The organism is Stieleria neptunia, from assembly GCF_007754155.1.
Classification (GTDB): Bacteria; Planctomycetota; Planctomycetia; order Pirellulales; family Pirellulaceae; genus Stieleria; species Stieleria neptunia.
The window spans coordinates 3,575,044-4,497,789 of sequence record NZ_CP037423.1 but is presented as its reverse complement, the minus strand read 5'-3'; the positions used below and the strand labels follow the sequence as shown (position 1 = coordinate 4,497,789).

Below are 922,746 nucleotides of genomic sequence, written 5' to 3'. Positions count from 1 at the left end.
CGGGCAGAAAAATGGAATCGCCGGCAGGCGGAACGGCAAGAAAATGGGTGACAAGAAAATGGTTCGCCCGTAGCAGTTTCCAATCGGCCGAATCATCCCCACGCGGACGCGTCTCAGCGTCCCGACGCCCCGATCTCTCCATGCCGTATTTTCTTGTCACCCATTTTCTTGTCTTCCTTCCTACAGCCCACCCATTTTTCTGCCCCCCATATTTCTGCCATCTCGGTAGGGGGAAAACATCTGATAAATCGTGCCACCGACCAACTGTAACCGATGCTCCCCGTTGACTGGTTGGTTAGCAGGGGATTTGGCGGTCTCTGAGCCCGCTTGGCCATTGGGTGAAAACGCTGTGACGAAAGGATCAACAACATCTCCGCTGTTCCAAATCTTAGGAAACGAACGTGAAAACGACTCACCACACCACGCTATTCCTGGTTACTTTGGGATGGGCGCTCGGTTCATCGATGCTAAACGGTTCGTTCCTGGCGGCCAGCGACGCGAATTGGCCCGGCTTTCTCGGCCCGCAACGTGACGGCTGGGTCAATCATTTTCAACCGCCCGCCGAGTGGCCGAAATCGCTCAACAAGGTGTGGCAGGTGGATGTGGGCACGGGATACGGGTCTCCACTGGTGGCTGATGATCGCGTCTATCAGCACGCTCGCCAGGGAAATGACGAAGTGTTGCGGTGTTTGGATCTGGCTACGGGAAAGGAGATTTGGAAGCAGACTCACGTGGTTCCCTTCAAAGCCTCGTCGGGCGGTGAGCGGCATGGGAATGGTCCGAAGTCTTCGCCCGTCATCGCCGACGGTCGAGTCTTTACCATAAGCAGCCTTGGTGAGGTTTCTGCCTGGGACGCGGAGTCGGGGGATCTGCTGTGGCGCCGCGACTATCGGAAACGCTTTCCGCAGAATCATCCCAACTGGGGCGCCTCCACATCGCCGATTGTTGACGGTGACCGCGTGGTCGCTCACGTTGGCAATGACGACGAAGGAGCATTGATCGCGTTGGACGTGAAGACGGGCGACGAAATCTGGAGTCAGGGCAACGATGGAGCTTCTTATTCGTCGCCGTTGGTTGTCGAGATTCATGGTGTCCGCCAGATCGTTGACTGGAACCATCGTGCCCTCGTTGGTGTGGCCATTGAATCGGGAGTGGCACTGTGGGAGTTCCCCCTTCCGCAATACACCAGCAACCAAAACATGCCGACGCCTTCGTTCCACAACGGGCGGATTCTTTTGGGCGGCGAAAATCGAGGCATCTATGGTCTGGAACCAGAGATCAACGACGGCAAGTGGTCGGTGAAGGAGCATTGGTTCCAGAAGGACGTCGCTTTGGATATGAGCACCGCGGTGATCAACGGAAACCTGTTGTTTGGGTTCTCGCACTACAAGAAGGGGCAGCTGTTCTGCCTGGACACCGCGACCGGTGAAGTGCTGTGGCAGGGGGCGGGCCGAACGGGAGAAAACGTGGCGTTTCTGTCGATTCCGGACCACGTGGTAGCCTTGCTGAACAATGGGCAATTGCGGGTAATCAAGGCCACCGAGAGGGACCTTGAAGAAGTCGCCAGCTATCAGGTCGCCGATAGCCCCACCTGGGCACCGCCCGTACTGTTGAAAAACGGTCTCCTGATCAAGGATCAGGAGAGTTTAGCGTTGTGGTCGTTCGAGTAGTACCATCTTTCGGTGCGTTGCACGCTCCAGCAAAGATGAATGGTGCCACCCAAATCGCAAGTGCGACTGATTGGGAGGGCAGAAAAATGGAATCGTCGGGCGATGGAACGGATGGAAAAACGTGACAAGAAAATGGATCGACCGCAGCAGTTTCCAACCGGTCGACTCAGTCGCACGCCGACGCCGATCAGCTGCCCGACATCCAGATCTCTCCATGCCCAATTTTCTTGTCAGCCATTTTCCTGTCTCCCTTTTTGCCTGCAGCCCACGCATCTTTCTGCCCCCCATTTTTCTGCCATCTCGGTAGGGGAAAGCATCTGATGCATGGGTGCTAACGGGTGTTCGTCGGCGCGTTGAACATCGGCTGATCGTCAGAGCGGCCCTGCGTCACAGGATCCGATTGGAGTTCCGCGATCCGAGTGCTGCCGTCCATTGGCACCAGAATGGAATCGAACGTGCGGACTTTGACCTCCACTGGGTGTTCGTGATCGACGGCCGCATCGTTTGGCGGCGGGGGAGTTGGCAAGCGGGGAATTCGATTACTTGCAAATCGATGTTGGTCCGCGTGATTGTGACTCACGCAATGGCAGTGGGTGTGTGCCGACCTATTCCGCGTGCTGCGGTGTAGACATCCCACTTGTGAACTGAGCAAAAATCCGGCAACGACAAAACACAGGGAATGATTCATCCGTGAAATCCTTTGGGGAGGTAAAGGGATTGACGGCAGCCACGCTTCCAAGCGAATGCTACTCATCTAGGGCATGATGATCGGACCGTGAGCTTGCCACGATGTGGGGAAAACGGACATTCAGAAGCACTGCAGATTGATCCCTCCCTACACCTCGGCAAACAGGGTGAATCCAATCCGCCGATCCATTCGGACGACCCCGGACAGCAAGTTTTTGTCGAATCATTGCTTCGGGCCAATCATCTGTCGGGGCCGAATCAACCGTCTCAATTGATACGATCACGGTTGGCAGCAGTTGCAACAACTTGGCGTCCAAAGACTCTGCAGCTTACGCAATGACAGGATGAATGGTGCCACCCAATCGCAAGTGCAACGGATTGGGATGGCAGAAAAATGGCGGGCAGAAAAATGGAATCGCCGGAAGACGGAACGGCAAGAAAATGGGTGACAAGAAGATGGATCGCCCGCAGCAGTTTCCAATCGGCCGAATCAGTCACACGCAGACGCCACTCAGCTTCCCGACGTCCCGATCTCTCCACGCCGTATTTTCTTGTCACCCATTTTCTTGTCTTCCTTCCTACAGCCCAGCCATTTTTCTGCCCCCTATTTTTCTGCCATCTCGATAGGAAATAGCATCTGATGAATGGTGCCATCGGCTATCCGTAACCGATACCCCCAGTTGCTGGGTTGCTAGCGGGGGTGTTGGCATTCGTTGCCGTGCAGGTTTGGTGGGCAGCACCAAATCGCTCCACGCGATTTCAAATTCTTATTCGTTATCCAGTGATCGCTCGATCATTGGCTGTCCATGGATAGAGTGCTCGGAGGTCAGCCCAAAACTGCTGGCGCACCGATTCAATCCGATCATGATAGTCCTCGAAGAAACCAATTCGCTCCCATTGCGCCGGATAGGCATACTCTTCGCCGCCCTCACCCAATTTGGTGATCCAGAAGATGGGTCGCTTGTCGTCGACGATCCGAAAACATTCCGGCTCAAAGAGACAGGGGTCGTTTGATGCGCACGGATGTGACTCGTCAGTGAGCAATCGATAATAGTCGGCTTCAATGCCAAGAACCTCGTAGTTCCGTCCAATGGTGAGACCAAGCTTTCTGCCATCGGGAGCGGTTTCCGTGGTCGGCGTTACGAGCATGTTCTTGTTTGGATAACGGTTGATAAATAGTGCCACCCAATCGCAAGTGCAACGGATTGGGATGGCAGAAAAATCGCGGGCAGAAAAATGGAATCGCCGGAAGACGGAACGGCAAGAAAATGGGTGACAAGAAGATGGATCGCCCGCAGCAGTTTCCAATCGGCCGAATCAGTCACACGCAGACGCCGCCCAACTTCCCGACGCCCAGATCTCTCCACGCCCCATTTTCTTGTCCCCCATTTTCCTGTCTCCCTTTCTGCCCGCATCCCCATTCATTTTTCTGCCCCCCATTTTTCTGCCATCTCGATAGGGGAAAGGGTACTGATGAATGGTGTCACCTATGATCCGTAATCCCGGATCAAGGAATCGGGCAGGTGGTCAAAAAATCAATGCGTAAGTAAGAAGGAGCGTCGGATCGCGGCCAACTTCTTCATCTTTTGACCACTCCATTTTTTGCCCCCAACCTCCCCGCCAAAGCAGCACGCCCAGGAGGATTCGAACCTCCGACCGTCGGATTAGAAGTCCGATGCTCTATCCAGCTGAGCTATGGGCGCGAGACCGCAATTTACGGGGTTTTCTGAAGCCCCCTAGTTTTGCACTACAACAGAGTTTACAACAAGGGGGCTGAAAGGTGGTCATGCGGTGCTCGTAACACCGCATGACCGAACATCCACTCCAAGCTAAAGGGAGAAGTGAATGCCCACGCAAAGTGTACGCGGAAAGTCCGCATCTAAGAAGCCGAAGACCAAGAAACCGGCCAAGGTCAAAGGTTCGCCGCTGACCCCCCACGCATCTGGTCAATACTGCGCACGACTCGCCGGGAAGATCCGGTATTTCGGCGCCGATCACGACACCGCTCTCCGAAAATACCTGGATGCGAAAGCGGGGTTCGATTCGGATGACGAACGGCTGACGGTAGCTGATGTCTGCAACCGCTACCTGGATTCGCAACAGGCCAAGGTCGACGCAGGAACGTTAGCGCAACGGACGCTGACGGACTATCACGCAATGGCTAAGCGGTTTGCCAGTCACCTAGGGCGAGATCGAAAGTACGAGACTTTGCGGGCGTCCGACTTCGCGTCACTTCGAGCCTCGTACAAGTGGGAAGGTTCGTCGACCATCAACCGCGAGATCACGATGGTTAAGACGATGGTGAACTGGGCTGAAAAGTCTGGGTATGGTCGCCCCAACATGGGGCCGGATTTCGTTTCAGTGCCGAAGCGCGTACAGCGGATCGAAAGAAAGAAGAAAGGGGCGTTGATGTTCGACGCCGAACAGTGCAGGGCAATTGTCGAGAAGGCGTCCCCGCAGCTTCGCGCTATGATCCTGTTGGGGCTCAATTGCGGGTTTGGTGGCGCTGACTGTTCGAAGCTGCGACAGGACGAGATTGACTGGGAACGCGGTTGGCTGTCACAGATCCGAGAGAAGACTGGAGAGGACAGGGACGCGTGGCTGTGGCCCGAAACCATTGAGGCGCTCAAGGTCGCAATCGAAAAGCGACCGAAGCCAAAGAATTACGAAGACGACGGCCTTGTTTTCATCACGAAGTACGGGAACCGGTGGCTACGGGATGACAAACAGACCAACCCGGTGGCGCAGGCATTCAGCAAAATCACGAAGGCTCTCGGCATCCATCGTCCAGGGTTGTCCTACTACGGGCTCAGGAGGACGTTTCGGACGATCGCTGACGATGCACGCGATACAACAGCCGCGCGTCGCATCATGGGACACACGCCCAAGCCTGGAGACATGGACGCCGTCTACGTCCAACGTATCGACCCCGCGCGGATAAAAGCTGTCTGCGCTCACGTCCGGAGGTGGTACGTTTCGAGTCGGTGCGATCGGTACAAAGGGGTGCGAGTAAACATCGATGACGGGCATGCGATTAGCTGGGGGCTCATCAAGAGCCGACTGCGGAGGATCGCCGAATGAACTACGACGTCCCAAACGAGTCTGAATTGAAACCACGACAGTGGGAGACAATCGCAAGGTACGCCGATGACCTCGCCGTGTACCTGGAGTCACTGGGGAACTGCTGGACGATGCCCGACTACCGGCACAGCAAGCCGCCCAGGGCCGTGTACGGCGTTGACCTCATCCAATGCGTCCTGGACCGTGATGCAGACGAAGCGCGGCACAGGGAGTACGTGAGGGAAGCTGACGAGGCCGGGCGTTGTCCGCTCACCGACAATGGAGGACCGTCAAAACGGATCAACGGGGAAGCTGCCGAGCGGATGCACGCGTTCGCGGAGTTCGCCCGGTCGAAGTCAAAACCCGAGGGTGACGCCAAGCGAAAAGTCGGAGCCCCAAAGAACCTGCAATGGGTTACGCAGGCCGCAAGCCTGTACGCGAAGAACCCAAAGATCTACTGCAACAACAGTGAGATAGCACGGGCTGTAGGCGTAAGCCCATCAACGGTGAACCGATCGGACCAGCCCGGCAAGGCGTGGTATGAATGCAAGAAACGCATCGACCACGGTCGTAACGCCGTCTACGACCAGAAGAGAGCCAATGACAACGATCATTTGGACATCGACGAAAAGCGTCAGATTGGAATGATCAACAGCCGCAGAAACTGAAACGCACAATCCGAGTGCATCGGACGAAGTTTTTTAGACCCCGCAAAACACGAAGTTTCGGCGGGGTTTTTTCATGCGCCGATGCCAATGGGCAAAAGCAAAACGCACAGCAAACGCACATTTTGGGGAGGGTCATCAACGTTACTTGCGAGGTACCCACATGACCCAAGATGAATCAGACGACCTGGACCGGGCGGCAGCATTTGGATTGCTGCTGGCCGCGCTAGGTCGGCACGACGTAGACGACGCCCAACGACATATCACGACATTGGAACGGCTGGGGCTCGGAATCGAGCCCGCCAACAAGGTGCTCGAACGACGCCGCCAACGTGAAGCCAAAAGCCCGGAGGCGCAACAGTGATCGACGCGAACTACACCACGAGCGAGGCTGCCAAGATCCTACGATGCAGCGGTGAACAAATTCGCCGTGAAGTGAAAGCCGGAAGGCTGCGGGGCTACACCATTGGCAACGGCAAGAAACGGCAGCGAGTAATCATTCCAGCATCTGCGATAGACGAGTACATCGAAGCCAACACCATCGTGGCGGATAAGCCGAAGCAAACGCGGCGAAGCAACAAAGCCCAGAAGACCAGGAGGTGGGTTTGATGGAAAAGGGAATCAACCGACGGCTGAACATCACAGTCAACGACAACCTCAGGAAACGGTTCTGGCAGCGTGTCGACAATCGCGGGCCTGACGAGTGTTGGGAATGGCAAGGCGCGATGCGTAACGGCTATGGCGCAATCAAGCACCAAAGGCAGACGCTGTCATGCCATCGCGTCGCCTATGTCCTAACGCATGGTGCCCCCGGTGAAGACCTCGTCATCGGTCACACGTGTGACAACCGGGCTTGCTGCAACCCCAGCCAACTGGAAGCCATTACGGTCGGAAAGAACAACAGGGACGCGCGGAGACGCCGCGAGTTCTATGTCTGCCGAGGAGATGACGCTCCGCAATCGGTTCTGACAGAGCACGATGTCAAGAACATCATGCATGAACGATCGGAGACCGGCCACGGGTGTCGAAGGATTGCGAGGACGTTAGGACTATCAGAATCTGCGGTAGACAAGGTGATCCAGGGAACGACGTGGGCTCACATCACGGGTGGAAAGCTGTAACGCCACCGACAAAACCACCCCGCACGCCAGCGGCAACGGGCGGGGTGTTACTTCTGCCGTAGTTGAGACCAATACGAGCCATGAGAATGGAAATGCGAAAGAAAACGACAAACAAGTATCCCGCGAAAGTTCTTGAGCCCATGAGCCGCGAACACGGGGAGCTGTGCCTGAAAATCAAAAATAACGAGGTGCTATCAACCAGCGATGCCGCCAAACTGTTGGGCATCACGAAACCAACGCTGATGCGCAAATTCCAAGCGAAAAACATCGAGCCAGTGGCGCTAAAGCGTAATCCAGTTCGTCCGAGGGCGGCGCCGATCAAGTATTGGAACAAGGCAGACGTCGATCGGATCAAGCGGCACAAGGACGTCAAGCAGACTGTCAAGCGATCGCGACAAGCCAAGGCCAACGCGAAGTCGCTGCATGAAGTCTGGGCGCAGTCTCTCCCGTCGCAGTACCCATCGGTCACGCTATGCTTGAGTGACGGCTGCGCAGCGTTGCGGGACTTGGCACGGCATGCCAACTGGTGCTACGACAACGCCGAGAAAGCAACGCTAACGGACCTCATCGCGGAATGCCTACACGGGCTGCATCGGCAAGGGTTGGTTACCGAATGCCTCTCGTACGATGAGGTCGAGCCCGCTCTGGTTTGCTTCAGTTGCGATGGCGAGAAGACCAAGACATGGAGCAACGGTGAGGTGCACCCGTGCGGGCGATGCGATGGAACTGGAGTCTATCGTGCTGAGGTACGCCACCCGCACCACTTGATTTCCGTCGATGCCGGGGACGAGTCGTACAATTGGTCGTTGAGCGCGGCGAAGTCGGATTGGTGCACGCCGCAGGGCACAGCTGATGCGCCCCCCGAAACAACCGGGAAGAAGCTGGCGACGACGAAGCACGACAAGGCATTGGCCCTAGCCAAACACTTCCGGGGGTTGCTCAACGATTGAGTCGGTGCGACTTTCCTGGAATCCCAGCAGCCGCTGGGATTTCCTTAGCCCCCACCAACCAGAGGGGGAAAATCGTCATTGACGACTTTTGGGGCCCGTTTGAACCACTCCACAAAGCCCATGCGGGTGATAAAAGCGACCCACGGGACGCTTTGGCAGTACCGTTGGGGGGGTGCATTGTTAGCGCTAACATCGCACCCACCCGTTGGGGTGGCAATAAAAGAGCACCTCCGCGATGGCACGGTGGCGCCTGAGTACCGGCTACGAGCCGAGAGCTGGCTGTTGCCGAAAATGCCAGCGGGTGCAGTCAACGGGGCATCGGGCGCGGATCAAGCCAGACGCCCATTCCGCAAAAATGGTCATTGCCGCGAGCCGTTTTCGTTACGTTTCATTTGGAGGGGCGTTTTTCGCGGAAACCACGGCAAAACGTTTCTCTGGAATGTGGACCTTCTTAGGGCTTCACTTTCTTTGTCAGTCACGAGGCTGACACCCGCGAAGAAAAACGAAACGGCCCCGGTGAGCGATACCGGAGCCGTCTCGGATTTTTTTGCGGACTTAACCGCTGAGCGTTGGTGTTTGCTGCACCTCAGCTTGGCGACCCTTTAAGTACCAAAGAATCAGGCCGCCACGTGGCCGGGAAGACGAATGACCACGAATACGAACATACACGACGACGAATCAGACGCAATCCGCACCGATCGGTCCCGTGATGCAGAATACTTTCGTCTCAATTCAGAGTGCATGCGAGAGTGCGGCGTCGGGGCAGCGTTAACTCTTGCTGCCTTCTATCGAATCGCCGGGCGCGGAAAATTCTTTCGCACGCTTTCCGTCATCATGAAGCGAACGCGGTTTAGTGATTCAAGCACCAAGCGACACATGAAGGTCCTGGAAGACTGTGGATGGATCGAGAATTTTGGAAGGCAGCGGCGCCGGACGCCGACACGGGCCATCACCGATCGCGTACTCGACGGCGCAAATGACTGGGCGATGGTGCTACCTGAGTGGGTGCTCGATTTGGATCTGAAGGAGTCTGAGCTCGCGTTGATTTCTATCTCGTTCCATCGAGTACGCGGGATGAGCAACTCCGAAAACGGTGATCTGGGGGCGTGGCTCTGTATCGATGCCTCTGCTGAATTCACCTGGTCGACCAAGTGGGTTGCATCGCTTACCGGCCTAAGTCCCAAATCGATCCGCTCTGCTCGTGCGTCGCTCGTCGCCCGTGGAATGATCGAGGACTCCGACCAGCCGCGTGGGAAGATCGTGGTCGTCCCTCGCACTCCGGACGACTGCGACGATGAACACGACGAGATACAGCTCTTTTCGTCCAGTGAATTCCCCGGGCATGCAGATTTCCAACCGGGGAAATCTGCTACGTGGCTTGGGGAAATTCGAGACTCGGCTAGAGAAAACCTGACCCTTGGCTTGGGGAAATCTGACACTCGCAGTGAATGTAAAGACCCTCGAATAAGAAAGACCTGTGAATCGAAAGACCCTTTAAATCAACGCGGTGTTTTCACACCGGACGCGTTCCTACGAGATCCCGAGTCAAGGCTTGCACCAGTAAAAAAAAAGAGCCACAAATCACCAGTGGAAAGGCACCGGATCGGAATGGAGTGATGACATCCCATTCTGAAACTGCGCCAACCAGCCACCGGGGCGACGGCACCGCGAAACCTTCTGATAACCAATCCTCGCGAGATAGCAATGATGACCGACCAACCAAGCCTTTCAACGATTGACTATGGATACACTGCTGTGAGCGACAGTCCAATCAAGACGACGGCAATTACGTCAGCAGGCACAACGATTCCGCGTGTGGCTGGCCATGATCCACTGGGGGAACTCGCGGAACGAATCCACAAAGCAAACCAACGCTTCGGCAAGGCGTTCGCGGACTGGATCAGCGTCGTCGGGGAACAGCTGAAGCAAGCGAGGATTTCGCTCGCGAGGAAAGGGAGTGGAAACTTTGAGCGGTGGTGCAGCGACGAGATTGGGTGGTCGCCACAGTATGTGAGAAAACTGATTTCAGCTCACGAGACGATCGAACGAATTCGAAGGACTGAAACAATTGTTTCAGTTCTGCCATCGTCGGAGTCACAATGCCGGGAGTTGGCCAAGGCACCAGAAGAACTCCGCGTGAAGGCGTGGCAGGCTGCCGTTGCGATGGCGCAGGAGACCGGTAAACCTCCGTCAGCAAATTCGGTCAAGCAAGCAGTCAGAAACGTATCAGGACCGCCGAGAGGCGAGCGATCTATGGATCGTTACATCGACGTCTATCGATGCGGGTGACTGCGCCGCCGACAGTGCGAGTCCGGCCTTGGATCGCAAGCCGAAACGCTGCACACCACAGGACACTCTCGCCCAGATGCAGGTGCTCCTTGGCGAGATGACGAAGAGTGAGAGGGAAATTGCGCTCAAGACGCTTCGCGACTGCATGGAATCACAAGACGGAGTCGACTGCGCAAGGGTTCTTGGGATCAAGAAGCCAGCACTGGCGGAAGTCGACGGGGACCCGAGTGAGGAAGAGCTGACCGAAAAAGTCATGCGGTTTTCGAAGGAAAAGAGAATCAATTTGTTACAAGACATCATTGATCGTGGTGACAAGGACGTCATATCCGCCGCGATTAAGCCATGCCTGAATTGGCTCAACGAGCCGGGTCGCCACTAGTTTCGTGCACACGCGGTCCAGGGGCTGATGCACAACGCGCCAGCTTCTGTCTGTGCCGCGTTGGTTGGAGACGCGTCTGCGAAGATCGACATGCTAAACGAAGTTTTCAAAGGCGAGAAGAAGTCGGAAATCTCAGAGGATCTCACCTGTGCTTTGGAGGCGATTGCGAAGAAGTTTCTTGACTTAAAACGGCTCGGTGGTCCGCGAGGGAAGGCACCGACGCTCGATCAAGTGATCGAGTTCTCGATGGAGCAGGAGAAGAGGACACGGTACGAACACGCTGGAGCTTGCGTCGAAGAGTTCTTCTACTACTACGAAGCCAACGGTTGGGTGCAGGGCAAAGGAGGCATTCCGATCAAGGACTGGCAGGCGGCATTCCGGAGGTGGGTGCTGAGCCAGGAAGGGAAACCGCTAAAGGCGCGAGTTCCGTTCCACCAAGAGATCCAGTCGTATGCCGATCAGTTGGGTGGTGATGCGTCAGGACAAGTCGTCGCGTTCTACGATCATTACTCCGCAAACGGCTGGAGGCAGGGAAGCGGAAATCAGATTGTCGACTGGAAAGCGTCCTTTCGTAGCTGGGTGAGTAGAGACATCGAGGGGACCGCTCCGGGGAAGAAAGCCGAGCGGGAATTCTATGACCCGCTAAAGTGTTTCGAAGAACTGGCCTAGCTCTCGTTCTGACAAGTGAGCGGGCACCGAGCCAATGAAGCAAACCAGCAAAAACAGCGGCCCGAGATACCTTCGTGCTTGCGAACGGCTCGACGCTGCCTTCTCACCAGTAGCGGCGTAGAAACAGTGAGGTCTCCCGTCAAACGGGCCGCAAGGCTAGTCGCCGTCGTACCTGGGCGACCTCACAGGATGCGACTGGAATGTGAGCGGTATGCCCCGGATTTATCGGTCATGAAACGAGCCATGAACTCCTGTCTTTTCAGGGCGCAACAGGAAACACAGACATGTGAATAGGCAATCCCGTTGAGGATTCGGTGAAGCTTGATTTCTGCAAAGTGCTACGCGATAAACGCGCTGGTTGACCGCGACGGTTGGTCGACTAGGACCGGTCACTTCGAACCGAATTCAGTCCCGCGACTAGATGGACAAAAGAAAAATGTGGACCTTGGAACTTCCCGCGGCTCCTGGTGCGATACTCTCCGACGGCGTCATTCGCTTTGGATTAACGTTGGATGAGCGAAATGAGTTATTGGCGTCAATTGGCTTACTGCTTGGCAGACTTTCCGCATTCGAATTCGAAGAGAAGATGAACGCGTTTTGCGACAATTCGCAACACGTGCCCCTTCGCGGTGATCTGATCCGAATCGACGAAGACAACCCCAATGTTTTTGTGCTACGTCTTTGGGGTGAGTTGCCTGGTGAGTACCAACGGATTCAGGCTGAGGGCTTCTCCAGACGTTTCGTTGAGTATCGATTTACGAGGGCGGACGCCGAGGACCTATACGCAACGGAAAGCACCGTGATCGAGTTTTCCCGACCTGGCGATTGAAGAGAGTGAACCGGGAAGTGATATGACCAAAGGCCGTGAGGCAGTGAAGATGGGCTTTGTGATGGCGTCCCACGTTTCGGAACCGCTACTCCGTTCCCGCCACTCGCTGCCGTCCTGGTCGACTGGTGACAACGCGCCCATTGCATACGAACCAATGTTCTCCATCCTGAACACGTGAGCGGATCTAACTGTCCTTCAATTGTTTGGGATTCGAACGGATGAATGAACTGGTCAAGCGTGACGCGATTGCAGTGGCAAAGACCGAAATCCAATCCCGTCAAAGTAAAGGGCAGACAAAGCGCACGCTTGCCACCAAATTTGGATTGAAACCAAACGAAGCCGGTCGTGTGATCCGGACAGCCGTTCGTGAGCTGTATGATTGCGACAACCGCGATCCCATCTATTGGTTGCTGCAGGATTGTGGTGATTCCACTCCGCTCCAGCGACGATTCGCACGGTGGAAGCAAAAGAAGCTGATGCAGGATCCGGCAATCGCTCACCGCGTCGAACTGCTATGTTCGTCGCGCGCGTGAGCTTAATGATTTTGGCAATTCTCAGAGCACTGTCAAATCCGAACGGCGTCACGAAATGACGAAGAGGACTGTCGAGCAATGCCTGTCGATCAGCACGCGCGATGTGCTATCGCAGAGGGGCGGAGTCTATCACGGCACGGTTTGCTGGGAATGGTTCGGCGGCAGGAAATCGTCAATCGCCTACACGACAGATTGGCGCAACGCTTCACCCACCCTCGTTCTGGTGTATTGCGACGACGCCGATGGCAACGGGCTCGTTCGATTGCCAATCGATCTCCAGAGCACACGTCTGCGGCACGGAGGTCAACGCTGGTGGTTTTTGTGTCCCATTGAGTACGATGGCATGCCCTGTGGCCGCCGATGCGGAACGCTGCACCTTCCGCCGAGCGGAGACATCTTTGGTTGCCGTCAATGCCACGACTTGTCGTACGCCAGCTCCCAGGATGCACATCAGCTGGAGCGTTTGATCGATCAGATTGATAGGTCTTCTGCAAGCTGGATCCGCGACATCGGGATGACCAAGTCGCCGGAAAAGACTGTTGACCCAACGTCGTAGACTGCCAGTCGATACTCTTCTTTATTGGTTGGCTTTCCCTCAACGCTGTGTGCGTCATGCTCCGGCAAACGCGTGGTCGGAGTTGCGGTCCACGGTCGGTGAAATCCGTCAGCACCTTTGAGCCGATCTGATCGTTTGGACGAAGCCCAAAATGCATGTTTTCGAGCCGCTGGACCTGATTGCGATTCAGCGAGTTGTCCCACGGTGAGACAACTTTTGGGGGCGGCAACGGCGCCTGGAGGATCCCAGGGGCCCGTGCGGTAGGGCGGGCTGGGATGCTGTGCTGCCGTCGATTGCGGTACCGGCGGAAGCCGAGCGTCCAACCGGAAGGTCGGCGGGGCGTCGCGTTTGCCATTGACTGGAGCAAGTTGGCGGTTTTCCGCAGTTGGATTGGTGATGACCTGGTGGTGCCGGCTGGTTTCGGGACGCATGGACACCGACGAACCAGTTTGCCGTGGCGGGCACTCGTTCGGATTGATGGGGAGCCGTCTTTTGGGGGGCTGTACCCCCATGAGTTGGGCTCTGCTACGATTTGGGGGGGCGTTCGTACGGTTGTCGCAGGTGGCGATGGTTGCAAAAACGCAAAAAGGGCATTCTTTCGCGGCGACGGCGACCTGGAACTCAACAGTGCGAGTGACGGTTGTTTCGGTCGGGCGCCCGGCGCACCGATCGCCGCTGCCCGTTTGTTCGGAATGGAAGACGGATACCAGGATTCAATGGCAACTCAAAAACTCACCCTCCAGCGCCTTGAGAGTATCCTGTTCAAGGCCTGCGACACTGGCAAGGTGCGGGTGAAGGTCGATCAGGATCGCGAGGCCACGGCGAATGTCTGATTCTCAACCGGTCCCGATCAACCGTACGTCGAAGGCCGATAGGTTCCTGAAGTCGTCATTCTTTGAACAGTTGGTGGAACACGTTTTCATCTCCGAACTTCTGCAGGAAGCCTACTACCGATTCGGCATGACCGTGGAAGTACTGCGGTCGGAAATTGACGCGTCCGGCTATGACGTCGTCTTCGAGTGCAACGGGATCATCCGGCACGTGCAACTCAAAACATCCAACATCCACGGCAAGACCAGTCGGCAGAAGGTCAACGTGGCTCTGGCTGAGAAGCCTAGTGGATGTGTCGTCTGGATCATTCGCTCGGAAGACAACCCCGATTGCCGGATGAGATTGACCTACCGGTTCTTCGGGAACGAGGCCGGCCAACCGTTGCCGTCACTCGACGGATTTGCGGTCGCCAAGCATACCAAGGGAAACAAAGACGGCGTCAAATTAGAACGCCCCGCGATTCGCGTCGTGAACAAGGGAGATTTCCTAGCCATCAACACGATGACCGAACTTGTGATGCGCCTGTTTGGGTTGGCCGACCCGACACATGGCGCCGAGGGCACTCCACATGATTGATCCACAAATGCGACCCTATTCCATTCGGATCTTCGTTCCTGATGGTGATCCCGACGGGCTGCGTCTCGTCGAACGGTCCAACTGGACGGGCGTCGGTGTCGTCTTCAAACGGACGGGCTACAAACAGGCTGCCAAACGAACCGAGTTTGATCGCACCGGCATCTATGTCCTGGTCGGGATGTCCGAGGACAGCGCACTGCCGACGATCTACATCGGGGAAGGCGACCCGGTCAAAACCCGGCTGAACCAGCACTACAGCAAAAAGGACTTTTGGGACTGGGGCGTCTTCTTCGTCACCAAAGACTCCAGCCTCAACAAGGCGCACGTCAAGCACCTCGAATCGCGTCTGCTGGAACTCGCCACGTCGGCCAAGCAATGCCGGCTGGACAATACCGGTTCCTCACTGCCGCCCACCCTGTCGGAAGTGGAAACGGCGGATGTGGAGAGCTTTCTCTTGGACACGCTCAGTATCTTTCCGTTGCTGGGATTGAACGTCTTCGAAAAAACGCAATCACGCTCGAAACCGCGACGCAACAAACTGCTGCATATCCACGCCAAAGGGATCGCGGCGACGGGATTCGAAGATGCCAAAGGTTTCGTCGTGATGACCGGATCGGGAATGGTGTTGGATGAAACGAATTCGATCCACGGCTATTTGTCGTCCTTGCGGAAAGACCTTCTAGAGCAAGGAGTCGTTGAGCGGCAAGCCAGCCAATTCGTCTTTGTCGAGGACTATGCGTTCTCGTCACCCTCAACCGCGGCGGGTGTCATCCAAGGCCGCACCGCGAACGGACGAGGCGACTGGAAAACCGAATCCGGCGTGACGCTCAAGGAGTTGCAGGAAGCGGCCGCGGAAACCGGTGACGAGGATGTCTGAATACGCCCACGTCGAAAAGCGGTTCCTGGATCAATTGGCGGCGCTCGACTGGGACGTGATCGACCAAGGGCCGGCATCCCGCAGGATCCCACGACAAGCGGTCGCACCGGTTTTCGCCTGAGTCGCCCGCGGGGGCGGGGCGGATTCCAGGCATCCAACTCTCCCCCTATTTTCTTGTCACCCATTTTCCTGTCGCCCGTTCTCTCACAGCACCCTCCCATTTTTCTGCCCCTGATTTTTCTGCCATCTCCGCGCAAAAATCACGACCATCGATGCGTTGATCCAGGGCCGGTGACTGCTCGCACGGTGGCTACCCGGGCGCAGAGGGGGTACACTGCAGTCCTCGGGAGACTGTCGATTGGCCGTCGGCAGCCGTCAAAGGGGGCAGGCATCGGAGATCGTTCCTACCAGGGGATCTTCGCGTCTGACCCGCCCGATCAGTCCTGGTAGGTGCGCAAGACGTGACATCAAGTGATTCCGGAGCATTACGCTCCCCCAACTTTCAATTCCTTCATCAGGTCGATCCGCTCTTGGTCGACCTGGCCGCACGCGCCGAGCGGTATGCACTCGACGATCCCAACACGTCGATCATCAAGATCCGTCAATTGGGTGAATTGCTGGCCCAGTCGGTCGCGGCAAAGTACGGCATCGATACGATGCTCGATTCACGGCCGAAGGATCAACGCACGCTGATTGACGATTTGTTTCGGTCCCGGGCGTTGCCGGCCGATGTCAAAAACCTGTTCCACGAGATTCGCAAGGAAGGCAACCAGGCCAATCACGCGATGAAGGGCGACCAGGGCCGCGCGATCACGCTGCTGCGTTACGCCCGCCAAGCGGCCGTTTGGTTCTATCGGACGCACGTGGACAAGTCCGCGAAACTCGGTCCGTTCGTCCCGCCGCTGCCGAACCAGGATACGACCGACGAATCCAAACAGGAGCTTGCTCGGCTCAAAAAGCTCTACGAAGACGCGACGGCGGCTCAGAAGCAACTTCAGGACCAAGCGGCCGACGAGGCACAACTGCGGCAGATGGCGGAGGAGGACCGCGAGAGAGCCTTCCAAGAGCTTGAGGCCGCAATGGCATTGGCCGAAGAAGAATCGGCCGCGACGGATGCCAAGATCGCCCAGTACGAAAAACAACTTGCCGCTCTGTCCGAGGCGACCGAGCCGACAGAATCCGAAGCCGAGGCAATGGTCGCCGCCGGGGAACAGGTTGCCAACGAAGAACTCACCGAAGCCGACACGCGGGAACTGATCGACATCCAGTTGCGTGAGGCCGGCTGGACGGTTGATTCCAAAAACATTCGTTTCGGCAAAGGTTCACGGCCGCAGAAGAACAAGAACATTGCCATCGCAGAGTGGCCGACGACCAGTGGCCCCGCCGATTACGTGCTGTTCGTCGGATTGACGCCCCTGGCCGTGGTCGAGGCCAAACGGAAGAACGTCGACGTTGCCGGCGCCATCACGCAATCCAAGCGATACAGCCGCGACTACACCTTGTCCGCCGATGAGTTGTCGCCCGGCGGCCCCTGGGGCGAGTACAACATCCCGTTCTTGTTTTCCACCAACGGCCGCGGTTACCTCAAGCAACTCAAGACCAAGAGCGGCGTCTGGTTCCTCGATGCCCGGCGAAGCACCAATCACCCGCGGCCGTTGGTCAGTTGGTACACGCCACAAGGGTTGAAACAACTGCTCGGCCAAGATGTCGACGAGGCCCAGGCAAAACTCGATTCCGAATCCACCGATTACTTGCCGCTGCGGTTCTATCAGGAGGATGCCGTCAAAGCGGTGGAGGACGCGATCAAAGCCGGGGAACGTGAAATGCTGGTGGCGATGGCCACGGGGACAGGAAAAACACGGACCTGCATCGGCATCTGCTACCGGCTGATCAAAGCCAAACGATTCCGCCGCATTCTGTTCCTGGTCGACCGGACCAGCTTGGGTGAGCAAACCGCCGACGCCCTTCGCGATGTCCGCATCGAGAACAATCAAACCTTCGCCGACATTTACGACGTGAAGGAACTCGGCGACCTGAGGCCGGACCAGGACACCAAGTTCCACATCGCAACGATCCAGGGGATGGTCAAGCGGTTGCTCGACTGCGAAAACGGCGGAAGGCCCCTGCCGGTGGACCAGTACGACTGCATCGTCGTCGATGAATGCCATCGCGGTTACAACCTCGATCAAGAGCTGACCGACAGCGAACTGAGTTTCCGCGACGAAGCCGACTACATCTCAAAATACTCGCGTGTGCTCGAATACTTCGACGCAGTCAAGATCGGACTCACCGCGACCCCGGCAGTCCACACGCTTGAAATCTTCGGCGGTACGACAGACATGCCGATTTACCAGTACAGCTACCGACAGGCCGTTCTGGACGGCTTTCTGGTCGATCACGAGCCGCCGTTGCAAATCAAAACCAGATTGGCCCAAGACGGCATCAAATGGCAGGTCAACGAGGAGGTGGCGGTCTACGACACCAAGAAGGACCAATTGGAGTTGTTCCACACGCCCGATGAAATCTCACTCGAAATCGACAGTTTCAATCGCCGCGTCGTCAACGAAAACTTCAACCGGGTGATCTGCGAGGAACTGGCCAAGCACATCGATCCAACGCTTCCCGGCAAAACGCTGATCTACTGCGTCACCGACATGCACGCCGACATGGTGGTCGATGAGTTGAAGGGAGCGTTCACCAACCAGTATGGCGCGATCGAAGACGAGGCGGTCAAGAAGATCACCGGCAAGTCAGACAAGCCGTCGCAGTTGATCCGCCGATTCAAAAACGAAAAATACCCCAGCGTCGGTATCACCGTCGATCTACTGACCACCGGCATCGACGTGCCGGAGATCTGCAACCTCGTCTTTCTGCGCCGGGTCCGCAGCCGGATCCTGTACGAACAGATGCTCGGACGCGGCACACGGCTTTGTGAAGACCTGCACGGCCCCGGCGAGGACAAGGCCTGTTTCCACATCTTCGATTGCGTCGACCTCTATTCGGCACTGGAGTCCTACACGGACATGAAGCCGGTGGTAACGAAGCCGAACATCACGTTTGCCCAGTTGCTCGACGAATTGGCCAAGACGAAAGAGGGCGAACACCGAGAAGTCATCAAGGAGCAGTTGGTCGCGAAGCTGCAACGGAAGAAGCGATCCCTCAAGGGAAAGAAGGCTCAGGCGTTGGAAGACAAGTCGGGACTTAGCCCGCAGTCGTTGGTCAGTCAGATCCGTGCCGCGTCACCGGATGAAATTGTCGAGTGGTTTTCGGACAAGACCAACCTGATCGAGTTCCTGGACAAAGCGACCAGCGGCGACGGCGCCAAGTTCTTCGTGTCCGAGCACGACGACGAGGTCACGGGCGTTGCTTCGGGTTTCGGCAAGGGCAACAAACGGCCCAAGGATTACTTGGAGGAGTTCAGGGAGTTTGTGGTGACGAACCAGGATCAAATCGCCGCGATCAAATTGTGCGCGACAAAGCCCCGCGACCTCACGCGGCAGGCCCTCCGCGAGCTGCAATTGGAATTGGACAAGAACGGGTTCAGTGAAACCCGGCTAAAAGTCGCTTGGCGGGAAACCAAGAACGTCGAGATCGCCGCGACGATCATCGGCTATATCCGCAACGCCATTCTGGACGCACCGCTGGAACCGTTTGAGGATCGGGTGAAGGCCGCAATGACGAACATCTTGGCTTCGCGGAACTGGACCAAACCCCAACGGCAGTGGCTTGAACGAATCGGCAAGCAATTCAAAGAAAACACGCTGGTCGACCGGGACGCCATCGATCAGGGCCAGTTCAAGGAATACGGCGGATTCGATCGGCTCAACAAGATTTTCGACGGCCATCTCGCCGACCTGCTGGGCCAGATCACCGACCAAATTTGGGGAGTTGCCGCCTAGCCAAATCCCGGTGGGATAGGCATCCTGCCTGTCAATTTTACGTGGGATAGGCATCTTGCCTGTCAAATCCCGCTACCAGTCCCCACGGCAAGCTAGAAGCTTACCCCACAAAATCTCCCGAAGGATCGACCAACCAACATGAACACCCAAGACATCGTCGCCAAACTCTGGAGCATGTGCCACGTCCTGCGGGACGACGGCATCACGTACCAGGATTACGTGACCGAACTGACGTACTTGCTGTTTCTGAAAATGATGAAAGAAACCAACGAGGAAGGGGCGTTGCCCAAGGGTTACCGCTGGGACGACCTTGTCGGCAAAGAGGGCATCGAGCAACTGAACTTTTACCGGGAGCAACTGGTCCACCTGGGCACGTCGGCCAAGGGGCGGGTCCAATCGATCTTCAGCAACGCCAACTCGTCGCTCAAGAAGCCCAAGAACCTGCTCAAGCTGGTGACGGACATTGACGGCCTCGATTGGTACAGTGCCCGCAGCGAAGGGCTCGGCGACCTGTACGAGGGCCTGTTGGAGAAGAACGCGGCCGAGAAGAAGTCCGGGGCCGGGCAATACTTCACGCCGCGGCCGTTGATCGAGTGCATGGTGCACTGCATCAAGCCGCAACACGGTGAGATCATCCAAGACCCGGCGGCTGGCACGGGTGGATTTTTGACGCACGCCGATCGGTACATCAAGGAACAGACCGACGATCTGTTCGACCTGAGCACCGAGGAGCAGAAGTTTCAGAAACGCAAGGCGTTCTACGCGATCGAGTTGGTCGACGACACGCACCGGCTGTTGATGATGAATGTGATGCTGCACGGCATGGACGGCACGTTCATCGCGGGGGACACGATGGGCGACACGGGCAAGGATCTTTGCAAGGCCGACGTGATCCTGACCAATCCACCGTTCGGGACGAAGCGTGGCGGCGGCGGCCCGACCCGCGACGATTTCACGTTCATCACCGGCAACAAGCAATTGGGGTTCTTGCAGCACATCTATCGCGGCCTCAAACCCGGCGGCCGCGCAGCGGTAGTGTTGCCCGACAACGTGCTGTTCGAAGAAGGCGTCGGCACCAAGATCCGCGCAGACCTGATGGACAAGTGCAACTTGCACACGATCCTCCGACTGCCGACGGGCATCTTCTACGCGCAAGGCGTCAAGACCAACGTGCTGTTCTTTACCCGTGGCAAAACGGACAATGGCAACACCAAGCGAACCTGGGTCTACGACCTACGGACCAACATGCCGGCCTTCGGCAAACGCACGCCGCTGACGGTCGAACACTTCGCCGAGTTCGAAAAGTGCTACGGCAAGAAGTCCGATGGGACCAGCAAACGCAAGGACCAGGGAGAGGAAGGCCGCTTCCGCTGCTTTGAGCGACAGGCGATCGCCGAGCGGGGCGACAACCTAGACATCAGTTGGCTGAAAGACGACGACGGCGCCGGCAATAACGAGTTGGCGGAACCGGAAGAAATTGCGGCGATGATCCGCGAGCGGTTGTCCACGGCGTTGGAAGAGATGGACGCGCTAACGGCCTTGCTGGAAGGTGAGGAGGCAGGAGTATGAGTGACGGAAGCGGCGCGTTGCCGAGTCTTCCAGAAAGTTGGATTTGGGCCCACTTTAGGGATGTAGCCTCAATCGATTCCAAGTTGGTTGCACCAGTCGACTTTCCTGACCATCCGCACATCGCACCCGACAACATAGGAAAAGGAACCGGCCGTCTACTCGATTACCGGACGATCGCCGAAGATGGCGTCACCAGCAACAAGAACCACTTCTTTCCTGGTCAAATCGTCTACTCGAAGATTCGACCTTACCTATCGAAGGTCATCATTGCGGACTTCGAAGGTCTGTGCAGCGCCGACATGTATCCCATCTCGACGCCGCTGGAACTTCGTTACCTGTTCCGCTACATGCTCTCCGATTTTTTCCTCGCAGCAGTTAAGAACCAAGCAGGCAATCGCGTCGTGCTTCCAAAAGTGAATCAAAGGCAACTCTACGACGTCTCGGTTCCAGTCCCTCCCCTCGCCGAACAACGGCGCATCGTCACTGCGATCGAGTCGCTTCAAGCCCGGAGTTCACGTGCCCGGGAGGCGCTTTCGGAAGTGGGGCCGTTGCTCGAACAGTTCCGTCAGAGTGTGTTGCGGTCCGCCTTCAGCGGCCGCCTGACGGCCGACTGGCGAGCGGCCCATCCCGATGTCGAACCGGCCAGCGAAATGGTATCGCGAATACCAGAGCCACCGCCGCCAGCACGCGCGAAGTCTGCAACTCCAAACAGAATTGAAGGTGATAGCGGACTGTCCGTCGGACCGACGGGGAAAGACCTCCCAGCGACATGGTTCTGTACGCGTCTCACTCGGATCGCTCGACTGGTGACCGGGCACACGCCAAGTCGGAAGCATCCCGAATACTGGAACGGAGGTGTCCCCTGGATCGGCATCAAGGACGCACGTGACCAAAACGGGCGTGTAATTGACGAGACGTACCAGCAGGTAACTAAACTCGGACTTGCGAATTCCGCATCACGATTGCTGCCTGCTGGAACAGTCTTGGTTACACGGACGACGAATTCCATTGGTTACTCTGTGATACTCGGCAAGGAGATGGCGACTAGTCAGGACTTCGTAGGTTGGGTGCTGCCAACGGACGTGAATCCCAAGTTTCTCATGTATCTGATGCTCGCCGAGTACGATGGACTGCGACGGTTCGCTAAGGGTTCCACATCGAACCCAACTGTCTATTTCTCCGAAGTCCTCGCGTTTCACATAGCCTTGCCTCCGACCCAGGAACAAAACGAAATAGTTGATCGCGTCGAGTCGATGCTTGACACGATCGAAGAGCAGTCGGCAATGCTACAAGGGTCGGAATCCGCCCTGACGCAACTCGACCAATCGATACTCGCGAAAGCGTTCCGCGGCGAGTTGGTCCCGCAGAATCCGAATGACGAACCGGCGGCGGAACTGCTTGCGCGTATCCGGGCGGCTCGTGAAGCGGACACTCCAAAGAAGAAATCTAAGGCCAAATCTAGATCTTCGGCTGGCACATGAGCGGTCGGTACCACAGAAATTCACTAACGCCCGGATCGAGATATCAATCAGCCAGCACCGGCACAAGGCAACGGCAGTTACTGTCCTCAGAGTCCTCAAATGATTCCCGATGAAATTGAAATTGTCGTGGACGATATCTCATACCTCTGGGAGTTCGACGAGGACGAGACTCGCCCCGAGCGAAGCTGGCGGTGGTCCAGAGTGGTAGACGAAATGGAGCCGAGTGAATCGGTTCGCGGTCTGCTGAATAAGACGTTCATTGAAGACTACGCCAAAGCGATTTCCGAAGGCATTGATGACGACGCTGCGCGTAAGCAATTCGGAAAGGTGCTATCCGCGATGGGGGCTTCGAAGAAGCAACTGATCGACCTTGGATTCTTTGCTCTCGTGCAGGAAATGGATTTCTCGTTCGCTTGCGAAGAGGTATTATCCGAATTGCCCGCGGCGGCACGTACGCTCGTCAATTGTCCGGTACTGCGCAACCGCTTTTTCCAGGCGAACCCCGCCTCGAGGTTTGCATTTTCCGTTGCGCTGGTCGGGACGGGGCCATTCACACTGAACGATTTTGTTGAGTTTTTGGCCAGCCAAAACGTGGCGATTGATGACAGTTCTGAAAATACAGAAGTCGTCGTCTGCGGTCGGAATGATTGGGGCAAACAGCAAATTGATGATCTGATCGAGGATGCGACCGGACGTTGCCTTCGCTTCTATTCTCAGGAAATGTTTCTGTCGGTTTTGGCCGGTCAACCGGATCCATTTGAGACAATCGACGCGAAGGACCAAGCCTTCGTCTTCAGCGCTTTCCGAGCAGGCCATCCAACGCTTGACTACGTTTCTCAAGGATGGGCGGGGTGGGTGAAAGCGTTCGTTCGGGCTGATCGCTCGATCGCCTCGTCGTCTGCGTCGACTTTCGACCGAGCGGACGAATCCCCGCTACATACCATGGGATACCATGTCGGAAAGAGCGGGGTCGACGCCCAGGAACGTCAAGCGATCTTGTCGGCTGCATTTCGCTCCAACGTGCTGCCCGTTGTCGAATCGGCCAGGTACATGGAGGACTGGGCACAAGGCCACGGCGGCTCTGGAGCCCGACTTGAGCGAATCGCGACACACATCGTTCAGAACATTGAAAATACGGTCAATCGATCTGACGCCGCCAGATATGAGCAAGCGATTGTGGACTGGCTAAACGATCTAGCATGGATGAAGGCTGAGTTTTACCAAGGCGCAATGGCATTTGACTGGCCTTCGGCGATCCCTCCCAACTACTAAACTGGGCCGAAGTAGTCACGACGAAATGAACTCCCACTAAACCCGAAAACGATTCAGATGCATGTGCCAATTGGCGATCCACAAGGTACTCGCATTGCTGAGATGACAAGCCTGAAAGCCGATTTTTGAGCACCAAGTGTCGCTTGACGAAATGGTTGATCAATACCGCGCCGCCCCCCGCAGCCGAAGATGCCCCTTGAGCATCCGTTAGGTAGCGGCGAGACAATCGAAGATGCAACTTCATTTAGACACCACGAGACGACCCGTTTGGGACCAAGAAAGTGAGTTTTGAAATTGTGAAATGTGAATCGTGTGGAAACACGACACCTGTTCCACCAACTTGTAAGACATGCGGGCGCAAAGTCTGTGGACCGTGCCTTAGGGGTGACCAATGCGCCGTCTGCGTTGGGTGGAGCAAAAACGAGCATGCATTGGCGGACAAGATTCTAGATTATTTGGAACGTCATCCGTTGGCGCTCACTCGGGAGATCTCCAACGGGATTCGTGAGGATTTTTCCACCGTCGATCGGCTCTTGTACGGCCCACTCGCTGGTCGTGTGGCGAAGAACGATGACAACGAATGGTATTGCCTTTCCGATCAACCGCTACGGAAGAGCTTGACCAAAGTTGAGTCGGCTTCCCCTGCCACTCCACCCACGCCCGCAACCGGTGTGTCGTCATCGAATCCCTGGTCACAATCGGAAAGCTCAAGTCCGGAAACCTCCGGACAACCCGCCGACGTCAAACCGACGGAACTGATCAAATCAAAGCCGCTCCCTCCGGTCCCGTCTTGGCAGGGGACTTCTTCCCCTCATATCGACCGTCGCGCCACGATTGAAAAACGAATTGGCCGGATTTACGAGTCGCTATGCAAACCGGAGTTTGTCAGTTCGGCCAGCAAAATCGATGGCGCGAATGAGGCCATCGAACGACTGAAGTGGTCGCTTGATGAGATCGATTCGGAACTGGAGAAGGTTCCGGCAATCAGCGTCGCGATGCTGGGGCCCAGCCGACACGGCAAGAGCACGCTGCTCAATGCCCTCGCCGGCTGTACGATGCTGCCCACGTCCGACGTTAAACCGTGTACCGCTTCGATTGTCAGCATGAAACGGGAGGACCAGTGGGGGTTTACGATCAAGTTCATCGAGAAAGAACGCCTTGAGCGGGAGCGAGAAAAAGCGGTTCAAGACGCACTCGATTATTTGAAGCGGACCGCAAAAAAGATGATGGGTGATGAGCAGCCGGATGATCCCCACTATCTCCATTCCACGCTTGAGCGATTTATTCAGCTATTTGACATCAATCCAAACCTGGCGCCTGATCAGCTGATTCGCGCCGTTTATACCGCGGAAATTCCAGATTCGGTGTGCCGATTGCTAGGGCAAACTGCCAAGCCCAAGTCTAATGACGTGCAGCAAATGGAACGAACCGTCGAGAAATATCTTTCGACAAAAGACATCTACTGGACGATCGTCGACGAATGTGAAATCAGTGGGCCGTTCCCCAATTGGCATCCCAATTTGCGGCTGGTCGACGTGCCCGGCACGAACGACACGGATCCGCAGCGTACGGCAATCACCAACCGTTTGCGTGAAACCGCGAAGGCGGTCGCTATTTGCACCAGCGATAGTAATCTTGGTAGTGATATCCAATCCTGGCTCCGCAACTCCAGCGTGCTCGGCGATTTCCTGGAAGCGACGGAACAGTCAAAGCAGCATCTATTCATCATTAAGACCAAGCTGGATGCCGTCCACCCGAACTTTGATGAGTCGCAAGCGGCCCCGGATGATGAAGAAGCGCAAGAGCGGTTATTTCGCGAAGCGTTGGAGCTTCACAAACAGCAGCAAACGGAATCCTATCGAGAAATGTTCCGCCGGATCGCCTCGCCACTCTTGCCCGCTGGTAATTCGCCAGAGCAGCAGAACACACGAAAGGAGATGCTTAAACGAATCGATGGGATCAAGGTGTTCTTCGTCTCAGCGCCGGCTTACGAAGCGTTCGAGGGGCGATTCAAGGGACTCGTCCGGCAAAAACGCCACTTCATCAATCATTTCAATGGCGACAAGAACGCGACTGGCATTCCCGGCCTGGGAGATTTCACAAATGAATTGGCTGAAAAGTACTTGGCAGATTTTTACTACAACGATTTGGAACGCCAATTGGAAACGGAGGTGGACCGGTTGGTCCGCTTTTTTCGCCAGCAATGGACAACACTTGAAGCGCAACTCAGCGGCGGAAGCCAAGCGATAGCGGAACTGGTTGACGAAATCGACCGGACCATCGTCCCCTGGCTGGAAAAATCGGTCGCCAAGGGCATTCGCTCTTTCAAAGACCAGGCAGTCGATTCATCCCAAGGAATCACAAGCCAGCTGAAGAACACTGCGGCCTCCATTGACGGATTACTTTCGCAGCGTCAATCGAAATGGCGAAGCTACTACTGGAACTCGATCAAGGCTGCTTGCCGCAAATCGGGCGTCCACACGACCAGCAACGGAAAGTTCATGGATTTTAACCAGGATATCTGTTCACTGTTCGTCGACGACTTGATTCTTAGTTGGACGACCTACCGCGAAACCTGTATCCGTTCCAGCACTCAAACCATTGCGGATGATGTCGCGGCGGAGTTGCTGGTGAAATTGGATTCGGCTGCGTCTCGAACCGACGTTCCCGCGGCAACGGAAGCCATCGACTCCATCGTCACCAACATCTCGACGATCGCGCGATCGAAGCTGGACGAGTTGCGGCGGGAAGTTGACGTCGCGATTCAAGAAGTGGAATCGATCCGCAAACCCGCCTACAAGGCGATCCAGGAACTAATGGAACAGACCTACCGCGTCGTGGCGAGGGAAAGCGGGACCGGGTGCCAGGAGCGGATGCGGACGAAGTTATGCGACGGCGCAGGAGCAAACCTTCAAGCGATGTGGACGAAGGTGTTTGGCATGATCTCTGGGGCTGTCGGCGGTCTTGAATCCAAAACGGTCGCTTCAATGAAGCAGTACGGAGACTCGGCCTCGGGAGAACTGCGTAAATCGGTGTCCCGGCTGCGAGAGATTGGAAAAACGGCTCAGCGTGACGTAATAGTCGAGCAAATGGAGAGAATTCGGGAAACGGTCCTGCTGCTTTGGAATGCGCTCTCCGAAGTGGGCGATTTGGTCGTGGAGACTGCTGAATCGGAGATCATCGACGCCGCTACCGCGGACGCTTTGGAAGCGCCGGTCGACGCCGTCGCAGCCGGAGCCGCTGAAGCCGACGCAACACCTGAGGTTCATGAGCCCGAGAGGATCGAGAAATCGCAAGAAGAGTCCGAATTACCGACGGTGGAAGGTCCGATCGATTCGGACGATGCCCCGGAGCAGGCGGTTGAATCTGCGATTGAGACGACACTGGACCCCGTAGATGAATCACCGGCGGAGGCCATAGATATCGCTGGTTCGTCCGATTCAGTTCATGGGCTGGAAGACCTGTGCGAAACCACGACCTATCTGGTGCAAAAGGACCGAGCAGGCCGGTCAGCGCCCGCCGATGAACTCGTCGTACGCATCCTGACGACGTTGATCGAACACCACGGGAAAATGACGTTGGCGGCTCTGGCGGAGCGGATCGGTGTACCCGCCTTCCGTTTGCGTGGAATGCTCCCGGCGGTCCAGCGAATTTTGAACTTGGATGGGCAACAGATTCTCAAAACCGAAAGGACATCGGATTCGGTTGAGTTGAACGAAACACTGATGCGACAGGAATTCTCGCTCTAGCGGAATATCATACGGAAAACCACCATGAGCTTAAGCAAACAGAGACGACTGGATATCATCAGCGCGCTACGCCGCGGTACCGTCCCCAAAAGCAGCCTGGATGCCTTTGCCGTTGGATTGGATCACTTCCACGATGCGATCGATCAAGAATTCACCGATGTCAAAAGCGGTCGATCGGTGTTCAAGGCGGTGAGAGGCGAATACGGTTGCGGAAAAACCTTCTTTGCCCGCTGGATGGCCGAGCAGGCAAAACGAAAAGGGTTCGCAACGTCTGAAGTCCAGATCTCGGAAACAGAGACGCCGCTCTATCGGCTCGAGAAGGTCTATCGGCGAATCAACGAGCGGTTGGCCACATCGGATACACCGGACGGCGCATTTCGCAATGTGATCGACTCGTGGTTCTTTACGCTGGAACAAGATCTGCTGGCCGAAGGCGCGATCAAAGAGAGCGACGAATCGATGCTCGTGTCGAAAACCAACGAATTGATGGAACAGCGTCTTGCATCGTTGGGAGAAAACTCGCAGACCTTCAGTCTCGCCTTGCGCGGATATCGCAAGGCACAATCAGAAAACGCGCTTGCGACTGCCGATGGGATCGCAGCCTGGTTGTCCGGGCAACCCAATGTGGCCGCCGCGGCAAAACGATTTGCGGGAATCAAGGGTGACATCGACCATTTCGGCGCGTTGACCTGTCTGCAGGGCGTACTGACGATCTTGCGAGATTCCGGATATTCCGGCCTTCTGCTCGTGCTGGATGAAGTCGAGACCGTCCAACGGATGCGAAGTGATGTTCGCGAGAAAAGCCTGAACGCGCTGCGACAACTGATCGACGAAATCGATGGCGGCCGATTCCCAGGACTTTACCTGTTAATCACCGGCACCACCGCGTTCTATGAGGGGCCCCAAGGGATTAAACGACTCGAACCGTTGGCTCAGCGGTTGCATGTCGATTTCCAAACGGATGCTCGCTTTGACAATCCGCGTGCGCCGCAAATACGATTGCCCGCGTTTGATCAGGAGCGATTGGTTGCGGTTGGTGTCCGCATTCGGGACATCTACGCAGCGCACGCGGATGCACCCGATCGAATTCGAGAACTGTGCGACGACCAATATGTAGGTGATCTGGCCAACGCCGTTGCCGGCAAACTGGGAGGCCAAGTTGGGATTGCACCACGAGTCTTCTTGAAAAAACTGGTTTCCGATGTATTGGATCGAATCGATCAGTTCTCCGATTTCAACCCTCGGGAACACTACGCCTTGACAATTGATGAGTCGGAGCTTACGGCCGTCGAACGGCAAGCGGCATCGGCCGACCACGTGGACGACATCGAGCTGGAATTGTGAGTAATTTTCAGCAGCTTCATCCGGCAATTCAGCATCACATTGTCAACGCCCTGGGCTGGCGAGAGCTGCGTCCGTTCCAGGACGATCTGATTCCGAGCATCGTTCAGGGACAGCACCACATTATTCTCGCCCCAACCGCCGGCGGGAAAACAGAGGCTGCGCTGTTTCCATTGCTGACCCGCATGGCAAACGAGGACTGGAGCGGATTGTCCGTTCTTTACATCTGTCCCCTGCGCGCCCTGTTAAATAATTTGCACGAGCGGGTAACGCAGTACACGGGATTTATCGGTCGCGAAGCCGGTGTCTGGCACGGCGACACCAAGGTCTCGCAGAAGAACCAGATGCTGCGAGATCCCCCCAGCGTGATGCTAACGACTCCGGAATCTCTGGAGGGGATTCTGATTTCGCCCAATAAGGATCATCGAGCGTTCCTGTCCGGTGTTCAAGCGATCGTAATTGACGAAATCCACTCTTTTGCGGGCGACGATCGCGGTTGGCATTTGCTGTTCGTGATGAACCGAATCCGCGAAGTCGCGGGCCGTGAAATGCAGCGATTGGGGCTTTCGGCAACAGTCGGCAATCCAGAGGACCTGATGAAATGGCTGACGGTCGGATGCACCGGGACACAACGCATCTATCTGCCCGAGGCGGCGGAAGCGTCCGATCACGCGGACGTCACGTTGGACTATGTGGGCAGTATCAGTAACGCCGCGACCGTGATTTCTCGACTCCAACGTGGTCAAAAGCGATTGGTCTTCATCGACAGCCGCAGCAAGGCAGAAGAACTCGGCAACGAGTTGCGTGAATTGGATGTCGATGCGTTTGTGACACACGGATCGCTGAGCCGCGAACAGCGGCTCCTTTCCGAAAAGGCGTTTGCCGAGCGAAGTAACTGCGTCATTGTCGCGACCGGCGTGCTGGAACTGGGGATCGATATCGGATCGCTCGACAAGGTGATCCAAATCGAGGCACCCAACGATGTTGCCGGATTCCTGCAACGAATGGGACGGACGGGTCGACGCGACGGCACGACTCGGAATTGCCTGTTCCTGGCGACGAAACTGCCATCGATGGCCAGAGCGGCAGCATTGATCGAACTGTGGCGATCGGGTTATGTCGAGCCCGCTTTGGCGCCGGCGTCGCCGCTCCATATCGCGGCCCAACAGATGCTCGCTTTGACCTTGCAATCCAATGGATGCCCTGCGACCGATCTGATTCACCATTCGGAAGAGATCATTGCCTACTCGGGGATCGCAGCAGGGCAACTTTCTGAACTGTTGAACTGGATGATTGATGAAGAAATTGTTTTTTCTGATCAGGGTTTGATCTCGATGGGACGTGCAGGTGACGATGAGTATGGTCGCCGAAATTTCATCGATCTGGTGTCCGTGTTCTGCACCCCACCATTGTTCACCGTTCGGCACGGACGACAGGATGTTGGCTATGTGGATCCCCTGACATTCGCGCAAAAGCGTGAGCCGCCGTGGTACATCTTGCTTGCGGGCCGGTCCTGGAAAGTGAACCACATCGATTGGCGACGCAAGGTCGCTTACGTCGAAGCGGCTCAAGCGTCCGGCCGATCCCGATGGTATGGATTGGGGCCGCATCTCGGATTCGAGCTCTGCCAATCCTACAAGGCGATCCTGACCCAAGACTTCCGCCGAGACTGGTGGTCACAACGTGTCGTCGACCAAATGCTCGAGATGCGAATGGATCATGCCTGGCTCAAGCAAGACGGATCAACGTTAACACTGGGTGATGAAAATCGAGTGGAATGGTGGACCTTCGCGGGCACGCAAGGCAATGCAACCCTGTCCGCTGCACTTCAGCAAACGATGGCCGTCGACATCAAAAGCGATGGTTTGAAGATCTCGGTTGATCTCTCCAAATCGCTGGACGAGGTGGAGCACGCGATCAAAACGCTCAGAGACATCAACTTCCACGAAGTTCGCCCGGAAATCAGCGACCGAGCCGTCGACGGCCTCAAATTCAGCAAATGCCTGCCACGCGATATGGCCAACCAAGTCCTCGAAGACCGGTTGCGCAATGCCGAAGTTGCAAGAACAATCGCTACACAATCCGTATCAGTAGTCACTGGGTATTCGTCAGCAGACTGAACTCCGATATTTCTAACGCAAAAGTTTTCAAGTGTCGTTCGCATTCAAGCTCTTGCCTGAAAACATTGAAAACGAGCAATCCAGATCCAGCAACCGGATGGATGCGTCTTCCGCTGACACAAATCACCTTTGGTGAAGCAATCGCTTAAGTTGCCTCTGGTTCTGCTTGCTGGTACTGCCTACAAATTTCGTCAATCGACCTAAGTCGGCGTTCGATTGTCCTCTTGGGGGCGTCTATCTTGGATGCGATTTCGCTGACGGTGTATCCTTGCATCTTCAGCGAAGCAATCACCGGGAGATCGGGATGCTTTTCTTCCATTTTGCGTTTCAAAAGGGAATGCTCGACCGCGATCAGGCAAGACTCCAAATCCTCTGACGGCCTGAGATTTGCTTGAAGTGGCGAAAGCGAAGATTGCGATTCGCCGAGACCAAAAACAGATTCTGTTGCGAGCGTTCGCCTTCTTCTCGCGTCTTTGACCCGATCGCCGCAGATTCGACGAAGCTTTAACCAAAGTTGATCTCGGTTATTGAGATCTGGCATTTTTCCGGCGGCTGAGCGACAGAACAAACCGAGGAAGACTTCTTGCGCGATATCGTCCGCATCCTTGCTGCGAACGCCCATTTGACGCAGACGATTCGCAGCGTACTGGACTAGCTGCGCCTGATAGCGTTCAAAAATCTTTGATTGGGCTTCTCTTTCATCGTCAGGCAGCTGCTGAACCCAAATGCTAACAGATCCCATTTCATCCATTGATCGACCTCTCGTACGAGCATCTCGGTGTGGGTAGCCAAATTAAAACTTTTCGCTGACTGGGTTCCCAGTTTATCATTTTTTTTCAGTTGGCCTGTGTCACCGGACCCTATTGAAATGGATTTAATCGAACGGTGGATAAAACAGGTTGGGGTACCAATCAGACCGTGCGGCAGTGCCGTAGAACCAGCAACCTAGAAGATTTTGGCGAAATCTCCGATTCGTCGATCAGTGTCGCTGCAGATTTCACCGGCAATTCAGCTCGACTCGATTTACTGAAGCCGCCTCAGGTATACTCGCGAATTCTCGCATCTGGGACTTGGTCCGCAACTCTCGCACTCTATTGCTGCATGACAAATTGAATTCAGTTCGATTCACGAATTTGAATCACTTTGGGGAATCGGAGACGCAAGCTCCAGATGTCTTTGATTTTTTAGCCCAGCACACGGTTCTTTCGTTCGAAGATCGCTTAAAGGTCTTGCTCACCGATCAAAGGCATCGGTCGCTCTCGGACGCCCCGCTGACTGTGGAGGATTACTTGAACTGGATTGCCGAACAGCAACGCCCGTTTCGAAACCGAGCTCCAGGCGCTCGCCCTAGTGGACCACGCTAATGCCGCGCAGGTCCTGGAGGCGGGTACGGCCATGACGGCTCGCAATACTGCTTGATGGAGCTGACTACTTAACCTCGGTCATTGGAACTTATTACCATTTGATCTTGGGGAGACGCCCCAAGAGTTCCGGAACCGTCGGAACTTCTGAAGTGTCTAAGCTCGCTTTGATCCCCTCCCCTTCAAACCAGGACAATTCGACTTGCAGTGGGCCGAACTGTCCCTCAAGCACCACACCTTCATTTGTGACACCAATCCCTGCACCGAGGGGCTTCGCCGAAAAACACGTCCACACTCGAACCGCCGTGTAACACGTCAGAACCTTCGCCGCCGTGCACCAACGAAGGCAGCTCGGAAACATTTCGAAATTCGTCATTCCCGCCGAGGGCTTTGAAGTGAACCCAACTGATCGCACTGGATGGGTATTCGAAGGATTCAGCGCCCGCTCCTTCCGATTGGATACTGATTCGAACAGATCCGTTTCCTAAGTCGCGAATGTCAACGTGATCGGCAAGATCGCCACCTGTGATGCGGAGCTCTCTTGATTGAAAATCGAATGAAACGTCCGCGGCAAGTAAACTCCGCTGCTCCATCGTTTGCACCATGAACTTTCGCTCCAGCAGGCCTCGACGAGGTTTGCGTTGGCTGTTCCGACCACGAATCTCAGATAGAAATTTCACGTTCCAGTTCCTTATGCATGACGGTTGGTGCTCATTGCATCGTCGTATTTCGCGGAAGCGTGGAATCGACGACGGCAAACAAACTGGAGGGCTACCGAGGCAACTCGCCGAGATCCGCCACTCAAAAACTGAAAAACTTTTTGGAAGATTCGATAATGCGGCATCAACCGCAAAAACTGGCCGCTTGCCCGTGAGAATAACGACGAGTCGTCGGCACATTGTCCCTGTGCCATTCGTCCGCGGTCGACAGGTAGGTGTCTTTTTCCAGGACATTTCGGCGTTGAAACACCGTGTAAGAGCTCGGACTCTGTTGGAGAAGACTGCTCTATTGACAGACGAATCAAGATTTCTAGAAAATTTTTGGCGGAACTGAATGACTTCACTCGGTAGTCATGCGAACGACATTTTTTCGTCCGCCAATCCCGAGAAATCCAATGAAGTCAATTCGTCTTTTGGTCAGTGCTGGGCCAATCCTCGTTGCCGTTTTCGGCGTTCAAACGTCGCAAGCGCAGTTGCCGCCGCGTTTTTACCCCATGCCTGCGTTTCCCCAGCCGACTTTTGAGCACCATGGTTGGTATCCACCGCGGGTAACACAGCCGATCTATGGTCGGCCAGACCACGGGTATCCAGGGCATTGGATTCAAGTCCCTTCACAACCAAGGTATCCAGGTGCGATGCACGGATTCCCCAGGGGGCCATACCACGAGCCGTATCCTCAGCCCAATCTGCACGCACACGGCGTCGGCAATTCGGGACACGGCGGACCGGCATCCTCTTCCTCGCTCGGTTGCAAGATCAATCCCGTCCTTGTTCCGGGCAAGGGCTATCTCGTTCTGCATGTCCATCCTGGAAGCTTTTCGGAGCGAAACGGAGTTCGACCGGGTGACTATGTCATCGGTGTCAACGGCGTCAATTTGAAGAGCCCGCTCTCACGCTTTGTTGCGACCGCTTCGCTCGTACTCAACGGGCTTCGAGGCCAACTCACTTTTGAGCGACCGAGCGGCCAACGATACGACGTGGTGATGCGGTAATTCGCCTAGCTCGTCGAAACAAGATTGAATGTTTTCGTATTTGGAGACACGGATGGCTCCCACTAAACACCTAGCCGAATCAACGACGGAGGAAAACGTTGTGAACGGCAGTTTTCCCAGGGAATGAACGATCCGATGTCTACAAACCTTCTTAAATCAGTTGTCTTCGCCGCCATCACGACTCTGTGCCTCGCAGGACATCTTCGAGCGCAGTCGGCGTCTGGCCAACGGAATGCATTCGACTCCAGGACCGAACAACAAGCAAACGATTTGATCAATTCCCGAGTCTCAAGAAACGCGATTCGCGACGCGGAAGAATTGCTGGAAGCAACTCAAACACGGGGTTGGAGCTACCTCGGAACGGATGGAAAGAGCCGTCAAGTCTATGAAGCCTACGCCGGTGTTCAATTGCACGGCGGAGAACCATGGGTGGTTTTCCAAAGCAGAAGACGAGCACCAGTCAGCTCTTTGAGGGAAAACGAGAAGCGACTCGTCGAAAAAATCGGCGAGCTCGTTCGTCGCGTCGCATCACACCATGATGACTTGGTCATGGTGGAGCGAGCAGCCATGGAACGACAGCACCAGCAAGCGCAGCGTGAGCAGCAACTACTGGAAGAAATGGAACGTCAACGGATCGAGCAAACCACCGTTCCCCGTTTGATTGTCGTTCGGGATTTTGTCGCTGAAATGCCGACACAAAATGGGGTTCGTCCAATCGTGGTATCAGCCAACGAAGAGTTCACCGCGTTGGCCGAACGCGAGGGGGAAGTCATGATTTCGTTCTACGGGGACACCGTTTGGGTCGCCAAAGGAAACTTTGCGGTGATCGGACGGGTGCCTCGGCCCTCCGACGAACCAGCATCCCGAAACAGCGGGATGCATCAATCACAACGGCCTGCATTGCCCGATGTGGAACCGCCGCAATTGGATATAAGGTTAGAATTTGATAATATCAATGACGGTGGACTTGTGCGGCAAGTTTTCCGAGGAGGAGAAGGAGAACGCATGGGGATCCGGGCCGGCGACGTTATCATGCAAGTCAACAATCGGCCGGTGCGGACTTATAACGAGGCAATGACGGCCACCCGTATGGGCAACGGTTCCATTAAACTGCTGGTTCAACGCCAAAACCAAATGATTGTGCTTTCAACCGCTTCACAGAAAGCCGGCGGTAGTCTGCCGTTTGGAGTGACTCAGGCCAGACCGCATCGCTACGGCGGATTGGTAGTGGGCGACGTCGATCCAAACTCGATCGCAGGTCGACTCGGAATCGGTCGGGGCGACGTGATTGTTTCGCTGAATGGCATCCCAATGTCCAGCCCCGAATCACTCATCGCGCATAATCAAAACCCGGCGGGACGCTACCAGATCGTTTTGGCCAATACTTACGGATCCGGTACAAGGACACTCAGTTGGCCGAACTGAACGATCCAAATCGACGTTTCCGATTACGTTGAGCGGTCTACAATGTTGGACCGCTGAACGCCGGCCCGCGATAACGGCGTTCAGCGATGCGTTAAGACATTGCGAAAACTCGCGGCTGCGACGGTTCTTGGTCGCAACTGACGATGTTGTGAGTTGGCTATAATCGGACGGATTCAAAAGCGGGATCATCTCCGCATCGACTCTGTCCCGTCAGCCAACGGAAAAAATGGAATCCAACTTAACCCAACAATTTGAGTCGTTGTGGGACTCGGCCACTGAAGTGCCAGACGTCTTTGAGTTTCTTAATCGCCAGACGGATCTTCCATCCGAAGAGCGATTGAAGATTATCTCGATTGATCAGAGGCGACGTTGGCAAACGGACACTCCGCTGATTGCTGAAGACTATCTGGCACGCTGTCCCGAGGTTTTCGATGAAGCCGACTCCAAGGTGCGGCTCGTTGTCAGCGAATTTGAAATCCGCCAAAGCATCGGCGAATCTCTCAGTGTCGACGAATTTGCGACTCGGTTTCCAGAGATTCGCGATTCGCTTCACACGTCACTCGCCAAACTCACCTCTCGCGACGGCAATGCCCCGACAATTGACGAAGGGGAACAAAATCTTCCGCGTGTGGCGAACCGAGTCCAGCTCGACGACCTTTGCGATTCATTTGAACAAGCTTGGAAAAACGAAGGCGATTCGCCACGGATCGAATCGTACGTTGATCAATGTGAACTTCCGATTCGCTCGACCGCGTTGGCGGAATTGATCCATCTCGATGATTGGTGGCGGCGAAAGCATGGTCAGCATCCGCAGCAAAGCGACTATCTGAATCGTTTCCCGGACGAACAGGATGCAGTTAAAAGAGCATTCATCCAATCGACGAAAACGTATATCTCTGATGCCACCGTCGGAGATGTACACCGAGGCCGCTACCGATTGCTTCGGGTTCTTGGCGAGGGCGGCTTTGGATGCGTACATCTGGCGATCGATGCCGAACTTCGCCGCCAAGTTGCGATCAAAGTTCCGAAACCGGAACGATTCAAATCGGCGGAAGATGCGGATCTCTATTTGGCCGAGGCTCGAACGGTTGCCGGCCTGGATCATTCCAATATCGTGCCGGTTTACGATGTTGGGCGTACCGAGGATGGATCAATTTACATCGTCTCGAAATACATTCAGGGACAAACGTTAGCGGACGTGATCCGGCAAGAACGTCCCGCCCCCAAAGACGCTGCAATTTTGATGGCGACGGTGGCTAACGCCCTGGAGTATGCACATCAGCAGCGGCTGATTCACCGTGATATCAAACCGGGAAATATCCTGATCGAAGACGCCACGACGACACCCTACGTCACCGATTTCGGACTGGCGATTCGTGAGGAAGACTATTTTGACAACCTCAACATCGCCGGGACACCCGCTTACATGAGTCCCGAACAGGCACGCGGCGAAGGTCACCGACTGGATGGACGGAGCGATGTTTTCTCCATGGGGACCGTTTTCTACGAATTGTTGACCGGCAAGCGTCCGTTCCGCGGCAGCACGCCCAACGAACAAATGCACCAGGTGATCAGCACCGATCCGATCCCACCTCGTCAAATCGATGATTCCGTTCCGGTTGAATTGGAACGAATTTGTCTGAAAGCTCTTACCAAACGGCTTTCCGCCCGCTATTCCAGCGCCGCGGCGCTGGCCAACGATTTGTCGCAGTGGCAACCCGGCGAGAACCAACAAGCAGCAGAACAGACGATTGTTCCCAAAGGACTGCGTTCATTTGACTCGGATGATTCCGAATTCTTCTTGGAGTTATTGCCTGGTCCCCGCACTCGCGATGGATTGCCGGAAATTATTCAGTTTTGGAAGAAACGGTTAGAGGAAACTGATCCGGACCAGACCTTTGCGGTGGGATTGATCTATGGTCCGTCGGGTTGTGGAAAATCATCGTTGGTCAAAGCCGGCTTGTTACCGCGAATCTCTCCGGACGTCGTGACCGTCTATGTCGAAGCGACAGCGGATGAGACGGAATTGCGGATCATGCGCGGACTTCGCAAGTGGTTGCCGGACTTGAATCAAGAGTCCGGATTTGCGGAAACGTTCGCGACGCTGCGTCGCGTCGAAGGACGAAAAATTGTTGTGATCGTCGACCAGTTCGAACAGTGGCTTCACGCCCATCGATCCGAACGCGACACGGAACTGGTTGCCGGATTACGACAATGCGATGGAAAGAGCTTACAAGCCGTCATGATGGTCCGCGACGATTTCGGAATGGCCGCGACCAGGTTCATGGACGCGTTGGACATCCCTCTGATCCAGGGACACAACTTTGCAACGGCTGACCTGTTTGACGTCGATCACGCCCAGAAAGTGCTGATCAAGTTTGGACAGGCGTTCGGCAAACTGCCGCCGAACAACACAAAAATAGCGGCTAACCAGGAAGCATTCGTCCAGGCGACTGCAAATGGATTGGCACAAGACAACAAAGTCGTTTCCGTCCGTCTGGCCCTGTTTGTCGAAATGGTCAAGGGTAAACCGTGGAGTCCCAAGACGTGGGACGAAGTCGGCGGCACAGAGGGCATCGGTGTCAACTTTTTGGAAGAAACGTTCAGCTCGCGCGCTGCGAATCCGACACACCGACTCCATCAGCAGGCGGCTCGCGAAGTCCTAAAGAGCCTACTGCCGGAAGTCGGCAGCGACATCAAGGGCCACATGCGATCATTCGCAGAACTGTTGGAAGTGAGCGGGTACCAAGATCGACGCGGCGACTTCAACACACTCATGCGAATTCTCGATGGGGAATTACGTCTGATCACGCCGACCGACCCCGAAGGTTTTCAATCCGGATCGGGCAGTGATCCCAACGCAAAATTTTATCAGCTCACACATGACTACTTGGTGCCTTCGCTCAGGGAATGGCTGACCCGCAAGCAACGAGAAACCCATCGCGGGCGGGCCGAGTTGCTTCTTTCCCAGCGTTCCGCATCGTGGGACGCAAAACCAGAGAATCGCCACCTTCCGTCGCCGAGCGAATGGCTGCGGATCCGAACACTGACCAAAAAGCCGAAATGGACTGCTTCAGAGCAGAGAATGATGCGCCGAGCGGGAAAGCGGCATGGGTTTCATGTCGCGATCATCGCCACGACATTGATAGCAGTCGTTTGGGGTGCGGTGGTCACCCAAAACGCAGTCCAAAAAAACCGGGCCGAGCTGATCGCCCAAAAGGAGCAAGAGCTGGATATCGCAGAAGCCAAACAGATTGTAAAGGGACTGTTTCAGGCTGACACATCGCAGGTCCAAACGATCATTGGCAATCTGAGCAACTATCGACGATTGGTTGAGGACGACTTGAGCAAGGCGTTTGACGGTGCCCCCGAGAATTCCAACGCCAAACTCCATGCGGCACTCGCGATGTTGCCTGACGACCCGTCCGTGCTGCCGTTTCTCAAGCAACGATTGTTGACTGTCGCGCCCACGCAGTTTGGATTTGTCCGCGACCTTCTGCTTGAGCACAAGCAGGAATTAGTTCTTACGTATTGGGAGATCGCGCTCGAATCGAGCGAGGAGCCGAAACGGCGATTTCAAGCGGCGTGCGCCCTGGCCAGTTTTGATCCCGAAAACGAGCAATGGCAGACGCGGGATCTTACGCGTTTTTTGGCCGCTCATCTGGTGGGCGTCATGCCATCGGAGTTGTTGCCGTGGCGCAACGCTTTGCGACCGGCGCAAAAGCATCTGGTTGCTGATTTAGGCGCCATTTATCGAGACAAGAGTCAAGGCGAGCAGACTCGTAACTTTGCTACCGACACCCTGGCCGACTATTTGAGCGATGATGTCGATGGATTGTTCGAGTTGCTTATGGATTCCGAACCGAATCAGTTCACTGCGCTGTTCGATACATTTGCAAAGCATCGGGACCAAGCCCTGGTCATGCTCAACGAAGAGGTCAATCGTTCGAAAAGTTCGGTTGGCGATTCACCGCTCGATCCGGCAAGGCAACTACCGGTAGCTGAGCTAACACTGTCAAGGGAAATGTTCGCTCGTCGCCAAGCGAATGCGGCTGCAGCGCTGGCGAGACTCGGCGAGCATGAAGCGTTGTTTTCAGCCTTGAGGATCACCGATGACCCGGAATCGCTAACACAGTTTGTGCATCGTTGTCGCGGCGAAGGCGTGACAACGGCCCAATTGCTAGAATGTCTGAAACTTGCCGATCGAAATCGGCAGGTACTTCGTGGTAATGCTCGCCGAATCGAAGACCGCGTCCTGTTCGGACTCTTGCTGGCTTTGGGTGAGTTCACATTGGATGAGTTGCCGAGCGACCAGAAGCAGCCGACAGTAGAACAAGTAAGCGGCTGGTATCGTGACGACCCCAGTTCCGCCATCCACGGGGCGACCGGTTGGCTGCTACGGCAATGGGCCCAGACCGAGCTCGTGCGTCAAGTCGATGAAACGGGGCGTCCATACGATCCGGATCGTGAATGGTTCATCCTTACCTTCGAAGCGCACAGCCAGCGTTTCTATCAAACGTACGTCGTAATTCCACCGGGGGAATACGTCATCGGCTCGCCTACCGATGAGCCTGATCGCATTTTTGACGAGGTGTTCAAACACGTAAGACTCACGCGACCGGTGGCGATCTTGGATCGGGAAATCACTCGCCGAGAGTTCGAATTGCAGGGCCAGTGGGACCTTGGAAATGACCAATACATGCCTAGTGTGGAACATCCGAAAGTGGCATCATCGTGGTTCGACAGCGTCCATTTTTGTCGCTGGCTGACGAAGCTAGCGGGATTCTCGGAAAAAGATCAGGTGTATGCCGATCCGTCCGAGCTAGACCCTTCACAGTATCCGCGTGATACCGACTCAGGCTTTCCGAGTAACTGGCCACTGAACCTGGAAGCTCGAGGTTTTCGATTACCGACTGAAGTGGAATGGGAGATTGCCGCGAGAGCTGGAATGCGAACGATGTACGGCTTTGGAGGAGACGAAAAACTGCTCGCCAATTATGGCTGGTTCCAATCGAACAGCGGACGTCAAACTCATCCTCCGAAAGAACTCCGCCCCAATTTTGGCGGACTGTTCGACATGCACGGAAACGTGGTGGAGTCGTGCCACGACTGGCGTTATAGGTACCCTCCAAATAGCATAAGAAACGAACCTGTAGGTTCTACAGCGGGCTCGTTCCGGATTTGTCGTGGCGGGAGCTGGAACGACAGTGCTGCGGACTGCCGGTCAGCATACCGCGGATGGTTCCACACGAAGTTTCGCAACGTTGGCATCGGCCTGCGTGTAGCCCTAGTTCCATTCAGTCCGGGCAAGCATGAGGCGGAGGCGGACAGCGAAGGCACTAGCGGAGCGGCGACCGCAGAGGGGAGCGGGAGGAGTGATTAAATTTCTTAAGGAAAATTTCCGACATCAATAGCTGACAAGCAACGCAATCATGCTTGGAACTTCCAATCCGGTCGATACATGGTGCTTGGGGTGAGGGGAGCCCGAGTGGGAATTGCAGCCGGAGGGTTTGCAAATCCCGGAACACTTTCAACGCCAAGAGACGATCCAAGTCCGGGTGCAAACGACCGGAGAAAAACGAGCGACAGAGTGTCTATCCGGACAGTCACGACGAATTCCACCTCGAGCCGTTTCTATGATATCTTCACGTGGTGCAATACGCGCTTCGCCCACATTCATGTAGGAACCTATTTTGGCAGACGATCCTGAATCGATGGTCCTGTTGGACCGTTGGAAAGCCGGTGATGAATCGGCGGCGGAAGAAATTTTCACCCGCTACATGAACCGGCTGGCCGGACTTGCGAGGTCTCGGTTGTCGGAGAAGATGCAGCGACGTGTCGATGCGGAGGACGTTATCCAATCGGTTTATCGCAGCTTCTTTCGCCACGCCAAAGATGATCGTTACGAGTTGAAGCGAAGCGGCGATCTGTGGCGATTGTTGGCCGCCATCACCGTCAACAAGACGATGGGGCAAGTCGAGTTTCACCAGGCCGCCAAGCGTGCAATTGATGGGGAAAGGGATTGGTCTGAAGATGAAAATGCGTCCGTGATCTCGCCGTTCGCAATCGCGAGAGAGCCGACCGTCGAAGAAGCGGTCGCGCTCAACGACGAGATCGAAGCATTCATGAAAACACTTGAACCGCTTGAGCGAAAGGTCTTGGAAATGCGCCTCCAGGATCGTAGTACCGAAAAAATTGCCGACGAAGTTGAGTATAGCCCGCGCACCGTGCGGCGAATTTTGGATCGCGTGAAGGAAACGCTCACGGCGCGATTGAATCACGTCAACAGCGATTAGTGTATTGTGATATTTTTCGTGGGTTGCCAGCCCGCACGCGTCAGCAAGGCGCGCCGGTCGCTGACGCGTCCCGCTGGCATGTGGTGTCGGCGTCATAACGCATCTGTGCCAAACCACTCGTGGTAGAGACGATCGTACTTTCCGGATTCCTTCAGTTTCAACAGCACGCGGTTGAACGGTTCGAGGAGATCGCTGTTGGTCGGGAACGCGAATCCGTAGTACTGGGGACGGAAGACGTCGCCCGCAATAGCAAACTCGGAATCGTGACGCGCCACGTAGCGGACGCTGGGGTCGTCATAGACGACCGCGTCAATATCGCCCGTCCGCAGCAACTGACAAGCATCTTCAAACGTGGGGCATTCCCGAACGTGAAATCCTTGGTCGTTCAAAAAATCGCAACTCGTTGTCCCCGCCTTCGTTGCGACTCTGCAGCAAGAAAGATCGTGGTAGGAATTGATTCCGGAAACGCGTCGCTGATCCATGATGTCCGCCGTGAACGCAGCAACGATCAATCCGAACAAGCCGATTCCGACCAGCATGATGATCACCGCCAAGAAACGGCCCGCCCACTTTTTGGGAACGACGTCCCCGTAACCGACCGTCGACATGGTGGCGACGACGCACCAAAACGCATCGAAAATCCCCGGGAAATAACTCGCATTGATTGTCTGGTTTCCGCGTTCGAAGACCCACAGGACATGACCAAACACCCCCAGAAAACCAAGCAGCCCGAACAGGATCCGCCGCGTCTTCAAGCTTACAACCGGCAACCAACCACGATCGCGACGAACGAGGATTCGTAAACCTGAATTGAGGGTTGGCAGGGAAAAATCCAACTCCTGTTCGCGAGCGGCGGTAATGCTCACGCCGGCGATTGCGACGTCGGCCTCTCCGTCACGCACCATCGCCAGCTTGTCGCGAAAGTCCGCTCGTTCGAAACGAGTTTTAATTTGTAACTCTTGGGCACACATTTCCCATAGTTCCACCGAAAACCCATGGAGCCCGTCTTCGACGAAGATCGCGCAGGGGCGGATTTCACTGACGGCGACCGTGACATCAGTGGTCGTAACATCGGCAGCCCCGATACCGGCAGCCACGCTCGTTGCCAGATTCCCGGCAAGACAGGCCAACAGCAGGAAGGCGAACGGCAGGAACAGGGATTTGGTTTTCATCTTAGCCAACCTTCTCCATGGCTTCCTGAAGCTCTTCGAAGATTCCGATCACGGTTGTGATGCCGACGGAACTGGATTGCATGCTGGTACTCATCACGGTCTTGGTGGCCAACATCGAATCGGCGGTGATTTCCATCGTCTCGCAGACCGTATCGAAGGTATCGATCATTTCTTGCAACGTCGAAACCAGGTCTCCGTACGTTTCTTCCTGGCGGTTCTCCAATTGGCCGACCGTTTCCTCGGAGGTCTGATTGGTCGACTCGCTGACCTCCTCGACTTTTGCCTGGACTTCGGTTGCCATCTTGTCCAAGTTTTCGTTGGCCTGGCTGAATTGCTCTTCAACGGACGAGACCACTTGCTCGGCAAAATGCGTTTCGAAGTCCTCGTATCGCTCTTGGAGGGACGATTGATGTTCCGCCACGGTGTTCCCTTCGGATTCGAAGGCGTTTCGCAGCCCTTCTGCGGCTTCCTTCGTGTTTGCCTCCGCTCCTCGGATCGCTTGCTCGACCTGGGAGGTGGCCGCGGCTACCGCTTCCGCTTTAGCTTGAATTTCGGCTGCAGATTCCTCCAATCCGGCCGTGACACTCGTCATCGACTGGTTCAAGCCCTGAAACTCGTCGTCCACCATCTGGCGATATTCATCAAGGTGGCTCCGCGCCGCTTCCACTTGCTCCAACACTTGCTCGTACTCTTGCGTTTGCTCTTCACGCGCCGTGGCGATGACTCCCAGAAAGTCTTCGAGAATGGAGTCGAGCTCCGACGCGAGGGACGCGGTTCGTTCATCGAGTTGCTGGACCTCCGTTTGGACGTTTTGCAGCTGTCCATCCGCGTCGTCAAATTCCGTGTGCAATTCATTCAGACGGGTGACGGCTTCGCCAGCGACGGTTTGAAAATCGGCCATGGTTTCGGTTCCTAGAGGGTGTTTCGGTTCGTTCGATCAGAGAGAGAAATGCTTCAGCCGACGCCCCATTGCGAGGCAACGCTTTGTACTTGTTCAATCCCCTGCTTGAGAGGATCCAGATGATCGGTCAATTCTTCGATCATCGGCTCCAGCATTTCACGGATGGCCTTGGTCTCCGCATCGGCTTCATCCATCTTGGCGGTGATGTCGTCGACCAATTGGACGAGTTCGTCAATCGCTTCATCGATCAGTTGCTTGAGTTCGTCCTCGATGGACTCTTGCACCCGATCGAGCACTCCTTCGACGCCTCCGGCCAAGACTTGTTCACAAATCTCGCCGACGGCCGATTCATAGTTCTCACGAGTGGTATCGATCGTCTCCGAGACCGAAGCTCGCTTTTCGTCCAGTTCACTCTTTCGGTCGCTCAATGTCTCTGAACCGCCTGTCGTTTGTTCGCTGAGTTTCTCGACGGTCTCTTCGGCTTGCGTTTTCAGTTGATCCAGCTGCGACCGCAGCGATTCAAAGGCGGCCTTGAGCTGGTCGACTTCAGATTCCGTTTCGCCGCGATGCGAATCGGAGGCCGATTGAGTTTCGTCAACCTTGGCCTTGAGGGTCTCCACCATTTCGTCGCTGCTCTGCGCGACGGATTCGCACTGTTGCTGCAAACCTTGGACGCCGGCGATGACTTGCGAGTTTTGCTCCTGTGTGGTCTCGCCGACCTGCTGCATTTGGTTGAATAGATCTTCCACTTCCTGTTCCAGCGACTGCCGCTGTTGTTCACTTTCGGTTTGGTAATCCGACATGGCTTCGACGAGTGTCGAGAGCCGTTCGGTCAACATGCCATCCAAATCGCCCGCGTGGCCGCCCAGTTCGTCGAGTTGCGCCTTGACGGCAATACTCTGCTGAACGACCTGCTGCGCCCGAATGGGCATTTCGGTGGTGGATTCGCCGAGAATTCGAATTTGTTCTGCGTCCATTGTTCTGTACCTTTTGGGTTAGCCCGGGATCATGTCCATGGCGTCGTTGATGAGTTCCAGTAGTTTTTTGACCGTGACAAGGTATGGCAGGATGGCCGACAACGAACCCGTGGTTGAGACACCAACGGACGTCATCGAAATGGCCTGGACAATCTCGGCGGCGAACGCGGTCAGAATTTCCTGGATCAATTGTTCCAGGGCTTCGGAGACCTCGGTTTCCGCTTGTTGTTGCGCGTATTCGGTGAGGTTGCTGAAGGTCTGTTCGACCCGTTCAATGAGCTGCTCACCTAAGTTGTCGATTTCACCATCCAGGTCTTCTTGCAGTTCAGTCAGTTCCTCGCCAAAACTGCTGACGGCCTCTGCCATCTCGCCGCGAATCCCGGTTTCGATCGCTTCTTCGAGCGAGTCGAACAGTTCATTGATCGCGGCAAGGATGGTGTCCCGTGTTTGCGAAACCAAAGTCTCAAAGGCCGAATCAACGGTTGAAACAGTTTCTTCAAGATCTGTCTGGAACCCTTCCGCCGTTTCGGTGACTAGTGCAAAGGTTTGTTCGCTGGAGGCAGAGATGGTTTCAACAGTCACTTTCGCCTCGCCCAACTGTTGCGTTGCTTCCTCCAGACTGGAGCTGATCGTTTCTAACGCGGCCTCCAACGTTTCCAGTGTGGAGGCAATCTCTTCCCGAGCCGATGTCGCGTTGGAAACAAACTCGTCATGGGTGGACTCAAGCTGTTCGGCGATTTGTTCAGCCGATTCAGTGAGCTCAGACAAGGCCTTGGTGACTTCACCAGCGGACTGCTCCACGTCGGACGATTCGACGTATTCAGAGATCGACCGAAAATGTTCGGCAATTTCTCCGGTGACTTCGTCCAGTTGCGGCACATGATCCGACAGTTCCTGGCGAGCGGTATCCCCCAGGTCGTGCCCTGTATCCAACATCGCCAAGAGTTGACGCATCCGTTGTTGGGATTCATCAACGTTTTGAGCAATTTCTTTGACACTCACAGTAAGATCCTTACAAGTTTAGAGAAGCACAATCAGACGATTGCGGTAAACGGGACGCTATCCGTCTCACAGCATCCTCTGAATCGCTTTCAAGACGGGCTCGATCTTTTCAACCATTTCAACCACTTCCTGAATCGAATCGACGACGTCTTCGATTGACTCGCTGAATTCACCTCCACCCTGATCGAGTACTTCGCCCAGTTTTCCGAGCACTTCGCTCATCTGCTGGGATGACTCGGTCAGCAACTCTCCGGCGTCGCTGGAAAGCACTTGGGTGGTTTTCTCGATCGTTGCCGCGGCTGAATCGGCGAAGGTACTGAGCAGGTCCTGGACACTGGTGTCACATTCCTCGACCGCTTCATTGAGAGTTGTTTGGAAGCTCGAGGTACGCTCGTCCGAATCGGACTGCAGCTGCTGGATTGCTTCGATCGCATTCGTTTTGGCCGCCTCCAATTGCCCCACCTTCTCGTCGACATTCGTTTTCGTTTCGTCGACGGCCCTGCTTGATGCATCTGATCCGTTTTGGATCGCCGAGGCGGCCGAAGACACTTGTTCCTCCAGCTCGCCGAGAGACTCCTGCACCCTGCCGGACAGTGTGTTTGCGTTTTCGCCGATCCGATCGATCGCCTCCCGAACGCTCGTCGTTACGGCCTGCAGTTCGGAGGTCTCGTTTTCAATTTGTTGCCCACATTGCGATGCGCGGTCTCGGAGCGTCTCTATTTTGGTAATGGCCGTCTGCCGCGACTGCTCGATGTCTTGCCGAGCCTTTTCGAGCATGTCCCGCAGTTGGTCCATCGCGCTACAGGCGTTGGTTCCGTTCTCCACCGCTCCGGCCATCGATTCGCCGATGACGGTGTTTAGATTCCCAAGATCCGTTTGAAAGCCATTGGCAAGCGCGTCGACCTGTTCGACCTTGCCGATGTTTTCTTGCAACAGAGTTTCGATCGTATCGCTCATCATTTCTCCTCGGTTAGCGCCTCGATGCGAGTACATCCGGTTTGCCGAGGCCCTCGGGACAGGTTTCGACAAAAAAGGCAAAAGTTTGTTTTGCTCGATCCTCCCGCCAGGCATTGGTATCTACACAAGTCGCTCGGGTCGAAGTCACCCTCCCTCTGGAGACTCTTCAAATACTCAGTTGATAGCACTACCGGCAGTAAAATTGATGCCCAAAACGGACCTCAAAAATCAACCCGTAGTGACAGCAAAGCAGTATTTGAAGAGTCTCCTCTGGGAGGGTCGCGGAGGAGTTTGCGACGACGCGGGGAGGGTTCTCTGTGGCTGAAAATCACTCCGCAACGACCAACGACCCTCCCCTCGCTGCGCTCGACCCTCCCTGCCAGGGAGGGTTATTCAAGATGTGCAGATACCAATGCCTGCCCGGAGGGTGAAATCAAATAGCTGCATGACCTCCCACGTCGGGAGGACACCGATCGGCCAGAAAAATCAAGAATCGCCGAGATTCTTGTCCCCAGTGCGATTGGGAATCGGATGAACCAACAGCTTTGGGTCCGCTAGAGAATCAGTCGCTGAGGAGACGAACGTGAATCGGGAACATGCAATCGCCGTGTTGGGCATCTCAGGCTCTCACCAAAAAGATGAGGTCGAAGAGGCGTACCGCCGCCAAGTTAAAGCTGTTGTGCGGAAATCAAAGGCCGTATCCCAAGGGGAGAAGGGCGATGGCGAGGATCAACAAAAAAAAGAAGCGAACCAGCTTCAAAGGGCAAGAAACGAAGGGCTGTCGACCACCGATAGCGTCATCCAGCCCGCCGCGGAACCACGTCCCACTACGAAGGCGAAAAAGCCAGCTGGCAAACCAGGCCGTTCGTTGAAACTGCCGCCGGTCGATGCGGGGACACGCGGCGACGAGGCCACCAAGACAGCGATCGAAAAACTAAAGAACGGATACGTCTTGGCAAATCGATACGAGATTCGAGAACGAATTGGCGTTGGAAGAATGGGCGCGGTCTTCAGTGCCTTTGATTGCGTCCGTCACGAGATGGTAGCGGTCAAGGTTTTCCGCCCATCGCTGATCAAGAACCCACACTTGAAAGAACAGTTGCTGAGCGAAGCGAAAATTGCCAGCACACTGACCCATGAAAATATCCTTCGGGTGTTCGATTTCCAACAGACCGACGGCCTGACATTCATGACAACGGAGTTGCTTGAAGGTCGCACATTGCGGTCCGAGCTAAATGATCGCCAGACACACAATCGGCAAACGAAGAAAACGGAAATCCTGAGGTGGGCGTCTCAAATGTGTGACGCATTGGAGTATGCCCATGGTCAAACCGTCCATCGCGACGTCAAGCCGGAGAACATTTGGATTGGCGCAGACGGAACCGTTAAATTGATGGATTTCTGCATCGCCAGTGTGATCACGTCGACTGAAAAGAATGGAAAGATCAAGCCAGGCGGCAACACGCATTACGTGTCTCCCGAACAGCTCTCCGGGCACGAGCTAGATTCGCGTGCGGATCAGTATGCCCTGTCAGTGGTACTGTACGAGATGTTTACCGGCAGCGTGCCAGACGCCGGCGCGGAACCCATTCACAAGATCCGCAGAAACGTTGGGGCGGGAGTCTCCCGAGTGATCGCGCGTGGCCTGTCGGTCGAACCCGATCATCGATTCGGCGATATCAGGGCCTTTCGAGATGCGTTGATCCGTAAGCGACTCGGGGCGATCCCGGTCCGAGCTTTGGCCGCGGTTGTGGCATTGATTTTGGGGCTGTCGGTCACCTACCCGCTTTGGCCAGCAGAAGACCGCGATCGGGCTTCGGAAGCCCGGTCAGATGCCGAAAACGCCCATGCCGTTTGGCTGACCACTGTTGAGGAATTGCCCAGAGAATTATCGGAAGTTGCGCCGCCCAGTCTGGCGCTTGCGAAGCGGTCCTGGGATACCGCAGAGACCTTTTATGCCCAAGGGCAATACGAGGACGCCAAAGAAGTCTTTGAGCAAGCAAAACGGGCCTACGGTGATGCGAATTTATGTTTGAATGAGTACGCCCATCACTTTGCCGACGAACATTTCCGCAAATACCGCGATGATTTTCCGGAAGGAGAAACGGTTCCGGCGGTCCTAGAGCTAACGAATTGGAACGAGGCGAAAGCTGATTTCGCTGCGGCAAACGCACTGGTAGCAGATCGAAAGTTCGAACAGGCGACCCAGCAATTCCAAGAAGGACTGCAGAACCTCGAGCTGGCAGCCAAAAAGGCGGAGGCGATTCTCCGGTACCAGCCGGACTGGGAGGCATTCACGAAGGAACGAGACGAATACGGGAAACTCTTAGCCAAATGGCAGGACTGGGGAAAACGGTGGAAAAACGCTTGGCCAGATGATGTGAAGCACCAGCGGGAGTGGGACACTTTCTTTAAGGATACGGCTTTCACGAAACGGGCCGCGGCAATGACAAACCAAATTGCAGCGTCCGACTCTCGACATTGGCCCAAACTGACCAGTCAAATGGAATCGATCACTGAGGAGGTTCGAAGTCGTCTGCAGGAAGCCGAGAAATACCTGCGTGGTCCCGCCATCAAGTTCCTTAAAGACGATCGAGTCAGAGCCGCAAGTCAACAGTTCACCGCGATCATCGACGAGTTGCAGGCGTTGCCTGAAAAAGACGAGAACGAAGGCCAACGCCAGCATTATCAACAGGTTGTCGGCTCAATCCTTCGTGACACCGATGCATTGAGGATGAAAGAAGAGATCGCCAGGAAGCTTTATGAAGCGGATGCCTTGGCTCAAGACGATCCGTTGGGTGCCGTGCAAATGTACGTGGGGATTTACGGTCAAATTGAACCTGCTTTAGATGGCTTGAGGAGCATCCGTGATCGACACTTTGCGACGGAATTGTCGACCATCAACCCGTTCAATCAGCTTGCCTTCGAAGCAGCGTTGCCTCCGCTTGGGACGATGATGCCCATCGAACTGGGCTATGTCGATTCCCGAACCACCCCGTCATGGCGTTTGACTCTGCAAGCGAACCGGTCAAGTGACATGGCTTCAACCGTCGCCGGCCGAGACGCGTTCACGAAGGTATCGCTGGCAACTTCGACTCGTCTTGATGAAGTTTTGGGATGGCCCATCCTGGTGTCCGACGCACGGAACCGCAAAATCGACGTCGGTTACTTCTTTGTCGAGAACGATCAGCTCCGGTTTATCTGGACTCCCGCTCGCGGCCTTCGTTTTCACCCGAGTCTTTTTGACCTGACCCTCATTCTAAAGAGCGGTGTGCACAGCCATTCCATCCGACTGCAACAGCTGATGCGAAACAATTTGTTGCCGGTAAACTTTCTGATCGGGGAACAGGTCACTGAACTAACGCTACCGGCGCAGGTTGATCAACAGAAGCTGCGGATCGAATTGGGATCGCTGCATGGCATTGCCAACGCCAAGGGCTTGCCGAGTCAGCTTGCCGTTGGAGAGAGAGCGAGAATCTATCTGGACAACTCGCACTTAATCTGCTTGGACATCATCTTCCGTATTGGAAATCAGGCTCCGGAGGTCATTGTTCGCCCACTTATGCACCAATCGGGGCGATACCGTGGCATCACTGCTGGCGAATTGGAAACGGCGATCTCGACGCTTGAACGTGATCTCGCCGCAGCCCAAAGCAATGTCGAAAGTGCCAAACAGGAATACGGAAATCTTACGCAGCAGTATTCGAGGCTAGAGAGTGCCATCCAGCGAATCGGTATCAATATCCAAGGCATGATGGAACAACAGAAGATTCGACAAGAAATGACCTTCACTTCACTCCGTGGAAAGGCTTTGGTTTCAAAGGTCAAACGGCTGACGCAAAACACGATCCCAAATCGAAAGGCATTGTTAGAAAGAGCTCTCGCCCAACAAGAAATCCTTTCGGCGGTGATGTCTGCTAGCCCCGCGATCGAATACCGCTTGTTCTTGCCCAGCGATGGCGGAGACGTGGACCTGGTAGTGGCAAGCAAACAAGGCGACTAAGTGGCGAAGCTGGCCTGAGGCTTCAACCACTTTCGATTGGCCGACTTCAAGTCGGCCAATCGCTTCGACCGCTGCGTCGTGTAAAGATCCCGCTGATGTAGAACGAGTGGTGCGACCGAGCCATCCACGCCTCGCGTTCTCCCGAGAAAACTTTTGGATTCGCCCAAAATCCTGTCCGCGGAGGAACGGTGAATCGGATTCACAGACAAACCCCTGACGCCCCCTCAACCAATCAATGTGAAATCATGAAGACAAAACAAAAGACACTCCCAGAGATCGGTGCGGATCGCGATAGTTTGATGCAGGCTTTAGGCGATCTCAGTGCGAAGACCGAAAATCCGCGGATCCGGCAGTGGCTTTCGGCTGCCGTGGAGCACGTTGCGGACAACGCCAAACGGTCCACGATGAACCTGTCGGTCGTCGCAGTGGGAAACACACCGCTGGATCGTGTCATCGCTTGGCTGGGTGCGGATGCGAAACAGATTAAGACCGTCGCAAAAAATCGTGATTGCCCGATGCTTCGGTGGCGTGCCGACTTTGGCGAGACCCCGCAGGCGCCGATGCTTCATGTGCTCGCAGCCCGGGTAGACGCGTTATCAGAAGGCCAATCCCATCGCATGCAATGCTTTTGCGACCACGGCCAAGTTTTGGTCATCGTATCTGCCGAAAACACTGGGCAAAACGCTGATGAAATCGCTGTTTTAAACGGCCTGCTCCAGCGATTCCCTAGTGCTCAGCCAGTCATTCTCACGAGCGACGAAAGTTCCATTGATTGGGTGCAATCGCTGGATTCGCCGAAATCGCTGCACTGGCTGCCCATGATCACGGCATCTGGAACGGGTGATCCGGAGTGGTTGAGGAAACCGGAAGACTCGATCCGACGCGCGCTGGCGTATCGGTCAGATTTCTCGGCGATCGACGTGGTACTGTGTAAAACCGCTGAGAAGATTGAAAGTGAAAAGCGTTCAATCGGTGACCAACTCCATTCGATGACGGATAGAGAGGAACCGGCGGTTCGAATGCAGCGCGGCCGAAGGGATGACAAGCGAGCAGACTGCATTCGCCGCGTCGCGGTCGACGGTCTGAACGAATTGGATGAACGAATCAGCCTGGAGAACGAACGACTGGTTCAACCGCTCGGCGGCTTGAGTCGTTTGGCTCGCGATACCGCCAATCGGATCCGCGTCGAAGACCTGACCCGTGAGGTAAGCTCCCAGGCAATCCGGCTGCGGTTGCGATCTCACCAGGTCGCGTCCTACAACCGCAAACTGGTCGACGCCCTTCAAGGTCAGCTGCGTGCCGACCTCGGGAAGATGGACACTCATTTGCGAGAGATGGAATCAGAAATGAATTCTCAGTTCCGTCACCAATACGGTGCGGAGTCCCGTGTGGCGCTGACGCGTCTTGATTTCAGACGCGTCTGGGAAAGGGTTGAGAATCTGATTGATGTCGGTGAGGAGTCTGCGATTGAGCTGCAGCGAAAAAGCTTCTTTGACCTGATGGGAGCTGGCCGGCAGAAGGTTTTCTTCCTGATCATGTTCATTGCCCTCCTGGGCAGGATGGGAATCGATGAGCAGGTGCTGACAAGTTTTCTACCGGATTTGGGACCCACCGTCATCGGCTGGCTGAAGGCTGGTTTCATGGTCATCTTGTTCAGCACTTGCTTGGGAGCGATGTTCAACACGATGCTCCTTTGGCGTGAAGAAAAGGAAGAGCAGACGCGCAAGGAGCTGGATCGCATTCGCGAATCGCTGATCGCCGATGCCCGAAAAACGCTGGAACAGGCGCAGAAGGAAAAGCGGTCAGTGATCAGGTCGTACTTCAAGAAGGTTCAAGAGGAAGCCGAACTTTGGTTACAGAAAAGCGGGTCAGAACGGGTCGAACAAGAAGAGGCTGAGAGACAGCAACGTCAACACGAACAGCGACTGGCCCGCCAACAGATGCAAGATCAGCTCAACAGGCTGGAGTCCAACGAGCGAGACGTCACGAGTCTAATCGGCGATGCCAAGCGATTGCGGTCGGATTGCGGAATCCTAATACGCTCGCTTTCATCAGGAGACGAAGGCGCAAGTGTTCAAGAGATAGAGTTACCAGAGTCCCCAAAGCTGAAAACCGTTCGCTCCCGCATCGGGGCCGGCAAACGGGATCGGTCTGTAACGCGACGTCAAAAATCGGGAATCACGCGAGCGGAATCCATCGATGAATCGGCTGGAATAACATCCAGATTTGCCCAACGACGTGCACAACGAAAACGCAAGTCAAGCTAAAGTTCCAACGTTTTCTAGCCGTTGGCTCCAACCGCACTTCGACGACATGCTTGACAATCTGACCGGCGCCGCAATCGGCTGCAAAGGTCAGTGCGGTGGCCGGCAACGCTATGACAAGCGTTTCATGGGACGACGGGGTTAAATCCTATCGCGGGGCATTATCAAACGCGTTATGCCCGAGTTGCTCACGTGCGACATCAGTTGGTTCATGATCCTCGTGCGGTCATTTGAAACGTACCGATATCTTGGAATGATCAACGCGGTCATGTCGCATACGGCGGAGGATATCAGGGTCGGCATGCTCAATAATCACCCAGCGAATCAGCCTGCGCGATGTATAGATTTATCTCCTGTTGGGTTGCGGGCCGACCCAGTTTTTCTTCAAGTTTGTCGGCAACGTTTTCTCGTTTCGAGCGTCCGAACGCCGCATTCAAATCGCTGATTTCATGTGGGGTTGGCTCCCGTCCGGTAATCACGCTGAACATATCGAGCGATGCTCTCCGGTATTCCTCAGCGGTGTTTCCTGGTTTGGCGAAATAACGGGTGAGTCCGTTGTTTTTCATTTCGGATTTTGGTGACAGGTAGCGTGGGTAAGCGCCCAGCAGCACCATTGTCCCGGCGTCGCGAATTTGTCGCCGCGACCACGCGGGCTCGGACACGCGGCATGATTGGCGGTGCATTTGCGGCGACCGAATGCCGGCTGCGGTCATTGCCAGCGTGAATGCGTCCGGCGACGATCGTCGTGGGTCACACTGTCAGCTATCGCCAGCTTCAAAATCAGGCTGGCCGTAGGTCGTCGGCGTTCAGCGGCACAAGGCGTCTTGATCTCACTTGGCCCTTCGCAGACGCCACAGCCCTTCGACTGCCACGCCGAGAGCGGTCTGAGTTCACGGTTGTCTTTCTTTCATTGAAGAACAATCAGCTCGACCGCAAGACGCCACTGGCCTTGGGAGTCTTGCGCCCTTTGATTCAAAAAAGGCACCCATGAGATCAAGACGCATCAACCGCCCGCATCGCTGATGAACTGCGGCCAACCTGATTCGAGAAGCTGGCGGTAGCTTTGTCCAGTCCGCGTGGACGCAGATGCCCGAGAAGCGTCCATTGATCGAGCGATCGACCTTCAGCAACATCCAGATCGAGACTGCCGAAATGGGATTGCATTGATCGCTCACTAGCAACTCGATCGAATCAGCTTTCGATCCGGTACTCGGTACGCGCAATACGGCGACGAAGACGTTCGCGATCGCGGCGGGTATTGGCAGCCTCTCGCTCTTGCTGACGATGAGCTCGAATCGATTCCGGATGAGACTTGGCCCAGACGTCTGGACGTAACGACTCGTAGTCGGTGCTTCCGGACAACAACTGACCAAGCACGTCTTCCAGGTAGGCTGCCACATCTAGATCGTTTCGGATCGCGCTGCTGACGATCGTCATCAACGTCGCGGTTCGATAGCCCGAACCAATGCTGCCAACAAAAAGCCAGTTCTTACGTCCTAGGGCAATTTGTTTCATCAGCTGTTCACACTGGTTGTTATCGACAGGGACTTCGCCATCATCAAGGTATTTGGTTAGATGGTCCCATTGGTTCAAGATGTAACTTCGCGCTTCGGTGATCTTGTCATCCTTCAAGATGTCAGTCATCTCTGTGTCGAGGTAGTTGCGAAGCGTCTTCCACAGCGGTACCGACTTCCGCTTCCGCAGCTTCAATCGATCCGACGGTGACATCCGGCGTGCCTCGTCTTCAACATCATAGATCTCACGGATCAATCGCAGCAAGTACTTCGCATGCACAGGATGATTGTCAAGCGCAGCCTCGACCTTGCGGCGCGCATGCGCGCCGCAGGCGGCATGAATGATCTTGCCGTTTGATCGAATGTAAATCCCCGTGTTTGCCCCGTAACAGTCTCCTAACAGTGTGCCTTCGTAACCTGAGTCAACCAAGAAGAGATCCGGGCCGTCGCGGTGCCGACTGACCGTAAAGTCGAACACATTGATTGGAAGGTTGACACCGCGATAGGCCCACATCTTCGCCAGGATGCTCTTGCGATTATTCGCGATCGCCGCAGCAAGCACTTCGCGAACCCGACCGCTCTTGGGGTCGGCCTCGTCCACATCCGGAAGCTCTTTGGGCAGCAGCAAGCGAATCGACGTGTCGTCACTTCCGATCACAGTATCGGTACGCACCAAGTCGGCAAGCCACTCGGCGAAAGGGCGAAGCACGCGCTCGGCCGCCTCTTGAATGTTCAGTAGCGTACTGCGGGAAAGGTAAAGCCCGCACTCGGAGAACATGTCTTCTTGGCGATAGATTGGCAGGTGATAACTGAGTCGATTAGCGATGATCGCCGCGGCAAATGAGATGTTGTAGCGATCGCCTTGCAACAGCGTCGCTGGACGTTCGGCCTGAAAGACGCCGGAATTGGGCTGACCGGGACGAGCGTACTTTGGATAGATCGTTCGAATGATAGAGACTTTCGCTCGCGTGTAGTGGGCCGACTCGACGATGTCCTCACCTATTCGAACCAAGCCTTCCTTCTCTTCTTCGCTCAGGTCAACAACAACCTCTTTACGTTCCAAGCCATCGGGGAACCGTTCTTTTTGATTGCGACGCTTCGGCGGTTTCTTTCCGCTTCCGGTTCCCTTGTTTTCCTCGATCGCCTGTTCGATGCCGTCGCGTGCGTCGTCAACTTGGGCTTGGTTGGCAAACTCGAACTTCAATTGATCAGGGTCTTCGAATCGCTCGCTCGTCCGCCCGAACAGTCGGCGAATCAAAGCATCCAGTTCCGCGCGGCTCTTCTTCAGTTTGCTTTGCAGATCAGCCTTTTCTTGTTTCAAGTCTTTGTTGGCGGCGACAAGTTCTTTTGCGTTTTGGGCCAACGACTCGTTGGCCTTGGTGAGCGTTTCGCAACGCGCCTTCAGCTCGCTGACTTGTTCAGCCAGTGTTTTCTTTTCGCGTTGAAGTTTCTTCCACTTGTCCATGCGTCAAAGGGTACGGGGGCTTCAAAATCGCGCAATAGCAAATTGGCAGAAGACAATAAAAAAGAGCAAGTTTTCTCGGTTGGAGAAAACTTGCTCTGGCAAAAACTTCGTTCGCGGCGATTGGCTCAGGCGGCCTTGAGTCGCTTGCGTCGCGTTGCGTTTTCGATCGACACACCTCCGAGCAACATTGCCAACTCGGCGGCGTCAATTTTGACACTGACTTGACCGTCTCGACTGATCATCTCAAAGCTGCCTTGCTGCAAACTCTTGTACCAAACGACCATTCCATCGGTGTCCCAGTAGAGCGCCTTGATCTTGTCTTTGCGTCGATTGATAAACAGGAATAGGCTTCCGTCGTTTGGCTTCCTTTGCAATTCACTGCGAACGATCCCGGAGAGACCTGAAAATCCCTTCCTCATGTCGGTCGGTTTGCTGTAGAGGAAGATGCCGTTGTTGGTTGGCAGTGCGATCATGCGCTTGCTCCTTGGTCGTCCCGGCGCAGGCGATCGACGATGTGCAGCAACGTTTCAGTGTCGCGCGAATCGATTTCGATCCGGGTGCCACATCCGAAATGGACCGTGGCGGCGCAATTGGGGACGGGCTTAAGTTCAGCGATTTCGACTTTGAGAAATCCGTCGGCGTGATCGCCTGACTTGAGTCGCCGCCGCCAGGCATAAAACGAAGCGGTCGAGATTTCGTGGAGCTCGCAGAATTCCGCAATCGAGCAATCGGTATCGTCGTAGCTTCGGATCAAGCGCTGCCAGCGTTGTCGGACAGCGGGGTCGGGCATTCGGGCCATAGGAACCTCCAGGCAGGGTGAGTGAAAACCCGCCAGCCTACGCCAGCCGTCAAGAATGGTTCCCCTGGGCGCTTACGGTGGCCAGTGAGCATGCCTAACTCAATCGCATTTCAGGCGCGCAAAAAGTTCCTAAGTGGGACGAAGCAACTGCCCAAGTAGGCATAGGATTCCAGCTAGCCGCTCCCTTCGACTCACTTCGTCGCTCATTCTCAGGTGTCAGAATTAGCCGTAACGGCGACACCGAAATTCTCTTTTTGCTTCATGGAAGTTTTAGGAACTCGATGGAGAATCGGAGATGCGCCGTCGTACGCGTCGGTGGTTCGCCTCACGCTCAAGAAGCAAACGCCGCGGGATACTGATGCCGGTCATCACCCACCGGCGACACCAACGCAGATCGCCTGAGATCGCTCAGGACGCGTTGGGCGACCCTCTCGCGATAAACGAGCCGCAGAGCCAACTGAGCAGGCCAGGCGATAACATAGGAGCCGTCAGCAATGAGGCGGCGGAGGCGTTTCAAAGTGAGTTTCATCAGCTTGTCGGGTTCGCGTGAAATGACATGGATGCAGAATGACCAACAGAGATTGGGAACTGGCGCAGACGCGCAAACCCGGGGAGTCCTAAAACACCGACTGTTCCAATTCAAACGTAAGAAAGGGCAATTCCCAATGGATGCCGATCAAAAAGAACCTGAAGAGGCATTGAAAGAAGCTGCGTTAATCCGAGTCACTAATTCGTTATCGGACATCACAAGGAGGCAGCGTAAAGCGTTGCTTTCAACGAGTACGGTTGGATGCGTGGTTGGGTGGACCGGGGCAGTTCCTAAAAAGATTGCACCTTTGGGGATCGACTTTCCTGCGGACGACCAAGCAGGATTTCTTTACTGCCTACTCGGAGTGATTGCGTATTTTGCTGTCGGTTTTGCAGTCTACGCTTGGTCGGACTTCACTCGATGGCGAATAGGAATAATGGCCGCTGAGTTACCAGTCGCTATCTCCGGGGTAGTCGACCAGTTCTTTCCCGTCAAACGCAGCAAGATAGAAGAGCGCCCTGAATATGATGGATCCGACTATCAAATCGTGGATGCAACCATTGACGAATTAAAAAATGAAGTAAGGCGCCAATTCGAAAATTCGAGCAGGATCGCCATTGCGACCTTCATCGTTGATTATGTCGTACCCGTGCTTGTGGCAATCGCTGGATTTGGCTTTCTGATTTGTCAAATCGCAAAGCTAGGAGCCGAAGTCTAAGAATCCGTGCCTTCACGTTTAGTTGGACTAAGACCGTGGACACGCCGACACAAATTGAGTTTGCACGAACTGATGTGCGGGTGACTAATGGCCAAGTTGCTTGGTTTCCAGTGGCACTACAACAACTACAACAAATCGGTTGGATTTGAGGTGTTTACGTTGGCTTGCCGCACCGATATAGCCGGCAAAACACGCTGTTTTTGAGTTGTCCGGGTGCCTTAGAAGTCCGATGCTCTATCCAGCTGAGCTATGGGCGCGGGTGGGGTTTGGGGCTGATTGACCTGGCGGCGCGCGTTTAATGGCGGGCTTCGCCGGGTGGTGGCGAAGCGGGGCGACCGAAATCGTGGTTCAAGCAGCGAACCGGAAGTTTATCGGCCTGGCTCCCGGTCGGCAATGTCTGGCGGTGACAGGGTCGTGTGACACGTCCAGGGACCGCAAGGCTCGCGTTTTCGGTTTTTCGGGGGCGGGCCAGGACGACAGCCGCGGCCCGCTCGGGGGGCGTGTACAATTCGGTGATGAACGAATCGAATCCTTACAAGCCGATCGTGGATTCGCCCGCCACGCCGAGGACGGGATGCTTGGCGATCATCGGTTGGACGTTTGTCTGGCTGGTGCTGCTCGGATTGGTCATTCCATTGATCGGAGTCCTCGGCTTGATGCTCACACCGTCGTCGGCACCGGCTCCGGTGCGAGAAGCCGTCGAGGCTGCGGAGTGACGCCCGCCACAGGGAATCGGGATTCGAGCCGAGCACGAAACGCGGACACCTCCACCATGGTCAAACGCAATCGACGTCGTGTTTCGCCGTGGCGACGAGGAATTGACGACGGTGCGGGATGGGTTGGCGATGATGGATCATCGACCGCGGAGGTCCTCCCCTCGCTTCGCTCGACCTTCCTGCACCGAGGTCGTGCAGGTTTCAACTCGTTGGCAATAAAGGCTTTCGTCGTTGTCTCGTTGGGGGGAGTCGAGCCAAGCGACGAGAGGAGAAGGTTTGCCTTGTTGCTTGGGGTCGCCCAACAAGAGTGAAGTGAACGCCGCGATTGACCGTTCGACCTCCCCTCGCTGCGCTCGCCCCTCCTGCCAGGAGGGTGACTTCAGAACTGCACGAACTACACACCGAAGGGTGACTTTTGACGGCAGTGCTCGCGAACCACTACGTCATCGCGGAGTGGCAACAAAAAAACCCGCTCGCCGAGACCAAGGTAAAATCTCGACGAACGGGCATGTATCTCGCGATCAAAAAGATGATCTCGAGTGGGGAAGCTGACCCAGAAGCGTCAGCCCGCCGACTTGGTCTACGGGTTGCTTCCCCGTTGGCTAGTACAGCAATAATCCACTTGATCACCTCCTTTTAAAACTTTGGTTTGACGCGTCCGACCCTTGCGCCAACAAGAGTGGTGCCGGAAGCGTTCGGAAGTAGTCCGTCGCACCGCGTTAGTGCGACCCGACAACAGAAGTATCCTTACTCGGCAAATAAAAAGCAAGAACAATCTGACTGTGTTGGGAGACGCAGGCCCCCGCCAAAAGGTTCGCGGGGCGAAGGCAAGAATCAGATTTCCCACCGGATCGAAAGCATTTTCGCATCCGCAGCGATTCGGCTCGGGTTGCCCTTGTCGTTGGCCGGCGCGGTCCGTATCGTCGACGGCAGCCGAGTTTCACGGTGGACAGTTGGCTCTGATTCGTGCAAGGGAAGGCACCGGCAGCGATGCGAAAGTGGAAAATCCGTACCAAGATGATCGTCGGTCTGTGTGGGCTGGCGTTCGTGATCGGGCTGCTGGTCTTTAACAGCTGGTCACAGCTCGCCCGCGACCGCTACCTGGCGACCGAGATCAGCCTGTTGGCCGACGAGATCGAGCACGCCCACGAACTCAATCAGCAGGCGGAATTGCTGAGACAGTCGTACGAGCAATTCGGCGAACTAAAGACCCGCATCGAATCCAATCAGATGATCGGGTTCGAGGGCATCGAAGAATCCGCACTCGGCTTGGAAGAGGCCAACATCCACGACCGACTGATGTCTTTCCGTCGGCATCTGACCCCCTACATGTCGACCGTGCTCGCACGCCCCAGCGAGCATGCGGAGACCCGCCTGTTGCTTGACCGTGGCCGACAAGGCGACAGCTTGAACGAAATCGACAGTCTGTTGACCAAAGTCACCGACGCGTGGTCCCGACGCAGTCTTCTGAAGGGGACGTTCTCGCGGTACGACGCTCAGTATCAGGGAATTGGAGAGGGGGTCGACGAACTCGCCAACCTGACGAACGTGTACTTCGGCGAAATCCGGGGCAAGATGAAGAAATTTCGCGACAGCGTTCACGCCGAGCAGAGGGCCAACCGCAACGGGTTTCGCGTCTACACGGGCTTGTCCGCGTTTCTAATCATCTTCATGGCCTGGCAGTTTTGGACGTTGATCGTCGTGCCGTTTCGAACCCTGTTCCGGGGCTCGCAATTGATCGCCAGCGGCCACCACCAACACAAGATCCTGTTGGGGACGAGCGACGAAATCGGATTGATGGCCGACACCGTCAACGACATCACCGATCGATTCAACCGTGCGGTGGCCAACGAAACGCTCGCCAAACAACGTGCCGAACAGGAGGTCCGCGAGCGAACGCGCGAAGTGATCCAGAACGAACAACTCGCCAGCGTCGGATTCCTGGCGGCCGGCGTTGCCCACGAGATCAACAATCCGCTCGGTGCGATCGCCTGGGGCGCCGAGGCGCTCGAAGGGACACTCGAAGACCTGCCGGCGGACGAGAAAGAACGATTCAACCAAGACTTCTTGCAAGAGCTACAGACCAACCTGGGGCTGATTCAATCGGAGGCGTTTCGGTGCAAGGGCATCACCCAACGCCTGCTCAATTTCAGCCGTCTGAGCAATTCCAGCCGCACGCCCGAAGACCTCGGCGAACTCGTCGCGGGGGTCGTGTCGATGGTCGGAAAAGTCGGCGAGTACCGCTGCAAAACGATCCGCACGCATGCGGACGATCACGTCACGGCGTACTGCAATTCTCAGGAAATCCAGCAAGTCGTTCTGAACCTGGTTTCCAATGCCCTGGAGTCGGTGGACACCGACGGCAAGGTCGACGTGTTCGTGCGACACGAGATCGACCCGTTCAGCGGCATCAAGGAAGCGGTCGTCGAAGTGCAAGACGACGGATGCGGCATGGACCAGGAAGTGATGGACCATCTTTTTGAGCCCTTCTTTACCCGCCGCCGCGACGACAGCGGCACCGGATTGGGATTGAGCATCAGCTATCGAATCGTGTCGCTACACCACGGATCCTTGACGCCGCACAGCGAAGGGGAAGGCCGTGGATCCAAAATGATCTTGCGGCTTCCGACCGAGCCCGCCAAGAAAGAGTCTCCTTCCGATTCGACGTTCTACACGTCACGGGAGCGGAACGATCACGATGACCTGCCCTCTTCGACCAAGTGGAATGATGTCCAAAAAGTCGCCTGAATGCGAATCCATGCATATCCTGTATGCCGACGATGAAACGTCGCTGCAGACGCTGATGAAGACCCAGTTAGAAAAACTCGGCCACAGCGTGGTCGTCTGCCCCGACGGGGAAACCGCGGTGGCCGCGCTCGAGCGGGAACCGTTCGATTGCATGATCGTCGATTTGGACATGCCGGGAATCAAGGGTGCCGAAGTGATCGCGCGGGCGCGGAAAATCCGCCCGGAAATCGAAGCGGTCGTGATCACCGGCAAACCCGACCTGAAGTCCGCTCTGACCGCGATCGAAAACCACGTCTTCGCCTTCCTCAGCAAGCCGTGCAGTTTCAAACAAATCAAATCGCTGCTCAGTGAGGTCTATCATCGCCTGTCTCAATCGAGACGCTTGGCGGCGCTGGAGCACCGTGTCCGCCAGGCGGAGGGAGACTCCGAATTGGTGGGCGACGGCAAGTCGATGCTGCAGGTCCGCAAGGTGATTGAAAAAGTGGGCCCCACCGACAGCACGGTTTTGATCCTGGGCGAAACCGGATGCGGTAAAGAACTGGTCGCCCGCGCGGTCCACCAGGCCAGCCTTCGGGCCGACGAACCGATGGTTTCGATCAACTGTGGTGCACTGCCGGAAAACCTGATCGAGAGCGAGCTGTTCGGGCACGTCAAAGGCGCCTTCACCGGCGCCGACAACGCCCGGGTCGGACTGTTCGAGGTGGCCGACGGAGGCACGATCTTCTTGGACGAGATCGGCGAGCTGCCGATGACGATGCAGGCCAAACTGTTGCGGGTCTTGGAAACCGGCGACATCAGGCGATTGGGCAGCAACCAATCCAAACGCGTCGACGTGCGCGTGATCTGCGCCACGCACCGCGATCTGGAAAAAATGGTCGGCGAGGAACAGTTCCGCGAAGACCTGATGTTTCGAATCAATACCTTCGAGATCCATGTGCCGCCGCTGAGAGAACGGATCGACGATCTGATGCCGCTGGCGGTTCACCTGCTGCGCCGCCACCGCAGCGACGGCGATGACGACGCGTTGTTCACATCCCAAGCCACCGCGGAGCTGCTGGCACACAAGTGGCCCGGCAATGTCCGGGAGCTGGCCAATGTGGTCGAACACGCGGCGATCCTATGCGATGCCCTGCCGATCGACGCGGAACATTTGCCGCGACATTTCAGCCGCCGCCAATTGCGAAGCGAAATTCGTGACGCGGGCCCGATGACGATTCGAGAAATGGAAATGATTGCGATCGAGCGCGCGATCGAACGAAACGCTGGTGACAAAAAGGCGGCCGCCGAGGAGTTGGGCGTCAGCGTCAAAACCCTGTACAACAAGCTCAACGCCGCCGAAGAGAAAGCGGCGTAGCGGTTGGTGCGCGTCGCGAATTTGGGTGGTGATGCGAGCGAAATGGAAGGTGTTAGGACCGTCGGAAGAATAAGTGGGATAGGCTTCCAGCCTGTCATGGCGAAAACGACAGGCTGGAAGCCTATCCCACAATCAATCCCCGCCACTTATTCTTCCGACGGTCCTTAGCGGAACGGCGCGAGCCGTCCGGTTTCAGCGTTGCTGACTCCAACGGAATCGATGTGCGGCATTCACCGTCTCCGGTAAAGGGGTTTTCTAGGCCCGGAGGGCCTCATCAGTGCGATGCTTTGAAATCGTTGAGGGCAGCAGCGTTGAAACAGATTCAAAGACCGGAGGGCTCGCGCCCTGCCGCTAACAAAGAACGGAAAACCGGAGGGCTCGCGCCCTGCCGCTATGACACATGCCGTTTGGTGGCAAAGATCCACTGCCCTGGGAGGGAAACTTCTTCGCCACGCCGCCCGCGCGGACTGATCTTTCACTGGCCCAGCGACTCTTCGTAGACTGCCGCTTTCACGGACGAACGTGCCAGGTTTAACGAACCAAGAGAGGAGAGTGAGATGTTTCGGACGCTTGTGATTCTGGGAGTTTTGGCGGTTTGCGCCTTCATGGCCGGCTGGTTCACCATCCAACGCAACGAAAACGAGACGACCATCCGATTCAACCGAGATGAAATTCGCGCCGATGCGTCCAAAGCGATCGCCAAGGGCCGTGAGTTGCTCGACCGGGCCGAGGACCTACCGGAGGCCGAAGAGCTGATTCCCCAACAGGCGACTCGCCCGATGACTCCGCCTTGGGAGCAACCGTTCTTGGACGATGCGTCGGCTGCGCCGCGGCAGTACTAGGGGCCTGTTGACTTTTAAACTCAGGGTGCGCGATCTGAATGGGACGGCACGCGTGTTGGTGTGCAGGCTTTCGCCGTCCAGAGTCGCTGCTAGGGACGTCAATTGTCTAAGTGGCGGAATTGATCGTAGCGGACGTCGCCAAGACTTTCGCAAGCCGCCGGTCCTCTCTGGCGTTTGCTTGCTGCGCAAACGCCGTCTCTCCCAGAGGGAGAGAGTCTAAATCGGTTGCCAAATCCTGCAGTAATACAATTGGCGTCCCACGCAGCGACCGGGAATCGCCTGAAGGCTAAACACCAACGGTTGCTGCATCCCCGGTCACAGATGCCCGCACGATTCGTACCTGCGCCCCCTTTTCCGCTCGACCGACGAAACTGGAGAATTTAGAGTTGGTAAGATTCACTACCCAAAATTCATACGACGCGTGATGCGAGACGATCGTGACGAAAGACCCCTTCGCGGTGCCCGATGACGAGCCCAATCCGTTTGCGATTCAGCGGCCGGTCGCGGCAGATGCCGCGCTGAATCCCTACGCGCCCACGTCACACGTTTCCGAGACCGAAGGGCTGGGGGGGTCGGAGGTGGAAGCGTTTCGGCGCAAGTATCTCAGTCACGAGGCATCGATTAAATCGATCGGATTGCTGTACATCATCCCCGGCGTGCTGATGCTGCTCTTCTTCGTCGTGATGGCGGGGGTGGCGGCGGTTTCGCTGCTGGTTGACGGCAATGGGATGCAAGGCATGGGGTTGGTCGAGGCGGCGTTGGTGGTCGGCCTGTACGGAGGTTTGGGGTCGGTGCAGATTTACACCGGCTTGGGACTGCGTCGATTCAAGATCGCCGCGCGGCGGTTGGCGACGGTATTCAGCGTTATCGGACTGCTGATCTTTCCGTTCGGCACGTTGATCAACGGTTACATCCTGTATCTGTTGCAAAGTCAGAAAGGGAAAGTCGTCTTTTCCGAAGCGTATCAGGACGCGATCCGTCGCACATCGCACATCAAGTACCAGACGTCGTTGATCGTGAAAGTCTTGCTCGTGATCTTGATCGCGGTGATCAGCTTGGGCGTTGTCGCGCTGGTACTCGGTGGCTAGGGCTTGCGAGACTGGAGTCGCGATTTTGAATAGACCATGATCATTTTGAAGGTGCAGGAGAGGAGTACCGCGATCATTGAATCGATTTCCTAAAAGGCGAGCGAACGGGGGAGGGAAAAAAAGATCCGCTCATTCTCTCCAGGAGGAGGGAACCTGTGAGAATGAGCGGACCTGGCAGTTGGAGTCCGAATCAAAGTGCCTGCCGGCGGGATGGAGAAGACCGGCTTGATTCGTCGTGTTTACCGAAAGCGTTCTTGACGTCTTCGTTTATCGCCGTTCCGAGTCGTCCTGAGTTCCACGATGAAGGGCAACCTCAGTCACGTCGTTTAGGCGATCGGAAAGATCATCCAAAACACTTTGGGCCACGCCGACCCACTGCCTGAACATGGCGTCTGCCTGGGCGAGCTGTTCTGGCGTGAAGGGCTTCGCCGTGCCCTCCGCCGGTAACTGCTCAGCGGCCTCGGCTCGCGCCAACAACTTAGCTCCACTGCCGGGGATCGGTTTCGCGGGTTGTGCGTTAGCCGGCCATACCAGGGCCAGTTCGCCAGCCACCCGCGACGCCACTCGGTCACCGCCCACCACCAGCGATGCCAATCGTTTCCCGACCCGCTTGGGGCGGAGCCATTGGTCAGCCACGTTTGCGTCTTCCATCGCAACACTGACCTGCCACATCACATCTTCCAACAAACAATCCGGAGACCCGACACACGCGGGCACTTCCTCCACCATCACCTCTCCTTGGGGAAGAGAGGGATTGGCGGCAACCAACTCCATCGACTCAGCCGGTGGCTCGGCTTGCTCGACTTCTGCGATCACTTCTTCTTGCATCGGCTCGGCGGCCACCGGTGCTTCGATCGCGGCGTCGGCGACGAGCGTCTCGGCTTCAACCGGCGACTCGGGCTGCTCGACTTCTGCGATCACTTCTTCTTGCATCGGCTCGGCGGCCGCCGGTACTTCGACCGCGGCGTCGGCGACGAGCGTCTCGGCTTCAACCGGCGGCTCGGGCTGCTCGACTTCTGCGACCACTTCCTCTTGCATCGGCTCGGCGGCCGCCGGTGCTTCGACCGCGGCGTCGGCGACGAGCGTCTCGGCTTCAACCGGCGACTCGGGCTGCTCGACTTCTGCGACCACTTCCTCTTGCACCGGCTCGGCGGCCGCCGGTGCTTCGACCGCGGCGTCGGCGACGAGCGTTTCCGCTTCAACCGGCGGCTCGGAGTGTTCGACTTCCGCGACCACTTCCTCTTGCACCGGCTCGGCGACCGCCGGTGCTTCGACCGCGGCGTCGGCGACGAGCGTTTCCGCTTCAACCGGCGGCTCGGGCTGCTCGACTTCCGCGACCACTTCTTCCTGCATCGGCTCGGCGGCCGCCGGTGCTTCAACCGCGGCGTCGGCGACGAGCGTTTCCGCTTCGACCGGCGGTTCGGCTGGCTCGACGTCCGCGACCACTTCTTCTTGCATCGGCTCGGCGGCCGCCGGTGCTTCAACCGCGGCGTCGGCGACGAGCGTTTCCGCTTCGACCGGCGGTTCGGCTGGCTCGACGTCCGCGACCACTTCTTCTTGCATCGGCTCGTCGGCCGCCGGTGCTTCGACAGCGGCTTCGGCGACGAGCGTTTCCGCTTCGACCGGCGGTTCGGCTGGCTCGACGTCCGCGACCACTTCCTCTTGCATCGGCTCGGCGGCCACCGGTGCTTCGACGGCGGCTTCGGCGACGAGCGTTTCCGCTTCGACCGGCGGTTCGGCTGGCTCGACGTCCGCGACCACTTCTTCTTGCATCGGCTCGGCGACCGCCGGTGCTTCGACGGCGGCGTCGGCGACGAGCGTTTCCGCTTCGACCGGCGGTTCGGCTGGCTCGACGTCCGCGACCACTTCTTCTTGCATCGGCTCGGCGACCGCCGGTGCTTCGACGGCGGCTTCCGCGACGAGCGTTTCCGCTTCTGCCGGTGGCTCGGACTGCTCGACTTCTGCGACCGCGGCTTCTTCGGTTGGCAGCTCAACGCGTTGGAACGAAGGGATTGTCTTCTGTGCGAGCGGACTCCAACCGGGCTTTCGCATCAAATCCAGTGAGTGGATGCAGAAGGGTTGCAGTGACGGAGAGAACAGCCCGTCGGTCCACACGATCTGACGGTCTTGGGGTTTGTCCGCCGCCGCTGTGTCTTCGGGATCGCTGGCACCGCTTTCGCTTCGCCCCGATGCCGCGGCCAAGTCTTCGGCGGCCAAGTCATACGGCTGATAGGCTTCTTCGATGGTCGCAATGACGGGGGAGCTGCCGATCAGCGGCCGGGCGACAGTCTGCGGCCGGGCGTCGGTCAGCGGCCGGGCGGGTTGGCTGTCCAGCACCGCGAGCGAGTCGGTGGGCGGGCCGGCGACTTCGCCATCGAAATCGACGACGGGAATGAACCCGTTGAAGTCTCCGTTGCCGAGGCCGGCGACGAAGGCTTTCCCGTTGTCAAACCATGCCTGAAACGCCTTGATTTCTTGCGGCGTGTGACTGCCATCGGGACCGATCATGGCGAACGGTTCGGTCCACTGGCTGAGCGGGATGGGGTTTCCCGCGGATGCCGCAGCGGCGATCGTTGCGAGCGTTGAATTGAACTGGCTGGACGTCCGCGAGGCGTTGGATTTGACGAGATCGGACGCAGGGGGTTCGGCGTCGTTCGGGGCCTTCGCCGGCTCGCTATCAGATGGCGATGGATTGTTTCCAGAAGGCGGCAGGATGCCCGCAAGCCAGGTGTCGAAATTGCACGTGTCGATCGTCAATTGGTCTTCGGCGGAGACCGTCAAGAACTGGGGTGTCGGAGGTTGAGACGCCGATTTTCGAATCGCAACCGATTCTTGGCTGAAGGAGCTTCGCGAGAGGTCTTCGACCCAGACGCGTAGGTCGCCGCTGTCGTGCGTGTCCTCGGCGATCGAGGTCGGTGTGGTTTCGAGAAAGCCGGCGGTCGAGGCGGTGACCAAACAGAGCAGCGCGTATCGGCGAAGCCGTTTTCGTATCGATCGAGATATTGTCATCGTGACTTGCTCCTTCCTAAGAAGGACTCCATCCGTACTGGATCTGGGAATTCCAATGGCGATAGGCGGGGGATCGATCAGGTGTGGGGGCAAGCACTAGTCGCGTCTGGAAGAGACACGTTCCATCCCTACTGCATTGCCATCCTTCGGGTGAAGGATACTGACCGAATCGCGATCGCGTTTAACTAGGAGTCCTTTCCTGAATGAAACGGGGTGTGGTTGGGCGGGAAGTGGTTCGCGGTGAACCGTGTTCATGAGGCCTGCCGAAGCAGGAGTCGTCCGAGTCAGCGACGGGGAAGCATAGCCGCTTGGCGACATAAGCCACTATCGGAAGGTTTGCGTTCTGGGGCCCCTGTTGTGACTGGCAAAAGAATGAGATTCACGTGACCGCATCCGATTGTGCCGGTGGGACGTGCTGGACGGAAAACGACGGAGAGAGGTTTCAGGTTTCAGGTTTCAGGTTTCAGGTTTCAGGTTTCAGGTTTCAGGAAACTCGCCGGAAATTTCCCTGTCACCCATGCTCTTGTCTATTCCCCCTTTCCCCCTCATTTGCCTGCGCCTCATTTTTCTGCCAACTGCCAACTGACTTGGAACTTGGAACTTGGAACTTGGAACTTGGAACTTGGAACTTGGAACTTGGAACTTGGAACTTGGAACTTAAAACTTAAAACTTAAAACCCAACCCCCGTTTTTGACTTCGAAGGGGACATTGCCTATCGTTGAGTTGCCGCCTTGAAGTGCGGCTAAAGGAATCTGAGGCCATGGCAGCGACTGAGTTGCTTTCTGCGTAGGGAACGCACGATGGGCCGCGACAAAATCGAGATCAATCGGATGATTTCTTTTCGTCGCAACTTGACCGACCGGCTTAAACCGAACGCTTCGTGTGAATGCGTAGCGATCAAAACGCCTGGTTCGGTTACCCATCCGACGGTTTTTTGACCGGGCATCTTTTGTGTCCTATATTCGCGTGGCCGCCCGCTGTGGGTGTCTGACGCGGCCGTTTGACAGATCGCCCCCTCCCGGCGACGCTGTCGTCCTTCCCTCCCCTCCTGAAGACACCCCATGGGCCGAATCGGTATGCCAATCATTGCACGGGTTTTTCAGTCGCAACCGGTCTGTCGACCATCCAGTCCGGCCGGCAAGTGGACGTCGACGCTGACACTGCTTTGCCTGTTTGCACTGTTGGTCCAAAGCGGGCTGACGGCAACGGCACAGCAGCCATTGGCCGCCGACCCTGCGGCCGAAGCGATCGGGCAAGATGAGCTGAGTCGCACGATCGCCCGCGGCGCGTCGTTGGAGCAGGAGCGACGATGGATCGAAGCGGTCCGCCACTATGAACAGGCGTCGCGCGAGTTCCCCGATTCGCGACACATCTATCAGCGGTTGGTGATCAGCCGATTGCACTACGACGTCAATCGCCGCTACACGGACAAGAGTTTTGTCGCGTCGGCGCATTCGATGAGCGTCTCGCAAGCGTTGGACCTGTATTCCGAGGTCTTGGCGAATTTGGACACGCATTACGTCGAAACGGTCGACTGGTCGCGAGTCCTGTTGCACGGAACGGCGGCTCTGGAGATCGCGTTGACCGAAGAACGATTTGTTCAAGACGCATTGCCGGGCAAAGACCTGGGGATGCTGCACGAGTTTCAGCAAACGATCCATCGCCGGATCGCCGATCGGCCTTCGACCAACCGATTCGATCTGCGGGCGACCGTGGCCTTTGTCGCTGATGTCGCCCGCCAGGACATCGGGATCAACCCGACGACCGTGGTGCTGGAATACGTCAGTGGTGCGATCTCAACGCTCGACCCCTACACGCGTCTGTTGTCCGGCGACCAGTTAGACGACATGTTTTCGAACATCGAAGGCAACTTTGTCGGTTTGGGGATCGAGTTGGAAACGGATGAAAACTCGCTAAAAATCTTGTCGGTGATTCCGGGCGGCCCGGCCGAAGAAGCGGGATTGCAACCGGGCGAGCGAATCGTGCGGGTCGAACAGGCGGAAACCCATCTGTCCGATCCCGAAATCGCCGCCGACCTGCTGCGAGGCCCGGAACACACCTATGTTTCGATCACCATGCAAGATCAACAGGGCGGACGCCGCGACCTGAGAATCCAGCGGCGTCGCGTCGAGGTGCCCTGCGTGGAGAACGTCCACATCGTCGACCCGGCCACCCGGATCGGTTACCTGCGTCTGACCAATTTCCAAAAGACGACCACGCGCGACATCGAGCGTGCCCTTTGGAGCTTGCATCGCCAAGGCATGCGGGCGTTGGTGCTGGACGTCCGCGGCAACCCCGGCGGCCTGCTGTCGGCCGCGGTCGAAGTCGCCGATCGATTCCTAAGCAACGGGCGGATTGTGACGACCCGGGGACGCAACTCACGCGAAAACTTTGACTACGTCGCACACCGCCCCAACACCTGGGACGTTCCCCTGGCCGTCTTGATTGATTCCGACAGTGCCAGCGCCAGCGAGATTTTTGCCGGAGCGATCTCGGACAGTCGACGCGGGATCCTGATCGGCGAACGGAGTTACGGCAAGGGCAGCGTCCAAGGGATCTTCAGGATGCAAACCGCGAAATTCGGGCTGTGTCTGACGACCGCAAAATTCTATTCGCCCAAGGGGACCGCGATCAGCCAGAACGGCGTGATGCCCGATGTGAAGATCGAGTCTCCGTATATCGCCGCACGTCCCAACGATCACGGCCAAGTGACGTCGGACCACGAAGACCTGGTGCTTCAAGAAGCCATCGCAAAGCTGTCGTCGGGCAACAATCTGATCAGCCAGCGGACACCTTGATCCGGTCTATTCCTGCACACGTTGGTGTCGAGGCTTGAGGAACCGCCCCGGTTTAGGCGACGGCTTTTCAGGAGTACGACGGCCCTTCCGGGCCGTCGTCCGCAGGGCTCGCCCCGACGACAGGCTGGAAGCCTCTCCCACATCGGTCGCTTTAGCGCAGTGTCATGGCCAACCGCAACATGAAGCGAACCGAGCGGACGGCTTCGGCCAAGGTCAATTTGCTATGGCCGAGCTCTCGTTCGGTGAACGTGATCGGGACTTCGGACATCTTGCGTCCGTCACGATGAAATTTCACCAGCAACTCTTCCAGCACGGCATAGCCGGTGCACTGGAGCGAATTCAAGTCGACCGCATCGAGCGCCGAGGTGCGATAACAACGCATCGAACCGCTACAGTCCTTGACCGGCAATTTCAGAAACGCCGTCGCAAATCGGTTGACCAGTTTGCTCATCATTCGCCGCCGCAGCGGCCAACCGACGATCTTGCCGCCGGGCACGTAGCGTGATCCGATGACGACGTCGACGTCCGCGTCGGATCGCGCCCGTTCGACCAGACTGGGCAACTGGGCCGGGTCATGACTTTGATCCGCGTCCAGATTGACAAAAAAACGATAGCCCCGAGCCACGGCGTACTTCATCGCATCGACGATGGCCGACCCCAATCCCCGTTTGTCGCGTCGGACGATCAACTCAATCCGAGGGTCCGACCGCTGGGCTTCGCGGACCAGATCGGCCGTGCCGTCGGGTGAATTATCGTCGACCACCATCAGACAGGCGTCCGGGAAGGCACGCCGCAAGCCGACCAGCATCGCCTGGATATTCTGTGATTCCTGATAGGTGCAAATCGCGATCAAAAGGTCGCTCGGAATCGATCGGCTGTTCGTGGAGTCGTCCAAGACGCGTAGCGAGGGGAAAAAAACCGGGGACGGGTGGACTCATTGCAGATTAAAACCACCGCGTTGGTCTGGCAAGGGTTTGCGGCGAAGGGAGTGCAAGATCGCCGGATTAGCAGGGCAACCGGTGGGGAACCCCACGACGGTCTCTCGTGCCTCCCTCGCCGCGTCTGCGGACGTTGCCGGCACAAAGCCTCAGGCTTGGTTTCGCATTTTTTCGAGCATTTCGCGGTAGTCGACGGTCAACTTGGGCGCGTCGTGCTCGGACGGCTGGTCGATGCGATGCGAGCCGCCCGCAGAAGCCGGCTTGATGATTTTGCGGTCCACGTCGATGTCTTCGGTGATCCACAGCAGATCGGTGTCGTCTTGACCGGCGGAACCCTGTGCATCGTCGGCCTGGGCGGGTTCGTCGTACCAGACCACGCTGGGTAAATCTTTGCCGGCTTCGGCGACCGGTTCGTCCGCCGCCTCGGCGACCGGTTCGTCCACCCACCCGTCCGACGGCCCGCTCAGTGATGCTTCCAGTGAGTCTTCCAGCGACTCCTTCCGCGACTCGTCGGCGACCGAGTCCTGGATCATCCCGGGTTCTTCGAACACAGCCAGAGAATCGTATTCGGAATACCGGGATGCGGTGTTCTCGGAAACAAATTGGCTGAGGCCGACGATTTGGGAATGCAGCATCGTTTCCAAGTCGACTTCGGACGGCTCGTTCGGCTTCGCTTTGACCTGTGCGACACCGACTTCGATATTTTCCTCGTCCTCAAATTCACCGAACAGGGAAATCGGATCGGGGACGGCGGAGACGGCGGCATCGGCCGCTTCGGATTCGATCGCTTCCTCTTGTTCGGCGACAAGCTCTTCGGCGGCCGCCAACGTTTCTTCGGCCGGCTCGAGCTGCGGCGCCTCGATCCGCGGGCTGGCGTCGGCGTCGGTGTCGACGTCCGGATCGCTCAGCTGCCCGAACTCGACGACCGAGCTTTCCGGTTGCAGGCGGGGTTCTTCGATCATCGGGCTGGGCAGTTGCTGCAAGCTCGCCCAGGCCTTGTCGACGGTGTGTTCATCGATCACGCTCTCGCCCAACTCGGCGGCGCAATCGATCGCTTCGGTCATCAATTGGTTGATCAACCGGGGAACGCCGCTGGTGGCATGGTAGATGGCGGAGATCGCTTTGTCGGCGATGGTGTCATCGGACGACGCGTCGCAAACTTCGATCGATTGGCGGATGTACCGTCGCGTTTCGTCGGCGTTGAGCGGGTGCAGATAACAGCGCGCGGTCACGCGTTGCACGAACGGTTCCAGCGAGGGTGCCGTCAGCGTTTCATCCAGCTTGACGCCACCGGCGACGACGGCGCTGACCATCGGTTGTCCGTCGCGCATCAGATTGGTCAGGCGTCGAATCGCTTCCAACACGTCGGCCGACAGCGAGGCGGCTTCGTCGATGACCAACAGCGCCCCGTGTGGTTTTGCATCGGGGCCGCACAGACGGTCGTGGATCATCAACTCGAAATCGTCGCGTTTGCCGGTTTCCAAGGGCACGCCGAGACGGTGCAACAAGAACCGGTAGAACGCGGTGTCATCGGCGATCGGCGTTTCCCCGAGAGCGACGACGTCATGGGTCGTCGCAAATTCTTTGGCCAACAAGGCACAGACCAGCGACTTGCCGGTGCCCGGCGGTCCGATCACCAACGAGATCGCTTCACGCGCCAGGACGCTGCGTGAAACGCGTGAAAATGTCTCCAGCACCGGCCCGACGGGGACGAATCGACTGGCGGACGGAAAACCCGGGAAGGGAGGCAAAACGAAATCGTGCTCGAAGTTTTTCATCATTCGATCGTGTCCGAGAGGCTTGTGGCTGTGGGGACGGCTTGGCGAAAGCGATCCCTCCAATCGGAATAATCGGCAGAATCTAACGCCAACGTGAGAACTATCTGGGCATTCCGCCCAGAGGCATCAGACCCAGACGGCGACGGCGCTGAGCATCGCCACGACGATCGCGCCGCAAAACGTTCCGATGCGTGCCAGAACGCCGATCGGTTGCTCGCCGAACGAGGTGCCGTCGCGCAACGGGGCGTGCCGGAGCCAGTGCATGTAACCGCAGGCCGCCGCGATTCCGAGCAGGAAGGCGAAGTGAAACGCCAACTGAGGCCAACTGGCCGGCGTGACTTTTTCGAACACCACCGGGACGTTCGCGCTGCGCGCTTTGACGGCTTCCATCGACGCGACGGCTGACGCTTTCACCGTCGACCAATAATTCGTGTCGACCGGACTCGTCTCGGGCTGGTCGGTGATCGGGTCGAGCGGTTCGGCATAGGCGGCCTGTTGAATCGTTTCGGCCGGGTCGCCGATTTCCATTTCGTACGAAGCCGTCGTCACCGTGTCTGAAATCGTCGCCGTCATCGGTCGTCGCGTCTGACGCTTGACCGGGCGGGGGACCGAATCGTTTTTCCCGCGCGACGGTCGGCTCTTCTCATAGAATTCGGCAACTTCTTTTTGCCATTTCGCGGTCACGTATTCGGGATGCGACTCGGGCATGCTCCAGGTGCGGACCTTTCGTTTCAGCTCATCCAGACTAGGATCGTCGATCGCGATGCTGTAGGTTTTCCAGCCTTGGTCGCTCAGCTGGCATCGAACGATTTGCCGCGGTGCATCGCGGGGCCAGACGGCCAAGGTGATGACGAACGTGGCGGCAAAGGCGAGTGCCAGGTCGACGATGTTGGATCGATCTCTCATCGCTGGGATGGCTCCGAGGTCTGTTCGCGAAAAAGAAGAGGGCTCCGCCGATGGAGCTCGATGTTTTCGGGTTATCGACATCACCCGTTGGAGCGGCCAGCGGAATTGATGCAGTTTGTCTGGATTGAATGGATCACTCGGGTAGCAAAGTGTTTCGTACAAAAATCTGCGGCGTTCGACTGGAGAGCGACATGCGTGCGGTCGAACGATCGGGCGGCGACGCGATCGGGTTGAACTTTTTCCCCAACAGTGTTCGCTACGTCGATCCACAGTCCCCGGCGACGGGGCGGCTGTCTCGGCTGGCCAACGAGCTGGGGTTGTTGCGTGTCGGCGTGTTCGTCAATGAATCCGCCGAACGCATGGCCGCCATCGCGGCGACCGTGGGACTGGACGCGATTCAACTGCACGGGGACGAACCGATCGAGTCGGCCGAGTCGCTGCGCTCGATGGGGTGGCCTGTGCTGCGAGCCATCAAGTTGCCTCGGGGCGGGTTTGCTGCGGCGTTGATGCAGGAGCGGTCGGCCGCATGGGTCGCGGCCGGATGCCACTTGCTGTTGGATGTGGATGCCGGGTCGGCCCATGGAGGCAGCGGCAAGACGTTGGACTGGCCCTCGGTGGCGGCCTGGGCCCAAGGGCATCGGTCGGTCGGCTGGACGCTCGCGGGCGGTTTGAAACCGGAGAACGTCCGGCGGGCGATCGAGGCCACCGGCGCCGTCTCGGTGGACACCGCCAGCGGCGTGGAATGCCCGCGAGGCGTCAAGGACGAATCCCGGATCCGGGCCTTCATCGCCGCGGCAACGGGGTGACGGCGATGACAGATCCCGACGGCGCTACCCGCTGAAATTCCTCCGAAATAAAGAAAATGCGAGCATGACCCCGACGGGGTCAAAGCCGGTAGCCGGAGGTGAGCGCAGCGACACCTCCGGAAATCCGTCAACAGGCGTGACGCGACCCCGGAGGGTGTCGAAGCAAATGGGGTTCGAACCTTGTATCCCGGCTTGCTGCCTTGTGTGAACGATCACCTCTATCAGCAAGGCGATCTGGGGCACCGCCGGCGGATCGATTCGCTGCGACCCCGTCCGGGGTCGAGGGGATTCGGCAATCCGTATCCCGGAGGTGGCGCTGCGCTGACCTCCGGCTAATTGCTGAAATCCCTCCGGGATACTGGAATCGCGGACGCTCTCGGTGGACACAAACGGGATGGTTGCTGTTGCCGGCAGGCCGCGAGCCCTCTGGTACTCCAGGCCACAGAGGCCTGCCACGCGACGCCCCTCGCTCACGCGTCGGTCCACCACCAGGGGCTTTTCGGGTTCTTTTTCACCAGGCCCGGTGCCCAAAAAACGATCCCTCGCTAAACTACGCGGTTCAATCGAGTTGAATGGTCCGGCAGGTGCCGGCGCTCGATTCAACCGTTTTCGATGGTTCGAAGACGGTTTGCAATCGCGTTCGGGGAGCGCGTGCCAGCGGGAGTCCCTGTGGTAGGTTCGTAGCCCCTCATACGTGAGTGAATTTGATTCACCACACTTTAGGAGTTTACCCGTGTCGCAAGTCGATACCGAACGATTGCCTTACAAGGTCAAGGACATCTCGTTGGCCGAGTACGGTCGCAAAGAGATCAATTTGGCCGAAACCGAAATGCCGGGCCTGATGGCGCTGCGCAAGAAGTACGGCAAAGAAAAACCACTCGCAGGCGCCCGCATCGCTGGCTGCCTGCACATGACGATTCAGACGGCGGTCTTGATCGAGACGCTGATCGAGCTCGGCGCCGAGGTGACTTGGAGCAGCTGCAATATCTTCAGCACCCAAGACCACGCGGCCGCCGCGATCGCCGCCGCCGGCGTCCCCGTCTACGCCTGGAAAGGGATGACGGAAGAAGAATTCGACTGGTGCATCGAGCAGACGTTGTCGTTCCCCTCGGGCGGCAAGCTGAACATGATCCTGGACGATGGCGGCGATTTGACCGCGATGGTTCACGACCGGTTCCCCGAGTTGCTCGATGACATTTACGGCATCAGCGAAGAAACGACGGCCGGCATCCACCGCCTGGAAGTCCTCAATCGATCCGGCAAGTTGCAGGTCCCGGCGATCAACGTCAACGACAGTGCGACCAAGAGCAAGTTCGACAACCTGTACGGCTGCCGCGAGTCGCTGGCCGACGGCGTCAAACGAGCCACCGACGTGATGCTGGCCGGAAAGGTCGCCGTGGTCTGCGGCTACGGCGACGTCGGAAAAGGATGTGCCCACAGCCTGCAACGCTACGGCTGTCGCGTGCTGGTGACCGAGATCGATCCGATCAACGCGCTGCAAGCCGCGATGGAAGGCTTCGAAGTGACCACCATGGAAAACGCCTGCAAAGAAGGCCGACTCTATGTCACCACGACGGGCAACAAAGACATCATCTTGGGCGAGCACATGAAGCAGATGCCCGAAGACGCGATCTGCTGCAACATCGGCCACTTCGATACCGAAATCGACGTGGCGTGGTTGGAGAACGAAGTCGAGCAGGGCCGGGCGACCAAGGACGAGATCAAGCCGGCCGACATCGGTGCGGTCGATCGCTACACGTTCAAGGACACCGGTCGCAGCGTGATCATTCTGGCCAAGGGCCGCCTGGTGAACCTGGGCTGCGCCACCGGCCACCCCAGCTTTGTGATGAGCACGTCCTTCACCAACCAGGTGCTCGCACAGATGGAACTGTGGGGCAGCAAGGACAGCAAGTCCTACAGCGTCGCCGTCCACATGCTGCCCAAGAAGCTGGACGAGGAAGTCGCCCGACTGCACCTCGATCAACTGGGCGTCAAACTGACCCGGCTGTCCAAAGAACAAGCCGAGTACATGGGCGTCGAGGTCGACGGCCCGTTCAAACCGGATCACTACCGGTACTAACGCAAGTTCCAAGTTGATCGTTCCAAGTTTCAAGTTGACTCGCTGCGGGGATTCGCCCCGCAGCGAGTTTTTTTTTGCGCCGCCGGATCCTCGTTCGAAAGCGATTCGGGTCGAACGGGATCAGCGCCAGCGAATCCAGGCGGAGGGCGTGGGCTTTTCTTCCCGGGTCGCGGTCACGTCGCTGGGGTCGTTGTCGGTACTCAGGACCCAGGACTCAGGACTCAGGACTCAGGACTCGGAACTCCACTCTCCCTCCTCCCATCCCAACTTCCCGCGTCAAGCCCAGTTTCTTGTGAAACCGACCTTGTTTCACCAGAGTGACATTGCCTAGTTTCCCGCGAAACGAGAACCGCTGTTCGGTTCGAAACTGTTTCTTTTGGGAACTTGGGCCGTGGGACGAATCCTTTGCGTTGTGAACCAGAAAGGCGGGGTCGGTAAAACGACGACCGCCGTGAATCTGGCTGCGGCGCTTTCGATTGCCGAACAATCCTGCCTGTTGCTGGACATGGACCCGCAGTGCAACGCGACCAGCTCGCTGGGCCAGGAGCCGACCAACGGACACGCCTTGGTCAGCGACGTCTCGATCGCCGAATCGATCGTGCCGACCGGCCAGGCCAAGCTCTCGCTGCTGCCGGGCAGCCGCACGTTCCAGGACATCGACCTGTTGGCGACCTCGGACGACCAGCAATCGATGCGGGTCCGCAAGCACCTGGACAGCGTGCTGGACGAGTACGACTATGTCTTGATCGATTGCCCGCCCAGCGTCGGCGAGCTGACGCAAACGGCTCTGGCGGCCAGCACCGAAGTGTTGATACCGATCCAATGCGAGTACTTCGCCATGGAAGGGCTGACCCAGCTGATCAAAACCATTCGCAAGGTCATTGTCGCCACCGACGGCAGACTGACCTTTGGCGGGATCCTGCTGACCATGTACGATCCCGGCCTGGAACTGACTCGCGAAGTGGACCAGGAGGTCCGCGAGTTTTTCGGTGATATCGTCTTTGAATCCGTCGTGCCCCGGGACGTTTCGCTCAGCGAAGCCCCCAGTCACGGCAAAAGTGTTTTCCACTACGCCCCGCGATCCCGCGGCGCGTTCGCTTATACGCAGTTGTGCATGGAGGTGCTACAGCGTGACTAGTTCATCTGCCGGGACAAAAGATCGTCGCTTGGGAAAGGGGTTGGCCGCATTGCTCGGCAGCCCGATGGACGAGGAGGGCATGCTCTCCGAAGGCGAGTCTCCGCGAGGTCAGTCTCCGCGAGGCCAGTCTCGCAGCGGCGATTCAGCCGGCGTCCAAACGCTGTCGTTGCCGGTCAACGAGATCGAGAACAACCCCTTCCAGCCCCGACGCGAATTCAATCCCGATGAAATCGCGTCGCTGGCCGAGAGCATCAAAAGCCATCAACAGCTGCAACCGATCCTGGTTCGCATCGTCGACGGACGCTACCAGCTGATCAGCGGCGAACGGCGATTGCGGGCGACGATCCATGCCGGCATGGACACGATTCGTGCGGAGGTTCGCGAAGCCGATGATCGCCTGGTCGCCGAATTGGCCATCATCGAGAACTTGCAACGCAAGGACCTCAACCCGATCGAAAAAGCACTCTCCTTCAAACGCTACATCGACGAGCACAAATGCAAACAGGATGACCTGGCGCGGCGGCTGAGCATCGACCGCAGCACGATCGCCAACCTGATGCGGCTGCTCGAATTGCCCGAAAGCGTGCTGGACCTGTTGCAAGCCGGCAAGATCACCGCCGGACACGCACGTGCCCTGTTGCCGATCGGCGACGAGCAGGTCCAGATCACGACCGCGAACAAGATCATGGACGAGCGGATCAGTGTCCGCGCCACCGAAAGTCTGGTGGCGGAAATGCTGAAGGCCGAGGAGGATCAGGAGACCGGACGCAAAGTCACCAACGCGACGCGGCAAAAACGACGCCAAACCTCGCCCCACATCGAAGCGATGCAGCAGGAGTTCCGAATGGTGTTTGGCACCAAAGTCGAAATCAAGAGCAGCGCCCGTGGCCGCGGTAAAATCACCATCCACTTCAGCGATGGAGAAGAATTCGAGCGGATCCGCACCATGCTGACCGCGGAATCTCGCCCCCAGCTCCGCGTGGCCGGTTAGGGCGTTGCCGCGACGTACTGAGACGACGGCCACCCGGTCTGCCCGCCACTCGCTTCGCCCGCCCCTGCTGCACCGAGGTCGTGCAGTTTTAAAGTCGTTGACCTCACCTCGCTTCGCTCGACCCTCCTGCCAGGAGGGTGACTTTCAAACTGCACGCCCCGCAGCCGGCAGAGTGAATCGCCAAGAGTCCTGACGACTTTTTCTGCGGCAAGCCGGCAAAGCCCTCTCCGCGACCGATAGCGACCTCGTCTTGGGGCAATCGTGCCCTATAATCATTCGTGCGTCGTTTCTGTCGTCTTTGGAGTGGGTGTCGTGACCTTACGAGCGTGGTTTTCGTTTGTCTTTCTGGCACTAGCGTGCGTTTCGCCGGTTTTTTCGGCCGACGCCGAAAATGGATACGTGGTGGACGTGCCCGTGCCGCTGGGCGGCCAATCGGCGGCGGCGCTGATCGGACAGCTGGAGCGATTGGCAAAATCGGCGCCGCAAGACGGACGGCTGGACGTCGTGCTCCGCTACGGCGCGGAGTCCTCGGGAGGCGAAGCGACCTCCTTTGAAGACTCGCTCAAGGTCGCCCGAGCGGTCACCGGCGATCGACTCCGATCCCTGCGAATCATCTCGTTTGTCCAAGGCAGCGTGACCGGTCATTCGCTGCTCCCGATCCTGGCGTCCGACTCCATCTTGCTGTCCTCGGGCGCCCAGCTGATCGATGCCTCCGCCGGCGAGAGCGAACGGGATGAAACCGTCGTCCTGGCCTATCAAAGTATCGCCGCCCGCCGCGGCCTGTTTCCAAAACCGGTCGTGGCCGCGCTGATCGATCCCGACGTCGAACTGGCTTGGGTCAGCAACGTCGGCGGCGGAAAATCCTTCGCCGGGGGCGAAGAACTCGTGAAACTACGTGAAACAGGCGAGGTGTTGGAAGAAGAAGTGTGGAGTGCGGCGGGCGTGCCGGCCACCGTCTCGGCGGATCAATTGCGGTCCGCCCGGATCGCCGCCGGCATCGTCGAGACACTCGAAGAAGCCGCCGAAGTGCTAGACCTGGCGCAAGTCATCCCCGTCGAATCGGACGCCATCGGAGGAGTCACCGGGGGCGTGCTGCTGGAAATCACCGGCTCGATTTCGCGCAGTCGCGTGCGGCGCTGGCAAAGCAATCTGAACGGATCGCTGGCCGAGGGCTCGATCAACACCTGGCTGATCGCACTCGATTCGATCGGCGGCGACCTGGACCAAAGCGCCAGTCTGGCCAGTTCGTTCGCGATGCCCGAGCCGCCGCTGCGAACCGTCGTCGGGCTTGTCAGCCAGGAAGCTCGCAGCGACAGCGCGCTGCTGGCGGTGGCTTGCAAGCCACTGTACATGACCCCCGATGCGGTCCTGGGTGGGACCGGCGCCGATGAAATTTCGCTGACGGACCTGGACAATCATGACGAACTGATCGAGTCCATCGCCCGAGCCACCAAACGCCCCGTGGGGTTGATCCGCGGCCTGCTGTGCAGTGACCTGGAAGTCTATCGGTACACCCATAAAAAAACCGGCAGAGTCAAATACACCACGCCGGCCGACCTGGTTTCCCAAGCCGACGATCCCGACTTGGAACGCGATCGTTGGGAAAAGGGCGATCGAATCGAAATGAAAGAAGGACTGACGGCCGACCAGGCCATCGAGCTGGGGTTGGCCGACGGGCGCAGCGATTCGCTGGACGACGTCGCCCGTCGCAGCGGAATGGACTCGGTGCCCAAACCGGTTTCCGATCGTGGCCTGGTTCGATTCGTCGAACGACTCGGACGCAGCCAAGGTCTGATGATGATTTTGCTGATGGTCGGGTTCGTCGCCTTGTCCGCGGAAATGAATGCCCCCGGCATGGGGGTCCCCGGTTTTCTGGCCATGGTCTGCTTCGGACTTTTCTTCTGGATGAATTACTTGGCCGGCACCGCCGAATGGCTGGAACTGGTCTTACTGATGCTCGGACTGTGCTGTATCGCCCTGGAGATTTTTGTGATTCCGGGTTTCGGAATCTTCGGCATCGGGGGGCTGATCATGACGATCGCATCGATCGTGCTGATGAGCCAAACCTTTGTGCTGCCGCAAAACTCCTACCAGCTGGCCGTGATCACGCGGGGGCTTTGGGCAGCCCTGGGAAGCCTGCTGGGTCTCTTCGGTGGCTTCGTGCTGATGCGACAGTTCTTTCCCCATCTGCCGCTGTTTCGCCACCTGATCATGGAAATGCCGGACGCCGAGGCGCTCCACGAAGCCGAGAAACTTGCCGATTTTAGTGCGTTGTTGCACCAAACCGGTCAAACCACGACGCCGCTGCGGCCCAGCGGCAAAGCCCGTTTCGGCGATCAAGTCGTCCAGGTCGTCAGCGACGGGTCGATGATCGACAAAGGGGTCCCGGTGACCGTGATCGATGTGCAAGGTGCAAAGGTGGTCGTCGAAGAATAGCCCATGCCCCTGACTTACTCCCTTGCTTTGCTAGCACTCTTTTACGTCCTGCTGGTCGGCGAGTTTTTCATTCCCAGCGCGGGGATGGTCGGTTTTGCCGCCGCGATCGCCGCGACGACATCGATCGTGATCGCGTTCACGCACAGCGCAACGGCCGGATTTGCCGTCACGGCCACGGTCGCGGTTTCCACGCCGGTGGTGCTGGTTATGATGATCCGCTACTGGCCGCACACGTCGATCGGCAAACGGATCCTCAATCGTCGCCCCGGCCAGCTGGACGAGCCGACCGAGAGCCGGTTGCGGGGTGGCGAGAGACGGAAAGACTTGGTGGGCCGCTCTGGCGTCGCCAAGACCAACCTGCTTCCCAGCGGGTTGGTCGTCATCGACGGCAAACGGCTCGACGCGGTGTCGGACGGAAGCCCGATCGATGCCGGGACGGCAATCGTGGTGACCAGCGCGGTGGCGGGGAAGTTGCGAGTCCGTGTTGCCGAGCGGTCAGACCTGGATCCCGAACAAGTCGACGTCGAGCGCCGAACGGAATCGATCGAGGCCACGCTGGAATCGTTAGATCTGGACGAGTTGGATGAATAGTCCGCGGCGTGAAACGTTCGTTGCGACTGGGAATCATTCCGCAGCTACCAACGGCCCCGAACTTCGCTGCCAGGGGCCGTTTCTAAAGTCGTTCGTATTAAAAGGTTTTCGTCACTCTCCCCCCCTGGGAGAGTCGAGCGTAGCGAGGAGAGGGTTTGCGTTGTTGCTTGGGGGTCGCTCATCAAGAGTGAAGTGAACACCGCAATTCACCGTTCGACCTCCCCTCGCTTCGCTCGACCCTCCTGCCAGGAGGGTGACTTCAGAGGTGTGGTTCCCAATGCCGAGGTTAGAGTGCGACAAAAACCCTTGAGCGTCATCGACTTCAAATCCGCGCGACCGCCTTGTGGACGGGTGTCGCGGGCGGTGATCGGATCCTGTACATTTGACGGAGGTTTTGTCGGTCCATGGATGCGGAATCCTCGCGCGTCTTGGCGGAACAAACTGATCGGCTGAACTCGATTCGCACGGACAGGATGCAACACAATGGTTTTCGGGTCGTCACCTCCAGCTACTCTCATCGCTTGGTCATCGAATTTACTTGCCGTTGAAGCGAGTGATTTGACCGTTCCGGCGCTTGTAGGCGCGTTGATTTTGATCGGCGTCGCGCTGGTCGTCTTTTTTGTTTTCGCCAGCTACTTCGGCATCTGGGTGCAATCCTGGTTGACCGGTGCCGGAGTGGGCATCGGTGACTTGATCGGCATGACGTTCCGAAAGGTCAACGCGCGATCGATCGTTCGCAGCAAGATCATGGCCGTTCAAGCGGGATTGGATGATCCGGCGATGACCAGCGAAGCCTTGGAGGCACATTACCTGGCCGGCGGAAACGTGCAACAAGTCGTGCGTGCGGTGATCGCGGCCAAAAAGGCAAAAACGATTTCGTTGACGTTCCGCGAAGCCGCCGCCATCGATCTGGCCGGACGCGATGTCTTGGAGTCCGTCAAAACCAGTGTGTACCCCAAAGTGATTGACTGCCCGCCGCGTGGTTCCGTCAAACCGTCACTCGATGCGGTCGCCAAAGATGGAATCCAATTGAAGGTGCGTGCCCGAGTCACGGTCCGGGCCAACCTGCAGCAATTGATCGGCGGTGCGACCGAGGAAACGATTATCGCCCGCGTCGGCGAAGGCATCGTCAGTGCGATCGGCAGCGCGGCCAGTCACGCCGCAGTACTCGAAAACCCCGACGTGATCAGCAAAGCCGTGCTGGCCAAGCGACTCGATTCGCAAACCGCGTTCGAAATCGTTTCGATCGACATCGCGGACATCGATGTCGGCGCCAACATCGGCGCCCGGCTGATGGCGGACCAGGCGGAAGCCGACACGCAAGTCGCCCGGGCTCGCGCCGAAGGCAAACGTGCCGCAGCGGCGGCGGAAGAAAAAGAGAATGAAGCCAAGGTCGAAGAGAGCCGCGCCGCGCTGGTGATGGCCCAAGCGTCCGTCCCCGAAGCGATGAGCGAAGCGTTCCGAACCGGCAAGCTGCACATCCTGGATTATTACAAATTGCAGAACGTCAGCGCCGACACCGAGATGCGAAAATCGATCGCCTCGACCGGCCAGTCGCGCAACAGTTCCGAGAGAAAGACCCCCTGATCGATACGTGGCAATCGATTCAGCACAACACCCGAGTGAAGCATGGCTGGTGATCTAGAAGACTTTCTCAAACGTGCCGCCGAACGCCGCGCCCAAAAACAACAACAGGCCGGTGGTGGTGGGGCAGGCGGTGGCAGACCCGCCAGACCGGCGCCGAAACCGCGGCCCAAACCGGAATACACCGAAGCCAAACGAGAACGTCAGGTTCGCCAGCGTTACGAAGAACCGATTCCGGTTGCGGAACTCGTCGAGCCGGTCAACCCGCTCGCCGAACAACAACGCAAATTGGCCGAGTCGAAGAAAAAGGCCGCCGAAGCACGCGAGAAACTGGCGCAGCAACAACGCGACATTCACGAGCCGCAACAAACCGATCGCGGCGTGATCTCAATCGCAGGCGGTTCGCCCGCGGAGCAGTTGTTGGATCTGATCCAACGCCCCGGCGGATTGCAACAAGCATTCTTGCTACGCGAAATCCTGGAACGTCCCGAAGACCGCTGGTAAGCCGGTTGCTGCATGCAATGACGGCTCGCGGGGTGTCGGTTATGTGAGCCGCGACGCGTAAGCGGCCGGGCACGGCGACGCTGCCCGAGGCCTTACGGCCAATGCCGCTAAATCGAGGGGCCACTTACCCCAAAATGGCTCCCCTCTCCCACGAACAAGCCTCTTCGTTGATTCGGATTGATCGTATGCGACACTTCGGACTGGAATCCCCCTCACCCCCAGCCCCTCTCCCCCGATTCCTGACTCGCTTAGGCTCGCCAGGAATCGGGGGAGAGGGGAGCCATGGCGGTTCATGCTCGTTTCTCAATTTGGCGGCATTGGCCTGACGGCCAGCGGCTCACCATTGACTCAGCAGATCCCGTCTCAATCGACAGCCCGCTCGCGCCGTTCCGCTAACAGCTTCAGCAAAACACCGGCGGGCGTCGCGACCGCCAACCACCTACTGCTGGGTGAAATACTCGCGAACGCAGTAGAGTGCGGTGAGGGCACCGAGCACGATGCCGAGCATCAGCCCGACGACGAAGCCGACGGGGAAGGGCTTGCGTCGCTCGCGCGGCATCGACGGATCGACCGGTTGGTCCAACACCAACGGCATCGAGGAATCCGATGGAACCATGCCGACTTTGGAACCCGGATTGCCGGATCCTTGCTGACTGGATCCTTGCAGCCCCGAACTGTACTGGCCGGAACCGATCACGGCAGGCCCGTCGGCGCCCGAAGTGCCAAATTCTTGACCGTCGTCCATGCCGATCGGCGGCGCCGTCCATGCCTGGCGTTCGATCGGCCGATCGACTTCGAACGAGGTCGTGCACCAGATCTCCAATCGCTCGGCCACTTCGGTTGCCGTTGCGATCCGCCGCGACGGATCCTTTTCCATCATGTCGGCGATGGTGTCCACAAAATCCTCCGACAAATCCGGGGCAAATTTCCGCGGATGCCAGGGAGTCTGCTCGCAGTGGCGTTTGCACTTGCTTTTGGAATCGCCGCCGGGGAACGGCACCTTGCCCGTCACGGTGTAGTACAGCGTACAGCCGAGCGAGTAGAGATCGCTGGCCGGTCCGATGGCGCGGGGATTGCGAATCTGTTCGGGGGACAGATAGTCCGCGGTCCCGACGATCTTTCCGGCGCGGGGATCGTCATCCAGTCCCATGCTCCACGCGGCCAACCCGATGTCGGACACCTTGGCGTGGCCTTCGGGGGTCACGAGGATGTTTCCCGGCTTGACGTCGCGATGCACCAGCCCCAAGTCGTGGGCATATTGCAGCCCCCGCGCCGCTTGCGAGATCACCAGTGCGGCATGGTTCATACTGAGCGGTCCGCCGCGGCGGACCAATTTTCGCAAGTCGGTTCCCGGGACGTATTCGGTGACCAGGTAGTGCACATTTCCGTCTCGTCCGGCGTCATAGGCGCGGACGACAAAGGGGCAATCCAACCCGGCCTGCAGTCGAATTTCGCGGGTGAAGGAGTCTCGTGAAAGGGCCGTCGACTTTTCCAGCGGCAGCACTTTGACGGCACACTCGCGGCCCATCACCTTGTGCACGGCCTTGAAAACTTGCCCCATGCCTCCCTGGCCAATCCAGTCGGTGATCAGGTAGGGGCCCAGGGTCAACTTGGTCCGCCCGGTGTGCAATTGCTGCGCCTGGTATTCGGTCAACAGTCCGCTTTTGACTAGGGTTGCGGCGATCAGTGCATCGTCCTCCGCGCCGATTTTATCGACCACCTTGGCCATTTGTCGCTGGGACACCAAGCCGCTGCGGATGGCAGATTCTTTGAACACCGTGCCCATGTCTAGCTCTCCAACTTCATTCCGCCGCCGCTGCGCACCAGCGCGACCCGTGGTAAATCGCCGACGAGTTCTTCCAGGTGCATCAGAAACTCGGCATCCTCGCCTTCGGCCGGAATCGCAAGCCCAAGGTAGACAAACGCGGCATCATGGCTGGTCGTTTGAATGGCATGAGCCGCATTGTCGCTGACGACCACTTTGGTTTGACCGACGATTCGGGCTTCCCTGAGCAAACCTTCCAAATGCGAGTTTACCTCATCGATCGCCGAATCGCTTTGCACCACGCGCAACAGTCGCAACTGCCGCCCCTGCCAGGTCGGGTGAGACAGCATCAGATGGGCCAGCAACACCATCAATTCTCCGTTGGCACGTCCCCGCCACCAAACGTCGACGGTCCCATCGGGCGCGATGTCTTCGCCTTGGGATTCATCGGTTTGACGCAGCACCACCACGCTGCGATCCAGGCCTTCGAGATTTCGCAGCAAGCCGCCAAAGACGCCCATCCGGTCGGCCGACAAGGGGCATCCCATCAAGACCACGTTGGGTCGCAACCTCCCCAGCCCCTGGCACTGAACCAGCGCCTGGACTCCGGCGGTGTAGTCACTGGCGACGACCACGGCGGGAAAGGCCGCCAGATGACGATCCTTGATCATCGCGTGCAAGATCGATTCCTGAGTCGCCAAACGCTCGGATTGGTCATCCAATCCGCCGGGGATCACTTGCGCCAGCGCCAACACCCCCGTCTCCCGCGACAACCAACTGCCGAACACGACCAAGTGCGGGCGCGAAAATCCGCTGCCGCTGAATGCCAGGATAAACGGTCGCCAGTTCTTGGGATGGTAAAGACTGTCTTCCAATTTCAACAGATTGCGACGGGTGCGTTCGAACAACAATCCGCTTCCCAGATCGCCCCAATCGGCGTTCACATCCGCACGGGTCAGATAGGAGTGCAACGCCGCGACCAGACCGCTGGCCACGATCGCCCAGCGCCAATCGATCAGCAACATCACCAGAGCACAGCCGATCGCGCCGGCCAGGGCGGTGACCCAGTTGCTGTAACGAAACTGGGGCCGGTAACTGGGATTGTTGGTGATCGATTCGTAGAACGTCGCCAGATTGAGAAGCCCGTAGGTCAGCAGGAACGCCATCGTGATCAAGGGCGCGATCGAATCGAGGTCCGCCGCCATGATTCCGGTTTGAGCGATCAGCGCCGTGACCAGGATCGCTCGCCGCGGCTCGCCGTCGCTGCCGCTGACGCCGAACGGCACCAGCCTCAAGAACACACGGTCGCGCGCCAACGATTGCAAGATCCGCGGAGCCCCCATCATGCTGCCCAGCGCCGACGAAAGCGTCGCCGCAAAAACGCCTAGCGTGATCAGCAACGGAAACATCGCGACGTTGCTGACGACCATGTTGTTTCCGACCAAGTCGTCGCGGCTCGCACTCCCGCCCAGACAGACCGCCATCGCGGCATAGATCAACATCGTGACGACGACAGCCGAGAGCGTGCCGATCGGGATCGAACGCGCCGGATCGCGAAGATCGCCCGACATGTTCGCCCCCGCCATGATTCCCGTGACCGCGGGAAAGAACAACGCAAAGACGGTCCAGAATGACTCGGATCCCTCGAACCCGGTGCCCCAATTGGTCGACAGGTTTTGCAGGTCGAAACTTCCCGCCGCCCCACCGAAGAAGGACAGCAGCGAAACGACCACGCTGGCAAGGATCACGAACTGAATCTTGATCGCCCAGCTGGCCCCGACCCAAACACAAACGGTCACCAACAGATTGGTCAGTGACGCGACCAGCGTCGGCGACGTTCCCTCGGGCAGCAAGACCAGCAACGCTTCGGAAAACCCGATCACATACATCGCCACCGAAAGCGCCTGGGCGGCAAAAAAGACCAATCCGATCGCGCCGCCAAATTCCGGCCCCAGGCTGCGGCTGATCAGAAAGTACGCCCCACCGCCCTCGACACGCGTGTTGGTGGCGATCGCCGAAAGCGACAAACTGGTCAAGGTCGTGATCGCGTTGCTGGCCAAGACGATGACCAGGGCAGCGAACACGCCGGCCTGTCCCACGACAAAGCCGAAACGCAAAAACATGATGACGCCCAGGATCGTCAGCACACAGGGTGTGAAGACGCCCCCGAAGGTCGAAAATGAATTCCCTTTCTCTCCACCCTTCACAGCGGACTCCGGATCGCATGACGAAAACGCGCGACCGGTTCGCACAAAACCAGCCGGTCAGCGGAGGATTCTACCGGCAGGGAAGCGTTTGCGGGATCCGGCGACCTCGTCGCATCGGATCGCGGCCTCAATTCGACGGGCGCGGCGTAAGGCAACGCTGTGAAGCGGTAGGTCACGCTGTGCGTGACAGCCGGTATGCACAGCACGCCCTACTTTCACTGTGTTTTACCGGGTGTTAGCGGCAGGGCGCAAGCGGGCTGTCGATTGAGTCGGGATCTGCTGCGTTAATGGTGAGCCGCTGGCCGTAAGGCCTCGGGCAACGTCGCAGTGCCCGGCCGCTTACGCGGCGCGCGGCTCACAAAACCGACAGCCCGCAAGCCCTCCGGTTCTTCATCTCTGCCAAAACACCGGAGGGCTCGCGCCCTGCCGCTAACAAATCGCATCAACGTGGCCTGATGCCCGACACGTGAACGAGTAACGCCGCGTGCCCCCTTGCTGACGCATGCGGGCCTCAATTGACAGTCCACTAACCGCGTGGAGTGAAATTGAATTGCTTGCTTTTGGAAAAGAATTCCAGCGGATTGTCGTAAACGACTTTGCGGATCAGGGACTCGGGCAGACCGCGACGTCGCATCTCGAAGATCAGATCCGGGACCGCGGTCGGTTTACTCGGCCCCCAATCGCCGGCCGAATTCACCAACAATCGCTCGCCGCCGGTCTGTTCGATCATGTCGACGGCTCGCTCGGGCGTGCACTTGGTGACCGGGTAGAGCGTCATCCCGCCCCAGAACCCGCGATCCAACACTTCGGCGATCGTGTGTTCTTCGACGTGATCGACCAAAATCCGATCTCGATCCAGACGCTTGTCATCGCACAACATGTCCAGGATCATCCGAGTCCCCTGGTATTTGTCTTCCAAGTGCGGCGTGTGGATCAAAATGGATTGGCCGTACTCGGCCGCCAGATCCAAATGCTCCAAGAAGATCGTGGCCTCGTTCTTGGTGTTCTTGTTCAGCCCGATCTCACCGATCCCCAGCACGTTGGGCTTGTCCAAGAACTCGGGAATCATCGCGATCACGTCGCGCGACAGTTGGACGTTTTCCGCTTCTTTGGCATTGATGCACAACCACGTGAAATGCTGGATGCCGTACTGCGCCGCACGCGCGGGTTCGGTTTCGGTCAACTGACGAAAGTAATCGCGGAATCCGTCGACACTGCCGCGGTCATAGCCGGCCCAGAACGCCGGTTCACTCATCGCCACACAGCCCATCCGCGCGAGGGTCGCATAATCATCCGTCGTGCGGGAAACCATGTGGATATGCGGGTCGATGTAGTCCATACGTCATCTATGTCAGTGAAAGTGAAAGTTGACCGTGACCATGCACAACTGTCGGGTGCATCGATCGATCGTCTGTCCGTCGGGCAGAGCCTGGGGACAAGTTTCGTTAAACGCAGCAAGCCAAACGCAAGACCGCTCCCCTACGCTTCTGTGATCCCCAGTTGTTGACGCCAATCGGTGTCATACTTTCGCGAAAACAATTGCTGCAACCGCTCGGCGCGATTTGGGGCCTCGGACAACAGAATCTTCGTCGCCTCGATCAACAGCTCGCGTTTCGATTTTGCGGTTTCATCGAGCGCCTCGGTTTCACACGCTCGGTCGATTCGATCCAGCGTCGCGGCAACTTCCAGCAGCTTGGCTCGGACCTCCAAAAACGATTCCGCGACCACCTGATCGCCGTTTCGCACGTTTGTCATAAAATTGCTCGATGAAAAAAAATGCCAGCTCTGTCGTTTCTCGCAAGTGGGATAGGCTTCCAGCCTGTCATTCCGCCGTCGACAGGCTGGAAGCCGATCCCACTTCTTTTCCGTGCGTCCTTCAGTATAACCCAGTCAGTGATCTTCGCTCGACTCCCCCCAAAGGACACATGGTCAAAGACCTCGATATTCCGACGCCGCGATTCGACGCAATCGATTCCACAGACTGGTCGGGTCCACGTTGATTTCCGCCAGGGCGACCGACCGCAAGGGCAACGGGGGCGACGAAGCATGCTCGAGCGTGATGCGGACAAAATAATTCGCCTCCGACACGTCAACACGCGACTCCGAATCCGTGGCTCCGGCAAACAACTCCGGGGGGATCGACTCTCCGGCGGCGCGTCCGAGAGCTCGCAGCGTGTTTTGAGTCACCGTCCCCTCGATCTGACCTCGCGATCGTGACGCGTGGCGGATCCGTACGTGCTGTCCTTCGCGAATCAGATCCACTTGATTCTGATCCACCAGCGCGACGCCCTTGCGATGCTCGGGGTGTCCGACCCAACCCATCAACGTGCCCGATGGAACCCATTGCCCGCAGCGCCACTTTCGGTCCCGTGCGTCGACCGGGCGCGGAATCGAATGCGTGAAACGGCCGGGGGAACGGGCGACCAATGTCAATCGTTCCTTGCGGTCGGCGACCAACCGACGATGCTTCTCCGCCGCCTCGCTGCGTTTGATCGCAACGGCCAACGCCGCGGAGTTTTCGGCTGCGGTGCCCTTGCGCGACTGCCATGCGGCGACGAGCGCCGTGGCCACGGCGAGTTCCGCATCGGCCTGGGCCAGTTGGTCGTCGAGTTCATCATTTCGCAGTCGGATCAGGACTTGCCCGGTTTCGACGATCGCCCCAGACTCGGCCAGTTCGATGATGCGTCCCGATTCGATCGCATGCAGTTCCTGCTGCTCCGCGGCGACGACCAACACGGGCACGACGACTCGCCGGGAAAACGGAATCACCAAACCGATCCCAAGCAGCACAACCACGGCGGTGACCACGATGGTTGCTCGGCGATGATTCCACCATCGCCTTGGAAACGCGGATGAAGCCTGCTGGTTGGAAACGCGGTCCGGCACCGGCCTCGTATCGGGAGACCGCAGCACCGACGTGATGGCCCGCAAGACCATCGACCCCAGCAGCGCCACGGCAAACGCGGCCCCCAACCAACCCAACCCCAGATCGACGGATCCGTGGTAAATCAATAGCGTTAGAATTCCGACGACGAACACGCGATACAGTGCGCTGGCGGCTGCATAGAACACCAACGCCCCGGTCGGCACGGCACGCCCGATCTGCGGCACGGCATCGACGTCGGCCGCTCCGCCCCAGACCCCTTTCCGGATGACGTTGCGCATCGCTTGACCGGCTCGCTGGGAAAGGTTCGGAACGCCGATCCAATCGGCCAAAATGAAGTAGCCGTCGTAGCGCAACAAGGGGTTCCCATTGATCATTACCGTCGAGACGCAACAAACGACCATCACCACCAACGCCAAATCGTGAACGATCGACGCATGAGTCACCGCCCAGATCATGGTTGCCAGTCCGGCAAGACACAATTCGGCCAACATGCCTGCGGCGGAAACCAACACACGCTGGCTGCGACGAGGCACGCGCCACAAATCGGAAACATCACAGTACAAACAGGGCGCTCCGAACAACAACATCACCCCCAGCTCACGGCACTCCGCGCCGACCCATCGACAGGCCACCACATGCGCCAATTCGTGAATCGATTTGGCCACCGCAATCGTGACCAGCAACAAGACGAACCAAAGCGGATCACGGCGGGCAAAGGCGTTTGAAAGTTCACTCGTCAACACGTCAAACTTGGCAACCACCAACGCGATTGAAATCGCCCCCAGACAAACCAAGCCGATCCCTATCGCTTTCGAGCCTGTCCATCGATTCGCTGTCTCGGGAACCGGGAACCAAGCGTTCGGGTTCAGCCCCGGCAATCGGAACGCGACGATTTTGCCCAGCCATCCGCCCAACCGATTGGAAAATGGGGACGTGGTGCCTTGGCCAATCGATTGCTCCTGCACTGCCCGATCGATGGGACCTCCGCTGCCGACCGTGACCAGTAAACCTTTGCGACGAGCTTGTGCGTAGAAGGAGACCAACGCATCGACACTGGATTCCAACGGCTTGATCGTTGCGGCGGCAATCTGGCAAAGCTGTCGGATCGAGTGACCGCCATCGGCGAGGTCCAGCAACCGTTTTTCGATTTCCGTCAGGCAAAACCACTCACCGGCCAAGGGATCGCTGACGACCCAATAGCCTTCCGCGGCCCCGACTCCGTCAACCCAACGGAAGTGCAGATCCACGCGAAGTCGCCAGACATCGCGATCATTCCCGTTTGCCAACGCCGCTGGATTCACCAATCAATCTCCACGCGATCGCCCGGGAAAAAAACGCCGCCGCGGAGTCGAACCAGAAATCGAAATTCACCGCTGACCGAATCTCGCTCGGAGCTGACGAAATCGATCGTCCCGTCGACCTCGCGGTCCGCGGAAGACAGGCGAACCTGTTGCCCGCGTGTGGGTCTGACGCGCCCGCTGAAAAAACCTTCCGCATGCAGTTCGTCCAGGTTGATCACACGGACCACCGAGTCACCGGGGCGAACCCACTCGCCACGGCGTTTGAAGAGTTCGACGACCACACCATCGATCGGTGACGCGACCTGGTGCCGGGCCACGGTCAACTCCTGAATCTGAAGCGTTTTCTGTTTGGACTCGATATCCAAACGCAACGACTCTGCGTCGGCGACCGCAACGGATCGTCGAAGTTCTGCCCGTTGGGCCGCCAGTTCGGCGATCTTCACCCCCTGGGCTTCCCCCTCGGCCGAAAGCTGATCCATCCGCCGCTGAAACTCGGCTTCAACGCGTTCCAACCGTGAACGATCGTACTTCAGTCTTAGGTTTTCCAGTTCCGAATCGGAGACGCTGTCGGCAAACTGTTCGCGCGCACCGATCGCGCGCGACCATTCGTTCTTGGCCACCGCTTCCGCTTTTTCGGCGGCCGACACGCGAACCTCGCTGAGCGATTTTTCGGAGGCGATCTTGGCCAACAATCGTTGTTGCTGCAAAACGGCTTCCTTCTCGTCAGACTCCGTTTCGGCAATCTTGTCGTCGCGGTATTGGCTGGATCGTTGCCGACTGATCGCCAATGCCGTCGCCGCCAGTTCTCGCTGCGCGGCGCTGATGCGGTCGTCGATCTGAGCGATCACTTGGCCCGCTTTGACCGTGTCACCCAGCCGGACGTCCAGACTCTGGATCGGCCCGGGCTCGAGCGCCGGGACTTCGACTTGATCGATCAACTTGATCACCAACGGGCCGACCACCTGTGGATCGTCCGCCCCAGCCGACGGCAATGGCAACATCAACCATGCGTGAACAAGCAGCATGACAAGCAGGATGATCACCGCGCGGCAATTTCGATGTCGATTCACAACCATCCCCACAATCTGAGTTGTTCGATGACCTTGCGGCAGAGCACGAACCCCGCCGCCGACCGATTGCAATCGATCCAGCCGACGACACCCGCGTCGGCTGCAAACGTTGCGTCCTGTTCGTCAGGCCGGATCGACGCGGTGACGACCAACCGTCCGAAACGATCCAGCGACGCCACTTGATCCAAGCCATGCAAGGTGCCGTGTCGTTGACGCTGCGGTTCAGAACGGATTCGAAAGCGACACGCGACAGGATCGTCGGCTTGCCGTGCGGCGGCCGCCAACACGTACCCGATCTCCTGGTCCGGCACGTCCAATTCCACCCGATACCCGTCCCGTTGATTGATCACGCGAATCACCGAATCCCCCACGTGCACCGGGCGTGGCGTTTGCAGTTGTCCGACGTCATCCGGCGTCACCAAGGTAACGGTTCCGGCGATCGGGCTGTGCACCACGAGGTCCGCCTGACGTTGCTGCAGCAGCGAGAGTTGTTTCTCCAACCCCTGCAGTCGAGCTTCTAGGACGCGGCGATCGGAGGCCACGTCTTTGGAGGAATCGTCACCGCGCCGCGTCGCCGCAATTTGCAACTGTTCCTGCACCGCGACCCATTCGCCGCGCAAACGAGTGGTTTGCAAGTCCAGGTCGTGACTGGAGAATTCGCAAAGCACCTGACCGACGCTCACCTGCATTCCCGACTCACATGCCATCCGCTGGATTTGTCCGGTCACCGGCGCATGTACCGTGTATTGGGTTCGTGGAACGATGCGACCGTCGGCGGCAACACGAATGGTCATCGGGTACAAGCAGAGGAATGCCAGCAGACCCGCCGCCGCCGCAATCCGCCAGCGGTTGGAACGCCGAGAGAGCCAATCGCGTCCGCGCTGGAAGTAGCCTTGGTGGTGCGAGCGCAACACCTCTCCGATCGCAGCCTCGAACAACTGGCGTCGAACCGTTGTGACATCGGCCGCAGGTCGATCGTCGGCATCAAACACTTCTCCGATCACCAACACCTGGCCCGCCCCCAGTCGTGTGGCCAGCAATTCATCCGAGTGACCGGTTTGCAGAAACGTCGCAATCGCGTCGCCGTCTTCCCCTCGCAGCGTGACGGTGGCGTGTTCCGCGGTACCGAACTGTTGGTCGATCGATGTTGCGACCGCCTGGGTCTGACGGACTTGATCGGCGCGGGGGTCGAACCGGGCTTGAACCGAGGATCCGACCAGTTGAAAACGTTGACCGCGACGCACCAGCAAACTCAATCGATCGACCCGCATCGACGATCCCAGTTCGACCGCGATGCGATGCCAACGCGCCTCCGATTGGTCATCGGCAAACAGCCGAGCGCTCAATTGGGAAACGGCTTCGAGTTCGTGTTCCGCTTCGTCCAGACGGATGCGTGCGATCGCACCGACCAGCAACCCGCCCATCGCCGGCAACGCTTCGTCGATCGCCCCCCGCGTGGTCGCGTCCGACTCCGAATCGGCGCGCAACCAAAGTTGAATCGACAGTGCGGAGGTTTCCGTCACCGGTGCATCCCATCGCAGATCCGCAGCCCGTGAAGGTCGATCACCGACCGCGCAGAGCGGCTGATCCAGCGGATCATCGGGACAACTCATCTCGACCGCCGAAACCGCCGGCAGATGATCCACCAATTCGCGAGCCGTCCGCAGGAACAACGCTCGATCTGGCGCCGACTTCAATCGCGTTTCGAGTCTGGCAATGACCCGCGTGCAAGCATCCCAGGGATCATCGGACATGGCTGAACCACCGGCCTGGCATGGTAACTAGCCCTCCCGCACAGCGTTCAATCGCTGTTTCAACGAAGTAAACCGGTAGGTGCCGATCGATCCGACAATCGCCCCCGACGCAATCAGCCCCCAGCCCATCAGCACAAAATCGAACGAGACGTCCAAGAATTTCACCAGCGAAACTCCGGTCGCGACCAGCATCAACCCGCTGCGACCGTAGGCCAAGAGCGTGCGTTCGTTGGCCAGGTCGGTTCGGATCAGAGCGAGGTTGGGGGCAGGCTGTCCGTTGGTTGGGGGTGACGATTGATCACTCTGCGAACTCATCAGCGTTTCCATAGCAGTGTGTGTGTCGGATCTTTTGAAGTGGGATAGGCTTCCAGCCTGTCATTTCAGCATCGACAGGCTGGAAGCCTATCCCACTTGTTTTCCGCAGACGGTGTTTTGTCGCTCGTGGCTACCTTACGCCCTGATCCCGCGTGTTGGGGAGCCCTAAATTTTGCGGATCGGATCGCCTGTGCGCCCGTCAAACCTTCCCCCTACTACCCATTTGACCCATCCCCCCTGCTGAGACGAGTCCAGCCAGAAAAGTTTTTGTCACGCACATGTTTTCCACCAAGTTCCCACTCAGCCACGGAATCTTCACTAACCCTTCATGTCACCTAGGCTTACGTCGACACGCGGGTCGCGCGAGGGCCGCAGCGGACGGCGTGCAGATCCACGTAACCTATTTGCAGGCAAAGGGTTGCAAATCGTCCTGGAATTTCATTGACACCCCAAAAGCAATCTCTAAGATTCTCCCCGTCGCCCATATTTAGTGCCGACCGCGCCAAATTCCACTACCGGTAGTGACATCATTACTGATATTGCTGGATTTGACGCGAGTGGCCCTTTAGGAAAACTAGCACGGTCGGGAAGGATCCCAGGAGGACTTCTTTGCCGTTGTCTCGGCATCCTCATGTGGGCTGGCGTGATTGGTGTGTTCTTATTTCCCTTTTTCACGGACGACCAAAACCATTCAATCAGTGCGATGAATCCCCCCGACAGAGTTTGTCGGGGAGGTGTTCATGCCGACGAGGCGGCGCACGATGCGGGGCAAAGACCATTCGCGTCGGACGACCTACTGAAGGATACTCGAATGGAGTTGGTCCCACGGACGATTCACGGAGTTTGTTTCAACGATGGCAACTGTTCTCCCCACTCAATCTCAGTCTTCGGCCGGTGGTGACCCTGACTTCGAAAAGGTCAACGAGCAACACGGTTTGGAGTATGCGTCGAACGTTTTTGGCACGACGCTGCGAGGCGGCCGATCCGGGCTGAAGGTCGAGCCGGTTTTCTGCCCCGCCGACGGCAAGACCCCCTTTGCGACGACGCAGTGGGAACTGCGTTCGGCCGCGATCAAGGACGAAAATGGCAAGGCGCTGTTTGAGCAGCACAACTGCGAGGTTCCCGCCAAATGGAGCCAATTGGCGACCAACGTGGTCGTCAGCAAGTATTTTTACGGCGACCCCAAGAAGATGGAGGAGCGAGAGCGTTCGGTGCGTCAACTGGTGCACCGGGTGACACGGACGATCGCGGACTGGGGTTTGGCCGATGGCTACTTCGACTCACCCGCCGATGGCGAGAATTTCTATCGCGACCTGACTTGGTTGTGCCTGCACCAGCACGGTGCCTTCAACAGCCCGGTCTGGTTCAACGTCGGGCTGCATCAGCAATACGGCGTGACCGGTGCCAAGTGCAACTGGGCCTGGGACCGCACGGCCAACGAAACGTTCCAACCCGAGAATCCCTACGAGTTCCCGCAGGGCAGTGCATGCTTCATCCAGGCTGTCGAAGACAACATGGAAGACATCATGCGTCTGGCTTGTGCCGAGGCGATGTTGTTCAAGTTCGGCTCGGGAACGGGAACCGACTTGTCGACGATTCGATCGTCGCGTGAAAAACTCTCCGGCGGCGGCACTCCGTCGGGCCCGCTGTCCTTCATGCGTGTGTATGACTCGATCGCCGGCGTGGTCAAGAGCGGCGGCAAGACGCGCCGCGCCGCGAAGATGCAATCCTTGAAAGTCTGGCACCCGGACATCCTGGAATTCATCGAAAGCAAGTGGTCGGAAGAGAAGAAGGCGCACGCCTTGATCCGCGAGGGCTACGATTCGAACTTCAACGGCGAAGCCTACAGCAGCGTTTGCTTCCAGAACGCCAACTTGTCGGTTCGCTTGACCGACGATTACATGCACTCGGTTCGCGACGGCAAACGTTGGCAAACGCATTGGGTCTCGGACAAGACATCCGGCGATGCACCGTCCTATGACGCAAAAGAACTGCTCAACAAGATGTCCGAGTGTGCCTGGCACTGCGGCGACCCCGGCGTTCAGTACGACACGACGATCAACAACTGGCACACCTGCCCCAACAGCGGCGCGATCAACGCATCCAACCCGTGCTCGGAATACATGTTCCTGGACAACACGGCGTGCAACCTGGCGTCGATCAATCTGATGAAGTTCGCCGGCAACGACGGATCGTTCGACGTCGCACGCTTCCGCGCCGCGGCACGATTGTTCTTCATCGCCCAGGAAATCCTGGTCGATCACGCCAGCTACCCGACCGAGCCGATCGCTCGGAACAGCCACAAATTCCGCCCGCTGGGGCTGGGATACAGCAACCTGGGCTCGCTGGTCATGTCGCGTGGCATGGCGTATGACTCCGATGCGGCACGCGGGCTGTGCGGATCGCTGACGGCGTTGATGCACGGCGAAGCCAACCGCACCAGCGCCGAACTGGCGGGCGTCGTCGGGCCGTTTGACGGCTACAGCGAAAACGAAAAACCGATGCTCGGCGTGATGCGAATGCACCGCGAGGCCGCCGACAAGATCAACGACGAAGGCCCGGCGGACCTGAAGCAAGCCGCCCAAAAGCTGTGGGACGATGTCCTGGAGATCGGCGAACGCTATGGTTTCCGAAACGCCCAAGCGACCGTGCTGGCCCCGACCGGAACGATCAGCTTCATGATGGATTGCGACACGACGGGCATCGAGCCGGATATCGCACTGGTCAAATACAAGCAGCTTGCCGGCGGCGGCATGCTGAAGATCGTCAACCAGACCGTCGCACCGGCGCTGCAGAAACTCGGTTACACCCCCGATCAAATCGAAGCCATCCTGGCGTTCGTCGATGTCAACGATACCATCGAAGGTGCACCGGAACTGAAGACCGAGCACCTGCCGGTGTTTGACTGTGCCTTCACCCCGGCCAATGGGGTGCGAAGCATCTCCTGGCGAGCCCATATCACGATGATGGCCGCCGCCCAACCGTTCCTCTCCGGAGCGATCAGCAAGACCGTCAATATGCCCCAGGATGTGACGCCTTCGGATATCGCCGATGCCTACTACTGGGGTTGGGAACTGGGGCTCAAAGCCATCGCCATCTATCGCGACGGCAGCAAACAGTCCCAACCGCTGAACACGTCTTCCGACGAAGGCGAAGAGGCCAACGGCAAGCAAGTGATCACCAAAACGGTCGAAAAGATTGTCTACAAGCCACGCCGCGAACGCTTGCCCGACACCCGCAGCAGCGTGACGCACAAGTTCACCATCGCCGGACACGAAGGTTATCTTTGCGTCGGTCAATATCCCGACGGACGACCGGGCGAAGTCTTTATCACGATGGCCAAAGAGGGTTCAACCGTCGGCGGCATCATGGACAGCTTCGGCACCGCGCTCTCCATCGCGCTGCAATACGGAGTGCCGCTGGAAGTGCTGGTCAACAAGTTCAGCCACACCCGGTTCGAACCGATGGGCCACACGAGCAACAAAGACATCCGCATCGCCAAAAGCGTCGTGGATTACATCGCGCGGTGGTTGGGACTGACCTTCATGAGCAAGGATTCCAGCATCACCGCCGACCCGTTGCCGACCGTGACCAGCGATCCGATCAACAGCGGCAACGGTCCCGAAGTCGCCGCGGCGGATTCGTCGATCATGGCGTCCGAACGAGCCGGTATCCTGGCCAGCCTGAACGGAGGCAACGGCAACGGTCACAAAGAAGGAAACCGACAAGACCAGTTTGCCAGGTTCCAAATCGACGCCCCGAGCTGCGACAACTGCGGCAGCATCACGGTGCGGAACGGGAACTGCTACCTCTGTCACAACTGCGGTGCGAGCATGGGTTGCAGCTGATCGGCAGCGAATCGAATCACCAAACGACGAAAGGCCCACGCGGAAGCGTGGGCCTTTTTTACGTGGCGGAGTTGATCGTAGCGGAAGTCGTCAAGACTTTCGCGAGCCTCACGACTCGTTCCCAGGCTCCGCCTGGGAACGAGGGGTTGAGTGAGCCGTGACGCGTAAGCGGCCGGGCACTGTGTCGCTGCCCGAGGCCTTACGGCCAGCGGCTCACATTGACTCGGCTGGAACCGGAGGGCTTGCGCCCTGCCGCTAAAACCTACCCACGGATCCCTGGCTGCTTTTCATCCGTGGGTACGCTCTGCCATCGGTGGGCTCATTCAAATCGGGCACTGGACACTGGCGATTCCGACGTCAAACTGCAATCTGTCGATATGCGGCCGCGATCGTATCTGGCGGATGAACGGTGCGTGACGCCCGGCATGCACAGCATGCCCTACTCATCTGTTCCACCGACGGCGGCTATTCGCCGCCCATCATCTCGTCGGTGATGTTCAGATTGGTGCTGACGTTTTGGATGTCATCATGGTCGTCCAACTGCTCGAGCAACCGCATCGTTTTCTGTCCGGTTCCGGGGTCGACATCGACGGTGGTTTGCGGGATCAGGGTGACCTGTTTGACTTCGGTCGCCAATTCGGCCGCTTCGAAGGCGTCCGCGAGCGCATCGAAGGCGTCGGGGGCACAGGTCACTTGCAGTTTTCCGTCGTCGGTCGCTTCGACGTCTTCGCCGCCGTGTTCGAGGGCGATTTCGGTGACGCGTTCTTCGTCGATCGATTCGGCGTCGAACACGAACAGCCCCTTTCGATCGAAGAGGTACGACACGCAACCGGTCTTGCCGAGTTCGCCACCGAGTTTGGAAAAGATCGAGCGCAGTTCGGGGGCGGTGCGATTGCGGTTATCGGTCAGGCTTTCGCACATGATCGCAACGCCGCCGGGGCCATAGCCTTCGTAGACGACTTCTTCGACTCGATCGCCGCCCAACTCACCGGTACCGCGTTTGATCGCCCGGGTGATGTTATCCTTGGGCATGCTGACGGCTTTGGCATCGTCGATTGCCTTGCGCAATTTGAAGTTTGCGGCCGGATCACCCCCACCGCTCTGAGCGGCCATGATGATCGCCTTGCTCAACCTGCTCCAAAGTTTTCCGCGGGCGGCATCCACGCGACCTTTTCGGTGCTGAATGTTCGCCCATTTCGAGTGACCTGCCATGACCGTGCTCGGAATCAAAGATTGAAGAGAGGAATCGAAACGTCTAACGTGGTTTTCGTTTTGACAGTTTTCGGTTGGTGGATTTTTTGGTCGGCGTCGCCTTGGTGGCCGCCGACTTGGAGGAACTGGCGGCCTTTTTGGATGACTTCTTGGTGGTCGCGTCGTCGGCCTCTTTGGCGTCGGCCTTTTTTGCCGTCACCTTTTTTTTGCCGGCTTCTTTTGTTTCAGCTGATTTGTCGGCGCTTTTTTTTTCCCCGCTCGTTCTCTTCGCGGTCGCAGACTTGGCTTTCCCCTCGCCGGCGTCCGCGGTTGCCGCCTTCACTTCCGACTTCGGCGTCTTGGACTTGGCCGATTCGGTCTTCGCCGCACCCTTCTTCGTCGGCTTTCCGCCCTTGCCCTGTTTGGCGGACTCGGCTTCGGCTTCGAGTTCTGCAGCCTTTTCGTCGCGTCGTCGTTTTTTGACCCGACGGATTGCGGCCTTCTTGCTCGCTTCCCACTCGTCGTATCGTTCCGAGGACCCTTTGGCGACGGCATCGATCAAGCCGCGGGCTTTCTTGTCGCTGTGGTCCATCAACAGATCGACGCCGGCTTGATGCAGCAGCGCGGAGAATTCGAGCGCCTTGTTCTTGGGAATCGCCCGTTCCAGACCCGGGATTTTCCCTTCCGCCGCTTCGTTCTGCGATGCGATTCCGGTGGCCAGCATGATCACCATCCCGGCGTAATCGACCGGAATGGAGTGACCTCCCAAACCATGTTGGATGGTGTAGCTGAGCACAAAGGGTGTCATCACCGGCATCGATTCGAATCGTGCAACCGCCTTGCCCAAGTTTTCTTTCTTGAGGTGATCGAGATCGAAGGCGTAGAACTCCTCGAACACGGCTTGCAGGATCTCTTTCAACCGCCGCGCGGTCTTGGCCGGGTCGGGCATTCCCGCCAGCACCTGCGTCAATTCCGTGACCGTGGTCACGCGGACTTCGTTCCAATCAAAGAACTCCTGCTCGCACTTGGCCAGCCCTTCATCGGCCAGGTCATAGGGTGCATCCTGGAGCAAACAGGCGTACAAGAGGTGTTCGAGCAGGGGACGAGAGGGTTGAGATGGTGGAAGCGTGTACTTCTTTTTTAGCTCGGTGTGCAGCTTGGTGATCAGCTTGGCTCGGTTGCTTGCAGCCATCGTTATTGTGGTTAGGGAAATTGTGTTGGCGGAAGTTGCGGCGTACGTTTCAATCGCTGCGTCGCAGTCTTATCGGAGTGGATGGTCTTGGTAGGTGCAAGCGGCGAGAATCACGAAGATTCTGTGACACCGCTGTCCGCAGCGTTATCGGCAGCGCTATCGGCAGCGGGGGGATCACCGTCGGCCGGCGTCACCTCACCGTCGGGTTCCTCAATCGCTGCCGGTAGATCCCCCTGTTGTTCGCGGCGAATCTTGCCCAGCAACTCGCCGACCACCACGGCGTTTTCCATGCCCCGGTTGAGTTCAAACTGCAAGCGGGGCGTGTAGCGTGTGTCGATCCGGTTGGCGATCTTCGATTGCAGAAAACCGGCCGAGTTTTGCAACCCGCGCAACGAGAGTTGCTTCTGCGATTCGTCTCCCATCACGCTGATCGAAACCGTGGCTTCGCGCATATCGGGAGTCACTTCGACCCCGATCACGGTCACGTCTTTGACGCGTGGATCTCTAATTTCGGTCAAGATAGCCGACGCGACGACCTCACGGATCGCTTCGGCGGCTTTCAACATTCGACGACTGGTCACGATGAGCCTGAGCGGGGAAAAAACGATAGAAACGGTAGCTGGAATGGTCGATCGACTCCGCGGGCGGCGATATCCGCCACCCGGGTCGAGGGGGAATTCGATCAATCCAACGTTCGGGCCACTTCTTCGATTCGGTACGCTTCCAACACGTCATCCTGTTTGACGTCGTTGAAGCCTTGTAAACGAATCCCGCACTCCATTCCACGAGGCACTTCTTTGACGTCTTCTTTGATACGCCGCAGCGAATCCAAGCCATAATCGCCGATCGTTCGCCCGTCGCGATTGACGCGGATTCGACACCCGCGTTGGATGGATCCTTGCGCGACATAGCAACCGGCGATCGTCCCGACGCGGCTGATCGAAAAGACTTGCTTGACGAGTGCCCGTCCGAGTTCGACGACGCGTTCTTCCGGTTTCAACCGGCCTTCGATCATCGCCCGGATGTCATCGGTCAACTTGTAGATCACGTCGTAACGTCGAATCTGAACTCCGCGTTCATCGGCCAACGAACGCGCTTGTTCGTCGGGGATCACGTTGAATCCCAGAATCACCGCCTCGGACGCACTGGCCAACGTCACATCGGCCAGGGTGATCCCGCCGACGCTGCGTTGCAGCACTTTGATTTCGACTTCGGGATGATCGAATTTGCCGAGCTCTTTGTCGATCGCTTCCAGCGAGCCCTTCACGTCGGCACGAATGATGACATTCAATTTGACCTTCTCGTCGCTGACTCCCAAGCGACCGCCTTGCAGCATCTCTTGGAAATTCTCGAACGAGACCGCGGTCGTGTTGCCCGAAAGCGATTGACGGCTGGTCGCATCGGCCCGCGAGGCCGCGATTTCACGAGCGTCGGTGATGTCCTCGAGCACGTGGAACCGGTCGCCCGCACCTGGCGGCTCTTCCAGTCCCATCACACTGACCGGTGTGCTCGGTCCGGCTTCGGTGATCGGTTCGCCGGTCAGCGGATTGCTCATCGCACGTACGCGACCGTACGTGGGTCCGCACACCACGATATCGCCGACTCGCAGCGTTCCGTTTTGCACGACCAACTTGGCGACCACACCGCGATCGCCCTGTTGTTCGGATTCCAGGCAGACGCCCAACGCATTGCGGTCGGGGTTGGCCGAGTATTCGTTTAACTCGGCGATCGTCAGCAGCGTTTCGAGCAAATCGTCCATGCCGGCACCGGTGATCGCACTGGTCGGCACGACTTCCACGTCGCCGCCCCACTCGCTGGGCGTCAATTGATGTTCGGTCAACTGGGTCATGACGCGGTTGGCGTCGACGCCTTCCAGGTCGATCTTGTTGAGCGCGACGACGATCGGCACCTCCGCCGCTTTGGCGTGGCTGATCGCTTCTTCGGTCTGGGGCATGATCCCGTCGTCGGCCGCCACCACCAGTACGGCGATGTCGGTCACGTTGGCACCACGGGCCCGCATTTCGGTGAACGCTTCGTGCCCCGGCGTATCAACGAACGTGACGCTGCGGCCGTCTTTTTCGATTTCATAAGCACGGATGTGCTGGGTGATCCCGCCGGCTTCGCCGCTGACCACGTTGATCCCGATCAGGTAGTCCAACAGACTGGTTTTTCCGTGGTCGACGTGTCCCAGGAAGGTCACGATCGGCGGCCGCGTCACGAGCGTGTCCGGATCGTCGGCCAGTTCTTCGATCTCCGTGATCAACTCGTCTTCGAGCGTCTCGGATTCTTTCAGCTGAAGCTCCAGATCCAGTTCTGCCGCGATCAATTCGGCGGTCTCAAATTCCAACTCGGCGTTGATATTGGCCATGATACCCATGCCCATCATCGCCTTGAGCACTTGAGCCACACCGATACTGGCTGCTTCGGAGAAACTGCGAACGGTACACGGCAGTTCGATCTGAACCGGCTCCTTCCGCGGTGCGGCGGTGTTGGTGCCTTTGTGCTGCAACGTCCGTCGTTGGCGGCCGTCGTCGCGTCCGTAGGATCGCGAGAAATCTCCGGATCGCCGGCGTTTGCCGCTGCGGTCCTGGCGAACGCCCGCCATGCCGGAAAGGCCCTTCTTGCGGGGCTTCTCTTCTTCTTCGACGCCCCGTTTGCCTTTCTCGGTGAACCCTGACAGGCCACCGCGTTTTCCGGCGGGACGTTTTGATTCGTCGGACTCCGCGGCCAGCTTTTCCAGCGGCGCCTTCATCCCTTGTTTGTGACCGGCAATCAGATCGGGGCTGAGCTTGATTTCCGGCTTCTGCGCTTTCTGTTCCCCCTTGGCCTTTGCCGGAACCTCTGGGGGTGCATCGGGCAGCGACGCCAGATTGACGGCGATCCGCGGCTCGCGGCGTTTGGGCTTTGATTCGCCTTTTTTGCCTTCGCCACCGGCACTGGCGCGTTTATCCAACGAACGGACACGTCCGGCACCGGTATTTCCACGAACCGCCAGCGGACCGGCAGGTCGCTCGGGCAAGGGGGTCCGCACCGGGGGCGCAGGCCGCGCCGGCGCCGCGGGTTTGGCGGGCGGCGTTGATTCCGGTTTCCGCGCCGGCGGCTCGGGCTGACGCGCCGCCGGTTTCTCGGCGGCAGCGGGCTTGGGTTTGGCTGCGGGCTGGGACGGAGCCGCTGGCGACTTAGGCGAACTGGGCGAGCCAGGTTCTTTGCCGCGGGCGATGCGTCCCGACAGCCCACCGCTTCGTCGACTGCTCGATGGCAACCGCACATCGGGCGTTTGGGCCGGCGATTCTTCGCGGGCCGGAGCCTTCGGCTCTTCAACGGGCGGCAGCGGAGCGGGGGCGCGGACTTTGGGTTCTGTCTTGGGGGCGGGCTTGGATTCCGACGGAGCCTTCGCCGTGCCGCCGCCAGCCTTGGGACCGGTCGAGAGATTCACGGGCTTCCGTTCCGGGCGCACGGCCTCGCGGACGGCGACGGGCTTGCTTTCTTTCACTGCCGTCGCGGTTGAAGCCGGTGCGGGTGCTTTCGCCGTCTCTGCACCACCACTTAGATGATCGCGCACACGTTGGGCCTCGTCATCGGTTAGACTGGCAAGCGCCGAGCCTTTTCCGGTGATTCCAACTTTCTTAACGAGATCAACCAGATCTTTACTATCGAGATTAAGTTCTTTTGCGAGCGCGTAAATGCGTGCCACTGGGTCCAAATCCTGTCAAATTGGGCGGAACCTGCCATGCCTCTCGTGCATTGCCTGCTTTTCTCATGGCGGCGTTCCAAATATTTTTCTGCAAAGGTCACATAAAAAGCTCCTCCATCGGCCGGGTATCAGCACACGCAGGAGACGCCAGGCGTCGAACGTGCAGCCGTACCAAAACTCCATCAGACGCGGTGAAAGGTTAGACCGCGAGAGGATGAAACGGGGCAGACCGGGATGGTTTTCGTCTTTCAGTTAATGGTCGAGCCACAGTGATCGAATCGCTGCGACCCGCGTTGGAAGCAAAGGATAGCGAAAAAACACGTCTTCGCAGAGGTCTGACCTGGGGGCAAGAGTAGATTTCACTCGACTTTTTCCCCCGGCCGCCGCTCGCCTGCCTCCTCCGAGCGGTGTTTCGTGTCAGCCGAGCACACCCGCGGCGGGCCACTCGGCCCGATCGCAGCCGCATTCGCTGACTCGTTCGACTTGGCAAAACCCTAGTGCTTCGTCAACTTTTATTCTTAGGGTACCGCGGAAAAGGGGTCAGGTACCAAAAATGCGAAGCACCCTGCGGGCCATTTGGTTTTTGGTGCCTGACCCCTTTTCCGCTCGACAAACGCAGGCTCGAAAATTTAAAGCTGACAAAGCACTAGCCTTCCTGCGGCGACTTCACCTCCGACGCTTCGGAAGGCTCCGGGGCGACGCCCCCCTCTGCGGGCGATTCCTCCGCCTCCGCGACGGGCTTGGATTCACCGCCCCCCCCGCCGTCGGCCGCCTCGGCCTCGCTCGGCTCGGGCTGGGCCGCTACTTCGGGCTGGGCTGCTGCTTCAGGTTCGGCTGCTGCTTCAGGTTCGGCTGCTGCTTCAGGTTCGGCTGCTGCTTCAGGTTCGGCTGCTGCTTCGGGTTCGGCTACTGCTTCAGGTTCAGGTTTGGCGGGAGCTTCGGGTTCGACGACACCGGCCGCTTCGGCTTCCTTGTGCAATCGTTCTCGCTCGCGACGAGCCTGACGCTCTTGCGCCGCCGCCTCCTCGGCTTCCTCAGCTTTCTCCTCGGCAGTGTTGACGATCAAGTCGACCTGCTCCTCGGTCAGCCCGCTCATTTCCATGAAAGCGTCGGGCTCGATGACGGACAAATCATCATAGGACAAATAACCCTGCTCGACCAACACCTGAGAGATCTCGGGGGTCATGCCTTCGAGCTGGCTAAAGGCCTCGACGGCGCGTTCGATTTGCTCTTCCAGCTCACCGCCGGTCATGATTTCGATGTCCCAGCCGCAAAGTTTGCTGGCCAGGCGAACATTTTGGCCGCGCCGCCCGATGGCGAGCGACAACTGATCTTCCTGGACCAACACAATGGCGCGGCCGATCATGTCACACAACAAGACCTGTTCGACTTCGGCCGGCTGCAAGGCATTGGGGATCAGCACCTCGGGGTCTTCGCTGTAGCGGACGACATCGATGTGCTCTCCGGCCAACTCTTCGCGGACGGCCTTGATCCGGCTGCCGCGATAGCCCACGCAGACCGCGATCGGATCGACTTGGCTGTCTTCGCTGCTGACGGCGACCTTGCTGCGGTACCCCGGCTCTCGGCTGATCGAGTTGATCGCAATCACCCCCTCGCTCAGCTCGGGGATTTCTTGTTCGAACAATCGCTGAACCAACTGCGGCCGGGTCCGGCTGAGCACGACCCGGACGCGGTTGCCGGTCGCTTTGACCTCAAACACGACCGCCCGCACACGCTCGCCGGCGTGCAGGGTTTCGCCGGGGATCTGTTCGCTGCGTGGCAGAATCGCTTCCACGTTGCCCAGATTGACGGTCGCGACACCACCGTCGGCACGGCCGATGATTCCGGCGACGGTGTCGCCGATCTGTTCGCGATACTCTGCCATCAGCGAATCGCGTTCGGCCTCGCGGACCTTTTGGATGATCACTTGCTTGGCGGTCTGGGCACCGATGCGACCGATTTGATCGTCACCGAGTTGTTCGCCATCGAGGGTTGCCGCGATCCGTCCGTTTTCACGATTCAGCTGAACCATGATGTCAGCGTCTTCACCATATTGTCGTTTTGCAGCCGTCTGCAAAGCCGCCTCGATCGCCGAGAACACGAGTTCGGTGTCAATATTTTTTTCGCGATGGAGCGAATCGACATATCGCAGAATGTCTTGTGGGTTCATAGCGAGCGTCGCGGCATGCGCTGGTTGGGCGGAATCGGGCTTGGTTCAGGGCTTAAGCGAGCAATCGAGCACTGATCGTACGGCAAAAAATAAACCCGGACCTTTCGGCAGGACCGGGCAGTTGCGTGAACCAGTGCTGAGAAGTGTCAAGTTACTGATAGGGCCAACGAGTGTCAACCAAGACCGAGGGGCGCAAAGCGATCGGGGTGACCGCATCGAAGACTCCTTCACCGGGCACCGAAACCCGAATTTTCAGCTGTCCGAAACTCGCCATCCCGATCACCGAGCGTGCCCCCTGTCGACTTGGCGAGGCGGTCAACACCGTCCGGTCCTGGAATGCCGTCGCGGTGTGGCGGATGATCCCACGCCGTGACGCGTGGAAGCCGCCGGCTCGGCCGACCGCCGGATGAGAGGTCGCGGGCCAACCGATCAGCGGCGCGATCGGGTCACGCAGCGGCAACCGAACGGTCGCCACCGCGTCGTCGGCAAACTTCAACGGCACGTTCCATTGGATCGGCTTGACGTTGGCGTCGACGTAGCCGGTGAAATCGTGGGTCGGCAGCCGCGGCGTCAACTCAAATCGTGCCGTCGCCCGCCGCACCACGACCGGCTGGTCATCGCTGCCGATCAGCATCACGCTGGCCAACCAGCCGTCGGGATCCACATCGGAATCAAACTGTGCGATCTCGGCGGTGACGAAGGCCGACTGGGGACGCCTCCGACGCGCCGGCGTGGCCTGTCCCTGTTGACCCGCAGACGCTTGCGCGGCGGAGGCCCGTTTCACCCGCACCACCCGATCGCCGATCCGCATTTCGGTGTAAAGGTCCGCTTCGCTCGGCGACAGCGATGGGTCCGGCGACGTGGCGGGGGGCGGCGACGTGACGGAGATCCCTTGGCCCTTGGTTCGCAACGCGATGCTGGCCAACAGAATCGCAAAGATGATGATCCACAGGGGGCGTTGGTTCTCGTTCAACGGACGTCTCGGCGGTGGTGTGTGGTGATCGGTCATGATGCCCGAAACCCCGTAGCAATTGGAGGGCCAAAGGGACGCGGACGGGACGACGCCGATTCCGCCGATCAGGCCTTTGGCGAGTGGTTGCACCGGCCAGCAGCTGCCAAATCGCGCTTCGCAGCGGGATTCCAGCGCCGCTCAAAATGCTGCGTCCCCTTCCAACACGCGTCGGACCGCGACCGATCGAATGTTGCCCGGGCGATGCATGCGATGGATTCCTGCAACATCGTCGTCTCCGCTGGTCAACGCATGTCGCAGGACCGACACCGGCGACCAATCGTAACGGTGGTGCCGATCGCACAGCGGCGGGACACTCTGTAGGGTGGCCGAAAAAATCAGAATCCGCGCCCGCACGCCATCATTCCGACAAACCCGTCCTAGTTTTCAGTGCGTCACCAAGCGAGCCAGAGCACGCAACACGAACTCACGGGAGTCGAGTGCCGGATCGCTGTTCACCACATCCTGCTGACGCTTCAGCAATCAAACCAAAAAGGCAAACGGATATGACACGCAAAAAGCGTCAAGGTTTTTCACTGATTGAGATGGTCATTGTGATCCTGATTTTGGGCATCATCGCCGCGGTCGCCGCGCCACGGATGTTCGATACCGCCGAACAGGCGGAAATCAATACCACGCGCCAGCAATTGGCCGTGCTTCGCAACGCGATCGAAATGTACCGAGCCCAAGAAGGCAGCTACCCGGCCAGCGGCGATTTGAAAACGGCGATGGCGGACATGCTCAACGGCCCGTTTCCGGAACCGACGATCGGACCGGTTCGAGGGCTGTCGGACGTTTACTACGACACCACCACGACCTCCGCGCCGGTGGTCCCGGCGCCCGACGGCACGAGCGGCTGGGCGTACAAGCCCTACAACGGCAGCTTGAAGTTGAACCTGGATCCGGCCGGCACCGACATCGGCAAAGATTGGTAAACCCGGTTGCCGCGACGGCACCCCATCCGCGGCACCCATCCGCTTTGCTTCCCTGACTGACGACACTTGAGCCGGCCCTCCGAGACTGTCTGATATGCCCACTACACCAACCGTGCTGATCATCGAAGATGACCCCGTCTTTCGACGGGTGTTGAGCTTTACGGTTGCCAAGAGCGGGCTCGCCGTTGAAACCTGCAATGATGGTGAATCCGGCTATCAACGACTGCTCCAAGGCGGCATCGATTTCATCGTGACGGACTTTCAGATGCCCGGCTGCGGCGGCGTCGAACTGCTGCAGCGTCTGGACGCATTAGCGGACTATCAGCGACCGCCTGCGATTCTGTGCACCGCCAAGGGCCTGGAGCTCGATAGCGAAAAATTGCGTGTCGAGTTTCGACTCGCCTGCATCATGCACAAACCGTTTAGCCCTCGAAAATTGAGCGAGGTGATTCTCCGTCACCTCGAACAAGACGGCGGCACGGATTGCCGTGACGGCGTCCGGGCCGAGCCCGAATTTCCCACGCTGCCGCCCTTGAGCCCGCTGCCGGCCTTGCTGGGACAAAGCGTGCCGCCGGGACAGGCTGTTTCACAACCGCCCCAGGGCTGTGGAGATGCCTGATTCTCAAACGACAGCCGTGGTTGCCTCCGGCGAAGGCGCCCCCTCGGCGTCGGAGACCACCGCATCGGCCCCGAATTCGAATCCCTCCGGCCGGGTCCTGGTCACGACCCGGATCGGAATTCTGTTTTGCGCGACGGCCTTGTGCGCGCTGCTGTGCGGCATCGCGGCCAGCTCACTTCCGCAACTGCGATCGTTCCAGTCCATCATGTGGGTCGCGACCGTCGCGGTTTGTTCGTTGAGCGGTCTGATGTCGATGCGATCGGTCCGCACGCTGCGGACCATCGAAACCGAGTTGCTGCAAAGCGGCGGCCAACCGGAACGTTGGCGAACGGTCCGCCCGATCATCGGCGAAGAAAAAATCACCGAGGCCTGGAATGAACTGCTGCGCGAAGCCGAATCGGGCTGCACCGCAAGCGACGAACGCACACCGGCCTCGTTGGATCAAGAAGCGATCACGCTGGCTCGCGCCATGCGTGGGCTGCCGGCGGCCTGGGTGATCACGGACTTGGACGGCAGGTTGTTGTTCATCAGCCCACCGGCCTGCAGCCTGTTCAGTCTTGCCGAAGACGCCAACCACATCGGACGCGACTTACTGGATCTGTTGGCATTGCGGGCGGGCGACGACTCGGTGATCGCCAAACGCCAACGCTTGCTCAGCAATGTGCGGATGATTCAAGAACGCCATCAAGTCACGATGGGCGGGGAACGCGTCCACCTTCGCATCGCCCGCTCCAGGCTGGACGGCCGCAGCGGCGACGGCGAAGGGATGGCTTGGATCCTGACCGATGTCACTCAGCAAGAACTGGCGACCAAATCGCGCGACCAATTCCTGTTGACCGCCACCCACGAACTGCGGACCCCGCTGACCAACCTGCAAGCCTACGCCGAGGCGCTCCAGGCCGAAGACCAACTGGAAATCGATCAGCAAAAAGAGTTTTGCAACGTCATCGTCTCCGAAGCCCATCGGCTGGGCCGATTGGTCGACCAGCTGTTGACGGTCGGCCAAATGGAAGCCGGTTCGATGGTCGCCAATCGGCACGAGCTGGAATTGTTGCCGATGGTCGAATACGCCGCCGATCAGATGAAGGCCCAGGCCGAACAGAAACATCAACGACTGGTCACCGATTTTGCGGCCAAGCTGCCCACCGTGTTCGGCGACCGCGACAAATTGCAAGCCGCGCTGGTCAACCTGGTCGGCAACGCCGTCAAGTACACGCCACCGGCCGGTGAAATCATCGTCCGCTGCGGCGTCCAAGACGACTGGATTCGAATCGACATCCAAGACAACGGGCCGGGGATCGAAGTCGAAGAACAGGACAAGGTGTTTGACAAGTTCTTCCGCGGCAGCAACGCGGCCAATAGCGAGCTGCGGGGCAACGGTTTGGGACTGGCATTCGCCCGCGAAGTCGCACGGATGCACGGCGGCGAAGTCGAATTGGAGAGCGAAGTCGGCCGCGGGTCCACGTTCATGATGCGTCTGCCCATCGGCGGCCATTCGCGCAGCGGCATCTAGACAAAGGCGTACCACCATGGCCCGACTTGATAAACACGGCAGCGTCTATGTCGTTCGTTCCGAAGGCCCGCTTCGCGCCGAGACGGTCGGCCCGATCGGGGAGATGATCGCCAGCAAACTGACCGGCGGCGTCCCCGCCATCGTCGTCGATTTCAGCGACACCCCGCTGATCGACAGCCGCGGGTTGGAATGGCTGCTCGGGCTCAGCGACGAGTGCTGTCGGCGTGGCGGATGCCTGCGTTTGTGCAGCGTCGGCGAACTTTGCGACGACCTGTTGCGGATCACCGGCGTCGGCGCCCACATCGAAACGTTCCCCGATCTGACGACCGCACTCGGCAGTTTTGCCTAACCGGAGGATTCGATGGCGATGAAAACGATTGCGAAACCGTCCTCCGATGCCGCCGGTCTCGGTCCGCCGCGGATCGTGCTGCCGTCACGCCGTCCCGGCCTGACGCACGGCGTGATGCCGCTGGGAAGCCGCTTGATCGAAGCCGGGTTGATCCGCGAAGACCAACTGGAAACCGCGCTGGCGCACCAGGCCAGCGAAGAAGACCGGTTGCAGGCCCTGGCCGCTCAAGAGGGCACCGAATCGATCGGCCGCGTCAAACGGAAACACTTCAAACGACTCGGCGAGGTCGTGGCGGAACTGGGGCTGGTCGACGAGGCCAGCTTGCTGCCCATGCTGGGCGAACAACTGGGCGTCGAAGGCGTCAAGCTCCGCGAGGGATTGATCGACCCGATCGCCGTCGCGCTGATCCCCCGCGAGGAAGCCGAACGCTATCGCGTGTTGCCGCTGATGCGCGTCCGCGATGAACTGACCGTGGCGATGGCCGACCCCCAGGACCTGGCGGCGATCGACGCGCTGAGCGACATCAGCGGTTGCCGCATCCGCCCCGTGTTGACCCTGGCCAGCGGCATCGAACGGCTGTTGCCGCGCTGTTACGAAGACGACTTTGCCGTCGATTCGGTGACCGCGGATCTGGACGTCGAACAACTGGAAATCGATTCCGAAACGATCGATCTGGACCTGCACGGCACGCAACAGTTGGCCGAAGGCAGCCCGGTGATCAACCTGGTCAACTACGCGATCATCCAGGCCGTTCGGCAAGGCGCCAGCGACATCCACATCGAAGCCGGCAAGAAATTCACGTCGATCCGCTTTCGCATCGACGGCGCACTCCGCGAAGTCATGAAGCCGCGCAAGGAAATGCACGCCGCGATCGTCTCGCGGATCAAGGTCATGGCAAAGCTGGACATCGCCGAACACCGGCAACCCCAGGACGGGCGGCTGCACGTGCGTATCAGCCGCCGCGACGTCGACCTCCGTGTCAGCACGCTGCCCACCGTGCTCGGTGAGAAAGTCGTGATGCGGGTGCTCGATCGCAATAGCGTCACCTTCGATCTCAATGCGCTTGGGCTGCCCAACACCTCGCTGAACTCCGTCCGCCGCATGCTGTCACGGCCGCACGGGTTGGTGCTGGTGACCGGACCGACCGGCAGCGGAAAAACCACGACGCTCTATTCGGCCATCGAACTGATCAAAGGCATCGAACGGAACGTGATCACCGTCGAAGATCCGGTCGAGTACCAACTGGAATTGATCAACCAGGTTCAAGTCGCCAAAGAAACCGGGATGACATTTGCCCAAGCCCTGCGAAGCATCTTGCGACAAGACCCCGATGTCATCATGGTCGGTGAAATCCGTGACCGCGAGACCGCCGAGACCGCGATCCAGGCGGCTCTGACCGGACACCTGGTCCTGAGCACCTTGCACACCAATGACAGTGCCGCCGCGATCACCCGGTTGATGGACATGGGAATCGAAAGTTTCAAAATCGCCGCAAGCCTGGCCGGTGTGATCGCGCAACGCTTGATGCGAAATCTTTGTCCCCACTGCAAAGAAACCTATTACCCGTCGACCAAGATGCTGGAAGAACTGCATTACGTCGGTGACCCACGGCAGGGTTTTGCGCGCAGCCGTGGCTGCGGCGAGTGCTACGAATCGGGCTATCGCGGCCGCTCGGGCGTTTACGAATTGTTTGAGATGACTCCCGACGTCCGCACGCTGATCAACGACGGTGCGGACCTGGAAACGCTGCGTCGCTCTCGGACCGGGCCGACGCTCTTGAGCGAAGGGATCGAGTTGGCAAAGAACAAAGTGACCAGCTTGGAAGAAGTCGGACGCGTGGCACTGGTCGATTGAAATCATGAAGGCGTTCACCCCACTGAAAACCGTGCCGAATGAACGGGAAGACCTGTCCGGTTCTCCCGCGCCCGGCTCCTTCCCATCACGCGGTTCGGCCGACAGCGGGTCTCGATCCACGGGCAATCAAGCCCCCGGACCGACTCGCAGCTCGGCACACAGCGCGGCACACAACCCGCTTGCCAATCCCCGGGGCAATCCCGCGGCCAATCCCGCGGCGGCGTTGCCCTCGCCGACCCGCCCATCGGGATCTGGCGGCATCTTCCTGTTCCCGGTTTCGTCGTCGACGGTTCTGTTGAGTCTGAACCAGTTGGCCGTGATGAGTCAAAACGGCGTTGAGATCGCAGAAGCGGTCGGCCACGTCGCGGACCATTGCCAGGACCCGCGTCTGGGCGAATCCCTGGATGCGATTCACCAGTCGCTCAGCGGGGGCAGCCGTTTTTCCAGTGCCGTCGCGGCACACGGACAATACTTTCCCGCCTCGCTGCCGCCGATGCTTGCCGCGGCCGAAGCGACCGGCGATGTCCCGCAAACCCTTGGCAACGTCTGCGAACGGATGCGTGGGGAATTGGAAATGCGGGCCTCGATTGTCGGCGCGATGATCTATCCGGTGATCTTGATCGCCGCCGCCTCGGTCGTGATGACCGCACTGATCCTCGGTGTCCTGCCGCAATTCGGACGCGTGTTCCAATCCACCGGACGGCCCGTCCCGGCGTCGACCCAATTCTTGTTGGACGTCGGGACTTTCGGTCGCGACTATTGGATGGTGCTGTTTCCCGTCGGCATCGCCGCGATCGTGGCGTTGTTCATGCTGCGTCGCCACCCCTTGATCCAAGGCCCGATCGGTAAACTGTTGCTTTACGCGCCGATGATCAAAGACGCTTATCGCCCCCTGATCGCCGGAAGGTACTTTCGCACGATCGCGGCGATGGTCCGCGGCGGCGTCCCGATGTTGCAAGCGGTGCGACTGACACGCGATACCGTGCAAGACCGTTCCTGGCACGATCTTCTCGATCGCGTCGAAGCCAATCTGATCGATGGGCTCAGCGCCAGCGACGCGTTGGCGACGGCTGACTTTCTGCCCACCGAAGCGACCCAGATGATGGCGACGGGTGAACGGACCGGGCGAGTCGCGGAAGTCCTCGATGACATCGGCCGCTTTTACGAACAAGAAGGCGGACGCAAGATCAAACGACTGGTCATCGCGCTCGAACCGGTGATCATCCTGGTGATGGGCGTCTTCGTCGCCGGCATCGTGATGTCGGTGATGCTGCCGCTGTTGGACGTTTCCACGATCCAAGGCGGTTGATCGGATTCGAATCTGCCGATTACAACGGCAACACTAGTCTCCCCCCCAACACGCCCGCCCCGGCATTGAGGTAGGAGATCGCAATCGTTTGATCCGTTCGCTTCTGTGACGTACATCCCTACTGCCGAGCCTGAGGCGGATTCTAGGCCGGCCTTTCCTCGACCCTGCCCGATCATGACGTCCACCCCATCCCCCGTCTCGCAGACTCGGCCGAACGTGAAACACCGTGCGCCGACGATGACGTTTTGGCGGCGATCGGGACAGTTTTCTCAGCACGGCACGGCCTACATCGGCATCGACGTCGGCGAACACAACGTTCGCGTGGCGACGCTTCGTTCCTCCGACCGACCGGGCAACGAACACGCTTGGGTCAGCCGTCATCAATTCGCATTGCCGACCGAACGCGACCAAGACATGACGCCACAGTGGTTGCAGGAGGTCCTGACGTCGATCCACCAGCGTCTGCCACGCTGTATCGAAGGGGAGAGCAACGTCGCGGCCATCGCGCTGCCGATCGCCTGGACGCATTACCAAACCGTCGTCGGCAACGACATTCCCCAGGCCCGCCATCGCTGCAGCGAAATGTTCCGTCAATCGGTGTTCCAAAGTGACGCACACTTGTGCCATTGGCCGGTCGTGGGCGTCCATCACGGTCACCCCTGCGGTGAGGATCAATACGTGATCGCGGCCACAGCGGAACAGACCGCCTGTCAGATCACCGACATTGCCAGCGCCAATGGTTTCAACGTTCAATCGATCCTGCCGCACGGTGTCGCGCTGGCCCACGCCGCAGAATCCTTGACCGGCATCGACGCCCAAGCCGTGCTCTGGCTCGGTCACGCCTCGGTGCTGGTCTCAGTGCGGCACCAGACGGGAGTCGGTTTGACGCGGACGCTGCCTTCGCTGCCCGAGCAGATCTTGGAATTGGACCAACCCGATCGGCCGCTCGACGCCCATACCCTGCGCCCTTACCTGACCGAAATCGCGACCGAATTCAGGGCGACCGCCCGTTACGCCGCCCGCGCCGACATGGGCGGCGTCTCCACCAAACCACTCCTGATCGCCGGGCCGCTGGCGGAAATCCAGGGTGTCGATGAAATCATCGCCACCCTGACCGAAACCCCCGTCGCGATTTGGTCCTACAGTGGCCCCCAGCGTCCGACGACTCTGGCCAAGTACCTCGACCGCGACGTCGAATTCGTCCGCCGACTCGATTCGTCCTATGCCGGAGCACTTTCTCTGGCGTGGGCCGCGACCCGCTGTTCCAGTCGAGGCTATGGGCGATGATGCAACTCGAACAACACGCCACCACCGAGCACGATGACCTCGGAAGTGTCGGCATCGATTTTGTTCCCGAACCCTCCGATGCGATGGCCCCGATGCCATGGCCGCCGGACGCACCGACCGCAGCGGTGCCGTGTCAAAACGTGACCGACGGCTTGGGCGGCTGGCAGGATTTCGAGCTGATGCCGCCACACTACCGCGCCAGACGTCATGCCGAACAGGCCTTTCAGAAGTGGTCGGTGGTGCTGCTGGTGCTCTTGTCGATCACCGTCGGATCGTCCGTCACCCTGTGGCTGCGCGGCCGTCGAACCATCGCCAAGAACGCCGTCCTGGTCGAACAAGCGCAACCAATTGCCGAACTCCGCCGCACCACGCGTCTGTTGAAAACCGAAAACGCGTTGTTGGAAAAATGGTGCACCTGGGTCGAATCGGCCAAGCCCGACGACAGCGTCGCGCAAGTGCTGGGCGCCGTGGCGCAGGCCACACACCCGGGCCCCAAAGTCCCGGCGGCGCAACACCTGGACGTGCAGTCGATCGAGGTCAAATTGCCACTGGAATATGACGTGTCACTGAAAGAGCCACCGTCCTGGGCGGTGCCCCGCGTCTCGTTGACCGCGGTCGCCAACAGCCGGGATGTCTTGATGCCCTGGAACGACCGCTTGGAACAATCGGGCCGCTTGCAAGAGGTCCAATTGAACACCCCCGGTGGCGCGTGGCGCGAGGCCCTGATTCAAGTCACCGCACAACCGCTCTCGTCAACGTTGCTGCCATGAACCATCCCAATCACCTGCATCGGAACAACGCGAGATGGGGCACCGAGCCGGCGCCGCACCTGCGCTGGGTCAGCACACCGCTGCGATGCCACGTCGTCTGTGGAATCATCGCGACGGGGCTGATCGCATTGGCGAGTACGATTTGGATTTATCCCGAAATCTTGGCCGCCGACCCCTCCCACAGCCCACAGCAAATCGCAGACGCCATCGAATTGATCTCCAGTCGCAATCGGTTGCAGAATGAATTCAACCAAGCCGATGAACGTCGACGCCTGACTCAACAGCGCATCGATCAGATCGCCGCCTGGCTGCCGCACAACCGCTCTTGGGAAAACGTGCGATCGAGCCTGCAAAATGAAGCCGCTGCCTGCGGTGTGCAGTTGATCGCCCTGGATCGTGGCCGCCCCCATCAGGGAAAACGCATCGCCGTACTGGAAGCGGAATGTGAAATCCGGGGGTCCTACCCAGACATCTGCCGGTTCCTGCAACGGAGCGTCACCGCCGACTTGCCAATCTGGTGCGACGAAATCCGTCTCATTCGAGCCGCCCCAGACGATCGCGCCGCCGCGGCCCATGCCGGCAACCCGGACCCGGTCCGATGCCTCGCCACCGTTTCTCTGCGCATCCCGTCGGCCGGGAAAGACACGACCGCCGCAAAACTTTTGAAGCGGAGCAGCGATCATGAAACCTGACCCGAACCGCAGTGCCGGTCCGCGACCACGCACGGTCCCCCCCAACGACGCCAAAAAGAAGAAACAACTTGCCCTGGTCGCATTCCTGCTGACCGTGTTGTTGATCGCGCTGGTCTGTTCCCCGTCGGGCGAACCTCCGACCGGCGACGCTGCGACCTCGATCAAGACGTCACTTGTCTCTCTCAAACCACTCGACCAGCAGACCCCGGACGGCGACCAGGATGAATTAATCGAACGCTTGGTCACGGCCGCCGATCTGCCCACCCTGACCCACGACGTGATCACCGCGACGGATTTGTTTCGGGGACCGGCAGTGGAAGTCGTTCAATCCGCCCCCGAACCGACTCCGACACAAGTCGAGCCCCCATCAACGGTGCAATACAACCTGGGTGCTGTCTATGGGGCGTACGAGGGAACCGATCGCAAGGCACTGATCGACGGCCAAATCGTGCGATCGGGTGAAACATTGGAAACCGGCGTCGTGGTCATCGAGGTCTCCGATCAGGGGGTTGAGGTCGCTCCCTAGGGATTCGTCAATTCTCCCTAATTGGATCAAGTTCACAGGTTTTGCTTCGCTGTCGCGCGTCAGACGCCGATACGACAACAGTGTTAGTTTATGCCGATTGTGTCGGTTGTTCGGGTTTTCAGTTCATCCAACGTGCAAGGAAGCTCACCGGATGCGGATTTTGTCTCTGGCGATCATCGGAACCCTCTGCTTGGGGATGATGCCGTGTGCGCAAACCGCGGATACCCAAGTCGAACGCGCCAGCAAAATCGCCGCCGGCACAAACGCGACCGGCAAAACCAGCGGCTCCCAGCGCCCTGATCTGCCAGAAACTCCCGGCGACCCGGCCTGCGAGCCCCCGTCGGCTTTACTGCTGCGCGGTAAATCCAAGACCATCTTGCAGGCGGGAAGCTCCGAAATCGGTGTGTTCCCTGCCGACGTGACGACCGCCCATCAGTTGACGAATCTGCCCCCAGGAATCGATGCCTCGGCGATTCGGCTGGTCGCAGCAGCTGACGATCCGCCCCATGCACCGGTCGCGTTGGCCGCGTTCGAATCAACCGGACCGTCGTCGTCGTCGGAAGCTTCCGATTCGCCTGCGTCCGATCCCTCGCAATGGCAAACTCGTGGGCGATCGCAGCCCCCAGCGGCCCACGACAGCGCTCCGCTGACCGCACTGCCCTTGCCGCCGGCCGATGTGATACCGCTGGCCGAGCTGTCGGACCAGACGGCCGGCATCCGTCCCGGCACCCGCCAGCGGCGGACCAGTGCTGCGTCTCGAATCGTCCCGATTGCTGGCAAGACACCGATCGCACTGCCCGTCCCCAACCGCTCAAGCGACATCCGCTCCGCCCCGCCCGGCTCGCGCCCCACCGCCACGACGGGTGACACGGCCAAGCATCGGCATCCCGCGCGGCGGCCGCAACGCGTCCCCGACGGGCTGCGTCCCGTCGCATCGGCACGGTTGATGCCCGCTCCCGAACCGGTGGGAACGATGCCACAACCGCTGACGCCCAGTCCCGCCCGCGCGGCCTACACACCGATGGCGCCGCCGCACCCGAGCGACATCGGAAATCTGCAATCGATCCAACTCGCTCAACCGGCGACCGCGGAAAACTTGAGCGTTCACAACGGCAGCATTGATTACGTCGTCCACCATGCCGAACCAGATGCCGAATCAGATGCCGATCAGCGGCGTGACGTTCAAATCGCTGACTTGATTGTCGGCTCGCTGCCACATTCGACTCGACGGATCGCCCAAGTCGTCGCGGAATCCGACGACGCCGAAGCCGCCGATGCCCCGACAGAATTGCCACAACCGGCGGCCGATCGAAAAGGTTTTGCGATCCCACTCAAGCCGGCCCCCGGCACCGATCGCGCGACGCTGGAAAAACACGCCGACCTGGTCACCCTGATCGCCAACGATGCCGACTTGCGCAGCGTGCTAAGGATGATCGCCGATCACCACACTTTGAATCTTGTGATCGGCCCAGATGTGAACGGACCGGTCACCGTCAGCATCCGCGGTGCGCGGCTGGACGAAGTGCTGGATGCCATTTTGGGTGTCGCGGGTTTTCATTGGCATCGGTCGGACAACCTGCTGTATGTCACCGGCGCCGAAACGGCGACCCTGGATCCCAAAGTCCAAGGCCGTAGGCTGCAAGTCTATCCGCTCAACTATGTCGCCGCCGCCGATGTGCAATCGGTCGTCACCGGACTGCTGTCCCCGGTCGGCAAGGCGTACACCAGTGAAGCGGATCAGCTGGATCAACTCAAGACGCGTGAACTGTTGATCGTCGAAGACAACGAAGCGGGGCACCAACGTGTTTCCCAGTACATCGCCCAGATCGATATTCCGCCGCGACAAGTCCTGGTCGAAGCCCATGTGCTGCAAATCGACTTGAATGACGAAGAACGACACGGCGTGAATTTGCGTGCACTGGCGCGGGTCTCGGGCGCCAAAGTCGTTTTGGAAGGAACGGGATTCGCCGAAGAAAACCCCGAGGGGCCGTCGCTGGCATTCCGGATCAATGGGACCGACATCGGGCATTTGATCGAGGCGATCCACGTCAACACCAACTCGCGCACCCTGGCATCCCCCAAAGTCAGTGTGGTCAATCGGCAAACGGCCAAAGTGCAAATCGGACAACGTCTGCCGTACGCCGTCGCCACAACCACGCAAACGGCAACGATTCAAAATGTCCAGTTCTTGGACGTCGGGATCGTCTTGGAAGTCACGCCCGTGATCACGCAAGACGGCAACATCCTGATGACGGTCCTGCCCAAAGTCTCCGGCGGCAAGATCACCGAGAGCGGCTTTCCCGAAGAAGACACGACGCAAGTTTCCACGACCGTGCTGATGCCCGACGGCAGCGGGCTGGTGATCGGCGGCCTGATCCGCGAAACCGATTCCATGAGCGAAGCGAAGGTTCCCCTGGTCGGCAGCATTCCCGTCGTCAAACGGCTATTCAACAAACGTGCCGCCGAAACCCGACGCAACGAATTGGTCGTCGCGCTGGTCACCCACATCATGCACGACCCCAATCCGGTCCGCGAAAAAGAGTGCCTGGACCTGCAGAAAGCGCTGCCCCCGCACGCCGCCAAGGCATTGCGTTATTCGCCCGAGATCCGCTACTCGAATCATTGACCCCAGTGGGATAGGCTTCCAGCCTGTCATGCCGCAACTCGTTACGAGGCTCCGCTTCGTAACGCGATTCTCCAGAGGCTCCGCCTGGGCTGCGCAAAACCGACCGGTTTTGTGTTGAAATTGCTATTTGAGAATTTGACGGAATTGGTTCTCTTATATGCAGTTTTTCCGCGTCATGGAGGTTCAGTCATGTCTCAAGCCACGATTGAGTATAAGTCACCTGTTTCCAAACTTCTTGGTTCGGCACGCCGTGGACGAGAGAAATGGAAGAACAACGCCATGCAATCCAAGCGGTTGATTAAGGAACTCAAGCAAAACCTCTGCAATGCGAGAGAGAGCCGCCAGCGATGGAGAGGCGAGGCAAGCCAACTGCGGCGGCGCGTCGCCGAGCTGCAGAGTGAATTAGAGCAGTTAAAAACGCGGAGCAGCCCCTGAAGAATCGCCCGACGCAGCCGTCGACTCAATTGCTGCCGCCGGCCCCCAACATTCTTTTTCGTTGAGTCTCGTTGTACTCACGATTTCTTGGGTGCTCCAAGCAACCATCAGCTATCGAGCTTGTGAGAAAATTGCCCGCACGCTAGGCACCATCCATTCTGGATTGTCTCACGCCCCTACGGCAAACACGATTCAGAACTGGACGCTGCGACGGGGGCTGCATGAATTAACGCGTCCCAAAGAACAGGCCGACGATTGGATTCTCCTGGTCGACCACACGATCCAATTGGGAAACGAGAAATGTCTTTTGATCGTTGGGATTCGCCTTGAACATTGGCTCAATCTCGATCGGCCTATCCGACTGAGCGATCTCTCGGCCATCCTGATCGAGATTGTCCAGACATCCAACGGCAAGATTGTTGCCGAGCAACTGAAGAAAGCTGCTGACCGAGTCGGTCAGGTCAAGGCCATCATTTCCGACCAAGGTTCCGACTTGGTCAACGGAATCGCTGGTTTTCAACAGGAAAGCGAGTCGACGATCGCATTGACCGACATGTGTCACCGAACTGCGACGGCACTCAAACATGTCCTGCAGAAAGACCCTCAATGGGATTCGTTTCTCGGGCACTGTGGAAAGACACAACCGAAAGCCAAACAGACTGAGCTGGGATCGTTGTTGCCTCCCAAACTCAAGGTCAAGGCACGCTTCATGAATCTGCACAGTCTGATCGGGTGGGCAGAGCGGATGTTGCGTCTGCTTGACACCCCCCATGAAGAACGTCAGCAACAAGATCGACTTGGTCGCCTGGAAGAGAAATTCGCTTGGGTGCTTGACTATCGTGAATCGATCGCAGTCTGGGCACGTCTGATGCGGATGGTCGACAAGACGTTAGAGCACTCACGAACAGTCGGTTTTAACGCAGACTCGGCTGCTTCCCTGGCTGAAAAACTTTCGTGTGATGTAGGCGATTGGCAGAGCCAAGCGTTTCGCGACGAGATCGTCTCGGCGATCGAAGAGAATTCAAGCATTCTTGCCCCCGGGGAGAGGTTGCCGGCGAGCAGCGAAATCCTTGAATCCTTGATCGGTAAGGGCAAGCAGATGGGTCGACAACATTCTCGCAGCGGTTTCACCCGCAACGTCTTATCAATGGCTGCCAGCGTCGCCGACGTCAGTGCGGAAGCCATTGAAACGAGCCTCGCCTCCGTTACCCACAAAACCCTATGCAATTGGGTGAAGGACAACCTCAGACAAACCATGACGATGTTCCGCCGCAGCGTACTACCGTCATCCCCAGGAACCGATACGGCCTAAATCTGCTATCCTTCTGAGTTGCAATTTTGCGCAGCCCAGGCTCCGCCTCACGATCGATCCCCGAGCCGGCCGAGGCGGAGCCTCAAGGACATTGCGTTCCCAGGCGGAGCCCGGGAACGAGGGTGAGAGCTGTGGGATTGGCTTCCAGCCTGTCATCCGCAACTCGTTACGAGGCTCCGCCTCGTAACGCGGTTCTCCAGAGGCTCCGCCTCACGATCGATCGCCGGGCTGGCCGAGGCGGAGCCTCAAGGACATTGCGTTCCCAGGCGGAGCCCGGGAACGAGGGTGAGAGCTGTGGGATAGGCTTCCAGCCTGTCATGCCGCAACTCGTTACGAGGCTCCGCCTCGTAACGCGATTCTCCAGAGGCTCCGCCTCACGATCGATCGCCGGGCCGGCCGAGGCGGAGCCTCAAGGACATTGCGTTCCCAGGCGGAGCCCGGGAACGAGGGTGAGAGCTGTGGGATAGGCTTCCAGCCTGTCATCCGCAACTCGTTACGAGGCTCCGCCTCGTAACGCGATTCTCCAGAGGCTCCGCCTCACGATCGATCGCCGACCCGGCCGAGGCGGAGCCTCAAGGACATTGCGTTCCCAGGCGGAGCCCGGGAACGAGGGTGAGAGCTGTGGGATTGGCTTCCAGCCTGTCATGCCGCAACTCGTTACGAGGCTCCGCTTCGTAACGCGGTTCTCCAGAGGCTCCGCCTCACGATCGATCGCCGACCCGGCCGAGGCGGAGCCTCAAGGACATTGCGTTCCCAGGCGGAGCCCGGGAACGAGGGTGAGAGCTGTGGGATTGGCTTCCAGCCTGTCATCCGCAACTCGTTACGAGGCTCCGCCTCGTAACGCGATTCTCCAGAGGCTCCGCCTCACGATCGATCGCCGGGCCGGCCGAGGCGGAGCCTCAAGGACATTGCGTTCCCAGGCGGAGCCCGGGAACGAGGGTGACGCGCCGCTCGCTCACGCGTCCGGCTGGCAGGGCGTCGTCCTTATGCCGTCGGCGCGGCCACCAGGTCATACCCTTGGCTGGCGACGATCTCACATTCGACGATGTCGCCGACCTGCGGCTCGGAACCCGATTCGATGCCACTGACGTAGACCACCCCGTCGATCTCCGGCGCCTCCGAGCGGGTTCTGCCGATCCAGACACCCTCTTGCTCTTCAAACTTGGAATCGATGATCACGTCATCGAGTGATCCGACGCGATCGGCGTTCCACTGAAACGCGATCTGCTGCTGAACGGCCATCAGCTCACTCATCCGCCGCTCGGCGATCTTCGCGGGCACGCGGTGGGGCAACTTGGCCGCCGGCGTGTCTTCTTCGACCGAGTAGGTGAACACGCCCAGATGCTCAAAGTGTTGCTCGGCGACGAAATCGACCAGCTGTTCGAAATCGTCTTCGGTCTCGCCCGGGAATCCCGTGATCATCGTCGTCCGCATCACCAGTGATTTGATCTGTTCACGCAAACGCCCCACAATTTCTTCCTGCAGCGAACGGGTCGTTTTACGGGACATGCGTTTCAACATCGCGTCACTGGCGTGTTGCAACGGCATGTCGATGTACGGCAAAATCCGCTCGGCACCGGCCAGCGTTTCCACCAACCGGTCATCGATGTACATCGGATAAAAGTACATCAGTCGGATCCAATCGATCGAATCGATCTTGTCCAATTCCGTCAGCAGTTCCGTCAGCTTTGGCGTGCCGTACAGATCCTTGCCATAGTACGTCGTGTCTTGGGCGACGATGACGACTTCGCGAACGCCACTGTCCCCCAGCCGTTTCGCTTCATCGACCACTTGTTCGATCGGCTTGCTGTAGTGCTTGCCGCGCATCTTGGGGATCGCGCAGAACGTGCACAGCCGATCGCACCCTTCGCTGATTTTCAGGTACGCAAAGTGGCGCGGCGTGACGGCCGAACGGACGGCATCGGACAGCGGCCGGATCGGCGCGGGGCGAAAGACGCGTTGTTGTTCCTGGATCCCGCTCTTCAATCGATGGGCGACGTCGACGATGTCGTTGCGTCCGAAAACGCCGACCATCGCATCGATTTCCGGACGCGCTTCCAACAACTTGCCCCGCTGACGCTCGGCCAAGCAGCCCGTCACGACCACCCCGCGAATTTTGCCCTGACGCTTCAGGTCCAACATTTCATCGATCGCACCGAGCGATTCTTCACGCGCCGAGTCGATGAAGCCGCAGGTGTTGACGACAACAAAATCCGCCGCATTGACGTCCCCCACCATTCGGTACCCGTCCTGGTCCAGCCGGCCGAGCATCTGTTCGGTGTCGACCAAGTTCTTGGGACAGCCCAACGAAACCACGGCGTAGCTGCCGCGGGCATCTGCCCCCCCCTCCTGAGGAGCCGGGGCCGGGGCGGAATCCGATAAATTGACGACGGGAAGTTGCATGGAATTCAGGTTAAGAGGCTGGTTCGGCATTCGATCGCTGGACGCAGCCGATCGAAGCGAACCATTGGAACCGAATTCCTCCAAACGAGCAAACGGTTTGGGATCACTCGCGGCAATACTTCAGCGCCAGCAGCGCGTAGGCCGTCACCAGATTGCGGTTGCCTTCCATCCAGCGGTCGTTGCCGTCGTTGACCCACGATCCGTCAGCCTGCTGCGCATCGACCAAGGTCGCGGCCAGCTCGCGTTTCCAGTTGTGATGTTTGCCTTCCGAATCGGTCAGCACGCGGATGTCCGCGGCCGCCAAGGCTTTGCCGAAGGTGTGGTAGTAGTAGTACAGCCCGGCTTTGCCCATCCCGGGATTCTCGTCCAGCGAATAGGTTTTTTGGATAAAGTCCATGGCGGCCGCGACGCGAGGGTCGTCGCTGGTCAGGCCGGCATAGATCATGCTCTTGAGCCCCGCGTAGGTCATCGAACCGTAGCTGCGGAGCGCCCCGCCATTGTCACCGTCTTCATTGTCACCGTCTTCGCTGACGACCTTGGTTTCTCCGCCGGCGGCCGGCGTGTAATAAAACCCGCCGTCGCCGATCTTGTCGGCATGCTCGGTGTCGTTTCCGTGGCCGGCCAAATTTTGTGTCCGGCTGACAAATCGCAGCGCCTTTTGGATCGCTTCGTCGTCGGCGTCATTGCCCAAGTCTTTCAAGGCATCGACCAAAAAGGACGTGTTGGACAAATCGGGACGGGCGTGTTTGCCGTAGCCCGCACCGCCATACGCCGTGTCCGACGACTCCACGCCTTCGCCCTCGTCCCACTGAATCTCCTTCAAATACGCTTCGGCACGCTTGAGTTGACTTTCATATCGATCATCACGATTGGCGGCGACCAAGGCGCCGACGGCGACGGACGTTTCGTAGTTTCGGTACATCGATCCCGTCGCGTGGATCCCGCCGCTGGGACGGACATTGTCCAGGATGAACTGAATCGCTTTTTGAACGACCGGCGAGTCGACGTCGGTGGGACGATGCTCCAGAATCGCTCGGACGCACAATGACGTCACCGCCACACCGGTCTCGGGGCTGAACGCGCCGTCACCGGTCTGACCGCGATTCTTCAAAAATCCGATCGCCGACTCGACACTCTTGTCGATCGCCGCATTGGTCTGCTCCGGTGACTCAAATTCCGCAGCGACCACCGACGGCACCGAGGCGACGCCGACCAGGAAAGCCAGAATCAGACCGGAAAAACAAGAGCGTGAGCCTATTGAAATGTCGGACATGTGCATCCCGATTCGAACCCCTAACAGTGGAAGGTGGGCGGTTTGAACGTCACAACCGCTGCGATGACTATAGCTTACGCCCCATTTTACGCTCCAGGCTGACAAGCGTGCAGGTCACTCGGCCCAGCGTGACGAACGAAGCCTTACAGGGCGATACGATGTTTAAAGAAAGAAGGGATGCCGTTTTTAAAGTCACCCTCCCTGGCAGGAGGGTCGAGCGCAGCGAGGGGGGATGCCGTTTTAATGTCACCCTCCTGGCAGGAGGGTCGAGCGCAGCGAGGGGAGGTCGATCGGTCAATCGCAAGTTTAACTTCACCTACCGGAGTCGCGTCCCAAGCAGCAAAGAGCCCCCTCTCCTCGCTACGCTCGACTCTCCCAGGGGGAGAGTGACCAAACCCCTTTAATTTCAACCACTTCAAACTGCGCGCCCCCTGGTAGGAAAGGTCGATTGAGGTGTGAAACCATTCATTGACCACACTCTCACGACAGCACCTCGCCACAACGACTCCGCGTCCGCCCCGATCCTCCATTCCATCCGCCGCCCGATGCCACCGACCGTCATCCCGACGCCCAACGCTGTGACGCAATCTTTAGCGGCAGGGCGCGAGCCCTCCGGTGTTTTGGCAAAGATGCGGAACCGGAGGGCTCGCGCCCTGCCGCTAACAGCTCAAGAAACAGATGGAAAAAATGCTTCCCAGCGTTGCCCGACGCCGTCCCGCCGCGACACCGCGGGCGGTCTGGCAATCGGCCAACCGATACAGGGCGATTCAGGCCCCACGGCCGCCAACCAACCGGTCGCTGCACCGCCGCCCCTGTTCCGTCTGAGAACGCTGCGCAAGACCATCGCGGCAGTCGAATCGCGGCCCGTGACCTTGCAGCTTCGACGACGATCGACTGCGGACGACGGCCCCGGAGCCGCTGATCAAAACGAGTTGCTGCTGCGGATCGATCCGCCCGAACCGCCTCCAGCCCCGCCATCGGCTGACCGTATCACGCCAGCCAAAGCCTTGCCCGCCGGGTGCGCGAAAGACCTGTTCTCCGACCACACCGGCGACTTGATCGCCAGCCTCAGCCAATGGTCCTTGCGGCTCGATCGACGCGAGGCCGAACTGGATCGGCGTGAACGCGAATTGAACCAGCGATTGCGGCTATTGCGACAACATCAATTCGCCGATTGATCCGCCGCACCCAACCGTTCCACCCAAAGTGGGGTAAGCATCCTGCTTGCCTTCCTCGAATCGCCAGATTCGAGGTCCATTCATTCGAGGGCCATTCATTTGAGGGCAGGGATTCCGGTGGCGCGTTAAGGCGACCACCGGCTACATGCGACACCCCCTCGCGGCAACGTTGTGAAGCCTTTTCCCCATGTGTTTCGTGAGGTTTTAGCGGCAGGGCGCGAGCCCTCCGGTTCTTCCTCTTTTGCCAACACACCGAAGGGCTCGCGGGCTGTCGATTTTGTGAGCCGCGACGCGTAAGCGGCCGGGCACTGCGACGCTGCCCGGGGCCTTACGGCCAACGGCTCACCATTGACTCAGCAGATCCCGACAGAAACGACAGCCCGCTCGCGCCCTGCCGCTAAAAAATGCTTCTCAGCATTGCCCTCTCGGGGTAAAACCCGCTCCGCAAGCGGATTGGGCCCGTAAAGATGTGGGTAAAGCGAAGCTTTCCGGCCTGTCGACGCTGGATTGACAGGCTGGAAGCCTCTCCCACACAAAACGGTTCGTCCGGTTACGCTTCGCCGGCGCGTTTGACGACCTTGTCGATCAAGCCGTACTCACAGGACTCTTCGGCGCTCATGAAGCGGTCACGATCGGTGTCCGTTTCAATTTTTTCCAGCGAGTGACCGGTGTGATCGATCATGATTTCGTTCATGCGTTTCTTGATCCGCCGCAGTTCTTCGACGTGGATCTCGACTTCGCGGGCGGTGCCTTGCATGCCGGCGAGCGGTTGGTGAATCATGATCCGGGCGTTGGGCAGTGCGTAGCGTTTACCGGCGGCTCCGGCGGTCAACAGCACGGCGCCCATCGAGGCGGCTTGTCCGATGCAATACGTGGCGACGTCACAGGAGACGAATTGCATGGTGTCGTAGATCGCCATCCCCGCGGTGATGCTTCCGCCGGGGCTGTTGATGTACAGGTGGATGTCCGCCTTGGGATCGTCGCTCATCAAGAACAGCATTTGGGCGACCAGCGAGTTGGAAATCTGGTCATCGACTTGTTGACCGAGAAAGATGATTCGGTCTTTCAGCAGTCGGCTATAGATGTCGTAAGTGCGTTCTTCGCGTCCGCTCTTTTCAACGACGTAGGGGATCAGTGGCATATCGGTATTCTTGGTTAGTTTGACTGGAGAGGGGAAAACGAAACGGGTGACGGATCAGCTGGCGTCTTCGTCTTCGTCTTCGGCCGGCGGCTTGGTCAGGATATCGTCGACCAATCCGTACTCTTTGGCCTCGTTGGCCCCCAGGAAGAAATCGCGATCGGTGTCTTGGGCGATTTTATCGACCGCTTGTCCCGAATGGTTGGCGATGATCTGGTTCAGCACATCGCGATAGCGGAACATCTCGGCCGCTTGGATTTCGATGTCACTGACCTGTCCGCCGACGCCGCCCATCGGTTGGTGCATCATCACACGGCTGTTGGGCAGACAGTACCGTTTGCCCTTGCTGCCGCCGACCAACAAGACGGCCGCCCCGCTGCAGGCTTCGCCGACGCAGTACGTCGCGACGGGGCACGACAGGATCTGCATCGTGTCGTAAATCGCCAGCGTCGCGGTGACGCTTCCGCCGGGCGAGTTGATGTAGAAATGAATGTCTTTGCGGCGGTTTTCGCTCTGCAAATACAGCAACTTCATCACCAACTCGTTGGCGTTGCCGTAGTGGATCTCGCCTTGCAAGAAGACGATGCGATTTTCCAGCAGCAAATCCCCCAGCGTCAGTTGCCGCTGGCGTTGGTAACTCTGGTAGGCGTGGCTACCGGAAATCTGGCTACCGGAGAGCTGGCTCGCGGCAAGCGGGTGCGTTAACGGTGAATCCATAAAGTGTCTTTGGGAGTTAAAAGCAACGAAATCGCATCGAGACCAAACCGAACAATGATCCATCGGCCTTGTAAGGACCGCTTAGTGTTCGCATCTTGGCGGAATCTGACAAGACCAGTGCACTGGCCCGCAAGACCAGTCTGCCCGCAACAACCGTCTTTGCCAGCCGTCTTTGCCAACACCGACCGAACCGGGCGCGGGTCGCACGAGGATGCAAATCGGATACCAAACCTCGGCGGGCGTCGCAAGATTCACTATCTTGACATTCAGCCGTCACACTGGCATCAATAGAGTGTCACGGCGGATTCCGCCCTGCCAAGCTGGCACTCGATCGCCCCCGCCGACGACGCGTTTAAGGTTGATTCGATGACGCTTGCGGTTTTTAATCGACTGGCCGCTTTGCATCACCTCCCGCATTCCCCACTCCAACCGCAATCCATGCCGAACGAACCCCGAGACAAATCGAAGTGTCCGACCTGCGGAAAACGCTTTCGGATGGACGAAACCGAGGCCCCGCCGTTCTGCTGCGCACGCTGTCGACTGATCGATTTGGGCCGCTGGCTGGACGAGGACATCAGCCTGCCGTTCGAATCCGACGAGTCGCCCAAGACGATCGACCCGGACCTGACGCGCTAAAGACCTTTACATTAACGCAGAAAGCGGCAAAACTACCGAATCAAGCAACGAAGCCTTTCCCGCCGTCTGGGTGGGGAAGGTTTCTTTTTTACAGTGACCCTTGGAGAGTGTGATGGTTGAATCGGTGCCGATGACCCGAGAGGGATACAACAAGATCAAAGCCGAAATCGAGCACCTTGATCGTGACGTGATGCCCGAGATCGCCGACAAAATCGCGTTGGCGCGCGAAGAAGGCGACTTGAAGGAAAACGCGGAATACCACGCCCAGCGTGAGAATCAAGGCAAGGTCCAAGCTCGGATCAACCTGCTCAAAGACAAACTGGCCCGGGCCACGATCGTCGACATGTCGGAATTGCCCCGCGACGAAGTCGTCTTCGGCTGCACCGTCACGGTCGAAGACCAAGACGACGGCATGGAAGAAGAATTCACCTTCGTCGGCGCCGGCGAAGACGACTACAAGTCCGGCAAAATCCTGGTCACCAGCCCGATCGGCAAAGGACTGATCGGGAAAAAGGTCGGGGAAATTGCCAAGATCGAAGTCCCCGCCGGCATGATGACGCTGAAAGTCATCAAAATCGAATTCCCGGACGTTTAACGGCTGAGAACCGCCTGGACACCAGCCCCCGTTGGTGTCCAGCCTTTAGAGACCGTCCAGCTTAGGTCGACCGGTTTTTCGAGTACGATGGCCCTTCCGGGCCGTCGTCCGCTGGACTCCCGGCGACGACCTAGAAAGGACGTCGTACAACGGTCTGCTGAACACATCACACTCATTCGACGAGATCGCTAGGATTCGTCGCGTTTCGCATCGTTTCTATGCTGGACGGTCCCTTCAGACGCATCCCCCACGCGCTGCAAAGCAGCAAGACCGGGCGGCTAAAGCCTGCACACCAACTGCCACCCCATCATTCTGCCCCCATCATTCTGCCCCCATCATTCTGCCCCCATCATTCTGTCCCCATCGTCTTGCCCCCATCGTCTTGCCCCCATCATTCTCCCCCTCCCCTCTGCTAACCCAACCAGCCCATGACCGCTGACGTCCCCCAAGACACCTCCGACGCCCCAGGTGACGAAGGCCCGGGCTGCATGCCTGCGATCCTGGCGTCGATGGTCTTGATGGGCATCCTCGGGTTCCTGACCTGCGGGGTGATGACCTGGCTGATTTTCGACAAACAAGACGAATTGGCGCTGCGTTCGATGCGCGGCAGTTTCATTCCCGCGGTGGAGCAAAGTTTGCTCGAACCGGAGGAGAAGGCGGCGACGGTCAAATTGCTCCACACCTTTGCCGACGAACTGGAACGCGGCCGACTGGAAGGCTGGCAAGCCTCCGGGGTGATGCAACGGATGACCCGGTTGCCGGTGCTGCAATGGGGACAGATCCGAGCGATCGAGAAATTCGTCGACGATCATCCCGATCAGTTCACGGCCGACGATTCCCTGCAATTCGACCGCTTGCGCAAAGGCGTGGAACGAGACAAGATCACCACCATTGACTTCGTTCATATCCTAACACCGGTGCTCCAGTCCGATCCCGGCAACGAGGAGGCTCAGTTGGTCGAACCGTTAACCGTCGATGCGGTCCGCGAAGTCGTCCAACGGGCTCGAACCTCGGCCGATCGTGGCGAGATCGCGCCGACGCCCAAGGACGACGTCGGCATCGACACCCTCGTCCGCCGCCAGATCGAAGCTGGAATCCAGAAGGGAACTTATTAGCGACCTGTGTAAGTGGGATAGGCTTCCAGCCTGTCGGGTACGGCACTGACACATCAGATTGACAGGCTAGAAGCCTATCCCACGCGTCCAAGGAACAACGTCTGTGTCAAATCGAAAGGTGGTCGTGGTCGGTGCCGGCCCGGGCGGATTGGCCGCTGCGATGCAACTGGCCCACGCCGGTTGTGACGTCACGGTGTTGGAACGCCGCGATCGTCCCGGCGGTCGAACGTCGGCCATCGAAACCGACGGCTATCGATTCGATTGCGGCCCGACGTTCTTTTTGTATCCCCGCGTGCTGAAAGAAATCTTCGCCGGCTGCGGCTACGACCTGATGAAGGAAGTGCCGATGGAGCGGTTGGATCCGCAGTACCGGCTGACCTTCGGCGGCGGCGGACAACTCGATTGCACCCCGGACCTGACGGAGATGGACCGTCAGATCGCCGAATTGTCGCCGGGCGACGTCGGATCGCTGGCCCGCTACATGGACGACAACCGGGTCAAGCTGGAAAAATTCCGCCCGATCCTCGAGTCGCCGTTCTCATCGATCGCCGACCTGATGCGGCCGTCGCTACTGGGCGCCGCCAAGCATCTGCACCCGTTTCGATCGCTCGGCCAAGAGTTGCAGCGGTACTTTTCCGATCCCCGACTGGTCATCGCGTTCGCGTTCCAATCGAAGTACCTGGGCATGTCGCCGTTCAATTGCCCCAGCCTGTTCAGCATCCTGTCGTTTCTGGAATACGAGCACGGCGTCTGGCATCCGATCGGCGGTTGCAGCCGGGTCAGCGAACGGATGGCGGAGATCGCGGAAGAACTGGGCGTCAAATTCCGTTACGAGGAACCGGTTCGCAGCGTGGAAATGGAAGGCCGGCACGTCCGATCGCTGACGACCGATCAAGGCAACTATGCGGCCGACGCGTTTGTGGTCAACGCCGACTTTGCCGACTGGATCACCCGCACCGTGCCCAACGAGAAACGCAAGCGATGGACCGACGAGGCGATCGCCAAGAAACGGTTCTCCTGCAGCACGTTCATGTTGTACCTGGGAATCGAAGGCTTGTACGAAGATCTGCCGCACCACAGCATCCACATCAGCGAAGACTATGAAAACAATCTTCGCGAGATCGAGCAGACACACACGCTCAGCCAAGACCCTTCGTTCTATGTTCAAAACGCCTGCGTCACCGACCCCTCGTTGGCGCCCGCCGGTCACAGCACGCTGTACGTGTTGGTGCCGGTGACACATCAGACCGGATCGATCGACTGGGCGACCGAGGCGCCGGCGTTTCGAGAACTGACGCTGGATCGAATGGCCGCGATCGGTTTGGGGGATGTGCGCAGCCGGATTCGAACCGAGCACATGATCACGCCCCAAGGCTGGCACGAAGACTACGCGATCCACAAAGGCGCGACGTTCAACCTGGCGCACAACCTGGGCCAGATGCTACACAACCGTCCGCGAAACCGATTCGAAGACTTGGGCAGCGTCTACCTGGTCGGCGGAGGCACCCATCCGGGCAGCGGACTGCCGGTGATCTACGAATCCAGCCGGATCACCAGTGGGCTGGTTTTGAAAGACTTTTCATAAGAGTTCGAAGAGTTTCAGGTTTCAGGTTTTCACCCTCGTTCCCGGGCTCCGCCTGGGAACGCACTGTCCCGGAGGCTCCGCCTCCGTCACACGCGCGATCGATCGCGAGGCAGGAGCCTCAAACGAATCTCGTTACGAGGCAGGAGCCCCGTAACGAGGCGCGGTCACACGCCACTGGGCTGGCATACAATCCCAGCGGGACGCGTAAGCGAGCGGCGAGTGAATGCCGTAATCCGAACACGAGCCACTGGCTGACGCCACGTGCTGGGATACGAGATTATCATTCTGCCCCGAATCATTCTGCCACTTCTTTCCCCACCACAAACCACCCCCACTTCGCCGTCAAAGCCCGCGGCGGATTTGCTTCCACATCACACGGCACAAACCCGCCTTTGGAGATCGCCAGGGTGCCGGGTAGGTCGAGTGCAGCTTGGTAGCCCGAATCGGCCGGTCCCAGGCATTCATCATCGCTGCCGACGGCACCGGTTTCCCGTCGATCATCGACGATGCCGTCCAGGTTGTCGTCGTAGTCGGCTTGGCCGGGTTGTCCGTCCCGGCCGACGGTCAGCAAGATCGCAACGTCATCCGCAAAGCAATACGGCTGGCTGTCGATGTCGCCCCGGGAGACCGCACGCTTGAGGTCCGCGCGGTCCAGCCCCGCAGTCGGCGGGGTGAACTGACGGGTGTGGTTGAGCATCACCAACCGCGCGATCACACCACCGAGCAGCATCCCAACGATCAACAGACGAATCACCATCACGACGAATCAAAACTCCTGAATCACCGTCTGCTGACGAATCGTCTCGGCACTGAAGTCATTGATTCGGATGCTGATCTTGATCGCCCGCAGCGGATCACGAATGGGTGGACTGAGCTCAATCGGGGTCGTCGACAGGTTCTCGGGAATCTGTTCGTTCCCGGCGTTCTGGTCGGTGAACTCCCCTTGGTTACCAATCGATCCGTCAAACGAACTCCAACGGCGGACACTCACCGGCCGCTGAATGTTTGACACGGTCCCGGAGTTGTCTTGGGCAACGCGGCTTTCCAAGTATCCCGGAACGCCGGGTGTCGCTCCGGCGACTGCAAAGGCGAATTGATAGGTCGGCACGGCGCCAAACTGAGCTGCCGCAAACCGTCCTTCCTGGTCCATCCCATCGGCCGCGTATCCGTCAGTCCATGTGTCATAAACGGGTTGATAGAACGACGAGAGCGTGTTGGAACCGCCGGCACTTGAGATGATGAAGCGACCACTCTGCTCCCACGATTTCGGAAAGAACGAGTAGTAAGCCGTCGGTGGAGCTCCATACCGGACGCTGGGGCTGCCGCTGTATTCCAATCCGCTGTAGGGGCTCGCAAAGTCCTCGTAGCGTGGATCGATCGACGTCGGCGTTGGCGGCTGAGCGATGACGGTTGCGGATTCATCATACTGAACCAATCCGCGCATCGGACCGCCCGCCAAACGCGTGTAGCCGAGGTCCACAAAGTCTCCGCGGTCGACGACATCAAAAACGGTCGCGGGCGTTTGGTACCAGTCGGTTGGGGACCGATTGCCATTGTCGACGAGGACTTCGTCGATTCGCGGATCGTTCACCGTGACGACTTCATCATCCGAACCGGGCCAGCCCAGTTCTTCGGCCGTCTCCGACGCGACGCCACCGACGCTCAATCCGTCATCATTTCCGATACTGCCGGGAACGCCATCGGGTCCCCGCCAAATGAAACGGGGCGCCGAAGGGTCAAAAATCTGAATGTCAAAACCGACCAGGTCTTTTGCGATGACGTCGGATCCGCCTCGATTGACGAGCGCCACAGACGTTCCCCCGGCGCCAACATCGCTGACGCGATCGGCCAAACCAAATTCCGGGCGGACAAAGGTCGTCATCGTAAAACGGCCGTAGGTATCCAGGTACGGCGCGTCACCGGGCGCCGTTCCGACGACGTGATGGGCCTGGGCCGGAAACGTTGTGGGCGTCGTCCCCGCGGCCATCAGCGGATCATTCGCATCCGGCAAAACCGGCGGCGAAGAATACCGTGCGAGCAAATACGGATGGGGCGGACAGAGGGCGATCTGGGGCATGGACGAACCCTCGGTGCCGGAGATCAGTGACTGTGGAATCCGAACATGGGCAAACCGGTTCTCCGGGTTGGACAACTCGCTCAGGGAGTTGGCTTTCAGGACGGCGGTCGGCATCCCATAGGTCGGAGGAATCCCCGGCGAGACCGTCGTCGCCGGCGCACTCCAGCGATCCGAAACACGACTGATCGACAGGTCCATGGCTTGCTGAAGCCGGGCGATTCCGGTCAACCAATTCGGCGAGGCGTTGGCAGCCCCGGCGGACCACAGCCCCGGAGCACTGAGGGAGGTGTTATTGGGAAAGATGGCCTGGTTCGTGCCGCCTTCGTTGGCGATCGGAACAATCTCCACGCCCGTCCCGTTGGGAACCAGGAATGGGATCGTCGCCACGTTGCGTGTGCCTGACGTTGTCGCGGGCACGCCGCTGGACGGATTGGCCAACCGATTGATCGCGTTCATCTCACTGGGAGTCATGTTCAAGTCGGGACGGATCAGCAGCACCCGACGATGCAGTTGCAAACGATCGGGCAGCAAATCGCCGTCGCGGTCTCGGTAGACGGGATAAAGCGAAAAGGCGCCGCCACTGTCCGGCACCTGATTTTCATAGACCAACGACCCGTCGGAATTTCGTTCCCATTGCGGCGAAACCCAATACGCGATCTCGGCCAGATCCGAGTAAAACGGAACCAACTGAGTCCCGTATCCCGGCGTGTTGTTGTAGATCGTGATTTCAGACGGATCCAACTGGCGATTGGCGTATCGCTTGGCATCCAGGATCGCCCGCGGGATAAACCCGACAAAGGGCGCGCCCTCTTTGGCGGTCGATGTGAATGCCAAGAAGTCGTCAAAATCACCGAACCGGCTATCAGGAAAATACTTCTCCGCCAGCGGCGTCGGATTGGGCACACTGCCAAGGATCGTGGTGGAATCGGTAAACGGCCCTTCGTGATAGACCAAGTAGCCTTCCGCGGCCCCCGATTTTGCCGGCGGAGTCATGTCACAGGTTGCCCGTCCGAGTTCATCGCGCAACCGCAACGCGACATCGCGGAGCCGGCTACTCAAGTCCAACTCAGACTGTTGATAGGTGATCTTGTTGCTGAGCAATTTGTAGGCACGAGCGAGCCCCAGCATCAACAACAGCGAGGCCGTCAGTGCGATCAACACTTCGAGGATGGTGAATCCGCGCGCGCTGCGCCGTAAGCGTCGCGGGTCTTGGTTTGAATCATTCATGATGAGTTATCAGCTGTGTAGTGGAGACCAGAGCGTCCCGTTTCAGGGACGCTCTCCATTTCGAAAACCTCTCCGGCAAACGGGACGCTCACTCCACGACTTCGGAGTAGAGAATCATGCGTTCGGCCCCCATGTTTTTCCCTCGCAGGAATCCGATTGGGATGGTTCGGTCGATGACATAATTGGCGCGACTGCGGATGGCCTCGCCGGTTTCATTGACATATTCGCGACCCACCGCACCGGTCGTCGGGTCGACGACGAAGTAACCGAGCGTCATCCGAATTTGGAAAACGTTACTGTGATTCGTCGTCACGCCCTGAAGACGTGCCGTGTTTTGATTCCGGAAGAACGAATCGCGATCCAGATCACGCAAATTCTTGTGCAGCTCGGCCTGCGGGCGTTCAAACAGTGCGCTATTGACCAGTGGCATTTCAAGCTGGGTGATATCCGGGTTCGCGCCACCGAGGGCCGGCAAGGTGACCGACCCGCCGGTGGTCGCGGCTTCGACATCCAACGCAAAGTTATTGGGTTCCGCCGCGCCCGTTGCCACCGCATTGCGCTGCGCCGCCGTCAACATTCGTTCGTCCAGGTCTGGATGCGGTCGCATCAGCATCATGTCGTGCGTCCGCCGCGGAACACCAGGATCGTTCATCACGCTCGGGTCACGTTCTCGACGCATCAATCGTTGCACACTCGGCGTCGCCGCCGCCCGCGCCGGTCCGAACACTCCGGCAAACCGCGTGGGATAGCGCCAATCAAGGTCAGGGTTGCCATAGAACGTCGTTCCGGTGATGAATGCATCACCACGCGTCGTCGTGCTATAGCCCCGCCTGGCTTCGATAAAGCCTTTGAAACTGAGACCGAACCCTGAATCCACCGTTTGCTGGAACAAGTTGTTCTCGCCCATCGTCGCGGGAGAACCATACGTGGTGTCCAACTCATAGGGCGTCGAAATGCCCCACGCGAACGATCGATAGACCGAACCGTTGGCGAACAACTTTGAAGTTCGAAACGCGTTGGTAAACCCGTTTCCATCAGGCTGTTGGTTGTAGGGATCCGAGTAAATCTCGTTTCGAACCGCCGCGGCCGGCTGCTGGTCGGGGTTTGCCGGGTCCTCCCCGGCGTCCAGGAATTCGCGTCCCACCACCCGCGGGTCCGTGTTGCCCGCGTCTGGATCAACGAAACCGCGTCCTTTGCGAATGTAGTCCGGCGACGTGTTGACGTTGATCTTGCCGGGCGTCCGGTTCAATCCGACGTAATTGTACGGCGGTTGCAACGTTTCCACGGCGCGATTGAACATGCGATGCAACTGCACCTGGCTACCGCTGTCGAACTCGACATCTCGCCGGAATCTAATCTTTCCGGGGTCAAACCAACGCTGGCTGTCAAACCAGACGGGCCCGACATCGACGTAATCAAAGATCTGTTCGAACCCGGCACGTTCCCCCGTGAAATCCTCCGGTGAATCCTCGTATTGATCCGGGGCGTCTTCGATAATTCCCAGGTCCTGACGCGCGGTCGTGTCGTCGCTGCGGTTTTCGGAATACTTGTAATCGAAACCGAGCAGATGCCTGAAGGGAACCGGTTGCTCGTATTCCGGGTTCGCGGCATTGCGTACCGTCCCCGGACTGAATGTTTCCAGCAGGGAAGTCCGCGAAACCGCAGGAACATCCGCCAGACCGTAGGACGACTGGTACTCGCGATTCATCCAGGGAATCGTCGTCAGCATCACTTCGTCGGGGCTTCCGATCGTGAACCGCGGACTGCCGAAATCGTCCGCCAAAATTCTCGGAGACGTATTCCGGACGGGATAGCCATATTCACGGTTGACGAATCCCAGCGTTTGAACAAACGGCTGAGAATCGAACGGATTGCCGGTGTAGCGTTCGGCATCAAAATCGGTTCGCAGTGCCGTCGCAGTCGGTTCCAAAGTGCCATCGTCCTGCCACATCGAACCGAGTTCATAGGGCCAGCACGATCCACTCGGGTTCGTGCTCTCGGCCACCGAAATCGTAGTCGGACGCAGAATGCTGGTCGTCATGCTCAACGGGGAGCGTTTCGCCACGACCACTCGCTCGTAGTCGGTCAAGGTGCTGGGCGTCGTGTTGAGCGGCAAGAAAACCGTTGCCCCGCGATCGTATTCGATATTCGGAATCTTGCGACGCGTATCAAAACGGACCAGCGGTTCAAACTGATTCGCATTGGTACTGTCCCAATCCGATTTGTCGTCGACTGAATTATCGGTGACGACGGCCCCGCCTCGCATCCGGTCGACTGTTTCACGAACGTCATGCTCCCCGTTGAACGTGGTCAAATCCATTGGCATGAAGTCGACCGTGATGTAGGGGTTGTCGATCGGCTGCCAAGGCGACGTCGGATCGGCAAGTCGCTGCACAAACACCGTGGCGGCTTCTTGATGGGTTCCGACCGCCCACCATTCGTTGGTGTTCAGCGGAGCGGTGGGCAAATGATCCAATGGAACGTCGGGATGAGCTCCTGTCGCGGGATCAATGACAAACGGTGGGTTGCCGGCCGGTGGTTCAGCCTCTTGATCGTAATCGTGATAGCCGTCGACCAGCGGATAGGGAATCGGTGCGGCACCCGACGGCGTCGTCTGGGCACCGTTGGCGATACGATGTGTCGGCGGAATGTAAAAGTCCTCGTTCGGCAGCGGGGCGCTGATGTTGAACCCCATGTCCACCTGTTCGGCGGCATTGAAGTTGGAAAAGTACTGCTGCCATGCCTCACGATTGCTTCCCGGAGCGTAGGGAGGGTCGCCGGAGTTGAGCGTCTGATGCGGGAAAAAGGACTCGCAGATCAACGGCAGAATACCGCCGACTTCATAGTATCCATCGGTCGGCTCGTCGTCCGCATAACTCGGCGAGTTGGGGTTCGTCGTGTTGTTGCCCAGGGCGTGGTAATCGAGCCGGTAACCAATGCCTCCCTGAGGGCGAATTCGTAGAACCTGGTCCGTCGGCTGGTAGGTCATCGACGTCGGATCGGGCCCCTTCTTTTGACCAAAGTACGTTTCAGCCCTGGGGGCAACGACCGCATATTGCCCTGGATAGAGATAGGGATTGACTGCGTTTCGCCGATTGTAAACGTTGTCCGGTCGCATCCCGCTGCGATTGTCAGTGACAACCGCCAAATCGACCGGAGGAAGGTTCGCGAACCAAACAAATCGTTTCAGTTGGATTCGTGACGGATTTGGTCCCGCAGCGTCGTTTATCGGATCGAAATCGTCGTCGGCCAGGGTGACGTATTCCGTTCTCGCAGAATCGCTAACTACTCGGAGACTGTACCGAATATCGGCACCATGTCGAAGAACCTCATTCCAGGTGTCGCGATCTGTTTCGGCTTGGCTGTTTACAGCAGGCGGCCAGGTGTTGATTGCCGTTAGATAGTCGGCGGTGTCGATCCCCGCGTCGGCTAAATCGTAAAGCCGATCTGCGTCGAACATCCAACGCGTGCTTTTGAATGCAGACCCCTTGTCCGGGTTGCTTCCGGCAGATTCGCCGATCGCCAATCTCCAGACCGGGCTTTGCCGTGTCCCCGCGCCAACGACGCGGCCCAGGTCGAGCGCGTTGTTGGTGTACAGGTCACCCGGCAAACTCGGCTGCGTCTCGCCATTGCCCAAGACGGGTGGTGCGAGCGATTGCAGTTCAACGAATGCGCTTGCTTGCGGCATGCGAAACTGATCCATGTCGCTGTCCGAATCAACGGTCGGATCCGAGTTGTCATCGTCACGTGGGTACTGACCATCGGCTGTGACCGAAGAGCCCGAGCCAACGCCTCCGGCGGGCAACTTGACCAGATTGCGTTTCAATCGTTTGTCATGGATCGCAAAGGTCTCCGTGATCTGCAGCTCCGGCCGTTCCATGCCCCAGACCGTGTTCCTGGCCGCGATCGTCAAATCGAATCCATTGGCGTCAAACGGGTTCCAATCATAACGCAAGCGGGTGCATTTTGAATCGACATCGCGATAGTCGACCGCATTGACCGCCCACTGTGCCAGCCGTCGCGCGACGAAACGATTCTTGATGTCGTCAGGTTCGGTTGCAATGTTACCGGGATACGGGAAATCTGGCACGAGTGTAGCCGAACCTGTGTCCGCGATGAGCGCGAACATCAGGCAATACAAATGCCTGGCAAGCAATTCGGCACCATCAGCCATCTTCACGCGCACGGGCGGAGTAGCCGCCAGGTTGTCCAGATCGACGCGGAGGTCGCCTTGGTCCAAGACGCCGTCCCCGTCGGTGTCCAGCCCGTCGAAATCAGCGGGAGTGGTGGTAGAAGGTCGGTACACCGTGTTGGGTCCATAGTGCGCCCGCGCGTTGGCTTGACTGGCAAAACCATCAGCAATTTGCGGGAACGCTTCTTCCTGAGAGAATCGATTGTTGGCCAGGTTTGCTTCTCGGACGACAGGCGTCATCGAACGAACCGCCAAGAACGTATCGACCTCCCCCGTTTCATCGCCGATCCCTTCTCCGCTGTCATCTTGTTCGTTACCGATCTGGCGATTCAGATTCAGCTTGGCCCCTTTCCGCAATTCCAACGCCAACATGCGGTGCATCTGGGCATTGGTCGCGGCGGTGCCTAGTTTGTCGGCCAGGAACTGCACAAATCCGTCTTCACCCGGTAATTCAGGCGAATCGACGCTTCGGCTGTCGGTGACCAAAAGCCGCCGCAGCGCTTCGTTGCGGTTGGCGGCGTCGCGCAGCAACTGGGAAAGACGACCATTGAGTTCTCCACCGCTTTGAAGATCGATCATCTCGGATGTCGAAAACGGTTGATCATCGCCACGAATCTCAGTCGCACCAAACTCGTAGGGTTGGTTGCCGATATCCGTCCCCGTGGCCAGCTGGTTGAAGGTCTGTGTCCCGGTGCGGGGGTCCTTGCGAGTCGTGATCAACCCCGCCATGTCAATCGGACGGCCCGCGACGGAGTTAGCCTGGTGATCAAAGGTCCGTCCCGGAAAGGGAATTCGCGACAACAGATCAGCCGCCGGATTCGGGCTGACCGTGAACACCCGCGGTTCGAATCGTGTTCCCGCACCCGGGAAATGCAAGAAGTTTGCCAGTGCGGTGTTGGGCGCCGAATAGGGATACGGATTGGCGTAGTTGTACGGTTGGCCTCCGTAGCGAACGTTCAACAGGTTGCCGTAGCGGGTCAACAACACTTGATCGATCGAGAGCGGCGCACCGACCTGGTTCGTGCGGATCGGCCCGAGGAAACCGCTGCGAATCGGCAGTCGCTCGAGCGCAAACAGGTGTGAAAAATCGATCTCGGCCGGTCCCAGTCCTCCGCCCCGTCCGAACGATCCAAGCGCTCGATTGACGGCAAAGTATTCCGCGTCGCTGGTGTAGCTACCCGGCCCCGTCTCGAATCGGCGATTGATCAGTTGGTTGTAGCTGCCGGCATAGTTGACATTGATCTTGCCGTCCCAGTCTTCGATCAGTGCCGCAACCATCGGTTTCAAAACCAGACCGTCCGGCGCGGTCACGGTGGGCAAACTCAGGTCCACCCAAACGCTATCGGGCAACCCATCCCCGTCGTTGTCCACATCCCAAGGCCCGTTGATCAGCCACTTTGCCAAATCTTCGATCTGGCTGATGATGTTTGGCAGCGGCACCGACAAGTCGATCGGCCGTGCCAAGATCGCCGCCGGGTTGGATCCCGAAAAGCTTGGTGCCCCATCAAACGGATCGCCGTCGCGGTTCAGGTCACTGACGGTCGCGTTGTAATAAAAGTGGGGGAAGTTCAACGGTCGCAACGTCGCCCGGCGAATCTGGGTCATCAGTTTCTCGAGTCGCGCCGCAGCATTCGGATCCGAGGGATTCGCTTTGATCTGCGCAAACGTTTGCCCCGCGCCCACCGGCTCGCTGGGGAGCCGAATCGGGGCATTCATCAAGTAGTTGATGATCGAAGGACGATGGAACGACGGAATGATGTTTTGTCCCAATTGCCGATTGAGTTCGGCGGCATTGATTCCGTTGTAGATCGGAACGAAGGACGGCGATCCGGTATCGACGCGACGGTGATCGCTGGGTTGCCAGGCCAGAAAGATGTTCTCCATATCGGCCGCGTCCCATGCCTCGTCCGGCTCTGGGTATTCGCCTTCGGATCCGTTTCTGCCTTGATAGTCCGAACCGGTCAACCGCGAGTTCAGCGTGAACTCGATGTTTGCCGTCTGATCGATCACCGTTCCATCTTTTTTCCGTACCCCCGTCACGCCCGTCGGGTTGAGGCCCACTCCATTGAACACCTGTCCGTTGACCACAAAGCGATAGCCGTAGTCGTCGGTATTCTGTGTTCCCAACTCACCGGCATCGTCTTGACCGTTGACGCCATCGTCATCCACTCCGGCGCGGCCCGGCTGGCCATCGGGTCCGGGGCTGTACAACAATCGGTTCGGAAAATTTTGAGCAACGACGAACAGCCGCTCGGAAACCCCATCAATCGTGATCACCTCGTCACCGAACTCGGTCAGATCGATCACCAAGTTCCCGGCCAAGCTGTATTCCGTGTTGTCGCTGATACTCGCTCCCTGGTCGGGTGTTCCGTTCTCGGTCCCGAACGACCGGACGATTCGAAACGGTCGATTCTGCAGGGGGCCTTCCTCGAAGGTCACGATTCGTCCCGTCAGCGCATCGTCCAAGTCCATGTGCAGTCGGTCGCGGAACGGTTGCGTGACGGGGGTGACCGTGCCTGGTGCCGGCGGTACCGTGATTTGCTGGCCCGGCAAATCCGGGTTCGGGTAATGCCAGCGGGCCCAGTTCGTCGGGAATTTGAACAACGTCGACTGTGGTTCTTGTTGGCCGTTGAGAGGCAGCAGCAACTGCCCACCTGATCTCAGAGGAACCGGGTTTGAATTGATTGCCGGCGATGGCTGACTCAAACGATGAGCCACCCGCATTTGCAGCCCGTCGACGCCGTAATAGTCTTCCAACAAACTGGCGCCGAATGCGGCGCTGCGGGAATCATCGGTTCCGATCATCAGCTGCAAGACCGCACTCTCGATCGGTGCGACGGGCGACAACTCCTGCTGACGTCGTTGTTGGCTGGAGTACGACGACTCCGACATCTGGGAACTGAAGACCATAAAGCTGATCACCAGGACGGTGAACAACGAGAGCATTCCCAACACGATCAACAAGACAATCCCTCGCCGCGGTCGGCGCGGAGATCGGCTTGATTGAGACAATCGTCGGTTCATAGGCTGGTTCATTGGCATCAAATTTCGTCCCGCGATTCCGGGTCTCCGTTGAACGACGTGGCTGTCTCCACGCTCACGCAACGGTGCGATCGCTTGTTGAAAAGAAAAGGCTTCCGACGCATTACCGTCGAAATGGCTGAATTGGCATTCTTGCTTTGTGAACGAAATGCAATTCTTGCATTTCCAATTGAACGGGTCGGCCCGCCGTCTGACGGGCAACTCGATTGAATGAAGTACGGTCGTCGCACATCAAAGTTGGACCTGGAATGGTTTCACACTGACCACGTCGGGCATGATCACCACCACCGTTCCATAATCTTGTTTTTTGTATCCCGCCGGATCCGACGCCGACGAGTCCATCATCGCGTCGTAATCAAACACTGGGGCGTTGCCCCAGCTGGGCTGGGAGGGCGCGCCGTAATAGGGTGCGGCGTAGGTCGTTCCGAAGGCCTGAACCTGAATCGGATGAAACACCCAATCGGGGCCGCGGACCGAGACCTGAGTCTCGTAGGAAACGACTCCGTTGATGTCGGGATCCAATGTCGGCTCGCCAGTCACATCGGAAACCTGGTACCAAGCGAACTTTAAACCTTTCGGTTCCACGGCCCCTGTCACCGGGTTGGTAATGTATTCGCGCCGCATCAGCATCAACCAATCATTGTTCCCGATTTTTGGCAACACGTATCGACTGGTGCGAAACTTGAATTCGCCGCCGCCGCCGCCGACGAACGGCCAGTCAACGTACGACACGTAACCCATTTGCTCGCCGGGATACAGCAACTCGTTTTCCGCCGGCGGAGGAGCATTGACGAGGCTGGGGTCGGTGGCCGTATACGGCGCCAATTGATGCGCCAGGGCCGGACCGCCACCGGGCACCGTCACCACTTGGCGGTCTTTCATCGTCACGACCGCGGCATCAAATAGATTGCTACCGGGCTTGCTGCGCGACATCAAAACAATCGAACTGTATCGCGAACTGACCGTGTTGCGGGTCAGCGAGTGAGCGGCGTTGGCGCTGCGTTGCACGAACAGCCCCGGCCCCAGTGATCGATCCTCCGGCGTGAACAACGAAAACTCGTCGCTACGGAGCGTCAATGCCCGTGCACCTGCAGCCGAAAGCAACCCTGAATTACCGTCAAAGGGAAGCGCCAATCGAGTGAAGCGGGGCAGATTCCAAAGCGTCGAACTCGCCGCCGATCCGGGCAGGGGGATGTAGTTACTGATCGCTTCGGAAGGTGAATAGCCGACGCAATGATAACGCGGGTCATAGCATGGAAAGACGGTTCGGTCGTATCCGTTGCGTCGCTGATTGGGGTTCGTGGTATTGGTGTCGTCGCGCAAGTTGTTCGTCGCACACATAAACCAGGGATCGATGCAAAACGCGTCGGGCATATGTGCCTGGTTAGTCGGCCCGCCCGAGTTGACGGCATAACGCACGTCGTATTGCGAAAGGTGACTACCAAATTCGGACGTGCTGACGCTCTTGAAACGGGCGGCCGGCGGCGCGTTGAACGCGTTGGTGTTGCTGAAACTTCCCGAGGGCGAATTGAACTCTCGCAGCGAGTTGTTGGCCACGATGACTTCCGTGAACGAACCCTCCAACCGCGCCATGTCGGTTGCGACGCGATTGTTGATCTCTTCGATCGCACGATCGATCTGCAGTGCATTGGCCGCGTTGTTGGTTGCGACCGGCAAGATCGATGCCACGCCCAACAAACCGATGGTCAGCACCGCGATCGCAAACAGCACTTCCATGATGGAAAGTCCGCGGCGAAGCGATCGTGTGTCTTTTAACATGTTGGACCGTTTTCTTGGGACGATGGGAGCACCTCCACAGACTTCAGCGGTTCGAAGGAAATCACGTTCGCAATGACTCATTGCACAGCCCCCCCGGAAGTCAGCCGTCGTGATTGATGGATGCGTGCGCCGACCACTCCACGGGCGGTCGGATTGGCACCGAGCCCGTAGTACGTGTTCAACACCGCGACCGGCGGCTGCGTCGCCACGGTGCCTAAGCTGATAGCACCGCTGAGTGGCTGGACGCTCACCCAGGCACAATCGGGATTGGCGAAGTTCGGCACCTTGGTCGGCTGTAGCGGTTGGGGTGGCTGAGGGTTCGCCAACACCGGATCATTGGTGGTGACCTGATAGTCGGTGCCGAGAACGGTTTGCGGGTAGCGTGCCGCGTCGTCGATGTTTTCCAAAATCCCATCGACGTAACCGACGTTGAACGAGACCGTGGTCGAGGGGTCAAACCTGGTCAGGACAAAATTCTCAATCAGCCCCGATTGAACGTCTCGCACGTCGTAATAAACACCGTTGAGCCGTCCGTCGGCGGCGAACATCACGACGACATCGTTCAGCTCTCGATCCGACTGCACGTTGGGAATCTGTGTTGTCGGACTGGAATCGACGATCGTTTGTGCGTTGAACGCAATCGGATTCGTCGACGGCCCGGAAATCGACAAGTCGACGACCGTGCGGCCGACCAGATTGACCGGCGCCAGTGGGGCGCGGATCGGATTGACTTGGAACTTGAATTCATAAGGCTGCGTCAGCGACAACGCCATGGGAAATTCCCACTCGCTCGACGCCCCGCGCCAATTGCCCGCCACCATGTTGTTGTCCGCCGCCACCGTCAGGCAGTTGAACGTCAACAGGGTTCCGTCCGTTCCCGCAGCCAGCACCGGTGCCAGTGCCGCAATGTTGTCGCTGACCTCGGTCACCGCAGTCTCCAGCACGAACACATAGCCGGAACCGTTGACGGAAAATCGAACACCCGGACGGATCAAACGTTTCGCGGCGGAATTGACTCCGGACGCGAGCGCGTACAACAGCCCCGACGAGCTACGCGGGATGAAGAACTTTGGTTGGATCGGATAAAGCGGCGAGTTGGTCGGCGGAGTCGGAGAAGTGGTGTGCATGATCGGATACGCGACCGCGTTGTCGACGTCACCGCGATACTCCATCGGCGATTGCACGTAGTACAGTCGCGTCGCGTAGTTTGCACTGAAGTAGTTGAGGTTGGCCGGGTTGCCCTCGCCGATGTCATGGCGTCGACGTTCGATGACCAGACCGTACGGACGACCGGTTCGAACCGCCTGGCTTCGTGCGTTGATGAATGCACCTTTGACGAGCGATGCGCTACGACTGAGCGCGGTCTGCCGCATGCTGTCTTTCAACGTCGGCAATGCAATCGCGGTCAGTGCTGACGCAATCGTGATCGCAATCAGCAGTTCCACCAACGTGAAACCACCGGCCTTTCTCTGTAGGTGCTCGGTCTTGATCGTCATGTTACAGGTCTCCACCAAGCGACGTAATGTTATCACCAGCCGTGTCGCGGTCGAAAGAGCCGCCTAGCCCACCGCCTTCGCGTGCGTTTCGAATCCCCAGAGGCCCAGAGAGCGTAAAATCGTGTGACGTATGCCCGCCGGTAATCGTCGCCATCGAGACATTGAAAAACGGATCGGGATAGCGATACGTCATGTTGAATCGTGGGGACGGCGTATCCGTTGCGATTCGCACCGCGGACGAGCTGTAGAAATCTTTGACGCCCTGCTGCAGTCCGTCTTCATCAATCCAGAACGTTCGATTGATCCCGAACTCTCCGTCCTGACCGGCACTGATCACCACCGGCGGCAAGTAATACGGATGGTAGGCCTGTTGGGGCGCCGGCGGCGTCGTCGAATAATTGGCCGCGTCGTAGCGAAAATCACTCAACAGAAAATCGAACGGGTCGGGATCCGATGGATACTGTTGCGGTAGACTGCCACCGCTGGGAACAAAATTGCGGATCGCCGTGGAAGTCAATCCGGCCGGGTTGCGAATCATCTCGTAGGGATTGCCCCAGGCATCCAGGATTTCAAGAAACCCGTCCCCGTCGGTATCACCGATGCTGGTGGACGGAATCCGGTCGATCGCCTTGGTCCCGAACAACTCGGTGGTCGCCAAGATCAGGTACAAGCACTCCGCCGATTCGTTGGTGCGTGACCAGAACCGGTCCAGCGGATTTGCCGGGTCATCCGCAAGCGAATCTCCGTCGGCGAATTGATTGAAAGGAAATTGAAACCCACCGCTGTTGTAGGCCGCGGCGATCCCATCGACCGTCGGGTCGGTGCAGGGATTGTTGGCCACCCTGGCGTCCAAACTGGCCGCCGAATCCAACCCCACCAAAGTCCGCATTCGATTCCATTGCGCCGGTGGCCTGATCTGGGCGATGTTCGCTTGCCAGCCCCCGCCGGCAACCCGTGTGCGAAACTGCAGCGACGCCGGCGGATACAGCAGGTCGGCCCGGCATTCCGGCATGACCATTCGGATCAGATCACGACGCGCCAACAAGACCAAACGGCTGCGTTCTTCGGCTTCGAACGACCCCGCGCTGGCGGTCTGACTTGTCGAGGTGCTGCCGAGCCCGCCCACGCCTCCCTGGGTCGGGCCGGGTGTCCCGTAGATCAACGAGACCTTGGAAAGCGCAACTTCATTCATTCTGGTTTGCAACAATTGGCCGATCGTCAGGACGTCGGCCTGCGTTCGCTTGATCCTGGCATCGGTCGCCGCGGACGCAAGCGCGTACGTGAGCATTCCACCGAGCGTGACCATCACGGTCATCACCACCAACAACTCAACCAACGTGAAACCTTTCACGCAGCGGTCGGCATCGTTGGCCAGATCACGTCGATTGTTGAATTGGATTTGCATCATCGTTTTCACTTGGTTGCCTTGCACACGTCCCCACTCTGTCCCGGCGCGATATGCATCACGGCAACTCGTTTTCAAAAGTCTTGGCTGTAAAGTTCGACTGGTTGTCTCGCATGCTGTTGCTCGCACTTGAGACGAAGCCGGTGATGTCGAATCGAGAAACCCCGGTCATCGGTTGTGCCGCACCGCCGACAACCAAACTCATCAGCGCCCCGTCGGTCCGCCAAAAAACAGGTGCCGCGTTCGACGGACCTCCGCCATCGGCGTCCAACAGGTATCCGAAACGCCCGTCCAAACCCGGTGCAAGAATCTGAAACGAACTCGGGTTGGCGAATTGCCACGACGCGGCCGATGCACCATAGGTTGCGGCATATCCACTCGCCGGCGGCGTGTTCGGCTGGGGCGTGTAAACCGGACGAATTCCGTCGATGGTGTCCGGATCCAAGCTTCCGATATTCGAATCATTTTCGTAGGAAACGTAGGCGTTGAACACGATCGGGGCCGCCGTGTTGCCGTTGTTCCAGGCGTAGGTTCGCGAATCGAAGTAGACGACCGGCTTGTGCCCCTCGCGAAGCACGTAGGACGGGAAAATGTCCGGCGTCTGGTACAGGGCGGGGAAGCCACCGGTGATGTTCCGAGGCTCGTCGGTGCTGACGTTTCGATCGTACGCCCCAGAGCCCGAATTGTAGGACGGTCCGGTCGGCGATGACATCGAGCGCAACAGAAGTCGCGTCGGTTCAAAGTCGATGAAGGGTGCGTTGCGTACCGCACGATACTGGTAGTGTGACGCGATGGCCGGATTGGTCGCGGTGACCGTCCCGTCAATGACGATCGCCGGCGGCAGTTCAAGCGGCCCACCACTGCCCGTGAACGGGTACTGGGGATCGCTGCTGAATCCGCCCAACGACCACACCAACGCTTCCGCACGATCCATTACAAAGGGGTCATAAGTCGGAGCAGGACTGGTCGGGGGAACCGCTGTGGGGTCGTTGTCCGGAAACGTGTCGCACAACGCAAACAGCAGATTCAACTCGCTGTTGGCGATGTCGGGAAAAATTTTCAAGTAGTGCCGCTTGACGAGGTTCCAGTCCGAGAAATCCGGCGGGTAGTCGTTGTGCTTGGTGTAGTACGCATCGATTCCGGTTTCGATGACCGAGATCTCTGCCTTCATCGCAGACTGACGCACCGATTTCATCACCACGCCGACGGCGGGGATGGCCAGGCCGGCGAGGGCGGCGATGATGGTGATCACCACCAGTAATTCGACGAGCGTGAATCCGCTTCGGTGCGCGCCGCTTCGTTGGTTGTTCATTCGTTTGATCATCGTTCGGTTCCGCTCGATGGATTACTCGATGGTTTACACGGCTCGGTTGGCCGTCGGGTCGTTGTCGGGTGACTCGCTCGCCGTCGTGCGGCGGGTCGATGGGACCGATCGGCGGGAACGCCGGGCGGCTTTCGGGGCGACGGGTCAGAAGACCCGTCGTACGGTTGTGGTGACGGGCCGGAAGACCAGTCGTACGGTTTACGGTTGCGGCGACGGGTCGGAAGACCCGTCGTACGGGGTTGGTTTGACAGGCTGGAAGCCTATCCCACTTGGTTAATTGGACAGGCTGGTGATCAAACTGATCAACGGCATGAACAAACTGATCACGATAAAACCGACCGTGACCCCCAGGAACACGATCATCAACGGTTCGATCAACGCCGTCAGGCCGTCGGTCATCGTGCGGACTTCTTCGTCATATTGGTCGGCGACCTTGTACAACATCGTGTCAAGCTCACCGGTCTCCTCGCCGACGTCGACCATGTTGACGACCAGGTCGTTGACGACGCGGGTTTTGATTTTCAAGGCATAGAACAGTCCGGCGCCGACCGCCCCGCCGCCGATCGCGTAGGCCGCGATGAAGGTCAACGTCTGGACCATCACGCCGTCATCCAGCTTCGTCCCGCTGCTGGTGATCGCCACCGACAACAGCAACAAACCCGGGAACGCGCCGAAGATGGCAAAGAAGAACACCGCCATCGGATGGAATCCCAGCCGGCTCTCCTCCCGCAGCGGCTTGCTGATCACTTCCCCCTCGCGCACCGCCTCGTTGACCTTGGTGAACAGTTTCTCGAACACCGCGTTGCCCGCCGTCTCCCGCGTGATCGCAAGCGCCTCCAAAATCGGAACACCGCTACTGACCAGCGTCCCCAGCGTTCGCGTCGTCCGGGCCAAAATGTTCTTTTCCAACAAGCCGCCGAAGATCGGAATTTTGATGATGAACATGTCAAACCCGGTCCGCCCGTGACGGAACTTGCGCATCAGTTTGATGAACAACAGAAACATGATCGGCATCACGATCAACAGCCACCAATAACTGGCCATGTAGTTGCTCATCGCGATCAGCAACAGTGTCGGCGCGGGCAGCTTCAATTCGAACTCTTCGAACATCTCTTCGAACGTCGGCACGATGAAGATCATGATCCCGGTCAGGATCAAGATCGCGACGATCGCGACGACGATCGGATAGATCAACGCACCCTTGACCTTGCGTTTGAGCGATTCGGCGCGTTCGAGGAACTCCGCCAACCGCTGCAAAATCGTTTCCAACGCACCGCCGGCCTCACCGGCCTTGATCATGTTGACGTACAACCGGCTGAAAATCTTGGGCGACTTGGACATCGCTTCGCTGAGCGTCGCCCCGCCTTCGATCTCATCACAGACGTCCATCAGGGCGAACTTCAATTTGCCCGGCTTCTGGTTGTTTTCGAGGATTTTCAGCGAGCGCAGAATCGGCAGCCCGGCGTCCTGCAGAATCGACAGCTGACGGGTGAAGGCGCAGATGTGTTTGGTCTTGGCACCGCCGATCGCAAAGCCGCGTTTGCCCTTCTTCTTGGCACCGCCGGCCGCCGCCTGTTTTTTGACGGAGATCTTCGTGACGAAGTATCCCATCTGGCGAATCGTGGTTTGCGCCTCCTCTTCGCTCGCGGCATCGATCTCATCCCGGATCTCTTGTCCGGCCGCGTCCATTGCTTCGAATTGATAGGTAGGCATTCTCGGTAGCCCTCGGCGGTAAGCCGGATCCCTGCCCAACGCGTACTGCGTTGCGGCACGGCACCGGCCGTCTCTTTAAAAAGTGATGCTTAAAAATGTTTGCTCAAATCGGCCTGCCCGTCGCCCGTGCGGCGGCACGCCACTGAGCTTATTACTGGGCTTATTCGGAAACCGTCTCGCGGACGACTTCGTCCAACGTGGTGATCCCGTCATAGGCCATCGTCATCCCCGCTTCGCGGAGCGTCGTCATGCCGTCCTTGGCCGCTTCATCTCGCAATTCATCGGTCGACGCGTTGCCCATTACCATCTCGCGAATCTTGTCGTTCAAGATCATCAATTCGAACAACGCGATCCGGCCCTTGTAGCCGGTGTTGTTGCACTGGTCGCATCCGGTGCCGCGGAAGAACTTTCTGCCGCTGACGTCTTCCGGCTTCATCCCCAGCTGGTACAGCAGCTCGACGTTGGCCTTGGTTTCTTCGCGGCATTTCTGACAGATCCGCCGGACCAGCCGCTGGGCCAAAATCGCTTCGACGGTCGCGCACGTCATGAACGCCGGGATCCCCATGTCTTTCAAACGCGTCACCGTCGCCGGGGCGCTGTTGGTGTGCAGGGTGCTGAACACCAGGTGCCCGGTCAACGCGGCCTGGATGGCGATTTCGGCGGTCTCCAAGTCACGGATCTCGCCGACCAGGATGATGTCGGGGTCTTGCCGCAAGATCGCCCGCAAACAGCTGGCAAAGGTGACGCCGGCGTCGTGGTCGATCGGGATCTGGATGATGCCGTCGATGTCGTACTCGACCGGGTCTTCGGTCGTGATCAATTTGTCCTTGATGTCGTTCATTTCCGACAACGTCGAATACAACGTCGTCGTCTTTCCGCTACCGGTCGGCCCGGTCACCAGAATGATGCCGTTGGGACGATCGATCGCGTGGCGAAACTTCTTCATCATCGCCTCGTCCATGCCGACGTTGTCCAGCGACAGGTTCACGACCGATCGGTCCAGCACCCGCATGACGACGCTTTCGCCAAAGATGGTCGGCAACACGCTGACGCGAAGGTCGACCGGGTGACCGCCGACCATCAGCTCGATCCGACCGTCCTGCGGCAACCGTCGCTCGGCGATGTCCAGGTTGGCCATCACCTTGATGCGGGTCGTGATCGCGAACGCCAAGTGCCGCGGCGGCGGAACCATTTCGTACAACACGCCTTCGGCTTTGATCCGGATCCGAAACTCGTCCTCGAACGGTTCCAGGTGGATGTCACTGGCGTGGTCCTTGATCGCCAACAACAACACCATGTTCAACAGCTTGCGGACCGGCGCCGAATCGGCCAACGCCTCGGCGTCGGTGATGTTGAATTTTTCACTCTCCAGCGCCGACACGGCCGCCTTCAATTCCTCGTCTTCGGCCAGTTCGGCGACCAGCTTTTCCACGCTCTCCGCTTCGCTGTCATAGTAGCGTCCGATCGTCGTGTTGATGTCGCGTTCGGTCGCCACCAGGACCTCGATGTCGTAACCGAGAAACGTCCGCAGCTCGTCTTGGACGCTCAAGTTCTGGGGGTCGCACGTCGCGACGGTCAGCTGATTGCCTTCGAATCGAATCGGCACCACGCGATACAGCTGGGCCATCGTTTCGGTCAACTTCTCCACCAGCTCCGGATCGAGCTGAATCTCCTCCAGCGAGATCGTCTGCATCGACATCTGCTCGGCCAAGCCTTGGACGAGCTGATCTTCGGTGATCAACTGCATGTCTTCGGCCACTTTCCCGAACAGCGCGCCGGGCTGCTGCTCCTGTTCCTCCAACACAATGTCGCGTTGTTCGTCGGTCAGGAAACCAAGGTCGACCAGGATCTGTCCAATGCGACGCTGTGCCATGGGTGTGTTGCTTGAAAAGGAGGAAACGAGAATCTTGTCGTGGGGGCGGAGACCGCTGCGGGTGCAGCGTTCCGCCATTGCTTCATCTGCTGAAGCGGCTGTTCATCTGCTGGGGACCGTCGCGTTAGTCTTCGTCACCAATCGGGACCGGTGAATCGTCCAAACCGCGTCGGGCTTGGACGATGCGTTTGGCCAAATCATCCGGACGATGCGCCTTGGCCAACGCGTCTTCGACGCTCACCAGTTCATTCTTCCAGTGCAGGAACAAGGCGTCGTCCATCAATTGCATCCCGAACTTGGCACCGGTCTGCATCGCACTGCTGATCCGAAAGGTCTTGTTTTCGCGAATCAGGTTGGAAACCCCCGGGGTGACCACCAACACTTCATAGGCCGCACAGCGTCCGCCGCCGATCTTGGGCAGCAGCGTCTGGGCGACGACGCCGATCAACGTACTGGCCAACTGGGTCCGAATCTGGTCCTGCAGGTTCCCCGGGAAAGCGTCGATGATCCGGTTGACGGTGCCCTGGGCACTGTTGGTGTGCAGCGTGCCGAACACCACGTGCCCCGTTTCAGCCGCACTGATCGCCGCTTCGATCGTCTCCAAGTCACGCAGCTCGCCGACCAGGATCACGTCGGGGTCCTGCCGCAATGCGCGTCGAATCGCTTCGGAGAAACTCGGCACGTCCACCCCAACTTCACGCTGGTTGATCGTGCTCATCTTGTGGTCGTGATAAAACTCGATCGGGTCCTCGATCGTGATGATGTGGTGGTCCACCGTTTCGTTGAGCAGGTTGATCAGACTGGCCAAGGTCGTCGACTTCCCCGAACCCGTCGGGCCGGTCACCAGAAACAGCCCCCGCGGCCGGTGAGTCAATTTGACGACAGCCTCGGGCAGCCCCAATTGCTCCGGCGTGAGTTTGTCGTTGGGGATCTGCCGCAACACCATCGAAATGAAACCGCGTTGCTTGAAGACCGAGACCCGAAAGCGGGCCATCTCTCCAAAGGCGAACCCGAAGTCGGTGCTGCCCGATTCCTGCAATTCACGCTGACAACGTTCCGGCGTGATCGACTTCATCAGCGCGACCGCGTCTTCGCCTTCGAGCGTCTTCGTTTCCAGCTTGCGCATCCGCCCGTGCAAACGGAACACCGGTGGCTGACCGACGACAATGTGAATGTCGCTGACGCCTTGTTTGATTGCTGCGTGGAGCAGTTTGTCGATCAGCACGGTTGCCATCGCTGGTTTACCTCAGTTGCGAGAAGAATCATTTTTCTCTGGGTGTCGTGGCCGTGGTGGGTCGGCGGAGAGGTCCGCGGATCCGCACGGACCACTCAAGCCGGCCACTCGAGCCGAACACTCGAGTCGGCCACTCCAGGGGATCGTTGTGATGGCGAGAAGTAGAACAAGTTTTCCCCGAAGTGCAGGCATTATGTCCGCCCGACGCGAAAACTTCAAAAAACTTCGCCAGCGGCGCGAAACTTTTTGCCAAGGCCCCCCCGGAAGAACCGAACGGGTGGATTGGCGACCGCTGTCGATTCCCAGCGGATCGGTCCTGCTCCCAGTCGACGCCGTTGGCGGCAGCGTGGGCAAGCGGGACGCCAGGAAACGACGGCCGAATTGCGAGCAAAACCGAACCGCTCGCCAAAGCGGTCGGATTGCCCCGAACGGCCGATTCTGGCGGCTTAGAGCGAATCCAAATCGCTGACCAAGTGATTCAGCGCCAGCCGCTCCTGCTCGGTCTGCTTGGCCACCCGATAGACCTCTTCAAAGGTCGTGATCCCGCGGATCACCTTCAGCATGCCGTCGGCGTAAAGTGTTGACATGCCACTGTTTATCGCTTCGATACGGAGCTCCTTGGTGTCCGCCCCGCGGAACATCATCTCACGCAGCTTGCCGTTGACGACCATCAGCTCGTAGATGCCGATTCGGCCGCGGTAGCCGGTCCGTCCACAGTAGGGGCAGCCCTTTCCCCGAGAGAACTCCCCTTGGGCGATCATTTCGGGCGGCAACATGGAGTCGGCGATGACCGATTCGGTGGGCTGGTAGCGGACCTTGCAGCGCGGGCAAATCGTCCGCACCAGCCGCTGGGCCAAGATCGCGATGACCGAACTGGCCACCATGTAGCCGGGTACACCGATGTCCACCATTCGGCTAATAGAACTGGGCGCATCGTTCGTATGCAGAGTACTAAAAACCAGGTGTCCAGTCAGTGAAGCCTGGATTCCCATCGATGCGGTCTCGTGGTCACGCATCTCGCCGACCAGGATGATGTTGGGGGCCTGACGCAGCATGGAGCGGATGATGCGTGAGAAATCGAGTCCGATCGAGTGCCGGACTTCGACCTGATTAATCCCCGGCAGGTAGTACTCCACGGGGTCTTCCGCGGTGATCACCTTGCGGTCGGGCCGGTTCAGCGCGTTGAGCGCCGCGTACAGGGTGGTCGTTTTTCCCGAACCCGTTGGGCCGGTCACCAGGATGATCCCGTTGGGCCGCCGGATCAGTGAATTGAAGGTCCGGTAGTCGCGTTGGTTGAGTCCCAACTGCCGCACCCCGACCTTGATGTTGTCCTTGTCCAACAGCCGCATCACGCAGGACTGGCCGTGGTTGGTGGGGATGATACTGACCCGCAAATCGAGCTGTTTGTCCCCCACCGTGATTTTGATCCGTCCGTCGGTCGGCCGCCGTTTTTCCGAGATGTCGATTTTGGACAGAATCTTGATGCGGGCGATCAATGCCGACAGCATCCGCCGCGGGGCGCTTTCCCGTTCGACACAAACGCCGTCAATTCGATAACGGATCCGCACCCGCTCTTCGAACGGTTCGACGTGGATGTCGCTGGCGCGAAGCTGGACGGCTTCCTGGATCATCAGGTTGACCAATTTGATCACCGGCGCGCTGCTGTCATCGGCGTCTTCGGCGTTCTCGGCCGAGTCGCCCGATTCGGTTTCGGTGAAGTCGATCGCCGTGTCGGTGAACTCCTGCAACATCGAGTCAGCCGATTCCCCTTCGACCTGCCCGTAGTACTGGTTGATCGCCCCCTGAATCGCCTCTTTGGGGGCCAAAGCGGTTTCGATTTTGCGGTTCAGGATGAACCGCAGCTTTTCGATCGTTTCCAGATCGAAGGGGTCGGCGATCAGGATCCGCAGCGCGCCGTCTTCGACGCTGTAGGGCAGCACCATGTTTTCCCGGGCGACCGATTCGGGGACCAGTTCGATCACGTCTTCGCCGATGCGTGCTTCCCGCAGGTCGACGAAGGGAATTTTGTGGAACTTGGCCATCGCCCGGGCGACTTCCTCGGGCGTGGCATATTCCATTTGGACCAGAATGTCGCCGACATCGGTCGAGGTGTCACGGGAGACCTGTTCCGCTTCGGAGAGCTGGTCCAAGCTGATGATGCCTTGACGAAGCAGCAGATCGGTGAATTCTTGAATAGCTTGGCCCATGGTTTCGCCTTCGTTAGCGCTTTGGGAGGGATCGTTGAACGGTGGAAAAGGGTGCCGACGGATGAATCCTGTTCATCCGGTCCTGTCCGCACATGACACAGGATACCATCCCACACCCGAAACCGGTCATCGCCAGCGAAAAGAACTGTCGTCATTTCGCCCGAACGGTTCGCTTCGCGAGGGGTGAACGTCGATCAGCGCTAAACCGCAGAGCGGTTCCACAACACAGCCCGGGGTCGCGAAGCGCACCCCGGGTGGGGTTGAAAAGGGAAATCGGAACCCCAGCGGGGTTCAACAAACAGCGCGATGTGATCCGGCGGCTGAAGGGATCGCCCAGCTTAGGGAAGACGCGGAACGTGATAAAGACCAACGATCTGGTCGATTGAGTGTGTCGCGGTGAGCGGATCGTTGTACGACGTCCTTTCTAGGTCGTCGGGGCGAGCCCTACGGACGACGGCCCGGAAGGGCCATCGTACTCCGAAATTCGCTCGCTGCGGAGCAGCGAAATGAGGCGGCTGAAGCCTGCACACCAGCGCATGCCGGTCGTCAGCGGCGGCCGATGCGCTACACTTTCCAATCAGCCCTCGCTTCACTTCAACCACGCCCCCACTGCCCCCTTGTCCTCCCCATCTGCCCCCTCTCGCTCTGCCGCTGCCAACCTGATCTCCGTCCGCGGTTGCCGGGTCCACAACCTTCGCGACGTCGATCTGGACCTGCCCCGCGGCAAACTGATCGCGTTTTGCGGCCTGTCCGGCAGCGGTAAAACTTCGCTGGCCCTCGACACGCTGTATGCCGAAGGCCAACGCTGCTACATCGAGAGCTTTTCGGCCTACACGCGGCAATTTCTGCAGCGGCTCGACAAACCCGACTGCGACTCGATCACCGGCATTCCCCCGGCGGTCGCGGTGACGCGCGCCGGCGGCTCCAAAACCAATCGCAGCACCGTGGGGACCGCGACCGAGATCGCCGACCACTTGCGGTTGCTGTTCGCCAAGTGCGCCACCCTGTACTGCACCGGATGCGGCCGCGAGGTCTCCGCGGACGATCCCACCACCATTGCCGAAGAACTGGCCGCATCCCCGGGTCGCGCGATGATCGGGTTCCAAGTCCACCTGCCCAATCGAAAATCCGGCAGCGAGATTCTGCTGGGGCTGCAACGGGCCGGGTACCTGCGTTTGATCGTCCGCGGCCAGACGTTTCATCTGTCGGATTCCGATCGAGCCGCGTTGGCCAAGAAGATCGGACGCGGGGGAGCGGAATGCATCGTGGTGGTCGACCGCGTTTCTGCGGACACCGAGCTGTCGCGGTTGACCGAATCGCTGGAAACCGCCATGGGTGAAGGGCACGGCCGGGCGGTCGTGCTGACGGAATCCGCATCGCCGGCAACCGCACAAACACCCGCGGGCCGAATCACCGAGATCGATGGCCGCGACTGGATGCAGCGGGTGATCAGCGATCAACGCCGCTGTGATCAGTGCGACTTGGATTACCCCGATCCCGTCCCCCGACTGTTCAATTTCAACAACCCGCTGGGGGCCTGTGAACGATGCGAAGGGTTCGGCGAGCTGGTCGACGTGGACATGGACTTGGTCGTGCCCGACCCGTCGCTGTCGATCGCCGAAGGTGCGATCGCGCCCTGGAACACGCCCTCCTATCAACACGAGCTGGAGGAATTGCTGGAGCTGGCCGACGACTATGACCTGCCGACCGACGTGCCCTTCGCCAAGCTCAAGAAAAAGCATTTGAAGTTGATCCAGCGCGGTGTCCCCGAGCGGAATTTTGGCGGACTGGATGTTTTTTTCGCGTGGCTGGATCGCAAGAAATACAAGATGCACATCCGCATCTTTGCCAGCCGCTATCGCAGCTATCGAACCTGCGACGCCTGTCACGGCCGGCGCTACAACGCAGCGGCGCTGGCCTACAAGATCGCCGACCGAACGATCGCGGACCTGCTGGAAATGTCGGGTTTGGCCGCCGCCGAGTTTTTTCGCCAAGCCCCGCTGGGGACGCGGCAGCGCGAGATCGCCGCCGAACCGCTGCGACAAATCTGCGATCGAATCGGCTACTTGCAATCGGTCGGCCTGGGCTATCTGCAACTCGATCGCCCCTTGCGAACCCTGTCCGGCGGCGAAACCCAACGGGTCGCATTGACCGCGGCCCTGGGCGGCAACCTGGTCAACATGCTGTACGTCCTGGACGAGCCGACCGCGGGGCTGCACCCCAAGGATGTCGGCCGGCTGGCCGATTCGATCGCCGCACTGCGGGATCGCGGCAACACCGTGATCGTCGTCGAGCACAATGAAACGATGATCGAAACCGCCGATCGCGTCGTCGAGATCGGTCCGGGGGCGGGCAGCGACGGCGGCCGGATCGTGTTTGAAGGAACGCCCAAGCAGATGCTCCGCAACCGCGATTCGCTGACCGGACAATTCCTGTCGGGACGCCGCGGCTCCACCTTGCGACACCACGCCCCGCGTCCATCACAGGGCCGGATCACGTTGCGGGGGGCGCGGGGACACAATCTGCAAGACTTGACCGTCGATTTTCCGTTGGGCGTGCTGTGCGTCGTCACCGGAGTTTCCGGCAGCGGGAAAAGCTCGCTCGTCCAGGACACACTGTTCGAAGCGATCCGGCACGAGAAACTGCACCAGGCCGCCAAGCCGCTGCCGTATCAATCGATCACCGGACTGGGCCAGATCCAGGACTGCGTGTCGGTCGATCAATCGCCGATCAGCCGCTCTCCCCGCAGCTGCCCGGTGACCTACCTAAAGGCGTTCGATCCGATTCGCAAGGTGTTTGCCGACAGCGTCGAGGCGCGTGCCCGCGGGCTGACCCCGAGCCACTTCACGTTCAACAACGACAAGGGACGGTGCCCGGAATGCGAAGGCGCCGGCGTGCTGGAAATCGACATGCAATTCCTGGCGGACGTTTCGATGCAGTGCCCGGAATGTCGCGGCACGCGGTTCCGCGATGACATCTTGAAGGCCCGCTATCGCGACCGCTCGATCGCCGACGTGCTGGCGATGAGCGCCCGCGAAGCCTACGCGTTTTTCCGAGGGGCCGACAAGGTTCAGGCGCGGCTGAAACGCATGATCGATGTCGGGCTGGGCTATCTGTCACTGGGCCAATCCGCGACGACCCTGTCCAGCGGCGAAGGCCAACGTTTGAAACTGGCCGCGTTCCTGGCGTCGGCCAAACGCAAACGCACGCTGTTCGTGATGGACGAACCGACCACCGGCCTGCACTTTGACGATCTGATCCGATTGGTCGATTGCTTCGACGCCCTGATCGCAGACGGACACTCGTTGCTGGTCGTCGAACACAACCCGCTACTGATGCTCTCGGCCGACCACCTGATCGATCTCGGCCCCGGCGCCGGAGACGCAGGAGGCAGGGTCGTCGCCGCAGGCACTCCGGCGGAGATCGCAGCGTCCACGGAGAGTGAGACAGGGAAGGTGCTGGCGACGGAGATGGGACGCGGGGAAGGGTGAAGGGAAGATGGCAGAAAAATGGGGGGCAGAAAAATGGGGAGACAGGGGAAGGTAGACAGGAAAATGGGTGACAAGAAAATGGTGCTTGGAGGATCGAAGTGATGCCGGTTGAGGTTTTGGGCGAAGTTCGCGCGGTCGAGGAGCAGGTTTTTGCGGACGTCTGTTACAAGGTAATGGGGCGTGTGTTTGCAGTCCGGAAGACGATGGGACCGTTCTTCCGAGAACTGATCTATCAGAAGAAGATTTGTGAGAGCTTTCCACAGACACAAGTAGAAGTCCCGATCATCGTTTCGCAGGACCAGTTTAGACAGGAGTACTATCTCGACACTGTCTTTGACGCCGTGGCTGTCTTTGAGTGGAAAGCGGTGCAGCGTCTCAATTCAAGGCACCGAGCACAATTGCTCAATTACCTCATGCTCTGTGAACTCGAGCGGGGAAAACTCGTCAACTTGCGTCCCGAGACCATAGAGCACGAATTCGTGAATTCTCCGCTCAGCCGAAAACAGAGACAATCGTTTGCTCTCCATCGAAGTGACTTCATCCCACAAGGCCAGTCGGAACAGGACTGGACAGAGTTCATGGTCGCCGCCCTACGCGACTGGGGTACGGGGTTGGATTTGCATCTGTACGAATCAGCGACGGAACACATCTTTGGCGGAGCTGAAAAGACGCTGCAAGAAGTAGCCGTCCATTGCGGACGCCAATTCCTCGGAAATCAGAAAACACGGATCACCCCGGAAGGCTCCATCGTCAAAGTCACCGCACTCAACAAACACAAGCAATCTTTCCTGGAAAACATCCGCCGATTCCTTCGCTACGTCAAAATTCCTGTCGTGCAGTGGCTGAACATCTCAAGCGACACCGTGACGTTTCAAACGATCCGACGGTCCTGAGCCGAGCAGCAACATTTTCTTGTCACCCATTTTCTTGTCTACTTGTCTTCACCCCGATTTTTTTCCCCAGCGGACTCGGAGGGCGTCGAGGAGGACGGCGGTGATGATGACGGCTCCGGTGATCAGTTGTTTGATGGCGTCTTCGACGCCCAGCTGCGCCAGGCCGGATTGCAGCACGGCGATGATCAAGACGCCGATGAAGGACGCGACCACGCTGCCGCGTCCGCCCATCAAACTGGTCCCGCCGATCACACAAGCCGCGATCGCCGAAAGCTCTAACCCGATCGCCGCGTTGGGGTCCGCACTGGACAATCGGCTGGTTTGCGACAGCGACGCCAGTCCGCACAACAGCCCCAAAATCATGAAGGCCGCGATCGTGATCGGCGCCGTCCGAATCCCGCTCATCCGCACCGCTTCTTCATTTGTCCCGATGGCCACGCAATAACGCCCGAAGACGGTTTTCGTCAGCAGGAACTGCCCCGCAATCACCGCCATCACCGCGACCAGGAACGCCGGTGACAACGGCACCCCTTGCAACGGTTCCCCGAACGCTTCGACGCGACTGCCGATGTACATCGTCTGGGAATCCGTGATCACCTTCGTCCCGCCGCGTGCCATCTCCAACATGCCCAAGCTGACGATGAACGATGGGATCGAAAACCAAACCGACACAAACCCGTTGAACAAACCACACAAGCCCGTGACCAACAAGCAAACCGAAAACGCCGCCGGCAAACTCCACTCGTGTCGCACCATCAACACCCCGATCACCGCCGATCCGAGCGCCAACAAGGATCCGACCGACAAGTCGATCCCGGCGACGATCAAGACCAACGTCATGCCGACCGACACGAAGATCAGGTCCGGGTTGGAATTCGCAATCGTGACCAGCGTCTGGGTCTGAAAGAAGTTCTTTGAACTGAGCGAAAACACCGCGATCAGCAGCACCAACACTCCCAAGAGTCCGGCGTACTGCAAAAACGATTGGGTCAACTTTTGTTTCATGTTCCGGTTAAACTTTGAGATTCTTTGGTTCGATGCCCGGCAAAACTCGCCTGCAAAATGGCATCTTCGTTCCACGACGACCGCTCGCGGGTCTCCACCAGGCGCCCGGCCGACATCACGGCGATCCGATCACAGGTCTCCATCAGCTCGTCCAAATCACTGCTGACGATCAAGATCCCCTTGCCCGCCGATGCCAGTTCCTCGAACAGTTCATAAATCCTTCGCCGGGCGCCGACATCGATGCCCCGCGTCGGTTCATCAAACAGAAAGACGTCGGCGTCGCGGGTCAGCCATTTCGCGATCGCGACCTTTTGTTGATTGCCGCCGCTGAGCGTTCCCACACTCTGTTCGATGCTGGTGCAACGTGTTTCCATCGCGCGACACATTTCCCCGGCGACCGACGCTTCGCGTGCGGGCGTGATCACGCCGAACCGTGAAAACCGTTGGACCATCGCACTCAGTGACGTGTTGCAGCGAATCGATTGCCGCAGCAACAATCCGTTCTGCTTGCGATCTTCGGTCACCATCGCCAAGCCGGCCGCGACCGCTTGGGACGGATGCCCGAACCGCGTGGGACGTTTTCCCGAAACGCAAACGTGCCCGGATTCGGCGCGATCGGCGCCAAAGATCGCGCGCAGCAATTCGGTCCGCCCCGATCCGACCAAACCCGCGATGCCAAACGTTTCTCCGGGCAGGACTTCAAACGAAACGTCGCGGACCATGCCACAGCAAAGCCCCTGGACCTCCAGCACGGCCGATTTGCTGCGACGATCGGCATCGCCGCCCAATGCGGTCGACGGCTGGGGGCGTTGATGGATCTCGCCCCCGAAACGTTCCTCGGACAGCTCGCCGCTCATCCGCTGGACCATCTGGTCGGTGCTCATCGATTCGGCGTCTTCGGTGCCGACGTGACGGCCGTCTCGCAGCACGGTGACTCGATCGGCGATCCGTTTGACTTCGTCCAAACGGTGCGAGATGTAGATCATCCCGACGCCGCGATCGCGAAGCTGACTGAGTTGGTCGAACAACAACTTCGTCTCGCTGCCACTGAGTGCCGCGGTGGGTTCGTCCAAGATCAGGATCTTGCACTCGCGGGCCAGCGCGGCGGCGATCTCCACCATTTGCCGACGGCCGACGCCCAGGTCTCCGACCACCGTGTGGGTGTCGACGTCGTCCAATTGCAACCGGTCCAGTGCGGCGCGAGCCTGGCGATGCAGCGTGCGACTTGAAACGATCCCGGCGATCGACGGCAGACGATTCAGCAACAGGTTTTCGGCGACGCTGAGGGTCGCAATCAGATTCAATTCCTGTTGGATGATCTGCACGCCGGCCGATTCGGCGGCCTGTTTGTGATGCGGCGCATACCCGTCGCCTTCGATCCGCATGCCGCCGGCGGTCACCTCGGTCAGCCCGGCGATCATCTTGCACAAGGTTGACTTGCCGGCGCCGTTGGCACCGAGCAGCGCGTGAATCTCGCCGCGGCGCAGATCAAAGTCGACGTCGCGCAGCACCGTCACGTTGCCGTAACGTTTTGTCATCCCTGCGGCATCCAGCAAGACGCTCACAGTGATTCTGCCGTAACCAGGTCGACGGGCGTTTCGACGTCACTCGGCTTGTCGGTTTCCCCGTTGATCAATTGCAGCGCCGTCTCGATCCCGAACACCGCCAGTTTGTCACCGTACTGATCGGCCGTCGCCAAGATTTTTCCATCACGAATGGCCTGTTGGACGGCGGAGATATTGTCGAACCCGACGACCAGGACGTCGCCCGTTTTTCCGGCCGACTTGACTGCGGCGATCGCGCCGAGGGCCATGGAATCGTTGGCCGCCAAAATGGCTTTGATATCCGGGTGCTCGCTCAAGATCGACGCCGCGATAGAATTCGCTTTGGCCATTTCCCACTCGGCACTTTGGCTGGAAACGATCTCGACGCCGGCGGCTTTCATCGACGCTTCGAACCCCGCTACTCGTTGTTGGGAATTGAACGACGTCCGAATGCCTTCGAGAATTGCGACCTTGTCGCCGGCGGTTAACTTTTCGGCCAAGTAGTCACCGACCTGCTTCGCCCCGGCTTGGTTGTCCGGACCGACGAACGGGACCGTCACCCCTTCGCTGGCCAGCACTTCGGCGTCCAACTGGTTGTCGATGTTGATCACGACGACGCCCTTGTTGATCGCTTTTCGCAGCGAGGGGACCAACGCCTTGGAATCGGCCGGCGCGATCACAATCGCATCGGCACCGGCGGCAACCATTTCATCGACCAACGCTACTTGTCGGCTCAGGTCGCGTTCGTCTTTGATGCCGTTGACGATCAATTCATACTCATCGGCATGTTGACTTTGATGCGTCTTGGCGCCTTCGGCCATCGTCGAAAAAAACTCGTTGGCCAACGACTTCATCATCAACGCGACTTTGGGACGATCGTCGGTGGCGTCCGAATTCGATTGGGCAGTCGAGGTGTCGGATTTCGACGAACATCCCGACACCGCGACGGCGAACAGGATCGGAAACAAGAAGTGACGCATGAGAAACTCGTTGGCGGGAAAGGAAACGGGGAGGAAAGCACTACGAAGACGCGGAATCGATTTGTTGACGGGCCGGCAAACTCGGTTGCGCCCCGGCGCGGGACGCGGCCAGGGCGCCGGCCAGATTGGCCCACTGGATGGCTTGGCGAAGCGACCCGGTTGCCGCCCAGCGGACGGCCACGGCGCCGGCAAACGCGTCACCGGCGGCGGTCGTGTCGACGGCGTCGACCTTGATCGACGGGATCAGCTCGATGGTCGCGCCGTCGTACAGCATCGTGCCGCGGGCCGCCAACGTGATCGCGACGGCGGCCGGCCCCTTGGCGTGCAGACGCTTGGCAATCTCCGCGGCGTCTTCGATCGATTCCAAACGGCCACCGACGATCGCGGTGGCCTCGGATTCGTTCGGACAGATCAGGTCGACGTCAAACAGTTCGTCGCTGAGCGTTGCCGCCGGCGCGGGATCCAGGATCACTTTAACGCCCGCCCGCTTGGCCGCTTGAATTCCCGCCAGCACCGTCGGCTGGGGTGTTTCCAATTGAACCATCAACACGTCACAGTCGGCGAAGGCAGATTCGGCACGCTGGATGTCTTCGGCGGAAAGCCGCGCGTTGGCGCCGGGGATCACGATGATCGCGTTCTCGCCGCTGTTTTCCACGCTGACAATCGCAAGCCCACTTTCACAAGCCTGGGCGGTCAAGACGGCGCTGCAATCGATCGATTCGTTCAGCAGGTTGTTGAGCAGTTTTTGACCAAACCCGTCGTCGCCGACACAGCCGATCATTCGCACCGCGCCACCGCACCGCGCCGCCGCGACCGCTTGATTGGCCCCCTTTCCACCGGGGACTTCGGACATCGAGCGTGCCGAAACCGTCTCGCCCGGTCTGGGCAACTGATCGCAGCGAATCACCAGATCCATGTTGATCGATCCCAACACGGCGATCTTCGGTTTGGAGCGTTCGTGGGTAGTTGTGACGGGAGAAGACATGGAATGATCAGCCGGCCGACATGATGGTGAGTTCGGAAAAAGAGTTCACAGGGATCGGTCAAAAAGAACGAGTTTGCTGCACGCGCGACGATGCGGCGCGGTCGCCTTTGTGACGCGGGACTGCGACCGACGACCGCTGCAACAGCGTAGTCGGGACCTTCCACAATGACGCGGAGGATGGGCTGTCCGCTGATGTGCCCGGTGGGGGCAGAGCTTGAGGGCTCGAATCCACGTCCAAGCGTTTCAGCAGGACTGCGGTGGCCAGTTGCCCCAGCCGGGGAATGTCCTGGACCGAAACGGTCAACGGGGTTTTCATCAGATCGGCAAAGGGATGGTCATCGAACGCGACGATGGACATGTCGCGTGGAATCGCATAGCCACGTTCGGCCAGCGCACGCATCGAACCGATCGCCGCCGGCGTACACATTGCAAAGATCGCGGTCATCTCGGGATCACGATCCATCAATTCCAGCGTCGCGTCGTAGCCGGATTGCTCGGTAAAGGCGTTTCCGGCCAGAGACGACGAATCGAGGTTGAATCCCGCCTGTTCGGCTGCATCGGTCAAGCCTTGCAGACGGGTCTTGGCGGGCAAACTGTCGCGAATCCCCGACAGGACACCGATCTTGCGATGCCCCTGCTCGATCAAAACCTCCGCCACCGCGCGGGCCGCTGCACGATTGTCCGACGTCACACTCGGCAACTCGATTCCGTCAAACACGCGGTCGGCGACCACGACCGGCAATCCCGACCGATCCAGCTTGACCAGATGATCCGATTCAACACCGACCGGACAAACCAACAACGCCTCGACCTGCTTGGCTCGCAACTGATCGACCAAACGCTGTTCGATTTCCGTTTCTTCGCGACTGTCTCCCAGCAAGACCGAGAACCCCAGCGCTTCGACACCCAATGAAACTTCACGGGCGATCGAGGCAAAAAACGGGTTGGAGATATCCGGCACGATCACGCCGATCAAACCACTTCGTTTCAGCCTGAGCGAGCGGGCCACCTGACTGGCTTGGAAACCCAAGTCGGCGGCGACCTGGCGAACCGCTTTCTCCGTGGTGGGGCTGATGCGATACTTTCGCGCTTGGCCGTTGAGCGCGCGCGAGGCGGTTGAAACACTAACACCGGCCCGCGCCGCGACGTTTTTAAGCGTCACCGGATGCCCCGGCGCCGGAGAGGCGGAGCCCTGCGGCGTGTCGGGCGTGCGATGATTCGGTGGTTTCATGACGCGTGAGACGTCAGCTCTGGTGTTTCGGGGGTTGTGGAACGCGTCAACGGCCTGTCGATGAAAGCCCACATGCGTCAGCTTACTTTGGCTCTGAAGGTGTTAGCGGAACGGCGCGAGCGGGCTGTCGATTTAGTCGGTTTCTGCTGAGTCGATGGTGAGCCGCTGGCCGTAAGGCCTCGGGCAACGTCGCAGTGCCCGGCCGCTTACGCGGCGCGCGGCTCACAAAATCGACAGCCCGCGAGCCGTCCGGTCGCGTATCAAAAACACCTTGAAAGACCGGAGGGCTCGCGCCCTACCGCAAACAATCCCTCCGCTTGCACAATCGTTTGTGCTCTGTGCTGGTCAGTCTACCCGCCTGTGCGGTATCGTTGCAAGCGGCCGACGCCGACGGTCAAGCCGCCTGCGTCATGCCGCCATTTCCACCCAAGCATCCCACACGAGAGTCCCACATCACCATGGAAATCTGGCCCGCAATCGATCTGCGTCATGGAAAACCGGTCCGTTTGCGGCAGGGCGACTATGACCGAAAAACGGTCTTCGGGGATGACCCCGTGGAGTTCGCCGTCCAGTGGCAACAGGCCGGGGCGAAACGGTTGCACCTGGTGGATTTGGATGCCGCCCGGGGCGATGACCCGACGGCCAACCGCGACGCGGTCGCACGGATCGTCGCGGCGACCGGCCTGCCCTGCCAAATGGGAGGCGGCGTGCGGGACCAGGCGGCGATCGAGGCGTTGCTTGACTTGGGCCTGGCACGTCTGGTGGTCGGATCGGCGGCGCTGAAGCAACCCGATTGGTTCGCGTCGATGTGCGATTCATTCCCCGGCAAATTGGCCGCCGGCATCGATGCACGCGACGGCATGGTGGCGACCGACGGATGGTTGGAAACCAGTTCCACGCCGGCGATCGAATTGGCCCAAGACCTGCGACAGCGAACGGCCAACATCGCGGCGATCATCTACACCGACATCGCCCGTGACGGGATGATGAGCGGCCCCAATTTTGACGGGCTGCGGGACATGGCGGCGGCGACCGACATCCCGTTGGTTGCCAGCGGAGGCGTCACGACCTACGAAGACGTTCAGAAGCTGGTCGAAATGCACATGCCGGCGGCAATCGTGGGGCGATCGATCTATGATGGAGTCATGCAATTGGAACAAGTCATTCAGATCGCCGGAGACAGCTGAGATGCGGGCCACCCCCTGGGCACACGACCACACCACGCGCCCGGATGCTGGCGCGAAGCGGCTGAGGGCAATGGATCCTCAACTGTCTGGCGCGAGCCGACGGGCCTGCGTCTGCATCATCGCGCTGGTGCTTGCGGCGGCGTTGGCCGCTGACGGCATCGCCCAATCGACGCCCCCGCAGCCTGTTTTCAAACCGCTGCCGCCGCCGGGCATCGAGATCGATCCGCAACGGCGCACCGCACTGGAACAACGCCTCGAATCGATCCGTCAGCAACTCGATCGAACCATTGCCGAATCGAACGATGCGGCCCGGTGGCGCAGCGACGTCGACGTCTTGATCCGAGCGGTGCACCTGGCGGTCGAGCAGAATTTGTTTTTCAAGAAGAACGAAGTCGATGCGGCGGAACGGTTGCTCGACGAAGCCGCGCGACGGATCACCGCAGCGTCCGCGGGAACGCGTGGATTGGAATTGCTGGGATTTGATCCCGACGCCAACGACCATCCGCAGCCCCTGGTCGCCGGTTTCGTTTCCCGCATCGATGATTCGGTTCAGCCTTACGGCATCGTCGTTCCGGCGGGATTCACGATGTCTCAGACCGAAACGCCGATGCGGATGGACGTCTGGCTGCATGGCCGCGGCGACACGAAAACCGAAGTGCCGTTTCTGACCGAGCGGATGACGAAGGCCGGGCAATACACCCCCGAGGCGACGATTGTGCTGCACCCGTTTGGTCGCCACTGCAACGCGTTCAAGTTTGCCGGCGAGACGGATGTTTACGAAGCGATTGATGACATCCAATCTCGCGTCGCCATCGATCCAAGCCGAGTTTCGATCCGCGGGTTCTCGATGGGCGGCGCGGGTTGTTGGCACCTGGCCGTCCACGATCCCTTTCACTGGATGGCAGCCAACCCCGGCGCCGGATTCGTCGACACGCTCCGCTATCAGGGTTGGACGCAATCGACGCCGTTCCCCGTCACCGCGACGGCCGAAAAACTGCTGCGTTGGTATGACGTCTTGCCATGGACACGGAACCTCAAGGGAACCCGGACGATCGCCTACAGCGGCGAAGTCGACAAACAGAAGATGGCAGCCGACCGTGTCGTCGCCCGCGCGGAGGAAATTGGATTGAAGTTTCCCTACGTGATCGGGGCTGGGATGGGACACAAAATCGACGAGCCTTCGAAACAGCAGATCGATGCCCAGATCGCGAAGTGGGCCGCCGAAGCCGATGAAGGTCCGGAGACGGAAATTGATTTCGTCACTTACACGCTCCGCTACTGCCGGGCGGGATGGCTACACATCGCCGGGATGCAAGAACATTGGACGGCTGCGGCGGTCAACGCCCGACTGAACCTTGAAACCGAGAGCCTTCGCATCGAGACCGAGGGCGTGACCCATCTGGAGATTGATTTTTCCGCATCCGGTTGGCCCGGCCGTCGCGGCGCGGTGGAGATGGAAATCGACGGCCAGCGTTATGCGGTGGAAGACGCCGGCAACCTGCGTGGATTCCAGTGCACGTTGGCCAAAGACTCGTCGGGCGAGTGGACGACGCCCCGCGACGACGACATGACGCTCCGCAAACGACCGGGATTGCAGGGACCGATCGACGATGCCTTTTGCGACCGCTTTGTGATCGTCATGCCCAGTCGCCCGGCACGACACGGTCAGGTGCAACGCTGGATCGATCGCGAGTCAGAATATTTTGTGCAGCGTTGGTCGCGACTGATGCGTGGGGACGTACGAGTCGTGCTGGACCGGGACGTGACCGACGACCACCTCGAAACCTGCCACCTGATCTGCTTCGGCGACTTCAGCAGCAATCGGTTTCTGTTCAACATTGCAGACCGGCTTCCGATCCAGTGGACGCGTGAGACGCTGCGTGTGGGCGACCAGAGTTTTGATCCGGTGCATCATGCCCCCGTGTTTTGCTATCCCAATCCGCTGAACCCGCGGCGCTACATCGTCGTCAACAGCGGGATGACGTTTCGCGAGTTTTCCAACGTCAGCAATTCCCGTCAAATCGCGATGTTGCCCGACTGGGCGGTGTTGGACGTGGCGACCGAAGACGATTCGATCTACGCCGGCGACATCCAGGCACAAGGGTTCTTTGACGAAACGTGGCGTCTGAAGTGACGATCGGCAGTGTGTAGGTCACGCTGTGCGTGACGGGTGGCATGCACAGCATGCCCTACGCATTGCCATCACTCCCCACATCATCGTTTTGCCCCCCTCGTTTTGCCACCTGCCGTCACGACTTCACGCGATCACCAGTGGCATGCACCGCATGCCCTACGAGTTTGACTTCGACTCGGCATCTTCCGCGTCTTCGAATTCGTCCTCGTCTTCATAGTCCGCTTCGTCGTCGTATTCTTCCGCTTCCGCTTCGGCGGCTTGTTGTTGGGCGATTCGCTCTTTGTCACGTTCGAGAAAATCGCCGGTGACTTGTTCTTCGGTCAAGTTGGCTTCGGCGAATTTCATCAGTTGGCCCATCGGTTCGCGTTCGTATTTAAAATCATCCATCACGAACTTCTTGGTCTTTCCGTCGACTTCGTAGTGGATTTTTGCGATCCCTTTGGCGTCCCATTTTCGTTTATCGATCTTGGTGATCGCGTCGATGGGCACCTCCTGGCCCTTGCTGTTACGGATCAGGGTTTCATCGCCTTCGATCCAGGTGCCTTGACCGGACATGAACATCATCAGCGCGGGGATACCGAACAGCATGCAGAGGATCAGCTGCATGAATTGGGTACTGATGTCGTGCTCGATGTCACTGGCGGTTTTGGAGGGTGTGATCGTGGGCCAGCCCTTTTCGGTGGCCAGTTCTTTCCAGGCTTCGCGACGTCCCTCTTCGGGCAGCCCCTCGTAGGCTTCGGCGATCGTCAGTTTCTTGGGATAGGCGATCAACCCGTCGTACAGGCACCATCCGGCAAACGCGGTACAACCGAGAAAGACGTACAGGAATTTGCGGAAGAAGGGTTGGTGGACTTGCGCACGAATCATCAATTCAGTACCGGAGAGCGTGAAGCTGGCGAGACGGATCCATTATGATTGAGAATGGTCGATCGAACAGCTCAATCTGACGCGATCGGCGGATCAAACCACCACAAAAGAGACTTCGAATGCCGGATACACCGCTTTTCAAACAACTCGATCATATCGCCATCGTGGTACGAGACACCGAGGAGGCGCTCGGGTTTTATCGCGACACGCTGGGGTTGCCCGTCGTGCTAAGCGAAGAGATCCCCAGCGGCAATGTGCGTCTGACACATTTGGACATGGGCAACGTGCACTTGCAGCTGGTCGAGCCGTTGACCGAGGACCATCCGTTGCAGGCGCATCTGGCCGAACACGGCGAGGGGTTGCACCATTTGTGTTTCCAAACCAACGACGTCTGCGAATCGCTCGCCGGATTGCCGTCGCGTGGGATGCGGGCAAAATCCGAGACGCCGCACGACGCCCCGCGTGGCCGCAAGGCCGGGTTCATCGACCCGGCCACGACCCGTGGTGTGGTTTGGGAAATGACCGGACCGATGTGATCAGCAGATCGATCGATAGTAATCGACGCTTTGCTCCAATCCGCTTTTCATCTCGACGTCGGGTTCGAATTGCAGCCGCGTTCGGGCTTGGGTGATATCGGCCAGCGAATCCTTCACATCGCCCAACCGGGGCGGATCATGAATCGGTTCGATGTCTTGGCCGAGGATCTCGCGGAGCGTCGTCAGCAGTTCCAACAGCGTGGTGCGTTGGCCTTGGCCGATATTGAAGATGCCGCCGTTGATCGCGGGAATCGTCGCGGCCAACAGGTTCGCCTTGGCGACGTCACGGACGAACACAAAGTCACGTGACTGGGACCCGTCGCCGTAAATCACCGGTCGTTTCCCAGACAAAATCATCGAAACGAAGCGTGGGATCACGGCGCTGTATTCGCTCTGTGGGTCCTGCCGGGGGCCGAAGACGTTGAAATAACGCAGGATCACGGTTTCCAGCTTGGACGTTCGCGAAAACGACTGCATGTAGGCTTCGGCGGCCAGCTTCGCGGCGGCATAGGGCGACAGCGGCGCCGGCGGATCTTCTTCGCGTTTGCTGACATAGGGGGAATCACCGTAGGCGGCGCTGGTGCTGGCCAACACCATCCGCCGCACCCCGGCGGCCTCGGCCGCGGCCAACAGATTGATGGTGCTGGTCGCACACCAGGCGTGGCAGAGCGCCGGCTCGCGCATGCTGCGGGGCACGCTGGCCATCGCGGCATGGTGGAAGACGGCGTCACAGCCGGCCACCGCTTTCTCGGTCACCGCCGGGTCCGCCGCGTCGCCGCGAATGACTTCCACGCCGGGGTGATCGGCCAGATGCGACAAGTTGGACTCATAACCGGTGCTGAAATTGTCCAGCACACGGACCGTCGCCTTGTGACTGAGCAGGGCATCGACCAGGTGCGATCCGATAAAACCCGCCCCTCCGGTGACCAGACAGGTCCTTCCGGCGAGTGGCAAAGCGGCATCGGGAAGCGTGATGGGAGCGATCATGAAGAAAACTTTTTGTGAGGCAGGTGTATCAAAATTGCGGCGCCGTCGTGCCGGCCGCCAGGCCCGATTCCGAGGTGGCCATCGCAACCAAGTGTGAGGCAAAAATGGTGCCGAGCATTCGGAATTCAAGGAACCATCAGTATTTCATCAAGTCAGACTCAAGTGTTTACCGCGATCGCGCAAGTGTCCGGAAACCGCCAACATTTTGCCGGTGACGTCGATTCTGCCGACCGGGAAGGGTTTTTGCGGGGCACGATTTGCGAAAGCGCTATGGACGTCATCGGATGAGGGTTAAACTACATCGGCACGGATTCCCGGTAGGTGTTGAGCGGTGACTCCATCGACCGGCCTTCGGGAAAACGCGTTTTGGAAAGGAATTCGATCGAAAACGGCCTGCCGACGTTGTCGCCGGCGGGCCGACAGCATGCTCCCGGACGCTGTCGGTTTCCCCCCATCACGACAGATTCGTTCCACGGATCCTTGTTTATAAGCTTCACCGCGACCAGACTGCTCGCGCCCGGCCGGCACGCCTCGGTGTCGGTACTCCCCCACGCTCTGCCGAAACAGATTCACTCCCCACGATGATTGCAGAACAAACTTCGACTTCACCATCCAACCGCCGCAGCCGCCAGATCGCGACGACTGGGGCGACGCAGCCCCTGGACGTCCTCGGGGCCCTGTGGCGTTACCGTTGGGCCGTGATTTTGCCGGCCATCGTGTTCGGCGTGATCGGGTTTCTGGTCTACCTGCGAACCGAAGAGACGTTTCGCAGCAGCACGCGGCTGATGGTCGAATCGAATCGGCCGCCGATCTTTGACGCCATGACCGGTGAAGTCCTCGGCGGCGTCCCGGATATCGAAGTGTTGCAGGCCCAGTTGTTCAGCGACACGGTCGCCACGATGGCGTTCAACGATCCCGACATGGCACCGCACCGCGAGTTCTACGGCAACAGCATCGATCAATTCGTCGTCGAGGTCCAGAAACAACTGGAACTCGAGCCCGAAGTCACGGACGTCAAATCCGCTCAATCGCTGATCACGTTGATGCACTTCGACAGCAACAATACCGAACACTGCGAAGCGGCGATCAAGGCCTACAGCAAAGCGCTGCAGGAATACTACAACCAACGACACAAGACCGCCCAGGCCGATCTGGAGCGGTTGATCAGCATGGCGATGACGACGCTGGGACCCAAGTTGGGCGAATTAGAAGATCGCTACGCCGAGTTTCGCCGCGACGCGCCGCTGACCTGGGATCCCGACGGTCGGGCGCAAAACCCGCACCGCGAGCAACAACAACTGCTGACGAAGCGACGCTCTGCCCAATTCGAGGAACTTCGTCGCGAAGAAGAGGTGCTCAAACGGATGAAAACCGTCGCCGCACAGACTGAAGACCCGCGGATCGCGTTGAGTGTGATGAGCCAGTTGTTGGGGGTCAAAGTCAACAGCATTGCCGACTCCCGAGAACCCGACCCGATCGTCGGCGACAGCTTGTTGGCGGAAATCGACCTGGAGAAAAAACTGCTGCCGCTGATCGTCGCCAAAAATCAAAACGTTTCCCAATTCGGCCCCTCCCACCCCACCGTCAAGGCTCTCGACCAAGAATTGGAAACCACGCGTGAAGAGCTGCTGCGGCTGGTGCGTGAGCAAGCCGACCGGATCACGAAACTGCGACGGGAATGGTTCGAAGACCTGGGCGACCCGATCGAACGGGCCAAACAAACCGTCCAAGCCGTGATCTACTCGCACGAAGCCAAGGTCGAGATGCTGAAGGGGTTCATCGACGAACTGGATGAACAGATCGCATCGGAAAAAGTGCTCGCGGCAAAGGTTTCCAGCGAGGAACTCCGTAACGAATCCATGGTTCGCGAGATGGAGCAGTATCGCCAACTGATGCAACAGCTCAAAGAGAACTTGGGCAAGACGCAACTGTCCGACAACGACAGCGTGACGCAGGTGGTGGAGTTGATGAAACCCACCAAGGCGTATCTGGTCGGCCCCAGCATTTTGAAACTGGGCGGGCTCGGCACGCTGGTCGGTCTGCTGCTCGGCGGCGGGCTCGCGCTGCTGCTGGAAAAGAACGCCAACACGTTCCGCGATCCCGAAGAAATCTGTTCGATGCTGGGCGTCGCGATCTTGACGCACATCCCCTTCTTCCGCGGCAAACGGCGGAAGACCAAGAAAGGCGAAATCGATCCTTATAAATCACTCTCGACCGACTTGACGGTGGTCCACCAACCGTCCTCATCGGCCGCCGAGGCGATCCGTTCGCTGCGAACGACCGTGTTCTTTGACACCAACAACATCGAGGGCGGCAAGGTGATCCAAATCACCAGCCCACTGCCGGGCGACGGCAAGAGCACGATCGCCTGCAACCTGGCCTGCTCGATCGCCCAAAGCGGTAAGCGGGTGTTGGCAATCGATTGTGATTTGCGTCGCCCCCAGCTGACCGACAACTTCGATTGCGATGACAAACTGGGACTGACCAACGTCCTCAACGGCGAATGCGAGCCACTGGACGCCGCCCATGCGACACCGCTGCCCAAGCTGTCGATCATGCCCTGTGGCCCGATCCCGACCAACCCGGCCGAGGCGCTTTCGTTGCCGGTGATGAACGAGCTGCTCGAATATCTCCGGGAACAATACGATTACATCATCCTGGACACGCCCCCGCTGTTGGTCGTCACCGACCCGAGCATCACCGCCAGCATGTCCGACGCGTTGATCTTGACCCTGCGGATCCGCCGCAAGAGCAAGCCCAATGCCCGCGAGGCACTCAACATCCTCAACGGTGTCGGGGCGAACGTGCTGGGCGTCGTGATCAACAATTCCGACGAAGCCGGAGCGAGCGACGGGTACCGCGGGTACGGTTATTACAAGTACGGGCGCTACGGCGGTTACTCTCGACGCAACGGCCAAACTTCCGGCACCAGTGTCGCCGTCACGTCGCAAAACACCGTTCGTCTTTCCCGGCCCGCTTCGGCGGCAGTCCCCTCCGGTAACGGATCCTCCGGCAGTGTCCCGTCCGGCAGCGTCCCGTCCGGTAACGGCACGGCCGGTAACGGCACGGCGGCTGTGAAAAATGGAAACGCGGTCTCCAGGGGAATCGCGTCCAGCCAGTCGCGTCCGTTCTCCGCCGGCACCTTGCTGGCCGACCCGCCGAGCGGTCACGACGAATCGGAATCACACGACCGCCCGGATGCCCCGTCGGACGGTTCACCGAACAAGCCGAAATTCGATGGCTGACACGCGTTGCCCCATCGTTTCACCACAGCGACTTGACCACTCTCCAGTAGACTGATTTGCAAATGTCGACCACCGATTCGACAGGTCTGTACACGTCCATGCTCGACCAGGCCGAACCGTCTCAGCCCGCGACCACCGCCGATCCCCAACCCCATCCCAACTGGCGTTGGTTTTGGTTGGGTTTGTTTCTCGCGGCGACCCCGTTGTTGGTGCCGTACTTCATCGGCATGTGGGGCAATCCGACCTATCGCTATTTTCCGTTCGCGATCGCCGCGGTCGCTTGGCTGGCCTACATCCGCTTTGACGGCCATTTCTATCCCCCGCGCGGCTGGTTCAGCTGGGCGGCGGTCGGACTGGCGTTGCTGCTGATTGTCTTCGGAACGGTGGTCCAGTTTCCATGGTTTGCGGCGGTCGCGTTGGCGATCCTTTGCGCAGCGATGTTGTACGCGATGCGTGGTCCGGACGATGAAACATTATTGGTCGTCGTGCTGCCGTTGCTGACGATCGTTCAATTGGTTCGCGCCGACGCCCTGTTGGTGCTCTGGTTGCAGAACGTCACGACGTGGATGTCAAGCGTGTTGCTGGACACGCTGGCGATCCCACACGCGGTGACCAACAATGTGATTCAGCTTGCCGATCGCGAGCTGTTTGTCGCCGAAGCCTGCAGCGGAATTCAATCCGTGTTCACGCTCAGCTTTCTTGCCTTTCTGATGATCGCGTGGCGACGACGACGGATCTGGATGGCCCCGCTTTACTTGGCGATCGCATGCTTGTTGGCCATTTTTGCCAATGTCATTCGGGTCACGGTCGTCGCCTTGGTCGCCAATTCCTATCAGTTCGATTTAGCCGAGGGTTGGCCCCACCAATTGCTCGGCTATTTCGCCTTGGCGATCGCTTTCGGGTTCCTACTTTCGTTCGACTATTTGATCGCCACGCTGCTGCATCGTGTCCCGGAGGAATCGGAGTTCAACCCGTTGGTTGCCGGCTGGAACTACCTGTCGCTGGAATCGGACGAGCAAGCATCCGGCGGCCGCGGCACGCAGCGAAACGTGATGGATCTGCTGGACCGAGACCGACGCAGCGGGGCGTTCCGCTGGGCACAGGGTTTGGTCGACAACCGCATCGCACAGATCGGTTTCGCCGCATTGGCCGGCCTGATTTGCCTGGCATCGTTGACCCAAGTCATTCGCTCTCGCAAACCGGCTAACCTGGTCCAGAGCGACAAAGCACTGGTGTTCGACCCGGCACCGGATCTGATCAACGATTCGCTGAACGTCCTGACCGTCGTCGGGCACAAGGCCAATCGGGGTTACGAGGACCCACGTTTGGGAGCCAACTCGGACATCTGGGAATGCCAGTGGGATGACGTCACGGTCCAGTTCGTGCTGAGCCAACCCCACCAAGGCTGGCACGAACTGTGCAACTGCTACGAGCGACTGGATTGGACCCTGTTGGATCGCGACATCCAGGCGCCCGACCAATTCGAATCGATCGAAGTCGTTGCAAACAACCCGGACGCCCTGACGTCCACCTACGTGCTGGCCCGATTCAAACGCGGCCCGACGCAGCACGGCTACCTGGTTTTTGCCGGCATCGGTAGCGACGGGACGTTGGTCGACGCACCGGACAGCTTGTCCGCGTTCACGCACCGCGTTTGGAATCGGATCGATTCAACCGGTGTCTGGGATCAAAACGAAGTCATCATGTTGCAGATGTGGATCACCTCGGCCACCAAGATCAATCCGCGCAAGTTGCAGGAACTGCAGGAGGAATTCATCGCCGCCCGCGCCCGCATCGCGGACGCGATCTTGGAGAACGCCGGCCGCACGCTGCCCGCCCAAGCCTTGCGAGTCGACGGCCCGGCGCCTGCGTCGGCGGTGGCAAAATCAGATCGGGCCATGACGGCAAAGGAGTTGAATTAAGATGCATGCATTCAACCCACTGACCTGGTTTCGCTGGATGGGTGAGTTCATCCGCTGTTGGTTCCTGGGAATTCCCTGGCGCGACGCGCCCAAAGCGATCCCGGCGGTGATCTTGTCGATGGTCCTGTTCACGACGGCGTTTATCGCCTTTAGCGGCGGCGCGGGATGGAGAAACCGGTTGCTGGACCGCCAGTTACAAGTTTCCTTGGAACGCGAAGATTTCCCCACCGCAGAGATCGTGATCCGGCGGCAACTGGAAGCCGATCCGAAAAACGTCGAACTGATCCACCGTTTCGCGCTCGTCCGCGAAGCCCAGTCGTTTGAAGAAGAAGCCAAAGCGTTGATGCGTCAACTGATGACGCGTCGCCATCTACCGGCCGCCAAGTGGTTGCTGGAAAACGAGATCATCGGAAAGAAGCTGACCGACTTTTCCTCCGAAGAACTGGACGAAGTCGGCCGGGTCTTGCAGTTGATCACCGAGCGAGAAGACAAAAATCTCGGTGCGAAACGAATGTACGCCGAGTATCTGATCTTTGAACAACGCCTCAGCTCCGCGATTCCCGTCGTGTTGGAACTGGCCGAAGTCGAACCGATGCGTGGTCTGCAGGCGGCGTCGTTGGCGCGTCACCTGAATGAATCGGAGGCCGCCGAGCAGTATGCGTCCGCGGCGTTGGAACGGGTCGAAGAAATGCACAAGGACGATCCGACCAATTCCCAAATTGCGATGAGCATCGCCCGCAACCAGATCTTTCTGGAACGCCATTCCGATGCGATCCGAACGCTGAAACGGAGCATCGATGTCGCCAAAACACAAGAAGAGCGACGGATGCTGACCCAAGCCCTCGGGGACGCGATCGTCGCTTATGTGACCTACATCGAAAAATCACCGACCAACACCGTTCAGGAACGGTTGCGGGTGCTCACGATGCTTGACGCCGCGGTCAAAATCGCCCCCAACAATCCGCGCGTCGTGACCATGGTGGCCGACCATGTGCTGGCCAGTTTGAGCGAAGATGACGAACAGATTTCAACCGTTCGAGAAGCGTTGATCTCGGGATCGCCGGCCGGCATTGCCCACTTCATCAAAGGCACCACCGCTCTGATGAATGAGGATTTAGCGATGGCGGAGTTGCACCTGGAGAAGGCGGCCGAACAGATGCCGCGAAGCGCTGCGATCCTGAATAACCTGGCCGTCGCGCTGGCGATGAAGCAGGAACCCGACTACGAAAAAGCGCTCCAGGTCGCCAATGCGGCGATCGACAACGTCCCCTCCCCGACGCCGCATTTCTACGAGACACGCGGACAAATCCTGTTTCGCATGGGGCGGTTCCGCGAAGCGATCAGCGATCTCGAACGGGCATTGCCCGCGCCCGATTTGGAGCTTCGGGCACATCAAATGCTAGCCGATTGCTACGACAAGGTCGGTGACACGGACTTAGCCCGTGGGCACCGAGAAACCGCCGAGACGATGACGAACGCCGAGCAATCGCCCACCGACGTGCTGGAAACCAAGCGCGAAGACGCCCCGGCAAGGGACTAGCCGGGCCCGAGCCAAAACCCCAGCGGGACGCGTCAGCGACCGGCGCATCCCCCTCGTTCCCGGGCTCCGCCTGGGAACGCAGTGTCCTGGAGGCTCCGCCTCCACTGGCACGGCGGTCGATCGCGAGGCGGAGCCTCAAGTGAATCGCGTGACGAGGCGGAGCCTCGTCACGAGTTGCGAAAGTCGCGCCACCCCGGCGGGATGCGTCATTGAGCATCACCCCTGCGGTGGGCAGAGGGCTGACATTGCCGAGAAAAGAGAGCTAGGATTGAACTTGCTCAGGCGGCGATGGGACCCCCTTTTTCGAAAGCGATTGATGGCTCGATTTGGCATTGTTTCCGGTATTTTGTTGTGCATCGACACCGCGATCGCCCTGTTCGGTTCGCTGAACAAGGCTCCGATGCTGTTTATTCCGATGATGCTGGGAATTCCGATCCTGTTTTTCGGCGTCGTTGCACTCAATCCACACCGTCGCCGTCAAGCGTTGGCGACCGCGGCGACCCTCGGTGCCTTCGGCTGCCTGATCGGCTTCGGCCAACTGGCTCACTTTTTTTCCATCTGGCGCAAGCAGGGTGTGGTGAACCTGCATTCGACCCAAATTGTCTCGCTGATGGTGGCGATTTGCATCGTGTTTTCGCTCAGCTACCTCTGGACGGTGGTCCAGTCCGGGCGGCAGCGTGGACGACGCTCGGCGGCCTCACCGTGACCGCGGCACGCCGGCGGGACGCATCACAGCTTGTCGAATGAATCGGGATCTGCGGAGTCAATGGTGAGCCGCTGGCCGTAAGGCCTCGGGCAGGCGCCGAAATGCCCGGCCGCGGACGCGTCGCGGCTCACTCAATCGACAGCCCGGTCAGCGAGCGGCACCCCAGCGGGAAGCGTCAGCGAGCGGCGCGTGGTGCGATTTTGATCCTCACACGCGCCACGGGCTGACGCCACGTGCCGAGATGCAACCCGCCCGGACGCCCCCGCGATTGACGGATCATCGATAACGCCGTATTCTCTCGATTCTTGGGTGAATTTACGACCTCGATTCCGTTTCCCCGCAACGATCATTTAATCCACGACGATCACTGTGCTGATTCAACCTGTCATTATTTGCCGCGTCCCTGGCACCGTTTGCCAGCGATGACGCGGGGGACCGATCGGCTTCGTCGCCGGCACGTTGTGCCCGCCGAGCGAGCCGTTCAAGCACAGCCTTTGGAAGAAACTTTGACCCCCGTGGCTTTCCAGCTCCGGGGGTTTTTTCGTAATGAATAGCGAGCCATGACTTCAAAACCGATCCACATTTACGACACCACGCTGCGGGACGGATCCCAGGGCGAAGGCGTCAGTTTTTCGCTCAACGATAAACTTCAGATCGCGCTGCGATTGGCCGAAACGGGCGTCGATTTTATCGAGGGCGGCTATCCGCTGAGCAACGAAAAAGACGTCGCGTTTTTCCAGGAAATCCAAGAACATGACTTGGGCGACACCCAGGTCTGTGCGTTCGGCATGACCCGTCGCCGCGGGGTCGACGCCGCCGACGACCCCGGCATGAAAGCGCTCGTCGCGGCCCGCACCCCGGTGATCACCGTGGTCGGAAAAACCTGGGACTACCACGCCACGGAAGTCCTCCGCGTGTCGCTGGAAGAAAACCTTGCGATGATCGGCGAAAGCGTCCAGTTCTTGGCCGGACACTCCGCGGTGATCTACGACGCCGAACACTTCTTTGACGGTTATCGCGCCAACCCCGACTATGCCCTCCAGACGCTGCGGGCGGCCGCCAGCGGCGGCGCCACCGTGATGTCGCTGTGTGACACCAACGGCGGTTCGCTGCCGGAGCAAATCGCCGAGATCACCGGCGCCGCGATCGACTCGCTACGCGACTACCCGGGCGTGACGTTTGGAATCCATTGCCACAACGACAGCGAGCTTGCCGTGGCCAATTCGCTGGCCGCCGTCGATGTCGGCGCGACCCAGGTGCAAGGCACGATCAACGGCATCGGAGAACGCTGCGGGAACGCCGATTTGATCTCCGTGATGGCCAACCTGGCGCTGAAGAAAAAAGGTTACTCCGTGTTGGGCGGCCGCAGCCTGCAACCGCTGACCGAGCTGAGCCGGTTCGTCTACGAGACCGCCAATTTGCAGTGGCGCGGCGGGCAACCCTTTGTCGGACAAAGCGCCTTCGCACACAAGGGCGGCATGCACGTCCACGCGATCAACAAGGCCGCATCGACCTACGAACACATCGATCCCGCACTGGTCGGCAACGAACGGCGGATCCTGGTCAGCGAACTGTCCGGCCGCAGCAATATCGTTGCCGTGGCCAACAAGCACAGCATCGAAGACGACCGCGAAATCCAAGACAAGATCCTGGCCGAAGTCGTTCGGCTGGAAAACCAAGGGTTCCAATTCGAAAACGCCGGCGGCTCGTTCGATTTGCTGATCAAACGCGTGCTCGGAACGTTCACGCCGCACTTCAGCCCGATCAAATATCGAGTCGTCGCGGGCGAAACCTCGGCCGACGAAAAAGACGTCTACGCCGAAGCGATTCTGAAAATCCGCGTCGGCGATCAGGACTGTTTCAACGCCGCCGAAGGCCACGGCCCGGTCAACGCGCTCGACACCGCCCTCCGCGAAACCCTGTTGCCGTCTTATCCCCAACTACGTGACATGCGGCTGGTCGATTACAAAGTCCGTGTGGTCGATAACGGCGCCGGGACCGCGGCCAGCACCCGCGTCAACATCGAAAGTGCCGATCACCACGAATCCTGGGGAACGATCGGAGTCAGCGACAACATCATCGAAGCGAGTTTTCAGGCGTTGATCGATTCCGTCGAATACAAATTGCACAAAGAAAACGTTACACCGGCAACATAAGCATAGACATGATTCCGAACCGATTTGATCACAGCACCGCCGCAGGCGAAATCAGTGCCAAATGGGATGAAGCAGGTTGCAATCACGCCGAAATCAATCCCGACAAGAAACCCTACACCATCGTGATCCCGCCGCCCAACGTGACCGGCGCGCTTCACCTCGGACACGGGCTCAACAACACCCTGCAAGACATCCTGATCCGAACCAAACGGATGCAAGGGTACGAAACGCTCTGGATGCCGGGCACCGACCATGCCGGCATCGCCACCCAAGCGGTCGTCGAGCGGCGGTTGAAAGAACAGGAAAACCTGTCACGCCATGACATCGGACGCGACGCGTTGGTCAAACGAATCTGGGATTGGAAAGACCAATACGAAAAACGGATTCTGGGTCAACTCAAACGCATGGGATGCAGCTGCGATTGGCGTCGCTTGCGGTTCACGCTGGACCCGATGTGCGGCGCCGCGGTCCGCGCCACGTTTTTTGATTTGTTCCACAAGGATCTGATCTACCGCGGCAAACGTCTGGTCAACTGGGACACGTTCCTGCAAACCGCCGTCAGCAATGACGAAGTGGAAAACGTGACCAAGAAAGGGCACTTCTACCACTTCCGCTACCCGGTGATCGATCCCAAACCCGGTGAACCGGATCACGTGGTGATTGCGACGACCCGCCCGGAAACCATGCTCGGCGATACCGCCGTCGCGGTGCACCCCGACCCGGCCCAGACGTTCGACAAATTAGAAGCGGAGCTTCGGGAAAAACTCGCCGCTGCGACCGCCAAAGAAAAGCCGGACGTGCAACACCAACTCGACGCCCTGGTCGAGCGCCGCCAGACGATGCTGCCCAAGCTGGAACGACTGCGCGACATGGCCGCCGACGGCCGGTGCTTGATGCTGCCGCTGGCCGAGCGCAAGATCCCGCTGGTCGCCGATGTCTGGGCCAAACCGGAATTGGGATCCGGCTGCGTCAAAATCACGCCGGCCCACGACCCGAACGACTATGAAGTCGGCAAACGCCAGTCGCTGCCGATGCTAAACATCCTGAACCCCGACGGCACGCTCAACGGGCTGGTCCCTGCCTATGAAGGATTGACGATCGCCGCAGCCCGCAAACAGGTCGTCGCGGATTTGGACGAAGCCGGACTGTTGGGCGACATCGAGGATCGCGACATCGAAATGCCGCTGTCGGACCGCAGCAAGACGGCGATTGAGCCGTATTTGGCCGACCAATGGTTCGTCAAAATGGACCACCTGGCCCAGTCGGCGATGGACGCCGTCAGCGACGAGCGGGTCCGTATCTATCCGACGCGTTACCGCAAAGGCTATCTCGATTGGCTCGGCGAAAAACGCGACTGGCCGGTCAGCCGTCAACTTTGGTGGGGACACCGGATTCCGATCTGGTCGGCGTCCTTTGCGACCCAGGCAGAGGCCGGCAAAGTCGCCGAGCAGGCCGCAGCGTTGGGCGGCGAGGAGTTGATCGCGACGAAAATCCAGGCCGACGAGGAAGACGATTCGTCGACCTCCTACAGTGTGTTCGTCTGCCTGCGCGACGAGGAGTCACCGCTGGAATCAAAAGTCGAAGCGCTCGGACTGCAGCGTGATCCCGACGTGCTGGATACCTGGTTCTCCTCCGCACTGTGGCCCCACAGCACACTCGGTTGGCCGCAACAGACCAAGGAACTGGAATACTTTTACCCCACGTCCACACTCTGCACGTCGCGCGACATCATCACCTTGTGGGTCGCCCGCATGGTGCTGATGGGCTTGAACAATTTGAACGAAATTCCGTTCGACGAAGTCTTTATCCATCCAACGATTTTGGACGGACACGGCGAACGGATGAGCAAGAGTAAAGGCAACGGCGTGGACCCGATCGATGTGATCGAAAAATTTGGTCCCGACTCGCTGCGGTTCGGGTTGGCGCGTCTGGCAACCGAAACGCAAGACGTTCGCATGCCCGTGCAGTACGAGTGCCCGCATTGCGAGAAGCTGATCGATCAAACCAAAAAGAACCGCGTGGCGACGACGGTCCAGTGCCCCGAGTGCAAGAAGACCTTCGCGACGCAGTGGGCCGAATCCGAAGCCGACTTGGCGCACCCCAAAGCGTCCGTCGTCAGTGAAAAGTTCGAGACCAGCCGCAACTTTGTCAACAAGCTGTGGAATGCCGCCCGGTTCGTGTTGATGAACCTGGAAGGCTACACGCCAGAAACAATCGACGTCGCCTCGCTGCCCGTGGAAGACCGCTGGCTGCTCAGCCGCCTGGCAACGGTCACCGAACAGGTCACCGAGGGAATCGATCAATTCAAATTCGCCGATGTGTCGCGAATCCTGTACGACTTTGCCTGGCACGAGTTTTGTAGTTTCTATGTTGAAATCGCAAAACCACGCCTCGCCGATCCGTCTCAACGCGCCGTGACCCAAAACGTGATCGCGCATGGGCTCGACACGCTGTTGCGATTGCTGCATCCGATCATGCCGTTCGTGACTGAATCGATTTGGGGCTTCCTGGGTGAATTGGCTCCCGAGCGTGGTCTGACGCCGGTGAAGGTGCCTGAATTTGCCATGAAAGCAGACTGGCCCCAAGCCAACCGCGACCATTTCGACGAAACGATCGAGCGGCAATTCGCCGAGTTCCAAGACATCGTCAGCGCGATTCGCCAGATCCGCGCCAGCAGCAACATTCCGCCGCGCGAAACGGTCCCCGCCTCGATCCGCTGCAGCGAATCGAGCCGCCAGCTGCTCGAGCCGATGAAACCGTACTTTGGGGCGTTGGCCGGTGCCGACGTGTTGCAGATCGGCCCCGCAGCCGAAGCGTTTGAAACCGATGCCCCGCTGGCGATTCCCGCCATCGACGTCGAAGTGCACGTCGACTTGGAAAAATTCATCGACGTCGAAGCGGAACTGACGCGTCTGGAAAAATTGCTCGGCCAATTGCTCAAACAGATCACCGGCAAGGAATCCAAGTTGTCCAATGAGAACTTTGTTTCACGCGCCCCGGCGGAAGTCGTTGAAAAGGAACGGGCAACGCTCGACGATCTGCTCCACCAACGCCAGTCGGTCGAAGGCGACATCAACAAACTCAAGGAGAAGGTCTCATCAAACTGAATCACGCCCCCGAATTTGATTCAGGCCACAGCGAGCGGGTGGAGTTTGTCCGCCACACGATCCGGGTCGCCATGAAAGACCCCGCGCTGCGACAAGCCGGACACGTCACCGCCGAAGGCGTCTGTCGTGTCCTGCTGGAATTGGCGGTCGACCACTTCGCCGAATCGGGCCGCGAAGAGCTGATCGCTTGGGAATTCGGCTCGAGCCGACAGCTCGGCGAATTCATCCACCAGTTGGCCGAACAAGGCTCGATCGAATTGTCCGCAGCCGATCGCCCCGAACACTTCGACGGCTGGTACGACCTGGAACAATCTCCCGAGACGTGGAAATTGCAGTGGTAAGCGGTAGGGCATGCTGTGCATGCCAGCTGTCACGCACAGCGTGACCTACTGCCGCCGCCCCGCCCCATCGGCCCAACCCAGAACCGCCCGCCAGCTAGTGTAATTTGACTCCATTGGCGGTTACCGCTACGCTGGGCGAACCTTAGGAGGATTACGTCCGCAATCCGGAAAGGATAATTTTTCCGGTTACGTGATTTTCTAGGGTTCATCCGGACGATAGACTCGTTGTCGTTCAGATAGTATCCGTTTGTGCAAGCATGCGACGAATTGTCTGAACACCACCCCCACCCCAACAGCACCACGACGAAAGCCTTCGGCGTTGATCGCTGTCCCCGCCTACCAAAACATTTCAGCGACATCGGATGCTCCGATGCTGTTTGAAACGTGAAACCAATGCGATGTGTCACCGTTGCATCTGATTGTTCGTGTTTGAAGCCGCTGAGATTCACCCCCACCCATCACTGATTCACGGAGTCGTTCGATGCGTTGCGAAGGAAACCCATTTAGCCGTCGCGGATTCTTGGCCGCCGGAGCTCTCGGAGGGATCGGGCTATCGTTGCCCGAGTTGCTGATGCGTCAGGCGATGGCCGAGCAGAAGCATTATGATTTTGTCGAAGCCAAAGCGAAAAGCGTGATCCACGTTTATCTGCCTGGTGGGATGGCCCAGCAGGAATCATTCGACCCCAAACCGTACAGCCCGTTGGAATACCGGGGCGAGATGCGGACGATCAAAACGAACACGGGTGAAGTGTTCGGTGAAGCCGTGCCGCAGTTGGCCAAGCGGGCCGACAAGTTCAGCGTGATCCGCTCAATGACCCACGGCGAAGCCGCCCACGAGCGGGGCACCCACAACATGTTCACCGGGTACAAGCCCAGCCCGGCGCTGCGATACCCCTCGTTCGGCGCGGTCGTCAGCCACGAATATGGACCGCGGAACAACCTGCCTCCCTACGTCTGCATTCCGAACGTCCCCAACGAATTCGCCGGGACCGGATACCTGCCCAGCAGCTACGGCGGCTTTGCCCTCGGCTCGGATCCGGCGCAAAGCGGATTCAAGGTACGCGACTTGGATCTGGCCGGCGGGGTCGATGCCGACCGATTCATGCGACGCAAAGAAGCGTTGGCGGCGGTCAACAAGAGTTTTGTTTCGGCGACGGCGGCAGACAACGTCGGAGCGATGAACACGTTCTACGAGCGAGCCTACAGTCTGCTGGACACCCCGGCGGCCAAAGAAGCGTTCGACATCGACAAAGAAGACGCCAAAATGCGCGACCGCTACGGCCGCAACCAGGCCGGACAGCGGTTGCTGATGGCTCGTCGTCTGGTCGAAGCCGGCACCCGTTTGGTCACGCTGACCTACGGCGGCTGGGACATGCACGCCAACATCACCAGAAGTTTCAAAAGCCAGATGCCCGCGCTCGACACCGCCCTGGCAGCGTTGTTCGACGACCTGACCGAACGCGGCATGATGGACGAGACCTTGGTGATGGTCAGCAGCGAGTTCGGCCGTACCCCCAAGATCAACAACGACGCGGGCCGTGACCACTGGCCCAAGGTGTTCAGCGTCTTGATGGCCGGCGGCGGAATCAAGGGCGGGATGATCCACGGTGCGTCCGATTCGACCGCAGCCGAACCGGAAGACCATCCCGTTTCACCGGCCGACCTGGCGACCACCATGTACCGCTTGCTCGGCATCGTTGCCGACAAGGAATTGATGGCCCCCGGCGATCGACCGATCGAAATCGTCGACGGCGGAAAGCTGATCGAACCGTTGATGGTGTAGACGAAAAAAACGCTTGCAGCGCGTGGCGTAAGCTTCCAGCTCGCGATTCCCCACCACGCGTCTGGAAGCTTACATCACCTGCCAATCCTACCCAAACGCTCGCAAGACCGAGCGTTCGAACCCCGCCTGTTCCACAATCGTTGACGAATCGATGATGAAACAACACACAACTCTCCGGCCGCATGCTGCGGCGTGGGTGTTCACGTTCCTGATCGGAACGATGCTGATCCCATCCGCATCCGCGACACTCCCCGTCGTCACCAGCTTGGAACCGCGCGGCGTTGTCCGTGGGGAAGAAGCGGTCGTCACCTTCAAAGGAACACGTCTGAGTGATGCCTCCGAAGTCCTCTGCGACTTGCCCGGCATTGAAATCTTGGAAGTCAAAGCGGTCAGCAACAGTGCGACCGAAGTCAAACTCCGTGCCGCAGCTGACCTGACGCCGGGCCTGTACCCGATCCGGTTGATCACCAAGAGCGGGATCGCCAACCTGCGTCTGCTGGGCGTTGGCGCGATGCCCGTGGTCGCCGAAGTCGAACCCAATAATGATTTTGCTGCACCGCAGGTGATCGCGTTGAACTCGACGATCGACGGCGTGGTGAAGCGGGAAGACATCGATTATTACCAGGTCGAACTGAAAGCCGGGCAGACGCTGAACGTCGAAATCGAAGGCATTCGAATCGCCAACTCGTTGCGCAACCGAGATATCCTGGATCCCTACATCGCGATCCTGGACGAAGGCCGCTTCGAAGTCGCCTCCAGTGACGACTCCTCGCTGTTCCAGCAAGACGGCTTGTGCAGCTTCACCGCTCCCGCCGACGGCAAGTATTCCATCCTGGTCCGCGACAGTTCGTTCCTGGGCAGCAACCTGGGTGGATACCGGTTGCATGTCGGCACCTACCCGCGACCGGTCGCGGTGATCCCCGCCGGCGGCCCGCCGTCGACCGTGTTGGATGCCAAGTTGATTCTGTCCGACGGCAGCGAACGCTCGGCCAAGATCCCGCTTCCCAGCGAAACCTATCCGCAATGGGGCGTGACGACCGAAGACGAAAACGGGGTCACCCCGTCGCCGAACTGGATTCGCGTCAACGACTTGCCCGTCGCGATGGAAAAGGAACCCAATGATGATCGCCGATCCGCCCCCGTGGTTCCGGTTCCCGGTGCCTACTGTGGTGTGATCGAAAAACCCGAGGATTACGATTGCTTTACGTTCGAAGCCAAAAAGGGCACCAAGTACCGGGTCGAAGTGTTTGCCCGAGACGTGTTGCGTTCCCCCTTGGATGCCGTGCTGAACGTGTTCGATCCGAAGCATGCGACGCTCACGTCAAGCGACGACAGCCGTGGAAAAATCGATCCGTTCCTCGAGTTTGATGCCAAGGTCGACGGCAAGCACACGGTTCGAGTCTACGACCACCTTCGTGGCGGCGGACCGACCTACACCTATCGAATCGAAGTCAGCACGCCAACGCCGGCGGTCAACCTGTCGCTCAAAGAACTCCGTCGTGACGAAGCCCAAGTCGTCGCGGTTCCGATCGGCGGAAGTGTCGGCATGGTCGTCTCGGCCGCCCGCGACCGGTACAACGGCGAAGTCAATCTGTCGTTTGAAGGACTTCCCAAGGGTGTGACGGCGACGACATTCCCGATGCCCGCCGGACGCCCCGAAGTCCCCGTCTTGCTGACCGCGGCCCCGGATGCCACGCACAACGCGTCTCTCTACACCATCTTTGCCAAGGGCGATGACAAGAACCCGTTGATCGGCGGCAAACTTTCTCAACACCACAAACTGGTGCTGGGACAAAACCGCCGCGAAATGTGGGGCTACGATACCGAACGTGCCGCGATGGCCGTGACCGACGAAGTCCCCTTCACGATCGAAGTCGTCCAGCCCAAGACACCGATCGTGCGGAGCGGATCCAAGAGTTTGAAGGTGCGGATTACCAAAAAAGAAGGATTCGACGACACCGTCTCCATCCGGACGCTCTACAACCCGCCGGGAATCTCGATCAACAACAGTCGTTCGATCGCCAAGGGCAAAACCGAAGTCGACATTCCGATCACCGCCAACACCGGTGCCGGAATCGGAACCTGGCCGATCATTTTCGTGGCCACCTACAACACCAAAACGGGGTCCGCCATGACGGCCACACCGCCGATCATGCTCGAAGTCGAAAACTCGATCTTCAAGTACACCTTCCCCAAGTCCGCCGGCGAACTGGGCACCGAAATCAGCGTCTCGATCCCGCTCGAAATCCTGCGTGAATACCCTGGCGAAGCCGAGGTGCAGTTGGTCGGAATCCCGGCCGGTGTGACCAGCCCTGCCGCCACGCAACCGGTCACCCCCGAATCCGAAAGCGTGACATTTCCGCTGGTCATCGACGCCAAGGCCAAGGTCGGAACGCACCGGACACTCAACTGCATCGCTCGCGTCAAAGTCGGTGACGAAACGATCGTCCAGACCAACGGCACGGGTGAGCTTCGGATCGATAAACCCTTGCCGCCGAAGGTCGACGCGCCGAAACCGGCCGCACCGAAACCGGCTGCCAAAGCACCGGCCAAGCCCAAGCCGCTCAGCCGCCTGGAACAGCTTCGGCAAAAGAAATAACCAGCGACGAGGGCACCCGCCGAATCCGCGGGTGCTTTCGTTTAGACACCACCACAGTTTTGGTTCCGAATGGCCCACGCCCTTCGGTGACTCACCTCGACACGGCCACCGCGCTGATCGAGTGTCCCCCCAAACAGCGTTTTTGACATGAAAACTCGCCCCGCCGCATCCTTGTTGCTCCTGCTTGCACTGGCCATGCCGTCCCTCGGCGTGACACCGGCCGACGAAGCAGCGTCCCGTCCCTCGGATTCTCCGCGGAAGCCTGACCTTGCGGTCTACCCGCCTGAAATCAAGCTCAACTCGGCTCGTGATTTCCAGTCCTTTGTCGCCGTGATTCGACGCGACGACGGGATCACCGAAGACGCCAGCGATCGTGTGATCTGGAAAATTGCTGACGAATCCAAGGTCAAACGCGACAAGTTCCAACTGCTGCCGTTGGCCGACGGGGCGACCGAGTTGATCGCCGAATACCTCGGCACCGAAGTCCGTATTCCCGTCACGGTGTCCAATTCGCAAACCAAACCGCCGATCAGTTTCACCAACGACGTGATGCCGGTGTTGACGCGATCGGGATGCAACACGGGTTCGTGTCACGGAGCCGCCCGCGGAAAAGATGGATTCCGGATGAGCTTGTTCGGTTTCGATCCCGATGGCGACTACCTGCGCATCACCCGTGAAATCGGTGTTCGCCGCATCAACCTGGCCATCCCCGAAGAAAGCCTGTTTCTGAAGAAGTCGATCGGCGCGGTTCCGCACACCGGCGGCAAGCTGTTTGACGTCGATTCGGATTACTACGCGACCGTCCTGGAATGGTTGTCCGGTGGGGCGTTGGCCGATCCGGCCGACAACAAGCCGCCGACGGTGGACGCCGTCGCGATCTATCCCGAACAAGCGGTCATCGAAGGCGAAGGTTCCACCCAACGGTTCGTCGCCGTGGCAACGTACAGCGACGGAACCACGCGTGATGTCACACGCTTGGCCGCCTTCACCTCCAACAACTCCGGCACCGCCGCCATTGATGACACCGGAAACGTGACCGCGGGTCGACGCGGTGAAGCGTTTGTGATGGCCCGCTTTGACACGCACACCGTGGGCAGCCAAGTCCTGGCGCTGCCGACCGACCTGGACTACACCCCGCCGCAAATCACCGGCAATTACATCGACCAATCGGTGGGCAAGAAGCTCCAGCAACTGCGGATTCTGCCGAGTGGTTTGTGCAGCGACGAAGAGTTCATCCGCCGTGTGACGATCGACATCACCGGAATGCTGCCGACCGAAGAAGAGTACCGCAGTTTCGTCTCGGACCCGGCCGACGACAAACGCGCCGCCCTGATCGATCAATTGCTCGAGCGAAAGGAGTTCAGCGAAATCTGGGCGATGAAGTTTGCCCAGTTGTTGATGATCAAAAGCACCAACCAGGTCAGTTACAAGTCCGCCTTCCTGTACGCAAACTGGTTGACCGACAAGTTCGCCAAGAACGTTCCGGTCGATCAAATGGTTCGCGATTTGTTGACCAGCACCGGCGGAACGTTTACCTCACCGGCGACCAACTTTTATGAGATCGAGCGTGACACCCTCAAGACCGCCGAAAACGTGGCCCAGGTGTTCATGGGGATTCGCACCCAATGTGCCCAGTGCCACAACCATCCGTTCGACCGTTGGACGATGGACGATTACTACGGGTTCGCGTCGTTCTTCTCGCAGATCGGCCGCAAGAACGCCGAAGACTACCGTGAGAAAATTGTCTACAACCGAGGCGGTGGCGAAGTCAATCACTTGGTGACGAAAAAGCCCGTCCCGCCGAAGTTCCTTGGCGGCGAAGCGCCCGAGACCCGCGGCAAAGATCGCCGTGCGGTGGTGGCCGAGTGGCTGACCAGCCCGGAAAACCCGTTCTTCGCCAAGTCGATCGCCAACCGAGTTTGGGCCCACTACATGGGCGTCGGACTGGTCGATCAGGTCGATGACATTCGTGTCAGCAATCCGCCTAGCAATCCCGAGCTGTTCGAACTGTTGGGCGAAAAACTGGTCGAATACGACTTCGATTTCCGTCGACTGGTGCGCGACATCTGCAACAGCCAAGCCTACCAACGCAGCTGCGAAACGAACGAAACCAACGCCCACGACAATCGCAACTACGCCCACGCAACCATCCGACGAATCCCTGCGGAAAGCTTGCTCGACTGCATTTGCCAAGTCACCGAGGCACCGGACAAGTTCACCGGATTGCCGATCGGGGCACGTGCGGTGCAGATCGCCGACGGCAAGACGAGCAACTACTTCCTGACCACCTTCGGCCGGGCCCCACGAGCGACGGTCTGCGACTGCGAGGCGTCGACCGATCCCTCGCTCTCCCAGGCCCTGCACCTGCTCAACGGCAGCAGCGTCAGCAGCAAGGTCGCGCAGGGAAACAAGATCAAGCGTTGGATCGAGACCGACAAGTTGACCGAAGAACAAGTGATCGACCGGATCTTCGTCCGCTGTCTCTCACGCAGCCCTTCGGCGACCGAGCTGGCCGACTTGAAAGCCACCGTCGACAAGGCGGAAAACAAGACGGCCGCCTTGGAAGACATCTTCTGGGCCATGCTCAACAGTCGCGAATTTGTGTTCAACCACTAGGGCTTTGCCAACGATAGGGTTACTCCGACCGGAGGGCTTGCGCCCAATGTCACTTACTTTGGCTCTCAATGTGTTAGCGGAACGGCGCGAGCCGTCCGGTCGCATCAAACGCTCAACGAGAAAATACGCGTCGCTCATCGGGCGACGCTGATTAAACTGGATCGAGTACCGAGTTCGAATCGGGCCTGTGCCCCAGGCCCCCCTCCCCCGCCTACCCTCTCCCGCCATGTCTGTCCGATCTGCATTTGTTCGATTCGCTGCACTCTCGACGCTGTCGGCTGTTTCGGTCTGCCAAGCGGCCGACGCGGCTCCGAAAAAGGTCACCTACGAAGACGACGTCAAACCGATCTTTCGGCAGTACTGCCTGAACTGTCACCAGCAAAGCGACAAGAAGGGCGGACTGGCACTGGACACGTTCGGATCGGTCGTCGAAGGCGGCGGCAGCGGTGAAGTCGTCTATGACGATGGTGATGCCGAGAGCAGTCGGCTGTGGCAACTGGTCAATCACGACGACACACCCGTGATGCCCCCCAAGCAAGACAAGCTGCCGGCAGACAAGCTGGCGATCATTCGTGCCTGGATCGAAGGCGGAATCCTGGAGAACTCCGGATCCAAAGCCAAAGTAAAAAAATCAAACGCGTTGGCCTTTGTCGCCCCCACCGGCGGGAAACCCGATGGCCCCGTTGCGATGCCCGAAACGCTGCCGTTGGAAACCCCGGTCGTCACCTCGCGGGCCGCAGCGGTGACCGCGATCGCGGCCAGTCCCTGGGCCCCGCTGGTTGCCGTCGCCGGTCAAAACCAGATCGTGATGTACCACAGCGACACCGCCGAACTGTTGGGCATTCTGCCGTTCCCCGAAGGCGTCGCCCAGGAACTCCGCTTCAGCGGTGACGGTTCGTACCTGATTGCCGGCGGCGGGGAACACTCCGTGCTCGGAGTGGTCGCGATCTATGACGTCAAAACCGGCGAGCGCGTCGCGACCGTCGGCGACGAATTGGACATCGTGTTCGGCGCCGACGCCAACGACACCCTGTCGCGAGTCGCCATGGGCGGACCGCAAAAGATGTTGCGGATCTTCGATGTCAGCAGCGGTGAAAAGCTGTTCGACATCAAAAAACACACCGATTGGATTTACACCGTCGCCTACAGCCCCGATGGAGTGCTGCTCGCCTCCGGTGACCGCTCGGGCGGGCTGATCGTTTGGGAAGCCGAAACGGGGCGCCAGTACCTGGATCTCGCCGGTCACAAGGGCGGCATCAACTCACTCGCCTGGCGCGATGATTCGAACGTCTTGGCCAGCGCCAGCGACGACGGGTCCGTCAAACTTTGGGACATGGTTTCCGGCAAAGCGATCAAATCGATCAACGCCCACGGTGGCGGCGTGACCGCGGTCCGGTTCGATCACCAAGCCCGACTGGCCACCGCCGGGCGCGACAATCGGGCCAAATTGTGGGATGCATCCGGCAAGGAACTGAAGTCGCTGAACCACGCCGGTGAAGACATGCTGGAAGTCGCCATCACCCACGACGGAAAACGACTGATCTATGGCGACTGGGCCGGATCCGTGTTCAACACACCGGTCGACACCCCCGACGCCATGGTCCGCTTGGCCGCCAACCCCGAACCGGCTGCCAAACGTGTCGAAGCCGTCAAGACGACCCTGGTTTCCATCCAAGAAAAACTGACGCCGGCGAAGGCGAAGCTGGACCAGGCCAATGCCGCGGTGACCGCCGCCCAAAAGACGCTGACGGAGCTGGACCAGAAGGTCGCCGCGCTCAAGCAACAGGCTGCCGAAAATGATGCTGCCGCAAAAACAGCTGAACAACAGGGCGCAACCTTCGACCAACAACTCCCGGCGCTGACCACTTCCGTTCGCGATCTTCAAGACGAAGTGACGGCGCTGCGTGTGGCCCTAAAAACCGATCCGTCGAAGATGGTTGCGGTCGCGGAGTCGGAAGAAAAACTGGCGGCGAAATTGACCGACATGGCCAAACAACGCCGAAACCGTGTCGCCCTGATCGATGCCATCAAGACGCACCGGCAAACCGCTGCAGCGCGTCAAGCCGAAGCCGACAAACTGCTGGCCACCCGCGGGGAGCTGCAGAAGAAACTTGAGCAAGCCCAATCGCTGGCACAAGCGGCGCGAAAAGCCCACGACGAGATCGCCGCAGTCGCCTCGAAAATCCAATCGAAGATGGATCGATTGCTGGCCGAGATCAAATAGCGAAGGTGGGGTGAGTTTCTTGCTTGCCCCGGGGATCCGTGTTCATTTGGCAACCGGAAGCGGACATCACATTGTGCCAATTCTCCCGTTTCTCGGGGTTTTCGGGGCACTTTCTCCCTGTGATCGGGTTTCGATTTCCGAGTCCCCTTGGGGACTGATCGCTGCGTCATCTAGACTGTGCGTTGGCCAACGGTGCCAGTGCGGCGATTTCGATTTCCAAAACCAACCCAATACATTGATCCCGTGACCAGCTAGTCTTATGGAATTGATCATCCTTCGATGCGTTTTCTTACTTTGCGCCGGCGGGGTGTCGTGGATCATCAACACGGCGCTGCCGAGTGATGCGGACATCAATCCCTATGTCGTCTTTGCCGGCGTGATGGGGATCGCCGTCGTTGCGATCATGGGGGATATCTTTATCCCGCGCAAACGCATCGATTCCATTTCGGCGGTTTACTTCGGGGTGCTGATCGGAATTTTGCTGAGCTATATCTTGTGGATCGCCATCGCGCCGCTGTTCGCCCAATCGTTGCTGGTCGGCAACGCGGTGAAACTGATCATGGGGATGCTGTTGTGTTATGTCTGTGTCAGCATTCTGATTCAAACCAAAGACGACTTTCGCTTCCTGATTCCGTATGTCGAGTTTGTTCGCGAAGTCAAAGGGTTTAAGCCCTTGGTGCTGGACACCAGCGTGGTGATCGATGGCCGGATCGCGGATCTGGTCAACACCGGCGTCTTTGACAACCAGTTGATCATGCCGCGTTTCGCCCTCAGCGAGCTCCAAGCGATCGCCGACAGCAGCGACAAACTCCGTCGCGTCCGTGGCCGCCGCGGCTTGGATGTGCTGAATCGGATGCGGGCCGATGACAACGTCGACCTGATGATCTTTGATCGCGACTTGCCGGAATTGGCCGGCCAAACGGTTGACCTGAAGTTAGTGCTGTTGGCCAAACACCTCGAAGGCAAGGTGGTGACCGGTGACTTTAATCTGAACAAGGTCGCCAAGCTGCACAACGTGCCGGTGATCAATCTGAACGAGATCAGCAATTCACTGCGTCCGGTGTATCTTCCCGATGAGTCCTTCAATGTCAAAATCATCAAGCCGGGTGAAGGCGCCGAGCAAGGCATCGGCTACTTGGATGACGGGACGATGGTGGTGGTCGAAGGGGCGCGAAACCGAATCGGCCAGGAACTGGAAGTGCGTGTGACCAGCACGCTACAGACCAACGCCGGCAAGATGATTTTCGCCAAATTCGACCCACGCGGCTGATCTCAAAACGGTGATCAGCCGATTGACGCCAAGCCCACGGCCCCGGCCTGGACCGTCAAAAACGTTGCAGCGACCACCGTAAGCTCCCCCAATTGGAGCAGCAGTTTCACAGTCACCTAATGATTCTGGCTCCCCTCTCCCCCGATTCTTGGCGAGCCTAAGCGAGTCAGGAATTGGGGGAGAGGGGCTGGGGGTGAGGGGGATTCCAATCCATCGTGACACAGATGAGCAGAGAAGCCCCGAAGGCGATACTTGATAACCAAGCGGTGAAACCCGACAACAATCACGCCTCAAAATGATCGGCGATTTTGCACGTCAATCGATGTGAAGCGTCTCAATGCTGAGCCCCTCACCCCCAGCCCCTCTCCCCAAAACAGATCGCGGTCAACGTCACTCTGCGAACAAATGGCTTTCGCGCGATCTGTTTTGGGGAGAGGGGAGCCATGTTCCAAGTAATGTGCCTTCATCAATGCAAAACGGTCGATGGAGCGGGCAACGTCGGTGAGCCGAGCGCCATCGATCGAGTTTCACGACCGAGGGTTCGTCGGATTGCGAGTTGCCTGATAGGGCTCCCAAACTCGCGCCGTGGATTCGTTTTTGACGGGCCAGACCCGGCCCCTGCCGCCCGCGTGGACCAGCGTCCCGATCAGCTCGTCCTGAATCGCCCTCTGCCCCTCCGCCGGCAGATTGAATCGCTGTGACCCCGTCCCGGGGTCGATGGGAATCAGGGACCTGTCTCCCAGAGGTGGCGCTCCGCTGACCTCCGGCTACGCGCTGAAATCCCTTAGGACGTCAATTGTATGACTGACGCATTTCTCGTTCCACCGCGGCAGCGGTTTCACGCCAGAGGCGTGCCACATCAAAGCTTGGGGTCGCGTTAGCGCACCCCAAGTTCCGACCATCATGAGGCCGCCAACCCCAGCGGGGTTGAAAAAGGCGTTTTGCCGGATTCGCGCAGCTTGCCCCCGGATCGCATCGCGTCGTTTGTTGAACCCCGCTGGGGTTCCAGTTCCCATTTCGGCACAACCCGGGGTGCGCTCCGCGACCCCGGGCTGTGTTGTGACACCGCTTTGCGGTGTGGCGTTTCGGTAGAAACGCAAATGCTCAGTAATACAATTGACGTCCCTTCGGGATACTCGATCTGCTCCGACCCCGACGGGATCGATGAGAATCCGTGAACGCGAAAGGGGACACGGCATCGAAATGCTGCGTCCCCTTTGATCGTGATCCGATTCGGGCGAGTTGCCTTAGGCCAACTCGCTTTGGTCATCGGCCAATAGGGCGAGCAGATCGTCGTCTTTGTCGTCGGCATCGGCGAAGGTCAACGCGACCGGTTGGCTGGCCAGGAGGGATTTGCTGGAATCACCGACGCTCACCACTTTGGTTTGCTGACTGAGGTCCGCAAACGCTTCGTCACGCGTCACTTCATCACCTGCGGGAGCGTTCGACGCGAGCTGGTCGCTGACCACCGATTCGGTTTCGAAGCTTTGGGCTGCGAGCAATGCCAAGTGGTTGATCACCGTCAGGGCATCCAGGGCGGTGGTCTTCATGTCACCGTTGACGTCGGTGTACATTCCCAGCGATTGAATTTCCCCTTCGCCTTCGCGGGCCAGGGCGTTGATGATGGTCAGGGCGTCCGACGGCGTCACGAAGCCGTCGTTATTGACGTCTTCGGCCATCGCCGGGTTCTGCAACGCACTGGCCGCTCGAACGGTCACGTTCAACGAGTTGTAGAGGATTTGCGAGACTTCGACCGGATCATCGCGGTCAAACAGCAAGGTGTCTTGGAAGGGCGACGCATCGGCGGGGCTGCCGATCACTTGCGTGACGGTGTCTTCGAAAACGGTTCCCGCAGTGAAGAACACGGTGGCCATCAGATTCGGCTCCGATACTCCTCCACCTTCGGCAACTGTTTGCTGCAGCAACGAGCCGAATTCATCGATAATTCCGCGGCGGACGGCGGTACCGACGCCAGCGGTGGCATCAAAATCGGCGTCAAACGCGACTCGGAAATCATAGCGTCCGCCACCCGCGGCCGGCGCCGGATTGATGATTCCGGTGTCGTAGAGCATGTCCAAGTAGGCGGCAAACACAAACTCGCGGCCCTCGAATTCCGATCTCAGGTCTTTCACGAAGACCTGCACGCCGAAGGTCTGGCCTGAGGCGACCGAGGTGATCGAATTACCGAACTCGTCGACCAAGCCGAAGGAGATTTCGACGATGTCGTCGCTGTCCGCGTCGCCGATCGCCATCGTGACTTCGGCAACGCTTCGCACGCCATCGCCAGAGACGATCACATAGGTGAAGCTGTCGAACCCGTTGGCGTCGACAAATGCCGAGTAGTCGATCGTGTCGTCGCTAGGATCCAACGGCGTCCCGTTGTTATTGATTTGAGCGGTTCCCAGCGATGGCGCGGTCACGATTCCAAATTCCTGAATCGTTCCCGTGGGGCCGAAGATGTCGTTGTCCAGGACATCCAGTGTGTTGGGCAGTACGCCTTGTTGGATCGGATTGCCGACCGAGTCGAAACCGTCGACGAAGGCATCGTCGATCGCGCTGGCGAAGTTGTCGCTGGCCGGGAAGATCGTCAGTTCCGTACGACCGAGTCGTTGTTGAGCGGGCGTCAACGCGACGTCTTCACCGACCAAGATCGTTTCTGCGACGGGGCTGTCAGCAGGATCGGCGGCGAACAGTGCGACTCCCGGTGAAATCCCGGTCATGGTCAGCGTGAACAATTCGGCCGGATCGGCGTGCGTGATCAGGTTGCCGTCACCGGGAATGGGCTGGACCGCACCGACATCGTTGATCAAGCCGGGCGTGATGGCGTCACCAAGCTTGAAACCACCCCCTTGGAAGTTCTCACCGAAGGTGATGTCGAATCCGAATTCATCGGTGGTGATCGTATCTCGGGTGGCCACCAATTCGTCGGTGTAAAGCAGATCCAAGAACGCCGAGGCAACGCCTTCGGGGCTGAAGTTCGGGTTGTTCAATTCTTCGACGAAAACGCGGACAAAGAACGGTTGTCCGACTTGGACGCTGCTGATCGGCTGATTGTTGACGACGTCGTAGATTCCGATCGTGAAGTCAACCATGTCATCAATCATCGCACCCGGTTGCGAATTGACGGTGACCTGTGCCGTGCTGATCGATCCGTTGGCATCTTCGATGCTGTAGATGAACTGTTCGGTTCCGACGAATCCGGGTTGCGGCGTGTAACGAATCGTCTGGCCGCCGCCTTCCAACGTGATTTGGCCACCCTGGTCACCCGCGGTTACGCTGGTGATCGAGATGCCGCCGAAGATGCTCGGCACGTCGTTGTCCAAAACATTCAACGCTCGGTTGGACGATCCCTGGGGGATGTCAAACGTGTCATCCACCGCGATCGGCACGTTGGATTGGAAGTTGACATTGACCACAACAGTGGCGGTGTACTGCGTGTCGGTCTGGTCGACCACCACGTATTGAAACACGTCACGTCCGGTAAAGCCGTTGGGCGGCGTGTAGGAAAGTGCGCGACCGTTTTCGATGATCGAAACGACTCCCTGAGTCCCTTGGGATCCGGTGGAGTTGAGCGAGATGATCCTCAGCTGGGTGATGCTGGTTTCGAAATCGTTGGCCAGCACATCCAGTCGGTTCGAGAGTGAGTTTCTCGAAACGGTGAAGGTATCGTCGTTGGCGACAGCCGCTTGCTGCAGGATGTCAAACTGGTAATCCTCCACTTCACCCGAATCGGCTTCCCCGCCGACACCCAGACCGGCAGTCGGGCTGTAGCGGAACCGGGCGTAGGTCGATCCGACCACCGCGCTGGCGGGGACATTGACGGACAGGGTCGACGTGCCGGCACCGAGTTCCAGGTCTGTGAAGACTTTCTCGGACGCGTCAAAGACACCGTTGGCGTTGAAGTCGATCCAGCCTTGCAGGTAGGCCGGGCTGCCGGTGGTGTTGCGTGCCGTGACGGCCAGGTTCGCCGTGCCGCCCGGTCCCAAGGGCGTCAGCAGCACGACACCGTCTTCATCGTCGATGTTGTTCAGATCGTCGCCGAGTGCGGATGCGGTCGGAATGCCGTCGCTCTCACGATCGACCGATGCACCGAGCCCCAACGCGGTGCTGATTCCGTGGCTGGGACCACCGGCCGCGACCGTCGTTTGGTAGGTATCCGGGGCATCACCGTAGTCGCGTGAGGGCAGGTTCCCGAAGTTGTAGTTGTCCGTCAGCGCGACCCCGTTGAAGTTGACGATGTGCTCGCCGCTGGTGGGGAACGTCTGCACATAACCTGGTCCAATGACTTCCCGAATCGCGTAAGTGCCTGGGCCGGGGAAATCGATTGAATAGCGACCATTCGCGTCGGTGCGGGCGGAGGGTTCGCCGATGTCCGGACTGTCGTCGCCGTCCAAGTCCAGGTAGATGTAGACCCCTTCGATCCCCGACTCGGTGGAGTCAAAGACCCCGTTGCCGTTGGTGTCGGCGAACTTGGTTCCCGTGATGTCCGAAATCACTTTGGTGAATCCGAAATCGACCCCACTGTCACCGCCGGTCGCAAACCGTTGGGTCGGCAGGGTGGGGGCATATTGCGCCGGTGTCATCGCCACAACGCTGAACGCCGTGCCCGAGGCAACATTCAGGGTGTACAAGCCGTTGGCATTGGTCACCGCGACAGGCTCGTTCGGATCGAGAATGCCGTTTTGGATGGTGTCGGCAAAGACCGTGACGCCGGGCAACCCCGGATCGCCGGTTCCGCTGCCGTCGCGATTGACGTCGCTGAAGACACGCCCGCTGATGCCCGAACCCACGGTGCCGGTCGAAAGACTGTAGGCCAGCGCGTTGGCGGTGTCCTGGAACCCGAACAAGCCCTCGTTGAGATCAAAGCGATCGATCGAGAATTCCGGCACCGTATCGTCGATCGTTCCGAAAATCCCGTCAAAGCCGACGCCCATGCCAAACTCATCGCGGCGGTTGCCGACGCCATCGATGATCGAACCGACGGCGTTGGTCCCGTCGGTGTGACGCAGTCCAAACGTGTGACCGGCTTCGTGAGAAACCGTCCAAGCCATCGAGCGGGCCACCGCATCCAACACACTCTTGTTGTTGGCGATCGGGAACTGCGTCGCGGCGGCAAGGAAGAAGTCGATCGGCAGGATCGAGTTCTCGTTCATGTCAAAGTTGCCGATGTCCAGCGACTGGGCGACCCCCAAAATGTCAGCAATCCCGGCATCCGCGATCGTGCCGCCGATGAACAAACGCGTTACCAACGGATCATCCAACGCCGGTTCGGGATAATACCCCAGCGCGGCGTCGCGGCTGTTGAGAATCCGGATCGCAAATTCACCCGGGTTGCCGGTGTTGTTGTAGTCGCCGTTTTGTCCGCCGGTGATGACGGAATAGAAGTCGCTGTGGACCAAGTCGATCGTCTTGTCGATCAACTCGTTGTAAGCCGCTTCGGAAGTGTCCTGCAGTCCCAACGCGGCCAGATTCTCACGGAGCGAGGAGAATCGAATGATCCCAAACGGATTGGTGCTGCCCGGGAACATCGTGCTCGGATAGAAACCGCCCTCAAAATCCAGGTAGATGGTTTGCTGGGCACCGATCGGCAGACTTTCCGCGATCGGTCGATAAACACGAAGCCCCGCGGTGTAGTTGACCGAGGTGGTCGAGGGAGCAACGATCAGGTAATACGTTCCGGTGTGCGGCACGACCTGCGCCGCGACGGCATTACCGGTCGTCATCAGCGGAGAAGGATCGGGGTGAATGAGCCCTTGATTGGAGTCGGTCCCGAACCAAAACGCCCCGTTGGTCGCCCGCGGGTTGTACGTCGTGCCAGACTCCGACGGGCCGTACAGCACCGTCAGGTTCGCCCCCGCACCGATCACCGACACGTCCAAAATGTCACCGGCACGCAGGTTAAATGCATACGTGTCGATGTCCGCGTTGACGTTCCCCTGGCTGCTGATCGTCACCGGCATGCTGCCGTTGATGTCGATCGTGTCCTCTTCACCAGGCCCCGTCCCCAGCGGAAGAAACTGGGCGCTGAAACGCGAATCGTTCACGCCCGTTTCATTCGCCGTTTCCGCTTCATTGACTACGAACGCCGGCACGGTTCCGATATTCCGCGGGTCCGACGGTAGAAACAAATCCGTGTCGACCGGAGCGTTGCTGCTACCCAGACTGCTCACGGCGGCGAGCAGTTTGCGGCTCTCCAATCCCTCCATCAATAAACGCCGACGCTGTCGGCGTTGGCCCCCGCGGCTTCGTCGCGTCTTTCTTTGTTTCCGCGAGCCATCGACGTTCATGTCGCTCATCTCGTTGTTAGAAGCGTTGGGACTAAGGAATTTCGATTCAGTTCGTTGGATCATCGAGGGTCTCTACCAAACGTGCCGGCCTCTAGGGCCTTGACGAAAAGCGGCGGTGTCGCGGGTCGGTCGTACAAGTTGCGGGTTCTGCAGAGTGTAATTCTGAGACGCCCGCCTATCCATTTAATTCCATTTTCTCATCGTTCGCGGCCGTAAACTTTGCATGGATTGCCGCAGCGCGGGGATTCGCTCGTTCGTATGCATCGGACGAACTCAACCCAGATCATTGCTATTTAAGTAGGGCTCGCCCAACCGGGAAGATGGGAAAAATGCGAAGTATGAGGCGATTGGATAAGGAATGGCTGCGATTCTAGTTGGGCCGATAACCGTGTCAACGAATCGTGGCCTATCTGACGCCGCTTGTTTGCGAAGAGTTCCGGCCAAATCCGGCATTATCGGTCAATATCGACCCCAAAATCGCTGCGCGGCCGATTCTGCCCGACCCAAACGGGACGTTTTTGAATCGACGGCGGCGAAAAAACAGGCCAGGAGGAAGCTCCCCGGGGGCAGAAAAGCCCCGCCGAGGCGATTGGGAGCGAGTTTTCGAGCGTCGGTCCGTTTTCCGGGGCGTGGATCGTCAACGCTTATTCGTAGGGGTCAGACCGGATGGCTCGCGGGCTGTCGTTTCAGTCGGGATCTGCTGCGTTAATGGTGAGCCGCTGGCCGTAAGGCCTCGGGCAACGGCGGGATGCCCGGCCGCTTACGCGTCGCGGCTCACAAAATCGACTGCCCGCTCGCGCCGTTCCGCTACGATATTAGCGGCAGGGCGCGAGCCCTCCGGTCGACAAACGCAACCCGAACATCAAAGCTGACGAATCACGAGGCCGCTTGAGCGACCGCGCGGGCGGGGACCGACCGCTTCACGCCGGAGAGCTCGTAAGCTCCGAACATGACACCGGCAAACAGCAGGTCGCCGGCGACGGTGTAGCCGTAGAATGGAATCGCGTTGGTGAAACACCCCACCAAGCCTGCCATGCTGGCGGGATACCAGGGCCCCAGCCAAACACCGAGATTGCTGACGACGAAGAACAGGGTGGAGGCGGCAAACGCGCCCACCGGAAGTCTTCGCCAGTTCACACCACCGGTTTCAGCGTGGGCGCGAACGAATCGACCGAGTGGGACCGACAAGGTGACCCCGACGTAGGTCGCCGCCATCACCATCGGGTTGTAAAACCCCATTCCGGGAGTCCCCATCAGGTGCGAAACCGCATCACTGATCAGCAGCGCGGCGGCCGGGACCAAGTAGGCCTTTCGACCGGCGAAATAACAACCCGCGAACAACCCAAGTGCCCCCAGACAGGCGAAGTTGGGCGGGTGCGGCAGAAAACGAGTCGCGGCGATTGCGAGGGTCAGCAAGTAGATCATTTTTTACCGATCGGTAGGAGAGACTTGACTCCCACCGTTTTAGCGACTTGCCAACCGTTTCGAAAGTCCCAACCGCGGTTGCCACGGCGAACGAATTTTTTCGCCGTCACTGCAAAATGGCGGTCGCCACACCGGCCGCGGTCACCTGCGAAACGACCGCCTTGCGCTGATACGGCGGTCGCTGCTTGAGGGCGGGAACACAAGACCCGGCGCGGTAATACCCCAGGCTGTACTGGCACTCCGACGGCGGGGCGATCGCGGTCAGGTACGGCAGCGAGACCGCCTGGGCCAAAAACCGTCCGCCGCTCGCCAACGGCTGAAGACACCCGTATCGCTGGTGGCCATGACGCTCCAGCATCCGGTCCTCAAAGTAGAGGGGGTGGGAAAACGTGTTGGGGGCGGCCCAGTGGCGGGCGGTCCATTGCCAAGGCAGCCCGCGGTCGGTCCCCGATTCGGGCAACCGGACCAACGGGGCGGCTTCCCCTTGGCGAAATCCGAGCGGAACCTCACCGTTGCCAATTTCCGCCGTGCCTGTGGTCAGGGCCGCGATCGGCGGCAGCACGAATTTGCCGTCGGCCATTTGCGTTTGACGATCCGAGAACAGGGAGCGATTGGCAACCTGTTCGACGGGATCGGTGACATCGTTGGTGCCAGTCACCGCGTCGTCTTGCGGTACCGCGACCAACACATCGGTCGGTGCGTCAACGGTCGCGCTCGCTTGACCGTCACCTTGACCGTCACCCTGCACCAATGCCGCAAACGTCAGCGGCGCCTCCGCCAGATACGAAGGCAGGCTGCCCTGATCCGGGTCCGCCGCGAAGACCGGAGTCGCGGGGGCGACCGAGGCCAGCGCAAGACAAGCCGTGATCTTCGCCGCAGCTTTCCAGCACCGCGCCGTCGATGCCGCACGCGGTGTCGAATTCGCCATTTGCACTAACTTGCTCGTTTGATTCCAAAACATCGTTTTTCTCGCATGCTCCGTTTGGACGGACAACCAGATTCATTCCCATTATCTGGTTCGACCGATCGGATTCGAAACGAGAACAAACACGCCAGAATGCGGATGACAAGCACAACACGCAGGATGCGTTTGATTGCAACAATGGGCACGACAGGTCGATCCCCTGCAATCGTCAAGGTTTCCCAATCGACGAACGGAAGCGAACTGACGATCCCGAAGGGATGATAGCGAGTAGCCGGAGGTCAGCGCAGCGCCACCTCCGGGACGCACGTCCTCCGGGGCTGCGCTGGGAAGCATTTTTTAGCGGTAGGGCGCCAGCGGGCTGTCGTTTTGTGAGCCGCGACACGTAAGCGGCCGGGCACTGCGACGCTGCCCGAGGCCTTACGGCCAGCGGCTCACCATTGACTCAGCAGATCCCGACTAAAACGACAGCCCACTAACGTTTCTTGTCTTTCGCAGACGTCGATTTCTCCGAGGCCTCTTCGAACCGCAGCGCGGCGCTGTTCAAACAATAGCGCTTGCCCGTTTTGTCTTGGGGGCCGTCATTGAAGACATGTCCCAAGTGGGCTTCGCAACGACTGCAATGCACTTCTTGACGCGGATAGATGAGCCGGAAATCGAGCTTCATCCCGATGCGGTCCTTGCTGATCGGGTCGTAAAAGCTCGGCCAGCCGGTTCCCGACTTGAACTTGGTCTCACTGGTGAACAGTGACTGGCCGCACACAATGCACCGGTACAGGCCTTCTTTCTTGTTGTCCCAATACTTGTTTCGGAACGCCGGTTCGGTCTCTTCGTTCTGGGTGACTTTGAACTGAATCGGACTGAGAGCCTTTTGGAGCTGCGAGACGGTCTTGGGAGTGTAGGGCGGGTCGTCGATTTCGTCCGCTTCGCTGTCCGACTCAATCGCCGCCGACGCATCGGCGTTCGCCCCCCCAGCGTCTGCCGCCTCGGCCACGGATTCTGCGGTGACGGCATCCTGGCTGTCGGCCTGCCGCAACCCGATCGCGACCAGGATGGCTACCAACAGGAAGACGAACCCCCGCTTGGCATCGACGTGATGGATGGAATGATTCATGGTGGCTCCAACTATGCAGTCACTACTTTCGCTATCATCAGTCCGGCGCCCAAGCACCGGACGGATCGGCCTGCGGCCTGTTGATCGTGATACATCATTTCAATCAACCGACCGCTCGCCAACGGCGCGGGACCGCTCGGTCTACGCTGCCCCCAGACCCCACGATGCAACGCTGTGATGCATTTTTTAGCGGCAGGGCGCGAGCCCTCCGGTGTTTTGGCAGAGAGGAAGAACCGGAGGGCTCGCGCCCTGCCGCTAAAACCTCACGAAACACATGGGAAAAATGCCTCACAGCGTTGTCCACTATGGTTGATTGTATGCAGGTCGTCCAGCTAAACAACATTTCTCTCCGATACGACCACGACAACGTCATGGATGAAATCAGCGTTTCGGTCCATGAGGGCGAATATGTCGTGATTTTGGGAGCCAGTGGCTGCGGGAAGACTTCACTACTGAGAATGATCGCCGGGCTGATTGCCCCGACGTCCGGAACCATTTTTTTGAGCGGCCGCGATGTGACCCGGGTGGCACCCCGACATCGCGACGTCGCCCTGGTGCCCCAGCAGGCCGGCGTTTACCCCCATTGGCCTATCGGCCGATCAATCGGAATGGGGGTCCGAGGACGCCTCTCCCGCGCCGATCGCGAGCAACGGATTCGAGAAGCGGCGCAGATGGTGGACCTGGAATCGCTTTTGGACCGGCTGCCGGAACAGCTCAGCGGTGGGCAATTGCGCCGCGCGGCGGTCGCGAAGGCGATTGCCAGCCGAGCCTCGGTGAGATTGCTGGACGAACCCCTTTCGGCGATCGATGCCAATTTACGGTTCCAGATCGAAAAGGATCTTCTGCGACTGCACCACCAATCGCCGGGCGTCACCCTTCACGTGACCCACGATGGCGCCGAGGCGATGCGCCTGGCCAGCCGGGTTGCGGTGATCGAAGACGGCAGAATTGCGCAGTTCGACACGCCGGAGCAGTTGCGAACTCGCCCCGCCACCCCCGGAGTCGCTTCGGCACTCGGTCGATCGGCCCTGATCACCATACCGGTCACGCAAATCGACGGGGCCTGGGTGTCCGAAGACGGCCGGCGTGTTGGTGGCCCCGACGCGGCGACCGGTTCATCGGCGGTGCTGGGCTATTACGAGGAAGACCTGCAGCCGCTTGAGAAGGCTGAATCGGGAGAGGGTTCGGCGATTGCCGGCCGCTGGTTCGACCACCAGCGAAACGCGACCGTGGATCACGATCGCATTTTCTGGTTTGTCGGCTGAGCCGTCAGCGGGAAAAAGTGGGATAGGCTTCCAGCCTGTCATTTCGGCACCGACAGGCTGGAAGCCTATCCCACTTGCCCTACCCCTTCGCCACTACGCCGTCGCAGCGACGGGCAGATCGGCCACCTGGTAGGCTCGCGAACGGAACAGGAAATCGATGATGTTTCCTTCGTGCGGCTGCAACCAGTTCAGGCGATTGGTCGGGATCGGCCCGAAGTTCACGCGATCGATGTCGACACAGGCCCCTGCCGCGGCGACCAGTTCCGGGTCTTTGGTCAGCACGGTTCCGACAAGTGTCGGGCCGATGCGACGCAGCATTTCTGCTTGGGGGCATTCGACGACGCTGACGAAGGGGAACATGTATTCCTTCATCGCGACGCCGCGGTCCGGCGAATCGGCGTGGACGACCATCGGCCGCAGGTAGGCACAGTGCTCGCGCTCGATCAGTTTGTCACCGAATTCGGCCGTCATGTCGGTGACACCGCTCTCGGCCAGGTCTTGCTGGACCATCGCATGGGTTCCGGTCGCCATGGCGGGAACCGTGAAGGCAGCCAACTGAGCGTTGTCATCGGTCGGCGGCAACACATCGACCGGGCCGATCCGCTCGGCAATCGCTTGGGCGATTTCGCGGGTGTGTCGACTGGCCCAGATCCCGCTGCAGTTGATGCAGGAGCGACCCGAATTGCTGAGCACACTTTCGACCATCACGTCCAAATACAATTCCCAATCATCGACCACATCGTCGCCGATCAAGATCTTTGACCAACCCGGTCCGTGGGCTTGCACGCGGGGATTGCCGGCGTGCTGGGCGACGGTTTCGGCGCTTCCAAAAATCATGCTGCGAGGCGTTTTGGTCATGATCGCACCGCCGGCGTCGTGCCCACCGGGATACAAACCGAACGCCTCGGCGGGAACACCGGCTTGGATGAACGCCGACACCATGCGGTACGGTGTCCACGGTTCTTGCGAGCCCGGTTTCAGGGCCAAGCCGATTTGCAGCGGGATCGCCGGCAGCCACAGGGTGTGAACCCCCGGTGAATTGTTCGGCAAAATGGCGCCCAACACCGGCGTTTGTGCCTGGTAGCTGACGATCACCCCTCGGCCTTCTTCACCATAACCGTTGCTGAGGATGTTGAGATCCAAGCCACGGGTCAGACAATCCAAGATCTCGTCGATGTGACTGAGGACAAAGCTGTTCTTTTTCAAGTTCGAGCGACACATGTGCTCCGGCAATCCGGTACTGGCCGATTGCTGGTGCACGAACTGGTCGACCGATTGCATCGAATCGCCGACGGGTAGTTCGGCGTTCTCAAACAGCTCGGCCGCCTTTTTCGACATCGCGATCAGATCGGCCGTCGAGTGTTTCAGCAGTGCGGCGCGAGCCTTGTGAGCCTGCTTCATATCACGGGCGACGATGCCGCCACCGACGCTGCCGAACTTTGCAATCGGTTCCCCGGTGTCAAAGTGAACGACGTCCTTGATTTCCATCGATTCGTAGGGCTTGCCCCAGCGAAGCGGTTGCAGTGTGATCATATCGATAGGTTGAATTTGAGGGGGAGCGGACAACGCGGTGAAGCATTTCTTAGCGGCAGGGCGCGAGCCCTCCGGTTTTATTTGTTAGCGGCAGGGCGCGAGCCCTCCGGTGTTTTGGTACGAATGCGTAACCGAAGCACTCACGCCCTACCGCTAAAAAGCGTGTCAAACACAGCTAATCAATGCTTCAAAGCGTTAGGGACAGGGGACGAATGGTTGCTTTCGAAATTGGCACTAATAAACGCCGACGGTCGTCGCACTTGCCAATTCGTGGAACGGCCGCACGCCGCTGACACCGTCCCAAGGGTACATGTCGAACGGCGCTTCTCGTTCGCCTTCGTCGCGTTCCATGAACCCGGGGACAAAGAACTCGTCGGTCAACGTGTACAGCTTGACGCGTCCGGTTTCGCCGAATCCGACGACCTGGTTGTAGTCGTCGAAACTGACCACCTCGGTCACCGCGCGAGGCTGGGGGGCGTAGTAGCTGATCTTGTACCCATCAGCGGCCGTGATCGGTTTGCTGCATGCCAGTCCCATCAACGTATTGCCGTAGGTCGGGGTCATGTAGACGCCCCCCTCTTCCACCGGCCCACCGAGCATCTCTTCGACACAGAATCGTGTCCACTGCGGTGTGAACTCGGTGCCGCCGGAAAAGATTCCCTTGATGCCGACTTCTTGCAGGCTGGTGCCACGGTCTTCCAGGGCCTCGCCGAGCGATTCGAGCAACTTCGGCGTGGCGAACATGCACTTGATGTCGTGTCCCGCGGTCAGCACCGTGACGGCTTGGTCGATGCAGTGCTTCTTGTACTCTTCCAGATGCTCCATCCAGCCTTTTTTGATCAGCTTGACGACCCAGCGGGGATCCAAGTCGATGCAAAAGCAGATGCCGCCGCGATGTTGGGCCAAGTGCTCGACGGCCAAACGCAGACGTCGCGGACCGCTGGGGCCCAGCATCAGCCAGTTCGATCCCGGCGGGAAATGCTCGTCCGGCAGGGTATCGCTGAACAGCTCGTAATCCTTCCAATGATCTTCGATCACCATCCGGCTTTTCGGAACCCCCGTCGTGCCGCCGGTTTCGAAAACGTAGACCGGTTTGCCGGCATGCCCCTTGGGGACCCAGCGTTGGATCGGACCACCGCGGAGCCATTCGTCTTCGAAGTTCGGAAACTTTTTCAGATCGTCAAAGGACTTGACGTCGGTCAGGGGATCAAAGCCCAGCTCCGCCTTCTTTTCCAACCAAAACGGGCTTCCTGTTTCCTCACTAAAGTGCCAATGCACAATCTTGAGAGTGTGTTCATTCAATCGATCTCTGGCTTCCGAAGCACTCTTGGCGACATCTTCGGGAATCGAAGTCTGGGCGGCACTCATTCGTTTGGTCGTCTCGCGGGCGGTGAGGGGACAGGCGGGGAGTTTACTTCTGGGTGCAACCTGACCGGTCTCCAGAGAACTCTGCTGCGTGAATCGTGAAGGACCCTATTGTTGCCTTCAGCAAAGTGCGACGAAAGATCCCAGGGCAGCCTGAATCCGTATTTATCGAGAACGAAAAAAGCCGCACGTGACTCACGCGCGGCTTTTTGATCTTTCGGCAAACTTTCCTGCCAGGTGGTTCCTGAATCAGGCGAGTTTGCGTTCGGTCCATCCTACGGATTGACAACCGGTTGCTGAACTTGATTCGGCAACGCGGGGCTGATGACCGGCGGAGTATCGATCGAATCGTCGTCATCGCTGGCACCAATTGCAATCGCGGCTCCGATTCCGCCCAGGACTGCGATGCCTCGCAGGCTGCCACCGCCGCCGATTCCGCCGCCACCGCCGCCGCCTCCACCGCCGCCGCCGTACGAACCACTCATCGCAGTCGGGTCGTATCCGCCATCGGGCAGCACCAAACCACCGTCTTGCTCTTCCTCAGAGATCAATCGATCCTCGATGACCGTGATCGGCCCCGGGGCGACCTGCATGATGAAGGTGTCCGAACCGGATTCGGTTTGAGCGACCAGCGTGGTGTCGCCGTCGGTCGTCCCCAACGCGGTCTGCACCATCAAGGGATTGACCAGTTCAATGCCCATCAAACCGAAACCGTCCTTTCCAGAACCCAAGACCGAGTAACTTCCGGGCTCCAGGTCGTTGACTTGAAAGTGCCCCGACTGGTCGGTCAATGTTCGGGCGACTTCGATACCGTCGCGATAAATCACGACGTTAGCCCCTTGGGCGCCAGGGTTGTCGGTGAATCCGGCGCGAGTCAAACGACCTCGCAATCCGCCTTCGTACTGGCTCAGCCGGACGGATTCTCCGGTGAAGGCACGATCGGTGGCCATCGGGTTGCTACTCGGATCGAAATCGACCTGACTCGCTTGGCCGGACGGCATGTAACGCAGGATGGCATTTCGCACCACGCTGAACTCCACCGCACCCGCGGCGATTTCAAATTGGTCGCTGATCGGGACTTCTTTGCTGACGATGTGCATCGCACAGCAGGCAAAGGTGCCTTCGCCGCGAATCATCAGCGTGTAGACACCTGGTTTCACGTCGGTCAGCGTGAACCGACCCGTTTTGTCCGATTCGGTTGCGGCAGTGGCTGGCTTGCCGATTTGGTCGATCAAGACAACCTTCGCGCCACGCGCCGCCGAAATACCTTCGCTGCGCGGAACGATCACGCGTCCCTGAACCGATCCGCTCTCCGAAACGCGGACCCATTGTTGTTGGGCGACATCCGCCGCGGAGGCCAAGCCCGAAGCACAGACCAGCGCTAACGTGGCGATGGAACAGATCAAACGTTGCATTTCCAGATTCCAATCAAGATTAAGCGATGTTGCAGAGGGAAAACATACCTCTGCACCAGACTATAAGAGCAGCAATTAAGGAATTCAACGCTCTTGACGGCGATTTGGCAATTTAGGAGAGCTAGGACGACCCGACTCACAGCCCGAATGACAGATCCGCAACCCCTCCACCGAAGGAGCTAAATCCGGGGCTGAATGCCAATCCTGCGGAAAACAAAAGCGAAAATCGTCTCGACGCTCGATGGACCTGGCCGCTCGTGACAACGCTTGGTCAGCCTCCCCGCCCCAAAACTTCGTCAACTCTTAATTTGGGGATCCCTGACCCGAACGACGCGGTCACACGTGTTGGTGTGCAGGCTTGAGAGACCGTCCAGCTCAAGGCGATCGCTTTTCTGATGTACGATGGCCCTTCCGGGCCGTCGCCCGTGGGGCTCTGCGCGACAACCTAGAAAGGACGTCGTACACCCCTCCGCCGACCACCTCTCACCCATTCGGTCAGATCATTCAGATTTGTCGCGTTTCGCGCTCGTCCTAAGCTGGACGGTCTCTTTAGCCGCCCACTGTCGCGGCGATGCAGCGATCGGAAATCGCCTGAAGGCTAAACGCCAACGGTTGCCGGATCAGTTTTCCGCTCGACACAACACTACGGGGTGATCGGGCTGGTGACCGGCGGCGTTGCGAAGGCGCCATCATCATCGTCCGACGACGCACCAAGGGCGGCTCCGGCGGCAGCAAATCCCAGCACAGGCAACAGGCTTCCGCGACCTCCGATCCCTCCGCCGCCGCCACCTCCGCCTCCGCCGCCCCCGGCGACACTGCCACCGGGAGGACCTTGCATGGCGGCTGGTTCGACGGGCAGCCCCGCTTCGCCTGGCGGAAGCGTTTCGGGCTGCGACGCTTCGTCTTGAATCAGCTCATCAATGGCGGGCGATTCCAGTCCGCTGGGGGCCAGCTGCAGTTGCAACTGGGGCTGCAGCGTCGGTGATTGAAGGGTGACAAACTGATGTCCGTCGACGCCCGATCGGCTGCGGCTGGCCAGCGATTCTTCCACCAACTGAAAACCGACCACGCCGATCCCGTCGGGGCCGATCGCGATCACGGAATAATTGCCCGGGGTTAGCGTTTCGATCGAAAACGTGCCATCCTGGCCGCTGATCGCTTGGGCGATCAGCTCACGATTTTGGTACAGCAGAACGTTGGTCTCGGCGGCACCGGTCAACTGGGCTTCCGCAGACCCGGCCCGATAAATTTGGCCGCGAAGCCCGCCCGCGGTTTGTCCGACCCGAAACGTCCCGGACGCTTGCAGGGCGGACATGGTCTTCGCCCCGTCGGCACCGGCAAAATCCGCGACAAAGGGAATCGTCGAGGGCATGTAGCGGATGACCGCGTTCCTGATCTTGTTGATCCGCAGCGGGGCGGCGTTGATTTCCAGTCGATGATGACGCGGGTCGACTGCTTCTCCTTGGCTTTCGATAACGTGAACGGCATAGCACGCGGCCAGATTCGGGGCACGCGTCACCAAGGTGTAGACCCCCGCGGGAACGCCGACGAAGGAATACTGGACATTTGATTCGGCCGAGGGTTGGGCCCGATAAATCGCACCCTCTTGGGAGACCAGGGCAATCTTCACGCTGCCCGCTTGAAGGGTGTCCGTTGGAACGTCCGGCGCTACAATCACCGCGTCCAGTCGGCCTTCGGGGGTCGCCGCGACCCATTGCTGAACCACCAGGTGTTGTCCGTCTCCGTCGGCGCGCACGAGAGAGCTGGTCAGGAACAGACTTGTCAGCGCAAGGGCCAGAGCTGAACAGGCCAGTGGTGAAAAACGCATCGGAACACTCTGACAGGCGGTTAAACTGGGTAAAAGACGAGCCGGTGAGCCATACTAGCTTGAGGGATTTCCTCGGGCAAGCGAACAGATTGATCATTAATCCATATTCCGTCACAGCCGCCGCGCCCCTGGAGAAGGGGTACTTTGGAGACCATTCGCGTCGAAAGGACGGGGCGTTCCTCTATCGGGTGGTCGAAATTCGGCACCCGATTGCGGCCGAGTTCGTTTATTCCGGTTGGTGGTTCCGCCAGACCATCGACATCTCCGGCGAGCGGGTGTGGGGCCAGATCAGCTGGCTGGACCTGAAGAAAGAAGCCGAATTCACGTTGCCCGAGTCGGTCGACCCGGCACGTCGGCCCGGCCGCATGGAGATCGATTTCACCCGCGGGCTCCGCATCCGCCGCTTCCGAATCTGGATCGCCGACGAACTGATCTACGACGAAGTCGCCTAAGCGACGAAGTGGCGTAAGCTTCCAGCTTGCGACCCACGGCAAGCTTCAGCTTGCCCCCCAGTGGCGTAAGCTTCCAGCTTGCGATCCCCGTGGCGTAAGCTTCCAGCTTGCGACCCCAGTGGCGTAAGCTTCCAGCTTGCGACCCACGGCAAGCGACAGCTTGCTCCCCCATTGGCTTAATCCCAGGCTCCTCAGCAAGCTGAGGGGAGCGCAAGCTAGAAGCTTACGCCACTCCACTCCCAGGCTCCTCAGCAAGCTGGAAGCTTACGCCACTTGTTCACGACGAAAAGCCCGAGGCACCTTGTGAGTGCGACTCGAGCTAGTCGTTGGCGTGGCCGCCCATTACTCCCGAAGCGTCTCGGGAACGGCCACACGGTTCCTCCGCCCTACGGATGGATTGATGTGATCAGGTGCAGGGGGGAAAGGGTCAGGCGTCAGCGCGCCGATTGGGCAGCTGCCCGATGAGGAGTCTGGGGGATCGCTTTTCGACGCACCGGGATCGGAGCCCCCGAAGCGGCGTCGACCGATTCGGCCTCGGCTCGCTCGATCACCCGTTCGGTCTGGTAGCTGATCGGGGCGATCGAACCAGCCGGCTGTCCGGGGACCAGGATGCTTTGGCTGGCCGATCCGGGCGTCGGAGCCGCCGGCATCGGGGCATTCGGCATCGGGGCGGCCGACTCGGGTGCGGTCACGGACGGATCCGGGACCGGCATGACCGGCGGATTGATCGGTTCCGGGGAGAGCATTTCGCTGGGCGTTCCGAATTGTTCCAGCGGCACGTCCTCGACCGGAGCCACTTCGTTGTAGGACTTTTCGAACAGTCCCATCGAGTCGGCTTGGCCGGGCGCGAGGAGTGCTCCGGAAGACGAATCGCTGAAGCCCATCACTTCGACGGCCGCGTCGGCGTTTTGCACCGGGCCTCGCCGAACCACGCCGGGACGGGTCACACCGTATTGCAATTCGTAGCCTGCCGATCGTTCGCGGGCACGTTCCAGGGCGTCACAGTAGGCCTTGCTATTCCAGGGGCCTTCCCGCAGTGCGATGTTGCTGTTGGCCAACAAGGTGCCACGCAGGTAGTCGACGTAGTTGATCGATTTGTTGTACTCGACCAAGGCACGGTAGTAACTGATCTGGGCTTCGGCACGACGTTGTTGACTTTGCAGCACCACGTTCACCGGGCTGAGTCCTTTTTGGTACTCCAGCAACCGCGCGTCGACTTCTTGCTCGGCGGCTTGCCATTCGTTGGCCGCGTCTTGCAGCTGCGAAAAGTGGCTGGCCGATTTGCCGATCGCGTCGCTGAGCTGGCTGACGGCCAGCCGCTCGGATTCTTGCAGGTATGTTCGTCGTTGGATCAGTGTCAGTTGGGTTTGACGAATCCGTGCCAGTTCTCGCCGCAGTCCGACGGGCATCGAGAACTCCAACCGAACCACGCCTTCCTGGTAGTCTCCGCTGGTCAGCCCGGCCAGGGCACTGCTGCCCACCGCGGGGAACGAGTCATCGCCACCGGGCGGTCCCAGCGTGTCGCCGAGCCCGACGAAGCGGTACAGCAGCGACAAGTTGACATCGGGCAGGATTTGATTTTTGGCCAAGGCCAGTTCCAGTTCGGCTTGCTTGATCGAGTACTTCTGGCTGCGCAGTTCGGGGCTGAGGTACAGCATTTGCGCGACCGAATCGGTCCATTCGAATTCGACGCGTGCTTGGGTTGGTTCGTCGATCGGTCGGATCAATCGTCCGTCGGTGGCGGTCAAACCCAGCAATTCACGCAAGGCACGCTCGCGGCCGTAGACGCCGAAGCGATCGTCGCCGGGCAGGTTCGACCCGTTCAGCGCGGCGGTCAATCGTCGTTGCAGGTTCCAGTACTGTCCGACCGACTGCGACAACTCTTGAATCGTCCCCGTGCCGGCGTCCATGTTCAGTTTGGTGAATTCGGCAGTCGCTTGAGCACTGTCGCGGGCGATCGTGGCGGTGGCGACGGCACGATAGCTGAGGTACAGGTCCCAGTAAGCGACTTCGACGTCGCGGACCAGGTTGCGAATCTGCTGTTCAAACGTGGCGATCGAGATGTCCTCGTTCATGCTGGCCAGCATCACGGGGATGCGGTTGATGTACGTGCCTCGATTGCGAAGCAGCGGGTGCTGGACTTGGACTTCGGCGATCGCCGTGTAGTCGCTGGCGAACAGGCGCGAGATGCTGCTCAGTTCGGTGTTGTTGCGCGAGTAGATGACTTGTTGACGTGCCGTCACGACACCACCGGTGGCCAGTCGCTTGCTGAGCGCGGCTTGTTGGGTCGTGTTCTGTGCGACCGAGAACTGGCGGTTGATCGTGTTGCCGTCACCGACGTTTTGCGGCCGGTCGGTGGTCGACGAATCGATGAACCCGCTGACGATGGCATCAAATTCCGCCAACGCGTCCTCGACGCCGCCGATTTGGTTGGCCCGAACGGCGCCTCGCGGCAGCAACCGGTTGCCGTTGCCGTCGGTCGTGATCGGAATCGACTGAGTCGTCGTCTGCTGGAGCGCGACGTCATAGACGCTGCCGAATTGCCCCGGCGAACCGCTGACGAACTGTGCCGCGATGTTCTGACGCGTCTCGGCGTTGCCGCCGGTCGTCATCAGAAACTGCGCATTTTGCAGCGCCGTCGTGACGCATTCTTCCAGCGTCATGTTCCAGAATTCGTAGTTATGATTCCCCACCGTCAGCGGCGGCAACGACTGAGTCGTTTCCGGCATGCTGGCGACCTCCACGTCTGGATACTCGATCGACGTGGCGGTGTTGAGGTAATGTTGCAGGTCCGGCGACTCATTCATAAAGAACGGTTGCGTCGGCGTACATCCAGTCGCCAATACAATCGCCAAAACGAGTTGCAGGTGCGTAGCGATACGAAACAACGAGCGATTCATGCCCTGAGCTTCCCTAGGCCGCGACGTCGGTCACCTTTCGATCGTGAAGGAGGATCACATCGAAGAATGAATTCAATCGCGAGCAGTCCAAACGGAAGCCCCCCACCAAGATCGCTCCGGCTCACTACGTCATAAACCGTGAGAGACCTTGTCCAAGAGTGGGTATCGGTGGCTGGGTGGGCAAACTTTGACGGTTCTACCGAAAATTCTGGAGATCGAGCGGGTTCGTCAGCAAACACCACCCCGAACGGGGACGTGCGTCCCGGAGGTGGCGCTGCGCTGACCTCCGGCTACGCGCTGAAATCCCTCCGGGATACGGGATCCGCTGCCGTTCTATTTCCCCGATTCGCTAACCAGTTCGGCAATTGTCGCAGCAGGCGACGCTTTTTCAACGCTCGAAACATGGACATCCCAGACGGGAAACTCACCGGCGTCGGACGCCGATCCCACTTCGTCGTTGGGCTCGATCTCCGGCAACTCCAACTGCGGCTCGGACGGCGGGTCGACGCTCGGCATCAGCGGCTCGGTCTCCAGCATCTCCGGCATCGCCTCGGGGGCATTCGTCGCCGAAGGGCTGGCCGGATCGGTGGCCCGTCGTGGGCCGACGGTCAACGCGTGGTACGGCTTGGGATAGAAATAATGCTGCTCCAGTCGCATGTGCTTCTTGGGTGCCTCGTAGGCGCCGGAATGTTCGGCTCGGTGCCACGCCATCGCTTCTTGGCTGGTCGGGGCGATCAGGTACGCGATCTTCCCCCCCCAGTACGTCGGGCGGTTATAGACGCGGCGATAGCCTGGATCGAGCCGATTACCCAGCGGGCCGATCAGATCGACGCGTTGCCGCACCGGTTGGTTTTGGCGATCGGGGTGGTGGGCCGCGGCGATGCTTGTCATCGCCACCGTCAACACGGCCAGCGCCGCGCAGCCGCGCGATCGGATGGGGGTCGAAACACAGTTCCAATTGAGATCAATCATGGGGACATCCTTTTCCCGGTGAGTCGATTTTTCGGCGTGCTTTCCCGGCCCGCGGCGGTGGCCGCACGTTGGGCCGGTCGGTCGCAGTGCGATGGTTGCGTCGGTGCTGCCATCCTGGCCGCGCGCCGAGCGATCGCACTCGCCCTGCCCCTTCAATTCGGCCAGGTGAATCGTTCTGTGCTGGATTTCGCTTTGAGCACCCATTGCGACGTTCCTATCGATCATTCCGGCCAGGCGTGGCGCGTTGGCAGACTCCGGAAACTTTGCTGGCAAATCCGTTCAGCGCGATTGCTACCGATGACGATCCGACCCTTACGGCAAGGATCGCCAGGCAGCAGTCGACTCGGGATTCCGAGCGAGTTCATTCGTCTTACGCATTCCTTTTGCCAGAGTAGTTTCTCGTGACCACACCTGTTCCGTCTTATCTTCGACTTCACCTCGGCGACGACGCGCACGCAGCGACTCGCCATGGACACTCTTCCAGCGACCAGTTCTGGAGCGCGTTCTCCGCCGCGACGGGATGGCGGATCGATCACCGCCACAAGAACGACGACGTCGAAGTCTTGCCGGCGGTACAGATGGACGTGATGGCCGATGACCCGGCCCAGTCCCAACCGCCGGTGGTCAAGGAGAACGCAACCGAACTGGCCAGCGTCGCACGTGCGATGTCCAAGGAAATCGACGAGCTGCAGTCGCTGGTCCGCCGCCAAGAAATCGAACTGGCCAGTCAGGCGACGGTCCAGTTTTCGCCCCAACGCAGCGAGGCCGCATCCGAAGCCGTCCAGCTGACGCTTCAGCGGGCGATCCAAGCGATGGGGTTTGACGCCGCCGCGATCTACATGCTCGATGACGAGACCCAATACTTGAACACCCGCGCGGTGGTCGGTTTGCCGTCGGAACGGTTGAGCAGCGAGCCGCGGATGTTGCGGGGCAGCCGCGCCGATTTGGAAGCGATGGTCCAAGACGCGGTCCTGATGGAAGACCTGCGTGGCATCGCCGCCGAAACGTGGACGCCGCCAGAACCCTTCGGCGCGGCGGTCTGCACGGCGATCTTCAAAGGAGACTTGCCGATCGGCACGCTCTGGTTGTTCGCCGACGAACCGCGCCAGCTGGACCAGTCCTTTTCGGCGATCGCGCAGATGACGTCCGCGCAAATCACGCTCGAGCTTTCGTCGGCGGCAACGGTCCGGCGTGAAGAGCGGAATCGTCATGCGGTCGAAGCGATTGCCGACATCGCGGCGTGGCAGTATTCGTCGCTGCCGATCGGCAACGTGTTGGCACCGGGCTGGTTGGTCGATGGGATGATCGAATCGCCACACGACTGGTCGACCGGTTGGCACGTCTGGGACGTGCTGCCGGATGGGTCGTTGATTTTGGCGATGGCCGAAGCATTGGACCGCCGCGCCGGCGGCGCGATGATCGCCGCCACCGCCCGAGCGGCGCTGACGGCCCACAGCGGTTATCAACACACGCCCCAACAAATGTTGCAACGCATCGGGGACACGCTGTGGGAAACCAACACCGCCGACCAGTTGGTTTCGCTGTTGTACGCTCGGATCAATCCCGAAACCGGCGAAGGGGAAGTCGCTTCGGCGGGCGAGGTATCGGGGCTGATTGCCGGCAAGTACGGGTATCGGCCGCTGACCCAGACCGGTGGACGCCCGCTGGCCGCGGCGATGGACGTCGAGTGTTTCGAGTCGACGTTCCATCTGGCCGAAGGCGAAACGCTGGTCACGTTCGGCCAGGGGTTGGCACTGGATGGCATCAGCCAAGAACTGGTGGGATGTTGCATGCGATCGGCGATGCAGACCGATGAAAACCCGTTGGCGGTCCTGCGTCGTGAGATGGCAGGTTTTCCCAATCGTCACGAGCGCGGACTTTTGTCGCTTTCGCGGCGGCGAGGCTGATTTTTGCGGCGGCAGACGACCATCGCCCGGATAAAATCGGTATGCTGTGAAAGCCATGCCCGCCGGCGAGGGTATTCGCTGATAAGCAAGTTGCGATCCCTGGCATCACCTCGCCGGCCAATCCACCGGGGTATCCAGGCCTCTGTCCCTTCCCGCACTCATTCTCTGTTTCCCATGACGCCTAATCCCACGCTGCGGGAACTCGTTTCCCCGATCGATCAGCGCTGGAGCCCTTACCGGTTCGAACCCCGCCCCGTCGAGCAAGAAAAACTGGCACAGTGTTTCGAAGCGGCCGGCTGGGCGGCGAGCAGTTTTAACGAGCAACCCTGGCGCTGGATCGTCGCCCCACGTGAGGACAGCGAGGCGTTTGAAAAGATGCTCGGTTGCCTGATGGAGGCAAATCAATCGTGGGCGTCGGCCGCCGGCGCGTTGGTGCTGACGGCCTATCGAAAAACGTTCTCACGAAACGAAAACCCCAACCGCGTCGCCATGCACGACCTCGGACAGGCCGCCGCCCATCTGGCGCTGCAAGCCGCCGCGATCGGATTGCAGGTCCATCAGATGGCGGGCGTCAATCTCAGCCAAATCCGCACCGAATACCAGATCCCTAACGAATTCGAACCGGCCACCGCGATCGCAATCGGCTATCCCGACACGTCCGAGCCGGGCGACGAAACCGAGCGGTCGCTGGCCCAACGCGAGGCTTCGGCGCGAAAACGCAATCCACTTTCCCAACATGTGTTCAGCGGATCATGGGGGAATTCAGTCGACTGGAAATGATCGTGCACGCCTGCAACAACCCCACATTGCGATTCACCCGAACTGCCCCCGGCGAGTCAGGTGGTGGGGGGCGACTAGGTAGAGCGGTCAAATCGAAATACAATAAGGGGTTGCCGCCGGCATGGGCCGCCGCGAACCACCCCTGCATTTAAACGCCACAGCTGGAAAATCGATCGGTGTCGGAATCTTGGAACCCTGGAGTCGTCTGTGCCTCTCGCACCGACGTCGGCATGCGCCGAACCAACAACCAAGACTCGCACTCGGTGATCCCCGCCCAGTCGCGTGAGCGATTTGAAAGCCGCGGGCATTTGTTTATCGTGGCCGACGGGATGGGTGCCCATGCGGCCGGCGAGTTGGCCAGCAGCATGGCGGCCGAACTGATTGCGATGAACTACTTTCGCACCGCGGTGGCGGACGCAAAAGATTCGTTGCATGTCGCAGTCAGCGAAGCCAACGCGGAAATCTATCAGCGCGGACAACAGAACCCCGAATTCCACAACATGGGGACGACCGCCAGCACGTTGGCCCTGTTGCCGGTCGGCGGCGTGATCGCCCATGTCGGCGATTCACGCGTGTACCGATTGCGACGCGGCGTGTTTGAACAAATGACCTTCGATCACTCGCTGGTCTGGGAAGTCCAGGCGAGCGGCCAGGTGCATCCCGACAGCGCCCTCGGCCAAGCGTTGCCCAAGAACGTGATCACGCGCTCGCTGGGCCCCAACTCGGATGTGCAGATCGACGTCGAGGGCCCCTTCGAACTCGAGCTGGGCGACAAGTTCTTGCTCTGCAGCGATGGGTTGTCCGGACAAGTCGACGATGTCGAGATCGCGACGTTGCTGGATTGCTTGCCGGAAGACCTGGCGGTCGAAGTGTTGGTCGATCTGGCTAACCTGCGTGGCGGCCCGGACAACACGACCATCGTCGTCGCCACGGTCACCGAAGGCCCGCTGCTGGACGACAAACAACCGCTGCCCAAAACGCCCTCCGAAGACGCCTCGATGAAGCGGGGGATGGTGATTTCGCTGGTCATCGCGATCTTGCTGGCGATCCTTTCGGTCGTGTTTCTATTCCTGCGGTTGAACGACGGGGCGATGATCGCGACCCTGTTCGGCGCCTTGGTATCCGGTGTGGTTTCCGCCACGTTCTATTCCAACCTGAAAAAACAGACGCGACGACGCAATGCCGCCGGAAACGGCAAACGAGGCGGCATCCCGAAAGCCTACGGCGGCAACGCACCCTATCGACGTTATGTCTCTAAGCCCGATCAGACCTTGTTTGATCGGCTCGGCAAGACCGTCGACGAACTGCGTGAAGCGGCCAAGCTCAAGAACTGGATGATGGATTGGCGACAGATCGATCAGTTTCAACACGACGGCATGTCGGCGATGAGCCGTGGCGACGGAAAAACCGCAATCCATCTGCAAGCCAAAGCGATCGTGGAAACGATGCACCAACTCCGCGAACAACACAATCGCTCGGCCGACGAAACCGCCATCGACCACTGAAGCAATAAGTGGCGTAAGCTTCCAGCTTGCGACCCCCGCAAGCTCCAGCTTGCGAAAAGTGGCCTAAGCTTCCAGCTTGCGACCCCCGCAAACCTTGGGACGTCAATTCTTTTACTGCAGGATTTGGCAACCGATTTAGATTCTCTCCCTCTGGGAGAGACGGCGTTTGCGCAGCAAGCAAACGCCAGAGAGGGCCGGCGCCCCGAAGGGCTTAGCGACTTCGGCGACGATCGATGTGGGCTGCAAAACCGATCACCAGCCCCCTCATCCCCAGCCCTTCTCCCCCACAAATCGACAAGCAAGCTTGTTACGATTTGTGGGGGAGAAGGGAGCCATGAATCTTGCGGTAATCAAATCGACGTCCCTCGGCTTGCCCCCCGTATCGCACGCCCCTAGCCTCCCACCCGATTCCTTCACCCATTCCCCAATCCCCGCGACGCGCCGTTCCACCTCCCGTGAATCAGTCCCCCTCCCGACTCGCCATCCCGCTGATTCCCGCCGCGCGACTGGGCTCCTCGGCCTGGCTGCTGCATCTGCGATCGTTTGCCGTCGCCGGCCAGTTGGTCACGATCCTGTTTGCCGGTTGGGGCATCGGCGTCCAACTGCCCTACACACCGCTGTTGGCGTTGGTCGGACTGACGGCGGTCACCAACGTGATTTACGGCGTTTGGCTGCGGCGTTACGACGGCCCCCAGAATCATGCCCAGGGTTCATCCGACAAACGCCCGATGGGCCCGCAGCATGGCGAACACGAACCATCGAGCGTTGCGTCTCCATCCGCCGCACGCTGGGGTTCCGATCACGAGCTTGCGGCGCTGGAACAGGATGGATCCCCGCGGGTGCAGAAGGTCGCGTTGGGGTTGATGTTGTTGGACCTCGCGACGCTGACCGCGATGTTGTACTTCAGCGGCGGCGCGGCGAACCCCTTCAGTTTTTTCTACTTCGTCAACTTGGCCGTCGGCGGCGTGATGATCTGGCCCAAGGCCGCTTGGTCGTTGACGGTGGTCGCGACCATCGGTTACGCACTGATCTTGCGATACAGCATCCCGGTCAAGGAACTCGGAACGGAAACCGTCTCGGGCGTCTTTGATCTTCGCACCTTCGGGTTGATGTTGGCGTTCACGACCTGCGCCTCGGTCGTCACCTACTTCGTCACGCGCACCAGTGGATTGTTGCGGGCGCGAGAAAGACAGTTGCGGGAAAACCAATTGGCTCAGGCAGCCGACCGCAAGTTGGAATCGTTGACGACGCTTGCCGCCGGCGCGGCACACGAGTTGGCGACGCCGCTTTCGACGATCGATGTCGTCGCGCGTGAACTGACGCGGCACCTCGAAGGCGTCGAGAAACCGGCGACGGTCGACCAGGATTTGAAGCTGATCGACCATCAACTCGATCTGTGTCGCCACATCTTGCAACGCATGCGGGGTGCCGCCGGTGACTCGATGGCCCAGGAATGGTTTCGGACCACCGTCGGTGAGTTGATCGATGCGACGCTGGAAGGCGTCCGTGATCCCCACCGCGTCGACGTGGTCGATGGCACCGAAGACGTCGAAAATAAAATACTTTGGATGCCCGAAGAAGCGGTGGCCCAAGCGATTCGCAATCTGATCCACAACGGGCTCGATGCCAGCGGTGTCGATGGGCGCGTGCGCGTCGAATCGAGGCTCGATCGACGCAACGTGGAATTCATCGTCACCGACCAGGGGCAAGGGATGAGCGACGAAATCCTGGGCCGCGTCGGCGACCCCTTTTTCACCACCAAAGAACCGGGCCGCGGCATCGGCCTGGGGCTCTACCTGACCCGCAACGTCGTCTCCCAATTAGGCGGCTCGCTCAATTTCCGTTCCGCCCCCGGCCAAGGCACCTCCGCCGTCGTCACCCTGCCGATCGCCAAACCCGAAAACGTGCCATAGTGGGATAGGCTTCCAGCCTGTCGAATTCCGCTGCACGACAGGCTGGAAGCCTATCCCACATTTTCCCCTACAACCCCGCCAACACCTGATCGATCGCGTCGATCGTCTCGTCGATCAGGGCTTCGTTGTGCTGGTTGCTGAAGAACAACGCTTCGAACTGGCTGCACGGCATGTAGATGCCTTTTTCGATCAATCCCCAAAAGTATCGACCGAAGGCTTCTCGGTCACTGCGATCGGCTTCGGGCCAATTTGTCACCGGACGCGCGTTGAAGAACAGTGTCAACATGCTGCCGACGTGTTGGACTTGGTGGGGGATGCCGTGTTTGCTTGCCGCGGCATGCACGCCATCGGCCAAGCGATCGCCCATGGCGTCGAGCTGTTCGTAAGGCGGATCTTCGACGAGTTGCTGCAGCGTGGCGCTGCCCGCGGCGACGGCCACCGGGTTTCCGCTCAGCGTTCCCGCCTGAAAGACTTTGCCCGCCGGCAGCACGTTGTCCATGATGTCCGCCCGACCGCCGTAGGCCCCCAGCGGCATGCCGCCGCCGACCACCTTGCCCAGCGTTGTCATGTCCGGCACGACGCCGAACCGCTCTTGGGCGCCTCCGTAGGCCAAGCGGAAACCGGTCATCACTTCATCGAAGATCAGAATCGATTGATCCGACAGGGTCTCGGCGCGCAGCGTTTCCAGAAACTCCATCGTCGGCGGGACACACCCCATGTTGCCGACGACCGGTTCCAAAATCACCGCCGCGATTTCACCGGGGTGCGCTGCGAACGCATTCTTGACCGCATCACCATCATTGTACTGCAGGACGATGGTGTCTTGGCCGGCCCCCGGCGTGACGCCCGGAGAATCGGGCACACCGAGCGTTGCCGCGGCGCTGCCCGCGGCGACCAGCAGACTGTCGACGTGGCCGTGGTAGTTGCCCGAGAACTTGATCACCTTGTGTCGGCCGGTGGCGCCGCGCGCCACTCGAATCGCGCTCATCGTCGCTTCGGTTCCGCTGTTGACCAGTCGGACCTTGTCGATGCTCGGCACCGCGTCGATGATCTGTTGTGCCAGACGCGACTCGGCTTCCGTCGGCGCGCCGTAGCTGGTGCCATTGGCGATCGCTTTTTCAATCGCCTCGATGACCGCAGGCGATCGATGCCCCAAGATCATCGGGCCCCAGGATCCGATGTAATCGATGTAGCGGTTCCCGTCGATGTCGAACAAGTACGGTCCGTCGGCATGATCGATGAACAGCGGCGTTCCGCCGACGGCGCCAAACGCACGCGCGGGGCTGTTCACGCCACCGGGCATGAGTTTGCAAGCTTGTTCGAACGCGGCGACGCTTTTCGGCCCTGCGTAGTGACGGGTTTGAGTCATGGCTGGAAATGGTCCTGATTCGGGGAAAGTGACGGCGCCATTGTCAGCCAATCCGGCATCGGACGAAACCCGGCCAAACGTCGCATCCCGGCACGCGGCACCACAGCACGCGGCGTCAGCCATTGAACGCAAACCAGTGGCGTAAGCTTCCAGCTTGCGACCCCAGCAAGCCCTCGGCTTGCGCCCAATGCAACTTACTTTGGCCCTGAGCTGTGAGCGGAACGGCGCGAGCCGTCCGGTTGAGCTTCAAAAACACCTCGAAAGACCGGAGGGCTCGCGGGCTGTCGACTTACTCGGGATCTGCAAAGTCAATGGTGAGCCGCTGGCCGTATGGCCTCGGGCGGGCGCCGAAATGCCCGGCCGCTTACGCGTCGCGGCTCACTAAATCGACAGGCCGTAACCCATCCCGCTGAAATCACCCCCGCACGCGGCACCCGATCACGCCGATTTCCGCAACCGCTCGCCACCCAAATACTCTCGATCGCTGCGCGCCAGCACAAACGGGATCACCCGACGCAGCTTATGCAATCGTCTTGCCTGCGGCCCGAAGGTGCCCATCCCCAGCAGCACGTTGGGACTGACCTGGCGCAGCTCCCCCCGCAGCCAACGGATCGGCCCGCGGTTCTTGCTGCGGTAGTCCAGGATGAATGAATCACCCGGGACGATGTTCGAGTAGTCGATGTACGTGTCCATCGGCAGCAATGCCTTTCGATCTTCCACCGTCCCGAACGCGTTGTAGCCCTCGCCGTCGCAATGGGAGAGCGGACGGAAGGCCTTGCCGACCCAGGGGCCTTTGGAACCAAACGCACGGCGAGTCAAAAAGGAACCGAAACGATCCCCCTGATCGAGCAACTGGGCGTCGTATTCACCGGATACATCCGCCATCGTCGGCGTCGGCAATTCCCAATAGACCATCTTCAGCCGAAACCGATCCAACGTCAGCAGGTCGGCGAGCTGATCCTGTTCACCGGCAGAGAGATTTTGCCCGAGCATTGTGACGTGCCTCACCAAGCAGATTAAACAACGAATCCAACGAGGTCCCCAAATACCAAAACCCCCCCGCCCCCCGCAAGCGTTATCACAAGTGGCGTAAGCTTCCAGCTTGCGAAGTGGCGTAAGCTTCCAGCTTGCGATCCCCGCCACGGCACGTGGCGCGCCCCGACCATCCCACACGACAGATGGGTCAAAAGATGGCGGATTGCCACTGCACGGACTCACAATCCCCCGGGACAACACGCCATCGCCTCATCTCTCCGCTCCATCATCATTCCGATCGCGCCATCGGAACGATCCCGCCAGGTTATCGGGGCGGACTGTTCCACCACCGCACATGCTCACATGTCAACCTAATTTTCAGGTCGTAAGTCCATACACAAATTCGGTTTACGACACGCCTTGACGCATCCCCCCTAAACGTCTAAACCACGACTAACCGTCAAGGTCGGTTGCATAGCAAGCTGAAAAACGAAGAGAGCGGAATGAGTCGGGCACCAGAAACCAGAGCGATTTTCTCCGGCAAGATTCGGCGGCGAGCCACGGGCGCCGATAGCATCCATCTACACGATTCGATTCGATGTGTCCAAGCGACCTCGGCGAGAGAGCTGGCGCGGGCGCAGCGTTTCTGGATCCATCGGTATCGTGAAGCGGGCTTGCAAGGAGCCGACCAACAGACGCCCGGGTTTGACAGTCTCAGCTTGCCGCAGGTCCCAGCCAATCCACTCGATCCGTCCACCCGGATCACCAACTGGCGACCGACGGTTTTCTTGGCGTACTACTCCACCGATCCAAAACAAACGCGTCATGCCAAACTGCGATCCATCCCGAACCGAACGGTCGATCGGTTGGAGGCTGCCGAACAGATTTGCGGCACGGTGACCTTGATGGTGCCCAACCAGCACGGCGCAATGAACATGCGTACCGGGGCACACGCGGTCGGCCGCATCACGCGTCTGGCGGTCGATCACTCGTGGTTCTGGGCCGGTGACACGCCGACGGGCTACCGCACGGTATTTCTGGAGATGACCAGTTGCATGCACCGGACGGCATTGCAAATGGGGCTGACTCACCTGGACGCGATCGTCCACCCGCGGCACGCCAGGTTGTACCGCCGGGTGTTCGGAGCCGAACCGATCGGCAAACCCTTTGCGTGTGAGCAAGTTGGAGGATCACCGGCCCAATACATGCGAGCCGACATCACCCAGCCCAACGCCTTCCACGCCCGCCTCCGCGACCGCTACCAAGCCAAGGCAGCATCCTGAAGGAAGAATTGGCAGAAAAATCAGGGGCAGAAAAACGGGCGTGTGGGATGAAAGAACGACAGGAAGATGGGTGACAAGAAAATCATCCGCCCCCATCCTGCCTCCCCTCTTCATCATTCTGCCCCGAATCATTCTGCCTTCCTGTCTTCATCGTTTTGCCCCCATCGTCTTGCCCATTTCCCGGCTTTCCTGCCACCCCATCATTCTGCCCCGAATCATTCTGCCTTCCTGTCTTCATCGCCTTACCCACCCCACATTTTCTTGTCACCCATTTTCCTGTCTCCCACATCCCCACCATTTATCTGCCCCCCATCGTTCTGCCAATCCGTCTCGATTCCCCATCGAGTTCGCCAGCATCCCAGCAACTTTCCGCGCGGCGCAAGTGCTCTGCGACTAAGAACTCGACGCGCCGGAAATCATGACTTCAACCGGCAGACCAATCGGCAAGGTCGCGTCGGTCGTCAGATCGATCCACACACGTCGCGTGTGCGTCTCATTGCGTTCCCCTGCCCAGCCCCCGTAGATCTTCTTCGGTTCCATTCGGGGTTCGATTTCCGCGACCACTCCCGGGAAAAACTGTCCGGGCAACGCATCCACGGAGATCTTGCAAGACTGGCCCGGCCTGACCGCTAGTGCATCCCGTTCGTCCACGTCAGCCACGACACGCAAACGTTCGGTATTGGACAGGACCAACGCCGGCTCGGGCATCTCAGGGCTGATCCATTCACCGGGGTTGATGTCCACGGCCAACACGATCGCCGGACAAGGAGAAACGATGGAGCATCGTTGCAGATCAATTTCGGCCATCTCTAACTGGGCTTCGGCGGACGCGATCTCGGCATCGGCCGCCATTAAATCCGCCATGCGGGGATCTGCCTTGACTGTTTCGTAACGCTCTCTCGCGGCCAACAACAACGCAAAGTTAGTGTCGTGATCGGCGCGACGATCTTCCAGTTCTTGAGAGCTGATCGCGTTCCTTTCCAACAACTTGCTGGCACGCTCGAATCGGGTTCGTGAACTTTCATAGCGCGCCTCCGCGGCAACCGTCTCCTGCTTCGCCGCTTCAATTTCGCTCTCCCGCGCTCCGGCGATCAGACGCATCCGATTGGCCCGGGCCGCCGACAGCATCGCCAACGCCAAATCGCGTTGGGCTTCATAGCGTTTCGATTCCAGCCGGAACAACACCTGTCCTTCGTCGACTCGGCTGCCGCGCGACACCAAAACCGAATGGATCCGACCGGGAAACTGGGGGCGAATCAGAACGTTTTCCGTCTTGCCTTCAATACGTCCGGCCGCGTGGACCGAGGCCTTGACCGCGACGGGGGACGCGATTTTGGGGCGAGGCAGTGGGTGATCGTTCGCCTTTTCGTGCTGATCGGCAATGATCAGAATCCCTGCCCCCAGTGCCGCGAAAGCTACGGCGAGAAAGAGCTGTCTCATTTGAATTTCCCGTTTTCCATTTCGCAGATTCGATCGGCGTACTGGTAGATCCTGGGATCATGCGTCACGACGACGGTCGAACTGGCGAACTCTTTGGTCAACTGGTGCAACAACTCCATCACGGCCTGTCCCGATTTCCCATCCAACGCCGCCGTCGGTTCGTCGGCCAGGATCAATTCCGGTTCGTTGATCACGGCACGGGCCAGTGCCACGCGTTGACATTGGCCGGGGCTCATCGACGTCGGCAGTGCTTTGCGGTGATCCTCCAGCCCCATTCGGCACAGCAATGCGCCGGCGCGATCACGGGCTTCACGAAGCGGCATCCCGTCCATCGTTAGCGGGATGGAGACATTATCTTCGGCGGTCAACCCGTTGATCAGTTGAAATCGCTGGAACACGAATCCGATCCGCTCGCGCCGCACCAGCGTGCGTTCCCCTTCCGTCAAACCATCAACGCGGCGACCCTTGAGGAGTAGCTGACCGGAATCGGATGTCAGCAGCAGCCCCAAGATCGACAGCAAGGTCGTTTTCCCACTTCCCGAGGGTCCGGCCAAAAAGACGCATTCCCCCGGATCGACATGGAAGTCGATGCCGTCGAGCACCGGGCGTGACTGGCCACCGATCACGTACGATTTCGCGATCGCTTTGGCTTCCAACGCGTGGTTTGTCATCGCAGACGTTTTCTGTCCGGACGCAAGTCCCTGACTATATTGAACACCGACAGGCACATCGGTGGGCCTGTAGGCCGTCGTGCCGGTGTTCGTGGTGGTCATGACTGCAGTGCCGTATGGGGGTCGATACGCCGGACGCGCAGGTACGGCAAGCCGGCCGCGAACAAGCAGATCGCAAAGATCAACACGCCACACCCGACGTACAGCATCAACGGAATTTCGATCGTCGCCCGCGGTGTACTGAGTAGCGTTTTTAAGATGACCGTGATCACCATCCCTATCGCAATCCCGATCGATGCAACCAGCGCAGACTGAAACGCCAGGATGGACAGAAGCTCACGTTCGCTCAACCCGATCGCCCGCAGCGTGGCGTACTCGCTGATACGGTCCAGCACCATCGCGTACAAGGTCTGCCCGACCATCACCAGTCCGACCAGCAGTCCCAGCATGGTCGCCGCACCGAAACTGAGCCCCAATCCCGTGCGGGTCATCCAGAAATTGATGCTGACCGAAGCGTACTCGTCGGCCGTCATCGCTTCGACGTCGGGGAGCAACCGCTTGATTTCCCGACAAATCGCATCGCGGTCCGCGCCGGGCGCGACACTTGCGAGCAAGTAAGACGTTTCCGATGGATCCGAACCCGCAAGCTCGATTGCGTTTTCGTAGTCTGTAAAGATGTAGGGAGTCACCAGAAAGCTGAGAATCCCGTTGCTTTTTCCCGCAACGCGCACCCTACGCCCGTTCACTTCCCTTAGCTCGCCGATGTCGGGTCCAACCAGTTTCTCGCTATCACACCGGTCAACGATAATCGCATCGTGCAAGTCGAGCGCGTTCTCGGGACCATCGACAATGCTATACGCTCGGCCCAAGTCGGTCGTCTCTGGAATCCCGACCAAGACCACGTTTTCGAATCCTCCGCCTGGCAGCGACATTTCGCCGAACTCAACCCGCAACGGTTGAACTTCATCAACCCCTTCAACCCCAGCGACCACATACCGCCATCGCTCGGGAATCGGATGTGCGAAGTCGACGTTGTGCATTCCCCGATGTCCGATCCAAAGGTCTGCATTGCTGCGGTCCACCAGCATGCTGGCTTTGTGGATCAGCCCAAAAAACAGGCCGCCCTGGATGTTCACCAGCACGACGGAAAAGATCACCCCGACCAAGCCGGCAATTAGCTTGCCGCGGTCATGGAAAAGAGTGCGATAGGCAAGGTTCCAACGCATCGCACAGATGATGAGGGGAAGGAGCTAAACGGCGAACGGTTTCCCTGTTGTCATCGACAGCTTAACCGTCAAACTTGAACATTTCCAGTCCAGTGCATCCGCCCCCAAGTAGCGTAAGCTTCCAGCTTGCGCCCCCGCCATCAATCCGATTGCGCCATCGCAACGATCCCGCCAGGTTGTCGGATTGGGCTACTCCACCACCGCACATGCTCACCTGTCAACCAAAACCACCGACCGTAAGTCCATATAGCAATTCGGCTTACGACACACCTTGACGCATCCCCCCTAAACGTCTAAACCACAACCAACCGTCAAAGTCGGTTGCATTGCAAGCTGAAGACGAAGAGAGCGGAATGAGTCGGACATCAGTGCCTAGAACGATCTTTTCCGGCACGATTCGGCGGCCAGCCATGGGCGCCCACAACGTCCACTTCCACCACTCGATTCGCTGTGCCCAAGCGACACCTGGTAAAGAACTCGCGCGGGCCGAGCGATCCTGGATCGATCACGAAGCAGGACTGCATCCTGAATGTTGCGGGAAGAGTTGGCAGAAAAACGGAGGGCAGAAAAACGGGAGTGGTGGATGAGAGGACGACAGGAAAATGGGTGACAAGAAAATTGGCCGCGCCCATCATTCCGCCTCCCTGTCTTCATCGTCTTGCCCCCATCGTCTTGCCCACCCCGCCATTTTCCTGCACCCAGCATTCTGACCCGAATCATTCTGCCTCCCCTCTCTTCATCACCTTGCCCTGACAATATCCCCCCCATCTTTCTGCCCCCGCCTTCATCGTTTTGCCGCAACCGTCCAATCCTCCTCCAGCTAAACAACGAGGCAATTTTGCGAGACCGTCACGCGAGACATTCACCCGAGCTCGCGTTGCGATGCGATTCGGGCAGGCGAATCGTCATGACCCGCACAGGTGACCACCGGCCTGTTGTCAGCGGTAATGGATGACGCGTAAGTCGTGGGGAATCGCACTCTCAAACCTAGTTTTTCAAGGCAACCACTGGCTCCCTCCCCGCAATCGCGATTGCGAACCATGGACACCTGACACATGCCCCCCATTGATTCCCCGCTAACACACCAGCCGGCGCCCCACCTCGCTGCGACAGGAGCCGAGGATGCGCTAGGCAACAAGGACGCTGCGGCAACAGTTTCGGCTGCGCAGACCCTAGCGACACGAGTCTACAGGGAAGCGATTCAAGCCGGCTGTGCCGCTCCATCGGCAGACAACAACCAACCCTGGCTATTCCGCGCAACCGAAGCGGGGCTGTCGATCTATTGCGACCTGACGCGGAGGCTTCCATCGGACGTCGACGGAATGTTCGACCTTTTGTCGCTCGGAGCAGTCGTCGAAAACATCGCCCAGTGGATCGCGAGCGCCGGCTACGGTACGGCAGTATCGCTCAAGGGGGCGTCAGATTTCGCTGCCGCCGATGGATCGCCCAGTCAGATCCACGTCGCCACGGTTCGAATCGTGGACGATCAGCCAAGTGACAATGTAGACCTGGCCGATTTCATCTGGGATCGACACACCAATCGGTATCCGTTCTCGCCGGTGTGCTTGACGTCGGAAGAGCTGGATCAGGTTTCGAGCGTGCTTGCTGACACAGCAGAGCTGCGCGTCAAATGGATAAACGAACGTCCACTAATCAATCGCTGCGCCAATCTGGTCGCCCTCTCCGATAGTCTGCGTTTCCGCTACCAGGATTTCCACGAGGAACTCCACCGTCAGCTACGGTTGAGCGTTGCAGAAGCAGACAGGACGCGAGACGGTCTGGACTACAGAACGCTTGGATTGCCTCCGGGATCTAAACACTTTCTCCGCGCGATCAAGCCCTGGCGCCGCATGCAAATGCTAAATCGACTCGGCATGGCCCGCGCGCTTTCCCTGCCTTCGATTCCGCTGATTCGAAACAGTGGCGCGATCGGGTTTTTGTACGTCAAAGACCGCTCACCGCATTCGCTGCTCTGCGGAGGCCGGGCGATGCAGAGAATCTGGCTGCAGGCCACGAAACTCGGACTAGCCATTCACCCGCTGGGCAGCTTACCGATTTTCACCGCAAACGACTCACTGCCGGCGGAATTGCGCGTGATTGCGGATCAAATCAAAACGCGGTCCGAGGGGCTGATCCCTCCGGACGATGGATTCTTTCAAATGGCGTTTCGGATCGGGCACCCCAGGAGGGGCGTACCGATTCGGTCGCAGCGTCGCGACGCAAAAGACGTGATGCTAGACAGCAAGAACAACAACGGGAGCGGACAGAACTGATGCCCACACCAACTTTCCCGCCCTACATCGCCGCCCAAGATGCGACTCCCTTGCAGTTGCCAGTTGCCACTGAGCCCACGAGCCCGTGGAGCTACGAGGAGGCCTTCGCCCGCAACGAGGGGCTGATTTCCAAAGAGGCCCAGCAAAAGCTTCGCGACTGCACCGTTGCAATCCCCGGAATGGGTGGCGTCGGCGGCGTGCATCTCATCACGCTTGCGCGATTGGGCGTCGGCGGATTCAAAATCGCCGATGCGGACCGATTCAGCGTCGCCAATTTCAATCGCCAATACGGCGCCAACGTCAACACCGTCGACGCTCCGAAAGCATCCACCATGGCGGCCAACGCCCTGGCGATCAATCCTGAACTGCGACTGGACGTGCTAGACGAGTTCGTCACGCCTGAAAACGTCGACACGTTCCTGGATGGCGTCGACGTACTGGTCGACGGAGTCGATTTCTTTTCGATCGACGCCCGCCGCATGCTCTTCAACGAAGCCCGCAAGCGCGGTATCTGGGCGATCACCGCGGGCCCGATCGGCTTCAGCACCGCCTGGCTCGTCTTCGATCCGGCCGGCATGTCCTTCGACGACTACTTTGACATCCACGACAACATGTCAAAAGTCGACAAACTGATCGCCTTCGCAGTCGGCCTGGCCCCCAAAGCGACCCAGCGCGCCTATACCGACCTTTCGAAAATCGACCTTGAGTCAGGATCGGGTCCGTCGACCGGTTTCGCTTGCCAACTTGCTAGCGGAGTCGCCGCCTCCGAAACGATGAAGATTGTTACAGGTCGTGGAAGGATTGCAGCGGTACCGGTATATCAGCAGTTTGATGCGTTTCGACTGCGGCTTGCATCGGGACGACTTTCACAGGGGAATCGCGGGCCAATCCAACGTATAAAGCGGCGTTTTCTCACCTCAATTTGCCAGCGTCATGGGGTTGTCGGCTAACTTCTGCCGACTCCCTGAGTCGCGAGTCATTTTTTTCATCTTGAAACCAAATCCAACGCACGATGCCATCCGTTCTTCAATTCGTACCGATCGTCCTGGGGCAAAACTTTGGCCCGCAGGTTCTCGCACGCACACCGGAGCCGGACCATCAGGTCGTAACCGATGCAGAGGAGAGCGTGGCCAACTACGACCAAGTGATGGAGACCAAGCTCGCGATTTCGTATGCGATTGCTACCGAAGCTATCTATCGCACACGGAAAAGCCCAACCAGCCGTGCGCTCGACGTGGCCTGTGGTCCCGGGCACCTCACTCTGAACATGGCGCGTGACCTAGAAATTGGCGAGATGATCGGAATCGACCTCTCGCAGACGATGGTCTACACCGCGTCGAAAAATGCAAGAGAGCAACGAGCGGATGCGGTTCAGTTTCAGGAGGGCGACGCGACAAAGCTCGACTTTGACGACCAGGCCTTTGATCTATGCACCATGATGGATGCGGCTCATCACCTTCCCACGCCGGAAACACTGACCAAAGCGCTTACCGAAATGGATCGAGTTACCAAGCCCGATGGCCACATCGTGCTCATGGATTTGGTGCGGTTGCGGACGGACGATGTTACCCGAAAGTACGTTCAACTTGTCGGTCAAGAATACGAGGATTTGGGCCTTGCCGATTTTTTCAATCAGTTTCGTGACTCGATGTATGCAGCGTGGACACCAACCGAATTGATGTCGGCCATCCCGCTGAAGACGCAGCGCAAATGGATTTCGCTTGTGCCACGCGGTTTGCCGTACGCTCAGTTTTTGTTCGGCATTCCTGCAGGGCAGTCATCCTTGTTCGAACGAAAGGGGGCACCCTGGCAATCGTCTCCCGTCCGGGACTCCGATACCAAAGAGTATCAACTCGCGAGGCTTGGACTAGGGTTCTGTCGTCAAACTGAGATTGACCGGACGCCTACTGGCCCCAGTTTGTCAACACACCGCTAGCGTAGCCGATGAACTCAAGGCGGCGCGGTCGTAAGCAACTGATCGCCAAAAGTGCTAAAACTCGCCAAGGTTCCTAAGCAAAAAAACCGCCGCGGCATATCGCCGCGACGGCACAGTTTAGAACTTAGCGACTCAGCTAGAACCTAGGCATGCTTACGACGGCGTCCATAAACGCCAAGCCCCAGCAATGTGATCCACGCGAGACCCGAGCTTGGTTCGGGGACAGCATTCACAACCAGAATCGCAGTGTCCTGAATCGTGTAATCGGGATTAACACCAAATGCCTCGCTGTTGGTCAACGTTCCGGACAGTGCAACATCATGAAACGTGGTGACAAAAGGAACAGGGGGCGTCTGGTGAACACTGGGCACCGGGATAAAGTGTGTCGAGGCTCCCAGGGTGTGCGAAAGCACTGAAAATCCCCCAGACTCCGTTGCAACAGTAGCGCCTGGTCCCAAGCCAGCCAACTCAGCAAAGGTGATTTTCCCATCCGAGTTGGCATCCGCATCCCCGGTGAAATCCGCTTCGAGGTAGTCGAGCGGGTTGTTCGCGAGGTCGATCCCGAGGACTGCATCCAACGAGTAGGTTGGGCTCGTCAGCGCCGCGACGGCAGCTGCGAAAGAGCCTGTCAGAATGTTGGTGGAATCGATTCCGGTGAAAACACCAATCATCGCATCGTCACCGAACGAAGTCCCCAAGATATCGTCGATCGAGCCAGCTGACGCCGAAGGAATCGCTCCCAGCTCATAACGAATGTCACCATTACCTAAAACAGTCTCTTTCGTTACCGCGAACGAGAACAGTCCAATCATACGATGGTCGGTGGTCGGCAAGTCGGTTTGACCGGCAGGTCCGACTTGGTCGATCTTCAGCAAACCTGAAATCCTGTCTCCCACCGAAATGTGCTCCGAGCCGGCGATAAACCCACCTGAGCCGTCTGGCAATAAAGCCCCGTCGTCGGCGAAGAACGAAACGCTGTCGTCTCGCAAAACATCCGGGGTCCCGTCGAAAGACAGGACACTGCCGAGGAAACCCGCCTGCGCGGGCAAACATGCAATCACGAGCGCTGCGACGCTCAAAAACCTAAGAATCATAACCTAAACTCCTGTAACAGATCAATTTCACTTATCCACAAATCGAATGACTCGAATTGCAACCTAGGCGGGTGAAAAAAGTCCATCCAAGTACGGAGTTTCTGGAAGTGTGGCGTTCAGTAAGCTCACGCGTGAAACGGAAACTTCTATCGCAAACGTTGTCTGGGATGCGAGCCCAGCTGCTTGCCCAGTCGATCCAAACGGCTGACCGGACATTCCGAACTCGACGGGGCTGGATGCCTGCTCGCTGACCGAGGGATCATCAAAAGGAACTGACGCGGCCATCCCGGCAACGACATCCTGGCCTGGACTCGGCTCGCCCGGAGCGTACATAACGCCAGCTGCCGCGGATTGGATTCCGCAAATCAGGAAAGCGATAATGACCAGTTGGCGAGCGAACATCGGAGCAGTTTAGCATCGATTACTCCTCAAGGTCAAACAATTTCGTTCGAAAATTGGCTTGAAACCAGTATTTCCCCAGCCGATGCACACCAAATGCTGGGTGAAATGTATCGTTTCACCCGGTTTGGCCTAGATATTGCCAGAGCATGCGGGTGTCTAGCTTTAGAATGCCAACCGTCCGAGCTGTGTTCAAGAAAAGGTAGGCAAGGGTTATGGGCGAATTTCAGGTTTGCCGATTCGAGGGATCGTCGGCAGCGGAATTCGATTTCGATAGCAACCGGTCATAGATCCCACGGATGCATTCCATTCGCTTTCGAAAGCTGTATTGCTCCTCAATCAGTTTTCGAGCCGACGCGGCGAGCGACGCCCTTTTTTGGCCGTCGCTCGCCAAGCGGCCAATGGCGGACGTTAAACCTTCCAAATCGCCGATGTCGCAAAGTAAGCCAGACTCCCCGTCGGTGAGCATTTTGGGCACACCCGCGACGCGCGTCGAAACAATGGGGACGCTCATCGCAGCCGCTTCTAAGATGACATTGGGGAGCCCCTCCCGTTGACTGGCAAGAACAAATAAATCCAGGGACTCATAGAATGCCTTGGTGTCATCGCAAAACCCAATCAGCTTGACGCGTTCACCCAATTGCAATTCATCAATCAGTGCCTGCAGTGGTTGCCGCGACGAGCCTTCACCGGCAATCCAGACCTCGAGGTCAATCCCCTCGTTCAACAGCTTGGCGGCGGCATGGATTAATTGGTCGAACGACTTTTCCGGCATCAAACGCCCCACCGCCCCCACCAAGATCCGGCTCGCCGGTACTCCTCGGTCGAGTCTCATCGGTGAGTCCGCCGGGATGCGCTTGCGACAAAAGTCGGATTCATCAATCGCGTTTGGGAGATAGGTCAGTCTGTCCTGGGGGACGCCCAATTCCGAAACTTCGCGATAAAGGTCGTCGGAAACGCAAATCACATGCTGATAATGGGGCAGACACCATTTGTCGATTTTGTAGTACAGCGGTGTTTTTTCCGTGTGCACGACCCAACCATGAACCGTCGTGACAAGCTGCATGCGGTGAAATGGCCTCAGAAGAAGCCCGAACAGATTTGATTTGTAGTCATGGGCGTGCCACACCTTGACCTTGTATTTCCTGCACAAACGAAGCATTTGCCATAATACCCGCAAGTCTTTCGCGCCCTTGTCGGGAACACCAATCAAGGGACTGTTCCACGCACGAGCGCGCCGGCGAATGACGTGAAACCCCTCGTCGTTGGGGGCATGCATGTAGACAGCGGCCAACGCGTATTCGGATTGCGACAGGAACGGAGCCGACATCAGAATTGTCTTTTCTGGTCCGCCTCCCGTTTCCGTCACGACGCGGGTGTGCAGCACCACCTCTTTGTCCGGTGCAACATCGAAGGGAACGTCAGACGCGTTGTTGGGTCGAGTCATGCAGTGCAATGCGGCTGGATTGTCGGAACGGTCAGGATTCTCTTATGAGGTGCATGGACTTGCAAGACATGCAATCCTTGAGATCCTCGTGGAGAGGCAGAGTACGAACACCATCGTGCCACCAGTCAACATTTCCCGGATGGTGCATGGAACACGGGACTTTTGTTGAAGCTCCTGGTAAAGTACGTCATGCCCCACTGATGCCAAAGCACGATTGTCCAGACCCACTTGATTTGACTTAAAATGGCCTTTACCACGATGCATTTTGGAGTTGGCATGGCCTGTGCCGGGGCAGCGGCTTTGGGGGTCGCGGCCATTCGCCGTAAAGGGTTTCGCGCGATCGGCCCCGCGATGACGCTCGGGGGGATCTGGGCGATTCTGCCCGATTCGCCGCGAAGTTTTTCCTGGTACCCCTCGCTGCCGTTCTCGGAGCATCTGCGCGGCCTGAAAAATGAGCAACAACTGACGTCGGACCTGTTCTTCTTCCACGCTTCACTCGATGCCCAACCCCAGGAATTCGCACTGCTGGGACTGGCCATCATCCTGGTGCTGTACAACACGGTGATCTTCACCCCGCTGCTGGTCGATCTCGCCAAACGGATTGCAGTTGTCGAAAAATTGCCGCGCTTTGGCGGAGTTTTCGGGCGGGGGCGGAACGGATAACGCTTTGTCTCGATTTCAAGATAGGGTCGCTCCGACCGGAGAGCTCGCGGCCAATACCTCCTATTTTGGCCCTGAAGAAGTTTACGGAACGGCACGAGCCGTCCGGTTTCCGCTTGAAAGACCGGAGGGCTCGCGCCCTGCCGCTAACAAGACACACTGAAGCTGCTAGCGGAACAGCGCGAGCGGGCTGTCGGTTTTAGCCCGCACGCGTTGGCAATGGGGCACGCGGCGCCCCTCGCCAACGCGTCGGGCGAAGCAATTAGCGAACAATCAGTGGGATAGGCTTCCAGCCTGTCATTTCGGCATCGACAGGCTGGAAGCCTATCCCACTTTAGTCGATCCGAGACCTATCGTCCGCTGGCCCCGATGCAGCCGACCGCGACGGCGGTGATCCAGGCCGCATCGAACAGACTGCCCACCGAGCCGATCGCAACGATCCCGATTAGGATGCATCCGAGCGTCGTGCCGACCGCTCCCCGGCCTGGCATGTCGCGTCCCGGCCAGCAAGCAAACGCCAGCAGGACGACCGCGGCGGCGCCCAACATGCCCTGGCAATGCCAGAGCTGCAGCAACGCATTTTTCGTGCGCCAAGCCAAGTGATCATCACAGGTAAAAAATAATGTCGGAACATGCTTGTCGCCTCCCCCAATCGCAATCGTCAGGTCGTTGACAACCACCGACTGGGGACCGGGATTGTAAAACGCCAGCGTTTGCAGTCGCAGATTGGCGAGTGTGGGAGCCGCTTCCTTTGGGGGGACAATCTCCCGCGGATCCGGCACTCGAATGTTCATCTCAGCGGATTCCGCCGTCACATCAAACGTCTTCGATGCCTTCTCGTACGATTGAAACATCGATTTGACCGAGCGAATCACCGCGAGTCGCGTCGGCTCGCCCTCGTCTTGACGCTCCCGCACAAGGTTTCCGTCGACGGCGACTTCATTGCCTGCCGGGATCATCGTCTCGACGTACATGGGCCATCCCCCGGACAATCTCAACGATAGTTGCCCGTTTTGCTGCTGCAGGGACGCCGGAGGAATCGTCCGGCCGTCGTCCATCGCCAAGAAAGTCGGTGTCGTCCCAAACCCGCTGCCGAACAACAAACGCCGCGGATCACTGACCACATGTTTGGCAATTCTGGTCCAGTGCGCCAGACGCGTCCTGGAATCCTGGGCTGTGTTTTCAAACCGCGAACGGATCGCGTTGGGAATCTGGTAGGTCGCCAGACCGGCCAAGCACACCAACAATCCCACACTCATGACCGTCGAATAGGATCGCCCCCGGTTCCCGCCCTCCGATCCCCGGCGTTTCCCGTGCCATTGGACGCCCGCCATCCACAACGCCTCGGCCCCCACAATCACAATGGTGGCCCGCGACATCGTCGCAAACGTCGCGTAAACGACCACCAGAAAAAAGCCCACGGTGAAGCCCAGCCGCAGCACACGATCGATTCCGCGCGTGGATTTCGTTGAACTGTCGGCGACTTGGAACTTCGACGCAGTGTTGCCAACCAACGTGTACCACGCCAACGGAAACGCGATCACCAGCAACGCATCAATGTGCTGTCCGCCGATGTGCATCGTCCAAATTGGACCGGAGGCGCGGTGCACCTCGCTGAAATCGAACAGTCCGACATAGACCATTCGCTCCCACACCACGCCCAAGCAGACGTAGACCAAGGCAATCGTCGCCCCCACCGCGAAATAGTCGAAAATCGGAGGGGGCGGGGACGACGAATCGTCCGGCGATCGCGAGACGCCATCGGACACAACCGAACTCGTCGTGAGACAGCGGCAAACCACGCCAAACACGATCGCCCAGACAAACCCCTTGGCCTGGCGAACCGCGTTCCAGCGGGTGAAGTAAACAGACAATTGATCGTCCCAGGGCGCTGCCGGCAACGAAATCCAGCCACGGACAAACGCGAGCAAGACCGAGACGCCCAGCAGCATCCAAGCGAACGCGGCAAGGCGGTTGCCGCGAATGTTTGGCCCCACGAGCTGAACCTCTCGTTCTACCGCACAAGCCGCCAGGCATCCGGCCAAATTCCCCAACAAAATCGAGTCGTATTCCCGCACGACCAATTGACCGGTCCACGGATACGCGTCGGCCATCACCAGCGCCGCGGAAAACACCGCAAAGAACCACCACGGTCGCCACAAGCCGAGGCCGGCGAATGCCACCACCATGCCGACCTGAACCCCAGGCCAGACCGGATGCAGCCAAGCGACACCAATCGCCGCGATCATTGCGGCGGCGGAGAGGACCAGGGCGAGAATGCGATTTGCGGACAAGGAAGGGGAGTGGCTAGTGGCTAGTGGCTAGTGGGATAGGCTTTCAGCCTGTCATTCCAGCATCGACAGGCTGGAAGCCTATCCCACTCTCAATCTCCGAAACATGTTTTCCGCCTGCATCTTAGGGGCAAAACATTCGGGCAAACCGGTTCTGTCGACTCCCCTCCCATCGTTCTGCCCCCATCGTTCTGCCACCCCATCGTTCTGCCACCCCATCGTTCTGCCACCCCATCGTTCTGCCACCCCATCGTTCTGCCACCCCATCGTTCTGCCACCCCATCGTTCTGCCACCCCATCGTTCTGCCACCCCATCGTTCTGCCACCCCATCGTTCTGCCACCCCATCGTTCTGCCACCCCATCGTTCTGCCACCCCATCGTTCTGCCCTCATCGTTCTGCCACTCCATCATTCTGCCACTCCATCATTCTGCCACTCCATCATTCTGCCACTCCATCATTCTGCCACCCCATCATTCTGCCACCCCATCATTCTGCCACCCCATCATTCTGCCACCCCATCATTCTGCCACCCCATCATTCTGCCACCCCATCATTCTGCCACCCCATCATTGTCGCGGTAGGGACGGCTGTTGCCAGCCGCCCCCCGCACAGATCCGTACATGAAGAACTACCTCATACGGCTCCTCCGTTGGGTCAAACGATCACAGCGCAGAACGTTGCTACCCGTCGTGATTTCCCGTGTTGCTCTAATTGATGCTTGGCCCGACTCTGAGTTCGGAGCATCGGTAACAATTCGGCAATACTTCCCTTCAGTGAGATCCCTTCCCTCATCAGACTCCGCCGCTACGGTCGTAGTTTTGTTCGCCTGAGTCAGCGGTACTACGGACTCATCCGACTTCCCATCAGCGTTCATGTCAGCCGTACCCTCGGAGAGGTTAACTGACCGTCCTTGTGTTCGCCCGTGGGCGGACCAAGGAACTGTTGGGATCTCCCGGTTCTCGTGTTTGGAATATCCACGCATGCACAGGTTCTCAGACTCCGCCGTGTTCCGTTGCGTCTCGCCAGAGATAACGACGCACCGGATGTTGTCTTCCCCATAGGCAGACAAGGTCGACACACGAGACTACATTGATTTCGGAGCTCAATTTCTGGCCTGCGTTTCCCTCCGGGGCGGACGCTCAGCACGACGTTGTTACCGCGGTCGCACCTCCGCTGGAGGCCGAAATGGTAGGCTAAACCTTTTTCGTAGAACACTTTCAATTCCTATTCCAAACCGGTTTTATCCCGGCGCACCTGCCACCCCATCATTCTGCCACCCTCGCTCCGCCCCCACCGTCTCCAACCCGAACACAAATTGGTACGCAAGCCAACCGGCCATCGCTCCAGTCAGGTAAAGCAGGATATCTGACGCATCGGCGATGTGAGGCTTCAGATACACCTGCATCACTTCGATGAACGTCGCGGTGACCACGACGGCGATAGCAACCCAGACAATCGCCACCGTCCGCCAGGCCCCCGTCAGTTTCGAGACACCGACCGCGAAACAGAATCCGACGATCGCGAACAGCCCCAGCTTCGCAACCACATTGGACCCCGCCTCGAATTCCGACGTGAAGTAGTACTTCGCCAACGGCCAGTCCCAGAAATGCCCCCACGCCGTCTGGACCGCCTCGGCAGATTCCACCCAGCCGGTCGAACGCCCGAGTGTCCCCACCGTGATCAGCACGAGCGCCAAACCGCCTGCTGAGATCCAAAACCAAGCATGCGTCAAAAATTTCGTCTTGCCAACGAGTCGCGCACCGGCAATCCCAACCGGGATCCCCGCGGTCGCCGCAATGACCTCCCATGCAGAAGCGAATCGTGTGAAGACCGGGATCTGCAACACTTCGTTGGTCAAGGCAAACGCAATGGTCCCCAGCACCGCGGTTCGGGTCCCACAGCACACCGAAAACATGGCCGCCAGAATCGCCCCGCGGATGAGCGAAAGAAACAAAACCATCATCAAATCGGGCGAATCCAATCCATTCATCGACGGCAACAAGATGATCCGGCCCGCGTGATACTTCGTCACATAATCAGAGGGCTGCAGCATCAAATCCAGCGGCATCACCGCGTACGCCAGATTCAAGAACACAAACACAACGATCAGCCAGCGAAGTTTCTGTGACCATTCCGCGTCGCGCAGCTTAAATACCGCGCTGGCAAACGGGCGCCCAAGCACCAGATAGACCAGCGGACCGAGCAGCGCGCCGACACAGCCAGCGGAAAGGTCGTTCAACGATTGCGTGCGAATCGGAAAGAACGCCTGGCAATATTCGATGGCCACTGCGACCGCACAGCACACGACCACAACAAGCGGCGAGAAAAGCATGAGCGGCCAGCGGGTCGATCGCCCCCAGTCGATCGCACCGGACATCAGGAAACTGGGCAACAGAATGATCAATCCGTTCGCCACCCAGTCGGCACGTCGATAGATTCCCAAATGAAACCAAGGCAGCGATTTGAACTCGGCCGTTGCCTCCGCCCAACTTGTCGGCACGTATCGCATCGGCAAGAACGATCCGTAGATCGCCAGCGACAGCATGGCGATCGCCAACAGCCCCAGCATGCGGCGACGACGACGGTCAGAATCAAACACCGTTCTCGCCGTCTGGAATCAAGAGACCGACGCGCAGACAAAGCGGCAGATGCCGCGCCCCGTCGGCGGTTTTGCAGCCGCCGACCAGGTACAGATTCCCGTGGTCGTCACGCGTGTTGGAACCAGACAGCAGGACGCTTTTCATGCCATGCTCCGGGACGTCGGCGATTTCAAGTTCAAATTTCTGTGCAACGTCTTGCTCCAATCAGACTCGCCGTCGGGACGGAACCAACCTACCGAATAACCTGTGCCGAGCCGCTAACGCTCGGCACGAGACGATAAAGATAGCCGATCGAGGTCGTGATCGCGAACGAAACCCGGGATTCGGCATCGGTAGGCAGAATGATTCGGGACAGAACGATCGAGGACAGACCGTTGGAAATGGGCCGTCGTCGGGGTCGCTCGTATTTACTGAGACAGTCGCAGCTGCAATAGGATCTCCTTGTACAAACCCGTCTCGTGATATCCGCACTTCCACACAGACCCTTTTTGACGCTGCCCCGGATGTGAAACGAACCCACCGTACTGTTCGTCGGCAAACTCTCTCTTTAACAACTCCCAGCTTTGGTCGATTTTGGGCCAGAGATCTTCGCGACCATGCTGACAAGCGTACCGAACCATCGCTCGAAGGCACTCGGTCTGTTGCCAGAGCCCTTTTCCCCGGTTGGTAACCTTCGATCCGTAATCGGCCCCCGCGAAGATCCCGCCCTCTGTGTTGTCATACCCAATTTGCAGACCGTAATCCAACACTTGCTGCCCAACATCCAGATAACGTTTCTCACACCCTTGATGGTGAGCCTGACTAAGTAACCACGCCCACTCGAACTGGTGGCCCAGGTCAATGTAGCCGTCTTGGGTGGGGTTCCAGTTCATCTCATAGTATTCAGGAATATGGTTGCCGTTTGGCTCAACAAGTCGACTGAGAACGAATTCGCCGATTGCGGTGACGGGATCAAGATCAGACGGATCGCCGGACGCTTCATGCACGGACAAGCATGCCTCAAAGAAATGCATGATCGGGTTTTGGTTCAAACCAGCGGTGTTCTCGAAGTCTCGATTAAGTTTCCAGTAGAGCCCGCCATCGGGATGCGCATGATGGGCCAAGACTTCGTCGCGACAGTTTCGAGCGGCGCTTAAGTAGCGAGGATCTCCCGTCACTTCAAAGGCTCTGGAAAGCCCCAAGATGATGAACGCGGCGTCGTAGGTGTTGTGCCCATCTGAAAGGGCCTGTCCTTTCGGCGAGACTTGGACGCACCAGTGTTCACGCTGATCGTTGGGGCCAAAGCGTTCAAGCAAGAAGTTTGCTGATTGGACGGCGGCCTTCACAAAGCCGGGTTCTCGTGTAGCGAGAGCTCCTTCGCACAGCACGGTGACCCCACGGCCCTGAGAAGTTCCGTTCGCCCAATCCGCTGGCGTTCGCTCCCAGTCCTCGCCCAAGTTGGGGTGCAGAAAACCGTTGTCCGTTGGAGATGCCCGCAGCCAATGGCGGAGATTATCATCAACGAACTCGCTGAGAATTTCTTCAGTCCGAAATTGGCTGGCAAGCTTTGACGCAGCCGAGCCAGAAAGCCGAGAGCCCGCCAGATCAACCTGTTTCTTCGTCGATTGCGGGAACCCCGCTTTGATGCAAAGCGGCAACTGTCTTGAACGATCTCGATTCTTGTAGGCACCGACGACAAAGCATGAGCCGTCGTCGACACGGGTGTTGCTGCCATACAGCAAGGTTGAATTCATCCCATGTTCGGGAACGCCTTTGATTTCCAACGGAGTCGAAACCGATGTCCGAGACTCCAGATCGTAGCTGACCCATTGCTCACGGTTCTGGTATTTGACAGCTCCGCACAGAAATCGTTCGCCATCCAATGGAAAAAGCGAAGCCGCGTAGGACTCACCGTCGGGGTGGAACCATCCAATCGCCTCGATTTCGGCGGGCTCACCCGATTCTGCTTTGATCAGGTAGAGGAAGCCCGCCGATGTCGTGAAGGCAATTCGGTCCCCGGTGAGAAATGCCAAGCCGGTCAGTCCGTGCGATGAAAAGTCAGGCGTCACAGGATAGTGATCGAGTTTGAATGACGAGATCTCGTTCAGCTCGTGATCCAGTTGAACCAACTCCACGACGTACCCCGAATCGGCTGTTGAATCGGCAGCGACGCGAGGGACAAAGACGTTCCCATGCCGATCCGAAATCAGGTTTCGTGAGATGTGCCCGCCGACGGAACCTACTTGTGTTCGATTCAACTGCCCGCTTACTGTGTCATAGACATAGACCGTGTGGTCGAAGTATCCCAACGCAAACAGATATCGGCCGACGCCACTCACCGCGATCATTGCCTCGGGAATCTGGTGCAGGTGTTCCCACTGATCCGATTCGGGTGAATACGCCCAAAGGTGGGAACCCCAATGAGGCAGTTGTGACCCGTCTTCCTTTTCACCCCATTCATCCATTGACGCGAAGTAGACCTTTCCGTCATCCATCTGGACGAACTTGGAATGGACCTTCAACTGCGACTCGCGGCAAAGGGTCGGCTCCACATCCGAGTCTTCAGGAAGGATGTGGCCGCCACGGTCCAGCTTGTGGGTTCGCTCGCGATACACGCCTGCCGTTTTGAGATGCGAAACCACATCGCCGAGTTCTCTTACCGTGCCGCCCGCGGACAATTGGAAAACGCGGGCTGACGGTTGGGGGGCATCCGGAGTCCAGACCGTCGAAACGCCAAGGTAGAGATTTCCAGCATCATCGCGTCCCGACGCACCCCAGATCGCGAACGTACCGGGGAAGTCTGGGATCGGTATGTATTTGAAATCCGGAAAGAAATGTCGAGTGGAAATGGCCGAAGTAAACACCGTCCCTTCGCTGACCGGTTCCGTCCTTGGAACATTTGGCTCCTGCGTCCCCTTCGCATGAACGCTTCGCACATCAGCTTCCGAGTTGTTCGAACGGAAGTTGCATCCGCTGAAGGCGACTGTCCCCAAAACGAGCAAAACCCACATCGCTACAAATTTCATCTCATTGTTACCCAAATTGACAAATGGGATCTCCCCCAGGCTTCCATTCCGATCCATTGTAAATTCAATCGATCAGCACGCGACGAACGAGCAACCGGCACCACTTTACTTGGCGGCCGCAACCAGTAGCGTCAATGACGAACATTCGGCGACCAGACGCTATCGACCTTCTGAAATAGCCCCAACGACGGCGTCAGCAAGAACGGGCCCAACACAAGCGCACTCATCAGCGCGTTTCGCGGTTGAGAGTTGGCTCGTAATGGTTGTTTCATGGAGTCCATCCCAGCGGGACGCGTGAGCGAGCGGCGCGTTGAAACATTCCAAGCAACACGCGCCACTGGCTAACGCCACGTGCTGGCATGGTGCGTACCGGCATCTACCGCCACTACCCTCCCTGGATAAACTTCACCCGTTTGGTCCAGGTCAGTGGATCCAACCAGGTTCGGATCTTGGGCAGCGGGTAGTGCTCCAGGAACCAGATTGCGGTGCGGCGACGGCGCGATCGATAGGCCCGTCCATCGGGGATCGATGCGGTTCTCATCATGCGGTACAGACGCCGGCTGCGAATCGATTCGATCGACGCCCCCGTCGTCTGTTCCATCCATCCCGGCGGCAATTCCAGCCCGACCAATTCAGCGGCCAGCGCAAGCACGTTCCCAACCGTCTTGGCAAGCCCATAACGCTCCGTTCGACTCGAGAGTGCCTCCCAGTCAAACGGCGTCTCGCCACCAGACGATTCAACCAAGTACCGCAGGTCCCACAAGTCACGAAACGCACGCCGGTACTCGCCGGTGTGCCCCAGATTCACGATCGAATTCAAAACGCAATCGACAGGGTCGAGCCAAGAATAGGGCGTTCCAGGTATCGGTCGGGACCGGTCAATCATCCCGTCGACCGGGAAAGAATACGGGTCGCCGAATGGCAGCAATCGGAAATGCAAATCGATCTCGATGTGACGATAGACGTGGCTTCGTGGAGCCAACTCGTGCAACCATCGGCGGTAATACCGTTCGTCGCGATCACTGTTGTACTCATTGGGCGCAAACTCATTTCGACGGAGTGCACGATCGACGTCATCCAAATCCTGCTCGCGAACCAACAAGTCGATGTCGTTGGTCGTGCGTCCGGCCGCCCACTCACATCCCGCGGTCAAATACGCACTCCCTTTCAGTAGCACCAACGGAACTTGTAGCGGCGCAAGGATTCGGCCAACGGCAGCGGTCTCGTAGCGAATGATTCGATGATTGAACGCCGTCAGCCAGTTCTCTCGCTGTAGCCGTGCGCGAACACCGACAGGCAAGTATTCCACCAAGCCGCCACAATGAAGATCATGGGAGATTTGCGCCAGTGATGAGGTATGGTTGGCAAAGCGAATCACGCGGTCCCAAGTTCGCAAATCCCACTCTCGGCAAATACTTGCATCTTCGCGAAGACGATTGACCAGACGCAGCAACTCCGCCGGATCGCGTTCGGTTTCCAGTTTTTTGGCGTCGCCCGAAGAAACGATCACCTGGCTCGACCGCGCGTTTTCGTTTGATGCCCCAACAACTTCAACAGCCGATCGTTGCTCGGCAGCCGACACGGGCTCCTTAACGACTGCCGGTGATGCGCTTGAAAAGAGGTTCTGCTCTCGTAAAAACCGCTCCGCGTCGCCCGCGTCGTGGTAATGCAATCGATACGCGGGTACGGTGCGTGCCAGGTGAATCGTATCGTCGAAACCGCGGCGACCCATCATCCGAAAATTGATGCCAAGCTGGGTGAGATGAACAAAGGATTCGTCAATGGAAAGTCGCTCAAGCTGACAGGGTGTCGAGGGATCACTCGACCGGCTGGGCAACACGAATGCTCCGATTGGAAACGTCGATCCCACCGCCGAAACCGATTCAGGTGTGGGGCGCAAGTGTGCGATGGCGCTCGGTGGATCCAAAATTCTTTCCCGGGGGCCAAACACGGCTCGATCGCCAAATCGTGACTCGATCAAATCCAACGAATGACCTTTCAGGATCGTCGGCCGACCGAGTCCGTACACCCGCTGGTCTTCCAGATCAAAGAGTGCCGTTTCATCGCTCAGCAGTTTCCAACCGGATAGCATCAGGGTCGAGGCGAGCGTGCTCTTGCCGGCGCCAGAATTGCCGGGAAAGACGATCGTTTGGTCGGTGCCCGGAACCACAGCCGCCGCCGCATGGAACGCCAGATGATTGTAAGACTGGCGAAAGAAGCACCAACTGGTCACCCATTCCATTGCGGCAACCGAAAGACGTCTTGGCCAGGTCCGCCAGATCACGCCATCGACGCTGCAGATGATCGCGCGGTGAAACCGTTCGCTGCCCGCCTGAAAATCGAGCGTAAAGTCGGGCAAGTCTTCCGGCGGGCGGAACGCCCGATGAGCCTGCACGACGTGAATCGCCTCCGCAATGATGTTCAGATCGCTACGAACACGAAACTGATAGGGGCCAAAGCGAAACCCCAGCCCCTCGTTTCGTAACCGCGTCGAAATGTCCGAGACAACGACGTCCTTGATCAACACGCGGTTCGTTCCGGTGGTCAAAGTTTCGTCCGAAGTGGAAGTGTTCAACAACACCTCGCTCACAGAACCGCCTCAGGCTCGTTCGCGATCGACTGCATACACCAATCCCAAAGTTTCCATCTGTCTAAGGCACTCGACGCAATAATCAGACAGCGAATCGCGTTGATCCGCATCCGCGTCAGAAACGAGAGATTCGACCAGAGAGGTTGTCGAGAGGGGAACGACATTCTGTCGGAGGAGATTATAGACCGCCATGTCGATCGGCCCTAAAACGGCCGAATCCCAGTAGTTGTTGTTGAAAACAGCCCAAGCTGTTTCAGAGAGCTGTTCGATGACAGCATCATCGCCAACGACGACCCACCGTTCCATCAAGAAACTAGGACGCAGCGGAAGTGCAAGACTGGGTGGTGCCACCTGCCCGTGCCGTCTGCGCACTGGTGGCGATGATCGCGGGAGTCGCGATCGCGGCGGTGATCAGCAAGCGACGGCTTTGATTGCCCGTGCGGGCAACCGCCTTCGTCTCTTCGGCGTCGCGTTTGGGATCGTTCACAGGTTGGTTTGACTCAAATTCCATAGTTGATTACTCCTCGTGATGGAGCGTCTAGAACTGCACGTTTGAAAGCAAATGCGCGGTCGGTTCATCCTCCCCACGTCAGTAGATTAACTGCGTTTTTCAGTGAGAATACCCGCAATAAAAGGGTTTTGACCAAATTTCGCCAGAATCACATCGACGCGTCCAAACTTTGAATACGATTCGAACATCCGCTTGCGTGCGGTACTCCAGAGGGGTGGCATCGAACTGAGTTCCCAGACGCGAATATGCGGCATTTTGTCGCCCCGGCGCATGTTTCCGTTCCATCAGTGCCGGCGAGCTCTCCCCCGCCCCCTGCTGATGCCACTCGATGATTGACTGATCGGCAACGGGTCCTTGTCAGAGCTGACTCTTGGTGGAGCGGATTTTGGTGAGATGTCGATATTATTTATACCGGATCTCTAATAAATACACTGACTCCCCTCTCCCCACAAAACGCCGAAGTCGCGAAGCGTCGAGCGTTTTTTGGGGAAAGCAGTTGGGGGTGAGGGGCAACACATCTGGGCCGGAACACCACTCCGATCCCTCTGCGTTCCTCCGTGATCTCCGTGGTTCCCTCTACCAAGCACTAAGCCGACAGCCCCTCAAGATTCCACAACAACCGGATTCTCGATCCACTCGAGCAACCGCTGCGCCTTCGCTTGCCACGATTCCGCTTCCAGCCGTTGGCACAGCTCTTGCCCCCGTTCAGCGTCACCGGTTTCGTCGCCCTCGCCAGACACTCTCTCATGCACCATCCGGACGAACTCCTGTGCGTCACCGGCCACCTGCAAAAACGCCTTCCAATCTTCCGTCGCCGGCAGCGGTGCAACCACGACCGGTTTCCCGGTGGCCAGGTATTCCTTCAGTTTCAGCGGCTGCATCGCTCGCGTGACCGGCAAGTCCGCATAAGGCATGATCAGCACCTCAGCCGCGCGAGCCAGCTTGGGCAGCTCGTCAAACGGCAGTGAACCGGGCATCTCGATGCGCGTGTGCCCCAACAACCTTGGATCCGGATCCTGCTGGGGACCGGCCAACACGATCTTGCCCGCGTCCAACGAATCCGCCAACGCCAACACCCACTCCGCGTTCATCCGCCGATCCACCACACCCCAGAAGAGGATCAAGGGAGAGTCAGGAGACGGGAGTTCCAAGTTCCAAGTTCCAGGTTCCAAGTAGCCGGGAGAGATACGAGTCGCGAGTCGCGAGTCGCGAGCCGGTGGTCTGGTCTGACTCCTAGCTTCTTTGCCGCCTTCAGCCACTTCTCTTTCTAGGCTCTCACCACTCGGGTCTAGCCGCTCGTTTTGCCAGAAGTTGAGGTCGACGCCGTGGGTGAGGAGTTCGGCGTGGCAGTTCCGGCTGGCAAGGCTGTCGACCAGGTGGTCGCTGACGGCGATGGTGCGATCGACTTTGGCGATTAGTTCGTCTTCCAGCCGGCCGAGTGTCTTGCCGTCCAGCCCCGGCCACACTGAAAAGTCATCGACGCAGTAATAGACCCACGACTTTACCGGCAGCTTCCCGACCAAATCCGCTACGATCGGGATCGTCGTGATCGCTACCGCACCCTCGGCCGCATCACGCAATTGTTTCGCCAACAAGTTTCGATTCAACCACCGATCCCAACGCCGCGACATCCAAGGCCACATCTTCGCATCGATGATTTTGGGAGAGGAGGGAGGAGGGAGGAGGGAGGAGGGAGTGGCGGGGGGAGTTCCCAAAACCTGTGGATCGCTACTGCCAACCTGGGGCGCGGGACTAGGCACTTGAACTTCGGATTCAACAACTTGGAAGTTGGAACTTGAAACTTGAAACTCCCTCTCCCGTCGCTCGCGACGCATCCAGCCAGCGACCTTTTCGAACCCGCGTCGTGCGGTGATCAAGTCCAACCGCGGCGGCCGCATGCCGATCGTGTTGACCCAAGTCACCTCGTGTTCGGGCAGCAATTGCCGAATCAAGTGCTGGCAGCTCGACGGATGCCGCCCCCAATCGTCAGAGAATACGAGAAATTTCAAAGCAGATAGGGCATGCTGTACATGCCGGCGAGTGGATAGGCGATACGATCATTCAAGGTTTCCGGTCGGCATGCAGACCATGCTTTCGTGATGCTAACGGCCAACACCAATCATTCCCAGCCTGCGCCCGGAGACAGAAGTGGTTGGCATGTCGCTTGGTGAGAGAAAACCCCATCACGAAAGAACGAATATCCCACGGATGGCAAGGCGTACCCACGGATGTCGGACCGCCCAACATTCGTGGCTCGATTGCGTCTTGATGGCTCCGCAGTCTGTACAGCATGCGGCGCATGCCGTACCGGTGCGTGCACTGCTCAATGTCATGCATTACCTCGGTAGGGGTTCAAGCCAGTAGCCGGTGGTCGCCCTTGACGCACCATCTTACACGTAGACGAAATCCCACCTTGACCCCGACGGGGTCGCAGCGATTTCTGCGATGCGCGTCAGGGTCGTGTTGCCGCTTGGTTTCGACTCTGGCGGTTTTCTTCGCTGCGCTCAACCGCCGGCTACTTGCTGGCATCCCCTTCGGGATGACCGGTTCGCCAACGGCGATCAACAACGTAGCCTGGGGTGAGGCCGGATGAGCCCCAGCGAATCCGGGCGTAACCCCAGGTCCGCGCTGACCCCAGGCTATGTTGTTGATGCCCGTTGGGCAATTCCTGCCTGGGCCCGCATCGTTTCATTGATCGCCAGACGAACCACTACAGCGTGCTTGCTTGTTACAGGTGGCGTTGGCCAAACAGCCGGTTGCCGATTTGTTTGCGCAGCTTAGTCAGTCCAAGGATGTGACGGATGACGTGCGAGATGCAGGCGAGCAAAACAAACAGAATGAAAAAATTCGCAACCTGACGTGTCCAGCCACCGGACCAAAGTGGATAATAATACGGGGTGACCACATCGCGAAACGGCATGTGGGCCAGGAAGACGAACAGCGTGTTCTGTGACAGGAAGCGGACAAAGCGGTTTGCCGGTATTCCGACAAAGAATCCGTAGATGAGAAGTGTGTAAACAAGATACTCCACCGTCACGGCCAGCGAGGTCACCAGTGACGTCGTCACATCGTCGCCAACCGAAATCCTGCCGAACGGATTGCTCTTCGTGATGCCCCATCCCCGGACCATCGCCAGCCATCCGAACATCATGGCTGCAAGCGTCAGCGAGATTGCGATTCGGCGGCCAGTTGGTGAAATCGAAGGCAGAAGCTTGGCGTCGTCAGCCGCCGCGGGCCCGGGCGTTGAATCTGGGGAATTCGCGTTGCGAGTGTCTCCGGCAAGACGCCCAAAATACATCCCGATGAAAAACACACTCAACCAACTGGTGAATACCATGTAGGCATTGAAATCGTTGGATTGGTAGACGAAGACGCTGCGGACGATGACCTCGACCAGCAACAGTCCCACTAAGACGTACCAACGAGTCGGCAAGAAACGCAGGGCGACCGCCCACGCGACCAAGAGGTGCATATACGTCCCAACGTACCACGTCGTCGGATTCGCCGGAAATGCGTTTTCCCAAAACACGTTCAGCCCCAAGACGAACGGCAAGTAGTTCGATTCGTTGAGGTCGCCGACCCGGAACCATTTGACCACGCTGACAAACATCGCCAGTAACACGCCGAGGACAAAGACCTCGAAGTAGCGGTTGTAGAGGACCTGAAGCGGTCGCCGCGTCTCATTGGCCAGCGTGAACGCGGTGGCGAACACGAAAAAACAAACGCCCAGTTGCTTGAGATTGATCGGGTTGAAAATGGGTGGAATCAACGCGTGACCACCGGAGTGGCCGAAGATGATCACCGCCATCCCGAGGACTTTCAGCCAGTCGATCCAGGGTTGATAAGGAATTTGCATGGGGAGGAAGAGTTGCTAGTCGGTGTGGTGGGTGGGCTTTGTGTCGGAGGGGAAGGCAGAATGATTCGGGGCAGAATGATGAAGACGAATCGTAGGGCATGCTGTGCATGCCGGTTCGACTAACCGCTCACCGCTCCCAAGGATTTGCCACCTTCTGCCGGTTCCGTTAGCTCGTCTTCGATCAATCGTTTGACAAACCGTGCCGGATTGCCGGCGACCATCACGTGGTCGGGAATCTTCGTCGCGGTGACCGCGCCCGCGCTGATCATCGCCCCGTCGCCCACGCCCGCCATCACGATGGCCGCTTCACCGATCCAGCAGTACTCGCCGATTTCCGTGATTTCAAACGCCAGGTTATCGGGCGTCGTCCAGCGGCCATTGGCATCCATCACATGGTGCTCTCCCGTGCTCAAGATACTCGATCGACTGCCGATCAAGCTGCCCCGCCCCAATTTGACTCTGCCCATCAACGCGTACGGGCCGATGTAGACTTCGGAGCCGATGATGGCTTCGCGGTGGTTGAATAGGACGCCGAATGCGATCTGGCAATCGATGCTGCAATCGGTCAACGTCCCACGATAAAACGCCCGTCGCAGACACATGCCGAACAGCCCCGGCATCACGGCATAAAACTGTCCCCAACCGTGGAAGAACCGTTCGTAGCCCGGTCCCCGCTTGGTCTCCAAGTAACAAACCAACACCGACGGAGCGACCAGAACGGCCGCCGTCGTGTTGAGGGCGAACTTAATGAGGCGACGGAGAACGGGTTCAGGAGGCACGAGTTGCTAGAGGCTAGAGGCTAGAGGCTAGAGGCTAGAGGCTAGAGGCTAGAGGCTTTGGCTTTGTGGCGTCGAATCAAGGCCGCGAGCATCCGTCCGATTTGTTTGGCTTCGTCCGTCCATGTCTCCGCGTCGCCGGACGGAAGGAATCCGGCGTCAATTCCAATGAGGATTTGAGTGCGAAGTTCACCCGTCGATCCCTTCGCGACTTTTAAAAACTGAGCAATCTCGGCATCGCTATCACGCTCATATCCTTCCGCAATGTTTGAAGGAACGGAAAGACCACTTCGAGTTAGTTGATCCCGGAATCCAAAGTCACGCAACTTCGCCGTCGCACGATAAAGCGTCACCGCCAGCAGCTTCGATCGTTTCCACACGTCAAGATTCTCGTATGACATTTCGCCCCCCCCTGAAATTCAAGAAACAACTCTACGTAAATGATTCTCCCGCAGCCTCAATTCTAGCCACTAGCTTCTAGCCACTAGAAACTCTATCCCCTCGCGCGTTTGAATCGATCGGTGACCATGGAGGTTTTGGCAAGGCTGACCTTGACGGGGATCGCCTCAGGCGGCAGCCGGTCCTTACAAAACTTTCTCATCTGGCTCTTGAATTCGCCGAGTGTTGAACCGTCGTTTAACCTGACCGTGGCCTTGGCGATCTGCCCCATCAACGGATGCGCCATTCCGCTGACCGCGGCCTCGCAGACACAAGGCATTTCCAACAGCACGCTTTCGACTTCGACCGGCGAGACTTTTGTGCCGCCGACGTTGATGAATTCCGACTTACGTCCCATCACACGCATCCACTGGCCGCGGACTTCCACTTCGTCACCGGTGTCCATGTAGCCGTCTTCGTCGAACGGGGACGGTGCGTTCAAGTAGCCCAGCATCGCGGTGTGGGCGCGGATCCACAGTCGCCCGTCGACGATTTTGGTATCATAGCCGTCGCCACCGACCTTCATCCACAGCGAATCGTTGCTCTCGGATTTGGACTTCAGGATCCCCATCTCGGTCGTCCCGTAGGTTTGCAACAGGTCAACACCGGGCAGCGCCTCGCCGAGACGTTTCAGGACGCTCTCGGGCATCGGTTCGGATCCGTACGTCACGCGGCGAAGCGATGAAAGGTCGTATTGATCGATCACGCCGGTGATCAGCATCAAGTTTAGAAACGTGGGGGAAACCGGAAGCACTTCGATGTGGTGCTCTTGGATGCAGGCCGCAACGTCCTGCGGTGACCGAGTTCGGGGAACAACCAGCGTGCCACCGTGAGTCAAGACGTACAGCATCGTGTTGATGCCGCCGATGTGGTCCATCTGCATGAACGCCAGCATCTTGCCGACGTCACGGTGTTGCGCGTACCGCAACCGCAACCGATCGATGTCCTGCACCGCCGCTTTCGGATCTCCCGTCGTCCCGGAGGTGAAGAGCACCAAGCCCGCATGCCCAAGTTGCTGCAACGATTCATACAATGCATGTGATGCTTGCTGATCCACCACTTCTTGTGGAGAACTGGCTCCCCTCGCCCCTTTTAAGGGGAGAGGGGTTGGGGGTGAGGGGTTGGCGGTCTCTCCCGCTGCTGGCGACACTGGAAGACATACCCAATCATCCCCGACCCCGTGCGTCGCCAACGCGATCTCCAGCAATCGACCAACCCGTTCGTCAGCCCCTTCGGGCAGTGGCACCGCGGTCGCATGCAGATCGGCGACCGCGAAGAACATCGCCAGACTGGATTGAGAATACTGTCCCGGAAATCCGATCACCGAAGACGCGTCAACTCCGGCATCGGCCATTTCGCGGCACAATCGCTGAACCGATTCGGCGAGTTCGCGATAAGTCACCCGCGAATCGTCGCTGCCGCCGATGAACGCCGGATGGTCACCATGACCGGCAAACGTTTGTTGCCAAGAGTTCATCCCGCTCCTCCCAAGTAAACGACTTGTCCGGTCACGAAATCGCTGCGCGGGCTGACGAAGAAGTCAATCACGTTGATTACATCTTCAACGGTGCCCCAGCGGTGAATCGCCTGACGAGCGATCAGTTCCGCGAGTTTCTCTTCCGAGATGCCACGAATCAGATCCGTTCGGATCGGAGTCGGCGCGACGGCGTTGACCGTGATCTTCAACTCGCCCAGCTCCCGTGCCAGGACACGGGTCCATTGTTCGATCGCGGCCTTGGTCGCCGAGTAGATGGCTTCGCCTTCCAGACGAAACGGGACGGCGACGGTGGAAAAATTCACGATCCGCGGATGATCACCGCGGCGGAGCAGCCGGATGGCGGCGTGAGTGACATCGACAACCGCGTTCAGATTTAGGTCGACCACCTTGCGAGACGTCGCCGGAGGTTGCAATGCCACGGGCGCCATCGACGCCATGCCGGCATTGTTGATCAAAACATCCAGTCGCCCGAACCGCGAGCGAATTTGCCGCATCATCCCGCCGACGGCATCGGGATCTGTCAAATCGACTTCGAAGTGCACAAACCGATCGGAATCCAAAACCATCTCCGACCGCGAGCACCCCACCACCGTCTCACCCGCGGCGAGAAAGTGATCCACCAGCGCCCGCCCGATCCCCCGGCTACACCCCGTCACCAGAACAATGCGATCAGACATGGGTAGAGAGGCTAGTTGCTAGAGGCGAGAAAAAACGGGCAAGAGCGTTGGTGTGCAGGCTTTAGCCGTCCATTCTCGCTGCGTCGCAGCGACCGGGAATCGCCTAAAGAGACCGTGCAGCTTAAGGCTAGCGCGAAACGCGACAAATTTGAATGATCTGACCGAATGGGTGAGAGGTGGTCGGCGGAGGGGTGTACGACGTCCTTTCTAGGCCGTCGCGCAGAGCCCCACGGGCGACGGCCCGGAAGGGCCATCGTACATCCGAAAAGCGATCGCCTAAAGCTGGACGGTCTCTGAAGGCTAGACACCAACGGTTGCTGAATTCCTGGTTACTGATGCCCGTGCCAATCGTACCTGCCCCCTTATTCATGCGACCGACGCAACCCAAAAATCTAAAGTTGACAACGCACTAGCCACTCGCCACTAGCTTCTCTTCGATAAATCCAACCAGTGTCGGCACATCTCGGTAGGGGCTTCGCCGCTGCGACATGGCTTGCGCGTCGCTGAGACTGATTTCGGTCCCACGTTCGGCCAGGGCATCTTCGATGTCCATCATCAGGGTGACTAGTCCGAGCGAATCGAGCGGACTGTCGCCTCCGAAGATCGGAGCGTCGGGAGCGACTGCGAGCCGATCTTGCGGTTCACGCAGTTCGTTCAACCGCGTCATGCAATCCAACACCGTTTGTTCGATCTCAGTCCCAGTCAGTACCGACATGATAAATCTTCCTGCAATCGATCTCGTTCACGGTGGGCGACAACGCCCAACGACTTGCCTCATCAGGACGCAGTGGTCCGATGAAACGGGATGCACACTGAAGTCGCCACGTAGCATCCAGAAACGCACCGAAGTGCGCTCATCCGCACGCACGGAAGGGGTGACGTTCCACCCACACGCTCCCGAGCCCCCAAGATAGCCCCCATCCCACGCAAGGGCTACTATTGAACTGAAAATCTTCCGAAGAAAGGAGCATGCGCCACTGGCTCACGCCGCGTGCTGGGATGCCCACCGCACGCGAGCGGCACCATACCAGCGGGACGCGTCAGCGACCGGCGCATGCTACCCCCAAAAAACGCCAAACGCCCAAAGCAATAACGCCAGCACCAGCAACACGAATCCCACACCACCGGCAACCACCAACTGCTTGAATCGCCGGATCGCAATCGTTCGCTGGGGCACAAATGTCTGCGGCTCGCCAAAATCCTTCTCGATCGGACGATCGATCCTCAGCTCGCTAGGATGGGCGAGAAACCAATCGCGTTGCCAACCAAAATTCAGCATCAGCACGACCGGTCGGCACAGCGACTTGGTGGGCGACTCGGTTAGATAGTCGACGCAGTAATTGTAGAAAAAGTCCGCCTTCTCTTGGTATTTCCTTCGCTTTTCCGGATCGGGCTGGTAAAGCGTCGCGTGCTGAAGGACGTGCCACTTCCGCATGTCTTGGGCGGCCCAGGTCTCGGTGGGGTACTGCAGCTCTTCGGGTGCCGACAGTGTCGGCCGTTCATGTTCGGCCATCCAGTCGGCATAGTGGATCAGAGACGCAACCGCGTACTTGAAGTCATCATCGCGCTCGCCGAGTCGGAATTTGTAGTCGACGAAGCGTCCGAGTACTTGCAGGTACATCGTGTAGAACCAGCGCAACTCAGCGTTCAAGAGATTGAGGGCACCGAGATCCTGTTTCGGATGCACCGTTCTGCGCATCAGTTTTGCGGCCCGATCAAGATACTTGCGATTCCCGGTCAGCTCATGACCGGTCAATAGTGCATGCGTCGAATTTCCCGAGGCCCGCCCTGGACCGTAGTACCCTTCGCTGCTGCAAGTCGAATAGCCGGTGTCTGCCCGCGAAAGCCACTTGAACGGCGTCTTGGAGCCATCCTCGATTCGCATTACATAGTCGGAGGCGTTAACGGCTGCTTCCTTGTAGCGTTCCTTTCCGGTCAAGTAGTACGCTAGCATCCAGCCGGTGTTGTAATTGTGCGATGCCGCCGGACCGCCACCGATCGCGTAGTTCTTCGTCAGCTGTTCGCCGGTTTCGCCGAGCTCCTCCAGATCCTGGCCATCCTCGAACGACTGGCTGACGCGAAGCTGCTTGGGATAGCTGCGATGGGTCGCGGTATGCGCATCGGCGTAGTGATAGGTGTGCCAGAACAGTCCGCCGTTGTAGAGCAGCTTGTCTTGGTCAGTGTGGTAGGTATCGATGTCCCAGGCGTGATCCGCCATCGGCAGCATTAAGTCCAACCAACGCGTGTCACCGGTGCGTAGATACTGGATCCCAAACCCCAGCGTGCAGTCGTACTGATTGTTATAGTGCGAGATCAATGGCGAATCGCCACGGTGATAAATCGCTTCGTGGTCGCCGTAGACATCTCCAAAATTCCGCCAACCATATTCGTCGATTTTCTCTCGCTTCTCAAAAAACGAATCGTCGCCTTCGATGGCCAGATTGACGAGAGCTTGGTAACGGGGGTCCGTTTGAGGCGATGCCTGCGTCAAGTACGGCCACTCGCGACATCTTGTAAATCCAGTAGATGTGGGGACGAGATCACGTGACTGTGCGAATTCCTGAATCCGCATTTGTGATGCGTTGCTTGAGATGTGGACCGCAAATTCAAAGGTCTTTTGCTCACCACCCTGCAACTCGTGTCCGCGCAACGCTTCTTGCGGAAAGAGCCCCAATTTAAGAGTGTCGTTGCTTGCCGAAAGGGAAGATGGGAAATCTTGCCAGAAATTTCGCTGCGCGATTGAGAAAGTCTTTGCCCGGAATTCTATGCCTAGGACCGGATCCGCGCGATGCCCTTCAACTCGCTTTTCATCGGCGTGTATCTGATACCCGCGGAATGGCAAAGCAACTTCTGCGCGATGATCGAAATGAGTTGGACTGTCCCAGTTCTCTCCGCCACTGGATGCTTGGAAGATCGACAGATTGTCAGTTGCTTGAATCGTACGGCCGTCGTCTAACAATTCCAAATGAAACTTCTCTGGCTCCTCACCCCCATGTACTTGAAAAACGATCGCAAACTCATCGATCACAACGTTACCTTCGGCGCCGAGATCCCAATTGCCACCAGGGTGGTCCATTGGAAACGGGTTCCTGAGGGATGCTTCAAACTTGACGAGATTCCCATCATCTTCGCAAGTAACAGCAAGCGAGGCCACAAGTGGCGAAGCCCCCTCTCCTGAGAAAAACGAGATTTCGCGAAAGGTTAGATCCTTCAGTTTTTCCCCGGTCAACTCCGGCAGTGAAACGGTCCTCCCCGAATAGGACTTTCCACCGTGTCGCAAGATGATTTCGGGTTTCAAACGAACTTTGGTCGTCTCCGTGTTCACTGCGTCAGGTTCCGCGTCGTCAGACTCTTCAATAATGTTTGAACGGGTTGACATAGGATTGCAGGGACGTTGTCAGTACTCTTCGAGGTGGACGAGAGCGATCCATGTTTCGGATCGCGAGGAGCAGTTTAACACGTTGCGGATGAGTGAAAGCCGGGTGCCAAGCTCCAGGAAAAACCCCGTGTCAGTCAGAACATTCCATCCCAAAGCGTTCCCTCAGCAATTGCTCCTGGTGACGCCCCAGGAGCCGTGGTTTAATCCAATTTTTAAATTTGGCTGAAATACCAGAACGGAATTCATCGCTACAGTTGTCACCGTGACCGGTGACGTATCCGACCAAGGGTTGACGCAATCTCTGGAACGGCCGACCGAGTTCGTGAGAAAAGAACTCATCCATCCGACTGTGCGGATAGCGGCACCAAGGGATCCTCGTGATTTCATCCGGTTCCAAGGAGGCGGGAAATTCCATCACATCCGACGTCAAAACGCATGTCGAGCCGCAGATCTCCGAGAGATTGGAATTTGGAATGGCGCGGCGGTTGTTGGCATCAATCTGGTAGCCGCCGTCAACGATACATCCGGGGGATTCGATCTTGAGGACGGTTTCCACGAACGCCGAATCCAGGACGTCGTCTGCGTCCAGATAGAACCAATGACTTGGCGTTTTCGACGAAAGTAATTGTACCCCGCGGGCGATCTTCCGATTTTTATCCAGAATACGGTCGAAATCATTCCTGCGACCATAGTCCCCGCCGGCAGCAAGCTCTGGAATCGAAATCTCGAGCGAATGAAATCTCCAAAATCGTCTCTCGGGAAGTTCGGGAGGTTCGTGTCCGACGACGATCGCGGAGAAACGGTCGATGGACTGATTGGAGAGTGACCCAATAGTCCTGCGCAGCGCCTGGCAAGTCACATCCCAGTTTCGCGCCACCCTCTTGGATTTCAGCGGGATTACGATCGCAAGTTGTGGATGCGCGAACTTCGATGGTGATGTAGATTGAAGCAACATTGTTAGCCGACAGCGAGCTGATGATTCTAATGCACACGACGTGCAAGGACGGCAACACGGTGGGAACCCTCACTACTCTGGGGGCGCCGCGTCGCCCTACAGTTTCCCTAGTTCGCCTTAACGGCTACGGGTTGTCTCAATTAAATTCGCTGAAACGTTTCCGTGACTTTCGTGCTCGATTGGCTGCTTTGGCACTGGGGCATGCTCCGAGCGGAGCGTAGACATCTTGCCGCGCAGTTCCATTCCTGGCCGCTCAATCAATCGATATAGCAATTCTGCACATAGGAGCGAAAAAAACCAGATTACGGCACACCTAGCAAGGGCGTTTTCGATATGAATCTTGTCTACAAGAGAAATCGCCTCAATATGAACCAAATACAAAGAATACGAACGAGTCGCGAGATACAAGATCAGTGGATGGTGCGCTCTGGATTGCCACCACCTACCGTATTCAGAAAAGAGAACAAGAACCATACTAATAAACGTGAAATATGCCAAACGTTCCGGCATCGAGATGACGCCAACACGGTTAAGAACGAGACCTGTCGCGAGGGCCAATGCGATCAATGCGAGAACTGGCAGAGATTGCTTTAGCCGTCCCCACGCAACGGGATAAAAGACAAAAAAGTACGCGAGAGCTACTCCTGATGCGCATTGATCGAGGCGGACGTGCGTCTGATTCCGGTGTTCGTAGAGACCATAAACACGTAACAGCACAGGAATTCCAAGCATTAGAAAAAAAAACGCAAGCCCTAAATGCCTACGCTTACCAATAACTAGAATTAACGGCGCAATGATTAAATAAAAGTGCTCTTCCACACACAAGGACCAACTGACACCAAAAAATGGCTGCGACTCGAAAATATATGTCTGAAAAAACACAAAGAACGACATTTGCCGCCATTCGAATCGGCCCTGCCATATCGCCTGGGCAAGTGTGAGGACTAACACAGTGTAATAGGCTGGAAGCGTGCGAAGCCAGCGACGCCCCCAAAAACGCGTGAGCTGCACTCTTCCCGTACGTTTTAGTTCCCTGAAGAGCAAATTACCAAGTAGCCAGCCGCTTAACACAAAAAAAAGGTCAACCCCGTGCCCACCGATTCCCCAAACCCTGGTCCATGTCGTCGGGCCAAACTGGTGCGCGTGTGTGCTTGCGGTGTGGCAGTTAATCACCAACACGATCGCCATTGCCCGTAGCACATCTAGCCATGCATTTCGAGATGAGGGGTTCATAGATGGTAACTCAAGACGATCGCGCCAGAACTAAGCTGCATCCAAGATGCTGGTCGAGAAATTGAGCATCTCTTCCCGAGAGCTTTTGTTGCCGGTTGACGCTCTTCTCCCCCGTTCCTGCTTAAGGATTTCCTAACAAAGGGACGCTAGATGTTTCCAATGCTCGGCGCCAAATTTTGCGATTAAAGCCGCCTGCCTCCCGAACGAAACGCTGTAGCCATGCAATGGTCCAACGTAAACTACATTCGCCGTGATTCTTGCTGTTCCAAAAAGCGGAATAAACGCTGGCTGACAGTGCGTCTGAGAAAGCACCTGAAAGTGCCATCCTGGACAGCGCCTCCACGAATGTGGTGTGGAGGGTTTTTCGTTTATTAGAAACAACGAAGGAAGAGGGCAGTATCCAGCGACACTGCCAGCCTTCGACGCTTCACTTGGCGCGGCTCTCGAACTACTCCTTACCAGCGCTCTATTCTCCGTCCAAGAAACTGCATGCTATCGAGTTGTTGCTTAGATCGCAATCAAGCTGTCTGTTGATGGCGACGCAAGCGACGCCTCTCGCGTGCAGCTTCGAGCTCTTTATCGCCTGAGGTGAACACTTCACTTTCCGCACCAGCCAAGTTGGTTTGTGGCTTCACATAGCTAATGGCGCTGTGATGCCTGACTTCATTGCCGTGCTTGACGCAGTCGCTCACAACGCGACGCGCATCCTCGACAGATCCGATCTGCTTTGCCCGGATGGAGTCGCATTTGATCGTACGGTGATAAGTTCGACCTTCCGTTGCTTTGCAGATAGGTGGGGTGATGTTTTGACACTTGTCATCCCTGCGATCCGAATAAATTCCTTGAAGTCACACGAGAAAAATTGTGGGCCGTTGTCGGTATTCATTCGAGGCTTTGCATCGGGGCACTTTTCCCGTACTCGCTGAAGGACCACTTCAACATTCGTCCCTTCCATTTTCTCACGCATCTCCCAGTGGACAATGCTACGCGAGCAACCGCCGAGTACGCTGCACATTAAGTACAGCGTGCGGTAGACTTTCAAGTAACTGACATCCACGCGCCAATGATCGTGACCTGCCGAAGGCTGGCCGAAGCCCGCACGCTTCTTTGACTTCTTGCTATTCAAACGCCCCATCTCGCCAACTTCCCGCAGCACGCAGTAGACACTCGACAGGCTCAGCGCAAAGAAATTCCCATCGAGCATCATGAACGTCTGGCGGCGGTAACCCTCCAGCGGATTGGCCTGATGAAAGTCCAGAATCGCTTGCTTCCCCCAATCTTTCATCCAGAAACCTTGTGGACGACTTCCGTTGCGCTCGCTGATTTTTCCATAGCATTTTTTCCAATCGTAGAGTTTGCTTTAAACCAGATCGATAGAACGATCTGCTTCACAGGAGCCTCGGCGCGTCCAGTCCAACCGTAGGCATAGCGAACGACGGGGTGTCGCTGAAGCCCATGCTCCTGTTAAGGCTCCCCAAGCCCTTTTTTAGCTGAACGTGCTCCCAAAGAAGTTCGCCGACGACTTCAATATTGAGCTGAATCTTGGAATCCAGGGCTTTGATTCTTATTTCGTTTGCGTCATCACGCCTGGCCTTCCGCCCGGGCTTGGCAAAAGCGCACACGCCATTTCCGTAGAGCATTTCCTTCCACTGGTAAATCTGAGTCGGCTGCCCCCCCCCAAGTCCGCCACAAAGGCCGGAAACCGGCATCCTGCCGACCAAATGGCGACGGACTGCGGTGAGCATTTCTTGAGTAGTGAAACTTCGTCGAGATCGTGTGGCCTTGAGCCCCTCCTCCAGAAAACAAAATAAGAACAACCGACGATCGACTCCAAATCCATCTGAAGCAAGACACCATAAAACCGAGCTACATTAACATGCAATCGCCGATCAAGGCCGTTCAATCAAAAACTGCAACTCTTTCCTAATCCACTCCTTGACAAATGGCCAACCCTTTAACTCCGCCGGGCGACTCCAGCCAACAGAATCTACGTGGCCGAGCTTGACCAACTCACCTAGCTCATCCTCCATCCTGGCAAGACGACATTTCACCCAAGTATTGGCAACTAATGCAACATCCTCGGGGTCTCGCACATAAAAATTATTGACATACATCCTCCTTGCTTTCGTGTACCCATGGCGTGAAACAGCATACTCATCAAGCATCTGGTCCTCTTCTTTGCTATTCGCTTCCAGCACCATCAGGCGAGGGCGGTATCGACCAATATCGAACCCTTTCAACACCTCCAATTCCGCACCTTCTACGTCAACTGACAAGAAATCAACCTCTACCCTGCCCGGGAAGGCTTGCTCCAGAATTTTGTCCAAGGTCGTAGCCGGTACCGTAATTGAGCTAATCCGAGGGGAAGGCTCCCCTCTTGCCCGAAACGCTGCTTCTGCCGACTCTCTTGTGCTTGCTGAATCGGTTCCTGAGTAGAATCCCGATGGGTCAGTATACAGTTCAATAGAATTCCTGTTTGCTGACCCCATGCACGCAGCGTTTACACAAGTCGCATTTGGCCTAGCTTTTCGGCAGAGTTCGAAGATTGCGGGATTCGCTTCGACGCAAAGCCCCGACCATCCAAGATTCTCGAAAAGATAGGTGTTGCTCAAATTGATCCCATCGTGAGCTCCGACATCTATATAAAACCCTTTTGACTTTTCCTTAAAAACCCGCCTGAGCAGATAGTCTTCCCCAAATTGGCTGTAATACTTCATAAAATCTTAAGCACCTTCTTCTGTAGGATAACGTTAGGTTTCAAATCGATCAATCAGGAGCGAATTGCAATGAAACAACGCTGATTCGAAAGACAATTCTACCTTTGATCACTGGCTGCAATGGCATCTCGGCCAGACGCCTGAACTCTCGGTGCATAGCCAATAATCCGCTCGATCGACTAGCGACCCGCCACCAATACGTTTACGCCAGAGACTCACCTTGCCGTGCAGTTAAGACAACATTCACGGACGCCATTGACTTTGACACCCTCTTCGCAATTGCAGCATGCGAGAGCACTCACGACGGCACCCTCGACAAAACAGCCCGGCAGACACGCGATACATACAGTTGGCACGGCGTAACCGCCCTTTGCTTTTCCGGCTCAATGCGGATCCAAAACCACCAAACAACCGCTTAAGCACGTGAGCATGTGTAGTTCATGGAAATTGGCAAGGCTTTTGCAGGTTTGTCACGATGGGCGCGGTTCGTTCTTTTGCTAGCTAATTGTCCGGTCGTCGGACGGGCCTGGCAAGGTCGGTGCCTCCCGACAATCACGGGAGACTTACCATGGCAAGACCTGCAACCGTTTTCGCGAAAATCACGAACCAGCAGCAACGTGACCGTCTGATTGAGCTTTGGAAACAGCATCCAAACCATTACACACGAATACGGGCACACGCGATTCTTCTGAGCGATGCTCAATACGAAATTGAGCAGATCGTCGATATTCTTAGTGTCAGTAGAGACAGCGTGCGAGCTTGGATCAAACACTTTGAACAAGACGGACCAGACGCCCTGCTGGACGAAAAGCGACCAGGCGGACCGAAGAAGCTCAATGAACAGGAAGAGCAAATCCTCAAAGATTTGTTGCGGCAATTTCCCTCCCGGCCTGCCACAGTCCTGTCGCGTTTGCGAACACGGACCGGCAAATCGATCAGCCGACATTCGCTGCGTCGTTACGCCCGACGATTCAATTTGAGCTGGAAGCGGTTTCGGCGCAGCCTGCGGAAAAAACGAGACGAAAAGGCTTTCCGGTTGGCTCAAGAGGAACTCGCCGAGTTGCTCAATGAACCTGAACTGGATGTCGTATACTTTGACGAAGCGGGATTTTCGCTTAAGGGCGTGGTGCCATACGGATGGCTTCCCATCGGCGAACGGACCGATGTGCCAGTCACCGGCGCCCATGGGGCGACGGTTCAGGCACTTGGCTTTGAGCATCAAGATGGAACCACCCATACCTATCTTCACAAAGGGTACGTCAACACGCAAACGGTCATTGAAATCATGGATGATTTTTGTGAGACGATTGACCAAACAACGGTGGTCATCCTCGACAATGCATCTTGCCACACCAGCGGAGCTTTTGAAGCATCGATCGAACGCTGGGCAGAGCGTGGGCTGCTGGTTTATCATCTTCCGCCGTATAGTCCCGAACTGAATTCGATCGAGCGACTATGGAGGCAACTAAAGTATCAACAAATGCCCGCCACGGCCTGGGAACGATTCAAAACCTTGTTACAAACGCTGACGACGAAGCTATGCGAAATCGGTGAGGTAACCTACATGCCATCACTTGAAAGTTATGCCGAATAACTCGTGCTGACGTGCTTAGGCGCCGGCAAACGCAGCAAATATTGATTTTCTGCGTCGCTTTGCGGCCTGCTCAGCTTTCGTCAGCGGTTAGCCAAATGCGAACATGGATGCCGCTAAGCGAAATCCCCACTTACCGCTTGGTGCCTTCACCTGCCCCAGCTTAGCGTGCCCCTTTCAAAAGAAAGGGTGGGGGGGGAGGCAAGGAACCGCCATTCGGCGGGACGGACTCCAACGGAACAGAGAGACCAATCGCACGCGGATGCTCGAAGAGACTTTCGCAAAACCGCCGCCGAACTTGGCCCTGCACTCCAACGAAGCCTCCCATCCCTCCGATCCTTGACCTGCTGCAAAAGCCCCCCCTTCCGCCTGACAAGCGCAAGCCGCTGGCAGAGCGTTCGAGTTCAGTCTAGTATTGACACATTTGCGCAGCAAAGTGTACGCCTGCAGCTTGAAATCGGACATCTCCATGACAGTCTGGGCCAACAGCAAAGATGATTTCTCACAAGTACCAATGTATTTTTATCCACATCCCCCGAGTCGCCGGAACTTCAATCGAAAAATGGCTTTGCGGATCGGATTGGTGGGAGATTGACCCCGCAACCAAGCATCTCTTGGCGTCGCAAGCAAGACAGCTTTATAGTGATTTCTGGGAATCGTACTTCAAGTTCACGTTCGTACGAAATCCATGGGACCGAATGGTGTCTGCCTTAAAGTTTCCAGATTATTTCGGTGTTCGCTATGATCGAGGGCGTATTCCACCGTTCGGCCGAAGCCTAGACTTCGGCGGATACAAAACACGATTCGGCCCGGACCCCGTCGTGGAGTTTGACCACAGATTCTATGAACGGTCGTCAATCGTCTCCCCAAGGCATGCAGCTAAACAAGTTTATGGAAACATAATTGACGAACCAATCGACTTTATCGGGCGTTTCGAAACGCTGGTGAAGGACTGCAGTCAACTTAGGGACATCCTCGGAGTCGATGAGATCATGACGATTCACTCCGAGAAGAGCACGCGAAAAGCCAGGTACCGGCACTACTACAATACTTCAACAGCCCAAGAAGTCGCTGATATGTATGCGAATGACAACGAACGATTTGGGTTCGCGTTCTGAATGGGATGAAACCCAAGGTCCAGAATAACGACACGAAGTTTTCGCGACGTAACTGCGGTAACACGCGCGGCGTGCCTAAAGACTGCAACTGAAAGCCGTGGGCAACATGCGACCGGCGAACCGGACGCCCAACCGAGGCCGCTCGTGCCCCAAATTGCAAACCAGCCCCTGTCCCGCCCCAGGCAATATTGAGCCACAACACCCTTCACTAATTACCATGATAACTTTCATAACTTCCTTACGTCATCCGCTAACAACATCAGACTACCAGTCTACCCTGACGATGCTCAGGCTTACTGCCCTTTCTGTCCTCTCGTGCAAACTGGACGGGCTGAGGCTAGTTGTGGTTTGCAACGAAGTTCCGCACCTAGGAATCGTGGATAACCGACTGAAGTTCCTTCCTGTGCCCTGGCCTCCGCCAAAGCCAAGCGAAGGGCAGCAAAAAGCCTACAGCCACAAGAGCATTGACAAAGGCCTGAAGCTGTCACATGCCATCAGGGCATGCCGCGAAATTGATCCGGAATTTGTATACGTTGTCGATGCGGACGATTGGGTAAGTGGCCGGGTTACAGAATTTGTCGCAGAGAACAGGAACTGCGACGGCTTCTATGTCGACCAAGGCCACTTTGTCAACTGGCAACGAAAGACGTACAAACAAAGGCGTGGACTGCTTGATTATTGTGGATCCACATACTGCGCTCCATACTACAGTTTCTGCGACCTAATGCCAGGGATTTCTGAGTGCAGCGAACGGCCAGGAATCGAGGAGTTGCGTGCAGCGATTCCCGAGCAATTCCTTGAACGAGGATTTGGCGATCACACGATTCCGCGTTTACTTAGGCAGCATGGTCGGCGACTACAACCGTTCCCATTTTTTGCTGCTGCGTGGGTGATGAATCATGGTGAAAACATTTATGGGTTAGCTGACAGTGACCGTGGCCGCCCTTTCTCGCCCACCTTTTTGCAGCGATACGGGCTTGAAAATGAGCTCAGCTGTACGATTGCCGCAAAGAGTGGCTCGATTAAAACACTCGCAATTGACCAAGCTCTCTACTACAAGTCCTCGCTCGACTTTGCGCTCAGGCGGTGGAGGCGTCAGTCTCGTGTTTAGTATTAGCCTAACTCCAGCGAGTTGGTTCATCAAGAATATCTCCGAGCGGCTAGCATGCGAACGACGCGGGCGATGATGAAGCGAATTGTGAACACCGCGGAATGAAAATTGCATGTTAATGACCGCAAGAGGTCGCTTGCCGGACTGCGGGGGTGAAGAAACTCAATAGCCTCCCCCTCCTCGCTAATTGTGAGATACGGTGACGGAACGTGGTTTGCTCGCTCTGGCCCCCTGTGCTGACTCTCGTGGTAGTGGATGGTCACAGTGGACCTGCCATCGTTGCGAACGTGATACCCTGACATCCTGGCAAGCCAAGCTAGGCGATTGTCGCAGCCAATCCTGCCCATGAAAAACGTAGCTCCCTTTACCCGGCAAGGGGTCTGAAAGAGCCACGCATCCTGGGAGTCGGCGCATGCATCAGGGCTCCACGTTATTTCAGATCCAATCAACTCGTGCCGGCTAAACACTGCGAAGGTCCCAGTGTCAACGTCCAGGGCACCTGAGTTCCTGAACGAAATATCGTTGTTTGCAACGACGACCTGCGTCTCCCGCAATTGCCGGTTGGCATATGCGAAAATCTCTTGGAAACTCGGCCGCGTTTCAGAGTTGATGATCACTAGCTTCGGATTACGTTTTGCCTCATCAGGAATTCCGTCACGTGTCTCAGCAAATAGAATTACTTTCGCAAAACTGCAGCACGATAGGTTCTCCAGCAGTGCCCGCTGGAGTTCGATCCTACGCGTATCATTTGCTGGACAATACCACTCCGTGACCAGAACAGTTTCTTTGGCCGACTCTTTCATCAGTGATTATTTGCCTCAGGGTGCCAGGAAAACGAAGTTGACAAAACCGGGGAATCTCCGTTACCCAGAGTGCGCAGCCGCACCTCCGTTGCGATCACCCGGCATCGAACCGAGACAAGCCATGGAGGCCTCTGCAACATACGAGTAATGACGGGTGAATTCTCCAATAACTCGATGAGCAATGGCGGCTACGCACCGTACCTTTTTTTCATTGCATCGATCTCGGTATCGCTCCAAAACGTCCTGCAAAATGCTGATCCGCAAACAATTGAGGTGTAGACTCTCGGGAGCTTCACCGACGCCACGAATTTCTTGTATATATCGCCATAGTCCTTGCCTGCGGAAATGTTGTTGTAATTCCATTTGCGGATGTCTTTTTTAGTAAACTGAGAAACAATCTCAAGTTGCTTGGCGTGCCCTAAGTCAGATCGGTACACAAGTAAATCAACTGCACCTTGCCGATAGACACCCCATTTCTCCTGGATAGGAAACGGAACTGACAAGACATCAACGCCGAAGGTTGTCCTCAGGTGTCTGTCAAACCAATCAAGGCAATCTGCATGATTGTAGAACCGAAGGAATAGCTCAAGCAGTTCTTGGTTCGACCAATTTCGTTCGCCGAAGTCTACACCAGTGTCTCGTTTGAAATTCTGAAAGAAGGACGAGATGTTCCTGCTCAATGGGTCCCGCACAGGGCAAATAACCTTTACTGGGAGCTTGAGACGCATCCGCCAACGAAGCAGCCATTTTTGTTTCTTTGTGAGCATTGCGTACTTGTGCGCGTGCACAACAAGACCACGATGGTTGGCGGCCAGTGTTGACCGCAGCGAAGATGAGCCTACCTTCCCCATCTGGAAGATAAATATGGGTTCCCGCAAATACTCTTCGATGTGCGATTGCTTCACCATTTGCTTGCTATTGCGATAATTTACTGACGAAAGAGGAGAGCCACACAACAAACCAATCCCGCGACGACTATGCTTCATACGTCTGCGTGGACAATGCGGCTACTGGGGTGGGATATAGATGAACGTGTCGCGAGGTTTCCGAACGGAGATTGGCCGAACACCCAATGATCGGCATATATACAACTAACGAGAACGCTTTAGGCAGGGGACACCACCAAGCCCGAAACTTAGGACCGCCGGAACAATTAGTGTCGGTTAATTGGCGAGAATCGATAGTTCCATCTCGGTATTTGTTCGTCAAAAACTGTACGCAGAGCTGCTTTCATTGTTGCGGTCGCGTTCTCACCCGTCTCGTACAACCCTCGCAAGACGTTGACCGTAGTGCGAAGGCCGGTCCGAGTCGATGTGTTCCGCATCAACTTGACAACTGTTTCCAACTTATCGAAAAGCATCCCGGAGCAAGCACGTCCAAGATGCGGAAAAAAACGGCGTTCAATCGGATTGTATTTTGAACAGTAGCTTGGATAGTGGGCTACCCGAATTTCGATGCCGATCGTGTCGACCAACTTTTGAAGGTAGTGCTTGAAGATGTATTTTGAAGCTGAGTTGCTACCGCCGCAATCGCACAATAGCAAAATGGAATTGGTATCCGGATAACAACGTTTCCCTATCCGGTTCCAGTACCATTTGAGGCTATCGGTCGCGAAGCGACTCGTCTCGTGAGAGAGTCCAATGTTGACGTGCCCAGCATTTCGTCCGATGTCGTAGATTCCGTGAGGAATCACAACGCCATCAGCCCAACTCGGAAAGTCGTGGTCGAACGCTTCAATGGGCTCTGTGGTGCGAATGCGACCGGCCCGGTAAAGACGGCCCAGGAATTCTTTGCTTTTTGTGTCGATCGAAAAGACCGGATTGCCGGCAGCCTGATAGCTCTCCACATGTCCTGCGATGAGATCAAACTGCTGCTCGCGATCCGCTGACAAGCCACCGGAAATAGTTTTGATCATTTTTCGAAAACCGATCTTCAAGCTATTCAGCCAAGCGGAGACCGTCTTGTCGCTCACAGGGGTGCCGGCCTCGGCCGCCTTCTCAGCCATTTCAGTGGAGGCCAGGTTTGTGTAAACCACGTCGGGCTCATCAGGATCGCCTCCAACACGAACGCTCAATAGTTCGTTCAGATTGTCTTCGAGGTCGGGATCGGTTTCGATCTTTTTTTTCGTCCAGCACCTGGCCGCCGTATCCTACCTTTCGCCGGATCATTGGAGAGTTGATCGAGCTCAGCGATACCTCGTTCGATGGTGCGAGTCGAGCAGCCCAGTAATTGACTGATGTACGGTACACCTCCTCGCCCGAGACGCTGTGCCTCGACAGCCGCGAACCGACGGCGATCCTTTTCGGACAAGGTTGAATAAAAATCGACTGCTCGCTTGGCAGCCAGATCGTCAAGCTGATTTTCGAATACAAACGCCATCCTTGGCACCCTCGCTGGTGGATTGAGACGCGGAAAGTCTACCCCATCCAGCGAAAACCCGCGACACTAATTGTTCCGGCGGTCCTTAGTGACAATGATTGCTGCTGGAAGCACTGCGGACGGATTTGTTGCTAAGGCATATTACAAAGTTGAAGCTTGGAGTCCGGGCGGGCGCATTATCGGAGTGACCGCCCCTGGGATAATCAATTGAGCTGCCCTACTTCTGCAGCCTGCTACTGTGGAATCGGCTGCAAAATGCTGCGGCTTGGGCGTCTTGACAGCCTTTATGCAAACCGAGCAAGGAGGAGTTTGGTCACTGGTTTTCATGCTTGGTCGCGTGGGCGATTCGATGCTTAATGACGGTATCGCCAACTAACGAATGCCCCCAAATACAGCGTTTGACCAGAATACCTGCTTTCTCAAAATGCGAAGACGTGTTGAACTGAAGTCCGGATGTGCTGCTAGCGGGCATGTTGATACACTGGCGGTTTACAGCTCACGATGGCCTAAACTATGCTACAGTGGATTTCCATGAGATTTTGCAGACGTTAAATCAATGTTGGTCACGCAATACCCCGATGCGATCAGGATATAGCACGATTCAAATAATATCCCGCTCGAAAACATACTGGCGACCAAGTAGGCGATGATGCCGGTGAAGGTTGCGAGCCGGACGGGGCCAAGGTCGTCTTCCGCGTTTCGTTTTTCGTACGTTTTATAGCTGTACCACAGAGGTCCGCAGAACAGAAAGAAATAGCAGAAAAACCCGGGGAGCCCGACCCCCGTTGAGACGTCAAAGAATAGATTGTGAAGTGCTTTGCTGGGCTGGTTTAATCCACCCTCATAGTACTGCGGCAGCGGGACGAGGACTCGCGCCGCATTGGGGCCAACGCCAGAAACTGGATGGTCCATCGTTATCTTCCAACCTGCCCTCCACAGGTGCAGGCGAGAGTCTGCCGAGCTATCCCTTTGGTCTCCTTCCGCGAAGGATGAGGAAAACTCCTCGACAACCGACGGCCCGGCAAGCATCGCCCCCAAAAACACTGCGACGGCAGCCCACTTCACGTTACCATTCCTTCGAGGCATATAGAAGATGCAAATCGCGATGGCAAGCACCGAGGCCAGCATACACCCTCGTGATTGCATCAGCATGATCTGGTGAGCCTGTAGCAACCCAATGCCCAAGAACAGGCACCGCGTCCATATTCGCCTTTCAAACAATCCCAACGAAATTGATATTAGCAACACTGGGGTTGTGATAATTGAGTAGCCATTGTTGTCCGCTCCCGAAGAACCCCAAGGCCGGTAGGCGTAGCGAGAGAAGGCTGTTTGAAAGTACTCCAAATTGATCTGGAGTGCGTTATACCCTTGGGCGAGTACCACAACGACCAGCAACGCCTTAAGCTTCCCCGGAGAATCGAGCACTAATATGGCCAGCAGCAGCACTAGCAACTCTTTCCAGATTACCCCCATAAAGAACTCCGTTGCTTCGGGGGCGATGCTCGATGCTGCCGATAGCCGACACGCCAAATAAAACAGCGTTCCAGCAAGAATTCCGTGCTTAGAGAGGTTGCTCAGCTGCTGGGTTCGGAATCCGCTCAGGAAAAATCCGATAATGATTGAAGCGAAGATGAACTTCTGGTACTGAAAGCCTTCGGGGAGCGCCCAGCGCCAATTCCAAGTCGGATCCAGTAAGACAAACCCATAGAAACCAATGATTCCCACATGTGGTTTTGTGATTGAAACGGCGCATACCGCGGCCAACAAACTGAATACGAAAATGAGTGCGATCACTGCAACTTTCTACCGACGGCCCGCGAATTCATCGACACGTTCACTTTACAAGATCTCGCTGTGGCCTTGAGGTTGCGCCCCGGCGTTCCACTGCTGCCGGAGAAGCCACCCGTCCCGTAACGCACAGTACGCATCATGCAACGCCTTTTTCTTTGCGGGGCTGTTGCAATTTGTGACGCTGCCACCGCAGTTCACGCATCACTCGGTCGTGGATTCGGGAGAGCCACTTCTGGGCTTGGTGAAGCTCACGCCACTCAAACAATCTTTCGAATCCCAAAGTTTCCATCGTCCTGGCGGTAACCGACTCCACTGTGCGAATCTGCTTCTCCGACAGTTCCGAACGCCATTTGTTGGCCAGTTCGAGATCTGGGGGCTTGAAGATATTTTTGTTTCCTTCGTGGATATTGATCTCCGTGTCACGCTGAAAATAGTTCAGCATCTGCGGCTCCAGCTGAATCCCAATTGCATCGCAAACACGACGCAATTGCGACTCGAAGTCCTGCAGCAGTTCCTCGTAGATTACGAGTGTAGCACGCCCCTGGTTTCGGTATAAAAACTGCAATTGCATTCGCACCTCTCCTTCCCATCGTTCCGCAGCGGCAATCCAGTTGGCTGGACGCCCCACTGTGAATCCCTTCTTGCTGAGGTAGCTGCGGCACACCGCCCTGGGGTCTCGGATAATTATTATGAAATGAGCGTCTGGAAATGCAGTGGAACAGGCATCCAGGAAATGCGAGAGACGAGGATCTTTTATGCACCATCGCTTTTTCCCGCGGCGACGGGTCCCACGACACATTGCCTCCTCCAGGATCCTAGCACCCTCAGTACCACAGTTGTCGCTGCCTATGTCTGACAGATCAAGCCGCAAGAACTTTTCAAGTTGGGAAACCAGCGTTCGGTTTTGCTCTCCTTGGTGCGTGTTCTTACCAAATACCAGCGGATGCACCTCGTACATCTCGTTTCGGCTCCACAATACACTGGATGAGTCCAGTACATGGTGCAGAAGCGTCGTGCCCGAACGCTGTGTCCCGGTGACGAAAACCGGGGCGGGGCAGGCTCCAATGTCTCGCATCGTCATAGTGTTTTCAGCCACGAGAGGACGTTGCCTTTGCGGTCAGATCGCGAAAGCACTGCTCCGCTTGGCACGATAAGGTTGTGAAGTCAAACCTCGATCGCACATGCGAACGCGCCCGTTCGCCAATCCGCCTACGATCGTCGGCGGTGCAAAGTTGGTCGGTCAACACGCCGATCAAGGCGTCGGGTGTTTCGCACGGCACACAGAAGCCCGTTTCACCGGGAAGCATCGTCTCTCGCGTTCCACCACTGGCACCAGCGACGACCGGTTTTCCGGCAGCTTGGGCTTCCAGCAACACGATGCCAAACCCTTCGACATCCTTGCCGATTGTTCGGTTGGCGAGCACGAAAACATCGCATTCGCGGTAAAGGTCCAGCAATTCATCGTCGGTGGTTTCGCCGACAAATCGAACAAACTTGCTGACCCCCAAGCCATGAGCAAGTCGTTCCAGTGGCGACCGCTCGTCTCCGCCGCCGACGATCGTGTAGGAAAGACTGGGAAATGTCTTCAGCAATTTTGGGATTGCCCTGATCACGGTGTCCTGTCCTTTGCGCTTTTGCAATCGTCCGACCGTCAACAGCCTCAGCGTACCGTCGCGAGGAGCGGGCGGCGTTCCGCTGATCGCCGCGTCACTGAACCGCGACGTATCGACACCGGGATGTATCAGGGCGATTCGGTCGAACGAGATGCCCCAATCGTCTATCAGAAGCTGTCGGGTGAAGGAAGAATTTGCGACTAAGCGGGCGGCGCGTCCAAGTACCTGGGAGGTCACCGCACGCAATTCTCGGCTCGATGTCGCGACGTTGACGTCTTCACCGTGGACATAGCAAAGGTAAGGGATTCGCCGGAGTCGACTAACAGCCATCGCCACCAAGCCTTCCGAAAGGGGGCGTGCTGCATGGATCGCGTCGATCCCGTGTCTTTTGACGAGTCGACCGACAGCACGAATTTGCCGGGCGTACGCTTTCAGGCTGGAGATATTTGCGACACCTCGGTAGCCCATCTGCAAGTCCATTCGCTCGATGCCTTGCGGATACTCACTGTCCCGCTGGTCGGCACCGTGCGAGTTACCAACGGCCATCACGCAGCGGTTTTCGGGCAGCCGGGAGTAGATTTCCCAAAACCACTTCCCACTGCCACCGTGCTGTGGCGGAAACACTTCACTCAACAGCAGGGTCCGCGGAAATGACATGTCGTGTTGCGCTGAAAGCACGTCGCGTCCGTCGGTGGAAAAACTGGATGCAAGCTCGGTGTTCATCAAAATTAAAATTGAGCTTCGCCAGCAAAACGCTTCATTGCGTGGAGCGCTCGGCGGCGATCGGTGCGCGAGTGTCGGTTGCGGCGTAACCTGCAGTGACTTCCCTGGCGAAATCGGAGACAAGCGGGGGGAGTTCCATGCAGTTTTCCAGCAATTTGTCCACAAACGCCTCGCGTTCGCGGAACCAAACGCCGTCATCGTAGCTGCGCCAACGATTGACGCTTCGTGCGTCGATCGAAGCGATTGACTCGGCTGAGTCCAAGTCATTAACACCCAACTTCCTCCCGAGGTCGCCCAACGATTGCTTTGGGTGATTCACGAAATGCTCGTAGGAAATGTGGTGATCGCAGAATGCCTGAGCGTATGCCCCTGACAGCCGCCAGAGCAAGTACGATGCTTCGTAGGGGTGCATCTGGTCAACTTCCTCGAGCACATCAAAATATCGTCGCAAATCCCTCAGCCAAGGTAATAGGTAGAACTCGTCATGCTCCTGGAAATCCGCAACGCGAGCCTGCTTGCCAACTGGCGAGCCCTTTAGGAATGTCGAAATCCATTGATCTCGCGGGTTCCGAAACAGATGCACAAGGAACGCATCAGGAAATCTTCGGCGAAGCCAGTGCAGCCTAAAGTCAATCCGATTGAACTGCAGAATCGGCCTCTTTGGTGACGTTGAGATCAGTAAATTGACATAGTCTAGAAGTGACAACGCTGGGATACCTGGTGGCAAATATAAGTCACTGGAGCACCATCGATCTTGCCAGGGCACAGCCGTCTCTTCTAAATGGCAATATTCACACCAATACTCTGCCACCTGACGATGAGTCGCGTCCACGCGACTACCTCGGTGGCTCCGATCAAACCAGCGTCTCGGATTCAGCGGTTCGTAGTACGCTGTAAAGTTTGCATTCTCACGAAAGCACCGCCAGAGCAATGTTGACCCGGACCTGTATCTTGACGAAACGAAAACTGGCGATTCACCGCTACCATCGGATGCCATCGCAGTTCTTACGAACGACGGTGAGAATTCGGGAGGGGGCGATGCAGTTCGCGTGCAGACGGCCTCAACGCGCTCTCGCAGTAGATCTTCTACAACGCTTCGCGAGGCGAACCATTTGAGAGTGCTTCGAAAGTAGCTCCTCAGCCTATGATGCACGATCTCACCGCAAGTGTTGCCGGACTGTATCTTGTTCGAGCCGACGCAATTCGTTTCAAAGCAAATCTCTAGAAAGGAAGAATGATTCGCGACGGTTCGCTCGAGCCATCGTTAGCACTGAACACTCTCGCACTTTGCCACCTCGGCAAACACATCTTTGAGTTGACTGATGCGACTGTCGATCACGCCATCGCGAGCTTGGGACGGCTCCCGCTTTGACGCGTGTTGAAGCTGCCGCTTGGCCAACGGTAGCGAAACACTCAATTTCAGCTTCTGTCGAAACGTCGGTGACACCGGCTGCGTAATGGATGACACGAAAGCGGGTTGATATTCGACATCCACAGACTCGCACCAGTCGTGCCATTTGAAGGCAAGTATCTCTCGTCTTGTAACGATGGGAACCCAAGGAACACCAAGTGCTTCGGCAACAATGGCGCCATGCATTGACTCTGTAAGCAGCGTTCCTGTTTCCGCAATTGCCTTCGCGGATTTCTCAACCGGGTCGCGCGGATCGATATACCCAAAGCCAAGATCCTCGCAAATTCGTCTCCAGCAACCCTGTTCTTTGGCAACACTTGAAATCTGAGGCATGAAGCTAAACTCGTGCGACCTTGAGTCAGCTTTCGAGTAGTATTCACGGAGTAGAATTCCTGGATCAATGATCCCCATCGACGCTGGAAGCGACAACGCTTCAGCTGACTTCGGTCCACGAACACAGTAGATTCTACTCGGCTCACTTATCTTGGGTGCGGATCCATACCCCACTCCGGATCCAATCACGATAGACCGCCCGGACTTCGGGAACCGGTCGTTGAGAAGCGTCCCAATACCGACTAACAATGTGGCGGCGTCTCCCGCATCCACAACGCCCTTCTTTGTCTTCGGTAGTGTTTCAAAACGAAAATCCGGGAAAACCTTTGGCCAAAGCCAAGGGTTGATCAGATCACCAAAATTAGGACGAATGTTCCAGTAATAAATCTTCATTTGTCGAGCGCTGATGTTTTCGTGATCGGGATTGGGCAAGTGTCAAGGCTGCGCAAACAATGAATTTTTGATTGGATCGAGAAGGCGACGTAAAAACGGTTTTCCGGGACGGCCATTCGATGCGATGTATTGCTGAAGAGCGTACCGATTTTGGAGAATCACGGTATCCTCACGGAACGCATGTCCGCGATAATTATATTCAGCGGGAAGAACACAGAGCCGCAGATTTGAAAGATATAACAAATAGCGAAATGTCCCTTGATCGTGCGGGTGAGAAAACATGTCTTCAAAATAAGCAGACTTCCATTTCTCAATAAACGACCTCACATCCGGACTGTTTCTGTAGAGAATTAAGTCGCAGTTCAGTTCAGGAAAGGCTTTGGGAACTTCGGGAATTGAGCTGTTGCCGATTTCCGTATTGATTCTTACCGGAGCGTGCGCGGCTGCGATATCAAATCGCTCAAGAACCCGTTCAAGTTCAGCAACATCATCTTTCAAGGCATATGTGTCGGCACCGAGGTAGAGCACATTGTCCTCCTCCAGGTCGAGCATCGCTGCATGCTTGACAAACATTTGCCCGTTCAGATGCACACGGTTTTTAAATTGATCTGGAACAATGAAATCTCGTTGAACAACCTCATCAAAAACGGCTAGACCTGGTTCATCCCCTTCGAAATTTGTGTAGAGGTAGTACCTCGCATCTGGCAGATGTTCTCTAAAGCTGACTGCCGACTTCACTGCCTCTTTCACGTACTTGGCGTCGCTGTCTTTCGAATTTACGTAAAGTATTGCTAATGACATTTTCAGGATATTCTTATCGAGGCAAAACGCATGCAGCAGACCGTTTAGGACCGCCGGAACAATTAGTGTCGGTTAATTGGCGAGAATCGATAGTTCCATCTCGGTATTTGTTCGTCAAAAACTGTACGCAGAGCTGCTTTCATTGTTGCGGTCGCGTTCTCACCCGTCTCGTACAACCCTCGCAAGACGTTGACCGTAGTGCGAAGGCCGGTCCGAGTCGATGTGTTCCGCATCAACTTGACAACTGTTTCCAACTTATCGAAAAGCATCCCGGAGCAAGCACGTCCAAGATGCGGAAAAAAACGGCGTTCAATCGGATTGTATTTTGAACAGTAGCTTGGATAGTGGGCTACCCGAATTTCGATGCCGATCGTGTCGACCAACTTTTGAAGGTAGTGCTTGAAGATGTATTTTGAAGCTGAGTTGCTACCGCCGCAATCGCACAATAGCAAAATGGAATTGGTATCCGGATAACAACGTTTCCCTATCCGGTTCCAGTACCATTTGAGGCTATCGGTCGCGAAGCGACTCGTCTCGTGAGAGAGTCCAATGTTGACGTGCCCAGCATTTCGTCCGATGTCGTAGATTCCGTGAGGAATCACAACGCCATCAGCCCAACTCGGAAAGTCGTGGTCGAACGCTTCAATGGGCTCTGTGGTGCGAATGCGACCGGCCCGGTAAAGACGGCCCAGGAATTCTTTGCTTTTTGTGTCGATCGAAAAGACCGGATTGCCGGCAGCCTGATAGCTCTCCACATGTCCTGCGATGAGATCAAACTGCTGCTCGCGATCCGCTGACAAGCCACCGGAAATAGTTTTGATCATTTTTCGAAAACCGATCTTCAAGCTATTCAGCCAAGCGGAGACCGTCTTGTCGCTCACAGGGGTGCCGGCCTCGGCCGCCTTCTCAGCCATTTCAGTGGAGGCCAGGTTTGTGTAAACCACGTCGGGCTCATCAGGATCGCCTCCAACACGAACGCTCAATAGTTCGTTCAGATTGTCTTCGAGGTCGGGATCGGTTTCGATCTTTTTTTTCGTCCAGCACCTGGCCGCCGTATCCTACCTTTCGCCGGATCATTGGAGAGTTGATCGAGCTCAGCGATACCTCGTTCGATGGTGCGAGTCGAGCAGCCCAGTAATTGACTGATGTACGGTACACCTCCTCGCCCGAGACGCTGTGCCTCGACAGCCGCGAACCGACGGCGATCCTTTTCGGACAAGGTTGAATAAAAATCGACTGCTCGCTTGGCAGCCAGATCGTCAAGCTGATTTTCGAATACAAACGCCATCCTTGGCACCCTCGCTGGTGGATTGAGACGCGGAAAGTCTACCCCATCCAGCGAAAACCCGCGACACTAATTGTTCCGGCGGTCCTTATCACCCGAGGGTGCCATGCTGCCATCGCATTCCATCTACGCAACGGGTGTTCCATGCCTCCCAGTCGTCTTGGCGGATTACGTGCTTGCACAGAAAAAACGTCTGAGTCTTGGTGGCCCAACTTCAGCAAGGTCAATGAGTCCAGTTGGCTGGAGAACTCGCAAAACTATCGTGTAGGTGAACACCATTGAAGGCAAGCAGATGCACACGACCGAAAGTGCTGAGAAGGCCATTCCAGAAATCGCCGCTTTCAACAGCAGCGCGGCGACACCTCCAAGAGATGCCGCAAGCATTGGTTTTCGAAGTTGCTCGAACTGGCGGAAGAGCGAAATCCCAGGCAGATCAACGAAGATGATTCTGTTTTCTACAAACCAACCAATCAGTGTTGCAAAGAGTAGTGCCCACGCAACGGCTGTTAGTCCCCATCCAATGGCGACTGACGTCATTGTGCAAGAGATAACTAATCGGACCAAATTTGAACGCAGCAGCACGTTAGGCTTCCCGCAGGCAATCGCAACCCTGTGCTTTACAGTCGACAGCGTTGAAATCATTGCCGAAAACGCAAGCACCTGAACGAGTGGTATCGATTCGTGCCACTGGTGGCCAAGCAATAGCGGCACGAGTTCATAAGCAAAAACTGATAACGCAACATAAATTGGCACAATCAGAATCGCAGTGGCACCAATGGCTCGCAAATAGAGATCGCTTATCTCACTTGCATTCTTTTGAGCGCGGGCGAACCGCCTTGAGGCAACTCGGTTTACAATTTGCGTCACTGATTCGTGTGGGAACAACACCAATTTTCGAGAAACACCATAAAAACCAACTGCAGAAGCTCCCAGAACGACGCTGATTAGGATTTTGTCAAAGTTTTGGCGAAGATAGCCGAGGAATTTCACTCCCGACATGTTCGCCGCAAATCCAAACGACGACTTCAGAACGTCTCGATCAAACACCCTCGATGGCGCGAACGGTCGCACGAGATAAAGAGTCACATTTCTGGCGACGAGGCTGGCCAAGGTTCCCAGAACGATCGCCCAGACACCAAACCCCACCACGGCGAGAGCCACCGATACAACTCCCATGACAACGACTTCAGCAATCTCACGAATTCCAATTGCGTAAAAGTTCATGTCACGCTGCAGCAGGCTCTGAGAGACCAACGACATCCCCTCGAGCAGAAAGCAGATCGACAAAGCAGCTGCCACCCAACCGACCATTGGGTTGGCATACATCAACGCAGCGACGGGGGAAAGACAAAGCAACAAGAACGTCGCGGCAGAGCAGATGCCGAGATTCAGCCAATAAAGCGTGCTAAGGGTTCGCTGGTCAATCGTATCTCGCTGAACGATGATTTCGGCGATTGAGAATCCCCGCATCAGTTTCGCAAACATGAAGAACGTGTAAGCCATTTCGATTATACCGAACAACTCAGGCGCTAGCAGCCGAGCCATGACGAGGGAGATCCCTAGGCGTGCTCCGAGAGTTGTGTACTTTGCAAACCCGACCCAGCGAAGAGACTTCGCGACTGATGCGCCCCCCTTCCCGTCTATTGGTTCTTTGTTCAATGTCTGATCGACGGTCTTAATCGGACTTTATTTGATCGAAATGTTGCGTACGCAGCATCGCGGAGAACTTCTTGTTCAGCTGGACCACATTCCCGAAATAGCACAAACCACTGCGTTGCAACGATCTCATAGATGCCCCGTGTTAGCAATGTCGAAATCGAGGAATAGTCCCTGCAAATACTGTCCGTATTCATTGTTCATGGCCAGAGCCTGAATTCTCAAACTTGCTGGAGAGATGTATCCCATGCGCAATGACACCTCTTCTAAGCATCCGATTTTTAGCCCCTGTCGCTTCTCTATTGCAGCAATAAAATTGCATGAATCCAATAGCGAATCACGGGTACCCGTGTCGAGCCAAGCAAAGCCGCGACTCAGTTTTTCGACCGATAACTTTTCACGTTCCAAGTAAACGCGATTGACGTCGGTGATTTCCAATTCTCCTCTTTGTGACGGCCTGAGATTTGCGGCAATTTCAATGACGTCCCGATCGTAAAAGTACAATCCTGGGATAGCGAAGTGTGATTTGGGGGCCTTTGGTTTTTCTTCAAGCGAAATTGCCCGACCTTCTGAATTGAATTCAACAATCCCGTATCGCTGAGGATCCGTAACTTGATATCCAAAAATCGTCGCGCCGTCGATACGTGATGAAACTTGCTGAAGCTGCGTGCTAAACCCCTGTCCGTAGAAAATATTGTCGCCCAAAACCAAAGCCGACGGGCAGTCGCCGATGAAGTCCGCGCCGATGATGAACGCTTGGGCGAGTCCATCGGGACTCGGCTGCTCCGCATATGAAAGCTCAATGCCCCATTCGGAACCGTCTCCAAGCAACCGTTGGAACCCAGGTAAATCATGTGGTGTCGAGATCAAGAGAATCTCCCGAATACCGGCAAGCATTAAAGTTGACAGCGGATAGTAAACCATCGGCTTGTCATAGATCGGCAATAGTTGCTTGGATATGCCTTTGGTGATTGGGTGTAGGCGAGAACCGCTTCCGCCGGCGAGGATGATTCCTTTGCGGGTAGAGGGGGAGTTGGGCAGTGGGGCAGTAGGGGACATTAGGAGGAGGGCAATGAGGGAGAAGGGCAGTGGGGAAGCTGGTCTATGCCTTTGAGCGTATGGAGCGTCGAAGTCCGATCAACATCCGACTGATTGAACCGAGTTGGGAGTCGAGTGATTCGAATGCAGCGTCATTCAGGAATTGGAGTCGTTTGGACAGTTCGAGTTGTGTGTCGAGTTCGGAAAGGGATCCGATGGCGATCGTGAGGAATCGGGAGTAGTCAGCGGCTGAGGATTTAGCTGCCCCCTCGGCGATGTTGGACGGGATTGAAACTGCACAACGACGCATTTGAGAGAGAAGTCCAAACTTCTCTTCCGAAGGAAACGTGTTCGTGCACTGATAGATTGATTCCACCAAAGCCATCGATTCCTGCCAAACACTAAGTCGCCGATGCGGTTTCCCCAAACCTACTCCCCTATTCCCTGTCCTGGCCCACTGCCTGCCCTACCTACTGCCCCACTGCCCTACTCCCCCACTCCCAATCTCTCCATCCGATACTCCCCACTCAAAACACGTTCAACCCACGTGCTGTTGTCCAAATACCACTGAATCGTCTCCACGATCGCGGACTCAAACGAGTGGGCCGGGTCCCAGCCGAGTTCGTCGCGGATTTTTGACGCGTCGATCGCGTAGCGGCGGTCGTGACCGGGGCGGTCGGTGACGTAGGTGATCAGCGATTCACATTCGTGTGCAAGGTTCGGGCAAAGTTCGTTCACCGTCCGGCAGATCGTTCGTACAATCTCGATGTTCTGACGTTCGCAGTTACCGCCGACGTTGTAGGTTTCACCCGGCCGGCCCTGGGCCAGCACGGTGCGGATCGCCGAGCAATGGTCGCCGACGTACAACCAGTCGCGAACATTCTTGCCATCTCCATATACCGGCAGCGGCCTGCCGCCGATCGCGTTGAGCGTGACCAGCGGGATCAGCTTTTCGGGAAACTGGTAGGGGCCATAGTTGTTGCTGCAATTGGTGATCAGGGTCGGCACGCCGAAGGTGTGGTGCCAGGCACGGACCAGGTGATCTGAAGACGCTTTGGAAGCGGAGTAGGGCGAGCTAGGAGCATAGGGCGTTGTCTCGGTAAAGTAGCCTTCGGCGCCCAGTGAACCATAAACTTCATCGGTGGACACATGCAGGAAGCGGAATCCGTCCTTGGTGTCGCCGCTGAGTCCCTGCCAGTGTTTTCGCGTGGTAGTCAGAAGTTGGTAGGTACCGTTGATATTGGTTTCAATGAATGCCCCAGGACCATCGATCGAGCGGTCCACATGCGATTCGGCAGCGAAGTGTACAACCGCATCGGGTGAGTAATCTGCGAACAGCCGATCGAGCAGCTCACCGTCATTAATACTTCCCTGGACGAAAACATGATGCTCATTCTCCGACGGAATGGAATCACGATTGCCCGCGTAGGTCAACGCATCAAGGTTGACAATCCGTGCCAGCTTGTTATCCACGGCATCGCGTACGAATTGGCCGCCGATGAAGCCGGCACCGCCGGTGACGAGAAGGGTTTGCATGATAAGTGTTGCTAGAGGCTAGGTGCTAGAGGCAAGTGAGTAAGGCATGCTGTGCATGCTACGAACGAGCACCTCCGGCATGCACAGCATGCCCTACGACTAGGTCGCCACGCGCTGCTCGTCGCTCGCCACTGCTTCAGGTTGCCACTGTGCGAGCGTCGCTCGGATGCAGTCGTGAATAGGGGTGAGCTTGAGGCCCGCGACGAGTGCTTTGCTGCTGTCCATCACGCAGTTGGATCGCGGGGTCTTGGCGGCCTTGGCCATGAATTCGTCTTCGGAATCGAAGAAGCGGAATTCTTTGTCGCTTACACCGGCTTCCTTGATCATCTCGACGACTTCGGAGGTCGCCACGCTGCCGGGGTTGGTCAGGTTGTACGTGCCGAACGGCACATTTTTTTCGAAGCAGTCCAACGCCGCGGCGACGTATTCGGGCAGATTGGAAAGGCTGTTTTCGGCTTCGAGCAAATTCTCGTAGCGTTGGACTTTGGAGAGGTAATTGCGGGGTGAATCGATGTTTGAAAACGGAATGCGAAGCCGCCAGATGTAACACTTTGATGCGCCTGCTAGAACCTCTTCGCCGAGTGCTTTGGTTCCGGAGTACCAACTGCAGTTGTTTTGGCGGAAGGAGAAGTTGGGTTCGTCCAACTCGGTGAATCCATTCCCATCCGCTCGTCGTCCAGTGAAGATGCAGCCCGACGAAACATGCCCCCAAGGTATCCCGATTGTCTCGCAGGCCTCTTGAATCACGCCCGGCAACACAGTATTCCCAGCGATGCAGTTGGCTTTGTCCAACTCGCACGCGTCGACATTGGGCTTTCCGGTGTATCCGGCGCAATTGATCAGGATGTCCGGCGACGCGTCTTCCAAGACCGAGAGCAATGAGCTAACAGAGTAGACATCGCAATTGGAGCGGCCGATGGCGGTCATTTGATGACCACGGTCGTTGATTTGCTGTGTGAATTCGCTCCCGACGTATCCGGAAGCACCGATAAGAGCGATGTGCATTGCGATGTGGGGCAGTGGATTTTAGGGGCTGGTGCCGGGGTGGGGTGGCAGAAAAATGGTGGGCAGAAAGATGGGTGGGGAATTAGAGACAGGAAAATGGGTGACAGGAAAATAGCGAACACGTATTCAGTCGGGACATTTTCTTGTCATCCATTTTCTTGTCTGTTGTCTTCAATCGCTTTGCAGGTCATTTTTCTTCCCATCATTTTCCTGCCATCTCCCGTCTCAACTGACCAGCGTTCCATCCGCGCGGACTTCGTCCACTTGGGTGGCAGTTGCCCCCGCGGTGTCACTAGCCGAGACAGTACTCGGTTCTCCCCGCTTGCCTACCGGTCGCGCGGGGTTTCCGACAGAAATGGTCTGTGGCTGGGTCGGTTTGGTCACGATGCTGCCGGCTCCGACGACGCACTGCTCGGCGACGTCGGCCAACACGAACGATCCGCCGCCGATCCAACTGTCGCGGCCGATGCTGATTCGCTGGAGCGTTCCGGATTGATCGCGGATGGGGACGTCGAGCCGGCTGATGCCGTGGGATTGTGGACCGCTGGGGATTTGCACGGCCGGGCCGAGTAGGACGTCGTCGTCGAGTGTGGCCAGACCGATCATGCAACGCGGGCCGATGTAGACGTTTTGGTGGAGCCGGGCACCGGTTTTCGAGAACAACACGCCGAAACAGATGGTCGCGGTGGGATCACAGTGGTCGAGCGCAAAACGGTAAAAGGCCACACGGAGGTAGCTGCCGAGTTTGCCGGGGATCAGGGAGAGGAATTGGGAATGGGTTTCGAGGGAGCTGTCGGCGGAGGAGGTGACGGAGAGGAGCAGGTGGGTGAGCAGCAGCGGTGAGATGATCGCGATGGCGATGGTTTGGACGGTTGTTTTCAGGAGGGTGGTCACCGGGGAGTTGGCAAAACGATGGGGGCAAGACGATGAAGGCAGGGTGGAAAAAGGCAGGATGGCAGAATGATACGGGGCAGAATGATGGGGTGCTAACAGCTCAGCAACGAGCCGAATATAAGTGCCGGATCTCTCAAAGTGGGATAGGCTTCCAGCCTGTCATCTCAGCATCGACAGGCTGGAAGCCTATCCCACTTATTTGCCGTTCGTTGCTAACAGCTAACAGCTACACATGCCAGTTGTTGGTACAGCTCGTGGTACTTGTCGACGGCGCCCGAGAGGTTGAAGTGTTGTTGGACTTGCTGGCGGGCGGATTGGCCGAATTGGTGGGCCAACGACGGATCGTTGAGGAGTTCGAGCAGTCGGCCGGCGAGGGCGGTGTCGTCGGCTCGGGGGACCAGGTAGCCGTCGATGCCTTGTCGCAGGTGTTCGGAATTGCCGCCGACATCGGTGACCACGCTGGGGCACTCGCTGGCCATCGCTTCGAGCAGGGTCAGTGAGGCCGCTTCGCTGACGCTGGTCAGGGTGAACACGTCGACCGCGCGGAGGATGTCGCCGACGTCGTCGCGGATGCCGAGGAAGCGGATGCTTTCAGAGAGGTGAGTCGTGAGTGGTGAGTCTTGAGTTGAGTTGTCACCGTTGAGCAAAGCGTTGCCGGATTCCTGGCTCACGACTCGCGACTCAGGACTCGAGACTTGCACGCCTAACCCTCCCCTCGCTGCGCTCGACCCTCCCTGCAAGGGAGGGTGACTTTTGGGGGATTGGGGTGACGCGCCGCTCGCTGACGCTTCCCGCTGGGGTGGAGTGGTCGCGTTGCGGTCGGGGGTGGCGGCTAAAGCCTGGACACCAGCGCGTTGGAGGTCGTCGATTAGGGTTTCGATGTTTTGGCGTTCTTCTCCGTCGCCGACGAGGAGTAGTTGGGCTTCGGGGAGTTTTTGGTGGACCCGCGCCCAGGCTCGAATCAACGTCGCGTGGTCTTTGACGATGTGGAACCGTGCGATGCAGGCGGCGTAGGGACGGTCGGGATCGAGCCCGAGTGTTTGGCGGAGTGCGTTGCGTTCCGATTCGTTGCCTCGCGGTGGCAGTTCGGCGAGGTCGACTCCGTTGGCCAACGTGAAGGCGTCCGGGAATCCTTCGATCTCGCGGAGTGCCTTGGTACTGAAGTCGCAGCAGGCCGTGGTGATGTCGGCGTAGCGGTTCAGCAACCAGCGGTTGGCGATGTGACGTTTCCAGGAGATCACGTCGGGGTAGTGACGCCCGTGTTCGGTGAACAGGATTTTCGCCTTGGCACGGTGACGCAGCCGTGCGAGCGCGGAGTAGAAAAACGGAGTGTATTGATGGGCGTGCAGGATTTGGATGCCGCGATCACGGATTTCGCCGGCCATCCGCTGGGGGACCTTCGCGTCGAAGCCGGGCTTCCGATCCAGCACGATGACGGGAACGCCTTGATCGCGTAGCTGGTACCCGAGTTCGCCGACGTCGTCCAGACAGAAAATCGTTGCCTCGATCTGGTCGCCCAACCGCTCGATGATCTGTTTAACCAGAACTTCCGCGCCCGCCACTTGCATCTTGTGCATAACGAATGCGACGCGGATGGGGGGATGGGGTGGGTGGTTCAAGGTAGAGTGGGGCAAGACGATGGGGGCAAAACGATGAAGAGGGGAAGGCAGAATGATTCGGGGCAGAATGATGGGGTGGGGACAGATGGATGTTGGTCAAAACATTGGGTGGTCAGAAAATGGTAGGAAGATTATGGGGTAGGAAGATTAGAGAAGATGTGATGCACAGCATCACCTACTTTGCTCCACACCATTTTCTTGTCACCCATTTTCCTGTCTTCCTTTTCCCCACCCCATTTTTCTGCCCATCATTTTTCTGCCATCTCCCCCCAATCAACTCGTTTCATGATGCACAGCATGACCTACGGCTGCCAACCGCTTTCTGAATGAGCTCTGTGATTTGTTGCATTCTTGCTGACCAGGCGTAGTGGTTGACGACCAGGTCTCTCGCGGCGTTGCCGATTGACGTGCGGCGCTGGGGGTCGCTGGCGAGATCGCAAATCGCGTCAGCCCAAGCCGCTTCGTCGTCGGCGATGATGAATTCGCTGCCGTCGATCGCGTCGATGCCTTCGGCGGATTCAGTGGTGGTGATCACTGGCAAGCCGCAAGCCATCGCTTCGAGAACTTTGTTTTGGATGCCGCGGGCGAGTTTGAGGGGACTGATCGCGATGTCGGCGGCGTGCAGGTACGGGCGGACGTCGGGAACTTCACCGACAAGCGTGACGCCGTCGAAGGACGCGAGATCTTGGACGGCTTGGTTGGGCCGGCGGCCGACGATGGTGAGCTGGACGGGGAGGCGTTGGCGGAGGGAGGGGAGGATCTTGGTGCAGAACCAGACCAGGCCGGTGACGTTGGGCGGGTAGTCGAGGACACCGGTGAAGAGCAAGTGGCTCGTTGAAGAAGACCCTCCCCTCGCTTCGCTCGACCCTCCCTGCAAGGGAGGGTGACTTTGTAATTGGGATGACGAGCCAGTCGCTGACGCGTCCCGCTGGGATGGATTGGACGCGCCGGTCGCTGACGCGTCCCGCTGGGATGGCGGGCGGAAGTAGTCGGTGTTGACTCCGTTGGAGACGCCGTGGACGGGGGTGGTGGTGGGGATCGTGGATTTGAACAGGTTGGCTTCTTGGTCGCTGACGAGTGTGATGGCGTCGGCTTTCTCGGCGATGCGGTGTTCGAGGTCGCGGACGCGTTTGGATTCGATGGAATAGATCCAGCTCTTCGGGCCCGTGCGCTCGACCGAGAGTTGGCGCCATTTCTCGCTGTCGACGTCGACCAGATCGACGATCATCGGTGTGTCGCGGAAAGCGTCGTGTTCCACGTAGGGGAACATGCTGCTGCAGAACACCAACGCGGCGTCGAACGGTTGAGTTTGCTGGGAGGCGAGGACTTGATCGGTGATGGTCGGACTGTGGAACAGGCCTTCGGTGAGGCTGTGGCCGCCGAGCAGGGAGCCGCCCGCTCGCAGCCAACGGGTCTTGCCGACCGGTGCCGTGATGACGGTTTGGCAGATTTGTTGGACGTGTTGGAGTTCCGCATCGGAGACCGGTTCGTCGTGCGGGCAGGCCAGCGTGACGTCAAAGGATTCGGCCAGCACACGCATCAGGTTGTAGGATCGGATCCGGTCGCCACGATTGGGCGGGTAGGGGAACCGATGGGTCAGCAGCAGGACGCGTTTGCGGCGCGCGGTGCTGGCGGGCTTGGTGATGGGAGCGTTGACGGTGGTGGAGGCGGGCAAGACGATGGAGACAGGGATGGCAGAAAAATGGGGGGCAGAAAAATGGAGGTGGGAAAATGATTCGGGGAAGATTAGGGGCAGCTAACGGAATAGCTTTTGCAGGTCGACGGTGATGGTGCAATCGTCTGCTAGGTTCACGGTCAGGGTTGCGGTTTCAATGGTGTGGGATATGTAGTGGCCGTCTTGGAGTGCCATCTGTGTCACGGAGCTTTTCTCGGTGTCGACGATCAAGTAGTGGGGGACTTGTTCGCGCTGGTAGAGTTCTCGTTTGTATCCAAGATCGTTGGTTCGGGTGGACGGCGAGAGGACTTCGATGACTAATGAGGGCAATGATTGGAGATGCCGATCGGGGATCTCTCCGCAGACGACCAGCAGGTCGGGGCGAACGACGGTGTCATCGCTGACGACCCAGTCCAAATCCACGATGGCTTGGCAATCACAGCTGTTTGCTTCGATATCGGATTGAATCAACCAGGCGAGACGGGTGACCAGCACTTGGTGCCGACCGAAGGGCGACGGCGTCATCGCAATCGGAATCCCTTGATGCAATTCCCAGTCGCCCTGCCATTGGCAGTAGTCGCCGTAGGTGTAGTGGGGAAGGGAACTGGGTTGCGACATGGGGATGGGACGGAGAGCTATTGGCTAATGAATAGGAGTGGCAAAACGATGGGGGCAAGACGATGAAGGCAGTGTTATCGGAAGACGTCTTTGATGCTGAGGGTCCATTCGGGAACGGCGGGGCTGCAGTCGAGGGTTTCGTCAAGCTGGTAGACTTCGATTTGCTTGCGGGAAGGGTAGCGGTGAATCGTTTGGGTTTCTGGATCGACCAGGAGGACCAAGTTCGTGCCGGCGTCGAGCCACTGGAAGGCTTTGGATTCGACTCGCGAAAATCGGTCGCTCGGTGAGAGGACTTCGACGGCCAAATCGGGAGCGAGCGGTAAGTACGCGATTTCGTTTTTGATGGTTGCGTGACGTGCTTTGCTGACGAACGCGGCATCGGGGGCGAGGACGGTGTCGGGATCGGTTTCAATCCGGAAGCCGGTCTCGGCTGCATAAACGACTCCCAAATCGTTCGCGTCGACATGCTGCATCAGCAGATGAGCCAAGCGGATCGCGATTCGGCCGTGACGGCCGCCGGCAGGTGACATCATCCGTAATTCTCCTGCGACGAGCTCGTAGCGGTACCCGTCAGTGACCATGCCGAAAAGTTGCTCGGCAGTCGTTAGCGTGGGTGTCGTGCGGACGGGCATGGGGAGAGTGGCAAAACGATGGGGGCAGGATGGCAGAACGATACGGGGCAGAATGATGGGTGGGGATATCAGCGGGACGCGTGAGCGAGCGGCGGGTGGGGTTCAGGTTGTCACGCGCCACTGGCTGACGCGGCGTGCCGGGGTGCGTGGTGCTGGGGATGGCAGAAAAATGGAGGGCAGAAAAATGGGGTGGGGTGGAGGGGAGAAAGACAGGAAAATGGGTGACAAGAAAATGATTTGGGGAGGATTGGGGTGGCGCTTCGTCGCGGAGGTTGCCAAGACGATTGGAGAGCGACAACCGACCGATTGTGTTGCCGCATCACCTACATCATCGAACTGCCTTGACCGATTTTCTTGTCATCCATTTTCTTGTCGCCTTCTCCGCGCAACCCACATGCGTGAAGTGACGACGCAACATTTTCCTGCCCCTGATTTTTCTGCCATTGTTCGATCCGTCGACTGATGATGCATAGCATCACCCTCCTTGTCTCCTTGTCTCCTTGTCTCCGTCAAAGCGGACTTCGTCCGCTTGGGTGACAGGCGGTTTCTGTTTGCCTGGCAACCATGCGGTTGAATCGGATTATTTTGGGGGTCAAACGTTACCAGGGGTTGCCTGGCGGCGGTCGACGCGGGAGGCCTGCGGGAATCTCACCCGCTGATTGTCACCGTTGGTGACCGGTCGCACTCGATGAAGCGGAAGGGCTCGGTGGCTGGTTCATCGACTGATCGAGGCGTTTAGATCGGAGCGTTTGTCGGCGGTTTTCTTCTGATGCCGGTCGGCATCCTTTCGTGATTCGGTCATGGTTCCGAACGACAATCGGTTCATCATACGACGCAGTTTTCGTTCGGTGCGTTCCAGTCCGATGTAATGTCGGAAAGCGGCCGAGCGACGTAAACCTTTCACGCGGGGTTGCTGGGGGTCGATTTCCCAGGGATGAATGTAAAACATCGCCGGTCGGTGTTTCTTTTCGATCGACTGAATCGCGCGGACGGTCAAGTGAAGTGGCAGTAGCCGGAAATATCCTCCCCCGACCGGCACCGGGGCTTTGCCGAACCTGGCGATCGATGGCGGATATTCGCGGATCGGTCCGTGCGTGGTCTTGCGGGTATGGATGTCTTTTCGCGATCCCGGGACGCCGTAGCGGTCGTGCCCCGCGATCGGAAAAATGCTGCTGTCGTCGGTGAAACCGTTCTCGACCAGAATGTCCAGCGCCCAGAGTGATTCTTGAATGATCGAAAAACTGGGGGCGCGATAGGCGGTCGGTCGGATGCCGCAAGCCGTGTAGATGGCATCGCAGCTGTCGGTGATGTCTTTGGCGAATTCATCCGGGGTGATTTCGTAAACCAACCGGTGCCAATAGCCGTGTGACGCGATTTCGTGACCGGCGTCGGCGATCCGCTTGACCAGTCGGGGAAACCGTTCGGCGACCCAGCCCAAGATATAAAACGTCCCCCGCACCTCGACATCATCGAACAACGACAGCATGCGATCGGTGCTGCGTTCGACCCTGCTTTCCAGTTGGTCCCAATCCGAACGGCACACGCGATCTTCCATGCCGGAGACCTGGTAGTAGTCTTCGACATCGACGGTCATCGCGTGAAGGGGGCGGCCGGTCATGATAGTGGGGTTTGGGAGAGTTGATGGTGCGACGTGGGATTGGCTTCCAGCCTGTCATTCGTTTTCAGCATCGACAGGCTGGAAGCCTATCCCACGTTTTGCGAGATTGGTTTTTGGGTCGCGTCACTGGCTGACGCGTCGTGCTGAGATTGGGACCGCATGGTTGTACTTAGGTCGATGCGGGAGAAAAGTGATTGACCAAAGACGGGGTGGTCAGCAAACGGACATGCGAAATGGTACGGGGTTCATTTTGGTGCGTGGCGACGGTCGCAACGAATCGCGGGATTGCTCCGATGATCGGGGCGGTCGGATCGCTCCGCGGAGTTGCTTGCAACGGAAGCCCCTTGTTCAGGAAACAGTTTTCGATGGTCGGCGGGCAGGATGATGACAGATTCGGCCACCAAGTGGGCTCGACACAGGGACAGCAACTTCATCGCTCGGCCACCGCGGATTCCGACAACTCGCAGTCCGGTCGCGGTCAGCATTCGCAAATCCAGCCACAGGTCGGCGTTCTGGATGTACAGCAGGTCCAAAAACTGTTTACGTTTGACGTCGGCGACGGTTTCATCGGGTTCCAAATTGATTTGGGCTAGGCCAGTGACACCGGGTTTGACGACGTTGCGGTGGTAGTAGTCATCGATGAACGTTGTCAGCACCCCGCAAATCTCCGGCCGCTCGGGACGCGGTCCGGTCAGCGCCATTTCGCCCTTGACGACGTTCCACAACTGGGGCAATTCGTCCAGGTGGGTGCGGCGAAGGACTTTGCCCAGCGGCGTGATGCGTTTGTCTTTTTTGGTGCTCCAGACGGGCTTGCCGCCGCGTTCGGCGTTGACGTACATCGAGCGCAGCTTGTAGACGTAGAACGTTTCGCCGTGCAGCCCGACACGTTTTTGGCGATAGATTCCCGGTCCTTTGGACGTGATCCGGATCAGTCCAATCAGCACGGCGATGACCGGCGCCGCAGCGAGGAACATCACACCACCGAGGACACGTTCGACCGCGTACTTGCGGCGGAAGTATTTGGCGCGTTCGACGGCAATGCGTTTGCAGTCATCGATGCTGGACGTCCGCCGCGGCTGTTCACGCAGATCATGCGTGTCGGCGCGTTCCCGGTCGCTGACCGCCGTCGAAATCGAGGAGTCTTCATCGCTGTCGTAGTAGTCGTCTTGTGGCGATGCAAAATCGAGCACGGCGCAATCCTTTTATTGAACGAGTTTCTCAAGGTGGGGCAAGAACGCTTCTAAAAACGAATGACAGGGATCAATCGCCGATCCGGTCACGGGACCGGCAAGCTGGATCTTGTACAGGTCGTCAGTCAGCCAAAAACGCGGGCTGTCCGCGGCGACGAATGCCCCACCGTCGCTCCATCCGTAATACACTGCCAACGATGCTTCTGGCTCGTCATCGCGGCTGAATTCGACCGACCACACTTGGTGACGGTCTTCTTTCGTCTCGAATGTCTCCATTCGACGCGGTCGGGTTTGTTTGGTTCCGACCGAACTGTAACAGACTTCGGGGGTATGCACCGCGATCGGGCCGCGGGGCCCGTACATGACGGCAAAGTTGATCATCACGCCGGTTTCGGTGTGTTGATAAACACGAACGACCGAACCGTAACAACGCAGCAATCGCTGTGCTGATTCCGGAAGGTCTTGCTCGTCGAGCATCTTCCAGGGACCGATCGTTGTCGGCAACTGATTGAGCAATGCCCCTTGATCGGATCGCGACGTTTGTGTCGTCCAGCGTCCGTCCAGGTAGCCGTGCACAACTCCCGACAGCAACGTCAGCGCCAGCAGACTGGCAACGATGACGCGTCGTGATTGGATCGGGTGGGATTGATTTGAATCAGTCATGGTTTTGAGGTCTGGAAGGCTTTGTTTCGTGTTCCGTCAGTCGTGTGAAATACGAGAGGTTTCGGGTGAAGAAATCGTCAAGTTTAAGCCGCTTCTTTGGTCTCCGATGCACCGGTACCGAGCCGTTGTTGCAACTCCTTCAACGCATCGCGTTCGGCGGGTGTCAGACCTTGGAGATCCAATTCTTGAAAGTTGATCTCGGACCAAATCTTCTTCGCATCCTGGAGTCGATTGAGTTTCAAGAGTGCTTGAACCAGATGGAATTGATACCGGGGCAGATTTTTTTCTTCACCGCTTTCGATCGCTTTTTCAAATTGCCGAACCGCTTCTTGAACCCGGTTACCGCGTAACAGGACGGTCCCCTTGGTGTCCAGCAACTCGGCACTTTCGCCGGCAACCTCGATCGCGGCGTCGATGTGTTTGAGTCCTTGGAGTTCACGGCCGGGCAGTTCGGCGAAGATCATCGCCAGATTGTTCAGGGGGCGAAGCCGCCGTGGGTCGGTGCGTAAGACTTTCAGGTACAACGCGATGGCTCTTTCGTTTTCGCCTCGCTGCATTGCCAAGGTGGCAACACCGTCATTGAGCGCCGCGTTCTCGGGGTACGCCTTGACCGCCTCATCCAGGATTTGTGCATAGCGTGGTTCGACCATGTCCGGATCAAGGGCGAGCAACGCTTCGACCAGCAAGACCGCCGTGGTGGCCGCGTGCTGTTCGTCATAGCGATCCGCTGCGACTGCGGCAGCCTGGTCGTGCTGCCCCGCCAGCGACAACGCCACGATGTAATTGGCAAAGGAGTCTTTGTTGGCTTCGTAGGCACGGCGGAACCAAGCCAGGCCTTCGTCAATAAATCCATTCCTCATCAACGCTTCGCCGGCAACCGTTTCCACTCCGCCGGCCGCGGTGCTGGCATTTCCCGTCGAGGGGTCGTTTGCCCATTGGTCCACGATCGATGGCAGGTTTTCTTTGTCGCCACCCTGTCCAGCCAGCATCATTTCGATCTTCAACACTTCCAACGCCGATCCGGGCAACGTTTTCAATCGATCGATGACTTGGCGTGCTTCATCCAGATCTCCTTCATCGTTGACGGAGATCAGGAATCCGCAATAGCGGGTCATGTCGACCAGTGCGGGATTGTCTCGATCGGCGAGTTGCTTGAACACTCTTCTGGCTTCGGCGATGTACTGATCTTTATCGAACTGCTTTTGTTCCGACGGAGTCAGCTGGTCATACTTTGACGCCATTTCGAACATCAGTGCCGCTTGGACACGAGAGGCACCGAGACCGATTTCCGTCGGGCTTCCCGCCATGTCACGTAGCAATCGCACTGCTTCTTGCCGCTGGTAATGCGATCCTTTCGACGCGAGGATCAATGCGTACACCAAACGATTCTGTTCGGTGACGGCCTGGTCGCTGTTGAGCAGCGTGGCGATTTGATCCCAGTCGATTTCTTGACCGCTGTCGATCAACTGTGCCGCCAGTTCGGTACGGATCCGAGGGTTGTTTGGGTCTTGGCGGAACGCTTGTTCCAGAATGGCCAGGGCGTCGCCACCTCGGCTTCTTGATCGCAGCAACCGCACCAATGCCATCTGCGCCTTGAAGTCGGGACGGAGCTCATTGGCGGCCTTCAACTTCTCGATCGCCTCGTCGACACGATCCAGGGCGATCAACGCCTTGGCTTCCAGCATGAATCGGTCCGCATCCTTCAAATCGCTCTTCTGCAGTTCGGCCAGCGCCGCTTGGATCTTTTGCTTGTCGCCGACGGCCACCGCCAGACTCATGCGTGCCGACGCAACCGCTGACTTTTGGGCAGGCGTGTCGGCCAAGCGTGCTGCCGTCTCAATTGCTTCGTCGGCGTCCTTCAATAGCTGCTCTGCATCGAGCTCCTCGGCGACGTCGCTATCGGAAATCGTTTGGGCTCGCATCACCAGTGCGAATCGTGCGTAGACCAACCAAGCGATCGGGTCATCGACGTTGTCCTGGGCGATTTGCTTGGCTGCATCCAAGGCCTGTGAATAGTCACCTTTGCGAATCGAAATACCGATCGAGATTTCGTCGTAGGGATCCAGATCGCTTTGGGTGGCGATGCCTGCCAGACGGATCTCCCGTTCGGCTTCCTCGTCACGCCCGAGTGTAAGCAACGCTTGCCAGAGCAGTTGTCGCGTACGAAGTTGTCGATCACCGGAGTTGATGCCGCGACGTAATTGTTCGACTGCCGACGCGTAGTTTCCGCTTGCAAATGACAACCAACCGCTGAGCGCGACGGCGTTGCCCCAATTGGGACGCAGGGACTGCAAGCGGCTGATCAACGACTTGGCACGCGTGTAATCTTTCTCGTCTCGTTGCACGCCTCCCCGCGCCAGCAACTTATCGACCAACTGGGTCGCATCGATCAACAGCGAATAGGCCGGCGATGTCTCCGCTTGGCTACCGGTCGCGCGAGCGCCCGAACGATACCCTTCGACACGATGCAACTGGGACAGAAACTGCTCCATCTCTGCGGTCTGCTCTTGAAGCTTGGCGATTTGATAAAGCGAAAAATAGACCGCTGGGGTCCGTTGAGCCTCAGGGATGCGGAGCAGGGCCTGTTTGGCCAGATCGGGTGATCCGGCGCGTTTGGCGTATTCCGACGCCGTTTGCGCAAGTCCGGTTGCGGCTTGCGAATCGTCTTCCATCGCCTTGAGTAGCAACTCGCTGGCCTCGGCATGCTTTCCGGACGCGGCGAGCACGCGGGCACGCAGCAATTTCTGCTGGACGGGAGAAAAATCGTCGCTCGAATCGAGCCGCTTGAGGACCGATTCGGCTTGCTCGGGTTTGCCTGCTGCCGCCAGCCGTTCTGCCGCGTACATCTGCAATTCGGTGTTGCTCGGATTCGCTTCGGCCAACGATGAGATTTTGGCGGCGAGCTCTTCCGATTGAAGGTATTCTTCGGCGAGCACACCTTCCGGGGGCAACTGGGCCCGCAGGGTTTGCAAGCGAAGCTGTTCTGCGGAAAAGGTGTCACCGGCTTTTTCCAACAATTGTTCCAAGTCGCGGATCCGCGATCGGAGTGTCGCAATCTCGCGCTGTTCGGGGATCAATCGCAACTGGTACGCAAACTCGGCTTCCAGCGAGGCAACGCGGACACGGGGGACGTTTGACAGACGGGCCCGCTGCCACTGTTTGGCAGCCTGCAAGCGGTTGCCCGAGCGGGTCCAGGCTTCGCCGCTGGCTTGCACCAGTGCTTGGTTGGTCGGAAAAAGCTCGGCGGCTTCGGTCAGCGTCGTTGCGGCCAAGTCGAAGGCGAGCTGTCGCTGGTAGGCTCCGGTCAACTGCGAGATGCCGGCGATTCGGATCTGGGGCTCCAGCCGAATTTCGTCGTCGGTCAATCCATCGAGCAAGCGAATGATTTGCCGATCGTTTTCTGACGACGTTTCCATCCCGGCAATGACGGTCGCCCGAGCCACCTTTTTTTTCCAATCGGCGTTGGTAATCGCTTCAGCAAACGCCGTTCGATCGGCCAAACTGATTTGATCGCTGGTCATCAGCATCAATTCACTTTTCTTGGCATCGATAACGCCTGCGAACTTTTCAATCGCATTTTCGGCTGCTTTGGTTGCCGCAGGTTTCTCGGCCTGGTCGGCGTCGGCGGCCCGCCGCGCGAGCGCCCAGGCGACGTTGCCGAGCAGATCCAAGTTATCGTCGTTGACGACCGTCAGCCCTTCCTGCCAAAGCTCAATCGCTCGATCCAAGTCTGCCGATGACTCGGCGAGCAACCCGGAAACGAGATAGGTTTGCTTGACGGCATCGGGACGGACCGGGACCGAGTCGACCCCGAGGTCACGCAATTGCTTCAGCCAGTCGGTGGCGAGCTTGATTTCATCTTCGGTCGCGATCGAAACGGCGGCACGGTCGACGATCGATCCGGCACCGAAATAAACACACTGATAATCCCAAACCAACGCTTCGGCTTCGGGGCTCAAACGCAGCCCCGGCTCCGGCTTGTCTTCCTCGGTGTCGTCCGTTTCCGATTCGGGTTTAGCGAAATCTTGCGCCGCCAGCCTGGCCGATGCTTCGGCGGCAGCCGCCTTGATCAACTCGCTGGCCTTGGCGCTTTCTCCGGCCATCGAAGCGTACCGATAAAGCAAAATTTTGGCACGCGAGTCCGGACGCGCGTGGAGTCCCAGCAAGACCGAATCCAGGACTTCGGCGGTGTCCTCGTCCAGCGACGCAATGGTTCGGGTAAAGGATCCGACATTCTGTTCGTCGCTGGCGATTGCGATTCCAAACGATTCCGGATCGGTTTGCAGCAGCGCGATGAAGGACCCGACCAAGTCCAGGTCATCCGGATTGCGTTTGACCGCTTCACGCAACACGATGCCCGGCGGTTGGTGAGACAGCCAGCCGTAGTAGTCCGCTTCCAGCTCAACCGCATTCGGATCGCGATCTTGGTAGAGCATTTCTTGGACCTGCCCGACGATCGCGATTGCCAGCCACTTGTGGGCTTCGGCGTCATTGCGATCGGCGTCGAGCAGCCGGACGTGGCGCTCAACGTCTTTGTAGAAGTAGCCTCCGCTTTGGATTAGGCGGTTGATCAACCGCTTGCGCAGATCACGTCGCGTTTCCGCATTGGCATCATCGACACCGTCGTCTTCCGCGCTGCCAAGGTAAGCGATCGCCGTACCGAGGCGTTTTCGTGCCGTCGTGACGCGTTGGGCCAGATTCTCGCGTGTCGCCTCGTCGGCTGCGACATCGGCGGAGATTGCCGCACGGATGATTTTTTCGTGGTCCTCTGGATGCAGTAGCAGATAGCTCGACAACCAGCGAACCTCCTCGGCGGGCTTGCCGTCGGCAGCGGCCTGATCGGCACGACTGAGGAACGTGCTCGCCGCCTTGCTGGAATGGTAGGCGTAGGAAGCGACCGTTGCGACCATCAGAAACGCGACACCGAGTGCGGTGTAGCCGACCAGCCGCCAATCCATCACCCAGTGGTAACGCCGGGCGTCCAGTTTTCCGGCATGCGATTCAGAGATCACCTCTGGCTCGTGACGGGGATCAGCTTGCTGCGGCGCGGCGATGGGGGCGTCGCCGTCTACAGTCGATGTGGGCTGGGGCATGATGGGGTCTTGATTACGAATCGTGATTCAATTTAACGCGTGATGAACGGCTTCGTCGAATCAATTTCTGTGTGCGGTCTCCGCTAACATTTGCCCGAAATCGCTGTATTTGTAGTCTCCATATCGATAGGAGTACTGTCGCGGCGTCACGCCGCTAAAGATCGTTCCCACGACGTTTGCCCCGGAGGCTTCCAAGCGATGCGTCGTCCGGACGACGCTGTCCATGCGGGTCAGGTCTCGCATCACGCAGACCAAGGTCGAATCGACGACAGACGCAATGGCCAGAGTTTCACCGGCCGACAGCACCGGCGCGGTATCCAGAATCACGTATTGGTACGAATCGAGCGCCTCATCCATCAATTCTTTCATCGAGTCCGGCGAGACCAACCGGTGCGGACTGGCTTTGAGATGACCGGCGGGAAGCACGTGGACCAGGTCACCCAACTCGCGATTGATGGCTTCCTTCATCGGAACCACTTTTCGCAAGACTTCGTTCAGCCCGGGCTCGAGGGCTAAGCCGAAGACGTCATGCTGGTCGGGGCAACGCATGTCACAGTCAATGATCAACACCGTTTTGCCGCTAGACTTGGCCAACGAAATCGCCAATTGCGACACCGCGGTGCTCTTGCCTTCGCCGGACATCGAACTGACCACCGCGAATGATCGGGCGTGGCGGGTGTCTTTGGAGAGCGCCAGGTTGGCGCGAAGGGCGTCAACGCTCTCTTCGAACACCCGCCGGCTCTTGGAATTCCTGCCGCTGGCCGCCCGTGGGGCGCGGGCGAGTTCGCCGACCACCGGGGCGAGCGTGTGCGATTTTTCCAGATCGAGACTGTCGGTGATCCGTTTCGTTCGGAATTCCCACAGCAACCCGATCAGGAACGGAATGGCAAAGGCTCCGCCACCGGCCATGACCATCTTTTTGAACGGCACCGCTTCGACCGGGCGTGAGGGCGGAGTGGCCGCTGCGATCGAGATCACCGAACTGCCGCGTTTGCTTTCCATCTGAATCGACTCCAAGCGATCCACGATTCGGTGCAGCATCGACCGACTCCGTTCCAAATCGTCGTTGGCAAACTGCAGGGCGACGCTGTTGCCATCGCGTTGACGCAAACGATCTGATTCGGTCTTGTATTGGTCTTGCAGGACCTGCAGCCGCTTGACCAGTTGATCACGACGATCGCCGATCAAGAGTTTCTCCTGTTCGCTCATCAACTCACTGCGACGCTCCAGTTCGGCCTTTTTGGCATCCGCGTTGGCCGCGAACTCGGCACGCAATCGTTCCTTTTCGAGTTCCGCTAATTCAAGCTGACGCTGATAATCTTCCTCGATCTCGTCTTCTAGAATTCTCACGGCCGTCTTGGAAGCGGTTTCCCGGGCACTGGCCAACTTGGCCTCCCATTCATCACGATCCTTTTGAAGTCGTGCGTAACGCTCCTTGTCAAACCGCCAGCGTTCGCTGATTTCGAGCTCCAACACTTGCTTGCGATAGATCTCGTACATTTCCTGGGCACGCGCGACCACCTTGTCGTTCAGGATCAGCGATTCAAGTCGGTCGGGATCGATCTCGCCTCGCTCCACCTGAATCACCGGGGGGACAAACTCTGCGACCGATGGCACAATAATGTTGTCGCTGGCGGATGGGTTGCGAATTCCGATCCCCGCATCCATCAGGGCGAGTTCGATTTCGAGATCGCTGATCTCGCCGCGGAGTTTTTCAACCAACGCGATCGAGTCGCTGTTTTCAATCGCAGCGACCCGTTCGCCCGGGGCAACGCCGTGAGCCTCTTTGGCAAGCTGGCTGACCAGCTTTTCCTGCTCTTCGACTTTTCGCTTCAACTGCTCCACTTGGGGCGTCAGCCATTGCTCCAGGCGACCAATTCGACGATTGTCGTACTCGTCACGTTTTTGCAGGTAGGCTTCAACGACGGCATTGCAGACATCGGCGGCGAATTTTTTGTCACTGTCGATGTAGCTGATCGACATCGCCGATCGGGTTCCGCCGCCTCGAATTGATAAATTGGAAATCAGTGTTTGTTCGCGGACGTCGGGATCGGGGTCTTGCAAGCCATAAGCCTGAAGTTCGGGCTTGTCGATCACCTGAGACAGCACGATGGGGCTGGTGATCAACGTTTTCTCAGAACGGGCCAAGTCATCGGGTGTCGGCATGACGCCACTGTCAATCAGCCAGTCTTTGTTGGCGGCCAAATGATGGGTCGCTTGAAATTGCGGCACAAAGGATTGCAGCACGGCGAAGGCCGCAATCACCGCCAGCACGACTCCGACCGGAATTGCCCAATACCAACAGCGTCGCAGGGTGATCCACAGCAACCAGGGGTCAAACGCGTTGGGGGATTCACTGCTGGCGGACATGCGAACGACCGGGCCATTGTGATAAGGCTGCAACTGATTTGATTGATGATCCATTTTCGTCGTTAGCTGTAACGCAAGAGATGGGAGTGGTTCCAACCCGGTGAGATTGGCTGGGAGTTCGTCGTGACGGGGAACCGACTCAAAATCCGATTTCAAAGTCAGTTCAAGAAGAGTGGGGTCGTTCAGATGAAACCGCCGGTCTTGGCGATCGTCAGTGCTGAAAGGGTCGTTTTCACAACATCTACCTCTCCGTCCGTTTGAACGCCGCCAGGCTCAGTGGATACACGAAAAGTTGAGAAATTTTGTAAAGATTGAATCACGTTTCGATCCTTCCGATCCGTTCGCCCGCTGATGAGGTGACAGTGCCAGCCCTGGCGTTTGAACGGCCGTCGCCAGCAGGTTTGACAACTCGCTTCGACTATCCAACGGATGCGTCCTTTGATGTGGGAACCCGCATCGGACGGCCTTCATACTACCCAGCCGGCAGCGGTAGTCTAATGTTTGACGTGAATTATCTACGAATGGCTGACAGAGCCCCGCAAAGTCTCTTTTGCGGTCATAATCGGAACTCGTTTGTACACCAACTGCCAGTACCAGCTGACCAGCCCCAGCAATGCGAAGGAGGCGGCGATCATCGCGTACCCCGAGAAGTCATGAATCCAGTGCCGCCCGGCGGCCGAGGAGACCTGGGTGTAGAACAGTCCGATCACCACGATCCGAGCCGCATTGACCAAAATCGCCGCCGGGATCGCCGTCATCACCAAGACTGCTCGATCAGACCAATTTCGGTCGCTCAGCACGGCCCAAAAATACGCACACGCGGCCATGCCGACGAAGATCCGCAGCCCGCTGCACGCCTCTTCGATCATCAGCTTTTCCTCGCCCATCCACACGATATGGCCTTCCGCGACCGCGGGCTGGCCCAGGGCGCGCAGGAAAAATGTGCTCAAGTCCGTCGCGACGCCCTGCAAATTCCAACTCAACGCACTCTCGGCCTGGAACGGCAGCGGAATCGCAAAGAACAGAAATCCGATCGCCGGCAGGGCCCACAGCATCGCCCGCAACCCGAGCAGACACCAGACGGCGCCGGCCAACAGGGGCAGGATCGAATAGGCGTCCAGGAAGTCGGCGTAGGCGAATCGACTGAGCACTCGAATCCCGATCGCCAACACAATCAGCGAAAGCCCTTGCCAAGCCACCTTCTCGCTCGACCCCGGAAACAAATCGCTACGCCGGTAACACAGGTACAGAGCCAGAGGGACGACAAACCACCCGTGGCCATAATCAGGCTCATTTTGCCAGCTGTCGATGATCCACGAGAACGTGGGCAGATAGCTGTAGGCCAGGATCCCGATCGCCAGAGCAATCATGCCCCACGTGCTGGCGGGCCAACGCCTCGGCGGCGCGATCTCGACCAGCGGCTCGGCTTCGGCTTTTTGCGGCGACAGCGAAACCGACTCGCCACGAGCCAATTTACGGTTCAGTTCAGTGAGACCCGAGGGCTTGCTGCGACTACGGGGCTTTCCGCCGCCGCTTTTTGCCGCTGGCCGGATCGGTTTGCGTTTTTTAGACATGGAAAAAGCCAGCTCCGTTGGACTGGTTTGACGGGGCGCGGTGCAAGGTTTTGCGAATCGGGGGAGCGTCCTGATGGCGTGGCGGCTGCCTGAGCCGACTTTCGACCAGTTTGCTACCCGGCGGGCTACTCTCGTCTCGAGCGTTCACGATGGGAGTGTGCATCGGATGACTGGGCCAGAAGACTAAGGCCCGTGTGGGGTTTTGTGGGCGTCCCGGCAGGACTGTAAGTGTCGCCGATCTGGGCGAAACGGCTCCGCCCTCAGTGACTTGGCACCCGGCGCGTGTTTGACGGGCAGATTTCTGATGAAAAAGCGGTTGCAACTACAGATCATTTCCCTACCCGCACAGAGGGGTTCGCCTTGGGCTGAGGATAGGCGAGAGTGAAGACCTGTCAAGCGGAAAATTGGTTAGGATTACGATTGTTGAACCCGCGAAATCCGGATATCAAGACGAGCTGGAGTGATCGACAATCTGGACGCTCCGATCTAGCCGCTCTCCGGTACCGAGCAGCTATTCCTCCGTCCGGCAGTAGCTAGGATGTGGGGAAAGTTCTGCCGCCACCAGCGGCCCGCTTCTCCACTTTTCCATTCCCCCCCTATGCATTACTGGCCGTCAACGCGGTGGAGCTTCTCGTCTAGGCGAAGGGATGACGAGGCGTGGGTTGAGCTGCCGCTACCGTTTGCGTTGATTGGGGCCCACGACCGCTGCCAGGTTCACGTCGAATACAAGCGACTTCCAGCGGTGGTTTACTTTGCCGTCGCCTGCGGCTCGCGGGTTGAGGTCTGGCCGCTATGTGGCATCGCGTTCCCGATTTGGGGGCGAATCAAGTCGGACACTCAGTTGCTGGTGGGCAAACATCGATTGTCGCTGATGTCGGACGCGGACCCAAATTGGACGTCGCCCACGGTTTTGGCCGAGCGGACGGCCGCTGAAAACGAGGCGATTGGGCAATCTTCAACCGAAGCCGAGCCGGCCGATGCGGCTTTGGTGATGGACTGGGGGACCGGAGAACAGACGCGACGGCTGAATCGCCAGGTCACCATTCTTGGCGAGGGGCACCCCAGTTCGATGCGAATGCATGGATTGGGGCTACGGGTCTGTGAACTGGGAATCGTTTGCGTCGGCAGGCGGGTTTGGGCGGTGCAGCTGAATCCCGATTCCTTGCCCGATCGCGACCCCATGGCCAGGGAATTGGTCCCGGGAGGCGAATCGATTTGGGTCGGGAACGTGCACTTGTGGGCCAATCAGATCGGCAGCCGAGCCGACCGCCGTTTTGGAGACCCGCTGGCTGAAGAGCCGCCTGGCGATGCCGCAGCCACCGGGGCGGAGACGGCGACAGACAACACCGAGAGCCCGGACGCGAATCGCCCGATCATGGTGGTCGACCAGCCACACCGGCGGCCGCTCCCCAACCCCACGCGGTCAAGCCGGCAAGACAACGACACCGACCGCGTCGCCTCCGATTTCACGGATCGTTTACTACAGAAGAACGAAAAACGAACGAATCGGCAGAACCTGATCAAGTGGAGCGTGACAGGAGGCCTGCTACTGGCCGCCATTTCCGTCGCCGGATACGTGCTGATCCGAGGCGTTTTGCCCATTTTCCAGGCGATTTACTCGGAGTGACAAACCGACGCCACGGACCGAGCGGGGAGACTTTAACAACACGAAAACCGCAGTCAAGACGCCGCTGCGAGCGACATGGCACCGCACCAACAGTAACACTCAATTGAGACACCAAGGAAATGCCGACGCAAAATGCGTCGTGTTGCGCACTCGCTGCCCAAAATCGATGCCGAAAAGGCCTCACCCGTTTGCCAGGGCAATCTCCCATAAATGATTGAATTTGCAGCTGGACTGGCGTTCACTCAAACAGTCACTTGAGCAGAAAAGCCTATTGACACGAGAAATCTTGCGTGACTTAGTGCTGGAGTCCCTGCGTGACGGAAGCCAAATCGAGACCTCCTTGATTGACTAAGACACCAGAGTTGCGTTTGAAACCCCAAGTACCGAAGCATGGCGGCGTTGCCCCGAAAACGATATAACGCCCCCATCTGCCCAATTGTTCAACTTGGAGAAGCAGGACCCTATCGCGGATTCGCTTTCCGCCCCCCACACTTGCCAAACACTTCAACGCGGCTTTTGGCCGCTTGCCTAACTGCTGCTTCTAGACGGTCGGCGGCTATCGTGAAATGGTTGCGAGCCCCCCCGACTTAACCACCCCCGGGCTAGCCCCACGACGGACTTACGGGGAGAGGGGAGGGCGTGGGGGTCCTAAATCCGTTTTCCAGGTGGTAGACAAATATTCCTTGCGTTGCGTGAGAATCTGGGTACCATGGAGCTTCCTACACGTTAGTCGATCGTACCCGTAGCACTCCTGCCCAACGAAGTAAATTTGATGAATGACCTGATGGGATCATCGACACCGGTGACTTGCTACCATCCAAGGGCATGGTCGATTTTTTTTGCGATCATCCTTGCGTCGTCAATACAGAGCAGGTCCGACGCGGGCGTTCTCGGAGCAATTGCTAATCCGGACATTAAATTGCAAGGTCTTTCGGGGTCGTACGACCACGTTAGTCAAGCATTCTCTTTGACTGGCGACGCCACCCTTTATGTGGATGCTGCGGGTGTTGAGTCGACGATTTACATGGGATCTCCACCGGATTCCGGCAAGACCGCTTTCCATAACGGCACTTTCACTCTCAACGCTACGGTTAGCAATCTGGGTGTTATCTCTTCGGGTTCATTTGACATCGTTGGAGCCTTTGAAACTTCGCCATGGGTTCTTGGAACGCAAGCCACCCTTCTTCAAGGCACTCTGAAAGAGCTCGTCCATAATTTTGGAACAGTTAGTGCCACCGCGACACCATCCGAGTTCACGGCTCCATTGACTCTGGAGATAAGTGCGATTTCGACGGACGGGGAGCTTCAGTCCGAGTTTGGGCAAGACTTGCTTCTCAACATAAACCTCGATGCCACTGGGATTGATTTTGACGGAAACTTCCTTACGTCTTTCAATACCAACGGATTTAGCACGTCAGACGTGAATGCACGCGCAGTTCCAGAACCTTCAAGCTTCGCCGGTTGGATGATCGGGGCGGTGGGCATTGGAGTCATCCGAGTACGCCGCAAACGGTTGACGACCTAGGCTTGCTTAAGCCCCTGGACTCTAGAAGCCACTAGAAGAGCAGACTTAAACGCTCGTCCATTCTTGCGACTCCTCAAAGCTGACGTGAAGCCTAGAGGCTTGACATTAAGTGGCGGTCCACCGAACGTTCACCATACATCGCACGCCCGAACCACCTGTTTGCGTGTCCGCTTCGCGTTCATACGTGCCTTTCTCGCACTTCTGTTCTACGGAAGTCTCTCTGAGGATTAGACCGCGGCTCTACAGATAAAACTCGTGCCATCTTAAAGCTAAGTTTTTTGCAGACTTTATGGCTCATACTAAGTAGTCACGCGTTCTTCTGATGAAATGTTCACCAAATTGCTTTTTGGTTGCATTCCTCGAACTATCCTCAGCGATTCAGCTCGGAAAAGTGCCCCAGACTATTTTTGCTACCTCCCCAGAGCCTCAGCCATGCCCTCCAAGAAATCTCTTGAACGCAAACGTGCCCGAAGAGTTTTCACGCGACAAACGCAACGCGCGGATAAACGCAGAAAGTTACGGTTGCAGCCGCTTGAAGATCGGCGTGTGCTGGCAGCACTCGGTCTTAATCTCGAACATCCGCGGGTTTTTTCGGACGGGCTTAGTGAGCCAGCTGCGGTCAGTTACAACGCGACAACGGACCTTTTCTCAGCGACCGGGACTACAATCAACTTTCAGTTAGAGGATGGCGGGGTCAGAGCGCCGTTTATCATCCCTGGAGACTTTGACTTAACTTTTCAGGTCGACGCGAGCGGAGCATTAGTTGGTGGCGTCCCGGGTGATGACTTCCAACTCACGGGCGGACTGGATGTCGAGTTTCCCGATGAGCTTCCCCCCGTCGTCGATGTCAATGGTTTATTGCTGAGGGGTGAAGTCATTGATTTTGGGTTTGTCGATGGTGGCGTTACGGCAATTGATCGCTATGAGGTACGGCTCAGAGTCACCGGTGGGCTGCTGTCTGAGACCGGAACCTTGCAAACAAGCGGGAATCCAAGACCGGCGTACTTTGCGGGGAAGGATATTGCAATTCAGATTTCAAGTGAAGAATCTAACTTCACCGGCTCGTTCACCACAAATTTCAACGGGCGAAACAAAGCAGACCTCGGCCCCACCGATCGACTACTCTCCTCACTCGGTGACTTCGTTTGGTACGACAACAATCTGAACGGAATTCAGGACAATGGTGAAGCGGGGGTTGAGGGTGTCACCGTGACCCTGACCGGTGGTGGGCCCGATGGGCTGATCAGCACCGTCGGTGACAACACGACGGAAACGACGACCACGGATCCGACCGGCTTCTACAACTTTGACAACCTGAATCCGGGCGAAGAGTACAAGGTCACGTTTACCGATCTGCCGCCGGGCTATGTCTTCACGGCGCAAAACGCCGGTGACGATACGCTCGATAGCGATGCCGACCCGAACAACGGCATGACCCAGATCGTCACGCTGGCACCCGGTGAGCACAATCCCACCCTGGACGCCGGGATCTTCCTGCCTCCGCCGCCTTTGAATCCTGCGATCGACATTGAAAAATTTGTCAAGGTCGTTGAAGATCAGGCCGGGGGCGGTGAGGGGCTGACGCCCGGGTTCTGGAAGACGCACTCTGAGTTTGGACCGGCACCGTTGAAAGGATGGCCCGATACCGGTTTCGATCCCTTGCATTCCTACAATTCCGTCTTCGATGTCAGCGACGATTCCGGACTGACCCTGCTCGATGCGCTCGGACGCGGAGGAGGTGGACTGAATGCACTCGGACGCCATGCGACCGCCGCACTGCTCAACGCCGCCAATCCCAACGTGGATTACTCCTACACCCAAGCGGAAGTGATTTCGTTGACGCAGGCGGCTTATGCCTCAGGCAACGCTTCGCTGATCGAAAACACCAAGAACCTGTTCGCGGTGCAAAATGAACTGGGCGCCGACCTGAGCACACCGGCACCCGTTCCTAACACCAATCCGAACGATTTTGGCGTCGATGCGGACACTCCGCCCGGACCGACCGCAGAGTTGGGCGACACGCTCGTGTTCACTTACTTTGTCACCAACCCTGGCGATGTCGAACTGACGCCCGTTGTCGTCAGCGATGACAATGCGACGCCTGGTGTTCCGGGTGACGATTTCAATCCTGATCCCGTCGAAGAAGACGATGGGCTCGGAAACTTCTTCAACGTCGGCGATGATGACCAAGACGGTCGGCTTGATCCAGGCGAAACGTGGCTCTACCAGGCCCAGATCACCGCACTGGCGATCGGCCAGTTCACCAATATCGGTTCCGTCGTTGGCACTCCGGTGGATGATAGCGGCGATCCCGTCGGCCCCGACGTCACCGACGACGATCCGGCCAATTACGTCGTGGGCGCTGCGCCAGGAATCGATATCGAAAAATGTGTCGAACATGTGGTGGCCGGTAGCGGTGAGATGCACGTGATCGATTTCGACGGGTTCGTTGCTGGGACGGTGATCGATGATGAGTATTCCGCGCTCGGTGTGACGGTTGCAGCCAACAATGGCCGATCGAGTGGACCCGATATCGCGATGATCTTTGACAGTGCCTCGCCGACCGGCGGTGACCACGATCTGGGCACGCCGAACCAAGACTTCTCCGGTCCCGGCATCGGGTACGGTGGCAAGAGTGGTGCGGTCGGCGAAAACAACCAGGCTCTCGGCAATGTGTTGATCATTTCCGAAGACGGTGATTCCAACGACCCCGATGACGAAGCACACGGCGGCACGATCACGTTCACGTTCGATAACGCGGTCCGAATCGACCACATCGGATTGCTGGATATCGACACCAATGAAAATGGTGGCACCGTCGTCACGGTCCTGACCAATTCGGGTCAGCAATCGTTCAACATCGCGGCACTCGGGAACAACAGCTTCCAACAAATCCCCATCGACGTCGATGAGGTCACTTCGTTGGTCGTCACGTTCCCCGGCAGTGGCGCGATCACCGAGCTGAAATTCACTAAGCCGAATGAAATGGTCGAGTGTCTGGATGCCGACACTGGCGACGGACCGAGTTTCAATGTCGGCGATGACGTCACGTTCAACTATGTCGTGACCAACACCGGTGACGTCGATTTGGAAAACGTGATCGTCTTCGACGACAACGCCACGCCTGGCAACACGGGTGACGATTTTAATCCGCTCTATCAGAGTGGCGATGACGGAGACGGAATCCTGCAGGTCGACGAAGTCTGGTTGTACTCCGCCACGATCACCGCCTCGATGGCCGGACAGTTCACCAATATCGCTGACGTCGTGGGCACTCCGGTCGTCCCGAACTTGGATGATGTCACCGACGACGACCCGGCCAACTACGTCGTGATCGGGACTCCCGATATCGACATCGAAAAACTGACCAACGGTGTGCAAGCCGACACGCCCGGTGAAGCGGTCGAGATCGCTCCGGGTGACACCGTGACTTGGACCTACATTGTCACCAATACCGGCGACACGCCGATCGCAGCAGCGGACGTTGTTGTGCGAGACGACAACGGAACGCCGGGTGACACCAGCGATGACTTCCCGCCGACCTTTGTTGGCCCAGACGATGGCAATGACGGAATCCTTTCGCCCGGTGAAGACTGGGAGTACACCGCGACATCGACCGCCCAAACGTTGACGGCCACGGGTGCGACCAGCGTATTTGAGTTCAATCAAAGCGGTTCGGTCAGCGGCGACAGCGGCAACGTCCGCAGCTTTACCAAGGACGGCGTTTCGGTGAACGCCAGTGCCTTCAGCCGCGATTCCAACGGCAACTGGGATGACGCCTACCTGGGCATCTTCTCCGGTGGGCTCGGCGTGACCGATGGCAGCGAAAGCGGCAGCAACGGCACGCACCGTGTCGACAACATGGGCCGCGACAATTACGTGCTGTTTGAATTCTCGGAAACCGTTGTCGTCGACAAGGCTTACCTGGACAGCGTGGTCAACGATAGTGACCTCTCCATCTGGATCGGCACGATCCCCGGTGCATACGGCACTCACCAAACGCTCTCCGATGGCTTGCTGAGCGGACTGTCGAACGAAGACGACGACACCACCAGTTCCTATTCGCGGTGGGCTGATTTCAACGGCGGACAAGTCGCCGGAAACGTTTTGGTGTTGGCTGCATCCACGTCGGACACAAGCCCGGAAGACGCCTTCAAGATTCGCAAGGTCAAGTTCCAGCACGTCGTTGACGGCATCTATGGCAACATTGCGTCGGTGGATATCGGCGTCGCATTCGATTCCGACCCCAGCCACTACACGAACCCCGCACCGACCCCGCCGGGAATTCCAAACATCGACATCGAGAAATCGACCAACGGTGTCGACGCCGACACGCCTGCCGGAGCCGTGGAAATCGCTCCGGGGGCATCTGTCGACTGGACCTACACGGTGACGAACACGGGTGAGACCACGTTTACGTTCGGGGAAGTCGTGGTGACGGACGACAACGGCACGCCGAACGATACCAGCGATGATTTCAGACCAGTGTTTGTCGGTTCGAACACCAACGATGACGGACTGCTGTCACCGGGAGAAGTTTGGACCTACAGCTACGGCACGACCGCGGAGTCGTTGACGACGTCCGGCGCCACCAGCACGTTCTACTTCAACGGCAGCAGCGGTCTGGATGGAACCAACGGCAACATGCGGACGTTCACGACCGATGGCGTTTCGGTCAACGCGAGTGCGTTCAGCCGTGACGACAGTGGTAACTGGAACGAGGCCTTCCTAGGCATCTTCTCCGGCGGCCTGGGCGTGACCGATTCGAGCGAAGGTAATGGAGGCAACGGCACACACCGCGTCGACAACGTCGGACGTGACAACTTTGTATTGTTTGAATTCTCGGAAAACGTCGTCGTCGACCAAGCGTATTTGGATAGCGTCGTCAACGACAGCGACTTGTCCATCTGGATCGGCACGATCCCAGGTGCCTTCGGTAGCCATCAAACCCTCAGCGACGCGTTGCTGAGCGGACTGACGCTGAACGAAGTCAACGACACGACCAGCAGCGGTTCACGCTGGGCGAACTTCAATGGCAACGAGGTCTCCGGAAATGTGCTTGTCCTGGCGGCCTCGACCGTCGACACCACGCCGGAAGATCGGTTCAAGATTCGCAAGGTCAAATTCCAGCACCTGACCGCCGGCCTGTACGCTAACGTGGGAACGGTTGTCGCCGACACGGTTACCGATTCAGACCCCAGCCACTACAAGAACCCGGTGGCGGCGCCCTCTGGCAAGATCGGGAACTACGTCTGGAACGATTTGGATCGCGATGGCAAGCAGGACCACAACGAACCCGGCATCCCCGGTGTCACGGTCAAGTTGCTGGATCCGCATCACAACGTTGTGGCCACCACCACCACCGATTCCGACGGTTTGTACTCATTCAACGGACTGGACAGCGGCGACTACCTTGTGCAATTCATCGCGCCCGAGGATTTTGTGTTCTCGCCACAATACCAGGGCTCCAACGCCGACAACGGCAGCAACGCCGGCGCCGATGGCAAAACAGACCTGATCCACTTGGACGACCATGAGTGCGATAACAGCATCGATGCCGGTCTGTATGAAGCGGCGGTCGACAAGATGTTCGAAGCGGAAGACTACGAGTGGATGGATCGCCCGTGGAAGGAGTACAGTTCCAGCTACGCTTCCGGCGGCAGGTACATCATGGCACCCAACGGTTCAGGGTCACACTACAACACGCCGCCTTCGTACAAAAAGGTGATGTATCAGTTCTCGGTGGACCACACCGCCAACTACGAACTGTCCGGCCTGGTGAAAGCATCCAGCAGTGCCGACAATTCGGTCTGGGTGAAGATCGATAACCTGCCTTGGGTTCAGTGGCACATGAACACCGGCAGCTCGTTCGACTGGCAAACCGTGACCGATGGTTGGAACCAGGATGCGACAAGCTTTTTCCTGGACTCCGGGCACCACACGATGCAATTAAAGGTTCGTGAAGACGGCGTGAAGCTGGACAAATGGATGGTCAGCAAGCTGTCCAGCAACACGATCGTGATCGATGCGACTCAGATGCAACGCAGCGGCGACTGGATGGTCGAGCACGACGACGATGGAAATGAATTCCTGGTCGCGTCCAACGGAACGCCGCACTACAGTTCGCCTTCGGTCGGCGATGAACTGACCTACGACTTCACCGTCGACCAGGCAGGCGTGTTCACCATGCATGCGTTGGTGAGTGCGGCGGACGGCGGTTCGAACTCGTTCTGGATCGCGATCGATGATGGCCCGTGGGTGAAGTGGCACATGCAAGTCACCAACGGAGTGCTGACCTGGCAAACGGTTAGCGAGAGTGGTGAAGCGGTTCAGTTTGATCTGGACGCAGGAAACCACACGCTGAAAGTTGCCGTGCGTGAAGCCGGCGCCGGGTTGGATACGATCGTCATCACTGACGACGCCAACTTCTTGGATACCGTCTGATCGATAGCGAGCCGCATCACGCGTCGCGCTGGGATGGATGCCAGCATGTGGCGTCAGCAGCGTGTCGATAAAGTGAGCCGCGACGCGTGAGCGGCCGGGCCTTCAACGTCGCCCGAGGCCTTACGGCCAGCGGCTCACCATTGCCTCAGCCGAACCCGATTAAGCCGACAGGCCGTCAGCCAGTGACGCGTGATTAGAATCGAACGGAAACTAAGTGTCGGATCTAGCGAGTGGGATAGGCTTCCAGCCTGTCATTCCAGCGTCGACAGGCTGGAAGCCTATCCCACTTATTTTCCGTGCGTTGCTTAGTTGTCGATTCGGCTGTTTTGAACCGATCGCCGTTTGCTGAGCATGGGACCGCCCTGGCCGGAGAGCGGGCGTTCGGATTGCAGCCGATTGGAATGCAGTAGCTTGTGAAAGTAGTCGTACGTTTCGGCAGACCAAGGACGTGGCACGGTGTCGGTGACGCTACTCATCGAACCAAAGAAGCGTTCGTAAAGTTCGCTGCCGCGATGGTCCTCGAACACCAACGCCAGCATCACCGCCGGATTGCCGTTGGCGTAGGGGCACGTCGACATCTTTCCGATTTGTTCAAACGGTAAAATCCGCTGGTACAAACGTGCGTGCTTGGGGTGCGCCGCGGCGACCAGCCCGTCGTAGCCACGGCTCTTCGCCACCTGGGCGAGCAATCGTCCCATCGCGGCGAACGTCTCGATAAATCGCACCGGTGAATCCCGGCAATCGGCCAGGCTACCGATTTCTCCCATCCGCAAACCACGGTTTCGGATCAGTTCCACATTTTTCGGATAGATCGATTCCAGCGGTAACCCCAGTTCACCGTCGCCGATCAAGGAGACGGTCGAGACGACTTTCTCGCCGAGCTTGGTCACAAAGACTTCGGTGGTCGGCAACAGATGAAACGGTGTCAGTCGAACTTGGCTCTCGTTTTCTTCGACCAGCCCTGCGTGTCGATACGATTGGTAGATCAGGCTGAATGCTTCGTGCAGGTCTTCTCGACGAGAGGCGACTTCGTATCGGAGTCCGGGAATGGATCGCTTGGGCGGCGCTTTCGGTGCGGACGGGATCAACGGACAAACCGTTGTGGTGCCGGCGGCTACGTGAGTCGTTTGCATGGTGAAAGAAAGAAGAGGAGGAGGTCTGAGCACGCCGGCCTTCGCCGCACGCGCTTTCGTATGACAATCCCCCCGGACAATCACCCTGTCTGACGAACCCTAGATCTGGGCTTCGCACCAGGCCCCAGGATCGCGAAGCAAGCGAACACGAAATGGGGGTGCCCCGGTCGGCTGTGACGCCTGTTGGGGATGCAGCGGTTATGCCAGCACGTGGCGTCAGCCATTGGCGCGTGATTTAGCGGAACGGCGCGAGCCGTCCGGTGGCAGCGTGAAAACAGCTGGAAACACCGGAGGGCTTGCGCCCTTCCGCTAACAAAAGCAGAAACACCGGAGGGCTCGCGCCCTTCCGCTAACAAAAGCAGGTTGTGGGGCGAACCCCACGCGCCGCTCGCTTAGCGCCCCCCCCGGAATGCATGCCAGTGGCGCGTGATTCAGCTCCCCGCGACACACCCAAACTGTGTGCTACGGTTGTTCAGTTATTTCTATCCGGCACAAACAGGGGGGCGGCTCTGTGAAACTTACCCATTGGCATGGGCGATTGATGTTACGACGCCCGCGAAGTGAGTGGGCCGACGCGACGGTGATGCTCGGCGGCGGCGGCGCTCGCGGTCTGGCACACCTCGGTGCGATGCGCGCCATCGGACACTCCGGCATTGGCATCGGACGGATGGTCGGCGTCAGCATGGGCGCGTTGATGGCGGCACTCTGTGCGGTCGAACGTGATGTCGAACGCGCCGAAGCCCTGGCCCGCGATTTCTTGGAATCGGACCGCTACCGCACGCTACAGCAGAAAGTCGTCGGCGCCGCAGCCGGAGCCTCGGGGCGTGATGAGTCCAACGCGCGGTGGTTGCGCCGCTGGACACGACTGTTTTGGGCGCAGAAAGCGATCGGACGCGCCGCGCTGACCGAATCGTTGTTGCCCAGCACGTTGCTGGAAGCGATCACCGATGAGTTGTTGCCGGACATCGCGATCGAGGATCTGCGGACACCGCTGCACTTGATCGCGGTGGATTTGCGCAGTGGCCAGCGTGTCGTACTCAGTCGCGGCTCGCTCCGCAAAGCCGTGGTCGCTTCGATGTCGATTCCCGGGGTCTTTCCATCGGTGGAGATTGACGGACGGAAACTTAGTGACGTCGGAGTCTATGACGCGGTGCCGTGTGATCTGGCCAGGGAATTGATGGACGGTTTTGGCGAGCTGATCGTGATCGATGTCAGTCCGACCGAATCGGCACACAAGTCGTGCCGAACGGCGCTGCAGTCGGTGCTGCGTTTTCAGGAACTGGCTGAAGCACGGATTCGACAGCAGCAGTTGACTTATGCCGATCTGGTGGTGCGTCCGCAACTGGGGTCGGTGGCTTGGTTCGATTTCACGAATCCCAACCCGTTGATTCAGGCAGGGTATGACGCCGCGGCGGGGGCGCTTGCGCAGGTGGAGTGAGGGAGGGCAAAACGATGGGGCAGAATGATGTGACGGGAGCGGAGACAGGAACATTTGTGACAAGAAAATGGTTGGACTACCCGAGTGGATCGCGAGTGTCAGCCGGAAGGGGTGGCGGGATACTGACCTTCATCTCTGTTTTGGGGCGGCCAAGACGGTAAGACATGAAAATTTGATGTTCGGGTGGTTTGAATGTCCAACGCGGTGTTGATTGACTGGGGGAAATGGGCGATATTCTCCGCCTGACTCACTGGGCCCAGTCTCCTCAACACACATTTGGATGGAGCCAATGCTTGCTCGATCGTTTCAATTTTCAGTTTTGGTCGCGTTTCTGTTCGGCGCCGCGAATGCGAATGCAGGGTTGGTGATCTCGGAGGTGATGTACAATCCAATCCAGGGAGATAGTGATATTCCTCAGTTCGCGTATGAGTGGATTGAAATTGCGAACTTTGGCTCCTCCTCTGTAGACCTCAGCGACTACGAATTAGCTCTTCAAATCCAAGATCCTTCGGATTTGGCTGACTCAGGCGTTGAACTGAGTTTTGGGCCGCTTACCGGAAACTTGGCTAGCAATAGCAGTCTAGTTCTCTATGCAGCTGAGTACCCATTCGATGACGGATTGAATATTGATATAATCGCTAACGATCAGCTTCTCGTATCGCTCGGGCTAGATTCCTCTAATTCCCTCGGCTTAGAACCCTGGCAATCGTTGTCTGATCAACTCAACACGGGCAGTCTCTCTCTTCATTTGACGTCAACGAGCGTCCCAGATTCGTTCTCGCTCAACAACTTCAACACTGATACGAGCTGGCCAACTCCTGAACCTGGGCACAGTATTTTCCTGGACAATTTGAGTGGAACGCAAGGATCTGATTGGCTGGCCACGACATCAGAAAACTTAGTAGCAACAAATAATTTCGGCCTTTCTGGCACGGAAGCAGGCAATTTTGGTTCGCCCGGTTTGGTGCAATTCCCAGCTGGACCGCCTGCAACGGTTCCGGAGCCTACTTCACTGGCGATTTTCGCCGGACTGATTTGCGGGACGGTGGGCCTGCGTCGTCGCCGCTCTCGTCGAGAGTCATGAAATTTGACGGAAGTTGAAACCTGTTCGTGGCCTTGTGCATGGCCGGAGATTCGCCAGGCGGCGCATGGTCAGCTTGCGGGACACCATCCCGCTTGGATCAGCTCGCTCGTCGATGGCTTGGGTCACAAGGCTTATTTGCTTCGTTGTGTCGACGGACAAGAGGTCCATGGCATCCTTCCCCTGGTCTTTGTCCGTGGACCGATCTTTGGCAAGTTCTTGGTCAGCTTGCCTTATCTGAATACCGGTGGGGTCTGGGCGTCGAATGACGAGGTCGCCCGGCAACTGATCGACGCGGCGTGCGACTTGGCGGATCAGTTGGACGTCAAGTATCTGGAACTGCGCCACGAACAGCCGGCCGAACACCCGAAGTTCAACATGGTGCGGACCGACAAATTTCATCTGCGCTTGCCGCTGCCGGAGACGGACGAGGCGCTGGACAAGTCGTTTAAATCGAAGCTACGCAGCCAGGTCAGGAAGTCGGGGACGTATGACTCCACCGTGCATTTCGGCGGCCAGGAGTTGCTCGCTGAATTTTATGACGTCTTTGCGCACAATATGCGTGACCTCGGCACGCCGGTGTTTTCCAAGAAGCTATTTTCAAGCATCTTGAAGCACTTTGACGGTGATGCCGAACTGTGCGTGGTTCGCAACGAAGGCAAACCGATCGCGGGCGGATTGATCGTCCACAGCCGTGGCGTGACGGAAGTGCCGAGCGCGAGCAGTTTGCGCGAGTTCAATCGCACCGGCGCGAACATGTTGATGTACCGCCATTTGTTGCAGCGGGCGATCGAAAAGGGCAGCCACACGTTTGATTTCGGACGCAGCAGCGAAGACGCCGGGACCTACAAGTTCAAAGCCCAATGGGGTGCGAAGCCTCATCCGGCGACTTGGCAATACTACGTCCGCAAGGGCGATCCCAATCAGATGCGCCCCGACGCGGGCGGAAAGAAGCGTTTGGTCCAAGCCTGGCAGAAGCTGCCGGTTTGGTTGACCAAGCTGATCGGCCCCTCGATCGTCCGCGGGATCCCGTAGGGGAACATTTCAGCACGTGGGGTGAGCGGCCAATCGATTCCGTGAGAGTTTGCAAATCTCAAACTCCGAATTCGGAACCTGGCACTAAACCAACACCGCATCGGCCCACAGGCTGGGGTCTTCGGTGACGGGGTATTCCGGGCCGGCGCCGAGCGTTTGCCAGCCGAGTTCGCGATCGATCACGGCGTAGTAGATCGCCAGGCGTGTTTGATCGGACGGATCAAATCCGGTCAGCGCAGCGCTGGGGATCAGACCGCACAGTTCATAACCGTCGTGGCGCGCGAACGCCTTGATCGACAACGCGTCGGCCGCGATCGACTTGGGGTTGCCGCGGGAGCGGTGGATTTCGATCAGGGAGGCGATCGGTCGCTCGCGTCTCGGTCCACCACCGGCAGGCATGAATAAAAAGCGGTGGCAGTATTGTGTCGCGCGGTGAATGTTGGGGCTGCATCGCGTGTCCAGCCACAAGTGAAATCCATCGCTTTCATCGAGTCGCGTCTCGCGGCACCAAGGCACTTGCCGCTTGCCATTGACCTGGATCTGGATCCCGATTCCGTCTTCGGACCAGCCGAGACGAACGTCGGCAAACACCTTGCGTCCACCGAGCGCCCCGAACGATGGCATCCGGCAACTCTCGGGAAGTTTCAGACCCTTTGATGTCCATTCCAAATCCGCTTGACGGATCTCGACTTCAAACCGAAACAGAAACGTCGGATCGATGAAGTCTTTCGTCTTGGATTTGGAATCTGCCAAGGGAGGATCCGTGGTGGTTGGGTTTCGAGCGGTGTTGGCGACAGGAGCTCCGTCGGCCTTCGGCCAACGAATCGCAAGCTGGAAGCTTACGCCACCACTGGCTGGGATCGCAAGCTGGAAGCTTACGCCACTGGTTGGGATCGCAAGCTGGAAGCTTACGCCACGGGTGGATTGATGATCTTGGTGATGGCATCGAGTGCCAGGCGGAGAGACTTGGCCGCCATCACAAAGTTCGTGTGTCCGCTGACTTCGGGTTGAATTTCCTCGTACAACTCGGTGGCCTTGCGGAGCTTGGAGAGTTTCTTTTTGGCCATTTTCAAATAGGCCGCATTGTCCCGGACGTCGTCGATCGGCCCGACCGCCAGGATGAAGTCGTAAATGTCTCTGACGACGCTCCGCAGTTCTTCATCGTCTTCCGCTTCGTCGGCGTGCTTGAGGAATGTTCGCACCATCCAAAGATGCGCGACTTGGTGGTCGATGGCTTCGACCCGGTCGCGTGATTCGGTCGGTGAAGCGTTCATCTCACGAGGCTTCCGCAGATTCCGGTTTTTCCTGGTCGGCTTCCTGGGCCGCGGCATCCGTCGTCGCGATCGTGTCGGTGGCCGGCGCGACCGGTTTTTTGGCCGCGTGACCGTGCGGCGTGTTCATCGCCACCAACACGACACCGACAACGGTCAAGCCCATCCCGACCCACAGCAACGGATTGATTTCCAAGGGGCCGTGCCCACGCAGTTTGATGATCGAAACGATGGCCGTGATCGAGACGGCGCCGCCGAAAACGATCGGCATCACCAACAACGCATTGCCGCGACTGGTCATCATCGCCGTCGTCAGACAGAGCGCACCGAAAGCCCCGAGCGCGCCCGCCAGGAACCCCCATTTCGCCGTCATGAAATGCGACGCCCCCTCGACGCCGGGGACGGGCGCGAAGTAGTCGAAACTGTCGCCCTTGAGCTTCATCATCGCCAAGCCGCCGGCGATCGCGATCACCAGATACGCGATTCCGATAAACACGTACGGTTTGAACGGCGTCCAGCCGTCCGGCGGCAACAACGGCTTCCCATCGATCCGCGGTGCCTGTGCGTTTCCAATGGTTGGTCCGTAGCAGCCCCAGAAGACTGCCGTGCCGAGAGCAAAGAGGATGGGAATCAACATCTTATTCATGAATACCTGAGCGGAAGAGCTTCGTGGTTGAGGGTGGCCGAATCAGATTTTGTGAAGGAAATGACAAATGTCACCGTCATGCATAACGTAGTCTTTCCCCTCCACACGTAGTTTACCGGCTTGGCGAATTTCTTTCTCGCTGCCATGGGTTTCCAGGTCTTCGAGAGTGTAGACCTCACAGCGAATGAACCCCTTTTCGAAGTCGCTGTGAATCACGCCGGCGGCCTGGGGAGCGGTCGCGCCGACGGGGATCGTCCAGGCTCGGACCTCTTTTTCACCCGCCGTGAAGTAGCTTTGCAACCCCAACGTCTTGTAGGCGGCCTGCGCGATCGTGCTCAATGCCGGCGCTTCCAGCCCCACGTCGGCCAACATTTCTTCGCGATCGGCTTCGTCCAGCTCGGCCAATTCGGCTTCCAGTTTCGCGCTGACGCAGACCACATTGGCCCCCGACGTCTCGGCGTGCTGGCGAACCTTGTCCACCAGCGGATCTTTTCCTTCCAGGTCGTTTTCGTCAACGTTGGCGACGTACAAGATCGGCTTGGCCGTCATCAATCCAAAGCTGTGGATCGATTTGGCTTCCGGTTCGGTCAAGTTCAGCGTCCGAAGGGGCTGCTCGGATTCCAGATGCGCGTTGCATTTTTCAATCGCGGTGACCCGAATTTTCGCCTCTTTGTCACCGCTGCGAGCGGTCCGCTGGGCTTTGGCGAGCGAATTTTCCAGGGTTTGAAGGTCCGCCAAAACCAACTCGGTTTCGATCGTGTCGATGTCGGCCAGCGGATCAACATTTCCCGACACGTGGATCACGTCGGCGTCTTCGAAACAACGCACGACCTGAACGATCGCGTCGACTTGGCGGATATGGCTGAGGAATTTATTGCCCAAGCCTTCTCCGTCGCTGGCACCTTTGACGATCCCCGCGATGTCCACCAACTTGAGCGCGGCGGGAATGGTCTTTTGCGGCACGATGTACTTCGTGATTCGCCCCAAACGCTCGTCGGGAACGTTGACGATCCCCTCGTTGGGCTCGATCGTGCAAAACGGGTAATTCTCGCTTTGGGCGGCCTGCGAGCTCGTTAATGCGTTAAATAGCGTGCTCTTGCCAACGTTCGGCAATCCGACAATCCCAGCTTCCATGGCTCTGTTCAAACAGGGGGGCGTGTGTGAAACGGGAAAGCGTATCATCGGCGAGCCGTTTTTCGTAGGGCACAGCTTTCAACGGTGCCGCAGCGCTCATCGCTGCCGCAGCCTTTGCCCAACCCTCAGAATCGGGGCACGGCTTCGATGATCCGGCCCAATTCCCCGACCAGGCTGGACCAGAGGTGTCGAACGTGACGAAAGGATTCAATCGCACGAAGCGCACCAAACTTCATGGAAGAAACTGGCCCCACCTCACCCGCTCCGCCGGTGAGACCCCCCTCCGTTTCCTCTCCAGCCCCAGGTTTTCGCGTGCGACGCACCTCTCTCGGAATTCTGATTCTGGGCGGCGGGATCCTTTTCTCCCTGCCGTTTCGCAAGCCAACTCTGCCCGATGCCTCTGCCGTCGACGAGGGGGCCGATCAACGGACATCCGATCGGTTTGATGACGCATCCATCGAGATGCTGGTCCGCGAAGTGACCGAAGACGTCCAAGTCCCCGTCGTTTACGACCCGCGAACGGACTATTCGCCACCGGCAACATCCACCCCACCGCGACAATTGCCGCTCACCTACCAGGACCTGGCCGTGCCGGTGGACCGAGACCCCTTCTACGAAACCCATTTCAACGCCACCACAGCCGTCGCCAGTCAATCGACCAGCCCTGATGAAGCGCAGCGGCTGGCCGAACTGGAACGCGTGTTCGCCGCGACGCAGTACGTGGATCAATCGATTGCGGGACTGCACAACGACAGTCCCCCTCCCGCAGCGATCGCCCCCGCCGGCAAACAATGGGTCTACCAGAACGCGATCAGCGAGCCCCCTTCGCTGGCCGCCACCGCCGCACCGAGTCCTGTGGCCGCTCCCCACCCTCCGGGCGCCCAACTGGCAAGCTCGCCTGCGCTCGGCCAACCGGCTCGAACGCCCCACTCCGGTGACTTCTCGGTGCTTTCGCAATTGCCGCCCCCGGACGACCAAGCCGGCACCGGCGGTGCCGAACGTCCCCGCCACTGGATCCGGCAACCCGACTGAACGCGGGAGGCCGTTTCAAGACGCTCGCGACCCGCTAAGATCTGCGTCACCTCTCAACGCCAACGCTGTGAAGCATTTTTTAGCGGCAGGGCGCGAGCGGAATGTCGTTTTTGTGAACCGCGCGCCGCGTAAGCGGCCGTCGGAAGAATAAGTGGCGGGGATTGATTGTGGGATAGGCTTCCAGCCTGTCGTTTTCGCCATGACAGGCTGGAAGCCTATCCCACTTATTCGTCCGACGCGTAAGCGGCCGGGCACGGCGACGCTGCCCGAGGCCTTACGGCCAGCGGCTCACCATTGACTCAGCAGATCCCGACTCAATCGACAGCCCGTAAGACACAGAAAAGAAATGCTTCACAGCGTTACCTAAACGCGTCGCCAAACCCTTGTGCGACTTCCGTTCCGCCAACACCTGCAGTCATCCGCGTTGGATTATCGATCGATCATGAGCGGCCGGCGTCGCGGCATTCTCGCCGGATTGATGCGCGCCGGGTTATCGGTCGCGGCGGTTCCCTACGCCATCGTCGTGGCGCGACGAAATCGTGGCTTCGATCACGGTCACGGCGTCCAACGCTGCGACGCGACGGTGATCAGTATCGGCAACCTGACGACCGGCGGAACGGGGAAGACGCCCATCGTCGCTGATCTTGCGCGGCGGTTCCGCAAGCAGGGCATCCGCGTGGCGATTGTCTCACGCGGCTACGGCCGAGGCGACGCGGATGAAAACGACGAAGCCGCCGAGCTTCACCAACGGTTGCCGGATGTCCCCCACGTGCAAAACCCGGATCGCGTCGAGGCCGCTCGGATCGCCGTCGAAGAGCTCGAATCGCAATTGATTTTGATGGACGACGGATTCCAACATCGCCGGCTGCACCGAGACCTGGACATTGTCCTGATCGACATGACGTGCCCGTTCGGTTACGGGCGTCTGTTACCGCGCGGGTTGTTGCGTGAGCCGATCGCGAGCCTGGGCCGTGCGCACGTCGCGATCTTGACGCGTTGTGATCAAGTCGCCGAAGAAGACGTCGCCGCGGTGATGGAGACGATCCGTTCGTGCAATCGAGAACTGTTGGTCTTGCGTTCGAATCATCGACCAAGCGGCTTGCTGCAGTACCCCGGTCAACGCACGCCCGTTGACGCGTTGCACGGCCAGCGCGTCGCCTTGATCAGTGGCATCGGCAATCCCGCCGCCTTTCGCCGCACCGTCGAAGACGTGGGCGCCGAAGTCGTCGCCGAACAGGTGTTGCCCGATCACGCCCGATACGATCGCGAGACGATCGAGCAGCTCCATCGCTGGGCCGAAAGTTTGGAAAACGTGCGACACTTGATCTGCACGCAAAAAGACCTGGTCAAGCTACAGACCGATCGGATCGCCAAGCGGCCACTCCTGGCGCTGACGATCGACGCCGAGATCGAACCCTCGGAAGCCTTCGATGCGATGCTCAAAGACATCGCGGAGGCGGCTCAAGCGGTGTAGGTCACGCTGTGCGTGACTTCCGGATCGCAAGCTGGAAGCTTACGCCACTATTTTGATTCGCACAGCGGGATGATCTCGCTGGTCGATTCGACGAGCTCTTTGATCGTCACACCGGCAAACGCGGCCTCGGTCGCCGCGTAGGCTTTGTCCAGTTCCGCGTGCAGCGGACAGAGTTTGTGGTGTGACTTTAGTCCCAACGGACAGCGGCGAATCCGCTCGATCGGTGCGACCGTATTGACCACGTCCAAAATCGTCAGCTCGTCGGTCGAGCGACTGAGCTCGTATCCGCCCCCAGGTCCCGGTCGCGATCGCACCAGACCGGCCGCAGCCAGATCTTGAAGCACGCGGGTCAAATAGCGGCGCGGCACCTTCGTCTGCTCGGCCAGACGGTCCGCCGAGGCGGGTTCGCCAGGCTGGCCGCCCATGCAAGCGACGGCGCGAAGCGCGTATTCGGCGGTTTTGGAAAGCATGAATTTGCCCGAAAGCTCGTGAACTGCTAAATAGTGCACATTGACGTACAGAATATTAAAGTATACCCTGATCGGTGGCCTGCTGCGTTGCCATTTTTCGATTTCGACGCAGCATGAACAAGTTCATTCGCGCCACATCATCACTTCTGTAGGGAGTTTCCCGTGTGTCGGAGAAGATTGTCAATGCGTCCTCCGCGTGCCATCGCCGTTCTGATCACCGTTTTCACGACCACGTTCTGCGTCACCGAATCGTCCGCCCAACAGGGTAACTTCGAACGCGAGCCGATCAACTATCTGGACGCGGAGGTCAACGACCCGGTCGCCCAACTGTCCCAGAAACTCGAGTCCGGTGAAACAACACTCCATTACGACGACCAGTTCGGTTACCTTCAATCGGTCCTAACGGCGTTGGATGTGCCAACCAGCTCTCAAACCTTGGTGTTTTCGAAAACCAGTCTCCAGCTGCATCGTATCTCGCCCCGGCGTCCCCGCGCGTTGTACTTTAACGACGATGTCTACGTCGGCTACTGCCAAAACGGTGACGTGCTGGAATTTGCCGCGACCGACGCGAAACAGGGGGCGATTTTTTACACCTTGAAACAGTCCGATCGGGACGGCCAGCCGTCGTTCGTTCGCGACCGCGGCAACTGTCTCTCGTGCCATGCGTCCAGCCGCACGCAGGGGGTTCCCGGCTACGTGATCCGCAGCGTCTTCTCAGACGCCTCGGGCCGCCCCAAACTGGGCAGTGGCACGTTTCTGACCGACCACACCAGCCCCTTTGAACAACGCTGGGGCGGCTGGTACGTCACCGGCAACCACGGTGCGATGCGTCACATGGGCAACACGATTTGCGACGGCGACGAATACACGTTCGATCGTGATCCCGGCGCGAACCAATCCGGATTGGACGAGTACATCGACACCGACGATTACATCGCGCCGCACAGCGACATTGTGGCCTTGATGGTGTTGGAACACCAAACGCAAATGCACAATGCGATCGCGGCAGCCAACTACGAAACCCGCCAGGCCCTGCACCAGTCCTATCAGATGAACGAATTGCTGGAACGGCCGAAGGATCACATCAGTGAAAGTGCCCAGCGCCGGATCGCCGCTTCGGCGGACCGCGTGTTGCGCTACCTGTTGATGGTCGACGAGTTTCAGTTGACCGACACGGTGAAGGGGGCGTCCGAATTTGAAACAGAATTCTCGGCTCGCGGGATCAAAGATTCACGCGGTCGATCACTCCGCGACTTCGATTTGCAAACCCGACTGTTCAAATACCCGTGCAGCTACCTGATCCATTCGCCCGCGTTCGACGCGTTGCCCAAGCAGGTTCGTGAGCAAGTCGTCGCGCGGTTGTTCGCGATCCTGGAAGGCCGTGACGATTCACCGGAATTCGATCACCTGACCCCCAAAATGCGCCGAGACATTCTCGAAATCTTAACCGAAACCAAATCGGAGTTTTCAAATCGCGCCTCGTAGTGCTTTGCCAGCTTTTATTCTTAGGGTACCGCGGAAAAGGGGTCAGGTACCAAAAATGCGAAGCACCCTGCGGGCCATTTGTTTTTTGGTACCTGACCCCTTTTCCGCTCGACGGCTTTTCCAGGCCGTCGAATCCAGCGACAGCCTGGGAAGGCTGTCGTACATTCGAGGGTAGGTGACGCTGTGCGTCACAACGACCATGTGACGCACAGCGTCACCTACGACCGCTCCGCCCGGCAACTCCTCGCAACATCCAATGACGTGGTTTGAACAGTTAACCGGAATCAAGGAATCCTCGCCCGACCAGGTTCGCAGCGAATTGGCGATCGACGGCGAATGCATCGTCTGCCCCAATGGCCAGCGGCACCGCTTTGGCACCCTGCAGGTCCCCACACTCGGCGAGCTTCGTTCGCGGGTTCAAGCACTGGATCCTGCTCCGGGCCGGGTGCGGCTTTCCGAAGTCGTCGGCGACGTGCGTCAAATGCATGCCGATGTCGGCAATGCGGGTGCGACGTTCCAGGTCGCGTCCCAGTTCAATCTGTTGGAAATGGCCAGCCCTTCGATCACACCCGAATCCGGCGTGGGAATCTACGAAAACGATCGGACTCAAGGTCCCGCCTGCGCCATCTCCTGCGGCGCCGGAACGATCTATCGCAATTACTTTGTTCCGATCGGTGACCAGCTCGGCCAGTCCGCCGACCGACAGATCGATTGCGCGTCCGATCTGGGAAGCCTGCTCGGGAACGAAACGCAGCCGCTGTGGACGATGGAAAACGGGTACCTGTTTCCCAGCGACCAGGGGCTGCAAGACGTCACCGCAACCTTGCGGTCGGCCGGCGAAGCAGTCCGCGATGACTATCGAGCCAGCCTTCGAATCGGCATTCAATCCGGCGCCGACGTCACGCTGCCGGGATGTTCGCATCAGGTCACACAGCTGTATTGTTCGGCGCTGCCGGTCGCGTACGGAAGCCAGCCAACGGAACAATGGCACGACTTTGCGAATCTGGTTCTGGAAGCGGCCTACGAGTCGACGTTCTGTGCGGCGATTTTGAATGCGGCACAAACCGGCTGCAACAAGCTGTACCTGACGCTGCTCGGCGGCGGCGTGTTTGGCAATCGGTACGAATGGATCACGGGCGCGATTGAACGCGCCGCAACACTCTATCGCCACGCCGACCTTGACGTCGCCATCGTCTCCTACGGCAGATCCAACCCGGCGGTCCGAGAACTGATGCAACGGTGTTGATCTCGCAAGCTCGAAGCTTACGCCACGTTGGCACTCACCCGCTCATTCCTGCAAAGTCAAACGGTTTGAGTTTGGCGGCGTCCTTTTGCAAACGGTTTAACCAGACCGACTTCGGCACACCGTAGTCGTCGAACAGTTCGGGGCGAAACAGAGCCAGGGCGGCCGAGGCGACTTCGTGGTTGGCGTGGGCCAGTGCCGAGTTTTCACTGGTGCGGCGGACCAACATCTCACGCATCGCCGCATTCATCAACCAGGTCGTGGTGTCGCGATGCGTGCACGACGCGCCCTCGCGAACTTCGTCGTAGAACGTTTTGGATCGTTCCGCATCGATGCTGTATTGAAAGGAACGATCCCGATGCACGCTGACGCGTCCGATCAGCCAGTCCGTCCAGCGCTCGACCCCATACCGCAGCCGATTCAGACGCACCGTGTCTTCCACGCTTGCACCGCAGGATTCCAAGATGATTTGGGCGACTCGATTGCTGGCTTCGATTTGTCCCAGGTAAATCCCGTGCGTGACCGCGGCCAGGCTTTCGTGACTCTCGTGGTTCTCGGCGCCGTCGGTCGCCGCCGTCTCCGCACCGATCGCTGCGACAACGCGGGTCAGCAGTTCGGAAACTAGGATCTCTTCCAGAACGACCCGATGATCGGCCCACCAGTCCGCCAACCGACCGTAGTTCCCCGCGTTCTTGGCGTCGCGATAACGTGACATCACACGATGCCACAGTTCATGGCGAGAACGAGACGCCGTCCAATAACGCATGATCGTTGCGGACGGAACGCGCGGCCGCAACTCTAAGAGAGAAGGTCCGTGCTGGGACAACGTGGCGGCCAGGTCGGCAAGGGTAACGCAATGCATCGGCGGTGGACTGCAATCGAAGGACGAGAGGCGAGAAGTACCATCCCGCCGATGCAGAAACCGTGCCGAACAAGGCGTCCCCTCGGTCGGAGCCGCGTAGAACCGCATCAGACTCGCATTGCCCCCATCACGCGTTGATTCCGCCCCACCGATGCGTTGCCTTTTCGCAACCCACGTCCACGCGACACCACGCAGTTTTAAGTTCCAGGTTCCAGGTTCCAGGTTCCAGGTTCCAGGTTCCAGGTTCCAGGTTTTCAGGTTTTCAGGTTTTCAGAACACGACCGACATTTTCCTGTCACCCATTTTCTTGTCTGATTCTCTTCTTAACGAAGTCGATTTTTCTGCCCCTCATTTTTCTGCCAACTGCCAACTGCCAACTAACTTGGAACCTGGAATTTGCAACTTGGAACCCAATCTCACCCCGCCCGGTTGTAGTAGCCGGGTTCGTCTTTGCCGTCGCCGTCCCAATCACCGACGATCGGTTGGGCGTCGGCGTCGCCCGGCGGCAGCTCGATTCGCAGGTCATCGGCCGTCATTTTGCCGTTGCCGTCGGAATCGATGATCCAGGTGTTGCCGCGAATCACGCCGACTTCATCGATCCCGTCACCGTCAAAATCTCCGACGACGGGACGATCGCCGGGCTGTCCAAAATCGAACGTGGTTTCGCCGGCCTTGCGACGTCCATCGCCTTCGGCATCCAACACCCAGGTGCCGCCGCGGAAGGTCCCGATTTGGTCGATCCCGTCACCGTTCCAATCACCGGCAACCGGCGTGTCCACATCCTCGCCGAACTGGAAGACGTGGTCGACGGCGTCGGCCCGCAACTCGCCATCGTTACCGCGTCGCAACCATCGCTCCCGGTCTTCGCCCCGCAGTTTGGCCGACACCAAACCGAGTGTCTTGCGGTTTTCCAAGTAGCGTCGCGAACGGTTTGATGGGGCCGGCAACCCGGCGTCCAGTTTGACGCGATGCAGATCGCGTTCCCACTTTCGTCCAAAGATACCGATGTCGTCCTTGCCATCACCGTCCCAGTCGCCGACGACGGGTTGATCCATCGCCGTGCCCAGCAAGATCCACAGATCACCCTCGTCCCAGACTCCGTTGCCATTCAGGTCCACGAACCACTGCCCCGCGACGTAAACCGCGGCTTCGTCATGTCCGTCGCCGTCAAAGTCTCCGACCAACGCGACGGCGTCTTCGGCTCCCAGCGTCATCTGCTTGCTTTGTTCGTGGACCTCGCCCTCGATCGTCAACAGTCGCCACGTGCCCTGGGCGTTGTCGCCTTCGGACCAATTCTCGCTCATCCGTTTCATCGCAACTTCTTTGAACTGGCCGCCCGACGCGATCGTGCCTCGCGGGTAACCGCCATTGATCACGCTCAAATGCCACGTCACCGCGTCTACTTCACCGATGAATCGTGGAACGGTTCGCTCGGCGACCTCGCCTGCGGTGAACGAAATCGTTTTCGTGTCAAACGATTCGATGCGCGGCGGGGCGACAGACGGGCGTACCGTTTCGGGCAAGGGCAAAATGTCGGACGGCGGCGGTAGTTCAGGCGGATCGACGGGCGGTTCGACCGGAGGCTCCACCGGTGGCAAAACGATTTCGATGACCACTTCGCTGAAGTTGTTGTGCTGCGATTCGTTTCCGGCACCGACGCTGATCGACAACAACGCATCATAGGACTGGGCGGCTTCGATGGAATCGATCAGCTGAGCTTGTTCCTCGGTGTATTGATCCCCCGCGTTGACTGCCAATCCGCCGGTCGTGCCGGGCGTGTCGATCGAATCGGTCAGATCCGCCGGCTGGGTTTGGAACAGGGTGTAGGTGCCCGGTCGCAGTCCCGCAAACACGTACGCGCCGTCGCTGTCGGTCATCACGACCGAATGCTCCGCCGCGTCGCCGGACAAGAATGCGTCATCATTCAGCCGGCCACCGTCGGCATCACGAATCTCGATGCGGACCCCGTCAATCGGCGTATCGTCGCTGGTGAAAACGCCGTCGCGATACTGCCGCAGATCCTCGGCCGCGATCGGGTCTTCCGTTTCAATCACGTCTCCATCGATGAAAACGAATCCCGAAATCGTCGCGGGTGGGATCTCCGGGAAACTGTAATCGGACGCATCGATTCCGCTGCCGATTTTAATCCCCACGATCAGATCGTCTTCCGCGACAACTCCGCCCTTGTCACCGACCAGTTGGCCGCCGTGAAAGTAGTCGTCGGGCTGGTGTTGGCGGACGCTGTACACACCCGGTGGCAACTGGTCGAACACGTAGCGTCCCTGAACGTCGGTGGTGGTCGTTCGCAGGGTGACGCCGTTTTCGTCGACCAGCTGAATCGTCACGTCGCTGATCGGGTCCTCGTCGACATCATGAATCTGGTCCTGGTCGTTATCGCTCCAGACGGTTCCTGACAGCGTGCCCGGTTCGTATTCGCAAAACAGGTAGTCGACCGCAGCCTGCCCCGGTTGCAGTGAAACGGACATCAAGTCGACGCCCAAGATGACACCGCCCGCGCTACCGAGCGTCTGGCCGCCTTGCAGATAGCCCGCCGGTTGATACTCGAAAATGCTGTACTCGCCCGCACGCAAACCGTCAAAGCGGTAGTCGCCGTTTTGATCGGTGGTGGTCGTCGCGACTCGAGTCCCGCTTGCGTCACGGAGTTCGATCGTGACTCCCGCGATGCCGCGTTCGTCTTCGTCGCGAATGCAATCGCCGTCGCTGTCGACGTACACCGAACCGGCCAGACTGGTCGGCGGTTCTTCACAAAAATTGTAGTCGGTTGCCACGGTTCCGGATTCCAACTCGATCGCGCTGATCAGGTTGTCTCCGGCCACGCCGCCTTCGGATCCGGGTTTTGATCCGCCATTGAAGTAGCCGTCCGGTTGGTCTTGCACGACGGTGTAGCGACCGGGCATTAAATTGGAAAATCGATAGATGCCATCGGCGTTGGTGACCGCCGACGCGACTTCGTTTCCGCCCTCGTCCAGCAACCGAATCATCACGCCGGCCAATCCGATTTCGTCATCATCGCGGACGCAGTCGCCATCCAAGTCCGCGTGCACCAGACCCGAGAGCGATGCAGGCAAGAGTTCGCCAAAGTTGTATTCCGTGCCCGACAAACCTTGCGGAAGATTGATCTGTCGAATCCAGTCGTTGGCCGCTGCGCCGACCGGTACGCCGTTGACTTGTCCCGCGGAATCGATTCCGTCCAGAAACCCGCTCGGCTGGGTTTCGCGGACTTCGTAAACCCCCGGTGGCAGGTCGTTGAATTCGTAGCGCCCGTCGCTGTCGGTCGCCGTCGTCGCCACGATCTCGCCGTCTTGGCCGATCAAGGTCACGATCGCGCCGCCGATTCCGGCTTCGCCGACATTTCGCCGCCCATCATTGGATTGGTCGTGATAGACGTAACCGGAAAGCGAGACGGGGGCAATTTCACAGAAGTTGTATTCCACGCCGACACCGCCGGGCGTCAGCGTGATGTTCTGGATCACTGTTCCGTCGTTCGCCATTCCGCTTTGGATGCCGTCGATGGTGCCGACATGGGAGCCACCGTCGATCAGATGCGCCGGCGTGTACTCGACAATGCGGTAGGTGCCCGGCGCGACCGATTCAAAGCTGTAGTGCCCCATCGGCGTCGTCGTCACCCGCGAGATCACGTTTCCATCGGGCGTCTGCAATTCGACGACCACGCCGCCGAGCGGCTCATCGCTGTCCCCAGTGTGAACCCCGTCACAATCCTCGCCCGGGGCGACCAAGAAGACGTAACCCGACAGCTCGCCCAAGGCCAGTTCGCCAAAGTTGTAGTCGATGCCGACGTCACCGCCGCCCAAGCGAATGTCGCCGATCTGGTCGCCCGGGTTCACCGCCGCCCCGACGATCTGCCCATCGATCGTCCCTGCCGCGTCGGTGCCGTCGACAAAATCCACCGGCTGGGTCACTTCGATGATTTCGTAATCACCGGGGGCAAGCCCGTCGAACACATACGCCCCGGAGGCATCGGTGATCGCGGTGCTGATGGTTTGGTCCGCAATCGTATCGATCGGAACCAATCGGACCGTCACGCCCGCGATCCCACTTTCGCCGGCGTCGCGGACGCCGTTGTCGTTGTCATCGCGATAGACCGATCCGCCGATCGACGCCGGTGCCGCTTCGGCGAAATTCATTTCGATCGCATCGGTGTCCCCGAGCGGAATTTGAATCGCCGACAAGACATCGACGCTGGTCACGACACCCGTCGCCAGACCGTCGACCGATCCCGGAACGGCGGCGACACTGAACAACCCATCGGGCTGTCGCTGGGCCACACGATATTGCCCCGGCATCAGATTCAGCGATCGCCCAAATTCGTAGCGACCGGCGTTGTCGGTTTGAACCCGATGTCCGGTATCGACGTACCGGCCGTCTTGACCGGCCGCGAACAGCGCCAGCTCGACGCCTGCCAATCCGATTTCATCGTCTTGCCAGATCGCGTCCAAGTTGTTGTCCAGCCAAACGCCACCGCTGATGGAAACCGGTTTGGGCGTTTGACTGGTCGTCGCAACGGCCGCCGCGCTGCGGTTGGGACGACTGTCCGGACCGCTGCCTTCATCCGGCGGCAGATCGAGACCGTGCTGGAGATGGGGCGCGCCGTAATCATTTAAAAAGATCGCGTCGGCGGTGGCTGATTCATAGTGCGGCGCTTCAAACACCGCTTCCAGAATCGAATCCTGAAACTCCTGTCCCGACGTGATCACGTCCAAGCGATCGTTAAAGACGGCCAGATCCAGCGAATTGCGGAGGACTTCATCGACATCGATGATGAATTCCAAGCGATCGCCGGCGCGGAAGTTTTGCAGGTTCAAGACCAGCTCTTGCCCACCATCGGCCACCGTGGCTTCCGCCGTCGCGATGCGGCCGTCGAGCGTTTCGATCTTGATGATCTGGAAATCGTGCGCATTGCTTTTGCCGCGGCCGCCGACTTGAGTGTCAAAGATCGGATCGCCGACGGAGATGCCATCGCCGTCTTTGTCGGTGCGAATCCGCAGCTGCTGCAACTCGGTGTCCGCGGCGCCACCGGTGAACGACAGAATGAAACGATCGCCCTGGGAGTCGCTGCCCACGTCGTTGTCGGACTCCAGATAGTCCGTTTCCAAATACACGACTCCGACATGAATCGGATCAGCGGCCAACAATTCACGTCGCTCCAAGTGCTGTGGCCGAGGCGCACGACGCTTGACTTCCGACGGTTGTTTCCGCGATGAACGACGAATTCGTTTGGGTTTCCAAATCACGAGCGCGGCACCTCCATGTGCCTGTACGAGTGGAAAAGGGGGCTTTCCCGTTGTTGCTCTGGTCACAAGCGGTCGGTGTCGAGGCTGTCGCCGATCCCCCGGCATAAAACAACGCCAAAAGGCGAAACACCAACTCGTCTTGATCTCCTTCCAGCCTGTGTGTGCGTTATCGATCGATCGGGTTGTTGCGTTCGGCGATGCGTTCCCGGCCGGCTTTGAACCCGCCCAGTTCCCATCGTCGCAGCGTTGCGTCATAGCCGCCGGAAAACAATGCGTTGCCGCTAGACGCCAATGCGGCGATCGAACCCTTGTGGCCGCTCAATTTTTCGACCACTCGACCGAGCGACACGTTGACGATCCGAATTATGTTGTCACTGCCGGCGACGACCAGGTGCTGGTGATCCAAGATGCAGACCGAAAACAGCTTGCCCGACGTGACTTGAATCCGACCAACCGTCTTTTTGACATCGGTATCAAACATCACGACGGAGCCGTCTTCGCCTGCGGTGACCACGACCGGCGACGACGCATTGAACTTCAAATCGCGAATGCGACCGTTGTGGATCCAATAGTTGTCAATCAGTTTGTTGGTCTCGCGGTCGAACAGATGGAGATAACCGCTGCGTCCGGCGACCGCCAACAATTTTCCGTCGCTCGAATAGTCAACCGCCCGCAGATCGGTACAGTCGCATTCCGCCTGGGGTTGGTCCGCATCCTTCGTCCGGCCGAACAAGTGAACCTTGTTTTCGAAGCCGACCGCGGCGATTTCCTGACCGTCCGGCGAAAACCGAACGCAAGCCAAGGCCGGCGCACGCTGAATCCGATGGAACTCGCGGAAAGAGTCATCGCGATTCCAAATGATCAGTTGACCGTCGTTGCCCGCCGATACCAACAGATTGCCGGCGGGATCAAAGTGCAAGGATTGAATCAAGTCCGTGTGCCCTTGCAACGTCGCGAGCACGTCCAGCCGCGTCGTTTCCATGATTCGAATCGCATGGTCATCGCCGGCCACTGCGATCAGCTCCCCGCGCGGGTCCGACGCGATCGCCCGGACAATCGTCTGGCCGAAATCCGAGCTGACCCGCTTGAGCCGAACGATTTCCCTTTCACTCGTTTGCGTTATTCGTTCGACCGCCGGTTTTGCCGACAGCCCGGCCGCAACCGGAGTCTGCGGTTCGGTCGCCCACCCCGATGTTGCCCGGCCGAGACCTGCGATCGCGCCGCCGAACGCCGCCGCGGTCAGCATCGAACGACGTGACAGACCCGCTGGGCAACGCTGGGAAGCATTTTCCGCGTGTGTTTCTTGAGGCTTCACCGCGTTGCCCGATGAGGCGTCCTGAGAGACTGCTCGTTGTGACATGTGACTTCCTCCCGCAATCCGGGGCGGTCCTTCGTAACCTGGTCTTCGAATTCCACTCGCCGGCAGACTCAAACTCTGCGCAGCCCGCTTCTCTTCTGTCATCGGCCATCTATCCCGTCACTCATGACCGGATCAATCGGAAACGGCAAAACCCGTTGCTAGCAAAGGCGTCGTGAGTGGCAAAACTGACGGCGCCGGGCAAATCCGACTTTCTCTGCAGCGACCGGACTTGCTACAACGCCAGCGGCCGCGGACTTTGACGCGGTTCTTGTCGAATGAATTGACCAATCAATGACTCCAAGGATGGTGCCGCTGGCCATGGGAAAGACGTACCAACAAAACAGGAACGGTGAACACGGGATCGGTTGCAAGGACCGTTGCCGCGTATTTCGATGGTTCCGTGCTGGGATCATCGGCTGCCTGGTCACCGCACCAGTCCTCTGCGTCCCGCAAGCCCTGGCCCCGAACGCCATCGCACAGCAACCGGGCGCCCAGCAGGCCGTCGCCGGTGGTGGCCAGGTCGCCACCGCTCAACAACCTTTCCCGCCATTGACGCCGCAGCAGCAAGCGCAGTTGGACCAAGTGTTGTTGGCCTGGCAAACGCAAAGCCAAGGCACCAAGACGCTCGAATGCAAGTTCGAACGTTGGCACTTTGACTTGATGGCCGCGCCGGAGGGTGTCCACGCACACAAGGCCGAGGGCGAGATCAAATACGCCAATCCGGACAAAGGCTTGTTCCGAGTCGACAGCATGATGTTCTACAAGGGCATGAAGGACGGCAAGCCGCAGTATGGACCGAACCCCAACAAGTATGGCGAGTACTGGGTCTGCAACGGCGTGGAGTTGATCGAATACGATCGCGGTGAGAAGAAGTGCAACGTGCAAAAGCTGCCGCCGGAGATGCAAGGCCAACATATCTTCAACAGCCCGCTGCCATTTGTGTTCAACTTGGACGCCCAGAACATCAAGCAACGCTATTGGTTGACTCTGAAACCGTCGCCGAAAGCCAACACGTTTTTGATCCAAGCCTGGCCGAAACGGCAGGAAGACCGAGCACAATACAAGATGGTGCAAGTCGTCTTGAGCGCGACGTTCGAGCCCGAGGTGCTGATCATGTACGCGCCGAACTTTCATGAAAAGCTGGCCCCGCAATGGGATCACTACGAGTTCAGCGACGTCAAACGCAACGCCATCGGCGCCGGCCTGCAACAATTCATGGGCAACTTCATCCCCAAAAAGCCGCCGTCCAGCTGGGAGATCACAAGCCAGAACTTCCTGCCGCCCCAGATCGCCGAAGGCCAACCGAACGCACCGACGGTCCCGAGACGTTAGCGAAGCGTTCTTCTCCTGGCCCGCTAGCCAATGGGCTGACAAGGTCTGCGCAGGTAACGCCGGGACGTCGATTCGTTTACTGCGGGATTTGGTAACCAATTCGATTCTCTCCCTCTGGGAGAGACGGCGTTTGCGCAGCAAGCAAACGCCAGAGAGGGCCGGCGCTGAAAAAGTCTTGGCGCCGTGCGCTACGAGCGGATCCGTCACTTGTGCAATGGACCTCCCCCAGCCACCGGTGTCCCTAGGCCCGGAGGGCTGAAACAGTGTCTGCCGGTGGTGTCAGCCACCGGGGCCAGGTGCCGCGCTGGATGCAGGCCCCGAGGGCCGACACAGTCCCACGCGACGCAGCCACCATGACTCTGCCGGCCCTCCGGGCCTAAAGCCGATTGTTGGCACGCTCTCCGGTGGCTCACGCCACCGGCAAACACTGTGCCGGCCCTCCGGGCCTAAAGACTTTTGTTGGCGCGCGTTCCGGTGGCTCACGCCACCGGCAAACACTATGCCGGCCCTCCGGGCCTAAAGACTTTTGTTGGCACGCGATCCGGTGGCTCACGCCACCGGCAAGCACTCTGCCGGCCCTTCTGGCCTCAGTCAGCGGCGTTCCGGGCCTAAAACAGCGGCCCCCAGCTCCCCAAACCCGCTTCCGCTACGCCGCTTCGCCTTCGGAGATTTCTCCGTTGTCGCTGACGTCTTCGAAGCGGATCGAGACGCGTTTGCTGACGCCGGACTCTTGCATCGTGACGCCGTACAGCGTGGTCGCGGCGGTCATCGTTTTCTTGCTGTGCGTGACGACCACGAACTTGCTGTGGTCTAAAAACTCGCTCAGCACGGTCACAAATCGACCGATGTTGGCTTCGTCAAACGGCGCGTCGACTTCGTCCAGCACACAAAACGGGCTGGGGCGATACTGGAAAATCGACATCAACAACGCGACCGCCGTCAACGCCTTTTCACCGCCGGAGAGCAACGAGTTGCTGAAACTGGGTTTGCCCGGCGGCGTCGCGACGATTTCAACGCCGGCTTCCAGCGGGTCTTCGGAATCTTCCAACACCAAATCCGCGTGCCCGCCGCCGAAGGATTTTCGATACAGCTTCTGAAAGTTCTGCCGGATCGCTTCGAGCGTGTCGAGGAACAAACGGCGACTGTCCGCGTTGATGCGGCCGATGATCCGTTGCAACGAATCTTTCGCCGCCGACAGGTCTTCATACTGACCACTCAAATGGTCGTAGCGTTCTTGCAGCCCTTCCAACTCCGCAAGCGCCTCCATGTTGACGTTGCTGGTGCGTTGCAACTGGTCACGCAACCGATTGATTTCCTCATCGATCGCGACCCGGTTTTCGATCTCCGACAGCTCTTCCGGCGGCTCGTCGTTTTCCAAGTCGATTTGATAGTCTTCTTGAATGCGTTCGGCGAGCGACACCAACCGCAGTTTCGCGGCATCGCGCCGGCTGGTGATCGCGTGAACCTCTTCGCTGGCCTTGGCGGCACCCTTGATCGCTTCGTCACTGGCCTTGGTGATCTCGCGGCTGGCTTCGCGAACGGTTTCCGCGCTGGTCGCCAACTCGTGAAGCTCGTGTTCTTGCCGATCGCTGTCGACTTTCAAGGTTGCCAGTTCATCCAACGTTTCCGCAATCCGCTGATTCAATTCGGCCAGCCGGGCGTATCCGGTGTCGGCCGCCGTTTGAGCTTCTGCAACGGCGGCTTCGCGTTGGACTTGATCGCGGCGCTGCTGCTGGATCGTTGCGACCAGCGATTCGTGTTTCTGTTCGGCGCGGGCGACTTCGACGGAGACCGTCATGACGGCGCCGATCGCGGACTGCAACGCTTGCTGGGTCTCCGACAGCGTCTCCTCGATTTCCGCCGCTTCGCTCTCCAGCTTCTCGACCGTCTGTCGGTTCTGGACGATCTCTTGGGCCAGTCGCTCGGATTCCGTTTTCGCCTCCGCCTGCTCGGCCTGCGTCGATTCGACCTCGGAGGCGATGGCGTCGTGTGTCGCTTGAATTCCGGCCAAGCGTTCACCGGCGTGCCTTCGTTCGGCTTCGGCGGCGGCCAGTTCGGTGACCAGATTTCGATGCGCGATTTCCAAACGGCCCAACTCGCTCGCATGGGTGTCGACCAGTTTGGCCAACTCCGTGATCGCTTCGTCGTTTTCAAAGATCTTGAACGTATAGTGTTCGATCTCTTCGGCGGCGGCGCTCAGCTCACTGCGTCGGCTGACCAAACCGGTGGCCGTTGCCGGTGGTCCGACGACCATCGTCCCGTCGCTCTCGAGCACTTCGCCCTTGCGGGTCACGATGCGTTGGCCGGGGCCGCTGAGCATTTTGACCGTTCGCGCGGTGTGCAGATCCTCGACCAACCACGTCGACGAAAGCAGGTGGCTGATCAATTTGATTTGTTCGGGCGCGCAATCGATGACGCGATCGGCGCGACCGATCACGCCCTGCAATCCTTCCAACTGGATCCGGTTTTCTTTCGGCGGCTCGGGCAACAGGTCACTGCGGATGATCCCCACCCGGCCGTCGGCTTCGATCTCTCCGTTGCAAATCGCCTCGGCCAAGTCACCCGAGCGCGCTACCAGGTATTGCGAACGTTCGCCGAGGGCGGCGTCGATCATCGGCGCGATTTCGGTGTTGGCCGTCACCAGGTCCGCGACCATGCCTTCGATCGAATCGACCAGCGGATGATCAGGCGCGGTCACTTGGTCCAGCACCCCGAGCACGCCGCCGGAAACCCCTTCGTTTCGTTGCTGCAGGTCTTCCAACACTAGGTAGCGTTGCCGGATGCCTTCCAGTCGCGTCCTCAGCGCGGCCGTCTCGCCGCTGCGACGGTCCAACGTCCGGCGATGTTCGCTTGTCTTGACCTCGGCCGCACGCACATCCGCCTTGGCGGTCTCGATGGTCCGCTTCAGCGACTCCACGCGTTTGGCCCACTCGACGTCATCCGACTTGGCGGACTGCAACGACTCCGACGCCTCGGCAACCCGCTTGGTCAGATTGACCAACAAACGACCATATTCGGACAACCGCGACTGAATGCGTTCCCGACTCGACTCCAATTCGGCGACCTTGCGCAATGCCGCCAAGTGGTTGCGTTGCGTCGTGTCGCGCTGCTGCACGATCTCGTCGGTCTCAAGTTGAATCTTGTCGCGTTTCGCCTCGACTTCGGCACTCCGCTGCCGCACCGATTCCAAATCCCGCTCGCTCGCCAGGACGCGTTCGGACGCATCCGCCAACTCCGCGGCCGCTTTTTCCGCTTGTGATCGCAGCGACCGCACGCGTCGCAAGGATTGAGAAATCGAAAACCGCAGGTCGGACACCGAGGCTTGGTCGGCGTCCTTGCGGCCGTCGAGCGACGCGACACGTCCGAGCGTCTCACGTCGTTCGGATTCCAGGTCCCGCGCCGAATCGGCGATTTTTTGCAGCTGTAGATCGGCCGCCTGCCGACGCGTCGTCATCTCTTCGCGCTCGGCCTGCAACTTGTTGAGTCGCTCGCTCGCGACCTGCAACTCCGTGTCACACGCGGCGACTTCTTCGTTCAGATTCGTCCAATCATTCCACGCCACGACGGTCCGCAGCTCTTTGAGACGTTCGCTCGCTTGGCGATACCGCTCGGCCTTGGTCGCCTGACTTCGCACGCTTCTCAGCCGCGTGCCGACCTCTTCGACGATGTCGCTCAGCCGCGTCAGATTGGACTGCACCCGTGCCAGTCGACGCTCCGCTTCGAGTTTTTTGGCCTTGAAGCGACTGATCCCGGCCGCCTCTTCAAAGATCGCGCGGCGATCCTTGGCGTTGGCCTGCAGCATTCGATCGACTTTCCCCTGCTCGATCAAACTGTACGCGTCGATGCCGATTCCCGTGCCGCGGATCAAATCCCGGACGTCCTTCAGCCGTACCGATTGCTTGTTGATCAGGTATTCGCTTTCGCCGCTGCGGTACACCCGACGGGTCACATGGACCTCGGGGGCATCGACCGGCAAATTGCCATCGGCGTTGTCGAAAATGATCGTCGCCTCGGCGGCACCCGCTGCGGGGCGAGTTTGTGACCCCTTGAAGATGACGTCCGACATCTCCTTGCCGCGGAGACTTTTGGCGCTCTGCGAGCCCAGCACCCACTTCATCGCGTCGACGATGTTCGATTTGCCGCTGCCGTTGGGGCCGACGACCACCGTGATCCCGTCGGGGAAATCAAAGCGCGTACGATCCGCAAAGCTTTTGAAGCCGGCGAGTTCGAGAGCTTTGAGCATACGGGAGCAGGGAGAGGAAGTCGGGAAGGTGGGGTAAGCATCCTGCTTGCCGAAGTGGGGTAAGCATCCTGCTTGCCGATCAGGCTGAAACGCAAGCTGGAAGCTTACGCCACGGCGTCGGATGGCTCCCTAAGAGTAGATAAAACGGCAGGGCGGGGATAGCTGGTTTGCCGCTAAACCACGGGATCCAGCGACGCCGGGGACCGAATTCGGCTTGCGACTCGGCAGACTAATTCGGTAACCCCGATTATTCCGATTGTACCGGCAACAATGCATAGCGAATTCCCCGAAACCGAACCAAGACGATGCCTGGACATGCGACCAGGTGGGTCCGCTGCGCGCCGGCAATTCGCCATCACCAGCGATGCGCGGTCGACGCTTCAGACCCCTGCGAGGAACCACCCACCCGCAGGGAGGGCGTGCGGCTTTAAGCCGGCAGAACGAAAGGGGGCTGGTCACTCTCCCCCTGGGAGAGTCGAGCGCAGCGAGGAGAGGGTTTGCCCTGGTGCGCCGACTGGGTCAGAAATCACTGAAGTGAACGTGGCGATTCATCGTTCGACCTCCCCTCGCTGCGCTCGACCCTCCTGCCAGGAGGGTGACTTTGAAATCCCACGACCACTTTGCGGGAAGGTCGAGCGAAGCGAGGGGAGGGTTCCCGTTGCCTGGCTACTACTCCTGATCCTGTTGGCGGCAACTCCGAACGCATCCGCGGCTCCCCCCGAATCCGCCCCCCCCACGATTGAACAGATCCGGACCGCCCGCGACCAAAGCAACTTTCAATCGGCCGCCGAAATGCTCTGCGAACTCGCCGAGCAGTCCGACGCTGATCTTTCCGTGGATTTTGTGCTGTTGGCCCGCGCGGCGAAGGGACAGTTAGACGCCAAGCAGATCGACAATCTGTATTTGCAGGCAGTCCATTCACTCGCTCGCCGCAAGCCGGATCCCGATCTGGTTGCCCAACGTCTGTTGATTCGCACTTCGGCGGCCAATCATTTTGCCGCCACCCATCAAGACGATCAGGTCGCCAAAGTGCTGGTTCCGGCGTTGGATGAATTGGCCGAAGCCACGCCGCCGCCTGCCAACACTCTGCAACCGTTGATCAAACTGGCGATGCGGGCGGCTTGGTCGGCACTGAATCAACAGCGTCCTGGGGATGCCGAAGCTCTCTACGGCAGGATCGTCGACTACACCGCGCGAACCGGCGCAAGCGACGCGGTCGGCAGCGATCGCGCGTTGGCGATGCTGGGTCTGGGTTGGGCCACCGCGATGCAACCGGATCGAATGCCGGCCGCTGCAAAGCGACTGCAGCAATTCATCGACGCCTATCCCTCGCACGCCGACGCCGCCAACGCGGCGGCCATGCGAATCCAATGTCTGCTGAAGGCCGACGACACCGAAGCGGTCGAACTTGCGATTGCAGACCTGCTTCAGCGTTGGCCATCGAGCCGCAGCGCCGACCAGATCGTGCTGAAGACGCTTGCATCGGATCCGCCCGACCAGACGTCTCCGCTCTGGGATTCCCTCCTGCATTGGGTGGTCCGGCAGGGGCAACCGCAGCAATGGTCGGCGGATTTGATCAGCCAAGCGTTGTTGTTTGCCGGCCCCGCACTTCCACCGCCACGCTTTGATGTCTTGCTGAAACGATTGGCCGCCGAAGACAAAACGGGTCAACGGATTGCCGTCTTGCTGCACGATTCCGCGGAGAGGGGAAGCTCTGGGTTTGCCGAACAGATCGCGGCGACGTTGATTTCCGGCGACTTGGTGGAATCGACCCGGATGGCTCGCGAGTCGGCTTGCCGGTGGGCCGGCAGAACGGGACGCTGGTCGATGCTGGCACTAGCCGCCGAGTCGACGGGCTTGAACACCGCGGATGAACGCAGAAGCGTGCACGTCGATCGATTGTTCGCCGAGGCCCTGACCCAAACCGATCGCGGGGCAAAGGCCGCCGAGTGGTGGGCTCATGTCGTGGACCATCACGGCGCGACCGATTTTGCCACGCTGCTTCGCTGTGCCGAGTCCGCGGTGGCCCATGCCGACGTCGCCGAAGCCGCGCGGCGACTGCAGCGTGTGAGAACGGCGTTGGGCGATGAAGCCTCTAAGTCGAGCGGCGTTCAAGTTGCGTTGGTGGATCTGTTGGCGGGCGATTTGTCGGTTCGGCAAGTCGACTTGACCGGCGCGCGATCGCTTTACGAACGAGTCGTTCGCAGCCCCGACGCCACACCGGCGCTGCGTGGACGTGCCCAATGGATGATCGGCGAAACCCACTTGATGCAGCGACAGTTTGCCAAGGCGATCGACGACTACCGCAAGGTCGAGGGGCTGGACCCCGAAGGCCCTTTTGTGGCGGCGTCGTTGGTGCAAGCCGGCAAGTCGTTTGAGCAATTGGGGCTGACACGCGAGGCCGGAGATTGCTACTCAGCACTGCTGGGCCGTTTTGCCGACAGTTCGTACGCGACCGAAGCACGCCGCCGGATGGCTGTTTTGCCAGGCGCCGCCAGGTCTGCGTCCGGTGGTTCGAAAAACGACAGCCCAGCCGTCGACTCCCCAGACGACGCCGCGTCTTACCATTCCCCAAGTTTGCGACGCTGATTCACGCCAATCGATGAAAGATTCTGATTCAAAAAAACGGCCGTCCCGAAAATCGCGTTCCAAGGTCCAGTTGCGACCGGAGCGGCGACCGCGGCGGCTGGCCGGACTGATTTCCCACATTCTGCCCGTGGTCGTATTGGCCCTCGGCATGCTGTGGTGGATGTCGACCATCAATCTCGCCCAAGCCCAAACGCAACTGGCCCAAACGCAGCCGCAATTCAGAAACGGTCAGTTCGGCGGCCAGTTTCAACCGGGCCAGTACGGCAACCAACCCCAGTATTCGGCGACTCCGGGGCAACCCGCGTTTCGCACCGCCATGCAACCCGGCGGACAAGGCCAACCGCAGCGCCAACCGCAGCCGACTCAGGGCGGAATCCCTGCGCTGCCCGCCGAAGGGCCTGCGACGGGCCAGATCGGCGCCGATGAAAACGCAGCAGAGGAAACCGCCGGAGCGAGTTGGTTTCAAACACCCGCTTTCGTCAGCAAGGTCATGACGGGCGGTTGGCTGATGCTGCCGCTGGCGATCTGTTCGCTGGTCGTCCTGTCGCTGTCCTTGGAGCGTCTGATCGCACTTCGCCGCAGCCGTGTGATCCCACGCCCGTTCGTCCGTCGTTTCACCGAATGTGTCGAAGACGGAGTCCTCAGTTATGACGAAGCGACCGAGTTGTGCAAAGAGTTTGACTGCCCGGTCAGCGAGGTCTTTCGGGCGGCACTGCGTCGCTGGGGACGGCCGATGTTTGAAATCGAGCAGGCCGTGATGGACGCCGGCGATCGGGTTTCCGATGGACTGAAAAAATACCTGCGTGTCTTTCACGCGATCAGCAACGTCGCTCCCTTGATCGGTTTGTTGGGCACCGTGATCGGCATGATCGATGCCTTTGAAGTGATCAGCGACCAGAACTCGATCGGACGTCCGGAAACGCTGGCCAGCGGAATCAGCATGGCGCTGATGACCACCGCCGGTGGACTTGCCGTCGCGATCCCCGCCTATTTGGCGTACATGTATTTCAGCAGCAAATCGGATCGCTACCTCGGCGAAATCGAAAAACTTTGCCAACGTGTCATCGACTGCATCTCCGCCGAAGGTCTCGAAGACGCCGGATCACAACGCAACAAAAAACGAAAAGCCGCCTAACCAAGTGGGATAGGCTTCCAGCCTGTCTTCCGCCACCCCAACGCAAGCTGGAAGCTTACGCCACTTTCGTCAACGCAAGCTGGAAGCTTACGCCACGCAGTCACTCCTATGGCCAAACGAAACCGATCCAACGAAGACGTGACGATCAACTTGACGCCGATGATCGACGTCGTGTTCCTGCTCGTCATCTTTTTCATGGTCGGCACCAAGTTCAGCGAATCGGAAAGCCGGATCGATGTCTCGGTGCCGTCGGTCGGACCGATGAACGCGATCTCCCGCGTCCCCGATGAACGCGTCGTTGAATTGACCGCCGAAGGAAACGTGTTGCTGGACGGACAAGTCGTCAACAACGAACAGCTGGCCGAGATCTTGGCGTCACAATTTGCCCAATACCCTGACTTGAAGGTCGTCGTGCGGGCCGACAGTGCGGGATCGCTGCAAGGATTCGCAGAAACCATTCACACCGTCCGCCGGTCCGGCGTCGCTCAAATCGGCATCGCCGTCAAAGTGGAATCGGGCGGAGGCGGGGGAATCCTCCGTTGAATCTGATCAGTCAAATCACGGGGCTGTGGGACGATCCGCGACTGATCTACGCCGTCGCGATCGCCGCAGTCGTTTTGCTGGCGATCACGATTTGGCTGTTCCGTCGCGCCAAACGCGAGGGCCGCGCCGCCGGGACCATCTGCCTGATCCTGTCGGTGGCCCTGCACGCCGTCCTGATCTATTTGGTGCCCTACCAGGCCAAGGAGGATGGCGGATCGTCGGCACAGGAGGTTGATCCAGACGCAAGCGGTGTCGAAGCGCTGACGTTTTCCACCTTCGATCCAGACCTGGCGGTCGACGATGCATCCGGCGACGTGGACACACCGTCGATTGAGCCGTTGCCCGTCGCCGAATTGCAAGACCTGTTGGCCGAACCGTTTGATAATCCCGTCACGGAGGATTCAAGTGCCGACGTCGATCCGCCGGAGCAGCTTGAGCCACCCACCGAATCGCCGCCGGCGCCGGAATCGTTGGCGAGCGTCGCGCCGAGTGACATGAGCCCCGCGCTGCAGCAGATCACGCAAGCACTCGATGCGTCGCTCGATCAGTTGCTGCAATCGCAACTGGAACTGGCCGAGAGCGCGGCCGCGACGGAGACGCCAGAGGAGTCGGCCATGGTTGCCGCAGCGACACCGGATCCGACGCAACCGGATCCCGCTGCGTCGCCCCCCCAAAACAACGCGCCGCCGGTTGCCCCGTCACCGGAACCGATCAAGCCTGCGGTGCCGAGTCCGCCCGCTGCGACAACACGGTCCGCATCCGCCGTGGTCCCCGGCTCCGAACAAGCCGATTTTGCCAACCGGGTCGGCGCGGCGAAACAATTGGCGATCGCACAAACCGGCGGCGACGCGCGAACCGAAGCCGCGGTGAAAGCAGCGCTTCGGTTCTTGGCCGCGGCGCAACGTCCCGATGGAGCGTGGGATCCGCGGGCATCCGGGGCTGGTTTAGATCGAATGCCCTTGGGAGAACGACGACCGGGCGCGGGAAGCAAGAGCGCGACCGGGCTGACCGGACTTTCGTTGCTGGCGATGATGGGTGCCGGAAACACGCATCTCTCGGGCGACTACGCCGAAAACGTTTATCGAGGTTTGGCGTATCTGATCCAGACCCAGCACCCCGACGGATCACTCAGCGGCAACGCGACGGTCTACGCCGCCAGCTACTGTCATTCGATGGCCGCACTGTCACTGTGCGAAGCCGCGGTGATGACGAACGACCAATCCGCGATCGAATCGTCGCGGCGCGCGATCGCCCACACCGTGCGCATGCAGCACCCGGTCACCGGTGGCTGGCGCTACACACGCGGCGATCCCGGTGATCTCAGCCAACTGGGCTGGCAAGCGATGGTGCTCGACGGAGGCAAACGGGCGGGGATCACGATCGAACGTGAAACCGTCGCGGGCGTCGCCAGGTTCTTGCGCAGCGTTCGCGCCGGGCGAGGTGGGCTGGCATGCTATCGCCCCGGCGAAGCGACCAGCCGAACGATGACGGCCGAAGCGTTGGCGACGCGGTTGCTGATCGGCGAAGACGTTCCGCAAGCCGAAATCGACGAAGCCGAACGCTACTTGATGGAGTCGTTGCCGGGAACGCGGCAAGACAATTATTATTACTGGTACTACGCCACGCTGGCCCTGCATCAATTGCAAGACGAAGCTTGGGAGCGTTGGAACACGGCACTCAAAGACCGCTTGTTGGCGACCCAGCGCGCCGACGGAAGCTGGCCGGCCGACACCGTCTGGGGTGGATACGGAGGCACGGTGTACACGACCGCGATGGCGACGCTGTGCCTGGAATCTTACTACCGCCACGCCATCCGCAACTCCAGCGACCGCATCGCCACCCGGCCGTAACCGACGATGCCAGCACGTGGCGCGTCTGTTCTAGAGTGGGATAGGCTTCCAGCCTGTCATTCCCAACACCGACAGACTGGAAGCCTGTCCCACTTCCCCCGCGCACACGCCCCCCGCTGCACTGCCCCACTCTCCCACTCTCCTTGTCTCCTTGTCTCCTTGTCTCCTTGTCTCCTTGTCTCCCTCACTTCCCTTCCAACTCCGCCACCCGTTTCTCCAGCAACTCCACGCGTTTCGTCAATCGAATCACGATTTGCCTGAGGTCATAATCATTCATCTGCGGCTTGGCTTCTTGTTGCGGATGAAACGGATTCGGCGGCGGTGCGCCCACGGCCGGTTCCCATGCCTCAAGTTGTTCCTCGATCGCTTCGATCTTTTTGTTGACCAAGGGAAGTGTCGGGTGTTTGGACCCCATCGAGTCGCGGCTGCGTTTGAGCATCCGAAGCTCTTCGGCCAGCTGTCGTCCCCGTTCGGTCAGCAGCGCCGCACGAGGAATTTGATCGGCCGATTTTGACGCCTTCGAATCCGCCTTTTCAGACGGTCCCGTTTGGGCGCTCAGTTGGCCGGCCACACAAACCGCCAGCAACGCGACCAGCGCGACACCGATCAATGGTTTCAAAACCTTCATGTTCAGTTACCCAAGTTACAAGTGGAATCGATGACGTGCACGCTGCGCATGCTCGGCATCACGCCCAAACCCAATACACCACCAGTTTGACATACTCCAGCCAGATTGGGAAATGCGTTTCAACACTCTGACCGGGGCTGGTCGCCGAGTAAACCGATATTTCCGCATCCGCACCGAACTCCCGTTGAAAACACAGCTTGCTGCGTCGGGTGTGGGGCGGCGACGTCACCACGACGATGCGGGTGAACTGGCGAGGCAGATTGGCAACGCCCGCCGCTTCACTCCGCGAACCCAGCCAAACGTTGGGCTGGACCGGAACACTGTGAATCACGTCTGCCGGGACGCCTCGCATTGCCAAATAGTCGATCGCCCGTTGCAGCCGCGTGTCGTTTTGCCGGCGGACGAAGTTGTAGCTCGACGATCTCAACTCCTCGAGCACATAAATCTGCTCCACGCGATGCCAATGGTAGAGATCCGACGCCGCAAACAGCCGCTCCCAATACGCGGGCCCGTCGGCCATCACGTACGCGATCTCGCCCCGCGCATCGCCGTCGTGGACATACAGGGGCTGGATCAGCACACCACGCACGGATGCGAACGAAGACGCAAACGTAACGACAGCCCAGGCGATCAGAATCAGCCAAAACCGCCGCCGCCATTTTTTCGCAACATCAACCATGCGACCATTGTAGCCACCGCCAACGATGGAGCACCCACCCCATTTAAGGTGTTAAGCGGAACGGCGCGAGCGGGTTGCCGATTTTGTCGGGATCTGCTGACTCAATGGTGAGCCGCTGGCCGTAAGGCCTCGGGCGGGCGCCGGAATGCCCGGCCGCTTACGCGTCACGGCTCACTAAATCGACAGCCCCCGAGCCGTCTGGTCTTTCAAGCCGGTTTCAATCCGATGGATCGACCGAAAATGCGTGACAACCCGCCGATTTGAAATTCGGAACTTCGCAGCTGAAACTTTCCCCTGCCGCGCCCGACCGGTTAGACTTTGCGTCCCCTCCGTACCGCCCTCCCCCCCAAGGTCTCTCCGTGAAGTTTCCGTTCCTGGTCGCCATTTGTCTTTGTTTCGCACCGCTCGCTTCCGCCGACGGGCCCGCCGATAATCGTGCGGACTCGGTCCGGCCGATTCCACCGTTGGGCGTCGATCTGGATGACGCACAATCGCGACAATTGGTCGAGGGTTGCCAGAACGTCCGCCGGGCTTGGGGTGAATTGCTCCGACAGGCCGAAGACAAAACTCAGTCGGGAAACAAATGGCAGCGGGCACCGCATCAGCAAACGCTCCAGGCACTGACGCAGTTGACACCAGAAATCTTGGTGTTTCCCCGCGCGGTCGAACTTGCGTTGGAATTCAAACAATTCTATCAACCGCGGGATTTCGATGCCGCGGTCGCGTTGCTGGAAGAGGCAACGCGACGGATCGAGGTGGCCGGCGTGACGCCTCGGTGGAGTCGTGTGGTGGGGATCGGTGATGGAGAGAGCCAGCAGTTGATCATCGGCGGCTACCAATCCAAGATCGACCGATCGTACCAGCCCTACGCCATCGTCGTCCCTGCCGGATTCACACACGGTGACTCGCGGCCGCGACGATTGGACCTCTGGTTTCACGGGCGTGGCGAAACACTTAGCGAAGTCAGTTTCCTCGCCAAGGGGCGAACGTCGGCCGGCCAGTATACGCCCGCCGATACGTTTGTGCTGCATCCGTATGGTCGCTACAGCAACGCGTTCAAATTTGCCGGCGAAATCGACGTGCTGGAAGCGTTGGAACACGTCCGCGACCACTTGCCCCTCGACCGGACACGGACCAGCGTACGGGGTTTTTCCATGGGCGGCGCGGCATGTTGGCAGTTCGCGACCCACTACGCCGATCGCTTTTTTGCCGCCAATCCCGGCGCGGGATTTTCCGAAACGCCTGAGTTCCTGAAGTCGTTTCAAGGAGAGGATCTTACGTCGACGCCGGATTACCAACGGACACTATGGCGGCTGTACGATTGCCCCCATTGGTCACGCAATCTGGTGCACTGTCCGACTGTCGCCTACAGCGGAGAGATCGATCGACAGAAGCAAGCCGCTGATGTGATGGAGGCGTCATTGGCCGAACATGAAATCGATTTGGTGCACGTCATCGGCCCACAAACCGCGCACAAAATTCATGAGGACTCCAAGGTCGAAATCGAAGCTCGGATGGATGCGTTGGCAGCATCGGTCCGGCCAACGGTGCCACGCTCGATCGATCTGACGACGCAGACCTTGCGGTACAACCGCATGCATTGGGTCGCAATTGAGGGTTTGAAAAAACATTGGGAAACGGCGCGCGTTCGGGCGAATCGGATCGACGCGGAGGGGCACACTCGGATCGAGGTGAAGACCACCAACGTGACGCACCTGCGGTTGGACTTTGGCCCCGGACAGTGGCCGGGACATCTGCCCGAGCGGCCGATCGTCGTGATCGATGGATCCGAATGCGAAACGCCAGCGGTGCGATCCGATCGATCTTGGAACGCCGAGTTCGTCCTTCGCGACGGACGTTGGCAAACCGACGAAATCAACCAGGCCGACCTGCGGAAACGACCGGGGTTGCAAGGCCCGATCGACGACGCCTTCATGGACTCCTTTCTGTTTGTCCTTCCCTCCAATGAATCCGATGATCCCGCCCTGCAAGCCTGGGTGGCTGCCGAAGCCGAACATGCGCAATTGCATTGGCGAAAGCACTTTCGCGGAGACGTTCAACGCGTGGTGGATCGCGAGCTGACGAAGGAACAGATTCAGAACCACAACCTGGTCCTGTTCGGCGATCCGCAATCCAATTCTGTCATCGCCAGGCTTGCGGACGCGCTGCCCGTTGCATGGAACGGAGACACGATCCGACTGGGGTCAAAGAGCTATTCCCGCAAGGCTCACGCGGTGGCGATGGTCTATCCGAATCCGCTGAACTCCGACCGCTACATCGTTCTCAACAGCGGGTTCACGTTTCGTGAATACGACTACCTGAACAATGCCCGGCAAACGCCCAAGTTGCCCGACTGGGCGATCCTCGATATCGAAGCGGGGGCGACGATGCGAGATCCCGGCAAGGTGCAAGCGGCGGGATTTTTTGACGAACGATGGAAGCCTTGAGGCGGCGGTCGGGAGGACGAAGGCAAAACGATGGGGGCAAAACGATAAATGGCAGAATGATGGATGGCAGAATGATAGGGGGCAGAATGATAGGGACAAAACGATAAGACGACTGGCTGCTGTACTTGTTCCCAGGCTCTGCCTCCCATCTCAACATGATCAATCTCATGCGTCGCCTACCCGGGTGATGCATGACAAGAACGCGAGACGGACCGCTACTTGATTCGCTCGTACGTCACCAGGATGTTTTGATTCTCGGTTGTCGACGTGAACTCGGTTGGCCGCTCTTTGTCGCTACGCACGAAACAGAGTTTTCGCTTGTTTTTGCCGAGTTGATAGATTCCGACAAATTGATCGCCGCTGGCCCCGCCCTCGGTCGCGGTGAAGTCGATGGTCTTGGGTTTGACCGTCGGCGAGATCGTACTTGTGCCTTTGCTCGACTCTTTCCCTTCCGAACGCACGCTCCAGGTGCCATCGTCGCCATTGACGACCGTGAATTTTTTTGCGTCTTCGTCTTTTGCTCGGTTGCCGGCGATCACCAGTGAGGTGACTTGCCAGGTGCCCTGGAGTTTCTTGCGATCCTTCTTGATGGCTTGGTCTTGGGCATCCTCAGCGTTTGCGGCGAACGGTAAAGCGACGCCGACCACCAACAGTCCCAACAGTAAACTTCGCATCGAACGGGTCCTCCACCGGAGTTGAATGACAGCACAGCCATGCCTGATTGTAAACGTTGGCATGCCGGCTCTGGTCCTGTCATTGCGGATTACACCCTTTCTTGTCACCCATCTGCATGTCGCGTGCCCCCGCTTCACTCAACCGCAGACTGCCGCCTGATTCTTCGTGCGTGCCAGAACGAAGGGACGTCCACTTTGCACTCACGCAAGACCCACGTGATCGCGATGGCTTCGATGTTGGCCAGCGTGACGCAAACCATTGCAATGCGGACGCCCCAGGGGGTGACGCCGGCGAGCCAAAGGACCGTGCCGGGGATGATGATCAACCAAACCCCCTTCGCGGCCCAAGTGTGGTAACTGGGCAGCCGTCGAAACTTGACCAGACACGTCAGCCAACTCAACGCGTAACTCGCGATGGCCACCAGCATCCAAACCTTCTCTTTGGCGACCTGGTCCGGCTGGTACGCGATCAGCGCGGCCAGCACGGACAGGTAGAACACGGCATCCGCGACCGTGTCCAGACGCGCGCCGACGGCGGAAGTGACGTGGGAGCGCCGGGCCAGAAATCCGTCCAACCATTCGGTGAAAACCAGAAAGATCGCCAGGGCGGCCAGCCACGTCATCTGCTGGGCGATCGCCAACGGGACCAGCGCCGGTGAGCCCAAAATGCGGGCCGTGGTGATCACGTTGGGAACGGTCAACCAACGGTCTGTTTCAGGTGCCAACGTCACGTTCCCTGGTCTCTCCCTCTTGCAACACCGCAGCCGGCTGGTGGGCTATCCAACGACACGAACCCGAGCATACCATTGATTCCGACATCACCCGAACCCAATCTTTCTGCGCCTTGCCGGCTCCCGCCCCGCGATCACCATGAACCAGCAACCCAACAATCCGCTGCACGGAGTCACACTGGCAGACTTGCTGGAGCGGCTGGTCGAACGGTACGGCTGGGACGAACTGGGCAACCGAATCCAAATTCGCTGCTTCACACACGACCCCAGCCTCAAATCAAGCCTGAAGTTTCTGCGGAAAACGCCCTGGGCCAGAGCGAAGGTGGAGCGGCTGTATCTGCGATCGATCTGCTACGAGAATCGAAACGTCGCGTCAAGGTCGGCGAGCGGGGAGGGTGACGGAGAACAGGAGGGTGAAGGATGAGTGGGTTGACCAGCGATGGGGGAGTCGTGGTTGGATGGCAGAATGATACGGGGCAGAATGATGGGGTGGTCCCGTTGGTCTCAAGCGAACAGGGTCCTTCATCGTCACCCTCCCTGCCAGGGAGGGTCGAGCGCAGCGAGGGGAGGGTCTTCGCGGGCGAGCAATCGCCCAACCATGGATTGAAGGCCGTCAATCTGGGCCGGCACAATCGGCCGCCAAACGGGGCCGAATGATGCGGTCACAGAACGGACCGCAAAAAGAAGTAGCGAGGACTGGACTTGAACCAGCGACCTATGGCTTATGAAGCCACCGCTCTAACCGACTGAGCTACCTCGCCAAGAGCGGGACAGTATGCCAAAGCCGGCCAAGCCTGACAAGCCTCGTCTTGAACTCTCCAGCGGACGTTCTTTGACGGGAAAATCTTCGTCCTTGATCCACCGCACCGGCCCGCCGGCAGACAACGGATCGGCGGCATCAATCTCCCCCCTCGCCCCCGTCCTGTCCGGCCACCAGCTCCTGAAACGCCTGTTCGGAAAGCACCTCGACCCCCAATTCGTTGGCCTTGGTCAGCTTGCTGCCGGCTTTTTCACCCGCGACCAAAAAATCCGTGTTTTTGCTGACGCTGCCCGACGCTCGACCGCCCAGTTCGGCGATCAATTTTTTGATCTCGTCCCGCTTGTAGTGTTTCAGGGTTCCCGTGACGACGACGGTTTTCCCTTCCAACAAACGCCCCCCTTCGACTTCGACAGGTTCGGGGTCTTCCAATTTGACGCCTTCCGCGTCGAGTTCGTCGAGCGTTTTCTGGCCGTAGTCGCTGTGCAGAAACTCATGCAAACTTTTGGCGATACGTTCTCCGATCTCATGCAGATCCGCCAGATCGTCGACCGATGCTTCGCGGAGCATGTCCAGGGTGTGGTACTTTGCCGTGATCAGGGACGCGACGCGGGGGCCGACGTGTCGAATCGAAATCGAGGACAGCACGCGGGCCAGCCCGCGGTCACGGCTGTTGTCGATGCCCGCGATCAGGTTCTTTGCGTTTCGCTCGCCGACCTTGACGTCGATCAATTTGCCGTCTTTTCCTTTTCGTTGCTTCAGCCAATCCAGCGAGGCGACTTGATCCACCGACAACCGATACAGGTCGGCATAGCCGTGCAACAGGCCGTGACCGAGCAACAGATCCACGACCTCCTCACCCAGTCCGTCGATGTCCATTCCCGGCCGGCTGCCGAAATAGACCAAACGCTGTTTCAGCTGTGCCGGGCATTGGGGATTGGGGCATCGGATATAGACTCCCCCATCGTCGCGTACCAGTTCCGTTTCGCACTCGGGGCAGGTCGCGGGAAAACGAAACGGCGGAAGCTTGGCTTTCCGCAGGTGTTTTTCAACGCGAACGACTTTGGGAATGATCTTCCCCGCTTTTTCGACCACCACGACGTCACCGATGCGCACGTCCAATCGTTCGATTTCGTCGGCATTGTGCAGCGAGGCGCGGGAGACGGTCGTGTCGGCGATGTCGACGGGTTCCAGATGAGCCACCGGGGTCACGGTTCCCGTTTTGCCGACTTGGACACTGATGTCGTTCAATCGCGTGACCGCCTCGTAACGTTCGAATTTATACGCAATCAACCAGCGCGGGCTCTTGCTCCGCATGCCCAGTTTGTCGCGCTGCGCAAAATCGTTGACCTTGAACACAATTCCGTCGACTTCAAATGGCAGATCCGGCATTCCCTGTTCCAGTTCATCGACCGCCTCGATCACCGCCGCCGCGTTGGGAAAGACGCGGACATCGGGCGTCATCGGAATGCCGTACGCCGCAATTTCTTTCAGAAACTGCATGTGGTTTTTGGCGGCCAGCCCATCGACTTGTCCCACGCCGTGGCAGAAGAACCGCAGGTTGCGTTCGGCGGCGATGGCCGGGTCGAGCAACCGGATCGTCCCGGCGGTAACGTTGCGGGTGTTCTTGAACGGCTCGGCTCCCGCCGCGACCTGCCGTTCGTTCAGGTCGGCCAGGTCCGTGTTGGTCATGTAGACTTCACCGCGGACCTCCAACACGTCTGGCGTTTTTTTTGCGTTGATCCGGAGCGGCAGATCACGAACGGTCCGGATGTTGTGCGTGATGTCGTCGCCGACGGTTCCGTTTCCGCGTGTGACGGCAAGCTTCATCTCGCCGTTTTCGTAACGCACCGATGCAGCCACCCCGTCGATCTTGTATTCCATCACCCACTCGATCGACTGCCCTTGGAGCAGTTTTTCGGTGCGGTCAAAGTAGGCTTTCAATTCCTCGCGGCTGTAGGTGTTGTCGATCGACAGCATCGGGACCGCATGCGGGACCTGGACCAAATGCTCGACCGGTTGATCGCCGATGCGTTGGGTCGGCGAATCGGGCGTGAGCAGTTCGGGGTGCTCGGTTTCCAGGGCTCGCAATGATTCCAACAACCGATCGTATTCCAAGTCACTGATCGACGGTTGGGCCAGGACGTAATACGCGTGGTCGTGCCCACGAATCTCATCGCGAAGTGCTTGGACGCGTTGTGCCGGAGTCGTCATGGAATCGGTTGAAAAGAGGTCGGTGGAAGACATCAGGGGAAGTCGCCGGTGGAAGACACGGGCCGACGTAATTTACCGCTTCGCTTCGGGGGCTCGCCACGGGGCGCGGTTTTATTACGATACAGGCCCCACACGAATTTCCCGACTTCCCCGCTTGTTGCAAGGTTTGTCCCATGGCTCGGCTCGCCCACCACGTTTTTTTTACGCTCAAAGACAACAGCCCGGCGGCGGTCGACAGTCTGGTCGCGGACTGCCAAAAATACCTGGATGATCACGACGGAGTCATCGGGTTTTCGGTCGGTCGCCGAGACACCGAGTTGGACCGGCCGGTCAATGTCAAATTTGACGTGTCGCTGCACGTGATCTTTAGTGATCGCGCGACCCATGACGTGTACCAAACGGCCCCCCGACACCTCGAATTCATCGAGCGTCAGAAGGAGAACTGGGCCACGGTTCAGGTCTGTGACAGTTTGCTGGAAGACTAGAGTCCCAGCACCTTGCGATAGACATCCGCCGTCCGACTTGCCATCGCGACGTCGGAGAAATCCTTGGCATGACGCTCGATCGCGGCGTCGGACATCTGTTGCCAGTCGTGGACGCCCGAGATCAGCTCCTCGATTTTCTCGGCCAGACTTTCCGCGTCGCCCGGCTCGGCGAGCAATCCTTGGGCCCCATCGGTCAACGCCTCGGGCGTCCCCTCGACCCGCGTGGCGACCACGGGAAGCCCCGCGGCCATGGATTCGAGCACCACCATCGGCAACCCTTCTCCGTACAGACTGGGCAACACCATCGCGTCCAGTTTGGCGAGTTCGCCCGGAACATTGCGTGTAAAGCCGACTCGCTCGACCAATCCCGAGATCTGCAATTCTGCGATCAGGTCTTCGATCGATTCCTTGTAGGCGTCGGTTTCGAAGGGGCCGATGATCCGAAGGCGGACGTCGTGCTGGTCCCGCAATTTTGCGATCGCTTCTAAGGCGATTTCCAGCCCCTTTCGCGGTCGCATCAACGCAACCATGCCGAGCACCCAGCGTCCGCCGACGACCGGCGTCGACGAGCGTGGTGGGCAGACCGCGGGCACGCCGTTGTGCACGACCGTGACATCCTCTTCGTGACAACCACGCCGAATGCAATCCAACCGCAAGCTCTCCGAGACCGTGATCAAGTGGTTGCATCCCCGCAGCGACAGTTTTTCGACCGCGGCATTGGCGTGATTGGTCAACCGCTTGGACGAATCCCGAGCCGTGGGGCTGTGGACGTGATAGACCCACGGCAGCCCGGTCAGACGCGACGCCAGCGACGCGATCATCGCCGTTCGCGGCGTGTGGGCGTGCATCAAGTCGTACCCGTTTTCTCGGACCAGTCGACGAACCCGCCAGGCGGCGCGGACGTCCAGCCGGTTTTTCATGTCCGCGCGGAAACAACGGCCCCAGGCTCCGCCGTGTTCGACCAACGTTTTGGCAAACTTACCCGGTTTCACGCAGGCGAAATCGGCATCGACGGCGAACTCTGGTAAGCAGCGGCCCAGGTGGGACTGGACGCGTTCGGCCCCCGCAAAATGTTCTCCGTTGACGATGTGCAAGACACGAACGGATGCCGTCGGGATGCCTCCCCCCGCCGGGATCGAATCCTGCTCCACCGGGCCGGCGGACTGCGGATGGAGGACGATCGGGGTTGCGGGGAGTGGTCCGGTCGAGCTTGATCGGCCGAGATTTCCAGCTTGCATGATGGCGTCGGGGGTAAAAGAACGGGCTCCATTGACCTGTCTTCAACAAGCTGCGTCGCGATTTCCCCGGGCCGCGATCAAATCGGCCGGCCGCGTGCGAACAGACACCAAGGCGGGCGCCGCGGGATCGGATCTGCGGTTTAAGCCGGTTATTCCGGGCGCCGATTCGTCCGCCTTGCCTCTGGGGAAAACGGGCGGATTCGGCTACAGTACGCGTTTCCCTGAACAGCCCCTTCCTCTCCAGACCAGCCCAGTAACCTTGAAAGCCTCCATCGTTCTTTTGCCCGGCGACGGCATCGGTCCCGAAATCACGCAGCAAGCCAAACGTGTTCTCGAAACGATTGGCGAGATTTTCGGCCACGAATTCACTTACCAATCGCACCTGATCGGTGGGATCGCGATCGACGAAACCGGCGACCCGCTGCCGGAGGAAACCGTTCAGGCCTGTCGTCATTCCGATGCGATCCTGCTGGGCGCCGTCGGCGGCCCCAAGTGGGATGACCCGTCGGCCAAGACGCGGCCGGAAGCGGGGTTGTTGAAGATTCGCAAGGAGCTCGGATTGTTCGCCAACTTGCGACCGATCAAGTTGTTCGACCAATTGATCGACGCCTCACCGCTGCGTCGCGAGATCATCGAAGGCACCGACATTCTGTTTCTCCGTGAGCTGACCGGCGGAATCTATTTCGGCGAATCCAGTCGCAGCGGGTCCGGGGTGGATGAAACCGCCAGCCAAGCGATGGTGTACAGCGTCGGTGAAGTCGAGCGAATCGTGCGACTGGCCGCACAAGCCGCCAAGGGACGCGACAACCGTTTGACCAGCGTCGACAAGGCGAACGTGCTGGAGCCCAGTCGGTTGTGGCGGCAAGCCGCTGCACGCGTGATGGCCGAAGAGTTCCCCGAAGTCCAATACGACGTCGTGCTGGTCGATGCGATGGCGATGCACCTGATCAATCGCCCCTCGGATTTCGATGTCGTCGTCACCGGCAACATGTTCGGTGACATCTTGACCGACGAGGCGTCGATGCTGCCCGGTTCGCTGGGCATGCTGCCGAGTGCCTCGCTGGGCAGCGATGGTCCCGGGCTGTACGAACCGATCCATGGTTCCGCCCCCGACATCGCGGGCAAAGGCATCGCCAATCCGCTGGCGACGATTTTGGCCGCGGCGATGTTGCTGCGTCATTCCTTGAATGCGGAACCCGAAGCGGTCGCCATCGAAACGGCCGTCGGTGACGTCTTGGCCGCCGGACTGCGAACCGCCGACATCGCCCGGGGCGGCCCGTCGGTCTCAACCGAAGCGATGGGTGACGCGGTCGTCAATCAACTCAAACAGTGATGGGTTGGCAATGACTTCGTAGCCGGACGTTCTGGCAACGCCGGCTACCCATTGCCATGTACCGGGAACCCTGATGAACGACACTTTGACCCAACCAGAATTCGGGATGCTCGCGAGCACCGTCTGGTTGTCCACGCGGGCGATGATTCTCGTTGCGGTGATTCTGTCCGCACTGGGAATCGCGTCGTTGGTCGGCTTCCTGTTGTCACGTCGCGAAACGATGGGCGTCGATTCGGCCATCGTCCGACGGTACAACCAAAAGCTCCGGGTCTGGTGGCTGATGACGGCGATCTTCGTCTTCGGATTCTTGCTGCAGCGCATCGGTGTCGTCATCCTGTTCGGGTTCGTGTCCTTTTGGGCGCTGCGCGAATTCATCACGATGACGCCGACGCGGCGCGGGGATCACCGCACGTTGTTCTGGGTGTTCTTTGTGTTCACGCCGCTGCAGTACATCTTGATCGCGCTGGGCAGCCATCCGCCCAGCTTCGTTCCCCAGAACGACTACTACGGCTTGTACAGCATCATGATCCCGGTGTACGCCAGTTTGTTCATCCCGGCCCGTGCCGCGATCGCCGGTGACTACAAACGGTTCCTGGAACGGAGTGCGAAAATCCAAGCCGGATTGCTGATTTGCGTGTACGCGCTCAGCTACGCCCCGGCGCTGTTGGATCTGGATCTGGTTCGGACCGGCGGAGAGCCGTGGCCCGGCAGCAACGTCAGCGTGTTGATCTTTCTGGTCGTGATCGCCCAGCTGGCTGCCGTGCTCGAACGCGGCTGGACCAAGCTGGCCGGGCGTCATGTCATCGCCGAAAAGATCAACGGATCACGCACCTGGGAAGGCGTGCTGGGTTCCATGGTGACCACCGGGCTGATCGCCGCGGCGCTCTCCTGGGCGACTCCGTTTTATCCGTGGGAAGCCGGTGTGCTGGCGGCCGTCGTCACCACGATGGCCTGCGGCGGAGCGATGACCATGAGTGCCATCAAACGCGACCGCGGCGTCACCGATACGGGAACGCTGGTCCAAGGTCACGCGGGCGTGCTGGATCAAATCGACAACATTTGTTTCGCCGCGCCGGTCTTCTATCACCTGACTCGTTACTTCTTTTCAGCCTAATGACGCTGCGACTTTTCGACACCCACGCGCACCTAAACGTCGATGCGTTCGCCGAAGGATTGGACCAGACCGTCAGTCGTGCACGGGATGCCGGGGTGGAGGCGATCATGGTGATCGGCATCGATGCCGCAACCAGTCGGCGCGCCTGTGATCTGGCCGCCGAGTACCCGGGATTCCTGTACGCCGCCGTCGGAATTCAACCCAACTCCGCCGCCGAAGCCGATGTCGGCGATTTCGCGATCATCGAAGAGTTGGCCGGATATCCCGGTGTCCGCGCGATCGGCGAAACCGGACTGGATTGTTACTGGGACGACACGCCGATCGAGTTGCAGCACGTGTATTTTGATCGGCACATGCAACTCTGCCGTGACACGTCCCTGCCGATGGTCATCCACATGCGTGACAGCGGGGATTTGATCGTCGATCAATTGAAACGTCAAAGCTCGGTGCCGCCAGGCATCATGCATTCCTTCACCGGCGATTGGGCGTGCGCCAAAACCTGCTTGGATCTCGGACTGCACATCAGCTTTGCCGGAATGGTGACCTTCAAGAAAAGCGACGAGCTGAGGGAGGTTGCCCGACAGGTTCCCGAAGACCGATTGCTGATCGAAACCGATTCGCCGTACCTGAGTCCCGAACCGCTGCGTGGCAAACGGCCCAATGAACCCGCGCGGGTCGAACACACCCTACGCTGCTTGGCCAAGATTCGCGGCGTGTCGGCCGAATCGCTGGCTGAAACGACCACCGAAAACGCCAGGCGTTTGTTTCAACTGCCGTAACGAAAACGTTCGTGAAACGATGCCCCAGGGATCTCGCCACGATGGAATTGGACCAACTACGATACTTCTTGCAGGTCGCTGTGGACGGCAATTTCACGCGTGCGGCAGAGCATTTGGGAATCTCCCAACCGGCGCTGAGTCGATCGATCGGACGGCTGGAGGAGGAAATCGGGCAGCCCGTGTTCGAACGACAAACGCGATGCGTGTCACTAACCGATGCCGGCAAACTATTACAGGGTCGCGCCAAAGAGGTATTGTCGATCCTGGAAGACACGCTCGCGGAGATCGTTGACGATGGACAAGTCGGCCGCATTCGCGTGGGGGCCATCCCGACGATCGCACCGTTTTTCTTGCCCGGCCTGCTGCGCCGATTTTCGCAGGACTATCCCCAAGCCACGCTGGTCGTTCAGGAAGAAACGACGGAAGCATTGTTGAAAGCGTGCGCCGATGGCCTGGTCGATGTGGCGATTCTTGCGTTGCCGATTCAAGCCAAGTACCTGGAGATCGAAGAACTGTTTGAGGAGGAGCTGTTGTTGGTGTTGCCGCCGAATCACCAGCTCGTTTCGAAAGAATCGATCGAGCTGTCGGATATCGATCAGATTCCCTTCGTCTTGCTCGGGGAAGCCCATTGTCTCTCCGACAACATTGTTTCTTTCTGCCGCAGACAATCGTTTCATCCCGTTTCTGTTGAACGCACCAGCCAGATGGCGACGGTCCAGGAACTCGTCTCGCTGGATCATGGCATCTCGATGATTCCGATGATGGCCCGACGTTTGGATCAATCCCGGCGCCGCGTCTATCGCTCGCTCAGCGGTGTCAAGCCGACGCGCAAGATCGTCGCCGTGTGGAATCCGTATCGCTTTCAAAGTCGTTTGCTGGAAGCATTCCGCAAGACGCTGCGGGATCACGTCCAGACGCTGTCCGGCGACGAACCGGCCGCATCATAGGCGGCGGAAATGCCGATCGGACGATGGGCTTCCCGACCGTGCTCCCCCGAAAGAACCGGATTCGCTTGGACTGATACGAAACGATACGCGAATCAACGGCGGGTGCCCATGCGTTGGGTTCGAAAATTGGTGAAAATGATCGGCGTTCGGTTTGATTGGTTCAACGCCTCCAACGCATCGCTGTCTCACATGATCCTGCAACGCATTTCATTTTTGATCGTTCTGGTCTGCTTCCACGCGATGCTTGCGGGCATTTCGGCGATGGCGTCAGGCTCTGAAGATGAATCGGCCGCAATTATCGGTTCGAAGGTCGCGGATTTCACGCTGGATAATTGTTATGGCAAACCGGTTTCATTAAGTGACTTTGATGACCGTCATGCGATCGCCATCGTCTTTCTCGGGACAGAATGTCCGCTGGCGAAATTGTACGGTCCGCGATTGACCGACATTCAACAGCGTTATGCCGATCGCGGGATTCAAGTGATTGGAATCAATTCCAACACGCAAGACAGCTTGACCGAAATCGCGGCCTACGTGCACCGTCACGCGATCGGTTTTCCGATGTTGAAAGACTTGGGCAATGTCGTCGCCGATGCGATGGGGGCCAAAAGGACGCCGGAGGTGTTTTTGATCGACCGGGAACACAAGGTCCGCTATCACGGTCGGATTGATGATCAATATGGCGTCGGCTACGCGCGTGAACGTGACGCCGAACCGGAGTTGACGCGTGCGATCGATCAATTGCTGGCCGGCCAGCCGATTGGTGTGCCGCGAACCGAACCGGTCGGCTGTCACATCGGACGTGTGAAAGCGATCGAGGCGACGGGCGAGGTGACCTATACCAAACACATCGCGGCGATCTTCAACGCCCATTGCGTCAAATGCCACCGCGACGGCGAGATCGCTCCTTTTACGTTGACCCGCTACGACGACGTGCTGGGATGGGAGGACACGATCCTGGAGGTCATCGCCGACAATCGCATGCCCCCCTGGTCGGCCAATCCGGCACACGGAACCTTTGCCAACGATCCTCGTTTGAGCCAGCGGGAACGCGAGCTGATTGAAACCTGGGTCGACAACGGAATGCCCGAAGGCGATCCCCGTGATCTGCCCACCCCACCGGAATTTATCGCCGGATGGCAAATGGGACGTCCCGACGAAGTCATCAAGATGCGAGACCATGCGTTTCGAGTGCCCGCCGAAGGGATCATCGATTACCAACGGTTTGTCGTCGATCCGGGCTGGGACGAGGACAAGTACATCGTCGCGGCCGAAGCGCGGCCGGATCAGCGAAGTGTCGTGCATCACATTCTGGTCTACGTGATCCCCGCGGGTGAACGACGCGAGGATTTGCGCCAAGTCGTTGCCGGTTACGCGCCGGGCAGCCCCCCCATGGTTCTAACCGAAGGCGTCGCATTACAAGTCAAAGCTGGCAGCAAGTTGCTGTTCGAAATGCACTACACACCCAACGGTACCGAGCAGGATGACCTCAGCTACGTCGGTGTCCGATTCACGAACAATGAAAACGTTCGCAAACTGCTGCGGGGTCGTTTAGCGATCAACACCGAGTTTGTGATTCCGGCTGGCGAATCCCATCACGTCGTTTCAGCGACCTACGACGCCCACACTGAAGAGAACCTGATCAGCATGTCTCCCCACATGCACCTGCGAGGGAAATCGTTCCGCTACGTTGCCCATTTCCCAGACAAGACCAGCAAAGTGTTGCTCGATGTGCCGAACTATGACTTCAATTGGCAATTGAAATACGTGCTCGCCGAACCGCTGCGCATCCCACGCAACACCCGAATCGAATGCACGGCCGTGTTCGACAACAGCGAATCCAACCTGACCAATCCCGATCCGACCAAGCCGGTCCGCTGGGGGGATCAAAGTTCTGAAGAAATGATGATCGGATTCATGGACACCGTCCCCGTCAACGACGATTTCTGAACCGTTGTGCAGGTCTGAAGGGCATGCGGCTGATGCCCCTCGACCCGTTCCCGGGCGGGGCAGACGGCAATTTCGAGAGCACCGGCGCCTCGCGTCGGCAGACTGGTTAGAATCTTGGCTGTTCTTTCCATTCCCTTCGGTTGCTTGCCATGAAAACGTTTGTTTCACTCGTTCTGCTGCTGTTGTCCGCTCGCGTGGGTCTCGCCGACGACCGGCCCAACATCGTCTTTTTTTTCACCGATGACCAGACGACCAGCACCATCGGGTGCTACGGCAACGATGTCATCCAGACGCCGAACATCGACGCGCTGGCGGCTCGCGGGACGCGGTTTGAAAACATGTTCGTCAGCCATTCGATCTGTTGGGTCAGTCGGACGACGATTCTGAGTGGCCTGACCGGTCGCAGCTATGGCTCCCCGGGCAATCCCGATCAGGCGCGGGCCGAAGCGGTCAATACGCTTTACTCGGACATCTTGCGGCAGCGTGGTTACCGCACCGGATACTTCGGCAAGTGGCACGCCAAAATGCCCAACGGCTACAAGCGCGAAGACCACTTTGACGAGTTCGAAGCGATCGGTCGCAACCCGTTCTACAAGAAACAACCCGACGGTAGCTTGCGGCACGAAACCGAAGTGATCGTCGACCGGGGCGTCGAGTTCATCAAATCGCAGCCGAAAGACAAACCGTTCGCGCTGAACATGTGGTTCAACGCCTGCCACGCCGAAGACGGTGATCGCCGACCCGGGATCGGCCACTTTGCCTGGCCGCGCGCCGTCGATGGCATGTACGACGACATCGACATCGCCCCACCGCGTTTGAACGCTCCCGAGATTTTCGAAGCCCTGCCCGACTTCCTCAAAACAACGATCAATCGCGAACGATTTTTCTGGCGCTGGAACACCGACGAAAAATACCAAACGAATGTTCGTGCGTACTACCGAATGGTCAGCGGGATCGACAACGCGATCGGCCGCTTCCTTTCCGAACTGGACAAGGCCGGATTGGCGGACAACACGATCATCGTCTACTCGGCGGACAACGGCTATCACATGGGCAATCGTGGGTTGGCCGGGAAATGGTCGCACTATGAAGAATCGCTGCGTGTGCCGCTAATCATCGCCGACCCGCGCGTCGATCAGGATCAACAGGGTAAGGTGACCGACGCGATCGCGTTGAACCTCGATTTGCCCGCCACGTTTGTCGATTGGTCCGGCGGCGATGTTCCCGAGCGATACCAGGGACACAGTTTGCAACCGGTTGTTTCCGGTGACAAACCGTCCAATTGGCGCACCGAATCCTTTCACGAACACTTTGCCGTCCGCACACGCATCCCGGCATTCGAAGGCATTCGCAACGCACAATTCAAGTACGTCCGCTACTTTGATCACGGCAACCGTGAGTTCCTGCATGATTTGAAGCAGGACCCCGATGAACTGGTAAATTTGGCCGATGATCCCGCCCACGCCGAAACGCTGGCGGCGATGCGTCAGCGGACGGACCAACGAGTGAAAGAGCTTGGCGGTCCGATCGACCCGCTGAAAGCGCCCTTCACCGCGTCAACGGTTCCGCATCCCGAGGCGTCTGCGGCCGTCTCGTTCCGACCGGGGGCAGACGGGTTTGTCAATCTGCTCAATGGCCGAAACTTGAGCGGCTGGGTCGGCGATTCGAAATACTGGTCGATCCGCGACGGGGCGTTGACCGGAGTGACCGACGGATCGCTGAAGATGAATCGCTTCATCACGTGGAAGGGTTCGACGATCCGCAACTTTGACTTGCGTGTCAAAGTCAAGGTGTCGCCTAGTGGGAATAGTGGGCTGCAGTATCGTGGTACCTCTCGGCCCGATCTGGGCCTGGACGTGGTGACCGGATACCAATGCGACGTCGTTGCCGACAACCCGAACTACAACGGGATGCTGTACGAAGAGAAAGGGCGTCGGATTCTTTCCCACACCGGTGAAAAAGTAATCATCGACCCGCAGGGACAGCCCTGGATCGTCGGCAATATGCCGGTCAAAGAGTTTCCCGCCGATCAGTGGCATGACTATCGTGTCCTGGTCAAAGGCAATCACCACCAGCATTGGATCGACGGTCACATGACCGCGGACCTGATCGACTTGGACGAAAACGGTCGGGCGCTCGAAGGCGTGCTTGCCGTTCAAGTCCACGTCGGTCCCGCGATGACGATCCAGTACAAGGATTTCAAGATCAAGCACCTGCCGGACGACTTGCCACTGATCCAACCGTCCGATGCGGTCATCCCGACCGGTGCCGTCGGCGTGCGGCCGCAAGGCCGTTTACCCAAAGACTGGAAACCACCGGTCTACGGCAAATAGTGGGGTAAGCATCCTGCTTGCCGATTTTGTTGCCGCCTCGCAAGCTGGAAGCTTACGCCACTCAGATTCGCTTGAGGAAATTCAGTCCGAAACGGCCGTAGTCGTGACCGTCGACGTCTCCGTCGGCGTCGGCGTCCAGCGTGGGATCGAAGTCGGTCATACCGGTTTGCTTCAGGAAGGTCAGTCCGAACCGTCCGTAATCCTGGCCGTCGACGTCTCGATCGCCGTCTGAATCCCCGAAGAATCGGAAGAAGTTGTCGGTGGCGTCGTTTCCGAAGACGTGATCCGCTGCGGTTCCGTCTCCGTTGCCGTCGAGAACCATCGCGCCGACGGTGATCAGACTTGCTTTCATCGTCAGCTGGTAATTCCCGTCCAGCAGCATGCCGCCGGGCCCGACCGACGGCCCGGGCAAGAACGTCAACAAGAGTGTCGACGGGGAATCGAGCGGATCGACATTCGCCGACACATCAACGCGTTGATTGGTATCCAGATTGATCAGCTCAAACGGACTGTCGCCGTCATCGTCGATCCGCACCGGTTGATCAAACCGGATCGCCAGCCGATCGAGCCGGGATCGTTGATCATGACCACCATTGATCACAATCCCGTCGACGATCGGAGGCGGTAGGGTTTCGAAGGCTCCGATATCCACGGTCGCAGTACCGGATCGATTGCCGTCAATGAAACGCTGGTGCTGCGATCCGCGTTGATCGAATCCCAGCCGCTGCGAATCGGCATCGACGGCGTGAGCGTTGTCGCCTGCATCGATCGCGGGACTGGCGTTATGCAGGGCGTGGGTCCATGTCGGTCCGCCGTGATCGGCAAGCGGCGCAAGTCGCGCGTCTGCGCCAACAATGTTTCCGTTTTCGCCATTAACCAGCCCACCCGCTGACGCGGCATCGCCGATCAGATTGTGTGTACTGGACGGATCAAGCGGACCGGCATCGCTGGGAGTTGAGGTACCGCGGAGATTGCCGGCAATGATGCTGTTGTGGACAATCGTTGTTCCGCCGTTGCTGATCCCTCCGCTGCCGCCGCTCCCGTCGTTGTCGCTGTCCGCAATGTTACCGGTGATGGTCGATTGACGAATCACCAGATCAGGGCCACGATTCTCAATGCCTCCGCCGATGTAAAGCGCACTGTTGCCTGAAATCGTCGTTTGAATGATCGCCAATGCCCGCAACGAAATGTTGTAGATTCCCCCTGCTGTCCTGCCAGCGGTGTTTCCGTTGATCGTCGAATCAACAATCGATGCCGCGCCGCTGTTGTAAATCGCCCCACCATTTGAACTGACCGTGTTCTCGCTGATCGTTGATCGCAGGACCATCAGATTCCCGGACACGGTGTTGTAGATTCCACCACCGTTGACTGCGACGCCCGACGTCATGATCGAATCCGTCACCGTCAGGTTGCCGCTGTTGTTGATTGCACTCGCGGCCGCGTCACGCAGAGTCAGCCCAGAAATGTTCACGTCGACCGAAGTTCCGACGGTGAAGATTCGAACTTGATCATTGCCGGTGATGGTCAACATTTCCGCGCCGGGGCCCTCAATGGTCGTGGCGTTTGACAATGTTGGTAATGTCGTTGCACCAAGTGAAATCACGCCGCCGTTCAAGTCCGGATCGAAAGTAATGACGTCGAGTCCAGGGCGTGCGTTCGTCGCGTTGATCACTTCGCGGAGCGAATTGCCGGCCCCCAGTCCGAGCCCACCATCGTCTTCGTCCAATAAGGTGGTCACGACATTGTTCACCGGATCATGCTCATAGGCCCCGATGTCATAAGGCACATGCCGGAACGCACCGCGGTAGTCGTCGTGGGGGGCATCTGCGTCGGTCCCAGCATCGTTGACCGGTGACGCGTCGACTGGCACGTACAGCGAACCGTCGGCGAACATCGGATCGACGCTCAGATTGAATTCAGCATCTGACGGTGTTCCGTTGGCGTTGGTCGTCGTGGCGGTTCCGAAGGCGGATGGATAATTCATCCAGTTGCCTTCATCATTGCCGTAGACATCATTGAACCCGACTCGCCCGACGCTCGGCGAATACTCCGCATCCGCTTCGATTCCCAACCGGTTGGATGCAACCAAATTGTTTCGGATCACTCCCCCGAACCGGTTGGTGTCGTGAGAGATTCCGGCGCCGCCGTTGCCAACGATTGTGTTATTGAGCAGCTGAGAATTCTGGTTGCCGTCGACCGATTGTTCCAGAAGAATACCCGTGCTTGTGTTGTCGACGACCAGATTGTTGGCATAGAAACCTGAGGTCCATGCGGTTCCAAAACTTTCCGGGTCATGGACTCCCGCCCGAATGCCAATTGCATTGTTGTGGACATGGTTCTTCGTCACGGTGGGACTGGCGCCCCCGCTGCTCGCATACAATCCCCCCAAGCTGTACGAGGAAGAAACCCAGATTCCCGCCTGTTGATGACCAAAGATCTCGTTTCCGGTGATGGTCGGATTGGCGGTCGTCTGACACCCGAAGGTTTGATTGCACGCACCGGCTGAAGAACGAACATAGACACCAAAACCGCTATTGTCGTGAATGCGGTTACCTTCGATCATCACGTTTTGACGTGTGAATGAATGACCTCTTCCGGCATCAAGCAGAACACCCCAAACCGCACTGTCGTGGACGTGCGAATCACGCAGCGTGATGATCGGCAGATCCTGGTTCGATACGTCGAGGGCTGTCGTCGCAAACGCGATTTCAACGTGATCGAAGATTGATCTCGATTGGCCTGACGCGTTGAAATCGATTCCGATCCAGTCACCTGGGGCGGGAGTCGTCGCGGAACTGGTGAACAGGATTTCGTTGTCAGTCTGACCCTCCGCGAGCACAGTGCCGGCGATATTCAGCGATGTCCCGGGATCAAAGAAAAGATTCGCACCGGGATCGATCGTCCAGACATCGCCGGTCGGAACCTGGACATCGAAAGTCACGGTGTAGTCATCCTTGGGCAATTCGCCGGAGAAGAAACCGCCGATGGTGCGATCTTCAGCCGTGTCGTCATCTTCCACCTGCAGCGAGGCCGATCCGGAAACGAACCCGGTTGCCGCGACGTTCACATCGGCCGATTGAGTCCCATCCACCAAGTAATCGTTGTGGGACGCGATATCAAATGTCGCCGAAGTTTCCCCGATCGGGATCGTTACGGTTTCACCGACCGTGAACGCGGAGGGGTCGCTTGAGGAAAGGCTGACGACCAACTCGCTATCCAAGCCTCGATTCCGGGTGACCGTTCCCGTTGCGGCTCTGGGGCCATCAATTTCGTTGATGACGGCGCGGTCGATGCCGACCAACAGAGTCGCTGGTTCATTGTCCAGAACGGTGAAATCGATTGTCTGTGGAGCCACGCCGTCGGCTCCCACCGTGATGCCAACCCTTTGTGGCCCGTCAATCTCCGTGTCGTCTTCAATCGTAACCGGTACGTCGACGAACATCGCGTCAGCCGGAATCGTCACGGTGCTCGGCACGGTCGCCTCGCTGGTGTCGTTGCTGGACAACCAGACCAACAGCTCGCTGGTCAGATCCGCATCCGCCTCGCGTTCAACCCTCACAAACACTTCGTCGGTCGTGCCCTCGACGACCGTCGCATTGACCGTACTCAGCGACAGCGTTTCACGTTCGACGACGATGTTGTCGAATTCCCATGCATCACGGGCAGTTCGATTGCTATGCTGCTGGAACATCACCAAGAAGTTGTCGACCAGGGACAAGTTGTTCGCGGCGGCAAAGGCGGCCAGATCGTAGGACTTGTATCCGCTGGAATTGAGTAGATCCAGGATGGTCCAAGTCGATCCGCCATCGTCACTCACGGCGACGACGTCGCGCCAAGAAAAACCATCGCCCTGCGTGCCGATCGCGGGGGAACTCGTGGTTGATCCGTCGAAATCAAACGCATCAAAGTTCAACTTCGCCCGCGATTCTCCCGCCAGATCCAAATGCAAGATCGCCCGATTATGGCCGTCGATCGGATTTTGGTACGAGGCTTCGAGTCTGAGCCTTTCATCGACGACGGAGATTGCGCCGGCACCGTAGCTGAGGAAGTTCCAGGGATCAATTGGCAGTCCGCCGGCAAATGTTTCTCGGTATCCCAAGCGATAGGGATCATTGAAGTCGACCGCGGCGACGTATTGGTCTTGGGGGAATTGACCGGCCCCGCCGGCGCCATTTTGATCCAGGGGATTACCGCCCAGATCAAGGATTTCCGGGCCAACGGTCAGTTCATAGTGCCCCAATCCACTCGGCGAAAAGCTGACGGTAAATTCCTGGCCGGAGCCGCTGATTCCAACCAACCGATCACTGATGTCAACGAATTCACGCGTCAATTTCACGTCGTCCAGGCTGAACGTTGACGGATTGATCGGCTCGCTGAAGGTCAAGTCAAAGTGATCCAGCGGCCCCGGTGGACGCACTAGCCCGGTGGGTGAATGGGAGACAACGCTCGGTGCCGTGGTGTCGGCCGTGACGCGGAAATCATCGTACTGGCGACCGTTACTCGGCCAGGCGTTGGTTCCGTACTGCTGGATCATGATCCAAAAATTGTCCGTGTAGGCGATTCCGATGCCCGCGATGACCGCGTCCAAGTCGATGTCGTACGAATCCCAATTGGAAGCACTGAACAGCATGTTGAAACTGTGCCAGGTTTGGCCCTGGTCATTGCTCAGTCGCAAGGTGTCGCCCGCGGTCGTCGAATCGTTTCTGCGGTTTTCGTTGAACGCCAGACGCACGCCTGTTTTTCCGGCCAGGTCGATGGACAAGATCGCTTGATTGACTGACGCTCCGCCCGGGTTGTCCATTCGCAAGACTTGTCGTCCGCCGTCGTCGACCAACTGGATTCTTCCATCGGGTTCCGATCGAAAGAACCAGTTTCCGTTGAGTTCATCGATGCCGGAGAAACCTTGGTAGTAAGGGTACACGTCGCTGGGCACCGCTTCGAATTGAAAGCTTCCCTGGAAGCGGTCTTCTGCATCCCCGTTGGCATTGTCGGCGTCTTGGTTCATTTGGTTACCGGACAGATCCAGCACATCCGGTCCGATCAACACCTGGTATTGTCCGGTTTGGCTGACCGCTTCATCGAGCGTGATGTTGAAGGTCATTGCGTCGCCGGTATCAACTGGATCCGCGCTGACGGGGATCTCACCCAGGGGGCCAAGGACTGTGACATCGGACGCGGTGAACGTGTCCGCGACGATCACTTCGTTGAATTGAATTTGCAACTGCGACAGCGGTGCCGTCGCCGAACCATCAGGGGTCATGGTCGCGACCCGTGGACCGTCGGCATCCCGGTTTGCAATCCGAACATCGTCCATCCGCATTTGATAGGACGACGACGATCCTTCATGGCTGAAACGGAAATACACGTCTCCATCGAGCGCGATCGATGCGGCAGCAAGCTCCTGATCAAGATCGAAGAAATAGTTGACGTACGTGCCAAAATCCGATGAGATTGTCGGCCCCAACTGGGTCCATGTGCTTCCATCCCCGCTCGCCTGGACGGTCATCGCGTTTCGGAAATAGGATTGAAAGAGCCGCTTGGCCCGGAAATCGAGGGCAAGATCCGTGGCGCCCGTTTGCCCCGACAGATCCACGACCAGCATCGCGTCTTGCACACTCGAGTCGGTTTGACTGAACGCGAGATGCCGAGAGGGGGAATACGGCTCGTCGGCTTCGGTCAACCAAATCAGCCCCGTGCCGTCCGCGGAAAATGTCCAGCCGGACAGTGATGCGAGATCGTCCGATTCGAAGTCTTCGAAATAGGGAATCGATTGAGGTGTTGCCGGGCCGACGACCACGTCCGTTTGGTATCGGTCCTCGGTGGGTTCGGTGTTGATCTGGTCGCGATCTTGATTCATGCCGTTGCCGGCAACGTCCAGCACGTCGGGACCGATCGTCAGGCGATAATTGCTTTTGACGCTTTGTGGCGTCGCCAGATTCAGCGTGAAGGTCATTTGGTCACCGCTGTCGACCGGATCGCCGCTCAGCAGGACTTGATTGCCGCCGATGTCGAGAATCTGAAGATCGTCGACGGTAAAACTCGCTGCGTCGATCGCTTCGTTGAAGGTCACGTCGATCTGGCTGAGCGGGCCGGTGGTGGCTGTCGCGGGTGAAATCGCGGTAACGTAGGGACCGTCGCCATCACGCTGTGCGATTCGCAGGTCGTCGAATGAAATCGACTCGTTGGAAAAACTACTTCGTTCGAATCGCAAGTAGACATCGGAATTGCGGCTGATCTTGGCGGCGTCAAGTTCGGCGTCGAGGTCGATGAAATAATTTTGGTATCGACCGAGGACGGGAAGCTCCGGCGTGAAAATGTCGGTCCAGGTGATTCGGTCGTTGCTTGCGACAATCTGTGATCCTGGGCTATGGACGCCCCGCCCTCCCCGTGCCGCCCAATAATCCAGAACCAGGTCCGTCGCAGTGGCCTTGTTCTGAAGGTTCAGGTGCAATTCGATCAAGTTTTCACCGCTGTATCCCCCACCGGTCGTTCGTAACGCAGTGCTGCCGGCTTTCACTAGCGCCGTATCGAGTGTGCTTGAACCGTCGCCCACGGCGTGGAAACTCCAGCCATCGAGCGATTGAAGATCGGCGACCTCGAAGTCTTGAAAATAGGGGATCGATTGTGCGATCGTGGGCCCGATCTCGAACGTTCCCATGAAGTCATCATCGCCAATCGTTTCGCCGCTGACTTCGTCGCCGTCCTGATTCATCCGATTGCCGGCAATGTCGGTGACGTCGGAATCAATGTGAACGTGATAGGTGCCGTTCAGGGTTTGAGCCGCATCAAAGTTCAGCGTGAACGTCGTCTGATTGCCGCTGTCGACCGGATCGCCGACCAAGGCAAGCGGCGAGCCGTCAGCGGAAGTGAAGGCGACGTCGGCCGCGTTGAAGGTTGTGGCGTCGACGGGCTCGGAAAACGTCACGTCGACCGACGAAACCGGTCCGGTCGTCATCGAGTTCGGCGAAATCGTCTCGACCGCAGGCCCGATCAGGTCTCCGAATTGTCCGACGCGGACGTCGTCGACAATGGATTCGTGCGTCGTGAAGTAGGATGCGTGCCGCAGCCGCAAGAAAACGTCGCTGTCCAGCGCGACGCCGGCGTCGGCAAGACGCTGGTCCAGGTCGTAGACGTAGTGGATCCAGACGTTGCCGACCGGTTGAAGGGAGGGCGACAAAGTCGTCCAGGTGCTGCCGTCGCCGCTGGCGTCGATCTGCATGAAGAAGCCCTGGTGGGTCGACGAGTTGAGCCGTTTCATCCAAAAGTCGAACGTCAAATCGGTCGCGGTGGAAACACCGGAAAGGTCGAGTTCCAGTACCGCGTCGGACCTGACGTTGGAAAAACTGGCTGTTGTATCAAAGCGCAGCGAGGTGGTTCCGGTCTGGGCCGCCGAGGCGGTGTCCAGACCGACGGTCCCGCCCCCCGTGGTCGCGAACGTCCAATCGGTCAGCGCAGCCAAATCGGCCACTTCGAAACTTTCGATCAGAGGGACGGTGGCGGCTAAGACGCGGCGGTCTTCAAGTGATTCGGCCAACATCCGCCGCCGGCGACTGGCCGCGCGATCGTTGGTCCCCTGGTTCTGAAACGATCTCCGTCCCGAGTTCGTTATCCACCGCCTGAATTTCGTCATCGATTCCGCCCTGCATCTGGTGTTTCCCGCCGCGAGGAAGGGCTCGGCTCGTCCCAGTCCGAAGCCCCCCGTTTCACGTCCCCCACACCCCATCAAGGGATTGATCATAGTAGGGGGGGATTATGCGGGGGGTGAGGGCGCGGCGTTCTCGACAAAAGTTTGCGAAAATTTGCAACACACTGGACCGACGCCGCGGGCAACGTTTCTCTTCGTGCCCCAGGGTCTTTGGAGCGCGCCGCCGGGCCAGCGCGATTTTGAGGGCCGATGACGCGATCGCACTCGCGCGATGGATTCCGATCGTGCCGGTTGCAGGCCCGAAACCCTGTGGCGGGTCAGTTTTTGCCCCGCCCCTCTGACAATGCTCGCCGGCGGTTCGCTATCATCGGTGATGGCTCTTCTGACACCTTCTCAAGTACCCTGCCATGCCGAACATCCTTGTCGTCGACGATAGCGCCACCCAGATCGCTTTGATCACGTCGGTTTTGCATCAGCAAGGATTGCGGGTTCGGACGGCAAGCAATGGCCTGGAGGCGCTGGCGTCGCTGCGGGAGCACACGCCGGATTTAGTCATCACGGACATGCAGATGCCGGAGATGAACGGGGTCGAGTTGATTCGGGCCATGCGCACCGAATGCTCGCTCGTCCCGGCAGTCCTGGTGACAGCATTCGGCAACGAGGACTTGGCCGCCGAAGCGCTGGGTGTGGGCGCTGCCAATTACATCTCCAAGGACCACGTCGGAATCCTGCTGCCGGATATCGTGAACCGAATCACGGCCTTTGCCCAAGCGAACGCCCAATCGCTTTACTTGAAGGGAGCGCTGACGCCGACCACGTTCGATTTTGTGCTCGATTGCTCGATCGAGCGAATCACACCGCTTGTCAGCCTGATCGTTCGGTTGCTGGCCGCGATGAACGTGCTGCACACCAGCGACCGAATTCGAATCGCCGAAGCGCTCGACTATTTGATCACACACTCCATCATCCACGGCAATTTCGAACAACCCGTCCGTTCCACGCCGATGTCGATCGACTACACGCGGGCACTGGTGGCAGAAAAGCTGGAGGACGAGTCGTTGAGAGCGATGACCGAGCGGATCGCGACCGTGCGATTAGAAGTCACCCGTCGGGAAGCGAGATTTGTGGTCGCTCATGAAGGTTCGGGCCAGTCGATTCATCACGCCCCGCTACCGGGGACCCCACAAAGTTTTTCGGACGAACGCGGACGCGGCATGTTGCTGCTGACCAGTGTGATGGATGAAGTCTTCATCGATTCGGCAGCGCGAAACGTGACCCTGGTCAAGTACGTTTCACGGTAACCGTCAGGTGGGAGAGCTTCCCGGCCTGTCGGCGGTTCGCATGGAATACCGGCACGTGGCGTTAGCCAGTGGCGCGCGAGGTGTTGTCACCACGCGCCGCCCGCTGACGCATCCCACTACCGGCCTGTCGTTTTAGTCGGGATCTGCTGAGTCAATGGTGAGCCGCTGGCCGTAAGGCCCCGGGCCGCGTCGCAGTGCCCGGCCGCTTACGCGTCGCGGCTCACAAAATCGACAGCCCACTAGCACCCGGACTCGCCATCCAGACTGGCGTCGATCCGATCGCTCCACCCCAGCCGTTGGACGTCCGCGCGATCGGCCCAGCGGCTCGCTGTCCAAAGTCCCGCCTGACAAACAGGACAAGCCGAGTTCTGGGCATCAACGTAGCGATGTTCCGTTTGGACATCGGGTTGCATCCAGACGGCTTCGCATTCGTCGCACATCACAAAACCGCGATCGGTCAACGGTTCGGTCGGATCGTCCCCGGTGCAGATCCGAATACCGCACAACCCGCCGCCGCAGATCGGACAGATCGCGATCGAGTGAAGTGGTCCTGAAGGCGGTGCGTGCGGCGGCAGTGATGCGAACGCCCCTTGATCGGCGTCTTGTTCGTGGTCGTGGTTCATCGTTGCGTTACAACGGGTACGCGGTGATCACGATGGTGTCTTCGAGCACCAACTTGACGCGACGGGCGATCGGATGGTTTTGGCGTTTGCCCTCGCGGCCACCGACGTAACCGACCCGCCGCTCCATGTCGACGGTATAGATGGTTCGATCCCGATCGGTTTGCTTTGTCGACCGTTGATTCGCTTGGGCCCGTTCGTAAGCATCGTCGATGGTCACCAACGCGCCTTCCATGCCGCCGTCAAAGACGCCATGTTTCCCGGGTCGAGAGGGCATGTCCTGGGTGTGGCGACGCAGATGCTCCAACCGGTGGCCTTCCGCACTGCCCGGGACGTACTGCAACCCTTCCGGCGAACGGAACACGTTTGGACGAATCTCACGGAGCAACCCGTAGTGCAGATCGGCGTTGGAATCGCCGGCGTCCTGGTGGTCGTCTGCGGAGGGACCGTGCGACGATGGGATCGGCGCCGGGGTCGGGGTCGGCTCCGGCGCCAGAGCGGTCGCGTCGGCGTCGGCTTGCTGATTCAAGCCGGGAAGCTGCCAGCCGAACCGATCGTTCAGATGGGGCCCAGCGACCGTGTAAACGCCGACCAGCAGAACGACGGCGAGAGAGCCGATGCTCTTTGTGCCCCAGGACATAGCACCCAAGGACATGGATTTGCCCTTCGGTCGGCTTCCGGATCGGTCTGTCATGCGGTTCACGCGGGGAGGAAGGGATTACGACCGGACGTTGGTCCGACGTCGCTCGGGGACGACGGTCGGGGCAAAGGAATCCGTGATTTCGGAATCCGTGATTTCCCGCTCGTAGGCCCCCGGTTCGCCGACGGGCCCGGTTGGGGCGCCGGGCATCGCCCCAGGATCGGAAGCGTGTCTGCCTTTGACCACATAGGTGTCTTGGGTCTTGGCTTCCTGCTGGTAGCGTCGACGATACTTGTCGCCGTAACCATAGCCGATCGATTGGTAGCTGCCGCTGGCGCTGCTCTTGTAGGAGGCTCCGCCGCTGACATCGTCGATCTCGTTGACCACGACGCCCATGACACGGGCCCCGGCAGCTCGCAACATCGAAATCGCTTCTTTGGCGTTCGGCTTGCAACGTCGTCGGATACGCATCACTAACATCGCGGCGTCGACGTAGGTTGTGACGACGGCCGGATCACTGACCATCAACAGCGGCGGCGTGTCAACGATCACAAAGTCATAGTTATCGCGCGCCCACTGGAAAACTTCGGCCAATTCGGCCAGCGTCAATGCTTCGGCGGGGTTTGCCGGCAACGGACCGCAGGGCAGGATGTCCAGATTTTCGATCGGCGACTGGTGCACCGCTTCGGCCGGTCCGAGTTCGCCGTTGAGCACATTCGTCAGCCCGGTCTTGGCTTCCAAATTGAATCGCAGCGACAGCCGAGGGCTGCGAAGATCCAAATCAATCAACAAAGTCCGTTTACCGGATTGCGCGACCGAACAGCCGACGTTGGCCGCCAACGTGCTCTTGCCATCGCCCGGCAGCGGACTGGTGATCTGAAATACTTTGCTGTTGTATTGCCGACGGTCAAACAGCATCGCCGTCCGCACCCCACGCACGGCTTCCGCCGCGGGGGAATAGGGGCGATGAACGACCGACAGTTTCGGGTCCAGCTTGGCGATCTCGGAATCGACCAGCCCCTTGCCTTGTTGAATCCGGCCCTCGTCCAGTGGGATGTGCGTCAACACAGGAAGGCGCAACTCGCGTTGGATCTCTTCGGCACTGCGGAACATCTTGGCGGTGCTTTCGAAGATCATCGCCAGCAGCCCGCTCAATCCCAGCCCCAACATGCCGAACAGGACGAGGTCCTTTTTCAGATCGGGTCCGGTTTCATACGCTTGGCCGGTGTCCAGCAACGGTTCGACGAGAATCCCGCCTTTGACATCGGCCAAGTTCAGTGCCGCGAGCTGTTGCTCCAGTTGCGTTTCCAAGCCACGCATCGTTTCGATTTGGCGGTTGAACGAGGCGTCTCGTTCCTCCACGATCTTGAGCTTGTCTGCTTCGTCTTTCTGTTTTTCGATTTGCAAGTCGATGTCACTCATGTCCTGGGCCAGCACCGTCAGTTGTGCTTCCAGTCCGCGGATGTAGGCATCGACGGCCATTCGGGCGCGTTCGTCACGAGCCTCCCTCGCCGCCTTGTCATAATCGACCCGCTGGGACTGGGCTCGCAACTCGGCGATCCGCTCGGACATTTGTTGGTTGAGCTCATTGAGCTTGTTCTGCGAGCTTTCGATCTGCATGGCGATCGATTTCACTTCGGGGTGCGACGCACCGTAGGCCAGTTCCAATTGATCGCGTTTGATCTGCAACGGAATCAAAGCCCGTTCGACTTCCAGCTTCTTCAACGTCAAGTCATCCGGGGCCGTGTTGCCGGGGCCGACGATCTGCCGCAGCGGTTCGAACTCATCCACGACGCTTCCCAGGTGGCCAATGATCTGTGCCACCAGAACCGGGTCGCGGTGTAGTTTGCGAGTGTTGATGGCCAAGCGAAGGTCGCTGTTGAGTTCCCGTTTCTTATGCTCCAGTTCCGTTCGATAGGATTGCAACTGGAATTGTCGTTCTCGATACGGGTTGATGGCTTGACCTTCAACATTCCACTCCAAGTCCGCGTTGTCGCGAAACGTCAAGTATTCGCTTTCCAGGTCTTTCTGTTCGCGGATCAGCTTGTCCATCGCGTTGCGAACCAATTCGCCGACTTCGTTGATCGTCGATTGGCGCTCGCGTTCGAAGTGCTGGCTGATCGCCTGGCTGACGGCGTTGACGGTGGCGACGCAGAGCTGGGGATCGCGGCCGTCAAAGTTGAGAGCGGCAATCATCCGATCCCGCGAATCACTCTGGTCCGTCAACGTTTGAAAATGGATCCCGCTGCGAACCATCGCAGCAATCTGCTTTTCCGTACTGGACTCCAACGACGGAATCGACTTCACTTCCGGATTGGACGCAACTCGACCGACGATGGCATCGGACGTGATCAGCGATTGCATCAGCTTGCCGCTGGGGATACCGCCGCGAACGATTCCGGTGTTGGAATCCAATGAAATCGGCGTATCGCTTTTGAACATTAACTGCGAAGTCGCCCGGTAGGTCGTCGGCTTTTCGTGGTATCGCCAGTAGCCGACTCCCGTCCCGATGATCACCAGCACCAGGATCAATGGCTTGAACCGCCAAAACACGGCTAGAATGGACTCACCATGATGCTCCGGGAGTAAATCCGCCGATCCATTTGCGTCTTGGATCGCTGAATGAGGTGATGCCTGGTCCAGCATGAGACAGTGGTCTGGTAGTGAGTGGCTGACGTGTTGATGAGCAAAACGAACAGACTAGCTCGCAAAAATTCAGTTTGCACGAACTCGCGGTCGTTTTTCGCTAGGGACTTCCCTCACAAACGTACCGGTTGTTCGGTCGTGGTGCAGCGACTGTTCGTCTTGGGAACGATCAATTCCCCTTCAATTAACGCGCAAATCATTCGAATCGACAACATGCAAAAATACCAATTTCCATTAAAGCAGCAGAATGGTTGCAAACGGAAGCTGCTCCAAGAGCGGAACGTTGGACGCGGAAACGAAGTCGTGGGGCCAGTTTTTTTCAGTGACTCCCACAAACCGGATCAAAGCTTCCAGATTGTTTATCTGGCCCCAACCTTGACGTCGCGCATCACGCCCCCCCTGTGCGGGCGGTGTGGTCTTCAGTTCTAAAGTCACCCACCTGACAGGAGCGGGGGCTACGCTGTGAAGCGTTTTTTTGCGGTAGGGCGCGAGCCCTCCGGTGTTTTGGCAACGAGGAAGAACCGGAGGGCTCGCGCCCTGCCGCTAAACCCGAAAGAAACACAGGGAAAAATGCTTCTCCGCGTTAGAGCGGGGGCGATAGGTGAATCGCGGCATTCGAGTCTTCACTGAACGAAAAAAGGGCAAGCCGTAGAGCCTGCCCTTTGCGCGACACCCAAACATCAATTTTGAGATCTAATCGACTACGCTGTGTTGCAGATTTCGTCCGCAAAACGAATCCATGTTATTGAATCGATCCAATCCTGTTGCTGAAATGTCGTGTCCGTACACTCTGTCATCACTCCCCGCTTGATTGGATCCGTTCCCAAACCTTCGCTCGCACATTGGCGATGTACTGACGACGGATTTGGCAAGCAATCAGGCCTGGCCGTCCTTCCAGGCAACCAAGTCGCCAGACGTAGTGGTAGATAAACCACAGCCAGGGCTCTAGCGGCAGTCGCACCGCCAACTTTTTGAGCCAGCGGCGACGCTCTTGCTCGTTGCCCCACAGACGTGGTTCGACGGTGTCTTCGCCGTAGCGTCCGGTTGTCAATAATTGATACCTGAGGTGGCTTTCCCAAGTCGAGTATCGATTGTGTTTATCGATATACGCTTCCAGTCCCTTGAAGTCTTCATGAATCAAGGGTGTTGGCAGTTCACCGACCGGACCGTCCACGATGACGCGTTCGTGGACTTCCATGTCAAGCGTGTCGCCGGGAACTTCGATCAGTCTCTCAAACCGGGCCTTGCCGTAGCGAACCAACAGCACTGCACGGTGGGAGAAACCCCCGTGTCGCATCCGCCGCCCGAGGAAGTGAAACCCCTTTCGGATCAGATACCCGTCTTTGGGAAACTCGGCGGTGATTGCACTGCGAATTTCATCCCAGAGCTTGCTCGGAATGAACTCATCGGCGTCCAGAAACAAAACCCATGGCGTCCGGATTTCAAGTGTGTCGAGTGCCCATTGTCGCTTTTTGGGGTATCCACCTGCGTGCGAAAACGCCACCACCTCGGCTCCGTGTTGCGACGCGATTTCGGCTGTTCGATCCGTACTGTCCGAGTCGACCACAATCACCCGTTCGACGCGATTGGCAACGCTTAGACAACGTGCAAGATTCTTTTCCTCATTACGAGCGGCGATCAAAATCGTAATGGGTAGTCCCACCCCCGAATTTCTCGAACTCGCGTTTTCGGTCTGTTGTGTTTCTTCACTCACTGGCTGTCCATCACACGCTGGCCTACTTCTCGCGCCGGATTTCCGGCGACGACCTTCCACGGTGAGACGTCTTTGGTGACGCACGCCCTGGCTCCAACTACCGCGCCGTCACCGACGGTGACTCCCGGTCCGACAAATGCGTCGGCGCAAATCCACGCCCCACTCCCAACGGTGATGGACGCCTTGATCAGCGGCATCGTCGGATCGGAGTAATCGTGACTGCCTCCGCACAAATGCGATCGCTGTGACAAAGTAACCCTGTCGCCGATGACCAACGGGCCGAGGTTGTACAACAGGCAGTCGAATCCGACCGAAGACCAATCGCCGATTCGCAGATTCCACGGAATGAAGATCTTTGCGGAGGGATCAATGTGAACTTGCTGTCCGATCGTTGCCCCGAACAGACGAAGCAGAAATCGTCGCCATCCCCAAAGCAGTCGTGGGGAATACCGAAACAGAGGCGACAGAAACGACCACAGCAATCGGCCAAGCAACTCTCGTGTCGACCACTTTCGTGATTTCCGATTCTCAGCGATCACATCCACATGTTTCACTTGGTTCATCGGCCGTCCGCTCGATCCGTTCTCACTGGAATCCCGGGAGTCTGCGTAAAGCGCGAATGCTGCGTGTCGGACTTAGCGCCAAGACAAATCCCAACATGATCAACACCAGCAGCGCCGATGGTGGATCGCCGCTGTATTGTTGGTGCGAGACGGTGAACGACGCCAGATTCGCGACGACGATTGAGATCAGACAAAGCTGTAGGACTGCATCGCGCCAATGCGCAGGAGTTTGCGTCACGGCGTCTCTCAATCCCATTGTTAACGCCCATCCGGCCAATAGCACGAATGCGACACCGAAGACCCCGAGTTCGCGAAACACGCGGCTCACCCCATCTTCTTGCCATCCCCTGTGGAGATCTCTTGCAAAAGGGTCTCTGTGCTCGCCAACAAAATGATAGGCTCCCTGGGTCGCCGATCCGATCCCTTCACCGACCAGCCCCGATTGCGCGATGGTGCTGGCAATCGAACCTGATACGATTTCGGTGTACCGCTCCGCACCCTCTGTGAAAAGCGTGCTCGCGTAATTCATGTATTCAGTGCTGACGTAGTCTTCCGTACTGACAAGATAGATGCCGGCTGCCAATGCGGCACTTGCGACAACTGGAATGGCCGCCTGTCGAAAACGACGAATGGCACGGAGGTGGCACAGCAACGCCAGTGAGGCGAGGAAAACAAGTGGCATGCCAAGCATTTTGCGTCGACCGGACAGCAACAAGCAAAGACTTCCGAAAACCGCCAATGCGAGCCACAGTGGCGTGAGACGCCGCCGGGCGTAGGTCGCAAGTGTCAACGCGAACATCACCACCTGGGCGGCGTGTAGGCCCATGATGTCCGGGCTGCGATAAAAACCTCCGATCAATTCGACCGTTTCGTTGCCCGAGTAGCGAATCCAATTCATGCCTCTCAGCCCGCCGATTGCCGGCCAATTTGCCTGCGAATACTCGGCAAGAACGCCGATCAATGCGACTCCGTTGACCACGCAGTAGAACTGCAAAAAGCGTCTGATCCGGTCCGGACGCAACGCGATCAAGTATCCAAGCATGATTCCAGCCGCCGGTGCCAGGTAGGATACAACTCCCAACGCAACCATCTTGTATCCGTCCGCGTAGAGCGCCAATGACATGATGCAACCGGGCACCAATGCGATCGCCATGAAACGCAATGCACTGTGAATCATCGGGTGTTCGCGGAGCGTCGCCTTGACCCAACCCCTCGATTCGACCCATGCCGCGATCGAAATGCAGCCCCATAAAATGAGGACGCTGATCGTAATGAGAACGGACTCGTTCGGGTCAAGTTTGCGCACCGGGTCGCGTGCGAAGTCCAACGCGATGGCCCAGTAAACCGCTTGATGCCAATTGATAAACGCAATCAGGCACGCGACAGCGAGGACACCAAAATAGGCCGACGTGATCATGGCCGATGATCGTAATGAATGCTGGCTGAAGTTTCCATGCCGATTCCGTCTCCGACAACGCTTCGGTAAATTCGTTCCAGCTTTGACCTGAACGCGATCATGCCGAATCCTTTGGCGTGCCCCAGGCCAGCGGAAATCAAGCGGTCCGCGACACTGCGGTCGGACAACACCTGAAGCAGATTCGCTGCCATCGTCGTGTCGTCGCCGACCGCTGATGCCATCGCCGCTTCCCCAACGACTTCGGCCAGTGAACCTCCGTCGGTGCAAACCACCGGGCAACCCATGGCCATTGCTTCAATGGGAGGCCAACCAAAACCCTCGTAGATGCTGGGAAAAACAAGGGCATCTGCACCACGATAGAGTTCTCTCACGCGAGCATCGGATGGGTCACATTCAAAATCGATCCGGTCATCAATCCCCAATCGGCGGGCAAGCTGTTGGTGGGCTGCAGTCGGCGGGGGCCCCGCCATGACAAGGCGGTGTGGAATGGAGGCGGCGACTTTCGAGAATACATTGATCACACCCTCTCGGTTCTTGTAAAAACCGTTGTTGCCGATGTGAAACAAATAGCTTTCCGTCGAAGGGCGGCCCATTTCGGTACGAGGGACCGCTTCGTCGACACTGAATTGACGCTCCAATGGCGGAAACACGATGGAATCATTGCCGCGCAAGGGAACTCCCAGATCGTTGCAGTCTTGACGCGTTGACCGACTGTCAAAGATCAGGTGTTTCGCATAGCCGAGGCCATCGACTGCGGAGTCGATGATCCTGCGCGAGAGCCTGCCAGGTTTGGGAACGCCAAAACGTCCAAGGCATTGCAGTTTCGGTATGACATCGTGAACCGTCATGACGGTTTGGCGGTGACGCAGGATTTTGGCAAGATACCCGTGGCTACCATCGATGACATGAAAAAGATCACCGGTGTGCCACTTGGCCAACCGTCGGCCGTTGCGAATGACCGATGCATGGTGTGCCAAAGTACGCAGCTTGCTCGGCAAAATCCGAACGTTGCGGGCGACGCAAACGCGCTGAATTTGCACGCCGTTGTCGTCGGAGAACGCCGCTTCGACAAGATCGGCGTACCGACGCATGCTGCCCTTTGAGCCGGGCAAGGCTGTCTCAACCAGTACGACGTTCATGGTTCGCTTTTGAAAACATGTCTCTCGCCGCTCGGGCGATACCCTCGGCCGCATTTTTCGGGGAATAGTCGGCGATTCGTCGACAAGCCGCGGCACCCATTTTCCTGAGATCGACTTCGTCGCCTGACGCCCGTTGTAAGAGTGACGCGAGTTGGTCCCAGTTTCCGAATGCGAATGAGAAACCGGTCTCCCCCTCGATGATCAAGTCGTCTCGGCAACCGACTTGGTCGCTAACGATCGCGGGGCGGCCGCATGCCATCGCTTCGTTGACGACCAGGCCCCAAGTCTCACCGTGGTCAGACGGCAGAACGAGGCAGTCAGCGGCCGTGTAGGACGCAACGATCTCCGATTGATTTAGAAACCCTGTAAATGTCACCGGAAGATTGTGTTCGGCGGCCAACCGCTCACAACGCAAGCGCAGTTCCCCATCCCCAACCATCAGCAAGTGCATCCTGTTTGATTCCTTGCCGGACCGAAACGCTCTCGAAAAACTCTCCACGAGTTCGAATGGGTGTTTCTTGGCTTCGAATTTTCCGCAAAACAGGAAACAGACAGAATCTTCAGGCAGGTTCCACCGTCGACGAAAGGATTGGCGATCATCTTCCGTGGACTCGGAGATGCGGGCAAATCGTTCGTTTTCGATGCAGTACAGGGAGTCAAACATTCGCTCCTCGTCAATTCCGTAGCTGCGGTAAAATTCGCGATTCGCCTTTCCGATAGGCAAATATGCGTCGTAGCGGCGAACCAGTTGCCGTTGCAGCATACGTTTCCACCATGGCCTCCGACGGAGCCGGTTGGCTTCTCCTCGAACGATGCAGGGGATCTGCATTTGGTTGCACGCACGCAACGTTTGAATACAGGTCTTCACCACCCATCCGTTGACAATCACGACGTCAATTTCACGACGCCGCAATTCGTCCTTGATGCCAGGCGTATCGCACCCACGGAAATGGGTCAGGCCAGGATTCGTCGAGACATTTTCCAGGACGTCGTACTCGTATCCCTCGAGCAGCGGAATGTCCCATTCGAATTCGACGCCGAATCCGGCGCCCTGAGCGGCGGCATCGGGCAGCATCGCAAAGAGTACTTGAAAATCCAAGTCGGTTCGGGCGTGCAAATGACGGAACACCGGAACCTGGTACTGAATCGGATGACTGGTGACAAACGCGACTTTCGGGACTTGATTCTTGTTGGATCGATTCACGGCGAATGATTGGGTCGCATTTGGATGGTCTCACCGAGTTCTCGGCGTTTGTGTTGGGCAAGTTTTCGCCCGGACCAAAACGCGCGCAGTTCTCCAACAAACTTGATCGGAATCCACCAGGGATGGGTCAAGTGAAACTTCGTTCGGACTTCACGGAATAGGCGCCGTACGCAGTACAACCAGGGTTCCATGCCGCGACCGTGCAGAAAGGCATAATAGTGATCGCCGATTCCATGTTTAGGATCCGCACTGGTCAGGTGAGTTCCCGAGCTTCGGGTGCCCCCACGCTCGGCACGAAGATGATCGATACTGGCTTCCGGACAAAACCAAATTCGCCCACCCCCGGCAACGACTCTGCGTGCAAATTCGGATTCGAACCGAAAAGCCGAACCGCAGAAGTTCTCGTCAAAACCACCGATCGCCAATGCAAATTCACGGTGCACCGAGAGGTTGCCCGCCATCACGTTGGAAATCCACTGACCGTGGGTTGAATAAAAAGGAAACTCGAAATCCGCCCGCAGCCCGTTGCGGTCACCCATTGCTTGGGCATCTCGAGGGATCTCCCCGGGTTGCAGCACCTGCCCGACAACCGCGTCGGCATCGGAGTGCAGCGAGTGAGCCTCGAAATGGCGTTGCACGAGGTCGTCATTGGCCGTGATGTCGTCGTCAAGAAACAGCACCAAAGTCTGGCTGGCCAACCGCAAACCGTGGTTCATCGCCTTGGGAATGGAGGGTTCGGCTAGCCGGACCCATCGGATCTCGTGCTCCTGATGAAGCGCTGTAAGTCGACGTTCGGTATCCGGTTCATGTGTCGGCGATTGGTCGACGACCAGGATTTCGGCCGCCGACGGACGCATTTTGAGCAGAAAATCAATCGTGTCGATCAGCACGCCCTCACGACGATACGTGGGGATGACGATCGAAATCGGTAGTTCTCGGTTGGTCACTTTCTGCAAATCATTTCGGAAGAATCAGCCCGTCCAACAACCAGCAACCGCGACGGGTTGCTAACTGACGAACAGATTGACGACCCCAGATGTCGGAAGATCATTGAAATCATTCACGGGCCTGATGTCGTTCCAATTCGGACGAGTCAACATTGTCGTCTTTCGGTCTTGAAACATTCCAGAGGTTTCGAGCAGGTCCCAGACCTCTTTTGCGCTACTGCCCGCGTCGACCAACAGATCGACGTGAAGCTCCAGGGCCAGCTTGGGTCGTTGCTGAAGCAGGTGCGCGGCTCCTTGCAGGACTTCCATTTCGAATCCTTCGACGTCGATTTTGAGGACGTCGATTCGGTCGCCCGCATTGGAATCGCAGAACTGATCGGCTGTGACCATGGGGACTTCACGAACGATCCCACTTGATGCCGCCAAGGATTCTCCTCCGAATCTTGCCGTTCCGGCGGTTCTGCCGATGGCCGTGAACCAAGTACTGACGTTGGAGAGTCGATTTTGAAAACAATTCGCATCGAGCACGAAGGCGTTATCTGCACTCGCCTCGACCGCGAAGACGTGTCCATCCGTTCCGACACAATCCGCCATCAAGATCGTCATCAACCCATGATGCGCCCCGATTTCCAGGACACGACTGGAAGGCGTGCACAAACGTTTGAGTTCCGAGAGTTCCCCATTCATCTGGATCTCAGGCTTGTGCCACCAGGATTTCGTGAACGGATTGGTCAACCAGAATCGACGCTGCTTTCCGTCGAGTGTGAACTGATGCAGCAAGGGCAACGTCGGATCGGCAACACGACGGATCTCGACGCCAAGAGGTGACAGGCAGGATTGAATCAGGGACTTGAGTGACATGAAAGTTTTCGCGGAAGGTAATCAGTTTGGAGGCACAGACTGGAGTTCTCGGTTGGCCGTGGCAGTTAGCGACTTGCAGCCGAAGACACGTCGTCGGTAGTCGCCAAGATGTCTTCCGCCTCTCTCGAAGGCCCGACGGGGAAACGCAACAAGGTTGCCAGTCCATACTTGATCATCGCGCGTACCGGCATCGCACCCTTTCTCAGTGCCATGGCAAGGTACTGTTTGCAGCGGCGGTCCCGTTTTGCATACAACTGGCTGCCGACGAAGTAAGCGGCCTGACCGATCGCGCGGCGACGCGAATCCTTGTTGGCCGGTATCGCGTCCCAGCTAACCTGCTGTGCCTCGTCCAGCAACGCCTGTTCGGATTGGCTTTTTTTTCGAGCGAAATAGCATTTGCGTGCGATTTCCCCCAGTCGGTGTTGACGATTCCGGTTTTCGGGGCTGATTCCCGCAATGTCGATTCGATATTCAAACAGAATCTCCTGACAAGAATCGAGTTTTCCGATTTCCGCCATTCGGTACCACAGGTCATGGTCCTGTGCGAAACGAAATTGCGTTCGATAGCCTCCGGCGCGTTCGTAGGCTTCACGGCGAAACATGACCGACGGATGCACGAACCCCGTTCCGTTTTCGGCCAGCTCGGACGTGATCTCCTCGGCGTTTTGATTTCGCACCCAGTTGCCCAGCATCTCGCCGCGAGGCCCGATCCATTGGATTCCGCTGCCGACAACGACTACGTCTCGGTGGTCATCCAAAAAACGGGCCTGGGTTTCCAACCGCTCCGGCAACGAGCGATCGCCAACATCCTGGCGCGCGATATACTCAGCATTCGTCGCCCGGCAGCCTGCGATCAAAGCGTTGGTCAGCCCCGCTTGTTCTTGGCGGATCACGCGAATGCGAGAGTCGTCTTCGGCGAGTTCGTCCAAGAGAGTCGCCGTTGCGTCATCGGATCCGTCATCGACGATGACCAACTCCCAACTGCTCAGTGTCTGACCTTGAATCGATCGCACGGTATCCGCAACCGCTGGACCGCCGTTGTGACATCCCATCACGACGGCGACACGCACGGATGGATCAATTTCTGCTGGTTTTGTCACTTCAGCTGGACAAGGTTCAAATAGCAATCCGGGCGGCCAGTCGATTTGCCGTGAATTGCTGATCCGACGGAGCGACCGGCGTCAGACGGTGGAGCGTGGACCACTCCACCCTCTGACGAGCGTCGCTGCGAAGTCTCGGCGGTACCGACTTAAGGGGTCACGTTGACGATCGGGGCGTTGAGCGTGGCTCCGTTTCGAAGCTGGACGGTTCCGCCGGTCGATGTGATGTCGATCATCGTGCCCGCGGTGATGTCTGCACGAATGATGATTCGACCGCCGGCAGTCCATTCGAAATTGCCAACGACCGTAATCGGTTGGAACGTGTTCGCACCGGCATTGGTCGTCTCGATGATCAGGTTTGCCAGGGCGGTGGTGCCTCCCACTTCGCCGGTCATCGAGAATTGAGCATTCAAGCTGTCCACGTCCAAGTCGAACGCGCCGTCGATTGTCCCTTGAACAATGAAGACGTTGTTGGTCGCCGACTCGTGATTCAACGCGGTGTTTCCTGCCAGCACCAGGTTGCCGAGGAAGTGCAAGTTGCCGTCTTGGGCGGTAAACACTCCCTGCGTGTTGATCGTCGCCGCACGGACACTGATCCCTCCGGTCACGTCGGCGCCACCAAGATTGGCCGTCGTCGCGGGCGACTGGCTGAGCAGCACATCTGACGCATTGGTAATGTTGCCGAGCGTCACGGTATCCAAGCCTGCTGTGCGGACAAAGCTTCTGACGCGAACCCGTTCGCCACCTCCATTGACGTTCCCGTCGATCTCCACCGACTGACCGTTTCCGGCGACAAGTTCCGTGGGCCCGGTTTGATTCAAGTCACCGTCGATCGTGACATCACCGAGTCGGCTGACCAAGCCTCCGTTGACGTTCACGCCGACCGCCGTGATATCGATTCCATTTGTGAACGATGCTGAGGTCGGATGGTTCAGAGAGAGGAGATTGGTGTCGGAAACCGTCAGGCTGCCAAGGGTATCGCCTCCAACTTCGGACGTAAATTCGACGTTTCCGCCATTGCCGTCAACAACGACGTCCAATCCAGGGCTCCAGACAACGGCGTCGCCGATGTCGCGCATCGGGCCGTTGACGACCAGGTTGCCGCTGATGTCCGTTTGCTCGATGGTCAGCGTTCCAGCCGCCGTCACGCTCCCCAGTCCCGTCCACGCCAGGGTAGCTCCCGCCCGCATTGTCAGATCGTTTGCCCCCGCGTTGATCTTCTCTTGCACCGAGATGTTGTCCGCCGTCGCGGTCGTCAATGGAATGGAAGAAAGGTCCAGCGTCGTCTGAGTCGAGTTGTCGTTGAAGAAAGTGACAGTGCCGGTGTCACCGTTGCCAATCCGCAACTCGGATGCTGGGGCGACGGTTCCCAAAATCGACAGGTCAATCGCATTGACTGCTGTTCCGGGCGCTGAACTCTGATTGTAGACCTCCAGGTCTTCCGTCGGAACGAAAGGCAACAACTCGACGATGTCCGCCATGATCGTGTCCGTCGCGCTGATTCGCCCCCCGCGAATCGTCGCGGTGTCTTGTGCGGTTACCGCGTTGAGAGTCAAATCCCCACCCGCGCCAAGGTTGACATTGCCGAACGGAGTCCCCGTGCCGACCTCGGCACCACCGAGCATCGATAGCTGGTTTTCGGCGCTCAATTCGAGCGTGCGATTGCCGGCGTCGGAGTTGATATCGCTGTCCAAAAAGAGGATGTCCGCCGACGAAATCGCCACGTCATTGACCACCGTGACGGGACCCTGGAAAGAGCCATTGTCGACGCTGGAAGAGATGTCCCCGCCGACCGAAATCGCCGTTCCGGTAATACTAAAGCCGGTCGTGTTCGCTCCGCCTTGGAGTGAGACTGTCGCAAAGGGCGCGGTGCTTGCGATCTGAAGCTGAGCGGCTGTGATGATGCCTGAAACGTCGAGGGACGTTCCCTCCTCGATATTCAAATCGCGACCGCTCGCGTCGACCGATCCATCAAGAACAATGGTCGTGGGGCCGGCGACACGAACCGCCCCCGGTCCGCCTTGATTGAGGTTAATTTGAGGGCTGTGGATGGCGATTCCGCCGACACTTGACTCCACCGTGTCTGAATTGACCTGGGTCGTGGCGCGAATGTCAATCGATTCCGCGGTTATCGCGCCACCCAAAGTAACGGTGTCCGCGCCAACCCCCATTGCCCCATCGTTGATCTCCAACGCCGCAATATTGCTGATGGCGTCGTTCGCATCGATCGCACCGGTGGGCGTTGTCAAACGCAGATTCGGCGTTCCCCCGTTGCCGGCAACGGGGCCGTCCAAATCGATCGTCCCGCCAGAGGCAAGCACGATCGAACCCGCCGAGGTCAAGCGGTTGGACGCGGAGGCCAAGGAGAGGTTTCCGCCGGCAGTGAGATCTCCGGACACATTGGCGTTGGTCACTCCAGTCAGCGAGACGTTGCCGGTGGCATTGACCATCACCGGCGTGCCCAACGAACCGATAGCCACCTGAGTTGAAGTCGCGTTGGCAGTGAATCCGGCAACCGGCGTTGTGCCACCAATGTCGGCCGACACCGTCACCTGCGTTCCATCGACCGAAACGTCCCATCCGCCGTCGACCGTATCGTTCAGCGAGATCGTTCCGGTCGAGTTTAGCCCCGTATCACCCGACAACGTTGTTGGTGCCGAAATATTGATCCCCAAAACGCCCGTGAAAATGTCACTGCCCGTTTCCAACGACTCTGCATCGATAATGGCGAACGCCGCCGGATTCGCTCCCGTCCCGATCGGGGCATTGATGTCGACGCTATCAGTCCCCGCCCCGTCGACGACTTGAATCCCTTCTCCGTTCAAACTGAATCCGTTGACTTCCACCGAATCGTTTCCGCCGCGAAGCTCGAAACGCAACCGGTTCATGGCAACCGTGAAGTCATCGACGTCCAGCGTCGCCGAGTTGTCGCCGGAGTTGCCGTCGACATCCGAAGCACCGTTGAAGGCAACGACGGAAATGGGTGCATCGTTTGAAATCGTGTACTGATTTTCAGCCGCATTGAAGGAAACCGCGATCTGGTCGGCAGCCGTTGAATCACCGATCACACGAAGGAACCCGTTGTTCGCCAAAAAGATACTCGCCGCCAGCAGATTGCGGTTTTCGAGTGATTCATGCAACACACGCCGGCGAGCTCTTAACTGATGTTTGCGTCGAGAAGCGACCTTGGATTTCAGAGTTTTATGAAGGTGACTAAACACAAGATTGACCTTAGGTGGGGCATCAACCCGAAAAACGTTGTTTCTTGAGTCGACAGAATGGACAGTTTGGGAAATCTGCGGCGTATCCGTTGCTAGGAAAAGCGTCGGAAATCTAGCGATCCCGCATTAAAGCGTCAAAAAAGCTGTTTCCGGGGAGTTTGATACAACCGCAACGAAGGAAACGACTTAGGTCCCCAGGCTAGTCGGCGCCGGGAGTGGCGACGCGGAAAAAAGTGATTTTTCGTACATCTCTTCTGTCGAGTTGCTTTTACAGTTTCAAAGTGAAACCAAGCAGAGACGTTTCGACTGCTTGCATCCGAAGATCGGGGCCCCCCGACCATCCTGACAGGGGGTCAGTGAGGGATCTATCGCCCCCTGATCACGCGGTCGTGCGGGCAAAAAGGTCCCCCCATTTGTCGTTGTCAAGTTGCGTCAGAATGTGCTTGATCTGATCAGCACCGACCCAATCTTCCATCCCCCATTCCATATTGTCCCACAGGCTGTACCGAAACTTAGTCGGGGCAATTGCCGCGAGCCGGTCGACGCATTGCAGGGTGTTTTCCAGGTGTTCGGGAACGAATTCCAGCGAGATTGCACCGACCGGTTTGCTGAGTCCCGAGACAACCGCCAACTCAAACCCTTCGACATCGACTTTGACGAAAGCCGGCGTCCCGTACTGATCAATCATGTCATCCATCGTCTTGACGGGGACACGAATGGTTTGATCCCAATTGTGTTCTGCGAAACGGCCGCTCTCTTTCACATCCTGGATCCACTCTTTTGACATCGACGAGATCGTGTGAGCGGAGCTGACAAACATCTCCGCCTCCCCGGGCTCTGTTCCCAATGCACAAGACTCGAGGTGGAAGCCATCTTTGTTCGCTAAGCCTTGCCGCAAAACTTCTTGGCAATAAGGCTGCGGTTCGACCCCGATCGTTTTCGCTCCAAGGGCAAGAAACACTTTGGCGCGGTTTCCAAGGTTGGCGCCAACGTCAAAGACGATTGAACCCGGTTGGACGAAATTCGAATAGAACGCCTTGCGCTGTTCGTCTTCGGCGTCCCAACTCTTAAGTTGCTTGATTGTGGTAAGGCGCAGCTGTTCTTGGCGGTACCGCTGATAGGCTGAATAAAACGGAGTTCGCTTTGCAAGTTGTCTCAGGGTGTTTTTCATTGGATCACCAATTGGTCGAGGTGGAACCGACACGATCGGCTGAAAAGTGATTCGGCGCTATTGAGCAAGCGATCTGTTTTTTAGAAGAATGTCATTTCGATACCGTTTGACGATTCGAAACGACGGAAGGGCGGCGACCAATCCCGTCAGGGTCGGTTGGTCTTTGTACAATGGCTCGACGACGTACTCTGTATACAGATAACGCGTCGATTCCAAAGTCGAAGCTGCCGATGAAAACACGTCTAACTCGGCGCCCTGCACATCCATCCAGATAAAATCGATCATCCCGACGCCATGTTTTACTCGCCAGTCATCGAGACGGACCGACGGAATCGTGATCGGATCGGCAAACGCAATTTCTGGGTGCACGTCCAAGTGACCGGTGGGTTGCTTTAATGACCCCGAGCAATCCCACAATGATTCTCTTTCTGCCGTGTTGCAACTGTCGCTTGGATAGAATGTGACATCGCCGTTGATCGGTCCCACTGCCGATTGATGAAGAAAAATTCCCGGAGCGTCCTTGCCGACGCGTTCATGAAACCGCTGGATCGCTCGGGCGTCGGGTTCGAAGCAGTGGATCGTGGCATCAGGGAATATTTTGCGGAACCAGACGGTGTGCATGCCGTCGTTTGCACCGATCTCCAAAATGGTCGGATTTGGTTTGTCGATCGCACGCCGAAGCGTGTCCTCATCAATTTCGCCGACGTCCAACGGCGGCAAACCTCGCATACGATCGTATAGCGGCACAAGCATCCGCTTGAGAAACGGAACGGCGGCGATTGCCCTCTTGATCGACATTGTTTGTAACTAGCGTTCAGAAAGTGAGTTGCTGATTCTGGACGAGAACTTCCCGAAGCCTCGGCCGCCATGAACGACGAAATTTTCTTTTGTCAGCGGTTTGGTGAGGACTTGATACATCTGCTCATATTTGCGATTCCAAACGAATCGCGGTACCGCGCCGACGTACGATGCCCATTCCGAAAACGTGCTTGGCGGCCCGATCAGGAAATCGCACATGGACAGCGCCGTCAAATCTGCGATTTCTGATCCGGGACCCATTTGCCAGGTCAGCCCATCAAACGAGTCATCGGGTTGAGGCACGTTGGAACAAATCAGAAAGCCAACCGACTGGTCGTGCCAGGTCGCCACGGCTTGGTCCATCAATTCCCGATACTCGGAGGTTTCAAAAAACATCATCCCACCACTGTGGCCGGCGTAATCTCCTTGTCGGATGTGAACGCCGATGACCACATCACAGTGTCGCCGGAGTCGATCGACGCAGTCGTTTGCCGATCGCTCGATTTCGGGGACGGGGCGAAAGCAACTTTTGATCAATGCAGCTTGTTGAGCAAATGCTGAATTGTCGATTGCGTAAAGGGCGGAAATCCAGCGAACTTCATCCAGTTTTCCGCCAGTTCGTAGGCCTTCTACATCCAGCAATTCATTTTCGCTCCGCACCTGCACGCGAGAAGCATTCAGCCGGCGAGCCAGTTTGAACCGACCCCGCCAGTTCGACAGTTTCAGCTGTGGAGCGCGGATCCCGGCGTTCTCCCAGAACGCATCGCGTTGGTTTTCGTTTGTTCCAACGAAGTAGTGCTCGTACTTTGTAAAAGTCGGATTGGCGAGCGGTCTGTCAGTGACCACGCTGGTTGCGATCAGATGCGCGAACGGGAAAATGCGATTGCACATGCCGCCAACGTCGTGGACGTAATACAACGGTTGACTCACGGACCGACCTGGTTGGAAAACGACTGGTCCATCGTCGCATCGGATGACGAGGAGGAACGCAACGTCTCAACCGCCCGGGCAAGCCGACCGGCCGGGCGTGTACCGATCATTTTCGTCAACAAACGAAACAGTCCGACTCCTTTACCACCGGCGTGGATCGTCCCGGATGATTCGTCTGCCAATTCCAAGCAACGATCGGTTTCCGCTTTCATTCCCTGCGTCGCACATTGTCGTGCGATCGAAAAACACCATCTGGCAAAATGTTGTCGCTCGGGAGCGGATTCCGGTACGCCGGCTCGCTTCGCACCATCCCACAGCGCATTGAGCAATCGGACTCGATTCGCCAGTCGTGCCGGGTCGGTGGTCCAAGCCGCCGAGGAGGTTTGACGAACGCCATCATGATGGACATGTTCGCTCACATGCGATCCGCAATGCACAAGCTTCGCACGCCGTGCGCCGATTCGGGCATCGTATTCCCAGTCTTGACTCCAGCGCATGTCGCACCAAGATCCGATTTCGTTGGTCAGCGAACGACGATAGAGCGGCGTGTGGGTGCACCACCAGCGGTCGACCAACAATCCGGGAAACAGTTCCGGCATCACTCGCGCCGTCCACTTGAATGGATCGGCCAGGATTGCACCGTCCCGGTCAACCAGCCGGGTCACTCCGTAGGCGATCTCACATTCGGGGTGTTCGTCCAGGGCGGCAACTTGATCGTTGAATTTATTCGGCAATAAACGGTCATCGCTGTCGAGGTATTGCACGAATTCACCTCGCGCCATGCAACGCCCCAACTCACGCGACGGGCCGGGGCCTGCATTCTCGTGCCGTCGATAGTGGATCACGTCCGGATGGGCGCTGACCAGTTGCGCGGCGACGTTTGGCGTTTCATCGGTCGATCCATCGTCGGCAATCAAGATCTCGATCGGCCGATACGTTTGTGCCAGGACACTCTCAACGGCTGACTTCAACATCTCGGGCCGATTGAAAACAGGAATAATCGTGCTGACAAGTCGATTAGGCATTTAGTCCGTGATCCTTGGTGAACCGACGTCCGATTTGACATCAGATGATGCAATTGGATTTTGAATCGATGCCTGCCACTCACCGAGAAACCCGGCCCATCGATTCGCCCATCTGTACAACCATTCCGCCCAGAAACGACCACCGTCTTTTGTTTCGTGTTTGGTGGCAACTTGCGTCGCCGCTCTCAGGCCTGGCCGCCAGGGAAGTTGCTTGAGGTGGGCGAGGGCAGCGAGAATTCCGCTCGACTTTTTCGAATGGGTGCGTTGCCCGTAACGGATTCGGTAGGAACGCCTCAGGTACTCCCAATTGCTCAAGTCGCATTGATGACGTACGACCGCGTTCTCGGCAAAAACACTCGGAAACCCTGCCGCCGCCAGACGCTTCGAAAACTCGATATCAGAACCGGATCTGACGACACGAAAAAGTCCCAGTTGTTCAAACGCCGCGCGGCGAACGAACATGTTGCCGCCTGCAACGCAGTGATAGGATTCAATGGTTTCGCGAAGCTGGTCGGGTTGATGCGTCTCGCACAGGAGGCGATTCCCCAAATTGTCGTTGACGATGTCGTAGCGGGTCAGGCCACCCACGATCCACGCATCATTTATACTCGCCGAGGCCAGCAGATTCTCCAGCCAATCCCGATGGGGAATGCAATCGGCATCCGTAAAAGCGAGCCACTCACTGTCCGTACTTCGGATCGCCAGATTCCTGGCATGGTAGGCCGAGGGTTTTGGTTCCTCTAACAACCGCGCGGTGGAGCGTGCGACGGCCGCCCGGGTGCCGTCGGTGGATCCGTTGTCGACAACAACGATTTCATACTGTTGACGTGGCAGGGATTGGTTTTCCAACGCTCGCAAGCAATCGCCAATCCGTTCTTCTTCGTTTCTTGCCGGAACGACAACCGTGACCAGCAAACGTTCAACGGATTCACCGTTCATGGGCTGACTTCCTAAGCAATCGCTGTTTGACAGCCGACAAGGCACCCCGAAATTGCGCCCACCCCGGAACCAGCAGAAGCGACCTATTGTAATTTTCCCAAAGTGAAGGGTCCGCCAACAGAGCTCGCCACAGGTACAGAGAGGCTCTCAAGGTTGACCCGCTGGCGTTGTATCGTATCGCGTGCAAGAAGACTCCCGCCCTGGCCGCACGCCGGATATCCGGGCTAGCCTGTTTGATGTCAGGAGAGTCTTGCAGCATGCGCCGATAGGCATCCACGATCACTGCTTTTTGATTGTCCCGTTGGTCTTCATGCATTCTTCGTTGGGCAATGTAGTTGTCGATCTTTTCGACGTTCGTCCGAAAGGCCATCCTGAGCCACAACTCGGTATCGGCGTTGAAATATCGTTCGTCCCAGCCCCCGCAGACGTCAAGCATTTCGCGGCGAAAAAAGGCAGACGGCTGGGGGATCCAAGTTTGTTTGCAAAGAAAATCGCGAATCGAATAGGGGCGAATCACCCTTTTGGCCGTCACCGTCCCGCCGGCATCAACGGTTTCGATGTCACCATAGACCAAGCCGTGGTTTGGCCGTTGACGCAGCGCATCGACCATCGTTCGCACTGCGCCGGGCAAGTACATGTCGTCAGAGCTTTGAATCCCGATCACCTGACCGGTCACTTTCGCAAACCCTTTGTTGACCGCTTCGACGACTCCCTTATCCGGCTCGGAAATCCAATCGAGTTCGGGCACGTCTGCGAAGCCCTCCAGGACTTCGACCGTATTGTCTGTTGAAGCGCCGTCGATGACGTAGATTTCTAAGGGCCGATAGTCTTGATCAAGAATCGACCGAATCGTGTCACCAATAAAACATCCTTGGTTGAAACTAGGGACGATGATCGAAACCAGCGGCTGCTGATCCAGTGGCGGTAGCGGCACACGTCCCGGCTTGGAGACTCTCGGTAATAGCATTGCGGAAGTCATCTTCAATTACCGGCAGGCTTGACTTCCGACCGCCGACGCCACGTCCTCCAGCCAAGCATCAATCAGGGGCATCTCTTTCTCCGGAAAGATGTTGGCGGCGATCAGCGCAGCGTAACAAGCTCTCAGATTGCTCCCGACGCTCGTCTGTTTGCAGTCCAGGTCAACGGATTCCAACACCGTCGCAAATTCGTGATTTTGCAGGTAGCCCGGGATCTCATCCTGAAAGTCTCGCGTCAGGTTATGCGGGTTTCGCTCTTGAACGACTTCCGACGCATGAAAGACCACTCCCGTCCCCAGTTCCCACAGGCAACGCTGTGCGACGAAGCTTTTCCAGATATCGCACATCCGAAAGGAACAGTAGCTGGGCACATACAACAATGGATAGACAGCGGGCCACCACCAAGTCGATTGTGTATTGAACGGGCACCATTGTCCTGGCGTCAACATGACGCTTTGTCCGCCCGAACCGAACTCAAATTCTCGGTCGAGAACCAAACGCCAGATGGCGTCCACGTCAGGCGCACCATCGGCCAGTCCCTGTTGAATGGGAGCCCACAGTTTCCCGGACTCGCGTGCGGCCCGATTCAACGCGGAAGACGGCGCATCGGAAACAACCGAAGGTTCCCGGATTTGATCAAGCGGCAACCCGCGAGGCCAGATCAGATCAGCGGAAAAGTGTTTGTAGACATTGATCCAGATTGGTCGTTCTGACCTTGGTGTCGAGACGAATCTTGGTTGATCGATCCATTCTTGCCGCGCGGCCCATGACTCCAGGGGAGCGTTGTCATCATCGGTTTCGTAGATGCAAGACGCATTCGAACGCATTGCCGCGAGATATCCGATGTTCTTACGGCAATAGTGCTTCGTGGGCAGCAGCGGGGCGACCCTGAAATCCGAGTTGAGTTGCGATTCGATGTCGAGGAATTCAAGCTGGCGATCGGAAAAGCCGTCGATCCCACCCAGGTCAAACTCAGCAGGGCCTTTGGTGTCCCCGGCGACGACGAGTTGGGCCTTGCCGTTTTTCAGAAAACTGGCCAGACGCAAAACGCTAGGGGTCGGATTCTGAATCGTTGTGATGACGATGTGCAGCATAGAGGATTATTTGACAACCTGTTCTTGGATGGCCGTGCGATAGACATCGACACAGCCTTGAGCGTGTGCGGTCGGCGAATAGTTTTGCAGAACCGTTTTCCGGCCCCGTTGAGCACGAGAAATACGTTCCTGATCCGCGTCAAGCAATGAGCGGGTGGCGTCGGCCAACGCGACCACGTCTCCGTCTGTGACTGCGATTCCGTGACAACTTTCAACAACCTCTTTGAGGCCGCCGGCGTGAAAGGACACGACGGCTGTGCCACACGCGACCGCTTCGGCCGCAACGAGTCCGAAGGTCTCAACTTTGGAAGGAATCACAAAGACATCGGCGGACCGGTAGCAGTCGGCCATTTCGTTGACGTCGGACTTGTATCCGAGCGAACGACTGGGCAGCTTGATGTGGTCCGCGACTTGATCGCAGTTTCTGCCGACAAGGATCACGAGAGTATCGGTATCGCTGATCAGATTCACGACTTCCACCGCTTCTCGAGCGCCTTTGAAAAGGCTGTCCAAGTGATTGGCGGCAATCAGAATCGTTTTCTGAGATGCAGGGATCTTCAACCGCTCTCGAGCGCCGAGACGATCCTCGGCGGTAAAGGCCTGGACATCGATCGGGTTTGGCACCACGGTGATCGGGCACTCACGCAAGATCGGGCTCTGCTGACACTGCGACTTGACCCAATCCGAAGGTGCAATCAAATGAATCGGATGTGACTGTAAGAAGGCCTTTTTCCGTCGCCAGTTCCAAGCCGTTCCGTCTCGCGGCACCGCAGGATAGCGCTGAAGGTCGGGACACTGTCCACAACCGGTTTTCCAGCGTTCGCATTGCATTCCGTAGGCACAATGGCCGGTCAACCACCAGAGGTCCTGGAGGCTACAGACGAGTGGATAGTTGTTCGCCAAGCGGGCCAGCCCGGCCAAGTCGGCCCATTCTTGTGCCCCATGCATCGCATGCAGATGCACCACATCGGGCGATTCCCCAAACAATGCATCCACGGATCGAAATGACGGTGCATAGACGTTTTGTAGCCCGGTCGCATTCTTCATCCACTTGGCCACCCGGCGACTACCGGGTATGCCTCGCTGATAGGTCAGTTGGCGTGTAAACGAATCGGTGCCCGATTTATTCGCCACAATCGCCGATGCCCGATGACCGAGGGATTCCAAACCACGGTGATTCAAACGCATGACCGCTTCGGCCCCGCCTCCGTAGTCATGGGAATGCAACTGAACAACGGTCAGCGGACTCGCGACAGAGCAGGAAGCAGACGTCACTTGTGATCAATCCCTGAACAACCGAGAAAGGCGTAAATTTGGCGTTTCAATTCGGCCGTATTGAGTGCTTCGCGAAACGCGGCATCGACCGTGTCTTGAAACGACCGGTATTCCGCCGGGTTTTGGATGCACTGTTCGGTCTGGTTCACCAAGTCTGCGGCCGCTAGATCTGTCGAGCGCGGGCCACAGGGATAACGATCGAAAAATTTTGGCAGAGACGCGCTGGGCGGAGTGTGCAGCATGATCGGTCGACGAGCGGGAACATAGGTGCACAGTTTGTTGGGAAAGGAGAGTTCGGCAAATTCTCGCAAATGCCCCGAAAATGGTTGGGGCATGTAAAGAAAATCACATTCGGACATCAATCGCAGCATCTCCGGGATCTTTCTCCATCCGTAGTATTCGATGTGCTGTGGGCCGCTCGGGGTCAACCGCAGATGCGCCCCGGCGATGCGCACGATGACGGGTCGATTGGCCAACGTCCACTCGCGACGATCCAATTCGTCGGTGAGCGCCATGAACGCTTCGCGAGCGGTGATGGACCCGGCGAGGCCGATTTTGATCGGACCTTCGGTCGAAAGCTCGGGAAATGCTGCCTCGCGATACTCGACTCCTTGTCGGAGAATGGACGTCGGTTTGTTGAATGCCGACTGATAGGCCATTTGCATCGCTTCACCGGCCGTGGCAATGCGCGACGCATGGTGCATCGCCGAATCAAACGCGGCAAGCAAATGCTCCTTCAATGCCCCGTGGTAACCGTAATCATGCGTGTGCAAACGCGGGCCGTCCATGACAAAGCAATAGAGCGGTACGTCCAGCTGCTTTGCGACCTGTTCAGCAACAAAGATCGGCGTGGGGCTTTCCAGCACCACCAGCACCGCCTCGCAACGGTGCTGACGACCGGCACTGACGCACTGCTTTGTGACCTCTCGAAGGACGGGACGACAGAGCGCCGCGTGCGCCAGACGACTAATGAGGTTTCCGACGGCTCCACCGACGGGTCGATAGGCATGTTCGTATTTGCGTGTCAGGCAATCATCAACCCAGACGTTGTCCTTGAGAGATTTTGGGTCAACGCTTCGGGGGTTGATGGTGATGATTCGCAGACGGTCGCGGGGAACCTCCTCCAGAATCTGACGTTGCAAGATCGCGCCCACGCCATTGTTGCCGGGGGGACTGCCGGTCAGGACCAACAGCCGAGGAAACTCCGTCGGCGGTCGGCCCGTCAGGGGGCCAGCACCGGTTTCGCCATCGCAGCGTGTTTTAGGTGTAGCAGCCATGACCACCGATCAAGCCCCCAGCCGCTCGAAGATGGCATCGGCTTCGACGATTCGACCGTCAGATTTGCGTTTGTGCTGTTCGGCGTTGCCCATGTAGGTGAATCCCAAATCCTTCAGTTTGGCATAGATTTCGTCGAACAACGGTTGGCCTTGGTAGAGGCGCCGAAAAAAACAAACTTCGCAAACCACCACCCTTGCTTTGGCGAGCGTTTCCGCAGCGCCTTCCATCGCCGGAATCTCGAACCCTTGGACATCGAATTTTACCAAGACGTCATCGAGCAAAGGTAGCGATTGAAGTGCGTCATCGATTCGGACGACAGGGACTTCGATTGTCTCGGTCACCGCGGCGTCGGGGTAGTCTTCCCCAAGCAGATCGGTGCCGGCCAGCAATGACGAGCACGGAGTGAATTGGCTGGCGTTCATTTCGGCCGTCGCAGGCGCATTGCCGACTGCCGATGAGATGAGTTGGGAATCAGGAAACTCCGCGAGCGCCCTGCGCAGGTCAGCGTGACAGACAGGCAGTGGCTCGAACGCAATGATGTTCGCATCCGGGCAGTGGCGATGAATCAATTCGGCAAATTGCCCCGTGTTGGCCCCGACATCAATGATCGTTCGAATATCCAGATGTTTCAGAAACGGCGCCCAAAGTGCATCCTGTTTCTGCTGCCAAGCCGCGACTTGGCTTTGTGCGACGTTTCGAGACAGCCGCACGTCCAGGCCGACCGCTGCCAAGGTGCTTTTGGCGATACGTTTCATGATTTTGGACTTTCGTTGTTTTGGACGCAATCGGCGTTGGCGTTCCAGATCGCCCACATGGCGCCGAAGGGTTTGTCGAGCTTGCGACCGTATCCGTCTTCGTGGTGAAAGTCTCGGCAAGCGATCACGGTCCAGCCCTCATGACTGGGGAAATCTTCGGGGGTCCAACCAGAGCGGTGTTTTTGCCACTCCATGCCTCCCATGCCCCAGGGGTCGGTATCCGCGTTCAATTCATCAGGATCCTGCGGCATGTAGCCGAGTGGCGTAAAGAGAATGATCTGTTGATTGACGATCAGTTTGAGTTGTTCGAGGCATCGTTCTGCGATCTCGCGATCGATGTGTTCGATGACGTCGCACATGTATGCGCTGTCTGCGCTTCCGTGGGGGAATGCGGCACAGGCTTCTTCGAGATTGAGTTTCAGATAGACGAACCGTGTCTCCTTGGCGGTTTCGACAATCAAGCGGTCCATGTATTCGTGAAAGGGTTCGCAGCAAATGTGGATCTGCGCATCGAACCTCCGCTGCGGACGAAAGGCGCAACCGATATCGAGAAGTGTTTGCGCATCTCGCATACAAGCATTCGCCTTCTCATCAATTTCGTCCCGGCCAGCCCAGATGATTCCTGTCTCGCCGGCATCAACCGGTTTGGAATCGCGACGTCTTTCCCGTTGTTTTTTGATCTCGGCGATCCGATTCTGTTCGCGAGACTTGATGCGCCGAGTCACTTCGGCTTCCAAGTTTTGCGATGAGACAATATCGTAGCCGAATGTCTGAATCGTCTTGTGTAGAAAGGTCTTGATCATCATTGAAGGTGTAAATCTGGAAGAATACGCGTCATACCAGGCGGCACGTTGCATCGAACTTGATCCGCCCCCAACCCGGATTCCAATCAACGAATCCGGGTGGCAATCGTTCTGGAGCCTCGATGTCAAAATGCAGGACTTCCGTGATCACATCGGTCGCTTCGCGATTGCCCCGCATCAAGCCGATGGTCATCCAATAGTGACCGGGCGACAGTCCTGTGGTGGCAAGCTGGAGTTCGAAGGTTTGTGATTCGTTGGCGCGGATGGGACCGCACGGCACCGAGAACGCGCTGCCGACCGGGGTTCCGTCGCGATAGTTCAGGGTCAGGCCAAACGAGAACGATTGAATCTCGTTCTTTCCGAGTATGCCGAGTCGCATGCGGATCGGTTCGTTACCGGTCAGCTTTCCGTTTTCGAGATCGGGCAGTTCCGCTCGCACGATCTTCGCAGCCTGATCTCCCGCCCAGCTGACTCTGGGCAATGTTGAAACGTCACTCGACTGAGCCAGTTCGCGTCTTTGGCGATCCAAATAGTGGTCCACCGCATCGGCACTGGGGCCTTCAAAAACGCATTGGCCGTCGTTGACGACGAAGCATTTGCGGGTCAGTTGCTCGATCGCGGACATGCTGTGACTGACAAAGACGATCGTTCGACCCTCGTTTCCCATTTCCGACATCTTTCCGATGCACTTCTCTTGGAACGATGCGTCTCCGACCGCCAACACTTCGTCGACGATCATCACTTCGGGCTGCAGGTGGGCGGCCACCGCGAACCCCAATCGTACGGTCATTCCGCTGCTGTAGCGTTTGACCGGCGTGTCCACAAACGTCTCGACTCCGGCAAAGTTGACGATGGCATCGAATTGGCGTTTCACTTCCGCCTTGCTCATGCCCAGAATGGTGCCGTTCAAATAGACGTTTTCGCGCCCCGTCAACTCCGGGTGAAAACCGGTCCCGACCTCCAGCAACGCGGCGACTCGGCCGCGAATGATTGCTCTCCCTTCGGTCGGCTTGGTGATTTGGCTGAGGATTTTGAGCAACGTGCTCTTGCCCGCGCCGTTGCGACCGATCAGCCCGACAACTTCACCGGGTTGAATTTCGAGATCAATGTTACGCAAGGCCCAGAATTGGTCGCCTACAACGCGATTGGGGTGTGCCTTGGCGATCGCCTCCAGATCGGGCGATTGCTTTTTCCCCGCAACCTTGGCCAAGACGCGATTGACGGCCTCGCGTACCGATCCGGAGTGTGTGACCCCCAGTTGGTATCGTTTGGAAAGTTGCTCGATGGAGATGGCGGGAAGCATTGCAGATCGATGTGAATTTGAAGTTGCCGCGACAAGCTAAATGATGTCAGCGAATCCGTCTTCGACTTTTCGGAAATAGAGCAGTCCGCTCAGCAGCATGATCAAGACCACGGCGAAGGAAATTGCCATGATGTTCCAGTCCGGAGTCGTCGTTCCCAGAAAACACCAGCGGAATCCTTCGATGACTCCGACCATGGGGTTGAGCGCATAGATCGGCCGGACCTCTTCAGGGACTTGGCTGCTGGAGTAAACGATCGGGCACAGCCACATCCACGCCTGTACCAGGAACGGTACCGCTTGACCAATGTCGCGGTACTTGACGTTCAAAGCCGTCAGCCAAAGTCCGGCCGAAACCGCCGAGGCGGCCGCCATCAGGATGAACAGGGGTGCGAGAACGATTTGCCATCCAGGCGCGAATTGATACCAGAACATCAGTCCGATCAAGACGACAAACTGAATGAGCAGCTCCACCAAACCGGTGACCGCGCCCACCAGCGGCAAAATCAGGCGTGGAAAATAGACTTTTCGCAACAAATGAGCGCTGCCGACAATGCTGCTGGTCGACGTCTGCAATGTTCCGGAGAAGTAGAGCCAGGGCAACAGAGCGGAAAACGTGAACAGGGCGTATGGAGACCCGTCCGACGGAATCCCCGCGACCTTGCTGAAGATGAACGTGAAGATGATCATCGAGATCAACGGACGCAGCACTGCCCAGCCGATCCCGATGATGCTCTGTCTGTAGCGAGCGACGAGATCCCTCTGGACCAACAGTGCAAAGAGATCACGGTAACGCCAGAGTTCACCGACGTTGATTCCTATCCATCCGCGGGGCGGTTCGATCACCGTGACCGGCACGGGGTCGAACGGCGGTTCCGTTTCGGGCATTGCGTTTGGCTGAGAACTGCTGACGGTGGTCATGTGCAACGTTATTTGGAAAACCCAATCCAGTCGGTCTGGGTGTCGGCAAAGTCCGCGATTTCAGTCAGTACCTGTTGTGACGTCGTTTCCGGCGTCCAATCCCAGCAGGCGGTCGCCTGGGAGTGATCGAGCACAACCCAGGGTAAGTCGAACGGCCGCGGGCGATCGTCCACCTCCACCTCACGTTGCCCCCATCGTCCACGGCACCATTGACTCAACTGCGCCAACGACATCGCCGACGCTGCACCACCGGAAACGTTCACGACCGGCGGCTTTTGTGAATCCTCGGAATTGAGTTGTTTCAATAGCAACGGCGCCAGGTCTCGCGGGTGCAGACAATCACGGACCTGATGCCCGTGACCGCCGAAGCCGATGTACTTCAGTGGTTTGCCCTCTTTCCAGCTGTGCAGCCAGAAAGCGAAGATGCCCTGGTCGGCTTTTCCAAACTGCCCCGCGCCGGCCATCACGCCGCAGCGATTGATCCAAACGGGAAACCCGAACGCCTGGCCGTATTCCAAAGCAAGCTGCTCGGACGACAACTTCGTTGCCCCGTAAAGTGACACGGGGGCGGCCGTCGAAAAGTCCTCCGAGATTCCGGCGGCGGAAACCCCGGGCGGCAATGGGTGGTCCGAAACAAGGAACGCGTTTTCGTTTGCGACCACCGGAAGTCGGGAAAGTGGTGGAATCGAGTACACGCGACTTGTGCTCAATAATATAAATCCCGCCTCTTGATTCTTGCAATGTTCCAGGAGATTGATCGTGCCGTCGAGATTGCATTGGATCAATTGTCGAGAGCTTGATTGTCCATCGACGCCCGCCAGCACACTTGGATTTGCGGCGGCATCGATGACCCAATCGACCGGGCCGGCCATTTCCACGTCGGTTTGGAGTCTGATGTCACCGTGCAGGACCGAAACGCCGTGTTGTGCCAGCCGTTCACGGTTTCGCCAGCTGCCATTTCTCGACAGGTTGTCGATTCCAATGATTTCCACGGTCTCGGACGTGCGGTGTTGTTGAAGTGCCAATGCGAGTTCACTTCCCACAAAACCACAGATACCCGTGATGAGGATTTTTGTCGGCATCAAGAGGCGTTTTGTTCGGAAGGTGATGCAGGGCTCGGGCTGTACACCGAGGAGGGAGGCACGTCGGCCAGTTGTGGGATCAGCTTGAACGCTTCGGCACATCGATCCCAATTCAAGGTTTGAGCTCTGCAGGAAGCGGCTTTCGACCAGGCTTGCCACTGGTCGTCGTCGGTGAGAGCTGTCTGCAACGCGTCGGCCGTCCACCGGGGATCTTCGACGGGGCCGAACAATCCGGCGGGCTCACAGATTTCTGAAATCGCACAGCAGTCGGTGCTGACAACAGGTGTCCCGAATGCCATGGCCTCGGCAGCGGGAATCCCGAACGATTCACAGTGACTGGCTAACGCGTAGACTTTGTTGATTGCGTATTGCCGATGGAGCTCATCGTCACTGACACGCCCCAGAATCTCGACCGCGTTGTCAAGTTGCAGTCGAGCGACCTGATTTCGAACTCTCGTTTCATAGTCGGCGTCGGGCCAAGGTCCGACGAGCCGCAATTTTGCCGGGATGTCTCGTTGTCTCAGGATCGACACGGCATCGACGAGCGTGTGGGCTCCTTTCCAAGCCGCCATCGCGGAAACGGACAGGATCGAGTAGGGGTCTCGTGGCAAGTCCGCGTGCTGCTTTGCGGCTTGATACGTGTTTTCATTCAGGCCGACGTAAGCGATCTCACTGCGGCACTCTTTTTTCCGCCGATTATCCGATCGATAAAGCTCACGCAGATGGCCTGAGATGTAGATCATCATCGCGGCGTTTTGATATGCGTTTGAGTATCCAACACGCTGCAGTCTTGCCTTGAGTCGTTCTTTCCAATTCCGGTGTACGACAGGACGATAGCACCAAGGATTTTGGCACAGAACGACTTGGGGGACAGGACATCGGGGTGTGAGGGCACCCGAGACGGTCAGAACCACATCGGCGCCTGCACCGCGGATCACACCGGGCAGTCGTATCGTTTCCCAAAACAACCGTTGGGCCCAGTTTTTGTAACGCAGTGAAACGGGAATCGTCGTCGCGCCACGTTCAACGATCTCTGCGGGCGGAGGATTGTCCTCATAGTGGACAATGACCAAATCGTGATCCGGCAGTGTGGCTGCGGAGTATGGATCCAGGAAACCATAAACGACGTGATTGCCGCTCATGGACCCGATCGGAAGCGTGTTGACGAGGAGACGCATTATCCCAGTAGTCTCTTGGCGATTCGTTCGGCTGCTTTGCCGTCCCAGAGTTTGGGGCATCGGCGTGCCGGCGGGTGGGCTTCGACTTCTTTCCACGCTGCCAGCAGCGTGTCTTTTCCGGGCTCGACCAGGCGGTTGGTGCCTTCATCGATCGTGATCGGGCGTTCGGTGTTCGGCCGAACCGTCAGACAGGTCACGCCCAGGTAGGTCGTTTCTTCTTGGACGCCGCCGGAGTCGGTCATGACGACGTTTGCCGATTTCATCAACGACATGAAATCAAAGTAACCGAGTGGGTCTACCATGTTGATGGCGTCGGCGACGGTGATGTTCTCCGTTTCCAATCGCGCCCGGGTTCTGGGATGCACCGGGAACACGATCGGTAGCGTTTGCGAGACTTCGTTGAGCGCCGCGATCAACTCGGCCAGCATCGCGGGATCGTCGACGTTGCTGGGCCGGTGCAGGGTTGCCAACACGAACTCGCCGGCGGTCAGTCCCAAGGTCGTCAAGATCTCGCTCTGTTCGATCTTGGGCAACGCACGGATCAACGAGTCGATCATCACGTTGCCGACGCAGTGGATTCGGTCCGGTGAAACGCCTTCGGCAATCAAGTTGGCATCGCCATCGGGCGAGGGCGTCAACAGCAGATCCGAAATCGCGTCGGTGATCTTGCGATTGATCTCTTCCGGCATCGTGTTGTCACGCGAACGCAAGCCCGCTTCGACGTGGGCGATCGGAACGCCGATCTTCGATGCCACCAAGGAACAGGCCACCGTCGAATTGACGTCTCCGACAACGACCAACCAGTCCGGCCGATGTTTCAAGATCACCGGTTCAAACTCCAACATGATCCGCGCCGTCTGAGCGGCATGTGACCCTCCGGACACCCCCAAGTGTTCGTGGGGTTTGGGAAGTTCGAGTTCACGAAAAAAAACGTCCGACATTTTTTCGTCGAAGTGCTGACCGGTGTGCACCAGGGTCTGCTGCACCCGGTCGCCGTAGCTGTCCAGTGCACGCATGATCGGCGCGATCTTCATAAAGTTGGGACGTGCTCCGACGACGGATAATATTTTCATGACCTTTTCGGGTTTCGGTTTGGAGAGGAATCGAGGGTGGTGAGAATGCGTGATGTGTTCCAGAAAGCCGATGGAGGAAGCGGCCCGGATCCGTCGGCTGCACCCGACAACGGGTCTGCGTTCGGGTCTGTTTTCAGGGCTCCCTGCGACGATTCAGGGACCAGGTCCCCGACGGGAAAATCGGGGAACCGGCGTGAACGCCCCAACACGCGGGGGATCATGCGTTCGTCCAGCGTCGCGGCGCGGCGCCAGGTTTGGGTCGCGGTTTCATAATCACCATGGTTGGCCGCCAACGCCCCGAAACGAAGTTGCAACTCGGGGTTGTTGCGAAACAGTGCAGCGGATTGACGGATCGCCAATCTGCTGCGGTCGGGCGATCGGTGCATAAATTCGAGATAGACTTGATCGATACGCGGCGGCATGGCCAGCGGTCGCTGCAGCAGTGACGCTTCGGCCGATCGCAACGCTTCGGCGTAGGGCGAGTCCGGCGAACGCAATTGCGAATCCAATGGCAACGGGGCGATCGGGTTTCCGGCATCGGTCACATGCCGAGAAAGGGCGGGATCGGACGCCCGCCATCCCAGTCGTCGGCGTCCGCGTGACGTCGCCGAGTAGAGCGCCGCTTGGTGAGCTTGCGGGATTCGCCCGACATTCATCAGGGTCAGTTCCAACAGCCGACCGCGTTGGAAATCCAGCCGGGTGAGAACGTCCAACAAATCCGGGTGTGGGTGTTGCGCGGCGAGTGTTCGGGTCTCGCCGGCGAATCGATCCAGCCACTGCGGGTCCGTCCGATGCTGCGGAAGTTCGGCATCGGCGGTACGGACGGCGAAGTCGACAAGGTTGTCCAACCGAAGTCGATCGATGGCGAACGCGGCGATCACCAACAGGCCTGCCGCACCGGCGAACTGAAAGACGCGTTCTCGCAGGACCCCGGGTGACCGCCACCAGGAACCTTGCCGCAGCAGTTTTAGTTTGGGCTTGCCGCTGGTGCCCGGCGTCGCATGCTCGCCTTCGCTCGCGGCCGACACCACCGTCGATGCTCGCGCGACGATCCCGGACAAGAGCAGGACGACCGCAATCAGGTTTGCCGGCAAAATCAGCCCGAAGTCGAAGGTCTGGCTGATGGCGATCACGAAGCAAAGATAACAGCCGGAAACCCAAAGCCCTTGGTCGAGCGGATCGGTCGAAGCGTACAAACGTCTCAGGCCGCGCGTCATCAGCACGGCGCCCCATCCCGTCAGGACGAGACCGGCCAGGCCGAGTTCGACAAACATCTCCAACCACAAGTTGTCGGCGTGCAAACAGTGACGCCACGGACTGGTCTGCTGCCACGGCAGATACGCGTAACCGTACGACGCCAACCCGCTGCCACCGGGAAAATGTTTGATCGCCGTGCGAAATCCGTCCGGCCAATGGGCAAGCCGGGTGTCGGTCGACAAACGATCGCTGCCCCGCGAGACGGTCGAACCGATCTGCTGGAACGTGTCTTCGCGGAGCGGCTGATTTCCGATCGTTCCGGCGCGCAACAACACGACGACCGTCAACACCACCGCCGCGGTTGCGGCCACCACCCCGCCCAGCCGCACTTTGTTCCCGCGAGTCAGGACCAGCGTGGCCGTGCCGGCGACCAACATCGACAACAGTCCGCCACGCGATCCACAGCCGATCAAACCGACCAGACCGACGCACAGGGAAATGAGGCCCGTCAACAACATCCCATCGCACAGCCAGGTTGAACGGAACGTTTTGCGTCCCGTTTGACGCTCCGACGACTCGTCCCCGTCGCCTTGGTGCGAGAGTGCCGTGCCGCGATAGACGACCAAGCCCAGTGCCGATGCGATCCCCACATTGATCGCCAGCGCCGCGTTGTTTCGATTCAGAAACGTTCCAAACGGTGCCCCTTCGCCCCCACTGCGAAAGCTCCACAGCTGAAACTCGGGAAACAGTTTGCGGGCAAGGCCGATCAGGGTGACCGAGCAGGCAGCCAAGGCAATCGTCGAGAGCAACCCAGTCGTTCGCGCTCGATCGTGAAACACCAAAGCCGCAAAAAACGAGACCAGCGTGGCGATCGAAAGGTTGGCGATCGCGTGTCTGGAATCGAAGGCGGCGATCGAGATCGGGAGGGATTGAGAGGGATCGACCGCAACGATCCCGCCTGCCCAAATCACAAACGCGGAATAACTGGCGGGGCTCAACCCGGCCACCAGACGCGCCGGCAGCGGCACGGTTTGCAACGCTGCAGCGGCCATCAAAATCAACAACAAACCCGTCACCGCAAACGCCTTGGAGGGCAAGCGAATTTCGCCCGCGCAGCCGACCGAAAGCGATCGGGCCAGCAGGGCGATCAAGCAGGCCAGGGTCAAGGCGACCGCGGATGTGTACTTGGTCCATGGCAAGATGCCGCCGAAATCGCTGGCCAACATCGCGGGGGCGATCCCGAATGTCAACGCAGCGATCCAGTACAGCAATTCGGAAAGACGTTGGCGCGAAGACAATCGGCTCAGGAGTCGGCACGTTGACGCGACGCTAAGAGCGCGTCCAAATCGGACTGGACCATGATTTCGGCGAGTCGGGGGAGCCGGGTTTCAGCCGTCCACTGAAGCGACTTCGATGCCCGGCCGGGATCGCCGACCAGATGCGTCCCTTCACTGGGACGCATGTAGCGGGGGTCTTGGGTCACAAAGTCTTCCCAGTCCAATCCGACCGCATCAAACGACGCCGCCAAAAAATCTTTGACACTGTGCGCGGTTCCCGTCGCAACGACAAAGTCATCCGCGGCGGGTTGCTGTAACATCCGCCACATCGCTTCGACGTACTCGGGGGCGTATCCCCAGTCACGGCGCCCATCGAGCGATCCGAGCGAAAGTGTTTTTTCCAGCCCCATCGAAATCGCGGCGGCGGCACGCGTGATCTTGCGGGTCACAAACGACTCACCACGACGGGGCGATTCGTGGTTGTAACAGATCGCGTTGCAGGCAAACAAACCGAAAGATTCTCGATACAGCGTGACCATTTGAGTCGCGAACGCCTTGGCAACCCCGTAAGGCGTGACCGGACGCATCGGCGTGGTTTCGTTCTGCGGAGATTGGTCGGGACGGCCGAAGATCTCGCTACTGCTGATGTGCACAAATCGAGGTTGCTTGTCCAAGTCCCGGAGGATTTCAAGCAACCGGAGCGTGCCCATGGCGGTGAATTCGCAGGTCGTCTCGGGGATCTCGAAACTCGCCCCGACGTGGCTCTGGCCGGCCAAGTGATACAGTTCATCCGGAGTCGATTTGAGCAGGATGCGACGGATCGTCGTCACGTCGCTCAGGTCGGCGTAGTGCAAGAACAGCCGTTTGTTGTAGACGTCTTCTTGGTGAAACAGCTGGTCCAATCGACCGCGAGCGGTGATGCTGCTACGCCGCACGATTCCATGGACGGTGTAGCCCTTGCTGATCAGCAACTCGGTCAAATAAGACCCGTCCTGACCGGTGATACCGGTAATGAGTGCCGTTGGCATTGGTGTTTCGCTGAAATTCAAAGGGTCAGCAATTCAAAGGGTTGAAGAAATCAGAGGGTCAGCGCGATGCCAGAGCCCGACGCATTGGAATGCTGAGGGACGGGGGCTTCGTGCAGGTGATGATCGGTCAGGTCGCTGGCGTGATCGGAAAGAATGCTGGTGAGGATTTGCGAGAATTTCTTGACGATCACGGGGCGGTCAAAGTGACGGATCGCCGCGTCCCGTGATCGGCGCTGGCGGTTGACAAAGTCGCTGGTGGAACTGCGACGCGATTCCGCCTCGGCTTGCGCCACTGCGTCGGCAATCGCACTCGGCGATCCCGGTGGAACGCACCAGCCGATGTCGCGTTCGCGAACGATTTGGCATAGATCCGTTTGCGGGTCGGCGACCGCAATCACGCTACGGCCCGCAGCCATGATACCGTACAACTTGCTCGGGCACAGACAACCGGTGACGCTTTGATGCATCGAGACGACGTGAACATTGGCCGCGGACAAACTTTCGGTCAGTTGGTCACGCGGTTGATAGTGGACGAATTCAACTCGCCCCGGCGGAAGGTTCAACTGCGCGGTGTGTTCGAGCAACTTGCCGCGCGACGCCCCGTTGCCGACCAGAACCAGTTTCGCCCGAGCCGGCCAGTGTGGCTCGGCTGCCGCGCTGATCAACACCTCCAAACGCTGGGTCAGCCCCATGTTGCCGGAATGCATGACCACGAACGCGTCGGACAATTCATAACGCTTTCGAAATTGATTTTCACATGGATCGATCGGGGCAATGGTTTGGCAGTCCGACCAGTTGGGAACGATTTCGATTTTGTCGCGTTGGATTCCCCATCCGGGCCCGGTCAGACGCCTCCGCATGCAGCGTCCCAGCACGATGATCCGCGAGGCATCCCGGTACGCCGCCCGCAACTTGCGTCGCAACAACGGTGCGACCAACGGCAGACGTACTTTGCCAACCGCTTCTGCCACATCCGGATAAATGTCCTGCAGATAAACACAATGCTCGGCACCGACCCGTCGGGCGTATTCCGCGCCCGCGATCGGCAGCAGAAACGGATCGGTCTCACTGATGACCACGTCGGCCCCCCAATCGATCTTGCGCAGGTAGCGACGGGCGGAATAAAAAAAGGAGAGCAGATTGAGGATGCGTCCGAACGGGTTCTTCTTGGCGAATTGGTGATGAGCCAGACGGTGGATCGTGACGCCGTCGCGGACTTCCGCACCGACCTGCAAAAACGGGCTATTCGTTTCGGGGCTGTTCGGCTGACCACAAACCACATGCACATCGAATTGCCGGGACAGACCACAGCACAAGTCCGAGAGCAACTGACCGGTCGCTTCGATATCCGGCCAATACGACCGATTCAAGAAGACGATGCGGTGACGGGGATTGGGCAAGGTGGGCTTCGGCTCAACGAGTTCGGTCGGGTCGGGGGGGATCATGGCAGAACGATTTTTTCCGACCACGGTTTATTCGTTTGATACCAACTCACGGATTCGTCCAATCCTTGTTCCAGCGAAACCTCGGGTTTCCAACCCAGCAGCTCGCCGGCTTTGGTGATGTCCGCACTGGTGGTCATCATGTCCGCCTGGTGGAAGGGCAGGTACTCGATGATCGCTTTTTTGCCGAGCCGATCTTCGAGCATGCCGATCAAGGTATTAAGCGAAACCGGAGTCCCACCCCCGCCCAAATTTATGATTTCGTATCCCACAGGTTTCGCCGCCAGGATGGTTCCCCGGGCGATATCGTCGACATAGGTGAAATCGCGGGATTGCTCACCGTCACCGAATAATTGGATCGGAACGCCATCGTCGATCCAGCGGATGAATCGAAAAATCGACATATCCGGTCGCCCCGCCGGCCCATAGACGGTGAAGTAGCGGCAGATCGAAACGTCGATCTGATACAGATGGTGGTGGCTGTACGCCATCACCTCGGCACCTTTCTTGCTGGCCGCGTAGGGGGAGATCGGCGTGTTGACCGGCAGCGATTCGCTGAACGGCATCGGTTGCCCGGCGTACAGAGAGGACGTCGATGCGAGGACATACTTGCCGACGCCGGTCCGCCGCATTTGATGCAGCAGATTCAGGCTGCCCAGTGAGTTGGTCGTCAGGTAGATGTGCGGATTCTCCATGCTGTATCGGACCCCCGCCCGGGCAGCAAGGTTAAACACGGCGTCGAAGGCATCGCCGTCGAACAGACCGGCCAACGCCTCTTGGTCTTCGATATCGATCCGATGAAAACTGAATCGATCAGACTCCAATTTTTTCAGTCGGTGTTCCTTCAGCGAGGTGTCGTAGTAGTCATTGACGTTGTCCACCCCGACGACTCGGTGTCCGGCCTCGAGCAACAACGACGCAACCCGATTGGCGATGAAGCCCGCGCAACCGGTGACGAGGTAGGTTCCGGGTGAATTTGCAGCAGTGCTCATCATGAAGTCTCGAAAAGTGAAAGTTGTTCCGGGGATGGACATTCGGTCGGAAAGGGCCGCGCCCCCAGAGACGCAGACCGCGCGGACTTCGTCCACGTGGGTGACACATCCGCTTCAGACGTGCCACCGCCAGGTCAGTTGGAAGGCTCGCTTATTCAGTGGAACGGGCTTCCCGCCTGTTAAACAGGATCTGACAGACCGCAAGCCTGTCCCACGGATCGGCCGACCACACTCACGTCCCGATGCACGTGGACCGCGCGCTGCCCATAGCATGCGGAAGTTGTCATCGCCTATTTGAACCGCCGACCACCAATGTCGTCCACGGATCCGGCGAGCAAACTTGGGGAACCGTGACGGTTGCAGGGGCGTTGCCTGTTGGGCGATTGATTCGGTTTGCGAGATCATTTTTGCGTTTCCGGCGGCAAACGGCGCATCAAACGGACGCGGGCAGAGCTATAGTGACGCAGTGATAGGCAACGCTGTGAAGCATTTTGTAGCGGTAGGGCGCGAGCCCTCCGGTATTTTGGTGAAGATGCGGAACCGGAGGGCTCGCGCCCTGCCGCTAAAACCTAAAGAAACACAGGAAAAAAATGCTTCACAGCGTTTAGCGATACGTGCAGCCCCCGACTTGCATTTGGTATGGTGCCTAAAATGATGCCCCGGGCTGCATGCAATTTTCTAAACAGTGAGATGTTTCAATGAGCAATGTGAATCCCTATTCCGTGACCGATGTCGGCGTACCAGCCGCGTTTGCCGACGAGTCGGCTCGCGCAGGATTCATTCGACGAACCTACACCCACCTGTTCGGCGCCATTTTGGCATTGATCGGAATCGAGGCGGTGATTTTCACCGTCGTCCCGCAAGCCAAGATGATGCAGCTGGTTCAAGGCGTTTCGCCCTGGACGTGGCTGATCGCGTTGGTCCTGTTCATGGGGATCGGTTGGCTGGCCCGGTCCTGGGCCAGCAACGGGGCCTCACCGGCGATGCAGTATGCAGGGCTGAGCTTGTACGTGGTGGCCGAGGCGGCGCTGCTGTTTCCGCTGCTGTACGTGGCGATCACGTTTGTCGACCCCAAGACTCCGCTGATGGCGGCGGCGGTCACGCTGGTGGTGTTCGGGGGGCTGACCGCGTTTGTGTTCATCACCGGTGCCGATTTCAGTGGCTGGGGCAAATTCCTGGCGTTGGGCGGATTCGCCGCGATGGGAGCGATCTTCGCGGGCGTCTTGATGGGGTTTTCGCTCGGGCTCTGGTTCAGCGTCGCGATGGTCGCCCTTGCCTCGGGGTATATCCTGTATGACACTTCGAACGTGCTGCACCATTACCGCACCGACCAGCACGTCGCGGCATCGCTTGCGCTCTTCGCGTCCGTCGTGCTGTTGTTTTGGTACGTGTTGCGGATCTTGATGGCGTTCGCCGAAGAGTGAAATTGATGGGTGACTTGGACGACTTGACTCGCTTGCCGGACGACTTTGACGGTCAGGTCCGCTTGTTCCCGTTGCCTTCGCTGGTTCTGTTTCCGCACGCCATGCAACCGCTGCACATCTTCGAACCCCGGTACTGCGAGATGCTCGCCGAGGCACTTGAAAGTGACGAGCTGATCGCGATGGCGACGCTGACCGAGACGCAACCGACCGACAAGGGGGATCCACCCATCGACCCGACGGTTTGCATCGGAAAAATCGTCTCCCACGTTGAACGCGATGACGACCGGCACAACATCTTGCTGGTCGGAATCAAACGGGCCCAGGTGACCGCCGAAGTCGATGCGGGGCGTTGTTTTCGAATCGCCAAGATCAACGTGTTGGACGATCTCTATCCGCCATCGGGGATGAGCGACCGCAGCCAGCTCCGGGCCGATTTGCTGGCGGCGTTTGGTGAAGTGATTCCGGCCAGCCAGAGTGTCCAACAGGGGCTCAGTGAATTGTTGGCCGGATCGATGGGGCTGGGGCCGATCACGGACATCATCTCGCACACCCTGCCGCTGTCGGTGGCAATGAAATTGCGATTGCTGGCCGAACAAAACGTCGACGATCGCGCCCAGTTGCTGATCGACTTCCTGGCCAGTGGTGCCGTCCAGCTGCCGTCTGCGGATCACCAGTCCGGCGGCGGCGCGGCAAAATCACGGTTGCCATTTCCGCCTCCGTTCAGCACCAACTGAACGGCGCCGCCAACTCAATGGCGATGCGAGGCCACCGCGGTGAAGCATTTTCCCGATGTGCTTCTTGAGGTTTTAGCGGCAGGGCGCGAGCCCTCCGGTTCTTCCTCTCTGCCACAACACCGGAGGGCTCGCGCCCTTCCGCTAAAAAATACTTCACAGCGTTGCCCCCCAGGGCGGATCGGGCCGGTGGAATCGACGTGGGGGGGCGTTTGTTCTATGTTGGTGGTCTCGTTTGCCAGGCTGATCTCGACATTCTCCAAGGAACGTGATGACCACTGAATCCGAACAACCGACTCCCGACTACTCCGCCGTCCGTGCCGAGTTGCAGGCGAAGCTCGACAAACTGGTGACGCGCGTCGAGGGAATTGACACCGACCTGAGCGAAGCGGTCAACGAAGATTGGGAGGAACGGGCGACCGAGCAAGAAGAAGATGAAGTGCTCGCCGGGCTGGGGAACGTCACGATGCGTGAGATCAATCAAATCAAAGAGGCCTTGCACGCGATCGAACAGGGGAGCTACGGCATCTGTGCCCGCTGCGGGACCCACATCGATCCGGCCCGGCTGGAGATCCTGCCGTTCGCAACGACATGCATCAAGTGCGCCTAGCGCATTTCGAAACTGCGCCTAGCGCATTTCGAAACTGCGCCTAGCGCATTTCGAAACTGCGCCTAGCGCATTTCTAAACTGCGCGTAGGGCATTTTTACCGTCGGCCCCTGCGACGATCGGGACGGTAATAAATCGCCTTCATGATTTCCTCCGGCGGAAGCAGATCCAGCACGTCGGGCTCTTCGCGCGCGCGGTAGCGGTCCAGCGGAGTCGATTCATCGGCTTGGAATGCCGGCGAGTTTCGGCGTAGCGATTCGAGGGTCCAGGTCCGCAGCGTATCGTTGACCGCAACCACGTCACCGGCAAGCTCGGTCGACAGGCTTGTCAACGCGCTCAGATCCTCGCGGGCCTGGTCATCCAGTAACGCCTTGAGATCCTGGTATTCGCGGTCGGTGACGGGAGGGATCCGCGGTGGCGGGGGGCGTCGCCCCGGGTCACGTTGATCTCCGCCGCCCGAAGCATCCGCGGCAGCAGGTGCCGGTCGACCGTTACCTGGGCCTCCACCGCCTGGGCCTCTCGGCCCGCCTCCGCCCAAACCCATTCGCAATCCGCCTCCGAATGCGGAAGATCCAGAGCCACGGCCTCGCCAATCGCGGTCGTCAACCATCGCGCGAAGCATGAAGTACTCGGCCCATTGATCGTCGCGTCCCTGCTCCTGGAGCATGGCTTTGCCGCGTTCGATTCCGGCGGCCAAATCGGGGATCTGCTCCAGCCGTTCCTTCAACAACAGTTGCAACCACAAGTAGATCCGATCCGAAGTTTCTTCGCTGATCAGTTTTCCGGAATCGCGCGCCAGATCGTTCATCGTGATATCGATGGCCAAATCAATCGCATTTTGGCGGACGGCTTCGTCTGTGCTTTGCAGATCATCACGCAGTTCTTCGCCGACGCTTTCGATCCAGACCGATGCGGCTTTCATGGTCTGCAACAGTTTTTCACTGTCCTTGGCGTTGCGGACTTCGTTGGCGATCCGCCTCAGCTCCTGCTTGGTTTCTTCGCTGTATCCGCGATAGGCCTCCCAGCGGACGACCAGCTTCTCGCGCGTCTCGGTGGGCAACGACTGTAGCGCGGCGTCGCGGTCTTGTAATGGAATCGAAGCGACCACACTGGCCGGAGCCATTTCTCGCTGGCCGACCTGCTCCATCGTTTCGATCATGTTTTGCCAGCGGGGATTGTACGCGAGCTGATAAAAGAACGAAAAATTGTCGCCCAACTTGTAGGCTTCGTGGTCCTCGGCGATCGCCAGCTCTGCCAGGTCATTGCTCAGTGCGATCCGATTGGCGATCGAGACGCCGATGGCGCCGGCGGCAAATCCGGCGACAAGCAAGGCGACGAAGACTAGGTGTCTCCAATGCTGGCTCACCCAACCGGCTTCCGATTGCTTTTCCGGAATGATGTCGGCGACCAGTAGCTCGATGGTCGATTCAACCAGTTTTTCGTTGTTGGACTCCGAGGGTAATTCGTCCAGCCACTCCCATCCGGTTTGTAGCGTTTGCAGTCGCCGCTGAAACTCGGTCTCCGCGACCAGCCGCTTCTCGACGGCCTTCCGCTCGGCGTCGTCCAGTTCGTCATCCAAATAGGCGACCAACAATTCATCGTCGGGATCGACCGGTTCGTCATCGGTTAGCAAGACACTTTCGCTCATGGTTCCACCTCGCTCGGGATCACCCCCGCCTCGATATACGGCTGCAAGATTTCGCGCAAGTTGACTCGTGCTCGACTGAGTAACGATTTGACCGCCTTGGTGGTCAGTCCCATCGTTTCAGCGATTTCGGCGTAACTCAGATTCTCAAAACGCGACAGCATCAACGCCGTCCGCTGTCGCTCCCCCAGGGCTTCGACCGCCTGCCGGACGATCGCGCCGCGTTCGCTGCCCTCGACCAATCGACCAGGCATCAGCGAACTGGCGTCCAACGCGGTGGCGGCCAGAATGCCGACCGCCTGGGAGCCGTCGGAGGTCACCGGTGCGTCGACCTCGTTGACCTCCTGACGCCGCCCCTGACTGCGCGTCGCGTTTCGCGCCACATTGGCCGCGATCGTGAACAACCAGGTCGAAAACTTGGCGCCGGGCTCATAGCTATGCCGCGCCCGGAAGACACGCATGAACGTCTCCTGCGCCAAATCCTCCGCCAGATCCGGTTTGGGACCGATCGTTCGCATCAAACGGACCAGCCGAGGCTGATACTTTCGTAGCAACTCCTCAAACGCGGCGGCGTCGTCGTTTCTGACACGAATCATCAACCGGACGTCGGGGTCCGATTGCTGGTAACGCAGTGCGGTGGAATCACTAACAGCCAAACGATCGGGGACGCTATGAGAAAGGAAGAATCGGCATCAATGCCTGAAATCGAGCATTCTAGTCTATCACGTTGAAACCCGCCCTAGCAGTCCAGGTTTCGCTCATTCGTGCCCAAGCTTGCGCTCTCCCAGCCGCCCCAGCAATGCCACCGCGGCCACGGCCAGCAATTCCACCCCGATAAACAGCAATCGAGCCAAAATCGCAGCCAACAGGGCGTGAGATCCCCCGATCACCGGCGCCAAAACCACCGCCAGCGTCAACTCGCGAACCCCCGCACCGCCTGGCAGCAACGACGCGAACCCGACCACCATCGCCAACGCAATCGAGGCGACTGAGGCGGCGTAGAGCAATAAGGCGGAATGCACCGTCCGCTCCCCAGGAATGCTATCCACCAACCAGGCGAACGAAGCACCGATCAAGGCCCAAGCAATGCCCTGGCCGATCCAGGCAGACACAAAAAATCGCCAATCGTGGCCAACCGCAACGACCACCGACTCCGCCCCCCCCGAACCGGCCCCCACCCCCATCAACCCGGGGTCTGTCCCCATCAACCCGGAGTCTGTCCCCATCAACCCGGGGTCTGTCCCCATCAACCCGGGGTCTGTCCCCATCAACCCGGGGTCTGTCCCCATCAACCCGGGGTCTGTCCCCATCAACCCGGGGTCTGTCCCCATCAACCCGGGGTCTGTCCCCATCAACCCGGGGTCTGTCCCCATCAACCCGGGGTCTGTCCCCGTCGATCCGGGGTCTGTCCCCATCGACCCGGGGTCTGTCCCCGTCGATCCGGGGTCTGTCCCCGTCGATCCGGGGTCTGTCCCCGGCGATTCGGGGCCTGTCCCCGGGGGGAGGGGGAGGTCGGGCGGGGTTTGCGGTTTCGGGGCGACTTTGTTGACCAATCGCTTTAACACCGGGGGCAAGGTCGGAAGCGTCGCCAGAACGCCTCCGCAAAGTGCACACCAGGCGATCCATCGGGGCACCGGCAACAAGAAAATCAATCCTCCCGCCACCGCCGCGCCGACTGCCATCATCGTCAGCGTTTCCAAAAAAACGGCGATCGAACCGGCGACGACCGGAACCCCGACGCCCCTCAGCCGCCCGGCCCGGATCACCACCACCATCGCTTTGCCGGGCACGTATTTCCCCAAATGACCGACCACTTGGGCGGACAGGACGTCCTGGATGCGGACGCGATAGCCCAACACTCGTGTTCCTTCGTACAGTACCACCCCGCCGGGAATCAGACCGAGCCCATAGAACACGGCCGCCAGGCCGATCTTTCCCCACGCGAGATTCAGCACCTCCGGAACCTGGGACCGAGCCGAAGCCAGATCGGATTCCAATTGTCGGCGCTGCGCCCCCGTTTTCGCCGATCCAATCGCCGTCTCAATTTCTGCGATCCGCTCCAGCGCCAGTTTTTTTTGATGGTTCCACTGCGTGATGGCACTGCGGGCGGCCAGAACCAGTCCGACGATGACAACGGCTGCGATCAGCCCCCGCGCAACGCGTTTGACGTTCGAACTCATTCGGTTTCCGGATATCGGATCGATTCCTTTCGCAACCGAACCTTCCACTTTTTGACCACTTCCTCGCGACGACTGGCCACTTCCTCCTCGGGTTTGAAGAACAGGGTCGTGCCGCTGATGTCGCGCAGGTGTTCCGACGCCAAGACGCGGACGGGCATCGACGCCGATTCCAGATCGGCGACCAGTTCGGCGTCTCCACCGGTTTCCAACTGATCCTGCGAGTAACCGATCAGCAGGCGAAACAACGTGTCGCCATCCGCGTTGTCCATCGCCGCGTTCTGCCCCGCGATCGCCGTCCTCACCGCGGCGGCGTCCACAATGCTGCGGTCCATCATCTGACGGACCGCATCCAAGTGAGACGACCAATAGAGACGCTGCTTCGGATTGCTAAATAATCCATCCACGCCGAAGTAGGCCGACGCATCTCCCAACGCCAGCATGGTCTTGCCGGCAAGCGCCGCGACTTCGTTGCGACGAAACCCCAAAGCAACGCGTAATGACAACAGCAGCGAGTCGGATCCGTCACCGCGGACCAATTCCAGCAAATCGCTGGCCGCCTCCGATTCCAGCGATCCGGTGTCCACTTCGGGATCGATCCAAGACGGCAACTGTGGCGGTTGAGTCACCGAGTTCTCTTCCGGATCTGATTCGCCCAGTTTAAACGTGACTTGCGAACCGCCAGGAACCTCTACCGCGCTGCCGTACCCACTGACCGAAACGTTGCCCGCGACGCTGGTCAGTACCACGACGGTCCGATGATTCTGGACCACCATCGGGTCGGCCCCCAACTCACGACGATGCAAGACTTCAAATGCCAGCACAGCCTGCCCCGTTTCTGTCTGGGCAACGATCGTGGTCTCGCCGACCGTCATGGCAACACTGTTTCCGGGTTTGGGCAATTGAACCGTGCCCCGGCCATATCGAATCTCCAAGTTCACCGTCGCCTGGCCCGATTCCCAACGGACTTCGGTAGGCCCCACCAGCGTGCTGGTCGGCGACTCATCCCCGGCCAGCTGAAAACTGGCGCGATACTCGGGGCCACAAACCGTCACGCTGCCGGGGGACACGTCGGATTTGGGTGCCAATAACGTCCAGTTCGATTCCCCTTGCTGCTGGGCGACCAACGCGTTCTCGGAAACCAGTTTTGCGAGGGCCAATTCGGACGCGGCGGCATCGTCGGCGGTCGGGTCATCCGCACTGTCCATTTCGGGCGATTTCGTTTCGGAATCGGAATCGCCTGGCGTCTTGGCATCGGGTAACGAAGCGATCCGCTCTTCCGCCATCCCGGGCGGCAGCGGGGGCGCGTCGGAGTCTTCCATCACGACCTCGGCGTTTCCCGCCAACGGATCCGAATCAACGGCTGCGGGCGATGGATTGGGCGGGATCGGCAACGGCGGTGCGTCCGATTCCTCCATCGGCTCCGCGGTCTCGACCGTTGCGGGAACCTCGACCAAGTCAGCCGCCGAATCAGGCTCCGGTGGTGCGTCATCGGTGCCGGGAACGGGCGGCACTTGGGCGACCGGTTCCGGCGCCGGCAACATCTCCGGATCGATCGCCATGGGATCGTCCGCCCCGACGTCTGTGTCTGCATCTGAGTCTGTATCGCCAGTCGCCGACTCACCACTCGCCGACTCATCGGTGCCGTCGTCCGACGCGGGGGCATCAGGCTCGTTGTCGGAAACGCTGACGTCGGCATCGGACTGCGCGAGTTTTTGCGGTCCCAGCAGCGGCGTAAAGATTTTACTGATGGCGAACAGTAAGATCGCGACCAGCGCCAGCGTCACCAGCCACGGCGTGACCCGCGATGTTCGCACTTCTCCGTCATAGAAATCGGAACGTTCCAGTTGTTTCAGCGGCCGATCCCCTGCCAGCGGCTCGGCGTCGTCCAAGGCGGTCCCGGCCTCGGCGAATTGATGCGACTGTTCACGCAGTTTCGTCGCCGCTTGGAACACGCCGCTGTCGCCCGCTCCGACCGGTTTCACGTCATGCGGCGGTGTCGCACGGGGATCGGCGATCGGTTGCGACGATGCGTCGGGAAACGCGCCGACGGCGACGTCATCCGGTGTTTCTGCCGGCGGCTGTGTGACCGCCCCGTCATCGTCGTCGGTGAGCTCGATGCCGGAATAACGGGGCCCGATTTCGCCGGCGATCGCCGGTGACGCGGTTCCTCCGAGAGACCCCGTCGACGGCGACAAATCCGTCGCGACCTTGCCATTGGCGTCGACCATTGCGATCACACGCTCACGCAAGTGATCCGACACCTCGGCCGGTCGTCCTAACACCATCGTCAAAATCTGATGGCAGGCGGCCGCCTCGGCAAGATGTGGCAGTGATTCCAGGCACGCCTTTTCGATTTCCGCGATCTGCTCCGGCGGCAGTGTGCTGTCCAAGAAATTGCTCATCATGTTCGGCTCCTCGATCGGGTGCACCGAATCGGGAGCGGGAGCGGACAACGAAGGGTCGGCCACGGAGCTGCGGATTCGTTGCACCAGTTGCGTGGCGAACCCGCTCTGTTCCACCTTTTGCCGCAGAATTTCCGCCTCCTGGGGCTCAAGCGTGTTATCCAAATAGGCCAGCAACGTTCGCAGCGTCAGTCGCATCGTTCGTCTCATCACTAAACAGAGTCGGGGAGCAGTTACCGATGTTAGTGGGAAGTGACGCGATGATCCGTGCAAGAAAACGGAGATTTTTTTTCGAAAGATTCGGCCTGTCGTGGAGCATTAGGCAGTAGGTCACGATGTGCGTGACGATGGCATGCACAGCATGCCCTACCAAGCGAAGACATGCACAGCATGCCCGAACCAAGCGATGGCATGCACAGCATGCCCTACGTGGTGAAGGCATGCTTTGCATGACGCGGTGGAGTCGCCGGGCTCGATTGCCCCTAGGCCAACACGTTGGTGATCGGCACGTTGGTGGCCAGGGCGGTGATCAGGACCAGCAACAGGATCCCCAGCCAAATCATCACGGCGACCGAGGTCAGCAACCAGAATTGGTTCAAGGTCCGGGCGGCCATCAGCGCGGCGATGGCCGAGGACGACTGGGCGGCTGCTTTCAGTTTGACCGAAGCCTGCACCGCCATCACGCCCGCAATCGCCGCCACGCCGCTGAGCGAAATCCGGATCGCGGCGGACATCGTATCGGATTTCAATTTTCTGCCGCCCTGATTGAGGGCCACGATCTGGCCGACCATGAAGATCGCGGCGATGATCAGCAAACTGACTCCGAAGGCCAGGATCAGGGCGTGGTGCTTGGCAAGCTCGGTCGCCAGCGCGCCCCCATCGGCCGGGGGCGTTTCGCTGTCCACGTGTGAGACGATCGTCTGTCCGCTTTTTGCCGCAGCACCGCCGAACAGTTCCGGGATCACTTCGGCAGCCGGCTTCCACGTGTCCATACCGTTCTTCCAGACCAGCGAATCCTTCTTCAGGATTTTCGCCTCGCTGTAGAGACGCATTTGGTCCATCGAAACCGGCCCCTGTTTTTCACCGTTGACGTGGGCGTACCACTGTGCCGTTGCGTTGTCGCTGGCAGCCGGCGCGGCTCCGCCTTCACCGTGTGATCCTTCGCCGCCCGGAGGGACGCTCGATGCCGACGCCGCCATGTCGCCGGCCATCCCACCGCTGGCGACCGCCCGGGGAAAGAAATTACCGAACTCGTCGGCCTTCATCCAGCTCAGCCCGTCGCCGGACAACTCATGCATCCGAGTGACCTGGCCGCGACGGACCATGTCCTTGACCTTGTCCGGCGTCAGCGGGCCGATCGTTCGACCGCGGAAACGAATAAAGACACGTTCGATTTGAGTCATGCGATTCAGTTCGGAAACAGAAACAGGGGGCGTCCCGGGACTTGATGCACGGGATTGGGTGTCAATTGAACGTGGCCTTGCTGCAGTTTTCCGACCGGAAAAATCGACGTCTCCGCATCACCCTCTCGCGAGGCCGCGGCGACGTACAAGGTGCCGTCATACTCTGGAGTGCTACCGCGAAGATGATACTCGATTTGGCCGCCGGACGATTTGGTCAGAAAACCGACCCACTTGAGCCGCTCGGCCGCGACGTTTTCGTAGTCGGACAAGGGATTGGCCAAACGTCGATAGGCGATCGGTAATTCGGTCGCAATCACGCGTTTGACCTCGGCGTTCAACTCGGGGTCGGTCGGTCGCGATTGGTACCACTGTTCGCGAACGGTGCTGCGTCGGACCAGGGTCCGCATCGTCAGCGGAATCATCTCTTTGAGTTGCTGGCTACCGCGGGTCGCGGCGTCGAGCAGGTAATAAATCAGCCATTCCTTGATGACGCCGTCGAGTTCAGGTCGCTTCATCACCTCGCTGACTTGCAGCAGAAAGGTCAATTCCCACTTGGTGTCGAAGCCGATCGCCTGCTTGGACTTTTGGGCGACCACTTGGCTGACCGATTGAGACGGCTCGTCGACGAGCTTCGGCAAGGGCCCCTGAAAAGCCCGGTTGCGGACGCCGCCGAGCGGATCGGAAACGACGTCCACGCCGATGCTACCGGCGCGGGCCATGCGGTCGGCATTTTGTTCGGCAAAGGTCTTGTAGATCAAATGCGAGGTCGTGCCGGTGGGGCTTTCGGAATCGGGAATCCGCAGCGTGCCCAAACGTGACAGCGGATGCTTGGCGATCAACCCGAAGGCGCCGTCCAGGATGACTCTCCGCCCGACGATCTCTTTCATCACCTGGGCGAATCGCGGCATCGCCTGCAGGACCGGATTGGGCGAGGCGATCGATTGGATCCGTTCGGCCGACTCGATCAACGCCGCCGCTTCGGTCGATGTCACCCCGTTTTTCAACTTGGATTCCAGATTGTCCAGCCACGCGTTGGTCCGCTCCACATTCAACCAGTGATCTTCTTCATCGATGACGGTGCGAAATTCGATGAAGTTGGTGCGTGAGACCGACTGGGTGGAATAATCTCGCAACCGGTCGGAGTAGACTTCCAACGAACGGGAATTGAGCAGCGAATCGATGGCCGCATCGCGTTGCTGGGACACCATGCTTTCGTCCTTCATGCGTTTCAGCGTCGAATCGACTTGCGAACGCAGCGTTTCCTGTTTCGCCCGCGCCTGGTCGGAGCCGAGCGGGAATTGATTGGGAAGCCGAACGATGGACGAGAGCAGTTGCCCGATGGCTTGGCGGTTGGCGGTCGAATCGCCGCGTGAGGACAGTTCGGCGAACTGCCGCTGCAACTCGGCGACCTTGCCGATCATTTCGTCGGACTGTCGCATCGCCTCGCCGGCCCGGTAGGCGGCCTTGCGTTTGCGAAGATCATCGACGCGGGCCTGCTCGCCTGGCGTGGCGGCCAATTCGTCGAGTTGCGGCAACAGGATTTCGTCGATCAAGGCCGGGTCGTCGTTGCTGGCCTGGGCGATCAGCTTGTCGAACAATTCCTGCCGCGACGCTTCTTTCTCAATCGCTTTCTTTGCCGTCGCCTGCATCGCGACCATGGTGGGCAACCGCGCCAGGTCCGGGTCGGAGGCAAGCACCGAGTTGTAGAAGTCCATCGCCGCGTCGTACTGTTCCGCTTCGACAAACCGGGTCATCTGATCGACGCTTTCTTGTTGCGCGGTTTTCTTTCCCGAGGACGCGATGAACATGCCGACGCCGACGATCCCCACCAGTACGACCGCGGCGAGACCGGCTCCGATCAGGATCATTTTGCGTTGGGCTTGTTTGGCCGGCTGTTTGGCCAACGCTTCGACGCGCTGGGTCAGATCCTCGGGCAGTGGCTCGCCGAACCGCGATGCCTGGTCGTAGGCCTTTTTGACGTCTTCGATCGGCGACGCGGACGCCAACGTCGACTCCAGGTTCGCCACCGCCATCTGCCGTTCACTTTCCATCACGGCTTGCCGATCCAAGTCTTCAAGCCACTGCATCGCCGCGGCGACGCTGGATTCCAGATGGCCCGGCACACTGACCTTGTACTTGGCGCGGACCGATTGCCATTGCGATCGCAACGTCCTGGCGAGCGACTCGTCGCGATTTTCGAAGGCCGCGTTGATCTGCGGCGCCAAGACAGCGAGTTCGGTTTCTTGAGATTGACGGACGTGGGCTTCGGCGGCGAAGGAACATTGATCGATCAAGCGAGACGAGGGCGCGACCCGCCAGTTGCCGCTGGTCAATTCCTGGTTCAACTGATACAGGTACCGCGAGTCCTCTTGCTCCAAGGCATGCTTGAGCTCATGATCGATCTGGCTGAGCCGCACCTTTTCCCATTCTTCCACGTCGTCCTGCCAGACGCTGTTGGCCGAATCCACGCGGGCGATTTGACGAAGCGTTCGCAGACGGACCGCCAACGGTGCCTTGGCGATCGCCAACCGTCGATGCCGCCGCAACAGTGCGTCCAGCGGCAGACTTTCGATGATCGCTTCGTTGATCTGGGCGACGTAGTCCTGGTTCAGTTTGGGCGGCAGCGGGATCCCCATGAACTGAAGAATCTCGTTCCATTCATCCCATTCGGGAAACTCCAGTTCGGCCGCAGCGTCGAGCGCATTGGGGGTCATCTCGACCCGTTGAATGGCTTCGCTGCGGAGCCCTTTGCGCAGCAACATGACGGCGTCGTCGAGACGCTGATTGACCTCCTGGACTTTCGTCCGGAAGGAATCGGCGAGTACGCGCATCTCGTCTTCGTTAATCCCATCGCGTTTCTCGAGAGCGCGGCGGATCTTGTCAACGGTCGTCGGCATGGCAACACTTACCAGGAAAAATGTAGGCGAAGCGGAACACGTCGCAGCACGACCGTTTCCGATTCCAGGAATTTCAGTTCGGGAACTTCAACCCGATAGCCTTCTGCCAAGACGGCGAAGGCGTCGTGGAGTTCGGCGGCGACTTGGGCGAGCTGTCCACCGTCATCCACGATCTGCACCAACGCGGCCTGTTCGTCTTTCTTCAATGCCTTGTTGGAATCTTCGAGCTTGGACCGCAACGACGCTTTCAGTTTGGTCGACGCCTCGGAAAGGTCCACTCCCCCGGCTCGGCGAATCAGCGATTCGATCCGGGCCTCGGCCTTGCCCGGGAACAGGTGGCGGAAAAACGCTTCGGTGACTTCTTTCAAAGTCGGCGGCAACGACGCGCTCTCGCGCTCGATGGAGTCGGCCAAATCGGCGAATCGGGCAAGCTTGACCGCGGCGGTGTGGTACGCCCGGCCCTGCTCGCTGAACCATTCACTTGCGCTGGAACCGTCCACCTCTGCGATCGCGATCAGATCGCCGGTCTGGCGACTCCAATAGACCTCGGTCGGGCCCAACGGTTCGGGAATCGACGGCAACCGCTGGACGGTCATCGTTTGCGTCCGCTCGGTCAATTGAGTGGTCACGACGACGAGTTCCTCGGCCGCCCCCAACGACTGGGCCGTGCCGCCCCAGGCGACCAGTTTGGTGCGTTTGATGTCGGGAACATTCTCCCCATCGTCTGGGATCGGCTTGATCCGCACGTAGCCCCGCAGCGAAACCGGCCCCGGCAGCGGCGTTTCTTCATCAGGGTGCTGGACCGCGAACGCAAGCAGTTGTTTTTTGTCGTAGTGCAGAACCAGGTCGAGCGTCTCGACGGGCACCGGAGCCGGCGTCGGAGCGATTTTTTCCTCTTCGATCGGCGGTGTGATGTCGATCGGCATTTGAGGTGCTGGTGGCGGTGCGGATCCGGGCAGGAGGGGAAGCCCCGCCATCAGCCGTGCCACGGTCCAGGCCGCCGTCAATCCGATCACCGCGGTCAACACCGCACCGGCCATCACAAGTTTTTTGCGTCGTTCCCTGCCGCGGATCAAATCCATCGGCAACGACGGGGGTTCGATCGGTGGCGGTGGCCCGGCGGGTGCATCGTCGTCGGACGACCACGACGATTCGACCGGGTCGGCGACGTCGACTTCTTGGACCGCATTGAATCCGCCGCTGGAAATCGGCGTCCCGGATTCCCTCCGGACCAGCCCCCGCGCCCGCTCCACCCATTGCGACGCCGTGGTGATGGATGGATGCTTGGTCAGATCGATCGCCTTGCCAGACGAAGCCGCAAACCGTGCCTCTTCGGTACCGACGGGGACGAAACGGATCTTGCATTCGACGTCCGGCGGGATGTTCGCCGCGAAGGTATTGAACGTGGCTCGCCAGCGTTGGGTCGGCGGCAACAGGGCGATCGATTCGTCGATCAGTTCCAACAGTCGTCCCTGCTGGTTCAACGGATAGATCACCCACAACGGCGTCGCATCGGGTTGCGAAATCGCTTCGGCCACCACGCCGCCCCAACCGGCGTCGCCGGCGACCGACTTCCACGACGTGCAGATGCGTGGCGACTGGTCGCCGCGGGGAATCGCCGGGCCGCTGGCCGGTGTCTCGCATTGCCCCAGCCATTCGCTGCGGAGGACCGAACCCTGGCCGATCAACCAAGCCGGTCCCGCCGCCGGCATTTCGCTCGGGTCGATCGTGACATGATGGGCGATCTTGTTGGTCCGGCCCGTGTAGTCGGTCCCGTAGGCGGCGATCCGGGAGAGGACCGAGACGACTTGTCCGCCCAGATTGACACGTTGGTGGGCAAGCGAGACGGGGTTTTCCGAAGCCCGGTTGCTGTCCGGTGGAAACAGATGACGGTAACTGGAGATCGCTTCCAACTTTCCGATCACGTTGATCGGCATCCCGGCCGTCGTCAGGACCGTACAGAAACCTCGACTGCCATGACGCAGCCCTTGCGGTGCGGACGTGTAAAGTAATTCAGTACTCAAGGGTCACTCTAGTTGTTCCGTCATCCAGCGACCGTCGTCCAATGACGAAGCTTCACCGGTCGCTCCGACCAATCCGCCCGCCCAGTTGTGCAACGCCATCAACATCGGGATCTCGACCCAGTACGGCTGCATGTCTCGCGGCCGAATCCCCAGCGCGCCGGTGGCCGGATCGACCGTCGGACTGCTGCCGCTGGCGCTGACGGGGATGAAGGTCAAACTGGTCGAAAACCCTTCGGCCGCGGCAACGATCTCGGGACAAATCTCTGCCATCAACTCGCCGACCCGCTCCGACGTTTCCTTGATTCGACGGCTGTCCAGCGAGCAAAACTTGCTGCCCTTGACCGGCAGATAAGGCTCCTCGGTCGAGACGTCCGGCAACAGATTCTTCCAGGCATCCCACTTCGTCACGATCACGATCAAGGGACGTTGATGCAATTCGTCGTCGCGCAACCCGGCATGGCGTCGCACACGCTGGATCGCTTCCAACAAGATCGTGTCTTGACGCACCGTGGTCTCGCGGGCCAAGCGGGACGTTCGAGAGACCATCTGCGGGTCCTCGGTCTTGCCCTCGCAAGCGCGGCGGAAACGCGTGTCTTGAGTCGGATCGAAACAGAAAAACAAACACTTCGAACAGGCCAAGTGCCGGGTGACCGGATTGACCGTCTTGTCCGCCCCGGGAAAGAAACTCTCCCCCGCATTGTCGTACAAACAAACCAGCTTGGAAATTTCGCGGTTGAGACGGTAACGTGGATGATTGGACAGCGGTTGCAGATTGAACATGAACGGCCGCGGCAACGAGACGCTGTGGTCGCCCATGTCGACCGTGTCGTACATGTCCCCCTGCTCCTCCGTTTTCGCCAGCGCGACCGGTGTGTCCAGATCCGGGTTCATGAACTGTAACTCTTCGTATTCATGAATCCGCGAATTCGTTTCCGCGTCCACATCGCTGAGCGAGACCGCGAAACGTTTCGGCAACGTCTGACGAAGCTTCCAGGACATCGACGTCAGGAAATAGCTTTTGCCACACGCCGGCGCTCCGAAGATGCTGAAGAACAGGCTGGGCACCTGATACATCGAACGCGGGACGTGCAAATGGCATTTCGGACAGGCCATCCGAGTGGCGTATTGCCCCATCTCGTCGATCGCATCCCCCTGGGGACTGAATCGACTGGGCAAAAACCGCTTGGCGTGCTGGAACCCCAACTTGGCATCCCCCAGCAAATCGGGGTGCTCGGCGATCCAAAGCGACTCCTCGGGTGCATAGGCATGCCAGCAATGCGGACACGTCACCTTGTTGAGCAACGTCAGGGCCTGAGTTCTTGCTGCGGTCGGCATGCGGGATGAGTCGCTCATGCGGAGAGAGAAAAGGAGAGTGAATGCATCAGCAGTCTAGTCGACCGAGGGTCTCGATTCCACCAATCCGCGAAGCCGATCGACTGCGACCCAATCGCCCCAACAAGCGTTCTCCAGCCGCCGTGCCGTCGCCGTTTTCCCAGTCCGGATCAAGCGGGGTGGTTTTTGTTAGCGGCAGGGCGCGAGCCCTCCGGTCTTTCGGTCTGCAGAGCTGAAACGATCCAGAATCAGCTCGTACAGCGTCACCAACTCCTCTCCCCGGGCGATCGAATTTTTTTCCAGCAGGACCGATTGTAGGCATTGGTCGGTCATTCCGGCATCGCGAAGGATCTGTCGGGCCTGTTCCCAGGTCGGCAACCAAACCAGTTTGCCCACGAACGCGTCGATCCCGCCGGCCAATTTCACGAAATGCGGCAGGTTCAAGACAAAGTAGACGCCTTCCTGAAAGGGCGAAGCTCGCTAGACCACCCCGTCTCGGTCCAAAACGTAGTGTCCCGCCGAGGGTTGCCAGGGCACACCGGCCGCTTTGATGGCGATCGCCAACTCGATCATACGGTCAGAAAAGGTCATGTTCGATTCCCGGAAACGCTCGGCCGGCGGGGTTTCCAGCCTGTCATCCCGCACGGACCGGGTCAGGCACGTCGACCGGCTCAGGCACTTCGACCGGGTCAGGCACTTCGACCGATATTCTTTGTCGATGGCAAGTAGCGGGCGGCGGCCGGGCTGATGCGAAGCTGGAAGAACGCGGGATGCTGGGCCAGCAACAGCGAGAACATCGTCGCCCCGGATTCGCTCAACGTCCCCAGCATGGCATCGTCCACCTTCGGCAGGGTGCGCAAGTCAAAGATGGCCCGATTGAGTGTCGTCCCGAAGGGTCCGTAGGGATATTCCGCCAAGGTGTCTTCGCGCAAACGAAAATAGTCCTGGGAAGTCGTCGGCGTGATGGCCATCCGCTGTTGCTCGGCCGCCTTTTGAAAATCGCCTTGCTGTTCGTAGATGTCGATCAGCAATCCGACGGCGAGCTTTCGAGAGGGATTGGATTCCGGCGTCGCATCGCGGTAGCGTCGTGCATCGACCACCGCGCGGCGGTCATAGTGGAAGAACCAATCCACGCGGCTTTTGTCGGTTTTGATCAGCATCGACATCGGGTTCAATTTCGTCGCCGTCCGCAAGGCGTCGATCGCTTGCTCGCCCAAACCGAGCGCCGCCAACAGCAAGCCGCGTTGATGTTGGACCTGGAAATTGTATCGATACTTGCGGTGTAATTCGGCGAAGATCTGATAGGCCTCTTCGAAGTGATCCAGCGATTGCCATTCGATCATCGCTTGGGCCAGTCGCGCGTCGACCGAGTGGGGGTCTTTTTCGAGCGCCTTGGTCATGCTGCTGCGCGCCTTTTCCAGGTGGGCCAGCGATTCGGTCGCGTCGGTTCGGGCGGCCAGGTTCAGCGAGGCGAGGGCGATCGCTGCCAGCGGTTCGCTCAACCGTGGGTCTTCTTCATGGGCTTTTTCAAAACAACTGAGCGCCCGTTTGAGCCCCTTGGTGCTGTCGGCATCCGCGTACGCATGCCCTTTCATCATGCAGCCATAGGCCATCGGATCCGGGGCATCGCTTTTTTGACCGCTGGTGACCAAGGCGCGTCCGATTTGCTTGGCGATGTCCGAGGCGACGACGCTTTGGGCCAGGAATTGTCCGCCCGGCATCGCGAGTGACTGTTCGGTCACAAATTGCTTGCCGTCGAGCAGGCTGCCGTCGAGCGCACTGACGAGCTGCCAACTGACGATCCAATAGGTTTGCTGGCCCTCGGTCTGGCTTTCAAAGGCCCCGGTCAAAAACGCATCGACGCCCAGTTCTTCCCCCAACGCGACGAACTGCTCGGGCGTTTGGGCCGTCAGCGGTCGAAAGGGAAGCACCGTCAGACCGTCCACGGCCGACAGTTCATTGACGATCGCCGAGGCCAGGATCTCACCGTCGGCAAGACCGCGCTCGGCCAACGACATCTCCGCCCCCGCCGGCTCGCGGGGCGTCGCATTGATGTCGCGAAGTTCCAACACCGCGATCGATTGAATCGATCCCATTCGCGGCGACGTTTTCCCCAGTGACAATCCGCCCAGCATGCCGCCGAACAGCCCGCCGGCCAACGTCGTCAACACGTGTCGCCGCAAGATTCCCTCGCCGGCAGCATGGCGGTCGACCGGCTCATTGGTCCGCGGCGACGTTGCCGCGATGCTGCTGCTCAAGTCAAAACGACGCAAACGCGCGTAGACATCCGTCGCCGTCGGACGCTTGGCGGGATCCTTGTCCAGACACTGGGCGATCAGTTCGCACAACACCTTCGACTTCTCGCAAGGGCCGTGTTCGTATTCGACTTCTCCCCTCAGCGTGCCGGCCAATCGATCGGCCGGGGTCTCCCCCGGGATCGCCTGCTTTCCATAAAACACTTCGTACAACACGCATCCGAATCCGAACATGTCGGCCGCGCTGGTCGCCGATTCGCCCCGCGCCTGTTCCGGCGCCATGTAGCCGGGTGTCCCCAGGATCGTTCCCGAACGCGTTCGGGTGGTGTCCTGGTCGGCGTCGGCAAACGCCGAATCACTGACCCGCGAGAGTCCGAAGTCGACCAACTTGACTCTCGGCGCCGAATCGCCTCCCGAATCATGATGGTCGACCAACATCACGTTCTGGGGTTTCAAATCGCGATGAATCACCCCGGAAGCGTGCGCCGTGGCCAATGCACCGGCGATCTGCATTCCGATCTGACAAGTCTGCTCGGGCGACATCGGACCGGCGACCAGTTGCTCAGCCAACGTCAGACCGCTCAGAAACTCCATCACCGCATACGGCGCATCGCCGGCCATCCCGACGTCGAACAGTTCCACGATGTTGGGATGCGACAGCGCGGCGACGGCCTTGGCCTCGCGTTCAAATCGCTCCACCAGCTCGATGCGTTTGGGGTCCGATGGGGCCAAATGGGGAAAGCCCAGCATCTTGATCGCGACGGGGCGATCCAACCGCGTGTCGAGCGCGCGATAGACGATCCCCATCCCGCCACGGGCCAGGATTCGACCGATCGCGTAGGGCCCGATCGCGCTGACCGATTCGCCGCGGGCAGATCGATCGCTGGGACGTGCCCCGCCGGTGGTGTCGGAGGATTCGGCCGAGGCAGCAGCGCTCCCGGAGTTCGGCGGTCGCCCGGCATCCGACGACGGAGTCATCCATTGGGTGGCTTGCGGCCTGCCCCCCCCTGGACTGTCACCCCGGTCATCGGAGTGGGCAACGGGGTCATTGGCCTCGGCAACGGGGTCATCGGCGTCGGCAACCGGATCATCCGCCTCGGGCGCCGGTTGCTCACCGACCAGCGGGCCGGTCGGGGCGGCGAATCCCAACACGGGTTCCGGCGACACGGGGACGCCGGTCTTGGACTGGAACGGAGTCGGGACCGATTCGGCGGCCTGACTGGCGCGATGTCGTTTCCATTGCAGTTCGGTTTCGATTGCCAGCAGCTCTTCACGCAACAATTCGATGTGCTCGCGCAGCGGCGTGCTGCGATGTTGCTCGATGAACAACTTGATCGCCTGTTCGACCGACAAGGGGCGATCCGTTTGATAACACTCCTCAAATTCCAGGCAAACCGTGTCGATCGCGGCCAATTCGTCGGCGGTCAGGTCGTCCAAGTTCATCGTGTGTTCACCACCGGGTCACAGGCTTAAACCGACTGGTCCAATTCACCGTCGTTGGAATGAGCGGCTTCGGACCAAGTCCGCCGAATCAATTGCAACCGACGCTCGGTCGCTCGTTTGCTGAGCCCCAGCCGATCGGCAATCTCGTCGACCAAAAACCCGTCCATCCGCATCACCGCGATCTGACGCAACTGGGCGTCTGGTAGTTGATCCAGCAACGCATTGCAGGCCTCTTCCAGCTCGACATTAAGATCCGCTGTCATCGACTCGTCGGAAACCCCACCGATGCCGGGTGACTTCCGGGAATCGTCTTCATGCATGAACACCGATTCCCCCCGAACGGCCCCGCCGCCGCGTTTCTGACGGGTCTGGAACCTCAGGTGGGCGTTCACTTTGCGGCCGGTCAACGTGATCAACAGTCCCCACAAGTTGTCGGGGCCGCTGAGATCGGGGAACTGGTCGCGCCGGATCCCCGCGATGAAGCTGTTGAAGGCCGACAGTGCGATGTCTTCTTCGTCCCCGGCTCGCTTCAGGTTGGACGGCAGACGCTTGGCCGCCAAACGCACCAGCCGTTGGAAGTACCCGTTCCAGAGTTCTCCGATCGCTTCGTCGTCTCCCGCGCGAACACGCTGCAGCGCAGCGGCGAACCGTTCCGCTCCACTGCTGTCGGCTCCGGGAGGATCGTTGGGCTGGTTGTCCATCACACTCAGATTGTTGCGCCATTCCATAACATCGTCCAGACGATCAAAAAGCAGTGGATTGGCTGGATTTGGGATCCGGCAAAGCAAGTGTCGAAGCAAAGCGGGGGCGCAAGGTCGACGTCGTCGCGATAATCCGACCGCACGATTGTACGGATCTTGCGGAAAAACAGTTCAACCGAGGGGGATTCCCTTGCCCGTCTTCCTGGATTCGGTAATCATTCCCATCGTAACAGGATTCATTTCGGAGAATACGACAAGGGTTCACCAACCGGTCTCAACCCGACATTCCGCAATCGCCCCCCCAGACTTGAGGACTCACCTTTCACTCGGTGACACAGCCTTGAGCAGCGGTGGGGCAGCCTAGGGCGCGGGGCGGGGCCGCTGGATGGACCGCGTCGTCCGATCGCCGCGACGCCACGCGATCGGTTTTTTCCGGTGCGATCGCGGCCAGCGGCATATTCTTGACCTAAGTTCCCTCCAGCGGGGAGCACCTTGTGGAGTATTCGCGCTGCATGAACACTGTCACTACACACCATCGCCATCCGGGGGGAATCCAACACATGTTCCGCGCCACCGTCATCGTTTTTGCGACCCTTGCGACTTCGTTTTCGTTCGCTGCATCCGCACTGGCCCAGTCTCAATGGCCCGACAACGCCTTCGCGATCAAGAAGCATGACTTTGGAACCGTGGCCGTTGCGTCCAAGACAGAATTCCGCTTCCCGGTCTACAACCCCTACACACAGCCGCTGCACATCCAAACGGTCCGACGAAGCTGTGGCTGCACGACACCGATCGTCGAAACCGAGTACATCGAACCCGGCCAAACGGGATCGATCCTGGCACGCTTCAACACGGACACCTTTCGCGGCACCAAGGGCGCGACGCTGACCGTCGTGGTCGACAAGCCGTTTTTTAGCGAAGTGCGGCTGCGTGTCGACGGCTACATCCGCAGCGACATGGTGTTCCACCCCGGTGCGATCGAGTTCGGCACGATCAACCAAGGCGATACGGCCAGCAAGACCACACGTGTGCTGTATGCCGGCCGCAGCGATTGGGAAATCGCCGACGTGCGCAGCAATGTGCCGTGGTTGGTCCCCAGCAAGAAACTGCTCACCCGCAGCGCCGGCCGAGCCGACTATGAGCTGACCGTGGCCGTCCGCGAAGACGCCCCCACCGGGCCGTTCCAAAACGAAATCATCGTCATCACCAACGACACCAAACGCCCCGAAGTCCCCTTCCCGGTCAGCGGAACCGTCGAAAGCCCGCTCAGTATCTCCCCCCAGGCGATTGCCTTTGGAAGCCTGAAGCCGGGTCAAAAAATCGAAAAGCGGCTGGTCATCAAAGGCGCCAGCCCGTTCACGATTGAATCGATCACCTGCGAAGGCTGGGACGTGGCCTTCCCCCAAGCAACCGTCGCCAAAACGATCCACATCGTTCCCGCCACCTTCACCCCGACCGACGCCGAAGGCCCACAAAAGGTGACCGTCCTGATCACCACCGCCGGCGATCAATCCGTCACCGCCAAAGCCATCCTGACCGCCGACATCCGCGAAGAGTGATCGACAGGGGCCGCGAGCCTACCGGCCGACGGCATCGCCCACCCCGAACGGGGTGGAAGCCAGAAGCCGGAGGTGAGCACAGCGACACCTCCGGACATCCCCCTCATGTCAGCCACGACCCCGGAGGGCGTCGTAGCCAATCGCGGCGGCGCCTTCGGATCCGACGACAAGCTCGTGATTGTTTCGAGGCGTTTTGCACCCCATCAGCATCGGCACGTGGTCCGCGACACGAACGTAGCCCCGAGTTGCTTCGACCCTGTCCGGGGTCGACCAAACACTCTGGCGGTGGTTCCCCGAGGTGACGCTTCGCTCACCTCCGGCTACGAGCTTTCATCCCTTCGGGATACCGATCGCCTCGCCAGTCAGGCAATCTCTCGATCCAGCGGGGCAATCTCTCGATCGCCCCGCCCAGCCGATCGCCAGACTATCTTGGACACTTCTGTCCGTTCGCCCTGGCCCCCTGATTTGATTCCATGCCACAAAGACTTCCCCTCGTTCGGTTCGTCTGCCTCGCTCTGCTGTTTTCGATCGGCCCACTCCCGTGCCCGAACCTGCCAAGCGCAGACGCCGGGCCACCCAACATCGTGTTCGTCCTTTGCGATGACCATCGCTATGACTGCTTAGGCGCCGCCGGGCATCCGTTCATCGAAACGCCCCACATCGATGCGATCGCCTCGGCCGGTGCGATGTTCACCAACGCCTACGTCACAACGTCGCTCTGCTCGCCCAGCCGCGCGTCGATCTTGACCGGACAATACGCGCATAACCACCGCGTCGTGGACAACTACCATCCCGTCGATTCGAGTCTGGTGTTCTTTCCCCAACAGCTTCAAAAAGCCGGCTACCAAACCGCCTTCATCGGCAAATGGCACATGGGTGGAGACATCGATGACCCGCAGCGTGGCTTTGACCACTGGGTGGCGTTCAAGGGCCAAGGCACCTATTGGCCCGATGGTCACGGCACGACAAGAGAAGTCCCCCAAACCACCTACGACGGTTTCAACGTCAATGGGAAACGCGCAGCACAAAAAGGCTACATCACCGACGAGCTGACCGATTATGCGATCGAGTGGCTGACCAATCGGCAAACCGAAAAGCCGTTCTTCTTGTACGTCAGCCACAAGGGCGTTCACGCGGACTTCGTCCCGGCCGATCGACATCGCGGACGCTACGACGACAAAGCCCTGCCGATTAAGATTCCAACGCCCGAGCAACTGGCGGCAGGCAATCTGCCGATGTGGGTTCGCAATCAACGCAACAGTCGGCACGGCGTCGATTTCGGTTACAACATGGCCGATTTCTCACCGACGGTCTATTACCGCCGCTACTGTGAATCGATCCTCGCGGTGGACGACAGCGTGGGACGATTGGACCAGTACCTGCAACAATCCGGGCTCGGCGACAACACCGTGTTCGTCTACATGGGCGACAACGGATTCCAATTCGGCGACCACGGATTGATCGACAAACGGGTCGCCTATGAAGCGAGTGCCAAAGTCCCGCTGTTGATGAAGGCGCCTGGTAGAATCCCTGCCGGCCAAACCTACACCGATCTGATCGGCAACATCGACATCGCGCCGACGCTGCTGGAAGCCGCCGGTGCGGAATCCCCCACATCGATCGACGGCATCAGTCTGTGGAAATCCATCTGCGGCACGTCGACCGAGGACACGACGCGAGAACATCTGCTGTATGAGTACTACTGGGAACGCAACTATCCCCACACGCCGACCTTGCACGCGGTGATCGGCGGCCGCTGGAAATACATTCGCTGCCATGGGCTGTGGGATCGCGACGAGTTCTACGACTTGGAAAACGATCCAGACGAAATGAATAACCTGATCGATGATCCATCCCATCAAACGCAGATCAAAGCCATGAACCAGACGCTCTGGTCGTTGCTGAAAGAATCCAGTGGCAACGAGATTCCGCTGCTGGAAGACCGCGGTCCAAATTTTCCCTGGCGCCATCCCGATCACGCGTCGCAAGCAGAGTTTCCGGACGAGTATTTTCGCGAGAGCGAGAAGCGCTGAAATCGGTTGGCTCCGCCGCAGGTTGGTGCCTAGCCTTCAGGCGATCCTTCCGGTCGCCGCCCGGGACGTCGCCTCTACTACTGCAGGATTTGGCAGCGAATTAGATTCTCTCCCTGCGGGACGCCGATTCTATTGCTGCAGCTTTTGGCAACCGATTTAGTCTCTCTCCCTCTGGGGATTCTTCCGCGAGTTTAGTGGCTGCTCTCGAATACTCGGGGAAGGTTTTTTGAGGGATGACTGCGATGTCCGATGGTTCTGTTCGGTAGGATGGCGAAGCCAGGTGAAGCGGAGGCAGGCTCTGCGGAGGAGCAACCCGCCAAGGAATCACCTGGTCTGCGATGCGCCGAAGGTGCTTCGTGCCCTCCGCCGGCCCCCGTGTCGGCGGAGCGTCGTTTGAACCGAGCGTTTGTCCTCGCTCTCCCCATTCGGACATCGCAGCAATGCCTCGAAAAACCTGGGGCCTGAGCGATTAGCCACTAAAATCCACGAAGAACCCCCGCTGGGAGAGACGGCGTTTGCGCAGCAAGCAAACGCCAGAGAGGGGCGGCGGCTTGCGAAAGTGTTGACGACTTCCGCTACGGTCAACTCCACCACTTCTACAATCGACGTCCCCAGCTGCGAGACGAAGCGGCTAAAGCCTGGACACCGGCGCAACCGCACCTGGCGGAAAATGAAAGAGGCTGGTGGCAGCATCCATCCTTGATTCGCCGCGTGTTGCTAACCGTCACAGGCCAACGTGATGCGGATTTCGTCGTCGCTGATTTCGCCATTGATTTGATCAAAGATCGGTTTCCGTTGTCCATCGCCGGCACCTGACCAGTCATCTTGCGTTGGCGATTGGCCGGGCGTGTCGATGTTGCGATGATTTTTTTCATCGGGCCACTCGCTTGACACGCCGCCATCACTGCCTTACCATCTACCTAGTACACCAGTTGCCCGTAGATGTGGCGAATCGATGCTCTTCACGATTGATCCTTCAAACGGCGTTGCGATCTATTTGCAAATCGTGCGTCAAATCAAATTTGCGATCGCTGAACGGACGTTGCGGCCCGGGCAGCTTCTTCCCAGCGTTCGCGCGCTCAGTCAACAGATGACGGTCAATCCGAACACCGTCACCCGGGCGCTGCAGGATTTGCAAGCCGAAGGCATCGTCGAGACACTGCGTGGAAAGGGAATGGTCGTCTGTGACGGTGCGACCGCGACCTGCCGTGTTCAACGCAAAGAGATCATTGCTGATCGTATCGCCGGCGTTTTAACCGAAGCCCTGTCCGCTGGACTGTCGGAAAAAGAAGTCCAACAGATCGTTTCACGTAAACTGAAAGCTTTGGAGGGAAAGGTGGATGTGATTAGTTCGCCGGCTCCCGACTGATTTGAATTTCCCATCGATTTTTCTGACTCGCCACCGCTTCCAGCACACGATTCACGCGGCATTTGATTCATGAATCACATCATTCAGACGTCCGATTTGACAATGAGTTTTCGGGGCTGCGATGCGTTACGCGGTGTAACGCTGAACGTCGACGAAGGGACTGTTTTTGCCTTGCTCGGCGAGAACGGGGCCGGCAAAACGACGCTCATACGCATCTTGACCGGGTTTCAGCTGCCGACATCGGGAACCTGCCGGATCATGGATCTGAATCCTGCGAAGGATGCGTTGGAAATCCGACGCCGAACGGGTTATGTCTCCGACGCGCCGGCGCTTTATGACTGGATGGGGGTCGGCGAGATCGGATGGTTCGCAGCCACACTTTACGACAACCAGTTCTTACCCCGCTATAAAGAGTCGATCCGGCGGTATGAGATTCCCGAAGACCGAAAAATCCGTCACTTGAGCAAGGGGCAGCGTGCGAAAGTTGCGCTGTCGCTCGCGCTGGCTCACGACCCCGATCTACTGATTCTGGACGAACCGACCTCGGGGCTCGATCCGATGGTCCGCCGTGATTTCTTGGAAAGCATGATCGATCGCGCGGCCTCCGGACGAACGGTGTTTCTGTCCAGCCATCAGATCTCTGAAGTTGAACGGGTGGCGGACGTCATTGCCATTCTGCATGACGGCAAAGTGCGTGTTTGTGAACCGCTGGATAAGTTGAAGGATTCGGTCACCGAAGTGGCGATCAGTTTGGAAGACCCGCTGGTTGCACTGCCGACACTTCCAAAGCCGGCCGAGGTGCTTGACGAACAGAGCTATGGCCGGCAACGCAGCATGGTGGTTCGTCACTATGACTCCGAGATGCACGACTTGCTGGCGTCACGCGTGGGCGTAACCGGTGTTTCCGAGCGAGCCTTGTCGCTGGAGGAGATCTTCATTGCCTTTACCGGCAGGTCGCAGTCGCCCAAACCAGTCGAGAATGCCGAGATACCGATGGCAATCGAAGGAGGCCTGGCATGACCGAAGGATTCACGAACAACCGGGGCTTGGTTTGGAAAGAGGTGCGTCAGCTTTTTCCACTGGTCGCGGCGCTGTTTGCCGTTGGCCTTGTCTTGATGCTCGTCTGGCAAATGTCACCGGATGGCATCGACGCGATGCGTCGATACGCACACTACATTCCACTGGCGTTGCCGGGATTGTTTGCCGTCGGAGCGGCAGCAATGACAGTCGGCCAAGAACGTGATCAAAAGACGATATTCTGGCTCACATCGATGCCGATCTCACCGGGACGATTGATCCGAATCAAGCTGATCGTCTGCACGGTTGCACTCGGCGTGATGTGGATCGGTTGCTGGGCCCTGATCAAAATCGAATTGATGCTCGGTGCGTTTCCGGGCGGGTTCAGGTTTCCGCTTTTGCCAAACTTGAAACAAGACACGCTGAGCACACAAGTCATCGCGTTCCTCTCCTGGCATTTGCACACCTTTTACATCTTGGTTTGTGGATTCTATACCAGCTGGCGAATTAAGAACTCATTCGCAAGTCTGATCGCCATCATTCCGTTGGCGTTTGCCCCCTTTGCAGTCGTCCACCTTGGTGAATTCATCCGCCGGATGCGTGTCGGAACGGCCTACGTGGACCCGCTGATTTCGGATTCTGCGGCCCTGGCGGTCACGTTGATTGCAACCGTCATTGTCGGTGCACTCGCATGGCGGGCGGCAATCCGCGTGCTGTCGCCCGCGAAGGCGGACAAGGAATCTGGAGACGCACATCGATTTTCCCCCTATGCCGTGTTCGGTCCATCCCCCGAGACACAGCGACGTGTTCCTGACCAACCGTTCCGGTCAACCACGTTGGCGATGTTACGGCAATCGTTCGGCAGCAATCGACTCGCGTTGTGGGGGATTTTATTGATGATTTTGGCGGGCGTGGTTGGTTCAGCCGGCGGTGGCCTGCCGTATGTTGGAAGCTCACGCAGCGGCGGCACGGTGCTCACCTTTATCGGCCTGTTTGGCGTCTGTTGCTTGGGCGTGTTCGCGTTTTCCGGTGACGGCAAAGCGGAGCGTCTACGCTTTTTTTCCGATCGTGGTGCTTCGCCGGCGAAGCTCTGGCTGGGGCGACATCTGTTGGCCGTGGCGGTATTGGGGTTCGCATCATTGCTCTATCTCGTCATTGGTGTGATCGGCCAATCGATTGAAAGCGCAGACAGACGTTACCTTTATGTTCCGCCGCTAATCGTCGTCATTCTTTTGGCGGTGTACTGTTACAGCATTTCACAATGGGTCGGTCAAACGATTCGGGCGTTGTCGATTTCGTTGATGGTGGCCCCCGCGGCCTCGGTCGCTTCTCTGTTCGCGGCCGGCGTGGTGCTTTCCCAAGGCGGCACGATGACGATCGGCACGACGACGATCGGTGTGGCAATCATCATTGCGATGGCTGTGCTTTGGTACTTTTTGCCGCTCGTCGCGACATTGATGTCGATGCGAACGTATGCCGACGGTGTGCAGGGGCGCAAATTATGGGCAAAGTCCGTTCCTGCACTTGTTCTGTTCTTCGCGATTCCATTGATTCCGCTCACGGTGGAGTATTTTAGCTATCCGTCCATCACGAGCGCGCAACGACGTTCGCTGGCGCAACAGGCATCGAAAGCCAACGCGCCCGGAAGAATGCCGAGCAACAAGGTTTCTTTCCAAACCCCGAACGGCAGCTTTCAGCTTCCAGACGTGAATCGGCCGGTCGGCAACACGTCCGCCCTAGGTTACGACGACCGGGATTTCTCCGCCGCACACTTGGCAAATCTCTATGCCGATGACGCTCAAGAGCAAGGCGCCATGTGTGAACCTAATACGTTCAATGGAATTCTATCGCTCGCGTCCTTCGCAAAGGTTCAGTTTGTTCAGTCGCCCGATGACGAGAAAGCTTTGGCTGAGCTGAATGATTGGTTGGATACAATGACGAAACTGGCACAGAGGCTGAGACGAAGCCCGCGGGTGATTGATCAAGATCACGCCGATGCGATCGTCAGCTGGGTCGCAGACGTGCTTGACAACCATCAATACCAAGAACACTTGGACCAGCCCGCTGCGCAGTCAGCACTGGATCTAATCGCCGACACACAAGGATGGTCGGATGCTCGCCGCCGGGCTGTCTTGGTTTCGTGGTACGACTGGAATGAAAATCGTCAAAGCGGAGCACCCGCGGATCAGTTTGGTGGATACCCGATTAACGCGTGGTCGGGTATGCACCGCGGCGGATTGGGGCGGTGGATCTTTCGAAACCACATGATCGACTCGATTGCGTTCCATTTGCTTGAACTGTTGGACGCCGAAGAACAGGGACAGTCGTCGGTACAGCAACGGAAAACGCTGCATGAATTGATCAGCGGAAATTACCAGAAGTTTGAACAAGGTCCGTACAGTGACCGAGCGCGTCGCCAGGGTGCCTCGCAAGCTGCTTTGCTGAATACCGAAATTCGATCCAACTATCCCGGTGCCCAATGGTACGCTGCTTGGGAAAAGGAGTTGACGCAGAATGCAATCACAAATTGAAACCCGATTGCGGAAACGTATGACGCCGCTGGAACGCAGATGGTTGATTGGACTGATTGCGCCCCCGCTCTTGATGGCAGCAGCCGTTGTTTTGGTCGTCGCATTCGTTGTCAAGATGGCGTGGGACGACCAACACGATGCAACCGGACCAGGATTCGGGTCGAAGACAGCTGACCAAGCGACAGTCTACGACGCCAATACATCGACGGACCATTCGGCAAGGTGGGAAACGTTAGCGTTCGCGGTGCAAGGCCTGGAAGTTCGGTTTGACGGGTTGTTGGAAACCACCGACAAAGCCGGCGCATTTCAGATCGCTCCCGATGTATTGCATCAGTTTTCGGATGAAGCACAGCCATTGATCACAGAAATGAAACAGTTGCTTGCCGATGAAACACCGGTTTGGGACCCCAGCGTCGTTGGCTCGATGTGGAGCTACGAAACACATGGATCGCTTCCCTTCATCCATTTGTTTGAAATTGAGTTTCATGCTGCCATCGTCGACAAGGATGCTGATCGCGCGTTGCAAACATTGCAACTGTTGGTCGACATCGCGCCCGCGCTGGACTATTTCGACGCGTTTCATTTCTATGTGTGGCATCGAACCGCAAGTGGCACGCATCAACGATTGATCGCTGAATCACTCCATGCCGGTTTTTGGAACGAGCCCGACCAGCTGGCAAAACTACAGGATCAGGTATCCGCGTTTCAGCGGCTGAGCGCCGACCGGGCGGGATTGTTCGAACCTTGGGACCATCCGTCAACCCTCGATTTGCACAGTGCAAAGTGGGATCACCAATTCGACAACGATTTGAAAAACAGATCGCTGATCGCGAAGCTTGCCGGCGTGCTGATTGATGACGGAACTGCACGGGAATTGAATTCTCATCGAATGTCAACGGAAGAAGCAATCGGTTCAGTGGAAACGGGATTGAGAATGACACGAACGGCGATCGCGATCAAACAATATCGATTGCAGGAGAAACGCTGGCCATCGATGTTGCCGGAACTGGAGAAGATCGGGCTCAGATTGGATGACTACACCATGACCGATCCGAAGTTTGAATTTGGTTACCAAGTCGATAGCGACGGTTGCGCCAAGATTTGGATTCCCAAAGATGCAAACGGCAAACCGCAATCCCAGCCCGACGCGATTCCCACTCGAGTGAAGAATTACGACCATTACAACCGACACATTTATCACTACCGCACGATTGCGGTTTGCGACTCGCCTGCCGCAGCGGCAACGCGGTGACGCATGTCTTAGCGGAACGGCGCGAGCGGGCTGTCGTTTTTGTGAGCCGCGACGCGTAAGCGGCCGGGCACTGCGACGCTGCCCGAGGCCTTACGGCCAGCGGCTCACCATTGACTCAGCAGATCCCGACTCAATCGACAGCCCGCGAGCCGTCCGGTTGCGTCTAAAAACACCATGAAAGACCGGAGGGCTCGCGCCCTGCCGCTAAGCAACGAGCGGAAAATTAGTGGGATAGGCTTCCAGCCTGTCGACGCCGGAATGACAGGCTGGAAGCCTATCCCACTGGGAAAATCCGACACTTATTATCCGTGCGTTGCTAACAAGCAACCGACGTGTCGGCGGATTCCGAGCGGCGTCCGGCGAATCTGCTATCCGCTACACGCCAGCGTGATGCGGATTTCGTCGTAGCTGACTTCGCCGTTGAAATGATCAAAGATCGGTTTCATTTTTCCGTCACCGGCCAAATGCTTGTTTGCCAACACGCGTTGGGCCGTTTCCGGTTTCACCCAGGGCGTCGGGTCGCTGATGCCGTGATGCCGGATGTAGTCGGCCAGGTATTTGACAACGGTGCTTGGGGCGCGGGACATCTTGTTCGCGACCGATTCAATTGAATCGCCCGAACGAAAATAGTCAAACGCGGCCAACGAACTGCTGGAGGGAAAAAACGTTCCACTTCCGGCGGAAACGCTCGATCCCTTTCCGGTCGCCGTCAGCTTCGATGTCCCTTTCCCATGCAGCAGACGCCGGCCCGATTCGGTGAGGGTCAGCGTCTGGTATTGCCCGCTGCGAACCAGGTATTTCTGGCTGATCAGTTGTTCGATCCAGACCTTGATTGCCATCGGTCCATGGTCGGCGAGTGCGCCGAAGCTGTTCAGACGGTCGTGATTGAACTGGACGACACGCTTGTCGGATTTTCCCGCAAGCACCCGCGCGGCATGACCGGCTCCGAATCGTTGCTTCAAATCCGTGACACAAGAAAGAACCGTTCGGCTGATGTCAGCCGAATCATCGTGCAGTTCTAACTCTCCGAGGCAAACGTCACAGGCACCGCAACGCATCACGCCGTAGTCCTGTCCGAAGTATTCGACGATGGCTTTGTGTCGACACGTGATGCCGTTGCAAAGCTCGAACATGGCCTGCAGCGATTGCAGGGCCACTTGGCCGCCTTCGCCGTGCATGATGTCTTTCCAGACCTGAAAATCACGCGGGCTGTGTAGCAAGACACATTCTGAATCCAGGCCGTCGCGGCCGGCTCGACCGCTTTCTTGCTGATAATGCTCGACAGATTTGGGCATTCCGGCGTGGATCACAAATCGAATATCCGGTTTATCGATTCCCATGCCAAAGGCGATGGTCGCGACCATGATGTCGCAGCGTCCCTGCATGAAGCTGTCCTGGTTCGCTTTGCGCTGCGGACCGGTCATGCCGGCATGGTACGGTTTGGCTCTCAGCCCCAGCGTCCGCAAGGCTTGGGTCGTCGTATCGACTTCGCGACGGCTGAGACAATACACGATGCCCGATTCGCCCCGATGACGATTGGCAACGTCCATGATCTGCTGCATCTTTTGCCCCGCTCGCATCATCCGATACGTCAAATTGGGGCGATCAAAACTTCCGACCAGAAAACTCGGTTCGGAAAGCCCCAATTGGCGCGCGATGTCTCGGCGCACGGGCTCCGAAGCGGTCGCGGTGAAGGCATGAACGAAGGCGTCGGGGAACACCTGCTTGAGCGTTTTCAGCTCCTGATACTCGGGACGAAAATCGTGCCCCCACTGGCTGACGCAATGGGCTTCATCGATCGCGAAGTAGCGGACACATTGCTGCTGCCGCAAGAAACCCAGCGTTTTGGGAGAGAGCAAGCGTTCGGGAGCCAGGTAGAGCAGTCGAAGGTCGCCCTGACGAATCCGATCGGCAACGTCGCGTTTTTCCGTTTCGTCTTGCGTGCTGTTGACGAAGGCCGCCGCGATGCCCTTTTGTTTCAACGCGTCAACTTGATCCTTCATCAACGAAATCAGCGGCGACACCACGACCGCCAAGTCGCCGGCACCAGAACCTTTGTTCCCATGAAGCCCGTTGCACAAGGCCGGGGCTTGAAAGCAAATCGATTTGCCGGCTCCGGTGGGCAGCACCGTCAGGCTGTCGCGACCTTCCAGAATGGTCCGAATCGATTGCTCTTGAAGGGGGCGAAAGGAATCGAAGCCCCAGAATTGTTTCAACACGCGCCGTACATCGTCCATCGGTCTCTCCCAATTACTTGTGTGCAAATGACAAAAGTGAATCGGGTAGTCCGATGCCTCGGCGATGAGTTGAGAATTGTGATTCCAAACATCAACTTGCCGAGCGGCGATCAGTTCGCTGGGCGAATCATTGCAACTTCACCAGAACAAGTCAACCATTTTTTCAACCGGACGACTCCAGCGGGACGCGTTAGCGGTCGGCGCGGGGTAAGTTCAAAACCTTCACGCGTCACTGGCTCACGCCCAATGCCATCTACTTTGGCACTAAAGGTGTTAGCGGAACGGCGCGAGCCGTCCGGTCGCGCTTCAAAAACACCGTGAAAGACCGGAGGGCTCGCGCCCTACCGCTAACAAAAACACCCCGCTTGGCGTCAAAGTAGATTTCATTGGGCTCACGCCACGTGCTGGGATGATACGCCAGCGGGACGCCTTGCCCTCCGCTGCACCAACGCATCCGATAGAATGAAACCTCCGCATCGCCCGAACCTGTTTCGAAGAGCCCTACCGGATGAGCGTTCCCGAGTCTTTCCAGTACATTCATCTGCCGTGTGGCGAGTACACGGAGATCAGTGGCGCCGAGTTTGAATCGGTCGCCAATCCGCTGTCGGGAATCCAGACCACACTCTGCGCCCACTGCGGAGAGCAAGACGACGTGGGAGAATTCTGTTGGGAAGGTTGGGAGGAAACGATCGCCGATTACTACGACCGACTGTTGGCGCAAATCCCAGAGCGGGAACGGGAGCGTGCCGGACGCCCGGGCATGTTCAAGTACCTGGTCATGGGCGGTGTCGCCGGATTGGCCGCCGGCGTCTTCGTCGGATTGGTGCTGGGCCGGCTGGGGCCGATCGCGGCGATCGTCGGCGGGTTGATCGCCGTGTTGCTATTGACCTCAATCGGAGTGCTGATGGGGTTCCTGCACTTCGAAAAGAAGGTCGTGGCGCCGGTCGTCAAAAAGTATTGGAACGTGGAGGATGTCCGGTTGCTGGTCGAAAGTTGATGATTTAACCATCACGACGGTTCGTTGAACGGCAGTCCTTTGCATCATCTGGGCCCCGGGGCTATGTTGATTGTCGTGCTTTAGTACGCCGCCGGGGCGTTCCTCTTCTTCGATCCGGTTAGCAATGTCCAGTGAGCCACGAGCGAGTCGAATCGGCGAACCCACCTGGGAAATCGCCAACCTTTATCCCCGCCAAGGCGCATGGTCGGAAACCGACTACTTGGGATTGGATGCGGGAAGCTTGGTCGAATTCGACAGCGGAGTGTTGGAAATCCTGCGCATGCCAACGGAATTGCATCAAGCCATCACACTCTGCCTGTGGCTTCAGATTCAAACCTTCATCAAAACCAATCGCCATGCGGAAGGCGTTTGCTTGGTCGCTCCACTGCCGGTTCGTTTGTGGGAAGGGAAGTTCCGTGAGCCTGATGTGATGTACATGTCAGCAGAGAACCGCGAGCAGCGGACGCCCAAGTTTTGGAAGGGCGCCGACCTGGTGATGGAGATTGTCAGCGAGAGCGATCCGGATCGCGATTGGATCGAGAAGCGGCACGAATATGCAAAAGCCGGCATCAGCGAATATTGGATTGTCGATCCGCGCGATCGAAGCATCACCGTCTTGGGGCTCTCCGAATCGGAATCCAGCTACCGCGAGCTGAGCCGAACCTGCGACGGCCAGCAGGCACGTTCGCGATTGCTGGATGGATTTGCCGTTGATGTTTCTACCGTGTTCGATCGCCCCGAGGTGATTCAGTAGCGGTGTCACGCATGCCCCAACCCGACCCAATGATTCGCGACCGCCACTGGAGTCATGGGTTCTGGTGGGCGGCGCTGGCGTTGCTCGTGTTCGGTCTGCCTCAATGCAGTCTGCTGGTCAACAAAGCGATGACGTGGATTCCGCTGGGCAACAGCATTTTCAGTCCGACGCACTTTGCGATTAGCTTCGCGATCTACGGCGTTTCGACGGCGGTCTCGTTCGCATCCGGTCTGGTCATCCTGGCCGCCATCTTGCTCCGCGCCGGAAGTGGTTGGAAGCGTTTGTTGATGGCGGCAGGGTACGTGGCCTTTCACTGCATGATGACGGGGCTGGTGTTGGCCGTCACACATTACCGCTGGATCGAATACGCGATGCAAGACGACACGGAATTCCTGAGAATGGTCGCACATCTGCTCCTGTCGCCGGCGCTGTCCTTTGCGTCGGTGTTTCCGGCCGCGGTGATGCAATTTTTCCGCGGATGGACGATCACACGTGGTTGGCCGGAATCAAATCGTCAACGCGTCAACGTGCTGGCGCTGATGGAATGGGTGCTGGTGAGCGCGTTGATTTTCACGTTCGTTCGATTGTCATTTGTCGCCAATTACCAGTCCAACGCCAACGCATTCTTTTACGAAGCCTTGATGGTGATGTTACCGGCGATCGGGCTGGGAATTGTGACGATGCTGCTGTTTCGCTGGATCCTGTGTGTTGATGCGTCGCCGCGCCGTTTCCTCTTCCTGTCGATGATTGCGTTGATTCAGGTTTCCGTCTTCGCCGCCGCCTATATCACTCTACAAGTCGAGGACGACCCCATCGGGCCGAATCTGAACTTGCAATACAGCATCGCCCCGTTGTCGACGTGCGCGACCGGAACACTGATCGCGGCCGCCGCCGTCGGTTGTCTGCGCAAGCTCGGGTATCGATTGCACACCAGCGCGACACGTTAGCGAGCGGCGCGTGGTGAAACCACAGCCATCACGCGCCACTGGCTGACACCCGATGCCACCTAATTTGACGCCAAGCGGGGTGTTTTGTTAGCGGCAGGGCGCAAGCCCTCCGGTCTTTCACGGTGTTTTTGAAGCGCGACCGGACGGCTCGCGCCGTTCCGCTAACACCTTTAGGCCAAAGGACGTGGCATTGATCTCACGCCACGTGCTGACGTGATCACTTCATCTTGATGCGGCACAAGAACTTGTCCGCGGTGATGTACAGGTACGTTTCTTCGGCATCGAAGGTGCAGTTACTGACGCGACCGCCGGTGATGATGCGACCGAGTAACTTGCCGACCGGAGAGAGCACGTAGATCGCGCCGGGGCCGCTGCCGAAGATCGTTCCGTCTGTTTTGACGGTCATCCCGTCGGGAAGTCCCGGATACTCCTCCATCGCCGGCTTGGCGTCATGTAGGACCTTGCCCTGGGCGAGTTTTCCGTCGTCGCCGATCGGAAATGCCATCCAGATCGGGCGCTCGGGATCACTCTGCGCGACGTAGAGTGTTTTTTCGTCCGGCGACAAGGCGATCCCGTTGGGCCGCGTCATCTCCTTGGTCAGCAACGTCAGCGAGCCATCGACGCCGAGTCGATAGACGCCACAGAAATCGAGTTCGCGGCGCGGGTCGTCGGCGCGTTCGGGCAACCCGTAGGGCGGGTCGGTGAAGTACAGGTTGCCGGATTTGTCGAACGTCAAATCGTTGGGGCTGTTGAGTCGTTTGCCTTGGTAGCGATCGACCAAGGTCCGTTTGCCGCCGCCGCGCGATAGAACTGAAACGCGACGGTCACCGTGCTCGCACATCGTCAACCGATGTTCTGCATCGAGCGTCAGTCCGTTGGAGCCGGGTTCCAGACCGTAGTAGCTGACACCGGTGTAGCCGCTCGGTCGCATGAACAATTCCACGCCGCGCGACTGGGACCAACGGAAGATGCTGTTGCGCGGGATGTCGGAGAACAGCAAATGACCGCCACCATCGTCCGCGATCCAGACCGGACCCTCGGTCCACGTGAATCCCCCCGCCAGCACTTCGATCTTGGAGGCGGCATCGGCGTAGGTTTCCATCTCCGGCGCCAAGACTTCGATCTGGCCGATGGTGGAGGGCGTTTGCGCGACGCCGCAGGTGGCGACACCGAGCAACAGCAGACTGAGTAGTTTTCGCATCGAGTTGAATCAAAAGGAAAGGAAGGGCGATTATTCCGCGTCCTTTAGTGTATCCAAATCGTTTTCCGGTTTGCGAATTTGTGCCCGAGGTTTTTCGGTAATGGTTCCGGGGACCAACCAGGGGCCGGTGGAATGTTCCTTGATGATGCGGAACAGTTCGGTGTTGTCGATCGACTCGACCTCCAACAACCGCTGCGTGATCGCTTCGAGCACCTCGCGGCGTTGGGTCAGGATTTCGCGGGTTTGGGTGAGCGCGTCTTCGACAATCCTGGACACTTCCTTGTCGATCAGTTTGGCGGTGTCTTCTCCGTACGTCATGCTGTGTCCGTTGCCGCCGCCGCCGGCCAGGAACGGGGACGCGGTGCTGCGGCGATAATTGATGCGTCCCAGCCGGCTCATGCCAAAGTCCATCACCATGCTGCGGGCGATTTCGGTACACCGTTCCAGGTCGTTCTGTGCTCCGGTGCTGATGTCCTGCAACACCATTTCCTCGGCCAGCGTGCCACCCAGCAGGACCTTCATGCGGCTTTCCAATTCCAGCTTGGTCATCAGATAGCGTTCCGATTCGGGACGCTGCATGGTGTAGCCCAGCGCGGCGAATCCGCGCGGAATGATGCTGACCTTGTGAACCGGATCGGTGTTGGGCAGCGCGGCGGCGACCAGGGCGTGGGCGGCTTCGTGATAGGCCACGCGGATTTTTTCGTCCTCGTTCATCACACGGTTTTTCTTTTCCAAGCCGGCGGTCACGCGATCGACCGCTTCGTCGAACTCGGTCGTGCTGACGGCCGATTTGTCCGCCCGCGCCGCCAACAGCGCCGCTTCGTTGACCAGATTGGCCAAGTCGGCGCCGACAAAACCGCTGGTGATCGACGCGATGTGTCGGATGTCGACCTCGTCGTCCAATTTCACGCTGCGGACGTGGACCTTCAAAATCGCTTCGCGGCCGGCGACATCGGGACGGTCGACCAAGACTTGACGGTCAAAACGTCCCGGGCGCAACAGTGCCGGGTCGAGTGTTTCGGGTCGGTTGGTGGCCGCGACAACGATCACGCCGTTGTTGGAATCGAACCCATCCATTTCCACCAACAATGCGTTGAGCGTTTGCTCGCGTTCGTCGTGGCCGCCGACGACGCTGCCCGAACGGCTTTTGCCGAGCGCGTCGAGTTCGTCGATAAAAATGATGCACGGCGCACGGTTGGTCGCTTGCTGAAACATGTCGCGAACACGGGCCGCCCCGACGCCGACGAACATTTCGACAAAGTCGCTGCCCGAAAGGCTAAAAAATGGAACGCTGGCCTCACCGGCGATCGCTTTGGCCAACAGCGTTTTGCCGGTCCCGGGCGGGCCGACCAGCAACACTCCCTTGGGGATCCGGCCACCGAGCGCCTGGTATTTTTCGCTGTTCTTAAGAAAGTCGACGACCTCGCGGACCTCTTCGACCGCTTCGTCGATTCCCGCGGCGTCTTCGAAGGAGATCGACAGGTCTTCTTGGCCGTGCAGTTTGCCGCGGCTGCGGGAGAACGACATCGGGGAACCGACTCCGCCGATCCGCCGCAACATGATCACACCGATGGCGATGATCGCGCCCAGCATGAACAAATTGAACCAATTGTCCGCCAGCCAACGATTGGGACGGGCGTTGTCCCAGGTCACGCCCGAATCGCGCAAGAGTTGGTCAAAGTAGGCATCCTGGGTTTCATTCTGCACGCGGATGGTCTTGAAATCCGTCTTCGTCGGCACGTTCTCGGGGTCATCCTCCGCTTTTCGGCCCGAGCCCAACGACCGATACATCACCGTCCCGGTGATTTCCTCGTCGCCGAGTAAAACGAGCTGCAAATCGGAAAACTCCAGCTGAATCTTGGGATCCTTGGGCGAATCCACCACCACCCTGGGCGTTTCCACCTGACCGCCTTCGCGCTCCGCTTTCTTTTGTTTGCCGTGTTCGACGAGCAATTTGGCCAGATCGGGGTAACGCAGCGAGCGGGTGTTTTGCCCGAACAACAGGGCACTCATCATCACCGCCAAGATCACGCCGATGATGACCAACCAGACGCCGCCGGTCCGCGTTTCTCGCGACGGTGCGTCGCCACCTCGTTCGTTTTGATCGTCGGAACCGCGATTGGATCGTTTCTTGTCACTCATCGAAGATTGATATCAGCGTCGAAAGATGGGGAAGAGAGGCGACGTCGGTCACCAAGGCGTAGGGTGGTTCGAACGAGGCGCACCAGGTCGGCGCGCAGTATCCGTGCCGTGACTCGTGCCGTGTCCGCTTTGCCGCGAATCGAGCAAATTAATCGAATCCGACCCAATCACACGCTATTGTTCGGTCCAATCGCACGCGGGACAACCCACCGCGGGCCGAGCATACCGCAAGGTCGGGTCGTAACAATCAGCCGGATCGTCCATGATAAAGGTTTCAAGGGATTCTACCGGAGCTGATGGAACCGTCGCCGTGACAAAACTCTCAACCGTCCCCCCCCGCGAATCCGAGTCGTCTGCCGATCGCTCCCAACGATCGACGGTCAACGTCGCCGTCCTGGGGGCGACCGGAAGCATCGGCACGTCGACCGCCGAAGTGATCGGGCATTTGAATCGGATCGACCCGGACCATGCCTGGCGGTTGTGGGCTGCATCGGGGCACAACAATCTGGACGTGTTGGAAACGCTGGCTGGGCAGGCCGGTCGTGATGGCCGAGCGCCGGCGCGACTGATTTTTTCCGATCCCTCGTCGATCTCGCCCGAAACGGCGACGCGGCGATTCGAATCCCTGCTGGGCGAGCCGGGTGGACTGCGATTCGGCCCCGACCAATTGGTCGACGCCGCACGCGACGCCGACGTCGACGTGGTGGTCGCAGCGATCGTCGGCCGCGCGGGGTTGGAAAGCACCGTGGCGGCGGTCGAGGCCGGCAAACGGGTGGCGCTTGCCAACAAGGAAACGCTGGTGGTCGCCGGCGGCTTGGTCAGCGAAAAAGCGGCCCAATCCGACGCCCAGCTGCTGCCGGTCGACAGCGAGCATTCGGCGATCTGGCAGTGCATCGCCCATTCACCGAGCCCCGCCAAGCGGCTGATCCTGACCGCCAGCGGCGGACCATTTCGGTCGGCCAGCGCGGCGGAAATGCGAGAGGCCACGCCGGACGGCGCCCTGGCGCACCCCACCTGGCAGATGGGGCGGAAAATTTCGATCGATTCGGCGACAATGATGAACAAGGCGCTGGAGATCATTGAAGCCAGATGGCTGTTTGACGTCTCGGCTGACCAAATCGAGGTGATGATCCATCCGCAATCGATCATCCATTCGATGGTGGAATTCCAAGACAGCTCGGTGCTGGCGCAACTCAGTCCACCGGACATGCGATTGCCGATTCAGTATGCTCTGACGCACCCCAGACGTCTGCGTTGCCCGACACCGCCGCTGGATCGCCAACAGACCTGGGATCTGAGTCTGCAACCGGTCGATTTGGACCGTTTTCCGGCGTTGACACTCGGTTTTGAGGTCGCGCGGGTCGGCGGGACGGCCGGCGCGGTGGTCAATGCGGCCAACGAAGTCGCGGTCGGTCTATTCCTGGACGGCGAAATTCGGTTTACTGACATTGTCCCCCTGTGCCAAAAAACGCTCGAAAATCATACCTTCGAGCAGCGGCCCGGTTTGGCCCGCCTGCTGGAATTAGACCAATGGGCACGCCAAGAAACGCGGCACTGTGCCGAACGCCTTTCATCCCCTCCTCGTAGATAACCAACGATATGATCAGCGATCTGTTCCTCCTGCTAGCCGAATCCGAACCGGAGGGTCTGATGGCGGTGGGAAGCAAATTCCTGCTCTGGACGCGGGTGGCGCTCGGCATCGGCCTGGTCATCTTCGTCCACGAACTGGGGCATTTTGTCGCCGCAAAGACTTTCGGCGTCAAATGCGAAAAGTTTTACGTGGGCTTTGACCCGCCGATGAAGATCGGCCCGATCAAGCTGCCGTCGACGCTCGGCAAATTCACCTACGGCGAGACGGAATACGGGATCGGGATCATCCCGTTGGGCGGCTACGTCAAAATGCTCGGCCAGGACGATGACCCGCGAAAGATGAAAGACGAAGCGGCCCGGGCGCGTCAGTTGGCCGGCGACGAAGAGGTCGACGACGATCACGACGCTGAATCGGAACAGCCCGCGGCGAGTGAATGGGCGGAACTGGATCCCCGCAGCCTGCCCGCCAAACCTGTCTGGCAACGGATGATCATCATGAGCGCCGGGGTGTTCATGAACGTCGTGACCGGTGCCATGTTCGCCGCCGTCGCGTTCTTTTATGGCGTCCCCTACACCCCCGCCGTCATCGGCGGCGTGACCCCGGGCGGCCCCGCTTGGCAAGCCGGCATCGAACCGGGCGGACAAGTCGTCTCGGTCGATGGCATGGACGACGCCCAAATGCACTTCCGCGAGATGCGTTCGGCAATCTTGCATGCCGGGCTGGAAACCCCCGACCGGCCGATCCCGTTGACCGTCGCGTTCGACAGCCGCAATGTTCAATACGAGCTCGTCACCCAGCCCCATCCGCTGCAAAATCGGTTTCGGATGATCGGCATCACCAGCCCGACCTCCACCGCACTGAGCGATTCCGAAAACGCGGCCCCCCGCAGCGTCGCCGCGGACGTGCTGACCGAGCAGGATCTCGGCGCGACCATCGTCTCGTTTGACGGCACCGCGATCGACGAAAACGCCATGGTCCCCGGCACGCCGTTCTTCGATTATCTGAACACCCATCCCGAAAAGACGATCAACTTGGGTCTGCGTCGCGCCGACGGCAGCGCGCATGAAGTCGAATTGCCGCCGCAGCCATCAAAGTGGATCGGGATCCGCACCACCGCCGGACCGGTCACCGCACTGGTCACCAACGGCCCCGCGGAAAAAGCCGGCATGCAAGTCGGCGACGTGATCGAAGCGGTGGGCGAGGTCACGGCGCCCGACGGAGAGCAATTGGTGCTGCTTCTGGCGCGGCGCGAACCGATCGTGTTGACGGTCCGTCGCGGCGACGAAACGCTGGATATCGAAATCAGCCCCGACGATTCACCGCAAACCCTTTCCCCCACCTACGGCACCGGCGACAGGGCATCGATCAACGCCTATGGATTCGCCTTTGAATTGCCCGCCACCCTCAGCGCGTTCAACCGAGAACACCTGGTCAAGGGCGACCAGCTGCAGCCGACCGACGAACTGAAGAGCATCACGCTGCTGGCGAGCAACGATTTCCCCGACGAATTCTCGTCCGGTCCGCTCGCCGGCCTGGTCGAAGAATTGTCCAAGGGATGGAAATTTGATGAAGTCAAAACGGCGACAGGGTTCTTCGAGTCGATTCAATCGCTGCCCGAAGGGACCACGTTCAAAGTACTGGCCGAACGGGCTGAGACCGGTGTGATTATCGAATCGGTGGTGAAGCTGACGGCCGACGAGCGCGTCCGGTTCGAACGCGGACTCGGCTTGGTCGCGTCGGAAAAAATCCAGACGGCGAGCTCCTTGAAGGAAGCGTCGGTGCTGGGGATTCGTGAGTGCCGGCGCCGACTCGGCGAAGTCTTTCGGTTCCTCAACATGCTGGTCCATGGCAGCGTCAGCAAGGATCAAGTCGGCGGACCGATCAAGATTTTCCAAGTCGCCGGCAGCGAAGCCGAACGCGGCGTTTCGGCCCAACTGCTGTTCTTGACGATGCTCAGCATGAATCTGGCGGTTCTAAATTTCCTGCCGATTCCCGTCCTGGATGGTGGTCACATGGTGTTTTTGATCTGCGAAGCGATCATGGGTCGCCGGGTGAACGAAGAACTGGAAATGCGATTGACGCTGGTCGGCGGGCTGATGCTGTTGGCGCTGATGGTGTTCGTGTTTTTCAATGATTTGATCAACATCTGAGTGACGCAGCGGAGGGCTGGCGGGCCATCGCTGTAATGGGATTGGTCGAGACGATGGTGAGCCGCTGGCCGTAAGGCCTCGGGCAGCGCCTCGATGCCCGGCCGTTTACGCGTCGCGGCTCACTCAATCGACAGCCCGCTGGCGCCCTGCCGCCAACGAGCAACCGACCGGAGGGCTCGCGCCCTGCCGCTAACAGTAGCTGGCCGGCCGCTTCGCTTCCGCATCTTCCGTCTGTAGCGGCGTGGCCGGACGCAACGGTCGCCGCCAACGTGACTGTTGCGACTGTCCTCCACGTTGCGAGCGTGGTTCTCGTTGAACGTATCAGTCACGGTGCGCTGCCACCCCCGTGGTGCTGTCGCCACATTCGCGACACTTTCTTGCATGGGCATCACTCGGGCGTCGATATCACTCTTGTTCGATTAACCCTCGAATCGATTTGCAACTGACGACCCTCCCTCCCTACGTCGGTTGAGATCGCGGCGCATCGGAGCATCGACGTCTGCCGTCCTGACCCCAAAAACTGTCTGATCACGCTGGATCCCTAGGATCGGCGCGACGATGGTTGGGCAGACGTCGCTGCTCGCCCGCGATCCCTTCCAACGCATCACCGCTCGCTCGCCGCCTCCCAATCGGCAACGATCGGCTGAGAAACTGCCGAGGGCCCTCTCGGTTGCTGCGCGCCCTCTCCCAACGACGCGCGGTTCACGGGTCAATCGATGCCTTCCCACTTCGATTTTAGCGCCACTCCCTTTTTAGGAGGCACCATGGCCAAGAAAGACACCTACCGCGTGGTTACACGCGGCCGCGATGGTTCGTTGATGATTTCCGACTATCCCTCCATCGCACCGCTGATGCAGTCGCACCAGCAGATCGGCATTGATGACTGCAGCACCGACCTGGCTCTCCGCGGGATGCCCGTATTCCGTGGCTTGATCGGTCCGATGCCCGAAGGCAAAAACATCGTGCGTTACGAAACGCCCGAGGTCTTTGAAGTGTTGACGAAAGAGTGGATGAACGCGAAACCGCGCAAGCGTCGACGTCGCACCGCGGCGCAGATCGCCGAAGAAGCCGCGCTCGCCTTGGAGCTCGAATCGCAGATGGCGTCGTCCTAGACAAGTGGGATAGGCTTCCAGCCTGTCAGCGGTCAACGTGGGATAGGCTTCCAGCCTACCGGACACCAAGCACTCGCTCGAGCGCTTCCACTCGACGGACATGCGGCGAGTCCGTCCAACCGGCCAACGGCAGCGTGACCGAACCGTCACCGCGAATCGTCGTGTCCGCGTGATGGACACCCGGCACGGCGGCGGGCAGGTAGGCGTGCGCAAGTGGCTCGCCGGGATCCACTCCACCGATTTGCAGACGCACCGGAGTGGCGACCTGACCGACCGGGCTGCCGACGCGAATCGTCGGTTCAAGCGGTGACGATAAATCCGACGGCGAGACTTGATTGTTCCGCCAACGGATCACGGTGCGCAGATTCTGGTCAGCGGTCATCCGCAACAGACTGACGCGTGAGACGATCGGATCACCACCGTCATCGATCGGCAACGCCAGCTCGTTCCAGCGGGCAATCCAGCGGATCAACAGTTCGCCGGCGATCACTTCCTGGCCCGATTCAAACGGCGCACCACCGACCACAACCACGGTGGAGCGGCTGTTGCGAAAATGTTCGTGCAATCGATCGGGTTCCGCCCCGGTCGGCGTGACCGTTTCTGCCGCCCCGCCCGATAGGCCGCCCAGCCGTTCGTGCAATCGTGAAAGCAGACCGATCGTGGCCGTGGGCGTGTATTCCATCGCCGCCCCCGACCGGTTCAAACGTTCTTTCAATCGCGGCGTGCGCGGATCCAGATTGCCGATCACCCAGAAATACTCGGCGCGACGAACCGCATCGCCCAGCGTGGTGCCCAACAAACCGTCACGGGCGATCGTTTGATCGAGCGCCCGCGAGCAGGCGGTGTCGGCGATTCGCAGCTGGATCCGGCCCGCGTTGACCAGCGTCTCCAACGTTTTCGCTTCCGCGATCGTCGCCCCGTTGAACTCGACGACCGGAGTCGGAGGGAGCGTGAGCGATTCACCGAGGGCATGCCAATCGATCGAATCGATGGCCTGAGATCCGATCCTGGCGGAGGGCGTTCGAACCGCCGCCGCCAATTCGTTGCGTGCCAGTTCACACGGCACATCGGTCTCGCCGCTGGCGGCATCGACGCGCACGTCATCGCAGCACAGCGGACAAAACGGACAGACGATCGGATCGTTGGGCATGGCTATGCCTTGGGAGACTTACGCAATTGCAACCACTCGCTGTGGAACGTGCCGTCTTTGTCGACCCGCTTGTAGGTGTGGGCGCCGAAGTAATCGCGTTGGGCTTGCAACAGGTTGGCCGGCAAACGTTCCATCCGATAGCCATCGTAATAGCACAGCGCGGTGCTGAATGCGGGAACGGGGATCCCCATGACCGAAGCGACCGCAACGACCTTGCGCCATTTTTCTTGCGCGTTTTCGACGGCGTCTTCGAAGTATTTGGCCAGCAACAAGTTTTCCAAGTTCGGATCGGCGTCAAAGGCTTCCTTGATGCGGTCGAGGAACTGGGCGCGAATGATGCATCCCCCCCGCCACAGCAAGGCGGCGGCGCCGTAGTCGAGATTCCAGTTGTGTTCCTCCGAGGCGGCTTGCAATTGAACGAAGCCTTGGGCGTAGGAGACGATTTTGGATGCGTAGAGTGCCTGGCGAACCGCTTCAACCAATTCGGCTCGATCGCCGACGAGAGCCTGGGCGATGGCCCGCATTTCGGGGTTGGACGATTCGGAGGGGCCGTTCAGGGTTTTGCTGGCTCGAACGCGGGCCTCTTTTTGAGCCGACAACCCGCGGGCGAAGACGGCGGTCGTGACCAGCGTGCTGGGGACGCCCAGATCGAGCGCCAACTGGCTCATCCATTTCCCGGTCCCCTTGGCCCCGGCGACGTCCATGATTTTGTCGACCAAGTAGCCGTCGCCGCCCTGGTCGTCTTTGACACTGAAGATGTCGCGGCTGATTTCGATCAGATAACTTTGCAGTTCACCGTCGTTCCACTGGTCGAACACGTCGTACAGTTCGTCGTTGGTCAGCCCGCCGAGTTCACTCAACAATTGATAGGCTTCGCAAATCAGCTGCATGTCGCCGTATTCGATGCCGTTGTGCACCATTTTGACGTAATTGCCGGCGCCACCGCTGCCCAGCCATTCGCAGCAGGGGATATCGTTGTTGGGGCCGACTTTGGCGGCGATCGACTGAAACATCTCTTTGATATGCGGCCAGGCTTCGGCGGAACCGCCGGGCATCAGGCTGGGCCCTTTCAGGGCACCCTCTTCGCCACCGCTGACGCCGCAGCCGACGTACAACAACCCGGCCTCTTCGACCTGTTTGGTGCGGCGTTCGGTGTTCACGTAGTATTCGTTGCCACCGTCGATGATGATGTCGCCGGGTTCGCAGTGGGGCAGCAATTGCTCAATGATCGCGTCGACGGCCGGTCCGGCCTTGACCAGCATCATCAACTTGCGGGGGCGTTTGACGGCTTTGACGAATTCTTCGATCGAGTGGGTGCCGACGAAGTTCTTGCCCGCGGCGCGACCGGCGATCAACTCGTCGACCTTGCTGGTCGTGCGGTTGTACACGGCGACCTTGTACCCGCGACTTTCAACGTTCAGGGCCAAATTTTCGCCCATGACTGCCAAACCAATCAAACCGAAATCGCAATCGCCGCTCATCTTTTCAAACTCATTGGGAAGGTGGTTTCCAGACCGTCAGGCCAGATTCTACGGCAGACCCAAAAAACCGGAAGGGCGGGGCCATCACGGCGGCGGAAAGCTAAGATAGAACCGGTGCGGCATGGTGTTTGCACCGTGAACCGGCGGCGATCAAACGCCGCCGGGCCCTCGAAATCCCCATCCGGGGGCAGATCCGGACCACTGATTTGCCTCAATTTTGGTTCAATCGCGGTAGTTTCTTGCCGATCCGCCCGCGACTGATTACTGTCACAGCAAGTGACTTTTCCCCCTGCGCCCCCAATCCTCGGCCGCGTTTTGAAATTGGTTTCACCGATGACACGTCTTTTCCGCTCGTTTTTGCTTGCCGCGCTCGCCGCAGCCTTCCTTTCGTCCGGATCCTGCGTCTACGGCCAGGACACTGGCGGCGGAACCACCAACAACTTCGCCCAGCCGATCGCCGGCGTCGACGTCGATGCCCAAGGCGTCTTGAAGGTCCGCCAGTTTGACCCCCGCGTCGCCCAGCAGCGTCTGATGGCCGCCCGTCAAATGCGGGACAACGACCTGATGCGTGGCAGCAAACTGCGAAAAGTCTCGCTGCAACGCCTGGAAGCGGCCATCCAAGAGCAGCTCGCCGCCGGACAGGCCGTTAGCGATGATTTGGCAGCCCTCGCCGGGCTGACCTCGATCCAGTACGTGTTCTATTACCCCGAAACCCGCGACATTGTCGTGGCCGGACCGGCCGAAGGGTTTGTCGCCGACCCCACCGAACGCTTTGTCGGCATCAACTCCGGCAAACCCACGGTCTTGCTGGAAGACCTGGTCACCGCCCTTCGCGCCTTCGCCCCCGGCCAACCCGCGACCGGCGTGATCAGCGTTTCGATCGATCCGACCGAAGAAGGCCTGCAGCGAATGCAACAATTCTTGGCCTCGGTTCGCGGCCGAGTTCAACCGAGCGATGCGGCTCGATTGGCCGCCGGTTTGAAAAACAATCTGGGGCTGCAAAACGTCTCGATTCGCGGCATCCCGACCGACACCCACTTTGCCCGCGTCCTGGTCGAAGCGGACTATCGGATGAAACTGATCGGGATCGGCCTGGAACGTCTGCCGATGCGATTCCAAAGCTACGTCGATCGGGCCAACCCGTCGGCGGTCGCCGCCAACGCGATGGAACGTTGGTATTTCCAACCGCGGTATGACGGCATTGCGGTCAGCGAAGACGGCTTGGCGATGAAGATCAACGAACGTGGCGTTCAACTGGTCGGCGAAAACGAGCGTGTCGCCGGCGGAAAACGAACCATCACCCGTCGCGTCAACAAAGCCAGCCAGGCGTTTTGTCAAGAATTCACCAGCAAATTCCCGATGATCGCCGACCGGGTCCGCATCTATGCCGAGATGCGTCAACTGATGGACGTCTCGATCGCGGCGGCGTACATCCAAGAACAAGACTTCTACGGCCAAGCCGAATGGGCCATGCCGGTGCTCGGCAACGAGTCGGCCCTGACGGTGCAAACCTACACCGCACCGGAGCAAGTCGAGACCGCCGTGAATGCGGTTTGGCGTGGCAATACGTTGATGACGCCGCTCGGTGGCGGTGTCCAGATGCAACCGCGAAAAGCGCTCGCCAAAGAGACGTTGGTCGTCGACCGCGAAGGACAGACCGATCAAGTCAAACAGTCCGCCGGGCCGGCCGATTTGAAACCCGGACAATGGTGGTGGGACTGATTCGTCAGCACGAATTCGTCAGCATCGCAAAACCACGCTACACTGGCCGTCGGGAATCACTTTCCGTGCGGCCAGTGTTTTTTTATGAAGTACCAGTCAGCCTCGAAACCGTCCGATCAGCAGGATCCACGCGTCGCCGACGCGTCCGCAGACGAATTCGTCCAATCGGGATTGGTGGTCGTCTACGACGCGCTGCAAGAGTGCCCGTATCTGGACGGAAAAGTGGCGCGGATGCCGCTGGAATATCCCAAACGCAGGATTCTGCCCGAGGACCTGGATCGTTTGCTGCGACTCGGCTACCGGCGCGCCGGAACGATGCTCTACCGGACGCAGTGCCCCGAATGCAAACAATGCGTTCCCACTCGCGTGAACGTGCATCACTTTCAGTTCACGCGGTCGATGAAGCGGATCCTGAATCGATCCGACCGCGAATTGGAAATCCGCTGGGGACGCGTGCTCGTCGACCCCGAACGCCTCCGGCTTTTTAACACGCATCGCAGCGCGCGAAAGCTCAGCCGGCGCGGGCCGGCGGATTTGATCGACTATCACGAGTTTCTGGTCGCGACCTGTGTCGAGACGGCCGAGCTGACCTTCCGCCTGGACGGCAAACTGATCGGGATCGCGATCGTTGACCTGGGCCGCGAGTCCGTCAACGCCGTCTACACCCACTTTGATCCGGACTACGGACACTACTGCATTGGAACGCTGGCGGTGCTCAAGCAGATTCAATGGGCCCTGCAAACGGGCCGAACCTACGTCTACCTGGGGCTGTTCGTCGCCGAAAACCCCCATTTGAACTACAAAGAACGGTTCCGCCCCCAAGAACGACTGGTCCACGGCGCTTGGCAGGCCCCCTGACGCAGATTGATACACCCGCGGTGCAGCATTTTGCTACGCTGAGACGTGGCGGCTGCCGCCGGGAGCACCGAATCGGAAAAAAACAGGATTGGCATGATTTTTTCACTGCTTGCCGTCCGGTAGCGGAAGTCGGCGAGACTCCATGCACCCTTCTCAACAACGTCAGGAATACGTGATGAATCGAAACCGTCGGATTGCGATCTTGGTTTCCGCGGCCGCTCTCGCCTTTTTCATCGCCGGTCTGCTGACGCCGCATTCCTGCACCGCTGCCCCACCGGCCGATCCTGACCTGGCCATCAGCGCCGGCGAATTCGCGGTCGCCAAAACGATGCCGCCGGACTCGCTGCCGACCACGCGCGACCGATGGCTGGCCCAGATCGCCACGGCCCAATCGCTGTCGGGTGATTCGCTGGCCGCCGCCGCAACGGTGCGTCAGATCGAAACGCCGGAAAATCGCCAGAGTGTGATCGATCAGACGCTCGGAGCCACACGCGGCGGGCCTGCCCAAGGTGGCGGGGCGTTCGCGGATTTTGACTCCTTGATGACGCTGATCGAAACCACCGTGGTTCCCGATACCTGGGAAGCACTCGGCGGCAACAGCACGATGGCGCCGTATCCCCAAGGGGTTTACGTCGATCCGTCCGGAACGGTCGAAATCGCCCTGTTGCCCAGCGACGATCAATTGCGGGCCCGGGGGGCGATCGCGAATCTTGACGTTCTGCTGTCCGGCGACATGGAAACCTCGCCGCGCGACTGGCGCAGCCCGTCAAAACTTCGTTGCGTTTCGCTACGACGCCTGCGTGATGAAATCACCACCCGACGGATGACCGGCGTTCCGCTCGGCGACAGCCTGCTGAATCTGGCCGGCCTGTCGCACATTCAGTATCTGATCCTGACCGACGACGACATCATCCTGGCGGCCCCGACCGGCGGGATCGACATGGATCGCGGTTGGTATGTGGATCGTGAATCGGGGCGATCGACGCTGCGCAGCGACTTCCTGGCCCGTTGCCTGGCGTCCACGTTTGCCAACACGCCATTCGGCTGCACGATCGATCCGACGCCGGCGGGCATGCAAGCGGCGATGGACGTTGCGGCCGAGATTCGTTCCGGACAGATTCCGATCGGCAAGTCCGCCGACCGATTGCGAACCGCGCTCGGCATGCAATGCGTCGAAGTGTTCGGCGCCGCCGGCGACACATCGGTTGCCTTGCTGATGGTCGAAGCCGACCGCCACATGAAACAACTCGCCCTCGGCGAGCAACCGATGCCCGAGGGCGTCGACAGCTACTTGGACGTCGTGGACGACTTCATCGCGCAAGGCCCGCCGGATGGATTGTTGCTGCGGCTTTGGTTCACGGCCAACCCGCAAGCGGTTCGAAGTGACACCGAGCAACGTGTTTTTGAAATCGCCGGCACCCCGATTCGGCTCAGCGGTGAAAACCAACGCGCGTTGGCCGATGGCGGCCGCGGCGATGTCACGGTTGATCCGCGCAGTGCTCAATTTGTCGCCGGATTCAATCAACATTGGTCCCGCATCCGCGACCAGTATCCCATCTACGGCGCGCTCGAGTCGCTATATCGGGTCGCCGCGGTGTCCCACCTGATCGACCGGTTCGGTTCGCCGGACGTGCACCGCGCGTTGGCGATGGGGCTGGCCGCCGAAGACGACGTCAGGGATTGGAATCTGCCGGCACCGAAACAAGTCGAATCGATCGCGACCTTGCACACCGTTCGCAAAGGCAGCCAGCGTCACCACGTGCTGCTTGCCAGCGGCGGCGTGTCCGTTGCGCCCGAGTCGACCGTCAAAGCGACGATCGGCACCTACCCCACACTGTCGGGACAAACCTTTGTCACCCATCATCAGCCGATGGCGGTGAATCATTGGTGGTGGGACGCACCCTGACATCAATGGCACCGGCATCGGTAACCGTTGGTGTCAAGCCTTCAGACGATTCCCGGTCGCTGCTACGCAGCGAAAGCAGGCGGCAAAAGCGTGCACACCAACTCCATTTCCTCTTCGCTCACGGGGGGCAACGATGTTGCCAAAACGAAAGTTTTTTACGAAGGTCGGTATTCGATTTGGAATGATCGGCTGCCTGCTGATCGGGGCGCCGACGGTTTCGGCGGTGTCGCCCGAATCGGTCGCAATCGGTCAGCAACTGTTCGAAAAGAATTGGTCGCCGCAAAACCCGGCGTTGATGGGCAACGACGGATTGGGCCCACTGTTCAACGGCCAGTCCTGTGCCGCCTGTCATCGGCAAGGCGGGATCGGCGGCGCCGGTGAAGCCGAATTCAACGCCAAAACGATCAGTATCGAATCGATGCGAATTTCCGGCGGCCGGATCAATTCGGACGTGATTCGCCAGGCGATCCGCGGCTTCCATCCCGGGTTCGTCGATCCCAGCGCCGGCGTCGTGAACTCGCTGTCATTGGCGCATCACGGCGGCACCTCCGCGTTTGCTCAGTCGCGACAGGCGTTCATGGAGAAAATCCCCGCCCTGTTCAGCGACAACGGTGGATCAACCAATGCCGCCGAAGTTCGACTCGCCAACGCCACGCCGATCCTGTACACCGCGACCCAAGGCACGTACCACACGTCGATTCGCGCGCGGATGTTTCAGCGGAATACGACTCCGCTGTTCGGTGCCGGACTGATCGACCAGGTCACCGTGAAACAACTGCGGGCCGTTGAACGCGAGCAAACCAAGCACCCAGAAATCAGCGGACGATTGGCCACGCTGGCCAGCGGCGGCATCGGCAAATTTGGTTGGCGTGGCAACGTCAGGTCGCTGCTGGATTTTTGTGACCAAGCGTGCGCGGCCGAAGTCGGACTGGAAACCCGTCGGATCAATCAACCGATCGACCCGATGGCGCCGGCGTATCGAAATCCGACCGTCGATATTTCTGACGCGCAGATCAAAGCGATGGCGGCATTCGTGGCTGCCCTGCCGGCCCCAACACGTGCCGTACCTGAGGAATCCGACCGCCGAATGTTGGCCGCCCGCGGCGAACAAGTGTTTGCGTCGATCGGCTGCGCCGTCTGCCACCGTCCGTCACTCGGTCCGGCCCAAGGAATTTACAGCGACCTGTTGCTGCACGACATGGGGCCAAAGTCCTACGACCTGAATCCCGCCGACCCCTACATCACTCGAGCGACGCCGGTAACGCGAATGGACTTTGCAATCGACTCGGACGCCATCACGACGCGCACGATCGTCGATGACACCGTGATGGGGACCGCCTACTACGGCGGGAATTATTCGATGGAACCCGGTTCGAGCAGCATGGTCAATCGACAATCCAGCAGCACCAACACCGCTGCGTCACGGTCGAGGATCCCGACACGTTCCAGCGTGTTCGTCTCACGCAATGAATATCGCTTTAAAGCCTCTCCGGTCCCCCCGATGACCCTGCGGTTTGTCAATGAGCGAAGCAAGTCCAAGACGTGGCAAACAAGCAAGACGGACACCCGTTTGGTCGAAAACGAAGTGAATCGCAACAATCGGGAACGAACCGCATCAGGGCGAGACACTTACACCAGCGAGAATACGACGACGACCACCCAAAACATTCGGCAGACGCGTACCGATTACACGCGATTGCACTTGGAATCGACGCGATTCACGCAGGAGTGGAGAACGCCGCCGTTGTGGGGCGTTCATGATTCAGCTCCCTACATGCACGACGGTCGGGCGGAAACGTTGCTGGAAGCCATCACGATGCACGACGGCGAATCGAAAGGAACGCGCGATCGATTCCTGACGCTGTCGCTGGAAGACCGGCAAGCCGTGATCGAGTTTCTCAACACCCTGGTCGCGCCGCCGAATGCCCCTCAGCCGAGAAGCTGAGCGGGTTGGAAAGGGAAGGATGGCAGAATGATACGGGGCAGAATGATGACAAGAACCCAATGAAGCCAGGCCGCTGCCCACATCATTCTACGCAGTGAAGCATTTTTTGGCGGCAGGGCGCGAGCCTTCCGGTATGTTGGCAGAGAGGAAGAACCGGAGGGCTCGCGCCCTGCCGCTAAAACCTTAAGAAACACATGGGGAAAATGCTTCACAGCGTTACCCATCATTCTGCCACCCCATCATTCTGCCACCCCATCGTTTTGCCCCCATCGTTTTGCCCTCATCGTTTTGCCCTCATCGCCTTGCCGCCTCACCCGATCAGTTCCAAAAACTGGTCGACATGCTCACTGGTGGTGGCGAACGACGTGACCAGACGATACAGCCGCTGGCCTTCCGCCAATTTCGATTCGAATTCTTCCGGGACCGGCCAGGGATAGAACCTCGCGCCTTGTGATCTCAACTGCTCGGCCAGTTCGGCGGGCATCGTGACAAACAATTCGTTGGACTGGCAGGGCCACGCGATCGCAACGTCTTTTGCCTCTTGCATGCCAGCCGCCAATCGATCGGCCATGGCATTGGCGTGTGTGGCCAACCGGATCCACAAGTCATCATCCAGGTAGGCGTGGAACTGGGCGGCGATGAATCGCGTTTTGGAAAACAACTGGGCCGCGCGCTTGCGAATGAACGGCAACTGTTTTGCCCGGGCCGGATCGAAAAAGACCAATGCCTCGGCGCACCAGCAACCATTTTTCGTCGCCCCAAACGAAAGCACATCGACACCGCTTTTCCAAGTCATCTCGGCCGGAGTGGATCCCAACCGCACCATGGCGTTGGCAAAGCGCGCACCGTCCATGTGCAGCGGCAACCCGAACGCATGGGTGTGTTCGGCGAGCCCCGCAATCTCTTGATTGGTGTAGACGGTCCCGACTTCGGTTGCCTGGGTCACACTGACCGCCATCGGTTGACCGTGGTGGACGAACTCCGGATCAAAGCGTTGCAGACCGCGACGAAGTGCGTTTGGATCGATCTTCCCGAACGAACCATCGATCGGTGCCAGTCGGGCGCCGGACGTAAAGAATTCCGGCGCGCCACATTCGTCTTCGATCAAATGAGCCTCGCGATGGCAAAGCACAAACCCGCCGGGGCGATTGACGGCCGACAGCGCCAGCGAATTGGCGGCGGTTCCGGTACCGACAAAAAACACCGCGACTTCGCGCTCGAACAACTCGTTGAAGCGTTGTTCCAATTGCTTGTCGAGATCACTGGCGCCGTAGGCGGGAGAGAAACCGCCCGAATGCCGTTGCAGGGACGCGGCGATTTCGTCGGCCGCGCCGGCCCAATTGTCACTGGCAAAAAACATGGAGTCGAATCGTCATGAAAGAGGGTTGGGTCGCGTCTATCGTTTCCGCCGACAGCAGTGTTTGAACTTTTCCCCGCTCCCACAAGGGCACTTGGCATTCCGCCTCACCCGCTTGGGCCGACGCATGACACCGGATAGAAAGCTGCGTGTGTTCTGGCGATACATGTGCTGCAACATCTCGTAGATCTTCGGTGCCTTGGCCTGCAGCACGTCCGGGGCTTCGAAAAAGTATTCCGACAACACCGCAAAGTACTCCGCTTCGTTGGTGTAGGCGTACTGATCGATGTGGTGACGCCCCCGGGGTTTGTTTTTCAGCTCTTCCCCGATCCACTGAATCCACGGCCCCGCGGTCGCGAGTCCGGCGCCCGGCGGCAGGCCGTCGATGCTTCCGTCGGCCTTGTCGACCAGATGCGCAAACTCGTGGATCCCGACGTTGCGTTTGTCTTCGGGGTTTTCAAACCCCGCTATCAGATCGGGTTTGGACAGGATCATCACTCCGCTCAGGTGTCCCAGGCCGACCATGCCCAAGGTCCGACGATCGACGTTGTCGTTTTCACCCGACGTGCTGTAATCGTCGCCGAACGCATTGGGGTAGATCAGCACCTCACCCAACCCCGAGTATTCCCAATCGTCGAAACCGAACACCGGAATGATCGCGCTGGCGGCGACAAGTGCCCGCGTGGTGGTGTCGACGTCGGTGCGAATGCCGGTGATCGGAGTTTCGTCCAAAAAGACTTTCACGAGATTGCGAAAACGCTCGCGGCCGGCATCATCGAGGGCACGAAAGTAAGGACCGTCGGAAGAATAAGTGGGATAGGCTTCCAGCCTGTCATGGCGAAAACGACAGGCTGGAAGCCTATCCCACAATCAATCCCCGCCACTTATTCTTCCGACGGTCCTAAGCGACCTGCTGCCGGAGTGCGGCTTCCAGCTCACCCGGAAACGGCTCGGCCATCACCCGCAGCCGGCGGAGTGTTCGCCGCCGCCACCACCAGTACGCCAGCGGCACCAGGGGCAGACAGATCAGCCATACCGGTGACACGGTCGCCAACATCAAAACGGCGGCCCCCAACAGCACTGCAATCACGATCGCGTTGCGTTGATTGACACGGACCGACGATGGGGTTTCGAGCATCAGCCGACCTGATCCTGGGTTGGGTGCGGAAGAGACTGGATCGGAAAAACGGGAGGATCGCCGCCGATTCAGACGACGGCCCCACCCGCCATATTACCCTAGCGCAATCGTGTCCTGGCGAATTCGTACCCTTCGCAAAAAAAAAGCCCCGATGGTTTTTTCAAACCATCGGGGCTTTCGAGATATTCGCTTCGAAATCGGAATCGGCTCGGAGCGTTGCACAGCTGACTCGGGTCACTCACCAGGGAGAAGATGCGAGTCGTCTCCTAAGTCAGCCGGTTGGAACAGGGTGCTTGGCGGGAACTCCATGAGGAATGTCGTCCCGATCCTCGGCATCTCTTACTCAGTCTCAGTTGCATCCGCAAGGAGCAGCGACTTCGCATCCGCAAGCCGGCTCGACGAATCCGCAGCCACAAGTCGGCTCAGCGGCACAACCCATGTCGCATCCGCAGCTGCTCTTCTTGCTGAACAGTTTCTTCAGCAAGCCGAAGTGGCTCTTTTTCGGTCCGCAGCAGCTATCGCAAGCCGGGACTTCGCATCCGCAAGCCGGAGCAGCGATTTCGCAGCCACAGGCTGGTTCGGGTGCACAGCAAGGAGCAGCAACTTCGCAACCGCAAGCCGGCTCGACGTCGCAGCAACCGGCGTCGCATCCGCATCCGCCACGATGACCGAACAGCTTGGCGAGCAGGCCGCCATGCTTTTTGCAGCCGCTGTCGCAACCGCAGGGATCGACAACTTCGCAGCCGCACATCGGCTCGGCTGCACATCCACAAGGAACGGCCACTTCACATCCGCATGCAGGTTCGCAAGCGACTTCACAGCCGCAAGCGGGTTCAGCTGCACAACCGGTGTCACAACCGCTTTTACAAAGTTTTTCCAACAGGCCAAACGCGCTTGCGTTTGACGAGGTGCTTGCGACCAGAGCGACGGCCAACAAAGCAGGTACGATTACACGACGCATCGTGATTCTCCATGAATTAGTTTTGGAAGGGTCTTGCCAGCGCTTCGGCTGCTGAATCGGTGGTGGTGGTGACCTGTGCCGGTGAGCACTTGCCAGATCGTGTCTTGCTAGTTCGATCATCACTCGCCGACACTACCGTTTGGTTTTGCAGCGTTTGCTTCACGAGTTCCACGGATCGTTGATCGTGTTCTCTCGTGCAGAAGTGGCTATCGTCTTGCTCGCAATGCTTCCCCTTGTTTTCCTTGAAGAATTAAAGATCAAGCTCGCGACGGGGGTCGCTTCGAAACGGCTCGTCCGGCAGTTCCGGATATGACAGTTCCGACGGCGCCCTCGGGGTGAACGCTGTGAAGCATGTCTTTCCTGTGTTTGACGCGATGTTAGCGGAACGGCGCGAGCGGGCTGTCGCGTTTCAAAAACTCCATGAAAGACCGGAGGCCTCGCGCCCTGCCGCTAGAAGATACCGACCGGGCTAGGGCATCGCGCTGGGCGGTTTCAACGACATCAGCCACATCAACAACGCGGCCAACGTCAAGATGGTGATCAACGCCCCCAGCGACAGACGCCTTCGAACGGGTTGCAACGTGGGCAAGTCACGTTGCTGGCCGCACCACGGGCACTGCGATGCGCGGGAATGGATGCGCGCGTTACAATTCGGGCATTCCTCGATCGCATTGTTCATTTTCGTCTAACCGTTTTGTCCGCCGTGCTCGACCCCCAGCGCCCCTACGCCTTCCTGAACGAACGCGAGCCGATCAGGCAGGGGTGCGGAACCAAGGGAATCGTCGATGTCGCCACCGTCTTCTTGACCGCCAGCCGATGCCCGATCGGTTGCTCGATGTGCGATTTGCACCGCAACACCTTGTCCCATCCATCACAACCGGGGGCGATTCCGACCCAAATCCGTTATGCCCAACAGCGTCTGGAGCGAGCGTCTTGGATCAAGTTGTACAACAGCGGCAATTTCTTTGATCCGTCCAGTATACCTCCGCAAGACTACGCGACGATCGGCCAACTGTGTGCCGGCTATGATCGGGTGATCATCGAAAACCACCCGCGTTTCGGCAGCCACCGCCATGATCGGTTTCGTCAACACGTCACCGGAAAGCTGGAGGTCGCCGTCGGACTGGAAACGGTGCAGCCGAGGATGCTCCAGCGGCTCGGCAAACAGATGTCTCGCGATGATTTCGATCGGTATGCCAACGCGTTGCATGCCGACGGCATCGATCTGCGTGTCTTTTTGATCGTCGGTGCACCACAGTTGTCGGTGAAAGAATCGATGCGATGGGCGCGACTGTCCATCCGTCACGCGCTGCACGCCGGCGCCCGCCACATCAGTTTGATTCCGGCGCGGGCCGGCCACGGCTGGAACGGCACGGCGAATTCATTGCCGCGGATTGAACTGGAACACCTAGTGGATCTGTACGCCGCTTCGCTCGATGATGTGCGTTCCGAGGCGTGCTTGAGCGTGGACCTGTGGGAGATCGCGGGCGAGGCACTGAGCGAACCGCGGCGGCGTCTGCTGGAACGATTCGAATCCGCCATCCTTGAACAAGACGCGAACCTGTTATGAACAAGCGGTTTGACGTCGCCATCATCGGCTCCGGGTTTTCCGGATCGATCCTGGCCAGAATCCTGGCATCGCGCGGTCGCCGCGTGGCCTTGCTCGATGCGGCCAGGCATCCCCGATTCGCGATCGGAGAATCTTCCACACCGATCGCCGACCTGCTGCTCCGCCGACTCGGCCAACAATACGGTCTTGCCGACTTGGAAAATCTTTCCGCCTACGGTCGCTGGCGGCAGACGTTGCCGGAACTGGCCTGTGGGATGAAACGCGGTTTCAGCTACTTCGACCACCGTCGCTGGAACGTCGAATCGCAGTTAGGGGAACGATCGCTGATCGTCGCGGCCAGCCCGACGGACTCCAACAGCGACACGCACTGGTATCGCAGCGACGTCGATGCCTATCTGTTTCGAAAAGCGTTGGACGCGGGAGTCGATGCAAGGGAAGACGTCTCCGTGACGTCGCTGGATTTGTCGGATTCCGCCCAATCGCGAATTCACCTGGCATCCGGCGATCCCATCACCGCGGCCTTCGTCGTCGATGCGTCCGGCGCTGCGGCGGTGTCGGCGCGATTGCTGGGGGTAGCCCCGATCACGGAGCGGTTGACCACCAAGACCTGTGCCGCCTATGCGCATTTTCGTGGCGTCGAGTCCTACTCGGAACTTTTTAATTCGATCCACGGCGATCGCCGCGCATCGCAACCGTTTGATGCCGATGCGGCGGCGCAACACCATTTGATCGACGATGGCTGGGTCTGGATGCTGCGGATGAACAACGGCATCACCAGTGTCGGGGTCGTATCGCCGCTCCCCGGTGACGCGTCGACGCATCACGACACGTTGCAGCGGGCGACTCGCGCCCTGAACGATCGATTCAGCGGTGATGCGACGCTCAATCGCGTTTTTCGCGACAGTGTACTGGTGGCGCCGGGTTCCGCTGTCGCCACGATCGGCCGGATTCAACGCCTGCACGATCCCGTCGTCGCGACAAATTGTCTGATGACGCCGACGACGGCGGCGACAATCGATCCGCTGCACAGCACCGGGATCGCCCACGCGTTGGCGGGTGTGGGACGGTTGGCGGACATTCTATTGGCGAACCATCCAGGCGAACGGATCGGGCGCTATCGAGCGTCGATTCTTGCCGAAGCATGCCACGTCGATCAAATGATCGCGATGGCGTACAGAGCCATGAAGTACAGCTCGCTGCACTCGTTTCCGCGATTCGTTGCATCCTGTATGGTTTATTTTGCCGCCGCGATCGCCTGTGAAGAACGGATCGGACGCGGGGAGATGCCCGGCCGGTTGTGGCAAGCCGACGACGAGGCGTTTGTCGCGGCGGTCAAACAGTCTGCCAATGTCATCGACTCCGATGCGGATGACGGCGAAGTGGTCGATCAATTGCGAAACTTGATCGCTCCGTGGAACACCGCCGGATTATTCGAGGGGGATGGGAATCGATACGCGTACACGGCGACCAAGTGATGGCGGGGGCAGGGGAAGTTGGCAGAAAAAGGGGGGCAGAAAAATGGGGTAGGAGAAGACGAAAAAGACAAGAAAATGGGTGACAAGAAAATAGCGTTGCTGAGAACCACTCCAGCAATCCGAAACCTGGAAATTGAAACTTAGACCTTCAATGTCGAAACCAAAAATTTTTGTGACGCGGCGCCTTCCTTCTGATTCGATGGACCGATTGCAGGCGGAGGCGATCGTTCGTCATGGCGACTTGGACCGTGGGCTGACGCGTGCCGAATTGATGGACGGCGTGCGTGACGTCGATGGGCTGATTTGTTTGTTGACCGATCAAATCGACGGCGAGCTGTTGGACGTCAATCCGAGCTTGAAAGTCGTTTCGAATTATGCCGTTGGGTTCAACAACATCGACGTTCCCGCCGCGACGGAGCGAAACGTCGCGGTCACCAACACGCCGGGAGTGTTGACCGAATGCACCGCCGACATGGCATGGGCGTTGTTGATGGCGTCGGCTCGGCGCGTGATCGAAGGCGATCGCCTGGTGCGATCAGGGCAGTGGGCAGGCTGGGAACCGCTGCAAATGCTCGGCGCCGAGGTGACCGGCGGGACGATCGGGCTGGTCGGTCTGGGGCGAATCGCCAAGGCGATGGCCAAGCGGGCGCTGGCCTTTGACATGCGCGTGCTGTATTGGAATCGAACCCGGCTGTCGGCGGACGAGGAGAAGACGCTGGGGGTGGAATACCGCGAGCTGGACGAGATGTTGAGCGAGTCGGACTTTGTGTCCATTCATGTCGCCCTCTCCGAGCAGACTCGTCATCTGATCTCGACGCCGCAGTTAAAACGGATGAAGCCGACGGCGACGTTGATCAACACCGCGCGAGGGGCTGTCGTTGACGAATCGGCACTCGTCCAGGCACTCCGCGATGGAACGATCGCGCGAGCCGGACTGGACGTCTATGAGCACGAACCGAAGGTGGAGCCGGAATTGTTGTCGATGCAAAATGTCGTGTTGGCTCCCCACCTGGGCAGCGCCACGGTGGAGACACGCACGCGGATGGGGGAGTTGGCGATCGAGAATTGCTTGGCCGCCTGCCGCGGCGAGCGTCCCCCAAACCTGGTGAATCCGGAATGGACGCCATCCCAGCGGAAAGCGTGAGCCCAATGCCATCTACTTTCGCTCTCAAGGTGTTAGCGGAACGGCGCGAGCAGGGCTGTCGTTTTTGTGAGCCTCGGGCGCGTAAGCGGCCGGGCACTGCGACGCTGCCCGAGGCCTTACGGCCAGCGGCTCACCATTGACTCAGCAGATCCCGACTAAATCGACAACCCGCGAGCCGTCCGGTCGCGCTTCAAAAACACCGTAAAAGACCGGAGGGCTCGCGCCCTACCGCTAACAAAAACCCCCGCTTGGGGTCAAAATAGGTGGCATCGAAGCATGAGCCACCCGCGGGTGGGACGAATCGTCCGCCAAGCGACCTGATGGACCCGCAAATCCGGCCCCACGGGCCCCTCGTGGGAGACTCCGGCGGCGGAATTCGTTGACCGGCTTGGCGTGCACGAGTAGGATTCGGGTCTAGGCCGGTGCGAGCAGAATGACGGATTTTCTTGGGTGCGGGCCGGTTCCACGCGTCTTTTTTGCGCGTGCTCCTCTGACGTCTGGCGATGGAAAACCAAGAACCAACGGCTAGCGATTCAACCGTCCACCGAACGCCGGGGCAGTCGGCCGACGGTCCGCGCGAACCGCTGGAACTCGACCCGACCACGGACGGAGTGTTCGCGGTGCGGCGGTCGCCCAAAGGCAAATCGGTCAAACAAGTCGACGGCGAGGGAGCCGTGGTGGGGCCCGCGGAAGACATTGCGCCGGGTTTGGAAGAAGCCAAAACGGTCATCCGTCAGGCCGCCGCTTCGGGGCAACCCAAGAGCGCGGGCAGCGGTCGAACGCCGGCGGACATCGCCAAGGTTTTGGTCGGCGAGCAGCTGAACCAATATTTTCTCGAAGCCTTGATCGGGGGCGGCGGCATGGGCGCCGTGTTTCGCGCCCACGATCAACAACTCGATCGCATCGTCGCGCTCAAGGTGATCCCGTTCGTCGGAAACGATCCCGAGTTGCAACGGCGGTTTCGCAACGAAGCGCAAAACGCGGCGAAGTTGGATCACCCCCGAATCGCCCGCGTCTTCGATGCCGGCAACTACGACGATTGGCACTACATCGTCTTTGAATACATCAATGGGACCAACGTCCGCGATCTGGTCGACCACCACGGCGTACTCTCGCTCGATGATGCCGTCGTCTTCACCTCGCAAGTCGCCGAAGCACTCGATCATGCATCACAGCGTGGCATCGTACACCGCGACATCAAACCGTCCAACGTCCTGGTTTCCGATGACGGTTCGATCAAACTGGTCGACATGGGGCTGGCCCGCAGCGACAACCTGGACCTCAGTGAAGACATGACGGCGAGCGGCGTCACGCTGGGCACGTTTGACTACATCTCGCCGGAGCAAGCCTTTGACCCGCGCGACGCCGACATCCGCAGCGACCTTTATTCTCTCGGCTGTACGTTCTACTTCATGCTGACCGGCGAAGCGCCCTACACCGGCGGCACGATGCTGCAAAAGCTGATCAGCCACGGCAACGCACCGCTACCGAACCCGAAGGCGTTGCGCGCGGATTTGCCAGACGAAGCGATCGCGGTGATGCATCGGATGATGGCCAAGGATCCACAGTCGCGGTACCAAAATGCGCGTGACCTGTTGGCCGATCTCAGCGAGCTGGCGTATCGTTTTCAATTGAAACGCGCTCAATCCAACGCCGTCGTGACGCTTCCTTCGGGAAACGAAGGCTTACAGCGGCTGCAATTGCATTTGCCTTGGATGATCGCGGCCTTGTTGATTCTGATGATCGGCGGGTATTTGGAATTACAATCGACCGCGACCCGTGATGCGTTTGTGATCAACCGACCGCCGGCGCTGAGCCGCACGGGGGCGACGCGACCGTCTTTGCCGCCCTCCGGTGTTGTCGAATCGGACTCCGGCGCCGCGATCTCCGACGGCTCCGAAGCCGACCGCTTTCCCCCCTCGTCCTCGGGTTCATTCTCCGACAGCGATCCGATGTCGAACGGTTCCGATTCGTCGCTCCCCGGCGGATCGGCCGGCCCCGGTGATCGAGTCGGCCCGGGAACAATCGACTCGCCGTCGGTCGAACCCGGCATGGACCTGGACGATGTTTCCGAAGCGGCGGCGCGGCCCCCCAGTTTTGGCGCGCGCTTACCGCTGCCCGAGACGCTGGGCAACGAGGACGACCTGCCGTCGGCGTCTTTCGACGAAAACACGGCGATGACTCCCAACGAAACGGGCGAGATCGAATTCGATTCAACGACGTCCGGCTTGTCGGCGTCAGCCGCCGGCGGTTTGGCCGCGGCGGGATCTGCGGTCGGCACCGGAATCCCCGAGACCAACCGGATGAACAAGCCGAATGGATCGGCGGCGGTTGTCTCGCCGACCCGGCCCGTCATGCCGGCTGAATTGCCGGTCCCACAATCCGTCCGCGTCGTCTCGCCGAGTCTGTTGGCGCTTTCCATGCGAGTCGACCAGATCGATCGTGACACCGACGGCGCGATCCTCGTCGCGACGCTGGCCGACGCGGTGGATCTGGCCATGCGGTTCGGGGTCGGACGTGTGGAGCTGGCCACTGCCGAATTGGTCACCGGTCCGCTGACGATTCCCCAAGACAACATGGTTTTCGAGTCCACGGTGGGACGGACGATCATTCGTATGGTTTCCACCGACACGCTGGCAATCGGCCGCAGCGAAATGTTGAACATCGGAAACCACCGCACCCAATTCCGAAACCTGGACTTTCATTGGGAGCTTGCCCAAGAACAAGTCGATGGCGGCTCGATGTTTGTGCTCAACGACAATCGGCTGTCCCGTTTCCAAAACTGCACGTTCACCTTGGTCAACAAAGCGATCCATGATGGCGTGTCGTTTTTCCAGATCGTGACCGATCCCAAAGCCCTGCCGGACTCGGAAACCCTGCCCGGCCGGATCCTCAATCCGAACGAAGATGCGCTGCCGTTGGTGGCGATTCAGTTAGACAATGCCGTCGTTCGCGGCGAAGCCACCCTGATCCAGATGGACTATGCCGCCGCATTGCAGCTGGTCTGGAAGAACGGATTGCTGGCGATTAGTGGCCGCATGATTGACACGTCGGGTGCGCGTCGACGTCCGACGCCGATCGCCAGCCCGATCCAGTTGTCGCTTTCCAACGTCACGGCGGAGATCCCCCGCGGACTGCTCCGGATGCGGCTCGGCCCCGATGGAATTTTCCCGGTTCCGATTGAACGCGAAGCCAACCAGTGCGTTTTCTTGGTCGAAGATGGCCAACCGCATGTGGAGATCATCGGCGTGGAAACGCTTGCGACCGAGCGTCCTTACTTGAAGCTTCGCGGCGAAGACAACGCCTACGTCGGCGCCCCGACGCTGAGCGACCCGCTGCTGTCCGTCTCCGATCTGGCCGGCAACACGTCGGTTTACATGATGGAAGAATTGGCGGCTCAGTCGCTGCCATGGATCGATGAACGCCGACCGAGATGGTCGGTTCGCTGGTCCTCGGTGCGTCCGAGGTCGCAAACCTATCACCGCCTGACGCCGACGAATTATCGCCAGGACGGGGCGATCTATTTCGGGTTCCAAGAGCCCGACCTGCCGGCCGCGCCGTAGGCGCGCCCCCCCCACGGCGTGTCAGTTGTTAGCGGCAGGGCGCGAGCCCTCCGGTCTTTCACGGTGTTTATGAAGCGCGACCTAGTGGACCGTCTAGCGGTAAACGTCATGCGCCGGTCATCCGTCTGATTGGATCGCGGAGTCAAACCGGCGGGTTGTAGTGCGACGTTGGAAGCGTCAGCCTGAAGACAGCCCCGAGTGCCCGATTTAAATGAACCCACCGATGGCAGAGCGAACCCACGGATGAAAAGCAGCCTGGGATCCGTGGGTTCGCGCTGCCATCCGTGGGTGTGATCCATTGCTGTGGTATCGGAGATCGTCTGTTCGATCGATCCAGGGAAGCCGATTGCCAGACGGTCCATGGCTCTCTCGCATGACATCTACCGATAGACGCTGCACTACCGCGGGGACATCGCCGAGGCGGCGGAGATCATGACTTCGACCGGCAGCCCGATCGGCAGGGGCACGTCGGTCTTCAAATCGATCCAAACGCGTCGCGTGTGGGTTTCGTTGCGTTCGCCCGCCCAACCGCCGTAGATCTTTTTCGGTTCCATTCTCGGTTCGATCTCGACGACGACCCCGGAGAAAAACTGTCCGGGCATTGCATCGGCCGTGACTTCACAGGCCTGTCCCAGATTCACCATCAACGCGTCCCGCTCGTCCACGTCCGCCACAACGCGCAAGCGTTCGGTGTTGGACAATTCCAAGGCTGGTTCAGGCATTTCGGGGCTGATCCACTCGCCGGGATTGATGTCCACGGCCAACACAATCGCCGGGCAGGGTGCCAGGATCGAACAACGCTGCAGATCGATTTCGGCCATCTCCAATTGAGCCTCCGCCGAAGCGATTTCGGCATCGGCAGCCATCAAGTCGGCCACGCGAGGATCGGCTTTGATCGTCCGGTAACGTTCGCGAGCGGCCAACATCAACGCCAGGTTCGCATCGTGTTCGGCGCGATAGTCTTCCAGCGATTGCGAGCTGAGTGCGTTTCGGGAGAACAGTTTACTGGCCCGATCGAATCGAGTCCGCGAACTTTCATATCGCGCCTCCGCCGCAACGGTTTCCTGCTTCGCCGCTTCGATCTCGCTCTCACGGGCGCCGGCGATCAACCGCATCCGTTTGGCGTGCGCCGCGGACAACCGCGCCGATGCCAAGCCCGCTTGCGCTTCATAGCGATTGGATTCGAATCGGAACAGCACCTGGCCCTTGTCGACGCGGGTCCCCCGTGACACCAGGACCGATTCGATGCGACCGGGAAAGTGGGGTCGAATCAGAATGTTTTCGGTCGCCCCTTCGATTCGTCCGGCGGCATGAACCGACGTCTTCGTCACCACCGGTGGCGAGAGTTCGGGCAGCGATGCAGGGCGGGAATTTGATTGCTGGTGCTGATCGGCGATGATCAACAGACCGGTCCCGAGCGCCGCGAATGCTCCAGCGAGAAACAGCTGTCTCATTTGAATCTCCCGTTTTCCATTTCGCAGATCCGATCGGCATACTCATAGATCCGCGGATCGTGCGTCACCACGACGGTCGAGCTGGCGTATTCTTTCGTCAATTCGTTCAACAGTTCCATGACGGCCTTTCCCGACTTGCCATCCAGTGCCGCCGTCGGCTCGTCGGCCAGAATCAATTCGGGTTGCCCAATGACGGCACGTGCCAGCGCAACGCGTTGGCACTGACCGGGGCTCATCGACGTCGGCAGCGCTTTCCGGTGATCCTCAAGCCCCATCCGGCAGAGCAATTCGGCGGCGCGATCACGGGCGTCGCGCAGCGGCATTCCGTCCATCGTCAGCGGAATCGACACGTTGTCTTCGGCCGTCAATCCGTTGATCAGTTGGAACCGTTGAAAGACGAATCCGATCCGTTCACGCCGAACCATGGTGCGTTCGACTTCCGTCAAACCGTCGACGCGGCGGTCTTTCAGCAAAAGCTGACCGGAATCCGATGTCAGCAGCAGCCCCAGGATCGACAGCAGCGTGGTCTTGCCACTTCCCGACGGCCCCGCCAAAAACACGCATTCCCCTGGATCGACGTGAAAGTCGATGCCGTCAAGCACCGGGCGTGACTGGCCACCGATCACGTAAGATTTCGCAATCCCCTTGGCCTCCAACGCATGAGGGGTCGACGCAGACGCCGACTGCTCGGGACCCAGTCCATAGCCCTGCCGTACACCGACTGGAACGTCGGTTGGCGTGCTGGCGGTCGTGTCGGCGTTGATGATGGTCATGTCTGCAATCCCGTAGGGGGATCAATACGTCGGACGCGCAGGCAAGACGGGCCGGCGACGAACAAGCGAAGCGCACAGATCAAAACGCCACATCCGACAGGCAACTTGCCGCGGTCATGGAAAAGTGTGCGATTAGCAAGATTCCAACGCATCGCACAGGAATGGAGGGAGGAGCTTCGGTGTTCAGGGTTTCCCCGTTAGGATCGACCGCCGAAACGTCAAACTTGAATCTTGTTGCGTTTAACGGAAATCTCGGCTCGCATCTAGCACAATTCGGTGCGGCGATCAATCGGCCCGCCCGCCTCCAGCCACTTGTTGATCACTCCCCGGTTTCAGCTTCTCCACGAAAAACGCCCGCATTCGCCGACGCCCGTAGCTGCCCCCGTCGCTGTGCCCCATTCCAGGGATCATCAAAAAATCAAAATCCTTATCCGCTTTGACCAACGCATCGACCAGCCGATACGTCGACTCGGGAGGCACGTTGCTGTCCAGTTCGCCGACGACCAGGAACAAATCCCCACGCAAGCGTTCGGCATGTTCCAGATTGCTGTTGGCGGCATAGTGTTCCCCCACCGGATAGCCCATCCATTGTTCGTTCCACGAAGCCTTGTCCATGCGGTTGTCATGGCAGCCACAAGAGGCATAGGCGGCCTTGTAGAAGTCGCCGTGAAACAGCAACGCACCGCAAGCGTTCTGGCCGCCAGCGGACGTCCCAAAGATCCCGACACGTGACAAGTCGATCGCGGGAAATTCTTTTGCAGCAGCCTTCATCCAGGCGATCCGATCAGGGAATCCGGCGTCTTTCAAATGGTGCCAGCACATGTCGTGAAACTTCTTGGAACGGTTCGCCGTCCCCATCCCATCGATCTGCACGACCACAAATCCCCGCTCCGTCAACTCGGTGTAGCGCGCCGAATGCGAGTAACGCTTGGGGACATGCGAATCATGCGGCCCGGCGTAGATCGCTTCGATCACCGGGTAGTGGTCTGTCAAGCTCGGGTCAAAGTCCGCCGGAAAATACAGATTTCCCCAAATTGCAGTCTCACCGTCACGGCCTGCCGCGTGGAAAATTTTTGGCACGGACCAGTTTGGCGGGTCCTTGCCGACCCGCTCGGCACGCACCAGTTCCATCACCAAGGTTCCGTCGTCGGCACGACGCAATTCATGAACCGGCGGCGAATCGACGCGGCTGTGCGTTGCGACCACGAATTGCCCCTCGGGCGAAAATTGCACGGAGTGGTCACCGTTGGACTGTGTGATCGCCACCAACCCTTCGCCATCCAACCCGACGCGGACCAGGTGCTGATGGTAAGGATCTTGGTCGTCGTAAAATTCACCGACCATTAAATCCAGCGTCCGGGCATCCTCATCAATCCGCACGATCTCACGCACCAACCAATCTCCCGACGTGATCGCACGCAGGTCAGCCTCCCTCGGAGAGGTTCGAGCGACGCGAGGGGAGGGCTGCCCTTGGCTTGCCTGGCCGCGCTCAGCATCCTCCGCAACCCCATCCCACAAATCCACCAAGTACAAATGCCGATAACCGCTCCGTTCACTCGCGAAGATCACTTCATCGGTCTTGTCCAAGTACGTGAACAGCGGAACTTGGGGGCCATGCATCGTCCAAATGAACGTCTTTGATGTTTCATCGACCACGGTCCGAACCGTCTGTTGGATCGGATCGATCACAAACAACCGAACGCGCTGATGCCCGCGATCCACTTTCTCGATCGCCAAGCGATGATCTCCGAACCAGCGGATGCGCGGGCGTCCAAAATCGATCCGTGGCAATTCGGTTTCCAGACGTTCGCCCGTTTCCGCATCAAACAGAAACAGCTCGAACACGTCATACTCTTCGCCCGGCAGCCGGTAAGGACGGGCGCGGACTTTGGCACGCCCACCGCCGGCGGGCGATGATTCGATCGTGGTGGTTTCCGGCGGTTCGTTTCGCTCGACTTTCCAGGCCGCGACCACCGCGCCGTCGGGCGACCACGACGGAGCGACAATGTCGTGTCCCGCGTTGGAGCCGAAGTCCAGATCGATCCGGCGAACCTCGTCCGCGTCGTTGATCCGAAGTCGAATTCCGCTTGGCGAAGACTGCAACACCGATCGGCCGTCGGGAGATGGGAGACGCCCCATGCCTCGGTCCATCCGGTCGCGGCGTGAACGTGGAATCCCGGTAGACCGCGACTGGGGTGATTCGAATTCCTTTCGGATCCGCGCGACGGTCGGCGGCGATTGGGCGATGGTGCTGCCGAAGAACTGGCCGCTGGAAGCTTTCACCATCCAGGCGTGACCGGCGAAGGTGTGTTGGGAATAGGATTCACCGGGAGCCAAGTTGCCGTATGGCCGAGGCTTTCCGTTGGTGTCGATCCAAAACAGTTGCACCGTTTTGTCTGATTCATTCACAAAGTCGACACTCGTCTCCAACGCCGACGGCTGCGAGCGGGGCAGCGGCCCACCGCGGAGTGCGTCGTCCGGGTCCAGGTTGCTGTCTGGCTCGACCGTCGTGATCTCGCCCGTCGTGGCGTCGACCGATCGAATCGACACCGATCCATCCGCGGCCTGGATCGTGAACGTGAACCGTGTGTCATCGATCCACTGGGGAACGATCCGCTGGTTGATTGTCCGGCTGCGAACATCCGAGTCACCCTCGGCCGCCCACAGGCATTGCACCTTCAACGGGCCGCACTCGCCCAGTCCAAACACGCCCAATCCAAACACGACAAACACGTAGGCTGAAGCACGCAACGCAAAGACCCTCGACGACAGCGGGAACGAATCGGACCAGCCCGCAGTCTAGCTGCTTGATTCCGTTCCGGAATGGCCCGCGTTGACAGCGCCCTAACCCCCTGCCGACACGATCGCCCTGCCGGTCTGGACATTTCGATACACTCCTTGAACACTTACCGACACGACGACTCGCGTTTTTTCCTCGGAGGATTTCATCGATGGCTGATTGGCTCGAACCCGGCACAAAGGCTCCCGCATTCACACTCAAAGACGACCAAGGGAACAAAGTCAAACTAAGTGATCTGAAGGGTGACCCCGTCGTGCTGTACTTTTATCCCCGCGACGACACGCCGGGCTGCACGAAAGAAGCGTGTGCGTTCCGAGACCGATACGACGAGATGAAAAAGCTGGGCGCCCAACTATTTGGCGTCAGCGCCGACTCCGCCGAAAGCCACACCAAATTTCGTGACAAGTATTCACTGCCATTTCCGCTGCTGGTCGACGAGAAGCACGTGATGCTGGAGAAATATGGGGCCTGGCGTGAAAAGAACATGTATGGCAAGAAATCCATGGGGATCCAACGCAGCACGTACCTGATCGATGCCGACGGCAAAATCGCCAAGGTCTGGAAGCGGGTCAAAGTCGACGGTCACGACCAACAGGTCATCGACGCCTTGGCGGGACTTTAGGGCGTCCTGACCCGCCGTCCATGCGATGACGGGTGCACGGAAGACGCATCGAACCGGTGTCCCCAAGTACGACGGCCCTTCCGGGCCGTCGCGCCCGTTTTGATCGTTTCCCCAAGTACGATGGCCCTTCCGGGCGGTCGCGCCCGTTTTGATCGTTTCCCCAAGTACGACGGCCCTTCCGGGCCGTCGCGAGCATCCTTTCGACGACCTGGAAAGGTGGTCGTCCCACGTCCTGACCCACCGGGGCGTGCCTTCCGCCTTCGAACACGTCCCCTGGCAACGAGATTCTCCGCGGGCTACCCTTCGGGTGAACGCTCAGGCGTCGCGAACCCCATTCTCTCCGCGCTGCATTTGCCTTAGCCATGGCTCACACGATCGTCATTTTTGGTGCCTCGGGCGACCTGACAAGTCGCAAATTGATTCCAGCGCTTTACAGCCTGTTCAAAAAAGACAAATTGGACAGCGTGATGCGGATCGTCGGCGTCTCACGATCACGATTCGAGCACCAGCAATTCCGTGATTCACTCCGCGAGTCGGCGGCGAAATTTGCCGGATCACTCTTCGATGCGGAATCCTGGGACGAATTCAGTCAGCACGTCTACTACCAGCCGGGCGATATCAAAGAAGCCGCCGACTTCGACGCCTTGGGAAAGTTCCTGGACGAAATCGAACAGGGCGAAAACGCCGGACGGGTGTACTACCTCTCGACGATGCCCCAGCTTTACGAGGAAGCCATCAAGCAGCTCGGGGCCGCCGGACTGGCCGATGATGATGCCGGTTTCCGCAGGGTGATCATTGAAAAACCTTTCGGAACAGACCTGGCGACCGCCCACGCGCTCAATGATTCGATCCACAAGGTCTTTCGCGAAGACCAAATCTATCGGATCGACCACTACCTCGGCAAAGAAACGGTCCAAAATATCTTCGCACTGCGATTCGCCAATTCGATCTTCGAACCGATCTGGAATCGCAACTATGTCGATCACGTCCAAATCACCGTCGCCGAAGAAGTCATCATCGGGCGTCGTGCCGGCTACTACGACAGCGCCGGCATCCTGCGAGATATGTTTCAAAACCATATCCTGCAATTGATGATGATCACGGCGATGGAACCGCCGGCGAAGTACGATGCGGCGCTGGTGCGTGACGAGAAGGTCAAGGTGCTGCACAGCGTCCGCAAGATGACCGGCGGCGCGTTCGCATCCGACACCGTCCGCGGACAATACGCCGGCTACCTCAGCGAAGAGGGCGTGCCGCCGAACAGCCAGACCGAAACCTACGCGGCGCTGAAACTGTATTGCGACAACTGGCGATGGAAAGACGTTCCGTTCTACCTGCGTAGCGGCAAAGGCATGTCGTGCCGGACCACCCAGATCGTGATCCAGTTTCGCCACGTGCCGCACATCCTATTCGGCCAGAAAACGCGTAGCCCCGTCGGCAATCGGCTGGTGATCCAAATCCAGCCCGCCGAAGGCATTCAGCTGCATTTCGAGTCCAAGGTGCCCGAAAGCGAAATGAAAACGCGAACCAGTACGCTGGATTTTGACTTCAACCAAACATCCAAAGGCGACATGCCCGACGCCTACCAACGACTGCTCCTGGATGCCATCCTCGGCGACGCCAGCCTGTTCGCCCGGAGCGACGAAGTCGAATTGGCCTGGGGCATCATCGACCCGATTCTGGCCGCCTGGCGCAGCCCCGCCGCGCCCGAGTTGTTTCAATATCAGCCCGGACTGTGGGGGCCGACAGAAGCCAACGAGTGGATGGGCAACCAACACCACCGCGAATGGTTCGACGTCTGCCCCGTGCTGACCCACCCCTGAGACAGTCACGAAAGCCTTCGCCGCCAACGCCCCGAAGCACTTATTAGCGGAACGGCGCGAGCCGTCCGGTCGCGATTCAAAACACCGTGAAAGACCGGAGGACTCGCGCCCTGCCGCTAACAACAAACACCCCACCTTGGCGTCAAACGCAGGAAATCACTGCGACATAGCGTGACGCTTGACCGTTCCCGTTGCCCCGGTTTCATTGCCTGCGAACAGAAGCGGGCAAACGCTACTGGCAAATCCCGCCACAGCATCGCGGCGCCCCGCACGACTGGCCTTCGGAAGCCATCGGCAAGGAACCATTCGCACCCTTCATGTTCGGAGCCGCCGGGGCGCTCATCAACCGCGTCAGCTGGTCACTGCCGCACTCCGGGCACGAAACCTGCTCCTCGGCCGACCGGACGAGCAGCTCGATTGACTTGTCGCATTGGGAACATTCGTATTCGTACAATGGCATGATGCAGCCTCGATTCACCCTTGAATTTCATCTCACGACATGGCGTCAGCCGGTGCTTCAGCCAGTGCTTCAGCCAGCGGCGCGTGATTGTCTCGCTGACGCGCCACCCGCTCACGCTTCCCGCTGGGATCACTGATCCGATATGATTCGCCAAACGCGGCTCTATTGTGGATCGACAACAGCTGTTTGGCAACTGGAATTGAAGCGAGGGGAAAAGTGAAACGTGATGACGTCCGACGCGTCGATCAGATCGCGATCGAAGACTACGGAATGTTGGGCCTGGTGCTGATGGAAAATGCCGGGCGTGGCGCGGCCGAGCGAATCGCCGCGTTGTGCCAGGAATCTCCCGGAGGTGCCGCCCACCCGGTTTGCATCCTTTGCGGCCCGGGCAACAACGGGGGCGACGGGTATGTGATTGCCCGCCACCTGGAATTGCTCGGGTTCTCCGTCCACATCCTATCGCTGGTCCCCCTCGAACGATTGACCGGCGACGCGAGCGTCAACGCGTCGATCGCAGCGAAAGCAGGTTTGCCCCTTCAGGTCGCCACGTCCGCGGAGGACCTGGACCGGTGGATCACAGACGACGAAACCGTCGTGGACTGTCTGCTCGGCACGGGGGCGACGGGCGCCCCGAGAGGCCTTTATGGCGATGCGGTGAAACTGGCAAACAAGCGGCGTGGACTGAGAGTCGCCATCGACCTGCCCACCGGACTGGACTGCGACACCGGAATCCCTTCCCAGCCCACGTTCCGTGCCGACTTGACCGTGACCTTTGTCGCCGAAAAAGAAGGCTTTACAAAGGCCGACGCCAAACCCTGGCTGGGAACCGTGCGAGTCGTCGGCATCGGAGTCCCCCAAGCCTTGCTCAACGACTTCGCAGTGGCGTAAGCTTCCAGCTTGCGATCATCACTCTCCCACCCTTTCAGATTCGCCGAGGTTTTATTGTGGCCGAAGTCATCGAAGCAACGCCGTTGGACACCCCCGATTCGGACGCGCTGCGTTTTCTCCCCGAAGGCCCGTATCAGATCGCGCCGGGGGCATTCTCCTGGGTGGGGATTCAACATGGGGCCGAAGCCCCCCACGGAAGCCTGAATCGCTACGACTTTGAAAGCGGAAAAAACGTTTCACAAGATCTTCCGGGCAGGCCGGGTTTTGCCTTCCCCTGCCAGACCGCAAATCGCTTTGTCGTCGGCTGCGAACGCTCCCTGGGATTCTTTGACGTCGCGAGCGGCCAGTGGGAACCGTTCTGCGAAGCCGTCGATCAGGACGTGACCAACACGATCATCAATGATGGACTGGCCTACGAAGACAACCTGATCTTCGGAACCAAAGACCTGGAGTTTGCGACCAAGAAAGCGGGGCTTTACCTGTACCGCGGACGCGACCGCCAATTGATTCAGCTGCGTGACGACCAGATCTGCAGCAATGGCAAGGCAATCCTGCTCGACGGGGGGCAACTTTCGCTGATCGACATCGATTCGCCGACTCGACAAGTCGTTCGCTACGGCGTGGACCTCGATAACGGAACCTTGACCGAACCGGACGTCGTGCTCGATTTGACTTCCGACCCGGCGGTTCCCGATGGGGCGATCCTGACGCCCGACGGCACCGGGCTGATCATCGCGATGTTCTTGCCCCAATCGGCCGCCTTCGGAGAAACCAGGCTCTACGATTTGGCCAGTGGGCAGTGCCGCAAGGTCTGGCGGACCCCGCTTTCACCCCAGAACACTTGCCCGGCCCTCGTCGAACACGCCGGAACACTCAAACTGGTGATCACGACGGCCGTCGAAAACATGTCTGCCGAGGACCAAGCGGTGTGTTCCAACGCGGGCAGGCTGTTTGTCGCCGATAGCGGCTTGGATGTCGGGGATTGGAGCCCACCGGTGTTCCAGGCATGATCCCGGTCGCGGCGGAAGCGACAAGACGGTTGCTCCGCCGGGCCTTTAAGCACTGAACGATTGCGACCGCTGCGCGTGATCGGCACTTCCCAGCTGGACCGGCCGCCCTTGGCCATCGGTCGCGATGGGGATCGTGAATTCAAACCACGCGCCGTCAGCACCATCGACTGTATACAGTTTGCCCTGATGCGACTCGATGATCGATCGACTGATCGCCAGCCCCATCCCCATGCCCTGCGATTTGGTGGTCACAAAGGTCTGGAAAATCTCCTCGACTTGATCCTTCTTGATGCCGGGCCCTGAATCGATCACCGACACCTTCAACACCCCCTCCTCGGCAACCGCCACAATCTTCAACGTCCGCTTGACGATCGCAGGGTCATCCATCGCATCAACGGCATTGCGAATCAAGTTCACCAAGACCTGCTCGATTTGAACCCGATCGGCGTACGCCCTGGGCAGATCTTCGGGGATGTCGATGAGGATTTCATCGACGACCGTTTGCGTTCTGTACTCGCACAGGTCCAACGACTCATTGACCGCAGACTCGATTTCAAATGCGGTGAGATTGCTACCGGGACGACCGAATCGCCGCAAACTGTTGACAATCCTGTTGATCCGCTCCGTCTGCTCTTTGATGCGTTCGATCCACTGGCGGACGTCCTCTTTGCGTTCCACGTTTTCAGTGGCACCCAGCTCACGGTCCAACACCAACAACGACGCCGAAGAGAAGTTGGCGATCGTCGCCAGCGGCTGATTGATCTCGTGCGAAATCCCGGCAACCATTTCGCCGAGCGCCGAAACGCGGGCCAAGTGCGCGAGCTCTAACTCCTTTTCGCTCAACCGATTCTGGGCATTTCGCAGATCGGTGATGTCGTTTCCGACCACCTGATAGCCCAGCGGATTTCCTAGCTGGTCGGTCAAAACGCGACAATGCCATTGCTCCCATCGCAGCTGACCGTCCGCGTCTTGGAACGACGTGATCGACCTTCCCGCATGCCCATCGGTTTCCACGTTCGCAACCAGTTGCCGCAATCGACTGACGACATCCGCCGGCAACAGGGCGCTGACTGTCTGGCCAGAGATGCGATTGGCACGCAAGAACGCGGTGTTCACAAACGTCACGTTCTGATCGACATCAAAACGGACGATGTATTCGGTTTGGTCTTCCACGATCGATCGGTATTGCACCTCGCTGGCGTGCAACCGCTGATTGGCTTCGCGCAGCTCACGCGTTCGACGGGCGACGCGGCTTTCCAAGTGTTGATTGGCTCGCTGCAGATCCTGCTCGGCCGACAACAACCGCTCATTGCTCGTCCGCAGCGACGCTTCCCGGCGAAAAACGCGACCGGTTTGAATCAGGGCCAAACCAAGCAAGACCATCATCAGCAGCATCAAGCCCTGGAACCAGCTGCGTTGCCAAAGCGCCGGAAAAATTCGAAACGTGATCTCCGCGGGCGTCGTGTCGATGTTGAAATCGGCGTCACGGGCGCGGACCCGGAAACGATGGAGCCCGTCGTCCAGCCCCGGCAGATCGACTTGGACCGCCGGCAAAAACTCGCTCCACGGCTGATCGTCAACACTCCACGAGAACGTCAACTGGTCGCGCGGCGTTGCTTCCATGTGATCCATCCCGCCCCAAGCCAGCGAAACAACTTCGCCAAACGTGGCCTGGGATGCCGAACGCTGGATGACGGTGTCCGGCGGTTGACGGTCCGGGCGATAGCGATAGGTCTTGAACTTGTCTCCCAGCGAACCCAATTCGTTCAGGGGAATCCCCTTGGATAGATCACGGGCCATGTACGCCAACCCCGACTCATTGAACCACAACTCTCCGGAGTGACCCTGGTAGAGCGCTCCGTAGTCCGTGCGATAGGCCAACGCAGACGGCAGCGCCGCCGTCGCCCAGGTCTTGCCGTCAAATCGATCAAAACCCGCTGGTGTGCCGACCAAGACGCTCGAGTCAGACAACGGCAAAATGCTCTTGATGCGATTGTTGGAGATCCGATTCGATTCACCATAGACCGTGCAGGGGTACTCCGGACCATCAGCCAGACGGCCGCCCAACTTCACGATCCCCTTGTCACGCGTGCCGATCCACAGATCCCCCACCTGATCGTTCGCCAACGCGTCGGAGAAACCGCGGGCGACAAATGGAAGCTGAATCGGGGTGCCGAATTGGTCGTCCGGCGTGACTTGCACCAGCGACGGCCCGGCAAACCACACCGATCCGTCTTGCGTTTGGGCGATGCCGTAGACGAAATCCAAGCGATTGGTGGGACGAATGTGCTTCCATTGCATCCCATCAAACCGCATCACACCGCCATGGTCATCCTCCTGAACCCGTTGATTGACGGCCGCCCCGAACCACAACCGCTGATCCCGATCTTCAAACACCGCACGCCGATCCACCGCCCACGAAAGTTCAGGATGCAGCCGCCGCTCCCATCGGTCTCCGATCCGTCGCGCCGTCGCGGCAACCCCGTCATGGCTTCCGGCCGCCCAAACGTCGCCGGCGGTCGTCACGATCACGCGGAATGGCTGCGTCATCAGCCCATCGCCCGCATCGAATTCCTGCCAACGGTCCCCTTGGTGATGCACCACCGACAACCGATCGGTGAGGAACCACTCGTCGCCGTTTTCACCGGAAGCTTGGTAGACCAGCCCACGATACGTCGTCCACCGCTGGCCCTGTGGCTCCAGACGCAGAGCGATCGACCCTTTGCCCGCGATCCACACCGCACCATCGGACATCTTCTTGACAATGACATCGTTTCCGAAAATGCCGTGGTCGCGCATGCCATGGTCGACCACCCGACCGCCCGCAGCGACCGACAGCACCGCACCGTTGGTACCGACCAACAACGCACCGTCATCGCTCGCCTCGATCGACGATCCAATCCCGCGGGGCAGATCAATCACCGTCCAACGATCATCGTCGTAGCGGAGCAAGCAATCCGTCGCGGTGTTTCGCCCCACACCGGCAACGCCACGATCCGTTACGACGATGCTGGGCATCGCGATGACGGGAAGCTCGTGCTCACGCGTGTGGTGAGTCCATTTCTGTGTGCCATCTTGATTGCGTTCCAGCGAGAGGATCCTGCCCAATCGCGTCGCAAACCAAACCGTTCCGCGACCGTCGTCGGCAATCTGGATCGGCCGAAACCTCTGATACCGACCCTCGATCGATTCACACACCAACTCCAAATCCAGAACGTCGTCACTGTCTTGGGGCAGCACGCTGATTCGAATCCGCGACCCGGGGTCGTCTTCTAGCTCCCGTTGAAACACCGTGCGGCGGGCCTCGCCATCGACCCCCACGATTCGGTCACCCACGCGAACGCCCTGCTTGGCCGCGGGCCCATTTTCGGCAACCGCGATGACGGTATTTTCATCGAGGCCCTGACCGTACAGACACACCCCCACCCCGGTGTTCCACCTGACCGTGTCGGCTGCCGCGACCGCCTGAACTTGGGTCCCAGCGGAAATCGGCTCGTCCTGCAGAACACCCGCGATCTCAGTCGTCGTGAACAGCTGCATGTCTTGCCATGAATCGCCTTGCCTGCCCGACGGCGACCCGCGCAACCGCAACGCGCCCTTGTCGGTGCAGACCCAGAGAACACCATCGGCTCCGGCGGCAAGGCCTTCCACCACCCACCGATCTCCATCGTCCAAGGGAAAGACTTGCCGGAATCGGCCCTGGTCAAGCACATGAATCGAAGACCACGTGGCGGCAAAAAACTGGCTCCCCACCTGAGCGAACGCGATCGCCGCCCCCGGCAGATTGCGGGACGCCCCAAACTCATCCCAGCGAAGCCCGTCGTAACATACCGCCCCGTCGGCCACGCCAAACCAGATCGCACCGCGAGCATCCTCTCCGATCGACCTGAGCTCCCTGCCCTTGAGCTGGGGGAACGCCCGAATCCGCCACGATTCCCCAAATGGATCCGGCTGACGCGGCCGATAAGACTCCGCTTGCTGCGCTTCGCCGATGCCGGCGACAAACAACGCTGCCAGCAAGTACACTATTCGGTAGGAAAGAAAGTCCACTATCCGGCGTCCACGTCACCAATAAAGATTCGACGGATCAGCTCACGATCCAAGCCGACACAGAACGGAACCCACCCCGCCTAACCTGCAATGCCCGTCAATAAACAAGCCCATGTCGTTATTGTCGAGGATGACCCGGACGTCCGGGATTCGCTCTGCGCGATTATAACCGCACTGGGCCACCAATGTGTGGCCTTCGAATCCGCCGAAAAAACGCTTTGCTACCAGGAATTGGCGGACTGCGACTGCCTGCTCGTGGACTTCAATTTGCCCGGGATGAGTGGAACCGATTTCCTTCAAGAAGTTCAGCAATTCAGCGACCCTCCCCCGGCATGCCTGTACACCGGCCGCGTCGACCCGCGCATCCACGACGCAGCCGCCGGACTGCAGAACACGCTGGTACTGGAAAAAGGCAACGACTCCAACTCGATCGCCAACTACTTGCAGCAACTGCTCGATCAATCCCACTGACGCTCTCTGCGCCAGTGGCCCCTCGATCGCCAGCCCGACAACACCCCCAAAGCCCCGCGACCCCGGGGTCTGTCCCCGCGACACCCAGGGTCTGTCCCCATGCACCCGGGGTCTGTCCCCAGGCATTGGAAATCGGACCAATGGGACAAATAGGACCTATGCGTCCCCTAGGTCCTCTTGGTCCCATTCCCCACCGCCCCGCAACCATCGCAGGCCCCGCAACCATCGCTGAGCCAGGCGGTTCGGGGTCTGTCCCCGCGCATTGGAAATAGGACTAATGGGACAGATAGGACCTATGCGTCCCCTAGGTCCTCTTGGTCCTATTTCCCCACCCGCCCCGCAACCATCGCTGGCCCACTGCCAACTGCCAACTGCCAACTCCCAACTCCCGCAGCGCGCACGAAAAAACCCGCTTCGGCTGGCGACAGTCCGAAGCGGGTCTTCGTGATTTTTTGGTGGTGAAATGGAAGCAAGCTTCCCTGTTGAGTTCTCTTCGCGAGATCACTTCCACGGATTCGGTTCCCACTGTCACCAGTGAAAACCTATTTCTAAGAATCCTTAGAAAGGAGGTGATCCAGCCGCAGGTTCCCCTACGGCTACCTTGTTACGACTTAGTCCCAATCGTCGAGCTGACCTTCGGCGCCTGCGTCAGTAAACTGTTCGCTCAGCGACTTCGGGCCCTCCCAACTTTCGTGGCTTGACGGGCGGTGTGTACAAGGCTCAGGAACACATTCACCGTAGTATGCTGACCTACGATTACTAGCGATTCCGGCTTCATGCAGGCGAGTTGCAGCCTGCAATCCGAACTGAGGCACGGTTTTTGGGATTTGCTCCACCTCGCGGCTTAGCGTCCATTTGTCCGTACCATTGTAGGACGTGTGCAGCCCTAGACATAAAGGCCATGAGGACTTGACGTCATCCCCACCTTCCTCCGGTTTGACACCGGCAGTCTCTCTAGAGTCCCCGGCATTACCCGCTGGCAACTAGAGATAAGGGTTTCGCTCGTTAAGGGACTTAACCCGACATCTCACGACACGAGCTGACGACAGCCATGCAGCACCTGTGCAAGAGCTCCCCGAAGGGCACTCTCTACTTTCATAGAGACTCTCAAGCATGTCAAATCTAGGATAAGGTTCTTCGCGTATCCTCGAATTAAGCCACATCCTCCACCGCTTGTGTGAGCCCCCGTCAATTCCTTTGAGTTTCAGCCTTGCGACCATACTCCCCAGGCGGAACACTTAACGCTTTCGCTACGGCCGAGAGGATGTGGAAGTCCCCTCAACCCAGTGTTCATCGTTTACGGCTAGGACTACCGGGGTATCTAATCCCGTTCGCTACCCTAGCTTTCGTGCCTCAGCGTCAGTAAAGACCCAGTGTTGCGCCTTCGCCACCGGTGTTCCCTATGATATCAACGCATTTCACCGCTCCACCATAAGTTCCCAACACCCCTGTCTTCCTCAAGCTTGAGGGTTTGCGACGCAATTCCACGGTTGAGCCGTGGGCTTTCACATCACACCTACCAAGCCGCCTACGCACGCTTTAAGCCCAGTGATACCGAATAACGTTTGGACGGTTCGTCTTACCGCGGCTGCTGGCACGAACTTAGCCCGTCCTTCCTCTGAAGATCGGTCAAGACCTGCTCTGCACAGGCCCTTCCTTCCAACTGACAGCGGTTTACAACCCGAGGGCCTTCATCCCGCACGCGGCGTCGCTCGGTCAGACTTTCGTCCATTGCCGAAGATTCTCGACTGCAGCCACCCGTAGGTGTCTGGGCAGTGTCTCAGTCCCAGTGAGCCGGGCCATGCTCTCACACCCGGTAACCATCGCTGCCTTGGTGAGCCATTACCTCACCAACAAGCTAATAGTATGCGGTCCAATCCAAGGGCGGAATCTCACCTTTGATCCGAAGATATCATCCAGTATTACCGCCAGTTTCCCGACGCTATCCTGGACCCCTGGGCATGTAACCACACGTTACTCTCCCTTTCGCCGCTGTCCGAGTTTAATGCAAGCAAAAAACTCTTCTCGCACGACTTGCATGCCTAATCCACGCCGCCAACGTTCATTCTGAGCCAGGATCAAACCCTTCAATTTTGTATTGCATCACATGCTCGCCAAACAAGTTTGGCTCACACGGGAAAATCAAAGTTAAACCGAAAGTTGATTCTGCTCCGGGCCGTTCGGTTAACGACCCAGCGATTCGCCATTTTGCTGCCGGGAAAAACACCCCGAAGGGCATCCAGCTTCCCAGCAAAGCGATCTCGCAAATGCTGAACTCAACAGAAGTTTCACCACCAAATTGTCAATGATCAGTTGCACGTCTTTTGCTAGCCTTTCAAAGCGGCGTTGCGTCTGACGTGGGCGGGGATTGTGGCGGCCAGACGCGGCCACGTCAACGGCTCATGGACCGTTTTGAGAGAAAAAAAGCAAACACGTTCTTCACAGCGAAAACACCCGTGTTTCATGCAGGAACAGCACCTGCCAAGTCAACCTAAACCGCGTAAACCACCAATGACCTGCCACACATTTCGGTGAATCTACCCAGCCTGACGGCTGGTCCCACCAGGGGGCAACCACACGCGGGGCGAAGCCCCGCGGCGATGCCAGTGGCATAGCCGATGCAAGGGGAAATCGAACCAAGGCGACTCAGGGGACACACCTGACACACCGCGCGACCACCATCACTTTGAAATGACCAGGTGACCGTCACCGAACCATGAAAAGGGGATTCCCCCCGGCGCGAGCGGCGGCGAAGAGGCAAGCATCACGACGCTCCCACCTTCCACGTCACTGAATCGCCCGTTGCACTTCTCAACAGCCGGGCTGAAGTCGGCGACCCAGCGCAACTCCCCGTTGGGCAGAATTGAAATAAAGCCTTCGAAATCGAGGGAGAGTTCTGAACCGTCTGCGGCAATGAAAGTGGACGTTCCGCTAAATGGAACGCGTCCATCGAGAGGCGAGAACCGCGGATCGGAATCCACTGAGACGAGATTGGCCTCAGCAGAATCGATGGGCGGACTGGTGTATCGACCTAGCCCGCTGGCATTTCCCTGGACTCCCCACGGTGTATCAACGGATGGCAGTTCCGAAACACCTCCCGCACCTTTTATCTTTAGCGGACGACTGACAAGCTTGTTTGGTCCGCCGAGGTCGACCTTGCCAGTCAACGTCCAATTGAATTTCCATTCCGCATCGCTGAAACTGAAGGGCTCGTTGATTGCGACGATCGTCAAAGGCTTTCGGTGCGACTCAACATCGGCGTAAACCCCCGCCCCGCCAATAACCACCACGTCCGCTTTCCAAACGGCTGTAAACAGCCCCTCTTCTCCTTCAACCGGAGTCACGGTGAGCGTTCCGTCCTGGAATGCTGTTTCCAATACATCTCCACCGGAAATCCCCAGATTGGTCCCGCTGGATTCGAACCTGAAAACGAATGGGTCATCCGTCGGAGTCACTTCAACGCCTCCGAAATTGTCGTAGCGCCCCAGCAGCGTTCCCACACCTGGCGCGTCGTAGGTTCCTTCTGCTGGGCTGTAGGTGCCAAAACCTTCTGCATGGAAGGGGACAGTCTGAGCAAGTGCCGGGGCGGCATGAATTGCGGCCGCAAGGCAATAGGCTGCGAGTGCGGCGGGTAACTTCCTCAAAGTGTTCATGAAATCCTCGTTGAAATAGAAGTTGCGAACCTTCGCGGGGAGGGGCAGGCCGCCCCCCTGCACAATATATCGACTTGCTTGCTTTCACACCGTGATGCGCCAGAACCTTTGCCTAAATTTCACAATCCGCACTTCAACAGCCGCCCCGGGGTCTGTCCCCCCAGGCGGTTCAGGGTCTGCCCCAGGCAAGCGCTGAAGGGGATTTGGGGTCTGCCCCCGGGCGCTGAAGAATAGGACCAATGGGACAAATAGGACCTATGCGCCCCCTAGGTCCTCTTGGTCCCATTCCCCAACACCTCGCGATCATTGCAGGCCTCGCCAATCAGCACACAGACACCCGGGGCCTGCCCCCGGGCGGGCATTGAAAAAACAGGACCAATGGAAAAGGCGGTTCGGGGTCTGCCCCAGGCGGTTCGGGGTCTGTCCCCAGGCAAGCGATGCGGGGTCTGTCCCCACGCGGACCTGTCCCCGCGACCCCGGGGCCTGTCCCCAGACATCCGGGGTCTGTCCCCAGGCACCCCGGGGTCTGTCCCCAGGCACCCCGGGGTCTGTCCCCAGGCACCCGGGGTCTGTCCCCGCGCATTGGAAATAGGACCAATGGGACAGATAGGACCTATGCGTCCCCTAGGTCCTCTTGGTCCTATTTCCCCACCCGCCCCGCAACCAACGCGGGCCCACTGCCCACTGCCCACTGCCCACTCCCAACTCCCAACTCCCGCAGCGCGCACGAAAAAACCCGCTTCGGCTGGCGACAGTCCGAAGCGGGTCTTCGTGATTTTTTGGTGGTGAAATGGAAGCAAGCTTCCCTGTTGAGTTCTCTTCGCGAGATCACTTCCACGGATTCGATTCCCACTGTCACCAGTGAAAACCTATTTCTAAGAATCCTTAGAAAGGAGGTGATCCAGCCGCAGGTTCCCCTACGGCTACCTTGTTACGACTTAGTCCCAATCGTCGAGCTGACCTTCGGCGCCTGCGTCAGTAAACTGTTCGCTCAGCGACTTCGGGCCCTCCCAACTTTCGTGGCTTGACGGGCGGTGTGTACAAGGCTCAGGAACACATTCACCGTAGTATGCTGACCTACGATTACTAGCGATTCCGGCTTCATGCAGGCGAGTTGCAGCCTGCAATCCGAACTGAGGCACGGTTTTTGGGATTTGCTCCACCTCGCGGCTTAGCGTCCATTTGTCCGTACCATTGTAGGACGTGTGCAGCCCTAGACATAAAGGCCATGAGGACTTGACGTCATCCCCACCTTCCTCCGGTTTGACACCGGCAGTCTCTCTAGAGTCCCCGGCTTGACCCGCTGGCAACTAGAGATAAGGGTTTCGCTCGTTAAGGGACTTAACCCGACATCTCACGACACGAGCTGACGACAGCCATGCAGCACCTGTGCAAGAGCTCCCCGAAGGGCACTCTCTACTTTCATAGAGACTCTCAAGCATGTCAAATCTAGGATAAGGTTCTTCGCGTATCCTCGAATTAAGCCACATCCTCCACCGCTTGTGTGAGCCCCCGTCAATTCCTTTGAGTTTCAGCCTTGCGACCATACTCCCCAGGCGGAACACTTAACGCTTTCGCTACGGCCGAGAGGATGTGGAAGTCCCCTCAACCCAGTGTTCATCGTTTACGGCTAGGACTACCGGGGTATCTAATCCCGTTCGCTACCCTAGCTTTCGTGCCTCAGCGTCAGTAAAGACCCAGTGTTGCGCCTTCGCCACCGGTGTTCCCTATGATATCAACGCATTTCACCGCTCCACCATAAGTTCCCAACACCCCTGTCTTCCTCAAGCTTGAGGGTTTGCGACGCAATTCCACGGTTGAGCCGTGGGCTTTCACATCACACCTACCAAGCCGCCTACGCACGCTTTAAGCCCAGTGATACCGAATAACGTTTGGACGGTTCGTCTTACCGCGGCTGCTGGCACGAACTTAGCCCGTCCTTCCTCTGAAGATCGGTCAAGACCTGCTCTGCACAGGCCCTTCCTTCCAACTGACAGCGGTTTACAACCCGAGGGCCTTCATCCCGCACGCGGCGTCGCTCGGTCAGACTTTCGTCCATTGCCGAAGATTCTCGACTGCAGCCACCCGTAGGTGTCTGGGCAGTGTCTCAGTCCCAGTGAGCCGGGCCATGCTCTCACACCCGGTAACCATCGCTGCCTTGGTGAGCCATTACCTCACCAACAAGCTAATAGTATGCGGTCCAATCCAAGGGCGGAATCTCACCTTTGATCCGAAGATATCATCCAGTATTACCGCCAGTTTCCCGACGCTATCCTGGACCCCTGGGCATGTAACCACACGTTACTCTCCCTTTCGCCGCTGTCCGAGTTTAATGCAAGCAAAAAACTCTTCTCGCACGACTTGCATGCCTAATCCACGCCGCCAACGTTCATTCTGAGCCAGGATCAAACCCTTCAATTTTGTATTGCATCACATGCTCGCCAAACAAGTTTGGCTCACACGGGAAAATCAAAGTTAAACCGAAAGTTGATTCTGCTCCGGGCCGTTCGGTTAACGACCCAGCGATTCGCCATTTTGCTGCCGGGAAAAACACCCCGAAGGGCATCCAGCTTCCCAGCAAAGCGATCTCGCAAATGCTGAACTCAACAGAAGTTTCACCACCAAATTGTCAATGATCAGTTGCACGTCTTTTGCTAGCCTTTCAAAGCGGCGTTGCGTCTGACGTGGGCGGGGATTGTGGCGGCCAGACGCGGCCACGTCAACGGTCCTTCACCCATTTCTCAGGAAAAAAACACAAACAGGTTTTCCACACTCAAATCGCTGGGGTTTTAGACCGATCGTAACGTCAAAAGCGAGAGTTCCGGGCGGCAATTGATCCGCCACAAATGAACCCCGCCCAGACCTCGGGTGACGTGCAACGTCGTCGGCGCACGATAGAAATCTCCAGACGCATAACGACTGCCGTGATAACTGGGACTGAGGATCGGACCGGCAAGCGGCAGCCGCCCTTGTCCGCCATGCGTGTGCCCGGCCAACATCAATTCAATCCCGTTGCGTCGCGCCCACGTGAACTGGTCCGGACTATGGCTGAGCAGCAATCGAAACTGCGCGTCACAAGGCTCAAGCGTCGGCCGCTCGAACCAGGGATATTCGTTGCCGATCACGCGACAGGTCACCCCGCGAAGGTTGCGCCGCATCGTTTGACTGCCCAGATCGATCCATCCGGCACGGTCCATCGCATTGCGTGTCTCCCATGAATCGACCACGCGTGTGTCGTGATTGCCCAGAATAAAAAAGCAACCGTCGACGGCTTCTGCCGGTGAAAAGATCTCGACCAACCAATCGATGCATGGCTGGGTGTCGATGATATCCCCGGTCAGAGCGATCAAGTCCGGCCGGAACCGCGTCGCCTGTTCGATCGCAAAGCGAATGTAGCTGGCATGGATTTCGCCGGTCAGATGAATGTCACTCAAGTGCGCGATCCGATAGCCATCGAGCGCAGCGGGCAACCCGACGACCGGCAAGTCGACTTCTTCGACCGCCAAATCCAAAATCTGATTGAAGGGAAGACGGGATTCCCAACGCGCCTTGCGTGTCAACGGCAGCGGATGCTCAACGGCCTGAGAAACATCGACGACCTTGACCTTTCGCGGCGCTTCGACCCATTCCAGCCGAAAAATCGGGCGCCACAACAGCCACGGCACCCCGAACACGATCCAGGTCGCCAAACAGATGACGCCGTACGTGGTCGTGACCGGGCCGAGCAGACTCCAACTGCCGCCACGGAACAGGATTGCCTCAATCGAATCGAATTGGAAAAACAAAATCGCCGCCGGAATGGCCAGCGTCGTCAGCAGAAAAAACTTCACGATCCGCTTGATCGTCTTTCGCGGCCAACCGAGGCAATTGACTCGATTGTAGATCGCGATGTGCAACCCACCGTGACCGACGAGCGCCATCGCGAAAATCAGCCAGGCGGCGAATCCGTACATCAAGATTCAAGGTCAAATGGTCTTGGGGCTGGCATAGTGCGTGAGTCTGCAACTGCACTGTGTAGCCAAATGTTTCACCAAGTGCGAGAGCGGTGCGTGGTCGGAAACGTTCGCCTGCCCGAGCGCGGCCAAATCATCCACTTCAAAAATCGCCACCGCCGCCGTCACCATTTCCAGCGACTGTTTGGCCAGCATCGATGCCAGCGCCGCCGTCCCTGGATTATGCGCCAAAACCATCACGCTGGCCGCATCACGATGCCCGCTGCCGATGGTTTCGAGCATCGTGTTGGGGCTGGACAAGTACAAATCTTCACAGGACACCACGACGGGTTTCTTGTCCCAATGATCCAACAACAACTCGGCCGTTTCTCGCGTCCGAACCGACGACGAGCAGAGGATCACGTCCGGAACGCAGCCTTGCTCGTCGAGCCAATCGGCCATCCTGGGCGTGTCACGGCGGCCGCGCTTGGCGAGTGGGCGATCGTGGTCGGACAGCGCCGGGTCGTCGTGATCGCTTTTTGCGTGCCGCATCAAAATCAACTGATGTGTCATCGTTTTCCGCCCGTTTGGCCTCGTGTGATGGTGCGGCCGAACCGAAGCATTCGCTTCGCCGCGGCATTATCATCGAGAATCGACGCGACGCTGGCTACCTCCCGACAAGATCGACAGGCTGGAAGCCTATCCCACGGGCGAGGCCAGGCATCGATCAGCGGCCCGCACGCCGCGGTCGAACGCCTCCTCCATCAGCGCGACGCCGCTCAAGTCGGTGCCGGCAAAATGGACGCGTCCCAGCGAGTGCGCCGCCGCCTGCCGCTGGTCGCCCCAGACAAAGCCCACGCGAGGCTGAATCATCGCGTGCCCCCAACGCATCACGTCGATTCGCTCGATCAGCGAACCGATATCCGGGTGGGCTTTGCGCAAATCCGAAACCACGACGCTGGCCCAGTCGCGCCACGCAAGTCGCATCAACTCCGCCCGCGACACCCGTGGATCATCGTCCAACATCGGCTGGTACCAGGTCAACACCGTCGGCCCATGGTCGCTGCCGGTCTGATGCGTTGAGGTAACGTAGCCCAGCGATCGACTGTCGTAGATGACGTTGTCCCAGCACATTTCGCTGCCGGATTCCTGTGGCCGAGCGTTCAGAAAAACATTGGCGACCACCCAGCCGCCATAGCGAAACGACGTCAACGTCCGGCCGCTGGATTTCCAATCGACCAGGACGTGGGGGGCCAAAAACTGTGGCGCGGCAAAAACGACGTCTTCGGCAACAAACTCCACCGTCGTCGACGATCGCGTGTCAAACGCACGAATCTGGATTCTCTCGGCACCGGTATCGCGGATCGCCGTGACGGCATGTCCGCACCGAAGCCGGGTGCCACATCGATCGGCCAAGTATCCAACGATGCGTCCGTTGCCCTCCGGCCACGTGATCACCGGCTGCGACTGGGCACTGCCCGGTCGCAGCCGAGACGCGAAATAAAACACGCCGGCCCAGGCACTGGTCTGACGACTGGTCAAACCATAATCATCGCGGCAAGCATAATCGACCAGCCAGCGCAGACGCTGGGAGGTGAACCCCTGCGACTGCATCCACTGGTCCATCGAAAGGGTGTCAAGCTTGCGGACGACATCACCATCGGATCCCAGCGACATTGGAATCGCGAACATCCGTCGCCCGGCTTGATCGCGCCGCGCCGACCAGTCTCGCATGGCCTGACGAAAACGTTCCAACTGCGATAAATCCTCGTCGCTGGCGCCGGCATGTGGATACAACCCACCGATCCACCGCCCCTGAAAGAACACGCGTTCCTCGGGTTCTCGGCAGAGCGCGTGTTCGGCAAAAACGGGCTCGCCATCCTCCGCCACGGCGACGATCGCCCCCAGCTCACCAAACAGCTCGACCAACGCTTCGTTTTCTTTCATCGGTGCCGGGACGTAATGGGCGCCCCAGGGAAATCGGAAGCCTGCCCGATCCCCGCTCAACGACGTTCCCCCCGGCTGCCCCTCCAACTCCAAGACCACGAAATCCTCGATCCCGCGACGCTGCAATTGCCAGGCAGCCGACAAGCCCGCGATGCCGCCGCCGACGATCACCACACGATGCGATCGTGGCGATTCGGTCGGCTCGGGCGGTCGCCAGCCGTCTCGCAACCGATGCCCGATCGAAACATCGGGACTCAGTAACTGTCCCTCAAACGAAATCCGATCGCGGAAACCGCACCCCACCAAGCCGGTCAGCGGAACGCCGGCGAGGTAGGCCAACAATTCGCGACGTGTCAGCCGATCCGGGCGATGGGCATGCACATCACTCACATCGCCCCCCATTCTTGTTCATAGTAACGAACCAACACCTGATCGTTCAGGCGATTGACACTCGTCTGGGCCGGAACCAAGTCGGCGGGCATCTGAAACATCGCGACCATGGTTTTCGAATCCAGAAAACGCAAGCCAGCGGGCAGCGGATGGCGAATCGGAAACCCGCCATCGGTGTCAGCCGTCAACGGTTGCATCCCGGCTAGCGCGAACCCCCAAACGCCGAACGATGGTACCGCGGCGTGATACGGACGCACATCGAACCCGGCCTGTTGCATGGTGTTCAAGATGCACCAATAGGACTTCGGCGCCACCAACGGCGACGTGCACTGAATCGAGACGATCGCCGAATCGGTCAGTCGACGCCGGAGCAGTTGAAAAAACCGCGTCGTGTACAACTTCCCAACCGAGTAAGACCCCGGGTCGGGAAAATCGATCACCGCCACATCAAATTTTGTTTCGCCCTCGCCTGCCCAAACAAAGGCATCTCGATTGACGACGGTCACCCGCGGGTCTGCCAAGGCGTGTTCGTTCAGTTCGGCCAGGGGTGGAAAATCGGTGGCCAAGCCGGTCATCGCCGGATCTAAATCCACCAGCGTGACGGCTTTCACACGGTCGTAGCGCAGGATCTCTCGCACCGCCAATCCGTCTCCACCGCCGAGCACCAAAACATGCTCGGCTTCATCGGCGATCGTCAACGCCGGGTGCACCAATGATTCGTGATAGCGATACTCGTCCTTGGAATTGAATTGCAGGTGACCGTTGAGGTGCAATTGAAAATGGCCCTGCCGCTGCGTCACCACGATTCGCTGAAAATCCGACTGCGTCGAATAGACGATCGGGTTCTCCAAAATCGCTTCTTCGGTCCAGTCGGTCAGCGTGTCGGCTTTGATGAACGCTACCACCAGCAATCCGATCACCAGGAACCCGCGCCCCCGCAACGCGCCGAGTCCGCGACTGGAAAGCAGCGGCCGCAACAGATACGTCCCCCAGACCCCGACGACGGCATTGAGAATCCCGAACAGCAACGACGTCCGGACCAGCCCCAAACGCGGCACCAGCAAAACAGGAAACAGCACCGACGCCAACAACGCCCCGATGTAATCGAACGTCAGCACGCGTGCGACGAGTTCGCGAAAGTCCAAGTGTTCGCGCAAAATCCGCATCAACAGCGGCAACTCCAGCCCGACCAGCGTTCCGATGGCGAAAACGGATCCGAACAAGGAAATCCGGAACCAAGTGATCTGGGCGAACGCGACGAACAGCAACGGCGCCGAAAGTCCGCCCACCAGCGCCAAGGCGATTTCGATCTCGATAAAGGTCCGCGCCACTCGGTTTTCGACGTAGCGGGAAAGCCACGAACCGACGCCGAGCGCCGACAAGTACACGCCGATCACCAGCGAGAACTGGGTCACGCTGTCGCCCAACAGATAACTCGCCAACGTGCCCGCCAACAGCTCGTAGATCAACCCGCACGTCGCGATGACCAGCACGTTCAAATAGAGCAAGTAGTTCGGCGCGCGGTCGATCATCCCAGAATCGCAGCGGCGATGATGATCGAGATGCCCAACACGATCGCAGCGACGATCGTCGCCAAGGCCTGATTGTGCTCTTCGCCGATCTCATGAACGATCGAAAACGGGGTGATCTTTTCCATCAACAACAGACACAAGCCGAACACCACGATCCCGACGAGCGAGAAAACCACGGCGGCAATCAGATGGGCGCCCAGCAACTGCATCGGGCTGACCGCCATGTCTTGCACGTCTTGCGCTAACGGCATCGCTAATTGAAAAACTTTCATCGAAGTCATCTCCATGTTATTTTCCTCCTCCCCATGAACCACCGAACGAACGACCGCCGCCGTAGTAACCGCCACCGCCAGAACCGCTACTTTGCAGCGCCTTGGCGATCCCGAAATTGGGCGCCCTCCAGCTGAATGCTGCAGCGGCGGTGAACCAACCGCAAATCACGAACCCCATGGTCAGATACACGACCATCACTGTTTTTTTCATTTAATCATCCGAGGATGCGTAAGGGCTGAAATCACTGTCTTTCCAACGCCGCACTTCAAAGTTGTGCAAATAAGCCATCACCACCGCCGGGACCAGCGTGACGCCCACCAAGGCATAGAACAACAGCCATCCGTCGGCCTTGCCGCGACCGATCACGGCATAGGCGAAAAACAGGTAGAACAAGAAGCCCAGCCAGGCGAGCCAAAATTTCGCCCCCGGTGTCGGCCGCGGTTGGATCACCCCGACGCCCCAAGGACGTGGCAAGTCCTTGACGCCAAACGCCTGTTCGACCTCCTCGGCGGTGATGTAGTGCCCCTCGGAAATCGTGACTTCTTGCGATTTCCCGTAACCGCTTCGTTCCCACGAAAGCATCCGTGGCGGCGCGATGTAGTCGGACGTGTAGACCAGCTCGCCGACGGTGACCTTCCAATAAAACTCGCCCAACACGTAGCGGACGTAGGCCGTTCCACGATCGTAGATTTTGAAGGTTTCTCCGTCGTACGTCGCTGAATCCGCGATCGAACTGGGCGGCGAGTCGACCGGAGCGACGAGGGACCAATGGTTGTCGTTGCAGACCAGCCAACGAAATCCGGTTTCGCGGTTGTACAACAGGTATTCGGTCCACGGATACGTTCGGCCGGCGTACTTGGCGTAGCGTTCCATGAAGCCGATGACGGTGTATTGTTTGCCGCCGAAGTCGCCGACGCTGCCGAGCGGTATCAGCGGCCTGACTTTCTTCTGATGCAGCGTTTGCAGCAACGCCAGTTTTCCGTCTTTGGCGTCCAAGATCGATGTGCAGTTCGGGCAAGCGACCCGCAGTGTTTCATCGGGAGCTCGCAGCGCCAGTGTCCCGCCGCACTTGGGGCAATTTAATTGCAGCGAATCCACACGAACCTTGCCGGCGTCGGGGTCCAACGAATCGAGCCTGATACCGAGCTCGTCGAGCGTGACTTCGCTGCCCAAGTAGGCCGACTGCTGGGCATCATCGCTGCCGTCGCCGTATTCAAACGTCGCGACCGCTTTGTTCGCGCCGTACAAATCCACATACAGATGGTCGGCGCCCGGGTGGAATTCCCAAGGCAATTCCCCTTCGGCCCCTTCGGCCACCGCGACGCCCTTTTCGCGGACCGTCAGCTCGACACCCTTGAGTGTGATCTTCTGCTCCAGCTGGATGCTGTTGTAATCCGGCAAACGAGACTTGTCGGTCAACTTTCGCTGCATCGTCAACGAAAATTTACCCTGAGCCTCGGCCAGCCAGCCCCAACGATCACCGGGAAAGGCCAAGTACCATTCGTCCCAAGATCCGCCGCCGGAGTGGCGGTAGCGGACACGGCCAGTGATCGTGAATGATTTCTTGTTCCACTTGCCGGTGATCCCGCGGGCCAACCCCGAAGCCGGATCACCGACCTCGGCGACTTTGCCATAGTCCTTGACATCCCGATCGCCGCGTCCGACCGCCGTGTGACAGAATTCACAGACCGTGACCAGCGACGAACCCGTGATGAATTCCACCGGGCCACCGCAGGCCGGGCAGTTCGTGTTCACATGCCTCATCGCAGCGATTCCTTCCGCGTCAATCGAAGATCACGATTCAACTGCCGCACCACGACATCGCGGGCTTCAAACATTCGTTCCAGTTCCTGTCGCCAAGGCCAAGCGGGTCGCCGACGGCAGCAATACAAGTTGAAGGTGGCGAATTCGTGTTCGGGATAGGTGTGACAGGCCAAGTGGGATTCGCTCAACAGGTACAGCGCCGTCACACCGCCGGGGCCGGGAAAGGCATGACACATCGGTCGGCCGACGAGAGTCAACCCCAGGTCTGCAACCACCCGCTGACAGAGCGTTTCGACTCGCTGCAAATCCCGCAACGCATCAGGCGCGCAGCCCGAGGCATCGATCATCCATTCCGTCCCCCCGGTGAATCCGGCGAGCGGCTCAGAACGTTGCTGTGGTTCGTCCACTTCAGTTCAATTTCCTCATTGGTCGATTATCCACCACATCCTCGTTCCCGGGCTCCGCCTGGGGACGCAAGGTTCCGGAGGCTCCGCCTCCGACGTTCTTTTTACCGCGTGAGGCAGAGCCTCACGTCCATTCCGTTCCCAGGCGGAGCCTGGGAACGAGGGTGACTTACATCGGTGGTGGCGGCGGCGGTGGAGCTTGCGAAACGAACAACCCTGCCAGCGCCGGCACCGCCGCGGCGGCGGCCCAGGCTTCCATCCCCGCGGTCCAGACCATCGTGTCTTTGGTGACTTCGCCCGATGCGATCCCGCTGGAGAGTTGTGCGAGGGAGAAAGGGCCTTTGGTTTGCCCGGCGACGGCGACGTGCCAAGCTGCCGGTGGAGGCGGGGGTGCCGCCGCGGGGCCTGCCGCGGGTGCCGCTCCCATCGCGCCGCCCATCATGCGACCGGCCATCGCCATGCCCATCCCCAAACCCATGCCTTCGGCAGCGCCACCGCCGGACGAGTTTTTCGCCGCCTCCGTCATCGCGTTGCCCATCTGGTATTGCTGGAACTTGTTCATGTCGCCGATCACGCCCATGCTGGTCCGCGTGTCGAGCGCCTTTTCGACCGCTTCGGGCAACGAAATATTGACAACGAACAACTGCGGGCAATCCAACCCGTACTCGTCATCGATCTGTTCGACCACCCGAGCCCGGATGGTGTCGCCGAGTTCCTGATAGCGAGAGGCCAAATCGAGCGCGGGGATCTGCAGGTCCGCCAGTGCCTGCGTGAAGGCCGAGGTGATCATCGCCCGCATCAAATCGGTGATTTCGTCGGATTGAAAATCGTCATCGGTTCCGACAATCTCCCTCAACAACGCTTTCGGCTCGACCGCTTGCAAGGCGTACGTTCCGAAGGCGCGGATTCGGATCGGACCGAATTCGGGATCACGCAACATCACGGGGTTTGGCGTTCCCCATTTCAGATCGGTGATCTGCTTGGTGCTGACGAAATACACTTCGGCTTTGAAGGGGCTTTCGAACCCATATTTCCAACCCTGCAACGTCGACAGGATCGGCATGTTTTTGGTTTCGAGCTCGTAGTGCCCGGGACCATACGTGTCGGCGATCTCTCCGCCGCTGACCAAAACCGCCATCTGGCCCGGACGCACGATCAACTGCGCCCCGTTTTTGATTTCGTTGTTGTACCTGGGAAACCGCCAAACCAACGTATGATTGGAGTCGTCGATCCACTCAATGATGTCGATCAGTTCGTGGCGCAACCTGTCAAACAATCCCATAGCAAATCCTGGTCGAGAAAAGTTAGTCGAGGCGATCCGTTTTCACATCGCCCAATCAGCCCCAAGACATCGGCCCAAAACGGGCGACCGTCCAGGCGCGGAAACCGACGAGTGGCGTTACTCTAGCAAATAGCTCGCCGCGATGCACGTCGACCGACGAGGGCCTGGCAGCTTTCTAGAAGATCCGCTCGTTTATCTGGACGCTGCCACAGTGGCGAAATCGTGGACGACAATAGGACCAATGTGACAAATAGGACTCATGGGTCGTATCTGTCGCATTGGTCCTATTTCCCCCATGACTTCTCCGTTGCTCGACGACGTCGACAAGATCTATCGAAGGACGCCCCGCCAGCGTACATTCTCACTTTTACCACGCTCTTCTCAACCAACCGCTCGCATGGCCGACGACACTCCCAACCTCTTCTCGCCGACCAAAAAGCTGTTCCTGCTGGACGGCATGGCGTTGACCTACCGGGCCCATTTCGCGCTCATCCGCAGCCCGCGATTCACCTCCGGCGGCCAATGCACCTCCGCCGTGTTCGGGATGCTCAATGCCATCACCGACATCCTGACCAAGGAGGAACCGACGCACATTGCCTGCGCCTTCGACACCTCCGAACCCACCCAGCGGCACATCGATTACCCGGAGTACAAGGCCCAGCGCGACGCGATGCCGGAGGACTTGGCCAGCCAACTGCCCTGGATCGACAAACTGTTTGATGCGTTGAATATCAAAACGATCCGCATGCCCGGTTACGAAGCGGACGATGTGATCGGCACCCTGGCCCACCAGGCGTCCGACCAAGGATTCGAAACCTGGATGGTCACGCCCGACAAAGATTATCACCAATTGGTCACCGACCAGATCCACGTCTACAAGCCGGGACGCAAGGGTGGCGAGTCGGAAATCCTGGGGGTCAAGGAGGTCTGCGAGCAATGGGAGATCCAGCGTGTCGAACAAGTCATCGACGTGCTCGGGCTGATGGGCGACTCCAGTGACAACATCCCCGGAATCCCTGGCATCGGTCCCAAGACCGCCAAGAAGCTAATCGCCGAATACGGCAGCATCGAAGGTGTGCTCGAAAACGCCGACAAACTGAAGGGCAAACAGAAGGAACGCGTCCAGGAAAACGCCGAGCTAGCCCTGCTGTCCAAACGCTTGGTCACCATCTTGTTGGATGTGCCGACCGAGATCGACATCAATGCCTTGGCCCGCCAAAAACGTGACGACCAAAAACTGCGCGAGCTGTTGACCGAGTTGGAATTCGAAACGATCGGCAAGCGAGTCTTCGGCAAGTCGTTCTCGGTCGCGTCGGCCCGATCCGCCGTCGCCCGCGAAAAACGCGAAACACAAATCCAACAATCGCTGTTCGATGAACCGTCGGACGAAACATCGATCCACGAAGTCGCACACACCTATCACACGGTGACGACCAAGCAAGAACGCACCAAGCTGATCAAGCGACTGGCCGAAGCGAAAACATTCTGCTTCGATACCGAAACCACCGGACTGGATCCCCGCACGGCCGTCCCGCTGGGCATCGCGATCAGCATCAAACCGCATGAAGCGTACTACGTCGTCTGCCCCGAGGACGCGGACGAACGGTCGGTGATGCTGGCGGAGTTCGCCGATTTATTTGCCGACGAATCGGTCACGAAAATCGGACACAATCTGAAGTACGACATCTCGCTGCTGAAGTGGAACGGCATCGAAGTCCGCGCGCCGTTGGTGGACACGATGCTGGTCCACACGATGACCGAACCGGAGATGCGACACGGGCTGGATTCGCTGTCGGAGTTGTACTTGAATTACAAGCCGATTCCGACGTCGGAGCTGATCGGCCCCAAAGGCGACGAGCAGAAAAACATGGCGGACGTCCCGCTGGAAAAACTGGCCGAATACGCCTGCGAAGACGCCGACGTCACCCTGCAAATCGCCAAGATTTTGCAGCCGATGGCGATCCAGCGCGGCGTGCAGCAAGTCTGCGACGAAGTCGAATGCCCATTGGTGCCCGTTTTGGTCGACATGGAATACAACGGCATCACGCTGGACACCGACTCACTGGCGAAATACTCCGAAGTCCTGCAAGCCGAAATCGATGACTTGCAGGCGAGGATTTTTTCCGCGGCCGGCCACGAATTCAACGTCGACTCCCCCAAACAACTGGGCGTCGTCTTGTTCGAAGAGCTGGAACTGGAAGAAAAACCCAAGAAGACCGCGACCGGGCAATACTCGACCCGCGAAGCCGAATTGGAACGGCTGTCCGGTAAACACGCCATCATCCGCGACGTGTTGGACTATCGCAACGCACGTAAATTGAAATCGACGTACGTGGACCAGTTGCCCGCGGCGGTCCACCCGGAAACCGGACGGCTGCACACCCACTACAGCCAGACGTGGACGGCAACCGGCCGGATGCAGTCCAACGACCCCAACCTGCAAACGATTCCGGTGCGGAAGGAACGCGGACGAGAAATCCGTGCGGCATTCGTCCCCCGCGACGACAACCATTTGATCCTGTCGGCCGACTACTCACAAATCGAACTGAGGATCATGGCGGAATTGAGCGGCGACGAATCGATGATCGCCGCGTTCGTGGGCGGTGAAGACATTCACACCGTGACGGCATCCAAGGTTTACAAGGTTGAACTCGATGACGTGACGCGGGAAATGCGTGCCAAAGCCAAAACTGTGAACTTCGGCATCATCTACGGCATCAGCGCATTCGGGCTGCAACAACGACTGAACATCCCCCGCGCCGAAGCGGGCGAGTTGATCAAAAACTACTTTGAAAAATACCCCGGCGTCCAGCGTTACATCGACGAGACGATCGCGTTTGCAAAAGAACACGGCTATGTGGTGACCAAGACCGGACGCAGACGTTACGTCCGAGACATCACCAGCAAGTCACGTGGCAGCGCATCGGCAGCCGAACGCCTGGCGATGAACAGCCCGATCCAAGGCACCGCGGCCGATATGCTGAAACTGGCGATGGTCAAAGTCCACCGGGCGCTACGCGAGGGCGGCTTCCAAACCAAGATGCTGCTGACGGTGCATGACGAGTTGGTGTTTGATTTATGGAAAGCGGAACAGGATGACGTGCTGCCGGTCATTGAGAACGCCATGAAAACCGCGCTGCCGATGACGGTCCCGATCGTCGTCGAAATGGGAACAGGAAAGAACTGGTTGGAAGCGCATTAGGCCGGCCAAAAACACTCCACCTATAGACCGGCGAGAAACCCCACTCCAGCGCCGCAACGACGCGTTGGTACTCCGCCGAGTCATTCTCGCGATCGCCTTGTCATGTGCTGATTGGCACGGACTGTGCTTTAAGTGTGCCTCGTCCCAATCGGAGCCCCATGGTCGATCATCGATCATTCAGGAATTTGCCCGAGGACCGCCCACACTTGACATGACAACTTGAGCACGATTTATGCCGACACCTTTTCGCCCCGCCGTATTCACGTTTTTTTCCGCACTTTTGGCCCTGTTCGCGTTCAATGACAGTCGCACCTCGGCAGGTGTGATCACGGCCCAGATCGATATCGGGGGTGCAGACCCAGCCAGCCTGGAGGTCGGACAAGTGCTGGACGTAACGGTGAAATTGGACGGTTTTGATCCATCCAATCTGTCACTGTGGATGACTTCCCTCCAATTGTCTGACACCTTCGCGAATCCGACAGATTTTAATTTCGATGGGCCTGGCATCTACATCCCTGAGGGTCCGAACTTGTTCGTGGATCCGGGCGTGATTCCGACAGGGGGACTGACAACTTCCGGAGGCCTAACCGCATCGCTCGCCGGGTGGAGAATTTTCTCGCCAACCTATAGCTTCCGGACAGAGGTCGTCTCGGCGGGGGCAGGTGCCATCCACGTCAGCGGAGCGTTGGTGCAACTGGTCCCCTTTTCTTTTCTAAGCTTGGAACGGATAGGTCCCGCGACGTTGACCACGTTCGCTCATTCCGCGGCTGATCCTTCCGCTGCCCCACCCCCGCCTGCATTGGCAACGCCCGAACCAAGCTCGCTCGCGATCTTCGCCGCTCTGGGTGTGAGTGTCGTCTGCCGGCGTCGACGGGCTTGTTGAGTCTCGCCTATCACCCAATAGCACTGAGAAGCCGACACAAGCGGAGGTGCCGCTCGCGGTAACGCGAACCGGCTGATATCAATCGATTACTCAATGAGGTGTTGTTCCAAATACTTGCGTGACCGGTTGATCTCCGCGGTCACTTTGTCGGTCGTCGCCAAAATCGGTATCCCCCTTGGAACCGGGTGCATAAAAATCTCGGTCCAGCCATCGAACTGCATCTCTGCCAGCGTCTTCACGATCGGTCCAAAGTCCAAATCGCCTCGTCCGGGCATCTGTAACAACTCCTGCTCCTTGGGCAGTTTCGTTTTGCACCCCATGCCGTGCTGCCAAGCGTAAAACACGGCAACCGAATCGCCCAAGTCCCGAAGCAATCGGCACAGCACCTCATTGTCTTGCGGCAAATGATACGGGGCAAACGCGACGGCGATGGCATCCGCCGGCGCCAGGTCCACCAGATAGCGCAGCGAGTCAGCGTCGTGGATCAAGTTGTTCTCGTGATTCTCGATTGCGATCCGCACTCCGTGATCACGGGCGAGCTTGATCGTCGGTGTCAACTTTTTCAAAAACGCTGCGATCGCCTCCTTCAGCGCCGCGCCCTTCAAGTTTCTTGGCCCGGAACCGCCGGTCACAATCAGCTTGCATCCCAATCGCTCGGCGAGTCGAATTTCATCGTCAATTCCAAACGGGCCCAGCTTGTACTGGGTGATGCAGGAAAGCTCGACGTCGTGTTCGCGCAGCATCGCGGCGAAGCGGTCTTCGCCCAACGCGTCCAGCTGCTCGCGCTGGTCGCCATGCACCTTGGGCCAGATGTCGATCCCCGACGCCCCGATCTTCTCAGCCTCCGGCAAAATTTCCGCCAGCGGCGTGTAGCCATACATGCACGAGGCGAGCGCATAACGAAATTGAAACGGCGACGGAGCGGCTTGGGAGGCGCGGGCAAAGGACAGCGATGCCGACGCGGCGAGGGCCAGGGCGGTACGACGATTGAGATTCACGAGAAACAACCTGAGGGAGGGATCTGGCGGGACGATTCAGGAACGGAGCGACGGATTTTAGCTCAACCGCGGAGTTCATGCGGCGAATCGGGATGGCGGTAGACGGGGCGAGAGAAAAGAAAACCCACGGATGGCAAAGCGTACCCACGGATGTCATACCGCCTGCCATCGGTGGGTACGCCATGCCATCCGTGGTTCGACTTCCGGCCCAAGAGACGCGACGGCGGGTTTTGGCTATACTTTCAGCCGCTCAACTTCGCCCACCCTGCTCTTACAGTCCCCGCCATGCACCGCCGAATCAGCATCAAAATCGCCTGCTTCTTGTTGGCTGCGTCTGTTTCCCACGCCGACTCGCCGTGGCCCCAATTTCGCGGCCCCGGTGGCGACGGCATTGCCATCGACCAAAACGCGCCGCTGACCTTTGGCGAACAAGAAAACCTGGCATGGAAAACGGACCTTCCCGGCAAAGCCTGGTCGTCGCCGGTGATCGCCGACGACGTGGTTTGGGCGACGACGGCGATCGAAGTGTTCCCCAGCGAAGATGAACGCCTGGAATTGCTCCGCGCCGCAGGCATCGAGGAAAAAAAATTCAAACAACTGGCCGTCGCCAAGGCGATCCGGCTGAAGTTATTCGCCCTCGATTTGGAAACCGGCGAACCATTGGCCGGGATCGATTTGACCGAAATTGAAACCCCCGATCCGATCCACTCGCTCAACAGCTATGCATCGCCGACCCCCGTCATCGATGGCCCCAACATCATTTGCCATTTCGGGACCTACGGCACCTTTTGCGTGGATCGAACGACCCGCCAGATCACTTGGCAACGCCGCTTGCCATTGGACCATTCCGTCGGTCCCGGCAGCTCTCCGTTGATCGATGGCGATCGATTGATCTTGATTCAGGATGGAATCGAGCGCCAATACGTCACCGCACTCGACAAGGCCACCGGCAAAACCCTGTGGGAGACGGATCGACCGGAAATGGATGCCCCCACCGGCGACCAAAAGAAAGCGTATTGCACGCCGATCAAGATCACCGACCGGCTCGGACGCGAACAATTGATTTGCATGGGATCGCAGTGGATGGTCGCCTATGAACCGGCAACCGGAAACGAAATCTGGAAGGTCCGCCACGGCAAAGGCTTTTCGGTCGTCCCCCGCCCGGTCTATGCCGACGGAGTCGTTTACTTTTCGACCGGCTTTGGCAAACCGCAACTGTGGGCGGTCAAGGTCGATGGATCCGGCGACGTCACCGACACCCACGTTGCCTGGACCGTGATGAAAGGGATCCCGGCCAAACCCTCGCCGATCCTTCATGACGGGCTGATCTACGTGATGGAAGACAACGGCATCGCCAGCTGTTTCGAAGCCGATAGCGGTGAGGAGGTTTGGAAGAAACGGATCGGCGGCAAGTACAGCGCGTCACCGTTGCTGGTCGGCGACCGCATCTACCTGGGATCGCACGAAGGAACCGTGACGGTGATCAGCGCCGGTCGCGACAGTGAAGTTCTGGCCGAAAACCAATTGGACGGACAGATCATGGCCAGCCCCGCGGTCGTCGATCACTCGCTGATCATGCGCACCGCGGACGCGATCTATCGGTTTCAAGAGTAGGTCACGCCGTGCGTGACATCAGGCATGCACAGCATGCCCTACTGACTGAGATGACAGGCTGGAAGCCTCTCCCACACGTTGCACCCGATTTGTTGTATGACACGTCGATATTACGCACCGGACCTTGCCCCCGGCGGTGGGCTGGTCCCATTGAGTGACGCGGAGGCGAGTCACGCGGCCCGCGTGATGCGCGCCAAAGTCGGTGACGTGATCACCTTGTTTGACGGCTGCGGACACGAATCGGAATCATCCATCGTCTCCATCGACAAACGCAATTGCGTCGTCCAAGCCGCCGCCGCCGTGGCGATCGATCGCGAGCCGAAGTGCCGAACCCATCTGGGGATCGCCCTGCCTAAACCCGAACGCTGTAAAGAAATGATCGAGCGTTTGACCGAACTCGGAGTCCATCGCGTGACGCCGCTCGTCTGCCAACGCACCCAACGCCCACCGACCGATTCGCTGTTGACCAAATTGCGGCGGATCGTGATCGAATCGAGCAAACAGTGCGAGCGGAATGTCCTGATGACGATCGATGCCCCGACGTCGATGGAAGCGTTTCTCGCCGAGCCGCGCGACGGCGTTCGCTGGATCGCGCACCCGGACGGAAAGCCGATCCAATCGCTCGCAGCCCAATCGCTCGCAGCCCAATCGCTCGCAGCAGAGATCGACGCAGCAACCTCCGCCACGGTCCTGATCGGTCCCGAAGGAGGGTTCAGCGACGAAGAGGTTCAGACGGCGGTCGATTCAGGCTACCGACAGATCGGCTTGGCCGCACGGATCTACCGCGTCGAAACCGCCGCCTGCGTTGTGGCAGCTCACTTGGCAGGTTAGCAATCAGCGGAAAATAAGTGGAATAGGCTTCCAGGCTCGTCATTTCGCATCGACAGGCTGGAAGCCTATCCCACTCCAACATATCCGCGACACATCTACCGCTCGATCCTTTGCAACCTAGCCCGCGTGCCCGTCATTCTGCCACCCCATCATTCTGCCACCCCATCATCCTGCCACCCCATCATTCTGCCACCCCATCATTCTGCCACCCCATCATTCTGCCACCCCATCATTCTGCCACCCCATCATTCTGCCACCCCATCATTCTGCCACCCCATCATTCTGCCACCCCATCATTCTGCCACCCCATCATCCTGCCACCCCATCATCCTGCCACCCCATCATCCTGCCACCCCATCATTCTGCCCCCCCATTGTTTTGCCCCCATCACTGCCCGCGCAGCTTCTTGTACGCCTCGGCCAGCGCCTCGTCGCCACCGACGTTGCCCGGGAAGACGACGTAGGGCAAGTCCGGTCGACGGCTCTCCGCTCCTAGACTCCAGACCGGGATGCCGGGCAAGATCTGTCCCAGCACCATCGCGCGTTTGACTTCCAACCCCTTGGTCGCCACATCGCTCGACGTGATGCCCCCCTTGGCGATCAAAAAACGCAGCGGGACCTCAACGGCGCGGACCACATCCACGACCGCTTTAGAAACTGCGGTACCGATGCGCAAACTGGACTCGCCGTCGGTTCCGGTGACCAAGCCGCGCGAGGTGTGCAGCACGACATCCTCCCCTTGGGCCAGTCGCGTGTTGACGCCCTCGATCACCTCGGCCAAATGCTCGTCCGCCCGATCGGCCAAGAGCCGGCCGACATCCAACACCACCGCCTGCGGTGCATCCTCGCTGGCCAGCAAACGCTCGAGCTGCGTCGTCGTTTTGGGAACGTACGAGCCGACGACGATCAAGCCGGCAGAGTTGGCCAAGGCGATCATCTGGTCACCGCGCAGCAACGGTTTCTCCTCCAGCCCCGCATAGGCTTGGACAAAACTCGCCGCGGTGCGGTAGATCAATTCCGCCCCCGACCTCTCCGCCAAACGCGCGGCCATCGCAAAGGCACGGGCATCGGCGATGTCGACCGCGTTGACGATCAAGACACTCCCCGGCGGCAAGGCGGCGATCCGCGTCGCGAGCTGCCGCAGGTCCCCCTCGCGCAGCTCTTCGATGGAAACCGAATGCAATGAAGAGTGCTCCACCGCACCCCCGGTTTTTTCGACCACCCAGTCGCGTAGGTTCGAGTGGCGGAATCCGAAGGTCGCGTCTTGTGCAAACGGAGTGTCCGCCGCCGGCACCAACGAATCGCCTTCGGCCACATAATGCGTGTCACCGATCGTCAACCGTCCGCCCTGCAGAAAAAACGGCATGATGACGTGGACCGCATCGGGATGCCCCAGCGCCGCGGCGACCGCATCGACTTCGGCCGGGTAATGGCCTCGCAACGTGGAATCACTCCGGCTGATCACCGTCACGTCTCTGCAGACGCTCGCCGCCGCTTCACGCAGGTTGCGACCGAGACAGCGCGCCAATTCAACGGCTTCACGCTCGGGCAGCGCCCGGGAGTTCGTCAGCACGTAGAACATCGCGTCACCGCGGCGCAGTTGGCCGGCCAGCGATTCCACGTCCCAGGTGGTCAGCACCGGCGTCTGATAAACCGTTTGTGTCCCCGTCGGATCGTCGTCCAGCACCACCACACAGGCACCGGATGCTTCAGCGAGTTGGCGAATCTTGGGCAATAGGTCTTCGCGGCGCGGGGCCGGCAGATCGTTTAAAAGGTCACTCACCATGTTGCTCCCAAAATCGCGAACGCACGACACGGTGCCCCGTCGCCGCCGGCGATCTTCAACGGCATCGCTCCGAAAATGCAGGTCGGCTCGGTCAACTGGTCCAGCCCCGTTAACCCTTCGACGATGATGATGCCGGCACCGAGCAGGATTTGATGGATCTCGGTGACCGCGGCCAAGTCGTTGACATCGGCCACCGACGGCGGTTCGACGCCGACCATCCGGACCTGACGCGCCACCATCCAGCGGGCCAGTTCGGGGCTGATCGGTGGAAAGTGGTCGCGGTAGTGGTCGGGATCGGCGACATGACGGCTCCACAGCGTCCGCAACAACAACGCGTCGCCGGGCTGCACGCGGTCGGCCAGCGGCCCCAGGTGCTCGACGGTGATCGGTGTCTGGTCGGCCAAGCCGTCGAGTGCGACGACCCACGCTTTGCCGAGGCAATCCGAGATCGGTATCTGGTCGATCGTCTGCTCGCCCGCCTCAAAGTGATACGGCGAATCCATGTGGGTTCCACAGTGCGAATACAGATGCAACGTCCGCGCGTTCCAACCGTCGTTGGCGACCGTGTACTTGGTTTCATAGTCGACGCCGCGCATCCCTTTTTCCAATCGCAACGTCAAATCAAGGATTCTCATTCGGAGGGTGACTCCCACATCATCGTTTCGGCGCTGCGGTACATCGCTTCCTGGACCGCGATGCTTTTTAAATAGCTGGGGCCATCGGTTTCGAAGGCCTCACCGGAACGCAACCCGCGGACAAAATGCAGTTGCGTTTGATGGACGCAGTCGCCGGCAAACCCGTGGCGACTGGGTTGATACGGGTGTGGCGTCTCCGGCTGTCCGAGCGGCTGGATCGTGATGCGGGCGTCATCGTACAATCGAATCGTCCCGCCGTCGCACTCCACCAGCAACTCACCGAACGTGTAGCGGGGGTTCTCCGCCGTCGACTCATTGAACCGGTTGGCGTCATAAACGCCGACACCGCTTCGGGCAAATTGAAAGATACCGATCGCGGTGTCTTCGCCGGCGATCACCGGATTGAGTTTTCGGTGCATGCACCAGACCCGATCGATTTCGCCGGCCAGGAAGCGAAACGTGTCGATCGTGTGAATGCCGGCTTCGAAAATCAGAAACTGTTCCATCGTCTGAAAGTACGGCTGACGTGCCAGGTAAGCATCATCTCCCCAGCCGTCGCCCATGCGATTGCGCTGCGTGATCGTGTGCACGTTCTTTCCGACCACACCACTATCCAACAGCTCTTTGATCTCACGGTACCAGGGCTGGAATCGAAAATTTTCATGCACCATGAATCGAATACCGGCGGCACACGCCACGTCGACAATCTTGCGTGCTTCCGCGACGGTCGGCGCCAGCGGCTTTTGACAAATGATCGCCACACCGGCGGCGGCAAAATCACCGACAAGCTTCAAGTGCGTGTCCGGACGCGTGACGATGTCCACGAAGTCCAACTCGACTTCGCCCAGCATCTTCGCGTGGTCGGTGAACACCGCATCGCCCCCGTACGTCTTGGCCGCCCGCTCGGCGGCCGCCGGATTGGAATCGCAAACCGCGACCAATTCGACGCCGGGGATGCGCTTCCAGGAATCAAAATGAAACTGGCTGAAGTAGCCGGCGCCGACCACCGCGCCTCGTAATTTCGGTCCGTCAACGTTGTTCATGGGCTGCCTTCGATTTGCCAAACGTGGTGCTGTGTTCTTTGTTAGCGGCAGGGCGCGAGTGGGCTGTCAATTGAGTCGGGATCTGCTGAGTCAATGGTGAGCCGCTGGCCGTAAGGCCTCGGGCAGCGTCGCAGTGCCCGGCTGCTTACGCGGCGCGCGGCTCACAAAAACGACAGCCCGCGAGCCCTCCGGTCTTTCACGGTGTTTTTTGAAGCGCAACCGGACGGCTCGCGCCGTTCCGCTAACACCTTCAAAACCAAAGTGAGTGGCTTTGGGCACGAGCGGACGGGCACGCGATCAATCACTGGAACCGGGTTCGTACCCCAGCCGCTCTTCCGCGATGCTTCGATCCGGTCGAATTCGAAACCATAAGAAGATCGCCAACAGATTCAATCCCGCGGCGACATAAAAAAACGGCTGGTGCGACCCCAGTGCGTCCTTCAGGTAGGGAAACGACAACGCCGTGAAAAACGCCCCCAGGTTGCCGACCATGTTCATCGCCCCCGAAACCGCGCCCGCACTGGCGCCACCGATGTCCATGCAGGTGGACCAGGAGGGGCTGAGAATCATGTCGCTGCCGAAGATCGCGATGCACATGCAGACGACGGCCCAAAACGGCGTCGTCATGTTCACGCACAGACTCATGCCGATCGCGGCCAGCAGGAACCCGATCGCCGCGGGCAGACGACGGGAGAGCTGCCATCGGCCTTGGCTGTACAAACGATCCACGGTAAAGCCGGCGAGCCAATTCCCCAACACGCCGCACAACAGCGGCGACATCGCGTACCAACCGGCCTGCTCGCTGGTCAATTGGTAACTGTCCTTCAAGTAGGGAAAGAACCAGGTCACGGTGAAGAAAAACGTAAAGTTGTGGGCGACATACTGGACCATCAACATCAGCATGTTCGGCGATCGCAACATATCGCCGAAGGTGATCGGGACGTCGGCGACCGCATTGACAGCCTCGGACTCCGACTTCCGCGGTCGGCGGGCCTCGATGATGTAATCGCGCTCGACCGGGGAAACCGCAAAGTGGTGTTCGGGCCGATCACGAAACAGCACGAACCAGACGACGGCGAACCCGATCCCGATCGCGCCGAAAAACCAAAACGTCTGCTGCCAACCGCCCAGCGCCCCGATCAACCAAACCACGCCGGGCATCGCCAGCGCCGCCCCCAGCCGACCGCCGGAAAAGCTGATCGAATTGGTGATCCCGCGTTCATTCATCGGCAACCAGTTCGTGAACGCCCGCGCCAACGTCGGATAGCCGCCGGCCTCGCCAAGCCCGAACAGAAAACGCAACCCGATCATCGCGTAGAGCCCGCGGACCACACCGGTCAGCGCCGTGAAGCACGACCAACACAGGCAGACGACCGTCATCACGACCCGTGGCCCGAATCGGTCGGCCAGCTTGCCGCTGGGGACCTGGAACAGTGCGTAACCGAGCGAAAACGCCGCCATCACCCACCCCATTTGCTGATCCGAAAACCCCAGATCGCTCGCCATGTCATCCTTGGCCGCCGAAATGCACGCCCGGTCCACCCACATCAAAACCGAAACCAGAAAGGCGCCCAAGATCAAGAACAGACGGATCGGCATACGACGGATTGCCAGCGAAGAGAGGAGCGGGACCAGCACGGGTAACGCTGTGAAGCATTATCTCCCCGTGGTTCATAAGGTGTTAGCGGCAGGGCGCGAGCGCTCCGGCTTGCGCATCTTTGCCCAAACACCGGAGGGCTCGCGCCCTACCGCTAAAAAATGCTTCACAGCGTTGCAGCACGGGGAGTGGCGAGATTGTAGCGAACATACTCGCCGCGTGTGGCTCCCAAGGCACCAGACAGGGCGGTTCCAGGTTCCAGGTTCCAGGTTCCAGGTTCCAGGTTCCAGGTTCCAGGTTCCAGGTTCCAGGTTCCAGGTTCCAGGTTCCAGGTTCCAGGTTCCAGGTTTCAGGTTTCAGGTTTCAGGTTTCAGGTTTCAGGTTTCAGGTTTCAGCTCCCGGCGCCGAAAGCCGCGGCGATGTTTGCCGCGACTGGAAGGAAGGAGCGACGCCAGAGACATCAGCGCTGGCCGAGCGAACCCTGGGGGGAGCGGTCGGCCCAACTGTGGACGGCGCGGCGTCCTTCCAAAATCCGGGGCTCGGACAGGGGGGACACCGACGTGTCGGAACGGTCCGCCTGCTGGGAGGCATCCGGGGCTGACGCCTTCGACCGTCGACCTTGCGGCCCCGGCCGACGCCCCCGTCGCCTCCCCTGCTGCTCGGGGACAAAACGCGGATTGGCCGGCAACAGCAACTTGCTGATCGACAGCTTGTTGATGCTCAACCCACAAGCCTTGGACTCCTCTTGCAACGACTCGTGCAGCGACCGTGGGATCCGGATGGTGATCATCCGCTCGGGCTCGGCGGCATCCGACTTCGACTGATCTTGGCTGCGGATCGCCGCAAGCATCTCATGCAGGGTGGCAAACTCAGGCCCGGCGACGAAGCGCTTGAACTCATCTTGATCGGAAAACAACTGCTTGACCACGCCGCCGATGCCGAGGATTTCGCGAAAGAAAACCACCCAACTGCCGGTCGCCGCGAAGGCCTCTTCCGCCAAAAGGAGGGCCTGCCGACAGCGGCCTTCGTAGTCCTCGGCTAGGTCCGGTTTGGTCAGCTCCAACGTGGGGAATTCGGGGGCCTGGTCCGGACTGGGATCGCTCGCGTAACGAAGCCCCTCCCCCGGCCCGCCCCGCTCTTCCGTTTCGACCAGTGGGTTGATTTCCTTCGAATTGGGCTGGCTCATCAGGCGTGATTCCTTTGCGAACGATCGAGAACAAGACCCGGTCGACGGACACGTACTCGCCCGCCGCGGGTGGCTGTGCCGATCCTGTCCGCCGGTCAAACGCTCCGTCACAAAGGTTGCTGTCAAAAGGATTTACGACAGCAAAGCGGCCTTGCACACTTTTTCAGCAAGGCCGCCGCGGCCGGACCCGCGGCGACTGCATGCTTTTTCAGCACCAGCGAAGCACCCATTACCCAAGTGTCCACGCCGATCAAGCCTGGTACCTTTGTGGAAAAACAGGCCAAATCGACGTGATCTGGACGGCCACAGCGGGAGTTCGCGTTTCGCCACGTTTTGCCCGCGCAAGATCCGCGGCTGACCGCCGACAAGACGCTCGGCAAACCGCATCACAGGCCATGGCCTCGACGAGCCCGCAACGGCATCGGAGACCGCGAACGACCAAACGAGGGGTGTCGGGAGAGGTATTGAGAAAGCACTCGCGGGATGAGAGAAGCAGAGGGGAAGGCGGGGCGACTGAGTCCTGAGTCCTGAGTCCTGAGTCCTGAGTACCGCCCCCCCTGCCCTGCCAGGCGTGCTCCGCCGCACTCGCCTTGCTTCCCCGGGCCGATTTCCGCTATAGCCAATCTTCGATCCATTTCCGCACAGAATGGCCCCCTCCACCGGAAACAACCATGTCAGGCAGGATGCCCGAACCGAAACGCAATGACGCGACCGCCAACGCCGCGATCCACCGCCGCGGCCTGCTGCTGCGCGCCTCGACCTCGCTGATCCTGGGCGGAGCCCTGACCGGTTGCACGTCGTTCCTGGGCCGCGGCTCATCGTCGGAAGAAAACAGCGTCGCCAAACTTTTGGAAGCCCCCGAGCCCCCCGAGCTGATTCGCGAAGCCGCCGCCCCACGGGGCCTGAATCCGATCGAAATTTCGGGCGTCGGCCTGATCAACTCGCTGGCCGGAACCGGCGGGCCCGCCGACCCTTCGCCGTATCGCGATCAGTTGATCGAAGAGATGCGACGAAACGACGTCAAAAGCCCCAACGAAATCCTGGAACTGGAATCCAACTCGATCGTCCGGGTGTACGCGACGGTTCCCGCGGGTGCGAAACGCGGTGACACGATCGACCTGCGAATCGACTCGCCGGCCGGCAGCAACGCGACCGACCTGCACGGCGGCTGGCTGCTGGACACCCGCATGCGTCTGCAACAAGTGATCCAGGGGCGCGTTCGCAAGGGCGACGTCCTGGCGATGGGGACGGGCCCGATTTTGACGCGCGCGGCGTTCCAGGGCAGCGCGGACAAACGGATGAAAACCCAAGCCCTGGTACTCTCCGGCGGCACGGTCCAAAAGACCCGCAACATGGGCCTGGTCCTGCGCCCGGAATTCCAGCATGTCAAAGTCTCCAGCGAGATCGCCGCGGCGATCAACCGCCGCTTCTTCTTTTTCGACGGCACGACGCGACGGGGCGTGGCCAAAGCGGTCGAGGACGACTACATCGAACTGGAACTGCACCCGCGCTACGAAGGGTCCCTGGGCCGCTACGTCGCGGTGGTCCGTGCGATCGCGATCGACGAGCGACAAGGCAACAGCCAACCGCGGCTGAAGAAACTCGCGTCGCTGCTCAGCGACCCGGCGACGGCCGCCGATGCCGCATTGCAATTGGAGGCGTTGGGCGAGAGCGCGATCCCGACGCTGACCGCGGGATTAAAGAGCGACAATCCGGAGTTGCGTTTTTATGCCGCCGAAGCACTCGCCTACCTGGACCGCCAGGACGCGATCGGTCCGCTGGTCGACGCGATCGCCAACGAATCGGCCTTCCGCTACCCGGCCTTGGCCGCCCTCAAAGGGCTCGAGCACCCTGAAGTGGTCGACGGGTTGGCCAGGCTGTTCAATCAACCGAGCATCGAGAGTCGCTACGGATCGTTTGCCGCGTTGCGATCCAGGCCGGACGCGGGGCTTGCCCTGACCCCGGAAAAATTCGGCACGGCGTTGCGCTATTACGAAATCGATTCGCTCGCGCCGCCCGCGGTCGTGATCTCGACCCGAGAAGAGGCCGAGATCGTGGTCTTCGGCACCCCCTCGCCGGTCCGAATTCAGGGCGCGATCCTGGGCCCCAACGCGCTGATCGTCAAACCGGAATCCAACGACCCCGGCAAACTGAGAATCAGCCGCTTTCAGGTCGGCCAGGACGACCGACGCACACTCGCCCCGGCCACGATTCGCGGACTGGTCAACGGAATCGTTTCGATCGGCGGGGATTATGCCGATGTGGTGGAAGTGCTTCGCGAAGCTAAATCGAAGGGGTACTTGGAAGATCAACTGGCGATTGATCCGCTGCCCAAAGCGTTGCGAACCTATTATCGTGAGGAGGAGTCCAGCTGAACGCAAGCTGGAAATCCCCACCCTTTCGCCTTCACCACGACACGTCATCCATGATCGAACTTGGCGTCAACATTGACCACGTCGCCACGGTGCGACAAGCTCGCCGAACCTATGAACCCGACCCGGCCATCGCCGCCGCCTTGGCCGAACAAGGCGGTGCCGACGGCATCACGTTTCACCTCCGCGAAGATCGCCGGCACATCCAAGACCGCGACGTCGAAGTGTTGATGCAGACCGTGACGGTCAAGACCAACTTGGAACTGGCGTGCGCCGACGACGTGCTGGCCATCGCCCTCCGCGTCCGTCCCGACTGGGCGTTGCTGGTTCCCGAAAGCCGCCAGGAAGTGACCACCGAAGGCGGGCTGAACGTCGCCGCGGACGACGGTCGCATTGCCGCCGCGATCGGGCGGCTCAAGGACCAAGGCATTCTGACCAGCCTGTTCGTCGATCCCGACAGCGACCAAGTCGCCGCGGCGGCCAAACTGGGTGCCGACGCGGTCGAACTGCACACCGGCCCCTACGCGCTGGCCCAGCGCGGCGCCATCAACGACGAACTCGATCGACTGCGGACGGCCGGCCAAGTGGCGATCGAATCGGGGCTGCGACTGCACGCCGGCCACGGGCTCAATTACACCAACGTCCGTCCGGTCGCCAAGCTTCCCGGCATGATCGAACTGAACATCGGTCACTCCATCGTCAGCCGCGCCGTGATGGTCGGGATGAAAGAAGCCGTCGCAGAGATGCGACGGATCCTGGATGTCTGTTGCCCGTAACGCTCCGCCCAGTCCGAGTCGTGGATCTTTTGAACGACCCTACGACGCCGTCACCGCCTGGCGAACGGTTCGGTTTTTGACTTCGTCGGCCAGTCTGGCGATCGCCTGAGCGACGGGCATTGATCCGAGGTCGCCGTCGATGCGATCGCGGAGCGCGACCTGGCCCGTTTCGGCTTCCTTGGGCCCGACGACGGCCATGTAGTTGACCAGGTCCAGTTGCGCGTTGCGGATCTTGGCTTGCACCTTGCCGCCGGAGGAGTCGACGGTGACCTTTAACCCCGCCTCGTCGAGTTGCTTGGCGACCTGCACGGCATAGTCGATTGACTTGTCGCTGAGCGGCAGAACGCGAACCTGTTCGGGCGACAGCCACATCGGGAAGGCGCCGGCAAAGTGCTCGATCAACATGCCGGTGAACCGTTCCAGGGACCCGAACGGGGCGCGGTGGATCATCACCGGGCGATGGGCCGCATTGTCCTTGCCGTTGTATTCCAGCTTGAAACGTTCGGGCAGATTGTAGTCCAGTTGAACGGTCCCCAGTTGCCAGGAACGCCCGATGCAGTCACGCACCATGAAGTCCGCTTTGGGGCCGTAAAACGCCGCCTCGCCAGGCTCTTCATTGAACTCCATTCCGCTGTGCTCCAAGACGCCGCGGAGTGAGTTTTCCGCGGCATCCCATTGCTGTTCGCTGCCGACGTACTTGCTACTGTCCGGATCACGCAAGGAGAGCTGGACACGATAGTCGTCCAATCCGACCGCCTTGAGCACGAACTTCGTCAGCTCGATCGTGGCCCGAAACTCCGCTTCAACCTGGTCTTCGGTGCAGAAGATGTGCGCGTCGTCTTGGGTCAACCCGCGGACCCGCAGCATCCCGTTCAGCTCGCCGGTTTGCTCGTGTCGATAAACGGTTCCGAATTCGAACAACCGCATCGGCAATTGTCGATAGGAACGCGACTGGGCCTTGAAGATCTGGCAGTGATGCGGGCAGTTCATCGGCTTGAGCAAATACCGCTCGTTGACCAATTGCCACTGGTGCAGCACCTCACGTTTCTGTTCGGCCGACATCGACGGCTTGTAATCGGGCAGTTCCACGCCCAGCACTTCGGCAGCCGCCATCAGCTTGTCTTCGCCGTCGGCATCGATGGTCCCCGCTTCCAGCCGGTTGGCCCAAGCGTCCAGCATCGCGCCGACTTCGCTGCCGAACAACGGCGCGAATTGGCTGTCGCGGTAGTATGGAAAGTGGCCGCTGGTCTCGTACAGTTCGACGCGTCCGATGTGCGGACTGTAAACCGGGTCGTAGCCACGGCTGAGCAGTTCGCGTCGCAGGAAGTCTTCCAAGGTCACGCGGACGCGGGCCCCCTTGGGCAACCACAGGCACAACCCCTGGCCGACTTCGGGGTTGATCGCAAACAAGCCATGCTGCTTGCCCAGCACCCGGTGGTCACGGCGTTTGGCTTCTTCGATTTGTTCCAGATAGGCCTTCAGTTCTTTCTTGTCAAAGAACGCGGTCCCGTAAAGCCGCTGCAGGGGTCGATTGGACGTGTCGCCTTTCCAGTGAGAACCGGCCACGCTCATCAATTTGATCGCTTTAATTTTGCCCGCGTCGGGAATGTGGGGCCCGCGACAGAGGTCGACGAACTCGCCTTGACGATAAAAACTGACGGTGGACTGGTCGGCCAATCCGGTATCGATATGCTCGACCTTCAGATCTTGATCCAGGTCGTCACACAGCTTGCGGGCTTCGTCGCGATCCAGGACGAACCGTTCGAACGGCTCCTTCTGCTTGATGATCGCCTTCATTTCGGCTTCGATCTTGGGAAAATCGTCTTCGCTGATCGGGACATCCAGATCAAAGTCGTAATAGAAACCGCCTTCGGTGGTCGGCCCGAACGCCAACGAAACGCCCTTGTAGAGCCGCATGACGGCACGGGCCATGACGTGGGCCGCCGAGTGCCGCAGCACGTCGAGCGCTTCACCGTCGCGACTGGTCAACAATCGCAGCGACAGCGCCCCGTCGGCAGCACCCTGCTCGGCAGCACCCTGCTCGGCAGCCCCTGCGGCCGCCAATTCACCCAACGGCCGGCCCGCGTCGACGATTCGGCCGTCGACCTCCGCCGCCATGACGCCGCGCGCCAACCCCTGGCTGATCCCGCTGGCGATTTCCATCGGTGTGGTGTGGCCGGGATGCTGGTGGGTCGTCCCGTCGGGCAAACGCACGGTCACGGGGGCCAAGGGGGCGGCATCGGAAGCGACCGATGCGGGGGAAACGGGGCCAGGGGTCGATTGGCTCATTGTGTTTCAGTCTGAGAGGTCAGGAAATCGGCGGCCCCTCAAAACGAAAGAGGATGGCCTGTCGTTCGGCGTCGTAGGTGGCACCCTCGACGCATGAACCACCGAAGCATACCTGGGACAGCAAACGAGGAAAATGGCGCGCAGAAAAGGTGTCCGACACCTTTTTGGGGGAATAGGTAGTTTTGGGGCGATCCGGTCTGTTGGGGCGTCTCGGTTGGTCGAATTGTGGCGCTCGCGGGTGCCGCGCCCGAGCGGACGATCGATGCCTCGGCCACTTTGCGGCTCGGATTCAATCCGCGCAAGCAAACGTGATATACTTGGACTCCCGCGTCGGCTGCTGTCCCCGGCAATCGACTGCCCCCGGCAATCTAGACGCTCCTTTTCTGATTCCGTTCACCCCTTGGTCGTTTTTTCTAGCGATGACGTCGTCCGGCATCCAACACGAATTTCTGGATCCGCCGAAGGATTCGGAGGACCACCTCGGCTCGCTCGGTCACTATCGGGTACTCCGTGAACTCGGAAAGGGCGGCATGGGTTACGTGTTCTTGGCCGAAGACATTCGGCTCAAGCGGCAGGTCGCGCTGAAGGTGATGAATCAAAAAATCGCCAGCACGCCGGGCAGCCGCAAACGTTTCATCAGCGAAGCCCGGGCGATGGCCGCCGTCCACCACGACAACGTGGCCACGATTTTTGAAGTCGGCGAACACAAGGGCACGCCGTACATGGCGATGGAGCTGCTCCAAGGGGCGACCCTGGAGAATTTCGGAGAGCGTTACGGCGAACCCGATTACCACCAGATCATCGCGTATGCCCGCGACATCGCGCGCGGACTCGACGCGGCCCACAAACAGGGCATCGTCCACCGCGACATCAAACCGGCCAACATCTGGTTGGACACCAAGACCAACCGAATCAAAATCCTGGACTTCGGCCTGGCCCTCGCTTCCACCCCGGTCGATCAGCTTTCCGGCCGCGGGGCGGTCGTCGGCACCCCGGGCTACCTGTCACCCGAACAAGCGCGCAGCGAGCCGCTGGACGATCGCAGCGATTTGTATTCCACCGGGGTCGTGCTGTACGAAATGGCCACCGGTGCGTTGCCGCTGAAAACGAAATCGGTCGCCGAACAGCTGATCGCGATCCTGGCCCACGCCCCCAAGCCACTGATCGAACGGAACGACAAAATTCCCCAGCCGCTGGCGGACCTGATCCATCGGCTGATGGCCAAAGAGCCGCGCGATCGTTACCCCAGCGCCGCCGACCTGGAAAAAGCACTCGATGAAGTCGAGGTCGAATGCGAAAAGAAATCCGAAGTGGCTCAGGCGATCAACCAGCTTCAACTGGGTCTGGAACAAGCGGTCAACAAGAAGAACCAGGGCGGCCTGGACGCCGTCGATTTGGGGATGTCCGAAGAGGCGCCGCCAAATCCCTTTGAAACCCTTCCCGATGTGCTCCCCGCCGCGACGCCCCTGGCCGCCGGCGTGTCGTCGTCGGGTGCCCACCGGGCCGTCACGGTCCCCCAGGGTCCGCTGGCCGCAGGACCACACGGCTCGGGGACGTTTGCCGCCGCGACGCCGAAATCGAAACCCCAGGCCGGCGCGGCGACGGAAACATCCCATTCAAAAATCATTTGGATCACCGTCGGTGTCGTTGCGGCGCTGTTGTTGGTGCTGATCCCCACGATCGTCTACATCAGCGATTCCAGCGCGATCGCACGCCAGCAACAACAAGAAGCGGCCTATGTCGGCGCCGCCCCGAAGACAAGTCCCGCCCCATCGGGTTCTTCCAACAAGTCCAACCAAGCGCCACGACAACCGCCCAAGCAACCATCCCAAAAACCGCCGCAATCCAAACCGCCGCAAGGCCAATCGGGCAGCCCCTCACCAAATCCATCTCCACCGCTGACCAAAGTCAGCACGAAAGAAGTCGGCGGCGTCGGCGGGAAAGGATTCAAATGGCTGTTGGGCAACAAGCAAAATAACGGGTCCTTCGAACAAGGCGACCTCAACTCGGGGAAACTGCGGCTGCCGGGCTGGACGGCAACACGTTCGGGAAACCAAGGCGGATGGATTCGAAATCCAAACGCCAGGAATGTCGATGCCAAGACCTTCGCCTTCGCGGGTTCCAAAAGCGAGCTGGTGCTGACCAGCGATGCAATCCAACACAACACCAAAGCCGGCGACGTCTTCCGAATCAGCTTGAACGCGGGCGGGGATGGCCCGGGGAAGACCGATTACCAAGTCGTGTTGGGATTCAAAGGCGATTCGGGGCCGCCGATTCGCTACCAACTGATGGCGTTCTCCAGCGATGACCGGTGGGCCGGTGGAAAACAAAAAAAGGTGATCCTGGAATACAAAGTGGACTCAGCCGTCGCCGGCAAACATCCATTTGTCGAATTGACAATCTCCAACAAGAACTCCGCTCGCAAACGCGGCATGCTGGACCGCGTCGTGCTGACCGTGCGGTCGCCCGGAAATCTGGCGGCCAACCCCAAGCCTGCGACGCCGAGCGAGACACCGAAACCCGATCCCAAGATGGCGACCTCCCCGCCACCCAAATCGACACCACCGCCCCCTCAACCGACGCCCCCGAAATCAACGCAAACGGTAACGCTGAAAACCTCCGACCCGGGTGGGGCCGACGCCACAGTCAAACGCGGCGGCGGATTCAACGATCCACTCGGGGAAAAACCCGTGTTGTCGATCGAAACTCGACGCAACATCCAGGTCGAACACACCTACATGAGATTCCCGATCCTGTCGCTTCGTGGGAACCAGGGAGGGGGGCAGCCGGTCAATCGCAACCGTGGCAAGGCCAAAGAACCCGAGCCGCTTCCCGTCGTGACTGCGGAATTACAGCTCAGCCCGACCTCGGCCGAACGCAAAGCGGACGCGACCGTTCGGGTCTACGGTTTCAGCAATGAAATCAGCGACGTGTGGCCGGAAATGAAGATCGTCTGGAACAATTCGTTTTCATCTCAAGATCTGGAAACGATCCCCCTGCTGGCCGAAAAAACGATCCGCCCGGAGGACACGTCGCTATCGATTTCCAGCGACTTGCTGGCCAAATTCGTCGCCGAGGCCGGTCATCGCTCCGTCACCCTGATCGTGACCGGATCCTCGGGTAACGAACAGTTGAGCTTCGGATCCAAGGAAAGCGATCAGCTGGATCCACCGACGCTGATTTTGGGGCTTAGCGAGTGACATTCGGCGGTGGATCGGGCCGCATTTGATTAGAGTATTCCGGCGGAACCATTTGCCGCTTCCTCTCATCTGAACACTCTCAGCCCCCTCGAAAGTCCGTTTCCGTCGGATTCCGCCATGAAATCGCGAAGCTCCTTCGTTGAACCTCTGGAAAGCCGCCAGTTGCTCGCCGGCGACGTCTGTTTGGCAAACGATCCGATCGAGCGAATCAGCGACGACGTTCCCCCCCCCGCCGGCGACGTGGTTCAGGTTTTCCGAAACGCCCCCCTCGGGGGTATCGGATTCGCCCCTTCGTCCCCGCCGCAGTTCTTGCCCGCCCCGCTGTTGCCCGTCGCAGGGATCGATGCCCCCTTGATCCTTCCATCGGGCGGCGCGGATCTGCTGGAGGAAGACGGGGGTTTGGTGGCCGCCGTTCGCACCAATTTGTTCGCCAGCGTCTCGAATGACTCAATCGAACTGCCACCGGCGACGCTGCACCTGTTTGATCGCCAGGACGACGGAAGCCTGGAAGAATCCGCTTCGATTGAATTGCCGCTGGCGCCCCGCGAGGTGTTGCTGACCGACCAGTTGGTGATCGTCGTCGGTTCATCGACCAGCCGCGTTCCATCCGGCACCGTTGGCGCGGAAACTGTCGTGTGGACCATGGCCCGCAATGATTTGGCGGATCGAAACACCATCCGGCTCGACGGGCAATTCTCAACCGTCGCGCGACGTGACGATCGTTTGTTCGTCTCCGCCTTCCAACCGCCCCCATTCACGCCACAATTTGACACGCCGCCGTCGTTCACACACACCGTCACGGTGTTCGACGCCAGCGGAAGTTCACTTGCTCGAATTGCCAGCGGCGAGCTACCCAATGCAGTTCTGGACGAGATGGTCGTCGGCGATGACATCCTGGTCGTCGAGCAAACCGGCAGCAGCGAAACCGATGTCGAACGATCGTCATCGGGCGAAACAACGTGGATCGCGCCGACGCAGATCACTCATCATCTGGTGCGTTACCGAATCGTGGGAGATGACATTGAGAGGATTGCGTCGTTGGAGTTGTCGACTGATTTTAATCTCCAAACGGAAATCTCCGCAGACGGATTGACCGCGGTCGTCTTTGGCCAGCACGACGTCGTGTTTCCGGCCGTCGTCGATGGCCCCCAAGCCGGATTCAGCGTCGCGCTGATCGACCTGTCCGAAGACCAGCCGAAACTTTTCCAATCCGTTGACCTGGCGACCCGCAACCGACAAACGATTGCAGACATCGGTGAGCGGGCATTGGTCATCGCCGACGGACGAAACGCACTGATCGTCGTCGACATGGATCAGTCGATTGATGTCGACGCCGAAAACCGCGTCACGCGAATCGAATTGCCCGGCATCCCCGACCAAACGTATCCGGGAATCACCAGCGTCACGGAACTCTCGCCCGAGACGTTTGCGATCGTGCGTCGTTCCTACACCCACAGCGCCGATCCCGCGGAACAGTTCTCGCAGCGTGAAGTCGAATTGCTGACGCTGTCCCTGGACGACCACTCGGTCGTCGCGCAAACCGTGCCGGATCATGCGGCGTTGGCGGTTTTCACCCCCGCGTCTTCGCGTCCCACCTTGATCGGACTGGGACCGTTCTTGGCGCCGCAAGAAGCGGAACAACTTGTCATCGTCAGCATCGATGGATCCGGATCGTTCGACCAACAGGCGACGATCGACTTGGACCACGTCGTCGAGATCGACGCCGATGAAAACCGTTTGCTGCTGCGTCAGATCGATCAATTGATCGAGTATCGCTGGGACAGCATCGACGCCCCGATTGTCACACCGCTCGGCGATCCGCTTCCCGCCCCCACGGCGGTCGACGATGTCTTTCGACGCAACTCCGATTCTCGCGATCGCTACTTGAACGTGTTGGAAAACGACCAGATTCTCGGCTTTCTGGGAAACGCCCAGATCGTGGAATTGGTCGACGCCCCCGCCGGAGTTGTGATCGCGACGGGAGGCGACGTGCTGCGACTGACCGACGAGGCGTTGGGGACCGAGGGGACGTTCGAATTCCGCTACGTCGTGCAACAAGGTTCCCAACGGACGTCGGCGGCGGTCACGTTGACACTGTTCCGCTTTGACGACGACGACGTCGGGCAAGCCGTCGAACGTGTCGTTGCCCGAGCCGCCGAGGAATTGGGCATCGAGGCGTCCGAGCTTCAAATCGGCGCCGTGCGTCGATTCACCGATCTGCCTATGCCCAGCGATCTGCCCAGCGATCTCGCCGCCGGGACCGAAAACCCGCTGGGCGGACAGTTCGGCGTCATCGTCGACGTCCGCGTGGGCGACGAGCTTTATCGCTACGCGGCAAACTTTGAAAGCGACGTGGTCCGGCTCAGCAGTCAACCGCTGCAGCGCGTGATGGAGTTGCGTTTGCAAGCGGTGGACGCCGCAGGAAACGCCGTCGAAGCGATTCAATCGGGCGACGAGTTCTACATCCAAGTCACCGCGCAGGACCTCCGCGAATCGGGCTTCGGGGTGTTCGCCGTCGCCTTCGATCTGCCCCTACCGATGAACCAATTGGAATTGACCGGCGAGCTGATTTTGCTGGGTCAGTTCGACGATTTCGGCGAACCGATCACCGCGGAGGGCATCGACGAATTCGCCGCCTTGGAAGCCTTGATCGAGCATCCCGGCAGTGATGTTCAAGGCGTGGTTCGAATCGGGGTCCGCGCGATCGCCGGTGGTGAAGTCACCCTGCGACTGGATCCGGCCGAATCACGCGGCGCGGAATTGCTGCTGCGTGGCAGGAACGACGAAGTCTCCCCGCTGGAAGTCGACTTCGGCTCATTGACGTTCGCCATCGATGGGATCGCACCGACCGACACCGACGCCAGCGGCGCGGTGACGCCGACAGACGCCCTGCGGATCATCAATTTCTTGGGCGTCTACGGCAGCATGTTGGTGAACGAACTTCCCACGCTGTCGTCGCAGGTCGAAGGCGAGGACGGTGAGCAGCGATTGCGCTCGATGCGACGCCTGGACACCAATGCCGACGGTCTGATCTCCGCCCGAGACGCGTTACACGTCATCAATGATCTGGCACGACTGTTCAGCCGCGACGAAGCAGCCGTAGGCGGTGGATCCAACGCCGAAGCGGAATCGGTCGACGCCGCCATCGCCAGCGACTTCTTGTCCGACGACGACGACGATGATAGGCTCGAAGGATAGGTTAGCGTTCCCGGCGCCGTGTCTTCATCGCCCATTTGCCTGACAGGTCCCGACATCGCCCCCCCGCCGTCTTTGAAAACCGATGCTGCACCCGACGTTTCCAACGTTCCCGATTGGCAACGACAGGGATACGAACATCTGTGGATGCCGTATTGCCAAATGAAGACGGCACCAATGCCGCTGGCGGTTGAGCGGACCGAAGGCGTCTACTTGCACTTGAGCGATGGGCGACGATTGATCGATGGGCTGGCGTCTTGGTGGTCGGCCTGTCACGGATACAACCACCCGCACGTCGTCGATGCGATGCATCGACAACTTGACACCATGCCGCACGTGATGTTCGGCGGGATCAACCACGAACCGGCGTTGATGCTCGCCCGCCGTCTGGCCGCGCTGCTGCCCGGTGACCTGAACCGCGTCTTCTTTTGTGATTCCGGATCCGTCGCGGTCGAAGTTGCGATGAAGATCGCGATCCAGTTCCATCGCAATCGTGGCCAGCGGGGCCGCACCCGTTTCTTGTCATTCGCCAATGCCTACCACGGCGACACCACCGGCGCGATGTCGTTGTGTGATCCCGAGCGCAGCATGCACGCGCATTTTGAAGGCGCGTTGCTGCAACAATTTAACGTCGACATCCCCCGCGACGATGATTCGATGCAACGATTCCAATCTCTGCTCGAGCAGCATCGCGACCGCCTGGCGGGGGTATTCATCGAACCCCTGGTGCAAGGCGCCGGCGGAATGCGCTTTCACTCACCCGAGGTACTGAGTTCGATCGCCCAATGCTGTCGCGACAATGATGTGTTGCTGATCGCCGACGAATTGGCGACCGGATTCGGACGCACCGGAACCCTGTTCGCGATCGAACAGGCCGACATCGTTCCGGACCTGATCTGCCTGGGCAAAGCACTCACGGCCGGCATGATCGGGATGGCGGCGACGGTGGCAACCGATCGGGTGTTTGATGCGTTCTGGTCGGACGACGCGTCCAAAGCGTTGATGCATGGGCCGACCTTCATGGCCAACCCCCTGGCCTGTGCCGCCGCGGGGGCGTCGCTGGATCTATTTCAGCGAGAGCCGAGGCTGGACCAGGCGCGAACGATCGAAGCGGGACTGAGCGAATTGTTGGCGCCCTGTCGCCAAATCGACCGGGTCGTCGACGTCCGCGTCAAGGGTGCGATCGGTGTCGTTCAGGTCGATTCGCTCGATCACGTCGACCGACTGCGGGACATGTTTATCCGCCAGGGCGTCTTGATTCGCCCCTTCGGCGACTGCATCTACACGACACCGCCGCTGGTGATTTCCTCGGATGAACTGGAAAAAGTCGGCGACGCGATCGTTTCGGTGACCCGTCAATGGGCGCGCTGGCCGCGAGAGAGTTGACAAATTCACAGACTCGGTTGTTGTTGGCGGTCTGCTTTCGGGAAATAATGGTCGCCGCGAATCGATTCGGCCCAACCCTCGCTGGCGGTCGCCTTCCTGCTCTCCCCTGCCCTTTTACCCCTGTTCGGTATCTTTGCATGATCCTTCTGAAACTTGTCGGCAAATGCGCCGCCGCCTTTGCCGTGACCTGCATGGTCGGCGTCCCCAGTTCCGCGTTTGCGCAGACCGGTGCGAATCAGCTGAGCGAGGCCGAAAAACGCAGCGGCTGGAAACTGCTGTTTGATGGAAAGTCCGCCGACGCCTGGCGCAACTACCAAAAGGACACGCTCGGCGAGGGCTGGAAAGTCGTCGATGGAACGCTGGTCCGCGCCGAAAAAGGTGCCGGCGACATCATCAGCAAAGAAAAGTACGACGCCTTTGAACTGCTGATCGATTACAAAATCAGCCCCGAAGGCAACAGCGGGCTGATGTTTCATGTCACCGAAGACAACGCCAAACCGTGGCACAGCGGACCGGAAATCCAGATCCAAGACAACGTCGACGGCCACGACCCACAGAAGGCGGGTTGGCTGTATCAGTTGTATAAGCCCACGCCGCCGCGTTGGGCTGCCGACCAGACGCCCGTCGACTCCTCGCGACCGGCCGGCCAGTGGAATCAAATCTACCTGAGGATCGCCCCCCAAGGCTGCGAGGTCTGCCTGAACGGCGTGCGATACTACACCTTCAAAATCGGGAACAACGACTGGAACCGACGCGTCTCGCAAAGCAAGTTCGCCAAGTTCCCGGCGTTCGGTAAAGCCGGCAAGGGACACATCTGCTTGCAAGATCATGGTGACAAGGTCGCGTACCGCAACATCAAGGTTCGTCGCATCAACGACGACGGCAGCGTGCCGCAACCGATCGACGGAAAGCTTGAATTGAAGAGCGAACTCGCGTTCCCCAATCTGAAACTGGACCAATGGGAAGCGGTGGATGACGACGGCAAGATCCGCTCGCTGCGGATTCTGGAACTGACCTATCCGCGTGACGACAGCAACCGCGTGTTCATCGCGTCGCAGTACGGCGAGATCTGGGCGTTCCAAAACGATCCCCAAACCGTCAAGTCACATCGGGTGCTCGACATGCGCAGCGAAGTCGCCGATTGGAAAAACAGTGGCGGCAACGAACAAGGTCTGCTCGGCTTGGCGATGCACCCCGATTTCAAGAACAACCAAAAGTTCTACGTTTACTACTCCGATGCCGATAACGATCGATCCGTCGTCAGCGAGTTCACCATGTCCAAGGACAACCCGAACAAGGCCGATGCCGCGACCGAACGGATGGTGATGGAGATCGCCCAGCCGTACAAGAATCACAACGGCGGCAGCATGGAGTTCGGCCCCGACGGGTACTTGTACATCGGGCTCGGCGACGGTGGCGATCGCAACGACCCCAAAGCGGCCGGCCAAGACCTGTCAAAACTGCTCGGGTCGATCCTGCGAATCGACGTCGACAACCCTTCGGGTGACAAAGGCTACGGCATCCCCAGCGACAACCCGTTCGTCAAAACGCCGGACGCCCATCCCGAAATCTACGCCTTCGGGATTCGCAATCCCTGGCGTCTGGCCTTCGACCGCCAAACGGGCGACCTGTGGATGGGCGACGTCGGACAAGAACTTTGGGAAGAAGTCAACGTCGTCACCAAGGGCGGCAACTATGGCTGGAGCAATCGGGAAGGCACCAACAGCTTCGGCAACCGCCCCCCGGTCGCCGGCGTCAGTGACCCGATCGATCCGGTCTGGCAATACGATCACCGCATCGGCCGTTCGATCACCGGCGGCCGTGTGTATCGCAACGCACGCCTTCCCGAGCTCAACGGCAAGTACCTCTACGCCGACTACGTCACCGGCGTGGTCTGGGCCTTGTCCTTCGACCCGGAAACCAAACGCGCGACCGCCAACGAGCAAGTGATTCCCGAAGGCGTCCAGGTGCTTGGTTTCGGCGAAGATCAAAACGGTGAAATCTATTACTTCACCGAGAGCCCTCGCGGCGAATGCATTTACCGCTTCGCCAACTAAGCACGTCATCACGGGTTTAGCAGGCTCATGTACGACAGCCTTTCCAGGCTGTCGCTGGTTTCGACGGTCTGGAAAGGCCGTCGTACTTTCTCGCTCTGGTCGGTCACGCGATCAAGTCGTGCATGACGTGCCCATCCACGTCCGTCAGCCGAAAATCACGTCCCTGGTAGCGATAGGTCAGTTTGCGATGATCGATGCCCAACAGGTGCAAGATCGTCGCGTTGAGGTCGTGGATGTGCATCGTCCCCGGAGTCCAATGCTCCTTTTCGGGACGCGGGATCATCGGGCTGCCGTCGGCGTTGACGATGTTGTAGCCGTAATCATCCGTCCGCCCGTACGTGATCCCCGCCTTGATGCCCCCGCCGGCCATCCAAACGGTGAAGCAACGCGGGTGATGGTCGCGTCCGTAATTTTCCCGTGTCAGATTGCCTTGGCAGTACACGGTGCGGCCGAATTCGCCGCCCCAAATCACCAACGTATCGTCCAGCATGCCGCGCTGCCGCAGATCGTGCACCAGAGCGGCACACCCCTGGTCGACGTCTTTGCACTGTGATTCATGCTCGGTCGGCAACCGACCGTGGGCGTCCCACCCCCGATGGAAGATCTGGATATTGCGGACTCCCCGTTCGGCCAAACGGCGGGCGTTCAAGCAACACGCCGCGAATGTCCCCGGCGTCCGGGCTTCCTCGCCGTAGAGCTCGAAGGTCGACTCCGACTCACTGGAAAAATCCATCAACTCCGGAACCGAGGTTTGCATCCGGTACGCCATTTCATGTTGCTTGATCCGCGCCAGAATCTCGGGGTTGCCAAAGTGCCGGTGCTGTTCCTGGTTGATCGCCGCCAACGCATCAAGCTGGTTACGGCGATCGGACGACGTCACGCCCGGTGGATTGCTCAGGTACAAGACCGGATCGCCGCTGCTGCGCAGCAACATGCCTTGGTGATCGGCCGGCAAGAATCCCGGTCCCCACAGTCGATTGAACAGACTCTGTTCGGCGTGCTTTGAATGCGCGTGCATCACCACGTAATGCGGCAGATCTTCATTCATGCTGCCCAGACCATAACTCAGCCAGGCACCCAAACTGGGGCGGCCCGCGATCTGGCTGCCCGTTTGAATGTAGGTGACCGCCGGATCATGATTGATCGCTTCGGTAAACGTGCTGTGCACGACACACAATTCTCGCGCGACCTTGGCGGTGTGCGGCAGCAACTCGCTGATCCAGACCCCGTCTTGATTGTTGTCGTGCTTGGTGAACTTGTACTTGCTGGGACAAAGCGGCAATCCACTCTTTTGATTGGACGTCATGCCCGTGATCCGCTGGCCGTCACGGACTTCGGCCGGCAATTGTTCGCCGAACATGTCGGCCAACTTGGGCTTGTAATCCCAGAGGTCATGTTGGCTCGGTCCGCCGCTCATGAACAGGTAAATCACGCGTTTGGCGGTGGGCATGTGATGCAGGCCGCCACCGGTCGTCGCTGCGCCGGTTCCCGCTGCCGACAACTCGTCACCCAACAGGCCCGCCATCGAAGCGGTTCCCAACCCGAGTGCCGTGCGGCCGAACAGTTGCCGCCGCGTCGTCGCCAGTTGCTGCCGATGCAGTGCGTCAGAAAGGTTCATCAGTCAATCTCGTTTAGTACAAAATGATCGCCAGGTCGCTGGCCAACAGGGTCAACGCGACTTGGGTCCAGGCGGCGTGCTCGGCGGGGTCCAACGTTTCATCTCTGGCGATATCGCCGGTCGAGAGCAAGGCGCGGGCGTCGTCCGCGTTGTCGCGATACCGCTGAAGCATTTTCTGCAACAATTGCTCGAACGCATCGGTTTCGGTCGGCGACGGCCCTCGACTGGCGAGCAGACGAAACAGCAGATCCATTCGCGACCCAACGTCACTCCGCTCGTGCATCAATCGCTGGGCCAACATGCGGGCCATTTCAATCCGCTGGGTTTCATTGAGCAGCGCCAACGATTGCAGTGCCGTGCTGGTCCGCGAGCGACGAACGCAACTCGTCTCCCGATCCGGGGCATCAAACAAAGTCATCATCGGATGCGGGCTGGTGCGTTTCCAATAGACGTACAAGCTGCGGCGATAAAGTCTCCGTCCGTGATCGCGCTCGTAGCTCTTGGTGTTGCTGGCCGGATGAGCCAACGCCTGCCACATCCCGGCGGGCTGGTACGGTTTGACGCCTTCGCCGCCCATCAGTGGATCGAGCAAGTTGCCGGACCAAAGGCCGATGTCGCGAATCACTTCCGCGTCCAACCGATAGCTCGGCCCACGTGACCAAAGTCGGTTTTCCGGATCATCGACGTCCTGCCGCCAGGCCGAGCTTTGACGAAAGGTTCGGCTGGTGACCATCATCCGCAACAGATGCTTGAGATCCCAGCCACTTTCTAGCAACTCCACGGCCAGCCAGTCCAGCAAATCAGGGTGCGTCGGGTAAGCTCCCTGCAAACCAAAATCTTCGGGAGTTCGAACCAGTCCGTGCCCAAAGGTCTGTTGCCAGACGCGGTTGATCAACACCCGCGCGACGGTCGGATGATTGGGTGAGGTCAGCCATTGTGCCAGCCCCAATCGATCCCGCGGCGCTCCTTCAGGAAAGGCTCCCATGGCCGTCAGCACGCCGGGCTCGAGCGGATCGCCGATGGGCAGGTTGTACTCTCCACGGCTGAGCACGCGAGTCGGCCGCGGTGTCGGCAAGTCCTTCGCGACAAGCGTGGTTGTAAAACCTTGCTCCAATGATTCGAGTTTCTGTCTCAGCAACGCCGCTTCGGTGTGCACGCTCAACGACGAAAACCGGCCGTCGGGGTCGGCCAACGATTCCAGTTTTTCTCGATCCGTCGCATCGGACCATGCTTTCGAGGCCGCGTCTGTATCCGCGATCTCATCCGTCGCCGCATCAATCAACTGTTCCAGCCGGTCGTTCAGTTGTCGCCATTGCGCCCATTGACTCGGATCGCTCGGCGCTTTGGTTGTCGGCCCATAGTCGTATTTATTCCGGTCCAAGGCCGGCTCGGCCGTGCTGTTAAAAAACGCCATCAAACGGTAATACTCCGTCTGCGGCACCGGGTCATACTTGTGCGTGTGGCAACGGGCACAGGTGAGCGTCATGCCCAACAACACCGCCCCCAGATTTTCGGTTCGGTCAAAGTTGTTCTTCGCTTGGTACTCCGCTTCGATCGCGCCGCCCTCGCCGCTGGTCGGATTCATCCGGACATACCCGGTCGCGACCAATTGCTCCATGCTGGGATCGGGCAGCAAGTCGCCCGCCAATTGCCACGTGATGAAATCGTCCAGCGGCAAATTTTCATTGAGCGCCGACACGACCCAGTCGCGGTAGGGATAGACACCACGGCGGTTGTCCAAATGCAAACCGTGGGTGTCACCGTAACGCACCGCGTCGAGCCAATGCCGTGCCTGATGTTCTCCAAAGCTGGACTTGTTCAGCAAGCGATCGACATACCGCTCGTACGCGTCGGCTCGGCCGTCCCTCAGAAATTCCGCCAGCTGCTGCGGTTCGGGCGGCAACCCGCAAAGCGTCAAGGATGCCCGTCGGGCGAGGGTTTCCGGCGCGGCTTCGGGGGCAAAGTCGATCTGGCGACCGCGTTGTTTCGCCGCCACGAACCAATCGATCGGATTGATCTGCGACCGGGCAGCGCCGCTGTCGGGCAGGGACGGCAGACGTTTTTTAGGCGGAATGAACGCCCAGTGCTGGGAATACTCACCGCCCTGGGAAACCCACTCGGTGAGCAATCGTTTCTCGGCATCAGTTAGCTGTTTTTCCGCCTCCGCGGGCGGCATCGGATCGTCTTCGGACAAAATCCGCAGCACCAGTTCGCTGGATGCCAAATCATCCGGGTCGATCGCCCGGTATCCGCCGAGATCGCTGGTCGCCGCCTCGTAGGAATCCAAACGCAACGCAACCTCTTCGTCGGTGTCGGGTCCGTGACAGACGAAACACTTGTCCGATAGGACCGGCAGGATTTCACGTGAAAAATCGATTGCGACCGGAGCCGGGTCGGCGGCACCGGTTTCCACCATGATCGATAGGGTCATCGCAAGGATGACCAGGATTGAAGTTCTCATCCCTGAATTGTAAACACAAACCGGCCAGCGATACAGCGAACCTGAAACCCCGCGCGATCGATTGAACCGCGGCCCTCAACGTGGCGTGTTGAATTTGTTTTAGCGGAACGGCGCGAGCGGGCTAATGATGAGCCGCTGGCCGTAAGGCCCCGGGCAGCGTCGCAGTGCCCGGCCGCTTACGCGTCGCGGCTCACAAAATCGACAGCCCGCTCGCGCCCTGCCGCTAACAAATCCTTCACCGGGTTACCCTTTCGGGAGACAAACGCTCTGCACCCCCCAGGCCTACTCCAAGGGCTCACCGCTTTCCTCGGCGTGTTCGGCTTCTTCCAAACTCTCTTTCACCTCAGCGCCCGCGGTCCAGTAGAACACCGTGCCGATGATCGCGATGATCACTTTGACCATTTCAAAAACCAGCGCGATCAAGGTTCCCGATGCGTCGGTCGGCTCGGAGGGAATCAATTTATAGAGCCACTCGATCGCGGCTTCGAACACCCCGATCCCGGCGGGCGTCAGGGGCAACGCCGATGCCAACATCCCGATCGGCACGATGATGAAATGATCGCCCAGGGAAGGAACCGACGGGTACAGCCCGCGGGCGATCAGGTACATGCTGAGCGTCAGCATCGCATGCACGCCGATACTCATCAGAATCGAAATCCCAAACGCGATCGGGTGATCGTGGAACATTCGCAGCGGTGGACCGACGCGGTGAATCACTCCTCCGATCACCGGCAGTCTCTCGCCCCAGCGGACCAAGCGATCGACGACGCGACCGCCAAACACCAAACCCGCCAGAACCGCCGTGCCGACACCGACCAGGATCGCTGTCCCCAGTTTCAATTGATGCATCTCCTCGCCGCCGAGGGCGGACGCATCACCACCGGGCTGGAAATAGAACGCGACTGAAGCCAGCAGCAACAGCCCGTACAGACCGACTCCGCGATCGACCAGCACCGACGCGACGGCCTGAACGCGACGGCCCGGCCGACGTTTGGCCAAAAAAATCGCTTTGAACAGGTCGCCGCCGACGCTACCGGCGGAAACAAAATTCAGCAGAAAACAGATCGCGCCCAATCGGAACGCTTCCAAAACCGTCAGCTCGATCCCCTGGCAGCGAACGAGCAAACACCAGCGGATGAACGAAAGACTGATCGCGGCAACGGCGACCAACAACGCGCCCACCAGCAGCGGGTAGTTCTTGTCGTGCTGCGAGAGCGTCTCCCACTGCTGCGGTTCGACCCGGAACAGCAGGAAAACGATGATCCCCAGCGGGATCGCGATTTTGCAAAACGTTGCAAAGAGGTGACGCTTAGATTTCATAGGCGGCAGAATAGTCGGCCGCCTGAAGAAGGGTCAATGCTGGGACGCGCTTTTAGCGGAACGGCGCGAGCGGGCTGTCGATTGAGGACCGTCGGAAGAATAAGTGGCGGGGATTGATTGTGGGATAGGCTTCCAGCCTGTCATTCCAGCGTCGACAGGCTGGAAGCCTATCCCACTTATTCTTCCGTGCGACGTTTACTCGCCCAGAACCGTCCCCCCGTCACCGTCGGAAACCGGCGGTTGACCGCTTGCATCCGAATCGGGCGTCGCAGGCGTCGGATCGTTCATCAATTGTTGCATCGCCGCTTCGGCTTCGCTCGAACCTTGATCGACCGGACTCCCGGGCCCCAGAACGTCGTCGCCGGCTTCCAACAGCGGGAACTGTTCTTCCAGGCTTTGCACGGGGGCTTCGGCCAACGCTTCGAGTGCTTCGCGACGGTAGTTGACTTCCGATTCTTGGAACAAGCGGAACCCGGTACCGGCTGGGATCAGGTGTCCCAGGATGACGTTCTCTTTCAATCCGACCAGCTTGTCGACCTTGCCCGCCAACGCGGCCTCGGTCAAAACCTTGGTGGTTTCCTGGAACGACGCCGCCGAGATGAACGAGTTCGACTGAACGGCCGCCTTGGTGATCCCCAGCAACTGGGTGCTGGCAGTCGCCTTCTTGGGCCGCTTGCCCTTCATCGGCGTGCCGCCCTCGGCTTCGATCTTGGCGTTGGTTTCTTCGAACAGATCCTTCGGAATGATCATGCCTTCGGTGTAGTCACTATCGCCGGCATTGGCGATCTTGATGCACTTGGACAGCTCTTGATTGGCGTGACGGAACTGGAACCGGTCGATCACCAATCCGGGCAACAGGCTGGTGTCGCCGGGCGACTCGACCTTCACCTTCCGCAACATCCGCGCGATGATGATCTCGCAGTGCTTGTCGTTGATCTCGACCTTCTGCGATTGATAGACCTGTTGGATTTCGTGCAGCAGGTACTGCTGCACTGCTTCTTCACCGGAAACCCGCAGAATGTCGTGCGGAACCAGCGGCCCATCGACGATGGACTGGCCAGCTTTGACCATATCGCCGGTGTGCACCAGGAAGTGCTTCCCGGTCGGGATCAAGTGTTCGCGTTCGATGCCCGATTCGCTGCGGACGATGACGGTCGTCTTGCCACGCTTCTTTTCGGGCATGATTTCCACTTCACCGTCGACTTCGGCGATGATCGCGGGATCCTTCGGCTTGCGAGCCTCGAAGATCTCGGTGACCCGTGGCAAACCGCCGGTGATGTCGGAAACACCGCCGCTGTCGCGGGGCATTTCGGCAAGCACGTTACCGGGCACGATGTCCTGTCCGTCGACGACGGAGATGGTCGCTTTTTCCGGCAGAAACTGAACGTTCAACGCCTTGCCGGTGTTGTCTTCGACGACGATCTGGGGGTGCAGGTCACCCTTGTGATCGACGACGACCATTCGCATCTTACCGCTGGCTTCTTTTTCCGATCGAACCGTTTCGCCTTCGACGATGTCTTCGAAACGGACCTTACCGGAGACTTCCGAAAGGATCGGCACCGAGTAGGGATTCCACTCGCATAGCGTTTCGCCCGGTTTGACCTTTTGGCCGTCTTCGACCATCAGCATCGACCCGGTCGGGATCGGATAGCTTTCGAATTCTCGACCGCGATCATCGACCAGGGCGATTTCACCGTTACGCGTCAGAACGACCTTGCGACCTTCGGCGTTTTCGACCGCACGGATTCGCGTCAATCGAACCTCACCGGCCTTCTTGCTCTTGATGTCGGATTCCTGCATCGCTTTGCTGACCGAACCACCGATGTGGAACGTACGCATCGTCAATTGCGTGCCGGGCTCGCCGATCGACTGTGCGGCGATGATCCCGACCGCCATGCCTTCTTCAACCATGGCACCGGTCGACATGTCCATCCCGTAACAACGGCGGCAAACCCCCAGGGGAGCGTCGCAGGTCATCGGCGAACGGACTTGCAGTTTTTCCAAGCCCATTTGCTCGATCTTGCGAGCGATCTCGGGCGTGATCATTTCGCTTTCGCCGACCACGACTTCGTCGGTCACCGGATTGACGATCGATTTTCGGCTGACGCGACCGTTGATCGAATCGGCCAAGCGAACTTCGACTTTTTCACCGCGATAGACGACCCCCTTGGTGATGCCCTGGGTGGTGCCGCAATCGTCCATGGTGATGACGACGTTCTGCGCGACGTCGGCCAGTTTCCGAGTCAGGTAACCGCTGTCGGCGGTCTTCAATGCCGTGTCGGCCAGACCCTTGCGGGCACCGTGCGTGGAACTGAAGTACTCCAGTACCGACAGCCCTTCGCGGAAGTTCGCCTTAATCGGCGTCTCGATGATCTCACCCGTCGGCTTGGCCATCAGACCACGCATCCCGGCCAACTGGCGGATCTGGGCGATACCACCACGAGCACCCGAGTGACTCATCAAGAAGACGGGGTTGATGTACCAACCGCCCTTTCGCACGTCGGATTCCATCGCGGCCATCATGTCGGTCGTGATCAATTCCCGCGCCTTGGTCCATTCGTCGAGCACCATGTTGTAGCGTTCGTCGTCGGCCATTTGACCGCGGTCGTACGCCTTCTTCAGACGCATCACCTCTTTTTCCGCTTCCTTGATAAAGCCGACCTTGGATTCCGGCGTGACCAAGTCGTCGGTTGCAAACGACAGACCACTTCGCGTCGACTCGCGGAAGCCCATCTGCATCATGTCATCGAGCAGGTGGATCGTCGGGCGACGGCCGAGTCGTTGGTAACAGTCGCTGATCGCGCTGGCCAAGTCGCCGCTGCGCATCGCGCGGTTGTAGAAATCCATGCCGTCGGGCAACATTTCGTTGAACCGAACGCGGCCCGGCGTGGTTTCGATGATCGCGCCGTACTTGGCGTCGTTCTCTTCCGTTTTCAGACGCTGGTGCTTGGGCAGTCGCATCTTGATCTTGGCGTGCAAGTCGACGATGCCTTGGGCGTAGGCGAATTCGACTTCGTCGTACCCGGCGAACGTCATGCCTTCGCCCTTGCGATCGGGCAACTCGCACGTCATGTAGTAGCAACCCATCACGATGTCCTGCGACGGACTCATGATCGGTTTTCCGTTGGACGGCGCGAACACGTTGTTCGTACTCATCATCAACGTGTGCGCTTCGACTTGGGCTTCGATCGAAAGCGGCAAGTGGACGGCCATCTGGTCGCCGTCGAAGTCGGCGTTGAATCCCTTGCAGACCAGCGGGTGCAAGTTGATCGCGTTGCCTTCGACCAAGGTCGGCTCGAACGCCTGGATCCCCATCCGGTGCAACGTCGGGGCCCGGTTGAGCAGCACGGGGTGGTTGGTGATGACCTGTTCCAGAATGTCCCAGACCTCTTCGTCCTTGCGCTCGAGCATCTTTTTGGCCGACTTGATCGTGTCGGCGTGACCAAGTTCCTTCAAGCGGCGGATGATGAACGGCTGGTACAGTTCCAACGCGATCTTTTTGGGCAGACCACATTGGTGCAGTTTCAGTCGCGGGCCGACGACGATCACACTCCGTGCCGAATAATCGACTCGCTTGCCGAGCAGGTTCTCACGGAAACGACCTTGTTTCCCCTTGATCATGTCGGTCAACGATTTCAGCGGCCGGTTGGACGAACCCAGCACCGGACGCTTGCAACGGTTGTTGTCAAACAACGCGTCGACGGATTGCTGCAGCATTCGCTTTTCGTTGCGAATGATCACTTCCGGCGCGTTCAAATCGACCAACTTTCGCAGCCGATTGTTGCGGTTGATGATCCGTCGATACAGGTCATTCAAATCGCTGGTCGCAAAGTTCCCGCTGTCCAACAGAACCAACGGACGCAAGTCCGGGGGGATCACCGGGATCACGTCCAGCACCATCCACTCGGGGCGGTTGTCGCTGTCGCGGATTGATTCGACGATCTTCAAACGGTTCGTCAGATCCTTTTTCTTCTGCTTGCTGCCGGTTTCATCCAGCTCGATCCGCAATTGCTCGGACAGTTGAACCAGGTCCAATTGGTTCAGCAGCTTGCGAACCGCTTCGGCCCCCATGTCGGCTTCAAAGGTTCCCGGTCCGTACTGTTGGCGTGCGGCGCGGAATTCTTCTTCGGTCAGCAATTGCTGATGTTCCAGGTCGGTCTGGCCCGGATCGACGACGACGTAATCCTGGAAATAGATCACTTTCTCAAGCGAACTGGTCTTCATGTTGAGCAGGTTGCCCAAACGTGACGGCATCGCTTTGAAGAACCAGATGTGGACGACCGGGGCGGCCAGATCGATGTGCCCCATGCGTTTCCGGCGAACGCGACTGTGCGTGACTTTGACGCCACAGCGGTCGCAGATCATGCCCTTGTACTTCATGCCCCGGTACTTGCCGCAGGCACATTCCCAGTCCTTTTCCGGTCCGAAAATTCGCTCGCAGAACAGTCCGTCTTTTTCGGGGCGATAGGTCCGGTAGTTGATCGTTTCCGGTTTTTTGACTTCACCAAACGACCAGCTCTTGATGTCCTGCGGCCGGGCCAAAGAGATTCGGACCGACGCGTAATCGTTGATGCGATCGTAGTTGCTGGTTTCGCCAATCGACATGATATGAAAGCCTTTAGCAGTTAGCGGTTAGCAGTTAGCTATTGATTTGTATTGAAGGTGGCAGCAACCGGTTGTTGGTGCGGTTGCGGCGATTGAATCGGCGTGCGGCGGCACGTGAGTCCGCCGGGCCGTCTCCGCCGACCGGTCGCAATCGACCCGTCCGCCGTGACGGCCGAGCTGACTGCGGGGTTCACGCAGTCAGCCGTTCCCAGAGCTCTAAATCGGTCTCTTTTCAAGCTGCATGTTTAGCGCCAAGCCGCGGATCTCGTTGGTCAAGACGTCGAAGCTGGCCGGCGTACCGGCTTCCAGCGTGTTTTCTCCCTTGACCATCGATTCGTAAATCTTGGTACGGCCTTCCACGTCGTCGCTCTTGACGGTCAACAGTTCTTGCAGGATGTACGCGGCACCGTAGGCTTCCAACGCCCAGACTTCCATCTCGCCGAAACGCTGGCCGCCGAAGCGTGCCTTTCCGCCGAGCGGTTGTTGGGTGATCAACGAATACGGACCGGTGCTTCGTGCGTGAACCTTGTCGTCGACCAGGTGGTGCAGTTTCAACATATAGATGTAGCCGACCGTCGTCTCCTGCTCCATCGGTTCGCCCGTGCGACCGTCGCTCAAGCGGACTTTCCCGTGACGCGGCAACCCCGCCTCGTCCAAGGCTTCGTTGATGTCTTCTTCGCTGGCACCGTTGAAGACCGGCGTGATGGACTGGAAACCCAGTTTCGCTCCGGCCCATCCCAGGTGCGTCTCGAGAATCTGACCGACGTTCATCCGACTGGGAACGCCCAGCGGATTGAGCAGGATTTGCAGCGGCGTTCCGTCAGGCAAAAACGGCATGTCGGCGACCGGCAAGATCTTGGCGATCACACCCTTGTTTCCGTGTCGGCCGGCCATCTTGTCACCGACGCTGATCACGCGTTTGGTGGCGATGTAAACCTTGGCCATCTGCAACACGCCGCTGCGAAGTTCGTCACCCCGCTTCATGCTGTTGAGCTTTCGGTCACGAAGATCGATCGCGACTTCAACGTTGGACCATTGGGTGTCGAAAACCTTCTGGACCGCTTCCTGTTTGTCTTCGCCCTTGACCTGATCCATGATGTGATCCAGCCGGAACGCGATCGCGCGTTCGGCGACGAACTTCGGATCCTGGCCGTCGGCCAGTGGCGTTCCGGTCGAATCTTTCAGCTTCGCACCGGCGGCGTCTTCCAGGTCGCGGACCAGCGATTCGAACGTGCTGGCGATTTCCGTGTTGCCGGACGCTTCGACCTCTTTCAATTCACGCTCAAACTCCTTTCGCTCGTCTTCGGACAGACTCATCCGCCGGGAGAACTTGTGCGTGTCGATCACGATGCCTTCGATGCCCGAAGGAACTTCCAACGAGTCGTTTTTGACGTCTTCACCGGCGCGACCAAAGATCGCGTGCAGCAACTTCTCTTCCGGCGTCAGTTCGGTCTTGCTTTTCGGACTGACCTTGCCGACCAGGATGTCGCCCGGCTTGACGTACGTCCCGACTTGGACGATGCCGTTTTCGTCCAGGTTGCGAAGCGCTTTTTCGCTGACGTTGGGGATGTCCCGCGTGAACTCTTCGCGGCCGAGTTTGGTTTCGCGGATTTCGACGTCAAAGTCTTCGATGTGAATCGACGTGTAGGTGTCGTTCCGCACCAGTTCTTCGCTGATGATGATCGCGTCTTCGTAGTTGAATCCGTCGAAGGACATGAACCCGACCAGGACGTTCCGCCCCAGGGCAAGTTCCCCGTCGCGGGTCGCGGCACCATCGGCGATGATTTGACCTTGGGTGACGTCATCGCCCAGCCGCACCAACGGCTTTTGGTTTTGGCAGGTGCGTTCGTTGAGCCCCTGGTACTTCTTCAGCTCGTAGTGATCGCTGCCGATTTCGATCCGGCTGGAATCGACGTAGGTAACTTTGCCGGCGCGGCGGGCACGCACCACCATCGCACTGTTGCGTGCGACCTGGCGTTCCATCCCGGTGCCGACGATCGGCGGCTCGGCGACCAGCAACGGAACGGCTTGCCGCTGCATGTTCGACCCCATCAACGCGCGGTTGGCGTCGTCGTGCTCCAAAAACGGAATCAGACCGGCCGAAACGCCCACCATCTGGCTCGGCGCGACGTCCATGTAGTTGACCTGGTTGGGCTGGACGATCTTAAAGTCACTGCGGACCCGGGCGATCAAGTTCGGTCCGGGGACCAACGCCTTGTCTTTCACCTCGGTATCGGCCGGAGCCACATAGGCTTCGTTTTCCTCGTCGGCCCGCAACCACACCACTTCGTCGGTCACCACGCCCTCTTTGACGCAGCGATACGGGGTGATCAAGAAACCGTAGTCATCGACACCGGCGTAGATCGCCAACGAGCTGATCAGACCGATGTTCGTGCCTTCCGGCGTCTCGATCGGGCAGATCCGTCCGTAGTGTGAAATGTGCACGTCGCGAACTTCGAAACCGGCTCGTTTTCGGTTCAAACCACCCGGGCCGAGTGCCGACAGCCGTCGTTCGTGCGTCAGTTGGCTGAGCGGGTTGGTCTGGTCGACGACCTGAGACAGCTCGCCGCGGCCGAAGAAATAATCGATCGCCGCGGAGACGCTCTTGGGGTTGATCAACGATCGCGGCGTCATGTCTTGGGCATCTTTGACACTCATCCGCTCCTGCACCGTGCGGCGCAGTTTCAAGAATCCCTTGCGGAGTTCTTCGCAAGCGAGTTCGTCGATCGTTCGCAGCCGGCGGTTGCCCAGGTGATCGATGTCGTCGATTTCGGCGGCGCTGTCCGGGTCGAACAGCTCGATCAGGTAGCGAATCGATTCGATGATGTCGTCCGGTCGCAGCGTCATCACCGATTCGCTGACGCCCAATCCGAGCTTGCGATTCAAACGGAAACGGCCGACCTTGCCGAGACGGTAGCGGTTGTCGTCGTAAAACTTCTCTTCGAACAACACACGCGCCTTTTCCAACTGCGGCGGGTTGCCCGGACGCAGCCGCTGGTAGATCCGCAGCAACGCTTCTTCGTGGCTGGCGGTGTTGTCTTCCATCAGCGTGTTGAAGATCACCGGAACCCGGGGGGCGTCCATGCACTGGATGCTCGTCACACCGGCGACGCAGATCCCTTCGGCAATCTCTTTGGTGATCCGGTGGGCGGCTTCGATGATGATTTCACCGGCCCGTTCGGAACCGCTGGGGAAGACGACGTCGTCGACCGCGATCTTGCCTTCGATCTTCGCGGCGCTCTTGACGCTGGAGAGCTTCTCGGTGCGGGTCGGGTAAAACGCTTGCAAAATATCGGCGTCGGTCGAGTACTTCGGATCCATCGCCCGCAACAAGGTCGTCGCGGCGAACTTCCCGCTCTGGTCGATGCGGACCGTCAACGCGTCTTTCTTCGTCACGTTGAACTCCACCCAACTGCCGCGTTCGGGGATCACCCGGCACGAAGGCAATTTGCGGTCGGTCGTCGTGTCCGTGTCCCAGACAAAATCGACGCCGGGCGAACGGTGAAGCTGGCTGACAACGACACGCTCGGCACCATTGATGATGAATTCGCCGCCACCCATCATGATCGGCATGTCGCCCAAGTAGACCTCTTCCTCGTGGGGCTCTTCACGATTCAGCCGCAGCCAAATCCGCAGCGGCATCCCATAGGTCAGACGCAACTGCCGACATTCCTGGCTCGTGTAGCGCGGCTTCCCGAGCTCGTAACGCAGGTACTCAAGCGTGATGTTCCCGTCATAGCTGGCGATCGGGAAAATTTCTCGCAGGACGCTTTCAAGCCCTTTGTCTTCGCGAGTGAGTGAGTTGACGTCTTCTTGCAAGAATTCCTTGTAGGAAGCCGTCTGCAAGGCGGTCAGATCAGGCAGCTCAAAGCCACCCAGATCGGTTCCAAAGTGACGTACGGTTGTGGGGATCAGACGACGCTGGGACGTAACTGCCATCGGTAAAGAAAGCTCCTGCTGGACTTGAGATCCATGATCTCGGACGGCTATCGAATGGGTTTCGACCGAACTGCTACAAGCACTGCTGCTGCGACAACACAAAGACCCCGAAAGGTTCGATTTTCCGATTGACGTGGTGAATCGGATTGCCGGACATTGGGTCGCTGGAAAGAATTGGGCCGGAAACGTTGAAGCCAGGACCCGAAGTCGCTATATCCATCAACACCGATCGCCAAGACCGGTCTCCGCCGCGAGACGACAGAAACAGGAATCATCAATTCGGTTGCGGTAAACGCGTTCGCCAAAACAATCTGACCAATAGTGCTCCGCGGCTTCGACACACTCAAAGAACGCACGGGCGGGCATCCCTGACGATCAACGCGGATAAAATTGGGCCATCGACACGGATATAGACGGCTGGAACCTAGGCTCGATGTGGGAGAATATCACAACGGCCGTTTTCACGAAAGCCCAACCCGCTTGACTGGCCCGGATTGTGCTGGGACTTTCGTTTTTAACACAAACCCTCTCCCCAAAACGACTTAGCGACACTCACCGGCGGTCGGGCCAGGCACCGCTTCGCTGTTTTTTGGGCCAAACGAGAAAATTGATGAAATTTTGAACCGGCCGCCCTGCCCTGCCCCGATCGCGAACAGCCGGATTCGGCTACAGAAACATCGACTGAAACATCACCCAACGCGCCGTCAACAGCGTCAGCAACAGACAACACCACCAGGACGCCACCTGGGCAATCGGCCGTCGATGCAGCCGATACAAAATCGCGATCGACACCCCCGTCACCGTCGCCTTGAACAGGAACAATCGAACCGGTTCGGCGATCATCCCGCTGCCCAACGGATTGAGCTCACGCATCACCCCAGAGTCCGCGGTCCCCAACGTCCAGATCAAGTCCACCACCGACAGCAACGCGACAATCAATAGCGATTGCCCCACCACCTTGCGATGATTGGACCAATCGGTCGGATCGCCCCCCGAACTCTCGATTTTGGGACGGTTGGACAACAAGTGCCCAAAGCCGAGCACCACCACGGCCATGGCGAACACCGTCAGCGGGTACGAGATCTTCGAAATCCACTGAGTCGCCGCGGTCACACGCTCGGCATCGACTCCCGCTCGATCGAAGCGCTCCAGCTTCGCATCGGCACGTGCATTGAACTCCGCCGTCGGCTGGAATTCGGTCAACAATCGATCCCAGGTCGCGTTCCCCCCTGCCAGTTGGCTGGAAATTTGGTTCGCCGCTGCCGTGCCGTCGGAGGCACGCAAGGCTCGAATCAGATCCATCCCTCCCTGCCCGGGATAGAGCAGCAGTGGCTTTTCTCCCGAATCGAGGACAAGGATCATCCCGAATCGGACCGTTTGGACATCTTGAAAGAACCGTCGCAAGCGGTCGGCGGAGGAGGTTTCCGGGGTTTCGCGGAAGCGCCTGCTGCCTTCGGAGTAATTGACCCGCAAGACCTGCGAGTCACCGGGCGTCTCCCGAGACTCTCGCGCCCAACGCGGTCGCCGCCGGCCGAAACGCGAGTCGCGATCCGGTTCCCAACCCTTGTATTCGGACAGGTCGAACGCATCGGCCTGGAATTCACGCCCGTTGATCATCAACGTGTCCTCCGTCAATTCAACTTCGTAGGGCGCCGGCAAATACTGCCCGTCCAAGAAGATGAAGCCTTGCTTTCCCGAGCTATCGTCCGGGCTTTCGTCGGCGGGCTGAGCCCACGCCGTGCCGGCCGACAGCCCGACCCCCAGCAGTCCCGCGAGCAGGCCTAACCACGCAAAACGAAAGCCATACGTTGAGCGATCCATCGAATTCCTCGATTTAAAAGCAAACTTGTTGAGCTCAAAGGCAATGTCCTACGCTCTGGTTTATTGAATCCACATCACCGCTGAAAGTTTCGCATCAGATTTGCAAGTTATTAGCGGATGACCGGCCCCGGCCCGACCGATGCCGCCGGCAAAAGAGGGGGTTTCAAATCTCCGATCCCGCCTACGCGAGCAGTTCGCGGACGATCCGCCCTTCCACATCCGTCAGGCGGAATTCTCGCCCCTGGTAGCGATAGGTCAGTCGCTCGTGATCGAGCCCCAACAGGTGCAACACGGTGGCGTTGAGATCATGAACGTGCACGCCGTCCTGGACCACATCCATGCCGAATTCATCGGTCTTGCCATAGCCGACGCCGCCCTTGACCCCGCCGCCGGCCAACCAGCACGTGAACGCGTCTTTATGGTGATCCCTGCCGGACAACCCCTGCCCCTTGCTGCTGCCCTGGTTCAAGGGCGTGCGTCCGAATTCGGATCCCCAGATGATCAACGTCTCGTTCAGCAAACCGCGTCGCTTGAGATCGCCGATCAACGCGGCAATCGGACGATCGGTCTGCCGACATTTCTCCGGCAGACGCGTTTCAATGTTGCCGTGATGGTCCCAATCGGAATCGTAAAGCTCGATCAATCGGACACCACGCTCGACCAGGCGCCTGGCCAGCAAACAGTTGTTGGCAAAGGACGCGCTGCCCGGTTCGGCGCCGTACAACGCCAACGTCTCCTCCGTCTCCCCGTCCAGACTCATCAGTTCGGGGACCGACATTTGCATCCGATACGACATTTCATACTGGCTGATCCGCGTCGCGATCTCCTCGTCCCCGGTCGCCAAGCGTTGCTGCTCGTTGAGTTCCCCCACCGCGTCCAGGACTTGACGGCGATCTTGCATCGAACGGCCGTCGGGGTTGGAAAGGAACAACACCGGATCGCCCTTGGATCGAAATTGAATGCCCTGGTAGATACTCGGTAGAAAGCCGGGCGACCACATGCTGGTGCCCGCCCCGCCGGCCGGACCGCTGAGCATCACCACGTACCCGGGCAGATCTTTATTTTCCGAACCGAGCCCATAACTGACCCAGGAACCAAAACTGGGCCGCCCGCCCCGACCGAAACCGGAGTGCAAAAACATCTGAGCCGGCGCGTGGTTGATTTCGTCGGTGTGCATGGAATGAATGAACGCCAATTCGTCAGCGACACCGCTGAGGTGCGGCCACAACTCGCTCATCGTGTGACCGCATTGGCCGTGTTGAGAAAACTTCCACGGTGAACCGGCCAGCGTGGACGTCTTGCCGATGAACGCAAAATCGCGCCCCTTGGTGACCTCCGGTGGACAAGGCTGGTTGTGTCGCTTGACAAGCTCGGGCTTTTCCTGGAACAAATCCAACTGCGACGGCGCCCCGATCATGTGCAGGTAAATCACGTGCTTGGCGCGGGGCGCAAAGTGCGGACCGGCGGTCGCGGCGCCCGACTCGTCACCCAGCAGTGCAGCCAGCGCGATCGAACCAAATCCGATCCCGCCGGTGCCGAGAAACCCACGCCGGTCGAACCGGACGACGTTATCCCCGTCGCCCCTGTCGTCCCAGCTGGCCCGGGTGGCCTGGGAATTCACATCGCGACGCGACAGGTGATGACGATTCGATGCAGGCGGTGACGCGGTCATCGGATGGCTCAGTCTTTGGTGATGGTTTCGTGCAGGTTCAGCAGCGCGGTGGCGACGCCATACATCGGATCGGCCGAGTCGGATTGCTGACGATACAGATGGCGCAGCGTCGCCCGTTCACTGGCGTTCGGTTTCCGCGCCGTACACAGTTGGAACGCGAAATCGATTTGCTCGTCGATCGATGCATCGCCCCGTTCGGCCGCGATCCTTGACGTCAGCGCTTGGGCGGCTTCGACATAGACCGGATCATTCAACAAGGTTAACGCTTGCAGCGGTGTGTTGGTCCGGGAACGCTTGACGGTGCAGGCCAACCGCGCGGTGGCGTCGAAATTGATGAAACTGGGATACGGCGAGCCCCGTTTCACCACGACGTAGACGCCCCGCCGATGCCGCTCACTGCCCGGGCTGACTTCATAGTCATACGCCTCGCCGCCGACTTTGGACCAGACGCCGTCGGGCTGGTAGGGGCGAATCGATGGACCGTGCTGACGCAAACTCAGCAAGCCGGAGATCGCCAACGCGTTGTCACGGATCATCTCGGCGTCCATCCGGAACCGAGGCCCACGCGCCAACAGACGGTTCTCGGCGTCGATGTCGCGCAGGTCATCGCGAACGTTGGACGATTGCTGATAGGTCGCCGACGTGACGATGGTCTTGAGCAGTCTTTTCATCGACCAACCGTTGTCCATCAATTCGACCGCCAACCAGTCAAGCAGTTGGGGGTGCGACGGCGGTTCGCCCTTGATGCCAAAATCCTCCGGTGTGGTGACAATGCCGGCGCCGAACAGCTCCATCCACCAGCGATTGACGGTCACGCGAGCGACGATCGGGTTGTCGCGCGAGACCAACCAACGGGCCAGCGTCAGGCGGTTGCCCGGCCCGTCGGGGCGAGGGTGCAAGACCGCCGGCGTGCCCGGCTGAACCGGCTCGCCCGGCGTGCGATAGTCGCCCCGCTCAAACACCGCGGACGTGCGCGGTTGGTCCAGCTCGATCATGACCAATGTCGTGTCGGGCGCCAGCTGGTTGATCTGTTTCTGCAGCCCTGCGATCTGCTTGTCGAGTGCTTGGAAGGAACGGTCTTGCTCGACCCGGTATTGGACCAGCGATTTCCGTTCTTTGTTGGTCCATTCCGTTGGTGACTTTCGGGCCGCCCGGGCGATCGCTTCGGGAACCGCTTCGGCGTCAACGTCCCCCGTCACCGCGGAAAGCTTGAAGCGACCGATGGTCAATGCCCTGCCGAAATGTTGCGTCATCGTGATCGCAAGCGGTCGCTCGGCGGAAAGCTCGATCGGCTGCTCCAACACAAACGTCGCCCAGTGCGGTTTGCCCTGTTGCGGTGAAATCGCCCAGCCACTTTTCGGATCGCCATCGATCGCGCCGGCCACGTGATAATTCTTTTGCGAAAAACTCGCCTTCGCCGCCGAGAAGGAAAGCGACTGCTTTTGCTCCACGGTCTCGGCCCCGTCGTCGGCCACGGCGGTTGCGACACGCTCCACCTGAAAATCGTTCAAGACAAAATTGCGCCGTTCGTTCCGCCCCGGTCCAGAATCGGGAAGCGACGCGTCGAGCAACACGTCCAAGCGAATCGCGGTGATGCGAGGGACCTGGGCCGTCACCCGAACCTTGTACTGGTCCTTGTCCGGCGGGTCACCGCCTTGCAGCAAGATCGAACCATCGTCCAGGCGTTCATGGGAATCGGTCGAGCCTTCGGATTCAAATCCAATCACCTCCAACGCGTGTGCCTGCGGCGCCTGGGCGATCAACTCGGAAAGCCCCTCGCTCCACTCTTCCAAACCGGCGGACAGTTGCTGACGGAGCTGCTGTTGTTGTTCTCTGACGTCATCCAGCTGTCGCTGTAGCGCCATGCGTTGTCGATCGCGCGGCGGATCGCCCAAAGGCATGCTGGGCCCCTGGAACTTAATCGACGAAGCTTGCTTGGGGTTGGTCCGATCAGCTTCCTGAACCGTGTTGTTGAAATACGCCAACAACTGGTAGTACTCCTTCGTTGTATACGGATCATATTTATGATCGTGACACTGGCAGCACTCCAGGGTCGTCCCCAGCCAAACGGCGCCGGTCGTGTTGACCCGGTCGATGACTTGTTCGATGCGGGTTTCTTCGGGCAGCGATCCGGCTTCGACGTTGGTCGGCGTGCAGCGGTGGAATCCCGTTGCGATTTTTTGTGACGCGGTCGCGGCGGGCAGCAGGTCGCCGGCGACTTGCTCGATCGTGAACTGATCAAACGGCATGTCGTCGTTGAGCGCGTCGATGACCCAATCGCGATAGGCCCAGATGTCACGAAAGTTGTCGCGTTGAAATCCATGCGAATCCGCATAGCGCGCCAGATCCAACCAGGGACGTGCCCAGCGTTCGCCGAACTGGGGACGACTGAGCAGAGAATCGACGATCGACTCGTAGTGCCGACGGCTCGGATCGCGAACGAACGCTTCGACCTCGCGCGGTGTCGGCGGCAATCCGATCAGATCCAAGTACAACCGACGGATCAATTTCTCGGGTCCTGCCGGCGGCGATGGAACCAGGTTCTCCGCTTCGAGTCGATGGAGCACAAAATGGTCGATCGGCGATTGCGGCCACGCGGTGTCGCGAACGTCGGGTAAGGCGGGGCGGCGAGGGGCGACGTAGGCCCAGTGTTGCTCTGCGACAAACGATTCCGGCCAAACCGCCCCTGCGGCGATCCAACGACGCAGCGTGTCGACCTGTGTTGCGGACAAGGGATCGCCGATCGCCGGCATGACTTCGTCGTGACCGCGCGGCAAGATCACACGTCGCAATAATTCACTCTCTTGCGGACTTCCCGGCTCGACGGAACCCGACTCAACGAGATCGCTGCGGCGGTCCAGTCGTAAACCGGCTTCCTGCTTTTCCGCGCCGTGGCATTCAAAGCAAGATCGCTGCAAGATCGGGTAGACGTGCTTGGCAAAGTCGACCGAGCGTTTCGACACGGGCTCGGCAGCACCGACCGACGCTGCCCCGGTCGCGATCAAGAAACCGGCCAGAACGACGTGCGGGAGCTTGAGAAAACTCATGGCGGGGCGGGGCAGGGCGTGCGTTTTCAAAGTGATCCGAAACGGCGGGACGCAGGTGGCGGGATGGTGGTCCGCCAACCATTGTAAATCATTTGCGCCTCTCCGCAGCAATCGGCGACGCGATGAAGCATTTCCCCCCCATGTTTCGAAAGGTATTAGCGGCAGGGCGCGAGCCCTCCGGTTCTTCATCCAAAGGTATTAGCGGCAGGGCGCGAGCCCTCCGGTTCTTCATCCAAAGGTATTAGCGGCAGGGCGCGAGCCCTCCGGTTCTTCATCCAAAGGTATTAGCGGCAGGGCGCGAGCCCTCCGGTTCTTCATCTCAAGGTGTTAGCGGCAGGGCGCGAGCGGGCTGTCGCTTGAGTGAGCCGCGCGCCGCGTAAGCGGCCGGGCACTGCGGCGCCCGCCGGAGGCCTTACGGCCAGCGGCTCACCATGGACTCAGCAGATCCCGATTCAATCGACAGCCCGCGAGCCGTCCGGTCGCGCTTCAAAAAAACGTCAAAGACCGGAGGGCTCGCGCCCTACCGCTAACAAATGCTTCACAGCGTCACGAGGGAAGGGTCCAATCGTCAGCCGCCGCCATGCCGTGCCCCCCTCGACGCGCCGTCGTCGTTATACTCCGGTCTCCCGCCACCCCAAGCTCCGCTTCACACCCCCCGGCCCTCCCTGAAAACGAATTGATGCCGTCCTGGTACGAACTCGAAAACGCCGACGAAATCCCCTCTCCGACGCTGTTGATCTATCCCGATCGCGTGCGGGCCAATCTGCAACGCATGATCGCCTGGGCAGGCGCCGATCGTCTGCGACCGCACGTCAAGACGCACAAGTTGCCACAGATCATTCAAATGAAGCTGGAGGCCGGGATCGGCAAGTTCAAAACGTCCACGATCGCGGAGGCGGAGATGACCGCGGCGGCCGGCGGACGCGACGTGCTTCTCGCCTACCAGCCCGTCGGGCCCAACATCCGACGGCTGGTGGAACTGGTGGGTGCGTTTCCCCAAACCCGGTTTTCGACCATCGTCGACGACATTCCGATCGCCCAGTCGCTCTCCGAGGCCGCCCAGCGCCGACAAGTCACCGTCGACGTGTTGATCGATTTGAACATCGGAATGAATCGGACAGGCATTCGGCCCCACGCCGATGCCGTCGCGTTGTACCGCTTCCTTGCCGCCGCCAAGGGGCTTCGTCCGGCGGGGCTGCACGCCTATGACGGACACATCCATGACACCGATGAAGCGTTGGTGCGACGACAGGTTGCCGCGGCGTTTGACCCGGTGTGGAACTTGCGACGTGAACTTTTGGCCGCAGGCTTGGCGGTCCCCAAAGTCGTCGGTTGCGGCACGGTCTCGTCCAGGATCTTGGCCGCCGAGCAAGACATCGAAGTCAGCGCGGGAACGTCGGTGCTTTGGGACGCCGGTCAGCCGACTTTCACGCCGCCGATGGAAGTCGACCAGGCCGCCGTGTTGCTGGCCCGCGTGATCAGCCGGCCCGCCCCGGGACTCCTTTGCATCGACCTCGGTTACAAAGCGGTTGCGTCGGAAATGCAGCCTCCGCGAGTCACGTTTTTTGGACTCCCAGACGCTGAAGCGGTGGGGCACAGCGAAGAACACTTGGTGCTGAAGACCGATCGTGCCGACGACTACCCCGTCGGCACCGTCGTGTACGGCGTTCCCACCCACATCTGTCCAACCGTCGCATTGCACTCGGAAGTCTGGTGCGTCGACAAGGGGCGCGCCATCGAGTCCTGGCCCGTTGTGGCCAGGGCCAGACGGATCACCATTTGAACGATGCCCGTGGGATCGGCGTCCAGGCTCGTCATTCCAACCCCGACAGACTGAAAGCCTCCCCCACCAGCTCACTCGCACGATGCTCTCCCAGGCAGAAACACATGGATTCACCCCCTGATTCACCCCACGTCGGCGTTCACCCCACGTCGGTGCGAAAACGGATCATCGCGGTCAGCGTGTTGATGGCGTTCATGCTGTATCTGGACCGCGTCTGTCTCGGCGAAATCGTCAAGAGCGATTCATTCCTGAATGATTTCAAGGGAGCCTCCCGAGAAGAAATCGGTGAGGTGTTGGGCGCGTTCTTTTTTGCCTACGCGCTCTTTCAAGTTCCTTCGGGGTGGGCCAGCGATCGATTCGGCGGACGGATCATGCTGACGTTTTACATTCTTGCCTGGTCGCTGTTGACCGGTTGGTCGGGCATGGGGACGACGCTGGGCGCCCTGCTGGTCGCGCGGCTGGCCTTCGGGGTCGCCCAAGCGGGCGCCTACGCGACCAGCAGTGGCGTGATCCGCAATTGGTTTCACTTTCGCGCCCGCGCCCAAGCCAGTTCCTTCGTCTCCATCGGCGGTCGACTCGGCGGCACGTTGGCCCCGTTCCTGACCACGTTTCTCGTCTACCAACTCAGCAGCTGGCGGTACGTGCTGTATCTGTATTGCTTGGTCGGCTTGATCGCAGCGATCGCCTACTACGTGATCGTTCGAAACCGACCGGAGGAGCACGCGGGGGTCAATGACGCGGAACTGGAATTGATCGGCCGCTCGGATCAATCAGCCGACGAAACGGCCGCGGCGACAACGAACCTCCGCGACATCGGACCGATGATGCTGGCGATTCTGCAAAGCCGTTCGCTGTGGCTCAATTCGCTGGCCCAGTTTTGCCTGGTGTTCGGCTGGGCGTTCTTGATCACCTGGCTGCCGACGTTTTTAAAAGAAGAACGCGGCGTCGAAGCGTTGCTCGGCTCGCTGATGGTCACCGGCGTGTTGGCCATCGCGATTCCCGGCCAGTTGATCGGCGGTTGGCTGGGCAATCACGCCGTCGTACGTTTGGGTCACCGCTGGGGCCGGATCGTGCCGCTCGCGGTAACGTGCTGTCTGGCCGGGTTTGCCTACCTCGGCTGTTTAAGTTACCAGTCCGTCTGGTGGGTGGTTGCCTGTTGCGCGATGGTGTCACTGATGACCGACATCGGCAACCCGTCGGTCTGGGCGTTCATGCAAGATGTCGGCGGGCGAAATACCGCAGCCGTGTTCGGATGGGGCAACATGTGGGGCAACTTCGGCGCCGCGGCCAGCTCGATCGTCGTTCCACGGCTGATGACACTCGGCGAAGCGTCCGGCAGTGGAGAGACGTACGTGTTCATGACCTGTGCCGGCATGTACTTTGTCGCCGCGATCGCCGTGCTCGGCACCGATGCGACTCGGCAAGTCCGCCGATCGGATTCCGACGCGATCCAAACCGATTCGTAGCCGCGTCGTTTGACGATCCAGCCTCGCTTCACCCCCCTCCCCTCCCCTCCCCTGCTCCGCCCGGACGAACCATGAAACTGATCTTTGACGCCCACCTTGATCTCAGCATGAACGCGATGGAATGGAATCGAGACCTGCGGCGACCGGTGTCCGAAATCCGTGACGCCGAGAGCATTCTGCCGCCGCGCATGAAGGGTCAAGCGGCCGGTGTGGTTTCGCTCAGCGACATGCGCCGCGGCGGGATCGGTCTCTGTGTCGCCACGCAGATCGCCGGCTGCATGAAACCGCGTTCCTTCGTCGCCAATTGGGAATCGCCGTCCCAGGCATGGGCAATGACCCAAGCGCAACTCGCCTGGTATCGAGAGATGGAAGAACAGAACCAGATGTTCCAGATCCGGGACCTTGACGGTTTGGAAAGCCATCTCAAGCGCTGGGCCGATCCGGCCGCCGCAGCCAACGCCAACGCCCCGGTCGGATACATCTTGTCCCTGGAAGGTGCCGATTCGATCGTCACGCTGGACCATTTAGATCGGGCTTGGGAGTACGGCCTGCGGGCGTTGGGGCCATCGCACTACGGGATCGGTCGCTATTCGATGGGGCACGACGTCCAAGGGGGGCTGCCGCACGAGGGCCGCGAACTGATTCGGCGGATGGACCAGCTGGGCATGATCCTGGATGCCACGCACCTCAACGACGCCTGCTTTTGGGAAGCCCTGGACCTGTTCGGCGGGTCGATTTGGGCCAGCCATCAGATGTGCCGCGCGTTAGTCGATGATCCCAGGCAATTCAGCGACGCTCAAATCAAAGCGGTGATCGATCGCGGCGGCGTGTTGGGAGCGGCGTTCGATGTCTGGATGGTCGTGCCCGGATTCGTTCGGGGACAATCGCATCCCAAGCAGATGAACATCACTCTCGAAGACATCGCCAACCACATCGACCACGTCTGCCAGCTGGCCGGCAACGCTGATCATTGTGGGTTGGGCAGCGACTTGGACGGGGGCTTTGGAAACGAACAGTGCCCCCGCGATGTCGAGACGATTGCCGACTTGCAGAAACTGGATGCTCTGCTCGCCGGCCGAGGCTACAGCGATTCGGATCGCGCCGCGATTTTCCACGGCAACTTTGTTCGCGTCCTTCGCCAAGCCTGGGGCTGATTCACCGGCCGTTTCGGAAAGATGTTTGAGAGTGCCTGGAAAATCTTTTTCCAGAACATTGCACGAATCCCTGGTCAGCTTGATGCGTTCGCGGGCATTCGCCACCGAAAGCCGTCTTTTCTCGCATTTTCAATCACGACCAATTAATTTGGCCCAATGCTTGCGTTGGCTGGGAAGGCAATGAGCTGAACTGTTCGAGGCTCAATCCCCTCCTCTCTTTCCCATGAGACATTGAGCGATGAAGATGACCCTTGCGCTGGCAGCCTTAGTGGCCGGTTTAGGTGCTTTGGCAGGCAATTCCGGTGCCGAAGAGTTGGCTGTCAAGCCTGCCGATCGACCGACCATTCGAGACGATCGTCCCGAAAACTTGCGCGGTTGGGTGATCGTGTCCAACAGCGCCTACTGGCCGCTCTGCTATGAAGCATTGGAGAACCTGACGGAGGTGCGCGAGCAAGCCGCCTCGACCGACCGCACGGTGCTCGCCGATACGCTCGACAAATGCTCCGCGTGGCTGAAGCTGGCCGCGTCGGCAGCGATGGTCCGAGAGGAATCGAGAATCCTGACGATCGCCGACAAAATGGACGAAGTGTCGGTCCGTCTGCAAGATGGCGATACGCCGCCGACCCCGCGAGAGATTCAAGTGCTCGCAACGATGGGCGAATTGGCGATCGCGAAATCGCACCTGATTCGAGCCACGAAAGATCCCTCGCAGCGGAAAACGTCCCAGTACTTGGCCGGGAAAAAAACGCTGTCCGCCAAACTGGCCGCGGAAGAAAAAGAGATTCGAAAGGCGCGGATAGAACGCGACCGTGACCAGTACCGCTACGACGCGGGACAATCACTTCGGCACCTGACCGTCGCCCAAGCTTACCTGCGGGCCGTCGCCGGACAAGGTGAAATCGAACTCGGTGAACTCGCCACGGAAACGATTGCCCCGCTCCAGGGCCACGAGTCTGGCGAAAACTTGGTGGACAAAGACATGGAGATCAACCTGCTAGCCGAGAAACTGACCAATGTGATCGACGCCCAGCAAGTTCGCCTCGCAGCAGAACTCAAATGGGCCCCCAAGCCCTAGCGCTGTGAAGCATTTTTCCTCTGTGTTTCTTTAGGTTTTAGCGGCAGGGCGCGAGCCCTCCGGTTCCTCATCTTTGCCAAAACACCGGAGGTCGCGCGCCCGACCGCTAACAAATGCTGCACAGCGTAGCCCCAACCCGTCCGGTCCCGTCGAGCGAGAACGCAGCGGGAGTGTTCAACGGACTTCTTGGCTGCATCCAATGAACGATCGGATTGCGTCGTGATAGAAACGCGGCGCAGTCCGATCGCGTTTTGCCGAGCGCACCTAATACGGCGCGTCATCGTCGCCGCCGACCGCAGGCACCCCGGCAAGCTCGGCCAGTTCTTGGAACATCTCGCTGACCGCTTCACTCGACGGTTCGTCGGCGGTGGCGACGAAGTAGTCCGGCTGGATCCCGAGTTGCGTTTTGATCACCGTCGCGATTTCGGGATCCGCATCCATCAACGTCGCCGCCATCTCAAAGTCCCGGTCGTCCAACGTCTGATCGGCGAGACTTTCCAACAAGCTGAACCAGTGCTGCAGATCACCATCGCCGTCGGGAGTGTATCGCAAGAACGCTTCGATCTCCTCCGGTGTCTGCCCTTCCCGAAGACACTTCTCCTGGTAGGCCGCAGTGATCAGCTCCTGCCAACTCTGTTCGTCCCCCTCTCCTTCGTCACCGCCCTCGTCGTACTCGTCATCATCCTCCAAATCCAGTTCGTCCTCGTCGAGCGTGTATTCCATCTCCGATGCGTCCATCCGCTCCAGGTCACGTTCAATCTCGAGATAGGAAAGGACGTTTCGATAGACGGCATAAAACGAGGCTTTTTCCAGGGCGTTCCAGTCCTCCGGATCGCCGGATCCGTTCAGAGCACAACGGGAAACCGACAGCAACAACCCCAATTGTTGTTGCCAATGCAACTCGTCAAACAAGGTGACGCCGAAGGACCAGACCGACACGTAGTCTTCGCTCCCGTCAAACAGTGCCTCGCGGAAAACATCCAGCATCACGCCGAGCGACTCGCGATACAACGCCGCATGCGTGCCGGTCAACTGATGCGATTCATTGGGGTCAAAGATCACCTTGTCTCTCCATGGGGAGGCGCGGGGGACGCTGCGCGACATGACCGCAAACTCGACGAACCATTCATCTCGCCATTTTGCAACCAAAATCCCCCATCGCTACACGCCTAATCTGGCGTTCGCGCCAACCGTCGTCTACACGACACCACACCAGTTTGTCCCATTCTCCTCTTTTTACACCCCACCCTTCACCCAGGGTCTGTCCCCATTCACCCGGGGTCTGTCCCCATTCACCCGGGGTCTGTCCCCATTCACCCGGGGTCTGTCCCCATTCACCCGGGGTCTGTCCCCATTCACCTGGGGTCTGTCCCCGATCACCTGGGGTCTGTCCCCGATCACCTGGGGTCTGTCCCCATTCACCCAGGGTCTGTCCCCGGCAGTGACCGGCAGTCATCCCCTGAGGACACACTTATTCAGTTGAATTCGTTTTGAGTCAAGGAAGACGCTCGATGGATGCCACGGAGGGCGTCGCTGAAAAGGATCACGCGATGGGCAACGAGGGATCAAGACGCCACTGCGATTTGCTCGCAGGCGGCCGGTGGCCTCTGAAGCTGGGCATCTGATGAAAAGCCGTACGGCTCTCGCCACGCTTGCGTCGCCTCCCTCGTTCACATCGTGCGTTTTCCGAGCGGCTATCAACAGCGTCGTCGGCTGATTGGAAGACGGGGCAGCCTAAGCTGCTTGCCCGAATAGGTCGCGGGCTTGCTTGGGAACGTAGAAACGACGCCCGGTCTGCTTGGTCCTTTCGGTATCGAGATGCTCCGGACGGCCCGCGATGGTGGAAAACAGGCTGCCGAAGTCTGCGACGAGCGACAACCAAAGCGTCGGCGATAATCCAAGACGCTCCAAGATCGGCGGATGGCCTTCGGGCGTGCAGCCTCGCTTGCCCGGAGCCAAGTGGCGAGCACTCCAATCCAACAGCTCCAAGTACTCTTCCTCGCTCATCGCCAAGAAGCCTTTGTCACTGCAGCGGGCGTTGGTCTTGCTCGGCTGCGGTCCAGCTGGGGCGGTCCCCTCGTGAAGATTCACCGGCGAAAGAAAGGCGTCCGCGCGGCGAGCTTGCGGATCGGCGGCTTGAGTTTCGCCATCGGCCGACACTTTCGAATCTTCCTGTGGAGCTTGTTGCGATGCCTGGACCGCTTCGACGCGAAGTTGTCCCGATGAATGGTCGCTCAACTCCACCGTTTCCGCGATGCACGCCCGGATCAGATTCAGGTCGACATAGACAGAACAGGCCAAAACAGCCTCTTCGTCGACCAGCGGAATTGCTTTGAAGCGTTCTTCGAAGAAATGCCCCTTCGTGTCGTCTTCCATATGGGCACGCTGAGCGATTCGCTGATTTAAAAGACGCATCCACCAAGAGAGGTTGCTCAGCCGCGCTCGGATCTCGGCAAGTTTCTCGGGGGATTTGCGAATGCGGTCCAGCTCCGCCTGTGAGGGCGTCATCGGATTGCCGTGGTCATCTTTCCGCTCGGGGCAGATCATCAGCCAGCGCCGGGCCACTTCGGTGTCGTCCCACGTTCCCACGATGTCGGAACGGGATCGCAGCACGAGGTGGAAGTGATTGGAGAGAATGGAGAAGGAAAGCAAGTCGATCGCGAAACAAGCCGCAAAGCGTTGCAGATACTCCTCGATCCAGACTTTTCGGTGGTCGTAATTCTTGCCAGAGATCGAATCCTGGCCGAAGAGCCAACAACCTCGTGTGGTTCGGCTGACGACGTGAAAGACTTGAACTTCACTCGGATCCATCACTTCGCAACGATTGGATCTTGCCATCGCAGAGACTCCCCAACCCGTTTCCGGAAACTGCCGCGGGATTGAGGATCATTCTCAAACATCCGCGGCGAACAAAACGAGTCATCTCGTCGCCTGATTAACTAGGTGCATTCCACCCGAATGCAGCCGGCAAGTCAAGTTTTTTTTCGAACATTTCCCCTGACGGGGTCTGTCCCCGACGTGCTTGTCCCCGACGTGCTGAGGTCGGGGACAGACCAAATGATCTGGGGACTGTCCCCGGGGAATGATCTGGGGACTGTCCCCGGGGAATGGTCCCCGGGGAATGGTGTGCCGCTGAGACGTCAGAACAGAACCTTGGAAGATCCGTATTGTCCTGAGCAGCGAAACGGACTAGAATCTATACTTCGTGGTGCAGTTCTATAACGGGTCTCCGAGGCCTCGTTGATCAATCGCCGGGGCAACGATTGATTTGAAACCGACGAGCTGTCGCCTGATTGCGTCGGCGTTGTCTGACTGCACATTCTCAACGATTTCATGGCATCATCATGCCCAGTGGCGACTTTGAGTTGCGTATTGCCCTTCGTTTGGTCGCCATCGCGGTGTGCTGCATCGTTCCATTCGGCGCCCCCGCCGGAGCCCAGATCAACCTGAGCATCGATATCGAGAAGGCACCGTTTGAATACTCTCAAACGGCCGCCGACAATCGGGTCAGCCGACTGGTCAACAAGTTGAACGCCAAAACGATTCAGCTGGAATACTCACGCGAAACCGGCTATCTGCGGTCTCTTCTGCGTGCACTTGAGATCCCGGAGTCGTCGCAAACATTGGTGTTCTCCAAGACAAGTATGCAGGTGCGTTACATCTCACGCCGCAACCCGCGTGCGATCTATTTCAACGACGATACCTACGTGGGATGGGTCCGGGGCAGTTCCTTAATGGAGATCTCAACGGCGGATCCCAAACTGGGTACCGCGTTTTACACCGTTGACATGATGCCATGGCGTGCCAAGGTCGAGCAGGCCTACTATGACTGTCTGGCTTGTCATGCGACCTCCATGACACAGGGCGTTCCGGGCCACACCGTTCGCAGCGTGTATCCGGAGGTTGACGGAAGCGTGGCTTCGCAGCGTGAGTCATTCATCACCGACCACACCAGCCCATTCTCGCAACGGTGGGGCGGATGGTATGTGACGGGGAGACACGGGGAGATGCGTCACATGGGCAATACTTTTCTTCGCGGCGGCCAATTGGACACTCGCGAAAATGGGAATCGGTTGAGTTTGTGGGACGACTTTGAGACACACGATTACCTTTCTCCGTACAGCGACATCGTTGCGCTGATGGTTTTGGAGCACCAGACGCAAATGCACAACGCGATCACACAGGCGGATTTTTCGCTGCGTCAGCTGATGCACCAAGGTGAAGGAACCGCCGAACGTAGCGACGAGGCGGCCGAATGGAATGCCCAACTTCGGTTGATCGCCAAACCGGTCGTCGATTATGCGCTGTTCTGTGATGAGGCGCCACTGTCCGACCCGGTCAATGGTTCGGTCATTTTTGCTGAGGAATTTGGTCAACGCGGGCCGGTGGACAGTCGTGGCCGTTCGCTCCGGGACTTCGATTTGCAGACCCGCATGTTCAAATACCCGTGCAGCTACTTGATCTATTCTCCGGCCTTCGATTCGATGCAGAAGCCACTCAAGGAGGAAGTGATGCGTCAGTTGTTGGCCGTCCTGAAGGGCGAAAACCAAGATGATGCGTACCGGCACCTGGATGCCCAAACACGGGCTGACACGCTAGCGATTTTACGTGAAACCAAGCCTGATCTGTTTCGCTGAAACGCTGACAGGTAGCTGGAGATTCGGTGATCAGCCGAACTGTTCCACATCGATGGCCGATCAGTGGCGGTCCCCAAGCGATTTCTGAAGGCAGAAGACCTATAGACGCATGGTCCCTATATGCCCCACTCGCCCCTGCCTGCCCTCTCTCCCCCTGCTTCCATCATGCTCCAGCCTCGTGGATTGTCGGGGTGGATTGCCCGGGGTCTGTCCCCGGTGGGATCTGTCCGTCGGGGTGGATTGTCCGGGGTCTGTCCCCGGGATTGTCCGTCCGGGTGGTCCCCGGGATTGTCCGGGGTCTGTCCCCGGTGGGTTGGGATTGGGGATTGGGGTCTGTCCCCGGGTGGATGGGGTCTGTCCCCGGGTGGATTGGGTCTCGGGTGGATTGGTGGATGGGGTCTGTCCCCGGGTGGATGGGGTCTGTCCCCGGGTGGATGGCCTAGATCGCGGGGCGTTTTGGGGAGTGTCGCGACTGCGGGAACGACGCTTCGGGAGTTGGAGCGGGGGTTGGATCTTGCCGTGGCCGCTTCGGCTGCCTGGCTCGGGTGGGCACTGGGGATGTGCCGGTTGGCGGGCAGTGGGTTGGCGGGCGGTGGCACGGGAGTCATTCCCGGCCCAACTGGCAATCGCCAAAGTTGAGGTTGCCGCCGCTGATGATGACGGCGGTCGTTTGCCCGGCGAAACGCTCGGCGTGGTCGACCAGTCCGGCAAACGCGACCGCTCCTGACGGTTCGGCAACCAAGTGGGCGTCTTCGGCGATCGTTCGCATCGCCGACAAGATGTCTGCCTCCGAGACGAGGAACAGATCGTCGACGAATTCCTCAATGATCGGAAACGTCCGGTCACCGACTTGGGTACGCAGACCATCAGCGACGGTGTCATAGCGCGTTGGCGGTTGCGGCGATCCGGCCTTCAAGCTTCGCGCGGTGTCATCGGCAAGGGCCGGTTCAACGGCAAAGACTTTCACATCCGGCCGTAGCGTTTTGACGGCGACCAAAACCCCCGCCAACAGTCCTCCGCCGCCGACGGGCACGAGGATGGCATCGAGCCCGCTGATCTGCTCGAGCAACTCCAGTCCGACCGTCCCCTGCCCCGCCATCACCGCCGGCGTTTCAAAGGGATGCACCAGGATCGCACCGGTCCGCCGCTGCAACTCGGCGGCAGCCTGCTCACGCTGCTGCGTCGACGGGCCGCAAAAGACCGGCGCGACGCCAAAGGATTCGACCGCCGCAATTTTTTTAGGTGATGAGTCCTCGGGCATCACGATGAATGCCGGAATGCCTCGCAATCGTGCCGCACGGGCGATCGCGGCGGCATGGTTTCCGGACGAATGCGTCACGACGCCGCGCTCGGCCTCCTGATCGCTCAGACTCATCACCGCATTAACCGCACCGCGTGCTTTGAACGCGCCGACATGCTGCAGGTTCTCCGCCTTGAATGACACGTCACAGCCGAGCCGATCGGAGATCGCTTCGCAGCGGATCGCGGGTGTGCGGACGACGAAGTCCGCGATCCGTTGTTCGGCCGATCGAATGTCGCCGAGTGTGATCACCGGATGTCCGGTGGGGGATGACATGTGAGGTCCTTTTGTGAAGCAGACGGTTCTGCCAGCGGCCGATTGGTACACCGATGATGACAGGCTGGAAGCCTATCCCACTTGGATGACAGGCTGGAAGCCTGGCTCCGATTATTTCTGAATCGGCAACGTCAGTGTCAGTTCTTTACCGCCGCGTTGGACGGTGACATCGACGCGATCGCCAGCCCGCTTGGAGGTGACCACGTAGGTCAACAAGTCCTGTTCGCTGGACAGATCGGTGCGCCCATCGAACGACGTGATCACATCGCCCTCGCGAAATCCAGTTCGCTTGGCGGTTCCGTGGGGCCCGTATTTCCCCACTCGTTCGACGTGCAACGCCATGGATCCGTTTCCGCCCCCGCGGCGTTCGGCATCGGAATGGGTCGAGGGCTCGAGCACCATTCCGCCGGCAGCGATCCGACGCAGGCCCCACGTCGTCACGCGCCACGACAAGTCACTGGCGTGGCGCCAGTCCTTGGGGAATCGCAACTGCGCGGCAACCGCTGCCCCGTCGCGTTTGATTTCAACCGGCACCGCACCTCCGGCGGGATCGACGTTGTGCAACACCCACTGGATGTCCGCGATCGAAAGCATCGGTTGGCCATCGAGCGTTGTGATCACGTCGCCACTGCGAAGCCCTGCTCGAGAGGCGACCGAATCCGGCGTGACTTCCTTGACCGTCGCCATTTCGTTGGGATCCATGATCAATCCGACGGTCTTGGGATGCGGGTAAGGCCAAAGCACCTTGTCGGGAATCGGTTTGCTGTCGTGCCAGTAGTACTCGCGTTGGGCATCGCCGATCTGGTGACAGTGAATGCAACTTTTGACGACGTCGCCATCGTAGTTCAGGCTGTCGGTAAACTTGTCTTTCAGCGACGGATAGCGCTCGGGCGACGACACTTCCATCGGCCGACCGCGTTTGCCGGCCAACGCGTCTTTGACCTTGGCGCGATCGGCGTGCAGGTCCAGCGCCCCTTGAAGTGCTTTGGCGAGCCCCTTCAATGAGACGTCGCCCATCCATTCGGTGCGATGCGAACGCGTGCCGAATCGTCCATAGATCGTCTTGTCGGCGGCGAGAAAGAAGACGGCAAAGGATTGATCGGTGTCGTATTGGAACAGGTCCAAATCCAAACCGTTGGTCGCGACCTGGCGCACACAGACGAATTGTTCCAACAGCGGGCGGATCACCGGATCGGTATCGACCAATTCGTCGTCCAGTTTGACGCACTCGTGACACGGCAAACAACGCAACACGACGACGATCGGCTTGCCCGTCCTTTTGGCCTCTTCGAAAGCCCCCGGAATGTCGTTATAGATCCAGAAACCTTCCCTCTCGACCTTCTCTTTGTCGCCGCGAACGATTTCTTCGCGCGTCTGAGCGGTCAATACCGTTCCGAGGGCAAACAGTAGAATCAGTGACGAGACGGCTCGCATGGAAATCTGCCTGGGAGGTGAAGAGGGAAGATCGGTCGGGATGCGTTTTGCCCTAGTGTACCGCAACCACCACGCGAATACCTCCACGCGAAAACCTCCACGCGACCGTTCGTTCGTGGCATTCTTCTTGGAAACGGGACGCCGCCGCGGCGCAGGCAACGCCCGCTTTCCAGACATTCTGTCTACCAGAATTCGCCAATTCCTTTGCATCTGGTGGCGGGAACGGTTATCACTAGGTGCCGGGGGGATGGCTGGGTTGCCATCGGCCTGACCAATCGACGAATCAATGCGAGACGGAACCAAGAAGATGCAGCAGTTGTCCGAGGATGAGTTTCGTGCCGAGCTGAGGAAGTTCCGCGACGAGTTTGAACTGTTACGAACCGAAGTCGCCAAACGAATCGTCGGCCAGGAGCCGATCGTCGATGGCGTGTTGATTTCGATGATCGCGGGCGGTCATGTCTTGCTCGAAGGCGTCCCGGGCTTGGGAAAAACGCTGCTGGTGCGGACGCTCAGCGAAGTTTTGGAGGCACCATTCAGCCGGATCCAATTCACGCCCGATTTGATGCCGGCCGATCTGATCGGGACCAACATTTTGGTCGAAGGCGACAACGGCAAAAAGGAGTTCCAATTTCAGCGTGGCCCGCTGTTCTCCAACGTGGTCTTGGCGGATGAAATCAACCGGGCGACGCCGAAGACACAGTCCGCGCTGTTGGAAGCGATGCAGGAACACAGCGTGACGGTTGCGGGAACGTCGCACCAGCTCGAAGGCGTGTTCTTTGTGTTGGCAACCCAGAACCCGTTGGAGATGGAAGGCACGTATCCACTACCCGAAGCCCAGCTGGACCGGTTCCTGATGAAGCTGTTGGTTCCGTTTCCGACGACCGAGGAAATGGAAACGATCATGGACCGCACGACCGCCGGCGAAATCCCTCCGCCGGGCAAAGTCGTTTCGGGGGAGCGGGTGTTGCAGCTCCGCGATCTGTCGCGGCAGATTCCGATCGCCGATGAAGTGCGGCGTTATGCGATTTTGTTGGTGATGGGGACACACCCCGAACACGAAGCGGCGACGGCGATGGTACGACAGTTCGTGCGTTACGGCAGCAGCCCACGCGGTGCCCAAGCATTGATCTTGTGCGCCAAAATCAAAGCCGTCTTGGACGGCCGTTTCCATGTTTGCAAGGACGATTTGAAATCGGTCGCCCACGGCGTGTTGCGGCACCGGGTGATGCTGAATTTTGAAGGCCAGGCCGAAGGAATCGTCGTCGACAAGATCATCGACGATCTGCTGGAAAAAACCGGCCAGGAAGCGGCAATGGCGGGGTGATCGCCGATGACCAGGCGGAGCCTTGCCGACACCGCGTTCCCAGGCAGGAGCCCGGGAACGAGCATCTAGAATTTCAGCAGCACACGCCAACGTCGCCGATTCAGCCGCCGGCCCCTATCCATGTTCGATTCCGATTTTCTCAAGCAACTCGAATACCTGTCTCTGCTGAGCAAGCGGATGTTCCAGGGCCAACTGCTCGCGCAGCGACGGACGATGCAGACCGGCGGTGGGATCGAATTCTCTGATCACCGCGAGTACATGCACGGCGATGACCTACGTTACTTGGATTGGAATGTTTACGCCCGTCACGGCGATCTGTTGTTGAAACGGTTTCAGGAAGAAGAGGATTTGCACGTTTATCTACTGCTGGACGTGTCACAGAGCATGGAAGTGGACGAGACGTTTGCGACGGCGGAATCGGCCGACCCGCCAAAATTCAAACTGGCCCGGCAAATCGCCGCCGCGCTGGCATACATCGCGTTGGCCGATTTGGATCGCGTTTCGATCGTCGCCTATGCAGACGGGGTCAAGGTGGTGATGCCGCTGGTGCGAGGCAAGGATCAAATCTTGAGTGTGCTGCGATTCTTGGAAGGGTTGAAATGTCACGGTGAACGAACCGACCTGCGCCGGACCGTGGGCGAATTCGTCGGCCGCGCCCCTCGAACCGGACTGGCGGTCATCATCAGTGACCTGTTCGACCAAGACGGTTTCCGCGAAGGTGTCGACCGGCTGCGATACGCCCAGTTCGAACCACACGTGATTCAAATCCACACACGCCAGGAAGCGGACCCCAAGTTATTGGGCGATGTGCAGCTGGTCGATTGCGAAACGGGGACGGAGAAAAAAGTGACGGTCACCGAACGAAAACTGCGCCATTACAAACAGCTGTTCGAAACGTTTGTGCAAGACGTCGAAACGTACTGCCGAACCCACGGATTGGCCCACACCCGCACGACAACGGACGTTCCGTTTGACGCGGTGCTGTTGAAAATGATGCGTGCCGCGGCGGTGGGGTAACGGATGTCATTCGCTTCACCGGACAAATTGATTTGGCTGTTGGCGGCGTTGCCGATCATCGCCTTTTACATTCTCAAAACCCGGCTCAGACGACGACCGGTGTCGACGCTGCTGTTTTGGGACCAGGTGTTTGAACAGAAACGCCAACGATCGCTCTGGCAAAACCTGCGACACTGGATTTCATTGCTGCTGCAACTGGCTTTTGTCGGCCTGCTGGGGTTTGCGATCGCCGATCCGCTTTGGAATTCCCAGGAAGACACGGGGCAAGATCTGATCTTGGTGGTCGACAATTCCGCCAGCATGCGGGCGGTCGATCCGGCCACGGGGAACACTCGACTACAGGACGCGATCGAGCAGGCGTCGGACGTCGCCGGCACCCTGCGCTCGGGCGACAACATTGCCTTGATCACCGCCGGCGGCAGCGTCCGCGTCGTGGTCGGAATGTCGGATTTCGCCCCGACGGTTCAAGAAGCGTTGCTGGAAATCCAGCCGACCGATGGACCGACCCGGATCGGCGACGCGATCACGGCGGCGAGACGCTTGGCCGCCGATGACCAAAAACGCAGGATCGTGGTGTTCAGCGATGGCGGCGTTGCCGACCGTGATCTGTTGACCGACGCAGCACCGCAGCCGGCCTCCGATGCCAACGATGCGTCCAATGACGCGGCAGCCGAAGCGGCGGCGGAGCGACGGCGTTCACTGACCGGCGACGATGTCCGCTGGATGCAAGTCGGTACGTCGCAGGACAACCTCGCCATCACGACGTTCCAAGTCAGGCGTTCGACCGTCGATCCGATCGGCTATTCGCTGTTGGTTGAAGTCCATAACTTTTCTTCTCAGCCGGCCGAAACCCGGCTGACGCTCAAATTGGATGATGCGTTGGTGGACGTGATTCCGCTGGAAATCGAGGCCGAGGGTTCGTTTCGAAAACAAATCGACAGCACCTCCCGCGCCGGTGGCGTGCTGACGGGTGAACTGAAGTCCGACGACGTGCTGCAGGTTGACAACGTCGCCCGCGCGATCCTGCCCAACCGCCCCGAGATCCCCGTCAAACTGGTCGCCGGTGAAGATTCCGAGTCGTATTACTTGCGACGTGTTTTGGAATCGATTCCGTTGGTCCAGATTCTCCCATCCGATGCGGTCGGCCCGGAACCGGCGGCGCAGTTGACGGTGTTTGCCGGGACGGTTCCCGAGACCCTTCCCGAAGGTCCGGTGCTGTTGGTCGACATCCCCGAATCGGGCCCCGTTATCGGACCGGACGGGCAACCCGCATGGCGACTCGGTGAACAGGTCGAAAACCCGATCATTGCCAAACAAGAAAAACAGTCTCCGTTGCTGCGTCACGTCCAGTTGCAAAATGTGATTCTGGCCGGCGGTCGCGATCTGGAAGTCAGCGAAACACTGGGCACTCCGACGACGTTGTTGGAGACTGCCGGCGGTGATCGCGTGTGTGTGTCGATCGAACGGAGCGAGGGACGGATCTTGTTGCTCGCCTCGGATTTGGACACCAGCGATTTGCCGCTGCGGATCGCGTTTCCGGTGTTGATGACCAACGCGATGAATTGGTTCTTTCGTGAAACCGGCGAAATCCGTCCCGCGCTGGCGACGGGGCTGACCACGGAGGTTCCCTGGGATGTGGCCGAAGATTCCGAATCGGGCACCGCCAACCTGATCGCACCGACCGGTGAACGCACGCTGGTCACGGTGCAACGCAACAAAGTCAAATTGGGGCCGCTGCCGTCGGTCGGCGTGTACCGATTGACGACCAAAGACGTCTCCGAAACCGGCGACAGTGATTCTGGCGGCAGTGATACCGCTCCAATGGGCGTCGCCGATGACGCGAATTTAGTCGCCGTCAATCTTTCCGACGCCAACGAAAGCGATTTGCGTTTACCGGAGCTACCCGAAACGACGGCCGGCGAGTTACCGCCGGCCGGGCGTTCCCCGTGGTTTTATTTGATCGTCGCCGCGACCGGGTTGGTGATCGCCGAGTGGGCGCTGTTTCAGCGCAGGGTGGTCGCGTAGCGTCGTGACTTGGTGACGGATGTGACGATCCGGTTGACGTTTGCGGTTGTCCCGTTTCGACGCTTTCCGGACCGAGTTGCAGGAACGTTCGCATTCGGCTTGTACCGGCTGTCAGGGTTGGTTCGGCCGCGACGAAATCAGACGGATCATCGCCAGAATCGGCCGATTACCTCCATAGCCTTCCGCACGCGCCCAAGCGTGCACGCGCACCGGCGCAAGCACATCGCGACGAACGCAATGTGCCCAGCGGGGATGCGGCGGAGGCGATGGGATGAACAAGGATGTGAGTCCCTGGACGTTGTGACGCGGGTCGACGATTCCGGTCACGGTGAAGTGCGCGACAATGGAGTGACGCAATGCACGAGAGGAAACAACAGCTTCCGGTCCGATCCAAACGGTTCGGTTCGCGTTCAATGACCATCGACTGCGGTGGCATCATTGCGATCGTCGCGATCCTTTGCAGCGCGGGTTGTGTGGCAGATGCGATTCGATCGACATGGCAGCCCTACGGGGCGATGACGAAGCGCACGTCGATCAAGATGCGGGCGACCAAACAAGCGCGTCAGGTCTGGGAACAGAACTACCAAAGCCAATACGCGTCGTCTCCCTGCGCTGACGATGTCAAATCGGGATACATCGCGGCGTACGTGGAAACAGCGATGGGGATGGGGCAATGTCCGCCACCGGTGCCTACCCGGCGACTGTTGAGCGGGGACGCGATTCACCAAACCTATCCGGCGGCCGTGCCTTGGTACCAGGGATACAGTTTCGGTCACGCCGACGCGGTCGTACGGGGTGTCGATCGCTGGCGTCTTGCGCCCTTGAACCCCGATTTGGCGATGGCGATGTGTTCCTGCAGCCCCGTCGCCCATGACGTTCCGCACGACCTGCCAGAATCCTACGAACTGATTCCCCAAGACGCAACGGAAACGGCTCCAGAACCGGCGGCTGAAATAGAAGTTGAGCCGCTTCCGATCCCCGATGAACTCCCTGCGGCAAACCCCGAGTTCCTGTAAACGCGCGGTGGTCGAGCTTGGAGCGGAACGGATTCCACTCGCAGGCGTAACGACGGCGACAAATATAAAAATCGACGCCGCATCCCGCCGGATGCCGCGTCGTTAATGTTCGAGCATTTTCTTCAGAATCCCGTTTCGGCAAGGATGCCAAAAATGGACCGCAACATTCGTCAATTCGTGACACTTTGGTCGCTTTCCCTTTGCGCATTGCTGGCCATCCTCAACACCGGGTGCACGTCGGTTCTCTCGCCGGTCACGGGGATCCCTGTTTTTGACTTGCCCGATGCATTGTTGGGGGTGCCGAAAAGCGAACAGGTCCCGGTTCCGGTGGTGTTGCTCGCCCGTCCCCACGAAGAGAAATACTTGTTGGGGGAAGGCGACATTTTGAGCGTCTACATCGATGGCGTGCTGCCGTTTTCGGCCCCCAACAGCCCCCCGACGCCTCCGCCGGTCAACATGCCTTCGGACCAGTCGTTCTTGAAACCGTCCATCGGGTATCCGATTCCGGTGCAGGAAGGTGGCCTGGTCACGTTACCGTTGCTGGCTCCGTTCAATGTCAGTGGTTTGACACTCGAACAGGCACGCGACGAGATCTCACGACGCTACCGGGACGAAGAAATCCTGCCGCCGGGAGTGAATTATCCCGTGGTGTCGTTGATGCAACGCCGGTCTCATACGGTAACCGTGATCCGCTTCAACGCACAGACCGCGGTCGGATCCGATGGCACGGCCGCCGGCTACACGATCGATTTGCCCGAGCGACGCAACGACGTGCTCAATGCATTGATGGAGTCCGGCGGACTACCCGGATTCAATGAACGCAACGAAGTCGTAATCTACAAGACCTCTCAAATCCCCGCCGAACGGCGCAATGAATTGATGAGCCAACTGCTGGCGCAACCTTGTGGTGCGGGATCGCATCCGCAGGGACTGCACTTCGATCACGAAGTTTTTGCAACCGATGCGAATTGCATTGCCTACGACAACCAGCTACTGGAAAAGCAATTCATCATCCGGATCCCGTTGCGCTATTACCCCGGACAGATGCCGCATATCCGTCCCTCGGACGTAACGCTGCAAACCGGCGACATCGTGATGGTCGAATCCAGAGAGACCGAATTGTTCTACACCGGCGGGCTGCTCGGCGGAGGCCAGTTTCCGCTGCCGCGAGATTACGACCTGGACGTGTTGGGAGCGATTGCATTGGCCGGCCAGGGAATCGTGTCGTCCAATACGCGTGGCGGTGGCGGTGGCGGACTCATCCAAGGCATCGGCGGGGCCAGCCCCACACAGTTGTACATCATTCGCAAGCTGCCTTGCGGACGGACTTACAACATTGCCGTCGACTTGCAGGTCGCGATGAACAACTCGCGAGAGAACATCCTGGTCCAACCCGGCGACACCCTGATCCTGCGGTACAAACCCCAGGAAGAACTCGTGAATTTTGGAATCGGAACTTTCTTCACCTTCGGGATTCGCGAACTGTTCCAAGACTAACCCGAGGTCAGAAAACTGCTATAGTTGACGCGGTCGCGACACCCTCTTTCGCTCCGGGGAAACGTTTCCGTGCAGTGGTCTGATTTCACTTGGTTGTACCTGTTGATTCCGGCAGTGCCGTTTTTGATTTGGTATCACCTCCGCTCCTTGAGTGACTTTCCGGTTTGGCAAAAACGCGTCTCGCTGGCGTTGCGAATCGTCGTGCTGGGACTGTTGGCCGCGGCGTTGGCCGGGCCGGTGTTGATGCGGGAAACCGATCGACAAATGGTCGTGTTCGCGATCGACCGCAGCGAGAGCATCGACCAGGCGGCGCGCGATCAAACCAATACCTTTCTCGCTCAGGCGATCCAGGCCGCCGAGCAGGCCGATGTCGACGTTCGTTTTTTGGAGTTTGATCGCGAGCCGAGGAGTTTGCGGGACGAGTGGACGGTCGGGAGCGAGCCGACTGAAGGACCAGAAGAACACGATTCCGTCGCGGAATCCGACGACGCGGCGGACGACGCCACCGCGACCACTGACGCGGCTGCAAACACCGACGACAGTCACGCGGAAGCCACATCACCGGGACAAGACGCGGACGCGCAGCCGACTGATGAGCAGCAGACTGACGCGCAGCAGAATGATGGTGCGGACCCTGATCCGGCTCGTCGCGGGACCGATCTGGAAGCGGCCGTGCGGACCGCGATCGCTTCGATGCCGCCGTCTCGGGTTCGCCGGGTCGTGTTGCTGTCCGATGGAAACGCGACCGGTGGGGGCGACGTGATCGCCGCGGCAGCCGAGGGCGGTGTGCCGATCTGGACCGTGCCCTTGCCATCACGCAGCGACCCCGAAGTCCAATTGACGCGCGTCGACGCGCCGACCCAAGTCCGTCAAGGGCAACCGTTTTTTGTCGAAGTGATCGTCAGCAGCAATCGTGACACCGAAGGGTACATCGATCTGTATCGCGGCGACATTCAGATCGGCGACGAGGAACCCAAGCCGGTGAAGATCAAGAAGGGCGAGAACACGTTTCGCTTCCGACAAACCGTCTTGGGCAAGCGACAAGAATCCTTTGCCGCCCGACTGCGTGGGTTTGACGACACGTTGCTGGACAACAACGCGGCCGAAACAGTCGTGTACGCCCAGGGACGACCGCGTGTCTTGCTGGTCGATCCCGATCTGGACCAAACCGATTCGCTGCGTTGGGCACTGGACGAACAATCGATCGACGTGGAAGTTCGACCGCCCGAGGGCATCCCGAGTGATCTGACCGAAATTCAAGGCTACGAGTGTCTGGTGCTGTCCAACGTTCCCGCGACGGCGATGTCGATGCGGCAAATGGACTTGATCCGCATCTACGTGAAAGAACTCGGCGGCGGGCTGGTGATGCTCGGCGGCGACCAGTCGTTCGGCTTGGGAGGTTACTACCGAACGCAGGTCGAAGAGATTCTGCCGGTCCGTAGTAACTTCGAAAAGGAACGCGAAAAACCATCACTGGCGATGATGCTGGTGATCGATAAGAGCGGATCGATGGGCGGCCAAAAGATCGAGCTTGCCAAAGACGCGGCGCGGGCTGCGGTTGAATTGCTCGGGCCCCGCGATGCGATCGGCGTGATCGCATTCGACGGATCGGCCTACACCGTTTCCGAACTCCGCTCGACCTCCGACAAGGGTCAAATCATCGACGCGATCAGCACCATCGAAGCGTCCGGCGGCACCAACATGTACCCCGGCATGATCGACGCCCTCGACGCCTTGCGTGGGGCGACGGCGAAACTGAAACACGTGATCTTGATGACCGACGGCGTTTCCTCACCGGGCGATTTCCAAGGCGCCGCCTCGGACATGTCCGCCAATCGAATCACGCTGTCCACCGTCGCTCTCGGACAAGGTGCCAGTGAAGATCTGCTGGAGGAATTGGCGCAGATCGGTGGCGGGCGTTACTACTTTTGTGATTCGCCCGACGCGGTGCCGCAGGTGTTCGCCAAGGAAACCGTGGAAGCGAGCAAGTCGGCGATCAACGAGTTGCCCTTTACGGCGCAGCTGGTCCGTCCGACCGCGGTGTTGGAGGGAATCGATCTGGAGTTGTCACCGCTGTTGCTCGGCTATGTCGTGACGCGTCCGAAACCGACCGCGGAATTTATTCTCGCCAGCGAAGCCGGTGACCCCTTGTTGGCGTGGTGGCGTTACGGATTGGGCATGTCCGTGGCATTCACCAGTGATGCCAAGAACCGCTGGGCGGGTGAATGGCTGGCGTGGCCGGATTTCGGTCCGTTTTGGGCGCAAATCATTCGTCACGCGATGCGCAAGGATGACAACCGCGGCGTGTTTGTCGATGTCCGTCGAGAAGGGGAGACGACATTCGTGTCACTCGATTCGGTAGACCAGAACGGCGCGTTCATCGAGAACGCGACGACGGAGTTGACGATGATCGATCCCGGTCTGGCGCGACAAAAGCTGGCGATGCGCCAAACCGCGCCGGGACGTTTCGAAGCCGAAATCAAGACCGACCGACGTGGCGCGTACCATTTGGATCTGGCACAGACGCGGCAATCCGGTTCCACGCAACGATCCTCGCGAGGCATCTCGGTCGGCTACAGCGATGAATTGAGATTGCTGCCCACCGCAACGTCGACGCTGGAGCGGATAGCCACGGTCAGCGGCGGACGTTTTGATCCGACGCCCGAATCGATCGCCGAGCGGATCGACGCGACGGCCCGCGAACCAATGCCACTGTGGCCCTGGTTGTTGATGATCGCGATGTCGATTTTCGTGGCCGACGTCGCGCTGCGCCGGATCGAATTATCCAGGTAAGGCGTCGCCAAACGGGGTGTTGCTTGTTAGCGGCAGGGCGCGAGCCCTCCGGTCTTCCAACCTGCAACCGGACGGCTCGCGCCGTTCCGCTAACACATTGACTGCCAAACCGTGGCGCGTAGCCGCAACCGCTGCGCCGATCACTTTGCTTCATCGAAATACGCTTCGACTGACTCGTACTCCTTGGCGCCTTCGATCTTTTTGTAGCGAAACAGTGATGCCGCGTTGGGGTGATCGATACGCCAGACTTTGAAATCGAACCGCAACGCGAATTGGTAACCCGGCGGCAATTCCAATCCGCCATTGGCTCGCAACATCTCCGTCAGATCGACACGCAACCGCAACGGTTGAGGCCGCTCGTCTTGCGTGATCCAGAGATCCCAGCGGACGTCGTCCTTTTGGATGCCTTGAAAATGAATCGCGGGTGTCTCGCCGCGAAACTGATTGCGATCGAGCAAGCGGACCGATTTCATGCCGGTGGTCAGCGACAACGCGGGATCGATGCCGGCCATGGTCAGGGCCAGAACGGGTTCCGGGTACGGTCCCATCGGCAGCGGCAATTCGAAAACCGCCTGCTGCATCGCCAACGGTTTTTCCAGCACCGTGAATGCCCGTTCGGAGAGCGCGATGGTCGCGGTGACACCATCACAAAAAATCCGGACCCGCTGCTGCTCGTCTTTCAGGTAGATGGTGAACTGATCGGGAACTTGGGTCGCGATTTGGTAGACCGACGTTTGCGTGTTGATGACCGCTCCGTCGACGATCGTGTCGGCGGACAATTCGACGGTCGCTCGAGTCGATTTTGCTTGGACGAGCTGACGGAACAGCGGCTGGAGCGCCGCGACAGCCGGCGCGACAGCCTCCGCGGCTTTCGCCGGTTCCGCGTCGGGCGTTTTCTGATCCTGGCCGCAGGTCGGTCGGACCGCCATCATCAACACCATCCAACTGACACACGACAGGACACGCAACCGTTTCGAACGCGACATGATCGATCCGTGGGAAACGAGGAACAGGACAAGCGATGAGGGAATGCCGCCACAAGACGCGTCGGCAGCGGGGGAAGCGCCGCTCGGCTGCTTCATCGTGACGATGTCCCCGAATAGCTTCCCAGACAAGTTTGATCGCAATTGGGATCGGCTTCCAGTGCTCCGTCAACTTTTAGGGGTAGCGTGCCGCGGAAAAGGGGTCAGGCAGAAGCGTTGGTGTGCAGGCGTTCGCCGCCCACTGTCGCTGCTTAGCAGCGACCGGGAATCGCCTGAAGGCTAGACACCAACGGTTGCTGAATCCCGTTTAACGCATGTCCGTGCCATGGGTACCTGCGATCTTTTTCGCTCGCGCGTGCATCCGACAGTTGACTGCCCGCGAAGATAAGAGTGTTGCGTGTCGGGTGCCATCGCCGACGATCGAGGTCGCGGCGCGGCGAACCCCCGTCGCGTCCGCTTGCCCATCGGAACCATCGACTTCCACCGTTTCATCTGCAATGGATTCGTCCGAGACCACTGAACCGAATTCCGTCTTACAGCGGATCGCCGCCGGGGACTCTGGGGCGGTCGATGATTGTTTGAAGCAATACGGAGGGTTGGTCTGGTCACTGGCCAATCGCTATTGCCGGGTCAGCGGTGATGCCGAAGACGCGGCACAGGAGATTTTTGTCGCTTTGTGGCGAAACGCCGATCGCTTTGATCCGACCAAGGCGGCCGAGTCCACGTTTGTCACCATGATCGCCCGACGCCGGTTGATCGATCGCAATCGCCGCAAGGGATCCAAACCGGAAGTGGTCAGCATCAGCGCTGCGGAAATTGAAATGGCCGATCGCGATCCGATTGATCAGGTCGAACTGTCCGACGAAGCCGCCAAGGCAGCCCGCTGTATGCGTCATCTATCGAAGAACCAGCGTCAAATTTTGACACGGTCGATCGATCGGGGCGAAGCCCAATCGGCGATCGCGACGGCGCTCAACATGCCATTGGGGACCGTCAAGTCCTATGCCCGGCGCGGCATTCTGCAACTGCGTGAGTGCATGAAGCGTCCCCTGTCACCGGAGGCTGCATCGTGAGCAACGCAAGCTTGAATGACCCGACGGAGTTGGAGCTGATGGCCGGCTACGTCCTCGGTGACTTGAACGAAGCCGAAGCCGACCAATTGAAATCCGTTTTGGGTCGGGACGAACGCGCCGCGGAGATCCTTCACGAATTGGAAATGGCAACCGCCGCGGTGCAGCTGGCGACCATGGGGCTCGATGACGATCCGATGCCCGAGGTTGTTGCCGATCGCATCCGCACGGAAGGTCGTCGGATTATTGAGACGCGATCCGCCGAAAGACAACGTCCCGAGGCCACCGTCTCGGTCGCTGCCAAAGGCGTCTCGCCCCGGGAGTGGGTCGCGTGGTTTTGCGCCGCGGCGGCAGTGTTGCTGGCGATCACGCTTTGGCAGCGTGATCCAGGGGCGGCCGATCGCAACGTCCGAGAAGCGCGAGCGGCGATGTTGCGTCAATCCGCTTCGCTGTTGCGAGTCGACTGGACGCCGGGAAAAACCCCGTTCGACCAGCCCGTTATCGGCGACGTCGTCTGGGACTCCGAGTCGCAAACCGGGTTCATGCGGTTCGAGAACATGCCGATCAACGATCCGACCGCGGAGCAGTATCAATTATGGATCATCGATCCGCAGCGTGATGATGAGCCGATCGACGGTGGCGTGTTCGACGTGACCAAGAGCGGGGAGGTGATCGTCGAAATCGACGCAAAGCTGAATGTGATCTCGCCGGCGGCGTTTGCGATCACGATCGAAAAACCCGGCGGCGTGGTCGTCAGCACCCAAGAGCGATTGCCGCTGCTGGCCGCGGTCAACTGAGTCCTGCCGCCTGTTCTGCTTCGCGTTCGGCTCGGATTTCTTCTTTCGTCTTCATCGGAAAGTATTCTTCGACGACCTGGTAAAACTCGTCGGCGCTGGACACGTTCGCGACATGGGTGCGGAAATGCCGTGCACCGTATTTTCCTTGGGCGTAGCAGCAGGCGTATTTCCGCATCAGGATCGTGCCCTTTTCTTCGCCGAAGCGTTCCTTGACCAGATCGTAGTGATGCATCATGCATTGACGTTGTTCTGGCAGACTGGGTTCCGGCGGAATCGGCTGGCCGCGGAGTGCGGCGGCGGCTTGTGAGAACAGCCAGGGGCGACCGAGGCAGGCCCGCGCGATCATGACGCCGTCGACGTCGTAGTGCTTGAAAGCGTGAACGACTTTTTCGGGCGTATCCAGGTCGCCGTTTCCGATCAACGGAATGTGTTTCAGGTGGGCCTTGATTTCGCTGATCCGGTCCCAGTCGGCGTGTCCGCGAAACATGTCCTTGGCGGTGCGACCGTGAACGGTCAGCGCCGCCGCGCCGGCCTCTTCGACCACCCGTGCGACTTCGTTGCAATTGACCGAATCGGGGCTGCAGCCGAGTCTGATTTTTGCGGTCACGGGCGTCGGCGCGCACGCGGTGACCAGTTGGGAAATGATCTCGAACATCCGGTTCGGCGTCCGCAACAGATAGCTGCCGCTGTGTGCTTTCTCGGTGACCTGGCGGACGGGGCAACCGAAATTAATGTCCACGACACTGACTTGGTATTCCTCGACCAGCCGCCGCCCGACCTTGGCCATCGTTTCCGGGTCGTTGTCCCAGATCTGCACGGCCAGGGGGCGGGGTTCCTCAGCCACACCCCACAGACGCTCGGGATGTTCGGCTTCGTTTTCGTCCATCCAGACAAAGCCCCGGGCGTTGACCATTTCGGTCGCGATCAATCCGGCGCCGCCATATTCACGGACCATCTGACGGAATGCGGCGTTGGTAAAGCCCGCCATCGGGGCTTGCAGGATCGGCGGATCGACGACCAGATCGCCGATCCGAAACGCGGGTGGGGGGAAGGGGCGTGACATGGCGAGTGCTTCGGCTACATTCAATTTTGAGGTTGCGATTGTCGGGCGGAAAAGGGGTCAGGTACCAAAAACCAAATGGCCCGTAGGGTGCTTCGCATTTTTGGTACCTGACCCCTTTTCCGCGGTACTCTAAATCTAAATGTTGACGAAGCACTCGTGCTTTCTCGGGTGGTGATTCCCCGTCACTCTAAAACGCACGCGACCAACTGGCAATGATCGAATAGTCCGTCTCCAACTGGATTCCGTCCAGATCTTGCGCCAACGTGGGCACAATTTCCATGTTCAGATAGTTGCCTTTCCAATTCAACTGGCCGCCGATGCCCAGGTTGTACCAGTATCCGCCGCGAAAACTTTCGACGTTGGTGCTGATCCCCGCGTCGGGTGTCTGCGGATCGGCGCCATCAATGTTGTCACGCCAGACGTGCTCCCCGCGCAGCGACAGGGCGAACGCGTCGCAGACCAGATACTGGGTCCAGGTGTTGAGGCGGACTTCGGCACCGAGACGGTAATCGCGATAGTTCTTGCCCATCGGCAGATCGGACTGCACCTGCCCACCCCAGCTCCAATCGTCGGCGAAGTACCGCACGGTCATGCCGGGACGTGCGTTGAACGTCCCGCTGCCCAGCCGCATCGGGTAGGGCAGGGCTTGTGACATCATGCCAGCGGTCGGTGTCGACGAGGTGCGAAAAATGTCTCCGGTGGGCACGGTCCCGCCCAGATTCAAAATCCAATCGCAGCGCTGGGTGCTGTACAGACGCAGCAAGGCGCCCAAGGCCGTGTCACCGAAACCGCTGTTGTGGGTGGTGAATTCGGTTCCCGCGCCGGCCGGGTTCATCGGACCGCGGATGTGGTCCATGGTCAAGCTGGGCAACATCAGCATCGTGTACAGCGTCACATTGTCGGTGGCACCGTACATCACGTGGGTCATGTGCATCTCCATCGTCATTTGCGTCGGGGCCGCCATCCGGTTGGTCATCGGCGAGCTCGTCGCACCGAACGCGATCGCCTCGGAATCGCTGACGGTCCGGTCGCCGATCCGATTGTCTTCCATGTACATGTTCATGTACTTGTACTCGACCATCCATTCGCCCTTTTCGTGCACATGATCGCCCGCGATTCCTGCCGGACCATGTTTGTCGGCCAGCGATTTTCGTCCGGGATGGTCGGCCGTTGAAATCGATGTGGTCAGAAACAGCGAGGCAACGGCCGTGAGAAGATGAAGGGGTTTCACCGTCATGAGTAAGCATCCGTGCTGGGAAAATCGTGTCAGGGAAGGTGCTTTTCTCATCGACTCGCCGCAGGTCAAGTTTCAATTTCCGCCGCTTGGGTGTCGGCAATCGGTATCATCCGACCAGGTGGACCGCCTTGCCGAATCTTGCCAAACTCGGGTCGACTCCTCAGCGGACCGTTTGCTATAGCCGCTAGGGTGGTGCCAAAATCGGGCACCGGCTTCCCAGGGACTGGAGAGCCAAACTTCGCAAAACACCGTATTTTTCCGAGTTTGTCGAGACTGAGACAGCCCGGTCGCAACGGTGAGCCATTGACGCAGGACGGATTCGACTGATGGGCGTGATCTTCGGTTTACCGGTTGTTTCGATTTTCATCTTCATCGCCGCAGGGCTGTTTCTCGGGCATCTGTTTTGGTACCGAGACACCAGCGGCTTGGACGCCAGGATTCGCGAACTGGAGGACGAGCTTGCCGCGGCGGGTGGCGAATCATCCAGCCAACACGGCGAGGTACTCTCGCTGCAGCGGTCCTTGGACGAGCAACGCGGGGATCTGGAGCGGGTGCGCGAGGAAGCCGCGTCGTTGCGCCAGGAAAACGCAGCCCTGGAAGCATCGATCGAACAGACCCGCGAAAATGCGGCCCTCGAAAACGAGGATTTGCAGCGCGCCGAAGAACGGTTGCAAGCGTTGCGAGACGAATATGACGCATTGAAAGCGGAGCACGAGCAGACGCTGGCGGACAAGCATGCCGCGGAGCTGCGAATCACGGCCAACGAAACCGCGGCCCTGGAAGCCGGTGATGAACTGGGGCGACAGACCGCATTGATCGAATCGCTGTCCAAAACCAATGAAGCACAGCTTGCCGAAATCCGGCACTTGAAAGAACAAGTCGAACGGCTGGGCGAGACTAGCGAATCAGACGTCGCCGATCGCGAGGCCCTGATCGCTCGACTGAAAAACGAGCTGGCCGAAAGCGAAATGTATCGCCAAGCGACCCAAGACAAACTGGACGCGGTGCAGGCCCAGCTGGACGAACACGTATCGTCCACGCAGCAGCACGATCAAGCGTTTGAATCCCTGCAGCGCGAGCGCGACGAATTGCAACAGCAACGTGACGAATCGTCGCAGAAATACGCGTCCGTCGTGACCAGCATCGAGACGATGCAACAGCAGCTCGCCAGCGCCCTGGACCAGGCCGAACGGACCGCCGATCAGAACGAGCGACTGGCCGACATGATCGAAGAAAAACAACACCAGATCGCCGAACTGGAATCCCGAGCCGCCGAGGCCGAGGCGGCGTGCGAAGGACTGGAAACCCTGCAAACCGAACTCTCCACCGCCACCGCGGCGCTGACCAAAGTCGAATGCCAACTGGAAGACCGGACGGCGGAACTGCAAGACCGAGACCGCTTGGTGGAATCCCTCCGCGGCGAAATCGATCAATTGAAAGTGGCACGGCAAGAAGGCGCCGATGCCCAAGAAGAAGTCCGCGAATTGATCGCCGAGTTGCACGAGCTGAAACAGATCAAACTGAAACTGGAAGACAAACTCGCCGCGCAAGCCGAACAGCTTGAACAGATCGCCGAACTGCAAGAACGCATCGAAGAGCAGGACGCGGAACTGGAATTCATCGCCAGCGAAGTCGAAGACGAACGCGGCATTCGAAGCGAACTGGAAGATAAACTGAGCGAAAAGACGACCACCATCGCCGACCTGTCCCAACGGTGCGAACTGATTCTACCGCTCGAAAACGAAACGAAAACGCTGCATGCGGAACTCGCCGCGGGCCGGGAAACCATCGAGCAGCTTTCGACCAAGCTGAACGAAAACGAACACATCGTCACGCAGCTGCAAGAACGCCTGCAGGTGATCGACATCCTGGAAAGCGAACAACAGTCGCTGCGACAAAGCTTGGACCAGTCTGCCGGAACGATCGACCGGTTGACCGGAAAACTGCAAGAAAGCGAACGAACGGTCGCGCGACAAACCGAGCAGTTGCAGGCCATGGAGGCACTGCAAGACGACAACCAGACGCTGGCCGCCGAACTGATTTCGGCTCAGGCAGCGGCCGAAGAAACCGCAGCGCAGCTTCGCCAGCACGAACGGATGATCGCCGAACAATCGGCCCAGCTGGAAATCTTGGGCGACCTGGAAACGGAGAAAGGATCGCTTTCTGAAAAACTGATCGACTCGCTCGCGTCGATCGAACAGCTGACCGCACAATTGCACGACAGCGATCAAACGCTGGCACAGCATTCCGAACAGCTTGAGCAGATGGAACAGCTGGAAAACGAAAAACAATCACTCGCCGAACGATTGGAATCCTCGCTCGCGTCGATCGAACAACTGACCGCCCAGCTACACGACAGCGAATCGACGGTCGCCCAGCACGCCAAACAGCTGGAGTTGATGGAGGCACTGGAAAACGACAACCAATCGCTCGCCGACAAGCTGCAATCGAATCTCGAAAAGCTCGACCACATGGCGACGAACTTACGCGACCGTGACGCGGAACTCACCGAACTGACCGAGCAGTGTGAACGCATCAGCGGCCTCGAAGCTCAAATCGAAACGCTGGCACAGGACCTACAGGTCAGTCGATCGACCATCGATGACCTGACAGGACAACTTGGCGAACGCGATGCCCAAATCACCGAGCTGACCGAGCGGTGCCAGGCCATCACGCCGCTTGCCGAAGAAACGCAAACGCTGACCAAGCGGTTGGCGGAACTCGAACGGACCGAGGCCGGGCTGCGGGAAAGCTTGAGCGATCAAGATCGCGAGATCGAAACATTGCGTGACCGAGAACGCGAACTCAACTCCTTGCAGGACCAATTTGCCGAGACGCAACTGCTGTTGCAGGAAACCGATGCCCAGCGGGCCGCACTGGCCGAAACCGCGACGGGTCAGCAATCCGAAATCGAATCGCTGCAACAAGAACTGCAACAGATCAAGCCCCTGCAAGGGGAGCTGGAGGTGAAAGACGAACAGCTTGCCAAGTCGGCCCGCGAAGTCGAGACGTTGTCGATGCAGATCGGTGAGCGTGAAGCGGTGATCGCGGACTTGAATCGACGCATCGGTTCGGTGGTCGATCTGGAAAAGCAACTGCACATGCGAGAACGCGACGTCATCGAGTTGAAAACGCAAAGCGATCTGCAGACGCGGGCCTTTTCCGAACAACGCGACGAGTTGCTCCGGCTGCGGCACGACGTCGCCGAGCTGGAAGCGACCAACAAACAGCTCGCGATCACGCGAGACCGCCTGTCCAAGGCCGACTTGCAGTGCGACGAACTGGTCGCCGCCAATCAGGTTTTGGAAAGCCATGTCGCCAAGCTGGGCAAAGAGCTGGAGGTCCAAGCCGTCTCGGTCGAGGATTTGAATCGACGGCTGGAGACGAAGTCGAACCAGCACGAGGCGGCGATCGCGGAACTGCGCCAGGCCTCGACCGATTTGAAGCAACAAACCGCGGTGGTCAAGCAACTGCAATCACAACTTGCCGAACTGGACGAATTGCGGGCGGCCAACAAAATGCTTGCCGCCAAGAGTGCGGACCTGATCAGCCATCTCAAACGCGTCAGTGGCGAACATGAAGACAGCTTGAAAGCCAACGAGCATGCCCAGACCACGATTCGCGAGCTGCAAAACGAGATCCACGCCCAGACGGCCACGATCCGCACACTGCGTCGCGAGCGCGGTTCGATCGCAGACCTGGACGGCGACGACGATCGCAAGGCGGCGTAACGCAAGCGGTCCTTGACGCTGGGGACGTCGATTGTTTTGCTGCTCGATTTGCACCCCATTTAGTTTCTCGCAACGTTTGAAAACCGATGAATGACGCCCCACTCGACCCCGAAAAACGGCCTGCCTCGGCTGAGGAATCGTCGCGAGGGCCGATGATGCGGCTCGACGACGTGCTCAAACGGGCCGGTTGCGTGGGGACCGGCGGCCAGGCGAAAATCTGGATCCAAGACGGCCAGGTGACCGTCAACGGGGAAATCGAAACGCGTCGGCGCAAACAGCTGTTTTTAGGCGATGTGGTCGAAACCATGGGCCAGCGGATCACGCTGGACGAAAGCTTTTTCGATTGTTAGCTGAAAAGTTGGGTGAAACCGGCAGTTTCACTGTTGACTGTCGCCGATCCGTCGCTGGATACTGCGCAACGCTGAGAAAGCTGGCGGCGGCGAATTTTCCGCCCTTCTCGGTGTAGTCCACTTCGGTGACCTACTGTTGAGAACCCGTGATCCTTGGACGTTTCAGGGATTCGAGGTTCAACCCCAAGACCGGCACTTCGGCGGATTCAACGCCGATCCGGTCTCGAGGCCATTTTCATTTGATGTCCGGAATGCCCACCGGCAGGAGCAGAAACTTTTAGTGGCGTTGGCACGACGAAACCCCCAACCAGAAAGTCGCGATACCGTTCGCATCAATTCCAGTATCCGAATCAGTCCGATTCGAGTTGTCAGCGAGACTGGCGAACAACTCGGAGTGATTTCGACCGAAGACGCCCTCGAGCGTGCACGTGATGTCGGCCTGGATCTGGTTGAAGTCGCTCCCAATGAGCGACCCCCAGTTTGCCGAATCATGGATTACGGCAAATACAAATACGACAAGAACAAAAAAACGAACCGCAATCAAAGTCACACCAAGACGAAAGAAATTCGCTTGCGGCCGAAAACCGGCGACGAAGACATTCGAACGAAAATTCGACGCGCCGAAAAGTTCTTGAAGCACAAGGACAAGGTTCAAGTCAGTGTGCTGTTCCGTGGACGCGAAATGGCTCACATCGAAGAAGGCCGCAAGGTGATGGAGCAGGTCATCGAATTGCTCGACGAAGTCGGCAAGGTCGAAACCTCGCCCCAGCAACACGGTCGTCGGATGATCTGTATGATCGCGCCGCGTTAACCAACGGGCAACTCGTCGGCGCGTTAAGTGGGATGGGCTTCCAGCCTGTCGACGCTGGAATGACCAGCCCTATTTTCAGTTCGACGCCCAAGTGGTAGCGGCAGGGCGCGAGCCCAATGCCACTTACTTTGACGCCAAGCGGGGTGTTTTTGTTAGCGGTAGGGCGCGAGCCCTCCGGTCTTTCACGGTGTTTTTTGAAGCGCAACCGGACGGCTCGCGCCGTTCCGCTAACATCACCACAACCGCCATGTCCGCTGTCACCGTCAATGCCGTTTGCCAAACGCTTTCCCAGTGGGCTCCACTGCAGCTGGCGGAATCCTGGGACAACGTCGGCCTGTTGATCGGTGATCGCAAACGCGAGATCGGCAAGGTGCTGACCTGTTTGACCGTGACGCCCGGCGTGGTCACCGAAGCGATCGAGCAGCACGCCGACTTGATCGTCACCCACCACCCGATCCCGTTTCGCCCACTGCCACGCATCACCTGTGATTCGATCACCGGCGAAATCCTGTGGCGGCTGATCGGCGCCAAGATCGCCGTCTACAGCGCCCACACCGCGTTCGACTCCGCCACCGAAGGAATCAACCAGAGCTGGGCGGAGTCGCTGGGCCTGACCTCGATTCAACCGATCAACGCCCCCACGACGGAGAACCCGTTGGGCAGCGGACGACACGGGACGCTGCCGACCGAAACGCCGGCGCGCGATGTGATCCGGCGCTGTGCCGAACTGGCGAATGGCCGATCGGCCCCCCGCGGTGTCGGACCGCTCGATCGCCCGATCACGAAAGTCGGTTTCGCGTGTGGCAGCGGAGGCTCGTTCGTCGCCCAAGCGTCCCGCTGCGGGTGCCAACTTTTGATCACCGGCGAAGCCAGTTTCCATGATTGCTTGGAAGCCGAGTCGCGGGGCATGGCACTGGGGTTGCTGGGGCACTACCACAGCGAACGTTTCGCGATGGAGCGGTTGGCGGAACGACTCGCCGACACCTTCCCGACGCTGACCCTGTGGCCCAGCGCCGCCGAATCCGACCCGATCCAGACGGTTTGAGGGGTGGATTCAGCGCGGCATTTTGCGGCGTGGTGATGGCTTGCGTGACCTCGACAGGCAACGCTGTGAAGCATTTTTTAGCGGCAGGGCGCGAGCCCTCCGGTCTTTCACGGTGTTTTTGAAACGCGACTGGACGGCTCACGCTCTGTCGATTTCGTGGGCCGCGCGCCGCGTAAGCGGCCGGGCATCCTGGCGCCCGCCCGAGGCCTTACGGCCTGCGGCTCACCATTGACTCAGCAGATCCCGAATCAATCAACAGGCCGGCCAGCGAGTGGCGCGTGGACGAATCGACCGCCCCGGCCGTCGCAATGCTAGGCCCTGGCGGTCCAAACTGCCAAAATGTCATTGCCAGGTGGCGGCATGGCGTTTGCGGCGTGGTGTGCGAGCCGTCGAATTCATGAGAGAATCGTGGTGAGCGAGTTTCCCGTACGACGCTGATTCCCACGCACGGCTGTAAGGCTGGGCCGCTGGAACAAGTATTCCTGGTAGAAAGCCGGCGGCACCCGGCCGCCGCCAGGCCCACCGAGCTGGCCCACCGAACGCCGGTCAGACCACGAAGTACACCGACCTTGATGATGGAGTCGAAATGACGAGACGAGAGAAATGGCTAGCCGCCCTGCCGGTGTACAACGAAGTCGACTACGTGAGCGAGATTTTGGACCAGGTCGTTCAATATGCGTCCAACGTCCTGGTCGTCGATGACGGTTCGACCGACGGGACGGACAAACTTCTGGCCGCGCGTGACGACGTGACGGTGATTCGTCATGAACAGAATCGCGGCTACGGCGCAGCGCTGCAAACCGCCTTTGACTACACCCTGGCGAACGGATTTGACGGCGTCGTCACGCTCGACTGCGACGGCCAGCACCAGCCGAAACGGATCCCCGCCTTCATTGACATGGCCCGCTCGGCCGACATCGTGTCGGGCAGCCGCTACCTGCATCATTTCGAAGGCGACGACGCGCCGCCGGAAGAGCGGATGTTTATCAACCGCCGCATCACGGCCGATTTGAACCGCCGACTGGGGCTGCAACTGACCGACGCCTTTTGCGGGTTCAAAGCATACCGCAGCGAAGCGTTGCAACATTTTGTCATCACCGACACCGGGTACGCGATGCCGCTGCAGTTGTGGGTCCAGGCCGCCGAAGCGGGATTACGGATCGCCGAGATGGCGGTGCCATTGATCTATCTGGATCTACAGCGATCGTTCGGCGGCGCGCTCGATCACGCGGAAACGCGTTTGAAACATTACAATCAGGTGATCGACGATGAGATCGCGCGGCTGTGCGCCAGCGGCCGTCATGTCACCCACGCGGCCAGCGGAGACTTGGTCTGCGTCCACGAGGCCGGTTAGACGCGGAATGATCAGCCCAGGTCACACCTTTGACGCCGAGTCCGATTCAAAATTCGAGGCTTTCCACGCGCCGCGCGGTCACTGCGAACGCTTGATCCATCCGCCGATCGATGGCGCCGCGGCGATGATGGTCGAGAACCAAACGCGGGCCGCGGCGTACCCGATCGAGATCGCTTCGCTTCGTCAACCCGCGCGCGACCAACTGTTGCGTGATGCCCGCCGCTACACCTCGGCCTATCGCGACATCGGTTTCGTCGGCTCCGCCGATCAAACGATCGTGATGGCCGGTCACCAACCGACGTTGTTCCACCCGGGCGTCTGGTTCAAGAACTTCGCGCTCGATCGGGTCGGTAAACTCTCCGGCTCCGTCGCGGTCAACCTGGTCGTCGATAGCGACGTCGCAGGTCCCAGCAGCCTGCGGGTTCCGCACATCAACGGCGACACGGGCAGCGTCGGATTCAACGCCGTCGCGTTCGACCGCCGTGGCGGCGGCGTTCCCTACGAGCAGTCGCTGGTCGAGGATCGCGAGCTGTTTGACGTCTTTGATCGCAACGTGGCTGAGACGGTCGCCGGAATCGTCGAAAACCCGTTGATCCCGACGTTGTGGCAGCACTCTCGAGACGCAATCAACCGCTGCGGTTATGCCGGCTGCGCGTTGGCTCAGGGCCGGCACCGGCTGGAAGCCGACCTGGGGTTGCAGACCCTGGAGATCCCGCAAAGCGTCGTCTGTCGCGGCGAGGCGTTCGCGTCGTTTGCGATGCAAATTTTGAGAGACCTGCCGAGATTCCACGACTGCTACAACGCGGCGGCGGAATTTTATCGGGCCGCCCATGGCATTCGCAGCAAGGCCCATCCGGTACCCAATTTGGGACGCGACGGCGATTGGCTGGAAGCTCCGTTTTGGGTTTATGGCAACCAATCGCCAAAACGACGCAGCGTCTGGGTGCGAGTTTCGGCGGCGGGATCGGCAATGGAAATCAGCGACCGGGACAAGCGGCAACGAAAAATTGACGCCGCCGATCAGCCCGCGGCGGCGGACGCGTTCTTAGCCCTGGCGAGCCCCGAATTCAAGATTCGCAGCCGCGCGCTGATCACGACGATGTACGCCCGCATGGTGCTCAGCGATCTCTTTCTGCACGGCATCGGCGGCGGCAAGTACGATCAACTCGGTGACTTGATCAGTCGAGCGTTCTGGAACGTGGATCCGCCAAGTTTCATGGTGATGTCCTCGACGGTGTTGCTGCCGGGACACCAACGTTATCCCAGTGCCGCAGTCGACGAAGCGATCCGCCAACGGAATCGACAGCTCCGTGATTTAGACTTCCAGCCGGAACGTTACGCCGAGCGCGGCGACATCGATCCGAAATGGATCACGGCCAAACGCGAACTGCTGGCCGCGATTCCCCCCAAAGGCCAACGCCGCGGCTGGCACGGTGAGATCACGGCGCTGAATCAAAAGATGGCGTCACGGCTGGCAGCCTTGCGTCAAACGCTGGAAGAGGAGAAGTCCGAGCTGCAACAACGTCGGCGCGAAGCGGCGATCTGGAACAGCCGCGAGCATTCGTTCTGCATCTACCCGCTGGATTATTTGATGGAATCCTACGAGCAGATGTTGGGTTGACAACAACACGTTGTGCATCCCGGATGGGATGCCAGCGAGCACGGTAGAAGCTATGAAAAGCCGCGGCGATTAAGCTCTGAGAGTCAACATCACTCAACTTCAGAGGCTTAATCATGACCGCGACCGGTATTCAGTCTACTTCAATTTCCTCCACTTTGTTTGTCGCTTTGGAACTCAGCAAATCCGTTTGGAAGCTTGGTTTTGCTTGCGCCGAGCATCCGAGCCTTCGGATTCGAAATGTTGCCGCCGGCGACCTCCGGCAATTTGAATCCGAATTATTAGCCGCAAAACGCAAGTTCGCACTCGAGGACGACGCAGGGACCGTAACCTGCTACGAAGCCGGACGCGATGGTTTCTGGATTCATCGGGCGTTGGAAGCGATTGGGCTGACCAATCACGTGATCGAATCGGCATCTCTTGAAGTCGATCGACGCAGCAAGCAGCGCAAGACCGATCGTCTGGACGTCCAAAAAATGGTCCACGCGTTGCTACGGTATTACCGTGGCGAACGTGGAGCACTACGGCCGATTCACGTCCCGTTGATGGAAGACGAAGACATTCGCAATCTGCAGCGAGGCCTGCAGTCAATCCGCAAGGACAAACGGCGATTAACCAACCGGATCAAAGGTCTGCTGTTCGCCCAAGGCATTGTGCTCGGAACGATCGATTCTGAGTTCGAAGCAATACTTGAAACGCTAAAAACGGGTGACGGTCAACCGATCGGAGCGTATCTCCGAAAACGATTGCAGCTGGAGTTCACTCGGCTGAAGCTTTGTGTTTGCCAGATTCGAGAATTGGAAGAGCAACGAGCCGAGTTGTTTCGTCAGGCGAACGCTGCGGCCGATCAATGTGCCTCGCGTCAACAGATTGCAGATCGCCTGGTCGAACTCTGCGGGATCGGAGTGGAATGTGCGTGGACGCTTTCGACGGAGCTGTTTTCATGGCGTGAATTCCGGAATCGTCGTCAACTCGGAGCGGTCGTTGGACTCGCGCCAACGCCTTACAGCAGCGGTGCACTGAATCGTGAGCAGGGCATCAGCAAGGCGGGTCGCGGTGATGTGCGAAGCTTACTTGTTGAGGTTGGATGGTTGTGGCTGCGTTATCAACCTCAAAGCGACTTAGCTCGGTGGTTCCGGGAAAAAGCGGGGGGACAGAGCAGCCGCATGCGTCGAATCGCGATTGTGGCATTGGCCCGCAAGTTGGTCATCGCGCTTTGGAAGTATGCGATGCAAGGGGAACTACCACGCGGAGCGAAATTCAAATCACCCGCACAAAAACGTCGTCTGCGTAAGACCGCAAGTCTAGGCGCAGTGAACTTGCAGGAGGTTGCGATGGCATAATTTTCAATTCAGGCTCTCGTTGCTCTATTTGCGGGTGTCGACGAGCAGTGACGATCGATCAGATCGCTGGACCGAGCATGCCCTGGGCTCACTTCCAGTGAGACCGACCTTGTAGAAGGGTTTTGGCGATCTGTTCGACGTTTCCCCCTGATTCGGCTATCGAAGCATGCAGCTTTAGGTTCCCGGCCAGACCGGAACGGATAGAAGGTGGTTGCATAACGTTCACTGGGGAAACGTTGATCGGTTCACTACCTCGGAGCCTCCCCAACAAAGGCAACCGCTGCCGTCGTCTTCGTCCGGCCCTCGGTCGCCATTCGCTCCGCTCGTTCCTCGCTGCGCCGGGGTGAGCGACCGAGGGCCGACTCCGACGAAGGCAGCTAGACCGACTTTTTTGCAAAATTTAAAATCAGGGCTTGCAGACCGCGGCCTCATAGAAGGGCATGCTGTGCATGCCAACCGTCACGCACAGCGTGACCTACCCAGTACGGTAGGGCATGCTGTGCATGCCGATCGTCACGCACAGCGTGACCTACCGCGTCCTGCCGTCACGCAGAGCGTGACCTACTGTTTGACCTTCACGCCGCAGGCCTGGAGGGCTTCGATCGCGGCGACCTTTTCCTTTTCGGGAATTTCGTTGCCGCCCAAGAACAGTCGCAGGTACGGTGCGAAGCGATTCTCACCGGCCTTGTCCGCTTCGCAGGCTTTGACCAACGGCGAGAGATCTTTGATCGGATTGTTGTTCAGCTGCAGAATGTTCAGCGCCGGCAACTGGGCGATGGGCGTGGTGTCTTCGATGTAGTTGTTGCGCAGATCGAGCGAGGTGATCCATTTCAATCCGGCGATCGGCGCGACCGTTTTTAATTCATTTCCGGACGCATCGAGCGACCAGATTTTAGACAGCGGCGCGATCGGATCCAACGACGCGACTCGGTTCTCGGCCAGGTACAGCGTCCGCAGGTTGGACATCTTGCCCAGCGGGCTCAAGTCCTGGATCTCGTTGCGCGAGACATCCAAGTACTGCATCCCGGTCAGGCCCTTGATCGGATCGAGCGTCTTGATGCGGTTGCCGGCCAGAGTGACCGATTGCAGGCGTTTCAGGTTGGCGATCGGGGTGAGATCCGAGATCTGGTTGTCCGCCAGGTCGATCAACATCAACGCGTGGCAATGCTCCAGCCCCGACAGGTCTTTGATTTGTTTGCCGACGCCGACGACACGGGAGATGTTGGCCACGTCTTCTTTGGTGATCGGCTGGTCGTTGAATCGCTTGGCGAACACTTCGGCCCGCACCGCCTCTTCGAGCGCCTTGTCCTTGAACGCGGAGGCGACCGGTTTGGGAGCCGGCTTCTTCGGTTCCTCCTTCTTGGCCTCCGCTTTCTTCGCCTCAGGCTTCTTTTCGGCAGGCTTCTTCTCCTCGGGCTTCTTCTCCTCGGGCTTCTTCTCCTCGGGCTTCTTCTCCTCAGGCTTCTTCTCCTCAGGCTTCTTCTCCTCAGGCTTCTTCTCCTCAGGCTTCTTCGCCTCGGGCTTGGACTCGGCCGGTTTTTCGGCTTCGGCGGCCTGTTTGGCGGCCTCGACTTTTTCCGTCTTTCCGGCCTCCGGCTTGTCATCGGAGACGGCGGGGCGGGCCGAAACGGCTAGAAACGAGGCGAGCAGAACTGGTACAAGCAGACGCGAAGGGGCGACGAATTGTTGCATGGCAGACATCGGACGCACGTAGAATGGAATCGGGAGGGGGTAAGGTAGGAAGCCGCCATTCTAATTGGTTTGCCAAGCTTTGGTGAGTGCGGACGAAAAACGAACGCCCCCGCCCCCCGAATTTTGTATTCCTTCACCACGGACAAGAGCGACTTGAAACGGACGAACAAACGGATCGTCGGCTTGGGATTCTGGCTGATCACGCTGGTCTCGACAGGCGTCGCCGCATCGCGTTGGATGCAGACGGCCGAGCAAGGCGACCGATCGCAACAGACCCTCGCGTCGATCGCCCGCTACGTGGCGCGGCAAGAGACGCAGATCGTGGCGATCGACCCGATCGCGCGACTTCAGCCGGGAGACCCCGTTTTCTTGGCCGGCGAACCGATGGCCGGGAAACAGGTCGAGTTCCGCCAGGTCGGTCGCGTTGCGTCGATCATTGTCCCCGACAGCGTTGCCCCCGACAGCGAACGCCCCGGTGACCTCGCCGCGGAACCGCCCCGGGGGGGCCGCCGTGTTTCGATCACGTGGTACGACCGGGACGTCCCCGCCGACCAATGCCAGCTGTTTCAGCACCACAGCACGGGGCGGTTGAGCGAGGTGGTGGAAACGCTGTTCCCCCCGACGAAGCAGAAAGTCATTCGCGATCAGCTGTCCGCCGCAATGGCGCGCCACGGCGAGGATTTGTCGCAAGCCTTCATTCCGTTGGTCGAAGACAGCCTGCGACAGTCGCTGCCGGTGATCGAAGACGAGTTCCGCCTGGCCGTGGCCCGGCACCGTGGGGAACTGGACGAGGCCGCGCAGCGCTGGCATGACCAACTGGTCCAGGAACGATTGATCCCGATGGCGCGCCGCGAGATCTTGCCGATCGTCAAAAAGCACGGCCAGCCGCCGGCCGAAGAAATCGGCCGCGAGATGTGGGACCGGGCCTCCCTGTTTCGTTTCGGATGGCGCGCGATCTACGACAAGACACCGCTGCCACGCAAAGACTTGGTGCGCGAAGAATGGCAGCGTTTCGTGGAAGAGGAAGCGGTTCCGGTGCTGGAAAAACACATGGACGAGGTGGTCGTCGCGATCCAACGCAGCCTCCGCGACGTTTCGGCCAGCCCGGCGATCCGCAAAGAGTTGGCCGGCGTCGCCGAGGAGATCGCTCGGGATCCCCAGAGCCGCCAACTGGTCCAATCGATTTTGAAAGAAACCTTTGTCGAAAACGAACGCTTGCGAGAGGTTTGGCGAGACGTTTGGAGCAGCCCCAAGGCACAAGCGGCCTTTGACATCGCCGGTGAGCGTTTGGAACCGGTGGTCCGTCAGATCGGTGATGAAATTTTTGGTTCCGAACAAGACGGCATCAACCCCGATTTCGCTCGGGTGCTCCGCAGCCAGATCTTGCGCAAGGACCGCCGCTGGATCGTCGCCTGGCACACCGGCGCCGGCAACGGCACGATCGAAGTCGCCCGCAACCCGATGCCCTACCCGATCGTCTACCTGGCGGCAGAACGATAATGTTCTGTCGACTGTTAGCCGAGCGGAAAAGGGGTCAGGTACCAAAAACCAAATGGCCCAACGGGTGCTTCGCATTTTTGGTACCTGACCCCTTTTCCGCGGCCCGACTTTTAGCCCGAGCCCCAAATGATGGGTGTGAATCGCCGTTGGCGAACCGTGTATGAAGGGCATTACCTGAATCCATGATCCGAAGAGCCTATGCCCGCTGAACCTGAACCGACCACCGACACTACACTGGAACGCATGCCGGTCAGTCCGTTGTGCTTGCAGGATTTGTGCGTCGTGGCGGGCGATCGTTGCTTGCTGGAGGATGTCGATGCGAGGTTTCCCGAAGCCAAGATCACGGTCGTGGTCGGCGGCAGCGGTGCCGGAAAAAGCGTCTTGCTGCGGATCCTGGCGGGACTGTTGCCCCGTCACGGCGAATCGATCCGCTGGTCCGGGACGATCGGACGCAGCGAAACCGAATCCGAGGGACCGCGTGTCGGGATCGTGTTCCAACAATTCGCACTCTTCGACGAACTGTCGGCCACCGCGAACGTTCAATTCGCGATCGACCACCGCCCCAAACGGATCGCCACCAATCCGAAAAGCGAACCGGTGTCGTGGAACGCCCGCCAGTGGCTAGAACACTTGGGCGTTCCGCTGAAGACCTCGGTCGCTGATCTGAGCGGCGGCCAGAAACAGCGCCTGGCGATCGCCCGAACACTTGCCGCGTCCCCCGATGTCCTGCTCTACGACGAACCGACCAGCGGACTGGATTCGGCCAGCGGACGATTGGTTGCGGACTTGATTCGCGAAACCCAATCCACCTATCACCGAACCAGCATCGTGGTGACGCACGACTATGAGACGTTGTTGCCGATCGCCGACAAGGTGCTGTTGCTCGACCCACAACAAAAGGACTTGATCGAAATCGGGCGCGATCAGTGGGGTGAGATCCCCGATCGGATGGTCCCGGTTTCCAGTCTGGAAGACGACACGTCTGCGGGCCCGCGGAAACGGAAATCGATACTCGGGCGAATCCTTAATCCCCTGCTTGAAACGACCGGTGGAGCCGTCTCGGCCGCGTTTTGGCTGCCGCTGGATCTGCTGCCAATCGTCCCGCGCGTGCGCTGGGCGATCCGTTTCACGCTGCACTACCTGCGACTGGTCGCCGGCCCATCGGCCTGGATCTATCTGATCATCGCCGGGCTGATCGTCGGATTCACCTCCACCTACTTCACCTTTCGCTTTTTGCCCTTTCGGCTGTACACCCAGCCGTTGTTGATCGATGAATTGTTGGCATCGATCGGATTCGCGTTGTACCGAGTGTTGGTGCCGATCCTGGCAACCATCTTGGTCGCCGCGCGGTGCGGTGCGGCGGTTTCGGCGGACGTCGGCGTCAAGCAGTACGGCGGACAAGTCGATGCGATGCGAACATTGGGTGTTGCCCCGCGGGCGTATTTGTTGTTGCCGATCGTGATCGCGTTTGTGATCGGCACTCCGATCTTGGAATCACTTGCGTTTTACTCCGCCCGCTTCATCAGCATGGTCGCGTTCACGTCATCGTATCCCGACGTCGGCCCGTATTTCTGGGAACAGCACTTCGGCCGCAACCTGGCCGGCGAGTCACCCTGGTTGCACATCGGATGGAAGTGGGTGCTTTTGAAGAACGTCGTTTGCGGTTTGGGCACCGCGACGATCGCCTACTATCAGGGACTGGCGCCGAAGCGTTCGGCGAGCGACGTCAGCCGATCGATCACGTCGACCGTGCTGTGGACGACGCTGTTCGTGCTGACCGTGCATTTTGCCGTCGCGCTGATGGAGTTTTGAGCAGGCAAGCAATGCAGGCGATTGATTAGGAATGCTCGTAACACAACCCCGACCGGGGTCCCAGCCAGTAGCCGGTGGTCGCGCTGGCGCACCACCGGAACATCGACGAAAAACCGGACTGCCCTCGAAGGGACGTCGATTGCATAAGTGGTGGAGTTGATCGCAGCGGAAGGCGTCAAGACTTTCGCAGCGCCAGCCCTCTCTGGCGTTTGCTTGCTTTCGCAAACGCCGTCTCCCCCAGAGGGAGAGAATCTAAATCCGTTGCCAAGACCTGCCATTCCGGCTGCACCGTGACATTTCGGTTCATTCTTTTCGCCCACGCCACGGACGGCTCAAGATACACTGGCTGGTCTTTCCCCGCCCCGTCCCACCGACTGACTTCACACGCCATGTTTTCGCGCTCTCTGCTGCTGTCGTTGCTTGTCGCAATTTTTGCCGCCACCCACGCGTCTCCTGCGACGTGTCAGTCGGATCGCCCGAACGTGATCGTGGTTCTGGCCGATGACCAGGGCTGGGGCGATTTGAGCCTGCACGGCAACCCGAATTTATCGACGCCGAACATCGATTCGATCGCGCGCCAGGGGGCTCAGATTGAAAACTTCTATGTCTGCGCGGTTTGCTCGCCGACGCGCGCCGAATTCCTGACCGGGCGTTATCACACACGGATGGGCGTCTACAGTACGTCGGCCGGCGGCGAACGATTTGACGCCAGCGAACAAACCATCGCCGAAGTCTTTCGCGACGCCGGCTACGCCACCGCGGCTTATGGGAAATGGCACAGCGGAATGCAGTGGCCCTATCACCCCAACGCGCGGGGCTTCGACGATTACTACGGTTTCTGCAGCGGGCATTGGGGCAACTACTTTGACCCGATGCTGGAACACAACGGTCGAATCGTCCAGGGTAAAGGATTCATCATCGACGATCTGACCGATCACGCGATCGATTTCGTCAGCCGCTCCGGCGACCGGCCGTTCTTTGTCTACTTGGCGCTCAACACGCCGCACTCGCCGATGCAAGTGCCACAGAAGTATTGGGACAAGTTCGCCGACAAGACGATGATCCCCGACCCGGAGCCGGAAAACAGCCGGCGACAAAACATTCCACACACGCGGGCGGCGATGGCGATGTGCGAGAACATCGATGACAACGTCGGCCGATTGCTGAATCATCTCCACGCGACCGGGAAAGACCAGAACACGATCGTGGTCTACTTCAGCGACAACGGCCCCAACGGGGCGCGTTTCAACGGAGGGCTCCGTGGTCGCAAGGGATCCACCCACGAGGGCGGACTGCGATCACCCTGTGTGATCCGCTATCCCCAAACGATCCAACCCGGGACGGTCGTCCGTTCGATCAGCGGCGCGATCGATCTGCTGCCCACGCTGGCCGACTTCGCCGGCATCGACTGGCAATCCAAACAGATTGACGGAAAACCGCTCGACGGCGTTTCGATGCGACGCGAACTCACCGGCGCCGGCCCCGATCCGAATCAACAGGACCGCGTGATCTTTAGCCGCTGGCGCAACGGCGCAACGGCCAGGACACAGCAGTACCGGATGCAGGACAATGGCGAATTGTATGACATCGTCGCCGACCGCCGCGAGAAAACCGATCTGGCCCGGCAGCAGCCCGAGGTGGCCAAACGGCTGGGGGCGGCCATCGAATCGTGGAAGCAAAGCTTTGCCGATGCGGTCGTCGACGGGACGCGGCCGTTCCCGCTGGGGCACCCCGGGGCCGAGTGGACGCAGCTGCCCGCCCGCGATGCCACCTTCAGCGGCACGATCCGACGCAGCAATCGATTCCCCAACTGCACCTACCTGTTGAACTGGACGGATACCGACAGCGAAATCCGCTGGGACGTCGATGTGCTCGGCAGCGGCCCGCACGAGGTTCAAATGTATTACGCCTGTCCCCGCCAAGACGTGGGGGCGACGATCGAGTTGTCGCTCGGTGGTGCGTCACTGTCAGCCAAGATCGAGACGGCGGTCGAAAGCCCGCTGGTCGGCGCCGCTGCGGATCGTGTGAAACGCCAAGAAGGCGACGTGCGACGCTGGCAGCCGATGACGCTGGGGACGATTGAATTGAGCCCCGGCCGAAAGACGCTGCGGTTGAAGGCCACCGATATTCCCGGCGGCCAAGTCGCCGAGATGCGATTGCTGATGTTTCACAAGCTGTAGGGCGTTGTCAGCCTAGGACGACCGGTTTTTCGAGTACGACGGCCCTTCCGGGCCGTCGTCCGTTGGGACACCTTTCCGAGTACGACGGCCCTTCCGGCCGTCGAGATTGGGACACCTCTTCGAGTACGACAGCCCTTCCGGGCCGTCGTCCGTCGGACTCCCGACGACGACCTAGAAAGGACGTCGTACATCGCGGGCCGTCGTCCGTCGGACTCCCGACGACGACCTAGAAAGGACGTCGTACATCGCGGGCCGTCGTCCGTCGGACTCCCGACGACGACCAAGAAAGGACGTCGTACATCGCGAGCCGTCGTCCGTTGGACTCCCGACGACGACCTGGAAAGGACGTCGTACATCGCGGGCGGTCGTCCGTGGGACTCCCGACGACGACCTGGAAAGGTCGTCGTACAACGGCTGCTGAATTCCGCGTCGACAGGCTGGAAGCCTGTCCCACTGACGTTGCCACCGAAGTGCGTGCTGCTGATCGATGACAAACGAGCTACAATCCCCGGCATGAATCAGCCCGGTCACCCCCTGTCGCGCCCCTTGCCCGGTTCGCGGGCCGCCAAACACCGACACGTCTCGCAGTGCGTGATCAGTTTCGGCAGCAACCTGGGAGATCGCCGAGAGTTGATCGCGTCGGCGGCACAACGAGTGGCGGCGTGCGACTTGATTTTGGCCGGCGACGCGTTGAAGACCAGTCGGCTGTTCGAAACGCCGCCGATCGGAGGCCCGGGGGGTCAGGAACCCTTTCTTAACGCGATCGGCATATTCCAAACCGAAGCCCCGGCGCGGGCGGTGCTGGGACTGCTTCAAGAGCTTGAACAGGCACTCGGCCGCGAACGGCGACGGCGTTGGGACGCGCGTTCGATTGATCTGGATGTGGTGCTGCACGGGAATCTGGTCGGCGGCACAACCGGGCTGGTCGTGCCACATCCGCGTTACACCGCGCGGCAGTTCGTGCTGCAGCCGGCCTGCGATGTGGCGGCCCATTTTCGCGATCCGCGATTCGGCTGGTCGTTGCAAGAGATCTCCGATCATCTATCCGCAGCGGTTCCCTCGCTGGCGTTGGTGACCGGTCGTCAAGAAACCCGTGATCTGTTGTGCCGACGTTTGGCCGACGAGCACGGGGTGATGGTTTACACCAGCGAAACGGCAATCCACCACGCGGCAATCGATGCGTCGGCGGAACCAGACGCGGATCGCCGCTGGGTCTCAAGCTTTCTGCCCAAGTTGCCCAGTCGGAGTAAATTACTTGACGAGACCGGCCGATCCACGTTGTCAGGAGAGGCGGCGCACGGTTTGCCACGTCTACTGGTTCGAATTCAAAAGACGAGCAGCGAGAACGGCTGGCCGGCGCCACACCAGATGTGGCCCGGCGGCTGGCGATGGCCTGAATACCGTCTTGAAATCGACGACATGGATTGGGCGGTGACGGAGCTTGCTTCGGCGCTCGATTCGATGCGCTGTTCGGCTCGACCGGTGACTGCGGACGGTCACTGGTGGTGAAAACAGGCGTCTGTGCGCCTGGTGCGACGATGCGCCTCACGCCGTTCCGCAAAAACTTCGCGGCACAATGTCGCTCGCTTGTCGGGTGGCCTTGCCAATTTGCTAGTGGCCGACCGATACTTCCGCTCCGAACTGTCTTCCGTTCTTTTCTGCACCAACGCGTCCGGATTTGACCCGGCCGATGATCATGCAACGTTTTTTGTTTCCACGCTGGTCCAACCCGTTTTTGCTGGTTTTAGGCGCTGCTCTGGGCGGCGGCGGTTTATTTGCCGTCGCTGTGGGAGGCTTGGTGACCGATCCGGTGACCTTGAACATTGGCTACGAGCCGGAGCAACCGGTTCCGTTCAGCCATGCGATTCACGCCGGCCAGTTGAAATTGGACTGTCGCTATTGTCACAACACGGTTTTTGACGCCGCCCACGCCGCGGTGCCGCCGACGGCGACCTGCATCAATTGTCACAGCCCCGCGAACGACCAGGGACAATCGGCTTTGGCGGCCGTGCGAGCCGACAGCGTGAATCTGAAACCGATTCACGAGAGCTGGAAAACGGGCAAGAGCATGCAGTGGAAACGCGTGCACAATCTGCCCGAATACGTCTACTTCAATCACGCCGCACACGTGAACTCGGGCGTCAGTTGCGTCAGTTGCCACGGGCGGATCGATCAAATGGAAGTCGTCTACCAGCACGAGCAGCTTTCCATGGCGTGGTGCATCCAGTGCCACGAGAACCCCAACGAGCACCTGCGACCGAAGGAGTTTGTCACCAAGCTTGATTGGGAACCGCCGGCGGACTGGGACCAGGAAGCGTTCGCCGAAAAGCAGCGTGCCGAGCACAACATCCATCCCCAGCGTCACTGTGCCGTTTGTCACCGATAGTGCCGATCCTTTCCGCTTGACCGTCCGCGCCAGTAAACACCGTTTACGAACGATCCATCCGAACGAATATGACTCACAACGAATCCAACGCGAAAAGCAACGCCCCGACTTACTGGCGTAGTATTTCGGAGCTGCACGGCAGCGAGGAATTCCAGAACAATTATCTGCATCGCGAGTTCCCGGTCGCCGCTTCGGAGTTCCCCGAAGGCGTCTCGCGGCGGCGCTGGATGCAACTGATGGGCGCCTCGCTGGCGATGGCCGGCGTTTCGGGATGCCGTTACCCGGAAGAAATCATCGCCCCGTTCGTGATCCGCCCCGAAGGGCGTGTGCCCGGCGAATTCTACGAGCGTGCGACCAACTTTGAACTCGCCGGTTCGGTGCATAACTTGTTGGTCCGTTGCTTCGACGGTCGCCCGCAGCACATCGAACCGAACAAGAGTCACCCCTCGGCAGCCGGGACCAACGCCTACGTCCAGGCATCGATCTTGTCGCTGTACGACCCCGATCGCTCGCGCGGCGACGACGGCCCGGTGTTGATGCGTGGCGGCGAGCGAAAACAGGAATCGCAATGGGACGATTTCTTGCCGGTCGGACGCGCGGCGATTCAGAAAGCCGCCAGCAACGACGACGGAAAAGGTTTCGCCGTGCTGATGTCGCCGACCAGTTCGCCGACAACCGTCCGACTGCTCGGCAAACTCAAAAAGAAATTGCCGGCCGCGACGATCGCCCAATTCGACGGCGTCCACAACGGCGTGATGCGGAAAGCGACCAAGCAGATGCTTGGCACCGAATCCAACCAAGTCCTCGATCTGAGCGAAGCGAAAGTCATCTTCTCGCTGGGCGCCGATTTCCTGGGCAACGACCCCGGATCGTTGGCCGCGGCGAGAACCTTTGCCGAGCGGCGTGACCCGATCGCCGGCGAGATGAGTCGCTTGTACGTCGTCGAAGGCGGCTACACGACGACGGGCACCATGGCCGATTCACGGTTGGCCATCCCCCCCAGCCAAATGCCGGCGTTCCTGGGTGCATTGGGCCGCATGGTCGAGGCACTCAAAAACGGCGAGACGCACGATCACGGCGGCGAAGAACTGGCGTTTAATGATCCGGATATCACGGCCGCGGAGCGTCAATCTCGCTTCATGGACTGCCTGGCCCACGACATCGTCGAAGCCGGCGAAAACGCGGTGGTCGTTGTCGGCGAGTCGCTTGGTGCGGATCTGGTCGCGGCCGGAATCGCGATGAACCAAAAACTCGGCTCGCTGGGCAAAGCCCAATCCTTCACGCCTTGTGTGGACGAGAGCCTGGAGACAAAATCACTGGACGACCTGGTCGCCGCCGTCAACAAGGGCGACATCGAGTCGTTGCTGATCCTGGGCGACAACCCCGTGTTTACCTCGCCCAGCGACATCGATGTTGCGGGAATGATCGACACGGTACGGCAAGACGGCAAAGCGTTTTATCTGGGCGAGTACGACGACGAGACCGCCATCTTGTGCGACTGGTCGCTGCCGCTGGCGCACCCGCTGGAATCCTGGAGCGACTGCATCAACGACGACGGGCTGTATGGCGTCTGCCAGCCACAGATTCTGCCGCTGATGGGCGGACGCACGGTCGCCGAAGTCTTGGCGTTGATGATGGACGAAGAAGTCGTCGACCCGATGCTGCTTGTGCGTGAAACCGCGGACCAGGTCGCCGGAGAAACGCTCAGCGAAGGAAAGTGGCGAAAGCTGCTTCACGACGGCTATTCCGACGACATCAAAACGGCCGCCCGATCCGCCGACGTGACCGGCACCGCACCGGCGCTGCCGAGCGAAGACCCCGCCGTCACATCGGCCAAGACGATCGACCAAGACAACATCGAAGTGGTCTTCACCCCCGCCGACGGCTTGTACGACGGGCGATTTGCCAACAACGGCTGGCTGCAAGAACTGCCGCAGTCGATCACCAAGGTCACCTGGGGCAATGCGGCGATGATGAGCCCCGCGACCGCCAAGGCGTTGGGTTTGCACCACGGACTGTACATCACCCTCCGCAAGGGCGGCAGCAAAATCGAATTGCCGGTCTTCGAAACTCCCGGCGTAGCCCCCGGCGTCGTGATGACCTCGATCGGCTACGGCCGCACGCGAGTCGGCAAGGTCGGCGGCTTTACCGCCGAAGGCCTCGACGCCGTCGGATTTGACGTCTCGCCGCTGCGGACCAGCGATCAAATGCTGGTCGCTTACCAAGTCGAAGGACGACCGAATTACAACGAATTCGATTTCGCCACGACACAGAACCACTGGGCGATCGACGACATCGGCCGCAAAGAAACCGAGCGTCGAAGCTACAACCTGGTTCGCGAAGGCACGACCAAGTTGCTCGAAGACGTGCCCACCTTCGCCAACGAGCAACCCAAAGCCCCGCACGTCCCCAAGGTCGGCAAGTACGGCTCGCTGGGCACCGAGCCGATCCAAGAGATCCAAGCCGATCCGGCCAAGGATTACATGCCGCAGTGGGGCATGTCGATCGACTTGACCAAGTGCACCGGGTGCAACGCCTGTGTCGTCGCTTGCCAAAGCGAGAACAACATCCCGATCGTCGGTGCCGAACAGGTCAAGAACAGCCGCGAAATGCACTGGTTGCGGATCGACCGCTATTTCCAAGGCGACGCCGAAGACGCTCAAATTGTTCACATGCCGGTCGCCTGTGTGCATTGCGAAACGGCACCCTGCGAACAGGTTTGCCCGGTCGCCGCGACGGTGCACACCGACGAGGGCATCAACGCGATGGCCTACAACCGCTGTATCGGAACGCGGTACTGTGCCAACAACTGCCCGTTGAAAGTCCGTCGGTTCAACTACTTCAATTACAACGAAGAAGTCGGCGTCGGATACGGGGTCAAGGCGTTCCCCGGTGCGATCGAATCGGCCAACCGAAAACTGCAAGCCCTGGTGCTCAATCCCGACGTCACCGTGCGTGGCCGCGGCGTGATGGAAAAGTGCACCTACTGCGTCCAACGTGTCGAAAAGGCCAAGATCCAGGCCCGCAAGGACGGCGGTCGCCCGATCCAAGACGGCGACGTCGTCACCGCCTGCCAAGCCGCCTGCGGCACCAACGCCATCGAGTTTGGCAACATCGCCAACCCGGACTCGATCGTGGCCAAGAAACGCAAGGACGTGCGAGCCTATGGCGTGCTGGAGCAACTCAACATCAAACCGCGGACGGAATACCTGGCCCGGGTGCGAAACCCGCACCCGCGTCTGATGACCGTCCGGCAGTTGGAAGACCTGGAAACGATCACCTCGCATCATGGCCACGACGACCATGGCGATCACGGCGATCACGAAGCCCACGGCGACGATGATGCCGCCGATCACAAAAAAGAAGAAGCTCACTGACCTCAGTTCGCTGACCGAGCGTTCGCCGAACCGATTCGGCGGACGACAGACTGCTCGCGGTGCCGCCGGCCCGCACCGACCAAGCCAAACAAACCGATTCCACTTTCTAGCTAACACTGACCATGTCACTTGCCATTCCAAACGGATTGGATAACACCGTCGAACGTCCAGGTGAGCGTGCTCCGCTGGTCCTTGGCGAAACGACGTACCACGACATCACCGAAGCGGTTTGCAAAGTGGCCGAACGCCCACCGAGCAAGGGCTGGATCGGCGGCTTTTTGGTGGCGTTCGCCCTGCTGCAGGTGCTCGGTTTGCTGATCGTGTATCTGATCTACACCGGGGTCGGAGTCTGGGGGAACCGGGCGCCGATCTTCTGGGGTTGGCCGATCGTCAACTTCGTGTTCTGGGTCGGGATCGGCCACGCGGGCACGCTGATTAGTGCGATTTTGTTTCTGTTCCGTCAGGAATGGCGGACCAGTATCAACCGCGCGGCCGAGGCGATGACGATTTTTGCGGTCGCCTGTGCGGGGACGTTCCCGGGGATTCACGTCGGCCGTGCCTGGTTGGCGTTCTGGCTGGCACCCTACCCCAGTTTGAATCTTTGGATGTGGCCCCAGTTCCGCAGCCCGCTGTTGTGGGACGTGTTCGCCGTTTCCACCTACGGCACGGTGTCACTGCTGTTCTGGTACATGGGGATGGTGCCGGATTTGGCCACGTTCCGCGATCGATCCAAGAACAAGTACCGCCGCATGGCCTACGGAATTTTGTGCCTGGGCTGGAGCGGTTCGTCGCGTCACTGGATGCGTTATGAAAAGGCGTACGCGATTCTGGCCGCGTTGGCCGCGCCGCTGGTGTTGTCGGTCCATACGATCGTTTCGTTTGACTTCGCCGTTTCCCAGGTGCCCGGTTGGCACACCACGATTTTCCCGCCGTACTTCGTCGCCGGGGCAATCTTCAGCGGGTTCGCGATGGTGCTGACGCTGATGGTGCCGGCGCGAAAGATGTTGAATCTGGAAAAACTGATCACGATCCGGCACTTGGAAAACATGTGCAAGATCATTTTGGCGACCGGCTCGATCGTCGGCCTGGCTTATGGGACGGAATTCTTCATCGCCTGGTATGGCCAGGTGCCCGCGGAACAATTTGCGTTCCTCAACCGAGCCTTCGGGCCGTACGCCTGGGCCTACTGGACGATGGTTTCGTGCAACGTCATCAGCCCGCAAATCTTCTGGTTCAAGAAAGCTCGCACGACGCCCTGGATCATCGTCGTCGTGTCGATCTTTGTGAACATCGGCATGTGGTTCGAACGATTCGTGATTGTCATCAGCAGTTTGTCACGGGACTACCTGCCGAGTGCCTGGGCCTACTTCACGCCGACGTGGGTCGACTGGGGCATGCTGATCGGATCATTCGGATTGTTCTTCACGCTGTTCTTGTTGTTCTGTCGCACCTTGCCGGTGATCAACATGGCAGAAGTCAAGGCGACGCTGGCCAAGCAGGAGCACATGGCTCACCTGCACGGCCATGGTGAAGAAGCTTCGGAAGGTCACTGAGAAACTGAATCATTCAATTTTTTAAGCATTAACGATCTGTTTCGATGGATCAGAAAACTATGTCGGAAACGAAAATAGAAACGACCGTTCACGGAATGATGGCCGAATTCACAACGGTCGATTCATTGCTGAGCGCCTGTCGCAGGATTCGCGATGCCGGTTACACCAAAACCGACGCCTACACACCGTTCCCGGTTCACGGGATCGACAAGGCACTCGGCATCAAACCGACCGCGCTGCCGTGGATCTGTCTGATCGCCGGCGCGACCGGGACCTGCATCGCACTGGCGATGCAGATCTGGATGAACAGTATCGATTACAAGTACATCATCTCCGGCAAACCCTATCTCTCCTTGCCCGCGTTCATCCCCGTGGCATTCGAGTTGACGATTTTGCTGGCGTCGTTCGGCGCGTTCTTCGGCATGTGGGCGCTCAACGGGTTGCCAAAATTCAGCAATCCGATGTTCACCGACCCGCGGTTCGACCGCGCGACCGATGACCGTTTCTTCCTGTACGTCGATGCCAGCGACGAACGCTACGACGCCAACGGAGTGCGAAATCTGTTGGCCGACACCGGCAGCGATTACATCAACGAAGTGGTCGAAGACGACTCCCCCAAGGAAGTGCCCAAGCCGGTCTTCTTGATCTGGGGGCTTTCCGTCGCCGCGTCACTGGTGCCGCTGATTTGCATTTTAACCATGCGGGTGACCAACAGTTCCAAGCCGCGATTCCACATCTTTTTTGATATGGATTTCTCGCCCTCCAAAGACGCTCAACAGGTGACCAGCCTGTTCGCCGACAACCGTGCCATGCGATCGGATGTTCCCGGAACCGTCGCCCGCGGCCAGATGGAAGAGTCGCTCGACATGCTGACCGGGATCGATGTCGAAGCGTTGACGCTGTCCGATCCGCCGCGGGTCGAGCGTCTGGTCCGGGCCTACATGCAGGCCGACGACGAAGCCAAGGCGGAAGAAAAAGAGGCCATCGAGGCGGAAGAGAAAGTCGCGGGCGAGGCGGCCGAAGCGGCACCGGCCAGCGTGATGGACACCACTCCCTGGGTGGCCAAAAACCCGCTGACCGTCGACGCCGAGCTGTTGGCCCAGGGACAACAACAATTCGCGATCTACTGCAGCGTCTGTCACGGGATGGACGGCTACGGAAACGGACTGGTCAATCAGCGAGCCCAATCGATCAACGCCCCGACCTGGGTCCCGCCGGCTTCGATGCACCAGGAAACCCTGTACGCCGACAAGTACCCCGACGGCAAACTGTTTTCAACGATCAGCAACGGGATCCGCAAGATGCCGGGCTATGCGGGCCAGATCAAACTGAAGGACCGCTGGGCGATCGTCGCTTACGTCCGAGCCCTGCAGAAGAGCCAGAACGCGTCGCTGGACCTGGTGCCCGAATCCGAAAAGGCCGCCGTGGAATCAGCGGTCGCGGAAGTGAAAGCCGAATTGAAGCGACAAGCCGAAGCAGCCGAAAAGGCCGCGGCCGCTCGCAAACAAGCACAACAATAACGACTTGGCGGTGCGGCCGCATTCGGCCACACCGATCACGAAATCCCCATATCACTCGACCACGCGGTCACCCCCGTCACCGCATTTTACGACAACCGATTTGACCATGTCAGAACACGCCGCTCCCGCTGTCAAACCGGCCGACGACCCGGCCTTCCAGCTGCCTGCATCACTTCGCGGCTTGCAGATGCCGCTGCTCGGCGGTGGACTCATCGCCCTGCTGGTCGGCATGGGCATGGCATTCGCCGTCAGTGATGCGGATATGCCGCGGTTCGGGATGTCCGCCTACTTGGCGGCGTTCTTGTACGTCCTGACGATCGTGCTGGGATGTCTGTTCTTTGTCTTGATCCAGCATCTGGTTCGAGCCGGATGGAGTGTCGTCGTCCGCCGGGTTGCCGAATGCATGATGATCATGATCGTGCCGATGGCGTTCCTGTTCTTGCCGATCCTGTTCGCGGTCTTTAGCGAAGGCACCTTGTTCGTCTGGACCGATCCCGATTTCGCGACCAATCTGCATCTCGACAACAAGATGTGGGAAACCAAGAAACTGTTTCTCAACGCCCCGTTTTTCGTCCTCCGTGCCTTGGTTTACTTCGGAATCTGGGGCGCCCTGGCGGTCTATTACTGGCGCGGCAGCGTGAACCAGGACGAGACGGGCGAGCGTGCGGCGACCGACCGTATGCAATACTGGTCGGGCCCCGCGGTCATGGCATTTTCGCTCTCCCTGAGCTTTGCCGCCTTTGACTGGGGGATGAGCCTGGCTCCGATGTGGTTTTCGACCATGTTCGGCGTGTACATCTTTGCCGGAGGCATTTTGGCAGCCCACTGCGTGATCACGCTGCTGACGTACGTGTTGCAACGTGCCGGGGCATTGAAGGAAGAGGTCACGCCGGAGCACTACCACGACTTGGGGAAATACATCTTCGGGTTCATCGTGTTTTGGACGTACATCTCGTTCAGCCAGTACATGTTGATCTGGTACGGCAACATTCCCGAAGAGACCGAATGGTTCTTCAGCCGTCAGGAAGGCGGGTTCGGATACCTGTCGATCGGATTGATCTTTTTCCACTGGTTGATTCCGTTCTTTGGGACGATGAGTCGCCACGTGCGTCGCCGCCCAGGGGTGATGGCATTTTGGGCGGCGTACATCCTGGTCGTTCACTTCATCGACATCTACTGGATCGTGATGCCGGAAGCCCGCGTGGTCGAGCAGCACACCGTGCCCAGCTTCGGCGGTCCGCTGGGTATCTTGGCCAGTTTGCTGTGTGTCGTCGGCATGTCGACACTTGTGATCGGGTTGGTGCTTCGCGTGGCGGGGGGCAACCGTGTGGTTCCCGTTCGCGATCCACGGCTCCGTGAATCGATCATTTTCGAAAATATTTAGCGTTTCCGGGGGACAGCACGTCGCACGTCCCTGTTTTTTAGCACTCCAGACTCCCTCCGCTCGATAAACTTCGAAGTAGAGCCATGGCAAAATACGACGATCTGAACACCAGACAGATTTTCATCATTGGAATTGCTTCCGTCGTTGTGACGGCGGTGACCATTTTGGCGGTTCAATACGTGTACTTCCTGCTGGTCGACGCTCATAAAGAAACCCTCCAGGCTCAGAGCAGCTACAAGCGGCAGAACGCAGTTTTGAACGACCAAGCTGGCTCGATTTCCAAGTACGGGGCGGACCCGTTGACGGGAAACATCACCATTCCGATTTCCAAAGCGATGGAATTGGTGGCACAGGAAAGCCAATCGGAATCCGACAACCACTCAGACAATGCTGAATCCAAAGACGCAACCTGAACCGAGGACACCATCGAGCAACCGGGGCATCATGTGGCTCGCCGCAGTCGCTGCGCTGACGTTGACAGCGGTGCTCGGCCCACGGACCGAGTCGCCGGCTCAGGATGGAGTCCGACTCGGTGCGAAAGTCGACTTGAACGACAACCTGCCTCCCGAAGCACGCGGGATCACGGTCGTTCAGAATCTGGGGGACGTGATTGCGACCAACTTGCCGCTGACGGATTCCGAAGGCAACGCGATCAAGACCGGATACATTTTCAACGGAAATCTGCCGACGATCGTCACGCTCAACTACAGCGATTGCCCGATGCTGTGCAGCGTTCAGTTGAACAAGCTGACCGAATCGCTGAATCAGTTGGATCTTCAGCTGAACAAAGACTTTAAAATTTTGACCGTCAGTATCGACCCCAACGAAACCAGTCGACGCGCGGCGGAAACGAAAGACAAGTACGTGTCGGTGCTGTCCAATCAACCCGGTGCCGAACAGGGTTGGACGTTCGCGACGGCGAAGCAACCGATCATCACCAAGTTGGCCGAGACGCTGGGATTCAAATACCGATACGACGCGGCCAACAAACAATACAACCACCCGGCAATGCTGGCATTCGTTTCGCCTACGGGAGTGATCACGCGGTACTCGCTGTCGATCGACTTTCCGCCGGAGCAACTGAAACTGGCGTTGGTCGAGGCCGGCGAAGGGACCGTGGGGAACGCGGTCGACCAGTTCATTCTGTGGTGTTACAGCTACGACCCGGATTCGAATTCCTACACCCCGCACGCCTGGCGAATCATGCGGTTGTGCGGACTGGGGTTCATCGGAGTTTTGTTGACGGCTTTGGTACCCTATTGGGTCGGCCGCAAGGGGAACCCCGAGGCTCGTCAGGAGGCGGATTCGGTGCCGACGTTCCCCGGCAGCGATTCCCGAACGGACGGGAATGCCCCGTCGCAAAACGAGTAACGAGATAGGCAGGGACTGCTCACCGGGCAGTCGTTTTTACGAAGAGATCTTTCCAATTCAATGACACAAATAGCCCCCGCGATGATGTCTCTGTTAGGCGACTACACCAGCAGCAAGCTCTCGGTTTTCCCCAAATCTGCGTCGTCGTTTTCCGGCGAGTCCGATTGGGTGTTCCACTTCATCACCATTGTCTGTGTCGTTTTCTTTATTCCGATCGCGATCGCCCTGTTCGGTTTCGCATGGAAGTATCGAAAAGCCAAAGGGGAACCGGCTGACAGCCAGGTCGACCACAACACCACGTTGGAATTGGTCTGGTCGATTGGGCCGTCGTTTCTGCTGGTGGTGATGTTCTACTTCGGTGCCCGCGGCTACCTGGACATGCGATCGATCCCCGAGGGGGCCTACAACGTCGGTGTGGACGCCTACAAATGGGGCTGGGGCATGAACTACGGAAACGGCGTGATTCACCCCGAATTGCACGTCGTCGCCGGCGAACCGACGAAGTTGACGATGACCAGCAAAGACGTCATCCACAGCCTGTACATCCCCTCGTTCCGCGTGAAAAAGGACATCGTGCCGGGCCGCTACAACTACATCTGGTTCAAAGCGATGGAGCCGAGCGAGAAGGTGATGACCGACGAGGAGTGCAAACAGCTCGCCGACAAGGACAAAGAAGAGAACTTGTCTTGGGACTACGACGCCCGCCAGTGCACCCCCGACGGCTACAACTTCTATGACCTTTATTGTGCCGAATATTGCGGAACCAACCACTCGGAAATGCAAACCGTCGTGGTCGCCCACGAAACGCAAGAAGAACTGGACGCCTGGATCAAGAAATACAGCTCCCGCGGCCCGGATGAATCCCCGGCGGCCTACGGTGCCAAACTGTACGAGCGACGCGGATGCAAAAGCTGTCACTCGATCGACGGCTCGCGATTGGTCGGGCCGTCTTACAAGGGCAGCTATGGCACGATGCGAGACATCGTCGGTGGCAGCCAGGTCAAGGTCGACGAAAACTACATCCGCGAATCGATTTTGAACCCGAAAGCCAAGGTGGCGATCGAGCAAGGCGTCGCCTACCAACCGGTGATGCCCAGCTACAAGGGTCAGCTGTCCGACGACGACATTTACAGTTTGATCGAATTCATCAAGAGTCTGGGAGACGCGTCGGCGGCCGAAGAAGCCTCGGAATCGCCGGCCGAAGAGGCCGCCGAAATGGCGTCGGAAGAGGCCGCTGAAGCCGCCAGTGCAGACGCGGAACCCGTGTCGGTGGAATGAACAAACGGCGATCACGCCACAACAGAATCAAGAAGAAGCCGGAGTGATCTCCGCATTTTGACTCCCGAACCGTCGGGAATTTTGGGACAATCACAACTGTGGTTGCCCTTGAAACCTATACCAACCCATTTGTGAATAAACGAGATAACGTTCATTAACAGACCGTGCCGCGAGGCCGGGCTTTGATCGATCCGCCGGGAACGCACCGGGCGATTGTCGAAGCCAGACAACAGGCTCTGGTCGAATGAAGTTTCCATCGAGGTGAGAGATGTCTGCAGGATCTGTGCCGTCGGGCTACGAAGTCAATGACCCTGGCTATCCGACTCCGCAAGAGAACTACCTGACCAACTCAAAAGGCATTTTGAGCTGGGCGTTTACGCTGGATCACAAACGCATCGGCATGATGTATTTGATCGGCGTTTCCAGCGCGTTCCTGTTGGGCGGGCTGTTGGCACTGGGAATCCGGCTGCACTTGTTTGCCCCCGATGGCATCCTGTTCAACAACGCGTTGTTCCAGTGGCTTGCCCCGGACAAGGCCCCCAACGACATCTACAACCAGGTGTTCACGTTGCACGGGGCGATCATGGTGTTCCTGTTCATCATCCCGAGTATCCCGGCGGCGTTGGGGAATTTCCTGGTGCCGGTGATGCTGGGTGCCAAAGACGTCGCGTTCCCGCGTTTGAACCTGAGCAGTTTCTATCTGTGGGTCGGCGGTGCGTTGTTCTTCGTCATGGCGCTGTTGGCCAGCGGATTGGACACGGGTTGGACGTTCTACACCCCCTACAGCACGACGACCGATTCCTCGGTGATTCTGGCGACCACCGGAGCGTTCATTCTGGGATTCAGTTCGATTTTCACCGGATTGAACTTCATCGTGACGATCAACACGATGCGGCCGCCGGGGATGACCTGGTTCCGGATGCCGTTGTTCCTGTGGGCCACGTACTCGACCAGCATCATCCAGGTCCTCGCGACGCCGGTTTTGGGGATCACGTTGCTGCTATTGATCGCCGAACGAACCTTGCACATCGGGATTTTTGACCCGGAATACAACGGCGACCCCGTCACGTTCCAGCACTTTTTCTGGTTCTACAGTCACCCTGCCGTTTACATCATGATTTTGCCGGCCTTCGGCATCATCAGTGAACTGATCAGCGTCCACAGCCACAAACGGATCTTCGGCTATCGCTTCATCGCTTACTCTTCGATCGCAATCGCGCTGCTCAGCTTCATCGTCTGGGGACACCACATGTTCACCAGCGGTATGAGCCCGATCACGACGATCATTTTCAGCGCGTTGACGTTTACTGTTTCGGTGCCCTCGGCCATCAAGGTGTTCAACTGGGTCGCAACCATGTTCAAGGGGTCGATCAGCCTGACGACTCCGATGGTGTACGCGATCGCGTTTATCTTCTTGTTCACGATCGGCGGTCTGACCGGGTTGCACCTCGGCACGCTGGCGACCGACATGCACTTGCACGACACCTACTTCGTGGTCGCACACTTTCACTATGTGATGGTCGGCGGCACGGTCGTCTCCTTCCTGGGCGGCGTGTTCCACTGGTGGCCGAAAATGGTCGGCAAGATGTACAGCGAAGCCGGCGGGTTGCTCTCGGCCGCGTTGGTGTTCATCGGGTTCAACCTGACCTTCCTGCCGCAATTCATCTTGGGCAGCCGAGGCATGCCGCGTCGCTACGCGACCTACGATCCGGAATTCGCACCGCTGCACCAGATGAGCACTTACGGAGCGTTGATTCTGGGAGCCGGTTTGTTCGTGGCATTGTTCGTCTTGCTGATGTCACTTTACAACGGCAAGAAGGCTCCGGCGAATCCGTGGGGCGGTGCGACGCTGGAGTGGAATTGCACCTCACCGCCGCCGTTTTACAATTTCGAACGTCCGCCGGTGGTGGGCGATCCCTACGAGTTTGGCGATATCCGTTGGGATACCGAGTTGGATCGCTACGTGAAGGTGGAACCGCAGCGTGAACGGGTGCCCTCGGAGACTCCTGCCGAGACGCCGGCTCACGCCAGTGAGTAATGGGTGCTTCGGATCGTCGCATCCGGATGACGGGCGATCCGATCAATTGCTATCTTCAGAGTTGTATTTGTTTTTCATTCCTTCGCTTGCTTGATTCAATCAATGGCTACTACCGACGCTGGGCTCGCGTCCGACGCGCATGAACAACCCGGTCACGGGCATTCCGACCACGGCCACGGTGATCACGATCACCCGTCGTACCTGGCGCACCACTTCGACACGCCCGAGCAACAGTTCGACAGCGGCAAGCTGGGCATGTGGCTGTTCCTGGTGACGGAAGTCTTGTTCTTTAGTGGAATGTTCTGTGCCTATGCCATTTTCCGCTCTTGGCGGCCGGAAGTGTTCGAAGGTTGCAGCCAGTTCTTGAACACCAAGCTTGGTGCGATCAACACCGGCGTGCTGTTGTTCAGTTCCTTCACGATGGCGTGGGGCGTTCGCTGTGCCCAAAAGGAACAGCACAAGCTGCTGACCGTGATGCTGGCCACCACCCTGTCCTGCGCGACGGTCTTCTTGGGCGTCAAAGCGATCGAATACTCCCACAAGTGGCACCTGGGGCTGTTGCCGGCGGGTCTGTTCAGTTACGACCCCAGCAATCCGCACCCGGTCGGTGGCCCCAATTACCTGGCCTATATCTGTGCCCCGTTCGTGCTGATCACGATCGGCGTGGCCATCTGGTTGGTCGTCAGCTTCCTCCGCGGGGCGAAGTTTCAACTGGAGTGTGCCAAGCCGCTGATGGTGGTTTGCCTCTGCTTCTTCGTCGGTGTCGGCCTGGGAACGATCCTGGAAAGCGGTGGCGACGCAGGACATCATGAAGACGACCACGCGGTCGTGGCCTCTGCCGATGGCGTGGCAGCCGAGCACGGTGAAGAACATTCGCACGGCGAGGCTGAGGAACACGCCGAGCACGAAGCGCCGACTGCTGCAGCGGTCGTTACCTTGCCCGCCGCCGGAGCGATGACCGACGACAGCGCCGATCTGGCTGTGCTGGAGCGTCTCGCATCGGATTCCACCAACACGGGTCTGCAAGACGAATTGGCCGCTCGCAAAGCACAATCAGAGCGATCCGGCGGGGGGATCCTGTATGACGTCAGCGACGACGCCTCGGCGACGGTGGCTTCCGCTCCCGAAAACGTGCTGCGTCCCAGCCGAGCCGGTGTGTTCTTCAGCATCTACTACTGCATGACCGGGATTCACGCCATTCACATTCTTGCCGGCATCGGCGTTATGGTTTGGTTGTTGGTCCGTTCGATTCGCATGGACTTCAACCGCAACTACTTCGGTCCGGTCGATTACGTCGGGTTGTACTGGCACATCGTCGACATGATTTGGATCTACTTGTTCCCCTTGATGTATCTGATTCGATAACGTCGTTTCCGCGTAGGGTCGCCGACGATCGGCGGCGACCAATGACCATCCATGCCCGCTGACGGGCCCAACCATCAACGAAACACTCTCTGAAGATCCTTTTGTCATGTCTGCTCACGAAAACGCTCAGGAAGGCTACGACTTCGCACACCCGCTTCCGCTGCCGCTGTTGGCCGGCACCTTCCTGGTGTTGACGCTGCTGACGGTGCTGACGGTCGCTCAGGCGAGTTTCAATTTCGGCAGCCTTGACGTGCTGATCGTGATGGTGATCGCGACGATCAAAGCGGTCCTGGTCGGTGCGATCTTCATGCACTTGGCCTGGGACAAACCCTTCAACATCATCTGTTTCATCGGTTCGTTTGTCTTCGTCGGGCTGTTCATCATGGCGACGTTGTTCGACAGCCGCCAAACCGCCAAGGACTCCATTCCGGTGACGGACGACGCCGTGGTGTCGGCCCCCGCCGAGCTGTAGCCGGGCCCCGCTAGGCGCTTGGGCACTCAAGGAGTTTTGCGGAATCGGGCGATTGAGATGGAGAGGTTGGGTCAACCGTGAGCCGCAGGCCGTAAGGCCTCGGGCGACGCCGCAGTGCCCGGCCGCTTACGCGTCGCGGCTCACTCAATCGACAGAACGCTTCCGCCCGACCGCCGACAAACAACACCGCGTTAGGCGTCTGCGCTGACGGGATGGGACGAACGCTGAGGCCACTCTCCTGGCGGGAAGGTCACTCACGGCGAGGGGAGGGTTCGTTTGCGCCATCGAATGATCTCGAGCCGTAAAGCCCCGTCCCCGACTTCTCATCGCCAGCTCTCCTGGCAGTTCGCGGCCCCGTTTTAGCGGCGAGCTATAATCGAGCGCTGCCGCTGTTTGTTTCTTGCGGCCAACTCCGTCAGCCAGTTCGGCCCGCCGTGACCCGCAAAACCGCTCTGACCGATCCCAACGCACGATGGCGTGATGCTCCGATCGGGAGCGAGCGGTCATCCGATCGGCGTGCCGGGCCACCTGCCGTGGCGCCACCGGCTGAGGCGCCACCAGTCGCCGGGCCACCAGTCGCCGGGCCACCGATCAATCCGCGGCGCGAGCAGAACGCCGCCGGCCCGGCGGTTGATCCGAATGCGACCGGCGAAGAGGTTCCCCGCGGGATCTTTGCCCGGCTGGCGACGAAGCGCAATTCGTCCTGGCTGGCCAGCGCCGCATTGCATTTGCTGTTCCTGATCATCCTGGCGTTGTTGACATACCGGATCGGCGGCACCGAGCGTGGCCTGTTGATCGAAGGCGCCTGGTCCGGGCCCGAGTCCAACACGCCACTGGAAAGTGTGACGCTGGCCGAGGCGACGGCGGACAATCAGAACGAACAGCAGGATTTGCCGGTGGAAGTGGATCTTTCCATCGTCAGTGAAAACGTCGCCAATGCGTCCGTGGTCGCGCCCCAGCAAGCGTCGATCGTGGATGACAATGCGTTGGTGGGACTGCAAACCGGCGGATCCACCACGGCGGCCGAGCAAGTCGTCTTTCTGGGCGGAGGCGGTCTGTCGGCGCGGACGCCGGAGGGCCGGAAAAAGTACGGCGATCGATACGGCGCCACGCGACAGAGCGAGACGGCCGTCGAAAACGCCTTGCGCTGGTTGGCGAATCATCAGCGTGACGATGGTTCATGGTCGTTCGATCTGCGTTTGTCGCCGTGCGACGGGCGTTGTCGAAACGGCAGGAAGGCAAACGATGATACGCCGACTCCGTCCACCGCCGCGACGGGATTGGCGCTGCTGGCATTCTTGGGCGCCGGGTACACCCCCGAAGTCGGACCCTATCAGGACGTGGTCCAACGTGGGGTGTACTATTTGCGAAGCACCGCGGCGGAATCCCAGTTCGGATACGACTGGCAACAAGGTGGCAGCATGTATGGGCATGGCATTGCGCTGATGGCCATCTCCGAGGCCCTGGGGATGACCAAGCACGAGGACCGCTTCGATTCCGACTTGCTCCACTACGCCAAACAGGGCGCACGGTTTACCGTGATCGCACAACATGACAACGGATCCTGGGGATATACGCCGGGAAGCCCCGGCGATACGACGCTGACCGGCTGGCAGATCCTGTCGTTGATCGGGGCCCGCAAGGCCGGCATCCAAACACGCAGCGATACGTTCTCCCGCGCGAAAGAATTCTTGATGAGTGTTCGCCAGGGGCCCGAGTTTCAGTTCGGTTATCGCACGCCGGAAGCGGAAAAAACAACCACCGCGATTGCCCTGACGCTGTTGATCTATCTGGGACAAACGCCCGGCCACAGCCTGTTCGACGAAGCGATCGACAAGCTGGCCGAAGAAGGCCCGACGCTGACCAATGTTTACCATGACTACTACGCGACGCTGGCACTGCACCATTTTCGACACCGTCAATGGGAATCATGGAATGATCGATTGCGTGATCACTTGGTGCGCACCCAGGCGACCGAAGGACATGAAGCCGGCAGTTGGCACTTTCGCGACCGATGGGGCGATGTCGGGGGACGCGTCTACACGACCGCGATGTGTGCGCTGACGCTGGAGGTCTACTACCGGTTCTTGCCCCTGTACGACGAGCCGCCAGATTTTCCGCTCTGACCGCCGGCGATTGCCGAATCGAAGTGGCCTCGCGGCCTGTCGATGCCGGAATGACAGGCCGGAAGCCTATCCCACTGGTCAGATCCGACCGATACAATGGACACACGCATCCTGCTCCTCCCGTCGCGAATGCCTCACCGGAGGCATCAATCAACATGCGAAAAAGCCTGCTGTTCGGATTGTCGGTTCTGCTGATCGGAGGGATCGTCTACGTCAACTCTCGAAACGACGCCGAGCAGGACGCGGCGCGCTTGCTGGACAAACTGGAACCGTCTGGCGGATGGGAAAACGATCCGCCCCTGGATCCCAACCGGACGCAAAACCATTCGCCGCCGGGAGACTTCATCGTCGATCTTGAGCCGGGCGGAACGTGGTTTGTCGGCAAACGCGGCGCCGAAAGCGAACTGTTGCTGCCGTATCGGCCGGTGCAGATTCCCAGCCCCAGCAACGACCTGGAACCGGTCAACGAGAACCCCGGTTTTCTGGGTGCCGATGCGTGCCAGTCATGCCATCAAGACCGCCACGCCTCGTTCGTCCACACCGCGCACCACCGGACCAGTGCGGCGGCCAGCCGAACGTCGATTGCCGGTTCGTTTCAACCGGGACAAAACGTCTTGAAGACGAACAGCCAAGGATTGTGGTTCAAGATGCTGGAACGTGATCAACGGCTGTTTCAACAGGTCTCGTTCTACGGTTGGAAATGCGACGTCCCGTTTGATGTGGTGACCGGATCATCAAAGCTCGGCCAGACTTATCTGTATTGGCACGACGACGGCCTGTTCCAGATGAATGTGTCCTACATCACCGGTACCGACGATTGGGTCAACAGCCCGGGATATCCTGACGGCCAAGCGATCTACAACAGGCCGGTCACCAACCGCTGCTTGGAATGCCACACCACATGGGCGGACGTCCGCCGACCACCGAACCATTACACCCCCGAATCCCTGATCTTGGGAATCTCCTGTGAGCGCTGCCACGGGCCGGGCCGCGACCACGTTCGGCACCATCAATCCAATCCCGATGAGAAGACGCCGCGATTCATCACCCAACCCACGTCACTCTCGCGGCAACAACAGTTGGACATCTGTGGCCAGTGCCATTTCGGGAACCCAAAACTCAAAGGCGCCCCATATCAGTTTCGGCCCGGTGACGATTTGATGGATCATTATCACCCGCCGCAGGCAGACCTGCCCGGGGGAGTTCATTCCAGCAACCAATTGGTTCGATTGTCGAAAAGTCCGTGCTTCAATGAAACCGAAATGACATGCACCACCTGCCACAATCCGCACCAAAGTGAACGGGGCGATCGCGAACTGTTTTCACAGCGCTGCCTCAAATGTCACCAGCCATCCGATTGCGGCATGGAGTCCACGCTCGGGCCGCAATTGAGCGACAATTGCATCGATTGCCACATGCCCGCGGGCGCGACCGAGAACATGTTCATGAACACCGCCCAAGGCAAAGTCTTTCCGTCCCTTCGCGACCACCATATCCGTGTCGACAAGGATTTGACGGCGGCCTACCTGCAATCGATCGGCAAGTAAGCAACGCTCGGAAAATAAGTGGGATAGGCTTCCAGGCTCGTCGACGCTGAAATGACAGGCTGGAAGCCTATCCCACTACAAAAGGATTAAGGGGCATGACCACGCATTACTCCCGAATCGAGAAAACTTCCACGTCGACGCCGGGGGAGTAGTGCGCCAGGGTTGGACGTTCACCAAGTTTCGGCAAACCGGCCGCGGTGATCAGTTGGTCCGCGAACTCGGTGACCTCTGCGGTCCAGACGTCATAGGGATCATGATGGACTTGGCCACAAAACACCCGCCCCCGCTTTTCGACAAACAGCAGGTAGCGTTCGAACAAAAAGTGCTCCAGCGATTCAGGAACCGAGGGCCCCAAATGTTCCGCCACTCGGAACGACACCCGGTGCTCCGCGGCGCCACCACGCCGAGCGCTCCGGTATCGGTGTTCGTCACCGGAGCCGTGCGCCGACATCTGGGCGAAAAAGTAGGGCAGGGACCAACCGATGCGCGCCGCGATCACCGCCAATCGGGAACTCGCATCGAGCGAAAAGAAGTAAACCCCCGGCCGATCGTTGTGCGTCACGTAGGTTCGGACGTTGGTTTCCAAAAAGTTAAACGCGAACCGGCGGGGCAGCCAGGACGGTCGGATGTTCCGCATTTTGAACGGAACGATGCCGACGAACGCACGGCCGTCAAAGGTATCCAGATCCAGCGTTTCGGGCACATGCGGGCGCAGCCTTTCGGCATCGATTTCCCAGTGGCAGAACAACAACGATTCCCAACGCTGCGTTCCCGCGTTCATCCCGACAGGTCGTTTCGATGGTGCCAAGCGATCGATCATCATCCGCTCTTCCGTTGTTCGTTAGCGGCAGGGCGCAAGCCCTCCGGTCTTTCACGGTGTTTTTGAAACGCCACCGGACGGCTCGCGCCATTCCGCTAACACCCTACCGCCCCAATGTAACGCTTCCTACTTGTTGAGCGGGCACGGCGATCGGCTATGATGATTCAATGGCCAAGCAAAAACCGGAAGTCAGCGTCCGAACCTATGGACTGTATTCCAAATGGGATTCCGGATCGAAGGAATTGCCAGCGTTTCTGGAATCCACGACACGCATCCCTGCCGAAGTCGATGTGGAGTTCGGTTTGGTGATCAACGTGACCGGTGGCAAAAATTTGCAGCTTCATTACTGCATCGATCACCCCGGCATTCGTGACGCCGACGGCAAGCGAAGGCCTGCATTTGAAGACGTGGTTTACATCAAAACCAACGACTGGGATTTCTACCTGGGCGACACCGTTTGGGAACCCATCGACGACAAGATCGGCACGTGGCGGATGACGCTAACGTTGCAGGGTCAACTCGTGGCCGACCAAAGTTTCGAAGTCTATCGCCCGGCGAAACATCAACGCACCGCCAGGCCGTTGCGGCATCAGTATCGCTTGGTCTGGATCCCCAGGCTGTAGTTTCAGGAGAACGAACGACAGGCAAATAGCTGACAAGAAAATGAGGCAAATCGACTGCCGCCCGGGCGGGCGATCAATTTTCTTGTCACCCATTTTCTTGTCTGTCTAAACAGCGGCATCAATATTTTTCTGCCCGCGATTTTTCTGCCATCTTCGCAAGCTGGAAGCTTACGCCACGGGGGGACCGTTAAAACTCGCGTGCACTGCTTTCGGTCGGACTCGGGAAATCCTCCGGCACGTCGGTCAAGGTCACGTCGCCGGTCGCCGCCCATTCGCAGCCGCGGACCAGCGTGGTGATGAACCCGACGCCGCTGAAGGAGACGGCGTCGTGGCCCATCGTGGTGTGGAAGATCCGACCCTTGCCGTAATCGATCGTCATCAGTTTCGGTTCGTGGCGTCCGGTCCCTTTGTATTTGGGGTCGGCGTACGCGGTCGCCAGGATCGTCATGTTGACGGCCGGCCCGCGCAGTTTTTGATAGAGTTCGTCGCGGGTGTGCAGCCAAGCGCTCGGCAGACCTTTGACGATCGGGTGGTCGGGCGATCGCACGATTACCTGATACTCGTGTGCCGGTCCGTGGTTGCCGCCCGGTCCGGCGGTGGTGTCACGCACGACTTCGCCATCCAGATTGATGTACACGTACGGGCCCGACTGTTCGTTTCGGCCGCCCCATCCGCCGATGCCGATCATCTTGTTGAATTCGTTCCACTCGGCGAACGAGTTGTCGGCGGCGTGAATCACGACCAGTCCACCACCGCCACCGACAAAGTCCTCCAGCGCCTTTTGAGTGGCTTCCGGCCACGGTGCGGCATTCCAACCGAAGTTGCTGATCACGACGTCGTAGTCAGAAAATTTAGGATTGAAGTCGGGATCCGTCTTGGGCTGGGGCAGATCCTGATACGTCTTGCCGTCCTCGAGCGGGAATTGTTCGAGCAGCTTGCCGCCTTTCCAGGTGAACTGGGTCCGCTCGATGTCGACGGTGAAACGTCCCGACTCTTCCAGGTACTTCTTGGTCATCATCGTCGTCTGGGGCCAGGCGGTGTGGTTGTTCTGGCCGTCGATGATCAGCGCCCGCAGCTTGGCATCGGCGGCGCCCGCCTGGGCGAGGAATCCGGGTAGGACGGCAAGGACAAAGACGGGCATCAGTGCGACGCTGATCGCACGGCGGGTGACTCGATTCATGATGGTGGTGGTGTACTTGAAAAGGATAAACGGTGAGAAAAACAGTGGGCGGATCAACCGTGACGGGTGCGACAATCATCAGCCGGTGGACGCCAGCGCACGGCAAAAGCCAGTGCATTGGTGTCGACACATCTGAGGTCGCGCTCCCTTGCAGGGAGAGTGACTTCGAGCCTTGCGACTTGTGCAAACCCCCATACCAGCCCAACAGGATCGTCGGGTCATCATTGTAGCTGGTCGCCACCCTGGGTTCTGCCGGCGGGCGAGCGCTGCTCAAAAGAAAAAAGCCCCCCGCGATGGCTCGCGAAGGGCTTTGCTGATCAGCACCGTGTGCTGGCTTTGTTTGTCGACGACCTATTCGGGTTTCTCCTCGTCAGGCGCCACTTCGTTTTGAACGTTTGCATCTTCGGCGATCATTCGTTCATAGTCGGCAAACGCTTGTTCGTCGGCATTCTGCATCACGTTAGACGGTTGTGAATCACCACACCCGACCAGCGGCAACGTCAAGACGGCGGAACATGCGAGCCATGAAAAACACTTTCTCATTGCAGTCATCCTGGGGTTGATCGGTAGCATTACTGATTGAGCTGTTCTTGAATCGTTTCATTGCTCGCCCGAGTGCCCAACGCACCCCAAAGTCCATACGGGCTGACACTGCCGGGCGCTTGCCCGCCGGTACCGTTTCGCCAAACCATCCCGGCTCGACTGTTTCCGGCCTCGACCGAATCGGTCATGAACACGACTGCTCCGTCTCCCATCAAGATGTGTGCACCGCCCTGGTGACGACTGCTCGGGGGCGCAAGGAAGGTGCCTCCGGGATTCCGTTGGGCACAGATTTCCGCGTTCGGCGGCAGAATCGTATGCATCGAAGTCATTTCGACGCGGTGATCGGCCCAGCGGAATCCGCGTCCGTTGCTGTTGTTCATCATCCGCAGCGACTGATCCCAGAATCGTGGACGATCTGGGTCGAGGTAGCCTTGGTCTTCGCACCATTTCGGATTGTCGCGAATCAATGCCCAAGCTTGGGTTGGTTCGTGGTCGGGCAACGTACGTTTGTCTCGGTCACCCAAGTCGGTCGCGATTTCGCCCATTGCGATGGTATTGGACAAACCGTCCAGCACGTCACGGAACTTGGCCCGTTTGTGTTGCACAAACATGCCGCGGTCGGCGGCCTGGGAGTGTCGCATCCAGCCGCTGGTTTCAGGATACGATCCGTCCTCGGGGTTGGGGAATTGTCGCCCCCCGCGAATCGACCAGTAACAAGAGTCGCCAAGGTTGACGGCATAGTTGGTCCGGCCCAAGGCCGGCAAGCCCACGCCCGGGTCACTCGGGCAACGCAGCGTCGGAACCTCCGTCGACCAAGGGATGTACCTCGCCTGAGTAGGAACTGGCCCCATCGGGGGCCAGGGCGGATTGTAAACCACAGACGGGTCGATGGCGTCTTTGTTGTTGGGGTTTGAAATTTGGTCCCAGATCCCTTGTTGCTCCATGAAGGGAGTCAGTCCGACCAAGGCACTCAACCGCCACGAGTTGGAGTGGGAATAGTTTCGCCACCAGTCGTGGGTTGGTCCGGTTTGGCCGAAGGGCGGAGCTCCGGAGGTTCCGGCGCTCGTCGTTCCCACCCCGTGCATCGGTAATTCTTTGTAGGCCGCGTGGTAATTGTGCACGGCGATTCCGATTTGCCGAAAGTTGTTGCTGCAGCTCATCCGCCGGGCGGCTTCGCGGGCGGCTTGAACCGCGGGCAACAGCAGTCCGACCAAGATGCCAATGATGGCGATCACAACCAAGAGCTCCACGAGCGTGAAGCCAGATCTCACATGCCGTTTCATGTGAACCTCCAAAATAAATTAAGGAAAAGAAAACGGGCGAGTTTTCAATCTATTCCTTGTACGGGCCTTCCTACCGGCCAAAAACCGCCCTAACGCGAAACAATCCCACATTTATGAAAAATCGGTCATGATTTAGCAAGGACGCACCCCATCCAGCGGGTGTCCGGTGGAGGATTGCCGGAGTTTTATTCACCCCCGTCGGGCGACGCTGGGACGACCGGATCTTGGGTCCGACCACGCGACCCCAAGCTTTGATGTGGCGCGCCGCCGGACGTCGATTTTACAGGTGACGGATTCGATCGTAGCGGAAGGAGCCAAGATTTTTGCAGCGCGTGCCCTCTCCGGCGTTTGCTTGCTGCGCAAACGCCGTCTCTCCCAGAGGGGGTTCTTCGTGGATTTTAGTGGCTGCTCTCGGATACTCGGGGAAGGTTTTTTGAGGGATGACTGCGATGTCCGATGGTTCTGTTCGGTCTGATGGCGAAGCCAGCTGTAGCGGAGACGGGATCTGCGGAGGAGCAACCCGCCTAGGAATCACCTGGTCTGCGATGCGGCGAAGGTGCTTCGTGCCCTCCACCGGCCCGCGTCGCCGGAGGGGCGTTTGAACCGAGCGGTTGTCGTCCAACACCCATTCGGACATCGCAGCAATGCCTCAAAAAACCTGGGTCCTGAGTGATTACCCACTAAAATCCGCGAAGAACCCCCAGAGGGAGAGAGAATCGAAATTCGTTGCCAAAGCTGACAACGCCCTAGCGTCCGTCGCGGAGTCGATAGCCGAGGAAATTGTCGAGTTCCGTTTCGGCTTCGATCTTGGCGATCGTGTCTTCGATGTCGTATTCGACCCGGTGAAAGAAGACGTGCTGCTGGTCGTAGATGACGTAACAGCTGCGGGGGTCCAGATCCCGTGGTTGGCCGACGCTGCCGACGTTGATCATCAGCCGGGCCGAGGAATCACTGACGTCGTAGCCTTCGGGCACCTCGGTCGGCCGAAGGAAATTCAGATCGGTGGTAAAAATCCCGGGGACGTGGGTGTGACCTTGGAAGCACAGATGGGGCACCAGCGAAAACAGCTTTTCCATTTTCTTGCCGTTCTGGATGTCCTCGGGCATCACATATTCGTTGGTCGGCCCGCGTGGTGACCCGTGCACGAACAGGATGTTTTCTTCGCGGATGGTGCGTGGCAGGCCGCACAAAAAATCCAGCCGGCGTCGCGACGCGGGGGGCTGTTGGTCGTCCGCCGACTCTTCTCCGGCGTGGTTTTCCAGCTTGCTGCGGGTCCAAAAGATCGCCTGTTCGGCGGCGGCATTGAAGCCTTCGGGATCGAACAGCGCGCTACTGTCGTGGTTGCCGAGCACACAGAACGCGAATTCCATCACGACGTCCAGGCATTCGCAGGGCTGGGGTCCGTAACCGACGACATCGCCCAAGCAGACGATGCGATCGACCTGTTGCGTTTGAACGTGCGCCAACACGGCCTTGAGCGCAGTCAGGTTACCGTGAATATCGCTTAGGATCGCAGTTCGGGTCACTTAACGTCCGTGTTTGATGCGGTCGCCGAGTTGATCGGACAAGTCGGCTTCGGCGTAGATCTTGTTGGCTGTCGTCTCGATGTCGTACTCAACCCTGCGGTAGGTCACCGTGGGGCCGCCGGGGGCATCTTTGTCCAAAATAACATAGCACGCCCGATTGTCTTCGTCGCGCGGTTGACCAACGCTGCCGACGTTGACCATCGCTTTTTCGCCTGTCAGCTGATAATGGTAATCGCATTCATCGGGCTGGATGAATTCGCAGTTGGTCGTGAAGATCCCCGGCAGGTGGGTGTGGCCCATGAAGCAGTATTGCTTGACTTTGCCGAACAAGATCTCCATTTTCCGCTGGTCGAAAATGTATTCGGGAAAGACGTACTCGTTGGTCGGGTCCCGTGGCGATCCGTGGACGAACTTGAATTGCTCGTCGTCATGGTAGCGGGGCAATTCGCCGAGGAAGTCCCAGCGTCCGTTGACCTGGGCGGCGCTGCCGGGACCGTTGTCCAATTGGTCGCGGGTCCAGTAAATCGCCTGCAAGGCCATCGGGTTGAATCCGTCGGGATCGAACAAGGCGGCCTGATCATGGTTCCCCAGAATCGTGACCTTGCAGTTCTTCATCACCTGGTCCAGGCATTCACAGGGATTGGGCCCATAGCCAATGATGTCCCCCAAGCAGTAAATTTCGTCTACCGATTGGGAACGGATATCGGCCAGAACCGCGAGCAGCGCTTCAAGGTTGCCGTGAATGTCGCTGATCAGGGCTCGCTTCACTGTGATGGTCCTGGCGGGGAAAAGGAGGGCTGAGTTTCAAAATGGCGTTCTACTAAACGAATCCATCGGGTCAGCGAATTGTAAAGGTAATCCAATTTTCGCAACAATCCCACGGCAGTGACGCGAATCGGCGCGTCGGACGCCGCATTATTTCTAGTTTCGTTACGACCCTTGATGATTCAGCTCGCACTTGAAACCACCGGAACCAGCGGATCGCTTGCGGTTTTGCAGGACAAAACCGTGCTCCGGCAGCGTCGATTCGGTGTCCTGCGACGGACCGCCGCAGAGCTGGCCGCCGAATTGGACACCTCTATTCGCTGGTGCGAAGACCACGGCCACGCCCTGGCCGCGATTTCGGTGGCGGTGGGCCCGGGATCGTTCACCGGCCTGCGAATCGCGATCACAACGGCAAAAACACTGGCCTATGCGCTCGAATTGCCCGTGATCCCGGTCGGTTCTCTGGCGGCCATCGCGGCGGTGAACCTGGGCGAAAATGGCGCCGCGAACGCCCTGGTCGGACTCAATGCCTACCGTGGCCAGGTTTTCGCGGCCGAATTCTCCCGGGACGAACTGTGCCGAAATGAAGCGGGCCGCGACAATTTGATCCAGCGTTGCAACGATCGCGCCGAGGTTTTGTCCAAACAAGATTGGGACCAGCGGGCGGCCGAAAAACGGGGCCGTTCCGATTGGGTGATCGCGGGGGATCGCTCCATTGTTGCCGATCAGGTCGTCGAATCGTTGCATCAGGTCGAACATTGCGACGCGGTCGGCGTCGGGTGGGTCGCGGCCGGTCTGGTCGCCGGCTCAACCAGCCAGCCGCCGGCCTGTTTTGCCGATCCGTTCTCCTTGGACGCCCGCTACCTCAAACTGAGTGCGGCTGAGGAGAAGGCAGCTTCACGCTGATCGATTCCTGGCTGCGACGCACGCCGTCGGTGCCGTAGTAGATCGTCGTTTTCTTGCGATGGTCGTAAACGGCGGTCAATTTCACACTCCGCGGGCCGTGCACGCAAAAATAAAGCCCACAGGATTCTCCTCCCCGTAGCACCTGGCGACGGGTCATCGGGAATTGTCCCGGTTCCAGTTGACCGATCCGGCACAAGTAAGCTTCGACGTGTCGGCAAAATCTGTCGAATGAGACGGTTTGCGAGGAGAACCCGATCATATAGGCAAATTCACTGGGAAGTGGACGGATGTGGGGCGACAAATGGCCCGGCCGCGAGCCAACGCTCGGTGTCGACTCGACCGCTTAGCAGCGTTGGTATCGGCGGCGACGGTGCGGAAAATTAGTTTCCAAGAAAAGCTATAGGTGGGCACGTCGAGCGTCTTGTTCGGTCACCCGCTGGAAAATGTCCCTCAAAATCCGCTGTTCCAGTGAAGTGTCGCGGCCGAGCGAAATCCATCCCAAGGTTTGAGGGGAATCGCCCGCACCGCCGACCTGGCGGACGATCGTCCCGTCGTGACGTCGCGTTGCCGTCGTCTCGGTTGCGTATTGCGTCCGATCGGTGTCCTCGAGATCTTTCTGCACGATCACTTCGACGGTGTAGCCCGCACCGCGCGGCCGGACGATGACCGTCGCCTTGCGACGGATCGATTGCAGTGTGCTTTGCAGGGCTTCGAAACCCGCCGTGCTGTCCTTTCGCCACGGTTCCAACACCGACGCGCCGACGCGATACGATGTTTCGACTCGCCCGTCCAACAAGAAGTTGTTGGAGTTTTGAACCGGCTGCTCACGCGAAATCCGAAAGTAATCATCCACCGTGTCCACCACCTGAGACCAAACGAATTGGTCGTCCAGCGGCGGCAGTTCCAACGGGTTGGGTATGAACTGCTCGGGCGCACGGCGATCCAATCGATACGCCAATTGTCCACACCCCTGAGTCACCAGCAACGCGATCAGCACGATCAGGACGGCAGCGACGTTCGGTAATCGTGGGGTCAGCATCCTGCTTGCCATGGATGGGTTGGATTCGATCTCGTTCCAAGGCTCCGCCTTGGAACGCAAGGTCGGCGTGGCTCCCGCCACGTGCCGGTTGTCGTCAGGAGGCGGGAGCCTCCGTGACAGTGTGTTCCCAGGCAGGAGCCTGGGAACAAGTTGATGACAGGCTGGAAGCCTATCCCACTTTGGTACTCACCGGTAATCCGAATCGGCTGCCGGCCCGGTTGCGATGCTGGTCGGTCGCAAGGGTTTCGCGCCGGGCACGTCGTCGGGATAGATCGACCAGACGGGCACCTTCTTGCGCATCTCTTGCATCATCGCGGTTTGGGACGCCGCGATCTTTTCCTTTTTGATCTGCTCGCGAATCTCGTCCTGCACGTCGGCCAGCGGTGTGACGCCTGCTTCCTTCCTCTCCAGCACCTTAATAATGTGCAACCCCTGCTCGTCTTCAATGATTTCACTCATCTTGTCCAAGGGGATCGAAAAGACTTGTTCCTCAATCGGCTTGGACGCCAGCGAACCCTTGGAGGTCCAATCGTGTTGGCCGCCATCGGCCGCAAACGGCTCTTCACTCCTTTTTCTGGCCAGCTCTTTCCAGCCTTCGTTGTAGTACACCTCACGTCCCATTTCGACGATCAATGCCCGCGTCTCCTCGCGTGAAGAATGGTTGGCGAACAACACCGAAAGTTGTTCCCAGCGGGCCTTGGCTGGGTGTCGATAGGTATCGATCGCATGTTGGTAGGCCGTGTTGATTTCGGCGATCGTGACCGGCGGATCTTTTTCGATTTTGCTCCGCATGTACATGTGGCCGAGCATCATGTCGGTGAATTCACGCTGACGTGCCCGCAAGGACGTTCCGGTCTCGCGGAGCTTCGCGTCCAGTTCCGTCAGGTCTTCGGTCCCATGCTTTTCCTTCAGCCCTTCCAGCTCGTTTTCAAAGAACATCTGGCGTGCCCGGCTGGTCATCATCTCGCTGACTTCGCGGCGTTTGGACGCGGCCTGGGTGCCAACTTGTTCCAGCAAGAACGACTCGCTCATCATTTTGGTTTGGATCGCTTGGGTCAGCGCGCCGCGGGCTAGGTTCATCCTCGCCGGGGCGAGCTGCTCCGGGGGCAATTTCAGGTTTTGTTCCTTGAGCACTTGCTGGATTCGGCCGTCAACCTTCGGCTGGATGTCGCCCCACAGGATCGGGGATTGGCCGACGACCGCCATGATGGTGGCGGGGTCATCGGGCAGCGGCGCGAGATCCGCCGGCGGCGCAGGGACTTGACCGTGCAGCGTGCCGATCGACGGGCTGGAAACACAGATCGACAGGGCGACCGCCAACAGTCGCAGCGCAGACTGTCGCCGAGTCGCTCGTGGGGCCGCCGATGGTGGTGGCGAAAGGGGTTGGTTCGAAGGCATCATCCGCCCGCAGCGAAGTGGTGGGAGTGAACGGGTTCAATCGCCTTGTAAGCTTCAGCAACCCATGGAAACAAGATCAGTCCAACCCGCCGCAAAAATCCATCACTTTCGAAAACAGATCGCCATTGACAGCACCACCCGCCGGCGGCTATTTCGGCTTCTATGGCTTGGACCTGACGGCCGCTGACGCGACCGAACCAGGCCAACATCCCATGAAAACACCAAAACACAGGCGGATTTCGAACGTAGGCAAACGTTTTGCGGGAATCGTTTCCTGTCCCCTTTTTTTGAGGGGACGGAGCGTCCAATGCGACTGACGACGGTTTCTGGGTCAATCGTCTTCGGGAGCTGCTCCACGTCGAAATTCCGTCCGCATCGGGGCGCTGCACTGCAGCGCCCCGATGCTCGATACACCAAGCGTCGCAACACCCGACGGCGCTGGCGTCACCGGCCCGTTCATTTCGTGAGCCGGCGGCGGTTTTAGGGTTAGCAAGAAAGTGGCGTAAGCTTCCAGCTTGCGTTTCACGAGTGAAACGAGACGGCAAGCTGGAAGCTTACCCCACTTCGCTCTCGATGGGCCAACCGCATGGAAAAACTTTTTCCATGCCGTATACAGATGTAGAGAGTGGGATCTAATGAAGCGGTCGCTCTCGACCGTCGCTGCTCTTTGAAACCCGCAAACATAGTCGACGAGCGAAGGGTCGCCAGCGCATCTGCTGATTCGACGCGTCACCTTCTTACATGTGATCCATCGCATGCCAGCTCCTTTTGCTTTGGGGCTAATTCGATCGGCCTCAACGGCAGCTCTCCCTGCCACAAGTTTGGAAGCAACCGTTTCTCAAGCCACACGGCAGCTGAGGAAAAAGAACGTCGCGAATCGACGACGTCCCGACCGGCGACTATCGGTTGAAAGCTTGGAAGCCCGTCGCGTTCTGGCCAGCTTGGTCGTGCTCGACTTCACGCCCGATTCGATTGCCGCAGAATGGAACACGGGAAGTTTTTCCGGCGTGTTCTCACCGGGAACCGTCTCTGCCACGAATCAATTCCTGGACTACAACGGCGATAGCCAAATCAGTACCGCCGACGCCGAACTGGCGGCGCGAAAGATCACGGCTCGAGTCAGCCGATTGCTTCTGCCGCTCAAGCAGGCGGGCGTCAACGTGGTGACGATGTACACGCCGGATGTGACCAGTACCGCCGATCCGGGGGAAGGGGAAACGCGACTTGCCGCGGGGCGCGCTTCCGACACGGACAACACCTACGTCATCTATGTCGGCGATCAGCAACCTGCACAATCGCCATTTCGATTCGGTATCGCATCGCAGGCAGCAGCCGGACAAAATCTCGAAAACTACGCTTACGTCTTTGCCGGTGAACTGGCCGATCGATTTTCTGCCGACCAATACGGTTGGAAGAAAGCAGAGAAACTGAAGCCGATTGATTTTACCAATCAAGTGGCATTCGGTATCGCGCACGAATTGGGGCACATGCTCGGCTTGGGGCACTTGAGGGATGCCGAGACGGGGCTTTTTCCTCGCAACTATCACGACGTGATGAATGCGATGAAATATGCGAACCCGGCGATCTCGACTTTCCGCGCGGACGCCAAACACCTGATGGAGATCGGAGATTTCTCGACGAAGACGTTCGACTACGTCGCTGATCTCAATGCGTTTGCCGAGGTGTTCGATTCGATGAGTGTCGATTCGAATGGGGATTTCACACAGCTGACGCTTCCCAACACGCAATACCCCGACGTCCCCACATTCTTGCAACTTTATGGATCGGAACCGGGACCGGCCTATCCGATTCCGGTACCGAATTCATCGGTGCCTCCGTCGACCATGGGACAGGCTTCCGATCACACGATCAACAGCATCGCCGGTTCGATCACCTCAGGCTTCAACTCGGTTCGGTCCGACGTTCTGGAAAAGTTTTCCGATCGACTCAACCTTCCGGCAAACGCGTTGCCGTTGATCGACAGCGATCTCGGGGATCTGTTGCAACTGGGCGACGCATTGTCCGCCGCGATCCCCGCAATCAATGCCTCCGCGTCGACAACGATGTCTCAGTTACGAACAACGCTGACCGGCGCCGGGTTCACCATCGACTACGCATTGACCGACGCGGAGTTCGTCGCGTTGGCGAGTGGGTCCCCGGCGGATTTCATTCGAGTGAGCCGCGCGTACACGCTCGCCGAGATCGCGAAATCGGCGACACTTTCACCCTCGGCCTTAACCGGCATCGGAGAACTCGCCGGCGTCAATTTGACCGGTCAACTGGACGTCTCTGCCGACATCGCATTGACGATTTCTTTCGGCGTCGACTCCGGCGGGTTTTATCTGGTCCCCGGCAACGGCCTCGTTGGCAATCTGACCGTCGGCGGAAATTTGAACGCCACAGCGGGACTCGGTAGCGTGACGGGCAACGCCGCGCTCTCGTTTTCTCCGTCAGTGCTGCTCCGCACGTCGGATGCGGACGGGCGAGTTCGACTCGATTCCCTCTCCGGCCAGTTTGCCAGTTCGACGGATTTAATCGTCAACGGCGGATCCGGCGTGAACCTGGATTTCAAGTATCCGATTCCAGGGTCACCCGATTTTTCATTCGCAGGAGATTGGGTCTGGGATTTACAACCTGACGGAAGCGGTTTCGTTTTGGATGCCGCAAATTCAGGATTTGACACCGATGCGTTTCTCAATTCCCTGGCGGATGCAATCGGTGTCGGCTTGAACAAGCTGTCCGGCCAAGCGCAAGACTTGCTCGGGAATGTCCATGACATTCCCCTTGTCGGATCGGGTTTGAGCGCCGCGATCCTGCCGTTGGTGACCGACACGTTGTCCTACAACAATCGATGGGGAACGGCAGAGACCTACTTGGCCGAACGGGGACTTCAGATCGTTTCCGCGGTGTCGCCGCAGGACATTGTCAATGGAACCTATCTCCAAGGCGATCTGATTCAGCTGCAGTTGCAGCGCACCGTGATGCGTGACGTTCCTCTTTCGTTCACCGCGACGGGGCAGACGCTGAACTTCGGCAACGGCCCGACGCCGGTCACCGTGGGCGTAGCCGGCCAGGTGTCGGTGGATCCGAGTTTGACATTCAGCATGCAATTTGGGCTCGAGGCGACGCGTGGCCCGTATGTGCTTGAGGGGGCGTCAATGGTCGGCCAGCTGCCGGTGACGATTCCGGTTGCCAGCCCATTGATCGGCACACTCGACATCGGCAATCTGTTGGCCGTTTCGGCGATGGCCAGTGGTACGATCGACGCATCCTCCACGTTTACCCTGAGTGATTTCGACACCAACCCGAACGAAAAGTTCTATTTGCGCGAACTCAATCTGGCAATCGAAAACGGACGTAACGGTGACCCGAATGATCCGCAGCAGCAATCCGTCAAAACAGATGGCAGCCTGAATTTAGACTTGCAACTGTCCGTCGATTCACCCAGCACCAGTTTGCCCAAGGTGCTCCGCGACGTCATCACCAACAGCTTCTCTTGGCAGGCGGAAGTGACGTACCAGTGGCCCGAGAATGTTGGCAGCTACGAATTGGTCAGCTATCCAACCTTTCCCGATTTTGAGACGGCGCTGCGCAACAAGTTCTTCCAGGAACTCGATCAATTCAATCCTCTGCCGAAGGAGTTGAGAAACTTTCTTGCACAGCCACTTCCGTTTTTCAATCGAACCGTCATCGATATCGTTTCAGCGAGCGAAGGGGCCAAGCTGTTTTTGAATTCGGGCGACTCATCCTACGCCAGCGGTGATGTCGAGTCAGAGATTGATCAACCGCCCGATGGAAATGGCGAATACGTCGATTTGAACTATGACTTTAGCGATCTTTCCAGTGTGATCGCTTTACTGAAAGGCGAACCCGCAAACCTCTTCTCACTCGACATCTACCAGATTTTCGCTTCGAAAGACTTCGTTTACGAGGTTTACCCGAGAACGACCGTCATGTCGTACATGGGATTTATCAACGGTGACGTTGAGGTCAACCTGGTCGCGGGGCTTCGATTCGGCGTCGATCTTTTTGTCGGTTTGGACACCAACGGCTTTTTCCTGAGAAATGATGCTGAACCGGCCGTCTTTCTTTCGGCTTCGATCGCCGCCCAGCCCGTTTTCACAGGCAGCATTGCGAGTGTTGTCGATTTTGCCGAACTCACCGGCGAAGTCACTTTGGTCGCAACGGGAGGTCTCGATGCACAAATTCCCGAGCAGGATCTTCAAACGCACGCGGACGGAAAAATTCGCGGCACTGATCTGTATCGCGACGGCGAACTCAACGGCAACTATGCCGACCTCTCACTCACGCTGGATCTGAATTGGTCGCTCCAAGGGCGTGTCTTTATCGAGGGCACCAATCTCGAAAAACAAACCGGAACGTACGGCGGGACAAAGCGGCTGTACGAAAAACGTGTCGGTGTCAGTGAACTGACGAGCGAAAATTTTTCGGATCAGTCAGACGACATGAAGAATCGAATTGATTCGATTCGCCTTTGCGGTGCAATCGGTGCAACGAACTATGCACATCTCTGCCCGACCGACATCATGATCGACCCGGAAAAAGAGAAAGAACGAATCACGGCAATCGTCAACGGCGCCGTTGACAAGGCCGACCGAGACGGGCAGACGGTTAAAGCCAACACCTACGACAAGTCGGATGAGGGCCACGAGAACGCAACCCGGATCTACAACAGTCTTCGAAAAGGCGTGCCAGGAGCGGCGCTGCTGCGCGATTTTGAGTCCTACCTGCAGCATCCCGAGAAGCAACTGGAGTTGTTGAAAGACGTTCAAGCGAAACTACCCACTCCGGTTCCGGCGACGCCCGAAAATCCACTCGGGTTACCCTCGCCCCCGGACCCGCGTGACGTCTTTGGGCTGACGTGGGTCAGCACTCCGACGGCACCGGACGATCAGGCAACTTTTTCAACCGACGTCCAGGGAAACACACTGTACGTGACCTGGTTCGAGAATCACGGCTTTGACCTGTATCAGCAAGAGGACGACTTGGCAGCAACCCTGCGCGTCGCGTACGAGGACAGCAAGTTCGTGATCGACGGCATCGACTTTGTGACCGACGTGACCATCGCACAGCAAATCAGCACCACGACGGTTCATGACAGCGAAACCCAAGCGGTCATTTTTCCGAATCGGGTCGTCATCGATCCGGGAACCATCACGCGTCTTGTCGTCACGGGGTCGTCACGTTCGGACGTCATTTTGGTCGACGGCACACTGCCTGTTCCCGTCACGATCCTGGGCGGCGACGGCGACGACTATTTGCAAGGCTCCATTCACGACGATTACATCTCCGGAGGTTTTGGAAATGACATCATCCTCGGAATGGCGGGCAACGATGACTTGGCCGGTGACGGAGACGATGACATCCTGTTCGGAGACTACGGAAATGATACGCTCGACGGTGGATCGGGAAACGACACGCTCAATGAAGAGGTGGGCGACGATATCGGCGGACTTTTCTTGGTGCCCCCGTCACGCCACTCAGAAATCAATATCATGTTGGGTGGAAGCGGCAATGATTTGCTGCTGGGATCGCCTGGAAATGACGACATGGACGGCGGACTCGGCAACGACACTTTGTCCGGCGGATCGGGACAGGACACCCTACGCGGCGGCCCCGATTCGTTGCAGGTCGCTTACATCGCCGAAAACGAATCCGATCATTTAAACGGCGGGGACGACGACGATACGCTGTACGGCGGAATCGGAAATGACCTATTGATCGGGGATCATGGAGACGACGAAATCCATGGCGGCGTCGACGATGATATTGCCTATGGCGATGACGTCGAACGACAAAAGACCGGGGCCGATATTCTGCACGGCGATGACGGCGACGACGTACTCTATGGCGGCGCCGATGCCGATCGGATCTATGGCGGACGCGGCGCCGACTTTCTGCACGGCGAGGCGGGCAATGACACGCTGGTCGGTGCCATTCTCAATGACGAGGAAGCCGCCGGGGACGGTAACGATGCACTCTACGGCGGTGACGGCAACGACACATTGATTGCGGGACGAAGTGGCACCACGCTCCGTCGCTTCAAAGGCTTGGCCGATTCGTTACCCTACGATTTGTTACGAGGTGGCGATGGCGACGACTACCTTGTCGGTGGGTCGGGACGCGACGTCATCGATGGCGGGCGTGGTGGGGATCTTCTTGAAGGCGGTGACGGCGACGATTACCTGTCGGCCGGCGGCGGACCTGACGGTTCCGACCCCAATTCCAGCCAAGATGTGCTTCGCGGTGGGGATGGCAAAGACGAGCTACTGGGCAGCGATGGGATCATTATCGTCGCTGGAACTCCTGTCGCCGTCGGTTCACGGTTGGAAGGCGGCGCTCAGGATGACGTCTTGATCGGCGGTGCCCTCGAAGCCGACGTGATGATGGGCGGACCGGGAACGGACGAACTGTTCGGTTTGGCCGGCGATGACCAATTGTACGGCCACGATGATTCGGGCCAGAACGATGACAACCTCCGCGATCTGCTGCACGGCGGCGCCGGCGATGATTGGTTGCAAGGCAATGGGGGACCCGATTCGATCGAAGGCGGAGAAGGCGACGATCTGATTTACGGACAGGACGGCGATGACACACTCAACGGCGATGAGGGTAACGACACGATCGCTGGCGGCAATGGCGATGACACGGTCGTCGCGGGAATCGGCAACGATTTGGTCGTCGGCAACGCCGGCGCTGACGAGTTGCACGGCGGAGACGGAAACGATCTGATCTTCGGCCACAGCGAATCAGGCATCGACGACGACGACGCAGCGGATCAACTCTTTGGCGACGAGGGCAGCGATGAGCTTCACGCTCAAGGTGGAAATGACCAGGTCTTTGGCGGTGATCATGACGACTCGATCTTCGGAAGCCTCGGTGACGACCAGCTGCACGGTGGCCCCGGCAATGACCTGATCATCGGTGATCAAGGCGACGATACGATCCAAGGGGACGAAGGGAACGATACCATCGCCGGTGGATCTGGCGCCGACACCATCGCGGGAGGCGACGGTGATGATGTCGTCGAAGCCGGATCAGGAAACGATTCCGTTACCGGAGGCGCCGGAAAGGACGTGCTCTATGGAGGTGATGGCGACGATGTCATCTCCGGTGGCGAACAAGATGACTGGATCGTCGGCGAGTCGGGAAACGACCAGATTTTCGGCGACGACGGCAATGATGCTCTGGACGGTGGGAAGGGCGTCGATACCATCGAGGGCGGTGCCGGCGACGACGTCTTGATCGCCGGCTCTGGCGTCGGCAATGTCCTCCGAGGTGATGACGGCAATGATGTCATCACCGGATCCGACGAAGGAAGTGAGACCGACCCGGATTTCACCGATTCCATCTACTTCGGTGATTTCATCGATGGCGGTACGGGAGCCGACACCATCAACGGCCTCGGCGGTGCAGACCACATCCTCGGTGGCGATGGAGATGATTCCATTAGCGCCGGCGGCGGAAGCGACTTTGTCCAAGGCGGCTCGGGCGACGACGTCCTCTCCATGGGGACCGGGACGAACGATGTCGGACACGGCGATGCCGGCAATGACGTTCTTCACGGATCGCTGTTCGGCAACGACCTCCTGATCGGTCACTCCGGTGATGACAAGCTATTCGGCTATGGCGGCAATGACAGCCTGCAAGGCGGTGACGGCGATGACTTCTTGGACGGTGGCGTCGGAACCGACCTGATCACCGGCGACGACGGGGACGACGAATTGGTCGGCGGTGGCGGGGTCGGAGACCAGTTGTTCGGCGGCGCCGGCAACGACGTGATTCGCGGCAGCGACGACGGAGCCGATATCGCCGACGGCGGCCCCGGAAAAGACGTGATCTACGGATACGCGGGCAACGATTCGTTGTCCGGTGGCGCCGATGACGACGTGATCCATGGGGGCCTGGGTGACGACTTGATCCAAGGCGGTTCGGGCAGCGACACGTTGCTCGGCGAAGCAGACCACGACATCCTCTACGGTCATACGTTTGCCGGCACCGGAGATGACAACGCGGTCGACTACCTGTACGGCGACTTTGGCATCGGCGCCGTCGGCACCGCCGTGTTGGTCACGATGGGCACTCCCGGCCGCGATCAACTGTTCGGCGGCGGCGGAAATGACCTGTTGTTCGGCGAAGGCGACGACGATGCGATCGATCCCGGCGCGGGATCGAGCAACGTCGTCAACTTCGGCGGCGGTGAAGCTGTCGATCCGAATGCGTTTATCGCCCCCGCTGCGACAGCCGATCCTGTCGTCACAAGTCAAACACTTCCCAATGCACAAGCCGCCACACTCCCCAGTGGCAATGATGAATCCGGTCGCTGGAATGGCGTCGATGGATCAGCCGGCCCCGACGGTATCAGTGGTCGTGTCGCGTTGGCAATCGAACCGGCAATCGCGATCGATGCAGGCATTCGTTATGTCGCTTGGGCGGACGATCGATCGGGGAATTCAGAAATCTACGTCGCTCGCCATGACGCCATCAATGGATGGACTCAGCTGGATCAGTCCGCCGGATACGGAGGCCTGTCGAAGAGCGAAACGTCCTCTCGTCAACCATCGATCACCATCGATTCCAGCGGTCGTCCCGTCGTGGTGTGGATGGAGCAGGCGGGGACGCAATCCGATGTTCATGCCGTCATCTGGAATCCAATCGATCAAAAATGGGATTCATTTGGCGCGGCTTCACAGTCAAGCAATGTCAGCCAAAGCGGCAAGGCGAGTAGCCCCAAAGTGGTGGCAGCAGCCTCGGGCATCGTGTTGTTTTGGATCGACCAAACCACGGGAACACGCGATCTGTCCGCGTTTCGATTCGACCCAACCACGGACGAGTGGATCGGTTTGGACGGGTCGTCCAACGGCTTCGGAGTTTGCTTGACCCGCGATGTGATCGATTACTCGGTGGATGTCGACGACGCCAAACTCGCGATCGGATTCACTCAATCCGACGGGGCGGTCTTGAACGTTCACGTCAAAGAATTCGGCGGAGTCAATTGGACCAATCTGTCAACATCCGCCGTGACAGGCATCAGCAATGCGTTTGAATCGGCATCTCAGGTGAGCGTCGCCTACCATCAAGGCGAACTCTTTGCGGCGTGGACGGATTCGCTTGCCGCCGATGAATTTGGTTCCGAGGTCTATGCCCGCCGTTGGAACGGAACCGGTTGGGAATTCGCGGGAACCGGCTCCGCGATCGGTCGCGGTGTGTCGGGACCGAGTCGCCAGTCGTTCGGGTCCGCCCGTCAGCCGGTGTTATCGTCCGATGTCGGCCAACTCTATCTCAGTTGGATCGATCAAACCGACGCCAATGATCCCGGCAAAGTGTTCGTTCGCAAATGGGTTGGGAATCAGTTCCAAGAATCCATCCGCGGTGACTCGAGCGGGGCCGGCGTCGTTCGCAAACAGGACACGATTCGAGCCATCGAAACGGCGGTGGATTCCACTGGCCAGCTTTGGCTAACGTGGTCGAGCGAACAAGCAGGGACCGGTTGGATCGGAATGGTCGCCCAAGGCGAAGTAGCGGCGAATACTTACTTCGCCGACGCGACGAACACAGTCGCAAACATTTTGTCATCGATCGACCTCAACCCCGTTGACCGGATTGTGATCGTCGCCGATCAACCGGTCGGTTTCACCGTCGACGCCGCGGATTCCGGCGTGCACATCCTGGGCGAAACGGGCGTGGCGATCAACGGAATCGTCCATCTCAACGGCGCCGACAAAGTGACGCTGCAGAACGTCACGATCCATGGATTGCTGACCATCGAAAATGCGACGGACTTCACGCTACGCGATTCCTCGGTTAACGTTCAAACGACTGCGGTCCTTGGCGGCAGCAATGTGAGTTTTATTCGAAACGCGTTCGACTCCGCCGTGACGCTTTCCGAAGCAACGTCCCACGTGACTCTGGCTCACAACCAATTCAATCACGGACTAAGTCTCACCGGTACGGCGACCGCGATCACGATCGTTGCCAATGCCGTGTCCGCAAACGGAATCTTGGTTTCCGGCGAGACCTCGGGCAGGATGATCAACAACTCGATTTCAGGAACCCTCGATTTGCAGGCCGCTTGGAACGGCGTCATCGAAAACAATCGGCTGCACGGTTCAGCGATCGGGCTGCACTACGCCGCCCCGGCGGAGTTACGAAACAATCGGATCGAATCCAATCTCACCGGCGTGGTCGTCGATTGGGCTGATTCGGTCGGCGGCTTCGGCGCTACCGGATCCCTTGCAAGCAACCAGATTTTTGGCAACACGACCGGCGTCCATCTCAACGTGCCCGGATCCATCGTTGCGGGGCAACAGATTTTCAACAACGGGCTCGGAGTCTCCGGCGTCGGACGCGTCGGCGGAGACGATTCCCTGCATCCGAATCAAATCTACAAGAACCAGACGGGCGTTTCGGCTTCGGGCCGTGTTGAATTTAATGTCATCGCTGAAAATCAGATCGGAGTTGCATCCTCGACGATGCAAACGATCACGCACAATGAATTCAGGAACAACGACATTTCTGTTGATGTCGACGGAACAATCAGCACGCGGGTTCTTAACAACACGTTCTCCGAGACCTCGGGCATCAACGTTCATGTCCACAACAATGCAAGTGAAACGGAACTTCGCGGCAACATCATGTCGACCACCGGCGGAACCAACGTGGTGGTGTTGCCGGACAGCGAATCCGGCTTCTTTTCCGACCACAACCTGCTGCACGCCGACGGCGGTGGTCATTTGGTTCGTTACTCGTTGACGAATTTTGACGACATTCTCGATTGGCAAAGTGACCTTCGTGCGTTTGATTTGAACTCTTTTGGGACGACTGTCGTCTCGCCCGTCGGCGTCGAGCCCATCTACTCTTTGGAATCCACTTCCGCGAATCGACTGATCCATGCGGCGGCGAATCAGCGCAGAACGGGACCTGCGACTGACGGAGGCGACCCGTTAACGCGAGTCGATTTGACGACCGCGTCCAACCTGATCTCGAACCCCGTGTTCGATGGCGGTCTGGGTGGCTGGACGGCTTCACCAACGCTGGTCAGTTCATTCGCCTCAACGGCCTTCTACCAAGGCCTTCAGTCGTTGCGGATCAATACGGCAGTCTCCGGCACCCTTTCTCAGGTGAAAGGCCTGGCTGCAGCGGGCGTTGACTTGGCAAACATTGACGCCGGACTGTTGGACGCCATCGCATCGATCCGTGTTCGGGTCGATGGCAGCGACAACTTACCATCGACACTGCGGCTGGAGATCACTTTCCGCTCGGCATCCAACTCCGTCTTAAAGAGTGTGCCGATCGAAACTGCCGCATCAACCGATCGCTGGTACTTGGTCGGTGAAAGAATCGCTGTCCCCGTCGGGACGCGTTCGATCGAATACCGAGTGGTTTCTGACGGAGCCGGTTCGGCAGGAACCCATGAATTCATCGACGACGCGTATCTGGCGATCGTCGACGACAACGACGCGCCGGACTTGGGATCGATCGCGGGCTTGCCATCAGACATGAATACCGCCTCAGGCCCGCGTCTGTACTTGCGAGCGCCTGACCTGTACATCGACTGGGAACGCGACGTTCCGAAAACCATTCGCTGGGACACGCATGACGTGCCGGCCAATGAACCGATTCGGATCGAGCTGTGGCAAGATACCGCCGACGGCCCCGCGTTTGTCACCACCATCACCTCGGCAACCGCAAATGACGGCAGGTTTTCCTGGACGCCGATTTCCAGCGGTATCGATTACGGGACACATGGTCTGCGTCTGCAGCTTTCGCTGGTCAACGACCGAGTCGTTTTCGATCGCAGTTTTGAATCGTTCAGCGTGCCGGAAAACTCATCCAGCTTTTTCGTCAATGATGCATCGACGATCAACGACGAATACACCTCCGCCCCGGGCAGTCACCGCAACACCGGTCGGTTGGCGTCGGCGCCCAAGCCCTCCATCGACTCCGTGCTGCGAACCTACACGCTGTCTGCCGGCGACCGTGTTTTTTCAGACAACGGCGACTATCGAATCTTCCATCCGGTGACTCTTTCTAATGTTCCGGGCGTGGGAGACGATGAAGGGTTCGTCCTGCGTGGCGCACAATCGGGCACGACGTCGCTTCGGCATGCCGGTCCGACCACCATCGCGCCGTTGGTGAAACTTGTCGATGCCGACTTCGTCACGATCTCCGACCTGCAATTGAGCGGCGCGGAGTATGGACTCTACGCGACCGATGGGACGACAGCTCTAACCGCCGAGCGTCTCGACGTCAGCGGCAATGCACTGGACGGGATCTATCTGGGTAACGGGTCCTCGCTGAAACTTTCCGAAATCACGGCCTCGGAAAACGGCCGGTACGGAATTTTCTCCAAGGGCTCGGTGGTCGATCTGTTGTCGATCCAAGCTTGGGGAAATGGTAGCGACGGAGTACAAATCATCGGCGCCGTCGATCACGTTGATGCGTCACAATTCCACAACAATGCAGGCAACGGATTATGGTTGAATCAAGCCGGCGATGTCACGGTCACCTCCAGTTCGGCGTATCGCAATGCAACCTACGGCATGCAGCTCAGCGGTCTGGCCGCAGGGGCCACGATCGGGGACGACGACCTATCGCTCGGCTTGGGGAACAAGTTTTACGAAAACGGCAATGACGGTCTCTATGCCAGTGGAACGTTTTTGATCGCCGGCAATCTCGCCTACGGGAACGCGTCTGGAGCCGGCATCCGAAGCAATTCCGACGGCATCATCCGGCACAACGTTTCGTATGGAAACCTGGTCGGGATCGATTCCTGGGGATCTGTCATCGGCAATCGTGTTTTCGCCAACCGTCACGGCGTAACCGGCTATTCCAACGAATCGATCCGCGAGAATGTCATCTATTCGAACGACGACGGAATCACGACAAGCGATCCGGTTTCCAACATTTACAACAACCTGATCTACGACATCACCGATGTCGCGATCGGGCTGACCCATCCCGCGGCATCCACGGAAATCAAAAACAACACCGTGGTCCTGTTTGGCGACGCCACGGCACTCGAGATCACCCACGGTGGCGGTCCGGCGATTTCAAACAACATTTTTGTCGTTGGTGATGGCACCGCCTTTCGACTGGATGCATCCAGCCAGCTCACTCATCGATCCGATTACAACCTGTTCTCCGTTACCGGTAACGGAAACTTGGGAGTGTGGGCCGGCTCGCCGCGGGCCACGCTCAACGCATGGCAACTCGCAAGCGTTTCCGACACTTCCAGCCTTGTAGGTGCCCCAAGCTTCGTCGATCCGTCTGGACCGGATGGGATCATCGGATCAAACGGGCTTTCGCGAGGATTCGATGACGATTTTCATTTGCAGAGTCTGTACGGAAGCCTGCACGGCCAGAGTTCCGCTCCAATACTCGATCCGTCAACCGGTTTACCCGTCTTCGCGGTTGGCACCTGGACCGTTGACGCCGTTCAATCCGTCGGCATCGACCGCGGTGACGAATCCGTCTCGGTGGGCGACGAGCCGAACGAACACGGCGGTTACATCAATCTGGGCGCGTACGGCGGCACCACAGCGGCCTCGAAAAGTCCGGCGCTGTTCATGCTCGTTACTCGACCCGCCGCTGCGGCGGAATGGCCCGCGGGTCAATCGTTCCAAGTCCATTGGCGGACGAATGACGTTGCCGGGACGGTTGATGTCAGCCTGATTCCCGAAGGCGGCGGAGACGCAATTCTTCTCGCCGACGACACGACCAATGACGGACAGTTTTTCTACACCGTCGATGGTTCGATTGTACCCGGTCGTTATTACGTTCAAGTCCAAGCCGCAAGCGGATTGATCGGTACATCCCCCAGCCCCATCAAGATCACGGGCCAGATCAATGCCTACTACGTCAACATCGCCGACGATACCGACCTGAGCGACAACCAATACACCACCGCAGCTGGAAATCCTTCGGCCAGTGGTACGTCACCGGATGCGCCAAAGTCATCGATACGCGAGATCTTGTTCGCCTATGACCTCGAACCCGGTGACGTCATCTATGTCGATTCGGGAACCTACACGGTCGAATCCAACATCGTGATTGACGCGGAAGACTCCGGAGTTCGCATCGTCGGCCCGACCGACGTCGACAATCCCGCGATCCTCAACCGCGGCAACACCGTCGACGGAAGCTATGTCTTCGACTTGGTCGGCACCGATTCGGTCACGATTTCGAATCTGTCGATCACCGGTGCCTACAGCGGAATCAACTTGGGACCAGATGCCGGCAACACGGACACGACGATCTCCGGCAACGATCTGTTCGGCAACCAGAATGACGGGATCAGCGTCCGGCCTGGCAATACCAACACCTTGATCGAAAACAACAAGATCCACGACAACGTCACTTACGGGGTCTGGATCGACGGCGATCGAACCACCGTCTCGGGCAACAGCGTCTACGCCAACGCGTACGGCATCCAGGCGGGCTACGTCGGAAACGAACCGCTGCGGACGATCACCGGCAACCTGGTTCACTCCAATACCTACCGCGGCATCTACCTCTACCATGCCGGCACCCTGGCGATCGATAACGAGGTCTACGGTCACACCGCGGGCGTCGGGATCTACGTCGACGCGAATGCATCGGCCAGCGGTAACCTCGTGCACGGAAACGACGTCGGGATTCAGACGCACGCTTATACCACGGTCGATTCGAACCAGGTCTACGACAACCGCGTCGGTATTCGAGGCGACTACGCCTACGATGCTAACCTCACGGGCAACCGAATTTATTCCAACAGCGAAGGGATTCGGATCGAGGGACAAAACAACGTCACCATCGCCAACAACTTGGTCTATGCGAACACGAACTCAGCGATCTACTTGCGCGACGGCTACTTGAACGCAGGGATCATCGGCAACACACTCTACCAAGCGGTCGGCGATGCGGTGACGATCGAGTACTCTAGCAATGTCCAACTTTCCAACAACATCCTGTGGGTCGAAGACGGTGTCGCGATCACGGTTGCCGGCGACGCACAGGTTGGTTTTGGCAGCGATTTCAACCTCTTCCACACACCCGCTGCTGGAATCGTAGGACGTTGGGACGGACGGGAATTGGATGATTTGGTCGCATGGAAATTTGAACTCGGCTTCGACCCCAACGGACTCGTCGGCGACCCGATGTTGCTGGACATCGACGGTACCGATGACCTGCTCGGGTTCAGACGCGAGGTGCTCTCCACAAGAATCGTCGACGACGGTGACGCCGGATTCAGCACCACTGGGACCTGGACGACGTCGACCACCGCCGGCGGGAATCCAGGCGGATTCGCCGATGATTACCGCCAAGGCGATCTCGCAGACAACGGCACGGCGACCTGGACTTTCGCCAACCTGACCCCAGGTGCGACCTATCGTGTGGCGGCAACTTGGCTGCAAAACGACTACGCCGAAGCGCAATATCGAATCAGCGATGCCGGTCGTGTGATCGGCGTGATCAACACGAATCAGTACAACCATGTTCCCGATGACTTTGTCGCCGACGGTCAAGCGTGGGAATCGTTCGGCAGTTTTGTCGCCACCAGCAACTCGATGCAAATCACACTGCTGTCGGGTGTCGGCGGAAACCAGTTCCCCTACGCCGATGCGATGCGGTTGGATGAAATCGTCGGGGATCGCGGCAATGATGATGATTTTCATCTGCGCAGCAATTCGCCGGCGATCGATCGTGGCAATCCAGTCTCGCCCTCCTTCCGAGAACCACTGCCCAGCGGCGATCGGATCAACCTGGGCGCCTACGGCAACACCGCCGAGGCGACCACCAGCAACGCCCAAACCGTTCAAGTGTTGTCGCCGGTCGGACTGGAGAAATGGACCGCCGGCGACACAGAAACGATTCGTTTTCGGACCGGCGGCCTGACCGCCAACCGGGCCGCCCTGTTGATCAACGCCGGTGGAACCGCGTTGGACGGTTGGAGCGAAAACGGATACCAGGTGGGCGGCAATCAGACGACCATCGATCAGCCGGTCGATCTGACCCTCGTCACCCATCCTGCTCCCAGCGAGGTCTATCAAAGCTATTCACAAAGCCCCAGTTCAGCCGAACCGCTGAGCTATGCGATCCCGCTTCCCGGCGGCAGCTACACGTTGCGATTGCACTTCGTTTCGACACCGGACTCGAACTTTGACCTCTTTCTTCAGGGACAAGTCGCCGAGGCGGGTGTGGACTTGGCGGCCCAAGCGGGCGGCGCGGCGATCGGCCTTGTGAAAGAGTTTTCGGTCACGGTGGTCGGCGATGAAGGGCTGTCGATCCAAATGATTAGTTTGAACGGTTGGTATGCCGAAGGCTTGGCTGGGATCGAAGTCTTGCAGCCCAACGCAGATGGAACCGCCAACCCGACCGCCGCGATCGACATCTCCAAAGACAACGGCGCGACGTGGACGGAGATCGTCAATGGAGTGCCGATCGATTCGCTCGGTCGCGGTCGCTACGACTGGACGATTCCAACAAGCTTTATCACCAGCGACTCGACGGCAATGACGCGTGTCCGCAGTGGCAGCGTCAGCGGACGTTCGGCAGGCAGTTTCATGATCACGCCGGCCGGCAATCAGTTCTACGTCAACATCCCCGGCGACGCCGACCTGACCGACAACCACTACACCACCGTTGCGGGTGACAATGCCGCCAGCGGTCGATCCCCCGACGCGCCGATGGCTTCGATCGCCGCGCTCTTGCGGGTCTATGACTTGGAACCCGGCGACACGATCTACGTCGATACCGGGACCTATGACCTGTTCACCAACATCGTGATCGGCACCGGAGATTCCGGAGTTCGCATCGTCGGCCCGACCGACGTCGACAATCCCGCGATCCTCAACCGCGGCAACACCGTCGACGGAAGCTATGTGTTCGATCTGGTCGGCACCGATTCGGTCACGATTTCGAATCTGTCGATCACCGGTGCATCCAGTGGAATCAACCTGGGCGTTGACGCGGCCAACACCCACACGGTCATTTCCGACAACGACATCTTCGGCAACGAACGCCATGGCATCAGGATCCAGAGTGGCAACACGGACACCTTGATCGACGGCAACGCGATCCATGACAACGTCGACCATGGCGTCCAGGTCGAAGGGAATCTTGTCACCGTCTCGGGCAACGCCGTCTACGCCAACCGGTACGGCATCCAGGCGGGCTACGTCGGAAGCAATCCGATTCGGACGATCACCGACAACGTAATCCATTCCAACGCCCAGTGGGGCATCTACGTGTACGGCGGCGACACCGCGGCAACGGATAACGAAGTTTATGGGCAAACCAGCGGGATCGGCATTTACGTCGATTCGGCGGCGTTGGCCGGCGGCAATCGCGTGCACGGCAACGACGTCGGCATCCAAACTCACGACTCCGCCGCAGTCGAATCCAATCGAGTCTACGACAATCGGATCGGCATCCTGGGCTATTACGCCTACGACGCATCAATCAGCGGCAACCGAATCTATTCCAACAGTGAAGGGATTCGGATCGAGGGACAAAACAACGCCAACATCGCCAACAACCTGGTTTATGCGAACACCAACTCGGCGATCTACTTGCGCGACGGCTACTCGGACGCACGGATCGTCGGCAACACGCTTTACCAACCGGTCGGCGATGCGGTCACGATTGAAGCTTCCAGTGAAGTGCGGCTTTTCAACAATATTGTTTGGGTCGAAAACGGCGCCGCGATCAACGCCGCCGGCGATGCGATAACAGGATTCCGCACCGACTACAACCTTGTGCAACTGGGAGCCGGATCATCGGTTTCGTTCGGAATCTTCGCCGGTACTACGCACGTGGACTTGGCGGCTTGGCGAAATGCGACGGGCGATGCGGTGCATTCCCGAGCGGCGGATCCGTTGTTCTTGGACGTCGACGGGATTGACAATCTGCTTGGATATGTCAACGGAGTCGACTATTCGCGCGACGACAACTGGGCTCTCGCCAAGAATTCGCCGGCAATCGACAGCGGATATAGCTGGCAAGCGTTGTTGACGGATGCCGTCGGTTCGGCGCGTCGAAATGATCTGGCCACACCCGACTCGGGTTCGCCCGAATACGTTGAACTTGCTCCCATCACAGCCCCCTTTGTGGTATCGGGCACCGCAATGGGTTGGAATGGCAGCTTTTCCGACTACGCCTGGCAATACACGCTGCCCTTTGTCTTCCCCTATTTCGAAAAGTCCTCTAGCACGGTGACGATTTCGAGCGGCGGGTTGATTCAATTCGATGGAAACGGCGGTATTTATTGGGACGAAACCGCCCTGGAGCGATTTGCCGATGCATCACAAATCACGGCGTTCTGGGACAACCTTCGAACCGATGGTGCCGACGACGATCTCTTCATCGATGAATCGATTCCCGATCAAGTGACGATTCGCTGGGATGCGACGCACGTCACAGACGGCACTGACATTGATTTTTCCGTGACGCTGTATGCGAACGGCGAGTTTTCATTTCATTATGGAAGTGATGTGACGACATCACCGGTCGCCGGATACGCCAACCAAGAGTTGGATCGGGCGTACACCGCGGCAACTCATGGGACGCAATCGTTTGCCGCCAATCAATCGATCGATTTCGAGCTTTTGCCGGGGCAAGTGGATCTCGGCGCGTTGGAATTTCGTGGATCAAGTGATGACGTGGTTGCCCCCGTCGTCTCGACGACATTCCCCGATGGGATCTCGAAACAGCAATCGATCTCCACACTGATCGAATCGATTCGCATCCTGTTCAGCGAAGAGGTCAACTACTTTGACGCCGGTTCGTTTGCCGCCTATGAATTACGCGAGGCGGGCCCCAACGGAACATTCGGTGACGGCGATGACCTGGTTTACCAGCTGGTTCCCAAGTTCGCTCTCGGCGACTCATTCGTCGACTTACACGTCTTGTTTTCCCAAGGAGCACAAGGCCCGCCTCCCGAAGGTGGCGAGCAATTCGTGGTGCAGGGGCATCTACCCGAAGGCAACTATCAATTCGCCATTCAAAGTGATCTAACCGGCGGCGTCCGCGACACGGCGGGGTTGCTGATGGACGGGGACAATAACGGCACGGCGGGGGGCACGTACGTCCGCCAATTCGATGTCTTTTTCCTGCCGGAGTTTGCTTCGCTTTCGTTGTCGCCGACCGTCAACGAAGGCAGTGCCGCTCGACTCTCGGGGGAAATCACCGACTACAGTTCCGCGACGTCACACTCGGTGCAAGTCGACTGGGGCGATGGAACGCCAGTTGTGACGTACGACATGACCGCCGGCCAAACCTCTTTCCAATTCGACCACGTGTATGCCCAAGACAGTGTTTCGGCACCCTCGGGACGATTCACCGTGTCGGCGACGTTGGTGAACAATCTCGGTCGTTCAAGCCAAGCAAGCAATCCGCATGGGATTGCAGTGAACAATGTTTCGCCGACTCTTTCGAACTTGACCGTGCCGACCGACGTCCACGAAGACCAGGCCTTCATGCTGACCGGCCAGTTGCTGGACGCCGGTGTCGCCGATACCCACTCCTTGTCGATCGACTGGGGGGACGGCAGCGCCGTCGAGCAAGTCGTGCTTGCGGTGGGAAATCGAGACTTCTCGATTTCGCACACGTATACCAATGTCGCATCAAGTCTCACGCCGCTCGATCGAACGATCTCGGTGACGCTTGTTGACGAGGGTTTGATTCCCAGCTCATTGACCCGCATGATTCGGTTGTCATCCACAAACGCGGCCCCTTCGATTGTCAACGGTGTAGTGGGCGTGTTGGAGATGGCGGACAATGGCACGGTTGTCGGCCAGGTAATCAATACCGATCCCGACCGGTTGGCACCCAACGTCGACAGCCAAACGTTTTCCATCGTCGGCGGCACGGGACTGGGCAAATTTGCGATCGATCATGACGGTGTGATCACGGTCTTCAATGGTGCGGCGCTTGATTACGAATCGACCAAGACCTACAGCTTGTTGGTTGAAGTCGTCGACGGCCATGGCGCCAAGGACTCTGCAACGATCACGATCAATCTAGGCAACGTTCCAGAAACCGAAGCGATCAAGATTGACGGCGGCACGGCGCAACGCAGTGTGGTGCGTACGATCACGGTGAATTTTGATTCGGACGTCGTGCTTGACCCCGCGACCTTTGAAATCGGAAGGATCGGAGGCGGGCTGTTCACACCGGCGTTCACCACCGAGATCGTCAACGGAAAAACAGTGGCGACTTTGACGTTTGCGGGGAACTCGGAGATCAGCGGATCACTTGCCGATGGCAATTATCGGTTGCGGGTGAATCACCAGCACGTGACTACCGGAGGAACACAGATGCGAGCCGATTACGTCGACCGTTTCTTCCGACTGTTCGGCGATACCGACGGCGACCGTGACGTCGACGGCCAGGATTACGGACGCTTCGGACTTTCGTTCTTGAAAGCAGCCGGCATCCCCGGATTCAACCCCGCCCTCGACTTCGACGGCGACGGAGACGTCGACGGCCGAGACTACGGACAGTTCGGGAGACGATTCTTAAAGCGGTTGTCGGAGTAGCGTTCCCAATGCCACTTAGGACCGTCGGAAGAATAAGTGGCGGGGATTGATTGTGGGATAGGCTTCCAGCCTGTTGTTTTCGCCATGACAGGCTGGAAGCCTATCCCACTTATTCTTCCGACGGTGCTAAGCGACCGGGCACTGCGACGCTGCCCGAGGCCTTACGGCCAGCGGCTCACCATTGACTCAGCCGATCCCGACTCAATCGAGCCGTCGAAAACGGGGCTGCCCCCGTCGATTCAGGGGGTGAGCCGAAAAAAACACCCTTTTCCGGCTGGATTGAGGGGCACCACCAAGCACAATCAAGCGTCAAACCAGTCCGCTCTGAGCGGCTTGGAATGCCTGAGAACGACGCTGTGGGCGGTTTTTTGGTGCGTTCTACGCCTCTTCCGCAGTGGTCGCTTGGCTGCATCCGAACCCTCCCCACCTCCCGTCGAAACCTCCATGTGGCCCCGTCGCCTGATCGGCAAACACCAACACCCCATGAGAAACCTGTCAACTGTGGGATCGTTTCGTTCGCGACGCCCTCGCGTGGAATCGCTGGAGGATCGTCGGTTGTTGGTGGCGACGATTTCGGTCACCGCGGAGACTCCCGTCGCGATCGCCGAAGATCCCGCCAAGCGGATCGTGTATTCGATGACGCGGGATGAGACCGATGACATCCTGACGGTCAAGTTTCAACTCTCCGGTGATGCCGTCTACGACGTCGACTACACCGCGCGCGAAGTCGAAAACGATACGATTTTCTTTCCCGAGGATCCTCCCGCAAGTGGCCCGGTCACCGCGACGGCGACGTTTTATCCGGGCGAGTCGACGGTCGAATTGTCGGTCAAGCCGATCCGGGACAGCCTGATCGAACGCGACGAAGACGTCGTCGTCACGATCGTCTCGGCGGACGAGTTCGGACCGGTCTACGGTGCCGCGGCACACTTTGTCACCCGGCAGCAAACCGATTACTACGTCGTCGATGATGAAAATCGGTTGGCCACCGTGGACATCGAAACCGGTTGTGTGCACGTCCTGGGCACGATTGACGCCACCCAAACGATTACCGACATCGCGTTCACCGATGACGACGACCTGATCGCGATCACCGCCGATCGGCTGTACCAAGTGCACCCGGACCAAGTCGACGCCGGCGTGATCGCGGCGACCTTCATCAATCTCCACGGCATCCCCAGCGCCAATGCCCTGATTGACAGTCGCGACGGTGACTTCGGCAGTGAATCGGGTGACCTGTTTGCCGTCGGCGCACGCTCACTGGATCTGAAATTGTTAGATCTTGAGACATCCGACGATCTTCTGGTCCTTCAAAGCGTGACCACGGTCTTCGAGATCGACACTGCCCTAGCGGCGCGGCTGCTGCCAAGCGATTACCAGTCCAGCGGCGATCTCGATTACCTTTCGTCAGGGAATTTAATCCTTTCGGCACATCGGCCCAGCGAGAGTTTTGATTCCCTGATCGAAATTCGGACGCCGGGGACCGCTGGCACGATCGAGAATGCTCCCAAGCCCGCTCAAGATCCGGGCGAAGATTTTATCGATGTTTATGGGCTCGCTCTGGACGGTAACGATAGCTACGCCTTTGCCGCACACACCCTGCTATCGGTCAGCCAATTCAGCCGCGACGTCTCACGTGAACTGGAAATGACCGGCCGCCCCTACCTGGTCGGCGCGATGTCATCGGCAACCGGGACGATCATCGGCGACCCCGCCGATCCCCCGGTGATCACACTCAACACGCGACGTAGCAACCCGGGCGATCTTGCGCATGGGACTCAGCCCACCTCTTGGATCCGGCAACGCAGTCAGTTGCGCGACATCGTGATTGAAATTGGGGAGAGCATTGCCAGTCTTCCGCCCGACGGGATCGTGTTGCGCAATCTGGGCGTGACGGGTTTCGAGACGCCCGTCGACATCGCGTTGCGGAGCGACCAAGTCATTTTTGTACCGAACAGCACGACCATCACGATCCAGCTAGACGAGGGACAATTGCCCGACGGGCGTTACCGATTGATCCTTTCACCCGCGGTCACGTCGGGCCCCCAGTTCACCTGGACCGGCGATCGTCTCAATCGGTTCTTCGTTTTGAAGGGCGATTGGAATGGCAACGCCCGCGTCGACCTGCTGGACTTTGCGACGTTTGCTTACTGGTTCGGCCACACAACCAGTGTCGCGCCGGAGTACGTCGATCTGGATGATTCCGGCATCGTCGATGTCGGCGATTTCGCCCCCTTTGAAAACCAGTATGCCGACTTGGTGTCGCTGCCCGGCGCGCCCGATCCGATCACCCCCGACAAGATCGACAAAGCGGAACTGCAGCGGGCGCTCCACTCGGTGCTCAATCGATTGGACGTCAACGGCAGTACCAAAGTGTCGCCGCTGGACGCGCTGAATGTGCTCAACCGTCTCGCATCGGGGTTCCCCACGGCGACCGACTGGCGTTTCGATGTCAACCGCGATGGGAACATCACGCCGCGTGATGCACTTCATGTCCTGAATTACTTGGCACTGCAATCACCGCCGCCACCGGCGTCGCAGTCATCGGCGTCGCCGGCACGTTCGTCGGCCGTGACTTCGTCGGTCGCTGTGCCGTCGTCGATGGTGAATCAGGACGACGACGAGGATCGGCTGCGATTGGAGACGGTGGATGAGTGGTTCGCGGCCCTGGGTGGCGTGCCAACGGTGGGCTGAGATCTCGGTAGGGCATGCTGTGCATGCCAGATGTCACGCACAGCGTGACCTACGAACTGGATTCGCCAGCCGTCGGACAGCCCTCAGTGCCCAATTTGAATGAACCCACGGATGGCAGAGCGTACCCACGGATGAACAGCAGCCAAGGATCCGTGGGTACGCTCTGCCATCCGTGGGCGTTCTCCGTTGCTGTGATTCCGGAGACCGTCGCAACTCGTGTCCAGGCTCAGCCTGGGCTGCGCAATGCGTCGCCGGCTCGGGACGTCGATTGTAGAAGTTGCGGAGTTAATCGTAGCGGAAGTCGTCAAGACTTTCGCGAGCCGCCGGCCCTCTCTGGCGTTTGCTTGCTGCGCAAACGCCGTCTCTCCCAGAGGGGGTTCTTCGTGGATCTTAGTGGGTGCTCTCGAATACTCGGGGAAGTTTTTTTGAGGGATGACTGCGATGTCCGATGGTTCTGTTCTGTTCGGTAGGATGGCGAAGCCAGGTGAAGCGGAGGCGGGCTCTGCGGAGGAGCAACCCGCCAAGGAATCACCTGGTCTGCGATGCGCCGAAGGTGCTTCGTGCCCTCCGCCGGCCCCCGTGTCGGCGGAGGGTCGTTTGAACCGAGCGGTTGTCGTCCAACACCCATTCGGACATCGCAGCAATGCCTCGAAAAACCTCGGTCCTGAGCGATTAGCCACTAAAATCCACGAAGAACCCCTAGAGGGAGAGAAACGAAGTCGGTTGCCAAATCCTGCAGTAAAAGCAGCGACGTCCCCCGCCGGCGGACGTGGGAGTCAAAGCCTCTGAGCCCGTGTGCCGCAATCGTCCCGTTGCTACACCCCCGCGGAAACGACGGTGCTGCCGCGGCGGGACGTCTCGGGTTTGGCCTGCAAACGGCGACGAAATTTGACGTGCCGCCGGCGCGTCCATTCCACCAACGGTCGCCAAACCGTCGCGGTCAACCGATACTTGATCAACAGATGCCACATCCAGTTGGAGCGTTTGTACAAATACGACATCGCCAAATAAGCGGGGACCGCACGCCAGTCTTTCGGACGCCGACGCCAAATCGACGCGTGCGAAAACAGGCGGTCGTAACAGAGTTCGTAACCAGCCGCCAACTGCTCGGGCGTCAAGTGCTTGGGCCGAAACACGACGTTGGCGGTGTCGTACTTGCTCCAATCGCGATGCAATAGCCGCCCCTCGGATTCCAGCTGCCGAAACAGCGGCGTTCCCGGATAAGGCGTCATGATATGAAACGTCGCGCACTCAAGCCGATTCTCTTCGACCCAGCGGATCGTGTTTTCAAAAACGTCTTCGCGGTCGTGGTCGAACCCCAACACAAAACTCCCGTTGACCTGAATGCCGTTGTCATGCAACAAGGCGACTCGACGCGCGTAGTCTTTGGTGTTCGGGCTTTTTTTCTTTGCGTCGGTGATGTTGTCGTTTTGTAGTGATTCGAACCCGATGAACACGCCGGTGCACCCGGCCAGCGCCATCTCGCGCACCAAGCTGGGGTCGTCGGTGACGTCGATGCTGACCGCGGCGCTCCAGATTTTTTCCAGCGGTCGCAGCGCGCGACACAACTGTCTCAAGTACTCGGGCTTCGATCCCAGGTTGTTGTCGGTGAACACCGCGTACGGTTGCCCGTCACGCTGAAACTCCTCCGCGATCTGTTCAACATCCCGCATCAGGTAGGGCATGTGCAAGCCCTTGGTCGAGAGGTAGCAGAAACCGCATCGATTGTGGCAGCCGCGGGTTGCGATCAAGCTGGATGTCGTCAAGAAACCGTTGCGGGGCAACAGATCGCGTCGGGGCGGCGGATCGTCTCGATAGGGGCGGCGAAAGTCGGCTCGATAGGTGGATCGTAAGCAGCCCTGTTCAACGTCGCGCAGAATCTGGCCCCACAGGGCAACGCCGTCGCCGATGGCGAGTGCGTCGGCGTGCGGTGCGGCTTCCTCGGGGCAAGAAATCACGTGCAGGCCGCCGAGGATGACGACGGAGCCACGTTGGCGATACCATCGCGCCAGCTCGTACGCTCGCTGGGCAAAGGTCAGATGGACCGTGATCCCGACGACGGCCGGCATCGGATCGCTCGGCGGCGGCCCCTGCAACAGGTTTTCATCCCAATACCGGACGTCCCAGTCCGCCGGCGTACCCGCGGCGACGCTGGTCAGCGCCAGCGTCGGCGTCAACACGTGTTTGCCGAAACTGGCGTGTGGGTCCTTGGGATAAAATGGGTTGATCAACAATGCCTGGCGCTGGCGGACCGGAGGCGCGGGCCGGTGTGGATCAAGTTCAGGAGCGATCCGCATCGCGCGGGGGACCGAACGTTTCATTGCGTCCATCCAGTTTCTTCGTGGCAATGTCTCAGACGCAGCAATGCGCGGTGGACTTGGTCGATGGTTTCGTCCAACGTTGACGTACCGGCGGTTAACCCCACGGTTTCATCCGGGCGGAACCACTCCGGCAGAATGTCGTCGGCCGATTGGACATGAAAGGCGGGCGTATCGTGTTGCCGGCAGAGTTCGACCAGCCGCCACGTGTTGTTCGAGTTTTTTCCGCCGACGACCACCACGGCATCGACGCGTTCGAGCAAGTCCATCATGGCCGTTTGCCGACGCTTGGTCGGGTGGCAAACCGTGTCAACGAAGCGGATGTCGGCGTCGCGGTTTTGGCGGCGAATCTCCCGAGTGATCGCTTCAACGACGTCGACCGGCATCGTGGTTTGACTCAATATGCCAAGCCGATCCGCTTGGAAATCCCGTACATCCTCGACGCCGGCGACCACGTCGTATTCGTCCAGATCGTCGACGATCCCACGGACTTCGACATGCCCCTTCTTTCCGATCAAGATCACGTGCCGGCCTTCGGACTGGAGTTCGCATGCCGCGTCATGAACACGCCGAACCAGCGGACAGGTCGTGTCGATCAACTGTTTGCCCGCTGATCGCAATCGCTCGCGTTCGGCGTTGCTGACCCCGTGTGCCGTGATCAACACCAACGGGGTCTCGGCGTGACAGTCACGGCGCCGTTCATCGGATTGTCGAAACCCCGCATCGGCGAGCCGCTCGTTGACGATCCGGTTGTGCACCAATTCTCCGTGAATCGTCACCCGAGTCGGATCGTCGACTTCCGCGGCGATCTGCAACGCATCGCGTACGCCAAAACACATGCCCATCTCGTCGGCGCGAATCACGTTCATCGAAGATCCTGTCGCTTAAGCTTTGCAATACAAAGTGAAAGATTAAAAAAAGAGACGTTGTGGAGGTGACCGTTCAGGTTGCAGACCAGCCGCGTGAATCACGTTGGCGCGCCTTTGGGGCTTCGGCACGCGACGTCGCATCGAGTTGGGCGTCGGCGATCACCCGTTCCAGTTCGTTGATGTAGTCGGCAAAGCGGGAACGCCCCACGTCGGTCAGACGATACATGGTCTGGGGCCGTGTTCGGCCGGTTCCCTTCCAGATTTCAACCAGCCCCGCATCGCTCAACACGGCCAAATGGCGACTGAGGTTTCCGTCGGTGAGGGAACAGAGTTGTTTGAGATCGTTGAATAGCAATCCGCCGTCGTGCGCCGCCAGAGACGCAAGGATGCCCAGTCGCGCCTTTTCATGCATGACGCGATCGAGTCCGCCGTAGGCGAAACGTCCCGATCCGGCAGGGGCAGGTTGTGTGTTTGACGGTTTCGATTTTCGTTTAGCGGGCATCGGGTCGCTCCAGATACCAATACAGAATCACGGCGCTGAGCAACTGGCCGCCGCCGAAGGTGATGAACATCAGCCATGGAGAAAATGCGTTCTCACCCTGGCCCCACTGGAGACATCCGCAGCCGCAGGCGATGTAGTAGGCACCGACCCAAAACACCTGACGTGGCATCAGGCGATAGGAAGCAAACACGCCGAGCCCAAAGATCAACGCCCACAGCCCCGGCAACATCCAACCGACCTGGGGGGCGTAACGATAAATCGAGAGCGTCAGCAGCGCCCCGACGACGATGCACGGCGCGAACTGTTCGACCGCCAGACGCGTCATCTCGCGCGATCGGCCCGCGCCGTTGATCTCGCTGCGCCAGATGAATTCGGCGGCCACCACCATCACGCTGACCGTCGCGACACCGATCCATCCGAGCAAATAACGCCCCAAGTCCGTCGCCGGCGACGCGACCCAGTGCGGTTGCGACGCCGCGGCGATCATCCCGATCACGGCGGAAAACCCGACCGTTGCCGATCGATAGCCGCGAAACATTTCGCTCCGCGCGACGCATGCCCGAATTTCAGAGATCTGACGAAGCGCCTCGCGAAGTTCCATCACCGTGGCCCGGAGTCGAAGAGAAACAGAGTTACTTTGCATCACAAAGTACAAAGTCCGGCGTGGCCCGTCAACTGTTTTTTCGCCCCGCGTCGCGAGGATTCCGACAGCACACGCCCTCCGCGGTGACGCGATCGCGTCAAGCATCGAATTGTGGTTTCGCGATCTGCCGGGCACAGTTGATGATTGACCGGCGTGACCGGCAGGGGGAAAATCAGGAGGTCGCGAAAACGGGCACGGTGGCCAACCTGGTGGGGGACATACCATGGCTGAAAAGATTATCGGCGTCGGACAGCAATCCAATCTGGCGGTGATTGCCGAGATCATCGAAGCCGAGATTCGTCGGACCTATGGGGGAGCGAAACTAATCGTCGCGCGCGCCAGCGGGATCGAAATGCAGGCGCAGCGCAAGGGTTTTGACGGCCCCTTCGACTCCTATCAGTTTCGGATCAGTGCCGACGGGGAGACGCTGGCGGCGCTGCAGGAGTCGGCCAAGTTGTTTCCTCCCAATGCCGCGGTGACTGAAGAAGACGGTGTGTTCGGCGTCGAGTTTCTCAAGATGGCCCATCATCAGGAGGCATCGATGGCCGCGATCAAAGAGATTTCGGGATTGCTGCTGCTGCCCGACGTGTGGCGTTTTCAAGGCCAACGCTTTCGGCGTGAAGTACTCCGTCCGCACCGATTGATGGAAGCGATGGTGAAGTTTCGGGCCAGCGATCTTCATTTGTACCCCGACGCCGATCCGGTGTTTCGCGTCGATAACGCGATCCGGCGTTCTGATTTGCGGCACCCGTTGACGGCCGATCAGATCACGGCGTTCATCAAAGATGTCGCGCCCGAAAAAGACTGGAACGAGTACCTGGAACATTCGCAGTGTAGTTTTCGGTACCACCAGGTCGGTGTCGGATTTGCCCGGGTCTCGGCATTCATTCGTGGCGGCGTCCCCCACTGCACGCTGCGTTTTCTACCCGAAGCGATTCCGTCGTTTGACGAGCTTCAGATTCCCAGCGAGGTGATGAAAAAGTTGGGCGGCCTGCACTTCGGGTTGATCCTGGTCACCGGGATGACCGGCAGCGGGAAATCGACCACGGTCGCCTCACTGATCGATTGGATCAACCAGAACCAGGCTCGGCACATCTTGACGATCGAAGATCCGATCGAGTACGCCCAGGTGAACAAGAAGTCGATCATTTCCCAGCGGCAGGTGGGCGAGGATGTGGAATCGTTCAACGAAGCCGTCCGTGCGGCGCTTCGCCAGGATCCCGATGTCATCTTCGTCGGCGAGATGCGCGACAGCGATACGATTCGTTCGGCGATCAGTGCCGCCGCGACGGGGCACCTGGTCATCAGCACCCTGCACGCGAACACGGCATCGGAGGTTATCACCCGGATCGTCAGTTTCTTTGACCCGATCGAACGCGATCTGGTGCGGCTGCAACTGCGTGATTGTGTTAAGTGTATCATTTGCCAACGTCTGGTCGCCAAAGTGAAAGGCGGGCGTGTTCCGGCGCTGGAATTCTTGTTCAACGACACCAAGCAAATCGCCGACTGCATCTTGTCGGGCGATGCCCAGGGGATTCGTGCCGGCATGCAGCAAGTGATGTCGGAATCGTTTATCGTTGAGAAGTATTTGGTCGACCTAGCGAAACAGGACGTGATCTCGCATGATGAAGCGGTAGCCCATGCCGCCAATCATGACACGTTCGAACAAATGTGGCACGGCAACTACGCCCCGCCGACCATCGATTCGATCAAACAACGCTGAACGCAGTGATTCAGGAACGAGCTTTTGACAGAGAACACGAGCCATCGCAGCGAAAGTTTGCTGACCGAGCACTTTCGCGAAACGCGTCGCCAACTGCGAGGCTTGTTGCTGAAGATCTGGGGCGGCGGATTCTTGGTCGTGTTGTTCGGGTTTGCCCTGGCCTGGTTTTTCATCCAGCCGGCCCCGCCGCGCACCATCGTGATGGCGACCGGGTCCGACGATGGGGCGTATCACCGATTTGCGATGCAGTACCGAGACTTCCTGGGCCGGCAGGGTGTGACGCTTGAACTGCGTTCGACGGCCGGTTCGATCGAAAACTATCGGTTGCTGGAATCCGATCCGGACGTCAACTTGGCGATCGTCCAGGGCGGCACGGTGCCGAAATCATTCAGCGGGGCGGTGGAAATCGAATCCTTGGCCAGCCTCTATTTCGAACCCCTCTGGGTGTTTTATCGCGGCGACGAAACGATGGCCGATCTGCGAGACCTGAAAGGCAAGCGAATCGCAATCGGCCGCAGCGGCAGCGGGACCGAATCGATCGCGACGTTGTTGCTGGACGAAAACGGGATCGATGCCGACTCGGATTCGACGCGGGTGCAAGCGGGCGGCCGCGATGCCGTCGAGCGTCTGAAAAACGGCCAGGTCGATGTCGCCCTGTTTGTCCTGTCGCCCCAATCGACGTTGATCCGCGAAATGATCGCTGCGCCCGACATCCATCTGTTGAGCTTTCAACGGGACGATGCATACGTCCGGCGCCACCCGTTCCTGACCGCCGTCACACTCCAACGCGGTGTGATCGATCTGCAACACGACTACCCGCCGCGAGACGTTCAACTGATCGCCCCGGCGGCGAACCTGATCGCCACCCGATCGCTGCACGACGCGCTGATTCCGCTGCTGCTGCGGGCGGCGTCGCAAACGCATCGCGGGCGTGAAAGCCTGTTGCAACCGGGCCGCTTGCCATCGACCGAATTCATCGAGTTTCCACTGAATCAATCGGCCCGGGTGTACTTCGAAGATGGGCCTCCGTTCCTGCAAAAGTATCTGCCGTTTTGGGTCGCCTCGGCCATCAGTCGGGGAAAGATTTTGTTGTTGCCGGCGCTGACGTTGCTATTGCCGTTGTTCCGCATGGCGCCGCCGCTGTATCGCTGGCGGATCCGCTCACGAATCTATCGCTGGTACGAGATCTTGCGTGGGATCGAATCCGAATTGCGCCATGAACCGGATGTCGAACGCCTGGAGAAAAATGTGACGACGCTGGGTCAAATGCAAGGCGAGCTGGATGACCTGAAATCCGTTCCGCTGTCCTACATGGAAGAGTTCTACAATCTGCGGCTGCACGTCGAATTCGTTCAGCGACGGGTCCGCAATGCGATCGTCGAACTGGACCGCCCCAGCCCGGCCGATGACGAAGAGCCCCCCCAACCGATCGATCATGCTGCCACCGATCCGCCCCCGCACCCAACGCAGTGAAGCATTTTTAGCGGTAGGGCGTGAGCCCTCCGGTGTGTTGACAAAGATGAAGAACCGGAGGGCTCGCGCCCTGCCGCTAAAACCGCATAAAACACTTGAGAAAAATGCTTCACAGCGTAGCTCCGCAATTCTGATGGAGGAAGATTTCGTGAATTCAGTCCGATCCGGTTCGCCGCGGTTCATCATCGTCGGCGCCGGCATGAGCGGTCTTTGCATGGCGATTCGTTTGAAGCAAGCGGGCTTCGACAACGTGACCGTTCTCGAATCGTCCGATGAAGTCGGGGGCACCTGGCACAAGAACACCTATCCCAACGCGGGTTGTGACATCCCGTCCTACTTGTACTGTTATTCGTTCGCGCCGAATTACGACTGGTCGATGAAGTACGCGCGTCAGCCGGAGATTTTGGCCTACTTTCGGAATTGCGTGGAACGTTTTTCACTGCGTCCGCACTTGCGGTTTCGAACCACCGTCCGCGCAGCGACGTTTGACGAGGACACGGCAACCTGGCAGGTGACGACCGATGCCGGTGACAGGTTAACCGCTGAGTTTCTGGTCAGCGCCGTCGGCCAACTGAATCGTCCCAACATTCCCGCGATTCCCGGGATCGAGTCGTTCGCCGGCGCGTCATGGCACAGCGCCCGCTGGAATCACGAATTCGACTTGACCGACAAGACCGTGGCGGTGATCGGGAACGGTGCCAGCGCGATCCAGTTTGTTCCCGAGGTGGCTCGGCAAGCCGGGCGAACACTGGTGTTCCAACGCACGCCCAGCTGGATTCATCCGCTGCACAACTACCGTTATCCCCACTGGGCACGCTGGATGTTTCGCACCTTGCCGATCTGCGCCCGGGCCCACCGGTCGTGGATTTATCTGATGTGCGACATGCGCGTCTTTGCATTTCGCAGCGGCAGCAAGCTGAACCTCGAATATGCTCGGTGGCTGCGCAGCCGGATGCGGAAAGTCATTCCGCCCGAACAATGGTCGACGCTGATCCCGGACTACGCCCCCGGATGCAAGCGGGTGCTGTTGTCGAGCGACTATTTGCAGACGCTCCAACGCGACGATGTCGACGTGATCAGCGACCACGTGGATCGGTTTGATGCCGACGCTGTCTTGACGTCGAATCAACGCTACCCGATCGACGCGGCCATTTTTGCGACCGGTTTTCAAGCCAACGCGTTCCTGCAGCCCTTGGACATCCGCGGTCGCAACGGGCAAAGCCTTGATGATGCCTGGGCCGGTCGGCCCAAAGCCTATGGAGGGATCGCCGTTGCCGGATTCCCCAACCTGTTCCTGCTGTACGGCCCCAACACCAACTTAGGCCACAACTCCATCATCTTTATGGTCGAACGCCAAGTCGGTTACATCACCAAGTGCCTGCGGCGAATGCAAAACACCGGAGCGCGAAGGATCGAAGTCAGAAAGGACGCCATGGAATGCTACGACCGAGAAATCCAGCAGCAACTGGCGTCGTCGATTTGGGCCGGGGATTGCACCAGTTGGTACAAGACAGCCGACGGCAGCATCCCGAACAATTGGTCCGGTTCGGCGACGGCGTTCTGGCGACGGATGAAAAAAGCGAAACACACCGACTTTGAGATCTCGCGGTGAGACGGTGTCGATGGGCAAGGAGTTCGCGCAGTTTTAAAGTCGTTGATGGGAAAGGTTTTTCGTCACCCCCCCCTGGGACAGTCGAGCGCAACGAGGAGAGGGTTGCGTTGTTGCTTGCGGCGCGTCTCTCAATATTAAAAAGAACTCCGCGATTGACCGATCGACCTCCCCTCGCTTCGCTCGACCCTCCTGCCAGGAGGGTGACTTACAAAAACTGCACGGCCTCCACACCAGAGGATGATTTCGTCACTCGGTGCGTATGGGGGCGCGTGAACGGACCCCAGGATTCGGTCAGACGGCTGCCCGGGAAATCAACCGTTTAAAGAACCCGCCCAAACCCTTCGGGCGAACCGTCGCCGGGCCGGGCTCGGCAACGTCACTGGCCTGGGGACCAAAGTGTTCACGCCAATCCTGCTCGGCGTGTTCCCAACCGACGTCATAGCCGGCTTTTTCGCTCAAGAAGTACTTGTGTTGCTCAATTTGAGCGATTTCATTTTCGGACAGTGTCGACGGAGCGTGAGGCATCATTTGCTTCCTTGACTTGATCGGATTGAACTGATTCCCCGTTCAAGTGATGACAGCCAACAGCAGCGAACTGGTGAAGACCGCGACTTGACGGAAACGGAATCCCAGATTGTTCGTTTCACGATCCCACCGTCAATCTCATCTTTACAAGGATCGTCATCCACCCCGATAGCGGCATCCAATTTCACCCTAAGGGGCGTGTAGGGAACCGCTAAAACGGACGTACAGGCGTCCGCGTTTGGCATCAGCGTTTGGGTCGCCTCGATCTTCGACGATGCTCGCCGTTTCCGGTGGTGCGAAAACGCGACGGATCCTCACGATCTCGCCGATGGAGCGAGATGATCAGCGGATCGCTCATTCTGGGTCGTCGGGGCGAGCCCGACCGACGGCGGCCCGGAAGGGCCGTCGTACCTGCGAAAGCAGTCGTCTGAAGCTGGACGGTCCCTCTACTCGGCGACGTCGGGTTCCGCTTCCTCAGCCTCAGTTTCCTCAGCCTTGGTTTCCTCAGCCTTGGTTTCCTCAGCCTTGGTTTCCTCAGCCTCAGTTTCCTCAGCCTCAGTTTCCTCAGCCTCAGTTTCCTCAGCCTCAGTTTCCTCAGCCTTGGTTTCTTCAGCCTCAGTTTCTTCGGCCTTGGTTTCTTCGGCCGTCACTTCCTCGGGCTTGTCATCGGCATCGGTCGTTTCTGCGGCGGCTTTTTCGTCGAGGTATCCCTTGAGGGTCGCTTCGATTTGCCGTTGTCCGTTGGCATGTTCGACTGCCATCCGTTGGTACTTGATGGCTTCATCGAGTTGACCGAGTTCGTAGTAGCATCGCGCCAGCGTATCGAGGATCGGGCCGTCTTCGTTTTGCTGCAACTCGGACGCCCGTTTGGCGGCTTTGAGTGCGAGTTCCAGATCGGAGGGGTCGCCGTTGGTCGCGGTGGTCCAGGCGATTTGGTTCAGCAGCATCGCATCCTCCCAGGCCGATTCGACCAGGGCTTCACGGGCCGTCGCCGCTTCGTCGGTGCGCCCGGCGATTTCCAGGACCCTGACGCGATAGTTGAGCAGCGTCTTGGACGAGCCCTCTGCTTTTTCGAATTGGTTGAGCCGTTCCAATGCGCCGTCAAAGTCCTGCTCGCGGAGCAAGGCGCCCACTTCGCCGGTCAGTTGCTGCAGCTTTTCCTGCTGTTTGTATTCGGCGATCGCGGCTTCACGGTCCCATGTCCCGTCGACAATTTTCTTGAGCGGTTCATCAATGCTTCCCGGGTGGCCGATCCACTCGACGACTCCGTCACGGCCGACGACGAAGGCGCAAGGGATTCCGCCTTGCCCGGCGGCCTTCATGTACGCCATGTTGGTCCAGTCGCGATCGTCGATTGCCAGCCGATACCCGATGATGTCGTCCCAGGTTTTGTCACCCGTCGCGTTGCTGACAAGAAAATTTTCGACCGTCGCTTCGTCTTCACGTGTCACACCGATGAAGGTGACGTCTTCGGCGAGCTCGGATTGCAGCGCACTGATGTGCGGCATGCCGGCACGACAAGGGCCACACCAGGTCGCCCAGAATTCCACCACGTGGACACGATCGCGAAGTGGTTCTTCGACCGGTTCGCCGCGGACCCATTTTGCAATCGCCAGACCGGGATTTTTGTCCCCGATGGTCAGCTTTTCCGGCGGCGTTTCGAGGGCCGGCAGATCCGATTCGGAATCATCCGAGGTGCCGGAGACGGATGCCGGCGCGTCGTTGGAGTCCGCGGTCATGGAATCATACACGACCGGCGGCTCCAAACCATCGGACGCCTCCTCCCGACTCGATTCCTTGCAACCGCTGGAGACGGCAAACAGCGAGACAAACGTGAAGGCCCAGACGAATGCCTTCGGTTGCGTCAATCGTCGACAAAAAGCAAGACTGCAGGATCCCATAACACCGTGTCTCCCGTGAAGCATGTGGATCGGGAGATCGCCCCCCGGAAGAGTCGATCCTATCGCCTCGGCACCCCCATGGCAACTGTTCGCCACCGCCATGGACCAAGTTCGCCGTCCCAATTGGGGCCCAAAGGGACCGTCCAGCTTGGGAATGAGGCGGATCGCTGTACGACGTCCTTTTTAGGTCGTCGTCGGAAGCCCAGCGGACGACGGCCCGGAAGCGCCATCGTACTCGAAAAACCACTCGTCCTAACCTGGACGGGGCCTTTGGGCCCGTTCACGGCGGACCGATCGGCTGCTGAGCCGGCACGCCCCGGCTCGCGATCGCCCACCATCCGGACCGCTTACCGACCCCGCTTCTGCCTGTTCTGACTCGCGATTCTCACTATTGGAAGAATGGATTGGCCTTCGTTCCTTGAAGGTCCCGGTGCTGCGACCGGGACACCGGCGGCGGGTCCGATTGGATCGGCCGCAGTCCCACGGGATTGGCTGCGGTTGATTCGTCGAGTGGTTCGAGCGCCGCCGAGGGCGTGTCTCCCGACGGCAACGTGATTGCTTGCTGAGTCTCAACGACGATGAGTTGGAAAACGCTCGCCGCCGTAATAAACAATGCCATTCCGAGCACCGAAAGACACGAGTGGACCATCAGAATGAAGATCGACTGCGTCAGTCCACACTTGGCCGCACAGGATGTCCAATACACCGTCATAAAGAAGACGAACAGCATGATGATTTCTTTGCCGGCCTGCCCCATGAGGATTGCCGGAATGACGATCAAAAGAACGTTGGCAACGGACATGCCCAACAACCAACCGGCACACGCAAGATAACCGGGCGAGGCGTCACCGAGCCACAAGATCGATCGCCGGTACGAAGCAATCGTGATCAGCACGGCCACTACAATCGAAGTGATCTCGAACACAGAGCTGGATGAAACGAGATTGCCAAGTACGGCGAACGGTTCTGCCGAATAGTCGGTCATGGTAGTTCGATGGAGCGGAGTGCAGATGCGGGTTTTCAGACATCGCTCAATGCATAGCTTGCCATTTGCGCCCTGCGGGCTAGCGGCCTGTCGATTTAGCCCATGTTTTTGAATCAACTTGGTCCTGTTAGCCCGACGCTTTAGCGAGGGGCGCCGCGTGGCCCCTTGCTCACGCGTGCGGGCTTCAATCGACGGCCCGCTCGCATCTCGCGGCACCGGCCCAGCCCTTCTCCGCGAGACGAAGCGATCCGCAACAACGGTGTGACCGGTCCTTCCCACGATTCATTGGCACCGATCCTCGGCCGGCAAGTGGCCAAACGCTCGACACACGCTAAATCAATCCCGCGGCGATTCGCGCCGCACCGACGGCCGCATCTGACGAGTCGGCCTTCAATACGGGCACACCAAGACCGCGAGCGCGGATCTGCGTCCAAGCCTTGTTGGCGGCACCACCTCCAGCGGTATAAACCTGATGCACCGACGGGGCACCCAATTCCTGCAACGCGGCGTAGCCGACACGCTCAATCTCAGCGATGCTCTCAAGCATGCCTTGCAGAAAGACGGCGTCGTCTGGGGGACGCGGTGTCAGCCGGGGTTGGAGTTTAGGATCGGCGATGGGGAAGCGTTCGCCAGGCCTCGACAACGGATAGTAGTCCAAACCGGTTGGGGTCAACGGATCAAGGCGAGCTTCGAGATCGCCGAGTTGATCCCGCGTGAAGAAGTTCAAAAGCACACCGCCCCCGGAGCTGGAGGCGCCGCCTGGCAACCAGATGTCCTTGATGCGATGGCTGTAAATGCCGCGACTCGGATCGAAGACCGGTTGATCCGACAACAACTTGATCGCCAACGTGGTGCCGAGCGATGTGACTCCCTCACCGATCTTTGACGCACCGGATGCCAGGAACGCCGCATTGCTGTCGGTGGCGCCGGCGACAACGCGTACGTCTTGTGCAAATCCGAATTGTTGGCTCACCGCGCGGGAAACGTTTCCAAATATCGCGCCGACGGGATGGACGTCAGGGAGCGAACGGGTGGGAACACCACAATCAACGATCCAATCGGGCCAGTTGCGATGGACAACGTCGTAACCCATCTTCAACACGTTCGTTTCATCCGATAGCCCACCGCCTTGAATTTGGCTAGCGCCCAAAAAGTTCGCGGCGATCCAGTCGGCTTGGTGAAAGATGAACCGAGCGGGCTGGGCTCCGGTCTGTTTCTGCAGATACATCAGGCGTGCCAAAGCCGATCCGGACCCATTGGCGATCGAGTCGCGCGGAGCGTGTGCGGCAATGACCGCGGCTTCCCGATCGAATCCGGCGGAGTTGTAGAGATACCCGGGAGACACCGGTGTCAGGTTTTCGTCGGCAAGCAACAAGGTGCCTGAGGTCCCGTCGACGCTCAACGAGCGAACGTCTCCGATGTTTCTGTCATGCTGTTTCAATCGTTTCGCGAGATCGAACAGGCTGTCACAAGTCGCGCCCCACCAGAGTCCGGGATCCTGACAGGGACGCGAATCGATTTCGAGCGGCTTCGGCAAACGAACGCTTGCCGTCGCGATTTGCTCACCCGTCTTGGTGATGACGGTCGATCGCACACCGGACGTCCCAATGTCGATCCCGAGAAAAAGATCGTCATCGGTTGGCATCGGCTTCTCTTACCCTGTATTCGGATGGAACTTTCATCAGGCAAAGCAATCGAGGCAGAACGTAGGCGGGATGACTCCCATTCGTGCGGAGAGGTTGTCAATGACTTTCCGTCGTTCACGGTTGCCCCTCGCTTTCGCAAAATCATTGCGGTGAACACCGCTGCGAACAAGTGCCGACGCGAAACCGATATTCTGTGCGCCACCGATATCGTGTTCCAGGCTATCACCGACCATCAAAAAACGATCGGGTCGGACGTCCGGGAACGCCCGTTGGACGGCGTTGTAGATCGCGGCGTGTGGCTTGCCATACCAGAGGACTTCTCCACCCATCGTGCAAAACCGATCGGCCAGATGCCCCGGCGAAATGACCAATCCACCGGCGCGCGGCGATGACTTGTCGGGGTTGGAGCAGATCACGGGAATTCCGTCCGCGAGCGCTTTGTCGAACACACCGTCATAGTCATCCTCCCGGGCTTCGTCGGAGAGCCCCATCAGCAAAATCGCGTCGACGCTTTCGTCGAACGTGTCGCGCAGCTCAATCCTCTCGCACCCGGCCCCCCAATCGATCGCATCCCGGAACGTCGCGCAAATCGGAAACAAGGTTTTGGGCACCGTGCCGTGCACCGTCAGGCGTCCATTTCGGATATCGTCCCACAACGCTTCACCGGACGTGACCACTTCGCCGATGCGATCCATCGGCAAGCCGATTCGCTGCATGCGCGCCCGGTTTAATTCCGAGCGTTTTCCTGAATTCGAGACGACAATCATTTCCTTGCCGTGATCGGCCAGCATCCCGATCGCTTCGATCGCGTGTGAATAAGGCGTCGTGCCATCATGCAACACGCCCCATTGATCGAGGACGGCAACATCAAATTCGGCCAAGACTTCCCGCAGTGTGTCGATGAATTGCGTCATGAACCATGCCAATCAGATGGAAAGTTTTGAGCAATCATCAACCCACCAGCAGTAACGCACAAGCCCATGCGGAAGGATTGGAGAGCGTGACTGTCCTGCCTCTCGCGGAATTGGACCGGCGGTAGTGCCCTGGTTCAACGGAACTTGGAATGCTGAATCCGGCGTAGAACAAACTGACGTCAGAAAACTCGGCTTCACGCATTCGCACGCCAAAGTCCAACCGCCGCCGTGCCCTTTCTCGCTTCGCACCTATCCCTGCTCCCCAACCCAATACCTACGGCGGGGTCGTCTCGATCCACGCGCATTTGCCGAGTTCGATTCGCGACAAACTGTACCCGCTTTTAGTGCAATCATTAAAACCGGGCGGCATCCTGATCCTCGAAGCGTATTCAGAAAACCAACGTGCTCGTGGCACGGGGGGGCCTAGCGATTTGGACCTGCTGATGACGTGCGTCAAGATCGAGAGGGAACTCACCGGACTGGAAACCATCCTGCTGCACGAAACCGAACGCGATGTGGTCGAAGGCAAGTTTCACACCGGCATGGCCTCCGTGATCCAATTCATCGGCAAAAAGCTCGACTAGACCGGCGTCGGAGACATCGCCCGAATGGCCCTCGCCGAACCAAATCTAATTGTCACTTGCGTCGACATTTTATCCGGCGCGACGCTTCCCGAAGTGGCTCGCGCCAGCTTCTGGAATCTCCTGCGGGACGTTCATCCACGTCCCGTTACAATCGGCGTCTTGATCTCACCGTCTTTTTCCGAAACGCCATTGCCGCACGACTCTTGAACAACGGCGCGTCGTGCGACTGACGCAAAGGTCCTTTGAGTCGAAGAAAAAACGAATCGATCACACATCGCCAGTCACGTGAGAGTCGTGGGGCTGAGGATCAACGCGTGGGCCCCGCGAGATCAAAACGCTTGCACCGTTTCCACGCGAATGACCTTCGGCCAGAATATCTCAGAAGCCACATCTCAGAAGCCATTGCCCCCCCTAGCCTAGGGCAACGCCCAAGGGTGTGTTCAAGGAGACATTGCCGCGGTTTGCCGCTGGCGGAGACGAGATCGCGAGACGACCGTCAGGCGATCGCGTCTTTGGGAACCAGTTTCAGAAACGGCTTTTCATGGGGTCAAACAATAGGAGGCGTAAAGGCAGGCGAGCCAATATGCTGGCACGACCCACTGGGCTCGCAACAGCAGCCATGGCTGCTCTGTTGGACGATCTCGCGGGTCTTCCGTAGCCGCATTACTTTTGCCTTTGCCCCGTCCTCGAGAGTTGACGAGGTATCGGGAAATCATACCGACCGAAACGCCTGCCAAGAAAAACCCAACATGCCCCGCAACGGTGTCATTCTTGTTCGAGCTAAACGCTACCTGAGCCATTAGAAGCCAGAAGAAAAAGCCAACAAAGCCGCTCACTGCCGTAAGCGCTCGTTGCCAATCAGTTGCTTGTCGATAGTTCAAGTACCGACCGAGACCGGCACCAACCGCGAGGGTGATCAATCCCATTCTCTTTCCATCCAAATAGACTGCACTTCGACACGCTTTCGGTACCGATTTGTTCGACACTCGATCGCGATGCGTTTGCCGTCATGATAGGCAATCAGGCTCCAGCGAGACTCTGCATTGTTGGGCAAAACTTCGACTTCGCGCCAATACGACGACCATCGTGTGAAGGCGTTTCGCGGTATTGACAGCTGATCATCCGCTGGAATTTCCGCCAGATTGCATGAACAGGCATTCGCGGACATGGGCGAATTCCGATCTGTCTCGGCGCGGAGCCCTCCCCCTTTTTTACTGTCACCCCGGATGCCAGACGTATCGGCCTGACGACCAGAAACGATCCGAAACGACTTCGCCACGTCGGTGTCCGCCACCGCTGGTGCGTCAGGGGTTTGGCTAAAACGCTGCGGTTGGTCCAACTTCTGCGCCTTAGACGAGGATGGGGTTTGTCCAATTATGGCAACGATCTTGCCCCTAAGCGGAACCGTTTCGCGAGCAATCGATGTGCGTTTTGGCGAGCATCGGCGTTAATACTCCCGTGCCTCCCGCGATGAGTTGGTGAATGTTGGCACGGTCAAGGGAGAGATGCGTTTTGCTTTGGGTGGTGCGTTTACGGATCCAGAATACATGTTCTCTGATCCACACCTAGAGCCCGCACTCAGCCGAACACAAACGATCGGATTCAGACCACAACAGGCGATATGACGACTGTATTCGACAGGAATCTGTTGGAGAGGCACGGTTACTCTGACTCATGTTGGAGCAGAGGGTCCATCGACGGCTGGCGGCTTGTTCATTTTCCAATGTCGCCGATCACTCCGTGATCGTAGCGTCCTTTACGAATCGATTCTGGAAAATTCGTCGACATTAAGTTGGCCGACCACTGCTGCGTTCCCCAAGCCACTTGCCGAATTCCGATTGCAGGTCGTCCATCGGATGGGGCTCGCCATCGCGGGTGCCTCCCAAGTCGGCGAAGAGATCGTCAAACGCATTCAAGTGATCTCCCGATCCGAGCGTGCAATCCGTTTGTCCTTCTGAATCGTATCCGAGTAAACGGGCACACCGTTTGTGCCCCCTTCCATGGGCCAGCATTTTCGGAGTTCGCCCCCGTTTGTCTTCCGCGTTTGGATCGGCGCCGTGCCCAAGGAGCCATCGGATGGTTTGCTCGTGCCCAAAAAATGCAGCCAGGTGCAACGGTGTCGCGCCCCAATTTGTCGTTGCGTTGACTGATCCGCCATGTGCCAGCAAGAGACTCATCGCGTCGATCCGCGAATCACCCACTCGAGCCGAGTCATGCAACAGTGTGACCCCCGTCCCAAATCGCAATCGAGCTTGTGAGGGGTCCTGCTCCACCAATCGTTTGGCCAACGCGGGCTGACGCAGGTCGATGGCAAGTTTCAGGTCCGGCTGGGCCCCGCGTGAAAGTAGGTGTTTGAGCATCTCCGCGTTGCCGCTCGACACGGCACCATAAATCGGCAGGAGCCCCCAACTATCACGTCGATTCAAGTCTGCCCCTTTTTCCAACAGCAGATCGACGATCCGCGGCGTGCCATGCGAGCAAGCCCGCGCGAGGGTCGTCCAACCGCTCCGTGTCGTGACCCGCCAGTCGGCACCGGAGTCCAACAGCAGTTTGATCAACTCAACGTTCCTGCTCTCGATCGCCAGACGCAAGATGGGAGATTGATCGTCATCGAGGGCTTTGGCGTTGGATAGGCCGCGGTTTTTATCGAGTAAGTCACGAACCCGTGCCACATCACCGGATTGAACCGCGGCGACCATCGCCGATACCTGTTCGGAGGTGACCGGCATCGCTTGCCCAAACGCGTCGTAGAGCGACATGTCGTCCCTCCACAACTGACGCAGTCGATCGAGCATCCTGGCAAAAGTCTCCTGGAGTGCCATCAAGTGCTCGGCTCGCTGGGCCACGTGGCAAAACGCCGCCATTCGAACCATCAAACGCTGACGATTGGTCGACGTTCCTTTGGGCGTTTCGTATTCAACGGCACGGTCAAAAAGCTGCGCCATGTTCTCCAACAGCCAATACCCGCAGGCTTCGGCCACGGCTCGGAAATACACCGTATCGTCCTCGGCCGCTGGACAGCCTTTCGCCAACTCGCGTCGATAAGCGCTCTCCATCGCTTGTACTGCCGACTCCGGAAGATCGCGAACGCACCAGCAGGTTGGAAAACGGATCCAGCCATAGACACCGTCGAGCAGTGCGTGCCGAAAACTGGCGAACTCGAAATCGATCAGATACAGTCGATCCTCCGTGATCCTGCAGTTGTCGGGACAGGCATCACAATGGGTGAATGCCAGAAAGTCACCTGGCTCGGCCATGGCGCTGGCAATGCGCTCGATGTCACGGTCGACACCAGGAACCAGATCGACTTTCAACCATTCGCATCGTTCCGCAAAGTAGGGTCCGGCCTCTCGAGCATGCTGCGCCAATCGGTGACGATGGGCCGTGTCGCCCGGCCCCAAGACGCCACGGATTGATTGATATTCGCTTTCGCGGCCGATTGTCTGAGCGTGCATTCGCCCCAGTGAGCTGGCCAGCAGTTTCAAACCGTCCATTGCCTCCGATTCGCTTGAGCGAGTCAACAAGTGGTCCAGGTCCACGGTGTGACGGAGATCTTCCATCAAGAAGAAGCCTGATTCGCGATCGCCACCGTACCATTCGGCACACGCAAGATTTTGATCGCCAAGGGAACCAAGAAACTGCAGGCCGGCCCAATCGCGGAACAGGCCCACCGCGGGACGCGATTTGGGGTCGTCAGGATCGTAATTGCGTTGGCGTGCCCGTTTGAGAATGACCGAGGGCGGGGCACCATCGGGAGCCCCGCTTAGCTTGCACCGCAACACCATATTCCGTGCCCGTCGCTCCGAGAGCTGCGTCACCTCGCCCAATCGAACGGGGCCGTCCCAGCGATCGCTGAGGATCCGTTCAACGCGTTCGAGAAGCTCGTGATGTTCAGCTTGATCTTGCAGCACGTCGTCCACCGTCCGATTCACATCGTGTCAGATCAAGTCTCAAAGAACAACGCCTCGACTTCACTCCAGAACGCCTCACCGTCCTTGAGTTTGTCCGTCTTGTCATCATCCGCTTCCGACGCAATGAACCAATCGGCTCCACTGCCGCCACCGCCTTTCAGATTGTCTTTCGAGCCGTCACTGATCTGAACATGGTTCATCAAAGTGTATTCGCCATTGAGAGCTCCCGCGTCACCAGTTGCGTCAAAGACATTGTTGACACGGTCTTCAAACGTGTTGTTCAAACGCGTCCACTCATCCATGATCGCACACATCGCTGCGAGGTTGTTGTTGTCATAGTCCGTCGTCCCTCCGATCAAAATGTCCTCGTCCTTGTCGCCCTTGATCGTGTCCTTCCCAATGCCACCAATGAGGATGTCTCGGCCCTTGTTTCCGTCCATCTTGTCGTCCCCGGGCCCACCGATCAGCACGTCATCTGACTTACCACCTTTCAATTTGTCATCGCCGTCGCCGCCAAACAGGAATCCGCGGAGACCGTCGAGGTCGCCATGGATTTTGATGTCGTCGTTGCCATCGAGCCCGTAAATGACAATCTTGCTGATCACGCCTTCGTGATCTGCGGGATCGACGATCTGCTCATGCTTGAACGTCCCCATCGAACCAGAGCCGGCCATCGAGCCCGTCTTGATCGTGATCTTGAACAAGCCACCCACCGAGCCCATGGATCCCATCGAACCCATGGATCCCATCGAACCGAGCTTCACCTCAATCTTGTCGTCAAATGACGAACCGTTGACGTAGAGTACTTTTGTATTGTCGAGGTCCCCATCGCCCACCACGACGCTGTTCTCCAAATCATCGTCGAGAATCGTTCCGATTGCCTGTGCGTCTCCGATGATCACACGAGTTTCATCGCCCTGGGAATCAAACTGTGGATGGGTCAGGTTGGCTTCCAGCGTTTCGTCGGACTCGACAAAGTAGTCTGCGTTGACCACCACCGTCACGGTGGTCAATGTCGAGACGCTATCACCGGCGATCGTCGCGATGTGGCTCACGATGTCCGTGTAGTCGACGCCACCGCCCTTTGCTTGGCCCAGGATTTCCGCCGTGTCGACTTGCACCGTCAAGTCTTCTTCGGACGGGTTCGTTGACGCAATTGTGAAAACCAAATTCGATGTTCCGCCTGAGCCCTCGACTACCGAAGCGTCGGCGATCGTGATCGAAGCGGTGTCGGTGTTGATGATCGTGCCGGTGGCGGTGTCACTGGTAGCAACGTCGGTCGCGTCGATGGTTGGCGATCCGGCCGGAATGATTGCACCGAGGCTGACGAGAAAACTCTCGTCGCCTTCAACAATCGAGTCGTCATCGACCGTGACCACGATGTCCTGCGACTCACCGGCAATTCCGGCAAACGTCAAGGTGCCATTGGGCAAACTCGTGATATCGTTTGTCTCGGTGTCGTTTCCGCTGATCGCGTAATCGACCGTGAACCCGTCTTCGACGTGGTCGTCGAGGATGGCTTTGAAGGTGTAGGTGCCGAGTTCTTCGTCCTGGACGATGTCGTCGATCGTGATCGATGCCGTGTCCGTGTTGACGATCGTCCCGGTGGCAGTGTCACTGGCAGACACGTCCGCAGGAACGAAGGCCGGCGTTCCAGCCGGGACGATCACACCAAGGCTGACAAGAAAACTCTCGTCGCCTTCGACGATCGAGTCGTCATCGACGGTGACGACGATGTCCTGGGCTTCGTTGGCATTGCCGGCAAACGCCAATGTTCCGCCGGGCAAACTCGTGATGTCGCTTGATTCGGTATCGTTGCCGCTGATCGCGTAATCGACCGTGAATCCGCCATCGACCGGGTGGTCGAGGATGGCCTTGAAGGTGTACGACCCTGATTCTTCGTCCTGGCTCAAATCGGCGATCGAAACCGTCGCCGTGTCGTCGTTGCGAATGGTCAACTGAGTCGTGTTTTGGTCGTTGATCAAGGCGTTGTTCACTGCGGTCACGGTCAACAGGATCGTTTCGTCGAGCTCGACCATGTTGTCCGAGTGAATCGGTACTGGGATGGAGAGCGTTTGCACACCCGGATCAAATGTGACCAGCATGGGGAAATCGCTGTCATCGAAATCGCTGTCATCGAAATCGATGCCGCCGGCGGTTGCGGAGCCTCCGCTGATGTCGACCAAGACCTGCGAAGTGACTCGATCGGTATTGCGTTCCAGCGTCACGACGTGGCTGGTCCCGACGCCTTCAAGATCACTGAAGCTCGCCTGCGAGAACTCGACCATCGCGAGCACGACGTCCACGTTGAATGTATCGGTGTAGACCCCACCATCGCCGTCATCGACGGTGACGCTGACCGCGTAGTCTCCGGTGACGGCAAAGGTGTGTGCCAGATCGAATGTTTTGGCGATCGGGTCAAAGGGAACCACTTGTGGCCCCGTTCCGTCCGCGTAATCCACGGTAACGGTCCACTGATCGGCACCGGGATCGGTGAATGCAATGCCGGTTCTTTCAAAATGCCCGAATGTGTCCGGTCCCAGGTAGACCGAAGGCCCGGCCTCAAACGAAGGCTTCACGTTGGCGACCGTAAAGCTGCGAATGAAGGCGGCGTTGCCACGGTCGTCGTTTGTAGCGCTCAAGGTGACGACGTACTGTCCATCATCATCGGCGACAAACTGCAAATCACCTCCTACTGCCTGCAGAGGTGAACCTTGATCGGAAGGATAGGGTTCGCCATCGAGAGTGACTTCCCAGGTAAAGTCGTAGGCGATTTCCGAATCGGCACCCAGTCCAGTCAACGAGACCGTGTCTCCTTCGATCAAGTTCAGCGGCGGGGAAGGAAACGACGGAGCGAGGTCGTCGGCGAAGGACTCGATCCCGGCGTAGGTGATCAGGCTGGTGTCGACATCAAGACTGCCAGCGACATCGGATTGCTGCGTATGCACCACGCGACCGGCCAACCCGTCGCCGACCGTCAGGCTGTTGGTGCCGCCATGACCGCCCTGCACGTGCACGCCAGCAGAGAGAGCATCACTAGGACGATCCAAGTCGATTTCAAAAGAGTTCTGGGCTCCGTCGGCTCCGGACAAGACGATTGGGGTCGGTGAGGAGAGGAAACCACTGAAGACGACTTGCCCATTGTGAGTCAAGTCGACGATCGATTCACGGACGCTGAGGGACACATCGTTTTCATTCGCCCCGGCAGGAACGGTGAAGGACAATGCGTCATTGTTGGAGATCACGCCTTGTGCAAGTTCGCGGCGTAACGCCGCATTCTGTTCGTTCGACAGTGAGAGCAAGAACGACTCGTCGGATTCGAACGCGGTGTCCCCAAAGACTTCTACTTGGATGGTACGTGGCGAGTTATCACCGGGCTCCCATGTCAACGTTCCCTGCACCGCCGCGTAGTCTCCATCGGCGACCATGGCCGTGAAATCTTGCGTAGCGTAGTCGACAGAAATGGTATTCTTTGACTGCCTCGAGGGCTCGACCAGGAATTCGTAAAATGTGCTGCCGTCATCCGTTTCGACATGGGCGACGTCTGACACCCAAAGGGTGACAGGGATCACGTCACCGACCGTAGCCGTGCTGACGCGACTATCCAATGCGTTGCCCGTGCTTGACTGAATGACATCTTGGATGGGTGTCTGCCCGGATGCAGCCTGGGCCAGAGACAAGGCAACTTCGCCGACAGCCACGAGTTCGGTTTGAACCAACTGGGTCAAGTAGTCGATGTCGGTGGATACCGGAATGTCGTCGACATGCTGATTAAGGGCTGCGATCACGTCTGCTGCGCCACTCACGACCGCAGGATCAATGTCGACAGCGGTTTCCGTGATCACGCCTTGGATCACTGCCTCCAGCACGGCCGGTTCGCTGAGGTCCAGTTGCGATCCGGGCACGGAGATTTTGCTCGCCAGATCATTGACGACTTGCTGCGCCAGGAACGTCACGGGGGGAGCATCGGTCGTACCGGAGATCAGATTCGCCGTCTGCAAAATGGTATCCTGCAATTTGATGCTGGCGGCGTAGACAGCCGCCCCGTCACCGTTGCCTACCGACGCTTCTAACATAGGCTGGAACGTGGTTAACTCGACCTGCGGCAGATCGAATGCATCAATCACTCGCTGATGTGCTGCTGGCAGCGATAGTCCCCGCTGATCGATCAACGCTGAAATCAGCGAGGATAGAGGACTGATAATCGACGAACCCACTGGGGCGACCATCGGGGCGGTCATTGATAGTCCAGTGGCTACATTGGTTCCACCAACACCAACGAATTGCCCTTCATTTGTGCTCAGGATACCATCGTTGTCTTGATCGAAGATGGGGGGAATCGAAAGCTCAAGGAAACCATCCGGGGTTGTCTTAGCCGAGACCTCATCGGGTTCACTCGGGTCCTGCGTGCCGTTCCCATCCAAGTCTAGGAAGTCGTGAACGCCGTTCTTGTTCGCGTCAAAGAATACCGTGCCGTCGGATATAGGCCCGTTCACGAACTTGAAGATGTGTTTGCCGAGTCCCACGACGACGAACACTATCCCCCCTGTTATTGAGTCATCTTCTCTCTCTCTCTCTCTTTCCGCCTGGTCGACCTCGATAAACGCGCCTCCGCACGACGTCACGTCCCGATCCATGACCAATCCAGAAATAATCCCAGCGTTTTCCTGGGTTCCGGGAGGACATGTTGATGCCTTCCGATCATCGTCCACGATTGTCAAATGGTGCGTCCTAGTGTCACCGAGTTCAACTGCTGCTGTCTCTTCGAGGCGAATGACAAATGTTTCGCGGGGTTCTTTGATCTCGTCATTTAGAATGGGGATCTTGATTACGCCTGTACGAAAATCTGCTTCAATCACCACTTCATCGGGAACGCTGTCGAAATCTGTTAGCCCTAAACTTCCGCTGTAAGTCATGAACGTCAAAGGTATTCGGAGTCTCTCCGTGGCGGGACTAGAAAGACGAACAGTTACTGACGCGTTTCCGGCATCTTCACTCACAGTCTGTTGCTCTACCGTAAACGTCACCGTTGGCGGAACATCATCGTCATGGATCGAAAGCGTCCTATTGATCGCTCCCCCCAACAATGCGTTCGATGCCGAGGTAGCTGAGACGACAAATGACTCTATCTTCTCGACACGCGTATCATTGATCATCTCGATCGTGATTTGTTTTGATGTCGATCCTTTTGGAATCGTCACCGTATTCGGCATCGTGTAATCGCTATTTCTGAGCGCGATCCCACGGGAGTCGAGCGAAACGGTAACGTCCTTGTTGGTCCTGGCGGACAGTTCGGCGTTGACCGTGATCGAGCTGGCATCTTCGTCGACCGACGTGGTCGTGGAACTGAGGTTCACGAAGGGGTCGTCATCGCGAATCGTTACCGTTTGCTGGCTCCAACTGCCTAGCAGATATTCATTCGAGATTCCGATGTTCAGACCGATTGTTTCATCGCTTTCACTCAGGGAATCGTTGAGGAAACTCAGCGCTGCGGTACCGTCAAGTGGATCGATCAGGCTGCCTTGATAGGAACCGGCAGGGATGATCACTTCGCTCGCCGCGAGGACATAGTCGTTGCCGTTGCTGGCGGTTCCACCGAAGATTTCAATTGGGACCGCGATTTCATGATCCAGGGGATTCGATAGAAAGACTTCGATCGCAACTTTGCCCTCGTCTTCGTACTGCGAATTGGCCGTGCGGTTGAATGACACTCGCGGCGTATCGTTGTCCTCGATCCGGACGAGGTGTGCGGCCGTTGTCCCCAGCGTGGCACCCGTCGGGGCATCCAACTGAACGCGGACGGTCTCCGTGTCCTCGGCAGTCAAATCATCCACGATTGGAATGTCGATGGCCGCGACCGTCTCGCCAGGCTGGAAGACGATTTCAGTAGATGGATCAACACTGAAATCGGCTCCGAGGACGGCGGAGCCAGAAATGGTGAAAGGGACAGTCACGGGATTTGGAGACGGACCAGACAACCGAGCGATCACCGAAACCGTCGCGGCGGACTCGTCGACCAACTGAAAGACGGGCTCGAGATTGACCGATGGAGCATCATTGCGAGGAATCGTCACCACATGCACTGACGGCTGGCTAGCATCCGTGACGGCGTCTGCGTTGATCAGTGGCCCCATCGTCACGACGATCGTTTCGTTGTTTTCGGCCGTTGCGTCGTCGATCACACTGATGGTTGTCGTCGCGTTGAGTTGGCCGGCGGGGATGACGAGTGTTGTCGGCCCGCTGACCTGAAAATCGTCGGGAGATTCTGCTTTTCCGGCGAATTCCACTGGTACGGAAACGTCACGCCCGGAGGGCTGCAAAAGCCGCACCGAAACAATGATCTCGCCTCCGTCTTCGGAGGCAACCTGTCCGGAGCTAGCGAACGCGACCTGTGGTAGTGGATCATTATCAGAGATCTCCACGGTATGAACGATTTCTGTCCCCAAGTTGGCGTTCAGCGGCGTGCCCATCGAAATGATCAGCTCTTCCATCGCTTCATTGATCGCGTCGTTGCTAATGTCGAACGTCGTCGTTTGCTGGGATTGTCCTGATGGAATGTACAAATACGTGTAGGGGAACGAATAATCGCTACCCGCCGCCGCGCTGCCTGACAACACCAGTGGCACCACGACATCCGCGTCCGTTGGCGTGTCCAGAGTCGCGGAGAGGGTGAGCTGGCCGGCGTCCTCGGAAACGGATTGATCGACGCTGTCAAAGTTGATGGTGGGGATGATCGTCGCGCCCGCGCCGACTTGCACTGTCGTCCAGCCGGTGGCGGATCCTCCGTCTTCGTCCAAGACCCGAACATTGACCGGATAGACTCCCGGATCGGCGAAGGTATGTGACGCGGCACCCAAGTCGTTGGTGATTTCAAATGCACCGTCGTTGTCGAAATCAAACTCGTAGCTCAGAGTGTCGAGCAGCGTGTCGACGGCATTGACGATGATTTCAGCGGAGTTGCCAGGATCGACAAAGCCCGGGTTGCTAATCGAGAGTATTTGAGGAGCGGCGTTCGAGACGGTGACGGTCATCGTGTCCGTATGCGAACCGCCATATCCGTCGTCCACGGTCAGTGAGACCGTGTAAGTGCCGTTGTCCTCGAAGACGTGCAAAGGTTGGGGACCTGAACCGACGTTGCCGTCATCGAAATCCCAGGAGTAGGTCAGTGCGTCGCCATCGGAGTCCGTCGAGCCTGAGCCATCAAAGGCAATCGGTATTCCCTCCACTGCGACACGATTAAAGCCGGCGTCTGCCTCCGGTAAAACATTGGTCACGGTCACCGTTTGGCTGGCGCTACTGCTCAGCGAGTCATTCGTACGATCATTGTCGTCATCGGTCGCCGTCATCGAGATCGTGAACGTCCCGATGCCGTACGCGTCGAAGTTGAAATTTCCCGACGCGGAATTGGACGTGTGAATCGTTGCTCCGTTGTGGGAAATGACGACACTGGAAGAATCGATTCCAGAATCCTGGTCCGTTGCGGACCAAGAAAAGGCTTGTGGCTGAGTGTGGTTCTCCAAGCCGGACGAGCCGCCCAAAGAAATCAAGGGAGCGCTCTTGTCGTCGTCGTCCAAGGTATACGAACGGGTCGCCGTGACAGACTGGTTTTTCGCATCGGTGGCAACGACCGTGATTTCATATTTGCCGAGCCCGGCATTGTTACTCGGAGAAAGCGTTGTCGTCGTTGTGCTAGTGGACGAGGAAACGGTGGTGTTTCCACGTTTTACCACAGCAGAGACGCTGGACAGATTGTTGTCTGGATCCGATGGCGTGTAGGTGAACGAGTGAGTTTCATTGTCCAACACTGTCCCGTTGGTCCCCGTCAATGCGATCGATGGTGGCGAATTGAGAGTTCCAGTGAGAGCGACTACATCAATGAACCAGTCGTCAAAGCCGGTCGTCCCAAAAGCCCCCCCGGAATCAGACGCATAGGCATTGAAACGGAAAGCAAAATTGGAGTGAAATGCCCCCGCAGGTAAATTTACGCTTCTGGAGAGAAAACCGTCTTGATCAAAAGAGGGGAAGCTTGGCTCAAACGCGGATACATCGTGGCTAGCCAGCGTTGCCCATCCGCCATTTGACTTACGATACTGGACGTAAAGGTCGTCTACCGTTTCTGGCGCATTCTCATTCCCACCGGCCTGGACATAATAGCTCAACGACGCCGAAACGTAGTTTTGCAAGTTGATCGTTTTGGACCGCAACTCTTCTCTGACACCATCGAGTTCCGCCGCATACGTGCCCAACACTTGACTGCAGTTCGGGAGATTACAGGAACTGACAAACATCTTGGGACCTGAAGTTCCTTTGTCCCAATCGACGCGCGCATCCCTCACCGACCATTTTGAGCTGCTCAGGGAACCGGATTCGAAGTTGTCGCTGAAGATGGTGGCGAGCAACCGGCGGCTTTCCAGGGGTTCGAGCAACATTCTCCGTCGTTGAGCGCGTTGTCTCCGCTGCTCGCGCCTTTTATTTGTTCGTCCGACGCCTGCCCCGTTTTTACCGAAGAATCCCTGCCGCATGGCGCAGTTCCCTGTGTTCGAATCATGATGTTAGAGTGGCAAACAGTCCCCTCATCAGGGACTTGCCGAGTTGCTGCCAGATTTCACAGGATTTCTTCGAAAATTTGTCGCTCTCGGAAAAATAATGATCCCAGAGGCGTTCGGCCACGCCTGAGTGGCAGAGGGGTATGGGGCCCCGAGATGTCGCAATTTGCTGTTGCGCGACAACGGCCATGATTGCCGTTTTTCCCTGGAAAACACCAGCTCGACACGCGAGCGAGTGGAATCCGCCGCAAGAGATTCACTCGTTTGCGCTTCGAGCTGGAAAACGAGCAAAAGTGGCGTTGTCTAACTTGTGTTCCGATGACTTGGCGGATCTCACTCAATCGACCAGCCGTCGGCGAATGATTCAGCGCACCTGAGTGCCGTCATTTCGGCCCGCCGGCCGCGTTTTCATTCGCTGAGAGTCCCGTCTCGAGCAGGTGCAATGTTCCGTCGTCCAACAGGCAGGCGAGGTTTCGGGCGTCGGAGCTGAAGCCAAGTTGCCGGATCGGACTCGAAAAACTTCTCAACACGAACAACGGTTGCCCAGTTGCGACATTCCACAACCTCACCTCGCCATCTTCGCTGCCAGTGACCAACGTCCGGCCATTCGGATGAAGACAAGCTGCGAACACCCGATCGTTGTGACCGACGAGCGTCGCCAACCGATTGCCCCTGGCGTCCCAAAGTACTGCCGAGCGGTCGTGGCTGGCGGTGGCAAATAACTGGCCGTTGCGAGAAAACCTGATTTGGCTGATCGCGTTGTCGTGCGCGTCCGCGACCCTGTCAGGCTGAGATCCGAGACGCCAGATCAAAAGGTCGTGTCGATCATGACAGACCAGGGTGGGCGGTTCCGTGTTTGGTTGAAACGCCATCGCCTGGCAATCCGCCGCGGCCATGGCGAAACGTCGCTTGCCGCTGTGGACGTCGTAGACGCGGATCACACCCTCGTGTCCTGGCACAGAGTTTTTGGTTCTCATGCCAACCACCGCGATCAATCGCTCATCCGGTGAAAATACAATCTTGCTGACAAAACCTTTGCCGGATACATCGATGCGACAGGTGCGAGTGGAGGACGCAAGGTCCCAGATTTCGATCGCCGGGCCCGGGCCGCCGACGGCCAGCCATTGATGGGACGGCGACGTCTGGACGGCGGTGATCGAATTCAAATCGCTCGTGAGGATGTCGACGAGCGAGCCATCGGCGACCTCGCCAATCGTGGTGCTATTTTGATGGACGGTCATGATCCGTCCATCATCCCCCATGGCAAATCTCCGAATGGGCTGCTCGGCGGGTCCAGAGACCGATTGCATTGTCTCTTGTCCGAACCTCCAGCGGACCAGTCGACCGTCTTGACCGGTAGAAACCGCTGCGCCGTTGCCGATCGACTGAACCGAGTAGACTCGGCCCAGATGCGCTTCCCAACTGGCGATCTGTCGCATCGCATGGGTGCGTACGAATTGAGTATCGGTCTCTCTTTGCAAACCTGCGACGCCCCCTTTTTGCAGTTGATCTGCAAGATCGTCTTTCGTCGTCAGCTGGACCGAATCGGGACGGACCATGGCGATCGGGAGCGGAGACGCTGTCGTCGTGCCCGATCGTAGCTGTCCCGAATCCATCGGTTCCCAGACACGTAGGACACCTCCGTGATCGCCGGCAATGACGGTTCGTCCGTCGGACGCAAACCCGACGCTTGAGATGCTGTCGAAATGGGCGGCGCACCAGAATTGCGTCGGATCGTCCAAATGGAATGCCGCCACGATGCCTGCTTTGGTGCCCAGTACAACCATTCCTTCATCAGACGAGGCAACACAATTGACCGACGCGTTTCCGGGCACGATTGCTTGGATGCAACGTTTCGATGTCGTATCCCATACACTAGCGACATGATCAGATCCCGCCGAAACCAGCCAACGTCCGTCATCGGACAGACTGATCGCTTCGACGGACCTGCGGTGGCTGCCAAGAACGTTTTCCGCAGTCGAGTTCCCTGAGATCGGCCAGACCTTGATCTGCCGATCCGCTCCACAAGAGATGACGCCACGGTCATTTGGCACCCACGCCACCCCGTAGCTTTGGCCATCGTGAGCGGAGATCCGCCGTCGTTTCTGACCGGTTTGTGAATCCCAGAGACAGACCGTTCCGGTGTCGCCCGTCGTGGCAAGCCTTGTGCCTGTTTGATCAAACACAACTTGATTGACTTCGCCTTGTTCGGTGGGGAACTGGCAGACCAAATCGCCGCTGGACAGATCAAGCACTCTGACGTTGGCGTCTTGTCCAGCAAACGCAATTTTGTTGCCATCAGGAGAGACACAAACACTATACAACGCACCCTCTGTGGTCCAAAGTTCTTTTGACGCGGTCTTGGTGCGTTCACAAAGTAGATCGTATTCAAAGCCGTGTACGCAATGGTCGGTCTCGACTTGTTGATGTAAATGGAGGATTTCGGAGAGACGCGAAAGGTCACCGACCCTTTCGGCTTGGCCGGCCGCATGCATGTTGGCCACATAGAGCAACTGTGTGGTCCGGCGATGACTGATTTGGTATTGGCGAACAGCCTCCTGGGCATGCATCGCGTTTGCCTCTGCTGTGACCAACGCTCGCTTCGTAGCGAGCTGAGATAGGAAAATGGCAATCGTGCTGCACCCCAAAACGACGATGAGCAGCAGTCCATAGAACGAGGCGAACAGCAATCGCCTGCGATGTCTCCAGAACCAACGGGCGGCAACCTCTTGGAAACTCAGCCGTTTGGCGTTGATCGGCTGGCGATTGAGAAATCGTTCCAAATCATTCGCCAAGCTTTCTGCTGACTCGTAGCGATCCGCCGGATCTTTTGCGGTCGCTCGGAGAACGATCGTCTCGAGATCGACGGGAATACTCGCGTCAACGTGTCGTAACGGAAGCGGTTCGTCATGGAATACTTGTGCCAGCAATTGTGCCGGTGAGGTCTCCGGAAAAGCAGGGCGACCGGCAGCGATCTCGTAGAGCGTCAGCCCGAGCGAATAGATGTCGGATCGCGCGTCAATCGGTTTTCGATTTCCTGAAGCCTGTTCCGGACTGATGTATCGCAGCGTCCCGACGATGTCTCCGGTACGCGTCAATGCCGATTGGTGTGTGTGTTGCGCCAGCCCAAAATCGGTTAAGTGCACTTTGCCTTGCTCGTCAAAGAGCAGATTGGATGGTTTGATGTCGCGATGGAGAACGCCGCTGTCGTGTGCGTATTGCAACGCCCTCGCGACAGTCAAAGCGACGCTGGCACCCCATCGTCGACTGTCCGGTCCATGCTCAGGAATCCAAGTCAGGTGGGACGAATTGGCAAGCGGTTTTGACCGATCGAGATCCTCCGTTTCATCGGTGTCGGGTTCCGAGTTTGTTGCAAGTCGTTTTCGAGACGGACTTCCCTGTCGGATGATATCTGCCAGCGATGGGCCGCCGATGTATTCCATCGCGTAATAGTGAATGTTCCCTTCACAACCGATGGAGATGACCGACACGATATTCGGGTGACGCAATTGCGCTGCAATGAACGCTTCGTTAGCAAATCTCTGTCGTTGCAGGTCGGTCGAGAGCAGAGGCAAAAGCAAAATCTTTAATGCGACGCGTCGCCGGAGCGAAACCTGCTGCGCTTCATAGACGATCCCCATGCCGCCCCGGCCGATTTCTCGAACAATCCGAAAGTCGTCCAATTGCTGGCCGGCTGACAGTGCCGTCGCTCGATCCGGTGCGCTCGGCGAATCACACTGTCCGAAAAACTCAAGCGTGGCAACCATTTCCAGAATCGCTTCGGCGTGTTCAGGGTGAGCGATCAAATGACTTGCGACGTCAAAGTCACTTTCTGTTTCAGCACGAGCGTGATAATCCTCTGCGATGTCTGCAAGGATGCGGGTGAGTTCGTCGTCAGAGTCTGCCGATCCTGACGAATCGTCCTCAAGAGCGGACAACCCACGGACATCGCTCATTGGCCGAGCCCGGAGGTCGTGAGCGATCCTCGAACGAGTCGTTGAAATCGGCCGAGTGCTCGGACATAACGCATCGCGGCAGCTGTCTCGCTGATCCCAAGCGATTTTGCCAGATCACGGTTGCTGCGTCCGTCGAATTGCCTCGCAACGATGATCTCGCGATCAGACGGCTTGAGCTGGTCCAAGGCCTGATGCACTTGAATGTGCGATTCACGCTTAGCGATTTGTTGGCTGGGAGACGAATCATCCGAGACCAATTGATGCGTTTGGAGATCGGACGACCGTTCGGATTGGCGATGCTCTCGAATCAGCGAACGGCAAGCGGTAAAGATATGGGCACGGTTGGTTTTGATGACTCGCTGCGCGGCAATTCCACGCAGCCACACAGACAGGGGAACTCGAGGATGAGCAAGAAACCCTTGGATCTGAAGCTGCACGTCCAAGAATACTTCTTGGATGACATCCGACGCGCCCACTCGAATCTTGACTCGCGAATCGAGAAGTTGATGCACGTAATTCTGAAGACGCTCGCGGTTCGCTTCGAAAACTTGGGCGATCGCTTCGGTATCCCCACGCCCCGCACGTTGGACCAGGAAGTCCCAATTTGTAGCGTTCTTCAATGTCTACTCCCATTAACGAAGTCTTTTCATCTGACGCCGCATTGTACACGGTTTCGGGCGTGGAAGGATCTACTTGCGCATCTGGCGTCTTGGCCGGGGCCGTTGACCGCGACCAGATGTGCTGGGTCGAGAAGAAGCACTCGGAGAACGTAACCGTGTCGGCACCACTTGCATCCTTATCGCTCGGCAGGACGTCGCTCAATGTCTGCTGGCCATTTCCGTCGAAATAGTTTGCCGTGCTGGTCACCATGAACGTCGCCAGCACGAGGCGGGTTTTCAGTTCCTCGACAAAAATTCGACGCCGGCGCATAGGGTTTGCGGTGATCCGTTCATCAAGTTGCGTCACTGCAAGGAGATAAGCCGCAAGGGTTCAACCATTGCATTGTCAACCCGTGCATTGCGTAGCAACCTTGTCGCCGACCCGCGTGAATGGATCAACGGCCGCGACCGATCCGAAATCGTATTCAATGTGCCGGCTGGCATCCTGCGGATTATGAACCGCGACCTAATCGGCGCCGGGATCGACAAGACCGACGCGGACGGATGCGTTGCTCACGTTCATGCGCTCAGGCATTCATTCGGGACCCACCGATCACGGGCCGGCGTGGCACCCAGGGTTGCCCAAGCGGCAAGCGCCAATGCAGCACAGCGAGATCGCGTTGTACAGCGGGGACAGCGGAGACAGAGCACTCTCAGTTGGGACAGGGACAGCGGGGACAGTTGGACAGCGGGGACAGAGCACTCTCAGTTGGGGTTGCGGGCAGACGCGACCGAGATAGGATCCAATCCGCTTCTCTTCTCTAATCTCTCCAAGCACATGGGGCTGTGATGGCTCGACTCACCCGGGCTGAGATCTTGGACCCCAGTGAGGTCGCAATTGCGCACATTATGAATCGGACGGTTCGCAGATGCTTTCTCTTCGGCGACGATCCAGTTTCTGGAGAGAACTTCGATCACCGCAAAGTTTGGATCGAAAAGCACCTCCCAGCCGCAGAGCGGCTAGATGATCTGATCCTTCTTGCTCATCTAGGAAGTTCGGGGCACTTGAAACCGATCATCAGCCGGCAATACCCAGTCGAAGAGGCTGTCGCAGCTCACCGTCATGTAGACTCGGGACGAAATATCGGGAATATCGCGATCCAATGGGACGCCTGAAGCGGAATCTAGTTCGTAGTCATCACTGCGCCGTGCGACTGACGTTTCCCGATAGCACCTCTGGAACAAGCTCCATCATGCGACGACTCTCAATCTGCCCACGCGTTGAAAAACGAGGTTGTCGCATTGTTGCCAAGACAGCTTGGCGGCTGCGGATCTTGCTTATTGGATTGGCCGTACGGGAGGTCGAGATTGCCCCTCAAGCAGAGACCGTCTTTCTCCATTCGCGATATCTTTGCTTCTTGCGTCGCCATCACGTATTTCCGTATGGCGACATCGAGGCGATCACCTATGGCTATCACGACAATACAATGGGCGCTTCGTGGAGCGCTCACGACAGCTCTGATTGGTTCAACGTGGGGCTGAGGCTCGTTGGCGGAAAGGAAATCCACCTGTTTCACTTCATCGGTGATGGGACGTTCACAAACAACAGTGTTTTCCCCGATTGGATGTACTGGGGTGAATGCGTCTTGGACGTCGAAGGAAGTCAGGAACGTGAGTCGAAAGCCTTTGTCGAACTGCTCTCGACAATGGTCCGAGTCCAGGTCGTTCCGTCGAGCTGAGCAACGTATGCTGGACGGAAAAACCGTACGAATACACTTCGCGGATTCAGCGGTTTTGGTACCGAATGCTGAAAGCCGGTTCGACTGGATCGGCTCAGGCCATTGACGCCAGTCGGTCATTTCAAGGGGATGCAGCTCGCCCTAAGCTAACATGGGATGACGCTGCGTTCAGCGCAGTCGGTTGCATCGACCGCATGCACCATGGCGATTTGGTTCGCCGCGATGATCGCCCTTCACATGCTCGCCAGCTACGCAATCGCTTACGGCTGAACACCGGGACCGACTGTGCCCGGCCCGTAATTGATCAAGCGAGGTTACAGCAACATCAACAAAGACGCGTCCCAAGCCGCTCGAAACGAAAAAACCCCGCAAAACGCTGGGTTTCACGGGGTTTTCGGGAGTGGGCGATACAGAATTCGAATCTGTGACCTCTACGATGTCAAAATCTCAAAATGCCCGTAGCAAAAACCCAGTTTTCGCGGGGAAAACACCACTTTCACAACAAAATCAGCTTACCAAAGTACATACGCCCGTTGCAAGTTGTGGTGCGGTTTGCGGTATAAAGGTCGCTCGATAGAGCCGAACGGGGCGGATAAACGGTATCTGTACCGGCTACGGTCAATGGAACGGAGCATGAAACATGTCGACAATGAGTTACTTTGAAGAACCCCTATACACGCCGGGTAACAACGGGCTCGCTGATAAAAGTGGTGAGCCGACAGTTGTTGAAGTAATCGTCTCGAATTTCTTTTCGAATCACCAAGTCTATCTGCAGTTTTCCAGCAACGGTGAATGCAGAAGCCTTCATCTCACAAAGGATCAGGCAAAGGAACTTGCTGAAGCTCTGAGCATCGCATCCAGGTCTATCGCGTATGACAACACTGACGTTCCAAACGAAGGTGAATAATGAATGTCCGGGAATTCGTTAAGGAAACGATTGTCGAAGTCATGGGCGGCATGAACGATGCAAACGATGAACTTGTAAAAACTCGGCGGGATGGGAGAGCTATCGGCTCGTACGGCAAGGATTCGAAGATCAAGTTTGATGTCGCTGTCACAGTTGCATCTGAAAAACAAGGAGAAGGAAAAACGAATCTCTCCGTCTTAGGGATTGGTGCAAGTGGAAAGCTTGAAGCAGCGATTTCGGAAGCATGCGTTTCCAGAATCGAATTCGAGATACCTGTTAGATTTCCAGATCCGTCGGATCATAATCCCGGCCCGGCGTTTATTGCGCCGGCAGATGATGATTGCAGCGAGAGAGTTTAGACCGCGCGGCCTTCGGCCATCCTGGGTGACACCTCCCGATGCCCCAGCGGCGAGATTCAACCCGATGCCCCGCGGCCGCCGGCGAATCCGGCGGCCTGAATTGATGCCGGCGTTATGCGATCGATTCGCGGCCGACAAGCCAGCCGAGAACGAACAGGCCGGCGTCTCGCGACTCGGGGAGGACATACCCGTCCCAAATCGTTCCGTGATCGTCGCGGTCGAATCTGACCACCTGGAACGCTCCCAAGTGGTCAGGGATGCGATCAACCGCAACATCGGCCTCCCATGCGTCCAGCTGCCAGCGTTGCATCCCGTAGGCGGTCGCTGGAATCGCCGGCTCGCAATCTTCGGCGGTCATCACGACGACGCGCCGACGCTGAATAGTCCGGCGGCGGCCGATGCCCAGCGGATCAACGCCGGTCTTCTGTCGGTAGCCTTGCGGGCTTTGGCCAATCTTCTGACCTCTGCAGCGTCCTTGAACGCGGCAGACTTCGTGATCCTCCTCAGCACGTCACACGCTGCCATCACGTCGTGAAGGTCCCGGCCGCTGCCGAATTCGCCCACTGCCGCAGCTGCTCGACGCAGACTGACGTGAGTGCATTCGTCGACGATGCCCTGCGACAGCAGATCCTCAAGAATCTGACTGAGTGATTGGCCGGAATGGGACCGGTCAACCATCGTGCGGTGAATCTGTTTCGCCAGGATCGGCAGCACCGCCCGACCGATCAGCAGACCGTTGTCCGGGCTTCCGGTGTGAAAGTTGATGTGCATGCAGCGGTACGCTTCATCGGCGAAGTGCAGCATGCGATCGTCGCGCTCTTGGGCGGTGAACTGCTTGCGGCTGACAATCTTGGTTCTGTTCTTGGTCATGGAATTGATTCTCTGATTTGAATGTTTGATTGGTTGATTAAACGAACAGCGATTAGGCGGCGGCCTGTCGCGGTCTTCTCGATCGACGGGCATAGCGTTCCGCTCGAGTGCGAAAACGGGCCAAGATGGTGTCGGCGGTATCCATTGCCGCAAACTTGCCGACGCTTTCGGCGCAGAAGTAGCGGCGATGCGTGATGCCGATCGATTCAACCAACCCAACCGCTTCCAGTTCTTTCAGCCTTGCCGATGCGGTGACTGTGCTGGCCCCCAGTGCGGTCGCAACGAGATCTATCGTCAGACCGCCTTGGTGGCTCAGGATCCACAAGATTCGCTGTCGGCAACGCTCATGCGGGCTGACCTTTTTTCGATTCGCCAGGATCATTTCACACCGGTCGCGAATCTCCGCAGGTGTCGGATCGGTGAACGTGTTTCCGATCGCAACGCGAACCGGCGGGAGGTATCTGGCCGGCAAGTGTTCCTTGATCGTCGCGACGTCGCGGTCATTCAGCATCGGGAAGCGATGCCCTTTGACGGTGTGTCGCTGGATGATGCCCGCATCGGCCAACTTGTGAACGCCATGAACGTAAACGCCGGCGCGACGTGCGGCCTCAGAGAAAGAGATGTAAGCCATGGGATGAAATCCCCCTTGCGCACCGATTCGATGCGCGCACGGAAAAGTCGCTCAACACGCTTGAACAGCGAAAGGGCACACGTCCCTACCAAGTGTTACCACTTGGCCGCCCGATGAAACTTTGCTCCCCTGCCTGTGCAGGATCAACGCTTGGATAACACCGACGTATTGAGCGACTTTTCCATTTTCATTTGCCTAAGAATCGTGTGGAGGCCGGGTCGCTGATCGGGTGAAACGAACCGATCAGAAGTTTTGCTAAGTGTTCAAGCCCGCAAAACAGCCAGACAGAGACCAGAGTTTGCCGGGACCTAAAGCCGGAGTCAACAGCGACAACGAAAGTTTTTCAACATGGAATCGGGGACCGCTCGCAAACGGTCATTTTCGCCCCGTGTTTTGCGGGGGCTGCCGATGGGGCTGTTGCAGTGGGCGTTGGGATCGCCGGATAGCTGCTCTATGGCGAAGGTCGCTTGATTCTTTGCTGACTGTCGGTTGCAGTGGGCGTTGGGATCGCCGGATAGCTGCTCTCGGCTGACGCGATCGGAAATGTTCGGAATTCCGAACGTTGCAGTGGGCGTTGGGATCGCCGGATAGCTGCTCACTATCCGACTAGAATTGACGTCAATTCTAGTCGGCAACGTCCGATGACGCGGTTTCCTGCGTCCCTGCAGGGACGCAATCACCGGCGGCTCTGGTCATCACCGGCCGCATGATTGTGCGGCTGCCGTTGCCGCTCGATCGACCGACACCGGATCCGGGGGCGGAGCATTTCACTCCCGCAACTCGGCCAGAAACGCATTCAACGTTCGCCGCCTCACACGTCGCCGAGTGGAGCCCGGCATCGGGACCGACTTCAACGCTCCCGTCTCAATCCATCGGTCAACGTCATCGCGTTTGACGTTTGCGATTCTGGCAACTTCGGCCAGCGTCAAAAGGTGGTTTGAATCATCGACCACGCGATCGCGTTTCTTTTTCTTCATCGGCGGAATAGAGCCAGGGCGGGAGGGGGCACGCATCCTCGGCGATCTGGCCGGCCAGGTCGAACGATTCGCAATCCGGGTCGCCTGCTTCGATCATTTCGTTGTACTTCAACCACCGTTCTTGACTTCGGCGGGTACAGATTCGCTCGCCCGCACGGATGCGAATTGTCAACGCTTCGATCTCCGCCGGCGTCGGTAGATGCGTGATCCGCTCATTGCCGGCGGCATCGATCCGATACAGCCGGCGGGGCAATCCAACCAGTTGACACGCTTCGTCAACGTCCATGCCGACGGAGACAAACGCCGACACTTCGGCTTGCATTTCGCCGAGAGTGGAGTGCGGTAGCCGATGCTTGACGCGGATTCGATCAAGCTCCGCCCGAGTTCTAAACTGATCCATCAGATAAACGCGGGGCGTCGTCGTCGAATGTCCCTGAGTTCCTTTCGCATCTCCTGTTGCAGTTCGATTGTCTTCCGCCTGTAGGCTTTTTCTTCCGATGACGTGTTGTCGAAACTCGGGGCGAACTTGCCGATGTTTGCGGCTACGTGAGCACTCTGGGCCGCCATCTGCTGGAAACTTGGCTTGCCGGGATTGTCACCCAAAAAGTCGTCACGCAATTGACGGTTGAACGCCTGGGCCTCTGCTTTCGTCAGGTGGCCAGATTGCACCAACCTAACGCCTTCGGCCATCTTCTCGGCGACTTGCTGGGCATCGGTTTTCAGTGCGTCCCTGATCCCCTCAGCAGCTTTAATGCCTGGGTCGTCAGCGGCGGTTGGTTGGCTTGCCTTAAACTCTTTCACGGACGCGGCAATCGCGCGGCGAAGAAACTCCGGTTGGCCTGCGAACAACTTGTGAGCGTTGGCGATGGATTGCCGCATCCGCTCAACGGGCGTCATAAGTTGCTGTTTCATTTGCTCCGCCGGATCGGTCGCCTTGAACGTATCGACAGCGGCCTGGACCGCGCGACGCATCATCTGTGCATCGTCGGCAAACAACCTGCGAGCATCGGCAACCGATTTGCGGAGCGTTTCCGCAGGCGTTCGCAGTTGATCGGCAAGACTGTTGCGTGCCTGGGTCGCCGGGTCGGATTGTTGGAACCGATCAAACTCTTGGCGAGAAAACGCATTGAATTGATCTTTGCTGATCTCGCCACGGTTGAGCAATTCGCTTGCCGCCTTGATCCGATCGCGGAAGGTTTCCAGCGGGGAACGCATCGCGTTGATCTCATCGACCAGACCACGCTGGGCTGCGGTCAGTGCGGCAAGCTCGGGGGCCGGATTCTTGACGACACGGGCACCGTTGGGATTAAAGGTTTTGAACAGGTCATGGGGTGGCGTTTGGCCGGCATCGATGAACGACTGACGCACCAACTTAACCCGCTCAATGTCCAGTTGCTTCCCGCGTTTGTTCGCCAGTTGTTCGGCACGACGGTAGTACAGTTCCAGACCCTTCATCGCCGCGGCGGTTGCACCCGCAATCAGACCGATTGGCGAAACCAGCAGACGCGCAACCGCAGCCAGGCCAGTCTTGGCGATGCCGATGATGGCAGATCCCGCGAACCGGGCAACGGAAATGATGTTCTTCAGACCGCGAATGATGCCGCCCATTGCGGCCTTGAAGATGTTCGACCGAAACGCCAGCACGATCGCCTCCGCAACGTAGGCGATACGCATTCCCACGGCTCGCAACGCAGCACCGAACGACATAGCCCCCGATTCACCCGCAGCCATCGCCGCAGCTCCTTTGCCGGCCTCTGCCGTTGCCGCTGCGATCGCTGGGCCGGCGGTCTTGGCCGCTACTGCCATCTTCCCCATCGTTGCGGTTAAACCCTGGGCTCGCACCGTCCAGACCAGCAGCAACGCCCCAGACGTCGCCAGGGACGTCCCCATCGTTGCCAACGCCACGCCCAACCCGGTCGCCGCTGCACCGACAGCACCAACGGCCAACGCCGTCCCCGCGGCAAACTTCGTCAGCAGGGGAAACTTTTCGAGCACCATGTTGATCGACTGGATAACCGCCGCCATGCCTTGGACGAACGACGTGCCGATTTCCAAGAGCGGTTGGCCAATCGCGTTTTTCAGGTCACCGAATGCGGCTTTGAGTGCTCGCACGCTGTTAGCGAAACTGCCGGCGGTCTTGATCGCATCGCCCTGTGCGTCCTGGGTGCCCGCTAGCGTCAGTTCCAAGATGGCCAACGCCTTTTGATACGCTGTGAGGTTTGACGGGTCGAAACCCATCGATAACGCCTGGGCCTTGATTTGAGCCTCTTGTGCGACCACTCCAAACCGGCGCAGGTTTTCGGTGTTCCCGATGATGCCGCCCAACAGACTACGCAGTGCGTCGGCGTCGTCGATGTTCTTGAAACTTCCCAAGTCGATCGCCAGCTTCGCGACGGTTTTGGAAAGCTCGGTGGCCTCTTTGCGGTCGAATCCCAGCGGAACAAACGTGTCTTGGGCGTCTGCCAAGAACTGCAACAGTTGCCCCCGTGATCGGCCAACGGTTTTTGCGTAGTTCTCGCCCCATCGCCGGACAGATTCGGATTGATCCTTAAACACTGCGTCAAACATCGAAAGCGTTTCGGCAAAGTCGCCGGCGGCAATGGTCGCACGAGCAAAACCGAAAGTCACGCCAGCACCCAACGCACTCGCGCCGGCTCCGATCTTGGCGATTTGCTTCCCGGTGTCCGTGATGGTCCGACCTAGGGCCTTGATCTCTCGATCGATCTCCCCGACCACGCCCCGCACCGCTTTGACGGCGTTGGACAGCGAAGATTGTAGATCACGGGTCAGGTCGTCTTTCAGCGATAACGCAAAACTCGCCCCGCCCGCGTCAATGTTTTGGCTGCTGGTCATGTTACTTTTCCCCTCGGGTTGGTTGCTTGTGTTCTCGCCGCTCGCACTCGGCGTTGATCGCCTTCCCGATCGCGGTAATCGCCTCGGTTAATTGCGTGCCCCGCAACGAGATTTCTTCCAGTGCGTCAATCATCTGCGTCGACTTGTAAAACATGACAGCAAGCTCGCCGGTTTCGACTTGCTTGATTCCGCCATCGACCAACTTGTCACGCATCGCGTCAAGTTGCTGGTTCATTTCTTCGAAAGGGTCGAGCACGACGATTGATCCTTGGTCGATACGAATAAAAAAAGTGGCGGCGTTGGCCAATTCTTTAAAAACCAACGCCGCCGGCCACGTCCCCCGCTAGCCGGAAGGGGAGTGGCTATTCGGTTGCTCCCGGTGCCGGGAATTGTTTCAGTCCCAGCCGGGCCAAAATGCCGTTCATTTTGTCGAACGTCGCCGCCGCGGCTTTCGCTTTGGTGGCTGCGTCATGTTCCCGCTGGCCGGTCTTGTGCTTTTCGATTCGATCCCGCAATACCGCGATCGGTTCGCCTGATTCATCAAACACCATCGGGACGTCTTCACGCAACTGCTTGACCGCTTGGGATGTCGCATTGACGGTGGGGAGATGGGCCAAGAAATTGACTCGCCGCTGTGCGTTCTCAAACACCATGCGGGCGTGGTGCATTTGCCGCTGCGCCTCTTCAAACTCCGCGGCCTTTTGCTCGTGAAGTTCCGTCACGTATTCGTGACTGCCGACCGCAGCCGGCACGCGAGCAATCGCCGCTACCAGCTTGCCGTATTCGTCGTCACTCAACTTTTGAGCGTACAGCAACGCTGAGAGATTGTTGGCGTCGTCGTCGGTGACTTCTTCGCCGAAGGCATCTTTGATCGCGAGCTCCAGCAGTTCATCGCGCATGTGCTGTTCGTTTTCGTGGATCGCTTGGTCTTGTTTTTCGCGTTGCTTGAAGACTCGTTCTAACAGGGCAGTCATCGTTGGGTTCCTCGGAGGGTAGGGGGCAAAAAGAGTGGTCGGGATCAGAACGCCAGGTCAACCGCCATCGCGACGTGATGGTCGAAGTTCGTCGACAGTGACGACAGCTTCACGGTGGTCAGAATGGAGACTTCACCGGGTGCCGATGCCGGCTTTCGGGATTCGTGGAATGCCACGTCCAGGGCGGTCAGCGCAGACTTGGCAGCTTCAGCGATGCCTTTGAACGCCTCGGGAGATTCGTACAGCGTCTCGAGCGCGTGGCGGCTGCCGACTCCGCCCTTGCTCATACCACGCCGGCCGAGTCGTCGGTTTACTTCTCGCAGTGCTCCATCCCGCAAGACTGCCGCCATCGCGGACACGCCCAACGGAACGCCAGAGGGTTTGCGGGCAAACAGGGTGCCGGTTGAATCCGCTGCGAAACAGTCCCGCATCGATTTCGTTGGGGCAACCGTGAACGTCAGGGGGCGTTGCCGCGGGTTGGCTTTGTATGCCGCGTCAATCTGCTCGTCAGTGACTTGGGCCAGTTCGCCGGCATGACGACGGATTCGACGCTGAAACTCGTCACGCTGGACGAGGGTGGGGTCATGTGCAAACCATCCGTCACGGGTTCGAAGTGACTTCAAGTTCGGTGCCCGACGGCCCATGAATCGTTCCAGGTCGCCACGCATCACGACGTTGCCGTCTTTGTTGCGGTTGTCGTCCAGTTCGCCGAGTGCGATTACACGCTGAACGTCGATCGGATTGGCCCCCAGCATTTCAGCGGCATCGCCGACGCTCAGGATTCCCGCCATTGGGTTTGGATGGTTTGTCATCGGTTCGGATCTCTCGGAAATAATCGATTCGTGGCTTATCGCATTTCGCACACCGGCAGCGACGGGCTACAAGGTGCGTCCAGGGTTCCTGATCGGTCGGTTTTAGCTCGACGGTTCGGTTGTGCCCGTAGGGCGTTCGGTCAGTCGTTCCGCAAGCTGGGCAACGGGGTGTGTCCGTAAACGTCTTGGCGGTGACCGTCACGTTGGAAGTTTTAGCGGCGTCCATGTCGGAAAAAATGATGCGATGTGCTTAACGAGGAATTACTTTTTTCGGGTGATGATGTCGAACCGTTCGCCGATGCTCAGCGGCTTGTCGTCGGTCGCCAACTTTTGCTGCAACCGCCGGACGTGATGCCGCAATCGGGCGTGGTTGTTTTCCATCGCCTCCCATTCGTCGTCGATCTCGGCCAGGATTGCCGCGGCATCGTCCAGGTGGGCGGCTGCCTGTTCGGCCAGAAAACGGCGCGACGCCCATAGCCGGCGGTTGTGGTCGATGGTGCACTGGGCGGCGGCTTCAAAATTGGTCATTCCGTCGCCTCAGTCGTCGCGTGTGGCGTTTCGATGGTCGGGGCCGGGATCTCAGCCGCATCGATGGGAACACGCTCGACAACGCGAAATCCCGCGGAGTGGGCGTTTCGCTGCAAAACCAGTTCTTGCCAGCCATCATCAACCCGTAGGAACACCCGGTCATCGGCGATGACACCCCGTCCCATCGGATCGGAACAATCGGGCATCCGGTAAATCACCGACGCCCCGCCGGCGATCCAGTCCCAATCTGTGACCAGCTCGCGCCCTCGGTCCCGGCATGGGCGGGAACAGTATTTTTTGCCCGCCGCTTTTGATGGGGGCCAGTGTCGAATCGTGCCGCAAACTCCGCAGGTGACGGCGATTTGTTTCCCTTTCGGTCTTGCCATTGGGTTTATTCCTTCTTAGTGGTCAACAGTACTAATTTTTGTGACTGTTCCCTTTGGAGGCCCGAGCGTTGGACCTCAAAGTAGTACCTACTCATCCAGCAGCAGCGTCAGGTGTTGCAACGCGGCGGGGGCGTTCGTCTTTTGGTGTGCCAGAAGTGGTGTCGTCGCGAAGCGAAAGCGACGCCGCTTCTGTTCTGTTCTGTGTGGGTGACATGGGTGTCCCCTTTTCGTGCGCCATTTGTCCCCTTTTCGTGCGCCGTTTGTCCCCTTTTGTTTTTGGAAGGGTGACGCCTGTGTCCCCTTTTTGATCGGAAAGGGTGACATGGGAGTCCCCTTTTGTGATCTTCAATGGCTGGCCTGTGATGTATCGCGTTGATGGGTTGCCCCGTCCCCGACCACTGGTCAGCGTCTTGACCACGCCGCCCGTCTCAAGTTCACAGAGAACCCGTTTCGCGTGACGCTGCGACATACTCAGTGCGTCCCCGATTTGCTGGGCAGTCGCATCGAAAACGCAGTCACGCCCGCGGGCGTGAAACCAGCAGAACATTAGCACCGCGGCCTGTGCGGTCGAATCCAGGGACGGCAGCACGATGTCATGAATGTGCCGGCCCGACTCCCATCGTAAATTTGATTTCTGTTTTTGAGTCATCCTTTCGCCTTCCAAGGCTGGTCGCCGAGATTTCCCCCGTACTCCCCAAAGTCATGGGGCATCGGGTCAGGCGTTCCGAATCGCATTCGCGGCATGTCAAAAACGAGTTCCTTTCGAATCTGATCGCCGTGACGGTTCTTGACGCAATCAAGGGCGATGTTGCGAACACCTCGCACGCCTGGTTCGACTTCACCGCAATCACGCAACAGATACGCACTGTCTACGTTAAATTCGATCTCGCCCGATTCCTTGAAGCTCGCCAGCGTCAGTTTGGAGGTGTCGTGCCCGCTGGATGACTTCCCCGTGGTGCGCGACGTGGCCGACAACGCGAGGATGCCCCAGCCCTTGCTGGCCATCACACGCAGCAGCGTCATGACCTCGTTGACACCTTGCCGAATGTCCTTTCCGTAAGGGGCGAATTTCTGGATGTAGTCGACGATCAAAAATCCCGGCTCGCGTTCTCGCATCAGACGCCCCAGACCTTCCATCGTGCAAAGCTCAATTGGCATCACGTTCAACCGATCGGCACCAACGTGTTCCGCGATCTCTGCCGCGGCGAAGTCAACCTCAGCAAGTTGGCCGGCGGTCAGGTCAGCGAATCGCAACGCCTTGGGCGGAACACTTGTTCGTCCGGCCAACTCGCGCTTCAACAACGCCTTGAACGTCGACTCAGCGTTTGCGATGTAAACCTGGACGCCGGTATTGTGCTGCAACACTTCAAAGGTGACTTGGCCGGCCAACGCGGTCTTACCGACCCCCGGCCCAGCTCCGAGTGCGGCGATCAATCCGGGTCCGATCTCGAATCCTTCAAGGGCGTTGCCGAGCGTATAGAGAACATCGCCGCGACCGTCGTGCAGATCGTCAAGCAATTCGTGAAGGATCTCGATACCGCACCGCGTCAACGGCTTTTCAGAATCGTCTGTGTCACGAGACGCTTGAAGGGTTTCCCATCGGCTGGAAAAAACATCGATCACTGCCTCGATCGATTCCGGTGTTTCATCAGGCCACTTGGCAACCACGCTCTTAATGAACCGGCTTCGATCGTCGTCACTGGTGACGATCCAACCAAACGGCATCGACTCGCCTGATTCATCCCGCACTGTGCCCGAATGGTTCCCGTCAAACGCAACTGATTCGACCTTGATGGTCAGACCCTTATCGGTTTTGACCTCGGGAAGATCGCCGGCAGGGATGGTGCCAAGATCAATTTGCCGACGCTTGGCCTCTCGTGCCAGTAGCTTGACCGCGGCCGTCTTTCGGCTCGCCTCTTCGACGGCCTGGTCATACTTGCGTTGAAACTGTTCAATCGCTTCATCGGTGTATTCGTTCACGCTGGCCCCCTCCCTGATTGGCTTTCGATTTGTTCGTGACACCAACGCGCGGCGGCCTTCCAGTCGCCACCGTGACGGAGAGTCACAAACATCTGGTCAATCGAATAGAACCGGCCGACACTGCCGTCATCCTTGAGGCAAGGGAACCGCGTTTCGTTCCCCGAAAACACATTGATCCCCGGCCGATCCGCCTCGGTGGCAATCTTCAACGTTCTGGCACCGCTGACGCTGCCCTCGCGAATCCATTCGTCACCGCGTAGCTGTTGGTATCCATTTTGTGCCAACAGGTCTTCGACGGTTAAATTGCTCGCGTCGATGTACGCGGTGATCGGCTGGTCTGATGTGTCACACTTGCCGAGTGTTTCGCGGATCACTTGCCGAGCAAACTTTGTGGCAGACGTTTTGATTTCGCTTTGACTTGCAGGGAGCGACAATTCACGCAACGAATACAACCGCTCAGGGTGATACTCGTGACACGTCACCGCGTTGCCGTTGCTGCGACCTTGCCCAACCACTCGCAACACGCGGTCGATGTTGGCCGTTGAGTCAAGTTTTCCGCCGGCCAAACTGTTTAGCTTGTCCTGCCAACGCTTCGTCAGACGCTTGATGTATTCGCGATCATCGTCTGATTTGATGCGAAACGGATTTGCAAGAATCCAGTAACAATGAAACCCGCCCTCGGGACCGTCACTGTTGACAATCAGCGACGGCTTGCGAGGCATCTTGTCGAGCAATCGGAGCATCGTTTCGCGGGTGTGATACTTCGATGATTTCCCGGCGTCACAGTCCAGGTGGAACGAGACGATCGTTTTGACTTCGTTTGCAGAACCGACTATGTAGCGTCCCTTGCCATCGCGTTCCGCTCTCGCCCGGATCGCGTCACCGTCCATCGGGTTGATTTTCAAATACTGATCGAGCCGGCCATTCATCGCGTTGGCTGCCTTGACCAGTTCGTCGGGATCGCCGGCTTTCGCCATTCCCACGGTTTTGCGTTTGGTTGAATCGACGAAAACGAGTTCGCCATCGTCGGGAGTGCATCGGCTGTAAAGGGCATCCAACCATGCCGCCGTCTCGCCTGGTCCGTTCATGCCGCATCCCTCGCTTCCATGGGAAACTCTAGGGCGTATTGCGGATCTCGCGGGTCAACCCCGGCGGGGACGATGCCGATGTACTCGTCACTGTCAACGATTCCACCGATGCCGATGTCACTGGGATCGATCGGTATCACGCTGTCCCATAGGTACTGCCGATCGCATACGCGGCCGCTGGTGTCCCGCTTGATCTCGTATTCCTTGACCGCGGCGCAGAACATCGCTTTGGTCTTGTAGATTTCTTTTTGCGTCCGGCAGAACCAAATGACATCCCAGTCGCCGGGGACAATCTGGATGATTTTTCTAGCAATCTCCATCGTTCAGCCCTCCGCCTTCAAAGGGTTCACGACGATCACCGCGGCCATCGATCCGAACTGCGTTTTTCGTTTCTCGCCGTTCTCGATCAAATCGCCAGTGCGGAGCAACTCTAAGACCGGCGAGCAAACAGATGACAACGGCCAACCCATTGCGTCGGCGATCTCGTGACGTGTCGCGCCGGTGGTGCCGCGGGAGCGGAGTAACGTCAGGATCTGCAGCCGGCGGTTCGGCCCCTTCTCTTTCGCTGCCGATGCCGCGGCGGCTCGGGTTGCTTTGGCGTGTTGACCGTGGTCAAAAAGTGGCGTTTGACTTGCCGAGTCTGACGGTTGTGCTATGGTCATGGTGCTCTGTGTCCTTGGAGCAAACTTCGGAAATCGCGACGGCCAGCCGGTTACGCCCCGGTTGGCCGTTGTGTGTTGATGGGCTGCGCCGTCAACACCCTCCTAGGCTTTCTTGGTTCGCGCTTCGATGAATCGCGTGATCGCCTGTTTGCTGGTGATGATCCGGCCGCCGAGGCGAACGTGCTCAAGCTTGACACCGCGAACACCACGCAGGCACCAACGGTAGAGAGTCGTCTTGTCAGGCCGCCGGCCAATGAGAGACTCCACGTCGGAGGCGGCGTCCTGAAGCGTCAGAGTGTCCTCAGTCAAAATCCGGCGAACGGGATTCGATTGGGTTTGGTTGGCTGTAGCGAGCATGAAAAAACCTTTTCGCAATGCGTTTTGAAGCAAGTTGCGAAAAGGTTAGGGAGGACCGATGTGTCGGTTCTCGTACGAAAATGTGTCGTTTCTATGTCGGTTTCGGTATTTTTTCGAATCGGCCGTCATTCCGTCGGATTCGACTATCCACAGAATGCTTTTCGAGATTCTTGTTCAGTCGTTGAATCAAGCTCGCTGCAGCGTCGTCGTACGGAGATACCCATTGGGATTTTTGGGCGAATTCGTCGATGGGGACGCTGCCGTTCGCGTTGTTCATCGTTTCAAGCAATGCTCGCTGTTGCCCCTTCAACTTGGAGATAACTTCAACGCTCCAGAGGGCTCCCGGTTGCCGCCCCTCCGCGAATCGGTGCTCCGTAAGGCATGCTAGGCACCGCTGCCGTTCCATTTCAAGAATCTCAGCTGAAACCGCTGTCCAATTTTCAGGAAGGCGATCAAGCAGGTCTCTCGCTACTCGCCTGTCCCGTTTGGCCTCCGCATGCGTCCTCTCTTCGTCGGGAAACCCGATCACGTTGATGACGTTGACGACCAATCGAGCAACTGGGCAAACAGCTTCCGAAATCAGCCCGCCCGCCCAATCGTCACCTATGTGGATAGGCTTTCGATGAGAGGCGTTAACCATGCGGATAAAATCCGTCACTTCGACCGACCGATTTCGAACATTGAGCCAAAGCCGGTGGATCTGGTCTTTTCGGTCTGCAGCGTATGGCGTCATCTCTTCCCGACGCAAACGCTCTTCGATCGCTTCGTTAAAACTGTCGATCTCTTCGTTGCAGTAGGTGAGCAAGCTCACTGCAGCATCGAAGAAAGCGACCACCTGGTCGCCTGTCGCTTCGTTGTCCATTGTCTCTCATCTTCGGTTGGCCCCGCGCCCGCCGTTGGCGATGAGAGATTCCAACGGCGGGACACGTTGCCATCACGCCGACCGTCGCCAGCATGATTTGAGGAAATGCCGCGGCCGTCGCCATGGCAGTTGTTTTGATTATTGCCGTTCAGATTTTCGGAGCAACCTTGGCGGCCTCGATCGCTCGATCGAGTGACTGTTTCGCGTAATGTTCGGTCATCGCCGCGCGGGAGTGCCCCAGCATTGCCTGGGCTGCTTCAATACCGAGTGCCTCCCGAATGACGGACGCCGCAGTGTGACGCAGCTGGTAGGGGTGCCAGTGATCCGTCTGGGCCTGTTTCGCCGCTCGCTCGATTGCCCGGCGGTAGGAATCCTTGTTGTACCGCTCTTGGTATTCACGGGGCTTCCGTGTTCCGCTTCGGCTGGACTTACTGTATCCCGGCCGATCTCCCTGATTCATCGGGGTTTTGCGATTTTCCCGCCGTTGCTGCAGGTGCCACTCGGACGCTTCGACGGGTTTGAAGAAAAACTCCTCATCGGGGCGGTTGAGGAATGGTTTCAGCGCCCGCTTGGCATCACCCACCAACGGCACCTCTTTTTTCTTCCCGCGGTGGGCGGTCTTGTGCTTGGCCGGCCGATAGACCCAAACGCCGTCCGGACGCTTCTCAATGTCAATCGGCCGCATGACACAAACTTCGCTCGGGCGCATCCCTGTTGCTGCCTGGATCCTCACCATCGCCTTAATTTGGGGCGAGAGGAACTTCGCTGTCAGTCGAACCGATTCAATGTCGACGGGTGTCACTGGGTCAGATTCACGGGCCTTGGTCTGACCGTATGCCAGTGGTTCGAGAGTATCCAGGGCGACAACGATGCTAGGGTCCACGACTTCACGGGAGACGCCGAATCGAAACACCTTGATAATCGATCGGATTTGCTCGTTGATGTATCTGCGGGTGTTATTCCGCCCCCGCTTGTTTTTCGTCGCGACCAGCAGTTCGCGGATCTCGGCCAGCTTGCGGGGTCCGAATTGGTCAATCGGGACGTCTGCGTATTCATCGTCCAGCAGCGTACAGAGGTTATTGAACCGGCCTCGCTGGGTCTTGTTGTTGGCGTACTTGGTTTTCGCGTGTTCGCGAAACTCGGCGGTGAGGCAACGCACAGTGATCGGTGCGTCGGCGACGTCGATCTCGGCATCGGAGGGCATCCGATTTCCGTTTGCCGTGTACGTGGCCAGCAGGGCGTAAAACTTGGCGTAGCTGGCTGGAGAGCCGTGTTCACCGAGGTAGAAGTATCGCCCGTCAAGGTAGACTCGGGCTTGTCCGGACGTGTGGTAGAGATACGTAGGCGTCGACGAATTCTGTCGCGGCATTGCGCCACCTCCTCAATTCGTAGGCGGTAGTGAATACCGGCTACGTCAGAAAGTGGGCCGCACAGCTATGTCGCTGGTAACGCTTACGAGAGCGATCCGACCGGGGATTTGCGGGACGAAACGAGATTTGTTTCGAGTGGGCGATACAGAATTCGAATCTGTGACCTCTACGATGTCAACGTAGCGCTCTAACCAACTGAGCTAATCGCCCGCGTGATCGGGGGCAGACGGCACGATCGCTGACACGGGGTGTCGTGCGGTGGTCTGCTGCGGTACCGAGTGGGATCGGACGTCGGGGGCTGAAACTTCAACTTTCTCGGTCGGCCGATCGGTTGCGTAGTGTGTAGCGATCAGGAGGCGTCGTCAAGACGGCTTGGCGAAGGAACGAAAAAACTTCGGACTTGCCCTGAATGGGGTGCAGGTCTAAAAATGAAACCGCGGGATTTGAGGGTTCCGCCTCCAACCCCGCTTCCGTTTTCCCCTGGCCGCCGAGATGTCTCGATTTTTTGCCGGAATGTTCTGCGGCGCGCTGCTGCTGTTCGTCGTTATGCACTACCACATCGTGCGTGGCAACAACGGCGTCGTCCTGGTGCCCAAGATCAGCAACAATCTGGCGGGCATCTACACCGACATCCGCGCCTTTGACCTGCAAGATTGGCAGAACCACAAGCCCTTAGCGGCGGCCATCATGCGGAGCAATCAGAGCGATTTGCTGGAGGATTCCGCCCACCGCAACTTCGGCAATGCGGTGCGCCGGGTCGTCGACGACGTCTTCGGCGGGCAATAGCGACGCCAAGCCGCGCGGCCGGCACGATTGGCACGTTCGATTCGATCTTGGCGACCTGTCGCTGGGCGACGTCATTGATGGCGTGCCAGACGCAATGCCGATGGATCTATCACGGTTTGCTGCGTGCTGGACGCCCCCAAGACGATTTACACAGAGCTCGATCTATGTCTTTCTATCGAAATCGATACTTCCTCAGTGGAATGCTGCTGATTCTGCTCGGGTTGCAGTTTCGTCGCGTCGAATCCTTCGTGCTCAATGAACGCTCCACCCGGTTCGTCGCAAAGATGACCAATACCCCGTTGGTCGATAATTCAACAACTCTGGGTTCGATCTTCGAGCCCGTCACTCCGGTACCACGAAAGCGCGTCACCCCCCCGCGCTGGCTGGGACTGTCGATGATCGCGTTCGGTTGCGTGATCACGTTTCACTCCTTCGTGATCCCGCGTCACCGCGAAGGCTAAACCGCAGGCCGTGAACCTGAAGACGGGGTCCTTGAAAGATAGACGAGGCGTCGTCGTAGGGGTGATCGAATGTCGAGCAGTGATGGAGACGTCTTGTGATTGTTGCTCACGCCACACCCGATCGGGGATAGTGAGTACAGGCCGTTGTGAGGCGTCGCCGTTGGCCGCCAATGCCCCACCACCAGCCGTTGGGCGGCACGAATTTGTTTGCCCTGCGCGATCTTTTTTGATAGGCTTTCATGAAGTTGAGTGCGGAAAACATTAGGTTTACGCAACAACATCGTGTTCAGTGAAGCAGTCGGAGATGGTTGCGGGTGCCAATGACACCACAGTTTTGGCACTCGGTCCCGTTCCGTGCCCTTAGACGTGAGAACGCATCACACCGATGAGTCAAGCTACGGCAGTTGAGATCCATTTCCACGACTGTTCCATGGTCGTGTCGCCTTCGCTGAAGGTGATCAACCGTCGGAAATCGGCCAGAAAAATTTCTTCCAAGGTGAGCGCCGCCCTGGATCAACCGCGCGAGCGTCTGGTGACCGATGTGATCGTCGATCTCGGCCAAGTGACCTGGATCAGCAGCGCGGGGCTGAACGAATTGATCCGGCTACAGGCCCAATCGAGGGCCTCGGGTATCCACCTGCGACTGCGTTCGCTCAATGAAGCCGTTCGTGATGTGTTTCGCATCACACGCCTGGAGCGGATCTTTGAATTCGACGGGAATCCGGAGAACGAACCGGCGCCCGTGGCTGCCGCAATCGAATCCGATCACGACCACTCGGTGCCGGTTTCTATCTGAGTCGCGGTCCCTTTTTGGAACGTCGGTCTTCGGGCAGATCCCAAGACCTGTCGTCGCGCTCCGTTTTAGGGCATGGGTGTCGACACAACTTCAGTCACCCTCCCTGGCAGGGAGGGTCGAGCGCAGCGAGGGGAGAGGCGAGCGGTCGTCGCTGAGCGATTCGGAGCCACATCGACCCTCCCCGCTGGGCGCGTTAACTCCTCCGCGCCCCTCCCGTGTACCGGACGTCGATTTCAGAGGAGGCGGATTTCATCGCAGCGCAAGACGCCAAGACTTTTGTCAGCGCCGGCCCCCTCTGGCGTTTGCTTGCTGCGCAAACGCCGTCTCTCCCAGCGGGGGTTCTTCGTGGATTTTAACGGCTAATCACTCAGGACCCAGGTTTTTTGAGGCATTGCTGCGATGTCCGAATGAGTGTTGGACGACAAACGCTCGGTTCAAACGCCCCTCCGGCGACGCGGGCCGGCGGAGGGCACGAAGCACCTTCGCCGCATCGCAGACCTGGTGATTCCTAGGTGGGTTGCTCCTCCGCAGAGCCCGCCTCCGCTTCACCTGGCTTCGCCATCCTACCGAACAGAACAGAACCATCGGACATCGCAGTCATCCCTCAAAAAACCTTCCCCGAGTATTCGAGAGCACCCACTAAAATCCGCGAAGAACCCCCAGAGGGAGAGAGACTAAATCGGTTGCCATATCCTGACGCTACACAATCGATATCCCCCAGGGAGCGCGGTTTCAGATGGGTAGCCCCCCAGGCACGCCAGGAGCGTGACTTCTTGGCTTGATGCACCGGGGAATCGAGCGATCCGAACGGTCGGGGTGCGGGACGACGAGGCCCCCGATGTGGCGTTGCTATTTGATCGGCGAATCGATCGGCGAGGGTTCGGCGGAGAACCGATGTTGGCCGCTGGGTTGCCCGATCAGTTGCCAGTAGGTCAGTGCGCCGAGGGGTCTTGGAACGAGTTGGGGTCGCTGGGTCGCGGGCAGTCGGTTGCGGACGAGCTGGTACAGATCCTGTAGCATCGACGGGGCGTCGCCGTAATAGCTGTGCCCGAGCAGGCTGAGGTCGATCCCGCTGACATCGATGGTTTCAACGCCCGGCACCACCACGATGTCGTCGCCACTCTCGCCGGCGCGGGGGTAGCCGTGCACTTGTTTGGATGCGATCAACGCTTGATCGTCGGAGGAGGCATAGAGCGTGACGTGCTCGGCGACGGAGGTCAGCGCGGGTGCCAAGTCGCGGCGAAACCGATCGGCGTCCACGTCGGGTGCGGCCAACACGACGCGGTCGAACAGGGCGGACGGTTGGCTGTCGGTTTGTCGCTGCTGCCATCCGATTTCGACCAGCGCGCCGGTCGTCGGCCGGTTTCCCATGCTGTGGGCGACGACGTTGATCGAACGGGCACCGCTTTGATGGGCCAGATCGAGCAGGAATTGCTTGAGGTGGGTTTGGGTCCAGGCGGCGTTGTTTTCATCGACCGTGTAGCCCAGCAGCGTGCCTTGACTGGGCCAACTGTAACACACCGGAACGCCTTCGAAGGGCAGGTCGACCGCGATCTGGGCGGTCCGTCGAATCGCCGATTGGAAGTCGACATTGTAGCCGTGAATGAAGACGAGCAGGTCTTGGCTCGGCGACAACGCCACGGTCTCGGCGAGCCGTCGCTGAAAATCGGAATCGGAAAGCTCGATCGCACTGGTCAGGACAACGTGTTCCCGCTGGTCTTCGCGAATCTCAAATCTCAACAAGCTGGGGCGCTCGACCATGCCGCGTTGGTGCGTGTCCGGCACCGTCACTTCGGCGATCCCTTTGACCAGGGTTCCCCGGTCTGCGCTGTACGTCACGCCGTGCTTTTCGATGTTGGCGGTGCCAGAGAGCAGAACGGCCGAAGCGGCCAGGGCGGAAACAACGCCGAACGCGGAGAACCCCAAGGCGGCTTGGGGACGACGCCGCAACACGCCGAACCCGGCGAGGGCGAGAAAGACGATCGACGAACCGCCCAACAACACCAACGCGTCGCGGTTGCCGCTGACGTTGTAGTCGGACAAGGCAAGCGAATCTCGCTGGCGGTCGGTGGCGTAGTAAACGGCCACGGTCGCGAACGCTCGATCGGCGTCATGGGACGCGCCGGCGGGCAGCGAGGCGAAAGGGCCCGTCGCGATCGGGTCCGTCGGCGCCGGCTCGGCAACCCGGGCGGCCATCGGCGGGGGCGGCGGCGGCTCAGAAAGTGAACGGGGTACCATTTCGGACGAGAACGCCATCGACGGCTCGGAATCCGACTGGAACACGGGATCGGCGGATTTCCGGGCGCCCCGGTCGATCGTCGGCGGCACCGCCGCGGATGCGGGCGGGGCTTCCCGGGCCAACCTGACGTCGGAATCGACCTCCGGAGCCGGCTGAATCGCCTCGATCTGTGCTTCCGGGGCATGTGCTTCCGGGGCATGTGCTTCCGGCTCCCCCATCGCCTGTCCGCCGCGTTCGCCGGAGCAGCCGGTCACGACCAGTAGTGCCAGCAAAACGAGGTCTCGGGTGACGCGGTGGGAGAACCGGACGCCAGTTGGGGCAGATTCGGGGCGGGCTGGATCGAGTTGCGCAGGGAGCATGGTGGAGTGACCTGGGGCAGGAGTGGGCCATGGCACGGTTTCCCCGAACACGCGTGCGTGATGCTCGCTCGGGCGCGGGGGGCGACACGCCTTCGATACCCTGCCGAAACGGTCCAGGTCGATGTCAATTGGTCAGATCAATCTTTACCCGCCTCCAGGTCTTGCTGTTTACTACGCCAAACCGCCTTCTCAGCCCTGCCAAAGAGTGTCGACGAATGGATTCGCACCGTCCGCCCGCCCGTCCGCCCGCCCGCCCGGCCGCCGACCAGCCCGCTCCCGTTTCCGCGTCCGTCATCATGACAACGTTTCGGTCGCCCCATTACCTCCGCCAAGTGCTCAAGGGGTTTGCCCATCAGACCTGCCGAGACTTTGAAATCGTGGTCGGCGAAGACGGCCGGACGGAAGAGACGCGCGGGGTGATCGATGAGTTTGCCACACGCACCGACTTTCGAGTCCGTTACGTTTCCCAGACGCACCAGGGGTTCGGCAAGACTCGGATCCTAAATCGCGCCATCGCTGCGGCCCGGGGCGACTACCTGATCTTCACCGACGGCGACTGTGTCCCGCGCCGTGACTTTGTCGCCGAACACCTGCGGCTCGCCGCGCCGGGCCGCTTTTTGTCCGGCGGCTGTTATCGTCTGGAACGTGCGTTGACCGATCGAATCCTGGCCGGCGAAGTCGCGTACCAGGATTTCACCGACCCCGTTTGGCTGAAACACAACGGCGACGACGTTCCCGCCAAATGGTTGTGGATCCAAAACCGACCCGGCCTGGCCAAGGTGCTGGACCTGGCCACGACGACACGCCCGACATTCAACGGCCACAACGCATCGGCCTGGAAAACGGATGTCGTTGCCGCCAATGGATTTAATCACGAGATGCGGTACGGCGGACTGGACCGTGAACTCGGTGAACGACTCGAAAATGCCGGTGTGCTGGGGATGCAAATCCGACACCGTGCGGTCTGCTATCACCTGGACCATGACCGCGGCTACGTCAACGACGAAGACTGGCAGCGCAATCGAGACATCCGCCTCCGCGTGCGGAAGATGGGAATCACCCGGGCACAGCAGGGGCTGGATGAGGTCCGGGAGGCGGCTTGAGGGGGTGGGTGACGGGAGGTCAGAACGGTGAGGCAAGACGATGGGGGCAAAACGATGGGAAGGCAGAATGATGGGGTGGCAGAATGATGGGGTGGCGGAATGATGGGGTGACAGGATGATGGAATGGTGGAATGATGGGGTGACAGGATGACGGGATGGTTGGATGCGGTGACGCTTGCTGGCGAGGGTGTCCGACTGGAATTGCTCGATCCACGTCATCACGATGAACTGGTTGAATCGGCACGCGACGGTCGCCTGTGGGAACTCTGGTACACCAGCGTGCCCGAGCCCGACGCGATGGCTGGCGAGATCAAGCGTCGACTTGAGTTGTACGCGCGGCGGTCGATGTTGCCGTTTGCGATCATCGACGAGGCATCGGGCAAGGCGGTCGGAATGACCACGTACATGAACATCGACGAAGCGAATCGACGCCTGGAGATCGGGTCGACTTGGTATCGCCAATCGGTTTGGCGCAGCGGGCTGAACACACGGTGCAAGCTGCTTTTGCTGACGCAGGCGTTTGAAACGATGGATTGCATCGCCGTCGAATTTCGCACGCACTTTTTCAACCGACGCAGCCGCGCGGCGATCGAACGTCTGGGCGCGAAGCTGGACGGCATCTTGCGGAACCATCAGGTCTTGGCCGACGGGACGCTACGAGACACCTGCGTGTATTCCGTCATCGCGGGGGAGTGGCCGACCGTGAAGACGCACTTGACGTTTCTGATCAACGCGAGGCAATAAAAAACACGGCCTCTCTGGCGGGAGAGGCCGTGCGTCGAAAGTCATAACGGGCGCGTCGAATTACTCTTCCGCTTCACCGAAAATCAGCATTCTGGAAAGGCTGGGCGCCTTGGCTGAATTATAGGTGTAACCGGCCTTGAGCGCTTGCTCGATCCGCATCGAGACTTCATGAAGATGGGCGCGTGAGTAGGCGTCCATTTTCTTCTCGCACTTCTTCAGTCGCATGTCGATCTTTTCCATCAGATCGACCAGTTGCATGCGTGCCAGGTCACCGATCGGCTTGTAGGCCGCCGCGCCGTCGTTTTTCTCCAGGATCAGATCGATCAGCCGTTGCACGTGCTCTTGCTGCAGGTTGCGGCGGAGCGAGCTGATCATCGGCTGGCGATTGCTGCGGTTTTCGGGGCAATCGGATTCCAGCTCCGTCCAGGCGGCAGTGCTGATCGTGGTAAGCAGTTCAGGCAGCGTCAACGCATCGTCTTCGGCGGGCAGACGAAGTTCGTTGTCATAGACACGACGCAGCGTCGTGGGGCTCATCAACCAGGTCAGTGCGGAAGCTTGCAGACCGAGCACACGATCGTGAATCGGCCAGGTCGCTTCACCGGACGTTCCGAAATGGGCACCGCCGTCGAGCCATTGATCGGAGGTCATTCGCTCGAGCAACTTGGGCGTCAAGCCGAAGGCATTGTCGTTGAAGGTCTGGTCGATCACGAATTGCATCGCTTCGCGTTGCTGTTTCGCCGGCACGACGACGACCGGGGGTCGATCATTCGGATCCCCCTTCTTGTCTCGGTTGACGAACGCGCCGCCGACCCAGTTGGCCATCATGCTTGCCGCGCGGGTTTGGATCGACAGCGTCAACTCGTAGCCGCGACGTGCCTTGGCCCAGCTGTCACCGTCTTTGACAAACTTGTCCAGGATGCGTTCGCGATAGAGCTTGACCAACTTCATCTGCTCTTGAGCGTAGTCGAGCGGATTGGCGGAGAAGTCGTAGCGACGGGCGAGCGGATCGGGGCCGTTGGTGTCTTCGTCGGTCGCGTATTGCAGTTCCGGTTCGACGCAACGCTTGAGAATCTTCGGCAGAGCTTTGTCGTCGAAGGTGTAACCGTATTCGATCGCCCAATAGTCATACGGACCGATGTCGATCATGGTGTAATCCCCTTGGACTTCGCCGCTTTCGTAGCGGAAGTTGATCGGGATGTAGTCCATCACCGAGGCGGTGAAGACTTCTTTGCCCTTGAGTTCTTCGCTGTTGATTTTGTCCAGCGAGTGCAGCGCCGAGCCTTTGAAGTTGTGCCGCAATCCGAGGGTATGTCCGACTTCGTGGGCGACCAGATCGGCCAGCAGCGGACCGACGAACCAATCGGGCATGCCATCGAGCATGTCTGCCGAATCGTCCTTCTTCTCGTCGTCCTTCTTCTCGTCTTCGTCTTCCTTGTCGTCATCTTTTTTGTCCGCGTCCTTGTCGTCGTCTTCCTTGTCGCCCTCTTTCTTGTCGGCGGCGTCGTCTTTGTCATCGGCGTCCTCCTTGTCCGACGCTTCCTCTTCCTCTTCCTCTTTCTCGTCGTCCTTTTTGTCTTCGGTCTCGGACTTGGGTTTGTCATCCATCATGGCCAGGGCCCAATCCATCCGGGCGACCGCGAGGTCCAGACTGCGGGCGTTGGCGGCCATGCACATGCCATTCTTTTGGCTGAGGTGACCGATCAATCCGTCAAACTCATCGTCGCCGATCAGCGACGAATCGGCGGCGGCCATGGAGAACCCCGCGTAGGGTTTCTGGGCGTCTCGGGCGATCTGTTGGCGAACTTGCGAGACCTTGGAGGGGGAGGTCATGCGGACGCGGGGGTCCCAGGAGGGGTGTTCGCTGAGCCAGGCCAAGGTTTCCGGGCTGGCCCCTTCCATCGCCAGCTTGGGCAGCAAGTCGTCGTACTGGTAGTTGTAGTGGCGAATCCAGCCGTCGGTCAAAATGATGTCGGCGTCGAGGATCTCGCCGGTCATCGGGTGGACGCGACTGGGGCCGATCGCGGTGCCGATGTCATTGTTCAACCAGCGAACGAAGTTGTAACGAACATCTTCGGGATCCTTTTCCATGTGGGCGCCGCTTTGGGCGTCTTGGTAATGGACTTCGATCGCGTTGACGATGCCGACCTTTTCAAAGGCTTTGTTCCAGTAGTCGACGCCGGCGCGGATGAACCGGCGATAGCGGACCGGGGCGGTGTGTTCGACGTAGAAAATGATCGGTTTTTTGGGCGGGCTCAGCTTCAGTTTCGAATCGCGTTTCTCCAAGTTCCAGCGATTGATGTAACGGATCCGGGTCTCGTCGTCGGTGTACTTGCTGAGGTCGGAGTACGTGGTGGTGAAGAACCCGACCCGCTGATCGGCCAGACGTGGTTTGAAACCGCTGGACGGACTGGGGACTTCGCTGAAGGAGTAGTGCAGGGTTTGAAAGCGACCGGCCGCACCGACGGTCTCCAGAGCGACTTCCACGTTGGACGGGAAGACCTTGATCGACTCAATTTTTTTGATTCGTGAGTTGGAGATGCGGACACTTCGTCCGAAGAACGTGCTGGCGTTACCCAGCAACAGCGAGTCCAGATCGATCACCGGACCGCCCGCACTGCCTTTGGCGACGATCGGGATGTCCAGCAAGACTTTGTCGGTGAACAAGCGTTTGACCGACGCCTTGGATTCCGGATCGCCGGTGGCACGGATCGACAGGTTGGGCGCGATCAGGGCCAGCCGATCGTCATACTGGCGCCACTTGACGACCAGTTCCCCGGATTGCAAACCGGCATAGGTGTCACCGCTGCTGACCGTCAGCGCGATGAAGTAGCTCTTGGTCGCAAAATTTTTCGGCAATTCGGCCAGCAGCTGCGCGTCTTTGGACCGCTGCCAGACGTTGAAAAATCCCTTGCGATTCTCTTGGTCCGAGACCGGGACTTTTTCGTAGCCCTCGGAAACTTTGTCGAAAGGGGGCAAATCGGCCGCAGAAACGCGACGCTGAGCCGCAGAAAGAGTTAGCAAAAAAACAAAACCGGCGACGGCGTATTTCATTCCAGGCACTCGAGCATCAGGTGAAAACGGAAACGAAGCAAGCGTAGGTCACGCTTTGGGCGGGGCGGGGGTCGGCGGGCGGCGGCCAGGGCCATCAAGCACCTGCCGAGGCGCGATCGGGTAGCGGACCGTGAAAAACCATTACAGGTCGAACCGGCAAAAGCTGCCCAAACCAAACAATGGATTGTACCGATTTCAACATTGAAATGGGATAGTTTTTACGAATCTGCGGCCGAGATCGGTTCTTCCGAGGGCTCGCGTTGCGGTCACAGGAGGAGTCCGCCGGGGTGGGCCAGGCGATCCGCCATCGCAACGGAGGGCTCCGCTCGCGACCGCAGGGGCTCGGACAGGCGTGCCGCGTGGGCGTCAAAACCGTGATTCGGGGTGCTCGTTCCGAAGTGCCAAGGATTGACTGGTTTTGGTTCCCCATCAACAATCCCTGAGAAGCTGCGGGACAACTCCCCGTTCCCGAATTCCAATTTCCAGGCATTTCTCCCTGCAAGGCCATGATGAATCCGCTCCAACAACAAGACCCCCAAATTTGGGACGCCATCCAGGACGAAGCCAGCCGTCAACGCGATGGCCTGGAAATGATTGCCAGTGAGAACTACACCAGTTTCGCAGTCATGCAGGCCGCCGGCAGTGTGCTGACCAACAAGTACGCCGAAGGTTACCCCGGCCGCCGATATTACGGCGGTTGCGAACACGTTGATGTGGTCGAATCGCTTGCCATCGAGCGGGCTAAGCAGTTGTTCGGTGCCGAGGTGGCAAACGTCCAACCCCACAGCGGTTCCCAAGCCAACACGGCGGTCTACCTGTCGTGTCTGAAACCCGGTGACAAGGTTCTGGGACTCGATTTGGCCCAGGGCGGTCACTTGACGCACGGCATGAAGCTGAACATCAGCGGCCAGCTGTACGATTTCCACTCGTATGGCGTGACCCAGGACACGAACCGATTGGATTTTGACCAGATCGCCTCGCTGGCCCGCGAGCACAAGCCGAAGCTGATCGTCGCCGGTGCGAGTGCCTACCCCCGCGAAATCCCCCACGACAAGTTCGCCGAGATCGCCGAGGAAGTCGGCGCGCGGCTGATGGTGGACATGGCACACTACGCCGGGCTGGTGGCGGCAAAGATTCACAACAGCCCCGTCGGGTTGGCCGACTATGTCACCACGACGACGCACAAAACGCTGCGTGGTCCCCGCGGCGGTTTGATCCTGTGCAAGGAAGAACACGCCAAACTGATCAACCGAAACGTGTTCCCCGGGACCCAGGGCGGCCCGCTGATGCACGTGATCGCGGGCAAGGCGGTTTGTTTTGCTGAAGCGCTGACCGACGAGTACCGCGTCTACGCCCAGGCCGTGGTGGACAACGCCAAAGTCTTGGCCGAAACGCTCATCGCGGCCGGATTGCCCTTGGTCAGCGGCGGCACCGACAACCACCTGATGCTGGTCGATGTCACCTCGGTCGGCTTGGGCGGGAAAGTCGCCGAGTCCGTGTTGGACAGCTGTGGAATCACGGTCAACATGAACATGATTCCGTTCGACAAGCGTAAGCCGATGGACCCGTCTGGGATTCGAATCGGCACGCCGGCGCTCACCACGCGGGGCATGGGTGCCAACGAAATGCGACGCATCGGTGCCTGGATCCACAGCGCCCTGTCCAACGCCGAAGACACCGAGCTGCATGCTCGGATCCGCGGTGAAATTCGCGAAATGTGCGAAAGCTTTCCGGTTCCGGCGGATCAAGAATCCCATGCGACGATCGCTTAGGCGTTCGCCGCAAGCCCGCCGCCGGGCGCCCCCACCCCGTCACCCCCATCGCCCCGACTTTCCGCACGCTGACCATGACTGATCCGACCTTGCCGGAGGGAACTCATCGCATCCTGATCGCCGACGACAATGTCGCCAATCGCGAGTTGCTCGAGGCCTACTTGGCGGAGATCGACTGCGAAATCGAAACCTCCGTCGATGGCCAAGACACGCTCGACAAAATCGCCTCCTTCACGCCCGACGTGGTGCTGCTGGACGTGATGATGCCCAAGCTGAGCGGTTTTGAAGTCTGCAAGCAGATCAAAGACAATCCCGAGACGTCACGCGTCATGGTGCTGATGGTCACCGCGCTCAACGAGCTGGGGGACATCGAACGCGCCGTCGCCGCGGGCACCGACGATTTCATGAGCAAACCGGTGCAAAAGGTCGAACTGCTCAAACGCGTCGAGAACATGCTTAAACTGAAAGGCATGAACGATGAACTGGAGCGATTGCAACAGTACATCCAGGCGATGGAAGACGCCCAGCGAGCCAGCTGAGGCGTGCCAGGGGCAAGGCACGGCAAGACGATGGGGGCAAAACGATGGGGGCAAGACAATGATGGCAGAATGATGGGGTGGCAGAATGATGATCAGCTGGTAGCCGAGGCGACAAAACGCTTTCCCCTCTCCTTGTCTCCTTGTCTCCTTGTCTCCTTGTCCCCCACTCTCCCCTGCCCCGAATCATTCTGCCTCCTTTCTGCTGGCGACAACCGTCGCGCGGACCGGACCCGGGTAACCTTCGATCGTCTTGGATGAATCATCCGGGTCCAGGAAATCGGCCAACGACTGGAACGTCATCCATTCGGTCGAGCGCTGCTCGGTCGCCTCAGTGGGTGTGACGTCCACGGTCTCGATGCCTTCGAAACCCGTCCGACGCAACCAGCGAAACAGCATCTCCAGCGAGGGGATGAACCAAACGTTTCGCATCTGCGCGTAGCGGTCTTCCGGTACGAGCACGCGTGGCCCGTCGTCTTGAATGATCAGTGTCTCAAGCACCAGTTTGCCGCCGGGGACCAGGGCACCGGCCAGGCTGCGTAAATGATCGATCGGACTGGTCCGGTGATAGAGCACACCGGCGGAGAACACGACGTCAAAGGCGGTTAGTTTTTGGGGCAAATCGGTGTCGATCATCGGCATCACGAAATTGCGTCGCGGTCCGGTCTGGTATCGATCGAAGACTTCGAACTGCATCAAGAACCGCAGGATCGGGTCGAGCCCCATCACCATCGAAGCGCCGGCGCCGAGCATCCGCCAGCCGTAGTATCCGTTGCCACAGCCCACGTCGAGCACCGATTTTTGATTCAGGTCCACGGCCTGAGCGATGCGGTCCCATTTCCAATCGGACCGCCATTCGGTGTCGATCGGCAGCCCCAGGAACTCGAACGGGCCCTTGCGCCAGGGATGAAACCGCATCAGGGTTTCGCGTAGCGTCGCCGGATCGACGGCCGGTCCGACGACCCGCACCCGACCGTCGCTGTAATCCAACTGGCGGCTTTGGCGCGACGGCAGGTCGTCCAGCGCGGCCACCCAGCGTTTCAAATCGCCGTTGGTGGGTTGGTGCAACCGCCGCGCGCAGGTTTCGACAACGGAGTCTGCAAAGGCAACGTGTCCGCGCTGCCGCAACCATTGGTCCAATGGCCGACGATCGAACCAGTCGGGCAGCGTGGGGGTGTCGTGGGGCACTGGTCTCTTTACAAGTCGTGGGAGCCGAAATCATCCGCACTGGCGAGGTCGTGCAGTTTTCAAAGTCACCCTCCTGGCAGGAGGGTCGAGCGAAGCGAGGGGAGGTCGAACGGTGAATCGAGGCGGGCACTTCGCCCATGATGGGCGTCCCCAAGCAACAACGCAAACCCTCTCCTCGCTACGCTCGACTCTCCCAGGGGGAGAGTGACGAAACCCCTTTAACAAAAACGATTTTAGAACAGCACCCTCGCTGCCGGGGAGGGTGACTGACGATGCCACCGCCGGTTCAGCTGGGCGCCGATTTCACTGCCAAGATGGACGCAAAATTGAAACATTGGAACCAGGGCGCGACGACGCCGAAGCCGATTTCTTTCAGCCGGTCCGTGTGCGTGGGGATCGACTCGGGGATCAGCGTGTTTTCCAGCGAGGTCCGTTTTTGGGCGATCTCCAGTTCGCTGTAACCGCAGGCGCGTTTGAAATCCAAGTGCAATTCGGTCAGCAGGGACTGCTGCCCCGGATCCTCGAAGCACACCTTTTCGCTGAGCAGCAGGCCGCCGCCGGGGACCAGCGCATCGAAGCACGTTTGCAGCAATCGTCGACGCTGCGCCGCGGGGACAAACTGCAACGTGAAATTCAGCACGATCATCGAGGCGTTGGACAGGTTGACGTCGCAAACGTCGGCCAGATGAAGTTCGATGCCACAGGCATCGGGGCGGGCGGATTGCTGGTCCAACCGTTTCCGCAGCCGATCGATCATGGCGGAGGAATTGTCGACCGCGTGAAGGGTCGCGCTGGGCGGGGCTTGGTTGCGAATCAGCAGCGTCGCCGCGCCGAGCGAGCAACCGAGGTCATAGACATTGGTAGCGGGGCGCACGAAGCGGCCGGCCAATTGTTCGATGACCGACAGGATCGACGCGTATCCGGGGACCGATCGGGAGATCATGTCGGGAAAAACGTCGGCGACATCGGCGTCGAACTGGAATTGCCCGACGCGGTCACGCGGCAAGGAGTAGAGGTTGTCGCGAGACATCAGTCATCGCCACTGGCGCTCGGGGGTTTGAACGAGATTTCCTGCCATTTGATGCCCTTGTCCATCGGCTCGATCTGCATCTTCAGGAACCCGTTTTGATACAGCCGGACGGTGCCGGTGGACTGGCTGACGACGATCGCGACGGCCTTGGTTCGGCGCGTGATCGCGGCGGCGGCCCAGTGGCGTGATCCCAAACCCTTGGACATGTTCAGATCTTCGTGCAGCACTTCCAGCATTTGACGGCTGCGTTCGATCGTCCCGTCGGCACTGATCAGAAAGGCGCCGTCCAACTGGGAGATCTCTTTGGCGTCTTCTTGGACCTTGGCGTCAAACAGATTGCGTGCTTTCTTGTTGTAGCCGCGGAACGGGTCGACGCCACTATCGCTGGCGTGTTTGAGAACGCTGCGAGTGTCGCCGACGACGAACAGGGCGCCGACCGGTTTGCCTTCGCGGCCTTCCACACCGATCTGGACGGCCAAGTCGACGACGACTTTCATGGTTTTCAGCGGGACGCTGCTCTCGAGCGATTGCAGGTCGCGCGTCGTCAGCCGACGCATGCGCTCGTCGAGTTTCAGGTGACTGATCGAATCCAGTCGGCCGGAGGTGAATCCGCCATAGATCGCAACGATTTCGTCGTTGGGTTTGATGAACTCGTCGGCAGCCGCTTCCAACAAAGCGTGTTGCAAACGCTCCAACAACGGCGCCTTTTCCTTGTTCAGCGCGACCGGTTTTAAACCCGCTTCGGACGCCCCGTCCAACTCTTCGATCGAGTCGACGGCGACGATCAGGGGTTTTTCGAATTCGTTCTTGGCCATCAGCTCGGCCAAACGCTGCCAGTCGGTCGCCCCTTCGAGCAGCAGCACGATCGCGTCGGCAGAAATCGCATTGACCAACGTCATCGCCGATGTCAGCATCGCCGTGTTGTGTTTGGTCAATCGGAGAGTTGCCATAGCGCCGCAGAGCTGAGAGGGGAGGGCAGGAAGCGTGGTCCCTAAACTGTAGCTCACCGTTAAAATCCCGCCCAGCCATCGCCCGCGTCCAGCCCCGTTTTTTTGCGGTTTGCCGCAACCGTAAATCACCCCGTCACGGCGTCGGTTCCGGTCGGAGTGGTCGTTTGCGGTCGACGCACCGAGAGCCTAGACTCGACAGCATGAGCACCGCGCGAAAACACGATCCGATTTCGGTCCAAGACTACTTGGCCGGTGAGGCGCATTCCGACCAACGTCACGAATATATTGCCGGCGTCGTCTACGCTCAGGCCGGCGGGACCAACCGCCACAATGCGATCGCGACCAATGCGACCGTCGCGCTCGCCAACCAGCTTCGGGGAACCGGCTGCCGGGCATTCAATTCAGACACCAAAGTCCGGATTCGAAACGCTGCGGGGACACGTTTTTATTACCCCGATGCGATGGTCGTTTGCCGGGCGAACCCCCCCAGTGATTCATTTCAAGACGAGCCCGTGTTGATCGTCGAGGTCATCTCCGAGACCACTCGACGGATCGACGAGGGAGAGAAACGCGAGGCCTATCTGGAGATTCCGTCGCTGGCCGGCTATGTCTTGGTCGAGCAGTCGTCGCTTTCCGCCGTCGTCTACCAGCGCGGCCGGCAATCCGGTGGCGACCAGGGGTTTCAGCGATCGATCGTCAGCGGGCTCGATGACGTGATCCAGATTGACGAGATCCCGTTGGAACTGACACTTCGGGAACTCTATGAAGACGTGGAACTGGCGGAACCGGATTCCACAGACCGATCATGAAAGGGACCTTCTTCGTTTGCCGACGACCGGGACCATTCGCCGCCGCGCTGATCCCTGTCACCCTGATGACGTTGCTGACGTCGATCGGTTGCCGTGACCGATCGACACCGGCGGAACTGGCGGGGCAGGTGGAAGTCACCCCGGCGGCCGAAGTCGACTTTGCCGATCAACTCGCCCGTGGACGCTCGGGAGATGCCGATCGCATCGAATTGTCGCAGACGCCGATCGACGATCGTGCGCTGGAGGAGTTGACGGATGCGGATGAGTGGCTGGAAGTGCTGCAACTCGATGCGGGCGTGGTCAACGATGCGGGGCTGGAATCGATCGCCGCGTTGCCTCAGCTGTGGCATTTGCGATTGCGCCATTCGCCGGTGACCGACCGGGGGCTGAAAACGATTGCGCGGTGCCGGTCGATTCAAATCTTGAACCTGCCCCATTGCGACGCCACCGCGGTGGGTGTCGCCGAGTTGGCGGCGTTGCCGGAGCTTCGCAACCTGCGTTTGGGTGGGGTGCACCTGGGGGCGGACACGGCCGCCTCGGTCGCCGGGGTCGAAAGTCTGCGCAATGTGCACTTGATCGGCGTGCCGATCGACGACCAGGGATTGCGGCAGATCGCTTCGCTGCCCAAACTCCGGTCGCTCTATTTGGACGATAGCGCGGTGACGCAGTCGGGGTGGGATTGGTTGTTTGAGACACACCCGGGCCTGCATGTTCACGTCAACCAAAAACACCTCGACCGTGTGAATCAAGATCATCAATGAATGACAGAATCCGCAAACTCAGTGACCAGCTCTCGACGTTGCAAGCCGACGCATTCTTGGTAACCAACGAAATCAACGTCACGTATTTGACCGGTTTTACCGGCGACAGTTCGTCGCTGTTGGTGCATGCGACCGGCCAGACGATGCTCAGCGACGGTCGTTACAAAGAGCAGTTAGAGGAGGAGTGTCCGGGGTTGGCCGTTGAAATCAAATCGCCGGCGGAAAAACCGATCGATTTCCTCACCCAGGTGGTGGCCGGATCGGGGGCGACCCGCATCGCGATCGAAGCCGACCAGCTGACCGTCGCCCAATTACGTCAGTTCAAAGAGCACCTGCCTGATGTCGAGTGGATTGAGACCTCGGGCGTCATCGTCGGCCAACGCATGATCAAAGATGCCGAAGAGATCGAGATCCTGCGCAGCGCGGTGCGGATCAACGAGCGGGCGCTCGAATCGATTTTGGCCAAGCTGGGGGGGGACTGGACGGAACAGGAGATCGCTTACGAGCTGGAGTCGACGATTCGGCGGATGGGGGCGACCGGGTTCAGTTTTGAGCCGATCATCGGCGCCGGGCCTGGGGGTGCAAAACCGCATTACCGCAGCACTCAGACGGTGATCGGCGAATATTCGACGCTGCTGGTCGACTGGGGCACCAAGTTGGGGGGATACGCGAGCGACATGACCCGCAGCTTTCATTTCGGCAAACCACCGGCGCGGTTTCTGTCGGCCTACGAAGCCGTCTTGGAATCACAGCTTGCAGCGATTGATGCGATTCGTCCTGGCGTGGATGCGTCAAAAGTGGACGCGGCGGCGCGAAATGTGCTGAAAAAAGCTGGCTTGGATGAATACTTTGTGCACGGACTCGGCCACGGAGTGGGACTGGAAATCCATGAAATGCCGCGACTTTCGGCGGTCAGTGAAGACGTTCTTGCCCCAGGCATGGTGATCACCATCGAGCCGGGCGTGTATTTTGGTGGCGAATTCGGAATCCGCATTGAGGATGACGTTTTGGTGACGGCGACTGGGCACGAGGTTCTCAGTCAAATGCCAAAGGGACTCGATGATTGTGGGCTGATCCTGTAAAACCTCGCCCAATCTTTTTTTTTCGCGATCGAGATAGGCATGAGCAAAGGCAAACAACCGGGCGACAACGTCTTCGATTTGGAACGCATCCGTGACATCGTGAAGCTGATGGAAGAGCACGATTTGACGGAGGTGGATTTGCAACAAGGTGACGACCGGATCAAACTCGGTCGTGGCGGTCCGGCAGCGGTTGCCCCGGCGGCGGCTCCGGCACCGGCGGCCCCCGCGGCGGCAGCACCGGTTGCACCGGCGGCGGTCGACGACGGATCCATCACCATCAACGCGCCGATGGTCGGGACGTTTTATTCCAAGGCAAACCCCGAGTCCGAACCGTTCGTTCAAGTCGGGCAGATGATCAGTCCCGACACGATCGTCTGCATCGTCGAGGCGATGAAAGTGTTCAATGAGATCCCCGCCGAATGCAGCGGCAAGGTCCTCGAAGTATTGGTGGCCGACCAACAAGCGGTCGATTTCGGAAAGCCGATGTTCCGGATTCAGCCCAACTCCTAGTCAACCACGTCGGCCCGCCAGTCATCGCGTCGGCGCAATCGCCAGCGAGACGACGGGGAGCCGACCGTCGGATTCAACGCGACCGCGATTCCCCATGTCGCCGCGCCGCACCACCTCCGGGTACGTCAGAGAAAGCTGTGTTTCAGAAAGTATTGATCGCCAACCGCGGCGAAATTGCGGTTCGAATCATCCGCGCGTGCCGCGAGATGGGCATCCAATCCGTCGCCGTGTACAGCACCGCCGACGCCGATTCGATGCACGTCCAGTTGGCCGACGAAGCGTATTGCGTGGGCGGACCGAAAAGCGCCGAAAGCTACCTCAAGATCGACCAGATCATCGCGGCGGCCGAAGTTGCCAACGTCGACGCGATCCATCCCGGCTATGGGTTCCTGGCCGAGAACGCCCATTTCAATGAAGTCTGCCGCGAGAGCGGGTTTGAGTTCATTGGTCCGAGTCCGGCGGCGATGGAAAAGCTGGGCGACAAAAACACCGCCCGTTCGATGGCGATTGCCAGCGACGTCCCCGTGGTGCCCGGCAGCGATGGGCTGATCGAAGACGACAAGGCGGCGATCGCGACGGCCAATCAGATCGGGTTTCCGGTTCTGATCAAGGCGACCGCCGGCGGGGGCGGCAAGGGCATGCGGGTCGCGGAAAACGCCGAAGCGTTGGAAAAAGCTCTGTCCCAGGCCCGCACCGAAGCTCAGGCGGCGTTCGGCAACGGCGGCGTCTACCTGGAACGCTACATCGGCTCGCCGCGTCACGTCGAAGTCCAGGTGATTGCCGACCAACACGGCCACGTCTGTCATTTGTTCGAACGCGATTGCAGTGTCCAACGTCGACACCAAAAATTGATCGAAGAAGCCCCCAGCCCGAATCTGCCCGACGCCAAACGAAAAGCGATTTGTGACGCGGCCGTCCGCATGATCCGCGGCGCCGATTACAGCAACGCCGGGACGGTCGAGTTTATCGTCGACCCCAACGACGACTTCTTTTTCATCGAAGTCAACGCGCGGATCCAGGTCGAGCATCCCGTCACTGAGATGATCACGGGCGTCGATTTGATCAAGGAACAGATCCGCGTGGCCGCCGGCGAAGAACTGTCGTTTACACAGGATCAGATCACCGTGACCGGCCATGCGCTGGAGTGCCGCATCAACGCGGAGAACCCCGACAAGAACTTCATGCCCAACCCCGGAACGATTTCGAAATTCTACGCCCCCGGTGGATTGGGCGTGCGATTCGACTCGCATGTCTACGGCGGCTACACCGTTCCGCCGCACTACGATTCGATGATCGGCAAATTGATTGTGCACCGTCCGACGCGTGAAGAGGCGATCGCGACGATGCGCCGCGCGCTGGCGGAGATCCAAACCGAGGGAATTTCCACCACGGCCAGCTTCCACGACAAGGTGCTTCAGCATCCCGAGTTCGTCTCGGGCAAGCACGACACCAAATTCGTCGAACGCGAATTCACGGGCAAGTAATCTCTTGGACAACGCACTGATCGGATGGCTGATTGCATTGGCGGTGATTCCACCGATGGCCATCAGTCTGGTCAGTCTGTATCCGGTGCGTCGAAACGCCGTGCGATTGGGCCTGGTCGCCGAACCCGTCGGCCATAGCACCCACACCCGTGCGACTCCCCTGGGAGGCGGCATCGGGATCTGGTTGGGGATCATGATCCCGATGATCCTCGGCACCGCCGTGGTCTTGCTCTCCGATCGCATCCCGATGGTGGCTGACGCGCTGCCCACATCGATCGCGGGTTACTTCGACGGCATCTCCATGCGTCTGACGCAACTCTGGTGGTTGCTCGGTTCGGCGACCGTGCTGTTTGTGCTGGGGATCTGGGACGACCGACGCGGCGCCCCGGTCGTGTTGCGTTTGGGCGTCGAGTTCGCGGTCGCGGCGTTCGTGGTGTATTACTTGGATTTCGGGTTCACCGCCTTTATCGGCGCGGCCTGGCTGACCAAGTTGCTGTCGGTGGTGTGGATCGTGGCGGTGATCAATTCGTTCAACATGCTGGACAACATGGATGCGCTCAGCGGAGGCGTGGCCGCGATCATTGCCACCGCGATGGCGGCGGTGATGCTGACCACGCCGAGCCCGGGTTCGACCGAACCGCAGCTGTTTGTCGCGGGCTTGCTGTTGTCGGTGGCCGGATCGCTGCTGGGATTTTTGTGGCACAACCGCCCGCCGGCGAAGATTTTCATGGGTGACGGTGGCAGTTATCTGGTCGGATTTTTGATCGCCGTTTCGATGTTGATGGCAACGTTCGCCAGCCCGCCGCGCCCGCACGCGGTCCTGGCGCCGCTGTGCGTGATGGCGATCCCGATGTACGACATGGCCACCGTGCTGTGGATTCGAATCCGCGAGGGCCGCAGCGTGTTCGTCGGCGACCGCAGCCATTTTTCGCATCGGCTTGTTGACCTGGGCCTTTCAAGAACCCAAGCCGTGCTGACCATTCACTTGGTCACGGCGACCTGCGGATTGGCGGCGTTGTTGTTGGTGCACGTCAGTGTGCTGCAAGCGGTCGCGGTGCTGGGGATCGTTGCTTGCATGTTGTTGTTGGTCGTGATTTTGGAATCGACCGGATGGCAAAAACAAAGCAACGATTAAAATCGCGAAAACCGCCGGCCTCCGAAGCGTCGTCCGCCGCAGCGTTTGCGTCCTCGCCGCCACCAGCCTCGCCGCCGATCGGCGAGCCCCCGGCATGGGCGATCTGGTGTCGGCGCCTTGCCGCCGCCGTGCTGGGCGGTCAGGTGGTGTATGCCGCCTACTTTCCCAGCGATAGCGTGCTGGTCGAATCGGGCGATGCGTTATGGTTTTGCGCGCTGTCGCTGATCGTGTGGACGTTGACGATGTCGACCGAGCCGTACATCCGAGCGTCGCGGCCGGCCGGCACGGTCAAGGATCCACGTTCGATCTCGGCGCTCTTCGGCAATGGATTGACCCTGGATGTCTTGGTTTGGACGCTGGCTGCCTGGATGATGATCGCAGCCCTGGCGTCGTGTCCGCCCGGCAATCTGCGTCAGGCGACCAACGAAGCTTGGGTCTGGATCGCCGCAGCAGCGGTTTTGACCGCGACGAGACGATTGTTGGCGAATGTTTCCCTGCGTGCCGCCCTGTTCTCGTTGTGCGGTGCCGTCGCGACGGGGATGGCGGTGCATGCGTTACATCAACAATGGATCAGTCTGCCCCAGACCCGGGCCGAGTACTTGGCCGACCCGGACGCCACACTGCGGGCCGCGGGAGTCGACGCGCCGGCCGGATCGGCACAGCGGATGGTGTTTGCCAACCGATTGCTCGACGGCGGACCGACCGCGACGTTCGCGTTGGCCAATTCGCTGGCGGCGGTGTTGCTGGTCGCCGTGCTGGTGCCGCTGACATTGCTCCGCAGCGGTGGCGCGGCGAATCGATCGGGGGCCAATGCCCGCTCGGGCTGGTCGGGTGCGTTTCTGGTCACCCTCTCGGTGCTTGGCGTTGCGGCGCTCTTTGCCACCCGCAGCCGCAGCGCGCTGGTCGCTTGCTTGTTGGCCGGCCTGTGGATCTGGATTCGCGGCGGGCGGTCGACCGACGTCAAACGCGTCAAACTGCTTGCCGGCGCGGCGCTGTTGGCCCTTTCGATCAGCGGCGTCGTTCTGGTTGCCCTGCTGCTGTGGGGGGACGACGAGTGGATGGCCGCGGCTCCGGCATCGCTCGAGTTTCGATTGCAGTACTGGAAAGCGACGGCGCGATTGTTGTCGGATCATCCGCTGCTGGGCGCCGGCCCCGGCGGGTTTCAGGCGATGTACCTGCGTTATCGATTGCCGATCGCCAACGAGTCGATCGCCGACCCGCACAATTTCTTGTTCGAGACGTTGGCCGCCGGTGGTTTGGTCGGCGGCTGGCTGTTCGCGCTGGCGTCGATCGCTTGGCTGATGACGTGTCGCCGCTCCGCGACGGATGCAGGCACTGGCGGTGAGAGCACGGCAGGCGAGGCCTCTGGGACGGCCCCAGGCGATGGCGTGCGGGAAGATGCCCCTGACGCGGGTGAAACGCCTGTCGTTGCCCGCTGGATGATCGGGGGTGCCTGCGTGTCACTCGGCCTGGTGTGGAGCTTCGCGTTGCTATCGGGTCAGATGCCGGACATGCAGGCCAGCGTGTTTGCCATGCCGGTTGCCGTCGCAGCCGGATGGGTGACGCATCGCTGCTTGCGCAGCGCGTCGACCAGGCAGCTGCGTCTACTCGGCAGCGCGATCCTGTTGGCGATGCTGACCCACCTGACCGTCTCCGGCGGCTGGACGGTCCCGGGAGTGGCCATGGTGATCTGGTTGGCCATCGGATCGCTCTGCACTGTCGGCGGCGTCACTGTCGGCGGCGTCACTGTCGGCGACGTCGGCGACGTCGGCGATCGTGGCGATGCGACGGGGGCAACGGCGCCGGGTGACGACTCGGGTGAAGCCAGTCCCCGCCAGACGACGAGTGCTTTGTCAACCTTAAAAGGTCGTGTGAAACCGGACGGCTCGCGCCGTTCCGCTACGATTTTAGCGGCAGGGCGCGAGCCCTCCGGTCGGAGTAAACCGACGGTCACATCGACGCGGAGCGCGGACGGCAAACGGCGGGGAACGTCGTCGCTGGTTGCCTGGGGCATCGGAGCGGTTTTGTTGCTGTGCATCCGTTTCGAATCGATCATCCCTGTGCAGCAATCTCAGCTTGCCCTGCTGCGTGCCGAGGATGCGGCGCGGCGTGGGCTGGTTTCGCGGGTGGAGTCGGAGAGTCGTCGCGCGGTCCAGGCCGATGACTGGGGAGTGGAAGCCCCGCGTTGGCGTTCGGAATTTTTGCGGGGCCGGTTGGTGGAACTCGGCAACGATCCGGCAACTCGGACGCAGTGGCTGGCATCGCTGGAGACCTGCCTGGATCGGGCGGGTCTGAACCCAATGATGATTCGGGCGGCGGGCGAGCAATACCTGCACCTGTATCAATGTTTCGGTCAAACGGCCGACCTGGAATCCGCCCAGCATCTGATCTCGCTGGCGTTGGCCAACAACCCGACGGATTTGTCGTTGGTTGCCCAAGCCGCGGTGATCGCCCACGAGCGTTCGGACCTGACCGAGGCACGGGTATTGGCCGACGAAGCGCGGCGGTTGTCTGCCTTGGGCGGCAATGTCGTCCGCGATTTAGGACTGCAACAGATTCTGGTGGTTGAGAAAATCGGGCCGGCCGCGCGGCGGCGGCCGGTATCGGCTTCGATCAAGGATCGATTTCGCCAGCGACTTGGGCTCTCCGGCGAACCAGACTCGCCGCCAAACCGTAACAACGAAACCTCGCAATAGAGAATCTCGTCGAATAGGTTTGATCGTGAATAAATTTTGGCTCTTGCTCGGTCTCGCGTTTGTCATCGGAACCACCGGTGCTTGGACGATGAACTACATGGAATACGGCCACCGTGAGGCGTATTTCGGTGAAATCACGATGGACGGCAGCGTGACGGCCGACAACGTGATGGCCAAGCTGGAGGAGTTCCACAGCGATTCGGCGGCCCGCGCCGAACTGGCCGGGAAGCCGACGCACGATTTCGGTGCGATGTCACCGAACGCCAAAGGGTCTCACGAATTCGTGGTCAAGAATGTCGGCGACGGCATGCTGCGTTTGGAACTCGGGGCGTCCACATGCAAATGTACACTCGGCTCCTTGAAGAACAACGAACTGGCCCCCGGCGAATCCACCCCGGTGAAACTGGAATGGACCGTTTCCGGCGATAAAACCACGTTTGAGCAATCGGCCGAGTTGCGGACCAACGATCCGTTGCAACCCGCGATTCGCCTGGTCGTTCAAGGCCTGGTGATCAGCGACATCGAATTCGATCCGAAGCAGATTTCGTTCGGTGAGGTGCCGGCTGCCGAGCCGTTCGCATTCTCGACCAAGATGTACAATTACTACGACGTGGACATCGAGCCCCTCTCGGCAGCGTTCGGCAGCGAAGACCTGACGGCGCTGTCGGACGTGGAGTTTGAGCCCTTCGAAGTGACCGATGCCGATGGCTCTCACCAAAATGCGCGGCAGGGATTCCGGGTCAACGTCCAAGTCAAACCCGGTTTGCGTCAGGGGCCGCTGGTCACCAATCTGCAGGTCCGTTTTAAGAAACTGACGGACGAGTCGAGCGAGGATCCGGCGGAAAGTCAAACCGACGTCGAAACGCCCGACGACACCTATGTTGCGGTTGCCGAGTGCGCCGGTCGGGTGATGGGCGCGCTGACGATCATCGAGTCTTCTGCCATGAAGAGCACCGACGGCGGGGGGTACATTTGGACCCTGGGACGCTTGGATGCCAATGATGATCTTGAGAAAAAATGTCTTGTGGTACTCAAGGGTAGCGAGAAAGACTCGACAAACCTTACGATTGGGGAGACTTACCCAAGCGACGTGATTGAGGCAAAGTTTGCCGCGCCCCTGGGCAAAGGCCAGATGAGGCTTTTCCCGCTGCTGCTGACGCTAAAACCGGGCGATCAGACAATTGACTTGCTGGGTAAGAACAAAGACGACTTCGGTTGGCTATGGATAGAGTCCGATAATCCGAAGGTGAGCCGCATGAAAGTGGCGATAAAAGTTTTGATCGAACCGAGACCCTAGCCTCCGTCGCAGCCCGGCTGCGGCAAATCTTCGGATGGTGTTGTGAAACCAATAGTCCACTTCCTGCCGACCTGTTTTCCGCTCCCCCAAACTCGCCGCGGCGTCACCGTTTTGAAACGATTCGCTCTTGGCCAGGCCTTGGTCTTCACAGCCGGCCTGTTGGCAGCCGGTGGCTGCAGTGACCCGGACGTCTCGCCGGTGACCGTCTACCCGATCCAAGCGGAGGTCGAGGCCGCTTTGGCGGCACGCACCCAGGGCACAGCTCGGCCCGATCTGCGGATCGACGCGCCGATCAAGACTCAGCCAGCATCCCAGCCAGCGTCACGGCGTTTCGGCGGCCAGTCCCGGCTGGCCAGTTTTGCCAACCGCTCGCGAACGCCGATCCGATGGGATTTTGGAGGTTTTGATTCCGCGCGAAACCAGGACCAGACCGCAGACCCGCCCGCGGGTGGAATCCGCTTGGTTCAGGCCCCCGCGTTGCCGGATGTCCCCGCCGGTTTCGCCGACGGCGACGGCGGTACGGGAGCGGACGATGCACAGGAGGGTAAAAGTGCCTCCGATGCCGGACCGGTAGAAGTGATTCCGACGCCCCCGGCACGGCCGGAGGTGAAGGCCGAATTGATCCCCACGCCCCAGGGGATCCGCGAAGGCTTGGAGCGGAAAGATGATCCAAAGTCCGCACCGGTGGCCCGCATTGCCGCCGAAATCGAAGGCAGTCAAAACGCCCAGAAGCAGCCCCCGACCGGGGCGATGGAATCCGTCGCCGGGAAAGAAGAAATCGCCGCACGGCCCGCGCTGATTGACCCGGCAACGGATCTCGGATTGGTCGGAGCAGCTGACGGCCCGGAGGATTTCCGTAAGTGGCAGACGCCCGATGCGGTGCTGTTTGTCACCGGCGATCAACACGGCTACATCGAACCGTGTGGCTGCACGGGACTGGATCGCCAGAAGGGCGGCGTGGCCCGTCGCTTCACGTTCATCAACCAGTTGCGTGAGATGGGTTGGCCGCTGGTGCCGATCGATGCCGGCAACCAGATCCGCCGGATCGGCCAGCAAGCGGCGATCAAGTTTGAAAAATCGTCCAGCGCGCTGACTCAAATGAAGTACCAGGCGGTCGGGTTCGGACCCGATGACCTGCGGCTGAGCCCGACGGACTTGATCGCGCACACCTATGCCGATACACCCGAAAACGCGATGTACGTTTCGGCAAACTTGATCTTGCTGGATCCGGAATTGTTGCCCAGTCACAAGATCGTTCGCAGCGGCGAATGGAACATCGGCCTGACGTCGATTTTGGACCCCGACTCACTGGAGGCGCCACTGGGATCGGACGTGACACTGAAGCCGATCAAGGCATCCGCCGAAGCGGTTCTCAAGGAGATGAATACGGCGGGAGCGAATTTCCGCGTGCTGACATTTTATGGTGACGAGGATGTGGCCAAACAGTTGATGGTCGACGTTCCCGGGTTCGACTTGATCGTCGCCTCCGGGGGTTACGGCGAGCCGACGTATCGCCCGCAATCGATCGAGGGCAGCAAAGCCAAATTGATCGTGACGGGGAACAAGGGCATGTTCGTCGGGCTGGTCGGTTTGTATCAAAACCAACCGATGAAATACGCCCGGGTTCCGTTGACCGACGAATACCAGGATGCACCGGAAATGCGAAAGTTGATGGCCGACTATCAACAGCAACTCGAGCAACTCGGTCTGTCCGGGTTGGGGATTTCACCGATCCCGCATCCGTCGGCTGGGAAATTTGTCGGATCGGAGGCCTGCGGAAAATGCCACACCACGGCCTATGACATCTGGGAAAGCTCGGCTCATGCCGAAGCGACCGCGCACATCGTGGAACCGACCGAAGGCCGCGGTGACATCCCGCGGCACTTCGATCCCGAGTGCATCAGTTGCCATGTCACCGGCTGGAACCCGCAGAACTATTATCCCTACGAAAGCGGCTACCTGTCGCTGGAACAATCGGCCCACCTGACCGGCAACGGTTGTGAGAACTGCCACGGGCCAGGCGCCGACCACACGGCCGCCGAAGCGGAGAATTCGGGAGTCAGCGAAGAACGCAAGAAAAGCCTCCGTCTGGCAATGCAGTTGCCGCTCGAAAAGGCGCGCGAGCATTGCATGGAGTGCCATGACCTGGACAACAGCCCCGACTTCCATGACGACGACGCGTTTGAAGACGAGTACTGGCCCGAAATCGAACACTACGGCCTGGATTGAGCGTTTCGTCCGGAGCGAAGCCGGCAGGGCGTAAGCCCCGCCTAGGAACACAAGGCCTCCCCCGACGCTCGTCGACATCTCATTCATTCGCATCACACGCGGCGCGCCGTCTTTGGCTATCATGCCGGGCAAGTTTTGAAGGACCAAACGATTCCTTCCCCAACTTCCCGCCTTTGATTTTCGGAGCCCCTTGATGAGAAAGTTGTTGTTTGCATGTTTGATGCTGGTCGTGGCATCGCCGGTCTGTCTGGCCGAAATTCGGACCAGCGCCGTGTTTGGCGATTCGATGGTCCTGCAGCGTGAGAAACCGATTCACGTTTGGGGCTGGACCGCGCCGGATCGTGGCGTCGAAGTCTCCCTGGCCGGAAATGCGGTGACGGTCAAAAGTGATGCCGACGGCCGTTTCGATGCGAAACTGCCGGCGTTGGAAGCCGGCGGACCGCACACGATGAAAATCTCCAGCAACGGCGAGACGCTGACGTACGACGACGTTTTGATCGGCGAAGTCTGGGTGTGCAGCGGTCAATCCAACATGCAATGGGCCGTCGAACAGGCCAACGACGCGGACCTGGAATCGTTGTCGGCCAATTATCCCAACCTGCGTCTGATCAGCGTGCCCCGCGTCGGGACACAGAAACCCCAACCGAGCTTTGACGGTCAATGGGCAAGCTGCACGCCGGAGACGGTCAAACAATTCTCCGCGGTCGGCTACTTCTTCGGTCGCCAGCTTCACCAGACCCTCGATGTCCCAATCGGTTTGATCGACAACAGTTGGGGCGGCTCGGCGGCCGAAGCCTGGGTGAACCGCGACGTGCTCCAGTCGTCGGGCAAGTTCGACGAGCTGCTCGAGCGTTGGCGCGAGACCGAATCGACCTACGATTACGAGCAGGAATTGGCCAAGTACAACAAACGGTTGGCCGCGTGGAAGGAATCCGGCAAGGGCCGCAGGCCGTCCGCGCCGCGCAACCATCTGATCGGTCAGCATCGGCCGGCCAACCTCTACAACGGCGTGCTCTACCCGATCATCGGTTACACCATCCGTGGAGCCGTCTGGTACCAGGGCGAGAGCAACGCGGGACGGGCCTATCAGTACCGAGATCTGTTCCCGATCATGATTCAAAACTGGCGTGAGGAATGGGGGCAAGACGAGTTCCCGTTCTACTGGGTGCAGTTGGCCGATTACAAGAACGAGCCTTCCGAGCCGGGCGAGAGTACCTGGGCCGAACTCCGCGAAGCCCAAACGATGACGATGTCCACGTTGCCCAACACCGGTGAGGCGGTGATTTTGAACTTGGGCGAGTCTTCGGACATCCACCCCAAGAACAAGCAAGACGTCGGCAAGCGATTGGCGCGCTGGGCGTTGGCCAAAGACTATGGCTACGACATCCCCTACCGCAGTCCCACATACAAATCGATGTCCGTCAAGGATGGCAAGATTGTTTTGGAATTTGATCACGTCGGTGGCGGATTGGACACGTTCGACGTCCCCACGCCACTCGGGTTCACGATCGCCGGTGCGGACAAGCAGTTCGTCGATGCCGACGCCAAGATCACCGGCAAGACAACGATCGAAGTCCGCAGCGATGCCGTCACCGACCCCGTCGCGGTCCGCTACGCCTGGGCCGACAACCCGGTCTGCAACGTGCAAAGCAAAGAAGGATTGCCGATGGCGCCCTTCCGAACCGACGACTGGAAAGGCATCACGGCCGACGTGAAACGGTGATCCGCCGGTTGGCGCGGGCTACGTGCGGAGTGTTTCGCTGTGCCCCAACGGTAACGCTATGAAGCATTTTTATCGGTAGGGCTCGCGCCCTGCCGCTATCACGAGACAGCGTCTATTCGCCGACCGAGGTGGTGACTTCGAACCCGAGGTCCTTGATCATTTGGTAATCTTCGTCCGGCGCCTGGCCTTGGGTGGTCAGGTAGTCGCCGACGAAGACACTGTTGGCGACGTAGAGCCCGAGCGGTTGCAACGTGCGGAGGTGGATTTCGCGTCCGCCGGAAATCCGCAGCTCGCGGCTCGGGTTGACGAAGCGGAACATGGCCAGGGCTCGCAAGCAGTCCTGCGGACTGAGGTCCTTCTTGCCTTCCAATGGCGTTCCGTCGATCGAATTCAAGAAGTTCAACGGGATCGATTGGACCCCCAACTCCTTCAGGTCAAACGCCATCGAAATGATGTCGTCATAGGTTTCGCCCATGCCGATGATGCCACCGCTGCACATTTCCATACCGGCATCGCGAACGTTGCGAAGGGTTTCGACGCGGTCGGCGTAGGTGTGAGTCGTACAGATCTCGGCGTAGTACTCTTCACCGGTGTTCAGATTGTGGTTCACCCGGTCGACGCCACAGGCTTTCAATCGGTCCGCTTGTTCCTTGGACAGCAATCCCAGGCAGGCACAGATATCCAAACCGTACTGTTTCTTGATTTCGGGGACGATCTCTTCGACGGCTTTCAGCTCGCGTTCGTTGGGCCCGCGGGCGGAAATCACCAGGCAATAGGTTTTCGCCCCACGTTCGGCGGCAAGTTTGGCCGCATCCATCAGCGCGTCGCGTTTCAGGATGTTGTACTTGGGAACCGGGGCCTCGGAAATCTTTGACTGGCTACAGTAGTGACAGTCCTCGGGGCACAGACCGCTCTTGGCGTTCATCAAGAAGTACAGCTGGACGGTTTTGCCGAAGTATTTCTGGCGCAACCGGAAACCCGCCGAGAGCAACCGCAGCAGGTCATCGTCGGAGGATTCGAGAATCTGTCGGGCTTCGTCGCGCGAGAGTTCGCCGCCGTCGAGAATGCGATCCGCCCAAGCGTCGAACGCAGCGGGCGAGGATGTCGAAGGGGCACTCGTGCCGGGAGCGGTCAGGTCGGTCGCCATAGCGGTTCTGTCAATCGGGAGCGGTTTGCCAAGTAACGTCGAATCGGTCACTATAATCTTATGGATCCGGCTCGTCGGCAAGCCGGGACGATTGAATCACACTCCATCCCTAGGGATCGCTTTGATCCACTACTTCGTTCGGATCGGTGTTTTAGGCGAAATTCGGCTCGCTTCGGCGTTGGCTCCGGTCCGGCGTGGACGCCGCGTCGTGGTCCGGTCGCCGCGTGGAATCGAGGTCGCCGAGGTGATTTCCCAGCGACGCAGCGACAACGAGTCGTGCGTGGTGGATCCGCCCGGCTACCGAATCGTGCGGCCGACGACGGATTCCGATGAGCTGCTCGTGGCCCGGCTGGAACGCTACAAGACCCAAGCCATCGAGGCCTGTCGGGTGCGTCTGGGTCGGTCCGACAGCGGGGCGATGCTGCTGGACGTCGACCAGTTGCTCGACGGGGGCACGCTCAGGATGCATTTTCTCGGCGACGTGGATGCCGACGCCCAACGGATCGCCGACGAGATCGCCGAGGAATACGAGTCGGTCGTGCGCACCAACCACTTGTCCGAGTTGCTGACCGACGGCTGCGGCCCCGAATGCGGGACCACGGCCGGTTGTGGAAGCAGCGGTGGAGGCTGCGCGGGCTGCAGCGGCTGCGGCGTTTGACTGCGTGAACGCCGTCGGGGCGGACTGGAAAGTCTGGCCTACGGGATTGGACGGCACGTTGTGCCGCGGGAGGACGGACTGGAAAGTCCGTCCTACGTATACTGGGGTAGGACGGACTTTCCAGTCCGTCCCTCGATTGCTGGGGTAGGACGGACTTTCCAGTCCGTCCCCCGGGAAGCGAACGCTTCCCCCCCTACAAAATCTCCAACAATTCGACTTCGAACACCAACACTTCGTTGGGTCCGATCGCGCCTGGGCTGCCACGATCGCCGTAGGCCAATTCTGGCGGGATGTAGAGCATCCATTTGTCGCCAACCTTCATCTTTTGCAGGGCCATTTGCCAGCCCTTGATGACGCCGCCGACCACAAATTCGGCCGGTTCGCCGCGTTTGACGCTGCTGTCAAACACTTCGCCGTCGATCAACGTCCCGGTGTAATGCACGCGGACGGTGTCGCTCGGGCTGGGGCTTCCGCCGTCACCCGATTCAAGCACCTTGTACTGCATGCCGCCGGCAAACTCCTTGATGCCCTCCTTTTTCAGGTTGGCCTGCAGCCATTCGGCCCCCTTGGCTTTGTTGGCTTCGGCTTTGACCTGAATCGCCGCGGCCATTTCCTGGTGGCGTTTGTTCAGCATCGTTTGCAGCTGCTGCTGAACGCCCATCAGCTCTTTTTCGGAGAGTTGAAGTTCGTTTTGTGCCAGGGCATCGGTCACTCCGACAGCGAACGCCTGGGGGTCAAAGTCTTCGGATTTCAAACCTTGTTGCCGCATCTGCTGGCCCATTGAAAGTCCGAGGAAGTAGCCGATCGGATCCTTCTTGGCGAAATCCCCTTTCGAGGCGTCAGCGGCGGTTTGGTCTTGTGCGTCGGTCATCAGCGTCATCATTGAGACGGCGGTGATCACCAGCAAGCAACGATACATTTGGAGTGTCCTTTGAGTGGAAGCAATCGCCGTTCATCACGAGGGAAAAAACGGAAACGGGCTTCAGTGCGAAGCCCTTTGAGGGAGAAATCATACCAGGAACCGTCCCGGGCGTAACGGACCGGGTGGGTTTTTCCGATACGCCGCCGACACGACTCCACCCCTCTCTCGATGAACTCGACGCTCCCACGGGGCATTGGTGTCTACAAAACTTCAATCACCCTACCCAAAATTAGTCGTGCAGTTTTTGAGTCGTTGATAGTAAACGGTTTTCGTCACTCTCCCCCTGGGAGAGTCGAGCGCAGCGAGGAGAGGGTTTGGGTTGCTGCTTGGGGCGTGCCTCTCAAAATTGAAAGGAACGTCGCGATTGACCGATCGACCTCCCCTCGCTGCGCTCGACCCTCCTGCCAGGAGGGTGACTTTAAATCTTGCCACTGATGTAAACACCAATGCCCAGACGAAAGGTTCTTGGGAATCGTGTGAATCGCCCGGCAGGGACTGGTTGCGTTAACCGACCATCATCGGGCGGGTGGGTACCTGTTCGCGGGCCAGGAAGTCCGGCCAGACCTCCTCTCGGAGCTTTTGTTCGCCCAGTGCCAGCGTTTCGTTGACGTTCAGATTGCCTTCCAGAATGTGTGCCGAGTTCAACGCGTAAAACCCCGGCACGCTGGTGACGACCGGCGGCAATCGCGTGCTGTAGTCGATCGTCGATAACGCCGCGACGTACTTCGCCCGCGCGACCTTGAATTCCAACACATCGTCGCGCGAGAAATGATCGTACATCCGCTCCAGCGTTTCCAGACAGCGTTGTTTGTAGTCTTCGTCCGGCTCGGCTAAGTCGGGATGATCGTCGGTCATGTACTTGGGCAAATAAACCAAATGGTGCCCGCCCAACTGGGACTGCGAATCGACGATCGTCGACATCTCGATGATCCCCGTCAACGGAACCCAGGTGTCGGTGATGTTGGTGACGTAATACGGGCTGATCGGTTTCTTCAGCAGCATCGACGCGCAGACGACGCCCAAGTACTTGATCGCCCGCAGTTTCGATTTTTCTTCATCACGCAACTGTTCACATTGATCGGCGATCAACGGCGATGCGATCGTGGAAACGACATTGTCAAACGTTTCCACGCGTCCCGCGCCGAAGTCGACTTCCAATCGGCCCGAACCCGCATCGTCGGTCTTGCGAACACTGTTGACGCCGTGACCGCTCAACAGCCGAACGCCACGCTCGGCCAGACGGTTGGTCCAGACGTCCAGGATCCGCGCGTAGCCGCCGGGGACGTAACCGAACATCTCCTTTTTCGCCCCGCTTCGACGCGCCTTGTACATCCGCTGGGTATGCGCCCAAATGAATGCGGCGGAGGTCTGGCGATAGGCGTCACCGAGTTTCGCTTTGAGCAGCGGCAACCAAACTTTGTCAAACGCCCCGTTACCCGACCAACGTCGCAACCAGGATTCGACGGACTGTTGTTCCATCTTGCGGAAATCGCGAATCTTGGACGCCAGGAAGATCGTGCCGCCCAAGCGAACCCTTTGGAACAGCGACAGCGGTGGAAAACGCAGGAATTCCAGCGTGTTGCTCATCGACATCAATTTGCCGCCGGCGAAGAACCCCGTCTTGGTTTCAACCCACCGAAGCTCGCGCTCCAATCCCAGCGACTGCAATTGTTTCCGCAGCACCGAATCACTGAGCAACGTGACGTGATAGAAACGATCCCAGGAGACGTCGCCGAGTTGCCAAGCGCTGGTCAGCCCGCCGAAGCGGGGCGCGGCTTCGGCGATCGTCACGTCTTGCCCCTTGCCGGCCAAATCGTCAGCGATCTTCAGCCCCATCACGCCGCCGCCGATCACCAACCAACGCTTCTTGGGCGACGCGTGTTCGTCCTTGTCAGCCACGACTACCGACCTCGCAAACGGTGGCGGGTGAGCAGCTTTAACGTCAACCCAATGGTTTTAAAAACCTGCATCTTGCTCGCGCCGCCCTTGCGGTCATAACGCAGACGCAACGGGGCCTCGCCGAACAAGACGCCTTGCTTGCGAAGTTTCAACAAGATGTCCGCCATGCAAGAAAATCCTTTTTCAGCGACGAACGCCTCGCCGTGATCGGCAAAGCCCTGACGGATCACCGAAGCGCGATAGGCGCGAAACCCGGAGGTGTAATCGCGGACGCCACGGGTGGGAAACAGAACGGTGAACAGCAACCGCGCGCCGATGGACAAGAAATGCCGCTCGATCGGGACGCCGACGGCACATCCGCCCGATTCAAATCGCGAGGCGATCACGACATCACAGCCTTCGTGGATCATCCGCACCATGCGATCGATCAAGCCCGGCGGGTGGGTGTTGTCGGCGTCCATCGTGACGATGATGTCACGCTCGCCGGCGCGATCCACGGCCTCGCGAAGCGCGTCGCGAATCGTCGTTCCCAAGCCCTGGTTCTGCTGATGCTGGACCAGATGCAACGGCATTTGAAACGACAGCTGTGAAACGATTTGTGCGGTGTCATCGGTGCTGCCGTCGTCGACGACGATGACTTCGTAGGGCAGCCCGGTGTCGGCAAACGACTCGCCGATGCGTTCCAACAGCTCCGGCAACGCTTGCTGTTCGTTATACGCCGGGAGCGCCAGAAAGATTTTTGCCGGTCGAAATCGATGGGCACGCGTGTCAACAGCCTGAGCATCCGCCGAACTGGCTGATACGGAAATCTGGGGATTCAACTCGGCGGGGAAGAGATCATCCATCGGGCAATTTCGGTGAAGGTTCCTGGTGCGGATTCATGCGGTCAGATGCAGTTTAGACAGGGCCAGAACGGCAACAAGCGACTGGAAACGATTTGGTCACGTAAAAGAACGGGGCTGTACCGATTATTCGTGCGGTATCGCGCGCGGGCTGGCCGCCCCAACCGCGTCAGGGGAGACGCGTGATCGGGCGGGCGATCCCGCCGTGCGACGCCAAGCGGGGTTTCGTTGGGTGGCGGCAGGGTGCAAGCGAACTGTCGATTGAGTTGAGATCTGCGGAGTCAACGGTGAGCCGCTGGCCGTAAGGCCTCGGGCGGGCGCTGGAATGCCCGGCCGCTGACGCGTCACGGCTCACCCAATCACCGGCCCGCTCGCGGACGGTCGGTTGCGTGGTCCGATCATCCGACGCGTCAGCAGAACGCAAATCACCGCCCAGGCGATCATCAGCGCCACTCCGCTCAGGCTGGTGATCACGCCAAATCCGATGTCCCCCAAGTCCAGACGCGTCAGAAAGCTGCGCGTTGAAAGGTAATTAAACGCCGGGAACACCATCAGGGCTCCAAGCACCCCGCGGGTCGAAGGCGAAACCGACCTCCAAAACTCGGTGCTCGCCAGCAGCAGACCGACCGTTGGTGCGACCACAACCATCGCGTCATAGGACTGGTGGTACAGACTGGTCAGGGTCGCGACCAGCATCAGACAACCGGTGCCGCCGGCAACCCCGTCGTCCAATCCATGCCGCGATCGGTAAAACAGAATCACCATCGGCCATGCCAGAATCAGCATCATCACGGCCAGATGAACCATCTGGCCGGGATCGCTGCCGGTCCATTTGCAAACCGTTGCCAAGGCATCCAGCCGCGTCCATGAATCGACGGGGGATTCATCCTGAGTCTTCATGTGGACCTGTTGCGCCGTGCCGATGTCGTCGACGATCTTGTCCAATCCGGCGGCCATGTCGATCGAACCGGTCGCCCGAATGCCTTCGTGATAGGCCAGGTAGGTCATCGGCAGCCCCGCGCCGAGCACGCTGATCGCGGCCCCCAACCCCAGCGCTTTGTAGTTTCCGCGGGCCAACATCAAAAACCCCAGCGGCAAAATGAACGTCGGCTTGGCCGATACCAGCGTCAGCGCGATGGCCGCCGTCATCGGACGGTCTTTCGCAAAGTGGATCGCGGCGATCGTCGCCAACGCCAACTCGATGGTGAAGTAACCGTTGTACAGCGAGATATGTCCGCTGCGGGAAAACACAATCGCCGCAGCAATCGATGCGACCCACGTCAAACGCCCACCTGCGCCGGCGGCCCCGTTCGCACGCCCCACGCCGGCGGCCTTGGCGCACAGCATCGCCAGCACGATCACCAGCAACACGGAGATCACGAAAAACAGGACATCCGCGACCGGCAGCGGCAAAAACGTCAACGGCGCGTGCAGCACCAGGATCACGGGCGAGAAAAACGGGATCTGACGCGACACCGGGTACTCGTCGGCGTACTGCTGGCCGTAGGGACTTTTGCCAGCCAACAGCGCGGTGGCGGGAAAGTACAGCCCGTTGTGAAAGTCACACATCCCTTGTGTCGCGGGATTGGACGATCCCGGCGTTTGGTAACGGCTGACGGTTCGCACCGCCGTCAGCGTCACCCCGACGCCAAACAACAGACAGGCGACCAGGGCCGCCGCGACGTGTCGGCTGCGAGGCGTCATCCCAACAACTCTCGAACCGCCTCGGTGATATCGTCCTTTCGCATCAGCGATTCGCCGACCAGCACGGCCTTGACGCCGCCGGTGGCCAACCGCAACAGGTCGGCATGTTCTCGAATGCCGCTTTCACCGACAATCAAGCGGTCCGATGGAATCGACGGGCAGAGATCCAAGGTGTGCTGAAGCGTTGTCTTGAAGGTCCGCAGGTCGCGATTGTTGACGCCGACCAGCTTGGTCCCGGTGGCCAACACGGCCTGCAGATTTTCGGGGTCGAACAGCTCGATCAAGGTTTGCATGCCGAGATCGGTGGCAAAGTCGTGAAGCTGTTTCAATTCATCCGGCGGCAAGCATTCGGCGATCAACAACACGCAATCGGCGCCCGCCTGACGCGCCTGCAGCAATTGGTAGCGATCGACGATGAAGTCTTTTCGCAAGATCGGAATGTCGACCGCCGCGCGCACGTCTCGCAGATAATCGAGCGAACCTTGAAAGAACGGTTCGTCGGTCAACACGCTGATGCAGGCGGCTCCACCGTCGACGTAACACCTGGCGATTTCCGCGGGGTCAAAGTCTTCACGGATCAGGCCCGCCGAGGGGCTCGCCCGTTTGACTTCGGCGATCAGATTAACGCGATCGCCGGCTGCCAGGGCGCCATGAAAGTCGCGACAGGGCGGCAAGGCGTCCAGTTCGGATTCCAACCGGTCCGCCGAGACGATGGCCATGTCGCGGGCAATCGTTTCACGGGTTTTGACCAGTATGTCGTCAAGGATCGTCATGGTGAAATCCTACTTGCCGGGCAATCGTTGGTGTTTAGCCTTTTGAGACCGTCCAGCTTAGTTCAACCGGTTTGTCGAGTACGATGGCCCTTCCGGGCCGTCGTCCGTTGGACTCCCGACGACGACCTGGAAAGGACGTCGTACAACGGTCCGCTAACCGCATCACACTCAATCGATAGGGCGCGAGCCCTATCGGTCGGGGCGATCCGAACGTTCAATCCGGACAAAATCCTAATGTTTAAAGTGACGCCGCCCGGTCAACACCATCGGCAGATCATACTGGTCACAGGCTTCAACGACTTCGCCGTCACGGCGTGAACCGCCCGGTTGAATGATCGCCACAATGCCGGCCTCGGCTGCCGCTTCGATCGAATCGGGGAAGGGGAAAAATGCATCGGAGGCCAGGATCGCACCCTTGGCCCGATCGCCCGCCTTTTCGATCGCGATTTCCACGCTATCGACGCGACTCATCTGCCCGGCTCCGACACCGACCAAGGACGTGTCGTTGGCCAAGACGATGGCATTGCTTTTGACGTGCCGGACCATTTCCCAACCGAAAACCAGGTCATCCCAAAGCTCTTCATCGACCTTGGTTTCGGTGGGCGTTTCCCACTGCACGCGCGGGCTGGTCATGCGGTCGGCGTCTTGCACCAACATCCCGCCGCTGATGAAGCGACGTTGAATCGCCGGTGGCGGATCATCCAGGATGCCGACTTGCATCAGTCGCACGTTCTCGCGCCAACGCGGACGCGTCGTCAACAATCCCACCGCACCGGCTTCGAAGTCCGGCGCGACGATCGCTTCGATGAACAACCCCGGTTCACAGAGCAATTCGGCCGTGGCCATGTCGACGGTCTTGTTGAATCCCAACACCGACCCGAACGCACTCAGCGGATCACCCGCGAGGGCCTTGCGGCAGGCGTCGACCAGTTTGATGTCGCTGGCGGCACCGCAGGGGTTGTTGTGTTTGATCACCGAAACGGCCGGGTTGGATAGACCGCGAACGATTTCCAGTGCCGAATCGAGATCCAGCAGGTTGTTGTACGAGAGTTCTTTGCCGCTGATCTGGCGGGCCGAAACTAGGTTGGCACTTCGGATGGTCGGATCGGAGTACAGGGCCGCACGCTGGTGCGGGTTTTCGCCGTAACGCAATTGGCTCTTGCGACGCAGCGCCAGGTGCATCGACGAGGGGAACTCGCCGGCGATCGAATCGCCACGCATGTAATCGGCGATCGCCCGGTCGTAGGCGGCGGTGTGATCGAATGCATCGGCGGCCAGTTGTTTCCGCAGCTCCAGCGTCGTGCCGCCGCCGTCGAGTTGCTCGAGCAACTCGCCGTACTGTTCGGGGCTGGTCGCGACCGCGACGTCGCGGTGGTTCTTGGCCGCCGCGCGGACCAAACTCGGCCCCCCGATGTCGATTTGTTCGACACACTCGTCGAACGTGACGCCGGGCCGCGCCGCGGTGGCGGCAAAGGGGTACAAATTAACGACGACCAAATCGAACGGCACGATGTCGTGTTCTTCGATCGAATCGATGTGATCGTCGCGATCACGGATCGCCAAAATGCCGCCGAACACCTTGGGATGCAGCGTTTTCACGCGGCCGTCCAGCATTTCGGGGAAACCGGTGTACTCGGCGACGTCCAACACATCGATGCCCGATTGTTCCAAGTGACGTCGCGTTCCACCGGTGCTGTAGATCGTCACACCGTCTCGCTGCAATCCGGCCGCTAGATCGGCCAGGCCCAGCTTGTCGCTGACACTGATAAGCGCGTTTCGAACCGGGGTGACATTTGACACGGGGGGGAAGCCTGCGAGAGAGGAAGGTGCGACGACGGGTAAAGACGCGGTATTGGATCCGACGCCAAAACGGGTGGTGCAAATTAAATTCACGCCACGTCAAGGTCAACCGGACGCACCCTTGCCACCCTTCGAGCCGACCGCTGATTGACCTATAACACGTCGATCGCCCCCCGTATTTTCTGCTTCACCCATCAAAATCCGAACCCGATCGATGTTAGCTGCCCGAGTGATCCCCTGTCTGGACGTGCATGGCGGACGCGTTGTCAAAGGAACCAATTTCGTCAATTTGCGGGATGCGGGCGATCCGGTCCAGGTGGCCAGCCGCTACGAAGCCGAAGGGGCGGACGAACTGGTGTTTCTGGATATCACCGCCAGCCACGAAGAACGCGACATCATTTTGGACGTCGTTCGGCGGACCGCGGACTGCGTTTTTATGCCGCTGACCGTCGGCGGAGGCGTCCGATCGATCGAAGACGTCCGCGATCTGCTCAATGCCGGCTGCGACAAGGTGTCCATCAATTCAGCCGCCTGCAAAGACCCCGAATTTGTCCGCAAAGCCGCAGACCGCTTCGGAAGCCAATGCATCGTCGTCAACATCGACCCCAAACGGGTGCTCAAGGACGGCCAAGAGTTCTGGGAGGTCCATATCAATGGCGGACGCAAACCGACGGGCCTGGAGGCGGTCGCCTGGGCCAAAACCGTCCAAGAACTCGGTGCCGGAGAGATCGTGCTGACCAGCATGGACGCCGACGGTACCTGTGACGGTTACGATTTGCCGGTCACCGCCGCGGTCAGCGCTGCGGTCAATATTCCGGTGGTCGCCAGCGGAGGGGCCGGGAACCCGACCCACTTGGCCGAAGCCATCCTGCAAGGCAAAGCCAGCGCGGCGCTGGCGGCAAGCATCTTTCACTTCGGCCAATACACCATCGCCGAAACCAAGCAGGTCATGCGCGACGCCGGCATTCCGGTGCGGTTGTAGAGTCGACCGCCACGCTGGTCCCAAGGAGGGCGGTGCGTCGTCGGTTGATGCGTCGAGGTCGTGCAGTTTTAATCACTCCGCGACAACCGTTCGACCTCCCCTCGCTTCGCTCGACCCTCCTGCCAGGAGGGTGACTTTCAGAGCTTCGTTGGCCTCCGGCCGACGGCAAACGGACATCAGCGGTTTGCCCCGCCAGCCCCTAACCGATCAAATCACGACCGATTAAATCACCACGGGCTTGTCCAGGCTTCGCCGCACCGGCACGAACTGGCCGGCGTGCATCATCGGGTGCGTCGCGATCAGAATAAAGACGGTTCCCACGTTGGGGCAAATCTGTTGAAGATGCTCGGGCGCTTCCTTCGCCAAGTCTTCGTCGGACAGGGCATCCAACGCTTTGAAAGCCGCTTCCTGGAGCTTTTCAAAGTACGCCAGATACTCGTCCTTGGTCGCGAATTCCGCCGGATCATCACTGGCCGTGTTTTCTTTGCTGTGTTTCTCGGCAAAGCCTTCGGGCAACTCGACGGCAAACCCCGGCGCGACCGAATTGAGCAATCCGCACTCGGAGCTGATCAAGTGCCCGAGTTGCCAGGCCACGTGGTTACAGCCTTTGCCCGGCCGTGTCAGAAGCTCTTGATCGGTCAGGTCACTGAAGTAGGACGTGGTGACCATTCGGCTGAGTTGGTAGGCGCTGCGAATCGCATCTTTTCCGTGCATGGTAATTCAAGTGTTGGGTTGAAGTGATTGAATCTGATTGAAGTCGTCCGAAGCGACGAAGATGTCTTTATAGCGGTCTGAGCCGCCGGGGGTGCGTCTCAATTGCCGACATACCGATCGAACAGGGAACGGGCGCGGGCCAGATCATCGGTCCCTTGCACGACGACGCGGCCGTCTCGAAACAACGTCAACTGGGTCGTCGGATCGACCTGCAGCCGGGTGAAGAATCGAGTCGATTGGACCGGCCCGATCGCCTCCCAACGTCGCGCCATGGCGCCCAGGTCGATCTGCACGTTGTCGCCTTGCGGATTGAGTTGCACCGCGTCGCGTCCACACAATGCCCCTTCGCTGCTGCGCAGGGCGTCGCCGCGGAGAAATTCAAACTCTCGACGCACACAGGCGGTGCACTGGGGCGCGATGTCCCGATCGAGTGTGACTTGGCGGATTCGGTTGTTCCACAGATCGATCGACAACACGTCTTCGCAGACGGCTTGTCGATTGCCTGAAATCCACTTGAGTGCTTCGGCCGCCTGCAAGCTGGCGATCACATGGGTCGCCGGCCCGATCACGCCAGCGGTATCGCAGGTGTCGACCAGTCCTGCCGGCGGAAGGCTGGGGACCAGGCAACGAAAACACGGGCGATCGGCTCCGTCGAACAGCCGCACTTGACCGCTCGCGCCGACGCATCCGCCATGCACCCACACGGTGCCGGTTGCAAGGGCCCAATCATTCAACAGAAATCGGATGCCGAAATTATCCGTGGCGTCGATCACCAAATCGACGCCGGCCAAGACGGATTCGATGTTCCCAGCGTTGATGTCGGTCACCGCCGGAGTAGTCTGCACGTGATCGTTGATTTCCTCCAACCTGCGACAGGCGGCTTCGGCCTTGCTGGCCCCCAGCCGGGCATCGTCGCTGTCAAAGAGTGATTGGCGTTGCAGATTCGTCCACTCGACAACATCACGATCAATGATTCGAATCTGGCCCACGCCGGCGCGACACAGCAATTCCGCCGCCACCGTCCCGAGCGCACCGCAACCCAGGATGGCGACCTCGGCTCGTTCGATCCGATCTTGGCCCTGGACGCCGATCGGGGCGAATTGGCGTTGGCGTGCATAACGATCTGGCGAAGAAAAATTCACAAAGGGTGTCGTGTGGGAAGGACGAACGCGATGCCGCAAGGGATAACGGGTGTGGTCATGGCCAATGTAAACCATCTTGCGGCGCGTGCCGAGTTGCTTCGCCAGACGCGTCGATTTTTCGATCAGCACGGCTTCTTGGAAACGCAACCGCCTTGCCTGTCGCGCGATTGTGTGGTCGATGCCTATTTGGATCCCTTGGCCATCGAAACGAACACGTTGGGGATTTCGGATCCGCGGCTCCCCGAGCGGTTTTATTTGCAGACGTCTCCCGAGTCCGCGATGAAACGCATGCTGGCCGGCGGAGCGCCATCGATTTACAGCATCGGTCCGGTCTTCCGTGGCGGTGAAGCCGGTCAGTTGCACAACATCGAATTCACGATGTTGGAGTGGTACGAGGTCGGCGGTGATTTTGAATCCGCGATGCGACTGACCGGCCAATTCGCTTGCGAGATGCTGGGCACCGACGGCTATGATTCGATCCGCTACCGCGATGCCTTTGCCGAACAACTCGGATTCGATCCGATCGATGTTGCCACCGACGACTTGTTCGACACGGTGGCGGGATTGGACGCAATTCTGGCGGCAACGATCGCCGATGATCGCGACCAGATGCTCGACTATCTGTTGTCGGCACAGATCGCGCCGTCACTGGGGCAACGGCGTCCGCTGCTGTTGACGGATTACCCCCTGCCGCAAGCCGCGTTGGCCAAACCGTCATCGCACGACGACCAATGTGCCGCCCGGTTTGAGCTGTACGTCCGCGGGGTAGAAGTGGCCAATGGGTATGACGAACTGCTCGATGCCGAGGTGTTGTCGGCACGCTATGCGGAAAACAATCGCAAGCGAATCGCATCGGGGCGCCCCCGCCTGGCCACCGAAACGACACTGCTGGATGCCATGCGTGAGGGACTCCCCCCGTGTAGTGGCGTGGCAATGGGGGTGGACCGTCTGCTGATGCTGCGGGTCGGTGCCGATCGTTTGGAAGACGTGATGCCGTTTGGCATCTGGAATGCATGACCAGTTTGGGCAATCGCGCCTACCCGTCGAGGGCGGGCCGTACAGACTGCCAAGATCGATCAAAAAGCCCTCAAAAAACTTCGCGAGATCGAATTGGTGGTTACAATGGAAACAGCCTCAAAACAAAAGGATCATGCCGATGTCTGACGCGCTCGCGCCGAGTAACCAGCTGGCCGCTGGGAAATCATCTGGAGAAGGCTTAGCCAGCAAACCGGTCGGTCGATTGACCGTGAATGCGGCTTTTCTAAGAGAGATCAAAGACGACAACCGTCAATTGAAATCGCTCTGGGATCGCCTGATTCCGATGTTCTCGCACCCCGAGACCGCAAAGAATCATTGGCCGGAATTGATCGCCGGGCTCGCCGAATTGAGAGACCAATTGGCGATCCATTTTTCTCTCGAAGAAGCGTACGGTTACTTCGATGATGCAGTCGACATCGCGCCACATCTGAGCTTAACCGCCGAATCACTACGGGCCCAGCACTCGACGTTGTTTTCACAAATCCGCGATCTGGCCGATCTGATTTTGGAACTGAATTGCGAAGCCGTCGAACACATCAACAGGCTGACACGGCGTTTCAAATCGTTTAAGTCAAGTTTTGAAAGCCACGAAGAATCCGAATTAAAACTGATCCTGGCCAGCTTCGACGATGACCTGGGCGTCGGTGATTGAACCGCCCGCCGGACCGTGATGTTAGCACGTGGCGTAAGCTTTCAGCTTGCGTTTGACGAGTGAAACCAGACCGCAAGCGGTCGGTCGAATTGATCGGGTCTGCTGGGTCAATGGTGAGCCGTTGGCCGTAAGGCCTCGGGCGGGCGCCGAAATGCCCGGCCGCTTACGCGTCGCGGCTCACTGAATCGACAGCCCCCTCGCGCCGTTCCGCTACGATCTTGGCAGTAGGGCCGGAACCACTCGTGCTTTGTCAGCTTTCAATTTTCGAGCCTGCGTTTGTCGAGCGGAAAAGGGGTCAGGTACCAAAAACCAAATGGCCCGCAGGGTGCTTCGCATTTTTGGTACCTGACCCCTTTTCCGCGGCACCCTAAGAATAAAAGTTGACGAAGCACTAGGCGACACCGTCGCCACAAACGCGATTGCGACCGCCGCGTTTGGCTTCATACAGTTTCTCGTCGGCGCGGCGGATCAGTTCCAAACCCGTTTCGCTGTGGTCCTGATTCAAGACCGCAAAACCGAAGCTTGCGGTGATTTTGAGCGGCCCGGCAGCGGTCTGAAAGGGCTGGTCGCAGACGGCCAAGCGACAACGCTCGGCGACTTCCAAGGCTTCTTCGGCTCTGGTCGCCGAGAGCAACAGACAGAACTCTTCGCCGCCATAACGCGCCAACAAATCGTCTTCGCGGCAGCCCGTGGCGACTCGCCGACCGAATTCCCGCAACACCTCGTCGCCGACCAAGTGTCCATAGGTGTCGTTGACGCTCTTGAAATGATCGATGTCCAACATCACGACGGTGACGGGCTGACGCTGGCGGACCGCGGCGGCGATCGAACGACTGAGCGTTTCCAGCAAGTAGCGTTTGTTCATCGTCCCGGTCAAGGCATCGCGCGTCAGCGCCGAATAAACCGTTTCGTGATACTGCGATTCGACGCTTCCGGCCGAAAGGAACTTGAACAGAAAGCTGCCGAAACGAATCGTGTCGCCGGAATTCAATCGGGCCCGCGTGACTTGACGGCCGGCGACGAACGTCCCGTTGGTGCTGCCCAAATCTTCCAACTCAAACCCCGCCTCGGTGCGACGAATGATGGCGTGTTGACGCGAGACACTGGTGTCGCTGAGCATCAAGTCCGAACCGGCTTCGCGGCCGATCATCAATTCATCGTTCTCGATCAGCAACATCCCATCGACGACGTCGGCAGGATAAATCTGCACCAGACAGGATTGATCGTTGCGAGCCCCCAACGACGGATCGGGCGATCGCTGCAACGTGGCTTCCGGTTCGCTCTGCAATGGCTCCCCCTGCAATGGTTCACCACCGCGCGTGCCGGCGACATCCTTGGTGGAGCCGAGCAAGCAGTCGGGGCTGGTGTCGCCCTGGAGGGGGTCGGGGTTCATCGCAGCGGGCATCATGTCAATTCATCAAGTTGGAAAGGCGCATGGAAGTGTGTCAATGGGGCCCACAAAGATGGGTCACGTTCCAGCATCCACAACAACCGATCTTGCCAGGCACGGAAGCTTCGTCCGCCAATTCACGGTTCTCAAGATCAGTCATTGCGCTGGTGATGATTGTATCATTCAACACCGCCATTCTGAACCGATGAACGCACAGCGTCCAACAGGGAGTGGTATTTGCCGCGTTGGGCTGCGGTGAATGCTTCGAGGTCGATTTCTGCCAGCAGCTTGCGGATCGTTTTCGGATCGACCGCATCGGGATCGATCTGCCGCCGATCGACCAACGCTGCCGCCCAATGGAGTCGATCTCGATCGTTCAACAGCTCTTGATCGCGCAAGATCTCATAGGCCAGCGTGGCGTGTTGCAAATGTTCGAGCTGTTTCGCGGCGGCATCACCGTCGCCGCCCTCGGTCGATGCGTCGATCGCTTCGGCCATCGCGGTGTGGGTCAGTGCCAACCGCCGCAAAATATCCGGCGTCGCCGATTCGCTGAGCAGTTGTTGGTAGGTGGCGATCGACCGGGCAAACAATTGCTTGGCTTGTTGACGTTGTTGATCGTTGCCATCAACCCACAATCGCCCCAGGTTGTTTTCCGCGGTGGCCAGGTTCACACGAAAGAACTCGTCGGCATCGGCCAACAACCACGTGCGTTCCAAATCCTCGATCGAACTGGCGTAGTCCTCCGCCGCCTCGTCTTTGCGGCCCAACTGGACGGCCACTTCGGCACGACGCAGTTTTGCGTGGGCGAGTGACTGCATCCAATCGGATCGTTCGCCGGCAGACGCTAGACGGTCGCTCAGATGGTCGATCAACCGCGTCCACGCCTGGTGTGAGGCAGAAAAATCGCCGAGCCGGCTGAAACGTTGGGCGTTCTCGGTCGCGATCGTCTCGTACAGTTTCAAGTCGCTGGGGTTGCCTCGATGATCAGCCAGCCAGCGTGCCCAACGGACGGCGTTTTGATACCGGTCCGCGGAAAACACGCGTCTGGCCGACGGGGATGTCGATACCTGGGTGCGTTCAATCACCACCTCCAACCGTACCAGCGCTGAAATCGCACGGGCGACAAAGTGAGACGGAGCAACGTCGGCGCCCGACGGCGGCTCCCACGGCAACCAGTGTTGAAGCTGTTCGCGCGCTCCGATCGCGGCGGCCAACGTGGGTGACGCTTCATTCGCCATCGCCCTGCCGATCGTCGTGTTGACCTTTTCCAAACAAACGAGTTCATGCAGGGTGGGCTGGTGCAGGAACCAGGTGTCGGCAAGTTCGGAAGCGACGTCCGCCCGCTGCAACGAGACCGGAGTGATATGATCAACGGCGTGCCCCAAGCCTGCGAGAATGGACTCCGCGATGGCAAACTGTTTCTTCGATGGCTCGACCTGGCCACGCATCCGATGCAGATCGCCTAAACGCAAATGGCATTTGACACGTTCCAGCCAGACCAGGGTGTTGGTTTTGAAGGCGTCGGCGTCGAGCTGGTCACCGGACCGATCGGCAATCGGATCGATCGGCTGTTCGATCAAACGTTGGTATTGGTTCAGGGCCTGTCCGATCAATTCGTTCCGCAGCGGTGTCATCGCCGGATGGAATTGCAAGGAACCGCTCAAATCGACCAGCCACGTGTCCGCGGTGTCGCGTGCATCGACCAGACGCTCAAGAGACTCGTGGTGCGCTTCGCGGGCTTCGATCCTCGCTTGACGTTCAGCCTGGTGCGCCGAACGGATCACCAGCGCGCTGATCACCGAGACGATCATCAACACTACGATCGCTAAACCGATCGTGGATGCGAGTGCGCGATGGCGACCGCACCAGCGGGAACAGCGTTCGATCAGCGTTTCGTCATGGACCGACACGCGCAACCCCGTCATGAAACGTTGCACATCATCGGCCAAGGTTTCGACGTCGCCGTAGCGTCGCTCCGCCGTGGGATCCATCGCGGTGTGGACGATCTCTTCCAATGGTTTCGGGACGCAGGGCTGCAGCTCTCGCAGCGGAGTGAATTCGCCGTCACGGGCTCGGCGAAGCACTGATCGAATGTCCAGCCCCTTGTGCGGATGAGTGCCGGCGATGATTTCGTAGAGGATCACGCCGAGCGAGTAGATGTCGCTGTGGCTGCCCATGGAGGCCAACTCGCCCCGAGCCTGTTCGGGCGCCATGTACGTCGGCGTTCCCACCACGCTGCCTTCGGACTCCATCGGCGCCGACGAGCGATAGCTGCCCGAGTCGTCGTTTTGTTTTACCGGGCCTTGGACCGTCGTCTCCCCGTCGGCGTCATCGATGTATCGCGCCAGCCCCCAGTCCACGACGATCGTTTCGCCAAACGCCCCGGCCATCACGTTGGTGGGTTTCAGATCGCGGTGAATGATGCCGCGTCGATGGGCATAGGCGACCGCATTGCAAACGTCGATGAATCGAAGCAACAGCGGAGTGATCGCTTCGAGCAAGTCGTGCCGGGCCCACTTGCCCGCGGGACGCTTGGCGTGTGCCATGCGGATGTGATGACGCAACGTGTCGCCTTCGAGCAGTTTCATCACGTAGTAGGTGTCACCCGTTTCGTCGGCGACCAACTCGTGAACGGGCACCACGCCAGGATGCTGAAGCCCGCTGGTGATCCGCGCCTCGTGCAGAAACTGCTCCCGTTCGCTGGGCTGGATTTTGCCCGGATTGCTGATGCGTTTGACGGCGACTTCACGCTGCAGTTGCCGATCGAGGGCACGCTGAACCACCCCCCAGCCGCCGCGTCCGAGTTCACCGAGTTCGACATAGCGCTCGCAGTCACGAGGACGTTCTTCGTCTTCACCCGAATCCGCCGATTCGTGACGACCGGCGGAAGCCGAACCGAGTGTGCATTCGGCGTCTGACAGGCCGGTTTCCCGCTGGCGGTGTGGGGTGCCAGCGTTTCCGCGACTCTCGCCCGGTGGTCGCTTCGGTTCGGGCGGCGTGCCAATTCCCCAGACGGTCGCCAACGGATCCGCCGCAGCGGCGCCGCCGTTTGGCGTCTGGTTAGCCGTCCGATCTGGATCGCCACTGTTGGGCGGTTCGGCAGGCTGGTCCGAGAGCGAATCCGCCGATGGCGGGGCGGCGGGCGGAGACGAGGGCCGGTCTGAATCGTCTGGCAAGAAGCGGCCGTTGATCGTTTCCATATTCGCTTGGGCTGTCGATCGATCCGAACGTATCGATCAATCGGTTTGGGGGGGCTTCACGGTTGACTGCGACTGCATCATCGGGATGCTTTACGTAAACGTAGGACGCCCAAAAACGTATCGAGCGACGTTTCTGGTAATCCCCCACCGCCGACTGATTTGACGATCTTCTTGTGAGCCGCAATGTCTGAACCCAGCTGTGAAATCCGCGCGGCGCGTCCGAACGACGTTCCAGAAATTTTTAAGATGCTCCGTGAACTGGCGATCTTTGAAAAGCTGGAACATCAATTGACCGCCAGTGAAGACGACATGCACGATGCGCTGTTCGTCCGCCGTTGTGCCGAAGCCTTGGTGGCCCAAACGGATCGCCAAGACGAATCGCACGGCCCACTGGTCGGGTACGCGATTTACTTCGAAAATTTCTCGACGTTTCTCTGCAAGCCCGGCATCTATCTAGAAGACATCTACGTCCGTCCGGAATTTCGCAAGATGGGAATCGGCAAGTCGTTGCTGCGAAGGCTGGCCGAAATTGCCATCGAACGAAATTGTGGACGGATGGAATGGGCCGTCTTGAATTGGAACCAAAACGCGATCGATGTCTATCAGGCGATCGGCGGAGACGTGCTGCCGGACTGGCGAATCGTCCGATTGGGGACCGAGACGATCGAGAAATTAGCGGAGTGAGAAGCGGTTTCGTAGGGCATGCTGTGCATGCCAGGTACGTAGGGCATGCTGTGCATGCCACCGTCACGCACAGCGTGACCTACTCACTGTACGCCCACCGTCACGCACAGCGTGACCTACTCACCGAGCCACTGGGCGGCTTCGGGGGCGAAGTAGGTCAGGATGCCGTCGGCACCGGCACGCTTGAACCCCAGCAAGCTTTCCAGGGCGACGTCACGGCGGTTGAGCCAGCCGAGTTGTCCGGCGGCCGACAACATCGCGTATTCACCGCTGACTTGATACACGAAGGTCGGCACGCCAAAGGTCTGCTTGACCTTGGTGACGATATCCAGATAGGGCATGCCGGGTTTGACCATCACCGAATCGGCGCCTTCGGCTAAATCGAGCGCCACCTCGTGCAGGGCTTCGTCGGCTTGCCCGGGGGACTGTTGATAGGTCTTCTTGCTGGCCCCGCCCAAGTTGCCCTTGGATCCGACGGCTTCGCGAAACGGGCCGTAGAACGCGCTGGCGTACTTGGCCGCGTAGGACATGATTTGAACATTGATGTGGCCGGCCGATTCCAGCGCGTCACGGATCGCGCCGACGCGGCCGTCCATCATGTCGCTGGGGGCAATGATGTCGCATCCGGCATCGGCCTGCACCACCGCTTGCCGGGCCAGAATGCCAACGGTTTCGTCGTTGACGACGTCTCCGTCACGCACGATTCCATCGTGACCATGGCTGCTGTACGGATCGAGCGCGACGTCGCAGATGATTCCCAACGTGTCGCCGACGGCAGCTTTAATCTGTCGAACCGTTTGGCACACCAGGTTATCGGGATTGGTCGCCTCGGCGGCATCGGCGGTTTTTAATTCCGCAGGCGTTGCCGGGAAAACCGCGATCGCCGGGATCCCCAAATCGCGGGCGCGCTTGGCGGCGTCAACGATCTTGTCGGTTCCCAATCGCTCGACACCGGGCAGGGATTCAATCGCTTGAGCCCCGGTTCCCGGATGGACAAAGATGGGCCAGATCAGATCACTCGGTGTGAGCGTGGATTCGGCCACCAGACGTCGCGACCATTCGTGACGGCGCTGCCGTCGCGGTCGTGTTCGCGGGAACGGCCCGCGTGCAAAATCGTACATCCTGTTTCTATCTATTCCGTTTTACAGACCACGTTCTTCGGCAAAGGACTGGATCCGATAGACCCGCTGCTCTTCGGTCGCATCACGGACCCGCAGCTTTCCATTACTGTCGACCATCAAGAAGATCCCGGGTTCGACGATGGTTTCGTCATCAACGATTTCCAGCGGTGCACCGCCTTCGACGTCGATCACGGTTGCGGACGATTTGACGATCTTCGGTTCGTCGGTCTTCTTGACTTCCAGGGTGATCGGATCGACGACTTCGGCCGATTCGACTTCGGTGCTTAGCACGGTGCCTTCGGTCGCCTCCATCCGTGCCGGCACAAAGACGCCCAGACGCGGATCAAAGCTCGACGCGACGACTTCCGCCTTGGGCGGATCGGATTCGATTTCGATCCTTCGATTGCCGGCGGACACGACACGCGGCTTGTAGGGTTTCACACTGCCAAAGGCGACCCGATCGACGGGCGGCAGCGACGTCGGGGCGCTCGGATCGCTCCAATCGCTCCAGCGTTTGTAGTTTCGTTGTTGAGTCTGTTCGGCTTCGGCCGCCAGCGTCACGTACCGCTTGTAGGCTTCCGGATCCAGATTGCGACTCTTCGGTTGCAGCTCCGGCGACTTGGGAAAGTTCGGGTCGTTGACTGCGAAACGCACCCGATAAACGTACTGGCGGTTCATCCGCGGAGCCCTCGGGTCCATCCCCACGACCTTTCCGCCCACCTTGTAGGTTTTGCCTTGGATGTAGGCAAAGTCATAGAAACGAAGCAGTTTGTAGTCGACGGGATTCTCTTCGGCGGGCTTGCCTTCATTGGCCGACCTGGCGCTACCCATGCCCATGTCCATGTCGTAGCCCTCGTCCATGCCCATGTCCATATCCATGCCCATCTCCATATCGTAGCCCTCGTCCATGCCGCCACCAAAGGTTCGCGTCTGGCCGCCGGCGATATCGATTTCAAACTGTTCCATATCAACGGGTCCGGCGCTTGCTTTTGCTGCCTCCGCTTCTTTTTCCATCTGCTCGGCCAGCAGAGCACGTTTGGTTTTCAATGGAATCAATGGGTGGTTGGCAAAACTGGCGTAGGGATCCAGCAACACCGGGGGAATCCACATCGTGACCCCGGGAATTCTGTAGTCCTCGGGGACCAATTCGGGCGCGAACCCGGACCAGTACAAGGCGGCATTTCCGATCGTTGTCTCGTTGCTGTCTCGCAGGATCCAGTCCGCATCGGTCAATTGATCGACGGACTTGTTCGTGACGTCGGCCCGTTGAACTTGATAGGCGACGTAGCGCGGCAGGTCGCGTTTGATGGGATCGTAACCCACCGCGTAGGAGAGGGCTTCTTGGTACGCATCGATCAACTGTTTGTGGGGAATCACCGCCGTCCCGGCGATGAACAGTCCGATGCCGGGGACCGGGGGTTGATCCGCACCCGTTTTAAGATTTTGAGTGTTCTTCGCCGTTGTGCCGAGGTTCTTCTCGGCGGCGAGTTTTCGGATCGGTCCCGATGTACCGGCTCCTGACGATTCCATGTCCATGCCCATCATGTCCATGCCCATCATCTCCATGTCCATGCCCATCATGTCCATGTCGCCTTCCCCGCCCCCCATCATCATGTCCATTTGGTTTTGACGACGATTGCGCCGGGAACTGCGTTTGGGTTTCGCTTCGACCACTTCCAATTCGTCCGCGGGCTCCAGATCGGCCAACGCATAGGTGCCGTCTTGGGACCGATAGGCCAGCGACGCGATCACGCCGGTCGTTCGAACCGCGGCGGGTTTGGCAATCATCGGGTCCTTGCGACGCACCTTGTCCTTGCTTGCCTTGGACAAATCCCACGGATCGGGTTGATAGAGACTGGATTTGATCGGTTGAAGAAACTTCTTTTGCTCCATCGCGATGTCGAATTTTGGCTCGCGAGGATTCTCCGGGTCGTTGACGATCGCATCGGTGTGGTCATCATCGACCTGTCGTTTGACTTCGGTCGCATTCTGGGCCAAGCGATCCGGGTCTTGTTCCTCCGTGATAATCCGCTTGTCCAGTCCGCTGTAGACTAAGAAGGCGGACAGCAGCACCACGATCGCAACGATCAGCTTTTCAAAATTGTAGACGGCAAAGTCTTTTAGTTTATCGGCGTCCATGATGTTCCCCTGTCAGCAGGTACTTTGGTTCATCGGGTAATGGTCGGAGGTCGGGCCCGCGATCGTTTCGCGGGCCGAGGGAAAAATCGGAAACGGTTAGGGAATCGCGACGGGAATCGCCATCGCGGTCGGCGGTGTTGCGGCTGGCGGCGTGGCAGCCGGTGGCGTGGCAGCCGGTGGTGTGTCAGCCGGCGGCGTGTCAGCCGGCGGTGTGGCAGCCGGCGGCGTGTCCGCGGGTGGCACTGCGGCCGGCGGTGTGGTAGCCGGCGGCTCGGTCGCCGGTGGCGTGGCGGTCGGTGGTTCGGCCGTGGTTGTCGGCTCGGTGTCGGTCGGCCCTGGCAGCGCGTCAATCACTTCGGCGGATTCGTCGATCGAGACATCGTCCTTGACCTTTTCGATTCCGAGCGACTCCTCGCTGGGCGGATTGTAGAAATAGATCAGGCCATAGATTTCCACTTCCATGTCCATCGGGTAATCCTCGGGGGCTCCGACGGATGCTCCGCCGCCCATGCCTCCCATCCCGCCCATGCTCATGTCACCCATCCCCATGCCGCCCATCATTTCGTCTTCCATGCCCATGCCCATCATGTCACCGTACCCGCCTCCTCCGCCACCGCCGCTGGTGGATCCTCCCTTGGGCATGACGCGGACCTGGCGGACATCGACCATCAGCGGTGCACTTCCGCAGGCGGCCAGCAGCCTGGCGATGCTTTGTTGGTTCATTTGCAAGTGCATCATGACGGGAACGCGTTTGGCCACCGCGATCGCGACTTGTCCCGGGTCGTTGCTGCTGAAGGCACTCCGCAACGACGCCGCGTCGATGGGTTCGTTGGCGGTGTTGACATAGCGGCTGTCGCCGGGGTCCGCGCCTTCGCTTTCGATGCCGCCGGTACCACCCGACATCATGCTATCCATTTCATACATATCCATGTCTCCGTAGCCTTCCATGTCATCCATCCCCATCCCGCCGCCGAATCCGGCGGTGGCCCGTGAACCCGGATCGGAGATGCTGCCCTGGTTGAAGGTGACCGACTTTCCGATCGAGAGATTTTTGATTTCTCGAATTTCGGCTTCGAACGATTGCTGGGCTCCGCCGTTGACGGCGGCAACGATTTGCAGCAACTGCTTCAAGATCCAGAGGTTTTCTTGCGAGTAGTAGACATCCAGTTCCGACGGATAGTCCTTGACCCCGCGCCAAGGAAACAGGTCCTTGAGCACGGTCTCCTGGCTGGACGTGCTCCAAATCACAACCGGTTCCTCGACGGCTCCGGTGATATTGATTTTGGCTTGCCGCGTCCTTCCCGTCCCCATCATCATCTCGTCCATCCCATAGCTGGCCCCCATCCCGGCGCCCCGTTTGGAAAAATCGGCGGTCCATTCGGCACCGGCAATTTCAGCGTAACTCGGCAGCGTTTCGCCGATGTACTGCTCGTAGCGTCGCAGCAATTCGGGGTTGACCTGGTCGGGGTCAGACGAAGGCGGGAAGAGTTCGTATTTTTCGAACGGCAACTTGAGTGTATTGCGATCAACGATTCCGGTTTCGGGGTCTTTGACGTACTTGAATTCGATCAAAAAGTCGTCTTTCAACTTGTCGGGCCAAGTCAAAATGTGCCGTTGGGCGTCAAACACGTTCTGCCAGGCCTGCAAGACTTCTTCTTTGCGGATGTCGATTTTTTCGTTCATCCACTGATGGGACAGATCGTTCGGCTGGGTCGACAGCTCGCTGCGATACTGCGTCACCTTTTGGACGTCGCCTTCGATCTTGCGGATCTGCGATTCCGTCTTTTCGTTCAGATCACTCGTCGACAGATACCAAACGGCCAGGGCCCCGATCAGGACGATCGAGCTGCCGATCCAGAATCCATGCTTGATAGCGACGGCCAGGTACTCTTTGACTTGGTCCATGATGATTGCGTGGGTTGCGAAAAGTGAATGATGTGAATGAACGAACGGAAGCGTGATTGGACGCGGGGATCAGGGACTGGCGGCGACGGAACCGTCCAGGCTTTCGTCGCCGGTTTCCTCGGCGGGCGGCTCATCGCCCCGAAGTGCGGCTTCTTCCTCGGCTTTCAAGCGTGCGGCTTCTTTGGCTTCCATGCGTTGGGAGTGGGTCGTGGGGGTCCAGAGGAATTGGAACACAAAATCCATCCGCCGGGCCTTGAAGGATTCCGGTTCGGCATCGGGATCGACGTCCGCCGCGACGACGGCCGTCCCCAGCACCGGGGGTTCATAATCCGGGTTCGGGATCGACGTTTCGATCGCGTCTTCGACATCCAGCATCAACGGATAGCTGATACCGAGTTCGGCGGGGGTGTACTCGATCGGCTCCGCCGACGGATCGTTGGGATCGGGCAAGCGGATAACGCGGTTGGCGACGTCGGGCGGCAATCGACTGGGATCCAAGAACGCCGTCGTCAGGTACTTGCGGGTGTGGTTGTTGCCGTGCAACCCGACGCGATCGGGATTATTGAAATAGTGATACCCTTGCAGCTCGACGACCCAGTACGGTCCCGTCGGTGCTTCCGGCTCGGTGGCCACGGCGCCCGGCTCCTTGGGAATGTTCATCAGTTTTTCCCAGTCAGCCTTCTCGTCGGTGTATCGCTTCCTTCGCTTTTCGTACCACTCGGCGATGTCTTCGTAGTACTTGGTTTCAAACGACGTGATCTGGAAATCGATCCGATCTTCGTAGGGCACCTGCTTGGGGCTGGGCATCTGGCCGGGTTCGACGCCTTCGTAGACCCCGCGTGGGATGATCTGATTGACGCCGCGGATCAGCTCCATCCACAAGACACGGTTCTCCGCATCGCCGGTGATCTCTTCGCCGACGGCATTCAGGTACGTGAGTTTTTTCTCCAGTTCGCTATCGGTATCACGGTGCTGCTGGGCATGGCTCACCATGTTGGTCACTTCGGAATTGGCTTTCTTCCAAATGTCTTCGTGGCTTTCTTTCCAACTGTGCTGGGTAAAATAGAAATTGGCCGACATGCCGAACATCAGCACGGCCAAGCCGGCGACGGTCCAGGGTTTTTTGGCACGAATCATCCGCTGCGTGATGATTTCCTGCGGGACCAGGCTGGCGTGGATTTGCGAGATGCCCAAGCCTTGCAGACACAATCCGTAACAGACCGCAAACGTCGTCGCGTTGTCGCGGAACGTGGGAATCGCCAGCACGTCGTCGCCACCCAAGCGATTGAATCGGTCCAGGGTGTGGACTTCGAAGCCGAGGTTTTTGCCCAGGTAGGCGGCCAGGCCCGGCATCTTGACCGTGTTCCCGGTGATCAACAGCTCGGTGATGTCGGCTTTGCGATCGATGCTGCGGAAGAACCCGATCGAACGCTGGACTTCGGTGACCAGGTCGTTGAACACCGGCCGCATGGTTTGGAAGATCAGCTTCGGGTCGACCGCTTCACGCGCGTTGCGTTTGATGTGTTCGGCCTTGGCGAACGTCATCTTCAAGTCTTTGGTCAACTGGCGGGTGAAGTGGTTCCCGCCGATCGGCATGCTGCGTTGCCAAATTCGAAACCCGTTGGTGACGATCAAGTCCGAGCTGTCGGTTCCGATCGACAGGATCACGCTGGAGGTCGGCGGCTCGTCCGAATTGAAGATCTCGCCGTCCAGCCGGTCACCCATCCGGTCATAAGCGACCATGTTGTACAGCGCGATCGGAGCCAATTGGACGACATCGACTTCCATGTTGGCGACGTCGAACGGGGCCAGTTGGCGATTGGCCTGTTCGCGTTTCATCGCAAACAACCCGACTTCGCTGTCCAGTGCGTAGCCGTCTTCGACCATGCTGCCGGGCATCATCTGGTAATCCCAGACCACGTCGGACAGCTCAAAGGGGATCTGTTGGCGGGCTTCGTAACGGACCAGATCCGCGATCTTTTTGACTTCGACCGGCGGCGGTTTGAAAAATTTCGACAGACCGCTCTGGCCGGGGACGCTGATGCAGATCTTGTCGGTCATCCCCTCGTTGCGTTCGAGCAACTGGTTGATCGCGTCGGCGATCAACTCTTCTGGGTCCGCTTCGGGCTGACTTAAGATTTTGGGGTATTCGATGTAGTCGAACGCGGTGGCGACAACTTCGTCATCGACCAGCGAACAACGCAACGCCTTGAGCGCTGATTGTCCGATTTCGATTCCCCAAACTGAAGAGCTCTTGGCCATGGTTGAACGCTAACGAAAAAGTGATGAGTGAAATCGGCGATTGGGATTGCAACGGGAGCAGATCATGCGACACCACGCCCCCGATCGGCGGGGCCTCTCGCGCCCCACCGGTCCCGCTGCCCGCTGCAACAACCTCTCGAACCAGTGGCCAACAACCCGCTCGGGCGGGCGACCGGATCGGACACGGAGGTGCGAACGGAACAATGGAATAAACGATGGATAACGAGAATCCTTGGGCGATCTTTGGCTGAATTGTGACAGATTTTTAGACTCGATTGCGATTCGACGTCAAAAAATGCAGTGCGTCCCGTCCCGGCAGGGTACTCCGACACGACCGTCTTCTCCACGCTCGGCCGCGCACGATGTTGAATTTACACCACCCTGTGCGTTCCGAATGTGCTGGTTGCCCCAACATTGCACCATCAATTTCCACGGCAAACGTTTCGAAGCTGCACCTTCGCGAGAGGGGATGGAAGAGGAGAAAAGAGAAAAGAATGATTTCAACAACCAGTCCAGCAAGCACAACGATCGACGTCGGGTTGCGTCCCGGCGGCCGGCGAAAAGACTCCGTCGCGGCAAAAAAAGTTTCTTCACCGCAGCCGAATCGATCCCCGCCACGCTACTAGTCTATTCGTCGGGCGGGTCTGTCGTCAAATTATTTGTCCGCCGGCGACGCCGCGATTGGGACCGCCCAGCTTAAGGCGACCGCTTTTCCGGGTACGATGCCCCTTCCCCTTTCCTTCCACCATCTCCTTCCCTTCTTCACAGTTGCGACCGCGTTATGGCCCCGTTTGACGAGTGTTCCGTTCTACTCCCTTCGGCCACCTTGGAAGATTTTCCCGCCGGGGGTCCCGATTCGGATGCGCGAAGCTTGTTGGCCGGTTGGACGATCTTGTGGCATCCGCTGTTGTTGGCCCAGACCGAACAGATCCCGACTTGGTATCGCGCCGACACGCCCCCCAACCCCGAGGGACCACGCGTGATCGTGGTCCCGGATCCCTCGTTGAAACAGATCCCCGCGGACTTTCGCCGCAAGTGCGATGGCAATCCCGACTGCACGTGGGTGACCGGGGCGGACCGCGCGGAAATGCTCGCCGCGCTGGGGATCGATCCCGCCGCCCCCCGCTGCGCGGCGCTGCCGTCGGCCACGCGATCGCTGGGCGTCGAAGATTTTTATGCCGCCGGCTACCTGTCGCTGCAGATCCAAATCATGACGCGGCGGTTGCGGTACACCAGCAATCTGGACGAGTTGCATCTGCAGAACCGGATCGTTGCGGCGGCCAAAGCGTTCTGTGATCGGGACGCCACGTCGGCCGCCGAAGCGTTGCACGACGTTTTCGATTCCCTTTCCGAAGAACGCGACCACTATTTCTCTAGCGATCCCCACCTGGTCGACCTGACTCTGCTGACCCCGAGTGTGCTGAAGTCCGCGACCGAGGCCGGTTGGCTGGAACGCTTCCAAGCGAGTGCGACGGCGGACAACGACGGCGATGGGGTGCTGGGGACGCCACGCAATCTCCTGGTCGACGGCGCGGTGGCTGCGGAAGTGCGTGCGGCCAAGGACGCCCCGCAACACGACGAGCGATTCGACCGCTTTCGCCAATTGCTCTCCCTGGACACCGTCGGCTGGGCCGGTGGCGGCTGGAATGGCGGCGATTCAAACGCTCTCGATGCGATGACGATGGCCTCGGCGCGTCACCTGTTTGAATCCGGCACGGCGCTGGCCGCTGCAGCGATCGGCCAGACCCCCTCGGTCTACGCCCGACTCTCCGGCATGACACCGGTCGATCTGGTCCCCGCCCTGGCGGCACTCGGATACCAGGGTGTGATCCCGATCGATTTCACCGCCGGCACGGGATTCGGTGACGAGTCCAAGGTGATCGTCTCGGGCGGCCACAAGGAAGTCGAAGCGTTGACCGCCAAACCGATGGATGCCGCCAGCGATGCCGCCTTCCTGGCCCTCGGTGCCCATTTGGGCGAATTGATCGACACCGGCGAAGTCGCCACGGCGCTGTTGGTGCATTGGCCCGATCGCGTCTGCGACAGTTTTCTGGACCTCTGTCGAGCGGCGACCTGGAGCGTCGCGATGGGCCGCTTCTGGACCCTGGAACGCTACTTCACCGACGGCGAACGCCCCTACCATCACGGATCGCTCGATGCGATCTCCAAGCATGCCGCGGCAGAGATCGCGCAGCAGGTCATCGATCCCAAATCCGACACCTCGCTCGGCGCGATGGCCGAGTCCTTTTGCCACACGGTCCGAACCGAAGCCCGACGAACCCTGCGGGCGATCGCGACGCTGGCCAAACCGAGCTTGCTGGACGACCAACAGCCCGACGACGAACAAGCAGACGACGCCCATTCGGAATCTGCCGGCGGCTCCCCCGATTCACACGACCGCGCCGATGACCACCAGCTGATCGCTCAGCTGGTCGGCGTCACTCCGTCGACCGACGACCGGATCGCCAAGGACGCGTTGTGTTTCAACGCCCAGGGGGTGGCGACCCGACGGCAAACCCAACTGCAAGGCGGCAGCCCGGCGAACGAAAAATTCGTCTACGCGGCCACCGCAGCGGGCGGAGGCGGCTGTGATGTGACGTTCGACGTGCCGGCGATGGGATTCACGCGTCTGTCGGCAACGAAACCGGTCAAGAAGCAGGGGCTGCTGAAACGATTGACCGGCGGCGAAAAGGGGATTGCCGAACACGCCGTGTTGAAGAACGAATTCATGGCCGTCGCGTTGGATGAAACCGGCGGCAGCCTGTCGGGTGTGTTTAGCGCCTCACGCGGCAACCGTCTGTCGATGCGTTTGGTGGCGGCCGCCGATCTGTCGGGCGACAAAGAGGGCGGGACGATGGTTTGCAAACGCATGGAGGTCACGCAGTCCGACCGGGCGCTCGGCGAGATCACCGCGTCGGGCGAGTTGCACGACAACGATGGCAAAACGATCGCCGAGTTTTCGCTTCGTTATCGATTGCGGCGGGGAAGCCGGCTGTTGGAAGTCGACGGGACGCTGCATCCCAAAACAAAGATTGAAATCGAATCCGAAGGCGCGTTTTGGAAAAACTATTTTGCCGTACGAACGGCCGTGGCCGGGGAGGCGGCGATTTTGCGGCCCCTGGTCCGCGACAAGGTGCACAGCGCGTCATCAAAAAAATTCGTCGCACCGCTGGGCGTCTTGATCGACGAAGCGGAAAAGCAAACCTTGGTCGCCGGTTATGGCTTGCCGCTGCACCGCAAGGTCGCCGACCGATTCCTCGACACCGTAATCGGGGTCCCGACCGGCACCGAGGCGATTCCGTTTCGGGTCACGTTTGCGTTTGATTGTCCGTCTCCGGTCGCGGTGGCGCGGTCCTGCATCGCGCCGGCGGAAGCGTTCGCCATCGATTCGTCCGAGAGCGGATCGCCGACGGGCGTGACGTCCCAGGCATGGCTGGTCCACGTTTCCTCAACCGACGTCTTGGTCACGGAAATGAAAACCGCGCGCCGCAGCGACGGCAAGCTTGCGGTCAGAATGCAAGTGGTTCAGACCCGGCCGAAGACGTCGAAGGTCAAGCTGCAATTCTGTGCCGTCGCCGAAGCCGCTTTCATCGCAGACATCACGGGGATTGAGCGGTCGTTGGAAGACCTGCCCCAAGACGTCGGCTGCGAAGACGGCGTGGTCACGTTCTCGCTGGGCAATCACCAAGCGATCGACCTGGTCGTCGTGTTCGACATTTAGCGTCTAGTGCTTCGGAGCGGAAAAGGGGTCAGGCCCCAAAAACCCATTGGCCCGAAGGGTGCTGCGCATTTTTGGGGCCTGACCCCTTTTCCGCGGCACCCCAAGTTTAAAAGTTGACGAAGCACTAATATTGACGGTACAGCTTCATCGCCAGTTCCGTCATGTTGTCGACGTTCATTTTTTCGATCACGCGTTTGCGATGACGATCGATTGTTTGGTAAGAAACATTGAGCTTGCCGGCCAGACGTCGCGATGGTATTCCCAACAGCAGTTGAGGCAGCACCTCGCGTTCCTTGGGGGTCAACCGTCCAAAACCGCTGCGCAGTGTGCAGAGTGAATCCGGTCCGGCGGCGTCGGCCTGAAAGGCCTCCTGGACCGCTTCGATCAACAGCCGACTTTCAATCGGATGGGGAACCAAATCGACGAAACCGTGACGAAGCGCTTGATGCAAGGTTCGTCGCGAGCGGTCGGCCGTTAGTCCGACAATCGAAAACCGAATGCCTTGATCGGCAAATTTCCGAACCGTTGTGAGCGTCTGGTCGCGATCATTGTCAAAATCGACGAGCAGACATCCCGGTCGAAAAGAGCTCAGCTTCTTGAAGACGGCCTCCCAGTGGTCGACTTCCAACGTTTGAAAGGGAAGCGCATCAGGGAGGGTTGCAATCGAGAGTCGTTCGCTCTGCAGAACGACCGTAAACGGACGGATTCCTGGCGACGGATTACCGTCGTGACTAGCCTTGATCATTGTTGCCCCTTGATCGAAGTTAGGTTTCGGAAATGCTGGTTAGCTTCAGTGTGCTACGGATAGATCCCGTTGGAATGGAAGGGTGGTTGCCAAGTGATGTGCCGTGTATCAGCTGCCCCTGGCGACGACGTTGGGAAGATTACACAAGGGGACTTTACAAAATCTAGACCAATAGGTGGAAAAAACTCAGGTGTGTTGCACGCCGCGTCGCCGCAGGACCCATTCGAGTGTCAACACGGACAGCAGCAGCGTCCACAGGATCCAATGGTCCCAGAGGGGCAACTTGTGAATCAGGACCTCTCCCGGCGCGACGTCAAACGACCGCAGCAGTGCGTCTAAATCCTCATTTGACGCGATCATTCGTCCGCCCCCGGCTTCGACCACCGTTTGCAATCGTTCGGGTTTCGCTTGCGGGCGAAGCCATTCGTCAGACCGATGCAACAACTGAATTTCCAGCGAACCGCTGGCGACTTTCTGATCGGCTTGCCACGCGTCGACGACCAGGTACGCCGTCTGCATCGGACTGGATCGGTCGTCCGACGCCCCCGGCAACGCGGCTGGGATCGATGCGGTGTAGTGTTCCGCCGTCGGTTTTGCATCCAGCGTGACCGGCGTCGAATCCGAACCGGCGGGTTGATCGATGCCATCGGTCGGCGACGCCTCCTCGGCCGGGCTGGCAACCAACTGCGCGGTCACGCGATACTTCGTCGTCGGCTTAAAATCCTTGTCAAACGCTTCGACCACCAGCTGAATCGATTCCTCCGGCGAATAGATGACCTGGTCGGCACGAAGCGTCAAACGTTTCTGCGACGCCTGAGAATTTTCCGCCAGCCAACGCACGACGTTTCGCCAAAATTTTTGGTAGTAGCGATTGTCGCCCTCGCCCCATTCACGTTCGAACCGACTTCCCCAGCCATAGGTCGTATCGGTCGACATGGCAAAGGTGCGCCCGCGTCCAAAACTCTCGCACGCGAAGACGGGCATGACGCCGACGCGGGCCAGCGGTGTTCGTGTTTGCCCCAACAAGGTTGCGGCCGGTTTCACACGCGAAATCAGATTGGTGCCGCCGAACGGGGGCATCGCCGCCAGCGCCGCGCGATTGCGTGCCGGATCGTCAAACAGATTCCAGATCGGATGTGACTCGGCTTGCTCGGGAACGACGACCTGAAACCCTTGATTCAAAAAGTCTCGGCGTCCGGTCATGTCGAACGGGATCAGCCCTTCCCACGGCGTACGATCCCAGCCGCCGGCGCCAAAGCTGGTGAACCCGCCGATCATCACAAATCCGCCGCCACGCCGATCCACCAACTCGACGGTCCAATCGATTTGCTCCGGGGTGAACGCCTGGAACGAGATGTCGCTGCAGATCACGACGTCGTATTGAAACAGTTCCGCACGCGTCGTCGGAAACCCTCGATACGGATCATCGATCCGTTGCAGACTCGGCCGTTGGGCGTATTGATTGTTGACCGTCATCGCGACGCACTTGATGTCCGAATCGGCGTGCAAGGCGTTTTGCAACCACCGGCTCTCCTGCGCCGACGTGCCTTCCATGTAAAGCACCTTCAGCGTGCGATCTTTCTCGGTCAACTGAAACGGCACACGATTGTTCTTGGCGACCGCTTCCCCGGCATCAACGGGAATATCGATCGCCAATTCGCCCAGTGCCGGATCAGCGGTGACGACCAATTCGCAGGACGTCGCGCCTTCGGTCAACGTGATAGGCAACGATGCCAGCGGTGATGACTGGGGACGATTGGCGGGGCGAATCGAGACGATCGCTCGTTCGTTTTCATAACCGCGGCTTTCAATCACCGCTCGGATCGTCGCCTGGTCACCCTTGGCCACCCGCGGAGGCACGGACAATTCGGTGATCGCGATATCACCTCGTAAGTCCCGTTGTTGCGGAAGCATGGCGTGGACGGGAATCCCAAGCTCACGATAGGCGGTGGCCAATTCAACCAATTGGTCGGTCTTGTCGACGGCGCCATCGGAAAACAAAACGACGGCCTGCGTTTGATGGTCGGCTACGCGTGACGGCAGCTTCTGCAACGCATCGGACAACAAGGACGCATCGTCGGTGGCGGACAATTCCGATAGCCCCGGCACCTTGGCCAGGCGTGAACCGAAACGAAACATCGGAAAACGGATTTCGCGTTCTTTCTGAATCCCCTGTGTCACCGAACCGATCGTCCGCTTCACTTGATCGATGCGAGATTCCCCCTGACCAAGCCCCATGCTTTGGGAACAATCCACCAGCAGCGCGACGGCCGGCGGACGTGGCGGCAAAACGGTTTCACGACGATCGATCGGATTCAATAACAGCGACACCAATCCCAGCATGACGACGGCCCGCAGCATCAACAGCAACGGGTTCGTGGATTTGGGCGCCACCGAAATCCGACGGGCCAACCACAACAGCGCGGCGATCGCCACCGCGATCACCCCATACACCACCAGCGGATACAGCGGTTCCCAATCCGGCATGTCAGCGTGTTCCCAACGTCACGAAGAAAATGCGTCTGAACACGGTCACTCGACGTCCTCGGAAAGCACTCGGTAGTAATCGTCCACCATGTCGACATACTCCGGCGGCACGGGGCCGGTCGCTTGTTGAATCACGCCGCTCAAGACGGCTTCTTGAATCCTGCGTTGCAGCACTTCGTCGATCGCCCGCAACCCCTCGACCAGGCTTGTCGGGGCGGTGGCCAGTTCGGGTAACGCTTCGATGGCCTTGGCCAATTCCGCATCGTTGGCGGCCATGGGGGCAAGCGATTGGGCAAAGCGGTTCGTTTCCGCCGCGGCGATCGTCTGTTGTGCCTTGCTGTTTGCCCGTCGCAATTCCTTTAACAAGCTCGCGGCACGCTGCTCCGCTTGCGTCAGCGTTTCGAGCTGTGCCGGGCCCATCGCTTGCTGGACACGATGCAGCCCCGCGGCCAATCGTTTCAATGACTCCGACGCCCGCATGCCGTCGGCCGATGCGGCGTCGAACTGCCGACGACCGGTCGCCATCTTCATCGCCGCAGCCTTTATTGCCGCAGCGGACCGTTGCGGCGGATGCTCGGCCAGCGTTTTCGCCAGCGCGTCCTGGACTTGCCACTCCTGGTCAGTCGATTCGGCCAGCAACTGGTCGGTCAAATCCGCGAGTTCTTCGCCGCGAGCGGCCAACTTGTGTTGTTCGGTTTCGGCTGCCGATGGAGTGACATCATCGGATTGCGAATCGGACAACGATTGACTCCATCGTTTTTGGTCGTCGGCGAGCCGTTCGGCGTTTCGTTTCGCCGCGGCAAGTTTGTCAGCAAAATTGGGTCCGTGTCGCTGGGCCAGATGATCAGAAAGCTGCCTCAATTGCTCGGCGGCCGCAGCAGCTTGTTTGATCGCGTCGTCGTAGTCGTGTTCCTTCGGCGTGTCATCCGACAGAGACTCGGCGCTGGATTGAATCGATGCGGCGGCCTGGCCGACACGTTGTGGTGCAAGCTCGCCGAATCGTCCCGAGGAAAGCTGTTGCTGGATTTCGCGTGCCTTGGCGTGGTCCCGTTGTTGTTGCTTGGCCAGTTCATCAGCGGAAGGCGGTGGCTCGGCCGAGCCCGTTGACGGGGCGGATTGGCCGGACGAAGCGGCTTGTTTGCACGCCCCGGCCGATTGGCAAAAGCTCTCCTGATTCTTGGCCAACTGTTCAAGTTCTTTGCGCACGTCGGCAAGCTGTTGTTCTTGTTTTTCCTTGCGATCCTGTGGCGGCTTGCGGACCTTGTCCTTGAGGTTTTGATCGATTTGGCGAACCATTTTGGATTGCGAACCACCTTGTTTCAGAATCTTGCGGAGATTCCGTCTCGCTGCGATCAGGTTGGCCAACGCCTTCTCTTCGTCTTTCCGACCGGTCTCGAATGCCTCCGATTGCAGATCTTCGACCGCATCGGTCATCCAGTCGATCGCGAGGGTCAGCGTAGGCATCGGCCCAACTTTCTGTTCCAAGGCCGCGGTCAACGTCTCGGTCAGCTCCAGCAATTCCGCCTGCTGCGACGACAACTGCTCGGCGGCGCGGCTCGCGTCCGCCGGCCGGCGATCGGCCGTCTGCGTCACCACAAAGGTTTGCCCCAGGATCTGGCGTTGCTGCTTGATCAGCGTTTCCAGCTTCAAACACTCACCCTGACAATTGCACTGACTGTCGCTGAATTCGTAGTCGCGTGAGAACGGTCGAATGTCGATGAATCGCAGTTCGCTGGTGGTGCGTTGCGGTTGCGGCGCGCGGTTGTCGACGGCGACGGCGTAATAGGTGATCGCTTGCGGGAAAGACACATCCAACTCCTCCAGCGGCAGCGTGACGCTGTGGGCCATTGCGGCCGCCGACTCGTCCGCGGAACTCGTCCAGAGCGTTTGTTCGGGACCATCGTCCAGACGATAACGAATCTCGACCGTTCCGACTCCGTAATCGTCGAACGCTTCGAGCGTGAATCGCAATTCGCTCGTCGCAATCGCCTCGGCATCCGGTTCCGGACTGAGAAACTTGATCACCGGGGCGCGGTCGCGGATCACGTTCAATTGCATCGATGCATCGTTGGCAACGCCATCGGCCGATCGGGCATGGAGGGCGACATCGACGGAATTGTCTGCAATTTCGATCGAAAATTTGGCCGTCGCATCGGAAACGGACGTGGCGGAAGGCTTCGTGGTGGTCGGGGTCAAATCAACCTCGACGGTCGCGGGCGGTCGGTTGTAGCGGGCGGAGAGTTCAACGTCGGAGCCTTCCGGGATCCGCAGCCCATCGGCCGGTCCATCGTCGACCGACAACCCGGTGTACGCCGGCGGTTTGACCGAAGCGTTCCATTGCTGCACCGCCAGCGGAAGCCGGACCGCGATCCGCTGGATCTCTGTTTCCAACGGACGCGCCAAAATCTGGAGTTCCAAATCGTCTTGGCAATCCGGCACCACCGCAGTCAACTCACCGAGCAAGAGCGTTTCCGCTTCCGGCGTGACGGGGGCTTCGCTCCAAGGACCGTCAGCACTGGTTCGATATCGGATGAGCGCGGATTGGAGCGGGCGTCCGGCGACGCGAAGCCGCACCACCAAATCGTCTCCCTGTTCCAAATACTCCGGTAACGTCTCAAGTTCAACGTCCGAGTAATGCAGTGGCAGGAACAGCAAGCGTCCGCTGGCGACTCGCCATGCGGGAGAAATCACAAACACGGTCAGCCACACGAATCCGGCCAGCAAACAAAATCCGGCGAGTGCTCCGATCGGCCACGATTTCCCCAATGGGGCCAAGGGACGACGAACGACCTGTTCCTCGGTCTGTGTTTCGAGCGCGCCGAGCAACTCGGGATCAGCCGCCGAGACCGAGTCCGGATGATGTTGATAGTCATAACTGGTGCGGAGACGTTGCCCCAGTTCCGGCCGAGTGTTCTCGGCCTGGCAGACCGCATCGATCGAATCAAAACTCAGCCAGCCCCGGAAACACACGAACACCGTTGCGACCGCCATCACGATGCAGCCCCAGAGGACCAAGCGCAGCACCGAAGTCAATTCCAGGTAGAAGTCCGCCGTTGCGGCGAGGCCGATCCACACCACCAGAGACGACAGCAACGCCAACACGCAAATGATGAATCTTCGTTGCCGTTCTTGATGCTTCAAACGATCCAGCCGCTGATGGTGCGTTCCCGGCATCGGGATCGGCCGACTCGGGGAGCGCGGCGCGGGTTCGGCAATGCTCATGGTAGATCACACTCACAAAAGGATTCGGCCGCGGAAAAGGGGTCAGGTACCCAAAATGCGAAGCACCCTCAGCAACCGTTGGTGTTTAGCCTTGAGGAACCGTCCAGCTTAGGACGACCCGTTTTTCGAGTACGATGGCCCTTCCGGGCCGTCGTCCGCTGGACAAACGCAACCGGAAAATGCGTAGCTGACAAAGCACCCAACCATTTCATCACTCATGCACGCGACTTGCAAGGATTAATTCTGAACTCAAGACGCCGATCAGCATCCAAACCACCCAAGGCCACTTTTCATCTGCCCGGGCAACCCCTTCAGGCGTGTACTGTTGGCGGCGATCCGATTCGGCGGTCACGACCGAATGCTGCGGCAATCCCAGCGTTTCGCGGAACGCGTCGACGTCATAACGATTGATCTGGGATTCGGCGGGATCGACATTGAGGACCACCACCGCATCGCCATCGCTCTGTATTCCCGGGACCTGCTCGGGGTGATCGATGTTTTTCGTTTGCACTGATTGCCGGAGATCCAACTGGCCGGTCAACCATGCGGCCAACTGCCGAATCAGCGGGACGAACAAACGATTTTGGGGCCAGTCACTCCAGCTTCGGTCCGCCGAAGTCGCCACAAACACGAAGCGTCCATCAGCGACCCGATGGCTGATCACCAGCGGCCAACGGCGGCTTCGAATCAGGATTTCCGAATCGGGATCGGCGGACTGAATCGGCAACACGCGGCCGGCCGTCAAACGTCGCAGATCGCCGTGCTGCGGATCGGCAAAGGGGCGGAGCGCAGGATGATCGACGTCGAATGCCTGCACGCGAGCGACGGTGTCGGTCACACGGCCGAGTGTAGTCGTGCCCAGCAAGCCGGCGGCCTGCAACCGCTCGTGAACCGCGTCGGTGGATCGGTCACCTGGAAACCAAAGCACATTGCCACCGCGCTGAACAAAGGCGTTCAATCGCACGGCGTCTCGTTCGGTAAAGCGACTCAGGTTGGCGATCACAATCAATCGAAAACCGGCCAGGTCGGGAAAACCGGAGCCACGATCCCAGACCAGTCGCTCCACTTCAAACGTTCTCGCCGGTCCGGTCCCCACCGGCGTTCGCAATCGAAGTGCGGTTTCAATGAAATAGGTTTCGTTTTCCCAAGCCTTGCTGCCCGCGTCTCCATCGATCAGCAGCAAGCGGTCGGGATGCCTGGCTTCCAACGCGACCGCTCGCTGGTTGTCCCAGGCCAACGGGTCGTCGAAATCCACTGAGACCGAACCGCGATACAGCCCCGGCGTTTCGATCGGCAACTCCAACCGCAACGCTTCTCGCTCGCCCGCGGCAAGTGAAACACTGCGTTCGATGACGATCGGGCTTTTCGGGCCGCTGAGTTCCATTCGCAACGGCGCACCGATCACCGGGAACGCCCCGTGATTGACCAGTTGAACCTCCACCGCGACGGGCACGCCGGGGCGAAGTTCGACTTGGGTTGCGACGGCGGATTCGATGGCCAGATTCTGGGCGATCGCCGGTGCGGGGTCTTCGATTCGAACCGAAACATCGGCCGGAAACGCGGACAGATTGACCGATGAAGCGCCCAATTGCTGCAAGTCGCTGAGCACCATCAAACTGCGATCGGCACGCGTCGACGCCGCCAGCAGATCGCCGGCCCAATCAAACGCGTCCTCGTAACGCGTCGCCATGGAGGATGCCGCAGCCGCATCGAGTTCGTTCAAGGAAACCGGCTGAACACCGGCGGCATCGAACAGTCCCAGATGAACTCGCGTTTCCGCCCCCAAGCTGCCGACGTACGCTTTCGCCCGCCGAATCGCCTGTTCGATCGCCGCGGCGCCGTTTTCTTGACGCGCTCCCATGCTCGCCGAACGATCGATCAGAATCGCGACTTCACGCGTGCTTCCATCAGCGGGAGTATCCGGAAAAAACGGACGTGCAAACAGCAGCCCCAGCAACAACACCGCCAACGCCCGCAACGCCAACAGGATCCAGCGCTGAATCCGTTGTCGATTCTTGGTTCGGCGGACGACCTGTTTGACAAATCGGATCGAACCGATTTCCATCGACGTCGCTTTCTGACGCAGCAACAAATGGATCCACAACGGCAACGACATTGCCGCGGCGCCGGCCGCCAGGAATCCGAGGTGCATCAAGTTCATGGAAGGGAACGATCGTGGGGAACGGGTCAGAACAGCTCGCTGCGACGCTGGAAATACTCGCGCAACGCGATCGGCAACGGTGTTTCCGAATCGATCGCGAGGTAATCGATTTCGTACCTTTGACACAGCGTCTTCAATTCGCTCTGCCACTGATTGACCGCGCTGACAAACTCGTCGCGAATCGCTTCGGCTTGCGTCACAATTTCTTCGCCGGTTTCTAAATCGCGAAATCGGACCGGCCCGGAAACCGGCATCGCGGTTTCCAACGGCGTCAGAACATGGAACACGATCATCTCGTGTCCGTAGTGCCGGAAATGGGCAAAGGCGTCGGCAAGTTCGTCGTGCGGAAAATAAAAATCGCTGATCAACACCTTCAATCCGCGCCGCGGTGACAGCTCGGCGACCTCGTGCAACACCCGGGCCGTTTCACATGCCGGGTGATCTTGCGGCCGGGAAAGTGCGTGCAATACCTCCAGCTGATGATCCGCCGTGCAGCGTGGCCGCAGGTGGGTCTGGATTTGATCGGCGAACAGTGTCAACCCGATCGCGTCGCGCTGGCGGATAGCCAAGTGCCCCAGCGCCGCGGCCAACATCGCGGCGCACGACCACTTACCCGCGGCGATCATCGATCGACTGGCGTCGACGATCAAATGCACTTCGACGTTGGTCTCGGCATCGTATTCCTTGACAAACAGTTTTTCGTGTCGTCCGAACAGCCGCCAATTGATGTGCTTGAGATCATCACCGGGCATGTATTCGCGATGCGACGCAAACTCGACCGAGAACCCGACGAAGGGGCTTTGGTGCAATCCGTGCATGAAGCCTTCCACCACCCGCTGGGCGATCAATTCCAGATCATCGGTCGCCCCCAATAACTCCGAGGACGTCAACTGTGTCGGCGTGACGAACGACGTGTTCATGACGGGGTCGTCACCGTTTGGACGAGTTGGCTGATGACGTGATCGACAGTGATGCTCTCCGTGCGGGCTTGGAAGTTCAGTGCCAGTCGATGTCGCATCACTGCAGCGGCGACGGCGCGGATGTCTTCAAAGTCGACGTGATAGCGTCCCAGCAAGACGGCCCGCGCCTTGCCACCGAGCACCAGGCACTGCGACGCCCGTGGGCTGGCTCCGTAGCGGATGTATCGATGCAGCTCGGACGCCGCTTTGCCTTTTGCAGTCGCCCCATTTGACGTAGCATCGTGCGAAGCCGGGCGTGAGGCGTCGACAAGGTCAACGGCGTACTGGATCACGTGGTTGGCCACGGGCACACCGCGAACCAGCGATTGCAGTTGCAAGACTTCGTCCAGCGACAGGACCGATTGCAGTTGGACGTCGGCATCCCCGGTCGTCGCTTTGACGATTTCGACTTCCTCTTGCTTGGACGGATAGACGACGGGAACATTGAACATGAACCGATCCAGCTGCGCCTCCGGCAGCGGATACGTCCCTTCTTGTTCGACCGGGTTTTGCGTCGCGACGACGAAGAACGGCGGCGGCAGATGATAGGTTTCTCGGCCGACCGAGATCTCACGTTCTTGCATCGCCTGCAACAACGCAGCCTGCGTCTTCGGCGGTGCCCGATTGATCTCGTCGGCGAGCAAAAAGTTCGTGAACAGCGGGCCGCGAAAGAATTCGAGTTGTCGGCGTCCCGTTTCGGGGTCTTCTTCGATGATGTCCGATCCGGTGATGTCCGATGGCATCAGGTCCGGCGTGAACTGGATCCGGCTGTACTGCATGTCCAGCATCTTCGCCAGCGACCGGGCGATCAGGGTCTTGCCCAATCCCGGCACGCCGATCATCAACGCATGACCGCGGCACAACATGGCGATCAACAAGCTGTCGATCACTTTTTCTTGGCCGATCACGACGCGACCGATTTCCTGTTTCAATTGGGTGCGTGCCTGTTGCAATCGCGCCACGATCTCGGGATGGTCGCCGGCGGCCGGCTGGCCTGCCGAATCATTCGTTTCTGGCATCTGGTGATTCATGGTTTTTGCGTCGCGGTGGGGGCGACCGAATCGTCGGGTGTCGGAGGAGGTTCAGGCGTGGTGATGATCGTTTCGGCTGCCAGCAGTCCGTCGATGACGGCCTGGGCCGCGGTGCTGTTGCCCGATTGCAGATCAATCGTGGCCAAATCGGTGACCTCGGTGCCCACACCGTCACCGTTGTCGTCCAGCATGGCGTGCTCGGTCGGCAACAAGTGGTCTTCGTCAAACGAGCGGCCGACTTGGTCCGCGGTGCGCCGAAATAATTCCAAGACGCTGACCGCCGGAGCCTCCGCCGGGTCCGTCGGTGGGACCGTCTCTGCAGCCTCGGTTGCCGCCGTCGTTCGCTCGGTCAGCTGTTGCGTCATGATGTCGGCGAGTTGACGAGGGAAACGCGTTTCGTTGATTTCCCCGTCGTCGGTTGCGCTGATCACGATCCGTCCGGGCAGCGAAAACGGTTTCAGAAAACTGCCCGACGCAGAATGGGTCAGCCAAAAGACCTGTTCGCCGGCTTTCAACTCGGCAAACATCGCCGCCCATTGTGCGGCGTTCAGGTCGGGTCCGGGCAGATGAAACCAACCGTGCCGCCGGTCCTGGTTGCCGTGTCCGATCCAAAAAACCCACAGCGATTCGTCATGACGAATGCGTTGGACGAGTTGTTTCGTCACCGATCGAATGTTTTCCTGGGTCGCGGGCAATCGGTCTGCACTCGCCTCGCGGCCATCCAGGACCAGGATGTCGTCTGAATCGACCCCTGCGATTTTCACCATCCAGTCACGCCAGACCCGGACGGTCGCATCGAATCGCTCGCGATGTGCTTGGTCACCCGGAAGCCCGACGACGATCAACGCGTGACGACGACTGGGAATCGTCGCGGCCACTTCAGCCGGCGCGACCGCTTGAGATTCATCCGTGGAAACCGCTGGAACGATCTCTTGTGCAGGGATCTGCATCGCCATCACCGCGGTGCAACACAGCGACAATGCGAATCGAAATGGGTCGATGATGGCAATCAAGGATTCCCTCAGAAGACAAGCCGAAAGACGCCACGGTGGGACGCACCGGGAGAACCGCGAGCGAACCCTTGGTCGCTCGTTCTCTTTTAAAGTGGGATAGGCTTCCAGCCTATCGACGCCGGAATGACAGGCTGGAAGCCTATCCCACTCGCTCGATCCGACACTCATTTTCCGTTCGATTCTTCGCAACGCTGCATTCGTAGCAATTGGCCCCCATCATAACGTCCCGTCAAACGGCCTGCTGTGGTGGAGCGTGAAATCTTGTCGTGGGCGGTCTGCCGTCCAGCGACGAGAAAGCGGACTGTCGTTGATGGCCTGGTGATTCGTTCTTCGTCTTCGTGAAAACTGCCTGCGTTGATGGGCAACGCGCGATCAAGACCATTACAATGACCATCCTTCCTGATCCATTCTCTCCACAGGCCCCACCATGAAATCGACTCCTCTGACGTCGCCCGCAACTCGCCGTGATTGCGTCTCCACGTCGGCTCGTCTGGCCATCGCCGCGACCGCGTTCTTCGTCATCTGCATCACCGCCCTGCCGGTTTCCGCCCAAACAGACGGCCCAACGTTTCGCGCCGGAGCCGCAACGAGCAACATCACGCCGCCGCTGGGCCAGATGATCGTGGGTGGCTGGGAACCGATGCCGGCACAACACATTCACGACGAACTGCACGCCCGTTGCCTGGTACTCGATGACGGCACGACCAAACTGGCGATCGTGATTTGTGACAACGTCGGCATTCCCCACGAAGTGTTTGACGCCGCCAAAGCAACGATTCACGAAGCGACCGAGATCCCGATCGCAAATTTGATGATGGCGTCGACACACACGCATTCGGCGACGACCGCGCGTGGAGAAAGCAAGGTCATCCGGCAGAGCGAGTTGACGGAGTACCAACAATTTCTGGCCAGCCGAATCGCCGACGGAGTGCGCCGTGCGTTGAATCATTTGCAACCGGCAAAGATCGGTTGGGGCAGCGTCGACGAACCCTCCGAAGTCTTCAATCGACGTTGGTTCGTGACCGATCCCCAGTTGGCAACCAATCCCTTCGGTGGCATCGACCAAGTCCGCATGAATCCGCCGCGGGGACACGCCGCACTCGATCGCCAGGCCGGCCCCGTGGACCCGGAAGTCAGTTTCGTTTCCGTGCAAAGCTTGAACGGCAACCCGATCGCGCTGCTGGCGAATTACTCCCTGCACTATGTCGGCGGCGTCCCCCGCAATGAAGTCTCCGCGGATTATTTTGGCTACTTTGCCCGTGCCATCGAAAAACGTTTGGGGGCGACCGAGTCGACTCCCGCCTTTGTCGGCATGCTCTCCAACGGAACCAGCGGCGATGTCAACAACATCGACTTTCGCGACAAGAATCCGAAACGCTACGCCAGCTATGAAAAGATGCAGGAAGTCGCCAACAAGATCGCCGACCGAGTCTACGATGCACACGGCGGAATCGAATTTCATGACTGGGTCAAACTTTCCGCCGCATCAACGCCGTTGACGTTGAAGGTTCGTAAGCCGACACAAGAGATGCGCGACTACTTTGAAGCCCTGGCCAAAAATTCAGATCAGTCGCCGCGGCATCGTCGCGAAGCTATCTATGCCAAACGGATCGCCAAACTCGACGAAGCTCCCGACACCGTGGAGATCCAACTGCAAACCTTCGGCATCGGGGATCTTGGGATCGCCGCGATCCCGTTTGAAACCTTCACCGAAACCGGATTGGAACTGAAGTCCAAAGCCCCGACCAAGCAGATGTTCACGATCGAATTGGCCAACGGATCATTCGGGTACCTGCCGACGCCCAGACAACACCGGTTCGGCGGCTACGAGACCTGGTTGGGAACGAATTCTGTCCAAGAAGACGCGTCGGAGAGGATCGTGGAAACGTTGTTGGGCTTGTTTGAATCGATGAAGTAAGAAGGATGTCGAGGGTGGATGAAAAACGATGGGGGCAAAACCATGGGGTGGCAGAATGATGGGTGGCAGAATGATGGGGTGGCAGAATGATGATGAGCTGGTAGCCGAGGCGCCAAAACGCTCTCCCGCTCTCCCGCTCTCCCGCTCTCCTTGTCTCCTTGTCTCCTTGTCTCCCGCTCTCCTTGTCTCCCCTCTCCGCGTCCCGCAAACCGCTACCGCGTTCAGTCGTCCAGCGACATGCCCCACCGCTTGACCGTTTGCTTCCAATCCTCGACCAAGGCCCGCAGCAGAAACAGGGCGTTCTTGCCGTAGCGTGGGACCAGACGTTTCGGATCGCTGAGCATGCGATAGGTCCATTCGGCCCCCAGTTTCTGCCAAATCCTGGGGGCGCGTTTGGCGGTTCCGGCGATGAAGTCGAACGAGGCGCCCAGTTGAATGCTGACGGGAACACCGAGCCGTTTGTAGTGCTCGTGGATCCAGCGTTCGCCCTTGGGTTGGCCGAAGGCGACCAGCAAAATTTGCGCCCCGGAGTCTCGAATTCGTTGATCTTGTTCGGCTTGTTCGTCGGCCGACAGGGCGCGAAACGGAGGCGATTCGATCCCGGCGATTCGCATGCCGGGATAATCCCGTGCGAGCCGCTTGGCGCAGGTTTCGGCGACCCCCGGTGCTCCGCCCAGAAAATAGATGCCCCAACGTTTCTGACCAGCTCGGCAAGCGAGTTGGTGAATCATCTCGCTGCCGGCGACTCGTTCGGGTAGCGACTCCGACCCGAGCTGGCTCCGCCACACGATCGGTTGTCCATCGGCCAAAATCAGATCCGCCGCTGCGGTGATTTGCGGGATGTCTGCTTGCCCGTGATGCAGCATCACATAGTTCAAATTGGCGGTGATCACATAACTGGGTTCCGCACGCTCGACGAGCTGTTCGATCCGGTCGATCGCCTCGGACATCGTGACACGGTCAAATGGCACCTCCCAGACGTCGCACCGATCCAGCGGTGGCAGGGCAGGCGGCTGCTGACGGTCCGGGTTTGCCGTTTTTTTAGAGACGGGAGGTAAGATGACCGGGGAGACCGGAGCGATCGGATTCGTGGTCGAGAAGTGTGCGGACATCGTTGCAAGTCGCGATCGTGGAGAAGAAACAGAGCCGGCGGACGAGGACTCCTTCGATTCAACCGTAGGACGCCGCGTGAAGAACCTTGCCCTTTGATGCAGCTTGCCCAGCCAGAGCGAGACGGCTTGGTGCGGTTGTGCGGGAGATAACGAGTCTGCCGACGATCCGCTCGTGCCGTTGCGCCAACGACCTCTGTATATTTTTAGCGGCAGGGCGCGAGTCCTCCGGTCTTCCTGGGTGTTTGCGCGCCTGCACCGGACGGCTCGCGCCGTTCCGCTAACATCTTCGTTGTCAAACTGCACGCTCGCCCCCGCCGGACGACGTCCCTCGCCGGCCCCGCCGATTGGCGACGCTCAATGGAGTTGTTACGCTGGGCCCGGCCCCTTCCCATCGTCCTCAACAGAATCCTGTGTCCAAATTTCCCCTTCGACCGCCGATCACTGTTGTCGTCACGCTGGAAGGGCTGGCGACTTCACCGCTGGGCTGCTACGGATGCTCGTGGAACCAGACGCCAACGATCGATGCGTTGGCGGCCAGCGGCGTCGTCTGGGATCGGTGGACATCGCCCGTCGACCGGCCCGGCAGCCTGATCAACCGTTGGCTGAACGATTCACGCGGGTGGATCGCTCGCCAGGCAGACCACGGCGCGACGGTCTTTTTGACCGACGACCCGAAGCTGACGATTCCAGAAGATCAATTCGGTTTCAGCCAGGCAATCGCCTTACAACCGACACTGAAACGCTTGCCCGCCGAGACGGTCGAAGCCACCGTGCTGGCACAAGCCATTGCGGCAAGCATTCAGGCCGTCACGCCCGAGACGCGATTGATTTGGATCCACAGCGGCATGCTTCGCGACCACTGGGACGCGCCGGTCACACACGACGACGAGGACGAGGAAACCCCAGAACCGGTCGAGGACGAAACGCAAGACCTTGCCAGCACTGCGCCGGAACCGTTTTTTCTGCCCCCCACCACCGATCCGCCCGCGTTGCAACTTTCCAAACGCGATGATCCCGATTTGCTGTTCGCGTGGATGCAACGGTATGCGGCCCAGGTTCGGTTGCTGGATGAAATGATCGACTTGCTGGGTGAATCCGTCCGCCGACGACGCCCCCGAATCGTCTTGGCGGGGACCAGCGGTTTTTCGCTGGGGGAAAACGGCTGGCTGGGACACCATGTCGGACCGCTGCGCAGCCAAGACGTGCGGTTGCCGATGCTGGTTTCCCACGGCGGCCCGCTGCGGGTTCCGTCACTCCAGTCCGCCGCGGCGTTGCCCGAATTGCTGGAACGGCTGCTCGATGACAAACCCTTGATCACACCGGCCGACTGGTGCCGAGGCGACGAGGCCCCCTCGCGGTCGGTCCCGACCGATTCAGACCGTGCCATCAAAGCCGTGACGACATCAAACTGGTTCTACGTTCACGATGCCGACCCGCTAGCGGGCGGAGCAGAGCGTTTGTTTGTCAAACCCGACGACGTCAACGATGTCAATGACATCGCACGCTTGCGCCGTGAAGTGCTGAATCAATTTGCCACCGCAGCCGATTCCGACGCAACCGAATCGAGCTGAGGGGACGGCATTCACCAGAGGCGACCATGTTAAGCATCCTCGGATCTCGCAACTTGACGGCGTGGTTGACCCAGCACCACATCAGCCTGGCGATTTCGACCTATCAGGCGGGGAAACTGTTGTTGGTCGGCACCAAGCCCGACGGCGGGCTGGCGATCTTTGAACGGACCTTCAACCGTTGCATGGGGCTTTGGGGGAACTCACAGACGATCTGGATGAGCACCCGGTATCAATTGTGGCGTTTGGAAAACATGCGGACCGGCCAACCGCCCGCCAGCGAGTTCGACCGACTGTTCGTTCCTCAGGTCGGATACACGACCGGCGATATCGACATTCACGATGTCGCGGTCGATGGCGACGGAAATCCGATCTTCATCAGCACGCTGTTCAATTGCATTGCGACGATCAGCCAGCGACGCAGCTTCACCCCGCTCTGGCGGCCGAGCTTCATTTCAAAGCTCGCCGCGGAAGATCGCTGTCATCTCAATGGGATGGCGATGCAAGACGGACGCCCCCGCTATGTCACCGCCTGCAGCCGGTCGGATGTGATCGATGGCTGGCGTGATCGACGCCACGATGGCGGGGTCGTGATCGATGTTCAATCCGACCAGATCATCGCCGACGGCTTGTCGATGCCGCACTCGCCCCGTCTGGTTCAAAACCGATTGTGGTTGCTCGATTCGGGCAACGGCTTCCTGGGCTTTGTCGATGTCAAATCGGGGACGTTTGAACGTGTCGCGTTCTGCCCCGGCTACGCCCGCGGGCTTGCGATCATCGGCGACTATGCCGTCGTCGGCCTGTCCAAGCCGAGAGACGACGAGCAATCGTTCCGCGGACTGAACCTCGATCGAGAACTCGCCTCGCGTGATGCGGCGCCGCGGTGCGGCGTTCAAGTGATTGACCTGCGCAGCGGCAACGTGGTGCATTGGATCCGTATGGAGGGAGACGTGATCGGCGAACTGTATGACGTGGTCGTCTTACCAGAGACGCGTCGGCCGAAAGCGTTGGGGTTCAAAACGGACGAGATTGAGCGGAACGTGTGGTTCGACGAGGGCGATGGGGTACAGAGTTGGTCGGCCGGTGGGTAGGGGATGGATTTTGGAACGGGGTGAATGGGGCAAAACGATGGGGGCAAAACGATGGAAGGCGAATCCATGGAAGGCAGAATGATGAGGGGCAGAATGATGAGGGGCAGAATGATGGGAGACAGGATGGTGGGGGGTAGGCAATGACTGGTGATCGAGCGTGACGCAGGGCGAGCGAGTAGAATACGCGGCTCCCAAAGTGCGATGATTCCCTCCCTTCATCCCCTCCCCTGTAGCCCGATGAACCAAACGAAGCTTCGGTCGCGAAAGCGGCGGCGGAAACGAACAGCGGATCGCCGGGTACTGCGTCCAGTTCGCGTCGAATGCTTGGAACGACGCATCTTGCTGGCCTCCGATCTGGATGTTACGCCACCGGCGCCACCGCCGCCCGGTGCGGTCTTCGTCGAGCATGCCGTCATCGGGGACACGGTGGACGGGCCGCGGGGCCTTGCCAGCGGAGACATCGATGGCGACGGCGACAACGACATTGTGGTCGCGTCGTATCGAGACGATTCGATTCGCTGGTTCGAGAACCAGGGCGACGGTGTCTTTTCCGAACAGACGATTTCCACGCTCGCCAACGGAGCCCAAAGTGTGGCGATCGCGGATCTCGATGGCGACGGCGATACCGACGTGTTGAGCGCGTCGAAGTACGACCACACGATTCGCTGGTTTGAAAACGACGGCAACGAGCAATTCACCGAGCACGTGATCAGTTCCGTCGAAACCAACGCCAGCAGTGTCTCGGTGGCTGATGTCGATGGGGACGGTGATCTGGATGTGCTCAGCGCCGCCTTTTTCTCCGACACGATCGCCTGGTTCGAAAACGACGGCAACGAATCCTTCAGCCGCCATGTGATCAGCTCCAGCGCCGACGGTGCCTACGACGTGACCACGGCCGATGTCGACGGAGACGGCGACGTCGATGTGCTGAGCGCCTCGGGCAATGACGACACGATCGCCTGGTATGAAAACGACGGCAACGAAACCTTCACCGAGCACGCCATCAGCGTGACAGCGGATAAGGCGATGGCCGTGACCGCGTTCGACGCCGACGGCGATGACGACTTGGATGTGGTCAGCGCGCACTTTAACGACGATGCGATCGCCTGGTATGAAAACGACGGCAGCGAGAATTTCAGCGAACGCATTTTGACGACGTCCGCCGTCCGAGCCTACGACGTCGCGACCGCGGATCTGGATGCCGACGGTGACATGGATATCCTGGCCTCGTCCCAAAACGACCAAATCCGCGTGTTTCTGGGCGACGGCGCGGGCGTGTTCACCGAGCATGTGATCAGCGACGATTCGGCCAACGGTGCCGATAGCCTGGCGATCGACGATTTCAACGGTGATGGCAAGCTGGATTTCGCCATCGGGGCACAGTACGGCGACAACATCCTGTGGTTCGAAAACGGCTCGCCCGACTACGGCGACGCCCCCGCACCCTACCCCACACTGGCGGCTGCCGGTGGGGCGTCGCACGTCGCGGTCGGCCATTGGTTGGGGGCAGCACGTGACGGCGAAGTCGACGGATTGCCGTCCGCCTTGGCCGACGGCGACGGAACCGACGATGACGGCGTGACGTTTGGTCCGTTGCACGTCCGAGCCTTCGACGCCGAAGTCACCGTCAACGTGGAAAGCAACTCCAACCAACCCAGCTGGGTCTATCTGGATGCCTGGATCGACTTCAACCAGGACGGGGACTGGGACGACCCCGATGAACAAATCTTTGACTCGGCCGATGTCCGTATCTTCGACTACGTGTTGACGTTTCCGATTCCACGCGACGCGCTGGTCGGAACCACCTTTGCCCGCTTTCGCATCAGCAGCGTCGGCGGGCTAGCCCCGACCGGCGAGGCCCCCGATGGCGAGGTGGAAGACTATCAGGTGACGATCCAACCGCCAGCGCCCATGTCACCGATGTTCATCGGCAACGACATCAGCTCTCCGGGCGCATTGGGGGTTTCGGCGATCACGTCGGTGGACCTGGATGGCGATGGAGACCAGGATGTGCTGAGCGCGTCGGCCGGTTCAAATCGATTCGAATGGTTCGAAAACGTCGGGAATGAAAACTTTGTTCGGCGGCTAATCAGTGACCAGGGTGACGATCCTGAGGAAATCGAAGTCATCGACTTTGACAACGACGGCGACTTAGATGTCATCGCGGTTTCCTATTTCGGCCAGAACATTGTCTGGTACGAAAACGACGGCAATGAAAATTTCTCGCCCCATGTTGTGTCGCCCGACGACCGCGGCGTACGGAGTATCGCGATCGGTGATGTCGACGGAGACGGCGATCGCGATTTTTTGAGTGCCGGATTCAGCTACGAGATCTTGTGGTATGAAAACACGGGTGCGGAACCCTACACCGTCCATGTAATCGACCCTTCGGCGGGGGCGGCAAAGAGCATTGCGGTCAGCGACGTCGATGGCGATGGGGATCTGGACGTCTTCACCGCCCACACCCTCGATAATTCGATCAATTGGTACGAGAACAACGGATCCGCGGTGTTCACCAAGCACGTGATCAGCACCAATGCCAGCGGTGCGTTGGGGGTCGCGGTCGCGGACGTGGATTCCGACGGCGACATCGATGTGCTGAGCGCGTCGCAGTCGGACGACAAGATCGCCTGGTACGAAAATGACGGCAACCAGAATTTCACCGAGCACGCCATTACGACCTCGCTCGATTACCCCACCGCCATCTCAGCCGCGGACCTGGACCAAGACGGTGATCTGGATGTTCTCGCCACGTCCTATGGAGACGACCTGATCGTCTGGTACGAAAACGACGGCGACGAAAACTTCGCCGAAGCCGTGATCGACGCCAACGCGGACGGTGCAATCGACGTCACCGTCGCCGATGTCGACGGCGATGGCGACCTGGATGTGCTGGGCGCGTCCAGCGGAAACGACCAGATCGCCTGGTACGAAAACGACGGCAACGAATCGTTCGTCGAAAACGAAATCGTTTCTTCGCCCTATCTGCCTTATGACGTCACGCTGGCCGATCTCGACGGGGATGGCGATGTCGACGCGTTGGGGGCGACCTTCAATGATGACAAGATCACGTGGTATGAGAACGACGGCACCCAGACGTTTTCACCGCGGATCGTCACTACGTCCGCAGACGGAGCCTCCAGCGTCGAAACCGCGGACATCGACGGCGACGGTGATCTGGACATCATCAGCGGTTCGTACTTCGATGACAAAGTCGCCTGGTACCGCAACGACGGCGGGGCGTTCGTCGAACAGATCGTTTCGACCTCCGCGGTCGGGGTCAACGATGTCCATGTCGCGGATGTCGACGGCGACGGCGATCCGGATCTGCTCTCGGCCAGTGGCTATGACGACAAACTGGCTTGGTACGACAACGACGGAAGCGGCAACTTTATCGCCAAAACAATCACGACGAACGCCAAACTGGCCTACAGCGTTGCGACTGGCGACATCGACGGCGACGGCGACTTGGATGTGATCAGTGCTTCGTACTACGATGACAAGATCGCCTGGTACCAAAACGACGGCAGCCAGAACTTCGTCGAGAAGGTCGTCACGACCAACGCCTACGGTGCGTCCTCTGTCCGAACGGCCGATATCGATGGTGACGGCGATCTGGACCTCGCCGTCGGCGCCTTCACCGACGACATCGTCTGGTTTGAAAACGACGGGGCAGGCGGGTTCACCGAGCGACTGGTCCCGATGGAAGAGTCCTATGCGTTTGACGTCACGCCGGGAGACATCGACTTGGATGGCGATGTCGATTTGCTGGTCGCCTCGCGAGACGAATATGTGTTGTACGTCTTCTTGAACGACGGCAACGAGAAATTCCGCCAGCGTCCGATCGACTACTTCATCGATGGACCGAGACGCGTTGAATTAGGGGATCTGGATCGGGACGGTGACCTCGACGTCGTGGGTGTTTCCAGTTTTGATTATCGTTTCGTCTGGTTGGAAACGGTGCTCGCGGATCTCGGTGACGCCCCCGATTCCTACTCGACACTGCTTGTCAACGACGGCGCCACGCACCTGGCGGTCGGCCCCCGACTAGGCGACTCGCGAGACAGCGAAACCGATGCGTTCCCCTCGCCAAATGCCGACGGTGATGGCAGCGACGAAGACGGCGCGATGTTCGGGACCCTCAAGCTTGGGCAAACCACCGCGGGCGTGAACATCGACCTGCAAGGCGGCGAAACGGCCAAGGTCGATGCTTGGATCGATTTTAATGCCGACGGCACGTGGGATGCCGGCGAACAAATCCTGGACAGCGTGACCGTCGTCGCGGGACTTCAAACGCTCAACTACGTCGTGCCGACCACGATGACTCTCGGCCCAACCTACGCGCGGGTGCGACTGAGTACGGCGGGTGACCTGGAATCGAACGGACTGGCCGACGACGGAGAAGTGGAAGATTACGTGATCACGATCCGCGAGGACGTCACCTACAGTCTGCCCGCGACCTCCACCGACGTCACGGTCCGGCAAAACGGATCGAACGTCGAGCTGATCGACAACGGCGGTGGCGGGGCGGTCCTATTGTCCAAACCCGTGTCGACGACACAATCGCTGCGGATCGCCGGCACGGCCGCCGCCGACACCTTCAACGTCGACTTTACCAGCGGCGGCTACTTTTCCTTTCCCGACGGCATCGTGATTGATGGCGGCGACGATTCCGATTCGGTGACCGTTCAAGGCACGGGAACTTCAACGGCGTCGATTCGATCGACCGACGGCACCCTCGCCGGGGCAACGGTCGAAGTGACCGATGCCGGGCTGGTCACCGCCGTCCAGCTCTCCGCGGTCGGCCCGATCAGTGTGCTGGCGATGCAATCCATCCAGATCCAAGGCGGCTTGGACCTGGGCGATCAAACCTTGACCTTGGCCGCGACCGCGCCGATCCTGCTGGGCACGATGACCGAACTGGCCGGAGGACAAATCCAATCCGCCGGACCGATCTCCGCCGGTGGCGTGCTGAATTTCCGGGCCCCTGCCGGTGTGACGCCGGGCGTCGGCGATTCGTTCGTGCTGATGGGCGGATCCGCGATCACCGGGACCTTCACCAGTCTGAATCTCCCCGTCCCGCCCCTGGGCAGCGACTGGGACCTGTCGATCGGCCCGACGGAAGTGCGTTTGACGCTGGTCGATCTGGGACAGGTCGGTCCGCTGACGATCGGTGATGGATCCGCTGGCGATCAACACTCTCGAATCACGACGATTGATGTCGAATTTGACGGCCTGGTCGACATCGATTCCGGCGCCTTCGAAGTCCGCAAACGCGATCCCGAGGGCGGTGTGGTGGCGACCTCGTTTGTCGTGAGCACCAATCCACAAGGCAATTCGGTGGCAACGTTGTCGTTCAGCGGAACGCTGACCCGCGGGCTGGATGCGGCGTTGGTCGATGGCAATTACCGATTGACCATTGATCCGGCAAAGGTGCGTCGGGCGGGGACATCGGTGACCCTTGACGGGGACAACGACGGTCTGCAAGGCGGTGATTACTCCTACGGCAATGCAGCCACGGATGATTTCTTCGCACTCTACGGCGACGGTGACGGGGACCGTGACGTGGACGGCCAGGACTACGGCCGATTCGGATTGACGTTCCTGAAATCCAGCGGCGATCCCGGATTCAATCCCGCCATGGACAGCGACGGAGACGGTGACGTGGACGGCCAAGACTACGGCCGATTCGGTCAGCGGTTCCTGAAAACGCTGCCGTTTTAACCGTCGGTCTGCCCCCCGGTCATTTTGCCCCCATGATTCTGCCCCGAATCGTTCTGCCTTTTTTCCGGGTGACTCCCGAAAACATTGGCGGAATGATCCGGGGCAGAATGATGTCATGCCGAACCGATCGCTAGGGAGCCAGTGCTTGGGATGCCTTCGTCTGGGCCTCGTCAACCGGAACCAGCCGGACCTTGATTTGGGTGTGCGGGCCGCCGCGCCAAATGCGTTGCGTCACGGCCGGGCGATACCCGTCTGCGGTCACTTGAAAACGCATCACGGAAAATCCGCTGGTCCGCGGCCAACGCAGGCGTCCGGCTATCATTTCCCGTTTCAAATTATCGCGCCATCGTACCGTCGACCGCCCCGCGTCGTCGGTCGACAGGGATCCCGGCGTCACGGTGAAGTCGGGGATCGGCTCGGAGCTGACCGAGTCGACGACGACACCATCGATCAGCCACATCGAGCGAGTCGCCGCATCGACCGATTCGATGGGGGGCAATTCTTCGGCAGCGGCTGCGCCGGACAGGAGGGCGGCAAACACCGCCAGCAGTATGCAACGAGACAGCGGATCTGGCAGTGTTCGCTTCAGACGCGTGTTCATACGGAGATTCTCGACGGTTTTCATTCCTTCGATTCTACTCGGGATCAGCCGTTTGGCACGCAAGGGGTTAGCGGAACGGCACGAGCGGGCTATCGGTTGCGTGGGATTGGTCGAGGCAATGGTGAGCCGCTGGCCGTAAGGCTTCGGGCGGGCGCCTGGATGCCCGGCCGCTTACGCGTCGCGGCTCACAAAATCGACGGGCCACGAGCCGTCCGGTTGCAGCTTGAAAACATCTCGAACGACCGGAGAGCTCGCGCCCTGCCGCTCACAAAAAACACGTCGTTTGGTGTCGATGTCATTGGCATGCGTTACTCGATGATGGCCAACAAGTCGCCCGCTTCGACTTGGGTTCCCGGCGGTGCGTGGATGGTTTTGATGATGCCTGATTTCGGCGCGTTGACGGTGGTCTCCATCTTCATCGCTTCGAGCACCATCAGCTTCTGACCTTCCTTGACCTTGCTGCCCTCTTCGACGGCGACGGTAATCACCATGCCCGGCATGCTGGACGCCACCTGATTTTCGTCGCGGGGATCGGCTTTGACCGCGGCTTTGGTTTCCGGTTCCAAGGACTTGTCATAGACCGTGACTTCGCGCGGCTGGCCGTTCAATTCGAAGAACACGGTGCGCGTGCCGTCGGGGTGCGGTTGGCCGACGGTCAGGAACCGGATGATCAGCCGTTTTCCTTTTTCGATATCGACGGCGATTTCTTCACCGTGTTGCTGACCGTACAAGAAATTCGGCGTGGGCAACTTGGCGACATCACCGTAGGTCTGTTGGTGGGTGGCAAAGTCGGCAAACACCTTGGGGTACAACAAATGGGTCACCGCCGATTGATCGCAGGCCGGTTCACCGATCAGCTCGGCGGCTTCTTTCCTGGCGGTCTCGATGTTGGCATCGGGCATGGATTCACCGGGGCGGTTGGTCACGGCCGGTTCGTCGCCCAAGATTTTCTTCATCACCGCGTCGGGGAATCCGCCCGGCGGTTGGCCCATCCGTCCGCCGATCAGATCGAGCACACTGGCCGGATAAGCCAATGATTTGTCGCTGGTCAGGACTTCCTCGGCCGACATTTCGTTGGCGACCAGGAACAGCGCCATATCGCCGACGGCCTTGCTGGTCGGCGTGACTTTGACGATGTCCCCGAACAACGCGTTGACTTGCGCGTAGGCCTTGCAAACTTCGGCCCACTGATCGCTCAGCCCCAACGCACGCGCCTGTTGGTACAGGTTGGTGTATTGCCCGCCGGGCATTTCGTGTTCATACAAATCGCCGGTCGCCGGCAAAACAGAACTTTCAAAGGGAATATAGAATTCACGCGCCGCCTGCCAGTAGGTTGCCAAATTCGTCAGCGCCTCGGTCCGCAAGGGACTCTCACGCGGGGTGTCGCGCAGGGCTTCGACGAGCGAATTCAAGTTCACTTGGCTGGTGCCGCCGGACAAGGGCGCCAGGGCGGCATCGGCAATTTGAAGCCCTTCATCGGCGGCGGCCAGAATGGTCGACGCTTGGATGCCGGCGGTATCGTGAGTGTGCAAGTGAATCGGGATTCCGATCTCCTCGCGCAACGCCCGGATCAATTTGACAGCCGCTTTGGGTTTCAACAGCCCCGCCATGTCTTTGATGGCCAACAAGTGGGCGCCCATCTTTTCGAGCTGTTTGGCGAGATTGATGTAGTACGCCAAGTCGTACTTGGTGCGTCGCGGGTTTTGCAGATCGCCGGTGTAGCAGATCGAGGCTTCACAAATCCCGCCTTCCTCGATCACGGCCTCCATCGCCACGCGCATGTTCTGTTCCCAGTTCAGCGCGTCGAAGACACGAAAGACATCCATCCCGGCCTGGACGGCTTCACGCACGAACAACCGCACGACGTTGTCGGGATAGTTGGTGTAGCCGACGGCGTTGCTGGCCCGCAGCAACATTTGCGTCAAGATGTTGGGAACGGCTTCGCGCAGGTCGGCCAGTCGTTGCCACGGTGACTCCTTCAAGAATCGCATACTGGTGTCAAACGTCGCTCCGCCCCACATTTCCAACGAGAAAAGCTGAGACGCGTGGTGCGCGTACGCTGGTGCGATGTGCACCATGTCATAGGTGCGGACGCGGGTCGCCAACAGCGACTGGTGGGCGTCGCGCATCGTCGTGTCGGTCAGCAGCAGCCCCTTTTGCTGTCCGATCCACTTGACCAGCCCTTCCACGCCGGACTCGCGGAAAATGTCTTTGGTCCCCTTGGGAGGGTCCGCCACGGGCGGGACTTCGGGGATCGGGGCGGGCGTCCGTCGCGTGGCGACCGGACGGCCGGCGACCAACTCGTTGCCGTTGACGATGGTTTCGGCCAGATAATTCAACAGCTTGGTGGCCCGGTCGCGCCGTTTGGGCAATTCAAACAATTCCGGCGTCGTGTCGATCAACCGCGTCGTCGCTTCACCGGCCAGAAAGATCGGATGATTGATCAACTTCATCAGGAACGGGATGTTGGTCTTGACCCCGCGGATCCGAAATTCTTGCAGACAACGATCCATCCGTGAGCCGGCGGCGGCCAACGACGGAGCCCGTGCGGTGACCTTGACCAACATCGAATCGTAAAACGGGTTGACCACCGCGCCGCTGAATGCGGTGCCGGCGTCCAAGCGGATTCCCAGTCCGGCTGCCGACCGATAGTGGGTGATCCGGCCGTAATCGGGCAGAAACTGATTGGCGGGGTCCTCGGTGGTCACCCGGCACTGCATCGCAAACCCGGTGGTGTGAATGTTTTCCTGGGCACCGATCCCGACCACCTCATCGGTCAGTTTGTGTCCTTGCGCGATCAGAATCTGGCTGCGAACGATGTCGATCCCGGTGACTTCTTCGGTCACGGTGTGCTCGACTTGAATCCGCGGATTGACTTCGATGAAAAAGAACTGGTTGGAATCGACATCCAACAGAAACTCGACCGTTCCGGCGTTCTCATAGCAAGAACCGTCCGACCCGACCGCCTTGCCGATCTTCAACGCCGCCTCGCACAAACCGTCGCGGACTTCGGGCGGCAAGTTGGGGGCCGGCGCCAGTTCGACGACTTTTTGATGCCGCCGCTGGACGCTGCAATCGCGTTCGTACAAGTGCACCAGGTTGGTGCCGTCGCCGATGATTTGGACTTCGATGTGTCGGGCGCGCTGGACAAAGCGTTCCAGGAACACTTCATCGCTGCCGAAGGCGGTTTTGGATTCACGCATCGCCGCTTCCAACGCCGCCGGCAACTCGTCGGCCGAGGCGACGACCCGCATCCCCCGGCCGCCGCCGCCGTGGGCCGCTTTCAGCATCACCGGATAGCCCAGCGTTTCCGCCAGCGCGACCGCCGCGTCCGGATCGCGCAGCGGCTTATTCTCCCCGCCCAAGACCGGGACGCCGGCTTTCTCGGCCAGCTCACGGGCCGACATCTTGTCACCGAGCTGATTGAGCGATCGAACGCTGGGACCGACAAACACGATCCCCGCCTCGGTGAGGGCCTCGGCAAACCCCGGCCGCTCGGACAAAAACCCATAGCCGGGGTGAACCGCATCGATGCCATGTTTTTTGCACAACGCGACAATCGCATCGATGTTCAAATACGACCGAATCGGCTCCCCCGGTTCACCGATCTGGTAGGCCTCGTCCGCTTTGAACCGGTGCAGGGCGTATCGATCTTCGTAGGAATAAATCGCCACGGTCCGAATCCCAAGCTCCGTGGCACTTCGGAAGACACGCGTCGCGATTTCGCTGCGGTTGGCAACCAGTAATTTTCGAAAGGGCCGAATCGTCATCGAAAAGCAATCCAACTGGAAAACAGGTTCTAGTAATGGCAAAAAACGCTTGGAGGCGTGTGAAAGCCGTCGCCGGACCAGCAATTTAGCGAATTTGCTGGTGTACGACAGGACAGGGCGCACCCCTCACCGATCGAATCTGACCGACCCACCGGCGTAAAAATCACAGTGTAGACAGCGGACAGGCCGGTGGTCACATTCGCGCCGCGCCGGGACTCCTACAGTCTACGCTGTGAAGCATTTTTCAGCGGAAGGGCGCGAGCCCTCCGGTGTTGTGGCAAAGAGGAAGAACCGGAGGGCTCGCGCCCTGCCGCTATAACCTAAAGAAACACAGGGAAAAAATGCTTCACAGCGTTTTCCTACAGTCCCAGCACGTACGCAAAGATCAGCGGCGCGACGATCGAGGCGTCGCTGTGGACCATGAACTTGGGGGTTTCGCGGCTGAGTTTTTCCCAGGTGATCTTTTCGTTCGGCACCGCCCCGCTGTAACCGCCATAGCTGGTTTCGGCATCGCTGATCTGGCAGAAATAGCTCCACAGCGGCACGTCCTCCTTCAGGTCTTGCCGCATCATCGGGACGACACAGATCGAGAAATCGCCGGCGATGCCGCCGCCGATTTGAAAGAATCCGATGGGATGTTCCTGGCAGCTCTCGCGATACCAGGCAGCCAATTTCTCCAGCTGCGCCGTCCCCGGCTTCATCGCATGGTGCCCGGCGACGGTGCCATCGATGACGCGGGCGGTAAAAATATTGCCCAGCGTGCTGTCCTCGACCCCGGGGACGAAAACCGGAATGCCGGCATCTTTGGCCGCCGCGACCCAGCTGTTTTCGCGCGGGACTTGGAAGTGTTGTGGCAGATCCGGATCGTCCAGCAATTCAAACATGAACTCCGCCGGCGTGCGGGGCTGGTTGGTCTCGGCGGCGTGTTGCCAAAGCTTGGTCAATCGCCCTTCGATGTGCCGCATCACGGTTTCGGGGATGCAGGTATCGGTGACGCGATTGAAGCCCTGTTCCAACAGCGCCTCTTCATCGCTCTCGGACAATCCGCGCCAGTTTTCGATCACGCGGTACTCGTCATGGGCGACCAGATTGAAGATGTCTTCTTCTAAATTGGCTGCCGTTGACGTGATCGCGTGGACCTTGCCCTGGCGGATCATCTCGGCCAGCGACAACCCCAATTCCCCCGTGCTCATCGCGCCGGCGAGCGTGACCATCATCCGGCCACCGCGCTGCTCGATCAGCTCTTTGTACGACCGCGCCGCGGCCAGGGTTTCCCGGGCATTGAAGTGACGGTAATGTCGTTCCAGAAAGTCGCTGACGTTCAAGGCGGTACTCGGTTGGCGAAATGCGGATGCCACGGAAAGGTTCGATCGGACCCGCGCGAAACCTGTTTTTAATGGATGTCGACGAATCTCGAAAGTCGTGGCGGCGGACGCGAAAAGAGAACCCACCGATGGCAAGGCGAACCCACGGATCCCAGACTGTTCTACATCCGTGGGTACGCTCTGTTATCCGTGGGCAGATTCACGTCCGTCGCGATCCAACATCGAAGGCATTGGACCTCATAGATTTGGGTCGCGACAACGCAATTCAGCCCCCTTTTCCCCCACCAAAGCTGGATGGCTACGGCACTAGACTTTACCGAGCGTTTCTTTCAGCCGTTTGAGCAACTGATAGCGCTCGTCTTCACTCGATTTTTCAATCTTCGTCGTCAACCCGAGCATGAATTCGGCGTAGTCGTTGTGCCAATCGTGGGCCGCATGGGCGACGTCAAGACGCGGCTTGGGCGTCCCCTTGGAAAGCGGCTTGGTGCCGGCACTCAATTCGAACGATTCGTCGAACTGCGGCATGTAGATCCGGTCGCCGTCCAATCCGCGTTGGACCAGCCTGTCGCGCAGCTCCTGGCGTGAATCGTCTTCACCATGATTGAGGAACAAACCGCCGGTGATCGGGCAACGCTTCTGGATCCAATCCAACAACTCGCCTCGATCGGCGTGGGCGGAATAATTGCCCAGCCTGCGAATGTCCGCCCGCACCTTGTACGACTTGCCGTGAATTCGGACCTCCTTGGCACCGCTGGAGATGATTTGTCCCAGCGTCCCCGGAGATTGATAGCCGACAAACAAGACGGTGCACTCGGGGCGATAAATGTTGTTGATCAAGTGATGCTTGATCCGACCGGCGGTACACATGCCGCTGGCGGAGATGATGATCGCGCCACCCTTGATCCGATTGATCGCCTTACTCTCCTCGAGCGAATGCACCAAATGGAATCGTTCGTGACGAAACAATCTCGCTTCGTCCACTTCAACGTCCCGCAGCGCCCCGGCGTGTTTGATGAACACCTCCGTCGCCTTCTTCGCCAACGGTGAATCCAGATAGACGTCGGACTGGGGAATTTCACCGTGCGTCAGCAAAAAACCGATGTCGTGCAGCAATTCCTGGCTGCGTTCGACGGCGAAGGAAGGGATCACGACGTTGCCTCCCCGCTTGAGCCCCGTGGTCAAGACATCGCGGAGTGCCTCGCGCCGATTCTCCAACGTGTAATCGTCGCGGTCCCGGTTGCCGTAGGTGGATTCGCACACGATGTAGTCGTAACCGACCGGCGCATCCGGCTCGGGATGAAACGCTTTTTCCTCCGGCCCGATGTCACCGGAAAACAACAGCGAAAGGTCTTCCTGCGAACCGGGCTCGGTGATTGTTAATTCCACCGAAGCCGAACCGAGCAGGTGCCCCGCGTTCCAGAATCGGACGCGGATCCCATCACGCGGCGAAAACCACTCTTCATACGCATGATGTTTCAACAGCTGCAGTGTCAATTCCGCATCCGGCATCGTGTAGATCGGTTGGACGGCCGGCCGACCGCGGCGACGCAAGTTCTTGTTCAGGCGTTTGACGCCCGATTCCTGGATGTACGCCGAATCGGGAAGCATGAACTTCAACAGGTCACAGGTCGCTTCGGTCGCATAAATCTGTCCGTTGAATCCATTTTTGACCAGCTTGGGCAACAACCCCGAATGGTCGATGTGCGCGTGGGTCAGGATCAAAAAGTCGATCGACTTGGGATCAAACGGAAAATCCTGGTAGTTCAACTCCTGGGTCGTCTTGCTGCCTTGGAACAGACCACAATCAATCAGAAAGCGATGCGTGCCGGTGTCCAGCAACGAACACGATCCGGTGACGGTGCCGGCGGCCCCGCAAAAAGTCAACTTCGTCATGAGCTTCCATCACAAAGAGTAGGCCGGGATCTGTCCCGGCAGGCATCTAAAAGATATCGCGTCCGCGTTGATGAACATACCACTGCCAGACCATTCGCGTGGCAATACTGCGCAGCGGCCGCCACGATTCGGCACGGTCGGCAATTTGCTGACCCGATTCGTATTCGGTCTGATCGATTTCCTGGATGCCCTTGACCAGCGCCAAATCGCCCAGGGGCAGGATATCGGGCCGCTGCAGCGCCATCATCAAAAATACATCGGCCGACCAATTCCCCAGCCCCAACTGGGCGACAATTTGCGACCGAACCGTTTCATCGTCCAATCGCGCCAACGCGTCGACGTCAAAGTCACCGGCAAGACAGGCGTCGGCCAACGCGAGCGCGTAGCGGGCTTTCTGGCGACTGAACCCCAATTCGCGCAATCGTTGGTCAGCCAAGTCACGGACCGCGCGGGGACTCAGTTCACCCCGGCAGATACCGACCACGCGGTCGAAGGTCGCCTTGGCCGATTCGACGGAGACCTGTTGTTCGAGAATGATGTGGACGAAGGTGGCGTACGTCGCCGATCGTCGCAACAACGGCGGCGGACCCAACCGACGATGGATCTTTCGCAACACCGGATCCCCTTCGGCCAACCGGACCGCCCCCTCGGCAAGCGACTTTTGGGTCAGACGAATCGGCTTGCGTTGTGGGGACCGGCTCAAAGAAGCTGATCCAACTCTTCGGTCAGGGTCTTGAAACGTGCCAACGTCGTTTTGACCGGCTCGGGGCTGGCCATGTCGACTCCCGCATCACGCAGCAGATCGAGCGGATCTTTGCTGCATCCCCCCGACAGGAATTTGAGGTAGTCGTCCAACTCGGCCTTGCCACCCTCGAGCACGCGCCGCGAAAGCGCAACCGCAGCACTCAATCCGGTCGCGTACTTGTACACGTAGAACGCGCGGTAGAAGTGTGGGATCCGGAAACACTCCAATTCCAGCTCTTTGTCGACGACGAATTCGGGACCGAAATAGGCGTCCAACAGCTCGCGATAGGTTGCCCGAAACGAAGCGACCGTCAGCGGCTCACCCGCCTCGGCCATCTCGTGCGTCTTCTTTTCGAATTCGGCGAACATCGTTTGACGCACGACCGTCGCCCGAATGCTGTCCAGTTCGTTGTTGATCAGGTACGCGCGTTCGGTGTCGCTGGCGGCATTTTTCAGCAAGTACTCGGTCAACAACTGCTCGTTGAAGGTGCTCGCGACCTCGGCCACAAAAATCGTGTAGTCGTAGTACTGGTAGGGTTGGTTCTTGGACGAATACCAGCTGTGCATGGAGTGGCCGGCTTCGTGCGTCAGCGTGAACACATCGTTCAGCACATCGGTCTTGAAATTCATCAAGATGTAGGGCTCGCCATCGAACGACCCGCAACTGAACGCGCCGCTTTGTTTCCCGCGGTTGGGGTAGCGGTCCGCCCAGCGATTTTTCATCCCTGCGGCGAGCGTGTCGGTGTATCCGCTGCCCAGCGGAGCGAGTGATTCGAGCATCACTTCGACCGCCTGGTCCCACGTGTGTTCCTTCTTCATGTCACTGAGGATCGGAACATAGGTGTCATAGGCATGGATGTCCGGCAGATCCATCTTGCGGCGACGAACGTCAAAGTACTGATGCACGCTGGGCAACGAGTCGCGGACCGCGGCGATCAAGTTGTCATAGACGTCCACGGGCACGTTGTCGGGGAACAAGGCGCCGGCCAGAGCACTGTCATGGTTGCGGGCGCGGGCGTAGTAGACATCGCGATGAATGCTGCCGGCCAGTGTCGCGGCCAAGGTGTTTTCGTGTTCGCCGAACGATTTGTAGTATTGATGGAACGCGTTGCGACGCACCTTCCTGGACGAACTGTTCAGGAATTGAATGAACGTCGCGTGCGAAAGCTCTTGCTCATTGCCCTCGGCGTCTTCCATCGATCCGAAACGCAGGTCCACGTCGTTGAGTTGGCGGAACGCGTTGCCCGCCGCCGAGGCCATTTCGCCCTGCATCGCCAACAAACGCTCCTCCTTGTCACCGAGCGTGTGCGGTCGCTGGCGGAGCAATCGTGTGAGCTGCAATTGAAACGGAGCCAGCAACGGATCGGCGACCAAGGCGTCCATTTTTTCCGGTTCGATCGCCAGCAGTTCCGGGCTGACGTAACTTGCCGCCTGATTGGCACGCACGGCAAGATTCTGGAACCGCGCCTTCATGGCCTGGTAGTCGCTGTTGCCTTGATCTTCGGTCGTCTTCAAGAACGAATAGATCGCCACACGCTCGGCCTGGCGTGAAAAATCCGAATCGAATTGCAACGCCTCGAGCAAGGTGGCCGCCGATTCACCCAACCGACCGCGATAGGTTTCATACGTGTCGAGCTTGGAATCCAACTCGGCAAAGGCGGTTTCCCATTCGGCATCGCTGGCGAACAAACTGGACAGATCCCAGCAATCGTCCGGTGACACCTCGCAGCGATCCGGGAGCGACTTGGCGGCAGCAGGCATCGAGGTGGCATTCATGGCAATCGTCAAACGGGTGGTTTGTGGGAGGAATCGTCACGAAAATCGGACGGTGGTGTCGGGTTCGCCTGTACGTCGGGTTCGCTCTGGCCTAATCAAACGTTTCTTCCGGTCCGGGAAAACTCCCGTCGCGGACCGCTTGATGAAACGACGACGCGGCGTCGCGAATCGTCTCGCCGACCGACGCATACGTTCTAACAAATTTGGGCGTGTAGCCGGATGTCAGTCCGATCAAATCATGGGTGACCAAGACCTGTCCGGTCGTCGCCCGCCCGGCGCCGATTCCGATCGTCGGGACACTGACCGCCGCATGGATCGCCTCGGCAACCGACTCGGGGACACATTCGATCAGCACGGCGAACGCGCCGGCCTGTTCGGCCGCGACGGCGTCCTTGACCAGTGCCGCTTCGTCGCGTTGGACCTGGTAACCGCCTTGGACGAAGACATTTTGGGGCCGCAGACCGACGTGGGCCATCACGGGAATCCCGGCGGTGACCATCGCTTCGATGCGCGACGCCTGTTCGGCGCCGCCTTCCAGTTTGACCGCATGGCAACGCGTTTCTTTCAGCACCCGGGCGCCGCAACGGATGCTGCGTTCGACTTCCAGCTGACCATCGGGAAACGGCAGATCGACGACCACCATCGCGCGTGACGTCGCTCGCCCGACCATTTCCGCGTGATAGATCATCTGGTCCATCGTCACCGGCAACGTGGTCTCGTGCCCCTGGACGACCATCGCCAACGAATCGCCGACCAACAGCACGTCGATCCCAGCTTGATCGAGCAACCGCGCCGTCGGGAAATCGTACGCCGTCAGCATCGAAATGGAGTCGCCGGTGTCGCGACGCCGTTGCAGCGATCGGGTGGTCACGCGTTTGGGAGCTTTTTCTTCGACCATTGAAGGGTTTGCCATCGACCATTTGAACGAGATCCGACTGATTCAGCGGCAGAGTAGCAGACGAGCAACCCGACGAAAACCGTGCCCCAATCCGTGCCCCAATCCGTGCCCCAAACCGCCGCCGATACTGGCGATCGATTGAATCCCCCCGACGCGCACGAACGCGCCGCTCGGGGTAAACTGTCAGCTGAGAAAGGGCCAGGCACGGGCATCCGTGTTGGTGTGCAGGCTTAAGCCGCCTTTTGTCGCTGCGTCGCAGCGACCGGGAATCGCCTCAAGGCTACACACCAACGGTTGCTGCATCCCTGATGACCTAACCCCGTACCATTCGTGCCTGCCCCCCCTTTTCCGCGGCCCCCACCTCTCTTTCGCGAGCGAATGCCCCATGCCCCGCCTTTGCCTCCCCCTGCTAGCCCTGGTGACCTTGGCCCTCAACGTCCCGCCCTTCAGCGGTTCCGGCGATCGTCTGGCCGCCCAGCCGCCCGGAACCGAGACCGCCGGATTCGCGCAAGTTCCGTCCACGCTGCCGGCCAACGAGATCACAAATTTCAAGGGCAAGCTCAAGGGCATGCAGCGGAACATTGTGATGGTTGAAAAAGAGGACGGCAGCGAGGCGATGGTCGCGGTGCCGGACTCGATCTCGTCGTTCCAATTTGTCGCCAAAGCGACGCCGGCATTTTTGCAACGCGGCATGCTGGTCCGTTTCTCGGCCAACTTCGGTCCCGGCGGCGTGCCGCTGGCCCCGGTCGATAAAGTGACGCTGTTCCAACCGGTCGACCTGCGATCGTTGCACGGCCGGACCAAGGAACAATTCACTCCCGGCATCTACTCCGACGCCAATCGCGGCAATCGAAATCAACCGATGGTCGGCAAACTGTCGATCGTGGGAAGGCTGATCGGCCTGGCCCCCAACGGCGTCTTGGCCGTCCAAGCCGGAAAAATACCCGTCCAGGTCCCGGTCAACGCCGACACCACTTTGGAAGTCCGCTACAACAATCTGGCGCTGGCACAAGCAGGCGACCCCGTCTCGGTCACCGGTTTTTACCAGCCCCCCAATGAAAACCAGGTCAAGGCCGATCGGATCACCATCACCACCGACCGCGTCTACGGAGAATACCAACCCGCCGCCGAACGCAAATCCAGACGCAAACGCGGCGACAAGCCGGACGCCAGCAAGCCGGACGAGGCCCTGGGAAGCGAGCCGGAAAAAGGCGACAATCCGAAACCGGACGATGCCCCGCCAGAGAGCGAGAAAGAGGATTCATGAAGACGCTGATTCAAGGAGGACGCCTGATCGACCCGGCCGGGGACTTTGACCAGATCACCGACCTGTGGTTGCACGACGACGACATCATCGACGGGACGACGCTCGCCGCCGAAGACGCCGATCGCGTGATCGACGCTTCGGGATGCGTCGTGATGGCCGGCGGCATCGATATCCACACCCACATCGGTGGCGGAAAACTGGCGATCGCCCGACTGCTGATGCAGGACCGGATCGACGACGACGCGCGGGCGACCGCCCGCCGCGCCGCCGAATCCGACTACCTGCCCTCGGCCGCCGTGGCCGCCCAGCGGTATTTGGAAATGGGCTACACCGTCGCGCTCGAGCCCGCCGTCATTCCCTGTAACGCCCGCGCCGCACACGCCGAGATGGCGGACATGCCCGACTTGGCTACCGGCGGCTTCTGCTTGCTCGGCAACGACGACCTGTTGCTGACCCTGCTGGCACGCCAGGCGCCGCAAGCCGAGATCAACGACTACGTCGCCTGGATGGTCCGCGGCACCCAAAGCATTGCCGTCAAAGCGGTCAACCCCGGTGGCATCTCCGCCTTCAAATTCGGCCGGCGGGAACTGGACGTCGACACGCCCCATCCCCACTACGGCGTCACACCGGCGCAGATCATCCGCCGACTCGCCAGGGCCGTCCATGAGATCGGACTCGTGCACCCGCTTCACATTCACACCAGCAACCTGGGCGTGCCGGGAAACATTCGCTCCACCATCGCGACCATGGAGGCAGCCGACGGGCTGCCGATCCATCTCACCCACGCCCAGTTTCATTGCTATGGCGATGAAAGTCAGTACGGGATGTCCTCGGCAGCCGAACAGCTGGTCGCCGCCATGGCGAAACATCCCAATGTGACGATCGACGTCGGCCAGATCATGTTCGGGCAAACCGTCACGATCAGCGCCGATGAACCGCATCAATTCGACAATCGCCATCACGCCTCGCCGCGCAAATCCGCGATCGTCGACATCGAATGCGAAGCGGGTTGTGGCGTCGTGCCGTTTCGATACCGCCGACGCCAATTTGTGCATGCGCTGCAATGGGCGATCGGGCTGGAACTGTTCCTGATGATCGATGACCCGTCGCGCGTGTTCTTGACCACCGACCACCCCAACGGCGCCCCCTTTACCGCATACCCACACTTGCTGCGGTTGCTCGGCGATCGCACCTTTCGCGAAACGGCGCTGGCTGAGATTCATGCCGATGCCGCCGCCGCGAGTTCCCTGGGCGGTCTATCGCGGCAGTACACGCTGCCGGAAATCGCCACCATGACACGCAGCGCCCCGGCATCAATCATGGGACTGTCCCGACACGGCCGGTTGACTCCGGGAGCCACCGCAGACGTCACCGTCTACGAAACAGACGATGATCTGGAGAAAATGTTCCGCTCGCCCCGGCACGTGTTTGCCCAAGGACGCCACGTCATCGACCGCGGAACCTATACACCGGGGACCCCGCCCGCCAACACGCCCAACCAACCGGTGCACGACACACTGATCGCCGACGTCGAATTCGATCCGCAGTCGGTGCAGCGGTTCCGCAGCGAATACAACGCGTCGTCCACCTTCGATCTGAATCGGTTGTGGATCGGCGATGATGAAATGCACTCGGTGCTGCGTTCGCGCCCGGTCAAGCAATTAACACGGGAGCGTGCCCGATGAGTCAACACGACAACGCCGACTCAAACGCAGCCCCAAACACCGGCGCGAACCAGCCGCTGGACATCAACGGGGTCCGCATCGAAGCCACCTTCGCCGAAGCGTTCGACATGAAAGCGACGCGGGTGATCATCACCGCGCTGGACGAGATCTGGGCCGAGCACGCGGCGATGGCGATGAGCGGATTCGGGACCAGCGTGATCGACTGCAAACTGGAAATCGACATCGAACGTCGACTTTCGCCGACACAGACCCCCGACGGCCGCCCCGGAATCGCCTTGCTGGCCTTCGGGATGTCGGGGGGCGAATTGGAAAAACAAATCACCCGCCGCGCCGGCCAATGCGTGCTCACCTGCCCGACCACCGCGCTGTTCGCGGGAATCAACGAGGACGTTCCCCGCGACAAACGAATCGCCCTGGGCAAGACGCTTCGGTTCTTCGGCGACGGCAACCAGATCAGCAAGGTGATCGACGGAAAACGATTCTGGCGAATCCCCGTCATGGACGGAGAGTTCATCTGCCAACATGACGCGCCGCGAACCTCGGGGATCGGCGGCGGCAATTTTCTGTTGGTCGCTCGCGACATCCACGCGGCCAGTCGCGCCGCCCGAGCCGCCATCGGGGCGATCGAGTCGATGCCCGACGTGATCACACCGTTCCCAGGTGGCGTGGCACGCAGCGGTTCCAAGATCGGATCGAAATACAAGTCGCTGATCGCATCGACCAACGATGCGTTTTGCCCCACCCTGCGCGGTATCACGGACTCACAACTGGGCGAAGGTGACAACGCGGTCCTGGAAGTGGTCTTGGACGGATTGAGTTTCGATGCGATTGCCGATGCCATGCGAGCCGGCATTCAAGCCGCTTGCACCAGCTGCGCTGAACACGGCTTGGTCTCCATCACGGCAGGCAACTACGGCGGCAAACTTGGACGTCACCACTTTCACCTGCACGAGATCCTGTCATGACACGCTGGCACCTCCGACGCCGTGCCCGAGCCGCCGACGATGCCGCGCCGCACTCGATCGACGCTTCGAACATTCGACGCAGCTCGCTGGCGGGCAAACCGGTCGCCGAGATCCACGAACTGGCGATCGGCGTTGACGGTCAAACCGTCCGATTGGCGGATTGGTTTGAATTGACGATCGAAGAATCAGAAACCGACCAGGTGGTCGTGGAAGGCCCGCTGCAAAACGTTCATGGGCTGGCCGCGATGCACGACCGGGATGAATTCCAAATCATCGGTCACGTCGGTGACCACGCGGCGTGTGGCATGACCGGTGGCACAGTCTGGATCCAAGGCGATGCCGGTGACTTCGTCGCGGCTCCTCATGGTGCCCGCCGCTCCGGCATGTCCGGCGGCGTGATCAAAATCGACGGGTCGGTGGGCAACTATGCCGGCCATCGGATGCGACGTGGAACATTGCTGATCCGCGGATCGACCGGAACGATGCTGGGCGCGTCGATGGTCGCGGGAACGATTTGCGTCGGCGGTGAGACGGGCGAGGGCTTGGCCGTGGGGATGAAACGCGGCAGCCTGATCCTGGCCAACGCCTCGGCGATGGTGCGGCACGCCGATCAGCTGGAAGACATCGCGAAGGGGCGATTCTCCAGCCCCACCCGATTCGACCCGGCGTTCTTCAATCTTTATTCGGACCGTCAGTTTCGAGAGATCACTCAACCACTGGAGCGTCTGCCCGTCTTTCGGACACGCGCCGACCGGACCGTCGGCGGACTGGGAGAAGTGATCTTTGCCTCCACCGCGGAGTTAGCGCTCGGCGAGTGACGGCGGCAACTCACGGAGGAGCGGGAAAGGAGGCAGGTCGGCGGACCGTTGTACGACGTCCTTTCTAGGTCGTCGTCGGGAGTCCAGCGGCCCGGAAGGGCCATCGTACTTGAAAAGCGGACCGTTGTACGACGTCCTTTCCAGGTCGTCGTCGGGAGTCCAGCGGACGACGGCCCGGAAGGGCCATCGTACTCGAGTTGGTTAGGCACCGACCGCGTTGCTTGGCGTCTGGTCACCGACATGCTCGCGGCTGGCTTCCACCATGGCAAAACGCTCACGCCACAAGAATCGCTGCAGCAAGCTCGGGCGACGGAGGTTGGGGTCGTCGGCTTCGATCGTGTGGACCTTGCCCTTGGCCGTGACCAACCGCAGGTGACCGTCGGTCAGCACTTCATCAACAACCCAAAACTTGTCAACGACATAGCCATAGGTTTCTCCCTTGGGAGAGGCAACGACTTGTGCCGCGCGACGACCCGGATTCACACCGCTCTTGCTCTTACGATAGACCGCCCAATCCCCCGCCTTCCAATTCGCCTGCATGACTTGTTCCTCGCTTCGCCAAAAAAATTGCCCGATCCGTTTCCCCTTCAACCAACGCTACAAACGACCTCCGACCACACTGAATCGGAACGGAGTTTGGCCGGCCACTCTCAGCCGACATGGATCCCTTGCGTCGCTTCTCTTCTGAATGACTGCACTTTAAACAGTACGCACATTCTGTGCGGGGGGACAGTTGAAAACGTGTTGAGAAGTCAAAATCTTCATGAGATTCATGTATTTTTCGTGAGAAATGCGGCTTCGGGGATCGATCGCGTCATCAAGCGAGGCGTTTAGGTTGGCACACAATCGGTCGTGAGTCTGCGATTGTATGGCCGCACAACCTTGCGAGCGGACTCCGCCAAGCTTTAAGATACGCAGTGATGAACCGTCACAATGATGACGTTCTGATTCCGGGTGCTGCCCCTTGTCGTCCGGAGCTGTTCGCCCCGAGAACTTATCACGCTTCAAAGGAATTGCGTCATCATGTTGCTCGTCCCGTCTACCTCGATCGCCGCTGCTTCCGTTCCCGCGGCCATCGCTGCGATCCAACTGCCGTGGGTCGCGATGCTGTTGGCGGCCAGTGGGGCGTTTTACGCAGCCCTGATCGCCATCGGAACACTCGTCTTCCTGGTGTTTGCCGCCGTGATGGGGTTCTTTCTGCTGCGTTACGGCAAGCTGTGGGTCCAGGCCTACATGTCCGTCGCCGACGTCAGCGGCCCCGCCCTGGTTCGAATGCACTTCACCAAGGTCAATCCGAACGTGATCGTCCAGGCCAAGGTGATGTCGGCGCAAGCGGGATTGGACATCGGCCATAAAACCGGCATCAGCACACGTCGTTTGGAGGCACATTATCTGGCAGGCGGAAATGTGATGAACATCATCCACGCGATCATCGCGGCCGCGCGGGCGGAGATCCCTCTCGATTTCGATCAGGCCGCCGCGATCGACTTGGCCGGACGCGACGTGCTGGACGCGGTCCAAACGAGCGTTTACCCCAAAGTCATCGATTGCCCCGACCCGAGCCGCAGTGGCAAGACCACGCTCAGTGCGATCACCAAAAATGGAATCGAACTCCGCGTCCGGGCTCGCGTGACCGTGCGGACCAACCTGGAACAACTGATCGGCGGCGCCACCGAGGACACCGTCATCGCCCGTGTCGGCGAGGCGATCATCAGCTCGATCGGCTCGGCCGAAACACACTTCAAAGTCCTCGAAAACCCGGACATGATCACGCGGGTCGTCCTGGAACGGGGCCTCGATGCACAAACCGCCTTTGAAATCGTTTCGATCGACATCGCCGACATCGACGTCGGCGAAAACATCGGCGCCCGACTGCAAAGCGACCAAGCCGAAGCCGACACCCGCGTCGCCCAGGCCCAAGCGGAAAGCCGTCGCGCTGAAGCGGTCGCCCAAGAACAACAGATGAGCGCCATGGTCGCCAGCAACAAGGCCCACCTGGTCCTGGCCGAAGCCGAAGTCCCCAAAGCGATGGCCGAAGCGTTCCGAGCCGGCCGGATTGCCACCCCCAACGGATCGGGCATCTAGCGGCTCTCGTGAACGAGTACGAATCGACCTCCTACCGCGTGAAGTTTCCCAGCGGAACCGAACGCGTCCACCTTGCCGGCATCGTCGATCGCCCCAAGGTTTGGCACCCCTGGAAAGACGCCGGCCACACGCGACTGCGCCCGGTCGTGGTCTACTCGCATTGCTTCACCTGCAACAAAGACTTCAAGGCGACCGTCAAAATCAGCCGCGCCTTGGCCAGGTACGGGATCGCCGTGCTCCGCTACGACATGACGGGACTGGGGGGCAGCGAAGGCGACTTTTCAAAAACCAACTTCACCACCAACCTGCGAGATCTTGCCGCGGCGGTCCGGTTCGCCAACGAAGAACTGGGACCGGTCACCGCCTTGGTCGGCCATAGCTTTGGTGGCATCGCCTCGCTGGTCACCGCCGCGAAATCTTTCCAGAACGATCACGACAACCTGTTGGCAAACCTGCGATTCGTCGCGACGCTCGCCGCCCCCAGTGACACCCACCACCTCGCCACCTTGTTGTCTCGGATGAACCCCGCGATCGAATCCGAGGGACAAGGCAACGTCACCATCGGCGGCATCGAGTGGACGATCCGCCGCCAGATGCTCGAAGACTTTCGCCGCCACAACGTCACCGATCTGCTCCCCCAAGTCGCCTGCCCGGTGCTGCTGATGCACTCGCCGGTCGACGAAACCGTTGGGATCGACCACGCCCTGCGGATGATGTCGCTGATCCAAACCGACCGCTCGGCCGCCGCGACCGCGATCACGCCGGTCAGCTTGATGGCGCTGCCGGATGCAGATCACCTATTGGCCAAACATCCACAAGACCTGACCTTCGTGTCGCAGATCCTGGCCGCCTGGTGCCACCGTTTTCTCAGCGACGATCGCAGGTCCGGCTGATCCCCGCCAAGCGTTTCGTCGAACTCAAAAAAACGTCCACAACTGGGCGCGAAAACACTTTGTTGGTTTTCGACAACTGGCGCCTCGATGGACGGCCCAATTTCGTCAAATCGACACTGCGCAGAATTGCATCGAGTGCCCGAACTCGATGCAGCACCTGCTCAGAAAACCTCCAGCCCCCAAACGGGCGGGGCAATCAATCCCTTTGGAAGCAACAGATGCCCCTTCCACTAAGGCAGCCCACACGCCCTTAACACTCACCACCGGCAGCCCGGCTTCCCCCGGACATGATCTTTCGTAAACCGGTCGCCGGCGGCTGAATCACGCGAATTTGGCCTCCCAGGTGCATCGTGGTTGTGGTCCTTCTCTTTCTGGAGACCAAGACCATGAGCTTCAAAGAACTGCTGTCGCGTGAGCAGATCCGCACACTCCCGCTGCGTGACGCGATTGCAATTGACGAGCACACGGTTGCCCGCGCGGCAATCGCACTGATGCGGACCCATTCGTTGGGTTGTGCCGTGATCGTCGATCAGGGCTGCCGCCCGCAGGGGATCTTCAACGAACAGTCGATCATCCGGATGCTGATCGCGGGCGTATCCCTCGACACGACGCCGATCTCCGCCTTTGCCGAACCCAACGTCGGCATCGTCCGAGCCAACGACCCGATTCTGTCCGCCTGGCGAGCGGTGGTCGACCAGGGCCATCGATTTTTGTGCGTGACCGATGACGAGGGCTATCTGGTCGGTTTGACCGGTCAGCGGGGCTTGGCGGAATACGTTTGTGATTGTTACGCGAAACAGATCGCCGTTCAGCGTCTCGGTAGTGCACCGTGGATGCTGCAACGCGAAGGAGCTTGACCGATGAGTTCATTTTTCCGATTGGATCCGGCCGAAACGAGTGACCCGTTGTCCAATTTCGAGCCGGTCGAATACGACACCGAGCTGGAGCGAGCACTCGCGGAAGAGCCGGTCGTGGAAATCGCCGCCAAGCCGTATCTGCAGATCAGCCCGCATGCGACGGTCCGGGAGGCCGTCGAGATGCTGCATGATTCAGGCGCCGCCAGTTTGTTGGTCGTACAAGACGAGCGACTGGTCGGGATCTTTACCGAGCGTGACGTGCTCGAAAAAGTCGTGGAGAAGTACTCGCGGGTATGCTCCCGACCGGTCGAGGATTTCATGACGACCAATCCGACGATCGTTTACCAGTCCGACCCGTCGGCCGCCGCGGCTGCCGCGATCGCGGTCGCCGGCCATCGGCACGTGCCCGTGTTGGACATGGACGAGTGTGTTCAGGGCGTGATCAGCCCCAAACGCATGTTCGCGTTCATGGAACAGCATTTTTGAACATGCTCAGGTCGGATAGGCTTCCAGCCTGTCACTGCGGCATTGCCAGGCTGGAAAGCCCTCTGGTGTTTCGGCAAAGAGAAAGACCGGAGGGCTCGCGCCCAATGCCACTTACCCTGGCTCTCAAGGTGTTAGCGGAACGGCGCGAGCCGTCCGGTCGCGCTTCAAAAACACCGTGAAAGACCGGAGGGCTCGCGCCCTGCCGCTAAAACCTCAAGAAACACATGGGCAAAATGCCTCGCGGCGAATCACTACGGGTGTTCGTGGTGATGCTCGATCACCTTGATCAACAGCGCGCGCTGGGCGTCATTTAGGGTCGATGCGGACAATCCGGCATCGTCCAGATCGATGTTGTCTTTGTAAGCCTGGGCGACCGTGAGCTTGCCGCCGCCACCCCATCCCGCAGATCGTTAGGGATGACCGACAATCATGGCGGCCGCCGGGCGTGAGTTGTCCAGCCGGGTCGGCCAAAAAACTGCGTCGTGATCGCCATGTCGGAGCTGTCGTTCGCCCCGCCGAAAGCGGCAGATGCAGCCCGGTTGCGTCGTCTGATCCGAACGACCGCTACACGTGGCACCGCAACCGTGCTCGCACGACCGCCGCCAGCGAATTTCTAGCGGGGCGACAGGCGTCCCCTTGCGCGTGTCCTATCAGTTTCTTTAGTCGCGATCCACACGGCGACAAACCCACCGATTCGGTCGGAGTCTCTCCAGGATCGATCAAACGTTTAAAAAACAACTACCTGATTTAAGTTGGAGGCCCACCGTGGCTCACGCAATTGCCTTTCGTCCCAGTCGCGCCCGAAAGGGTTTTTCGCTCGTCGAGCTGTCGGTCGTCGTCATCATCATCGGCGTCCTGGCCGCGTTCGGCGTCCCACGATTGCTGCAAAGTGTTGAACGAAGTAAAGCTTCGGAATCATTCAAGTACCTTGCCAGCGTCCGCGCCGCGCAAGAGCGCTACCAGGCCCGTCAAGGGACCTACGCATCGGATTTGACTCAATTGGACATGGAGCAAGCTCCGCCGAAGTACTTTAGCGTTGGCGTTGCCGCCGCCGGCGGATCGGGAAGCCTGGAAGATTCCTGGACCCTGACGCTGACGCGATCCGGTTCCAGCTCCGGCTACGGCGCTTACACCGTGACGTTTACCGAAGACGGTTACGACGCGATGAACAGCACCATCGATGCGGAAATCAATCCACAAAGCACCTAGGCTGACGACCTGACCGCTTTCTGGGGGGAAAGCGTGGCATGAACCGTCACGACGACGCACCCATGCCACCACCGATCCAATCAGCTGGGGCGGTCCGTAGGTATTCACGGACCGCCCTTTTTTTGTGCCGGCTTGACCGGCATATCGCATCCTGATGCGACAGGGGGTTCTTCACGATTCGGTGAGCCCCCCTGACGCATCATCGGAGGGAACGTTTCCATCATGAACACCGCAAGCGATCGATCCCGCAGCCATGTGGTCGGGATCCTGTTCGGGCGACAACACCTACATGGATGTCACGCGTCGACAACCATGTTGGGCGCGGTGCGTTATGAGTACGCTTCGGTCGCCGTCCAAAGCGACGACCTCGGTCGCTCGTTGGCGGAACTGTTTGACGCCTTGGGCATCCACGGCGACCCCGTCCCCGTGGCCGCGGCGATTCCGACCAGTGAGTGCTACTTCGCGACCCGTCCGATCAACTCCGGCGGCGGCAATGCCAGCCCACGCACGTTGCTTCGCGAATCGCTGCGAAGCTCAACCGCGAAACTCGATCAACTCGCGATCGATGTGCTCAACTGGCAAGCCCATCGCCGACAACTGGTCTCCATCGTCGCCGCGCCACTGGATCGCATCGAATCGATTCGTGAAACCATCGGCAACACCCAACACTCGCTGCAGCGACTCGAACCGGCCGCCAACGCACTGATCAGCGCCGCGGTCGAAAATGAGCGCAAAGAACGACGCGACCGATTGGTCACACGCGTCTTCTTGGGCGATACCAGCTTGCTGGCCGTGATGACCAAGGGAACCCGGGCGATCCATTGGCAGAGCATGCCCTTGCCACAGGGCGACGAGGGAACGGGCATCGTTTCCATCGTCCGCTCGGTCGAAGCCGCCTACGCCGCCTGCGGTCTGGATACCCCGCCGGATTCCGTCAGCATCTACGGCCGACGCGAATTGCAATCGCTGATCGATCGACAGTGGTTGAGCGACAATCTGCCCGACGACTTTCGTTGGCTGGACGCTCCCTCGATGAAACCCGACCATATCGCTCGCGCCTGCGCCGACGGATTCTTGGCCGACGAAGAAGACGAATTTGATTTCATGCGGGAGTATCGCGAGCCGTTGAAACTCCACCGCGTCGTTCCCTACAAAGAAATCGCCCTCTATCTCGTGGCGGCCTGTGCCCTGGCGCTGGTGCTGTTGGACCGCATGAACCGAACCCAATCCAACCACGTGGCACTCGCTGCCAGCGCCCCGTCGATGGTCACCGATGGCTCCAACCCACGTCCCGAACGCGATCGTTTAAACGCGCGGGCGACCGCCATCAGCACCTTTATGGACAAACGCGTGCGCTGGAGTCCGATGCTGGGACAGATCACCTCGATCCTGCCCGACGGCACCCGGCTGACCGGTATTCGCGGCACCGCGACGATGAGCCAAAAACGAAAACGGGCCGTCAAAACCGCACCCACCACCTTGATCTTGCACGCCGAGTGCGTGCTCGACGATGCCGGCCAACTCCCCGCCTCGGTCAGCAAACTGACCGAAACCGTCGGCCAACTGGAGACCGTCGCCGAACACTTCCAACGCGTCGAATTGAGCGACCTGCGGCGGACCCTCTCGGCGGAAACCGGAATCGCCGGTGCCGAATTCTCCATCATCTTGACCACCAGCAGCAAGGCCAAGGGATAGTGCTTCCGGCCAACCCGATACCATGAAACATCCTGAAGCGAAAACAGACTGGAAGCAAGAACTGCAGCAGGCCGCCGAGCAATTGCGCGATCCGTTCCGCATGCGCGTTACCGTCGCATTGGTCATGGTCGCGATCATGTTCTTCGCGATCAGCGAACCCCTGCACGGTCGAACGAAAAAGACACGCCGGGAACTGCAACAGTTGCGTGAAAAGGTCAAGACCGCCGAAGAGGTGATGCTGCTGCAGGACGCGCTGGAACATGTCCGTCCGCGGATCCTGCAAGGCGAAGGCAACGAGGCGGTGACCGGTTTCTTCATCGACCTGTTCCGGGATTCCGGCGCAGACCTGTTGCAGATCAATGCGGAAGCCGCCCAACGCCTGGGTCCGATCTACAACGTCCGCGTCACGTTGGACTTGGCCGGCGATTTCTCCCAACTCAATGAAGCGCTGTTCCTGCTGGAATCACAACCCGAATTGATTCGCGTCGAGACGCTGCAGATCAATCCGGCCGAACGCAGTGCATCACAACCCACGATGCAGTTGTCCGTGCGGATGCTGAAGGAGAAGGAATGAACGTCAACCTACAAAAATACGCGCCTCCCTGCTCCGTCTTGGCAATCGCCCTGTACCTCGGCTGGCCGCCGGAGGCCCCCTTGGACCTGGGCGAGGATGTCGTGCGGGCCAAATCCGTTCGCTGGAAAGTCACCGATCTGGAAACCCCGTCGCTGCCCGCGGTGGTCGGCAAGGATCCCTTCGCAGCCGTGCTGGTCCAGCAACCCTCCGACGATCCGTCCCGACCCGACGCAGCGACGGATTCGACGCCCGAAGCACCCGTCGGGCCCACCGACGAAGACCTGCGGAACGGACTGCGGCTGGCTGGCATTGCCCAAACCGATGATCACCGCTGGGCGATCCTCAACGGCAGCGTCTGCAAACTCGGTGACCAGGTCCCGGTCGACGGGCTGGTCGATGTCACCGCAACGATCCGCGAAATCGCGTCCGATCACATCACCGTCGTGTCGGGTCCACTGACGATCCGGATCAAACGACAAGAGCGTCCCAAGCGAACCGCCGACTCGGCCGCCAGCACCGCTAACCCCGCGCCCCCCACGGCGGGCAACGCAATCGCGAAATCGCAAGACGAAGACGAGCAAGCGGACGACGAGGACGAGGAACCGTCCGACGACGAACAAGCCCCGGCCGACCCCGAACCGACCGATTCGGACCGTCAGCGGGGTCAAGCCGACCCGCCAGCGAATTTTTTTCCCGTCAACCTTTAAGACCGCATTGAACGACGCCTCGCTCCCGATCGAGGCAACCGACGCCTACCGCACGTGGCACCCAACCATGACCAACGCCCTCTCCGCTCTGACAGCACAAAACCACCCGCTGATCATTCGGCTGCTCGATTCGATCGATCACCTCGATCCGGAGAAGCTCGAAGCACTCTGGCAATCGGTCGGCAAGGATGACGTGACGATCGAAGAGTCGATCATTCGGTGCGGGGTCGCGACGGAATCCCAGATCGCGAAGTCCTACGCGGAACATTACCTGGTGCCGCTGTTCGATCCACCGGCCGACGCGCCGCCGCCGATCGACACCTCCGTCGCGTCCGTGCTGCCCAACCGGCTCTGCCGCGACCACCTGATCGCACCGCTCAGCGATGACGGCGGCGTGCTGGAAGTGGCCGTTTTCTCACCCGATTCGTTGTTGCTGGCCGACGAAATCAAACTCCTGACCGGCCGTCAAATGCGTCCGATGTTCGCACCGCTTTCGGTGATCGAACGGCTGCTGACGATGCTCTACGAAGAGGGGGGCTGGAACACCGCGATCCCCGTTTCCACCGCGACCAGTTTCCAGGAAGTCGATGACGGCGAAGACCTGGACCAGGAGGAAGCCGCCGAAGCGACCGAGGTGATTCACCTGGATCAAGCGCCCCCGCCGGGACGAGACGGTCGCATCATTCGCTACGTCAACAGCATCTTTGAACAGGCCCTGACCACGGGCGCCAGCGATATTCATATCGAGCCCTACGAAGACGATTGTCGTGTCCGATTGCGGGTCGATGGCGTCCTGTCAGAAGTCCAACCGCCACCGATGCCGCTGCTCAACTCGGTCATCAGCCGGCTCAAGGTGCTCAGCAAGATGGACATCGCCGAACGACGACTGCCCCAAGACGGGGCGATCGCCCTGCGAACCGGCGAGCACCGCGTGGACATGCGGGTCAACACCTGCCCGACCGTGTTCGGCGAAAAAATCGTGATGCGTGTGCTCGACAAAAACGCGCTCCCGCACGATCTGTCGATGCTGGGCATGGACTCGCGACAATTCAAAGATCTGACCGAATCGATCCGCAGCCCTCACGGTTTGATGCTCGTCACCGGACCGACCGGTAGCGGCAAGAGCACCACGCTGTACTCCTGCCTGAACGCACTGAACGACGAAAAAACGAACCTATGCACGGTCGAAGACCCGGTGGAATTCAAGTTCGGCGGCATCAACCAGGTCCAAACGCGTGCCAAAGTCGGACTGACGTTCGCCAGCGCCCTGCGAGCATTCTTGCGACAAGACCCCGACGTGATCATGGTCGGTGAGGTTCGCGACGACGAGACGGCGGAGATCTGTATGCGCGCCGCGTTGACCGGACACTTCGTGTTCTCCACCCTGCACACCAACGACGCGCTCAGCAGCATCACGCGTCTGCAGGACATGAGCATTGAACCGTTCTTATTGGCCAGCACGCTCCGCTTGCTGGTCGCCCAGCGGTTGGTGCGACGGCTGTGCGATGAATGCAAGGTGCCTTATCAACTGGACCCTGAATCGAGCGAGCGGTACGACATCCCGCGTGAGATCCCGGTGTTCCGCGCCGGCGGATGCGATCGCTGTCGCAACATCGGATACAAGGGCCGGCTGGCCGTGTTTGAGGTGATTCGCATCAACCAACAACTCAAGGACATGATCCAAGCCGGCGAATCGGTCGGGGCCATGAAACGCGCCGCGGTCGAAGATGGAATGAAACTGCTTTCGCAAAGTGCCGCGGCAAAGGTCGCCGAAGGCCTGACCAGTTTGGAAGAAGCCGTCAGCCTGTGTAACGATCACTAACCCCAGGACTTTCCATGTCTCTCGACGCCTGGTTCTTGTCTCGCGCACGTGTCTCTGCGAAACAGCATGGACGCGCCAGCCTGGATGACAAGATGACGTTCTTCCAGCAACTCGGATCGCTGCTCGCCTCCGGGACGCCGCTGCTGCGCGCCTTGCACGTTTCTGCCGAACAAAATCAAAGCAAAACGCTGCAAGCGGTGATGGAGGAGGTCGCCGAACGGGTCGCGTCGGGGATGCCGCTGCACACGGCGATCGAAGCGACCACCGACATGTTTCCGATGCACTGGGTCGCGATGATTGCGACCGGTGAAGCGACGGGCAAACTCGATGAGGTCCTGGTCGATTTGAATCGTCAAATCCGTGAAGCCGCCGACACGCGGAGCAAGTTCATCGGTTCGATGATCTATCCCTGCGTGTTGATCTTTGTCGCCGTCCTGGTCGTGTTTGCGATGCTCTGGTTCGTCGTCCCGACCTTCGGTGACATGTTCAAAGAGATGGGCGCGGAATTGCCCGGCATCACGGTCTTCGTGTTGGACATCAGCGATCAAGTCGCCGCGTACGGCCTGTACATCGTCGCAGGCTTCTGTGTCGGCGGGTACTTTTTCAAACGCTGGCTGAACACCGATGCCGGCCGCCGTCGATCGATCAGTGTCATGGTTGCGATCCCCGTCGTCGGCGATCTGGTCATCCAATCGTCGATGTACCGGTTCGCTTCCAACCTGGCACTGTTGCTCAAAAGTGGCGTCCCGATGCTGGAAACCATGCAAACCGTCGCCGACGTGTTTGCCGCCCAACCGCCGTACCGCGAAGCCATCGAGTACGCCAAAAACCGCATGGCAGCCGGCCGAAGCCTGGCCGACGGGCTGGAGGAATCGGGGCTGTTCACTTCGATGATGGTCAATGCGGTCCGCGTCGGCGAAGAGTCGGCACAATTGGGCCGAGTGATGGAAGAGATCGCGCCGTACTATCGCGAAAAAACCCAAGCGTTCATGTCGCGGGTCACCAAGCTGGCCGAACCGGCGATCATCATGGTGATGGGCGCCGTGATCAGTGTGGTGATGCTGGCGATTTACATCCCGATGTTCGAAATGGCGGGGAACGTCAAATGACCCGCGATCGGAAACACCCACGCCAGGCGTTCTCGCTGATCGAAGTGATCGTCACGATGACGATCCTGGCCGTCTTGCTGACCTTCGCCGCCCCCAGCGTCGTCCAAACGATGGAACAGTCGCATGCCGATCTGGCCGGGGCGAGCCTGCGTTCGATCGCCTCGGCACAGCGGTTCTATTGGTTGGAAAACCGCACCTACGCCACCACGCTGCAGGAGTTGATTGACGACGAACTGGTCGACAACGAATTGCTCAATGCATCGCCACGCTACCAGTTTTCCATCACCGCCGCCGATGCCGCCGGATTCACCGCGCAAGCCCGGCGACGCACGTTCAACGGCGCCGGCAACCCGGTGTTCAACGGAGCCTGGAGCGGTGATTTTCAGATCGACGAAACGGGTGAGATCACCGGAGACGTCGAGGGCCGGTTCAACCCCGTCCTGGGCGAAAGCCCTACCATTTCACCCGGGTTCTGAGGTCGCCGGCGATGACTCCTTTCCGACGCCCCCGAACCGGCCGACGCGGATCAACCTACTTGGAAGTCCAGGTGGCGATGGTGCTGTTGTCGATCGGCATCAGCGGCCTGTACAGCCTGTCGGTGATCCAATCACGCCAAACGGCACGGCTGGGACAAATGCTGCCCGCTGACGAGATCGCTTCGATCAATCCCGTCACCGGCAGCAGCCCATCGGAAACCGCATGGATGAAGAAATTTGGCGTCTACGCCGACATCGCCTCGAATGCCGTCGCGGCCCCCGTTCCCAACTACCCGCTCAATGAAGGCTTTCTGGAAATCCGCGACAACGAGGACAGCAGTGGGTTCTACACCTACAGGGGCTACGGAGGAGACGATTGGGAAGAATACGGCGGACACCCGGGCGATCATCAGTCGACCGTGCATGAGATCCAAACCCCAACCTCCGTCGGGTCGTACGCTCTGTTCTCCTTTTACGGCGTTCCGCCCGGCGACTACGAACTGTTCACCTTCGTGCCGGAAAAGAAGAAAAATTACCCGGGGCAGTTCGGATCCGCCGTCCCGCACTACATCTACAACGCCGGCTGGGCGGCGACCGTTCACGTCGACCAACGCTCCATCGACCATGACCTCGATCACTCCGGTAAATGGTGGGAAAGCTTAGGGGTTTACACGTTCAGCAATAGCACCGTCCATGTGCTGCTGTACGGCTGGCCGCGTTCGGGTGATTGGCTGATCGCCGATGCCGTGATGCTGCGGTGTCGCCGGTCGGTCGAAATGGTCACCCCCGTCTCGACGACGACCGGTGGCGGCGCCACGGTCACGGTGGAGCTGGATTGATGGCAAGCAACTCTCCATCCCGCATCCAACAACGACGCAAAGGCATGAGCTTGTTGGAAGTCACGATCGGGTCCGTCATGGCCGCGATGATCGCCATGGTGGCGGCCGGAGTGACGGTCGACATGACGCGCAACATGGTCGACAACATCGCCCGGACCAGGATCGCCGGCGAAGCTAGGTTGGCGATCGAAGCGTTTCGACGTGATTTCGGCGGCAATGATCCGGACAGCCCAACCGGTGACCGAAACCGCTGGCGGCTGGTCGACAGCATGGTCCCCACCGCCGACGAACTGCGGCTCTGTTTCGATTCGGATCTGGACGGATCGGCCGATTGGATTTCGCCCGATCGCGTCATCATCTACTTCGAAACCGACGGACAACTGATTCGTTCGGATCTGGAAAATGGACGAACCAACGTCGTGGCACAGCTGGTCGACTCGGTGAATTTCGAAGTGATCGGCAATGAACTGCGCCTCACACTCCAGTTCCAACTGGGCGCGATCACCGAAACCTATGTCTTCAACACACCCAACATCTGATCCATGACGCATCGACGCCCTCCCAGCCGAAGACGCGGATACGCCATGTTGGTGGTGATGCTACTGATCCTGACGACGACCGCCATGGCCGCCGTGCATGCGCGACAACTCGCTTCGTCGCTGAGAATCGAACAGGCCAGACAACGCAGCGAAGCCCGGACACGCGGACCGACGACCGCACTGGCGATCGCATGCCAACGGATCGAAACGGGAAACCCGACCGATTCCAGCGTCTCGTATCAATACGCTCACCACGATGGCTTCCAGACGGTGCTCTACCGAATCACCTACCAAGCCGTCGGATCGGATAAATGGAACGTCACCGCCGAGCCCGATTCGGCGGCGGGCACACTGCCATCCTTGCCGGCTTCCTTCTAGCTAACGCTGTAAAGCATTTTTCCCCTTTGTTTCTTAAGGTTTTAGCGGCAGGGCGCGAGCCCTCCGGTTCTTCCTCTTTGCCAAACCACCGGAATGCTAGCGCCCTGCCGCTAAAACCTGCTCCACAGCGTGGAGCGAAAAAGGCTACTCCTTCACGCCGTTCTGGCCCCGCCAAGAACGCATCAACGATCGCAACGGTGCGGCAAACGCGAAATAACAAAATGCGATCGGCAGTGCCAACCAGTGCAACAGAAAGACGCCGCCGACGGCAAACATCGCCTGTCCGATCTGGTGCGTCGTGCGACGGCCCTTGACCCACTGGGCAACCAGGTGCGGGTACTGGAATCGAGACACCATCAGGTACGCCAACACCCCCGCCAGCGCCGGGATGAAGTAGTGCGAAGCGACCAGCGCAGCGTTGGCGACGGCCTGGATGGATTCGTGGTAGATCTTGTTGCTCGCCAAGTCTTTCAAATCCGGCATCGCGATCGCAAACGCGGCCAACGTCCCCGCAGCCGCCGGACTGGGCAGCCCTTCAAACGTTTCATGCGAATCGTCTTCGCCCGTTTCCACGTTGAAACGGGCCAGACGAATCAATACGCACAAGGTGAACAGCACCCCGGCGGCCCAGAGAAACCGCTGAGGCAACGCATCGGTGATCCGCCAGATGATCACCGCCGGAGCAGTCCCGAACGTGACCGCGTCGCACAAACTGTCCAGTTGAGCACCGAACTCGGTCTCCTGACCGGTCATCCGCGCCGCCGACCCGTCGAGTGCGTCGAACAACATCCCGCCAAAAATCAGCATCCCCGACGTGAACAGTTTCTGTTCCAGCGGCCAGTCCAACTCCACGCCGCTGATCGCGACGGCAATCGCCCCCAAACCGCAAACGCCGTTGCCCAACGTCAGCATCGTGGGAAGCACCGCCAACATCACCTTGCGGCGACGTTTTCGCTTTTGACGCCGAAAGTCTTTTCGCGACAACGGCTTGCCCGATTCCGGATCCCCTTCCGCATCGATCGCGGCCAAATCGTCGAATTCATCCGGCGCGTAAAGTTCGCGTTTTAATTCGCTCATGGACATCAAAAGGGGTTGCTGAAATCGCCGTGCCGCCGGAGTACACCAAAAGTCAAACGCTTATTGTATGGCAAGGTGCCGAGTCAAAGGAGAGCCCGAGCTTTCCGCGACACCCCGCCAAAAACCCAAATCTGCTGACTCAAACGTTTTCGATGAATTGAGTTTCAATTTATGTCACCCTCCCGTGTGGAGGTCGTGCAGTTTTAACGTCACCCTCCCTGGCAGGGAGGGTCGAGCGCAGCGAGGGGAGGGTCGATTGGTTGTGACGGAGTGACTTCGAGCCACAACGAACCCTCCCCGGCCGCTCGCACCTCGCGTCCGACCCTCCCTTCAAATCTCGAATCTTGGCTCTAACTCGGAATATCGACCTCATCCCATTCCGCGTTCTCAAAAAACGTCAACCAATTGAAGGCCTGTTGCCGCTCGGCGATCACCCCGCCCTCGACACCCGCGGGCGGTTCAGTTTGTCGCGTTGCCGCGTCTCGGGCTGCCCACAGCAAGCGAAAGTTGAGATCCAAGGCATCCAGAATTTCGCCGGTCGGCCGCAGCGTTGCCGATTCGATCATTTGACGCGCCGGCATCGCGATCATCTGTCGCGCGACTTCGGGGACATCACAAATCGCATCGGGAAACGGAAGCATCGATTGCATGCCCAGCGACCACTGCAACGCCGCCAACGCTTCATACCGCCAACCGGCCGCGGAAACGTCGGATTGCGGCGGCGAGGGGTTTTCCAAGAACGCGGTTTCCCAAGGCGACAACGCTTGGAACGCCAATGGTGACTTCTCTCGCAACGCCTCGATCGGGATCGGTTTTCCGCTGGACAGTGATTCGGCCCGGACCGCGACGACGAACAGCGCCAACATCCGCCAGACCACTTCGTCGGCCGAACGCAACGTGACTTCGTACTCGCTGACCACCGGCGGCAACGCCTCGGGCGTGTCGATCAATCGGTTTCTCAACTCGATCTCCGATTGGGCTTTGCGTTGCCGTGCATCGGGCAGAAACGGCAACTGGGCGTTCGGGTCGGGCAGTTCCGCCGACGGGTCGTGCAACACCGCGCCGTTGGGGTCGCGAATCGTCCGATCGGGCAAAAACAGAATCGCGTTGGACTGCCAGGCCCACGGCGCGATCGCTTCGACATGTTCGCCGTCCACCTTGAACGCCACCAGCATGTTCGTCCGCTGCAGGTGTCGGCACACCGCGTAGATCGTCTGGCTGATTTGCCCGTCACCGGATTCGAACAAGTCTTGGACCAGCTTCATCAGGTGTTCGACGAATCCCGGCGTCGATTCGTTGCGGACGAAGACCGGCTCGTGGGGAAACTCCGGCTCCGGCGGATCGCGGTGCGTGCAATACGCAAAGATTTCTATGGGCATCTCAACCCAACAACTCTGCGTCAAGCTTCTTCTTGCAGGCACCGATGACGCTTTGAACCAACGCGTCGGCGTCATCACCGCTCAACGTCGTCTCGTCACTTTGCAATTGCACCGACAACAACACTCGCTTGCGGTCTTTGCCGTCCTTTTCCGGATCGCGATAGGTCTCCCGGTAGGTGACCGATTTCAGCTGCCGGCCGACGGCCGAACAGACCACGTTCTCCAGTTCGTTCCAACGCACCGATTCGGACATCACAAAGTTCAAATCGCGTTCCACCGAAGGAAACATGCTGACGATCTGTTGCTGGGGGACCAATTCGGCGTCCGCCAGCAACGCGGGGATCGACAGTTCGGCGACGATCACGGTGCCGGGCAATTTCCATTGCTTCAGCGTCTTGGGAGCGACGACACCGAGATACCCCAGCGGCGAATCGCCGAGCGACAGCTGGACCAACTGCCCGGCTACAAAGCCGGGTGAATCGACCGGCTTGACCACCAGGGCTTGTCGCGCGCCCAGCCGTTCACACAACGACTCGATGATTCCTTTGGCCGCAAAGAAGTCGCCGCCACACACCAGCGCGACCGCATACAGTTCTTCCGGCAAGTCGTCTTCGGTTTTTCCGGGCAGATACAGGTGCGCGATTTCGAACAAGTCCGCTTCGATCGATGCCGACGCCCAGTTGTTGGCGCGTGCTTCGATCAGACTCGGCAACAGGGTCCGGCGGAGTCGCTTGGCACCTTTCAACATCGCCGTTTGGGTGCTCAATGCCGGTCGCTCGGTCCACGGCGAAAGCGTCTGGTCCAGCTTCGATGTCACCACACTGGGCGTCATCGCCTCGCTCAACCCCGCAGCGGTCAACACGCCGCGGATCTTTTCCGTGGCCGAATCAAAGGTCCGTTTGCTGCTCGGAGCGACCGGGATCGGGCTGTCTTCGGGGATCTTGTCATAACCGTGAATCCGCGCCACCTCTTCGATCAAGTCGGCCTCGCGGGTCAGATCATGACGCCAGGACGGCGCGCTGAACGCTCCGGAACCGGTCGCGATTTTGGCATCGCTCTGACAACCGAGTGCCGTCAGAATGCGCTCGACTTCGTCGCTGTCGATGGTGATTCCAAGGATGCGTTCCAGTTGCGCCAGACGCAACACGATCGGCGGCCGCGTTTCGATTTCCGGTGCGGTGTCGATGATCCCCTCGGCGACGGTGCCGCCGGCGGATTCGACGATCAACTGGCAGACGCGACGACTGGCCCATTCCACGCCGACCGGGTCGACGCGACGTTCGAATCGAAACGAGGAAGGGCTGTGCAGTTTCAGTTTCCGCGCCGTCCGTCGGACCGACAGCGGTGTGAAGATCGCCGATTCGATCACCACATCCGTCGTCGACTCGGTCACTTCCGAATCGGCGCCCCCCATCACCCCGGCCACCGCGGACGCCGCTTTCGCATCGGCGATCACGCACATCGAAGGGTCGAGTTCGTATTGACGATGATCGATCGCCGTGATGATCTCTTTCGCCCCCGCGGGCCGCACGACAATTTTCTTGTCCGCGATGTTGGCGTAGTCAAACGCATGCAGCGGCTGACCACATTCCATCAACACGTAATTGGTCGCGTCGACGACGTTGTTGACCGTACCGATCCCGACGCTGGCCAGCGCGGCCTGCATCCAATCCGGACTGGGACCGACCTTGACGCCCTGGATCACTCGCGCGGTGTAACGTGGACAGGCCTCGGTGAATTCATTCTCGACACTCAACAGCGACCTGACATCCGTCTTGGACGTCTCCAGGGCTGGCGCGGGAACACGCAATTTGGTGTCGTACAGCACGGCGATTTCACGTGCGACGCCCAGGTGCCCCAAACAATCACCGCGGTTGCTGGTGACTTCCAAGTCGATGCAAACATCATCGGCCGACAGCGCCGGATTCTCCGATGGCGTTTCGGTCCCCTCGTGATTCAATCCGCTCAGACTGAGCCGCGTCTCCAATTCTTCGCGATCGGTCGGCAGATCGACGTAGCGGGAGAGCCATTTCCAGGAAACAAGCATGGTCTGGTTGGGGGTTCCAGGTTTCATGTTCCAAGTTTGTCAGGAATCGCAACTTGGAACCTGAAACTTGGAACTCGGAACTGATTTAAAACTGTGACAGAAATCGCATGTCGCCGCTGTACAGATCACGGATGTCCTTGATCCCGTGACGACGCATGCATAACCGTTCGACGCCCAGGCCGAACGCAAATCCCGAGACCTTTTCGGGATCGTATCCGACGGCCCGAAAGACGTTGGGATCGACCATCCCGGCGCCACCGAATTCGATCCAGTTGCCGTCCCACAAAAAGTCGACTTCGACGCTGGGCTCGGTGAACGGAAAGAACGACGGCCGAAACCGAATTTCGACGTCGCCGCCAAGGTAGTTGGTCGCAAAGACTCGCAACACGGTTTTCAAGTTGGCCATCGTCACGTGCGTGTCGACCAGCAACCCTTCCATCTGATGGAACATCGGAAAGTGTGTCGCATCGGGATCGTCGGGACGATAGACACGGCCCAGCGAGATCACGCGAATCGGCGGCTTGCGGTTGGCCATCACGCGAATCTGCACCGTGCTGGTTTGGCTCCGCAGCAACCGTGTGCCTTCGACGTTTTGTTTTTCCGTTCCCGTGGCCGCGGTCGCCAGATAAAAATTATCCAGCGGATCACGTGCCGGATGGTCTTCGGGGATGTTCAGCGCGACGAAGTTATGGTGCGGGTCTTCGACCTCGGGACCTTCGGCGGCTTCAAATCCCATCCGTCCCATGATCTCAGTCAGGTGGGTGATCGTTTGCGTGATCGGGTGGACGTGGCCGATCGCCGGCCGCACGCCGGGCAACGTGGGATCGAACGTCGGGTCGGCCCCGCTGTCACCGCCTCCGGAGAGTCGCGACTGGGCGTCGGCGACCGCTTTTTCGATCGCTTGCTTGACTTCGTTCAGCCGCATCCCGGCCGACTTGCGATCGCCGGCCGCGACGCCGCCCATTTGCTTTTGAATGTCTTTCAGTGCGCCTTTCTTTTGGCCCACGTACTTGACCCGCGCAGCCTCAAACGCCTCCGCATCGGAGGCTGCATCAAGAGTTGCGATCGCCTCGGTTTGCAACGAATCGAGGGCGGAGAGAAAATTTTGCAGAGACATAGCTTGGGTGCCGCAGAACATGGGTCAGGCACCAAAAATGCGAAGCACTCTCAGCAACCGTTGGTGTTTAGCCTTTAGGCGATTCCCGGTCGCTGCGACGCAGCGACAGCGGGCGGCTAAAGCCTGCACACCAACACGCGTGCCTGTGCCCTTCGTACCTGACCCCTTTTCCGCTCGACAAACGTAACCGTAATTTCGAACTGGAGGGAGCCTACGCTGCCAACGCTTCTTTGACCTTGTCGACGACGGCCTTGAAACCGGCTTCGTCGTGAATGGCCATTTCCGACAACGTCTTGCGGTCCAATTCGATCCCGGCTTTCTTCAGCCCGTGGATGAACTCGCTGTAACGAAGCCCGTGCAAGCGGGTCGCGGCGTTCAGACGGGTGATCCACAGTCGGCGAAAATCGCGTTTTCGCACGCGGCGATCGCGAAAGGCGTACGCGCCACTGCGGAGCAGGGTTTCTTTGACCGAGCGGGTCAGCGTTCCGCGTCCACCGACATAGCCTTTGGCGCGTTTGAACAGACGTTTTTTCGATTGCCGACGGGCGGCACCTTTGGTCGCACGCATGGGTGCATTCCTTTCAGATTGTTTTGAATCAGGCCCCGACGTCAAAAAGTTGCGTCGATGTTTCGCCTATCCAAATGGGTGAAATTCGATCGTTAGTTGCTGTAGCCGTTGAGCGAAGCCTGGATGGATTTTTCCATGCAGGTGTCCACTGCGGTCGTGCCGCGGAGGTTTCGCCGACGTTTCTTGGTCAAGCCGTTTGCCAAGTGGCTGGTACCACTTTGGCGGTGCATCGCCTTGCCCGTCGCGGACAAGCGAAAGCGCTTTTTGATACCCTTATGGGTCTTCATCTTGTTGCCCATGATTCCATCATTTGCTGGGGGTCATTTTGTTTTCACGCCACTGTTGCTCACGCTGTCAGTCGACGAAGAACCGCGAAAGGTAGCAACTGAGGCTCGGGTTCGGAAGAGGGTTCGAACCGCGAAAACACCAAATTCACCTGGATTTGACTACTTCACCAGATCCAATTGGGCGTTCATCTGCTCCGTCGCCGCCCGGACGGCGTCGTGCCAGCGTGCGTCCCCGAACTTATCGGCATATTCGGGCCGGGCATGAGCGAAAATGATATGCCGCGAGCTGTTGACGACTGCCCCCATCCCCCCCTCGTGAAACCCGACCTTCACATCCTCGGCTGCACCGCCCTGGGCACCGAAGCCCGGGATCAGGATCCAACTGTGCGGCATCGCCGCCCGCATTTCCGCCAATTCCTGCGGATACGTCGCTCCGACCACCGCCCCCAACGGCCCATAACCCTCCGCGTTTTGACGCGACGAATTCAGCTCCGTCAACAATTCCGCCACGCACTGAAAGACCGTCTGCCCGTCCGTTTGGCGGTTTTGCAGCAACCCGCCGCCGGGGTTGGAGGTTTTCACAAGGACAAAGATCCCGGCGTCCCGCTGATCACAAACGTCGACGAACGGCTCAATGCTATCGCGCCCCAGATAGGGGCTGACCGTTAACGAATCGCTGCCCCAGGGACTCTCGGCCCCCAAGTAGGCGTCGGCGTAGGCGGTCGCGGTGCTGCCAATATCGTTGCGTTTGCCGTCCAAAATCACCAGCAAATTTTTCGAGCGGGCGTAGGCGACGACTTCCCCCAGCGAGATCATCCCGGCCGGTCCGAGCTGCTCGAAAAAGGCGGCTTGAGGCTTCACACAGGGCACCAGATCGCCGACGACATCGATGATTTCGCAGCAGAACTGGGTGTAAGCCGCCGCCCATTCCTCCGGCCGATCCTGGCTGACCGCATCGCGAAGCGGGGCCGGGAGCGAGGCTTTGCGGGGATCCAGTCCGACGCAGGTGACGCTGCGCGTCCGCCGAACCGCATCGGCCAATCGAGTCGCAAAAGACATGGTGCTGGGTACTCCGTAAGAAAGTGCGGGGGTCGCCCAAGAGTGTGCCCCAAACTCGGCCGAAGCGAAACCGTGGTCCGGCCGCCACGCACCTCCGCTCAAAAAAGTGAACCCGAACGGGTTCGTTGCGCTCTAGAAAACAAAAACAGTCTTCGCTACGCTATCGCACCGAAGCGGGATGTGGCTCAGCCTGGTTAGAGCGCTGCACTGGGGGTGCAGAGGTCGCAAGTTCGAATCTTGTCATCCCGACTACCCGAAAACCCCGTCAAGCCGAGTGTTTGACGGGGTTTTGTCGTTTCGGGGTCGGCGTCGTGCGATGGGGTCGGGTGTCAGCTTCGACGACACGTCGTCCAGCGGAGTTGAATCGGTGGACAGGCCTGTTTGGGGATGCTGAGATGGCAGAAAAATCAGGGGCAGAAAAATGGGCGGGGACGGTGGGGTGGAGTAGACAGACAGGGCGGTGGAGTAGACAGACAGGAAAATGGGTGACAAGAAAATAGGGCATGGGGAGATCTGGACGGCAGGAAGCTGAGCCGCGGCTGCCTGTGACTCAGACGCCCCATTTAAACCTGCTTCGGGCGCTCCATCTTCTTGTCAGCGATTTTCTTGTCGCTCCCTCCCGGGCTCTACGATTTTTCTGCCCACCATTTTTCAGTCACCCCAGTCACTCGCACTCCCAGACCGCCACCCACCGGCTGATTTGCCGGCGATCGCATCGGCATCGATGCCCGGCGGATCTGGTGGGTGGAACCATTTATCGATTTATCGGTTGCCGACCAAGGTGTCGCCTTTGCGACCGGGGAGATGGATTCAATCGTTGGATTCGCGCATGCGATCGATCGCGACTGCAGATAGAATCACACCGCCTTTGACGACTTGTTGCCAGAAGGGCGAAACATTCAACAGCACCAATCCGCTGTTGAGCACTCCGATGATCAGGCAACCGATGACGGTTCCGAGGATGGTTCCGCGACCGCCGGAAAGTGACGTTCCTCCAATGACGACTGCGGCAATGCTGTCCAATTCATATCCCGCTCCCGCGTTGGGTTGGGCGGAGTCCAGTCGCGAGGTCATGATCAGCCCAGCCACTGCGGATAAACCGCCCGCGATCGTGTAAACGATGACCTTGATGCGATTCACATTCAGCCCGGACAATCGGGCGGTCTGTTCGTTGCCTCCGACGGCATAAGTGTACCGCCCCACCCGAGTCTTCTTTGTGAGCAAGACAAACACAGCGACCAGACATCCGGCGATCCATACGGGCATCGGAATCCCCAGCACCGAACGCGTTCCAAGGATCGCGAATCCGTCGCCCAGGCCGGTAATCGGAAACCCCTTGGTCCAGAGCATCGTCATGCCGCGCGCGATACTGAGCATCCCAAGTGTCGCAACAAAGGGCGGGATCTTCAGCCGGGTGATCATCTGTCCGTTGAACCAGCCGAGAAACGAACCGGCCGTTAATCCGGCGACGATCGCTCCCCATGTCGTGAACTGCAGCTCGACTCCCAGCCAGGGCAGCGGAACTGCCGTCTTCATCAAACCCGCCGTGATCGCGCCCGAAAACGCGAGCACCGATCCCACAGAAAGATCGATCCCGCCGGACAGAATCACCATGGTCATGCCAATCGCCAGACAAACGTTGACAGAAATCTGCCGCATGATATTCAAACCGTTTGCGGAAGTCAGAAAGCGATCCGACAACAGACTCATCGCAACGATCATGAGGACCAGGACGAGTAGCGACTGAAAGCGGCCTAACTGCTTCCAGAATTGTGATGGGTCACGCATGTTCGATGATTGCCAAGTTGTTTGAATTCATTCGACGGGTTCGCTCTGGGCTGTTTCCGCAGCTGCAGTTGTTTGAGGCACTGCGGCGCGCATCAACACCTCTTCATTCGCCGCGGACCTCTCGAATTCGCCGGTCTTGCGGCCCTCGCTCATCACCATGATTCGATCGGCGATGCCCAGCAGTTCCGGCAGTTCAGACGAAACGACGACGATCGCTATCCCCTGTCGCTTGAGCCGGTCGATCAGTCCATAGATTTCTCGTTTTGCGCTCACGTCAATGCCACGCGTCGGCTCGTCCAGCATCAGAACACTTGGTTTTCTCGAAAGCACTTTCGACAGGACAACCTTTTGCTGATTGCCCCCGCTTAAGGCGCGCACGGGCTGCATCACGTTGGGTGTCCGAATCGAGAATTGCTCGACGAACGATTGGGCGTGGTCTCGTTCACGCCGTCCGCTTAGCAACCCTGCAGATTCCATCTCGGAGAGGTTTGACAGGCTGATGTTTTGTTCCACGCTCATCCCCAGGATGAGTCCCTGGTGTTTGCGGTCTTCGGGAACAAGCCCCAGGCCATGCTTCAATGCCTGTTGAGGCGATCGAAATCGGCAGCTGACGCCATCGATTGCAATGTCACCTGTCGTACGATTTGGATGAAGGCCAAAGATCGATTCGAGCAACTCCGTACGTCCAGCCCCCATCAATCCGAAGATGCCAAAGACTTCGCCGCCACGTACAGAAAACGAAACGCCGTCAATCAACGGACGGCTCGTGTCCTTGCGATCCAGGGTCAATGATTCCACGCGCAGCCGCTCAGGCCGGTTGGCCAATGCGGGCGAATGAACGTACAAATCATCGAGCTTCCGACCAACCATCAGCCGCACGATCGAATCCCGATCGGCGTCGGCGGCCTCCACTGTCTCCACCAGTTGGCCATCACGCAAGACGGTAATGCGGTCGCTGATGTTCAGCAGTTCTTCCAGTTTGTGGGACACGTAGACGATGGAGACGCCTGAATCCCGAAGCGAACGGATCAGACGGAATAACGACTCGACTTCTTGATCGCTGATCGCCGACGTCGGCTCGTCCATGAAAATCACGCGTGCCTTGGAATTGATCGCCTTGGCAATTTCAACGACCTGTTGCTGCCCGACTCGCAACGAATGAATCTCCGCGCGAGGATCGATCGTCTCATCCAGGTCGGCCAGCAATCGACGGCACTGCTCGTTTTGATCCCGCGAACGAATCAGACCGACACGGGAGACAAGTTCGCGACCGAGAAAAATGTTTTCCGCGACCGAGAGGTGCGGAACGAGGTTCAATTCCTGATGCACCAGCGCGATACCGTGATCCGATGCTTCACGCGGATTGGCGAATTCAACGGGCGCACCCTCCAGCTGGATCACACCTTCATCGGCGCGATTGGCTCCCGCCAGAATATGCATGAGCGTGGATTTCCCAGCGCCGTTTTCGCCGATCAAGCCGTGAACTTCTCCACGTCGCACTTCAAAGTTGACTTGGTCGAGCGCCAACACGCCGGGATATCGCTTGACGATTCCCCGGCCCGTCAGCACGACGTCGCTGTTTGCCGCGGCTTGGATCATGGCTTTGCTCCGGCCGTCTCCTTGTTCAAATCAGGGCCGCCGGCTTCACCGCCAAGAATATGAATTTGAATCGGAATCAGGCACAATGGATCAAGGTCTGACTTGCCACCAATCTTTGTACAGCCGACGAAATCGACGATCACGTCTTTTTTCAAAAACGCCCGTTTCTCAGTGATCACCTCTTTTTCGACTCGAAGATTGAGTTCCGTCGAGACCGCATTGAATGCTTGGGAGTTCGCGAAGTCACTGGCCTTTACACCGATCGCTTCCCGAACCGTGTTGTCGACGACGACGCCGAGATCGAGACAAACGCGTCGCGAACTCTCCGCGACCGCGAGAACAACACGGTCCTTCTCGACGACCTGGACGGTGCCCTGCCCACGGACACAAAAATACCACGCTCCACCAAGACCTGCCTGTTGGCCATATTGGCTTCTCGCAACCGTTGCGTCGGCATCGAAGGCATCCCAGAGTTGAGTGATGGTTGTGGCAGCGTCTGCGGTTCTTAGTGATCCGTCCCAAAGCTCGCGCACATAAGCGACTGGATCAGATGGACCCGTTTCATCTGCCATCGTGGCCGCATCGCTGTCTTCCGTCTTTCCTTGGCCCAACGTTTGGACATGAAAGAGTGGAAAGAGCCAGCAGACGAGGCAAACGACAATCAACGACAACCCGCATTTGATCATCCTCGTTCGCAACACGGCTACTCCTTTTTCCCGTAACCAATGAAGTCGTCGATGTTCTCTTGCGAAACCAGGTCAACGCCAACAGGAATTTTCTGCTCAAAATCGCGTTTGCCGTTGGCGAGGTACTCGTGAGCGTATTCGGCCGATGCTTTGGCCATGACCTTGGGGTACTGCATCACGGTCGCAGCAATCTTGCCTTCGCTGATCGACTTGATGACGTCTTCCGATCCGTCGTAGCCAAACACTTTGACCTGGTCGGCTTTGTCGGCTGCCAGCAATGCCTGATACGCGCCCATTGCCATCGCGTCATTCCCACAGAAGACGGCATTGAGATCGCCGTGTGACTGCAAAATGGACTCCATGACCTCCAGGGCTTTGTTGCGATCAAAGTCTGCACTTTGTTGGGCGACCATTTCCAACCCTTCATACCGATCGACGACACGATGGAACCCCTTGGAGCGGTTCCACGTGTTGTTGTCTCCGACCAGCCCCAGGAGTTCAACGTACTTCCCCTTTTCACCGACTTTCTCCACGAAGTACTTGCCAAGTTCGACGCATCCGGAATAGTTGTCGGACAACAATTGAGTCGTCGCGGCGTCGGTCGAGTTGATTTCGCGGTCGATACAAAAGACCGGAATCCCAGCTTCCGTTGCTCGTTTGACATTGGCAATCGAACCGTCCGCATCGGTTGGGTTGAAAAGGATGGCCGAGTAGCCGGCGGCAATGACGTTATCAAAATGCTCCGCCTCTTTGGCCGTGTCATTCTGCGAATCGAACATGTTGGCTTCATAGCCAAGTTCATCGGCTCGGTCGCGTGCCGTTTCTCCCAGGACGACGAACCACGGATTGTTCAACGTCGAAACGATCACGGCGATTTTCTTTGGCTCATCAGCCTCGGCCGACGACGACTCATTGCTGGCTGGTTGGCTGCTGCAACCGGCAGAGGTGAGAAGTAGCAGGCAGGCGAACGGAATAATCGTTGACTGAATGAGTGCGTTTCGTTTCATAGGATTCGCCTTGGTAAAGTGGGGCAAGCTACCAGCTTGCCGATCATAACACTAAATAAAACGCAAGCTGGAAGCTTACGCCACTTGAAATAGGATCAAAAGACGACGCCCGACTTGAGGATAACATTTGCGTATGGAGTGCATTCGCCCGTGCGAACGATTGCTTCACTTTGCCGCGTCATTTGCTTGAACTCCTGATGCGAGACTTCTGTGACGATGGGGTTCATTTCATGATGACGAAACAAGTCCATCATGCCCTTTAGGATTTCAGGATTGTGTTCGTGAATCTCACTGGCGACCACCATCTCTTCCACCTGCATTTCGCTTAACAAAACGTCCAGCGTCTTGAGAAACGAAGGATACCCGCGTTCGATCGCCAGATCGATCCGCTTGACTTCAGACGGGATCGGCAGACCGGCGTCGCACAACGTGATCGACGCCGTGTGTCCGATGCGGCTGATCTCGTAGCTGAGTTCGCTGTTGAGTAGTCTCGTTCGTTTCATGGAGAATTCCGTGGGGTAAGCACCCTGCTTGCCAGGCACTGCAACAAGATCGCAAGCTGGAAGCTTATGCCGCTAGGCTTTGTGCGGTACGACTTCGATTTTGACGCATTCGTCAAACTTCGTCACCGTGCCGAATCCGTCCACTAACTCATCAAGACTCATGCGGTGCGTGATCATCGATGGAAAATCATACCGGCCGGCTTGCTGTTGCAAGACTTTCAGGACCGGGCGCCAGTTGGTTCCACAGTGAAAGACGGAGTGGATATGCAGGTTCTTCGATGCGATATGCTTCATGACATCCAGTGGCACGTTCTTTCCAAGGTCGACCCAGTTGCCCACTTCGATGACCGTTCCGCCTTTGCGAACCATCCTCAATGCCTCGAGAAAGACTTCCGGTTCGCCGCTTGATTCGATGACCAGGTCCGGTCCGACGCCTTCGGTCAACTCTTTTGCCCGATCAATGCGTTCTTCGACTCCTACCGTTGCAGCGTTCATCGTCACGTCGGCATAAAGATTCTTTGCCTTGCCAAGACGAAGGTCAGAGAGATCCGTGGCGATCGACAACCCTGCCCCCTGGATCTCTGCCATGATACCGTGCAGCAGCCCCAAAGGCCCGTTGCCCAACACTGCGACCGACATTCCCGGACCGAAGCCCTCGTTCACTGGAGCGAACGCAGCCGACGCACGAGCCAGCGAATGATAAGCCACGGCCATCTCTTCGACGAACACGGCTACATCGGTTGGCATTTCTTCAGGAATCTTGAACAAATGCGTTCGCGGCCGAATGTACATGTACTCTGCGAACCCGCCACGCAAATATGGCTTGGTTTCGCAATTCGGATGCAGCCCATAAGCCTGAATCTGATTCTCGCAGGTACAATTGTTGTAGTGATTCCTGCAATACCAGCAGTCGCCGCAATTGACTTCGACGGCAATGGCCACCCGATCGCCAGGAGCGAGCAGCTGACCGTCGTAGTCCATGGTCCGCGCCGCCTTGTCTCCGATCTCCACGATCGTTCCGATCACCTCGTGACCGCCGACATACGGGTAGATCGACTTGCCTCGTAGCTCCTTCGCTTCACCTTTGAAGATGTGCCGATCGGTTCCACAGATACCCGACATCTCAACTTTCAAGATCGCCGAATCGTGATCCATTGTCGGATACGGATACGACCGCATCTCGGTCTGGCCCGGCGCGGTCATTGCAACCGCCCAGACGGTTTGAGGGGGTGTCTGGGCCATGGCTGTTTCCGGGTTTTGCAACGTTGTTGAATTCGTCACTTCCATTCTCCTGAGTAAAATTAGAAATTCAGTTTTTCACATCGACGACGACCCGCCGGTATCGCGTCAAACGAGGTTGGCCGTGGTCGGTCACTGCAAGAATGATGTGCATCGTCCCGACGCCGGGCATGACGCGTTTCGTCGGAACGACAAAGGATGCCTTGACTTGGTCAAAATCCTCAATCGGCACCGGTTGACCTGAAGTCCCGGAGGAAGTCAGTAAAGTGCCGGCTTCGCCATAGTAGAACCATTCATAGGATAACGCATCGCCGTCGGGATCGCTGGAACCTTCGGCACTGAGTTGGACTGTCTCACCCGGCTTTGCAGTCAGTCGGTCAGCGTGTCCAAGTTTTGGTACGGGCGGATGATTGGCTTCGTCGTAAGCCTTAATCGTCCAGTCCATTCGGGCAGCGAAATCGTTTTGGTAAGCAAAACGCCAACGCCAGATCGTCGCGTGATTGCCGGAATGCCAGCGGTTGTCGATGCCTAACACTTCGTCTTCGGCGTTCGTCCAAAACGGTCGCGTTTCTGCCTGCAGATGCCACTTTTGTTTGCGTGGCGTGTAGTGTTCGTAGCGTCCTCCCCAGCCGCCCCAATCCGGACGTTCGGGATCGCTCAAGCCATTGTCAATCAGATTCAAGAACGATGGTGTATCGCCCTCCATCAAGTATTCCCAGTGTGGATACTCCGCACCGAGCGGCCCCTTTTGCCGAACGTTCTTGTCCAGCCATTCGTTTGAAACCAGTTGGAAATCCGCTCCCGAAAATCGAGCGTGAAAGTAGTCGCCGCTGATGCCGCTCCACGTCGCATGGTGATAGCCACCGCCGGCGTGAAACCCAGGGCTCGCGACGTAGAACAGTTCAGGGAATTGTTCGCGCAGCCACGGTCCGCTGTCATCTTGGTCAGAGATCGTATAGACACGCAGTTTCGCTACGAACTTTTGCAGTTCTGCGGACGATCGCGTTTCGCGAACTTTCCACAACGCCTGAGCCAGCACGTTAGGACCGCCCCATGCTGTAACCCACATTGGTCGCGGGTCGTCTCTGTCGGCCGCCTTAATTAGCATCTCCGATGCAGGCGAATCCTTTCCTTCGCCCACGCCGTTCATCCCATAGACCGGAATGCCTTCGGTGACTTTCTGCAACAAATCCTCTACGGTCGGATATCCTTTTTCGTGCTTCGCTAGGTTGTCGCGTACTTTGCCATAGGCTTCGACAATGCGGCGAATCCGTTCCGGTGCGATTCGATTTTGTTGATGGATCGACGTCGTGGCCGCCAAGCCTTCGATCTCAAAGTGATTGGCATAGGTCAGAAACCGCACCATCGACATCGCGTCGTCAGGCTCGTTTTCAATGTCGGTGAGCACAAAGATCCGCGGCTTGTCAGCAGCAGTCGAAATACTCAGAAACGCGGAAATGAGAATCAGAAAAGTGATCACGCTTCGCATACGTTTTCCTCCAACCGGGATAATTGGTTGACTTCGCTCATCGTCGGAAATGCAGTTTGCGTTCCGATGCGAGTCACTGAAATCGCTGCAACCGCACTCGCGCGACGGGCAGACTCGACGAAAGACATTCCTTCAGCCAGCGAAACCGCGAGTGCCGCGGTAAACGCATCACCCGCGCCGGTGGTATCCACCGCTTTTACTCTGACGGCGGGAATATGAGTCGATCCGGTTTCGTCCACGACAAATACGCCGTCACCGCCCATCGTCAAAGCAACTCGTTTTACGCCACGGTCGCGAAGTCGTTCTGCCGCACGTAGCGCATCCGCTTCGGTCTCAATGGTCTGGCCGGTCATCGCCGTAATCTCGGTCTTGTTGGGAACACAAACATCACAGAGCGAAAGCAATTCTGCGGTGACGCGTTCGGCCGGCGCGGGCGTGAGGACCGTCAGGACGTTTGCCGCGCGGGCAATGCGGAACGCTTCTACGGCCGCGTCGACCGGTGTTTCCAATTGACAAAGTACGACTTGGGAATTTGTCATCAGCGACGACGCGCCCTTCACATCTTCAGCGTTCAGCTCGGCGTTCGCTCCCGCAACGACGATGATGCAATTTTCTGCATTGTCATCAACCATGATCGCGGCCGTTCCCGTTGGTTGATCGACCGACTGCCGAATGCATGACGTTTGAATATTTTCTGCTTGATAGGCTTCGATGGCTGATTTACCGAAGGCATCGTTACCCACACGAGCGATGAACGCGACCGACGCGCCCAGCCTTGCTGCTGCGACGGCCTGGTTGGCCCCTTTGCCGCCCATCCCCTGATGCAATGCGTGGCCGGCCAGAGTTTCGCCTGGTTGTGGCAAACGTGGCGTCCGAAACGTCAGGTCGATATTCGCCGATCCAACGACACATATTCGAGATTGTTTCATGCAGTTTTCCTCTGGGTGGCGTAAGCTTCCAGCTTGCGAAACGTGGTGTAAGCTTCCAGCTTGCGAAGACGGTGGTAGATTCAGTGGAAAAAGGCAAGCTGGATGCCTACCCCACGTTATTTGCGAACACGTCAATCACGAACACACCAATCCGCTCGCTCTGCGAACTCCTTTTGAAAATCCTTGCGCCATTTTGAAATGCTTGAACGTCCTGGACCGTCGATGAAGTGATTCTTGTCACCGTCCCGCTTGAACTGACCGCCCCAGCTTTCCTGGGTCGGGTCGTCGGGATCGTTCAACCCTCGGTTTGCGCTGACCAGCCACAGAAACGCGGGCGAGTCGCCTTCACAAACCCCGATGCATCCCATGCCTTCATGCGGGTAGATGCTGCACAGCGGCCCGTGATCATTTCGGATATGTCGATTCACCCAGGCGAGATCAGAATTCGGATCACCGCCGCCGAACATTCCTTGATACGTCTTGTGTGAATGGATAATGAACAGCTTAGGAAAATTGTCTCGCAACCAGGTAATGGTGCCGTCCTGAGTCGCAATCTGATGGATGCGTAACTTGCTGAGGAATTGATCCAGTTCCGATTTGCTACGCGTCTGCTGAACTTTCCAAACGGCCTGCGCGACCACACTGCAATCGCCCCAAATACCGACGTAGACCGGGCGTGGATCCGGCTTGTCGACGATCGCGATCAAGGCATCGGAAGCTTCACTGTCTTTGCCTTCACCAATGTTGGTCGTTCCCTTTTTGCCCCAAGTGCCGCTGCGGCCTTCAAAGGTAACGCTCCGCAAATAAGCGGGCGAGGGAAACATCGAATCATGTTTCTTTAAGTTTGGATAGACCTGCTCGTAGCGGTCGATGACATCCAGCATGTTCTTTTTCGTCGCCTTGTTGGCGAATGTTCCCGACGAAACGACCAAGCCCTCCACATCGAATTCATTGGCGTACAACAAGAAGCGAACGATCGATTGCATGTCGTCGGGATCGCTCTTTTGGTCGTTGGGCACGTTGCCACCCTTCACGACACCGATGGGAGGGAAGTCGGTCGTCATGACGACTCGGAGTCGCTTGAATGGTTTCGAGGAAGTCTTCTGCTCTTTCGGTTGTTTCGGTCCGCTAAACGATACAGCAGCCTTCTCAGCAAATGCTTTGGAGTCGCCATCGAACTGGACCACGGTGCTGCCTTCAACATCCCAGTCGGCCATCGTCGCAGCCGAATATCCAGTGACGTAGTAGCCGGCACCGTCGAAGTACTTCACTTGATCGCTTTCGGGCCAGTCTTCATTTTTGTTCTTGGAAATGAACAGCGACTCGCCTTCTTCAACATCGTGCACTTCCTTCAAAGTAATGCCCGATTCGTTCCACAACGCCCAACTGGCAACGAGATTCGGAACATGTGCCTGAGTCCATCCGCCATGGTCGTCGATCTTCGCCTCGGCGTAGTTGGCCGGAATGTATTCCTTCAACCACGTGTTGAAGTCACGGTCTGGCTTCGCAGCCGGCGCTGCAGGTTTCTTGCTCGCGGCACCGCTCCATGCCGCAGCCAGTTTCTGGCTAAACTCCTTCGCGTCGCCGTCGAACTGAATGACGGTGCTGCCTTCGACGTTCCAAGCCGACATGCTGGCTGACAAGTACGATTTGACGAAATAGCCCGCGTCCTTCAAGTAGTCGACTCCGGGAAGGAGGATCCAATCTTGCTTTTCGTCTTTGGAGATGAAGATCGATCTTCCATCTTTCAGAGCATGAGCCTCCAATTCTTTCAGCGTGACGCCCGCTTCGTTCCACTCGGCCCAGCTGACAACGAGATCGCCGACATGAGCCTGGAGCCATCCGCCGTGATCCTCCAGTTCCGCATCGGGATAGGTGTCTGCGATATAGTTCTTCAGCCATGTCTTCATGGAAGACGCTGGTTTCCCGGCGACCATCTGTTTCTTCGCGGGGGGCGATGCCGGAGTTGCCGTCGAAGCCGCCGGCGACTCGCCGTCCACATTGACTATCATGCGGCGATAGGCGTACAGATTTGGTTCGCCGTCGTCGTGGACTTCCAGGATGATGTGCATGTTTTTCCCGGCGGCGTCCGCCGGAACCGAGATCTTGACGGATTCCGAATCGTAACCGTTCAGTTTTAAATCGCCGTCGTAAGAACTTGGGTCTTGGTAGAACGACCACGCGTAAGTCAACGCATTCTTGTCGGGGTCGCTGGAGCCTTTCGCACTCAGTGAAACGGTTGAACCCGGAGCGGCCGAGACGTTCATGACTCGACGTGACGTATCGCCATTGAGGACGGCGATCGGATGGTGGTTGGCATCCTCGTACTTGCTGGTGATGCTCCAATCCATCCGTGCGGCGAAGTCGTTGTCGTAGCCCTTGCTCCAGCGTTTGATCGCTTTTGCGCCGTCGGACGTGTTGCCGTACATGTCGTACGGATCGTACTGCCGTTCTTCCCCCTTCACGGCTCGCATGCTCTTGATGCTGGTCTTTTTCTTCCAGCTGAAACGTCCTCCCCAACCGCCTTGGTCAATCTGGTCCGGATCGTTAAGACCGTTCGGGTAGACATGCATGAACGCGGGCGTGTCGCCTTCGGTCGCCCATTTTGTGTCCGGATAGAGCGCGCCCAACGGACCATGGCTTTGAATGTCGTTGCGCTGATAGTCACCATTTTTCGGTGGCTGCCAACCGTAAACTCCAGTTGCCCGAATGTAGAGGACTTCGGGATAGTTCTTCGCGATCCAGGCTCCGGCGTCATCCTGACCAAGGATGTCAAACACACGGATCTTCGACAAGAACTTATCAAGTTCTGCTTTGGAACGCGTGGCGCGAACTTTCCAAATCGCCTGAGCGACATTGTTCGTTCCTCCCCAGCCGCCAATCCAAACAGGCCGCGGATCGTCCTTGTCCACTGAGGCGATGATCAAGTCCGAACCCGGACTGTCTTTTCCATCGCCAACGTCGCTCATGCCATAGCCCCGCTGGCCCATCACTGAGATCTTTCTCAGGTAATCGACTGACGGGAAACCATCGGCGTGCACCTTCAAGTTGCCGACACACTCGCCATACGCATCAACAAGCTTGTCGAGCATCTTTGTGTCGCCTTGGCTTTTCTTCCAGCAACCCGTCGAGACAATGAGGCCTTCCATATCGAATTCGTTGGCACTCACCAACAGGCGTACCAATGACTGTTCATCATCGGGGTCAGCACCAAGGTCCGTCGTCGTGATGATGCGTGGCTTTTCGTAGGGATCTCGCTGCGATTGGTCTTCCTGAGCGATAGCGACACTGGCCACCATCGTGATCAAGAAAGCCGCGTAGATACGTTGTAGATGCATTCGTCTTGTTTCCGGTGATGTGACTTCGGTGGTGAAACTGGCAATCAGACTTTGGGAGAAGTCGCTTCGCTGGCCGCCTAAACTCTCTTCAGCAGCCGTGAACTGCTCTTCGATGGGCTCAAAATACACTGCTTTCTGCAGGGACTCTCCCTGCTTGCAGGACGGCACTCACGGTATTCTAAGGTTCTTGAAGATTTGACGATGGGCTGCCTTTTGGCCGAGGCTGCTGATCGTCGAAAGGGGGTGAATACTGGTTGGCTGGACCACGGGGCGATGCTTCATTTCGCAATCGCACGAATGGCAGTGAACGGCATTTCTGTCTTGTGCTGAAAGTTTCCAGCCGGAACGGTCTTCTCGGCGACGACTTTCATGTTCCAAGTGTCGATGACTTGCAACGCGTATTCTTTGTCGCCCGTGAGTTCCAATTCGATCGTTCGACCCGCGTCCTGAGTGTAGGCGAGGTAGTGCTCGCCGTCTTTGCTGAACACGTAAATGTTGTTGTTGAGATCATCGATGATCTTGCGGTCGATGCGATCCGGAATGTCTGCTGGCACCGGACGCGAACTGAGTTTCACCAAACGGGGCGTCATTTCAAACACCGGCGCCTCTTCCATGATCTTCTTGAAGAAAGCAATCCTATCAGGACTCTTTCCCGGTAACGTTCCGCCTTTTGCCCACCAGCGAACTTCGGTTTCGTCGTCCGAATCATTCTTGAATGTATCGCCGTGCGTTCCGTAGCCGCCACTTAAGCCGCCTTCCAAAAATAGCTGGTCATTTCTTTGGCATTCATGTTTCCCCAACTGGAGGAAACGTCACCCTCGTAACGCATTTCGTCGAACAGGAGTGGCATACTCGAGGTAGTGCGTGTTGACGACTCGGACGGGTCCGTGGTTATTCCCCGTTGGTGCAACACAGAGCACCGAGCCGCTCTTTCCACTCAGCCCGTCTTGATCACTCTTGGTTACGTACTTCCAAGTCCCCTTTTGATCAGGAGAAAAACGGACCTTGTAAACGCCATCGCCGTCGTAGAACCCGGGAACCGTGACAGTTTTCGAGTCGTTGGAGAACTCGACCGAAAGCGATGTTTCCAGATAGGGGTTTCCTGCCGACGACCCCTTGAGTGTGATCTCGTAAACGTCCCATTGCTCAATAGAGTTTGTTTCCTGAGCCATGCTGTGAGAGGTGAAGCTTGGCAGGTTGAAAACCGCGAGCAGCACGAGTGCGCGGAAGGTCGCTGAGCGGAAGGTCGCTGGAAGTGGGGGGATCATGTTTCGCCTAATTGTTTGACTTTGGTTGATGTGCTGGAGCTTTCGTTGGTGCGAGAGCCATTTGTTTCAACATTTGGTTGACGACAGGCTGGAAGCCTATCTCACGATTTCCCGCCAACGCGATTTTGGATGAAAGCCGAGCATGTCGCGGGCTTTGTCGATAGAGTAAAACGTTTCAAACTCGCCCAACTCGCGGGTCTTGCGAACGTCCGGATAAAACTCGGCGATCACTTCCGCGCTGGGTAAGCCTACGGATGAATCTGCGTTGGCGACGTTGAAAACCTGATAGCCGAGTCCGTCGGTTGCCAACGCTCGGTCGACAAAGTGGCTGAGGTCACGCGTGTCGATGTAGGCAAAGATGTTGCGGCGTCGACAGCTCGCATCGCTTTTCCACTGCGGCGCGAGTTCCGCGTATTCATGCGGTTCGATGACGTTGTTGATCCGCAGCGCGTAAATGTCGCTGCCTGACCGCGCGTGAAACGACCGACCGCAAATTTCATTGCAAACTTTCGACATCGCATAGGCATCATGAGGAATCGTCGGATGCTCCTCATCCACCGGGATGTACTCCGGCTTCACGACGCCGTCGGCAAAGCAAACGGCGTAGGTGGTTTCCGAAGACGCGAACAGAATCTTGGGCACGCCCAGCTTCACGGCCGCTTCCAACACGTTGTACGTAGACGCGGTGTTGATGCGGTAACACTCCGGATCGGGGCGAAGCTGGATTCGAGGGATCGCAGCAAAGTGAACGACGGCGTCGAACTTGGGCACCCCTTCTCCACGATCGAGATCGTCGAAGCCGGTGATTCCCGTGAGTGCCGAGAAGATCGATCCGGCGTCGGTCAAGTCCGCCGTCATGTCAAACGAGCCTTCGATCCCCGACGGAACAAGATCCAGGTTGAGGACTCGGTGACCTTGCGCGACGAGGTGAGTGACGACGTGACGCCCAGCTTTTCCAGAACCGCCAGTGAACAAAACACGCATTGAGTATTTCCAATACTAAAACAAACTATTGGCAGGTGACGACAAGACGACGGTAGCGAGTCAGCGTCGGAGTTCCATCGTCGGAAACCACGAGCAACACGTGCACTGTCTTTCCCGCCGCGTCCTTGGGCACCACGCATTTGGTCGTCGCCTGATCCATGTTTTCGATTTCCACCTGCCCTTGGTAGCTTCCGGCTTCGGGATAAGTCTGCCAGCGATACGAGAGCGAATCTCCGTCGATGTCCGTGGTGCCGGTGGCGTCGAGCATGACGTGTTCGCCCGGCTTAGCGGTGACTTCGATGGCACAAAGTGACTTGTCGCCATTGAGTACGGGGCTTGGCGGATGATTGGCTTCGGCGAACTCTTTCACGCACCAATCCATGCGAGCTTGGTAATCGTTTTGAAAGTGCGGTGCCCAGCGGCTGATCGTGTGCCCCAGCCGATTCGGGAGAATGTTCGATGGAACGTCGATCCATTGTTTCTCCGAACCCTTTGCTTTGCGAAGCCGTCCGCCCCAACCACCCCAGTCGGGATGCTCCATGTTGCTCAAGCCGTTCGGGATCAGTCCGAGATACGTTTCTGTGTCGGCACCGCCCAACTTGCCGTGACGCAGCGGGCAAATGGTGCCGAGTGCTCCGTGGTTGAAGCGAACGTGTTCGTTGAGCCACTGGGCGCTATGCAGTTCCGGCGGAGCAGAATAGATCACTCCGCCCGTCGAAACGAGATAGACCAGATCGGGAAAATTCTCCTGAATCCAAAGGCCGGTCGCATCTTGATGTCCCCACGCATACACACGCAACTTGGAGACAAACTCCTTCACCTCCTCGTCGCTGCGATCGTTGCGAACGCGCCACAGAGCCTGCGCCAACTCGACCGAACCGCCCCAGATCGGAACCCAAACGGGTCGAGGGTCATCGTGATCGACGGCGTCAATGATGAGCCGCGTGGCGCCGTTGTCTTTGTCCGCCCCGATCAGCTGATCGAGTGGGTAGTGCCCGCTGCCTTTACCGGCTTTGCCGGTGCGAATGTTGAACGGAGCATCGCGCCCGGTCTTCACGCCTTTGCGAATCAGTGTGAGCAGATGTTCCGGTTCCGGCCAGCCCTCGCTGTGCTTCAACAGATTGCCGCGTACTTCGCTGTAGGCCTTGATCCATTTGACAAGATGTTGTGGCTGTGGCTCGCCGTCGGTCGGGCGGTGCTTTTCCTTGGGGAAGATGCGAATGGACGTGGCGATCAAGCCTTCGATGTCGTACTGGTCCGCGTACATCATGAAACGTGTGAAGGATTGTTCGTCGTCGCGGTCGCCCCCGATGTCGGTCAATAAGACAATGCGATGCTTTCCGGAGGTCGGTGGTGCTTTGATCTGAGCCACCGCTGGCATTGCCAAAGCAAAATAGCAGATCCCGATCAGCAACAGAAAAATGGTTTGTTTGAGTTGATTCATTTGTTTTTGCTCTCTACTGAATCGGTCCGTAAACCGCATCGCGGAAACTCTTGTGAAAGCCAATCTTGTCGAACGGACTTAACTGCACGAACAGAACCGCCGTCAAATCGTTTTGGGGATCAACCCAAAACATCGTGCTTGCGGCTCCATCCCAAAAAAATTCTCCGACCGCCCCATTCCGGCGACTCCATGCTGCGTAGTCCCGTCACGATGTTATGCAGAAATGCGGGCGAGTCACCTTCGGAGCGAAAGTCGCCCTTTTTAAATCCGTCTTCGTCCGCCTTATGCGACTCGTAGAGCGAACAGAGAGGCCCGTGGTTTTGCAGGATGTTTTCCTTCATCCAAGGCGCGGCGAAGTACTTGTGATTTTCCTTGGGTTGAATCTTCTTCCATCGATACGCAAACGCCTCGAACTGATCGGAGATGATGGTTGTGATTTGGTACTTGCCCCAGTGAGGCAAAATGTAATCCTGAAACGTCGAGTCCTGCTCAAAGATGCAATACAGCCTGATCTTCTTTGCGACTTCGGCCATTCGTTCCGGGTGTTCCGCTTCGATGGTTTTGAGCGCCCGCGAAATCGTGTTGATGCCGCCCCACGCCTGCAACCAGATTGGCCGATTATCAGAATCATCCAGCAAGATTTGCACGATCAGCTTCGATCCCTCGGTGACTTCCTCCATCTCGCCTTCGGCCTTGACGTTCCCCATCTTGGTCCGTTCGAGCAAAAATGCCGGCGTGGGAAATGTTGGGTCATGCTTGGCGAGATTCGGATAGATTTCCGTGTAAGCCTTCAAGTAGGGATCGATCCAGTCGTCACCCGCCCAACTGTGGCCTTGCCAATGGTATTGCGAACTCGATGTCACAATCGCTTCGATGTCCCACTCGTTGGCGTACAACAGAAAGCGAACCATCGCGCACTCATCATCGATCTCGAAGTCTGTCGTGACGATGATGCGCGGGCGATCACTCGACGAAGCCTTGCCGTTTGCGTGGACCGCCACATCGACGTAGGCTACCGTGCATATCCAAACGAAGAGAATGGAAAACAGAAATCGACTCATGGTGTGGGCTCCTTCAGATTCAAACTATCGTGCAAGTCGTCACAAAGAACGACCAACAGCGTGTTGACGTCACAAAAATTCATGGACGCCTTCGGCTATTTGTTGCATTGCGTTAACGGTGCGAACGGGTAGGAATGGACCGCCAGCGAAGTGACGGACATTCAGCAAAAGTTCGCTCAACCGAGACAAAGAAACGAAGGAGCCTGAACCGAATGTCCAAACTAGCACTTAGTCAACCGAAGCTCTCCCTGCAATGCGAGCCAAAGTCACGGAATCCTAAGGTCGTGTCGTGTTTACGATGGCGACAGAAGAACTCGCTCCGTGCGCGACAATGCTGGCCGCCGCGCTACTTTTATGTAACAAGCTTGCCAATACAAAAAACGTTTCATCAGCCCGGGTTGAAAGTCTGCTCCGCATGATTGCACGCTCCCTTCTACTGCTTGTCGCCCTAGCGGTGCCTGCATCAGCGTCGACGTTTTATGTTGCGACCGATGGTGACGATTCAAATCGCGGTACGCTTGAAGAGCCCTTTGGTACCATCCAAAGAGCACAAGAGTTTGTTTCGCCTGGCGACACCGTGTTCATTCGCGGCGGAACATACCGCATGCGAGAGTCACAGATCGCTCGCACTCGGCGGATCTTCGCGCACGTGATCGATCTGCATAAAAGCGGCAGCAAGGGGAGCCGGATCAAATACTGGGCCTACAAATACGAAAAGCCAAAGTTTGATTTTTCGGATGTCAAACCGTCGGGCAAACGAGTGCACGCGTTCGCGATCGGTGGATCGTGGATTCACATAAAGGGGATCGAAGTCGTCGGAGTCCAGGTCACCGTCTCGGGGCATACGCAATCGATTTGCATTGCCAACGACGGCAGCCACAACGTGTTCGAACATCTAAGCATGCATGACGGCATGGCGATCGGTTTCTACGGCGTTGGAGGAAGCGACAATTTGATTTTGAATTGTGACGCATTTCGCAACCATGATTCTTTTTCAGAAAACGGGCGCGGCGGTAACACCGATGGATTTGGTTACCATCCAACACGCGGCGGCAAGAACAATGTCTTCCGCGGCTGTCGTGCTTGGCTGAACAGTGATGACGGATTCGATTGCATCAATGCGTCAGAATCGATCACTTTCGAGAATTGTTGGGCGATGGACAACGGATATTCCGCCGATCGAAAAAGCCTTGCTGACGGAAACGGATTCAAAGCCGGCGGTTATGGATCGAAAACGAAACGCCAACTGCCACGAACGATTCCACGTCATGTCGTCAAAGACTGCATTGCGGCGTACAACAAAAGCAGCGGGTTCTACGCAAATCATCATGTGGGCGGATGCGATTGGCTGAACAACTTGGCGTATCGCAACGGCACGAATTTCAACATGCTGTGTCGGACAAATGACAATTCAACCGATGTGCCGGGCTACGGGCATGTCTTAAAAGGAAATGTCAGCCTCGCAAGCAGACGCTTGATCATCAACGTGAATCTGGCAAAGTGTGAACTCGCTGACAATCGGTTTGACCCCGACGAACCGTTCCCCGATTTCGATATCCAAAGTCTCGACCGATCGCAATTGACCGGTCCACGCCAAGCAGACGGTTCGCTGCCAAAAATTGCTATCCGTCCCAGCGGTGCTTCGACGTTGAAGTTTCCGTAGGACAGGGCAACGCGAAAAGTCGTGAGGATCCTCGCACATCGTCAGCGCGATTCGTCGGCCAATCGTAGTTTCGCCAGGATGACGCGGTTGTTTTCGCCTTTGCGTTTACTTTGGGTCACTCGGCCTTCCGCGACGGTGATCCAGGATTCGCTGTCGCTGATGCGGCAAATGCCTGAGTTGCCGAGCGTCGCGTGGTTTTCTGGTACGACAATTTGTTCGGTGTCTTTCAGGACGCCCAGTCGCTGTGGGTCAACTTCGGCGATAAACAATGGAGCTCGATGACGCATGATGTGATCGTTGTTGGCGCCGCGTCGGGTGTAGACAAGGTAAAGGCGTTTTCCCAGAGTGACCCAGTGCTGCTGGGTGTTATAGCTACCAAGATCTTGACCGTTGTCGAATTTCCACGGAATGTGATCGGAGTACGTTGTACCGTCCGAGCTGCGGGCAACCCAGGCGCCGTCGTCGGCACGCATTGCGAAGAAGTACGCTCCGTTGTGGGCGGCAACGGACGGTTCATAAAGACCTCGCTTGGTCGGAATCGAGTGCTCCGTGCCGTGGTCGATGTACTCTAACGTTTTTCCGTCGAATCGACATCTCGCCACGATTGAAACATAGTTGCGTTTCGATTCGCTTCGTTGGTATCGAACGGGCAGCAGGACAGTTCCATCGTCAAGGACAACCTGTTGGTGGCAACCAGCGTTCGGCGCGATGATCGGATGTCCGGTGTGATCCTGCTGCGGCATCTTCAGCATGCGAAGAGGACCAAATTCTCGTGAGGCTGGATCAAAGACACAGAAAGAAACTTGTTCTCGCAGGAAGTTTTCCTTCTTACCGTCGGCAAAGTTGAATGTCTTTCCGGTGATCAAGACCTTCTTGGTTTTTGGATGCCAGATCGGACACAAGTCGCCCGCGACGACCTCGTACCCATCGTCCTGACGCATTCTTCGCAGCGACGGAATCGCTGCTGGTTTGCTCCAATTCTTTGCAGAGAGTTCGCTGAAGATGGCAAAAACGTCATGGTACCCGTGAGCGCCGACTTTCTTCGTGCGTGACATGGTGGTCAACACAAAAGGATTTTCTCTCCGCCGCGCGATGGCTGTGCGAGCCTGAGTCCAATCCCAATCGGAATCGCCTTCGACAATGACGGACCGTTCGATCTCTAGTTCAGCGGCAAGAGTCGCTCCAACGGAGCCCACGAGAATCAACAAGCACACAATGACTCGCGTCATTCTTCTTTGCACCATCGACGAATCTCCTTTGCGATCGATTTTGGTCTTCAAACTGCCGATGCGAATCGAACTCGAATGTCATCCGGCTACGCGAAAACTTCCTTGATGACTTCGCCGCCGAAGACGGTTGGGATTCCATCGCGGTTGTTGTGGTTCCATGAGAGGCGATGTTGATCGAACCCCATCGCGTGCAGGAGGGTGGCGTGCATGTCGGCAGGTGAGACAGGTCGTTCGACGGGGACGTAGCCAAGTTCGTCGGTGGCTCCGATGATTTGTCCGCCTTTGACTCCGCCTCCAGCGATCCACATAGTGTAGCCGGCCGGTGAACCGAACAGTCGTGAATTGAACAAAAAGATGACGCTCTTTGCCGATGCCGCATGGTGAGCTTTCGGTTCCGACACCAAAACTGATTCGTTCGCACGCGCGTCGTCGAGCAACATGGATGTCAGGCCCAGTGACAGTGTCAATCATCCGCAGTCTGTGTATCAGATGAACAGCGAAAGCATCTTGATGGGAAATCCCAGCGTCGGAAGCTGGGTGGCCTACGGACCTGGTTCCGAAAACCAGAACATGCCGGCTTTCGTGGTGCTGCCTGATCCGGGAGGCGGCTTAGGACCGCCTGCGCATTACAGTAACAGAACTGCGCGGCTGCGCATTCGATCGGTCCCTCTTTCCGGATACAATGACCGCAAATGTGTGGGTTTTGAATTTGTGAGCGGCAAGGCACTAGTGCTTTGTCAGCTTTCAATTTTCGAGCCTGCGTTTGTCGAGCGGAAAAGGGGTCAGGTACCAAAAACCAAATGGTCCGCAGGGTGCTTCGCATTTTTGGTACCTGACCCCTGTTCCGCGGTACCCTAAGAATAAAAGTTGACGACGCACTCGTCGTGACATGATTCCGGGGAGATGAATCGGCCTGCACTCCGACGATTTACGGCGCGCCATTTCGTAAACACCGTTGACTTAATCGTTTTCGGGAAGTAGCCTCTCGGATCCAGGTGTTTCTCGAGCGTAGATTCCCCGATTTTGCGAGGGCGATTCCATTGAACTGTCGAGCGCTGTTGCTCTTTGCGATCGTGATTCATTCTCTCGCTGCCGGATCGGCTGATGCGGACGAGGCGTCTTTCGAATCGGATGTTGCTCCATTACTGATCAGACGATGTGTCGAATGCCACCAGGGGCGACATCCGTCGGGAAATCTTTTGCTGACAACCGCCGAAGGATTTCGCAGGGGCGGCGATTCTGGTCCGGCAGTGGACCTTGACAACCCACAGGACAGTTACCTGTTGCAGCGCATCCACGACGGTGAAATGCCGCCGGAGAAAAAGGGCCGGTCGCAGCAGTTGCCTGAACAGGAAGTCGCCGTGCTTCAACGCTGGATTGCCGCCGGTGCCGAATGGCCCAAGGGGCGACATCTCGATTGGTTTGAGCGCAGCAGCGATGTTCGTGGCGGCCGTGATTTGTGGTCATTGCAACCGGTCCGACGTCCTGACGTTCCGCGGCTGCAAACGTTGCCGCAGCCGGCCAATCCCATCGATGCGTTTGTGGGAGCACGGCTGGAGGAGCAACAGATGTCTCCTGCTGCCGCAGCCGGCAAACGCGTCTTACTACGTCGCCTGTACTTCGACCTGATCGGACTACCGCCAAGCCTGGAGCAAGTCGAAGCGTTTGAGCGCGACGACTCACCGCAGGCACTGGAGCACGTCATTGATCGCCTGCTGGATTCTCCACAATATGGAGAGCGCTGGGGACGCTACTGGCTGGATCTTGTTCGATACGCTGACACCAGCGGATACGAACGCGACCAGGAGAAACCATTTGCGTGGAAATACCGTGACTGGGTGGTCAACGCGCTCAACTCAGACATGCCTTACGATCGCTTTGTGATCGCACAACTGGCGGGCGACGAGATACCGGAACGCACCGAGGCGTCTGTCGTCGCCACGGGCTTTCTGCGATTGGGAGCATGGAACGATGAACCCAACGATCCGCTGGACTACCAATACGATCGCCTGGAAGATCTGGTTCACACCACGTCGTCTTCGTTCCTTGCGATGACCGTCAAGTGTGCTCGGTGCCACGACCACAAGTTCGATGCAATCAAGCAAGAAGACTACTACCGGATGGCGTCGGCATTTTGGGCGGGGCCCATTGCAGCTCGCCAACGAAAACTGCTGGGCGGTCCAACTCCGGAGGAGCTTGGAGTCACCGAAGTGCTTGGCTGGACCGATCTCGGCCCGACTCCGCCACCCCTGCATGTGCTCCACAATGGCGAACGTGAGGCTCCGCTGGATGAAGTCGTCCCGGCGTCGCTTTCGATGATCCCGGACCTGGAGCGGACGTTCGATGCGCCGCCAGATGGCTCGAAGTCATCTCACCGACGACTTCAACTGGCCCAGTGGATTGCCAATCCGGACAATCCACTGACGGCTCGCGTTTTCGTGAATCGCCTGTGGCAGCACCATTTCGGGAAAGCCATCGTGCGGTCCCCCAACAACTTTGGCTTTTTGGCCGATCCACCGACGCATCCGAAATTGCTGGACTGGCTGGCGGACGAGTTCGTCAAACGCGGCTGGAAGATCAAGCGGATGCACAAGTTGATTTTGACCTCGAAAACGTGGCAGCAATCATCAAACCACACCGAGTTTTCCAGTTACAACCAGAAGGATTCGGCCAACCGATTGTGGTGGAAGAGTGAACGCCGTCGTCTCGATGCCGAAGCTCTGCGAGATGCCATGCTGGCTGTGTCGGGAGAACTGGATTTGCGAGTCGGCGGGCCGGGTTTCCGCCCAACGATTGACGCCGCGGCACTGGAAGGACTTTCCAAAAAGTCGGCGGCTTGGAATCCGTCGCCCCCGGAGGAACAACTTCGCCGCAGCCTGTACATGTTTTCGAAACGCGGTCTGCTGCCGCCAATGATGACAACGTTTAACTTTTCTGACACGACTCTGTCATGCGGAAAGCGAGACGTGACGACCGTTCCCACCCAGGCTTTGGTGCTGATGAACAACCCGCTGGTGCATGCTCGAAGCCGCAGGCTGGCTTCAACAATCATCGCAAACGGGGCGCAGGGTCGCGATCGCGTGTCTCAATTGTGGTCGGCGGTCTTCGCAAGAGAACCGTTCGCCGAGGAATTTCGTCTGGCGGAAAAGCACCTTGAAACACAATTGCGACGTTTCGAACCATTGGCGACGGAGCCTGCGCAGACAGAACAGACCGGGTCACCAGAAACGTTGGCGCTGGCGTCGCTGGCTCACGTCCTGCTGAATTCCAACGAGTTCATTTACTTAGATTGAGACCTCTTATGTTGAATCGATCTTTATTCCCTTGCGGCAGGTCGCGACGTGAATTTGTCTGGGACATGGGGGCCGGCTTCGCTGGAGTGGCACTGGCCAGCCTGCTGGGCCGAGACGGCGTTTCCATCGGAACGGCGACGGCGGAAGAAAGCCCGCAATCCGCCAGGCCGCATGCAAAGGCGTGTATCTTTTTGATGATGAATGGTGCGCCGTCGCAGGTTGACACGTTCGACTTCAAGCCGGAACTGGAAAAGTACAGCGGCAAACAACTTCCGGCTGACAAAAAGTTCATCAACTCCGGTGGTCGAAAAATGGGCTACCTGACTCCTGCCTGGCGACCCTTCCACCCAGGCGGAGAATCCGGGCTGCTGGTTTCGGACTACTTTCCGAACGTCAGAGAGCACGCCGACAAGCTGTGCGTCATCAATTCATGCCACACCGACAGCCATGCCCATGGTTCGGCTCTCGTCGCCATGAACACCGGCAAGACGTTAATCGGCCGACCGTCCCTTGGAAGCTGGTGCGTCTACGGCATGGGGTCGGAAAACGAAAATCTGCCGGGCTATGTCGTCATGCTGGACAAACGCGGTGGCCCAATCAGCGGGCAACCCAATTGGTCCAGCGGTTTCATGCCCGCGACGTATGCGGGCACGTTATTTCGGCCAACTGGCGATCCGATCCTTGATCTGAAAGGGCCGGCTCACGTGACCCAGGCCGTGCAACGAGAGCAACTCGACATGCTGGCACAGCTGAATCAACAGCACCTGTCGACTCGTCCCGGTAGTCAGAAGCTGGCAGATCGCATCCGAAGTTACGAACTCGCCTATCGCATGCAGTCGGCCACCCCCGAAGCCGTCGACCTGTCGCAGGAAAGTCAGCAGACGCTGGATTCGTACGGCGTTGGCAATCAACCGACTGACGAATACGGTCGCAACTGTTTGATTGCTCGCCGTCTGGTCGAACGCGGCGTGCGGTTCATTCAGTTGTATTCCGGTGGCGGCCACCTGGAAGAGACCTGGGATGCCCATGAGAGCATCGAAAAGAACCATGGCCAGCATGCCGCCGAAGTTGATCAGCCGATCGCCGCACTTCTGACCGACCTTGAGCAACGCGGTCTTCTAGAAGACACACTGGTCGTCTGGGGCGGCGAATTCGGACGCATGCCGTTTAGCGAAGGCCAGGGAGCTCCGGGTCGAAACCACAATCCGTATGGATTCAGCATGTGGATGGCCGGTGGAGGAATCAAGGGCGGGCAAACGTATGGAGAAACGGATGAATTCGGATTTGAAGCGGTGACAGACAAAGTCCATCTGCACGATCTTCACGCCACCATTCTCCATGCCATGGGCCAGGACCACGAGACGCTGTCGTGGTTTCATCAGGGGCGAGAAGAAACACTCACCGACGTCGGCGGTCGAGTTGTCCACGACCTGTTTGCATAGGCGCCTGTGACGGCACAGACAGATGAATACACCCCATTCAACAGAACCCCGATTACTCAGCCAACTCAATGAGCGCGCCGTCCTGCGTGTTCTTCAGACAAATGGACCGAGTTCTCGGGCAGAAGTCACTCGGCTGGCGGGCGTCACTCGCCCGACGGTTTCAAAAGCTGTTTCATCGCTGCTGAAGTCTGGGCTGCTGGAAGAATTCGATGCGCCCGAAAACATGCGAGGTCGTCCGGCAAAGAAGCTGCGACTGGGAGGCTCCAATTCGCAGGTGGTTGGGCTGGTCGTCGATCGTCCGACGTGTCGCCTGGTCACCGCAGGGCTAGATGGTACGCTGCGGGCGGATACATTGCGGGAATTCGAGACTCCACCAACCTACGACGAACTCCTCGCCACGGTTGTCGATCAGCTCGAGTCGCTGCGTTCGCAAGAGAGTCTACGAACACTGGGCGTCGGCGTCAGTTTGCCCGGACTGTATGACTATCGAGAAGGCTGCTCGATTTTGTCGCCCAATGTTCCGCAGACGAATGGCCGTTGCCTCGGCAGAGACTTGGCCACGCGGTTGGACGTGGAAGTTGCCGTCCTGCAGGAGTCGGACGCTCTTTGTCTTGCCGAGCGCCACTTCGGCCTCGCAGGCACCTTGACCGACTTCGCCATGCTCGATGCCAGCACCGGAATCGGACTGGGGATTTTTAACGACGGAAGCCTGCTGAAGGGGAGTTGCGGCTTGGCCGGAGAGATCGGTCACCTGCCAATGGCGCCTGACGGTATTCTGTGCGGCTGTGGACGGGTCGGTTGCCTGGAAACCCTGGCCAGCGATACCGCAGTGGCACGTCTCGTTTCGCAGAACCAGGGGCAAAACCTGACACTCAGCCAGATCGTCGATCTCGTTCGTGCAGGCGACTTGAACGTTACGGAAGAGCTGGAACAAGTTGCACAACAATTCGTTTTTGCGCTCGTGACGACAATCAATCTGTTCAATCCCCAGACCCTGTTCGTCCATAGCCGCATGTTCGATCTGGACGACTCGCTGCTGGAGCGTTTGATACGGCAAACAGAGTCCCAAGCGCTAATGCCGTCATTCCGCCAATGCCGCATCGAACGCGCCCGCGGCAGCAAACGCGAAGGGGCGATTGCCGGAATCATCGAACATCTCACCGACTCACGCGTTTCACCAGCGGCACCGGAACCTCAGTCGTGAGTCTCCAGGCCGCGCCGTCCCCCGCGTCATGCGCCGACGGGTCAGTTGGCGACTGGTCGTTTGGCAAGAATGACGCGGTTGTTTTCGCCCTTTTGTTTGCGGCCAGGCTCGCTGGACAGCCTGCACCAAGCTTACTCGGTTAAGCAATCTTTTCGAAAAACGCGGGGCCAACGATAGACATTCAAGGGAACGGAGGCCTGTTCACCAGTACGGATTCCGAGAATCGTACTCGTACTCGTACTCAATGAAATGGTACTCGTACTCGAAACCCGCGTGCTGATCGAGTACGAGTACCGCCAATGGCTGAGTACGAGTAGGATCAATATGATGAGAAACCGTTTAACGCCGGAGGCCGTGAACGGTTACAAAAAAACTACTTCACCACCGCCAGTCGCTTGCAGGGGCTCGAGATCCCGAACGCCCCCGCATCGAATGAATGCGCCCGTAACAGGTGGAGTTGTTTTCAAGGAGACTCGACAAGGATTGGCGAGGCCGTCTCTCCGTCCATCGACTGGGGAAGTTGATAAACGTTGCCTTTGATATCCGCAAAATGGATTCGCGAGCCCGAGGGTTGTCGCCCGTGGCCATCTGCCCAGATGGCGATGAAATCTGGATGTGCAGACAAGGCGCGGCGAACGTAGGTATGATTCCTCGTACTGCCCGAAGTCATCTGGCGAGATTGCTTCCATGTGGTGCCTTGATCGCGGCTCTCCCACATCGCGATTTCACCTCCAGGATTGTAAGGCTGCGGGCCTTTCCCTGTGGGCCCAATGACGCGCCAGTCGTCTGGCGCGAATATCCAAAGTTCACCGAAATCATAGTTGTTGTCTGACGTCGTGATCTCACTGAAGGCCCACTTCTCACCTGTCCATTTCGCAATCGTCCATGTCCTAGGATCGTTTTTCGGCCCGGACTGATAGCCCTTGCTGGTGATGTACAGCAACACGGGGCGATGCTTCTCATCGAACCGTAGATCCTTTAAGTACACGTTCAGCCCTTCGGACTGATAATCGCGAATCAACGCTGGGTTGCGAACGGTCGTCACAGGTAACGAGAGCGGTTGCCCGTCGACCGATTGCCACGAGTTGCCACCATCAGCGGATTCGACGTAGTACAAATTGGTGCGCCAGTTCAGCCCTTTCCCCTCAGGATGGAAGTTGAAGAACGTTCCAATCTTTGACTCGCAAATTCCCGAGATCTGGTAATGGCCTTCTTCGATTGCTGCAATGCGCTGCCACTCGCTCCACGCGACGCCATCGTCACTCTTCATGAAACAGATCGTTCGCTTTGCAGGGTAACCGTAGCGGGTGAAGAACACTTGAAAACCATGATCTGCGGACTGCCACGCTTGAAGGTACGAGAAATTATCCAACGGAGTTGGCTTGTCGCCTTCCAGCCGCGTCGCGGGGACAATCTCGAACTCATTGATGTCGTAAGGCCGCACGCTGCGGTGAATGAATGACGGGCGAGATCGACCATGTGAGGTCGAGAAGATCCAAATGTGGCCTTTGCCGTCCACAGAAATGACTGGATTGTCATGCGCGTCATCGGTTTGCTTGTCCAGCAAGAGCGTTGGACGCGGAACCGTTTTGGTGTCGTGGTCGAAATAGGAAACCATATGAACCAGCTTCCGGTCGTTGTCCTTTGTCGCGCCGCCATAACAGAAAAACGTTTTGTTCACCTCGGGACAGTGAATCGCAAACGGTTTGTGTTTCGCACAGTACGTTCCCAATCCGCCGCTGTATTTGTAAACGTACTCGTCACCCGATGGCTGATTCATGTACCAGATGCCGCGATAGCCATCCGCCTTTTGATTCAGCGTAATGGTGTCGTCAGCAACGGCGGCTTTGCAGCCAAGAAACCCCACTGCGATCGCTATGAAAGCGAGTGTAAAACGATGTGTGAGTCTGTGATTTGATGCTGGAGTCATAGGTTCCAATGGATGATCTTCTTGTTGAAATCGGTTAGTTGTCAAACAAATCATGGTCCGGCCACTGGCTGACGTTGTCGATTGCCTCTTCCAGTTGGGGCAGGACGCCGCTGACCACACGTGAGAGACGTGCCGTGATTCGCGTATTGAACAGGAGTGCCACATTTCGGCCATCGGGGCGACGGATCAGGATTGTATTGGTGCCGGGCAACGATCCGCCATGCGATGCGGTCAGCTGTCCTGATTCATTTGTCGTCACGGACCAGCCGAGTCCATAAAATTTCGATTTCGGCGTTCCGTCCTGATTGTGTCCGGCCAACCCATCCGGTCGTTTCACCATCTCTGCGATGCTATCGGACGATAGTATCGGGCTGTCCTCCGGCGAGTCAAGCGCGCTGGCAAAACGTACCAAGTCGGTTGCCGATGCAATCCACGCTCCGTGCGAATCCATTGCTTCCAGATGCCATGCCCCATACGGCTGCGGAACCGGCGAATTCAGATCCTTCGCGAAGACGGAATCTCCGAGGCGAGGATCGTAGTAGCGTACTTCGTTCTCTTTGCGCCCTGCAAGTCGTGTTGCTCCGATGCTCATCGCGGTCGAGCCGACGGGATCAAGCACAGACTGCTTGACGTACTGTTCGTAAGATTTCCCGGTCAGTTTTTCGATCACTCGCCCCAGCAAACAGTAGCCGTAGTTCGAGTACGCATAGCGTTCGCCGGGATCAAAATCGAGCGGCTTGCCCAGCATCATGCGGATGATGGTTTCCGGAGCCGCGGGTGGTTCGACGCCGAGCGTTTTCGAAAACTCCGTCGACCTGAACATCGCGTCAAACGATTGGTCACGGTCCCAACCGCCGCGATGTTGCAGCAAATGTCGAATCGTGATTTCGTCCTGACGCTTGTCATACTCCGCATTTTCCGGAAGGTACGGTTCGTACTGAAGCACTTCAAAGACCTTGTCATCGAGCGACAGTTTCTTCTGCTCGATCAGTTGCAGGATCGCGACGGCCGTGATCGGCTTGGAAATACTGGCGATGCGAAAAAGACTCTCGGGAGTCACGCGCTCTCGCTGACCAACGTCCGCGTAGCCAAACCCGCGTGCATACACCAATCGGCTGCTGTCGGTAATCGCCAGCGACGCTCCGGGAATTTGGTGCTCGCCGATGAACGCCTGCAGAACCGCGTCGACCTCGGCGAAAGGAGTTTGCACGATGCCTGTCGCGACACGGTGCGATGCTTTGGACTCATCAAACCCCGGACCTCGAAGGACACGACCGGGACGGTTTCGAGTAAGCTTCGCGTCGGCAAGAACGGTCTCGCCGTTGACGATCACGTGCTTCATGCCGACTGACAATGCATGTGGGTCCTTGAAATTCGCTTTGTCCGTCAATTCATCGTAATCAAACACGATCACATCTGCGGCTAGACCTTCGGCGATGCGTCCTCGGTCGTACACCATCACACTGTTGCAAGCCGTGGCACTCGCCTGCGCAACCGCGCGTTCCAGCGAAAGGGCTCCAAGATCTCGAACGTAGCGAGAGAGCATTCGCGGAAAGGAGCCGAATGATCGGGGATGCGAAGCGCTGCGACTGCCACCAGCGGGCCCGACGTCGGTGCAGAACGAAACGAATGGCTGCTGCATGGCGAAAATCTTGTTCGCGTCGCTCATGGTTTCGGGCAGGGCGAAGGCCCCGGATGTGCACAGTGTAAAGAACGTGTCCCAGACGTCGTCGCCGGTCGCCTTTGCCATCGCGGCAACGGACTGCCCTGTGAATTCTCGGTAGCGAGGGGCGTTGGTTTGACCGACGACAATGCGGTCCCAATCTGATCCGGTGTGCCGGTACCAGTTTTCCCAACCGGGTGTCTCTTCCATTTCCCGTCGCACTTCGGCCCGCAGGTCGGCGTCGTTCTTCAGGCGATTGAGAAACTTTGCGCGACCTTCACCAAAGTGCCGCGGATGAATCAAAGCGTCGATGCCCAGACCATTGTTGACGTAGGGGTAAATATCGGCGGTGACCTGCCGACCTTCCGCTCGAGCGGCCTTGATTCGGGCAATCGCCAATTGCATCTTTCCCCAGTTTTGCCTGCCCGCTGCTTTGAGATGATAGATGTGGACGGGAGTGTTTCCGACGCGACCAATTTCCAGCGCCTCGTCGATCGCTTCCAAAAGCTGATCGCCTTCGTTGCGCATGTGAGTGAAATATCGTCCGCCATATTCACCCGCAACCCCGGCCAGTGCTCCGATTTCTTCCGTGGTCGCATAAACGGCTGGCGGATAGATCAGCGCCGTGGACACGCCGATCGCACCGGCCTCCATCGCTTCGCGAACATGCTCCTTCATCGCGTCGAGCTCTTCGTCGCTTGCTCGGCGATTGTCTTCGCCCATCACAAGACGCCGCACCTGCGTGTGCCCAACCGTTTGAACCACGTTGACCGGCATGCCTTTGGAATCGAGCAACTGGAAGTACTCGGCCATATTTTGCCAGCCAATCCTGGCCGCTTCCAGCTCGTGCACCGGCGCCGCAGAAGACCCTTCGCCCGCGTTGATCGTTGTGATACCCTGAGTCAGCAGGTTGATAGCAGTCGCCGGCTGACGCAGCATGGGCGTGGCCGTTTGCCCCATCATGTCGATGAAACCCGGGGCAACGATCAGGCCCTCGGCATCAATCGTCTTGCTCGCCGATTCTGGGTTGATCTTGCCGATCTTGATGATGCGTCCGTCGCGAATGCCAATATCGGCCTCGTACCACGGAGCCCCCGTGCCATCGACCACGCGTCCATTGACAATCGCGATTTCGAAAGTCCTTTGCGATTCCTCCCCGTTGACCGAACCACGCATGCAAAGCAACAACACGGTTGCGCAAAGAGTTAGAGAGGTAGCAGAACGAAAGACGAACAGAGTTTGCATCATTTGATCACGGTGTGGTTTCGCGGAAGATCATCTGGCAACAGCCTGATGCGTGGGCCGAAGCGCATCAATCGGCACGTGCGCAGAAATGTATCGATTTTTGCCCGACAGCATCCGTGCTCTCTCAGTCACAGTCAGCGTCCGCGCGATTGACCTGACGATACTCGCCGGGAGTCGCCCCCATCTGTTGGCGAAACGCCTGTGACAACGACGCGCCGGTTGCGAAGCCTGTTTTCAAGGCGATTGACGCGATGGACTGATCCGAATCGAGCAAAAGTCGACACGCGTGCTCCATTCGCACTCGGCGGATTTCTTCGGCGGGACTACGGTTCAAGACCGACCGAAACCGCTGTTCAAGACGCCGGCGCGAGATCGGAAAGCGTCGCGTCAGGCTGGAAACGGTGATCCCATCGGCTGCGGAATCGCGAATGCATTTAAGGATCTCAGCCAGTTCTTCGTCCTCGATCGCAAGCACGTCGGTGGAGTGTCGTGACCGCACGCGCAATGGCGGGATCAATGTTGTGCGTTTGGGCGCAGCAGCCCCCTTCATCATCCGCGACAACAGTTGCGCTGCGGAATCGCCGATACGATGACTGGCCAGTTCGACGGCAGAAAGGTGCGGTGATGCGACGTTGCACAAAAGATCGTCATCATCACCGGACAGAATGGCGACATCATCCGGAACGCGGATCGATTCAAGCGTGCAGATCTCGACCATTTGCCGGGCGGGATAAGGATCCGCCGCAAAGACACCCAGCGGACGCGGTAAACGAGCCAGCCATCTGCGGACATTCGCATGATTTGTCAACCAACCTTTGTCCTCGTCGCTACCCGTTTCGTACAACGAACATTCAAATCCATTGTCGCCGACAACTTGCAGAAACGCGTCGGCGCGGACGTCGGAATAGCGACCGATCGGCGGAGCGTAGCAGGCAAAGTGAGACAGCCCGTGATTTCGCAAGTGCTCGAACGCCATCTTTGCACGGACTGCGTCGTCGGTGGCGACGCGACCGAACCAATCGTCTTTCGGCACCATCATCGCAACGTCCACCACTGGCAATTCCAATTGCTGGAGGTGCCGCAGTAGCGCTGGGGTCCGAATCGATGCGATGACGCCATGTCCTTTCCATATCCTTGGCAAGCGAAGTCGCCCCTGAGCATCTCGAGGCGCGATCAGAACGGTCCAGTCAAGTTGTCGCGCAGCGCGACAGATGGCTTCCACGACGTTCCTGCCCCACGAATCATCGGTCTCGATGAGAATTCCGACTTGTCGAATTCTGTGGTTCGGTTTCCCCATTCAGCAAAACTCCGAGATGCTCTGACCAAAAACAACGACTTGCGCATTATAGCAACAGAACTGCGCGGCTGCGCATTCGGTGGCGTCGTCTTTCCAAATACAATGATCGCGAAACACTGCCAGTGTGCCGCCGTCTACACCGCTCGAGCAGCCCCTATCCGATAGTCTGCTGCGATATCGTCCGAGCGACATCGCTGCGACACGCCTGGCAGCGGCGTCACGTTTCCCCCAAGTGGTGAGCAGTCTTCATGATTCGTTCTGCGGTGCGTCCTTGATCCGAAAACCGTCCGCGATCGTTCCGACGCTTTTCACCCACATCGCTTTGCTGAGGGAATCAACGATGTCGTCGTGAACGGTTCGGTAGCGGTCGACCAAGCCCGCTGGCTCGGCACGCTCTCCGGTGAGGTCATTTTGAAACGCGCCATTTTTCTGCCATCCCGGTCAGCCGTACTCATTTGGTGCCACCCACCGATTGGTTCTTTGAGATGGCAGAAAAATCAGGGGCAGAAAAATGGGAGGAGACGGTGGGGAGAAGCAGTCAGACAAGAAAATATTGCATGGAGAGATCTGGATGCAAGGTAGCTAAGCCACGCCCGCGTGTGACCGAGTAGCCCCGTTAGGAACTGCTTCGGGCGTCTCATCTTCTTGTCACCCATTTTCTTGTCGTTCCCTCTCCCGGCTCAACGATCTTTTTGCCCACCATTTTTCTGCCATCCCAGCCAGCCTCTCTCCTTTGACGCCATCCACCGACTGATCGGTCTGCGGTCGCATTGAGCGTCGACTACCGGCGCATCTAGTGGATGGCACCATCCCTCTTGAACTTGAACGACTTGATCGCTGCGCGGCCCGTTCCGGCGGCATAGATTGCAGGACGCAGGTAAGAAAAATTCCCCAGCACATTGTGGTCGTAGCCGGAAAGTTCGTAGGTGCGTTCGTTCTTCGTCCAGGTCTCCCCGTCTTGGCTGTAGTACAGATTGAGCGATTGCTTCGACAGCTCAGCCCGCAGGTATCGAACATCGCTTGCAGCGACACCTCGGATGGTTTGCGTTCGGTCGCTGAACCGCATCATCAGCCGCTCGCCGTGAACGGCCAGCGAAGCGAGTCTCTGCTCGGAATACCAGATCGCCAATCCCAACTCGACGCCCGGATCATGGTCGCCAAGCTCGATCTCGACGGTGTAGTCTTTTCCCGGAGGATTGCACTGCAGCGTGCGCATTCGATCATCCGGATTGTTGAACTGAAATTCCCCACCGCCAACGCGATGGGTCTCCAGTACCGATGCTCCGGTCATCTGCCATTGGATCTTCAGCTGCGGTGATTCAAAGTCGTCCTCGACAATCGACTCATTCGGATGAACGATCACCTCCGGTTCCGATTTGGGATCACGCGTCGTCTTGAACCAGCCGTCGTCGGTCCACTCGATCGCTTCGACCAGCGTATGACGACCGTGCGGCAAGGCCCCTTTTTTGTAAGCGTGATAGACGACGTACCAATTGCCGTCGGCGTCATCGATGATCGTACCGTGTCCTTTCGACCAATAGGATTCACTTCGCGACCACGTGTGCACGATCGGATTGTGAGGGCTGTTCTCCCAGGGGCCAAGAGGTGACCGGGAGCGGGCCGAGGTCACCATATGGCTTGTCGCCGGACCCGCCGTGCCACCCTGCGCAGCGGTCATGTAGTAGTAACCATCACGAAACGTCAACTTGGGTGATTCCAGACAAAAACACTCGACGTCCCAGTCTGCAGGATATTCCCAACCAACGTGTTTTTGCTGCAGCTCTCCCGTGACCGTCAAGCCATCTTTGCTGAGCGGTGCCACACGGCCGCTGTGCATGTACAGAAATCGATCGCCAGTTGGAGTCGCCACATGCCCCGGATCGATGCCCGGAATGTCCAACAACCTCGGTTCTGACCACGGCCCACGTGGATCTTTGGCCGTCACGACATAGTTCTTCCCGCTCGACGGAAAGTACAGATAGAACAGCCCATCCTGTTTGATCAGATCGGGAGCCCAAACGGTTCCCACGTCCTTGTTCAACGCGTAAGCGATCGGTTGCCAATCGACAAGGTTGGTTGAATGCCAGATCTTCAGTCCTGGGACTTTCCGATAGGAACTATGAGTCATGTAGAAGTCGCCGCCATCGCGAACAATGGTTGGGTCCGCATGATCGCCACCAAGAATCACGTGCAATTTGCCATCGTTGGGCGGTCCGGCATTTACCGTGTGCAGACTCGTCCAGAGGAGAACGACGATCAGCAGAACGTGGGGCAATTTCATCAATCTAAATCGTTGCATGGGAATCGGATTTCCACTCGCCGACAACGCGAGTCGCTTGTTGTGGTTTTAGAGATTTTAGCACGCCGAACCGGCTACGTAACGAGTGCTGATGGCTCACAAACGGATGACCAGCATCGAGACCATCCGCCGTGCGAGCGGAAAAGGGGTCAGGTACCAAAAACCAAATGGCCCACAGGGTGCTTCGCATTTTTGGTACCTGCCCCCTTTTCCGCGGCACCCTCCGTTTAAAAGTTGACGCAGTCCTTGTGCAGTTTTTGGAAAGTCAATTCAACGGGGTGGCGGTTTCCCTGTGCTCGTCAAGGTGATCACGGTAAGCTAAGCCCCATGAAGCAGTTCGACACCAAACGCCCCGAGTTTTCGCCCTACGGATTCACATGCGAAACGTGGACGCCGACCCGAATGTCCCGTCCGGACCGGCACAATGAGATTGAAATGAACCTGCTGACGGCCGGTTCGTTGACCTACCTTCTAGGCGGTCAACGGACGACAATCCAGGCGGGCAGACTGGCGATCTTCTGGGCGGCGATTCCTCATCAAATCGTTGAGGTCGCAGGGGACTCGCCCTACTACGTCGTGACACTGCCATTGAGCGAGTTGTTGCGGGCGGGGCTCGACTTGACGTTGACGAATCGAATTTTGCAGGGGGAACTCCTGGTCGATGCCACGCAAGGCGAGTTGGACGTGAAAACTTTCGGGCGGTGGGAGCACGATCTGAAGAGCGACGACCGTACACTGGAACGGGCTGCACGATTGGAGGTGCAAGCACGCCTTTTGCGTTTCACCCACAGCGTTACCGACACACCTGTCGCCACCTCGATGACCCATTTGTCACGCGCCGATCAATTGGCGTGTTACATTGCGCGCAATTACCGGCAACCGCTGACCTCTCAATCGATCGCTGCAGCAAACGGCGTGCACGCCAATTACGCGATGAACCTGTTCCGCAAGACGTTTGGCACGACGATGACGGCGTTTATCGTCCAGCACCGTCTCTCTCACGCGCAGCGACTGCTGGTCACGACCGACGACGCGATCGTGAACGTCGCACTGGACTCGGGTTTCCAAAGCCTAAGCAGGTTCAACGAAGCATTCAAAGCAGGCTGCGGCTGCGCCCCGCGAGAATTCCGCAAAATGCATCGCCCAACCATTCCTGGTCAATCCACATCTTGACAACTCAATGCTCTCGTGCCGGATTGTGCCGGCGAAGGAGTCGCTTTCGGGGTTTTGTCGTTTCGGGACAGGTGTCGCGGGGCGGAGCCGAATGTCAGCTTCGACGGCACAGGGTATGGAGCAGATGAATGGGAAGGCGAATCTGCTTAGGGCACCTGAGACGGCAGAAAAATCAGGGGCAAAAAAATAGGAGGGGACTGAGGGGAGCACGGGAGACAGGAAAATGAGTGACAAGAAAATAGGGCAGGGGGAGACTTGCACGCTAGGAAGCTGAACCGCGAGGGCCTGTGACTGAGTCGCCCCATTGAAGACTGCTTCGGGCGTGCCATTTTCTTGTCGTTCACTCTCCCGGCTCAACGATCTTTTTGCCCACCATTTTTCTGCCATCCCAGCCAGCCTCTCTCCTTTGACGCCATCCACCGACTGATCGGTCTGCGGTCGCATTGCCGATTGATGCCCGGCGGATCTTGTGGGTGGCACGATAGATCAATAGATCACTCGAACTAGCGCAGTTGCTTGACTGCGGCGACCACTTCCGCAGGCTCGGCTCGTTTTTTGTAGTCCGCGTCGAGAAATGCGTAGGTGATCTTGCCTTCGGTGTTGATGACGTAGGTGGCGGCCAACGGAAGCTCCATCGCATCGCTGCCGTTGCGTTTGGCAAGCTGCAGCTTGTCTCGATAGACCGGCAAGATGGCGTCGGGCAATTGAAACACAATGCCGAACTTCCTGGCCAACTGATTGTTGGCATCATGCAAGACCAGCATCTCCAGATCATTGGCCGCGGCGGTCTCCTTGGCATTTCCCGGAAGCTCCGGCGTCAGCACCACCAGCTTGGCCCCCGCCCCCTCAATCGCACCGAGCTGTTTCTGCATCGCTCGCAATTGCAGATTGCAGTACGGGCACCACCCTCCGCGATACCACATCAAAATGACGGGGTTCTTTTCCCACACCTCACTGAGCGTGACCGGCTGGGCGTCCCAGCCTTTCAGCGTCGCATCGGCAGCCTTGTCGCCGACTTGTTTGGCCGATTTTTCGATGCCGGTGGCCCGAACGTTGTCGATGCCGGCTTGGAAGGTTTGAAGAACTTCGGCAGGATAGCGTTTGGAAGCGTTGGCTGCCGTTTCCTGGAGTTGGGAAGACAGAGTCGACGGATCGTCTGCGGAAACGTCGGTGACCATGGCGATGGATCCTGTGAGCGTGGAAAGCAAGGCGGCACAAAGCGAGAAGCGGAGATGCATGAGTTTGGAGACCTGAAAGGTGACGAACGCAACGGTTGCTACAGTGACATCCGTCTAATGACTGCGGCCCCACGAAAGCCGCCATCGATTGCCGAGAAAAGTCGCTCCCGTTCGCTTTCGCTCACAGTGGAATCGTGGGCGCGTGAGATAGAATCGGCAGCCAGGACCAGCGCCCGCAGATGGCAGAAAAATAGGGGGCAGAAAAACGGGAGGGGACTGTGGGGAGAACGGGGGACAGGAAAATGGGTGACAAGAAAATATTGCGCGCCGGTGATTGGATCCTGCGTCTCGTACCAGCTGGCCATTGCGACGCACACATCTCAAACACTGCGGTCCGTCGAGAGCGGCACAAGTGGCGTGCCAACCGAATCGGTCCTTGGGAGGGGCCCCCATTCACATCGCGTGGGGCTTTCAATCACACAAAGATTCGCCTGACCCACGCTGACTGGGGGGGAGGCGAATAAAGGGGAATCCTGAACTTGGGGCTCTCCCCCTGGGTCGGTGCAGGCTGTATGCCTGGGGTGTGGGCGGTAGAATGCAGAATCACGGTTAGGTCTCTGGCACCTAGTGCTTCGTCAACTTTTATTCTTAGGGTACCGCGGAAAAGGGGTCAGGTACCAAAAATGCGAAGCACCCTGCGGGCCATTTGGTTTTTGGTACCTGACCCCTTTTCCGCTCGACAAACGCAGGCGCGAAAATTGAAAGCTGACAAAGCACTAGATCGATTGCGAGACTTGAGACCATTTTCTGTTCCAGCCCGAAGAGACAGCGATGCCACGCTTCCCGTTGATCCATGAGACCGAGGCACCGGACGAGGTGACGGAGATCTATCGCGATTTCCGGCGAGAGATGCGGTTTCCCGACGTGCCAAACTTCATCCGCACGCAGGGTGCATCGCATTCGATGCTGGCTGGCACTTGGGGCCTGCTGAAGCATGTTCTTTTGGAGGGTCGCCTTCCGCGACCGACGAAAGAACTGATCTTTGTGGCGATCTCTGTGAAGAGGGAGTGCAGGTATTGCGCGGAGGCACACGCTGCGTGTTGTCGCGTCTTGGGGGTTGAGGACAGCACGATTCGGGCCGTGATGGAAGGGCTTAAAGGGGACGTCCCCGATCTCCCCGATCATACGCGCGACATTCTCCGATTCGCCATCAAGTGTGGTGCCACGCCCGAGAATCTGAACAACGATGATTTCGCCAGTCTCACCCGACACGGCCTGGACAACGAGCAGGTTTTGGAAGTGATCGCCACCGCAGCAATGGCGGTCTATTCGACGATCATTGCCGACGCGACGATGCTGGATGTTGATGACATGTTTGCAGAAATGTAGCAAGCACTCGCACCCATTTGGTGCCATCGGCCAACTGGTTCTTTGAGATGGCAGAAAAATCAGGGGCAGAAAAATGGGAGGAGACGGTGGAGAGAAGCAGCGAGACAAGAAAATGGGTGACAAGAACATATTGCATGGAGAGATCTGGATGCCAGGTAGCTGAGCCGCGCCCGCGCGTGACTTAGGTAGACCCGCTAGGAACGGCTTCGGGCGTACCATTTTCTTGTCACCGATTTTCTTGTCGTGCCCTCTCCCGGCTCTGCGATATTCCTGCCCCACATCAAGGACTTGGGCAACTACATTCAGCCCCCGAGTGTTACAATTACCGCTCCATTTCCCCTGATTTCTCAACAAGGTTCGACAATGAAATCCCAGGCCGTCTTCAACCGACGTGATTTTCTCCAAACGGCAAGCGCTACCACTGCGGCCGGCGTTTTCATGGGCACCAGCGCCGTCAGCCGGGCGCAAGATTCGCCGAATGAACGCCCCGTCTTCGCCACGATTGGGTTGCGCAACCAAGGCTGGACCATCACCAACAAGTCGACCAAGTTCGCGGACTTCGCCGCCTTTGCCGATGTCGACGCCAACGTGCTGGGCGCGGTCAACGAGAAGCTCGCGAAGAAAACTGGCAAGAAGGCTGACGGGTACAAGGACTACCACGAAGTGCTTGACCGCAACGACATCGATGCCGTCATGATTGCAGCGCCGGATCATTGGCACACGAAGATCTCGGTCGAAGCGATGTTGGCCGGCAAGGATGTCTACTGCGAAAAGCCGCTGACGTTGACCATCGACGAAGGCAAGTTGATCGAAAAGATTGTCAAGCAAACCGGTCGTGTGTTCCAAGTCGGAACCATGCAGCGAACCGAAAATAGCCACCGGTTTCTTCAAGCGATCGCATTGATCCGCGACGGCCGGATCGGCGAAATCCGCAAGGTGACGTGCGGAATCAACGGTGCCACGGGTTCGCCACCGATCCCCGCTATCGAAGCTCCCCAAGGCCTTGATTGGGACATGTGGCTCGGCCCAGCGCCGAAGGTGCCCTACCGTGCCTTGCCCGAAATGCGAAAAGGCTACGGTGGCGGTGTGCCACTGTTCACCAACTGTCACTACGCGTGGCGCAACTGGTACGAAACCTCCGGTGGCCAGATGAACGACTGGGGTGCCCACCACGTGGACATTGCGACCTGGGCATTGGGTGCGAGCGACACCGGTCCGAGCAAGCTGACGCCCGTCAGCTATTCATTACCGGTTGAATACAAAGACGGCTACCCGACGGTCAGTGATCAATACAATTCGCCAACCAAGTTTGAGATCCACGTCAACATGCCCGGTGACATTCCGATGATCATCACGAGCGAGGGTGACAACGGCATCTTGTTTGAAGGCACGAAAGGTCGCTTCTTCGTCAATCGCGGCAAGCTAGCGGGCAAGCCCGTCGAAGACTTGGAAACGAATCCGTTGCCTGAAGACGCCGTGGAGAAGGTCTATGGTGGTCCCGTCAGCGAGAACCACACCGCCAACTTCATCGAAGGCATGCGTTCCGGTAAACAACCGATCTCCGATGTTTGGACACACAACCGAATGCTTGAGACATGCCACTTGGCAAACATCGCGATCCGCTTGGGACGCGAGCTGAATTGGGATCCGACCAAACGTGAAATCATCGGTGACGAGGAAGCCAATTCGTTCCTTTCGCGAGAGAATCGCAAGGGCTACGAAATCAACATGTAGCGATACCGTTACGTCGCCAGCCTCCAGGCGAACACTTCTTTGGTTCCACCCATCGATTGAGTTGATTGATCCGTTTGGTGTCCGAACTAACCTCTTTTGTCGTCAGTTGAATCGGCGATCAGAAAGTCGTTGCCTGGGTCCCCGTAGAGACGGTCTCGGTCATCGTCAGAGAGGACCGTTTGGTTTGCGATCAGGACAATGTCAGCGTTCGTTCCAACTCCGCTTTGCAGGTTGCTGACACGAGTGCGGAACGCTCGGTCGCTCGTCCATTCGGCCATGATGGTATCCAATGCGATTTGGTCGTCGTCATAGAGGGAGCTTCCAGCAATCAGCAAGTCGTCATCTCGTCCGCCGTAGATCCGATCCTCTCCGATGCCGCCGATCAGGAGGTCGCGGCCGCGGTCTCCGTACAGCTGATCGTTGCCCGAACCGCCCAGCACAATGTCGTTGCCGCTGCCCGATTTGATCGTATCGTGGTCGTCTCCGGCATTGATCAAGTCGTCGCCGGATCCGGTTCGGATGTCGTCGTTGCCCGCACCGGTGATGATGATTTGTCGCCCGTCGCGAGTTTTGATTTTGTCACGCCCGTCACCGGCAGAGATTCGGTTATCGCCGTCGCCTTGGATGTCGATTTCACTGCCGCCGTGACCGACGTTAATGATGTGGTTGCCGCGGTGCAGGTGAAGTTCATCATATCCGTCGCCCGTGACGATTGTTCCGTCACCGTCGCCAACACAAATGTCGTTGTGACCGCCACCCGCGTTGATCTCAAAAACACCGTCATCGACGCGGATCTTGTCGTTCCCGTTTCCGGTCGTCAGGATGTGGATTCCATCGCCGGCGTCGATCTGATTGTTTCCTTCGCCTGCATCGATCGTGACGTCGCCGTCATCGATGCGGATGGAGTCGTTTCCATCACCGGTCACGATCGATCCGCTGCCGTTGTCACCATGAACATGGTTACGTCCATCGCCGGCGTCGATCGTGAACAATCCATCGCCAAAATGAATGTTGTCATCGCCGCTTCCGCTGGTGATGATTTCGTGACCGTCGCCCAATTGAATCGAGTTGTCGCCGCCGCCCGCTTGAACCTTCACCGGAACGAAGCTAGGACGCTGGACAGAGATCTGATCGTTGCCGTCACAGCTTCCGATCAGGATGGATCGCACTTCGCTCTTGGGGAAGTAAAGCCAACCAGTATTTTTTCCGTGTAGATTGTCACGAACTTTGATCTTGTCGTGGTACTGATGGATTTCGATCTCGTCACGCTGATCGGCACCGATGATGTAGAGCGTTCCATCAATCAAACTTGCCCCGCGAATCGCGACCAATTGAGTGCTGGTGTCGACTCCGCCGTCGTCGTCGACCAAAGTGAGTTTGATCTCGTAGACACCTCCATTTTGGTAGAAGTGGTTTCCGGTGAAGCCGCGATCGAGATCGGCAAAATCGTACAGAACTTCACTGTTCCCATCTCCCCAGTCGACCGTAACTTTGTGCGTATCGATCGAGCCGATGTCAAAGAAGGTTCCGTCCAAGTCCACGCTTCCATCGCTGTGGACGCACAAGTCAACCTGCATTGAATCCAGCGACTTCGTTTGCTGTAGACTGACGTTTTCAATCAACGAGCCGTGATCACTCGAACGGCTCAAACTGACGAACTGGAGTGTGTGCTCGCCCGCAAATAAGTCGAGTTCAAATACGTAACGCTGCAAGTCGGCCGAATCCGGATCAATTCGCTTGAACTCCTCGCCATCAAGCAACACCTTGAATCCATTTTTCGACGATTGGTGACTGGTGCGAGCGGCGTCAAATTCGAATTCGAATCGACCGTGAGTTTCGACACGGAACGAACGACCAATGACCGCGCGTTTGACGAGTTCTCCGCTGAAATCGTCGTCCGCAAACACGTCGTCTGGGTCGAAGGAGCGATCGATTCCTTCAATCGAATCTTGATTCAACACGATCCGTTGTCGAATCAAAACGTTGTCAACGACCGAGCCGATGTGTGGTGACTGGCTCAGACCGACAAGCTTCACGACATGCTCACCAGAGCCCAGATTAACCGATTCGGTGAACGTTTCGGGTGAGTTCACTTGTGGGTGAATTGTCATTAGCAAGTGGTCGTCAATGTAGACCGCGACGCCATTTTCGGAGGCCAAGCTGTTACGTTTCGCAACGTCGATACTCAACTCAATCTCTCCGTCTTGTTTGATCGTGAAGGTTTGACTCAGCTCGCGTCCCTGGTCCAGTTCCGCAACCTGATCGTTGCTGGCAACACCAGTGCCATGATCGCCTTCTTGAATTTCAATGGTTTGAACCAAACCGGTTGCCGTCCAACCTGGGATCTTGTCGCTCTTAAACCAGGCGTACTTCTGGTGATTCTGCCCTCGCCACTTAAGTCGAGGCGACTGTTCAAACTCTCCGTTGTCTAGCAGATTGTCGGTCAGTGCGGTTGCAAAAACCGCGTCGATCCTTGGGGCGACATTGGTAACCGTGACCGGCGTTGTTTTTATATCGGATTGACCATCGTCGTCTAGCAAATGAACGCGGATGGTGTACGCGTCGCTGGACGTCGCCGTTGGATTGTCGTCCAAGTACTGGTGTGTGAAGGTGAATGGCTGACTGCCCGTCTCGCTAGCGTCGAAGGTGTAGGTCTCTGTGTTGTTCGGCGAACGCGGATCGCCCCAGTTTACTTCGATCGTGAAGGAATCGAGTTTGCCCGGATCGATGATCGTTCCCCTTAGTGTCGCGACTCCATTTTCGTTGATTGCCGCAACTGGATTCAATTGCAATTCAGGCGCGACGTTATTGACGGTCAAGTCAAACGTCGTCGTGGTTGCGGCCCCGTCGCTGTCGGTCGCGGTGATTGTGACAGTCTGCGATTCGTCGGGACCGTCGCTCGTATCGAACGACCAGCTCCAAGTGCCATCGGCATTCTTGGTGACGGTACCGAGTGATGCGGCGAGAGTCACATCATCGCCACCCAAATCGCTCCAGTTGCCCGTGTTCGTCGCAGTCTGGCCTTCGTCGAGCGTGACGTTTCCGTTGTTGGAAATGTTTGGCGCGACGTTGTTGACGGTCAAATCAAAGGACGTTGTCGTTGCGGCTCCGTCGCTGTCGGTCGCGGTGATCGTGACAGTCTGCGATTCATCAGGGCCGTCGCTCGTATCGAACGACCAACTCCAGGTGCCATCGGCATTCTTGGTGACGGTACCGAGCGATGCGGCGAGAGTCACATCATCGCCACCCGGATCGCTCCAGTTGCCGGTGTTCGTCGCAGTCTGGCCTTCGTCGAGCGTGACGTTTCCGTTGTTGGAAATGTTTGGCGCGACGTTATTGACGGTCAGGTCAAAGGTCGTTGTCGTTGCGGCACCGTCGCTGTCGGTCGCGGTGATCGTAACGGTTTGCGATTCATCAGGGCCGTCGCTCGTGTCGAACGACCAGCTCCAGGTGCCATCGGCATTCTTGGTGACGGTACCGAGCGATGCGGCGAGAGTCACATCGTCAACACCCGGATCGCTCCAGTTGCCGCTGTTCGTCGCGGTCTGGCCTTCGTCGAGCGTGACGTTTCCGTTGTTGGAAATGTTTGGCGCGACGTTGTTGACGGTCAAATCAAAGGACGTTGCCGTTGCGGCTCCGTCGCTGTCGGTCGCGGTGATCGTGACAGTCTGCGATTCGTCGGGACCGTCGCTCGTATCGAACGACCAACTCCAAGTTCCATCGGCATTCTTGGTGACGGTACCGAGCGATGCGGCGAGAGTCACATCGTCAGCACCCGGATCGCTCCAGTTGCCGCTGTTCGACGCGGTCTGGCCTTCGTCGAGCGTGACGTTTCCGTTGTTGTAAATGTTTGGCGCGACGTTGTTGACGGTCAAGTCAAAGGTCGTTGTGGTTGCGGCACCGTCGCTGTCGGTCGCGGTGATCGTGACGGTCTGCGATTGGTCGGGACCGTCGCTCGTGTCGAACGACCAGCTCCAGGTGCCATCGGCATTCTTGGTGACAGTACCGAGCGACGCGTCGAGAGTCACATCGTCGCCACCCGAATCGCTCCAGTTGCCGGCATTCGTCGCGGTCTGGCCTTCGCCAATGGACACGGTAGAAGCATCCACCGTCAGTACGGGCGCGGGGTTCTCTGACACGCCGATCGGAACCTCGCCGGTGGTTGTATAGGTGCCATCAGTGACCGTGACCAGCACTCGGGCCAGGCCAAAGAATTCTTGGGCGGGATTGAACTGTAGCGATGCGATCAACGAGTTGAGTGCAGTAGGCGTTCCACTACGAACGATCGAGGCGGTAGACTCGCCATCCCAGTTCAGCGTTCCTTCTTGTGTCGAAACAGTCACTGTCAGCGTCTCAGAATCTTCATCGGCGAATTGGATTCCGGGGACAGCGACCGGAACATTTTCGGTCGTGTTGATGGAATCAGGCAAAGCCAGTTGGGGACGACGGTCCAGCGGAATCACACTGATCACGAAGGAAGCCGCGTCTTCCAGTTCACCATCGGTCACGGCGACGTTCACAACTGCTGTTCCGCCATCTTCGGACGCGGGAACAAACTCCGTATTTGACAACGCCGTGTTGACCTCGCCCGCCGTCCCGGTCAGCGTCAGCTCACTTGCATCATTTCCATTGAATCGGAATTGCCCGTTGAAGACCGAAAGGGTAACGGTCACGTTCGTCGAATCGATGTCATCAGCGGACACGCTGCCAAGCGAGTACAGTTCGTCATGGAGAATGGTCACGGTCGTTGACGGCACGTTGAGGGTGGGAGCATCATTGACGCTGGCAACTGCGACGGGAACCGTCAGGTCGGTGTAGGTCGTTTGACCATCCGTCACATCAAACACGAAGCCGGCCGGGCCGAAGTAGTCTGGCAGAAACATTAGCCGAACGGTGTGTCCGTCCTGCAAAAGCTGGGCCGTCGCGATTTCGGCAGACGCGGATTTCAGCGTGAATGTGAGTTGCGAAATCGAGGAGTCGATATCGCTGACGAAATTGAGCAGGTCGACCTCAAGAGCTTCATCCTCGGTCGCCGTGACTTGCTCGACATCGAGTTGATAAGGATCATCTACCGGGACAACGTCGATGGAAATGGTTCCCGAAGAAAACCCGCCGGTGATCGGCGGCAGTGTGACCCGTTCAAGATTTTGGACGGGGACATCATCACGCCCTCTCGCCGTGTCGACTTCGATGATTTCAGAAACGGCGGAGAAACGGAACGACGCCGGTCCGTTGAAATCGGGATCCGGAGTGAACCGAGCGGTCACGCCGTCCGCCAACAGTTCGACAGTTCCGCCTAACGCATCGAAGAGTCGTGTCACTTCGACAATGGGGTCAGAATTCGCGAAAGCTGCGATCGTGGTCAGGTCAATGTCGACCGGATCATCTTCATCGGATACTTGCACGGTGGCTTCGATCGGTGGAACGCCCCAACCGTCAACGAAGGCGTTGTCCAGGAACAGTGAGGATGGAGCGTTCGGGCGGGTGGCTGGGTCTCCGGAAACGAAATGGAAGTTGGTGTCCGGGAATTGTGGGAACAGCCCCACCTCACCGCCGAGGGAATCCGACGACAATCCAACGGCACTTCTCAGGTCAGAGTCTCGGAACGCCACTTCTGTGTCTTCGACATTCACGGTCAATCGACTCAGGTCTGCGTTGATTCCCTGTGGGTACACCGTCGCGTCGAAATGTTCATTCTGCAGGTCGATTGAATCGAGCAACAACTGGGCGTTGCGAACGTTGACATCCAACCCCGTCAAGCTTGCGGTCGTCGACGCGATCGCGATGTTTTCAAGGGTAACACTCGTTGCCTCTTTGCCAGCACCGTTCACCTCTACGACCTGGCGATCGAAAAATGGCAAGGTAAAGGTACTGTTGCGGATGGTCAGGTCGCCTCCAAATTCATCACCGGACTGCGAAGCGTCAGGAAGATAGAGGTTGGTCGCCAGGGTAACGTTGTCGAAACTGAGGGACTCGGTTGCAGAAATCCCCACAAGTTGCGACGTCGATTCACTGGTCAGCGTGATTCCGCTGATGCTGATCTTCAGGTCGGTTTGATCGTCGTTGTCAGAGAAATGGAATCCGGGCAATCCGTTGGCGCCAAACGCCAGTTCAAGACTACGGTCGGCTCGGCCTTCGATATTCAACGACTCCGTAATGGCGGCGATCGGGTTGGCGCCTGAAAAGAACGAAGCGTCCGCGATACGAACGTCGACGGCTGTCAGTTCGTCGTCAAACCGAATCGTGTCCACGCCTGGGTTTTGATTCGAGAAATCAATCGCCTCGACAAGACTCAGGTCGTTTTCGCTAAAGTCGCCGTTGTAGATGTTCTCACCAACGGTGACGATCAGTGTGACGGGTTGAGACTCGAAGGCCCCGATGTCGGTCGCGGTTCCCGACACACGATCAAAACCCGTGCCGCGTGCATCGGTCGTCAAACCCGCCGGGTTGGATCCGGCGTCGATTGCCGGGCTGTCGAATCGCAACGTCGCGACGGAAAGCTGTCCGCCAAGCGGCTGCAATTCGTCGAATCGAGGGTCAATCAAACCAGACCCACTGGCCGAGCCAATGAGGTTACCGTTGGCATCGGGTGTCCCCACGGGGGCTTCATTTAATCCGCCGGGATCGCCGTTGATGATCAGACTGTTGCGAATCGTCTGTCCGCCGGCATCGACAAAGCTGACAATGCTGCTGTCGATGGTCGCCGGGCCGGCAATGCCTCCGCCATCGAGTACAAAGACGTCTCCGGAATTCGAGTCTCGTTGTCGCTCGGTCCCCAGAATCGTACTGTTGCGAATCGTCAGCGAGTCGGCGTTGGAGACAACGCTGGCGAAATTCTGTCCGGCAATGGTCTGCCCAAGGATCGTCGTGTTCTCGATCAGCGTTTCGCCGGGTCCGTTGTGAACGATGCTGCCGTAATGGATCAACGACTCCGAAATTTGGAATCGGGCCCCAAGTTCAGGTGCAGCGGTGACCAATGGAGCGTTCAAATCTCGATAGAGAACAACATTGCTGAGAGTCGTGTTCTCGGTCGAAACGAGTTCGGTCGTGTTGAAACTTAGACCGCTGATGTCAACGTTTAAGTGTTGATTCGGATTCGAATCGGCGATCTCGAACTTGAACAACTCGATCTCCAGCACGTCGGCTCCAGGCCCCACGATGTTGACGTCATCGGTGATCGGTAGGTCACGGCCGAACGTTATCGTGTTCAACTGTTGTTGGATCGTGCCGGAAAGGTCGGCAGCAAACTCGATGGTGTTTGGCCCCGGGATCGCGTTCGCCAGTGAGATTGCTTCGCGCAGGCTGACGTCCCCTTCCGACAGATCACCGTCGGCTTCATCACGGAGGGTCGACACAATGATGGATTCCGGTCGAGGTTCCTGGCGTTCGACCGATCCTATATCGGGTCTTCCAATCGCTCGTGTAAATCCACGTTGGTCAGCGGCCGGCAAGAGAAACTCGCTGGCTCCCTGATTGATGAGCGGGCTGCTGTCATCCAGTTCGTGAGTTGCGGTGCTTCCGCCGTTGTATGTCAGCGGTTTCAGTCCGGCACCTGCCCCCATGAAATTGGAATCCAGTGCAAGTTTGGTGGGATCGCCGAAGTACAGGAATCCGGTCCGACCGTCGACATGTGCATTGTCGGCGATCACAGTATTTGTCAGCCGAGTCGTGCCTGTCCCCGTGTTGTTGACAAAGACCGTCTCGCCGATCGTTCCGCCCGCAGTGGCATCGTTGAATGCGACGGTGTTGGCGACCACGTCCAGATTCGACGTGCCATCAACCGTCGCGTAAATCGCGGAGGCTGGCGAAGTGCTGGCGTTGACCGCATTGCCGGAGATCGTGTTGGAGACCAGCGTCGCGTCGGCATCGTTGATCTGCAGCGAAATCCCGCCACCGATATCGGCACGGTTGCCAGCGATCGTGTTTGCATCGAATCGAACAGGGCCGGTCGATTCCACATGGATGCCGCCACCGACGCTTGCGACATTGCCAGACAGCGTGCTTTGCGACAGTTCAAATGTTCCTCCGTTATTCTCAACAGCGATGCCGCCGCCGTAGCCGGTTGCGGTGTTGTTTTCGAATTGAGCCAGGTCCACCATCAAGTTCGCGTCGTCGTTGAGGCTGGCGAAAAGTGCGCCGCCTGCGATCGCTTGATTTCCATCGGCGGTGAATGGGCTGAAACCGTCACGGGTCGTGATCGTTCCCCCATAGCTTTCCAGATAGACACCGCCGCCGTGACCTGTGGTTGACTGGTTGGCAGCCTGGCGTGAGCCCAGTCGCACGTCGCCATCGTTGTTGACGAGATACAGGCCGCCGCCATGCCCCGTGGCTTCGTTCCCGTTGAATCCCCAGGCACTCAAGTCAACCGAACCGCCAAGATTAAAGACCGCCGCACCGCCGCCGCGCTGGGACGTGCCGCCACTTGCAATAATGGGTTGGTTCACTCCGAGAGGATTGGTTGAGAACACGCGACCTGTCGGCTGATTATTCAGATACAGCGTTCCGCCGTCGGCTCCCGCTGAATTGTCGATGGAGCCCGCAAAGATGTCGGAGGCGACGAACTCAACAACACCGTGATTGACAATCGCGAACGCACCTCCGTTGCGGCCGGCTTCCGCACCAACGGCTCGCACACCGCTCAGCTGTAGTCGACCGGTTTGAGGAACAGTTGCGAAGATCGCACCGCCATCGAGCGTCGCTTCAGAATCGAAGAACGCAATGTCGTCGAGAGTCAGGTTCTCGTTGGAAAAGATGCTGCCGCCAAAATCTGCGAATCCGCCATTCAGTACCAGATCATCCATGAAGACTTCGATCTGATTCGCAACATCACCATCATCAAGAATGAACAGTCGATTCGCCCCACCCGCTTCAATGACGATTCGATCGGCTCCGAATTCATAGCCATCGATCGTGACGGACTGGCTGATCGCGTAGGGTGAGTTGGCCGTGATCGTGCCGAGTCCCGCAAACGTGATCACGAACGGTTCGTCCGGGTCGGCCGTGTTGGCAAGGTCTACGGCTTCCCGCAATGTTGTGCGGCCGTTTAATGGATCACCATCATTCACATCCGAGGCGAAGACCGGGTCACCATCAAACACGTTGACGACAAGTGAGTCAGACACACGGAGGTTGTACCACGTCCACTCGGAACCTCGCCCCACCGAGTCGATCGCCTGGACGCCGACGCGGTAGGACTGCCCCGGCACGAGTCCCAATCCAACCAGATCGATGGTGGTCGCCGACAAGCGGCTTTGACTTTCGAAAATCTGTCGGCCATCGTCCAGGGCTTTCGGACCGGTAAGGCTGTCCGACTCCGATTGCACACGAAGGTTGTATTCCAGCGTTCCGTCAAAATCAGGAGCGTTCCAGACCACGCGTGTTTCATCCTGGAATGTGTTGGCAAACAGACCGCTCGGAGCCGGTGGATTTCCGCGATCGTCAAACGTCGGGTCGACATTGCGGAACAGTTCGCCAGTGGCGGTACCGGCGGCAACGTTTTCTACGGCAAGCACATCCAGTCCGCCGCCCTGAGATATCTGTGCGACGGTCCACGAACTCAGATTCAGCGGCGCAGTGATTTCCCGAGCGGACTTCGGAATGTATTGCCCCGCTGCGGTCTGAATCAGCAGTTGTGTGTTGCTGCCGCTGAAATTGGCCGCGTCCCCAAAGTTGTCATGAATCAACAGGTCCCGGTCGGAATCGCCATCGTGGTCGTACCACAGCAGACCGTCGATGGATCCGTTGTTCTGATAAACCTGGGTGAAGCTGCCGCTTGTGTTGTGGAAGATTGAAACACCTGATTGCTCCGAGTCAATCAGAATGTCAAGGTCGCCGTCACCATCATCGTCACCGAATTCCAGCGTTCCATTTCCGACACGAGGAAACACGAGGTCGGTCGCGATAAAGTCGCCATCGACATTGCGGTAGATCCGACTACTGTTTCCGCCGCCGACCAGCAGATCGAAATCACCGTCTTTGTCGTAATCTCCGAGATCAACCTGCCGTGCATCACCGAAGCCAGCCAAAATTCGCGAATTGACACTGCCGTTGGGGCCAAATTCAATGATCGCGGGTGTCGCGCCAATCCCGATGACGTCGTCCGTACCATCGCCGTTCAAATCGCCCCAGGCCACACCGCCGCCACCGCCAACGGTGGCCGCGTAAAGACTGAGTTGCCCTGTGGAGGGATCGGTTGTATAGACCTGGGTCAGGCCGGCACGTGAAATTGCCAGATCAGGCGTGCCATCGAGATTTGCGTCCCCCCATGCGAAGCCCGTGATCGAATGGCTATCGGCGATTTCGGTGACGTACTGAAGTCCGTTCCCCTGATCGATTTCGTTGCGATAGATTTGAATGCTGTTGAAATAGCCTGCCTGCTCGCGGGAGGTGTGAACGGCGACATCCAGATCGCCATCGCGGTCAATGTCGGCCCATTCAAACCCAGCCGCTTCGGTCAATCCAAAGCCATTGCCTGGGATCAAATTTGTATCCACAACCGGTGTGAGCGCGGGCAGGTCCAGTTGCACGTTGTCATCCTGGTCGATCGTCACCGTGCCCGGCGCGTCAGGCGGCAACTTCAGCTTGTAGACGCTGTCAACCGGAATGGAGCCTGTTCCGAACACGCCGTAATTCAGCACTTCCGCACCGCCGTTGAAGCCGAACAGATACGCGTTTAATGTCCGATTGACATCCTGTGTCAGTGCTTGGAACGACTGTGGAGTCGTTGAGCCAAACGTCTTTCGCACCTGAACGGGCGGCTCTGCACCATCGTTCACCTGAGCGATGGCATCAAGAAGCCGAACGTTCAAGTCGCCACCGGCAACAAGTGCTTCCACCTGGGGAAGGAAGAACGTTGGTGGCACCTTGCGGAGTAGGCCCCGGACGTCCACGTCGACGTCCAGACCCGCCTGGATCGAAAGGGTGGCAGGGGCATCCTGAACGCCGTTGGTTCCGGCTAACAGAAATGTTTCGACCAGTTCGATCGGTGCGAACCCAAGCACGCTTCCATCGGCTTCAATGTCAAGCTGGTTCGTACGGACTGCCGCGTTCCACCCAAGCGAACCGGATGTGGCAACATTGGTCGAGCCGATTGGGTTGTCGATCGCGGGTGAAGCGTTAACGCCGATGAGACTCAAATTCGACGTCGCCACATCGATATGAATCTCGGTAGGCGAGTAAATCCGCTGTACATCAAACGTCGTCGACACCGGCATGTTCTCGATATCGAAATGAATCTCCGGCTGGTCTGATCGATACGGAACGATGCTCTGGACGTAAAATAATGCCGCTCCACTATGTTGAACATCTATGTCGATCGAATTCAGCGATTCCACGAAGGTGAAGACGGGGGTTTCGTTCGCTGTCGTGAACCGCGATTCAACCGGCGTCACGCCATCGAATGGGGGAACCTGATTTGCGGAGAAGTTGACGGTTCCGCGCGGGACGTCGCTGAGCCGGATAGGCGCTGTGCCTTGAAGTTGGCCGTTTTGATAGAACGGCGTGATTCCCGATTCCCTGACAATGTTTCCGGCCGCGTCGATCTCCAGCTCGTAATCCTTGACCACGTCCTGAATCGTCACATCGGCAAGCCAAACGATGTCGCGAACCGGATTGAAATCACCGCGTTCCCGAACACTTCCGAAATCGATGCCGCCGCCTTTTTCGCCTCGACGGTCGTAATTCACGACGTTTTGGATCGCGTCGACGTTCAGGTCATTCGTCGTGATTTGAGCGTCTGGGTTCGTCCAAACACTGGAGAAACTGTCAAGATCCACAATGCTGGTCGAGTCTGAGTCGCCAAACGCACCCGCGCCGACCGCCCTCGAGAAGGAAGACGCATCGACGTGTTCATGGGTCGCCAGCAAGTCCACCTGAGAACGTCCCGTCACGCGTGCGCCGGAGCCGATGGTGACGTTCGCCGTGTCAAGGATATCCACGTTGGCGACGGCATCCGAATCCGTCCCAAACCCGGCGGCGCGGCTGTTCGATTCCATTCGCGCAAACAGGCTCGGTGTCCGTCCAGCCAGCCGGACGACATCCGCTTCGATCACCGCGCCCGGCTGCACGTCGGTTTGCGAAAATGCGATCGTGCCACCGATTTTGATGCCCTTCAAATCAGGCGAGTCTGGATCGCCGGGTGAGTTGCTCGATTCTGAATCGGCACCCAGACCGCCCGAGTTCGCATCGGACCTGCCGAACGCAAACAGGAAGGACCGCGCGTCGACATCGATCGTTCCGCCAGCCCGCAATGTCGAGTTGGGACGAATGCTGTTGGCGACATGGTAGTCAACCTCAAGCGTCGTATTGGCTTTGACGACGCTGATCACTCCGCCAATGTTTGCTGACGCGTCGCCGTGTTGGTTCATACTGGCGTCAGCACTCACGGTGATGTTGGACGTCGCATTGAGCATCGAGCCCGGCTCGATCAGGTTCAAGACTTGAGCAAATTGGTTCAGCGAGGCATCCACGGCGCCCGCCGCAAAAATGCCGCCGCCCGCTCCGGTCGTCAGCACTTCGCCCACCGCTGCCGCCTTTCCGATGATCGTGATGTCGCCGGCCGACAGCTCGGCCCCCTGACCAATGCGGTTGGTCAGGGTCGGTGTGACGCTGGAAAACGAATCCGCGTCCTGCACGGTGATGGCACCGCCGGCGGTTGTAACGCTTGCCGCGGTCGTGTATCCGTCACCGGACTCCGCCTTCGAGCGGTCACTGCCGACCAGATTGGCTGGAGCCGACGAGGAAACCTGGATCGTCCCTCCGGCGTCGATCACGGCCGCATCGCCAATCTCTGATCGCACGGATTGATTGGTGGTCGCTCTCGCGTCAAGTGAGCTGACCGTCACCAAACCGCCGGCGCCTCCCCGGGCACTCGCATCCGCTTCCGCAATCCCGATGCTAGCCAATGTCACATCACCACCAGACGAAATCGTTCGACCGGGCGTCACAGTCACCGAAGTCGACGACTCTGCCAGCGCGGTTGCCTGCGAGACGTCCACCGTGACGGTTCCCCCATTGCGAGTTTCCACGATCGTCTCGACGCGATCGTCGGTCTGCGCGGACACGTCCAGATCGCCGCTGGTTGTCACGTCGCTGTCGATGATCGAATGGGTCTGTCCGGCGGCGGTCGCCGATGTAATGGCGGTCCCCACGTTCAACACTGCTGCAACCGCTGTGCTGCTGACCGAAGTACGCGAATCGTTGACAGCTCGACTATCCATAGCAATGTTGGCGGCGGAGATCGAATCGCCGAGCAGTTGCGTCTGAGTCAGAGTGTCGATGGTTGCCGTGGGTGTTCCTACCGAGACCGCAATCAACCCGACATTGGTGTTGCGGGTGTTCGCTTCAGCAGTATTGTTTGAAATCGCGTCGATCGTCACGGCGTCGGCAACGTCAACAATGGCCCCTTCACCGACGCCGGCGATTGTTTGGCCGCCCACCTTCGCATTCAAGACCAATCCACTGACGGTCAGCCCGCCCACCAGGACCGAAGACAACTCGCTCAGGACGGTCGATTCCGATTCAGCCGTCAGATTCAGCGAGCCACTGTTGAGGACGACGTTCGCGGCCGGATCGATGGTCGATAGCGTCGAACGCCGGATGTCCATCTCCAATAGAGCAGCGCCTACCGCCAACGCGCCGGTTCCGTCAACACTCGCCTGAGGTTGCCCCGAGTTGGTGTCCTTGGCGAACACGTCCAGAAGTCCCACGTCAAACTGACTTCGTCCACCGACCCCGGCTTGGGTTCGTCCGCCTATCAGAGCTTTCGATTCAATCGCGCTGATCGCGAGACCTGCACTGCCCGAACCAGCACTGGTGTTTGGATTCGCATCGGAAACGGAAGTGGCGTGGACTCGTACATTCTGACCTTGAGCGGTCAGGTCGACATCGGTCAACCGCGCGTCGGTGGTGACCTCGATTTCCAGCCGGGATCCAATTCCGGCGGCCGCCGCACCGCCCAGCGGGACGGCACCAGCCGTTCCGACGGCAATTGCCTGGGTGTGGATCGACGGAATCGCAACAGACGTCACGTCGACACCGCCAGCAGCAACCTCCAACGTGGACTGGCTGATCTTTGATTCGACTTGGTTTTGGACTACGTTTTCCGCAATGGCCACTCCGACCGCAATCGATGCGAATCCATTCGCGATGGATGCCGTATCGATGACTGCGTCGATGGATGATTGATCGTTTGCCGCGACGCGGATGGGGCCACCGCTTTGAACAGTGGCGGCCACCAAAGGATTGTTGGCACCAGAATCCTCGATTGAGGCCGACGTCCGTGTGGTAATCGTGTTCCTCGCACTTGTCTCGCCAACCGAAACGGCGCCGCCGATAAGAGCAGCCGTTGACGCGGATGCCGTGAATGTCGTGGCGTCGATATCGCTCTGTTCAGCGGCCGTGACCGTGATGCCGCTCGTTGAGATCAGCGAGCTGAGTCCGGTGATCGTGGCGCTAACCGTATTACCGATTTCATTTTTCGCCGTTGACCCCGACACATCCACACTGGCGGCCACCAAAGCCGCAGAGATCGAAACGGAAACAGCGCCGGCGGTCGAATCAATGACCGACTGGTCGTTGGCTGTGACTTGGACAGCGTCCGCCGAAACCGAACCGCCCGAAATCAAAGCAATCACATCCTGACCAATCCTGTTGGCGACATCGACACCAGCACCACTCGTAGCAACGCCGGCGATCGCTGCCCCTGCAACGGCAACCGAGCCGGCACCGACTTCAGCACGAATCGTCTGTTGGGCCTTGGCATCGACGGAAAGTTGGCCACCAACGCTGAGGGTTGAATCCAAGATTTGAGCTCGCACTCCAGCGCTCTGTTGAAGCCCACTGGAGTGAAAACCGATGCGGTTCTCTGCGACCGAGACTCCGACCGAAGTTCCTACACCAGTGATTCCCGCCGCGCCGACGGCTGCCGACGCGGCAACGACCGTCGCATCGATGCTGGCCTTGCTGATCGCGTCCATGTCGAGGTTGGTGCCGACCGAAATTGAACTGCCCGAAATCAACGCATCGGATTCCGTGAGGATGATGTTCGTCGCTCCCGATCCAGCACCCGAAACGCCAACTCCGGCGATTCCCGCCGCGCCTGTCGAGACGGAAGCGGCAACGGCGGTGGCGGAGATGGTGGTTTCATCCGGATGGGTCGACTGGACTTCGGATCGAACAATCAAATGACCGGTCGTCTGAAATTGTTCCACATCGATGATGGTGGCGCTGACTTTGTTGGCGACGTGATTTTCCGCAGACGAGAAACCAACCGAGAGTCCGACTCCGGCCACCCCCGCCCCGCCCACTCCGGCACCAATTCCGATTGCCGTTGCGTCGATCGACGACTCGTCTTTGGCGGTGACCGAGGCGTTGGTAACGTTGATTCCAGAATCGTCGCCGCTGATGAATCCGCGGACGGATGTGCTGATCCGGTTGACCGCGATCGAACCTCCGATCGCACCGCCGACCCCCGCCGTGCCGCCTGCGCCGACCGCGATGCTGCCGCCCAACACCAGCGAATCGATTTCTTGTCGCGCACTGGCTGCGATCATCAAATCGCCACCCGCATCGATGCTGGTGTCCGTCGAACCGGCCCAAACGACGCTCGCGTTTTCGTCCAAACTGAGTGGCAACCAAACCGACGTGTCGTTGTAGCTGAGCAGTGAAAGATCGACTTCCTGGTTCAGATCTTCACCAAGATAGCGATAGACTTCGCCTTGGCGCGGTCCATCGGCAATGCGAACCGTTCGATTGCGAGCGAGCGAGGAGACAACTTGATCGCTTTCATAGTCACTGGCGATCGCCGCTGCGTTGGGATCCCAGCCGATCAAGTTCCTCGCCACGGAGGCGCCGACCGATGCGCCCACGCCGGCCGTTCCACCGGCACCGACTCCGACAGCGATCGCCAGTACTTTCGCATCGATCTTGGACTCGCTGGTTGCGGTGAGACGCACGTCGCCAGTGGTCTGGATCTGACTGTCGATGAGCTGCCCGCGATTCATCCCAAGGATCACGTTGGTCGCTTCAGCACCAGAGCCGGCAACCGCAACTCCCCCGCTCGCCCCCACCCCGACTGCGACCGAAGCAGCGAACGCGACTGCGTTGATGATCGAATTAGACGCAGCGTCGACAAAGACTCCGGCGACCTCGCGGGTAGAACTCGTCAGGTCAATGTTTGCAATTCTCGCGTCGACGATCGTGTCGATCGTATTTCGCCCGATCCCCACACCCACGCTGAGAGCACCTCCGATTCCACCGCCGGTCACAGCGACCGCGACGGAAACGGCACCGGCGGTGGCGCGGACCAGCGACGTATCAGTCGCCTGGACCCTGACGTCCGAGGCGCTGACATCGGTAGAGTTGCTGAAGAGTGCCGTCGCATCAGCGGCGATCTTGTTCGAGGCGCCTGCTCCGGCACCCGCCAAAGACAAACCGGCTCCTCCCGTTCCTGCCGACACCGCAACCGAACCGGCAAACACAAGCGAGCCGATGGACTGTCCGGTGCTCGCCGAGACGGAGACTTCACCGCCGACATCAATCGCGGATTGATCGACGAGAGCAGAAGCCACTGCGGGTTTACGATCGCCGCTTTTGTCAAATCCAATGAAATTTTGCGACGCAGCGGCACCGATGGCCGCGGCTGCACTGGTTCCGCCCGTACCAACCCCGACTGCGATGGAAGCCGCAACGATCGTCGAAACAATCCCGCTGGTGTTCGATGCTTGCACATCCAAGTTACTTGCCGCAGTGATATCGCTATGCTTCACGTGGGCCATGGTCTCGGTCAACACGACGTTGGTCGCGCCGGCACCTCCTCCGCTCAGTGCGATACCTTTCTCACCGGCAGAAACGGCGACGGATGCTGCGACGGCGACTGCTTGGATGTTGGTTCGTTGAACTTCCAAGGTTCCCGATTTATTGCGAATCGTCCAAGTCTTGTCGTTGATCGGATCAATGACAGCCCAGCCGTCGCTTTCGTCCAATTGTTTGACGTAAGCCTCGTCGTCGAGTGATTGTCCGTGGTCACGGAACTGCTGAATTAGCTTTGCGGTCAGCAGCCGATTGTTCGCTTGGTCAAGGTCAAATTCATTCGCGGCTGTCGTTTCATCATCCGATGTTTCCGTGGAAGCATCGTTCAGCTCCTCGACGGTGATCCCGCCGGCCCCCGTCTGATCCAAATCGAACAGTCGCTTTTCTTCCGAGCTCGCCGAAACGGTTACCTCGCCACCTGAATCGATGGTGCTGGCTTCAACGATCGCTTCGACAGCTCCGGAAATGACGTTTTCGGCTGCCGAAACTCCAACCGCGATCGCTGTCGTTGCATCGTCTTCGGGAGTGCTCACCGCGACCGCACCGCCGATCGTGACGGAGCGAATGAACGACACATCATTTGCGTCGATATCAACATCGCCAGCTGCATCGATCTCGCTACCGCCGGCGACGCTGGCGCGAACATCGCTATCGATGTCATTGAGCACGATGGACGCGCCGACCGATGCCCCTTTTGAAACGCCGACGGCGCCACCGATCGATTGAATATCCGCTCGGTTTTGGGCACCAGCCACAATCGGACCGCCGGCAGTGATCTGGGCGTTGGTCAAATCCGTCGCGGTGGTTGATTGAATCCCATTTTTCACAAATTGTCCAGCCACGCTGTTGTCTGCGGTGACCGATCCGCTGACCGCGTAGGATTGGATCTCGGGGGACGTGTTTGCGGTTGCCAACACGCGGCCCGAAAAATCCAAGGTCGCGTTGCTGACGGTGACTTGAGTCGTCGCGACCACGTCATTCTCGGAGTACGAACCGGCAAGCCCGGTCGAGTTGGGATTATTGTTGACAACCACAGCACCGGAAATCGCCAGAATCTCAGTACGGTTCGCAGGACGCACTACGGAAACAAACGCATCCGAAGTGCTCTCATTGGTCAGGCGTGGTTGAATTAGAACCAGTACTGCACGTTCGAGCACAATTTCATCCGGAGACACCTCGGCAATGATGTAGGTTTCGTCGTTGCTTGAAGATCCACTGACACGAATTTTCTGACGTTTGCGGAAACCGTCCGCGATCCAACTTCCGCGCGAGCGCGTGATACGATCCTTTCCGGTGGGGTTTGGATTGTGCACGAACGTGATCGTTGGCGCACCGTTGACTGCGACGACGACCGCAGCGCTGGCTTCGACCACTTCATCGACGACCGCGCCGTCGACAACCACCTCATCGTCGCTGACCGAAACGACCTTAAAGAACCCGTCGTTGCTCGCCGTGTCGGTGATTTCGATCGTTTGTCCAGGACGATAGCCTTCTCGCAGCCAGCTGCCACCTTCACGCCGGATCGAATTGGCTGATGCCTCAAAACGGAAATCTGCGGTGGTGTCCGGCAAGCCGTCACTGTTGGCGCTGAAGAAACCGTCTGTCGCCGTCACGTTGGCACCATCGGCGATCACCGTTCGCGTCTCCGCATCGATGTCATTTATCGAAGCATCGCCGGCAACATTGACGTTCAGCGTCTTGCTACCAACATTTTGCTCCTCGCCCTTACCGGCTGTGCTACCGGCCAGGGCCAGCGAAAAGACCGCGTCGTTGGAAATCGCATCCATGGACAGGTTGCCGCCAACGCTCACTTCACCACTGCCGTCACCGGGGATTGTTCCCGTGACGAATTGAGACTGATCGCCGATGACGGCTAGCGTCTTGGTGTTCAGGTCGGACACGGCGACGGAAGCACCAACGCCAACGCTGGCACCCTTGGATTGGCTGCCGGCCAAATTGAAGATTCGCGGTGTTGTGGTCGCCTGGATCCGTAGATCACCACCGCTGCTCACGTCCGCGAATTCGTCGACGATGGCAATGCCGGAGCTATTCAATAGCACGGCGCCTCCCGATCCAAACACACCAAGGTTTTGTGTTTTTCCGCGTGATTCGGCGACGGAGACGATTTCTTCAGAGGTCGTTGCCAGAACGTTGATGTCATCTTCAGCGTCGACTTCGGCGGCTTGCCCGATTCGAGCGATCGCTTCGTTATCGATTTGCAGAACGGCAACCGCTCCGCCAAATCCGGCTTTGGGGTCCTTCACTTCGCGCAGTTCACTAATTTTCGCTTTCGCACTCTTGCGGGCTGCCAGCGCCAGCAAGTCATACTCCGGCAGCTTCGCAGTTCCCATTTTGTCCAGCAGCCCATATTTGACATCGCCTCCGACCAGGCTTCGCACTCGGACGTCCGTTTCGGCAAACACGTTGACGGACTGGCTTGGATCAGGCGAAACGACAAATTGATTGACGCTTGCTCCGTCATCGATCGTCGCGTGAGCGGCATGGTCCATGACCATCATGTTGAACGCGCCCGCCAAGCCAAATTCGTCACCGCCGCTGGCATTGCGAGCGAACCCGTTGAAGATTTTTGTGTTGATCGAGTTTGTGATGTAGTCAACGATCTCTTGAGGATCCGAAAAATCGATCTCTGGCACCGGCATGGTCACAGTCGCCGTCACATTGGTGTCCCCTGTCGCGTTCGTCACCGCGTTCGATTTGATCGTCGCATCTGCGGACACGTCATACCGGCCGAACGCGACGGCCCCTCCGATCGCCACGCTGTCGGATGTGGTTTCGCCATTCGCTGCCAGCGACTTGCGGTCTAGCACTTCGGCAGTGACATTCAGGTCTCCAGCGGAGACGATTGCAGTGCCGGAAATGTATGCGTCGACATGATTGTCCACGTCCGCCACGGCGAATGCACCGGACAAATTCAACTTTCCCGTTTCGAGAAGTGGAAACGTTTTGCTAATGACTCTCTTTATGAAAAAGCTGTCGGCCAATTCCCCAATCACGCGATTGGCAACGGCTCGACCATAGGCATCAACGGTATTTTGAACTTGAGTGAAGAACGCTCCCGTATTGCCCAGTGCGCGGGTGTCCGATTCGACGAGGTTGTTCACACCGACGCTGGATGCGGTCACATCGACGCTGCCGCTGGCCGTGGCAATGCCAGCGATGTATGCATCGGTGGCCGAATCAAAGATCCCAAACGCGACGGACATGCCGAGTCCGCCCCCTCCCTGCCCAAGCGTCGCCGCGGTGGTCGCCAGGTCATGCTCCGATTCGGCAGCGACGGTAATGTTGTTCGCTCTTATCTCAGTATTGGGGCCGGTGTGCGCATCGGTGTTTGAAGAAGCGACCGAACCAGCGAAGGCGATGTTAAAGGGAGTGTTCTTTGCGTTCAGCATCGCCGACGCGGAAATCGTATTGCCCGAACTACTCGTCAGGCTGAATTGATTCGCTTGTACGGTGGTTCCTCCCTCAATGATTGCGTTCGATGTTGCATGAGATGCCGCATAGACCGCGCCGATCCCAAAGACGTGTTTGATTGCGAATCCCGGAAAGAAGGGCGTGGCTTTGGATTCCGCTGACGATGCAATTTCGACGTTACCGGTCGCACTGATGGCGGTCGTACCGTCGATCAACACGTTGGAGGTTGCATTCGAAATCGTCGCGATTGCCGAACCTTGGAAACCCAACAGACTATCGACGATGTCTTCTGGGTTGGGGATGATCGCAGACGCACTGACGGTAATGTCCCCGACTGATTCGTCAACCAGAACCGTTTCCGCTGCCAACGTCAATGTCGTCTCGGTTACCTGTTCGACATAGTACGCACCATCATTTGACGCACTGCCGACGACATCCAACGAGTGTCCCGGAACAAAGCCATCAGATAGCCAGCTTCCCTCGCTTCGCGTGATCGTGCTGACACCACTGGGATCGCTAGAAAATGTAAATGTCGGATTCCCGCTGACCGTCACTTCTTGGATGTCAGCCAATAGCGACGTATCGGCATTGGCTTCGATGACAATCTTTTCAGCCTGGATGTTCGAGCCGAAAATATGGATGTCGGCGGTCGCATCCTTCTTAAACCCAAAGACGCCTAACCGGTCTAGCGCCGTGGCTTTGATCGACAAGAACTGTGCCGCGATAAATGCATTCTGAATCCGGACGATGGCTGCTGGTTCAGCAGAAGCGTTCGCCCGAACAATCGAACTGACCTCGGCATCAAGATGGATGTCCCCCGCCGAAAGGTCGGAAAGAGGCAGGACCACAATTTCTTCACTCAAAACAGTCAGATCAATCGCGCCAAAGTCCAGATTGCCTTCGAAGCGAACAACATCGTGTCCGCCACCGGCATCGATCGTGACGCTGGTTGCATCGTTCGGAATGGGAGTAAGATTCCCATCGCGATCAATGACAATGCCACCAGCTTCCTCACGGACAACAATTTCATTGGCCAGCAAAGCGGGCAGAACTTCTAATCCAGACGGATACTCGAACGGCTCGGCGGCGAGCAAACGACGATCCTCTAGCGACTCAAGGATGCTACGTCGACGGTTTCGAAGCGACCTACCTAGTCTGGGGGCGTTTAAAAATCGATTCGGTTGCCTTTTTGAATGACGACGTTTGCTCATTGACCTGCTCCCCTCTTGCCGCGTCGGACGACGCTGAAATGACTGCTCGGGGAGAACAAAACGATTGCTGACGCAAAGTCATTTGAAATCCAAAAAAAACTGAATCTTCGACTCAAGTGTGTCGTCCACCGCTGAAGCAAACAGAGAATCAGAATAGAATCTGACAGATCGACAATTCGCACGGCCGCGCGAAGTGCTGTCGGTGTACATTTGGAGCCAAGTGCAGCCTTGAAATTCCCCAGCCCAGAATCCTCCCAATTCAAGAGCACGCAGTGGAGCGTCATTCTGCGAGTGGCTGAGTCGGGTGATGAAGCAGCGGCCGAAGCACTCGACCAAATGTGCCGCACCTATTGGTATCCGCTTTACGCATACGTGCGGCGGCGCGGGCTGACGCCGGATGATGCACTGGACGTGACGCAGGGATTTTTTGCGCAGTTACTGGCGAGTTCCGGTATCCGCGACGTGCACCCCGAAAAAGGCCGCTTCCGCGCCTTTCTGCTGGCATCAATCAAGAACTATCTCCGCAATCACTGGCGCCAACAGCAAACCCAGCGACGTGGCGGCGGCACACGAACGATCTCGATCCAGGACGAAGAATTTGAGAAACGTTACCAAGGTCGCTTGGCCATCGAGGATGATCCCGAACGGCAGTTTGAACGTGATTGGGTCGAAGAACTACTCAATCGCGTTCTTTCGGGATTGCGTCACGACTATCAGGTTGCCGGTCGCGAAGAGCTTTATAGGGTGCTCTATCCCTTTTTAACGGCTGACGAAAAACGTTTGCCACTGGCGTCACTTGCTGAGCAACTGGGGTTGAGCCTGTCAGCAACAAAAATGTCCATTCACCGCATCAGGAAAGAGTACGCCGAGCGTGTCCGCCATGAAGTCGCGGCGACACTCGACAACCCCGACGATGTCGAGGGCGAATTATCGAAAATGATCTCGCTGGTACGGCGATGAGCCAAGTTTGTTTATGGCCGTTGGCCGAAACCATCCAACCAGACCAGATCAGAATCACAAAAGAGGTGTAGGCACCAATGGCAGGGGTAAAGGCTACACACCAACGGTTGCTGAATCCCTTTTTGCCTATGCCTGCCAGGAAAGCGAATTCATGGTAGCGTTTGGCGAAAAGAGTCAAAAATGATTATTTGTTGAGTGACCAATCTCGAAAAGGGGTTTTACCACCTTATGTAGCCACGTACTCAACTCGCTTTGAATCCGACATGAAATCAGATCCACCGACCTGTATCTCTTGCGGAAGCGAACTGCAAAGCAGTCTCGCGGCGGGTCAGTGCATGGCGTGTCTGTTGCAACTGGCAAAGGATGGCCAAGACTCGATGCCAGGGGGCCACGATCCGTTCGTCAGTTTGCTCGAACAAACTCGATTTGCCGATTACGAAATCGAATCGGAAATCGCCCGTGGCGGAATGGGAGTCGTTTTTCGCGCCAGGCAAATCAGCCTCAATCGCCCCGTCGCCTTGAAGATGATCATCGCCGGTCAATTGGCTAGCCCCGATCTGGTGCGTCGTTTTCAAACCGAAGCGGAAGCTGCGGCAAAGCTGGCGCATCCGCATATCGTTCCGATCTACGAAGTCGGCGAATCAGAGACGCTGCACTTCTTCAGCATGAAGCTGATCGAGGGCGAAAACCTGGCTTCCCTGATCAATGAATACCGCGTTCAAGATGGCACGGCATCTCAGGTTCTCGATCGACAGCGACGCATCGCGAAGATGATGTTGAAGATTGCCAATGCGCTGGCCCTCGCGCACAAGCACGGCGTCCTCCATCGTGACATCAAGCCCAGCAACATCCTGGTTGATGTTGCGGGCGAACCCTACTTGACCGACTTTGGATTAGCGAAGCTGACGGAGCAAACACAGGACACGTTGACCAGGACAACCGCGGTGCTGGGCAGTCCAAGCTATATGTCGCCGGAACAGGCCAGCGGCGATCACGACCAAATGACGACGCTCGCGGACATCTATTCATTCGGCGCGGTGCTGTATGAATTGTTGACCGGCCAACCTCCGTTTGCGGGAAAAAACGCAATCGAGACCATTCGTCGGGTCATCGACCAAACGCCCGAGCGTCTACGAAGCGTGAACGAACGCATCCATCCGGACCTGGAAACCATCGCCCTGCGATGTTTGCAGAAAGAACCACACCTTCGCTATGCATCTGCAGCCGAGGTTGGCGCAGAATTGGATCGTTTTCTTCGTGGCGAATCGATCGAGGCCCGACCGGTCGGCCCGTTTCAAGAGCTGTGGCGGTGGGCGAAACGCAACCGCAGAGTTTCACTGCTTGCAGTTACTTTGTTTTTGGCCCTCGTCTGTGGAACCGTCGGCGTTGCCTGGCAATCTCGTCGAGCAACAAAGGCCAACGAAACTCTGACGGAAATGGTGGCCACGTTGACCTGGTCGAGAATCACAGATCTCGTCACCCGCGGAGAAGTTCGACTTGCCCTTACCCATCTCGCCAGAATGATGCGTGACGATCCAACCGATTGGCGCGTCGCGATGTACGCCATGTCGGTCTTGGATCAATCGCGTTGTCACGTTCCGGTCGGCCCGGAGATTCTTCATCCCGGTCAGGCGATCATCACCGCCGTGCAACTGGATCCAACCGGTCGCATCCTGGCGACGGGATCGGAAGACAAAACGATTCGACTTTGGAGCGTCAGTGATAGTCAACAAATTGGACGGCCGTTGGTATTCGACGGCGTCGTCAAATCGCTTGCCTTCGATCACTCGGGCGAGCGTCTCGCGGCGGTCTCAGGCAAAGGGAAGTTGTTACAAGTCTTCGATGTGGAAAGTCGGCAGGAAATTCGCTCGCTTCGTTTCGACAACCAAATTGTCCAGCTCGAATATCCGTCTCCGCAACCTCAAGTAGTCGTCGTGGAAGGTTCAAGCCTCCATGTGATCGACCTGGATCGGGAAGACTTCGATCAAGTCTATGATTTCCAGCAATCAATTGCGGCTCTGTCGCTGTCCAGCGACGCCAAGCGAGCGGTGTTGAGATTGAACAACGGCGAGGCCATCGCGGTTGATGTTGAATCAGGAACTGAATTGCTACGTGTCAATGAATTCCGCATTGGTGACGCAACCATCAGTGCAAACGGCCGCCTCGTTGCAGCTTGCGAGAACAATTTTGGTAACGCCGCTGTCTGGGATATCGAAAGCGGTCTTCGCAAATGCAAGTTAGACACTCATGAAGGTGAGGTCACGAACCTCACCTTCGCCGCAGACGGAAACCGCCTGTTCGCGTCCTCCGTACTGCAGGAGTGGGTGGTCTCCTACGACACGCATACGGGACTGCAAAGTGGTTCGCGGATGACTCACGCGGAACGTGTTACCTCGATCCATGCCTTTGACGGACAGCGGCAACTGATGATGGTTTCTGGCCGCAACGGTGTACGATTCTGGGATGCGCTGACCGGCGATCCGTCCGCCAGCCCCGTCATCATCTCAAAAGGAATCGTGAGTGCTGGGAGCACTGAATCCGGTGACCTGCTCTGGACGGGATCCTGTTCGGAGTTGGGATCTTGGCATATCGATTCGATTCAGTTGTGGCGACTGCATGAACCTCAAGTTCCGCCCGTGCTTGCCGAAAGTCCAGAGCCGTATCTTGCCTCGGCAGGCACTGTCAGCCCCGATGGTCACTGGGTTGCGGCGAATGTTGTGCAACGGGGCAGCAATGGCTACGACCGAGTGGAATACGTGACGATCGTCGACGTAACGACTGGCGAAACGCTCCGCGATCCACTGCCGCTTGACAGCACGCCGTACGGTCTCGCCTTCACCCCTGATGGAAGTCGCTTGTTGATCGTGACGGTTCGCGGCAAGATCTATCTGTTGTCCACGCCCGATTTTGAGCTGATCAAAGGCCCCATTGATTCTGGAAATCCGATCCAGCCTTCGCGGATGTCTCCGACGGGAGATCGCTTTGCAACGGGATCGGCAAACGGCTGGGTGGCTGTTTGGGACCTCGAATCGCTAACGCCAATTTGGAAAGAGCGGCACTCTGATTCACGACTCAATGATTTGTGCTTTTCCGAAAGTGGTCGTTGGCTGGGAAGTTGCTCCAACGACGGAACTGCCAAAGTCTGGGATGTTGACAGCGGCCAAGTCGCGGTGACGTTACTCGGTCACACCGACAAGGTCTATCACATCAAGATTGACGAACAAAAACAGCTCTTGGCAACAAATTCAGATGATCGCAGAACCATTCTGTGGGAACTTGCTACCGGTCGGAGAATCACGAGTCTGGAACATGCCGTCGAAACTAATTCCATCAGCATCCATCCGACCAAAGAATTGATCGTGACGGCTGACCGTGATGGCCGATGCCGGTTGTGGAACACCCAAAACGGACAACCTGTCGGACGGCCTATGGTGCACGATCAACCGGTGGTGGCACTGAGCTTCAGTGAAGATGGCGAGCGGATACTGGCAGCAGACCAATCCGGCTTTCGCCTATGGGACACCGAGACTCAGCAACCGTTGACCGTTCTTCATCCGCATCCCACTCAAGCATCGCTGGGAGTCGACTCCGACGGATGTCGCCCCGTTTTTTTTGACCACGGCAACGCAGTTTTTTGCGGAACCGTGTCTTACCGCTGCCAAATTTGGCGACTGCCACCGCCACGTGGCGACGTACCCAGTTGGTGCCCGGAGTTTATCGAGTCGATCGTGATGCAACGATTTCCGTCCGGCTCGGATATTCCCGTGCTTGTGGAATCCAAACAACACGAACAGCTGAAAACGCAACTCTCACAACATCCCGACTCCGATTACCTCCGATGGAGTCGCCGCTGGTTGGAATCAGTCAATCAAGCCGACTAGAAATCCTCAGGTGCTGCCACCCATCAACTGAATCTCAGATGGTAGAAAAATCAGGGGCAGAAAATCGGGGTGGGATTGGGGGGTGGAGTAGACAGACAGGAAAATGAGTGACAAGAAAATAGGGCATGGGGAGATTTGGACGGCAGGAAGTTGAACCACGAATGCGTGTGACTGTGTCGGCCCAATTGAACCTGTTTCGGGCGTGCCATTTTCTTGCTGCCCATTTTCTTGTCGCTCCCTCTCAGCCTCTCCGATTTTTCTACCCCCGATTTTTCTGCCAGCTAATTCAGATAGAATCGCGCTGCGTACAATTGCTGACGCATGCAAATTGGCCCCGACTTGCCCACCCCATGAATCTCGCGACAGGATGATGCGATGTTGTTGAGTGTCGAATCGTTGATTCTGTTCACGGGGATTCTGCTTCTCTTGGGCATCGCGTCGAACAAGTTTTCGACACGCATGGGCGTGCCTGTTTTGTTCTTGTTCCTGGTGGTCGGGATGCTGGCCGGATCAGAGGGAATTGGCGGGATCGAGTTTGAGGACTACTCCGCGGCCAACACGATCGGGACCATCGCGCTCTGTCTGATCCTGTTCGACGGGGGGCTCCGCACAACGATTGGATCGGTCCGAACGGCTTGGAAGCCGGCAGCGGTGTTGGCGACGCTGGGGGTCGTTGTGACGGCCGCCATCACGGGCCTGGCCGCCTCCTGGATCCTTCACATTTCGATTCTCGAAGGGCTGTTGCTCGGCAGCATCGTCGGGTCGACCGATGCGTCGGCGGTTTTCTCAGTTCTCCGCTCGGGCGGAGTGAATATTCGGCGACGTTTGGCAGACACGTTGGAAGTTGAAAGCGGGTCGAACGATCCGATGGCGATTTTCTTGACGGTCGGCTTGCTCCAGGTGCTCACCAACGCTGTCCCACTTGGCTCCGGCCTACTGACGCTATTTCTGACGCAACTTGCCTACGGGGCGGTCGTCGGGCTGCTTGTCGGCTATGGCGGGGTTTGGCTCCTACAGCATGTTCGGCTGGGTGCCGCCGGTCTGTACCCCGTGCTAGCAACCGCACTGGCCTTGCTCGCCTTCGGCCTTGCCGCGGTCATCGGGGGCAGCGGCTTTTTGGCCGTCTATCTCACCGGGATCGTGATCGGCAATCGGCGTCCTGTCTTCCATCGGGGCATCTTGCTATTCCATGATGCGGCGGCATGGATCTGCCAGATCCTGATGTTCATGACGTTGGGCCTGCTCAGCTTTCCCAGCCGGCTGCTCGACGCCGCGGGGCCTGCACTTTTGATCTCCGCCGTGCTGATCCTTGTCGCACGCCCGCTTGCCGTCGCGACGTTGGTCTCGTTCTTCAAGTTTTCAAAACGAGAAGTCATGTTTCTGTCGCTGGTGGGACTCAAGGGCGCCGTTCCTATCACGCTGGCGACCTTTCCCATGCTGGCGGGCCTTTCGGGCGCCTCGCAATTGTTCGACACGGTCTTCTTTGTCGTGCTGGTCTCGGCGCTGATTCAAGGTTGGCCGCTGCCGGTCATGGCTCGCTATCTGAATGTCATTGAACCGGCGAACCGACCGCCGCCGGTCACCCTGGAAATCAGTTCACTGCAGAACGTCAACGGAGACATTGTCGATTACTATGTCGAAGCGGGATGTCAGGCCGCCGGCCGCAAGATCAAGGAGCTGGCCTTGCCGGACGGAGTCGTCGTGGCGTTGATCGTCCGAGATGAAGAGATCACGCCTCCCCAAGGCCGCTCTCGAATCGAGGTCGGCGATCACCTTGTTGTGATCCTGCGCCCCGCGGTTCGAGCCATGGTCGATCGCGTGTTTTCCCATCGTGAACGGAAGTCGGCCGAGTTGCCCTTGTCGTTGGAGTTTCCGCTACGCGGTTCGACCAAAGTCCGGGATCTTGAAGAGTGCTACGATCTGAAACTCGGCGAATCGCCGGACGTGACTCTGGACCAACTGATGCGTTCGCGACTGGCCGGAGACGCATTGGTCCCAGGACTCGCTGTGCCGTTTGACCAAATCATCCTGTACCTCCGCGAAGTCTCTGAGGACGGATCCATTCAGTATGTGGGAATGGTGATCTTGCCGGCCGATGAACGGGAGCCGCCCGCCGAGAAAACGCCGGAGGAGTCAATGGAGTCGGATGAGCCGGCGGCGGAAGCGTCCGCGGTGCCATCGGAGGCCGACGATAAAAACGATGCCGCGGAAAACCCACCCGGGATCGACTCCCCAGAGAACGGTTAGCACTCAATTGACGTGACCCACCGGCTGCTTCTTTGAGATGGCAGAAAAATCGGGGGCAGAAAAATGGGGCTGGGGGTGATTGGGATGTCAGGAAGCTGAGCCGCGCCTGCGTGTGACTCCGTTGCCCCGTTGAAACGGGTTCGGGCGCCGCGTTTTCTTGCCATCCATCGATCTGTGGAAGGGCCAAATGGAAAGAGGCTCTCGCCACAAACAGAGGGCGAGAGCCTCGAAGAAGTTCGAGCGCACTGTGCTGTCCATCACCACACATCACGCTGGTTCGTTCATGCCATGCCTTTCTGGGCGAAACACGAATCAACGCCGCTTCAGGAAACTGCCGCTTCAGGAAAGCGAACGAGATACAGTGTCACAACGCAAGACGAAGTCAGAGTCGAAATGTAGTCTGAACACCAAAGGCCTCCTCACAAACCGGAGGCAGGTGCACTCACAAATATGGACGGTGGTTCTTGCATTAGCGACCTCATCAATAGAGGAAGAATCACAGGAAACGACTCTACTGCAAATTTACGCTGGAGTCGCGCAGAGGTCAATTAAATTTTTGTAACAGACTTCGATGGGAACGCACCCGGTGCCACCCAGCGACTGATTCTTTGAGATGGCAGAAAAATAGGGGGCAGAAAAATGGGGCCTGGAGAGATTTGGATCCCGGCAAGCTGAGTCGGGACGACGTGTGATTCGGTCGCCCCTCTGGAAACGGTTGCGGGCGTCCCATCTTCCTGTCATCCATTTTCTTGTCGCTCCTTTTCCCGGCCCTCCGATTTTTCTGCCCGTCATTTTTCTGCCAGCCCACCTCTTGCTATCATATTGACGTCCAGACAAGCGTTCGCGCCGACGTACCATTGAATTTGGTCCGGTGCTCCGCACCCCCGCCGTTTGGATCCCGCCCGCCAGAAAGATGACCTACCACCATGGGTCTTCCACCCCAATCTCTCTCATGCCACGAACAGCCAGTCGATTGTTGCTGCTGACCGGCGCGCTCGCGTTCGCCGCCCTGTCGATCCGCGCCGAGAAACCCGCCGACCAAACGCCAGTCAACACGGACGCCCCTCCGTCAGGGATTGAAAACGGCCGACCGACCCTCGCCGATTTGAAGACCATCGGGCGAGAGCAATCCCGGTTCAAGGGCCTAGCCGCGGGGAACAATCAGCCGAGCGAAAGCGCCAGCGACGCCGAAACGCGTCAAGCGAATTTGACGCAGTTCGAATCAACGATCAAGCCACTGCTGGAACAGAACTGTATCGACTGCCACGGTCCGGATACGGTCGAAGGCAACGTCCGAATCGACACACTTGATCCCAATTTGTTGACCGGTGCCGATACCGATTGGTGGTCCGAAGTCTTTGCCGCGATCACCAAGGGCGAAATGCCTCCGCCTGACGCCGGCGAGTTAAGCGACGACGAGCGGCGACGGCTTGTCGATTGGCTGTCCCGCGAATTGCACTCCGCTTCGATCGTGCGGCACCGGTCCGGCGATCATTCCGCATTCCGACGAATGACGCGATACGAATACAACTATGCGTTGCAAGACCTGTTCGGCGTTCCCTGGGACTTTGCCAGAGACCTGCCACCGGAAGCCCACTCCGAGGAAGGTTTCGAGAACAGTTCCGATGTGCTGCATTTATCGGCCATACACTTCGAGACCTCTCACCGGATCGCCCGCAACACACTTGACCGAGTGACGGCGACGGGAGACAAGCCGACGACGCGGTATTGGGGGATCGCGATGAAACAGGCCGCCCAGCGCGAGTGGTCAAAACAAGACACGCAGATCGACAAGCTGAAGCAAGAATGGAAAGACGATCCGGAAAAGCTGACGGCTGAACTGGATCAGCTTTGGGAAACGTTTCGCCAACGACCGCGTGGGGCGTACTACAAAGATCTGTGCAGCGGCCGGATGGCCAAAGCCGAGTGGCGATACAACGGCGCGCGGTATGCATTTGCGCCTACGGACCAGCCTGTCGCGTTTCCAGACCAGGACGACTGCGTCGCGATTTTGCCGAACGGATCGGACGCGCGATTGATCATCGAACTGGGCAACCAGTTGCCCGATGAAGGCACGATGCGGGTGACCGTTCGCGCGTCGCGAGTGAGCCCCACGGGCGATGGCTTTCCCAGTCTGCAATTGATGTTCGGCTGGCGAGCCAGCAACGAAGGCCGTGCGTTGGTGCGAGTCAGCAACGAAGACACCCCTGTCACGGCCGGCCCGGATCAACCGCAGCTCATCCAGTGGGACGTGCCATTGGGTGAAATCTATCCCCGCAACTCGGTCAGAAAAACGTCGCCGATGGGCGCCACGCCCAGCCCATCGGAATACATCCGATTGGTCAACAGCTCGGCCTCGCCGTCGGAGATCCAGATCGATTTCGTGCACGTCGCAGCTCCGGTGTATGACCAATGGCCACCACCATCGCATCGCCGCATCTTTGCCGACCCTGAAAACGCCGACCCTGAAAACGCCGACGACGAAGAGGCCGTCGCCCGCGAGACCCTTGCGTCGTTCATGCACCGAGCGTGGCGGCGACCGATCGACGACGCCGAGATCGATCGCAAGCTGAAGCTCTTCGCGGCAATGCGTCCGCAATGTGACAGCTTTGAAGAAGCCGTCGTCGAAGTCCTGGCGACCGTGCTCTCCTCGCCCCAGTTTCTGTACGTCTCCAACGCGCCCCGCTCGGAACCGAGCGACGAATCCACCGAGCGATCGCCGCTCGATGCCCACGCGTTGGCCAATCGGCTGTCGTTGTTCCTTTGGTGCAGCATTCCCGATCCGGAACTGTTGGCGCTGGCCGATGACGGGCGACTGGCCGACGGCGACATCCTGGCATCGCAAGTCCAGCGGATGCTTGACGATCCGCGCAGCGAACGTTTTCCCAAGCATTTCGTGCATCAGTGGCTGGACATGCAGTTGCTCGATTTCCTGAACTTCAAACAGCACGTCCCCGGTTTCGATCCGCTCTTGAAAGAAGCCATGCAACACGAACCGGTCGCGTTGTTCGGCCAGATGCTGCGAGAGGACGCCAGCGTGTTGGACTTCATCCACTGCGATTACGCCATGGTCAACGAGCGACTGGCCAAACACTATGGCCTGTCCGGTGTCCGCGGCAATCATTTCCGACGCGTTTCCCTGGACGATGGGTTTCGCCGCGGAGGCTTGCTGACACAGGCCGGTTTGCTGTCGATGAATTCAGACTGGCCCGATTCTCATCCGCTCAAGCGGGCGATCTGGTTGTTGGAAAGCATCCTCGGCGATCCGCCTCCCCCGCCCCCGCCCGCGGTGCCGCAAATCGATCTGGCTGATCCGGAAATCGCCAAGATGACGCTGAAGGAACGCATCGAAAACCACCGCGATCACGCCGCCTGCATGTCGTGTCACAGCAAGATCGACCCGTGGGGGATCGCGTTTGAAAACTACGACGCCCTGGGGCGTTGGCGTGATGAAGTTCAAGGCAAACCGATCGATGCCTCCAGTGAGTTATTCAACCACCAAACGCTCGACGGCATGGATGGTTTGAAGCGTTTCCTGTTGCAGCACCGGCAGGATCAATTTGTCCGATCGATCGTGTCCAAGCTGGCCACGTACGCGTTGGGTCGGCCCTTGACGTTTGCCGATCGAGCCGAAATTGATGCGATCACCGCCCGCGTTCGCCACAACGGCGATGGACTGAGAACTGTCGTCGAGACAATCATCCAAAGCGAACTGTTTCGATCCATCTAAGCGGATTGGATACAGCCAGACACCCAACCCAATCCGTCACAATAAAACTTGCGCCTTCAACGTAGGCCTTCACTGAGGAAGCCCCCCATGGCATGGAACATGAACCTGATTGATCGTCGTCGATTCTTGCGAGGCAGCGGGCTGGCGTTGGCGTTACCGATGTTCGGATCGGTGTCGGGGCCGATGGCCCGTGGCGCAGATCCGAGACCGAACCCGAAACGTCTCGGCTGCTTTTACTTTCCCGACGGCGTGCCGATGCCGTTGCCGGAAGACCCGGCCTACAAAGACTGGTCCTGGTTTCCACAGGGTGGTGGCAGCGAGTTCACGTTTTCCAAATGCATGGAACCGCTAGAGTCGATCAAAGACGAATTGACGGTGCTGTCTGGTTTTTCGCATCCGAGGTCTCGAAGCGTCCACGGGCACAACAACGCCGACCAGTTCCTGACCGCGGCGGCCACCGGCGGCGGTGACAAAGAGTACGAGAACACGATCTCGCTGGACCAAGAATACGCCCAATACGTCGGCGACCAGACGCGTTTTGCGTCGCTGGTGATGTCGACCGATGGGGGAACGGGCACCGCGCGCGGAACGCACACGATTTCGTTCGATCGCAACGGGAGGCCGATTCCCGCCGAGCACCGCCCCAAGCAAATCTTTGATCGACTGTTCGTGAAAAACGACGCCGATTCGGCTCGCCGGTTGCTCCTCAGTCGCAGCGCACTGGATGAAATGCTGGAAGATGCACGGCGTCTGCGACGATCGCTGTCGACCACCGATCGACGCAGCCTGGACGAATACCTGGACTCGGTCCGACAAGCCGAAATCAAGGTGGAAAAAGCCAAGCGTTGGCTGGGCGCACCGCTCCCCAGCGTCGACGGCGATCAATTGAATTTGGAACTGACCACCGAAGAGCCGCGCAAGTATCTGCAGACGATGTTCGACTTGATCTTCCTGGCGTTCAAAACCGACTCGACGCGGGTGGCGACGTACCAGATCGGCCGGGAAAACGGAGTCGGACGCAGCGATCATCTGGCGCGTGCGGTCGGGTTCAATCTGGCCCATCAGTTGTCGCACGAGACGAAGAACCCCGACGGCTGGAAGAATTTTGGCACCTATTGCCGCTTCTTGAACGAAGAATACGGGCGTTTCATCGGCAAGCTGAAGGCGACGCCCGAACCGGCCGGCAGCGGCAGCATGCTGGACAACACACTGTTGCTGCTGGGATCGGCGTCCAGCGCGTTCCATCTGTCACGCAATTACCCGCTGATTCTGGCAGGCGGCAAACAGATGGGATTCAAGCACGGGCAATATCTCAATCACGCCGGTGACAATTTCCAAGGCGGCCCATGGTTGGGCAAACGCGAACCGTGGCAAGACGAAGCGAAAGGCGAAGACCTGCCGCTATCGAACCTCTACGTGACGATGCTGCAACGTCTGGGAGTCCAAACCGATTCCTTCGCCGACAGCACGGGAGCCGTTGAAAACATCTGACCCGCTGTGGGCAGCCCCCCATCGCTTCGGATCATCAACGGCAGAAAAATCGGGGGCAGAAAAATGGGTGGCACCAAAGGGAAGCGGCGCTGGCATTTTTCCCAGGGACCTGTAATGCCCTCCGTAAGTGAGTTGAACCATCAAGCCGGCCGTCGATTCGGCCGCCCCTTCAACTCTCAGGAGAACAAGCATGTTTGTCCATCCCGTGCCGTTACCCCGCCGATTCGCCCTTGTTACGGTTGCCGCAGTCGGCTTCCTGCTCACGAACTCTCCGGTCGTCTTCGCCCAGAGGCTCGAACGTGTGAGAAAACCGGTCGGCCAGCGACTGCAACTCCCAACGGGTCACGCACCACTCGCGGAGGCAATCGGCCGAAGACCGGGCAGCGTCGCGCCAGATCTCGCGATCGGCGGCGTTAAGTTCCACCCCCAAAAGCCCAAGATGGTCCGCATCACCTTGCTCAACAAAGGAAGCAAGGGATCAGAGCCCTGCCGGCTCCTCTGCGTCGTCAAAAAGATCGGCACTTCGAATGTGGCCCGGCAAAAGCATTTCAAAGTCCAGCCGCTGACGGCGAAGTCCAGCGGAATCTTAATCATTCACCTGGACGACATCCTCCCCAAGTCGGTTCGTGCGGCTGAGACAACCTTCAAGCTGATGGTCGATTCTCAAAAGACGATCTCGGAATCCAACGAAAACAACAACGTCCATGTTCACACCGGCGCCTCTCAACCCGACCTGCGGATCGTCGGATTCGTTTTTCCCGCCGCGGGCCCATCGACCGCGACGGAAGTAAAAATCGCCAACATCGGTTCCTCCTCATCGTCCCCCTGTCGTCTGCTGCTGACGGTGGGCGAAATCGAGGGCACGAAGGTGAATCGCAAGAAAATGGTTGCCGTTCCGAAGCTTAACGGCATGCAGGCGACGGTGGTGACGGTCGATGCCGCTTCGATCCTGCCCGGCGGCGTCGCGTTGTCGAAGACGCACTTTCGACTCACCGTCGACGCAACCAAGCACGTCGATGAGTCGAACGAGCAAAACAACAACGCCTACCACAAACCGTAACGCGGCGTCACACCTGGCCCTTCGCCCCAACCGATCCACCATGATTTCCAGGAACCCTACGATGTCCGATTCTCACCTGAACCCATCTGATCCCGACCGCCGCAGATTCCTGCGGGACGGTGCGGCAGCCCTCTCCGTGATCTCCAGCGGAGCACTCTTTGACGTCTTGTCAAACAACGCCGTGGCCGCAGATGCCATTGCCGCGGCGCGATTCGACCGCACTCATCTTCAGTGGATGGATGAGGTCGTCGACGATGTCAAAGCGGAACTTGGCCGCAGTCTGAGCGGCCGCGTGACTCGAAACCCACTCGATCGCACGATCAAAACGCGATACGACGCTCTGCCGTCGATTCGCAAGGCTCGTCTGTCGCGATCGCTTCGTCAACCCTCGCGGCTCGGTCGCCGAACAGGTGTGCGGCCCGCGGTGGACGCGCTGGCGAACGAGATCCGAAAGCCCCCCGAACTCGACTTCCGCGCACCGCGACCGATCGGTCATGTCGCGCGACGAGTCGGGCGCAGAGTCGGACGCAGAGTCGACCGGACATCACCGAGACTCGTCGGCACGAGTCACAAAGCGAACCCCGCATCGGGCATGACCGGGGGCGTGAGCCTGGACCTTGCCTCGGCGAGCAACCCCCACGACAACGCGGGCCGAAAGTACGACCTAGGAAAAAAGTACAAGTCACTCGAAAAGGTGAGGGATCGCCACGGACGCCTGCTGACGCGACAACGTTGGCGCAAGGGAAGCCAGAACTCGGCGACGTACTACATGGGGCCGAACATCAACGGTGGCGATGCCGTCGCACTGGTGGGAAACGCCTGGACCACCTTCAAGTCGTTGGGCGACGCCGAAGGCCCGCTCGGTGCTCCACTGCGGAAGGGACGTCATGATTCCGGTTACTACTCCGGCGGCGTGTACATCCCAACGGCAAAGGATCCTGCCGTCGAAACGTTCTTCGGGCGGATGATCTTCAAGGATGGAAAGTGGCGGGGCGAATTGCTCAAAGGCTTTCAGCTGATTCTGAACCGGATCACGGTGGACAGTTCCACCGGCGACGACCTCAGCGGCTTCAGCGACTTGCAAATCAATTGCTACACCACGCAAGGCGACCTCCGCGTGGATGGCAAATCGCATGCAGCGTTTCTGTACTCCGGGCAGGTCAGCGAACCGCATGCGGTGATCGGCGAAGCGAACCTGCGAGGGAACGCGGCGGTGATCCCCGGAGCCTTCGGCTACTTCATCAAAGTCATCGAAAAGGATGACCACAAAATCGCAGAATTCCTGTTCAAGACGATCGAGAAAAAGCTTCGGCAAAAGCTTGAAGAAGGAGCGAAAAAAGCCGGGGTCTCTCTCGCCGAGGCGCTCAAGGTGCCCGCCCTCGGACCGCTGTTGGCCGAACTGTTCTCGGCGGCGGTCGACTTCGTCGCCGACAAGGTTTTTGGTGCGATCCAAGAACTGTTCAAGGACGACCAGTCGGACATCGTCTCCGGCCATGTTCAACTCTGGTCCGCTTGGCATCCGTTGAAGGATCCGTACTGGGCCAAAGAGATCAACCACAACGACATCACGATCCATTCCGGCGGCAAGGACGGCCAGGTGGATTTGAAGCTGAAACTCTCACGGATTTGGAGCCCCGTGTGAGCCTCGGCGTGTCGTCCTGCGATAAAACGCTCGCGCCCGTGTTACGCAGGATGATGGAAAAGGCAGAATGATTCGGGGCAGAATGATATTTCGGTCACGGATCCGTCTTCATCATTCTGCCATCCATCATTCTGCCATCCCGTTCAGACAGTCAGAGCAGCGACCGTTGTAGAATTGGCAGGATCCAATCGAGTCAGTTCGGCATTGCCCGAGCGACGACGCCACCTCGTGTTTGCGTTCACCCGCCGCAATGAATCAAATCAACAACAAGGTCTCCAATGAACCAAGCGGATGTATTGCGGCATAACCGACAGGCCTGGGACAAGCTGGTCGAGCGGGGCGATCGCTGGACCAAGCCGGTGGATCGCGCGACGATCCAACGAGCAAGAGCGGGAGAGTTTGCCATTGTGTTGACGCCGACCCACTTTCCAGGTTTCTCGATACGTTCATTGCGACCCGCGCGATCAAGCCGTGACGCCCACAAGGCGATGGCAAGTATCGCCGCCGAGCGATGGCAGAAAAATCGGGCGCAGATAAATAGATGGGACGGCTGGGAGAACGGAAGACAGGAAAATTGGGGACAAGAAAATGTGGCGTCCGTGTGATGCTGACGCGCGGCTGCTGCGCGACCGCATCGCGTGACCGATTGCGACGCTTCCATTGCGGTGGATTTTCCCCACCGTTAGCGCACCCCGCGCTGAACGCGTTCTTGTCGCTCGGGTCGCGTCGAACGTAACCGAAAGGGTCTCTGCCCGGTGCTCGGGTGCGACTACTGAAGCGTGACCTTGGTGGTCCGCCCCGATTGGACGAAGCGGAGTTTGTTTTCGCGGGCCAGCCAGCCGACCGCGGCGGTCACCAGGTCCCCCGGTGCTTCAACGCTCTTTTTGACACTGGTCAGGGTCTGCTCACCGCCACCTTCCAGCGTCTGCCAAACCTCGCCGGCGACCAGACCGATTTCGGAGTTGTCGAAGATCCGCCGAGGCGAGGAGGATTTTTTCGGAGCGCCGTTGGAACCCGACTTCTTCGACGCACCATTGGTCTGCACCTTCGGTGACACGACGTCCGGCTTCACCACGGTCTTCGTTTTTGACGTTTTGTCCGCTTTCTTTTTAGCCATCGATACGCCCCTTTTTCAGGTTGTGATATTTCTTGGGGGAACGCGCACAGCCCCATTTTGCAACGGTCCCATCGATCACACAAGCTCTTCGTCCGGCTCGCCTTGCAATCCGGCCAATGCGACGCGGCCGGCCAGCGTCGGATTCTCGGGATAGGGCGGCCGGAATCTCCCCTGTCTGGTTGGATAGGCGGTCAGATTTCCACAACGGGAATCCAAAAATCCTTCTCGAAAGCTGCGTTTGATTTTCGCGACCGCCCCGTTTCTCGTCTTTCTCGCGGTGATTCCCGGAGCAAATGGCGGTCGATCAATGCCAGCTACTTTGACGCCAAGCGGGGTGTTTTTGTTAGCGGTAGGGCGCGAGCCCTCCGGTCTTTCACGGTGTTTTTGAAGCGCGACCGGACGGCTCGCGCCGTTCCGCTAACACCATTCGAGCCAAAGTAGGTGGCAAATCGCGGTCGGTGCCGAGCGGAACGCGGTCGCTGGCAGAAAAAGGGGCGGCAGAAAGCCGTGGGCAGGACGCCGGCTCGAATCGCTCGACGTGATGTTGGGTTTCAACTAGCTTTGATACACAGCGGCTCAACCGTCGGCCGGTGTGATCTTCAGCTCGCGGAGTAGAAAGGTGTGCGCGATGTCGATGATCGGCAGGCCATCGTGTTTCGCCCCCCAGGCCGAATGCCCCAATCCATCCAGCGTCCAGAGTTCCAGATTGGCTTTGTACTTTTGTTGCAGTTCGATCGCATCGCTGTACGGTACCCGTGTGTCGGCGGTTCCGTGAAACATCAACAAGGGTGCATCGTCCGCGTCGAATCGGCTGCGGCCATCAAACCGCCTGAGCAGACCGAGAAGCAAGCCGGAGCCCCAATGGCTGACGACGGCTTGAACAGTAGAAGACTGGTCGCGATGGGAGTTTTCCAACAGTTTTCGCTCATGGGGCAGGTTCAACAGTTCATCGCGAAAGTCTTCTTCGTCTGACGCCCCCAGGGCGATGGAAATGTAAGCGCCCGCCGAACCGCCGTACGCGGCCACATAGTCGGGATGGATGCGATACGTTTCGGCATTGGCCCGGATCCAACGAATCGCTGCCTTCGCGTCCCGTGTTGCGGAGTAGGTCGGTCGGTTGTCGGGCCAGCCTTTCGGCGCAATCCCACGATCTCCATGCAACCGATAGTTGATGGAGAAGCACACCCATCCTCGTTGGGCAAAGTATTCGGCACCGGTCACCATGGACCACATCAACGAGTCTCCGGTCCAAAAACCGCCGCCATGAATCAACAGCACCACGGGCCGCTTCTGATGGTGGTTGTCATTCGGCTGGTAGACATCGAGCGTCAGATTGCGAGGGAAGCTTCGAGTCGGATCGGACGGATGGTAGATCATGCCCTGCGCATAGGGCTCACCCTTCGTCACGGTCACGTCGTACGTCGCGTCGCGATAGACGGGGCCAAGTCGATCGTTCGATCCCGCTTGGCCCGAGGTCGTCGACGCACGATCGGGCTCATCCGCGCCGGCGATGGTGGCGAGCAGCGCACCGAGTGCAATCAGCACGTTCATTGAGAGGTGTTGAATCGTCCAGCGAAGCGTCGGGTTTGCCATCGTTGGGTCATGTTGTTGGGTGAGTGGGGCTGGGTTGATTCGCCGAAGCGTGACGACACGGTTGGATTCTGCTTGCTACTTGACCGATTCGATTTGATTTCGCATGTGGTCGATGATCGCGGGCAGATAGATGATGCCCGAGTAATGATTGGCCAACAGCTTGATGTGATGTGATGGATCCAGCTTGGCGGAGGTCGCCAAGGCGTTGGCGCTGGACATCGGCACGACGGAATCGAACGTCCCGGAGTAGAGCCAGGTACGGTCGGGATCCAGACGGTGTGCGACGCGCGTCGGTTCGATTTGATCGACGAGCGATCGCAGCGTTTCGCCGTCGATCCCCGCTTCTTGCAATCGCTCGCGCACCTTGGCGGCGTCCTTCGTTCCGTTTTCGATCACATTCAACAGGTTTCCGCCGGCAAGGGTGATGAAGACGTGGTCATAGCCATCGTCGATCGACGCCGCGGTGGCCGAAACGAATCCGCCCAGACTGGTACCTTGCAGCGAGATACTGGAATCATCGACGTACGGGAGGCACGCGACGGCATCTCGGGCACGTCGCACATCGGCGATCCCCTGCCGCATTGCCGTGAAGAAAAATGAGTCGTCGGGCTTCTTTCCATTTTCACGACGTTTGCCGTAATGGGGCAGATGGATCAGAAAGGCATGGAAGCCACAGTGATGAAATCCGTGGGCAAACATGCGGCCCACCGGCATCTTGCTGCCCGATTCATGAACCACCACGACCGCCTTGGCTCGTTTGGGACGCTGTTGTTCATCGCGTGCGACGTACCATTCCATCGCGACCGAATCATTCCACGGATCGCCGGTGTCGATGGGCGACGGAAAACGCACCGTGACGTCGCCACGCAGCTCATCAGCCGCGGTGCACTTGGTCTCGAACTCCGAGGGGTTCCAAATCAATCCGTTCAAACAGGCCAAGGCATCTTGCGATGGCTCGTTGCCGATGTTGACCGAATCGGCCGCCTGGTAGGTATTGCCGACCAGCTCCAGCGGCACGACGCTCGACGCAACCGGTGCGGCTTCGTCGCCGAAGCAAATCAATCCACAGCCGACGGTGGCGGCGAACCAGATCATTCGGAGTCGATGCATCGTGGAGACTCCTTCGTTGGGTTGGCAATGCGGGGTTGGATTGGCAGAAAAATGGTGGGCAGCAAAACGTCAACGCTGGAGAAACGGGCGACAGGAAAATGGGTGACAAGAAAAGAGTGCGCTGTGTCTGGCACCGCGGTGGGCGGCGTCGAGTTCACTTTCCATTATACCGTCGGCGATTAGACGAGTTCCAATTCGCCGACAGGCGGGCGTTTCTGCGGCAGGCCCTCCGTCTCCCGCTGGTGGTCGTCTGGATGTTGATCCAGTCGTCGATTGGTGCTGAGGATCAGATACAACGCGGGAACCACCGCCAGGGTCAACAGGGTCCCCAACGCCATGCCGGCCACCAAGATGATCCCGATGCTGTTGCGGGCTTCCGCCCCCGCGCCGGTGACCAAGACCAGTGGAAAGTGGCCCAGGATGGTTGCCGCCGAAGTCATCAACACGGGCCGCAGACGGGTCTGTGCCGCATGCATGATCGCCGCCCGTTTTTCCCAGCCGTCGTGACGCAACATGTTGGCAAACTCGACGATCAAGATGCCGTTCTTGGCGACCAGCCCGACCAGCGTGATCAACCCGACTTGGGAATAGATGTTGATGGTCGTGAAATTCAAACAGGTCAGCACCAGCACGCCCGTGATCGCCGGCGGGACCGAACCGAGCAGCACGACCAGCGGGTCGCGGAACGAATGAAATTGGGCCGCGAGGACCAGATAAATCAGCACTAAAGCAAATCCCAATGTTCCGGCCAGCTTGGAACCCTCGTTGCGGATCTGTCGCGATTCGCCGGCGTAATCGATTTCCGCGACGCCGCCGGTGACGTCCCTGGCGATCTGTTCGATCACGTCCAACCCCGTCGCTTTGGTGATCCCCGGCAAGACGGCGGCAGAGATTTTGAGCGAGTCTTGTTGTCCGAAACGATGCAAGCTGCGCGGAGCGGTCACCGGCTGGATCGACGCGAAGGCCGAGACGGGAATCAATTCGCCGGCCGGGTTGCGGATCTTTAAATCCATCAACGATCCGACGTCTTCTCGCTGGCGGGCATCAAGTTGTGGAATGACGCGATACGAACGGTCAAAGAAATTAAATCGGTTGACTTCACCGCCGCCGAGCAACACGCCCAACTCGCGGCCCACCGCGGCTTGGTCCAGTCCCAAATCGGCCAACACCTCGCGGTCGACCATCACGCGTGCCTGGGGCAAGTCAAATTTTAGATCCGAATCGACGAACATGAACATGCCCGTTTGACTGGCGCGTTGCATGATCTGCTGGGACCAATCCAGCCGCTGCCGCGTCGGCGTGTCGCTCTTGATCACCAGTTCGACATCGAACTGGCCCGCCCCGGGAAGCGGCGGAACCAATACGGGAAACGCTTCCAGTCCAACGCTTTGCGATGCGATTCCAAACACTTCGGGCAACATCGATTGGGTGTCACGCTGGCGATCGTCCCAGTCTTTGGTGATCACCCCGCCGAAGCCTCCACCGGCGGTGACGAGCGACCACATGTAATCTGTTTCGGGGATCGCTTGCAGGCTTTCGGCCAACTCGCCGGCCCAACGCGTCGACGCCGTCAGTGTTGAATCGGGGGCGGCGCTGACGACCAACGAGATCGCTCCCTCGTCTTCGATCGGCGCCAGCTCTTTCCCGGACAAGAGGTACAGCGGAATGGCGGCCAGGGCAGTGATCAGGGTCGCCACGGCGATCGACCAACGCAGATCCAAAACCCAAACCAGCAGCCGCGCATAGATCGCTTGCAAACGATCGAAAAGCCGCGCGGTCAATCGGGTCAGCCGCCCCTCGCGTTCTTCGGTTTGCAGCAACAACCCGCTCATGATCGGCGACAACGTCACCGCGACGATTCCGGAAACGATCACGGCGGCGGCCAGGGTAAATGCGAACTCGCGAAACAGCATGCCGGTCAATCCCGATTGGAACCCGATCGGAGCGTAGACGGTCGCCAGCGTGATCGTCATCGCAATGATCGGACCGACCAGTTCTCGGGCACCGACCAGTGCCGCACCGGTTTTGGAGAGCCCTTCGCGGAGGTGTCGCTGGACGTTTTCGACCACCACGATGGCGTCGTCGACGACCAAGCCGACCGACAGCACGATGGCCAGCAACGTCAACAGGTTGAGTGAAAAACCCAACAAAAACATGACGACGGCGGCACCGATCAACGAGACGGGCATCGCGACCAGTGGTACGAGTGCCGAACGCAGCGACCCCATGAACAGAAACACCACCAGGGCGACAATCGCGACCGTTTCCAACAGCGTCGTAAAAATTTCCGACAGCGCCTTGCGCATGAACTTGGTGCCGTCGTAGGCCATCTGCATGTCGACGTGCGAGGGCAGCCGGGGTTGAAGCTCGGACATCGCGACCGCGACGGCGTTGGAGACTTCGATTTCGTTGCTTCCCGGCAGCGGCCACACGCTCAAGTAGACCGCTTTCTCGCCGCGGTACATCGCCGTCGCCGTCGGCTCTTCCGAACCCAAGGCGACGTCGGCGACATCTTGCAAACGCACGATCGAATCATCGGTTTGCGAAACGATCAAGTCACCAAATTCTTCTACGCTTCGCAGGTCGGTGTTGGTCAACAAATCGATCTGAACCGAATCGCTTTTGACCTGGCCGATGGCGGCCAGAAAATTATTTCGCTGGAGCGCCTGGTAGACATCGCCGGGCGTCAGGTTCAGTTCCGCCAGCCGCTGTGGGGAAATCCAGATCCGCATCGCCGGTGTCTGGCCGGCTTCGACGCCGACGCGTTGGACGCCACGCACGGTCGCCAGGCGTGGCTGGACGTTGCGAGCCAGGAAATCGGTCAGCGCGGGGATGTCGAAGCGATCCGAGGTGAAACTGATGTAAAACGTCGCGTACGGTTTGTCGGCGCGGGCCAGATCGACCGTCGGCGGTTCGGCCTGGTCGGGAAGTTGCGAACGAATCTGGCTCAGCCGCGCGTTGACCTCCGCCAACGCCCGTGTCGAATCGTGGTTCAGTTGCAATTTGATCGTGATCGTACTGATGCCGGCGATACTCGTCGATTCAATCGTGTCGACACCCGCGATTGACGACACCGCTTGTTCAATCGGTGTCGTCAGAAAACCGCGGACGGTTTCGGCGCTGGCACCGTAATACAGCGTCGTGACCGTGATCGAACTGCTTTCCAATTTTGGGAACTGTTGAACCGGCAACGACGCGGCGCAACGAATCCCGATGATCACCAAAATCAAATTGGCGACGACGGCCAGCACCGGATGGCGAATGAACAGGTCCGTGATCGCGCGGCGGGGCGCCGCGGCGTTTTCGTTTTGCCTCATCGGGTTTCTCCCGCTGCCAGCAATCGTCCTTCGCTGAGCTTGAACGAACCGTCGGTGACCACCGTGTCGCCGGCCGAAATCCCTTCGGCGATCCAAGTCCGTGAACCGTCGCTGCCCAACACCACCACCGGTCGCGACTCGGCTCGCAACTGGCCGTCGGTTTCAACCGCGACAAAGACACTGGTACCGGTCGGTCCCCGACGAACCGCCGTCGACGCCACCGTGACCGCGGGGACGTTGGGGCCGTAGGGAATGCGAACCTTGACCGAATCTCCCGGGTGCAGGGTCGTCGGCGGATTCTCGAGCCGCGCCCGCGCCATCAGTGACCGCGATTGCAGATTCGCCGACGCATCGACCGCGATGATGCTGGAAAGCAGCGGTTGCGAGGCCAACTCCTGCGGCGACGACGGCAACACCAACTCGATCGCGTCACCCACACCGACGGTTGCCGCGACCGCCTGGGGCATCGCAAAGTCGATGTTCAGGTAATCCGCCAAGCCCGACAGTTCGGTGAGTTCGCTGCCGGCGGCCAGGTACTGTCCGGGGTGCAGGTCGAACAGCCCCACGCGAGCATCAAAGGGCGCGGTCAGTGTTTTCTTTTTGATCAACGCCTGCAGCCGTTCGACTTCCGCGACCGACCTGGAGAGATTCGCCGTCGCTTCCTCCAGCAGTTGCTCGCTGCCGGCACCGGATTGCTTCAATCGCTGGTTTCGCGCCAATGCGTCTTCGGCCAATTTCCGGGTCGCCAACGCGCTCTTCAAGTCGGCGGATTCGAGATCTGTGTCGAACTTGAACAAAACGTCCCCCCGACGTACCAAGTCCCCCGGTTTGACGGCGACCTCGGTGACGACTCCCGTCAACTCGTTTCGCAGCATCACCGATTGTGGCGCCAGCACGGTTCCGATCACCACGCTGTTGCGGCGATAGGGATGGTCCGCTGCGGTCATCGTGGCGACCGCGACGGGCATTTCCGGCGGCGGAGGCATTGCACCGGCGGCCTGGATTTGACGGTATTTGGCGTAGCCGACCGCACCGAGTGCCCCCACCACAAGAAGGAGGACGAAAACGGAACCGGCGATCAGACGTTTCATCGGCGAATCAATGACAGGGAAAGTGACAGGGTTCCAAGTGAGATTAGTTCATTGACCAGGGAGCGCTAATCCGACGGACGAAGAATCTGTAAATCAAATGCCGGGCAATCATCGGGCTGTGTGAGGAAGTCAAGTTTGGGGATCAAGACCGAAGTGGCAGAAAAATGTCGGACAGAAAAGTGGGGTTGTGGCGACAGGAAAATGGGTGACAAGAAAATGTACGGTTTGGACATCGTCTGTGTCCCATGACCCGATCAATCGGGCCGCATCTTCTGGTGCGGACGACCGACCACAGGAGGGGTCCCTGGGGAAATCGACAAGGGTGAAACCCGCTGTCTGCAACGCGTCCTGGTCGCCGGGTGTCGCGGTGGCCGTGAGCGGCGCATGCCGACGGCACGTTGCGACAACGTGAGGGACAGGCAATCATGGGTGGAAAGTTCGCCGAAAAACATTGACTTGCCAGTACTTGCTCTTCTTTTCGATTGCCGCCAGCTCTGACACCCATGAAACCCACCAAGTCTGTCGGCAAAATGCCCGCCGCCACCTTCGATATCGCCCGCAAAGCGGTTGCCTTGACGATCGCCGGATCGGACCCCAGCGGTGGCGCGGGACTGCAAGCCGACTTGAAGGCGTTTCAGCAGAATGGTGTCTACGGGATGAGCGTGGTGACGCTCTTGACGGTCCAAAACACCGTCGGAGTCAAACGTGTCGAAATTCTGCCGGCCGATTTGGTGGAAGAGCAACTCGCATGTGTCTTGGACGACATCCCACCGCTCGCGATCAAGACGGGAGCACTCGGCAGTCCGGCGATCGTTCGCGCGATCGCGAAACGCATGAAAACCTATCAAGGCGATTTAATCGTCGACCCGGTCCTGATCAGCAAGCACGGTGATCTGTTGGGCGATCACAGCATGACGGATGCCTACCGAGAACACCTGTTTCCGATCGCCACCCTGGTGACACCCAATCGCTATGAAGCCGAATCCATTCTGGGACGGAAACTGACCGATCTGGATTCGTTTTGCCAGGCGGCGTCTGACCTGCATCAGTTGGGGCCCAAGTACGTGTTGATCAAAGCCGGGCTGGTTGACGGCGTCCGGCAACACATCCTTGCCGACGGTGAGGACGTGACGTCGATCGGAGTACCAGACGTGCCGGGAAACCATGGTCACGGTGCGGGATGCAGTTTGTCGGCGACGATCGCGGCACGACTCACGCTCAGCAGCCCCGAACATTCCCATGCCCTGCGGGTGCGTTCGGCGGTCGAATTTGCGATCTCCGCCGTACACGCCTCGATCGAGCGATCGCCACCGCTAGGCCATGGGTGTCGCCCCGTCGAGCATCGTGTCTTGCACGCGGGCAAGAGCGCCGGCACAGCCCAATGAGCCGCCAAGGTTGGGATAGGCTTCCAGCCTGTCGATGCCGCCATGACAGGCTAGAAGCCTATCCCACATCGATTCCAACCGACACCGTCGTCTGGCCCACCGGCGGCGCGGCTTTGGAAAGGCCACGGACTTTGACGTAGCCGGAGATGGCGACGATGATCGCCGCCAGCAGCACCAGGATCTTGATCCAGGTGGCTTTCTTGTCGCGGATCGGTTGCAGTTTCGCACTTCGTCCGACGAGGGCCGCGGCGATAAAAAAGACGGCCAGCGCCAGCAACATCTTGGTGCCCACCAACGCGTGGTACAGCCCGTCGCCCTGGTGGGATGGAATCGCGCGGTAGTAGTTGTAAAGTCCGCTGACGAGAAACAGCAATACGCCGACGTGGACAAACCGTTTCCAGCGTGACGTGATCGCCGTGGCCAATTGCCGGTGTGGTTCGTCGCCCAACTCCTTGGCCGACGGCATCAACACAAACGCCGTGAACACGCTTCCGCCGACCAGAGTGATCGCCGTGCCGACGTGAATGATGCGAGAGAGGATATCGAGAATTTCCATGGGATCGCTTGGGACGCGTGGAGTGATTGCCGGGAGCGACTGGAACCGCACCAAAGGAAACACTTTAACCCCGCGCTGGACAAGACGGAAGGCGATGGGGCAGGGGGCCCTACCGCTGACGTGAAATCGATGATTCACCCATCGACGCTTCCTGGCCGGGCATTGGTTTCGATTCAAGTCGCACAACGTGAAGTCACTCTCCCCCTGGGAGAGTCGAGCGCAGCGAGGAGAGGGTTTGGGTTACTGCTTGGAGTCAACCATCAAGAGTGAAGTGAACGCCGCGATTGACCGATCGACCTCCCCTCGCTTCGCTCGACCCTCCTGCCAGGAGGGTGACTCGATTGGTGTCGAGACGCATGCTGCGAGGACCTCGCTGCGCGGGAACGGCTTGATTGGCTCGGGACGTCATTTCGCGGGAAAGAACTTCTCCAGTGTCGCCGCGTCGGGTTTGGGCGTCGCCAGGGACACGATCACGGTGGCAAGCGTCGATGCGATGAAGATCGACGCGACCGGCATCGTGTGGATCGTGCTGCCACCGAGCGTGAAATCAACCGACCAGTTTTCGATCGCGCCGAATTGAGAGGCCTTGAACAGCCCGAACCATACCGAGGCCGCCGTGATGACGCCCGCATAGGCACCCCACTTGGTCAGCCCGCGCCAGTAAATGGACAAAAACGCCAGCGGGAACAAACTGCTGAATCCGCTGAAGCACCAGATCCCCAGTTGGAACACGCGGGTCTGGGCGATCGTGGTCAGGCTGATCAGGAACGTTGCCAACACGACGGCGATGATGAACCCGCGCGAGATCAGGATGATCTGACGATCGCTGAAACGATCTTCACGACTGTAGTGGACGACAATGTCTTTGGTGAACATCGTTCCGATACACAGGAATTGGCTATCCAGGCTGGACATGATTGCGGCCAAAATGCCGGCCAACAGAAACCCGCCCAGGACATCACCCGAAAGCGACTTGACCATGAATCCGAGCACCTTGTTGGGATCGCTGGCGATCGGGGGCGGGATGTCGATCAATCCCGTCGTCGCCCAAACGCCGATCAAGACACAGGGGATCCAGACGATCAAGATGAACACCGGGTGGGCGACCACGGACAACTTGAACGCGTTGGCGTTCCTGGCGGTCAACCAGTGCTGAAACAGGTGCGGAAACATGCCGACCGAAAACGGAATCAACATGTACGTCAAGAACAACCAGGGATCCATCCGCTCCCGCGTGCGATATTTTGCAGGGGCTTCGACGGTCGTGAGCTGGTCGGCGAGATCGACTTCGGCACGCACCCGTCGCGCCTTGGGGATTTCTTGGGAGACGATGTGTAGCGAATCCATCAGCCCCGACGGCGGTTCGGTGCGAACGACACGCTGGCCCTCGCGGATCTCATGGGCACGCCCGCTTTCAACCGCTTTGGAAGCCAGCCCCGTCGCGATCAAATAAAACGCGACCACGCCCAAAACCATAAAAACGATCGTTTGGAACGTGTTGGCCCATGCGGTTCCCCGCATGCCGCCAAAGAAAACGTAGACCAGCACCACGCCGCAGATCACCAACTCGGTCAACCACGGCGGAATGCTACCCGATTCGGTCAACATCGGAAAATCGCCACGCGTCGCGCCTTCGATCGCCTTGCCGGCCGAAATGATTCCGACCAACAGATATGGCACGACCAATCCGACGAGAATCGGGAACAGCAACAAACCGATCTTGTCGCTGCCGAGGCGATCGCGAAAGAACGCGATTTGCGTCGTGTAGCCATACTGCTTTCCCCATGACCAAAGCTTGATCCCCAACACAAAGAAACACAGCGAATGAATGATGCCCGACGACGAAGCGAGCATCGCGTAGACGCCCACCCCTTCGGCGAACGCTTCACCGGTCGATCCGACCAATGCAAACCCGGTCATGGTCGTGCCGAACAGTGACATCAACAACAGAAACGGGCCGATCGAATGGCTGGCCAGCAGGTAGTCTCTTGACGTGCCGCGAAACAGCCGCGACGAAAACAGCCCCAAGCTGACGAGTGCCGCCAGATAGACGCCGATGATCAGAACTTTGATGACTCCGGGGCTCATGACACGGCCTCCGATCGGTCGGTTTCGGCTGCCGATTCCGTGACGCCTTCCAAATCGCTCGGCCAAGCAAATTTGGTCGCCATCAACCAAACGATGCTCGCCGCGATGGAGATCCCGGCGTGATAGGCCAACGTGACGGGCAGGAACCCGAACACCAAACGGTCGTTGTCCCAGTTCCATAAATCCTGGTGCAAGACGACCAGAAGGACAACAAGTCCCCAAACAAGGTATTTCATGAAGTGTGATTTGGAAGGTAGAAGGGTTCTTTGACTCTCCCTTTTCGGGGAGAGCGGAATGTCAGTGAGGTGAGGCAACCTGTTAACGGTCGACACGCTCACTTTCGGCCGGCCGGTTCGCCGCGACGCCGACGTTGTCGATAAAGATCTCCGCGTTAGTGGCATTGCCGAACAATCCGGGACTGCCCTGAAGGTTGGGCGCGGGGTCGGTCGCGGTCAACGTCCACTCCCGAGGCTCGAGTGTCCCCCGCGGCCAAACTTTGCCACGCAAGACCGGCTGTCCCTTTTCGCTGGTGGCTTGGAACTTGATCGAATACCAGGTGTCGGCTCTCCAGGCGAAGGAAACACTGCGTGCCATCCGGTTCTGCGCCGGCCAGGTGCGAATTTGAAGCTGCTGGTTGGTGCCCATCAGATCCAGCGTGTAACGCTGCGCGATCAACCCGATGTCGGGCAACTTAGACGCCGCCCCCGCTTTGACGTCCGCGGTTACCGTGTAGTCGCGCATGTCCGGCGATCCCATCCACGACTGGCTGCGCGTGCCTTTGGCAATGGTGGTGATCTTGACCAACACCGGGTCTCCGTCGACCTTGCGGGGTTCATGGCGATAGCGGGCACCGATCCAAGTCACCGGAACGCCGTTGTCGCTGAATTCGAATTGCCACGGCAACGGTGGGACGACACGGAATCGGGATGTCGCGACGTGGTCGCCGAATCGTGCGGTCACGATGGCGGCGGTGTGGCCAACGACGTCGGTGGATGCAACAAAGTTGTGGTCGGCATCGACTCGGCCGTCGCCGGACACTTCGAACGTCGCGTTTGCCGGAGTTTCCACACGTTGGCCGATCGCGTTGTAAGCGACCAACCGCAAGGGCAGCGCCACACCCGGAACGGCGATGGCTTCGGCAGGGATCAATTGCAAGTGGCTGATCGTGGCGTCGGTGGTGACCGCGCCAGGATGGGCGTCAACCGCCGTCGCGATCGCGTTCCGATCGGACACGATGTCGCCGGCCCCCTCGCCGGCCAAGCAGTACAGGCCTTCGGTGGTGGGCAGGTAGAGGCGTCCCTTGGAGACCGCCAAGGAACCGCCGACTTCATGACCGCGCGGCAAGCGTGACTTGTAGACGGATTCGATCCCGTCTTCGGTCGGCTTGAGGAGATGGAAGTAGCCGGTTGCGGTGCAGGCATAGATCTTTCCGTCGGCGTAGATCAGGCTGCCGCGCATCGAAGTGCCGAGTTTCAGCCCGGCGCCGATCTCATTGCCGGTTTCCGCATCGAGCACGTGCAGGTGCGAGGAATCTTCGACCACGTAGAGCCGACCGTCGACCAACAAGGGCGAGCTTTTGCCGACGGTCAGTTCCGGCGTTCGCCAGACTTCGGCGGACGCCGCAGCCAGCCCCGCGCGGGTGGCGTCGATCCGGACCACGGCCCCCATCGCGGTGCCGGTCGGGTTTTCTTCACCGTGCGCGGTGTAGACTTGACCGTTGGCATCCACGACGGCCGAAGTGTTGATGCCGCGTCGTGAAATCGGTGCACTCCAGAGGATGTTGCCGGTTCGCGGCTGCATGCCATAAAGGAAGCCGTCGCCCGCGCCGGCAATCATCACGTCTTGTCCGTTGATGATCGTAAAAACGGGCGTGCTGTAGGTGGTGTCTTCGGGCAGCGGGCGGGTGCTGGCGACCCAAGCGAGCGCGCCCGTCGCTTTGTCAAAGGCAAGGAAACGGTGCGCGGGTCTGGCGGTTTCGTCCCAGCCCGTCGTGACGCCGCTGATGATCACCAGATCCTCAAACACCACCGGCGTGTTGGTCCGACCACCATAGGTGCTGAGCATTCCAAATTCTTCGCTCAGCGACCGGGACCAAAACGTCTGGCCGGTTTGTCCATCCATGCTTTGTAGCAGGCAACAGGCACCAAGCGCATACACGTTGCCCGTGGCGGGATCGCAAGCCACGTTGGACCAGCCGATCCGCTCGGCGGGAACATCAGACAGGAACACGTTGTAGACATTCTCCCACAGTTGCTGTCCCGTGTTCGCGTCCAGGCAGATCACTTTTTCGGCGTCTTGGGGAGTACCCGGTTGGTGACGAACGATGGTGTAGAGTCGTTCGTTGAAGATCACGGGGGTGGAAATCCCGCCGGCTTGCGGGTTCTTCCATCGAATGTTGCTTCCCGCTCCGCCGGACCAAGTGACATCGTCGACCAGCCCCGATGCCTGTGCGATGCCGTTTTGATTCGGGCCACGCCACTGAGTCCAATCGGCCGCGTCGTTTACCGCGTCGTTCGCCGCAGCGTTTAACCAGAAGCATGCAAGACAAAAACAGCTGGTGAGAACCGACGGGTAGCGTTTGGGTGACATGGAGGTGCTTGGAGGCGGGCTTCGGAACAGGCGCAAGAGACAAACGCCGAGAATGTCGCGATGCAGGGCTGCGCGCCGAGAACACCACCCGCGGACGGTTTGTTTTAACGGTTCCGGTCGAATGCACGAATCGTGCCAAGACAGAGCCGGATTCGAATGAGGACCGTCGGAAGAATATGTGGGATAGGCTTCCAGCCTGTCATGGCGAAAACGACAGGCTGGAAGCCTATCCCACAATCACTCGAACGAACCAATTTGCCAGACCGTCCGCAGCTGACCCGCATGAGCTCTACCGACGGACGTTGCTCTACCATGGGCGTTGTCCCCTCCTGGTCGTTGAACAGAGTAGCATCACAACGAAGCCCAAAACCGGTGGCGATTCGAACTGGAAAAACTTTTTCCGCCGATGGCAGTTTCTTTGCCGGATTGGGATGCTGCTGACGCGTCGCAACGACTTTCGCGACGGTTCAACCCGCCCAGACGGACCGGATGATGGCAAAACCATGGTGCTGTCGACCGGACGAGACCAGGATCGGTCAAGTGACCGCCGCAGCGATCCAGATTGGTACGCGAGATGCCTTGCATCTGGCAATCATCATTACGACCCCATTGGTATGGAGCGGATGAGTTCTGTTGTCTTGCCACTGTCGCTCCATGAAACATGCGTTGCATCTCGAAATCCAACCCCAGCCCGACGATTCAAGTTGTGGTCCGACGTGCCTTGCTGCCGTCTACGCCTACTGGAACGATCCCGTCGAAATTGGTCAGCTGATCCGAGAAACGGGCGGCGGAAACGGGTCGGGAACGTTGGCGGTTCAATTGGGTTGTCACGCGCTCGGGCGAGGCTACGACACCGAGATCACGACGTACAATTTGCATCTGTTTGATCCGTCGTGGTTCGACCCGATCAGCGGTTCGGCCGACGCCGATCGATTGTCCCGAAAGCTGAATCGGCAACTGCAGGCCAAACGCGATCGCAAGGACATCGATGTGAAGCGTTTTGAAGTCGCGACGGGATACTACTTGCAATACCTCCGTCTGGGCGGTCGCGTGCGGATGCAACGCCTGGACGATCATTTGATCACGAAAACGTTGACCGCCGGCGTCCCGATTCTGTGTGGTTTGAGTGCGACCTATCTGTATCAGGAATCACGCGAGCGGCCACAACCGCTGGATGCGGACGGACGCAGCAGCGTTGCCGACGACATCGTCGGCGACCCGGTCGGGCACTTTGTGGTGTTGCACGGATACGATCGCCGATCGGGCAATGTTTTGATTGCCGATCCGTTGCACCCCAATCCGTTCGCACCGACGAACAATTACTTGGCACCGTTGTCGCAAGTCACGTCGGCCATCCTGCTAGGCATTGTCACCTACGATGCCAATTTGCTGACCTTGGAACCCGTTGCGTCATCAGAAAGGAATTTGAATTGAACATCGTGCTTGTCGCCGAAACCGCCGACGATTGGCTGGGACGGTTCGAAGGCGTTCAAACGATTGACCCGGGCGAGTTCCTGTCCAGCCCCAACGGATCCACTCCACGCGGGGCCAGGGTTTACAACCTGTGCCGATCGTACGCCTACCAAAGCCTGGGTTATTACGTGTCGCTGTTGGCCGAGGCGCGGGGGCAACGCGCGGTGCCCGATGTCGTCACGATCCAAGACTTGCGTGGTACCGCTGCGGTCCGGCTGATCCCGCAGCATCTGGAGGAGTTGATTCAAAAGTCGCTGCAATCGTTGACGACCGACAGCTTTGTGCTGAGCGTGTATTTCGGCGAAAACGTCGCCAAAAAGCACGGCCGGCTGGCCAAAGAGTTATACGCGTTGTTTCAAGCTCCGTTGTTGCGATTCAAGTTCACCCGAGGCAGCAAGTGGCGGTTGCGTGGCGCGTCGGCGATCGCATTGAATGATGTGCCCAAGCACCACCGTCAATTCGTTGCCGATGCGGCACAGCGGCACTTCACCCGCCGGAGCACCGTTCGCACGAAGCGTCAAGTGACACGCTACGACATGGCGATCTTGCATGATCCGAAAGAAGGCGATCTGGCGCCCTCGGACGAAGCCGCACTGAAAAAGATGGTCAAAGCCGCGGCGAAAGAAGGCATCGCGGCGGAGTTGATCACGCGGGAAGACACAGGCCGGTTGCTGGAGTTTGACGCGTTGTTCATTCGCGAAACGACCGCGGTCAACCATCACACCTACCGCACCGCGAGACGTGCCCAGGCAGCGGGGATGGTCGTGATCGACGATCCGCTCTCGATCCTGCGTTGTTCCAACAAGGTCTACCTGGCCGAATTGCTCAACCGAGCCAAAATACCGACGCCGCGAACGATCGTGGCGCATCGCGGTAACGCCGACGAAGTCGCCGGGCAGCTCAGTTTTCCGTGTGTGCTGAAACGTCCCGACAGCGCGTTTTCCCAAGGCGTCGTCAAAGCGGAAAACGCCGACGATTTGAAGCGTCGGCTGGACGAGTTCTTTTCGGATTCGGAGCTGTTGATCGCCCAAGAATACATGCGAACCGACTTTGATTGGCGGATCGGGATCCTCGATCAGCGCGCCGTGTTCGCTTGCAAGTACCACATGGCGCGGGGGCATTGGCAGATCGCCAATCACGGCTCCAAGGGTACCAAGCCTAAATTCGGCAAGTGTGAAACGTTGCCCGTCGAAACCGCCCCGCGCAAGGCAGTCGCGGTCGCGTTGAAAGCCGCCAACTTGATCGGCAACGGTCTGTACGGCGTCGATGTCAAGGAATCCGATGGCCAGTTCTATGTCATCGAAGTCAACGACAATCCGAACCTTGATTCGGGAATCGAAGATGCCGTGCTCCGCGACGAACTTTATCGTCGGATCATGGAGTCCTTCACGCGACGCATCGAAATTCAAAAGCAATTAGCCAACGCGAGATAATCATGGCAGACCGATTGAAACTGTTCGATGCCTATGGCATCGAATTGGAATACATGCTGGTCGATCGCGGCTCGCTCGCCGTGCGTCCGGTCGCCGATGTGTTGTTGGCGTCGCTGGCCGGCGGTGAATTGACGTCGGAGTATGAATCCGGACCGATCACCTGGTCCAACGAGTTGGCCTTGCACGTCATCGAGCTGAAGACGACCGAGCCGGCGAACAAGATTCGTCCGTTGCCGTCACGGTTTGAAAAAGCGATCCGCGATCTCGGCCCCACCCTGGACGCGTTGAACGTGCGGTTGATGCCGACGGCGATGCATCCCTGGATGGATCCCGTCGTCGAAACCGCGCTGTGGCCGCATCAGTATCACGAAATCTACGACGCCTACGACAAAATCTTTGATTGCCACAGCCATGGCTGGGCGAATGTTCAAAGCGTTCACCTGAATCTGCCGTTTGCCGACGACCAGGAATTTGCACGGCTGCATGCCGCCGTGCGATTGGTGCTTCCGCTGCTGCCGGCGTTGGCGGCCAGTTCACCGGTGGTGGGAGGCAGTTATACCGGCCAACTCGATTCCCGGATGAAGTTTTATGGCGATCACTGCAGCAGGGTGCCGTCGTTGGTCGGCGATTTGATTCCCGAGCCGATCTACGACCAGGGCACGTATCAGGCGGAGATTCTGGATCGTCTTTTCGCGGACATTCGTCCTCATGCTGCCGGCGGGGCGTTGCTCGGCGAGTTTCTCAATGCGCGGGGAGCGATCGCCCGATTTGACCGGGGCTCGATCGAGTTGCGCGTGATGGATGTGCAGGAGTATCCGGGTGCCGACATCGCGATCTGCGCCGCGGTCGTCGCGTTGCTGAAAGAGCTCGTCGCTGAGTCTTGGTCGTCTTTACACCAGCAACAAACCGTCTCGACCGAGTTGCTCCGCGGCATTCTTGATCAGGTTAGCGAGCGAGCCGAACACGCCAAAATCGAATCGCCCGACTATTTGAAGCTGTTCGGCTACTCCCGATCCAGTTGCCGGGCCGGTGATTTGTGGGCGTTCCTGCTTGACCGGATGAAGCGACACGATGAAGTCCTGGACAGTCTGTTCGCACCGTTGCAGGTGATCACCGACCGGGGGACCCTGGCGACACGCATCTGTGCGGCGTTGGGCAAGAAATTTACGTTGGACGACTTGAAGGACGTCTACGACGAAGTCGCCGATTCGCTGGACCACTGGGAACCCTTCCAGCCGTGACACGCAAGCTGGTCGATCACCAACACACGTCAATGGATTTGATTTCCTTTGCAAACTCGGACCGGGCATATGTGGTGACGTGCGAACACGGTGGCAATCAGGTTCCCCACGACTTTGCCGATGCGTTCGGTCGCGGCGATGCGAAAGCCTGGCTGGCCAGTCATCGCGGCCACGATCCGGGATCCCTTGCGGCCGCCCGGCAACTGGCTGAATCTCTAAGGGTCGATCGAATCTCATCGACCACCACACGCTTGTTGGTTGATTTGAACCGATCGCTTGACCACGAGTCGCTGTTTTCCAAATTCACTCGCGACCTTGCCGACGATCGGAAACGTTTGATTTTGGACCGGTATTATCACCCGTATCGAAATGCGGTCGGAAACGCGATCGATGCGATCGTCGATCGGGGACAGACGGCCATCCACTTTTCCGTCCACACCTTTACGCCTCGGATCGCGGGCGTGTGGCGACCGATCGATCTCGGGTTGTTGTTTGACCCCGATGCCGCCGGCGAAGCGGAGTACTGTCGGCAGTGGCGCCAGCGGTTGCTCGAGCGTTCTCCGAAACGGAGAATCCTGATGAATGAACCTTACGCGGGAACCGCCGACGGGCTGACGACGGCGCTGCGGAAACGATACGATTCGCGGCGATACTTTGGCATTGAGATTGAGATCAACAACCGATTTTTCAAACGGTCCCCCGAACACCAGCGGCGAGTCGTCGATGAACTGTTAGCGGCAGGGCGCGAGCGGCCTGTCGATTGAGTGAGCCGCGACGCGTAAGCGGCCGGGCATACAGGCGCCCGCCCGAGGCCCTACGGCCAGCGGCTCACCATTGCCTCAACCAATCCCATTAAACCGGCAGGGCGCAAGCCCTCCGGTCTTTCGCGTCGCCCAAGGGCGGCGTCACCGGACGTCTCGGGTGACGCGTGCGAATGATCACCACCGTGTGATCCGTTCAGCGGAGCTCCTCGTATTGCCGGATGTCTTCACGAAGACCTTTGGAGAAATGTCCGAACTCGCTGCTGTTGACCAGCAACTGGGCACCGAGGTCACGCCGCTTTTTCATTTCGTCCAGCTCCATCGTCGGGCCGCCGAACGCGACGCCATGCTTTTTGCAGGCCGCGGCGACGGCATCCCAGGCTTCGTCGATCGTCATTTCGCCGGATTGGCGCAGACGCAGCCCCAGGTCGCCGGGACCGACAAAGATCATCTCCACGCCCTCGATCGCGGCGATCGATTCGACGTTGCGAACCCCCTCGGGCGTTTCAATTTGAACGCACAGAAACGTCTCGCGGTTGGCCCACTGGGCGTAGTGGTCGGGATCATGAATTTGGAAATCAGCGTCCAGTCCGGCGTTGTCGATCCCGCGATCGCCCAGCGGCGGAAACTTGACCGCGTCGACCAGCGTTTGGGCCTTTTCGGCCGTCGAGACATGTGGGATCAGCAAGCCCGTCGCGCCGTCTTCCAAATACCGATAGAGCCCCGTTTTTTCCAGCGTCGGCGGTCGCAGCATGACGTCGATGTCGTACAAGTGCGAAAACGCCAGCAGCGCTTGGGTTTCATGAATCGTCAACGCACGGTGTTCCAGGTCCAGCCAAAGGCAATCGTACCCGGCCCGCGCGGCATGACAGACATAGGCGGGGATATAGTGTCCCAGCACGCAGGTTCGAATGGCTTCTCCATTGCGGAGACGTGCCAGTGTTTTGCTTTTTCTCATCAGGATGGGTTACCGAGCAAGGAGGATCAGACCGTCAGCCGAGCAAATGCCGGCGTGCATAGTGTCGTCTCGCCACGGGGCCATCAACAATGGGGCTAGTGCTTCGTCAACTTTTATTCTTAGGGTACCGCGGAAAAGGGGTCAGGTACCAAAAATCCGAAGCACCCTGCGGGCCATTTGGTTTTTGGTACCTGACCCCTTTTCCGCTCGACAAACGCAGGCTCGAAAATTGAAAGCTGACAAAGCACTAGCCGTGGATTCGGACACCCCTTGGCAGTCGAACGCGCGCGATCACGAATCGATTCGCGGGTTCGCTAAAATAATTTCAGCGCGGCCAAAGGGCGCAGCGACAGCGGTTACAATGCGACGTTTTGTAACATGTCGATCGCGGTAGGATCATGAAAGTCACCCCATTGATTGTCGTCTTGATTGTCGGTCTGTCCCTTCAACAAGCCTGGCGCCCTGGGGGCCTGCGTGGTGAAGAGGCAACGGTTCGGCCGAACATTGTCTTGATGATGGCCGACGACATGGGAATGGGCGACACGAGTGCCTATCAAGATTTCACCGGCAACGGGGATGCCGTCCAAGTCCACACGCCACAGATGGAACGGTTGGCAAAGATGGGCGTGCGGATGACCGATGCCCACACGCCTTCATCGCGGTGTTCGCCGACACGCTATGGGTTGATGACCGGGCGCTATCCATGGCGCAATCGTCTGAAGTACTGGGTGCTGTTTGGTTCCCAGGGTGATCCGATGATCGAAGCGGACCGACCGACGATCGCATCGATGTTGCGCGACCAGGGCTACTCGACCGGGATGGTCGGCAAATGGCACGTGGGGCTGCGTTATCGGCGCAGCGACGGTTCACCGGCCGCCGGCTGGAGCGATGCCGACCTGCGCCAGCCTTTGTTCACGACGCCGCTGGATCACGGTTTTGATTTCGCCCGATTCACGTCGCGGTCGCATGGAACGTCTGGGCCCGATGCGGGCCGAAAAAATGCCAAGAAGCGAAACGGCCCCAAGCAAAGCGTCGGTCCGGGGCACATTCACGGCCGGACCGCGATCGCGGCAACGGCAAACGGAAAACAACTCGCCACCGACGGACCCGACGCGTACGTGTTGAGTGCCTTGGGCAGCCGTCACTCCGATCACGCCATCGAGTTTCTTGAGCGACACACGCAATCCGGCCGAAGCTCAAGCAAGCCGTTCTTTTTGTACTACCCGTCCAATTCCAATCACGGACCGTATACCCCGGACCAGGCGATCGATGGCAAACCGGTGGCGGGAGCGGCGCGGACGAAGTCGGGTGATCCGATGGACGCGCGGCACGATTTTATCTACGAGAACGACGTGGCGCTGGGGCGTTTGCTCGACTGGCTGGAAACGACCGATGATCCCCGGCACGCCGGCCGCAAGCTGA

613 protein-coding genes, 4 tRNA genes and 2 rRNA genes (1 of these 619 only partly in view) are annotated in these 922,746 nt (G+C 58.8%); 272 read left to right on the top strand and 347 right to left on the bottom strand.

What is annotated here, in order from left to right; genetic code table 11:
* Positions 1 to 464: 464 nt before the first annotated feature.
* Positions 465 to 1,670, top strand: a complete 1,206-nt coding sequence (locus Enr13x_RS15620; RefSeq protein ID WP_261344202.1) for a PQQ-binding-like beta-propeller repeat protein — start codon at positions 465 to 467, stop codon at positions 1,668 to 1,670.
* A gap of 331 nt (positions 1,671 to 2,001) precedes the next feature.
* On the opposite strand, the gene Enr13x_RS15615 is transcribed toward Enr13x_RS15620, so the two are convergent.
* The 4 genes from Enr13x_RS15615 to Enr13x_RS15600 form a co-directional block, all read right to left on the bottom strand.
* Positions 2,002 to 2,196 carry a hypothetical protein gene (locus tag Enr13x_RS15615; protein ID WP_145387581.1) on the bottom strand — a complete coding sequence of 65 codons (195 nt, stop codon included), beginning with the start codon at positions 2,194 to 2,196 and terminating at the stop codon, positions 2,002 to 2,004.
* Positions 2,197 to 2,624: 428 nt separating this feature from the next.
* Positions 2,625 to 3,011 (bottom strand): hypothetical protein, encoded by a 387-nt coding sequence (locus tag Enr13x_RS15610; RefSeq protein WP_145387579.1) that lies wholly within the window; start codon positions 3,009 to 3,011, stop codon positions 2,625 to 2,627.
* A 120-nt stretch (positions 3,012 to 3,131) separates the two neighbouring features.
* Positions 3,132 to 3,542, bottom strand: a complete 411-nt coding sequence (locus tag Enr13x_RS15605) for a hypothetical protein (protein ID WP_145387577.1) — start codon at positions 3,540 to 3,542, stop codon at positions 3,132 to 3,134.
* Between the two features lie 444 nt (positions 3,543 to 3,986).
* Positions 3,987 to 4,060: transfer RNA gene (locus Enr13x_RS15600), tRNA-Arg, on the bottom strand.
* 142 nt (positions 4,061 to 4,202) lie between these two features.
* Here Enr13x_RS15600 and Enr13x_RS15595 point away from each other — a divergent pair.
* The 22 genes from Enr13x_RS15595 (at position 4,203) to Enr13x_RS15495 (ending at position 31,123) form a co-directional block, all read left to right on the top strand.
* Positions 4,203 to 5,438, top strand: a complete 1,236-nt coding sequence (locus tag Enr13x_RS15595; RefSeq protein WP_145387575.1) for a tyrosine-type recombinase/integrase — start codon at positions 4,203 to 4,205, stop codon at positions 5,436 to 5,438.
* Positions 5,435 to 6,085, top strand: coding sequence for a winged helix-turn-helix domain-containing protein (locus Enr13x_RS15590; protein WP_145387573.1), 651 nt, complete (start codon positions 5,435 to 5,437; stop codon positions 6,083 to 6,085). The genes Enr13x_RS15595 and Enr13x_RS15590 overlap by 4 nt, the downstream gene beginning before the upstream one ends.
* Positions 6,086 to 6,245: 160 nt before the next feature.
* On the top strand, positions 6,246 to 6,446 hold the full coding sequence (locus Enr13x_RS15585) for a hypothetical protein (RefSeq protein WP_145387572.1): 201 nt from the start codon (positions 6,246 to 6,248) through the stop codon (positions 6,444 to 6,446).
* On the top strand, positions 6,443 to 6,691 hold the full coding sequence (locus tag Enr13x_RS15580) for a helix-turn-helix domain-containing protein (protein ID WP_145387570.1): 249 nt from the start codon (positions 6,443 to 6,445) through the stop codon (positions 6,689 to 6,691). Before Enr13x_RS15585 ends, Enr13x_RS15580 begins: the two co-directional genes overlap by 4 nt.
* On the top strand, positions 6,691 to 7,203 hold the full coding sequence (locus Enr13x_RS15575; protein WP_145387568.1) for an HNH endonuclease: 513 nt from the start codon (positions 6,691 to 6,693) through the stop codon (positions 7,201 to 7,203). Before Enr13x_RS15580 ends, Enr13x_RS15575 begins: the two co-directional genes overlap by 1 nt.
* A gap of 92 nt (positions 7,204 to 7,295) precedes the next feature.
* Positions 7,296 to 8,153 (top strand): hypothetical protein, encoded by an 858-nt coding sequence (locus Enr13x_RS15570; RefSeq protein WP_145387566.1) that lies wholly within the window; start codon positions 7,296 to 7,298, stop codon positions 8,151 to 8,153.
* A 645-nt stretch (positions 8,154 to 8,798) separates the two neighbouring features.
* Positions 8,799 to 9,770, top strand: coding sequence for a hypothetical protein (locus Enr13x_RS15565; protein ID WP_145387564.1), 972 nt, complete (start codon positions 8,799 to 8,801; stop codon positions 9,768 to 9,770).
* Positions 9,771 to 9,857: 87 nt separating this feature from the next.
* The gene (locus Enr13x_RS15560) at positions 9,858 to 10,442 is read left to right on the top strand and encodes a hypothetical protein (protein WP_145387562.1); all 585 of its coding nucleotides are present in this window, start codon (positions 9,858 to 9,860) and stop codon (positions 10,440 to 10,442) included.
* 28 nt (positions 10,443 to 10,470) lie between these two features.
* The gene (locus Enr13x_RS15555) at positions 10,471 to 10,821 is read left to right on the top strand and encodes a hypothetical protein (RefSeq protein ID WP_145387560.1); all 351 of its coding nucleotides are present in this window, start codon (positions 10,471 to 10,473) and stop codon (positions 10,819 to 10,821) included.
* Between the two features lie 90 nt (positions 10,822 to 10,911).
* A complete protein-coding gene (locus tag Enr13x_RS15550) occupies positions 10,912 to 11,490 on the top strand; it encodes a hypothetical protein (RefSeq protein WP_145387558.1) in 579 nt (192 codons plus the stop codon).
* A 1,047-nt stretch (positions 11,491 to 12,537) separates the two neighbouring features.
* Positions 12,538 to 12,852: a hypothetical protein gene (locus Enr13x_RS15545; RefSeq protein WP_145387556.1), complete on the top strand. Its 315-nt coding sequence runs from the start codon at positions 12,538 to 12,540 to the stop codon at positions 12,850 to 12,852.
* Positions 12,853 to 12,907: 55 nt separating this feature from the next.
* Positions 12,908 to 13,408, top strand: a complete 501-nt coding sequence (locus Enr13x_RS15540; RefSeq protein ID WP_145387555.1) for a hypothetical protein — start codon at positions 12,908 to 12,910, stop codon at positions 13,406 to 13,408.
* Between the two features lie 825 nt (positions 13,409 to 14,233).
* Positions 14,234 to 14,815, top strand: a complete 582-nt coding sequence (locus tag Enr13x_RS15535) for a hypothetical protein (RefSeq protein WP_145387553.1) — start codon at positions 14,234 to 14,236, stop codon at positions 14,813 to 14,815.
* Positions 14,808 to 15,692, top strand: coding sequence for a GIY-YIG nuclease family protein (locus Enr13x_RS15530; protein WP_145387551.1), 885 nt, complete (start codon positions 14,808 to 14,810; stop codon positions 15,690 to 15,692). The genes Enr13x_RS15535 and Enr13x_RS15530 overlap by 8 nt, the downstream gene beginning before the upstream one ends.
* Entirely contained in the window at positions 15,685 to 15,813 is a 129-nt protein-coding gene (locus Enr13x_RS39400; protein ID WP_261344183.1) for a hypothetical protein, read from the top strand. Before Enr13x_RS15530 ends, Enr13x_RS39400 begins: the two co-directional genes overlap by 8 nt.
* 340 nt (positions 15,814 to 16,153) lie before the next feature.
* Entirely contained in the window at positions 16,154 to 19,591 is a 3,438-nt protein-coding gene (hsdR, locus tag Enr13x_RS15525; RefSeq protein WP_145387549.1) for a type I restriction-modification system endonuclease, read from the top strand.
* Between the two features lie 138 nt (positions 19,592 to 19,729).
* Positions 19,730 to 21,160, top strand: coding sequence for a class I SAM-dependent DNA methyltransferase (locus Enr13x_RS15520; protein ID WP_145387547.1), 1,431 nt, complete (start codon positions 19,730 to 19,732; stop codon positions 21,158 to 21,160).
* A gap of 83 nt (positions 21,161 to 21,243) precedes the next feature.
* On the top strand, positions 21,244 to 22,641 hold the full coding sequence (locus Enr13x_RS15515; RefSeq protein WP_197456049.1) for a restriction endonuclease subunit S: 1,398 nt from the start codon (positions 21,244 to 21,246) through the stop codon (positions 22,639 to 22,641).
* 99 nt (positions 22,642 to 22,740) lie between these two features.
* Positions 22,741 to 23,913, top strand: a complete 1,173-nt coding sequence (locus Enr13x_RS15510; RefSeq protein ID WP_145387543.1) for a hypothetical protein — start codon at positions 22,741 to 22,743, stop codon at positions 23,911 to 23,913.
* A gap of 431 nt (positions 23,914 to 24,344) precedes the next feature.
* Positions 24,345 to 27,662 (top strand): dynamin family protein, encoded by a 3,318-nt coding sequence (locus tag Enr13x_RS15505; protein WP_145387541.1) that lies wholly within the window; start codon positions 24,345 to 24,347, stop codon positions 27,660 to 27,662.
* Between the two features lie 24 nt (positions 27,663 to 27,686).
* Entirely contained in the window at positions 27,687 to 29,006 is a 1,320-nt protein-coding gene (gene brxD, locus Enr13x_RS15500; RefSeq protein ID WP_145387539.1) for a BREX system ATP-binding protein BrxD, read from the top strand.
* On the top strand, positions 29,003 to 31,123 hold the full coding sequence (locus Enr13x_RS15495) for a DEAD/DEAH box helicase (RefSeq protein ID WP_145387538.1): 2,121 nt from the start codon (positions 29,003 to 29,005) through the stop codon (positions 31,121 to 31,123). Before brxD ends, Enr13x_RS15495 begins: the two co-directional genes overlap by 4 nt.
* Before the next feature lie 145 nt (positions 31,124 to 31,268).
* On the opposite strand, the gene Enr13x_RS15490 is transcribed toward Enr13x_RS15495, so the two are convergent.
* Both Enr13x_RS15490 and Enr13x_RS15485 read right to left on the bottom strand, forming a co-directional pair.
* Positions 31,269 to 31,874, bottom strand: coding sequence for an RNA polymerase sigma factor (locus Enr13x_RS15490; RefSeq protein WP_145387535.1), 606 nt, complete (start codon positions 31,872 to 31,874; stop codon positions 31,269 to 31,271).
* Between the two features lie 849 nt (positions 31,875 to 32,723).
* On the bottom strand, positions 32,724 to 33,164 hold the full coding sequence (locus tag Enr13x_RS15485; RefSeq protein WP_145387532.1) for a hypothetical protein: 441 nt from the start codon (positions 33,162 to 33,164) through the stop codon (positions 32,724 to 32,726).
* 674 nt (positions 33,165 to 33,838) lie between these two features.
* Here Enr13x_RS15485 and Enr13x_RS15480 point away from each other — a divergent pair.
* From Enr13x_RS15480 to Enr13x_RS15465, 4 genes are all read left to right on the top strand, one after another.
* Positions 33,839 to 34,195, top strand: coding sequence for a PDZ domain-containing protein (locus Enr13x_RS15480; RefSeq protein WP_145387530.1), 357 nt, complete (start codon positions 33,839 to 33,841; stop codon positions 34,193 to 34,195).
* 567 nt (positions 34,196 to 34,762) lie between these two features.
* Complete coding sequence (locus Enr13x_RS38945; protein ID WP_231744317.1) at positions 34,763 to 35,620, top strand: PDZ domain-containing protein; 858 nt, start codon at positions 34,763 to 34,765, stop codon at positions 35,618 to 35,620.
* A gap of 226 nt (positions 35,621 to 35,846) precedes the next feature.
* Positions 35,847 to 41,003 (top strand): bifunctional serine/threonine-protein kinase/formylglycine-generating enzyme family protein, encoded by a 5,157-nt coding sequence (locus Enr13x_RS15470; protein WP_145387526.1) that lies wholly within the window; start codon positions 35,847 to 35,849, stop codon positions 41,001 to 41,003.
* 310 nt (positions 41,004 to 41,313) lie between these two features.
* On the top strand, positions 41,314 to 41,916 hold the full coding sequence (locus Enr13x_RS15465; protein WP_145387524.1) for an RNA polymerase sigma factor: 603 nt from the start codon (positions 41,314 to 41,316) through the stop codon (positions 41,914 to 41,916).
* Between the two features lie 92 nt (positions 41,917 to 42,008).
* On the opposite strand, the gene Enr13x_RS15460 is transcribed toward Enr13x_RS15465, so the two are convergent.
* The 5 genes from Enr13x_RS15460 to Enr13x_RS15440 form a co-directional block, all read right to left on the bottom strand.
* Complete coding sequence (locus Enr13x_RS15460) at positions 42,009 to 43,088, bottom strand: transporter substrate-binding domain-containing protein (RefSeq protein ID WP_145387522.1); 1,080 nt, start codon at positions 43,086 to 43,088, stop codon at positions 42,009 to 42,011.
* A 1-nt stretch (position 43,089) separates the two neighbouring features.
* Positions 43,090 to 43,989, bottom strand: coding sequence for a coiled-coil domain-containing protein (locus tag Enr13x_RS15455; protein WP_145387520.1), 900 nt, complete (start codon positions 43,987 to 43,989; stop codon positions 43,090 to 43,092).
* A 53-nt stretch (positions 43,990 to 44,042) separates the two neighbouring features.
* Positions 44,043 to 44,966, bottom strand: a complete 924-nt coding sequence (locus tag Enr13x_RS15450; protein WP_145387518.1) for a hypothetical protein — start codon at positions 44,964 to 44,966, stop codon at positions 44,043 to 44,045.
* A gap of 18 nt (positions 44,967 to 44,984) precedes the next feature.
* On the bottom strand, positions 44,985 to 45,968 hold the full coding sequence (locus tag Enr13x_RS15445; RefSeq protein WP_145387516.1) for a coiled-coil domain-containing protein: 984 nt from the start codon (positions 45,966 to 45,968) through the stop codon (positions 44,985 to 44,987).
* Between the two features lie 66 nt (positions 45,969 to 46,034).
* Entirely contained in the window at positions 46,035 to 46,928 is an 894-nt protein-coding gene (locus Enr13x_RS15440; RefSeq protein WP_145387514.1) for an importin beta family protein, read from the bottom strand.
* An 865-nt stretch (positions 46,929 to 47,793) separates the two neighbouring features.
* Between Enr13x_RS15440 and Enr13x_RS15435 the strand changes: the two genes are divergently transcribed.
* The gene (locus Enr13x_RS15435; RefSeq protein WP_145387512.1) at positions 47,794 to 50,928 is read left to right on the top strand and encodes a serine/threonine protein kinase; all 3,135 of its coding nucleotides are present in this window, start codon (positions 47,794 to 47,796) and stop codon (positions 50,926 to 50,928) included.
* Between the two features lie 245 nt (positions 50,929 to 51,173).
* Entirely contained in the window at positions 51,174 to 53,195 is a 2,022-nt protein-coding gene (locus tag Enr13x_RS15430; RefSeq protein WP_145387510.1) for a hypothetical protein, read from the top strand.
* A 302-nt stretch (positions 53,196 to 53,497) separates the two neighbouring features.
* Here Enr13x_RS15430 and Enr13x_RS15425 read toward each other — a convergent pair whose 3' ends face one another.
* The 4 genes from Enr13x_RS15425 to tnpA form a co-directional block, all read right to left on the bottom strand.
* Positions 53,498 to 53,905, bottom strand: a complete 408-nt coding sequence (locus Enr13x_RS15425) for a hypothetical protein (protein WP_145387508.1) — start codon at positions 53,903 to 53,905, stop codon at positions 53,498 to 53,500.
* A gap of 478 nt (positions 53,906 to 54,383) precedes the next feature.
* On the bottom strand, positions 54,384 to 56,171 hold the full coding sequence (locus Enr13x_RS15420) for an IS66 family transposase (protein WP_145387506.1): 1,788 nt from the start codon (positions 56,169 to 56,171) through the stop codon (positions 54,384 to 54,386).
* A gap of 125 nt (positions 56,172 to 56,296) precedes the next feature.
* Positions 56,297 to 56,644, bottom strand: a complete 348-nt coding sequence (gene tnpB / locus Enr13x_RS15415) for an IS66 family insertion sequence element accessory protein TnpB (RefSeq protein WP_145387504.1) — start codon at positions 56,642 to 56,644, stop codon at positions 56,297 to 56,299.
* Positions 56,641 to 56,970: an IS66 family insertion sequence element accessory protein TnpA gene (tnpA, locus tag Enr13x_RS15410; RefSeq protein WP_145387502.1), complete on the bottom strand. Its 330-nt coding sequence runs from the start codon at positions 56,968 to 56,970 to the stop codon at positions 56,641 to 56,643. Before tnpA ends, tnpB begins: the two co-directional genes overlap by 4 nt.
* A gap of 665 nt (positions 56,971 to 57,635) precedes the next feature.
* On the opposite strand from tnpA, the gene Enr13x_RS15405 reads away from it, so the two are divergent.
* From Enr13x_RS15405 to Enr13x_RS15380, 6 genes are all read left to right on the top strand, one after another.
* Entirely contained in the window at positions 57,636 to 58,217 is a 582-nt protein-coding gene (locus Enr13x_RS15405; protein WP_145387500.1) for a hypothetical protein, read from the top strand.
* Between the two features lie 515 nt (positions 58,218 to 58,732).
* Positions 58,733 to 58,933 carry a hypothetical protein gene (locus Enr13x_RS15400; protein WP_145387498.1) on the top strand — a complete coding sequence of 67 codons (201 nt, stop codon included), beginning with the start codon at positions 58,733 to 58,735 and terminating at the stop codon, positions 58,931 to 58,933.
* A gap of 990 nt (positions 58,934 to 59,923) precedes the next feature.
* Positions 59,924 to 61,681, top strand: a complete 1,758-nt coding sequence (locus Enr13x_RS15395; RefSeq protein WP_145387496.1) for a sensor histidine kinase — start codon at positions 59,924 to 59,926, stop codon at positions 61,679 to 61,681.
* A gap of 10 nt (positions 61,682 to 61,691) precedes the next feature.
* On the top strand, positions 61,692 to 63,035 hold the full coding sequence (locus Enr13x_RS15390; protein ID WP_145387494.1) for a sigma-54-dependent transcriptional regulator: 1,344 nt from the start codon (positions 61,692 to 61,694) through the stop codon (positions 63,033 to 63,035).
* Between the two features lie 557 nt (positions 63,036 to 63,592).
* The gene (locus Enr13x_RS15385) at positions 63,593 to 63,877 is read left to right on the top strand and encodes a hypothetical protein (protein WP_145387492.1); all 285 of its coding nucleotides are present in this window, start codon (positions 63,593 to 63,595) and stop codon (positions 63,875 to 63,877) included.
* A 437-nt stretch (positions 63,878 to 64,314) separates the two neighbouring features.
* Positions 64,315 to 64,965, top strand: a complete 651-nt coding sequence (locus tag Enr13x_RS15380; protein WP_145387489.1) for a hypothetical protein — start codon at positions 64,315 to 64,317, stop codon at positions 64,963 to 64,965.
* Positions 64,966 to 65,232: 267 nt separating this feature from the next.
* Here the strand turns inward: Enr13x_RS15380 and Enr13x_RS15375 are convergent, their stop codons facing one another.
* Positions 65,233 to 67,974, bottom strand: coding sequence for a hypothetical protein (locus Enr13x_RS15375; RefSeq protein ID WP_145387487.1), 2,742 nt, complete (start codon positions 67,972 to 67,974; stop codon positions 65,233 to 65,235).
* A 1,077-nt stretch (positions 67,975 to 69,051) separates the two neighbouring features.
* Here Enr13x_RS15375 and Enr13x_RS15365 point away from each other — a divergent pair.
* Positions 69,052 to 70,773: a S41 family peptidase gene (locus tag Enr13x_RS15365; RefSeq protein ID WP_231744316.1), complete on the top strand. Its 1,722-nt coding sequence runs from the start codon at positions 69,052 to 69,054 to the stop codon at positions 70,771 to 70,773.
* A 151-nt stretch (positions 70,774 to 70,924) separates the two neighbouring features.
* Here the strand turns inward: Enr13x_RS15365 and Enr13x_RS15360 are convergent, their stop codons facing one another.
* The 3 genes from Enr13x_RS15360 to Enr13x_RS15350 all read right to left on the bottom strand — a co-directional run bounded on the left by Enr13x_RS15360 (position 70,925) and on the right by Enr13x_RS15350 (position 74,395).
* The gene (locus tag Enr13x_RS15360) at positions 70,925 to 71,668 is read right to left on the bottom strand and encodes a polyprenol monophosphomannose synthase (RefSeq protein WP_231744315.1); all 744 of its coding nucleotides are present in this window, start codon (positions 71,666 to 71,668) and stop codon (positions 70,925 to 70,927) included.
* Positions 71,669 to 71,860: 192 nt separating this feature from the next.
* Complete coding sequence (locus tag Enr13x_RS15355) at positions 71,861 to 73,492, bottom strand: ExeA family protein (RefSeq protein ID WP_145387482.1); 1,632 nt, start codon at positions 73,490 to 73,492, stop codon at positions 71,861 to 71,863.
* Positions 73,493 to 73,615: 123 nt separating this feature from the next.
* Positions 73,616 to 74,395 (bottom strand): hypothetical protein, encoded by a 780-nt coding sequence (locus Enr13x_RS15350; RefSeq protein ID WP_145387480.1) that lies wholly within the window; start codon positions 74,393 to 74,395, stop codon positions 73,616 to 73,618.
* A 149-nt stretch (positions 74,396 to 74,544) separates the two neighbouring features.
* On the opposite strand from Enr13x_RS15350, the gene Enr13x_RS15345 reads away from it, so the two are divergent.
* From Enr13x_RS15345 to Enr13x_RS15310, 8 genes are all read left to right on the top strand, one after another.
* Positions 74,545 to 75,201: a phosphoribosylanthranilate isomerase gene (locus Enr13x_RS15345; protein ID WP_231744314.1), complete on the top strand. Its 657-nt coding sequence runs from the start codon at positions 74,545 to 74,547 to the stop codon at positions 75,199 to 75,201.
* 733 nt (positions 75,202 to 75,934) lie between these two features.
* Positions 75,935 to 77,281 (top strand): adenosylhomocysteinase, encoded by a 1,347-nt coding sequence (ahcY, locus tag Enr13x_RS15340; protein WP_145387476.1) that lies wholly within the window; start codon positions 75,935 to 75,937, stop codon positions 77,279 to 77,281.
* A 391-nt stretch (positions 77,282 to 77,672) separates the two neighbouring features.
* Positions 77,673 to 78,419 carry a ParA family protein gene (locus Enr13x_RS15335; RefSeq protein WP_145387474.1) on the top strand — a complete coding sequence of 249 codons (747 nt, stop codon included), beginning with the start codon at positions 77,673 to 77,675 and terminating at the stop codon, positions 78,417 to 78,419.
* Positions 78,412 to 79,410, top strand: a complete 999-nt coding sequence (locus Enr13x_RS15330) for a ParB/RepB/Spo0J family partition protein (RefSeq protein ID WP_231744313.1) — start codon at positions 78,412 to 78,414, stop codon at positions 79,408 to 79,410. The genes Enr13x_RS15335 and Enr13x_RS15330 overlap by 8 nt, the downstream gene beginning before the upstream one ends.
* Positions 79,411 to 79,722: 312 nt before the next feature.
* Entirely contained in the window at positions 79,723 to 81,846 is a 2,124-nt protein-coding gene (locus Enr13x_RS15325; protein ID WP_145387473.1) for an NfeD family protein, read from the top strand.
* A gap of 3 nt (positions 81,847 to 81,849) precedes the next feature.
* Complete coding sequence (locus Enr13x_RS15320) at positions 81,850 to 82,437, top strand: NfeD family protein (protein WP_145387471.1); 588 nt, start codon at positions 81,850 to 81,852, stop codon at positions 82,435 to 82,437.
* A 558-nt stretch (positions 82,438 to 82,995) separates the two neighbouring features.
* The gene (floA, locus tag Enr13x_RS15315; protein WP_315857090.1) at positions 82,996 to 84,024 is read left to right on the top strand and encodes a flotillin-like protein FloA; all 1,029 of its coding nucleotides are present in this window, start codon (positions 82,996 to 82,998) and stop codon (positions 84,022 to 84,024) included.
* 42 nt (positions 84,025 to 84,066) lie between these two features.
* Positions 84,067 to 84,525 carry a hypothetical protein gene (locus Enr13x_RS15310; protein WP_145387467.1) on the top strand — a complete coding sequence of 153 codons (459 nt, stop codon included), beginning with the start codon at positions 84,067 to 84,069 and terminating at the stop codon, positions 84,523 to 84,525.
* Between the two features lie 439 nt (positions 84,526 to 84,964).
* Here Enr13x_RS15310 and Enr13x_RS15305 read toward each other — a convergent pair whose 3' ends face one another.
* From Enr13x_RS15305 to Enr13x_RS15270, 8 genes are all read right to left on the bottom strand, one after another.
* Positions 84,965 to 86,311: a serine/threonine protein kinase gene (locus Enr13x_RS15305; protein ID WP_145387465.1), complete on the bottom strand. Its 1,347-nt coding sequence runs from the start codon at positions 86,309 to 86,311 to the stop codon at positions 84,965 to 84,967.
* 2 nt (positions 86,312 to 86,313) lie between these two features.
* Positions 86,314 to 88,497: an amino acid permease gene (locus tag Enr13x_RS15300; RefSeq protein WP_261344182.1), complete on the bottom strand. Its 2,184-nt coding sequence runs from the start codon at positions 88,495 to 88,497 to the stop codon at positions 86,314 to 86,316.
* 526 nt (positions 88,498 to 89,023) lie between these two features.
* Positions 89,024 to 89,836 carry a TatD family hydrolase gene (locus Enr13x_RS15295; protein WP_145387463.1) on the bottom strand — a complete coding sequence of 271 codons (813 nt, stop codon included), beginning with the start codon at positions 89,834 to 89,836 and terminating at the stop codon, positions 89,024 to 89,026.
* 140 nt (positions 89,837 to 89,976) lie between these two features.
* On the bottom strand, positions 89,977 to 90,252 hold the full coding sequence (locus tag Enr13x_RS15290; RefSeq protein WP_145387461.1) for a hypothetical protein: 276 nt from the start codon (positions 90,250 to 90,252) through the stop codon (positions 89,977 to 89,979).
* A gap of 174 nt (positions 90,253 to 90,426) precedes the next feature.
* Positions 90,427 to 92,685 (bottom strand): biotin/lipoyl-binding protein, encoded by a 2,259-nt coding sequence (locus Enr13x_RS15285; protein ID WP_145387459.1) that lies wholly within the window; start codon positions 92,683 to 92,685, stop codon positions 90,427 to 90,429.
* Positions 92,682 to 93,755, bottom strand: coding sequence for an HlyD family secretion protein (locus tag Enr13x_RS15280; RefSeq protein ID WP_197456047.1), 1,074 nt, complete (start codon positions 93,753 to 93,755; stop codon positions 92,682 to 92,684). The genes Enr13x_RS15285 and Enr13x_RS15280 overlap by 4 nt, the downstream gene beginning before the upstream one ends.
* On the bottom strand, positions 93,752 to 95,509 hold the full coding sequence (locus Enr13x_RS15275; RefSeq protein WP_145387455.1) for an efflux RND transporter periplasmic adaptor subunit: 1,758 nt from the start codon (positions 95,507 to 95,509) through the stop codon (positions 93,752 to 93,754). Before Enr13x_RS15275 ends, Enr13x_RS15280 begins: the two co-directional genes overlap by 4 nt.
* 27 nt (positions 95,510 to 95,536) lie before the next feature.
* On the bottom strand, positions 95,537 to 95,824 hold the full coding sequence (locus tag Enr13x_RS15270; protein WP_197456046.1) for a DUF202 domain-containing protein: 288 nt from the start codon (positions 95,822 to 95,824) through the stop codon (positions 95,537 to 95,539).
* 854 nt (positions 95,825 to 96,678) lie between these two features.
* Between Enr13x_RS15270 and Enr13x_RS15265 the strand changes: the two genes are divergently transcribed.
* Complete coding sequence (locus tag Enr13x_RS15265; protein WP_145387451.1) at positions 96,679 to 99,672, top strand: vitamin B12-dependent ribonucleotide reductase; 2,994 nt, start codon at positions 96,679 to 96,681, stop codon at positions 99,670 to 99,672.
* Positions 99,673 to 100,137: 465 nt separating this feature from the next.
* Here the strand turns inward: Enr13x_RS15265 and Enr13x_RS15260 are convergent, their stop codons facing one another.
* The 7 genes from Enr13x_RS15260 to Enr13x_RS39395 form a co-directional block, all read right to left on the bottom strand.
* Positions 100,138 to 100,884, bottom strand: a complete 747-nt coding sequence (locus Enr13x_RS15260; RefSeq protein ID WP_145387449.1) for a YebC/PmpR family DNA-binding transcriptional regulator — start codon at positions 100,882 to 100,884, stop codon at positions 100,138 to 100,140.
* A gap of 43 nt (positions 100,885 to 100,927) precedes the next feature.
* Entirely contained in the window at positions 100,928 to 102,055 is a 1,128-nt protein-coding gene (locus Enr13x_RS15255; protein ID WP_145387447.1) for a hypothetical protein, read from the bottom strand.
* A gap of 110 nt (positions 102,056 to 102,165) precedes the next feature.
* Positions 102,166 to 102,636, bottom strand: coding sequence for a 30S ribosome-binding factor RbfA (rbfA, locus tag Enr13x_RS15250; protein WP_145387445.1), 471 nt, complete (start codon positions 102,634 to 102,636; stop codon positions 102,166 to 102,168).
* A 101-nt stretch (positions 102,637 to 102,737) separates the two neighbouring features.
* Positions 102,738 to 105,491, bottom strand: a complete 2,754-nt coding sequence (gene infB, locus Enr13x_RS15245) for a translation initiation factor IF-2 (RefSeq protein ID WP_449337347.1) — start codon at positions 105,489 to 105,491, stop codon at positions 102,738 to 102,740.
* A gap of 904 nt (positions 105,492 to 106,395) precedes the next feature.
* Positions 106,396 to 107,919: a transcription termination factor NusA gene (gene nusA, locus Enr13x_RS15240; RefSeq protein ID WP_145387441.1), complete on the bottom strand. Its 1,524-nt coding sequence runs from the start codon at positions 107,917 to 107,919 to the stop codon at positions 106,396 to 106,398.
* Positions 107,920 to 108,070: 151 nt separating this feature from the next.
* Positions 108,071 to 109,021, bottom strand: a complete 951-nt coding sequence (locus Enr13x_RS15235) for a hypothetical protein (RefSeq protein WP_145387439.1) — start codon at positions 109,019 to 109,021, stop codon at positions 108,071 to 108,073.
* Positions 109,022 to 109,069: 48 nt separating this feature from the next.
* Positions 109,070 to 109,198: a hypothetical protein gene (locus tag Enr13x_RS39395; protein WP_261344181.1), complete on the bottom strand. Its 129-nt coding sequence runs from the start codon at positions 109,196 to 109,198 to the stop codon at positions 109,070 to 109,072.
* 236 nt (positions 109,199 to 109,434) lie between these two features.
* Here Enr13x_RS39395 and Enr13x_RS39390 point away from each other — a divergent pair, with 236 nt between their 5' ends.
* From Enr13x_RS39390 to Enr13x_RS15170, 13 genes are all read left to right on the top strand, one after another.
* Complete coding sequence (locus Enr13x_RS39390; RefSeq protein ID WP_197456045.1) at positions 109,435 to 109,863, top strand: type II secretion system protein; 429 nt, start codon at positions 109,435 to 109,437, stop codon at positions 109,861 to 109,863.
* A 94-nt stretch (positions 109,864 to 109,957) separates the two neighbouring features.
* Positions 109,958 to 110,482, top strand: a complete 525-nt coding sequence (locus tag Enr13x_RS15225; RefSeq protein ID WP_145387435.1) for a response regulator — start codon at positions 109,958 to 109,960, stop codon at positions 110,480 to 110,482.
* The gene (locus Enr13x_RS15220) at positions 110,475 to 111,995 is read left to right on the top strand and encodes a PAS domain-containing sensor histidine kinase (RefSeq protein ID WP_145387433.1); all 1,521 of its coding nucleotides are present in this window, start codon (positions 110,475 to 110,477) and stop codon (positions 111,993 to 111,995) included. The genes Enr13x_RS15225 and Enr13x_RS15220 overlap by 8 nt, the downstream gene beginning before the upstream one ends.
* Before the next feature lie 16 nt (positions 111,996 to 112,011).
* A complete protein-coding gene (locus tag Enr13x_RS15215; RefSeq protein WP_145387431.1) occupies positions 112,012 to 112,344 on the top strand; it encodes an STAS domain-containing protein in 333 nt (110 codons plus the stop codon).
* A gap of 12 nt (positions 112,345 to 112,356) precedes the next feature.
* A complete protein-coding gene (locus tag Enr13x_RS15210) occupies positions 112,357 to 114,198 on the top strand; it encodes a GspE/PulE family protein (RefSeq protein WP_145387429.1) in 1,842 nt (613 codons plus the stop codon).
* 4 nt (positions 114,199 to 114,202) lie between these two features.
* Positions 114,203 to 115,507 (top strand): type II secretion system F family protein, encoded by a 1,305-nt coding sequence (locus tag Enr13x_RS15205; protein ID WP_145387428.1) that lies wholly within the window; start codon positions 114,203 to 114,205, stop codon positions 115,505 to 115,507.
* Positions 115,508 to 115,681: 174 nt separating this feature from the next.
* Positions 115,682 to 116,794 (top strand): hypothetical protein, encoded by a 1,113-nt coding sequence (locus Enr13x_RS15200; RefSeq protein ID WP_145387426.1) that lies wholly within the window; start codon positions 115,682 to 115,684, stop codon positions 116,792 to 116,794.
* A complete protein-coding gene (locus Enr13x_RS15195) occupies positions 116,791 to 117,564 on the top strand; it encodes a hypothetical protein (protein ID WP_145387424.1) in 774 nt (257 codons plus the stop codon). Before Enr13x_RS15200 ends, Enr13x_RS15195 begins: the two co-directional genes overlap by 4 nt.
* Positions 117,561 to 118,256 carry a hypothetical protein gene (locus Enr13x_RS15190; RefSeq protein WP_145387422.1) on the top strand — a complete coding sequence of 232 codons (696 nt, stop codon included), beginning with the start codon at positions 117,561 to 117,563 and terminating at the stop codon, positions 118,254 to 118,256. The genes Enr13x_RS15195 and Enr13x_RS15190 overlap by 4 nt, the downstream gene beginning before the upstream one ends.
* Positions 118,246 to 118,782: a hypothetical protein gene (locus Enr13x_RS15185; RefSeq protein WP_145387420.1), complete on the top strand. Its 537-nt coding sequence runs from the start codon at positions 118,246 to 118,248 to the stop codon at positions 118,780 to 118,782. Before Enr13x_RS15190 ends, Enr13x_RS15185 begins: the two co-directional genes overlap by 11 nt.
* 151 nt (positions 118,783 to 118,933) lie before the next feature.
* Positions 118,934 to 121,408, top strand: coding sequence for a type II secretion system protein GspD (locus tag Enr13x_RS15180; RefSeq protein ID WP_145387418.1), 2,475 nt, complete (start codon positions 118,934 to 118,936; stop codon positions 121,406 to 121,408).
* A 189-nt stretch (positions 121,409 to 121,597) separates the two neighbouring features.
* On the top strand, positions 121,598 to 121,843 hold the full coding sequence (locus Enr13x_RS15175) for a hypothetical protein (RefSeq protein WP_145384425.1): 246 nt from the start codon (positions 121,598 to 121,600) through the stop codon (positions 121,841 to 121,843).
* Positions 121,844 to 121,934: 91 nt separating this feature from the next.
* Positions 121,935 to 123,155: a hypothetical protein gene (locus tag Enr13x_RS15170; RefSeq protein WP_145384426.1), complete on the top strand. Its 1,221-nt coding sequence runs from the start codon at positions 121,935 to 121,937 to the stop codon at positions 123,153 to 123,155.
* Between the two features lie 984 nt (positions 123,156 to 124,139).
* Here the strand turns inward: Enr13x_RS15170 and rimO are convergent.
* Positions 124,140 to 125,558 carry a 30S ribosomal protein S12 methylthiotransferase RimO gene (gene rimO, locus Enr13x_RS15165; RefSeq protein WP_145387416.1) on the bottom strand — a complete coding sequence of 473 codons (1,419 nt, stop codon included), beginning with the start codon at positions 125,556 to 125,558 and terminating at the stop codon, positions 124,140 to 124,142.
* A gap of 103 nt (positions 125,559 to 125,661) precedes the next feature.
* A complete protein-coding gene (locus tag Enr13x_RS15160) occupies positions 125,662 to 126,831 on the bottom strand; it encodes a prenyltransferase/squalene oxidase repeat-containing protein (RefSeq protein WP_231744310.1) in 1,170 nt (389 codons plus the stop codon).
* Between the two features lie 578 nt (positions 126,832 to 127,409).
* Between Enr13x_RS15160 and Enr13x_RS15155 the strand changes: the two genes are divergently transcribed.
* Positions 127,410 to 128,009 carry a hypothetical protein gene (locus Enr13x_RS15155; RefSeq protein ID WP_145387412.1) on the top strand — a complete coding sequence of 200 codons (600 nt, stop codon included), beginning with the start codon at positions 127,410 to 127,412 and terminating at the stop codon, positions 128,007 to 128,009.
* 550 nt (positions 128,010 to 128,559) lie between these two features.
* Here the strand turns inward: Enr13x_RS15155 and clpP are convergent.
* The gene (clpP, locus tag Enr13x_RS15150; protein ID WP_145387411.1) at positions 128,560 to 129,150 is read right to left on the bottom strand and encodes an ATP-dependent Clp endopeptidase proteolytic subunit ClpP; all 591 of its coding nucleotides are present in this window, start codon (positions 129,148 to 129,150) and stop codon (positions 128,560 to 128,562) included.
* A 54-nt stretch (positions 129,151 to 129,204) separates the two neighbouring features.
* The gene (locus tag Enr13x_RS15145; RefSeq protein ID WP_145387409.1) at positions 129,205 to 129,864 is read right to left on the bottom strand and encodes a ClpP family protease; all 660 of its coding nucleotides are present in this window, start codon (positions 129,862 to 129,864) and stop codon (positions 129,205 to 129,207) included.
* A 438-nt stretch (positions 129,865 to 130,302) separates the two neighbouring features.
* Here Enr13x_RS15145 and yacG point away from each other — a divergent pair, with 438 nt between their 5' ends.
* The 4 genes from yacG (at position 130,303) to Enr13x_RS15125 (ending at position 133,795) form a co-directional block, all read left to right on the top strand.
* Entirely contained in the window at positions 130,303 to 130,500 is a 198-nt protein-coding gene (gene yacG, locus Enr13x_RS15140; RefSeq protein WP_145387407.1) for a DNA gyrase inhibitor YacG, read from the top strand.
* A 112-nt stretch (positions 130,501 to 130,612) separates the two neighbouring features.
* The gene (gene greA, locus Enr13x_RS15135; protein WP_145387405.1) at positions 130,613 to 131,095 is read left to right on the top strand and encodes a transcription elongation factor GreA; all 483 of its coding nucleotides are present in this window, start codon (positions 130,613 to 130,615) and stop codon (positions 131,093 to 131,095) included.
* 428 nt (positions 131,096 to 131,523) lie between these two features.
* Positions 131,524 to 132,210: a hypothetical protein gene (locus Enr13x_RS15130; RefSeq protein WP_145387404.1), complete on the top strand. Its 687-nt coding sequence runs from the start codon at positions 131,524 to 131,526 to the stop codon at positions 132,208 to 132,210.
* A 103-nt stretch (positions 132,211 to 132,313) separates the two neighbouring features.
* Complete coding sequence (locus Enr13x_RS15125; protein WP_145387402.1) at positions 132,314 to 133,795, top strand: phytoene desaturase; 1,482 nt, start codon at positions 132,314 to 132,316, stop codon at positions 133,793 to 133,795.
* A 295-nt stretch (positions 133,796 to 134,090) separates the two neighbouring features.
* Here Enr13x_RS15125 and Enr13x_RS15120 read toward each other — a convergent pair whose 3' ends face one another.
* The 11 genes from Enr13x_RS15120 to Enr13x_RS15070 all read right to left on the bottom strand — a co-directional run bounded on the left by Enr13x_RS15120 (position 134,091) and on the right by Enr13x_RS15070 (position 157,364).
* Positions 134,091 to 134,555 (bottom strand): hypothetical protein, encoded by a 465-nt coding sequence (locus Enr13x_RS15120; RefSeq protein ID WP_145387400.1) that lies wholly within the window; start codon positions 134,553 to 134,555, stop codon positions 134,091 to 134,093.
* A gap of 6 nt (positions 134,556 to 134,561) precedes the next feature.
* Complete coding sequence (locus Enr13x_RS15115; RefSeq protein WP_145387398.1) at positions 134,562 to 137,099, bottom strand: PulJ/GspJ family protein; 2,538 nt, start codon at positions 137,097 to 137,099, stop codon at positions 134,562 to 134,564.
* Positions 137,100 to 137,187: 88 nt separating this feature from the next.
* Positions 137,188 to 144,315 (bottom strand): hypothetical protein, encoded by a 7,128-nt coding sequence (locus tag Enr13x_RS15110; RefSeq protein WP_231744309.1) that lies wholly within the window; start codon positions 144,313 to 144,315, stop codon positions 137,188 to 137,190.
* A 249-nt stretch (positions 144,316 to 144,564) separates the two neighbouring features.
* On the bottom strand, positions 144,565 to 146,112 hold the full coding sequence (locus Enr13x_RS15105) for a type IV pilus modification PilV family protein (RefSeq protein WP_145387394.1): 1,548 nt from the start codon (positions 146,110 to 146,112) through the stop codon (positions 144,565 to 144,567).
* 77 nt (positions 146,113 to 146,189) lie between these two features.
* A complete protein-coding gene (locus Enr13x_RS15100) occupies positions 146,190 to 147,608 on the bottom strand; it encodes a pilus assembly FimT family protein (protein ID WP_145387392.1) in 1,419 nt (472 codons plus the stop codon).
* A 1-nt stretch (position 147,609) separates the two neighbouring features.
* The gene (locus Enr13x_RS15095; protein ID WP_145387390.1) at positions 147,610 to 149,016 is read right to left on the bottom strand and encodes a type II secretion system protein; all 1,407 of its coding nucleotides are present in this window, start codon (positions 149,014 to 149,016) and stop codon (positions 147,610 to 147,612) included.
* 55 nt (positions 149,017 to 149,071) lie between these two features.
* Positions 149,072 to 150,325, bottom strand: coding sequence for a type II secretion system protein (locus Enr13x_RS15090; protein WP_231744308.1), 1,254 nt, complete (start codon positions 150,323 to 150,325; stop codon positions 149,072 to 149,074).
* Between the two features lie 285 nt (positions 150,326 to 150,610).
* Positions 150,611 to 152,050 carry a type II secretion system F family protein gene (locus Enr13x_RS15085; RefSeq protein WP_145387386.1) on the bottom strand — a complete coding sequence of 480 codons (1,440 nt, stop codon included), beginning with the start codon at positions 152,048 to 152,050 and terminating at the stop codon, positions 150,611 to 150,613.
* Positions 152,051 to 152,210: 160 nt separating this feature from the next.
* Entirely contained in the window at positions 152,211 to 153,923 is a 1,713-nt protein-coding gene (locus Enr13x_RS15080) for a GspE/PulE family protein (RefSeq protein WP_145387384.1), read from the bottom strand.
* A 124-nt stretch (positions 153,924 to 154,047) separates the two neighbouring features.
* Positions 154,048 to 155,157 (bottom strand): type IV pilus twitching motility protein PilT, encoded by a 1,110-nt coding sequence (locus Enr13x_RS15075; protein ID WP_145387382.1) that lies wholly within the window; start codon positions 155,155 to 155,157, stop codon positions 154,048 to 154,050.
* Positions 155,158 to 155,603: 446 nt separating this feature from the next.
* Positions 155,604 to 157,364, bottom strand: coding sequence for a GspE/PulE family protein (locus tag Enr13x_RS15070; RefSeq protein WP_145387381.1), 1,761 nt, complete (start codon positions 157,362 to 157,364; stop codon positions 155,604 to 155,606).
* A 536-nt stretch (positions 157,365 to 157,900) separates the two neighbouring features.
* On the opposite strand from Enr13x_RS15070, the gene uvrA reads away from it, so the two are divergent.
* The gene (gene uvrA, locus Enr13x_RS15065) at positions 157,901 to 160,855 is read left to right on the top strand and encodes an excinuclease ABC subunit UvrA (protein ID WP_145392358.1); all 2,955 of its coding nucleotides are present in this window, start codon (positions 157,901 to 157,903) and stop codon (positions 160,853 to 160,855) included.
* A gap of 101 nt (positions 160,856 to 160,956) precedes the next feature.
* Positions 160,957 to 161,748, top strand: a complete 792-nt coding sequence (locus Enr13x_RS15060; RefSeq protein WP_145387379.1) for a GxxExxY protein — start codon at positions 160,957 to 160,959, stop codon at positions 161,746 to 161,748.
* A 48-nt stretch (positions 161,749 to 161,796) separates the two neighbouring features.
* Here the strand turns inward: Enr13x_RS15060 and Enr13x_RS15055 are convergent, their stop codons facing one another.
* From Enr13x_RS15055 to Enr13x_RS15035, 5 genes are read right to left on the bottom strand one after another with little or no spacing between them, the layout of a single operon-like run.
* On the bottom strand, positions 161,797 to 162,753 hold the full coding sequence (locus Enr13x_RS15055) for an ABC transporter permease (RefSeq protein WP_145387377.1): 957 nt from the start codon (positions 162,751 to 162,753) through the stop codon (positions 161,797 to 161,799).
* Entirely contained in the window at positions 162,750 to 164,291 is a 1,542-nt protein-coding gene (locus Enr13x_RS15050; RefSeq protein WP_145387375.1) for a sugar ABC transporter ATP-binding protein, read from the bottom strand. Before Enr13x_RS15050 ends, Enr13x_RS15055 begins: the two co-directional genes overlap by 4 nt.
* 23 nt (positions 164,292 to 164,314) lie before the next feature.
* Entirely contained in the window at positions 164,315 to 165,277 is a 963-nt protein-coding gene (locus Enr13x_RS15045; RefSeq protein WP_145387372.1) for a sugar ABC transporter substrate-binding protein, read from the bottom strand.
* A 40-nt stretch (positions 165,278 to 165,317) separates the two neighbouring features.
* Complete coding sequence (rbsK, locus tag Enr13x_RS15040) at positions 165,318 to 166,262, bottom strand: ribokinase (protein ID WP_145387370.1); 945 nt, start codon at positions 166,260 to 166,262, stop codon at positions 165,318 to 165,320.
* Positions 166,263 to 166,320: 58 nt separating this feature from the next.
* Entirely contained in the window at positions 166,321 to 167,493 is a 1,173-nt protein-coding gene (locus tag Enr13x_RS15035) for a LacI family DNA-binding transcriptional regulator (RefSeq protein ID WP_145387368.1), read from the bottom strand.
* Positions 167,494 to 167,951: 458 nt separating this feature from the next.
* Between Enr13x_RS15035 and hisA the strand changes: the two genes are divergently transcribed.
* Both hisA and Enr13x_RS15025 read left to right on the top strand, forming a co-directional pair.
* Positions 167,952 to 168,680: a 1-(5-phosphoribosyl)-5-[(5-phosphoribosylamino)methylideneamino]imidazole-4-carboxamide isomerase gene (gene hisA / locus Enr13x_RS15030; RefSeq protein ID WP_145387366.1), complete on the top strand. Its 729-nt coding sequence runs from the start codon at positions 167,952 to 167,954 to the stop codon at positions 168,678 to 168,680.
* Between the two features lie 70 nt (positions 168,681 to 168,750).
* On the top strand, positions 168,751 to 170,814 hold the full coding sequence (locus tag Enr13x_RS15025) for a prolyl oligopeptidase family serine peptidase (protein ID WP_197456044.1): 2,064 nt from the start codon (positions 168,751 to 168,753) through the stop codon (positions 170,812 to 170,814).
* Positions 170,815 to 170,970: 156 nt separating this feature from the next.
* Here Enr13x_RS15025 and Enr13x_RS15020 read toward each other — a convergent pair whose 3' ends face one another.
* On the bottom strand, positions 170,971 to 171,681 hold the full coding sequence (locus Enr13x_RS15020) for a hypothetical protein (RefSeq protein ID WP_145387362.1): 711 nt from the start codon (positions 171,679 to 171,681) through the stop codon (positions 170,971 to 170,973).
* Between the two features lie 119 nt (positions 171,682 to 171,800).
* Between Enr13x_RS15020 and Enr13x_RS15015 the strand changes: the two genes are divergently transcribed.
* On the top strand, positions 171,801 to 172,217 hold the full coding sequence (locus Enr13x_RS15015; RefSeq protein ID WP_145387359.1) for a VOC family protein: 417 nt from the start codon (positions 171,801 to 171,803) through the stop codon (positions 172,215 to 172,217).
* Here the strand turns inward: Enr13x_RS15015 and Enr13x_RS15010 are convergent, their stop codons facing one another.
* Positions 172,218 to 173,204 (bottom strand): NAD-dependent epimerase/dehydratase family protein, encoded by a 987-nt coding sequence (locus Enr13x_RS15010; RefSeq protein ID WP_145387356.1) that lies wholly within the window; start codon positions 173,202 to 173,204, stop codon positions 172,218 to 172,220. It lies immediately after the preceding gene.
* A gap of 581 nt (positions 173,205 to 173,785) precedes the next feature.
* Here Enr13x_RS15010 and Enr13x_RS15005 point away from each other — a divergent pair.
* From Enr13x_RS15005 to Enr13x_RS14950, 12 genes are all read left to right on the top strand, one after another.
* Entirely contained in the window at positions 173,786 to 176,449 is a 2,664-nt protein-coding gene (locus Enr13x_RS15005) for a polysaccharide biosynthesis tyrosine autokinase (RefSeq protein WP_145387353.1), read from the top strand.
* Between the two features lie 62 nt (positions 176,450 to 176,511).
* A complete protein-coding gene (xrtU, locus tag Enr13x_RS15000) occupies positions 176,512 to 178,371 on the top strand; it encodes an exosortase U (protein ID WP_145387350.1) in 1,860 nt (619 codons plus the stop codon).
* Position 178,372: 1 nt separating this feature from the next.
* Complete coding sequence (locus tag Enr13x_RS14995) at positions 178,373 to 179,911, top strand: tetratricopeptide repeat protein (protein ID WP_145387347.1); 1,539 nt, start codon at positions 178,373 to 178,375, stop codon at positions 179,909 to 179,911.
* A 316-nt stretch (positions 179,912 to 180,227) separates the two neighbouring features.
* Complete coding sequence (locus tag Enr13x_RS14990; RefSeq protein WP_145387345.1) at positions 180,228 to 180,617, top strand: hypothetical protein; 390 nt, start codon at positions 180,228 to 180,230, stop codon at positions 180,615 to 180,617.
* 560 nt (positions 180,618 to 181,177) lie between these two features.
* Positions 181,178 to 182,773 carry a citramalate synthase gene (cimA, locus tag Enr13x_RS14985; protein ID WP_145387342.1) on the top strand — a complete coding sequence of 532 codons (1,596 nt, stop codon included), beginning with the start codon at positions 181,178 to 181,180 and terminating at the stop codon, positions 182,771 to 182,773.
* Between the two features lie 8 nt (positions 182,774 to 182,781).
* Positions 182,782 to 185,880, top strand: a complete 3,099-nt coding sequence (locus tag Enr13x_RS14980; protein WP_145387339.1) for a valine--tRNA ligase — start codon at positions 182,782 to 182,784, stop codon at positions 185,878 to 185,880.
* A gap of 71 nt (positions 185,881 to 185,951) precedes the next feature.
* On the top strand, positions 185,952 to 186,221 hold the full coding sequence (locus tag Enr13x_RS14975; protein WP_145387336.1) for a hypothetical protein: 270 nt from the start codon (positions 185,952 to 185,954) through the stop codon (positions 186,219 to 186,221).
* A 481-nt stretch (positions 186,222 to 186,702) separates the two neighbouring features.
* Positions 186,703 to 188,004, top strand: coding sequence for a DUF1501 domain-containing protein (locus tag Enr13x_RS14970; RefSeq protein WP_145387333.1), 1,302 nt, complete (start codon positions 186,703 to 186,705; stop codon positions 188,002 to 188,004).
* 151 nt (positions 188,005 to 188,155) lie between these two features.
* A complete protein-coding gene (locus Enr13x_RS14965) occupies positions 188,156 to 190,603 on the top strand; it encodes a pre-peptidase C-terminal domain-containing protein (protein ID WP_231744306.1) in 2,448 nt (815 codons plus the stop codon).
* Between the two features lie 147 nt (positions 190,604 to 190,750).
* Complete coding sequence (locus tag Enr13x_RS14960; protein ID WP_145387330.1) at positions 190,751 to 193,219, top strand: DUF1549 domain-containing protein; 2,469 nt, start codon at positions 190,751 to 190,753, stop codon at positions 193,217 to 193,219.
* A 226-nt stretch (positions 193,220 to 193,445) separates the two neighbouring features.
* Positions 193,446 to 195,443, top strand: a complete 1,998-nt coding sequence (locus tag Enr13x_RS14955; RefSeq protein ID WP_145387327.1) for a c-type cytochrome domain-containing protein — start codon at positions 193,446 to 193,448, stop codon at positions 195,441 to 195,443.
* Positions 195,444 to 195,702: 259 nt separating this feature from the next.
* Entirely contained in the window at positions 195,703 to 196,713 is a 1,011-nt protein-coding gene (locus Enr13x_RS14950) for a PIN/TRAM domain-containing protein (protein WP_145387325.1), read from the top strand.
* A gap of 1,247 nt (positions 196,714 to 197,960) precedes the next feature.
* On the opposite strand, the gene Enr13x_RS14945 is transcribed toward Enr13x_RS14950, so the two are convergent.
* The 4 genes from Enr13x_RS14945 to msrB form a co-directional block, all read right to left on the bottom strand.
* Positions 197,961 to 203,063 (bottom strand): Ig-like domain-containing protein, encoded by a 5,103-nt coding sequence (locus Enr13x_RS14945; protein WP_145387321.1) that lies wholly within the window; start codon positions 203,061 to 203,063, stop codon positions 197,961 to 197,963.
* Positions 203,064 to 203,876: 813 nt separating this feature from the next.
* Positions 203,877 to 204,425, bottom strand: coding sequence for a DUF6580 family putative transport protein (locus Enr13x_RS14940; RefSeq protein ID WP_145387318.1), 549 nt, complete (start codon positions 204,423 to 204,425; stop codon positions 203,877 to 203,879).
* A 106-nt stretch (positions 204,426 to 204,531) separates the two neighbouring features.
* Positions 204,532 to 205,353 (bottom strand): hypothetical protein, encoded by an 822-nt coding sequence (locus Enr13x_RS14935; protein WP_145387315.1) that lies wholly within the window; start codon positions 205,351 to 205,353, stop codon positions 204,532 to 204,534.
* Positions 205,354 to 205,822: 469 nt separating this feature from the next.
* Complete coding sequence (gene msrB / locus Enr13x_RS14930) at positions 205,823 to 206,461, bottom strand: peptide-methionine (R)-S-oxide reductase MsrB (protein WP_145387312.1); 639 nt, start codon at positions 206,459 to 206,461, stop codon at positions 205,823 to 205,825.
* A gap of 305 nt (positions 206,462 to 206,766) precedes the next feature.
* Here msrB and Enr13x_RS14925 point away from each other — a divergent pair, with 305 nt between their 5' ends.
* On the top strand, positions 206,767 to 207,726 hold the full coding sequence (locus Enr13x_RS14925) for an ABC transporter ATP-binding protein (RefSeq protein ID WP_231744305.1): 960 nt from the start codon (positions 206,767 to 206,769) through the stop codon (positions 207,724 to 207,726).
* A gap of 93 nt (positions 207,727 to 207,819) precedes the next feature.
* Here Enr13x_RS14925 and Enr13x_RS14920 read toward each other — a convergent pair whose 3' ends face one another.
* The 4 genes from Enr13x_RS14920 to Enr13x_RS14905 form a co-directional block, all read right to left on the bottom strand.
* Positions 207,820 to 209,259: an aldehyde dehydrogenase family protein gene (locus tag Enr13x_RS14920; protein ID WP_145387306.1), complete on the bottom strand. Its 1,440-nt coding sequence runs from the start codon at positions 209,257 to 209,259 to the stop codon at positions 207,820 to 207,822.
* 234 nt (positions 209,260 to 209,493) lie between these two features.
* The gene (locus Enr13x_RS14915) at positions 209,494 to 210,627 is read right to left on the bottom strand and encodes an acyl-CoA synthetase family protein (RefSeq protein ID WP_145387303.1); all 1,134 of its coding nucleotides are present in this window, start codon (positions 210,625 to 210,627) and stop codon (positions 209,494 to 209,496) included.
* 272 nt (positions 210,628 to 210,899) lie between these two features.
* A complete protein-coding gene (locus Enr13x_RS14910) occupies positions 210,900 to 212,039 on the bottom strand; it encodes an MSCRAMM family protein (RefSeq protein ID WP_145387301.1) in 1,140 nt (379 codons plus the stop codon).
* A 643-nt stretch (positions 212,040 to 212,682) separates the two neighbouring features.
* Positions 212,683 to 213,867 carry a hypothetical protein gene (locus Enr13x_RS14905; protein WP_145387298.1) on the bottom strand — a complete coding sequence of 395 codons (1,185 nt, stop codon included), beginning with the start codon at positions 213,865 to 213,867 and terminating at the stop codon, positions 212,683 to 212,685.
* Between the two features lie 89 nt (positions 213,868 to 213,956).
* Between Enr13x_RS14905 and Enr13x_RS14900 the strand changes: the two genes are divergently transcribed.
* Positions 213,957 to 214,319: a hypothetical protein gene (locus Enr13x_RS14900; RefSeq protein ID WP_231744304.1), complete on the top strand. Its 363-nt coding sequence runs from the start codon at positions 213,957 to 213,959 to the stop codon at positions 214,317 to 214,319.
* A gap of 434 nt (positions 214,320 to 214,753) precedes the next feature.
* Here the strand turns inward: Enr13x_RS14900 and Enr13x_RS14895 are convergent, their stop codons facing one another.
* Together Enr13x_RS14895 and Enr13x_RS14890 are read right to left on the bottom strand one after the other, a co-directional pair.
* Complete coding sequence (locus tag Enr13x_RS14895; RefSeq protein WP_145387295.1) at positions 214,754 to 217,219, bottom strand: TolC family protein; 2,466 nt, start codon at positions 217,217 to 217,219, stop codon at positions 214,754 to 214,756.
* 333 nt (positions 217,220 to 217,552) lie between these two features.
* Positions 217,553 to 218,395: a hypothetical protein gene (locus tag Enr13x_RS14890; protein ID WP_145387292.1), complete on the bottom strand. Its 843-nt coding sequence runs from the start codon at positions 218,393 to 218,395 to the stop codon at positions 217,553 to 217,555.
* 197 nt (positions 218,396 to 218,592) lie between these two features.
* On the opposite strand from Enr13x_RS14890, the gene Enr13x_RS14885 reads away from it, so the two are divergent.
* The 4 genes from Enr13x_RS14885 to Enr13x_RS14870 all read left to right on the top strand — a co-directional run bounded on the left by Enr13x_RS14885 (position 218,593) and on the right by Enr13x_RS14870 (position 224,296).
* Complete coding sequence (locus Enr13x_RS14885; protein WP_145387289.1) at positions 218,593 to 220,098, top strand: SpoIIE family protein phosphatase; 1,506 nt, start codon at positions 218,593 to 218,595, stop codon at positions 220,096 to 220,098.
* 174 nt (positions 220,099 to 220,272) lie between these two features.
* The gene (locus Enr13x_RS14880; RefSeq protein ID WP_145387286.1) at positions 220,273 to 220,878 is read left to right on the top strand and encodes a nitroreductase family protein; all 606 of its coding nucleotides are present in this window, start codon (positions 220,273 to 220,275) and stop codon (positions 220,876 to 220,878) included.
* A 176-nt stretch (positions 220,879 to 221,054) separates the two neighbouring features.
* A complete protein-coding gene (locus Enr13x_RS14875) occupies positions 221,055 to 222,383 on the top strand; it encodes a PP2C family protein-serine/threonine phosphatase (RefSeq protein ID WP_231744303.1) in 1,329 nt (442 codons plus the stop codon).
* Positions 222,384 to 222,838: 455 nt separating this feature from the next.
* A complete protein-coding gene (locus tag Enr13x_RS14870; RefSeq protein WP_231744302.1) occupies positions 222,839 to 224,296 on the top strand; it encodes a sensor histidine kinase in 1,458 nt (485 codons plus the stop codon).
* A gap of 67 nt (positions 224,297 to 224,363) precedes the next feature.
* On the opposite strand, the gene hemL is transcribed toward Enr13x_RS14870, so the two are convergent.
* Together hemL and Enr13x_RS14860 are read right to left on the bottom strand one after the other, a co-directional pair.
* On the bottom strand, positions 224,364 to 225,665 hold the full coding sequence (gene hemL / locus Enr13x_RS14865) for a glutamate-1-semialdehyde 2,1-aminomutase (RefSeq protein WP_145387282.1): 1,302 nt from the start codon (positions 225,663 to 225,665) through the stop codon (positions 224,364 to 224,366).
* A 438-nt stretch (positions 225,666 to 226,103) separates the two neighbouring features.
* Positions 226,104 to 226,658, bottom strand: coding sequence for a hypothetical protein (locus tag Enr13x_RS14860; protein WP_145387279.1), 555 nt, complete (start codon positions 226,656 to 226,658; stop codon positions 226,104 to 226,106).
* A 485-nt stretch (positions 226,659 to 227,143) separates the two neighbouring features.
* On the opposite strand from Enr13x_RS14860, the gene Enr13x_RS14855 reads away from it, so the two are divergent.
* Positions 227,144 to 227,923, top strand: a complete 780-nt coding sequence (locus Enr13x_RS14855; RefSeq protein ID WP_145387277.1) for an N-acyl amino acid synthase FeeM domain-containing protein — start codon at positions 227,144 to 227,146, stop codon at positions 227,921 to 227,923.
* 393 nt (positions 227,924 to 228,316) lie between these two features.
* Here Enr13x_RS14855 and Enr13x_RS14850 read toward each other — a convergent pair whose 3' ends face one another.
* From Enr13x_RS14850 to Enr13x_RS14840, 3 genes are read right to left on the bottom strand one after another with little or no spacing between them, the layout of a single operon-like run.
* Positions 228,317 to 229,363, bottom strand: a complete 1,047-nt coding sequence (locus Enr13x_RS14850; RefSeq protein ID WP_145387274.1) for an HlyD family secretion protein — start codon at positions 229,361 to 229,363, stop codon at positions 228,317 to 228,319.
* The gene (locus Enr13x_RS14845) at positions 229,360 to 230,136 is read right to left on the bottom strand and encodes an ABC transporter ATP-binding protein (RefSeq protein WP_145387271.1); all 777 of its coding nucleotides are present in this window, start codon (positions 230,134 to 230,136) and stop codon (positions 229,360 to 229,362) included. Before Enr13x_RS14845 ends, Enr13x_RS14850 begins: the two co-directional genes overlap by 4 nt.
* Positions 230,133 to 231,260 carry an ABC transporter permease gene (locus Enr13x_RS14840; protein ID WP_145387268.1) on the bottom strand — a complete coding sequence of 376 codons (1,128 nt, stop codon included), beginning with the start codon at positions 231,258 to 231,260 and terminating at the stop codon, positions 230,133 to 230,135. The genes Enr13x_RS14845 and Enr13x_RS14840 overlap by 4 nt, the downstream gene beginning before the upstream one ends.
* A gap of 1,055 nt (positions 231,261 to 232,315) precedes the next feature.
* On the opposite strand from Enr13x_RS14840, the gene Enr13x_RS14835 reads away from it, so the two are divergent.
* The 3 genes from Enr13x_RS14835 to Enr13x_RS14825 all read left to right on the top strand — a co-directional run bounded on the left by Enr13x_RS14835 (position 232,316) and on the right by Enr13x_RS14825 (position 235,469).
* Complete coding sequence (locus Enr13x_RS14835; RefSeq protein ID WP_145387265.1) at positions 232,316 to 233,533, top strand: nitroreductase family protein; 1,218 nt, start codon at positions 232,316 to 232,318, stop codon at positions 233,531 to 233,533.
* Positions 233,533 to 234,483, top strand: a complete 951-nt coding sequence (locus tag Enr13x_RS14830) for a ThiF family adenylyltransferase (RefSeq protein ID WP_145387262.1) — start codon at positions 233,533 to 233,535, stop codon at positions 234,481 to 234,483. Before Enr13x_RS14835 ends, Enr13x_RS14830 begins: the two co-directional genes overlap by 1 nt.
* A gap of 62 nt (positions 234,484 to 234,545) precedes the next feature.
* Entirely contained in the window at positions 234,546 to 235,469 is a 924-nt protein-coding gene (locus Enr13x_RS14825) for a class I SAM-dependent methyltransferase (protein ID WP_145387259.1), read from the top strand.
* A 143-nt stretch (positions 235,470 to 235,612) separates the two neighbouring features.
* Here the strand turns inward: Enr13x_RS14825 and Enr13x_RS14820 are convergent, their stop codons facing one another.
* Entirely contained in the window at positions 235,613 to 236,563 is a 951-nt protein-coding gene (locus tag Enr13x_RS14820) for a hypothetical protein (protein ID WP_145387256.1), read from the bottom strand.
* A 625-nt stretch (positions 236,564 to 237,188) separates the two neighbouring features.
* Positions 237,189 to 238,409 (bottom strand): glycosyltransferase, encoded by a 1,221-nt coding sequence (locus Enr13x_RS14815; RefSeq protein ID WP_145387254.1) that lies wholly within the window; start codon positions 238,407 to 238,409, stop codon positions 237,189 to 237,191.
* Between the two features lie 243 nt (positions 238,410 to 238,652).
* Here Enr13x_RS14815 and Enr13x_RS14810 point away from each other — a divergent pair, with 243 nt between their 5' ends.
* Positions 238,653 to 239,072 (top strand): hypothetical protein, encoded by a 420-nt coding sequence (locus tag Enr13x_RS14810; protein ID WP_197456042.1) that lies wholly within the window; start codon positions 238,653 to 238,655, stop codon positions 239,070 to 239,072.
* Between the two features lie 347 nt (positions 239,073 to 239,419).
* Here Enr13x_RS14810 and Enr13x_RS14805 read toward each other — a convergent pair whose 3' ends face one another.
* The 20 genes from Enr13x_RS14805 to Enr13x_RS14720 all read right to left on the bottom strand — a co-directional run bounded on the left by Enr13x_RS14805 (position 239,420) and on the right by Enr13x_RS14720 (position 265,597).
* Entirely contained in the window at positions 239,420 to 241,363 is a 1,944-nt protein-coding gene (locus Enr13x_RS14805; protein ID WP_145387248.1) for a hypothetical protein, read from the bottom strand.
* 1,239 nt (positions 241,364 to 242,602) lie between these two features.
* A complete protein-coding gene (locus Enr13x_RS14800; protein ID WP_145387245.1) occupies positions 242,603 to 243,961 on the bottom strand; it encodes a VanZ family protein in 1,359 nt (452 codons plus the stop codon).
* Complete coding sequence (locus Enr13x_RS37975; RefSeq protein ID WP_197456041.1) at positions 243,954 to 244,106, bottom strand: hypothetical protein; 153 nt, start codon at positions 244,104 to 244,106, stop codon at positions 243,954 to 243,956. Before Enr13x_RS37975 ends, Enr13x_RS14800 begins: the two co-directional genes overlap by 8 nt.
* Before the next feature lie 263 nt (positions 244,107 to 244,369).
* Complete coding sequence (locus Enr13x_RS14795; protein WP_197456040.1) at positions 244,370 to 246,805, bottom strand: AGE family epimerase/isomerase; 2,436 nt, start codon at positions 246,803 to 246,805, stop codon at positions 244,370 to 244,372.
* 293 nt (positions 246,806 to 247,098) lie between these two features.
* Positions 247,099 to 247,239 (bottom strand): hypothetical protein, encoded by a 141-nt coding sequence (locus tag Enr13x_RS37970; protein WP_197456039.1) that lies wholly within the window; start codon positions 247,237 to 247,239, stop codon positions 247,099 to 247,101.
* Positions 247,240 to 247,352: 113 nt separating this feature from the next.
* On the bottom strand, positions 247,353 to 249,515 hold the full coding sequence (locus Enr13x_RS14790) for a nucleotidyltransferase family protein (protein ID WP_145387239.1): 2,163 nt from the start codon (positions 249,513 to 249,515) through the stop codon (positions 247,353 to 247,355).
* A 51-nt stretch (positions 249,516 to 249,566) separates the two neighbouring features.
* Positions 249,567 to 249,863 (bottom strand): hypothetical protein, encoded by a 297-nt coding sequence (locus Enr13x_RS14785; protein ID WP_145387237.1) that lies wholly within the window; start codon positions 249,861 to 249,863, stop codon positions 249,567 to 249,569.
* A 7-nt stretch (positions 249,864 to 249,870) separates the two neighbouring features.
* Positions 249,871 to 250,068: a hypothetical protein gene (locus Enr13x_RS14780; RefSeq protein ID WP_145387235.1), complete on the bottom strand. Its 198-nt coding sequence runs from the start codon at positions 250,066 to 250,068 to the stop codon at positions 249,871 to 249,873.
* A gap of 602 nt (positions 250,069 to 250,670) precedes the next feature.
* Entirely contained in the window at positions 250,671 to 251,675 is a 1,005-nt protein-coding gene (locus tag Enr13x_RS14775; RefSeq protein ID WP_197456038.1) for a glycosyltransferase, read from the bottom strand.
* 1,121 nt (positions 251,676 to 252,796) lie between these two features.
* A complete protein-coding gene (locus tag Enr13x_RS14770) occupies positions 252,797 to 253,924 on the bottom strand; it encodes an acyltransferase family protein (protein WP_145387229.1) in 1,128 nt (375 codons plus the stop codon).
* Between the two features lie 119 nt (positions 253,925 to 254,043).
* A complete protein-coding gene (locus Enr13x_RS14765) occupies positions 254,044 to 254,703 on the bottom strand; it encodes an acyltransferase (RefSeq protein ID WP_145387226.1) in 660 nt (219 codons plus the stop codon).
* 41 nt (positions 254,704 to 254,744) lie between these two features.
* Positions 254,745 to 255,101: a four helix bundle protein gene (locus tag Enr13x_RS14760; RefSeq protein ID WP_145387224.1), complete on the bottom strand. Its 357-nt coding sequence runs from the start codon at positions 255,099 to 255,101 to the stop codon at positions 254,745 to 254,747.
* Between the two features lie 92 nt (positions 255,102 to 255,193).
* Positions 255,194 to 256,615, bottom strand: a complete 1,422-nt coding sequence (locus tag Enr13x_RS14755) for an ANL family adenylate-forming protein (protein ID WP_145387221.1) — start codon at positions 256,613 to 256,615, stop codon at positions 255,194 to 255,196.
* The gene (locus Enr13x_RS14750) at positions 256,612 to 257,313 is read right to left on the bottom strand and encodes an SDR family NAD(P)-dependent oxidoreductase (protein WP_145387218.1); all 702 of its coding nucleotides are present in this window, start codon (positions 257,311 to 257,313) and stop codon (positions 256,612 to 256,614) included. Before Enr13x_RS14750 ends, Enr13x_RS14755 begins: the two co-directional genes overlap by 4 nt.
* Positions 257,314 to 257,722: 409 nt before the next feature.
* Positions 257,723 to 258,028, bottom strand: a complete 306-nt coding sequence (locus Enr13x_RS14745) for a hypothetical protein (protein WP_145387215.1) — start codon at positions 258,026 to 258,028, stop codon at positions 257,723 to 257,725.
* 342 nt (positions 258,029 to 258,370) lie between these two features.
* Positions 258,371 to 259,804: a hypothetical protein gene (locus Enr13x_RS14740; protein WP_145387212.1), complete on the bottom strand. Its 1,434-nt coding sequence runs from the start codon at positions 259,802 to 259,804 to the stop codon at positions 258,371 to 258,373.
* Between the two features lie 1,960 nt (positions 259,805 to 261,764).
* A complete protein-coding gene (locus Enr13x_RS14735) occupies positions 261,765 to 262,880 on the bottom strand; it encodes an acyltransferase family protein (protein WP_145387209.1) in 1,116 nt (371 codons plus the stop codon).
* Between the two features lie 688 nt (positions 262,881 to 263,568).
* A complete protein-coding gene (locus Enr13x_RS14730) occupies positions 263,569 to 264,165 on the bottom strand; it encodes a DDE-type integrase/transposase/recombinase (RefSeq protein WP_145387207.1) in 597 nt (198 codons plus the stop codon).
* Between the two features lie 103 nt (positions 264,166 to 264,268).
* Entirely contained in the window at positions 264,269 to 264,625 is a 357-nt protein-coding gene (locus Enr13x_RS14725; RefSeq protein ID WP_145387204.1) for a transposase, read from the bottom strand.
* A 144-nt stretch (positions 264,626 to 264,769) separates the two neighbouring features.
* Positions 264,770 to 265,597 (bottom strand): FkbM family methyltransferase, encoded by an 828-nt coding sequence (locus Enr13x_RS14720; protein ID WP_145387202.1) that lies wholly within the window; start codon positions 265,595 to 265,597, stop codon positions 264,770 to 264,772.
* A gap of 568 nt (positions 265,598 to 266,165) precedes the next feature.
* Here Enr13x_RS14720 and Enr13x_RS14715 point away from each other — a divergent pair.
* The 3 genes from Enr13x_RS14715 (at position 266,166) to Enr13x_RS14705 (ending at position 269,417) form a co-directional block, all read left to right on the top strand.
* Positions 266,166 to 267,191: an IS630 family transposase gene (locus Enr13x_RS14715; protein WP_145387199.1), complete on the top strand. Its 1,026-nt coding sequence runs from the start codon at positions 266,166 to 266,168 to the stop codon at positions 267,189 to 267,191.
* Between the two features lie 491 nt (positions 267,192 to 267,682).
* Positions 267,683 to 268,306, top strand: a complete 624-nt coding sequence (locus Enr13x_RS39775) for a sulfotransferase family 2 domain-containing protein (protein WP_145387196.1) — start codon at positions 267,683 to 267,685, stop codon at positions 268,304 to 268,306.
* Between the two features lie 376 nt (positions 268,307 to 268,682).
* The gene (locus tag Enr13x_RS14705) at positions 268,683 to 269,417 is read left to right on the top strand and encodes a hypothetical protein (protein ID WP_145387193.1); all 735 of its coding nucleotides are present in this window, start codon (positions 268,683 to 268,685) and stop codon (positions 269,415 to 269,417) included.
* A 991-nt stretch (positions 269,418 to 270,408) separates the two neighbouring features.
* On the opposite strand, the gene Enr13x_RS14700 is transcribed toward Enr13x_RS14705, so the two are convergent.
* The 26 genes from Enr13x_RS14700 to Enr13x_RS14570 form a co-directional block, all read right to left on the bottom strand.
* Positions 270,409 to 271,128 (bottom strand): putative capsular polysaccharide synthesis family protein, encoded by a 720-nt coding sequence (locus Enr13x_RS14700; RefSeq protein WP_197456037.1) that lies wholly within the window; start codon positions 271,126 to 271,128, stop codon positions 270,409 to 270,411.
* A 245-nt stretch (positions 271,129 to 271,373) separates the two neighbouring features.
* Positions 271,374 to 272,294 (bottom strand): ISAzo13 family transposase, encoded by a 921-nt coding sequence (locus Enr13x_RS14695; protein ID WP_231743739.1) that lies wholly within the window; start codon positions 272,292 to 272,294, stop codon positions 271,374 to 271,376.
* A gap of 821 nt (positions 272,295 to 273,115) precedes the next feature.
* Complete coding sequence (locus Enr13x_RS14685; protein ID WP_145387187.1) at positions 273,116 to 274,393, bottom strand: O-antigen ligase family protein; 1,278 nt, start codon at positions 274,391 to 274,393, stop codon at positions 273,116 to 273,118.
* Between the two features lie 133 nt (positions 274,394 to 274,526).
* The gene (locus Enr13x_RS14680; protein ID WP_145387185.1) at positions 274,527 to 275,486 is read right to left on the bottom strand and encodes a sulfotransferase family protein; all 960 of its coding nucleotides are present in this window, start codon (positions 275,484 to 275,486) and stop codon (positions 274,527 to 274,529) included.
* On the bottom strand, positions 275,479 to 276,726 hold the full coding sequence (locus Enr13x_RS14675; protein WP_197456035.1) for a glycosyltransferase family 4 protein: 1,248 nt from the start codon (positions 276,724 to 276,726) through the stop codon (positions 275,479 to 275,481). Before Enr13x_RS14675 ends, Enr13x_RS14680 begins: the two co-directional genes overlap by 8 nt.
* Before the next feature lie 34 nt (positions 276,727 to 276,760).
* Entirely contained in the window at positions 276,761 to 277,723 is a 963-nt protein-coding gene (locus tag Enr13x_RS14670) for a sulfotransferase (protein WP_145387179.1), read from the bottom strand.
* A 267-nt stretch (positions 277,724 to 277,990) separates the two neighbouring features.
* Positions 277,991 to 278,863 (bottom strand): glycosyltransferase family protein, encoded by an 873-nt coding sequence (locus tag Enr13x_RS14665; RefSeq protein WP_145387176.1) that lies wholly within the window; start codon positions 278,861 to 278,863, stop codon positions 277,991 to 277,993.
* A 42-nt stretch (positions 278,864 to 278,905) separates the two neighbouring features.
* Complete coding sequence (locus Enr13x_RS14660) at positions 278,906 to 279,664, bottom strand: hypothetical protein (protein ID WP_145387174.1); 759 nt, start codon at positions 279,662 to 279,664, stop codon at positions 278,906 to 278,908.
* Between the two features lie 62 nt (positions 279,665 to 279,726).
* Positions 279,727 to 280,647 (bottom strand): ISAzo13 family transposase, encoded by a 921-nt coding sequence (locus tag Enr13x_RS14655; protein ID WP_231743739.1) that lies wholly within the window; start codon positions 280,645 to 280,647, stop codon positions 279,727 to 279,729.
* A 470-nt stretch (positions 280,648 to 281,117) separates the two neighbouring features.
* Positions 281,118 to 282,608, bottom strand: a complete 1,491-nt coding sequence (locus Enr13x_RS14645; protein WP_231744301.1) for a lipopolysaccharide biosynthesis protein — start codon at positions 282,606 to 282,608, stop codon at positions 281,118 to 281,120.
* A gap of 126 nt (positions 282,609 to 282,734) precedes the next feature.
* Entirely contained in the window at positions 282,735 to 283,664 is a 930-nt protein-coding gene (rfbA, locus tag Enr13x_RS14640) for a glucose-1-phosphate thymidylyltransferase RfbA (protein ID WP_145387168.1), read from the bottom strand.
* A gap of 43 nt (positions 283,665 to 283,707) precedes the next feature.
* Positions 283,708 to 284,070, bottom strand: a complete 363-nt coding sequence (locus Enr13x_RS14635; protein WP_261344180.1) for a four helix bundle protein — start codon at positions 284,068 to 284,070, stop codon at positions 283,708 to 283,710.
* A gap of 59 nt (positions 284,071 to 284,129) precedes the next feature.
* Positions 284,130 to 285,179 (bottom strand): dTDP-glucose 4,6-dehydratase, encoded by a 1,050-nt coding sequence (gene rfbB, locus Enr13x_RS14630; protein ID WP_145387162.1) that lies wholly within the window; start codon positions 285,177 to 285,179, stop codon positions 284,130 to 284,132.
* A gap of 99 nt (positions 285,180 to 285,278) precedes the next feature.
* A complete protein-coding gene (locus Enr13x_RS14625; protein WP_145387159.1) occupies positions 285,279 to 286,184 on the bottom strand; it encodes a sugar nucleotide-binding protein in 906 nt (301 codons plus the stop codon).
* A gap of 225 nt (positions 286,185 to 286,409) precedes the next feature.
* A complete protein-coding gene (locus Enr13x_RS14620) occupies positions 286,410 to 287,078 on the bottom strand; it encodes an acyltransferase (RefSeq protein WP_145387156.1) in 669 nt (222 codons plus the stop codon).
* A gap of 212 nt (positions 287,079 to 287,290) precedes the next feature.
* On the bottom strand, positions 287,291 to 288,655 hold the full coding sequence (locus tag Enr13x_RS14615; RefSeq protein ID WP_145387153.1) for a glycosyltransferase: 1,365 nt from the start codon (positions 288,653 to 288,655) through the stop codon (positions 287,291 to 287,293).
* Positions 288,656 to 288,980: 325 nt separating this feature from the next.
* On the bottom strand, positions 288,981 to 290,372 hold the full coding sequence (locus Enr13x_RS14610) for a glycosyltransferase (RefSeq protein WP_145387150.1): 1,392 nt from the start codon (positions 290,370 to 290,372) through the stop codon (positions 288,981 to 288,983).
* A gap of 81 nt (positions 290,373 to 290,453) precedes the next feature.
* A complete protein-coding gene (locus Enr13x_RS14605; protein WP_145387146.1) occupies positions 290,454 to 290,990 on the bottom strand; it encodes a Uma2 family endonuclease in 537 nt (178 codons plus the stop codon).
* 74 nt (positions 290,991 to 291,064) lie between these two features.
* Positions 291,065 to 291,571 carry a Uma2 family endonuclease gene (locus Enr13x_RS14600; protein WP_197456033.1) on the bottom strand — a complete coding sequence of 169 codons (507 nt, stop codon included), beginning with the start codon at positions 291,569 to 291,571 and terminating at the stop codon, positions 291,065 to 291,067.
* A gap of 766 nt (positions 291,572 to 292,337) precedes the next feature.
* Entirely contained in the window at positions 292,338 to 293,240 is a 903-nt protein-coding gene (locus tag Enr13x_RS14595) for an XrtA system polysaccharide deacetylase (protein WP_145387139.1), read from the bottom strand.
* A 245-nt stretch (positions 293,241 to 293,485) separates the two neighbouring features.
* Positions 293,486 to 294,430, bottom strand: coding sequence for a sugar transferase (locus Enr13x_RS14590; RefSeq protein WP_231744299.1), 945 nt, complete (start codon positions 294,428 to 294,430; stop codon positions 293,486 to 293,488).
* A gap of 12 nt (positions 294,431 to 294,442) precedes the next feature.
* On the bottom strand, positions 294,443 to 295,093 hold the full coding sequence (locus Enr13x_RS14585) for an exosortase-associated EpsI family protein (protein ID WP_145387136.1): 651 nt from the start codon (positions 295,091 to 295,093) through the stop codon (positions 294,443 to 294,445).
* An 83-nt stretch (positions 295,094 to 295,176) separates the two neighbouring features.
* Positions 295,177 to 300,186, bottom strand: a complete 5,010-nt coding sequence (locus tag Enr13x_RS14580) for a tetratricopeptide repeat protein (protein WP_145387133.1) — start codon at positions 300,184 to 300,186, stop codon at positions 295,177 to 295,179.
* Between the two features lie 60 nt (positions 300,187 to 300,246).
* Positions 300,247 to 302,610: a polysaccharide biosynthesis tyrosine autokinase gene (locus Enr13x_RS14575; RefSeq protein ID WP_145387130.1), complete on the bottom strand. Its 2,364-nt coding sequence runs from the start codon at positions 302,608 to 302,610 to the stop codon at positions 300,247 to 300,249.
* Between the two features lie 128 nt (positions 302,611 to 302,738).
* On the bottom strand, positions 302,739 to 302,876 hold the full coding sequence (locus Enr13x_RS37965) for a hypothetical protein (protein ID WP_197456032.1): 138 nt from the start codon (positions 302,874 to 302,876) through the stop codon (positions 302,739 to 302,741).
* A 195-nt stretch (positions 302,877 to 303,071) separates the two neighbouring features.
* A complete protein-coding gene (locus Enr13x_RS14570) occupies positions 303,072 to 304,130 on the bottom strand; it encodes an exosortase/archaeosortase family protein (protein WP_145387128.1) in 1,059 nt (352 codons plus the stop codon).
* 742 nt (positions 304,131 to 304,872) lie between these two features.
* Between Enr13x_RS14570 and Enr13x_RS14565 the strand changes: the two genes are divergently transcribed.
* The 3 genes from Enr13x_RS14565 to Enr13x_RS14555 all read left to right on the top strand — a co-directional run bounded on the left by Enr13x_RS14565 (position 304,873) and on the right by Enr13x_RS14555 (position 313,726).
* Positions 304,873 to 305,757 carry a hypothetical protein gene (locus tag Enr13x_RS14565; RefSeq protein WP_145387125.1) on the top strand — a complete coding sequence of 295 codons (885 nt, stop codon included), beginning with the start codon at positions 304,873 to 304,875 and terminating at the stop codon, positions 305,755 to 305,757.
* 772 nt (positions 305,758 to 306,529) lie between these two features.
* Complete coding sequence (locus Enr13x_RS14560; protein WP_145387122.1) at positions 306,530 to 307,282, top strand: PEP-CTERM sorting domain-containing protein; 753 nt, start codon at positions 306,530 to 306,532, stop codon at positions 307,280 to 307,282.
* A gap of 327 nt (positions 307,283 to 307,609) precedes the next feature.
* Positions 307,610 to 313,726 (top strand): SdrD B-like domain-containing protein, encoded by a 6,117-nt coding sequence (locus tag Enr13x_RS14555; protein WP_145387120.1) that lies wholly within the window; start codon positions 307,610 to 307,612, stop codon positions 313,724 to 313,726.
* Positions 313,727 to 314,031: 305 nt separating this feature from the next.
* On the opposite strand, the gene Enr13x_RS14550 is transcribed toward Enr13x_RS14555, so the two are convergent.
* A complete protein-coding gene (locus Enr13x_RS14550; RefSeq protein ID WP_145387118.1) occupies positions 314,032 to 314,859 on the bottom strand; it encodes an N-acyl amino acid synthase FeeM domain-containing protein in 828 nt (275 codons plus the stop codon).
* Between the two features lie 541 nt (positions 314,860 to 315,400).
* Between Enr13x_RS14550 and Enr13x_RS14545 the strand changes: the two genes are divergently transcribed.
* From Enr13x_RS14545 to Enr13x_RS14535, 3 genes are all read left to right on the top strand, one after another.
* The gene (locus Enr13x_RS14545) at positions 315,401 to 316,297 is read left to right on the top strand and encodes a patatin-like phospholipase family protein (RefSeq protein WP_145387116.1); all 897 of its coding nucleotides are present in this window, start codon (positions 315,401 to 315,403) and stop codon (positions 316,295 to 316,297) included.
* Positions 316,298 to 316,586: 289 nt separating this feature from the next.
* Complete coding sequence (locus tag Enr13x_RS14540) at positions 316,587 to 317,381, top strand: lamin tail domain-containing protein (RefSeq protein WP_197456030.1); 795 nt, start codon at positions 316,587 to 316,589, stop codon at positions 317,379 to 317,381.
* A gap of 3 nt (positions 317,382 to 317,384) precedes the next feature.
* The gene (locus Enr13x_RS14535) at positions 317,385 to 318,413 is read left to right on the top strand and encodes a FemAB family XrtA/PEP-CTERM system-associated protein (RefSeq protein ID WP_145387114.1); all 1,029 of its coding nucleotides are present in this window, start codon (positions 317,385 to 317,387) and stop codon (positions 318,411 to 318,413) included.
* 84 nt (positions 318,414 to 318,497) lie between these two features.
* Here the strand turns inward: Enr13x_RS14535 and Enr13x_RS14530 are convergent, their stop codons facing one another.
* The 4 genes from Enr13x_RS14530 to ychF form a co-directional block, all read right to left on the bottom strand.
* On the bottom strand, positions 318,498 to 319,166 hold the full coding sequence (locus tag Enr13x_RS14530; protein ID WP_231744297.1) for a DOMON domain-containing protein: 669 nt from the start codon (positions 319,164 to 319,166) through the stop codon (positions 318,498 to 318,500).
* A gap of 155 nt (positions 319,167 to 319,321) precedes the next feature.
* Complete coding sequence (locus Enr13x_RS14525; RefSeq protein ID WP_145387112.1) at positions 319,322 to 319,687, bottom strand: amidohydrolase; 366 nt, start codon at positions 319,685 to 319,687, stop codon at positions 319,322 to 319,324.
* 1 nt (position 319,688) lies between these two features.
* Entirely contained in the window at positions 319,689 to 320,321 is a 633-nt protein-coding gene (locus tag Enr13x_RS14520; RefSeq protein ID WP_231744296.1) for a hypothetical protein, read from the bottom strand.
* A gap of 51 nt (positions 320,322 to 320,372) precedes the next feature.
* A complete protein-coding gene (gene ychF, locus Enr13x_RS14515; RefSeq protein ID WP_145387108.1) occupies positions 320,373 to 321,464 on the bottom strand; it encodes a redox-regulated ATPase YchF in 1,092 nt (363 codons plus the stop codon).
* 312 nt (positions 321,465 to 321,776) lie between these two features.
* Here ychF and Enr13x_RS14510 point away from each other — a divergent pair, with 312 nt between their 5' ends.
* Both Enr13x_RS14510 and lpxK read left to right on the top strand, forming a co-directional pair.
* Positions 321,777 to 322,496 carry a hypothetical protein gene (locus Enr13x_RS14510; RefSeq protein WP_145387106.1) on the top strand — a complete coding sequence of 240 codons (720 nt, stop codon included), beginning with the start codon at positions 321,777 to 321,779 and terminating at the stop codon, positions 322,494 to 322,496.
* A 385-nt stretch (positions 322,497 to 322,881) separates the two neighbouring features.
* On the top strand, positions 322,882 to 323,970 hold the full coding sequence (lpxK, locus tag Enr13x_RS14505; protein ID WP_231744295.1) for a tetraacyldisaccharide 4'-kinase: 1,089 nt from the start codon (positions 322,882 to 322,884) through the stop codon (positions 323,968 to 323,970).
* Between the two features lie 47 nt (positions 323,971 to 324,017).
* On the opposite strand, the gene Enr13x_RS14500 is transcribed toward lpxK, so the two are convergent.
* Complete coding sequence (locus Enr13x_RS14500; protein ID WP_145387104.1) at positions 324,018 to 324,440, bottom strand: RrF2 family transcriptional regulator; 423 nt, start codon at positions 324,438 to 324,440, stop codon at positions 324,018 to 324,020.
* Positions 324,441 to 324,623: 183 nt separating this feature from the next.
* Between Enr13x_RS14500 and Enr13x_RS14495 the strand changes: the two genes are divergently transcribed.
* Together Enr13x_RS14495 and Enr13x_RS14490 are read left to right on the top strand one after the other, a co-directional pair.
* Positions 324,624 to 325,925: a hypothetical protein gene (locus Enr13x_RS14495; RefSeq protein WP_231744294.1), complete on the top strand. Its 1,302-nt coding sequence runs from the start codon at positions 324,624 to 324,626 to the stop codon at positions 325,923 to 325,925.
* A gap of 256 nt (positions 325,926 to 326,181) precedes the next feature.
* Positions 326,182 to 327,171, top strand: a complete 990-nt coding sequence (locus Enr13x_RS14490) for a hypothetical protein (protein WP_145387102.1) — start codon at positions 326,182 to 326,184, stop codon at positions 327,169 to 327,171.
* 34 nt (positions 327,172 to 327,205) lie between these two features.
* Here Enr13x_RS14490 and Enr13x_RS14485 read toward each other — a convergent pair whose 3' ends face one another.
* The 3 genes from Enr13x_RS14485 to Enr13x_RS14475 all read right to left on the bottom strand — a co-directional run bounded on the left by Enr13x_RS14485 (position 327,206) and on the right by Enr13x_RS14475 (position 334,663).
* Entirely contained in the window at positions 327,206 to 327,883 is a 678-nt protein-coding gene (locus Enr13x_RS14485) for a hypothetical protein (RefSeq protein WP_145387100.1), read from the bottom strand.
* A gap of 563 nt (positions 327,884 to 328,446) precedes the next feature.
* A complete protein-coding gene (locus Enr13x_RS14480; RefSeq protein WP_390621106.1) occupies positions 328,447 to 333,282 on the bottom strand; it encodes an SdrD B-like domain-containing protein in 4,836 nt (1,611 codons plus the stop codon).
* Between the two features lie 187 nt (positions 333,283 to 333,469).
* Positions 333,470 to 334,663, bottom strand: coding sequence for a WD40 repeat domain-containing protein (locus Enr13x_RS14475; RefSeq protein WP_197456029.1), 1,194 nt, complete (start codon positions 334,661 to 334,663; stop codon positions 333,470 to 333,472).
* A gap of 291 nt (positions 334,664 to 334,954) precedes the next feature.
* On the opposite strand from Enr13x_RS14475, the gene Enr13x_RS14470 reads away from it, so the two are divergent.
* On the top strand, positions 334,955 to 335,995 hold the full coding sequence (locus Enr13x_RS14470; RefSeq protein ID WP_231744292.1) for a TIGR03009 domain-containing protein: 1,041 nt from the start codon (positions 334,955 to 334,957) through the stop codon (positions 335,993 to 335,995).
* 646 nt (positions 335,996 to 336,641) lie between these two features.
* Here the strand turns inward: Enr13x_RS14470 and smc are convergent.
* The gene (gene smc, locus Enr13x_RS14465) at positions 336,642 to 340,238 is read right to left on the bottom strand and encodes a chromosome segregation protein SMC (RefSeq protein WP_145387094.1); all 3,597 of its coding nucleotides are present in this window, start codon (positions 340,236 to 340,238) and stop codon (positions 336,642 to 336,644) included.
* A gap of 684 nt (positions 340,239 to 340,922) precedes the next feature.
* On the opposite strand from smc, the gene Enr13x_RS14460 reads away from it, so the two are divergent.
* From Enr13x_RS14460 to Enr13x_RS14445, 4 genes are all read left to right on the top strand, one after another.
* Positions 340,923 to 342,827 carry a tetratricopeptide repeat protein gene (locus Enr13x_RS14460; protein WP_197456028.1) on the top strand — a complete coding sequence of 635 codons (1,905 nt, stop codon included), beginning with the start codon at positions 340,923 to 340,925 and terminating at the stop codon, positions 342,825 to 342,827.
* Between the two features lie 13 nt (positions 342,828 to 342,840).
* Entirely contained in the window at positions 342,841 to 343,962 is a 1,122-nt protein-coding gene (locus Enr13x_RS14455; RefSeq protein WP_231744291.1) for a MotA/TolQ/ExbB proton channel family protein, read from the top strand.
* Between the two features lie 108 nt (positions 343,963 to 344,070).
* Complete coding sequence (locus tag Enr13x_RS14450) at positions 344,071 to 344,505, top strand: ExbD/TolR family protein (protein ID WP_145387090.1); 435 nt, start codon at positions 344,071 to 344,073, stop codon at positions 344,503 to 344,505.
* Positions 344,502 to 346,355, top strand: coding sequence for a squalene--hopene cyclase (locus tag Enr13x_RS14445; RefSeq protein WP_231744290.1), 1,854 nt, complete (start codon positions 344,502 to 344,504; stop codon positions 346,353 to 346,355). Before Enr13x_RS14450 ends, Enr13x_RS14445 begins: the two co-directional genes overlap by 4 nt.
* A 184-nt stretch (positions 346,356 to 346,539) precedes the next feature.
* On the opposite strand, the gene Enr13x_RS14440 is transcribed toward Enr13x_RS14445, so the two are convergent.
* Complete coding sequence (locus tag Enr13x_RS14440; RefSeq protein ID WP_145387088.1) at positions 346,540 to 346,983, bottom strand: hypothetical protein; 444 nt, start codon at positions 346,981 to 346,983, stop codon at positions 346,540 to 346,542.
* A gap of 58 nt (positions 346,984 to 347,041) precedes the next feature.
* Entirely contained in the window at positions 347,042 to 347,662 is a 621-nt protein-coding gene (locus Enr13x_RS14435) for a YdcF family protein (protein WP_145387087.1), read from the bottom strand.
* A gap of 359 nt (positions 347,663 to 348,021) precedes the next feature.
* On the opposite strand from Enr13x_RS14435, the gene Enr13x_RS14430 reads away from it, so the two are divergent.
* Entirely contained in the window at positions 348,022 to 350,109 is a 2,088-nt protein-coding gene (locus Enr13x_RS14430; protein ID WP_145387085.1) for a hypothetical protein, read from the top strand.
* A 215-nt stretch (positions 350,110 to 350,324) separates the two neighbouring features.
* Here the strand turns inward: Enr13x_RS14430 and Enr13x_RS14425 are convergent, their stop codons facing one another.
* Positions 350,325 to 350,783 (bottom strand): TIGR03067 domain-containing protein, encoded by a 459-nt coding sequence (locus Enr13x_RS14425; RefSeq protein ID WP_145387083.1) that lies wholly within the window; start codon positions 350,781 to 350,783, stop codon positions 350,325 to 350,327.
* Positions 350,784 to 350,917: 134 nt separating this feature from the next.
* Positions 350,918 to 351,508 (bottom strand): CDP-alcohol phosphatidyltransferase family protein, encoded by a 591-nt coding sequence (locus Enr13x_RS14420; RefSeq protein WP_197456027.1) that lies wholly within the window; start codon positions 351,506 to 351,508, stop codon positions 350,918 to 350,920.
* A gap of 145 nt (positions 351,509 to 351,653) precedes the next feature.
* On the opposite strand from Enr13x_RS14420, the gene Enr13x_RS14415 reads away from it, so the two are divergent.
* A complete protein-coding gene (locus Enr13x_RS14415; RefSeq protein ID WP_145387079.1) occupies positions 351,654 to 351,938 on the top strand; it encodes a VF530 family protein in 285 nt (94 codons plus the stop codon).
* 263 nt (positions 351,939 to 352,201) lie between these two features.
* Here Enr13x_RS14415 and Enr13x_RS14410 read toward each other — a convergent pair.
* A tRNA-Met gene (locus Enr13x_RS14410) sits at positions 352,202 to 352,275 on the bottom strand.
* 137 nt (positions 352,276 to 352,412) lie between these two features.
* Complete coding sequence (gene ligA / locus Enr13x_RS14405; RefSeq protein ID WP_449337326.1) at positions 352,413 to 354,485, bottom strand: NAD-dependent DNA ligase LigA; 2,073 nt, start codon at positions 354,483 to 354,485, stop codon at positions 352,413 to 352,415.
* A 173-nt stretch (positions 354,486 to 354,658) separates the two neighbouring features.
* Here ligA and Enr13x_RS14400 point away from each other — a divergent pair, with 173 nt between their 5' ends.
* Entirely contained in the window at positions 354,659 to 354,970 is a 312-nt protein-coding gene (locus Enr13x_RS14400; protein WP_145387075.1) for a Dabb family protein, read from the top strand.
* Here Enr13x_RS14400 and Enr13x_RS14395 read toward each other — a convergent pair.
* Positions 354,967 to 356,208, bottom strand: a complete 1,242-nt coding sequence (locus Enr13x_RS14395; RefSeq protein WP_145387074.1) for a glycosyltransferase family 4 protein — start codon at positions 356,206 to 356,208, stop codon at positions 354,967 to 354,969. The genes Enr13x_RS14400 and Enr13x_RS14395 overlap by 4 nt on opposite strands.
* Before the next feature lie 259 nt (positions 356,209 to 356,467).
* Here Enr13x_RS14395 and leuB point away from each other — a divergent pair, with 259 nt between their 5' ends.
* The 6 genes from leuB (at position 356,468) to Enr13x_RS14365 (ending at position 364,664) form a co-directional block, all read left to right on the top strand.
* Positions 356,468 to 357,541: a 3-isopropylmalate dehydrogenase gene (gene leuB, locus Enr13x_RS14390; RefSeq protein WP_145387073.1), complete on the top strand. Its 1,074-nt coding sequence runs from the start codon at positions 356,468 to 356,470 to the stop codon at positions 357,539 to 357,541.
* A gap of 73 nt (positions 357,542 to 357,614) precedes the next feature.
* The gene (locus Enr13x_RS14385; RefSeq protein WP_231744289.1) at positions 357,615 to 358,655 is read left to right on the top strand and encodes a phosphatidate cytidylyltransferase; all 1,041 of its coding nucleotides are present in this window, start codon (positions 357,615 to 357,617) and stop codon (positions 358,653 to 358,655) included.
* Complete coding sequence (locus Enr13x_RS14380; protein ID WP_145387071.1) at positions 358,655 to 359,434, top strand: TatD family hydrolase; 780 nt, start codon at positions 358,655 to 358,657, stop codon at positions 359,432 to 359,434. Before Enr13x_RS14385 ends, Enr13x_RS14380 begins: the two co-directional genes overlap by 1 nt.
* A gap of 41 nt (positions 359,435 to 359,475) precedes the next feature.
* Complete coding sequence (locus Enr13x_RS14375) at positions 359,476 to 360,381, top strand: LysR family transcriptional regulator (RefSeq protein WP_145392331.1); 906 nt, start codon at positions 359,476 to 359,478, stop codon at positions 360,379 to 360,381.
* A gap of 108 nt (positions 360,382 to 360,489) precedes the next feature.
* Positions 360,490 to 362,331, top strand: a complete 1,842-nt coding sequence (locus tag Enr13x_RS14370; protein ID WP_231744287.1) for a redoxin domain-containing protein — start codon at positions 360,490 to 360,492, stop codon at positions 362,329 to 362,331.
* Between the two features lie 149 nt (positions 362,332 to 362,480).
* Positions 362,481 to 364,664, top strand: coding sequence for a sulfatase-like hydrolase/transferase (locus Enr13x_RS14365; protein ID WP_145387069.1), 2,184 nt, complete (start codon positions 362,481 to 362,483; stop codon positions 364,662 to 364,664).
* 61 nt (positions 364,665 to 364,725) lie between these two features.
* Here the strand turns inward: Enr13x_RS14365 and Enr13x_RS14360 are convergent, their stop codons facing one another.
* On the bottom strand, positions 364,726 to 372,294 hold the full coding sequence (locus tag Enr13x_RS14360) for an Ig-like domain-containing protein (protein WP_197456026.1): 7,569 nt from the start codon (positions 372,292 to 372,294) through the stop codon (positions 364,726 to 364,728).
* Between the two features lie 422 nt (positions 372,295 to 372,716).
* Here Enr13x_RS14360 and Enr13x_RS14355 point away from each other — a divergent pair, with 422 nt between their 5' ends.
* Entirely contained in the window at positions 372,717 to 373,610 is an 894-nt protein-coding gene (locus Enr13x_RS14355; RefSeq protein WP_145387064.1) for an ATP-binding response regulator, read from the top strand.
* A gap of 239 nt (positions 373,611 to 373,849) precedes the next feature.
* Here the strand turns inward: Enr13x_RS14355 and Enr13x_RS14350 are convergent, their stop codons facing one another.
* From Enr13x_RS14350 to Enr13x_RS14195, 32 genes are all read right to left on the bottom strand, one after another.
* Positions 373,850 to 374,233 carry a hypothetical protein gene (locus Enr13x_RS14350; protein ID WP_145387062.1) on the bottom strand — a complete coding sequence of 128 codons (384 nt, stop codon included), beginning with the start codon at positions 374,231 to 374,233 and terminating at the stop codon, positions 373,850 to 373,852.
* Positions 374,234 to 374,240: 7 nt separating this feature from the next.
* Entirely contained in the window at positions 374,241 to 374,885 is a 645-nt protein-coding gene (locus Enr13x_RS14345) for a hypothetical protein (RefSeq protein ID WP_145387060.1), read from the bottom strand.
* A 63-nt stretch (positions 374,886 to 374,948) separates the two neighbouring features.
* Positions 374,949 to 377,423 (bottom strand): polysaccharide biosynthesis tyrosine autokinase, encoded by a 2,475-nt coding sequence (locus tag Enr13x_RS14340; protein ID WP_197456025.1) that lies wholly within the window; start codon positions 377,421 to 377,423, stop codon positions 374,949 to 374,951.
* A gap of 889 nt (positions 377,424 to 378,312) precedes the next feature.
* A complete protein-coding gene (locus Enr13x_RS14335; protein ID WP_145387056.1) occupies positions 378,313 to 379,179 on the bottom strand; it encodes a glycosyltransferase family 2 protein in 867 nt (288 codons plus the stop codon).
* A gap of 47 nt (positions 379,180 to 379,226) precedes the next feature.
* On the bottom strand, positions 379,227 to 379,793 hold the full coding sequence (locus Enr13x_RS14330; RefSeq protein WP_145387054.1) for an LbetaH domain-containing protein: 567 nt from the start codon (positions 379,791 to 379,793) through the stop codon (positions 379,227 to 379,229).
* A gap of 22 nt (positions 379,794 to 379,815) precedes the next feature.
* Complete coding sequence (locus tag Enr13x_RS14325; RefSeq protein ID WP_145387052.1) at positions 379,816 to 381,210, bottom strand: hypothetical protein; 1,395 nt, start codon at positions 381,208 to 381,210, stop codon at positions 379,816 to 379,818.
* Complete coding sequence (locus tag Enr13x_RS14320) at positions 381,207 to 382,349, bottom strand: glycosyltransferase family 4 protein (protein ID WP_197456024.1); 1,143 nt, start codon at positions 382,347 to 382,349, stop codon at positions 381,207 to 381,209. The genes Enr13x_RS14325 and Enr13x_RS14320 overlap by 4 nt, the downstream gene beginning before the upstream one ends.
* Complete coding sequence (locus Enr13x_RS14315) at positions 382,330 to 383,553, bottom strand: glycosyltransferase family 4 protein (RefSeq protein WP_145387048.1); 1,224 nt, start codon at positions 383,551 to 383,553, stop codon at positions 382,330 to 382,332. The genes Enr13x_RS14320 and Enr13x_RS14315 overlap by 20 nt, the downstream gene beginning before the upstream one ends.
* A complete protein-coding gene (locus Enr13x_RS14310) occupies positions 383,550 to 384,500 on the bottom strand; it encodes a glycosyltransferase family 2 protein (protein ID WP_197456023.1) in 951 nt (316 codons plus the stop codon). Before Enr13x_RS14310 ends, Enr13x_RS14315 begins: the two co-directional genes overlap by 4 nt.
* 60 nt (positions 384,501 to 384,560) lie before the next feature.
* Positions 384,561 to 385,361 carry an FkbM family methyltransferase gene (locus Enr13x_RS14305; protein WP_145387044.1) on the bottom strand — a complete coding sequence of 267 codons (801 nt, stop codon included), beginning with the start codon at positions 385,359 to 385,361 and terminating at the stop codon, positions 384,561 to 384,563.
* A gap of 65 nt (positions 385,362 to 385,426) precedes the next feature.
* A complete protein-coding gene (locus tag Enr13x_RS14300; RefSeq protein ID WP_145387042.1) occupies positions 385,427 to 386,461 on the bottom strand; it encodes a glycosyltransferase family 2 protein in 1,035 nt (344 codons plus the stop codon).
* Between the two features lie 149 nt (positions 386,462 to 386,610).
* On the bottom strand, positions 386,611 to 389,601 hold the full coding sequence (locus tag Enr13x_RS14295) for a beta strand repeat-containing protein (RefSeq protein WP_145387040.1): 2,991 nt from the start codon (positions 389,599 to 389,601) through the stop codon (positions 386,611 to 386,613).
* Between the two features lie 460 nt (positions 389,602 to 390,061).
* Positions 390,062 to 390,853: an FkbM family methyltransferase gene (locus Enr13x_RS14290; RefSeq protein WP_145387038.1), complete on the bottom strand. Its 792-nt coding sequence runs from the start codon at positions 390,851 to 390,853 to the stop codon at positions 390,062 to 390,064.
* Positions 390,854 to 390,910: 57 nt separating this feature from the next.
* Positions 390,911 to 391,651 carry an FkbM family methyltransferase gene (locus Enr13x_RS14285; protein ID WP_145387036.1) on the bottom strand — a complete coding sequence of 247 codons (741 nt, stop codon included), beginning with the start codon at positions 391,649 to 391,651 and terminating at the stop codon, positions 390,911 to 390,913.
* Positions 391,652 to 391,660: 9 nt separating this feature from the next.
* Positions 391,661 to 392,581, bottom strand: a complete 921-nt coding sequence (locus tag Enr13x_RS14280) for an O-fucosyltransferase family protein (RefSeq protein ID WP_145387034.1) — start codon at positions 392,579 to 392,581, stop codon at positions 391,661 to 391,663.
* Positions 392,578 to 393,606, bottom strand: coding sequence for a glycosyltransferase family 2 protein (locus Enr13x_RS14275; RefSeq protein ID WP_145387032.1), 1,029 nt, complete (start codon positions 393,604 to 393,606; stop codon positions 392,578 to 392,580). Before Enr13x_RS14275 ends, Enr13x_RS14280 begins: the two co-directional genes overlap by 4 nt.
* The gene (locus tag Enr13x_RS14270; protein ID WP_145387030.1) at positions 393,607 to 394,545 is read right to left on the bottom strand and encodes a glycosyltransferase; all 939 of its coding nucleotides are present in this window, start codon (positions 394,543 to 394,545) and stop codon (positions 393,607 to 393,609) included. It lies immediately after the preceding gene.
* Entirely contained in the window at positions 394,535 to 395,512 is a 978-nt protein-coding gene (locus tag Enr13x_RS14265) for a glycosyltransferase family 2 protein (protein WP_197456022.1), read from the bottom strand. The genes Enr13x_RS14270 and Enr13x_RS14265 overlap by 11 nt, the downstream gene beginning before the upstream one ends.
* Before the next feature lie 18 nt (positions 395,513 to 395,530).
* The gene (locus tag Enr13x_RS14260; protein ID WP_145387027.1) at positions 395,531 to 396,616 is read right to left on the bottom strand and encodes an STELLO glycosyltransferase family protein; all 1,086 of its coding nucleotides are present in this window, start codon (positions 396,614 to 396,616) and stop codon (positions 395,531 to 395,533) included.
* Positions 396,617 to 396,622: 6 nt separating this feature from the next.
* Positions 396,623 to 397,891, bottom strand: a complete 1,269-nt coding sequence (locus Enr13x_RS14255; protein WP_145387025.1) for a glycosyltransferase — start codon at positions 397,889 to 397,891, stop codon at positions 396,623 to 396,625.
* Positions 397,888 to 399,168, bottom strand: a complete 1,281-nt coding sequence (locus Enr13x_RS14250; protein WP_145387023.1) for a glycosyltransferase family protein — start codon at positions 399,166 to 399,168, stop codon at positions 397,888 to 397,890. The genes Enr13x_RS14255 and Enr13x_RS14250 overlap by 4 nt, the downstream gene beginning before the upstream one ends.
* A 9-nt stretch (positions 399,169 to 399,177) precedes the next feature.
* Positions 399,178 to 399,924 (bottom strand): FkbM family methyltransferase, encoded by a 747-nt coding sequence (locus tag Enr13x_RS14245; protein WP_145387022.1) that lies wholly within the window; start codon positions 399,922 to 399,924, stop codon positions 399,178 to 399,180.
* Positions 399,921 to 400,730, bottom strand: a complete 810-nt coding sequence (locus tag Enr13x_RS14240; RefSeq protein ID WP_145387020.1) for a methyltransferase domain-containing protein — start codon at positions 400,728 to 400,730, stop codon at positions 399,921 to 399,923. The genes Enr13x_RS14245 and Enr13x_RS14240 overlap by 4 nt, the downstream gene beginning before the upstream one ends.
* Before the next feature lie 28 nt (positions 400,731 to 400,758).
* A complete protein-coding gene (locus Enr13x_RS37960) occupies positions 400,759 to 402,030 on the bottom strand; it encodes an ABC transporter ATP-binding protein (RefSeq protein ID WP_197456021.1) in 1,272 nt (423 codons plus the stop codon).
* A gap of 36 nt (positions 402,031 to 402,066) precedes the next feature.
* Positions 402,067 to 402,915: an ABC transporter permease gene (locus Enr13x_RS14230; RefSeq protein ID WP_145387018.1), complete on the bottom strand. Its 849-nt coding sequence runs from the start codon at positions 402,913 to 402,915 to the stop codon at positions 402,067 to 402,069.
* 41 nt (positions 402,916 to 402,956) lie between these two features.
* Entirely contained in the window at positions 402,957 to 404,030 is a 1,074-nt protein-coding gene (locus Enr13x_RS14225) for an NAD-dependent epimerase/dehydratase family protein (protein WP_145387016.1), read from the bottom strand.
* Positions 404,030 to 405,172: a glycosyltransferase family 4 protein gene (locus Enr13x_RS14220; RefSeq protein WP_197456020.1), complete on the bottom strand. Its 1,143-nt coding sequence runs from the start codon at positions 405,170 to 405,172 to the stop codon at positions 404,030 to 404,032. Before Enr13x_RS14220 ends, Enr13x_RS14225 begins: the two co-directional genes overlap by 1 nt.
* A gap of 35 nt (positions 405,173 to 405,207) precedes the next feature.
* Positions 405,208 to 406,281: a non-hydrolyzing UDP-N-acetylglucosamine 2-epimerase gene (gene wecB, locus Enr13x_RS14215; RefSeq protein WP_145387012.1), complete on the bottom strand. Its 1,074-nt coding sequence runs from the start codon at positions 406,279 to 406,281 to the stop codon at positions 405,208 to 405,210.
* Positions 406,278 to 408,776, bottom strand: coding sequence for an O-antigen ligase family protein (locus Enr13x_RS14210; RefSeq protein ID WP_145387010.1), 2,499 nt, complete (start codon positions 408,774 to 408,776; stop codon positions 406,278 to 406,280). The genes wecB and Enr13x_RS14210 overlap by 4 nt, the downstream gene beginning before the upstream one ends.
* A 5-nt stretch (positions 408,777 to 408,781) precedes the next feature.
* On the bottom strand, positions 408,782 to 409,783 hold the full coding sequence (locus Enr13x_RS14205) for a GDP-mannose 4,6-dehydratase (RefSeq protein WP_145387008.1): 1,002 nt from the start codon (positions 409,781 to 409,783) through the stop codon (positions 408,782 to 408,784).
* Positions 409,784 to 409,833: 50 nt separating this feature from the next.
* Positions 409,834 to 411,228 (bottom strand): glycosyltransferase family 4 protein, encoded by a 1,395-nt coding sequence (locus tag Enr13x_RS14200; protein WP_145387006.1) that lies wholly within the window; start codon positions 411,226 to 411,228, stop codon positions 409,834 to 409,836.
* The gene (locus Enr13x_RS14195; protein WP_231744285.1) at positions 411,225 to 412,220 is read right to left on the bottom strand and encodes an NAD-dependent epimerase/dehydratase family protein; all 996 of its coding nucleotides are present in this window, start codon (positions 412,218 to 412,220) and stop codon (positions 411,225 to 411,227) included. Before Enr13x_RS14195 ends, Enr13x_RS14200 begins: the two co-directional genes overlap by 4 nt.
* Before the next feature lie 695 nt (positions 412,221 to 412,915).
* Here Enr13x_RS14195 and Enr13x_RS14190 point away from each other — a divergent pair.
* From Enr13x_RS14190 to Enr13x_RS14180, 3 genes are all read left to right on the top strand, one after another.
* Positions 412,916 to 413,641 carry a Bax inhibitor-1/YccA family protein gene (locus Enr13x_RS14190; protein WP_145387004.1) on the top strand — a complete coding sequence of 242 codons (726 nt, stop codon included), beginning with the start codon at positions 412,916 to 412,918 and terminating at the stop codon, positions 413,639 to 413,641.
* A gap of 5 nt (positions 413,642 to 413,646) precedes the next feature.
* On the top strand, positions 413,647 to 414,375 hold the full coding sequence (locus Enr13x_RS14185; RefSeq protein ID WP_145387002.1) for an LON peptidase substrate-binding domain-containing protein: 729 nt from the start codon (positions 413,647 to 413,649) through the stop codon (positions 414,373 to 414,375).
* A 268-nt stretch (positions 414,376 to 414,643) separates the two neighbouring features.
* Positions 414,644 to 414,982 carry a TraR/DksA family transcriptional regulator gene (locus Enr13x_RS14180; protein ID WP_145387000.1) on the top strand — a complete coding sequence of 113 codons (339 nt, stop codon included), beginning with the start codon at positions 414,644 to 414,646 and terminating at the stop codon, positions 414,980 to 414,982.
* A gap of 95 nt (positions 414,983 to 415,077) precedes the next feature.
* Here Enr13x_RS14180 and Enr13x_RS37955 read toward each other — a convergent pair whose 3' ends face one another.
* The 11 genes from Enr13x_RS37955 to Enr13x_RS14125 form a co-directional block, all read right to left on the bottom strand.
* Positions 415,078 to 416,628 carry an anti-sigma factor family protein gene (locus Enr13x_RS37955; RefSeq protein WP_197456019.1) on the bottom strand — a complete coding sequence of 517 codons (1,551 nt, stop codon included), beginning with the start codon at positions 416,626 to 416,628 and terminating at the stop codon, positions 415,078 to 415,080.
* Positions 416,625 to 417,281: an RNA polymerase sigma factor gene (locus Enr13x_RS14170; protein ID WP_231744284.1), complete on the bottom strand. Its 657-nt coding sequence runs from the start codon at positions 417,279 to 417,281 to the stop codon at positions 416,625 to 416,627. The genes Enr13x_RS37955 and Enr13x_RS14170 overlap by 4 nt, the downstream gene beginning before the upstream one ends.
* Positions 417,282 to 417,383: 102 nt before the next feature.
* Positions 417,384 to 418,805, bottom strand: a complete 1,422-nt coding sequence (locus Enr13x_RS14165) for a hypothetical protein (RefSeq protein WP_145386998.1) — start codon at positions 418,803 to 418,805, stop codon at positions 417,384 to 417,386.
* Entirely contained in the window at positions 418,802 to 421,417 is a 2,616-nt protein-coding gene (locus Enr13x_RS14160; protein WP_145386996.1) for a hypothetical protein, read from the bottom strand. Before Enr13x_RS14160 ends, Enr13x_RS14165 begins: the two co-directional genes overlap by 4 nt.
* 272 nt (positions 421,418 to 421,689) lie before the next feature.
* Positions 421,690 to 422,610, bottom strand: a complete 921-nt coding sequence (locus Enr13x_RS14155) for a DUF4339 domain-containing protein (RefSeq protein WP_145386995.1) — start codon at positions 422,608 to 422,610, stop codon at positions 421,690 to 421,692.
* A gap of 5 nt (positions 422,611 to 422,615) precedes the next feature.
* The gene (locus tag Enr13x_RS14150; protein ID WP_145386993.1) at positions 422,616 to 425,507 is read right to left on the bottom strand and encodes a hypothetical protein; all 2,892 of its coding nucleotides are present in this window, start codon (positions 425,505 to 425,507) and stop codon (positions 422,616 to 422,618) included.
* Positions 425,508 to 425,515: 8 nt separating this feature from the next.
* A complete protein-coding gene (locus tag Enr13x_RS14145) occupies positions 425,516 to 427,531 on the bottom strand; it encodes a GAP1-N2 domain-containing protein (RefSeq protein ID WP_145386992.1) in 2,016 nt (671 codons plus the stop codon).
* Between the two features lie 3 nt (positions 427,532 to 427,534).
* Positions 427,535 to 428,884, bottom strand: a complete 1,350-nt coding sequence (locus tag Enr13x_RS14140) for a hypothetical protein (protein ID WP_145386990.1) — start codon at positions 428,882 to 428,884, stop codon at positions 427,535 to 427,537.
* A gap of 168 nt (positions 428,885 to 429,052) precedes the next feature.
* Positions 429,053 to 429,289, bottom strand: a complete 237-nt coding sequence (locus Enr13x_RS14135) for a hypothetical protein (protein WP_145386988.1) — start codon at positions 429,287 to 429,289, stop codon at positions 429,053 to 429,055.
* A 263-nt stretch (positions 429,290 to 429,552) separates the two neighbouring features.
* Complete coding sequence (locus tag Enr13x_RS14130) at positions 429,553 to 432,561, bottom strand: serine/threonine-protein kinase (RefSeq protein WP_145386986.1); 3,009 nt, start codon at positions 432,559 to 432,561, stop codon at positions 429,553 to 429,555.
* Between the two features lie 26 nt (positions 432,562 to 432,587).
* A complete protein-coding gene (locus Enr13x_RS14125) occupies positions 432,588 to 433,262 on the bottom strand; it encodes an ECF-type sigma factor (protein ID WP_145392325.1) in 675 nt (224 codons plus the stop codon).
* 512 nt (positions 433,263 to 433,774) lie between these two features.
* Here Enr13x_RS14125 and Enr13x_RS14120 point away from each other — a divergent pair.
* Positions 433,775 to 434,821, top strand: a complete 1,047-nt coding sequence (locus tag Enr13x_RS14120) for a DUF1573 domain-containing protein (protein ID WP_231744282.1) — start codon at positions 433,775 to 433,777, stop codon at positions 434,819 to 434,821.
* Between the two features lie 584 nt (positions 434,822 to 435,405).
* The gene (locus Enr13x_RS14115; RefSeq protein WP_231744281.1) at positions 435,406 to 436,854 is read left to right on the top strand and encodes a sulfatase family protein; all 1,449 of its coding nucleotides are present in this window, start codon (positions 435,406 to 435,408) and stop codon (positions 436,852 to 436,854) included.
* A 717-nt stretch (positions 436,855 to 437,571) separates the two neighbouring features.
* Here the strand turns inward: Enr13x_RS14115 and Enr13x_RS37950 are convergent.
* Positions 437,572 to 437,748, bottom strand: a complete 177-nt coding sequence (locus Enr13x_RS37950) for a hypothetical protein (RefSeq protein ID WP_197456018.1) — start codon at positions 437,746 to 437,748, stop codon at positions 437,572 to 437,574.
* 61 nt (positions 437,749 to 437,809) lie between these two features.
* On the opposite strand from Enr13x_RS37950, the gene Enr13x_RS14110 reads away from it, so the two are divergent.
* The 4 genes from Enr13x_RS14110 (at position 437,810) to Enr13x_RS14095 (ending at position 443,023) form a co-directional block, all read left to right on the top strand.
* The gene (locus Enr13x_RS14110; RefSeq protein WP_145386982.1) at positions 437,810 to 438,223 is read left to right on the top strand and encodes a GntR family transcriptional regulator; all 414 of its coding nucleotides are present in this window, start codon (positions 437,810 to 437,812) and stop codon (positions 438,221 to 438,223) included.
* A 69-nt stretch (positions 438,224 to 438,292) separates the two neighbouring features.
* Positions 438,293 to 439,243: an ABC transporter ATP-binding protein gene (locus tag Enr13x_RS14105; protein WP_145386980.1), complete on the top strand. Its 951-nt coding sequence runs from the start codon at positions 438,293 to 438,295 to the stop codon at positions 439,241 to 439,243.
* Positions 439,240 to 441,771 (top strand): hypothetical protein, encoded by a 2,532-nt coding sequence (locus Enr13x_RS14100; protein ID WP_145386978.1) that lies wholly within the window; start codon positions 439,240 to 439,242, stop codon positions 441,769 to 441,771. The genes Enr13x_RS14105 and Enr13x_RS14100 overlap by 4 nt, the downstream gene beginning before the upstream one ends.
* Complete coding sequence (locus Enr13x_RS14095) at positions 441,755 to 443,023, top strand: hypothetical protein (protein ID WP_145386976.1); 1,269 nt, start codon at positions 441,755 to 441,757, stop codon at positions 443,021 to 443,023. The genes Enr13x_RS14100 and Enr13x_RS14095 overlap by 17 nt, the downstream gene beginning before the upstream one ends.
* A gap of 368 nt (positions 443,024 to 443,391) precedes the next feature.
* Here the strand turns inward: Enr13x_RS14095 and Enr13x_RS14090 are convergent, their stop codons facing one another.
* Positions 443,392 to 445,260, bottom strand: coding sequence for a RecQ family ATP-dependent DNA helicase (locus Enr13x_RS14090; RefSeq protein ID WP_145386974.1), 1,869 nt, complete (start codon positions 445,258 to 445,260; stop codon positions 443,392 to 443,394).
* A 508-nt stretch (positions 445,261 to 445,768) separates the two neighbouring features.
* Between Enr13x_RS14090 and Enr13x_RS14085 the strand changes: the two genes are divergently transcribed.
* The 3 genes from Enr13x_RS14085 to Enr13x_RS14075 all read left to right on the top strand — a co-directional run bounded on the left by Enr13x_RS14085 (position 445,769) and on the right by Enr13x_RS14075 (position 447,958).
* Positions 445,769 to 446,257, top strand: a complete 489-nt coding sequence (locus Enr13x_RS14085) for a hypothetical protein (protein WP_145386972.1) — start codon at positions 445,769 to 445,771, stop codon at positions 446,255 to 446,257.
* A 124-nt stretch (positions 446,258 to 446,381) separates the two neighbouring features.
* Positions 446,382 to 447,011 carry a Uma2 family endonuclease gene (locus Enr13x_RS14080; RefSeq protein WP_145386970.1) on the top strand — a complete coding sequence of 210 codons (630 nt, stop codon included), beginning with the start codon at positions 446,382 to 446,384 and terminating at the stop codon, positions 447,009 to 447,011.
* 29 nt (positions 447,012 to 447,040) lie between these two features.
* A complete protein-coding gene (locus Enr13x_RS14075) occupies positions 447,041 to 447,958 on the top strand; it encodes a hypothetical protein (RefSeq protein WP_145386968.1) in 918 nt (305 codons plus the stop codon).
* Positions 447,959 to 448,175: 217 nt separating this feature from the next.
* On the opposite strand, the gene Enr13x_RS14070 is transcribed toward Enr13x_RS14075, so the two are convergent.
* Both Enr13x_RS14070 and ftsH read right to left on the bottom strand, forming a co-directional pair.
* Positions 448,176 to 449,159, bottom strand: coding sequence for an SMP-30/gluconolactonase/LRE family protein (locus tag Enr13x_RS14070; protein WP_145386966.1), 984 nt, complete (start codon positions 449,157 to 449,159; stop codon positions 448,176 to 448,178).
* Positions 449,160 to 449,189: 30 nt separating this feature from the next.
* Complete coding sequence (gene ftsH / locus Enr13x_RS14065) at positions 449,190 to 451,301, bottom strand: ATP-dependent zinc metalloprotease FtsH (RefSeq protein ID WP_145386964.1); 2,112 nt, start codon at positions 451,299 to 451,301, stop codon at positions 449,190 to 449,192.
* 310 nt (positions 451,302 to 451,611) lie between these two features.
* Here ftsH and dxr point away from each other — a divergent pair, with 310 nt between their 5' ends.
* The 3 genes from dxr to Enr13x_RS14050 all read left to right on the top strand — a co-directional run bounded on the left by dxr (position 451,612) and on the right by Enr13x_RS14050 (position 456,154).
* Entirely contained in the window at positions 451,612 to 452,892 is a 1,281-nt protein-coding gene (dxr, locus tag Enr13x_RS14060) for a 1-deoxy-D-xylulose-5-phosphate reductoisomerase (RefSeq protein ID WP_390621084.1), read from the top strand.
* Positions 452,893 to 452,900: 8 nt separating this feature from the next.
* Complete coding sequence (locus tag Enr13x_RS14055; RefSeq protein ID WP_145386960.1) at positions 452,901 to 455,042, top strand: site-2 protease family protein; 2,142 nt, start codon at positions 452,901 to 452,903, stop codon at positions 455,040 to 455,042.
* A gap of 764 nt (positions 455,043 to 455,806) precedes the next feature.
* Positions 455,807 to 456,154, top strand: coding sequence for a hypothetical protein (locus tag Enr13x_RS14050; RefSeq protein WP_095739365.1), 348 nt, complete (start codon positions 455,807 to 455,809; stop codon positions 456,152 to 456,154).
* 55 nt (positions 456,155 to 456,209) lie between these two features.
* Here the strand turns inward: Enr13x_RS14050 and Enr13x_RS14045 are convergent, their stop codons facing one another.
* Together Enr13x_RS14045 and gnd are read right to left on the bottom strand one after the other, a co-directional pair.
* The gene (locus Enr13x_RS14045) at positions 456,210 to 457,304 is read right to left on the bottom strand and encodes a molybdopterin-binding domain-containing protein (RefSeq protein WP_145386958.1); all 1,095 of its coding nucleotides are present in this window, start codon (positions 457,302 to 457,304) and stop codon (positions 456,210 to 456,212) included.
* A gap of 2 nt (positions 457,305 to 457,306) precedes the next feature.
* Positions 457,307 to 458,785, bottom strand: coding sequence for a decarboxylating NADP(+)-dependent phosphogluconate dehydrogenase (gnd, locus tag Enr13x_RS14040; RefSeq protein ID WP_145386956.1), 1,479 nt, complete (start codon positions 458,783 to 458,785; stop codon positions 457,307 to 457,309).
* 333 nt (positions 458,786 to 459,118) lie between these two features.
* On the opposite strand from gnd, the gene Enr13x_RS14035 reads away from it, so the two are divergent.
* The 4 genes from Enr13x_RS14035 (at position 459,119) to Enr13x_RS37945 (ending at position 465,216) form a co-directional block, all read left to right on the top strand.
* On the top strand, positions 459,119 to 460,507 hold the full coding sequence (locus Enr13x_RS14035) for a DUF1598 domain-containing protein (protein WP_145386954.1): 1,389 nt from the start codon (positions 459,119 to 459,121) through the stop codon (positions 460,505 to 460,507).
* An 84-nt stretch (positions 460,508 to 460,591) separates the two neighbouring features.
* Positions 460,592 to 461,365 (top strand): arginyltransferase, encoded by a 774-nt coding sequence (locus Enr13x_RS14030; RefSeq protein ID WP_145386952.1) that lies wholly within the window; start codon positions 460,592 to 460,594, stop codon positions 461,363 to 461,365.
* Between the two features lie 175 nt (positions 461,366 to 461,540).
* Entirely contained in the window at positions 461,541 to 463,271 is a 1,731-nt protein-coding gene (locus Enr13x_RS14025) for a DUF1598 domain-containing protein (RefSeq protein ID WP_197456017.1), read from the top strand.
* A 181-nt stretch (positions 463,272 to 463,452) separates the two neighbouring features.
* On the top strand, positions 463,453 to 465,216 hold the full coding sequence (locus Enr13x_RS37945) for a di-heme oxidoredictase family protein (RefSeq protein WP_197456016.1): 1,764 nt from the start codon (positions 463,453 to 463,455) through the stop codon (positions 465,214 to 465,216).
* A 310-nt stretch (positions 465,217 to 465,526) separates the two neighbouring features.
* Here Enr13x_RS37945 and Enr13x_RS14010 read toward each other — a convergent pair whose 3' ends face one another.
* Genes Enr13x_RS14010 through Enr13x_RS14000 form a run of 3 tightly spaced genes read right to left on the bottom strand, consistent with a single transcriptional unit; the run spans position 465,527 to position 467,711 of the window.
* A complete protein-coding gene (locus tag Enr13x_RS14010; RefSeq protein WP_145386948.1) occupies positions 465,527 to 466,576 on the bottom strand; it encodes a threonine aldolase family protein in 1,050 nt (349 codons plus the stop codon).
* A gap of 36 nt (positions 466,577 to 466,612) precedes the next feature.
* Positions 466,613 to 467,443, bottom strand: a complete 831-nt coding sequence (locus tag Enr13x_RS14005; RefSeq protein ID WP_145386946.1) for a zinc-dependent peptidase — start codon at positions 467,441 to 467,443, stop codon at positions 466,613 to 466,615.
* Positions 467,444 to 467,474: 31 nt separating this feature from the next.
* Positions 467,475 to 467,711: a hypothetical protein gene (locus Enr13x_RS14000; RefSeq protein WP_145386945.1), complete on the bottom strand. Its 237-nt coding sequence runs from the start codon at positions 467,709 to 467,711 to the stop codon at positions 467,475 to 467,477.
* Between the two features lie 1,664 nt (positions 467,712 to 469,375).
* Here Enr13x_RS14000 and Enr13x_RS13990 point away from each other — a divergent pair.
* The 4 genes from Enr13x_RS13990 to Enr13x_RS13975 all read left to right on the top strand — a co-directional run bounded on the left by Enr13x_RS13990 (position 469,376) and on the right by Enr13x_RS13975 (position 476,424).
* Positions 469,376 to 470,242 carry a hypothetical protein gene (locus Enr13x_RS13990; RefSeq protein WP_145386941.1) on the top strand — a complete coding sequence of 289 codons (867 nt, stop codon included), beginning with the start codon at positions 469,376 to 469,378 and terminating at the stop codon, positions 470,240 to 470,242.
* Positions 470,239 to 471,717 (top strand): NAD(P)/FAD-dependent oxidoreductase, encoded by a 1,479-nt coding sequence (locus tag Enr13x_RS13985; RefSeq protein ID WP_145386939.1) that lies wholly within the window; start codon positions 470,239 to 470,241, stop codon positions 471,715 to 471,717. The genes Enr13x_RS13990 and Enr13x_RS13985 overlap by 4 nt, the downstream gene beginning before the upstream one ends.
* A gap of 151 nt (positions 471,718 to 471,868) precedes the next feature.
* The gene (locus Enr13x_RS13980) at positions 471,869 to 472,861 is read left to right on the top strand and encodes a 2-hydroxyacid dehydrogenase (RefSeq protein ID WP_145386937.1); all 993 of its coding nucleotides are present in this window, start codon (positions 471,869 to 471,871) and stop codon (positions 472,859 to 472,861) included.
* Between the two features lie 503 nt (positions 472,862 to 473,364).
* Positions 473,365 to 476,424 carry a serine/threonine-protein kinase gene (locus Enr13x_RS13975; RefSeq protein WP_145386935.1) on the top strand — a complete coding sequence of 1,020 codons (3,060 nt, stop codon included), beginning with the start codon at positions 473,365 to 473,367 and terminating at the stop codon, positions 476,422 to 476,424.
* A 398-nt stretch (positions 476,425 to 476,822) separates the two neighbouring features.
* Here Enr13x_RS13975 and Enr13x_RS13970 read toward each other — a convergent pair whose 3' ends face one another.
* The 3 genes from Enr13x_RS13970 to Enr13x_RS13960 all read right to left on the bottom strand — a co-directional run bounded on the left by Enr13x_RS13970 (position 476,823) and on the right by Enr13x_RS13960 (position 481,402).
* Positions 476,823 to 477,878: an HlyD family secretion protein gene (locus tag Enr13x_RS13970; RefSeq protein WP_145386933.1), complete on the bottom strand. Its 1,056-nt coding sequence runs from the start codon at positions 477,876 to 477,878 to the stop codon at positions 476,823 to 476,825.
* Entirely contained in the window at positions 477,875 to 478,651 is a 777-nt protein-coding gene (locus Enr13x_RS13965; RefSeq protein WP_145386931.1) for an ABC transporter ATP-binding protein, read from the bottom strand. The genes Enr13x_RS13970 and Enr13x_RS13965 overlap by 4 nt, the downstream gene beginning before the upstream one ends.
* 285 nt (positions 478,652 to 478,936) lie before the next feature.
* Positions 478,937 to 481,402, bottom strand: coding sequence for a prolyl oligopeptidase family serine peptidase (locus Enr13x_RS13960; RefSeq protein ID WP_145386929.1), 2,466 nt, complete (start codon positions 481,400 to 481,402; stop codon positions 478,937 to 478,939).
* Positions 481,403 to 481,602: 200 nt separating this feature from the next.
* Between Enr13x_RS13960 and bcp the strand changes: the two genes are divergently transcribed.
* On the top strand, positions 481,603 to 482,073 hold the full coding sequence (bcp, locus tag Enr13x_RS13955; RefSeq protein WP_145386927.1) for a thioredoxin-dependent thiol peroxidase: 471 nt from the start codon (positions 481,603 to 481,605) through the stop codon (positions 482,071 to 482,073).
* Positions 482,074 to 482,435: 362 nt separating this feature from the next.
* A complete protein-coding gene (gene zwf / locus Enr13x_RS13950; protein ID WP_145386925.1) occupies positions 482,436 to 483,896 on the top strand; it encodes a glucose-6-phosphate dehydrogenase in 1,461 nt (486 codons plus the stop codon).
* A gap of 232 nt (positions 483,897 to 484,128) precedes the next feature.
* Here zwf and Enr13x_RS13945 read toward each other — a convergent pair whose 3' ends face one another.
* Positions 484,129 to 484,356 (bottom strand): FmdB family zinc ribbon protein, encoded by a 228-nt coding sequence (locus Enr13x_RS13945; protein WP_145386923.1) that lies wholly within the window; start codon positions 484,354 to 484,356, stop codon positions 484,129 to 484,131.
* Between the two features lie 216 nt (positions 484,357 to 484,572).
* Between Enr13x_RS13945 and Enr13x_RS13940 the strand changes: the two genes are divergently transcribed.
* Together Enr13x_RS13940 and Enr13x_RS13935 are read left to right on the top strand one after the other, a co-directional pair.
* A complete protein-coding gene (locus tag Enr13x_RS13940) occupies positions 484,573 to 485,244 on the top strand; it encodes an NAD(P)H-hydrate epimerase (protein ID WP_145386921.1) in 672 nt (223 codons plus the stop codon).
* Between the two features lie 56 nt (positions 485,245 to 485,300).
* The gene (locus Enr13x_RS13935) at positions 485,301 to 486,254 is read left to right on the top strand and encodes an SMP-30/gluconolactonase/LRE family protein (RefSeq protein WP_145386919.1); all 954 of its coding nucleotides are present in this window, start codon (positions 485,301 to 485,303) and stop codon (positions 486,252 to 486,254) included.
* A gap of 45 nt (positions 486,255 to 486,299) precedes the next feature.
* Here Enr13x_RS13935 and Enr13x_RS13930 read toward each other — a convergent pair whose 3' ends face one another.
* Positions 486,300 to 490,304 (bottom strand): ATP-binding protein, encoded by a 4,005-nt coding sequence (locus tag Enr13x_RS13930; protein WP_145386917.1) that lies wholly within the window; start codon positions 490,302 to 490,304, stop codon positions 486,300 to 486,302.
* A gap of 90 nt (positions 490,305 to 490,394) precedes the next feature.
* Between Enr13x_RS13930 and Enr13x_RS13925 the strand changes: the two genes are divergently transcribed.
* On the top strand, positions 490,395 to 490,775 hold the full coding sequence (locus Enr13x_RS13925) for a response regulator (protein WP_145386915.1): 381 nt from the start codon (positions 490,395 to 490,397) through the stop codon (positions 490,773 to 490,775).
* Between the two features lie 562 nt (positions 490,776 to 491,337).
* Here the strand turns inward: Enr13x_RS13925 and Enr13x_RS13920 are convergent.
* From Enr13x_RS13920 to Enr13x_RS13865, 12 genes are all read right to left on the bottom strand, one after another.
* Positions 491,338 to 492,869 (bottom strand): 16S ribosomal RNA (locus Enr13x_RS13920).
* Positions 492,870 to 493,456: 587 nt separating this feature from the next.
* Positions 493,457 to 494,428: a hypothetical protein gene (locus Enr13x_RS13915; RefSeq protein ID WP_145386913.1), complete on the bottom strand. Its 972-nt coding sequence runs from the start codon at positions 494,426 to 494,428 to the stop codon at positions 493,457 to 493,459.
* Positions 494,429 to 495,317: 889 nt separating this feature from the next.
* Positions 495,318 to 496,849, bottom strand: a 16S ribosomal RNA gene (locus Enr13x_RS13910).
* 368 nt (positions 496,850 to 497,217) lie between these two features.
* Positions 497,218 to 498,381 (bottom strand): metallophosphoesterase, encoded by a 1,164-nt coding sequence (locus tag Enr13x_RS13905; protein ID WP_145386911.1) that lies wholly within the window; start codon positions 498,379 to 498,381, stop codon positions 497,218 to 497,220.
* A gap of 12 nt (positions 498,382 to 498,393) precedes the next feature.
* Positions 498,394 to 498,912, bottom strand: coding sequence for a SixA phosphatase family protein (locus tag Enr13x_RS13900; protein ID WP_197456015.1), 519 nt, complete (start codon positions 498,910 to 498,912; stop codon positions 498,394 to 498,396).
* A 147-nt stretch (positions 498,913 to 499,059) separates the two neighbouring features.
* The gene (locus tag Enr13x_RS13895; RefSeq protein WP_197456014.1) at positions 499,060 to 500,697 is read right to left on the bottom strand and encodes a flavin monoamine oxidase family protein; all 1,638 of its coding nucleotides are present in this window, start codon (positions 500,695 to 500,697) and stop codon (positions 499,060 to 499,062) included.
* The gene (locus Enr13x_RS13890; protein ID WP_145386906.1) at positions 500,694 to 502,229 is read right to left on the bottom strand and encodes a polyamine aminopropyltransferase; all 1,536 of its coding nucleotides are present in this window, start codon (positions 502,227 to 502,229) and stop codon (positions 500,694 to 500,696) included. Before Enr13x_RS13890 ends, Enr13x_RS13895 begins: the two co-directional genes overlap by 4 nt.
* A complete protein-coding gene (locus Enr13x_RS13885) occupies positions 502,226 to 502,501 on the bottom strand; it encodes a DUF350 domain-containing protein (RefSeq protein ID WP_231744278.1) in 276 nt (91 codons plus the stop codon). The genes Enr13x_RS13890 and Enr13x_RS13885 overlap by 4 nt, the downstream gene beginning before the upstream one ends.
* A 16-nt stretch (positions 502,502 to 502,517) precedes the next feature.
* Complete coding sequence (locus Enr13x_RS13880; RefSeq protein ID WP_145386904.1) at positions 502,518 to 502,712, bottom strand: hypothetical protein; 195 nt, start codon at positions 502,710 to 502,712, stop codon at positions 502,518 to 502,520.
* A complete protein-coding gene (locus tag Enr13x_RS13875; RefSeq protein ID WP_145386902.1) occupies positions 502,713 to 504,266 on the bottom strand; it encodes a DUF4178 domain-containing protein in 1,554 nt (517 codons plus the stop codon).
* The gene (locus tag Enr13x_RS13870) at positions 504,263 to 504,673 is read right to left on the bottom strand and encodes an S-adenosylmethionine decarboxylase family protein (RefSeq protein WP_145386900.1); all 411 of its coding nucleotides are present in this window, start codon (positions 504,671 to 504,673) and stop codon (positions 504,263 to 504,265) included. Before Enr13x_RS13870 ends, Enr13x_RS13875 begins: the two co-directional genes overlap by 4 nt.
* A gap of 166 nt (positions 504,674 to 504,839) precedes the next feature.
* Positions 504,840 to 505,952, bottom strand: a complete 1,113-nt coding sequence (locus Enr13x_RS13865; RefSeq protein WP_145386898.1) for an SPFH domain-containing protein — start codon at positions 505,950 to 505,952, stop codon at positions 504,840 to 504,842.
* Positions 505,953 to 506,349: 397 nt separating this feature from the next.
* Here Enr13x_RS13865 and polA point away from each other — a divergent pair, with 397 nt between their 5' ends.
* Positions 506,350 to 509,154: a DNA polymerase I gene (gene polA, locus Enr13x_RS13860; RefSeq protein WP_145386896.1), complete on the top strand. Its 2,805-nt coding sequence runs from the start codon at positions 506,350 to 506,352 to the stop codon at positions 509,152 to 509,154.
* A gap of 969 nt (positions 509,155 to 510,123) precedes the next feature.
* On the opposite strand, the gene Enr13x_RS13850 is transcribed toward polA, so the two are convergent.
* Complete coding sequence (locus Enr13x_RS13850; RefSeq protein ID WP_231744277.1) at positions 510,124 to 511,035, bottom strand: sugar phosphate isomerase/epimerase family protein; 912 nt, start codon at positions 511,033 to 511,035, stop codon at positions 510,124 to 510,126.
* 285 nt (positions 511,036 to 511,320) lie between these two features.
* On the opposite strand from Enr13x_RS13850, the gene Enr13x_RS13845 reads away from it, so the two are divergent.
* Together Enr13x_RS13845 and Enr13x_RS13840 are read left to right on the top strand one after the other, a co-directional pair.
* Positions 511,321 to 512,649, top strand: a complete 1,329-nt coding sequence (locus Enr13x_RS13845) for an outer membrane protein assembly factor BamB family protein (RefSeq protein ID WP_231744276.1) — start codon at positions 511,321 to 511,323, stop codon at positions 512,647 to 512,649.
* Positions 512,650 to 512,745: 96 nt separating this feature from the next.
* Positions 512,746 to 513,480: an RsmE family RNA methyltransferase gene (locus Enr13x_RS13840; protein ID WP_145386890.1), complete on the top strand. Its 735-nt coding sequence runs from the start codon at positions 512,746 to 512,748 to the stop codon at positions 513,478 to 513,480.
* Between the two features lie 387 nt (positions 513,481 to 513,867).
* Here Enr13x_RS13840 and Enr13x_RS13835 read toward each other — a convergent pair whose 3' ends face one another.
* The 5 genes from Enr13x_RS13835 to Enr13x_RS13815 all read right to left on the bottom strand — a co-directional run bounded on the left by Enr13x_RS13835 (position 513,868) and on the right by Enr13x_RS13815 (position 519,726).
* On the bottom strand, positions 513,868 to 515,265 hold the full coding sequence (locus Enr13x_RS13835; RefSeq protein ID WP_145386888.1) for a four-carbon acid sugar kinase family protein: 1,398 nt from the start codon (positions 515,263 to 515,265) through the stop codon (positions 513,868 to 513,870).
* On the bottom strand, positions 515,259 to 515,900 hold the full coding sequence (locus Enr13x_RS13830; protein WP_145386886.1) for a cyclase family protein: 642 nt from the start codon (positions 515,898 to 515,900) through the stop codon (positions 515,259 to 515,261). Before Enr13x_RS13830 ends, Enr13x_RS13835 begins: the two co-directional genes overlap by 7 nt.
* A complete protein-coding gene (locus tag Enr13x_RS13825) occupies positions 515,897 to 516,943 on the bottom strand; it encodes a Gfo/Idh/MocA family protein (RefSeq protein WP_145386884.1) in 1,047 nt (348 codons plus the stop codon). The genes Enr13x_RS13830 and Enr13x_RS13825 overlap by 4 nt, the downstream gene beginning before the upstream one ends.
* Before the next feature lie 297 nt (positions 516,944 to 517,240).
* Positions 517,241 to 518,542 carry an MFS transporter gene (locus tag Enr13x_RS13820; RefSeq protein ID WP_145386882.1) on the bottom strand — a complete coding sequence of 434 codons (1,302 nt, stop codon included), beginning with the start codon at positions 518,540 to 518,542 and terminating at the stop codon, positions 517,241 to 517,243.
* A gap of 458 nt (positions 518,543 to 519,000) precedes the next feature.
* Positions 519,001 to 519,726, bottom strand: a complete 726-nt coding sequence (locus Enr13x_RS13815; RefSeq protein ID WP_145386880.1) for a peptide chain release factor 1 — start codon at positions 519,724 to 519,726, stop codon at positions 519,001 to 519,003.
* A gap of 671 nt (positions 519,727 to 520,397) precedes the next feature.
* Between Enr13x_RS13815 and Enr13x_RS13810 the strand changes: the two genes are divergently transcribed.
* Together Enr13x_RS13810 and Enr13x_RS13805 are read left to right on the top strand one after the other, a co-directional pair.
* On the top strand, positions 520,398 to 522,101 hold the full coding sequence (locus Enr13x_RS13810; RefSeq protein WP_231744275.1) for a flagellar basal body P-ring protein FlgI: 1,704 nt from the start codon (positions 520,398 to 520,400) through the stop codon (positions 522,099 to 522,101).
* A gap of 50 nt (positions 522,102 to 522,151) precedes the next feature.
* Positions 522,152 to 522,874 (top strand): pyridoxine 5'-phosphate synthase, encoded by a 723-nt coding sequence (locus Enr13x_RS13805; protein WP_145386878.1) that lies wholly within the window; start codon positions 522,152 to 522,154, stop codon positions 522,872 to 522,874.
* Positions 522,875 to 522,913: 39 nt separating this feature from the next.
* Here Enr13x_RS13805 and thrS read toward each other — a convergent pair whose 3' ends face one another.
* Positions 522,914 to 525,163 carry a threonine--tRNA ligase gene (gene thrS, locus Enr13x_RS13800; RefSeq protein WP_145386876.1) on the bottom strand — a complete coding sequence of 750 codons (2,250 nt, stop codon included), beginning with the start codon at positions 525,161 to 525,163 and terminating at the stop codon, positions 522,914 to 522,916.
* Positions 525,164 to 525,582: 419 nt separating this feature from the next.
* Here thrS and Enr13x_RS13795 point away from each other — a divergent pair, with 419 nt between their 5' ends.
* The 4 genes from Enr13x_RS13795 to Enr13x_RS13780 all read left to right on the top strand — a co-directional run bounded on the left by Enr13x_RS13795 (position 525,583) and on the right by Enr13x_RS13780 (position 535,001).
* Positions 525,583 to 528,363: a serine/threonine protein kinase gene (locus Enr13x_RS13795; RefSeq protein ID WP_145386874.1), complete on the top strand. Its 2,781-nt coding sequence runs from the start codon at positions 525,583 to 525,585 to the stop codon at positions 528,361 to 528,363.
* Between the two features lie 117 nt (positions 528,364 to 528,480).
* Positions 528,481 to 531,561 (top strand): dockerin type I domain-containing protein, encoded by a 3,081-nt coding sequence (locus Enr13x_RS13790; RefSeq protein WP_145386872.1) that lies wholly within the window; start codon positions 528,481 to 528,483, stop codon positions 531,559 to 531,561.
* A 72-nt stretch (positions 531,562 to 531,633) separates the two neighbouring features.
* A complete protein-coding gene (locus tag Enr13x_RS13785) occupies positions 531,634 to 532,944 on the top strand; it encodes an adenosylmethionine--8-amino-7-oxononanoate transaminase (RefSeq protein WP_231744274.1) in 1,311 nt (436 codons plus the stop codon).
* A 137-nt stretch (positions 532,945 to 533,081) separates the two neighbouring features.
* A complete protein-coding gene (locus tag Enr13x_RS13780) occupies positions 533,082 to 535,001 on the top strand; it encodes a PQQ-dependent sugar dehydrogenase (protein ID WP_145386870.1) in 1,920 nt (639 codons plus the stop codon).
* Positions 535,002 to 535,104: 103 nt separating this feature from the next.
* On the opposite strand, the gene Enr13x_RS13775 is transcribed toward Enr13x_RS13780, so the two are convergent.
* From Enr13x_RS13775 to Enr13x_RS13740, 8 genes are all read right to left on the bottom strand, one after another.
* Positions 535,105 to 536,619 (bottom strand): DUF1501 domain-containing protein, encoded by a 1,515-nt coding sequence (locus Enr13x_RS13775; protein ID WP_145386868.1) that lies wholly within the window; start codon positions 536,617 to 536,619, stop codon positions 535,105 to 535,107.
* Between the two features lie 13 nt (positions 536,620 to 536,632).
* Entirely contained in the window at positions 536,633 to 539,080 is a 2,448-nt protein-coding gene (locus Enr13x_RS37940) for a PSD1 and planctomycete cytochrome C domain-containing protein (RefSeq protein WP_197456012.1), read from the bottom strand.
* Between the two features lie 282 nt (positions 539,081 to 539,362).
* A complete protein-coding gene (locus Enr13x_RS13765; RefSeq protein ID WP_145386866.1) occupies positions 539,363 to 540,400 on the bottom strand; it encodes a lysylphosphatidylglycerol synthase transmembrane domain-containing protein in 1,038 nt (345 codons plus the stop codon).
* A 195-nt stretch (positions 540,401 to 540,595) separates the two neighbouring features.
* Complete coding sequence (gene rpoC, locus Enr13x_RS13760; protein ID WP_145386864.1) at positions 540,596 to 545,005, bottom strand: DNA-directed RNA polymerase subunit beta'; 4,410 nt, start codon at positions 545,003 to 545,005, stop codon at positions 540,596 to 540,598.
* A 216-nt stretch (positions 545,006 to 545,221) separates the two neighbouring features.
* Entirely contained in the window at positions 545,222 to 548,944 is a 3,723-nt protein-coding gene (gene rpoB, locus Enr13x_RS13755; RefSeq protein ID WP_145386862.1) for a DNA-directed RNA polymerase subunit beta, read from the bottom strand.
* Positions 548,945 to 549,610: 666 nt separating this feature from the next.
* Entirely contained in the window at positions 549,611 to 550,765 is a 1,155-nt protein-coding gene (locus tag Enr13x_RS13750) for a DUF5658 family protein (RefSeq protein ID WP_145386860.1), read from the bottom strand.
* A 181-nt stretch (positions 550,766 to 550,946) separates the two neighbouring features.
* Positions 550,947 to 552,437 (bottom strand): DUF1501 domain-containing protein, encoded by a 1,491-nt coding sequence (locus Enr13x_RS13745; protein WP_145386858.1) that lies wholly within the window; start codon positions 552,435 to 552,437, stop codon positions 550,947 to 550,949.
* A gap of 8 nt (positions 552,438 to 552,445) precedes the next feature.
* The gene (locus Enr13x_RS13740) at positions 552,446 to 555,484 is read right to left on the bottom strand and encodes a PSD1 and planctomycete cytochrome C domain-containing protein (protein ID WP_145386856.1); all 3,039 of its coding nucleotides are present in this window, start codon (positions 555,482 to 555,484) and stop codon (positions 552,446 to 552,448) included.
* Between the two features lie 679 nt (positions 555,485 to 556,163).
* Between Enr13x_RS13740 and Enr13x_RS13735 the strand changes: the two genes are divergently transcribed.
* The 4 genes from Enr13x_RS13735 to Enr13x_RS13720 all read left to right on the top strand — a co-directional run bounded on the left by Enr13x_RS13735 (position 556,164) and on the right by Enr13x_RS13720 (position 560,962).
* On the top strand, positions 556,164 to 557,267 hold the full coding sequence (locus Enr13x_RS13735) for a D-TA family PLP-dependent enzyme (RefSeq protein ID WP_145386854.1): 1,104 nt from the start codon (positions 556,164 to 556,166) through the stop codon (positions 557,265 to 557,267).
* Positions 557,268 to 557,371: 104 nt separating this feature from the next.
* On the top strand, positions 557,372 to 558,733 hold the full coding sequence (locus Enr13x_RS13730; RefSeq protein WP_145386852.1) for an MFS transporter: 1,362 nt from the start codon (positions 557,372 to 557,374) through the stop codon (positions 558,731 to 558,733).
* Positions 558,734 to 558,804: 71 nt separating this feature from the next.
* Positions 558,805 to 559,887, top strand: a complete 1,083-nt coding sequence (locus tag Enr13x_RS13725) for a dipeptidase (protein ID WP_145386851.1) — start codon at positions 558,805 to 558,807, stop codon at positions 559,885 to 559,887.
* Between the two features lie 238 nt (positions 559,888 to 560,125).
* Positions 560,126 to 560,962, top strand: coding sequence for a hypothetical protein (locus Enr13x_RS13720; RefSeq protein ID WP_145386849.1), 837 nt, complete (start codon positions 560,126 to 560,128; stop codon positions 560,960 to 560,962).
* Positions 560,963 to 561,226: 264 nt separating this feature from the next.
* Here Enr13x_RS13720 and Enr13x_RS13715 read toward each other — a convergent pair whose 3' ends face one another.
* Together Enr13x_RS13715 and Enr13x_RS13705 are read right to left on the bottom strand one after the other, a co-directional pair.
* Positions 561,227 to 562,066 carry a hypothetical protein gene (locus Enr13x_RS13715; RefSeq protein WP_145386847.1) on the bottom strand — a complete coding sequence of 280 codons (840 nt, stop codon included), beginning with the start codon at positions 562,064 to 562,066 and terminating at the stop codon, positions 561,227 to 561,229.
* Between the two features lie 630 nt (positions 562,067 to 562,696).
* Positions 562,697 to 563,800 carry a hypothetical protein gene (locus Enr13x_RS13705; RefSeq protein ID WP_145386845.1) on the bottom strand — a complete coding sequence of 368 codons (1,104 nt, stop codon included), beginning with the start codon at positions 563,798 to 563,800 and terminating at the stop codon, positions 562,697 to 562,699.
* A gap of 506 nt (positions 563,801 to 564,306) precedes the next feature.
* Between Enr13x_RS13705 and Enr13x_RS13700 the strand changes: the two genes are divergently transcribed.
* A complete protein-coding gene (locus tag Enr13x_RS13700) occupies positions 564,307 to 565,599 on the top strand; it encodes a hypothetical protein (RefSeq protein WP_231744273.1) in 1,293 nt (430 codons plus the stop codon).
* Positions 565,600 to 566,203: 604 nt separating this feature from the next.
* On the opposite strand, the gene Enr13x_RS13690 is transcribed toward Enr13x_RS13700, so the two are convergent.
* Both Enr13x_RS13690 and Enr13x_RS13685 read right to left on the bottom strand, forming a co-directional pair.
* Positions 566,204 to 567,175 (bottom strand): threonine ammonia-lyase, encoded by a 972-nt coding sequence (locus Enr13x_RS13690; RefSeq protein WP_145386841.1) that lies wholly within the window; start codon positions 567,173 to 567,175, stop codon positions 566,204 to 566,206.
* Positions 567,176 to 567,286: 111 nt separating this feature from the next.
* Entirely contained in the window at positions 567,287 to 568,609 is a 1,323-nt protein-coding gene (locus Enr13x_RS13685) for a Trx7/PDZ domain-containing (seleno)protein (protein ID WP_145386839.1), read from the bottom strand.
* 307 nt (positions 568,610 to 568,916) lie between these two features.
* On the opposite strand from Enr13x_RS13685, the gene Enr13x_RS13680 reads away from it, so the two are divergent.
* The 3 genes from Enr13x_RS13680 (at position 568,917) to Enr13x_RS13670 (ending at position 572,975) form a co-directional block, all read left to right on the top strand.
* Entirely contained in the window at positions 568,917 to 569,933 is a 1,017-nt protein-coding gene (locus Enr13x_RS13680) for an AAA family ATPase (protein ID WP_145392309.1), read from the top strand.
* 120 nt (positions 569,934 to 570,053) lie between these two features.
* Positions 570,054 to 570,950 carry a DUF58 domain-containing protein gene (locus Enr13x_RS13675; protein ID WP_145386837.1) on the top strand — a complete coding sequence of 299 codons (897 nt, stop codon included), beginning with the start codon at positions 570,054 to 570,056 and terminating at the stop codon, positions 570,948 to 570,950.
* Positions 570,951 to 570,953: 3 nt separating this feature from the next.
* Positions 570,954 to 572,975, top strand: a complete 2,022-nt coding sequence (locus Enr13x_RS13670) for a vWA domain-containing protein (protein ID WP_145386835.1) — start codon at positions 570,954 to 570,956, stop codon at positions 572,973 to 572,975.
* A 111-nt stretch (positions 572,976 to 573,086) separates the two neighbouring features.
* On the opposite strand, the gene Enr13x_RS13665 is transcribed toward Enr13x_RS13670, so the two are convergent.
* The gene (locus Enr13x_RS13665; protein WP_145386833.1) at positions 573,087 to 573,332 is read right to left on the bottom strand and encodes a hypothetical protein; all 246 of its coding nucleotides are present in this window, start codon (positions 573,330 to 573,332) and stop codon (positions 573,087 to 573,089) included.
* On the opposite strand from Enr13x_RS13665, the gene Enr13x_RS13660 reads away from it, so the two are divergent.
* The 3 genes from Enr13x_RS13660 to Enr13x_RS13650 all read left to right on the top strand — a co-directional run bounded on the left by Enr13x_RS13660 (position 573,332) and on the right by Enr13x_RS13650 (position 578,281).
* Positions 573,332 to 573,991 carry a hypothetical protein gene (locus tag Enr13x_RS13660; protein ID WP_145386832.1) on the top strand — a complete coding sequence of 220 codons (660 nt, stop codon included), beginning with the start codon at positions 573,332 to 573,334 and terminating at the stop codon, positions 573,989 to 573,991. The genes Enr13x_RS13665 and Enr13x_RS13660 overlap by 1 nt on opposite strands.
* Positions 573,992 to 574,144: 153 nt before the next feature.
* Positions 574,145 to 575,488: a polysaccharide biosynthesis/export family protein gene (locus Enr13x_RS13655; RefSeq protein ID WP_145386830.1), complete on the top strand. Its 1,344-nt coding sequence runs from the start codon at positions 574,145 to 574,147 to the stop codon at positions 575,486 to 575,488.
* Between the two features lie 69 nt (positions 575,489 to 575,557).
* On the top strand, positions 575,558 to 578,281 hold the full coding sequence (locus tag Enr13x_RS13650; protein WP_231744272.1) for a VWA domain-containing protein: 2,724 nt from the start codon (positions 575,558 to 575,560) through the stop codon (positions 578,279 to 578,281).
* Positions 578,282 to 578,421: 140 nt separating this feature from the next.
* On the opposite strand, the gene Enr13x_RS13645 is transcribed toward Enr13x_RS13650, so the two are convergent.
* Positions 578,422 to 579,363 carry a DUF2092 domain-containing protein gene (locus Enr13x_RS13645; RefSeq protein WP_145386826.1) on the bottom strand — a complete coding sequence of 314 codons (942 nt, stop codon included), beginning with the start codon at positions 579,361 to 579,363 and terminating at the stop codon, positions 578,422 to 578,424.
* A gap of 398 nt (positions 579,364 to 579,761) precedes the next feature.
* On the opposite strand from Enr13x_RS13645, the gene Enr13x_RS13640 reads away from it, so the two are divergent.
* Positions 579,762 to 580,337 carry an RNA polymerase sigma factor gene (locus tag Enr13x_RS13640; RefSeq protein ID WP_145386824.1) on the top strand — a complete coding sequence of 192 codons (576 nt, stop codon included), beginning with the start codon at positions 579,762 to 579,764 and terminating at the stop codon, positions 580,335 to 580,337.
* Positions 580,334 to 581,131: an anti-sigma factor gene (locus Enr13x_RS13635; protein WP_231744271.1), complete on the top strand. Its 798-nt coding sequence runs from the start codon at positions 580,334 to 580,336 to the stop codon at positions 581,129 to 581,131. The genes Enr13x_RS13640 and Enr13x_RS13635 overlap by 4 nt, the downstream gene beginning before the upstream one ends.
* On the opposite strand, the gene dusB is transcribed toward Enr13x_RS13635, so the two are convergent.
* Entirely contained in the window at positions 581,124 to 582,194 is a 1,071-nt protein-coding gene (dusB, locus tag Enr13x_RS13630; RefSeq protein ID WP_145386823.1) for a tRNA dihydrouridine synthase DusB, read from the bottom strand. The two genes, Enr13x_RS13635 and dusB, sit on opposite strands and share 8 nt — an antisense overlap.
* Before the next feature lie 187 nt (positions 582,195 to 582,381).
* Positions 582,382 to 583,431, bottom strand: coding sequence for a transporter (locus Enr13x_RS13625; protein ID WP_145386820.1), 1,050 nt, complete (start codon positions 583,429 to 583,431; stop codon positions 582,382 to 582,384).
* Positions 583,432 to 583,757: 326 nt separating this feature from the next.
* Between Enr13x_RS13625 and Enr13x_RS13620 the strand changes: the two genes are divergently transcribed.
* The 7 genes from Enr13x_RS13620 to Enr13x_RS13590 all read left to right on the top strand — a co-directional run bounded on the left by Enr13x_RS13620 (position 583,758) and on the right by Enr13x_RS13590 (position 593,683).
* The gene (locus tag Enr13x_RS13620) at positions 583,758 to 587,162 is read left to right on the top strand and encodes a hypothetical protein (RefSeq protein ID WP_145386818.1); all 3,405 of its coding nucleotides are present in this window, start codon (positions 583,758 to 583,760) and stop codon (positions 587,160 to 587,162) included.
* Between the two features lie 86 nt (positions 587,163 to 587,248).
* Positions 587,249 to 587,512, top strand: coding sequence for an RNA-binding S4 domain-containing protein (locus Enr13x_RS13615; protein WP_231744270.1), 264 nt, complete (start codon positions 587,249 to 587,251; stop codon positions 587,510 to 587,512).
* 280 nt (positions 587,513 to 587,792) lie between these two features.
* A complete protein-coding gene (gene infC / locus Enr13x_RS13610; protein WP_145386816.1) occupies positions 587,793 to 588,323 on the top strand; it encodes a translation initiation factor IF-3 in 531 nt (176 codons plus the stop codon).
* 247 nt (positions 588,324 to 588,570) lie between these two features.
* Positions 588,571 to 589,368: a Nif3-like dinuclear metal center hexameric protein gene (locus Enr13x_RS13605; RefSeq protein WP_145386814.1), complete on the top strand. Its 798-nt coding sequence runs from the start codon at positions 588,571 to 588,573 to the stop codon at positions 589,366 to 589,368.
* Between the two features lie 586 nt (positions 589,369 to 589,954).
* Complete coding sequence (locus tag Enr13x_RS13600; RefSeq protein WP_145386811.1) at positions 589,955 to 590,722, top strand: glycosyltransferase family 2 protein; 768 nt, start codon at positions 589,955 to 589,957, stop codon at positions 590,720 to 590,722.
* A 7-nt stretch (positions 590,723 to 590,729) separates the two neighbouring features.
* Positions 590,730 to 592,343, top strand: coding sequence for a hypothetical protein (locus Enr13x_RS13595; protein WP_145386809.1), 1,614 nt, complete (start codon positions 590,730 to 590,732; stop codon positions 592,341 to 592,343).
* A 113-nt stretch (positions 592,344 to 592,456) separates the two neighbouring features.
* Positions 592,457 to 593,683: an IS110 family RNA-guided transposase gene (locus Enr13x_RS13590; protein ID WP_095739234.1), complete on the top strand. Its 1,227-nt coding sequence runs from the start codon at positions 592,457 to 592,459 to the stop codon at positions 593,681 to 593,683.
* A 561-nt stretch (positions 593,684 to 594,244) separates the two neighbouring features.
* Here Enr13x_RS13590 and Enr13x_RS13585 read toward each other — a convergent pair.
* On the bottom strand, positions 594,245 to 595,384 hold the full coding sequence (locus tag Enr13x_RS13585) for a leucine-rich repeat domain-containing protein (RefSeq protein ID WP_231744269.1): 1,140 nt from the start codon (positions 595,382 to 595,384) through the stop codon (positions 594,245 to 594,247).
* Positions 595,385 to 595,528: 144 nt separating this feature from the next.
* Between Enr13x_RS13585 and Enr13x_RS13580 the strand changes: the two genes are divergently transcribed.
* From Enr13x_RS13580 to Enr13x_RS13505, 17 genes are all read left to right on the top strand, one after another.
* Entirely contained in the window at positions 595,529 to 596,875 is a 1,347-nt protein-coding gene (locus tag Enr13x_RS13580; protein ID WP_145386807.1) for a hypothetical protein, read from the top strand.
* Between the two features lie 198 nt (positions 596,876 to 597,073).
* Complete coding sequence (locus tag Enr13x_RS13575) at positions 597,074 to 598,687, top strand: ABC transporter permease (protein WP_231744268.1); 1,614 nt, start codon at positions 597,074 to 597,076, stop codon at positions 598,685 to 598,687.
* A gap of 389 nt (positions 598,688 to 599,076) precedes the next feature.
* Entirely contained in the window at positions 599,077 to 600,867 is a 1,791-nt protein-coding gene (locus Enr13x_RS13570; protein WP_145386805.1) for an arylsulfatase, read from the top strand.
* A gap of 513 nt (positions 600,868 to 601,380) precedes the next feature.
* On the top strand, positions 601,381 to 602,376 hold the full coding sequence (gene folK / locus Enr13x_RS13565) for a 2-amino-4-hydroxy-6-hydroxymethyldihydropteridine diphosphokinase (protein ID WP_145386803.1): 996 nt from the start codon (positions 601,381 to 601,383) through the stop codon (positions 602,374 to 602,376).
* 187 nt (positions 602,377 to 602,563) lie between these two features.
* Entirely contained in the window at positions 602,564 to 603,253 is a 690-nt protein-coding gene (locus Enr13x_RS13560; protein WP_145386801.1) for a cytochrome c3 family protein, read from the top strand.
* Between the two features lie 68 nt (positions 603,254 to 603,321).
* Positions 603,322 to 606,630 carry a TAT-variant-translocated molybdopterin oxidoreductase gene (locus Enr13x_RS13555; RefSeq protein ID WP_145386798.1) on the top strand — a complete coding sequence of 1,103 codons (3,309 nt, stop codon included), beginning with the start codon at positions 603,322 to 603,324 and terminating at the stop codon, positions 606,628 to 606,630.
* 122 nt (positions 606,631 to 606,752) lie between these two features.
* Complete coding sequence (nrfD, locus tag Enr13x_RS13550) at positions 606,753 to 608,183, top strand: NrfD/PsrC family molybdoenzyme membrane anchor subunit (protein WP_145386797.1); 1,431 nt, start codon at positions 606,753 to 606,755, stop codon at positions 608,181 to 608,183.
* Between the two features lie 44 nt (positions 608,184 to 608,227).
* A complete protein-coding gene (locus Enr13x_RS13545) occupies positions 608,228 to 609,703 on the top strand; it encodes a quinol:electron acceptor oxidoreductase subunit ActD (RefSeq protein WP_231744267.1) in 1,476 nt (491 codons plus the stop codon).
* A 106-nt stretch (positions 609,704 to 609,809) separates the two neighbouring features.
* Positions 609,810 to 611,087 (top strand): hypothetical protein, encoded by a 1,278-nt coding sequence (locus Enr13x_RS13540; RefSeq protein WP_145386795.1) that lies wholly within the window; start codon positions 609,810 to 609,812, stop codon positions 611,085 to 611,087.
* An 83-nt stretch (positions 611,088 to 611,170) separates the two neighbouring features.
* The gene (locus tag Enr13x_RS13535; protein WP_145386793.1) at positions 611,171 to 611,500 is read left to right on the top strand and encodes a hypothetical protein; all 330 of its coding nucleotides are present in this window, start codon (positions 611,171 to 611,173) and stop codon (positions 611,498 to 611,500) included.
* Positions 611,501 to 611,531: 31 nt separating this feature from the next.
* Positions 611,532 to 612,458, top strand: coding sequence for an SCO family protein (locus Enr13x_RS13530; RefSeq protein WP_231744266.1), 927 nt, complete (start codon positions 611,532 to 611,534; stop codon positions 612,456 to 612,458).
* A gap of 81 nt (positions 612,459 to 612,539) precedes the next feature.
* On the top strand, positions 612,540 to 613,736 hold the full coding sequence (locus tag Enr13x_RS13525) for a cytochrome c oxidase subunit II (protein WP_231744265.1): 1,197 nt from the start codon (positions 612,540 to 612,542) through the stop codon (positions 613,734 to 613,736).
* Positions 613,737 to 614,004: 268 nt separating this feature from the next.
* Complete coding sequence (locus Enr13x_RS13520) at positions 614,005 to 615,774, top strand: cytochrome c oxidase subunit I (protein ID WP_145386787.1); 1,770 nt, start codon at positions 614,005 to 614,007, stop codon at positions 615,772 to 615,774.
* Positions 615,775 to 615,876: 102 nt separating this feature from the next.
* Positions 615,877 to 617,139, top strand: coding sequence for a cytochrome c oxidase subunit 3 (locus Enr13x_RS13515; RefSeq protein WP_145386786.1), 1,263 nt, complete (start codon positions 615,877 to 615,879; stop codon positions 617,137 to 617,139).
* 106 nt (positions 617,140 to 617,245) lie between these two features.
* The gene (locus Enr13x_RS13510; protein ID WP_145386784.1) at positions 617,246 to 617,611 is read left to right on the top strand and encodes a cytochrome C oxidase subunit IV family protein; all 366 of its coding nucleotides are present in this window, start codon (positions 617,246 to 617,248) and stop codon (positions 617,609 to 617,611) included.
* A 434-nt stretch (positions 617,612 to 618,045) separates the two neighbouring features.
* Positions 618,046 to 619,737 (top strand): prenyltransferase/squalene oxidase repeat-containing protein, encoded by a 1,692-nt coding sequence (locus Enr13x_RS37935; RefSeq protein WP_197456011.1) that lies wholly within the window; start codon positions 618,046 to 618,048, stop codon positions 619,735 to 619,737.
* Positions 619,738 to 619,892: 155 nt separating this feature from the next.
* Positions 619,893 to 621,284, top strand: a complete 1,392-nt coding sequence (locus Enr13x_RS13505) for a multiheme c-type cytochrome (RefSeq protein WP_197456010.1) — start codon at positions 619,893 to 619,895, stop codon at positions 621,282 to 621,284.
* A gap of 106 nt (positions 621,285 to 621,390) precedes the next feature.
* On the opposite strand, the gene Enr13x_RS13500 is transcribed toward Enr13x_RS13505, so the two are convergent.
* Positions 621,391 to 622,107 (bottom strand): YqjF family protein, encoded by a 717-nt coding sequence (locus tag Enr13x_RS13500; RefSeq protein ID WP_145386780.1) that lies wholly within the window; start codon positions 622,105 to 622,107, stop codon positions 621,391 to 621,393.
* Positions 622,108 to 622,271: 164 nt separating this feature from the next.
* On the opposite strand from Enr13x_RS13500, the gene Enr13x_RS13495 reads away from it, so the two are divergent.
* The gene (locus Enr13x_RS13495; protein ID WP_145386778.1) at positions 622,272 to 622,727 is read left to right on the top strand and encodes a DUF3859 domain-containing protein; all 456 of its coding nucleotides are present in this window, start codon (positions 622,272 to 622,274) and stop codon (positions 622,725 to 622,727) included.
* Positions 622,728 to 622,914: 187 nt separating this feature from the next.
* Here the strand turns inward: Enr13x_RS13495 and Enr13x_RS13490 are convergent, their stop codons facing one another.
* The 5 genes from Enr13x_RS13490 to Enr13x_RS13470 all read right to left on the bottom strand — a co-directional run bounded on the left by Enr13x_RS13490 (position 622,915) and on the right by Enr13x_RS13470 (position 628,027).
* A complete protein-coding gene (locus Enr13x_RS13490) occupies positions 622,915 to 623,907 on the bottom strand; it encodes a ThuA domain-containing protein (protein ID WP_231744264.1) in 993 nt (330 codons plus the stop codon).
* Between the two features lie 351 nt (positions 623,908 to 624,258).
* Complete coding sequence (locus Enr13x_RS13485; protein WP_231744263.1) at positions 624,259 to 624,450, bottom strand: hypothetical protein; 192 nt, start codon at positions 624,448 to 624,450, stop codon at positions 624,259 to 624,261.
* Positions 624,451 to 624,479: 29 nt separating this feature from the next.
* The gene (locus Enr13x_RS13480) at positions 624,480 to 625,733 is read right to left on the bottom strand and encodes a DUF1559 domain-containing protein (RefSeq protein ID WP_145386775.1); all 1,254 of its coding nucleotides are present in this window, start codon (positions 625,731 to 625,733) and stop codon (positions 624,480 to 624,482) included.
* A gap of 746 nt (positions 625,734 to 626,479) precedes the next feature.
* Positions 626,480 to 627,259, bottom strand: a complete 780-nt coding sequence (locus tag Enr13x_RS13475; RefSeq protein WP_145386773.1) for a metallophosphoesterase family protein — start codon at positions 627,257 to 627,259, stop codon at positions 626,480 to 626,482.
* Positions 627,260 to 628,027 carry a metallophosphoesterase family protein gene (locus Enr13x_RS13470; protein ID WP_145386771.1) on the bottom strand — a complete coding sequence of 256 codons (768 nt, stop codon included), beginning with the start codon at positions 628,025 to 628,027 and terminating at the stop codon, positions 627,260 to 627,262.
* 174 nt (positions 628,028 to 628,201) lie between these two features.
* On the opposite strand from Enr13x_RS13470, the gene tsaB reads away from it, so the two are divergent.
* A complete protein-coding gene (gene tsaB / locus Enr13x_RS13465) occupies positions 628,202 to 628,930 on the top strand; it encodes a tRNA (adenosine(37)-N6)-threonylcarbamoyltransferase complex dimerization subunit type 1 TsaB (RefSeq protein WP_145386769.1) in 729 nt (242 codons plus the stop codon).
* Between the two features lie 397 nt (positions 628,931 to 629,327).
* On the opposite strand, the gene Enr13x_RS13455 is transcribed toward tsaB, so the two are convergent.
* Positions 629,328 to 629,969 carry a hypothetical protein gene (locus Enr13x_RS13455; RefSeq protein ID WP_231744262.1) on the bottom strand — a complete coding sequence of 214 codons (642 nt, stop codon included), beginning with the start codon at positions 629,967 to 629,969 and terminating at the stop codon, positions 629,328 to 629,330.
* Between the two features lie 186 nt (positions 629,970 to 630,155).
* Positions 630,156 to 631,370: a peptidylprolyl isomerase gene (locus Enr13x_RS13450; RefSeq protein ID WP_231744261.1), complete on the bottom strand. Its 1,215-nt coding sequence runs from the start codon at positions 631,368 to 631,370 to the stop codon at positions 630,156 to 630,158.
* 911 nt (positions 631,371 to 632,281) lie between these two features.
* On the opposite strand from Enr13x_RS13450, the gene Enr13x_RS13445 reads away from it, so the two are divergent.
* Positions 632,282 to 651,907, top strand: coding sequence for a right-handed parallel beta-helix repeat-containing protein (locus Enr13x_RS13445; protein ID WP_197456009.1), 19,626 nt, complete (start codon positions 632,282 to 632,284; stop codon positions 651,905 to 651,907).
* Between the two features lie 483 nt (positions 651,908 to 652,390).
* Complete coding sequence (locus Enr13x_RS13440) at positions 652,391 to 654,601, top strand: dockerin type I domain-containing protein (RefSeq protein ID WP_145386765.1); 2,211 nt, start codon at positions 652,391 to 652,393, stop codon at positions 654,599 to 654,601.
* Positions 654,602 to 655,416: 815 nt separating this feature from the next.
* Here Enr13x_RS13440 and Enr13x_RS13435 read toward each other — a convergent pair.
* The 4 genes from Enr13x_RS13435 to Enr13x_RS13420 form a co-directional block, all read right to left on the bottom strand.
* The gene (locus Enr13x_RS13435) at positions 655,417 to 656,922 is read right to left on the bottom strand and encodes a B12-binding domain-containing radical SAM protein (RefSeq protein WP_197456008.1); all 1,506 of its coding nucleotides are present in this window, start codon (positions 656,920 to 656,922) and stop codon (positions 655,417 to 655,419) included.
* Complete coding sequence (ispH, locus tag Enr13x_RS13430) at positions 656,919 to 657,788, bottom strand: 4-hydroxy-3-methylbut-2-enyl diphosphate reductase (protein WP_145386761.1); 870 nt, start codon at positions 657,786 to 657,788, stop codon at positions 656,919 to 656,921. Before ispH ends, Enr13x_RS13435 begins: the two co-directional genes overlap by 4 nt.
* A 73-nt stretch (positions 657,789 to 657,861) precedes the next feature.
* On the bottom strand, positions 657,862 to 658,290 hold the full coding sequence (locus Enr13x_RS13425) for a transcriptional regulator (protein ID WP_145386759.1): 429 nt from the start codon (positions 658,288 to 658,290) through the stop codon (positions 657,862 to 657,864).
* Positions 658,280 to 658,933 carry a hypothetical protein gene (locus tag Enr13x_RS13420; RefSeq protein ID WP_197456007.1) on the bottom strand — a complete coding sequence of 218 codons (654 nt, stop codon included), beginning with the start codon at positions 658,931 to 658,933 and terminating at the stop codon, positions 658,280 to 658,282. The genes Enr13x_RS13425 and Enr13x_RS13420 overlap by 11 nt, the downstream gene beginning before the upstream one ends.
* 223 nt (positions 658,934 to 659,156) lie before the next feature.
* Here Enr13x_RS13420 and Enr13x_RS13415 point away from each other — a divergent pair, with 223 nt between their 5' ends.
* From Enr13x_RS13415 to Enr13x_RS13405, 3 genes are all read left to right on the top strand, one after another.
* The gene (locus tag Enr13x_RS13415) at positions 659,157 to 660,656 is read left to right on the top strand and encodes a type IV pilus twitching motility protein PilT (RefSeq protein WP_145386757.1); all 1,500 of its coding nucleotides are present in this window, start codon (positions 659,157 to 659,159) and stop codon (positions 660,654 to 660,656) included.
* 24 nt (positions 660,657 to 660,680) lie between these two features.
* A complete protein-coding gene (locus Enr13x_RS13410; RefSeq protein ID WP_145386755.1) occupies positions 660,681 to 662,129 on the top strand; it encodes a TAXI family TRAP transporter solute-binding subunit in 1,449 nt (482 codons plus the stop codon).
* Between the two features lie 148 nt (positions 662,130 to 662,277).
* Positions 662,278 to 663,741: a flavin-containing monooxygenase gene (locus Enr13x_RS13405; RefSeq protein WP_197456006.1), complete on the top strand. Its 1,464-nt coding sequence runs from the start codon at positions 662,278 to 662,280 to the stop codon at positions 663,739 to 663,741.
* Positions 663,742 to 664,032: 291 nt separating this feature from the next.
* On the opposite strand, the gene Enr13x_RS13400 is transcribed toward Enr13x_RS13405, so the two are convergent.
* The 5 genes from Enr13x_RS13400 to Enr13x_RS13380 all read right to left on the bottom strand — a co-directional run bounded on the left by Enr13x_RS13400 (position 664,033) and on the right by Enr13x_RS13380 (position 669,712).
* Positions 664,033 to 664,269 carry a hypothetical protein gene (locus tag Enr13x_RS13400; protein WP_145386751.1) on the bottom strand — a complete coding sequence of 79 codons (237 nt, stop codon included), beginning with the start codon at positions 664,267 to 664,269 and terminating at the stop codon, positions 664,033 to 664,035.
* 443 nt (positions 664,270 to 664,712) lie between these two features.
* The gene (locus Enr13x_RS13395) at positions 664,713 to 666,134 is read right to left on the bottom strand and encodes a TlpA family protein disulfide reductase (protein ID WP_197456005.1); all 1,422 of its coding nucleotides are present in this window, start codon (positions 666,132 to 666,134) and stop codon (positions 664,713 to 664,715) included.
* 421 nt (positions 666,135 to 666,555) lie between these two features.
* A complete protein-coding gene (locus tag Enr13x_RS13390) occupies positions 666,556 to 667,152 on the bottom strand; it encodes a hypothetical protein (RefSeq protein WP_145386747.1) in 597 nt (198 codons plus the stop codon).
* A gap of 331 nt (positions 667,153 to 667,483) precedes the next feature.
* The gene (locus Enr13x_RS13385; RefSeq protein WP_145386745.1) at positions 667,484 to 668,797 is read right to left on the bottom strand and encodes an FGGY-family carbohydrate kinase; all 1,314 of its coding nucleotides are present in this window, start codon (positions 668,795 to 668,797) and stop codon (positions 667,484 to 667,486) included.
* A gap of 36 nt (positions 668,798 to 668,833) precedes the next feature.
* Positions 668,834 to 669,712: a TIGR01459 family HAD-type hydrolase gene (locus Enr13x_RS13380; RefSeq protein ID WP_145386743.1), complete on the bottom strand. Its 879-nt coding sequence runs from the start codon at positions 669,710 to 669,712 to the stop codon at positions 668,834 to 668,836.
* Positions 669,713 to 670,056: 344 nt separating this feature from the next.
* Between Enr13x_RS13380 and Enr13x_RS13375 the strand changes: the two genes are divergently transcribed.
* The gene (locus tag Enr13x_RS13375) at positions 670,057 to 670,296 is read left to right on the top strand and encodes a hypothetical protein (RefSeq protein ID WP_145386741.1); all 240 of its coding nucleotides are present in this window, start codon (positions 670,057 to 670,059) and stop codon (positions 670,294 to 670,296) included.
* Between the two features lie 1,787 nt (positions 670,297 to 672,083).
* Here Enr13x_RS13375 and Enr13x_RS13370 read toward each other — a convergent pair.
* The 4 genes from Enr13x_RS13370 to Enr13x_RS13355 form a co-directional block, all read right to left on the bottom strand.
* Positions 672,084 to 674,228 (bottom strand): ankyrin repeat domain-containing protein, encoded by a 2,145-nt coding sequence (locus tag Enr13x_RS13370; protein ID WP_145386739.1) that lies wholly within the window; start codon positions 674,226 to 674,228, stop codon positions 672,084 to 672,086.
* Between the two features lie 11 nt (positions 674,229 to 674,239).
* Positions 674,240 to 682,009: a Calx-beta domain-containing protein gene (locus tag Enr13x_RS13365; protein WP_197456004.1), complete on the bottom strand. Its 7,770-nt coding sequence runs from the start codon at positions 682,007 to 682,009 to the stop codon at positions 674,240 to 674,242.
* A 1,127-nt stretch (positions 682,010 to 683,136) separates the two neighbouring features.
* Entirely contained in the window at positions 683,137 to 686,709 is a 3,573-nt protein-coding gene (locus Enr13x_RS13360) for a WD40 repeat domain-containing serine/threonine protein kinase (RefSeq protein ID WP_145386735.1), read from the bottom strand.
* Positions 686,706 to 687,329 carry an RNA polymerase sigma factor gene (locus Enr13x_RS13355; RefSeq protein ID WP_145386734.1) on the bottom strand — a complete coding sequence of 208 codons (624 nt, stop codon included), beginning with the start codon at positions 687,327 to 687,329 and terminating at the stop codon, positions 686,706 to 686,708. The genes Enr13x_RS13360 and Enr13x_RS13355 overlap by 4 nt, the downstream gene beginning before the upstream one ends.
* 828 nt (positions 687,330 to 688,157) lie before the next feature.
* On the opposite strand from Enr13x_RS13355, the gene Enr13x_RS39385 reads away from it, so the two are divergent.
* The 3 genes from Enr13x_RS39385 to Enr13x_RS13330 all read left to right on the top strand — a co-directional run bounded on the left by Enr13x_RS39385 (position 688,158) and on the right by Enr13x_RS13330 (position 690,313).
* Positions 688,158 to 688,484 carry a zinc-binding dehydrogenase gene (locus tag Enr13x_RS39385; RefSeq protein WP_145386732.1) on the top strand — a complete coding sequence of 109 codons (327 nt, stop codon included), beginning with the start codon at positions 688,158 to 688,160 and terminating at the stop codon, positions 688,482 to 688,484.
* A 242-nt stretch (positions 688,485 to 688,726) separates the two neighbouring features.
* Positions 688,727 to 689,047: a hypothetical protein gene (locus Enr13x_RS13340; protein WP_145386730.1), complete on the top strand. Its 321-nt coding sequence runs from the start codon at positions 688,727 to 688,729 to the stop codon at positions 689,045 to 689,047.
* A 906-nt stretch (positions 689,048 to 689,953) separates the two neighbouring features.
* Positions 689,954 to 690,313, top strand: a complete 360-nt coding sequence (locus Enr13x_RS13330) for a hypothetical protein (RefSeq protein ID WP_145386726.1) — start codon at positions 689,954 to 689,956, stop codon at positions 690,311 to 690,313.
* 112 nt (positions 690,314 to 690,425) lie between these two features.
* Here the strand turns inward: Enr13x_RS13330 and Enr13x_RS13325 are convergent, their stop codons facing one another.
* The 20 genes from Enr13x_RS13325 to Enr13x_RS13230 form a co-directional block, all read right to left on the bottom strand.
* Positions 690,426 to 690,671, bottom strand: a complete 246-nt coding sequence (locus tag Enr13x_RS13325) for a hypothetical protein (protein ID WP_145386724.1) — start codon at positions 690,669 to 690,671, stop codon at positions 690,426 to 690,428.
* Positions 690,671 to 691,183, bottom strand: a complete 513-nt coding sequence (locus Enr13x_RS13320; protein WP_145386722.1) for a hypothetical protein — start codon at positions 691,181 to 691,183, stop codon at positions 690,671 to 690,673. The genes Enr13x_RS13325 and Enr13x_RS13320 overlap by 1 nt, the downstream gene beginning before the upstream one ends.
* A gap of 52 nt (positions 691,184 to 691,235) precedes the next feature.
* The gene (locus Enr13x_RS13315) at positions 691,236 to 691,814 is read right to left on the bottom strand and encodes a winged helix-turn-helix domain-containing protein (RefSeq protein WP_145386720.1); all 579 of its coding nucleotides are present in this window, start codon (positions 691,812 to 691,814) and stop codon (positions 691,236 to 691,238) included.
* Positions 691,815 to 692,581: 767 nt separating this feature from the next.
* Positions 692,582 to 692,791, bottom strand: a complete 210-nt coding sequence (locus Enr13x_RS39770) for a helix-turn-helix domain-containing protein (RefSeq protein ID WP_197456003.1) — start codon at positions 692,789 to 692,791, stop codon at positions 692,582 to 692,584.
* Positions 692,757 to 693,191 (bottom strand): hypothetical protein, encoded by a 435-nt coding sequence (locus tag Enr13x_RS13305; protein ID WP_145386716.1) that lies wholly within the window; start codon positions 693,189 to 693,191, stop codon positions 692,757 to 692,759. Before Enr13x_RS13305 ends, Enr13x_RS39770 begins: the two co-directional genes overlap by 35 nt.
* A complete protein-coding gene (locus tag Enr13x_RS13300; RefSeq protein ID WP_145386714.1) occupies positions 693,191 to 695,644 on the bottom strand; it encodes a hypothetical protein in 2,454 nt (817 codons plus the stop codon). The genes Enr13x_RS13305 and Enr13x_RS13300 overlap by 1 nt, the downstream gene beginning before the upstream one ends.
* Before the next feature lies 1 nt (position 695,645).
* The gene (locus tag Enr13x_RS13295; RefSeq protein ID WP_145386712.1) at positions 695,646 to 695,900 is read right to left on the bottom strand and encodes a hypothetical protein; all 255 of its coding nucleotides are present in this window, start codon (positions 695,898 to 695,900) and stop codon (positions 695,646 to 695,648) included.
* Between the two features lie 106 nt (positions 695,901 to 696,006).
* Positions 696,007 to 696,618 carry a hypothetical protein gene (locus tag Enr13x_RS13290; protein WP_145386710.1) on the bottom strand — a complete coding sequence of 204 codons (612 nt, stop codon included), beginning with the start codon at positions 696,616 to 696,618 and terminating at the stop codon, positions 696,007 to 696,009.
* Positions 696,619 to 696,662: 44 nt separating this feature from the next.
* Entirely contained in the window at positions 696,663 to 697,430 is a 768-nt protein-coding gene (locus tag Enr13x_RS13285) for a hypothetical protein (protein ID WP_145386708.1), read from the bottom strand.
* A 261-nt stretch (positions 697,431 to 697,691) separates the two neighbouring features.
* Complete coding sequence (locus Enr13x_RS13280; protein WP_145386707.1) at positions 697,692 to 697,958, bottom strand: hypothetical protein; 267 nt, start codon at positions 697,956 to 697,958, stop codon at positions 697,692 to 697,694.
* On the bottom strand, positions 697,955 to 698,344 hold the full coding sequence (locus Enr13x_RS13275) for a hypothetical protein (RefSeq protein WP_145386705.1): 390 nt from the start codon (positions 698,342 to 698,344) through the stop codon (positions 697,955 to 697,957). The genes Enr13x_RS13280 and Enr13x_RS13275 overlap by 4 nt, the downstream gene beginning before the upstream one ends.
* A gap of 91 nt (positions 698,345 to 698,435) precedes the next feature.
* Positions 698,436 to 698,993, bottom strand: a complete 558-nt coding sequence (locus Enr13x_RS13270; RefSeq protein ID WP_145386703.1) for a hypothetical protein — start codon at positions 698,991 to 698,993, stop codon at positions 698,436 to 698,438.
* Positions 698,990 to 700,324, bottom strand: a complete 1,335-nt coding sequence (locus Enr13x_RS13265; RefSeq protein ID WP_145386701.1) for a DnaB-like helicase C-terminal domain-containing protein — start codon at positions 700,322 to 700,324, stop codon at positions 698,990 to 698,992. The genes Enr13x_RS13270 and Enr13x_RS13265 overlap by 4 nt, the downstream gene beginning before the upstream one ends.
* Entirely contained in the window at positions 700,321 to 701,412 is a 1,092-nt protein-coding gene (locus tag Enr13x_RS13260) for a hypothetical protein (RefSeq protein WP_145386699.1), read from the bottom strand. The genes Enr13x_RS13265 and Enr13x_RS13260 overlap by 4 nt, the downstream gene beginning before the upstream one ends.
* Positions 701,409 to 701,732 (bottom strand): hypothetical protein, encoded by a 324-nt coding sequence (locus Enr13x_RS13255; RefSeq protein WP_145386697.1) that lies wholly within the window; start codon positions 701,730 to 701,732, stop codon positions 701,409 to 701,411. The genes Enr13x_RS13260 and Enr13x_RS13255 overlap by 4 nt, the downstream gene beginning before the upstream one ends.
* A gap of 3 nt (positions 701,733 to 701,735) precedes the next feature.
* On the bottom strand, positions 701,736 to 702,074 hold the full coding sequence (locus Enr13x_RS13250) for a hypothetical protein (RefSeq protein WP_145386695.1): 339 nt from the start codon (positions 702,072 to 702,074) through the stop codon (positions 701,736 to 701,738).
* A 102-nt stretch (positions 702,075 to 702,176) separates the two neighbouring features.
* Positions 702,177 to 702,431: a DUF1580 domain-containing protein gene (locus Enr13x_RS13245; RefSeq protein ID WP_145386694.1), complete on the bottom strand. Its 255-nt coding sequence runs from the start codon at positions 702,429 to 702,431 to the stop codon at positions 702,177 to 702,179.
* A 91-nt stretch (positions 702,432 to 702,522) separates the two neighbouring features.
* A complete protein-coding gene (locus Enr13x_RS13240; RefSeq protein WP_145386692.1) occupies positions 702,523 to 703,293 on the bottom strand; it encodes a hypothetical protein in 771 nt (256 codons plus the stop codon).
* Between the two features lie 148 nt (positions 703,294 to 703,441).
* Complete coding sequence (locus Enr13x_RS13235) at positions 703,442 to 704,662, bottom strand: tyrosine-type recombinase/integrase (RefSeq protein WP_145386690.1); 1,221 nt, start codon at positions 704,660 to 704,662, stop codon at positions 703,442 to 703,444.
* Between the two features lie 137 nt (positions 704,663 to 704,799).
* Positions 704,800 to 704,873 (bottom strand) — tRNA-Val (locus Enr13x_RS13230).
* 282 nt (positions 704,874 to 705,155) lie between these two features.
* On the opposite strand from Enr13x_RS13230, the gene Enr13x_RS13225 reads away from it, so the two are divergent.
* From Enr13x_RS13225 to Enr13x_RS13215, 3 genes are all read left to right on the top strand, one after another.
* Positions 705,156 to 705,449, top strand: coding sequence for a hypothetical protein (locus Enr13x_RS13225; RefSeq protein WP_145386688.1), 294 nt, complete (start codon positions 705,156 to 705,158; stop codon positions 705,447 to 705,449).
* A gap of 164 nt (positions 705,450 to 705,613) precedes the next feature.
* Positions 705,614 to 705,910: a hypothetical protein gene (locus Enr13x_RS13220; RefSeq protein WP_145386686.1), complete on the top strand. Its 297-nt coding sequence runs from the start codon at positions 705,614 to 705,616 to the stop codon at positions 705,908 to 705,910.
* 385 nt (positions 705,911 to 706,295) lie between these two features.
* Positions 706,296 to 706,706: an STAS domain-containing protein gene (locus Enr13x_RS13215; RefSeq protein WP_145386684.1), complete on the top strand. Its 411-nt coding sequence runs from the start codon at positions 706,296 to 706,298 to the stop codon at positions 706,704 to 706,706.
* An 849-nt stretch (positions 706,707 to 707,555) separates the two neighbouring features.
* Here the strand turns inward: Enr13x_RS13215 and Enr13x_RS13210 are convergent.
* A complete protein-coding gene (locus Enr13x_RS13210) occupies positions 707,556 to 709,304 on the bottom strand; it encodes an alpha/beta hydrolase (RefSeq protein WP_145386682.1) in 1,749 nt (582 codons plus the stop codon).
* A gap of 215 nt (positions 709,305 to 709,519) precedes the next feature.
* Between Enr13x_RS13210 and Enr13x_RS13205 the strand changes: the two genes are divergently transcribed.
* Complete coding sequence (locus Enr13x_RS13205; protein WP_145386680.1) at positions 709,520 to 710,407, top strand: glycosyltransferase; 888 nt, start codon at positions 709,520 to 709,522, stop codon at positions 710,405 to 710,407.
* Positions 710,408 to 710,554: 147 nt separating this feature from the next.
* Positions 710,555 to 711,151, top strand: a complete 597-nt coding sequence (locus Enr13x_RS13200) for a GNAT family N-acetyltransferase (RefSeq protein WP_145386678.1) — start codon at positions 710,555 to 710,557, stop codon at positions 711,149 to 711,151.
* 60 nt (positions 711,152 to 711,211) lie between these two features.
* Here the strand turns inward: Enr13x_RS13200 and Enr13x_RS13195 are convergent, their stop codons facing one another.
* Entirely contained in the window at positions 711,212 to 714,202 is a 2,991-nt protein-coding gene (locus Enr13x_RS13195; RefSeq protein ID WP_145386676.1) for a zinc-dependent metalloprotease, read from the bottom strand.
* A 509-nt stretch (positions 714,203 to 714,711) separates the two neighbouring features.
* Between Enr13x_RS13195 and Enr13x_RS13190 the strand changes: the two genes are divergently transcribed.
* Together Enr13x_RS13190 and Enr13x_RS13185 are read left to right on the top strand one after the other, a co-directional pair.
* Complete coding sequence (locus Enr13x_RS13190; RefSeq protein ID WP_145392289.1) at positions 714,712 to 715,974, top strand: serine hydroxymethyltransferase; 1,263 nt, start codon at positions 714,712 to 714,714, stop codon at positions 715,972 to 715,974.
* Between the two features lie 74 nt (positions 715,975 to 716,048).
* Positions 716,049 to 716,513, top strand: coding sequence for a response regulator (locus Enr13x_RS13185; RefSeq protein WP_145386674.1), 465 nt, complete (start codon positions 716,049 to 716,051; stop codon positions 716,511 to 716,513).
* Positions 716,514 to 716,696: 183 nt separating this feature from the next.
* Here the strand turns inward: Enr13x_RS13185 and cmoB are convergent, their stop codons facing one another.
* The 3 genes from cmoB to Enr13x_RS13170 all read right to left on the bottom strand — a co-directional run bounded on the left by cmoB (position 716,697) and on the right by Enr13x_RS13170 (position 719,678).
* Positions 716,697 to 717,698 carry a tRNA 5-methoxyuridine(34)/uridine 5-oxyacetic acid(34) synthase CmoB gene (gene cmoB, locus Enr13x_RS13180; protein ID WP_231744260.1) on the bottom strand — a complete coding sequence of 334 codons (1,002 nt, stop codon included), beginning with the start codon at positions 717,696 to 717,698 and terminating at the stop codon, positions 716,697 to 716,699.
* Between the two features lie 286 nt (positions 717,699 to 717,984).
* Positions 717,985 to 718,728, bottom strand: coding sequence for a carboxy-S-adenosyl-L-methionine synthase CmoA (gene cmoA, locus Enr13x_RS13175; protein WP_197456002.1), 744 nt, complete (start codon positions 718,726 to 718,728; stop codon positions 717,985 to 717,987).
* Entirely contained in the window at positions 718,728 to 719,678 is a 951-nt protein-coding gene (locus Enr13x_RS13170) for a DNA integrity scanning protein DisA nucleotide-binding domain protein (RefSeq protein WP_145386670.1), read from the bottom strand. The genes cmoA and Enr13x_RS13170 overlap by 1 nt, the downstream gene beginning before the upstream one ends.
* Before the next feature lie 200 nt (positions 719,679 to 719,878).
* Between Enr13x_RS13170 and Enr13x_RS13165 the strand changes: the two genes are divergently transcribed.
* The 10 genes from Enr13x_RS13165 (at position 719,879) to Enr13x_RS13120 (ending at position 733,404) form a co-directional block, all read left to right on the top strand.
* Positions 719,879 to 720,487: a Uma2 family endonuclease gene (locus tag Enr13x_RS13165; protein WP_145386668.1), complete on the top strand. Its 609-nt coding sequence runs from the start codon at positions 719,879 to 719,881 to the stop codon at positions 720,485 to 720,487.
* Positions 720,484 to 721,248, top strand: a complete 765-nt coding sequence (locus tag Enr13x_RS13160; RefSeq protein WP_145386666.1) for a leucine-rich repeat domain-containing protein — start codon at positions 720,484 to 720,486, stop codon at positions 721,246 to 721,248. The genes Enr13x_RS13165 and Enr13x_RS13160 overlap by 4 nt, the downstream gene beginning before the upstream one ends.
* A complete protein-coding gene (locus tag Enr13x_RS13155) occupies positions 721,245 to 722,330 on the top strand; it encodes a M24 family metallopeptidase (RefSeq protein ID WP_145386664.1) in 1,086 nt (361 codons plus the stop codon). Before Enr13x_RS13160 ends, Enr13x_RS13155 begins: the two co-directional genes overlap by 4 nt.
* Positions 722,331 to 722,369: 39 nt before the next feature.
* A complete protein-coding gene (gene accB / locus Enr13x_RS13150) occupies positions 722,370 to 722,840 on the top strand; it encodes an acetyl-CoA carboxylase biotin carboxyl carrier protein (RefSeq protein ID WP_145386662.1) in 471 nt (156 codons plus the stop codon).
* A gap of 137 nt (positions 722,841 to 722,977) precedes the next feature.
* Entirely contained in the window at positions 722,978 to 724,324 is a 1,347-nt protein-coding gene (gene accC, locus Enr13x_RS13145; protein WP_145386660.1) for an acetyl-CoA carboxylase biotin carboxylase subunit, read from the top strand.
* A 55-nt stretch (positions 724,325 to 724,379) separates the two neighbouring features.
* Positions 724,380 to 725,459, top strand: coding sequence for an MraY family glycosyltransferase (locus Enr13x_RS13140; protein ID WP_145392285.1), 1,080 nt, complete (start codon positions 724,380 to 724,382; stop codon positions 725,457 to 725,459).
* On the top strand, positions 725,435 to 728,155 hold the full coding sequence (locus Enr13x_RS13135; RefSeq protein ID WP_145386658.1) for an O-antigen ligase family protein: 2,721 nt from the start codon (positions 725,435 to 725,437) through the stop codon (positions 728,153 to 728,155). The genes Enr13x_RS13140 and Enr13x_RS13135 overlap by 25 nt, the downstream gene beginning before the upstream one ends.
* 25 nt (positions 728,156 to 728,180) lie before the next feature.
* A complete protein-coding gene (locus Enr13x_RS13130) occupies positions 728,181 to 729,452 on the top strand; it encodes a DUF1573 domain-containing protein (RefSeq protein WP_145386656.1) in 1,272 nt (423 codons plus the stop codon).
* A 42-nt stretch (positions 729,453 to 729,494) separates the two neighbouring features.
* Complete coding sequence (locus Enr13x_RS13125; RefSeq protein WP_145386654.1) at positions 729,495 to 731,681, top strand: multiheme c-type cytochrome; 2,187 nt, start codon at positions 729,495 to 729,497, stop codon at positions 731,679 to 731,681.
* Positions 731,682 to 731,874: 193 nt separating this feature from the next.
* Positions 731,875 to 733,404 (top strand): sialate O-acetylesterase, encoded by a 1,530-nt coding sequence (locus Enr13x_RS13120; protein ID WP_145386652.1) that lies wholly within the window; start codon positions 731,875 to 731,877, stop codon positions 733,402 to 733,404.
* 112 nt (positions 733,405 to 733,516) lie between these two features.
* Here the strand turns inward: Enr13x_RS13120 and bioB are convergent, their stop codons facing one another.
* Positions 733,517 to 734,551, bottom strand: coding sequence for a biotin synthase BioB (gene bioB / locus Enr13x_RS13115; protein WP_145386650.1), 1,035 nt, complete (start codon positions 734,549 to 734,551; stop codon positions 733,517 to 733,519).
* A 121-nt stretch (positions 734,552 to 734,672) separates the two neighbouring features.
* Between bioB and Enr13x_RS13110 the strand changes: the two genes are divergently transcribed.
* Complete coding sequence (locus Enr13x_RS13110) at positions 734,673 to 735,209, top strand: hypothetical protein (RefSeq protein ID WP_145386648.1); 537 nt, start codon at positions 734,673 to 734,675, stop codon at positions 735,207 to 735,209.
* Between the two features lie 193 nt (positions 735,210 to 735,402).
* On the opposite strand, the gene Enr13x_RS13105 is transcribed toward Enr13x_RS13110, so the two are convergent.
* From Enr13x_RS13105 to purH, 6 genes are all read right to left on the bottom strand, one after another.
* Positions 735,403 to 736,128 carry an FKBP-type peptidyl-prolyl cis-trans isomerase gene (locus Enr13x_RS13105; protein WP_261344179.1) on the bottom strand — a complete coding sequence of 242 codons (726 nt, stop codon included), beginning with the start codon at positions 736,126 to 736,128 and terminating at the stop codon, positions 735,403 to 735,405.
* A gap of 507 nt (positions 736,129 to 736,635) precedes the next feature.
* Positions 736,636 to 738,030, bottom strand: a complete 1,395-nt coding sequence (locus tag Enr13x_RS13100; RefSeq protein ID WP_231744258.1) for an NAD(P)/FAD-dependent oxidoreductase — start codon at positions 738,028 to 738,030, stop codon at positions 736,636 to 736,638.
* Between the two features lie 2 nt (positions 738,031 to 738,032).
* Complete coding sequence (locus Enr13x_RS13095; RefSeq protein ID WP_145386647.1) at positions 738,033 to 738,875, bottom strand: glycosyltransferase; 843 nt, start codon at positions 738,873 to 738,875, stop codon at positions 738,033 to 738,035.
* Between the two features lie 348 nt (positions 738,876 to 739,223).
* Positions 739,224 to 740,576, bottom strand: coding sequence for a glycosyltransferase 87 family protein (locus Enr13x_RS13090; protein WP_145386645.1), 1,353 nt, complete (start codon positions 740,574 to 740,576; stop codon positions 739,224 to 739,226).
* Entirely contained in the window at positions 740,573 to 741,349 is a 777-nt protein-coding gene (gene trpC / locus Enr13x_RS13085; protein ID WP_145386643.1) for an indole-3-glycerol phosphate synthase TrpC, read from the bottom strand. The genes Enr13x_RS13090 and trpC overlap by 4 nt, the downstream gene beginning before the upstream one ends.
* Positions 741,350 to 741,580: 231 nt before the next feature.
* Positions 741,581 to 743,149 (bottom strand): bifunctional phosphoribosylaminoimidazolecarboxamide formyltransferase/IMP cyclohydrolase, encoded by a 1,569-nt coding sequence (purH, locus tag Enr13x_RS13080; protein ID WP_145386641.1) that lies wholly within the window; start codon positions 743,147 to 743,149, stop codon positions 741,581 to 741,583.
* Between the two features lie 214 nt (positions 743,150 to 743,363).
* Between purH and hisF the strand changes: the two genes are divergently transcribed.
* Entirely contained in the window at positions 743,364 to 744,131 is a 768-nt protein-coding gene (gene hisF, locus Enr13x_RS13075) for an imidazole glycerol phosphate synthase subunit HisF (RefSeq protein ID WP_145386639.1), read from the top strand.
* Between the two features lie 222 nt (positions 744,132 to 744,353).
* Here the strand turns inward: hisF and Enr13x_RS13070 are convergent, their stop codons facing one another.
* Together Enr13x_RS13070 and Enr13x_RS13065 are read right to left on the bottom strand one after the other, a co-directional pair.
* Positions 744,354 to 744,845, bottom strand: a complete 492-nt coding sequence (locus Enr13x_RS13070) for a DinB family protein (protein WP_145386637.1) — start codon at positions 744,843 to 744,845, stop codon at positions 744,354 to 744,356.
* Between the two features lie 98 nt (positions 744,846 to 744,943).
* On the bottom strand, positions 744,944 to 745,987 hold the full coding sequence (locus Enr13x_RS13065; RefSeq protein WP_145386635.1) for a ThiF family adenylyltransferase: 1,044 nt from the start codon (positions 745,985 to 745,987) through the stop codon (positions 744,944 to 744,946).
* 30 nt (positions 745,988 to 746,017) lie between these two features.
* Here Enr13x_RS13065 and epmA point away from each other — a divergent pair, with 30 nt between their 5' ends.
* Both epmA and Enr13x_RS13055 read left to right on the top strand, forming a co-directional pair.
* Positions 746,018 to 747,004, top strand: coding sequence for an EF-P lysine aminoacylase EpmA (gene epmA / locus Enr13x_RS13060; RefSeq protein ID WP_145386633.1), 987 nt, complete (start codon positions 746,018 to 746,020; stop codon positions 747,002 to 747,004).
* A 139-nt stretch (positions 747,005 to 747,143) separates the two neighbouring features.
* Positions 747,144 to 747,677: a hemerythrin domain-containing protein gene (locus Enr13x_RS13055; RefSeq protein WP_231744257.1), complete on the top strand. Its 534-nt coding sequence runs from the start codon at positions 747,144 to 747,146 to the stop codon at positions 747,675 to 747,677.
* A gap of 391 nt (positions 747,678 to 748,068) precedes the next feature.
* On the opposite strand, the gene Enr13x_RS13050 is transcribed toward Enr13x_RS13055, so the two are convergent.
* Both Enr13x_RS13050 and Enr13x_RS13045 read right to left on the bottom strand, forming a co-directional pair.
* Positions 748,069 to 749,070 (bottom strand): GGDEF domain-containing protein, encoded by a 1,002-nt coding sequence (locus tag Enr13x_RS13050; RefSeq protein WP_145386631.1) that lies wholly within the window; start codon positions 749,068 to 749,070, stop codon positions 748,069 to 748,071.
* A gap of 176 nt (positions 749,071 to 749,246) precedes the next feature.
* Positions 749,247 to 752,267 (bottom strand): serine/threonine-protein kinase, encoded by a 3,021-nt coding sequence (locus tag Enr13x_RS13045; protein ID WP_145386629.1) that lies wholly within the window; start codon positions 752,265 to 752,267, stop codon positions 749,247 to 749,249.
* Positions 752,268 to 752,450: 183 nt separating this feature from the next.
* On the opposite strand from Enr13x_RS13045, the gene Enr13x_RS13040 reads away from it, so the two are divergent.
* Complete coding sequence (locus Enr13x_RS13040; RefSeq protein WP_145386628.1) at positions 752,451 to 752,951, top strand: GNAT family N-acetyltransferase; 501 nt, start codon at positions 752,451 to 752,453, stop codon at positions 752,949 to 752,951.
* Between the two features lie 116 nt (positions 752,952 to 753,067).
* Here the strand turns inward: Enr13x_RS13040 and hemB are convergent, their stop codons facing one another.
* From hemB to pilM, 4 genes are all read right to left on the bottom strand, one after another.
* On the bottom strand, positions 753,068 to 754,072 hold the full coding sequence (gene hemB, locus Enr13x_RS13035) for a porphobilinogen synthase (RefSeq protein ID WP_145386626.1): 1,005 nt from the start codon (positions 754,070 to 754,072) through the stop codon (positions 753,068 to 753,070).
* 21 nt (positions 754,073 to 754,093) lie between these two features.
* Positions 754,094 to 756,211 carry a hypothetical protein gene (locus Enr13x_RS13030; RefSeq protein ID WP_145386624.1) on the bottom strand — a complete coding sequence of 706 codons (2,118 nt, stop codon included), beginning with the start codon at positions 756,209 to 756,211 and terminating at the stop codon, positions 754,094 to 754,096.
* Positions 756,212 to 756,307: 96 nt separating this feature from the next.
* Positions 756,308 to 758,116 carry a hypothetical protein gene (locus Enr13x_RS13025; RefSeq protein WP_145386622.1) on the bottom strand — a complete coding sequence of 603 codons (1,809 nt, stop codon included), beginning with the start codon at positions 758,114 to 758,116 and terminating at the stop codon, positions 756,308 to 756,310.
* A gap of 69 nt (positions 758,117 to 758,185) precedes the next feature.
* Positions 758,186 to 760,378, bottom strand: a complete 2,193-nt coding sequence (gene pilM, locus Enr13x_RS13020) for a type IV pilus assembly protein PilM (protein WP_145386620.1) — start codon at positions 760,376 to 760,378, stop codon at positions 758,186 to 758,188.
* Between the two features lie 826 nt (positions 760,379 to 761,204).
* Between pilM and Enr13x_RS13015 the strand changes: the two genes are divergently transcribed.
* Positions 761,205 to 764,099: a hypothetical protein gene (locus tag Enr13x_RS13015; RefSeq protein ID WP_145386618.1), complete on the top strand. Its 2,895-nt coding sequence runs from the start codon at positions 761,205 to 761,207 to the stop codon at positions 764,097 to 764,099.
* A gap of 124 nt (positions 764,100 to 764,223) precedes the next feature.
* Here the strand turns inward: Enr13x_RS13015 and Enr13x_RS13010 are convergent, their stop codons facing one another.
* The 7 genes from Enr13x_RS13010 to Enr13x_RS12980 form a co-directional block, all read right to left on the bottom strand.
* Complete coding sequence (locus Enr13x_RS13010; RefSeq protein ID WP_145386616.1) at positions 764,224 to 764,844, bottom strand: response regulator transcription factor; 621 nt, start codon at positions 764,842 to 764,844, stop codon at positions 764,224 to 764,226.
* 186 nt (positions 764,845 to 765,030) lie between these two features.
* Entirely contained in the window at positions 765,031 to 767,331 is a 2,301-nt protein-coding gene (locus Enr13x_RS13005; RefSeq protein ID WP_145386614.1) for a glutamine amidotransferase, read from the bottom strand.
* Between the two features lie 45 nt (positions 767,332 to 767,376).
* Positions 767,377 to 770,553, bottom strand: a complete 3,177-nt coding sequence (locus Enr13x_RS13000; RefSeq protein ID WP_145386612.1) for a DUF4175 family protein — start codon at positions 770,551 to 770,553, stop codon at positions 767,377 to 767,379.
* A 211-nt stretch (positions 770,554 to 770,764) separates the two neighbouring features.
* Positions 770,765 to 772,714, bottom strand: a complete 1,950-nt coding sequence (locus Enr13x_RS12995; RefSeq protein WP_145386610.1) for a BatA domain-containing protein — start codon at positions 772,712 to 772,714, stop codon at positions 770,765 to 770,767.
* A 26-nt stretch (positions 772,715 to 772,740) separates the two neighbouring features.
* Positions 772,741 to 773,634, bottom strand: coding sequence for a DUF58 domain-containing protein (locus Enr13x_RS12990; protein ID WP_145386608.1), 894 nt, complete (start codon positions 773,632 to 773,634; stop codon positions 772,741 to 772,743).
* Entirely contained in the window at positions 773,631 to 774,704 is a 1,074-nt protein-coding gene (locus Enr13x_RS12985; RefSeq protein WP_197456001.1) for an AAA family ATPase, read from the bottom strand. The genes Enr13x_RS12990 and Enr13x_RS12985 overlap by 4 nt, the downstream gene beginning before the upstream one ends.
* Positions 774,701 to 775,717 (bottom strand): hypothetical protein, encoded by a 1,017-nt coding sequence (locus Enr13x_RS12980; protein ID WP_145386606.1) that lies wholly within the window; start codon positions 775,715 to 775,717, stop codon positions 774,701 to 774,703. The genes Enr13x_RS12985 and Enr13x_RS12980 overlap by 4 nt, the downstream gene beginning before the upstream one ends.
* Positions 775,718 to 776,144: 427 nt before the next feature.
* On the opposite strand from Enr13x_RS12980, the gene Enr13x_RS12975 reads away from it, so the two are divergent.
* Entirely contained in the window at positions 776,145 to 777,635 is a 1,491-nt protein-coding gene (locus Enr13x_RS12975; protein WP_145386604.1) for a neutral/alkaline non-lysosomal ceramidase N-terminal domain-containing protein, read from the top strand.
* Positions 777,636 to 777,856: 221 nt separating this feature from the next.
* Here Enr13x_RS12975 and Enr13x_RS12970 read toward each other — a convergent pair whose 3' ends face one another.
* Positions 777,857 to 778,747: a WecB/TagA/CpsF family glycosyltransferase gene (locus tag Enr13x_RS12970; protein ID WP_145386602.1), complete on the bottom strand. Its 891-nt coding sequence runs from the start codon at positions 778,745 to 778,747 to the stop codon at positions 777,857 to 777,859.
* A 410-nt stretch (positions 778,748 to 779,157) separates the two neighbouring features.
* Here Enr13x_RS12970 and Enr13x_RS12965 point away from each other — a divergent pair, with 410 nt between their 5' ends.
* The 3 genes from Enr13x_RS12965 to Enr13x_RS12955 all read left to right on the top strand — a co-directional run bounded on the left by Enr13x_RS12965 (position 779,158) and on the right by Enr13x_RS12955 (position 787,130).
* Positions 779,158 to 780,318: an alkaline phosphatase family protein gene (locus tag Enr13x_RS12965; RefSeq protein ID WP_145386600.1), complete on the top strand. Its 1,161-nt coding sequence runs from the start codon at positions 779,158 to 779,160 to the stop codon at positions 780,316 to 780,318.
* A gap of 26 nt (positions 780,319 to 780,344) precedes the next feature.
* Complete coding sequence (locus tag Enr13x_RS12960; protein ID WP_145386598.1) at positions 780,345 to 781,406, top strand: TIGR03032 family protein; 1,062 nt, start codon at positions 780,345 to 780,347, stop codon at positions 781,404 to 781,406.
* A 237-nt stretch (positions 781,407 to 781,643) separates the two neighbouring features.
* On the top strand, positions 781,644 to 787,130 hold the full coding sequence (locus Enr13x_RS12955) for an FG-GAP-like repeat-containing protein (RefSeq protein ID WP_197456000.1): 5,487 nt from the start codon (positions 781,644 to 781,646) through the stop codon (positions 787,128 to 787,130).
* Between the two features lie 130 nt (positions 787,131 to 787,260).
* Here the strand turns inward: Enr13x_RS12955 and Enr13x_RS12950 are convergent, their stop codons facing one another.
* From Enr13x_RS12950 to panB, 7 genes are all read right to left on the bottom strand, one after another.
* A complete protein-coding gene (locus tag Enr13x_RS12950; RefSeq protein WP_145386594.1) occupies positions 787,261 to 787,755 on the bottom strand; it encodes a hypothetical protein in 495 nt (164 codons plus the stop codon).
* 284 nt (positions 787,756 to 788,039) lie between these two features.
* Complete coding sequence (locus Enr13x_RS12945) at positions 788,040 to 791,501, bottom strand: pyruvate carboxylase (protein WP_145386592.1); 3,462 nt, start codon at positions 791,499 to 791,501, stop codon at positions 788,040 to 788,042.
* A gap of 359 nt (positions 791,502 to 791,860) precedes the next feature.
* Positions 791,861 to 792,859: a deoxyhypusine synthase family protein gene (locus Enr13x_RS12940; RefSeq protein ID WP_231744256.1), complete on the bottom strand. Its 999-nt coding sequence runs from the start codon at positions 792,857 to 792,859 to the stop codon at positions 791,861 to 791,863.
* A gap of 273 nt (positions 792,860 to 793,132) precedes the next feature.
* Entirely contained in the window at positions 793,133 to 794,719 is a 1,587-nt protein-coding gene (locus Enr13x_RS12935; RefSeq protein ID WP_145386590.1) for an MBL fold metallo-hydrolase, read from the bottom strand.
* A gap of 46 nt (positions 794,720 to 794,765) precedes the next feature.
* Positions 794,766 to 795,422 (bottom strand): DNA-3-methyladenine glycosylase family protein, encoded by a 657-nt coding sequence (locus Enr13x_RS12930; protein ID WP_145386588.1) that lies wholly within the window; start codon positions 795,420 to 795,422, stop codon positions 794,766 to 794,768.
* Positions 795,419 to 797,239 carry an oligoendopeptidase F gene (gene pepF, locus Enr13x_RS12925; RefSeq protein ID WP_145386586.1) on the bottom strand — a complete coding sequence of 607 codons (1,821 nt, stop codon included), beginning with the start codon at positions 797,237 to 797,239 and terminating at the stop codon, positions 795,419 to 795,421. The genes Enr13x_RS12930 and pepF overlap by 4 nt, the downstream gene beginning before the upstream one ends.
* A 91-nt stretch (positions 797,240 to 797,330) precedes the next feature.
* The gene (panB, locus tag Enr13x_RS12920; protein WP_261344178.1) at positions 797,331 to 798,152 is read right to left on the bottom strand and encodes a 3-methyl-2-oxobutanoate hydroxymethyltransferase; all 822 of its coding nucleotides are present in this window, start codon (positions 798,150 to 798,152) and stop codon (positions 797,331 to 797,333) included.
* Between the two features lie 370 nt (positions 798,153 to 798,522).
* Between panB and Enr13x_RS12915 the strand changes: the two genes are divergently transcribed.
* Genes Enr13x_RS12915 through Enr13x_RS12900 form a run of 4 tightly spaced genes read left to right on the top strand, consistent with a single transcriptional unit; the run spans position 798,523 to position 802,872 of the window.
* Complete coding sequence (locus Enr13x_RS12915) at positions 798,523 to 799,404, top strand: hypothetical protein (RefSeq protein ID WP_145386584.1); 882 nt, start codon at positions 798,523 to 798,525, stop codon at positions 799,402 to 799,404.
* Positions 799,401 to 801,089 (top strand): formylmethanofuran dehydrogenase subunit A, encoded by a 1,689-nt coding sequence (locus Enr13x_RS12910; RefSeq protein ID WP_145386582.1) that lies wholly within the window; start codon positions 799,401 to 799,403, stop codon positions 801,087 to 801,089. The genes Enr13x_RS12915 and Enr13x_RS12910 overlap by 4 nt, the downstream gene beginning before the upstream one ends.
* Complete coding sequence (gene fhcD, locus Enr13x_RS12905) at positions 801,086 to 802,054, top strand: formylmethanofuran--tetrahydromethanopterin N-formyltransferase (protein WP_197455999.1); 969 nt, start codon at positions 801,086 to 801,088, stop codon at positions 802,052 to 802,054. Before Enr13x_RS12910 ends, fhcD begins: the two co-directional genes overlap by 4 nt.
* Positions 802,051 to 802,872 carry a hypothetical protein gene (locus tag Enr13x_RS12900; protein WP_145386580.1) on the top strand — a complete coding sequence of 274 codons (822 nt, stop codon included), beginning with the start codon at positions 802,051 to 802,053 and terminating at the stop codon, positions 802,870 to 802,872. Before fhcD ends, Enr13x_RS12900 begins: the two co-directional genes overlap by 4 nt.
* Positions 802,873 to 803,073: 201 nt before the next feature.
* On the opposite strand, the gene Enr13x_RS12895 is transcribed toward Enr13x_RS12900, so the two are convergent.
* Positions 803,074 to 803,412 carry a hypothetical protein gene (locus Enr13x_RS12895; RefSeq protein WP_197455998.1) on the bottom strand — a complete coding sequence of 113 codons (339 nt, stop codon included), beginning with the start codon at positions 803,410 to 803,412 and terminating at the stop codon, positions 803,074 to 803,076.
* Between the two features lie 564 nt (positions 803,413 to 803,976).
* Between Enr13x_RS12895 and floA (Enr13x_RS12890) the strand changes: the two genes are divergently transcribed.
* The 14 genes from floA (Enr13x_RS12890) to Enr13x_RS12825 all read left to right on the top strand — a co-directional run bounded on the left by floA (Enr13x_RS12890) (position 803,977) and on the right by Enr13x_RS12825 (position 816,541).
* On the top strand, positions 803,977 to 804,957 hold the full coding sequence (floA, locus tag Enr13x_RS12890) for a flotillin-like protein FloA (RefSeq protein ID WP_145392270.1): 981 nt from the start codon (positions 803,977 to 803,979) through the stop codon (positions 804,955 to 804,957).
* A gap of 8 nt (positions 804,958 to 804,965) precedes the next feature.
* Entirely contained in the window at positions 804,966 to 805,850 is an 885-nt protein-coding gene (locus Enr13x_RS12885) for an alpha/beta hydrolase family protein (RefSeq protein ID WP_231744255.1), read from the top strand.
* 386 nt (positions 805,851 to 806,236) lie between these two features.
* Positions 806,237 to 806,707, top strand: a complete 471-nt coding sequence (locus Enr13x_RS12880; RefSeq protein ID WP_145386576.1) for a CBS domain-containing protein — start codon at positions 806,237 to 806,239, stop codon at positions 806,705 to 806,707.
* A 3-nt stretch (positions 806,708 to 806,710) separates the two neighbouring features.
* Positions 806,711 to 807,193 carry a CBS domain-containing protein gene (locus tag Enr13x_RS12875; protein ID WP_145386574.1) on the top strand — a complete coding sequence of 161 codons (483 nt, stop codon included), beginning with the start codon at positions 806,711 to 806,713 and terminating at the stop codon, positions 807,191 to 807,193.
* A 765-nt stretch (positions 807,194 to 807,958) separates the two neighbouring features.
* On the top strand, positions 807,959 to 808,402 hold the full coding sequence (locus tag Enr13x_RS12870; RefSeq protein WP_197455997.1) for a type IV pilin protein: 444 nt from the start codon (positions 807,959 to 807,961) through the stop codon (positions 808,400 to 808,402).
* Between the two features lie 222 nt (positions 808,403 to 808,624).
* The gene (locus Enr13x_RS12865) at positions 808,625 to 810,097 is read left to right on the top strand and encodes a hypothetical protein (RefSeq protein WP_145386572.1); all 1,473 of its coding nucleotides are present in this window, start codon (positions 808,625 to 808,627) and stop codon (positions 810,095 to 810,097) included.
* A gap of 22 nt (positions 810,098 to 810,119) precedes the next feature.
* Positions 810,120 to 810,671 carry a GspMb/PilO family protein gene (locus tag Enr13x_RS12860; protein WP_145386570.1) on the top strand — a complete coding sequence of 184 codons (552 nt, stop codon included), beginning with the start codon at positions 810,120 to 810,122 and terminating at the stop codon, positions 810,669 to 810,671.
* Positions 810,668 to 811,378: a hypothetical protein gene (locus Enr13x_RS12855; RefSeq protein ID WP_145386568.1), complete on the top strand. Its 711-nt coding sequence runs from the start codon at positions 810,668 to 810,670 to the stop codon at positions 811,376 to 811,378. Before Enr13x_RS12860 ends, Enr13x_RS12855 begins: the two co-directional genes overlap by 4 nt.
* A 67-nt stretch (positions 811,379 to 811,445) precedes the next feature.
* Entirely contained in the window at positions 811,446 to 813,200 is a 1,755-nt protein-coding gene (locus Enr13x_RS12850; protein WP_145386566.1) for a GspE/PulE family protein, read from the top strand.
* A 14-nt stretch (positions 813,201 to 813,214) separates the two neighbouring features.
* Positions 813,215 to 814,309 carry a type II secretion system F family protein gene (locus tag Enr13x_RS12845; RefSeq protein WP_095742410.1) on the top strand — a complete coding sequence of 365 codons (1,095 nt, stop codon included), beginning with the start codon at positions 813,215 to 813,217 and terminating at the stop codon, positions 814,307 to 814,309.
* Entirely contained in the window at positions 814,306 to 814,785 is a 480-nt protein-coding gene (locus Enr13x_RS12840; RefSeq protein ID WP_145386564.1) for a type IV pilin protein, read from the top strand. Before Enr13x_RS12845 ends, Enr13x_RS12840 begins: the two co-directional genes overlap by 4 nt.
* 11 nt (positions 814,786 to 814,796) lie before the next feature.
* The gene (locus Enr13x_RS12835) at positions 814,797 to 815,624 is read left to right on the top strand and encodes a carbohydrate-binding protein (RefSeq protein WP_145386563.1); all 828 of its coding nucleotides are present in this window, start codon (positions 814,797 to 814,799) and stop codon (positions 815,622 to 815,624) included.
* Entirely contained in the window at positions 815,624 to 816,163 is a 540-nt protein-coding gene (locus Enr13x_RS12830; protein WP_145386561.1) for a hypothetical protein, read from the top strand. Before Enr13x_RS12835 ends, Enr13x_RS12830 begins: the two co-directional genes overlap by 1 nt.
* A gap of 3 nt (positions 816,164 to 816,166) precedes the next feature.
* A complete protein-coding gene (locus Enr13x_RS12825) occupies positions 816,167 to 816,541 on the top strand; it encodes a hypothetical protein (protein WP_145386559.1) in 375 nt (124 codons plus the stop codon).
* Between the two features lie 144 nt (positions 816,542 to 816,685).
* Here Enr13x_RS12825 and Enr13x_RS12820 read toward each other — a convergent pair whose 3' ends face one another.
* The 7 genes from Enr13x_RS12820 to pyrF form a co-directional block, all read right to left on the bottom strand.
* Positions 816,686 to 817,618: a CDP-alcohol phosphatidyltransferase family protein gene (locus Enr13x_RS12820; protein ID WP_231744254.1), complete on the bottom strand. Its 933-nt coding sequence runs from the start codon at positions 817,616 to 817,618 to the stop codon at positions 816,686 to 816,688.
* Positions 817,619 to 817,968: 350 nt separating this feature from the next.
* A complete protein-coding gene (locus Enr13x_RS12815) occupies positions 817,969 to 818,997 on the bottom strand; it encodes a DUF4272 domain-containing protein (protein ID WP_197455996.1) in 1,029 nt (342 codons plus the stop codon).
* A 1-nt stretch (position 818,998) separates the two neighbouring features.
* Positions 818,999 to 821,071, bottom strand: coding sequence for a phenylalanine--tRNA ligase subunit beta (gene pheT, locus Enr13x_RS12810; RefSeq protein ID WP_231744253.1), 2,073 nt, complete (start codon positions 821,069 to 821,071; stop codon positions 818,999 to 819,001).
* Positions 821,072 to 821,129: 58 nt separating this feature from the next.
* Entirely contained in the window at positions 821,130 to 822,161 is a 1,032-nt protein-coding gene (gene pheS, locus Enr13x_RS12805) for a phenylalanine--tRNA ligase subunit alpha (RefSeq protein WP_145386553.1), read from the bottom strand.
* A 211-nt stretch (positions 822,162 to 822,372) separates the two neighbouring features.
* On the bottom strand, positions 822,373 to 822,729 hold the full coding sequence (gene rplT, locus Enr13x_RS12800; RefSeq protein WP_145209939.1) for a 50S ribosomal protein L20: 357 nt from the start codon (positions 822,727 to 822,729) through the stop codon (positions 822,373 to 822,375).
* Between the two features lie 92 nt (positions 822,730 to 822,821).
* A complete protein-coding gene (rpmI, locus tag Enr13x_RS12795; protein ID WP_095742399.1) occupies positions 822,822 to 823,028 on the bottom strand; it encodes a 50S ribosomal protein L35 in 207 nt (68 codons plus the stop codon).
* Positions 823,029 to 823,175: 147 nt separating this feature from the next.
* Positions 823,176 to 824,075: an orotidine-5'-phosphate decarboxylase gene (gene pyrF / locus Enr13x_RS12790; RefSeq protein ID WP_145386551.1), complete on the bottom strand. Its 900-nt coding sequence runs from the start codon at positions 824,073 to 824,075 to the stop codon at positions 823,176 to 823,178.
* 174 nt (positions 824,076 to 824,249) lie between these two features.
* Here pyrF and Enr13x_RS12785 point away from each other — a divergent pair.
* Positions 824,250 to 824,324 (top strand) — tRNA-Pro (locus tag Enr13x_RS12785).
* A gap of 561 nt (positions 824,325 to 824,885) precedes the next feature.
* Here Enr13x_RS12785 and Enr13x_RS12780 read toward each other — a convergent pair.
* The 14 genes from Enr13x_RS12780 to Enr13x_RS12710 all read right to left on the bottom strand — a co-directional run bounded on the left by Enr13x_RS12780 (position 824,886) and on the right by Enr13x_RS12710 (position 841,410).
* Entirely contained in the window at positions 824,886 to 825,863 is a 978-nt protein-coding gene (locus Enr13x_RS12780; protein ID WP_145386549.1) for an ABC transporter permease, read from the bottom strand.
* Between the two features lie 27 nt (positions 825,864 to 825,890).
* Positions 825,891 to 827,462, bottom strand: coding sequence for a sugar ABC transporter ATP-binding protein (locus tag Enr13x_RS12775; RefSeq protein WP_145386547.1), 1,572 nt, complete (start codon positions 827,460 to 827,462; stop codon positions 825,891 to 825,893).
* On the bottom strand, positions 827,459 to 828,034 hold the full coding sequence (locus Enr13x_RS12770; protein ID WP_197455995.1) for a DUF2291 family protein: 576 nt from the start codon (positions 828,032 to 828,034) through the stop codon (positions 827,459 to 827,461). The genes Enr13x_RS12775 and Enr13x_RS12770 overlap by 4 nt, the downstream gene beginning before the upstream one ends.
* Positions 828,035 to 828,165: 131 nt before the next feature.
* On the bottom strand, positions 828,166 to 829,155 hold the full coding sequence (locus Enr13x_RS12765) for a D-ribose ABC transporter substrate-binding protein (RefSeq protein ID WP_145386543.1): 990 nt from the start codon (positions 829,153 to 829,155) through the stop codon (positions 828,166 to 828,168).
* Positions 829,156 to 829,250: 95 nt separating this feature from the next.
* On the bottom strand, positions 829,251 to 829,658 hold the full coding sequence (rbsD, locus tag Enr13x_RS12760; RefSeq protein WP_145386541.1) for a D-ribose pyranase: 408 nt from the start codon (positions 829,656 to 829,658) through the stop codon (positions 829,251 to 829,253).
* Between the two features lie 72 nt (positions 829,659 to 829,730).
* On the bottom strand, positions 829,731 to 830,939 hold the full coding sequence (locus Enr13x_RS12755) for a zinc-dependent alcohol dehydrogenase (RefSeq protein WP_231744252.1): 1,209 nt from the start codon (positions 830,937 to 830,939) through the stop codon (positions 829,731 to 829,733).
* Positions 830,940 to 830,967: 28 nt separating this feature from the next.
* Positions 830,968 to 832,386 (bottom strand): nucleoside hydrolase-like domain-containing protein, encoded by a 1,419-nt coding sequence (locus tag Enr13x_RS12750; RefSeq protein ID WP_145386539.1) that lies wholly within the window; start codon positions 832,384 to 832,386, stop codon positions 830,968 to 830,970.
* A complete protein-coding gene (gene rbsK / locus Enr13x_RS12745) occupies positions 832,374 to 833,315 on the bottom strand; it encodes a ribokinase (RefSeq protein ID WP_145386537.1) in 942 nt (313 codons plus the stop codon). Before rbsK (Enr13x_RS12745) ends, Enr13x_RS12750 begins: the two co-directional genes overlap by 13 nt.
* A 131-nt stretch (positions 833,316 to 833,446) precedes the next feature.
* Positions 833,447 to 836,782: a nucleoside hydrolase-like domain-containing protein gene (locus Enr13x_RS38935; RefSeq protein ID WP_231744251.1), complete on the bottom strand. Its 3,336-nt coding sequence runs from the start codon at positions 836,780 to 836,782 to the stop codon at positions 833,447 to 833,449.
* Positions 836,783 to 836,931: 149 nt separating this feature from the next.
* Positions 836,932 to 837,267: a DUF5605 domain-containing protein gene (locus tag Enr13x_RS12735; protein ID WP_197455994.1), complete on the bottom strand. Its 336-nt coding sequence runs from the start codon at positions 837,265 to 837,267 to the stop codon at positions 836,932 to 836,934.
* A gap of 198 nt (positions 837,268 to 837,465) precedes the next feature.
* A complete protein-coding gene (locus Enr13x_RS12730) occupies positions 837,466 to 837,921 on the bottom strand; it encodes a DUF5060 domain-containing protein (RefSeq protein ID WP_145386534.1) in 456 nt (151 codons plus the stop codon).
* A 96-nt stretch (positions 837,922 to 838,017) separates the two neighbouring features.
* Positions 838,018 to 838,905 carry an NAD-dependent epimerase/dehydratase family protein gene (locus Enr13x_RS12725; protein WP_145386532.1) on the bottom strand — a complete coding sequence of 296 codons (888 nt, stop codon included), beginning with the start codon at positions 838,903 to 838,905 and terminating at the stop codon, positions 838,018 to 838,020.
* A gap of 25 nt (positions 838,906 to 838,930) precedes the next feature.
* On the bottom strand, positions 838,931 to 840,349 hold the full coding sequence (locus Enr13x_RS12720; protein ID WP_145386530.1) for a nucleoside hydrolase-like domain-containing protein: 1,419 nt from the start codon (positions 840,347 to 840,349) through the stop codon (positions 838,931 to 838,933).
* 119 nt (positions 840,350 to 840,468) lie between these two features.
* A complete protein-coding gene (locus Enr13x_RS12710) occupies positions 840,469 to 841,410 on the bottom strand; it encodes a DUF1593 domain-containing protein (RefSeq protein WP_145386528.1) in 942 nt (313 codons plus the stop codon).
* Between the two features lie 298 nt (positions 841,411 to 841,708).
* Here Enr13x_RS12710 and Enr13x_RS12705 point away from each other — a divergent pair, with 298 nt between their 5' ends.
* On the top strand, positions 841,709 to 843,073 hold the full coding sequence (locus tag Enr13x_RS12705; RefSeq protein WP_390621082.1) for a right-handed parallel beta-helix repeat-containing protein: 1,365 nt from the start codon (positions 841,709 to 841,711) through the stop codon (positions 843,071 to 843,073).
* A gap of 41 nt (positions 843,074 to 843,114) precedes the next feature.
* Here Enr13x_RS12705 and Enr13x_RS12700 read toward each other — a convergent pair whose 3' ends face one another.
* Together Enr13x_RS12700 and Enr13x_RS12695 are read right to left on the bottom strand one after the other, a co-directional pair.
* Positions 843,115 to 844,128, bottom strand: coding sequence for an exo-alpha-sialidase (locus Enr13x_RS12700; RefSeq protein ID WP_231744249.1), 1,014 nt, complete (start codon positions 844,126 to 844,128; stop codon positions 843,115 to 843,117).
* 260 nt (positions 844,129 to 844,388) lie between these two features.
* Positions 844,389 to 844,703, bottom strand: coding sequence for a DUF1501 domain-containing protein (locus Enr13x_RS12695; protein ID WP_231744248.1), 315 nt, complete (start codon positions 844,701 to 844,703; stop codon positions 844,389 to 844,391).
* Between the two features lie 37 nt (positions 844,704 to 844,740).
* Between Enr13x_RS12695 and Enr13x_RS39765 the strand changes: the two genes are divergently transcribed.
* From Enr13x_RS39765 to Enr13x_RS12675, 4 genes are all read left to right on the top strand, one after another.
* On the top strand, positions 844,741 to 845,160 hold the full coding sequence (locus Enr13x_RS39765) for a DUF1501 domain-containing protein (RefSeq protein ID WP_390621081.1): 420 nt from the start codon (positions 844,741 to 844,743) through the stop codon (positions 845,158 to 845,160).
* A gap of 182 nt (positions 845,161 to 845,342) precedes the next feature.
* A complete protein-coding gene (locus Enr13x_RS12685; protein ID WP_197455993.1) occupies positions 845,343 to 847,595 on the top strand; it encodes a PSD1 and planctomycete cytochrome C domain-containing protein in 2,253 nt (750 codons plus the stop codon).
* Between the two features lie 8 nt (positions 847,596 to 847,603).
* Positions 847,604 to 849,037 carry a DUF1501 domain-containing protein gene (locus Enr13x_RS12680; protein WP_145386520.1) on the top strand — a complete coding sequence of 478 codons (1,434 nt, stop codon included), beginning with the start codon at positions 847,604 to 847,606 and terminating at the stop codon, positions 849,035 to 849,037.
* A 22-nt stretch (positions 849,038 to 849,059) separates the two neighbouring features.
* Complete coding sequence (locus Enr13x_RS12675) at positions 849,060 to 850,241, top strand: ROK family transcriptional regulator (RefSeq protein ID WP_145386518.1); 1,182 nt, start codon at positions 849,060 to 849,062, stop codon at positions 850,239 to 850,241.
* Between the two features lie 463 nt (positions 850,242 to 850,704).
* Here the strand turns inward: Enr13x_RS12675 and Enr13x_RS12670 are convergent, their stop codons facing one another.
* From Enr13x_RS12670 to Enr13x_RS12655, 4 genes are all read right to left on the bottom strand, one after another.
* Positions 850,705 to 852,171: a BNR-4 repeat-containing protein gene (locus Enr13x_RS12670; RefSeq protein ID WP_145386516.1), complete on the bottom strand. Its 1,467-nt coding sequence runs from the start codon at positions 852,169 to 852,171 to the stop codon at positions 850,705 to 850,707.
* Positions 852,172 to 852,205: 34 nt separating this feature from the next.
* A complete protein-coding gene (locus Enr13x_RS12665) occupies positions 852,206 to 855,025 on the bottom strand; it encodes a serine hydrolase (RefSeq protein ID WP_231744247.1) in 2,820 nt (939 codons plus the stop codon).
* Between the two features lie 178 nt (positions 855,026 to 855,203).
* A complete protein-coding gene (locus Enr13x_RS12660) occupies positions 855,204 to 856,118 on the bottom strand; it encodes an AraC family transcriptional regulator (protein ID WP_231744246.1) in 915 nt (304 codons plus the stop codon).
* Positions 856,119 to 857,169: 1,051 nt separating this feature from the next.
* A complete protein-coding gene (locus tag Enr13x_RS12655; RefSeq protein WP_145386512.1) occupies positions 857,170 to 858,657 on the bottom strand; it encodes a family 43 glycosylhydrolase in 1,488 nt (495 codons plus the stop codon).
* A gap of 345 nt (positions 858,658 to 859,002) precedes the next feature.
* On the opposite strand from Enr13x_RS12655, the gene Enr13x_RS12650 reads away from it, so the two are divergent.
* Positions 859,003 to 859,848, top strand: coding sequence for a helix-turn-helix domain-containing protein (locus Enr13x_RS12650; protein ID WP_145386510.1), 846 nt, complete (start codon positions 859,003 to 859,005; stop codon positions 859,846 to 859,848).
* Between the two features lie 503 nt (positions 859,849 to 860,351).
* On the opposite strand, the gene Enr13x_RS12645 is transcribed toward Enr13x_RS12650, so the two are convergent.
* Complete coding sequence (locus Enr13x_RS12645; RefSeq protein ID WP_145386508.1) at positions 860,352 to 861,026, bottom strand: peroxiredoxin-like family protein; 675 nt, start codon at positions 861,024 to 861,026, stop codon at positions 860,352 to 860,354.
* An 831-nt stretch (positions 861,027 to 861,857) separates the two neighbouring features.
* Here Enr13x_RS12645 and Enr13x_RS12640 point away from each other — a divergent pair.
* Together Enr13x_RS12640 and Enr13x_RS12635 are read left to right on the top strand one after the other, a co-directional pair.
* Positions 861,858 to 862,415 carry a peroxidase-related enzyme gene (locus tag Enr13x_RS12640; RefSeq protein ID WP_145386506.1) on the top strand — a complete coding sequence of 186 codons (558 nt, stop codon included), beginning with the start codon at positions 861,858 to 861,860 and terminating at the stop codon, positions 862,413 to 862,415.
* Positions 862,416 to 862,778: 363 nt separating this feature from the next.
* On the top strand, positions 862,779 to 864,149 hold the full coding sequence (locus Enr13x_RS12635) for a Gfo/Idh/MocA family oxidoreductase (protein WP_145386504.1): 1,371 nt from the start codon (positions 862,779 to 862,781) through the stop codon (positions 864,147 to 864,149).
* A gap of 86 nt (positions 864,150 to 864,235) precedes the next feature.
* Here Enr13x_RS12635 and Enr13x_RS12630 read toward each other — a convergent pair whose 3' ends face one another.
* Positions 864,236 to 885,484, bottom strand: coding sequence for a choice-of-anchor Q domain-containing protein (locus tag Enr13x_RS12630; RefSeq protein ID WP_197455992.1), 21,249 nt, complete (start codon positions 885,482 to 885,484; stop codon positions 864,236 to 864,238).
* Between the two features lie 345 nt (positions 885,485 to 885,829).
* Between Enr13x_RS12630 and Enr13x_RS12625 the strand changes: the two genes are divergently transcribed.
* The 5 genes from Enr13x_RS12625 to Enr13x_RS12605 all read left to right on the top strand — a co-directional run bounded on the left by Enr13x_RS12625 (position 885,830) and on the right by Enr13x_RS12605 (position 897,910).
* Complete coding sequence (locus tag Enr13x_RS12625) at positions 885,830 to 886,561, top strand: RNA polymerase sigma factor (RefSeq protein ID WP_197455991.1); 732 nt, start codon at positions 885,830 to 885,832, stop codon at positions 886,559 to 886,561.
* 263 nt (positions 886,562 to 886,824) lie between these two features.
* Positions 886,825 to 890,442, top strand: coding sequence for a protein kinase domain-containing protein (locus tag Enr13x_RS12620; protein ID WP_145386498.1), 3,618 nt, complete (start codon positions 886,825 to 886,827; stop codon positions 890,440 to 890,442).
* Between the two features lie 375 nt (positions 890,443 to 890,817).
* Entirely contained in the window at positions 890,818 to 892,689 is a 1,872-nt protein-coding gene (locus Enr13x_RS12615) for a potassium/proton antiporter (protein WP_231744244.1), read from the top strand.
* 952 nt (positions 892,690 to 893,641) lie between these two features.
* Positions 893,642 to 896,419 (top strand): DUF1592 domain-containing protein, encoded by a 2,778-nt coding sequence (locus tag Enr13x_RS12610; protein WP_145386496.1) that lies wholly within the window; start codon positions 893,642 to 893,644, stop codon positions 896,417 to 896,419.
* A gap of 87 nt (positions 896,420 to 896,506) precedes the next feature.
* Positions 896,507 to 897,910: a DUF1552 domain-containing protein gene (locus Enr13x_RS12605; protein ID WP_145386494.1), complete on the top strand. Its 1,404-nt coding sequence runs from the start codon at positions 896,507 to 896,509 to the stop codon at positions 897,908 to 897,910.
* A gap of 211 nt (positions 897,911 to 898,121) precedes the next feature.
* On the opposite strand, the gene Enr13x_RS37930 is transcribed toward Enr13x_RS12605, so the two are convergent.
* Entirely contained in the window at positions 898,122 to 898,334 is a 213-nt protein-coding gene (locus tag Enr13x_RS37930) for a hypothetical protein (RefSeq protein ID WP_197455990.1), read from the bottom strand.
* A 15-nt stretch (positions 898,335 to 898,349) separates the two neighbouring features.
* Here Enr13x_RS37930 and Enr13x_RS12600 point away from each other — a divergent pair, with 15 nt between their 5' ends.
* The 3 genes from Enr13x_RS12600 to Enr13x_RS12590 all read left to right on the top strand — a co-directional run bounded on the left by Enr13x_RS12600 (position 898,350) and on the right by Enr13x_RS12590 (position 901,217).
* Entirely contained in the window at positions 898,350 to 898,970 is a 621-nt protein-coding gene (locus Enr13x_RS12600) for a CARDB domain-containing protein (protein WP_197455989.1), read from the top strand.
* A gap of 61 nt (positions 898,971 to 899,031) precedes the next feature.
* Positions 899,032 to 900,612 carry a hypothetical protein gene (locus Enr13x_RS12595; protein ID WP_145386490.1) on the top strand — a complete coding sequence of 527 codons (1,581 nt, stop codon included), beginning with the start codon at positions 899,032 to 899,034 and terminating at the stop codon, positions 900,610 to 900,612.
* A gap of 278 nt (positions 900,613 to 900,890) precedes the next feature.
* Positions 900,891 to 901,217: a hypothetical protein gene (locus tag Enr13x_RS12590; protein ID WP_145386489.1), complete on the top strand. Its 327-nt coding sequence runs from the start codon at positions 900,891 to 900,893 to the stop codon at positions 901,215 to 901,217.
* Between the two features lie 164 nt (positions 901,218 to 901,381).
* On the opposite strand, the gene Enr13x_RS12585 is transcribed toward Enr13x_RS12590, so the two are convergent.
* From Enr13x_RS12585 to Enr13x_RS12565, 5 genes are all read right to left on the bottom strand, one after another.
* Positions 901,382 to 901,729 carry a winged helix-turn-helix domain-containing protein gene (locus Enr13x_RS12585; RefSeq protein WP_145386487.1) on the bottom strand — a complete coding sequence of 116 codons (348 nt, stop codon included), beginning with the start codon at positions 901,727 to 901,729 and terminating at the stop codon, positions 901,382 to 901,384.
* Between the two features lie 576 nt (positions 901,730 to 902,305).
* Complete coding sequence (locus Enr13x_RS12580; protein WP_145386485.1) at positions 902,306 to 903,322, bottom strand: carboxylesterase family protein; 1,017 nt, start codon at positions 903,320 to 903,322, stop codon at positions 902,306 to 902,308.
* Between the two features lie 75 nt (positions 903,323 to 903,397).
* Positions 903,398 to 904,432, bottom strand: a complete 1,035-nt coding sequence (locus tag Enr13x_RS12575) for a dienelactone hydrolase family protein (protein WP_145386483.1) — start codon at positions 904,430 to 904,432, stop codon at positions 903,398 to 903,400.
* A gap of 179 nt (positions 904,433 to 904,611) precedes the next feature.
* Positions 904,612 to 907,749, bottom strand: a complete 3,138-nt coding sequence (locus Enr13x_RS12570; RefSeq protein ID WP_145386481.1) for an efflux RND transporter permease subunit — start codon at positions 907,747 to 907,749, stop codon at positions 904,612 to 904,614.
* Entirely contained in the window at positions 907,746 to 908,840 is a 1,095-nt protein-coding gene (locus Enr13x_RS12565; RefSeq protein WP_145386479.1) for an efflux RND transporter periplasmic adaptor subunit, read from the bottom strand. The genes Enr13x_RS12570 and Enr13x_RS12565 overlap by 4 nt, the downstream gene beginning before the upstream one ends.
* 503 nt (positions 908,841 to 909,343) lie before the next feature.
* Between Enr13x_RS12565 and thiD the strand changes: the two genes are divergently transcribed.
* Positions 909,344 to 910,225, top strand: coding sequence for a bifunctional hydroxymethylpyrimidine kinase/phosphomethylpyrimidine kinase (gene thiD / locus Enr13x_RS12560; protein ID WP_231744243.1), 882 nt, complete (start codon positions 909,344 to 909,346; stop codon positions 910,223 to 910,225).
* A gap of 58 nt (positions 910,226 to 910,283) precedes the next feature.
* On the opposite strand, the gene Enr13x_RS12555 is transcribed toward thiD, so the two are convergent.
* The 4 genes from Enr13x_RS12555 to Enr13x_RS12540 all read right to left on the bottom strand — a co-directional run bounded on the left by Enr13x_RS12555 (position 910,284) and on the right by Enr13x_RS12540 (position 915,458).
* Complete coding sequence (locus tag Enr13x_RS12555) at positions 910,284 to 910,781, bottom strand: hypothetical protein (protein ID WP_145386477.1); 498 nt, start codon at positions 910,779 to 910,781, stop codon at positions 910,284 to 910,286.
* Between the two features lie 405 nt (positions 910,782 to 911,186).
* Positions 911,187 to 912,869 carry a sodium:solute symporter family protein gene (locus Enr13x_RS12550; RefSeq protein ID WP_145386475.1) on the bottom strand — a complete coding sequence of 561 codons (1,683 nt, stop codon included), beginning with the start codon at positions 912,867 to 912,869 and terminating at the stop codon, positions 911,187 to 911,189.
* Positions 912,866 to 913,105, bottom strand: coding sequence for a DUF3311 domain-containing protein (locus Enr13x_RS12545; RefSeq protein ID WP_145386473.1), 240 nt, complete (start codon positions 913,103 to 913,105; stop codon positions 912,866 to 912,868). Before Enr13x_RS12545 ends, Enr13x_RS12550 begins: the two co-directional genes overlap by 4 nt.
* 82 nt (positions 913,106 to 913,187) lie before the next feature.
* Positions 913,188 to 915,458 (bottom strand): PQQ-like beta-propeller repeat protein, encoded by a 2,271-nt coding sequence (locus Enr13x_RS12540; RefSeq protein ID WP_145386471.1) that lies wholly within the window; start codon positions 915,456 to 915,458, stop codon positions 913,188 to 913,190.
* A 654-nt stretch (positions 915,459 to 916,112) separates the two neighbouring features.
* On the opposite strand from Enr13x_RS12540, the gene Enr13x_RS12535 reads away from it, so the two are divergent.
* The 4 genes from Enr13x_RS12535 to Enr13x_RS12520 are packed head-to-tail and all read left to right on the top strand — an operon-like array spanning position 916,113 to position 920,369.
* Positions 916,113 to 916,892 (top strand): cysteine peptidase family C39 domain-containing protein, encoded by a 780-nt coding sequence (locus Enr13x_RS12535; RefSeq protein WP_145386470.1) that lies wholly within the window; start codon positions 916,113 to 916,115, stop codon positions 916,890 to 916,892.
* Positions 916,893 to 916,897: 5 nt separating this feature from the next.
* Positions 916,898 to 918,364: a RimK family protein gene (locus tag Enr13x_RS12530; RefSeq protein WP_231744411.1), complete on the top strand. Its 1,467-nt coding sequence runs from the start codon at positions 916,898 to 916,900 to the stop codon at positions 918,362 to 918,364.
* Positions 918,365 to 918,366: 2 nt separating this feature from the next.
* Positions 918,367 to 919,605 carry a glutamate-cysteine ligase family protein gene (locus Enr13x_RS12525; protein ID WP_145386466.1) on the top strand — a complete coding sequence of 413 codons (1,239 nt, stop codon included), beginning with the start codon at positions 918,367 to 918,369 and terminating at the stop codon, positions 919,603 to 919,605.
* Positions 919,602 to 920,369, top strand: coding sequence for an N-formylglutamate amidohydrolase (locus Enr13x_RS12520; protein ID WP_231744242.1), 768 nt, complete (start codon positions 919,602 to 919,604; stop codon positions 920,367 to 920,369). Before Enr13x_RS12525 ends, Enr13x_RS12520 begins: the two co-directional genes overlap by 4 nt.
* 193 nt (positions 920,370 to 920,562) lie before the next feature.
* Here Enr13x_RS12520 and Enr13x_RS12515 read toward each other — a convergent pair whose 3' ends face one another.
* Positions 920,563 to 921,324, bottom strand: a complete 762-nt coding sequence (locus tag Enr13x_RS12515; protein WP_145386464.1) for an HpcH/HpaI aldolase family protein — start codon at positions 921,322 to 921,324, stop codon at positions 920,563 to 920,565.
* Positions 921,325 to 921,722: 398 nt separating this feature from the next.
* On the opposite strand from Enr13x_RS12515, the gene Enr13x_RS12510 reads away from it, so the two are divergent.
* Positions 921,723 to 922,746, top strand: the 5' portion of a protein-coding gene (locus Enr13x_RS12510) for a sulfatase family protein (RefSeq protein WP_145386463.1). Its footprint extends 1,163 nt past the window's final position; the window shows 1,024 of its 2,187 coding nt (coding positions 1-1,024); its start codon is at positions 921,723 to 921,725; its stop codon lies off the right edge, out of view.

What these genes read in the sequence shown, in the direction of transcription:
- Enr13x_RS14745 (WP_145387215.1), bottom strand. Translation starts at nt 258,028, where the DNA reads ATGTCGGTACTGACTGGGACTGAGATCGAACAAACGGTGTTGGATTGC.
- Enr13x_RS37970 (WP_197456039.1), bottom strand. Translation starts at nt 247,239, where the DNA reads ATGAAACAACCATTACGAGCCAACTCTCAACCGCGAAACGCGCTGATG.
- Enr13x_RS14160 (WP_145386996.1), bottom strand. Translation starts at nt 421,417, where the DNA reads ATGAGACGAACGATGCGACTGACGCTGCGAACGTTGCTGGCCTATTTG.
- Enr13x_RS13880 (WP_145386904.1), bottom strand. Translation starts at nt 502,712, where the DNA reads ATGAAAAAAACAGTGATGGTCGTGTATCTGACCATGGGGTTCGTGATT.
- Enr13x_RS14660 (WP_145387174.1), bottom strand. Translation starts at nt 279,664, where the DNA reads ATGTCATTAGCAATACTTTACGTAAATTCGAAAGACAGCGACGCCAAG.
- Enr13x_RS14355 (WP_145387064.1), top strand. Translation starts at nt 372,717, where the DNA reads ATGCCGAACATCCTTGTCGTCGACGATAGCGCCACCCAGATCGCTTTG.
- Enr13x_RS13200 (WP_145386678.1), top strand. Translation starts at nt 710,555, where the DNA reads ATGACGGGATGGTTGGATGCGGTGACGCTTGCTGGCGAGGGTGTCCGA.
- Enr13x_RS13865 (WP_145386898.1), bottom strand. Translation starts at nt 505,952, where the DNA reads ATGGGATTGTTTGACAGGTTGCGCCACGAACTGATCGACATCATTGAG.
- Enr13x_RS12650 (WP_145386510.1), top strand. Translation starts at nt 859,003, where the DNA reads ATGAAGCAGTTCGACACCAAACGCCCCGAGTTTTCGCCCTACGGATTC.
- Enr13x_RS14840 (WP_145387268.1), bottom strand. Translation starts at nt 231,260, where the DNA reads ATGCGTTGGAACCTTGCCTATCGCACTCTTTTCCATGACCGCGGCAAG.
- Enr13x_RS15460 (WP_145387522.1), bottom strand. Translation starts at nt 43,088, where the DNA reads ATGAAAACCAAATCCCTGTTCCTGCCGTTCGCCTTCCTGCTGTTGGCC.
- Enr13x_RS14825 (WP_145387259.1), top strand. Translation starts at nt 234,546, where the DNA reads ATGCCATCCGTTCTTCAATTCGTACCGATCGTCCTGGGGCAAAACTTT.
- Enr13x_RS13285 (WP_145386708.1), bottom strand. Translation starts at nt 697,430, where the DNA reads ATGACAAACCATCCAAACCCAATGGCGGGAATCCTGAGCGTCGGCGAT.
- Enr13x_RS13545 (WP_231744267.1), top strand. Translation starts at nt 608,228, where the DNA reads ATGGATCAGAAAACTATGTCGGAAACGAAAATAGAAACGACCGTTCAC.
- Enr13x_RS12710 (WP_145386528.1), bottom strand. Translation starts at nt 841,410, where the DNA reads ATGAGTCGATTTCTGTTTTCCATTCTCTTCGTTTGGATATGCACGGTA.
- Enr13x_RS15160 (WP_231744310.1), bottom strand. Translation starts at nt 126,831, where the DNA reads ATGTCCGACATTTCAATAGGCTCACGCTCTTGTTTTTCCGGTCTGATT.
- Enr13x_RS13900 (WP_197456015.1), bottom strand. Translation starts at nt 498,912, where the DNA reads ATGCGGCACGCAAAAAGCGATCACGACGACCCGGCGCTGTCCGACCAC.
- Enr13x_RS15480 (WP_145387530.1), top strand. Translation starts at nt 33,839, where the DNA reads ATGCACGGATTCCCCAGGGGGCCATACCACGAGCCGTATCCTCAGCCC.
- Enr13x_RS12990 (WP_145386608.1), bottom strand. Translation starts at nt 773,634, where the DNA reads ATGAACACGTCGTTCGTCACGCCGACACAGTTGACGTCCTCGGAGTTA.
- Enr13x_RS14385 (WP_231744289.1), top strand. Translation starts at nt 357,615, where the DNA reads ATGAACGACACTTTGACCCAACCAGAATTCGGGATGCTCGCGAGCACC.
- Enr13x_RS12865 (WP_145386572.1), top strand. Translation starts at nt 808,625, where the DNA reads ATGAACACCGCAAGCGATCGATCCCGCAGCCATGTGGTCGGGATCCTG.
- Enr13x_RS37960 (WP_197456021.1), bottom strand. Translation starts at nt 402,030, where the DNA reads ATGCTTCCCGCCATCTCCATCGAGCAACTTTCCAAACGATACCAACTG.
- Enr13x_RS15590 (WP_145387573.1), top strand. Translation starts at nt 5,435, where the DNA reads ATGAACTACGACGTCCCAAACGAGTCTGAATTGAAACCACGACAGTGG.
- tnpB (WP_145387504.1), bottom strand. Translation starts at nt 56,644, where the DNA reads ATGATCGCACTGCCAACCAACAACGGCATCTTCCTCTACAGCAAACCG.
- Enr13x_RS13455 (WP_231744262.1), bottom strand. Translation starts at nt 629,969, where the DNA reads ATGCTGACCCCACGATTACCGAACGTCGCTGCCGTCCTGATCGTGCTG.
- Enr13x_RS14185 (WP_145387002.1), top strand. Translation starts at nt 413,647, where the DNA reads ATGGGTGACTTGGACGACTTGACTCGCTTGCCGGACGACTTTGACGGT.
- msrB (WP_145387312.1), bottom strand. Translation starts at nt 206,461, where the DNA reads ATGAATCATTCCATCCATCACGTCGATGCCAAGCGGGGGTTCGTCTTC.
- Enr13x_RS12675 (WP_145386518.1), top strand. Translation starts at nt 849,060, where the DNA reads ATGAATACACCCCATTCAACAGAACCCCGATTACTCAGCCAACTCAAT.
- Enr13x_RS14500 (WP_145387104.1), bottom strand. Translation starts at nt 324,440, where the DNA reads ATGCTTTCCAAAACCGCCGAATACGCGCTTCGCGCCGTCGCTTGCATG.
- Enr13x_RS13485 (WP_231744263.1), bottom strand. Translation starts at nt 624,450, where the DNA reads ATGAGAAAGTGTTTTTCATGGCTCGCATGTTCCGCCGTCTTGACGTTG.
- Enr13x_RS15200 (WP_145387426.1), top strand. Translation starts at nt 115,682, where the DNA reads ATGACGTCCACCCCATCCCCCGTCTCGCAGACTCGGCCGAACGTGAAA.
- Enr13x_RS15365 (WP_231744316.1), top strand. Translation starts at nt 69,052, where the DNA reads ATGCCAATCATTGCACGGGTTTTTCAGTCGCAACCGGTCTGTCGACCA.
- Enr13x_RS14090 (WP_145386974.1), bottom strand. Translation starts at nt 445,260, where the DNA reads ATGGACGATGTACGGCGCGTGTTGAAACAATTCTGGGGCTTCGATTCC.
- Enr13x_RS13050 (WP_145386631.1), bottom strand. Translation starts at nt 749,070, where the DNA reads ATGAACCCCGACCCCCTCCAGGGCGACACCAGCCCCGACTGCTTGCTC.
- Enr13x_RS14365 (WP_145387069.1), top strand. Translation starts at nt 362,481, where the DNA reads ATGAAAACGTTTGTTTCACTCGTTCTGCTGCTGTTGTCCGCTCGCGTG.
- Enr13x_RS13890 (WP_145386906.1), bottom strand. Translation starts at nt 502,229, where the DNA reads ATGATCGACCGCGCGCCGAACTACTTGCTCTATTTGAACGTGCTGGTC.
- Enr13x_RS13205 (WP_145386680.1), top strand. Translation starts at nt 709,520, where the DNA reads ATGGATTCGCACCGTCCGCCCGCCCGTCCGCCCGCCCGCCCGGCCGCC.
- panB (WP_261344178.1), bottom strand. Translation starts at nt 798,152, where the DNA reads ATGGCAAACCCTTCAATGGTCGAAGAAAAAGCTCCCAAACGCGTGACC.
- Enr13x_RS15430 (WP_145387510.1), top strand. Translation starts at nt 51,174, where the DNA reads ATGAAGACAAAACAAAAGACACTCCCAGAGATCGGTGCGGATCGCGAT.
- ftsH (WP_145386964.1), bottom strand. Translation starts at nt 451,301, where the DNA reads ATGAGTGACAAGAAACGATCCAATCGCGGTTCCGACGATCAAAACGAA.
- Enr13x_RS14905 (WP_145387298.1), bottom strand. Translation starts at nt 213,867, where the DNA reads ATGCGTTTTTCACCACTGGCCTGTTCAGCTCTGGCCCTTGCGCTGACA.
- Enr13x_RS13275 (WP_145386705.1), bottom strand. Translation starts at nt 698,344, where the DNA reads ATGGCAAGACCGAAAGGGAAACAAATCGCCGTCACCTGCGGAGTTTGC.
- Enr13x_RS13980 (WP_145386937.1), top strand. Translation starts at nt 471,869, where the DNA reads ATGTCGAAACCAAAAATTTTTGTGACGCGGCGCCTTCCTTCTGATTCG.
- rbsK (WP_145386537.1), bottom strand. Translation starts at nt 833,315, where the DNA reads ATGAAACAATCTCGAATATGTGTCGTTGGATCGGCGAATATCGACCTG.
- Enr13x_RS13825 (WP_145386884.1), bottom strand. Translation starts at nt 516,943, where the DNA reads ATGAACAACGTTGACGGACCGAAATTACGAGGCGCGGTGGTCGGCGCC.
- Enr13x_RS15490 (WP_145387535.1), bottom strand. Translation starts at nt 31,874, where the DNA reads ATGGATGAAATGGGATCTGTTAGCATTTGGGTTCAGCAGCTGCCTGAC.
- Enr13x_RS14050 (WP_095739365.1), top strand. Translation starts at nt 455,807, where the DNA reads ATGGCCAAGAAAGACACCTACCGCGTGGTTACACGCGGCCGCGATGGT.
- Enr13x_RS37940 (WP_197456012.1), bottom strand. Translation starts at nt 539,080, where the DNA reads ATGAGAACTTCAATCCTGGTCATCCTTGCGATGACCCTATCGATCATG.
- pheS (WP_145386553.1), bottom strand. Translation starts at nt 822,161, where the DNA reads ATGTCTCTGCAAAATTTTCTCTCCGCCCTCGATTCGTTGCAAACCGAG.
- Enr13x_RS14820 (WP_145387256.1), bottom strand. Translation starts at nt 236,563, where the DNA reads ATGATTCTTAGGTTTTTGAGCGTCGCAGCGCTCGTGATTGCATGTTTG.
- Enr13x_RS13885 (WP_231744278.1), bottom strand. Translation starts at nt 502,501, where the DNA reads ATGAAAGTTTTTCAATTAGCGATGCCGTTAGCGCAAGACGTGCAAGAC.
- Enr13x_RS15425 (WP_145387508.1), bottom strand. Translation starts at nt 53,905, where the DNA reads ATGACCGCAGCCGGCATTCGGTCGCCGCAAATGCACCGCCAATCATGC.
- Enr13x_RS15005 (WP_145387353.1), top strand. Translation starts at nt 173,786, where the DNA reads ATGATTGCAGAACAAACTTCGACTTCACCATCCAACCGCCGCAGCCGC.
- Enr13x_RS14960 (WP_145387330.1), top strand. Translation starts at nt 190,751, where the DNA reads ATGAAAACTCGCCCCGCCGCATCCTTGTTGCTCCTGCTTGCACTGGCC.
- Enr13x_RS13235 (WP_145386690.1), bottom strand. Translation starts at nt 704,662, where the DNA reads ATGCCGCGACAGAATTCGTCGACGCCTACGTATCTCTACCACACGTCC.
- Enr13x_RS13135 (WP_145386658.1), top strand. Translation starts at nt 725,435, where the DNA reads ATGGCAAAAACAAAGCAACGATTAAAATCGCGAAAACCGCCGGCCTCC.
- Enr13x_RS12670 (WP_145386516.1), bottom strand. Translation starts at nt 852,171, where the DNA reads ATGACTCCAGCATCAAATCACAGACTCACACATCGTTTTACACTCGCT.
- Enr13x_RS13805 (WP_145386878.1), top strand. Translation starts at nt 522,152, where the DNA reads ATGATCGAACTTGGCGTCAACATTGACCACGTCGCCACGGTGCGACAA.
- Enr13x_RS15585 (WP_145387572.1), top strand. Translation starts at nt 6,246, where the DNA reads ATGACCCAAGATGAATCAGACGACCTGGACCGGGCGGCAGCATTTGGA.
- ligA (WP_449337326.1), bottom strand. Translation starts at nt 354,485, where the DNA reads ATGACGACTCCGGCACAACGCGTCCAAGCACTTCGCGATGAGATTCGT.
- Enr13x_RS12935 (WP_145386590.1), bottom strand. Translation starts at nt 794,719, where the DNA reads ATGACGAAGTTGACTTTTTGCGGGGCCGCCGGCACCGTCACCGGATCG.
- Enr13x_RS12975 (WP_145386604.1), top strand. Translation starts at nt 776,145, where the DNA reads ATGAAATCGACTCCTCTGACGTCGCCCGCAACTCGCCGTGATTGCGTC.
- Enr13x_RS15535 (WP_145387553.1), top strand. Translation starts at nt 14,234, where the DNA reads ATGTCTGATTCTCAACCGGTCCCGATCAACCGTACGTCGAAGGCCGAT.
- folK (WP_145386803.1), top strand. Translation starts at nt 601,381, where the DNA reads ATGAATCAGCCCGGTCACCCCCTGTCGCGCCCCTTGCCCGGTTCGCGG.
- Enr13x_RS15225 (WP_145387435.1), top strand. Translation starts at nt 109,958, where the DNA reads ATGCCCACTACACCAACCGTGCTGATCATCGAAGATGACCCCGTCTTT.
- Enr13x_RS13780 (WP_145386870.1), top strand. Translation starts at nt 533,082, where the DNA reads ATGATCCTTCTGAAACTTGTCGGCAAATGCGCCGCCGCCTTTGCCGTG.
- Enr13x_RS13660 (WP_145386832.1), top strand. Translation starts at nt 573,332, where the DNA reads ATGCACGAGAGGAAACAACAGCTTCCGGTCCGATCCAAACGGTTCGGT.
- Enr13x_RS15350 (WP_145387480.1), bottom strand. Translation starts at nt 74,395, where the DNA reads ATGAGAGATCGATCCAACATCGTCGACCTGGCACTCGCCTTTGCCGCC.
- Enr13x_RS14940 (WP_145387318.1), bottom strand. Translation starts at nt 204,425, where the DNA reads ATGATCTACTTGCTGACCCTCGCAATCGCCGCGACTCGTTTTCTGCCG.
- Enr13x_RS14425 (WP_145387083.1), bottom strand. Translation starts at nt 350,783, where the DNA reads ATGCGAAGTTTACTGTTGGGACTGTTGGTGGTCGGCGTCGCTTTACCG.
- Enr13x_RS14440 (WP_145387088.1), bottom strand. Translation starts at nt 346,983, where the DNA reads ATGAAGGTTTTGAAACCATTGATCGGTGTCGCGCTGGTCGCGTTGCTG.
- Enr13x_RS13480 (WP_145386775.1), bottom strand. Translation starts at nt 625,733, where the DNA reads ATGAAACGGCATGTGAGATCTGGCTTCACGCTCGTGGAGCTCTTGGTT.
- Enr13x_RS15080 (WP_145387384.1), bottom strand. Translation starts at nt 153,923, where the DNA reads ATGGCACAGCGTCGCATTGGACAGATCCTGGTCGACCTTGGTTTCCTG.
- Enr13x_RS14155 (WP_145386995.1), bottom strand. Translation starts at nt 422,610, where the DNA reads ATGACTCAAATCGAACGTGTCTTTATTCGTTTCCGCGGTCGAACGATC.
- Enr13x_RS13740 (WP_145386856.1), bottom strand. Translation starts at nt 555,484, where the DNA reads ATGAGTTTTCTCAAGCTCCCGCACGTCGTTCTGGCCGGTTTCTTGATC.
- Enr13x_RS14485 (WP_145387100.1), bottom strand. Translation starts at nt 327,883, where the DNA reads ATGTCACGTTATCGCGACGCCAAGAACGCGGGGAACTACGGTCGGTTG.
- Enr13x_RS15540 (WP_145387555.1), top strand. Translation starts at nt 12,908, where the DNA reads ATGACGAAGAGGACTGTCGAGCAATGCCTGTCGATCAGCACGCGCGAT.
- Enr13x_RS15255 (WP_145387447.1), bottom strand. Translation starts at nt 102,055, where the DNA reads ATGGCTGCAAGCAACCGAGCCAAGCTGATCACCAAGCTGCACACCGAG.
- Enr13x_RS13915 (WP_145386913.1), bottom strand. Translation starts at nt 494,428, where the DNA reads ATGAACACTTTGAGGAAGTTACCCGCCGCACTCGCAGCCTATTGCCTT.
- fhcD (WP_197455999.1), top strand. Translation starts at nt 801,086, where the DNA reads ATGAGTCAACACGACAACGCCGACTCAAACGCAGCCCCAAACACCGGC.
- Enr13x_RS14450 (WP_145387090.1), top strand. Translation starts at nt 344,071, where the DNA reads ATGGCCAAACGAAACCGATCCAACGAAGACGTGACGATCAACTTGACG.
- rbsD (WP_145386541.1), bottom strand. Translation starts at nt 829,658, where the DNA reads ATGAAACGAACGAGACTACTCAACAGCGAACTCAGCTACGAGATCAGC.
- Enr13x_RS15470 (WP_145387526.1), top strand. Translation starts at nt 35,847, where the DNA reads ATGGAATCCAACTTAACCCAACAATTTGAGTCGTTGTGGGACTCGGCC.
- Enr13x_RS13705 (WP_145386845.1), bottom strand. Translation starts at nt 563,800, where the DNA reads ATGGCAAGATCCAATCGTTGCGAAGTGATGGATCCGAGTGAAGTTCAA.
- Enr13x_RS13030 (WP_145386624.1), bottom strand. Translation starts at nt 756,211, where the DNA reads ATGGACGCCGATAAACTAAAAGACTTTGCCGTCTACAATTTTGAAAAG.
- Enr13x_RS12660 (WP_231744246.1), bottom strand. Translation starts at nt 856,118, where the DNA reads ATGATGGTGCCGAAAGACGATTGGTTCGGTCGCGTCGCCACCGACGAC.
- Enr13x_RS13530 (WP_231744266.1), top strand. Translation starts at nt 611,532, where the DNA reads ATGTGGCTCGCCGCAGTCGCTGCGCTGACGTTGACAGCGGTGCTCGGC.
- Enr13x_RS14830 (WP_145387262.1), top strand. Translation starts at nt 233,533, where the DNA reads ATGCCCACACCAACTTTCCCGCCCTACATCGCCGCCCAAGATGCGACT.
- Enr13x_RS13790 (WP_145386872.1), top strand. Translation starts at nt 528,481, where the DNA reads ATGAAATCGCGAAGCTCCTTCGTTGAACCTCTGGAAAGCCGCCAGTTG.
- yacG (WP_145387407.1), top strand. Translation starts at nt 130,303, where the DNA reads ATGCCGAACGAACCCCGAGACAAATCGAAGTGTCCGACCTGCGGAAAA.
- Enr13x_RS15035 (WP_145387368.1), bottom strand. Translation starts at nt 167,493, where the DNA reads ATGAAACCACCGAATCATCGCACGCCCGACACGCCGCAGGGCTCCGCC.
- Enr13x_RS14380 (WP_145387071.1), top strand. Translation starts at nt 358,655, where the DNA reads ATGACGCTGCGACTTTTCGACACCCACGCGCACCTAAACGTCGATGCG.
- Enr13x_RS13105 (WP_261344179.1), bottom strand. Translation starts at nt 736,128, where the DNA reads ATGTATCGTTGCTTGCTGGTGATCACCGCCGTCTCAATGATGACGCTG.
- Enr13x_RS14605 (WP_145387146.1), bottom strand. Translation starts at nt 290,990, where the DNA reads ATGTCGCAACCCAGTTCCCTTCCCCACTACACCTACGGCGACTACTGC.
- Enr13x_RS14715 (WP_145387199.1), top strand. Translation starts at nt 266,166, where the DNA reads ATGGCAAGACCTGCAACCGTTTTCGCGAAAATCACGAACCAGCAGCAA.
- hisA (WP_145387366.1), top strand. Translation starts at nt 167,952, where the DNA reads ATGGAAATCTGGCCCGCAATCGATCTGCGTCATGGAAAACCGGTCCGT.
- Enr13x_RS15270 (WP_197456046.1), bottom strand. Translation starts at nt 95,824, where the DNA reads ATGAGTTCGCAGAGTGATCAATCGTCACCCCCAACCAACGGACAGCCT.
- Enr13x_RS14290 (WP_145387038.1), bottom strand. Translation starts at nt 390,853, where the DNA reads ATGAAAAACACCCTGAGACAACTTGCAAAGCGAACTCCGTTTTATTCA.
- hisF (WP_145386639.1), top strand. Translation starts at nt 743,364, where the DNA reads ATGTTAGCTGCCCGAGTGATCCCCTGTCTGGACGTGCATGGCGGACGC.
- Enr13x_RS14810 (WP_197456042.1), top strand. Translation starts at nt 238,653, where the DNA reads ATGGCCTTTACCACGATGCATTTTGGAGTTGGCATGGCCTGTGCCGGG.
- Enr13x_RS15420 (WP_145387506.1), bottom strand. Translation starts at nt 56,171, where the DNA reads ATGGACAAGTGGAAGAAACTTCAACGCGAAAAGAAAACACTGGCTGAA.
- Enr13x_RS13300 (WP_145386714.1), bottom strand. Translation starts at nt 695,644, where the DNA reads ATGACCAGCAGCCAAAACATTGACGCGGGCGGGGCGAGTTTTGCGTTA.
- Enr13x_RS12515 (WP_145386464.1), bottom strand. Translation starts at nt 921,324, where the DNA reads ATGAGAAAAAGCAAAACACTGGCACGTCTCCGCAATGGAGAAGCCATT.
- Enr13x_RS12705 (WP_390621082.1), top strand. Translation starts at nt 841,709, where the DNA reads ATGGCGACAGAAGAACTCGCTCCGTGCGCGACAATGCTGGCCGCCGCG.
- Enr13x_RS14780 (WP_145387235.1), bottom strand. Translation starts at nt 250,068, where the DNA reads ATGGAATTTGAGTCAAACCAACCTGTGAACGATCCCAAACGCGACGCC.
- Enr13x_RS14855 (WP_145387277.1), top strand. Translation starts at nt 227,144, where the DNA reads ATGAGTCGGGCACCAGAAACCAGAGCGATTTTCTCCGGCAAGATTCGG.
- Enr13x_RS14190 (WP_145387004.1), top strand. Translation starts at nt 412,916, where the DNA reads ATGAGCAATGTGAATCCCTATTCCGTGACCGATGTCGGCGTACCAGCC.
- Enr13x_RS13420 (WP_197456007.1), bottom strand. Translation starts at nt 658,933, where the DNA reads ATGCAAAGTAACTCTGTTTCTCTTCGACTCCGGGCCACGGTGATGGAA.
- Enr13x_RS13620 (WP_145386818.1), top strand. Translation starts at nt 583,758, where the DNA reads ATGGGCGTGATCTTCGGTTTACCGGTTGTTTCGATTTTCATCTTCATC.
- Enr13x_RS13390 (WP_145386747.1), bottom strand. Translation starts at nt 667,152, where the DNA reads ATGACCGACTATTCGGCAGAACCGTTCGCCGTACTTGGCAATCTCGTT.
- Enr13x_RS12910 (WP_145386582.1), top strand. Translation starts at nt 799,401, where the DNA reads ATGAAGACGCTGATTCAAGGAGGACGCCTGATCGACCCGGCCGGGGAC.
- Enr13x_RS13380 (WP_145386743.1), bottom strand. Translation starts at nt 669,712, where the DNA reads ATGACGCAATTCATCGACACACTGCGGGAAGTCTTGGCCGAATTTGAT.
- Enr13x_RS13500 (WP_145386780.1), bottom strand. Translation starts at nt 622,107, where the DNA reads ATGATGATCGATCGCTTGGCACCATCGAAACGACCTGTCGGGATGAAC.
- Enr13x_RS13360 (WP_145386735.1), bottom strand. Translation starts at nt 686,709, where the DNA reads ATGAGCGATGTCCGTGGGTTGTCCGCTCTTGAGGACGATTCGTCAGGA.
- Enr13x_RS14275 (WP_145387032.1), bottom strand. Translation starts at nt 393,606, where the DNA reads ATGCCTAATCGACTTGTCAGCACGATTATTCCTGTTTTCAATCGGCCC.
- Enr13x_RS13520 (WP_145386787.1), top strand. Translation starts at nt 614,005, where the DNA reads ATGTCTGCAGGATCTGTGCCGTCGGGCTACGAAGTCAATGACCCTGGC.
- nusA (WP_145387441.1), bottom strand. Translation starts at nt 107,919, where the DNA reads ATGAACCCACAAGACATTCTGCGATATGTCGATTCGCTCCATCGCGAA.
- Enr13x_RS13615 (WP_231744270.1), top strand. Translation starts at nt 587,249, where the DNA reads ATGAATGACGCCCCACTCGACCCCGAAAAACGGCCTGCCTCGGCTGAG.
- Enr13x_RS14725 (WP_145387204.1), bottom strand. Translation starts at nt 264,625, where the DNA reads ATGCTCACCGCAGTCCGTCGCCATTTGGTCGGCAGGATGCCGGTTTCC.
- Enr13x_RS14220 (WP_197456020.1), bottom strand. Translation starts at nt 405,172, where the DNA reads ATGAGCGGCAATCACGTCGTTTATGGTTTCCTGGATCCATACTCCGCA.
- Enr13x_RS12735 (WP_197455994.1), bottom strand. Translation starts at nt 837,267, where the DNA reads ATGGAAGAGGCGCCGGTGTTTGAAATGACGCCCCGTTTGGTGAAACTC.
- Enr13x_RS12845 (WP_095742410.1), top strand. Translation starts at nt 813,215, where the DNA reads ATGTCTCTCGACGCCTGGTTCTTGTCTCGCGCACGTGTCTCTGCGAAA.
- Enr13x_RS13220 (WP_145386686.1), top strand. Translation starts at nt 705,614, where the DNA reads ATGTCTTTCTATCGAAATCGATACTTCCTCAGTGGAATGCTGCTGATT.
- Enr13x_RS15095 (WP_145387390.1), bottom strand. Translation starts at nt 149,016, where the DNA reads ATGATGCAAATCCAATTCAACAATCGACGTGATCTGGCCAACGATGCC.
- Enr13x_RS14910 (WP_145387301.1), bottom strand. Translation starts at nt 212,039, where the DNA reads ATGCAACGTTTGATCTGTTCCATCGCCACGTTAGCGCTGGTCTGTGCT.
- Enr13x_RS15145 (WP_145387409.1), bottom strand. Translation starts at nt 129,864, where the DNA reads ATGGATTCACCGTTAACGCACCCGCTTGCCGCGAGCCAGCTCTCCGGT.
- Enr13x_RS15195 (WP_145387424.1), top strand. Translation starts at nt 116,791, where the DNA reads ATGATGCAACTCGAACAACACGCCACCACCGAGCACGATGACCTCGGA.
- Enr13x_RS14350 (WP_145387062.1), bottom strand. Translation starts at nt 374,233, where the DNA reads ATGAACCACGACCACGAACAAGACGCCGATCAAGGGGCGTTCGCATCA.
- Enr13x_RS13605 (WP_145386814.1), top strand. Translation starts at nt 588,571, where the DNA reads ATGTCCGCTGTCACCGTCAATGCCGTTTGCCAAACGCTTTCCCAGTGG.
- Enr13x_RS12585 (WP_145386487.1), bottom strand. Translation starts at nt 901,729, where the DNA reads ATGGCTAAAAAGAAAGCGGACAAAACGTCAAAAACGAAGACCGTGGTG.
- Enr13x_RS12525 (WP_145386466.1), top strand. Translation starts at nt 918,367, where the DNA reads ATGGCAGACCGATTGAAACTGTTCGATGCCTATGGCATCGAATTGGAA.
- bcp (WP_145386927.1), top strand. Translation starts at nt 481,603, where the DNA reads ATGGCTGATTGGCTCGAACCCGGCACAAAGGCTCCCGCATTCACACTC.
- Enr13x_RS39400 (WP_261344183.1), top strand. Translation starts at nt 15,685, where the DNA reads ATGTCTGAATACGCCCACGTCGAAAAGCGGTTCCTGGATCAATTGGCG.
- Enr13x_RS13815 (WP_145386880.1), bottom strand. Translation starts at nt 519,726, where the DNA reads ATGAGCCAGCCCAATTCGAAGGAAATCAACCCACTGGTCGAAACGGAA.
- Enr13x_RS13325 (WP_145386724.1), bottom strand. Translation starts at nt 690,671, where the DNA reads ATGACCGCCGAAGATTGCGAGCCGGCGATTCCAGCGACCGCCTACGGG.
- Enr13x_RS15395 (WP_145387496.1), top strand. Translation starts at nt 59,924, where the DNA reads ATGCGAAAGTGGAAAATCCGTACCAAGATGATCGTCGGTCTGTGTGGG.
- Enr13x_RS13245 (WP_145386694.1), bottom strand. Translation starts at nt 702,431, where the DNA reads ATGCTCGCTACAGCCAACCAAACCCAATCGAATCCCGTTCGCCGGATT.
- Enr13x_RS14320 (WP_197456024.1), bottom strand. Translation starts at nt 382,349, where the DNA reads ATGAACGTCGTACTGGTTGAGACAGCCTTGCCCGGCTCAAAGGGCAGC.
- Enr13x_RS12655 (WP_145386512.1), bottom strand. Translation starts at nt 858,657, where the DNA reads ATGAAATTGCCCCACGTTCTGCTGATCGTCGTTCTCCTCTGGACGAGT.
- Enr13x_RS12840 (WP_145386564.1), top strand. Translation starts at nt 814,306, where the DNA reads ATGACCCGCGATCGGAAACACCCACGCCAGGCGTTCTCGCTGATCGAA.
- Enr13x_RS13575 (WP_231744268.1), top strand. Translation starts at nt 597,074, where the DNA reads ATGCCCGCTGAACCTGAACCGACCACCGACACTACACTGGAACGCATG.
- Enr13x_RS12900 (WP_145386580.1), top strand. Translation starts at nt 802,051, where the DNA reads ATGACACGCTGGCACCTCCGACGCCGTGCCCGAGCCGCCGACGATGCC.
- Enr13x_RS15455 (WP_145387520.1), bottom strand. Translation starts at nt 43,989, where the DNA reads ATGGCCGATTTTCAAACCGTCGCTGGCGAAGCCGTCACCCGTCTGAAT.
- Enr13x_RS14375 (WP_145392331.1), top strand. Translation starts at nt 359,476, where the DNA reads ATGGAATTGGACCAACTACGATACTTCTTGCAGGTCGCTGTGGACGGC.
- Enr13x_RS13290 (WP_145386710.1), bottom strand. Translation starts at nt 696,618, where the DNA reads ATGACTGCCCTGTTAGAACGAGTCTTCAAGCAACGCGAAAAACAAGAC.
- Enr13x_RS14415 (WP_145387079.1), top strand. Translation starts at nt 351,654, where the DNA reads ATGAACCAGCAACCCAACAATCCGCTGCACGGAGTCACACTGGCAGAC.
- Enr13x_RS12565 (WP_145386479.1), bottom strand. Translation starts at nt 908,840, where the DNA reads ATGAAACGTCTGATCGCCGGTTCCGTTTTCGTCCTCCTTCTTGTGGTG.
- Enr13x_RS15275 (WP_145387455.1), bottom strand. Translation starts at nt 95,509, where the DNA reads ATGTCCGATGATCCCTGGGATGCTTGCACGCGGGTCATTGCCAGACTC.
- Enr13x_RS14095 (WP_145386976.1), top strand. Translation starts at nt 441,755, where the DNA reads ATGCAATCACAAATTGAAACCCGATTGCGGAAACGTATGACGCCGCTG.
- Enr13x_RS15210 (WP_145387429.1), top strand. Translation starts at nt 112,357, where the DNA reads ATGGCGATGAAAACGATTGCGAAACCGTCCTCCGATGCCGCCGGTCTC.
- Enr13x_RS15015 (WP_145387359.1), top strand. Translation starts at nt 171,801, where the DNA reads ATGCCGGATACACCGCTTTTCAAACAACTCGATCATATCGCCATCGTG.
- hemL (WP_145387282.1), bottom strand. Translation starts at nt 225,665, where the DNA reads ATGACTCAAACCCGTCACTACGCAGGGCCGAAAAGCGTCGCCGCGTTC.
- tsaB (WP_145386769.1), top strand. Translation starts at nt 628,202, where the DNA reads ATGATTCAGCTCGCACTTGAAACCACCGGAACCAGCGGATCGCTTGCG.
- Enr13x_RS15130 (WP_145387404.1), top strand. Translation starts at nt 131,524, where the DNA reads ATGACCGCTGACGTCCCCCAAGACACCTCCGACGCCCCAGGTGACGAA.
- Enr13x_RS13005 (WP_145386614.1), bottom strand. Translation starts at nt 767,331, where the DNA reads ATGCCGGATTGGGAACCGCTGTATCCGCTGGTGGTGTATGGGGTGATC.
- Enr13x_RS13970 (WP_145386933.1), bottom strand. Translation starts at nt 477,878, where the DNA reads ATGAGACAGCTGTTTCTCGCTGGAGCATTCGCGGCGCTCGGGACCGGT.
- dusB (WP_145386823.1), bottom strand. Translation starts at nt 582,194, where the DNA reads ATGTCACGCCCCTTCCCCCCACCCGCGTTTCGGATCGGCGATCTGGTC.
- Enr13x_RS13680 (WP_145392309.1), top strand. Translation starts at nt 568,917, where the DNA reads ATGCAGCAGTTGTCCGAGGATGAGTTTCGTGCCGAGCTGAGGAAGTTC.
- Enr13x_RS13215 (WP_145386684.1), top strand. Translation starts at nt 706,296, where the DNA reads ATGAGTCAAGCTACGGCAGTTGAGATCCATTTCCACGACTGTTCCATG.
- rfbA (WP_145387168.1), bottom strand. Translation starts at nt 283,664, where the DNA reads ATGTCCCCTACTGCCCCACTGCCCAACTCCCCCTCTACCCGCAAAGGA.
- Enr13x_RS13190 (WP_145392289.1), top strand. Translation starts at nt 714,712, where the DNA reads ATGAATCCGCTCCAACAACAAGACCCCCAAATTTGGGACGCCATCCAG.
- trpC (WP_145386643.1), bottom strand. Translation starts at nt 741,349, where the DNA reads ATGACGATCCTTGACGACATACTGGTCAAAACCCGTGAAACGATTGCC.
- Enr13x_RS12825 (WP_145386559.1), top strand. Translation starts at nt 816,167, where the DNA reads ATGACGCATCGACGCCCTCCCAGCCGAAGACGCGGATACGCCATGTTG.
- Enr13x_RS13185 (WP_145386674.1), top strand. Translation starts at nt 716,049, where the DNA reads ATGACTGATCCGACCTTGCCGGAGGGAACTCATCGCATCCTGATCGCC.
- Enr13x_RS14475 (WP_197456029.1), bottom strand. Translation starts at nt 334,663, where the DNA reads ATGTCACAACGAGCAGTCTCTCAGGACGCCTCATCGGGCAACGCGGTG.
- Enr13x_RS15595 (WP_145387575.1), top strand. Translation starts at nt 4,203, where the DNA reads ATGCCCACGCAAAGTGTACGCGGAAAGTCCGCATCTAAGAAGCCGAAG.
- Enr13x_RS12590 (WP_145386489.1), top strand. Translation starts at nt 900,891, where the DNA reads ATGAACCAAGCGGATGTATTGCGGCATAACCGACAGGCCTGGGACAAG.
- Enr13x_RS14540 (WP_197456030.1), top strand. Translation starts at nt 316,587, where the DNA reads ATGCTTGCTCGATCGTTTCAATTTTCAGTTTTGGTCGCGTTTCTGTTC.
- Enr13x_RS14955 (WP_145387327.1), top strand. Translation starts at nt 193,446, where the DNA reads ATGTCTGTCCGATCTGCATTTGTTCGATTCGCTGCACTCTCGACGCTG.
- rplT (WP_145209939.1), bottom strand. Translation starts at nt 822,729, where the DNA reads ATGCGTGCGACCAAAGGTGCCGCCCGTCGGCAATCGAAAAAACGTCTG.
- Enr13x_RS12835 (WP_145386563.1), top strand. Translation starts at nt 814,797, where the DNA reads ATGACTCCTTTCCGACGCCCCCGAACCGGCCGACGCGGATCAACCTAC.
- Enr13x_RS14615 (WP_145387153.1), bottom strand. Translation starts at nt 288,655, where the DNA reads ATGCACAAGATGCAAGTGGCGGGCGCGGAAGTTCTGGTTAAACAGATC.
- Enr13x_RS15310 (WP_145387467.1), top strand. Translation starts at nt 84,067, where the DNA reads ATGGCTGGTGATCTAGAAGACTTTCTCAAACGTGCCGCCGAACGCCGC.
- Enr13x_RS12750 (WP_145386539.1), bottom strand. Translation starts at nt 832,386, where the DNA reads ATGCGAAGCGTGATCACTTTTCTGATTCTCATTTCCGCGTTTCTGAGT.
- Enr13x_RS14700 (WP_197456037.1), bottom strand. Translation starts at nt 271,128, where the DNA reads ATGGTGAAGCAATCGCACATCGAAGAGTATTTGCGGGAACCCATATTT.
- Enr13x_RS15025 (WP_197456044.1), top strand. Translation starts at nt 168,751, where the DNA reads ATGGATCCTCAACTGTCTGGCGCGAGCCGACGGGCCTGCGTCTGCATC.
- Enr13x_RS14495 (WP_231744294.1), top strand. Translation starts at nt 324,624, where the DNA reads ATGCGTCCTCCGCGTGCCATCGCCGTTCTGATCACCGTTTTCACGACC.
- Enr13x_RS12985 (WP_197456001.1), bottom strand. Translation starts at nt 774,704, where the DNA reads ATGAATCACCAGATGCCAGAAACGAATGATTCGGCAGGCCAGCCGGCC.
- Enr13x_RS12730 (WP_145386534.1), bottom strand. Translation starts at nt 837,921, where the DNA reads ATGATCCCCCCACTTCCAGCGACCTTCCGCTCAGCGACCTTCCGCGCA.
- Enr13x_RS14575 (WP_145387130.1), bottom strand. Translation starts at nt 302,610, where the DNA reads ATGGATCATCAATCAAATCAGTTGCAGCCTTATCACAATGGCCCGGTC.
- Enr13x_RS14225 (WP_145387016.1), bottom strand. Translation starts at nt 404,030, where the DNA reads ATGCCGACAAAAATCCTCATCACGGGTATCTGTGGTTTTGTGGGAAGT.
- Enr13x_RS14720 (WP_145387202.1), bottom strand. Translation starts at nt 265,597, where the DNA reads ATGAAGTATTACAGCCAATTTGGGGAAGACTATCTGCTCAGGCGGGTT.
- Enr13x_RS13320 (WP_145386722.1), bottom strand. Translation starts at nt 691,183, where the DNA reads ATGACCAAGAACAGAACCAAGATTGTCAGCCGCAAGCAGTTCACCGCC.
- Enr13x_RS13730 (WP_145386852.1), top strand. Translation starts at nt 557,372, where the DNA reads ATGGATTCACCCCCTGATTCACCCCACGTCGGCGTTCACCCCACGTCG.
- Enr13x_RS15550 (WP_145387558.1), top strand. Translation starts at nt 10,912, where the DNA reads ATGCTAAACGAAGTTTTCAAAGGCGAGAAGAAGTCGGAAATCTCAGAG.
- Enr13x_RS14345 (WP_145387060.1), bottom strand. Translation starts at nt 374,885, where the DNA reads ATGTCCTTGGGTGCTATGTCCTGGGGCACAAAGAGCATCGGCTCTCTC.
- Enr13x_RS15085 (WP_145387386.1), bottom strand. Translation starts at nt 152,050, where the DNA reads ATGCCTACCTATCAATTCGAAGCAATGGACGCGGCCGGACAAGAGATC.
- Enr13x_RS13600 (WP_145386811.1), top strand. Translation starts at nt 589,955, where the DNA reads ATGACGAGACGAGAGAAATGGCTAGCCGCCCTGCCGGTGTACAACGAA.
- Enr13x_RS14070 (WP_145386966.1), bottom strand. Translation starts at nt 449,159, where the DNA reads ATGCGAAAACTACTCAGTCTGCTGTTGCTCGGTGTCGCCACCTGCGGC.
- Enr13x_RS14470 (WP_231744292.1), top strand. Translation starts at nt 334,955, where the DNA reads ATGACTCCAAGGATGGTGCCGCTGGCCATGGGAAAGACGTACCAACAA.
- Enr13x_RS12815 (WP_197455996.1), bottom strand. Translation starts at nt 818,997, where the DNA reads ATGCCCATAGAAATCTTTGCGTATTGCACGCACCGCGATCCGCCGGAG.
- Enr13x_RS13010 (WP_145386616.1), bottom strand. Translation starts at nt 764,844, where the DNA reads ATGATCAAGGCTAGTCACGACGGTAATCCGTCGCCAGGAATCCGTCCG.
- Enr13x_RS14735 (WP_145387209.1), bottom strand. Translation starts at nt 262,880, where the DNA reads ATGAACCCCTCATCTCGAAATGCATGGCTAGATGTGCTACGGGCAATG.
- Enr13x_RS13195 (WP_145386676.1), bottom strand. Translation starts at nt 714,202, where the DNA reads ATGAAATACGCCGTCGCCGGTTTTGTTTTTTTGCTAACTCTTTCTGCG.
- Enr13x_RS14520 (WP_231744296.1), bottom strand. Translation starts at nt 320,321, where the DNA reads ATGTTGATTCCCATCCTCTTTGCTCTCGGCACGGCAGTCTTCTGGGGC.
- Enr13x_RS12635 (WP_145386504.1), top strand. Translation starts at nt 862,779, where the DNA reads ATGAAATCCCAGGCCGTCTTCAACCGACGTGATTTTCTCCAAACGGCA.
- Enr13x_RS13165 (WP_145386668.1), top strand. Translation starts at nt 719,879, where the DNA reads ATGAGCACCGCGCGAAAACACGATCCGATTTCGGTCCAAGACTACTTG.
- Enr13x_RS13440 (WP_145386765.1), top strand. Translation starts at nt 652,391, where the DNA reads ATGAGAAACCTGTCAACTGTGGGATCGTTTCGTTCGCGACGCCCTCGC.
- Enr13x_RS14785 (WP_145387237.1), bottom strand. Translation starts at nt 249,863, where the DNA reads ATGGAACGGTGGGTCGTCGTTGGCGATGATGCTGTCATCGAACAGCTC.
- Enr13x_RS13555 (WP_145386798.1), top strand. Translation starts at nt 603,322, where the DNA reads ATGACTCACAACGAATCCAACGCGAAAAGCAACGCCCCGACTTACTGG.
- hemB (WP_145386626.1), bottom strand. Translation starts at nt 754,072, where the DNA reads ATGTACGATTTTGCACGCGGGCCGTTCCCGCGAACACGACCGCGACGG.
- Enr13x_RS15400 (WP_145387498.1), top strand. Translation starts at nt 58,733, where the DNA reads ATGAACGAATCGAATCCTTACAAGCCGATCGTGGATTCGCCCGCCACG.
- clpP (WP_145387411.1), bottom strand. Translation starts at nt 129,150, where the DNA reads ATGCCACTGATCCCCTACGTCGTTGAAAAGAGCGGACGCGAAGAACGC.
- Enr13x_RS13155 (WP_145386664.1), top strand. Translation starts at nt 721,245, where the DNA reads ATGAATGACAGAATCCGCAAACTCAGTGACCAGCTCTCGACGTTGCAA.
- Enr13x_RS12770 (WP_197455995.1), bottom strand. Translation starts at nt 828,034, where the DNA reads ATGGCAGATGAAACGGGTCCATCTGATCCAGTCGCTTATGTGCGCGAG.
- Enr13x_RS13140 (WP_145392285.1), top strand. Translation starts at nt 724,380, where the DNA reads ATGGCCATCAGTCTGGTCAGTCTGTATCCGGTGCGTCGAAACGCCGTG.
- Enr13x_RS12945 (WP_145386592.1), bottom strand. Translation starts at nt 791,501, where the DNA reads ATGACGATTCGGCCCTTTCGAAAATTACTGGTTGCCAACCGCAGCGAA.
- Enr13x_RS13330 (WP_145386726.1), top strand. Translation starts at nt 689,954, where the DNA reads ATGAATGTCCGGGAATTCGTTAAGGAAACGATTGTCGAAGTCATGGGC.
- Enr13x_RS14880 (WP_145387286.1), top strand. Translation starts at nt 220,273, where the DNA reads ATGACGCCTAATCCCACGCTGCGGGAACTCGTTTCCCCGATCGATCAG.
- Enr13x_RS12555 (WP_145386477.1), bottom strand. Translation starts at nt 910,781, where the DNA reads ATGGAAATTCTCGATATCCTCTCTCGCATCATTCACGTCGGCACGGCG.
- Enr13x_RS37975 (WP_197456041.1), bottom strand. Translation starts at nt 244,106, where the DNA reads ATGAAAAGCGTCCTGCTGTCTGGTTCCAACACGCGTGACGACCACGGG.
- Enr13x_RS14150 (WP_145386993.1), bottom strand. Translation starts at nt 425,507, where the DNA reads ATGCCGACGACCGTTGACAAGATCCGCCGCGCTCTCGAGAAACGCGAT.
- Enr13x_RS12640 (WP_145386506.1), top strand. Translation starts at nt 861,858, where the DNA reads ATGCCACGCTTCCCGTTGATCCATGAGACCGAGGCACCGGACGAGGTG.
- Enr13x_RS14165 (WP_145386998.1), bottom strand. Translation starts at nt 418,805, where the DNA reads ATGAGTTCGAACGTCAAACGCGTTGCGCGGGGGCTGATCGCAGCCGTT.
- rpoC (WP_145386864.1), bottom strand. Translation starts at nt 545,005, where the DNA reads ATGTCGATTGGCGAAACCAGCAACTACGATCGCATCAACGATTACGCG.
- Enr13x_RS12765 (WP_145386543.1), bottom strand. Translation starts at nt 829,155, where the DNA reads ATGAAACGAAACGCACTCATTCAGTCAACGATTATTCCGTTCGCCTGC.
- Enr13x_RS14325 (WP_145387052.1), bottom strand. Translation starts at nt 381,210, where the DNA reads ATGATCACGTCGGCCTATTTTGGTGTCCTCGCTGTCGCGTGCCTGATT.
- Enr13x_RS14195 (WP_231744285.1), bottom strand. Translation starts at nt 412,220, where the DNA reads ATGATGAGCACTGCTGCAAATTCACCCGGAACCTACCTCGTCACCGGT.
- Enr13x_RS14000 (WP_145386945.1), bottom strand. Translation starts at nt 467,711, where the DNA reads ATGCTCGAAACCCCATCGTCGGTCCGTGTCAATCAACGCAACGCGATC.
- Enr13x_RS14395 (WP_145387074.1), bottom strand. Translation starts at nt 356,208, where the DNA reads ATGCAAGCTGGAAATCTCGGCCGATCAAGCTCGACCGGACCACTCCCC.
- Enr13x_RS12620 (WP_145386498.1), top strand. Translation starts at nt 886,825, where the DNA reads ATGAAATCAGATCCACCGACCTGTATCTCTTGCGGAAGCGAACTGCAA.
- Enr13x_RS15105 (WP_145387394.1), bottom strand. Translation starts at nt 146,112, where the DNA reads ATGTTAAAAGACACACGATCGCTTCGCCGCGGACTTTCCATCATGGAA.
- Enr13x_RS14895 (WP_145387295.1), bottom strand. Translation starts at nt 217,219, where the DNA reads ATGAATCGCTCGTTGTTTCGTATCGCTACGCACCTGCAACTCGTTTTG.
- Enr13x_RS12915 (WP_145386584.1), top strand. Translation starts at nt 798,523, where the DNA reads ATGCCCCGCCTTTGCCTCCCCCTGCTAGCCCTGGTGACCTTGGCCCTC.
- greA (WP_145387405.1), top strand. Translation starts at nt 130,613, where the DNA reads ATGGTTGAATCGGTGCCGATGACCCGAGAGGGATACAACAAGATCAAA.
- Enr13x_RS14675 (WP_197456035.1), bottom strand. Translation starts at nt 276,726, where the DNA reads ATGAACACCGAGCTTGCATCCAGTTTTTCCACCGACGGACGCGACGTG.
- Enr13x_RS14585 (WP_145387136.1), bottom strand. Translation starts at nt 295,093, where the DNA reads ATGACTGATTCAAATCAATCCCACCCGATCCAATCACGACGCGTCATC.
- Enr13x_RS14950 (WP_145387325.1), top strand. Translation starts at nt 195,703, where the DNA reads ATGGAATTGATCATCCTTCGATGCGTTTTCTTACTTTGCGCCGGCGGG.
- Enr13x_RS14835 (WP_145387265.1), top strand. Translation starts at nt 232,316, where the DNA reads ATGCCCCCCATTGATTCCCCGCTAACACACCAGCCGGCGCCCCACCTC.
- Enr13x_RS15110 (WP_231744309.1), bottom strand. Translation starts at nt 144,315, where the DNA reads ATGAACCGACGATTGTCTCAATCAAGCCGATCTCCGCGCCGACCGCGG.
- Enr13x_RS15405 (WP_145387500.1), top strand. Translation starts at nt 57,636, where the DNA reads ATGGATGCCGATCAAAAAGAACCTGAAGAGGCATTGAAAGAAGCTGCG.
- Enr13x_RS14965 (WP_231744306.1), top strand. Translation starts at nt 188,156, where the DNA reads ATGATGAAACAACACACAACTCTCCGGCCGCATGCTGCGGCGTGGGTG.
- Enr13x_RS15055 (WP_145387377.1), bottom strand. Translation starts at nt 162,753, where the DNA reads ATGAAACAAAAGTTGACCCAATCGTTTTTGCAGTACGCCGGACTCTTG.
- rbsK (WP_145387370.1), bottom strand. Translation starts at nt 166,262, where the DNA reads ATGTCTTCTCCCGTCACAACTACCCACGAACGCTCCAAACCGAAGATC.
- pilM (WP_145386620.1), bottom strand. Translation starts at nt 760,378, where the DNA reads ATGGCCAAGAGCTCTTCAGTTTGGGGAATCGAAATCGGACAATCAGCG.
- nrfD (WP_145386797.1), top strand. Translation starts at nt 606,753, where the DNA reads ATGTCACTTGCCATTCCAAACGGATTGGATAACACCGTCGAACGTCCA.
- Enr13x_RS14200 (WP_145387006.1), bottom strand. Translation starts at nt 411,228, where the DNA reads ATGATCCCCCCCGACCCGACCGAACTCGTTGAGCCGAAGCCCACCTTG.
- Enr13x_RS13965 (WP_145386931.1), bottom strand. Translation starts at nt 478,651, where the DNA reads ATGACCATCATCAACGCCGACACGACCGCCAGCACGCCAACCGACGTT.
- Enr13x_RS12535 (WP_145386470.1), top strand. Translation starts at nt 916,113, where the DNA reads ATGAAACATGCGTTGCATCTCGAAATCCAACCCCAGCCCGACGATTCA.
- Enr13x_RS13495 (WP_145386778.1), top strand. Translation starts at nt 622,272, where the DNA reads ATGGCCAAGCAAAAACCGGAAGTCAGCGTCCGAACCTATGGACTGTAT.
- Enr13x_RS14085 (WP_145386972.1), top strand. Translation starts at nt 445,769, where the DNA reads ATGAGCGTTCCCGAGTCTTTCCAGTACATTCATCTGCCGTGTGGCGAG.
- Enr13x_RS14245 (WP_145387022.1), bottom strand. Translation starts at nt 399,924, where the DNA reads ATGAAACGTATCGCCAAAAGCACCTTGGCAGCGGTCGGCCTGGACGTG.
- Enr13x_RS13090 (WP_145386645.1), bottom strand. Translation starts at nt 740,576, where the DNA reads ATGACGCCTCGCAGCCGACACGTCGCGGCGGCCCTGGTCGCCTGTCTG.
- Enr13x_RS14890 (WP_145387292.1), bottom strand. Translation starts at nt 218,395, where the DNA reads ATGGGTGCTCAAAGCGAAATCCAGCACAGAACGATTCACCTGGCCGAA.
- Enr13x_RS14580 (WP_145387133.1), bottom strand. Translation starts at nt 300,186, where the DNA reads ATGCCCCAGCCCACATCGACTGTAGACGGCGACGCCCCCATCGCCGCG.
- Enr13x_RS14860 (WP_145387279.1), bottom strand. Translation starts at nt 226,658, where the DNA reads ATGCTCGGGCAAAATCTCTCTGCCGGTGAACAGGATCAGCTCGCCGAC.
- Enr13x_RS15510 (WP_145387543.1), top strand. Translation starts at nt 22,741, where the DNA reads ATGATTCCCGATGAAATTGAAATTGTCGTGGACGATATCTCATACCTC.
- Enr13x_RS15610 (WP_145387579.1), bottom strand. Translation starts at nt 3,011, where the DNA reads ATGGCACCATTCATCAGATGCTATTTCCTATCGAGATGGCAGAAAAAT.
- Enr13x_RS13905 (WP_145386911.1), bottom strand. Translation starts at nt 498,381, where the DNA reads ATGTACGGATTCGCCGCCTGGCTGATTTTCGCGATGGCGCTCGTCGGT.
- Enr13x_RS14570 (WP_145387128.1), bottom strand. Translation starts at nt 304,130, where the DNA reads ATGTCTAAAAAACGCAAACCGATCCGGCCAGCGGCAAAAAGCGGCGGC.
- Enr13x_RS13255 (WP_145386697.1), bottom strand. Translation starts at nt 701,732, where the DNA reads ATGGAGATTGCTAGAAAAATCATCCAGATTGTCCCCGGCGACTGGGAT.
- Enr13x_RS15570 (WP_145387566.1), top strand. Translation starts at nt 7,296, where the DNA reads ATGCGAAAGAAAACGACAAACAAGTATCCCGCGAAAGTTCTTGAGCCC.
- Enr13x_RS39385 (WP_145386732.1), top strand. Translation starts at nt 688,158, where the DNA reads ATGGCTCGACTCACCCGGGCTGAGATCTTGGACCCCAGTGAGGTCGCA.
- Enr13x_RS13685 (WP_145386839.1), bottom strand. Translation starts at nt 568,609, where the DNA reads ATGCGAGCCGTCTCGTCACTGATTCTACTGTTTGCCCTCGGAACGGTA.
- Enr13x_RS12580 (WP_145386485.1), bottom strand. Translation starts at nt 903,322, where the DNA reads ATGGCAAACCCGACGCTTCGCTGGACGATTCAACACCTCTCAATGAAC.
- Enr13x_RS12895 (WP_197455998.1), bottom strand. Translation starts at nt 803,412, where the DNA reads ATGCAGGCGAATTGGAAGGCGGGGGATTGGGCGGTCTATCGTAAGAGC.
- Enr13x_RS14360 (WP_197456026.1), bottom strand. Translation starts at nt 372,294, where the DNA reads ATGACGAAATTCAGGCGGTGGATAACGAACTCGGGACGGAGATCGTTT.
- Enr13x_RS13720 (WP_145386849.1), top strand. Translation starts at nt 560,126, where the DNA reads ATGAAGATGACCCTTGCGCTGGCAGCCTTAGTGGCCGGTTTAGGTGCT.
- Enr13x_RS13250 (WP_145386695.1), bottom strand. Translation starts at nt 702,074, where the DNA reads ATGACCATAGCACAACCGTCAGACTCGGCAAGTCAAACGCCACTTTTT.
- Enr13x_RS14945 (WP_145387321.1), bottom strand. Translation starts at nt 203,063, where the DNA reads ATGATCCAACGAACTGAATCGAAATTCCTTAGTCCCAACGCTTCTAAC.
- Enr13x_RS14250 (WP_145387023.1), bottom strand. Translation starts at nt 399,168, where the DNA reads ATGGCTGCTACACCTAAAACACGCTGCGATGGCGAAACCGGTGCTGGC.
- Enr13x_RS13240 (WP_145386692.1), bottom strand. Translation starts at nt 703,293, where the DNA reads ATGGACAACGAAGCGACAGGCGACCAGGTGGTCGCTTTCTTCGATGCT.
- Enr13x_RS12570 (WP_145386481.1), bottom strand. Translation starts at nt 907,749, where the DNA reads ATGAGGCAAAACGAAAACGCCGCGGCGCCCCGCCGCGCGATCACGGAC.
- Enr13x_RS15070 (WP_145387381.1), bottom strand. Translation starts at nt 157,364, where the DNA reads ATGGGCCAAGCTATTCAAGAATTCACCGATCTGCTGCTTCGTCAAGGC.
- Enr13x_RS13045 (WP_145386629.1), bottom strand. Translation starts at nt 752,267, where the DNA reads ATGGAAACGATCAACGGCCGCTTCTTGCCAGACGATTCAGACCGGCCC.
- ispH (WP_145386761.1), bottom strand. Translation starts at nt 657,788, where the DNA reads ATGAACGTGATTCGCGCCGACGAGATGGGCATGTGTTTTGGCGTACGC.
- Enr13x_RS13690 (WP_145386841.1), bottom strand. Translation starts at nt 567,175, where the DNA reads ATGTCATCCCCCACCGGACATCCGGTGATCACACTCGGCGACATTCGA.
- Enr13x_RS12955 (WP_197456000.1), top strand. Translation starts at nt 781,644, where the DNA reads ATGAACCAAACGAAGCTTCGGTCGCGAAAGCGGCGGCGGAAACGAACA.
- Enr13x_RS13435 (WP_197456008.1), bottom strand. Translation starts at nt 656,922, where the DNA reads ATGAAACGTTCGGTCCCCCGCGCGATGCGGATCGCTCCTGAACTTGAT.
- Enr13x_RS15215 (WP_145387431.1), top strand. Translation starts at nt 112,012, where the DNA reads ATGGCCCGACTTGATAAACACGGCAGCGTCTATGTCGTTCGTTCCGAA.
- Enr13x_RS39770 (WP_197456003.1), bottom strand. Translation starts at nt 692,791, where the DNA reads ATGAAGAAAAAGAAACGCGATCGCGTGGTCGATGATTCAAACCACCTT.
- Enr13x_RS13305 (WP_145386716.1), bottom strand. Translation starts at nt 693,191, where the DNA reads ATGGATCAGTTTAGAACTCGGGCGGAGCTTGATCGAATCCGCGTCAAG.
- Enr13x_RS14100 (WP_145386978.1), top strand. Translation starts at nt 439,240, where the DNA reads ATGACCGAAGGATTCACGAACAACCGGGGCTTGGTTTGGAAAGAGGTG.
- Enr13x_RS15290 (WP_145387461.1), bottom strand. Translation starts at nt 90,252, where the DNA reads ATGACAAACGTGCGAAACGGCGATCAGGTGGTCGCGGAATCGTTTTTG.
- Enr13x_RS13670 (WP_145386835.1), top strand. Translation starts at nt 570,954, where the DNA reads ATGTCATTCGCTTCACCGGACAAATTGATTTGGCTGTTGGCGGCGTTG.
- Enr13x_RS14205 (WP_145387008.1), bottom strand. Translation starts at nt 409,783, where the DNA reads ATGCCAACGGCACTCATTACCGGTATCACCGGTCAGGACGGGTCTTAT.
- pepF (WP_145386586.1), bottom strand. Translation starts at nt 797,239, where the DNA reads ATGAATGCCACCTCGATGCCTGCTGCCGCCAAGTCGCTCCCGGATCGC.
- Enr13x_RS12860 (WP_145386570.1), top strand. Translation starts at nt 810,120, where the DNA reads ATGAAACATCCTGAAGCGAAAACAGACTGGAAGCAAGAACTGCAGCAG.
- Enr13x_RS13675 (WP_145386837.1), top strand. Translation starts at nt 570,054, where the DNA reads ATGTTCGATTCCGATTTTCTCAAGCAACTCGAATACCTGTCTCTGCTG.
- Enr13x_RS14025 (WP_197456017.1), top strand. Translation starts at nt 461,541, where the DNA reads ATGAATCGAAACCGTCGGATTGCGATCTTGGTTTCCGCGGCCGCTCTC.
- uvrA (WP_145392358.1), top strand. Translation starts at nt 157,901, where the DNA reads ATGCCGGTCGTCAGCGGCGGCCGATGCGCTACACTTTCCAATCAGCCC.
- Enr13x_RS15050 (WP_145387375.1), bottom strand. Translation starts at nt 164,291, where the DNA reads ATGACAAAACGTTACGGCAACGTGACGGTGCTGCGCGACGTCGACTTT.
- Enr13x_RS14240 (WP_145387020.1), bottom strand. Translation starts at nt 400,730, where the DNA reads ATGATGATCAAGACCTTTCTACACAAGACGATTCAGACATTCGGCTAC.
- Enr13x_RS14990 (WP_145387345.1), top strand. Translation starts at nt 180,228, where the DNA reads ATGGCTCGATTTGGCATTGTTTCCGGTATTTTGTTGTGCATCGACACC.
- Enr13x_RS15075 (WP_145387382.1), bottom strand. Translation starts at nt 155,157, where the DNA reads ATGGCAACCGTGCTGATCGACAAACTGCTCCACGCAGCAATCAAACAA.
- Enr13x_RS13095 (WP_145386647.1), bottom strand. Translation starts at nt 738,875, where the DNA reads ATGGATGATCTCTTCCCCGCCGAGTTGAATCCCCAGATTTCCGTATCA.
- Enr13x_RS13525 (WP_231744265.1), top strand. Translation starts at nt 612,540, where the DNA reads ATGATGTCTCTGTTAGGCGACTACACCAGCAGCAAGCTCTCGGTTTTC.
- Enr13x_RS12540 (WP_145386471.1), bottom strand. Translation starts at nt 915,458, where the DNA reads ATGTCACCCAAACGCTACCCGTCGGTTCTCACCAGCTGTTTTTGTCTT.
- smc (WP_145387094.1), bottom strand. Translation starts at nt 340,238, where the DNA reads ATGCTCAAAGCTCTCGAACTCGCCGGCTTCAAAAGCTTTGCGGATCGT.
- Enr13x_RS15010 (WP_145387356.1), bottom strand. Translation starts at nt 173,204, where the DNA reads ATGATCGCTCCCATCACGCTTCCCGATGCCGCTTTGCCACTCGCCGGA.
- Enr13x_RS38945 (WP_231744317.1), top strand. Translation starts at nt 34,763, where the DNA reads ATGGAACGACAGCACCAGCAAGCGCAGCGTGAGCAGCAACTACTGGAA.
- Enr13x_RS14270 (WP_145387030.1), bottom strand. Translation starts at nt 394,545, where the DNA reads ATGAACGGTGAATCCGTTGAACGTTTGCTGGTCACGGTTGTCGTTCCG.
- Enr13x_RS13715 (WP_145386847.1), bottom strand. Translation starts at nt 562,066, where the DNA reads ATGTCGCGCAGCGTCCCCCGCGCCTCCCCATGGAGAGACAAGGTGATC.
- Enr13x_RS14920 (WP_145387306.1), bottom strand. Translation starts at nt 209,259, where the DNA reads ATGATCACACTGCAACCGCTTCGCTGGGGCAAGCCCTACGAATCGATG.
- Enr13x_RS14180 (WP_145387000.1), top strand. Translation starts at nt 414,644, where the DNA reads ATGACCACTGAATCCGAACAACCGACTCCCGACTACTCCGCCGTCCGT.
- Enr13x_RS14665 (WP_145387176.1), bottom strand. Translation starts at nt 278,863, where the DNA reads ATGAAGATTTATTACTGGAACATTCGTCCTAATTTTGGTGATCTGATC.
- Enr13x_RS14370 (WP_231744287.1), top strand. Translation starts at nt 360,490, where the DNA reads ATGCGTTGGGTTCGAAAATTGGTGAAAATGATCGGCGTTCGGTTTGAT.
- Enr13x_RS15205 (WP_145387428.1), top strand. Translation starts at nt 114,203, where the DNA reads ATGAAGGCGTTCACCCCACTGAAAACCGTGCCGAATGAACGGGAAGAC.
- Enr13x_RS13985 (WP_145386939.1), top strand. Translation starts at nt 470,239, where the DNA reads ATGAACAAGCGGTTTGACGTCGCCATCATCGGCTCCGGGTTTTCCGGA.
- ychF (WP_145387108.1), bottom strand. Translation starts at nt 321,464, where the DNA reads ATGGAAGCTGGGATTGTCGGATTGCCGAACGTTGGCAAGAGCACGCTA.
- Enr13x_RS12680 (WP_145386520.1), top strand. Translation starts at nt 847,604, where the DNA reads ATGTTGAATCGATCTTTATTCCCTTGCGGCAGGTCGCGACGTGAATTT.
- Enr13x_RS13070 (WP_145386637.1), bottom strand. Translation starts at nt 744,845, where the DNA reads ATGCACGGAAAAGATGCGATTCGCAGCGCCTACCAACTCAGCCGAATG.
- Enr13x_RS12700 (WP_231744249.1), bottom strand. Translation starts at nt 844,128, where the DNA reads ATGTCACGCACGAAGAAAGTCGGCGCTCACGGGTACCATGACGTTTTT.
- Enr13x_RS15440 (WP_145387514.1), bottom strand. Translation starts at nt 46,928, where the DNA reads ATGATGAGCGATACGATCGAAACTCTGTTGCAAGAAAACATCGGCAAG.
- Enr13x_RS14600 (WP_197456033.1), bottom strand. Translation starts at nt 291,571, where the DNA reads ATGGTCACTGACGGGTACCGCTACGAGCTCGTCGCAGGAGAATTACGG.
- Enr13x_RS13040 (WP_145386628.1), top strand. Translation starts at nt 752,451, where the DNA reads ATGTCTGAACCCAGCTGTGAAATCCGCGCGGCGCGTCCGAACGACGTT.
- Enr13x_RS15375 (WP_145387487.1), bottom strand. Translation starts at nt 67,974, where the DNA reads ATGACAATATCTCGATCGATACGAAAACGGCTTCGCCGATACGCGCTG.
- gnd (WP_145386956.1), bottom strand. Translation starts at nt 458,785, where the DNA reads ATGAGCGGCGATTGCGATTTCGGTTTGATTGGTTTGGCAGTCATGGGC.
- Enr13x_RS14750 (WP_145387218.1), bottom strand. Translation starts at nt 257,313, where the DNA reads ATGTCTGATCGCATTGTTCTGGTGACGGGGTGTAGCCGGGGGATCGGG.
- bioB (WP_145386650.1), bottom strand. Translation starts at nt 734,551, where the DNA reads ATGGCGACCGACCTGACCGCTCCCGGCACGAGTGCCCCTTCGACATCC.
- Enr13x_RS13385 (WP_145386745.1), bottom strand. Translation starts at nt 668,797, where the DNA reads ATGCCAACCGATGACGATCTTTTTCTCGGGATCGACATTGGGACGTCC.
- Enr13x_RS14550 (WP_145387118.1), bottom strand. Translation starts at nt 314,859, where the DNA reads ATGCAAACGACTCACGTAGCCGCCGGCACCACAACGGTTTGTCCGTTG.
- Enr13x_RS14110 (WP_145386982.1), top strand. Translation starts at nt 437,810, where the DNA reads ATGCTCTTCACGATTGATCCTTCAAACGGCGTTGCGATCTATTTGCAA.
- tnpA (WP_145387502.1), bottom strand. Translation starts at nt 56,970, where the DNA reads ATGGCCCGAATGCCCGACCCCGCTGTCCGACAACGCTGGCAGCGCTTG.
- Enr13x_RS15265 (WP_145387451.1), top strand. Translation starts at nt 96,679, where the DNA reads ATGGCAACTGTTCTCCCCACTCAATCTCAGTCTTCGGCCGGTGGTGAC.
- Enr13x_RS14330 (WP_145387054.1), bottom strand. Translation starts at nt 379,793, where the DNA reads ATGAACCAAGTGAAACATGTGGATGTGATCGCTGAGAATCGGAAATCA.
- Enr13x_RS14980 (WP_145387339.1), top strand. Translation starts at nt 182,782, where the DNA reads ATGATTCCGAACCGATTTGATCACAGCACCGCCGCAGGCGAAATCAGT.
- Enr13x_RS13765 (WP_145386866.1), bottom strand. Translation starts at nt 540,400, where the DNA reads ATGAAATCTAAGCGTCACCTCTTTGCAACGTTTTGCAAAATCGCGATC.
- thiD (WP_231744243.1), top strand. Translation starts at nt 909,344, where the DNA reads ATGAAACCCACCAAGTCTGTCGGCAAAATGCCCGCCGCCACCTTCGAT.
- Enr13x_RS15355 (WP_145387482.1), bottom strand. Translation starts at nt 73,492, where the DNA reads ATGATGAAAAACTTCGAGCACGATTTCGTTTTGCCTCCCTTCCCGGGT.
- Enr13x_RS15390 (WP_145387494.1), top strand. Translation starts at nt 61,692, where the DNA reads ATGCATATCCTGTATGCCGACGATGAAACGTCGCTGCAGACGCTGATG.
- Enr13x_RS13640 (WP_145386824.1), top strand. Translation starts at nt 579,762, where the DNA reads ATGGATTCGTCCGAGACCACTGAACCGAATTCCGTCTTACAGCGGATC.
- Enr13x_RS13025 (WP_145386622.1), bottom strand. Translation starts at nt 758,116, where the DNA reads ATGGACCAAGTCAAAGAGTACCTGGCCGTCGCTATCAAGCATGGATTC.
- Enr13x_RS15575 (WP_145387568.1), top strand. Translation starts at nt 6,691, where the DNA reads ATGGAAAAGGGAATCAACCGACGGCTGAACATCACAGTCAACGACAAC.
- Enr13x_RS13590 (WP_095739234.1), top strand. Translation starts at nt 592,457, where the DNA reads ATGACCGCGACCGGTATTCAGTCTACTTCAATTTCCTCCACTTTGTTT.
- Enr13x_RS14770 (WP_145387229.1), bottom strand. Translation starts at nt 253,924, where the DNA reads ATGCAAATTCCTTATCAACCCTGGATCGACTGGCTGAAAGTCCTCGGG.
- Enr13x_RS14105 (WP_145386980.1), top strand. Translation starts at nt 438,293, where the DNA reads ATGAATCACATCATTCAGACGTCCGATTTGACAATGAGTTTTCGGGGC.
- Enr13x_RS13560 (WP_145386801.1), top strand. Translation starts at nt 602,564, where the DNA reads ATGCAACGTTTTTTGTTTCCACGCTGGTCCAACCCGTTTTTGCTGGTT.
- Enr13x_RS12615 (WP_231744244.1), top strand. Translation starts at nt 890,818, where the DNA reads ATGTTGTTGAGTGTCGAATCGTTGATTCTGTTCACGGGGATTCTGCTT.
- Enr13x_RS13055 (WP_231744257.1), top strand. Translation starts at nt 747,144, where the DNA reads ATGTCTGACGCGCTCGCGCCGAGTAACCAGCTGGCCGCTGGGAAATCA.
- Enr13x_RS13540 (WP_145386795.1), top strand. Translation starts at nt 609,810, where the DNA reads ATGTCAGAACACGCCGCTCCCGCTGTCAAACCGGCCGACGACCCGGCC.
- Enr13x_RS13835 (WP_145386888.1), bottom strand. Translation starts at nt 515,265, where the DNA reads ATGGTGAGTGACCTTTTAAACGATCTGCCGGCCCCGCGCCGCGAAGAC.
- Enr13x_RS13315 (WP_145386720.1), bottom strand. Translation starts at nt 691,814, where the DNA reads ATGGCTTACATCTCTTTCTCTGAGGCCGCACGTCGCGCCGGCGTTTAC.
- Enr13x_RS12830 (WP_145386561.1), top strand. Translation starts at nt 815,624, where the DNA reads ATGGCAAGCAACTCTCCATCCCGCATCCAACAACGACGCAAAGGCATG.
- Enr13x_RS14030 (WP_145386952.1), top strand. Translation starts at nt 460,592, where the DNA reads ATGAAGTACCAGTCAGCCTCGAAACCGTCCGATCAGCAGGATCCACGC.
- Enr13x_RS15045 (WP_145387372.1), bottom strand. Translation starts at nt 165,277, where the DNA reads ATGCGTCACTTCTTGTTTCCGATCCTGTTCGCCGTCGCGGTGTCGGGA.
- Enr13x_RS14525 (WP_145387112.1), bottom strand. Translation starts at nt 319,687, where the DNA reads ATGAACGCTTCACCGACCGAATCACGCGACCGGGTCGAAGCCATCGAC.
- Enr13x_RS13745 (WP_145386858.1), bottom strand. Translation starts at nt 552,437, where the DNA reads ATGACCGCGTCACCGCCTGCATCGAATCGTCATCACCTGTCGCGTCGC.
- rfbB (WP_145387162.1), bottom strand. Translation starts at nt 285,179, where the DNA reads ATGCAAACCCTTCTCGTCACCGGCGGTGCCGGCTTCATCGGCGGCCAA.
- Enr13x_RS12950 (WP_145386594.1), bottom strand. Translation starts at nt 787,755, where the DNA reads ATGAAAACCGTCGAGAATCTCCGTATGAACACGCGTCTGAAGCGAACA.
- Enr13x_RS13160 (WP_145386666.1), top strand. Translation starts at nt 720,484, where the DNA reads ATGAAAGGGACCTTCTTCGTTTGCCGACGACCGGGACCATTCGCCGCC.
- Enr13x_RS12780 (WP_145386549.1), bottom strand. Translation starts at nt 825,863, where the DNA reads ATGCGTGACCCATCACAATTCTGGAAGCAGTTAGGCCGCTTTCAGTCG.
- rpmI (WP_095742399.1), bottom strand. Translation starts at nt 823,028, where the DNA reads ATGGGCAACAAGATGAAGACCCATAAGGGTATCAAAAAGCGCTTTCGC.
- Enr13x_RS15115 (WP_145387398.1), bottom strand. Translation starts at nt 137,099, where the DNA reads ATGAATGATTCAAACCAAGACCCGCGACGCTTACGGCGCAGCGCGCGC.
- Enr13x_RS14850 (WP_145387274.1), bottom strand. Translation starts at nt 229,363, where the DNA reads ATGAGACAGCTCTTTCTCGCCGTAGCTTTCGCGGCACTGGGGGCAGGG.
- Enr13x_RS12995 (WP_145386610.1), bottom strand. Translation starts at nt 772,714, where the DNA reads ATGAACTTGATGCACCTCGGATTCCTGGCGGCCGGCGCCGCGGCAATG.
- Enr13x_RS13975 (WP_145386935.1), top strand. Translation starts at nt 473,365, where the DNA reads ATGGAAAACCAAGAACCAACGGCTAGCGATTCAACCGTCCACCGAACG.
- Enr13x_RS14010 (WP_145386948.1), bottom strand. Translation starts at nt 466,576, where the DNA reads ATGTTTTTTGCCAGTGACAATTGGGCCGGCGCGGCCGACGAAATCGCC.
- Enr13x_RS12610 (WP_145386496.1), top strand. Translation starts at nt 893,642, where the DNA reads ATGCCACGAACAGCCAGTCGATTGTTGCTGCTGACCGGCGCGCTCGCG.
- Enr13x_RS12875 (WP_145386574.1), top strand. Translation starts at nt 806,711, where the DNA reads ATGAGTTCATTTTTCCGATTGGATCCGGCCGAAACGAGTGACCCGTTG.
- floA (WP_145392270.1), top strand. Translation starts at nt 803,977, where the DNA reads ATGCTGTTGGCGGCCAGTGGGGCGTTTTACGCAGCCCTGATCGCCATC.
- Enr13x_RS12855 (WP_145386568.1), top strand. Translation starts at nt 810,668, where the DNA reads ATGAACGTCAACCTACAAAAATACGCGCCTCCCTGCTCCGTCTTGGCA.
- Enr13x_RS14975 (WP_145387336.1), top strand. Translation starts at nt 185,952, where the DNA reads ATGAAAGACCCCGCGCTGCGACAAGCCGGACACGTCACCGCCGAAGGC.
- Enr13x_RS13775 (WP_145386868.1), bottom strand. Translation starts at nt 536,619, where the DNA reads ATGAACCTTTCTGACGCACTGCATCGGCAGCAACTGGCGACGACGCGG.
- polA (WP_145386896.1), top strand. Translation starts at nt 506,350, where the DNA reads ATGGCCGACGACACTCCCAACCTCTTCTCGCCGACCAAAAAGCTGTTC.
- Enr13x_RS13415 (WP_145386757.1), top strand. Translation starts at nt 659,157, where the DNA reads ATGGCTGAAAAGATTATCGGCGTCGGACAGCAATCCAATCTGGCGGTG.
- Enr13x_RS12545 (WP_145386473.1), bottom strand. Translation starts at nt 913,105, where the DNA reads ATGAAATACCTTGTTTGGGGACTTGTTGTCCTTCTGGTCGTCTTGCAC.
- Enr13x_RS12595 (WP_145386490.1), top strand. Translation starts at nt 899,032, where the DNA reads ATGTCCGATTCTCACCTGAACCCATCTGATCCCGACCGCCGCAGATTC.
- Enr13x_RS15190 (WP_145387422.1), top strand. Translation starts at nt 117,561, where the DNA reads ATGAACCATCCCAATCACCTGCATCGGAACAACGCGAGATGGGGCACC.
- Enr13x_RS12775 (WP_145386547.1), bottom strand. Translation starts at nt 827,462, where the DNA reads ATGATCCAAGCCGCGGCAAACAGCGACGTCGTGCTGACGGGCCGGGGA.
- Enr13x_RS15520 (WP_145387547.1), top strand. Translation starts at nt 19,730, where the DNA reads ATGAACACCCAAGACATCGTCGCCAAACTCTGGAGCATGTGCCACGTC.
- Enr13x_RS13725 (WP_145386851.1), top strand. Translation starts at nt 558,805, where the DNA reads ATGAAACTGATCTTTGACGCCCACCTTGATCTCAGCATGAACGCGATG.
- Enr13x_RS12645 (WP_145386508.1), bottom strand. Translation starts at nt 861,026, where the DNA reads ATGGTCACCGACGTTTCCGCAGACGATCCGTCGACTCTGTCTTCCCAA.
- Enr13x_RS13735 (WP_145386854.1), top strand. Translation starts at nt 556,164, where the DNA reads ATGCCGTCCTGGTACGAACTCGAAAACGCCGACGAAATCCCCTCTCCG.
- Enr13x_RS15565 (WP_145387564.1), top strand. Translation starts at nt 8,799, where the DNA reads ATGACCACGAATACGAACATACACGACGACGAATCAGACGCAATCCGC.
- wecB (WP_145387012.1), bottom strand. Translation starts at nt 406,281, where the DNA reads ATGAAAATATTATCCGTCGTCGGAGCACGTCCCAACTTTATGAAGATC.
- Enr13x_RS12605 (WP_145386494.1), top strand. Translation starts at nt 896,507, where the DNA reads ATGGCATGGAACATGAACCTGATTGATCGTCGTCGATTCTTGCGAGGC.
- Enr13x_RS14265 (WP_197456022.1), bottom strand. Translation starts at nt 395,512, where the DNA reads ATGCTATTACCGAGAGTCTCCAAGCCGGGACGTGTGCCGCTACCGCCA.
- cmoA (WP_197456002.1), bottom strand. Translation starts at nt 718,728, where the DNA reads ATGTCTCGCGACAACCTCTACTCCTTGCCGCGTGACCGCGTCGGGCAA.
- Enr13x_RS14260 (WP_145387027.1), bottom strand. Translation starts at nt 396,616, where the DNA reads ATGCTGCACATCGTCATCACAACGATTCAGAATCCGACCCCTAGCGTT.
- Enr13x_RS13645 (WP_145386826.1), bottom strand. Translation starts at nt 579,363, where the DNA reads ATGAAGCAGCCGAGCGGCGCTTCCCCCGCTGCCGACGCGTCTTGTGGC.
- Enr13x_RS13505 (WP_197456010.1), top strand. Translation starts at nt 619,893, where the DNA reads ATGCGAAAAAGCCTGCTGTTCGGATTGTCGGTTCTGCTGATCGGAGGG.
- Enr13x_RS14305 (WP_145387044.1), bottom strand. Translation starts at nt 385,361, where the DNA reads ATGTCACTCAAGTCCCTGATTCAATCCTGCCTGTCACCTCTTGGCGTC.
- Enr13x_RS15020 (WP_145387362.1), bottom strand. Translation starts at nt 171,681, where the DNA reads ATGATTCGTGCGCAAGTCCACCAACCCTTCTTCCGCAAATTCCTGTAC.
- Enr13x_RS37945 (WP_197456016.1), top strand. Translation starts at nt 463,453, where the DNA reads ATGATCGGCTGCCTGCTGATCGGGGCGCCGACGGTTTCGGCGGTGTCG.
- Enr13x_RS13000 (WP_145386612.1), bottom strand. Translation starts at nt 770,553, where the DNA reads ATGAGCATTGCCGAACCCGCGCCGCGCTCCCCGAGTCGGCCGATCCCG.
- Enr13x_RS14045 (WP_145386958.1), bottom strand. Translation starts at nt 457,304, where the DNA reads ATGCCCAACGATCCGATCGTCTGTCCGTTTTGTCCGCTGTGCTGCGAT.
- Enr13x_RS14815 (WP_145387254.1), bottom strand. Translation starts at nt 238,409, where the DNA reads ATGACTCGACCCAACAACGCGTCTGACGTTCCCTTCGATGTTGCACCG.
- Enr13x_RS15305 (WP_145387465.1), bottom strand. Translation starts at nt 86,311, where the DNA reads ATGGGCACGGTGTTCAAAGAATCTGCCATCCGCAGCGGCTTGGTGTCC.
- Enr13x_RS15060 (WP_145387379.1), top strand. Translation starts at nt 160,957, where the DNA reads ATGCCGGTTGAGGTTTTGGGCGAAGTTCGCGCGGTCGAGGAGCAGGTT.
- Enr13x_RS15260 (WP_145387449.1), bottom strand. Translation starts at nt 100,884, where the DNA reads ATGGCAGGTCACTCGAAATGGGCGAACATTCAGCACCGAAAAGGTCGC.
- Enr13x_RS14595 (WP_145387139.1), bottom strand. Translation starts at nt 293,240, where the DNA reads ATGACCGGCCGCCCCCTTCACGCGATGACCGTCGATGTCGAAGACTAC.
- Enr13x_RS12820 (WP_231744254.1), bottom strand. Translation starts at nt 817,618, where the DNA reads ATGAGCGAATTAAAACGCGAACTTTACGCGCCGGATGAATTCGACGAT.
- Enr13x_RS13515 (WP_145386786.1), top strand. Translation starts at nt 615,877, where the DNA reads ATGGCTACTACCGACGCTGGGCTCGCGTCCGACGCGCATGAACAACCC.
- brxD (WP_145387539.1), top strand. Translation starts at nt 27,687, where the DNA reads ATGAGCTTAAGCAAACAGAGACGACTGGATATCATCAGCGCGCTACGC.
- Enr13x_RS15620 (WP_261344202.1), top strand. Translation starts at nt 465, where the DNA reads ATGCTAAACGGTTCGTTCCTGGCGGCCAGCGACGCGAATTGGCCCGGC.
- accB (WP_145386662.1), top strand. Translation starts at nt 722,370, where the DNA reads ATGAGCAAAGGCAAACAACCGGGCGACAACGTCTTCGATTTGGAACGC.
- zwf (WP_145386925.1), top strand. Translation starts at nt 482,436, where the DNA reads ATGGCTCACACGATCGTCATTTTTGGTGCCTCGGGCGACCTGACAAGT.
- Enr13x_RS14080 (WP_145386970.1), top strand. Translation starts at nt 446,382, where the DNA reads ATGTCCAGTGAGCCACGAGCGAGTCGAATCGGCGAACCCACCTGGGAA.
- Enr13x_RS14935 (WP_145387315.1), bottom strand. Translation starts at nt 205,353, where the DNA reads ATGGCGAATTCGACACCGCGTGCGGCATCGACGGCGCGGTGCTGGAAA.
- Enr13x_RS14130 (WP_145386986.1), bottom strand. Translation starts at nt 432,561, where the DNA reads ATGAACTTGGACGACCTGACCGCCGACGAATTGGCCGCGATCGACACG.
- Enr13x_RS14755 (WP_145387221.1), bottom strand. Translation starts at nt 256,615, where the DNA reads ATGAACTCTTGGCAACAAACGTTTGCCGGTCATGGTGACCATCCGGCG.
- Enr13x_RS13280 (WP_145386707.1), bottom strand. Translation starts at nt 697,958, where the DNA reads ATGACCAATTTTGAAGCCGCCGCCCAGTGCACCATCGACCACAACCGC.
- Enr13x_RS12575 (WP_145386483.1), bottom strand. Translation starts at nt 904,432, where the DNA reads ATGCATCGACTCCGAATGATCTGGTTCGCCGCCACCGTCGGCTGTGGA.
- Enr13x_RS15185 (WP_145387420.1), top strand. Translation starts at nt 118,246, where the DNA reads ATGAAACCTGACCCGAACCGCAGTGCCGGTCCGCGACCACGCACGGTC.
- Enr13x_RS12850 (WP_145386566.1), top strand. Translation starts at nt 811,446, where the DNA reads ATGACCAACGCCCTCTCCGCTCTGACAGCACAAAACCACCCGCTGATC.
- Enr13x_RS13210 (WP_145386682.1), bottom strand. Translation starts at nt 709,304, where the DNA reads ATGCTCCCTGCGCAACTCGATCCAGCCCGCCCCGAATCTGCCCCAACT.
- Enr13x_RS12970 (WP_145386602.1), bottom strand. Translation starts at nt 778,747, where the DNA reads ATGTCCGCACACTTCTCGACCACGAATCCGATCGCTCCGGTCTCCCCG.
- Enr13x_RS39775 (WP_145387196.1), top strand. Translation starts at nt 267,683, where the DNA reads ATGATTTCTCACAAGTACCAATGTATTTTTATCCACATCCCCCGAGTC.
- Enr13x_RS13170 (WP_145386670.1), bottom strand. Translation starts at nt 719,678, where the DNA reads ATGGCAACTCTCCGATTGACCAAACACAACACGGCGATGCTGACATCG.
- Enr13x_RS13400 (WP_145386751.1), bottom strand. Translation starts at nt 664,269, where the DNA reads ATGATGCCTCACGCTCCGTCGACACTGTCCGAAAATGAAATCGCTCAA.
- Enr13x_RS14995 (WP_145387347.1), top strand. Translation starts at nt 178,373, where the DNA reads ATGCATGCATTCAACCCACTGACCTGGTTTCGCTGGATGGGTGAGTTC.
- Enr13x_RS13820 (WP_145386882.1), bottom strand. Translation starts at nt 518,542, where the DNA reads ATGCCGATCCGTCTGTTCTTGATCTTGGGCGCCTTTCTGGTTTCGGTT.
- rpoB (WP_145386862.1), bottom strand. Translation starts at nt 548,944, where the DNA reads ATGGCAGTTACGTCCCAGCGTCGTCTGATCCCCACAACCGTACGTCAC.
- Enr13x_RS14055 (WP_145386960.1), top strand. Translation starts at nt 452,901, where the DNA reads ATGATCAGCGATCTGTTCCTCCTGCTAGCCGAATCCGAACCGGAGGGT.
- Enr13x_RS13925 (WP_145386915.1), top strand. Translation starts at nt 490,395, where the DNA reads ATGCCCGTCAATAAACAAGCCCATGTCGTTATTGTCGAGGATGACCCG.
- Enr13x_RS13425 (WP_145386759.1), bottom strand. Translation starts at nt 658,290, where the DNA reads ATGCCCGCTAAACGAAAATCGAAACCGTCAAACACACAACCTGCCCCT.
- Enr13x_RS13490 (WP_231744264.1), bottom strand. Translation starts at nt 623,907, where the DNA reads ATGAATCGAGTCACCCGCCGTGCGATCAGCGTCGCACTGATGCCCGTC.
- Enr13x_RS14625 (WP_145387159.1), bottom strand. Translation starts at nt 286,184, where the DNA reads ATGCACATCGCTCTTATCGGTGCTTCCGGATACGTCGGGAGCGAATTC.
- Enr13x_RS13845 (WP_231744276.1), top strand. Translation starts at nt 511,321, where the DNA reads ATGCACCGCCGAATCAGCATCAAAATCGCCTGCTTCTTGTTGGCTGCG.
- Enr13x_RS14035 (WP_145386954.1), top strand. Translation starts at nt 459,119, where the DNA reads ATGACACGTCTTTTCCGCTCGTTTTTGCTTGCCGCGCTCGCCGCAGCC.
- Enr13x_RS13840 (WP_145386890.1), top strand. Translation starts at nt 512,746, where the DNA reads ATGACACGTCGATATTACGCACCGGACCTTGCCCCCGGCGGTGGGCTG.
- Enr13x_RS12725 (WP_145386532.1), bottom strand. Translation starts at nt 838,905, where the DNA reads ATGCGTGTTTTGTTCACTGGCGGTTCTGGAAAAGCTGGGCGTCACGTC.
- Enr13x_RS15320 (WP_145387471.1), top strand. Translation starts at nt 81,850, where the DNA reads ATGCCCCTGACTTACTCCCTTGCTTTGCTAGCACTCTTTTACGTCCTG.
- Enr13x_RS15220 (WP_145387433.1), top strand. Translation starts at nt 110,475, where the DNA reads ATGCCTGATTCTCAAACGACAGCCGTGGTTGCCTCCGGCGAAGGCGCC.
- Enr13x_RS15100 (WP_145387392.1), bottom strand. Translation starts at nt 147,608, where the DNA reads ATGACGATCAAGACCGAGCACCTACAGAGAAAGGCCGGTGGTTTCACG.
- Enr13x_RS14545 (WP_145387116.1), top strand. Translation starts at nt 315,401, where the DNA reads ATGTTACGACGCCCGCGAAGTGAGTGGGCCGACGCGACGGTGATGCTC.
- Enr13x_RS15090 (WP_231744308.1), bottom strand. Translation starts at nt 150,325, where the DNA reads ATGAACAACCAACGAAGCGGCGCGCACCGAAGCGGATTCACGCTCGTC.
- Enr13x_RS12550 (WP_145386475.1), bottom strand. Translation starts at nt 912,869, where the DNA reads ATGAGCCCCGGAGTCATCAAAGTTCTGATCATCGGCGTCTATCTGGCG.
- Enr13x_RS15530 (WP_145387551.1), top strand. Translation starts at nt 14,808, where the DNA reads ATGATTGATCCACAAATGCGACCCTATTCCATTCGGATCTTCGTTCCT.
- pheT (WP_231744253.1), bottom strand. Translation starts at nt 821,071, where the DNA reads ATGAAACCTGGAACCCCCAACCAGACCATGCTTGTTTCCTGGAAATGG.
- Enr13x_RS13945 (WP_145386923.1), bottom strand. Translation starts at nt 484,356, where the DNA reads ATGCCATTGTACGAATACGAATGTTCCCAATGCGACAAGTCAATCGAG.
- Enr13x_RS13450 (WP_231744261.1), bottom strand. Translation starts at nt 631,370, where the DNA reads ATGATGCCTTCGAACCAACCCCTTTCGCCACCACCATCGGCGGCCCCA.
- Enr13x_RS15295 (WP_145387463.1), bottom strand. Translation starts at nt 89,836, where the DNA reads ATGGACTACATCGACCCGCATATCCACATGGTTTCCCGCACGACGGAT.
- cimA (WP_145387342.1), top strand. Translation starts at nt 181,178, where the DNA reads ATGACTTCAAAACCGATCCACATTTACGACACCACGCTGCGGGACGGA.
- Enr13x_RS13260 (WP_145386699.1), bottom strand. Translation starts at nt 701,412, where the DNA reads ATGAACGGACCAGGCGAGACGGCGGCATGGTTGGATGCCCTTTACAGC.
- epmA (WP_145386633.1), top strand. Translation starts at nt 746,018, where the DNA reads ATGCCGCAAGGGATAACGGGTGTGGTCATGGCCAATGTAAACCATCTT.
- Enr13x_RS14670 (WP_145387179.1), bottom strand. Translation starts at nt 277,723, where the DNA reads ATGGCATCCGATGGTAGCGGTGAATCGCCAGTTTTCGTTTCGTCAAGA.
- Enr13x_RS14230 (WP_145387018.1), bottom strand. Translation starts at nt 402,915, where the DNA reads ATGCCCGAAACGGAACCGCCGTTCGACCCCGTGCCGGTCACGGTGATC.
- Enr13x_RS13270 (WP_145386703.1), bottom strand. Translation starts at nt 698,993, where the DNA reads ATGACTCAAAAACAGAAATCAAATTTACGATGGGAGTCGGGCCGGCAC.
- Enr13x_RS14760 (WP_145387224.1), bottom strand. Translation starts at nt 255,101, where the DNA reads ATGTCATACGAGAATCTTGACGTGTGGAAACGATCGAAGCTGCTGGCG.
- Enr13x_RS15175 (WP_145384425.1), top strand. Translation starts at nt 121,598, where the DNA reads ATGTCTCAAGCCACGATTGAGTATAAGTCACCTGTTTCCAAACTTCTT.
- Enr13x_RS13535 (WP_145386793.1), top strand. Translation starts at nt 611,171, where the DNA reads ATGGCAAAATACGACGATCTGAACACCAGACAGATTTTCATCATTGGA.
- Enr13x_RS14075 (WP_145386968.1), top strand. Translation starts at nt 447,041, where the DNA reads ATGATTCGCGACCGCCACTGGAGTCATGGGTTCTGGTGGGCGGCGCTG.
- Enr13x_RS39765 (WP_390621081.1), top strand. Translation starts at nt 844,741, where the DNA reads ATGGATGTCAGGCCCAGTGACAGTGTCAATCATCCGCAGTCTGTGTAT.
- xrtU (WP_145387350.1), top strand. Translation starts at nt 176,512, where the DNA reads ATGTCGACCACCGATTCGACAGGTCTGTACACGTCCATGCTCGACCAG.
- Enr13x_RS13225 (WP_145386688.1), top strand. Translation starts at nt 705,156, where the DNA reads ATGTCTCGATTTTTTGCCGGAATGTTCTGCGGCGCGCTGCTGCTGTTC.
- Enr13x_RS14435 (WP_145387087.1), bottom strand. Translation starts at nt 347,662, where the DNA reads ATGGTTGATGTTGCGAAAAAATGGCGGCGGCGGTTTTGGCTGATTCTG.
- Enr13x_RS14120 (WP_231744282.1), top strand. Translation starts at nt 433,775, where the DNA reads ATGAACACTGTCACTACACACCATCGCCATCCGGGGGGAATCCAACAC.
- Enr13x_RS14925 (WP_231744305.1), top strand. Translation starts at nt 206,767, where the DNA reads ATGGTTGATTGTATGCAGGTCGTCCAGCTAAACAACATTTCTCTCCGA.
- Enr13x_RS12960 (WP_145386598.1), top strand. Translation starts at nt 780,345, where the DNA reads ATGTTAAGCATCCTCGGATCTCGCAACTTGACGGCGTGGTTGACCCAG.
- Enr13x_RS12600 (WP_197455989.1), top strand. Translation starts at nt 898,350, where the DNA reads ATGGTCCGCATCACCTTGCTCAACAAAGGAAGCAAGGGATCAGAGCCC.
- Enr13x_RS14400 (WP_145387075.1), top strand. Translation starts at nt 354,659, where the DNA reads ATGGCTCGGCTCGCCCACCACGTTTTTTTTACGCTCAAAGACAACAGC.
- Enr13x_RS15560 (WP_145387562.1), top strand. Translation starts at nt 9,858, where the DNA reads ATGATGACCGACCAACCAAGCCTTTCAACGATTGACTATGGATACACT.
- Enr13x_RS15545 (WP_145387556.1), top strand. Translation starts at nt 12,538, where the DNA reads ATGAATGAACTGGTCAAGCGTGACGCGATTGCAGTGGCAAAGACCGAA.
- Enr13x_RS13795 (WP_145386874.1), top strand. Translation starts at nt 525,583, where the DNA reads ATGACGTCGTCCGGCATCCAACACGAATTTCTGGATCCGCCGAAGGAT.
- pyrF (WP_145386551.1), bottom strand. Translation starts at nt 824,075, where the DNA reads ATGTCTTTTGCGACTCGATTGGCCGATGCGGTTCGGCGGACGCGCAGC.
- thrS (WP_145386876.1), bottom strand. Translation starts at nt 525,163, where the DNA reads ATGAGCCAATCGACCCCTGGCCCCGTTTCCCCCGCATCGGTCGCTTCC.
- Enr13x_RS12720 (WP_145386530.1), bottom strand. Translation starts at nt 840,349, where the DNA reads ATGAATCAACTCAAACAAACCATTTTTCTGTTGCTGATCGGGATCTGC.
- Enr13x_RS14140 (WP_145386990.1), bottom strand. Translation starts at nt 428,884, where the DNA reads ATGAGCGACTCATCCCGCATGCCGACCGCAGCAAGAACTCAGGCCCTG.
- Enr13x_RS15385 (WP_145387492.1), top strand. Translation starts at nt 63,593, where the DNA reads ATGTTTCGGACGCTTGTGATTCTGGGAGTTTTGGCGGTTTGCGCCTTC.
- Enr13x_RS13750 (WP_145386860.1), bottom strand. Translation starts at nt 550,765, where the DNA reads ATGGATCGCTCAACGTATGGCTTTCGTTTTGCGTGGTTAGGCCTGCTC.
- Enr13x_RS14970 (WP_145387333.1), top strand. Translation starts at nt 186,703, where the DNA reads ATGCGTTGCGAAGGAAACCCATTTAGCCGTCGCGGATTCTTGGCCGCC.
- Enr13x_RS13595 (WP_145386809.1), top strand. Translation starts at nt 590,730, where the DNA reads ATGATCAGCCCAGGTCACACCTTTGACGCCGAGTCCGATTCAAAATTC.
- Enr13x_RS13875 (WP_145386902.1), bottom strand. Translation starts at nt 504,266, where the DNA reads ATGAGGCATGTGAACACGAACTGCCCGGCCTGCGGTGGCCCGGTGGAA.
- Enr13x_RS14560 (WP_145387122.1), top strand. Translation starts at nt 306,530, where the DNA reads ATGAATGACCTGATGGGATCATCGACACCGGTGACTTGCTACCATCCA.
- Enr13x_RS14555 (WP_145387120.1), top strand. Translation starts at nt 307,610, where the DNA reads ATGTTCACCAAATTGCTTTTTGGTTGCATTCCTCGAACTATCCTCAGC.
- Enr13x_RS14125 (WP_145392325.1), bottom strand. Translation starts at nt 433,262, where the DNA reads ATGGACAACCAGCCCAACGATCCTCCCGGAGCCGACAGCAGTGGAGCG.
- Enr13x_RS14455 (WP_231744291.1), top strand. Translation starts at nt 342,841, where the DNA reads ATGAAAGATTCTGATTCAAAAAAACGGCCGTCCCGAAAATCGCGTTCC.
- Enr13x_RS13585 (WP_231744269.1), bottom strand. Translation starts at nt 595,384, where the DNA reads ATGTCTGCCATGCAACAATTCGTCGCCCCTTCGCGTCTGCTTGTACCA.
- Enr13x_RS13830 (WP_145386886.1), bottom strand. Translation starts at nt 515,900, where the DNA reads ATGAGAATCCTTGATTTGACGTTGCGATTGGAAAAAGGGATGCGCGGC.
- rimO (WP_145387416.1), bottom strand. Translation starts at nt 125,558, where the DNA reads ATGCAACTTCCCGTCGTCAATTTATCGGATTCCGCCCCGGCCCCGGCT.
- Enr13x_RS13120 (WP_145386652.1), top strand. Translation starts at nt 731,875, where the DNA reads ATGAGAAAGTTGTTGTTTGCATGTTTGATGCTGGTCGTGGCATCGCCG.
- Enr13x_RS14845 (WP_145387271.1), bottom strand. Translation starts at nt 230,136, where the DNA reads ATGACCACCACGAACACCGGCACGACGGCCTACAGGCCCACCGATGTG.
- Enr13x_RS15450 (WP_145387518.1), bottom strand. Translation starts at nt 44,966, where the DNA reads ATGGACGCAGAACAAATTCGAATTCTCGGCGAATCCACCACCGAAATG.
- Enr13x_RS13625 (WP_145386820.1), bottom strand. Translation starts at nt 583,431, where the DNA reads ATGACGGTGAAACCCCTTCATCTTCTCACGGCCGTTGCCTCGCTGTTT.
- Enr13x_RS14285 (WP_145387036.1), bottom strand. Translation starts at nt 391,651, where the DNA reads ATGTCGATCAAGAGGGCAATCGCCGCCGTTCCGTTTCTCAAGCGGATG.
- Enr13x_RS37955 (WP_197456019.1), bottom strand. Translation starts at nt 416,628, where the DNA reads ATGAGCGAAAGTGTCTTGCTAACCGATGACGAACCGGTCGATCCCGAC.
- Enr13x_RS39390 (WP_197456045.1), top strand. Translation starts at nt 109,435, where the DNA reads ATGACACGCAAAAAGCGTCAAGGTTTTTCACTGATTGAGATGGTCATT.
- Enr13x_RS14730 (WP_145387207.1), bottom strand. Translation starts at nt 264,165, where the DNA reads ATGAAAGATTGGGGGAAGCAAGCGATTCTGGACTTTCATCAGGCCAAT.
- Enr13x_RS14490 (WP_145387102.1), top strand. Translation starts at nt 326,182, where the DNA reads ATGACGTGGTTTGAACAGTTAACCGGAATCAAGGAATCCTCGCCCGAC.
- Enr13x_RS13810 (WP_231744275.1), top strand. Translation starts at nt 520,398, where the DNA reads ATGTCAGGCAGGATGCCCGAACCGAAACGCAATGACGCGACCGCCAAC.
- Enr13x_RS13510 (WP_145386784.1), top strand. Translation starts at nt 617,246, where the DNA reads ATGTCTGCTCACGAAAACGCTCAGGAAGGCTACGACTTCGCACACCCG.
- Enr13x_RS13655 (WP_145386830.1), top strand. Translation starts at nt 574,145, where the DNA reads ATGGACCGCAACATTCGTCAATTCGTGACACTTTGGTCGCTTTCCCTT.
- Enr13x_RS15180 (WP_145387418.1), top strand. Translation starts at nt 118,934, where the DNA reads ATGCGGATTTTGTCTCTGGCGATCATCGGAACCCTCTGCTTGGGGATG.
- Enr13x_RS13700 (WP_231744273.1), top strand. Translation starts at nt 564,307, where the DNA reads ATGCCCAGTGGCGACTTTGAGTTGCGTATTGCCCTTCGTTTGGTCGCC.
- Enr13x_RS12880 (WP_145386576.1), top strand. Translation starts at nt 806,237, where the DNA reads ATGAGCTTCAAAGAACTGCTGTCGCGTGAGCAGATCCGCACACTCCCG.
- Enr13x_RS13570 (WP_145386805.1), top strand. Translation starts at nt 599,077, where the DNA reads ATGTTTTCGCGCTCTCTGCTGCTGTCGTTGCTTGTCGCAATTTTTGCC.
- Enr13x_RS14915 (WP_145387303.1), bottom strand. Translation starts at nt 210,627, where the DNA reads ATGAGTGCCGCCCAGACTTCGATTCCCGAAGATGTCGCCAAGAGTGCT.